The sequence below is a fragment of the Chryseobacterium sp. JV274 genome, from assembly GCF_903969135.1.
Lineage (GTDB): Bacteria > Bacteroidota > Bacteroidia > Flavobacteriales > Weeksellaceae > Chryseobacterium.
Genome location: NZ_LR824569.1, coordinates 3,605,415 through 4,528,160, shown reverse-complemented (window position 1 = coordinate 4,528,160; position 922,746 = coordinate 3,605,415). Strand labels below are relative to the sequence as shown.

Genomic DNA, 922,746 nt, shown 5'->3' with positions numbered 1-922,746 from the left:
TATGCTTCCTAGGATCACAACTTTCTCCGCAGGTTTCAATTGGTTAATCTCCTGCACAATAATTCCTCCAAAAGAATATCCCAACAGGCAGAACGGCTCAGAATCATCTACTTTATCTGCCATTCTCTTAACATAGGCATCAAAAGGTTCATTTTTTTCAGGGATAAGCCAATCTATAAAAATCAATTCATAGTGTTTGGGAAACTCTATTCTCTCAAGGACTTTAAAGTCTGCTCCCAGACCACTGACGATATAAATTTTCATACTACGAATTTATAAAAAATACAGGGAACAGTGAATGATTAAGTCAATCTTTGATGCAACAAGGGCATAAAAAATGAGCAGCTCTGATGAACTGCTCATTTTTATATTGATTGTATATTAATCTTATTTTTTCTTTTTCGGAGCTCTATTCTCGTTATCCAGCATTTCTGTAGTAACTTTGAATTGGATATCCATTTCGTTCTTAATGAAATAATCTTTCAGTGAAGACTGATAGAATACTTTAAAGTCTCTTCTGTTCAGAGAGAACTTCGCAGATTCAATAGAGGTTGTAAACTGAGTAACATATACATTCGCAGGGAAAGAAATTGTTTTTCTTACTCCTTTAAGGGTAAGGTCTCCGTATACTGTAGAATTGTATTCACTGTTTGCTAAAGGAATAATTTTAGTCAAATGGAATTTTGCAATAGGGAATTTTTTTACTTCAAAGAAATTTGTGCTTTTCAGATCATTAGTAAGTTTGATTTGATCTTCATCAGAAACATCTCCCGCCATCATACTTCTCATATCTATTACAAATTCTCCATCTACCAGAACCGTGTGGTCAAAGTTGAATTTTCCGCTCTTTAGCTTTACTGTTCCTGAGTGGGAAGATGCTTCGGTTTTCACCACTTTATACCCCCACCATCTGATCTCTGATGAAGTCACTTTTGCAACCTTATCAAATTTCTTTTGGGCAGAAACAAATGATATACTTGCGCACACCATAGCAAACAATAGTAATCTTTTCATTCTTTTTTATTTACAATTCAACAAAAATAAAAAAAAGTGTAGAACTTCTACACTTTTAATAATCTTTTTTTGATTAATTTATTGAGCAGTTACTTTTACAAGCATTTCAATATCATCTTTCACAAAAACATCCTGCATTGTAGACTTGTAAGCTACATCAAATTTTTGTCTGTCGAAAGCGAATTTATTTGAAACCAGGCTTACTACTCCTTTGCTGTAAGAAATCTTAGCAGGGAAAGTAATTGGGTTTGTTTTTCCTTTTACAGTAAGGTTTCCTGTTACAAGAGAACTGTAAATTTTATCGCTGTTTTTCTTGATTCCAGTGATTTTAAAGCTTGCAGTAGGGAATTTTTCAACTTCAAAGAAATCACCATTCTTAAGATGTCCGTTTAATTTTTGCTGATATTCTCCTGTAAGGTCAGTTGAGCTGATAGAAGTCATATCCAATACGAAGCTTCCACCTACCAATTGGTTTCCTTTCATGATCATATCTCCAGACTTTACTTTCACTGTCCCGTCGTGAGAACTTGCTTCAGATTTTGCTACTTTATATCCCCACCAGTGTACATCAGACGCTACTACTTTTTTTGACTGTCCGAAAGCTAAACCACCAGCTAAAACTGCTAATAAAAATATTTTTTTCATTGAATAGAGTTATTTACTTATTTAATAACACAAAGGTAGGTATCTTATTCAATAGATTTCATTGATGTACATCAATAAAAATTATTATTTTCATGAATAATATCATCTCATAAAAAAAACTCCGAATTTCTTCGGAGCTCTGTTTTATACCTGATAGTAAGCTGTATAAAGTGCTATACCATTTAATGCTGTATGATTTTGCTTGACCAAATAGATCGGAATATTTTTAAGCATTCCTTCCATTTTATCACTGATCTTGAATTTTTCATAGAATTTTGCCTTATCTATATATTCTCTGACCATCTGAGGAATATCTCCCGAAATCAGTAATCCTCCGGTAGCTTTTACTTTTAATGTCAGGTTATTTGCTTCTCTTGCCAGAAACTCAAGGAAAGTGTCTAAAGCTATTTTGCAGATCAATACATTCTCCTCGATTGCCGCTTTATAAAGTTCTTCCACAAAATTCCCTTGTGCAAGGCGCTCTCCCAACCATTCCGGTTCAGGATGCCTTTTTACATCCCTTAAAAATCTATAGATATTGAATAACCCTGACTTTGAAAGTACATTTTCCCAGCTTACAATACCATAGATATTGTTTAGGAACTGGTAAAATTCAACCTCTACATTGGTTCTTGGTGAAAATTCTGAATGTCCTCCTTCTGTAGCGAAAGGTCTCAGGTATTTTCCGTCAAAGAAATATCCGGCTTCACCCAATCCGTTTCCGGGAGCAAGAACCGCTACATTTCCTTTTTCAAGATGTCCGCTTGTATAAATAGCTTCAAGGTCGTTATCTTCAAGAAGAGCCATTCCGTAGGCAGAAGCCTCAAGGTCATTCAGCATGTCTACTTTTTCGAACCCGAAATCACGGGCATATTCTTCAACATCTAAATTCCAGCCCAATCTTGCAGGACTGCTTTTTCCGTCAAGTACAGGACCTGGCACTGCCATTCCCAGACGTTTTACATTTTGCAACTGGTTATCCTGAATAAACTTCTTTAAAATATCTGAAAAAGAAGTGTATTCTTTGGTTGCATATTTATTTTGTACTTTTATCTCAAGACCTCCGTTCCCGGAAACAAAATAGCCTAAGATCGTTATATCTTCACGGAGACTTGCCCCAATGATAGAAACATTATCATTATTACTGTTCTCTACTCCTGGTAAATAAAGTGGAAATTTTGGATTCAGAATCATAACCTCAAATTTTACCAAATATAATAATTGTTTTTGTAAATCCTGCACAGAACAAAAAAACCTTTCCACTTTCGTGAAAAGGTTTTGGTTAATAATTGTTTATATATTAAATCTAACTACTTTCCTAATGGAATATTGTAACCGAATCCTACACCGATATTCCCCACATTATAGTCCTGACCTGGCAAATCTCCTTTTGTTCCTACAAAAACCTTTTGGTATTGTACGAAGAAATTCCAGTCTCTGTTGTGGTAACCGATCTCCGGTTTAAGGTAGAAACCTCCGCTTGCTCTTTCAACATTGGTGTTGGATGCCACTGTTTTATCTCCTACCAGGAAACCATATCCTAAATCTGTTCCGAAATAGAAACCTGTTTGTTTTGGATAAATTCTGATTAAAGCGGCTACAGGAACTACTCCTACATCATTATTTTTATATCCGTTGTTCTCTTTTCCAAAGTAGTGAGTATATCCTGATGCAATACCTAATCCAAATCCTGGTGTAATAAGGTTCTGGTAAGCTACATCCACTCCTACTGCAGCGGAAAGATTATCAGCGGGAACTGCTAAACCAACATTTGCACCTACTTTGATCATATTATTCATCTGTGAACTTTGGGCGCTTGCTATACCTGCTGTTAAAACACCAGCTAGTACTATTGCTTGTTTAAACATTTTCATAACTCTATTTTTTAAATTTTACTAAACAATAGGATGTAAAAATCATGCCAAGCAAGGTTTTTTTTCTTGTTTTAACACCATTGAAAATCATAAAATAATGAATATCAATATCTTATTTTTAACAAAATTTAAATATTTGTTTAACAAAAATTATCAAAAAAGTACTCTTAAAAAGTGAATTAAAGAAAAAAGGTCGGGAGCTATTATATAGCAGCATATTACTTCCAGCCTCCATCTTCTAGCTTCCAGCTCTAACAACAATATTAACAATCCTTAACCCGTTATTATTTTAACCTTTTTCTTCAAAGCGTATCAAAAAAATAAATTCCTCATGACAGCTGATTCATTATTAAAAAACAAGCATCTTCTTTGGCGGGCAGGTTTTGGTGTAGGCATTCATCAAATTGATGATTTGAAAAACAAAAGCATTAAAACCTTAGTGGCTGAATTATTGAAAGAGGACAGTTTCAGTGAGATCACCTATGACACTCCTGATCCGGATTCGGCAGTGGATTACATGAACAGTACAGCTCCCGCAGAAAAGAAAAAAGAAATGCAGCGACTCAACAGGGAGCAAAACAATGAACTGAATCTCAATTTTCTGAATACAATTGTAAACAGCAGAGAACAGATGAGGGAAAAGATGGCGTTCTTCTGGCATGGGCATTTTGCTTCAAGAGTGGTCAACCCAAGGTTCAACAAACAACTTTTAAATACTCTCCGAAAGAATGCATTGGGAAATTTTAAAGATCTGCTTTTTGAAGTAAGCCAGTCGACAGCCATGCTTAATTTTCTTAATAATCAACAGAATAAAAAGGATCATCCTAATGAGAATTTCGCCCGTGAGGTGATGGAACTGTTTACTATGGGAAGGGGCAATTATACTGAAAAAGACGTAAGAGAAGGTGCCAGAGCTTTTACGGGATGGAGTTATGATAAGGAAGGAAATTTCAGAGAAAGGAAAAACCTCCATGATGAAGGCGCAAAGACTTTTTTAGGTAAAACGGGCAACTTTGATGGAAGCGATGTGCTCAATATTATTTTGGAACAGAAGGCAACAGCACAGTTTATAACAACGAAAATCTATAAATTCTTCGTTAATGAAAAACCCGATCAGGATATTGTCAACAAACTGAGTACAAATTTCTATAATTCAGGATATGACATCAAAAAACTGATGACTGAAATATTTTCAAGCACCTGGTTTTATGAGCAAAAGAATATCGGCAACCGTATAAAATCACCCATAGAACTGATGGCCGGTATGATGAGAATACTTCCTATGCATATTCAGAATCCTGAAAACCTCATCGTGTACCAGAAATTATTGGGACAGATGCTGCTTTATCCGCCTAATGTAGCAGGATGGCCGAACGGAAAAGCATGGATAGACAGTTCTACCCTGATGGTAAGACTTCAGATTCCACAGATATGGTCAGGGCTTCGCCCATTGGAATACAGTCCGCGACAGGATGATGATATCGATATGGGAATGAAATCCCGGGAAACAGCTTTAAACAAAAGCTTTAAAAATCCAAATATCACCATAGACTGGGATCGTATTGAAAAGCTCTTCGCTAATAAAAACTGTGAAGATTATCTTCTGCAGAATACTCAAAGTCTCGATATGAACTCTGTAAAGAATTTTTCTGACAAGAGTATAAAAATGAATGTCATCAACCTGATGTCTACCCCGGAATACCAGTTAATGTAGGTTGCAGGTTTTAGGTTCCAGGCAGCAGGTAATAGTGAACTGTCGTTTGACTTTACAACCTTTTATTTACTATATAATTTTTCATAAAAGTTTTATAAAAACAAATAGTAGTAAAAATATAGCACAGTCCTCCAACCTAAAAACTGCCACCTGTCATCTGCTACCTATTATCTCCTTTACCCTAAAAACAAAATTATGTTAATCAAAAGAAGAGAATTCCTCAAAATAAGTTCACTGGCTACCGCTTCTATGCTAATGCCTAATTTCTTAAAAGCCATGACGCTGGATGAGGCTCTGAATCCCAATCAGAACATTCTAGTAGTTCTTCAGTTTACAGGAGGAAATGATGGTCTGAATACGATTATTCCAGCTAAAAATGATATTTATTTCAGAGAAAGAAAAACACTGGCTATTCAGGATTCAATACCGCTGACTGATGAAGCAGGAATCAATCCGTCACTATCCTATTTTAAAGAACTCTTTGACAATGGAGAACTTTCTGTAATGAATAATGTAGGGTATCCCAACCCTGACAAATCCCATTTCCGAAGTATGGATATCTGGCAGTCAGCAAGCAGAAGTGATCAGTTTCTGGAAACAGGCTGGCTGGGACGTTTTCTTGACGAAGAATGCTACCGATGCGACCACCCTACCCAGGCACTGGAAGTAGATGATATGTTGAGTCTTGCCTTAAAAGGAGAAAATAATAAGGCTTTTGCCTTTAAAGATCCTAAAAGACTCTACCAAACCAGTCAGGAAAAGTATTTTAAATCTCTCTACGACCATCATCACGATGATGAAACTGTGTCTTATCTTTATCAGACTCTAGGCTCAACCATCAATAATGCCGATTATATCTTTGAAAAAAGTAAAACAAAAAAAACAGAACAGGTTTATCCAAATTCCCAGTTGGGAAAAGACTTTAAGACCGTTGCTTCTTTAATAAAATCTGATATCAATACACAGGTTTATTATCTTTCGATCGGAAGTTTTGATACCCATGTCAATCAGAATGACCGACAGAAAAAGTTATTCAATGATATCAATGAAGCTGTAAAATCATTTGTTGCCGATATGAAAAGTAACGGACTTTTCAATAATATCCTGCTGATGACATTCTCAGAATTTGGGCGCCGTGTGGCTCAGAATGCCAGCAACGGAACAGACCACGGGACAGCTAATCAAATGTTTTTTATCAGCGGAAACCTTAAAAAGAAAGGCATTCTGAATGCTCTTCCCGATTTACAGAATCTGAATGACGGCGACCTAATCTACAAAGAAGATTTCAGAAAAGTATATGCTACCATCCTGAAAAACTGGCTTAAAGCAGATTCTTCTAAAGTATTGGGATGGAAGGATGGGATTTATGATTTTGTGTAGAAAAACCGAAATTCCTACGGAATGACACAATTGTAATGATAGTTTATCCGTACAGTTTGTCATTCCGTAAGAATCCAGCCGATGTTATCTGTCAGAAAACAGCATTGGAGAAAGCTATTCCATAAGAAATATTTGAGTTGAAGACTTAGGAATTCCCCTCCTTCGGAAGGGTGTCGAAAATTCAAAGAATTTTTGACGGGGTGGTTCTCAGCATTCATCAAAAATATCCATTACAACAAAAAAAGAGACTGTACATAACTCTGACAGTCTCTTTTCAATAATTTTAAATTTTAACTACTTGTACGTTTAAGCCGTAATCTGCTTTGGTTCTTTTTCTTTCTGATCTTCCTTTTTATCAAGTTTCTCAGATATTTTTTTAACAATATATTCTATCGCTATGGGTGCCAGGATCGCAATTAATGCTTTAAATATTCTTGATTTCATAATATAATATGGTATTGTTAAGTTATTAATACAATTTCCAAGCCAAGATAAAATGGACAAAAAATTTAGTTTTCATCAGGAACAATCAGACTTTGATAGTTTTTACGACCAGCATTGAACTTTTCTTCCATTTTCACTCTTAATTTTCGGGGTTTATGAACAATCAAACTGTCCCCAAACCCAAGCAGCAATCTTTCTAATTCAAAATTGATCTGAACACAAATTTTAAAGAGTGTTCCTTCATGATCTTCTCTGATGATTTCCTGACTTTTATGCAGTGGTTTGGTCTTCACGTAAGGAGCATTTCCTGCATCTACCCAGAAAATCACATTTCTCGGATCCATTGACTCTGAAACGGTAACTCCTACAATATCTTTGAAGTATTCATCGCCATCCAGATCTTTATCAATATAGGGAAGACTTTCATCTGTTTCAATACTTTCCATCCTATCCAGAGCCAGATTGTACATTTTCTGCTTATAAAGACAGATCAGAAACCAGCGGTTGTTGAATTCCTTCAACAGCTGCGGGTGTACGGTAAATACATTGGATTCTCTTGCCGTAAAGCTTTTGTAAAGAATCTTCAGTACTTTTTTATTGGCAATACTTTCATATAGGATATCAATATGCTCCAGTCCTTTCAGCTGCTCATTTTTATCCAGGTGAATAATTGATTTCTGATTGGTGGCATGAATTGAGTCTTCCAGTTTCTGAATAACCCCATTCATCTCTTTGAACATGGAAAAGTCCTTGAACTGTTTTAAAATCTGGACCGCATTGTTCATGGCCTTCAGATCACTTTCATTCACAGAGATATTATGAATACTATATTCCGGATCACTGTAGCGGTAGTATTTTCTTTCGTAGACTTCAATAGGAGCTTCATACCCGAATTTCTCACTCCGCATATTCTGAAGATCGAGCTGAACCGTCCGTTTACTTACATAAGATTCTTTTCCTTCAAATTCAAATAATGCTTCTGAACATTCGTCAATGAGATCTTCCAGCGTATATTTCCTGTATTTGTTTTTAAGACATTTATCTAATGTTTTATACCGGATCAGAGCGTTTTTATTGGATGACATACCTTAGTGTTTAATGATTGGTGTTTTTAAATAAGCTATTCGCTTATTCGTTTTTGCTCTTTTCTAAAAGTTATTTTTCCTTTAAGGCATTTTCGTCAAAAGTAACCCCTTCCCAGCCAAACTTCATAAAGTTCCGGATATTCTGATGATCACTTCCCTCAGGATTTTTCAATACATCTTCCCTGTAGAATTCACCAAAAAGCCAAAGTGTCTCTTCTTTGGTCAGATCCTGAATGCTTGCAAAGCTGAAAAGCTTACACGAACCATTGTTCTGTCCTGCCTGATTTGTTGTATCTCCGTTTTGAAAAGCTGTAGGAGTAAACTCATAATTTTCATCAATGTAAGCGATAACATCACCAAACTGAATCGTTTCCGGAAAATGTTTTAATTGTTCTAATAGTACCATAACTGCAGATTTTAATTTTGTTTTATATTATTTCAGGCTTATGTACCAATTCACGGATCAGCTTTCTAGCCTTTTTTATAACTTTTTGTAAAAATAATTAAAATTTCTTTATCTACGCAAAACTATTGCGCAATAATGATATTACTTTGCATCATCAAAATGAAACAACATGGAATTTAATGGAAATCATTTAATCGAATTAGGATACAGACCAGCAAAATGGTTTAAAGATGCCATTAGCTATATCAACGAGAATAATCTGGATGAACATCAGATCACAGAGTATCTGGTACAGTTCAAACAGCCGGATATTATTCCGCTTCACGAAACAGCTAAAGATTTTATGATCAACATACGAGCTGAAGACGAAAGTGAAAACGATAATGTGGAAAAAGTAATCAGAACGATGAAAGTTCTGATGAAAACGCCCACACTAATTGGTGGAGCTATCATGCCTGATGCCTGTCCTACAGGTCCTGAAGGTCAGATTCCGGTAGGAGGTGTGGTAATTGCCAAGAATGCGATTCATCCGGGATTCCATAGCGCTGATATCTGTTGTTCAGTGATGCTGACGGATTTTGGAAAAATAAATCCTAAAGAGGTACTGGATGCTGCACATTCTGTAACACACTTCGGATATGGAGGAAGACCAAGAGGTGAGCAGATGCCGATGTCTCAGGAACTGATGGATGCTTTCAGAGAAAATAAATTCTTAAATGATGAAAAACTGATCAGCATTGCCCGTTCTCATATGGGGACTCAGGGAGACGGAAACCACTTCCTTTTTGTAGGAATTTCTAAAAATACCGGAAATACCATGATGGTAACTCATCACGGTTCAAGAGCACCGGGAGCGGCTTTATATGATAAAGGAATGAAGACAGCCAACCGTTTCAGACAGGAAATTTCTCCTGAAACATTGAGAGAAAACGCCTGGATTCCTTATGATACTGAAGAAGGTAAATCCTATTGGGAAGCCCTTCAGCTGATCAGACAATGGACAAAAGAAAACCATACTTCCCTTCATGATGCAGTTTTGAATAAGCTGGAAATGGAGAAGGAAAACAGATATTGGAATGAGCATAACTTCGTTTTCAAAGATGGAGATCTGTTCTATCATGCAAAAGGGGCAACTCCACTGGATGATAAATTCATGCCTGATATCACGGGACCAAGACTGATTCCGTTGAATATGGCAGAACCGGTACTGATTGTTCAGGGAAAAACAAATGAAAGAAACTTAGGTTTTGCCCCGCATGGAGCCGGAAGAAATTTCAGCAGAAGCCAGCATAAAAGATCTTTGGCTCATAAAACAACTGAAGAAATTTTCAATGAGGAAACAGAAGGATTAGATATCCGTTTCTATTCCAATGAAGTTGATATTTCTGAGCTTCCGAGCGCTTATAAAAGTGCTAAGAACGTAAGAGCACAGATTGAAGAATACGGACTTTGCGAAGTTTTGGATGAAGTAATGCCTTACGGGTGTATTATGGCCGGAGATGTTGAGAAGAATGCACCATGGAAGAGAAAGAAGAAATATAGAAAAGCATAATTCTTAATTTAAATACAAACCATAAAGGTTGAAAAAAACTAATGACCAACCTTACAGGTATAAAAGCCTGTAAGGTTAATGAAAACTTTTTTCATAACGGCAGGGGCAGTAGCTCAGATGGTTAGAGCAACAAAAATTACTTTTCGCTGCAGGCAACTAAAGTTCCTATAAATCGCCAAGATTGTGGGTCACAGGTTCGAGTCCTGTCTGCTCCTCAAAACAATGAAAATGCTTATATTCACTTATCAGTCATTTTCATATGTTAAAAAAATTAAAGGCAAAGAAAGTTCCTATATTTCCAGATTTACTTTCCGCTTTTTTACACATTATAAGGCAAAGGGAGTTCCTATATTTTTTGGATAAATTACTCCCCGCTTTTTATAAACTATAGGTAAAAGGAGTTCCTATACCCTTCACTTTTAATGAATATACTCCTCACTTATTTTTTTAACTTAAAACAATGAAAACACTACAATTATTCAATGCGGTATTGGCCAGAGAATCAAATGCAGAGCCATTTATTTCTAATGACGGTTTTATTATTGAACCAAATGCAGTTTGGGCAAAGAATGAAATCATCTCTTATTATGCCAAGGAAAAACTGAATGGGAATGATTTGAATAAAACATTTCATAAATCCTGGGAGAAAATAAAAAATACTTCCAGAATAGAATTGTTTTTTGAACAAATCAGACATTATATTTCAACCTATGGAAGTAATTTTCAGAGTGAAATTTATATTCCTGAAGAACTATTGAATGTTCCTGATGCAAAGTTGATTTTTAAAGTAATCAAGGCTTATACAGTAGAAGAAATGCAGGAAAAATGCCTTTCTCTCCTAAAGTCCGGAATCGCTTTGAAAGAAGAAACCATTGATGATTTGCTGTATATGCTGCATACGGAACTGGAATATGATTTCACAGGAAAAGAAAATATCAGAAATAAAGAAGCCATTATAAAAATAGCTGATCTGTACGATATTTATCCTGAAAATCCTGTTGAGTTTTTCCGTTATGTCATTTATAAAACGACGAATACAACGCTTTTAATCAAAAACGATGAATTGATTACTTTAATTAAGCAAAGTAATTTTAATCCAACCTATCTGTTTGAAAGTTTTGGGCAGAAAAAACTGGCAGAAATTTTCAACAGATTTAAGCCTTTATTCCTTGCTTATAAAAACAGAGCTCCCAAAGCCATTAATAAAATTTCAAAGCTCTCTAAAGTAAATCATAAGCCATTAGTCTCAAACCCGTTGAATGATGCTACCAATACATTACTGGAAAACAGTGATTGGCATTGGCTTGAAAATGCAACACCATTTGCATTATTTAAAGCACTGTCAGCGTGTTACTCAAGAATGTATGGTCAGGATACTTTTGTCTACAGAGTCAGAAACGGAAAATCATGGGTGAAAAAAGGTAAGGAAACTTACGTGAATCAATTCAACTATGAATTTATTTTAGATTTCCTGAAACTGAAGTATGAAAATATTTCCGGAAAGAAATTCTATTTTCCTGAGAATGTAGAATTTGCATTACCAACTTCTGAAAAAATGTTTGTTGGAAATATTCCTACCGGAACCCGTTTTTATAGTGAAAGACTGGCAGTAGGTATTTATTGGGAAGATCAGTGGGGAGCCAGTGATCTTGACCTTTCGGGATTGAATATCGCAGGAAAAATAGGCTGGAATGCTGCTTATAATCATGGTGACGGACAATTGATGTATTCAGGAGATATGACTTCTGCTCCCAACGGTGCCGTTGAATATCTTTACGCCAATAAAGGACACTGTGCACCAACACTTGTTATGAATAACGTTTTCAGCGGAGAGGCAAATTGTGGATATAAAATCGTGATCGGAAAGGGAGATGATATTTCCTACGACTATATGATGAACCCTAACCATCTTTTTGCTGAAGCCAGATGTAACTCGGTTCAGAAGCAAATGATTCTGGGAATGCTGGTCACAAAAAACGAAAAGCAATGTTTCGTGCTATTGAATTTCGGAGCCGGACATTCTCATGTTTCAGGAAATAGTGAAGTTTCCACTATGGCAACAAGTGCATTATACCAGCAATGGTTTGAAGCGATGTCTTTCAATGATCTTATTAAAGAACTGGGAGCAGAGATTACAACAGAAAAAGCGGAAGCTGACTTTGATTTTTCTCTGGAAAGCCTGGAAAAAGATAGTTTTATCAAAATTTTTAAATAAATTCTTTCACGTCATCTGATGGTATCAGGTGGCGTTTTTTGTGGATAAAAGTGGCTGGATTCCTTCGGAATGACAAACTATATGGGTAAGACCATCATTACAATTGTGTCATTCCGTAGGAATCTAAACATCATATTCTAGTTAGTAAAGAACTTTACAGTGTCTATACATTTATCTTTTTAACAGAAAAGATGCCTGCATCTACATTAATGATCACTTTCTTTCCATAATCAATCTGAATACTGAACATATTTTCCAGCGGAAACTGAAGCACAGTCTGAACAATCAGACGAATGACTCCGGCATGCGTGGCAATGAGAACTTTATGTATATCTTTTTTCTGAATTAATGCATTCCAAAAATTGAGAACACGGGTCTGCATTTCAAGGAGATTTTCTCCGCCAGAAGCTTTGATATTGACAAAATCTTTGTACCAGGGATTGATTTCTTCTTCCGGAATATCAGTCCATTTTTTCAGTTCCCAGTTCCCGAAATTCATTTCCCGAAGTCTTTCATCTGTCCGATAATCGAATTTAAAATAATCAGCTAAAAGACAGCAGCGTTGGGAAGGACTAGAGATTATCATATCATAATCATCATCTATCTCCAACTTTTTAAAATCTTCAGGATACTCTTTTCTTAAAGGCATTTCAGCAAAACCATAACATAGATTTTCCGGATTTTCTACGGCAGTATGACGGATTAAATGAATTTCCATACGATCATTGTTCCTAAGTAAAATAAAACTTCACAAACCTGCTGCACAGATCCCAGACAATCGCCTGTATAGCCGCCGATATGCTTTTTAAAATACCAACCCATATATATTTTCCCCAAATAAGCCAGCGCAAAAGCGAAAATCAACCGCCAGTCCGGAATCAGGGCAAAAGCAATTAAAACACTGACGAATCCTACCAGCAATGCCATTTTATCCAATGGTTTATTGGCCAAAGGTTTCGATTTACTGACATCAATATCAGTAACATATTGGTGGGTATAAATCATAGTTCCTGAAATAAACCGGCTTGTTGTATGAGCTAAAACGATAATGCCTAAAACTCTCAATGGCGCAACGGCCCCCAAAGCCTGAATACCGTAGAATTTCAGAGCAAAAAGCAGGATAATACCAATCGTTCCATACGCTCCTACCCGGCTGTCTTTCATAATAGTCAGTATTTTTTCCTTTCCATAGCCGCCACCGAAACTGTCGCACATATCTGTAAAACCATCTTCATGAAAAGCTCCGGTAAGCAAAACACTGGAAATCATCATTAAAACAATTCCAATTTCCAAATTAAAAAGTACCGTGGAAAGATAAAGGATTACCGCATTGATGAGTCCTATTAACAACCCAACCCAGGCAAAATATTTTTGGGATCTGTTCATAATCTCACTGGAATAAGGAATGGTAAACGGAACCGGGATTCTTGTGAAAAACATCAGCGCTGTTGCAAAGTAGATCAGTTCATTCTTGAGGACTTTCATTGTTTTTTAGATATAAAAACCGGGATTAATCAATTTCAGTAAAATTAGGAAAGCTTTCAGATATGATCAAAAGATAAATGGGAAAAATGAAAAACATGAATGTTATCACATTACTATTTTTCCTTTAAATACAGCATATTTTTTACTTTTGCATCATTAATAACCATGAAAAAAAAACAAATGAAAAAAGCGTATTTCGTTGGATTATGTCTTATATCCATAGTAAGCTGTTCAGCTCCCGGTGATGAACTGGAAAATGTAAATGAATCACAAGCCTTAAATTCATCCGGAAAAAACATGCTGGCAAAAGGAGGCTTCAGAGATAACCCTGATACACCCACTCCTCCTCCTGCAGGAATCTGGTCTAAATCTTTTTATTTAACTAATCCTATTTACGGTTTCTACAGTGATCTTACTAAAAAATATCTATACAATACCTCCCCTCTACCATCCGAACTTCCTAAATCCTATCCCGGATTAAGCTATTATTTTCAGGAGAGATTATTAGGTTCTGCAGATGGCCCCGGTCCGGTAATTACAAGATGGTTTCATACAGGAACTAATGATCTGGTATTAACGACTAACCCTAATGAGCTTACAGGTCAAAGTTACTGGGAAAAAAGAGATCTCGGTACCAGTTATAACGGTGATGAGCCAGGAAGCTTTCCTATTTACAGGTATTTTAATGGTGATAAAAAGACCCACTTCTATACGAGAGATAAGAATGAATTGGGGGATGGAAAAGATGGATTTGTTTATGAAGGTATTTCCTTCTACCTGAAAGAATCAGAGCCTAAAGCTTTCAGAATCCGTGACGGAGAATTTTTCCAGGATACCAGCACAGGAGCAGTTTATCTTGTCTTTGAAAGTACTTTAAGACGTATTGATTCCTGGTCTGTTGTGAATGGATTGTTTGATTTTAAACCAGATCCAAGAACCGGAAAATCTAAAGAGTGGAAACTTTTAAAAGTTAACAATATCAACGACTATACCGGAGAGAGAGGACCTGATATTACCTCAGCCAATCAACTGGTACAAAACACCAATGACGGCAAAATATATTTAGTGGATGACGGTTTATACAGATACATTCCTACTGAACTGATTTTTAAAATCTATAATTTTAATGAGGATGCGATCCAAAAGAAACCTATAAGAATGATGTTTACTGGTAAAGATGTTGCCAAGACTTACTAACAGATTGCATTGATACATAAAAGGGGCTTCATTGCCCCTTTATTATTTTATAAAGCTTAAGACGATTTATTGGAAATGTGAGCATCTTCAAAACTTGACATTTCATTCAGGAAATTAACCGCACTTTGAATAATTGGATAGGCCAATGCACAGCCTGTTCCTTCACCAAGTCGCAGATTCAGATTTAAAATAGCTTTCTCCCTCATCAGTCCCAACAATTGAGGGTGGGCATTTTCATTGCTTACATGACAGAAAATGCAATTGTTCAGGATTTCAGGATTCTTTTTCCATACCGTTGCTACTGCTACCGTTGCAATAAATCCATCTACCATAATCAGCATATTATGATGATAAGCTTCTTCAATGGCTCCGATCATTTGTGCAATTTCTAATCCGCCAAAGATTTGAGCAATTTCATCCTCAGTCATTTCAGACGGATATTTCTCTATCGCTTCTGTTAAGATACTGATCTTATTTTGTAACTGGTGGTCATTCAAACCTGTTCCGCGTCCTATACAATTGGTAATCGGAATGTCAAACAGTTTGCTCATCATCAATGAAGAAGCTGAAGTATTCCCGATTCCCATTTCACCGAAACCAATGATATTACAGTCCTTTCCAGCAATTTCAGCAACTACAGCCTTTCCATTTTTAAGTGCCAGCTGGTATTCTTCAAAAGTCATGGCTGGTTCTTTCAGGATATTACGGCTGGATTTTCTGACTTTTTTATAAATCAGATTCAGCCCTTCAGGAAAATCAAAATTCACTCCGGCATCTACAATTTTAATCTTAATACCATGCTGTCTGCAAAAAACATTGATGGCTGCACCACCACCCAGAAAATTCATGACCATCTGATAGGTTACTTCCTGTGGGTAAGCACTTACGCCTGCAGCAGCAATTCCGTGATCGGCAGCAAAAACCACCATATGAGGATTCAATAACTGTGGTGAAGTGGTCTTCTGAACCATTCCGATTTTGTGAGCAAGGTGTTCCAAATGTCCTAATGCACCTAACGGTTTTGTCTTAAAATCAATTTTATGCTGTAATTCTGATGATAACATGGATATTAAATGTAGTTATGTTAAATTGAGAAAGTGCAATATTAGTGAAATGAGGAAGAATTTGTACCTTTTTCAGTAGTTTTTATAAGCTTAGGGCTGCAAGTTAGATACACACCCTCAAACTCTCTCACACTAAAATTTTCAAACACAAAAATTCTACGCAAGAACATTGCGCACACTATTCTTTCCTTTGCATTATAAATCAAAAACAATGACACCAAAAATACTTGAAAAAATAAAAGAAGTTGAGGCAAGCCGGGGTGTAGAAGTCCTTCTTGCAGTAGAATCAGGAAGCAGAGCCTGGGGTTTTGCCTCTCCTGACAGTGATTATGACATACGTTTCATATACCGTCATGAAAAAGACTGGTATCTTTCTCCATGGGATAAGGATGAAACAATAGAATTTATGACAGAAGATAATCTGGACGGTTCGGGTTGGGATCTGCGAAAGACCTTTCATCTTTTACTGAAGTCGAATGCAGCCTTACTAAGCTGGTTTTATTCTCCAATAGTATATAAAACAGATGAAAAGTTTGTAGAACTGTTCAGACCTTTGGCAGACGCTTGTTTTTCTCCGGTTGCGGTTTCTTATCATTATTTAAGCATGAGCAAGAAATATCTGGAAGCCTGCAGAAGTGATGAAGTAAAATTAAAAAGTTACTTTTATTGCTTACGAACCACATTAACGGGAAAATGGATCATAGAAAAAGGGACGGTTCCTCCTGTACTGTTCAGTGATCTGCTTATTTTAACGGATGATACAACCAGAAGGAAAATAGAAGATCTTGTCGACTTAAAAGCCACCAAAGGAGAATCTTATTACCACCCAAACGATTGGGAACTGTTTGAATTTCTGGAGAAAACAATCGCTGAGAATGAGAAGAAATCAAAAAGTCTTCCGGCTGGAAAGGCGGATAAAGGTGAAATGGAGAGGGTTTTTAGGGAAATATTAGCGCTATAATTTAAACCATTTGAAGTGCTTTGGAAGTAATTGTGAACAGTTGTATTAAAAATTAATATCCATGGAAAAAGAAAACTCTTTTATTAAACATTGTAATATCATACAGTCAAAGTATAGAATTGTAATACCAGAAAATATACAGACTTATTTTGCCAAATTTTCAGAAGATTCCGACAATTTTTATTATCAGGTACTAAAAAAAACTGATGATTATAAAATATTTTACACTAAAGAATTTGTTGAGTTTATTATCGGGAAATATGTAGATTCTGCTATAGATTTTGAATTTCTTCAAAATATGATTGATGAGGGGAATTATGAATATTCATTGCTTGAAAAAAAATTTGTCTCTGAAAATATTGATTTTTCTTTTTTGAATACATGTCTTCAGGAATATGATTCAATTCCTTTTTATATTGGAATTTACACATTTGAAACCTGTGGAGGTGAAGAATTCCTAATCATTAATGATGATAAAACCGGATATATTGCAGGGCGTTCTCACTATGATTTTGAAAAAATTGAAATTAATGCGAGTTCCATTAAATATCAAAAAATTGACTTCATCAAAAAGCTACAATTTAAATAATTAAAATGACCATCCAAGACCTAAAAAATAACAACCTTCTCCTCTTCGAAGCCATTTCCGGAAGCCGGGCTTTCGGGCTGGCAACGGAGAATTCTGATACGGATATCCGTGGTGTGTATTATCTGCCGAAGGAAGATTTCTTTGGCCTGAACTATATTCCGCAGATTTCCAATGAGACAAATGACATTACGTATTATGAAATCGGGAGATTTGTTGAACTGCTGCAGAAAAACAATCCCAATATTCTTGAAATTCTGGCCAGTCCGGAGGATTGTATCCAATATAAACATCCGTTGATGGATCTGCTGAAAACTGAAGATTTTCTATCAAGACTATGTAAAGATACCTTTGCTGGCTATGCTGTTTCACAGATTAAAAAAGCAAAAGGTCTCAACAAAAAGATTTTAAATCCTATCGATAAAGAGAGAAAATCTGTTCTGGATTTCTGTTTTATTCTTGAAGGACAAGGTTCTGTACCCTTGAAAAAATGGCTTCTTGAATTCCCATCCTCTGGAGGGGTGTCCGCAGGACGGGGTGGTTTATCACAAGAGAAATGCGGATTAATAAGCATTGACCATACAAAAGGAATGTATGCTTTATTTTATGATGACACTGGAATGTTGGGATATAAAGGTGTTATCCAAAATGAAGAGGCAAACCAGGTTTCTGTCTCATCCATTCCTAAAGATGAAAAACCTGTTGCTTATATGTTCTGCAACCTCTATGCCTACTCTGTGTACTGCAAAGACTACAGGGAATACTGGAAATGGGTGGCTGAGCGCAATGAAGACCGCTATAATGTCAATCAGAATCACGGACAGAATTACGACAGCAAGAACATGATGCACACGATCCGGCTGCTGCAGTCCTGTGAGCAGATTTTTAAAACCAGTTCACTGACGATCCGCGTAGAAAACCGTGACGAACTGTTAGATATCAAAGCAGGCAATCAATCGTATGAAAACGTAATGCAAAAGGCAGAAAACCTTATAGAATCAATAGAAAATCATTATTCTGCCTCCAGTCTTCCTGACGGGCCGGATCTGGAAAAAACAACAAAAATATTAATTCAGATCAGAGAAAAACTGTACGGAGATAATGATGAATTATGAATGTGGGACTGCTGAATTCCGGCATTCCCACTCTCTTACTCTCAAACATTCTCACTCTCCAAAACTCACTTCTTCGAAGCCTTTGCTATCGGATTATAATCCAGACAGATTTTGATCCAATATTCAAAATCATCTGCTTTTTTAAAACCAATGGGTTCTACATAGCAATACCCATTGAGCTGCTTCCCTTTCATAATCATCGGCAGAAAACCTTTTTTCTCCGAAACCTCATCTTCCATTTCAGGATCATAACGGCACATCAGGTTGTCATGACTGATATTGATGCACATTTTCTCATTCACCAGAAAAGCCAGTCCGCTGAACATTTTCTTCTCTTCAACCTCAATGTTTTCTACCATTGAAAGCCGTTCACGTACCCGGTCGGCAAGTTCAGTACTGTAAGCCATAATTTCTATTTTTTATTATTTAAAATTAATTAAAAACTTTGATTATCACATTATTCTATCGGTTTTCTTGACAGGTCTCAAATTTAAAAAATAAAATTTTATTTAAATTAATTATTGTTTTACGATAATTAATTATACATTTGCAATAGTAATTAATGTTCGTACCATGAACCAGACCAAAATTATTTCAAGGATTTTATTTTATATCTGCTCTGTATTGTCAGCTGGATATTTAATCACTTTTGTGTACTCTATATTCTGTCTTATCACCGGATTTGCGGTTACACCTTACAAAGAGGGAAAGTTTCTCCACATCAATTATCCGTTTACAGAACAGCCATTTCTGAATATCGAAAACAATTACTCCTATATGATTTTTTCATTTCTGTCTGTACTCATCACTTATGGAATCTTTTTCTGGTTATCTGCCAGGGTTTTCAAAGTATTTTTCCAGCAGAAACTGTTTACACAGGAAAATATCAATCAGCTTAAGAAATTTTACCTGTACAATATTTTCATTCCCCTTCCGCTGGTGATTATCGCGAGTTTCTTTGTGGAAGTAGAAAGTATGATATGGGGACTGGTGTTTATTCACTTTATGCTTGGAATTTTCTGTCTGTTTCTTGCGAATATCTTTAAGCAAGGACTACATTTGCAAAACGAACAAGACCTATTTATTTAAAATGCCAATTATAGTCAACTTAGATGTGATGCTTGCCAAACGAAAAATGCAGAGTAAAGAATTGGCAGAAAAACTGGGTATCACGCCCGTCAACCTCTCTATCCTTAAAACCGGAAAAGCCAAAGGGGTCCGCTTCGATACGCTTGAAGCCATCTGTAAAATCCTGGAATGCCAGCCCGGCGATATTCTTGAATTTAAAGAGTAAACGGGATTCGAGGTACGAGTTTCGGGTTGGTGAGTTTGAAGATGAATGTGTAAAAATTCCGCATCTAACTTTTAACTTCCAGCTAACCTCCAAACCCTAAACTTTAAACTTTAAACTTTAAACCTCTAAAATCGCTGCCGAAAGGCCGCCTGTCCTTCTATTCCCCAAACACAACATTATGAATACATTATCCATCAACAACTTAAGTCTTACCTATAAAAATGGTTTTCAAGCCATTAAGGACATTTCTCTCGACATCAAAAACGGAATGTTCGGACTGCTGGGACCCAACGGAGCCGGAAAATCATCTCTGATGAAAACCATTGTGGGGCTTCAGAAACCAACATCGGGAACGATTCTTTTCAATGAAGTAGATATTATCAAGAATCCCGATTATATCAAACAGAATCTTGGATTTCTTCCTCAGGATTTTGGAGTTTATCCGAAAGTATCAGCCTACGACCTATTGGAACATATTGCTGTATTGAAAGGTATCACCGATAAAAACCAACGTAAAAATCAAATTCTGGGTCTGCTTGAAAAGGTCAACCTTTCTGATTTTGCTAAAAAAGAAGTACACACCTTCTCAGGAGGGATGAAACAGCGTTTTGGTGTAGCTCAGGCATTATTGGGAGATCCGAAAATTATCATTGTGGATGAGCCTACTGCCGGATTGGATCCTGAAGAACGCAACCGATTCAATACATTGCTCAATGATATCAGCCAGGAGGTTATCGTTATTTTGTCAACTCATCTCGTTGAAGATGTCAGAAATCTTTGCTCAGAAATGGCAGTGATGAACCACGGACAGATTCTCAGAAAAGGGAATCCCGGAAAATTAATTGCAGCGTTGGACAACAAAATCTGGTCAAAACCTATTGACAAAACCGAACTGGATACTTATAGTTCCAACTATGAGATTATCAGCAGACAGCTTCTAGAAAGAGAACTTCATATTACCGTATTTTCTGAAGAATCTCCCAAAAATTTCAGTTCCGTAACTCCTTTATTGGAACACGTTTATTTCCATACACTCACTCAAAAACCTTAATCATGAACACTATATTTTTATTTGAAGCCGGACGCACTAGCAAGCACTGGCTCACCTATCTTGTGGCCTTACTTTTAGCAGCTCTCGGTATTTTTTGCGGGAGCCAGTTTAATCTTTCAGTAGGAGAAGGAATTTATTTAAACTCACCCTATACCATCGGTTTTATGACCGGAATACTAAGTCTTGCTATTATTTTTTTTGCCAGCGTGTATGCCTTACAGCTGTTGTTTAAAGATCAGGATTCAAAATTTGACCATATTCTGTTTTCATTTCCTTTTTCAAAGTCCAGTTACCTGAAAGGGAAATTCACCACTTATTTCCTCCAGACCTTTGTAAGTTTTTCATTTCTGATGACAGGATTTCTCATAGGACAAATCATGCGTACCGGCAGTGAAATGCAGGAAGGTTTTAATATCATTCATTACATCTATCCACTATTGATCTTCGGCCTCATCAACAGCTTTTTTGTCTGCAGTTTCCTGTTTCTTATTTCATTTATTGTTAAGAAAAAACTACTGGTTGTAGTGGGCGGGCTGCTTCTGTATGTGTTATATATGATTGTTTTACTGTTTTCCAACTCTCCTTTTATGGCGGGAAGTTTGCCACAGTCTTTAGAGACACAACAGCTTTCGGCTTTGATTGACCCTTTTGGACTGTCTGCTTATTTCATGCAGGCCCGTGATCTGAGTTCATATCAGAAAAATATTCAGATGGTTCCTTTTACAGGTTATCTGCTGTTCAACAGACTCTTATTTATCCTGATATCAGTTGGATTTCTTCTTCTTTCATTCAGGTTATTTTCATTCTCCAATGTATCCGGAAAGAAAGTAAAAACATCGGGACCTATTCAGTTATTATCTGAAACGGATAGATCAGAATATTCAACTGTTTCAGCAAACTTTGGCGGATCGGCTTCTTCTCGGGCTGTATTTTCTTTTGTAAAAATCGACCTTACGTATCTGTTCAAAAGCATTGCTGTTCCTGCTGTTTCTATCCTCCTTTTATTTTGTGTCGGCATGGAAATGTATGCCGAGATTGAAAAAGGAATTCGCCTTCCGCAGAAATATGCCGGTTCTGGACTTATGGCTAAAACTATTTCAGAGAATTTCCATCTGCTTGGCCTTCTTATTTCAGTGTATTTTCTGAACGATATCTTCTGGAGAAGCCGGTCTTCCGGATTTTTCCTCATTGAAAACAGTACTTATTTCTCCAAAAACAGAGTAACCGGGCATTTTATTTCAATCAGCCTCCTGCTGTTTTTCTTTACAGGAATTTTAATTGCTGAGGGAATTGTTTTCCAGGCTGCCTATCAGTATTTTTATATCGACTGGAGGGCTTATCTGGGTGTTTTCCTTTTCAACACTTTCCCCTTGATCCTTTTTTCCGGATTGATCCTTCTGATTAATGACAGAATTCCTAATAAGTTCATTGCACTCGCAGTTTCCATTCCCGCAGTTTTTGTATTGTCCGGTCCTGTTTCCGGGAAAATCATCTCCTACCCTCTTTTCAGAATATTTTCAGATTTTAAAGGCACTTACAGTGATTTTAACGGCTATGGGATCTATGAAAAGGCTTTTGCACAAAGACTTCTGTTCGGAACGGGTATCATCTGTACTTTATGGATGTTTAATCATTTTATAAGGATTAAAAAAATCTCTGTCATTCCTTCTGGTCTCAGTATTCTTCTGCTGATTTCAGGAATTTTTGCCGGAGTATTTTTTATGAAAGGATATGTTCCTAAAAATGAAGACCTGGCTATCTTAAGCTCAGTAGAATATGAAAAAAACTTCCGGAAGTATGAAAATCTGCCACAGCCTGATATTACTGATATTACCACAGAAATCAATCTTTATCCTTCAGAAAACGCCTATCAGATTATAGGGAAATATACTCTTACCAATCAAACCGGTCGGCCCATCAATAAAATACTCATCAACTTTAATGAGGATCTGAAACTTGAATCTGCCGTATTGATATCGGGTCGGGAAACCATGAAAATTAACAAAAACACTAAAGAAGTTGTATTAAAACAGGCTATTCAATCGGGCGAGACAGCTTCCCTGAATTTCAACCTGTTTTACCAATGGTTTGCGGTCAATGGCCATCAATCCTTTAATTCCGTTATTGAAAACGGTTCTTTTATGAGGATCAGCAGATATTATCCCACCATCGGTTATCAAAAGGATTATGAAATTCAGGATGAAAAACAACGCAGCCAATTCAGATTGGGAAAACTTACGGAACTGAAGAAGCCGGAAGCTCCTGAAGTAGTAAAAAAGGATTTCATTAATCTCAATATGACTGTTTCTACTGAAGAGAATCAGACAGCCATAGGCACAGGAGACCTAGTAAAGAAATGGACAAAATCCGGCCGTCATTATTTCCGGTATAAAGCAGATCAGATTCCTTTCCGGTTTGCCGTTTCTTCAGCTAACTATGAAATAAAAAGTGAGCGCTATAAAGGAATCACCATCAATATCTTTTATCATCAAAAACATTTTGAAAACGTAGATCATCTTCTGGAAAACGCAAAGCTTACTTTGGATTACTGCCAGCAGAATTTCGGGAAATATCCTTTTGCAACCATTAATTTTGCAGAGATTTCTTCTTTCACCAGAGGCTTTGCTGCAACAGCTTATCCTTCTGCAGTCTTTATGCCTGAAGATATGGTTTTCCATGCCAATATACAGGCGGATAAAAAACAGGATGTCATCAATGAATTGGCTGGTCATGAGCTTTCCCATCTCTGGTGGGGAAACAGCCAGATCAATCCTGACAATAGAGAGGGTTCTGTAATGCTAACCGAAACACTGGCTATGTATACGGAAATGATGCTTTACAAAAAAATGCACGGAAGAGAAAAAATGATGGAAAGAATCCAGGTGCATGAGCAGATCTATGACAATGAAAAAGGATTGTCTGAAAATGTTCCGATCTATAAAGCTACGGGAGGTGTTCCTCATATTTCTTATTCCAAAGGTGCTGCAGCCATGGTAGAATTGAGCAATTTAATTGGTGAAGAGAACGTGAACACGGCTTTAAAAAGCTTTCTGAACAATAATCAATATCCCAAGAAACCCTCTTCACTGGATCTGATTAATGAATTTTACAAAGCTGCTCCGAATGCCTCAGTCAGAAAACAGATCGACAGATTATTCAAAACCACAGAAAATATAACGTTTACTTCAGAGTCGAAAAATGCTTCTACAAAGACAAATCAGAAATAATTTACAAACCGTTTTTAATTTTTTTAAAAATATTTTTCAGGAATTGTAACAAAATAAAAAGGGATTCTACCAATTAGTTGATATATCAATAATTGATAAGTCATTTTAAATTCTGAAATATGGAAAAGTTAAATTCAATTATATTCTACAACATAGACAAAGCAATCAGAGCCTACAGAAACTATGCACAGCGGCAGCTGAAAGCGCATGGCTATACGATCACGATTGATCAGTGGCTTATCATCAAAGCGATTCTGGAAAACCCGGGAATTACCCAGAATGAGATTGGTGATCTTGTTTTCAAAGACAATGCTTCTGTCACGAGGATTATTGATTTAATGGTAAAATCCGAATACATTACAAGACATGTTCATCCTGAAGACCGCCGAAAAACCAATCTGGAAGTAACAGATTCCGGAGTAAAAGTGATCAGAGAGGTTCAGAATATCGTGGAGAAGAACCGTAAAACGGCTTTGAAGGGTATTAAAAATGAGGAACTGGAAGTCATGTATTCAGCTTTACTGAAAATTTCAGAAAACTGTCTTAACCCTAAAAAGTAAAACGCTATGACCAGAATACTCTCATTTATATTTATCTGTATACTGATCTTGTTCAGCAGCAGATATTCTGCCCAACAGGCTGCACAGAGTTTTTCATTGTCCGGAAATATACAATCCGGCAAAGCTGAGCAGATGGAGATCAATCTCTTTAATGCAGATCATCAGTTAATCAAAACAGAAATTGCTGATGGTAATGGTAAGTTTAATTTTAATGATTTAAAACAAGGAACTTATCAGGTAAAGATCAATAGAAACGGTACTGAAGTCTATCATTCAGAAAATATTTCATTGGCCGAAAATACGACTCTACCTTCCATAGACCTGAATATAAAATCTATTGAAGGTGTAACGATCACCAAAACCAAACCTCTTATTGAAAGACAGGACGGAAAGATGATTATGAATGTTGAAAACAGCATTGCCAGCACCGGAAATTCCGCTTTTGAAGTATTGGAAAAAGCTCCGGGAGTGAGTATTGACAATAATGATAATATAAGCCTTCGCGGAAAAGGAAATCTTCTGATTCAGATTGACGGCAAAAATACACCAATGACGGGAAGTGACCTTGCCAATTACCTTAAGGGAATTCCATCCTCTACGATTGAAAAGATAGAATTCATTACCAACCCATCTTCCAAATATGATGCAGCAGGATCTGCAATCATTAATATTAAGCTTAAAAAGGAACAGAGAAAAGGAACCAACGGAAGTGTTTCCACGTCATTGGGAACGGGTAAATATGTGAAGAATAATAACAGTTTCAGTATTAACCACCGAAATAAGAAAATCAATATTTTCGGAAATTACAGCTTTGCCTACAGGGAAGCTTACAACGGTCTGGTCCTGGACAGGAATTTCTATGAAGCCAACAATTTCAAAAAAGCATATGTACAGGATAATTATCTGAAATTCAAATTCAACAGCCATGTTGCCAAAGCGGGAATGGATTATTATCTGAATGATAAAAATGTGCTTGGCTTTTCTGTAGGGCTGGTTTCAAATAAATTCAATGTAAACGGAGATAATTCTAACGTGACACTGGGAAGCAGCCATCTTCCTGAAAGCTCATTCACCACCGTCAACAGATCGAATGACCGCTGGACCAATCTTTCATTCAATCTTAACCATAAATACACGATTGATTCTTTAGGCTCTGAAATCTCTACTGATTTCGATTACATTAATTATGCAAATTCTTCGCTGCAAAGTTTTGATACCCAAACACATGAAATAGCCAGCGGAACAGATAATCTGGATATTATAAAAGGTGATATGGATGGAAAACTGAACATTTATTCTTTAAAGTCTGATCTTACCAAGAATTTTAACCATGAATGGAAGCTGGAAACGGGAATTAAAACCAGCTTTGTAAAAACAGACAATGATCTGAAGTTTTTCAATGCGAGTTCCGGAATTCTGATCCCTGATCTTTCCAAAACCAATCATTTTATTTACGAAGAAAATATTAATGCGGTCTATGGAAATGTCTCTAAAAAATGGGAAAAGTTCAAAGCGACTGCCGGACTAAGAATGGAAAACACCAATGTAAAAGGAACCCAGCTTACCACGAATCAAATTAACAAAAGAAATTACACACAATTGTTTCCAAGTGCCGTCTTTTCTTATGATCTGACAGATAAAAGTAACCTTGAAGTTAATTTCAGCAGAAGAATCACAAGACCGAGCTACAACCAGCTGAATCCGTTTAAGTTTTATCTTGATCCCACCACGCTTAAGGCAGGAAATCCTGATCTGAATGCACAGACCACGATGAATTATGAACTGACTTACAGCTTGAGCAACAAATATTTTGCAACATTAAGCTATAGTAAGACCTCTAATAATATCACAGATATCCTTAAACCTGTGGTAGAAAACGGACAGGTGGTAACGGTACAGACCATTGAAAACCTGAGTTCTGTATCTTATTTCGGATTAAATCTTATTGCTCCTGTAAAGGTGACCAAATGGTGGGATATGAACAACAGTGCTAATTTCTACTATGGATCATATACCGGGAATGTTTCAGGAACACAGATCAATAACAAAGGAAATTTCACGTTTAGCATCAACAGTATTAATTCCTTCAAATTAGGCAATGGTTTCACTGCCGAACTTACCGGAAATTACAAAGCAAGAGAAATTTACGCTTATCTGAATGTGAGTCCTAACTGGTATCTGAATATCGGAGCGCAAAAGAAATTCAAAAACAATAGCACCCTGAAGCTGGCCTTCACCGATATGTTCTTTACAAGCAATATAAAAGGGCAAACTGTTTATAATGATTATCTCGAAAACTTCGCAGTAAAAAGAGATACCCGTGTGGTAACACTTTCTTACGCCTACAATTTCGGATCTTCCAAAAACGGGCAGCCCAGAAAAACAGGAGGTGCTGAGGATCTGAAACAAAGAATTGGAAGTTAATAACTACAGTCATTGCAAGCTAAACAATCTCTGAATTTTCAAAAGCGAGATTGCTTCAATGCTTTGCATTTCGCAATGACATAAAAAGCAAAAATCCCTCAAAATTGAGGGATTTTTTATATGTAAGAATGAATCTTATTAAGCTTCGTTAGAAGGAGTTTCGTTTTCCACTGGTCTTTCACCTTGTGGCTTTTGTCCTTCTGGTCTTCTTTGTCCCTCAGGTCTTCCTTGTCCTTCCGGTCTTCTTTGCCCTTCTGGTCTCCCCTGTCCTTCAGGTCTTGGAGGTCTTGGTAAAAGAACTTTTCTTGAAAGTTTCATTTTCTTACGGTCATCGTAACCCATGAACTTCACTTCTACTTCATCACCTTCAGCATAAGGAACTTTGTCAAGACGAGCCCATTCAATTTCAGAAATGTGAAGAAGTCCTTCTGTTCCTTTAGCAATCGCCACAAATGCACCGAAGTCCATTACTTTCACTACTTTACCATTGTAAACTTCTCCTACAACCGGTACGAAAGTAATTTCATTGATCTTAGCAACAGCAGCATTGATTTTCTCTCTGTCTGTTCCTGCAATTTCGATACGTCCAATCTCCCCTACTTCTTCAATAGCAATAACGGTATCCGTATCTTTCTGCATCTGCTGAATGATCTTTCCTCCAGGCCCGATTACAGCACCAATGAAGTCTTTAGAGATTTCCATTACTACCATTTTCGGAGCGTGAGGCTTCACGTCTGCTCTTGGTTCAGAGATTGTTTCAGTGATTTTATTTAAGATGTGTAATCTTCCGTCTCTTGCCTGCATCAAAGCTTTTTCCATGATATCCATAGAAAGTCCCTGAATTTTGATATCCATCTGACAAGCAGTGATACCGTCTGCAGTACCTGTTACTTTGAAGTCCATATCTCCAAGGTGATCTTCATCTCCTAAGATATCAGAAAGTACAGTGAATTTACCTGATTTTGCATCCGTGATCAATCCCATTGCAATACCTGAAACAGGTTTTGTAATCTTTACCCCGGCATCCATTAGTGCCAGTGTTCCTGCACAAACTGTTGCCATTGAAGATGAACCGTTTGATTCTAAGATATCAGAAACAATTCTGATGGTATATGGATTTTCTTCAGGAATAACTGCCTGTAATGCTCTTTGAGCAAGGTTTCCGTGTCCTACTTCTCTTCTTGAAGTTCCTCTTAAAGGTCTTGCTTCACCTGTAGAAAACGGAGGGAAGTTATAATGTAAGAAGAATTTTTCGTCGTGCTGAGAAATAACACTATCTACCATGTTTGCATCTTTCACAGAACCTAAAGTTACGGCTGTTAAAGACTGAGTTTCACCTCTTGTAAACACTGCAGAACCGTGAGCTCCCGGAAGGTAGTCAATTTCTGACCAGATAGGACGGATCGTTTGAGGATCACGACCATCAAGACGGATATTGTCTTCAAGGATCATCTGACGCATTGCTTCTTTCTCTACATCATGATAATATACTTTTACGAAAGGTGTTACTCTTTCCAATTCTTCTGCATTTTCAGCATATTGAGCTAAAAATTCTTCACGAACTGCTTTGAATTTCTCTCCTCTCTCCTCTTTTCCAGATGGAGTTCTTGCTACTTCATATACTTTATCATAAGTTTCTTTCCATACTTTTTCACGAATTTCTTCGTCGTGATTTTCGTGAGAATATTCTCTCTTAGGGAAAGCTTTTCCTACTTTTTCTGCTAATCTCTCCTGAGCTTCGATTTGTTTTTTAATTTCAGCATGACCAAAATTAATAGCTTCCAACATTTCCTGCTCAGAAATTTCTTTCATTTCACCTTCTACCATTACGATGGAATCTTTAGTAGCTCCCACCATGATATCAAGCTCAGAATTTTTCAGTTCTTCATAACTTGGGTTAACAGAAAGCACTCCATCAAATCTTACAACTCTTACTTCAGACATTGGTCCGTTGAAAGGAATATCTGTAATAGCAATCGCTGCAGAAGCTGCCAAACCTGCTAAATCATCAGGAATTGTTTTTCCGTCATAAGAAATTAATGAAATCATCACCTGAACTTCAGCGTGGAAATCTTCAGGGAAAAGCGGACGTAAAACTCTGTCCACCAAACGCATCGTTAAAATTTCCTGATCAGAAGGTCTTGCTTCTCTACGGAAGAAATTTCCAGGAATTCTTCCACCTGCATAGAATTTTTCTCTATAATCAACTGTTAATGGTAAAAAATCTACACCAGGATTTGCTTCTTTATTGGCTACAACAGTTGCTAAAAGCATTGTTCCACCCATTTTTACTACCACAGATCCATCAGCCTGCTTGGCCAATTTCCCTGTTTCAATAGTGATTTCTCTGCCATCTGCAAGAGTAATCATTTCTGTAAACGCTTGAGGTATACTCATAAATTTGTCTTCTTAATACTCCGTATTGAGTATGAATTAATATTTAAACTCTTTAAATTTCGTGTGCAAAGGTACTATATAATAATGAAATATTAAATTTTTCAATTGCATAAATAGGCTGTCAAAATACAAAAAATTGGCTATCAGTTGATGAAAGATTCAAAATTTATAGCTGTAATCTCAACTTATTCATTATTTCAATGCATTTTTCTGAAGATAATGCATTGAAAAATGCTGTTGTTTTTGTATTATTGTCTCAAAAAATGGAAATAATATTCTAAATTGAAAAGAAGTATACATTTCATTATAAAAACCATTAAAATTATTGCAGAAACATAGGTTGATCCCTATATTTGCCTTACTTCAAAAAATGCAATGCTGTAGGCAAAAAAAAGTTAAGGACTTATCCTTATACAGATAAATAAATGTTTATGATTAATAAAGAAGTACAATCGCAAAGCAGGAATTATACGGTTCCGTTGATTACCATCACCCTGTTGTTTTTTATGTGGGGATTCATCACCTGTATGAATGACATCCTGATCCCTTATCTGAAGCAACTTTTCAATCTTACCTTTTTCGAATCCATGCTGGTACAGTTCTGTTTTTTCGGGGCTTACTTTATCGGATCGCTGATTTATTTCCTGATCTCGATCACAAAAGGAGATCCTATCAATAAATTAGGGTACAAAAAAGGAATTCTGTTCGGAATTTTTCTGGCAGCTTTTGGCTGTGTCCTGTTTTATCCGGCAGCTACTTTCTCGTATTATCCATTGTTTTTGGGAGCTTTGTTTATTTTGGGACTTGGTTTTACGGTACTGCAGATTACTGCCAATGCGTATGTTTCGTTACTGGGGAGTGAAGAATCTGCTTCCAGCCGGCTGAATATGACACAGGCATTCAATGCATTCGGAACTACGATTGCTCCTGTGCTTGGAGGCCATCTTATTTTTGAATTTTTCTCTTCTCCGGATGGGTCATTCAGTGCGGTAGCAACGAGAATCCCTTACCTTATTTTCGCAGGAATTCTTTTATTGGTAGCTCTGTTGATTTCAAGAGTTAAACTTCCTTCATTCCAGATGGGTGAAGAAGAAGTGATAAAAGGCTGGGGAGCTCTTGAATTCAGCCACCTGAAATTCGGAGTATTTGCAATGTTCTGCTATGTAGGCGGAGAAGTTGCTGTAGGAAGTTTTATTATCAGTTTCCTTGAGCAGCCACAGATTATGGGATTTAATGAAATTATCAGCAAAAACTACCTTTCCCTGTATTGGGGCGGAGCCATGATCGGCCGTTTTCTTGGGGCTATTTCTTTGAACCAATCTTTAAGCCAGAGTAAAAAGGCTGTTTATATGCTTGGGGCAGCAGGAGCAGTTTTCCTTGTTATCTTTAGTATTGTGAACCTTACCTTCTCTCAGATCAGCTTTTTCCTTGTATTTATCGTTCTTAATTTCATTGCCTTTTTCGTGGGTAAATCGGCTCCGGCAAGAACATTATCCATCTTTGCAGCGATCAATGTTGTATTACTGATTTCTGCTATGGTCAATCATGGAGAACTGGCAATGTACAGTATTCTAGGAATCGGAATTTTCAACTCTATTATGTTCTCGAATATTTATACACTGGCAATCTCAGGACTGGGGAAATATACCAGCCAGGGATCTTCACTGGTTGTAATGGCTATTTTAGGTGGGGCTATAGTTCCTATTTTCCAGGGATATCTTGCAGATCAGTTTGGCGTACAGCATTCATTCATCATTCCTGTATTCTGTTATCTGGTTATTCTTATCTTCGGGGCTTACTGTACCAAGTATCTTGGTCATGTAGAGAATACCGAAGCTAAATCCGGTCATTAAAATCAATCATATCAAAATGTATAAGCGGAATATCTCAAAGGTGTTCCGCTTTCTTTTTTTGATCTTAAAATGTAACTTTTTGTAATAAACAGGAACTTATCTAATAGATTAACAATATGATATGAAAATACAATTAAAGCTTGAATACGCAGCATTTCTGTTATTAGGAATCTATGCTTTTGCCCTAACGGGATATTCATGGTGGTGGTTTGCAGGGCTATTTCTTGCTCCGGACATTTCAATGCTGGGGTATACGGTGAATACCAAAGTTGGAGCATTTTTCTATAATCTCTTCCATCACTTTGGAGTAGCGATCCTTGTTTATTTTGCCGGAACAGCTCTATCTCTACCCTATCTGCAAATGGCCGGAGCCATTTTATTTTCTCATTCAGCTTTTGACAGAATTCTGGGCTATGGATTGAAGTATCCGGACAGTTTTCAGAATACGCATTTGGGGAAGATTGGAAAAGATAGCAATTAACCACCCCTTCAAAAATTCTTTGAATTTTCGCCACCCCTCCGGAGGATGGGAATTAGTGCATCTTCAGTTGTGCTATTGGCTTAAGTTGTAATCTTTTTTATGAATAATAAAAGCTGGATTCCTACGGAATGACAAATTGCATGAATACAACTCCATTTGAATTGTGTCATTCCGTAGGAATCTAAATACTCTTTATATCACATGAAAATCAAAGACTTTAAAAAAACTTAAGTGCTCTTCTCAAACATTTAATAGTTTCTAAAAAGCTTTGTCCCTTTTGTGGTTAAAGAGTCACAGTAATATAAAATAAAAAAGCAACCTCTTTCGAAGTTGCTTTTGATTTTGAAAATCTTTATAGATTATTTTCTTAAACCTAGTTCAGCAATAATTGCTCTATATCTTGCGATATCTTTGTTTTTAAGGTAATCTAGTAAACTTTTTCTCTTACCTACCAATTTCACTAGAGATCTCTCTGTGTTGAAATCATGACGGTTAGCCTTTAAGTGCTGAGATAAGTGGTTGATTCTGAAAGTGAAAAGAGCGATTTGTCCTTCAGCACTTCCTGTGTCTTGTGCAGATTTTCCGTGTTTTGCGAAAATTTCCTGCTTTTTGTCTGTTGTTAAGTACATTCCAATATTGTTTAATGATTATTATGTAACGGGTGCAAAATTACGACTATTTTTTGATTCTGCAAACATTATTGATTTCATAAATCAAATTTGATAGAAAAAAATGTTAAAAATTTCTTAATAAATTTTATGCAATCCAACGAAAAGGCAGTAATTTTGCATTCGAATTACAAATGAAAAAAATTATATTCTTTACGGCAATTACAACTTTTTTATTCATCGGCATTACTTCGGTAAAAGCTCAGAAAACGGCTGATGACAAAATAAAAAAAGTTCTGTACTTCAATCCTGAAGTAGAGCCTGATGTTGATGAGATAAAAGATCCCACCAACAATGCATTCTTTGACGCTGTTTCCGATAATTTCAGCAGCAGAAGAAATAAAATGCTCCGGGCGGAAGTTCAGGTTCCCTTTGACAGCATAGATAAACAGACCATCGCAGATTACTGCCTCAATAACGATGCTGATTTTGCGATTGTTTCCAAAGTACGGTATTTCAAAGTAGGCTTAGGAAAATATGTTTTCTCCAATCAGGTAGTTGTCAGCATGAAACTTTTTGGTTCTGACGGAAATCTTGTCACGGAAACAGACTATGATACTTACCGAAAAAATATGCGCCTGCTGGGTTCAACAGTAAACTCTGTTAAAATAGGAACCGAAGGAGCTATAAAAGGAATCATAAAAAAGCTGAGAAAGCTGAAGTCAACGGAAGCAGTGCTTTGAGTTTAAAGTTGGAATATAAGACCTTTGATAATCAATGGTCAATTTTGCTTCGCAAGTCAATCGTGAATTTTCACTCTCAACATCAGTTAGGTATACCAGAATAATTCATAATTCATAATTCATAATTCATAATTCATAATTCATAATTCATAATTCATAATTCATAATTCTTTCATAGCCTTTATCCTGCAGAATATCTACATGTATATCAATACTTTGAATGCTTTCATTAGTTTAGTTTGATCTTAAATCTAAATTATTATGAAAAATTTAAATTTAAAAAGACTGAACAGAAACAGTCAGAAAGAAATCTCAGGAAGTATCATACGTCTTCAGAAATGTCAATATTCTTTTGAATGTCCGGGTGGATCATGCTGTCACAGAGTATGTGTAGTGTATCCATGCCCTGAATTATAAATATTTTCATGTTAAATAAAGCACTTGTTCACGCCTATGAAACAGGTGCTTTTTAGTTTAAACATATCATAAATAACTGATTAACAATTAAATATTTTCACCAAATAAGGAATTATTAAATATTTTTTACTATTTTAGTTCAATATTAAAATCTAAACCCTATGAAAAATCTAAAGAAACTCAGTAGAGAAAAAGCAAAGCAAATCAATGGAGGATCCATTGAACGATGCAGTGACAGTAACCCGTGTACTGTAGGATATTGCTGCTATGGCATTTGTTCACCGTTCATCTGCCTTGAATAGAATATAAAAAACTTAACTAACTCACATAAAATAAAATATCATGAAAAATCTAAAAAAACTCAGCAGACAAGTACAAAAGGAAATCAAAGGGAACGGACCTTTCAAAAAATGTACAGAACATTACGAATGTCCGGGCGGTTCGTGCTGTCATAACATCTGTGTTGTGAATCCATGTCCCCTGGAATAATATATGATCATTACAGACACCTGCACTTGTAGGTGTTTTTTATTTAAAAATTAAACAAAACCTTGATTTATAGTAAAATATTTTCACCACCAAATGAATAATATGAAAATATTTACTATTTTAGTTTAACATTAAATCTAAACCATATGAAAAACTTGAAGAAACTCAGCAGACAAGCTGCTAAAGAGATCAACGGCGGCATCGGCCCCTTCAGATGCAGTATAACAAGACCATGTTCTGTGGGATATTGCTGTAACGGAGAATGTTGGGATCATGACTGTCCGATAGAGCCTTAATCTTACTATATTTGATTACCATGAAAAATTCAAATCTTAAGAAGCTCAACAGGCTGCAGCAAAAAAATATTAAAGGAAGCGGAATAAAAAAGTGTGGGGACAACTCAGATTGCGGCCCCTACCAGTGCTGTACAAATGCTGTCTGCACATACATCCCTACCTCAGAATGTGAACCAATTTAAAGAATATTGGAATTTAAATTTAATTTTTTAACATTCGCTTCGGCGGGTGTTTTTTTTTTGGCCTTATACTGAAGTGATAAACTTTAATTAATCCTTAATTTTGCCACTTTATTGCTCAGTCTTAAAAATTTGAATTATTTTTGCATATCCAAAAAATTTCACGTTTTGAATTCTAGAGACGAACTTATCTTCAACCCTGCCGATATTGCCGAAACTCTCAGCGAACTTCCTGCTGATGAGAGACTGCTCGCGTTCCTGAAGGTTCCGAAAGAATACAAAGCAGAAGTTTTTTCACACCTTGACCCTGATTTTCAGGAAGATACCATCAGAAGTATCGGAAGCGATGAAGTTTCTGAGATCCTGAATGCAATGACTCCAGATGACAGGACTGCTCTTTTCGAGGATTTTCCGGATGAGCTTATCAAATATTCTATCAATCATCTTAACCCTCAGGAAAGAAGAATTGCTTTAAAACTTCTTGGATACAATTCAGACTCTATTGCCCGTCTGATGACGCCTTATTATATTCAGATCCGTAAGGAATGGACAGTAAAGAGATGTCTTCAGCAGATCAAAAAGGTAGGAAAAAGAGTGGAAACCATGAACTACCTGTATGTGGTGGATGAAAGAAACCGCCTGATTGATGACCTTGCTATCGGAACTTTGCTGTTGGAAGAGGAAGATACACTGGTTTCTGATATCACAGACAATCATTTCGTGGCGATTACCACTACAACTTCCAAAGAAGATGCAGTAACTTATTTTGAAAAGTATGACCGTGGCGCTCTTCCAATCATTACAGAAGCCGGTGTTCTGGTAGGAATTGTAACAATTGACGATATTCTCGATCAGATTGAACAGCAGAATACGGAAGATATTCAGAAATTCGGGGGATTGGAAGCATTGGATCTTCCTTACATCCAGACCTCCTGGACTGAAATGATCAAAAAAAGAGCAACCTGGCTGATCATTTTATTTGTTTCGGAAATGCTGACAGCTTCTGCAATGGGATATTTTGATAAAGAAATTGAAAAAGCTGTTGTTCTTGCTCTATTTGTTCCGTTGATTATTTCCAGTGGAGGAAACTCCGGATCGCAGGCAGCAACATTAATTATCCGTGCAATGGCGCTTCAGGAGATCAGTCTTAAAGACTGGTGGTATGTCATGAAAAAAGAAATTATCTCCGGATTATGTCTTGGGGCAATTTTGGGAGTTATAGGATTTATAAGAATCATGCTTTGGCAGCAGATTGGTCTTTTTGATTATGGCCAGTACTGGGCTTACGTTGGATTAAGTGTTTCAGTTTCATTAATTGCCATTGTGTTGTGGGGAACGCTATCCGGTTCTATGATCCCGTTTGTCTTAAAGAAATTAAACCTTGACCCAGCTACTTCTTCGGCTCCGTTTGTAGCAACATTGGTAGATGTGACGGGACTTATTATCTATTTTACCGTAGCCGGACTTTTCTTAACCGGAAAACTTTTGTAATTTTAGGCATCATCTAACATGCCAATATGAAAATCGTTTCACTTGTACCTTCAATTACTGAGGCTTTATTTGACCTTGGACTCACCGAAAATGAAGTTATCGGGAGAACAAAATTCTGCATTCATCCTCAGGATAAAATAAAAAATGTACCCATAATCGGTGGAACCAAGAATATCAATATCGAGAAAATAAAAGCATTACAGCCGGATCTTATTCTTGCCAATAAGGAAGAGAATGTAAAAGACCAGGTAGAAGCTTTAATGGATGACTTTAAAGTAACGGTGACGAATGTTGAAACAATTGAGGACAATTATTATCTGCTTAAAAATCTCGGACAACTTTTCGGAAAGGAAGAGAGAGCACAGCTTTTTAATCTTAAAATATATGAAATACTGAATCAGGCCAAGCTGGAAACACCTCTGAAAGCGGCTTATCTTATCTGGAAGAATCCTTATATGACCATTGGTTCAGATACATTTATTCATAGGATTTTATCAGAAATTGGCTTTGAGAATATTTTCAAAGATAAAACCCGCTATCCTCAGATTACTACTGAAGATCTTGCAGATGCAGAGGTCATCATGCTTTCTTCCGAACCATTTCCCTTTAAAGAAAAACATATTGAAGAACTGCAGGCTTTTTACCCTGATAAAAAAATCATGATTGTAGATGGTGAAGCATTTTCCTGGTATGGAACTCATATTGCAAAATGTGAGAATTACTTTAAAGAATTATTGGCTGAAATTCACCTGATGCAGCAAAGCTAATTTTTTTGACCATTAACTTTAAACTCTAAAACATTAAACTTTAAACTCACATGTCTGATACATTTATATTATCTGAAGGAGCAGAATTTGATCACGTTATTCAGGAAGTTTCAAAATACATCAATCTTTATGTAATGGCTTTTGAAAAGAATGAACGAGCCATCACACAAATGGATAAACGTGAGAATATGTACGGTGGAAAAGGAACTGTATATATGCTACAGATGTTTGATCAGAAGGAATTAGCTAATAATCGCCTTGCAGCGTATATGGTTTTACTGAATAAAGGTGATGAATCCGGGTTTCATACGCACAACCAAAGAAATGAGCAGGAACTGTACGTGGTCATTCACGGAACCGGAGAATACCGTGAAAGAACCGGACTTGAGGGATCCATACGAAAGAAAGTTATTAAGAAAGGAGATATTACAGCCATCAGTTCTATAGGTTATCATTCTATTGAAAATACAGGAGACGGACCTTTAATCATGTTTGTCATTACCACTTATAATCCATAATTTCTGAATAATAAACTAGGAATTTCCGGTTATACTCATAAAAAACTCCAACTATAAAAGCCGGAGTCTATATTGTATTCGTATTGAAATTCTACTATAAAACCTTAGAAACTTCGTTACAAAGCCATTCTAATAATTCACGGTCTTCATTAGTGAAAGGGTCTACCTTATGAGAATCAATATCAATCTGGCCGATGTTTTTTCCGTCTTTAAAGATAGGAACTACAATTTCTGCTTTTGTATCAATAGAGCAGCTTAAATAATTGCTTTCTTCATTTACATCAGGAACTACAAATGTTTCATTGGAAACCGCAACCTGTCCGCAAATTCCTTTACCGTAAGGAATAATGGTATGATCTGTTGGTGCTCCTACATAAGGACCTAAAATCAATTCTTCCTTATCTCCGTTTTTGAAATAGAAACCCGTCCAGTTGAAATAAGAAATTTCCTGATCCAACAAGTGGCAAACTTTTTCAAGTTTTTCTTCTGTATTATGTTTAGGACTTTCAAGAATTGAGGAAAGTCTTTTCTTTAATTCTGACATTGTATATATTTTTTTAAGAGAATTGTTTTAGGGAAAGTTCTTCTTTATATCCGAACATTCCACGCTCTTTAATCATTTCTGCTACACCTTCCGGAACCTGGCTTTCCCAGCCTTTCACACAACATGCTATTTTTCTCAAAATTTCTCTTGAGTAGATTTCCAGAAACTCCGGATTATAGTTCGTAATATCTACAATACGATTGTTGTGTTTGAAATATTTATAGAGTTCTTTCAGGTTTTCTTCTACTTTCAGGTTTGAAGAATCCAGCAACTGGTGAGTTTCAGGATCTTTATATGGATAAAGATATACTCTCATTCCGTTTCTGAAAAATTTCCCGAATGCTTCAAGGATTCCTCCTGACATATCTTTATAGTATTTTTCATCAAATACCATCAAAAGGTTGTTTACTCCCATCGCTACACCAATATCTCCACTTGTATAAGATGCGAAATAATCGATCAGTCTGTAATATTCAGAGAAGTTTGAAATAATAACAGTATAGCCCAGTTTCCCAAGAATATCTACTCTATCAAGAAAATCTCTTTCGTCAATATCTCCATCTGCTCTCAGATTGGAAATAGTGATTTCGATTAGAACTTCTGTTTCTTCATGGGTGCAGATAGCGTCTTTGAAAAACATATCCATCCCATTTTTAAGCATATCAATGTTTACTTTCGTTACCGGTCTGAAACTTCCTCTTACCGCGAAAATATTTTTTTTGTACAATACATCTGCCGGAAGCATATTACTGCCCTGAGAATTGAAAATCACCGCATCGGTCATTCCATTTTTCACCAGCTGAAGAGACATCAGTCTGTTATCAACATAGGCAAAAGCAGGTCCGCTGAAATCAATCATATCAATTTCCAGGTTGTCTTTTGCAACATCATCGTATAAAGATTCTACTAAAGTTCTTGGATTGTCAAAGTAATTGAAAGCCCCGAAAATAAGATTTACCCCAAGATTCCCTAAGGTTTCCTGCTGAAGGGTAGCATCATTTTCTTTGAATTTTACGTGAATCACGATTTCATTGTAATCTTCATTTTCTTTGGTCTGAAAACGAATTCCTACCCAGCCATGGCCTTTTACAGTCTTGTCAAAATTGATGGTTGTTACCGTATTGGCATAAGAAAAAAATTTTCTATCAGGATTATTATCTCTTGAAATTCTTTCTTCAATCAAAGCTACTTCATATCGAAGCATTTTGCGAAGCCTGTTTTGGGTAACGTATCTATTTTTTACTTCCTTTCCGTAGATGGCATCACTAAAATCTTTGTCATACGCAGACATCGCTTTAGCAATCGTACCGGAAGCTCCTCCTGCTCTAAAAAAGTGGCGAACAGTCTCCTGCCCTGCTCCAATTTCTGCGAAAGTACCATAAATAGTAGGATCTAGATTAATTGTTAATGCTTTTTGTTTAGGAGTTAGTTTCTGATACATTAGGACATGAAATTTTTTGTAAATTTACCAAAATTAAACCAACCTCAAAACAAAATGAAGTTGAAATTTTTAGGAACCGGTACTTCTCAAGGTGTACCCGTTATAGGCTGTACATGTGAAGTGTGTACTTCTGAAAATCCCAAAGACAAACGTTTACGTTCTTCCGTGATGGTGACTACGGAGGAAAATAAAAAAATACTGATCGACTGCGGTCCGGATTTCAGGCAGCAAATGCTTACCAACCAAGAACATACCGTAGATATTGCGTTGATTACTCATGAGCATAATGACCACGTAATCGGGCTTGATGATATGCGGCCATTGATTTTTAAGAGTGGAAAAGATGTTCCTCTCTACTGCTATTCAAGAGTCGCTCACGAAATTAAAAACAGATTTCCTTACGCTTTTGCAGATGTAAGGTATCCCGGTGCGCCCGCTTTTGAACTTCATGAAATTGAAAACAAACCTTTTCACGTACTGGACACAGAAATCACTCCCGTAGAAGTGATCCACTATAAAATTACCGTATTTGGATACAAATTTAAAAACCTTGCCTACATTACAGATGCCGGATTCATTTCTGAAACAGAAAAGGAAAAGCTGAAGAATCTGGATGTCCTGATATTAAACTGTATCAGAAAATTTGACCCCCATCCTGCCCATTTTATTCTTCCGGACGTCATCAAACTGTTTGAAGAGCTAAAACCGAAAAAATTATTTTTAACACATATCAGCCATCATTTAGGGCTGCATAATATTGAAGACAAGCAGCTTCCGGCCGGAATACACCTTGCCTACGATGGTTTGGAACTCAGCTTTTAAAAATTTTTCTTCAAAAAGCTTTTGAACATTGAAAAAAGTTCCTATATTTGCACACCAATTTGAAACAAACATCACGTTTGAATTCAACATCAAGCCCAGGTGGCGGAATTGGTAGACGCGCTGGTCTCAAACACCAGTTCTTAGGAGTACCGGTTCGATCCCGGTCCTGGGTACAAGACCGGAGAAAGGTGATAATTCACTTTTTTTCCGGTTTTTTTTCACACCTAACTCATTGTTTATCTGGTATATATAAGAGAGCAAAACATTGGGTCGGATGGTTCGATAATGATTTTCTGAAAATTGCAATTTTTCAGGAAATATCGAACCAATTATTTTACGTTTTACCTCGATATCCCCATCAGTATAGACTTTCGCAAGGTCTACTAGGTTCGATAATGCTTGGTCTAGTAGTTTTTGAAAATCTATTTTCTTATTATCCTTTCCTTTAGTTAATTTAGCTTCGAGCTTTTCAATTTGCCTTTTACAATCGGTCTTAATTTCAAGATAATCTTCATCATCAATTACTTCCTCCATCAGTTTATTTCTTGCCTGTTTCAATTTACTGTTTAAACGATCTATTTCTAATAGAATTGCTTTCCTTTCTCTTTGGGGATTATTGATTAATTTTTCAAAATTTTGCTTCAACACTTTTTTCAAATAATTTTTTATACATGCGCGCATTTCCAATGACTGCAATATTTCTAAAAATTTAGAATTAATAATCTCAGATTTGTAACGGTATGAACACGGGGACTGGCAATGATAGTAATAATATTTATTTCCAGAACGTCCCGTAGAGGCACTACCTGTAATCAAATGACCACATTCCGGACACACAAGGAAACCTCTTAATGGCAAATTATCGTCAGACAGTACTTTTACATTAGGTCTGGCTGGATTCACATTTCCATCCATTATACATTGAACTTTTTCGAATAGTTCTTCACTGATCAAAGGTTCATGAATACTTTTAACAAAATGAGCCTCCTCTTCATTGAATTGCTCCACGTAAATTTTTCCGCAATATGCGGTATTGCGTAAACTTGCAAGAAAGGCACTTATCTTAACTGGCTTTCCTTCTTTTCTGTTCATCATATCCATGATCTGGCTCGCTGAATACACGCCTTTGGACATTTCATTGAATGCCCATTTCATATTGGAAGCTTCTGGTTCCTTCGGGATTACATACTTTTTCCCGTTCTCCGTTATTCTGTTAGCGTAGCCATAAGGTGCCCTCCCCATTAATCTGCCTTCTTTTTTAGCACGGCGCATTCCATAATAAGTATTCAGAGCGCGCCTGTCGTTTTCAACTTCCGGTGCAGCAAGATATATAGCCAGCATCATTTTATTTTCAGGAATTGAAAGATCTAAAGGTTGCTCAATGGCCTGCGGTTCAACGTTAATTTTCCTAAGTATGTTAATCATTTGATACGCATCGCCAGCGTTCCTGCTGAAGCGATCCCATTTTGTAAAAAGCAGCAGATCCGTTTTTGAGCTTTTTTTCTTTAGCGTATCCAGTAATTTAATCCACTCTGGCCTGATAAAAGTCTTGGCTGAGTAATCTTCATAAATGATTTGACCTACTTTAATGTTATTGTTTTCACAATAACGTTTTAATCGTTCCTCCTGATCTCTTTGCGAGTATCCCTTATCTGCCTGCTCATCAGTTGACACACGGATATATAAATCGGCTTTTTTCATATATAAATCTTAGAAAATATTATTGTTCTAAAAAACTCTTAATGGTAATTTTTAAGAGCATCGTCAGAAAGCTTAAAATATCTCTCGCCTCCTCAATGCTCAATTCAATTCCCTCCTCTTCTTTAAAAATCTTGATAATCTCCTCTATGGTAATGTTACTAATTTCAACTTTCTTCTCCATACCAATACTTTTTTAATAAAAGTATTGGACAACTGTTCTGAAATTAAACCCAGACACTTATGCGATGTATTTGGCTTTTAAATATAAATGTCTAACGCTTGAAACATGTAAAATCAAACGAAACACTTAACGTCAACCATCAGGCGGAAAAAATTTTTATTTATAAAAGATGTGATTACGTTTAAATTTATTTTTTAGGTGCAACAAGAGAAAATTGATGCAAAGAAATTCATCATTCTTAGATTCAACTAAAATACAAATAAAATCAACATTGTTAATTTAAACATTCATTTCATATACAAAAACAGGTTATTGACTGCTATTACACGAAACATTTTCCATAAAAAACCGGTAAAAAGGCAGCTAAGGTATTGTTGCCAGCCGTCTTGCTAATCCAACCAAAAGACTACAGCATAAACGGTTTCCTCCCTAAAGGTACCCTCCAATTATTCCGTTTCCTTTTGTTTTTTTTCATTGTCAACACTTCATATCTGCTTTCTTTTTTCTGGTTTTTCTTTTGAAAAATATTCAGCGAAGCCTGAAAGGCTTTTAAGAAATAGGACGGAGAAGGTATTGAAAAGGCTTTTGATCTAAAAAAGACACATAACAGTTCAAAGATGTTTTAAATAAGTGCTGTTTTAACTTAAGTACGGGAAACAAAAGGCTCTGCCGTACTCAGAGCAATAACAATGAAATATAATATCGTAAATGAGATCAAATTGATCTACACAAGAAAAGGAAATGCTGAAAAAAAAGTACTGAACTCCCAGGATGCTACAGATATTTTCAGGGAACATTTTGATGCAGATCAGATCGACTACAGAGAGTCATTTTACTCAATGTATATGAATCAGGCTAACAAGGTCTTAGGAATACAAAAAATATCAGAATCTGGAATTACCTCTTCTCTTGTTGACATCAGAATCATCATGCAGGGAGCTCTATTATGTAATGCCGTATCATTTATTATAGCCCATAACCATCCTTCCGGAAACCTTACACCTTCTCGCGAAGACATAGGCATCACACAAAAAATAAAGGAGGCTGCCCAACTATTAAATATTAACCTGCTTGATCATTGTATAATAACTTCAACCGACTCCTTCTCTTTCTCCGATGAAGGTATTTTATAAGAAACTTAAATTTCTAAAAATAAGAATCCAGAACCGGTTCCCGGTCTGGATTCTTGTGGCGTCGCGGCAAGATGCTTGTCCTTTAGGGGCCAACCATCTTTCCGCAAATACTAAACAATGCTTCTCAAATTAGATGGTTTTATTTGAAGTGGAAATATATATTTGTAAGCTAAAGAAATAGTATTTATCCGTTTAGCTTTTTGTTGTTGAATTGAAATTCAATTTTCTCCTCATTTCCAAAACTGTCTGAGAACCATACCGTAAATGATTGTGAAACTTCAGAGGTTGAAGTATAATACAATCTGAACTCTTTCTCATAAAGAGGATAAATATCATTAGGAAAGTAAGGTTGAGTGTTATAATACTGCAGCTTTCCTGCTCCCTCAAACTGAAAATATCGAAGATAATATTTGGTGTCAGCAAAATTACCTTCAGGAATAATTTTGATACGGATCTCCACATACTCATCTTTAGCGATATCCTTAGGAACAGGCATAACCGACACCTTAAAAGGATAATTCTGCTGAATTTCCAAATCATCTTTCTCACATGATTGTAAAAATAGTCCAATCACAAATAGTAGCAAGAAACACTTTAATTGTATTTTAGCTGTATTAATTATATTTTTCATTTTTCATTATTTTTAGAAATTATATCTTATTCCAACCCCCAGCAGAGAGTGAAAATTAACCATTTGACTATTTTTCAAAAAGCGAAGTTGCCCGTTGACCAGGAAAACTAAATGCTCAGTCAGATAGCTTTCAATAGACAGCTTACCGTTCGTCCCATAAATAAAATTACCTGTAGAGTTAAGCTTTGATCCATCATACAACAATTCATCACCTCTATTAATCTGCTCATAACCAACAAGACCTCCAATTCCCAGATTAAAATTGACATTTCGCATGAAGTCTCCCCAAACATAAAAACTGTACCCACTGCTCAGCAGGAAACTATCTATCGGGATATCGCCGCTTGTGTATTTATAATATTTTCTACCATATTCTGCCAGTCCAAAAAAGTAATTACCATTCTTCGAGTAAGAAACAAGCCCAATACTTAACATATAATTTTGTTTTTCTGGAGATTTTCGAAATACTGAATAAGAAAATTCAACACCAATTTGCTTAGGAATCATCTGTTGAGCAAATATTTTGCTACTCATTATCATCATGAAGATGACTGTTAAAAATATTTTGTGCATCTTACTCCGTTTTAATGGTTAAACTATGTATCAATCTTGCATGAACCAGATCTTCGTTTTCAAGCTGTACTTTCAGATGCCTTCCCCCATTCTTTTCCAGAATTTCAATTTCCAAAACCTGATCTTTTAAGAGCGTAAACTGATCAAGCATATAAATCCCTTTACTGTCTGAATGATTAGCTACGGTCGTTTCCGGGAAATAGGTGCGAACCTTCTCTAAAATCTTATCCTGAACGACCGTTCGCTTTAAGTTCTTTTTATTGACAATTTTAAAATTGACTAGCTCAATAGCATACCCCACATTACTTTGATTCTTAACCTGCAATGTGAAATAAAATTTGCTTTCATTAACGTGGAGTGCCCTGACTGAAAACTCAATTCCATAACTTTTCGAAACAATATGCTTAATAGTTCTGTTGCTTTTCCTGTAAAGATTTTCCATAATGAGCCAGGTGAGAGAAGTTGAGCTTCCTTTAAGATCTTCAAATAATACATCAGTAGCATATTGCCTTTCAATACCTCTCTGAAGTTTTACTAAATCGTAGCTTAATATATCGGGATAAGAACTGTAAGATGCATCAAAACTATAAAATTTTCCATCTTCAGTAATGACCGAAAAATTGGTTTCCTCTTCAAAATCTCTTACAGCCGATTTGATCCGGAGAACATTTCCGATAGGCTCTGCCTTATTGGCAACTAACAGTTCACTCCCCAGGTCAACATATCGTATTGATGTAGGAAATATCAGATGACTGGTTTTATTGTAGGTAACCTGTATCCTGAAAGGCTCTAATTTTCCCTCTTCCAAGGAATAATAAGTTGTCACAGAATCCTGCCCAAATGCCTTGCTTACTAATAGAAGTAATAGCATAATGAGAATATAATGACTCTTTTGTGTATTCATTTTTATTTTTTTTGATTAGTTATTTTTGGGTAAGAGTAAAACTTGATGGCCAGCTTTTACAGTTACTTTCAATTGTCTGACTCTCTTCTGAAAATAACCAGACAGTCCCTGTACTACTCCCCTGCTCAGATCAGCTGCAATCTGTTGTCCTGCAGATTGGGTCATCATAATATTAGTACCTGAAGTCTGGCTCATATTAGCTACAATATCGCTTACCGCATTCTGCTCCGCTGAATAAGGAACATACAATCCCATCTGACCGTCAGTGTCATAAACATTGATTTCTACAGGATAGATCTTACCTTGAGATTGAATGGAAGATATTTTTAACTGAAGCCTCCCACCCTGAAATTTGCTTACTGCAATCAGTAAACTCCCAATTGGAATTTCAGCTCGTCCGACTTTTATCGCTTCTGAAAGCCTTATAGATAATGTACTTTCGTTGACCAAAGTCTTAGTTTCATAGACCACACCTCTTATTGCGTTTTTTGTTTGAACCGAGTTTTCTGAATCATTTTGACTGTCGTAAAATCTATTCTGATTTAAACCTGCAATAAAGGCACTGTCTGCTGGTTCTCTGTACAATGAAGAAACAATAGTGGGATGTGCTGGTTTTGCTAAAGTCAATTTAATCTTCTTTTCAGTTGGTATTTCCACCTCTTCTTTTGGGGCCAGCTCTTCCTGTTTTGAAGTCGTTGGAAGGTATTTAGCTGCCATCTGATATGATTTTTCCATGAGTTCTAATTGATCGTTCATTCCAAGACCCGCAGGAGCAGTATTGTTCTGCATGGCTTCATTCTTTAATCTTGAAATTTCTTTCCTCAGATTATTGACTTCCTGATCATCCCGACCATAAAATGAACTCAAGGTCTGTTGAGCATTACGATAGCTGTTCACGGCATTCTGATCTGATTGCTGAAGAATCCTCGTTCTAGCCGTTACACTTGATGGATTGTTATTTGAATTTGAATCACTTTGGTCATTCCAATAATCGGATAAGGTGGTTACAGCATTTCTTTTTTCTTCATTCTTTTGCTCCAATAGCTGCTGCTCATAAGCCTTTTGCTTATCAGACTGCAATTGACCGTCTTTTGCCTGTGGAATAGCTGTATTAAAACCATCCTCTTCAATAATCGTATTGTTGGCTTTTGGTTTAAAAATGAGGTAAAAGCATGATGCACATACAGCAGTCATCAAAAAGTAGATGAAAGGTTTCTTTAATCTTTCCCATTGAGCCTTGGGATGATCATTCACTCCGTTAGAATTTTGGGAGAGATCATTTTCTGTCACTCTAATTTTCTCTGAATCTTTCATATCCTATTTTTTAGTAGATGAGTTTACTATTTCATTATGCGTCGATCTTTTTTCGATAAGTTTCTTAGAAATGCCGTCAATATGATTAATAGAAATGGTATTACTTCTTTGACCTGTAGAAATACAGATATTGACAATGACGATGACGGTTATCAAAACATAACCACTAAAGAAAACCTTGGTCAGGAATTTTTGTCGCTCTACCGGAAGAGATTTCCAGTGTGTATCAATCTTTGCAACATAATTTTCGAGTGTATCTCTTAGTTTTTTCATATCGGTCTTATTAGCGTTCAACAGTTTCGACATCTCTATTTTCAAGCACGTTGAATTTTTCAATGATAAATCCCTGAGGATTGCTGTCAGACCGTACAGAATTAACCAGTGAACAATTAGTGACTAAATTTCTGATGGTAAGATTGCTGGACCTGATTATAAACTGTCGTGCGTATGTTTTAACATCATAAGGGTAAGTGTCAAAGTTGGCAACGACACTATCTACCTCAACTCTCTGCTGGATATTACCGGAAATTATTCTGTTATAGTACCCTTTTTCCTGAAGGTCTTTATAGTAATTGAATGCAGATTGATCAGCCAAATTGAAAGCCCTTTTTACATTACTTTCAATAGCATTCTTATCTGGGGCAATGGTGAAGAACAATTCATGAAATCGTCTCACATGCTCTCTTGCTTCCACAGGTCTGTTGATCGACATATCCTGAGATAGCGCGACCATTAATGATTTGCCGTTGTCCAGCACGTAGATCTTCTGACGCTGCTTCTCGGCAAATTGATAGGATTTAAAGACAACTACCCCTACGACTCCAAAACACAACACCGCAAAAACGAATGTAAATAAACGGATCTGCTTGAAGCTGCTCTCAATATTTCTTAATGTTTTAAATTCCATAGAACTGTATTTTTATTTTAATAATCTTCCCGAAATATTTCCTGTGGCAGAACCTACTGCTGCTCCCGCAACATTACCTGATTTCGTGGCAGTTTGGTTTACATTACGCATGAAATTGCCGGCGCCTCCTGCCTGAATTACCCAGCCAGTCACCGTTGGCACCGTAAAATAACCTATGATCCCAATCACCATATAGATGATGTATACCGTATTGGAGGTATCGGGAATGAAAGTGGGATCTGCGAGCATCTCGATATCCCGTTCTAAGATCAAAGCCTGTATCTTGGCAAGAATGGCACTGAATATATCAGCAACAGGAAGCCATAGATAAACACTAACATATCTCGTCAACCATTGAGTTAAAGTAGTTTGGAAACCATCCCATACAGAAATGGCAAATGCGATAGGTCCTAATATTGAAAGGACAATCAGAAAGAAGGTTCTGATGGTATCAATAACTAAGGCTGCCGACTGAAACAGAATTTCAAGAAATTCACGAAAACCATCTCTGATATCTTTCTTGATGGCAAACATTTCTCGTTCAATATACATTCCGGACATCGTGACCAGATCCGATGGTGACCATCCGAGCTCTTCCAGCTTCTTGTCAAATTCTTCGTTTGAAATAAGGTAAGCCATCTCCGGATTCCTAAGCATCGCTTCTCGTTCTAAAAGATCCTTTTTCTGCTGCAGCTCGTTCATATCTAAGACCTGATTCTCCAGCATTGAATGGCTTCCCTGAACGATGGGACTCATTACCCCATTAAAACTTCCTAAAACCAATGTGGTGAAAAACATAATGCAGATGCCTATGGCAAAAGGTCTCAGCATGGGAAACAAATCAATCGATTCTGCACGGCTCAATGACTGCCAGACTTTTAGTGCTACATAGAATAAAGCGCCTAATCCTGCGACCCCTTTTGCCACAGCAGCCATATCAGCGCACATCGGCATCATTTCCTCATAAACGGAACGTAGGACTTCATGTAAGTTGCTTGGTTCCATCTTACCAGTATTTTTGATTAGAGGTTCCGTAAAGATCTAACACCCTTTGGGTATTGTTCTGCTTTTTAGCTCTCAGATAACTAACCGAAATATTCTTATTGGTATAGTATCGTACAAGATTATGATAAGCTTTAACCTCTTTATAAACCCGGTCAACAACATCCATCCTTTCTTTATCATTCAGAGAAAGACCGTTAGAGGTGATGATCTCTTTCAGTTCTTTCAATAGCTCTGTACTCTCGGTAAGAAGTGCAGAATAACCATTGGCAATCGACGCTAATTCTTGAGCATTGAAGTTGGGATCATTGAGCATCTTTCCGAAATTGTTGACATACATCTCAGAAACATCACCCACTAAAAGGACGGTCTGCTGAACCTTTCTGGCATCTTTGACCAGATTATTAATGGCTTTCAGCTGGTCATAATACTCCTTACCCTGTTCATACACTTTCTTAACTTCATTGAAGTTCTTAACAACGTTAGATACCGTTGATGAAGTCTGTACAATTTCATTGGCTGAGTTCAAAATTCCCGAAGCCAGGTTTGCGGGGTCTGTTACGACAAATTGTGCTTTTGTATAGGTTATGGCAGCAAAAAATGCTACCATTAAGGTTTTAATGATTAAATTTTTCATTGTTGTACATTTTTAAATGATTTAATTGTCTTTTCTATTCGATTTGATTCTACTAAGAGAAATCCTCTTGATGGCATGTTCGACATTCCCATCAAGTTCTGATGCAAGATTCATCACTTCCATCTTTTCCGTTTCTTCTGTAGTATATGCCAGATATTCTTCTGTTGAAACTTCAGTGGCATAGACTGCAGAGTGCGTTCCACCCAGTCCAATCCAGACTTCCTTGTACAGCCTTCTCGGATCGTTGTTCATATTGATCGACAGCACCTGGGACTTTTCTTTATCAGTCAATCCCAGCATCGCCTGAATATCATCGAACTTGTTCATATACTTCCTTTGGTCAAGAAGAATCTTACAATCCGAATTATTAATGATACTTTCTTTCACAATCGGTGACTGAATGATATCATCGACTTCCTGAGTTACTACAATGGCTTCTCCGAAGAATTTCCTGACGGTCTTGAACAGGTACTTGATATACTCAGCCATCCCCTCCTTGGCAATGGCTTTCCAGGCTTCTTCGATGAGGATGAGTTTTCTGACTCCTTTGAGTCTTCGCATCTTATTGATGAAGACTTCCATTATGATAATGGTCACAATAGGGAACAGAATCTTATGATCTTTAATGGCATCGATTTCAAAGACAATAAAACGCTTGGATAATAAGTCCAGCTGTTTCTCTGAATTGAGCAGATAGTCATACTCTCCTCCTCTATAGTAAGGTTCCAGCACATTGAGAAAGTTGGCAATATCAAAGTCTTTTTCCCTGACTTTCTTTTGCTCCAATACTTTCTGATAGTCATCTTTGACGTACTCATAGAATCCATTGAAAGAAGGATGCTGGTCATCGGTTTTAATTCTTTCGATATATCCGCTGACTGCATTGGAGAGTGCCACTTCCTCTGAACGGGTTGGTGGTTCATCGTCTCTTTTCCAAAGAGTCAGAATCAAGGTTTTTATACTCTCCCTTTTTTCAATGTCAAAAACGCCGTCATCAGTATAGAATGGATTGAAAGCGATAGGATTGTCCTCGGTATAAGTGAAATAAACCCCGTCCTCTCCTTTGGTCTTTCCTTTAATGAGTTCACATAATCCCTGATAGGAATTTCCGGTATCTACAAGAAGGACATGCGCTCCCTGCTCATAATACTGTCGCACCATATGGTTGGTGAAGAATGATTTACCACTGCCCGATGGTCCGAGGATAAATTTATTTCTATTGGTGATAATCCCCTGTTTCATCGGCAGATCTGAAATATCCAGATGAATAGGCTTTCCCGTTAGGCGGTCAGCCATTTTGATCCCAAAAGGTGATGGTGAATCCTGGTAGTTGGTCTCTTCTGTGAAAAAACACAAAGCAGGTTCAATAAATGTGTAAAAGCTTTCTTCACTAGGAAAATCTCCTGCATTACCGGGAATTCCAGCCCAATATAATGTTGCTGTATCTGTCGTATTATGACGGGGCCTACATTCCATTAAGGCTAGCGCACTACCCGTATCATTTTTTAATTGTTTGAGCTCAGCAGAATTATCAGACCATGACATCACATTAAAATGAGCGCGGATAGATTGTAACCCGAAAGAATGTGCTTCATTTAAATACTTTTCAATCCATTCCTTATTGATCTGATTGGCTCTACTATATCTGGCTAAAGAGTGCATATTCCTTGCAGATTTTTCAAACTGGCGAAGGTTCTCATCACTGTTGTCGATGAACAGATATTGGTTATAAATGTGATTGCAACTGAGCAGAAGTCCCACCGGAGAAGCAAATGAAAGAAGACAATCACTGCGGTCGGTGCTTAACTTCTCATACCGACTATGTGATGAAACTGTGCCTGGTAAATCCTCAGTATCCGATAAGGTGTGCATACTAATCCGGTTATTACCAATCCGCATTTCTTCCGAGCCTAATTTGATGTCCTGCAATGACGGATGGGTTTCACGGGATAGAGTCAGATACTGTTCCAGTAGTCCAGACCTCTCGGAAGTTCCTGCTATCTCATCTTCTGTCATCCTTTCCAGATGGATATAACCACTATCATTCATTATCCGCTCCAGCTGATCGACCGCTTCAAGAAAACGACCAATGATTTCTTTGTCTTTAATCTCTTTTGGAATCAGCTTGCCTTTACAGAGAGAAGAAAAATTGCTCTGCATCCTCATTCTCTCCTTACTGGTTTTCGTTATAAAGAGATAGCAGTAATGATTTAAAAAGGGTCTCTCATTGAAATGTCTTTCAAATGATTTGGAAAGAAAACTCTGGTCGTCTTTTGACAAATCAGGATTGTAGTTTTCTTTGATAAACCAGTCCTGTTTGTGAACAATGGTGAAATCCGGTAATGTTTTAATCACTTTAAACCAAACGGAATGGATGGCTTCATACTCAGCGGAAGCAACGGTAAACAGTTCGGGGAGTCTGACCTTAAAGCAGATGGTCACATCAGCGTCCTTTGAAATGATACAATCATTTTCAATCGCAAGCAGTGGAAATTTGCTTTCCAAGGTTGCTGCTTTGGAAGAATTTCTCATACGTCTGTTCTTTTACGGTTAGATTTCAAATACCGATAAATACTCTTTCGACTGATGATGTATTTTGGATGCTTTTTTTGAGCACCCATTTTCATCAGACCATGTTCCCCGTATTTTCTATTCAGTGCGAAAGTCTGCCCGGTAAGAAGTCCACTGCTAACTCCTCCAAGAATCAAACACAAATAAGTATTGACACCTGCCATATACATAACCATGACACAGATCAATATTCCTAAGAGCCCTCCACTGAAGATAAAGAGGTATTGCGCTTTAAGTCCCTTGAACTCTACCGTCCGTCCTATTCCTTTATTGATATAATAGATATTCATAACCGTCATTTAAAGGAAGAATGAGCGAAGAATTGTCGCTGCAACTATGAGGAAGATACATGCTCCAAACCAGCTTGCAGCGGTTTTACTGGTGTCAGGATCACCGCTGCTGAACTTGTTGTAAACCTTGACTCCTCCAATGAGTCCTACTACTGCACCTATGGCGTAAATTAATTGGGTAGCCGGCTCAAAATAAGAGGTGACCATCTGTGTAGCTTCGTTAATTCCGGCTGAACCATTGCCTTGACCAAATACCGAATTAATTGTTACCAATGTTAAAACAGCATACAGCAATTTTTTTCTTTGTTTTTTCATAATGAATAGATTTTTTGATTATGAAACCCGCACTTTACGGGCTTGAAGACAAAGATGTCCGAGTCTAGATACTCAGTAACAGGAATGGCATTGGATGGAATCTTTTGGCTGTTAAAGAACCGTGCGCCAGTCAGAATTCCTGTATAATTAATTGTAAATTTGTAAGGAATTTCAAAAAAGAGAAATCATGGATAAAAGGTTCACAGATATTATTGAGCTCATCAAACAGTCTCGTAACAATGCAATAAGAAAAGTCAATGAGGAACTCATCGATCTATACTGGAATATTGGTGAGTATATAAGCAAAAAGGTTGAGCTGAGTGAATGGGGACAGTCTGTGGTTAAAGAACTTTCTCAGTTTATCCAGACTCATGAACCTGAACTAAAAGGTTTTTCGGATAAGAATCTATGGAGAATGAAGCAATTTTATGAGACTTACAAGGAATTTCCAAAAATCTCAACACTGTTGAGAGAAATCAGCTGGTCTCATAATCTGTCCATATTCTCCAGATGTAAATCAATCGAGGAAAGGGAATTTTATATCAAGTTGACCAAACAGGAAAATTATAGCTTCCGGGAGTTAGAGAGACAGATATCCAGCAGCCTTTTTGAAAGAACGATGATTGGAAATTCAAAACTCTCAACAGTGTTGAGAGAAACCAACGCTGATATAGTCAATACATTTAAAGACAGCTATGTATTTGACTTTTTAAATCTGCCTGAAACATTCAATGAAAATGATCTCCAAAAAGGTTTAATTGAGCAGATGAAAAATTTTATCCTGGAGTTAGGACGGGATTTTCTTTTTATCAGCGAAGAGTACAAAGTACAGGTCGGCAATTCTGATTTTTATATCGATCTTTTATTCTTCCACAGGGGGCTGCAATGCCTTGTCGCTTTCGAACTGAAAGCAGATAAATTCAAACCCGAACATCTGGGTCAGCTTAACTTTTATCTAGAAGCTCTGGACAGGGATGTTAAACGTCAGAACGAAAATCCAAGCATCGGCGTACTGCTTTGTAAAGACAAGGACAGCGAAGTAGTAGAATATGCGCTCAGTAGAAGTCTTTCTCCGACAATGGTTTCTGAATACAAAACGCAGCTTCCCGACAAAAAGGTTCTGCAGAAAAAACTGCACGAATTGTTTGATAACAGATCTTAGTTGAAATTTATTAATAACAAAAGGGGAATTTGCCTAAACAAACTCCCCAATATCGAAACCTTCAACACCATCTTTGTAACTGGAAGATATGCCTTCAACATCATTCGAAATGCTCTGACTTAACAAATTTGAAATACGCTTCGAAGCCTCCCCCAACGAATTCTCCAAAAGATCAAAAAGCTCGGTCCCATGAATTTTTTGAATTATAGCAACTGCTTGCTGTTCTAAATCAGGTTCCAGCATATTCCGCTGTAACAGCTGACCCGCAGTACTCAATTCCTGAAAGGTAACCCCTGTAGCAAACCCGCTTTCGATATTAGAGTCCTGATACTTCCAATCTTCTTCCTCCTGCCCCCAATTATCCTTGATTAGGATATCATCAAGATTTTTATTCTCGGCTACATCTTCAGCTTTCCCGTTTCTGGTTTCTGATTCAAAATTATCTTCTACTAATGAAGTAAATTCAAGGTGGCTTTCAGTGGCTTCAACTGGCAAACCTTTTCTTTTTGTTTGCTTAATATCTCCCATTATAGATGGAGAAATTTTCTTAGTATTACCACTATCTTTCGCATGGACATTGACTGGGAATCTTCTGTCTAGAAGAATTAGAATGATAGCAATTAATAAACCTATAATGATTATTTTTTCCATAAAATGATATTAAAAGATGGGACGGTATTTGTTATTGAAATCATCAGTGATTTCCTTTTCAAACATTTCAAAATGATACGCCAGTATATTATCCAGATAAGCATACAGAGGAATCTGGTCATCGGCGATGATTTGAATAATGCGTGAGAGGCGCTCGTGATATTCAGGACGGATATAGATACTTTTATCACCACGCTTTGTCATTGTATGATGAGTAAGAAACTGTTCCATATAGCTTATATCTGAGGATTTCTTAGTATTCAATTTATTTTTTTTTACAGCTTTCTCCTTTTGGAGATCTGCATTTTGTACAGGAACTTCTTTCTGGGGACTTCCTGCCATAATGGACATCAGATATTGTTCATCGATACCGTTCTCTTCATTGTTATTGTCCTGTTCCATAATTTATAGTTTTACAATTCTTAAAAATTCTTCTACAAATTGATCCAACCTGCATTGAGCTAACAATTTAGGATCTGCAGGCAGTAAAGTCGATCGGAAAACAGTCTTTGTAATAGCCTCCCCTTCCTTTCTAAATCTTTTACTGTCTGTAATGCTTGTTTCCATAAGTGGCAGCCCTAAATCTAAAATCACTTTACTGTAGTTTTTGTAGAGCAACGTCCGTTCTCTTCCATCCACCTGATTCCAGAAAAGATGGACTGCCCGGATTCCCGTTTGAGTTTCTTTCATCAATACATTGGTTAGAACATCAGTGAAACTTAACGTACTTTCAAGCACAACACGATCCGCAGTAATGGGTGAAAAAATATAATGGACTTTCGTCAAAGTTTTTAAAATACCAGCCGTATTCACAGTTCCCGGTAGATCTAAAAATATAACATCAGGAATTGTTTCAGATCCAACAACATAAGCATCCATATCCTCTAAAACTTGGTCGGCTTTACTCTGGAAAATGGGATACGCTTTTTTATTAATACTCGTAAATTGTTTGTGAGCGATCTTTTTTAAAATCTCATTCTGCATCACCATTTTTAAATCCCGCTCTCTCATCTGAAGTAAACTGTACTGAGGAAAGTCACAGTCAAAAACGGCAACATGATACCTCATCCGATAATGAAGAATACTTGCTAGAAGTGATGTAAAAGTGCTTTTTCCTACCCCTCCTTTTTGGGTGGAAAATGCAATAATTGTAGGTTGGTTCTTTGTTTTCATTTTGCTTGATTTTGGTTATACATAATTGGGAAGAAAGACTGATTGACAGCCCCTGGCAATACATATATCAGGTTCCCTGTACTGCTTTCAGTGCTACTGGACGGAATTCCCGAAAGCTGTATTGACTTCAATCAGTTCTGGCTGAATGCCATTCATCCTGCAATCCTGAAAAATTGCTTTCCTGAAGACTATCTTTCACAGAGACTATCTTGACGGCTGGAATTCCGGAAGGCTGGCATGCTGGATTTCCACTATTCAGGATTTCTATCAGATCTGCAGTCAGGAAATCCCGCCCTCAATCTGATACAAATGAATACGATTTCTTCTTCGAAATATTCTTAATGGTCGTTTTTGGCTTTAAGTGACTGTCTTTGACTTTCTTTCTAATATTGTCCCTACAAATGATTGTGGTTTACTTTGTTTCAGAAGACTAAGGAGGTCTTGGGAAATTGAACTTTATGAATGCGATCAGTATTACATCTGCTTTATTACTGGAATTTCCTTTCACCCGAAAGGAGCAAGTTATGTTTTGAGTGCCTCATAACTATTTTCGTGCCTCAAAACAACTTGCCCTGGCTGGGGCTTTAAAAATCACTCCGAAGTCATGATTTTGTTAATATTAAATTGGATGCTATGGACGTAAATAATAAAAATAAAGGTGGACGTAAGCCTAAACTTCGCCCCAGTAAAAACAGATATGTATTCCGTCTTACGGATGAAGAAAACATTAATTTTCTAAAATTGTATGAGGCATCAGGAATGAACAGCAGAGCGAAATTTATTACAACAATTTTGTTTCAGAAAGAATTAAAAATTGTAAAAGTGGATATTTCAACAATAGATTATCATACTCAACTCACTAAATTCTTTTATCAGTTTCAATCGATTGGAAACAATTATAATCAGATTGTAAAAATTTTATACCGAAACTTTACTGAGAAAAAAGCTTCTTTCTATCTCTTTAAACTGGAAAATCATACCAGAGAACTAGCTTTAATTTGTAAGCAGATTATAGAACTTACCAAAGAATTTGAACAAAACCATATTCAAAAAAATTATGAAAAATGATCGCTAAAATTGGAAAAGGTGAAAACCTATGGGGTGCGCTTACCTACAATCAACAGAAAGTAGACAACGAAAAAGGAACTGTTTTATTTACTAACAAGATTCCTGATTTGTGGGATCGACCTTATTCGGTTAAATTTTTTCATCAGTATTTTGAACCCTACTTGATAGCCAATAACAAAACTGAAAAACCGGTAAGACATATCTCACTTAATCCTGATCCTGGAGATAAGGTTAATGACAAAGATTATCGGGAAATGGCCCAGCAATATATGCAGGAAATGGGTTATGGCAACCAACCCTACGTTGTCTTTAAACATACGGATATTGACAGGACTCACATTCATATCGTCACCACGTGTGTCCAGATCGATGGGAAGAAAATATCAGATCGCTATGATCACCCCCGATCAATGGAAGTCTGCAGGAAATTGGAAAAACGATACAACATAAAGGTTGCTGGTGAGAATAGAAGTTTAAATCAAAGCCCTATTTTTAAACCTGTAGATTATACTAAGGGGAATATCAAAACACAATTATCATCAGTAATAAGACACATGCCTCAAACATACAGCTTTCAAAGTATAGGTGCATATAACGCTTTACTCTCTCAATTCAATATCTCCGTTGAAGAAATTAGCGGAGAGCTTCATGGTAAAATGAGAAAAGGAATGGTCTATTTTGCTACAGATAAAAATGGAAAAAAAATAAGTTCCCCTTTTAAATCATCCCTTTTTGGCAAACGGGCAGGGTTGGAAAATATTCAGGTCCTCATTGAGAAGTCAAAAATGAAAAATAATCCTTCAAAACTCATTCTTAAAAGAACTATAGAAACTGCAATTAGCACAAGCAAATCGGAAGCTTCTTTTAAGACTCAACTTTTGGAACAGGGAATCGCTACAGTCATACGAAAGAATGATGAGGGAAGGATCTACGGAATCACATTTATAGATCATAACTCCAAATCTGTTTGGAATGGTTCACAGTTGAGTAAAGAGCTTTCAGCCAACTCATTCAATAAACTATGGAATGAGGTAGAAATAAAACGTGAAACAAAATACGATCATAATGATCACTTTAATTTATCTCAGGAAATATGCAAACAACAATTTCTTACGGATAGCATCAGCGGAGTTTTTGACGGATTTTTTAGCGGTTTATTATCTTCAGATACTAATGAGGATCAGGAGGAACAAATTTTCGAATCACAAATGAAAAAGAGACAAAGAAAAAGAAGAAAAAAATAATCTTCTTTTGCAAAAACGGTCTTATAACGATGCTCAAAGAGCCATAGTCAGCCAATAGATGCATGCAACGGCGCATTTATAGTTGAGAATACGTAATCCTGTATTTATGCGTCTAAAATGTTATATGCAGGGTGAAGACGATTTAAGAGGGCTTGCTAAAATCATGGCATTTATGCGAGCGGTCAGTATTATTATGGTATTAATGCATCTGTATTGGTTCTGTTACGGATTTTTTACACAGCAACAATGGACACTGGAACTTATCAATAAGATTCTTTATAATTTTAATAAGACCGCAGGCCTTTTTTCTCAACCTATTTATTCTAAGCTGTTCGCAATAGTTTTACTAGCTTTGAGTTGCCTTGGAACAAAGGGAGTAAAAAATGAAAAGATCACTTGGAAAAAAATTAGTATTGTTTTTTCTATTGGTTTTGTCTTATTCTTTTTAAACGCAATCCTCTTACAATCTGCCCGCAGTTTCACTTCTGTACTTTATATTCTATCTACTGGTTCCGGCTACATCTTCTTGATGCAGGCAGGAGTCTGGATAGGCCGTTTACTCAAAACAAACTTAATGACCGATGTTTTTAACAATGAGAATGAAAGCTTTCAGCAGGAAACCCAATTACTCTATAATGAATATTCTGTTAACCTTCCTACACAGTTCTATTATCAGGGAAACTGGCATCAGGGATGGATTAATGTGGTGAATCCTTTTCGTGCCACCATTGTCTTAGGAACTCCAGGTTCAGGAAAATCCTATGCTGTTGTCAACAACTATATAAGACAGCATATCGAAAAAGGATTTTCCATGTATATCTATGATTTTAAATTCGATGATTTATCAACCATTGCGTACAACCATCTTCTCAATCATTCTGATGCTTATACCGTAAAGCCGAAATTCTATATCATCAACTTTGACGACCCTAGAAAAAGCCATCGATGTAATCCTTTAAACCCCGATTTTATGACGGATATATCGGATGCTTACGAAGCTGCCTACACCATCATGTTAAATCTCAATAGAAGCTGGATACAAAAACAGGGTGACTTCTTTGTTGAAAGTCCCATTATATTGTTAGCTGCAATCATATGGTTTCTTAAGATATATAAGAACGGTAAATACTGTACTTTTCCACATGCTATTGAACTGCTTAACAAAAAATATGAAGAGGTCTTTACGATATTAACCTCTTATTCTGAATTAGAGAACTACCTATCTCCTTTTATGGATGCATGGCAAGGGGGTGCCCAGGATCAATTGCAGGGGCAAATCGCTTCTGCAAAGATTCCTTTGTCAAGAATGATCTCACCACAATTATACTGGGTAATGACCGGAGACGATTTTTCTTTGGATATCAATAATCCCAATGAGCCTAAAATTCTGTGTGTTGGAAATAATCCTGATCGTCAGAATATTTATTCTGCTGCTCTTGGGCTATACAATTCGAGAATTGTGAAGCTGATTAATAAAAAAGGACAGTTGAAGAGTTCAGTGATTATTGATGAGTTGCCTACTATTTATTTCAGAGGACTGGATAATTTAATTGCTACTGCCAGAAGTAATAAAGTTTCCGTATGTCTTGGATTCCAAGATTTTTCTCAGTTGACAAGAGACTATGGAGATAAGGAAAGTAAAGTCATTCAGAATACGGTCGGCAATATTTTCAGCGGTCAGGTGGTTGGGGAAACAGCAAAAACCTTATCTGAACGTTTTGGAAAAATACTGCAAAAAAGACAGAGTATATCCATCAATAGGAACGATACTTCGACCTCTATTTCTACCCAATTGGACAGTTTGATACCTGCTTCGAAGATCTCTACCCTGACCCAGGGATTTTTTGTCGGTGCTGTATCTGATAACTTTGATGAAAGGATTCAGCAGAAGATTTTTCATTCCGAGATTGTCGTAGACAATGTTAAGCTTTCTCAAGAAATGAAAAGTTTTCAGCAGATACCACCGATCCGATCCTTTATTGATGAAGACGGGAATGATTCTATGACCAGGCAGATTCAGGATAATTACAGAGAAATTAAGTCAGATATTCTCAATATCATCACAGATGAAATGGATCGAATAAAAAATGATCCTGATTTGCAGCATTTATTGAAATCGGATTAAAGAATGAAACCTCAAATACCATACGATTTGAGGTTTTCATTTGTATGTATGTTACTCAGCATCAATGTTCATAAAATATTGATTCAAATTGTCACTCACCAATTGAAGGAATTTGGTTGGTCCCTGTTTCCGGTTACGGATTTCAAAGATGGTTTTATGAAAGTTACCTAAATCGCAATCCAATGACTTTTCTGTAAATTTTATGACTTCGCTTAACTCTATATTACCGCCGTTAAAACAACGCATCTGGTAAAGTGCATAGATAAGCTCTATAAGACCGACCTTTGACCCCGACCAGCTCAAAGGAGAAAATACTTTTGTGGTAAAGGTATCATTTGAATTTTCGATTTGCTTCTTTAAATACTGATCGAACTGCTGATTGGAAATAAATCTGGCGATCATATGATCGTGGGATGTTGTAAAACTTGGATCATAATTATAAAATCCGGATGATAGCTTCATTTTTAGGTCGTAGGAATTACGAACAAATATTTTATGATCAAGATAGGTTGCTTCCCGTTTATAGTAACTGTAAAATTCAGAATGCTCCAAATAAAAGTCTTTCAACTTTTCCTGTTCTGCTTCATAATATTTTTTTAAAGTCTTATTTCCGGCAGCCGGCTTATGAGATTCAATATCCAGTACTGCAGAATAATAAATAAATTTTGAGATAAACTGCGGTTTCAGTTTTTTAAAAAAGAATACTTCTTCAGCAATATGATCAAAATGATGGTTGGAAACCAAAAGTTTTAATTTCCTTATCGACTCATCAATAATAAGTAATGCCTTTTCTGAAATTTTGATCAGGTCATTTCCGTCAGCATTGACTTCGTTAATCTTTAGGTCCAGATCCTCCAATAACTTCGAAGTTCTTTTAAAAATAGTTTTTGTTACCATGTCCTTTTTTAAGGAATTTACAAAAATTACCTAAAGCACGACTTAATCAACTAATACCCAGCTCCTTTTTCCGATTCTTTATATAATCAGTAGGTCTGATCCCATTGATGTCAAAGAACAGATTTGAAAAGTTCTGGCGTGCCGCTATACCACATTCATCAGCCAGAGCCTCGATAGTATAATTTAAATATTTACTGTTGGTATTAAGTAGATTAGTGATATAATTAATTCTCAGTTCAGCCATGTATTTATTAAAATTAATCCCTTTTTGTTCATTGATATAAACCGAAAGATAGTGGGAATTGGTTCCCAGCTTTAAAGCAATACTTTTCTGCGTAATCCCTTTCTTTTTGAAATGTTGCTCCTGCTCAAACTTCTCAAGTTTTTCTTTTATTTCTAAAGCCATTTCCGGGGTAAGAGAAGTCTTTCTTACAGGCAGTTCTATCATTTCTTCTCTTAAAATATCATTCATATTATATTTTCCTTCAGCAATTCTCTTTTGAAGAAGCTGATATTGTTTTTTTATCTTTTGATCTCTTCGATACCGGACAACAAAAAAAACAAGAACTACACTTCCTGAAACAATCAGTATCTGAGCCAATACTATTTTTTTAGTACTGGATCTCTCGATTTCTTCTTTTGCATCCATCAGTGTACGTCGGTCAAAATCTTTATGAAGTTTCAAAGATAAATAGGGAAAATCTTTACTGATTAAACTGTCAGCTTTTAAAAGCTGATTGGTATAGTACAGTTGCTTTTCGAGGTCTCTATCTTTATAATGATCGATAAGATAGTGATAACTCTTATAGACCTCAGGAAGTATAAAATCATGTTTATTGAAAATAGAGTCTATTTTGTTATAACATCCTACAGCCTTATTTACATTATCCTGTGCTTCATATGTTTTACCCAGATAATAATATACTACAGAAGCCCAGGCGAAATCATTTCTCTTTAGAATATTGGGTAAAGATTTTTGCAAGTGATCCTGAGCACCAACATAATCTTTATGATGAAATCTGGAAATTCCGATGCATTTTAGGAAATAGCTTTTTTCAAGCACAAAATCATTATTATTGGCAGTTAGCCGATAACCTAAATTGCTTAAACTATCACTCTTGGCAAAATGATGCAGATATCTGTTGAGTACAGTCAGTTGATGTAAGCAGTTGAGATACGCCTTCTCATAGTTAAACTGTTCATTTTCATGATGGTTTTCATTCAGCTTTGACCTGTAAAATGAAGTACATTCAAGAAAATGCTTCATGGCGTCATCATAATAGCCCAAATGACTTTTTACAATTCCTAAATGATAAAGGACTTTATACCTATGGTACTCATCCTTTGAGCCTTTTGAATGCGCATAGGCTTTAATGTATTCATTTAAAGCCAGCTTAAATTTTTTTTGATAAAAATAATAGATAATTCCCTTGCTTAAATATTCTTTACTGATGTCATCTTGGCTTCCATGCTGTAAACTGACAGTAAGCGCACTGTCAGCATACTTCATCTTGTTTTTATAATCAAACTGTCTTGCATCTCTATACCCTTGAATCAGCTTTGAAAAATTATTTTCGTTTTTTGCTTTCTCAATGTACAGTTTTACATAGGGCATTGCATGAATGTCATCTATTGCCATTTTTTCATAAGGCTTTCTAATTTCACTGAAAGTTTTTTCATCTTTCTTTTGTGAAAATAAAAATTGTGAAAAAACAGGAAATAAGATGAGAAAGTAATAAAACTTTTTCATAGACTGATATTTAGAACCTCACCATCTCAAAAATAAACATTTATGTTTTAAATAAATCAAATTTCAATGAATTAAATAACAGAAAGACAAAAATCCTGTAAAATATGCAAATACAGCCACTTGAACTCTGATATTCTCATGTATTAATTTTAAAATTGAGACGTAACAATTTTAAAATAGAGCCATATAACAGTTTTTTTTAGCTCATAAGCCGGATAATTTTGACATCAGAATTCTAATATAATCCGGCCGGGATAACCCAATTAAAATTATCAAAATGAAAAAGTTTATCCCATTTTTTAGCATAATCATCGCAGCAGTTTGTCTACAAAACTGCACCCATCGAGATGAAGATATGATTTCAGATAGTGAATATATTGAAAAATCAGATCCCACAATAAATGGCTTAGTAATGAAACAGGATTCTGCTAAATCCATAGAAGTCATTGAAGATCCTGGAACAAAAGATCCTCCTGTCAGAGACGGTGATAATTGGCGGCTTACTCAGCATTAAAAACAAAAAAATATGATTCCCCATACCTACATATCAGTTGTTACAGGCTTACCATGTCCAAAGAGTGGCATCTGGGAAAGTATGGGGAATTTTAAGACTACCATAACCCTTTTTAAGGGTGAACCAATGCCTGAATACTGCGGATGGAAAATCAAATGGAGACTGGTTCAGGTCTGTTAAACATAATAATGACATACCATGAAAAACGTACAAACTATCTTTATCAAAACTGTTTCCTGCTTTTTTATTCTGTTGTTTGTTTATGCAAGTGTGAGCAAATTGCTTGATTTTGAAAACTTTCAAGTACAGATTGCTCAGTCACCTTTACTAAGTGCTTATGCAGGGGGTATTTCTTATGCTGTTATTATTGTGGAATTAATTATTGTACTGTTATTAACTTTTCCAAGCAGGAGATTAATCGGATTATACTTATCAACTGCATTAATGTCAGCATTTACGATGTATATATTTCTCATTCTAAATTTCAGTGACTTTGTCCCTTGCTCATGTGGAGGGATCCTGGAAAAAATGGGATGGACTGAACATCTGATTTTTAATATTCTTTGTGTAGTTATAGGAGGTCTATCTGTTCTTATCATCGGAAGAGCAAATCATAACACTCACCGTAAAACGGCATTGATCTTAGGAATTTCCAATATTTTGAGTTGTATTCTTGTCATTGTTTTGTTTTTTAAGTCAGAATACATTATAAAACAGGAAAACAATTTTACAAGAAGGTTTCTGATGCATCCTATTTTAAAAGTAAAAAGTATGGATCTTGAGAACCATTCATTTTATTTTGCTGGTGCTAAAAATGAAGAGCTTTACTTAGCTAACCGAAGCCTCCCTCAAAATTTATTAGCAGTTGATTCACTTTTAAAGAAAGCTGTAAATACAAAGATTGATCTGGAACTCAGCAAATATCCATTTAAAAAAATAGAGATTAAAGTTAAAGATCACCATTATTATATCTATGATGGAAATGTACCCATCATATTAAAAGGCAAATTAGGTGATGTAAAAAGCAAAATAATCAGTTTTAACGATGCATTTTTTAGCCAGCTTGAAATTATTGACAGTAATAAAATTGCCATTCGCACCCTCTCATCTCAAACCAGAAATTTAACGTTGGGAACTATTTTAATCAATCACAATGGCAAAAATCAGGTGACACTGCATCCTGATTTACTTGAAAAGCAGTTGGATGGTTTTTTTGATTCTGACGGCTATCTTTCATCTGATCCTATAAGACCAACTGTCAGCTATATCTACAGTTATAGAAACCAGTTTCTTGTCATGAACCATTCAATGCAGCTTATTCACAGATGGAGAACTATTGATACGACTAAAATCGCACAGATTAAAGTAACATCGCTATCCAATGGAAAATCTAAAATGTCTAAACCTGCACTAAAAGTTAACGGGCATGCGATCGTATACAGAGGTCTGTTATTTAACCCTGCTCAATTAAGAGGAAGACATGAATCTTTAAACAGATGGAAGGAAAGCAAAGTTATTGACATCTATAATACCGAATCTCAGGAATATATTGGCAGTATGTACATCGACAATATTAAAAATAATACCATGTCAGATTTTAGAATTACCGATGAGCATTTGTACGCAATTATTGGAAATCAGCTGGTACAATATAAACTTACCCAGCCCCTGAAAAAACATTTTAAAAACGGGGAAGCCGAAAACCGTGTTTCAGAGTAGGCAGCAAATCAAATATTTTTTTATTATGAAAAAAATTCTTTTTCCTGTCATCCTGGTAGCACTGGGAACAGGGTCAGCTTTTGCCACCATGTTGGCAAAGAAGAGTACACGAGCTTTAGAGCCGGCTTACAGAATTGTTAGCTTAGGTGGTGGTCAGTTCAAATGTGAGGATGCTGATCAGGAATGCAGCAATATCGTTTCCGGTGATGTCTGTGAATGGGCATTAGATACCAGCGTTGAACTGCATAGAATCGGTTCAGGCACGATGTGTGGAACGCCACTTTATAAAATTCCTTAGTGCATTGTATAAAGTATTAATTAAATGAGGGACGCTATTCTGCGTCCCTTTTCATTTCTTTATCGATCCATCCTATATCTTTCCGCCTTTTCAGGTGATAGTCCCACCATTCTAAGATTTTAGTATTAAGATCCCTGATGTCTTCGGAACTTTTCTTGAAGGTGTGTTCCTGATCTGCATACATCAGTGCCACCACCTTTTTTCTGTTTCTTAATAATCCCATATAGAAGCTCATGGTTTGCGTTGGCGGAATATTAGTGTCTTTCTTACCTGCCCAAAGCAATACAGGTGCGTTGACTTTCTCAATAAAATTGATGGGATTATTTTTATAATACAGGTCCTTATCCTCTGAAAAAGAAACTCCCATTGAAAACTGCCCTGTTTCAAATCTTGAATAGTCTGCTATTTTAAACAGTTCATTAAATGAAAAGTAAGTATTCATAATATCACTAAGACCTGCCCCCGAGACATAGGCTGAGAACCTTTCTGAATGGGTAGCGATAAAATTGGTCTCATAACCACCAAATGAGTGTCCTGTCAAACCCATGCGTCTAAAATCAATATTTTCATTTTCCCGAATCGCATCTAATCCAGAATGAACACAATCAAGTGCCGAAATTCCCGGCCCCCTTCTATCTGAAACAATGTCCGGTTGAAAAACCATATAACCGTTCTCAAGAAGCAGTCGAATATTGAATCCACTGGGTCCCCAGGCGGGATACAGGTATTTGTTGAATTCATCATGCTGAATACTGTATACCTGTACCACCAAAGGATATTTTTTTGTCTTGTCGAATTTAATGGGATAATATAGAACTCCTTTCAGGTCCTTACCTTCACTGTTGGTGTATGAAATAACATTCTGCTGCAAGTCTATCGCTTCTTTATCATGAAGGTTGGTTGTATAAAGTACCTTCTTTTGACCTGATGACTTGCTTTTGCTGTACAACCGTGGAGACATGTTGTAGTTTTCTTCGATCGAATACATTAAATCATGCTTGTCCTTTTGCGAGAACATTTTAATCCTGTTGCTGCTGTACGGCATTATTTTTTTGAGCTTACCTTTATAAAAAGAATAATATCCGGACTCATTATGATTTTCTCTCCTGATATGCAGCATCAACGGCTGTGACATTTCAATAGTTCGTTGTGTTATCTTAAAAGATTCCATCTGATGAATCATTTTTCCACTGTATTCATAAAAGCTGATTTTGCTGTTCTCTTGTTTAAATGCTGTTTTTAACACACCTGTTTCCAGGTGATAATTGATCAGTCGGTCTCCTGCCGTAAAGAGCAAACTGCCATCAGGCATAAAGATAGGATAGCTTAATGTTCCATTATAATCGATCATTTTTGTCTGCTTTAACAGATGATCGTAGACCATCCATTGATTCTTATACATCAGAAATCCGATGGTGTAACGACTGTCCTTTCCTATGACCATTTCTGAAGCATTCTCAAAAACAAGTTCAGATTTGTTTTCTAAAAGGTCATATCGATATACATTCAGGCTTCTAAATCCACGGTAATCATTGTCCTCCCTGGCATTATACGTCCAAAAATAACGTGGATGGTCTGTCGCTACATAGACCTGCATTGATTTAGGAGGGATAGAATGAACTTGATTATTTTTAACATTCCATACCATATACTGATGCTCAATCAGCCCCTGGTCCTTATTGCGCAGATATTTGTCTCCTCCATACCATATTTCAAGTTTTCCAGTTTTCTCGGGGAGGTTCCTAACGGAAATATCAATCAAAAAAGTTTCAGAAGGACCTGCTTCAGTTAATTTCATGTTTTGGGCATCTCCTAGACTGATCCGGTTGTTATGAAACAGCTGTCCGTCTGATACTCTCAACAATCTTATCCTGATCTTTCCATTAGGACCTATTTTTTCTTTTACAACAATAAATCTCTCTGATTCTAAAAGATCCATCGCAACAATGTTAGTTGCAGTGGAATAAAGCAATTTCATAGTGCTTCCATTCCAATTCAATATTTGATGAAATCCTCCACTTTCAGCAAGAATATAAACCTGTCCCTGCTCCGAAATAGTATAGTTCAATGTTGCCACCTCATGGTGAAGCACTTTTCCTTTGGCATTATAGATTTTCAGGTTTTTATCAGTACCCAATATGAAATATTGCTTCAGGGTTTCATTGACATTGCATCGCTGTACACTATCATAAATTTCTCTTTTTTTGGACTTCAGCTCAATTAATTCAGCCCTGCCCGGTCCTGAAGCAAAGACCGTATAATTGTTCAGAAAACTGATGTTGCTCTTTTTTAAAATGGTATCGGATGGAATGACTGCTGATTGGCGGTCAAACACAAGAACTGAATCAGAATTATTTGCATACATTTTAGTGAGCAAAACGAATCGCTGATCTTCAGATACCTTCATCTGACCTATCATCGTGGAGAAACGCGACATCCACTGGTCCAATTCCTTAATCGACCTCTGTGCATTAAAGCAATGCGGAGAAAACAGCAGAATAATTAAACAATACACTCTCATTAGTAACCTAAATTTTGAGGATTCAGATGGGGATTGAGCAGCAGTTCCTGTTGCGGAAGAGGCCATACTTTATGTTGATCTTTCCAGTTGGGTTTGGTCTGCTGTAGTTCATTAAGCTTTCCTGCTCTTTTCAAATCGAGAAATCGATGTCCCATTTCTGTAAAAAATTCTTTTCTGTTTTCATTAAGGATTTCCTCAAGAAGCTGCTGTTGTGTAACAGAACTGCCAAGCAAAGGCTGTCCTGCCCTTTGTTTGATCGGGTTAATAAACGGTAGGGCCTCTGACATTTTATTTTGTTGAGCCAGAGCCTCTGCCAACAGTAAATAGGCCTCTTCCAGTCTGAAGACAATGGAGTTTTCTGTGGAGTTGGAAGACCTTGCTTTGTATTTTTCCGCTCTGTACCAGGTGTTGCTCCCAACTGTAACAGTTCCCATCCAATATTGCTTTCTAAGATCTCCATTCAGAAACGAGCTGACCAGAGATGTGGAAAGTGCCATAGAGGTTGGAGCAACATTAACAAAATAATAAATAGTTGCTTCCTTTACCGCATCCCCATTGTTTTTAGGCTTAAGCTGCCAGATAATATGGCTGCCATTTTTAAGAAAGACCTTGGTGATATCATTTTGAAACTGATACAGTGGACTCTGAACAACTGTTTTCAAGGTGGCTTCTGCCTCACTCCATTTCAGCTGTTGCATCTGAACTTTGCCCAGAAGAAGCTGGGCTGTTTTTTTATTAATATAGATGCGTTCATTATTTTGGTATGTATCAGAAAGCAGTTCAATAGCTTCCTTCACATCAGATTCAATTCTCATCAGCACTTCTGCAGAAGGTGTTTTTGAAATACTCTGATTGATCATATAATTGGTGGTCACAGGAAAAGGAATATCTCCATAAACCTGCTGAACGTAAAAAAGGAGCAAAGAGCGGATAACCAGGGTCTCCCCTTTTATCCTTGCTTTATCAGCTGCCGGAATATGACCTGCTCCTTCCAGCCCTTCGAGTATGGAATTGCTGACATATATTTTCTGATACGCAGCATTCCAGAACGAACTGACAAACTGATTGGAATCAATCTGAGTATTATTGGATAGTTCAGGCAGCCCATTAGTGGCATTGACTGCATAGTAGGTAAGGTCATCAGTATAGAGACTCAAAAGCCTTCCGCTTTGATCTCCCGTAACAGGTGATGATTCCCACAATCCGGCATACAATCCAGATAATACGGCGTTGGCAGTCTGAGTATCACTGAAAACGGTTTCTGACAACATTTGGTTGTCGGGCAATTCCACTTCCAGCATTTTTTCACACGATATGGCGGTACTCATCAGAGAGATGAGCACTGCCATTATTATACTATTGAATATTGATTTCATTGTTTTTGTATTGGGTTAAATAATATGACGGTCTTTGGTTGCCGTTAAGCATTCATTACAGCGTAAGTTGAATGCCCAATGAATAAGTTTTCAAGGGAGGCAAGAATCCAAAAGAGGTCATCTCGGGATCAATTCCAAAAAACTTCGTCCATGTCCAGAGGTTCTGCCCCTGAAAGTAAAGCTTTACTTCCCTGAAAATACCTGAATCCAAAGAAAGATTATAGGTAAGCTGCACATTTTTAAACCTTATAAATGAAGCATCAGAAACACTGGCATCACTATTTTGAAAAAGGCTATGCGAAGAATTGGACGTAGAGCGGTATGGCATATAAATGCCGGTGGGATTTGAAGGCGACCATACATTCAATGCCTCCACCGGGAGATTCGCCATAATACCTGGTGAAGAAATTGCTGAGTTATAGTTTCGGCTCTGCTGCTTTACAAATTGCAACAAAAATGAAAAGTTCCAGTTTCGGTAGCGTAATTCATTGCTTAGTCCTCCGTAAAACTGCTGTCCAAGATTTCTGATCACCTGTCTGTCCTCCGGTGATGCGATCTTTCCGTCGCCATTGAAATCGGTAAAATCATACACCAAGGTAGTGGGATTTACCCCCTGAAGCTGGTATAGTTTAACAATGTTCACAGGCTGTCCGATCACATAAGTATTAGCATAGGATGAACCTTCAAGTCCAGGAAAGGAAATCAGCTTGTTTCGTGGAATAGTGATATTGAAAGAACTTTTCCATGAAAAATTTCCCTTATTGATAATTTCTCCGCTGGCCTCAAATTCAAATCCTGTATTCTGAATAACAGCATCCAGATTGGCCAGCACACTGCTGAATCCCGTTACTGAGGAAAGCTGATAGCCTACCAATTGATTTCCTGAGCGGTTTCGGTAATACGCAGCACTTAGGTTAAGCCTGTTGTTGAACAAACCTAGTTCAAGAGCAGCTTCTGTTTTGATCGTTCTTTCCCAGCTGAAATCAGGATTGTAGAGTTTTGTTGGAGCCAGTCCGGTGCTGCCATTATAGATGAGATTAGCCGTAGCAAAGGTATCAAGGTATTGGTAATCCCCGATATTATCACTTCCTGATGAACCATAACTCCCTCTCAGCTTTCCAAAACTGAGCCATGAGATGTTCTTCATAAAGTCTTCTTCCGAAAACAGCCATGCTGCCCCAATGGCACCGAATATTGCATATTTATTATTCGGACCGAATCTGCTGCTGCCGTCTCTTCTTCCTGTAAGATTGAGGATATATTTTTTATCGTACTGATAGTTGATTCTGCCGAAAAAAGCACCGTACCGGTATTCAGTACTGATCTGGTCAAGGACGACTTTATTAATTGCAGCACCTATATTATAGATAAAGGCATTACTCTCAAAACCAGATCCCTGAATTTCACCTCGGTCTGAAACATCTCTCTGATAGGTACCTCCCATCAGGATATCAAATTTATGTTTACCTGCTCTGTACATCCAGCTTATCTGGGGTTCTATCACCATAGACAGTCTGTACTGGTTGGATTTTGAAGACATGGAATTGAGAGGTGTTGCCCCAGCAGAAGGGCTATACGCCGTACTCGGACGAAGTGACCATTCGTCAAAAGTCTGATAGGTTAAACCTCCATTGAGTTTGAGCTTAAAGTTGTCAAAAGCTTCATACTCCATACTGATGTTGTTAAGGAATTGCAGATTGTTATTGGAATAGGAGTTCTCAAAAGCCGCTGCGGGATTCGTAAACGTATTGTTTTCCCAGTTAAGGTTACCTTCCGCATCATAAAGAGCGGGTGCATTGGGAGCCAGAATATACGACTGTCTTGTCGCATCAGAGGTAATCAGGTTATTGTCTGTTGCTGTAAAAATATTGGATGAGTTAAAACTGAATTTTCGATCAGCAGACCTGTGGCTGATATTTCCTGAAACGATATTGGTTCTGTATCTGAAATCCCTGCCAAACACCGTGGTTTGTTCATTATGACTAAGACTGAGCAGGAAATTAGTATTTTCACTTCCCCCACTGAGTGAAAGCTGGGTATTTGACAAAGCGGCATAATGACCAATCAGTTCCTTTCTCCAATCGGTATAACGATTGGAATCCCAAGTTCCGTTGATGTCATAGGCGTTAGCAGGATAGACAGAGATATTACTGTTGGCAAATGCCTGCTTTCTCATATCAAGATACTGAGCAGTATTCATCATTTTAAGGTTTGAAATGGCATGGCTCAGACCATAGGAAGAGTTCAGGGTCAGTTTTACCTTTCCCTTTTTCCCTTTTTTGGTGGTCACCAGCACTACTCCATTAGCACCTCTTGAGCCATAGATGGCAGTAGCATCAGCATCTTTCAGAATCTCGAAACTTTCAATATCGTTAGGATTTATACTGTTTAACGGATTGATATCTGCATTGGGAAGGATACTTCCTGCATAGGAGGAACTCATTCCCGTACCTACCGGAACACCATCAATAATATAGAGCGGCTGATTGCCATCAATTACGGAATTGCTTCGGGTCCGAAGGCTGTTTCTACCTCTGATCTGAATATCAAATCCACCTCCGGGAGTTCCTGAATTCTGGGTGATACTGACTCCTGCCATTCTTCCCTGTGCTGCTGACAGGACATTGGAGACAGGCTGATTTTCTATATCTTTTGCTGAAACTTTGGCGATACTACCGGTTCTTTCTTTGTCTTTAACCTTGTAGTAGCCAGCGTTGAGAATAACTTCTTCGATTCCCTTTACTTTTTGTTCTAAGCTGATATTAACGACGGTCTGATTAGTGAGTCTGAATTTTTCTTCTGCATAATCAGGGTGTCTGAACAATAGGATGGGATTTTCTGCTGAAACCTGTAAAGTATAGGTTCCGTTGTTGCCGGTCATGGTTACCTGATCACTGCCCTCTTGAGAGATTACGACTCCTGGAAGAGGTTTGCCTGATGAGGTTATGGTACCGGAAATGGTGCGTGTCTGGGCTTTTATAGTAATGCTTACAGCGGTCAATATGAGCCCAAAGAAAATGCCTCCTATATGGTAATAGGAATTTTTCATAGATTTGTAAAGGTTTTTAATTTTTAAAGATTAATTACTGAACTACGCTCTTTCCCGTTGGTCTGCAAACTCTATGGGAAGGGGCTTTTTTCTTTCTTCTGATTTTTAAGTTGAGTAGTTTTTTTGATTCATTTTTTAGATAAAGACTTTCCTGATGCCCTTTGGTATGAAAAAGGACTGGTGAGGTTCTGTAAGCAGTGACCGTAAGGCACCGGAAAGAATTTAATATGAATGAAATCTGTGTTCCCGTGTAAGCTTTTTAAAGCCGCAATAGGTTGTACATTCCTATTGTATCGTGTAGTCTGATACTATGTTTAGGAAGCGGGCTTAGATTTATGATGTAGAGATAAAGCGAACGGCATGGGAAAAAAACGGCATGGGACTCTACAATATCAGCTTAGGGGTACTGGTATACCTTGGAACAGATAAGAGAGCCCACGCCTAGGTCGTGAGCTTAATACTTATCCTCTCGTTCCGTAAATTACCAGTTTTCTAAGCGAGATTCTAAGCAATAGCTTCTATTATTCTTTGAAGTATCGCAAAATTACATTTTAGCTGTAATTTTTACAAATATATCACTTATCATTATTCGATACAAATTTGTATCGAATAATTTGTTTGTTTTTTGCAAATTTTACTAAATGCAAAATTACAATGACTATGAAATAGATATTCTCGCATTGCAAATAGGATGCTTGATCAAATTTAAAAGATTAGAGAAAAATCTTTCGCAGGAGGATATTGGATTATTCATTGGTTCAAATGCTACGATGATTGGAAGGGTGGAAAGAGCAGAAACTTCACCTAGTTGGCAGAATCTACTAAAAATTTTTCAAGCCGTTGGACTAGATTATGAATCACTGTTTCAATTAAAATCTTTGGAAGAAAACCTTTTGATTGTGGAAAAATGTCTAAAGCTGGAAAAAAAGCTTACAAAAGAAAAGCAAGACTATTATAATTCTCTTAAAAAGCTTTTGAAAGATAAATACAAAGATCTAAATAAAAAAAAGGCTTGACGAAAATTTGAATTTTATTCAAAAAAATCAATTAAAAAACTATACCATGAATTATTTAAAAACAGATTATGAGAAATCATATATTAATTGATGAACTACAGAAACTTAAGGAGTCTTCTAGGTATGCTATCGCACAAGGTAATAGCTATGACATTGATGATTTCAAGAAATTTCTACATATTGAAAGAGAGGTTGAGAATAAATTAAAGCAGATTATTATTTCAAGCAGCAAGCTTAACACTTCACAGCTTGTACTCGTTTGCGGAAATGTGGGAGACGGAAAATCGCATATTTTATCATATTTGCATAATGAAATCCCGAATGAGATAGGGAAATTTCAAATCCATAATGATGCTACAGAATCTCATAATCCAAATGAATCTTCAAACGATACACTACTCCGAACTCTAAATAGTTTTACAGATGAAAACATTAGTCAATCTAATGTAAAACTGATTCTTGCTATTAACCTAGGAACTTTGAGCAAGTTTATGGAAGAATATGGTTTTAAATTTCAGAAATTAGGAACATTTATCCAGAAAGAATCCATTTTGGACAATACATTGGTAAGTTCTCAAGATTTTAATGCTGACAGCCATTTTCATCAAATAAATTTTACGGATTACCATTTATACTCGCTAACAGAAAATGGTCCCGTATCCGATATTATTAAAGAATTACTATGTAGAATTATTACTCCTTCTGAAAGTAATCTTATATACAAAGCATATAAAAAGATCAAAGATGTTGCTGACTTATCCAGATGCCCGGTAAAATATAACTACGAATTCCTATTCCGTTCTGAAAACAGAGAATTGATTGAGCTATTAATAATCCAATCCATTGCTCAAAACAAGGAGATAGTGTCAGTACGATCCTTACTCAATTTTATTTATGACTTGATTGTTCCTATACAATTGTCTTCATTAGCTGATATTGATCAATTAAATGCTGTCCGTAATTTGTCCGATTCTGAGCTTATAGATTGTCTAATTCCGAATTATATTTTTGAGCATGCAGATCTATCGAATTTGTTTGCGAGACTTTCTGAATTAGACCCATGTAATGTACGAAGTGATGAGACAGACGAAAAATTACTGAAATTACAAAGTATTGACAGTCCATCAGAATTATTTGCAATCAATATTCAACCAGAATTATATGGTGAAGTGTTTAAAACTATTAAAATGGATGAAGTCGATAGAAATCTTGTTTCAAAATTTTTTTTAAGGCTTAATTTTTTTCAATATGGAAACCTTTTTGAGAACAGTAACTTTCAAGAATACATTACATGGCTGTATCATTTTAATAAAGGTAACCCAACATATCTAAACAAAATTTACAACTTGGTAGAAAATTCCGTAAAAAAATGGTATGGTGATCCAAAGAAAGGTGATAAAGTTGTTGTAAGACTAGGAAGAAGACAAACTAAATATCGGGTGTTTCAAGATTTTTCCTTAACTCCGAAACCGTACATACCAAATAATTCTGAAGATAAAGTTTTATATCAGTTTGTACAGGAATTCACTGTATGTTATGCGTCTCCAATTCCAAATGAGCAAGATATTAAAATAGCAATAGACTACAGTTTATTTAAAACGCTGAAAATGATTAATAAGGGGTATCGCCCAAACAAGAAAGACAATAATAATTTTATATACTTTGTCTATTTTATAAATGAAGTAATTCAAGGAAATCAATACAACACTTTATATATTGATGAAGTAAATGTAGGAAAACCAATTGATTACAAACTGACTAAAAATCATTTTGGAGGTTATAAATTTGAATTGGTATCATGAGGAAAATAGAATTATTAAAAGCTGGAAAATATGGCTTAGAAGGAAGACTATTAAAAGCAAATACATTTCAGCACCATACTGGTTACCAGATTAACATATTTCCATTTAAAACACAACCTGGAGGACATGTCTTTAAAAATGACTTTTTATCTTTTCAGGGAATTATGGGTGAAGTTATTCGTTTGTCCAATAACACCGAATTGGATAAATTCAAGAACACTGCGAATTATAAAACTGAACTAAAACAAACCATTCTCAAAAATGTGCTCGAAAAAGTTGAGACTAGTGAAAAAAAACAACTGGAAGACATTATCAATAAAATGTTTTTTGAGCATGATAATTCATTGTTTAAGTATGATTTCCATGTTATCTCTTACAAAAACTTCATTAACAACAATAATGCAATAAAGGACGTTCCAGTCTTTATTTCAGATGTTTTTATTCAAAACAATGAACAATTTAAAGCTCTATTTTCTGAAAACAAAAGTAAAAACATTCTGAATCAACTTATTTCAGAATGTTTGCCAAATCATATCGACAAAAAAGATAGTAAACGCGACAAGCAGATTTTTAAAAATATGATTCCTGCTGTTACCGAAATATTTCAAAAAGATTTTGATTTTTTAATGAGTGATAAAGATTATTTTTTGGAGAATTTTGAATTATTCTTCAAATATTACTATTTTTTTTACTTTACACAACTAACTTTCAAACTAGACAATTTTGGACAGCAGGATTACCATATAAAACCAATTTACTTTTCTATGGATTGGGAAAATTTATCCGAATCAAGATTACAACTCCATAAAATCGGATGGAGAGAGGTTTCTAAACATTACGAACGTGTTTTTGCACACGCTAACGCATTAGAATTGATTAATTACATCCTAGTAGATAATACTTTGATTGGCGATTATGATGAGATTACAAAATTATTTAACTCTTTTGAAGAATCGGAAAAAGAAGAATTTAAAACTTGTTTAGAACAGTTACTCGAATTTTATAAAAATGAAGTAAAGACACTAAATCCTCCTGCAAGTTGGGAAGAATGTCACAGTAATCTTAATTTAAAGAGTTTTGATCAAGAGATTACAACACTGATCTATTCATTATGGTATACAATCCGCTACCAATTTGAGAACGGAAAACGTAATAAACCTTACAAGGACTACGCTTTGTGGCTAAGTAGCTTCAGTAAAGAAAACTTTACAAAATCAGGTGGACGTCTGGGAAGCAAATTGGTGTTATCTCAAGAGATTTTACTGTTTCTAACCAAACTATGTGTGGGAAACAGAGAAAAAATTCGTTTAAAATCGTTTTGGGAAAAACTTCAAGAACGAGGGATCACATTTGATGAAACTTCTAAATTGGAAGTTATTAAATTATTTGAACGAATTAATCTAATCGAGAAAAAAAGCGATAGCGGTGATGCACAATACATTAAATCCTCTTTATAAATATATATCAGAATTAATCGTTGAATTTTTTATCAATCAACAGATTAGACCCGGAGACAGATATAATTTATATCTTGAAGAAAAATCTTATGTACAGCAATTGTTCGATGCTCTTCGATCTGCCAATGTTTCGAGTATCGAGACATTCTCTTACCAACATCCATCGGGCAGTGTTCCTTTCGAATCATTTACCATTGAAATTAATGATATAAAGGTTTTGGTTGTTTCAAGTGAAAATGCTACCGAAGACTACTTTACTATGTTAAGAAACAATGTTTCTCAACAAGCATTAGGTTTTGAAAACACTGCAATGTTAATCATTTACAGTCAAAAACTAGAAAGTATATCCGGTGGAAGTGAAAATTTGGAAAAAGACGGCATGCCTCTACACTATCTAAGTTTTCGCAAGCGAGTTGAGAAAGATATTAATGAGAATAGAACTTTAAAATACCATGAAAAAGAAATTCTAAAAGCGGTTCTCAGTTACAAAACAAAAAACATTTTAGAAGATAACAATTCAGTTTTCGACTATGAATCTGTCATAAAAGTTTTGGAGAAAGGAACAATTGATACCGTTGATTTTCAAGCTCTCGGTTTATTTCCTCATGAAGAATTAGCTACAAAAGGGACAAAGGTAGACGTTGATATTCTAGAAAATTATAAACTCTTTGGAAGAATAGAAGCAATTTTTCAAGATGACGAACCGGAAACAGAGCTTAAAGAAATATTGCCTGAAAATGCTTATAAAAAGTTTATTAAAGAAGACTGGAAGACGACAGATTTTGGAGAATTATCTAAGTGGCTGGAAGCTGAAAAAAATAAATCGATTCCAGAAATTACATCTGTATCTTGCGATTCAAGAGATATTACCCTTTGGAAACGCACAGATGGTGTAACGGCTTCGAAGAAACGAAATTACAATCTGCTTGTATTCAATCAAAACCAGCAGGAAGATATAGTAGTAGAAATTAAATTTGATCAACGTACTAAAAAAGACGGCATAAACTACAAAGGAAGAAATTTAATAGTTCAAAGCAGTGGATACAATCTTTTGGTAACATTACCTAAATGTGAGAACACAAATAATTTCCACCTCATTGAATACAGAGACCCTGATTCCGGGAAAAAATTTCTGCTTAAGTTATTGCATGTTCCTTTCGAATCTAATTATTTAACTCAATTCGAATCTAATTTCCTTATCAGAGCAGGATCTCTTGGAAATTATCTTTCCGTAAAAGATGACAATATCATCATTTTTAATGAAGGAGAGCAGCATGTAATAGAAGAAGAACTCGAATACAGTAAGAATTATGTTATTACTGAATTTACATCTTTGAAATTGAACTGCGATTATGCAAATATAGATGCAGAAGAAGTTTATTTTCAAATCACAATTAAAGAGACTCTAATTTCCATCCATATCAAACCAGATTTTGATCCTCCAAGATTAATAAATGGATTAGAAGTATGGAAAGCAAAAAGAATCAATAAATCTGATTTTCGATATAAGCAAGAGAACGAAATTATAAAAATTCAACTCAAAACAGAACAACAAGAAAGAACTGTAAGCGGTGAATTTAGAAAAAACCTTATACTTGAACAAAAATTAACAAATTCTGATGGATATAGTTGGGAGGAAAATGTTAATGAAGAGATTTCAGAGATTCCACTTGATTTGGATCAATCCATCAAAGATACATTTGATCAGTTTCGTGAGGTTTTTAGAATTAAAAAAGTGCAACCCAGTTTAGCTTACTTAGAAGATTCGGAAAAAGAGATTGCATCTAAATATGTAAAAGAAATTTTAAACTATATTACAGCTTTTACAGAAAACCAAATATTGACATCAAAGCAAAAAAATGTCTTCTTATTGGGGGTAATCAAAGAAAATTCAGGAGCAAAAAAAATAAAACTGAGTCCTTATCATCCGCTGAATGTTGCATACCAATTACAGATTAACAGGACTTTAGACAATGATACGCAATCCTATAATGCGATTTTAAAACGATTAAATCCAAACAATCTACTACCGTATATAGAGGGTAAATCAAGGGAAATTTATGTTCCGACTGAATCTGTACATTCTCCTGAATGGATGTATTACTCTATGTACTCAGACACTAAGCAGGGAATTTCCAAAAGTTATGTCGCTAATTTGATTTCTTCAAAATTAAAAGATTTCAAAAGCAATTATAGTATTTTATTTGATCAATCGAAGCAAGCTCCGATTAGAATAAATGTAATCAATCAAGGAGACTGTAAAGAAGTACTCCATGGACTCTTTGAGTTTTACAGGACAGATTTGAACACCCACAAAAATAAAAGGCTGAATGATCTGATTCCGATCGAAGTATTCATTTATGGATCTGAAAATCTTGTCAATAAATTTGAAGAATTAACTTTTTACTCTTCGATCAGTGAAATTGAAGATCAACTTGAAGTTAATTTGAAAACCAATGATTTTGATAAGGATGATTTGCTTAACACCTTTTTTGAAAAAGTGAAATTCTATTCCCGATCATTTCCGAAAGAGGAGGAACTCTATGAGTATGCACACATTACATTTTACCAATTTGACACTGAAACATCTGCATTCTCCTTTAACGAAATGAAAGATGTTAAAACGGGCTTATCATTAGACGGTTTACTTTCTGATGTTTCGTTTATACCCCATCAAGATACATATCGAACAGGATTCGGAACGCGCTTTTTATCAACAGAAAAATCTGATCTTATTGAATTAACTACTCGTTACAATGCACTGGCGAAAGTGGCATCTAATGATGACCCTTTTGACTCAAGCAAAGCACTGTGCACAACCATTAATAATGCTATCCGTACTCAATTAGAAAAATTATATTCGAGTTCACATTGGGTGACATACATTGATCCGAGGGTCGATTTAGATTTTTTCAAAGATCAGTCAGACTTGGTAATTGTGCATTACAGCGATCAATATACCAATTCAAGTGGCTACGATGCAATTACTGTAAGCAGAAAAACAGAGCAATATGCATTTGTAGTTCAGGAATTTCTTTCAAAGCACAAAGTTTTGTTTACCCCACAAACAGATACTATACCTATTATTAACTTTTTCAACGCAATTAATGGAGACTGGTTATTGGGATTGGTACGTCAAAAAAGTCATTTTCCAAAAGAGAAGCTGAGTTTATTGTCAGGTGTTAAAACGGCATTAACCTTTCTGCATAATCCATGTATAATCTGGGTTCCAATTTCATTAGAGGAGATTTTACGAGTTTCAGGAAATGCAGGTCTTACAAAAGAAGAAGGTCTGTTTTCTACAAAAAATTTAGGCGCAGGAGGATCTTATAGTGATGATCTACTGTTAATCGGTCTGGAGAAAAAAAAGGAGAAATTAGAAATGTATTTTTATCCTGTTGAACTGAAGATCGGCGGTGTAAATATTGTTAATAAAGGGAGGATACAAGGAGAGAAAACAGCTGAATTAATTTACAATCATTTATCTAAGGATGGTTTTATTTCTGAATTCTACAAAAATTTCTTTGCTAAATTGATTTTGGCCAGTGCTGAAAAGATGAAATTATTTCAAATATGGGAGAATCAGAAGTGGGATATTATTCTAAATGATTATAGAACCGAATTATTGAATAACCAGTTTACCATTTCAAAATCACTCAAGTCAATTATTGGAGATTTCGGCTTAATTTATTTTGGAAATGATACCATTACACGTAAACTGAGTACTTCTGAAAACTGTATGGAAGTTAATCTTATGGAACAAGATGGTTACAATTTCCTTGTTAAATCAGTTGACGAGCTTATTGAATTATTTCATCACACAACAACTACTATTGATACTTCTAAATTGTTGGCTTCGCGTTATGATTGTAATGCTATCTCAAAAATATCAGTTGAGTCAGATGATATATTGCTTGAGAGTAAAAGTAGTCTGCCGGATGAACCTTTTGTTTCCGAAGAAACAATTTTGGAAAAGCCAAAAGAGAGGCTTTCAGATACCGGAATGAAAATAGTTTTTGGAACTGATTTGAATACACAGAAACCTGTCATTTGGGAACCGAATAATTCTGACAAGGTAATGCATACAAATACGGGAATTATTGGAACAATGGGAACTGGTAAAACTCAATTTACTAAATCGTTAATTTCGCAAATTTATAAAAATGCTGTCCAAAACCCTGGGGATGAGAAACTAGGAATTCTCATTTTCGATTACAAAGGGGATTACATCAAGGATGACTTTGTGAAGGCGACCGATGCAAAAGTTTTTGAACCACATCAGTTACCGTACAATCCTTTAGCTCTAGACCCAACACCCCAGTCTAAACCAATGCTACCATTACATACGGCAAATGATATTAAAGAAACGATCGCTAATGCATTTAATCTCGGAAATGTACAGAGACAGAAGTTGAGGGATATTATAGTTAATGCTTATGAAAACAAAGGTATAGAAAGAGGAAAAAGAGAAACATGGTCAAAAACTCCACCTACTTTAGGTGATGTGTGTAATATTTATCTGGAGAATCCGGAAGTGTCCCAAGATAGTTTATATGCCGCTATCTCAAATTTGTCTGACTTTGAAATTTTCGAATCAGATCCAACTAAAACACAATCACTTTATTCTCTTATTGAAGGTGTTGTTGTTATTAATCTATCTGGATATGATGAATCTATTCAAAACTTAATCGTAGCCATTACGCTAGATGCATTTTATACACAAATGCAACGACACGGACATAGTGCCATTGAAAACAATCTACGACAATTACGTAAAATAATCTTGGTAGATGAAGCAGATAATTTTCTTAGTAAAAATTTCCAGTCACTAAAAAAAATATTGAAAGAAGGGCGTGAATTTGGAGTAGGTACAGTACTTTCAACTCAATTCTTAAATCATTTTGCCACTGGTGAAAACGAATACTCAAATTATATATTGACTTGGGTGATTCATAGAGTAAACGAAATTAAGATTAAAGAAGTAGAATCACTTTTCGCCTTGGACAGTAAATTGAAAAAAGAAAATTTAATCAATATAATAAAGGGGCTTGAAAAACATCAAAGTGTTGTAAACCTTGCCGGCTCTGATCCATTAGTGATAAGAGATAAAGCTTTTTGGGAATTAGATAAATAGCTATATTAATCATGGAAAACAAACGTAGAGATTGGAAATTACTTGGTAATTTTCTTTATGAAAGATTTAACGAAGCTTGGAAAGCACCTTCATATGTCTTATACTTTTTTGTAGTGATCGTTTTGGTCGGAACTTTTGGAGTAATTACAGAATTGTTTTCAATAGATTTTTGTTTAAGTTGCAAATTTGATCATAGTAAAGTTACAAATTCTTGTTTTAATATTTCAAGTACTGGATTGGCATTAGTAACAGCATCAGTTATTGAGTTAATCTTTATATCTAGAAAAAATATTGGAAAAGAAACCAAGAATTTTAATCTAAATTTTGAAGAGCTAGAAAACTTGAAAAAGGGTGTAAGAATGTTCGGATTAAGTGCCTTGATTATATCTTTTATACTTTGGATACTTATTAATTATTTATTTGAAATTGATTTGCTAAAAATATTTTTTTCCACAATTCTGCTATTATTTGCCTATTTTGTATGGTGGGTCTCGAATGTAAGAAACAAAATTCTTTCAAATTATATAAAAAATTATGAAAGTATAATGGGAGGAGATGCTAATACTTCCGAACTTAATACCGCAGAAGCAAAAGATAAACAAGAAAGTAATCTTAATGGTAATTTAGAAAATTTTAAAACTTGAGTATAATGTCAAATAAATATAACATTTTAGAAATTAAACAACCTTTAGGAACTTTTTACGTTTTTAAAATTTCAGCTTTTGAATTATTACAAATAGTTGAATCTGAACCATATTACTTAAGCTTGGAAGGCGGTAAATTTAGAAATGAAGGTATCCAAAGACGATTTGATGAAGGAAGAGGAAGAGAAATTTCAAAATTCTTGAAAAGTTCAGAAAGTGCTTTACCTAACTCAATAATTATTGCCGGAAATACACGAAATTTACCAGAAGATGAACAATGGAAAATTATTAGTGATAGTAATGAAAACTATTTAGAAATACCTAAATTACAAGTAAACGGCACTGTTATCGATGGTCAGCATCGTTTATTTAGCTTTAAGCATCTTGATGTCGATGAGCAAAAAAATTATGAATTAATATGTACTCTTTATTTAGATTTACCTAATCCATATCAGGCATATATTTTTGCAACGATCAATATGAATCAACGTAAAGTTGATAAAAGTTTAGCTTACGAATTGTATGGATATGATTTAAATGATGATGAAGCAGATAAGTGGTCTCCTGAAAAACTAGCAGTATTTTTGACTAGGAAATTGAATCTTGATGATAAATCGATTTTTAAAGGTCATATTTTGCTAGCAGCAAATAGTGACGAAATAATAGAAAAGATCTCTGGTGTAAACTCCAATGAATGGAAGATCTCAACAGCAGCAATAGTAGAAGGAATTTTATCTTTAATAACGAACAATGCCAAAAGAGATCGAGATGAATTACAAATTAAGTTTGAAAACGAAAGATCAAGAATTATTTTAAATGAAGTTAAAAGTAGTGCTCCTTTGAGAAAATATTATATTGAAAATAATGATCTTCTAATTTATACTATACTACTTAATTTCTTTAAAGCTACTTATAATGTTTTATTCCAGTCAAGTCCTATTTTGTTTAAAACCGTTGGAATCCAAGTTCAATTTATTGTTTTAAAAAAGATTTTACAAAAAATAGAAAAAGAAAAAGATATTAGTGTTAGTTATTTTAGCTACGAGGTAAATAATTTATTTTCAAAAACAACAAATATAAATTTTAATAGCCCATTTTTTCAACTTTCGGGAATTGGTAAAACCCGGATTAAAAATATTCTATTAATTTCTATGGGTTTGATGGATTTGGATGAAATTAAGAACAAACAGGATGTAAATGAATACAGAAGACTATTAAATTATTAATAGTCTTCTGTATTCATCTTAAATATTGTCATTGACAAATAATTTACTACCTCAGTTTCATTAATCATTTCTCTTTAAATAGATCAGATGAAGTGCTAAGATTAGAAGAAATCAGCTCCACTAAAAAATCAAAACCATCAATATTATTTGCCTTTTGTAATTCCTCGTTTATTAATTGTAGCCCATCATCAATATGAAGTTTTACATACTTACCTAGATCTTTGTCCGTTTTGTAAATACTATAATGAGTACAAAGTAATCCTATATATAAATCATCATGGTCACCAAACAAAACAGACCTTGAATATTCTTTACCTCCTGAATCAGCTAAACCATTTAAGTCCAACCTTCTATTCTTTGAGAGTGAAAATGAATACGCCATACGGGCAATTATGTTTTCAGCTCCTAAATTGAGTCTGCGAGTAAGTTGAGCAACAATATCCTTATTCTCTCTGCTCGTTTTAATTTGAGTGAACATAATCTTCGTCGTTTTTAATTTCAATAAATAATTGATCTTGTTTCAAAAATTTGAATTTTGAAGCACCATTTTCACTGTCAATAACATAAACTTTATTGACATGTGGCTGCAAGGTTTTATATTCCATCTCAGACAATTCTTTTTCTAGAAGTGGGAATAAAACCACTTGATCTGAAATAGATGGATAAAACTCCCTAATTATGTTTTGAGAATGGAATTTATCAAACTTCTGTAGTGGACTGTCAATAAAAACAGGAAATTTAATACCAGATTCATCTACTAAAGCTTTTAGTAAAGCAGTGGCATAAAGCTGCTGTTCTCCTTTTGATAATGATTCTTTGTCAATTATTTTGTCATTAGAATCTAATAAATCAATATCCATTATATCATCATAAACATTGACCTTTACGTTATGAACAAAATCATTTTTATGCATAATTTTCTTCAGACCTAAAAGAATTGATTTTTGAAGAGAATATTTCTTATCTTCTTTTACTCTTTGAATAATTTTTGATATTTTAAGTAACAATTTTTCAGTAACTTCACTTTTAGCAATGTCAGCCTCAACTAATTTAAAATTCTTTTCATATTCAGAAAGCACTCTACTGTTGATTGCAACCTGCGACTCCAATGAATTTAACTCTTCAATTATTCCTCCTTTCTCTTGTGACAACTGAAGAATTCTTTGATCTACTTTTGATTTTTCTTCCCGGAGTTTTTGAGCAACCGCATTTCCTTTTCTAGCCTCAGCTTGCTTTATTTTATAAAACACTTTTGATGTTGCAAGCTTGTTATTTTTTTCTTCTCTGACAATATTTTGAAATTGGATATTAAAACCATTCTTGACGTTGTCTATAATTGCTTTTACAGCACGTGCCTGTTCAGGAGTATAATCAAGTAGAATAGATGTTTCCTCGTTACTTTTAATTGTATATTGTTCTAAAGAATCCTGAAACAATTTAATAATCTCATTGCCTTTGGAAATATTGATATTTAATGATTGTAATTTATTAAGAATAGATTTTTTAAGTAGTGGGTTTTCATCAATATTAATATTGAAATTGGAATCTGCAAAACTTTCACTTTCTAATTGGTCACTCAATTCAACTAACTTTTGTCCTGCCATTACAATTGGAACAAGATCAATCATCTTTTTTAATCGTCCACGAATCTCATCGGAATCTTTTTTTAATAGCTCCTGTTCTAATTTAAGCTGTGTCAACTCTTCTAAAGTTATACCACTTCCCTCTCTGATAAGCTTCTCCTGTAATGAATCGCTTTGATTAGAATAAGATAAAATCTCCTTTTCAATCTCAGTTTTTTTCTCTAAACAAAGTTCAGTTAAAGATTTTAACTCTTTTTCTTTTTCTATTAATTGTTGAAGTTTGATCTGCTGATCAGGCTTAGCACCGTTTCGACGAAGTTTCACAAGCAAAGTCTCTAGGTTTTTTTTAAGATCTTCGTATTTTTTAATTCCCAACACTTCAGAGTAAGCCCTACTGAGATTTTTCAATTCAGATTTTGATTTGGCTTCCGCCAATGTTACAATCTTTTCTGCATCAAAGAAAAAGAATTTAGCTATTTCTCTGGGTAAAATAAAGTCATTGATAAACAGCTCTAAACCAACTTCTTTAGCTAATTCATTTTCTAATCCATCAATATAGATTTCTAAAATTTCATTTTCAGTTGATAGGTTATAGGACCTTTTTATGAGAACACGCTCGCAGGGCAAGGAAGGAATTGAAATATCAGAAAGTTCGACTTCCATTGACAGACTCGAATCATTTAAATTACTTTGTTCAAAATCATTCTTAATATCACGATTTAGCAAAGTATTTAGAAATTTTTCATACCCCCCAGCATTTTTAATATCTTTTTTATATTTTTCTTCAACTTCAACCATCATTTTTCCGTAAAAACACCATATTAAAGAAGTTAAAAATGTTGTCTTACCAAAACCATTTTTACCTGCAACTATATTTATGTTTTTATTCTGTTGATTGGGGAGAAAAGTTATTTCATTTTCGCCCTTATATATTCTGAAATTGTTAAACTTAATTTTACTAATTTTCATTTCTATGATGTCTTTCCTGTTGCAAATTTCTCGATACGTCTTTCAATATCATTATGCAATCCGTATTTTGAAATTAACAAAGTTTTAGTCTCTTGTAATGAGATCAAGTTATCAATAAGATTATAAAATTTTATATCATCTTCACAGACCTCTCTGATGATTCTCTTTTCTGTGTTATCAAGATTTTTTATATTATTAGTGCTAATTTCTTTATCATAAATTTCTTTATAAACTTCTCCTACTGTGTGGTCAAAATAAAGGTCTCTGTTCCAAATAACTTGAATTGCAATCAATTCTTGATTGTTAATTAATGTGACATCTGGACGATCAATCTGAACATCTCTTTGCACTGTTAGCAAATCTTTCAAAATACGATATCTATATCCTTCGTCATAAGTACCATTATTCTCACCATCATCATTAACAGCCTTCATTCCATTTCTTCTTGTGTCTTTTCGATTCTCAGGTAAATTTCTACCTTCCACTAAACGGTTTCTAAAGTCAAGCAGTGGCTGCATCCAGTTTCGTCCATTACTTACAAGGGCATTCATTGATTTGTCATTTTTCACCACAGTACATGTCCAACAACCGAAGCGGCTTTGTCCACAGGATGTATGTTTTTTATCTGTTATAACAGTAGGACACTCGTAATCATCTGCACTTGCATCTGCATAAATTTGAAATAGAATTGAATTATCAAAGCCCCATGGCGATGGTACAGCGTTTATGATATACCAAACTTCATGTAATAGAAGTTCCTTAATTGGCGCATATGTATAAGTATTTGGAGAAGTTTGATGTTTCGATAATCTACGACCCGCAACCTCATGTTTACGTATAGAACGTTCTCTAGTAGCACTTTCTTCGTATCGGGTTCCCAGTAAAACTATAGCTTCACCCATGTCATCAATTTGCTCTAAAAGAAAACTTGAAGTAGGTCTAATTTTTAACTTATCCGTACACCATCTAAATGAATTATTTGGCACTGGGTAACCTTTTCCTATAACGTTTATCCAAAATGTCTCTTCTAATTTTGGCGTTGTTCTTTTGACAAATATGGGTAGATCCTGATTTCGTGCTTCCTCTTCAATTTTCTTTAGAACATCAGTCACATAATCAGCCAAAATTGGATTTTCAACCATTGTATCATTACAAACTACATATACTTTCCTTCTTAATTGAAATGGATGAGGAAGTTGCTCTCTAATACGCTGCAAAGCAATCCAAACCAAGGTGAGTAGTACAGTAGAGTCTTTTCCTCCACTGAATCCTATGATCCATGGTCTTTCAGTTCTGTCAGCATATAAATATTGATCAGTGATCTGCTCAATAATTCCTTCTATTTTACTGCTCTTTATCTTTTGCATAAAAATTTTCTCATTGCATGATTATGGCACAATATGCCAGTCAAATTTATGAAAATATAACGAGAAAAATAAAATTCAGAATTCGTTTTATTTTATGTCACTCCGTATAAATTACTTATAGTAAATCTTGATTTAAAAGAGTTACTACTAGAATTAGATACTGAATAAACGATAGCCACATCCTAGCCATACTGAGCTAAAACATAATGAATACTAAAAAGGTGATTAGAATTGGAAAAATGAGAATTTTAGAGGCAGCTCATCGGTTGCTTCCTAAAATTAATTCCCGCTTCTAAATTCAAATGATGTACTAAAATCATTTTTTAGAATGATAAAAGCATCAAACTTTCTACCGTTTTTACTCTTCATATTTTTGATTAATGATGTTTTGTTTTGAGTTAACAGTAAAGTAAGATCTTTAATATTGAGTTGTACTCCGCATATAGTTCTGAAGAGAATCCAATTACATTTTTCATCAGGACATTTTATGATTTTGTCTTTGATATTAACATGATGTCGTTGGCATTTGGGGCATTTTAGTTGGGGAATATTTTCTCGGGGAATATGAAGTGATAAGAGTTCGTTAGTGATTTCAGTTGTATAGTGTTGGATGTCGTTGATGAATTGAGTTTTATTGAGTTCTCTTTTTTCAATTTTATCAAGCATTATTTCCCATTCTGCGGTCATCTGGACATTGGCTATTTTTTTGTCTTTGACCAGGTTGTAAACCTGTAAGCCTTTATCGGTAGGAATTAATGCTTTGCTTTTTCTGGTGATATAGTTTCTACTGAGCAGCGTTTCGATAATAGAAGCTCTTGTTGCTGGTGTTCCGATACCGATATTGGATAGTGCTTTCTGTTCTTCTTTGTTCTCCATAGATCTGCCAGCATTTTCCATCGCTGATAAGAGGTCAGCTTCTGTATAAAGCTTGGGTGGTTGCGTTACTTTTTCCAATAATTCTGTTTTTGATATTTTCAGCTCATCTCCGATTTTGAATTCCGGAAGCTCAGTAAGGGCTTCATCTTTATTATTAGAATTTTCATTGTCAGAAAGAATGCCTTTGATGGCTCGCCAGCCTTGATTGAGTATTTTTGAGCCATTGATCTGGAATTCGTAATGATGGACTTTTATCTGGATTTGGGTGACTTGCTTTGTACAGGTGTGGGATAGGGATTCCAATAAACGGTAAGCAATCATCTCGTAAATGGCTTTTTCCGTAGTGCAAAGTGCAGAAGGTGTTTTAGTGGTTATGAGTAATCCGTGATGGTCGGTAACTTTTAGATCATTAACGATCCGCTTGTTGAAGTTTCCAAATTTTAAATAGGTTATGGCTGCTTTGAAGGGTTCGGTCTGATTCAGTATTCTGACCAGCTCAGGAATATCAGTCCATACATCTTCAGGAATATACTTACTGCCGGTTCTGGGGTAAGTGATGAACTGTTTCTCATAAAGGCTTTGGGCTGTTTGTAAAACCTCATCAGCAGAAAGCCCCAGTTTCCTGTTGGCTTCTTTCTGTAATTCTGTGAGGTCGAAAAGTAACGGAGATTGCTCCTGTACTGTTGTAATGGATACATCTTCTACAACAGCTTTTCCCTCCCGCTCTATTGATTTTTGGATTTGTTCTGCCTGCTTTTTTTCTTTCCATTGTAATAGTGAAAGGTTGGTGAAGTCTGTATATTCTTTTCGATGGCTCAGCTGAATCTGAAAGTATTTTTGCTTAGTGAAGTTTTGATGCTGAAGAAACCGTTGACAGATTAAAGCAAGAGTTGGTGTTTGTACTCTGCCTAATGAATAAACATCTTGGTTTCCTGCGATGGTTAATGCCTGAGTAGCATTGATTCCTACCAGCCAGTCTGCTTCGCTTCTGGCTTTAGCAGCTTGATACAAACCGTCAAAGGCATCGCCTGGCTGAAGGTTTTTAAATCCGTCCTGTATTGCCTTTTCGGTAAGGGAGCTGATCCAGAGTCTTTCGAAAGGTTTGTTGCATTCTATGTAGTGATAGATATAGCGGAAGATCAACTCCCCTTCCCTTCCTGCATCTGTTGCGACAATAATACTGCTGCATTGACTGATGACTTGTTGTATGGTGTTGAGTTGTTTTAAAGCCAAAGGATCGGGCTCATAGCCTTTTGCTTTCTTTAGTTTTTTGAGAGCTAGAATAAAAGGGTTCGGAAAGATAGGCAAAGAGGCTTTATTAAAGCCTCTTATACCATAATCCTCTGGCATTCCTAATGCGATCAGATGTCCTAATGCCCAGGTGACACAATAGCCGTTACCGGATAAATAACCATCTTTCTTTTCATGGGCTCCTAATAATTGTGCGATTTCTCTTGCGACACTCGGTTTTTCTGCGATGATTGCTTTCATATGATGGATTTAGATAATTATTATAGTTTTTGCCCTCTTGGTTTTCTAACCTTTTTTTGCTGATCCTTCTGCTGTTTATTGGCAGGGTGCTGCTGTTTTGATTCTAAAGGCTCATTCACATTTTTAGTATCTTCATTGGTTTTACCATGGGTGTTAACCGCAGTTTGGGTTTTATGATCTTCTGTAGGTTTTACCTCTTCTTTGAGCTTATTAGGATGATTGAAGGAGAAATCGGTTTTGGAAGTTTCTTTGTTGAAGGTAATATAACCTTGATAGGCTTTACCTTTAGCATCGGTAAGGCCGTCAACATAAACGGTTTGTCCGGCTTTGAACTTTTCATATTGAGAATCATCCAGTTCTTTTCCTCTGAATATTTTGGGCGCTTCTTGATCCGTATGTTGAGTTTGCTGTTGGTTATGATTGTGCTGTTGACTTTGTTGTTGATTCTGATTATTATTGAACAGAAATTCCACATACCGCTTATCCGCATTGAATTGTACGGTGGCATCGAAAAGTTCACCTTTTTTAGAGGTCATGCCTTCAAGATACAATGGTGCTCCTTCCAGTAGGGTTTGTTTCTGATGTTCATCAAGCTGTATTCCTTTGATTTCATCAGGAATTTTTATGTATTCTGCCCGATAGGCAACCAATTCATTGGTTAAACGGTCACGGCTGATCACTGATGGAATAATTTCATCTGTTTTAGGATTGACCAGATCTACTACCCTGCCCATATTCCCGGTTTCTCTGAGGTTCTTTTTGTCTTCATCACTAAACTGATGACCTAAGAATTTATTATTGAGACTGGGCTCTTTTCGGATTCCATGCAGATGAACGGCAACCTGTCCAGTATCTCCTGTTTGAAGGGATAACCGGACATCCATTTTGCTTACTGCCGTTCCCAGATTAATAGTGATGGGAATTAACGTATTGGTTTTAAAACCTCTGAGTAATGAATCCATCGCATTCATTTTTTCAAGCTTCTCCTGATTAAGTCCGAACTTTTCCATCGTTTTCCAGTCGATTTGCTCAGGCTGAAAACGATATTCCTGATTGTCTGTGTTGTTGTCCATTGTATTTTGATTTTTTGGATTGTTGTTGTGTTGAGGTAAAATTTCGTAGCCTTTCAGCTTTTCTTTTTCTTCAGGCGATGCCTGATCAACATATTTTTGAAGATCCTTAGCGGTATTAACAGCATCATATTCTGAAACTTTAAAAAAGTTGAAATGCGTAGGATTTTTAAGCTGCCGGTAAAAATTGGAAAAGAAGTTGGAGAATAGATCGCCGTGCTTATCCACTCTGATCAGCTGCTCATTATCTTTTTTTTCTTGTGGAGTAACCTTTTGAAGATTGCCTTCTTGATCAATTCCTTTGACCATTTCAACCTGGTTGGTATGAATGTTCAGGACAAGGAGTGTGTCTGCTGATGGTTTGAGTGCATCGGATTCCTGAACATTTATTATTTCTTGTTCCATTTTATTTTATTTAATGGAACGAAGATATAGGCTCAATTAAGAGAATCCTGAAGATTGGAATGGTGGTGAATGATTTGGCTGTGGATGTCTTGTTACTATCAAGAGTTTAAACATTCTCTGATCAATTGATGGACATCCGAAAGCTTATAATACAGCTTTCCGCTGATGGTATAGTAAGGCAGCTTTTTATCCGTCCGATACCGCTGTAATGATCTGGAACTAATTTTTAAAAGCTGTAAAACATCCTGGTTATCCAGAAGCTGCTCTCCATCTATTTCTATAAATCTGGATTGATTCCTAAGCATTTGTTCTTTCAGTAGATCAAATCTTTCCATGATTCTCTCCATCCAGGCGATAAATTCTGTTCTTTCAATATTCATAATGGTGATTTTTATGATTGCTGGTGATGTAAAATTGGAAAAGAGAAATCATATAAAATCACTAGTTTTTCGTAGTAATGAAAATTTTTTGGTATTTTAATGTTAAGATTTATTACCAAAATCGAATTACATGACAATGAAAGTCTCATGAATAGATAAGAAAAAGAAGGTTTTAAAAATAAGATAGCCTGTCAGTCCCCTACATAAAATTTCATGTGAGATTATATTTTTTATTCTTCTGAATTTACATACACATGTGAACCAAATGACACTATTGAAAAATCAGTAATCAATAAGACATGTTCAGCCATTTGCAAGGAGACCTCTGCTTAGATTGCTGTAAATATTAAATTCAAGAAGATTGCTTTCTTCAATTTTTTGAGTTAACTGACAGCCATGCCTCCAAAATAACTTTCTTTATATGTTTTGTCAAAATAATTACCCAAACTGATAATATGGCTTTCGTCTATGGGATTAATATATTTTAAAAACATCTGCTCCGTAGTATGTCCCGTTGCTTGCATTAATAGCGGAGTTGGAATTTTACCATAAAAGTTAGTTGCAAAACTTCTTCTTCCAATATGGCTGCTGAGTACTTCCCATTTTTCAACGATTAATTTCTTCACCCTATGCCCTACACGTTTTACCGCATTTACAGGATCAGTAAGCTGAGCAATTCTGCCAATTTGTTTAATATGACTATTATATTTAGTCGCAGAAAGTTTTTGAGGAAAATTGTTTTTAAGCCGTTTAATAATCTCTAAAACGACAGGATGTATTGGCAGCAGGATCTCCTTCTTTGTTTTTTGCTGAATAAAAGAAATACACACCCTGTCATTCACTTTTCTTAGCAGGTCTGAGTTGAACTTCATAAAGTCAGAGACTCTCTGACCGGTGTAGCAACTAATAAGCAGCCAGTCTTTAGCTGCCTGTAGTTCTTTGGGAACTTTCATTTTCCCTATTTTCATCACTTCTTTCTCTGTAAGATTTATGACTATCCTATTTTGCTTCTCCCGTCTTATATCGAATTCCCTGATAGCAGTTCTGATACCTTTTCTCTCAGCGAAGTTTAAAATTGTTTTAATAAAATGAATAGTTCTATATATGGTATTCTCACTGTAAGCTTCTTCTTTTCCAAATGAAATAAATTTTCTGATAAAATCTCCATCGATGGTATTGACATAAAGTCTTCTGGACGTAAAACCTTCAAACCTTTCAATAAGGTTAAAAAATACTTTATATCTTTTGTAGGTTGACTGGCAAATGTATTCTTGTTTTGAAGAAATATACATATTAATAAAACAGAGTAGTGAATCTTTTGGATAATCTTCTTTCTCTTTACTGCAAATATTTTTTATTTCCTTATAAAGATATCTTTGGGAACAAAGCTTTCCTTTAGACCTGTTTTCTTCAATACATTCTACCAACCGTATTTTCAAAGCATCTAGCTTAGCATTAATTTTTTTATAGCGTTTTAGATAAATATTACTTGGACGTTGTTTTTTACTATCCCAGTCTTCCTGACGGATTCTCAGCGGAGTTTTGAAATTAAAGAGTGGTTGACCCGATTGATTTTCAATTTTTAAATGAATACTTTCTTTTGCCAATCCACAATCAGAAATGAAAAATTTAAAAGTCATTGCTAGAAATATTAGGTTAATTTCCAGCTAATATAAATCAAAAGGTAGTCCTGTTTAGACTACCTTTCACTTACAAATATATAATAAATATTTTACTAAGCAAACAAAATTAACTTTTTGCGTATTAATATTTTAACCAGATTAAAAATATTTCTTATTAAAAATCACACACGATTACAAATAACCAACATAATTCAATTACAATAAAAATCTATTTATGAATAAACTCATATTTAGGCAAATATCACAAAAAAGGGTCTAAACAGGACTACTTTATTTAAACACACTTGAAATTAACACAACAACTAAAAAATGGAAAAATTTTTATTATTAAATCACCCGCTCTACTCAATAGAGCTTTCTCAAACTGAAATGAATGTTCCCATTCCAAAATCCACTTTGGATGTAACAAGTATAAGTTATTTAGAAGCAATAATACCTAAACAGGTATACGCGTACCAAAATGCTTAAGTCACTTAATAAATATTATTTATAAGTTTTTTACTGTGGTGGGCTACTGCTCTAGAGTTTTTGTCCACCGTTTTTTTAAGAAAATAGTGAGCCTGTGATAATTATATAATCACAAAAGCAATTATAATTTTTCTAAAATCTAATTTACTTAAGATATTTAAGCCCCCCTTATGGTTTCCCTCAAATATACCATTATCACACTACACAGGTGATGAGAAAGAAAGGGGCTTAATTTTTACATGCGAATAGTACATTATTTACCAAAGTCAATCATTAATAAAAATATGATTATGAAAAAAAGAATTATTTTAATCTTGGTTATTAACAGCATTTGTATTAGCGCACAGCAAGGAAGTGTTGGTATTGGGACTACAAACCCGGATCCATCCGCTGCTCTGGATGTAACTGCCGCCAATAAAGGTATTCAACTTCCAATCGTTGCGCTTACATCTACCGCAGATGCAACTACAGTCTCAAATCCTAAAACAGGATTTATTGTTTACAATACCGCTGTCAGTGGCACAGGAAATACTTCAGTTACCAAAGGTCTGTATACCTATAATGGAACGATGTGGGAAAAAATGTGGTCGAAACAGGAGGTTAAAACCGAAATTGCAAAAATTCCATTTATAATCCCAGTCTTTGCTGCAAGTAATATGGCTGCCTCAGGTAGTATTGCTGCCGGTACAATCACAAATCTCACCTTTAATACTTTATACAAGGATTCACCGGCAGGAGCTCAGGGTGGCCCGGCTTATACAGGATACAGAGTACAAACTGCGGGTGGCTATGTAATTTCATTTAATGTGGATGTAAGAAATGTATCCGGAGACACCAATGGAGGGGCAATGGTTTACATACAGAGGAACGGAGTCAATATATGCACCTACGGAACAGATAAACGATATCAATTCGGAGGCGTATCAAGTAGCTGTAGTATAAAACTGGCTGTAAATGACCTCATAACATTCAGGGTACAGTCTTCTAATGCCGCATATCAGATCACCAACCCTAATGTTTCCATTTCTAAAATATCAAATAACTAAATCAATCTTATGAAATCAAAAATTCTAATCTTATTTCTAGGATTAATGGCCATTATAAGTAATGCCCAGATGGTGATAGGATCAACCAATGTTTCACAATCAGCCATTTTAAAACTCGATTCAAACAATAAAGCACTAAGAGTTCCAAGTTTATCTGTAACAGATAACATTGATGCCACAAACCCTATTACTTCTCCGGCAACAGGAGTAATGTTTTATAATACCAATTCAAATACGGCAAATGATATCATGAAAGGAATAACCTATTGGGGAAGTGACAGTAAATATCACCACCAAGCCACTGCAGCATCGACTGATGATATTATCGCAACTGCAAACATCCCTTTGTTAATTTTCAGTGCTGCTGTTGGTCAAAAAGCCACCGTACCTACAGGATCTGCTGGCGGCGGAAGCGCTACCACTCTTACCCTCACTCCTACGGAAATTATCTTTGATAAATATGCCGGATGGAACAATTCCACGAGCCAATATAAAGTTCCATCTACAGGAATCTACATGTTTGAATTTATTACCGAAATGTCAAATATCGGAAATAATGGAGGAACTACAGTTCAAGAAATATTCAAAGGCACCACATCTCTTGTAAGTGCTTTTGGACGGGATAATGCAATTAACAATAGGATGTACACCACAGTAATCAGTACTCAAAATATGACCCTAAGTGATCTTATGACCTTTAAATATCTCTATACCGCCAATAACTACAGAATTGAATCCGGAACCATCAATATTTATAAATATCAGTAATCATGAAAAAACAAATTACCCATATAATATGCCTTCTATTTATCTCGTTCAGCATATCTGTCAAGTCTCAGGTAGGTATAGGATTGAATAATCCGGATCCTAATACAATTTTAGATATATACAGTACAAATAAAGGTTTGTTAATTCCCAGAGTACAGCTATTGGGAACTGATGATGTGACGACAATTCCAGTAACATCTTCAACAAATTCACCGGAGCAAGGTACCTTAGTTTATAATCTCCTGAACAATGGTACATCACCCAATAATGTGTTTCAAGATACCTTCTATATCTGGTCAGGAACACAATGGGAAAGCATCGGAGAAACTTCGGATGTCAACACAGAAATAAACAATAATAATCTGACCAAGGTCTTATTTGCAGGTAGTCCGGCGGTGGTAAATGCAGGTTATACAATGCCCGGCTACTCGTCATGGACTACAATGAATTTTACTACAGAGCGTGTGGATATAGGGAACATTCATAATGGAGGAACATTTACTGTGCCTGCAACAGGTCTATACTCATTCTTCGGAGACATTTCACTACGTTTATCAAGTACTAATGGTAATTCAAAGGCATTTGGAGCCCGGATTTTTAACAGTACATCCACTACTGTATTGGCTATTTCATATTATGGAACAGGAGCTGGAGGTGCACAGGGAGATATGCCATTATATTGGATGGGTAACCTAACTGCCGGAGATCAAATTCAGGTCCAATACAGAATGAGAGCGGACAATTCAAGCACATTGTCTACAGCCACAGTTTCTAACATAACTGTCAGAAAACATTTTTAAAAAGACAGTTAGCATAGCAATCTTCCAACAATATCTAAAAACACAAATTTAATTATAAGCATTAATGCCATATAAATACAGCTTGTTATACCCTTTTATTGTTCTATAGCTTTGGAGGTTTCCCTCAAACTGGCATTGATACTAAAAGGCCGAAATGATTTTAGTTGCTGTCATATAAACAACTTGCAACCGACCTCTTTTTCAACAGAATAACTGTCATCTTTAGTAATTAAACTTTATAAAAACAAAATTATGAGAAAAACAAACATTACATTCATGGCTTTTTTATTAATGCCAATTTTATCATTTTCCCAAGTCGGCATCAACACCGTAGCTCCACAGGCAACTTTCCATATTGACGGAGGCAAGGATAATCCTGTGACAGGAATACCATCAATTACACAACAGGTTAATGATGTTGTCATAACTTCCACTGGCAGAGTTGGCATTGGTACAATAACACCAACTGCCCAGCTTCAGACTACGGGTAATATGATATTAGGAACTGCAGCCCTGACCAATGGAGTTACAGGCTACAGCACAATAGTAAGAAATAATACAACAGGAGAAATAAGGACTGCTTCCTCTACCAATGGAAATACATATGTTTTTAATAGTGTCATTTATCAAATTAATAATGTGAGTGGAGACCTTATCAATGACCTGAATACTAATATTAATTCTGATCAGTATACATTAATAATTACAGGAAGTAGTTTTATTACTGCAAATGGGGGTGGACTTTCAAATTCATCCACAGGAACATTTTCTCCTAAAAATATATATGCTTACCAGAGCGGCGGGACCTGGCACTTATATGCCGATTATAGAGGAGGAAGTACTGCTGACGGTATAAATGGTTCATGGACGATAAATTGTCTTGTCATTAACAATACCTTCATGAATTCATTAGGAACAGTTACCTCTAATCTTGGAGGAAGTTCAAACGGGTCTGCAGCAACACCAACAGGACTATAAATGTTTAAAAGATAGGTTAAAATATATAAATTATAACAAAATGAAAAAAAACATTTTATTCCTAATATTTTTTTTGGTTTCATTTGCTGCCAAATCACAATTTGGTGTTAATACTCCAAATCCACAGGCACTGATGCATATTGATGGAGCAAAAGACAATGCAATAATAGGGACTCCGTCTACCACACAGCAATCAAATGATTTCGTTGTGACTTCTTCTGGAAATGTAGGTATCGGAACTGTATCACCCACTGCCAAACTTCACACGACTGGTAATATGGTTTTAGGAACATCACCATTGAGTTCAGGAGTGTTTGGATATGGAACTGTTGTTAGAAATAATACAACGGGGGAAATGAGAATAGCTTCTTCAAATAGTGGCAATACTTCCATGTTTAATAGTGTAACTTACCAGCTTAATAATGTAAATGGAGACTATGTAAGTAATTTTAATACAAATATTGACATTACACAATATGAATTAATTATTGTAGGGAACAGCTTTATCCCAGCTTCGGGGATAGGACTTAGTAATTCAAACTCAGGAACTTTTTCTCCCGAGAACATATTCGCATTTCAGCAAGGAACTACTTGGCGTATATCAGCGGACTATAGGGGGGCGAATACAGCCAATGCAAGTAATGGTTCATGGACGATTCATTGTCTTGTCATTAATAAAACTTTTGCGAATTCACTAGGAACTATCACAACCAATATGGGAGGTAATCAAAATAACTCCATCTCTTCTCCCAGCGGACTCTAGCTTTGCGTAAAAACTCTAAGCACAGTCTCTTTTATATCTTAATAGAAATGAAATGGTAAAATCAAATTCTAAGACAGCTTTTTGAAGATAGGAAGATTTCGGTTATACATTATTAAAATTGACAAATGGACATCATATGTACAATTTCATTCGGGTAATAATAATATTTAATAATGAATTTCAAAAAGATATACATAGGAAAAATGATTAAAGAAAAAGTTACAGAAAATGAGATAAATATATTTCGTATCTGTAACTTTTTCAAATGTACAGTAGGAGAAGTTGAAAAAATGTACGAAGCTCAAAGTTTGGACTGCGAAATCCTTTTGAAATGGAGCAAGCTTTTAGAATATGATTTTTTTAGAATATATACTCATCATTTGATTCTGTATTCTCCTCCATCTAAGGGAAAAGTATCTATTGAATCTTCCCTGCCAAAATTCCGGAAAAACATTTATACCAAAGAAATGATAGATTTCATTCTTGAGCGTATAGATGGAGGCAAAATGACAAGAAATCAGATAATCGAACGGTATAAAATTCCCAAAACCACTTTATTCAAATGGATTGATAAATACAAGATTAAAAAAGATAATAATAATAATAATAATAATAATAATAATAATAATAATATCTGAGCTCTATTTTTAAAATGTTGAATAAAACATAAAACAAATTATGATTTCAAAAAAAACTACTCCTAATTATAGACAGATTTATATTGATCTGATCAACATTAAATTCCCTGAAAAAATGGAAAAATGTCTTCCGCTGCTTAATAAAGCGGATTTGTCAGAAATAGATATCATTGAACTCAATAATATGATCTTCGAGAGGGCAGATAAGGAAATAGAAAAATTTAATCAGAGACACCGTTCTTATAGTCTTCCTTCGATTCAAAAAATTCTTGATTATCAGAAAAAGCACAATTATAATAATACTCAGTTAGCAAACCATTTTCGATTAAGCCGAAATACTGTTACAAAATGGAAAAAAATGATATCTAAACATCATGTTTAAGTGCCATAGAAGACATGGCATTAGAATCCAAGAATTCTAAGCTTAAGTAACTTTACACCACTGTTTAGAAACAGTATGAGTTCATTATTAAAGTACATTTACGAGACTTCAGATATCTTATAAAAAGATGACTTGGGAATATAAAACCATAGGCTATATTGGAATTTTTCAAAAAATACTTTTATCTCTTTCTGATAAAATAGACTCTATTTATCGGAATCTGCTTTATTTTGAATATTGTACTTTAATTCGTTTCTAAATTTCATAAAAGGCCTATAACCCTTAAAATCATAACCTGCTTTTTCTAAATAAAATTCTATCGTTTGATTGTAAGTCTCCCTATTGTTTGGGCATATTTATGGCTGTTTTCAACAGTCCATCTTTTAGGTGGTCAGTTTCATATTTGCTCAGAAAACTTTCTCAGTATTTCAAAAGGTCATTTGGAAAATCATAGAATTCTTCGGCATCAAATAAACTCAGCTGGATCATTTAACTTTAAATTAAAATATTTATCTTAGTAATACCCCGTTACTTCGGGATTTTATTTCATCATTTGTGTTTTTACTTCCCTTCGGGGAAGTTTTTTGATTATGCCATTTACTTTAAATGAATTCAATCCTTATCTCCCATTTTTTCTTTGATCTGTTTGATATCAGTTTTAATTTCTGTGATAAAGTTTTGAATATGATGTTCTGAAAATTCATCAGGTTCATATTCTCTGGTATTAATACTACAGGCAAATTCCCAAATCTCTTTAATTTCAGGCAATGGAATTTTATAAGGCTCATAAAATTGATTGTCAGCCTTCACCCATATACCATCTGCTTCATGAAACTGAAACCTTTTGTAACTGATACCATCATTGGTGGTAATGAAAACATACGTTCTGTCCGTTTTCAGGTCCGAAAGATTTTCAACATATTTCCCCACAATATAGGTTCCGTTCTTATAGGGGGGCATTGAATCTCCGTCAGCTGGAAATGCCCTGAACTTACCCCCTTTTAAAAAAGGTAATGATATAGTCTCCAGATTTTCTATGTATTCCGGATCTCCATAGCCATTCAGGTAGCCCATAGAAGCTTTTTGGGGAATAATCTCAATCTGATTGTTTCCATCCTGATCAACCTTTATAGGCAGAACAATCCTATTCTCAGGAAGCGCCATGAGTTCATCGATAGAGAATTTTCTGACATCTACAGTCAGCAATAGGTCGATGCTAATGTTATAGAATTTTGAAATTCTAAGCAATATTTCAATAGGAGGTTCTGTTCTGCCATATTCATAGGCGACATATCTGGATCGGGTAAGAAGTAATAGATCTGCCAGTTCTTGCTGAGTCATATTTTTCTTTCCTCTCAAAAACACGATGTTATCAGAAAATTTTGACATTGTTACAATTTTAGACAACAAAAATACAAAATTTGTTTCAAAACGTGACTAATTTTGTCACATGGAAAGAGCCATTGTACATATGGATTTGGATACGTTCTTTGTTTCCTGTGAAAGGCTGAAAAACTCCGAACTGGAGAAAAAGCCTGTCATCATAGGAGGTGGAGACCGTGGTGTAGTGGCGTCCTGCTCTTATGAAACCCGTTTTTTCGGAGTAAGAAGTGCAATGCCGATTAAAATGGCTTTACGGCTGTGCCCCGAAGCAAAAGTCATTAAGGGAGATATGGAAATGTATTCCAACATGTCCCATATGGTAACGGAAATTATCCAGGAAAAAGTTCCTGTTGTGGAAAAAGCAAGTATTGATGAATTTTATCTGGATCTTTCCGGAATGGATCAGTTTTTTGGATGTTATAAGTGGACCCATGAAATCGCAGAAAGTGTACAGAAAAATACAGGTTTACCAATAAGTTTTGCTTTATCCACCAATAAAACCGTATCCAAGATCGGAACTGGAGAATCAAAGCCAACCGGTAGATTTGAAGTCAAACAGCATGACATTCAATCATTCTTGAACCCACTTTCGGTTAAGAAGATTCCTATGGTTGGCGATGTTACCTTTCAGCTGCTGTCAAGATTGGGGATCAGAACGATACAAACGCTTTCAGAAATGCCTATTGACGTTCTTCAGCAGCTGATTGGTAAAAATGGAAATGAACTCTGGAAAAAAGCACACGGAATTGACGAAAATCCTGTGGTTCCTTATTCGGAAAGAAAATCTATTTCTACAGAAGATACTTTTGCCCAGGATAGCATCGATATTCAAGGTATTCAAAGTATACTCTCAGGAATGGTTGAAAAGCTATGTTATCAGCTCCGGGCAGAGAAATGGCTGGTATCAGTAGTGGTGGTAAAACTCCGCTATGCCAATTTTGATACGGAAACCAAACAATGCAGGATTCCTTACACCTCAGCTGACCATACCCTGCTCAGGTATGTTTTAGAACTTTTTAAAAAAGTATATACCAGACGTATGAGAATCAGGTTAGTTGGAGTAAAGTTTACCGGACTGGTTCACGGATGCCATCAAATGGATCTCTTTGAAGATACGGAAGAGTTGATATCATTGTATCAGACAATGGATAAAATCAAGAATAGGTTTGGAACTTCAAGTGTAGGAAGAGCCTCAGGTTTATTAAAATAAGTACAAGATGTTTCTGAATTGTCATTCTTATCATAGCCTTCGGTATGGAACCATTTCTATTAAAGAACTGGTTAAGCAGGCTGTACATTTTAATATTAAAACCCTGGCTCTTACGGATATCAATACCATTACCGGGATCTATGATTTCTACAAACTTTGTCAGGATCATAATATCAAACCGATCGTCGGAGTGGAAATACGGGTTCAGGATGAACTGTATTATATCTGCCTGGCCAAAAATCAAAAAAGCATTGCAGAAGTCAACAGACTTTTAACCGCATATAACTGTGAAGACATTAAAATTCCTAAAGCAAATCCTGATTTTACAGATACTTTTGTTATTTATCCACTGGAGAATATTCCTGAAAAATTAGCAGATCATGAATTTATAGGGATCAGACAGAACCAGTTAAATCTTTTGATTAAACCGGAATTAAAACAGTTCATTCATAAAATGGTTATTCTTCATCCGGTTACCTTTACGACCCCTGGAGAATATGAGCTTCATAAAATAGTAAGGGCTATTGATCACAATACATTGATCAGTAAGCTTACAGAAGCTGATTACTGTAAAGACAACGAAATGTTTACTGATAAAAAAGAGCTTCTCGCTCAATTTTACCATGAGCCACAGATTATTGAAAACACAAAGTATATTGTCAATAGCTGTCATTTTGATTTTGATTTTTCAACACCTAAAAACAAAAAGCATTTCACAGACAGCAGGGAAAATGATTTTGAGCTTTTAAAGAAGTTAGCGTATGAGGGACTTTCAAAAAGATATTCCGATGATAACCTACAGGCAAAAGCAAGAGTGGATAAAGAGTTAGGAGTTATTGACCAGCTTAATTTCTGTGCCTATTTCCTGATCACCTGGGATATTATCCAATACAGCAACCGAATGGGGTTTATGCATGTAGGAAGAGGCAGCGGAGCCAATTCCATAGTCAGCTACTGCATCGGAATCACTGATATATGTCCTCTGGAACTGGACCTGTATTTTGAGAGGTTTCTTAACCTCAACCGTAAAACACCACCCGATTTTGACATAGATTGGAGCTGGCAGACCAGGGATATCATCTTGGAATATATTTTTGATAAATACGGAAAAGACCATGTTGCCTTCTGCGGAACCAATGTTGAATTTAAATACCGTTCTATTTTCCGGGAAGTAGGAAAAGTATTCGGTCTTCCAAAAGAGGAACTGGATACGCTCGCAACAAAACCCATCCAGGAGCATGATAACAATTCTGTATCCAGACAGGTTCATTACTACGGAAAGCTTTTAGAAAAGTTTCCTAACCAGAGAAGCATGCACTCCTGTGGGATTCTGATCTCAGAAGAACCTATCACAAATTATTCCGCACTGGAAATGCCTCCCAAAGGTTTTCCGATTGTACAGTTTGATATGTACACTGCTGAAGAAATTGGCCTTGAAAAGTTTGACATTCTCTCACAAAGAGGCTTAGGCACCATTAACGACACGGTAAAACTGGTAAAGGAAAAAAAAGGTATTGATATCGATATCCGGGATACTTCGATATCGAAAGATGAAGCACGGTGCAATGAATTCTTAAGTTCCGGAAAAACCATCGGCTGTTTTTATATTGAATCTCCAGCCATGCGGGGATTACTCCGCAGGCTGAAATGTGACAATTACAAAGTGCTGGTTGCAGCCTCTTCCATTATTAGACCCGGCGTAGCCCAAAGCGGGATGATGCGGGAATATATTTTCAGGCATAATAATCCCACAAAATTTGAATACTTCCATGAGGTTTTCGAAAAAGAGCTCGGGGAAACCTACGGTATAATGGTATACCAGGAAGATGTCATTAAAATTGCCCTTCATTTCGGAGGGTTATCTGCTCCTGATGGGGATGTATTAAGAAGAGCCATGAGTGGTAAAGGCCGGTCTTTATCCGCTTTACAGAAAGTAAAGGATAACTTTTTTGAATCTTGTAAAAAGCTGGGACATCCTGAACAATTATCCATGGAAGTATACCGGCAGATCGAATCTTTTGCAGGATACTCGTTCTGTAAAGCACACTCCGCTTCTTATGCCGTAGAAAGCTATCAGAGCTTATACTTAAAAGTATACTACCCTATTGAATTTATGGTTTCTGCTATCAATAACGGCGGAGGATTCTACAGAACTGAAGTCTACATTCATGAAGCTCGGATGTCAGGTGGTACTATTCAGAATCCTTGCGTTAATTTAAGCGGGTATCAGACAACGGTTTATGACACTGATGTTTATTTAGGATTGATGCATATTGAAAAGCTGGAAACTAGGTTAGCACAGCTGATCCCTGAAGAAAGAACTCAGAATGGAGAATACACCTCTCTTGAAAACTTTGTAAAAAGGATTCCTATCGGCATCGAGACATTGCAGATTCTAATCTTTATCGGAGCATTCCGCTTTACCGGAAAACAGAAGCATGAACTGCTGATCGAATCAAGATTTCTTTTGGGAAATAATAAAGTTCCCTTCACGCAATTAACTTTATTGGAAGAGCCTCATAAGGATTATAAATTACCTTCTATAGAAAGAAACAAGTTTGAAGATGCTTTTGATGAAATAGAGATATTAGGCTTTCCCGTTTCTTTCAGTCCGTTCGACCTATTACAAACCCGGTACAGAGGTTCAATTTTGGTAAAAGATTTATTGAGGTTTCATAAATGTCAGGTCAAAATGCTGGCCTATCTGATTTCAAGAAAGCATGTACCTACCAAGAAGGGAACGATGTATTTCGGTACCTGGATTGATGCTGAAGGAGAATATTTTGATACCGCTCATTTTCCCACCTGCCTTGAAGAATATCCTTTTCAGGGCGGTGGGTGCTATCTTCTATTGGGAACAGTAGAAGTAGATTTCCATTTCCCTACTATCACCATTCATAAAATGGCCAAAATGCCTTTTATTCCTGATCCAAGATATTCAATGGATGAAGAAAAATCATTGGAAGCTCAGCGTAATCTGTATGAAGATATCAGTATGACTTGGCGGAAACCTTATCCCCAGGAACATGAAATTGGATTGCCTAGACAAAAAATGTCATAAAAGAATTTTGGAATTCTATCACAATTCGAAAATAATTATACACCGATCATACCACTTAGAATTATAATTTTCTTACTAGATAGAAGTATTTTAAAAAAAATAGAATATGATGGTAATTTGTGAGAACACCTTACTATTTTACTGAGATCCATAAGAAATTTCAAATCATTATTGGAAAATTCTGTTTTAGAACCTCTTAACATTACAGTCTATTGATATTTATTATTTCTGCAGTAGTTGTCAACTTTAGTCCCTCCAGATCCTCAAGAACCGTCAAATGCGTCTATCAACCACTATACTTATTTTCCATTTCGTATGATTTTTAACACAAATAAATAAAAAAATATTAAATAAGACATAATTATCCGATTTAATTATACCTTTGCAAAGGACATTAATATGTTAACAATGAAGAGAAAATACTTGCTTATTCTATCCCTGTTATCGGTGCTTCTTAATGCGGGGCTGCTGTATGTTTTCTTTTACAAGGGCGATAAAGCCTTTACAAGTTCAGATGGAAGAACGGAAATAAAAATGCCGAAAGAAAACAGGGCTTTTGTCATGAAAGAGATGCGCGGTTTTCTGGAAAGTGTCCAGCAAATAAATGAAGGAATTGCTAAAAACAATCCGGAAATTATTGCCAAAGTCGGTAATCAATCCGGAACGTGTAAAGTGAATCAGGTGCCCCAGGGAATGATAAAATCCTTACCGTTTGAATTCAAACAAATGGGATTCGGAACCCACGAGCTTTTCGATGAAATGGCAAAAATGGCAAAAGAAAACTACAACCGCCAGCAGACACAGGAAAAACTCAATCAGCTACTTAACAACTGTATTGCATGTCATAAAACATACAAAATAACTGCTGAATAATCTTTACGATGTATACTCATACCATCATTGCAGGTCTTTTATTTGCGTCAGGAATAGCTCACGCACAAATCGACAGTCTGAAAATGAATATGGACCTGAGAACCAGAGGAGAGCTTGATAACGGTGTCAAAACCCTTATTATAAAAGGAAAATCTCCCGAAACGACAGTTGTTTCACGGGCCCGATTCGGAATGAAATATTATTATCAAAAACTGGAAGTTTATGTTTCTGCACAGGATGCCAGAACCTGGGGTGAAACCAACTCGGTTGCTGCAAAGAATCAGAATTTCACCTTACATGAAGTCTGGGTAAAATATCCGTTTTCTGAAAAATTTGCGATCAAGCTTGGAAGACAAACCCTGGCTTACGATAATGAAAGACTGATCGGTGCTTTAGACTGGGCCATGCAGGGAAGAAGTTTTGATGCCTTAAAAGGGATATATACACTTAATCCAAACTCAAAGATTGAAGCTGTAGTAACGTATAATAACGATGACAATGATACAAATGACCTTCCTGATAAGGAAATTTACAGCATGGCAGACGGCGGAGAAATAACAAAATCGCTACAGATTATCCATTATCAGTTTTCCGGACGCAATAAATTTCTGTTTTCTGCTATTGTCATGAATACTGTTTTACAGAATCCTGCCGGTACCCATTACGATATGATAACAGTTGGCATTAATTCTAAAAAATATTTTGACAGTATAGGACTTTTCGGATCTGCATACTATCAGGCCGGCAAAAATACAGACGGACAAACCAAGAATGCATACCAGTTTTCTTTAAATGCCGATTTTACTGTTTTACCGACACTAAATCTGATCGCCGGTGCCGAATGGCTTTCAGGGGATAATTATAATATTAAACCCGGAAAGAATCGGTTTTTCAGTCCAGTATATGGAACCAATCACCTGTATAATGGCCTTATGGATTATTTTTACTCCGGTACCAGTCATTTTAATACATATGGTCTGAATGATTATTATCTCAATTCTACTCTGACTTTCAATTCAAATATGGATTTAAAAGCCGCCCTTCATGCCTTTACAACAAACGGAAAAGCAGGATATGACAAATCCGGAAACGACTTATCAACCTATCTGGGAACTGAGCTGGATTTGATTTTCACAAAGAAAATAGGAAAAATCATTACCGCTAATCTCGGCCATTCCTTTATGCTGGCAGGAAGTACCATGGAAGTATTGAAAAACAATCCTGATCCTAAAAAACTACAGACATGGACCTGGCTTGCATTTAAAATCAATCCGAATTTCAAGTTAAAATAATGATCCGGATGTTTGAGCAATCCGTATTCGTTCTTAAATTCATTATCTTTACATTCACAAACCATATGAATGCTGATATTTTCAAATACCTGCCAATATGCCATTAAAGCCTGTATCGTTCTTGCCGAGGAAAGAGGAAAGACAGGCATTCGGGATATTTCTGAGAAAATCGGAACACCTACTGCATTTACGTCTAAAATCCTGCAGCATCTGGTAAAAAAAGATCTGATCTCTTCCGGAAAAGGAAAAGGAGGAGGCTTTTATATGAGCGAGGAACAGTATGAAAAGCTCAGCATCAGGGATATTTATGAGCATTTCGAAGGTAAGGAAGTCCTTGAATCATGTCTGCTGGGATTGAAAAAATGCGATGGAAATCGCCCCTGCCCTATTCATCATCAAGCCGCTGAAATAAAGCAGAAAGTCGTCCTTATGTTTCAATATAAAATAAAAGATCTTAAAGATTTCGGGAATGTTATGATGTAGGAGTGAGCTCTTTCAGAAAAGAGGCGATAGAAAGCATGATCAGCACAGAAGCAAAAAGAAGCACAAAGGATGCATACGGAAAAGGGATATAAAAAGCGGAAAGAGCACCCGCCACTACTAAAATAATTTCGTTTAATACAATACCGGAAATCATCAGTATAATACTTTTTTGAAGCATTTTGCTGATTTTTACAGTGTACAATTCTACAATAATCCAAATCAAAAAGAGACTTACACCCATCAACAGCACCAGGTGAAGATAGGCAATAACTATATTAATATTACTGAATACTATATTGCCCAATGCAGGAACTGTGGACAAAGTCTGGAGGATATATTTCACAAAAAATGCGAGTCCGGAAGCAGACAAAAGAATCTTCGTTATAAAACCATGATTCCTAAATACATTTGTTTTTTTACTCCATATCAGCAACTTCATTATTCCCAATACCTGAAGAATGGATATAAAGCAGAAGAATGCCCGACAGATGTCTTCCATTGGGATCCACAGGACAGAAAGGCCATAGCCGAATAAGCAAGCGGTGAATAAAAGGTAAAAGATGTTTCTGTTGAGTTTTCCCGGGATGCAGATTTTATACTTCTTTAGTACGGTCAGAAACAGTCCGATACACGAAAACATAAAGAAGCCATTGTACTGATAATGCAGATAAAAATAGGTTGATGCCTTAAACAAGACATCATATTCATCTTTTTTTCCTGAAAAATACGCCAATCCAAAAATTCCTACTGAAGAAAAGATCGCGAAAAAAGCACCTGCTTTCAGCCAGATGACTTCAGGCTCTCTGCTTATTTTGGTGTCAATCATCAGAAATATAAAATAGGCAAAACCGGTAAACAAAACCACCGAAGAGAAAACAATGGAAAGCCAGAAATAGCCTCCGTAGAGAAAAGAAAACAACATTCCGTAAGATCCCAGCTGGTTGAAGATCATCAGAATTTCATATTTTCGGATTTTAATTTTATTGGTATGCTCGCTAAGGTACCTGACTACAAAAATATAAATGGCAGCACTCACCCATCCGTAAAAAGCAAAATGGGAATGTGACTCCTGCATAAATGTATGGGAAATTCCCGGAAGAGAAAATGCTATTCCGTACCTCATCATCACACCGATAACCGATACGATAAAGAAATTAAACACGCAAAGCTTTATCCAAAATCCGGAATTTTTCATTGCTCCGGGCTTTTGCTTATTGTGCTGCATTTCATTTTATCACCTGCTTTTACAACCGAAACATCAAGATATTGTACAGCTCCGCAGCTGGCAGCTTCAAACTCTTTTGCTTTTTTGTCAGCGTATTCGTAGGTATATCCTATTCCCATTACAACCTTGTGGCCATTGCATTCTCCCATAGCCAGATAAAGATATTCTCCCAATTCGGGCTTGATTATCGTATTCATTTTTTATTCAATTATTAAGTTTACATATATTTAATTTCAGGTCTTCGATAGCTGATTTCATACACTCACGTCAGTACAACTTTCATCGTATGATTTTTTTAATTTACTTCCAAAATTCATCCGGATAGCTATCTTCCTCTTTTTGGTGAAACAGCAAGAGCTGTTCTCCAATGTCATTCATCTCCTCTCCAGAAAGGTGCTCTTCCAGATAAGGGAAAATCATTCGTTCTTCAAAACGGATATGTTTATGTAAGGCATCGGCAAAATCAGACAGCAATTCCCTGCTGCCGGCCTGACTAATACTTTTAATAAGCTTCCTGATTTGCCTGTGTTCATCCTGCATCTGGATCTGCAAAGACTCATTATTAACTTCAGGAAGTACAATGTCTTCGATGTCAAAATGCCGGCTGAGATTTTTTTCCCAATAATCAGCGACATATTTTTTAATTCTTTCATAAGGAATATCTTTTTTAATTCCTTGTCTGATTTTCCAGCAGCACAGCAATCCAAAGTGATGGTCACGGGATAGAGGCACTAAATTTTCGTTCCTTTTCATACGAATATTTTTTAACATGTTCTATTCTTGAAAGCAGAAAAGAACTGCGGATACGGATGCAGCCGCAGTTCTGATCAGCTAACTTGTTATCGTTTTTCTTTTAAAGACCAGCCTGTTTTCAGCCCGATGATGAATATCACCAGCAGTAATTCTCCGACTGCAAGCAGAATATCACCAGGCACGCGTAACCAGCGTAAGGTTTTCATAAGATCAGTCTGCATAAATTCTGCAGAACGCGCATACCAGTATCCTTCTTTAATGGAAGCGACAGATTGCATAATTCCTATCGGCAGCAGACTGATGGTCACCATAACCAGAAGCCCAATGTTGGTCAGCCAGAATGCCCAGCCAATTAGCCTATCGTTCCATTCCCTGTCAGGATATAACCCCCTCAGCATAAACATCATCAGGCCTATTCCCAAAATTCCGTATACCCCGAACAGTGCGGCATGACCGTGAACCGCCGTGGTATTCAGTCCCTGAATGTAGTAAAGTGCAATAGGAGGATTAATGGCAAATCCGAAGATTCCGGCACCCAAAAAGTTCCAAAAACACATGGCGATAAAGCAGTAGATCGGCCATTTGTATGCTTTAATCCACTTGGTAGATTTGCTGAGCTGATAATTCTGCCAAGCTTCAAAGCCAATCAATACCAGCGGAACAATCTCCAAAGCGCTGAATGTTGCTCCTAATGCTAAAACAGCCGTTGGGGTTGCACTGAAATACAGATGGTGAAATGTTCCCAGAATGCCACCAGCAAGAAATATAATCGTAGAAAATAATACAGCGTGAGTTGCTGATTTCAGCCTTAATAATCCCAGCCTTGTAAAAAGGAAAGCAGCTACGACAGTGGCGAAAACTTCAAAAAAGCCTTCCACCCAAAGATGAACTACCCACCATCTCCAATATTCTGCGATAGCCATATGAGTTTGTCTTCCATACATGAGCCCCGCTCCGTAAAACATTGCAATGGCTACCGAGGAAAGGGTGAACAGCAATAATAAATGCCTGTCTCCGTCTCTCTTTTTAAGTGCCGGAAGCAATGCCCGGATCATTAAAATCAACCAGAGAATAAGGCCGACCAGCAATAAAATCTGCCAGATTCTGCCCAACTCCACGTATTCATAACCGGAGTGGCCCCAAAGGAAATTATCGACATAGCCCAATTTCTGCATTACTCCCATCCATTGTCCTGCCAAAGAGCCGAAAACAACGATCAGCAGTGCCCCGAACAATATATTGACACCCAACACCTGATATTTGGGCTCGTATCCTGAAACAGCGGGGGCAATATACAATCCGGTAGCCAGCCAGGATGTGGCAATCCAGAAAATAGCCAGCTGAACGTGCCAGCTTCTGGAAATGGACTGGGGAAGAATTTCATCAATCGGAATTCCGTAAAAGGCATTTCCTTCCACTCCATAATGAGCCGTGACTACTCCGGCAAGCATCTGAACGAGAATAAGCAGTGCCACAACCCAGATATATTTTAATGTTGCCCTCATCGAAGCTGTAGGTTTCATATTCCTGAGCGGATCTTCCAGAGGCAGCATTTCCCTGTCATTGATTTCTTCTTCTTTATTTCTGGCGTGATATAATACCAGCAGGCCGACGCAGCCAAGAAGCAGCAGTACACTGAATCCGGACCAGAGGTGCAATGATGGCGGCGGAACATTTCCTATGGTTTCATCGTGTGGCCAGTTGTTGGTATAGCTGACATCATCACCCGGACGGTCTGTGATGCAAACCCACGCCGCCCAGGAGAAAAAAGCATTCATTTTAGCCATTCTCTCCGCTGTTTTCACGGTATTTTTCGGAATAGCATACTGTTCGCGCAGCTTGGCCATTTCAGGAGCATTCATGAATAATTTAGCATAATATTCGGCTAATTCTTCCTGTACTTTTGCCCGTTCGGGAGAAATGACAATTGTATTTGTCTTCTCATCCAGTGTATTTTTCCGAAGTTCCTTTTTCAGAAGTACTTTGTATTTTGCCTGCTCATCGTCCGGTAAATCCTTATATACTTTACCGTCTTTTTTAGCAAGTTCTTCCAACAGAAGCAGTGATTCCCTATGAAGGTAATCGGCACTCCAGTCGGGTGCAATGTAGGCTCCGTGGCCCCAAATGCTGCCGACCGTCTGTCCGCCAATCGATTGCCATACATTTTGTCCGTCTTTGATGTCCTGCGCAGTAGCAACTATTTTCCCTCCGGTAGTTATTACTTTATCGGGTATGGGCGGAATTTTCCGATAAATTTCCACGCCGTAGAAAATAAGGACTATAAAGGAACCTATGATTACAGCGGCAAGCCAGGTCCATAATTTTTTAGGTGTCATATATTTTTTTATTTTAATTCTTAGAATTTGTTTAAATAGTAAAGGTGATGATTCTGTGTTAAGAATTCCTCATTTTTACACCTTAATGACCAATGTTAAACAAACCGCGTGTTAATATGTTGCTGAAAATTCTTTTTCCAAGTCAATGGCTTTCGGAAAGAGGATGTTATTCTCAAGATGGATATGTTGGTGAAGATCGTTTTCGAAATCCTGAAGCATGGCAAAGGCTACTCTATAGGTATTACAGGCATCTGCAGGCGGCGTATATTCATCAGTAAGCTCTGCAATTTTTCTCAGGCGTTCCCCTTCTACCGTATGCTCGTGCTTCATCATATTGACAGGATTTTCCACGGTACCAAAATGGGGCTGCGGAACGGCGCTTCCGTCGATCTTTGCTTTAACCATATTTTTGATAAAAGGGAAAAGCATCAGCTCTTCTTTTTTCATATGGGCACCCAGATCCTGAGCGGAAGCGTAAAAAAGTTCTCTGATACGGAACAATTCCGGGTGACGTTCTCCATGTACTTTGCAGAGCTTATCTAAAAACTGTTGCAGGACAGGAGTTTTTTCCTCTACATAGCGATGGTGTGTTTTCTCTATATAATCCGCCAGTAAATCAAGCGGCCAGCTTTTAAAATCAATGGATGATGCAACATTTTGCGGGAGATTTTCAATCTCTTTATAGATGTTTTGTGCATCCAGCTTTTTGGTTTCACAGGCATTTTCAATTGTTCTGTCTCCCTTGCAGCAAAAGTCGATACCATGGTTCTTGAAAATTGCTGCCGTTCTGAAATCTTCAGCAACGATCTCTCCTATAAAATCTGTTTTTATATTCATAATTAAATACTTTTTTATCTTTTATTATTCTAAATTTTTTTATTTTTTTACCTGTAAAAACTACCCAGTTTCAATTGGTTATGGCTAATCCTTTTAACCATTATTTTTTCATTGAAAGGATATATTTCACCATTTTTTGTGCATTCTCTTTACTGAGTCCTGCATGCGGCGTCATCGGAATTTCTCCCCAAACACCTTTACCTCCGTCAATAACTTTCTGTGCAAGGTGATCTATATCAGCATCCGTATACTTTTCAGCAACATCCTGGTAAGCCGGACCTACTAATTTGGAGTCTACTTTATGACAAGACAGGCAGTCTGCCCCTTCCACAAGAGCTTTTCCTTCGGCCTCAGGAGATGCGGGTGCATCTTTTGCGGCAACGGCTGCCGAGTCTACCGGTTTCGGCTCTTCCAGCATGGTATTGGATTCGGCAACGGGTACAGGATCAGTATCTTTTTTATCTGAGCAGGAGATGATCGTGAACGATAACAGCATTGCTGTCATAAATACATTTTTCATTGTTTAAAATTTTTAACGGGTTACAATTCTATTTGTTTTCTAATTTCTTTTACGATGGCATCATCATCCGTGTTCAGCCCTTCCTGCTGAAAAGCAAGTGTTCCTTTTTTGGAATAAACACTGATGATATTGGAGTGTGAAAATTCTATGGGAGAAATTTCTTTGTATTTCACTGCCATTATATTGGCAAGTTCACGGGTGTCGACTTCATTGCTGCGGATGAAGGTCCACTTTTTGTCATTAAATCTGTTGACTGCGAGATAGGCTTTCATCACTTCCGGCGTATCGGTTTCTGGTCAATGGAAATCAGTACGAAACTAATATCTTCCGGATTTGTTTTTCCCACTTTTTCTGAAATTGCCCTCATTTCGGCTGTCAGTCTCGGGCATGCCGTTTTACAGGAAGTAAAAATCATTGCGGTAACAATCACTTTTCCTTTGAAGTCGGAAAAAGTAATGGCATTACCGTCCTGTTTCTGCCATTTTGAACTGACATTATAAATGGAATCCGAGCTTATTTCTTCATTTTTTTTTCTGCAGGATAACACTGTCATCGCAACCAAAATGTATAGTATACTTTTCATTATTTAAAATTTTTATAATCTTTGGCACATCTGAAACCGAGATTGTTGAGACAGTAATTTGCTTTTAGGCTTCCTCTTAATGCGTAGCGTACGAATGCAGCATAATTCCTGAGGTCTGATGAAGTAACTGCTGCTCCTGCACAAAAAAGATTCTCATTGGTAGTGTTATCTTTTCTCGATTCTCCGCTCATCATTACCGAATTAAAATCGTATGTCCATTCCCAAACCATACCGTACATATTGTAAACACCGTAATAATTGGGCTTTTCGTGTTTTATCAGCTATCTGGTTTTATCTTTTTTCTGATAAGATCTCAGCACATAGTCGGTAAACTGCGGTTTTTTTGACGCATTGCGCGAATTTTGGTCGGCCAGTGCCACAAATTCCCATTCATCAATGGTGGGAAGTCGTTTTCCAACACTTTGGGCATAAGCTTCCGCTGCAAACCAGGATACATTGGTTACCGGCGCTTCGGGATCAAGGTTTTCAGGTATTTCGTAATCGTTTTTCCAATGCTTCAGATAAGTACTGTCTGCGTACAACCGCAACACTTTTCTTCTTGCCCACTGCGGATTTTTCTTCAGAAATATGAGATACTCAGAATTGGTTACCGGACTGTCATCCATATAAAAAGATTCTACTTTTATCATTCTCCCTGTATCTTTACCAATGAAAGCTTCATATGTCCCATCTTGAATCTTCACCATTTTCTTAGCATCTGCAACAGGCTTCAGTACAAAAATCTGAGGTTTCACGTGAGGAATAGTTTTGTTTTGGCCACAGGAAATTAATGCGGTAACCGTAAATATTCTCAATATGCTGACTAGAATTTTCATTTTTCCCAGAATTAAAACCTCAGTAAACAATATTAACTATGGATTTTTTTTATAAACGACTGGATTTTCCGGGCCGGTAACTTTTATTTTTCCTAATGCCCCTTTATTAAAGGCTCTGAAGATAGCATGGTCCACAATTACATATTCTCCTGGGACTGTTGCTTTGAACTCTACAATAGATGCCCCTCCCGGAGGAATTATCGTAGTTTGCACATTTTCATTGATTTTGCTGCCCCCTTCCATATATACTCTGTCAAAAATTTCTCCTATGACATGAAAAGATGAAGTAAGATTAGGTCCGCCATTCCCAACAAAGAAACGAACGGTTTCCCCTACTTTTGCCTGTAATTCTCCATCTCCCAGCAGGGCTCCCGTTTTTCCGTTAAAAACGACATATTCCGGATGTTCAGCAATGGCTTTATCCATATCAAACTCCTGCAAACCTTTGTCCCCGAATTTTCCTTTAGTATAGAAATCTCCCTGCATGATATAGAATTCTTTATCCACTTTCGGGAGCCCGCCTTCAGGTTCAATCAGGATGAGACCGTACATTCCGTTAGCGATGTGCATTCCTACAGGTGCTGTTGCACAATGATACACGTAGAGCCCCGGATTTAACGCTTTAAAATTGAATATTTTTTCTGTTCCCGGAGCAACAAAAGTAGCTTCCGCTCCTCCACCGGGACCATTCACTGCATGAAGATCGATATTATGCGGAAAGGTATTGTTTCATTATTCTTTAGGTGAAGCTCAATTTCATCTCCCACTTTGGCTCGGATAAAACTTCCGGGAACAGTTCCGTTGAAGGTCCAGAAGTGATATTGTGTCCCGTCTGCAAGATCTCCTGTCTTTTCAATAGTCTCCAGCTTTACGATTACTTTTTTCGCAGCACGGCTGCCAACCGGTGCGGGAACATTTGGCGGAGCAACAGTCTGCTGGATTTCTGTTGTTCCGTCTGTCTTAATTTTTTCAGTATCAGTATTATTTTCGGAGTTACCGGAAACATTTTGCCTGCAGGAAATAAGGCTGATGAATGATGACAAAATAGCGGCGATGAACAGTGTCTTTTTCATGATGGAATTATTATAGTAATTTTTAACTTACGAGGTTTTTTTATTATATCAATTATATATAATAAGATAAAAACACCTTTTAGTATTTTATTAAATTAATTTTTTTTATTTTTTCAGGAATGTAAGCTTTAAATCCAGGTTTTCTACAAACAGCTGAATCTTTGATCCTTCCAGCATTACTTGTATGGCCTGCCTTATGTGCTTAAATTCATTATGAATAGGACAAGGATGATTTTCGGAGCATTCCTTTAATCCCAAACCGCAGCCGGAGAACAGCTTGTCACCATCAATTTCTCTCACAATATCGGCGACAGATAATCCTAAATTGTTATCGTCCATATAAAAACCGCCGTTAGGTCCCTTGGCAGATTGTACAAAGCCTTTTCTGCTTAAATCCTGAAGAATCTTTGCAATGAAGTATTCCGGTGAGTCAATCCCCGATGCAATATCTTTAATCCCTATCCTGCTTCCGTCTCGAGACTTCTGCGCGACATATATCAGTGCACGGATGGCGTATTCACAGGTTTTTGAAAACATTGTCAGTTATTTTAATATGACAAAAGTAACACAAGTTTTTCAAATAAAAGAGTAAAAGGTATTTTATTTTGATGATCATTGTCATAATTTGCCATTCTCTACATTGTCATTTTGTTATGTTCATTTTGCAGAAAGAATGGTTGCCTCAAAGCAAGTTGGAACTTGTACCACTTGAACTTCATCCGATACACCGTTATAAAATAAAGAATTAAGTTCGTTTTCAGTACTTTTGTAACACAAAAAAAATCATTTATGGAGCTATTTTTAATCTTCTCTATTCTCATTACACTCGCAGCATTCTGTTCTTATCTTAATATAAAATTTTTGAAGCTTCCTTCCAGAATCAGCCTGATGATGCTGGGGGTATTAGCAGCCGCTGGTATGATTGTTACCGGATTTTTTTCATCAGGATTTACAGAAATGATCCGCGAAAAACTGACTTTAATTGATTTTTCAGAATTTCTGTTAGGTATTCTTTTAAGTTTTTTGTTATTTGCGGGTTGCCATCACGTCTCAATTCCGGACTTAAAGAAATGAATAGATTTTGTCATTCAAATTATTGTCCCTTCTTTTTTTATTGTGCCAGATTTCAATATATTCAATGTTGTAGTTAATACAGAGATATAGCCATCATTTTCATTCACTTTTAGTATAGTAAGTATACACATTATAAGGTATAATTCTCCTAGCTAAGTCTTTTGAAATCCAACAAGCGAGCAATATTGGAAAAAATAGAACGTATCCATTAGGTGCTAAATTACACACTAAGAAAAGTGCTGTAAAAGGAGCGTAAATAGATGCGGATAAGGTAGCAGCTGCCCCAACCAACATAAAATTCACATAGATTAAAGAGGTTCCCAAAAAAGTATTACAAAAAAAAGCAAAGGTAAATCCTAAAAATGCACCTGAAACAATACTAGGTGCAAAAACACCTCCGTCTCCTCCAGCTCCGAGAGTTAAAGAAGAAGCGAGCGGTTTTAATATGATTAGAAAAAGCAGAAAAAGAAACGAATAACTTTTGGGATGGTTTAGAATTTCTGATAATGAATGATAACTGTCTCCATATAAAAAGGGAAAGCTAAATATTAGGCCTCCTACAATCAGAGCTCCTAAATTTACCCTCAAAAAATTATTGGAGATTCCTGAAAAAAAATCTTTAATCTTAATAACTAAAATAGTAAAATAAACGGACAAAACCCCTCCCAACAGACTTAAGATTACAAAAAATGGAATTGCCATCCATTTCCACTCAGTAATTTCAATAGGAAGTAAAGGTTCACTTTTTATGAAATAAAGGAAAATCCACGAAACAACAGCTGATGCGGTACAGCTCATAAAAAGCGTTTTATTAAATTTTCTTGCAATTACTTCCATAGCAAAGAGCCAACCTGCAATAGGACTTCCAAATAAAATGGCTACTCCGGCAACAACACCAGCACAAATAAGTTCTAATTTGTAAATATTTGCAGAAAAATGCCTCTCATAAACTGCATTTCCAAGAGTTGCTGTTGCAACCACTGTAGAAACCTCAATCCCAGTCGAGCCACCAAAAATGACGGTAAGAAATCCATTAAAATAATGTGATGGAATTTTGAATAATGGTAAATGATCTTTTCTTTGATCTACAGTTTTATAAATTTCGGTGATTCCTTTATTCTTTCTGTTAAGGAAAAGATATTTTCTTAAAAAATATATTGTTGTAATCCCGATGGTTGGAAGAAAAATAAACCATATAGAATTTTCTCTTTTAGCAAAATAAAATATAAGCTTTTGAAAATGCTCAGTAATTATTTTTAATGAATAGCTAAGAAACGAGGCACAAATGCTTATTAAAACAGAAATTAAAACTAACCTTAAATAGTGATGTCTTTGTACACTTTTTCTTCTCATTGCCGATATGAATTCAAATTTTGCACGAAATTAAGTATTGGATAAATGGATTCAAAAAGAAATTCTATGATATTTTATCATTTAGAATCAAATTTTCTAAATATTTCTTTAAAATCAAGGGATGGCAATGCAGCTCATCTTTCGCTGCATATACCAAAGTGATGAGATTCTGTTTTTTATTTCGATCTAGAAATTCTTTTCCGGAACCTTTTTCTTTGAGTTCGGTTTCGTATTTTTCTGAAAAAACCTTCCAAAGTTTTGGATCGTGATGAAACCACTTCCGGAGTTCATTAGAAGGAGCAAGCTCTTTATTCCATTCTTCGATATGGGCATTTTCTTTAGAAATTCCTCGAGGCCATAACCTATCTACTAAAACACGGTATCCATCTGTAGGAGAAAAAGTTTCATAGATTCTTTTGAGTTTTATTTTCATCAGTGTAATGTTAAATAAATTAAAAACATCTTCAAAATTTATCGTGACAAGGTTAATTTAAAGACTAAAATTCGTGACAATATAAAAAGCTGCCCAAGCTACAAATATCAGAGCAATTACCCATACCCAAACCGGTATCGTACGAGGATTTTCGCTTCCTTTGATAATGAAGCTTTGATTTCTTCCTGTATCATAAGCATTGACCATTAAGGGTATCGTGCCATTAACTACTTCATCATCAGAAAGTCCTTCTAAATGAATAATAGGGCCATTACGAACGATAAAAGGTATTATTTTTAATCCCTCTTTCTGATCAAATTTACTAACAATTCTAAGGATGTGTTTCCCATCGGCCAATTTTGTTGTATCGAGATTAAAAACTATTGGGGTCTGAAGTTCTGCAATGGGATTCGTTTCTTCATCGATGTATAAAAAAACAGTTGCGTTATGTTTTGACATTTTTTTGAAGCTTTAGAAATCCAATATTGTATTTTTGATATGTTTTCTGTTTTTTTCTCCAGGGATGACCAGAAACTTAAAAGAAAAAAATAAAGTCCCAAGTGTAATTATCCCAATACTTGATACAATTACCCAGTCCCAATTTGATTCGGGTCCAGTACCGTGCGTTAGATCCTGCGTGATTTTAGGCTGTTGAAGTTTACAGGCGTCACAAGCCTGAACATACCCGGCCCAAAGTAAAAAAACAAAAAATCCTAATTTTATCTTTTTCATATTATTTTATTTTATCCATAATTACTTTCACTTCATCGGCCGTCACTTTTTTTCCGGTGTTCCCCCAGCTTGTTCTTTCATGATTAATGAGGGCCGCAACTTCTTCCGGTGAAAACCCTGCATTAGTTCCAACAGCAGGCATTGTAGCGTATTCAGGTCGTGGATCATAACCTTTCATTATAATAGTTACATATAATTCCAAATCATCACCTAAAACGACCGGGCTTCCTTTTAATGCTGGGAAAGCTCCAGGTAATCCCTCTCCGTTCGCCTGATGACAGGTCGCACAATTTGTTGTAAACAACGTTGTTCCATCTGGGAGGTTATCACCTCCAGAATTTGCGTCTGCTTTTTTTTCTACTTTATATAAAAATTCTCTGGCCGGAATGCTTTTAGGAAGCTCAGTTTGTTTTAAGCTCAATAAATACGCAACCAAATCCTGAGCATCTTTTGAAGGAACGATTTTTCCTTTAATTCCTATTTTAAATTTATCCGGAACACTTACTTCGACATCACCTGTCTGCAATTCGTCTTTTATTAAAAACATCCATTTGTATGAAGGCATCACTGATTCAGGGACAACTGATCTCGGATTAAATAAATGCGAATATTGCCATTCTTTACTTGGCTGTCTGCTCCCAATGTTGGTGAGATCTGGACCTGTTCTTTCAGTTCCCATTAAAGTGGCGGTGTTCTGGAAAAGATTCAACCTTTTATTTCGGGCGTAATCGATCGCAAGACTTGGCCTGCCTCCAAAAACCTGATCCATATCAATATTTCTAACCTGCTGTGTGTGGCAACCTACACAACCTTCCCGTATATAAATTTCCTTTCCGTGACTTTCCTCTTCTGTAAGTGCCTTACTTCCAGGTAAAGGTTTATATACTTTCTGATTGTTAAATGCCGGCAAAATACAGATAACCAATGTAAGAAAAAGGAAAAAAGCTAATGCCGATGAAAACAGTTTTTTATGATCGCTAAAAAAATCCATTATGATCTTTGTTGTTTTGTGTGAACTATTTCTAAAATCTCTTTTGGGGTATGAGGAAGCCGTATCTCTTTTCTCGGTTTAATCATTCTATAAAAATTATATGCGAAAACGATATGCGAAATCCACATCATAGTTCCTCCAATTGCTCTCCACAACCAAAAAGGCATCATTTTTACCACTCCTTCTATAAAAGGTTTTTTCTCCATCCACATCATTCCCTTTTCTGTAGAACCAATCATCAAAGAAACAGTATACACCAAAACCCCGATCAATGCCAACCAAAAATGTAAACCTACAGTAATACTTGGCGGTTCATACGAAGTAAGTCTCGGAACCAGAGTATAAGTAAAAGACCATAGCATGAAGGTAATGATCCCATACATCGTTAAATGTGAGTGAGCCACCGTAAAGTCAGTAAAATGCCACAGTAGGTTTGTCGCCCTGAAAGCTTCTGCTGTTCCCTGCATCGAGCCCGTAAAATAAAAGAGAATAGAAACCACATAAAAAGGTAGTACATAACTCAGCTTCAGACGATGCCAGGATCCCCGAATGGTCATCATGAAATTAATGCTGCCTGCTGCAACAGGGATCACCATTCCAACACTGGCAACAATAGCAATGGTCTGCATCCACCAAGGGATAGCACTGAAAATAAAATGATGCGTTCCAATAAGGGTATAAAACAAAATCTGCGTCCAAAATGCAAGTATGCTCAAACTATACGAATATACAGGACTATTAAGTTCCTGAGGAAGAAAATAATACATTAATCCCAAATTGAAGAACATGAACCACATTCCCACGCCCTGATGCATAAAATAACCCTGAGTGATTGTTTCTCCCAAACCGTTCTGCCAAAAAGGAAGATAGGCAACGATTAAGATAACCACCACAAACATCATTGCCGAAACGATATACCAATTTGAAACATAGATTTCTTCTGTCTTACGGAATGCGATGGTATTGATATGATTATAAATACTTATAATAATTCCCACTGCAAAAAGCAGCATGACCGGCCAAATGTATTCTCTGTATTCACCACCACTGTTGTTGATCCCCGCCATTAGACAAATACTTCCTAATAGAACAGCGGAATTCATTAATATCAATGTAATGTAACCTATCTTAAGGTTGAAGACTTTTGTATTTCCTACCCTTGGTATAACATAATATGAAAAGCCAACCATCGCCATAGACGCCCAGCCCCAGAAAACTATATTTGTATGGACAGGTCTGAGTCTTCCAAAGCTTAACCAGCTGATATGATCAGCATCAGGCGCAACAAATTTAATCCCTAGATACTCACCGACCGTGGTACCTGCAAAGAGCCAGAATACGCTACAACCCAAAAACCAAAGAATCAGCTTTTTTTCATCATTTGGAATTATGATGTTTCTACCCTCTTCTCTTTTAGATTGCAGGAAACGAATGTCGTGGACTTCATTTGCCTCATCGATCAGCCCCCGAGGATCTCTTACCTCTTTATTTTCCGAAAGCTCATTTCCGGAAAGTTGAAATTCAAGTTCTTTTCTCCGTTCTTCCAAAGCGGAGATTTCCCCCGGTTGCAGCCTGCTAAGATGTTCGTATATTTTTTTTAGCTCACTTCTTTTAATTGTATCAGAAATCATCCGGTTTACCCTTATTAAAATTAGAATAAGCGCAAAAATCACAGGAATCAAGAAAAGAAAAATAGTGATTTGTAAACCAGGCTCATTGAGAAGTTCATCCATCGTATTAATTTTAGAAAAAATTATTTTTTTGTTTCTCCTAAATTACAGTAAGCAAACATCTTCATGATACGATCTCAATCACACTCAATTTCGGTATTTAATAGTATATTAGATGATTTTTTATTGTGAGCAAGTGATTTCTTTCCATTAACTTAATAGTTCGGATAACAGTTTCCACTCGCAAACCTGTTAGATCCGCCATTTGCTGACGCGTTAAAGGAATTAAATATTCTTTATTCGATTTCTGGTGTACATTGTGCATATTTTTGAAATAGTCCATTAAAGCTTTAAGCCTTACGGTCGGATCTTTAGAAAAAACATGCTGAGACATCAGCATTTTGTAGTGGAGCCTTTGGGATAAACCTGTACTGACGTCTATTGCACATTCTGGATTATCCTTTAGCAAATCAAAAAAATCTTTAGCGGAAATCTCTATAATATTACATTCAGTTAAAGCTACTGCATTCGTAGGATATCTTTCATTTATAAAAAGTAAGGCATCGCCAAAACTTTGAGGTGCCTCAAATATATTCTGAATAAATTCTTTACCATCTTCACAATAATTGTTTAATTTAATTTTTCCCGAAATAATCTGGAAATAATTTCGGCAAATTGTGTTTTCCTCATAGATAAAATCTCCGATATCGTAATGTTTTGTACTATAATTATATTTTTTTAAATACTTTTCAGGAATCATTCTGATATATATAATTGTTAATAATGTATAAGTTTAATACTTAATGTAATACTGTTTTCGAAATGCATCAGGTGTAAATGATGTATACTTTTTAAAAAATTTCACGAAATATGAGGGATCGGAATAATTTAGCGTTTCAGCAATACTTGCAATGGATAAATCAAAATTAACCAAGAGCCTTTTAGCTTCTAAGATGATCCTTTTTCTGATAATTTCTCCTGCCGATAAATTGACCTGTTGTTTGCATATGAAGTTCAATTGGTTAGGAGTAACATTTAGAAAAGCCGCATACTCTTTGGGCAATTTATATTGATGAAAATTAACTTCTACAATTTCGATAAACTGCTTTAATATCAAAGAATTATAATTGGTGTCTGTAAAAACGGTTTCAGTGGTAATTTCTTTACATGCCAGTGCACAAATTTGTAGTACCAATGACGCAATCATTACTTGTGACCAGGGTTGAATGTCAGTCATTTCTGAAATAATTTCCTCAAAACAAAGCTTAATTCTTTTCTGGTTCTGTGTGGAAATTTTGACCATTTGGTCGCTTCCGAATAAATTGAAAAAAGGAAACTGATCAATCAATGATGAATTTATCTTCAGTTGGTCAAAAAAAGTCGTTGAAAAATTGATTACATAACCCTCCGTATTTTCGTCTAATCGCCAGCTGTGAACCTGATCCGGACGCATAAAAAATATTTTATTAGGAATAACATCGTACGAATTGAAATCTATTAAATTTTCACCGCATCCTTTTTCAAAATAGGTAACATGGTAGAAAGAATGCCGATGTACCTTCTCTGTGCCGGGATTCCGCTTTAAGAATTCTGAAAACTTATCAACCGTAAACATTTCACTAATAGAATTACATGTCGACAGACCTCCTATCTTAAACGTTGGATAAACCTCCTTCATATCTTAGTTATTATAATAATTCAACGATCATAAATATAGCTATTTTTTCGATGATTAACACCATAAATAATTGATAATGCTATACTACTTTTGGCATAATGAATACACAGAAATTTAATTATGACAATACCATAGTACGTGCCTTTTTGTATGCAACGATAGTTTTTGGACTGATCGGATTCCTGTTTGGTCTCACTGCGGCTCTGCTGTTATTCTATCCAGAGCTACCAGAATTCATTTTTGGAACTGATGACGAGTCAATAAAAATTTTAAGAAACGGAGGGATACAAGCGTTAATAGATACCAACGGAGCATTCGGTTTCGGCAGAATAAGGATGCTACATACCAATACTGTAATTTTCGCTTTTGTCTGCAACAGTGTTTTTGTCGGAGTATATTACTCCGTACCCAGACTCTTAAAAACAGAAATGTTTAGCAAAACATTAAGCTGGATTCATTTCTGGACTTGGCAATTAATGGTTGTAATAACCTTTATAACTTTCTTTATGGGCATCAATACATCTAAGGAATATGCTGAACATGAATGGCCAATCGATATACTTCTTACGTTTTCATGGGTGATTTTTGGAATGAATATGTTCGGAACTATTGCGAGAAGAAGAGTGAGACATCTATATGTTGCGATTTGGTTTTATTTAGGAACATGGATAGCCGTAGCGATGCTTTATATATTCAATAACCTTGAAGTCCCCTTATCCTTTACAGGATGGAAGTCGTATTCTGCTTATTCCGGAGTTAAAGATGCCATCGTTCAATGGTGGTATGGTCACAATGCGGTAGCATTTATTTTAACTACCCCAATTTTGGGTTTAATGTATTATTTTTTACCAAAGGCCGCTGAACGTCCGGTTTTCTCATACAAGCTTTCAATTATTCATTTTTGGTCATTAATATTTGTGTACATATGGGCAGGGCCGCATCATCTTCAATATACCGCAATACCTGCATGGGCACAGGCTGTAGGAACTGGTTTTTCAATTATGCTGATAGCACCATCATGGGGAGGAATGCTGAATGGATTGCTCACACTGAGAGGATCTTGGGATAAAGTTAGAGAAAATCCAGTTTTAAAATTCTTCGTTGTTGCAGTAACTTGTTATGGTATGGCAACGTTTGAAGGACCTCTTTTAGCAACAAAAAACATTAATAAAATTGGCCACTTTACAGACTGGGTGATAGGTCATGTTCATCTCGGAGCATTAGGCTGGAATGGTTTTATGGCTTTTGGTATGATTTATTATCTGATACCCATCTTATGGAGAACAACAATATGGTCGGTTAAGATGGCAAACTGGCATTTTTGGCTAGGCACTTTTGGAATTATTTTCTATGCGGTTCCAATGTACATTTCAGGATTTACGCAAGGATTAATGTGGAAACAGTTTAACCCCGACGGTACATTATTGTGGAAAAACTGGCTGGATACAGTCACTGCAATTATCCCTTATTTTAAAATGAGATTTTTAGGTGGCTTGTTTTATTTTTCAGGTGCTGTCTTAATGGTTATTAACTTGGTTGTTACGGTCAGAAAGGGTTCTTTTCAAAGAGAAGTGCCGGCCGAAGCTCTGGCTTTGACAAATATAAGCAATAAAAGAAAAGAAGGTGAAGGCCTGCACCTTTGGCTAGAAAGACTGCCCGTTTTACTTACCGTATTATCTTTCATTGCAGTATCAATTGGTGGAGCTGTAGAAATAATACCAACTTTAATGCTCAAAGAAAATGTACCTACCATTACCTCCGTAAAACCGTATTCTCCATTAGAATTGGAAGGCAGAGATTTATACATCCGTGAAGGTTGCAATGCCTGCCATTCGCAAGTTGTAAGACCCTTTAGAGACGAGATTGTAAGATTCAACGGCAAAAACGGGCAATACTCGAAGGCAGGAGAATTCGTGTATGACAGGCCGTTCTTATGGGGTTCAAAAAGGACAGGTCCCGATTTACACCGGGAAGGTGGTAAAAACCCAAGTTCATGGCACTATAAACACATGTACAATCCCAGATCTACATCTGCAGGATCTATTATGCCCCGCTATCCATGGTTAATAGCCAATAATCTGGATCGCTCCCAAATGATCGATAAGCTTAAGTTCATGAAAAGTACTTTTGACGTGCCATATACAAAAGTACAGATTGATACTGCAGATAAATGGGCTGATAACCAGGCAGCGAAAATAGTAAAAGATATCTTTGTAGAAGCTTCTGACCTTAAGGAAGCTTATGCAAAAAGACCTCAGGGAGAATTAGAGAAAAAAGAAATTATTGCGCTTATCGCTTATCTTCAGAGATTAGGCATAGATATCAAAACGACCGATATAAAAACAGCTGATAATAATTAAAATACAAGGCGAAATTATAGCTTAAAACTTTAAGATCATTTTTTTTCAAATTCGTGATGCATTATTTTACGAAACGTTACAGATGATTATTTTCCTGTCATTTTATTAGTCGCGCCCTTCTGCTACCCAAGTACAACGAAATTCGAACATGAAAAAATGAACGCTTTCTTTCAAAAATAAAATCATTAAAATTATAATAAAACTGAATGTCAGAGATAGATCAACAAGCCGTACGCGGCGGCCAAGCTCAGGTTGTAGACCCTGAATCTTATAGAGATTCCATAGGAACAATGGACCAAACCGGTAAGAGAAAATGGGTTTTCCCAAAGAAGCCAAAAGGCAAATACACCAACTATAGAGAGCTTGTAAGCTATATTCTATTGATTATATATTTTGCAATACCGTTTATTAAAATTAACGGAAATCCTGTCTTTTTGTTAAATGTCATTGACGGAGAATATTTTATTATGGGACAGCCTTTCTATCCTCAGGACTTCTTTATCCTTACCTTAGGTGCCATTGCTTCTCTAATTTTTATTATTGTTTTTACCATCGCATTCGGTAGGATTTTTTGTGGATGGATTTGCCCGCAGACAATTTTTATGGAATCCATTTTTCGGAAAATAGAGTTTTGGATTGAAGGTGACCGTAATAAACAGATGAGACTGGACCGGCAGGAATGGAATACTGAAAAAATTTGGAAAAGAATTTTAAAATGGTCTGCTTACATCGTTATTTCACTCTTTATCACCCACATTATGTTTATGTATATCGTCGGTTATGAGGATGTGCTCCAAATAATATCAGGAGGGCCATTTGCCAATATTACTAGTTTTATTGTCATGATTCTTTTTACAGCAACTTTTTATTTTGTGTTTGCGTGGTTTAGAGAACAGGTTTGCACTTTGGTATGTCCATACGGAAGATTACAGGGAGTCCTGATTGATAAAGAAACCATCAACGTTTTTTACGATTTTAAGAGAGGAGAAATACGTTCCAAATGGAGAAATGGTGAAGACAGGAAAAGTACAGGAAAAGGTGACTGTATTGATTGCTATCAGTGCGTCGCTGTTTGTCCAACCGGTATTGATATTAGAGATGGCCAGCAGTTGGAATGCATAAATTGTACTGCGTGCATTGATGCGTGTGATGAAGTAATGGAAAAAGTTGGCTTACCTAAAGGCTTAATAAGATACGCTTCAGAAAGAGAGATTGAAACAGGAAGCCCGTATAAATTTACAGGCAGAATGAAAGGCTTCGCAGTAATTCTGGTCTTATTGCTAGGGTTTCAAGGATTTCTTCTTTCCAGCCGTGAAGAGATGGAGGCAAAATTTATCAAGCCGGCAGGTAGCACGTTCTTCGTAAGAGATGGTAAGATTATCAATACATATAATTACACGTTCCTTAATAAAACCAATAGTAAAAAAATTGTCACTATAAAAGTAATCGAACCGAAAAACGCTGAAATTGGTTACAGTGCTTCTGATAAAATAACTGTAGATCGTGACAAAATATCAAAAGGAACCATAAACATAAGTTTTCCAGAATCACAGATGAATCTATCCAAACAAAATATTACCATAGGCGTATATGATCATAAAAATAATTTAATAGATTCTTATGAGACTTATTTTGAGGGACCTTTCAAATTACAGATACAATAAGAGAAGCTAAAGATCAGTATACTAAACTTTATCAGCAGATGACTTATTAAATGGTTATTTTTAATAGATTATACTAACAGTCTTAAGATACTCAAAACTTTAAAGGTATGAATTGTTCTTAGTTAATATTATTGATTACATATGGTATTGAACTAAGCAAGCCTTATTCAGTTTCTTTTTAATGATTAAGCATACATACTGAATTACCATAATGGGCACGATCAATATATACTTTGAATCAGCAACATAAATTTAATAGTTGGTAGTAATTAAATAAAGCTCATATTATACTAATAGCTTCAAAGTTGCGCAAGGATATGTTGTATTACAACATTATGTTAAATCAAAGAATACCAATGACGTGAATATTATCACCACATTGGTACTCTTTGATCCGTAAACAATTTAGTATTCTAGTTTAGATGCAACGAAGCCGGACCGAATTCTTCAAAATAAATTGCAGATTTCTGAACCCCATTCTCTACAAGAAAATTATAATGTTTTTTAATGAATAAAGCTGGACCACAGATATAATATTCTGCTTTATGATCAAGTACTGTTTCTTTTAATACTTCCAGGTCTACCCAGCCCTTATACTTGTTTTTTTGTAGTTCATTCGATTGCTCATAAAAGACGTGCTGGTTGATATTCGAATAGAAATTCGATAATTCAGTAATCTTGTCTTTGAATGCATGCACTGCCTCATTTCTACAACCATGTATCCAAGTAATAGATACTTTGGTTTCATCCGCCTCGTTGGTTAGATTTTCTATCATCGACAAAAGCGGCGTCTGTCCAACACCCCCGCTAATGAATACTTTATGTGCTAAGGTCGATTCATTCAATATAAAGGTACCTGCCGGAGCAGAAAGTTCAACAATACTTCCTTCTGTAATGTGGTTATGGAGACGATTACTAATCATACCGTCCGGATGTTTGCTACCCACTTCTTTTTTGACCGATATTCGATAATATTCGCTATTGGACCTACACGAAATACTATATTGACGCGGTTGTAATAATTGAAGCTCTGGTAGGAATAAACGTAAACTAATATACTGACCAGGTAAATGACTTTCTACTGATCCCCCATCAGCAGGATAAAGATAAAAAGACGTTATTTCAGTTGATTCCACAACTTTTTGTTTAACTACAAAAGGCCTCCAGCCGCTCCAACCACCTTTTTGTTCGGTATGCTTTTTATATAAAGCTTTTTCCCGGCCGCTCATCAAAGACGCCAATTGGTTATATGCTACTGTCCAGGCGTCTAATAATTCCACGCTCGCAGCTACGCCGAGTACTTCCTTAATTGATGCTATTAGATGCCGACCTACAATGTCATAATGTTCCGGACGAATATCAAGGCTGGTATGCTTCTGACCGATACCATCCACCATCGGCAACAGCACAGATGGGTCTTCAATGTGCTCTGCATACGCTAATACTGCCATGGCAAGTGCTGTTTGTTGCTTGCTGTTCTGCTGATTTCCCATGTTGAATATATTTTTCAATTCCGGGTTGTACTGAAACATACGAGCGTAGAAATGTGAAGTTAATAAAACACCATGCTCTTTCAATACAGGTACGGTATCTTTTACTAATTGTTTTTGTTCGCTTGTCATAAATAGAAATTTAGTATTAAAGACAAAAATGTCTTTAATTATGATAAAAAAAATTATTTGTTTAAAGTCAATGTACCGTCCAGTAATTCTTTATTGAAAGCACCAATAGTACTTTTATGTAGCATATAAGTTATCTGATTACGAATTTTTTTAAATTCATTATGCAATGGACAAGGGTTGCTTTCGGAGCAGTAACTGAGTCCCATTCCGCAGCCTGTAAATATTTCATCACCTTCTAGAGTTATTACAATATCTGCTATAGGCCGGTTCAACCCGTTTGCATCAAGGTAGAATCCCCCATTTGGGCCTTTGACAGATAATATGATACCTTCACGACTAAGTCTCTGAAGTATCTTACCAAGAAAATATTCAGGAGAATTAATGTTTTCCGCAATTTCTTTAATTCCTACACGCTTTCCCTCTTGAGATTGGCTGGCAATATAAAGAACAGCTCTTATGGCATATTCGCAAGTTTTAGAAAAGAATCCCATATAAATTATTGTTTTGCTATTGCAAGTATGTCTTCTATCAATGTTTACCCGTGACCGATTTATTCATTGATAACAGTACTATACTATCTTTTGTTGCTTTTAGATCATGTAGCATATTCGCTTCCAAAGCTATTATCATGCCTTTTTCCAAGTTAAGTCGCTCAGAATCTACCCCGAAGTCAATACTACCATCAATAACAGTGACCACAATCGGATATGCTGCTTTATGCGAAGTCATTTCCTGACCCTTCTTAAAAACAATCCTTATCTCTTTGGTATGTAAAGTATTGATAAGTACACTGATTAAAGGATTAGTCTCGCCGTATTGAATGTCTGTTAAAATTGAAGCTATCTTAATCATAGATTTATTATTATTAATGAAATTAAAGTGGTCTTAATTATTGTTTTGTCTGCCATTAGTTCAGCGACAACAATTTTAAGATGATACATACCAGTTCTCAAAACTTCACGTTAAACTTTTCGCAATGTAATGTCTTCATAAATTTAACGAACTTCATTGGTGATTGCTGGATTCAATTTTTATCAGAAAGAGCCTAGCCATTTTTTCGGCTCTCCATTTAGCTTCTTCGGCGATCTCACCTTCAAAATGTTTATCTATTGTCGCAGACCAGATGCTCAGCCAACGCTGAAAATGACTTCCATCAAGCCGCATTTGTGCGTGCGGAGGGAATGGGCTTCCATTATATGTATGTTCGCCAAGTAAAACTGTTTGCCAGAAAGTATACATTTTTTCCAAATGTTTTGTCCAGTCTTTTATCGCACCTACAAAAATACCACCAATCAATAGATCTCGTTGAACTTCACTATAAAAAGAATCCACCAAAAGTTTAATGTCATCAAAGTCTTGAATGCTGCTTTTCATTAAATTAAATTTTTAATCCACATCCTAGATAAGGAATGTTTGGATGATGCAAATATAGAAAAAATAAATAAAAGACAAAAATGTCTTTATATATTTTAAGATGTTGATTAAAATTCAACGATTTAGAGCTCACTTGCTAAGACTCATTTTTTTAAATCGATTGTAACCTTTCTACTTGTCATGTACCCTAATAAAGTATAAAGTAATTAAATATAAAAAAAATGGAAAATACTTTCAAAAGTAAAGCGCTAAGACAAGCATTCAATCTGTTAAGGTACACCTTTGTAGTTGTTCCTATAGTTGCAGGAGCAGACAAATTCACTAACTTGCTTACGGATTGGAAACAGTATATCAATCCGTCAGTTGGAAACGTATTGCCGGTTTCTGCCTCGGCGTTTATGATGGTTGTAGGTGTAATAGAAATTTTGGCCGGCATAATTGTTCTCAAAAAAGCAGAAATAGGTGGCTATATCGTTGCAGGCTGGCTAACAGTGATAGCAATTACATTATTATTAAGTTTTAACTTCATTGATGTAGCAGTACGTGACTTAGTAATGGCAATTGCGGCTCTTTCAATGGCTAAAATAGCAAAAATTCTGAGCTAAAATGGATCAATTCGGTCAATTAACAGAAGTTGAAATTATCAACCGTATTTTAAAAGGAGAAAAACCTCTTTATGAAATTATTGTACAACGTTTTAATTCCTCTTTATACAAAATTGGAAGGTCATATAATTACAATCATGAAGATACACAGGATTTAATGCAGGATACCTATATTGATGCTTACAAAAATCTGGACCAATTCGAAAAACGCGCTGGTTTTAAGACCTGGATAATCAGAATAATGTTAAATAACTGCTATCGTAAAAAACAGAAATTCAGCTACAAAAATGAATTTGCGAATGAGATTATTAATGAAAATGAAACGCCTATGTTCAGCAATTCAATGACCGACATACAAAAAGAAATTCACAGTCGCGAATTGGGGCACATCATTGAGAATTCTCTGTCTCAAATACCTGAAGATTATCGAATTGTATTTTCCTTAAGAGAAATAAACGGATTAAATATCTCTGAAACATCTGCGCTTCTCAACATCAGTCAAACAAATGTCAAAGTCCGTCTAAACAGAGCTAAAACTATGCTGAGAATTGCAGTTGAAAAATCTTACACAGCAGAGGAGCTTTTTGACTTCAATCTGTCTTATTGTAACCCTTTTAGCAAAAAAGTGATGCTTGAGATTAATCGACTATAATTAATTTATATACTGAAAATACTGCAATCCATAATGCTGCTTCTGCAGCATTATATTAGAATGTATAACTAACATAGGAACTCAAAATATTGTCGTCAATCAGTTCCTAAAGAGCAATTAAATAAAACTTATGTTAAGAATGTCACGCGTTAAACCAATTGTCATGTAGTGAAAAAACAATAATTGCACGAGCCACTGAAAGAGTTTTTAATCTTTTCCAGCCTTTAATTGATTGAAAAGATCAAATTTTGACGCATTACAATAATAATGGTTTAAAGATGACATTGGAAACCAGGTCTCATTCGAAAGTGAATGTTCTATAAATATAAAAAAGAATTTCGAAGTAAATTGACAGACAATGCAGCCAAATTTCAATAGTACACTACAAGATTACTAGCCGAGATCTTAAAGATCTTATCGACAGCCGTTATATAACTTTAAATACCGACTCCTTTAAACACCCAACAACTCGTTGTATTTCAATCATTTAAAATAGATCATAATTCTTTTTTATATGAGCTTAAAGTTCCTTCCAAGTGATTATTATTTATGCGTTTTAACATCGACTTTTCTCAAATCGGTGGGCCTAGATCTTGTAAACTCACGAAAAGTATCACTGAACGAACTGATTGAACTGTACCCCACCTCATCTGCAATTTCGTTAATTGATTTGTTTGTATTCAGAAGCAGTTCGATAGCTTTAATAATCCTTAGCGTTTTCAGATATTGAAGAAAAGAAATATCCATATCGGTCTTAAAAAGGCGTGAAAGAGAACGTTCACTCAACCCAAACTTTTTACTTATACTAGTAAGGCTATGCTTTTCTTCTATAGTATTTTCAAGATAATTAACAATTCTCATCATTTGTTTGTTCTGGGTAGCAGGAAGAATGATAGGTAAAGGTTGCTTATGGGTCTCTGGGAGAATTTTCTTCAACGCTATTAAAAACTCGAAATTTTCATCCATAGAAGTTACGTGTCTTTCGTCCCAAATTTCGGTATATTTAATCATTTGTATCAGGAGTTCAGAAGCAGGGTAAATACCAAGTCGATTGAAAAAAGAATTGGAAAAATCATCGTGAGCGTAAAAATATAGCGATCGCAGCACGGTGGCAGAATGACCAATCTGAAGAATATGTTCTAAACCTTGGGGAATCCAAAAAAAATGTCTTGCAGGGACAACATAAGTACGATTATCAATAGTAATATATGCAATCCCTCCCTCCACGTAACTAAGCTGTCCTTTCGTGTGTTTATGAAAAGGGATGAGTTTTTCTGATGCTTCATGCATTACAAATACACTATTATCATATTTATCAATGTCTGGAAGAGCTGCAATAAGTCCCATGTAAGCATTCTAAAGTTTAGGATTATGCAAATATAATAATTTGGCCGGAATCATGTAATACTTGACTATTTTAGATAAAATAAATCTCCGCAGACCTGATAAATTTGCAAGCATAATAATTCGAAAAATTCAGATGAAAATCTATTTAATCGGACTACTAATATTTGGTGGTAGTCATGTCCTGTTAGCCAACGCAATCAGTCCCAAAAGCGATACTCTTAGACTAACTTTAAAAGATGCATGGCAAAAAGCTGAAGAGAATAGCCGCCATATAAGAATAAAAAATATGGAAGAAGAAATTGCTAATGCTGAACTAAAGGATGCAAAAATGGAACGCCTTCCGGAAATTGAAGTAAAAGGATCTGCTGAAAAGGCTTCTAATATCCCCATCTATGAAAATGGCCTTTTTTCTAAGCCATCACAACATGAGATAATCCACACACTTTATAAAGTTGGTGCAGATTTCTACTTGAACATTTATAATGGAAACAAGCTGAACCTTAAAATTAAAGAAAATGCAACACTACAGAAGATAAGAGAAATTCAGAAGAAAAAGGCAGTTTCTGATATTCATTATAAAACAGCGGCATTATACCTTGATCTTCAAAAAATATTTATTTTCAGAGATTTAATTAAGAAGGATATTATTGATCAGAAAGTGCAACTAAAAGAAATAAAATCACTTTATAAAAACGGTGTTGTTTTGAAAAGTGATTTGCTGAGAATTGAACTTGAACTTTCCCGTCGGGAAATGGCTCTTATTACTATAGAAAATGATATTCTCATAGCCACCCAAAAACTCAATATTATTTTGGGAGTTCCCGACGAACAGATTATAATCCCCGAATTTCCATTTAGTGAATGGGATAAAAAAGCTACCTATGATGAGTATCTGACCAGCGCCTTAGAACATTCTTTTGACTATCATGTTTCAGAACAGCACACAGAGCTCAGCATGCTAAAACTTAAGCAAGTAAAAGCAAATGTTACTCCCAAGATCGGTTTATACGGAGAATTTTATTATGCCAATCCGCAGATTTTCCTTTTCCCCTATAATCCATATTGGTATTCTTTGGGAGTTGTTGGTGTAAAAGCATCGTTTTCTTTGTCATCCCTTTATCACAACCCTCAAAAAGTAAAAGCTGCAAAAATTGAATTTGAGAAAGAAGAAGAAACTCATAAAGATACTGAAGATAAAGTAAGACAGCAGGTAAAGGAAGCTTACCTGAGATATCAGGAAGCATTGAAACAGATTAAGGTGGCTGAAGTAAATGTTATACAAGCTAAAGAGAATGCAAGGATTATTAAAAATACGTACTTCAGCCAAACATCGCTGGTTACAGATCTACTGGATGCAGACATTCAGTTATTACAAACAAAATTTGAGCTGGAATCGGCTAAGATCCTTGCACAAAACAATTATTACTTATTACAAAATATCATAGGGATTTTATAAAAATATGAAAAAGAAATATACTCCTACAGACAAATTAATTACCAAAATAACAGGATGGGTTTCAGGTCTCGTTGTTGCTGCACTTGCTATTTGGGGAATCTTTACCCTTTTAAATTTTTACAAATACGAACAGACCAATGATGCTCAGGTTCAGGAATATGTAAATCCCGTTATTTCGAGGGCTGGTGGATTTATCGTTGATGTAAAGTTCGAGGAAAATCAGGAAGTGAAAAAGGGAGACACTCTCTTAATTATTGATAACCGTGAATATGTATTGCAGCAAGAACAAACACAGGCTGCCCTTCAAAGGGCTCGCGCTCAAATAAAAGTATTGGAAAGTACTACTGGGACGATGGAAAAAGAGGCTGCTTCAGCACAAGCTAAAGTAGAAGCTAACAAGGCAAAAGTATGGAAGCAAGAACTTGATTATAAAAGATATCAGAGCCTCTACAATGAAGAGTCAGCTACAAAACAACGTCTCGAAGATGTAAAAGCAGGATTGGACGTAAACAACAGCGAATATCAAGCTTCCCAGAATACTTACGCAGCGTTCAAATCAAAAATAAACGATATTCAAGCAGAGAAAACTGTTGTACATGCGGAAATAACAAAGCTCGAGGCACTTTTAAACCGTCATAAACTGGATGTCTCTTATACCGTTATTGTGTCGCCTTACGACGGACGAATGGGGCGTAGAACTGTTGAAGTAGGACAGATGATTGATGCTGGTGAAACATTAGCTTTTATTGTGAACAACGAAACTGACAAATGGGTAGTTGCTAATTATAAAGAAACCCAGATTAAAGATATGCGCATCGGTGACCATGTTAAAATTGTAGCAGACTCTTATCCTGACAGGGAGTTTAGGGGAACTATTATTTCTCTTTCTCCTGCTACAGGCTCCAGTTTTTCGTTATTACCTCCTGATAACTCTACAGGAAATTATGTGAAGATTGTACAGCGTATTCCAGTAAGAATCAAAATAGATGGGAAAAGAAAAGATATTAATGTGCTAAAAGTAGGCATGAACGTCAATGTATATGCAGGCAAAAAACGTTCTAATGGTTAGAAAGATTCCTTTTTTTAAAAAATGGATTCCGGAATGGCTTGTAAAAATTATTCTTTTTATGATGACACTCCCAGGAATCACTATATTTTTTCTCCCTTTAGCGAATATAAATGCAGCAGCAGGATATTACGGTTGTGAACCTGCAGATATTCAGTTTTCTGTTGCATTGTTTTATGCGGGATATGTTGGATTTTACAGTCTCGAAAGAAGGTTTTTTAGCTTTCTTGCTGCAAAAGAATATTTTCTCTTGTTTATGACACTTCAGATCATGGCATGCCTCATCTGTTATTATACGAATGAGATTCATATTCTTTTTCCAATACGTTTTATTCAAGGAATGCTGTTCGCCTGTAACGTAAATTTATCTCTGAGTTTAATATTTACCAGATTGAGCAGTGAAAGAGGCCGGGAGATTAGCTTCTCAGTATTCTTTGGAATTCTAATATGTGCATTGCCATTTAATAATTTGATTACTGCGGATCTTATTGACTCTTATAATTTTAACAATATCTATAAAGGTGCAGTGTTTTTATATTTTCCAGGATTTATTTTCTTGGCAATAACAATGAGACATTACCGTATCAATTCGAGATTTCCACTTTATAAATTAGATTGGGAAAGCTTTGCCATGTTCAGTACATTGCTCATACTAATCGGATATATTACAGTTTTTGGACAAGAATATTACTGGCTGGAAGATAACCGTATTTTAGGAAGTACAATTGGAATTGGAGCATTACTGGTACTGTTAGTACTCCGTCAAATGTTTAAAAAAAGACCATATATAAACTTAAGTGTTTTCAGATATAGAAACTTTACTATAGGTCTTGTCATTCTTTTTATAATGTATATCTGTCGTTTTGCCTCAGGAATTACGAATAGTTACTTTATTTCCGTTCTTCATTTTGATCCGTTTTATCTTTCTTACATCAATATCTTTAATCTTTTAGGACTTATTACGGGAATTATTATCGCCTGTTGTCTGGTTTTGCAGAAAAAAAATATCAGAAGTATTTGGGTGCCCGGTTTCTTTACCTTGTTGATGTTTCATGCAGTAATGTATTTTTCATTTGATGTACAGGCTGACGAATATAACTATTTTATTCCCTTGTTTATCCAAGGGTTAGGAGTTGGTCTCATTATGGTCCCTACCATCATTTACATTATCTCTTCGGTACCACTACAGATTGGCCCATCTGCAGCAGCCACAGCATTGGCTATTCGTTATTTAGGTTTTTGCGCAAGTATTGCATTGATCAATTACTATGAATTATATGAAAAGAGCAGGCATTACAACGCTTTTCAAGATCGTTTAAGTGCTATAGATCCGTCAATAAAAGACTTCCTGCATCGACAGACCACTAAGCTTAGTGGAAAAGGAATGCTTGGAGATCATGCCGTCAAAGGAGCTGAAAAATTGTTGAGAGAGAGTGTGAATTTACAGAATCAAGTAAGATTTGCAATGGATTATTATGAAATGATGGTCTGGATGCTTTCAATAACATTGCTGCTGATTCTTCTTTTTCCTTATCTCAATCGTACAGTGCTTTACCTGAAATCGAAACGTTTATCACCAGCATAAAAATATCAATCTTTAAATTAATTTTATGAAAACAAATAGTACAAAAAAGATCATTTCATTTTTCCTTGGATCAGCTTTATTTTTTCTTTTTTCATGCCAGAATGACGACCGGACTTTTCAATTGAATACAGTGAAGTTAGTACAATTTGAAAAAGAAAAATCCCTTCCGGAACAAAAACTTTTTATTAAAGTTTTCAAAGATGAAAGTAAAGTAAGTATCGCAGAGACTGAATTTTATCCCAGTGACTTACCGCTTCCTACAACTCTGAAAATGTATCCATCACCTGAAATGAATTTGTACGGTACTTCTTATCATTTGGAATTGTGGGGCAATATAACTGGATACATTGACGGGTGTTCTGTTCATATGGATGATTATAAAATAATTTTTCCCATTGATATGGAGGTTAAAGGTGAACATCTCGAAATTTCAATGCAGGGTAGCTGGAAATAATTCTAAAATTTTAAAATGGAAGAAATTATATTATTGCATGACGTAATTTCAGAATTGCTGAACGAAGGATATGCCCTGGATTTCGACATCATGAAATGTATGCTTTCAGGATCACCCAACATAAAAAACATTACTAATCTCAACACATCTGAATTTGTTATTGATAAGATATACATTTGCTACGAAACCGAATATGACTCTGAAATAATCTATGTATTTGCTGTATCAAACACTAAACACAATATAAAAGGAATAGCCACTTCGATTAGCACCGTTGAGAATAACATTAGCTTCTCAGAAATGATTGAGAAAATTAAAACAGGTTTAAAAGAAATTTCTGTATTTTGTTTTGGAAAAAAAAACAAAAAAAATTCTTGGTAACTGTATACATCAATGTACGATTGTAAAAGTTTTAAATTCACTTTACCTGAAATTATATATTTTCGTAATAAACGACCATGAAAAAACTGATCCTAGCTGCTAGCCTGTTTAATCAATTCTACGTTGCTCAACAATCGGATGTAAAATATATCAACAAGTGTGCGCATGGAAAACATGTACGCGCAATTTCGTAAACAAATTATTTTCCAGCAAATACTTTTTTCTTTCATTTAAATAATGCACAATCTTTTGTAATTTATCAAAGTTATCGGCATCTACAATTAATTTTTCAACCTCTTTTCTTTCTTCCTCTTCTTTTTGCCTAATGACAGCTTGTTTGCGCCAAATTTTTTCAAGTTCTAAATGATATTCTGTAGAATATTTTACAAAAAGTTCCAGATATGCCACTACCCAGATTAGTTTTTCCTCAATAGCAGAATATGGAGTATCTTTCCATTCCTTTCTATTCCAAGTATTTTCATAATTGATCCTGTTTAAATATTCGCTTACGGGAGCTTTGATCGTACAAACTTAAAATTGATCCTTGCAGATTGCGCTGACGCTTCCGTCTGGGTTTAAAATGAACATTATAATATTCAGAGTCATATTGAGACTTTTCACACATTTTTGATATTCAAGTCTAATGATCAATTCAATTCGAAATTAAGTGGTCAATGCTTCCGATTTTTCAGTGTCACTGCTAATGCCTTGTAATATTATCAGCAACCAATATACTTTGTTGTGCTAAAATATATTGGTTAGCCAAAAACTGAATTTAAAGGAATTTTCAGGTAAGTATTCTATTTAATCGATGTCAATATTTTAATATAGTTCTGTTTTGAATATTTAGATATGTCATTACTCTTATTGAATCTTTAAAAATCTGGCTTCAATACCAGTTAACCATTTCACCCTTTTTTCCTGACTGACTGATTTTACCATGTTATAGCTGATCCATTTAAGATTTTTGTAACCCATAGTCTTGAATACACTTTTTATCATTGCTCTCTTTATTAAGTTGCCAATAAGCAGGGAATACATTATTTTGGGTTTATTCATGGTTGTGATGACTGTCACCCCTTTTAAGTTTTTTAAAAGGGGTACTAAACCAAATCCCCTTGGATGGTGATCATACACAACTCCCGGAGTAAGAACCCTATCAACAAATCCTTTTGTCATTGCGGGCATCAAATCCCACCAGATAGGAAAAATAAAAATCAGGTGGTCTGCTTTTTCCAGACGTTCGTTATAGTCTATTACCTGTGGATCCACAGGTTTGTGATCCACAAATGCTTTTAAATCTGCTTTTGACATTACAGGATTAAATCTATCATTATCAAGATGCATCAGGTCAATTTCATGATTTGCGTCTTTAAGCCCCTTGGTAACGGAATTTAAAATTGCGTTTCCAAAACTTCCCTCGTAAGGATGATTAAATACTATTACTACTTTCATTTTTATTTTGTTTTATTACCTGCTCCAAAGTTGAGAAGTAGCTGATGGCTGAACGATAACAATTGTTAAAAAATACGAACCGTAAGTAACAAATACAAAAAAATAATCCGGGAGTTTAAAACCATATTATCAGAAGTGAAAACGCTTTCATCGCGAAATCTTCTATTTAATGGTGCTTCCTGATTGAATTGGGGATTTAGCCACAATTGCACCGGATCGGGATACTTTGATTGCCATCGGTTCTAAAGACCTTTGCAGGGTAATCAAATTAAAAATTATAATGAACAAAAACAAAATTGCCTTAGTAACTGGCGGAAGCCGTGGAATTGGTCGGGATATAGCACTTAATCTAGCAAAAAAGGGCTTAGATGTCATCATCACCTACCTATCTAATGAAAGAGCAGCCAATGAGGTTGTGGAACAAATAAAATCATATGGTAATAAGGCAGCAGCTTTACAATTGGACGTTGCTGCCTATGAAGCTTATGCTCCTTTTTTTTCGGAGAAGTTGTTACCATTGTTAAATGTCAATTTCGAAAACTCCCAATTGGACTACCTGGTCAATAATGCAGGAGCTATTGCTTTTTCAACTTTTGAAGATTTCACCATCGATCAGTTTAAGGAGATGATACATATTCATCTGATGGCACCCTTCTTTATCTCCCAACATGCTTTGCATATGATGAACGACGGAGGTGGAATCGTGAACATTTCAACTGGACTGACGCGTTTTACCACACCGGGGTTTGCGGCATATGCCTCCATGAAAGGCGGACTTGAAGTACTTAGTAGATATCAGGCTAAAGAATTGGGATCACGAAAAATACGTGTAAATTCAGTGGCTCCGGGCGCTATCGAGACTGATATTTTAGGAGGTGCCGTGAGGGACAACAAAGACATGAATGCTGCACTGGCTGCTGAAACAGCCCTTGGACGAGTTGGTTTGCCTGAAGATATCGGTGCTGTAGTTGCTTTTCTCTGTACTGAAGAAGCCTATTGGATCAATGCTCAACGAATCGAAGTATCAGGTGGAAGTAACTTGTAATTATTTGGTAAATTTGTCCCATGCAGGAAATCATTCAAGTCCAAACCATTAGTGAATTTCATCGTCTGTATAATTTACCTAAGCCTTTACATCCATTGATCAGCTTGGTGGATTATGCGGAAATGTATAATGGGGTAACAGTTAAGTGCTGGTCACAATCATTCTACTCCATTGCATTAAAGAACAATGTACTGGGAAAGTTTAATTATGGGCAGTTGCCTTATGACTTCGATGAAGGCCTGATGTCATTTTTTGCACCGGGACAGATCCTGAATATCACATTCAACGACAAATTACCCAAACAGAAACCATCGGGATGGATACTGCTTATTCATCCCGATTTTTTATGGAATACCACGCTGGCTAAAACAATAAAGGGATATGAATATTTCGGATATGCCATTAATGAGGCGCTTTTTCTTTCCGAAAGAGAGGAGCACAGTATGAGCATCCTATTAGACAGCATCCTCGAAGAATACAGCAAGAATATGGATGATTTCAGCAAAAGGATCATCATCTCCCAGATCGAACTCTTATTAAATTATGCAGATCGCTATTACAAAAGGCAGTTCATTACGCGAGAGCGTAGTAATCACGAATTACTCATCAGATTTGAAGAATTACTGGAGCAATATTTTAACGAAACAAACGATAGGGAGCGAGTACTTCCAACAGTGCAGTATTTTAGCGAAAAATTGAACAAAACCCCCGATTATCTGAGTAGCGTGCTAAAAAACACTACAGGCAGCAATGCCAGCCAACATATCCAGCTCAAAATTATAGAGGTGGCCAAACTCAAACTCTCTACTACCACACTTACCGTAAGCGAGATCGCCTATAACTTAGGATTTGAACAACCACAATCATTGAGCAAGCTATTCAAAAAGGTTACACACCAGACGCCGCTTGAATTCAGGAGTTTATATCAGCGGCGTACATAGATGGTTTTTCAAGATTGTTCCATTTATTTAAAAGTTGCACATGTGCTCATTTGAATCGTCTCATAGCAACGAATACTATTCACTTTCATTTTGGTTACAGACCATTTAAGGACCTATTACCTTAGTTTTCAACTATCGGTTTAATCCACCAAATGAAAAACTCCCTTGCTATAGAAAATAGATTGTTACTGAAATTGCGACTCTAATTCTTCAACATACGAGAGAATTTTACATTTATAATCTGTTGCGTATCCTGCTTAGTGAAACAGAAGTTATACCTAAATAGGATGCGATATAATGCTGCGGAATACGTTGAATAATATATGGATGTTGCTTCATAAGTTCTTCATAACGTTTTTGAGGTGAATTTTTTAAATAGGAAAAGAAAAGATTTTGACTTTGTAGAAGCCGTTGAAATAAATGTTCAACTATATTATCTTTAATATCCGGAAAACTCATTAATGCTTCTTGAAATTCTTTCTTAGTAACAGTTTGCAGAACACAGGGCTCAATTGTTTCTATACTATATAGACTAGGTTTGTTTGTCATAAAACTTTCAATAGACGATACGCCACTACCTTCAAAGAAAAACTGGGTTGTGATATCTTTCCCATTATCATTAATCCAGGTTCGTAAACAACCTTTTTCTACAAAAAACATTTTTTTGGAAATTTCACCTTCTTCAAGAAGAATAGTTTTAGCAGGAATCTCTATTTGTTTAAAAAGATGACTAAGCATACTCCACTTTTCGGTATTTTTTTTTGCTTTGTTCACTATATTTAGTTTTAATAACATTTCAACATTTCGAAATTCTTACAAATGTCTTAACTCAGCTTGAATTATAAGTATTCGTCTATTTTTACAGGCTTAATCCAAGTCCACAAATCATGTTCCTATAAGAATAGTTTCAGAATGTATATTTTCTTGTCTCTGGTAAAAATCATTCATAAAATCACTTCCCCAATTTTCCATCATATCAACAAGGGGTAAAAGAGATTCACCTACTTCGGTTAAAAAATATTCAACCTTAGGCGGAACTACCGGATAAATAACTTTTCTAACAACGCCATACGCCTCCAATTCTTTTAGTTGTAAGTTCAAAACTCTTTTGCTCGCAAGTGGATGTTTCTTTGCTAAATCACTCGGTCTTCGTATTCCTAGGTTGATTGAATCAATTAAGCAGGGTTTCCATTTACCTCCTATAATCTCAAAAGTAATACTGATGCCACAACTAAAATCTTTCGGTATTTTTTTTTCGTACATTGCTGTTCTTTTTTAGAGAATAAATTTACGACATATTTCGTTTTCAGTACCATAGTGATAATATTATCCCTATAGCATTATTTTTTCACTTATTTTTTCACATATGTAAGGTCAGTACATTTGCTCATAATTAATCATTAAAATTAAAAAAATGGAATTATCAATTAGAGACAAGGCTGAAACTATACAAAATAGCATTGAAACTGAAACTTTGGCAGAAATAGGCTTGATCAGTCCTACTTCCTATAAACAACATAATCCAAATGTAGCAACGGGCTTACAAGCAATCTTAGGCTTGCATGATCAAATGCCGATAGATAAAGTTTACACCAATGTCGTCCGTAAGTTTCAAGATGCAGATTATGGATTTGTTCACGTAGACTATTTCCTTTTCGAACCAACCGTCGCTTTTGATATACACAGGTTTGAAAACGGAATAAGTGTTGAACATTGGGATAATCTTCAAACGAATCCAAAAAAACTGAATAAAAGCGGCAGGACAATGACCGACGGAAAGACCAAGGCAAAAGATCATCATAAAACGGAGGCTAACAAAGCACTTGCTAAAGACTTTGTTCAAAACATTCTTATTAATGGGCAAATCGAGTTGGTGTCAAATTATTTCGGTGGAGACGAATTAATACAACATAATCCACACATGGGCGACGGTGTGCAAGAGTTTTTAAATACTATGGAACAGTGGAAAAAGGAAGGACAACCTCAAATCTATAACAAAATACATAAAGTGCTTGGAGAGGGAAATTTTGTACTGGTATTAAGTGAAGGTACTTTTAAAGGAGAACACGTTGCTTTCTATGATCTCTATAGAATTGAAGAAGATAAAATTGTAGAACATTGGGACGTTGTTGAAACGATACCTGAACCTGGAAAACGAAAAAATGATAATGGGAAATTCTAATAAAGATAGACGATACAGAATAATTAGCACCTTTTTTGTAGTTCTGCCCACCACTTTTGTAATGTCAGTTTTACCAAGTTTTACTGCAGAGATTTTATCTGAAAATTGGATCGGTGATCTTTTTAAATCTTGGTTTTTTTCATTGCCTATCGTTTACACTTGTGTACTGCTCCTATTGCCATTTGCTAATAAAATTACGAGCAAAATTTTAGATAGAAAAGTACATCTATAAAAATAGAGTGTTCCTAAATTTATATCTTTTTGGGAACACTCTATTCTGTTTTTTAAGTTACCAATAATCCAAAACAGAACATCAATGATTTTTTGGGATGTTAGAAGAGTTTTGCCAGCTCACTTTTCAGTTAAACGATTGCCTAAATTCCAAAGGCGAAGCATTAGTTTTTGCCTTAAAAAGTTTACTGAACGATTGTGAATGTTCAAATCCCAACTTGTAGGCAATTTCGCTTACTGAAAGGTTTGTAGTAGATAATTTCTCCTTGGCTTTTTCTATCAATTTGTCGTGAATGTGCTGCTGTGTGTTTTGACCGGATATCTCTCGCAGTAAACTGCCTAAGTAACTCGGCGAAACATTCAGCGCTTCCGAAACATATTGAACAGATGGTAGACCCCTTATTGCCAAATCGTCACTGTTAAAGTAATCTGTCAATAGTTTTTCCAAACGTTCCAAAATTTGATGATTGGCTTTTTCCCTTGTGATGAACTGGCGGCTGTAAAATCGTTCCGAATAACTGAGCAATGTTTCAATGTGCGAAATAATGATCTGTTTGCTGAACTTATCAATATTGGAATGATACTCTTGCCTGATAGTTTGTATGATACTGTTTAGTGTTATTTCTTCTCTTTCTGACAATAGCAACGCTTCATTTACCGAATAATCAAAAAAATCATATTGCTTAATTGTTTTTGCAAGTGGTGTATTCCAAATAAAATCCGGATGAATAAGCAGCATCCAACCCGATTGTTTTTCGGGATTCTCTTCCTCAACAATTTCTAGTTCGAGCACCTGATTGGGCGACATAAAGAACAATATGCCGTCATCTTCAAAATCGTAATGCAGTTGTCCGTATTTATATTTTACACCTTTCATACGTTTTAACGCTATAAAATAAAAATCAAATACGGCATTCATAGCGATTTCGTCTGGCAATTTGGTGAAATCGTCCGTTGTAACTACGCTAATCAAGGGATGTGTTGGCTTAGGCAAACCCCTTACCCGATGAAACTCACTGATTGATTTTATTCTCTGCGGTTTTGTATGTGCCATATACAAAGATAATTATTGTTGATGGTATGCTTTTGCAAATTCCTTTGCAAATTCCTTCAATTTTGTTTTACCTAGGACAGGTCTGTTTTTGAGATAATTTTCAAATGTTTTTCCACTGTGTGTCTCCATCTGCATTCTTACGAAATCATCTGCGAGCTGTTGTGGAAATCCTGATTGAAGTAAGCCGTTTAGTAATTGCTCTTCCGGTAACGCTACCCATTTCAGATCAGGCTTGCCAATGGCTTCGCCTAAAATTTTAGCTGCTTCATTACAAGTCAACTCCTCGCTTGCCACATAACGGACTGTTTTTCCCTGAAACGGCGTAGTCAGTTCTTCAAAAACCGCATCTGCAATATCATTTGGCGAAACAAAAGCGATCTTATCATTATCGCCATAACCTGCCATTAGCACACCGTATTCTTTGATCGTTTTAATATCATTGTAAAAATTGGTGTAAAAAGAACCGGGACGCAATTCGATAACTATTCTGTCTGTGAGCTGATTAAGTAGAGGAGAATCTTCCTCGTTAGCTGCCCAACCAGTTAAAAATACAACTTTCTTAATTTCGTTATGCTTGATTGCCTGCACATAATTGGTTTCAATTTTTTTAAAATAAGCCGTTTGGTCTTCTTCCATAAAATTGAAAGGTATCATGCAATATACGGCGTTTGCCCCTGCAAATGTTGCTGTTAGAAAATTAATATCCTCTATTGAACCAATTGCCGCTTTTGCTCCAATTGCCTCAATTTCTTTTTGTTTTTCGGGATTGCTACTGATAACGGTTACCGAATGCCCTTTTGTAATCAATGCTGTTACAAGTGGTTTACTGATGTTGCCCAATGAGCCTGTAATAACGATATTCATATTTTCTTTTTTTTGTTGATACAAAGATGCAACGCTTAGAAAAAACAGATGTAGCCAGAACGACTGTTCTTGAAGTCAAAATGAACAGTCTCTGAAAGCAGAATAATTAGCATTAACTTGCTTTTTGAAATATGTAATTCTAAAAGCCTGTTGCGTTTCTTTTACGAACAGCTTCTTCAGTTCTTGGAACAAGAGATTCTAATCCTACTTTTACAGTTCTGTCTGTACATTTTCTAAAAAGGTCATAGCTGACATTAAAAATGGCCAAAACCATTTTGGTTTCTCAATCTTACTTCTTCTTCGGTTCCGGGCAGCAATTTATCTAATGTATCTATTGCATTTGTTTGTACTTCATTTATGAAAGGCCGCAGGTCTTTATTATATGCTTCAAAAGCCGATGCATGATTTCCCTTATGTTTTTCAAAAGAATCTGCAAGCGCCGTTGCACCTATTATCGCTAATGAACCACCCATACCTGCTGCCGGTGAAGCGCAGTAACCGGCATCGCCTACCAATGCAACTCTGCCTTTTGTCCAGGATGGCATTTTTATCTGGCAAAACTTGTCGAGAATGATTTAGAATTTATGAGCTCTTTTAATAATTCTTTGGTTCGCCAACCAACATTTTCGAATTGTTCTAAAATTATTTTTTTATGTTGCTCCTGATTGCGGAAATCATAAGAAATTTCTGCTTCCGGCCTGAAAGTAAAAATGATATCTGTTTTATGATTATAAGCATACAATGCAACACCTTTATTGGGCTCGGCAAACATCTGATAAGTGCCTTTTTCAACTAACAGTTTATTTGCAATCGCAATGGCAAAGTACTGGCCTAAAAAATGAGCATATTTCGTTTCGTCCCCAAACCAGATTTTTCTGACACCCGAGTGTATGCCGTCACATCCAACACTAAATCATAGACCTGCCGTGAACCGTCTTTAAAGCTAACTTCTATGTTGTCTTTTGTTTCATTTAGTGCATCAATGCTGTTATTGAAGACAAATTCCACATCATTTTTGATGAGGTCAAAGAGCATATTGAGCAGCAAGTCTCTTTCTATTTCAAACTCATTTTCAGTTAGTTCACCCAGTAAAACAGAATATCCGTTAACATCGCCAGAATTCTTAAATTCCCATTTTTCGGGACCGATTCTATTGGCTTTTATTTGTTCAAAAAGCCCCATACGCTTTACAATGTCAACCGTGTTACCTTTTATGTCAGCTGGTGTGCCACCTATTTTAAGATGGTTTCCAATTTCAACAACTGTTACTTTATAGCCCATTTTTATTCATCCAATAAGCTGTTGTAAGCCCTGCAAAACTTGCACCCGCTACAAGCATTTTTTTATTCTGTTCCATGTTTTTTACTCCTTTAAAATTTATGGAGTAAAATTCGTGAAGATAATAATAGTGGGAAATAACTAATCGTAGCAAGTATTGGATTAATCGTGCCTTTTGTTTCGAAAAGCCAAAGCTGACATCCCGACAGTCTTGGTAAAAAGCCTTGAAAAATATGGATAATCATCATAACCCAGTTCAAAAGCAATTTCTTTTACTGATTTATCAGAATGATAGAGCAAGCGCTTGGCTTCTAAAATGATTCTCTCGCGAATGCATTGTGAAACGGATAAGCCGGTGATGTTTTTTATACTTTCATTCAAATAATGGGTAGAAATATTTAATTGTTTAGCATACGCTGCTGACCGTTTGAGAACACAGTAATTTTTTTCTAATAATTGATTGAAAGATTTTGCAATTATCTCAAACCTTGAGAGACTGTTTAAACGCATATTTTGATTTAAAAATGCAGAAATAAATAACCCAACCAATGTATTACAACTGTCCTTTAAAAGTAAATGGTACAGTCTATTGCTTTTTTGAGTTGAAAATTTCAAACAAAGAGAAAATGTTTCAAAGATAATTGTAGAAATATCGTTCGTTAATGTTAAAGGCGTTGATGGTGCAATTTCTTCTAAAAATTTAAGATACTCTTGATTTAGATTTTCGTTTTTGATTGACAAAGAGCAGACAGTCATATTGGTAAAATCCAAAATACGATGCACTTGGTTTGGATGCATATAAACAACAGCCGGTGCCATGATTTTATATTTTAGAAAATCTATTTCAATAACAACGTTTCCGTTTTCAAGTATATGAAAAGTATGCCCTTCGTCCCGATGTGATTGCGTTGCTTCCTCCCTTAGCTGAATCGTTTTAAAATCAGACTTTTTAAGATGGAGCCGATCAATAGAAATGCCTTGGCTGAAATTTTCTGCCATTGAATTTACAGGGATGTTCTTATTGTTTTTAAGCACTTCTTAGTTCTATTTTATCAACTGCTGAATATGGATAGATGTTGCTATTGCGGTTTCGTCATTTGTTCTGACGTTTCTCGCTAGTAAAAATACAAAAATTAAACAGGTTGGTGTGGACGTGCTCGTGTAGTAATCTTGCGGTATCTTCCATATTTTAACAAAAAATTTAGCAATGAAAAATTATACCGCCAATAAATAGGAATACTTTATAAACAGGATTGAGCCGATGTAAACCATTATTTTATCTTTTCCACCGTTTATGAGTCCATAGCCAGCCATATGGTTCTTGCCTGATATTTTCTGTTAGCAAGTGAATGTATTTCTTGGCTATTTCCCCTTCGTTCACTGACTCTGCTTTAGAACACATTGGAACACAGACGATCTTGTAACTTCCTTTTGAAAGCTGTGTGATGTGCAGATAGACAACTGCTGTTCGACCTTTTCGAGCTAATTTTTCCATCCCTGAAAATAAGTAAGTTTCTTGGTTCAAAAAAGTAAACCTGTATTTTTCATCCTGTATGCGTGGACATTGATCGGAAAGAAAAAGATAAACTGCTGGATTTAGCTTTTTAGTTAGCACATGGCATAATACTGCATTATCAGGAATCAATTTCATGTTAAAACGTGAACGGAGTTTAATCATGAGCCTATTCATTACGCCAGACCTTAGGGGTTTATATATAGCATATATATCATGCTGCATTTTATAAGGCATAAAATTGAGCATTTCCCAATTACCACAATGTCCAAGGCACGCAATGACATTCCGCCCAGCATTTATATGCGCGTCTATGAGTTCCAAATTCTCAAATTTGATTCTTTTATCAAGTATTTTTTCCGAAACGGAAATATTTTTAATGATTTCGGCAAAATAGTTTACAAAACAGGTATAGAACTTTTTTACAATAGCATGGATTTCTCCATAACGCTTATCAGGAAAGGAACGTGCGATGTTTTGAATAACTACCCCTTTCCTGTACCCAATCATATAATAAACCAAGAAAAAAGCAAAAGAAGCCATTGCATATAGGAATGCCATCGGTAGCAGGCTCAGAGCATAGGCAACAATATAAACGCTTCTATAGGCAACAGTTTGTAAGGTTTGTCTCATTTTCATGGACTAAAACTTCATTTTTAAACCAACTGACGCATAGGAGGAAATAGAAAAATAATAATCATTATTACCCGTAAACATCCCTTTCAAAGTCCGGTCGTTATAGGATGCAGGGCGGTACAGGTTTAGCCCTGCCATACCCGTCACCGATAATCCCTTTTCACCAAGTTTTATTTCAGGCCTGAAACCGGTAACGATATACTGGTGGGAGAATATCACATCCTTGCCATCTTTCTTCAACAAAGCTACCTGCCCGTTCATCTCAAGGGCATAGGAAAGCTTAAACTTGTCATCGAATTCATAACCTGCGGATACATCCAGGCCATCGACCAATTCAACATTTACGTCAAATTTCCCGTTGGTTTTCCATTTGACATAAACAGCGGGAAATATCATCGGATAACCTAAAGAGCTATTTATGGCTACACCTCCACCGATATCCAAATTAAGGTTCAGATGGCGGATAAAAACAACTCCTCCGCTTACCAGTACATTTCTAATACTGATTTTTCCAAGATCAGTATTAGGAGCAAATATCCCAATACCAACATTTGCCCGCATAGACCATCTGTCGTTCAGGGGACGTAAATGGTAGATGCCCAATTGTAAATTCATAATTTCCGAAACCATGTCATCTGCAAAATTTTTGTTTTTCAACGAAACGTATGCTCCGCCAAGACCAATGCCCCAGGCAGTCGGGCGATTGTTTTCATTTAGTTTCGTGGACAAGGGTATGTTGACCCCTGCCTGATAAACCATCGCGGAGCCTTTGCCATCACCAATTTTTTCTCTTGGTTTCTCACCCGGGGGTAGGTAGTAATATCCTGATTTTCCAAGGTATTCCGTCTTAAAAGAAACTTCTTGTGCTTTTCCCTGCAGATATACCAATGTTACCAACGTTGGTAATATGAATGATTTAAATTTCATATGATTTTGAATTGTTTATTGGACAAAATAATAGCGATTTAAACGAAGTAGAAACCCATAAACTTTGAACTTCAGAATCGACCGGATGGAAATTAGATTAAATGGGATGGAATGAATTACCAAATGCGGCAGGTCATGTAATAAGCTAATAAAAAGTGAAGAAGTCATTGCGTACGGAAATTCAGGCATCTGACTTTTAGCATGAGCCTGAATTTCCGTACGCAATCTGTTTTAACGGCTTGGCAATTTTTAGAATTTATATGCTGTCCCGATAGATACACCATGGCTTTTCATCGACCCCCCTTGGAATTATCCAGGTTTACAAGTCAAAATAGACAACTTGAATTTATTTGCCTGTTTTTATCAAAATAGTATCCAATAATACCATAGTCAGAACGGTTCATGACAGGTTTTAGAAATGAAATATAGTGTTCAATAGATAGGATTTTTCCGGACAAACTATTCCACAACTCCGTCCATCCATTTCAGGAAATCAGGAACACGTACACGGCTTACCAAAACTTCATGTGGACATTCGGGGAGAAAAAAAAGTTTCAAACGACTGTTAAAGTACTTGGCAACATTTATAATTGCTTTTACATTTCCAATGCAGTTACGTGACACACGGAAAAACAAACGACTATCAAGTTGTTGTTCCAATTGGTCTAAGGTATAATTAACGATAAACCGCCTATCGCTGAATGTATGGAGGAAAACTACTCCATCTTCGCTATAAAAGTAGGCAATTTCCTTTGTCTCTATATAGTGATAGTTTTCGCCTTTGGATATCAGGAAACGATTTTTGGTCTTGAGCGATAGTATCTGCTCAAAATTCTTTGGAGTACTTCTATAAGTACAGCTATGGAATATGTGCTCAAACTTGGTCAATGCTACCTCTAATTCGCTCTCATTAAATGGTTTTAACAGGTAATCGATGCTGTTCAGCTTAAAGGCTTTGATGGCATGTTCATCGTAAGCAGTTGTAAATATAACGGGCGTGATAACCTCTACATGATTAAATATCTCGAAACAATTACCATCCGCAAGACGAATATCCATGAGAATCAGGTCAACAGCGGATTCTTTCAAGAATTCTATGGTATCGATGACCGTTTTGGTTTGCTTCTCCAGCTGATAGCCCGGGCGCAATTTAGTCATCATGCGTTTCAGTTCTTCATACGCGAAACGCTCGTCTTCTACAATCAAGTGCTTCATGGTTGGATATAAGGGATTTTAACAATAAAAAGATGGTCTGTATGCACTACTATGACCTCTTTAGCATATACTTTATATTGTTTGGCAATATATTTCAAACCGATTCCACCATTATCTACACTTCTTGATGGATGGATGTTGTTTTCGACCGTGATATAAGCATTATCAATAGTGATTTTTATATTCAATAATGATTCTTCGGTAGCGATGTTGTGCTTGAATGCATTCTCTATAAGTAATTGCAGGGTAAGGGGAATGATCTTGTTCTGTTCGCAGTTAGCCATTTTATCCACTAAGAAAGTAAAAGAGTTTTCAAATCTCGTCCGCATCAGGAAAATATATGAATCCAGAGCATCCAGTTCATCTGCAACAGAAACCATTGGCTGCTGGGTAAGGGAAAGCACATAGCGATAGGTCTTCGATAGGGCTTTTGTAAATTTATTGGCATTTTCCTGATTAATGTAGATTAGTGAGGAAAGTACATTCAGTGAATTAAACAGGAAATGTGGGTTAATCTGTGACCGCAATGTCTCGTGCTGAAATAATAGAACCTCACGTTTGGCTTTTTCGGAATCAGCTATCGCTTTTTGTTCGGACTGGAAATAATGGATCAGCTCAAACACAAGTAGAATAGGAACATTAGTCGTCATTGCAAATGCGAATTTGACAATAAAAGGTGGTAACCCCTGCTCAGGAACAAGGAACACATGATATATCAAAAAATTAAATATCAATAATAAGATCAGGCATATAGCTGTGATACCTACAATATCGGCCATAATACGAAAAAAGATATTTTTGGAGTACGGCAGATGCTTATTCAATAACAACAGCAGTCCGTAATCTGCCATACACATGGCAATGATAACGACATAATGTGCTGAAAGCTGTATGTGAAAGTTTCTCCATAAATCTTCTTTCATCACAATAATGCTAAAAAACATTTGGCACAAAGCATAGACCAGAGACGAAAAGAAAAAGATAAGCAGTATTTTTATATTCATTTTTTTCTGAACCATTATTCAAAAGTAAAGTTTCCATGTAAGATTTACCGAAAAGTTCTCCTTTTTTCTGATGAACTTCATTATTTGGAAGATGAATTTAACAGATCATGTTTTTTTTCTTAAAGTTCTTTTCCAACGGAGGTTTTATAGCGAGCAAATAAAAATCAATGGTAACAGAATCAGATTTTAGTCTTAGGTTATTCTCATGTTTATAATTGATAATAAGGAGATCCTCATTCTCAGATCTTGTAACATTAAAATAGGATGCAAACTCTTTGATATTAAATATTTTGTTTGTCATTGTAAGTTAAAATTGTGCCTACTCAAAAATAGATTCTTTATTAGCTAATTTAAGAATACATTTCAATACAAATCGGATACATTTACTGATTCAGTGATTTCCAGATAATTCAAAAAAATTATAAAAAAAGGCGAAAATATATTCTAATGTACCCAATTATATTTTTACATAAATTAGTCTTATTATCTATTTACAAATTAAATATTTTATCATATTCGTCGTAAAATATTCTTGCGAAAGTAAAATAAACTAAAGCCAAATTATGACAGCTTCAATTGTTTTAAATGCTTAAAATTATATTGAAAAAAGTTTAGCCTACAAAAAAAATAGCTTTGTAATTCTTGTTTAATTTGGCTCAATCGAACCAAATCATCTATAAAAGTGTTTGAAGATAATCCCATCAAGGTCACTTGACAGGATTATTAATTTCTAAAATTCTTTCTAAATCTTCCACCAAATGTTTCGATATTTCTTCAGTTATGGGTACAAGACCGGAGAAAGGTGATAATTCACTTTTTCTCCGGTTTTTTCATGCTTCTAAATTACTGTTTATCTGCAAGATATATGATAATAAAATATTAACCTCTAATTATTTGACTAATATCTCCGCCAAATTCAAATTTTTCAGGAAAAGTCGAATCCATTATTTTCCTTTTTGTTATACTATTTTCTTCTGTATAGAGTTTGGCAATATTTCCAATGCTCTCCATCGGCTGATCAATCAATTTAGACATATCAACTTTTTTCTCACATCTACTACACACAATCCCGAAATTACGCTTCTGCTATAGATACTGTTTCATTCATTGTAATGAGTGATGTAATCAAGTAAACTTTGCTGAAAATTCATGGCATCTAATGTTTAATGTTAATCTAAAAAGCTTTTTACACTACTGAAGCTAATGTTCAGATAACGTCATAATCATTCATTGTTGTTACAAAATAATGCTCAATCATTTCCTTTGCATTTCCGCACATTGACAAAAGATCTCCTTTGGTCATATCTTCAAAAATAAAATCATCATGAACCTCAATAATGAACTCGGTCACTTTTTCGGTGTTCATTAGGTCATAGACCATTAAATCATTTAAATTATCTAATCTACATTCTTCCTTAAAAAAAGGAAGCTTTCGGGAAATGGAATTCTTAAACTGAAAAAGATGTATTGTTTTCATTATTTCTGGCATTAGGGTAATAATAAGAAAAGTCTGTTTATATATAAAAACGCTGTTTACTCATTAATGTTCAAACAGATTTCTTTTTGTGGATTCAGTTGATGAAATTTATTGTACATCAATATGGTTAAAAAGGACAGAAACCATAGGTTCCTATCCTTAATTAATTAAAACCTTCTGAAAACAGATCTACTGTTTTATCGGGATTTTAATATGCTCATTATTAAAATTGAGAATCCTTAAGCCTATTAATTTTATCATGGTGTATAATTCGCTTTTCCTAGTCTTTATTTACTACTGCGATGTTATCAAATATCGGAGAACAGCATTTTGCATAATGAATATTTCCAACTGCGCACTATATTTTCCTGTCAAAAATTGTACTATTTATGATGATATAAACTTTAATGGATCTGATAAATTCCTGATTATTATGATACAAAGATGACTGTTTAAGAATATATTATACTGTATATATCCGGGATAATCTTACATATATCACACCTTTTATAAGTCTTCCAGGTTTCCAAGACGTCTTTGTTTCAACTGTTTATAAAATGAAGGGGAAAGACCTGTAATCTTTTTAAACTGGTTAGAAAGATGGGCCACACTACTGTAATTGAGTTTATAGGAGATTTCTGTAAGATTGAGTTCATCATACAACAATAATTCTTTCACCTTTTCTACTTTATTAATAATGATAAAATGTTGCAGGGTCATTCCTTTCACTTCAGAAAAGGTGTTCGCAAGGTAGGTATAATCATATCCTAATTTTTCACTTATATAATCTGAGAAGTTTTCTTTTGGGAGTGCATCTGAATAATGAATCATTTCTATGACTACATTTTTTATTTTCTCTATCAGGATGCTTTTTTTGTCATCTAATATCTCAAGCCCTGTTTTAAGTAAGTTTTCTTTTAGAATTTGTCTTAGTTCAACGCTGATATCATCCAATAATTCTACAGTTCCCAAATCTACAATAGCATTTTTAATGCCCAGCCTTTCCAATTCCTGATGAACAACCATTTTGCAGCGCAAACTTACCATATATTTTATATACAACTTCATCCCCCTTACTATTTATACTGCCAATCATTTCATTAACAGACATTTACTCAAAGTTACTCTATTAAATCGGAAATATCTATGATTTATACAACAAATTGAAAGACAATTGCAAAGCTTTCCTTTTTTAATGATTGAAATTTACAGGTAACAAAAAATATTTCACAATGTCAAAAGAAAAAGACGGAAAAAAGAAGTCAGATAAAACTCCACCCGCAAAATCCGCAAAAGAGAAACGGGAGGAAAAAATGAATAAACGAAGAGACAGGGAAAACGAAGCCCAAAATACCGGCAACTAAATGGTATCCCTGAAAAAAGACGGAATTATACTCAGAAAAACGACTTTAGACTTTGAGAGTGAAGGTGTTTTAAACCCCGCGGTTGTTAAGGATAACGGAAAAATACATTTATTTTACAGGGCTCTTGCAAAGAATAATTTCTCCAGTATCGGATACTGTATACTATCAGATTATAAGACAATAGAAACCCGGTTGAGCAAGCCGGTTATCATCCCCGAGTTTGAATACGAAAAACATGGTGTTGAAGATCCAAGAATCGTAAAAATCGATCATTTGTTTTATCTTACCTATACCAGTTATGACGGGATTAATGCACTGGGAACACTTGCTGTATCGGAGGATCTTACGTCATGGCAAAAAAAGGGCATAATTGTTCCCAAAATTCCATACAACAAGTTTAGATTTTTATCAGAATCCCAAGGTGAAATAGCAGAAAAGTACAGACGTTTCAACAAACTCCCCCCTACTCTTACAAAGGATAAAGATGTCTTCCTGTGGGATAAAAATGTGATATTTTTCCCAAGAAGGATTAACGGTAAGCTTTATTTTCTTCATCGCATAAGACCCGATATTCAAATTGTAGGTATAAAAAACATTGAAGATCTGAATCCTGATTTCTGGAAAGATTATTTCCTTCACTTTAAAGATCATATTATATTATCTCCCCTGTATGAGCATGAAGTAAGCTACATTGGCGGAGGATGTCCCCCTATAGAAACCGAGCATGGGTGGCTTTTGATATACCATGGCGTACATGATACTATTGAAGGATATGTTTACAGTGCATGTGCTGCTTTACTGGATCTTAATACTCCCGAAAAAGAAATTTCAAGGCTTCCTTACCCTCTTTTCAAACCCGAAGAAGAATGGGAACAGAAGGGAGAAGTGAACAATGTCTGTTTCCCTACCGGAGCCATTGCAGAAGGAGATACACTCCATATTTACTACGGAGCTGCAGATAAAAGAATTGCTGTTGCTTCTTTAAATATCCCGGAATTACTGAAGGAATTACTACAGTATACATCATAACTGACTATTCTATAGAGAATATCATACTTTAAAATAGATATCAACATGAATAAAAATATAAAATCAGACGTGGAGGAAAAGACAAAAAGACGATCTGTCCAAAATAGAAAAAACACAATTAATCATAAACCAGAAATTATCTTTATAAGTACTTTTCCTCCAAAGGTGTGTGGTATTGCAACTTATTGTCAGGATTTAGTAAAATCTCTTCAGATCAAGTTCAATGAATCATTTAACATAATCATCTGTCCAATGGAAACTGAAGAGGAGCATCATCTATATGAAGAAAATCCTGAATATCGCTTAAATACATCCGATGCTATTTCTTATTTGGAGCTGGCTGATAAAATCAACAAAAATGAAAGGATTCAACTGGTTATGCTTCAGCATGAGTTTGGATTTTTCACTGAGGCCAAAAACGGATTGCTGCTTTTTCTTCAAAACTTAGAGAAAGACGTCATCATTACTTTTCACACCGTTTTGCCAAAACCGGACTGGGAGTTAAAAGAAAAAGTAAAAGAAATCAGCAGTTTCTGCAAATCTATTATTGTGATGACAGGTATTTCTGCGGACATCCTTTCTACTGATTATGATATTCCATCTAATAAAATTAAAGTAATCCCCCATGGTACTCACCTGTTACCATTTATCGATAAAATTTCACTGAAAACGAAATACGGATTTAAAGATAAAAAGGTACTTTCAACATTTGGCTTATTAGGTTCTGGTAAAAATATTGAAACCACTTTAGAAGCTCTACCTGAAATCATTGCTCAAAATCCGGATGTAATATTTTTGATTATTGGAAAAACGCACCCTGGTGTCATTAAGTATGAAGGTGAAAAATACCGTGATTTTTTGCAGGACACAATTAAAAGACTCCATTTGGAAAAGCATACTTACTTTATCAATCAATATCTGCCTTTAGATGAGTTGTTAGAATATCTTCAGCTTACCAATATCTATCTTTTCACTTCAAAAGACAGACACCAGGCGGTGAGTGGCACCTTTTCCTATGCTATTAGTTGTGGATGTCCTATTGTTTCTACTCCTATTCCACATGCCCTAGAAGTATTAAATGAAGATCTGGGAATTATTATTGATTTTGAAACTCCGAAACAACTCGCTACTGCTGTGAATACATTACTGAAAAATGAAAACACACAGGAAAAATTACGTTCAAATAGTTTGGAAAAAATGGCTCCCACAGCCTGGGAGAATTCATCTATTTCACACGCCCTATTATTTCAACAATACAGCAAAGACAACATGATATTACATTATACATTCCCCATCATCAATCTTAGCCATATCAAAAATATGACAACAGATTTTGGAATGATCCAGTTTTCTAAAATCAACAAACCTGATATCAATTCCGGGTATACTTTGGACGATAATGCCCGTGCTATGATTGTAGCCTGCAGACATTATGAACTGAGCAGAGATGAATCTGACCTTGATTTAATCTTAACTTATCTAAGGCTTATTAAGTTTTGCCAGCAGCCGGATGGAAGCTTCCTCAATTATATAAACCAACATAAGGAATTTATACAGCAGAATTATGAGACCAATCTTGAAGATTCCAATGGAAGAGCTATCTGGGCACTAGGGTATCTTCTTTCAATAAAAACAATCTTACCGCAACAGTTTTCAGATGAAGCAGAGTCTATCATTGAAAAAAGTCTTTCACCTATTGAGAACATCCATTCTACCCGAGCAATGGCTTTTATCATAAAAGGATTGCATTATCAAAACTCTGAAAACAATATTCCATTATTGAAAAAACTGGCCAATCGACTGGTAAAAATGTATCAGCATGAAAAACACAGAGACTGGCATTGGTTTGAAAGCTATCTTACCTATGGAAACAGTGTTCTCCCTGAGGCTTTATTGTATGCATGGATTACGACCAAAGACGAAATGTATAAGCAAGTTGCTAATGAATCATTCAAATTTTTGCTTTCGAAAATATTTATTAAAGGAGGCATCAAAGTAATATCCAACAAAGGATGGCTTCAGAAAGAAACGGTTAAAAGCCATGAATCAATTGGTGGTGAACAGCCTATTGATGTTGCTTATACCATACTGGCCTTATCTACATTCTATAAGGTTTTTAAGGATGAAAAATACCTGCAGATGATGAGGAATGCTTTTAGTTGGTTTTTAGGAAAAAATCACTTACATCAGATTATTTATAACCCTGCAACAGGTGGATGTTATGACGGCCTTGAAGAGAAAAACGTTAATCTCAATCAGGGAGCGGAATCAACAGTAAGCTATCTAATGGCAAGACTCTGTTTTCCAAAATAACAACCCTTAATTACTCGGTGCTTTATGGAACTATAGTAATAAAAAGGTAAATCAAAAAGATAGCAATCAGTACAATTCCCTGCATAATATTGGTTCTGCCCGTTGCCAGTGAAACAGTAATAATAAAAAGCGACAGCCCTAAAAGTATTGTTGATTTGATATCTATTCCCAATGTCATTCGTATACCAGTCATTACAGATATAATGGCAATGGCAGGAATACTCAGCCCTATACTTGCTAAAGCAGAACCAAAAGCCAGATTTAATGAAGTTTGAATTTCATCACTTTTTGCAGCCCTAAACGCAGCCAGACCTTCAGGAAGGAGAACAATACCAGCAATAATGATACCTACAAGAGATCTTGGAGCACCCACTGAAACAACTATATGCTCAACATCCTTTGAAAGAAGCTTTGCCAGAAAAACGACTATTCCCAGGGATAAGATCAATAATATACAACTGATATACAATTGTTTTCGGGAAATCATTTCATGACTACTTTGTACAGGCTCATTTTTGGATAGTTTATTTTGCGGAGAAATAAAAAAGCTTCGGTGTCTAAACGTCTGGATCATAGTAAATCCGAGATAAAGCCCTAAAGAAATCAAGGCAATAAAAAGCAATTGAAAGGATGTATATTCGCCTCCGAGATGACTTATCGTATAATTAGGCAGAATAAGCACAAAAATAATCACGGAGGTAAGCGTAATGAGTGCCGTACTTACCCCCTGCAATGTAAAGCTCTGTTCTCTGTATCTTAATGAACCTATGACAATACAGCTCCCAATAATTCCGGTAAGGATTATCATCACTGCTGCAAAAACCGTATCTCTGGCAAGGGTAATGGTTTCTAAACCTTTTGCTCCCATCATGATAGAAATAATAAGTCCTACTTCTATGACCGTGATGGCAAATGCCAGAAGTAAAGTTCCGAATGGCTCCCCCAAACGATGGGCAATAACTTCGGAATGATACACTGCAGCCAAAACGCTTCCTATCAGAAATAAAGTAAGAATCACAGAATAATACCCTGAAGAAAAAACAGAATTTCCAACATACGAAAGCCACGCCAAGATAGGAACTAAAAAAGTCCACATCCATAAATATTTTTTAATATTCATAAAAACACTAATATTTTTTACAGTTGAATGGTCTTTTGGAAAAATTCAATAGATTTATATTTTCCTTTTCAAAACAGTTTTATTAATGATTTGAAGCAGACTAGAGATGACGATATACCGGAAATATTAAATGATGAAAAGAAGAGAATATGCCGGAACTAAGAGTCTAGATCATCAGTTCAATGTAGTTATTCAGCAAGGTACGAATAATCAATCACTTATTTGAAATTATATAGTAATATTTTAAGTTTGTAATCATTTCCTAAGGCTCAATAATGTTCGTCACTTCATCAGAGTCACCAACTTTTTACAGCTTATAAACGACCGGATTTCAGATGCTCAAAACAATCCGAAATTTCGTAAAAGTGTGATATCTGCAACATAAAAGAAACAATCTGTAATACAATAGATTATTAAATACCCAACTTTGTACTGTAGCAATGAAGTTACACTAAAATCCACCTTATGGACACAAACCACAACAAAGGCGACAAATTTTTCAAAACTCCTGGAGACTGGATTGAACAGTCAAAACAATTGAAAGAAAAATTCTCAACATTAACGGATCACGATCTGAAATTTGAAGAAGGTAAAGAAAAGGAAATGCTGGAAAGAATCGGAAACAGATTAAGAAAAAACCGTGAAGAAGTTCTCAATATTATCAAAGAAATCAATCTTTCATAAATTGTTTTCAAGGACAGCTAAAGCCAATGAAAAGATATATTTATCAAAAGTTTTACTGGAAAAGGGATGGAATATTAGACAGTTCTGTCCCTTTTATTTACAATACCATCTACTCTTTTTATGTTTAAACCCAATGTGATGAATCATAGAGAACTTGAAAAATCGAAAGTATATATTACCAGCCAGATTGTAGATTACATTCCAAATTCTGTAGTCAGCAAAAAAATAATGGAAAAACTGACCGGCAATATCAGTGTTTTATCTTTTGATGACAAAGAAGGGTTATCTGAAAAGATTTCTCCTTTTGACACTGTTGCACAAATTATTGAAGGTAAAGCAGAAATTATTATAGACGGAGCTACTTATTTTATGGAAGAAGGTGAATGCATAATTATTCCTGGCCATATATCTCATTCGATAAAAGGAAATAAACGCTTTAAGATGATCGTAACAATAATAAAAAGCGGCTATGAATAATGTAGATACTATATCAGTTTTAACAAAAAAGATATTAAAAAAAACAGTTGAGATTCAAAAAGAATTTCCTGAACTGTATGACCTTTTAGACGAAACTCCATTATTTTTTTCTTTTGCAGAGAAAAATATTACGATCAGAGATTTAAGACAATATCTTATTTCCCTTATAAGACAGCAAAAATCCTTTGAAAAAGGGACATCAAAAAAAATAATATACAATAACTCCCAATGAAAAAGCTGACTAATCATCCAAAGAACAAATTGGGACTCAGAAATAAAAAAAATATTTCAAGAAGGGCCTATTACTCACAATTTGTTTCTTTATTTTACATCAGAAATACCAACATCACCTTAGAAAGAGACACGAAGGAAGTTCTTCGCATGTTAAAGGAATTACAGATTCTCAATAACAAATCAAGATTGGTATTTAGTACTCATTGCAGTTTAAGCCAGCATAATCTGTGGCAGTCTGTTTTAGAAGATCTAAGCGACAGTATAAAATACATTAGAATACAGTTTGAATATTTATTGGAGAATATTATTAAAAGAAATAAAATCAATTCACTCATATTCTGGAAGCAAAACAAAACCTATACAGATGAGCTGGAAGCAAGCCATAAAAAACTCATCCATTTGGCTATCCAAATTTTACCGGAAGAAGAAAGGTTATCATGGAAAACAGGTATTTGTAACTTTTATGATGAAATTTTTTCTTTATTCATTCCACTTATTGGTATGTGCAGGCTTGAATCTGACTTTATAGAAAAATATTCGCCTAAAATCTTTAACCAAACCACTATGGATATTATTAAAGATATTCCGAAAAATTACACATTACAGGAAGCAAAGAAATATGAACACGAATACTTAAAAGTATTAACTAACTACAGTCATGAATTCTATAGAAAAAATAATTTTTGGAACAGCTTACTATATATACTTTCAGGTGGCATGTACGCATTGCCATCAGAGCATACTCTATCCAAAAAATGGATCAATAGAAAAATGAAAGATAAACTTTCTTAATGAACCTCACCCTACATTTTTCATCTTATTAAATATTTTTGCAATGAAAACAATACATTTCTTTCGATTTAACGATTATATTTTCCGTAAAATTCCTTTTTTTAAGGAAGAACACAGACTGAAAACCGATGTAACAGAACTTGATTTAATGGATATTGAAATAGTAACCGAATATATCGTAAAAACAGATGATGATTTTAGCTTCGACAACACATCAAGAAATGATCTTCTATCAATGTGCAAAAAAGCTCAAAAAACAATTGAACATTACTTTGTGATAAAATTAGATCAATATGATTTTATATGAAATTATTATTTATTGTCCTCAAGAGCTTCATACTCAATAAAACTGTTGATGATAATTATACCTTACAGTTTCTCTGATAAATAAAAAAAACGCTCTCGTTTTCATGTTACTGTAGTGTCAATAAAAATTGTTAAGTTGCTATAAAATTGAAGTCTTTACTAAATATCTTATTAGAATAATTTGTAGAACAAATCAGACAAATAAAGCCAATTAAAGTTCATACAATAAATAATTTCACTTTTACTCTTGTTGTTATAACTCTTATTTTTCAAATATTAGAAATATAATAATCTAAGCCTAAACAGATTCATTAATAAAGTATTAGTAATATTATTTTTTAACACATTCAGATTTTAATTTTCTTTACTTTTGCGGAAAATTTTTTTATGAAGATAAGATTTGAGTTTCTTGATGGAATAAGAGGAATTTCTGCGTTATGGGTAGTTTTGTATCATTCTTTATTATTTAATGGCTATTCTGCAGCTCATGATATTAAATGGTCTAATGACCTTGTTCTCTATTTTATACAAAAAGCTACGTCAATTGGTCATTTGGCAGTATCTATATTTATAGTTCTTTCCGGTTTTTGCCTTGCGATTCCAGTGGTTAACAATAATATGGAAATAAAAGGAGGGTTTAAAAGATATATTAGCAGAAGAGCCAAAAGATTAATTCCGCCCTATTATATTGCATTATTGTTATCAGGATTAATGATTTTATGTTTTCCCTTATTACAAACAGCACAAAATACAGCTTGGGATAGCAAAATACCTGTCACTTTTTGGTCTGTTATCAGTCATATTGGATTATTTCATAATTTAAATTCTTCATGGGTTTATAAGATCAATGGAGCACATTGGTCCATAGCTACAGAATGGCAGATTTATTGGCTTTTTCCTCTCATGCTTATACTTTGGAAAAAAACTAATAAATATGTCTCATTTATTATATTCGCTTTATTGGCATTATTATTAAAAAAGCTGATTCCAATGGCAAAACCTGAATTTATAATTCTATTTTTCATGGGAGTTATCTGTTGTTATTTATCATTTAAAAAGACAACAATCAATAAATTTTTAATTCCTTTAGCTGTAATTCTTTTCATAGGAAGTTTATCACTATTCGCATTATTAGATATTAACAGTTTTTTAATGATATTAATTACAGGGGTAACTTTCTCTTTTTTATTGTATTCATTAGTCACATACAAAAAAGCAACAGGAAAATCAATCATTATTCTTGAAAGCAAACCATTAGAATTTTTAGGAAAAATATCATACAGTTTATATCTTATACACGGTCCGTTCCTTGCATTAATAAATCTTTATTTATTAAAAAACTTTGAACTCACAGATGATATCCGGCAATGGGTGATCTTTGCATTTATTTTTATTTTTATTATCCCTATAACCACTATTTTTTATCACCTGGTTGAAAAGAGATTTCTAAATAAGTAATAATTACCTCTCATGAAATAAAATATGAGAATAGTTTATTAATACAAAAGACCACCTGCGTTTTGCAGGTGGTCTTTTTCTTTTATCTAACTCATCTTTTTTTAACTAATTCAATCCTTTTAAAACTGCTTCAAGCTCCAGATCCCGTTTCTGAATAATATCATCATCAGAATACTCAATGAATTCATTGATCCTCACACCTACTTTTTGAGTCTGGGAATTGTCATAATAAAAAATACCATTTCCGGTAAATTCCAAGTTATATCCGGCAGGCAGTTTCAATGTTCTGATGTCACCATCTGCACCTGCTGTTCTTTGGCCGATGGTTTTGGACTGAGGAAAAATATTCTGAAGATTCATTGTATTCCATTCACTCATACTTAAGGTCTCCGGATTGACAATCATAAATACCTTTCCCGTGTATGGATGGATGGTTTTATTTTTAATATCAGAATAATAAGTCCCAAAATCTTTATAACTGATTGGAATATAGGTCCCGATATTTTTCACGTTGGGTTTATAGTATTTTCCAAAATGGTTCTCTACGGGCGAGAAGTATTTGTAGACATAATAGAATACAAATCCACCCCAATCCGGATATCCTCTCATATCAAAGACAATAGCCTTTTTTGATGATGCTTCTTGGAAAATAGAATCCATATGATCATCCAGCTTATCATCAGCTATATTGTTTGTAAAAGCAAAAGCATCATTGATTTTAAAATAGGCAATATCTTTATGATCAATTTTGTACTGCTGCTTAAGGCGGGTTTTATTTTGGATGTACTCTGTTACTATTGCTCGTTGTTGTTTGTCTGTGAAATTAATAAACTCTGTATCTGCGTGATAGGCTTTATTATCCTTTGACACTACTTTTAAGTCTTTACGAGGCTGATCATCAGGCCAGATCAGATTTCTCTGGTAATCTGACATCAGATACAACAACGTTTCAGGATTAGAGGTGGAAAGTAATTCTTTCTTTTCTTTAATAATCTGACGGATACTTTTACCTCCAACCTCCGTTATTCTATCTCCAATATGAATATTAGCTTTGGAACAGATTTCAGGTACAAGAAGCTGGGTCACCAATATATGATCTTTCAATATCACATAATTAAAGGGAGGAAAATATGATCTGTAGAAAATTTCATTTTTATAATTAAGCTGATCATAAAACCTGAAAGAATGGGTATCTTCCATTGAGGAAACTACTTTTGCCAGAATAATCTCAAACTCTTTTCTTGAAGTACAGTGAACAGTTTGGTCTGTTAAATCCGAGAAATAGGCTTCAGTATTTTTATCCATCAGATATTTATGTGGATAAAGATAATCAATCGCACCCTGCAATTTGGCCAATGTCAGCAAACGGTAGGCAAGCGGCAGATTCTCATCTTTTTTAAATTCGTTTGTCTCAGAAGCAAGTATTTTTTCTTTCTGATCAGCATCAGCAATGAATCTATGGCTGTAGATATCATTCAGTACTATTTTGTTTTCTAAACTGACTTTTTTATTGTTCTGATACCATCTGAAGTCTTGATTGACAGAGAGTACATCTTTCGGAGTATCAATAACCGGAGCACCGGAAAATTTATGATTCAGATTTGCTGATAAAAAGGTAATAACTGCATTTTCATCTGATTTTTCATTCACTCTCCCAATAGTCTCCAAAAACAGGCTGTCGGCATCTTTTTTTCCGCTGGCAACATCAGGATGATAATATTTTATGAAATTCCAGGTCTTCATAAAATAGGTGTAGCTATTTTTTTGAGCGCAAACAGTTGCATTAATAACAACCACAAAAAACAAAATAAAAATATTCTTCATTTATCTGAATTTGTGATGTAAAATACACTTTTTAAGGCATATAAAATGTAAATAATTTTTACAGACTTTACGCTACATTAACTCCAAAAATGTGCCCTACAAATGCTGTAATTCCCATTGCAACAGTTCCCCAGAAACAGATCCTCAATACGGCTACTTTAATACTGGAACCTCCCGCTTTGGCAGAGATTGCTCCCAAAAGCATTAAAAATATAATTGAAAATCCATATTGGAAATACACCATTTGTTTAAGTGGTGCTAAAAGAGAAACGCTAAACGGCAATAAAGCTCCCACAGCAAATGAACTGAATGAAGCCATCGCTGCCTGCAATGGTTTCGCCTGCGTTATTTCATTAATACCTAATTCATCACGGGCATGTGCTCCCAATGCATCGTGTTCCGTAAGTTCAACTGCTACCTGCATTGCTGTCTCTTTGGTACATCCTCGTTTCTCATACACTTTGGCAAGCTCTCTAAGTTCTATTTCAGGCATTTCTTCAAGCTCACGTTTTTCACGAAGTAAATCTGCTTTCTCGGTATCTTCCTGCGAACTCACGGAAACATATTCCCCCGCTGCCATAGACATCGCTCCGGCAATCATACCTGCCAGTGCCGCAAGAATAATAATATGCCGGTCTGGTTCTGCGGCTGCAACCCCAATGACAATACTTGTGGTGGACAACAAACCGTCATTCGCTCCCAATACAGCTGCACGAAGCCAGCCTACCCTGTTTACATAATGTTTCTCCAACTGATGATGCATAGCTTTTTATTTTGGTGGTCCCCTAAAGTTACCAAATGTTTCATCAAGAATCATTTTAAATTATGTTCATTCTTACCCCGGATAAAGATCTCGTATGCTCAGAAACAGAATTCTATCTGATGTACAAACGAACCCTTAGCATTCTGAAAATCAAATTGAAAAACAGTAAAATACTTCCATTCAGTTCAGAAATTCCTATTTTCTTATCTTTGCAGGAATGAATTTATTATATATCAACTGGGATGTGAATCCCGAAATCGTCAATATCTTAGGATTTCCTTTAAAATATTACGGGCTGCTATTTCTTGCAGGACTGGTTTTATGTTTAAATATTTTAAAACGTATTTATAAAAAAGAAGGCCTTAGTTCGCAGGCTCATGAAGCTTTATTCTCTTACGCACTTATAGGAATTTTGGTGGGTGCCAGACTGGGGCACTGTCTTTTTTATGATTTTGATTATTATTCCCAGCATCCGCTTGAAATATTGCTGCCAATTCAGAAAGGAGTAGACGGAACCTATCACTTTACAGGATTTGCAGGACTTGCCAGCCATGGTGGTGGTATCGGATTGGTGATCATGCTTCTCATCTATGCGAGAAAATTTTCTATCCCGTTCATGACGGTTTTAGATGCTATAGCGATTGTACTTCCGTTGGGTGGTACTTTTATAAGGCTTGCCAATCTTATGAATTCTGAGATCATAGGAGTTCCTACGGACGTTCCATGGGCTTTTATTTTCCATCAGGTAGATAATCTTCCGAGACACCCTGCCCAACTTTATGAAGCGATCTCTTATTTTATTATTTTCCTTTCTGTGTATTTTATTTATAAGAAAAACATATTTAAAATCGGAAAAGGGTTTTATTTCGGAATCAGTATTCTGCTGATCTTCATTATGAGAATTCTGATTGAGTTCATCAAGGTAGACCAGGTAGAATTTGAGCACGGAATGATTCTGAATATGGGACAGCTGCTAAGTATTCCTTTTATTCTTCTCGGTTTATTCTTTATCATCAAAAGTATATTGGAAAAAGGAAAGGTAAAAACCACTTAATTTTCTGATTTTCTTCTAAAATAAAAACTCACTGAAAACAGTTTTCAGTGAGTTTCTTTTTTATGATTATCTGATAGATTATCTTGTGGTATATCCTCCGTTAGCAAAAATGGTCTGCCCGGTAATCCACCAGCCTTCTGTTACCAGAAATTCTACCAGCGGAGCGATATCTTTTATATTTGTAAGTCCTCCCAATGCTGATGCTGATTTATGATAAGCAACGGCATCATCTGTTTCCTGTCCATAGAAGAAAGGAGTATCCATTGGTCCAGGGGCTACAGCAGTTACAGAAATTCCTCTTGCTCCGAATTCTTTAGAAGCAGCTCTTGTAAAATGCTCTACAGGTGCCTTTGCTCCGGCATAAGTAGAATACAGTCCTGTGTAAGCAGCCAGCAGTGAAGTAACAATGGTACAGATCTTCCCGTGATCGTTCAGTTTTTTACCTGCTTCCTGCAAAAAGAAGTAAGCTGATTTTGAATTGACATTGAACATGGTATCATATTCCGCTTCTGTAGTCTCTGAAAATGGTTTTTTCAGTACCATTCCTACGGTATTGATTGCAATATCAATCCCTCCGAAACGGGAAATTGTTTCATCAAAGAATTTTGTAATATTGTCTACTTTGGTAAGATCTCCCTGGAACAAAAATGCTTCTGCTCCTAATGCCTGTACCTCAGCAAGTGTTTTTTCGCTATCTGCTTTTGAACTTTCACTGTTATAATGTATTGCCAGTTTTGCTCCTTTCGCAGCAAAATCTCTACTTAAAAGTCCTCCAAGGTTTTTACCTCCTCCGGCAATTAAAACAACTTTTCCTTTTACATTTTGTGTTGACATCGATTTTATTTTTAAATGTTAATGAGACAAAGATGAATAATAAAAATGGTCTCAACATGGTGAAGTTTTCGGGAATTTTAGAAAACTGCAAAGTGATTATCAGCTGATATTATGATTCTCAATGTAAACTAAGACAGAAACATTTATTTTTTTTATAAACAACATTTTTTAATAGAATGCTATTTACCAGCCAGATATGACCCAAAACACCCCTTTCATATTAAACAAAGTTATATAATTCACTATTACGCATCAATTTTAGGCATAACATTTGATGCTTTTCCAGCCGTATTATACACCACTTCATTTTTATAATATATTTTTTTATAATCCTCAGTCTTCTGAGGATTTTTTTATGCCCTTGTTCTGGCTCTCATTATCGTCTTACATTCAGACTATAAAGGTATCCCGGCAGATCTGCCGTAAAACCATTTCTGATAATCAATCATTTAAAACCTGATAATTCATTTTATTGTTGTATATTTGTACATTAAATAACCAAGTCTATACTTTGTTTTCTGTAACGACCCGAATATTTTTTATTCAGTCTTTGCTTTTTGAGCAGCCATATTTTAAACTTTTATTCTTCTACTAAGAACAATACTTGTCGGAATTTTAAAGCTCTGTATGATTGGGATTATCCAAAACAGAAAACATAGCCAGGCTTTATAAGGTCTAAAACGGACCAGATTGAACCAATTAATTTATAGAAACTAAATACTAAAAATAATTTATGGCAGATTCTTTTTCTAAAAAGGAAAATTTCAAGAAAAAAATTCAAAAGCAAAAAGAAAAGGCGCTAAGACGCGAAGATCGTAAGACGAACAACAACAAAGGAGCGGAGGACGTCTACATGTATGTAGATGAATTCGGAAGATTAACATCTACTCCACCTGAACAAAGACAGGAAGTAAACCTTGATGATATTCAATTGGGAGCAGCTCCTATTATTGAGGAAGATCCAAGAAAAACTGGAATTGTTACTTTCCTTAGTGAAAAAGGGTATGGCTTCATCACCGAAGATAATAACAAAGAAAATATCTTCTTCCACAACAACAACTGTGTGGAGCCGGTAAAAAAAGGAAACAAAGTATCTTTCGAAAAAGAGAAGTCTCCTAAAGGATTTTCAGCTGTTGAAATCCAGATTGTTAAATAATACTTACACATAAAATGATTCTGCCTGTAAAGCAGGTTTGTTTTAAGAAATATAGAAAGGGACTGTCTCAATGAGACAGTCTCTTTTTTTGGACATATAAAAAAAAGTTAACTCAACTTATAAAAAAGTTAGATTCTAACGCAATATCCTTGAATTATTTTAATTACCATTACGGGAACCCGCAGAACATAGTTAAAGTTTAAAAATATAAAATAAGCTGTCTTTTTGGACAGCTTATTTCATCATAAAAAAAAGTAAAAATTAATCCAGTTTCCCACCCAGCGCTTTAAACAGCAGGACGTTATTTCTGGTATTCTGGTGCTGGAACTGTAATAAATCCAGTTCAGCAGTCAGTTTGCTCTTCTGAGAGTTGATCAGTTCAAAATAATTGGCATATCCTGTCAGATAGAGATCGTTGGAAACCTCCACCCCACGATCAAGAAAACCTACTTCCTCTGATTTCAGTTTCAGAACACGTTCATAGATCTTAGTCTGTTTCAGGATCGACTGAAGCTCATTAAAAGCAGTCGTAATACTTTTCTGATAGTTTAAAAAAGCAATTTCCTGCTCCTTATTCGCTACCTTGAATTCATATTTCAGTTGTCCTTTATTAAAAACAGGCACCATCAATCCACCCAACAATTGCCCTGCCAGTGAACTTGGTTTAAAAAATGTCTCTATAGAGAAAGAATTCAGTCCGAAGCCGGCTCCAAGATCAATTTTAGGATAAAATGCAGCCCTTGCAGCTTTTGCATCAGCCTGAGAAGCCTCTAAAACATAATAGTTTGCGGCTACATCCGGTCGGGAATGAATAACTCCTTCTACATTAATTGTTTTATTTAAGACTTCCATATTGGTAGGCATCAATATTTTTCCGCGTTTTACATCTCCGCCATAACTTCCCGTGAGTGTAGTAATAGCCTGTTCTACAGTAACAATTTCTACCCTTATGTGTTCAATCTCTGCCAGCCAGTTGTTATTCTGCGCTTTGAACTGCTGTACAGCTAATTCTGTAGCTTTTCCCACTTCACGCTGCGCCAGAACAATTTCAAATGCTCTCTGCTGGAGGTTGTAATTCTTCTGGTAAATAGCAAGACGATTGTCTAAAGCCACCAGCTGATAATATAAATTGGCAATATCTGTAAAAAGTTCTACCTGCAGCAGTCTCAGCCCTTCTGTGGAAGCCAGATATTTCTTCTGGGCAGCAATCTTTTTGTTTTTCAGTTTGCCCCACGCATCAATTTCCCAGCTGCTCCTTGCTCCAAGCCCGTAATTAGGCGTAAAATTTCTATTGATCTTCTGATCTTCCGTAATATTGGGAGAAAGATTGGTATCATAGTTCCCGACTCCTTCCATGGTATATTTTCCATACCGGTTGCCGGAAGCCTCTACTCCTACTTCAAGGGAAGGCAGTAAATCCATTTTTGATCTTTGAAGGAAACTGTTGGCAATCTCCACTCTTTGCTGCGCAATCTGGAAATCCGGATTGGCCTGAACCACTTTATCAAAAAGTTCGAGCAGCTGCGGATCTGTAAAATAAGCCTTTAAGTTGATCTGCTGGAATTCATCCGGAGATTTATTGTTATCAGCTTTGATAATTTCCTCTGGCAATTCCTGAGCTTTTTTCAATTCGGTTACTTTTGGAACAGCACATGAAACCAGGCTTAGTGAAGCAATTCCGTATATTATATTTCTATGATTTAATCTTTTCATCTTTCTTCTTATTTTCAAGTTTTGCAAAGAATATATACAGTCCCGGAATCACTACCAATCCGAAGATGGTTCCTATCAGCATTCCTCCTGCTGCTGCTGTACCAATGGAACGGTTACCTATTGCTCCTGCTCCTGATGCAATACATAATGGAATAAGCCCTGCTACGAATGCAAAAGAGGTCATCAGAATAGGTCTCAGACGCTGTCTGGCTCCTTCAATTGCTGCAGGAATGATATCGTATCCCTGTTTATTTCTTGCCACCGCAAATTCTACGATCAGGATAGCATTTTTAGCCAAAAGTCCAATCAGCATCACCAATGCTACCTGTGCATAAATATTATTATCCAATCCCATAAGTACCAATGCGATATAGGAACCAAAGATTCCCGTTGGAAGGCTTAATAATACCGGCATAGGAAGAAGGAAGCTTTCATATTGTGCCGCCAGTAAAAGATAGACGAATAAAAGGCAGATCGCGAAAATATAAACAGTCTGGTTTCCTGATAAGATTTCTTCTCTTGTCATTCCGGACCACTCAACATCAAATCCTCTTGGCAGTGTCTCTTTGGCAACACGTTCTACAGCAGCAATAGCATCCCCGGAGCTGTATCCGTCCGCAGGTTCTCCATTGATCATCGCAGACATATACATATTGTATCTCGTCAGTACTTCAGGTCCGTATACTTTTTCAATGGTGATGAAGGTAGAGAAGGGAATCATTTCACCTTTATCATTCTTTAAATATAAATTCAGAATACTTTCAGGGGTATCCCGATGCTCCGGACTTGCCTGTACCATCACTTTATACATCTGACTGAAACGGATAAAATTCGTGGCATAATAGGATCCCAGCATGGTCTGTAATGTGGACATCGCATTGTCTACTGAAACTCCTTTCTTCGCTGCCATATCATAATCCACATTGATCATATATTGCGGGAAAGTGGCATCAAAACTGGTAAAACTGTTCTGCAGCTCCGGAGCTTCATTTAGTTTTTTAACAAAGTCCTTGGTGATTTTATCTGTGTTCTCAATGGTTCCTCCGGTTCTGTCCAGCAAACGCAGTTCAAAACCACTGGTATTACCGAATCCCGGAACTGTGGGCGGGGCAAAGATCTCAATCTGGGCATCTGCAATGCTTTTAGTTTTATCAGAAAGCTCCGTGATCAGATTGTTCACTGAAATATTTCTTTCTTTCCAGTCTTTAAGATTGATCATCGCCATTCCGTAGGATGAACCTGCGATTTCCGTTACAATACTGTACCCTGCAAGAGTGGTCACGTTTTCTACTCCATTAATTTTCTTGGCAATAACAGTCACTTCATCCAGCACTTTTTCAGTTCTTTCTACCGTTGCTCCCTGCGGAGTAGTGACACTTACATACACCATTCCCTGATCTTCCATTGGAATAAATCCGGTTGGCAGGAATTTGCTGGTCACAAAAGTCAATCCAACGAATAAAAATAACAGTCCAAAAGTAACCGTAGTTCTCGTCGCAAATTTTGATAGAATACTTACATATCCATTGGTCAGCCTTTCAAAACCTGTATTGAAACTCTGGAAAGCTCTGTCAATGATTGTTTTCTTCTTATCGTGATTGTGAGGTTTTAAAATAATCGCACAAAGCGCTGGCGTAAGAGTCAATGCATTCACTCCGGAAATCACAATACTGATTGCCAATGTCAGTGAGAACTGACGATAGAATACTCCTACCGGACCATCAAGAAATGCTACAGGAATAAATACTGCTGACATTACGATGGTAATAGCCACTACCGCTCCTGCAATTTCTTTGGTTGCACTGATGGTTGCATCCATTGCATTCATTCCTTCTTCCATTTTCACATGGACGGCTTCAACGACGACAATGGCATTATCAACCACAATTCCGATGGCAAGAACCAATGCAAACAATGTTAAAAGGTTAACAGAGAAATCAAGCATATTCATGAAGGCAAAAGTTCCTACCAATGCTACCGGAACAGCCAACACAGGAATCAAGGTGGAACGCCAGTCCTGAAGGAAGATAAATACCACAATTCCTACCAGAATAAAGGCTTCAATAAGAGTTGTCAGTACCGCACTGATGGAAGCATCCAGGAATCTGGAAACATCATACGCCATATTGTACTCCATTCCGGGTGGGAAAGATGTGACTTTTAATTCTTCCATTTTTGCTTTTACACTTTCAATAACCTCGGAAGCATTGGAACCGGGACGTTGTTTCATCATGATGGATGCGGATGGTCTTCCGTCTGTTTTGGAAACCATTCCGTAGTTCATCGCTCCGAATTCAACTTTAGCAATGTCTTTAAGCTTTAAAATTGTTCCGTCAACATCAGATCTGATGGGAACTTCTTCATATTGTTTAGGCTCAAAAAACTTCCCTTTATATTTGATCACATATTGAAGCTGACTGGAAGTCTTCCCTGACGTTTCTCCAACTTTTCCGGGCGCTGCAGAAATATTCTGTTTTTGTAATGAAGTGATCACTTCATCCGCAGAAATATTGTAAGCCGCCATTTTCTGTGGATCCAGCCATACTCTCATCGAATATTCTTTCTGCCCCATAATCTCGGCACGGCCAACTCCATCAATACGTTTCAATTCCTGAAGGACATTAATATCCGTAAAATTATAGATGAACTGTTCATCCTGGCTCGGATCTGTACTTGTGATATTGAGGTACATCAGCATACTGTTTACCTCTTTTTCAGTGGTAACTCCGGCTCTGATTACCTCTTCAGGAAGTTCGTCAAGAATGGTTGTCACCCTGTTCTGGACGTTTACCGCTGCTACATCAGGATCTATTCCCACTTCAAAGAACACCTGAATAAGGGTAAGTCCGTCATTGGAAGTAACCGTAGACATATATGTCATTCCCGGCACTCCATTGATAGCACGTTCCAGTGGAAGAGCTACAGCATTGGCAGATACTTCCGCATTAGCTCCTGTATATTTTGCCGTAACGGTTACTGAGGGCGGTACGATGTCCGGAAACTGGGTGATCGGCATCTTCAGCAATGCCATAATTCCCAGCAGTACAAATAATATGGAAATAACCAACGAAAGAACCTTTCGTCTTATAAACATTTCTACCATAGTCAATAGATTTAAAGATTATGAAAGGTTAATACTTCTTTTTGATTTTGATGATATCACCATCTTTCAAAGACTGAGTCCCTTCATAAATGATTAAATCTCCTTTTTTAAGACCGCTTTCTACCATATAAGAGTCTCTTAAGGTAGTTCCGATCTTAATACTGGTCATTTTCACTTTATTCTGTTTATCCACAACAAAAACATACGTCTTATCCTGGATGGAGAAGGTAGATTTTTGTGGAATAAGAATAGCATTATTCTGTTGTTCAGAAATAATAAGTTTCCCGGAAGTCCCGTGTTTGATCAGACGGTCCGGATTCGGGAAAAGTACTTTATAACGAATGGAACCCGTGGCTCTGTCGATTTCCCCTTCAGCGGTTTTTAAAGCGCCGTTGAACTGATAATTGACTCCATTGGGCAGCGTCAGCTCTATCTTTTGATGACTTCCGATCTTATCGTTGGCCAAAAGCTCAAAATACAGATTTTCAGGAATGGAAAAATACGCATATACTTCATTCAATTGAGACAGCGTAGTCAATAACGTCCCATTTTCTACCAGACTTCCGTCTTTATGAGGAATCACGTCAATTACCCCATCAAAAGGTGCCGTTATCCTTGTAAAGCTTATTTTCTGAAGAACCGTTCTCTTTTCTGCATCGGCAAAAGCATGTTTTGCTTTGGCAGAGGACAGTTTTGCTTTCACCATTTCCAACTCATTGTTGGCTACAAATTTTTTAGCATGAAGACTCTGAATCTGCTTCAGTTCTACTTCTGCTATACGAACATCAGCTTCAGTCTGCTTTAATGTCGCATTAGCTTTCAGAAGTTCCATCTGCAGCTCGGCATCATTGATTTTAAATAAAGCCTGCCCCTGATGTACAAACTGTCCCTCGTTTACATAAATATGCTGTATAATACCTCCGATTCTGGACCGCATTTCAACATTTTTTTTAGCCTGGATATCGGTGACAAACTGGTTGCTTACCAGTGTATCTTTTTCTTTGATTTCCAGTACGGGAACTTCTTTGTCTTTTTTATTATTTTTCTCCTTGTCTTTACTGCATGACACAGCGAATAATGTTGCCATAAAGCAAATTATCACAGTTTTAAAATACATTTTTAAATGTTTAAGTTATAAAATTTTCGTTAAAGTAATTTGATATTCAATAACTTAAACCTAGTACAACTGGAGGAGATGGAGAAAGGATTTAACTCCACAAATAGTAGATACAGCAATCTCCGGAAGGATGATTTTCGGAATAACTTTTAAAATTCCTGAAAAATCCGCAATTGCGGGATCACTTTTTTTGACGGAATGTTTTACAATTTTGGCAGCTGCAGGCAATGCATGCGTATTCATATCTGCCTCTTCGTACACATCCAGAAGATAAATATTGGTTACATGGGGAACATGAGGAATATTCTGCAATGATTTTTCTGCCCAATTCGAATTGAAAAGGGTAAAAACCAGCATGATATAAAATAAGATAAATGACCTCAGACCTGCCATGTCAACCAGAACACATTAGTTTTTTAGTAAAAACGATATGGTGCAAAAATAGTGATTTCTACTGGGAAATCCGATCATTGAACTGTTAAAAAAACTTAAACAATGGATGAATAGATTCCAATTATTGGAATTTAGATTCTTGCGGAATGACAAACAGAACGTTATATTTATTCATAGCCTCTGTTACTCCGTAGGAATTTACATAAAATCATTAAAGATCTTGGCTAAAGCCAATTGATTTTGCTTTTATTTTTAACAGGCTAAGCCCATTTCTATTGATAGCTAGAACAATTTACTGAGCACTCTGAAACGGTAATCAAAAATATGTTCCAGTTTCTTTTTAACGAAAAGACGGTGAGCAATTTCGCCTAGAAATCCCATAGGAAGTTCATAATCTATGGCATCTCTCATCAGTACGCCTTCTTCATTGGGAATAAATTCATGATGGTGGTTCCATAGTTTGTATGGGCCTTTTTTCTGGAAATCAATAAAGCTTTTTTGAAAATCGACGTGGGTGATTTCTGTCTGCCATTTCATTTTAATACCAAACAATGGAGAAACATAATAGTCGATGAGCATTCCTTCATAGATTTCATCGTCATCCATTTCCGTCAATACAATAAAGCCCATATCTTTCGGGGTAATTTCTGAAAGGTTATTGGCTGAAGAAAAGAATTTCCAGGCGGTTTCTATATCACAATTGAGCTGTTGTTCGCGGAAAAGCGTATGTTTCATAAGACGGAATCAATTTACATGATTGTTATGAAACAAATGTATAACAAAGATTTAATTATATATCCACATCAGAACGGGTTTCTTCGAGTACTGAATCATCGGATCAATTTCCTTCATAGCATTGTTGGAAACAGTAGGACAACCCCATCCTTCGGGAGATCCTTTGGGAAAGACTTCATCATCACTCATCATGTCCCAGGAATGAAAGACAATAAATCTTTTTAAAGCATTGCCGTTTGTTTCCTCAAGTCCGTGCATCAGGTATTTGATATTAATTCCCCAGTCGCTGTACCCTCTTCCTTCAAGCTTATATTTTCCTAAAGAGGAAAGGTGGCTTCCATCTTCATTACTGAATCCCGGATTTGCTTTAGAATCGTCTTTACTCCATGAATTGGAACCACAACCATGGCCTACCAGGTATTTTTTGGAGATCTTATTATTTTTAAAATCCCAGACAAAAAACCGGTTCACTCCGGAATGGAGACTCATATCAATAAGAATACAGAAATCATTATTAAGGTTCTTTGAATTACAGAACTTCAACGCTTCTTCGGCTTTCATTTTTATCCCGGATAAGTCTGCTGCAGGCTTCTTTTCAATAGTAGCAGGTATTTCAGCAGTATGTATGGTACTGCTTTTTTTCTCCTGAGAACATGAACACAACCAAAATGCGATGAAAAACAGATAAATTCCCTTCATGAATTATTTATAGTGCTGAAAAATTCCGAAATCTGATGGAGTCCAAAGTGCTGCTTTCTGTCCTGCAGCCTTTAAAGCATTATTTGACCATGTATTGCAGGTGTAAAGAAAGCTGTAGGTTCCTTTGGCATCATAAAAGGCATCATTATCACTATACACTGCATTTGTAGGAATTAACATGAAATTACCGTTCTGATCTCTGTCAAATTTATCTTCTACAAATTTTACCAGATTCTCATACTGGTTTCTGCTGATCATAATCATTTTACAGTCGTCTCCTTCTTTCATTGTATTATAATAAGTACAGTGCATAGCGGAATCACTAAGCCAGAATGCTGCTTTTACAGCTGTTGAAAACTTCAGGTCTGCCCATGTAGGCGTATCAAGATAGAATCCTTTGTCTCCCCAGCCTATTCCGATATACTGATAATCTGTTTTTTTTGATTTTGTATTGGCGAAAGGAATTTTCATGCTCCAGTCCTGCAGATCATTTTTTACAGGCATTACTATATCAGTATGTACTCCGTTGGTATAAATATAAATCGGAATTTCTTTTTTCTGTCCATCATTTTTAGCCGAAACCGGAATATAGGGAATCAGTAACCCCAGGATTACATAAATCACCACAATTCCTAAAATAATTCCTACCACTTTCAGGAGATACATTAATATAGTTTTCACAGTCATGTTTTAATAAAATTTAATCTTTAATTTTTAGTAAAAGTATTTGTTTTAATCGAAAAATTAGCTATATTTAGTTACGAAATATTCACAAATATGCGTAAAACTATCAAATCCCAAAAAAGGTTTAAAGTAAGAGTAAAAACTGCTCCTAAAAGAATACAAAAAAAACGTTGATTTTCGGTGAGATTCTGATCTCCTGAAAGTCATTTTTTCTTTATAGGAAACGGTTTTCAATTAACTTATTGATACAAATCTTTACCTCCTTAAAGCCAAAAATTTAAGGAATGGTCGATTATCAGCTCTGGTTTGGAACTATAAAAAATTCCGAAGGAGGGATTGTCACCGAAAGTTCAGGGAAAAATCAATCAGAAGACTTCTGTAAAAACTCAATATTTCGCTTCAAGCCTGCAAATTTAGTTCTTTTCACGGGGGATTTCCTGAAGATTTCAGAGAAAATTTCCTGGGTAATTTCTTTCCATTCTCCTTTTTTAAAGTTTTTCAGGGCTTCATTGGGTTTGAAACGGCTTTGTTTGTTGGGGGCTGAAAAACGGTTCCATGGGCAAACATCCTGGCAGATGTCACAGCCAAACATCCAGTCTTCCATTTTATCTTTAAAATAATCCGGAATTTCATTTTTGAGTTCTATGGTTGCATAAGAAATACAACGGCTTCCGTCAATAATTTTCTCCGAAACAATAGCATCCGTGGGACAGGCATCAATACATTTTCTGCAGCTTCCGCAATGGTCTGTAGTGGCATGATCGGCAATCAGTTCCAAATCGCAGATAATTTCAGCCAGAAAGTAAAAAGATCCGTTCTGTTTGGTAATGAGGTTTGCATTTTTTCCTACCCAGCCGATTCCAGATTTTCGGGCCCAGCTTCTTTCCATAATGGGTGCAGAATCTACAAAAACCCGAAATCCGAACTCTCCTATTTCCTCCTGCAGCTCTGCAACCATCTCACGAAGGATTTCTTTGATTACTTCATGATAATCTTCTGCATAAGCATATTTTGAGATCTTGTAATTTTCTAATATTGAAATTTTTTCCTCGGGAAAGTAATTGTATGAAAGTGAAATAACAGATTTGGAACCCTCTACCAAAAGCCGGGGATCAAGTCTTTTGTCGAAATGATTTTCCATGTACTTCATTTCGCCGTTATAATTGTTCTTCAGCCATTTTTCAAGATGGGGAGCATCTTCTTCCAAAAAATCAGCTTTAGAAATGCCACAACTCTGGAATCCAAAACTTTTTGCCTTGGACTTTATCAGTTGGGAATATTTTTCAGCGCCTGCATTCATAATTTCACACTGCAAAATTAAGATTATTTTATCAATCTTCTGATTTCTGTGGAGGTTCATCTGAACTCCTGTTCCTATCCTGCTTCTTTTCTGAAAAATTATGTTTTAATTAGGATTTTTTTCAAAAAAAAATTACGTAATTTCGTTTCTAATTTAATGTTTAAACCCAACAACTATGTCTTTAATAGAAGTAATACAATCCGGAAACTATGAATTAATTGACGTTCGTGAGCCAATGGAGCTTGAAATGGACGGCAATATAGATGGTGCTAAGAATATTCCTTTAGGTGAAGTAGAAGATAGACAGGATGAGATTCTATCTATTGAAAAGCCGGTGATCTTATTCTGCAGAAGCGGAAACAGAAGCGGAAAGGCATTGGATTATCTTAACAATCAAGGATTAAAGGACGGTTATAACGGCGGAGGCTGGGCCGAGCTGAAGGCTGTTCTGGAATCAAATCAGGGAACTTTTTAAAAGTTCCTTTTTTTATATCTTATTTCTATGGATCTGAAAAATTATTTTGAAACGCTTTGTTCTCCTTTCACCGAAAACAAACAGCTGATCAACAGCCTGTGGAACGAACTTGAGACCAGATATTCTGAAAAAGGCAGATATTACCACAATCTTTTTCATCTGGAAAATATGTTTCATGAACTTGAAGCGGTGAAAGTTAATATTTCAGATTTTAAAGCTATTGCTTTCTCAGTATTCTACCATGATATTATTTATGATGCCACTTCCAAGTCTAATGAGGAAAAAAGTGCTGCTAGAGCTGAGAAAAGACTTGGTGAGCTTCATATAAATAACGACAAAATCACTATCATTTCGCAGCAGATTCTTGCCACAAAATCGCATCAGAAGTCTGATCATAAGGATACCAATTATCTTTTAGATGCTGATCTTTCTGTGTTGGGAAAAGATTTTAAAACTTATTTGGAATATACTCAAAATATCAGAAAAGAATATTCCATTTACCCTGATTTTCTTTATAAGCCAGGACGAAAAAAAGTACTCAGACATTTTCTGGAACTTGAAAGTATCTTTAAAACAGAGTATTTTAAGGAAAAATATGAGGTGCAGGCAAAGGAAAACATTGCCGCTGAACTGGAGTTACTGTAAACGGAATTCATTTAGTATAAAAAGACACCCGTTAAAAAGGTGTCTTAATTCATATTGTTTATCGTAATTCCAGATTAAGAATACTTACTTATAAATTCTGTTGCTCTTTCCAATACTAGTTCAGGAACTTCTTTGTGTGGTGTATGCCCTGTAGCTGGGATAATATATTTCTCAGCAATTCCACTTACCTGGGTAACAGTTTTCTCTACCTGATCCAATGTGCCATATTCATCAGCTTCTCCCTGGATAAATAACAATGGACAAATGATATGCTTCAAGAGATGTTCAATATTCCAGGTTCTGTAATCGTCCCGTGTCCATGTTTCTGTCCATGCTCTGAAAAGCATTTCGACTTTATCACCGTGATATTTCTGCAAACGTTCTGCAAGATTGATTGTTTTGTAGGCTTCCCAGGCATCATAAACTCCTTTCAACGTTACATCTTCCACAAATATATGTCCTGCTTCACAAACAACGGCATTTACTCTTTCCGGATATTTTGCAGCGGTGATCAAAGCAATGGTTCCTCCATCACTGTGCCCGAAAAGAATAGCGTTATCAATATTCATTTCAACCAATAAATCATTCAAGAGATCTGCTTCCAGCTCCATATAATTTACCGGTCTTTCATGAGTAGGCATCGGATGTGATTTTCCATACCCTAAACGGTCGTAAGCAAGAGTATTGCACTGTGCAGCTTCAGATAATTTAGCTGGAAAGTCTCTCCAAAGCTGTACTGAACCGAGTGAATCATGCAGAAAAACAATGGTAGGTCTGCCTTCAAACGGATTATAGTGTTCTATATATAATTTTTTACCCTTTACATCAATTATTCTTCCTTCCATTAAATCAATTATATTTTAAAATACAGGCATTTTCGTTTCTTCAAATTCTTTTAATAAGTGACTGAAAACAGTTTCCACCGGGAGAACTTCATCAATCAGGGCAGAAACCTGACCTATTTCCAACTCTCCATCTTCCATATCTCCTTCAAACATTCCGCGTTTTGCTCTGGCTCTTCCTAATGAAGCAATTAATGCATCTTTATCTCTTCCGATCTGATAGATGCCTTCCAGTTCACTGAAAAATTTATTTTTAACCATTCTTACAGGTGCCAGTTCCTTCAAAGTAAGATGGGTATCTCCTTCCTGCAGTTCTGTGATTTTCTTTTTCCAGTTTTCATGAGCACTGGCTTCTGTAGTAGCGGCAAAACGGGATCCGATCTGTACACCATCTGCCCCCAGAATCATTGCCGCTTTGATCTGTGACCCTAAAGCAATTCCTCCTGCAGCAATTAACGGCTTAGAAATATGTTTTTTAACGTTTGGAATAAGGCAGAACGTTGTTGTTTCATCTCTTCCATTGTGGCCTCCTGCTTCGAAACCTTCTGCAACGATAGCATCTACTCCTGCATCTTCACACTTTACAGCAAATTTGGTGGAGGAAACTACGTGAGCTACTTTTATTCCTTCTTTCTGCAGGGTTTCTGTATAAGTCTTCGGGTTACCTGCTGATGTGAATACAATTTTGACTCCTTCTTCAAGAATGATCTGAATGATCTCTTCAATATTAGGATATAACATTGGTACATTTACCCCGAAAGGTTTATCTGTAGCCTGTTTGCATTTCTGGATATTTTCTCTCAGGATGTCAGGATACATACTTCCTGCTCCAATTAAGCCCAATCCTCCACAATTGGAAACCGCAGAAGCGAGTCTCCATCCGGAATGCCAGATCATACCTGCCTGGATAATGGGATATTTAATATTAAAAAGGTGTGAAATTCTATTTTGGGAAGCCTCCATATCATGAAGTTTTTTTGCAGCGTTAAAATCTATAAAATTGCTCATGCGTAAAAATACTAAAAACAACGATTCCAAGGGTCTTCTGTTCGCTAAAAATATACAGAAAACTCATATTATCATCTTTTATAAAGTTCCAAAATGCGGTCAATAACTGGAGTTATTTTCAAAAAAAGCTGAGCAAGCTCACATATATCTTTCTCTATACTATCTTCTTGTAGCTCTACCCAACCTTGCATTAATGTCAGAGGGCCATAATTTACACTCACATTAGGCCATTCTTTCTGGTATTCTAAAAACTCTTTCCTGAAATTCTGAGCAAAATCTCTGCTGGATATTTTGTAGGCTTTCAATGTTCTTAGTTTTAGGGCATGGATGTTATAATAGATCTTTTTTTCACGAATCGTTTCATCATTTAACCAAACAGAAAAGAAAATCCGCCCCTCGGCATCCAAAGGTGACTGAGGGTCCCCATTCCATTCCGGATTGTAGACTTTAAGTGCAACAGATTCCAAAACTATATCAACAGACAATTTCAACCCATTATTACAGAGTATTTCTTCAGGAATTCCGGATGTTGCCAATTGAAATTTTCTAAGATAAAAAGTATAATCCATACTCTTATTTTTATAAATATATTAATAAAAAAAACCTTCAGAAGTTCTGAAGGTTTTGATTTTATTTTGTCATGGATTGTTTCTTCCAGTTTGACTTAAAGCTACAACTGTCGTAACGTCCGTCAATAGAGATAAAAGTTGTCGGTAACTTAGAGTTGACAAACTTTTCAACCATTTCACTTTTCTTTTTATTCAGCGCCATCTGCTTGATTCTGCTGAAATCTGTTTCCAGTGTAATCTGGTGAGAAGGAATCACATCTTCCACTTTGATGATTTTGATTTCCTTTCTCTTGTTTTCTTCATCTTCAAAAGCTGTAGTGATATCTCCTTTGTTCAATCCTGCTAATTCGTAGCTGATTGTTCCCGGAATACTTTCTCTCTCAATTTTATCAGAACCATCTGCTCCAGGAATTATCCCTGCGTTGAATTTTGTTCTTTTATCATCTGAGAATTTAAAAGCAGCATCTTTAAATGTCATTTTACCACTCACGATAAGACCTCTGATACTGTCTAGTTTTGCTTTTGCAGTTTTAAGTTCATCATCAGTAGGTACTCCTTTTAGCAAGATATGTCTTGCATCATACACTTTACCTGATCTTTTCAGCAACTGGATAATGTGGAATCCGAATTCTGATTCAATAGGATCTGAGATATCATTTTCCTGAAGGTTCAGTGCAGCAGCCTCGAATGGCTTCACCATCTGCCCTTTATTGATATTTTTATATAATCCTCCGTTAGCAGCTGATCCTTCATCTTCAGAATAAATTCTGGCCTGGCTCTCAAAAGTTTCTCCTCCAAGAATATCCTGCTTGATTTTTTTCAATCTGTTGATAAGGTCTTGTTTGTGTGCTTCCGTTAATGTAGGATAGATCATAATCTGAGCTAAAGTAACTTCATCTTTTATCTGTGGCAGCTGTGTTTTATACATATTATAAAAGTCAGTTACCTCATTTGGAGTTACGTCAGCCTTCTCAGTAACTCTCTGGTATTTTGCCTGTCCGTAATACTGGTCAGTATCTATCTTTTCGATAGCATTTTTCATTTCATAAGCATTTCTGAACTTATAAGCGGTAAGCAAAGTTTTTTCATCCGGAAATTGAGAAAGCAACTGACGGTATTTTGCATTAGCCTGTTCTTTGATTGCTGCAGAACGGTTTTCAATTAAGGTATCTTTTTTTGCTTCATATACAAGAAGCTTGTTGCTGATAAGGTTTTCCAGGAACTCACATTTGTCTGTGTTGGCAGCTCCCTGCTGTTTCCCATAATTCATTTGCTCAAGAACATCAGATTCCAAAACAATCTCATCTCCGATAACAGCTGCAATACCATCCACCAAATCTCCTTGTTTTAGCTGGGCATTCATCATATTTGAAGAGAATATCATGATGAAAATCCCAAGAAGAAAAGTGATTTTTAGTTTATTTGTCATTTTACTATTTTAACAAGTTGCAAATTTAGAATTCTTAACGAATTTCACTCAATTTTTTATTATAAATATTTCTTAAAAAGACTTATTTACTGCAGTTCAACATCAAAAGTCGTTAATTCTTTGAATTGTCTCAATCTGCTGAACATATCTGCCTCGCTTACTTCCTCTATTCTTTCTGTTCCGAACTTCTCTACAGTGAATGAAGCCATAGCAGATCCTACGATAAGAGCCGATTTCATTGTTTCGAAATCTATTTTCTCTTTTTTAGCAAGATAAGCTGCAAAACCTCCTGCGAAAGTATCTCCAGCTCCTGTTGGATCGAAAACATCTTCTAACGGAAGTGCCGGGATAGCAAATACTTTATTGTCATGGAAAAGTAAAGCTCCGTGCTCTCCTTTTTTGATGATCACATACTCAGGTCCCATTGTATGAATCTTTTTAGCTGCTTTTACTAAAGAATATTCTCCAGAAAGCTGTCTTGCTTCTTCATCATTAATAGTAATTACGTCTGTTTTCGCAATCATATCCATTAAGATATCCCATGCAGAATCCATCCAGAAGTTCATGGTATCAAGGATAACCAATTTCGGACGGTTGTTCATTTTTTCAAGTACTGATAACTGAACTCCAGGGTGTAGGTTTCCAAGTAACAAAATTTCGGCATCCTGCATTGAATCCGGGATTTTCGGATCAAAATTCTCCAGCACATTTACTTCTGTAGCCAAAGTATCTCTTGTGTTCAGATCATTGTGGTATTTTCCAGACCAGAAGAATGTTTTTCCTTCTTTTACGATTTCAATTCCTTCGATATTTATATCTCTGTCTGTGAACATATCAAGATGTTCTTGTGGAAAGTCTCCTCCTACTACAGAAACAATTCCGGATTTAACGCCTAAAATTGATGAAGTGATTCCGATATAAGTGGCTGCACCTCCTAAAATTTTATCCGTTTTACCAAATGGTGTTTCAATTGCATCAAATGCAACACTTCCTACAACTAAAAGTTTCATATATTTTTCAATGTATATTAAAAGTAATTATTTTTTCCATTCAAAAGAGTCCAGCATGTGTTTCATATCGTTTTTGATATAGTTCACTGCAGGTGCAAGAGAATCCGGTTTCGGTCTCGTATTAAAGTATAAGTAAGCAGTAACGAAGTGTTTCGTACTGTCTGTAATGTAAAACTGAAGGTTGGAAGCACTCTGCCCTTTCAGCTCATAGAAGTTCCCGTATACTTTTTTTTCAGGGTATTCAAAGGATTTCGTATCTATAGAACTGGCTTTGATGGTATGCTCATATACCATTTTTTCAGCTTCTTTGATATGGTCTGCAAAGTCATTTTGTATCGGGTAATAGGTAACGAAAAGCTTTGCCTTCATTTTAGGATAGTTCACATAGAACCAGCAAGGTTTTTTAGCAGGAGCAATAGTAGCAAAGTCCGAGTACTCAAAGGTATAGGCACAATCGTTTTCAAACTTTTGGTATTTCGGTGTTGGATATTCAAGACGCAGTTCTCCATAAGGTTTGGGTGAAGGGTCTTTTCCACATGAAATTAAAAGCAGTGATACAAAAATAAAAATGACTTTTTTAATCATTTTGCAAAAGTACAAATTAGATTTCAGATTTCGGAAGACAAATTTCAGTCTTTCAGAGAGTTTTGAATGTAATTTTCCAAAGGCTTGGGAAATGATTTTCCGTGAGAGCCTTCAACATCTGTAATCAGGTATTGATTTTCAGCTATAAAATCATTCCATATCTTTTGTGAAGTGACCTCAACATTCAATATTTCAATACTTAAATTCTTATGAGTAAGTTTATGAGCAACCGTTTTTGAACCTGTAATAAATGATTCCATATCCGATGAAATAGCTGCAGGAAACTCAAATAACTTTTTCCATATGAAATCGTCTGTTCTCTGACGGATCAAAAATTGGCTGTTTCTGTGGACAAAATAATAAGTCAAAGCAAGATCTTCGGCTTTTATTTTTTTTGTTTTTACAGGATAATCTGAAGTCTTTTGCATAGAAAATGCCAGACAGTCTTCATTGATGGGACATTCTCCACAAAGTGGATTTTTGGGTTTACAGATCTCTGAACCTATATCCATCATCGCCTGATTAAAGTCCCCAACATTTTCCGGCATCACCAAAGCAGCCAGCTCAGAGAAATAGGTAAAAGCTCTGGAATTCGAAATATCAAAATCATCAGCAAAAAGGCGGCTCAGAACACGGTAGAAATTCCCGTCAACAGCAGGCATTTTTCCACAGAAACAGATACTTGACACAGCTGCAGCGGTATATTTCCCTACTCCTTTTAATTTTAGAATTTCTTCATATTGATGAGGAAAGACACCCTGGTAATCATCCATGATCTGTTGGGCAGCTTTATGAATATTGATGGCCCTTGAATAATAGCCCAATCCTTTCCAATATAATAAAACTTCATTTTCCTCAGCTTGCGCCAACGTTTTTACATCGGGAAATCTTTTAATGAAATTATTATAATGATTCAATCCCTGATTGATCCTTGTCTGCTGAAATACGATTTCACAGATCCAGATTTTATACGGATCCTTTGTCTGTCTGAAAGGTAAATCTCTTGCATTATTTCTATACCATTCCAGGATTTTGTTGCCAACGTATAGAAATTCTGAGGCTGTTTTATTTTTTTCCAAAAACCAATCTTGTTTTAAATCATTGAAGAGATGATTTTCTCTTTCTCTTTAACATTATTTTCAATGCTGCAAAGATAGGTTTATTTTATTTTTTAGACCTGTTTAAAATTTTTAGAAAGAGTTTAAACAGATGCTCCAGAATTTTTTGAAATATGAAAGCAATAATAATATTTATTGTTTTCTTTATTAATGAGATGCCATTTACCTTTAAATAAATTACTGGCAATATTTTCCGAATGAATTTCATCATTCGTTTGTTTTTCTTCTTTAGACTGTTTACAAGAGTATGGGAGAAGTGCGAATAACTAAAATCAATTTTTTTTTCATCATTTGGTTTATAAATAGGGTAAAAATTGACTTATTGCATCAATATCCATTCATTATTAGTAGATTCTCCTCCAACTCCTTTTATATAAAATTGAGTTTTATCTTTTTTAATTATAAATTTCGGATCAATACCTACACAATTTAATTGATCACCATTATAATATATTTCTAATTGATTGCCTTTTTCGATACCTATTTGCCTTCACAAAGATTTGACTCTTTATATGTATTTAATGATAAGATTACATTATTTTTTTTATATCAAATTTATATGAAATAGAAGCCATACCTGTTGTTGTAGGCTCTGTTTTTACTGAAGTAGAATGAGTACCATCATAAGTTGATGAGTTGCTTTTAAGATTTTTAAAAAGCTCTTTCTGAATAAGGTTTGTTTCAAATGCTAAAATATCTTCTGGAATCTTTGAAGGCTCTATTTCTCCTATTTTTTTCCATTTATTGTTTTCATATAAATAGAAAGTTGTTTTTGCATTTTGCTTTGGTTCAAATTCTCCATCTTTCCCTCCTGTATAAGAGATGAATTTATTTGGTAGATAAGAAGCAACTATATAATAATCGTTTTCTTTAATATAGTTTTTTATCAATTTTGAATCTTGAGAATCATTTTCTTTATTGATGGACTTTGAAAAAAAACCTTTTGAATTGTTGGGGTTCCAGAAATATTGTTCTATGTCTTTTTTTCCAATAAAGTCAACACTGAAAACACCCATTTTTTTATCCGAATAAGTGTATGTTGGATAAGGATTGGAGATATCTGGAATAAAAAAACCAGTTGTTTGGTATTTTGTATCTAGAAAATTTATGTTATCATTTTTCTCTTTTTGACCTTTACAGTCGTAAAAGAAAAAAATAAGAAGTAATAAAATTAAAAAGGGTTTCATCATTGTCCTTTTTTTTATAAAATTTTATTCAATTTCATTTCCATATAGTAAAAGTTTACCGATAAAATCACTATTCCAATTTTCTATATATATGTTTTGAAGTTCTGAAGCCCAACCAGATGTCTCTTCTTTTTTACCATCAAAGTATGATGAAGAATAAAACTTACCTGTAATAAAATTAAATGATTTTGAATAATTCTTTTGAGCTTTTGTATAACTTAGATCATACCCAATAACTTGTATTTTTTTGTTTTTAGGATCAAACCTAAATTTTATTTTTTCAATCAGATTCTTTCTCCGGAAATATTTGGTTTTGTAATTTGATCGGCATAATCTACTCGAATGATAATGATTTTATTTTTAATAATAGGATCACTTAAATAATAATCTGATTCAGCATTGTTATATAGAATACTATTATTTATAATGGGGATTTCAACCGTTTTGTTCAAAGAAGATAAATAGATGGATAAAATAAAACTTGAGAGTTCTGCATTTTGTTTCGCCCTAACTTCCGCTTTGTCCCCAACATTATCATCATCAAAGTATAATGTTTCATATTGTTATTCTATACTATCAATAGCTTTTGCATTATCCTCTTTGCAGTTAATAAAGAAAAGTAAGGATAATAGAATTATTTTTTTCATTTATTCTAATAGGATTTTATCCAAATCAAGTTGTTTAAGGGATGTTTTTTCAGAAATCTCTTTTTGCATCCATTCTTCCTTACCTGTTTTCGCACTCGTTCCCAAAGTTGCAATAAATAATTTTTCAATAAGTAAATCATTATTTTTGAAAAATACTGGTATAACAATTTTCCGAGATGTGTTTTGATATTGATCAGTGTAACCTAAAATTAAATTGAAAGCTTGTTTGTTTTTTGTATTAGTATCTATTTCTATAAAATCACAGCTAATATTTTTGGTAAAAAATACTTTATTATCAGTTTGTGCTTTTAAAGTATAGTCATTTATATTTTTTTCTATAAAAACGATATCATTTTTATCACTTTTATTAAAGTTAACTCTATAATTTTTAGTTTGTGTAGATTCTGAATTAGAAGAAGAGGATAGATCTTCTTCTTCCATATTTTCTTTAGATTTGAGAAAATACTTTTTACATTCCGGTAGTTCACATCCTAAGATTTGTGTTTTTTTTCCATCAAAAAAAGAAATGTATGAACCTCCATTAATCTGTAAGTCATATTTTTTTCCTTTATATGAATAACCTTTTATATTAATATTACATGGTGTAATTGGATATGAAAAATGCCATTCTTCTTCGGTAAGAGGAACTGATAAATTCATGATTTTTTCAATATCACTATTATTGAGAGACCATCCTTTATCTTTTTTAGTTAATTTTTCTTTTGTAGAATATTCACCTTTACAGTTGGCAATGTAAACTTTTGTATCTATTTTCTTTTTTTCATCCTTATCCTGGCCTTTGCAATTGTAGAATAAGAATATAAGAAGTAGTAAAGTAGTAAAGTTTTTCATTATTTGGTTAAGTTATTTATTCTGCTTTTATTCTGCTTTTGTGAACATATCCCTTTTTACCTTCTTTAGAAACTACTAACCACCAATCACCATTTTGATCTAAAACTTCAATTTTTTCACCTGTATTTATCTTTTGGAGAATTTGAGAAGACGAATTTTTATCCTTTCTTAAATTAGTATAGCCGTCAGAATCTTGAATGATAAAATTGGTATTGTTTTCTTTTTGGTAGATATATTTTACATAACTTTTTAAAGTAGCTAAATCATAAAAATTGTTTTTTTCCAGATTTGATTTATATTTTGGATTTTTATTTAAATAGCTTTCAATATCACCTTGTATTCCAACTCTTAATTCTCTCTCAAATAAATAAGATATTGTTTTTTCAGGTTCAAAATATTCTTTTGGAGATGATGATATTTTACTTATAATATCACCTATTCTTAAATAACTATTACCCTCTTTAGCATAAGAAAAGTCTTCAACTTTACCTTTGTAAATAATGGTTTCTATGTCGTCAAATATTTGTTTTTTCAATTTTTTATAGCCACCAGAATCTATAAAAATTAACTGTTCCATATCGGAAAGGCTATTAAAATCGAATTTTTTAAATACTGATTCTACAAGCTTTTTATCCTTATTGTATCCATAGTAAACAACTAAATCGTATAAAAGATTTGAATTGTTTGTTTGCAGCCAAACATAAGATACGGGAGTATTATAAAATACGTAAGAATTAAAATGATATAATAAGTCAGGATTTATAAACTCTGGTTCTTCAGCATCGGCATCCTGAATGAAAATAAATTTATTTTCTTTAATAACTACCTCTGGAAACATTGCTGGACGTAAAGCAATTATGGAATTTTTATAATCTTTTAAATTGAAAGAAAATATATCCAAAATTTTTTGACTAAATGTATTTTCGTCAGGAAATTGAAATTTTCTTTGCTCTAATACTTTTTTCGCTTTATTGATAAATTCAGGAGACAGGTCACCACAGTTTGATTTTGTGCCGTCTCCTTCATCTGTAATATTATAAGGTGCGTCTTTTAATGAAATTATTTCTTTGATATTCTGCAAGTGAAGTTGTCCGGTGCAAGATAGTAGCAGTGAATATATAAGAGCTAAAGAAATGTTTTTCATTATTTGTGGTTATTTTACACCCCTATTATAGGGTCCCAATCTTATCAAAATCGTCTCTGTGCCAAATCATATATTCTAAATAAGGTAAATTATAATTAAAATAGCTTGAGAGTTTATTTCACATTTGATCGTACTGTGCAGTGTACAAAAAACTATGATTTTATATTTGTTTTATCAAAGTTTCTTTTTATGTTTTATACTATTAAAAATATTTAATAATATAAATTAAGCTCATCTAATTTCAGATCCAAAGATTCATCTAAATATTGTATCGAATCCGATTTAATAGAACCATCAGAAGATATATTTCTCTCTGTATAGGAAATTATATTAAGACCTTTATTATTGTCTGAGTGAAAATATTTGATTTGCCATATTTTCCCTGTTTTAGAGTTAAAATATGATAAACAATTATACATACCTAATTCCGACTGAGGAATATTTCTGTAAAATTGTATTGAGTCAGTTTTTTTATTGTTGATAAAAGTAAAGAGGTTTACTTTTATTGTATTTTTACCTTCTAGCTTTTCTTTTATAAGTTTAATTGAAATATTATTCTCTAGCGGCAAATAAAGCTCATTGTTTTCAGTTAAAGAGTATTTTTTCAAATATTCTTCATTTTGTTTTTTTAATACTAAATACCCTTTTCCGTTCTTTAGAGAATTGAAATAGTTTGCACTTGCAAGAATAGAATCTCCAATAAAATAATTTTCATTGTGTGCGATGTTTTTTGATGAAGTATCCACTGCTTGTTTACAACAAATACTTATCAATATTGTCAATAACAAAGCGAAGTAACTATATACTTTTTTTATGGTTGTCATTTGATATTAAATATTTTTTTTAAATTTTTTTTATGGGATCCTTCAAAATAAACTTTGTCTTCTTCAATACTAAATTTTTTACACTCTAAATTTCCATTTTTATCTAAATAACATATATTTTGTTTTGTTGCGTATGGATAATCAATTTCAGAAAAGATATTTTCACTCTTAAGGACATTCTTACCTTTAAAAATAGCAACATCTACTTTAAAAATCTTTACAGGGAATTCGTATTCATCACTATCTAAAGTTGCTACAGTTTTAAATGCTAATAATTTTCTACCATCATGTAAATTTGTAGAATCAGTAATAAATAAAGAATCTATTTTTGAGATCTTTAATATGCTGTCTTGCTTAATGAAATTGAAATAATTTGGATTCGTGTATTCATTTTTTGTTCCCTTGATTGTATTAAAATAATCAATTTTTTCAAGTTTAGTCTGAGGAGTGATATCATCTTTGTTAAGTGATACATTTTCTTCCATATATGTATTAACTTTCCATTCTTTTGGAAAGGAATAAACTTTTATAGACTCTAAACCTATCGGTTTAAATTGAAAAGTTGTATCAGTTTTACCTAATGTTAGTTGAGAATTATTATCCTGAATAGTGTTGCTTTTTTTGCAGCTTATAATAATTAGAGATAATAAGAAAATTATATTATTTTTCATTCTTTTATAATTTTTATTTTACCAGGAGCGATAATTCCTGAATGTAAGTGACTGTTATGTAATTTTTTACCGTCAGTAGTATGAGTGAAAGCTTTCTTTTTGCTACCTCTTAATTGCTTAGTGATACCAAATTTATGAAAAGCATTAATTAATTTCTGTTCCCTAATGTCATCTAAATATAATGTGTCAATGCTTTTCCCATTTACATGTTCAACACTTGGAAAACAAGATGCTTCACTAAAACAGCTTCCTGTTGTTTGAACATCAGAATATCCACATTCTGCTAAGACACCTATAAATACAGCAAGGTGCCCAGGCTCTGTGTATCTCCTTTTAGTATTGGTAAAAGAGTATTTAATTGAAATTCCTGAATTATTATAATTTAAAGAATCAGGCATTTTAACTAGTTCTATTTTTCTTCCAGTTACTTTATAAAGAACCCAAAATGATTTTCCTTCATTTGTCCCATATTCGGCAATATCACCATTTTGATATTTTACTCTTCTTTTAGTTTGTCCATCCGATACTGGAATATCTGAAAGTATTTTGCTGTGTGTTGGTTTTATTCCTGGTTTTTGTCCATTTAATTTTTCCTGCGTTATATGCCATTCTGCTTTACATATAACATGCTCCTTATTATTCTTGTCATGATAAATATATTGGTATAGGTATTGGTTTTCTAATTTTATATTTTTAGGAATATGTTTTTCGATATCTCCATTAGCAAATATATGATATGTGACAATATCTTTAGCATTAACAGGTGCAGAAGGAGAAGTATTTCCATGAAATTTGTTATATATGAAAAAACCTGTCTTTAATAGATCGTAATTATTTTTTCTTATTTGCCATCCATTTGGCATTTCTGTTTCTGAATTACGTCCATTTAATAAAACAGAAATTAATTCTAAATATTTATCACCATATAATGCTAACTCATTCAGAGATTTTCCTAAAGTTTCTTTACCCCATTTGGTTATTGCATCAGATTTAGGATTACTGGTCATTTTTTTATTAACGCTCCAAATCCAAGCCCCACTATCAATACAATAATCTGCATTGTTAGCAAGAATACTCGGATTTTTTACAATATTTTGATCATTTTTATAATCAGCATAATCCTTATAAGGCCCAGGTTTATTAAATAAAGTTGTTAAATCTTTCTCATCTGTTCTAACACCAGTTAGTTGTAGTAATCCGCGACCTTTATAAATACTTTGACTTGATAAGTAATCACTTTTAGTTTCTTCTGATAGGGCAAAGGTACCAGTCTCTTCACAAGCTTGGGCGAGGAAATGGATCTTTTGAATACAGGTATTAATATTATACTTTTTGAATGCAGAGTTTAATCCTTTTGTAAGGGTGGCAAAAGACTTGTCACTGATATTGCAAGGAGTTCTTTTACCTCCTTTTAATGCTTGTCCTTCCCAAATTGTTTCAGTTCCTTTTAGTAACTTAACAAGTTGCTTTACATCTTTTTCTTCAAAATCTCTATTACAAAAACATTTTTCTCCAGTCTGGTTTTTGTTTTGTTTCTGCACCCCCGCCGCACTCTTCACCTTCTCCACTTCCATCAAGCCCTCCGAATTTACCCCAAATTTCTGAGATTCTGCGGAAAGATCTTTGGAGATAATTTCTATAAAATAATTTTGTTTATCTGCATCTGGATCGCCGATAGGAGAGCCGATTCCTTTTTCAAAAATATCTTTGCTAATGATAAATCCTGAAGTATCACATACATCGGCAGGAATTTTAATATTTCCGCTTCTGTAGACTTCATCGTTGGAAGTAGTGTCATATTCCCAGACCACATACTGGATGTGTTTTCCAACCATATTTTTGGAGTGAATTCTTACCCTCACTTTATCTCCTACAGCTACTTTGGAAAGCTCTTTTCCAGTATCATCAATGAAAACAGCTTCTATGATATTCCCTTTAGGATCGGGCTGTTTGGGACCACCTCCTTGTCCAGGCGTGAATTTTGGCGTGTGTTGCTGAGGTTGATTTTGATTTTGAGGCTTAGGTTGTGGCTTGGGCTGATTTTGAGGCTGTCCTTTATAATCCGGATTGGCTACATCTACATTCACCTGGCTGGCTCCCTGAATTTTCCCGGAGTAAGTTGCCGTAACATAGTATTCATGATTAGCTCCTTCATTCTTGTCACCTTTCATCATAAACTGATTGGCTACCTGACGAAGAATTTTTTCATCAGACATCAGGGGGATTGGTACTTCCGCAATCCCTTTTTCATTGACAAGAGCCTTGTAACTTCTTGTATGACGGTTGTTTTTATTAATATTGGGATCATGGCCTTTGCCCGGAGCATCATCTTCTCAAAGGTGAAATTCTATTTCCTTATTGAACATTGCAATGCAGTGAGCCTGGGCAATAAGAGTATCACGATAGCTGGCTTTATTAACATCTTTTCCTCCTCTGTTGAAAAGAATTACTTTATCTATTTTTGGAACCTTGTTACTGGTAGGAATCAGTATGAAAGTGGCAGCCAATTCTTTGGTAGCAGGAAGCCCCGGGAAAATACCTTTTTTAGTTTCGTAGACTTTCATTTGAAATTCTATTCCCAAGCCTATTTCTCCAAATCTGTACGTTACCTTTTCACCTTTTTTAGGTTGGGAGGTAATATCTTTCCAGATTCCGTTTTTCTGTTTCTTATAAAGATGCCATTCATATTCGCCTTTCAACCCGAACGAGAGGCCGGAAGGTTGTATTTCGTAAGGATAGGCTTTTCCCACCATTGGATTTTGATTCCCGATAATAGTTCCTGTCATGGGTAATATAATGTATTACTAACTTTTAGCTGACAGTTATTTAGACAAGTATTGATTTTCGGATCAAATTGTAAGAAACGATGATGGATAATATCATCAATTAGGATAACATTTTTTTTCATTTTGTTTTTGTGTTTGTTCAAAAACAAAAATACAAAAAATCATTATATCGTGATATAAAAAATTATCGGATTCAAAGTTATTTCTTATCTACATTGTAAACAGGAGCCGCTTTTAACCACTGATAATTAAGGTTTCTGTCTTTCTTTAAAAAACGGTATCCTTCCAGTTTTTTCAGATAAACATACATAGAATCAGTATTTTTTATCTTTAGTTTGTATTGAGATAAAAAAAGCATCGGCATTTCTACAGTAGAATCTCTTACTGTTTTTAATACTTTCCCAGATCTTACTTTGTAAAGGAAGAATGATTTTCCACGGCCTTTTGAACTGTCTGCCAGTTTTACTTCTGAACTTGCAATTACCAGCTCACTGCCATCAAAACATTCATCCTTACTCATGATATATGCCTTCCCTTCCTGATGTTCATCTGCAAAAAGATCATTCTCGTATTGTCCGGGACTTTGGTATTTTTTCTCACAGCTTATCAAAAGCACCATCAATATAGCGGGTAAGCTAATAATAAGTTTCTTATTCATATTAAATTTCATAGGTGTTGGTTGAAAAAAAACCGATGTAAAATTGCATCGGTTTTTGTTATATAAAGTACGTTGATGTTACTCCTGAGTATATTCTGCATCCCATTCGTTGCCATCATCTCCTTTGTGTCCGTCAAGTTTAATAACGAAACTCTTCGTAGGGAAATAAGGGGTCATACGGATATCCAGCCACACTCTGTCTTTGTTTACTCTATCCTGCTCGAAACGAACAATTTTGAATTTTTCGATCAATTTGTCCGGCCCTTTAATGTTATCAAGGAAGGTTACGATCTGTCTTCTCAAATCGTCCTCGTTTTTAGCATTCCAGTTTTCAAAAGCTCTTCTGTTCAGGAAGTCCAGAAGTACTTTGGTTACGTAGTCGAATACACGAACTACGGAATACGTCTGAAGACCGATATTGTCTCCTGTAAATAATGTCTTCGCAGAGAAGGCCATAATTTTTCCGTATTCGTTTACCATTGGTACAAGACCCATTTTTTCCAACTGAGAAATTTCACTTTTCTTCAATTCAAATTTTACAGCGTCTACTTCGTTGATATTACCATGTTTTTTACCTGCTGCAACCTGAGACATCAGGGTTTTATGGATTTTTCCTGCTAATGAAGTGGAAGGTGGAAGTTCTACATTTTCTTCTTCCCCTACTTCTTCAGCTTTACCACGTCCTACCAGCCAGTTACACGTCATAATAACGTTACTTCTGTGAAGTTCTCCTCCTGTAAGATTGGCTGAGTGGAATAAGTCTACCACGTCATCCGGCTTATCAAGGTTAGCAAAGTCTGTAACCATCATTACTTTGTTTTCGTTACAGATTTTTGCCCATTTCTCGATTACCTTGTTGGATCCTAAATATCCTGGTATTGCAAGGATTGAGTAGTTATCTCTAAGGTCAAGACGGTCATAGTAATTTTTAAATTCTTCTGAGATTGCATCAATGAACAAAGGATTATCCAAATCTGAAACCTGTTCGATGCTTGCGTTTACAATACTTACGTTGTCCACTTTATCCAATTCTGTGTTTTTGTAGAATTGAGCTACTGTTCTGTAATTGGTTTCCAACAGACGAACAGTATCCAGTGTATTTTTTAAGTTTGTCTTTAAGTTTTGGTCGGCCTGTTGTGCTTTAGTTTTGCACGTATCAGCCATTTTATCTGCAGATTCGCTACCTTCTAAAAGGTTTACCCAAAGATTGATCTTCTGAAGAAGTTCTTTTCTTTCATCTGCTTTATTGCTGTCATTCAGGAAGATTTCTTTTCTTGCCTTTCTTGTTGGGTTCATATTGGCAATACCGTCTACAACGGATTCAACAAAGCCAAATCCTCCCATTTTATTGAGCTCTGCAAGCGGGTTGCCTTTCGGTTGTCCCGAGTGCTGCTGCTGACCCTGCTGCTGGCTTTCTTGTGCCTGTAATTTGCTATCCATGATTTAATGTAAGTCTTTAATTATTTTTCAAGTTCTTGTGCCACTTCTTTCAATACTTCTATGAACGCTGCTCTTGTCTGATCGTTCTCCAGCATATTGCGTAGAATTTTGTTTGTTTTCAGCTGACGTACGATTTTATTGTACTGCTCCTGCTCCATGCTCAGCTGCTGCAGATAATCTGACTTCTGAGTAAGGCTTTTAGGGGTAAAGTCTCCAAGGTTTTGAAAACGGAATTCTTCTTCTACCACTCCTCCGTCTTCTGTTTCGTGTTGTACCGATATTGAAGGCTGAAAATGTTTGAAAACGTCTTCCACTGTTTTTAATCCTGTTACGATTTCAGGTGTATAAGACTCTTCTGTTGTAAGTTGGCTTACTATCAGTGATTTATTTTCCTGTATTTCCTGAATAGCTTCATTAGCGTCTACTTTTACTTCGTTTCCGCCAACACCATAATTAAACATTGCCATATTATTGTTATTTTGAGATTTCTTATTTTGGTTTGGATCTGTCTTTGAGTAATTTACAGATGAATCAAATAAATTACCAATCCAGTGTTTAAATTTAAAAAAAAACTGTAACATAAAAAACTTTACTAAGATTTTTCTTGAATCATCTAATTTTATCTACATTTATTCAACATAAAATCACCATATTACGATATCACTAAGCTATGAAAAAATAAATAAAAAAATTCAAGAAAAAATAAATAAAATTTTTGTTCACTTTATTCTTATACAAAAGCATCCAATGAATGTTAAAATAAGGATTCCCAGTTATTACACAAAAAATATTCTTTATATTTAATCAAAGTGAACAGTGTATGAAAGATGTAAAAATAGCGTTTAGAAAACCGATATTTCCAGCTTCAGAAGCATTACAGCAATACCTGGAAAAATATAACAGAACTACTAAGATTAAGTTTTTGTATGAAGATCTTCTAAGGTTCAGTGACAGCGTGAGTATTCTGGATAAAGACGGAAAAGATACTTTGTGGCTTGGGGTATTATATCCTGAATTTGAGTTTAAAGAAATAGAGGCTAATTTAAATAAGATTTATACCCTTCTTCATTCTGATGGAGACATCGCTACTTTACCTTATCTGAAAGTGGATACCATTGACTTTTGTACTTTCGGAAATTCTAAACCTTTCCGGGTTCGGGTGAGAAATATCCTTAACGATAATTATACTTATTTTTATATTAAACAGGCGGATGCTTCCCGAATATTCGGACTGGAACTTGAAGACCTGCTTTCTCCCAACCGAATTAATTTTCTGGTGTATAAAAACACTTTGATTGAAGAGCATATTTTGGGAATTCCAGGGGATGTTTTTATTCAGAAGCATATGTTCAACTGTACGGAATTGGAAAAGGCACAGATTTCCAAGGAATTTGTGAAATTCAATGAGCGCTGTCTTATTGGGCTTCTTGGTGATATGAGGTCTTATAATTATGTTGTGATTCCCATACATGATTTTGACCAGGTCATTTACAGAATCCGCCCCATTGATTTTGACCAGCAGTCTTATGAGGGAAATCTGAAAGTTTATCTTCCACAGTATTTCAAAGAAAACAGTCAAATGGTGAATATGGTACTGGAAAAACTGAAGCCCAGTTCTATAGAGCAATACCGTAAGGAGGTCCGTTCACAAATCGTAAAAAGAGTGACGAGCAGCCAAAACAGATTCGATGAGCTCATTTCTATTATGAAAAAAGATAATATTGCACCGGAAGCCAATGTTACAGAACTAAAGACTGCTTTACAAAAACTCACTTATGATATCAATTTCAAGTATTGTAAAACAATGGGAGATATTATAGAAACAGGAATAAAATTTGTTCTCCGGAATTATAAGAAAGAATATTAAAAAGAGAATCCGCCCCAACCAATGTGAGACGGATTCTTTCTTTTCTAACAATTTAAGGTAAAATTACCAGATTTTTATTCTGTCCTGAGGAGCTTTATATAATTTGTCTCCCGGTTTGATATCAAATGCTTTGATGAATGAATCCTGGTTTACCAGTGGCCCGAAAGCTCTGAACATTCCCGGAGAGTGCGGGTCTGTTTTCACCTGATTGATCATATACTGATCGGTAGCTTTTGTTCTCCAGACGGTTGCCCAGCTCATAAAGAATCTCTGATCCTGAGTGAACCCGCTGATCTTACCTGGATTTCCTTTATCTTTTAAATACATCTGCAGCGCGTCATAAGCCACCGCTACTCCACCTAAGTCACCGATGTTTTCACCGCTTGTAAATTTACCGTTTACGAAACTTCCTTTTACAGGCTCATAAGCGCTGTACTGAGCTGCCAGCTGACCTACTTTTGCATCAAAGTTTTTACGGTCTGCATCACTCCACCAGTTATTAAGGTTACCATCTCCATCGAAACGGGAACCGCTGTCGTCAAATCCGTGAGAAATTTCGTGACCGATAACGGCACCAATACCTCCGAAATTCACTGCTGCATCAGCTTTAGGATTGTAGAAAGGCGGTTGAAGAATAGCTGCAGGGAAAACAATTTCGTTGTTTGATCCACTGTAGTATGCATTTACCGTTTGTGGAGACATTCCCCATTCTGTTTTGTCCACAGGTTTTCCTACTTTATCTAAACTTCTCTGATACTGCCATGCTGCTACATTCTGAAGGTTAGAATATAATGTTGCTCCCTCTTTTGGAGATTCTACTTTTAACTGTGTATAATCTTTCCATTTATCAGGGTAAGCAATTTTCACGGTAAACTTGGATAGTTTTTCCTGAGCTTTCACTTTGGTTTCAGGAGACATCCAGTCTATATTGGCGATATGTGTTTTGAATGATTTTAAAAGGTAATCAATATACGTTTCCATCTGCTTTTTAGCTTCAGGAGTGAAATATTTGTCAACATATAATTTTCCGAAAGCTTCTCCAAGAACACCATTTACAAGAGTAAGTCCTCTTTTGTTCATTGGGCGCTGTTCTTTCTGACCCTGCAAATATTTAGCATAGAAGTCAAATCTGATCTGCTCCAGGCTGTCATTCAGGTTGCTTGCATTTCCATTGATGATATGATATTTCAGATAGTCTTTCAGTAAAGGAAGGTTTTTCTGCGTTACAAACTGATCCATATTCTGGTAGTACTTCAGTTCACCAATGATTACTCTGTCTGTATTTACTCCGGCATCCTTAAGATATTTTGCAAGGTCAACATTTTTAACCAGACCAGACAATTCTGATACATTTTTAGGGTTGTATCTTAAATTGGCATCTCTGTTTTGCTCAAGAGTCAATAGATAATTAGCAAGCTGTTTTTCAAAATCTACCACATTCTGTGCAGCCTGTGGAGAATTTTTATATCCTAAAACTCCGAATAGCTTTCCAACGTATGCCTGATATTCTGCCAGTGTTTTGGTATTGGCCTCGTTTACTTTCTGATAATAATCTCTTCCCAAACCTAAATCCGGACCGCCAAGATATACTGCATTCATATTGGAGTTCTTCATATCAGCACCTACTCTCCATCCATAGAAAGAGTTGTCTCCCAATTTTGTAGCATCCAACAGGTATTTCTGAAGATCATTAAGGCTTTTAATGGCATCTACTTTGGCAAGATCAGCTTTGATAGGAGCGAGTCCTTCTGCATTTCTCTTATTGGTATCCATAAAAGAGGCATACAAATTCTGGATTTTCTGTCCTTCTGATCCGGCCGGATATGATTCTGTAAGGATTTTGTTTAATATATCTAATGAAGCATCATCTACGTTTTCTCTCAAAGCATTGAAAGAACCCCAGTTTGCTTTATCAGAAGGAATCTGAGTAGTTTTCACCCAATTTCCGTTTACATAGCTAAAAAAGTCATCCTGTGGACGGACACTGGTATCCATATACGATAAATTGATTCCCTCTTCTTTTGCTTCTTCTTTTACCGGTTCAGCCACTTTTGCTGCAGCTTCTGTTTTATTCTCTGTCCCTGCAGTCTTTGCTGCACCACACGAATTAAGAAATACAATACCTGAAAGGGCAAGTATTCCAATATTTAGCTTTTTCATTAAAGATTATTTTTGATTTTACACAAACTTATCAAATATACAAACTTTAATGATATGTGATGAGTGATATTTATATCTGAATAGAGATTTAAGGTTAAAAATTTAAAGTTTTGAGTTTAAGGTTTGAAGTTTTTGGGTGTTCTTTTGAAATGTGGGTGGAAAATGACATTGTTGTAGACCACCCCGTCAAAAATTCAAGGAATTTTTGACACCCCTCCAAAGGATGGGAATGATGGAAGATACTACGACAAATATAACTCATCCGATTCCCTAATCCCTAAACCCTATTCACCTGCTACCTAAAAAACAAAACCGCCCATTGCTGAGCGGTTGTTATTTTTACCAGATTTTGATTCTTTCTTCCGGAGTTTTGTATAATTTGTCTCCTTTTTTCACGTCGAATGCTTTATAGAAGGCATCAACGTTGATAAGCGGACCAAAACTTCTGAAGTATCCCGGAGAGTGCGGATCAGTTTTCACCTGATTTACCATATATTTCTCACTAGATAATGTTCTCCAAACCGTTGCCCAGCTTAGGAAGAATCTCTGATCCTGAGAGAATCCACTAATTTTTCCTGGGTTTCCTTTGTCTTTTAAATACATTTGAAGAGCATCATAAGCGATATTCACTCCTCCTAAGTCAGCGATATTTTCACCGTTTGTGAAAGTACCATTTACAAAAGTTCCTTTTACAGGCTCGTATTTGTCATACTGAGAAGCAAGAGCTTTTGTTGCCTTTTCAAAGTTCGCTTTATCTTCCGGAGTCCACCAGTCTACTAAGTTACCATCAGCATCGAACTGTGCTCCTGAATCATCAAATCCGTGGCTCATTTCGTGACCAATAACGGCACCAATACCTCCGAAGTTTACAGCAGCATCAGCTTTAGGGTTAAAGAATGGCGGCTGAAGGATAGCAGCAGGGAATACAATCTCGTTGTTTACCGGGTTGTAATATGCATTTACAGTCTGTGGAGTCATTCCCCATTCTGTTTTATCCACTGGCTTACCGATTTTAGCTAAATCTTTATTGTACTGCCATTCTCCAATGTTCTGAAGGTTTTTATACAGGTTTCCACCATTTGCTTCAGAAAGGATATTTAATTTTGAATAGTCTTTCCATTTGTCCGGATAAGCAACTTTTACCGTAAACTTATTCAGTTTCTGCATTGCTTTTTCCTTAGTTGTAGAAGACATCCAAGCTAAGTTGTTGATATGAACTGCGAAACTTTTCTTTAAATAATCGATCAATTCTACCATCTGAGCTTTAGCTTCAGCAGGGAAATATTTCTCAACATATAATTTTCCGAAAGCTTCTCCTAAAGAACCGTTGATCAATTCAAAACCTCTTTTGTTAAGAGCTCTTTGTTCCTGCTGTCCTCTAAGATATTTACCATAGAAAGCAAATTTCATGTTCCCTAAGTTTTCACTTAAGTAAGAAGCACTTCCGTGGATCATGTGGAATTTCAGATAATCTTTGATTACAGAAAGATTCTGAGCATTCACTAATTTATCGAAGTTTTTATAGAATCCTAATTCACTGATAATTACTTTGTCAGAATTTACTCCAACTTTTTTAAGATATCCTGGAAGATCTACATTTTTTACCAGAGCAGAAAGTTCAGCCATCGTCTTAGGATTGTACTGAAGTGTGTTATCACGGCTCTGCTCGTTTGTCAGATAAGTCTGTGCGATGCTTTTTTCATAATTTACGATACCTTTTGCTGCTTCATCAGCATTTTTGTACCCTAATTCTTTTAGCATTGAAGCTACATATTTCTGATATTCAGCAATTGCTTCTGTATTTTTTTCGTTTACTTTCTGATAGTAATCTCTTCCTAAACCTAAAGAAGCATTTCCTAAATAAACCGCGTTCATTTTAGAATCTTTAAGGTCTGCATCTACTCCCCATCCGTAAAAAACATTTTCTCCTTCTTTCGTTACAGAAGTAAGGTAGTTCTGAAGATCAGCCATGTTTTTAATAGCATCAATCTTATTCAGATTTTCCTGGATAGGTTTGATTCCGTCTGCATTTCTCTTCTCCATGTTCATGTAAGTAGCATAGAGATCCTGGATTTTTTTACCTTCACTTCCGTCAGCAAATTTATCTTTCAGAAGAGAGTTCAGGATTGTCATGGAATTGTTATCCGTGTCCTCAGCCAGTTTGTTGAAGCTTCCCCAAGTTGGTTTATCAGATGGAATTTTGGCAGTTTTCATCCAGGTTCCACTCACATAGTTGTAAAAATCATCCTGAGGACGCACCGAAGTGTCCATCAAGCTAAGGTCTAAACCTTTGTCTGTATTGTTCACTGCTACTTTAGCAGTTTTAGCTTGTGCGCTCATGGTAGTCTGAGTACAAATCCCTGCTATTAAAAACAAAGAAAGCGTTATTTTTTTCATTATGATAACAATTTTTAGAATAGGTATGATTTATTTCGTATTTGTTACTTTTTATGAAAACAAATTTAAACAAATAACATTACAGCATTATAAAAATTTATAAAAGATGGAAGCTGGGAGAAGGAAGCTGGAAGTTATGAAAATCATACAATAACTTCCAGCCTCATTCTTCCGGCTTCCCGGCTTCTTAAGAAGTTGCTATCTCTTTTACATTTCCGGTTCTTTTCAGGAATCCCCAGGACTGCATTTCGCCTTTCAATGCCTTTCTTAAACTTTTAAACAAAACAATATACATCAGCCATCTATATCCGAATCTCTGCGGAATAATATACAGCAGATTGATCAGTTTTTCACGCTGCATAATGAATGCCACTAAAGCTAAGGAAGCATCCACCAAAAGGAAGATCAGATAATAGGTAAATATTTTATCTCCGTTACCGGACAAAATTCCAAAGAACATAATCACATCTGCCAGCGGTGAGAAAAATGGAATAATATATTGGAATAATAAAATATTCGGCATTGCCCAAAGTCCCAATCCTTTATATTTGGGGTTAAGGAAAGTCTGTCTCTGTTTCCAGAACATCTGCATGATTCCGTAAGTCCAGCGGAAACGCTGTTTCAAAAACTGGCTCGCAGTCTCCGGAGCTTCCGTAACAGCAACCGCTCTGTTTTCATTGGCGACGGTATACCCTGCTTTTAAAATTTTCACGGTAATATCACAATCTTCTGCTAAAGTGTCGGATGAATAACCTCCGGCCTCAAGGATCACAGCTCTTCTGAATGCCCCGATAGCACCCGGAATTACGGTAATCGCATTGATATTCGCATATGCAAGCCTGTCAAAATTCTGACTTGTTGTATATTCTATAGCCTGCCATCTGGTAAGCCAATTGACTCTGTTTCCAACTTTCACATTTCCTGCTACGGCTGCAATTTTCTCTTCCGGATTTGAGTTCAAAAATCTTGCAACCAGATATTTTACGGCATCCTGCTGCAGTTTGGTGTCTGCATCAATGCAGACTACGTATTCTGCATCTGTCTGTGATATTCCGAAGTTCAGGGCCGTTGCTTTTCCGCCATTTGTTTTGGTTAAAATTTTCATTTTCGGATGCCCAGGGAATGCTTCTAATACCTTTTCATAAGTAGAATCCTTACTTCCGTCATCTACCATAATAATGTTAAAATTTGGATAGGTCTGCTTCAGCAGATTCTGCAGGGAAGAAACAATATTCACTTCTTCATTATAAGCAGGCACAATAATAGAAACTTTCGGATAAGATTCCAAAACCGGAAACCCACCCAGTTTTTTTTCTTTTTTTCGTTCTTTAAAAGCCCAGTATACCATCAGCAATAGTCTGATCAAACCCAATACAATGAAAATGGTAAATAATGCAACCAGAAAATGACTTATTCCATAAATTACAGTGGCCAAGACAAGGTTGAGCTGCATGATATAATATGACTTCGTTTTCGGAACTTCAGGCATCAGTTCACTTCTGGTTTTATGCAGAATACTGGTAAGGTTGGTAAAATGATAGCCCTGTTTCTGAAGTGTAGGGATCAGGATTTTTAAAGCTTTCACTGTTTCTTCTCTGGTGTCTCCGCCCGCATCATGAAGAAGGATGATATTTCCTCTCTGTAGTTTGAGCCCTGCCATCACACGTTTTACAATCTCATCTGCTTTTATTCCCGGCTGCCAGTCTTCAGGATCTATATTTTCCCCGATATCCAGATAGTTTTGCTGTCTTGCCAGTGCTACCGGAATAATTTCTTCCGAAGTAGTAGGCTCAGAGTCTGCATTATACGGAGCTCTGAACAGAATTGTACTATGTCCTGTCACGCATTCTATCAGCAATCTTGTTAGTTTCAGTTCCAGCAAAGCTCTTTCCGGACTTACTTTCGCTACATTCTCGTGGGTAAATGTGTGATTTCCTATCTCGTGTCCTTCTCTGTAAATTCTCTTAACGAGTGGAAGGTTCTTTTCTGCATTTAATCCTACTAAAAAGAATGCTGCCGGAACATGATATTTGGACAGTACATCTAATATCTGCGGAGTATATGTTTCGTCCGGACCGTCATCAAAAGTAAGCACCAATTCTTTTTGTGGGGCACTTCCATATTTTTTTACCTCATAAGAGCTTGGATAGGTAATATAATTTTCATCCGTGATTATTTTTTCTTTCGGGTCAATTTCAAGAGCAATTTTTCCGTCATGAGGCGTATTCAGAACATCCAATACTTCTCCATCACCAATATAATCCACCATGGTCTGCCCTTTTACATTTTCAAGGTTTTTTAAATTCAGCTTGGAAAGGCCGGCAAACGTAAGATCTTTATCATAGAAATTCCAGACTCTGCTGTCCTCACTTCCCAGTCTCCAGAGTGCTGTTCCTGCCAATGGATATTCTGAGGAGAAACGCATCGTATTGAAAATAGAAGCCGCATCATTGAAAAACACCGTGTGGGTGAGGTTTTTAGAATCAGTATAGGAATAATTTAAATTAAAAGTATTGTCATTAAAATCAATTACTGCTTTACTGGCGCTGGCTTTGGTAATTGCCTGCATATAGGTTACAGAGGTATTATCATCTTTATTGGAACTCCAATCATAGCCATAAGCTCCCAAGCCCAGAATGATTTTTTGTGGAGAGGTTTGTTTTACGATTTTTCCTGTCTGTTCTTCGATCCATTTTTGAGAGGAAACCGGCCCTGCATCACTTCCTGCAGAATATTCATCGTAAGCCATCAATACAAAGTAATCTACATAGGGATTCAATCTCGGGATGTTGTAATCATCATTGTCTGTCATGATATCCATAGTCACCAGCAGCTGGTTCTTTTTGAAAGTTTCTGAAAGCTCTTTCATAAAAGCAATCAGATTTTCATCAGAATCCAGATTCATATCCTCAAAGTCAATATTAATGCCTTTGAAATGGTATTTTTTACATTGCTGGGTAAGTTTTTGAATCAAATGTGATCTTTTCTGAGGATCATTAAGAACTTTTACAATTCCTTCTGAATGAAATTCCTGATCAGAGTTGTTGCTCAACATTGGCATTGCAGCAACTCCCGTTCTTTTAATCACTTTGTACCCTTCCGGATCCACATTGGTTTTCAGATCACCTGTTTTAGGATCAAGGAAAAACCATTCCGGAAAAACCAGATTAACGTGTCTGATATTTCGTTTCAGAGACATCAGAGACTGAGGATCCCATGCTACATAGAATGCAGACCGGATTCCGCCTGGAAACTGAGCCCAGTTTCTGTTCTGATTTTTATATCTTTCTGCTCTCGCTTTCTGAATTTTATCGAGGTTGGTATGGATTGTTTTTTCCGAGATAAAGCTTCTGAAACCTTTATATTCTTTGGAAATTTTATTCTCCTGAAGATAGGGTTTATTGGCCGTAATTACAGCTTTATAATCTTCTTTAAAAGGAATTTTAGGACTTCTGTCCAGGGTCATCATCAGCCCCAAAGCAAGCAAAAGCAGTATTCCTACAAAGATAAAAATACGGCTTCCCCACTGTACACTTTTCCAGCGTTTCCTGCTGTTGGTCTGAAAAATCTGTTTGGAATCTTCCACAATTTTGAAATTTATTGAATGGGTCTCAAAAAGTGTGAAAAACTCTACTAAAATTAATTAAAAAAAAATTAAAAAGCAGAAATGTATCTAACTGTTTATAAGTAAGCTTACAAGATCCTGAATCACCTTTTGGGAAACGAAATTCATGAAGTCTACTCTTTCCAGATGAGGCATGTATAATGTAAATGTTTCTGCTTTGTCATTAATCCTTATCGTATAATAAACCGTTCCGATATCTTTACCGTCTTCTCCTTTTCCCGGGCCTGCCACACCTGTCGTAGAAAGAGAAATATGGGTTTCAAATAATTCCTGACAGCCTTTTGCCATTTCCTGAGCTACCTCTTCACTTACCACAGTAAACTGGTCTACGGTTGCTTTAGAAACATTTAAAATTTTAATCTTTTTCTCTGTGGCATAAGCCACCATTCCGCCAAGGAAATATTTTGAACTGCCGGAAACTGAAGTGATCATTTTTGCCAGTTCACCTCCGGTACAGCTTTCTGCTGTGGAAATCGTCAGATTTCTTTCGGTAAGCATTTCTGCCAGAATATTTTCGATTTTATCCTCCGATACAGCGATTACGTGACCTTCTACCAAAGGAAGTAGTTTCTGAATTTCTTCTTCCGTTATCTGTTTCAGCTGTTCCTCATTATCACCGGAAGCTGTCAGACGAAGCTTTACACGCGTTCCCACCGGAAGGTAAGACAGTGCAATATTTTCCGGAAGTGCCAGTTCCCAGTCTTCAATGGTGTCTGCAAGGATACTCTCGGGAATTCCCACTACGGAAACAATCCTGGTATGGATATAATGAAGGCTGAATCTTTCCTGTAAATAGGGAATAATCTGATCTTTGATAAGCGGTTTTACCTCGTAAGGAACACCAGGAAGGCTGTAGCACAGTTTACCTTCCAGCTCCATCATCATGCAGGGCGCTGTTCCGTAATGATTCTGAAACACAATAGATTTGGTTGGGACAAAAGCCTGTTCCTTATTTCTTTCGAGAATATCTGCCCTTCCCCTTCTCTCCATATACCCTTTAAGATGATTGAATGTCACCTCATCCAGGGCAATTTCATCATTGAAATACTCCGCAAGTGCCTTTTTGGTTTTGTCGTCTCTGGTAGGCCCGAGTCCTCCTGTTGTAATCACTAAGTCGCCTGCTCCAAAAGCAACATTCAAAGCCTCTTTAATGGTTTCAATTTCGTCTGAGATTGTAAGAATCTGAGTAACTTTTATTCCTATGTTTTTAAGTTCAGCAGCAATAAAATTAGAATTGGTATCTACCGTGTTTCCAGAAAGGATTTCATCACCAATGGTAATCAGAACAGCTTTTTCCATATGTTTTTTTGTTGAAAAAAATTCTATGCAAATGACGGAAAATTCTGTGGCTGCAGCAATATAAATTGATTTTTTCTATTTTTGACAAAATTTATTTAAAACTACAATAAGAATTATGTCGAAATATGATGATGCTTCATGGCATTATGGTGGTGATTTTCCTGAGGAGCTTCCTCAGAAAAACGGAGCAACACATACAGGAATGTTCCTGAACTGGTGCATTCAGAATGATCTGATTTCTGATGAACTGAAAGAAGATGGTGAAGAGGAAATTGAAAAATTAAAACGCAGAGAAATCACAGGTGCAGAATTTATTATGGAGTCCTGCGACGGGAAATTTTCTGAATATGACCTGAATGAACTGGGAAATCTTTTTGCAAAGGATTACTATGCCGATGAAACAGATTTCGGAAACAGATACAGCTCATTTGCTGATGATTACGTTAATATTTTTGATGCTAAAGCTGAGGAAAACGATTACGAATACGAAACCTTCTACCACATTGAGGATACCTACGAAAACTATGATCTGATGAAACAGGTTATTGATCACCGCTTTGAGGAATGGAAAGAATATATTAAAAACTAAAAAATGAAAGGGCAAATTTGCACATCATTTTGCCCTTTTATTTTTACTGATTATGTTTTACCCAGATCAGCTCATCGGTATTATAGCCAATTTTTCTTGCTTTCTGAAGGAAACGCTGGCGGATACTTTCAGGAATGTTAGGAGTACGGGAAAGCATCCATAAATATTTTAAGCTGCTTCCTGCCACCAGAGCATATTGATAGCCTTCATCAATATCTATAACGTTATAACCGGCCCAGATTGGTTTAAAAAATGAAACTTTCAGACGGGCTTCTTTCGGATCTTTTACAAATTTTGCTTCCCCTATAGATTCATTCCATACTTTTTTAACGTAATCGTACCCTTTATTTCTAACCTGAACTGTTCCATCCGGATTCTCTGTATATTCTGCAGTGACATTATCCATATTTTTTTCGAACCTGTAATCAAAACGGGCAATCTCATACCATCTGCCAAGGTATTTATTAAAATCAAAATTCTTTACCGCAGAGGCACCTCTGGGAATCCTTACAGAATATGAGTTGAAAATAACAAGCCCCAATGCTCCCAACGAAACGGGAAGTATAATTTTATGAATGGTTTTCATGATCGGAATATTTTGTGTGGTTCTTATAAAAACGTCAAAAATAATGCCTTAAAGCTGTTAAGGAACAATAAATTCTATGAAAATACTTTCAGAAAATTATCTTTAAAGCTTCCTGAAACCTCAATTTCAGTATCATCAGACAGCATTACGGTTCCGCTTTTATGGTAGGATTTCACAAACCCTGTATTGATAATATGGGAACGATGAACTCTCACAAACGGGCTTTCCAGCAAGTCATCGAAATGTTTTAAAAAGCGACACACCATTTTTTTGGAGCCGTCAGTGAGATAGACCTGCGTAAAGTTTCCATCAGCCTGAAGTCTCATAATATCTTCAGTCTTTACAACATCGAATCCTTGCAGGGTTGGAAGAATTAACTGCTGTTTTTCAGGTTTTAATTTCAGGTTTTCAAGCAGAATCTTATTACGGTTGAGCTCTTCTTTTTTCTCAAGGCTTTCTACTACTTTATTCACCGCAAGAATCAGCTCCTGAATATCAATAGGTTTTAAAATATAATAACTTGCTGATTTGTTTAAAGCCTGTAATGAATATTGTGAAAATGCAGTAATGAAAATGGTTTCATAGGAAAATTCCTTGGTAGCTTCCAATACATCAAAGGCATTTCCGAAAGGCATTTCTACATCCAGAAATACCAACTGAGGCTGCTTTTCAGCAATCAATGGCACGGCTTCTTTAATATTTTCAGCTTCACCAAGAATTTCCACCTGCGGACAGTATTTGGTAAGATAACTTCGTAAAACTTCTCTTGCTATAAGTTCATCGTCTACAATTACGGCTTTTATTTTCATTACGTAAGATATTAGGTGGCAGGTAATAGATTCCAGATGCAAATTAGGAATATTTAATTAACCTTACAATCTTACCCAAACCATGTGTGGATAAAGGTTATACTTTCTTCCAGCACCATGCGTGCTTTACGATCAATATCGTAATAATGCATTCTACCATGGCAAGAAAAACATAAAACAAATACCAATCCGAGAAAGAAATAATACCAATAAACAGCATTACCAAAGTAAAAAATGTACCAAAGATGATGTTGAGCATTCTGTTCACTACCGGTTTTAATATCAGAGAAAGAAACACCATTACCGCGGGAATAGCCAAAATGACTGAAGCAAGAAGTAATTTAGATGGGGAATCTAATAAATTGGTTCCCTCCACCAGACCACGGGTTTTCCCCGGAGTATAAAGCTCGAAATAATCACCGTACAGATAGCACAGAGTAACCGAAGTCCAAAGACCGGCCAATATGATTTTCACATTGATCTGCACATCTTCAAATTTTGTAGAATTGTTCATGGTTATGATTTTTTAATCTATTTTTTTATTTCGTATCCCAACCAACAGCAACCACAGACAGATTCCTATCTCTCCTACTGTTGCCGGTAATGTGACATAACCAGATATTGAATTGTCTGAAAAATGAGGAATTGCAGTTCTTCCAAAAACGTTGATCACATATCCAAAGCAGCCCAACATTAAGAAGATTCCTAAAACTTTTGGTAAAAAACCGGACTTATATACCAAATATCCAAAAGGAAAAAGCCACAATCCCCAAAAGATCTGCGCAATTAAAAGTCCCTTGTTATAACTGCTCAGCAAGAGCATCATCTGGGCCTGCAGCTGCTGTAGATCAAATATTTTCAGATAGTCAGCGCCTTCAATAATAGTAAGAACAGAAAATTTGCTTTGGAGATTGATAAAGGAAATAGGAATACTGATAAGAGCAAGAATAACCATCAGTTTTGCATAACGATCATCTACAGCTTTCAATAGTTTATACAAGACCAAAGGAAGTAAAGTAAAAGCGATATAACAGGTAATGCTGCTTGCTATACTTAATCTGAATAACTGTGCTGAAGAAGAAATATTTTGAAAAGTCAATGCAGGATTCTCCCAGACGATCAGCTTAGACGGAACGTACATTAGGCTGAAAAGTCCGGTTACGATAACAATAAGATAAAAAAATCCTGCGAGTCTGGCTGTTTGACGGTTAGTTTCCATTTTGGGTTAAGTTTTTATCTATTAAGACAATAACTTTCTCAAAATGGTTACAGGTTTTTTGGGTGACGGGTGGCAGATAGAAGGTAAAAGGTATTAGAAAAGTGCAATTTTCGAGTGTTTCTGGCACTTTGATAAAAAGTAACATCCTATTAAATTAAAAAAATATAGTAAGTAAATGACTGATTCACAAACAAAATACACTAACCTGAATTCAGATTAGTGCATATTAATTTTTATAGTGACTAAAACTCCGGTATCATTTTCCTTGTCCTTTACAGAGCAGGTAATATCTTTTTTGTACAAATCATTCAGAAGCTGAATTCTTTCCAGTGTATTTTTCATTCCTCTGCCCTCTCTTGTTTTTTGATGCTGGGTTTTCTGCTTTTTGCTTTCTTCAATGCCTATTCCGTTGTCTTCGATAAGAATCTTCAGATGCGATTCACTCTTTTCAAAGTTTAATTTTAAAAATCCTTTTTCTGTTCTGTAACGGAGTCCGTGCCATATTGCATTTTCCAGAAACGGCTGTATCAGCATTCCCGGAATCTGGAGGTTTTGCATATTCAAACTTTCATCTACTTCAATTTCATAATCAAACTTATCTGCAAAACGTGTTTTTTCTAAAGCAAGATAATTCTGGAGAAGGTCAAGCTCCTGTTGGAAAGGAATAAAATCTTCGGTAGAATTTTCCATCACGCCACGCATCAGCTTGGAGAATTTTGTCAGATACTGGTTGGCTTCCAGTTCATTATTGGTTGCAATAAAGTGGTTAACACTATTCAAACTGTTAAAGATAAAATGCGGGTTCATCTCTCTGCGCAACGACTGAAGAGCAATCTTTTTATTTTTTGTCTGAACTTTTTTCAGTGTTCTGAAAATAAAAATAATCAATCCCGTCAACAGAATTAAAGCTCCGATCAGACTATAATTGAATACATTTTTCTTGCGGATAAGCTCATCTTTCAATTCTCTTTCTTTTTCCAGCTGAGAAATCCGCTGCTCGGTATCTTCCAGAATTTTATTGTCTACCAGGCTTCTGTCCTTGGAAACCAGGTTTGGAAGTTTTCCTAAAAAGTCTCTGTACAATTGAACGGAGGCATCAATATTTCCTGAAATAGCGTACAGACTGTCCAGCTTTTTTACGCTCTTCTGCGCTTCTAATGTATGGCCTTTATCCAAAGCAATTCCATAGGCATTTTTCAAAAGATCTACCGCTTCTTTAGGATCATTTTTCTTAATATAAATATCCGCAAGTTCCTGAATCTGATTGACTTTTTCCTGCGAGTTTTCTTTTACAAAATCTTCTTTCAACACCTTCTTTTTGGCTTCAATAGCTTTTTCAAAGTTCTTGTTTTCAACATAAAGATCTGCAAGTTTCTGATTGATGGCCAATGCTTGCTGCGGAGCTTCTTTTTTAGAGATTTTATACGCTGTATTAAGATTTTCTTCCGCACTGGAAACATCTTTCTGTTTAAGATTGACATCAGCTAACTGACTGTAGCTTTCCGCAAGATCACCCTGTTCGTTTTCTTTTTTACTCAGGTTGATATTATTCTGAATAGCTTCTGCCCTAAGCTCCGGCGTAGGAGAAGAAAGTCTTGTAACGTCATTAGAATTGACGGCCTTACTTTTTTCACTATAATTCATTTGTGCCGCTCTGCCATAGTTACTGATAGCAGGCGTTATTTTATTCTGTTTTTCCTGTGACTGGGCCAATCTGCGGGTTGCTTTTTCAATATTTGGCTTGTCATTGAGTTTTTCATACAGATTTTTCGCTTTGGTGTAATACTCTTCACTTTTCGGAAAATTTCCACTATTAAAAAATGTTTCGCCAATATTATAATATGAATCTGCCTGGGCAGGTTCATTTTTAGTATCCATTGCTTTTTTCAGCTTCTTCGTCTCTACCTGCACTTCTTCCACAGCAGCACTGCTATTATTAGTGTTCTGGGAAGACATAGTATTTCCCCAAAGCATCAGTAAAAAGATTGTAAGAAGTGTAAACATTTTCATAAAACAAAGATATACATATATATAGTGTACTCAAAAACTATTCACCAAGCGAAAATACCCTTTCACCAAGTTTAGTCATTGACACCGTGACCGTAAGACTAAGTTTGGGGCAAAATAATTCAAATTTAAAAATCATGAAAAAACAAACAGTAGCATTTTTTCTCATCATGACTTCTTTTTTAAGCTTTTCAAAAGCGCAGGTGGGAGGAAACCAAATTTACAGAGACAAAAATAACAACGATTATTCCGCCCTAAAAAACCTCCCTGACTTCAACAATACTAATAGTTATTTCGCCAATGATTCCACCTTGGTTGTTAGTGTAAAAGTATTGATGAATAAGACTGCAGACCAATATAAACTTACTCTGGGTTTGAATGAAGAAGCTGCCACACCTAAAATTGCCATCGAAAATATCAACAGGAGAATCAATGGTTTTATAAAAAGGATATCATCAATGGGCATCAAAAACGATGATATTTTTGTGGATTTTATCTCGCAGACAAAAATCTATGATTATGACATTAATAAAGACACTCAGGTAACCATTCAGAAAATGGATGGGTTCGAAACCAAGAAAAATATCATTATTACGGTAAACAAACATTCAATGATTGAAAAACTGATCTCTGAAGCTTCGGATTTTCAGATCTATGATATTATTAAAGTGGATTACATCAACAATGATATTGATAAAATCCAGGAAAATCTTCTCAAAGAAGCATATGCTGTTTTCGATAAAAAGAAGGAAAACTACTTTAGTTTATTTAAAAAGGAAATTATCGGCAAACCTACAGCCAGTTCAGGTTTTACTTATATTTTTCCCAAAAATCAATATCAAAATTATACCGCTCTTGAAAGCGCCAGCGTCACCTATGGATATGACAGCAGATATGTAAAAAAAGAAGAAAGGAAATCAAAGACCTTTTACTATGACGGAACAGATTATACCGGCTTTGATAAGGTTATTAACAACTCTGATCCTGAAGTGGGTATACAGTATATTATGAACCTCAACGTAAAATATGATCTGAAGAAAAATAAAGAGAAGTAATTCATTTCTGAAGTCTCACCAAGTGAAAGCTCCATTTCACCAAGTCTCCCGAATTCCGGTTTCTGATCGGCGTAATTTTACATCAGTAATTAAAAATTTAAAAACAGGAAATTATGAAATTGAAACATTTTTTATTAATCGGAATTTTAACTCTTGGAAGCTTTGTAAACGCTCAGACACAAGAAGTAAAGAAAAACGCAATTGAAGTTACAGGTGTTGCCGAAATGGAAGTAGAACCGGATGAAATCATCTTCAGCATCGGAATAAAAGCAGATAACAAAAATGATCTGGCAGATAATGAGAAGAAGTTATTTGAAACTTTAAAAAATGCAGGAGTAAAGAACGAGGACATCAAGTTCAAATCAATGTACCAGAATATTTATTCTAAAACAGCCAAGTTTACTAAAAGTTATCAGTTTAAAGCCGGCACAAAATCAAGTCTGAATAAAATTTTTGAAGACCTGAATCAAAAATGGGTAAGCAGCCTGAACATCGCAGAGGTAAAGAGTACTAAAATTGCAGATTTCAGAAAAGCAGTAAAGATCAATGCTTTGAAAGCCGCTAAAGAAAAAGCAGATTATTTACTGGAAAGTATGGGCAAAAAAACCGGAAATGCTCTTGAAATCGTAGAAATAGAAGACTATACCAGCGATATGATCATGCCGGCAGCTTATAAAGGCAGAGTAAACAGTGTACAGATGGAAATGTCTGATGCTCCGGTAGACTATTCTTTTGATAATATTGAAAACATCAAGCTGAAATACAGTATCAAGACAAGATACGAGATTCTTTAAAATAATAAATTAAATAAGGCTGCCCCAAAGGGTAGCTTTTTTTGTTTTCTGTCGTTTCGAACGGAATCGAATTTATTGTAAAAGAGATTCTTCCTTCGTCAGAATGACAATTTTGAAACAACCTCTTTTTTCTCTATGGCATACTCACCAAGTCAAATTACCCCTTCACCAAGTTTCCCAATTTTCAGCCTTAAATAGAGATAATTTTACTTCTAGAAATTCAAAATAATAAACGATGAAACGCTATTTTTTACTATTAATCATATTTTTGGCTGCCTTTAGTAAAGCACAGGAAATAAAAAAAGAAATTGAAGTAAAGCAGGCCACTGTATTTCTTCAGGGAGCAAAAGTTTTCGGAAGTACCAATGTGAGTCTTCAGAAAGGTAGAAATACCATAAGAATTGTCAATCTTCCCAATAATCTGGATGAAAATACGTATAAAATCAATCTTGAAAAAAATACTACACTCCTTTCCATAACGCCTCAAAATAATTTTTTGAAGAATGATGAATTATCAGACAATGAAAAGAAACTTGAAACAGAGACAAAAAAGCTTCAAAGACAGGTGAGCCTGCTGAATATTCAAATCAAAAACCTGATGGGAGAGCAACGGATCATTAATGACAATTTAAAAGTCTCCACCAATGATAAATCTACTCCGCAGGAACAGCTTATTAAGCTTACGGAATTTTATAGAAAACGAATGCTGGAAATCGATAGCCAGGTATTTCTTCTGGACGAACAGAAAACGGTTCTGGATGAAAGTATCGCAAAACTCAACAAGCAGTCTGCCGAGGAGCAAACGCATAAAAATACCAACCGCAGAGAGCTATTGCTTGAAATTCTTGCAGATAACGAAACCAATCTGAATCTTGGGATAAGCTATATTGTTTCTGATGCCGGATGGATTCCTTCTTATGATTTGCGTGCTGAGTCTGTCAAGAAACCTCTTGAAATGGTTTATAAAGGTAAAATTTATCAGAAGACCGGACAGGACTGGAAAAATGTAAAGTTGTTTGTCTCTACTTACAGACCTTCATACAACCAGGACAGACCTATTTTATCTCCGCTGTACGTAGCTGAATATACACCATACAATTCTCAGATGGAAGTGGCAGCTTATAAATCTAAAAAGGAAACTTCAGCAGCTAATGTCTATCAAATGAGAGAAGATATTGCTGCAAAGCCAAGTCAGATTCCTGTAGCTTCAGTTTCTGACAGCCAGATGAATGTGATCTATGAGCTTAATTACAATCAGACCATAGTAAGCCAGGAAAAAGAACAGTATGTCATTCTGGATAAAAAACAAATTGATGCCACTTATAAATACCACACCGTTCCTAAACTTAATAATCAGGTATTCCTGATGGCTTTTATAAAGAACTGGCAGAATCTTAACCTCATCAATGGAGAAGCCAATATTTACTTTGATGATAATTATATCGGGAAAACCAATATTACCAGCAATTATGTGAAAGACGAATTCCCGATTTCTCTGGGAACAGATGAAAGAATTACAGTAAAAAGAATTAAGCTTGAAGATAAAACTTCTCAAAAGGCAATGAATTCTAACAAATGGGAAACAGAGTCTTACCAGATAAGTATCAGAAATAATACGAAAGAAAATATTGAACTGGAAGTTCTTGACCAGCTCCCAATCAGTGAAAATTCTAAGATTCTGGTCAAAACATTGGATTTGGGTGGAGGAAACCTTGATGATAAAACGGGAAGTATCCTGTGGAACAAAAACATAGGTTCAGGCAATTCTGAGAAGATTACATTCTCTTATGAAGTAAAATATCCTAAAGAGATGCAGATCCAATATTACAGCAGATAACCAATAATAAATAATAATATGACAACTTTAAAAATCTTAGCACTTGCAGCGGGTACAGCTTTTTTAAGCTCTGGCAATATTCCGGAGAACCGCTCTATACAAAGTAATGTACCAGTAACATTGATTCCGTCCAGCTCAATTGTAAAGGACAATAAAATTCAGGTCGCTCTTTTACTGGACACTTCCAATAGTATGGACGGATTGATTGATCAGGCAAAATCCAGACTGTGGAATATTGTGAATACTTTGACCACTTTAAAGTACAACGGAAAAGCGCCCCAGATTGAAATTGCCCTGTATGAATATGGCAACGACGGAATCCGCGATGAAAATTATATCCGCCAGATTGCTCCTCTTACTCAGGATCTTGATCTTATTTCCGAAAAACTATTTGCCTTAAAAACCAATGGCGGCAGTGAATATTGCGGTGCTGTTATCCGTGATGCTTCTGCCAACCTGAACTGGGACAGCAATGATAAAAGTATGAAACTGATTTATATTGCAGGGAATGAAGCATTCAATCAGGGAAAAATAAATTATAAGGATGTTGTTTCAAAAGCAAAGGATAAAAACATTTACACCAACACTATTTTCTGCGGAAGCCGGGAAGAAGGAATCCAGACATTCTGGCAAAACGGCGCGTCTTTGGGAGGTGGAAAATATTTCAATATCGACAGTGACAGAAAAGTAATCTATATTGAAACGCCTTACGATATCAAAATTTCCGAATGCAATGCAAAGCTGAACGATACTTACATCTATTATGGAAACCACGGTTCGGAATACAGACTAAAGCAGATCACGCAGGATAAAAACGCTGAATCACAGTCAGCATCCAACTTAGTGGAAAGGGCCGTTGCCAAATCTAAAAAGAATGCTTACAAAAATGATCACTGGGATTTGGTGGATAAGGCCGAAAAGGATGCCGGATTTATTGCCAATGTAAAAGAAAGTGAACTTCCTGCCGAGCTGAAAGGAAAAAGCAAGGAAGAAATTCAAAAAACGATCACGGCAAAGTCTGCCGCTCGTGATAAAATTCAGAAAGAAATTGAAGAGCTTTCCAAAAAGCGCCAGACCTTTATTGACGGAGAAATGAAAAAACGAGGCACTGATGATTCTGATGACCTGGGAAAAGCAATTGAGAGTTCTATTGTTGAACTGGCAAAAAAGAACGGGTATAGTTTGTAGTTTAAAAGCGGGTTTTACCCGCTTTTTTATGTTATTAATACATGTAAACCACCCCGTCAAAAATTCTTTGAATTTTCGCCACCCTCCAGAGGATGGGAATTAAGCGTCTGCAATTGGAGTATTTGTTGGAGTATCTATTTATTACATTTTTTCAAGTAATTTAACCAGGATTCCTACGGAATGACAACCTGCATAAATAAACAGCTGTTCCAATTGTGTCATTCCGTAGGAATCTAAACAGTTTTTATGGATAGATTAAAAATCGAAGGTTTTCAGAAACTTAAGTGCACTCCTTAAACATTTAGCAGTAGCTTAAAATAACTTAAGTGCTTAAAGACTTTTGTGACTTTTGTGGTTCAAAAACTCCAGTATCACCTCCCAAACTTAAAATATCTTGACAGCGGATGTTTTTTATTTTTCATAAATAGAGAAGCCATCTCCATTCCCGTTACTGAAAAAGTGATTCCGTTTCCTCCAAAACCTAATACAAAATAGGAGTTTCTCAGTTTTTTATGTTCTCCGATATAAGGCAGACCATCTTTAGTTTCTCCAAAAGTTCCTGCCCATACAAAATCAGGGTAAAAATGGTAATCAGGCTTTATTTTCTTCAGATTTTTAAGAATCTCTTTTTCTTTTTTATTAAGGAGAGTGTCCCGTTTTTCAGCGTCATAAAAGTCTTCGTCTCCCCCACCGATAAGAATTCTTCCGTCATCGGTAGTCCGCATGTAGAGGTAAGGATCATCAGTATTCCAGACCAATGTACTGCTTATATTTTTAAACTTGTCTTTGTCTATTTCAGAAACCACAGCATAAGTACTTTTCAGATTCACAAAGTTTTCTTTCAGTAAATTTTTACTTTCATAACCAATGCAGTAAATGATTTTTTTTGCTTTGATCTGATATCCACTGTTTACCGTAACCAGGTTAAAACCTTTATGCTCCTCCACTTTTATCATTTCAGTTTTATCAAATATCTTCAATCCTTTCTTTACATTATGCATGAAAAGTTCATGAGCAAACTGAAAAGCGTCAATACTTGCTCCCTGCCTGGATAAAATACCGCCGTAAGTATTTTTAAATTCAAATTTTTCAAGAATCTGTTCTGCATCAAGCCACTGCACTTCAAATCCGTTTTCTTTTCTCACTTCATATTCTTTCTTCAGCCATTCTGCATCTTTCTTTTTTGAAGCAAAATACAGAGATTTCTTTCTTTTAAAACCTGCATTGGATTTAATCATTTTTGAAAGTTTTTCCAATGTATCAATAGCATCACTACAGGCTTTATAACTTAAAACAGCTCCTTTTATGCCTATTTTTTCTATCAGTTCATAAAGAGGAACATCTATTTCGTACTGCAGCATTGAAGTCGTAGCAGAAGTGCTTCCATTGCAAAGCTCTCTTTTATCAATAAGGATTGTATTATATCCGTTTTCTATCATCTGATGGGCAATCAGACTTCCTGTAATACCACCTCCCAAAACAAGAACATCACATTCTTCATTTGATTTTAAAGAAGGATAAGAAGCTAACAGTCCGTTTTTTAAAAGCCAGAAAGGTTCATTTGATTTGAGATCCATATTAATATTTTACACTGAAAGTAACAATATTTATACCTTTTTTAACAATTTTTCATCAAATTATGGTGTAATTATTGTTGTTCTTTAAAACTCAAACCACCATAAAATATTTATTATGATAACAATTATTCCAGAAGCCCCGGAAAATGTTGCAGCATTTAATGCAACGGGAGAAGTAACGAAAGAGGATTTTGAAAGACTGGTAATTCCGCGCGTAAAAGAGAAGGTAGAGCAATTCGGTGAGTTGAATTACTTATTGTATTTGGATACCGATCTGGATAATTTTACCATGGGAGCATGGCTTGAAGATCTGTTGTTAGGATTGAAAAATCTTACCAACTGGAACCGGTCGGCCATTGTGACTGACAAAGAAGGTATACGTGATTTTACCAGTATTTTCAGTGTTCTGATGCCGGGAGAGTTTAAATCTTTTCCCAAAGAAAATTTATACAATGCCCTCTACTGGTGCAAAAATGGAGATGAGGTAGAGGCATAAAACTCATTTTATACAAAAGAGCCTGTTTCAATCAGAAACAGGCTCTTTTTTTATTTCATAAGAAAGAATAATCTTATTTATCACAAGATACACATTCTGCGGCAACTTCCTCTTCATTTTGAGCCTTTGAACCGTACAGATACATATACCTTACACTTATAATCACCCCAATAAAAGTCATTCCTACTCCTACCAGTGATGGATAGTTGAATGAATAACCGTATTCCAGAGGAATTCCCCCAAAAAAAGCTCCCATTGCATTGGCAATATTAAAACCTGCCTGCATAAAAGCAGCGGCCATCATTTCGCTTTTTGGAGCAGCTTTCATCATCATAATATTGATAGGCGATGCAATAGACATCGATAAAGCGCCACACATAAAGGTCAGTATAAGAGCGATATTCTGATGCTCAGCAAGGAAAAATACTCCTCCCAGAGAAATCATCATCAGGAAGATCAGAAGGGCACATGTTTTTTCAGGTCCCAATTTATCTGAAACGATCCCTCCTACCAGGTTTCCAACTACCATTCCGGCTCCGGCAAGAACCATGACATAGGCCATTTGGCTGCTTTTGATTCCTGCAACAACAGTCATTAAAGGTGTAATATAACTTAACCATGTGAAAAGACCTCCAAATCCAATCGCTGTAATGGCAAGGACCAGCCAGGATTGTTTATTTTTAAGGAATTTCAGCTCTTCCATGAAATGGGTATTTTGATTGGATTCCATTGCAGGAAGCCACAGTTTCAAAAATAATATGGCAAAAAGACCAATAACTGCTACAATAGCAAAGTACAGTCTCCAATGGAATGTATGTCCGATGTAGGTGACCAGAGGAACCATGGCCAGGTTGGCGACCGTGAGCCCCGTAAACATCATCGATATATAAAATGCTTCTTTCCCTTTTCCTGCCATTCTTGAAGCGACTACCGTTCCTACTCCGAAGAATGCTCCATGAGGAAGTCCAGACAGAAAACGGATAACCAGCATACTGTTATATCCTGGAGCAATTGCAGAAAGTCCATTAAATAGGGTAAAAAGGATCATAAAAGCGATCAAAACTTTCTTAGGGGGAAATTTCACCGAGTACCCGATCAGAATCGGAGCTCCGATGACCACTCCCATAGCATAAGCAGAAATTAAATGTCCGGCCTGCGGGATCGTAATCTGTAATGTTTTTGCAATATCCGGCAACAGCCCCATTACGGTAAATTCTGTAGTTCCTATCCCCAAACCACCGATGGCCAGGGGGATTATTCTTTTATCAATCTTCATTGTATCTAAATCTTTTTTCTGAATTATTTTCTTTCAAATTAAAAATACCTGAGCGTCTTCATTTTGAAAGTGCAAAAATCGAAAGAAAGTTTGAATTTCACACCTCTTCGAATGATAAAAATTTGCTCCATATTAACCTTTTTATTTAATTTTATATTCAGAAACAATCAAATGAGAACAAGATGAAAATCCAGAAAGAAATTATTGAATTTGAAAAAGGGAAATCTTTCAAACTATTTGCCCCTTCCCTGAAAAACTGTTTTTTCTGGCATTATCATCCTGAAATCGAATTGGTCTATGTAGAAGCCGTGAACGGAATCCGGCATGTAGGAAGAGATATTTCGGCCTTTACAGACAGTGATCTTTTATTGATTGGATCTAATGTTCCCCATCTTAATTTTGACTATGGTATTCAGACTGAATGCCAACAACTTGTGCTGCAGATGCGGGAAAACTTCCTTCAGGATATTATTCTTCCTGTTCCTGAATTTGAGAATATCAAAATTCTTTTAGAACGGTCATATCTTGGATTATCATTTTCCGGGGAAACAAAAAATACAGTAGTTGAAAAACTACAGATCATTAAAGATAAAAACTCTTTTGAATCTCTGGTAGGATTAATTGAAATTCTACAGATCCTCGCTGATTCAACAGAAGTAAAGGAACTCAACAAGGAAGATACCAGAATCAAGTGGTTTCTGAATGATAAAATCCGGATGGGAACCATTTACGACTATATCCACGAAAATTACGACAAGAAACCTAATGTCAATGAAATTGCAAAAATTGTAAGTCTAAGCACGCCTGCGTTCTGCCGTTATTTTAAAAAGCAGACCAACATGACCTTTACCGATTTTGTTAATAACTATAGAATCAATCAGGCTAAAATATTCCTGTTGAAAGATTATTCTGTGACTGAAGTTTGCTTTCAGGTAGGTTTTGAAAGTCTTTCTTACTTTAATAAACTATTCAAACAACATACAGGCGAAACACCTTCCGAATTTAAAAAGAAACATTTTAAACCGATTGAAATCAATGGCCGGATTGGAGTGATTACAAAGGAAACGTCTTGTAATAAGTAGGACGTAAATGATGCAATGTAAGCCATTGAAGGTAACAACTAAACCACCCCGTCAAAAATTCTTTGAATTTTCGCCACCCCTCAGGAGGAAGGGAATTATGAAAATCGTTATTACAAATGGAAGCCCTTTCACTCCCTAATCCCTAATCCCTAATCCCTACAATCTAATCTCTGCTACCTAAAAAAACAAAAACCGTTCATTGCTGAACGGTTTATATTTTAATGAATATGTTTTTCTGCGTGGTAAGAACTTCTTACAAGAGGAGAGCTTTCAACGTGTCTGAAACCTAAACTTCTTGCAAAATCTCCGAACTCATCAAATTCTTCAGGAGTGATGAATTTTTTTACAGGAAGATGCTTTTTAGTCGGTTGCAAATACTGTCCAAGAGTAATAACATCTACATTCGCATTTCTGATATCCTCTATCGTTTGGAAAACCTCATCTTTAGTTTCACCTAATCCAAGCATTACCCCTGTTTTGGTTCTTCTTTGTCCGGCTTCTTTCAGATATCTTAATACTTCAAGGCTTCTTTCATATTTTGCCTGGATTCTCACCTCTCTGGTCAGACGTTTTACCGTTTCCATGTTGTGAGAGATTACTTCCGGAGCTACTTCTACCAGTCTGTCCAGATGTTTTGTAATACCCTGGAAATCCGGAATCAGAGTTTCCATCGTTGTTCCCGGAGAGATTCTTCTTACAGCATTCACTGTTTCTCCCCAAAGAATAGATCCCATATCTTTCAGATCATCGCGGTCTACAGAAGTAAGAACGGCATGTTTGATCTTCATTAATTTGATAGATCTTGCTACTTTTTCAGGTTCATCCCAATTTACATCAAGCGGTTTTCCTGTTTTTACGCCACAGAATCCACAGCTTCTCGTACAGATATTTCCTAAAATCATGAAAGTTGCTGTACCTTCACCCCAACATTCTCCCATGTTCGGGCAGCTTCCGCTTTGGCAAATGGTATTTAATTTATATTTATCAACCAAAGTTCTCAGCTCTCTGTAATTCTTTCCGGTAGGAAGTTTTACGCGGATCCATTTTGGTTTTTGAACGGTAGTGTCTTGAACTGAATTTTCCATTTCTAAAATTGAAGTTCAAAGTTAAGGATTTTTTAATGGAAACCATCAACCAGAGATATTGATGAAACTGATAATTCAAAATTTCATTGTACATTTAAGTTTTCAAAATTCCTTATGAGAAAAATAGTCTTTATTTTATGTATGGCAGCCGGAACATTCTGTCTTGCTCAAAAACAATTTCAGCCAGCAGGTTCTACTCTTCTTGAAACGGTAGACGGAGATCTTGATGGTGATAAAATTCCTGAAAAAGTAATTATTTACAATACAAAGGATACAACTGACATGGGAAACATCCGCGAAATTCAGATCCTAAAGAAAGTTGGAGGAGCATGGACTGTCCTGGAAAAATCGAGAAACGCTGTTATGGAAAGCAATGGTGGAGGTATGATGGGTGATCCTTATAGAGAAACTAAAATAGAAAAAGGAATTCTGGTTATTTCTCAAAATGGCGGAAGCAGCTGGAAGTGGGATGTCACAGATAAATATAGATTTCAAAACGGGCATTTTGAATTAATAGGAACATCCTCCACTTCAGGAAGGCCGGGAGATTACTGGAAAGATATAGATTTCAACCTTTCAACGGGGCAGCTGAACTATTCAAAAGAAGTTGAAAATACAGCTGAATATGGTAAATCCTTAAAGGAAACTTATATTAAAAAAGGACTCAAGATCAATCTTCAAAACAGAAATCAGGAAAAACAACAAAAAATAATTCTTCCTAAAACAAAAGAAGAAGTTTATTTTTAAACTAAATTATAAGATTTATATTTTGGCTAAAGCCGATTTTGAATTTTTTTTTTTCAGTAAACGGGCTAAAGCCCGCTTCTATTGAATAGTATTATTGAACTTAATTATCATCAAACTCATTATTCTTCAAGAGCTCAGCTAAGACTTTTTTAGCACGCATTACCCGTACTTTGGTATTGGCAACGGAAATCCCCAGCTCTTCAGCAATTTCTTTGATGCTTTTTTCTTCAAAAAACCTCAACTTGATAATATCCTGATAGTTGGCATCCAGGGATTCTATGGTTTTGATGATTTTCTTCTGTTCTTCTTCAGAAATCAGAAGTTCTTCCGGAGATTTTGCATATTGGTTTTTAACCTCATCAAGATTTTCAACAGCATCTTCATTCTCACGGTTCTTTTTTCTCCAGAAATCGATAACGGTATTCTGGGCAATGGTCAATATCCAGGTTTTAAACTGAAAATGAGGATCAAACATATCCAGTTTCGACAATACTTTTGAAAAAACATTTACGGTAATTTCATCGGCATCGTTTTCATCCCTTACCTTTTTCATTACAAAAGAGAAAACATCCACCCAAAAAACATTGATGAGTTTAGTCTGGGCCTTCTGGTCTTTATCCTTGGCCTTTTGTATGAGCAGGAATAGCTGTTCGTCGTTCATTAATAACAAATATAGCGTATTTGGGGCATAATTGCAAAAGGGAAAACAGTGAATCTACCTTTGCTTCCAAAGTTACCACCAAAGCATTTTCAGGTTTTTATCAATTTGCTTATTTGCTGTTTCTCCTTTTTTCTCTTCCTTCTGAATTTACTATCTTTGCTTCTTAAAATTTTAAAGTTAACAATCAATGAATTCCTTTATAGAAGAACTGAAATGGCGTGGTCTGTTTGCCGATATGATGCCAGGAACCGATGAACAACTGAATAAAGAGGTAACTACTGCATATATTGGTTTTGATCCTACTGCCGATTCTTTACATATCGGAAGTCTTATCCAGATAAAAATTTTAGCTCACTTCCAGCAGCATGGCCACAAACCGATTGCTTTGGTAGGAGGCGCTACAGGTATGATTGGTGACCCTTCCGGGAAATCGGCCGAAAGAAATCTTCTGGATGAAGAAACTCTTTTACACTACGTTGATTGTTTAAAAAACCAGCTTTCAAAATTCTTAAATTTTGATGGAAATGGACCCAATAAAGCTGAATTGGTGAACAACTATGACTGGATGAAGAATATTTCTTTCCTTGATTTTGCTAAAAATGTAGGAAAAAACATCACAGTCAACTATATGATGGCTAAAGATTCTGTAAAGAAAAGACTTTCAGGAGATGCAGGTGTTGACGGAATGAGTTTTACAGAATTTACGTACCAGCTAATTCAGGGATATGATTTCCTTCACCTATACCAAAACAACAATGTAAAGCTACAGATGGGAGGTTCTGACCAGTGGGGAAATATCACTACAGGAACAGAATTGATCCGTAGAAAAGCTCAGGGTGAAGCGTTTGCATTAACAGTTCCTTTGATTACTAAAGCGGATGGTTCTAAATTCGGGAAGTCTGAAAGTGGAGAAAACTATTGGCTGGATAAAAAGAAAACGTCTCCTTACAAATTCTACCAGTTCTGGCTGAATGCTACTGATGATGATGCTGAAAGATTCATCAAGTTCTATACTTTCTTAGGAAAAGAAGAAATTGAAGCTTTAATTGAAGAACATAAAACAGCGGCACACGAAAGAAAACTACAAAAGAGACTGGCTGAAGAGGTTACTGTTTGGGTACATGGAAGAGAAGAATATGAAAAAGCACTGAAAGCTTCTGAAATTCTTTTCGGGCGTTCCACAGCTGAAGATCTGGTAAGCCTTGATGAGGAAATATTCCTTGAAGTTTTTGATGGAGTTCCTCAGAAAGAAATTGCAAAAACTGATGTTTTAGGAGTGAATATTATCGATCTTCTTTCTGAAAAATCAGGATTCTTAAAGTCTAAGAGTGAAGCTCAAAGAGAAATTAAAGGAAATGCGATCTCTGTCAACAAGCAAAAAGTGAATGACACTTTTACAGCCAATGAAGCTGATCTTATTGACGGTAAATTCCTATTGCTCCAAAAAGGTAAGAAAAGCTACTTTATTGTTAAGGTAGGCTAATCTTAAATACCATATAAAAATAAAAACAGGCGCTGAGATGAATCTCAGCGCCTGTTTTATGTCCTAAAAATTTGATATTAAAATGTATAGCTTGCAGAAGCTGATAAATACTGTCCGCTGGAAGTTCCTTCTTTCTTCAGTTCTCCGTCTACCCAGATCTGAACCTTCAAGGTAGCAGAACCGTCTAGTCCGATAGCGTTTACTGCAACATTGGCACTGTATGCTCCTGATTCTGATGTTACTTCAGGGCTGCTCCATGTTGATCCGCTCAGACTTGATGCTGTAGTAGGGTTACCGTCAATTCCGTACACCGCTACATCAATATTACTTCCAGATGAAGCGATTGCTTTAAAAACCACTTTATGACTTTTCCCTGCTCCATTCACATTGTTGTCATCATCATCATTACTGCATGAAGCTGTAAATCCAATAAGCATTACTGCTATTACTGCAACAAATGCGCCTCTTAACAGCTGATTCATTCTCATTTTTTTCATAATCTTTTTGTTTAAATTTTAGTTACTATATTAAATATTCTATGATTCATGATTTGATTGCAAAGCTATGAGCATCACTTATGTCTATCAATCCTGAAAAATCAGTAATTTTTTCTACCTAAATTCAGGTATTTTTTATGCTAAAATTTTTAATTAAATTGAGCGTTTAAAAAAATATTTTTCAGAATTGATCCATAATGAAGAGATTACTTGCCCTATTAAGCCTATTCTTATTTTTTACATTGCAATCCCAGCAAATCATTCCACTTAATGAGAAATCTTATATAGACAGCTTACAAAGCATTGCAAGGGGAAATTTTCCCGATACTTCAAAAGCAACGGCTTCTTTCCTTTTATCAAATTATTATAGAAACAGTGATTCTGTTTTGAGTAAAAAATATCTTGCAAATGGAAAAATACTGGCTCGAAGCACCCCTTACTTTTCAGCAAAATATTATTATTACGAGGGGCAGTATAACATGGAAAGGAACAAAAGGAAAGCGGGTATTTCTTATCAGCAGGCTATCAAATCTTTATCTAAATTTAAAAGTGAAGAATCCGATTTTTTTCAGGCACTGGCCTGGTACAGCTATGGGGTAACCCAAAAAGATAAAGAAGGATACATTCCGCTGGTCAAGATTATTCTTGAAAAAAGTATTCCGCTGGTAAAAAAATATGAAAACAGCAGGAATTTAGGTTTTTTATACACTCAGCTTGCGGTGATCCTTACTTATAATGCACAGTTTAAAAAGGCGGAAGATTACAATAATAAAGCATTGAAAATTCTTGAGAAACAATATCCGCAGTCTGCTGAATTATTTTTCACGTACCTCAACTCTGCCAACAATTTCTGCTATCAGGCCAATGGAGATGAAGCTGAAAAGTTCTTACATAAAGCAGAACAACTCATCCGTCCTTATCCGGAGTCTTCATCCAATGCATTCTATTATTACAGTAAAACACTTTTCTATATTACGCGGCAAAAAAATGAAGAAGCACTCCCGGTGATAGAAAAAGGGATTTTTTATGCAAAAAAATTCAATCAGAATCTTCTGGCTCAGATGTTTTATTTCAACAAGTATGATATTTTAAAGAAACTTAAAAGATATAAGGAAGCTAAGATTACTTTAGAGGATGTTTTAACGGAAAAGTCCTTAGCTATTGATCTTAACAACAGAAAAACTTTTTATAAGCAACTTTCTTTACTCAATGAGGAAACAGGAAATACCAAAGAAGCACTTCTATGGGAACAAAAATATTCTAAACTTAATGACAGCCTGAATACCGAGAATGTAAAGCTTGAAATCAACAAACTCGAATCCAAGTTCAATACCGCTGAAAAGGAAAGAAAAATAGCGAATTTAAATGCTGAAAAAAATCAAAAGGATCTTGAGGTAAGTAAGAAGAACTCTTATTTATGGGGAATGGGTCTTGTTTTATTGCTGGCACTAAGCCTTCTGGGCTTTCTTTTTATCATTTTCAGAAAAAATAAAAAAATAAACAAGCAGAAAATAGAAGACATTAAACAAAAGGAAGAATTATCCCTTACCAAAGCTATTCTTGATGGGGAAGAAAGAGAAAGAGAGCGTATTGCAAGAGATCTTCATGATGGTTTGGGCGGAATGCTTGCGGGGGTTAAAATCAATTTTTCTACATGGTCTTCCACTCATCTTCACCCTGAAAAGGATCAGGAATTTTATAAAATCTTAGGCCAGCTGGACAACTCCGTGAGTGAGCTCCGGCATGTAGCCAGAAATTTAATGCCTGAATCATTGCTTAATTTTGGTTTGGAAACAGCCATACATGATTTGTGTGAATTTTACAGCAGAAAAAACCTCGAAATTGATTTTCAGGCTATAGATATTAGTAAAAAACTGCCTTTAAATATTCAGCTTAATATTTACAGGATTGTACAGGAATTATTGGCCAATGCCATAAAACATGCAGAAGCCAGCAGCATCTTACTTCAATGCTCACAATCCGGCGAAAATTTTATGATCACGATTGAAGACAACGGAAAAGGTTTTGATAAAAATATAGAAAACACCACCAAAAGTATGGGACTTCGTAACCTGAAAAACAGGGTCAATTACCTGAAAGGAACAATGGAAATACATTCTGATGATCAGGGAACTACCATTAATATAGAACTCAACATCCATGGAGAATGAGAAAATAAATATCATCATCGCAGACGACCATCCTATTGTCATTGAAGGTCTTAGAATGATGCTAAACAGCCAGCCCGTTTTTAACGTAGCAGGAAGTTTTACGACTGGTGCAGAAACCATCAATTTTATCCAATCAGAAATGGTAGATATTATTCTCCTTGATATTACGCTACCTGATAGCAACGGCACGGAACTCTGCAGAGAAATAAAGAAAATATCCCCGAATACCTCAGTGATTATGTTCAGTAACCGTTCTGAGCGGAGTATCATCATGCAGTCTATACAAAACGGAGCAAGTGGTTATCTTCTCAAGAATACTTCTATTGATGAACTTGTAATATGCATCAAAGGGGCTCTTTCCGGAGACATTGTTTTCTGCAATGAGACAAAACAGATCATCAGCCGTCCATCTCAGCATGATCTTCCAATGCCGCGGCTTACCAAAAGAGAAAAACAAATCCTTCAGATGGTAGCGCAGGGGAAAACAAGTAATATGATTGCCGAAGAGCTTTTCTTAAGTCCGCTTACTGTAGACACCCACCGTAAGAATCTGCTTCAGAAATTCCATGCAAAGAACTCAACAGAATTGATCAATCTTGCAGTACAGCAACAATTGATTGAAAAATAAAAGACCGCTCTAAGAGCGGTCTTTTGTATATAAATATTGTACTATTTTATGGTTCCAGGAAACTGTAATCGATAGAAGCAACTAATACTCCTTTTCCTTTTTTCTTAACAGTTCTTGCAACTTCTCCATCTATATAAAGATTGATCGTTAACTCAGAATTATCATCCGGCATTGACGCGTTAGCATCAAGATTCAACTGCGCCTGGCTGGAGTTCACAAAGAATTCCCCACTTGTCCATGGTGAAATTACCGGTGACTGCGGAGTATTGTATATAGTGTTCTGAGCCGTGCCCACCTGTGTTACAACACTTATAATGTTTCCTCCTGTAGTGGTCTTCACTTCAAACTGAACCACATGATCCTTAAATTCTTCATCGTCATCTTTTTTACAAGAATTAACAATGGTAATTACAGAAAATAATAAAACGAATAAAAAAGAAAGTCTAAGTAAACTTTTTGAATTGTAAAATTGCTTCATTTCTCCAAATAGATTTTTTAATGTTTCAAATATAAGTTTTTTATTAATATAAAAATAACTTTTATGAAAATTTTCCAACAAAAATTTCTAAATAATATCAAATCAACAAAAATAAAAATCTGTCCCTAAAGCCCAAAAATACACTTCAAAGAAACAATCCTTACACATAAAGCATCATCCTGTCAAAGTTCATTGTATGAATAACAAAAGTTAAGATTCTGAATGTAATTTAATTATCTTTGCTCTATGAATTTAGATTATCTAGTAAGAGAGCCGGAAAATATTACCTCCAATACCCCTATTCTTTTTATGCTTCATGGCTACGGCAGTAATGAGCAAGATCTTTTCAGCTTCAGGGAAACACTTCCCAATGACTGGATCATTGTAAGTTTCAGAGCTCCACATGATACTCAATTTGAAGGATATTCCTGGTATGATATTAATTTCAACGATCCCGAAAATTTTATTGATGTTCCTCAGGCAAAGGAATCTTTAAATGCCGTATTGGAAAGCATGCTTAAGATCATCAACCATTATGGACTTACAGAAAGCAAAACTCATCTGTGCGGTTTCAGCCAGGGAGGAATTTTGTGCTATGCTTTGGCTTTAAAACACCCTGAATTATTCAATTATGTTGCCTGTCTAAGCAGTTATCCTGAAGATAAAATTCTGGATGGTATTGTAAAAGATAAAAAGAAACTGGAAAAGCTTCGTTTTTTCATTTCACATGGCTCCGATGATGCTGTGATTCCACTTGAATGGGGACGAAAAGCGGCTGACCTTCTGTATGATCTCAGCTGTTATTTCACTTTCAGAGAATATATGAGCGGACATGGTGTTAATCAGAAGAATTATATGGATCTGATGGAATTCTTCTCCAAATAATCAAGACTCAATTTGAAATAAATTCAACAAAAAATACTACTTCATTGTAGTTTACACAAACATTCCTGCTTTTGGAATGTTTTTTTATTATCATATAGATAATTTCAGTAAATTCAGTAAATGAAATTTAAATTGCTTTTACTGGGATTATTTCTAAGCATTTTTATAAATGCCCAGAACTCTTTTGAGTTGATTAATACAAAAAAAGCGGTCATCCCTTTTCAGTTTATCAACAATCTTATCTTTATTCCTATCAATGTCAATGGTGCGGAACTTACCTTTTTGCTGGATACGGGAGTTTCGGAGACTATTCTTTTCAGTCTGGAAAATAAAGAACTGAAACTAAGTAATGTTGAAAAAGTTAAATTTTCAGGTCTAGGAGGAAACTTAAGTATTGATGGCTTAAAATCTGAACGTAATTTGGGTAAAATAGGAAATGAAATTGTCAATACTTCCATGTCTCTCTACATCATTATTGATGAGGAATTTAATATTTCACCTCACGTAGGAATTCCTGTGAATGGAGTTATTGGATATCATTTTTTTAAAGATCATCCTATTTACATTGATTATGCCTCAAAGAAAATAACGGTTTATGAAAATGCTGATCTTTTAAACAAGAAAACCAAAAGATTTGAAGAGTTTCCAATCACGATTGAAAAAGACAAACCTTATCTGTATGCTGGTGTGGAAATGACAAATGAAAAGAAAGATTCTAAACTTTTGATTGACCTTGGAAACAGTGATGCGATCTGGCTCTTCCCCACTCTTATTAAAAATTTCGTCTACAACAGGCCTAATATTGATGATTTTCTGGGCCGTGGCTTCAATGGAGATATTTATGGTAAAAGAAGCCGTATTCATAATTTTTATCTTGGAAAGTTTAAATTTGAAAAACCTCTTACCGCTATGCCAGATGAGTTTTCTATCCAGCACGTTAATTTAGTTGAAAATAGAAAAGGTTCCATAGGTGGAGAAATTATGCGGCGGTTCACAGTTGTTTTTGATTATCCCAACCAAAAGCTATATTTGAGAAAAAACAGATATTTTGATGATCCTTTTCATTTTAATATGAGTGGATTAGATTTTAAGCAAGAAGGGCTTGAATGGGAACAAGACAGGGTAAAAATTGAAACAGAAAAGGCAGTATCCGTAGTAAATGTTATCTACAATGATTCCTTTCAATATAAGTTCAGTTTAAAACCTATCTTTTCTATTGCTGGGGTGAGAAAAGACTCTCCAGCTTATAAGGCAGGTCTACAAAAAGAAGATAAGATTATTAGTATAAACGGATCCAGAACTTCAAATATGACCTTGGAAACAATTGTAGAGCTTATGAAATCTAATGAAGGAAGAAATATTACCATGGTTATCCAAAGAAAAAATAAAGAACTGATATTGCGCTTCATGCTTGAAGATCCCATTCCATATCAAGAATAAAAATATGAATACTGAAGAAAGCACCTTAGACAGAATAAGAACCCGGCCAAGATTTAAAATGTTTACTCATCTCACCAAGGAAGAGTACGCTGAAAATCTGAAAAAGTATATGGAAGAGCATAAAGATGAGTTTTCAGGTAATATCAATAGAGAAGTTGCTACCATCTGGATAAAAACAAAATATGACAACTACTGGAAACCCTGCCTTGCACTAAGGGTAGAAATGGAAGATGAGCATACGGCAATACGCGGAGTATTTGGTCCCAGCTCTGCGGTGTGGACATTCTTCATGTTCCTGTATTTTACTTTTTCTATTCTCTGGATGACTTTCTTCACTATGTATTACGTAGAGAAGCAAATAAAAAGCGCTGAATACCCTTGGGCACTGAGCGCTTCTTTTATCATGTTATTTTTTATTCTTCTTACTTATATCGCTGCAAGATTCGGGCAGCATAAAGGTAAAGATGAAATGCTTAAGCTGAGAAGGTTTGCTGAAGAATCTACTCTGCAGTTTGAAAAGAAAATTAATTAGACGGGGATTCTTCAGGCTTTTCGTTCTGAATAGGTGTGGCCATTGCTTTTGCCGTTTTGATAGAATCCGCTACTTTTTCTCTGTTGCTTTGTTCTTTCAGCATTTTCGGAACCTCCGGTTCAAGGAGCTTGGTAAGTTCTTCAACGGATATATTGTTGGCATTAGGATCTTCTAAAAGCTTTCTCCATGGTTTTCTTCCACCCCATTTATAATCTCCGAATACCATTACTGCTGTACCTTTGGCCTTAGTTGTAGCACCTCCAGGATTCAGTATCCAGGTATCTGCATAGGAATACAGCCATTGGGCATCTTTCCTCAGCAATCGAAGACATGAGTGTGAGGCAGGATATCCAGGAAGCGTATATTCATGCCATCCGATTCCTCCTATATTGTGAATATTGAAATTATAGGGAAGCTTCCATTCTGTGCTCACTGTGGAAATTGCCAGCTTCTTTTTCCAGTTCGCAAAAGTAAGCCCTCTTGTTGTCTGTGCAGCTTTTTTCCCCATACTTGTAGGTCCCCATTTCACAAGACTTCCATTGGAATATACCGCAAAAGCCTGTATAGGATAAGAGAAAATAACGAACTTTTTCACTCCGCTTAATACATCTAACTGCATTGGAAATGGTGAATACGCCATTAATGTTGTATCTATTTTCGCTGGAACTACCAGTGTATCGGCATTCCATTTACTTTTAGAGTCCAGTCTGTTTAAAGCTAAAATAGCTGTACGTTCTTCTACACTGTATTTCTTACTGTATTCAGCATAGATAGAGTCACGCATTTTTTTATCCTTTGGAAGAACAAAAGCATTATAAAAACCATTTTCCTGCATTACAGGTGGAACAGATTCTTTCTTTACTACAGGAACAGAATCTTTCTTTATAGAATCCTTTTCTACCTCCGGGGTCTCCGAAGCAGACACGGTATCTTTAAAAGTATCGCTTATTTTGTCTATTTCTTTTTTACAGGAAACAAGAAAAACTGCGCACAAACATGCATAAAGAAAGGATTTTTTCACAGATATGTTTTTCATAAATAAATCGGCCATTTAGTTTGGCTACCCAGTACAAATATCAGACCTAAAATTGAAACACAAAAGACATTATTAAAAATACCGTAAAAAAACGGAGGCTTTATCACTGTAAATGAGGAGTTATAGCGTAAAGGTTTTATAAAAATATAGATTTTAAAGGTGTTTTCAAACGTTGAACAAAAACATTATTCTTCCGTCTGTTCTTTTGTGGCAATCCATTCTAAGATCCCGTTTTTAACGAAGCGGTAGACATCCTGATGCCATCTTGCTCCGCCTCTGCATCCTGTTTTTAAAAGCTTCTTATCTTTTTCTATAGTCACATCACAAAGGCAGGAGCAGCTTGAACGGGAATAATCCGGCTCTTTAAGTTTTTCAAAACGTTTGCTTCCAGGATTGTACAGATAAATATCAAACATCCTGTAAACACCCATTCCTTCATCAGGAACAGAGAATGCGATATCATCATAGCCATCAAAGTTATAATCCTCTATAATGCTCCGTCTGACAAAAGAAGGTTTATCAGGAGCCGGAAGTTCTATAGCCGTCTTTTTCCTGTCAGAATAAGTAATGGTGAGGTTATTATTATAAAAATGATTAAACGAAAGTAAAGCCCCATGCAGAAGATATTTGCCACTTCCGTCGTACTTTTTTTCATCTTCAACCATTTCCAGCGTAAACTTTCTGTTATCCTTTCCTCTTGTATAGCTAATGTTTGAAGCCTGATGTTGCATGATTTCAAACTTGTATACTCCATTTATTTTCCCTCCAACCATCTCATTCCAGACGTAATACTCGATATCCGGCTGTCCGTCACTTCTCCCGTCAGTATCAACTTTAAAGCTTTTTACTTGTAAAGGAATGATTTCTTTCTTCCCTGAATACTGCACAAAAGCTCCTTTGCCTTGCGCTCCGTAATAAAGTGTGAGGCTGAACTCTTTCGCTTCTCCTGTAGATTTCAGGGTAAAAGGCTGCGCAGAGTACACAGCAGAGATCGTGATAATACAGAATAGCAACAATTTTTTCATAGGAGTAATTTATATAATCAGATTCACCACAAACCTTACAAGCCATAAGAGTATGATCAACAGCAGTATTGAAAACTGAACTTTATTGACGTTTTTATTTCCGAATTTCCATACGAGAAGCCGGTCTATAATAATCACAAGCAATATGGGAAGCAGGCTGAACAGAATATACATTCCGAATAATCCATCAGCAGCAGATACTCCTGTCATTAAAATAATAGAACCAATCAACCCGCCAATAATTGCAATGATTCCTGCAATAAAAAAGAGAGTCCAGTTTTGAAATTGTTTTTTCATGAATAATATGGTATCAGTGATGGGTTATATTAAAACGGACATTGAATCTGTAAGAATAAATTTTCTTTTTTGACATCCGAATTATGCTTACTAGCTAAAATAACAATATCCGCTCAATATACAAAACCGGAAAAAATACCTGTCAGGATCTATATCTTAATTATTGTCTGTTTTTATAAGTTGATATTTAATAATTTGTTAAAGATGCCATGCCCATATTATCTATAATTTTGGCAAAATATCAGTTATCATGTTATATATCATTATGGTAGTTGTACTACAGGCACTTATCACCCTTACTCTGCTTATATCTCTTATCAAAAACAGAGAATCTGTACTGAATATGCTGCTATTGTATATCGGAGTGGTCACATTGGATATGGGATATGAATATTTCATCATTCAAAAATTCGGTTATGAATCTGTTTTGTATGAAATTCCGGGAAGCCTTCGTGTTTTTAAAGGGCTCATTTTTCTTTATATTACTACCCATTTAATTCATGCAAAATGGAGAGACAAGCTTAAATACCTGATTGTTCCGCTAACATTGGTTGTTATTCATCATGCTATTGCACTTTCTGCAAAGATGCTTGACCTTTCCTGGGCAGATCTGGCCATCACATCTTATAAATCCTACTTTGTATACTACAGTTATTATTGGATCGCCTGCCTTGTTTTATGTATTTATTTACTGACAAGATACCGCAAAAATATTACCCATCCTGTAGCCGGCAATTTCCGTTATCTGGTTGGTTACGTATTGTTGGGAGTATTGATGTTCTGGACGGTCTACCAACTGGGATGGGATACTTTGATCTATCAGAAGATCTACAGCCTTCTGTTTCTCTTTCAATTCGGGTGGATTTTGTACGTTTATATTTTAACGTACCAGCACAAACTGCAGGAACAGCAAAATATATCACATTCTTCTGCTCCCAAAGAAACCTATCAGTATAAAGATCTGTCAAAAATAGATTTTGACTCTGTGCAAAGTGCTATTATTTCTTTCTATCAGGAGAGTCATGTATATTTGGATGAGGAATTTACCTTAGACCAACTCTCGGGTCAACTGAAAATAAACAAGGCAGATTTAAGCATCACTTTTAATAAACATCTGCATTCCAATTTTCACGAATATACCAACAGAAGCCGTATACAGCATTTTAAACAGATTCTATCAGAAGATCCTTCAGCCAGTGTTACGGATCTCGCATTTCAATGTGGTTTTAAATCCAAATCTACTTTTTATAAATATTTTAAAAAGGAATTCGATTGTCTTCCTTCTCAGCTTGTTCATTAGTTACAATTATTTAATATTAGCAACTTATTGATTTACAATACAGTTCACCTCGAACTCAACAGAAGGAGTTGCATGAAATTTAAATGAACCAAAACTTTTGAGGGAGCTGACATCTTTGCACCAAACTTTATAAGGATGTCACGAGAAAGACTTTTTTTAACAAAAGCAGCATTTTTTCTTCTTGGGCCTTTGGCCTTTGCACAAACCACTGTTCACGGAACCGTAGTAGACGGTCAGGGAAACCTTCCCAATGCTTTGGTTTATATTGAAAACAGCGGACAGAAGATAACTTCTGATACCGACGGTTCTTTTGTTCTTAATAATGTTTATGACGGCAGTTATAAGCTTGTTGTGGAATATAAAGGATATGATAATGTTTATATTCCTTTCACCATTACAGATAAAAAGGAAGTAGACCTTGGCTTGATTAAATTCGGAGCTAGGTTTAAAGAAAACAACCTTCAGGAAGTTGTGGTTACCAGTGTGTATAAAGCATCACAGGCCAGAGCAATTACCATGAAGAAAAACTCCAACACAATTACGGAAGTACTGTCTGCCGATGCCATCGGGAAACTACCGGATCGTAATGCTGCAGATGCCGTACAGCGTATGCAGGGAGTATCTATTGAAAGGGATATGGGTGAAGGACGTTTTGTAGCGGTACGAGGAACGCCTATACAATGGACTGCTTCCACTCTGAATGGCAACAGAATGCCGAGTGCCAGTGGTGACAATGCCAACCGTGGAATTCAGATGGATATCTTCCCATCGGAACTTATTCAGAATGTCCGTTTGTCCAAAGCCCTGACTCCGGATCTTGACGGGGATGCCATTGGAGGAAATGTGGATTTTATCACGAAAACCTCACCCAATAAGGAAACTTTGGCTGTAAGTATGGCTTCCGGATATGTCAACATGTCAAAATCCCCCAGTTACAACACGTCTATTGTCTATGGAAATAAAATTACTGATAAGCTGAAATTCATTACCTCAGCAGTGATCTGGGAGCGCTCTACAGCTATTGATCAGATGAGGAATATTTACAACTATGGACTGAAAGATAAAACAGCCTCTTATTCCATCAATCAGCTTCAGCTTCGTGATTATCTGACGAACCGGAGAACGCTGGGATTCAATTTAGGCTTGGATTATGAGATAGACAGCAGGAATAAATTATATGCAAAAGCATTATACAGCCAGTACAAAGATGGTCAGTCCGTAAGGGAAACCTATTTTAATTTTGACAGTAAAAATGTCCTTCTTCAGGCTCGTTATGCAGATTATCTTACGGATCTTTATTCTATTCAGCTTGGAGGTAATCATCAAGTGGGACAGCGTATGCAGGTGGATTGGTCTTTATCCAAAGCGCGTTCTGAGTTTAAGTTCGATTCGCCGGATAATCTTGAAAAAGATCAAAGAGGCTACCCTATCATCAATTTCACACAAGCTATGACCTATGGAAATCTGTCTGCTGACGGAAGAAAATATATGGCGATGGATGCTCCGGACGGTATTGGTGATACAGGAAGATATACCCTTCCTTATAATCAGCAGGCAATAGCTGCAGATAAACTTAAATTGAATCAGATTATCCTAAGCCAGAATCATAACAGTGAAACGGATCTTAGAGGACAGGTTGATATCAAATATAAAGCAGCAGATAATTTTGAGATTAAATTCGGAACAAAATACAACAACAAGAATAAAATAGTTGACAGCTCCGTATTGGTTTGGATGCCCAAATCATCATTGGGAATTCCGGGATCTCCGGTAACCTATTTAAGCCAGCTTGAGCGTGAAGGTTTCCCATACAAAGGAGGTTTTATGAATCCATTGGGTAATCCTTACAATGCAGTAATCATTGATCAGATTACCAATGCGCAGATCGACCAGATGTACAATCCTGCCACACAAAACAGCCTGGGACTGATGCAGGTGAGCGGTAAAGACAGCAATTCGAATATTACAAGTTCCTACAGAGGTACCGAAAATGTATGGGCAGCATATCTGATGGGAACCTGGAAGATTTCAGACCAGCTTCAGGTATTGGGAGGTTTCAGGAATGAATATAATGACGTTACCTTCTGGGGCAAAAAAGTAATCTCTGATAAAGACAATAAAACGGAAGACATTAAAGACAATAAAACCTATAATGTAGTACTTCCTATGGTGAATATGAAGTGGAATATCAGCAGCGACAGGATTCTGAGACTGGCCTACACCCGTTCTTTTGCAAGACCGGATTTTAATGACCTGAACCCAGGAACCATTGTCAATGATATTACCAACACCATCACTCAGGGAAATACCAAACTGGATCCTACATTTTCAAATAACTTTGATCTTATGTTTGAGAACTACTTCGGAAAACTGGATCTAATAACAGCCGGAGTATTCTATAAAGATATTACCAATCTTATTTACAAAGACCAGTCTGTGGTAGATCTCGCAGGAAGAACTTATACTTTTACAGCTCCCAAAAACCTGGAAGGAGCCAAACTGTTTGGTTTTGAATTCGGAATATCCAAACGTTTTGAAAACCTACCCGGATTTTTGAAAAATATTGGTTTTGAAGGGAATTACACCTACATCTCTTCCAAAATGAATATGCCAGTGTACGAAAACGGCAAACAGACCGGAACAATGTCTACCACAATCCCAAATCAGGCCAAGCATATTTTCAATACCATCCTGTTCTATGAAACCAGTAAGCTGATGATCCGTCTGGCTGGAAATTATAAAGGAAATTATGTAAGTGAAATCAGAGCAGCTGCAGGTGCAGATCATTATCAGTATTTTGATAAAAACTTTACGGTAGACCTTTCCACTTCTTACAGTCTTACAAAGAAGGTCCGCCTGTTTATTGAACTGAACAATATTTTCAATGAACCCAACCGCTATTATATGGGTACAAAAGACCGTGTAGAAAATATTTCTTACTCAGGAATACGAGGGCAGCTGGGATTCAATTTTAATTTTTAATCAAAAGTTTTTTTAATTCATATGAAAAAGTATATGTATGGAGCTGCATTTTGTATGACAGCACTGCTGCAGGCACAGGATAAATGCCAGAATATAAGAATCAATCAACTGCAGATTGTAGGAACTCATAATTCATACGCCCAGCCGGCAGATCCTAAAGTGCTGGATCTGGTAACTCCTATCATCAACGGAATGATGCAGAAATACAGCAGTATGATGTCTGAAGAGCAAAAAGCTAAATTTAAAGAGTATCACCCCTATGGAATGGACTTGAAAGAAGGACTGAATTATAATCATCCTGACTTCACGGAACAGCTCAACGCCAATCTTAGAGGCCTGGAAATAGATGTCTATTATGATCCGGAAGGTGGCAGATTCAGCCATCCTGCCACGTATGAAACATTAAAGGCAAAAGGAGTAACAGATCTGGCTTCTTTTAATACAGCAGGGATGGATCAGCCTGGTTTTAAAGTATTGCATATGGCAGATATTGATTTCAGAACTCATTATCCGACTTTGAAAGATGCGCTTACCGCTCTTAAAACATGGTCTGATCAACATCCTGATCACACTCCGGTTTTTATGATGATCGAAGCCAAAGATTCAGGTTTCCCGATTCTTGAAAACAGTACAAAAGTCCTTCCTTTTGATAAAAAAGCCTACGATGATCTGGATGGAGAAATTGTAAAATACCTTGGAAAGGACAAGATCATCACTCCAAAAGAAGTTCAGGGTAAATACTCTACACTCAGGGAAGCTGTAACCCACAATAACTGGCCTAAGCTGAATGACAGTAAGGGAAAATTCATTTTTATGCTGCTTCCCGGAAGTGCGGGAACTTTATCTTCAAAAAATAACCCTTACCTCATAGACGGTTCATTAAAAGAAAGAGTCATGTTCCTAAACAGTGAGCCTGATGATTCTTTCGCAGGATTTATCCTACGGGATAATGCTATTGTAAGACAGAAAGAGATACAGAATCTGGTAAAGCAGGGTTTTATGGTCAGAACCAGATCAGATATTGAAACCTACGAAGCAAAAACTAATGATTTTACACGATCTAAGGCAGCATCCAGCAGCGGTGCCCAGGTAATTTCCACCGACTTTTTCCGCCCGGGAAATACGTATGGAACACCTTATTTTGTACAGCCGCCACAAGGGAAAGATTATCTTAACAACCCTTTGAATTCTTCATGTAAATAAATAGTAAGCCGGTTCACTCAGAGTCGGCTTTTTGATTTACGATCTGCTCTACCTGAAGGTAAAATAATTTTTCACTTTTATACCAGACCTTCCAACTGTTGAAAAATGGGGATTAATGCTTTTCCCTTTTTAGTAAGATTATATTCTACGTGTAAAGGTTTCTGCCTGATGACCACTCTCTCCAATAAATTCATTTCTTCCAGTTCTCTCAATGCGACAGATAATGATTGTTTATTAGATCCTTCTATTTCACGAAGCAAACTGCTAAAACGTAACGTTGACTTGATTGCCAGACTCAGTATTTCCGGTTTCAATTTCCCTGAAATGGATTTTAAAAACCTTTGAACGGGGCATATTTCTCTACCCTCAGCTGAGGTCTTATTAGTCAGATTTTTTTGACTCATTGTGTGTTTTTTTTAATATCGTATATTTGCAAAAATAATGGTTATTAACAAATTAATGCAGTTTTACGCTCATATTTATTTAAAACATTATAAAAAGCGCAAAAAAATCAATAGAAAATTCTCATTAATATAATATCTATTTTATGATATTTTCTTCTGATTGCCCTGATTGTAAACTTGCCTAATTGTATAATTGATTATTCATTATTTTTATAAAAAACTAAAAACACAAACATGAAAAAAAAATCTTTATCCCCAATCCCGGCTGCAATATATCCTATTACACCAGCCTATACTCCACTACAAGACCACACACTGAAGACCGGTAATAATCATTTATATCAGAAAACTGGATTGTTTAAGGACTTACCAATATAATCCGGTTTCTCTTATTCTGATTTTGTAATGAAAAGAAGCGGTTCTAATGAATTATCGGTTCTAAAAGACTGTAATAAACAGTACTATTTGATTTTCAGTAACTATTGTTTTAAAGTAGATCTGCTTTATTATTCTTCTTCTATCTCTACAATTAGGAATCTGCAATTACCATAGAATTTGAATACAAGTTATTCATAGGATCAAATATTAATCTAAAAAAACATGTGTATGAGAAAAAAAACTTTCTTATCAATCTGGGCTGTATTATGCTCAGCAGCATCCGTTTACGCCTCTCCACGAGGTGATACGGACTGGCATTTTCGTAATGCCCCCATTATTTTGGGAAGCTATATTCCTGTAACTACCTACAATTTTGATCTGGATCCGCTGATCGTAATTTCACAAAACGTGAATGAAAAAGGAGCCGTTGTCATGAGCGGTCAGCTTCATAAACCTGTCACCACGAGTGATATTCTAATTTCCGTCAAATATCAGAATGCTCAGGGAGAATGGATCAGCGTGTGGTGTAAAACATTGTATGCAAGCAACCAGTATGATGAAAATCTTAATGCAACATTTGAATTGCCCGCTTCTGTAAACAGTACATACAATTTAAAAGTTGAGCTAGGCTCAGAGACTAACAACTTCTCTGACATCACATGGAATAAGGCTGTGAGCCATTACAAATTCGGAGATTATACTGCGACAGCTTGTGAACTGGATGAAAATGAATACACCATACTTTTCACCCCGAAAAAAAGCGGTACAGTATTATTTAATCCTAACGGAACTGTTTCCGGTGTAAAAGACCGGGTAAAATCACAGCATCTAACAAAGAAACTGGATGATATTGTTTTATCAGTCAATGCAAACGGTACATTAGATAACACGAATACCAATGCACCTGTCATCAACATTGAAAATCCTAATAATCTCGGTACGATTGTCAGCTCACAGAAATATATCTACCAGGGCAGTGATACAAGCCCTTTTGAGTTTTCATATCATGACCCTGTTTATGTATTTGCCGGTAAATTTTCAAGTTCGGGTTTCTTTATTAACTTCAGTAACTGGTTTTTACCTCCTGAAGAGGGCGGAGAACCCTGGGGCAGAGGGTATTTGGATTTTACAAACCCTAATGCTCTAGTTAACAGGTATTACAACCTTTACAATTACATCAACGAGAAACTGACTGACATTATTGCAGATCAAGAGCCTGTAGTTATTGTTGTAAGTAAAATAACAGGTTTCAGGGTATACAAATCTACCGGACAGTATATTACTGTGAATGCATTAAGCAATTATAATACAGTGAATGATTTCGGTTACCCTCCTTTATATGACAAACAGAGAGGACCCGGATCTGAAAACTTTTTCTTAAGCAATACTCCTCAAGCGTCATTATATGGTATCGGAGCCATCAGAAACAGAAAAGTACGTGCTGACTGGAACGGACCGATGAGACCACTTTCGGAAGTAGAAGCTGAAATCAAAAAATTCATAAAGTACGTAGGTATTTTTGGAAATTCCACGGCATATGATTCACCAGACTGCTCGAACAACTGCTTTGCAATCAACGCCGGAGCACAGGCTGACTATACAGTAGCAGACTGGACCAAAGCCCCCAACAGCTATATTTTCACAGGTAAAGATCAGGATGGCAATACGGTAGACGGATTGTATATTCCTGTAAAAAAAGCCTATGAAATGTGGCGAAGCGGGAATTATATGAAAGGTATTGATGTGCCTTCCGGACCGGTAACAGCGGATGTTTTATGGGAAGACAATATGGGATTGATAAAATCTAAAGAAAATTATACTTTGGATATTATAGATTCAGGTGAAAATGCAAAAATTAAAGTACCTGTCAATAAAGTAAAAAAAGGAAATGCATTGATTTCTTTTAAGGTAAATGGAGAAGTTTTCTGGTCATGGCACGTTTGGGTAACAGATGACCCAACAAATGGCTCTACCTATAAAAGCTATGATGATGTAAAAAGACAATTAAGCGACGGAACCGTAGAGACTATTCCAAATTCTGAATGGGGCTGGATGGACAGGAACCTTGGTGCAATGGGGAATTCTCTTACTGGAGCAGGATGGAACAGAAGCGGCGGATTATTATACCAATGGGGAAGAAAAGATCCTTTTCCATCATTGACAAATAATGATGCCAGTTTCTATCAAATAACCGGAAGCTTAGGAAAAATTGTATATGACGATGCTATATCAAGAGTAAGATTTACCGACAGTCCTTTTAATGATTATAAAAATTTTAATGAATTAATAAAGTTTGTCAATAAATCTACAGCCAACATAACAGATAATATCAGAGTATCAGTAAAAAATCCTCTGAGCCTGATCTATGTAAATGATAATGGTACTAATAACTCTCCTCTTTCCACCTATGGTACTGTAAATACGGTGCCTTACTATTACAACTGGTTTGGGCAGGTACCAGGGTTACAAACTGATGAACTCAGTAAAGTGAACTTATGGTCTGATAATTCACTGGGAGTACAGGCAGTAGATTATACTGTTTCACAACCTTACAGAAATAAGTCTTCTTTTGACCCATGTCCTAACGGATGGAGGTTACCTTCAGTGTTGGTTGCATCATCAACAAAAAATGTAAGAATGGATTTTACGCCTTTCGGGCCTAAAGTAAACAGCCCGCTTTCCGCTTTAAATCTTGGCAGATCAAATATTTTCCCGGGATTGTCTAATCTGAAAACATATCTTGCCGGTATCAAAATATATCCTCAGTATGGTTTTGATATGACGAATGTAGAAGGTAACAATATTGGTATATTCCCAGGAACCGGCTGGATAGGAAGAGGAATAGGCGGAGATACCAGATATCATACTAAAGCAGCCTTCACAGACCAGCTTGAAACCTATTTGTGGACTTCAACAATGACTACAGTTTCCGGGTATTCCTCAGTAGCCAGTGCATTAAGGTTAATTCCATCTTCGGATCAGATAGTGAATGGTTTCAGACCAGATGAAACTAATTATCCGGATGTTTATGGTGTTTACAGCTATAAACCATCTGATGATTATCCAACTAACAATGCACATGCATGCCGATGTATTAAGGATCCGCTATTTGTAAAAAATAACTACGACTTCAAAACCACTTTCTTTAGTGAATCTGAAACATACAAAGTAGGATTAGATAACCCTAATAGTTATATGATTACAAAATCTACAGCAGATCAGGTAATTTCAATCCCGGTGAGTAAAGCTTTTTCTGTACAAAGTAATTATTTAGGCAATACTCAGATTCTGGATGCTGCAAGTTTTAATAATTTAAAAGCGAATATCCTTTGGACAGATAATCCTGCTATGGTAACCCAATTGACTCTGGACAATCCATCTTCCAAAGATTCCAATATCAATGTGAAGGTAAACGCCAATCAGTCTGGAAATGCAGTAGTTACTTTACACAATGGTTCAGTGAGTAATCCTGTTTACTGGAGCTGGCACATCTGGGTAACCAATACATCCGTAAATTCTTTTACCCATGTAAATGATACTCCAATCACGACTGATAATTACATCAACTATACTCAGAAAGGAATGATCATGAAAACATCCATCATGGATAGGAATTTAGGAGCTATTGACATTATGCCGAGCCCTTATAATCCAGGGGTAGCAAATGATGTTAATCAACTTAATCGTTCGCAAGGATTACACTATCAATGGGGTAGAAAAGATCCTCTTCCTATATTTACTAATATAAGCGGTTCTAAGTATAATATATCACTGGGTACTACTAATAATGGAGTTGTAACCTATTCAAATTTTACTGAGGCGAACTATAATTCAAGTAATATAGTAAATTATGACACTTATAAAAGCAGTATTAGTACCAATGATAAAATAGATGTAAGAATAGAAAAAATTCTGGGGTATTCTACAGCAAACCCTTTAAAGTTTATGGTACCAACAGTTAAGTATCCGTCACGTGGAGCTAATTATGCTAATTATAATCTTGCTTCAGATTGGTTGTTTGACACTAACTATCATGGGTTATATGCTGAACGATGGGGATTAGGTGATAAAAAATCTGTTTTTGATCCTTGCCCGAATGGATGGAGAATACCGGAGACTGGTACAGGTCCTACATATAAACATCCGATCAGTGGGTCTTCTACCATAAAAACTACCCCGTGGAGCTTTAAAGAAAACTTTGAAACGCCATCGTATAAAGATACTAATGGTGCAATAAAATCTGGTCAGATTGTAGGTAATACAGAGACTGGTTATTATGGATCACCTATTTATAGCAATCTCGCCAGTCCTTATGGTAAAACAGTAGGATTTGTATTTAATAACAGTTTATATAATGTAGGAAATTATCCGAAAAGTCTTACAAAAGGCGGCAGAAGTGTAATGTATCCTGATGCGGCAATTACATTCCCTTATTATAGTATTGGTACTTTATCAGGTGGAATCTGGTATGCTAATTTAAATGGAGAACTGACAGGCAGAGCTACTTATATGTCTTTCGATAATTTTTCCAGAATTATGGTGAAAAATGCTGATATTGATCCTTATGCAGCTATGAGCTGCAGATGTGTGAAGCAGGAAGATATCAATATTCCAAGAGGACCGCTGCCAGGTATTCCTGTAACACCAAACACCGGTTTTCAGGCCAGAACTGCTTTCAGTAAAACGGTTATCGAGGAAAAAGTAAAAGACGATAAGCTTGTTCTATATCCTAATCCTGTAAAAGATATCCTGTATGTTGAAGCTAAAGACAATAAGGACTATTATTATCAGATTTATAATATGTCCGGACAGTTGATGAAAGAAGGTAAATTTATCAATAAACAAACAGATGTTACTTCACTATTAACCGGAGCTTATCTGGTAAGAATCAACAATTCTGAAACTATTGTAAAAATTATTAAAAAGTAAATTATAAACAATACTTTAAAGCTATGATGGCTGGAATTTCTTCCGGCCATTTTTATTTATGTTTAAATATATAAGAGTAGATAAAGCTTTATCATTTTCGATGATAGCAATTTTTATCAAAGTAATAAACAAAAAAAAGTCTTCTATTTCTAGAAGACTTTTTGCGATCCGGACGGGACTCGAACCCGCGACCTCCGCCGTGACAGGGCGGCATTCTAACCAGCTGAACTACCGGATCAATTTTTTTAAGGTAAATTGACAAAACTTTTACAATCCGGACCGAACTTCTGATTATCAGAAAGTCCTATCCATCTGCTTTAAGATACTCTCCTATTTAGTAAATGATCATATAAATCACTTTTGTAAACAATCTAAGAGCATTTGTTTTTAACTGGTGCAAATATATAGCTTTTTTTAGTTTTTCCCAAGAAACCTGTTCCTTTTCTTTTAAAGCTAATTGTAAAATACACATTTTCAAATATAAAAAATTCAGATATTAACTACTGTAAACACCTTTTTAACAGGTTATACTTAGAGCATTTAAGAAAGTCGACTATAAAAACACACACAAAATCAACATTCTTATTATTTCAATATCTAATCTTAAGATGATAGATTCACCGTACTATCAGGCATTTTTAAATATAGCTCTAAAATATTACATATTTTATTAAATCTTAAGCACGAAATTCTCTTTCTTTAATCAATTTTTTATATTCACTTAATATAGCATTCCAGATCACAGACTGCTCGAATCGATCTTCAATCATCGGCCGTGCATTCTTTTTTAATGTCTGATAATAATCTTTGTCTGAGATCATTTTCTCCATTTCTTCCCTAAGACTTTCACTATCTTTTACAGGCACAATTACTCCATTCTCATTTTCCACAATGATTTCATTGCATCCATTGATATCAGAAACTATACTTGGCAGTTCCATTGCTCCGGCCTGCATCACCACATTAGGGAAACCCTCCCGATAGCTAGGAAAAACCAGTACATCAGAAATCGCAAAATAAGGACGAACATCTTTCTGAAAACCTACAGAGACAATATCCGGGTTATTTTCTATTTCATTTAATGTATCGGGATATAACGGATCCAGCTCTTGTTCCAGAGGACCTACCAATAATAATTTTGAACGCTGTTGATTTTCTTGTTTATTTAAAGCAGAAAATGCTTTTATCAGTTCATTAATTCCTTTGTCTCCAACCAAACGTCCTACAAACACGAAAACAAAATCTGTGTTTTCTATTTTTAATTCATTTTTTAGAAAAGTTTTCTGATCTTCTGAAACGTGTTCGGGTGAAAAGAATGAAGTATCAATTCCGTTTGATGAACCGTTTCCAATTACCTTAAGCTTGTATTTGTCTGCATATTTGTGCTCGATAATATAATCAGACAGCCCTTTTGAATTTGGGTACACCTGTGTTGCAGAAGCATAAGTTAATTTCTCAACAAGATCTAAAACCTGACGTTTCATACCCGTTACCTCCATCAATGGTAAGCCTGCCACTGTATGCAGTCTATGAGGAACCCCTGCCATTCTTGCAGCCAACATCCCTACAATACCAGCTTTAGGGGTATGAGTATGAACAATTTGTGGTTTCTCTTTTCTTAAAAATCGATAAGTACTCCATAAAGATTTAATGTCTTTAATGGGAGTAATCTTACGAGACATATCAATCGCTATTACGTCTATTTCTTCATCTTTTTTCACTTCATCCAGCTCCTTACCTGGGGATGAAACACCTATTACATCAAAATGTTCTGACATAAACCGATGCTGCCCTTTCAGTAGAATTTTTAAAGAAAGCGGCACTGTTGTAATCCGTACTAATTTAGTTTTCAACTTCTTTCATTTTTTTATTATTATTTCTATAAATCCTAGAACTAATTAATAAATTTTTCATAAATCTTTTGTGTGTTGTTATTTTTACTCATTTATTTAAATTTCACTTGTTTGTGATTTTTTTAAAAAACAATATAAATTATTATGAACCCCTGTTAATCCAAAATTTGTTACAAACCGAACTTAGTTTTGGGTTGACATAGCATCATTTCAATCTAGGAAAATCATTAATCCTCCTATTTGCATACGTGTTTTTTGAGATTTGATAGCGTTGTGGCAGAGATAAATGTGCATCATCTTCACATCTTCGCCAGCTATATATTGGTAGTTGAATACCTTGATGTCATTTATATTCTATATGACATAAATTTGATTAGATGATTGATTTCATTAACATTTTAATTTACTATTCTCCTTAAGATCATTAAAGAAAATAAAATTCTTAATTATTTTCAGTTTTCAAGTTTCGTAAACAATTTCATTATATTTTTAACATTTCTAACAACATTAAAAACTTTAATTTTTATTTTAAGTCTTTTTTAAGCATAATATCATAAGCAAAAATCTTTCCATTATCACTTTTTTTGGAAAAATTAATATTTATAGAATATGTATATTTTACACATTACCTTTCTTTATTTCAAAGTAAAAGTAATTATTGATTGTATTTTATCTTTTGTTGTGAAAATTTCTGTAAATCAGTTACTATTCCTTTATTATCTTTATGATCTGATTTAAAGTCATTTACCTTCAAATTAATATTATCCAAGGATGAATTCTTATACAAGAAATTAAAAGGTACTTTGTTGTATTTTAAGTCAATACCTGAAAAAACAATATTCCCCATCAATTTCTTTTTAGCATCATTTTTCTGATTAGAATAGGAAATTCCACTTTTGGAATAAAAATCTTTATAATTTTCAATAACTACATTAACGTTATTTGCGTCACTATCTCCTCTTAGCCTAGCTAAATAAAAGGCAAGCCCGCTCACCTCATTATTATATGTTACGATTGATTTTAATGAAATATTTACTTTTTTGTTATCAGGAGTATTAGGTTCTATATCTATTCCCGTCTTAGGATTAGCTCCATTGGTATTTGAAACTACTAAATTCTGCAGTAAAATATTGTCACCGCTTATAACAGAAATTCCGTTTCTTCGGTTATTATCAATAAGACCTCCTATCACAGAAATATTATTGGAGAAACCATTTCCCCCTATATAGATACCATCTCCCCAACAGTCTTTGATCACAGGATTATAGATTTTTATATTTACGGCATCTTTAATATTTATTCCCATGCCCCATTCTCCTGTTTTCCCCAGATGAACAGATCTGTCTCCTATAATATCAGGGTTATATACACTTACATTTTTCTTTCCTGTAATATCAATCATGGCATATCCCTGATTATTGGATGCCTTCAATTTCAATTGGGATTTATCATCAAATAATAAGGTAGAATTATCCTTTAGCTGAAGCCCTTTATCATTGATTAAAATGGGAAAATTGGGTAGTAAAACCGTTGCATTTTCATTAATTGCTTTCTGAACATATGCCGTATAATCTTCTGATCCGTCCTTTTTGTAATTATTGGGAAGAAGTTTTACAACTTCAAAAGATTTTGCTTTTAAATTATTGAAGGCTGAAGTGACCTCAGCTTTTTTAATATAAGTATCAGGAACATCTTTATAACTAAATTTCCCCTGCGCACATGATAGATTAACTATAAGTAAAAAAATTAATAAGCTTCTCATAATGTATAATATATTTCACGATAATATTTTGCAATTTCTTCAATAGAGAAATTTTTTGATCTAGAAAAACATTTTTCGGCAGTTGTGTTATAAAAAGATGAATTTGAGTGTAAATTTTTAATTATTTCAGCTAAATCCTCAGCTTTACCTCTATCAAATAATATTCCATACTCTGAAACGACTTCTGAAAGACCCGGCACATTTGAGGCAACCACAGGTTTATTACAAGCCATCCCTTCTACTGCTACAATACCAAACCCTTCATAATGGGATGATACAACTACTACATCGCTCATTTTGATGAGTTCAGCAATATTGGCCTGATTACCTAAGAAAAAAGCTCTGTTTTCCAACCCATTATTTTTAACAAGTTCTTTGCAGTTTTCTAATTCCGGCCCCTCTCCTACGAATATCGCTTTTACATGAGGAGGTAACAATGTAAGTGCTCTGATCAGGGTAGGCTGGTCTTTTGCAGCTCTGAAACTTGCTACCTGAATTAATAAAAAATCTTTGTCTGACACATTATACGCAGTACGGGAATAAGCTTTTGAATTATAAAACTTATTGAGGTTGACTCCATTATTTATGACCTTCATCTTTGCTTTAAATTCAGATCCTAAATGTTGAATAAGATTTTTTTCTGTGGATTCTGAAATACAGATAATAGAGTTTAGTTGGGCGTAAATAAATTTTTCTATTCTTTTTAAATACCACTTAGATCTTCTGTTATTTTCGGTACTATGTTCAGTAAATACTACTTTTTGTTTTCGGGAAAATAAAAGTTTGTACAATACCCCCCAATATAGTGTAGGAAATAAATGCAAATGAATAACATCCGCATCTGTGACTCTTCTATTTATAAAAAAGGGAATCCGAATATCATATAGACTTTTTGAAGGAATTACGTCAATTTTTATTTTTCCATTACTTTCTACTTCTTTTTTTAAAGAGGTATCAATATCGTCTAATAATAACAAATATATTTCGTCTGAACTTCCCTCAGACAATTCAGTACAAAGGTCAACTACTAACCTTTCTGCACCGCCAAACCTTAAACTATTTATGATATGATATACTTTCATTATTATTGAGTGTTCCGATAATTAGAATAAGTGGGATAACTATATAATGTGTATTTATAAATGATGCATGAAAGTTTCCTCCAACAAGCATTAATAAAAAAAGAAAAAACAAAATTGGCTGCTTTTTTAAACCTTTAAACCACACAACAATTAGAAATAATAATAGCAGTAAAGTAAAAACAACACCATACTGCACAAGAAAATCTAAAATAAAATTATGGGGTAACATGGATTTTGATGTCTCACTAAAGCCCAAAAACCTGGAACCAAACCAGAAGTTTTTATAAAAATAGTTCAGGGCGTTCAAATAGTTATCTAGACGTCCGGAGTCATTGGATAAATTAGTTGTTCTATTTAAAGAATATATATATAATATGGTCTTAACCAGGGGAAAGCCTACAATTAATGAGATCACAATTATTTTTATATTCCTCAAATATATAAGCAGAAAGAAAAGGGCTATAAAAAGAGCCGCTATACCGGATCTTCCGGAAGTTAATACACTGGTTCCTATAGTAAAAAGCAAGAAAATGATACTCCATTTATAATTAATGATATATTTCTTAGTCAGTAATCCATAACATAAAATCAAAGAGGCACTTGATAAATAGATAGATGAAATACTATAATCATAAAAAAGACCAGCAAATCCAGTTCTGGATTTACCAAATTGATTCTGAACACCCAGATAATTTATTCCCAAGATTTTCAAAGACAGGTATTGGATTAATACCATTAAACCTGCCACGGATGCTGCGAAAACATAGAACTTCATCATCGAAGAAACAGTTAAGTCGGACATTTTCAACTTAATTAACGCTATTATAATTATTAATAAAAATAACAGTGTTTTTATCAATGTTTCGACCAATATTTTCGGATAATTAGACTGATTAAAAAAATAAACACCCAAACAAAATAACAATAACCCCAGCCCCAGAATTTGAATGAGCAGGTTCTTTTTTGAAGAAAAGTTACTGGCAAATAATACACAGATAAATAAAAACTGAATAATAATAAAAAGGCTGAAAAAACTACTTCCCACCAAAGGGCTGAAGCTGAAAGGTAAAGTTAATATTAAACAAATAGTAAATGCTTCATTAAGGGTAGCCCTTTTACGTATACGATTAAAGTAAAACAAAAATAATAGAATAGATAAACCGCCTACTACTATCTGGTTTAAATTAAACATATATAATATTGAAATCACAAAACATATTGATGTACCTATAAGGTAATCAGATTTCGTGAATTTATCTATCGTATTATTTATTTCCAATCTTTTCATTTATCAATTCATATATTCCAAAAAAAGTTAATTTACTAAACCCTAACTTCATTAACTGAGTAAATGGCAACCTTTTTAAGTTAAATAATAAAATTTTAAGATATCTTTTACCTAAAACACAATTAACATTGAATTTATTATTCGGATAATTTGATTTTAGTTCTAAAGAAAGTTTCTTAAAAAAGGAAAGAATAAAATCCACTGAAAAGTCTTCAAAACTGATATTTCTAATTTTATCCGATAAAGACAGAATATAAATAAAATCTAATTCTTTTTGATCTAAAACAATATTCTGCTGCTGTAAAGCCAGCTGCTGAATATTAGATATTGTTCTCTTTCTCTGTTCTATCTGGCCAGCTCCAACATTGGTTTGGCTATTGGGTGTATCTCTATAATACAACAAAGGCATTCTAAAATTGTACCCTTTACCATATTGCAGAATTTTGATCCACAACTGATAATCCTCGGCATACTTATAATCCTTTTCAAAAAAAAGATTATTCTCTTTAATAATACCAGCCCTGAACATCACTGCCGGATGGGTAAAAGGTGTACTGAAAATTGAATGTATCCTAATTGATGTATCATCAACCGGAAGTACACTAAGGTGAAAATGAGAAATAGAATGGGCAAATTCCTTTCTGGATGAACTGCAGATAATATATTCAGGATTCTTCTCCATGAAATCTATCTGCATTTGAAAACGGGATGAATGGCATATATCATCAGCATCCATTCTGGCAATATATTCACCTTTTGCTAGTAAGATCCCTTTATTCAAAGTTTCTATTAATCCTAAATTCTTTTCATTTTCAATGTACCTTATCCTTTCATCCTTATAGCCTAATATGATTTCTTTTGTGAAATCTATGGAACCGTCATTAATAATCAACAATTCAAAGTCTTTAAAACTTTGTGCAAGTATACTGTCTACCGCTGTTCTAAGATACTGTTCAGCATTATATGCAGGTAAAATTACCGAAATTTTAGGACTCATTCTTTACATAAAGTTTAACATTATTAAAATTCTTCAGCCATGCATCGTAAAAATTTTTACTTTTCCCATAAACGTTATCTAAGATAACAACCTCTTTATCCAATAAGATACTCAGGATTAAACCATGCAAACGGGTTGTATATACTTTATGATATTGATTGATAAACTCCTTTCCGCGGTTGATATGCAGATCCATTCCATTTCTCTTTTTGAATCCATAGGCGTTATCAATTATTAAAGAAGAGGCAGGCAAAAACTTAATGATTTTTGAAAGCTTACCGTCCAGAGCTTCTACATAATTGGTGATGGTATTCATTCTCTTTGAGGAAGAATTGTAAGTTGGCCAATCTTTTATATCATATTCCCCTTCAATGACATTCTGAAAAGAATCTTTACTTGCTTCTGCATCAGTTCTGTTCAGATATAAATTCTTTCTCGTTTCAGGAGAATTGGTCTTAATATCAGCATCAAAATCTAAAAAGAAAGCCATATCCGGTGCTAATTTTAATTTTTCTTCATTAAAAGCAGCTTTTAAAGTATCATATGAAGGCAAATCTCTTACTAATACGTGAAGATCACGATGATTGTTGAAAATAGCAAAATCTCTTTTTAGATTTGCTTCGCTATTGTAATGTACCGTTTGAGGCAGAACAATAATCTTGTTATTGGGAAAGTTTTCAATGATATATCTTTTAAAACTTTGACTTGATTCATATATATCACCAAAGTTTCCTCCTCCGTGCAGCAGAATAACTGTTTTCTCAGATTTTATATCACTTTTTTTGAAAGTATATCTGTTGTACTGCCCAATACACTTATGGGCTAATGTTTTAAAAAATTCTAATTCTCCTTTCCAAATTAAAGAATCTCCAATATTTCTATGATTAGGTATATCTAACAGAATAAAATCATTATCAATGAGTGGAGTAAGCTGAGTAGATATTATATTTTTTAATTGTCTTATATTTTCTTTATTGGAATTCATATTTATTTTTTTAGAGAATTTAATTTATTAAAGACTTTTTTTAAAATATCTTTATTAAAATAACCGAAAAGGAATAACGACAATACCGTTAAAGATATTGAAATTAAATGACTACTATTTATGTATAACAGTATAATTATACTAAAAACCACCAGCAGCTGTATGATGAAAGATTTAATATCTATATCTAATTTTAAAATCTCAGCTGTCTGCCTGTATCTTATAATAAACATAACAAAGAAGCTGACAAATGTACCTAAAGCAGGTGCATAAAGACCAATATACTTAATAAAAGCCACTGAAATAAATACATTCACCAATGCCCCTATCATACTTGTAATAAAAATCCCCTTTGTTGATTTGGTTTTTAAATAAATAGCACCTAAAAAGCCGGAAATCGACGAAAAACAAGATCCTATGTACAGGAGGGTGGCATATTTCCAGGATTCATAAAATTTTGAATCAAACAGAACTTCCGTAATCAACGGAGTAGCTGCTATTAAAATGGTTGATAAGCCAATATTTACAGCGATATATTTATTAAAAAGCTTTGAGAAAAAGGGGTTATTGGGATCGTTTCCGGAGATTGCCATATCCTGCCAGGCCAGCATAAAGACGGTATTAAAGATCGTCAGAATAGCGGGAAGCCTTGCAGAAACAGCATAGATACCATTGTCTTCTATTGTTAAAAACTTTAAAATAATATATCTGTCTGATGCATTAATAACCCACCAGCTTATAGAATTTAATATTAATGGAAGGGAGTAAAATAGAATCTGCTTTTGTAATGAGTAGTTAATTTTTATACTAACATATTTCTTAAACAGAAAACTTACTTTGAACAGCATCAGTAAAATTGCAATAAAATTACTGATAAAAAGTGCATAAAAGATCCCCTGTACCTTATCCTGAAATATATCTGTCAGCAGGAAAAGTAAACTAAAAGAAAATATAAAAAAACTATTTATAATTCCTATAAATGAATAGTATCTCGTTAACCCCAACCCTCTTAATATTTGCTGAAAGAAAGGCAATAAACAAGAGCTTATAATCAGCAGTGACAATTCTTTCTGGTAAGGAATATGATAAAAAAGCCCAGCCAGGTAAAGCAACAGTTCAAAGCTGATAAAGGAAACCAGTAACAGAATACTACATTGCTTAAAAATATTATCAATATAATTTTCTTTTTCGTTTTCTTTGTCCAGAAACCAGCGATAAATGGCCTCATTCATCTGCAAGGAGACAAAAGGAACCAATAAATTGACACTAGTCAGCACTAAGTCATATTCTCCTAATTCTTTTCTGGAAAGGTAGTAGGAATAAATAGGAATTAATAGAAAAGATAAAATCTTAGATCCAAAATTACCAATTGTATATATTAATGTACTTTTTAGTAAAGTATTGCTATTCATTATTATAGTAATAAATATTATTTAGTTCATATTTATTTATAATCTTGAATGACTTTCTTCTAAGATTCCTTTTACGTCATAAATTATTCCATTTTCTTTTAAATGATTTTTTAAATCCAGATCATTGAATTGTTTATGTGCAACGGTAAGGATAATAGCATCATATTTTTCCTGTGGAATTTCATTCACGACCTCTAGTCCATATTCGTGTCTTACTTCATCAGGATTAGCCCATGGATCAAAAGTTGTAACCTGTAAAGCATAGTCTTCAAGCCCATGAATCACATCTACCGCCTTTGTATTACGTACATCCGGACAGTTTTCTTTAAACGTTATTCCTAAATTCAAAACTGTGGCACCATTGATGGTTACCTTGTTTTTAATCATGGTTTTCAATAGCTGAGAAGCTACATACTGTCCCATGGAATCATTAAGACGGCGTCCTGCTAATATAATTTCAGGATGATATCCTTTTTCCTGAGCTTTCTGAGCCAGATAATATGGATCTACACCAATACAGTGTCCTCCTACTAACCCTGGTTTGAAGGGTAAAAAGTTCCATTTGGTTCCTGCTGCTTCCAAAACTGCATGAGTATCAATATCTAAAAGATTGAATATTTTTGCCAATTCGTTTACAAAAGCAATATTAATATCCCTTTGTGAATTTTCAATTACCTTGGCAGCTTCTGCAACCTTGATTGTTGGAGCCAAATGAGTTCCTGCAATGATTACGGACTGATATAAATTATTTACTATTTCCCCGATTTCAGGTGTTGAGCCCGAGGTAACTTTTAAGATCTTTTCAACAGTATGCTCTTTGTCACCGGGATTAATACGTTCAGGAGAATATCCTGCAAAGAAGTCCTGGTTAAATACCATTCCTGAAACTTTTTCAAGAACAGGGATACATTCTTCTTCAGTAGCTCCGGGATATACTGTAGATTCGTAAATCACAATATCACCTTTGGACAATACTTTTCCTACAGTTTCTGAGGCTTTATACAGCGGAGTAAGGTCAGGACGGTTATGCTGATCCACCGGAGTAGGAACAGTAATAACGTAAATGTCAGCATCCTGAATATCCTTGATATCAGCTGAACAATATAATCCTTTTGCAGCTCCCTGGTTAAAAGGGTTATTCTGAATTAATACAGATTCCAATACTTCATTTTCCACTTCCAGAGTACTGTCTACCCCAGTGTTCAATTCTGCAATCCTTTTCTTATTAATATCAAAACCTACAACCGAATATTGTGTGGCAAACAACCTGGCTAAAGGCAAACCGACATATCCTAGTCCTATAATGGCAATTTTATGTTCTTTCTTCATAAAGATTCAATTAAAAAATGTTACTTTAAATTTGTCCAATACCAGTTAATAGCTTCTTTTAAACCTTTATCTATATTGTGGCTAGGTTTATATCCTAATAATTTTTCTGCTTTTTCAACTGATGCCAGTGAGTGTGGAATATCTCCTACACGGTTCGGACCATGAACAGCATCAATATTGGCAATCTCTCCATCAAATTCGCTAAGATATTTTTTAAGATATCCAATCAGATCATTCAATGTTGTACGATCACCCACTGCTGTATTATAAACTGTATTCACTGCATCCGGGCTTTCAGTAAGCATGGCCAGCTCATTCATCTGAATTACGTTGTCAATGTATGTAAAATCACGGGAATAATCACCTGTACCATTAATTTTCGGTGACTCATGATTGATCAACTGTTTTATAAATAATGGAATCACAGCAGCATAAGCTCCGTTGGGATCCTGTCTCCTTCCAAACACATTAAAATATCTCAAACCAATGCATTCCAATCCGTAAGTTTTTCCGAATACATCTGCATACAATTCATTTACATATTTGGTAATGGCGTATGGTGATAATGGTCTTCCGATAACATCTTCTACTTTAGGTAATGATGCAGAATCACCATATGTGGATGAGGAAGCTGCATAAACAAAACGCTTTACTTTGGCATCTCGTGCAGCAATCAGCATATTTAAAAATCCTGAAACATTCACATCGTTACTTGTAATAGGATCCTTAATTGATCTGGGAACTGAACCGAGAGCAGCCTGATGCAGAATATAATCTACATTTTCCACCGCTTTCTGACAAACTTCCAAATCACGGATATCTCCTTCGATAAGCTGATAGTTTGGATTTCCAAGGAAAGGTTCAACATTATGACGGTGTCCTGTTGCAAAATTGTCTAAGCACACTACATAATAGCCTTTATTTAAAAAATACTCTGTTAAGTTAGAACCGATAAAACCCGCTCCACCTGTAATTAAAATTTTATTCATTTTTATGATTTGAAAATTTTACTCCACCAACTTTTTTTATCATTTGTTTGACTGTAGCCATATCCATAGCTATAGTTATATCCGTAACCTCCTGCACGTTTTGAAACATCATTAATGACAAAAGACACATTCTTCAACTTAGAGTCTTTCACCAGATCATTAGCAAAATCTATCAAAATATTTCTTGATACTCCTGATCTTACAACATATAATGTTGCATCTGCTGTATCAACGATGCTAAGAGTATCTGAAACCAGCATAAGTGGTGCAGAGTCTATAATGATATATGCATATTGAGAAGACATCTCCGCAATAAGTTTTTGATACCTTCCGTTAGAAAGCAGTTCCTGAGGGTTAGGAGGAATTGCTCCGGCATAAATGACATCACATGAAGGATTGGTAGTGGATGTATGGATAAGTTCTTCCACGTTTACAGAATTATCATATAAATATTCTGTAAGACCTTTTCTTTTGGTTGGCTCACTGTCATATCGCTGAATCTGAGGGTTACGAATATCCGAACCTATCAGAAGCGCTCTTGAATTCTTATTGGCAATGGTAAGTGCAAGATTCACGGATACCAGGGTTTTCCCTTCTCCTTTTACTGAAGAAGTTACCATAACTACTTTAGCAGTCTCCTTTACAGGCAAAACGAATTTAAGGTTTGAAACAAGAACTCTGAAAGCTTCAGCCAACTCGGAAAAGTCGTTTTTCTGTATCAAATGATTTTCATTATCCTTAAGTGAAGGTATGTCTACCAATACACCCAATTCTGAGCGTTCTTTAATATCATCTCTGGTATAAATCTTATCATCCAGCATGAAAAGGAAGTATAAAACAGCAAAAGGAAATAATATACCAAGTAACATTGCTCCTAAAAGGATAATATCTTTTTTAGGGGATACAGGTATATCTTCTGTAAATGCAGGGTTTACAATTTTAGCTTTCGGTACATTTACCGATAGATTGATTGCATTTTCTTCTCTTTTTTGAAGGAGAAATAAAAACAACTGTTCTTTAAGATTTTGCTGACGCTCAATTCCCCTATAGACTTTAGACTGTCCGGGAACTTTTTGAATCATACTGTTGTTAGTATTGATCTGGTTCTGCAGCTGAGAAATACCTGTCTGTACCGTTTGCTTCTGCTCACGGATATTATCACGGATTACTTCCTTTAAAGAAGCAATTTCCCTGTTCATTTCTATAACAGCAGGGTTTTCATTGGTCGCTTGTTTAAGGGTTTTATTTCTACTGATAATCAATGAGTTATACTGAGTTATAGATTGTTCCAATGAAGGATTCAACCCAAGGTTGGATGGCATAAGCTGGTTATTGCCTTTTGAAGCCTCTCCTGAAAGTGAATTCAGAAGGTCTAGCTGAGCCTGCTGCTGAAGGAGAACTTTGGTGTTATCACTTGTATTCTGTAATGCAAGTTCCGCCTGTGCCTGAATATCTACAATACGATTACGGTTCTCGAAATCTTCTTTTTGGTTTTCTACCCCTGAAAGGTCTTTGGTAATCACTTCCAGTCTTTTATCGATGAATTCCTGAGTATTCTGAGCTTGTAAATTTTTATCTTTCTGACCATCCAGATTATATTGCTTAGTCACCTCATTAAGAATAGCCTCCGATTTTTCAGGAAGAGATCCTATCAGGTTTATTTCCATTAGCATGGCTTTTTCATCTGGTAAATTGATCTCAACCGTTTTTTCTAATTTTTTTACTTTCTCAATGGGATTCCAAAAAATTACTTTATATTTTGATTTAAAAGGAACAGCAGAATTTCTCTGAAACATTACGATTCCAAAATCTAAATTCAGAGGAATATTAAACTTACCTTTAAAGGTTGCTTTTTTTTCATTCTGAAGCGTAAACTCATCCCCCTTTAAGTCCATCATTGTATATTCAGAAAATTTAAAATTTTCATTATTATTATATGATAATACTTTTGCAACAACGGGAATTTTGTTAAATAGCTGTGAATCTTTAATTTCTCCTGTATTGAAATATTCAACATTAAGATTAAGATTTTTCACAACCTCCATGAGGATAGGTCGTGAGGTTACAACAGCTCCCTCACTTTTCAGCTCATCAGCATTCCCTAAGCCCATACCAAGATTCTCCAGATCTGATAATGCTGAGGAAAGATTATTTTGTTTTTTATCAAATTTAAGAACCGTTGTTGATTGATATTGAGGTACACTATATCTAAGATAAATGTAAGCTCCTATTACAAAAAGTAAAATGGAAGCAATAAACCACGGCCATTTATATAGGTATTGAGAGATAACTTTTCTTAGATTCAAACTATCTTCCTTTTCCTGAAATTCTATCTTCTGCATATTTTATCTTCGTGTTAAGGCAATAATAAGCGTGCCCGCTGTTAATAATGCACCAATAATCTGGAATGTAAGCGCTCTGTTCGGGTTCGAGTTGGCCTGAACCTGTTTGTTTTTGTCCGGCTGTACATATAATATGTCATTTTGTTTCATATAATAGTATGGAGAACTTACAATATCAGATCTGGTAAGATCAACATTAGCAATCTGATCAGTCCCATCTTCTCCAGTACGGATAAGCTTTACATTGGTACGGTCTCCAAAATCTGTCATATCACCGGCAAGGCCTAATGCCTGAAAAATGTTAATCTTTTGAGAAACACTTTCTTTCTGTCCCGGATTTTTTACTTCACCTAAGATACTCACATTGAAATTTTTGAGAGTAATACTCACCATAGGATCTGTAAGATATCTCTTAAGACGAGCCTCAAGGTCATTCTTCAGTTGTATCTGCGACATTCCTTTAGCATATACATTCCCTATTACAGGAAAATAGATGTTTCCTTCCTCATTTACCAAATACTCACTTGGTTGTGCATATTGATTTATTCCGGCATTTGAAGTGCTTCCTACCTTATTTGTAGTGTTAAGATTAAATGGTTTTACTGCAACTTCATCCAGTGCAGAAACAAGAATTAAAAGTACATCTCCTTCCTGAATATGTAAGCCCTGGAACTTTGCTTTTGCAACTTCCTCTTCCATATTATGTTTTGATATATATACCATATTTTGCTTCGGTCTACATGATAATAAAGTAACCGATAACAGTATTATATACGCAATAATAGTTTTATTCATATGTTTTTTTGTTCTAGTCTACTTGAGTTAACTTCAATTTTATTTAAGATACTATGTTATAAGAAGTTTTTACTTATGTGAGGCGTATTTTAATCCCTATATTTAGATTATTTCTTTTTCTAGCAATTTTCATTCCGTTTGAAAACAAAATAACGAAAATTATTATTTTCCACTATTTTTTTTATTAATTTCATTCATATAATTCACTCATATACTTAATGTTCAGATATTTTATCTAAAACTTCAAATTCCGAATTATTGCTTATAAATTCTGGTACAATAACTTTTAATGTTTTCACAATTTGTAAACTATCCTTATTCACTGCTAACATAATAATCCGTTGACACAAAGCTTCTATATCTTCAAACTCCATCACCGGATCTCTGGATATCATAATTTTCTCATGATGCGTAGGAATAGTCGTAGAATGATCTGTTAAAAGTTCTTCATATAATTTTTCACCTGGTCGTAAGCCTATAAAATCAATTTTAATATCAATACCTGGCGTATATCCTGATAATTTAATCATTCTTTCTGCTAAATCCAAGATTTTGACAGGTTTACCCATATCAAAAACATAAATCTCACCCCCTTCTCCCATTGTTCCTGCCTGAAGTACCAATTCGCAGGCTTCCGGGATAGTCATAAAATAACGAATAATATCAGGATGAGTAATTGTAACCGGACCTCCTTTTTCAATTTGTTTTTTGAAATGCGGTATTACAGAACCGTTGGAACCTAGTACATTTCCAAAACGTGTTGTAATAAATTTTGTTGTATTCTCAGAAGAATTTTGTAAAGATTGTACAAAAAGTTCAGCGGCTCTTTTAGAAGCTCCCATTACGTTAGTTGGGTTTACAGCTTTATCTGTAGATACCATCACAAAACGATTTACACTATATTTTTTCGATAAAAGAGCTAAATTTTTAGTTCCTCCGATATTGACAAAAATAGCTTCATGCGGATTATCTTCTATTAAGGGAACATGTTTGTACGCAGCCGCATGATAGACAATTGAAAACTGATAATCTTCAAACAGTTTTTCCATCCTTGGATAGTTTGAAATATCTGCCAATACAAATTTGAATCTTTGGTTCGGGAATCTCTCTAATAATTCAAGCTGCAGTTCGTATAAAGGAGATTCCGCCTGATCAACCACCACAATAAGTGATGAATTCAATTGAGCAACCTGCCTTACAATTTCGCTTCCTATAGACCCGGCGCCTCCGGTTACTAAAATAGTTTTATTAACATGAAAACTCTTTACCTCGTCCCCTTCTATTTTAATGGCCGGACGATTAAGCAAATCTTCAATCTTAAGCGGACGGATGCCTTTTACAACATCATCTTCTTTTATTATACTGGCTACGGGTGCTTTTAATACTTTCAATCCATTATCCAATGCAAGAGCAGTCCATTCTTCCATTTCCCGCTTTGTCATCATATCTTTGATTAAAACAGCATCAAACTGTTCTCTCAGATTATTGCTTTTAAGAAACTGTTTTTTATTATAAATCTTATGACCTAGCAGCATTGCTTTCTTAGAATCTGATCTGGCACTAAGAAATCCTGCCAGCTGATAGGGATGATCAGGATGGTGAATAATAGCATTCGCTAATGAAACAGAAGCATCACTTATTCCTACAACAGCAACCCTTTCCTTAGATGAAATATCCTTAACATCCATAAATATAGAAAAAAACTGTTTGGTTATCATTCTGAAAAAGAACATCAGAAAAATAGAAATAAAGAAAAATAAAAACAGAACCGGATATAAAAAAAGAGGTTTACCCAATGCCAGTCCCGATATAAAATTCAGTCCCAGTAATGCAATAAGAGCACTACCCGAAGACCACAAAATTTTACAAAAATCTAAAAAAGTAGAATGTCTTATGATTCCTGCATATGTTTTGAACAGGAGTATAAACAGAATATTAACAATAATTACTGAAAATATTTTTTCATTTTGGTACTCAATAAAGTTCAGTTTTACCTCCAGACTTTTTAAGAACAAATATGAAACTAAAACAGAAAAGAAAATAACTGAAATGTCGATAAAAAAAACCGACCATCTGGGTATATACCTTAACTCCCTGATTTTAAAAATATCCCCCATATACAAATAAACCTAAAATATCATTTTCATTAATTCAACACTCAGTGGCTTTTATTATTGGGCGAAGGTAACAATTATTATTAATATTTTTAGTACTACATGCTAATTTTTATTTAAATTATAAATTAACATTTTGAAACAAAATTCCAAAAACAGATTATTAAAAAGACCCATAAACCCACCGAGATATACGGATATTATTTCCATCCAGCTTTTGTACCTGATCCGTTCTCATTTTTTTAAAATACACATAAAACAAAAAAAATACTGTAAAACATATATTTTACAGTATTCTATACAAATTTTATATTGTATTTGCGATCCGGACGGGACTCGAACCCGCGACCTCCGCCGTGACAGGGCGGCATTCTAACCAGCTGAACTACCGGATCAATTTTTTAAAAGAAATTGAGAAAACTTCCGCGATCCGGACGGGACTCGAACCCGCGACCTCCGCCGTGACAGGGCGGCATTCTAACCAGCTGAACTACCGGATCAATTTTTTTTAAAAGAAATTGAGAAAACTTCCGCGATCCGGACGGGACTCGAACCCGCGACCTCCGCCGTGACAGGGCGGCATTCTAACCAGCTGAACTACCGGATCAATTTTTTAAAAGAAATTGAGAAAACTTCTGCGATCCGGACGGGACTCGAACCCGCGACCTCCGCCGTGACAGGGCGGCATTCTAACCAGCTGAACTACCGGATCATTTTTTAAAGAACGTCGTTTCTTTTTCGTGGTTGCAAAATTACACCTTTTTTTGTTATCTGCAAATTATTTTAAAAAAAATGCCTCCCAATACTGGAAGGCATTCATTATCAAACTTATTTTTTTATAAGTGAGCGCTTAATTTTTCAGCGATTACCTCTTTTGGAGCCACACCTACTAATTTATCTACCACTTCCCCATTCTTAAAAATAAGAACTGTAGGGATATTTCTGATACCATACTGCATAGAAATCTCTTGGTTGTTGTCTACATCTACTTTCCCAACGATTGCTTTACCTTCAAAATCTGATGCTACTTCTTCGATGATTGGTCCTAAAGTTCTGCATGGTCCACACCATACTGCCCAAAAGTCCACTAATACCGGTTTATCAGATTTTAAAACCGTATCCTGAAATGAGCTGTCTGTAATTTCTAAAGCCATTTTTGTTTCTTTTATTTTAATTAATATTATTTTCTTTTAATCCTCTATTGGATGTTCAAAATTACGATTTTTAAAGCATAAGACTATCTATGCTCAACATTAGTTTTTTCTATAGTATAGTCGCTTGAAATTTCTTTCAGAGCCTTCACTAATGTATCGATATCCGCTTTGGTTGTCATATGGCTGAAAGAGATACGCAATGGTGTACAATGATCCATTTCGTCTTCAGAAAGCACCATCATCATAACCATTGAAGGTTTTGAAGCTCCTGATGAGCATGCACTTCCCTGAGAGATTGCAATTCCTTTCATATCCAACTGAAGTCCTATCAATGGATTTTTATAAGGTAGTAAAGCACTTAAAACCGTATAAAGGCTGTTTTCTTTTTCAGCACTTCTTCCGTTGAACTTAATTCCTTCAATTTCAGCAGAAAGTTTTTCAATTGCGTAATTTTTAATATCCTGCATATGGTTGGTATATTCATCCATATGATTCAGAGAAAGCTCTAACGCTTTACCCAGTCCTACGATGCCGCTAACATTTTCAGTTCCGGCTCTAAGGCTTCTTTCCTGAGGTCCTCCGGTAATAATTCCTTTTAAGCCCGTTGCTTTTCTGATAAATGCAAATCCAGCTCCTTTTGGTCCGTGAAACTTATGGGCACTACAGGAAGCGAAGTCTACAGGAATATCAGAGAAATCAAGATTCATATGAGCCATCGTCTGTACCGTATCCGAGTGGAAAAGGGCATGATGCTCTTTGCACAGCTGGGCAACTTGTTTAAGATTAATGATATTTCCGATTTCGTTGTTGGCATGCATTAAGCTTACCAATGTTTTTTTATCTGAGGCTTTTAAAAGCTCTTCTAATTTTGTAAGGTCAATATCTCCTTTTTCATTCGGACGGATGTAGTTTACTTCTACTCCTTTTCTGTTTTTCATGTCCAAAATACTTTCAGAAACACATTTATGTTCCAGAGGAGAGCTGATGATTCTTTCTACTCCAAGGTGTTCTACCGAGGATTTGATGATCATATTGTTGGATTCGGTTCCACAGGAAGTAAAAATGATCTCAGCAGGAGTTACATGAAGATAGTCTGCAACCTGTCTTCTTACATTTTCAATAAGGATTTTTGCTTCCTGGCCAAAGCTGTGCGTTGAAGACGGGTTTCCGAAATTCATCTTCATAGTGCCCACCATTGCATCTATAACTTCTTCTGCAAGCGGAGTGGTTGCGGCATTATCTAAATATACTTTATCCATTATTATTTTGAATATTTTAATTCTACGGAGGTAAACTTGTAATCTGTGGGAACAGTAAAAATAAACCATGGACTGGAGATCACCTGAATTTCCATTCCACCGGAGGGTTCTCCTGCCGGAACTTCTACATAGAGAATCTGATTTTTTACAGAGATACTTTTGATTTCTTCAATTTTGTGACTTCCTGATCTGAAGGTTCCCAAATTGTATATAACAACTTTTTTATTTTTCGGAAATTTCGGATAGCTGACATAAGAATCTTTTCCCAGATCTGCGGTACCAAAACTTCCACTGATAATGTTACGAAACTCTTTTTCGTCTTCAATTATCTTAAAGCCTGGTTTATCAGTTCCTCCCTGAGATTCAGAAACAAGGAGTTCAGTATTTCCCTGCATAGCAGAAGACTTCTGAGATGAAGTGCTTGCACAGCTCATCAATATTACTGTACATGCAATTATCAGGCTTTTCATTTTTTACAATTTTATCTCCCAAAATTAGTGAAAAAATTGATAATGTCCTTCATTTGCCCATTTCAACATTGCCCGATCCCCTGAAGTATCCCCAAATGCAATAATTTTATCGTATTTAGAATTGTTTATTTCTTCTTTAATTCTTACCAGTTTTTCTTTCCCATTACAGTTTTTCCCTACAAAGTTTCCTGTGAAAATTCCGTTCTTAAACTCTGCCCGCGTAGAAACAAGCTCCATTTTAAGTTCCTCAGCGAAAGGCTTTACCCAAATATCTAAGGATGCGGTCACCAATAAACTTTGTGTATTATTCCTATCGATATTTTTTATAAAGTCTAATGCATTTTCCCTTACAATTTTAGGATAGTGAAGTTCAAAAAATTGTTTAGATTTCATTTCGATCTTTTCTTGAGACTGTCCTTTTAAAATAGACCCGATAAAACTTTTTTTCACTTTTTCTGTTTCGGCAAGCTTTAACTTCAATAGAATGAAAAGCGGTACATGTCTTAAAAATTGTATCCGGTATTTTGTAGAATCGTAGAATTTAAGATACATAAACATAGTATCCTTGTAGGTCAAAGTTCCGTCAAAATCAAAACAATACAATTTTTTCATTTCTCTTTAAAGCTTTAATTTTTTGAATATAAATTCAGGGATATTCCTGATAATCATCATAATAATACTCCAAACCGGCAAAACATATGCCACGTTTTTCTCCTTTTTAAAGGCTTTATAAATACAGGCAGCCGCTTGTTTCGGCGTTGCGGTCAGTTTTGGATTTAAAGGCAGACCTTCAGTCATTTTGGTTGCCATAAACCCAGGTTTTATCGTAAGAACGTGTACTTTTTTATCAAAGAGATAGTTTCTCAAACCACTCAGATAGGCTGTAAACGCAGCTTTTGCACTTCCATAGATAAAATTACTCTGTCTTCCCCTGTCTCCTGCTACTGATGAAAGCCCAATGATCGTTCCGGATCTTCTGTTTTCAAATTTATGAGCAAAATAGTTCATTACGGGAACCAGTTTTGAATAATTAATATCTATAATGCGTTCCGTATTCCTGTTATCATACAGTCCTTCTTCTGTTCCTTCTCCTAAATACCCTACGGCACAAAATAATACATTTGAATTGATATTATCAAATCTGTTGTAATCAATTTCTTTCGTCAGATCCAGTTCAATAACTTCTGCCTGCTGCAGAAATTTCACATCAATATGTCTTGCAAACCGTTCTGTAGTTTCTTTATTTGAGGTAAAAAGATAGATTTTTTCAAACTTTTCTCCTTCCTGAAGTGCTTTTTCCACAAAAGCCTGTGCCACTTCAGATGTGCTTCCCAGAACTATCATTATGAGTTGTTGTTTATGATTCTTTTGTGCTGTAAAGACACAAATTTAGGATTTTGAATATTTTTCAGATAATTGGTAAGTGATGATCTGCTCATACTGTCTTTGGTAAGGTAAATTCTTCCTCCGAACTCCTGAACAATTGCATCAAGCTGGTCTACCAGTTTTTTCAGTTTTGAATTCACTTTAAAATCCAAGGCCAGTGTATACCCTTCCACCGGAAATGAGTTATAAGCCTCCGGATTATGTTTTCCAAAAAGTTTTAAAACTGCTAAGAATGATCCATTCCCACTACTGGCAATCGTTTCAAGGATTTTTTTCATTCCTTCTTTTCCCGCTTCTTTAGGAATCACCATCTGATATTGTATAAAACCGGATTTCCCATAGATTTTGTTCCAATCATTAATAGCATCCAAAGGATAGAAAAATGTTTCGTAATCAATAAAGTTCTTGACTTCCTTCTTAGACTGTTTTTTATAATATAGCCAGTTGAATATTTTTACCGTAAGTGCATTCAGTACAAATCCCGGAAAATAAAAAGGAACTGTAGGTTGTAATTTTTTCTTTAATCTTAAAGGAGTTTTCGAAAGACTCTGGGGAAGCTCATGTTGGAAGGCATGCTCACCTCTCATCAGGATACTTCTTCCAATATTTTTTCCTTTCTGAAGACAATCGATCCATGCAACGGTATAAGTCCAGTTTTCACTTTCATCAAACAGTTTAAAGATTTCATCCAGGTTTTCTGCTTTGATACTTTCCTGGCGAATGTATGCGGATTCTATATTTTTAAGCTTAAATTTTGCTGTAAGAATAATCCCTGTAAGTCCCATTCCACCAATAGTAGCCCAGAATTTCTCTGAATTTTCTTCTCTGGAACAGGTAATAATTTGTCCGCTCTCAGTCATGAGCTTAAATTCAATCACGTATTCTGAAAAACATCCTTCTGCATGGTGGTTTTTCCCATGAACATCGGAAGCAATAGCTCCTCCCACTGATATAAACTTTGTCCCGGGAGTAACGTATAGAAAATATCCCTGCGGAACAGCAATTTCCAGAACATCTGAAAGCAGTACTCCGGATTCGCATTCTATCACCCCGTTTAAACGGTCAAAATTGATAAACTTATTTAATTTTTTTGTTGAAAATATAGATTCTCCCAACGAAGCATCTCCATAGCATCTTCCGTTTCCTCTGGCAATAATCTCGTTGTGATTGAGTACAAATTCTTTTATTTTTTTGAAACTGTCCTCTGATCTCATTTCTTTCTCCACTACCGGGTAATTACCCCAGTTTGTAACTTTCTGTGTGAAATTCGGCTTCATTTCTTAAAATAAATTTGAATTAAAAATGCAGCAACCCAAAGTAATAGGGTAACCTGTATATAGCGGTCCCGGTACACAATTTTTGTAGGAGATTCCGTTCTGTTGTAGACCAATGTCTGCTGAAGATATCTTAATAAGGCAAAAACCACGAAGATTACCGTATAAAAAACCCTTTCATGGAATCTTTCCTGAACTTCCGGTGACAGGGTAAACATCAGGTAACATACAATAGCCAGCGTAATAGAAATAGATAATGCAATATCTGCAAACTGAACATTATACCCGTCTAATGCCCGTCTTGTTTTTCCTGAAACCTGTGCATTGATCAATTCTCCTCTTCTTTTTCCAATAGCAAGCACGAGTGCCAATACAAACGTTAAAAGAATAGCCCATTGTGAAATACTGATTCCAGTAATATAACCTCCAGCCAATACACGAAGTACAAATCCTATGGCAATAATAAAAATATCGATGATCGGAACATGCTTAAGTCTAAATGTATATGCCAGATTCATCACTACATAGAATCCTATTATAATCGCAAACTTCCATAGCAACTCATGGAAATAGAATCGTGTAAAAAATACAAGAACAATATCTGTAATAATCAGACCGATAAGAATTCCTATAGCTGTTGCTTTTGAAATAGCACCACTCGCCAGAGGTCTTCTCCTTTTTTCAGGATGTTTTCTGTCTGCTTCAATATCATTATAATCATTCAGAATATATACAACACTAGCCGCAAGCGAAAATATTACAAATGCGAAAATGCTTTTAGTAAGCAGATCTATGTTGGTAATGTTACCTGAAAAGAAGAGCGGGACAAATACAAAAAGGTTTTTCACCCATTGCTCTACGCGGAGCAGCTTTAAATATTTCTTCATTTATGTTGTTTCAAGTGCAAAAGTAATCAATTCAAAATTTCTAGCATAAAAATACAAAAAAAACCGCCGGGGCGGTCTTTTACGAAAATATTTATATGTAAAATTAATTACTGCCCTTGCTTGGCATCATTAATCATTTTTTCATTTGCAGTGATCGCAAATTCAACTCTTCTGTTTTTAGCTCTTCCTTCATCAGTATCATTGCTGGCTACCGGCATATTTTTACCTTCCCCTTTTGTGAACATTCTGCTTGATACAATTCCTTTTCCTACTAAATAAGATTTCACGGCATCTGCTCTTCTTTGAGAAAGCGCCACGTTGTAAGCATCTTTACCTACGCTGTCTGTATGTCCGTAGATATTGATATTGGTATCAGGGTTATTCACTAATACCTGAGCCAGTTTATCCAGGTTAGTCTGTGCAACAGAAGTAAGGTTTGAAGAGTCGAATGCAAAATTAACGATACTTTCGTTCATTGTTACTTTAATACCATCTCCTACTCTTTCTACCTGAGCTCCTGGTAAAGTTTCTTTAATATCTTTAGCCTGCTTGTCCATTTTGTTACCGATAACATTACCAGCTACACCACCGATAATACCACCTAATACAGCACCAATAGCTCCATTTCCTCCTTTTCCTACATTGTTACCCAAGATACCTCCAAGTACTGCTCCTGAAGCAACACCTACTGCTGTACCTCTTTGTTGGTGATTTGAATTCTGAACCGCCTCACAGCTTGTCAATAATAATGCTGATGACAAGAAAAGGGCTCCTACGTATGTTTTATTAAAATTCATTTTTTTGATCTTTTATGTTGATAAATTATTTCATTCCTGCTCTCTGGAAGTTGTAAACTACTTTTACATTGCCTCCTTCAAAAGGAACATCTTGCTGAAGAGAAAACTGATCTGTAGTCTGGCTGATTAACGTCATTGTATAACCGGCTGTATTTTGTTTTGCTTTAGTACCTTGAGCAATTTTTTTAAACATAAACGTGTTACCGTCTTTTACTTCAAACTTGATAGGTTGTGTAATTGCCGGGCAATCTCCACCTCCGTTCAAAGTATACGCTCCTGTCCAGTTGTTAGGAATCAGTCTCCAGTGGCTTCCTACGAAACACTGCGCATCTGCACCTTCATCAAAAGGTTTGATTTTATAGCCTTTTTCATAATCTACGCTCACGATCTGCCAATCTCCTTTTAATTTAAGGAAGTCTGCTCTTTGATTTTGAGATGTAGCTGCTTTGTTAACAGAGGAACACGACACTGCAAAAAGTGATGTTCCCAACATCCCTGCAAGTAGTAACTTTTTCATTTTGTTGTTTATTATTTTGTTATTATAAAGTTACAAAAAACCGTGCCAAAATTTAAAATAAAAAATAAAAAGTCCGAAAAAAATCCGGACTTTCTATGGTTTCTCCTTAAACACAGGGAGATAAATTATTTTTTAACAGCCATTTTTACGGATTTCGAAGGCTTAGCAGTACTTGACGGCTTTCCTTTGTAGAAATTGGTATAGGCATATTCCGCAGCTTTTTTCAGGTCGATAACACCACCTGCCTGCGATTGATCTGTGAATCCGTTTGCAGTACTTGGATTGCTGCTTTTCACAAGCGCTTCAATAATCTGGTAAGGTTTCAGATCCGGCATATATGCTAATAAAACAGCAGCTCCTCCAGCTACCACAGGGGAAGCCATAGAAGTTCCCTGAAGGTATTTGTATTCGTTTTTAGGAACGGTAGAATAAATTTCCTCTCCCGGAGCGAAAACATTCACCATTTTTTTATTGTAGTTAGAAAAATCGGCTCTCAAAGCACTGTTTTTATTGGTACTTGCTCCTACCACAAGAACATTGCTTACAAATGGTTTTTCATCAGTAACATTTTTAAAGTTGGTAGGATATGCCAGATGTTCTGCTACATCTTCATTTTCATTACCTGCAGCTTTTACCAAAAGTACCCCTTTATCTTCGGCATATTTAAAAGCATCCCAGACTACATTTTTACCCGGGGAAACAGGTTTCCCGAAGCTCATATTTAAAACTTTCGCTCCGTTATCTACTGCATATCTGATGGCGTTGGCAACATCCTTATCTCTTTCATCGCCATTTGGAACTGTTCTTACAGACATGATCTTAGCAACTTTTGAAGCTACCCCGTGCTGAATCTCTTTTCCCTGGGGAAGTCCTGCAATGATTCCTGCTACGTGAGTTCCATGTTCTGCATCCGGTCCTTCGTAATGATTGTTACCATAGCCTTTTTCAGAATAATCATCATAGTTATCACCTACAATCTCTTTTCTAGGATCATAGGAAAGATCATATTGTTTTGCTGCCGGAGCAAAATGGTCTATTGCCTCCTTCATCTCTTCCTTCATCTTTTTTTCAAATTCAGTGGAAGATTTTCCTTTGAATTCAGGACTTTGAGAAATCTGGCCCAGGAATTCCAGTGCGATTGCATCTTTTTGATCTGTAGGGGCTTTAATTGCTGAAAGTGTTTCAGCTGTTACAGGCTTACCTCCTAATAATTTAACCATATTAGGAATCAGCTCATTCAGCATAGAATAGGTCATAAAATCCTGTTGAGCCTCGATACTTTTTGTATTGAACATATCTTTGGCCTTCATATACATTTCAAACTCTTCTTTCATTTGAGCCTGATTTGCTTTATTCTTAGTAGAATCACTTCCTTCAAAAACAGGTTTGTATTTGGCAACGACTCTTGTCACTTCCATATTGTCGATATCAATATCACCGTTTTTACCTCCAATGAAGTTCCAACCGTGTACATCATCAATATATCCGTTTCCGTCATCATCTTTACCATTTCCGGGAATTTCATTAGGGTTTGACCAAAGGTTATTTACCAATCCGGGGTGGTCTACCTGTACTCCACTATCCAAAACTCCTACCACAACGGTTTTAGGCTTCAGTCCTTTAGATTCTAAGTATTTATAAGCATTTGCCGTATTTACCCCATATACTTTTGAAGTTGTAAAATCCTTATGATACCATGTCATCAGATCTTTGTCTTCGTTTGGATCAATACTTTTAGCTTTAGATTCCTGTGCGAAAGAAAAACTAAAACCTGCTAAAAAAACTGCAGCTAATAATACCTTTTTCATATGTTGAAATTTATTTTTTAAAAAGATATACCAATCGCCTGCTGTATGCTGAAAATTCCATTAATAGCGATGGTATGCTAATATGCTTGTTTTATATTTTTTATATACATAAGCGATTCCGGACCTTTATTGCATAGAAGATCAAGAACCGACAAATCCTCCAAAAATCCGAATTTATCAGAAAACGTCTGGTAATATTCTTCCATCTGAAACTCTGAAGGAAGTTTTGCCGAAAACTTTTCTCTGAAATTAATACTCTCAGGATTTTTGATATATTCTTCATTCAAAGAGTGTGCCTTTTCTGTTTTAAGTATCTGTTGGATGACTTCTATCCCTTTAAGGTTAAAATCAAGAAGATACTTTTCCTGAAGCTCAAATATTTTTCTGAACTTATCTTCATAGTATTCAAAATAAGGGGAACTCTGATATGCTGTTTTGATTGATTTCCAATGCAGGGCTCTCCAATCTTCACGGTAAGAAATTTCAACATCTTTAAATTCTCTTTTTCCGTTATGATGGATAGGGATTATTAAAGACAGTTTTCCGTTGGCTCCATAGATGTTCGCTCTGTTTCTATAAGTCTGCTTGGGAAAGCTCTCAAACTGTTCCAGTGTAATTTCATTCTCAGGATTTAACAACACTGAAAACCATGAAATTGGGGGCAAATAAAATGCCGGCAATAATACATTCTTCATATTCATAATACAAAAATGAAGTATTTTTTCAAATACTTCATTCTATTTTAAGTTTAATTTTTCTATTAGTCGTCTTCAGTTTTTTTCTTTCTGAATAATTTTACGAAATATTCCCATCCGAAGAACAAGATCAGGATCATCGCTGCAATCCACCAGTAAGAGGTTTTATTGGCTTCTCCTGTATTGGTTGCTTTGAACATTCTTTCCCAACGGATTTTGAATGGCGCCTGATAAGTAGAACTGCTGTCTGCAAATGCACCCTGAAGACTCATCCATGTAAACATTGGCTTTCCTACAATATTTTCTTCAGGAACAAAACCAAAGAATCTTGCATCTAAAGAAGCATCTCTATTGTCCCCTACCATCATATAATAATCCTGCTGAATAGTATACTGGGTTGCTTCTCTTCCGTTGATAAAGATTTTCCCGTTCTTTTTCTCTAAACTGTTGTGCTCATATTCAGAAATGATCCACTGATAGGTTGGAAGTGTTTCCTGGTTGATAGCTACCACATCTCCTTTTTTAGGAATTCTAAGCGGGCCGTACCAATCCTGATTCCAAGGTTTGTTGATCGGGAAAATAGACTGAGTAGTATCAATCTTTGTTTTGGCTTCATCTCTGTAATATACTGCAGCTTCACCTTTTGCTGAAACTTCTTCCTTCATATCAAGAACATGAGGAAGTTCTTTAATTTCTTTAGCCGTCTTATCCGTTAACCCCTGAAAACCATAAATAAATCCTCCGTTATCCTGTTGAAACTCCTGAACCGGTAAAAATCCATAAGCTTTATATAAGGTTGGGATATCTAATTGAGCATCGGTTGTTACAATATATCTGTGCTGTACTTCCTGATCTCCTAAAACAACTTCCGGCTTTCCGTTAACGAAAAGTCTTCCGGCTCTCATTTCAAAAGTATCACCTGCTGTAGCAACACAACGTTTTACGTAAGGATCTTTTCTGTCGATCGCTGTATGTACAGAATCCTGAGGATAGTTGAAAACCACCACATCATTTTTCTGCGGCTTGTTGAATTGTAAAATTCTTGTGTAAGGAAGCTTTATTCCGTCTACGTAAGATTTTGGATCATCCTTCGGGTTACCTTTCTGTCCTGTATCCATAATGGTCCCCTGAAGGAAAGGTATTGCTACCGGACGCATCGGAAGTCTGTAACCATAGCTCCATTTGTTTACAAAAAGGAAGTCACCCACCAATAATGTTCTTTCCATAGATCCTGTAGGAATCCCGAAAGGCTGTGTTACAAAAACGTGGATAATGGTTGCAAAAACTACCGCGAAGGTAATAGAACCTACGAATGTATCTTTCTTTTTATCATTCTTTTCTTCGTCTGTAAGAAACAGATCGTTTGCATTTTCATCTTCTAACTCTACATCTTTAGAATAGTTGATCACCGCCATATAAATAAACGGCAGGATCACGGTAAGAATCTGATCTTTGAAAAGGGTTTTCCCGAACTTTTTCACCAGATAAAGGTGGAAAACAGACATCATGATTGGCCCTACAATCGGAAGATAAGACAGAATCGCCCACCATTTCGGATGTTTTGTTTCTTTCAGAATGATGAAATAGTTGTAGAAAGGGATAAAAGCAAATAAAGGGCTATAGCCCATTTTCTTGAACAGTTTCCAAGATGAAACGCCCATCAATACGGATAGTATGAGGACATATACTGTATAAGTTAAAAAATAATTCATAAATTTTTTGTGCCTATTCTTATAATAAAAATGATGAGTAATAAATGATAAAAGCAGTCCGCTGTTTACAATTCACTATTCATCATTTTCTGTTTATTTGTCTGCAATTTACAGAATTTGTTACAAATTAAAGTCCCAAAACGTCTTTCATTGCGAAGTTTCCTTTTTTATCTTTGATCCATTCGGCAGCTACTACAGCTCCCAGCGCAAAACCGTTTCTGTTGAAAGCAGTGTGCTTGATCTCGATTTCGTCTACTTCACTTCTGTAATACACGCTGTGAGTTCCCGGAACTTCATCTTCACGTACTGCAAAAATCCCTAATTGTTTACCTTCTGTTTCTTCCAGCTTCCAGGCATCAAATTTAGGATTGTTTTGGATGATTCCTTCTGCAATAGAAATAGCAGTTCCACTTGGAGCATCTTTTTTATGGATATGGTGAATCTCTTCCAACTGGCAAGAGTATTCATCTACATTTTTCATCAGATCTGCAAGCTTTTCGTTTAAAGCAAAAAATAAATTGACTCCTAAACTAAAGTTGGAACCATATAGGAATGCAGAGTCGTTTTCTACAGCCAGTTTTTCTATTTCTTCTTTTTGATCCAGCCAGCCTGTAGTTCCACAGATCACCGGAATTTTATTTTCAAGACAAGCTTTGATGTTTTCAAATGCCACTTCCGGCAATGAGAATTCAATCACAACATCCGGATTATTAAGATTCTCAGCAGTGGGGGTTTCCTTAAGACGGGCAACTACTTCATGACCTCGTTTCTGTGCGATCTCATCAATGATCTTACCCATTTTACCATAACCAACTAATGCTATTTTCATATAATCTTTTTTATTTTTAAATACTGCTTTCAACCGAAGTCTTTAGCAGATATGTTGTCTTCTAAAATCTATAACTTAAACTGAACCCTGTTTTGGGAGCACTGTACCCATACTGATCCTGAATAACAGATGGTTTAAAAACCAAATCCGGGTCATGACGGCTTTCGTAAAGGTGAGCATCTACTACGGCATCTACAATATTCAGAATATAAATAAGTCCTGTAATTGCAATAGCATAATCTCTTTGTCTCTTCGCTCTGTCCTGGGCGTTCCCCAATGCTCTTTTATCTAAAAACGGGTGGCTGTCCACAAACTCATTGGGTGTTCCATTAAGTTTCGCGATGTAGTATTCACGATATTTTTTATACTGGTTGTCATTCCATACAGCAATCCCCACTCCGGCTCCTACTGCTCCCCAAACAATGGGAATTTTCCAGTATTTTTTGTTATAAAACTGTCCCAATCCCGGTAAAACAGCAGAATATAATCCTGCTCTGGTGGGATTCAATTTTATAGTTTTTACTGTGGGACCATTGGCTTTTTCCAGATCTTCAATGATCTTTGCTTCTGTTTTACCTGGTTTTACCACACGGGGTTCCTCTTTCGGAGGAGTCTGCATCCGAACGGTATCAATAGGTTTTACTTGTGAATAGGCCAATGCAGCGATACACAAGAAAAATGTGAAAAATATTTTCTTCATTATTTAATATGGGATAAAATATATTCCAGCTCTTCTTCATTTTTGAAGTCCAGGACAATTTTACCTTTTTTACCATTTCCAGAAGATTTGATTTCCACTTTTACATCCAAGATATCAGCGATTGTCTTCTGGGCTTTTTTATAGTTATTGGAAAGCTCCACTTTTGCTTTTTTTGCAGCGGGAGATTTTGGATTTTTCAATGCAGCAGCAGCCTGCTCTGCCTGACGAACGTTTAATTTTTCTTTGATAATAAGCTCGAACAAAACCTGCTGATCTTCTTCACTTTCAAGACTGATGATTGCTCTGCCGTGTCCTGCAGAAATTTCACCGCTTCTGATAGCATTCTGAATATCCGGATTTAGTCTTAACAGCCTGATAGAATTGGTAATGGTACTTCTGTCCTTTCCTATTCTCTGGCTCAGATTTTCCTGTGTAAGTCCTATTTCCTCTAAAAGCCTATGATAAGTCAATGCAATTTCGATGGCATCAAGATCTTCTCTCTGGATATTTTCAACAAGAGCCATCTCAAGAAGTTCCTGATCATTTACTAAACGGATATAGGCAGGAATAGTCGTTAACCCTGCAATTTTAGTTGCTCTGTAACGTCTTTCCCCGGAAATGATTTCAAACTTTTCACCATCTTTTCTCAGGGTAATCGGCTGGATTACACCTAGGTTTTCAATTGACTGTGCAAGCTCGTTTAATGCTTTTTCATCAAAATAAGTTCTCGGCTGCGTCGGGTTCGGATAGATATCTTCAAGCGAAACTTCTACAATATTTCCCACAAACTTATCTGCTCCTTCATCAGTAGCTGAATTGACAGTTGCTTTAGATTCTGCACTTAAAATAGCGCCCAAACCGCGTCCCATAGCTCTTTTTTTGTCCTTCATAGATATAATTGATAAATGATGTTTAACAAGTGATGACCAGCATACACTTATTGGCCATTTATTATTAATTTAATTCTTTATTAAGTTTTCGTTCCTTAAAAGAACTTCTTCAGCTAATTGAATATACTGAACAGCTCCTTTACTTTCTGCATCATAATTCAGGATACTTTCTCCAAAACTTGGTGCTTCACTCAATCTTACGTTTCTGCTGATAATGGTTTCAAAAACCATTTCCGGGAAGTGCAGATTTACTTCTTCCACTACCTGATTGGATAATCTCAATCGGCTGTCATACATCGTAAGAAGAAGACCTTCTATCCCAAGATCTTTATTATGGATCTTCTGAACGTTTTTAACGGTATTCAAAAGTTTCCCCAGTCCTTCTAATGCAAAATACTCACACTGGATCGGAATAATTACAGAATCTGCTGCAGTAAGAGCGTTTACTGTAATAAGACCTAAACTCGGTGCACAGTCGATGATGATATAGTCATAATCGTCTCTTACACTGGCCAGTGCTTTTCTCAGCATATACTCACGATCCTCCTTGTCTACCAATTCAATTTCCGCAGCTACCAAATCGATATGCGACGGAATAATATCCAGGTTCGGAGTCGCAGTTCTTTTGATGCAAACTCTTGTTTCTGCACTATGCTCCAAAAGATTATAAGTAGAATACTGAACATCTTCAACACCCAGACCGGATGTAGCATTCGCCTGAGGATCAGCATCAATGATTAATATTCTTTTTTCCAATACTCCTAATGCTGCCGCCAAGTTGACAGCGGTGGTAGTTTTACCAACGCCTCCTTTTTGATTAGCAATACCTATGATTTTTGCCATTATTAGAACTTTAAGTTTCAAAAATACACTTTTTTCTTTGCTCTCAGTGAGTGGGGAAAATCAAAATTGAGTTAAAATATTGTTAATAAGCAATTTAGCAATAAAAAAAATTATCCACAAAAAAAAATCTTTGTGGATAACTATTTGAAATGTGTTTTTCCTTATTAATTATCAAACTTCATTGAGATAGGAAATTTGAAATAACTTCTTACGAATTCTCCTTTTTTGTTTTTGGCTGGAATCCATTTTCCTTTGCTTGAGATATTTTTGATTGTTCTCATAGCTTCACTGTTAAAGTCGGCGTTGGTTCCATTAGCTTTTACCCCTGAGATGGTTCCGTCCATTTCTACAATAAAGGTAACTGTCGTTTTTACTACATCTTCTGATTCAAATCCTGAACCATCGAAGTTGTTCATTACTTTATTTCTGAAGGAGTCTATTCCTCCTGTGAAATTCGCTTCTACACCAAGTTCTCCAGATTCTGCAATTTTATTTTTATCCACCGGATCAGAAATTACCGGTGGCAGAGTATTAATTACAGGGCCTGTTCCTACTGATACTGGAACATTCGGTGTATTAGGTGCTACAGGATCTCCTTTAAAGTTGTTTACAAAGCCCGCAACAGCGTCATCCGGTACAGGATCTTTTTTTACATCATCTTTAGCTTCACTTGATGGTGTAGGCACTGTACTGTCAAACGTTTTCGTGTTTGGAGGTGCAACAGTTTTTACAATCTGGACAGGAGGATCTTTTTCAGGTGGTTCAACAATTTTAATTATTCTTCTTTCACCATTATCCTTAATTCTATCTATCATTACATCTGATTTCATTGCAGAAATCACAAACGGAGTAATAGATACTGCGGCCATTAAACTTGCTCCGATAAAAAGCGCTTTGGTTAATATTCGATCTGATTCGTTTCTTAATGCATAGGCACCATATTCTTTATTGCGGTGCTCAAAGAGAACTTCGTTAAAACGAAATTCCTGGTTTTGATTATGTTGTTTCATCACTACTACTTTTTAAACTGTTAAAAATTTTGATTATTAGTTTGGTTAGCTCTTATCGATAAGCAATGTTGTAATATCAAAACATCTGCCAAAATTTTAGCAAAACAACATAATATTAGAAAATTTTATGATAATGTTTGAATTTTAACATTTTTAAATAGAAAGTTGCACAGAAAAACAGCTCTATTTCTCATAAAAGTAAATAAGAACAACAAGCCACAAATACCATAGCCTTAGCGTAGTAGAAAAGATTATATAAGCAGGATAAGAAGAGTTAGCGGTATTAATAATCCCAAAGCATTAATAATAATGAGAATAACAGAACTGATCTTTGTTTTTGAATAACTTTTAGCAGCAAAATAGATTGCTCCTATGCTAAAAATCAAACTGCAGACAATAAACAGAATCAGTAAGAAATCTGAACTTATACTGAATGGTAAGCCTAAGTAAACAATAATCAAAACAGCATATGTAATGGTAAGATATAAACTGATCACAATATTATCCAGAAAACGCTGGGGTATTTTATTTTCTTCCATTAGATTAAAATTAATATTAAATATAAGAGGATTTCAATAAATGAAGATCTTAAAATCAAATATTCTCTTTTAAGCTGCACCCATGTCAAGGTTTAGAACCTTGACATGGGGTGACTAATTCAGGTAAAAAACGAAATTCATTAATTTTTAAACAAAAAAAAGAGACCATCCAATGATAGTCTCTCTGTTATTTTATAGTCTAAGAAATTAGAATAATTCTTTTCTGATGATGTTCTGACTTCTTTCAGGACCTACAGAAACTAAGTATACATTGATTCCTAAGTATTTCTCAATAAACTCGATGTATTTCTGAGCAGTGTCAGGAAGTTCATCATAGCTTCTTGCTTTTGTAATATCTTCGCTCCAACCTGGTAAATCCTGATAGATTGGCTCGTAATTGTATAGCTTTTCTGTTGAAGAAGTGAAATAATCAATAATTTTCCCGTCTTCAGTTTTATAATGTGTTACTACTTTCAGGTTTTCAATTCCTGTAAGAACGTCAAGCTTAGTGATCACAAGATTGTTGATTCCGTTGATCATACAAGCGTGCTTTAAAGAAACAAGGTCTAACCAACCTGTTCTTCTCGGTCTACCTGTAGTAGCTCCGAATTCACCACCGATCTGTCTGATTTTCTCACCCAGTTCGTTATCTAATTCAGAAGGGAAAGGACCGTTTCCAACTCTTGTACAGTATGCTTTTGCCACACCGATTAAGTTCTGAAGCGAAGTTGGCGGAACACCAGCTCCTGTACAAACTCCTCCTGTAGACGGAGAAGATGAAGTTACATATGGATAAGTACCGAAGTCGATATCCAACATCAACGCCTGTGCTCCTTCGAATAATACGTTTTTACCGTCTCTGATCGCTTCGTTCAGCTCTAATTCAGTATCAACGATTCTGTCCTGAAGCTGTTTTCCGATTGCTAAATATTCGTTGTAGATTTCTTCAACGTCTAATGTTGGTTTTCCGTAATATTTTTCAAAAAGAGAATTCTTAACTTTTAAGTTTTTCTCAATTTTATCTCTTAAAATTTCTGGATTTAAAAGATCTACCATTCTGATCCCGATTCTTGCAATTTTATCTTCATAACAAGGTCCGATTCCTTTTTTGGTAGTTCCAATCTGAGTTCCTCCGTGTTCCTCTTCACGGTAAGTATCCAAAAGGATGTGGTAAGGCATGATCACATGCGCTCTTCTGCTGATAAAGATGTGATCTGTTCTCAAGCCTTTGCTCTCGATCTGACCAACTTCTCTAATAAAAGACTTAGGGTTTACCACTACTCCGTTCGCAATGATACATTTCCCTTTGCATTGAAGAACTCCTGAAGGAAGAAGGTGCAAAACGAATTTTTCTTCACCCACATAAACCGTGTGACCTGCGTTATCTCCACCCTGGAAACGTACTACATAGTCCGATTTTGCTGATAAAACATCCGTGATTTTTCCTTTGCCTTCATCTCCGTACTGAAGACCTACAACTACATAAGTTGACATATTTTACTTTTGTTTTTAGATTCGTGCAAAATTACTTTTAAAAAAAATGACGACCAAATTATAGAGGATATTTATTTTGAGTTGGGATGAAAATCATGAGGTTGAATATTACTTTATATATATAATTTTACTTTCACAAGTATATAAAATGGGTTATATTTACTTTAGAAATTATACAAAATGAAATTAAGAATTCTGATTTTACTTTTAATAGTACCTCTGCTTTATGTAAATGCTCAAAATAAAGTAAATGATTATCTAAATATATCGGGTCCTATCAAATTGAATCAAAAAGAATATAATCTTGTTTGGAGCTCGCATCCCAATGAAAATTACTACAAGCAAGAATATTTAAGCTCAAATGAAAATATCAATAAATATGGTAGCATGATTTTAATCGACTTTATAAAAGGGGATTTCAATCTTAAAGATATTGTTGATCAAAAAGTAGGTGAACTTCAGGAGATGAAAAAAAACAACCCTGTTGTCAATTATCAGATTTTTGAAAATAATGGAGAGTATATTTTAGATTTTCTTATCAGTGAAAATTCAAAGGATGGCAAGGAGATATTAATTGCAGAAAGAAATATTTACCGCTATAAACTTGTTAATAGGGGTAAAAATAAAGGTATTCTTCTTTTTGCAATGAGTGAAAGAGGATACCCGGAAAATATGGATTCTTTCTTTAATAATTTAAAAGCCAATACTTCAAAATTAATTGAAATTGTTGGAAATTATAAACTTCCAGAAATTGAAATAAAATAATATTCCAATTGCTATGACCTCATCCCAACACTCAACCTATTTATCATCGATTACAGACAGTAAGTCTCAGCTTTTCCACACTCTATTCTCTCCACAAACAGCAAAAGCCACCCTTCTCATTGTTCACGGCATGCAGGAACACGGCGGAAGATATGCTGAGATTGCAGAATATTTTGCAGCTCAGGGCATTGCTGTACTGACCTATGATCATTTGGGACACGGAAAATCTGTCAAAGAGAAAAAAGACATTGGTTTCTTTCAGCTTGAAAAACCGGATGAAAGACTTGTTGCAGATGCAGAAATGATGGCAGATTATCTCGCAGAGCAATATCCGGATGTTCCGCATTTTATTTTGGGGCATTCTATGGGATCTTTTATTACACGATGTCTTCTTCAAAAGGCAAGCACTAAATTTGCAGGAGCTATTATTACAGGAACCGGCGGGCCTTTACCGGGAATAGATGTATTGAGAGTTTATTTATCATTAACCAATGCCATCGCCCCTCGTCATCGTACTTTTTTGAATTCTGTTTTTACGAGCGTTAATAACAAACATTTTAAAAAGGATAAAGATTTCAGTGATACCAGCTGGCTGAGCGTAAATCCTAACAACAGAAAAGCTTTTGAGCAGGATGAACTTTGTGGAATTCCGTTTACTCATAACGCTTTTTATACTTTATTTACTGTTTATAAAAAAGCTACGGCGAGAAACTGGGCTGCCACTATTTCTCAGTCATTTCCTTTTCTGTTTGTAAGCGGACAGAATGATCCGATAGGTGATTTTGGAAAAGGCGTAATGTATACAGTCAACAATTTAAAAACAGACGGTTTTCAGAATGTGGAAGTAAAGATCTATCCGGAAATGCGTCATGAGATTTTAAATGAATCCATAAGAGAAGAAGTCCTGAATGAGATCTATAACTGGATTTTAAAATCATAAAGACTCTCGCAGATCATTCAATTTCAACAGCTTTAATAAACTTAAAAAGTCATGAGAATACATATTTTCGGAGCTTCAGGTTCCGGGGTTACCACTTTAGGAAAAGCATTATCTGAGGAACTCAATCTTAAATACTTTGACAGTGATGATTTTTTCTGGCTTCCAACACCAATCCCTTTTACAGAAAGACAAAACCCTGAAATAAGAAATTCAATTGTTTCGGACCAACTTCATATTGCTGAAAACTGGATTTTTGGAGGCTCAATCATTCATTGGGGTGAAAATGTATTTCCTGCATTTGACCTGATTATTTTCCTCTATCTTCCTCCTGAAGTACGACTGGACAGACTGCGAAAAAGAGAGTATGAAAGATATGGCGAAGAAATTATTACCCATCCGGAAAGAGCAGAAAAATTCCAGGAGTTTATGGATTGGGCTAAAGATTATGATCACAATACAGGTGTTGCCAACAGAACACTAAAAGCCCATCTGGAATGGCTGTCTGAGATGAATACTCCTTTGATTGAGCTTTCAGGTGATTATGACCTGCCTCAAAAGATGGATATTATTCTGAATAAAATAAAACAGGGAAATTTACAGGCTGGATAGAGATTGCTTCGCTTTGCCCGCAATAACAAAGGTTATGTTACTTAAAATTTATAAAAAAACCTGGAAATAAATTTCCAGATTTTCTTACATGTTTTGGACAAAGCCAATGAAACTGTTTTGATAATGAAGACGAGCTAAAGCCCTCCCCTATTGAATATATTCCACATTATACAAATAATCACTTAGCCAAGCATCAATTCCCGATCAATCCCAATCTCTTCCAGAAAAACTTCATCATGCGAGATAACTAACAGCGTTCCATGATAATCTTTAATGGAATGGGTGAGAATTTCCACATTCTGAAGATCCAGGTTATTCGTGGGTTCATCAAGAATGATCATATCCGGAGCTTTATTGCTGATGGAAAGTCCGCATAGAAGCAAGCGCAAACGCTCCCCTCCACTCAGCATTCCACATTTTTTGTCCCAGGTATCTTTACCGAATAAAAATCTGGACAGTAATGTTTTCACCTCAAATTCCTGCAGTGCATGATCATTAAAGGTCTGGACAAAATCATAAAGAGTAGAATCATTATCAATCAGCGAATATTCCTGATCAATATAGATGCTGTTAAACTCCGCTCTGTCTATTATTCCTTCGGAAGGTTCAGTATTTCCCAACAGAAGTTTTATCAAACTTGTTTTTCCTGAGCCATTCGAACCTTTGATAGAAATTCTTTCCCCGCTTCGGATCTCAAGGTTGACATTTTCTTTCCATAGATTTCCATTTCCATAATTGAAATTAATATCTTCAGCCGTAATTAAAATCTTCCCTGAATGCAGATTGGAATCATTAAAGTTCACTTTCATCTGTTCAGAATTCTTTAAGGAGGAACGCAGGTCTCTCAAACCATCTGAAATCCCGCTGATTTTCTCTGCGTGCACACTTTTCAGCTTTGAACTATTTTTTTCAGCATTATTCCGAAGCGTGTTCATCATAATTCGTGCAACACCGGATTTTTCCTGCTTTTGCTTTCCTTTTGCATCCAGTTTCTGTTTCCGTTCCAGTGTTTCCCTTTCTTTTTCTTTCGCCTTTTTCAAGGCCCGTTCTTTTGCATGGATATCATTATGTAAAGCTTCTTCCTCTACTTCTTTTTGCTCTGCAAAGAAATTATAGTTTCCTCCATACGTGGCAATTCCCTGATTGCTTAATTCAAAGATGGTATCAACAAGATTAAGCAAAGTCCGGTCGTGGCTTACAATAACTACTGTTGCATCTGCTTTATCAATAAGATCATACAGGATCTTCCTTCCATCAAGATCCAAATGGTTGGTAGGTTCATCCAATATGATGATATCAGGCTGACTGATCTGAATTCCGGCAAGAAAGACCTTGGTTTTCTGACCGCCGCTCAGGTCTTCCAGTTTTTGAGACAGTTCAAAATTGTCAAGTCCCCAATGTTCCAATGCCTGCTGACAACGCTCTTCAATATCCCAATCGTCATTGAGAATTTCAAAATAAATTTCATCAGCCTCTCCATTGGTAATTTTTTGGAGCGCATTCAGTTTCTGATCTATTTTAAGACATTCAGCAATAGTAAGATGATTAAAGTTCCCAAACATCTGAGGAATATAAAAAACAGAACCTGAAGTAGTAATATTTCCGCTTAAAGGCTGTATTTCACCCGCGATCATTTTCAGCAGGGTTGATTTTCCCATGCCATTACTTCCCACCAATGCAGATTTGGTGTGAGAAGGTATCGTTAAATGGGTATAATTAAATAGAAGATCTCCTCCCGGAAACCCAAAGGATATATTTTGTAGTAAAATCATGATTTCTTTCTTAAAAAATGGTTGAACACCAGTAACATCTTCGTTACTGTTTTATTGAATCTGAAAGAAATGATATCCTACATGTCCGTATTTTGGGTTTGGAAGGAACAAAGATACTCATTTTCCGCAATATTCATTTTTTCATAAATTATCAGGATATTTATCATCTCTTTTTTCTTCCACACTTAAACACCGGTTATTTATTCTCTTCCAAAGAATTCATTTTTCTAAGGCTATAGCTTCCTATGTTGTTCAATGACTTATACTTATTCTGATTTAAACAGGCTTCATCATAATACCTCACTTTGTCATCCCGAAACCATCAAACTGTCAAACTAATAAAAACAGGAAAGTATTTTAATCAAAAATCCGTAACTTTGCCTCCTACTAAAAATTTTATGGAAAGCATTAAAGTTCACGACAAAACTTTCGTTCCTTATTTAAAGGATGCCGAAATTCAGGAAATTGTAAAAGAGACAGCGTTAAGAATTTATGAAGATTACAAAGATGAAGTGCCTGTTTTCATTGGCGTTTTAAATGGGGTGGTGATGTTCTTCTCAGATCTTTTAAAATATTACCCGGGGGAATGTGAAATTGCCTTCATTCAAATGAGTTCTTATGTAGGAACTGAATCTACAGGGATTGTTTATCAGAAAATGGAACTTACCAAAGATGTAAGAGACCGTCACATTATTATCGTAGAAGATATCGTAGATACAGGAAACACTGTTGAGAGTCTTTTCAAATATTTTAAGGAAACACAACGTCCTAAATCTGTAAAGCTGGCTAGTTTCTTACTGAAACCTGAGATTTACAAGAAAGATTTCAAGCTGGATTATATCGGAATGGAAATTCCAAACAAATTTGTACTTGGATACGGACTTGATTATGATGAATTGGGAAGAAACCTACCTAATTTATATCAATTGGAAGACGGACAAATCAACCATTAATTATTGTCATTAGCTACTGGCTATTGGCTGTTAGCTTTAAAACTTAATCGAAATAAAAGTAAAATATTAACTTAAAAAAGCTAAAAGCCAACAGTGTATTACTAGTGGCCGGAAGCGTATCAACATTATGATAAACATTGTTCTGTTCGGCCCTCCAGGAAGTGGAAAAGGAACACAAGCTCAGAATCTAATCGAGAAATTCAATTTAAAACAGGTTTCAACAGGTGATCTTTTCAGATACAATATGAAAAATGACACTGAACTTGGAAAACTGGCTAAGTCATACATCGATAAGGGAGAATTGGTTCCGGATCAGGTAACAACAGATATGCTGATCGATGAGATCAAAAAACCTACTGATACCAATGGTTTTATTTTTGATGGATATCCAAGAACAACTGCACAGACAGAAGCTTTGGAAACCATCGTTAAGGAAGTACTGAATGACAATATTGACATCTGTCTTTCATTGGTAGTAGAGGATAAAATTTTGGTTGAAAGACTTCTGAAAAGAGGTGAAACCAGTGGAAGATCAGACGACAGCAATGTAGAGATCATCGAAAACAGAATTAAAGAATATTATACTAAAACAGCAGAAGTTGCCGAGCTTTATAAGCAGCAGGGTAAATATGTAGAGGTAAACGGTGTTGGAGAAATTGATGAAATTTCCCAAAAACTTTTCGCTGAAGTAGAGAAAATTAAATAATCGGGATACGGGTGCGGGATAGAAAATTTCGTCCCGTAGCCTGCAACTCGCAACACAAACTATATGTCTAACTTTGTAGATTACGTAAAGATCCATTGTAAAAGCGGACACGGAGGTGCTGGCTCTGCCCACCTTCGCCGTGAAAAGTATATCCCTAAAGGTGGTCCTGACGGTGGCGACGGAGGTCGTGGCGGACACGTCATCATGAGAGGAAATGCTAATGAATGGACTTTGCTTCCACTCCGATACACCCGTCACATAAAAGCAGAACGAGGTGAAAACGGAGCGAAAAACCAGCTTACAGGAGCTGACGGTTCTGATATTTATATTGATGTTCCCATTGGGACTATCGCTAAAAATGAAGAAGGTGAAATTATCGGAGAAATCCTTGATGACAAGCAGGAAATAATTTTGATGCTGGGTGGAAAAGGAGGAAGAGGAAATGAATTTTTCAAATCTTCTACTAATCAGACTCCAAGATTTGCTCAGCCCGGAATGGATGGCGAAGAAGGCTATGTTGTCTTCGAGCTTAAAATTTTGGCCGATGTAGGACTTGTTGGATTTCCAAACGCTGGAAAATCTACACTTTTAGCATCTGTTTCTGCAGCAAAACCAAAAATTGCCAATTACGCCTTCACTACTCTGACTCCTAACCTTGGAATTGTAGATTACAGAAATTACAAATCTTTTGTAATGGCTGATATTCCGGGAATTATTGAAGGAGCAGCAGAAGGAAAAGGCTTAGGACACAGATTCCTGAGACATATTGAAAGAAACTCTATCTTGTTATTTTTAATTCCTTCTGATTCTGAAGATCACTACCAGGAATTTAAAATTCTGGAGAATGAATTAAAAGAATACAATCCTGAACTTTTAGATAAAGACTTTATTATTTCTGTATCAAAATCTGACCTTTTGGATGATGAACTGAAAAAAGAAATTGCAGCAGAGTTTCCTGAAAACAAGCAGCCTTTGTTCTTCTCAGGAGTTACCGGAGAAGGCCTTATGGAACTTAAAGACGCCATCTGGAAACAATTGCACGGATAGAAAAAACATTGATTCACCAGTTTTATTTTAGAATGGAACTGCAACATACAAAACAGCCTTAGAAAAATCTGAGGCTGTTTTTTAATAAAATTAATTCTATTTCTTTTAGACAATATTTTAAACCATTAAGAAGGATTTAAAAAATAAAGTATAGTTAAGTAAATCATTCTGATTTTTAAGCGTAAAGCGAAGCTTATCTTCATATTCTTAACATCTTAATACAATCTTAATGGTTAAAATAAAAGGTTAAGCAGGTTTTCCATATATATTTAACATAAAAACAAAGGAAAATTTTGTCTTTTGGAACAATTATTGGGAGAATCTCCGAAATTGAAAAAACTATGAAATATTTACTGGGCCTTTGCGCATTTGTATTTTTATTTTCGTGTACTTCTCAGAAAGTAAATTCCAAATATTCTGCTATTGAATATGAGGCAACTCCCTGTTTTGGATTCTGTCCTGTTTTTAAAATGACTATCAGTCCGGACAGAACAGCAGTTTTTGAAGCAGAACATTTTAATTTTAATGATAAACCTTCAAAAGATGAATTTTCCAAGCCTCGCGAAGGAACTTTTAAAGGAACAATCAAGGAAGAGGATTACAATAAACTAATCAGTTTGCTGGATGGGCTCAATGCAAAAAACTTAAACGACAAATATGGTGAGCGAAACATTACCGATCTTCCAACCTCTTATTTAAGAATCAAATTCGCTGACGGTACTTCAAAAAATATTGAAGACTATGGAAAACACGGAAGTGAAAAGCTTTCAGAAGTCTATCAATTTTTTGAAAACTTAAGAAAAAACCAGGAATGGACTAAAGTGAAATAGTTTCACTAAAAAAATATTTAAATTATCTTTGTAACAGTAATTCCTTCATTTGGAGGAATTATTTTTTTGTAAAATTAATAACCATTTAAAATAAACATGAAGAAAAACATTTTTTTCCTTGCAGTATTTGCTTTCTCAGCACTATTTAATGCACAAGAAAATACAAAAGACCAGACATCTATGAGCTTTGGTGTAAAAGGAGGATATTCCTTATCCAATATGAAATTTTTTGGAACTGGGCTGGATTCAAAATCCTATTTCTATGCAGGTATCGTAGCAGAACAACCTTTATCTTCTAAATTTGGTTTGCAGGCTGAATTACTGTATACTCAATTGGGTGGTAAAGATGCTTATCCCTGGTATCAGTTGGTTGGCAGTGAAGTGGTAAGCATGGGTAATATGAACTTTGATTACAAATTCAATCAGATACAGGTTCCTATTTCATTAAAATACTATATTGTTCCACAACTTTCTGCATCTGCAGGAATCAACTTAGGGTTTAACATATCATCCAAAGTAAAAATGGATAATCTTTTTGATGAGGCAGAAACCCACAATTATGAATCTTTAAAAACCTTGAATTTATTTCCTTTCCTGGGTGCAGAATATAAGATTAATGAGAAGTTTTTTGTTGATGCCAGATATAATTTCAATTTTATAGAAATGAATAAAAGCAATGCAGTTCCTATTAAAATTGGATTTCTGCAGGCTGGTGTAGGATATAGATTTAAATAAATTTCAGACATTTAATAGAAAAAAAAGGCGGCTCATATTTGGGTGGCCATTTCTTTTTTCCAATAGTCAATAAGTCTAAAAAAGTGGAATAAGATACTTAAAAATATTTAGACTACCTTTGTAGAATGTAATTCTTTCAGACTGAAGGAATTTTTATTTAAATTTTAAAATAATTCATTTGAATTTTACAGACTTAAACTTAATAGAACCTATTGCAAAAGCAATTCAGGAACAGGGATACACGACTCCTACTCCTATCCAGGAAAGATCGATCCCTGATATATTAGACGGTAGAGACTTTTTAGGCTGCGCGCAGACAGGAACTGGTAAAACAGCTGCTTTTTCTATTCCTATTCTACAGAATTTATCCAAAAATAAAATTCCCAATAAACATATAAAAGCATTAATCCTTACACCAACCAGAGAACTGGCCATTCAGATTGAGGAAAACATTAACGCTTATGGTAAATATCTTCCATTAAAACAACTTGTTATTTTTGGAGGGGTAAAACAAGGAAACCAGGAAGCTGCTTTGAGAAAAGGAATTGATATTCTGGTAGCAACACCAGGAAGACTTCTTGACTTTATTGCTCAAGGCATCATCAGCTTAAAAAACCTTGAAATCTTTGTTCTTGATGAAGCAGACAGAATGCTGGATATGGGATTTGTACATGATGTAAAAAGAATCATCAAACTTTTACCTCAGAGAAGACAGACTTTGTTCTTTTCTGCAACAATGCCGGCTGAAATCCAGAAACTGGCTAATTCTATCCTGAATAATCCGGTAAAAGTAGAAGTAACTCCGGTTTCTTCTACAGCAGATACCATTAAACAATCTGTATATTTTGTAGAAAAAGATAACAAACTGAATTTGCTTTCTCACATTCTTCAAAATGATATTTCAGATTCTGTATTGGTATTTGCAAGAACAAAACACGGTGCAGATAAGATTTCGAGAAAACTTCAGAAAGACGATATTTCTGCTGAAGCCATTCATGGTAATAAATCTCAGAATGCGAGACAAAATGCTTTGAATAACTTCAAATCCGGAAAAACAAGAGTTCTTGTTGCCACGGATATTGCAGCAAGAGGAATTGATATTGATGAATTGAAATTCGTGATCAATTTTGAACTTTCCGATGTTTCTGAAACCTATGTACACAGAATCGGAAGAACAGGTAGAGCCGGAGCTGAAGGTAATTCTATATCTTTTGTAGACGGACTTGATCTTTTGAATTTAAAGAATACTGAAAAATTGATTGGGAAGAAAATTCCTGTGATCAAAGACCATCCGTTCCATACTGATGATTTGATTGCCCAGAAAAGGGATTCTAACAACAAACCTTTTCATGCAGGTGGTGAGAAACCTAAAACAACAGGAAACAGTAATAATTCAAGGCCAAATAATAACCGTAAGAAGCCTTCTACAGGAGCTTCAGTAGGTTTCAAAAAGCCTAAAAACAAGAATTTTACCAGAAAGAAATAAAAATAAAACCCTTTTCAAAATTGAAGAGGGTTTTGTTTATCTTAAAGTTGAGAACCTTTATGACTGAAAAAGATTCTTTGCATTTTCTGTAGTGATGCGATCTATCTCAGAGAAATCTTTCCCATAGATATCCACCAGTTTACCGGCTACCAGATCAAGGTAGGAGCTTTCATTTCTTTTTCCTCTGTGGGGAACCGGCGCCAGATAAGGAGAGTCTGTTTCCAGAACAATCTTATCCAGTGGAATTTCATTCAGAAACTGGTCTATTTTCCCGTTTTTGAACGTTACTACTCCACCAATTCCTAAAATGAAATTAAGGTCAACAGCGTGCTGTGCCTGTTCCAGATTTCCTGAAAAGCAATGGAAAATTCCTCTCAGCTTCGGGTGTTTTTTTCTTTCCAGCACTTCAAATGTCTCATCAAAGCTTTCTCTTGTATGAATCACAATCGGAAGATCCTTTTCTATGGCCCAGTCAATCTGCTGTTCAAAAGCTTTCACCTGAATATCCAAAGTTGTTTTATCCCAATACAGATCAATCCCGATTTCCCCAATTGCAGGAAAATGTCTCTGATCGAGATAATTTTTTACAATTTCAAGTTCTTTTTCCCACGATTCCGGTTTTACATAACAAGGGTGTAACCCCATCATTGAGAAAATTTGTCCCGGATATTCTGTTTCCAGCTGCAACATCTTCCCATGAGATTCAGAATCGATAGCAGGAAGATAGAATTTTGTAATTCCTTTATCTAAAGCCCTTTGAATAGCTTCTTTTCTGTCTTCATCAAATTCTTCTGCGTATAGATGTGTATGTGTATCAATCATTTTATTTAAAATTTCAATAGATCTTCATAAGGATTTTCAAGCCCCAGCAACATTCCGAAAGCCGGCTCTGTTTTTATTCCCTGCTTTTTAAGTTCTATTATTTTTTGTTTAAATTCTTCTCCTTTTTCCTTTAATATTTTATATTCAGCCACCATATGGAGATAAGCATTTTGCTTTTTTGTTGGCTTATTCTGTCCAAAAATTTCGATGGGAAACCCTTCCAGTACAAAATTCAATGTAATGCATTTTTCGCCGTTTACAATGGGATGCTCCACGTCCACATCGTAAGGAATAAACCTGCTAGTCATTAAATCATTCAGAAAGTCTTCTTCAAATCTTAAATCAATCTCAAAAATAAGATCCAGATCACTTCCTTCTATATCAATTTCAATAGGAACAGTTCCTGCTAAAATGGGTGAATAATTCTTTAATTTTTCAAAAATCTGATATTTTTCAAGAACTTCATAAGCCCTTTTCTGTCTCTCATTCCCACTTTTCAGATAGTCAATTCCAGTAAAATCAAGCATTTAAAAAATTTTATGTTTTACCTTTTTACGCTGAATTTCAATTTTTTGATCTAATTTCTCTCTGAATTCTATAAACTTAGGGTCTTTCTTATCACTGGTTTTATGCTCCAGTGCCTTAATAATCTTAAAGTTTTCTTTAATAAAATTCTGGGTATCAACTGAAAAATAGGCATTTCCAAATTTTTCAAAAATATAATTAACCGCCTGTGTGCTTGGATGAATCATATCTTCTTTATAAAAACGGTAATCCCGGAGGTCATCCATTAAAATCTCATAGACCGGCAGATAATGACAGTCTTCAAAGAGAGAAATAGACTCGTGGATGGCTGTAATTAATTTGGATTTACTTAGCTGGTTTTCTACCATTCCATCTTTAGTATGTCTTACTGGGGAAACAGTAAACAGGATCTGTATTCCCTCTTTGCAAATATCTTTAAGGTCAAGAATCGTCTGGTAAATAGAACTTGTCAGTTCCTGATGGGAAAGCAGTCTTTTCTCAAAAAACTTTTGTGGAATTTTGTGACAGTTGGCCACCAGTTTGTTCTTAGGAAGAAACTCATAGATAAATGAGGATCCGTAGGTAATGATAATCCAGTCAGCTTCCTGAAGAAAGGAATTTCCTGCTTCAATAGCTCCATTAATTTTATCTAAGGTCTGATGAATATACCGGGTATCAAAACTGGTGTGATGATCCAGAGAAATATATTCTTCATTATAGGTAATCAGTTCCTCTTCTTCATAAAACGCAGAATCATGTAATCTGTTGATAGCATTATTGATTGAAAAAGGATTAAATATCGTCCCAAAAGGATTGTTAAGGGTCTGAAGTTGCCCATCATGAAGTAAATCAGTCATTTCAGAGGCAAAGCATGAGCCTATTGAAAATATTTTATCTTCAATCTCAATCTTCTTATCTGAGGCAGGAATATCAACTTCTGTTCTGAATTTCATTGTATAGGGATTAGGTTGCAGGAAATAGATCGCAGGTAAATGCTGCTACCTACTATCCACTACCTCTATTAACTTTCTCTTCTCAACAAATAATTTGCCAGTTCGATAAAAGGTTTTTTCTTTTCTTCAGGAACATCTATTTTCTGAAGATAGCTTTGTCCGATTTCATTATGTTTTTCGATCAGACGTAACGCTTTTTCATCTACTTTTGTTCTTCTGAATATCTTTTCTACGCCATAGACTTTATCAACATTTTCCGTCTTTTTAGAGTACCAGTAATCCAGCTCTTTTCTTTCTTCATCGGTAGCATGTTCTCTTGCCAACAAATACAGAACGGTTTTCTTGTTTTCGTAAATATCTCCGGCATGTTTTTTCCCAAACTGTGCCTGATCACCGAATACATCAAGATAATCATCCATAATCTGGAATGCAATTCCGATATGTTTTCCGAAATTGAAAATAGCTTTGGCATCTTTAAAATCTGCTCTTGCAATCAAAGCGCCAATCTCAAATGAAGAAGCACTCAAAACTCCTGTTTTATAAGTAATCATTCTGATGTAGTCATCAAAAGTAACGTCTTTCTGAGTTTCAAAGTTGATATCATACTGCTGCCCTTCACAAAGCAGAAGCCCGGTATGGGTAAATATTCTGATACATGCTTTAAAGATTTCAGGCTCCAGATCCTCAAAAAACTTATAGGCTTTAAGCATCAATCCGTCTCCGGAAAGGATTCCCACATTAAGACCGTGTAAAGTATGAATGGTAGGCTTATTTCTTCTTAAAGGAGCTTCATCCATAATATCATCATGGATCAGCGTGAAATTATGGAAAAACTCGATAGCCAAAGCGGGCTTAATTGCCTGCGTAAGATCTCCGCCGAACATCTCACAAGCCATCAGCACCATAATAGGACGAAGACGCTTTCCACCATGGGAAATAATATAATTCATCGGGTCATACAGCTCCGAAGGTTTATCTTTAAAAGTATATTTAGTGATGGCGTCCGCAACAATCTGCTGGTATCTGTCTAAAAATTCCATAAAATCTTTTAATTTGAACAAAAATACGATTTTTCGGGGCTTTATAAAACAAAAAACTTTGCCCAAACGGACAAAGTTTATATAATTATATGATTTGTTTTTTAGAAAAGGAAGGTTACCACAAGATAGGTAATTGCTGCCACTATTGCAGAGATTGGAATGGTAAGTACCCAAGCCCAAAGAAGACTTACTGTAATTCCCCATCTTACTGCTGAAATTCTTTTCGTTAATCCTACCCCGATGATAGAACCTGTGATCGTATGTGTAGTAGATACAGGAATACCAAAGTGATCTGTAATGAACAGGGTAATAGCCCCTGCAGTTTCTGCACTTACACCTTCTAATGAAGTTACTTTCGTAATCTTGGTACCCATTGTTTTGATGATCTTCCAACCACCACTCATTGTCCCTAAGGCAATTGCAATAAATGATACTAAAGGAACCCAAATATAATGTTGAGCAAAATAATCAAAACGTTCGGCAGAAGGAATATTCAAATATTGAGCATCCTGAAGCATGTTAACATGATAATAAATTACCGCTGCCCCAATGATTCCCATTACTTTCTGAGCATCATTCAAGCCGTGTCCTAAACTGAACAATGCTGACGATGCCAACTGTAATCTTTTGAAAGATTTGTCTGCTTTGTGCGGGTTTGATTTTTTATAAAGGTGTACAATAATCAATGTAATAATGATGGAGATAATCATCCCTATGATCGGTGCCATGAAAATGAACAGGAAGATAGGAATCACTTTGTCAAACTTCACCACACCCTGATGGGTTACCTGAACGAAAGCTTCCTTAGTGGTCTCCCATATCCCAAGCTCCGGCTGTGCTGCAGCCACGGCATGATAATCCATCATGAAAGCATGCATAAGAGCTGCCCCCAAGAAACCTCCGATCAGCGTATGTGATGATGATGAAGGGATTCCGAACCACCATGTAAGAAGGTTCCAGGCAATAGCCGCTATAAGACCGGAAAATATAACCTCAAGAGTAATAAAATTCTCATTAACTGTTTTGGCAATTGTATTACCAATTTTGAATTCTCCAATAATATAAGCAGCAATAAAGAACGCTGCAAAGTTCCAAAGTGCTGCCCAAAGTACAGCCTGGAATGGAGTTAAAACTTTTGTAGAAACAATAGTTGCAATTGAGTTGGCTGCATCATGAAAACCATTGATATAATCGAAGATCAGGGCCAACACAACAATAACTACAAGTAAAATCGGAAATTCCATTTTTTGCTATGTATTAGGCGTATTTAATCATGATGTTCTCAATTGTATTGGCAACATCTTCTGCTTTATCCGTTACAATTTCAAGGTAGTTCAATACAGATGAAACTTTAATAATGTTGATCGCATCATTGGTTTCAAATAAGTCTACCATTGAATTGGAAAGCAAATCGTCAGCAATATTCTCAATAGAGTTCACCTTAATACAAGCTTCTTTCACCTGTTCCATATTTTTGAACCCTTTAAGGTTTTTCATTGCATTCTGAATTTCAAGACATGCTTTATGGATCAATAAAGAGAAGTCTGAATAAGCCTTCATCTCAGGTGATTTGTAAAGGAAAATATATTTTGTGGAAGCGTAGATATAATCAGCGATATCATCCAGTCCTGTTGCCAATGTGTGGATATCCTCACGGTCAAAAGGTGTAATGAAGTTTTTCCCTAATTCTACGAAAATTTCGTGAGTAAGTTCATCATTCTTGTGTTCGAAGTCACTCATTTTCTTCAGCATAGAATCATCATTAAGATCGAAATCCTTGATTCCTGTGTTGAAATCTTCTGACATTGCAACTAGATTTTCAGTTACTTTTTCGAAAAGTACAAAGAAGATTTTATCTTTTGGTTGAAAAGCGTGGAAAATATTACCAATTCCCATTTTTTAGTATTTATAATTCGAGTGCAAATTTCCTAAAAAAGGATTGTACGTGAAACTATATGACATTAAGTTTTGTTAACATTCGCTTAACTCCTGATTATCAAATAAAAAAACCGGCATTAACGCCGGTTTTATATAGTAATTGATGAGATTTAGTTTGCAACTTCAGCTCTCATATCTTTTCCTTTGAACTTCATTGATTGAATATTGCTCAAGACATTGTCCTTAAACGATTTTTCAACCTCAAAGAAAGAGAATTTTTCTAAGATTTCGATATCTCCAATCTCAGCTCTTTTCTTGGATTTTCCATCACCTGTAGCCTTATTGATAATATCCAAAACATCAAGCTTCTTCAACTGGTCTTTTTTTCCAAGATTAAAGAAGAATCTTACCATATTCTCATCTCTTCTTCTTGGCTTTCCACCACGATCTCTGTCTCTTCCACCGCGATCTCTGTCTCGGCTGTTTTCTCTGTCACGGCCTCTATCTCTGTCTCTATCACGTCCACGGTCTCTTCTTGAGTAATCGTCATCTCTGCTGCTAAACTTCTGCTCAGCAAGATCGTGTTTATCTTTGTAATATAAAGCAAGATCCTTCAATTGAAACTGTAGCAGCTGGTGCACCAATTCTTCTTTTGTAAATTTGCTTAGATCAGGAATTAAGCTATCATCAAATTCGAAAAGATCCTCGTGCTCCGTCAATAATTTTTCGAATACACCTCCTACCTGAGCTTTGATAATATCTTCACCTGTAGGAATGAATTTTTCGTTGATTTCAATTTTTGTTGCAGATTTGATCTGTTTCAGTTTTCTGCTTTCTTCAGGCTTTATCAAAGCCATAGAAATACCGTCTTTTCCAGCTCTACCTGTTCTTCCGCTTCTGTGAACGAATACTTCAGGATCATCTGGTAAAGAGAAGTGAATAACGTGTGTAAGAGAGTTTACATCCAATCCTCTTGCTGCAACGTCTGTCGCTACAAGAATATCAATGTTTTTCAATCTGAATTTCTTCATTACCGTATCTCTCTGCGCCTGAGAAAGATCACCATGAAGAGCATCAGCTGCATAACCGTTCTGCATTAAGAAATCTGCTACCTCCTGAGTTTCCATTCTCGTTCTACAGAAGATAATGGAGTACTGATTAGGATTAGCATCGATCAATCTCTTCAACGCTTCTTTTTTCTGACGGTACCCTACTACATAGTATTCGTGAGTAATATTCTTCTTCACTTCGTTGATAGAACCTACTGAAATACGGTGTGGTTTTGTAAGGTAATTTTTGGAAATTCTTTCCACCTCTTTATTCATCGTTGCAGAGAATAAGAAAGTTTGTTTAGTTTCCGGAGTTTCGCTTAGAATGGTTTCCAATTCGTCTTTGAATCCCATAGAAAGCATTTCATCAGCTTCGTCTAATACTAACCAATGAATCGCAGAAAAGTCTAATGCCTTTCTGTTGATAAGATCAATTACTCTTCCCGGAGTTCCCACAATAATCTGTGGTTTATCCTTCAAAGATCTCATCTGATCTACAATACTACTTCCACCATAAACTGCAGTAGTTTTGATGTCTTTCATGTACTTAGAGTAATTCTTTATGTCCTTCGAAATCTGAAGACATAATTCCCGTGTCGGACAAAGCACCAATAATTGGATTTTGCGACTCGTATCGTCAATCATATCCAAAATCGGAAGCGAAAACGCTGCTGTCTTGCCTGTCCCTGTTTGCGCAAGTGCGATCAAGTCGCGAATATCTGAAAGAATAAAAGGGATAGTCTGTTTTTGGATTTCTGTTGGGCTTTCGTAGCCCAGTTCGCCAATTGCCTTAAGGATATCAGGACTTAAATTGGTTTCCGTAAATAAATTCATTAACTATTTTAAAATTTTTGCAAAGATACAATAAATATTTGACTTGTTTTTGAATAAAGTTTTAAATATACAATCTTAAATTCAGAATCTTTTAATATATTTTTAATTTTTTGAAAATTAAATGTAAAAAAACCAGCTTTAGGTTAAAAACTTGTTAAACATTATTTTTTTTTATTAAATTGGATTGATTTTTTCTGTGTTATTTATGAATTTTCAAAAATAAAACCATGGAACGCAAATTTTTCTTTTTGATATTCTTATGCATGGCCTTGGAAATATTTTCCCAAACACCCAATTATCCGGCCGTCTGGACTCTGGAAAATTGCATTGAATATGCAAAAGCGAATAATATTTCCATTAATTCTCTAAGACTTTCAAAAAATGCTGCCCAACAGGATCTCCTTCAGGCAAAAGATGCAAAATATCCCAATTTAAGCGGAACCGTTTCACAAGGACTTTTTGCTGTCAACGGAAGTGACGGTCTTCATATGACAGGTGCACAATCTCAAAGTATCGGGGCCAATTCTTCCATGACCCTTTATCATGCCAATTATATTAAAAACAATGAAGCCTCAAAAAATCTGCTGGTTCAGATGGCAGACTTATCCGTCCAGGAAGCACAAAACAATATTACCCTCACGATCACCCAGGCTTATCTGAATATTCTGATGAATCAGGAAAATATTATCTCTCTTGAAAATGTTCTGAAAACAACACAAACTCAATTGAAACAAGGTGACCAACTGTATAAAGCCGGAAGCCTTTCCAAATTAAATTATCTGCAAATCCAGTCACAAGTTGCTCAGGATCAATACAACCTGACAGCTACCCAAAACAATCTACGCACGAATACTGTTAATTTAAAACAAATCCTTCAGCTTCCCTCAGGTTATGATTTTCAGGTTGTAAAACCCGACAGTATTATTGTAGACAATCAGCTGAAAACCTTACAGGATGTTCAAAATCTGGCACAAAATCAACGTCCGGAAATAAAATACGGGGAACTTAACGTAGAAAATTCCAATACAAATCTAAAAATGACCAAAGCTTCCATTCAGCCTACCCTGAGTCTGACAGGAAATATTTCCACCAACTATTCCAATGGGAATGGAAATTACTTTAATCAGTTGGGAAATAACTTTTATATGCCCATTGGATTAAGCCTTGGAATTCCGATTTACAACAACAGAATTTACAAAACACAGATTGAGAAGTCAAAAATAGCTATTGAACAGGCCAATCTTGATTTACTGAATACAAAAACGGTCCTTAATCAGCAGGTAGAACAATCTTACATTAATCTCCAGAATGCGCTATCCCAGTACGACTCTGCCTACAAGCAAATGGACATCAGCAAACAGAGTTATGATATTGTGAATGCTCAGATGAAAATCGGAAGCATTGATTATGTACAGCTTCAGCAGCAAAGATTGCTTTATATACAGTCTGTCCAGAATTATCTTCAGGCAAAATACACTGCAATTCTCAATAAACAGATCTACGAATTTTACGCAGGTAACCCTATAAATCTAAAGTAAGCTATGAAAACAAAGAATAAAAAATGGTTATACTGGGTTATGGGCGGCATCATTGCAATAGGTGCAGCCTGGTTTTTTTTCATCAGAGAAAAAGAAATAAAAATCCAGCTGGAAACAGTAAAGCCTGAAATGGGACAAATTTCAAATTCCATTACTGCTACAGGAACCATTCAGCCTGTAGATACCGTTGCAGTAGGTACTCAGGTATCAGGAATCATTAAAAATATTTATGTTGACTTTAATTCTACAGTGAAAAAAGGCCAACTACTGGCTACTTTAGATCCGGATCTGCTTCAGTTCCAGTCACAGCAGATCAAAGCCAACCTGCAAAATGCAAAAAGCAATCTTGCTTACAACGAAATTAACATCAACAGACAGTCACAACTGTACAAAGTGGGAGCTATCAGTAAAGCAGATTATGATAATGCAACCAATCAGTACAATGCTGCGAAAGCACAGGTAGGATCTGTAAATGCTCAGCTTTCTACTGCCAACAAAAACCTGTCTCTTACTAATATCTATTCCCCTATTGACGGAACTGTTCTCAACAGAAATGTAAGTGAGGGGCAGACCGTAGCTTCAAGCTTCAGTACTCCTACCCTTTTCAGTATTGCTAAAGATCTTACCAAAATGAGGGTACGTGCTTCTGTAGATGAAGCTGATATAGGAAATGTAAAAGTAGGTCAGAAAGCAACATTTACGGTAGATGCTTTTCCGGATGAAACCTTTGATGGTGAGGTTTCAGAAGTCCGTCTTCACCCTACCGTTTCATCGAATGTGGTGAATTATACCACCATCATCAACGCAGATAATTCGGGTTTAAAACTAAAGCCGGGAATGACGGCAAATATTACAATTTATACGCAGGTTTTAGACAGTATCATGAAAATTCCGGTAGCAGCAACCAGCTTCAGACCAGACAGTTTGATTATCAAAAAATATAAAATAAATTCTCCCTTTGCCAATGGTAAAAAACATGAAAAAGGACAATGGAAGAAACAGGGTAAAGAAACAGAGAATAAAAGTGAGACAGCTGTCTGGATCATTGCTAAAGACAGTACTATTTCCCACAAAAAAATAAAAACCGGAATGGATAATGACACCGAAATACAGGTTGTTTCAGGGTTAAATAAAAACGACAATATCATCACCGGCTATAAAGTTCTTTCAAAAAAATCATCCGGCGGGCAGGCTAAAAGTCCATTTATGCCTCAAAGAAGAGGGGGCGGAAACAATAGAAACAGTGGCGGTGGCGGCGGACCAAGATAATTCAAACCAAGCCTAAGCAACTAGCAAACCTAAAAACAAAAGTCATGGCAGAAAAAATTCTGGAGATCACAGATCTGAAAAGAGAATTCAAGATGGGTGAAGAAGTTGTTCATGCACTGAAAGGCGTCACATTCACAGTAGAGAAAGGTGAATTCGTTACCATTATGGGAAGCAGCGGTTCCGGAAAATCTACCCTGCTTAATATTATTGGTTGCCTGGATAAACCCTCTGGAGGTGATTATAGCCTGGATGGGGTTAATATTAAGAATCTTGACCGCGATGAGCTTGCTGTTCTCAGAAATCAAAAAATAGGTTTTGTATTTCAGTCTTACAACCTTCTTCCAAGGACCACAGCAAAAGAAAATGTTGAGCTTCCGCTTCTTTATAACTCAAAAATATCTACTGAAGAACGTCACAAAAGAGCTATACAGGCTCTGACTGCGGTAAAACTTGAAAGCAGGATTGATCATCTTCCCAATCAGATGTCCGGAGGGCAGCAGCAAAGAGTTGCCATTGCCAGAGCTTTGGTAAACGAACCTGTAATGATCCTTGCAGATGAAGCCACCGGAAACCTGGATACCAGAACTTCCTATGAAATCATGGCACTCATGCAGGATCTGCATAAACAGGGACGAACCATCGTTTTTGTAACTCATGAACCTGATATTGCCACTTTCAGCAGCAGAACAGTAACTCTTCGGGATGGAAAAGTCATTAAAGATGTCAATAATGATCACATCAAATCTGCCAGAGAAGCCCTCGAAAACCTTCCGGTAAATGATGATTACAAATAGTTTTAAACTGAAAATTTATTACAATGAACCTCTCAAACCTCTTTAGAATTGCCTGGAAAGCCCTCCTACGGAATAAACTTCGTGCATTTTTAACCATGCTCGGTATTATTATCGGTGTGGCTTCGGTAATTGCAATGACAGCCATTGGAGAAGGTTCAAAAAAAAGTATCAGTGATCAGCTTTCTTCTATGGGCTCCAATATGATTACCATACGTCCATCCAGTAATGTGAATGTTTCCGGAGGGGCCAGAATCGGGGCTTCTGGATTACAGACACTGAGACCGCAGGATGCAGACGCTATTTCAAAAGGAGCTCCTGATGTTTCTTATGTCTCCCCTGCTGTACAAACTAATGGACAGTCTATCAACGGGCCTAATAACTGGCCTACTCAATTACAAGGTGTGAATGAAGAATATTTCAGCATCAGAGACTGGAGCATTGCGAATGGCAACTCTTTCACCAGAAAAGATGTGTCATCTTCCAATAAGGTCTGTCTTTTAGGGCAAACGGTTTACAATAATTTATTTCCCAATGGTGAAGATCCCGTAGGAGCCGTTATCAGGTTCAATAAAGTTCCCATGAAAGTTATCGGAATCCTGGCTCCAAAAGGCTCCAATGCATTTGGGCAGGATCAGGATGATGTCATTATTGCACCATTCAACACTGTTCAGAGAAGATTTTTAGGAATCACCTATGTTCAGACCATTTATGCAGCTTCTTCCAGTGAAAATACTTCACAGCAGGCTACCGATCAGGTTTCAGAAATTTTGAGAAAGCAACATAAGCTTCCTGTCGACGGAAGCAATGACGATTTCAGTGTGAGAACTCAGGCTGAGCTTATCTCTACCATGAGTTCCACCAGCCAGCTTCTGACCGTTCTGTTATCTGCTATTGCCGGTATTTCGCTTATTGTAGGCGGAATCGGAATTATGAATATTATGTATGTATCCGTTACGGAACGAACCAAAGAAATCGGGCTGAGAATGTCTATTGGTGCCAGAGGAAAAGATATCTTGTACCAGTTTCTTATTGAAGCTGTGCTTATCAGTATTACCGGTGGAATTCTTGGAGTACTTTTAGGTATTCTGTCTTCAGAACTGGTTACTTTTTTCCTTTCGTGGCCTACTTTCATTACGGAATCTTCCATTATTGTTTCCTTTATCGTATGTGCCGTGACGGGAGTATTTTTCGGGTATTATCCCGCGCTGAAAGCTTCAAAACTTGATCCTATTGAGGCATTGAGATATGAATAGTTTTTGTAAATTTGAGTTGTGAGATTCGGGATTCGGGGTTGAGAAGCCTTTATAAATCTCACTTAACAACGATAAAAAACACCTAATACAATATGTCTGCAAGTATTTCTTCCAAAACATTTGATTTTTTAAACAAATTAAATAAAAACAATAACCGAGAATGGTTTAATGAAAATAAAAACCTGTATACTGAATCTCAGCAAAACGTTGTTTCATTTCTGGATGAACTGATTAAAGAGATGTCAGGTTTTGATGAAGAACTTGCTAAAATTGACAGTAAAAAAGCCTTGTTCAGAATTTACAGAGACACAAGATTTTCAAAAGACAAATCTCCTTATAAAACCAATTTCGGAGCATCTCTGGGAATGGGAAAAGGAAATCAGAAAGGAGGTTACTATCTTCATATGGAACCTGGAAAATCCTTTTTAGCCGGAGGTATCTATATGCCAGAATCTTCAGTTCTGAAAGAAGTACGTAAAGAAATATCGTTGTATGGTGATGATTTCCTTAAAATTCTCAATAATAAGGATTTTAAAAAGCACTTCCCGGAACTTGACCAGGACGACAAACTGAAAAAAATCCCGCAAGGTTTCGAGAAAGAGGATCCTATGGGAGAATATCTGAAACTTAAAAATTTCATTGTAGTATACTCTTTAAAAGATGAGGAAGTACTGGATAAAAATGCTGTGAAAAACATGAATAAAGTTTTCAAACTGATGAAACCATTCAATGATTTCCTGAACACTCCTTTTCTTTAATTTATCCTGAAACACAGATGTTTTTTACCAGCAGGTAACACAAGTTTTCACAGATAACTGGTAATAAACTTTCTATTTCTGAATCTTTTACAAACATTCAGGGTATAGAGATGTTTCTGTGACAAATTTAAAATCCATTAAAAAACAACTGATTACAAAACAGAAACAAAAGATAATTATTGAGAATCAATCTATTATATTTAACATTTTTTAAGAAAAGTTTTACATTTTTGCTTATCTTTGCTGTTCGTCAAAACGCTTACGAATGTCTTTATACCAAAAAATCGCAGAAAAACTACAATATATAAGTCCGAATTTCTATAAAAAAAGATATTTTAAAACGTTAAATAATCTTAATAAAAATAATTTTTCGGAACGTAATGTAGAGCCGGAACTGGTATGGATCAAAGAATACCTTTCTAAGAATGCTGTTATATTGGACATTGGTGCTAATGTGGGAACTTTCCTATATCAATTGGAAAACACTTTGAACCACGATAACATTTATGGTTTTGAACCCAATAAAAAGCTTTACCGTAGATTAAAGAGACTGTTTCCTGCAATGCATATTTTTCCTCTGGCTCTTTCTGACGAAAACATAATGGCCGAGTTCAAAGTACCTATTATTAACGGAAAAACAATTGCTTCCCGCGGTACTTTAAACACTTCATACAAGGAAAAAGGAGAAGAAAAAAGCTATATGGAAAAAGTAAAAGTGATCAAACTGGATGAATGGGCTGCACTGGAACATTTCAAAAGGCTTGATTTTATCAAAATAGACGTTGAAGGAAACGAAATAAAAACACTTTTAGGAGCAAGAGAAACCATCCGACAGTTCACACCGACATTAATGGTTGAGATGGAACAAAGACACCACCAGACTCCTATATGGAATGAAATATCTGAAGTAATAAGCTGGGGATATGAAGCGAAATATCTGAACAGAAACAGCTTTACCCTGGAAAGTCTTACAGAAGATATCATAACACAAAATACAAACGACGAAAAAAATAAAACTCAGTACATCAACAATATTATTTTTATACCTAAAAACATTTAAAACAACTTTATGAGTGTAGTAGCAAGACAAGGCTTCAAATATTCCATTATCGGTTATATTGGGTTTTTGCTGGGCACAGTTTCCGCAATATTCATATTTCCGAATGATTTTGAATTTTATGGAAAGCTGCGCTACATTCTCCCTACTGCAGAAATGCTGGTTCCTTTTGTTGTCTTGGGAATTTCCTATTCAAACGTAAAATTTTTTCACACGGTAGAAAAAGACGGTAAAAAACAAAACATGCTGTCATTGTCGCTGCTCACTGTTTTTATCAACTTTCTTATTTTCACAGTTGTATTTTTTATACTTCCCTATTTTTATCCAAAATTCAGGCACTCGGAAGCATGGAAAATCAAAGAAATGATTCTTCCTCTGATTTTAATCCTTTCATTTTGTGCTATTTTTAATAAATATACTTCCAATTATAAAAGAATTGTGGTTTCCAATATTTTCGACAATCTGTTTCCGAAAATCGCAAATCTGGGAGCTTTCTGCCTCTTTTTCTTTGCTTTATCACAGAATCTTACTGCTGTAACATCGCAGAAAATTGCTTTTGCATTCTTTTTTGGAATATTCTTTTTAATGCTTTTGGGGTATATCTATTATACCAATAAACTGGAGAAAATCAAACTTGATTTTAATACAGATTATTTTAAGAAAAATAATTTCTGGAAAGATTTTTTCAATTACAGTTTCTTCGGATTCCTGGGAACTTTTGGAAATTATCTGGCAATCAACAGCTTTATGATCGGGGAATTCATGGGAATGGAAGAGGTAGGAATCTATTCTGTTTTATATGCCCTGATCTCATTAATCTCTATTCCACAGCTTGGATTATTTAATATTTCTGCTCCTATCATCAACAAGACGCTGGCAGACGGAGATATGGAAGAGCTGGACAGGTTTCACAAGAAAACATCTTTAACATTATATTTCCTTGGTGCTGTTTTATTCTCGTGCATCATGGTTGGATTCCCGTATCTGACCCAATTTATGCCCAAGAACGGAACTATGCTCAGAGAATATGAACCTGTAGTCTGGATCTGGGGTTCTGCCGTGTTGATAGATCTTGCAACAGGTTTCAACGGAAACATTATTTCTCTTTCAAAATATTACAGATTTAATATTCTGGTGATGCTTTTACTGGCGGGGCTGACAATTGGGCTTAATTATTATTTCATTAAAAATACAGATCTGAAACTGATTGGAATTGCTTTATCTACAGCCATCTCTCTTACGATTTACAATGTTGTAAAAATCGTTTTCAATTATATTGTATTCAAGGTTTCACCTTTAAGCATTGAAATGATTTTTGTCTCTATTATCTGTACTTTAGCGATTACAGTAGCTATTGTTCTTCCCAACTTCAACAGCAATCTGCTTAATCTTGTTTATAAACCGACAGTTGTTCTGATACTGATTTATATTGGAAATTATTTCACCAAAATATTCCCGGTTGAAGACTATCTGAATATGAGGTTCATCAAGAGTGTATTTAAGATTAAATAGACTTTTTAAGGCGAAAACACGGAGAAGGTAAGGTATTATTTATTGAAGTATGTTGATTTTACTTACATCAGACTATGTAAAAATTTAAACAATTTTTTCTGCACCACTTCTTTACTGTAAGTATTAAAAAAGTCAAATGGAGTCTCTGATAAAGTCTTTAACTGATCAAGAATATTTTCTTTTTCAGGAATGATAAATTCAAGTTTTGAAGGATAATCCTCAGGGAAAACGGCCAATTTCCCGTAAGCTACTGCATCCCCAAGATTTCCTGTCATTTTAGTCACGCCATACGTCTCTTTCATGCTGAAGAACTCTGTTTCCTGCTGAATAGGGCACCATAGGACATCCGCTTTCTGCATCCATTTTTCGAAATTTTCAGAAGAAACTCTTTCGGAGAAATAAGTAATACTGATATTTTCAGGCAGTCTTTGCGACAGCTGTTCAAGCTCTTTTAATTCATGATCCTTTGCTTTTCCAAGGAATACAAACTCACAATGCTTATCTGTCTTTACATTCTGAATTGTTTTAAAAATATAAGCATAATCTCTTCTCTTCTGAGAAACTCCTCCCGGAATAACTACAATAAGATTATCATTTTTAATGGTATCAAAATCTCTGGTATAAAACAGTGGCAAAAACTGATGTCTTCCTGAAACCAAAGCCTCATCAAGCACTAAAAGCGATCGGGATGTCTTATAAACTTTAGTATTATAAAATAATCCTTCTTTGAGCCACAATTTCACTCTGAAAATAATATCTCCTTTGAAAATACTTTTCATCAGATTCAGTTTTGAAGCTTTTGCAAAATTAAGATTATGGGTAATGATTGCTGTATTGTACTTTTTTGTTATCGCCAAAAATGTATTAAAATAACGATGTACAGTTCCAATGACAACCAAATCATATCCTTTCCCTTTTAACTGATCCAGAATCATAGAACTGTCTGATAAAAAAACAGTTTCATTACGATGATTAATATGATCTTTGATTCTTTTTGAAAAATAATAATCTACCGTAAAATCCTGAGAGCCTTCCATAACATCTATAAAAGCCTGAGCAATTTCTGCGTGCGTGTCTATTTCTATGTAAGCTATTTTTTTCACAGGGTTAGCGGGAATTAAGTCTTATAAATTTTGGCTAAAGCCAGTGGATTTTTTATTTTTTTAATTAAACGGGCTAAAGCCCATTCCTATTGATCTATATCAAAGTTTACAAATTATTCCCTTACATCTTCAGCCATTTCTTCTTCAGCATTCTCCAACGCTGATCATTAATTGCTTTTTGCTCTTCTTTTGTAATTTTAAGCTCCATTTTTTTTGATCTGCAATTTTCATAGGAATTTATAATATCAAAGAAAAATGATGGAGACTTGCTTTTCATCGCTTCTTTTGAGGAGGCAATATATGCCAGAAACCTGTTCAGGCCCAAGAAATAAAAGTACCTGCCATAATAATCCGCAGGCCGTATGGTATAATCAGCTCCTTTTACTTTAATCAGCTTCACATGAAGTTCCGGAAGAACAATTTCCTTCCATCCCAGATTTTCCAACAGTATGGAATCAATATTATCCCAGCCTAAAGTTTCCCTTAAGCCTCCGATCTGAGTAAAACTCTCTTTACGGTAAGCTTTCATAGGACCTCTTACGTGATGTTTATTGGAATTTCCTTCATAGATCCACTTTCCGTCTTTTTCTATGTACAAAAGACCTCCTACGAGCCCATATTCCGGATTGTTTGTAAAAGCTGTTTCTACTGCTGTCAGGTAGTTTTCCGGAAGGATGATATCGGCATCAAATTTACAGATGATATCAAATTCATCCATCGATTGAGTCCGGAGGCCATTTTTAAAAGCATGAACAACTTTAGAACCGGGCTGATGTGCAGATTTCTGAAGATTGACTGTTTCAAAACGGGAATCAGTCTTTGTATATTTCCTGATGATTTCAGGGGTTCTATCTACAGAACCGTCATTCACTACCACTACTTTAAAATCTTTGCTGCTTTGCTTTTGTAAAGAATCCAGCGTAAAGGAGAGGTTGTCTTCTTCGTTATGAGCAGGAATTATAATTAAAAACCTCACGAATTATCAATGATTAATGATCAATGATCAATGATAAGAAGATTTTAGGATATCAATTATCATTGATCATTCATCGTTTATAGAATTTATTTATTATGCGGTTTCAGCATATTTTTCGGATCAAGGATTTCGTCCAGTTTCTCCTGGGAAAGAATTCCCTTTTCAAGAACAAGGTTGTAAACGCTTTTCCCGGTTTCCAATGCTTCTTTGGCAATCTGTGTAGACTGTTTGTACCCGATATAAGGGTTAAGCGCTGTTACAATACCGATGCTGTGCTTCACCATATTCAGACAGATCTCTTTATTAGCCGTAATTCCAACCACACATTTCTCGCGAAGGGTATCTAAAGCATTGCAAAGAAAGTTAATATTTTCCATGATTGCATGGGAAAGTACCGGCTCCATTACATTAAGCTGCAGTTGTCCTGCTTCTGCTGCAAAAGTCACGGTAAGATCATTCCCGAACACTTTGAAACAAACCTGGTTTACCACTTCCGGAATTACCGGATTTACTTTACCTGGCATGATAGAAGATCCCGGCTGCATTGGCGGAAGGTTGATTTCAAAAAGCCCAGCTCTCGGACCTGATGACAATAATCTTAAATCGTTACAGATCTTTGATAATTTCACAGCAAGACGCTTCGTTGCTGAAGAGTAGATTACATAAGATCCTGTATCTGGTGTTGCTTCCACTAAATCCGGTGCTGAAACAATTGGGTATCCTGTAATCTGAGCCAAGTTTTTAGCACAAAGTGTAGCATAACCTACCGGAGCATTTAATCCTGTTCCGATAGCTGTTGCCCCCATGTTTACTTCAACAAAAAGATTTGCATTGTTATTCAGCTTGGAGATATCTTCTTCTAATGTAGCTGCATACGCTTCAAACTCCTGCCCCAAAGTCATTGGAACGGCATCCTGAAGCTGTGTACGGCCCATTTTGATGACATCATGAAACTCCTTTCCTTTTGCACGGAATGCAGCAATAATTTTTTCAAGCTTTTCTACCAGTCCGATGTTCATCTGCAGCAATCCCATTTTGATGGCTGTAGGATAAGCATCATTGGTTGACTGGGAAAGGTTGATATGATCATTAGGTGAACAGAATTCGTATTCTCCTTTATTTTTCCCTAATTTCTCCAATACGATATTGGCAATTACTTCATTGGCATTCATGTTGATGGAGGTTCCTGCCCCACCCTGAATCATATCTACCGGAAACTGGTCATGATATTTCCCGTCTACAATTTCATCACACGCTTCTGCTATTTTAAAATAGAGGCTTTCATCTAAAAGTCCTAGTTCATAATTGGTTTTTGCTGCCGCTTTTTTTACAAAAGCCAACCCTTTTATGAAATCCGGATATGAAGACAAAAGCTGTCCTGAAATTTTAAAATTATCAATAGCTCTTTGTGTCTGAACCCCATAATAAGCATCTAAAGGCACATTCAGTTCGCCTAATAGATCACTTTCTTTCCTGAAATTTTCCATTACAGATATTTTACTGTTTTTGATCGTTTAAAGATAGCAAAAACGCATCTAACCGATGCGCTTTAATTTGAATTATTTTACTGGATATTTTTGATTTAAAGCTTGCAGTATTGCCCATGTTTCGGCATCCATGATTCCGTCATAATTCTGCGGACGGAAATGGTACTGGAATGCTTCAATTGTCTTCTTGGTGGCATCATCCCAGGTTCCGCTAGGCTCCAATCCGTATCCAAATTTCTGCAATGAAGTCTGAATAAGGAAAATAAAGCTGGATTCATTATATCTTGCCGTAATGTCTGCCTGCGCTGCCTCAAGATAAGTTTGCTTGGCTGCTTCATCATACCACATCCCAATCTGGTATTCATCATACAGTTTTTTCCATGGGAACATTGGTCCCGGATCCTGTTTTCTTGTAGGAGCAATATCTGAATGAGCAAGTACATAATTAGGCTGAATCTGATATCTTGTTACAATATCTTTAACCAATGCTGCCACTTTTTTCACCTGATCATCACTAAAAGGAGCAAATGTTCTTTTACCTGTAGCATCTGTAGTATAGCCGGCATTTACAATTTCAATCCCAATAGAAGTATCATTAAGATTTTTATCATTTCTCCATGAACTGATTCCTGCATGGTATGCTCTTTTGTTTTCGTCTACCAACTGATAGATCTCGTTGTCTCCTGTATTGTTTACCAGATAGTGGGCACTCACCGCCTGCTGGGTAAGAACGGTAATAGATTTGTCATCTGCAAGAGCTGTATAATGTAATATTAAGTAACGTTGTCTGAAGTTTTGGGCTACTGCAGGGAAATAAGTCTTTACAACTTTATACCCTCCCGGTTTTGCAGATACAATGGAACCATAACTTATCGTATTATCATTTTTTGTTGGGTCTGCTATATTAGTAGTAAAAAAGTCAACTCCACGATCGGATACTACTTTTGATTTCGGAGCAACCGGAGGTGTTGTCTGAACCTTCGGTTTCGCCTGTGTTATTGGGGTTTTCGGTTTGTAAGTATTTTTTTTCACATTTTGCTGAGAAGTACATGAAAAAACAAAAGTGCTTAATCCGATGATATATAATGTCTTACGCATCAGTTTGGTTTTTGGATGATTTATTACTTCAAAAATACACAAAATTTTCTTGAATTTTATTTGGTAAATAAGGAAATCTGTTCTATATTTGCACTCGCAATAACGGAACAACGATCATTAAAAAATAAACAAAAAGGAGGGTTGCCAGAGTGGTTAATGGAGCAGTTTGCTAAACTGTCGACGCGAAAGTGTCGCAAGGGTTCGAATCCCTTACCCTCCGCTCTTTTATATATTCGGGGCGTAGCGTAGTCCGGTCATCGCGCCTGGTTTGGGACCAGGAGGTCGCAGGTTCGAATCCTGCCGCCCCGACTGTTTTTAGTAGTTTTCTCAAAACTACTTAATGGGTGCGTAGCTCAGCTGGATAGAGCATCTGCCTTCTAAGCAGACGGTCAAAGGTTCGAATCCTTTCGCGCTCACATAAAGACTTACTGGAAACAGTAAGTCTTTTTTGTTTCTATATTGCCCTGTTTATAACGCTTTGAGATACTTTGAAATAGGATTTAGGGTATTATCAAGCCTGGCTTGAATGTCATATACTGGTTTCTGAAACCAAATACCTCAGTTCTTCTTCCAGCTTATCAGCCTCTAATTTTCCACTGCTCTTTATTTCCTTTCCCTATAATCTTCTTTAAAGGTCATATTCTTCAAAATAAACGAGCCATAGAAATACTATAAAAACTTCTAGCCTCTAAACTGAATTAGCTACGATTTAGTCTGGAAATTAGGATCAATTAACGATACTTTTAATGAGACTATTAAAACTAACAGAAACGAATATAGTAGCTATAACAAGCAAAGTAGGTCAACTCAGACTTGGCTGAAAACTTGTAAATGTACACATATAGTTAATTAATAGGATTGGATATTTTAAAACTAAAAAATCGAGGCATTCACTCCTCGATTTTTTTATATAGATTGTTGTGAGATAGTATTAATATAATAAAAACATGATTTAGAATCTATTATAGCAATTAAAAATACATTTTTACCAAACTATTCTCTTCCATTTGGTTAATGTATTTCTACTTAACTTAAAATGCCTTGCTGTTTGGGTATTGTTTAAATTATTATCTTTTTGATAATTAAGAACCATTAATATGGTTGTCTTATCATAAGATTTAAATTTTGCATTTTCATTATTGCTATCTTCCACCAGTAATTGGTTAATTTTTATGACATCTAATACCGTAAAATTCGTCTTTACGAGAGTTCCTATTGCACTTTCCATTTTATGAGGATATTTTCTAACAATCATATCGTAAAATATTTTCTTATAATTAGGTGAAGACGCTTTCATATCTTGTTATTAACAATTAAAATTATATAAACTACTGATTTACACTATATTTAACAACCCATTTATAAAGGGTAGTCTTTGGAATATTATATTCTTCAATAATCTCATTTTTACTTTTTTCTCCAGAATTTATTAACTCTAAGAAAAAATCAATTATCTCTTTGGTATAAATATTTTTTTTAAATCTTGGAAGGGTCGTTGATGAAGCTTTAACATTATTCTCAGTAGCTGGAGAATATAAAATTAAATGTTGCGTGTATATTCTAAAAAAATCATACTCGGTTAATTTACTCCAACGAAGAATAATTTCTGAATCCATACTTTTCAGGTGATACATTCTATAGACCTCCTCAGTACTACACATAAAGAAACTACAGATTCTTTCCAAATCTAATTCACATTCCAAAACTCTTTTTTCAATTAAACGACCAATATGAATATCTTTAAATTCCATATTTCCTTAACTATTTTTACGATTTAGTTAATTAACTTAATTAATATGTAGCATATGTTAAGTTTTGAACATCTCCAGTTGCCGGAGTAGTACCTAAACTTTTAAAACCATTATATCCTGCAACCAATAATCGGCTTCCACCTTCTGTAACACCACTTCCAGTCGCAATCATCACCCCATAATACCCCATATCCACAGCTGTTAATGTTACGTCACCATCAAGCAATGAAGTAGAATGCAATGTCCAGTTTACGCTTTGGCCAACACCACCATTTCCAAATCTATAACCATAAGAGAACCCTGTATACCATATAAAATGATTGGTAATCACTACGGCTCCGTCCATATCCATATCAAAATCAACAATTGTCTCACCAGAAGCTAAGGAAATACTGTCAGAAAGCAACATTAAATTACTGTTGGTGGCATTTGCATTTCCTTTACCTATCCTATATAGTGGAAATCCTTGTGCTACAGACCCCCATAATGTATTATTATCCATCAGCGCAATCAAAGAGTAATACCCAATCATTACTTTAACCACTTTAGCACCTGATGCTGTTGCCGGAGCAAAAAAACTGGTTATATCCTGAGGGGTAGAAATAAATGTTGCAGTGGCTCCCCAAGGTCCTGCATAGAAATTATATCCCCAGGCAAATACTTTACCCGTTGCATCGATAGCAGTAAACATATTATAAGGAGTTCTTTCTTGTTCACTCCAAATAGATTTAATATTGCTCAATGTTGGTATTTTAGTATAAGTTAAAGTATTTCCTACTGTAGTTCCTAGTCCGGTTTGCCCTCTTGCATTTTCACCCGCAGCATATACGTTACCAAGATTTGTTAATATGATTGTATTATAAGCACTCTGCTGAACCTGAATTGGATTTTCCCCAGCTGCCAAACCTGCTATAGTAACTTTCGTCCAGCTGCTTATCACATCTCCATTACCTCCGGTGCCAAGCTTTCCACCATAATTAGATCCGGTAACAAAGATATCCCCGGAAGTGGTAATGACAGTTCTAGACTCTAAACCACTATTTGTTGTAAGTGCCGATTTTGCCATCAATCTGGTAGCCGGACTTTGGGTTCCGGCAGGGGAAAGACCTAAACCATATGATGTATAACCAGCCCCCGTAAGAAAGTTCTTATCTGTAATACTATTGAAAGCACTAGTATAATACGAATAATCAAATCTTTTTTGCATAAGCGGACTAGTAGTACTAGAATATTTGCTAACCATCCAAAACCTATCTCCTAGAACAGATGTTGATATCAATCCCTCTACTGTTGACTTATCCAGAAGGCAATCTGACCATCCTGCAGATGTATTCAGTCGTAAACATTGCTTTATAGAATCATATACAACCGTAGCTTCCACTGGAACAGCACCTGCTGGAGTAACTGTTGAGGGAGCAGAATCCACAATAGGCATCACTACACCTAATTTCTTTGTTACGTTTTTCATGTGAAGTATACCCTGAGGGTTTGTTGTGTTTATACCTACTTGACAAAAAACATTCGATACTGTTAAAATGGTAATTAGTAAGGGTAATAAATTTTTTTTCATGATTGTAAATGTATTTGATTTGTTTTTTAGGGAAATTGCCTCACTTGGCACAAGACAAATGTATTTATAAACAAACAGGATATTTACAATACCATTAATTCATTTATGCAATATGATTTAAAACAACCTCTTTATTATTCCAATAGATTAAAACATATTTAATATATGAATTGTTATTTACAAAGAGTAATCAAAACACTTAACGTCTTGATATAAAGATCATTAAAGAAGACAATATTAAAATTTACTTTAGTTTAAACACTCGCGAATGTTTTGATATAGAAATCAAATAGTAATTGATTTATTTTTTCGTTTATTTTGCCAACAGAATTTTCTTTAGAAGATTGAAAAACATATTTGATAATTGTTATAAAAATTATCATTTAAAAAAGCAATTGTTTTTTTTAAATGGTAAAATCATAATCCTTATAATGAAAAATGTCAGTTAAATGAAATTAGTTAGGAACACCCAAAATATGACGAGTGATCAATTAAAAAGAGATCTTATAGCCAAATATGTCTTGATTATAACAATCGTTTTAAGCTTTTATTCTATTTATTTATACTTTTTTGCTTCAACAACTTTTTTCTCATATTATATTTTGGGATTTCTATTTCTTGTTTTATATACCTGGGTAATTATTCTTCCAAAATATGATATCAATAAAATTGTCCATATCTATATAATTTCTGTTTCGATATTTCTTACTTATATAATGCTTAATGTCTGGAAAAACAATACACTTGTTTCAATGTGGTTTTTACCAATAATTGTGGCCGCTGACACATTTTTTTCAAAAAAATATGTATACATATATACTATATATGTAACTCTATTAATTATTACCATATTTTTATTAAATCAAATATATGACTTCAATGAATTGACACTTGTATCCGAATCATCAAGAAAAGCATCTGAAGTGATTATATTTTTTTCAAATTTATTTATACTAATACTGTTAATGCATTATAATCGTTTGATAAAAAAAAAGGAAAGTGAAGAAAAATATAGCAGTGGTAACTTAGAAAACAAAGATAGTTTTCCCAATATCAATTCATTAGATCTCGAGAAAAAGGAAGATAAAGATATTGAAAAGTATATGATTTTATACGCTAGTATTAAAAAAATCATTGAGGATGAACGTTACTTTGCAAATTCGAATTTTAGTTTATCAGACTTATCTTCACTTATTAATTCAAATGTAATATATATATATCAACAGCAATAAAATTAAATGGTTATGACAATTACACTCACTATTTAAACTTCTGCAGAATACAAAATGTAAAAAAAATGCTTAAAGAAGAAGATTTGAATAAAGTTAATTTTATGTATATTTATACCGCTTCAGGATTTTCCAACCAAGTTACGTTCAATAGAGCTTTCAAAAGAATTGAAGGAATTACACCTTCAGAATATATTAAAAATCTTAATGTTGACACTATAGATTAATCATTTATTACTAGATGGTTTTTACAGGAAATGAGGTAAAACGGCCATCTCTTTAAAACTTCTTAATCATAAATTTTTCTTTATTTAAAATTAATTATTTTTCAAAAAACATCTACTTTTAACGGATGCTATTTTCTCATCTTCGGTCACGGAAAGACTGTTGAATCAGAAGCGAAGCTTGATACTTTTGATAAGAATAGTGAACCAACTATGACCTTTTTAAATAATTCAGAAGATGCCACTAGATATCCATTTTATTCCTCTATAAATGATACTCAGAATGTAATAAAAATACATTTATCATATTCTGATAAACTCAAAAATATTGATTCTCTATATATTTCTGGCCCAATAACATCCCCCACTAGAATTCTCAAATGAACCAATAAAAACACCTGTAGTCGCTGGATTATTTTGATAATCAGCTTCATTTACCGTCCGGTGATAAAATAAAGCCTCCATGAGTAATATTATAACTACCTCCCATTATGTTTAATTCATCAAATAACAGACTATATCATATACCCGTTGTGCATTTTAAATTATATTTGATTTTACATTGTTGATGTTTCTGTTGAAGTAATTTTCATTGATGAACTGAACAGTGAGTCTTTTTTGTTTATATTAGTTCCATGTATATAATAAATGCGTCTTCTTTTAAACCGCAATCACAGTACGATCTACCTTTAGATAGCCGTACTGCATTTAGCCACAAATTGTTCAAACTTCCGATCGGTATTTTGCATAATCGGTCCATGACCGAAACAGATAATGGCAGGGTTCAGTTCTGCTAACTTCTGGAGCGATTTAATGTTTCGCTTCTGATCCGAAGTGAATATGCCTGGTGGAAGCCGCAGACCAGTCGCTGTTGTGAGCAGATTCATATTTGTCGCCGCATCTCCGATGATCAGTATACCATCTCGCTCACGGAATAAAGAAATATGACCCGCTGAATGCCCGGGCGTCTCAATTACCCGAAAGTTTCCGATCTTATCGTTTTCAATGATTGTCTGTTCAACTTTATGTCCCTGACCTGCCCAGTACTTTTGCTGCAACTTTGCTACCCAATGTTGTGGAGTTGGGTAATCGTTGGTCACCATACCCGTTTCAGTCCTAAAAACTTCGTCGGGATGACAGAGTAAAGGGATTTCAAACTCAGCACAAATCTGATCACTACAGCCCTGATGGTCTGCATGCGCATGTGTCAGTACATGTTGATAAACAGGAATTTTCTGGAGAGTTTTTTTTACATTGGTATATGAACTACGTATTCCGGAGTCTACCAATACGCCTTCGATAATATAACAGTTGATACTATTTCGGGGCATCAGTGAAATCTGGAACACTTCAGGAGCAATTTGACGTAACATTGTTTTTTTGTGCAAATCTACTTCGCTGACAAGGACTTCATAAGGACATTTGTCCTATAATACACTGGGTCTGTGTATTTGTCCTTTCGCGCGTGTAAGTGATCGCTGCGTGATACCCAGATATGATGCAAGATCCTGTGTCGTTACGCGCTGAACGAGCTTCGGTTCGTTAGACAATACATGACGGTACTTATCCAGAGCGGACCTATTATTATAGTTCAGCAGATAACGTTCCTTTTGGTTGTACTCCTGCTCCATCACCGATTTTATAACACTATTCCAAGCAGCCATCTGACAAAGCAGATGCTGATAGTCCGGATAATTTATCCTATAGATTATGCTATCTTCTATAGCTCTGATACTCCTTCTGGATTTTTCCCGGGTTATAAACTCTGAAAACGAGGTGACAAATTCATTTTCAAATTTAAAGCAGGTTATATTTTCTTTTCCTTCTTTGTCGATAGCGTATGCTTTTACAGCACCACTAACTATAAATCCAACATAACGGCAGGATTCATCTTCGCGAATAAAAAAATCACCTTTTTTTAAGCGGACAGATTTGAAGAACTGAGCAGAAAAGTTGATTTCCCCAGCTGATAGTTCTCCTGTAGAGGATAGATAATTTTCAAATATGTCAGTCATTTCTCAATCTTTTTCAGCCTTTTATTTCTTTTTAACCATCTATGGATTACATATCAAATCCAGCATCCAAATCTAAGAATTATTGTATATTCAAAACGAACGGTTATTGTATATTCAAAAAAAGTTGCAGCTTTTTTGTTCTGCTTAAGTCTGAGTAAAGATATGGTATATGAGCAATAAAGGATCTGGAATTCTCTTAATAAAAATTGAAATTTCAGGTTTATAAGCATTTATTCTTATCTAAAAAACAGTGAAACTACCAGCTAAACGTGCAGCTATTTTTGAGACAGTTTTTATCCTTACCACTAAGGTATTTCCCAACATCAGGAAAAACATGACGAATTGACATTATTTTTCCCTTGGCATCATTTTCGACTAAATGATAAATAGTTTTCATAAAAAGCTTTTATTTTTTATTAAATTTAAAATTAAATAAGGCATTTAGTAACTGTATAATTTTGAATGGATGAAAAAAATACTTTACACTTTTATAGTTTCTGTAATTGCAGTTTTAATCCTGAATAAAATTGTTTTTAAAGATATCCCTGAAAAAGAAAAACAGGAACTCCTGAACGATGTCCAGCGGTATAAACACCCTATAAAAAGTATTTCTATGGAATATCCGGATAACAGCGACCTGAAGATTCTGGATTATGTGCTCAAAGACAACAGGATTGTAATGCTGGGAGAAAACATTCATTATGACGGCGCTACCATGAAAGCCAAAAGCAGACTCATCAAATATCTCCATGAGAATCTGGGGTATCATGTTGTATTGTATGAAGCCGGCCAGTATGATACCTGGATGATGAATGAGGAAATGAAAAACCACAGCCTGAAAATTCCTTCGGCTTCTATAGGAGGAATGGGACTTTTCGATTTCTGGTGGAACAACAGGGAGACCCAGCCTCTGATCAGCTATTATCAGAAAACGAAAGCTTCAAATCACCCCATAAAACTGGGTGGGTTTGATATACAGTTTTCCGGAGAGGAACTTTATGACAGACGCAGTAAGCTTTTGAAGGATTTTTTAAGCAAAAATTCGATTGACCTTAAGCCATTTCCTCTTTTAAACAAAAACCTTAATCAGATTTCCAATTTTATGTACAAGGGGTTTGCCGGAAAAATTTTATCCGGAAATCAGAAAAAGGACTTTCTCAATGAAATAAGCCGACTTGAACAGATAGTTTCAAAACTGAAAAAAACACCTGAAAACAGAATATATACCCGGTATTTACATGATATGAGAAACAATTTTGATAAAATATGGAAATATGAAGCAGGATCTACGCAGAGTATGCAGTTCAGGGATTCTCTGATGGCTAAAAACCTTATTTATCAGATTGATTCTGTGTATCAGGGACAAAAAATCATTGTGTGGTGTTCAAACCTTCATACTTTTGCAAGCCGGTACAGCAAAAATTATTTACCTCTGGGCGCTCATATCAAAAGTAAATACGGAAAGGCTTCTTATATGATTGATTTTTCATCCTATACCAAATACAATAAAACCGGAACTCCCATTGATAAGCCTGGAAAGCTCGCCATCGAAAATACATTTCATGCAACAAAGACTCCTTATTTCTTTATCAATCTCAGAAGTACCCCGGAAAGTTCTGTACTGAAGAAAGAGTTTATATCCACCATCAATCAGGGAACAGATCAGAAAAAGATCTGGAGCCAGTTTTTTGACGGAATATTTTATATAGACACCAATACTTTTTTAACCTCTCACGAATAATGGAAAGCATTACTACTAAAAACCTCAGTTATACCATAGGTTCTAAAACCATTCTGAACAATATCAATCTCAATATTCCTGAAGGCAGTGTTTATGGCTATCTTGGAAGGAACGGAGCGGGAAAATCGACTACGATTAAACTTCTTTTAGGGCTTCTGGAATCATCGGCCGACAATATTTTCATTCAAAATAAAAGTTTACAACAGAACCGGACAGAGATTCTTGCCAGTACAGGAAACCTGATTGAATCCCCTTGTTTTTATACAAAACTTACTGTTTTTGAAAACCTAAAATACCTGGATATTATCTATGGCAAAGGAAACAAAAGAATTGATGAAGTTCTGGAACTGGTAGATCTGCATAACGAGAAGAAAAAAAAGGTGACAGCTCTATCCATGGGAATGAAGCAGCGCCTGGGAATTGCAATGGCCATTTTTCACGATCCCAAACTTCTGATTCTGGATGAACCTCTCAACGGGCTTGATCCTCAGGGAATTTTTGAAATGAGAAAACTCTTCCAGCATCTGAATGAACAAGGGAAAACCATTTTCCTTTCGAGCCATATTTTGAGTGAGCTTGAAAAAACAGCTACCCATATCGGAATTATTGAAGGCGGGCAAATAATTTTCCAGGGAACAAAGAACGAACTTTTAAGCAAAGTCGAAAAAGAAGTTGTTTTAAAAGTCAATCCTGTTGAAAAAGCATTATCTCTACTCCAAGACACTTATTCCGCAACACTGAATAATATGAACAAAATTTCAGTGAAAATCAATGATGACAAAAAATTCAATGGTCTTCTTACCATGTTAATCCAAAATGGAATTGAGATTTATGACATAGAGTCTCAAAGCACCAATCTTGAGCAGATCTTCATTAATTTAATTTCTAAAAACCATGACTAATACTAATACTTTTTTAAAGGCATTTTCATCCGAACAGTATAAACTTTCCAAAAACAAAGAAATTTTCGGAATTCTGCTCGTTCCTGTCCTGATTATCTTCGCGGTTGATCTGTATATGGTTTATGATGTACTCCGCTCCGGAATAGAAGAATCTGAGGGAACAATAAATCCATGGAAAGCTTCATTGGGAAAAATCGTATTTATGTTTTTTTATCTGTTGTTTCCTATACTCGTTTCTCTTTTTGTGCATGCCTGCTGCGATGTGGAATACAGAAATAATAATTATAAAATTCTCTTCACGCTTCCGGTTTCCAAGACTAAAATATTTTTCTCGAAAGCTATATTCATCCAGATAACAGTTTTTTTCTCAGTGCTTTTCTCTTATCTGGCTTTATTGTTAAGCGGATATTTGCTAAGTATTGCTTTTCCACAGCTGGGCTTCCAGAATTATGACTTCAGAGAAGTGATATTTTATGTCTTTGCGAAATTCTTCATTACTCTTTCTGCTATTGCCATGGTGCAGCTAACTTTGAGTCTTCTTTTTAAAAACTTCATTTACCCTATCGGTTTTGGTGTATTCATGCTGCTTTTCACGACGATTATCTATCAAAAAAAATTCTCTGATTTTTTGATTTATACCGGAGGCTACAAATCAATGGATAACTTCATGAGTGAAAATATCGCTTTTGAAAGAATAGATTACTGTAATATCGCCTCCGTTTTTATCTTCATGGCTGCGAGTTTTTATCTTTTTGTAAGGAAGAAAGGGGGATAGATAAAATGTTGGAAGCAGGGAGCTTGAAGATGGGAGTTACTGTCAGCCTACATATTAATTAATTTCCAGCTTCAGGCGTTCCAACAAAGGCTTATGCTACTCCTTTTATTTTTACACTAGTTTTAGCGGCCTCGATTTTCTTATTATTTCTAAGCTCACGCTTCATTTTACGGTAATCCCAGGGTGCAACAGCATTTACATCCTGCCAGAGACCAACTTTTCTATATTGTGCATTTTCCTGAATTTTACCTAAAGAAGCATCTTTGGAGTAAGCAAAATACCACCATCCCATTCCTGCTTTGATAAGTTCTTTGGAAAGGTATTTGCCGTCATCATAATAAACCTTTGCAATAGATCTCCCATAACGGTCCGTGTTCGTCTCAACAAAGCTTACTGTTTTCCCAAATACCTGGGCAGAAGTAAACTGTTTTGCATTTTTCCCAAATGCCTGTCCACTTTCAGGACAATCGACTTCAGCCAGTCTGAGTTTTTTTTGCTGGTTCCCTTTTAACAGTAAAGTAATGGTATCTCCGTCTGAAATTTTGATCACTTTTCCGGTAGTCTGTGAGAATAGGAATACAGGGAAAAGCAGGTACGCCAACATTAATCGTTTCATTCGGCAAATATAGGGATTAGTCGTCATTACAAATTAAAAAACCTCGCGTTTTGCGAGGTTTTTTTAATATTGAATTAAGTTATTTGATTTTTTTTCACCTCAAAGTTGGGAGACTTTGCGGAACAGAAGCAAATATTAAGTAATCTTAATTATTAAATGCTATTATTTATTTTAAAGACTAAATCATCTATATAAATATTAATACCAGTTCTTTTTAAAATTTCTAAAGACCTAAAAAAATAACTATTTCCCAATGCTTTTTCTAAAGCGTCTGCTGAATTTATATACAAATGAAATTCCTGCATATTATTATTCTTACTTACATCTATAGTATGGTCATGAAGTGAATCTAATCCCAGTCCCATAAAACCTCTTTTTCCAAAGAACAATTCACCTAAATAACAGAAAAAATCTTCTTCATCTCTAACAATATTTCCATCCATTTTCATGATGTTATTCTCAGCACTTATTTTATAAAAACCTTTATTCCAAATAAAACAAGCCAGAAGATAAGAGCTTTTGACTTCTTTATTTTCATACTTTTCCCAGCTAAAATCTGAATGATTAAACCAATCGTAAAAAATTTTAATGAGATATTGAGCATATCCTCTTCCCGTAATACTCATTTTATTAATCATAGTTCCATAAAGAATAATTCCGTCTGGCTCATTATAATCATACTCTGTTAAAACATAGTCTACAAGAAATCGGGTTTCATACAAAGCTTTTTTTATACCAGCTCTATTATCAATATTTATGACCAGTCTAATTTCAGATTTTTCTAATTCTTCTAAAATAATGAATTTAGCCTCAGGTTTAACCTTTAGCAATAATTTATCATTGATAATTTTCCTATCTCTAGTAAGATCTAAATAATCTATTTTAATATTATTTAAAAATATCTCCATTTTATTTACTCACTTGTTTTATTTCATGAATTACGTTATAATCAGATTCCATACTATATCCATATTTTACTGTACCATCTCTTTCAACCCTTCTTAAAATTCTATCATGTGCATTAGTTGATTTGGGTACCTCGAATTCTTCAGCACCAATCCAGTTTTTTTGAGACCCATAGCCTATTTTCCCTTGTTTATACTGATCTCCTCTAAAAATCTTAACACTTCCATCTGCTTCCAATCGTGGTTTTCCTCGGCCAGCTGCAACTTCAATTACTTCTTTATTAACAAATCCATTCTTGGTTGCCATAAACCCACAGCCATCATTGTGTACAAGAATTTTATGTTCAGAAACAAAATAATTATGATTTCCATCAATCTCTAAATTATAAACATTTTCTATCTTGTCTATAATTTTAATATCATCTACTTTTATTAAGTGCCCCTTATCATTGACAACAAGGTCTCCTCTTTTTAAATCTTTAGCATGAACCCAATTTCCTTTAATATAAAAAGGATGCTCTGGTGTGCATATAATTTTAGAGTTATTTATAGATAGTTCTAATAATTGCTTAGTAATATTACGTGAAAGTGAAAGAACTTTTTTTAACTCATTTTGCTTCTTAATTTCATCGTAAGACCACACCTTGTCTCCAATCTCAATATCTTCTATAGGTTTCAGACCATCTGAAGTATAGACCAAGGTTCCTTTCACGAAACAAAGTAACATTCTTGTATACATGCTCTTAGCGATACTACCTACAGCCGATACACCCCCAAAAATAAATAATTCTTTAGTAGCTTCTGCTCCTTCCTGTTCATATTTTTTTGCCTGAGCCTCATTACCTCTATCTCGCCAATGAGTCTGCATCTGCATACTATGAGCGGCTTCTCCACTAGCGTAAGCAATCATAATCTTAGTTCCCAAACCTCTGGTTAAGAATGTGTCTACCAACGCAAAGGAAGCCATATTAATATTTTTAGACAATTCTAGATACTCACCAGCAACCTGAGATCTTGTCTGAGGATTATCTCCATAAATATTCCAGCTTAGTGTCTGTTTACCATTAGGATCAACATATTTAATCGGATTCTGATATGTATAAATATAAGGATTTAGGTTACCCCAATAAAATACTCCTCCATTATGCTGTCCTTCACCGTAAAACTCAGTCTCCATCGCCGGATTGTAAACAGCCAAAGGATCCACCCCATACCAAATACTTGCTCTCGGGTTATAATATCTTGCTCCATAGTAATACAGCCCGGTTTCTCTATCCAGTTCTTTTGCATTGAACTTATATGGGTTATCATATACTCCTGTTCTCTGCTCCAGCATCGTTTCTCCGAATGGTAAATTTAAGAAAAACTGCGTACTCTGAGCACTGGAATTGGTAACAAATGTTGCTGTTCCTAAATGGTCATTATGCAAATAGTATAATCCTAACTGGCTGGTTGGTCCATTTAAAGTATTCAGCTCTGCTGAAATATCGCCTACTCCTGCTTTTTCAAGATATATTTTAAAATCAACAGAAGGATCAGGTTCTCTCATTGTTGTTCCCTGATCAGATGTTCTGAGGTTTAAGGGAACAAAAATATTGCTTCCATCCATCACCCTGCTGGCAAAACGGGTTGATCCTTCAAAATAATGTTTGGTATACTGCCCGTTTAAGGATACCGTTACATAAGGATTAGGATACAATGTATAGTCAGTTAGACTTAAGCTTCCCGGATCTACCAATTCTCCGTTCTGATATAGCTGAGAACTTCCATGAAGATTGTACTTTATCGTTCTTTCTCCTTTGTCGTCGTATGCATAATATTGGTATACACCAGAATCATCACTGTAAAAAGCTTTTAAACGATCCTGTTCATCCCAGAACATATGCTTAGAACCAAATTCATCAACATGCTCAATGGTATTCCCATTTTCATCATAGGCGAAAAGCTGTTGTGTCCCGCTGGCATTACCGTCAGTAATTGACTTTACTTTATGAGTTTCCGGAATATACTTATAGTTATTCGAGTACGTATTCAACGGGTTCGGCTGCTGGTCGATCTGATGCACCTGTTCCTTCAATACAATCCCTCCACTCTCGTTATACATTACCTTCTTAAGATCAAAATGTGAGTTACTTTGCGCATATGGAGAAGTATTGGGTGTTGTAGGAGTTCCTCCTTTATCATTTAGCCCCATATCACTTTCCGTACCAATCAATCTGTTTAAGGTATCATATCCATATTTGAAAGCATAGGTTCCTCCCATTTGATTCGGAGTTACCCCTACATCATTGGCAAGACGGATAATATTTCCTCTCTTATCATACTCGTAGCTGTTGGATAAAAACGCATTGGAATTGCTCCATAACCCAAAGTGATCTAACCTTCTGTTGGTAGCAATATATGAATAATCTGTTCTTGTTCCATTTCCATAGTTGGCTGCTGTTCTCTGCTCATAAAGGTCATATTTGATATTCTGAATATAATTATAACTTCCGTTGGTTACCGTTTTAAGATTCCCTCCTAGGTCATAACTGTAAGTAAGCTGCTCTCCATCAGGATATGTCAGTTTTTTAAGACGGTTCCAGCTGTCATAGATATAATCCGTTTTGAACTCCATCGTTGGAATACTGTATCCGAATATCCTGCGGGTTTCCGATATTACTTCACCCAGCTTACCATAATTGTAAGTAGTATACCCTGTTCCATCTGTTTTTGTTGTAATCCTTCCTGAATTATTTCCTGAATTGGCAGGCATATAATCATAATGAACATTATTAGGGTTGACTGCTCCACTTGGAAGATTAGGAAGCGTAATATCAATAAGTCTGTTCTTATCATATCGATAATGGATAAAATGACTCTGTATATTAGGATCATTAACAAGATTTGGAGTTACAAATCTGATCAGATGTCCAGCGGCATCATATTCATAAGTAGTCTGCCCTTTATCAGGGTGCAACATTTCTGTTCTTCTTCCGGCAAGGTTATACTTATAGGTCGTCTTAATACCTTGAGGATCAGTTACCATAAGCAGTTCACCTGCTGTATTATATTCAAATTTTGTAGACAGTGGGTTACTATTCAGATAATTTATTTTCTCAACAATCTGTCCCTCTGCATTGGTGAAAGTCTCTGTCCTGGTAACATCCAATTCTTCAATACTTTTAAACAGATTCCCTTCTATCTCATAGCTAATTGATTTTTCAACGCCGTCTTCATATTTAACATTCGTAATCCTGTCAGAGTGGTCGTACGTATTGGACAACATAAACTGGCTGAGATTCAGATTCAGATTATTATCCTGAAGGTCTCCTTCCTGAGGCTGATATTGATATAGCTGTCTTCCGAATACATCAAATATTGGTCTTCCTGAAACAGATCTGCGTTCTGTTCCATTAATATCAATATCTTTCTTCACCTGTATTACTCTTCCCATAAAATCTGAGTAAGAATCTGTATTAATCAGGTTATTCGGATGGTCTGCATCATAATGAGAGGTTCTGGCACGGAATATTTTAATATTCTGATCTGAACTCGGCATACCATAATGGTCATAATAATAAGAGTGAGTTATTGTAGAAATATTTGCAGGACTATAAGGTTCAATGATGGATATAGCCCTTCCATAGTCATCATATCCATATTGTATTACATTTCCTGTTATATCTGTACTTTTTGTTAAAACATCCAAATAAAGATTATACTGTCCAAAGGAAATATATCCAAAGGCATCAGTTGTCCTTATTACATATTTACCTGTTTCATCATCATATTCATAGGATATGGAATATCTGTTCTGTGATTCATCAGGTGGATAAGTTACTGTTTTAACATTACCTGATGGCTCATAAGTATAATCTGTTATGATATCCTGAGAACCATCAAATACGATATATTTTCCGACATCTCCTGTATTAACGTTTATATCCTGGGTTTTTCTCTTCCTTAAAAGAGTAGAACCTGTTCCGTCATATACATTGATCTCTTTTGGTACTGCGATCATATTTTTATTCAGTCCGGTCCAATAAGTGATCACAGATTTATAGGAATTGGTAGGGCTGGTATAGGTATAATTTGAAACCAATCCGGTATTGTAATCATACTCCATTTTTTCCGTAGTCTCTATTTCACCACCATTTTCAAATCTCGTATTGATCTTCGTATTCAACAGAACGGTAGCCATTCTTCTACCTTCTGTTCCTCCGGTATCAAAACTTTCCGCTAAGTAATTAGGGTCTATTTTGGTTGTATTATCTTTAAATTTATATAAACGATAGTTATAGATCACTTTGGAAATTAACTCATCATTTCCCGAAAGGATTTTACTTTCTTTAATTAATCCATTTAAGAAATAACTTGTGTTATAATACATATCCTCAGCTTTACGATAAGGATTTCCATCGATATTTATTTCTTCACGTGTTATTTTTCCAAAACCAAAATTATCTCTTTCTCTTCTGTCATATCTGGAATTTTCAAATTTATATCGGGTTACAATATCTTTCTCTGTACTGGAAAGCGTATAGTCTGTACTAAAGACATCCGGGTTTAATATTTTAACCTCTTTAACCACCAGTTTTGCATGTGGATCCTCATAATTCGGCTGTGTAAACTGATAGTCTATAGTGTACTTCCCTTTGGTTATGTTTTGAGTAACAGATTTCAGTTTATTGGTTTTCCCAATCAGCGAGTAATTGACTATAAATCCATTACTGTTATCTACAACAAGATCTACAAATCCATCTCCGTTCATATCTCTGAAAGCCTTTTGGGTATCAGAAACATTGATTCCCAGATTGGCAGTTGCCCCTGCTCCTACTTTTATGAAAAGATTCAGAATCGGAACAGGAGGAATAATCGGGATAGGTCCTATATTTACCATAAAGCTTCCTCCGAAAGAGAAATAGCCATTATATGAGCCACTTTCTTCAGTGAAATCTACATTTCCTACTGTTTTAAGCAATGGGACAGCTGTATCAAATTTATGTCCTAAATTATAGCGAACATTAGTCCATTTAGTACAACCTGGCAATAGATCGCAATTTTTCACCTCAAGAATATCAATTAAACCATCTCCGTTGATATCTTCATATACAACATCTGCAGTTCCCTTTGAAGCTGAACCGCCTAAGCTTGCACTGATACCAAATCCAAAGCTGCTCAAAGCACCCATATTTGCTGAAGAACCTAACCCTCCACCTATAGAAATATTTTCACTTCCTATCGGGTGAGATCTGTAAGTAAGCATATTTTCAACAGGCTTCATCCCCGATAATTTTTTTCCTAAGTTGAGCATTACTCCCATGTTTATTGCTCCTCCGTTTACCACTCTGTCAGGAAGTCCATCACCATTAATATCCATCCAAAAGTTATTTCCTGAATCAAATGAGTTAAAATATTTGGTAACTCCTGCACTAGCAGATCCGGACCCAGACCATGGCATAGAAGAATCCCCTTTTGAAGTAGTACCCAACAGACCATTTACACTAATTCTTCCGCTAGCGGAAAAAAGGTTATAAGAGAATCCCAGAGAATTCATCTTCTGATAGGTATTGGAATCCGTAGGAAAACCTCCCGATAATACCAGGTTTATATCATCTAAACTTCCAACAGAATTAGTCAGCTGAATAGACTCAGGATATACCATATCAGGATACCCGTCTCCATTTATATCAGAGAATGTCTGAGTTTCAATACTTCCTTTCCCCCAAGGTACAGTTTCTGATTCAGCTTCAGATATTCCTACCCCTCCTACTGATACATTTAATGTATTTGTTGTATTACGAGTGTAGCTGCTCTGTTTTCTACTAATAGCCTTCATTGTGGTATCCAATGAAAGTACTGCTGTTACCAGAGTAGTAGGTGTTACTGATGGTGTATTAGGTATAGGATTATTGAAATAATTGACAGCTTCATCATCCTTGAAAGAACTTGCAGAAGCGAACTGATTCTCTCCGGCTCCCACCCAAATGCTTTTAACAGTATAGTTCCCTCCTGTATTTACCAGCGAACTATAGGGTTTCATAGGAGAAACAAATTGGGAAACTGTATTGTTTCCTGTGTTAGGATTCGCATTAGGTAGGTTATCAATACACTTAGCCAATTCCTCTGCAGATAAAGGAGGCTGCTGAATACATTGTGGATAAGTATTTTGAGCTACATTACCCGGAGTCATAGTTTCTGCTTCAATTGGTTTCCCATAGGTGTAACCTTCTATAATTCCCGGATTGTATAAAAATTGTCCCCAGTTATTATAGACAGCAGTTTTCGGGTTATACATTGCTGTATTTACCGAAGTTGGCGGCACAGAGGTAATCAGCTCACCACTTCCGTAAATTTTGAATGGTTTCCCCTGGAAGTATTGAGAATATTTATTGAATAAAGCGTAATCACCATCTGTTTTACAGTATACCTGAATATTTACAAGATGAGGTTGACCAAATTCCGGTATTGTTAAATCTCCTTTATAAAAACTGATAGGACTTATTCCCGGAACATCAAATGCACCAATCATATCCTCTTCTTTAATCACGGAGTTGGCTCCGTTAGCTGCTACAGTTACTTTTCTTTTTCCCATCACTGTAGATCCGGTTTTGATTACGTAATAAAACGATCCGGTTGAAAGAGTAGAAAAGTTTGTCACACCTTTGTCTATCTGAACACCATAAGCTCTTTTCCCACTAACGATATTAGGATTATCCTGTGTACTTCTAATGTCTATCCTTGCTCTTAGTTGTGTTACTGCATATGAAGGATATTGAGCAACGGGATACAAATCTAAGTTAACTGATGCATTATTATTTGAAACAGCATTATAATGTACTTTAATTTTATCTTTCCAGTTGCTGTTGAAGAATGATGTATGAGAATCAGATTCTATAATAAATTTCAAATAAACAGGCTCACTTGAATTCACATTCAAAGTACCTGTATAAGCTTCAGTATTAAAAGGATCATATGACTGAATGTATTCAGAAGAATGAAGCACTGTAGCTGTGCCAGTATTTGCATTTTCTGCAATTACTTTAAAGGTAAAGCCATCTGTACTATTAGGAAAATTAACACTTTCCACTGTAATATTTGCTGTCCCCGTACCATCCAGATATGCTGATGATAATAAATTATTGGTAAGGAAGTTACTTCCATAATTTCCATTATTCAACTTAAACTGATCCTGAAATATAAACTTGCTTGACAAAGGGGATCCTGTTGTGGGATCAACATAAATAACTTCCGGATTAGAGTTTACCTCTAAATTCTTCGTCATACTTTTATGTAATCTTACATATACCTTTTCCCCACTTTTTACAAAAATCCTATTAGAACTATCAACTGCTCCCACAAAATTAGACACCATATTGTATCCCGGGGAAATAGTATTCATTTCTGTATAATAATCATTATACTTCGAGATCGAAATATTTTTTGCAAGGCCACCAGGGGTAAGTTCCGTAAGATAAACTCTTGTGTTAACAGAAGCACCCGAAGACGCGTAAGGAGCTTCCACCGAATAATACATTTTTATTGGTAAATCATCCTGATCTCCAGTATAAGAAGGTACGGATATATTATCTTTAATCGTGATATAACCATCCTGTGACGCTATCCATACTTTTACAACATCAGTAATTGGTACTGCCGGAATATCTGGAGTAACAATAGGATCTACAGGTGGTAAAAGCGGAGGTGCTATTGGCTTATCCTTCACAACCATATTTTCTGTAAATTCTGAATGTTTGGTCATTTCAGGCTGTTGCAAACCTTTATTATATTTGTTAAACCACACCTGTCCATTATTGACAATATCAACTAATCCGTCAGAATTAGCATCAATTAGATAGGTAGATGTTGTTCCTTTGGAAGTAGATTTAATCTGGGATCTACTGTATACTGTAGCTCCCATATCCCATCCTGAATTGTTGGTCTTGGTTTCGGTATAGGTAAAGTTATTATTATAATTTAATAAGGGTTTGGCTGGTAAAAAAGATAAATGACCGTCCTGATCCAATTTTCCCTGACTGAATTTCAGTTCAGAAGAAGTTCTGTAGATCATATCCTGAATACCGTCTCCATTAAAATCAATAAGCTGTTGGGCATTCTTTGCTTCGGCCGTGGAATATCCAAAAGGAAATCCAAACATCAGGTGCCCATATGCATCATTGGAAGAATAAAAGAAATTCAATCCGGCAGCAGGTCTAAAGTTCAAACCGTTTTCCGAAGAAATATTTCCATTGATTTTCGATGGTTTCAGAATATTTTCAATAAGCCCGTTATAAACATTTTCGGAATTTTGTACCTGCACCTGAGTATCAGGTCCAAATATCTGATTATTTTCTACCTGGTTATAGTATTCAAAAGAATAGTCATCAACAATAGGAAGCGGATTCACAATCTTAATGTTGTATACCTGACTGTATAATCTTTTTAACCTTGTTTTATTAAATTGTCCATCTTCGTATTCTACACCATATGTTCGTATTTTTTCTGTCTTATGTTTTATATCAATAGCTTTTAAAAGATATGATTCTACTCTTTTCAATCCTTGCTTTGCATTGATACTGATATCTTTTCTGCTAATCCCGGTTTCAGCAATAAAGTTGACACTATAATCCTGATTTTTTCCGTAAGTTATTTTTTGAATATGAAAATAAATTCCTCCGGTTAGGGCATTAGTTGATCCAAGATCCAATATATTTTTCTGATAGGTAAACATCATTTTATTACCATGACTGTCTTCTACCATTCTTAATCCCCAATGAACAATCTGGCCTTCGTCATTTTTTATAACAGAATTATCACTTCCGCCATAATAGCTTTTAGTACCATTTGTAGAAGTTACTATCCATGCATAATTAGCAGGAGTAGCTCCTTCCCTTTCTATAAGAGTAAAATCATGATTTTTTCTGAGATAAAATTGCTTTTTTCCTGTCGAATTACGAGTCTGTCTTGCTGTCGTAATATCTGTAGAGGTCTCACTTGTATTATTATGTCTGTGTGGTAGATAACCATTAGGATAAACAAGCATTTCACCATCTAAAGTATACAATTCCGTTTCCTGGCTACCGAACTTAGGCGTTCCCCATCTGGTATCCACTGTAATTGCAGATAATCCCTGAAGATCCCATCCTTCACCCATCCATCCGTTACCGACACCACTGTTGTATCCTATTGCTAAAGAAGGCTGTAATCCTCCCAATCCTGCAGGAACTTTAATAGGATAATTCATATTGGCATCTCCTTTTTGGTTTGCTGTAGGAGCATTCATCAGCTGCATTCCTGCCATAGGATCTGCAGCTTTCAATCCACTGATACTTGTTGGTGAAAAAGCTGTTGTCTGAGGAGATTCAGGAGCGGAAATAATTCCGTTGATATAATCATGGTCACCATCTCCTTCTACCATTACCGTTTTATTTTTCTCATCAACAACTGATTTGTCTGCTACCCATTGTTTCTTGACATAATCAAAATGGAAAATTTTGATATCCTTAGGAGAGAACAATCCCAGTCTTTTGGTATCGTAAGGAATAGTAATCTTTGCCTTTTTCTCCAGCTTTCCGGCCGTTACTGAAAATCTGTAAGCGGCATTATTCAACGTTACATTTTTAAGTCCCTGAGATACTGCCGGTATATCTTTTTCTCTTAATTTCAGTACTTCAATGTAAGCCGATTCTGATGTTCCTTTTTCTATAGAAACATTCATATTTTCATAGCTTATACTGAATTCTTTATCTTTTGAAATTTCAACACCTTTTGGTTTTGCATAGTAATGGTCAACTACTTTAAAGGCTTTTGTTGAAGCCGGAATTTTGTAAGCATTAGTTATACCTCCTGCAATAACAGAGAATGAACCCTCTGCCTTATTTTTTTCTGAAAGTTTGACAACTTTTTCAAACTCACCATTTTCTACAGCAACAACTTCATTATTAACTACCACATCTGTTAACGATGCTGTCTTTCCTTTTACATACAACTGATCTCCTGACAGTACAGAACTTATGATTAGATCATTATCATACTTTTTATCTTTTTCAAAAACAATACGTAAGTTTTTTACTTTGTATTTTACCCCGGCTGAAGGTGAAGTAAATAATATGGAATTAGAACCTGTTTTTATAAGTTCAGAATTGATTTCCTCTTTTTGATGACTCCATTTTGCGCTTGGAACAATAATTCCTCCTCCTATCGCAATATTATGATTAATAGATCTGGATACTGACTCATGAGAAGCCAATCCAAACAGATCGTATTCAAGATATGCTACAGTGTTTTTTTCCGCAGATGGAATGTCAATGGTAAAGAAGTTATCAGAAACTTCATCTTCTTCCTGATCCGTGAAAGCACCAATAGTTCCTTCTTTTTCCTTTGATGGATAAAAATTCTTATTGTCGACAGCAACATCATTTTTAAACTCAGAGAATTCTAAATTTTCCTTTGCTGAATTTAAAAATACAGAATGATTTTCATCTAAAATATTCTTTTCAAGTAATTTTTCAGATTGTGTTAATTGATTAGAAGGATTTTCTTTTACATCCTGATCAATTAAATCAACTTTTTTATCAGTCCATTTACTTATCAGCTCTTTTTTGAATACCTGTAACTTCTGCCTGTCTTCTTTGGTAAAGCTCGCAAAGACAAACATCAACGCAAAAAAGCCTATCAGTAAACAAGACTTCTTGGTAACAGGAAATTGATCCGTATTTATTTTCATGGTATAGTTTAATCAACGATTAATTTGAACGTTTTTATGATTTTTTTATCTTGAATAAGATTAATAATGTAAGCACTTTGAACTTTCAACTGACCAGTGTAATGATTTGATTTTCGGTCAATATTATCAAATTTGACCAATCTTCCTGATCCATCATAAATGGAAATTCCAAGTCCTTCCATAGGAGGGAAAGTAACTGTAAAAGTTTGTCCTTTTTTAACTGGATTCGGATAAAGATTAATTTTAGTCAGATTCAGTGATAAGTCCCCGTTAATTAATAATCCGGAATCTGGATTTTGATTCGCTCGTTCATTCTTAGCACTTTTCAATGGACTTACTGCAAAAGTGAAATGAGCTGTATCACCACTATCAAAATCATTAAGGAAATCAACTTTATTAAAAATGATATAATTTGCAGCTTCAGATCCTTGAACTTTCAGAATACTTCCGTCAGGTTTTTTCAGGAACATCCAATAAGCAATAGGTAAAGACCTTGGATTCACCGTTTCTTTCAATATTCTTACACTATAATCGGTTTTAGGAACTTTATTACCTATAAAGTTGATTTCCCAGTTTTTTTGCAAAACATCAAAGGTACCATCGTTTTTTAAAGTCAGTTCATTATTATCATCAGACCAAATAACAAACTGATTATTCTCAAAAACAGATTGATTCTCAACATTTGTTCTTTCAATAGAATTTTTCCCAATTGTTAAAAATAGATCAGCCTGGTTGGACGACTGTTTTTGGTAGAGTTCATTACCATTGTCTCTTCCTAATCCAGTAGGTTTGTATCTAAATTCTTTATGTTTTTCCGGATCCCAGATTATCTTTCCATCACTGCTATAATATTTCCCCTTTTCCAGTGAAATTCCGTATTTAATAGAGAGATAGGAGTGTATTTTACCAAGATCTGAAGATTTTGCTTTTCTTGGAAAAAATATCATCTCATAAAGATTCTGATCTTCAAATTTAATTTTCAAGCTATCAGATTTATCACGGTTCGGATCTGCAACTGCTACAAACGAAAAAATACTTGGCCTTTTTCTAATTTCAACAGTTTTTTCTCCACCAGTTTTAAAGTTGTTATTTCCTAAGGAAATCTTTTTTTCAGTATTTTCCCATATCAATTCATCTTCCTTCGATCGGTGGACCGCTGTAAGAGTATGGCTCTTATTTTTACTGTATTTAATATATTTTTTGAAAAGCTTATCCTTGATACCACAATGAAAATTGAGTAAATTTTCATCTTTGCACTTTGTTACTTCGTGAAGTATTGGATTGGCTTTTTCCCATAATTGGACATCAGATCCCACCAGTTGAGAATAAACAGACACAGAACACGATAAACAAATTATCGCGAATGCCCTAGAATAAAGAGGGTTATACATATTAGATATTTTTTGCCAAATAAATAGTCAGCAATAGCCAACTGAAGTTTAGTTTGAAAATTAACCGAAAAAAGAAAACTATCTTAAAAATTCAGAATATAATAGTAGATAGAGATGGAAATGGCTGATTTCTTTATAGTATTATTATGGTATTAATTTTTTTTTGCAAATTTATAAAAGAAACAGATACCACAAGTTTTTTTTTAACAATTTTTAACAATGACAGAAACCTATAATTCTTTCATTTGACTGAATGATCAATGAAATCATTTATTAAAGCAGAAACCATGAACAAACGGGTTCAAATAAAAAAGTAAAAAAAAATGAAATTTTTTCATCTTTTTTCAAATACGATAAGTCAATGGTTATTAATCATGTAAAGTTTATAAAACCCCATTCATAAAAAATTAATTAAAAATTATTCTTCATTTTATTTTTTTATTTGAAAAAATATTATACCTTTGCAACCGCAAAAACGAAGTAAATATCGTTACTGATGACACCCTCGGGGCGTAGCGTAGTCCGGTCATCGCGCCTGGTTTGGGACCAGGAGGTCGCAGGTTCGAATCCTGCCGCCCCGACTGTTTTAGTAGTTTTCTCAAAATTACTTAATGGGTGCGTAGCTCAGCTGGATAGAGCATCTGCCTTCTAAGCAGACGGTCAAAGGTTCGAATCCTTTCGCGCTCACTTAAAGACTTACTGGAAACAGTGAGTCTTTTTTTGTGTGTACTCTTTTTTATAGCTCAGGAAATAATGCATCCCGATTTCAGTCGGGATGGCAAAGGTTCGAATCCTTTCGCGCTCACTAATTATTAATCAAAGATATTATTCCAAAGCCTAAAAGTTCAGATTTCCGAAGATAATGAAAAAAATAACCAGATAAAAGATTTTATGCGGACTCAACAGCCTTATCTGAATCCTTATTTAACGGTTCAAGAATTGGCAGAAAAGGTCCAAATACCAGCTAAAGATTTATCGGTTTTGATTAATTCTTATATGGATAAACATTTTTTTGATTTCGTCAACGAATACAGAATTGAGAAAGCAATGGAAATATTAAAAGATCCTCTGCAAAAAGATTTAACAGTTTTAGAAATTTTATATCAAGTTGGTTTTAATTCTAAATCATCATTCAATACGTCTTTCAAAAAATATACAGGAAAAACACCAACAGATTTTAGAAAAAATTCATTCTAACACGAATTTTATCCGGAAAATGCGTTCGACTTTTTTTAATCGGTCGTATATGAAGACAATTCGGAGCATCTTTGCGGAAATTTTAAAAAATCAATCATATATGAAACTTATCTTGTTTGTCTGTTCTCTGCTTTTATCAATTAGTGGCTTTTGCCAACAAAACATCCGAAAATCAGAACAAGGAAAAGTTGGAAAAATAAATTTGATCCTTGAAAAATATCATCAGTTTGATCTTTTTAACGGAAGTGCGCTGGTTGCTCAAAATAGCAAGATCATTCTAAAGAAAAATTATGGAAAAGCCGATATGAGCTGGAATATTGCTGCTGCTTCTGATACTAAATTCAGAATAGGCTCCATTACAAAACAGTTCACGGGAATGCTGATTATGCAGCTCAAACAAGAAGGAAAGATTAACCTTGATGATAAAATAAGCCAGTATTTACCTTGGTATAACAAATCTGTCGGGGATAGAATTACCATTCAGCATCTTCTGACCCATACTTCAGGATTGCCCAATTACACTGATTTCCCTGATTTTAAAACAAAAATGGTTTTCGAAAACTTATCCAACAAAGACTTTGCGGTCAAATATTTCAAAGATAATCTGGGATTCGAGCCAGGAACTAAACAGAACTATTGTAACACAGGCTATTATTTACTCGGTTTGATTATCGAAGAAATTACAGGAAAGCCTTATGAAGAAGTTCTCAAGGAAAGAATATTTGATGTGATTGGAATGAAAAACACAGGCATTGAAAACCCGAAAGAAATCATTTCAAATTACGCTCAAGGTTATGATTTTGATTACGATGGCTACCAAAAAACAGATTACATCAATATGAAAACTGCTGTGTTTTCTGCCGGCGGAATGTACAGTACAGCGAATGATATGAAGAAATGGGATGATGCTTTGTACACCAATATTTTATTAAATGAAGAGAACAAAAAAATTTATTTCACACCCCACACTGGTAATTATGCTTATGGCTTGAATATTGAGAAACATCAGAATTTTTTAGGTTCAGGGAAAGATATTACAGTAATGGCTCATAGTGGCGGAATCAATGGGTTTTCCTGTAATATAGCCAGAATCCCGGAGGATAGAATATATGTTGTGTTGCTGGATAATACCAGAGCAGGGAAAAGGGGTGGACAATTGGAAGCGGTTATTGATGATATTTTCGGGGTTCTTTATAATGACAAAGTGAATTTACCTAAGCCTTTGGTCATCTATGAAGTGCATAAAAAAATAAAAGCATCCTCGGTAGAGGAAGGAATTCTTTATTTAAAAGATATTAAAAAGAATAAGTTTGACTCCTACAATTTCAACGGTTTTGAAAATGAGCTGAACAAATTAGTCTATAAATTTTTAGGTGAAAACAAGACAGATTCTGCATTGAAGGTCATTGATTATGCAGTCTCAGAATTCCCGAATTCCTTTAATGTATATGATACACGTGGAGAAATTTATTATATAAGAAAAGATTACACTGAATCGAAAAAGAATTATCACAAAACATTGGAACTAAATCCCAATAATGATAATGCGAAAGAAATGCTTTTAAAAATTGAAAAGGAAATTGGGAAATAATGCGTTCCCGAAATGTAAAAAACACTTTTCTGAGTTGTCATATTAATTAGAAATCAATATCCCAAATGAAAAAACTACTTTGCATTGTCCTGCTCATCTCTGGATTTTATGCTTTTGCACAAAAAATACTAACCGAAAAGCAAATTTTTACTTCGATGGATGCTCAGGCAGAAATATTTTTAAAAGCGACAAAAGCGAATTCTTTCTCCATCGGAATCGTGAAAGATGGAAAAACCTACACCAAACATTACGGCGAAATCGACAAAGGAAAAGGGAATAAAGCCAATAATTCTACCTTATTTGAAATCGCTTCCATCACTAAATTATTTACCGGAACATTGATGGCTAAAGCTGTTTTGGATGGAAAAGTAAGTTTGGATGATGACATTAGAAAATATATCACAGGTTCTTATCCCAATCTTCAATTTAATGGAACGCCTGTAAAGATTAAAGGTTTGGTTTCATTAAAATCCGGTTTCAACAAAGATTTGCCGGACAAAAGTGAATTGTTGAAAGAAAGGAATTACAGCACTGCTTTCAAGATTGAAAAATTGGAAAAAGCATATACAAAAGAACAGTTTTTTAAGGATCTAAAATCAATAAAAGTGGAGACTTTGCCAGGGACAGTTTATAATTATAATAATGGAACTTTACAACTGACAGCACATATTCTTGAAAATGTTTATGGTAAAAGTTACGAAACTTTGCTGAAGGAAAATATCTTAATTCCATTAAAATTAAATAACACAACGCTTCATATCAATAAAAATGAAACCATCGCAAATGGTTATGATGGAAATGGCAATTTGATGCCATTTTTGCCATACTCGCTTTGGGGCTCTCAAAGTTATTTGAAATCAACCCTAACAGATTTGACCACATTCTTGAAATTTGAACTTGATAAAAAAAATTCGCTTGTTCAGGAATCACAAAGGGATTTGCTCAACAATAAAAATTACTGGAACGCTTATTTTTGGGATGAAGTGACCGTAAATCACAATGGACGAAATGCCAGAAAACACGGCGGAGCTTTTGGAACACAGAATCTGTTTTGGGTTTTCCCAGATTATAACATTGGGATTTCTGTGATTACAAATCAGGGAGGAGAAAATACTTACGGGAATTTATACAATGCTGTCCAATATCTGGTAGATGATTTGAAACCGTTTGGGAAGAAATTAATAGGAAGAGAAATCGAGAAAAAATGTTTTGAAAACATCGATTCGGGAATCGCTTATTACAAAGAATTAAAGAAAAGCAAACCAGATTCTTACAACTTTTCTGATGAATCTGAATTGAATACGCTAGGTTATAAATTGATGAGAAATGGCAACGTAATTTCTTCCATCAAACTTTTTAAACTCTATGTTTCTGAATTCCCCAACTCCGGAAATCCTTACGACAGTTTGGCAGAAGCCTATTTTAATAATGGACAATTTGAATTATCAAAACAAAATTATCAGAAATCTTTGGATTTAAATTCTAAAAATACAAACGCCAAAGAAATGCTTTTGAAATTGGATAAACATTGAAAATAAAAAGGCAACGTATACAGAAAAAGAAATCGAAGCAATGGGATTTGTCTCTACGCAGCAGGAATATTTTACAGGAAAAGCGTGGTTAAAAAACTATGTATTTTCCAGATAAATAATATAACGAAGGCAAAACATAAAAAATGAAAACAATAAAAGCATTGGTATTAGGTGCAAACGGAGCAATTGCACAACACGTTATCACATTTCTTTCCGCCAAAGAGAATATAGAATTAACCTTGTTTGCAAGAAATGCCGACCCCTATAAAACATTTTGAAACATCAGCAACCATCATTGAAGGCGATGTGCTAAGCACAGATGATTTGAACGAAGCAATCAAAGGGCAGGATATTGTTTATGCCAACCTTGCGGGAGCAGTAGATAAAATGGCAGGAGAAATTGTGTCGGCAATGAAATGCCAATAATGTGAAGCGTTTAATATTCGTAACCTCATTGGGCATTTATAAAGAAGTGGCTGTAAGTTCGGTCAGTGGAATGAAAGAATGATTGGTTCTGATTTAGCTCCTTACCGAAAAGCAGCTGATATTATCGAAAAATAGGATTTAGACTATACGATTGTTCGTCCGTCTTGGCTGACCAACAATGATGAAACAGATTATGAAACCACCCAAAAATGCGAACCATTCATAGGTACAGAAGTGGCAAGAAAGGCAGTAGCAGCTTATATTACTGACATTATTGAGCATCCTGAAAAAGATATAAAATCAAGCGTGGGTGTCAATAAACCTGGTGTTTATGGTGATAAGCCGGCTTTTTATTAACTTCAATATGAAGCTTGTTCAATGCCATACCACTCTAAAATACCCGTAATTTCCAATTAAGATCAGCAGCCAAAGAGTTTGAAGATCATCACAAAAAGACTTACTGGAAACAGTGAGTCTTTTTGTGTATTTATTCTTATCAAAAATTATAAGTATTCAAGAGTTATTGTGAATACAATTTACCTCAATTGATTTATCGTATTGTACAATTTGACAAAATTTGTTTTTTTGTCAAAAATATTTTATTTTTGTATTCCTATTTCAGATAATTTTCAGACAATGTCATCTCACACAGAACAAGATCAGCTTTCACAACAAATCCTGGAGACCGCTTCAGGGCTGTATTTGAAGTATGGTTTAAAGAAGGTGACAATGGATGATATTTCAAAAGCAGTTGGTAAAAGCAGAACTTCAATTTATTATTATTATAAAAATCGGGAGGAAGTATTTCAGGCGGTTTTGGAAAATTTGATCAAGGAAGTTATTTCTGAGATTGATTCCAAGATGAAGAAGAAAAGAACTTTCGAAGGAAAAATACAGGAGTTTTGTCTTGCTAAAGTAAAAACATCGGAAGAAAGATCTTCTTTTTTCAGAGCTATAGAAGCAGGAATGGACAATGAAGAGAAATCAAAACACATCACCGATGCTCACAACAGAATGATGGAAGCGGAAAAAAATCTCCTGTTGAATTTATTTTCAACAAACATTATCAAAGGTTCAATTCCAGAAGTTGCCATTGAAGAACAGGAAACCATCATCTTTATTCTACAGAGCAGTATCAGGGGAATAAGGCGTGAGATGAGTTTAAAAAACAATTTCGAAAACTTAAACAGTACAGTAAGCACTCTAACCTCTATGGTTATTAAACATATTGGGTAAAAATTTTTTATTCAAATTTTGACACTTTTACATTATTTGTCAAATAGTCTATTTAAAAAAATGAACAAACTAAGTAATATCAGTACATTCCGGGCTTTCAGAAGCACCAATTATACATTGTATTTTTTCGGGCGTTCTGTCTCTCAATTTGGGACGTGGATGCAGCGTACAGCGGTAGTATGGGTTGTATACAGCATGACAGAGTCTGCTTTTATGCTGGGGCTCACCATTTTTGCAGAACAATTCCCTTCATTTTTATTTTCAGCATTCGGCGGAGTTGCTGCAGATCGGTATAACCGGTATAAAATTATACAGATCACTCAAATTTTATCATTAATACAGGCATCTATTCTAGCTTTCCTGGTAATGACGGGACATCAGAATATATGGAGTTTCATTATACTCTGCGTTTTTCTCGGCATTATCAATGCTTATGACATTCCGGCCCGTCAGGCTATGATTAATGAAGTGGTAAAGGATGATGAAGACCTTCCAAGTGCTCTTTCTCTGAGTGCTGCCATGGCAAGTATCGCTAAATTGGCGGGCCCTGCCCTTTCCGGAATTATCCTCCAAAAATTCGGAGCGGGAACATGTTTTCTTATCAACGCAGCCAGTTTTGCAGCGGTAATGCTTTCGATTTCTTTGATGAAAATAAAGATCATTCCGAAAAAAACAACTAAAAAAGGAACTTTCACAGAATTGGCCGAGGGTTTCAGGTATCTGAAAAAAGAACCATCCATCAGTCTGGTTATTATTATGCTGAGTATTACAGGTTTGCTGATTTTACCTTACGATACGTTAATTCCTGTTTATGCAAAGGAAATCTTCAAAGGTGATGCTAAGACATTCGGTTATATTTCCAGTTTCATTGGGATTGGGGCGGTTCTCGGAACAGTATTTCTGGCTTCTCTGAAGAAAGGAGCATCTATGAGGAATATTCTCATCCTGAGTACAGTTATTCTGAGTATTGGATTGATGTGCTTTTCATATACCACCAATTTCTATTGGTCTATGTTCTTTGCAGCGCTCACAGGATTGGGTGGTGTCGCGCAATTTACCACCTGTAATATTATTGTCCAGTCTGAGGTGATCCCTGAGATGCGCTCAAGAGCGATCAGTATTTTGCTAACCGCCATATTCGGGATGCTGCCTTTGGGAAGTGTACTTATTGGGTTTATCTCGGAAAAAATAGGAGCACCCAAAACCTTATTACTGGAAGGAATTGCGGGAGTTTTAGTTGCTGTTGTCTTCAGACGCTTACTATTTAAAAAGAATAAGACAAAAGCAGTGAACAACCAACTTTTAGAAGAATCTGAGGAACAATTTATTAATAAAGTGTAATTAAAATGGAAAACATAAAAACAGCATTATTGGCGATGGACATGCAGTCATCAATATTAAGCAACTTACCTGACACACAAGAATTGATATCTAATGTCAACAAGGTCATTAAAGCCGCCAGAAATCGCCAAATTCCGGTTATTTATATCACAGTAGGGTTCAGACAGGGAATGCCGGAAATAAACTCTAATAACAAAGTATTTTCAGGAATTAAACAACATATGGCAGTTGTCAATATGAAAGAATGGGTCGCTATTCATCCTGAGCTTAGCCCTGAAGAGGAGGACATTGTTATTACCAAAAGAAGGTTCAGTGCTTTTACAGAAAGTGATCTTGAAGTAGTTCTGCGTGGTCTGAATATTCAACATTTGGTACTGACAGGAGTATCTACAAGCGGTGTTGTTTTATCTACAGTGAGAGAAGCCTCAGATAAAGATTACAAACTCACAGTGATTGAAGATTGCTGTAAAGACGGAGATGAAGAAGTACATCATGTGCTGATGAGAAAAGTTTTCCCAAGACAGGCTGATGTCATTAAAGTAAACGACTGGACATAGTAAGGAATGAATTAGTACAACGGGAACATTATAAATCTTCAAAATACGTTTCATTTGCTGAAAATACCGTTTCACCGGCTTATTTCGCTGAATCAGTTTAACTTTTGCTCCGAGCGTTGGTGATACACCTTACTTTTACATGGTAAACGTAGCCGAAAGGTCACTTAGTTAGTTTTAATTAGTATCAAGGAAACATTGATTAAGAATCAATAAAAATCTTTTTGTGCTTTAATTCCTTGTAGCCTTTATGGCTCAACTATACACTTAATCATGTTTGGGTAGGATTGGATTGTTCCAGTCCTATTTTTTATACCCTTTTTATACAATAAAAAAACCGCTGCTGCTGCAACGGTTTAATTTATTTTAAGGAAATAGTATTATTTTAACTTATAAGAACTTCCGTTCCAAAGATAAGTTTTAAAAGAGCTTTTCTTCTTCTCTCTGTCTTTCTCATCCACTTCCATGTCTTCCACTTTTAGGATAAATGCGTTAGAAATTCCTCCTTTATCATTAGGAAAAACATATTCTTCACTGTGATAAAAAGCTCCGGCATCACCTACATTCATTAATTGTGGAAGGGTAATCAGTTTTTTATCCTTAAAAAGAACATACTGATCATAGCTTGCGATTCCGCAGGCTTCTCCGGAAACCATTGCTTTCAGGGTAAATTCAACATTCTGCAGTTTGTGGCTGCTTTCTATATTGAATGCCGCTGAACTCAACTCCTCTCCTCTTCCTGTATCAAAATATACCTCATCAATGAGTGTATTTCCTTCCATTACTTTTATTCCGGCAATGTTCTGTTTTTCGGTCTCATTGGATTCTTTATTCTTCCTGTCAATCGTTTTGGAAAGTCCAAAGAGAAAATCATATCCGTTTTTATTACGGTACCCTACACAAAGATTACCACCCCAGATATATCCTTCCAATATATTCTCTCCTTTCTGATAAGAGATTTTATACCAATTGGCCGCTCTTTCTCCCAATTTCAGGACAGTTTCTTCTTTTTTAAGAATCACCACCTGCTGATTGGTCTGCAATGAATCTACAATCTGAGTATTGACTCCTGGATACAGCCTCACGCGGGTCCAGTCTGTAAAGATTTTCTGCGTCTTATTTTCTTCAAAACCAAAGATTCCATCAGCATATACTTCATTTTCCTGCGCTGTAAAAAACTGCAGCATCAGTAAAAATAAAGCTGTCCATAAAGTTTTCATATTCGTATTTTGTTTTTTGTGTGTTATTTTTCAAGCAGAAGACTTACCCATTCTTCACGCTGTAGCTGCTTTTTCAGTTCCAGTCCGCTTTCTTTACATACTTCAAGAATATCATCTACGTCAAAGAAACACAGTCCTGAAAGTAATAGTTTTCCACCATCATTCAATACTGAAACATAAGTCGGGATATCTGAAATAAGGATATTTCTGTTGATATTGGCTAAAATAACATCAAAATTTTCTTTTCCTAAATTTTCAGCAGTTCCCTGTTCAATATCTAATTCAACACTGTTTCTTACTGCATTTTCTTTTGAGTTTTCTACCGACCATTCATCAATATCGATTGCTTTTGTATCTCCTGCTCCCTGCTGTTTCGCATAGATTGCCAGTACAGAAGTTCCACATCCCATATCCAATACCTTTTTACCATGGAAGTCAATATCCATCATTTGCTGGATCATCAGGTGGGTGGTAGGGTGATGTCCTGTTCCGAAAGACATTTTAGGCTGAATGATAATTTCATGCATTCCAGGTACCGATTCATGGAATTCGGCTCTGATCAATACTTTATCATCAATATTGATTGGAGAGAAATTCTTTTCCCATTCTTCATTCCAGTTGATATTAGGCATTTCTTCGAAAGAATATTCGATTTTTACGTTTTCATTTTCAAAAATCGGAAGTGCTTTCAACTGCTCTTCCTGAAACAATTCTGTCTGGATATATCCTAAAATTCCGTCAATTTCTTCTGTAAAGCTGTCAAAACCTATTTCTATAAGTTCCGCCATTAAAATCTCATTCCAAGGCTGCAATGGAGAAATTTTGAAATTGAATTCTAAATAATTTTGCATGTGACTAATTTGCTGCAAAAATACTAATGTTATTACGGTTAAAAAAATGATAGCGTAATTTTTGGCTGAAACCGGGGATTTTTATGCTTTTTATCCCGCAGATAATACAGATTTTTTGAATTGCAGGGAAATTCTAAGTTTTGGCTAATGCCTAAAATGGAAACGTAAAAAAAGAAAGCGGGCTCCCTTCGTCTACGCTCAGGATAATAGCCCGCTCCTATTGATTTTTATTATTCAAGGTAGACTAACAATGCTCTGCTGATAACATTAAACTCTAAACCTTGAACTTTAAATTTTTAACCTCTTATGGATTCGTAGAGAAAATTGATCCGTTTGCAATCAGTGCTCTTCTGTTCATTTTAAGAATATCTCTTACCCATTCTGCGAAGTCTTCCGGCTGTAATACTTTATCAGGATTTCCATCTGTAAGACCTCCCTGGATGCTCATATCTGAAGCGATGGTACTTGGAGTCAAAGTAATTACACGGATGTTTTGTTTTCTCCATTCTGCCATCATAGATTGTGATAAAGATACTACTGCAGCCTTTGAAGCGGCGTATGCAGACATATTCGGACCACCTTTCAGACCTGCTGTAGAAGCTACATTTACGATATCACCTTCTCCTTTAGCTTTCATAAACGGATGAGCTGCTTTCGCTGCGTAATATACTCCAAACAGATTGGTTTTAATCACCTGCTCCCATGTTTCAGAAGGCATTTCTTCAATACTTCCGAAGTCTCCGATCCCTGCATTGTTGATTAGGATATCAATACCACCCAATTGTTCTGCTAAAGATTCAATTCCAGCTTTTACCTGAATTTCATTGTCTACAGAAAAAACTGCGTATGCTGAGTTTACACCCAGTTTTTTGATTTCTTCAACCGTCATTTTTAGGTTTTCCTCATTTCTTCCTGTAATGGCAACGTTTACTCCTTCATTGGCCAAAGCAAGTGCTACAGCTTTCCCCAATCCTCTTCCACCACCTGTTACGATGGCATTTTTTCCGTTTATATTCATAGTAATAATACTTTTCTTTATACAAAGTTACGAAAGAACATTTTTATGAAATGGTTAAAACACGGATTTAATAGTTTTTTAATGGTTGGGAAGGGCAATTGAAACTTATATCTTCTTAAACCACAAAAATAGAAGCCGATCTGTTGGATCGGCTTCAAAATCTAAAAAAAAGGTATAGTAAAAAAAATAAAAACTTAAGGAATCTGAATTGAATTCTGAACTTCAAATTCTTCTGAAGCGGTAAATTCGTTTCCATACATATCAACAGCCTTCACCTCAACTTTATGTTTTCCTAATGATAATTTTTTAGGAAAGTCTGCTTCCCAGATGTGCTTTGACATTTCAGGATTGGAAGGTCTTCTTCCCGGAAGAATTTTCTCTGTAGAATCCCATTTGAAAACAGAAAGCGCAAAATTCGGGTCTATGGTTTCATCATATTCCATTGCTTCCCATTTTCCATTATCTATTCTGTATTCTACTTTGTCTTTTTTGCTTCCCATGAAGAAATTGGCCAACACTTTTGCAGAAGTTCTTGAGGAAGGAATTACTTTTGGGATATATAGCTTAATTTGATAGTCTTCCGGTTTGCCGGCTGTTCTGTATTTAACTTTATATTGATTGTCTGTAAAACTGATGAATGAATATCCTTTTGCTGTTCCGTCTCTCATGGTAGAAGTAGGAAGGCCGGCATCATCCGGTGTTCCAGAATACCAATCGCCGCAAGTAGTTCCTACGTTATATTCATGCAATTCCTTGATTCCATTCCAGCCTGCTTTTTTCCCATAGAAAATCTGCTGTTGGATGTGTGTATGTGCTGATAGAAGCAATACATTCTGGAAAGGATTTAAGAAATCAAATAGTTTCTGACGGTCCGCATTTCTGAAGCTGTCTTCATTGCTATGTTCCAACGGAATATGGAAAGAAATGACAATCAGTTTACTTTTATCAACCAGTTTCAGATCGTTTTCAATGAACTGAAGCTGATCTTCACGGAATCCTCCCCAATATCCTTTTCCATCTCTCGGATCCGGATAAAGAATATCATCCAGAATGATGAAATGTACATTACCATAGTTGAAAGAGTAATTGGCCGGACCAAAATTCGACTCAAATGTTTCATCGGAAAGACGGTCTTCTTTCGCATCATAATTCATGTCATGATTTCCCATTACATTATACCAAGGAAGTCCGACTTCTTTCATAACGTCTGCATAAGGTTTCTGAAGACTTAAATTATCTCCTACCAAATCTCCCAGACTGATTCCCAACACTGCATTTTTCTTAGTGTTCTTCACTTCATTTACAATTCCTCTTTTGAAGTAATCCAGTTCTTTTTCTGTGTAAGGCTGTGGATCTCCAAAAACAAGGATATCAAAGTTTTTATTTTCATTTTGCTTATAAAGTGGGAAGTTGAGTTCTTTGGGAAGATCTCCTGTAGCAGCTACTCCTTTGTATTTGAAATCTGCAGGAGAACCTTTTGGTTTATGATGGTAATAAAACTGAGGTAAGTTGTTCGCATTTAAAGCAGTCTGATATCCTGAAGGTTTGATCACAAAAATAGTCTGATCTTCCTGAACCAGCAGGCTGTATCGTCCGTTTTTATCCGTAAGAACTACCTGAGTTCCGTTAGAAACGGCTACACCTTCAATTCCTTTTTCGCGGTTTTCTTTCTTTTGATTTTTGTTACTGTCTTCGTATACAAATCCGGAAACAGAAGTTTGTGAGAATGCCATTGCTGAAACCAACAGGCAAGGCATGATACATTTTATATTGATACTCATAATTTTTAAATCTTAAAATTATTTTAATCTTTAAATCTCAAATTATTTATTCCACCACATTTTTACGTTAATATTGTCACCTCCCATAGATTGTACGGCTGCGTTATAATTATCCGTATTCATCACTTTTGTGGTGGTAGGGTACATAAATCTTACAGGCATCTGCCCTCCGTTCTGAAGTCCTCCGTTGTTAGGAAGTACCGGCAGTTTTGTACGTCTGTATTCGTACCATTGCTGATGGTCTACAAAAAACAGGGAAATATATTTCTGAAGCATTAGCTTTTGTAAAGAACCGTCGTAAGCTACGTTTGCATTGCTGAAGTAATTGGCTGGAACTGTTGCTCCCCACTGTTCAATAATAGATTTTACTCCGGTTTCATAATAGGTCTGCTGATTTCCTGCAATAATTCCTTTGTTAACCAATTCTGCCAGAATAAACTGAACCTCAGAATAGGTCATGATTAATATTTTTAAAGGTGTTTTCGCCAGATTCTGATTAAGGTTAGAAGGCTGGTAGTTGAAAGCTGTTCCTAAAGCATATCCTGACGGAGCTCCTTTATATCCAAGATCTTCCCCGGTAGTTGCTTTCGCTTTCGTAAAAAACATACTCAGCCTTGGATCATTATTATCTTTCATAGCATTTACAAAAAACTCACCTGCTGATCTGTAAGCTGTAAAATCCTGAGGGCGGGCAATTGGCGGCAAATATGGAGATACTCCTGAAAGTGGCAGCACTGCACTGTCTGTATTATTTTGAAAAACAGGATATTGTGCAGGATTATTGATAATCTCCTGAATTCTTTCATGCACATTTACTTCACCGTTTCTGCTTAAAATTCTCGTTAATAATCTCAATGAAAGAGAATTACAGAATTTCTTCCATCCTAAGATACCGGTCTGGCTGTTGGTATTGGCATTGTAAAACAAATCTGTTTCTGCTAATGCCTGGTTTGTGTTGAATAGTGAATTGGCTGTTTTCAGATCATTTAAGAGCTGAATGTAGATGTCCTTCTGCTTATCATATTTCGGTCTTAAAATATTTTCTTCAATCTTCACTGCTTCAGATAAAGGTACATCACCGAAAGCATCAGTGAGGTTGGAAGCAATCCATGCATTCAGGACCATTGATATGGCCAGATAATTATTATTCTGTTCTTTCTCAGCATATTTCCTAAGATCACTTACCTGCTTAAGCCATTTATAAGAGGTATTCCAGTATCCGTTACCACTTTTTTCGTCCATATAATATCTGCTGTAGGTATTTCCTTCATTCGGAAAGTCTAAAGCAATCTGCATGATATCAAAAGTGAAATCATCTGCTCTGTTATAGCCATAGCTTCCCATTTCATACTGGATGGGAGCAAGAAGACTTCCCACAGAAGGATCTTTTATTTTGCTGGTATCTGTATTGATTTCTTCAAATGTTCTGTCGCAGGACTGAAGCATAAAAACAGAAACAGCCAATGTCAGATTTATGATTATTTTTTTCATTTTTAACGATTTTAGAATTTAAGATTTAACTGAAACCCAACTGTTCTTGCAGTTGGAAGCTGCCCCATCTCTACTCCCGGAGTAATGGTTGCATTATCCAGCGTAGCGACTTCAGGGTCAAACAATGGGAACTTCGTCCACATCCAAAGATTTTTTCCGAAAATAGCAAGAGTAAGATCATCCAGACCCAGAGATTTTATGGTCTCTTTCGGGAAAGAGTAAGCGATTCTTGCATCTCTCAGCTTAATAAAATCTGTGCTGAAGCTGTTGGTTTCCACATTGGCTCTTCTATAGTAATCTCCATAATAAGAAGATACCAGTACTCCTTTTATATTCGGGCTGAAAGATCCGTCAGGATTCTGAACAACACCGTCTCCTACAATCATTCCACCAGGATTATCTCTTCCCGGAAGAGTAGATTTCAGTTTACCCTGTTCGGACATTTTATGATGCGACTGAGAATAAGCAATTCCACCATACTGACCGTCAAACGAGAAGCTGATCGTAAAGTTTTTGATCTTGAAATCATTCTGAAGACCGGCTCTCCATTTCGGGAATGCATTTCCTACTTTTTCAATATCTGCAGGTCTTCCCGGAAGTCCGTTGTCTCCGTAAATTACTTTTCCGTCCGGAGTTCTTAATAATTTAAATCCATACATGTCTCCAAGAGAACCACCCACTTCCATTTTATAGAAGACAACATCTCCTACGTTGGAAACAATTCCGTCAAATCCTTCAGGTAAAGTCATCACCCTGTTTTCGTTGGTAGACCAGTTCCCGCCTACTTTCCATGAGAAGCTTTCACCTTTCACAGCTAAGATATCAGCTGAAAGTTCAAGTCCTCTGTTTCTGATTTTCCCTGCATTGATCACTCTTTTGGAATATCCGCTTTCAGAAGGCAGTGAAACAGGAATAATCTGGTTTTCACTCATGTTCTGATAAGCGGTAAGATTAATATTCAACCTATTCTTGAAAAGGCTGAAATCCATACCTGCTTCAATATTGGTATTTTTTTCAGGTTTAAGGGAAGGGTTATTGAAAGTAGTAGGCGCCACCACACTTCCGGTAATATTACTTGCTGTATAGTAGTTATCCAAAAGATAAGGATCACTGTCTATCCCTACTTTCGCCCATGAAGCTCTCAGTTTCCATAAATTCAGATTATTACTTTTCAGGTTAAAAATATCTGATAGAATGAAACTGGTACTCACTGAAGGATAAAAGAAGGATCTGTTTTGCTTCGGAAGTGTAGAACTCCAGTCATTTCTTCCGGTAACGTCCACAAATATTTTATTGTCATATCCCAGCGTTAGTAATCCATAAACACTGTCTACATGTTTGTCTCTTGGTGCCGGATATTTAACCGGAATTGAAAGCGCATTGGTAAGGCTGTATTCGCCGGCTGTTTTCAATCCTATTGCCTGATAATCTGTCATCAGGTATTCATTATAACGGATACTTCCTCCTGCAGAGGCAGAAATACTGAATTTATTCCAATCTGCTTTGTAAGAGAATAAAAGGTCGTTGTTATATTCCTGATTTTTGATAAACTGTTCTCTGTAGAAACCTTTCAGATAGTTTGCAGAACTCCATGGTCTTTTGGTTGTTCTTTTTTCATTCAGAATTTCAATACCTGACCTCAGCATTACACTGAAATTCTTATTAAACTGATAATCTGCCGTAATGTTTCCTGTAATGGTCTTTTTTCTGACCCCATTCAACATTTCGTAAGCGATCATATATGGATTGTCAATAAATGAGCTGAAAGGATGGATTTGGTCAACCTGTTCCTGACCCGGTTTCCAGATGGGCTTATACCATTCCAGATCCACATTGGGATTTTGGAAGATCATGAAATAAGAGATCGACTGGTTGTTATATCCCGTCGCAGGAAGGTTATCACTGGAAGTAGTATTATAAGCAAATTTTGTAGAGATTTTTAATTTTTGGGTAAGCTGATGGGCAAAAGACAGGGCAAAATTGAATCTGTCAAAGCCTGTATTCGGCATCATCCACTCATTATTAAGATAGGTAAGTGAAGATCTGAAACTTGTTTTGTCATTTGAGCTTTCTACTGAAATGCTGTTTGAGTAGGTAGAACCTGTTTGCCAGAAGCCTTTAATGTTATTTTCATAAGGTCTCCACAATTGTCTTTCCTTACTTTGTCCCAATACATTGGGGTCATATTGAAAATAATACTGTCCGGCGAATTTAGGTCCGAAAGCACTACTTGTACCTCCTGTACTTGGTCCGTCTGCGGAAAGGCCATAAGAATAGTAAAAGTTTCCTGCCGTATTGGTTGCCAGAGTTCCCTGTCCGTATTCATACTGGTAGTCCGGCCATTTCAATACGGAATCAAAGCTTGAGGAAGAATTGAAGGTTACTCTCAGTTTTCCGTTTTTCGTTTTTCCGGATTTTGTAGTGATCATTAAGGCTCCGTTGGCGGCACGGGATCCGTATAATGCGGCTGCAGAAGCTCCTTTTAATACCGTTACAGATTCAATATCATCCGGATTGATGCTGTTTAATCCGTTTCCGAGATCAATAGGAACATCTCCTCCGGAACCTGCTCCGTATGCTGCAGTACCAGAACCTGTGGTAGAATTCCCCAATGGAACGCCATCCACTACAATAAGAGCATAGTTATGATCCATCATAATGGATTTTTCTCCTCTCAAAGTAATTCTGGAAGTTCCAAGCGGCCCTGCTCCTGCAGTCTGAATTTTAAGACCTGCCACTTTCCCCTCCATAGATTGTGCCCAGTTGTTATTTTGGGTTTCTTCAAATGTTTTGGCATCTACTTTCTCGGCAACATACCCCAAAGCTCTGTCATGTCTCTTGATTCCCAAAGCAGTTACTACTACTTCATCAAGTCCTTTAACTGTGTCTTTTTTAGCTTTCTGCTGAGCTGCCAGATTAACACTGACGAATCCCAACAGTGACAAAACTAACAGTTTTTGTGTCTCTTTACGCATTTCCTTTTTGTTTGCGCAAAATTAAAACGACATTATAAGGATGACCTTAACACAGTTTTAACGTTTCTTAAAAAAACATTAAACCATATATTAATTCAGCCTTAATAACATTACATAAGAATCTAATTAATAAACACTTAAGTAATTAAGTTTTTTTAATACCAGTTTACAAGCCTATTTACGTATCTTTATTGTCTTTCCTTGAGATAATACCACACAAAATACATATTTATTTGATTTACAATACAATAAATCAAATTTAATCATACTGTTTTTTATTTACCCCTTAAAAAAGAACAGTCTGTCTCTTTATAAGGGACAGACTGTTTAAATTGTTGATTACTGGCGAATGGTTGAGAAGGTTTTGTAAACCACCCCTTCAAAAATTCTTTGAATTTTCACCACCCCTCCGGAAGAGGGGAATATTTTGCCCTTCATTTGTACTATTTGTGAAGGATTTTCAATTACTATTTATTCTTTAACTGATCAGGAATATTGGTTGTTACAAACCCGATTCCTTGTTTTTTCAACTCATCGTATACAGCAACATCATTTACTGTCCATGAATTGGTAATTAATCCTAATGCCTTTGCTTCAACAATCCAGGTAGGGTTTTTCTGGAAAACACTATAGTGATAATCCATACCATCCAATCCTTCTTTTTTGATCTGTTCAGGAGACAGCTCACCGTTCAGGTATTGTACTTTAAAGGAAGGTGCCAGCTTTTTGATCTCTTTACAGATATTAAGGCTGAAAGAAATAAACTCACTCTGAGATTCCAGCTTCATATCCCTGATCATCTTGATTGTTTTCTGTGTGATCTCATTTTCAATTTCCGGAGTCTTGGCTGGTTTGATCTCAACGATCAGCTTCAGAGCTTTATCTTTTTTTCCCTGTTTCAAATAATCTTTTAACGTAGGAAACTTTTCTCCATTGGATAATTTCAATGCTTCCAATTCTTTGAACGTAGCTTCTGAAATTTCCATCTTACCATGATGTTCATCGTGATTGATCACCAATACACCATCTTTTGTCATTCTTACATCAAATTCAGACCCATAAATTTTTAATTTCTGAGCATTTTCCAATGATTGAAGCGAGTTCTCCGTTGTAGAAGGCTGTGTCTGGAAATATCCTCTATGGGCAATGATCTGGGTTTGTGCTTTCATCATAACTGTACTTAAAACTGCTAACCCTAAGATAAAATTTTTCATAATATAATTTAGATAATTTAAAAAAGTCCTGAAACTTTCTGATAAAGGTAGGTATTAAAATATGGAAACCACAAAGACATAAAAGATTTTAAACTAATAGTAAGAAGAGTCATTTATATTTCTTTTATGTCTTCAGTGGTTAAAAAAGATAATTGTTTAGAAGGAATACTTCGCACCAATCTGGATCTGATATGGATTTCCGGACATAGGAACCAAACCACCTCCACTTACGTTTTTGGCATACTCATACTGCATGGTATCCTTATTAAACCTGGTTACTTTATACAAAGATGTGTTTGTGTATGAATTGTTGACTCCCCATTCTTTGTTAAGTAGGTTCGCCACATTGAAGATATCTACAGAAAGTTCAAAAGCTCCTACTTTATCAAGTTTTATTTTCTTCGCTACACGAACATCCCAAACTCCATAGAAACCATTCTTACCTCCGTTACGTTCTGCAATTTTACCATTATACTCGTTGATATAATCTTTCAGAGCCTGTCCTACCTGCGGATCATCCAAAATAGATTTGGTAAGATTCGGGAAAATAAAAGCAAGGTCATTGGAATCTACGAAGTCACCATTGATATTTCCTCCTGTTGTAGCAGAAAAACGGGTACCTCCAATTCCTGAATATCTGATTCCTAATGTAAATCCGGCAATGGTAGGAGAGTTACCATAGATCACCACTTTATTACGAAACTGGTTGTCAGAATAAGTCATTCTTAAGTCTCTCGGATCACTCTGAATCATCGTAGATAATGTTGCAGAGTTCGCTACATTTCCGTTGTAAGAAGTATTGTCTTTGATATCAGACCATGTATAACTTGCCGTGATTTCTCCATCTTTCCAGTAACGGTAACTCGTATCTATTACGAAGGAGAACTGGTTTACTTTACCATCACTTGCCAATTCCAATACTCTTCCAAAGTTGTTATTGATTCTTCCTTGTTTCCAGTCGAAACTTACACTGTTATTGGCATTATTGGTAATAGCACCTGTAGGAATGAATACACCTCTTCCTCCCTCATTAGCTAATGTAAAGAACGGATTCGCCACCATGTTTCTGTCATAGTAATAGTAATTATTTCTACCTAATGCCATATATCCTGCAATTCCGGCTCTGAATCTTTCATTGAAGAAATGGGTATAAGAGATATTCGCTTTATAAACGATTGGAATTTTTGCATCTTTACCGGTATAGTTGATGGTTGGAATCTGCTTCTGAGAAAGTGAAGGCACCGAATTGTAATCGTTTCTATAACTGTTGAAATCCGGGAACGGAACATCTTTACCCGTTACATCCACTGTAGCCAAATGTTTCCCATCAAATACAAGATTGTTGATGATCATGTAATTGTTGATATCCGAAGAGAAAATTCCGGCACCGAATTTAAGGAAGTCTTTATTTCCTTCATTGATATTCCAGTCAAACTGAAACCTCGGCTGGATCACAAATGATTTGATCTGATTATCAGTTCTGATTCCCATTTCATCAAACAGTTTCTGATTGAATTCCGCTTTCGGGTAACCTCCGTAATCTAATCTTAAACCGGCCATTAAATCAAGACCTTTTGCCACTTTCGTCTGAAACTGCCCATAGACACCAAGATTCCAGATATTTGATCTTACAGACGGATCCTCCATCAAAGGAACTTCTCTGTAGAATCTGTAAGGAGTCATTGCATCAAAGTTACCCATTCCCTGGAAATGGAATCTTCCGTTCACTTCACTTCCGTACACAGATTTTGCGGTTGTATACATCAAATCGGCTCCGAAAGTATATTTTACTTTATCTGTATTGTAGTATAAGTTGTCAACAATCTGGAATACATTATTTCTAAAGCTTTCCTGTGCAAAACGGTGCCCTCCAATCTGAATATTGGTAGATCCGGCACTTGAAGCTACACCCTCAACAATCGCTCTAGGAACAGGTTTCCCTAGCTGATTGTTTTGATAACTGTCCTGAAAAGTATAAAGATACTGCGCCTTTAATTCATTGGTTAAATTAGGCCGCAGGTTTGATCTTAAGGTTAACAATAAACTGTTATCAAGGTTTTTGTCGTTTCCGTAAGATTCAAAGAAATTGATATTGGTATTATCACCCAAACCATTTTTATTAAGGTCGTAGGTGAAGTTATTTCTCAGGGTCAATAAGTGCTTCTCATTAATCTGCCAGTCTAAACGTACAAATCCTGCATCCGAGTTTCTTACTTTGTCAAAACTTCCAAACTGAGGACCGCTTCCCACTCCATATTTTGCTCTTGCAATATCTACAAACTGATTAAGAGTCTGCGTTGTTGTATTGAATCTCTTCTCATCATCCGGAGATTTGATATCGGCAATTATCAAAGGTCTTGAATCCAGCTGATGATCCCAGGCTACGAAGAAATGTAATTTATTTTTAATGATCGGTCCACCCAATGAAAAACCGAACTGAGAAGTAGAGAAATCGTTATCTCTTTTATTTCCCCTGATGTCATATGGGCTGGAAAGCCAGTTGGTTCTTAAATATTCCCAGGCACTTCCTGAAAATTTATTGGTTCCTGATTTTGTAACGGCACTTACCGTTCCTCCTCCACTTCTTCCCAATGTCACATCATATTGATTGGTTGTAATTTTGAATTCACGCACCGCTTCAATGGAGATGGAGAATGGCGCACCGCTTCGGCTGGTAGTAGCTCCTGCAGAAGTAGGGTTTTTCGCCGTCATCCCATCAATGGTAAAATTGGTGGAAGATCCTAGCTGTCCGGAAAGGTTTCCGCCTTTTCCGCTCAATGGTGACAGTTCAGCAAGGTTGGTAAAGTTTCTTCCGTTCACCGGAAGCATACTGATATTTTTAGCAGAAATTGCTGTAGCAGCTCCAAGATTTCCGATCTTGTTTTTAAGGTTTCCGGTAATTTTTACTTCTTCAATTTGTTTCTCGTTACCAAGATCCATATTTACGGTAACCTGATCTCCGAAGTTCACATTGTAACCTTCTTTTTTATCATCATTTACAATAACTGTATAAGGGCCCCCAAGAGGAATTTCCTTAAAAATATACTCCCCTTTTGAGTTTGTTTCCGTTTCCGTTTTGAATCCTGTAGACTCATTCACGATCGTTACTTTCACTTTTTCCTGAGCCGTACTTCCCGGTCCGGTAACTTTCCCTACAATAGAAGCCTGCGTGGTCTGTGCATACGCCATTGTCCCAAGCCCTAAAAACAATAATCCCAGTACAATCTTTACTTTTTTCATTTCTTCCGAAGATCTTTATGATTAATTTTTTGATGTTCGCCAGGAAACCTCTTTGATTTTCATGTTAATAGATCACGTTGAGGTTTCTTTCAATCAGATGTGCAAAGGTATTTTGACTTTAATGGCAGGGTGTTTAAGAAAGCTTTAACATTTTTTTAATTAAATCAGAACGTTATGTTAAATTACTTTAAACAAATGTTTTATTTCCTACAAAACCAATCTGTTAAGGCATATTACGTATTTTTAATTTTCCTGTACTATTTAATTCTGTTATTTTTTAAATGCAATTACTTTAGTTATTTTTGCTCAAAAGATAGAAACCAATGTCTGAAAACATTCAACAAAAGATAGAACAGCTCCGCAAAGAGCTTCACCAGCATAACGACAACTATTATCAACTGGATACTCCTACCATTACGGATTTTGAATTCGACATGCTTCTGCAGGAACTTCAGGATCTGGAGGCCAAGTACCCAGAATTTTATGATGAGAACTCGCCTACGGTACGTGTAGGGGGTGGTGTTACCAAAGTCTTCCCTACCATTCAGCATAAATTCAGAATGTATTCTCTGGACAATTCTTATGATTTTGACGACCTGGAAGACTGGGAAAAAAGAATCATCAAAACCATTGAAGATCCGGTAGAGTTTGTTGCTGAACTAAAGTATGACGGTGCATCTATTTCTATTCTTTATGAAAACGGAAAACTGTCACAGGCTGTTACCCGTGGAGATGGTTTCCAAGGGGATGAAATCACTCCGAATGTACGTACCATTTCAGACATTCCTCTGACTTTAAAAGGTGATTTTCCGGGTCAGTTTTTTATGCGCGGAGAAATTTATCTGACCAGAAAAAACTTTGATAAAATTAATAAGCTTCGTGAGGAAGAAGGTCTTGATCCTTTCATGAATCCCAGAAATACAGCCAGCGGAAGTTTGAAAATGCAGGATAGCGCTGAGGTAAGAAAGCGCGGACTTTCTTCTGTACTGTACCAGTTCATTTCTGATGAAGTTCCTGCAGAAACACATTGGGAACTCCTTCAGAAAGCACAGAGCTGGGGCTTCAAAACTTCTCAGCAGGCAAAATTATGTAAAACCATGGCTGAGGTACAGGAGTTTATCACATTCTGGGATACAGAGCGTCATAATCTGCCTTTTGAAATTGATGGTATTGTTTTAAAGGTTAATTCATTACAGCAGCAGAGACAGCTTGGTTATACTGCCAAATCTCCCCGCTGGGCAATGGCTTATAAATTTAAAGCTGAAAAGGTAGAAACAGAGCTTCAAAGTGTATCTTATCAGGTGGGAAGAACGGGTGCCATTACGCCTGTTGCTAATCTTAAACCTGTTTTACTGGCCGGAACTATCGTTAAGAGAGCTTCTCTGCATAATGAGGATATCATCAAGAAACTGGATCTTCATGAACATGATTTCGTCTATGTAGAAAAAGGAGGGGAAATTATTCCAAAGATTGTAGGGATAAACACTGATAAAAGAACTGAAGATAGCAAAGAAGTTGACTACATCAAACATTGCCCGGAATGTGGAACAGAATTAGTAAAAATTGAAGATCAGGCCATCCATTTCTGTCCGAACGAACTTCACTGCCCGCCACAGGTGGTTGGAAGAATGATTCACTATGTTTCCAGAAAAGCTTTGAATATTGACAACCTTGGAAGTGAAACCATAGAACAGCTATACAGAGAAAAACTGATTGAAAATCCTGCCGATTTCTATGTTTTAACGAAAGAGCAGCTTCTTCCATTGGAAAGAATGGCTGAGAAATCTGCCCAAAATATTATTTCAGGAATTGAGAAATCTAAAGAAATTCCTTTTGAGAAAGTATTATATGGAATTGGGATCAAGCATGTGGGAGAAACAGTTGCCAAGAAACTGGTCAAAAACTTCCCAACTATTGAGGAATTAAAGAATGCAACTGTTGAAGAGCTTTGCCAGGTAGAAGATATCGGGGGCAAGATTGCAGTAAGCATTGTTGAGTTCTTCCAGAATTCTGAAAATGTACTGATGATCGAGCGTTTAAAATCTTATGGTGTGCAGCTTGTAAAAGGAGAAAGCACGAATGAAGTACTATCCAATGTTCTGGAAGGAAAAACTTTCCTTTTCACCGGAAAATTATCATTATTCACCAGAGAATCTGCTGAGGAAATGGTAGAAAAGCACGGTGGAAAAAATATTTCTGCTGTATCCAAGAACCTCAACTATCTTGTAGTAGGTGAAAAAGCCGGAAGTAAGCTAAAAAAAGCGCAGGATATCGGAACAATTACTATTCTGGATGAGCAGCAATTTCTGGATCTGATTGAGAAATAACAATTATTTTTAATAATTATTTACTAAACCATTAAGATATTCCTCTTAATGGTTTATTTTTGTTTTCAAATCACAACAAATAACCATTAACTAATAATACATGAAAAAAATCTACCTCATCATTTCTATGATCATTTTTGCGATGTTTCAGGCACAAAATGTGAATATCCCTGATCCGGCTTTCAAAAACTTTTTATTAACGGCTGATTACAGCAATGGCTATGCAAAAGATCAGTATGGAAGCAGTATTCCCGTTGATACCAATAATGACGGTATTATACAGCAAAGTGAAGCTAATAATATTGTAAAGCTGTCTGATCTTTATTATGGAAACAGAGTATATATTCAGTCTATCGAAGGGATTAAAAGCTTTACTAATTTAACAGATCTGTATCTATTCGGGACTTCTGTATCTGCGGTTGACGTAAGTACGATGACTAAACTCATTGCTTTAGCAATTAACTATAATTCACAATTAACTTCTCTGAATATTGCAGGTTGTACATCTTTAGCAACGATGTCTTCCGAGCATAATAATATTACGAGTTACAACCTGCAAAGCAATTCATTGAAAAGTCTTCTTATTAACAATCTAAATTCTACTCAGCCTATCAATGCTATTAATCTTAGTCTTTGTCCTAATTTGAAATCTTTGGAGATCAATAAGACTAATATTCAATCTTTAGATTTTAGTAATATGAGTGCTTTGGAATGGCTTCAAATAAGAAACAGCTCTTCAACCAATAATATTAATCTGACAGGTTGTACAAATCTGAATAATCTGGGAATTTATAATTGTAATTCTTTAACATCACTTCAATTACATAATTTACAAAATTTAGACACTGTTTATTTTTCACAAAGTCCGATATCAACATTATCTTTCAATAATACAACAAATATAGAATCTCTTGGTTTACAATCTACAGGTTTAACAGCTATAGATCTTTCAATTTTTCCAGCTTTAAGACAGTTTAGTTCTCTAAACAATAATCTTACAACATTGGATTTAAGTATGAATCCTTTACTGGAAAATATCACGATCTACGACAATCCACTTCTAAAAAACATGAATCTGAAAAGCGGAGGAACTGTATTGAATGTTGCATCCTGGTTTCATATTAATAATAACAATCCTAATCTTAAATATATTTGCTGTGATGATGATGATTTCACAGCGATTAGTAATTATCTAACTTCTTATTCACTCAACAATATCAATTTGAATTCCTACTGTTCATTCACACCGGGCGGTACTTACTATAAAGTTATCGGTAATACAAAGTATGATATTAACAACAATGGCTGTGACTCCAATGATGTTAATAAACCGTTCCAAAAATTTTCAATTACAAGTGGCTCTGTTTCCGGAAATATGATCGCTGATTCGTCAGGGAATTATTCTATTCCTTTACAGGCGGGTACACATACGATTACCCCTATTTCAGAAAATCCGGCCTATTGGACATCGTCTCCGAGTACTTTGACAGTCAACTTTCCGGCACAAACAAGTCCACTAACTCAAAATTTCTGTTTAACGGCCAACGGAAATCACAATGATCTTGAAGTCCTGATTATTCCTGTTACGGCTGCTATTCCAGGATTTGACACCAAATATAAAATCGTTTATAAAAACAAAGGAACGGTTGCCCAATCAGGAAATATTGCTTTCAATTTCAATGATAACCTGATGAATTTCCTGAATGCAACAGTTTCTCCCGATATACAGTCTACAGGAATGTTAACCTGGAATTTCACCAATCTTCTTCCTCTGGAAACCAGAGAAATCACTGTAAAATTGAAATTAAATACACCAACACAGTCTCCATCATTAAACAGCGGGGACATTCTGCATTACATGGCACAAATCAACGGAGCTGCTGATGAAACACCTGCTGACAATAAGTTTATGTTGAACCAATCGGCTGTCAATTCTTTTGATCCGAATGATAAGACCTGTCTTGAAGGAACTACTATTACGCAAACCCAGGTGGGAGATTATGTACATTACCTGATCAGGTTTGAAAATACAGGAACTGCAAACGCTCAGAATATTGTTGTAAAAGATGCTATTGATACTTCCAAATTTGATATATCAAGTTTAATTGCATTAAACGGAAGCCACAATTTTGTTGCAAGAATTACCAATCCGAATACGGTGGAATTTATCTTTGAAAATATCCAGCTTCCTTTTGATGACGCGAATAATGACGGATACATTTCGTTCAAAATCAAAACAAAATCTACCTTAAATCTTGGAGACAGCTTCAGCAATACAGCGAGAATCTATTTTGATTATAACCACCCTATTGTAACCAATACGTACACAACAAGCGTTCAAAATGTGTTGGCTACAGCAGAAACCAATAAGGAAAACACTATTATTTCTATTTATCCGAATCCGGTAAAAGATGTCTTAAACATTAGATTTAAGCAGGAGATCATCAAAGCTGAAATCTATGATACAGCCGGAAGAATTATCAGTTCATTAAGCGTAACAGGAAACTCAATCCCTGTTTCTGAACTTACTAAAGGAAACTATATTCTAAAAGCTTTCACAAAAGATAAAGCAATTATTCAGAAGTTTATTAAAGATTAAACTTACACAATCTTATAAAAAAGGCTGCGAAAATTATTCGCAGCCTTTTTATGTTTTTCGAATCTGTCTCAAAATTCATATTTCACTTAAAAACAATAATAGTATATGGAGAACTTTCTCCTGTCTTTGGAAGAATCAGCCCTATATGTTCTTTATTCTTGTAGTAATCTATATAAGGCTCTTTTGTAATGATTTTACCTTTCTCTGTTTCCTAAGAACATCTGTTTATGCTTCTCTCAGCAAAGCTTTCCGGAACAGTAAAATTTCCTTCTGATTCAGTCCATTCAAGGAAATTGTGCGTTTTGTATTCAACATATTGTCAGGATAAAGAATCAGTTCAACATAGTTTTCATAGATATGAAACTCCCTTAAAACTTCTGACTTTCTGGTATTTCTGCGATCTGATCCAAATCTGAGATTAACACAGTTTCTTGGAACGATATAAAAATCTTTTGGAAACAAAAACATAGAATTCTGATTCATGAAAATTTCAAAACTACACCATTGAAACCTTTTATTATAACTAAGTCCTCCTTTACTCACCGTAACAATAGTACCACGGATATTTTTAAACTCCACCGCATCCGGCTGTTTATACTTTTCGATAATTTTTTTGTTCCGTATAAAAAAGAAAACGCCTGAAATAGTAAAAAATGCCAGAATGCCTAAAGGCCAATAGAAAAAAGGATCCATTAATTTAAAAGTAGAACTACAAGTTTTTAATTAAGAAAATCAGATATTTTCTTATTCAAATATATAACAATAACTCTTATGAAACCGGCAGTCTGAAATAAAACGTGCTTCCATTATTCAGAGAACTCTTCACTCCTATTTCTCCGTGTTGCTTTTCAATAAAATTCTTCGAGATTGCTAATCCCAGTCCTGTTCCATTCTGATGTTCTCCGGGAACCTGAAAATAACGGTCAAAGATCTGACGGTGATATTTTTCATCAATTCCGCTTCCGGTATCAACAATACTGAACTGAATGAACGAGTTCTGTTTTTCTACTACAATCTGAATATTTTCATCCTGAAAAGAGTGTTTCACAGCATTGGTAAGAAAGTTATTCATCACCCAGACTGTTTTATCAAAATCGGCAGTTACCGCATCACTTTCTTCTAAAAGATATTCTGTACTAATGGTGATATTTTTCTGTTCGGCAAGCTTTTCAACATTCTTTACAGCAGTCTGTACAATTTCTTTAGGAGAACATTTTTCCACGGTCAGTCTGATATTTCCCGATTCTACCTGAGAAAGATTAAGCAATTCTCCTGTGATATCCAGTAAACGCTGCCCATCTTCATTGATGCTTTTCAATAATTCCTGCTGCTGCTCATTCAGTTCCCCAAACTTTTGATTTCCAAGGAGCTGAACGCCCATTTTAATAGCAGAAATCGGAGTTTTCAATTCATGGGAAATCGTTGCAATGAAATTGGTTTTAGCAAAATCCAGTTCTTTAAAAGGGGTAATATTTCTCAGCAAAATTACCTTTCCGATATATTTTTTCTCCTTTTCACCTGTTTTTACAATATTGATGGGAACAATATCCTGTTCAAAATAGTTTTCTTTATTATCACGGACAATCTTAATCGGGTCTTTTACCGGATGGTCAATATTTTTCAGCAGTTCGCGCATCAGATCGTTGTTGATGGCTACTTCATGAGCCGTTTTACCAATGATTTCTTCTTTATGGAGATTGGTGATCTTCAATGCTTCATCATTGATCATGTAGATAAAATGATTCTCATCCAGGCCAATCACCGCATCATGCATATTGTTCACCAATGTTTCGATCCGTTTTTTATCCATCAATTGCTTGGAAAGTGTACTGCTTTCGTACTCCTGAAGTTTCTCCGCCATCGTATTGAATGAATCTGCCAGACTGCTGAACTCTTCACTTCCTTTGAAATGCACCCTCTCATTATAGTTTTTATCAGCAATCTGTTTGATACTGAAGGTTAACTGATTGATTGGCTCTGCAATAGTTTGTGGTAAATTGAAAAGCAGAATAAAAGCAATCAGGAAGCACACTGTTCCTAAACTTACGATCCAGAACGTGGCATTTTCTGCTGTAATGATGGCGATATCACTCTTCCGTTCTATGCCTTTCATATTTAAAGACATGATCTTCGCCAGATCCTCGCGGATTAGTTTTTCTTTATGGATGTCCGGTGCTTTCAGATAGCTGCTGAAATGCATATTGAGGTTCTGGGTAGCTTCTTTTTCTCCAAATTCTGTAAGATTTTTTTCCTGTAATTTATTATTTTTCCTAAAATCTGCTATTGCAACGGTACTGTCTGTACTGATATTATCCAGTGCCAGAAGCATATTCTTGGAAAATTCCAGACTGTTGTAATTGGCGGTAAGAATCTTTTCAGTATCAGATTTTAATTTATTGATGTATACAGAACCTATCACTGAAAGCAGAACGATCAGCAGAAATAAAAGGCCAACGCCTAAGGTAAGTTTCGTTTTAAGTTTCATTATTTTTATGATAAAATAATAATATCTATCTGTCTTTCATTCAGCCTGTTCATAAGGGTATAGATCCAGCTGTAGCCCAGCATTCGCTGCCAGAAACTGGCATGAGGTTTCCCAATGCAGACCGTTGTGATATTATGGGCAATCACATATTCCAGGATTCCGTTATGAACACTGCTTTCTTTGATCCGGACTACTTTGGCGCCTAATTCCTGTGCTAAATTAAAATTATTAATTAAATACCGCTGCTTATCCAGGGCAATTTTTTCCGGATTTTCAGAAGGTTTCTGAACGTACAAAACAGTCCATGGACTGTTATAGTAACTGGCTAATCTCGCTGTTTTCCGGATAATTGTTTTGGCAATTTTCTCATTACTGCTGATGCAGGCTAGAAATTTTATAGGTTTAAAATTTTCAGTTTTGATTTCTGTTTCTACCTTCCTTTCCACGTGGGTAGCCACTTCTTTTAAAGCCAGCTCACGAAGCTGGAGAATATGCCCACTTTGGAAGAAATTGCTGAGTGCGGTCTGAATTTTTTCTTTTTTATAGATTTTTCCCTCTTTTAAACGCGTCAGCAGCTCATCAGCCGTAAGGTCTATATTCACCACTTCATCCGCAAGTGCCAGTATCTTATCCGGAACCCGCTCTGCCACTTCTACTCCTGTGATTTTCTTTACTTCTTCATTCAGGCTTTCGATATGCTGGATATTCATGGCACTAATGACATTGATCCCATTATCAAGGATTTCCAGGACATCCTGCCATCTTTTTTTATTTTTAGATCCTTCTACATTGGTATGGGCCAGCTCGTCTACCAAAACGACTTCAGGATGTTCATTAATGATAGCTTGAAGATCCATTTCTTCAAGGTTTTTTCCTTTATAAAAAACCGATTTTCTTTCAATTTCAGGAAGTCCTTCTACCAGTGCCACGGTTTCTTCCCGACCATGGGTTTCTATATAACCAACCTTTACATCAATGCCATTTCGCAAAAGAGAATGCGCTTCCTGAAGCATACGGAAAGTCTTTCCTACACCTGCACTCATCCCGATATAAATTTTGAATTTTCCTTTACGGGATTTCTGGATAAGTTCTAAAAAATCTTTTGCTGATGACATTGATTTTATTCTTTTTAATTTTATTTTAAACACGTTCAACTGTGGTTAAACTGATCACTAAAACCAGGCTGCAAGACTTGTTGTGATGAAGAAATTTCCTTTTCTAAATTCATCATTTTTTGCAAAAATGGCATCTTTAGCAGTAAAACCTCTTGCCTCTGTACGGAAAACCACATTTTTAAAGATTGCATAATCTACATTGAGAGAATATCCGAAAGTCTGAAATCCATTGGGAGTTTCTGTACTGATAATCACACCGTTTTTATCATTGTAATATTCTAATCTTCCTGCCAGTGCCCATTTGTTGTCTAATTGATATTTCATTAATACATTGGGGCTGTACCAGATATTATACTGCTCGCTTCCTTTTGACTTCTGCTCTGCTCCGATATCAAATCCTAATACCGCTGAAAACTGATCTGTCAGCTGAAAACTTCCATACAAATCATGGAAATAGCGCATTCTTTTATCATCCTTTGCTTTATCATTCCCGATGAACGAGCTGCTGTTCAGGGTAATTTTATCATTGGGTTTATAGGTCACCTGATGTCCGAAAGAAATACTCTGATTTCCTTCATGCTTGGCAATTCTCTGCCAGCCATTCAAGACCAATCCGCTTAAAAACCATTTCCCATTATCTGAGATATAAGAAATTTTGGCACCCGTTTCAAAATAAGGAGAATTTTCTGCTGCAAAACTTCTGGTCAGATTAATATTATCCTTTCCTATGGCACTTTCCCAGCCGATATGAGACGGCATGATCCCTGCATCAATCCACAGGTTTTTATTTTTAGAAATTTTGATTCCGATATTCGCTTCATTTACATAGCGCAGAGCATCTTGTTCAGCTGCCATATTATCCTGGGCATAAGTTCCGGCCATTAAAGCTACATTGGCACGGAGATTTTCACTCTGATAGTTGGCTTTAACCAATCCCAGATTAAGATTTACTTCATTATGTCTGTTATATGAGTATAAAAAGTTTTGACGCATATGATTGCCCGGCTCATTAAAATCATAGGTATAAAAGAGTTCTGCATAAGCGGAAAATGTCACTTTATTCCCTGTTTTCAATGAATCTGATGATTGGGCTTTTGAGAAAAACATTCCCAATATGGCACCTATAGCTAAATATTTTTTCACTTTTATTAAGGTATGTTAATTATGTCAGGGTTTAAAACCTTGACATGATTATCGGTTATTAAATTTATTATTTTAATTGATCCAAAGCGATATTAAGCTTCAGAACATTTACTTTGGATGGTCCGAAAAGCCCTAAAAACGGCTTTTCAGTTTGATTATTGATTAAATTTTTGATCTGTTCTTCAGAAAGGCTTCTCACTTTTGCGATTCTCTTTGCCTGGTACAAAGCTCCTTCTTCAGAAATATCAGGATCCAGACCGCTACCACTTGCCGTAACAAGTTCTACAGGAACTTTAGTATTTCCCATTTCAGGGTTCTTCATTTTTAAAGTATCTATTCTTTTTTGTACAGTTTCCAGATATTCTTCATTGCTTGGCCCTTTGTTGCTGCCACCACTTCCTGCTGCATTATAATTGACAGAAGAAGGACGCCCATGAAAGTATTTTTCAGATTTAAATTCCTGTCCGATATTGGCATAAAATTTCTGCCCTTTATTATAAACAATTTCTCCGTTTCCTTTGTTGGGAAGTATTTTAGAACCTCCGTATACAATTGCCAGATAAATACCTGTAACCACCAGCATTACAAGAGTTAATCTGAATGCTGAAACAATATGATTTTTCATTTTTTAAATTTTAATAAAATAAACTGATTACCAGATCAATGATTTTGATTCCAATGAACGGAACGATTACTCCGCCCAGGCCGTAGATCAAAAGATTTCTTCTCAATAAGGCACTTGCACCAATTGGCTTATAAGCCACCCCTTTCAACGCCAGCGGAATCAGAAACGGAATGATTACCGCATTGAAAATAACCGCTGATAATATGGCTGTTTCAGGGCTGTGAAGATTCATAATATTCAGCTTCTGAAGCGAAGGAATAAAAGTGATGAAGAGCGCCGGAATAATGGCAAAATACTTTGCTACGTCGTTGGCAATACTGAAAGTTGTCAATGTTCCTCTTGTCATCAGCAGCTGCTTCCCGATTTCCACAATTTCGATCAGCTTTGTTGGGTCATTATCGAGATCTACCATGTTTCCGGCTTCTTTCGCTGCTTGTGTTCCGCTGTTCATTGCTACTCCTACATCTGCCTGAGCCAGCGCCGGAGCATCGTTTGTACCGTCACCCATCATGGCTACCAGCTTCCCTTCCTGCTGTTCCTTTTTGATGTAATTCATCTTATCTTCAGGCTTGGCTTCAGCAATAAAGTCGTCTACTCCAGCTTTTTCTGCGATAAATTTTGCTGTTAAAGGATTATCTCCGGTTACCATTACCGTTTTTACTCCCATTTTTCTCAGTCTCTGGAAACGCTCCTGAATTCCTGTTTTGATGATATCCTGAAGTTCAATTACACCCCATACTTTTTCATTAACGGCTACCACCAGAGGAGTTCCTCCATTTTCAGAAATTTTGGTCACCGCATCCTGGGTTTCTTTTGGGAAGATATTCCCGGCTTTTTCAGTCAGTTTTTTTATGGTATCATAAGCTCCTTTACGGATTCTTGTTTCGTCAAAATCAATCCCTGAAGTTCTGGTTTCTGCTGTAAAATCAATATAAGTAGGATTAGGAACCAATAAATCTTCAGATTTTAAAGCACTTAATTCAATGATTGATTTTCCTTCCGGTGTTTCATCAGCTACAGAACTTAGTGCAGAAGCTTTAATAAATTCTTCAAGCTGAATTCCATTAGCTGGATGGAATTGTGTTGCCTTACGGTTTCCAATAGTGATTGTTCCAGTTTTATCCAGCAACAGAACGTCAATATCTCCTGCTGTTTCTACAGCTTTACCACTTTTGGTAATCACATTCGCTCTCAATGCTCTGTCCATCCCTGCAATCCCGATTGCAGAAAGCAGGCCTCCGATTGTTGTCGGAATAAGACAAACGAAAAGAGATATAAATGCCGCAATAGTAATCGGAGTCTGCGCGTAATCTGCAAAAGGCTTTAAAGTGAGGGTAACAATAATAAATGTAAGGGTAAATCCTGCCAAAAGTATAGTTAATGCGATTTCGTTAGGTGTTTTCTGTCTTGATGCTCCTTCTACAAGAGCAATCATTTTATCAAGGAAAGATTCTCCCGGTTTTGTTGTTACTTTTACTTTAATTCTGTCTGAAAGAACTTTTGTACCTCCTGTTACAGAGCTTTTATCTCCTCCTGATTCACGGATTACAGGGGCACTTTCCCCGGTAATGGCAGACTCATCAATGGTTGCAAGACCTTCAATAATCTCACCATCCATCGGAATCTGATCTCCGGCTTCGCAAAGGAAAATATCACCTAAAGTCATTTCAGCAGACATTTTCAACACTGTTTCTACCTGAAACCCGGGTTTATTATCAACCACTAATTTGGCTGGAGTTTCTTCTCTTGTTTTTCGGAGGGTATCAGCCTGCGCTTTTCCTCTTGCTTCTGCTATAGCTTCTGCAAAATTCGCAAACAGAACGGTGAAAAATAAAATAATAAATACTAAAAAATTGTAGGAAAAACTTCCCTGGCTTTTATCACCAGTAAGACTGAACATGCTCACAATGAACATGACAACTGTTCCGACTTCCACCAGGAACATTACTGGATTTTTAAACATAATTTTCGGATTTAGCTTTACGAAGGACTGCTTGATCGCTTCATTTACCAAATCTCTCTGAAACAATGTTTGTGACTGATTTTTCATTTTTTGAAAGAGTTTATATCATTGTAAATCAATAATCACCATTAAGGTCTGCCAAATAATAAGGATAGATATGGATAATATTAAGTGAACGTTTCAGTAAGTGTCAGACTAGCTTCCTCAAACTTCTCAGCATCCTTAATGGTTAATATTGATTGTAATTTTTAATGTTCACATTTATTTTGAGAAATACTGAATCTGCTCTGCAATAGGACCCAAGGTCAATGCAGGGAAGAAAGACAGTGCTGCAATCAGTAGAATCACTGCCAGTGTCATAAATCCGAAAGTAGCCGTATCTGTTTTCAGCGTTCCTGAGCTTTCAGGGATATATTTCTTCTGTGCCAATAGTCCTGCAATCGCTACCGGTCCTATAATCGGGATGAATCTTGATAGTAACAGCACAATTCCTGTTGAGATATTCCACCAAGGGGTATTATCTCCAAGTCCTTCGAATCCGGATCCGTTATTTGCTGCAGAAGAGGTAAATTCATAAAGCATTTCACTGAAACCATGGAAACCGGGATTATTCAATGTTTTTGTTCCAAATTCCGGTAAATAAGCCGTTAAAGCTGTTCCTGCAAGAATTAAGAAAGGATGGAATAAAGCTACAATCATCGCGATCTTCATTTCTTTGGCTTCAATCTTTTTGCCCATAAATTCCGGGGTTCGCCCTACCATCAAACCGCTTATGAATACCGCCAGAATGATAAAGATGAAATAGTTCAGAATTCCGACTCCACAGCCTCCGTAGAAACAGTTGATCATCATCGCAAGCAGCTCATTCATCCCTGAAAGCGGCATTGTACTGTCATGCATAGAATTCACAGACCCTGTGGAAATAACTGTAGTTGCGATACTCCAATAACCAGATGAAGCACTTCCGAAGCGTATTTCTTTGCCTTCCATTGCTCCCAGACTGTTGTCTGTTCCCATTTGTGTAATCAGAGGATTTCCTCCTGTTTCATTCACAACATTCGGAATGGTAAGAGCAAGAAAACCGACTGTCATTACGGTAAAGATCACCCATGAAAGCTTTCTTTTCTTCAGATAAAAACCCAGTGCAAATACCAATGCAAAAGGAATGATCATTTGAGTGACCATCTCTGTCATATTGGTTATATAATTAGGATTTTCAAGCGGATGTGCTGAGTTGGCTCCAAAAAACCCACCTCCATTAGTGCCTAAATGTTTAATGGCAACAAATGCAGATACAGGACCTCTGGAAACATCAGCCTTCTGACCTTCCAAAGTAATCATATGATCCTTTCCTTCAAAAGTCATCGGACTTCCATTGATAGAAAGAATGAAAGCTACAATTATACTTATTGGAACCAGAATTCTGATCATTGATTTTGTGAAAAAATCGTAGAAATTCCCTAATTCTGTGCTTGTTTTTTCTTTAAAAGCTTTGAAAAGAACCGCCATTGCCGCCATCCCTGTTGCTGCTGTTACAAACTGTAAAAACATCAGATAAAGCTGGCTCAGATAGCTTACTCCCGTTTCTCCCGAATAATGCTGTAAATTACAATTGACTAAAAACGAAATAGTTGTATTAAAAGCCAGATCGGGTGACATATTCGGATTTCCATCAGGATTTAAAGGAAGCCAGGCCTGGTTCATTAAAAGAAGAAAACCAATGATAAACCAGATCAGATTGATCGCCAGCATGGCATACATATTCTGTTTCCAATTCATCTGACGGGAAGGATTGATTCCCGATATTTTATAAATTAACTTTTCAATGGGTTCAAAAACCGGATCAAGGAAAGTTTTTTTGTATCCATAAACATTAGCTATGTATTTACCTAAAAATATTCCGATAACTAACGTGACAGCAAACATTGCTATAATGCCTAAAATTTCTGTATTCATGACCAATTAAAATTTTTCAGGTTTAATTAAAACATAACAGATATACACAAAGGCAAGTATTGAGAGGAAAAATAAACTCCACATAATTTATATTCTATCAAAAAATTCAACTGATTTATATAAAAGCCAAAACAACACTGCAAAAAGCAGAATTAAACTTATAAGCATCATATCTTAATCATTATGGTTAAAAGAGTCAGTAATACATACGATACAATCAGCAGACTAAAAGTTGAATGCTCCCGTTTTTTAAACGTTTTTCTTGAAATTGTCATTTTAAAATATTTTATTCAGAGACTATATGCCAAAAGAAAGTCCATTCTGAAAAACAATCGAGTAAAAATCTATATATCAATACATTAACCTAAATAACCAAACTATATAAAAACAGAAAAGCCTATCAAAATGATAGGCTCTTTATTAAAATGATAAAAGATTTATTTCAATCCATATTCTTCAAGCTTTCTGTACAGCGTAGCAATACCGATCTCTAGTAAACGGGCAGCTTCTGCTTTATTTCCTTTTGTGTACTGTAATACTTTTTGGATATGTATTTTTTCCAGTGAACGAATGCTTAGTGAATCACTTTCCGGAACTGCTTTCTCGGAATAATGAGGAAGGCTTTCAGCATCAAGAATATTGTTATCCATTAAAATCAAACTCCGCTCTACAGCGTTTCTCAACTCACGAATATTTCCTTTCCATTCATTTACTTCTAGCGCTTTATAATAGTCCGGACTCACCTGAACAGAGGACAAGTGAAGTTTATGAGAAAAAAGATCAATAAAGTTCTTCGCAAGTACTTTCAGATCTTCTTTTCTATTGCGCAGAGACGGAAGACTGATTTCAAATACATTCAATCTGAAATAGAGATCTTCTCTGAAGTTTCCCTGCTTTATTTCAACCTCCAGATCTCTGTTGGTAGCCGCAATCAATCTAAAATCAGACTTTGAAACTTTCGTCTCACCCATTTTGATAAATTCCCTGGTTTCCAGAACTCTGAGCAGCTTAGCCTGAAGTTCTATCGGCATCTCACCAATTTCGTCCAGAAATAATGTCCCTCCATTTGCTTCTTCAATCAACCCTTTTTTATCCTTTATCGCCCCTGTAAAAGCCCCCTGTTTATGGCCAAAAAGCTCACTTTCCAAAATCTCTTTACTAAATGCTGAACAGTTGATTGCCACAAAGCTGTTTTTATTTCTGTCACTTCCTTCATGAATAGCACTGGCAAAGACTTCCTTACCCGTTCCTGTTTCTCCTGTAAGAAGCACAGCAGCATTCGTTAAAGCCACTTTTTCTGCTAATTTCTTAGCCTGCAGAATTAAAGGTGATTTACCCAGGATCTGATCAAAACCTTTCGTAACAACCTGCTGGACCATTCTAGATTTATTATCCTTTACCTTTTCAAGGGCTTTATACACCAATGGTATAATTTTCTCATTATCATCTCCTTTCACCAGATAATCGTAAGCGCCATTCTTCATGGCTTGTACTGCATCCGTGATATTTCCAAATGCAGTCATTAGAATAATTTCCAGCTGAGGATATTTGCTTTTAATAGACTTTATCAGTTCTACTCCAAAAGCATCAGGCAGACGGACATCGCTTAAAACAACATCAAAATCATATTGCTCCAGCATTGTCATCGCTGAACGTGCTGTAGAAGCTTCTTTTACATTAAAATTTTCTTGGGAGAGGATCATTCCCAGTAACTTAAGGAGTTTGATCTCATCATCGATGATCAGAATGTTTCCTGACATTATAATTATTTTTGGAAAACTAATACAAACTTATTGAATTTATTCGAGTAAAACTGGTTTCTACAAGGAAATAGTTTAGTGAACAACTGGTGATATTTTTGGAGCCTTCTCCCGCTATCCATTCATACTCCTCACGCCAGGCTGCCCTACGCTGCATCCCACTGGCTCTCCCAGGCATGCTGCGGGGTAACCATTACTATCGGGGCTAGGAAGAAGTCTAATTATGAATTATAAGTTATGAATGATGAGTTGTGTAGCTCTGGGTTCTGGTATGAACTGTGGATGAGAAATGATAAGTTCTAAATCGAACTAATATCTCTTTTTCCGATTATGTCATTCCGTAGGAATCAAGGCTTATTTATTAGAATCTTAAGAGTTCAAAGGAATACTATAGATGTTTTAATATTTAAGTGATTGATAAATTGATAATCTTAGATCTACTTAATTATAAAATTTAAAAGGTATTGTATAGACTCCTACGGAGTGGAATATGTATCAATGATGTATATCTATTGCTCATTACTTATCTTTTAGGGTTGTGCTTGTTTGGGTGTTTGGGTATAACGCAAAAAAAATCCTTTATCATAAGATAAAGGATTTTTTAAAAATAAAATAAAAACTGGCGGCGGCCTACTCTCCCGCTTTCGCAGTACCATCGGCGCTGGTGGGCTTAACTTCTGTGTTCGGAATGGGAACAGGTGAGCCCCACCGCTAAAACCACCCTAAAGAAGGTATATAAGGCTGCACGGTATAGATAAAAGGATACAGGTTTTACCTGCTTCCCAATAGCTACCATCTGCTACCTGGTTATTTTCGATAAAAACTTTCACAAAGAGGTAACCTTGCTGCACTTTCGTGCGCCATATTAGGCTATAAATCTACGGGTAATTAGTACTACTCGGCTATGACATTACTGTCTTTACACCTGTAGCCTATCAACGTCGTCATCTCCAACGACCCTTAAAAGATGTCTCATCTTGAGGCGAGTTTCGCACTTATATGCTTTCAGTGCTTATCTCTTCCAAACGTAGCTACTCAGCAGTGCACCTGGCGGTACAACTGATACACCAGAGGTTTGTTCAATTCGGTCCTCTCGTACTAGAATCAAGCCCTCTCAAACATCTAACGCCCGCAATAGATAGAGACCGAACTGTCTCACGACGTTCTGAACCCAGCTCGCGTGCCACTTTAATGGGCGAACAGCCCAACCCTTGGGACCTTCTCCAGCCCCAGGATGTGACGAGCCGACATCGAGGTGCCGAACCTCCCCGTCGATGTGAGCTCTTGGGGGAGACTAGCCTGTTATCCCCGGAGTACCTTTTATCCTATGAGCGATGGCCCTTCCATACGGAACCACCGGATCACTATGTCCTGCTTTCGCACCTGATCGACTTGTAGGTCTCACAGTCAAGCACCCTTATGCCATTACACTCTACGCACGGTTACCAAGCGTGCTGAGGGTACCTTTGAAAGCCTCCGTTACTCTTTTGGAGGCGACCACCCCAGTCAAACTACCCACCACGCAATGTCCTTCCCTTAAGAAGTTAGGCTCCAAGTAAGTAAAGGGTGGTATTTCAACGTTGGCTCCACCTACACTAGCGTGCAAGCTTCAAAGCCTCCCACCTATCCTACACATTACTTACTCAAAGTCAATACGAAGTTATAGTAAAGGTTCACAGGGTCTTTTCGTCCCATTGCGGGTAATCGGCATCTTCACCGATACTACAATTTCACAGAGCTCATGGTTGAGACAGTGCCCAGATCGTTACACCATTCGTGCAGGTCGGAACTTACCCGACAAGGAATTTCGCTACCTTAGGACCGTTATAGTTACGGCCGCCGTTTACTGGGGCTTCAGTCAATGCCTTCGGTTTAACCCTAAGCACCTTCCTTAACCTTCCAGCACCGGGCAGGTGTCAGACCCTATACTGCATCTTTCGATTTTGCAGAGTCCTGTGTTTTTGATAAACAGTCGCCTGGGCCTCTTTACTGCGGCCACCATTGCTGATGGCGTCTCTTCTCCCGAAGTTACGAGACTATTTTGCCTAGTTCCTTAACCATGATTCACTCTAGCACCTTAGGATTCTCTCCTCGACTACCTGTGTCGGTTTTGGTACGGGTTGCTTCACTTCGGCTTTTCTTGGAAGCACTTTCCCTACAGCAGCTTCGCCCGAAGGCTAGGCCTTGACTATTCCGTCAGTCTCCAGTAAGTACGGCACTCCGTCCCCTTTTTAGTGTGAGCAAGTATGGGAATATTAACCCATTGTCCATCCACTACCCCTTTCGGGTTCGCGTTAGGTCCCGACTAACCCTCAGCTGATTAGCATGGCTGAGGAAACCTTAGTCTTTCGGTGAGCGGGTTTCTCGCCCGCTTTATCGTTACTTATGCCTACATTTTCTTTTCTATCCGCTCCACAATACCTCACAGTACTGCTTCAGCGCAAATAGAATGCTCTCCTACCAGATGTACATAAAGTACAAATCCATAGCTTCGGTAATATGTTTATGCCCGATTATTATCCATGCCGGACCGCTCGACTAGTGAGCTGTTACGCACTCTTTAAATGAATGGCTGCTTCCAAGCCAACATCCTAGCTGTCAATGCAGTCCAACCGCGTTGTTTCAACTTAACATATATTTTGGGACCTTAGCTGTTGGTCTGGGTTCTTTCCCTCTCGGACATGGACCTTAGCACCCATGCCCTCACTGCCGTAGAACATTTATTAGCATTCGGAGTTTGTCAGGAATTGGTAGGCGATGAAACCCCCGCATCCAATCAGTAGCTCTACCTCTAATAAACTTATATACGACGCTGCACCTAAATGCATTTCGGAGAGTACGAGCTATCTCCCAGTTTGATTGGCCTTTCACCCCTACCCACAGGTCATCCGAAGACTTTTCAACGTCAACCGGTTCGGTCCTCCACTCTGTGTTACCAGAGCTTCAACCTGCCCATGGGTAGATCACAAGGTTTCGCGTCTAATCCTACTAACTATACGCCCTATTCAGACTCGCTTTCGCTCCGGCTCCGGTACTTAATACCTTAACCTCGCTAGTAAAATTAACTCGTAGGCTCATTATGCAAAAGGCACGCCGTCACAGCTTAATGCTGCTCCGACCGCTTGTAGGCGTACGGTTTCAGGTTCTATTTCACCCTTCTATTCGAAGTGCTTTTCACCTTTCCTTCACAGTACTTGTTCACTATCGGTCTTTCAGGAGTATTTAGCCTTGGAGGATGGTCCCCCCATATTCAGACAGGATTTCACGTGTCCCGCCCTACTCATTTATCACTCAAATATGCCTTTCATATACGGGGCTATCACCCTCTACGGCTGTTCTTTCCAGAACATTCTATTAAACATATATCAGCTTTTGGGCTAATCCGCTTTCGCTCGCCACTACTTACGGAATCTCTTCGATTTCTTTTCCTCCGGGTACTTAGATGTTTCAGTTCTCCGGGTTTGCTCCTCTTACGAGGTGACTGGTCTTCAACCAGCCGGGTTGCCCCATTCGGACATCTGCGGATCAATTCGTGTGTGCCAATCCCCGCAGCTTTTCGCAGCTTACCACGTCCTTCGTCGCCTCTGAAAGCCTAGGCATCCGCCATACGCCCTTAACGATTTCTTTCCTAATAATTATATTAGTTCAGTATTTTTTGATAAATTTAATTTATCGATATTTTTATAAACTCGGCACTCGAAAGTGCTCGGTTATCTCTTTGTGATGTCTTTACCGTTAATGTCAATGATCTTAAATTCTTTTTGTACAACTGATGAACAGATATTGTTTTTGGCTCTATCCGTAACTTTTAAATCAGTCTTCCAAAACTGTGGAGAATAAGGGAGTCGAACCCTTGACCTCCTGCGTGCAAGGCAGGCGCTCTAGCCAGCTGAGCTAATTCCCCCTCTAGTTGCTGTTGGCTATTTGCTTCTGGCTTCTGGCATTTTTGCCATCAGCTATAAGCTATTTGCCAGCCGCTTTAATTAGTAGTCTCGGGCAGGCTCGAACTGCCGACCTCTACATTATCAGTGTAGCGCTCTAACCAGCTGAGCTACGAGACTTTATATGAGTTATGGGGATGAGTAAGTAAGTTATACTTTTCCTCTTCTTCATTTCTCAATCTCTTTCCCTATACTAATTTCTAGTGGGTGTTGTATTTTTTATATAACCAACCAAACAAAAAACTAAAGCTTTACTTTGAAGTAAGTGCATGGTACATTTAAGTACCTTTGTTTTTTTATCGTCTTACGACGCTCTAAAATGAGATGTTCCAGCCGCACCTTCCGGTACGGCTACCTTGTTACGACTTAGCCCTAGTTACCTGTTTTACCCTAGGCAGCTCCTTTTACGGTCACCGACTTCAGGTACCCCAGACTTCCATGGCTTGACGGGCGGTGTGTACAAGGCCCGGGAACGTATTCACCGCGCCATGGCTGATGCGCGATTACTAGCGATTCCAGCTTCATAGAGTCGAGTTGCAGACTCCAATCCGAACTGAGACCAGCTTTCGAGATTTGCATCACGTCACCGTGTAGCTGCCCTCTGTACTGGCCATTGTATTACGTGTGTGGCCCAAGGCGTAAGGGCCGTGATGATTTGACGTCATCCCCACCTTCCTCTCTACTTGCGTAGGCAGTCTCACTAGAGTCCCCAACTTAATGATGGCAACTAGTGACAGGGGTTGCGCTCGTTGCAGGACTTAACCTAACACCTCACGGCACGAGCTGACGACAACCATGCAGCACCTTGAAAAATGTCCGAAGAAAAGTCTATTTCTAAACCTGTCATTTCCCATTTAAGCCTTGGTAAGGTTCCTCGCGTATCATCGAATTAAACCACATAATCCACCGCTTGTGCGGGCCCCCGTCAATTCCTTTGAGTTTCATTCTTGCGAACGTACTCCCCAGGTGGCTAACTTATCACTTTCGCTTAGTCTCTGATTCCGAAAAACCAAAAACGAGTTAGCATCGTTTACGGCGTGGACTACCAGGGTATCTAATCCTGTTCGCTCCCCACGCTTTCGTCCATCAGCGTCAGTTGTTGCTTAGTAACCTGCCTTCGCAATTGGTGTTCTAAGTAATATCTATGCATTTCACCGCTACACTACTTATTCCAGCTACTTCAACAACACTCAAGACCTGCAGTATCAATGGCAGTTTCACAGTTAAGCTGTGAGATTTCACCACTGACTTACAGATCCGCCTACGGACCCTTTAAACCCAATAAATCCGGATAACGCTTGCACCCTCCGTATTACCGCGGCTGCTGGCACGGAGTTAGCCGGTGCTTATTCGTATAGTACCTTCAGCTACCCTCACGAGGGTAGGTTTATCCCTATACAAAAGAAGTTTACAACCCATAGGGCCGTCGTCCTTCACGCGGGATGGCTGGATCAGGCTCTCACCCATTGTCCAATATTCCTCACTGCTGCCTCCCGTAGGAGTCTGGTCCGTGTCTCAGTACCAGTGTGGGGGATCACCCTCTCAGGCCCCCTAAAGATCGTTGACTTGGTGAGCCGTTACCTCACCAACTATCTAATCTTGCGCGTGCCCATCTCTATCCACCGGAGTTTTCAATTTAAAATGATGCCATTCTAAATATTATGGGGTATTAATCTCCCTTTCGAAAGGCTATCCCCCAGATAAAGGCAGGTTGCACACGTGTTCCGCACCCGTACGCCGCTCTCTCATTTCCGAAGAAACAATACCGCTCGGCTTGCATGTGTTAGGCCTCCCGCTAGCGTTCATCCTGAGCCAGGATCAAACTCTCCATTGTATGTTTGTCTGACTCACTCAAAGTTTTTTTACGCTTTAGTTTTTCCTTACTTGGTTGTTATATTGTATGTCAATGATCTTTATATCTTTCGCTTTGTAACGAAGCACTCTCTTCTGTCAGTGGCGCTCCGTATTTGCGAGTGCAAAAGTAAAACTTTATTTCTTAATGACCAAATGTTTTGAAAGAAAATTTTAAAGTTTTTTAAGTAACCTTAATCCCTCTCCTAAACCTCAATCACTCTACTCCTGCGCTCCCTTTATTTGGGACTGCAAAGATACAAACTCTTTTTAAACTCGCAACTTTTTTTGATAAAAAAATTAAAGTTTTTTGTCTGCCTCTTAATCCCTCTCCTAAACCTCAATCACTCTACTCCTGCGCTCCCTTTATTTGGGACTGCAAAGATACAAACTCTTTTTAAACTCGCAACTTTTTTTGATAAAAAAATTAAAGTTTTTTGTCTGCCTCTTGTTGAAGTATCATAATGTCTATGCTTATCTAAAAGCTCTCCTGCGCTACTGTATTACTCTCGTTTTTCAGTGGGGCAAAGATAACAACTTATTGCAACGCAAAACAACTTTATTTAACATAAATTTTACACACCCGTAATATTTAACCCTAATACACTGGAACGCAGAGAGAAAAATTTTAAACATTTGTTTGGGAGATTCAAGGGAGCGCTTTGAGGGAGAAGAAATCATGAGTAATGGGGTAATGAAAGATACATTCTATTATATATATATAAGATAAAGGGAAGGTTGGGGGAAAGGTGCAAGGGGAAGCTTTTATAAAACAGGCTCCCTTCGTCTACGCTCAGGATAATAGTGCGTTCTTATGGAATGAGTACTGGTTAACCACAGATCACGCAGATTTGCACAGATGATGATGTATATTTAGTATAGGGTATTTCGGGGGAATTCATAATTCATCATTAACCTCCCCCTAGCCCTGATAGAAATGGGTACCCCGCAGCATGCGTTGGAGAGCAGGCGGATTTGAGAATCGCACAGCCCGGGCGTGAGGAGTATGAATGGATAGCAGGAAATAGCTCCTGAAAAAGATCATCTGTATAATAATGGATATTAAAGCGTATACTATTATATATTATATAGTATGAAAGATATTCTATAAAAATAAATTACCAGTAGCAGCCTTTATTTCCTTTCTACAATGGGTATTTCATTCTTATGATTTACCTTTTCAACTACAACAATAGATGTAATAGTGATAAAAAGCAGCTAACATTTTTTTTGATTTCATACATTTGTAGTGCATTCCGGATTCTAAGGAGTGAAATGAGTTTTATATGACAGACAGAAAATATAAGGAAACGGTTCATACTGATAAAAACCACTACGAATATATTACGATAACACATGACGAAAATAACGTCAGAATTTATACTTTGAAAAATGGGTTGAAAGTTTTTCTTGCTCAAAATTTTGATGCTCCTAGGATACAGACTTTTATTCCTGTAAGAACCGGAAGCAATAATGATCCGTCTGATAATACAGGACTGGCCCATTATCTTGAGCATATGATGTTTAAAGGGACTTCACAAATCGGGACTCAAAACTGGGAAAAGGAAGAAGTACTTCTGGACCAGATCTCAGCGCTGTATGAAGAGCATAAAGCAGAACAGGATCCTGAAAAGAAAAAGGAGATCTATAAAAAAATTGATGAAGTTTCTCAGGAAGCCAGTCAATATGCTATTGCCAATGAATATGACAAAGCCATTTCTTCTTTGGGAGCTACCGGAACGAATGCACATACCTGGTTTGATGAAACAGTATATAAGAACAATATCCCGAACAACGAACTTGAAAAGTGGCTGAAAATAGAAAAAGAAAGATTTTCTGAGATTGTACTTCGTCTTTTTCATACGGAACTGGAATCTGTATATGAAGAGTTCAACAGAGCTCAGGATAATGATACAAGACTTGTAAGCTATGAATTGATGGATGCTCTTTTCCCTACGCATCCTAACGGCCAACAGACAACACTTGGAAGAGCCGAGCATTTGAAAAACCCTTCTATGAAGGCTATTCACAAGTACTTTGATGAGTATTATGTTCCTAATAACTACGCTATGGTGCTGGTTGGTGATCTTGATTTTGAAGAGACCATTCAATTAGTTGATCAATATTTTGGCACCTTGCCTTATAAAGAGCTTCCGCAAAAGACACCGATTATTGAACAACCCATTACAGAAATTGTAACAAGAACAGTGAAAAGCCCTACTACTCCACGCACTCAGTTGGCATGGAGAACAGAAAGCTATGGAACAAGGGACGCTATGCTTGCAGATGTTGTTGCCAATATCCTCAGCAACAGGGGTGAAGCAGGATTACTGGATCTGCATATCAATCAGACTCAAAAAATGCTTTGGGCTCAGGCATTTTCTGTGGGGTTAAGACAATATGGATATTTTTCTATTGTAGCTGTACCTAAGGAAAACCAAACTCTTGAGGAAGCAAAGAACATGGTGCTGGAGGAAATTGAACTGATAAAGAAAGGCGATTTCCCAGACTGGATGCTGCCAGCAATCATTAATGATTTCAAAATTCAGAGAATGAAAGGCCTTGAAACAGCAGAAGGGCTTGCTACCACCCTGTACGATTCTTATATAAAAGGGATAACGTGGGAGCAGGAACTGAATGAGATGGATGAATATACTGCTTTTACGAAGGAAGATATAGTGAATTTTGCCAAGGATTTTTTCAAAGAAAATTATGTTGTTGTCAATAAAGAAAAAGGTGTCAATGACATGTTGATCAGAGTTGAAAATCCAGGTATTACTCCTGTTAAAATCAACAGAGATACTCAGTCTGAGTTTTTAAAAGAGATTTTAATGGATAAGACAGAGGATATTAAGCCGGAATTTATCGACTATCAGAAAGAAATTGCCACTGATCAGCTTAACGGAAAGAAATTAAGTTTTGTAAAGAACAACTATAATGATATTGCACAGCTTCATTTCATTTTTCCTTTTGGAAGTGACAATGACAGAGATTTGGGAATTTCCACTCAGTTGCTGCAATACCTGGGTACGGATACTCTTTCGCCTGAAGATTTAAAAAAGGAATTTTTCAAAATCGGAATCAGCAATGATTTCAAAACCACAAGTAATCAGTTGATCATTTCTCTAAGCGGATTGGAAGAAAATATAGAAAGGGGAATTGCTCTTCTGCAGCACTGGATGCATGATGTAAAACCAGACCAGGAAATCTATAATCAGTTTGTGGGAACTGTACTGGAAAACAGAGAGGCCATTAAGAAAGATAAAAACCGTATTATGACAGCGCTGACCAATTATACAAAATTGGGTGCTCACTCACGTTTTACGGATATTATTTCCCAAGAGGAACTTGAAGGCAGCGATTCTGAAGTTTTCACTGACAGAATAAAAAAGCTTTTCAAATATCCATATCAGGTATTCTTCTATGGTAAAAGCTTTGAAAATTTCAAGGGATATATTGGTCAGTATATAGAAACTGAGAGTCTTCAGATTCCGGAAGCTAAACAATATCCAGAGCCTGCCACCGGAGGAAATGTAAATTTCATCAATTATGATATGGTTCAGATGGAAATGAGCAAAATCGGAAAAGGAAATCTGGTGAATCCACTTCATTTTGGAAAGATCAATGTATTTAACGAATATTTTGGACGGGGATTATCATCAATTGTTTTCCAGGAAATCCGGGAAAGTAAGAGTCTTGCTTACTCTGCTTACGTTTCTTATGCAGCGAACTCGGAACTCAACCATCCGGATTATGTAACGACTTATATCGGAACTCAGCCTGACAAGCTTATGATTGCTGTGGATACGATGAATGAACTGATGAATGAACTTCCTGAAGTGCCTATTCAGTTTGAGAACGCCAGAAATGCTGCTCTGAAACAGATTGCCTCAACAAGGATTACCCGAAATAATATATTTTTCAATACATTAAGATTGAAGAAACTGAATATTTATCATGATTTCAGAAAAGATATTTACAACCAGATTCAGGATCTGAAATTTGAAGATATCAGACATTTTTATCAGACAGAAGTTAAATCCATAGATTTTAACACCGCCATTATCGGTAAAAAAGAAAATCTGAATATGGAAGCAGTCAATAAAATGGGAACATTTAAAGAAGTAAGTCTGAAAGATATTTTCGGACATTAAAAAACAAACCGCCCGATAATTCTATCGGGCGGTTTGTTTTTTATAAATGATCAATGATAATTGATCAGTGATCATTTATAATTCATAATTCTATTACGTCATCATGCAATCCCCGTCCCCGTCCTGATAATTGGGATTAAAATTATTGGGAAGTAATTCTAACAGCTGTTGATGAAACAGATATTCTCTTTTAAAATCACGGTCATAAATAGGGGAAAATACTTTCGATTGTTGTATTGTCTTGTTGAGGCTGGTCTGATAACTTGTAAATCCTTTTACTTTATTGGTAATTATGAAATAATTTAAAAACCTGACAACCTCAGCCAGATCAGAAGTTGAAAAAAGGTAGGGAATTTTAAGGTATCCGTCGCGGAGCTGCAACAGGAAACAAGCCTTGAGTTGATTATTCTGATCGAAAATCTTAATCCAAAAGTATGTAAATGTATCCGCAAAACTTGAAAAGAAATATTTCACGTCTCTTTTTCCTTCCAAAATCCATGGATAATCTATAAAAGTATTGATTTCATCTGCATTCCGTACCCCGGAAAATCCAGTCATAAAATCAGCACTTTCTTTGTCAATACGAGGAAGAACCTCATATTTGAAGTCCGGTTTCTGTACCGGTAAGTTCTTTATTGAGATTAATAAATTGGCGGCAGCATCCAGAGACTGAAAAAGCGGCTTCAAGGGTTGTGTTCCCGGTTTTTTTTCAGGAATCATTTTAGCAGCATCAGTTCTGAAGTAATATCTCTTCCCTTCTTTAGGAAAGACATATTCAAAAACACCCATAATATTATAGAGGGCTTCTGCTTCTTTGGTAAATTCTGTAATGGCAATTCTGCCTTCGTATTCTTCAAAAACCTTTTTCAGTAATGCTTTTGCAGGTCTTCTTTTTCTGTAATCAGGGTTTGCATATAAAGTGCTTAGCCAGGCATAGCGGATTTCCTTTCCATCAATCTCAAAGCAATCCGGGAAACACCCAACATATCCAATAAGTTTTTCTTCAAAGAATGCCAGAATAAGAAGGGTATCTTCCTCTGATGCTTTAGGATTGTGAATATGCGACAATGCACGATGTTTTGTAATAGGAAGAAAATCATACTGCAGAAATGCTCCGGATGATATAAAATCTTCCAGTTCTTTTCTGTTGAATGTTTTCAGCGCTATCATTTTCTCAGAATGGTATTTTTGTTAATCAGTCTTTTCAGTTTGAAGTAAGCCGTTTCTTTTTTCAGTATTTGTTCCCCGCTCTCACCCATTTCCATTGGAATTCTTTGAAAATTTTTCTTTACACTATCCAGTTTTACCCCTGCACATCCAAAACTACAATAGATTTCCTCATTTTTAAAGAGCTCATCAAAAAAGTTTTTCTGAACTTCAAAATCAGTAAACGGAAATGCAAAACTTTCGTAGAGGAAATCATTTTCTTTCAAATAAGCAAAAGTTTTATTCGTAGTTTCCATCTGTTCTTTCAAAGATAAATCTCCATATTTAGGGTGATCCCAGCTGTGAGAAGAGATTCCGAAACCTTTCCTTGTAAGTTCTTTTAGCTCTTCTGTACTTAAATAGGGTTTACATTCTTTTGAATAAGCATTAAAATCCACTTCAAGCTTTTCAGCAAGCCTTTCCAAAATATTTTTCCCCTGATAATTAACCTGTAAAATATTCTTTTGTAAAACACCTTTGTCTGCATGGCTGTCAAGAGAAAATATACGATAAACCTCGGGATTTATAGTTTTATTCTTCTCAACTGCATCTGCAAGAAGGCTGGCTTTGCATCTGAACATCATATCTTTATTATCAATAAAAGCAGGGTTTACGAAATTGCAGGCATAAATTCCCTTTCGTTCCAAAACCGGTGCTACTATATCATAAAATTCTCTGAAACCGTCATCAAAAGTAAGCAGGGCAATTTTTTTCTTAGATTTAAAATCCCCGGACATACACTCTTTAAACTCCTGCCAGTTGACAAACCGGAAATTCTTCGCAAGATGATCAAGATCTTCTTCAAACTGTTTTGTATTCTTATAACGGATCACATGTTTTATATGGGGAAGTTCTCTGTCGGAGACACTGTGATAAAGCGGCAAACAGTAATCCAGCGGAAAAGATTTCCCGATATTACCAGATTCGAAAGCTGCCAAAACATTGATGATCCTGTCTTTCATCTTATTTAAAATAAAAAAGAATCTATTCAAAACTCAGTTTAAATAGATTCTTAAAGGTATAACTTTTAAAAATTATTTTATAATCTTCATTTCATCAACAAGCCACTTTGAGTCAGCAAACTTCTCGATGATGAAAAGGATATATTTTGTATCTACCATGATGTTTCTGCTGAAACGTGGATCATAGTTGATATCACTCATTGTTCCTTCCCACTGTCTGTCAAAATTCAATCCTACAAGATTTCCGTTGGCATCAAGAGCAGGGCTTCCAGAGTTTCCTCCTGTTGTATGGTTTGTTGCAGTGAATCCTACAGGAACATCACCTGTTTTATCTTTATAGTTTCCGAAATCTTTTTTGTTGTAAAGATCAATCAGTTTCTTTGGAACATCAAATTCGTAATCTCCGGGAACATATTTTTCCATTACTCCTGCTAGGTGAGTCTGATATCCGTAAGAAACTGCATCTCTAGGTGTAGATCCTTTTACTTTACCGTACGTTACACGAAGCGTTGAATTCGCATCCGGGAAGAACTTTCTGTCTTTATCCGTCTGCATTTGCTGTGCCATGAACTTTTTCTGTAAAGCATCAATTTTTGCCTGCATTGAGGTATATTGCGGATCTGCAGTTTTCATATATGTTTCTTTCATAGAAACATACAGCTGATAAATAGGATCTTTCTTTAACGTTTTGATCAATTTATCCTGATTAGAAAACGCTTTATCAATATCTGCAGTTAATGTTCCTCCATTCACAGCAGTTCTTCCTGTGATGATAGAGTTTTTAGACATATCTTCTATTACAGGGATATTCGGGCTTTCATCTTTGTATTTGCTGAACCCTGTCGGTAAAAACTGTGGCGCTGTTTTATTAACGTATAAAGCCAATAATTTTGCGGTTACTTTAGCATCAAGCTCTGCACTGTAATCTTTGTAGAAAGAGGTTAATTTTGTTTTTAACTTTGTAAGTTCCTTTTCATCCATTCTACCCGCTTCTACAGAAGCTACGAAGTCATAATAATCACCAGCAAGCTTCAAAGTCTCAGCATTTCTTACCACTTCTGTAAAATAAGCATTGTTTAATGCATAAGGAGCCTGATCATTGTATAGTTTATTCAACTGATCCAATGTATTTTTGATCTCCGGATTTTTAGCCACCAAAGAACCTTCATACATTACTTTCTTTTCTACAGCATTAGATTTTTTCAATCCTTCTACTTCACCGATCCATTTTTTCCAGTAGTTCGCTACAGAAGCATATTTTGAAGCATATTTGATACGTGTTTCATTGTCAGCACGCATTTTTTCGTCTAGTGTTTTTAAAGCAACATCACGTACCGCAATTCTTGCAGGATCAATATCCTTCATGATTTTTTCTACTCCTACCGCAGGAAGATATTCTGTAGTTTTTCCAGGGAAACCGAATACAAAGGTAAAATCGTTTTCGTTTTTATCTTTTATAGAAACAGGTAAATAGTGTTTCGGAACGTAAGGAACATTATCTTTTGAATATTCCGCAGGTCTGTTGTTCTTATCTGCATAGATTCTGAACATAGAGAAATCTCCGGTATGTCTAGGCCAAACCCAGTTGTCTGTATCACTTCCGAATTTTCCGATGCTTTGAGGAGGAGCTCCCACAAGACGGATATCTTTATAAGTTTCGATGGTGTAAGCATAGTATTTGTTTCCATAATACATAGGCTTTACCATGATCGATTGGTAAGATTCAATTTTCTGAGAGTTTTTGTAAACCTCAATATTGTTGTTGATCCTTTTAGTAAGTTCCGGCTCCGTTAGGTTGTCTGTACCTTCTAAAATCTGATCAGTAACTTCTTTTATATCTACAATAAAATCTACTTTTACTCCCGGATTAGGAAGTTCTCCCTGTGTATTTTTTGCCCAGAATCCGTTTGAAAGAAGGTCATTCTGAACGGTAGAATGCGCCTGAATCTGACCGAAACCACAGTGATGATTGGTTAAAAGCAGTCCTTTAGGCGAAATAATTTCCGCAGTACATCCACCGTTAAACTGTACTACCGCATCCTTTATGCTTGGTTTCTGAGGGTTGAAAATATCTTTTGCAGAAATCTTCATTCCCAAATCCTTCATTTCCTTTTCATTCAGCTCAGTAGGAATCCACATTCCGCCATATTGTTGTGCAAATGCCATTGCAGCTGGCAAAAGAAATACAGATAAAAGTATCTTTTTTGTCATAATCAAAATTTTGCCCGAATTTACAAAGAAAAATAAGAATAGGCCTTATAAAACGCGCGGAAAAGTTGTTAAGAAGTAGTTTTTGTAAAATGTAAAAAATAAAATGTATTGATAACAGGGAAAGCAGAAAACTTATTTAGAAATCTATCAATTTAAACCCGGAACCATATACTGACAATTATCGGCCAACAACATTAAACATTAAACATTAAACATTAAACATTAAACATTAAACATTAAACATTAAACATTAAACTCTCCTCCCTCTGGCTTAGTTTTTGTTGATTGGAAGTAACTTTATTATTAAGAAACATACTTAAATCAATTATTATGATGAAAAGCAAAATGCTCATGTTGGGAATGGGAGCCGCTCTGTTCCTTGCCTCATGTTCTAAAAAAGAAGCAACTGAAACAACCGGTACAACCACAGATTCTGCAACAGCTGTTCAACAAGTTACTACAGACAGCATCACTAAAGCTACCCCTACAGCAGCTGGTGACACTTCTGAAAATGCATTGGATTGGGCTGGTACTTATGAAGCAACAATTCCTTGCGCTGACTGTCCGGGTATCAAGACTTCCTTAACATTGAATAATGATAAAACATTCAGTATTTCTGAAGAATATCTTGATAGAAATTCAAAAAATCAGGATAAAGGATCTTTCACATGGGATGCAACAGGAAGTATGATTACTTTAAAAGGAAAAACAGCAAACTATAAATATAAAGTTGGTGAAAATATGCTGTTCCAACTGGATATGGAAGGAAAAGAAATTGACGGCCCCAACAAGGATTTGTATATATTCAAGAAAAAATAAAAATAAAGGCTCAGGCCTTTATTTTTTTACTTTCATATCTTCTAAAACTGATAGGCTCTGATTTTTGGATCGTCTACCAGACGTGTGATTAATTCTTCATGACGGGTATTCTTTCCGGTAAGCCGCCAGATAACGGTTAAACTTTCCGGTGAATACTGCTGCTTAATCATCAGATATTTCAGGTGATGTTCTTTAAATATGTTTTCACAATATTTGATATCCGCAGAACCTGTCACAGCAATTTTATACTCCCTTACTTTATTATAATTATCAATGAAATTCTGAAGGTAAGTTAAAGCACTCAAAATAATCAATACCAAAGCGGTTCCCAGCAGGGAAATATAGACATATCCGGAACCTACCGCCATTCCAATTGAAGCTGTTGCCCAAATGGTGGTTGCAGTAGTAATACCTTCAATTTTATTGTCTCCTTTAAAAATCACTCCTGCTCCCAAAAATCCTATACCGGTAATGATATTGGCTGCAAGACGGTCCGGATTGGCCACACCTATTTTGATGGAAAGAATCGTAAACAGACAGGCTCCGAAACAGACCAGAATAAAGGTTCTGAGTCCGGCAGATTTATTACGGTATTCGCGTTCGGCACCAATGAACAGTCCTAAAATGACAGAAATAAGGATAAGCAGCAATTCATTTTTGACAGCGTAATGGTCCTGAAGAAAATCCATTTTTTATAATTTATAACCTAGAATAAAATTACAATAAAAAAATTATCTCCGGGGTTATCATTGAACTTTGTTTAGGGCAAGAAGATTTTATTTGACTGAAAACTTTCGTAATATTACAGATTAAATGTAAAAGGCAGGTAAAGGAGTTATGAAACCTACATTTTTTTCGACAAAGGAAGAATTCAGAAAGTGGCTTGAGAAGCACCACGAAGGGGAAAAAGAACTGTTGACAGGATTCTACAAAACCGGAAGTGGAAAACCTTCTATGAGCTGGTCTGAATCTGTAGATCAGGCTTTGTGCTTTGGCTGGATAGACGGCGTGAGAAAATCAATAGATCACGAAAGCTATTCTATCCGTTTTACGCCAAGAAAGTCTTCCAGTATCTGGAGCAATATCAATATAAAGAAAGTTGAAGCGCTCACCAAAGCAGGGCTGATGACTCCTGCAGGACAAAAAGCATTTGAACTCAGAAAAGAGAACAAATCCGGAATTTATTCCCATGAAAAAGCAGAAGTTGCTCTTGATCCTGTTTATCAAAAACAGTTTACGGATCATCAGGCTGCCTGGGAATTTTTTGAAAGCCAGGCTCCTTCTTATAAAAAGGTAATTATACACTGGATTATGAGTGCCAAGCAGGAAAAGACAAGGCTTTCACGGCTTGAAAAAGCTATTGATACAAGTAAACAATTAAAAAGATTAGAATAAAAAGATTATTATGGATAAAGAAATTTCACACTTCTGGTTGGGGTATTTCAAGAATGAAGAAGATTTTTATAGTTTCGTAGAAGAAGATGAAAATTATTATATAGAGGAAGAAACCGACGATCAGTATGTTTCAAAATTCGCAGAATCACAGAACATCAAATGGTTTGATGATGACTTCATAGAATATGGCTTTGAGGATGAAAGTCTTGGACTTTACGACAAGTTTGCAGAATATTCTTACGCTGACCAATGGATTCCAATCCTGGAAAGAAAACTGAATGAACTAAGTCTGGATACGCCTGTGAATGCCATCATTTTTGCAACAAGATTTGTGATTCCTAATCCGGTTTCTGTAGAGAATGACGATTATTCGCTGCATTATGTGGGTGAAATAGAATATGATATTTAAAACTGGGATTTTTCCCATTTATAACAAGTGACTTCATTTAGGTATGGAGTCACTTGTTGTTAATAAAAGAAATAGAAGTAATTTAGCATCTGATGAAATTATATTCTACCTTACAAATCGGAGATTATCATATCAACCACTGTGAAGACTATTTGCTTATTAAAAAGATCAATTCTGATAAAATAGTATGTGCTGTAATGGACGGCTGCTCTACAGCGATGGACAGTCATTTTGCTTCGGCACTTTTTGGAAAGCTTTTACGTAAAGTGATCATTGAAACAGGTTATAAATCTTTATATGAAAAAGATATTCAACGCAGTCTAGACGAAGATCTCAAAGAAATAGTTGAAGGCCTATTCAAAGAACTTGTATTTAGTAAAAATCATATGATGCTGGATGAAAAAGAGCTGTTAGCCACTCTTATCATCTTGGTTTATGACAAAGTAAAGGACGAAGGAATAATCTTAGCCATTGGTGACGGCGTTATTTGCGTCAATGGAAAGATAATGGAATTTGATCGTAATAATAAACCTGATTACCTTGCCTATCATCTTCATGAAAACTTTGAAGACTGGTATTCTAATCAATCTCAGAAAATAATTTTTAATGATCCGAATGATATTTCCATTGCGACTGATGGTATTTTGAGCTTTTCAAAAATTAAAAAAACAGATTCTGATGAAATGATCAATTTTGCAGAATATTTGATGATTGACCGCCAAAATAGTGATACTGAAGAAATGCTTAACAGAAAGCTTAAACAGCTGGAGCATCAGTATGGAGTAAAACCTACAGATGATTTGGCTATGATAAGAATGATAAAATAAATCATTTTTTGATTTCAATAATCTGATTACGGAAAGCCGTAAGTAACTTATAGTCATTCAAAATATTTTTGTATATCAAAAATTACAATCATGTCATTAATTAAATGTCCCAAATGTCAAAGTGAATTAAATAGTACTGATATCTTTTGTTCTCAATGCGGTTACTTTATCAAAAATGAGATTAAAGACACTTCAGAAAAAAAAATTTATAAAGCGCCACAAAAAAATAATAATGGATGTGGTATTGCTTTATTCATATTTATAGCATTTCTATTTATTGTATTTCTAATTAAAACCTGCTCTAAACCTGAAAACACATCTCGTTCTACAACCAACTCAGTATCAACTCATCCTTCCAAAGAAGATAGTATTAAGAATAAAGCACGAATCGATAGTATTGATAAACAACAAAAAATTGAGGAAGAGAAGTTTTTAAAAACAAAAGCAGGAAAAATCTATAAAAAACATTCCGAATGGTCTAAGGAAGATTGCATTAAAATCGCTGACCATCGAATTTGGATTGGTATGCATTACGATATGCTCGTATATATGAGGGGAAAACCTAATAATGTAAATACCTCAAATTATGGTGATGGGCAACATTATCAGGCATGCTGGCATGATTATGATCCATCATGTTTTTATTTTGATGAAAGTCAAATTATAACTTCTTATAATTAACATATTTACTAAAAAGGTGAGCTATTTCACTCACCTTTTGTTTCTTTTTAAAACTATAATTTAATTAAAAATTAATGAGCTTCCAGCCAATTGTCTCCTACTCCAATCTCTACTAACAATGGAACCTGTGTTTTTAAGGCATTTTCCATTTCAGTTTTGATGAGTTTTGAAGCGGCTTCAATTTCATCTGCCGGTGATTCAAATATCAATTCGTCATGTACCTGAAGCAGCATTTTTGTTTTTAACTGCTGTTCCATGATTTCTCTGTCTATTTTGATCATCGCAAGCTTTACAACGTCTGCGGCACTTCCCTGAACCGGTGCATTCACAGCATTCCTTTCTGCATGACCTCTTACTACAAAATTGTTGGAATTGATATCTTTCAAGTGACGCTTTCTTCCTAAAATAGTTTCCACATAGCCCATCTGACGTGCCTTATTCACCTGTTCCGCCATGTATTCTTTCAGTTTTGGATAGGTTTCAAAATACGCTTCGATCATCTGTTTGGCTTCTGTACGGGATAATCCAGTCTGCTCTGCCAATGCAAAAGCTCCCTGTCCGTAGATGATACCAAAGTTTACAGTCTTTGCCTGGCTTCTCTGGGTTTTGGAGACTTCTTCCAGAGGAATTTTAAAGAGTTTTGCTGCTGTGGAAGCATGAATATCTTCTCCGTCCTGGAATGCTTTGATCATATTATCTTCTCCTGAAATTTCAGCGATTAAACGAAGTTCAATCTGTGAATAATCGGCAGAAATAATCTTCTTCCCTTCTCCGGAAACAAAGGCTCCACGAATCTGCTGTCCTCTCAAAGTTCGGATCGGGATATTCTGCAGGTTTGGATTTACACTCGCCAGACGGCCTGTAGCAGCTGTCGTCTGTGAGAAATTGGTATGTACTCTGTTATCTTCTTTATCAATCTGCGAAGGCAGCGCATCTACATAGGTTGATTTTAATTTCTGATAGGTTCTGTATTCCAGAATATGCTTAATGATCTCATGTTTTGAACTTAATTTCTGAAGAACATCTTCTGAAGTTGCATATTGTCCTGTCTTTGTTTTTTTGGCTTTCGGATCCAGCTGCATTTTTTCAAACAGAATTTCTCCAAGCTGTTTGGGTGAGTTCATGTTGAATTCTTCCCCTGAAAGTTCAAAAATTGTAGTTTCTAACTGCTTCAGGTCATTTTCAAGATCTATACTTTCCTGTGCCAGCCATTTTTCATCTAGAGAAATACCTGCCAGTTCCATTTTTGCCAAGACTTCCATCAGAGGCATTTCAATATTATAGAAAAGCTCTTCCAGATTTTCTTTTTTCAATTGTGGTGCAAAAAGCTCATACAATTGGAAAGTGATGTCTGCATCTTCTGCTGCATAATCTGTCTGCGTTCTCAGATCTGCATCTCTGAAGCTGCCCTGTTTCTTACCTTTTTTCCCGATGATGGTTTCTATGGATACCGGTTTATAGTTCAGGTATACTTCTGAAAGATAATCCATACCATGTCTTCCGTCCGGATTCAACAGGTAATGGGCGATCATGGTATCAAACATTGCCCCTTTAACAGTAATGTCGTATTGTTTTAAAACTTTATAATCGTATTTCAGATTGTGAGCAATTTTCAGCAGGTCTTCCTTTTCAAAAAACGGCCTGAAAATCTCTAACGTCTGTAACACTTCGGCTCTGTCTTCAGAAAGCGGAATATAATAGGCAAGCCCTTTTTTATAAGAGAAACTCATTCCCACCAATTCTGCTTCCAGTTCGTTTAATGAAGTAGTTTCCGTATCAAAGCAAACAACCTTTTGCTTCAACAGATTATCAACTAATTTTTTCTGGGCTTTCGGATTGTCGATAAACTGATAAAGATGATCGTTCTGCTCAATAGTAGATTTTGTAGAAGTAGCCTGTTCCAGCTCTTCAAAATTGGCAAAAAGATCAAGCTGCATCACCTGTCCTTTCATTTCTGTACCAGCTGGAGTCTGCTTCACTTCCACTTCACTCACAACCACTGTTTCTGTTGGAGCAGATGCAAAAGCTCTGTAAAGGTTTTCGTAAAGTCTTCTGAATTCTATTTCATCAAAAACTTCTTTTACTTTTTCAAAATCCGGCGTTTCCAGATCGTATTGTTCCTGATGGAATTCTACAGGAGCATCACAGATAATGGTTGCTAATTTTTTAGATAAAATGCCACGTTCTGCAGAAGCTTCTACTTTCTCTTTCAGTTTTCCTTTCAGTTGATCAGTATTAGCTAATAAAGTTTCTATATTTCCGAATTCTTTAAGGAACTTCATCGCAGTTTTCTCTCCTACACCTTCCAGTCCGGGGATATTATCTACCGCATCTCCCATCATGGCAAGAAAATCGATAACCTGCTTAGGATCTTCAATCTCATATTTTGCCTTTACCTCATCAACGCCCAGAATTTCAATATCACCACCTTTTAAACCTGGCTTATAAATCTTAATTTTATCTGTAACCAGCTGTGCAAAATCCTTATCCGGCGTTACCATGAAAGTGGTGTACCCTTCTTTTTCTGCTTTGCACGCAATGGTACCTATTACATCATCCGCTTCATATCCTTCTACTCCCAGGCGTGGAATATGCATGGCTTCAAGAATTCTGTGGATGTATGGAACAGCAATTTTAATCGCCTCAGGAGTTTCGCTTCTGTTGGCTTTGTAATCTGAATAGTCATCAGTTCTTACACTAGCCTGTCCTACATCAAAAACTACTGCCAGGTGGGTAGGTTTTTCTCTTCTGATCAATTCGATCAAAGAATTGGTAAAACCAAAGATAGCAGAAGTATCCAGTCCTTTGCTGGTGAGTCTCGGATTCCTGATTAATGCGTAATATCCTCTGAAAATCATCGCATAGGCATCGATGAGAAACAGCCTTTTATCTTGTGTTGCGTCCATATTTTGAATAATGAACAAATATAAGAAAATAGGCGTAAAAGTTGGTAGTCCGGGGAAGGGATTCGGGGCTCAAATGATGAATAGTGAATCGTCAATTTGCTTCGCTCGTGATTTTTTTTTAGCGGTATTTACTTTTGAAGCAATATTCAGCATTTAGCAGGTAGAATTTGTCTGAACATTTTGCTTATTTTTTATATATGGTTATTAATTAGGTCATGGATAAAAAAGAGAAACAGTATACCAATGGTATACTGTTCCTTTTTTTTTACATTGTATTGGATTATTTACCTGGCCATAATCCAGCATATTGAGAAGTACCGTAGTCAATAGTTTCGGCACTTACTACAAAACTGATCAGCATACTGTTGCTGTCTACTGCATCGAAGTCTACTTCGTGCTGGATTACGTATCCATTCTCCCAATTCAAAGTAATTAATGTTCCTTCTTCGTGAGATTTGTTGAATGTAATTTCTCCTTTTGTAGGCTTGTATTTACCGTTTAACAAGCTTTCAAGGATGTCAGATTTTTCAGTAGCTTCTACTGTAACCTTGATTAATGCATTAGAAGGATCTGATGCTACACGTCCTGATACGTCTGTAGATCTTGATACACTGTAATTCATTTTTAACAGTTTCTGTCCTTCTCCTCCGTTGAATTTTAAAATTCCTCTTGAATTTCTTTCTGCCATGATTGTAAATTTTAATCGTTAGTAATAAATTGTTATTCAATAATTATATAACAAAGATAGCTCCCTGGGTTTTGAAAAAAAAGCATTTAAACAGAAATATGAAAAAGTGTAGTAGTTATACGATTTGGTGTAGTAGTTCTACGATTTCATGTCGTAATTCTACGACAAAAGATTTAAAATAAAACATAATATATTATAAATAAATACATTAAATATCATTGGGAAATAAGAAAATTTCACCAATTATTACACCAATAAGAGAAATAAAACGTTAAAAGGGTAACTTACAAGAATCAAAACTGTTTTATTTATTCACTATAAATTTGAATGGGTTGAGACTGGAAAGTATTTATTATTTTATTCCGTTTTTCATTAGCTTGAACTTATATAAAAAAACAGAACAGTAAACTCGATGAGTATACTGTTCTGTACCAATTTTATTTTTACTAAGATGATGAATAGGCTTAATTACTACCTGCTGAAGGCCATAGTCCAGCGTACTGAGAAGTACCGTAGTCAATGGTTTCAGCGCTGATTACGAAGCTGATCAGCATACTGTTGCTGTCTACTGCATCGAAGTCTACTTCGTGCTGGATTACGTATCCGTTTTCCCAGTTCAAAGTGATTAATGTTCCTTCTTCGTGAGACTTGTTGAATGTAATTTCTCCTTTTGTAGGCTTGTATTTACCGTTTAACAAGCTTTCAAGGATGTCAGATTTTTCAGTAGCTTCTACTGTTACTTTGATCAATGCGTTAGAAGGATCTGATGCTACACGTCCTGATACGTCTGTAGATCTGGATACACTGTAATTCATTTTTAACAGCTTTTGTCCTTCTCCTCCGTTGAATTTTAAGATTCCTCTTGAATTTCTTTCTGCCATGATTGTAAATTTTGATCGTTAATATTTTGTGATTCGGTGATTGTTTAGCAAAGATAGAGGCTCTTTATTGCTAAAAAAAACTTTTCAATATAAATCTGAGAAATTGTAGTAGTTCTACGATTTCTTGTCGTAATTCTACGACAATAGATTTAAAAAACACGCTCAAAACATCATCAGTAAAGGATTTCAACATATTGAAAAAGAACAATAAAAACAATAATTTTCCACCTAAGTGAGAAATATTAAGAATCCTTTAATATAAAATTAGCCTTTTTTAACAGATCAGTTATTGCATAAAAAAAACAACCAACTGAACGTTGATTGTTTTTTTATTTGTACTTGAGATTATTTACTGTTGAATACTTGCTCCTTCTTTGATGGAACGAACCAGTATTTTATTTTTTCTGAGCAGGAAATCCGGCATAAGGTCAACAGGAAGATAGAAAGGGCTTTCTCCTTTTCTCTGCAGTTCTTCTACAATACCAGGATTCCACGTAAGGATTTTATCCATGTCTACGTTAAGCTCATCAGCGACAACTTTCAGATTGAATCCGGCGTTGATTTCCGTTTCTGAAAGCGCAGCGGTCATCTCTCTTCTGTTTCCGTCCTCAAAGAAAATTTTGTTGATTCTTGAAGAATTATAGTTACTTAAAACACTCTGAAGTTCTCCTGTAGCATAGCATGCATTGAGGTATTTCTTCACATGGTTAATAGTTTCTCCGGGAAGGTATTTAGAGAATTCGTGATATTGAGAGGAGCCTGCAGCTTCCATCGCTTTGGCAATATTGCCTTCACCGCAGTTATAAGCTGCCACAACGGTTACCCAATTGTTATATTTTTTATAAAGGTTTCCTAATGAGATAACAGCTGTTTTCGTACTTTTATAGACATCGGTACGATTTTGTTCCGTAAGCCCATATTGGTTGGCATGTGCAGTCATCAACTGCCATATACCTACTGCTCCGGCTCCGGAAGTGATATTTCTGTCGAAATGGGACTCTATCAGGGCCAGGTTTCTCAAATGCTTGGGAAGCCCTTTCTGAAGAAGTAACTGTTCAATAAATTCTACAAGATCTTTATTGGCATTAATGATGCCTTTATATTTTCTCACACTGCTTTCTGAAGTATCTGAAGCAGCAAGAAACTGCCCATTTACACTTATAACAGTTCCTAATAATAGTAAGCCTGTAAAAATATTTCTGACAATGGTTTTCATTTTATTTGTATTTATAAGCGAAAAGGTAAATATACTTTTTTTGCCTTTTCGCTTCCTAATTAATCTACTTTCCAGCTTGGTTTTTCTTCGTCATTATTCCAATCAACATGAATGGTCTGGCCGGATTTTACTTCTTCTCTAACAATCATTTTAGAGATCGGTCTTGCAAGCTGTGCACGGATTACTCCTGAGATCTGTCTTGCTCCATACTTGCTGCTGAATCCGCCTAATGCCAGATTTCTTACTGCATCATCACTAATCTTTAAGGTTATTCCCAATCTCGTAAGTGAGGTATGAAGTGATTTCAGCTGAATATTGAAGATTCTTTCTGCAATAGATTCTGTGATCGGTGCAAAAGGAATGATCTCGGTGATTCTTGCTAAAAACTCAGGTCTGAATCGTCCTGAATTGGACATAATCTGCATCAATGAAGATGATTCCGGAATTTTTCCTTCTTCAAACTGTTTTACAATTTCTTCGCTTCCGATATTGGAGGTAAAAAGGATCAATGCATTGCTGAAATCTCCTTCTTTACCCAGTTTATCGTGTACTTTTCCTTCGTCCATAATCTGAAGGAATACGTCAAAAACTGAATGATGGGCTTTTTCAATTTCGTCAAATAAAACAACGGTATAGGGCTGTTGTCTGATTTTATTGACAAGCATACCTCCTTCTTCATATCCTACATATCCCGGAGGCGCTCCGTACAATAAGGCTGCGGAATGTTCTTCTTTAAATTCTGACATATCAAAACGCACCATTGCCTTTTCATCATTGAAAAGTAATTCTGCCATAGATTTTGCCAGCTCTGTTTTACCGGTTCCGGTAGGTCCCAGAAGGAAGAATGATCCAATGGGCTGCCCGGGTTTATTCAACCCGCTTCGGTTTTCAACAATAGCATCGGAAAGGATTTTTAATGCATGATCCTGCCCTACGACTCTGTTCAGAAGAAGTGATTCCATATTCAGGAGTTTTTCTTTTTCCTGAGCCTGGATCTTTCCAATTGGAATATTGGTTTTAGCAGCCATTACAGCGGCAAGTTCAAGTCTGTCTACTTTTTCTCTTTTCTTCGCAGCATGCTGTAGAAGTTCGGCATAGGTATCTTCAATAATCTGCTGAATCTGATCTACCGGCATAGAGTTGTCAATGGCAGGCTGCTCACTCAGCGATCCCCAAAGGATCGGGCTTATTTTATCTCTTAATAAGTTGTAAGTCCAGATCAACTCGTCTGCTTTATCTTTGCTGTCTGCATATTCTTCATTTAAAATAACATCATAGCTTTCTTTCCAGCTGCTGAGTTCTTTTTCTGACAATTCATCAAGCATTTTGATGGCTGCCATTGTTCTGTCTAATAAGTCAATAGCAGCATCGGGTAATTTTTTACCTTTTGCATATCTTTTAGCCAAACGTACACATTCCGGAATTGCGGTTTTTTCGACTTCAATACCATGATGCTTTTTGTAACCTTCAAGCAGTACATCAATCATTTTTACGCAGGTTTTTTCATCCGGCTCATGTACTGTTAATACCTCAAAACGACGATTGAAAGCTTGTTCCGGCTCTATAATTTTTCTGTATTCTTCCTGTGTTGTAGCTCCAATTACGGTGATTTCCCCTCTGGCAAGCTCAGGTTTCAAAAGGTTGGCAACGTTTCCGATGCTTCCTTTGGGGTCTAAAAGGGTATGAATCTCATCAATGAAAAGAATGGCTTTTTCAATTTTCTTACATTCATTGATTACTTTTTTCAGACGGTCTTCAATTTCTCCTTTATAAGAAGTTCCGGCTAGTAATGCTCCCGTGTCCAGTTCTAAAAGAGTTCCGTTTTTAAGCATTTCAGGAACGTTTCCTTTGATAATCTCAGTAGCAAATCCTTCTACCAATGCTGTTTTCCCTACTCCCGGTTCCCCTATAATGATTACATTGGGTTTGCTTCTTCGGCAAAGGATTTCCACCAGCATTCTTAGTTCTTTATCTCTACCAATGATATTTTCAATTTCTCCTTTTCTCGCCTGTGCCGTTCTGTCTACGCAGTAACTTTTAATGGAAGGAAAAGAAGAGTCTGAATAGTCTGAACCATTTGAAAACAATGAAGAGAAATCACCATCTTCTGAAACGGTAAACGGTGTATCTTTTCTATAAAGATTGAATATCTCATGTTCTCTCAACGGAAGTGATTTGAGCTGTTGAAGTGAGAAAACAACCTGTGGTTTTACAATTGCTGTCAAAATACAGATGGGAGTAATCTCATCTAATCCTAATTTTAAACGGATATCATCTGCCTCTTCGATAAGGGTATCTATCGCATCATCCTGACCTACTTCATCGGGAAGATGATTTGTTTTAGGGTATTCTTCAATGCGGACATCTGCCCATTCATAGAAATAGCCGGGATCTTTATCTATACTTTTCAGAAATTCATTAAGTCCGATATCCTTATGCATTAAAGCCTGCAGAATATGCGGGCCTCCATAGGTTCCATTATAATTTTCCTTCGCTATCGACTGAGCAATGTGAAATAGTTGCTTTACGGTTTCGTTGGTTACTAGTACTCCCATTTATAATTTTCTTATATTAATATATTTGCGTTCTGTTTTACTATGCAGATTTGATGGTATTGATCTGTATTTTTCATCCCTGTCTGTCAGAGAATGAAAAGTTCTTCTTTTGTGTAGCTAAAATTAATTATTTTATTCTAAACGAGATAAAGATAGTTAATTCTTCAATTAGAGAAGTAACAACGGTGTTTTTTTGTTTTTAAACCAGATTCTGATGGTTGAATTTTATAACAAATTAGCCTTCTAAGCCTTCTTTTTTCTTTTATATATTCAAAAAATATAATAAAATCAAACTGATCCATTGAAGTCCGATGTAGATATAGAATAACATCGCCGATGGTTCTGCCAGTTCATGTAGTTTTTCAATCAATGTAGTTTTGATAATTTCTGAAAAGTCTGCATTATCATCACCCAGGTTCAGTTCATCGAACTTTATTTTATTTAAAGCATAGCCTAAAATTCGTTTGAGTATTTTGTTTTCGGAACTATTTTTAAACTCATTTAAGAGTTTAACTTTAGCAATTGCAAAATCAGCACTTGTACGGATTACCGTTGGCTGTTTTGCTTTAAAAATCCCAATTACTTTATCTATAAACGGAATTACAATTGTTTTGGAATGATCCTGAAGGAGTTTGCTGATCACTACAGACATCGCGTATTTTGTAGCAAAAACAACAGTAAAAAATGGAGCAATAATAGTCAATACATAAAAAACACTTGCTGAAACCGGTTTAGCTTTTATGGTTGTTATTAAAAATGCAACAGCTCCGGTATGTCCCAATGATGGACCTAAACGATCAGATAAAATATAAATTCCCAATATCAGGGTAACAATGGTAGAAATAAGGCCTATTGCATAAATTTTAAATATACTTAGGATGAATGCTGCGGATAGTTTGGAAAAATATTTCAGGTGATCCGTGATTTTATTCATTAGGGTTTGAGGTTATTTAGTTTAAGGTGCTTTTACAAAAAGCAGGTTTTGTATTGATCATTTTTAATAATCAGACATGATTTAAAACCGCTGTAAGATATTCATTTTTAGAGAAACTTAATAATAAAATACTTGCACTTCTGAGCTGTTTTTTTTGGTATTGCTAATTTCTTTCTGAGTTATCCTTCCGTTATTATCCAGTATAAACTTAATTTTTTCCGAATCGGCAAGTTCTTTATTTACTTCTGTTTTTCCATTTTTAAACTTGTTGGAAAAATTGTAGGTATTGATTTCAGTATGAATTGCACCTGTCTCATATTGATACTTTTTATCAATTTCTGACAGTGGTGTTTCAGATCCTTCTTTAAATTTCTTCCAGGCTAATGCTTTTTGTTGTTCTACAGATATTGGGGTCCATTTTTTATCTGCAAGAACTGAAGCATTTACAATATTATATTCATACTTGTTCTCTCCCGTAATCTGATCTTTAGTATAGGTGTAAGTTGTCTTCGTAAAATGATTTACCCATTTTTTTGCATCTCCTTTATCTGAAATCCCGTAATATTCAACAATATTCATAAGGGTATCACTTGCAGGATCGTACTGAAATTCAACAACATGATTTTCATTTTCACTGTATTTTCTTACGATTTTTCCTTTACTGTCATATTGATAGCGCAAAGTATAAGTTTCATCTTTTACCACTTTACCGTTAGGTGCTATTACTTTTTCTTTTATATTTTCTACTAGAATATTATCATTTTTATCATAAGAAAATTCTCTTACTGACTGTATATCTCTGGTATTCTTCTTTTGAGAAATTAGCCTCCCGTTTTCATCATATATATTCTCCAACAAGATTTTATCAATCATTTTATCTTCAGCTATCCGCAATAACTGACCATACTTATTGTAGTGATACAGATATTTGTTTTTGGCATCCGGAAGATTTTTTTCGATACTTTTAACGAGCCCAAGCTCATTAAATTCTATAAGTGTAAAGAAATCACCTCCTGCCGTTCCGCTTCTTCCAATAGGGTATTTATAAAAAGTAGAATACTTTTTGGGTAAAAAATATTTGAAATGATTAATCTCCAGCAGATCATCCGTATTCAGAAACATTGAATGCTTTATATCAAAAACATGCGATTTCAGGTCAACTTTCGCATACCTTTCATGCAGTCTGCCGGGTAGGTAAAACAATACCATATCTCCATTTTTCTCATAAGCACTCTTCTGGCTGGGGTACAATTCTTTGGTGCTGAACTTTTCAACCTCTTTATTATATTCCTGCATATTTTGACTATTTGAATGACAACTTATTACTATGCCAATAAAAACTAACATCTTAAAGATGATGGATTTCTTATTTTTCAGTTTCATTTTTTTTCAATTTATCTATTGCTTTCATATCATCCGAGTCTTTATGATCCTATCCCATTGCCACTTCCAAAAAGTGATCAATACATCTCTATAAATATAATCCATTACATTTTCTGTTTTTATATTTAAAAAGAATTATTGCGGATATACTCTCTTGTATCTCAAATGAATAATTTAATGCAATAGTATGCATGTCTTATGAGTTGTTTCTACTATCAAATAGTGATTTTGAATAGATATAATCTCCTATTAAACTTTTATTAATCAATAATTACGGATTATAAAAAGGTACTGTTTTTTTCTGAAGTTCTTTCCCTGTTTCCCCATCTAATATGATTTCCACAATTGTATCACCTGCAGTCTGATGAGAAATCCGCCATACTTTTTTGCCTTCAAAATCCTGTTTTAATACTCTTGTCTGATAACCTGAATCATGATAACCTTTCGGCAGATTAATTTTATTCTTTTCGCAGTATGCAATAATATCTGCAGGTTTGAAACCGTAACCTTCATCTGTATTTTCTTCTTTAATAAGCTTACCAGATTTATCAAAATAATATAATATTCCTATGGGAGAGCCCATGTTAAATGACAATGATTTATTTTTTATGTACCCATTTTTATAATAGAATTTATCTGATTTATAAAAAGAATTCTCATAGTAAATACTTAATCCATATCCATCTTTAGAAGCAGAAAAGATTTCTTTTCTTCCTTCTGGAGTTTCAATACATCTGTCATCATCTTTTTTCTTAGAGTTCTGTATAGTAATCTTTTCAAATTCATTACTAATTTTTGGAATCATTGTTTTTTGTAATCCCTGAGATTGAAATTGAGTAAAAAGGCCCAACCCAGCTAATATTATTATTTTATTCATAATATTCTTTTTGTAGATTGATTGTTTTTCCATTGCCAATAATACAGTGTGATATGCTAATGACATTCAAAATGTAATTCCCACTGTTGGTTCATAACTAAAAAATCAATTGTTTATAAATTCTGACTCTCTTCTTGAAATTACTTTACCGGAAATACCATCCAAAATTATATTTTCAACACGATTCGACTTCTTTAACCATTCTATTTCCCAAATAGGTTTTTCATTTTCTATTCTTCTTGAAATTATAGTATGAAAACCTGTACTTTGTAATACCGGACCTTTTGTAACGGGAATAGCTTCTTTTTCAGAGAATTTTAAAATATCTTCAAATGTATATTTGTAAGGCTTATCATAATCAAACTCTTTAATCAACTTTCCATTTTCATCAAACTCATACCAGATTCCTTTCTGGAAAGGAGCTCCCCAAGGTACATTAAACATAATACCCTTATGTTTTATATTTCCATTTGGATAATATGATTTAGACAGCATAAAATAAGAACCTTTATATGATTCAGTATAATATTTACCAGAGTTTGCCATACTCATTTCAATATAATTTCCATTGGGCAGAAACTCTGTTACCACATCAGTTTCTTTTTTTGTTGATTTACTAAATTTGTCTATATCAAACTTTTCAAATTTGTTATCTATTATAGGAATTATCATATTTCTTTTTTGAGATTTACATGAAAAAAGTATCAATAAGCTGAATAATAAAAATATTTTTTTCATAATTATTTGGTATTTGTATTAGCTATCACCCATTGCCATTTCCAAAGATTATAACGTGTTTCGGGAATGTGATGAGAATAATCCATAATATTTTCTGTTTTAGCATATTCATAAGTAAACTGTGCTTTTGCATCGGCTTCTGAATTAGTAAAACTGTGAGGTAATGCAAAACTATGAAGAAATTCGTGAGCTGCTGTTTGATTATTTTTTGTTGGAAATAGTACCACAAACCTGCCATTACTATATCCATTGAGCGCAATTACATGATTAGAAGCATCTACAAATCCCCCGCTTTCTCCGAGATAGATAGCAATGTAATGATTATCATATTTTGTTTCAGAAATTTTATTATTTTTCAACTGTGTTTTCAATTTATCGTATATATAATTTTGAAGAGTAACAAACCCCGATGGAGCATTACTTGATGGTTGATAATAAGCAGCAATTTTACCTCCAATGACATATTTACCACCTGCTTTAAAATGGGAATCTGTAGATACGTCAATAGTTTCAGTTTCTACATCTGCCTCTATCAACGCCTGACGTAAATAATTTTCAAATAATTCTTTCTGTCCAGCAGAATTTCCCGTTTTTGAAGGAGCTCCAGCTGTGAGCTCAGGGGTCTTTAATTCAATAATTAAAAACTTAGTTTTTTTCCTTTTGGCAGCATGATTAGCCCAAACCTTTAATCTCCCGGCGACTTCGGAGGTTTCAATGCCTGTATTGTCTTTTTTTACTGCGATAACTTCTATAACCTGATCATTTGAAAATTCCTCCAAGCATTCTATGGTTACAAAATCTTTAAGATTGTGTTTCCCTTTGGTTTTAGGAGAAATTTCCATAGGAGAAATTTTAAAAAACTTATTTTCTTTAAATTTCAAAGCGTCCGGTTCTTCATCTACTTCAATATTAAGACTTAAAACAGCTTTGGTATTTTTAAAGTTAGAGGCAACAAGCTGATTTGTTTTACTATCTTTGATTTGGGACGGGTAAAGTGATAACCAGGAACAATAATAATTTTCAAGAGTTCCATCTGCTTTTTTCTTCCATGGAATACTGTAAACCCCATATATTTGCTTAAGTTTAGAATATAAGACAGGTTCCTTTTTAAAGTTCCCATCATATTCATTGATATTTCTTTCCAATGTAGTATAAGTAGCATCCGTATATTGCTTTGCTATTATATCTTCATAATTAACATCACCAAAATTGGAGGTCTCCCCCAATCTCATCCAGTCAAAACCATAATCTTCTCCCTGCCAACCATTTTTACTGCGAAAGTGAACAATACATTTTGCTTTTATTTCAGAAGGAGGAGGATCGCTTGGCGTATTATGGCTCACCCCTTTAGCATTACCCTTTTCAGAAATCCATTTCATGGCACGTGAAATAATACTCTCTTGAGAATACATGTTATGATCTTCTTGAGAGATTTTGGTATAAGTGCCTTTTACGATTCTCGTTCTGCTCATAATTAATATGCTTTGGATCTCTCTCCGCTATTATTCTGTACTTCCTGCTGAGCGTGTTTATTGATAGAGGCATTGGAAGTAATGTTAATTTCCTTTTCTGAAATTTCATTTCTTTCCTTCTTTGTTTCGCTGTGTACATCTCCTTCAATAATCTCAGTAAGTTTACCCGTAATGAATGTACTTACATTTCCTATGACCGAAGTAAGTTTCATAGCGCCTACAGTCTCAGTATTATTCAATCCGATACTATCAGACTTATTCATTCCCACTGTCGTAGTCATATTCTCCCCTACATTGATGTTCATATTCTTACAGTTCAGGGTCATTGTTTCCGGTGCCGTAATGTTAATATTGCTTCCGGTAGTATCCAGATGAATCTCATTACCGCTTTTATCTGTAATAATGATGCTTTCATCTTCTGTGAAAACGATTCTGTGTCCGCTTCTCGTCTGAATAGACTTTACACGGTTGTCTGCACCACCTCCAAGGCCTATTCCACCGTGAAACATTCCTCCCATGACAAAAGGTCTGTCGGGGTGACTGTGAACGAAATTAACCATCACCTGATCTCCTATTTCAGGAATCGCTACATACCCTCGGTTTTGAGTAATCTGATCTGTTCCCCCGGCATCAGGACTCATTACTCTTACAAAATGAGTGGTATCATTCATCTGCCAGTCAAATCTCACCTGAACTCTTCCCTGCCCTTCCGGATCAGTATTTGAGATTACGGTTGCGATCTGTGGCTGTGCAGCGGGCACATTAAATTCCGGTTTGGGTAAAAAACCTGTATCTGCAGCAATAGATTCAAAAGTTCCTGAATAATGTCCGATGGTATCAATTTCATGAACAACCTCTGTTACCATCACTTTGGTAAAATAGGATGTTTCATTACTGTCCGGTTTTCTCATGTGAATATCCACAATACATCCAGGATGTAAAAACGGAACTGTTGTAGATCCGGAAACGGAAAATACATTTACCGCTTCGCTTCCTGAAGTGCTTCTTTGGGAATGTTCTACATCCAGATGGGTTGTAGCTTTAATAGGTGCAATCTGAAGCGCCGGAGTTTTGTATATTTTATCATTATGACCGTATGCTGTACGGGCAAGATCGCCCATATGACTTACAGGAGTTTCCCCGGAAGTCAGTTTTTCGTTTTTGCTGCTGTTGTAGCCGTAGTATTGAGGTTTTGTATGAACAGCTTTTAACTCTACTTTTACATGATCTGCATTGCTGCCATAGAGCAGTTTGATAGGTTTATTCTGTGGAGGAAGTTTTCCAAAATGCAGTACCTCTCCATCATAATAGAATTGTTCCCCATAAGCTTCAGCCATTCTTGCCAGATAATTGTAATGGGTTTCATTGTACTGGCTGCTGTAAATGATCTGAGAATAATCATTTGTATCAATTCTTATATCAAACCGTTCTTTATCAATTCCCTGTTTGATTACTTCTTCAGCAATAATTCCCATGTTAACGGGTTGTCCGCCGCCAAAACTCTGGATATGCGGAGCTCCATCCAGTAAAATTGTCGGGCTGTATCCGGAAATTACAATATTTCCAAGACTCATTTTTTCCTGGCTGAATCCCACTTTGGTAATGATGCCTACAAAATTTCTTTCGGGACTTTTCTCAATATCTTTGTAAGAAATAACAGCAGTAAGACGTTTTCCCAAAAATTTATTAGCTTCTTCAAGGGTGTGGCTCTGCCTGTCTCCCAATGCGTCATGGGCAAGGGTAAGACTGAATTCGTGGTGGTGGCTAGCTTTTTGTTTAAGAGTGAAATGTTTGTAGTACTTAATAATTTTACCTTCCACAACCAGTGATAATTTAACCAGCCGATTGATTCCTGCATGATGATTCTCGGATATTCCGTCTGCATTTTGTGACGGACGGAAGGAAGATCCTTTTGTCTTTGATTCGGTTTTCATATGCTTGTGTTTGTGTTTTGTATTAAAGATAACACTATTTTATATAACAGACACTATATAAATAGGTTATGAAGTAATATTTCCTGGTATAAGTTTTTCATTCAGGCAAAAAAAGACCGCCTTAAATAGGGACAGTCTTTTTTCTTATGAATGTTGATAATGTGTGTAAATTTTAGCTTGACGGCCATAGTCCAGCGTACTGAGAAGTACCATAGTCAATGGTTTCTGCACTGATTACAAAGCTGATAAGCATGCTATTGCTGTCTATTGCATCAAAATCAACCTGGTGTTGAATTACATATCCGTTCTGCCAGTTCAAAGTAATCAATGTTCCTTCTTCGTGAGATTTATTGAATGTAATCTCTCCCACTGTAGGTTTGTATTTACCATTTAATAAACTTTCAAGAATATCAGATTTTTCAGTAGCCTCTACTGTGACTTTGATCAGTGCATTAGAAGGATCTGATGCTACACGTCCTGATACGTCTGTAGATCTGGATACGCTGTAATTCATTTTTAACAACTTCTGTCCTTCACCGTTGTTGAATTTTAAGATTCCTCTTGAATTTCTTTCGGCCATGATTAGTAAATTTTAATCGTTAGTAATATTTTGTGATTCAGTGATTGTTTAGCAAATATAGAGGCTCTTTTTCGCTAAAAAAAACTTTTCAATATAAATCTGAGAAATTGTAGTAGTTCTACGATTTCTTGTCGTAATTCTACGACAATAGATTTAAACACTACATCGCAACACCCACCCATACAGCATTTTAAATTAAATCCCATTTTTAAGATAAAAAACAGTTTTGCACTATAAAGAGAAATAATTGAGAAATTACTGGTAAATAATGGATGACCAATTCGCTTTGCTGTGAGTTTTGGATTCAAAATTCAAGGTTTAAGGTTTAAGGTTAATACACTTCAACTTTTCGCTTCCGGTTTTTGAACACAAAAAAAGCAGAAGTATGTACTCCTGCTTTTTGATATTATAAAAATGAATTTCTTAATGCTTTGTATATTCCGGTTGTTCCGTCGGAATTCTTGAAGGGGTAAAGTATTCATTAAGCCAGTAGAAAGTCTGCCCGTTCTGCTGAATCTTTACAGCTGGGTTATTTCTGTTGGCAAGCATTCTGTCTGCTAAATTTTTGTAGTGATAGAAATAATTTTTCACGGTCTCACCAGGTACGACCTTTGATTTTTTCCAACCTTTAAGTTTGTACTTAGCCATCAGTTCTTCTTCAGAAAGATCAAATCCTGTACTCATTCCAATAGCATAAGACATTGGCTGCTCATAAAGAGCTCCTTTATCCAGGAATTTTATAGTCGGGTTATATTTCTTCAGCAGCTTCACATATTCTTTCACTGCTCTTGCCTGATTAAAGTCTGGACGGTCTGCCTTAGTATTCCTGTATACTTCCGTATAGAAAGCTTTTAAGTTGTCATATTCCGATTCAGAAATAAGAATTCCTTTTTCTATTCCAGGAGTATAATCTTTCAGATCTTTTGGAATGTATCCTTTTACAAGGAATGGACTTCCGTAGTTGATCAGCTGTGCCGCAATTCCTGCAGATACCGGATTGGTAAGACCCGGATACAGATATTTATATTTTACGTCAACATCTGTTTTTCCTGCTCCCACTGATGAATGGAAATATTCATTAAGTGATTTATCAATATTCTGGTTATCTAAAGTAACCTGTGAAATAAGACTGTCAACAGATTTTTTCAGGAATCCGGGAGTTGTAATATCACCTTTTTTAGGGAAGATAACAAATCCCTGAGACATACTCTGTTTAGGGTAAGCCAGTGAGAAGAATCCCGCATCACCTTCTACCAGGCTGAAGTTATTCTTAGTAAGAACATCATACTGATTGATGATCTTTTGTTTTTTAAGTTCAGCAATATTTTTGGCTGTATTGGTAACAACATTTTCAGCCATCAATACAAAATCGTTATAGGTATCAGATGATCTTGCACTTGTCTGGAACATGATCAGTCTTGCCTGAGCCTGAGTAAGTGAACTGATCACACTGTACATATTTCCGCTTTGGTTGGCAGAAGTTCCTACAGTAACTACAATATTGGTTTCATCAGATACGTTTGAAAGAAGGTTTCCTGCTGCAGTAAGAGCTTCTCCTACCGGCTGATACCCGTTATTGCTTGCGCAGTTCATCTCATTCGTTTTCTGATCAATAAACGCTGTCATTTTGCTGTAGTCTGCACTTAAGTTTGATACAGAAATATTTTCCCCACAAGGATTATTTTTATATAAAACCACTCCATATTTAACATTGCTAAAATAAGATGGTTTTTCAAATCTAAGCTGAAGATCCTGCAATAATGATTTTACAATAGGTGCATAAGGTGCATTTCCTGCGCTTACGTCCAATGCAAAAACAATATTAATATTTTTATCTCTTTCTGTGATCTCTCTGTAACGGTCAAAATAAATAGGTTCACCCAATACGTTTGATACAAAGTTCTTGCTGTAATCTAAGATATTGGTAAAATATTTTGTTTTTGAATCCGGAGTTGGAGCCTGTTCCAATGGAAGGTTTACAGGAAAGATATTCTCAAGCTGCGTTCTTTTGTTAACATCTGTAAGAAGAACTGCTTTTTTATTTTCAGCATCTGATCCTGATCCTCCAGGATATCCTTCATAGATTCCTAATGTAGAATCGTTGATCCCTGTTGTGTTTTTCAGTTTAATTGCAGAACGCTCTCCCCAGCTGGAAATCACGTTAGAACTTACCCATCCGTAAAGTCCTTTGCCGATACTGTCTATATCAATTGAAGGTTTTTTACCTACTAAAAATCGTTTGTTGTTTTCAGCCTGTTTGTAGACATATACAATTTGTCCGTTTGGAATCTTTACATTGGCTGTTTCAATAAGGCTTGGTGAATTGAACACCATAATAGAGTCATTCTTATAGTACCTTTCGGCATTTTTGATAACTTCGCTGTTACTTGGCACTACGGCTACTCTTACAGGATACCCTGTTTTTTCACTTTTTAAAGCGTTATTCCAAAGAAGAAGGTCAGATTCCGGAATCCATCCATATGTTTTGATGGATTTTGACGAAACTTTTTTCATTAAAGCATCCGGAACATATTCCGCTACTTTTACCATTCCGTCTCTATGTTTTAAAACCATTAAAGGTTCAAGGAATTTTACTTCTTTGTAAGATTTCTCATCATCTTTATCCAGATAAGCTGTATTTCTCGATCTGTCTGAAATAACGATCCATGGCGCTGATTTTTTAGGATACCCGTTAACGACAGGGGAAGCATCCACCTGTCCATACTGTGACGGCTCCGGGGTTTTCTTTGACGGCAGTTTTACCTGGCAACTCGTCAATAATACTGATAACCCTATATAATATGCTGCTAGAGGAAATTTATTTTTCATCCTATTTTATCTTTAATGATTGGCGCATCCGTAAAACCGGATGATATTATTTGCTTTGGTTGATTTCTACTTTAGTTACACACTCCTGCTTATCATCCAGGTTCACTTTCACAGTCTGAATCACTGTGTTTTTGTCAAACTGAAGACCGGCACAATACATGTAGAAGTTGTTCACTTTACTGTCATTTACCTTTACTACTGTGTTTTCATTGTTACACAGATAGGTTCTCAACAGGTAATTGTAATGCATATTGAAACTGTTTCCATTCGCAATCTGCTGCAGGTGATATTTAAAATCACTATCTACCTTTGCGTAAGAATCTTCTACTGAAACTTCTTCTTCTGCAAGAGCATCATAAGCCGGAAGGATCTTAATATGGTGATAGATAGGCTCCTGAGATTCTTCAGTGTACAGCGTTACCACATAATCTCCGGGTTTTTTGTAAGAATAGATTGTAAACTTATCTTTAGAATCTGTATTTCCTGTTTCTCCGAATTTCCAGGCAAACACTTTTGCATCAGAAATGGCACGGAAAGATACGCTTTCATTTTGCATAGCCTGAGCTACAGCCTCAATGGTCGTTGCATTTTTTGCTGTATCTTTTGCTTTCTGAACGCCTCTTGCGCTTACCATTACAGGGAAAGATTTCGTATACTTATTGTCAACGATCAAACTCACCTGATAGTACCCCGGTTTATTATAGAAGTGAATCCCACTGTTTTTATCTGAAGTTGTACCGTCTCCGAAATTCCATCTTTTGGTTTTCGCAAACTGGGTCTTATCTTCGAATAAAAGTGTGTCTCCTACCGCCAGTGAAGACGGATAAACTACCCCAACAATATCATCGGCTGAATGGATGACTTTTTTCTGCAGCCATAGGGCAACCAATGCTGCGATGAGCAAAGTTGCAACAACACCGATAATAATGTTTTTCTTGTTCTTTTGAAAATAATTCATAGTTAGTAATTGTGATGTGTTTTATGTAAAGTTCCTGGTATTTATTACTTATTGTACTCTTGCTTTCAGATCCTGCTCACGCTGATAAAGCTTATTTTGCTTATCCTTAAATCCGATTCTGCATTCATCCACCTGCTTTTGAAAGATTTTAATGTCTTCTGAAGTAGTTGAAATAACTTTTTTGTCATCATAGTACATTTTATAGAATTTTGCAATCTGAGGATAAGCATCTTTTCTGATATCAATAACATCGGTACTGTTAAAATAGCTGTTAATGTCATTAACCCCTAATTGAATATTATTTTCTATAAATGGTTGAGGACCGTCATCGGTAAGCTTCGTGATCATCGTATAGGTACTGTCCATGATAGGAATAACAATTTTTTGATGACGCTCAAATTCGGCTTTCTGTTCAAGATTCTGAATTCCTCTTACATCTTCATCAGAAAATGGAGATACAAAACCTTTTAAAAAGATGACTCCCAAAAATAACATGGCAGTCACAAGCATCAGTATTAAATAAAAAAACTGATAATGCCTTTCTTTCTTTGATAATGTGATTTGTCCTTGCATATCTTTATTTTTTATCTTCTTCTTTTACTTCCTGTGAAATTTCTTGTAGGGTCTTTTCTAAGCTCGTTATTGGTTACTTTTATTTTACCCATACATTCATCCAGATCCCTTAGAACTGTTTTTTTCTTATACTCTACCTCAATGATCTTGGCCTTTAAGGTCATCATAGGCACAATCTGCTTCATCAGTATAGCATAATGCTTAAAGCTCTGCGCACTGTCTTTGCCCATAATATTTTTGGCATCTCTCACGTTATCCATAATACTGGTTCTAAGGAATACCTCATTCTCCACCTTATTAATACTAAGCTGGTTCATTTTGTCATAAATATCATCAATGTGATCTTTCAGAACGTCACTTCGAAGCATCAGTTCTTTATAGGCTTCAGCATCCCGGCTGATCCCCTCACGTTGTATATCATAACTCTTAAAGAAGAGAAATAAACACGTAAAAGTTACAACTGACAAAACAACAAAAGACAGAATAAACTTCCAAATGCCTATTCTTACGTCAGATTTGTTTAATTTTTTTTCCCTGTTAGAAGACATAATTTGCGATTTGTTTGGCCTGTGAAAATATAAAAAAAAAAATTCATGCACAATACGTAGTTTCCCCAGACCTGTTTCGTGAAAACCCTGATTAAATTAATATTAATTTTCACTTTGATAAGTTTTTCATAAATTAGACCTCTAAATTTTAAATATCATTCGCCAAATCGATATTAAGAATGAGTAAAATATTATCTAATACCGTACGTTTTTCTATTGCTGACAGTGATTTTTATTTTAAAAAAATAATGATCAAAACACTCATGGAGAATCCTTTCTATATGCTTCTGAATGACTGTAACAATGGGCACGAGCTGGTAAACAGAATCTACAGAAGACAGGAGGATGTGTTCATCATTGAGCTATTTATGCCCGTATTAAGCGGAATTGAAGCCATTAAATACATCCGAAAAAACAACACAGAAACTCCTATTATCACCTATTCCGGTACTTACCAGGAAGATATGGCTGAAATTCTTTCAAAAATCCCTAATATCTATTATTGTCAGAAAAAAAGCACCATTATAAAGGATATTATTAAAGGAAGTATTGCTACTGAAGACTTTGATTATCAAACCTATTCCAAGGAATGGGAGCAGCAGCCCCTTGCCGTACAGGAATACATGGACAGGCAGAAAAAGGGCCAGGAAGAGCTTTCTCCGGCTGAAATACAGTTGATGAGATTCTGCTATGAGGGATTCAGCAATAAAGAAATTGCAGAAAAACTTAACCTAAGCACAAGAACTATTGACACTTATATCAACCGGCTTACAGAAAAACTGGGACTGAAAACCAAGCTTCATCTTATACGTTTCTGCGTAGAAAACGGATATTACAATTCCAGTTTATAAAAAATTCTGATTTCAAATTTAAAATTTAAAATTCCGGATATCTGGTGGAGACTGAGGAGGGTTCACAAATACTTAATATAAAGTAAGAAAACCCTGCAGAACCTTTTGCTGCCGGCATTTATTAAATTTTGTTCATTATTTTTTTTGTACCTTTATCCCGCTAGATTATTTTATTGTTAAATTGTTACAATCCTGCCTTAATATAGCATATACATTAAAAGCTCAACGATTTGAATAAAAATATTTTGCCACTAATTTGCTAGTATTCAATTTTTTTAACTAAATTTGCACACCTAAAATTTAAAATTAAAATAAGGAAATGACAAAGGCAGAATTGGTAAACACCATCTCAAATAAGTTGGGAACAGAAAAGAATGAAACACAGAAAGTTGTAGAAGCTTTTATGCAGGAGATCAGAACTTCTATGTATAATGGGGATAATGTTTATCTAAGAGGTTTTGGATCTTTTATCATTAAAACAAGAGCTGCTAAAACAGGAAGAAATATTTCTAAAAACACTGCAATTGAGATTCCTGCTCATAACATTCCTGCTTTCAAACCTTCAAAATCTTTTGTTGAGAAAGTAAAAACTAAAGTTGCAGTAAAATAAGAACATTAACTGAATATTAACTAGTTACTAAAAAATTAAAATTATGCCAAGCGGAAAGAAAAGAAAAAGACACAAGGTTGCGACTCACAAAAGAAAGAAAAGAAGAAGAGCAAACAGACATAAGAAAAAATAATCTCCTCTTCTCGAGATTTACAATATAATAATATAGTTGGTGGATTTAAATTCTTAAAGTTCACTAACTATATTTTTGTTTGCAACTATAAGATTCCGCGGAAAGCAGATGGTTTCAAATATTATTTTAATAAACATATAATGGTTTTCATTCAAAATCCTTATATTTAATAGATGAATTAATCTAGAAAACATCCACTTCCTATAATCTTAACAATTTTATCTTATTAAAAAATGAAGAAAGAACTAATAGTTTCGCATGAAGATGATCTTACAAAGATTGCATTACTGGAAGACGGAAGACTATGTGAACTTCATGAGCAAGAGGACAAAAGCGATTTTATAGTTGGAGATCTGTTTATAGGAAAAGTAAAAAAACTGGCACCCAATCTGAATGCAGCATTCGTCAATATCGGATATGACAAGGATGCATTTCTGCACTATCAGGATCTGGGGCCTCAGTATCTTACATACAAAAAGTTTTTAAAAGATACTATTTCTAAAAAACAAAGCACTTCAAGCTTAAAGAATTTCGAGATACAACCCGAAATAGACAAAAATGGAACGGTAGATAAAGTGATCGTCAAAGACGATATAGTTCTTCTGCAAATCACTAAGGAGCCAATTTCTACAAAAGGCCCAAGAATCTCTACCCAAATCTCTCTGACAGGACGCTTTCTGGTTCTGATCCCTTTCGACAATAAAGTTTCTATTTCTAAAAAGATCAGAAGTTTTGAAGAAAAGGAAAGACTGAGAACCCTTATCGACAGTATCAAACCTGAAGGTTTCGGAGTTATCATCAGAACAGTAGCCGAAGGAAAAAAAGTAGCGGATCTTCATAATGATATGAACCAGCTGGTTCAGAAATGGGAAAGCACTTTTAAAAACATCCAGAAAAATAAAGTTCCATCCAAAGTTTTAAGCGAAGAAGACAAAGCTTCAGCTATTTTAAGAGACAATTTTAATCAGGATTTCGTAAATATCATCTGCGATGATGAGCAAATGGTAAGCGAAATGACAAATTATGTAGAAGTAATTGCCCCTGAAAAGAAAAATATTGTCCAGTTTTATGATTCCCATATTCCTCTTCTGGAATATTACAATGTTGAAAAACAGCTTAAACAGAGCTTCGGAAAACACGTTAACATTCCAAGTTCCAAAGGAGCCTATCTTGTTATTGAACACACAGAAGCACTTCACGTCGTTGACGTCAACTCCGGCAACAATATTACTACCGGAGCCGCTGTCAATAAAGAACATGCACTGAAAGTGAACAAAATGGCCGCTACTGAAATCGCAAGACAACTTCGCCTCCGCGATATGGGAGGTATCATCGTTATTGATTTCATAGACATGCCAAATTCTGATCACAGAAGAGATCTTTACGAGCATCTGAAAGAGGAAATGAAGCGCGACAAAGCACGCCACAAAATCCTTCCTCCTAGTAAATTTGGTCTGATCCAGATCACCAGACAAAGAAACCGTCCGGAAAAGCAGATCGACACCAAAGAAGAAAACCCGAACAAAGACGGAGAAATTGTAGCTCCTATTGTTATCGTTGAAAGAATGGGTGAAACCTTAAGAAACATCCTGCAGAAAGAAAAAGGAAAAATCTATCTGCATGTACACCCGTTTGTGGAAGCCTACCTTACAAAAGGCATTAAAAGTATCCAGATGAAATGGTTTATCAAATACAAAAAATGGGTAACCATCGTTCCAAGAGATTCTTTTAAATATTTAGAATACAAAATCTACAATGCTAAAAAAGAAGAATTAATAGAATTCTCTAATTAAGACAAAATTCAACCTCTGGTTTTTACCGGAGGTTTTTTTTATTACTTTTGTCAGACATAAAAACTCAAACAAATAATGAAAAAAATTTTATTACTGGCTATTCTGGTGATTCAGAATATCTCTGCCCAGATTGTGTCTAAAGACAATCTTTTTGCTTCAAATGGTATCTATTCTACCCCCAACTATGATGCCTGGTCTAAAATGGTTCAAAATTCAGACGGAAACATTTATTTTACTTATACCAAGAATAATGGAATGACTCCCTCACCCTCTTTTTTATCAAAGCTAACCGCCACTGGTACAATTGATACCACTTTCGGAAACAGCGGTGAAATTCAACTACCTTACACTTCCTATGACAGTCAGCTGAAAATGCAGCAGGATGGCAAACTTTTAATTCAAGCATTTACGTCTGATGCAAATATCAACTACTCAGTGGTTATCAGAATACTTCCAAACGGACAATTAGACAATACCTTTGGCGTTAACGGAATCGCAAAAATTGCTGATATCAATCCTGATCTGAATGTTCGGGGATACGGACTTGTCCTTCAGAATAACAAAATAATCGTTTACGGACAGAAAACAATTATTCCCTTACAAGATCCTACAGGGATTATATGCAGACTGAATGAAAACGGAAGCCTGGATACCACATTTGGAATGAATGGCTTTATCAATAATTTTTCAAACTTTAACTTAGTCGCTTTAGACAACCAATCCAATATTATCGGTTTTGGATACAACAAGGCAGATCCTACAGGTTCGGCATATGTGGGTGCTGTGGCAAAATACAACGCAGATGGACAGCTTATTACAGGTTTTGGAAACACAGGTATTGTCAATCTAACTTTCAATCCAGGATATATACAATCTGCAATCCTTGACAGCAATAACAATATTATTTTTTCAAGCTTTGATCCGAACGCAGCCGGAAGTCTTAACAAAATTAATGCAAACGGAACTTTTGACCCATCATTTACAGCTAATTTCAATTCTTCCTTTTCCTCTTTGAATGATATTTTGAGTATCGTTGAAAAAAATGGCTACTACTACATCGGAGGAATGAATTATGCCCAGAACGGAGGTGAATTTTTCATTTCAAAAATTGCTCAAAACGGACAAATAGATCCTGTTTTCAATTATTTTGTGGAAACAGACCCAAACCTGACAACAGTTGGAGATATGATCATTAACGACAACAATATCATTGCTAACGGAAGCGGCTATATCGTAAAATACCTTCTTAATAGTATGACATTGGCAACCACTAATCCGGGCAAATCTTCTTCTGCAGTTGCCATTGAAAACCCCGTAAGCCAAAACCTCATCTTCACATCAAAGGATAGAGTGACTAAAATAGAAATTTTCTCCGTTGGCGGGCAGGTAATAAAAACAATAAAAGACTCTCACTCTTCTGTTTCAGACTTATCCAAAGGGATCTATACCGCAAAGGTAACTTTCGAGAATGGTAATACGACCAGTAGAAAGCTCATCAAAAATTAATAAAAATTCATATTTTATTTTTAAAAAAAGTATTTGCTTAATTTTAGCAGATACTTTTTTTATTTCAATTCAAAATGGAAAAACATCATCGTTACAAAATCACCGTCCAATGGACAGGCAATCAGGGAACCGGAACCAGTGGATATAGAGATTACGAAAGAAGCCATACTATTTCTGCAGAAAACAAAATTATTATCGAGGGTTCATCAGATCCTGCTTTCCGTGGTGACAGAACAAAACATAATCCGGAAGAGATGCTTCTATCCTCACTTTCTTCCTGCCATATGTTGTGGTATCTTCATTTCTGTTCCGAGGCTGGCATTATTGTGACAGATTACACCGATGAAGCAACAGGTATAATGGCAGAAACAGCCAACGGAAGCGGATATTTTACAGAAGTAACCTTACATCCTGCAGTAACCGTTGCAGAAGAATCTATGAAGGAAAAAGCAGAACAGCTTCATCATAAAGCCAATGAATATTGTTTCATTGCCAACTCGGTTAATTTTCCGGTAAAGCATATCCCTACCACGTTAGTTATATGATACCACATTTGAAAACAAACTTTAAAAACAACGATAAACAATACGTTTTAACAGTAATAACTCTAAAAAACTCCACAAAAAGAGAATTATTTATTAAATAATTAATAAAAACAACATTTAACCACTAATAAAAACAACATAAATTAAAATTATTTATCAATTTTGTTTAAAATATAAAGTTTTTTTCATATTTTTATATAAACAAAACAAACCATGATGAAACCAAAATTGACCATTTTTGATGAGCCCATGCTTTATACCGAGGGATTATCAAGACTGCTTACACAAAGCAAAATTTTTAGCACAATTGACATTTGTAATTCTTTAGAAACCCTCTCCAAACACTTAAAAAAAGAGCCATCGGAAATGCTTGTCATGAGTTCCAACATGCTCATGCTTACAGAAATCTGCAAGTTGGTAGAAAACATTATTTCTGAACATAAAAACACCAAAATCATTGTCATAGGAAGCTCTTATGACGTGATAGATATGCGGAAGCTTTTCAACAAAGGCATCAAAGGTTATCTGGACAAGAACTGCACTTATGATGAGTTCCTGAAATCCATTAATGTTTTACTCCTCAATGAGATCTATATCTGTGATCATGCAAAGGAAAAAATGATGAATTTCATCAGCAGTGAGCAGGGAAAACAAAATCCCCACATCAAAGAACCCCTCACCCGCCGTGAAATGGAAATCCTGAAACTGATCTGCGACGGATGCAGCAGTAAAGATATCTCTGAAAAACTTTTTATCAGTATCAATACGGTAGAAACACACCGAAAAAGAATTCTTTTGAAACTGAATGCGAAAAACTCAGTCGGAATTGTAAAATATGCTATTGAGAATCATATTATCGACTGAAATTCTCCCATGAAAAACTCAAAAAAATTCCAAACTTTACAGTCTGGAATTTTTTTATGCCTAATCCATTTTTATTCTAGAATCAGGGCGTAACTTATTATTAATCCTTATTCATTGTAAAACCAGAAGTGAGACATAGAGATCAGAAATTGAGCTATGAAAAAGCTTATATAACTTTAACTTATTATTTATGTGCAAACAACCCAAATCTCTAATCTCTGGCTCACAACTTGGAACTTTAAACTTTAAAACCCTGGACTTTTAATATCATGAGTTAATTTGTTTTGCAAAACCAATCATTGAATCATAAAAAGTAGCGAAACAAGATTAAACTTTGAATTTAAAAACCTTGAAGCTTATTCATAATCCGGCATCTCCCCGTTGCTGAAAAGCGCTGTTCGGGTAAGATCCGTCATACTGCTGTTAAGATCAATGGCCATTACATTTCTTTGCGAAATATTATCATTGGAAGTATTCATAAAAATGATCTGTGCATTATTCGGTGAGAATCTTGGGTCAAGATCATTGGTTCCCATCACTTTTTCGCTTTCAGCAGAAATATCACTTATAACATCTGTGACAAGATTATAGATGAAAATATGTGAATCCAGCTGTCGGTAATTTCCACTTCCGTCCAGATATCCTGAGACATCACGGGTAAAGAGAAGAAGCTGTCCGTCTACGGAGAAATTCAGTCCACCACTGGCTCCCGGGGAACCGGACAATACAGTTTTAAGAACAGTTCCCGTCATATCTATAACATAAACTTTGGTATTATAGCCGTTATAATCGTTGGTTTTCAAAGCTATTTTACTACCATCATAACTCCAGTCGCATTCGGATATCATACTTCCGTCAGGAGTGGTATACACCAGACTCAGACCGCTGCCGTCTTTATTGATCCTGTACAGTTTGTTGAAATTAGAATAAATAAGCTCCTTACCGTTTGTACTCCATGCAAAATCCATTTCATAATTATTAAAACCTGCTACAGCTACTGTTGTTACTTTAAAAGGATTGGAACCGTCAGGATTGGCTGTATAAATATGAGTACTTCCGCCTTCTGTACGAAGGAAAGCAATGAGACCTGCATTGTTGTTCTTACGTGGCCGCCAGCTGTTGTAGGAAGAATTGGTAAACTGGAAATTACTTCCCTGATCATCACTGGAGATGATCACAAAATTCCCATTCTGTTTTTGGGTATAATGATACCTGTTGGCCGGTACCGTATTGGTAGTAAATTTACTGATAGAGCTTAAAACTGGCTGGTGAATGCCGTCCGAAACAGACACCTGCCAGAAGTAACTTACACCAAACTTCAGATTTGAAAGCGTATAATGATTCGCTGTCAAATCATTAACCTGAATCACATTAGTGTCAAGATTATTTTTAATTGCCAAACTGTATTTTAAAACATCCGCTGTATCCGGATCTGTTGCGCTCCAGGTTAATTCGACGCTCAAAGGTTGATTTACTGCGTTATCTATCGGACTTAGCAACTGTGGTGTAGCGGGAGGAGAATTCAATGATGTATCATCATCCATCTCAAAAACTGCTGTTACCACTTGATTTTGATTCTGTATATTGACAGACTGAAAGCTGGTAATATATCCCGAAAGCTCTGCTTTTACAGAATAATTGCCTACCGGCATGCCTGCGATTTCAAAAGAGCCGTCTGTACCAGTGAAAACCGTCTGTGTTGTAGGATTGGTAAAAATCTTCACATTGGAAAGCGGCACATTACTGCCTCTTTTTACAACTTTTCCTTTTAGTGTTCCTGTTTGAGCCTGTTCTACAAGGTCTTCATTGCATGAAAACAGACAAAAAGCAAAGATGAATATGCTGAGTATTTTAATTAAAGTTTTCATAATTCGTGTTTTTATTTGTTTCCGAAGTAAAAATTGATTCCTATACCAAAGCGTAAAGCCTGATCTTTCCTTTTCCCATTCACAAGGCCTTCCCAGTCATCTTTGAATCCCAGGTCATATTGAGCCGAAGCTCTCAGTGAAACATTCCGGCTGATCATATATTCCAGCCCTCCTCCGAACTGTGTTTTATATTGAGGTTTATATTTTGAATACATAGCTCCGGCTCCACCGTAAATGTATGGGCTGAATCTGTATTTAGGAAAAAGCACATATTCCAGATTCACTTCGGGACCGAAATAGTTTCTTTTCACAATATTTGAATTTTCCAGCGTAAAATAACTGCCATTCAATTCTATATTCAGGTAGGGAGTAAGGAAATATTTGAATCCTATTTTACCTCCAACATTCATTTTAGGGCCTACATAATCATCTTTCACTTTCTGCCCTTCAACATTGGCAAATACAGAAACTTTCTGTCTGTAGTTCTCCGGATATTTGCCGCCTACTGCTCTTCCGTCATTTTGCTCCTGCTCTCTGTTATATTCATTGATTAAAGTCTGGTATCCTCCATTGGGATCCACTGCTTTCCCCCAGATTTTATCTCTTATTCCTTCTACAATAAGAGATTTTACAGCTTTTTCAATAGCCTCTGTCACAGCAAGCTGAACGGGCTCATTCTGGGTGAGTCCTACCTCAGCTTCAAGGAGTCTTTCCGTATCAATATATCTGAAAAAACTTCCGTTGACGTTGGTTGAAAGAATGGTTTTAGAGGTATAAACTGTTTTAAGAATTTCTCCATTAAGAGTAGAGACAGCACGAAGGTAAATAGTAATTCTGTCCTGGCGGTATTGTGTGGAAGCACCGATTCCGAAATACCTCGCTCCAAGCCCTCCGGTGAGAATATTGCTGTCATAGGAGATTACGCCCCCTTCAAGAAGAATTCCGGCATATAAAAGAGGAGGAAGTGCCTGACTGTTTTTATCTGCATCCTTTATATATTCCTGTCGTGTGGAACGGATGATTTGTCTTTCATTGAGAAGATTGGCAATATTTTCCCTTTCAATAGGGATAAACCAATGGCTGTCTTCCAGTGCTTTGATAAGAATGGTGGTGGTTCCCTGAGGGACTGCCGTGCTCCAGTTGTTTCCGTTTTCGGAAGGTTTATACTGGCCGGTCTGGTCCCGGAATTTGTAGACCCCAATTACAATTTTTTCTTTGGGAAGGGGAAGGTTTTTCAGTTCTGCGGTAGAGGAAGTAACCTCACCCATTGTTGGTTTTTCGGGATCCGAAGGTAAACCAAATATTGAGCTACAAGCCTGCAGAATGCATAGCAGGAAACTACAGAAAAAGATTCTGGTGTAAGTGTAGGTTGTCATGGTAAGTTTATTTTTAGTTATTCCTATTTCGGAATTACGATCTCGGACTGATCGCCATTACTGGTATCCAAAATATTGATTAAAAGTCCCTGATTAGTATTGGTAATCTGTAAGTAAAGCGATCCGAAAAGATAATTTCCGGGCTTTATATTTCCATCACCAAACTGTTCATCAAACAGTTTTCTTGAAAGCTCACTGAGAATCTGTCTGTTGAGACTCTGGGTAAAGCTGTCAAGAGAATTTACACGATCCAGCAGATCGCTGAAATCATTTTTTTCGTCAAATTGGTTTTGTGCATTGGCAGAGCTTAAAAGCCACTGATAATTAAACGTGTCTCCTCCAAAAGCCGGATTGACCGGTTTGTAGACGAGCTGCTGAGATTTTCCGTAGAAAATACCTGCAATAAAGGTCAAAATAATGATAAAGGTTTTCATGGCGGACATTTTTAGTAGATAAATTCATTTTTAATAAGGTTTTTCTTAGCGTTAAATTCTTTGATATATTTTAAGCTGTAGACCAGCTGCTCTTTTAAATAATCTTCTGCAGGATTGGTCATAAAACTGTAAATAATCTTATCCTCAATCCGAATATTAATCTGGCCGCTTGTTCCGCGAAGGGGAAGTTCTGTAATCGTAATAGCACTGCTACTTTTATCCGGAAGCTGACTGTATTGCATATAAAAAAGATCATAAAAATCTTTTCCAACCTTGGTTTTGGTTTCATCAATGGTCAATCCTCTCAGCTCATAAGCAGCATCTTCTTCTACCTTTGCTGTTTTCTTTTTAAAAAGATCACCGTTAAGCTCCAGACTGTCTTTGGCGACCAGCTTTTGTGTTTCTTCATCCCTGATATAAAGGAAGGCTTTCAAGGCATCTTTTGATTCAAGATTGACACTGATTTCCGATAATATTTTAACTTCATTGGGATTCACAGAAAATTTACCACTCTGCTGATTGTTTGAAAAGTTCCCGCCATTTCCTTTTTTAATAGAAACTAAAAGGTAATTCAATTCCTTATAAACGGTGGTATTGTTCATTACAATTGCTTTCAGTATAATCTGATTTTCAAGGAGGCTGCTCTCTATTCTTGCATTTATTTTTTTATCTTCCTGCCCATAAGTCCATACAGACAGGAAGCTAAAAAATGTGCTCAGGCTAAGGGAATATAAAAGTTTCATCATTTGTATTTTAATAGTTTCTCATGAAAACTGTTTTATTGTCTCCCTTTACATTGATCTGAACTCCATCCGAAATACTGTTGCTTCCCGTGACATCAATAATATTATTGTTTCCTTGTGCAGTAATGGCAGCTTTAGATTCTTTATCTGTAAATGAATTGATAAAATAAAGTGTATTAAAGTCTCCCAGTTGTTTTACAACAATATTAGTTCTGGCATTAAGAGAAAGCTCGGCATTGTTATAATCACCCATCTGAATGATATTAGTACCGTATGAAATCTGATCAATCTGCTGCCTGGCTATAAGATTAAAGATTGTATTGCTGTTGATCTTATCCCAGTCTATTTCCTGTGCCTGTAATGGCAATAATATGAAAAGAGCAAAAACACTCCATCTTAAAGTAAACATGGCCTCTATGTATTAAAGATACTGACGAAAACCGAAGAAAACCGGAGGTAAAAAAGGAGAAACCCTGTAGTTTCTCCTTTACAATTTCTAAGATTTACAGTATATGTTATAGGGCTTAATTGGATTGATTCACAATCATTGAGTTTCCGTTACCCATCTGAGTTCCTACATGAATATGGCCATCACCACTCTGAGCTACCCAGGTGAAGTTACCATTACCCATCTGAAGGTCAATAGCTGTGTTGGAATCTCCTACCTGGAACTGATAAAGCTGGTTGGCATTACCGATCTGTAATCCAGCAGAGGTATTATCATCTCCTACCTGAACTGAAGCGGCAATATTACCTGTTCCTGCTTGTACGTGAGTAGCACTGTTATCATTACCATCCTGATATTGAACAAGGATATTGTTGGCTCCTACCTGAAGTCCGCTGGCATCATTTCTTCTTCCCAGCTGAACCTGATAAGCTTCATTACCGCTACCTAACTGAATAGCTGAAGCATCATTTCTTCTTCCGTCCTGATATTGAACGACAGAGTTCCCTAATCCTACCTGTACCGAAGAAGCATCATTTCTTCTTCCTATCTGAGTTTGTTCTGTAGAGTTAAGAACTCCAAGCTGCCATGTTGAAGCAGAGTTTCTGTTTCCCATCTGCATTACTTCATTTGAGTTTCCAATACCCACCTGATCTACATCTATTGAGTTTCTGTTTCCTATACTTTGTGCAGTATTAACGTTCAAAATACCTACCTGATCAATGTCTGCAGTATTACGATTCCCTGTCTGTGTCAAAGAGTTGATGTTCAAAAGACCAGTCTGATCCACAGTAGCAACATTTAAGTTTCCTGTTTGGGTAGTTACATCAATATTGAATTGTGCAAATCCGAAACTCATGGCGAATAGTGTAAATACACCTGTAAGTAAATTTTTCATCTTAGTAAAAATTAATTGGTTAATAGTAAGGCAAAGGTAGCCTCTGAGCCAAGATGAAAAACCACCATCAAAGTGTAAATTTCAAAAGTCACTGTTTATAGTTGTAAGGGTCACTATTTGCCGTTGTACGGGTGTCATTGTTTTCAGTTACGGAAAAATACGGGAGTTATTTCAACAACTGTAAGCAGCTCATTCAGTGGTGAATATTAAATTTTCTACGGCCACGATTTTCACTCATTTTTCAAAATTCATCATGAGTAGTAAAACTTCACAGTGCCGGGTGTTAAAATCTTTACCACCCCACAATAATTCACCTTTCATTGGTGAAGCAAAATTCACAATTACTCATCTTTTCATTCTAATACAACATAGGTTAATTAATGTTAAGGCCCTTATTTCTTCAAGATATATTGTTAAATTTGAGGTATGGAAAATTTTGGAAAAGATTTATTACGAAAAATAAAAAGTGTAGAGCTTCCTGGTGAACACGCCCATGGAGTTTTCTCACCTCCCTCCCGCCCCGTTTTTACTTATGATGAAGTATTGGCAAAGAATCCCAAATTTGCCGCGGTCAACATCCTTCTGTATCTGAAAGACAATGAATGGTATTTTCCATTGATTCAAAGAACGATTAACGAACACGACAGACACAGCGGGCAGATTTCACTGCCTGGAGGAAAGCGTGAGGAGATGGACAGAGATTTTGCGGAAACTGCAGTTCGGGAAACTTCCGAAGAAATTGGAATAGACAAACATTATGTAAGGATCATCAGAGAAATGTCTCCTATTTATATTCCACCGAGCAATTTTTATGTATATCCCTATATTTCTTATACTAAAAAGAATCCCGCCTTCGTTCTTCAGCAGACGGAAGCTGTGGAAACCATAGAATTTCCCATCACTTCCTTTCTAAACCTGTCTGGTACCCCCGAAATCATGGCACTGCCTAATGCAAACGGATATGAGGTTCCTGTTATCAATTTCAACGGATACATTATCTGGGGTGCTACAGCGATGATATTAAGTGAATTCAGCCAGTTGCTGAAAAAAATGTAACTTTGCACTACCGTGTTTAATTGAGAGATGGCGAAGAAAAATATTTTCACCGATGCATTCGGAACACCTTATTTTTTGAAAAGGTTTATTATTTTTATTTTAGGAGTTGTATCATACAGAAGATTCAACGGCTTTAATAAGTTAAAGATAACCGGAACAGAACACCTTGTGGATCTTCCGGATTCTAACGTACTTTTTGTATCCAACCATCAGACCTATTTTGCAGATGTGGCAGCAATGTACCATGCTTTCTGTGCTGTAAATAACGGATATTTAAACACGATAAAAAACCCGATCTACCTATTGAACCCTAAGATCGATTTTTACTATGTAGCAGCAGAGGAAACCATGAATAAAGGTATTCTTCCCAAAATTTTCAAAATTGCGGGTGCTGTAACAGTAAAAAGAACATGGAGAGCTGAAGGGAAAAATGTCAACAGAATGGTAGATATGAGTGAGGTAGACAACATTATGAAAGCATTGGACAATGGCTGGGTAGCGACTTTCCCTCAAGGAACTACTTCCGCTTTTGCACAGGGACGAAGAGGAACTGCCAAATTGGTGAAAAATCAGCGTCCTATTGTAATTCCAATCAAAATAAACGGATTCAGAAGAGCTTTTGATAAAAAAGGACTCCGCGTAAAGGTAACCGGTGTAAAACCTACGATGGAATTCAAAGCTCCTTTGGATATTGATTATGATAATGAAAAAGCACCGGAAATTTTATTGAAAATCATGACTGCCATTGAGCAGACAGAAGATTTCAACTTATTACACAGTTATGATGAAGAACTTAAAGCTAAAAAATTAGAACAAAAGGACTCAAATAATTAAAGTAATGACAAAAATTATGAACAAAATACTTGGAATCTTATTTGCAATCATAGTATTAGTTTCATGCAACAGCCAGAAGGTATATTCGGATTTTGATATCAGCTATTCGAAAAGTGGAGGCTATGCTCCTGTATATGAAAACATGCTTATAAAAGGGAATAATGTACACTACTCTTTTGAAGGGCAGGGTAAAAAATATAAACAGGATTTTAAAATTTCTGATGAAGATTTAAAAAAACTGGATCAGGTTCTTTCTCAGAACAATTTCAGAAGAATACAGGAAGACCGCAAAAAACTGTACGATAATATTTCAACTTCCATCAACATCAAGAAAGGTCCAAATGAAGGGAGTAAATCGGATGCCAGCATGATTATTCCGAATTACCAGACCAACTGGAACAACATTCTTGAAGTTTTCCAGCAGATCATTAATACTAATGTTAAAAAACAGTAAATACAATTGAAAACCCACTTCATTGCCATTGGCGGAAGCGCCATGCATAATCTTGCGATTGCATTAAAAGACAAAGGATATCAGGTGACAGGTTCTGATGATGCTATTTTTGAGCCTTCAAAATCCCGCCTGGAAAAGAAAGGAATTCTGCCTCAGGAAATGGGATGGTTCCCGGAAAAGATCACTCCGGATATTGATGCTGTTATTCTTGGGATGCATGCCCACCAGGATAATCCTGAGCTGGCAAGAGCAAAAGAACTGGGTCTGAAAATATATTCTTATCCTGAATTCCTTTACGAACAGTCAAAAAATAAAACAAGAGTTGTCATTGCCGGATCACATGGTAAAACAACCATTACTTCAATGATCCTTCATGTTTTGAATTTCCACCAGAAAGATGTGGATTTCATGGTAGGCGCTCAGCTTGAAGGTTTCGACTGTATGGTAAAACTGACTCAGGATAATGATTTCATGGTTCTGGAAGGTGATGAATACCTTTCTTCTCCTATCGACCTTCGTTCTAAATTTTTACTGTATCAGCCGAATATCGCTTTGATGAGTGGCATTGCATGGGATCATATCAATGTTTTCAAAACATTTGATGATTATATTGATCAGTTCAGAAAGTTTGTAGCAAGCATTACACCAGGTGGAGTTCTGGTATACAATGAAGAGGATCCGGAAGTAGTGAAAGTAGTGGAAAATGCAGAAAACTATTTCAGAAAAATCCCTTACAACACTCCTGAATATGAAATCAATAATGGTAAAGTGTATTTAAAAACTGAAATGGGAGATGTTCCGCTTTCTGTTTTTGGAGCCCACAACCTGTTGAATATGGAAGGAGCAAGACATATCTGCCGACAGCTTGGTATTATGGATGAAGACTTCTATGAGGCTATTATGAGCTTCAAAGGAGCATCCAAACGTCTTGAAAAAGTAGAAAGAGAAGATAAAGGAATACTTTATAAAGATTTCGCTCATGCACCAAGCAAGGTGAAGGCAGCTGTAAAAGCATTTACGGAGCAATTCAAAAATGATAAGAAATATGGATTTCTGGAGCTTCACACTTATTCCAGCTTAAATCCGGCCTTCCTTGAGCAGTATGATCATGCAATGGACGGCTTGAATGAAGCCATCGTTTTCTACTCTGAAGATGCTTTGAAGATCAAGAGAATGGAGCCTATATCTCCAGAATTTATCAAAGAAAAATTCAAGAATGAAAATTTAAAGGTTTTCACGAATGCTGAAGATCTTCATGCCTATTGGAATACATTGGATAAAACGGATGGTGTTTATTTAATGATGAGTTCCGGAAATTTTGGCGGTCTTGATTTAACAAAATAAATAAAAAAGCTTCAGCATATGATCTGAAGCTTTTTTATTAAGCATTATTTCTAGTTATTCAATCTTTTGTTGTTGACCAGCTCAATACTTTTGATAGATCCTACCGGTGAAATTTTTATCGTTTTGTTTCCTTTTGCCAGATAGATATAATACATACTGTTTGATCCTATCAGATGAACCAGATCAGAACTATCATCACTATAGTTTAATTTATAATCATATTTAAGTCTGTTCTCCTTTATTCTTTTCGTTAATGTCATCCCTTCTCCCATGCCTATTCCTACAAAGAAAGACAATAACATCATGGCCAGAAATCTTACAAACATATTGGTAAAATGATTCTCAATAGCCTCTTTACTCATATTTTCATGTTCTTTAAGAGAAGCCATTTTCAGTGCCCATTTTTTATTCTTATTACTTTGCTTTGATAAATAGGACGGAAAGGCAAATGAAGATACAACGATAACAAGCAGGGCAATCAGTATTACTGGATGAGCAGTTAAGGTAGCAATCGGACTTATTAAAATATCCATTATTGTTGAATATTTCAGAATATTAATGCCTATCTGATAGTAGAAGACACTCTCTTTAAGTATTCCCATTACAACAAGAAATAAGTATCCGAACGGGAGTGATTTTTGAATTCCTTCTGAAAATTTCATTTTTATTTTCGCTGATTTTAGTTTTTATATTTCACGAAAATAGAAAATTAACAGCAAATTGAAAACATATTGATCTATCTTTCACATTCTGTGATCAGATTTCTCAAAATTTCTTCTGTGGAAAGTTCACTATACTGATGAATAGACTGTCCAACCCAGATTCCAACAAATTCCGGATTTTGCAAAGATTTTGCAGCTTTACGCAGTGCATTGGTCAGCTTGTTCTGATAAGGATATGGTAAAATATATTCTGAATTTTCAACCGTTTCTATAAACTGATTTTTCACTCCTCTGGCATATCTTCCGGAAAAGCTTTTTGTTAAAACAATCTCTTCTTCCCGTACTTTTTTCAGTCTTTCTTTTTCAAAAGGCTGCAAAGCACTTTCCTGAGAAGCCAGCAGAAGATTTCCAACCTGGAATCCCTGAGCTCCTAAATCTTTAACAGCCTGTAGTGTTCTTGCTCCATAGATTCCCCCTGCATAGATCAAAGGAACATTTACATGATCATACACCTGTGACAGCAAAGATAAACCTCCGATCTGCGGAATGTGCTCCGCCTCAAAACTTCCCCTGTGGCCTCCCGCCTCTATTCCCTGAACACAGATGATATCAATACCTGATTTTTCAAGCTGCAAAGCTTCATTCACAGAAGTACAGGTTCCGATAAGGGTAATTTCGTTTTCTTTTAATTTCTGAATACTCTGATCATCCAGATTTCCGAATGTAAAACTCAAGATCTTACAATTTTCTTCGATGATGATATCCACCTGCTCATGATAAGGATGTATACTGATCGTCTCAAGTTCCGGAAGTTCTACCTCAATATTATTTTGTTTCGCCAGCTGCTCAAGGAACTGCTTCGTTTTGATAAACTTTTCTTTTAAAGCGTCGGTCACTTCAGGAATGTGATGTACAAATATATTGGCTGCAAAAAGTTTATCAGTCAGTTTTTTCGTTTCCCTGATCAATTCAACAGACTGATCCGCAGAAAGATCTGCCAGCGCCAGTGATCCCAGACAACCTGCTTTTGCAGCAGCTGCCACCATCTGTACCGTACTTACTCCAAACATCGGAGCCTGAATTACAGGGTATTGTATCCCTAGTTTTCTACTGATTGTATCCGGCCAAAACATAAGAATTATTTTTATTAAAATTTACGAAGAAAGTGACAATGAAAGTCATTCAATACCATGATATTCCTCAGTGAATTTAAAGTTCAACGTTTAAAGTTTAAGGGTTAGGGTTATTGAAAAACGTCTATTGCACATTGTGCAAGGCAAAATTTATTTTGCTTTCCTCAGTCCTTTATAGTGTAATTTTGATACTGGATCAAGCTTTTCTGTAGCGTAAGAAAATGTAACAGCAGACATTGTTTTAGCATAAGTAGTGAGAAAATCATGTAGTTTCTCCTGGTCTTTTTTTCCAGCCTCTCTGATCCAGCTTCCTACTGCTTTATTCACCAGTTCATTAGGATCATGAATAAGGATTTCTGCAAGGGCAAAAGTATCTTTTACATCATTTTTCCTGATAAACGCATGAGTGCTTACAATGGCTGTTCTCCTTTCCCACGGACTGTCGGAACAAGCAAGCTTATACAAGATATCTCTAGGCTTGTCAAAAAGATATTCTCCAATAATATTTCTGGCCGCCCTGTCTACAAAATCCCAGTTATTCAAACGGTCATGGCGATTCAGGTACAGATCAAAAAGGTCTTTTTTCTGATCTTCAGTCGTTTTTTTATTTCTGGCCTGGAAATCCATGATACTCACTGCCCCCATTCTTACTTCATAAAAATCGCTGTCAAGGAGTTTATTGACCTCATCCAAAGGCATAGCAGAAAACTCTTTAGCCATAGTAAAGACATCTCCGAATTTCACTCCGAAACTCTTTGTAATCCCATCATTTCCTTTGAAAAACTTCTCTACTTTATCGAGTTCTTTTTCATTCCTGAATAACGAGAGTGTTTGTATGAATTCCTGTGCAGTCATGGGTTATTATTCATTTAAAATCCCGCAGGTTTCACAATAACTCAGATTCCTGATCTGTGTTCATGAAACCTGCGGGAATTATTCATTTGTCAATCTGAAGATTAAATATCCGCTACGGAATTCAGCATTTTTTGCTCCCATTCAGGATCTTTAGGATCAAAGAATAATCTTTTCCCTGTATCCAGAGAACGGACAACATTCATTTCATCTTCTGTAAGTTCAAAATCAAATACATTAAAGTTTTCTTCAATTCTTGATGGTGTCACAGATTTTGGAATCACTACAAATCCTTCCTGAAGATGCCATCTCAGAATTACCTGAGCTACGGTTTTACCATATTTTTCAGCAATTGCTTTCAGATCAGGATTACTTAAAAGCTGGGCATTCCCATTTCCAAGCGGACTCCATGGCTGTGTTATGATATTATTTTCTCTGTCATATACCTGCAATTCTTTTTGCTGGAATACCGGGTGCAGTTCAATTTGGTTGATTACCGGCAACACGGTTGAATTGGCTTTTAATTCTTCCAGTTTCTCAATCGTAAAATTACATACTCCTATAGCTTTGATCTTTCCTTCCTTGTATAATTCTTCCAAAGCTTTCCAGGTTCCTAAAAAGTCTCCATAAGGCCAGTGGATAAGGTACATATCAAGATAATCCATCTGCAGTCTGTCTAATGTTCTCTGAAAAGCACTTTTAGCTTTTTCATACCCATGATCCTGAACCCATACTTTTGATGTGATAAATAATGCTTCTCTGCCTACTCCGCTATTTTTTACCCCGGCACCTACAGCCGTTTCATTCTGATAAATAGCAGCCGTATCAATCATTCTATATCCGCTCTGAATAGCTTTTATTACTGCATTCTCACATTCTTTCAGGTCTTCCATCTGCCATACTCCAAAGCCTAAAGCAGGAATATCCACTCCGTTATTTAAGGTTACCACAGGCTGTCCTGTATAGGTTTTCTTTTGCATAAGTCTTTATTTAATTATTAATATAAAGTGATAAACAAATTTGCAACAAAATTTTGAAAATCCCACCTACCAATTTTACTGTTTCTATTAAAAAATGGCTATGTAATGAGGTAATTCCAGCTTTCAGTTACTGATTTTTTTTTCTGATTTCTGGTTTCTAATTTACGGTCCAGCTGGCATTCCAACACTATTTTCTTTATTTTTGTTTAAATTTAAAAAATCATGTCACAAAATATCAGACTGGCTGCTGCAGAAGATTATCCAAGAATTATGGAAATCTGGGAATCGGCTGTAAAAGCAACTCACGATTTTCTTGCTGAAAAAGATTTCAATTATTTTAAAGAAGCCATTCCAAGAGATTATCTTCCTAACCTGGAAGTTTATTTAATCACTGAAGATAATGAAGCTAAAGGATTTGCCTCTGTAGCAGAAGGCAACCTCGAAATGCTTTTTATTCATAATGACACGCGTGGAAAAGGCTACGGAAAAACGCTTTATCAATTCATGAAAGAGAAAACCGGATTGACCAAAGTGGATGTGAATGAACAAAATCTTCAAGCCATCGGGTTTTATGAAAAAATGGGTTTCAAAAAAATCGGAAGATCTGAGAAAGACGGTTCAGGAAAAGACTATCCACTTATTCATATGAGTCTGTAAATGGAAGATTTTACTTTTAATCTATTAAATTCTGATTCGGAAATTCCTTATCATCTCTTGCTGCTGGCAGATGAAACCAAGGAGGCGATCAATCAATATATTTTCAATTCTGACATCTATCTTCTGAATAATGGTACTGAAAATATTGCTGTGATGGCACTGTACAAGAAGAGCAATAGTGAACTGGAAATTAAAAACGTCGCAGTGACTGAAAGTTGCCGAAGTAAGGGCATCGGAGGAATCCTGATGGATAAAGCAAAAGAAATTGCAAAAGAAAATCATTATAAAACACTGACTGTCGGAACATCGGATACCGGTTTCCAACAGATCAGATTTTATGAGAAAAACGGATTCATCAAAAATGGAGTTCTGAAAGATTTCTTTATTAAAAATTATCCAGATCCTATTTATGAAAACGGTTTACAGATGAAAGATATGATTTTACTAGTTCATCACCTTACGGAATAAACCTTTAATATGTTCAATTTCAGTTTGATAATTGGTTTTCTTACGGCATCCGAAGTACAATGTATTTTCAAATTTCTTCTTTCCTTCCCAGATTAACTGAACTTCACCGCTTTCGATATCGCTTCTGCATAGAAAATCGGGAACAACAGCTAATCCTGTTCCTCCTTTCAGACAACGGATGATGGAATTCATATTGGGAACAATATAATTGGGACGGAAATTGGGTTTATGACCAAAATTCAATATCCAGAACTGGAAAAGGTGTTCCATATCTCCGGTGGTTCCGTACCATTTTTCATTCTTCAGCCATCCTTCAATCTGCTCTGCATCTTTTGTTTTTAACATTTTATTGAAAGCAGCTTTATCCACATCTTTCCCTCCTACAAGAACGATCTGCTCGGAAGAAAATGCTTCATGCTCGATATTGGGTGAAGATCCTTTTTTCGGCGTAATGATAAGATCAAGAATTCCTTTGTCCAGCTGATCCAGCATTTCCGGATATTCTCCAAAACTGATAATCAGATTAAAAGGCAATGAAGAAACATACTGTTCCAAAGTAGTCTGAAACGTTTCAAAACACATTCCCACACTAATGGTAGGGGTATGTTTTTCTGTAGATTTCTGGAAGTTTTTTTCTACATCTTCCAGTTTGGTAATAGGTTCAGCAACGGCATTAAACAATACTTTCCCGCGTTCTGTAGGAATCATTTTTCTACCGGTCCTGTCGAATAGTTTGTATCCTACATAAGCTTCCAATGAGCTTAAATGCAGACTCACTCCCGGCTGTGATATGAATAAAGCATCAGCAGCACCCGTCAATGTCCCGGTTTTATATATCGCCTTAAAAGTACGATACCATTCTAAATTGACCATGATTTATTTATTAATATTCTGATGCAAATTTACAAAATAATTATAATATTAATACATTTTCATTCTTCAGAAATGAGGCATAATAATCAGGAATCCCGCTTTCCCATATCTGACGGACTGTTTCATCAATCGGATATGGTAATTGTACAATTTCAGGGGTGATTTTTTCTTCGTCTAAAGTCAGCACCAAATAGGAAGCCAGTCTGTTTTCTTCTTTAGAACGTCCTACAGAGCCACAATTAACAGCCCAGGTATTATTTTCAAACTGTTTTTTAAATGATAAATGGGTATGTCCCATCACCACAATATCAGCTCGGGAATCTTTTAGCATATTCTCAAAAACCTCATCATTTTCTGATTCATAAAGATAAGTATCATTACTTTCAAGACTGGAATGAACCAATTGAATATTCCAATGCTTTTCCCCTACTTTATAATTTAATTTTAAATGAAAAGGCAGCTCTGATAAAAACGTTTTATTCTCTTCTGTAATATGTTTTTTAGAATGATCGATTGCTATGAATCTGGCATTCGTCTCTTCTTCCGAATGCTTGGACAAAGGAACAACAGGAATATCAAAAGCAATTCTTTCATCATGATTTCCCATCAGGCAGGGAATGTTCAGGTTTCTTATTTTTTCTATCACTTCATTTCCCCAGGGTGCAAAATCCACCAGATCTCCTAAGCATAACTTCTGCCTGATTCCTCTCTGCTCAATATCTTTCAACACTACTTCCAGGGCAGGAAGATTTCCATGCACATCACTAAAAACCGCTATCTGTATCATTGTCCTTCAATTTGTTAAACAAATTTACATGACAGAAAGGAATTTCAGTTCAGATATGATATGACATTTTACCATTAGTGCCGTCAATGGTCAATTTTTGCTGCGCAAAGTCAATGGTGAATTGGCATACTCATAAAAATTCACAAGTGAAGCGGGTTGACTATTCACCATTCACTCTCGACCTTCAACTTAAACCAAAAATCCTGAACCAATTCAACTATAATTTTAATAATACTTTACTATAATTTATATTATTTTTATTATACAAACATCCATCCTAACTTTGCAGAGTAAAATTTAAACAATCATAAAAAAATGAAAAAAGTACTAATCATCAACGGAGGACAGAATTTCGGACATTCCGGAGGAAAATATAATCAGACTATTGCAGAAAATACATTAGCAGCCCTTAAAGAATTTGATAATGTAGAAGTGAAGATCACCAATGTAAGTGAAAATTATGATAAACATGAAGAAGTGCAAAAGTTTGTCTGGGCAGATTACATTATTTACCATACTCCAATCTGGTGGTTTCAGCTTCCGAACGGATTAAAAAGATATATTGATGAAGTTTTCACAGCAGGTCATGCAAAAGGAATTTATATGAGTGATGGAAGAAAGGCTGAGAATCCTGAAATCAACTATGGTACGGGAGGAATGCTTGGTGGCAGAAAATATATGCTGACTACCAGCTGGAACGCTCCTGCAACAGCTTTTACACTTCCCGGAGAATTTTTCAGTGAAACAAGTGTAGATGATGGACCATTATTTGGTTTCCATAGAATGAATGCCTTTGTTTCGCTGGAGAAAATGGAAAGTTTTCACTTCCATGATGTGGAGAAAAATGCTAATATAGAGCGTGATATGAAGCTTTACAGAGAACATGTAAGAAATGTATTTGAAAAAGAATTAAAACCAGAATTAGTATCATGAAAAAAATATTGATAACAGGTATTACCGGCTATATAGGAGGTACTATCGCTAAAAAACTGCTTGACAGAAATTATGAAGTAACCGGATTAGTTCGTAACGAAGCTCATGTACAGGAACTGGAATCGTTGGGCATCAAAACCATTATTGGGAATATCCACAATGAAGATTTAATAAAAACAGCCGTTGCCGGCGTTGATGCAGTAATCCATAATGCTGATTCTGCGGATGATGCTTATGCTGTGGATAATTTTATCAAAGCAATGGAAGGAAGCCATAAAACATTCATATTTACTTCCGGATCTGCTATTTTCGGAGGTAAAGAAAATGGTAAAAGAAGTGATTTTGTGTATACTGAAGATTTCCCTCTGACTCCAAGACTGGAAATGGCATCAAGGGTTCTCATTAACAATTATGTTCTTCAGTCCGTTCAAAAAGGGATAAGAAGTATCGTTATTGTTCCTACTATGGTTTATGGAGAAGGTCTTGGTATAAAAAAAGACAGTATCCAGATTCCGGCTTTGGTTAATTTTTCTCAGAAAAAAGGCCACGGTGTTTATTTTGGAGAAGGTGAAAATATCTGGTCCAACTTACATATTGAAGATTTGGCAGATCTTTATGTACTGGCCTTGGAGAAAGCGAAAGAAGGCTCTATCTATTATGCAGAAAATGGTGCTTCATCTTTAAAAAACATTGCCGGAGTTATCAGTAAAAAATACAACCTGGAACCAGCCCAATCTTTAAGTATACAGGACGCTGTTGACAATTTCGGTCCTGCAGGCGGCTACTTCGGCTTTGCATCCAACAGCAGATGTAATGCAGACAAAGCCAGAACAGAACTGGAATGGAAACCTATCTATAACTCAATTGAAAATTTTATTTAATATGAAAATTCATCTTACAGCAATTATAAAAGCCAAAGAAGAACATCAGCCAGAGGTATTGGAAGTTCTTCAGAATATGGTAAAAGAGACAAGAAAAGAAGAACCATGTGAGCTTTACAGCCTCCATCAGGGAATTGAAGACAAAAACGAATTTGTTTTCTATGAAATCTGGAAAAGTAAAGAGGGACTGGATCAGCACAATCAACAGCCTTATATTCAGGCTTTCGGGGCATTGGTAGATGAAAAGCTTCAGGAAAAACCACAGATTTATATTACCAATATCATTTAATAATGAAAAAATTAGCGTTTTTAATGCTGGCGATCTTCACGATAGGATTCGCTCAGGCACAAACTAAAAAATCAAAAAATATGAAAAAGAAAATCTTATTCGTCGTAACCAGCCACGATAAAAAAGGCAGTACTGGTGAAGATACAGGATATTATCTGGGTGAAGTTTCTCATCCATGGGAAGTTCTTCACAATGCAGGATATGAAATTGACTTTGTAAGTCCGAAAGGCGGAACTCCTCCGGTAGACGGATTCGATTTGAAAGATCCTGTAAACAAAGAATTCTGGGAAAACAAGGAGTACAAGAACAAAATTGACCATTCTATGACACCCTCTCAGGTAAACCCGAAAGAGTATTCAACCATCTTTTATGCAGGAGGACATGGAGCCATGTGGGATTTTGCAGACAATAAAGACCTGGCAGATATCGCTTCAAAAATCTACGAAAACGGAGGTATTGTGGCAGGAGTATGTCATGGTCCGGCAGGATTGGTAAATATCAAACTGAATAACGGGAAATATCTTGTAGACGGAAAAAAAATCAATGCTTTCACTAACGAAGAGGAAGCTGAAGTAAAATTAACAGATGTAGTTCCTTTCCTATTAGAAAACAAGCTGAAAGAAAGAGGAGCACAATTTGAAAAATCAGGGCTTTGGCAGAACCATGTAGTTGCAGATCAAAGAGTGATCACAGGACAGAATCCTCAATCTGCAAAGAGAGTTGGAGAAGCTATTTTAAAAGAATTAAATAAATAAATAAATAAATAGCAAATAATTTTACCACAAAAGTCACAAAAGTTTTAAATACTTAAGTAAATAAAGTTATGATACAGGCTGTTGATAAGAACACTTAAGTTTTTGAAAATCTCCGATTTTCACGAATACTACAATTGAAACATCGAGAATTCCCCTCCACTGGAGGGGTGGCGAAAATTCAAAGAATTTTTGACGGGGTGGTTTACATATAACAATTTTAAAACAAAATGGAATACAGAAAATTAGGAAATACAGATCTAGAATTATCAGCAATCACACACGGAGCTTTTGCTATCGGAGGAAATATGTGGGGAGGAAATGAAAAGCAGGACTCTATCAACTCTATACATGCATCATTGGATCATGGAGTAACTTCTATCGACACGGCACCTTTCTACGGTTTCGGATTGAGTGAAGAAATGATTGGTGAAGCAATCAAAGGAAAAGACCGTTCAAAAATTCAGCTTTTAACAAAATTCGGATTGGTCTGGGACGGAAGCAATAACGGAAAAGGAGAATTTTTCTTTGATGCTGAAGACGAAGGAAAAGTAATTCCCGTATATAAATTAGCTTCCAAAGAAAACATCATCAAAGAAGTTGAGGAAAGCTTACAAAGATTAGGGACAGATTATATTGACCTTTTACAGCTTCACTGGCCGGACAGCACCACTCCTATCGGTGAGACAATGGAAGCTATGGAATTATTAATCCAGCAGGGAAAAATCCGTACTGCAGGGGTAAGCAACTATAGTGTAGCTCAAATGAAAGAAGCTAACAGAACTTTAAAGCTTGCCAGCAACCAGGTTTCTTACAGTATGCTGAACCGTGCCATTGAAAACGACCTTGTTCCCTATTCTTTGGAAAACAATTCAGGAATTATCGTATACAGCCCAATGGAAAGAGGTCTTTTAACCGGTAAATATTTTAAAGAAACCCAATTAAAAGATAACGACCACAGAAACGGATATTTCTCGCAGTTTGATTTGAATAAAGTGAAAACTTTCTTAGAAAAAATTGAACCTATTGCGCAGGAAAAAGGTGCCAGCCTTTCTCAACTGGTATTAAGATGGACTACACTGCAGCCGGCAATTACAGTAGTACTGGCAGGAGCAAGAAACGCACAACAAGCCATCGAAAATGCAAAAGCTATGTCTATTGACCTTTCTCAGGAAGAATTGAACATCATCAATTCAGCTTTGAGCGAAATTTAATACAAAAGCTGGAAGATAGAAGTTATTGATGCCGGATAACCAATAGATTGGTTTACAATTTAACTTCAATTGTCATTCCGACGAAGGAGAAATCTCTTTGTCACATGCAGAAAAACGCAATAAAAGCCTACTGATTATCAATACACTAATAAAACTTCCCTCTTCCAGCTTCCAACTTCTTCCCTTTAACTCTCATACCTCATAAAAATGAAAAATAATCTGATTAAAATATTCGGGTTAGCAACCCTATTGACTCTTAACAGCATTACATTCAATGCTCAGACACTTGTCAATCCGGAAGATAAATCATGGTTTCCTTCTTCTTACGGAGCGCAGGACGAAATAGGAGCTGCTAATTTATTGACTCCTGAAGTTGTAAAACAGGCTCTGGGACTGGTAAAACAGGGTAAAACCTTAGCTCTTGCAGTTCCTATTGACAAAAAACTTCCGGCTTTCAGACACAGAAGCTTCAATTTATATAATATCCAGCCCGGAGAACAGGGTGGAAAAAGCATAGGTCCCAATAAATTTACATTCAATGATGAGCTTGTAAACGGATGGACCGGAGTGGGAACCCAGCTGAACGGTATCGGACACATCGGTATTGACAATATTTACTACAACGGAAATAAAGCAACAGACTTTGTGACTGTGGAAGGCGTAAAAAAACTGGGAGTTGAAAAAGTCCCTCCTTTCGTAACCCGTGGTGTAGTCCTTGATATGACCGCTCATTATGGAAAATCAATAGTACCCGGAGGAACAGAATTTACGGTAGAAGATATCAAATCTGTTTTAAAGAAACAGGGCCTTACCCTGAGAAAAGGTGATATCATTCTTTTCAATACCGGATGGCTTGAATTGATCGGTAAAAACAATCAACAATTCTTAGAAACTGAACCGGGAATCGGAATGGATGCTGCAAAATGGCTTGCCGATCAGGGAATCGTAGCTTTTGGTGGTGACACCTGGGCTTCTGAAGTCTATCCTAATCCGAAAAGTAAAGAAGAATTTCCCATCAACCAGTTTATGCTGGCTAAAAAGGGAATTTATAATCTGGAACTGATCGACAGCCGACCTTTAGTGAAGCAAAAAGTCTGGGAATTTTTATTCGTATTGGGACAGCCTTTATACGTAGGCTCTACTCAGGTGAATGTGAATCCTGTGGCTATTTATTAATTTCTTTAAAAAACAGAGTAACAAAGTAATTCCGGTTAAAAAAATAAAGCTAACCTTAGAATTTATTTTTAGAATTAATACCACAGCCCTATTACATTGTTGCTTTGAATCTTACAGAAAACGGCCTTTCAAAATTGAAAGGCCGTTTTTATAAAAAGTAAACATCCGTAAATTATGCAGGCTTCATGAGCATCCATCTTCCTGCTTCATTACTTCATTATTTTGCAACCGGAAGATGCGTGCTTATTGCAATTCTGTTCCATGCATTGATGGTTACAATCGCCATAATAATCTGAGAAATCTGGCTGTCATCAAAGAATGATTTCGCCTTTTGGAACGTTTCTTCTGTTAATCCATTTTGGCTAATCAGTGTAATTTCCTCTGTCATCTTCAAAAGCACCTGCTCTTCTTCTGTGAAAAATTCTTTTGCCTCCGTCCATCCGTTTAGAATGAAGATTCTCTGAGGTGTTTCACCATATTTAATGGCATCTTTTGTGTGCATATCAAGGCAAAAAGCACATTTATTAATCTGTGAAGCCCTGATTTTAATTAATTCTTTCTGAATGTGAGTTAAAGAAGTTGTCTGTAAATATCCTTCTAATCCCATCATCGCTTTGTAAGCTGCTGAATCTACTGTTGCAATATTTAATCTTGCGCTCATTATATTATTTTTTTTTGGTTAATTGATCTATACTTAAAGAATATTGCTGCTGAACCGCCAATAAAAGAGCTGCGGCACTTCCTACCCATACAGAATAGTTGAGTGGAGCTTTAGGTCCTGAAGCAATGGTCATGGATATGGCAAAAACCAACAGCAGAATACTGCTTCCATACGCTGCAATTCTGGTTTTAAACCCTGCAATCAGCATCAATGGAAATAGGATCTCAAAGAAAGTAGCGGCATACGCTGAGAACGTACTCATTGTTTCCGGAAGAAAAAATGTCAGCTGTCTTGTATATTCTTTAAAACTCTCCATATTTCCCCATGATGAATTTTCTTTACTCCACCATCCAAATCGGTCTGCCACTGCAGAAAGCATGGTTACAGCAAGAGCAAGTCTTAAAAATAACTGCGGAAATCGATTTTTGGTATCTGTCATTGTATTGGCTTTTAATAACATGACAAATTTCCGGCTTTTGATCCGTAAAAATCTTAAACTGGTTTAAGATCGTAACTTTGCCCTGATTTCACTTAAATATTCTGGGGTAAATCCTAAAAAGGAAGCAATTAAATATTGCGGAATTCTCTGTATAAACCAAGGATACAACGTGCTGAAATGTACATAATATTCTTCTTTCGTCATCTCATAAATATAACGGATTCTTTTTTCAGCGGCAGCATAAGCCGTTTGGTAGACCATTCTGAAATAACGTTCCATAACGGGATGCTTTTCCAGTAAAAGTTCCTGAGACTGAAAATCAATAACTAAAATTTTAGAATTCTCTACAGACTGAATATTAAAGTCTGACTTCATCTGTTTTTCAAAAGCAAAAGTATCAGACATCCACCAGTTTTCTATAGCAAATTCTGTGGTTTGTTCTACCCCTTTTTCGTTCACAAAAAACTTTCTCAGGCATCCTTCCACAACGAAATATTTAAATTTACAGATATCACCTTCCAGCATCAGATTTTCTTTCTTTTTCACTTTTAAAACCTGAAAAAAAGAAATGATAGAAGTAAACTCCTCGTCGGTGATCGTAATGAATTTATCTAAATGTGCCTTGAAAGTTTCCATTGTAATATTTAGTAATCAAACTTAACTTTATTTTTTTAGTTTTACAATTCCAAAAAACAATAAATCATGGACATCGTTGCAAAAATTTTGATCGCCTTAGTCGCAATAGAACATATCTACATTCTGTGGATGGAAATGTTTGCCTGGGAAACAAAAGGAAAAGAAGTCTTTAAAGCAGCTTTGCCTGCAGAAATGTTTAAACCTACCAAGGGACTAGCCGCCAATCAGGGGCTCTACAATGGTTTTCTGGCTGCCGGACTGATTTGGTCGTTTTTGATCAAAGATCCGCAATGGCAGACCAATGTGGCACTATTCTTTTTAGGATGTGTAGCGGTAGCTGGAATTTACGGAGCGATTTCTGCCACAAAAAAAATATTCTTTGTACAGGCACTACCCGCAATATTGGCAATTACTGCTGTTTTACTAAAGTAATTTTCATAGCTCATATTTGGAAAGATCACCTTCGAGATCTTTACCATATCAATACGCTCTTATCTTTAATGGTAAGAGAAAAATCACTCTACATATCACCTTCCATAACCAGACTTAAAACCAGCTTCTTACGTCCAAAAAAATCCATTTAATATAAAATTCGTAAATTTGCATCGTCATAAAAAATTGATATACAGGTTTTTTATGCTGATCTGCATTTTGATGAGATGTAGAAATTCAAGTTGTTCAGTACACATATCTGTAATTACCTCATCCGTAATTTAATTGTAGAATCTATGTAAGAGATTAACCTCTTTTTACATGCTACACTCTTTTTCTAGAGTATAATCTAATTGAAATATTTAAAAATAAACATAAGGCCCAATGGTCTGTATGCTCTTATTTTTTTGTTAAAAGCTTTTATCACTATAAGCTCTGCAAATTATTTTGCACTATCGTCATCAGCAGAACAACAAAGATTAAACTTATATAATGAATTGGTGTACAATTTTTTATATCATTTATTAATTCAAAAATTCTGAATATGGAAAAAAATGAAAACAGTAGAAAAGTAAAACTTAAAGTTGAAGATCTGACTATTATTTTTGGCAAAAACAAAGAAAAAGCACAGGAACTTTTAGACAAAGGCTTTTCCAAAAAAGAAATTCTTGAAAAAACAGGCTGCACCATAGGAATCAACAAAGCAAGTTTTGAAATCTATGAGGGAGAATTTTTTGTCATCATGGGATTGTCAGGAAGCGGAAAATCTACGCTGCTGCGCTGTCTTAACAGGCTGAATGAGCCTACCTCAGGAAAAGTATACATCAATGATGATGATATTACCGGCAAAAACAATAAAGAACTTCTGGAAGTAAGAAGAACGGAAATGAGTATGGTATTTCAGAAATTCGGATTACTTCCCCATCATACTATTTTAGACAATGCAGGTTTCGGCCTGGAAATCAGAGGAGAAGACAAAGCTTCCCGTGATGAAAAAGCACAGAAAGCCCTGGATATTGTAGGATTGAATGGTTTTGAAAACCAGTATCCTTCCCAACTTTCAGGAGGAATGCAGCAGAGAGTAGGTTTAGCAAGAGCATTGGCAAACGATCCTGAAGTTCTGCTTATGGATGAGGCTTTTTCTGCACTGGATCCTCTGATAAAATCTGAAATGCAGGATCAGATGCTTGAACTGCAGAATACATTGCAAAAAACCATTGTTTTCATTACCCACGATCTGGACGAGGCTATTAAAATCGGAGACCGTATCGTCATTATGAAAGATGGAGTCATAGAACAGATAGGAACTGCAGAAGATATTTTAACCAATCCTGCCAGCGACTATGTAAAAGCTTTCGTAGAGAAAGTAGACCGTAAAACAATTATCACTGCCAGATCTCTGATGTTTGATAAAGCTACCGTAGTACGTTTCAGAAAAGACGGTCCGGAAGGGGCATTAAGAAAAATGAGAGCCACCGGATTAGAAAACTTACCTGTAGTAGATTTTCAAAATAAATTTCTGGGCTTTGTAACCCTTAACGATGTTGTCCGAATTGCCAAAAGAAAAGAACCTACAGTGGAATCAATTATCAACAGCAATGTTCCTTCAGTCTATCCTGAAGTCACTGTAGAAGAAATGCTGCCGTTAATTTCCGGAAGTAAATCAGCCATCGCAGTAATTGATGAAGACAATAAATTTTTAGGTCTTGTCACTCAGTTATCTCTTGTCATAGAAGCGACCAAGTTTAACGAAGAAGAAATCATTGAATTAAAAGAAATCGCAAACAATCAATAAGATGAATAAAACTATAGATATAGGTCAATATGTAGAAACTGCTATCAATTGGCTCACAGAAAATGGAAAACCTGTATTTGATGTCATAAAACACGTTGGAAATGCCTCTATTATGGGGATTGAATGGGTTTTAACAAACACACCCTTTTATGTAATCATTCTCTTCTTTACACTGCTGGCACTATGGAAAGCAGGAAAAGGTATTGCTGTAGTAACCGCAGCCGGACTAAGTTTAATATTTTTAATGGGATTATGGAAAGAAACCATGGAAACACTAGCACTTATATTTGTTTCCACCATTACAGCTCTTATCCTTTCTATCCCTCTGGGAATTTTGGCAGCTAAAAATGCAATAGCAGCAAAGGTTATCCGTCCATTACTGGATTTAATGCAGACAATGCCGGCATTTGTGTATCTGATTCCTGCTGTACTGTTTTTCAGCATTGGTAAGGTTCCAGGAGCTTTTGCAACCATTATTTTTGCGATGCCGCCTGCCGTAAGATTAACAACACTGGGAATTGAAGCTGTTCCGAAAGACATTGTGGAAGCCGCCAGAGCTTTTGGAGCCACCAACCGACAGATACTGTTTAAAGTAGAGCTTCCTTTAGCCATGAAAACAATTTTAACCGGGATCAATCAAACCATACTTTTATCCTTATCCATGGTGGTTATCGCAGGAATGATTGCCGCAGGAGGCTTAGGAGAAAAAGTATTGGAAGGAATTAATAATCTGGATATCGGATTAGGATTTGAAAGTGGATTATCCGTTGTGATTTTAGCCATTATCCTCGACCGTATTACCCAGGGATTTGTAAAGAAAAAACAATAAGATGAAACAATTAAAATATCTGTTTTTTCCCGTTTTAATGTTGGTATTTGCTGCATTATATTCGTGTGAAAATATAAAAAACTCCAAATACATTACCATAGGAATGGTAGATGGCTGGGCAGAAGATGTTGCCATGACGCACGTTACTAAAGCTATTTTAGATCAGCAGGGCTATCATGTCATTATTCAAAAAGCTTCAACAGATATGATTCTGGCTTCTATGAATAATGAAGATACAGACCTTTTCATGGGGGTCTGGCTTCCTTACACTCACGCTAAAAAACTTGCTAAATTCCCGGGATTAACTCATCTTGGCACCAATTACAACAACGGCCGTATAGGATTGGTCGTTCCGGAATATGTTCCTGTTAACTCTATTGAAGAACTCAATCAGCATAAGGAGGAATTCAGTCACAGAATCATTGGAATTGAAAAAGGAGCTGGACTAACAACCGGAACAGATAAAGCAATTATCGATTATAAACTGGATTATCAGCAGATCAACTCCTCTACCATTGCCATGATCACCGAATTACAAAATGCCATACAACGTAAACAATGGATTGTGGTAACAGGATGGCAGCCCCACTGGATGTTTGGTAAAATGAAGCTTAAGTTTCTTGATGATCCCAAAAAGATATTCGGTGAAGCAGAACAGATTAAGACTTACTCCAGGAAAAGCTTTGGAAAAGACCATCCTGAACTCGTCAAATTCTTTTCCAGACTCCATTTTGATGATGAAAATATGTCTGATCTTCTAATGAAAATGGAACAGAGTAAAAATAAAGAAGCCACCGCCAAAGAATGGGTGAAAGACCACTCTGAGCTGGTACAGTCATGGCTAGATAAAAATTAATAAACAATTTGGTATTATTTAAAATCCTCAATCCTATACGGGTCTGAGGATTTTTTATTGAGATTTATAGTTCAGAAGAATTCATAGATTCTTTGATATTTTCCCGATGAAGCAATATGTGTTAGTAATCGCAAAGGCGCAAAGAAATTTAATAATATTCTGCTTTAAGGTGCAAGAAAAATCAAAGATTTTCAGCAAGGAATAACCTATAAAGTATTAGGAATATACAATTTTATCGCAGATAAAATCCTTGCGCCTTAAGGCATGTTTAAAGGAAAATCTTTGCGTCTTTGCGTTTTCCAATAACTCATAACTACCCCATTGATTCCTTGATCTTTTCTCTATGAAGTATTCCCCAGTTTACCAATGTTTCCGTCACCGGAAAAACAGACTTTCCATATTCGGTCACAGCATACGTTACAGTGATAGGTTTCGTATCCTGAATCGTTCTTGTGACCAGAAGGTTCGTTTCCAGTTCTTTTAATTCCTTGCTCAGCATTTTCGCAGAGATTCCTTCAATACTGCGTTCCAGCTTTTTAAAATGAATCATCTGATCCGGTCTGTTGGTAAGATACCGTAAGATCATAAGTTTCCATTTTCCTCCCAATACATCCAGACTGTCCCGCATCGCGAACAATTCTTCGGTACAGCTTGCTTCTCTTTCGATGCCGTTTTTAGTAATTTTTGCCATAATAGTTTCGTCAAGGTAACTAGTTACCATTAGTTAACTAGTAGCAAATATAAACTATTCCCTCTTTACATTTGTGTATCAAATCAGTAATATGAAATCGCATGATTTCTCAAATACAAATACTTACCTATGAAAGCAGTTATTTTGAATAAAAACGGAAATCTGGAAGATGGTTTTACCGAACAGCCTCAACCCAAGGACCATGAAGTTTTAATCCAGATTAAAGCCAGTGGTTTCAATCCTATTGATTACCAGATGCTGGAAAATGAGCTTGAACGAAAACTGATCAGTTCTCCTATATTAGGAAGAGAATTATCCGGAATCATTGTCAGCAAAGGTCCCGAGGTTACGCAATTCAATATCGGTGATGAAGTCTATTGTGGCAGCGGCTCTATGGGAAGCAACGGCACTTATGCAGAATATATTGCCGTTCCTGAAGCTATTGTTTCTTTTAAACCAAAAAATATCTCGTTTGAGCAGGCGGCTTCCATTCCTTCTGCAGGACTTACCTCTCTGCAAATCTTTAACCGCCTGAAATTAAACCCGGAGAATACACTCCTTATCACTGGCGCAGCCGGAGGCGTTGGTTCATTTTTAATCAAACTTTTATTAGCCCATAATATCCCACAGGTCATCGCAACTGTTGGTAGTGAAGAAAACAGGCAGATGCTTCTCAATTTAGGATTAAAAAGCCATCAGATCGTTAATTACAGAGATAAAAATCTTATTGAGAACATTTTAAAAGCCAATAACGATCAGCCCTTTGAGTTTGGAATTGATCTCGTTGGAAACTACATGTCTGAAGTGACGGCAGAAGTTTTAAAAATTAACGGAACTTATGTGGATGTGACCGCCTTAGTCACTAAAGATGCTCATGAAACATTGTTCAACAAAGGAACTTTGATTATGAATATCTCCAATTATACTTATGGAATGATTAAAAAATATGAATATTATAAAAACAGTTTACTTGAAATAAAAAAGCTCATTGAGAACGAAACAATTCTTCCGCCACAACATAAAGTAATTGGTAATCTTTCTCTGGATACTGTTCTGCAGGCACACTCTATTTTAAAAAATAATCAGACCCAAGGTCATAAACTCATCATGAAACATTAATCTATGAACACAATACCAAGACGAATCGTAACAGGAATTAAAAACGGGAAATCTATTATTATAGAAGACCAGCAGGTAGAAAACGCAGTAGAACATTTTCCGGGATTGATCATTTCTGATGTATGGAATACCCGGAAAACACCGGCAAGCCTGGACTTTGAAAACAGAATTCCGAATACCGGATTTCCACAAACTCCCAAAAACGGTACTTACTTTCGATATGTAGTGATTCCTCCTGATAAAGATTTAGGGGTTGAATGGAAAAAGAATGAACCTCATCCGATGATGCACCAAACTCCCACATTGGATTATATCATTATCCTTTCCGGTGAACTCTACCTCATCATGGAAGAAGGTGAAACGCTTTTGAAACCGGGAGACATCGTCATTCAAAGAAGCACCAATCACGCGTGGAGCAACCGTTCTGATGAACCGTGTATTCAGCTCGCTGTGTTGATAGATGCGGAAGGGGAGAATTAAAAGATTTAATTATTTAAAAATTTAAAGATTGGGATAGCTCTCACGAATTTTAAAAGTTCAACAAGCTTAAAAATCTGTATAATCTGTGAGAAATAAACAGAAAATCTTTAAAGTTGGACAAACGCAAAGGCACAAAGAAAATAAATAATAACTGTTTTTAAGCGCAAGAAAATCAAAGATTTTCAACAAGGAATGATCTATAAAGTATTAGGAATATACAATTTATCGCAGATAAAATCCTTGCGCCTTAAAACATAAGAGAAGAAAAAACTTTGCGCCTTTGCGTTTTCCAACAAAAATCCCCCAATTTACAAAGAAGAAATCTCCAACAGCTTCTGCTTCATTTTTTCAGGTGTCATCTGTCCTTCCTGATAATATACCAGATTCTGATGCTTATCCAGAAACACCCATAAAGGATAAACAGGCTGATTTTTATTCTTAGACAAAGCCAGCGCCAACTCATGAATTCCGGAGTTTCCATTCTGCAGATACTCAAACTCCTGATTCTGAAAATGAATTTTCTCCTTCGTCTTTTCTGCCTCGAAATTGACAAAATAAAAATGATCATTGATCATATTAACCAGCTCTTTATCTTTACTCAAACGATAAGATTCAATTTTACAGACGGCACACCAATCCGTATAAAGGTGAATGACAACCGGCTTTGGATTTTCCTTCTGCTGGGCCTCAAGATCAGAAAAAGTGCCTGTCTTCATCTGAGACAGATAAAAACAGGGCACTAACATTAAAAATAAAGTTATTTTTTTCATTTTAAAGTATATTTTACTCCCAGAAAACCTCTGATACGCTGCATGGGAGCATAGCCGTATGCCGTGTCAAAAGTATAATGATTAGGATTGTTGATAGGATCATCAACATGTTTATCAAATGGATCAAAAGGTCTCATCAAAGGATCTTTAGGAGTAAAGTTGAATAAATTTTTAATTCCGCAGTATACTTCAAATCCTGATTTGAAACTCTTTGATACCTGAATATTGGCCAAAGAATAGAATGGTGAATATTCAGGGCGATAATCATTCTGCAGAACAGGAAGCCTCATCGGTCCGTAAAACTGTCCTGTAAAATCTATGGTCAGGTTACTTGGGAACTTATATGTCAGATTATATGTTCCACTCCACTTTGGAGCATGCAGCTGTTGTGTTTTTTGATTTTCATTATCAAATTTCTGGTACACATCAAGATAAGTTACTCCAAGATTGACACTTAGCGGAAACTGAAATGCAAAATCCACATTCAAAGAAGCTCCTCTTGAAATTCCGTATCCGTGAAGATTATCATAAATAATTTTATTAGGATCAGAATCAAAATCACCCACGATTTTATTGCTGAAATAAGTATAGAATGCAGAAGCATCAAGATTTACCATTCGGTTTCCTACAGGAATTTTCCATATATAATTCAGGTTTCCGTTCACCGATCTTTCCGGTTTAAGATCAGATTTTACCACCACTTCGCGGGAACCCGTCAATGCTGCATGATCTTCAGTAAATAAATTCACCACTCTGAAGCCCGTTCCAAAATTGAAACGCAGGGTATGATACGGATTGGGTGAAAACTTCCATGCTAATCTCGGTGAATGTACGGAATGATGCACTTTATCATAATCATATCGGTATCCCAGCAACAAGGTATTTTTATCATTAATTTCCCATTGATCCTGGACAAAAGCTCCCCAGATCGGAGATTTCATCGGCGCATTGGTGATTCCGTCTGAGGCTAATGTTCCCGGGGTATTGTCATCATAAAAAGTTCTTTTAAAAGTAAGTCCGGCCGTGATATCATGCTTTCCGAAGCTTCTGTCCCAATACGTCTGCACAAAAGCTACTTTTTGTGTGGCATTGAAAGGATTTGATCCGTAAAATGAGTTCTGGTCATGATAGTTGTAGGAAAACTGAGTTACAATATGCTCTTTCATAGGCCATTCATACAAACCGAAAATTTCCGCTCTATTGGTATAAATACTTTCTCCATATACCTGATCACTGCCACGGTAAGATTTATTCCATTGCATTTCTCCCCCGAAACGGTCTTCATACAGATATCTCATCGCAAAACTTGCCTGTCTGTTTTCCTTTCTTTTAAAATTCCATTTGTTGAAAACCGAAATCCTGCTCTGTAGAGTAGCGTCTGTGAAATTATCTTTATTCTGGTCTATTCTTTCCTGAAAACTGAAATAATTCAAACTTAATAATGAAGCGGCATTCTTTCCTACATTGAACTTAGTTGAAATATCCAGATTATTCTCACTCCAGGTACTCGTCATCATATCTACACTTAACTTAGGAGCGGTCAAAGCATTTTTAGTAATAATATTAATTACTCCTCCCATCGCTTCTGAACCGTAAATGGATGATGCAGGACCTTTTACCACCTCTATTCTATCCACCAGACTATTCGGGATTCCACTCAAGCCATATACCGTAGAAAGTGAGCTTACAATAGGCATCCCGTCAATCAGAATCATCGTGTAAGGTCCTTCCAGTCCGTTGATATGGATATCTCCTGTATTACACACAGAACAATTCAGCTGAGGTTTTACTCCATTTACCATAGCAATGGCTTCAAAAATACTGGGAGTCGGATTTTTCTGAAAGAACTTCTGGCTGTAGATTTCTACTGCCACAGGACTTTTTGATCTGCTCATCGGTTTTATGGTTCCGGTAACCACTACATCTTCGATGTTACTTGTTTTGATTTCCCTCTTCATAACTTTTGCAGAATCCAGATTTTTATTGGGCTGCAAACTTAAGCTGTCTGTCTCCTGCGCAAAACAATAGGTTGATAAAAAAGTGATAGAAAATAATATTCGCTTCATGAAATTAAAATTGTTAGACAAATCTAACAATTATTTTTTAAATACAAAACTCTTGAAGAAAAATAATAGGTTGAGACAATTCATGAAAAATGATTAAATTTGAGAAACTACATAAGAAAGTAAAATGAGATATCATCTAGCGGGAAATATCCCACCAAAAAGACATACGATCTTTAAGTCACCGGAAGATAAATTTTACTATGAACAGCTCTTTGGTACAGAAGGCTTTCATGGTATTTCTTCTCTGTTATATCATATCCACCGTCCTACACAGATCAAATCTATCGGTGAGCCGAAAGATGTCACTCCAAAAATTGCCGTGGAAAAAAACATCGCTCCGAGAATGTTTAAGGGAATGAATGTCACTCCTGAAGACGATTTTATGGACAGCCGAAAAATCCTTTTAATGAACAATGATCTGAAGATGGGATTGGCTAAGCCAAGAAAATCGATGGATTATTTCTACAAAAATGCGGAATGTGATGAACTTTTATATGTTCATCAGGGAACCGGAATTTTAAAAACTTTTGTGGGAGATCTTGAATTCGTTACCGGAGATTATCTTATTATTCCGAGAGGAACGATCTATCAGGTAGAGCTGAAGTCTGATGATACTGTATTTTTTGTATTGGAGAGCCACTCTCCTATTTATACTCCGAAAAGATACAGAAATGAATTCGGACAGCTTTTGGAACATTCTCCATTCTGCGAAAGAGATATGATTGCTCCTGCTTTCAAAGAACCTATTGACGAGAAAGGAGAATTCCTGATTAAAGTAAAAAAAGAAAACCAGATTACAGATTTCATCTACGCAACACACCCGTTTGATGTAGTAGGCTGGGACGGATATTTTTATCCTTATAAATTCAATATTAAAAACTTCGAGCCTATTACCGGAAGAATTCACCAACCGCCACCGGTTCACCAGAATTTTGAGGGACACAATTTCGTAGTGTGTTCATTCTGTGCAAGAATGTATGATTACCATCCACAGGCTATTCCGGCACCTTACAATCATTCCAATATTGATTCTGATGAGGTATTGTTCTATACAGAAGGTGACTTTATGAGCCGTAATCACATTGATCTGATGGACTTTACCCTTCACCCGGGAGGAATTGTACACGGACCTCACCCAGGTGCGATGGAAAGAAGTATCGGTAAAAAATTCACAGAGGAATATGCGGTAATGGTAGATCCGTTCCGTCCTTTAAAAATTACCGAAGAAGCTTTAAAAGTAGAAGATCCTTCTTATAAAACTTCATGGTTAGAATAAAACAATAAAAATTATAACAGCTTTAAATTTTACTATCAACCACAAAATCTAAACACTAAAGGTTATAAGTGAATCTTTAGTGTTTATAAAGAACACTAAAGTTTTGAAAATCGAAGATTTTCTTCTGATGTATACTTTATGTAACATTCTTATTACCTTTATCAGTGATCTAAAATACTCAAAAATAAACTTTTGTGACTTTTGTGGTTAAAAATTCTAATAGATTTATTCAACAGTAAAAAAGTCTATCAGGTTCATATCAAAAAGTATTACTGAATACATACAAAAGACGCTTTAAATCCTTTATTTAAAGCGTCTTTTTTCGTAAATTTGTGAGGTATGGTTAACATATTAGCCATCATTATTTTTCATGACGCATCCTAAGTAATGGTGGTTTAAAACAAAATCAATATTACATGTTAGAAAGAATCAGATTAGAAAGTCTACACCAAAAAGTAACCACGGCAGAAAATGCTGTAAAAATTATTAAAGACGGCATGACCATTGGGTCCAGCGGCTTTACAAAAGCAGGTGACAGCAAAGCAATTTTGCCTGCACTGGCAGAACGAGGAAAAACAGAAGACTTTAAAGTCACTTTGATGACCGGAGCTTCACTAGGCCACGGTACTGACGGAAAACTGGCAGAAGCCAATGTGCTAAAGAAAAGAATGCCTTTCCAGGTAGATCCTGTCTTAAGAAACAAAATAAACAACGGTGAAATTCTCTTCATCGATCAGCATTTGAGTGAAAGTGCTGAACTTCTTCACACCAAAAATCTTCAGAGCATAGATGTAGCCATTATTGAAGCGGCTTATATAGAAAGAGACGGAAGTATTGTTCCTACAACTTCTGTAGGTAATTCCGTGACTTTTGCTGCTTTGGCTAAAAAAGTCATCATTGAAATCAATACGGAAGTTCCGGAAGAAGTTTATGGAATTCATGACATCTACCAGGCAGAAGATTATCCTTACAGAAATGTTATTCCTATTGTCGCTCCATGGAACAAAATCGGGAGAAAAAGTATTCCTGTTGATCCTGAAAAAATTGAAGCCATTGTGTTTACCAATCGTAAAGACAGTCCGGCAGATATTGCGGAGCCGGATGAAAAGACAACAGCTATCGCCAAACATCTTCTTGCTTTTTTTGAAAATGAAGTTCTTTTGGGACGCCTTACAGACAGATTACTTCCTCTTCAGGCAGGTATCGGTAAAGTAGCGAATGCCGTTCTTACAGGATTCAAAGACAGTAATTTTTATGACCTGACCATGTTTTCCGAAGTGCTTCAGGACAGTACATTTGATCTGATAGATTCCGGGAAATTGAGTTTTGCTTCAGCATCATCCATTACTGTTTCTCAGGAATGCTATGAAAGAGTGTTAGGAAACCTGTCAAAATATAAAGACAAATTCGTTTTAAGACCTCAGAATATTTCCAATACTCCCGGACTGATCAGAAGATTGGGAGTAATTGCTATCAACACTGCTATTGAGTTTGATATCTATGGAAACGTAAACTCTACCCATATCGGAGGAACAAAAATCATGAATGGAATCGGAGGTTCCGGAGACTTTGCAAGAAATGCCTATTTAAGTATTTTCGTGACTCAGGCTGCTTCAAAAGGCAATAATATTTCTCACGTTCTTCCGATGGTCTCTCATACGGATCATACAGAACATGATGTAGATATTCTGGTAACAGATGTGGGATTAGCTGACTTAAGAGGATTAGCACCGAGAGAAAGAGCACAGAAAATCATAGACAATTGTGTTCATCCGGAATATAAAGAAGAACTGCAATCCTATTTCGACAGAGCATGTGAAAGAGGCGGACACACCCCTCATTTGTTGGAAGAATCATTCAGTTGGCATCTGCGATTCTCTGAAACCGGAAGTATGAAACAGAAAACAGCTGTTGAAACTGCCAATTAAGATTTTAAACAAAATAATAAATGATATAAAAGGACTGAATGCCAATGCATTTGGTCCTTTATCTTTTAAATTGCATCTGGTTTATTTATATGACAAAAGTCTGTGCAATATCCTTAAACTATTTATATGAATATAAAATTATAAAGGTTATCTTTGAAAGAATAGAAGTGTTTTATGTAATAAATAATGCTCTCATAATGCTCTCAACCTCCTTTGAAAAAAGATTAAATATGAATAATTACATCAGTGCAGAAGAAGCAATATATACGATAAAAAGTGGAAACCGGGTATTTTTTCACGGCAGTGCATGTACTCCCAATTACCTGATTGATGAGCTGGCAAGACAGGCTGGCCGGCTACAAAATGTAGAAATGGTCTCCATTACCCAGCAAGGAAATGTGGAAATTGCAAAACCGGAATACAAAGACAGTTTTTTCATCAATTCGTTATTTGTTTCCACTCCTGTGCGTGATGCCGTAAATTCTGACAGAGGAGACTTTGTGCCTGTCTTTCTAAGTGAAATTCCTATTTTATTCAGAAAAAATATTCTGCCTCTTGATGTAGCCATTGTTACGGTTTCTCCTCCGGACAGACATGGTTTCTGTACGCTGGGAACTTCTGTAGATATTGCAAGAGCGGCTGTAGATACCGCAAAAATCATTGTTGCTATTGTCAATCCCAGGATGCCAAGAACCCACGGAGACGGGATGATCCACATCAGCAGAATTCATAAACTGGTTTGGCATGAAGAGGAACTTCCAACCGTAGATTATGGTTCAAAAGTAGGTCCTGAAGAAATGCTTGTCGGAAAAAATGTGGCTGAACTCATTGAAGACAGATCTACCCTTCAGATGGGTATAGGAACCATTCCTGATGCTGTTTTGAAATGCCTTACCAACCATAAAGATCTGGGAATTCATACCGAAATGCTGAGTGATGGTGTTATTGACTTGATTCAGGATGATGTGATCAACAATAAATATAAAGGATACAACGATAATAAAACCATTACAAGCTTTTGCTTCGGAACCAGAAAACTGTATGATTATGTAGATGACAATACTGTATTTGCTTTCAGAGATGTAAGCGAAGTAAACTTTCCGATCAATATCATGAGAAACAAAAAAATGGTTGCCATCAATTCCGCCATTGAAATAGATCTGACGGGACAGGTATGCGCCGATTCTATCGGAACAATGCAATACAGTGGAATTGGAGGACAAATGGACTTTATGCGCGGTGCCGCATTAAGTGATGACGGAAAACCTATCATAGCCATTACCGCTAGAACGAAAAAAGGAATTTCCAGAATCGTTCCTTTTCTTAAACAAGGAGCTGGTGTAGTAACCACAAGAGGACATATCCATTACGTTGTTACTGAATACGGAACGGCTTACCTGTATGGGAAAAACCTTCGCCAGAGAGCACAGGAACTCATCAGCATTGCCCATCCGGACGATAGAGAAATGCTGGAGAGAGCAGCCTTTGATAGATTTAAACACTGATAATCAAATAAAAAGGATTTCCAAATTGTTTTTTTTATTTAAAATCTCAAAACATATTTTGAAACCACATCTGCAGAATCATAAAAAAGCGCTAATCTTTTGGCAGTATTTTTGATAAAACTCACTCAAAAACAAGGAAATTGAAAACTATATATAATTCGATACGAGAAGAAGTTGTAAAGCATTCTAAAGTAAGGAATTCTGTTTTGGGGAATGTGAATGAATGGAAGAGAAGCCATTATATTATTCTTTCCGAAATTATTAAAGATGAACTCTCTGAGGCTGAAGAACTGAAGGGGGGAAAAAAATTTGAAATTGGAAATACCATTTCACATGTTACCCTTCAGCGTTTTTTTGAAAATGATTACCAGGATAAAACCCATAATGATCTCAGGTTTCTTAAAACATTAGATAAAATCTGTATTTTCTTAGGCTACAAAGACCTTAATGATTATATACTATCTGTAAGACATAAGAAACAGGATCATGAGGAATCTGATAACCGGTCAAATCTTACGCAGATGGTTTATGATTACTGTGCTGCTGCTTTTGAATTTTACAAGCTGTTTCCCATTCACAATACTGAACTGTTAAAAGATCTAGTATTTGATGATTCCCCGTTTCTGGAAAGAGCGTCACAATTCAGTAAAGAACTGTGTGATAAGGATTTTCATCTGGTTACTAAAAACAACCGGTCCAATTATGAAGTTTTTGATATTCACATCGTTACAGATGAGCCGGACAAAAAAATACTGGAGTCTCAGGAATTCTGGAACCTTCTTTTCAAAGTGGGAGAAACGGGAGAAGAGCATTTTGTCAACCAGCTGAGTACCCAGATCTACTTCATCCGGAAGATAAATAATACCTGGAAGATATGGGATAATTATAATCCTGATGCCGGAATGCTAAACAGAAAGATTGAAACAATATAAAAAGAAAGCCGTAGAGAATCTCTACGGCTTTCATGTTTCGAAATATTTTTTTCACTTGTCTTTTGTATTACAAATGTAAGTAGCCGATTTCAAACGTAAGAAACTTAAATATACTTAAGTAAACTCTTCTTTAACTTTATGTTAAATATATTCAATGAATCCAAGGGAATATTTTCGCAATGTCTAAGTTTTTTGTAATTTGCATACCAATAAAATAAAAGTAAAAGAGAAAATATGTCAACACTTACATTTGCCGAGAAAATAGCTCAAGCAGAAAATTTCTTACCGATCAACGGTACAGATTACATTGAGTTTTATGTAGGAAATGCAAAACAGGCTGCCCATTATTACAAAACCGCTTTCGGTTTTCAGTCTGTAGCTTATGCGGGTCCTGAAACAGGAGTAAGAGACCGTGCATCTTATGTGCTTCAACAAGGAAAAATCAGATTGGTACTAACAACAGGACTTAAGTCTGACTCTCTTATCAGCGAACACGTAAAAAAACATGGTGACGGAGTAAAAATTTTGGCACTTTGGGTAGACGACGCTTATGCAGCTTTCGAAGAAACAACTAAAAGAGGTGGTAAACCTTATTTAGAGCCTGTAACTTTAACTGATGAGCATGGTGAGGTAAGAATGTCCGGTATCTACACGTATGGAGAAACCGTTCACATGTTTGTAGAAAGAAAAAATTACAACGGAGCTTTCATGCCTGGATATGAAAAGTGGGAAAGTAACTATAAGCCTGAAGAAGCAGGTTTATTGTATGTAGACCACTGCGTAGGAAATGTTGACTGGAACAGAATGATCCCAACAGTAGAATGGTATGAAAAGGTAATGGGATTTGTAAACATTCTTTCTTTTGACGACAAGCAGATCAATACAGAATATTCTGCATTGATGTCTAAAGTAATGTCCAACGGAAATGGATTTGCAAAATTCCCTATCAACGAACCTGCAGAGGGTAAAAAGAAATCTCAGGTAGAAGAATATCTTGATTTCTACGAAGGAGAAGGCGTACAGCACATCGCGGTTGCTACGAAAGATATCATCCATACCGTAACTGAATTGAAAAAACGTGGTGTAGAGTTTCTTTCTGCTCCACCGGAAGCTTATTACGATATGGTTCCTGAAAGAGTAGGTCATATTGATGAAGATCTTAAAAAACTTCAGGATTTAGGTATACTTATTGATCATGATGAAGAAGGGTACTTATTGCAGATCTTTACCAAGCCTGTAGAAGACCGTCCTACTCTATTCTTCGAAATTATTGAAAGACACGGTGCACAGAGTTTTGGTGCCGGAAATTTCAAAGCTTTATTCGAAGCATTAGAAAGAGAGCAGGAAAGAAGAGGTAATCTTTAACTTTACATTAAAAATATAGGTTTTGTCAGGATTCAGTATTCTGGCAAAACTTTTTTATAAAACACAGTATATGAGAAAACTTTTAATCGGGATTTCCCTTTTAGGAACTTTAGGGCTTAAAGCACAATACGGTTCTTTGAATGAAATCCTTAACCGACTTGAACAAAGAAAAGGCATCAATCAGCATCTTGAAAATGTAAATATTGATAACAAAAAATTCGTTTTTATTAAAGATGAGGCTGATCATACGGAACGGGACTTTATTATTATCAAAGGGAACAATGCCACTTATGTAGAAGTTTTCGATGATAAAGCTACAGGAGAAAGCAGTTCTAATGTTTTCACCGGCGATATCATCAGGAAAAAAAATATTATTTCTTTAAGAGCAGATATGCTTGAAAATAAAAAAATCCCAATGCCTGTTACGAAAACGTTATTGTTGACTCAGCAGGATAATATTCTATATCTCATCGATGTCAATACCAGAGACAGGTGGATAGATGAAGCATCTTACTCAAAAAAGGCAAAATAAATATTCTTTGGAAACACTCAGCAATATTTTAATCTAACTAAAATCTAAACTTATGAAATCATTTGTAGACTATTCCTCAAACTCGGATTTTTCTATACACAATATTCCTTTCGGAGTCGCAGTTTTTAACAAAGAATATATCGGATGCTGTACAAGAATCGGAGATCAGGTAATTGATCTTGCTACCTTGTATGATCTTGGTTATTTTGAAGATATTGAAGGATTAGACGACAATGTTTTTGAAGCTTACACCATCAACGAATTTATCGAACTGGGTAAACCAATTACCAATGCTGTTCGTACCAAAATTCAAACATTATTACAGGAAGGATCAACATTATCAAAAGATCAGAAAACAATAGAAGAAGCCTTCTACGACCTTGATAAAGTAAAAATGATGATGCCTGTTCACATCCCGAACTACACTGATTTTTACAGCAGTATCGAACATGCTACCAACGTAGGAAAAATGTTCCGTGATCCGGCAAACGCTTTATTACCTAACTGGAAACATTTACCAGTAGGTTATCATGGAAGAGCATCTTCAATTGTAGTATCCGGAACAGAAATCAACCGTCCAAAAGGACAAATGAAACCTGCTGATGCAGATACCCCTGTTTTCGGACCATGTAAACAATTGGATTTTGAATTGGAAATGGCTTTCATCATCAATAAAAATACAGAGATGGGAGAAAGTATTTCAACGAAAGAAGCAGAAGATGCCATCTTCGGAATGGTTGTTTTCAACGACTGGTCTGCAAGAGATATTCAATCTTGGGAATATGTTCCTCTAGGGCCATTCCTTGCGAAAAACTTTGGTTCTTCTATTTCTCCATGGGTAGTTACTCTTGAAGCTTTGGAGCCATTCAGAACAGCTTCTCCAGTACAGGATCCTGAAGTTTTAGAATATTTAAAATTTGAAGGAGATCAAAACTATGACATCAACCTTGAAGTCTATATTCAACCAGAAAACGGAGAACAAAACCTGATCTCCGAAAGCAACTATAAACACATGTACTGGAATATGAACCAGCAGCTGGCCCATCACACAGTAAACGGATGTAATGTAGAAGTGGGAGATCTATATGCCAGCGGTACCATTTCAGGAAGCGATCCAAAATCATTCGGTTCTATGCTTGAATTGACCTGGAGAGGACAAAATCCTTTATCATTAAGCAATGGTGAAGAAAGAAAATTCATTGAAGATAATGATACCGTTACAATGAAGGCTTGGGCTGAAAAAGATGGCGTGAGAGTAGGTTTCGGGGAAGTTTCCGGTAAAATTATTCCAACACGTTAATATAAAAATTAATCATTAATTGCTTCGACTTCGCTCAGCATGACATCGCTAGAAATATGCTGTAAAACAGTTAGTATTAGAAATATCATGCTGAGCAGAGTCGAAGCATCTTTTTAATATCATTTGAATACTTAATTTAACTTAAGTGTTACAACAAAAATATGAAAACAGTAATCCCTTCCGAGATAACTTCCGTACAATTACAGACCATCATGCAGACGGCTGTTTCACCGCGCCCGATTGCTTTGGCATCTACTGTGGATAAAGATGGTACCATCAATTTATCTCCGTTCAGTTTTTTTAATATGTTCAGCACAGTTCCTCCGATTTTGATTTTTTCACCATCGAGAAGAGTTCGTGATAATACAACCAAACATACGCTGGAAAATGTTCTTGAAGTACCGGAAGTAGTCATTGGAACAGTGAATTTTCCTATTGTACAGCAGATCTCATTAGCTTCTACAGAGTATGAAACCGGAGTCAATGAGTTTATAAAATCCGGACTTACCATGAAAGAGGCTGATCTTGTACAGCCTAAACTGATTGAAGAATGCCCTGTCAACTTTGAATGTAAAGTTTTAGAGGTAAAGCCATTGGGAGATCAGGGCGGTGCCGGAAATCTTGTGATCTGTGAAGTTCAGAAAATTCACATCAGAGAAGAATACCTGAATGAAACCGGAAATCTGGATCAGAAAAAACTGGATATGGTAGCCCGTTTAGGCAGTAACTGGTATTCCAGAAGTAATGAGAACAGCCTTTTTGAAGTTCCAAAACCTTTGGTAACAAAAGGAATCGGTTTTGATCTGTTGCCTGATTCTATTAAGTACAGTAAAGTATTTACTGGGAATGACCTTGGAATGCTTGCCAATACAGAAGTATTACCTGCAGGTGACTTCCATGCGGATGAAAATATTCACCTTAATGCCCAGAAACTGCTTCTGGAAAGTAAAATTGAAGAAGCATGGACCATTTTGACCATTAAATAAAAGAAAAAAGCCTGAAATTTCAGGCTTTTTTTATTTAAAGAGGAAGTTAGAATCCGGAGGTTCATAAGGTTATGAATAACTTTTATCTCAGTTAATAACCTTTTGGAAAATAGTTCTATTTTGATTTCAATAGATATCGAATGCCATTAGCAACTCCCAGCTTCTATCTTCCCACTTCCCTTCTTATATTTTATTTTGTTTTCAATGTTTCGGAAATCGTTATTTTCCCTTTTTCAGCAAAGTCTGTTACCTTTCCGTTTTTATCAATAGAAATATTCAGATTATCATTCTTGGCATCATAGTAAATATGTGTTGCATATGCCGGACAGTCGTGCTGCTTACATCCTGACAGTTTATAAATTCCGTTTTCTGATGTAATAGGACTTTCTACATTAAAATTCTTCACCATCTCATCATATTGAGTTCCTGCAAGTTTTTTCAGTCTTTCAGTGATGCTTTTATCTTCAAACAACTTGATATCATGAGGATATTTACCCACATTTTTAGTGATACTATTGTCCGGAGCCGGAGCAGAAGGAGGTGGTGATGCTACAGAATCATTTTTTGTAATGACAGAATCTTTAGACATTACTGTAGCCAAAGTATCTGTGCTTGCTGAAGATTCTGTCTTTGCTTCTTTTTTACACGAAATAACACATAATGAGAGCGCGAATGCGCCTGCAATAACTTTTTTCATAATTATACTGATATGGTGGTTAATTTATAATAACGTAGTTTTAACCGTTTTATTTCAATTTTTCTTTGATAAAATCAATACATTTTTCGGTTACAGTATTCAGATCTTTGGGTAAATCTGTTTCTGTCCAGGGCTCTTTTGCTCCGAAAGTATGATTAGCATTTTCAATCAGGAAAAGTTCAGAATTCGGATGAAGAATATGAAGATGCTCTGCTTGTTTTACCTCTACAGCTTCATCATCCGTTCCATGAATAATCAGCATATGAGCTTTTGCCATCTCCGTTGCCCGTTCTACATCAAAACGGTGAACATTCTGCTCATAGTTCTCATAAAACTGATAATAGTGGGGCATTTCCTGCTTGGTACGCCCGTTCAGAGCATAATAAACTCCGTCCTTCTTCCAGTTTTCAAAAGCTTCTCCTGTGGGAAAGCGGTCTAAAGTATCCACACTGGCCAGAGTAATCAGACCATTGATTCTTTCATCTTCAAAAGTTTTAATGATAGAAATTCCTCCTCCCCTGCTGTGACCTATCAGAATGATCTTTTCTTCATCCACACGAGGATCTTTACTAAAGTGATCAATCACCACTCCAAGGTCAGAAAGCTCTTTAGAATAATTATTATGGCCAAAAGCTTCAAGGTCTCCAAAGTTATACGGATCATCCGGTGTAGTTCCATTATGGGAAAAATTAAACTTCACGAAGAAAAAACCTGCTTCAGCAAACTTTTCCGCCATAAGATTCCACGATCCCCAATCTTTATAACCTTTATATCCATGAACAAACAGTACCAACGGAAGCTTTTTTCCAATGTCTTTATAAAAAATATCAGCAAGAAAACCTTTTGTTTCTTTATTTTCTAAATATATATTCTTTTCACTAATCAAATTCATAAAATAAATGGGGTTTATTTAATATTATTTATATTTATGGGATTAATTTAAATTGAAATTTATGAAAAAAACTCTACTTCTTTTACTTTTAATTACTTTTTCTTTTATCCTCAGCCAGACAACCAAAAGGGTGTTCTTTATCGGAAACAGTTATACTTACGTTAATGATTTGCCTAACCTCATCCAAAGTATTGCTGCTTCTAACGGCGATGTACTGGAGCATCACAGCCATACACCTGGCGGGTCAACGCTGCAGGATCATTCCAACAATCCGGATGTGATTTCAACCATCAACCAGGGAAACTGGGATTATGTCGCATTACAGGAACAGAGCCAGCTTCCGTCATTTCCGGATTCTCAGGTTCAAAATCAGGTATATCCTTATGCTCTTCAGCTTTCCAATTTGATTAAAACATCAAATCCCTGTGGAAATGTAATCTTCTATATGACCTGGGGCCGTAAAAACGGTGATGCTGCGAATTGTCCGGGACTTCCCGCTGTCTGTACCTATCAGGGAATGGATACTCAGATTTATAACCGCTATATGGAAATGGCAACAACCAACGAAGGTATTGTTTCCCCTGTAGGTAAAGTCTGGAGAACGATCAGGGAGCAAAACCCGGCTATTGAATTGTATGATCAGGATGAATCACATCCGAGTTATATTGGGTCTATGGCTGCTGCGTATACATTTTACACTATTTTATTCAAGAAAGATCCTGCACAGATCCCTTTTAATGGAAATCTTAGTCCGGCACAGGCACAGCTAATCAAGGATATCGTTAAAACAGAGGTTTACAATCAGCCTGTAAAATGGTTTGTAACGAATAATGATGTTCACAGCAGATTCACCTATCAGCTTACCGGAGCAGGAACGGTTCAGTTTACCAATACAACACAGAATGCAGCTGCCTATTCATGGGATTTTGGTGACGGTACAACCTCAACTCTGGAAAATCCGGTACATACCTACCCTGCAGGAGGAACTTATACCGTAAAGCTGACAACAGCTGCCTGCGGAGCCACTACCACCAAAACAAAACTGATTGTGGTAAGTACCTTAAATACAGCAGAAACAGCTATTCAGGATCCTGTTCAGATTTATCCTAACCCTACTCAACATCATATTACCATTACTTCTAAAAAGAGAATTGAAATACTTTCACTTACCGATGCTTCCGGAAGAATTGTTCATTGTCATTTGAGTAAAACAGATTCAGGATATATTCTGCCACTTCAGCATTTGAGCAGTGGAGTTTATTTTTTACAGTATAAAGCTGATGAAAAGGAATTCACTAAAAAGATTATAAAAAAATAAGCTTATTTTTGCTTCATGCAGAATTTAAGAACTGTAACCGTGACGCGTTACATTCTGCCATTGAGAGAAGGAGGATCTCTTCCTGCTCTGGCAGAAGCTGATGATGATTTCAAATATGTATTAAAATTCCGTGGTGCAGGCCATGGGGTAAAAATGCTTATCTCTGAACTTTTGGGTGGAAAGATTACCGAAGCATTGGGACTAAAAATTCCTGAACTGGTTTTTATCAATGTTGATGCCGATTTCGGAAGAACGGAAGCCGATGAGGAAATACAGGATCTCCTAAAATTTTCTGAAGGTCTGAACCTTGGTCTGCACTATCTTTCCGGTTCTATCACTTATGATCCGGGAGTAAGTGTTGATCCCCTTCTGGCTTCAAAAATAGTATGGCTTGATGCCTTTATTACTAACATTGACCGTACTTTTAGGAATACAAATATGCTGATGTGGAATAAAGAGCTTTGGATCATCGATAATGGTGCTTCATTCTACTTCCACCATTCATGGCAGAATTTTGATACAGCAGCAAAAACGCCTTTCAAATATGTGAAAGACCATGTACTTCTTCCTAAGGCAAAAATGCTTGATGAAGCAGATCAATTTGCCCATGAAGTACTGAATGATATACTTTTCAGGGAGATTGTCAATACAATTCCTGAGGACTGGCTGCACTGGAATGATGCTGATGAAACGCCTGAAGAAATTCGTGAGATCTATTTTCAGTTTCTGAAAACCAGATTAGAAAATTCTCAAATCTTTATAAACGAAGCTAAAAATGCAAGAGGATAAAATATATGAATATGCGGTAATACGCTTGGTACCTAAAGTTGAAAGAGAAGAATTTTTCAATATCGGACTGGTTATGTTTTCCAAAAGGGAAAAATTCATCAGGGTAGAATTCTATTTATGTCCTGATAAATTTAAACTCATGCACAGTAAACTGGACTATGAAGATATTATCCAGAATCTTGAAAGTTTTCAGAAAATTGCCAATGGTGATAAAGACGGCGGTCCTATTGCACTGCTTGATATTCCTGAGCGTTTCCGCTGGCTGACAGCTGTAAGAAGTGCTGTGGTGCAGACTTCCCGACCTCATCCGGGAAAATCCAAAGATCTAAACAGTACTTTTGGTAAACTTTTTGAGGAGTTAGTAAAATAACACATCCTTAAAAATTTATTATGAATTTATCGATAAACAACATATCAATCTGCAGGTTTTTCACAAACCTGTTTTTTGTTTTATTCTTAGGTTTTTCTAATTTATTTTTTTCCCAGAACTTGTCACAAGTACAGGTTAAAACACCTCCTGTAAAAAGTACAGTACTTCCTAAGATAGCCCATCTGTCTGAGGATATTGTGTATAAAACCAATAAAAAAGGGAATCCTCTTGCTCTGGATTTATATATTCCTAAAAATGTTGCCACTGAAAAAATACCTGTACTGATCTATGTTCATGGAGGCGGATGGATTGAAGGCGATAAAGTAGTTCATGCAGACAATTATCTGGAAAACACTGTTGAAAAGTTAATGGCAAAGCAATATGCCGTGATCAGCATTAATTATACGCTGCTGAATGATAGTACTCATTTTCCACTGCCTCTGGAAGATACCAAAGATGCTATCAGGTGGGTAAGAAAAAATGCAGATAAATATCATTTCGATACCAATAATATAGGTCTGTTTGGGGCTTCAGCCGGAGCTCACCTTTCCCTGATGGCGGCTTATACTCCCGACAATACTTATCTGGGAAGTCCGGAACTTTCGTCTTATTCTGCCAAAGTAAATTATGTAATTGATCATTATGGTCCTGCTGATCTTAATAAGCTTTTCCATACAAGACTAGGAACAATTCCGGTAGGAATGATCGGGTTGATGTCAAAAAAGATTGTCGGTTTACAGGAAAATCTGGTAAAAGGAATTTCCGGGTATGATATCAGAAAAGATCAGGATAGAGCCATCGATTATCTGAATACCTTATCTCCAGTTAATTTTGTTTCGGAAGGAGTTCCAACTTTAATTGTTCAGGGCAATAATGACAAAATTGTTCCTTTAAACCAATCTAAAAAACTTCACAGAAAATTAAACAGAGCCAAAATACAAAACGCTCTTATCATTGTTGATGGCGGAGTACATGGTTTTGGAACAACTGATAAAGCTTATCTGGACAAAATTACTGATGAAATGGTGGATTTTGTTCTTTCACAAAAGAAGTAATATACATTCATCTATTCAATTACAATTCAAATAACTATAAATCAATATAATAAAATACATTACAACAACAAATTTGCTAGATTGATATACATATTGATATTTTTTCATTGAGAATTAATTACCTTGGCTATTGTTTAAATTATTAACAACAAAAACACCAATCAATTAATTATTTATCAATAAAAATAAGCAATATGGAATCTTTAAACAATATCAATGCGCTTACTCTCATATTTGTATCTGTTCTTATTTTTGCGATAGCTTACCGTTTCTATGGTATTTTTATTGCCAATAAAGTTCTCAGGCTTAACGACCAAAATATGACTCCTGCTGTAGAATTTGCAGATGGTAAAGATTATGTCGCTACGAATAAAAATGTACTTTTCGGACATCATTTTGCTGCAATCGCTGCTGCAGGGCCATTAGTAGGACCTGTTCTTGCCGCTCAGTTCGGATATCTTCCGGGCGCATTATGGATTCTGATTGGATGTGTATTGGGAGGCGGAGTTCATGATATGGTTGTACTCTTTGCTTCTGTGAGACACAAAGGTCAAAGTCTTGCGACTATCGCTTCTAAAGAAATCGGAAAAGCAACCGGAACCGTAGCTGGTTTTGCAATTCTATTTATCCTGATTCTTACGCTGGCGGGTTTATCGCTGGCTTGTATAAATGCAATGCATGAAGCTTCATGGTCTCTTTTTACAGTAATCATCACAATGCCTATCGCCATCATCATGGGACTGATTATGCGTTATAAAAAGAACAGTGTTTTGTTTGCAAGTATTTTAGGCGGTATCCTTTTGATTGCCGGAATCATCGGAGGACATAGTCTGATGCAGAACCCTACCATGAACAATTTATTTTCCTGGGATATTAAAACAATTTCTATCGCGATTCCTTTGTATGGCTTTATTGCTTCTGTATTGCCGGTATGGCTGCTTTTGGTTCCAAGAGATTATCTTTCCACTTATTTAAAGATAGGAACTATTATCATGCTGGCTATCGGGGTCATTGTGATTCATCCTACCATACAGATGCCAGCAATCACTGCTTTTGTAAATGGTGGAGGGCCTATTATTGGCGGACCTGTACTTCCTTTTATTTTTATCGTGATTGCCTGTGGAGCAATTTCTGGTTTCCATGCTGTGATTGCTACGGGAACAACTCCTAAAATGCTTAATAAGGAAAGAGAAATTCTTTTTGTAGGATATGGAGCAATGCTTGTGGAAGGTTTTGTAGCATTGATGGCACTTATTGCGGCATGTACACTGATGCCGGGTGATTATTTTGCGATCAACACCCCTAAGGAAGCTTATGATTCTTTTCTTGCAACACATCCTTCACTACATGGTGTAGACATAGATTATTATTCACAAAAAATAGGGATTGACCTGTATGGAAGAACCGGAGGTGCTGTATCTCTGGCTGTAGGAATGGCCCATATCTTCAACAAAATCCCTTATATGGATCAGCTGACGGCCTACTGGTATAATTTTGCGATTATGTTTGAAGCTGTATTTATTCTTACTGCTATTGATGCAGGGACAAGAGTGGGACGTTTCTTCTTACAGGAAATGCTGGGTTCTGTAGTTCCAAAATTCAATGATAAAAACTGGATTCCGGGAATTATTATCAGCAGTCTTCTTTTCACTTTTGCCTGGGGATATCTTGTGTATACCGGAAACGTAAACAGCATCTGGCCATTATTCGGAATCAGTAATCAGCTGTTGGCTGCCTGCGGACTTATCGTCTGTACAACAATGCTGATCAGGATGAACAGGGGAAAATATGCTTTATGCTCAGCTATTCCCGGAGTTTTCATGGCCGGAATTACATTCTGGGCCGGGTATATCCAGGTGACCGCCATTTATATTCCCAAAGGACAGTACTTACTGGCTGCACTAGCAGCAACAGCCATGATTCTTATGCTTATTGTATTTATAGGGGCTTTCCGAAAATGGTATCAATTGCTTCAGATCAACAAAACAGTAATGGATCATTATGGAGAACCTGTGAAGGAACTTGTGGAAAGATAAATTCATATGATCATAAATAAAAAAACAGTTCAGAAATTCTGAACTGTTTTTTTTTATAGAAGTTCCTTAATCTGATAAAAATGCAGAATATATACATTAAAACCATTAAGAAGGATTTAAGTTAAGATGAATCATTCTGATTTTTAAGCTTAAAGCGAAGCTTATCTTAATACTCTCAATATCTTAATACAATCTTAATGTTTCAAAATATAAAACTTTAAACAATTTCATAAGTCATAAGTAAGATCTGCTATTGAACTTAAAAATTGAAATTAAGTCTCGCGAAAACATATCTACCATTTTGTCCAAACTGTGAAGTAGAACGTGAATAGATAAACTGGTCATTATTGGTAGAAGCAGTAAGGTTTTTTGTTGGATAAATATCAAACAAATTGTTCACCCCCAAAGTCAACCCTACGTTTTTAGTAAACTGGTAAGCAGCAGATATATCGGTAATGATCTTATCTCCGATCGGTTGGTGTTCATTAAAATCTATGATTCCGTCTCCGTTCACATCAATAATATCAGCACCTGTTACTTTTCCAAAATAAGTATTTCTCAGATAGAACGTAGCATCCTTCCATGAAAGGGTGTGCGAAAGACTGGCTTTCACTCTAGGCACAGCTTCTTCCAGATACACTCTTGATTTTTCAGAAAAATATACTTTCTCAAGCTGTGGTGACTGTAAAAGTCCTGCAGAATGGATATCTCCTACCTGTTTGGTCTTATTAAGGTTAATAGCAAAGTTATTATCGAGTTTTATACCTGAAAATCTTACATTATGTGAAATCACTACATCCAACCCTTTTGTTTCCGTATCAATTGCATTGGTAAAGAACTGAGCACCGTTCACATTTAATTTATCATACTCTTTTTGTGCATCTGAAGGCACATCTTTTCTTAAGAACTGGTCCGTAAGGATGATACGGTTGTCGATTCTTGTGAAATATCCGTCTGCTGTAAAGCTAAGCCCTGCTGAAGGAATTTTGTAGGTAAATCCTACACTTGCTGATTTGGAAGTTTCCTGCTTCAGTTTTGGCATACTTAGCAATCCTGCCAGCTGGGAATCATTACTGAAAGTTCCTACTTCCAAAAGTTGATTATTCGTAAACAATGTAGAAGTTACATTATAATAAATCTGGTGGATAGACGGAGCTCTGAATCCTGTAGATCCTGCAAATCTCACATTGAAATTAGGCGCTATTTTGATTCTTGAAGCTAATTTATAATTGAATGTCGATCCGAAATCAGAATAATTTTCATATCTCGCAGCAGCGTCTACCAATAACCAGTTGGTGAAGTTAAATTCTACATCTGCATAAGCTGCCACCGACTGTCTGTTTTTATCCACAGCATTCTCAGGTTTAAATCCATTGAATACCTGTGATCCTCCCGGCAGAGGCAGTCCAAAAAAGTCCGTAGCTCTCTGGCTTGGATCTCCGTTCCAGATATTTCCAAATTGATCATATGTCTGATACGAAGCTTCTTCACCTTGGGTAATTTTAAAATTCTCATAGCGGTGCTCAGCTCCGAAAGCGACATTGATCCCTTCCCATACATCGTATTTTTTAGAGAAATCTAAATTGATTGTGTTTTGGGAAAATCTCAGCCCTCCTGCATTAAATTCTCTTGGCGAAGCAAAACGTAAGGAGGTATTTCCGGTGTTTTGAATATTATAGGTAAATGAATTCTGCCCGTATGTATTACTGAAATCAATATTCCAGCCGTCCCATTTCCCTTTGATTCCTGCAGCCAGGGAAATATCCTGGATATCCGTTCCAATCTGTGGAAGATAACCATTAGGATACAATCCTGTAAAAGTTCTGTTTTCAGTTGGTCTTCTGTAGAATCCTCCGGAAGTTCCGTGTCTTATGCTGTAACCACCAAAAGTATACACTTTCCAATTGTCACTTACTGGGATTTCGGCATTCACAAAAAGCTGATGATTATTAAGCTTCGACTGCCCTACCTGCATATTAAAATCCTTCCTTTCCTGCCCTCTGTACGCCAATTCCTGATCCGTAAAGTAATTAAGCTGATCTCTGGTAAAATTTCCTGATTTCAAAATACTTTGTAATGCAGAAATGGTATTGGCTCCCTGGATTGAATTTTGCAGCTCCTGAGAAAAGTAGTTTACATTTTGTGCATACTGATGTACATAATTTACAATCTGCTGTGAATTGGGTGTATTCCCAATATTCGTAAAAAGAGAAGAAAGATTAACTCCGTCATTTAGTGCACGTTGTTCAATGGCATTATAAGCATTGTAAATAGGGCCACTTTCTGTTCCGGCTCTATAGGTTGGATTTCTGAACTGTGAAGACCAAGTGATATTGAAGAAACCTCCTTTGGTTCCTATTTTATTACCATAGTTCAGATCCAGCTGAATATTCTGTCCGTCAAAATCGCCGGTATGATCATTAGTTGTTGGTGTTAAATTTCCTCCATAGCTTATTTGTCCTGCCAGTTTTCCTGTATCTCTTTTCAAGTCAAGATTAATTACTCCGGCAATGGCATCAGATCCATATTGTGCTGCAGCTCCGTCTCTTAATACTTCTATTCTGTTTAATGCAAAAGACGGAATGGCATTTAAATCCGTTCCTACGGTACCTCTTCCGGGTGTTCCGTTTACATTCACCAATGCTGAAGTGTGTCTTCTTTTTCCGTTAACCAAAACCAATACCTGGTCCGGTCCCAAACCTCTCAGCTGAGCAGGATCCAAATGATCTGTTCCGTCTGAGTTAGTCTGAATCGTAGAAGTAAATGATGGTGCTACTGCATTCAGGATTTGTCCAATATTTGTTTGTGGGAGAATGATTGAAGATTCTTTCACATTGAATACATCTACAGGAACCGGGCTGTCTGTTTTAGATCTGGCTCCAGCTCTTGATCCCAGCACCACTACTTCTTCTACATTATTGGTTTTTATACTGTCTTTATTTGTTTTGATGCTGTCTTTTTCCTGTCCGTAAGTATATACTCCAAGAAAAAATAAAACAGAGGCCGAAAGAATAGTTTTTTTATTTCTCATATAGTTTAATTTGATTGAACATTTATGTTTTTACAAGCTGCAAATGTAAAATATATTTATTAGTCTACAAAATCAATAGACTTTGTTTTTATAAAAAATGGTTATCGTTTCTTTCTATCCCTATTTAAAGTTAAGATAAATTAAGGAAACATTCATAAAAACATTGCTTTATAGATGGTTAAATTCAAAATAGATAGAGAAATATATTACCGTTTAAACGCTATAACCGCAAAGGAAAATTTACAGCTTATTATTCTTATGTTCGCAAAGGCACTTCGTTCAGCAGAGAAATTGTCTTCAATAAGTGGAACGTCATTGCGAACGAAAAATAAATACATCTGAATGAACACATTGCGAACTTTGTGTTTAAAATAGGTAATCTAAACGCTATGACCGCAAAGGAAAATTTACAGCTTATTATTCTTATGTTCACAAAAGCACTTCGTTCAGCAGAGAAATTTCTCTTTGCTAAGTGGAACGCCTTTGCGAACGAAAAAAATAGACAAAGTGCAATAGTTACATTGCGGGCTTTGCATTTAAAAATAAAATAAAACGGATCCAAAAATTGAACCCGTTTTATTTATATTGTATTGTTCTGAAATTAAATCTTAGTCAGTTTTGCATATTTCAGAATCAGGTTTTTCTCTCCTTCATGGATGAAAATAACTTTTGCTTTGATATTCTGAGGATCCGTTCCATCCAAGAAGCTAACTTCTCCAATTCCAAAACGGTCGTGTCTCACCTTATCTCCTACTTCAATATCCTGAGAAGAAGCTCCACTTGGGTTGATAATTTTAGCTGTACTTACAGGTTTCAGTTTTCTTACTTCCTGAGCAGGTTTTGAGGCATCACCTCTATCGAGAGTCTTCTTTTCAACCTTTTTGAAAGATTTCATGTCAGAAGGATGTTCATCAAAAATATTGGATCTTACCCCTGAATTATTGATAAATCTTTTTTCCAAAGCAGGATTAAGGAATTCAATATATTCATCATCAATTTCACTTAAGAATCTTGAAGGTTCTGCATCTGTGATTTTCCCCCATTGAAAACGGGAAACAGCATATGAGAAAAAGACCTGTTTTTCAGCCCTTGTCAGTGCTACATAAAATAGTCTTCTCTCTTCCTCAAGGTCTTCTCTGGTGGCAGAGCTCATAAAGCTTGGGAACAGATTTTCTTCAAGTCCTACTAAGTGAACTACTGGAAACTCAAGTCCTTTTGAAAGGTGAATAGTCATCAATGAAACCATATCATCTTCCAGGTTCTTATCCTGAGTATCTGCTGAAAGGGCGATATTTTCAAGGAAATTGGAAAGACTCGGATCTCCGTCTTCCAGCTGCATCTGCTCTTCAATGAATCCCTGCATGGAGTTCATCAATTCCTGTACGTTTTCTACTCTGGAAATTCCTTCCGGAGTCTGATCATCTTTCAAAAACTTGATTAAGCCGCTTCGTTTTGCCACTTCCATAGCAACACTGTAAGCTGTTTCTGTTTTCAGCAATACCTGAAAAGCTTTTATCATAGACCAGAAGTCGTTCAACTTGTTCAAAACTCCGTTGTTCAGGCCCAATTGAGGTGCATACATCGGAAGATTTTCCAATACTTTTGAAACCGCAATATTATGAGCATCTGCAAAAACGATCAGTTTATTCTGTGTTGTTTCTCCAATTCCTCTTGCAGGATAGTTGATGATCCTCATCAATGCTTCAGAATCATTTTCATTGATCAGAAGTCGAAGATAACCAATAAGGTCTTTTACTTCTTTTCTTTGGTAGAAGGAAAGTCCTCCATACACTTTATATGGAATATTTTTACGTCTCAGTGCATCTTCAAAAGCACGTGTCTGAGAGTTGGTTCTGTATAAAATGGCAAAATCACTGTATTTTCTCTGGTCACGGTTACGGAGTTCCCAAATATTTCCGGCAACAAAATTCGCTTCATCAGCATCGGAAAGAGATCGGTATATTTTGATCTTATCCCCTTCTTCATTGTCACTGAATACATTTTTCTTAAACTGCTGTAAATTTTTTGCAATAACTACATTAGCCGCATTTACAATATTCTGTGTAGAACGGTAATTCTGTTCCAGAGATACTGTTTTAGCATCTGTATAATCTTTTTTAAAGTTTAAGATATTGTAAATGTTAGCTCCACGGAAAGAGTAAATGGATTGTGCATCATCCCCTACCACACAGATATTCTCAAATTTTGAAGCTAATGCTTTTACAATAAGATACTGAGAGTGGTTGGTATCCTGGTACTCATCCACCATGATATATCTGAACCTATCCTGATATTTTGCAAGCACTTCAGGAAAACGGGTCAGCAGCTCATTGGTTTTCAACAACAGGTCATCAAAATCCATGGATCCGTTTCTGAAACACTGATCTACATATTTCTGATAAATCTGTCCGATGAATTTCATATTAGCCTTTTCATCCGCCTCCATCAGTTCCGGGTTGTTGAAATAAGCTTTTACCGTAATCAGATTATTTTTATAGGTTGAGATTCTTGCCTGAACTTTTTTAGGTTTATAAAGATCTGCATCAATATTCATATCCTTCAGTACTTTTTTGATCACATTCAAGGCATCCTGCTGATCATAAATGGTAAAATTGGAAGGATATCCAAGATAATGAGCCTCAATTCTTAAAATTCTTGCAAAAACAGAGTGAAAAGTTCCCATCCAAAGACTTCTTGCATTACTGTCTCCTACTACTTTTGCAATACGGTCTTTCATTTCACGAGCCGCCTTATTGGTAAAGGTAAGCGCCAGGATATTGAAAGGGTCTATTCCATTATGTATTAAATGAGCAATACGCATGGTAAGTACACGCGTTTTCCCGGAACCTGCTCCGGCAAGCACCATCAAAGGTCCTTGTAAAGAGGTAACGGCTTCATATTGTGATTCATTGAGTCCTTTCAAATAGTCCATACAGCAAAAAAATTTTGGGAACACAAAATTAATGTATTCAGAGGAGAATTCAAACTTTCATGAGAAGTTAGAAATTGCAACACTCAAATTTTAATACTTAAAATATATATCAATAGTCAATTTTGCTTTAAAATGTGAGTGGCTCCTATTAAATATTCAAAATTAAACGCTAATGTCCGCAAGATTTATTAATCTTATATATTTTGTTCGCAAAGGCATTACATTTAGCAAAGATCTCGGGCAAGCATTGCTGAGTAAAACGCCATTGCCACCGATCTGAAGGTTATTTAAATATCTTAGTGGACTCTGCGTTAAAAATACTATTTGCAGGCAAAGTAAATCGATAATTAACATTATAAATTCCTACTTTTTAAACTTTTAATTTCTAAAAATTTTCTTATTACAACATATATTTCTATACATTTTGTAACATTTAATTCACTTTTCGTACTAATTGATAAACAATTTCTAAATTTTATGAAAAAGCGACTTCTTTCTGCTGCTGCCGTAGCTTTCTTCGGGCTAATGCTGAATGCACAGCAAATCAAATTCGAAGAGTATGACCTTCCCAATGGTCTTCACGTAATTCTTCATCAGGATAACTCGGCGCCGGTTGTAACAACAGGTGTAATGTACCATGTAGGTGCAAAGGATGAAGTAAAAGGCAGAACAGGTTTTGCTCACTTCTTTGAACACCTTTTATTTGAGGGAACTCCTAATATCAAAAGAGGAGACTGGTTCAAGATTGTTTCTTCCAACGGAGGACAGAACAATGCCAACACCACCAATGACAGAACGTATTACTATGAAACATTCCCTTCTAACAACGAACAGCTTGGACTTTGGATGGAAGCTGAAAGAATGCGTCACGCGGTAATCAATCAGGTAGGTGTAGATACACAGAGAGAGGTTGTAAAAGAAGAGAAAAGATTAAGAATGGACAACCAGCCTTATGGAAATCTTTTTACAACTATTCAGAAAAATTTATTTACCAATCACCCGTACAACTGGCCTACAATCGGCTCTATGGAAGATCTGAATTCTGCTAAACTAGAAGAATTCCAGGCGTTCTACAAGAAGTTTTACGTACCGAATAACGCCACTTTGGTTGTTGCAGGAGATATCAAACCTGAACAGACTAAAAAATGGATCGAAACCTATTATGGAGGAATTCCAAAAGGAACTTTATATCCAAAAGATTTCCCTAAAGATGCTCCTATCACTCAGGAAAAAGAAGTAACGGCAACAGACCCGAATATCCAGCTTCCTGCTTATGTTTTCGCGTACAGAACTCCGGCTAACAAAGAGAAAGATGCTTATGTTTTAGATATGCTTTCTTCTTATTTAAGTAATGGAAAATCTTCGGTTTTATATAAAAAATTAGTTGATCAGGACAAAAAAGCACTTCAGGTAGCTGCTTTTAACCAAGGGCTGGAAGATTACAGTATTTTCGCCTTCTTCGCGATCCCGATGGGACAGACTACAAAGCAGGCTTTACAAGCTGACATTGATGCTGAAATCAAAAATCTTCAGACTACATTAATCTCTGAAGATGATTATCAAAAACTTCAAAACCAGTACGAAAATCAGTTTGTAAATGCTAACTCAAGCATTCAGGGAATTGCTGCTTCATTGGCAACCAACCACGTATTGATGGGTGACACGAATTTGATCAATAAAGAAATCGACATTTACAGATCTATCACAAGACAGGATCTTCAAAATGCTGCTAAAAAGTATCTTAATTCCAACCAAAGAATAATCATTAACTACGTACCTGAGAAAAAGTAATCATTTCAACTTTTAAGGTTACAATATGATTATTAAAAATTAAATTTTTACAAATGAAAAAGCAATTAACATATATAGCTGCAGCGTTTTTCTTTACAGGAATGGTTTCAGCACAAAAAATAGATCTTAATGCAATGCCAAAGCCGGGACCTACTCCTGCGATTAACATTGCTAAGCCAAAAACTTTCCAGCTAAGCAACGGTCTTACAGTAATGGTAGTTGAGAACAACAAGCTGCCAAGAGTAAATGCAAGCCTTTCTATGGACAGACCTCCTTACAATGAAGGAGCTGTAACTGGGGTAAGCGGAATCATGGCTGAACAGTTTGAAAACGGAACTACGAATATCTCCAAAGATGATTTCAACAAAAAAGTGGACTACCTTGGGGCAAATCTTAATTTCTCTTCAGGAGGTGCTTCTGCCAACTCGCTTTCAAAATATTTCCCTGAAGTATTAGGCCTGATGGCTGATGCAATTATTAATCCTAAATTCTCTGCTGAGGAAATTCAAAACTCTAAAGAAAGAGCTATTGAAGGATTAAAATCTGAGGAAAAAAATGCTTCTTCTATCGCGGAAAGAGTTTCAAACGCTTTGATGTATGGAAAAAATACTTCAAGAGGTGAATTTGAAACTGTTGAATCGATTAACAAAATCCAGCTTGCTGATGTACAGAACATCTATAAAAAATACTACGCTCCGGACAATGCTTATTTAGTAATCGTTGGAGACGTAAAGTTTGACCAGGTAAAACCTTTGATCGAAAAGGCCTTCAATAGCTGGAAAAAAGCAAATACCCCTGTTGCACAATTAGAGCCAGCTTCTAATGTTGCGAAAACAGAAATTAATGTAGTGGATGTTCCTTCTGCGGTACAGTCTGTTGTTTCTCTAAACAACCTGAACACGTTGAAAATGAAAGATGCCAATTATTTCCCTGCAACAATTGCCAATTACATCCTTGGAGGTGGTGGTGAAGCAAGACTTTTCATGAACCTTAGAGAGAAGAACGGATTTACTTACGGTGCTTATTCAAGTATGGTAGCAAGCAAGTATTCTCCTGAATTTTCTGCAAGTGCGAGTGTAAGAAATGAGGTTACAGACAAAGCGGTTAAGGAATTCATGAATGAACTTAATGCTATTTCTACGGTAAAACCAGAAGAATTGGCAAATGCAAAAGCAAAGCTGAAAGGTTCTTTCATCATGTCCTTAGAGCAGCCTGCAACTATTGCAAGGTTTGCATTGAACCAAAAAGTTCAGGATTTACCAGCTGATTTCTACACCAATTACCTGAAATCTATCGATAAAGTAACAGCTGCAGATGTTTCAAATGCTGTCAAGACTACCATTTTACCAAACCAAAGCAGAATTTTCATTGCAGGTAAAGCATCTGATATTTCTGAAGGATTGGAAAAATTAGGTTACCCTGTAAAATATTTTGATAAGGATGCAAACCCTGTTTCAAAACCAACTGTACAAAAAGTAGATGCAAGTGTAACGGTTGCCTCTATTGCAGATAAATACATCAATGCTATCGGAGGAAAAGCTAATTTGGCTAAAATTACTTCATATACTACGAATGCTTCAATGTCTATGCAAGGACAAAACATCGATTTTAAAATCGTTAAAGCACAAGGCGGAAAGGAGCTGACAACTGTAACAGCAATGGGACAGGTTGTTCAGAAGCAGGTATTTGATGGGAAAACCGGTTATTCTATGCAGATGGGACAAAAAATTGACATCACACCGGAAGAAATTGCTGAAAAACAAAAGAACCCGGAGCTTTTTGAAGAATTAGGTTTTGCAAAATCTGCTGATTATAAATTAGGAGGAATTGAGAAAATCGGAGGTGAAGATTCTTATGCAATTAAAAGTGGGGATACAACGTATTACTACAGCGTTGCAACAGGATTAAAAACCGGAGAAACAAAAAAAGTAAAAGCTAAGGGCCAGGAAGTGACAATCCCTACAACATTCTCTAATTACAAAGATGTAGAAGGGGTAAAAATGCCATATACAATCTCTGTAAGCCAGATGGGAATGGATATGACCATGAATGTAAAGTCTTATGAAATAAATAAGGCTACTGATACTGATTTTAAATAATAACATCCAATTTTTATAGAAAAAACGGCAACAATTGTTGCCGTTTTTATTTTTATCAACATTTGGCGATATCTTTCTTTGTCATTCAGTAAAAAAAGATTAAATTTGCCCATTCAAAAAGATATCAGAATTAATGGATACTATATTTACACTATTGATGGTTCTTGTTATGGTTGCCAGCGTTTTATTGGTAATTATCGTTATGGCACAAAATCCAAAAGGAGGAGGCCTTTCCAGTACATTCGGAGGTGCATCATCTGCACAGTTTGGAGTACAGAGAACCAATGATTTCATGGAAAAAGCAACATGGACTCTAGGCGGAACTATCATCGTTCTTATCCTTTTAAGCGTTGTTATTACAGGAAAGCCGTCTCAGGTAGCTCCTACACAAAAACAACCAGTGAAGAAAGAAGCTCCTGCAAAACAGTCAGCTCCTGCTTCTTCTACAACAACTCCGGCACAAACTCCTGTAGCACCGGCAAAATAAGAAGAATACCATCTTATATAAAACAAAAGCAACTCCAATTGAGTTGCTTTTTTATTTTAACTTGATCTTTTCAATCTGATAGCGAAGTTTCAGCCCTGCCTTTAAAAATGAATATTGTACAGGCTTCGATTCTTTATAATATTTATCAATAAAGATCTGCATGGCTCCATAAAATCTCTTGAGATATACTTCATTCTTAATAGTGCTTTCTCCTTTGTGATGAAGAATAGAAACTTTACCATAATAGAAGTTTTTGTAACCGTTTCTTAAGAAAGTATAGCAAAGATCAATATCTTCTCCATACATAAAATAAGCTTCATCCAGCCCTCCTATTTTTTCGTAAACGTCTTTTTTAGCCAGTAAAAAAGCGCCTGTCATAACTTCTATTTCAGCAACCGCATTTTCCTCAATGTCGTTTCTGTAATAAGACTTGGAATTATTCTTTTTAAAATTTGTAAACAGCTTTTCAAAAGAGTTAAACATATCCGGAACAGAACGTTTACTTTCAGGAAGAAAATTACCTTCCGCATCATGCATCCTCACTCCCAGACATCCGAATGCAGGCTGAGAATCGGCAAAATCCAGAAGTTCCTTCATATAAAACCCTTCAAATTCTGTATCAGGATTCAAAAGTAAAATATATTCTCCTTTTGCTGTCTGAATCGCCCGGTTGTTCGCTTTTGAAAAACCTCCGTTTATTTCAGAAGATATAAAATGTACGCCAGGAAACTCGGGAATAAGATCTGTCCAGGAATTGTCTGTAGAAGCATTATCAATAACAATCACTTCATAGTTTATCTCCTGTATATATTTCTGAAGTGACAAGAGGCAGCTTCTGAGCAATTGTACAACATTATAATTAACGATAATAACAGACAGCTTCATATTAATCCTTTTCGTTATATGGCAGCCTGTTGATAATGGATCTTCCTAAAGAAATTTCATCAGCATATTCCAGTTCATCTCCTACTGAAATTCCTCTTGCAATGCTGGAGAAATTCACATTGAAACTTTTAAATTTCTTATAGATATAATACGCTGTTGTATCTCCTTCCATCGTGGCACTCAATGCGAAAATAAATTCCTTCACCTTTCCATCATTCAATTTCTTTTCAATACTTGGAATATTTAACTGCCCGGGTCCTACTCCTTCCATTGGAGAAATTTTTCCGCCCAGGATCAGATACTTGCCTGTATATTTTCCGGTATTCTCAATAGCAATTACATCCCGTACATCTTCAACGATACAGATCAGTTCACCATTTCTCTTTTCATTGCTGCATATTTCACAGATGTCAAAATCTGAAAAATTATGACATTCTTTACAATATTTTATTTCATTGACAAGGTTAATCAGGGAATTTCCAAGACTTACAGCTCTGGAATTGGGCTGCTTCAACAAATGCAGTGCTAATCTCAATGCGGTTTTTCTTCCAATCCCAGGCAGTCCCGAAATCTCGTCTACCGCCTTTGCCAATACTTTACTTGGATAATCCATAGGTACAAAAATAAGGATTAAAGTTGATAATTAATAGTGAATAGTCAATCGTCAGTTCGCTTCGCTTGTGAATTTTTATACAGTATAATAAATTTTTAACGCTGAGCGCGCTAAGATGTCTAAAGGTTAAAAAATGATCGCAAAGGCGCTTTACTCAGCAATAAGAAAACTTGTATCTCAGCTGAACGAAGTGCCTTTGTGAACAAAACATATAAAAAGAGTAAACAACCCTTGCGAACTCAGCGTTTAATTTTATTTTTCACAAAAATCACCTTATAAATTTCCGTCAACACAATGTCTCAATATGATATTTTAAATTTCACCCATACCTGAGAACTCTAAAAAAACCTTTATATTTGCGGCTTAAATTAAATATGAAAAAAATTAACTAACATGGTACTTAACAATCTTAACTATCCTCTGGATTTCAAATTCAAAATCACTACTTTAGCAAGTGACTTCAATATTACTGACAAAAACGGAAATTATGTAGCGTATGTGCGTCAGAAAATGTTCAAGTTGAAAGAAGATGTTATCGTTTTCAATGATGAGAGCAAGTCTAAGGAACTTTTCAGAATCAAAGCTAATAAATGGATAGATTTCAACGCTTCGTATTCTTTGAATGATCTTATTGACAATAAAAACTTCGGTAGACTGGCAAGAAAAGGAATGCGTTCTATCTGGAAAGCAAGTTACGATATTCTGGATGCCCAAGATCAGCCTAAGTTTAAAGTTCAGGAAGACAGTGCATGGGTGAGATTCTGGGACAGCTTTGTAGGAGAACTTCCTATCATCGGAATGTTCACAGGATATTTCCTTAATCCATCTTATACGGTGACTGGTATTGATGGGAAAGCTTATTTTAAACTTAAAAAAATGCCTTCATTCTTCGGAAGAAGATTCCAGCTGGACAGACTGATCGATATTGATGATGAAGAAGAAAGTTTAGTAATCCTTTCTTTATTAATGATGACACTTCTTGAAAGAGCAAGAGGGTAAGAAAAATAATAAAACCACAAACACATGAAATATTTAATCATTTTATTTTCCGCATTTCTATTGGTAGCTTGCAAAAAGGAAAAAGAAACGGTTTCAGGTTCTCCTTCTGCCGATTCTTTACCTATTGCAAAAGATTCTGCTTCAACAGGTACATCTTCTGGAAATATTCTGGTGGGAACCATTCCGTTTCCTAAAGAAATTAAAGAATGCTCCTGCTATTTTGCGATAAGCAAAACTGATTTTGAAAATGAAAGATACATCTACGCAGATGATGCCGGAAAAACTGCTTACATGATGCTGGATGGCAAAAGACTGGCTCTGAATCTCATCTCTTCAAGTGATATGGAGGTAGATGAACTGCTTACCAAAGAAATAGAAAATGATGATTACAAAATTTCCGTAAAAGGTAAAAAAATAAAAGGCGAAGAAGCTTTACTGTTTGAAGGGACTCTGACTATAGAGAAACCAGACGGAACTACATTTACGACTCCGATCTATGGAGAGTGTGGATGTTAATAAAAGCGAAATCATACAACAAAAATGCTTCTGTATCTCACGGAAGCATTTTTTATTTTGTAAATTTGAGAAAAATAAAATTCAATGGAATTATCTAATATAGAACCGCAGATTATCTGGAAAAATTTCTCCAAATTAAATGCTGTTCCAAGACCTTCAAAAAAGGAGGAAAAAGTAATAGCTTTTATCAAGGGATTTGGTGAAAATTTAGGACTGGAAACTACGGTAGATGAAGTAGGAAACGTTATTATTAAGAAACCTGCCACTGCTGGCATGGAAAACCGTAAATCTATCGTGCTTCAATCGCACCTTGATATGGTTTGCCAGAAAAATAACGATGTTAATTTCGATTTTGAAACAGAAGGAATCAAAATGGAGATTGACGGTGACTGGGTAAAGGCAAAAGGAACTACTTTAGGAGCTGATAATGGTTTAGGAGTAGCAACCATTATGTCTATTCTTGAAAGTTCAGATATTCCACATCCTGCATTGGAGGCTCTTTTCACTATTGATGAAGAGACTGGAATGACGGGTGCTTTAGGACTAAAGCCAGGGCAACTGACAGGACAAATTCTATTGAATCTTGATACTGAAGAGGATGATGAGATTGATATTGGCTGTGCAGGAGGTGTTGACGTAACTATCACTCAAAACTATGCTGCAGAAGCTCCAAAAGGACAAATTGTAAGACTTGAAGTAAAAGGTCTTCAGGGTGGACACTCCGGAATGGATATTCATAAAGGTTTCGGAAATGCCAATATTATTTTGGGTAGACTTCTTTACAGCGGTTTAGAAAATCAGAATATTGAATTGGTTTCTATCGACAGCGGAGGTCTGAGAAATGCAATTCCTAGAGAAGGTGTAGCTCTAATTTCTGTGAGAAATGCTCAGGAATTTATAGAAAACGTAACGATTCTTAAGAAAGATATTTTAGAAGAATTTGCGACTGTAGAGCCGGGAATTCAGATCAATATTGAGAACTCCACGTCTTCTGACAAAGCAATTTCAGAAGGAGATTCTAAAAAAGTAATCCTTACTCTAAAAGCTCTTCATAATGGAGTATACAGAATGAGTCCGGATGTGGCTGATCTTGTAGAAGCTTCCAATAACGTAGCAAGAGTAGAATTGAAAGTTGGAGAACTTAAGATTTTAAACCTTACAAGATCTTCTGTAGATTCTTCAAAATATTCAGTGGCAGAACAATTGAAATCTGTAGCAGAATTGGCTGGAATGAATGTTGAATTCAGCGGTTCGTACCCGGGATGGAAACCAAAACCAGGTTCAGAGATCGTACAGCTGATGGAGAAACTTTATACTGAGAAGTTCACTGAAAAACCTCATGTAGTAGCTTGCCATGCAGGTCTTGAATGTGGTATCATTGGAGCCAACTATCCTGAAATGGAAATGGTAAGCTTTGGACCAACGATCAGAGGGGCTCACTCTCCTGATGAAAAAGCGAACATTCCTTCAACTCAGAAATTCTGGAGTTTCCTGAAAGATATTTTAGCCAATATTCCTCAGAAATAGAACATTAAAATTACTATATTGAATATCCAAAGTCTTATGATTTTGGATATTTTTAGTTTTAATTGAAATAAAAATGCTTCGACAAGCTCAGCATGACACAGCTAAAAATTTATACCTAAAAAAAAGTTAGTATTAGAGATGTCATGCTGAGCTTGTCGAAGCATCCAAACCATAAAAAACCTTATACAATGAAAAGTATCACCGTATTCTGCGGCTCAAGTTTCGGCTCGCATGACATTTACAAAGAACAGGCATTTCTCCTTGGACAAACCTTGGCTAAACATGATATACAGCTTATTTATGGAGGTGCTGATGTTGGCTTGATGGGAACGATTGCCGACGGAGCATTGAGTGAAAATGGTAGCGTCATTGGAGTCCTTCCCCACTTTCTACAATCTAAAGAAATTGCTCACAAAAATCTGACCGAACTCATCATCGTGGAAACCATGCACGAAAGAAAAACCAAAATGAATGAACTTTGTGATGGTGTTATCGTTCTTCCCGGTGGTTACGGCACATTAGAAGAATTCTTTGAGATGATCACATGGGCACAGCTCGGGCTTCACAAAAAACCGATCGGAATTTTGAATATTGATGGTTTTTATGATGATCTGATTAAACTGGTTCAAACCATGGTGGATAAAGGGTTCTTGAAGCAGATAAACAGTGATATGCTGCTGATCAGCGACACTATAGATGACTTACTGGAAAAGATGAGAAATTATCAGGCTCCTACGGTTGGAAAGTGGATTTCTAAGGAAGAAGTTTAAATAATAAACTCTTTTAAAAACAAAAACCCGTCCGAAAAATTCGGACGGGTTTCTTATTAAGATTAAAAAATATTTTCTAAGGATAAGGAGCAATTTCCACTTCGAGCCCTTCCATTGCATCGGCAATATGTAGCTGGCATCCCAATCTGCTGTTTTCTTTCACATGGAAAGCTTCACCCAACATAGCATCTTCTTCATCTCCCATTGGTTCCAGACCAGGATCATTGATTACATATACCTGGCATGAAGCACACATCGCCATTCCTCCACATACACCAATAGTACCTTCTTCTGCCAATTCATAGGAACGGATAATTTCCATTAAGTTCATGGACATATCCGTAGGAGCTACGACATCATGGGTTACCCCTTCTCTGTCGGTAATTTTAATATTAACGTCTGACATAATTCTGCAAAATTAGTCAATTTTTTTCACAACTGCCTTCTCTGCTTCTTTACGGCTTCCGTCGAATCCGTCAACACCACTTACCGTTGTATATTTTAATACGAATTTTTTACCAGGATTCAGTCTGTTGTAAACACTCTGACACATCAAAGTAGCTTCGTGGAAACCACAAAGGATCAACTTCAGTTTTCCAGGATAGGTGTTGATATCTCCAATTGCATAGATTCCGTCAATGTTCGTCTGGTAATCTAAAGCGTTATTTACTACGATTGCATTCTTCTCGATATTTAATCCCCAGTTTCCGATCTCTCCTAGTTTTGGAGTCAATCCGAATAATGGAATAAAATAATCTGTTTCAATATCATAAGCTTCTTGACCGTCAACCTGTACCGTGATCGCTTCTACTTTTCCGTCACCTTTAATAGCTGTAACTTCTGCTGGAGTGATTAATTTAATCTTCCCTTGATTCTTCAGGTCCTGAACTTTTTCTACAGAATCCAAAGCGCCCCTGAATTCATTTCTTCTGTGAATCAATGTAACTTCGCTTGCAACATTTGACAAGAAAACACTCCAGTCAAGAGCAGAATCACCACCTCCGGCAATAACTACTTTTTTATTTCTGAAATGCTCAGGTTCTTTCACAAAGTACTCAAGGCCTTTTTCTTCGTAATCTGCAATATTATCCATCGTAGGTTTTCTAGGTTCAAAAGTACCTAAACCACCGGCAATGGCAATAGCTTTACATCTGTGAACAGTTCCTTTGTTGGTAATCACTTCAAACCATTCATCATCTACTTTAGTATAAGAAACAGCGGTTTCTCCCAAAGTGAATCCAGGCTGAAACTGCTTGATCTGTTCCATCAAATTATCAACCAATTCTCCAGCATTCACTGAAGGATAACCTGGAATATCGAAGATAGGTTTTTTAGGATACAGTTCTGCCAACTGCCCTCCCGGCTGTGGAAGCGCATCAATAATATGGCACTTCATTTTTAATAAACCAGCTTCAAAAACTGCAAAAAGTCCTGTAGGTCCCGCACCTATGATCAATATATCAGTGGTTATCATAATATTTAAGATAATTTAATTATACATGTAACTGCAAATTTACTAATTTTAATGCGAAGCATATTTAATTGATTCTAAATAAAAACCTGAGATTTGTCAAATATCTATCATTTAAGATTTTAAATTTGGCAATGTTTTTGTAAATGTCTTGTTATGAAGAAAATTTTAAACCTTTTTGCAGTATTTATATTCTTTTTAGGCTCAGCCCAGATTGATAACATCGCGGACGGAGAATCTATCACTCTCAGAATACATTACGGCTTCCTTAACGCAGGAACAGCGAACCTTACTACAAAACAGACCAATTACAAAGGGATTCCCCATCTGTATGTAAAAGGAACAGGACAGACTACCGGCGCCGTAAAAGCATTCTTCAAGGTGGAAGATTTATATGAAAGTTTCATCAATACCCAAACAGGATTACCAAGTTTCTACGTCAGAAATGTACGTGAAGGAAGCTATCGCCAGCATTTTGAAACGGTTTTTAATCACGATAATAATACATTAATTTTAACAGATAAAAAAACTCCTGCCAATGGCTCTAAGGTTCTAAAATCAGTAAAAGGGGTTCAGGATATGCTTTCATGTTTTTACTATTTAAGGAGTAAAGGCCCGGATGAATTGAAGGTGGGAACCATCATCAATATGAATGTATGGATTGATGACGAGATGTTTCCATTTCAGTTAAAAGTAACAGGAACAGAAAATTTAAAGACAAAATTCGGTACCATCAATTGTTTAAAGATTATTCCATCTGTAAAAAGCGGAAGAGTATTTAAAGAAAAAGAAGGCGTAACTATGTGGGTTTCCAATGATGCCAATCATATTCCGATGCTGTTGAAAGCCGAACTGGCAGTAGGTTCACTGAAAGCCAGTATTGATGATTACAAAAACGTAAAATATCCTTTAAAGTTCAGCAAATAACAATTGTAAGTTTTTAAAGATACAGCCTGTAAATTTTACAGGCTTTTTTTATTGCTGATGTAATATATCCTTAACACGGATTGTCTTAATAATAGAGGCAGATAAAAGAGCTGCAGCATGTCAATACTTCCATTGAGGTACCAAGCGGATCCGAACCGAAGTATAGATATAAGAGACAGACACGTGTAAATTTTTCAATAAGATCAGTTTTTAATTACGTTTTGTTTCTTAGGTCAGTAATTAAAAACAAAAAACCTCCGGAGCTCCGGAGGTTTGATTTTTTATAGTGTTTTGAACTGTTCGAGTGTTCTGATATCATTTTCAAAGAACATTCTGATGTCACTCATCTGGTAAAGAAGCATTGTAATTCTTTCAATTCCCATTCCGAATGCATATCCTGAATATTTCTCAGAATCGATATTCACATTTTTCAGTACGGCAGGGTCTACCATTCCACATCCCATGATCTCCAGCCATCCTGTTCCTTTTGTAATTCTGTAATCTGTTTCAGAGTTTAATCCCCAATACACATCAATTTCAGCACTCGGCTCAGTGAACGGGAAGAAAGAAGGTCTCATTCTGATCTTAGATTTTCCGAAAAGTTCAGTAGTAAAGAACTGGATTGTTTGCTTTAAATCTGCAAAACTTACATTCTCATCAATATATAATCCCTCAATCTGGTGGAAGATACAGTGAGAACGTGAAGAGATGGCTTCATTTCTGAAAACTCTTCCCGGAGATAAAATCCTGATTGGAGGCTGATTTTCTTCCATAAAACGAGTTTGTACAGAAGATGTATGTGTTCTCAAAAGAATATCAGGATTCTGCTCAATAAAGAATGTATCCTGCATATCTCTTGCCGGGTGATATTCCGGAAGATTAAGTGCCGTAAAGTTATGCCAGTCATCTTCAATCTCTGGTCCGTCTGCTACTGCAAAACCAATAGATTTAAAGATTTCAATAATTCTGTTTTTTACCAGATTAATTGGGTGTCTTGAACCCAATTCCAATGGAAATTCAGGTCTTGTAAGATCTTCTTTTTCTACGACAACAGAAGATTCAGAAGAATTTTTCAAATCTTCCAATTTTACAGCAACTGCCTGTTTCAAAGTATTGATCTTCTGTCCGAAATCTTTCTTCTGGTCGTTAGGAACTTCTTTTAATGTTTCGTAAAAATCATTAAGAACCCCTTTTTTACCGTTGTACTTGATTCGGAAGTTTTCGATATCTTCCCTAGAGGTAGCATTGAAGCCGTTTACTTCGATCAGTAGTTCTTCTATCTTTTCTATCATTATTTTACCCTTTCAAAATGTTTTGCAAAAATACGATTTTAAGTTGAATAATAAGTCCGTCAAAAAAAAATCTGCCTCTTTTTCGGGAGGCAGACTTCAATCACTTATTTCACTTAAATAAAAAAATTATTTCTTTTCTAAAGCTTTAACGTTGATCTGAAGAGTCACCTCGTCTTTAATCACACCGTTTTCAGCAGGAGCCTGGAACTTCACCCCAAACTCTTCTCTTTTGATATCCTTTGGTTCAGTAGCTACACTTACCACTCCGTCTTTTACAGAAACATTAGCCTTAAACTGAACGGATTTTGTAATTCCTTTAATTGTTAAATTACCATCCAAAAGAGTATTATAATCACCTTCTGTAGCCGGAGTAACTTTTGTAATTTCATAAGAAGCCGTTGGAAATTTTTCAACTTCAAAGAAATCGCCGCTCTTCAGGTGGCCATTTAATTTTCCCATATCTTCCGGACTGTCTTTCAAATCCACAGAAGTTAATGAGTTCATATCAGCAACGAATTTTCCGCTTTCCAGTTTTCCGTCTTTCACTGTCACATCTCCGCTTTCAAACCTGATTGTTCCAAAATGACTTGTATTCTCAGATTTAAAAACTTTATATCCCTTCCATTCAACTTTACTGTTTAGCGTATCCAAAGTGAACTGGCTACCTTCTTTGGTAGTCGTCACCTCATTACTCTCACTGGTAAGCGGTTTATCTTTTTTACAAGAAACCATTACAGCAGCAACGAATAAAGCAGGAATCGCTATCGAAAACAGTTTTTTTCTCATTTTTGATTTATTTTTATTAGTTCCGCTAATATAATAAAAAAAATTATGTTTTCATAAAAACCTTACATTTGTAATATGCTATTAGAAATAAACAATTTATTTTTCTCTCATAACAAAGAAAATCCCCTGTTTCAGAACCTTAATCTAAGGTTTGAAGAAAACAGAATTATAGCTCTTGCAGGAGAAAGCGGATGCGGAAAATCCACTCTTCTCAATCTTATTTATGGTCTTCTTGATTGGGAAAGTGGAGAAATTATTTTTAACGGAACAAAGCTTTTGGGACCGAAAGGAAATCTTGTTCCCGGGGAACCGGAAATGAAATTCGTAGCACAGAATTTTGATCTTATGCCTTATGCTACAGTTGCCGAAAACGTAGGAAAGTTTATTTCTAATATCAATTTAAAACAAAAAAAAGAAACCGTAACGGAACTTCTGGAAGTGGTGGGTCTTCAGGAATTTGCGAACGTACTTCCCAAATATTTAAGTGGTGGACAACAGCAGAGAGTGGCCATTGCCAGAGCATTGTCTGTACTTCCAAAGCTCCTGATTTTAGACGAACCATTCAGTAATCTGGATTTTCCGAGAAAAATTGAGCTTCGAGAAAGACTTTTCAGATATGTAAAGCAGCATGGAGTTTCTTTAATTATCTCTACTCACGAACTTCAGGAGATTATGCCGTGGCTGGATCAGATTGTTATTCTTCAGGACGGAAGACTAATTCAGAATGACAGTCCGGAAGAGACCTACAGACACCCTTACAACTCTTATGTTGCAAAATTATTCGGAGAAGTGAATATTTTCAGTGAAAACGAGGCTGAAGACTTCCAGCTTCCCAAATTCTCTTATTATCCCAAAGAAATCAAAATTACAGAATCCGGCCTCGAAGCCGAAGTTCTGGAAAGCAGATTTGCAGGAAACTATTATTGGAATAAGCTAAGAACAAAGGAAAAAGAACTTGTAGTTTATACAGATGAGAGCATATCAGGATCTATAAATATTTCATTTATTTAAAGACAAAAAGGCAGGGCTATTATTATATACGGGACATTTTCCCTTTTCTCTGTGTTTTACATAACTTATACATTTACTTACACTTATCTATAAAAAAAATACAAACATAAGAATTGGTTATTCAAACTTTTTCTTACATTTGTACTTCCAAAGCTTAAGGAAATTTTTGGTTATTTCTCTTTCTGCCTTCCAGACGGACATTAGCAATCTTGCAATTAAGTCTTAGAAAGATTACACTGTCCAATTTTTTCCTTTTCTTATTTTTAAGACATAAGAAAACAGTAATTTCTTATGCTTTCTTTACAAACTCTGATTTAAGAGCCATTGCCCCGAAACCATCAATTTTGCAGTCAATATTATGATCACTTCCTGGTCTTAAACGGATATTTTTCACTTTGGTTCCTGCTTTTACCGGTTTTGGAGCTCCTTTTACAGGAAGATCTTTTACTACAACTACAGAATCTCCATCCTGAAGTTCGTTTCCATTTGAATCTAATATTTTTCCTTCGTTAGCTGCTTCAGTAGCCGCTTCTGCAGGATCCCATTCGTGGAAACACTGGGAACAGACCATCATATTATCGCTCGGATAGGTAAACTCAGAGCTGCATTTCGGACAAAGTACTGTATCACTCATATTTTTAATTTTTTGCAAAGGTAGAGCTTTTTGGAGGTTGAAGTCAAGTGCAGTATAATTACTGTTGAAAAGTCAAACTAAACGCTATCGTTCGCAAAGCTTGATTAAAAATATTATACTTCGTTCGCAAAGTCACTTCGTTCAGCCAGAATATCAGTTTAATCATTGCTAAGTGAAACGCCTTTGCGATCCTTCTTAAAAAACTATAAGATTTCTTAGCGGTCTTTGCGTTAAAATTTATTTATACTTATAAAAATCTACAAGCTAAGCGGATTGACCATTCACTATCACCATCAGCCTGCCATTCTTAAACTCTCACATCCCAAATTCCAAACTCTCAATTAAAAGTCGTATTTTTGCAGATTCAAACAGCGAAGCAAACTTATGGAACTTATTCACAGAAACTTGGCAATCGGAATTCACGATGCCTTACAGGAGACATTTTTTGAGAAAAACAAATATGCAGATAAAGTTATTGAAAGACTTTTGAAAGCAAACAGAAAATGGGGAAGCCAGGACAGAGCTGTTGTTTCTGAAATTTTTTACAATATTATCCGTTGGAAAAAACGTCTTGAATATTATATGGGGGAAGGTGTAAAGCCCAACAACATTTACAAGCTTATCATCGCCTATTTACTTTGGAGTAAAACCAATTATAAAAAGTTTGAAGAATTTGACGGAATCAAAATTGCCGACATTCTTACCAAACTTAAAAAGAATACAGTTCCTACAAAAGCAATAGAGCATTCTATTCCTGAATGGCTTGCTGAAACTCTTGAAAAAGAACTTGGAGCTAAATGGGAAAGAGAAATGATTGCTTTGAATGAGCAGGCACCCACTGTTTTAAGAGCAAATTCTTTAAGAACAACAACAAAAGAACTTATTTCTGACCTTACTGATGAAGGTGTTGTTTCTTTTCCTATTAAAAATTATCCTGATGCTGTTCAGTTAGAAGAGAAGAAGAATGTTTTTCTTACCACAGCGTTTAAAGAAGGATTATTTGAAGTTCAGGATGCTTCTTCTCAAAAGATTGGTTATTTCCTTGATGTGCAGGAAGGACAAAGAGTGGTAGATGCATGTGCAGGTGCGGGAGGAAAAACACTTCACTTAGCAGCATTAATGAAAAACAAAGGCCAGATTATTGCCCTGGATATTTTCGAGTGGAAACTTGCCGAATTGAAGCGTCGTGCTAAAAGAGCTGGCGCCCACAATATTGAAACCCGTATGATTGCCGATAATAAAGTAATCAAACGTCTTCATGAAAAGGCTGACAGACTTCTGATTGATGCCCCATGTTCTGGTCTTGGAGTTTTAAAAAGAAATCCGGACAGTAAGTGGAAAATTGATCAGGACTTTATTGACAGAATTAAAAAAGAACAGCAGCAAATCCTTCAGGACTATTCTAAAATGCTTAAAAAAGGAGGAAAAATGGTATATGCAACATGTTCTATCCTTCCATCTGAAAACAATCTGCAGGTAGACGAATTCATCAAAAACAACCCCGGATTCAAAATGATTAAGGATGAAAAAGTAATGCCTAGCGAGGGTTATGACGGATTCTATATGGCTTTGATTGAGAGAATTTCTTAATCCAAACCCAATAACAATATATAAAACTACTCTATTTTTTGGAGTAGTTTTTTTTTATTTAAAAATCTTTCTAAAAAAATGTAACATTTTTTGTAACATTTAAAGCACATTGTCTACTAACTGTATAGATTAAACCGGTTTGATGCTCTGGAAACTTTAGAATAACTTTGCAGCAAACTCATTTTATTTATGCATACAAGAATTGTTTTCAATTTTCTAACCATCTTCTTATACTGTCTGTTTTCTGCACAGACCTATGAAATTCAGTATACCAGTTCATATAACGGAAAAACAAATACAGACCAGCCCTCTACTATCGTTTGGGTTAATGAGAAAGAAAATTTCATTCTCAACAGTACAATCAAAGAACAAAAAAGCAGCTTCCCTTATGAAATCACTAAGGTAGAAAAGCCAACAAACATTATTGTTTCATATGCTTTTTTAAAACCGGGATCTACTATTTCAACATCAGATACTGAGTCTGTGGGAAAGCAGGATTTTGAACTCACCAATGAAACTAAAAAGATTCTAGGCTACACTTGTAAAAAAGCAGTCACAAAGGTGAACTCAAACACCATTGAGATCTGGTACACGAATGATTTGAAGCTAAAGGGTGGGCCTTCTGTTTTAGGACAGAATTTAGGACTGGTTCTGGAAGTCGAAAGAAATAAAAACTCTTTAATTACAGCCAGTTCGATCAAAAAAATCAAGGATACAGGAATTGAAAATATAGTAAAGGGAAATATACAGACGACGGATCAGTTGGGGTATAAAGATTTGCTTTGGAAAAGCAGATTTACTACGCTGAATGTTTTTGAAAATGAAACCATCAATTTCTCTGATGCCTCAAAATCTGATGAACAGATAAAAAGATATGCCAACGGAACCATCATTCTTAAAAAAGTAAAATTCCCTGCGATTACAGAAGGAGAAAATATTTTTGTAGAACTGAAACAACAGTCGAACGGGGATGCCTATGACAGAACCGGAACAGTATTTTTCATCCCTCAGGATAAGGAAAAATCTTTTTTTGATGGATTGGAAAAAGGAGCAAAAACACTTCCTGTCTATGAAAATGGAAACGGAAAGCAATATTACGGGATAACAACTACCGATAACTATAGCCCTGCTACGGAAATGATGAGATTTTTTACCGCTTTTGGAATCCAGAAGTTCAATCATATTCAGCTTAAAGGAAAAAACTGGCAGACTATCAGTCCTTACCGGCAGGATATTACAGAGCTTAAGCCTGCATTATCAGGAAAAGAAATTTGGGTAGGTACATTTATTGGCAACTATGACAAAGGCGGACATAAAGTAAGCCTTGATATCACCATTCACAAGAGTGATCAGACAGTTAATAAAAACAATACAGCGATACCATTATTCAATACTTTAAATATTATGGAAATGGCCGGGCAGGACTACTCTACGATGTTCAATCAGGATAAAGGACTCCTTGTTAATTTCACTTTAAATAAAGATTTGAAAAATGCTCAGTTAAGATATACTACAACCGGACATGGAGGCTGGGAAAACGGAGATGAGTTTGTTCCTAAAGCCAATTCTATTTTCGTTGATGGAAATCCGGTATTTTCATTCGTCCCATGGAGAACAGACTGTGGTTCGTACCGTTTGTACAATCCGGCATCAGGAAATTTTCAGGACGGTCTTTCTTCATCAGACCTCAGCAGATCAAACTGGTGTCCGGGAACAGTTACCAATCCTAACTTCATTCCTCTTGGAGATTTGAAAGCCGGAAAACATACGATTCAGGTGAAAATTTCTCAGGGAGCTTCCGAAGGCACAAGTTTCAGCTCATGGAATGTTTCGGGAACGTTACTTGGGGTACAATAAAACAAAACCTTCTTGCATGAGAATTGCAAGAAGGTAAAAACACAAATGATGAAAAAAAATTATTTCGAGCCACAAAGTAAGGGTTAAAATTCATATAATTAATTACCATAGATTAATAAATATGTCATTTTTATTTTGTATGGAAAAACCATCAATTTCGGCTCAACGAAAAAAATTAATCAAAAACATGTTAATTTCAAAGAATAGTTAATACTTTTAACTTTAAATAATTAATTAATTAAAAATTTTCGCTTTTAAATATTTTTCATTTTTATTTATAAACATCCCTTCTACTTTTGTCACATAAATAATAGAAATTATGTGTGGAATTGTATGTTTATTTGATGCCAAACAGAAAACTGAAGTATTAAGACCTCAGGTGCTGGAAATGTCAAAAAAAATCCGTCACAGAGGACCGGATTGGAGCGGCGTTTTTCAGGACGAAAAAGTAATTTTCTCTCACGAAAGACTTGCCATTGTAGATCCTACCTCTGGAAAACAACCTTTATTTACAAAAGACGGAAAAGTAGTATTAGCCGTGAATGGTGAAATCTACAACCATAGAGAATTAAAAGAAGAATTTTCTGATTATGAGTTTCAGACTCAATCTGACTGCGAGGTAATCCTTGCTCTTTACAGAAAGTACGGAAAAGATTTCGTTGAAAAACTGAACGGGATTTTTGCCTTCGCATTATATGACACTGAAAACGACATCTACCTTATTGCCCGTGATCATATGGGAATATGCCCTCTTTATCAAGGTTGGGACAAAAACGGAAACTATTATGTAGCTTCTGAACTGAAAGCACTTGAAGGAGTATGTAAAAAAATTGAAACATTCTTACCGGGACATTTCGTTTACAGTCCGGACGGCGCTGAACTTCAGCAATGGTATACAAGAGACTGGGACAGTTTTGATCATGTGAAAGAAAACGAAACAGATATCACAAAATTAAGAAAGGGTCTTGAGGATGCTGTTCACAGACAACTGATGAGTGATGTTCCTTATGGTGTACTTCTTTCCGGAGGTTTGGATTCCTCAGTGATTTCAGCGATTACCGCAAAATTTGCCCGCCAGAGAGTTGAAAGTGGAGACACACAGGAAGCCTGGTATCCAAGACTTCACAGTTTTGCTGTAGGACTTGTAGGTTCTCCCGATCTGGCTGCTGCACAAACAGCTGCAAAACACATCGGATCTGTTCACCATGAAGTTAACTTTACCGTTCAGGAAGGGCTGGATGCTGTACGCGATGTAATTTATCACCTGGAAACTTATGATGTAACAACAATCAGGGCATCCACCCCGATGTATCTTCTGGCAAGAGTAATTAAGTCTATGGGAATAAAAATGGTGCTTTCAGGAGAAGGTTCTGATGAATTATTCGGTGGTTATTTATATTTCCACAAAGCTCCAAACGCAAAAGAATTCCACGATGAAACGGTAAGAAAATTAGGCAAACTTCACCTGTATGACTGCTTAAGAGCCAACAAAGCACTAATGAGCTGGGGAATTGAAGGCAGAGTTCCTTTTCTGGACAAAGAATTTATGGATATTGCCATGACTCTTAACCCAAAAGATAAAATGATCAATACGGCTGAAGGAAAAATCGAAAAATGGGTATTGAGAAAAGCCTTTGAAGATATGCTTCCTGATTCTATTGTCTGGAGACAGAAAGAACAGTTCTCAGATGGTGTAGGCTACTCATGGATCGATACCTTAAAAGAAGTTGCAGAAAAAGAAGTGACGGATGAAATGATGGCTAACGCAAGATTCAGATTCCCGCTAAACACTCCTCAAAACAAAGAAGAATACAGATACAGAACTATTTTTGAAGAACATTTTCCAAGTGAAACAGCAGCTGCTACCGTACCTTCTGTTCCATCTGTAGCCTGCTCCACTCCTATCGCTTTAGAATGGGATGAAGCATTCAAAAAAATGAATGATCCAAGCGGAAGAGCGGTGAAAGTACATGAAACTTCGTACTAGAGGGGTTGATTAGTGAATAGTCAATCGTCAATCCGCTGTGCTTGTCAATTTTGTTATGTGGTTCGGGTTGCGAGATTCGAGATTAAGAACCATCAATACAGAGGTATTTTCTGATCTACTGTTAATCATTCACCATTCATTTTGCGAAGCAAAAATTGACTATTGATATTTAATTTCATCGCTTCAAACACCTAACTTCCTCAGTTATAATTTATCAATCCTGTAGTAATACAGGATTTTCTTTTGAATTAACAATAACAATATGGCATAATTTAACTGACAATCCAAAATAATATCTAATAAATAATTATATTTGGAAAACGAAAATATCAATTATAAAAAAATGAGAAGAAACCTTACTGTTTTATTTGCCTTATTAGCCATAAGTTTTGCTTTTGGACAAGGAAAATATGGCAAATATCTGAATTCGAAGAAGCTTGCTTTGGCTTATAAGAGCGTGAAAGATCAAGATAAAGATGATTACTACCAGCAATTCTACTGGCTTGTAAAAGCAGAGCAGCTAAAAACGTATCCTCACCTTAAAGATATAAAACCTGTCGTTTTATATGAATTCGTAAAATATGTAAACCCTCAGAATCCAACAAAAAAATTGGATGCCAGAGGTAAAGAACTTAGAGCAACTGCAGAATTATCTTTAAATCAATATTTTAAAAATAAGAAATTTGAAAACAATTCTGTTTTGATGTACAATCTTGAAACCTATGTAGATCCTTCAAAAGGACAATACTACACAAAGGTTGATCCTGAGAAAATAAAGGAACTTGTACCGAAAGAATTATTTGCCTTCAACTCTTTCAACAGAAATATGGGAGAGGAAAAGACATATTATCTTTGGATTGACAAGAAAAAAGATGATTTGAATATTGTAGATATCATTCCTAGCGAAAAAGAAGACAAAGCTTTCTATGCAAGACTGAAACAATATCTTCCAAGCTATAAGTTTTCAAAATATGTTCCTAGTGTAAAAAAAGGAAACAAATCTGATAAGACAGATATCGAATATTATTACATCATGCCATTTGAGCAGAATACCGATAACATCGAATACAAAACAAAGGATTTCAAAACTTTCACTTTAAGCCAGTATAGAAAAGCCGGTGATGAATGGAAAGGAGTAGAAAAGCCTAGAAAATAAATCAAAAAGTCCTGTGAAATCTCACAGGACTTTTTTAATTTTATATGGATTTCTTTATCTAAAGATCAACCTGCTTAAAGCAAGCAGATTCTTCAAATAAAATAAGTCTGGACGTTTTTAACGGTTCAGCCTATACGAAATGACAGAAACAAGCACACCACAGACATCCATAAAGAAAATATTACCTTTGATTCTGGCTACCGCTATTTTTATGCAGATGCTGGATTCAACCATCCTGAATACTTCCCTGCCTTCTATTGCAAAAGATCTGCACGAATCTCCGCTTAATATGCAGAACGCCATTATCAGTTATGTTCTTACATTAGCTGTTTTCATGCCTGCCAGCGGATTTCTGGCAGACCGGTTCGGGACCAAAAAAGTATTTATTTTCTCGTTGGTACTGTTCAGCTTAGGTTCCTTGTTTTGTTCCTTGTCTCAGAATCTTACCCATTTGGTAATTTCAAGGGTCATCCAGGGAGTCGGAGGAAGTTTAATGACTCCTGTCGGAAAGCTGGCATTAATCAAAACATTTGATAAAAGTGAGCTCCTTAAAGCAATGAACTTTGCCATTATTCCGGCTCTTATTGGTCCTGTACTTGGTCCGTTAGTCGGAGGTTATATGGTAGATTACCTTTCATGGCACTGGATATTTCTGATCAATATCCCGATTGGTGTTTTAGGAATTCTTTTAGGATTAAAATTCATGCCCAATTACAAGTCGGATGATGTTGATTTTGATTTAAAAGGCTTTTTAATTTTTGCAGCGGCCTCCCTCCTGCTTTCCGTTTCACTGGAACTTTTTGGGGACATGCAGAATATCACTCCTGTTTTACTTGTATTCATTATGGGCTTCCTGTTTCTGTATTATTATTACAAACATGCTAAAAGAGGAGGAAATCCTATCTTCCCGTTAAACCTTTTTCAGGTGAGAACTTTTCGGGTAGGTATCGTGGGAAACCTGGCCACCAGATTAGGAATCAGTTCTGTTCCGTTATTGCTTCCCCTGATGATTCAGATTGCATATAAACAGTCAGCAGTAACTTCAGGCTGGATTATTGCTCCCATGGCTTTAACGGCAATCTTCGGGAAATCCTCAGTAATTAAAATTCTTGATAAATATGGCTATCGTCAGACTTTAATGATCAATACATTCATCATCGGAACGCTGATCTGCCTGCTCGCTATACCTGATATACATACTTCCTTATATTGGTTTATTCCCATTATCGCAGTATTAGGTTTTTTCAACTCTATACAGTTCACCTCTATGAATACCATTTCTATTGCTGACCTTCGGAATTTTCAGACCAGCAGCGGAAACTCTTTAATTTCAGTGAATCAACAGCTAGCTATCGGTTTCGGAATTGCATTCGGACTGATTGTTTTAAAGCTGTTTGAAAATACAGATCTTATTAATGGTGAAATTCACAATGCCTTTCGACTCACATTTCTCACGGTAGGAATATTGACAATTTTATCAGGATTTGTTTTCAGAAGGCTACACATTTCAGATGGAAAGAATATGAAGTCGAAGGAAGATTAAAGAATGAAACTTAAAATGGTAAATTTGAAACTTCACGCTGTACATTTTGCCTTTCTACGTTTCCTACGAACTTAACACAGATCAATGCTTTTCGCATATAACTATGGTAATTTTGTTAACATAATCAACAATGTGATGGCAACTAAAAAAATAGAAATCGTAGTATCTCCGAGACCTGCACACTTTGTAGGCGATGGATTCAGGGTTCATAATTTTATTCCGGGAGTATCCGGATTAGATATGAAAAGAATGGACCCGTTTATTATGCTTGATTACAATTCAAAATTTCATTTCAATGGTTCCGACAGACCAAGAGGAGTGGGAGTTCATCCGCACAGAGGTTTTGAAACAGTAACAATAGCGTATAGCGGAAAAGTAGAACACCATGACAGTGCTGGCGGCGGCGGTGTTATAGGAGAAGGTGACGTTCAGTGGATGACCGCAGCAAAAGGAGTTCTTCATAAAGAGTACCATGAAACAACATGGGCAAAAGAAGGAGGAATTTTTCAGATGGTTCAGCTTTGGGTAAATCTTCCGGCAAAAGATAAAATGAGCTGCCCGAAATATCAGGCTATCGAAAATTCTAAAATGGAAAGAGTAGATTTAGGTGAAAATGGTTTTGTAGAAATAATTGCCGGCGAATATGACGGTCATAAAGGTCCTGCAAGTACTTTCACACCGGTTCATATGATGAATGCCAAACTTAAAGCAGGTGGAAAAGCTGATTTTAATTTTCCGGCTCATTTCAATACTGCAGCTTTGGTTATTGAAGGAAACATTACCGTCAACGGTGAAGAAACCGTGAAGTCTGATCATTTTGCATTATTTAAAAATGAAGGTGAAACTTTCACTATTGAAGCAAAAGAAGATGCTGTTGTTTTAATTATCAGTGGTGAGCCTATTAATGAACCGATCTACCCTCATGGCCCTTTTGTAATGAATTCCAGAGAGGAAATCATGCAGGCTTTTGAGGATTTCAACACCGGGAAATTCGGATATCTTGAAGATTAAAAGAATTAAATTTATCTTAATCTTAGGTAATTCCTTTTTTATTAACTTTATATAATTGCAAACCTTATGGGTTTTGAAAACCTGTAAGGTTTAGCTATGATAACAAATAAGCTTTGCTCTATTACAGAAGCAGGCAATCCTTAATTCAAAAATTATGAAACCAGAATTTGAAAATATACCTCTTGTAAAAGCGGAAAAAAGATTTGAAATAGAATTCAACGGGCATTATGCATTTATAGATTACCGTGAGACAACACACCAGATTGCTTTGGTACACACTGAAGCAGATCCTGAACTGGCAGGAACAGGTGCAGCAGCAGCTGTGGTAGAGAAAACGCTCAATTATATCGAAGAAAGCGGGAAAAAGCTTCTTCCCTTCTGTCCTTACGTTTTCGCTTTTATCAAGAAACATTCTGAATGGAAACGTATCGTGGATGAGAAATTTGAAGGATATGACAAACTTTAAATTTCCTGTAAAACCTCTCAATCTATTTATTTAACATTAAAAAAAGTATCACATCATCATGTCAAATATTGGACTTATCATTGAAGAAAAAGCAGCAGATATCGGAAATTTTCTGGTAGGAAGGCTTCTGCCTTTCCGTGAGAAAAGAGCGGTTGGCCCTTTTGTTTTTATAGATCACATGGGACCTTCAGAATTGAAGGATTATCAGAACCTTGATGTTCCCCCTCATCCCCATATCGGATTATCTACATTAACGTATCTGCTGGAAGGTTCTATTTTCCACAGAGACAGTATTGGAAGTGCTCTTGAAATAAAACCGGGTGCTGTCAACTGGATGACTGCCGGAAAAGGAGTTGTACATTCGGAAAGAACCCCTGAATATTTAAGACACACCGATAAAAGACTTCATGGATTCCAGATCTGGGTGGGACTTCCGAAACATCTTGAACAGTCTGAGCCTACATTTCATCATATTGAAGCTGATGAGATTCCGGTGTGGGAAGAAGATGGTATTCAGTATAAACTAATTGCTGGTGAAGCATTTGGCAGAACATCTCCGGTTCCTGTACACAGCAAGTTATTTTTCATCGAAATAAAAACAAAAGAGGCTAAAAAAATAAGCATCGGAAAAGATCTTTACGGAGAAGCTGCAATGTATGTTCTGGATGGAACGGTTACCACAGAAGGAAATTCTTATGGTTCAAAACAGCTGATGATCGCTAAAGATACCAAGCTTTGCGAGTTTGATATGAGCGAAAACGGAACAGTTTATCTTTTCGGAGGTGAGCCATTCGATGAAGAACGTTTTATATTCTGGAATTTTGTTAACTCTGATAAGGAATTACTTGATCAGGCAAAAGTAAACTGGAATGACCAGAATCACGAAGCTTTTCCTTTGGTTCCGGGAGATGAAAATGAATACGTTCCGCTTCCAAAGGCTATTTTAAACAGAAAATAATTTCAGTTCAAACCATGAAAATATTAGCATTTGCCGGAAGTACGTCTTCCACTTCTATCAACAGGGAACTGGTAAAGTTTGTTCTGAAAGATTTTCAGGAAGATGAAATCAATTTGATCGACCTCAACAATTTCACTATGCCTGTATTCTCTGTAGACCTTGAAAAGAAAGGTTTTCCGGATGAAGCCCATCATTTTTTAAAAGTTATTGATGAATGTGATGTGATCATCTGCTCTCTTGCGGAACACAACCGTTCTTACAGCTCAGCTTTTAAAAATGTTTTTGACTGGTCTTCCAGAATTAATGTAAAAGTATTTCAGAATAAACCAATGTTTTTGATGAGCACTTCTCCGGGAGGCTATGGCGGAGGAAATGTAATGAATACGGCAAAAACATTTTTCCCACAGTTTGCAGCAGATATCAAGGAAACTTTTTCATTGCCTAAGTTTTATGAAAATTTTGATATGGAAAGCGGAGTCATCAATCCGGATATGCTGAATGATCTGAAAGGTAAAATACAAAACTTTAAAAATCAGGTTAAAACCAATGACTAAAGGAAGATTAGAGGCCTTCAGTGACGGTGTCCTTGCTATTATTATCACCATTATGGTACTTGAACTGAAAGTACCGGAAGGAAATAGCTGGGCCAGTCTCAAACCTCTCCTTCCTAAGTTCCTGGCTTATATTTTCAGTTTTATTTATGTAGGAATCTACTGGAACAATCATCATCACTTGTTTCAGACGGTAAAAAAAGTAAATGGCAGCATTCTTTGGGCCAATCTCCACCTGCTGTTCTGGCTTTCTCTGATGCCTGTTGCTACAGAATGGATCGGAACCACCGGTTTTGCTAAAAATCCTGTTGCAGTATACGGGATCGGACTCATTATGGCGGCAATTGCCTATACCATTATGGAGCATGTCATTATCCGGTGCGAAGGGGAAGATTCAAAGCTGAAAGAGGCCATCCATTCGAAATATAAAGAATATATCTCTATTATTTTTTATGTTCTTGGCATCGCTACTTCGTTTTTTTATCCTTATATTGCCATAGGTTTTTATTATCTAGTGGCTCTTATATGGCTGATTCCGGACAGAAGAATCGAAAAATCATTAAAAGAAAATTGATATGGAAACACACGAATATCCCAACGGTAACATCACCGTCATCTGGCAGCCTCAAAAGTGTATCCACTCGGCTGTATGCGTAAAATTGCTTCCCAAAGTCTACAATCCTAAAGAAAGACCCTGGATAAAAGCAGAGAATGCAAGCCCGGAAGAACTTAAAACACAGATAGACCAATGCCCTTCAGGCGCATTAAGTTATAAATTCAATACAGAAAAATAATGGCGGTAACGGTAAAAGCAAGTTTAGGAAAAACAAAATATTATACAGAAGTAACAGCCGGCGAAAATAAGATCATTACGGATGAACCGATTGATAAAGGCGGACAGAACAAAGGTTTTAACCCAATGGAAATTCTGGCTACGTCACTGGCAAGCTGTACAGCAGCTACCTTGAGAATGTATATTGAAAGAAAGGAATGGGACGTAGAAAACATCAATGTAGAAGTAGAGCTTGAAAATTTCCCATTAACAAAAAGAGCGGTTTTCAAAAGAGATATCAGCTTTGAAGGTATTCTGGATGATGAGCAGCTGAAAAGACTGCACACCATTGCTGATGCATGCCCAGTTCATAAAATATTAACCAACGACATAGAAATACTAACTAAATTCTCATAACATGATCGAAGTAAAACAAAACAACGACGAGAAACACGGAAGTTTTGAAGCTTTCATAGATGGAAGTAGCGCAGGAGTGATGACATATACCTGGGCGGGAGAAGAAAGATTTATTATAGACCACACCGAGGTGGAAGAAGCCTACAACGGAAAAGGTGTAGGTAAGGAAATGCTACTGGCTGCAGTGGATTTTGCCAGAAAAAATGGGAAAAAGATTATTCCCCTCTGCCCTTTTGCTAAGGCAAGTTTCCAGAAAAGTGAGGAACTTCAGGATGTTTTAGTGAATTAGCCACTGTTTTCCACCCTTACAATACAAACCTTTCAGAGTATTTCTGGAAGGTTTTTTATTTTATGCAAATTACAGACTGTAAAGCAAATTAATAATCACAATTTGTTCTAAAACTAACAGTATTTTAAATTCATGATTCACGACTGATCTTTTTTATATATTTGCTAAAATTTAAAAATCAAGCATGAATTCAGGAACTATCCTTTTGCTATTTGTTTTCATCTATTTTATCGGCCTTTTGGTGATTTCTTATTTCACCAGCCGGAATTCTGATAACCAGTCATTTTTTATCGGTAATAAAAAGAGTAAATGGTGGCTCGTTGCATTCGGAATGATAGGAACCAGCTTAAGCGGAGTTACTTTTATTTCCGTTCCGGGAACTGTAGGAAAAATGACCGGCTCCGAATATATTTACGGAGGTTTTGAGTACTATATGATGGTCATCGGATTTTTCATCGGATATTTTATCGTTGCAGCCATATTGCTTCCGCTTTATTATAAGATGAACCTCACCTCTATTTATACCTATCTGGGGAAAAGATTCAATGTAGAAGCTCATAAAATAGGTTCTATCTTCTTTATTATTTCAAGAGCAATTGGTGCTACGGCAAGATTATATCTGGTCGTCAATGTTTTACAGATATTCTTACTGGAAGGACTGGGAGTTCCATTTTGGGTAACTTCTCTTATTCTTTTGCTGATGGTCCTTCTGTACACTTTTGAAGGAGGTGTAAAGACAATTGTCATTACGGATACCCTGCAGACTTCTTTTATGATCATCAGCCTTGTAGCATGTATCGTTTATATTTTATCAAATCTGAATTTATCATTTGGGGAAGCATATACTATTCTGGAACAGAAAAACTACACCCATTTCATCAATTTTGATCCTAATTCCAAAACCTTTTTCCTGAAAACAATTTTAGGCGGAATTTTTATTACGATTGCAATGACTGGGCTGGATCAGGAAATGATGCAGAAAAATATCTCTGTAGACAATCTTAAGAATTCAAAGAAAAACATGCTGACCTTTGCAGGAACACTTCTTATCGTGAACCTTGCATTTTTATTCCTGGGAGGACTGCTTTATCTTTTTGCATTACAGCACGGAGCAGAATATGGAACTCTGAACTCTGAAACAGTGACGAATATTTTCGGATTTAAAGATAGTGCCGGAAATATTAAAAATATAATGGGAGACGACCTTTTCCCGGCTTTATCACTTCAGGGGCATTTCCCAATGATGATTTCCGTTATTTTCATTATCGGATTGATCTCAGCGTTGTTCCCTTCTGCAGATGGTGCTTTAACGGCTGTAACCAGTTCGTATTGTGTAGATTTATTAAACCTTAATGAAGATAAAACCAAAACTGAAAAAGAAAAGAAACGTCTTCGTATGAAAGTGCATTTGATTTTCACCGTAGTTTTCTTTATTCTGATCATGGTTTTCAAATCATTGAATGACAAATCTATTGTTTACCTGATCATGGAAATTGCAGGATATACCTACGGACCGCTTTTAGGCCTTTTTGCTTTTGGAATTTTCACAAAGTTTCAGATCTCCAGAAAATATTCCATCCTTGCAGTAACTATTTTAGCACCTGTACTTACCTATTTGATCAATCTTGCTGTTACCACTTATACCGATTACAAAATTGGTGTGGAACTGATTGTTCTTAACGGACTGCTGACCTTTATCGGTCTTTGGCTGGTAAAAAACAAAAACTATTTAAAAGTCGTTTAATCTTTATAAAAATCTAAAAAGGCTGTCCTCAATTGAAGACAGCCTTTTTTATTTCAGTAAATGGATTCTTTATTCTTTAATCCACTTGATTGTTTTCTCTATATTCTTAGATTTAACTTTAATCAGATAGTCACCTTTCACCAACTGAGACAAATCAAAAGTACCTACTTTATCATGGTTCAATTTATTATTAGCCTGAGTGAATACTAATTTTCCGCTTACATCGTATACAGTCATATCATACACTTCATTTGAATTGGTAAATTTAATATTCAGAAGCCCTTTACTTGGATTAGGATATACCACGAATACATCTTTATTTGTAGCAATTTCATTCACACCCAGTGTTTGAGTGATGGTAAAATTAATAGGGTTAATATTATAAAATACATTCGTTTCTGCTGCCACCATAATTCTGGCCTGCGTGGTCGTTACATTAGGAATGGTAACGGTCTCGGAGCCATCATTTGCAGTGGAACCTAAAATAAGTGTTGGATACGTAAGACCTCCGTCTGTGGAAAGGAAAATATTTACAGTAGCACAATTTACAGGGAAAGCAGTTGTATTCGCTACATCCCATGTTATGGTCTGAGTAGAATTACCTGCCCAGTTTACCGCTGTAGTAGGTGCAGTTACATTGAACGGTCCTGAATTTCCATCAACAGTAATAATAGCATCATCATTCGTAACTCCTGCACAACCTGCATTATTATCTCTTACAGTCAGTCTGAACTCCATGGTTCTGGCATAGGCTGGTCTAACTTCTCCTTTGGATACCGTTCCATTGATCACGTCTGTAAGTTTCGGGAAATATCTGTAAGGAACGGTTACAGGCACATATGATCTGAATATAGCAGCATTCCCTGTTGGGGCATTCCAATCACTTGCTGGTCCTACATCATTCTGTTCCCAGCTGTAAGTAAGCGGATTATTGTCTATATCTGTAGCAGATCCCTCTAATCTGAACGGTGTACTCTTAGGGATGGTATAATCACCTCCGGCATTTACAGAAGGCGGAAAATTGTTAGAAGGAATGGTCACCTGACATGTTGTTGACTGAACTTTCGCTGTAATAGACTGGAATGATTTGGTATGGAAAGTAGGAATACTGTTAGAAGCCAAGTTATTTGTACTTCCGCAAATTCCGGCATATGCCATAATCGTAATTCCGCTTCCGGGCTCTACGGCATTGGCAGCACTTCGGTTTCCTCCTCCACAGCTTCCAGTGGTTGCATTAAAAGTATGCGGACCTCCAAACTGATGTCCTACTTCATGCGCTACATAATCAATATCGTAAGGGTCACCAACAGGGTTAGGGGAACCGGTAATTCCTCTTCCTTTATTGGTTGCATTGCAGATTACTCCTAATCCGGCTAATCCACCACCACCTGTACTGAAAGTATGTCCGATGTCATAATTAGTATTTCCTATCAGTAAATCAATCTGAGTCTGGCTTTCATTAATTAATGTTCCTGCAGCATTATTCCCGTTAAAAGGATCAGTAGCAGCATTTGTAAAAACAACATTTGTTTCATTATCCACCAATACCAGTCTTGAAGCAACTTCCTGCTCATAGACTCCATTTACTCTGTTTACTGATGTTACAATTGCTGAAAGTGTCTGTGCAATAGTAGGAGCAGCTGAACCAGTGGCTGCTACAGCATATTCTCCAGTACAAGCCACAGCCAATCTAAAAACTCTAATTTGAGTTCCTACGCTTGGGCTTACGGTTTTTTGAGCGTTTTTTTTTCCCAATGGAGAATCGTCCTCATCTTTTACTCCGCAGGATCTTGGATTTTTATCAATTAAGTCACTCTTTTTATAAATAATATAATTGTTAATATCCTGTTTTGCATAAGGATCAATGTAAGTATCCCCTGCTACCACAGATTTTATCTGCGCATGGAAACCAAGCTCAGTAAAATCAAGCTTTATAGTAGCATATTTATCATCAACTCCCTGTCCTGTAAAAGTAATGATCTGTGGAAACTGGCTGGCTAATCCAGGAGCCATTACCGAAGATTTCCAGATTTTGAATTTCGCTTTCGTACCGTCAGGCATTGGCAACACAATAATGGGTGCATTATCTTTACGGTCGCTGTCTTTCAATTCCGGAACGGAATTAAAATAACTTTTCATTCCAGCCACATCCAATGTATAGGTTAATGACTTTTCCGGTTGTACAGTCCTGTTTTTAGGATCTGCTTTGATGGACCTCTCACTGATCACGGTAAAAAAGTCCTGTGCTTTCCCTGAGGAAATAGATATAATAAATATCCCCAGATAAAATAATTGTTTAATTTTCATATATAATGGTTTGTAATTTTTATTAATTCAACTAATAATACCAAAAACTAAGAAATAATCAGTTAAAGGTTCATAAATCAAATAATATTGAATTATAAAAATAGTTAAATTTATCCAAATTTATATATGAAAATTTAAAAAAAGCATGTTTTTTTTGTACAAACAGCAACAATCTAGCTACCACAAAGCCTTCAACTTAAGAAGTAAATTTTCTTTGTTTAAATAACTAATTTTATAGACTTTTTCATTTTAATTATCTTTGATCCGAATGATATAAAGTCATTCAAAAATTCAACAAAATAAAAAGAAACAAAAATCAAAAAACTATGAAAAAAATTATCTCAATTTTAATGTTTGCATTCACATTCGGATGTATGAGTGCTCAGGAAAATTTTGAAGTGTCAACATTAAGAATCGGACCGTTTAAAGTCTTCATGCCCAAGGCTGAAGCTGAAAAACTTGCAGGAACAAAACTTACAAACTCTAATGGGGAGAAAAAAAATACAGTAAAGTATAATGGGGAGGCCATCCAGATTGATCTTTTTGACAATTATATTAACGAAGCCAATCCTAGTGTGCCTTCTATTACTTACATGACAACAACGAGTAAAAAATTTAAGACCAAAAGCGGAATTGGGGTTGGAAGCACCAGAGATGACCTTATCAATGCTTACAGAAATTATCCCAACTTCAGTGTACGCCCGGATTGGGATGACAATAGCAAACCTATTAAAGATTCCGGTTATTTTAATATTGAAGACAGCCAGGCAGGAACTCTATTAAGCTTTAAATTTATTAATAATATAGTAACCGAAATCTCTGTTTACCTCAATGAAGGCTGTTAAAAGCAGGAAAATATTCAAATTAATCAAAATCCGGGTTTTCATATCCGGATTTTTGCATTTCCATAAGCCGGTAAAAAATTGTAAATTCGCGTGCAAATAAATCAGACATAATGAGTAAAAGTATTGAAGAGCTAAAATCTCTTACTACACAGATCAGAAGAGACATTTTAAGAATGGTTCATGCTGTAAATTCAGGACACCCGGGCGGAAGTTTAGGTTGTACAGAATACTTCACAGCCCTTTATGGAAAGGTAATGAACTATAAACTTCCTTTCACAATGGAAGGCAAAAATGAAGATCATTTTTATCTATCAAACGGGCATATTTCTCCGGTATTCTACTCTACTTTAGCAAGATTTGGTTTCTTCCCTGTTGAAGAACTGAGTACTTTCAGAAAATTAGATTCAAGATTACAGGGACACCCTACTACTCATGAGGGACTTCCGGGAATTAGAATCGCTTCAGGTTCTCTTGGACAAGGACTTTCTGTAGCTCTTGGTGTAGCTCAAGGTAAAAAGTTAGATGGTGATCAGTCTCTTGTTTACACTCTTCACGGAGATGGTGAGCTTCAGGAAGGTCAAATCTGGGAAGCATTGATGTATGCTGCTGCTAAAAAAGTAGATAATATCATCTCTACTATAGACTACAATGGTCGTCAGATTGATGGGGATACAGATGATGTATTAAGCTTAGGAAATCTTCATGCTAAACTTGAAGCATTCGGATGGATTGTTTTGGAAGAAAAGAACGGTAATGATCTTGAAGCTGTGATTGCAATCCTTGAGAAAGCAAAAACAGAAACCGGAAAAGGCAAGCCGGTAGCCATTCTTCTTCATACAGAAATGGGTTACGGGGTTGATTATATGATGGGATCTCATGCTTGGCATGGTAAAGCTCCTAATGATGAGCAGCTAGAAACAGCATTCAAGCAATTGTACCTAGAAGCTCCAGCTGATTACTAATATCTTAACATCTCGATTAATACAATAAAAATGAAATATACATATACAGAAAAAAAGGACACTCGTTCAGGATTCGGAGCAGGATTGGCAGAACTGGCGGACAAAAATCCTAATGTAGTAGCACTTTGTGCAGACCTTATCGGTTCTTTGAAAATGGAGAAATTCATTGAAAAAGCTCCGGAAAGATTCTTCCAGATAGGGATTGCAGAAGCGAACATGATGGGGATTGCTGCAGGTCTTAGCATTACAGGAAAAATTCCATTTACAGGAACTTTTGCTAACTTCTCTACTTCAAGAGTATATGATCAGATCCGTCAGTCTATCGCTTATTCTAACAAAAATGTAAAAATCTGTGCATCTCACGCAGGTCTTACTTTAGGAGAAGATGGAGCTACCCACCAGGTTCTTGAAGATATTGGTATGATGAAAATGCTTCCTGGAATGACGGTTATCAATACTTGTGACTACAACCAGACTAAAGCGGCTACCCTGGCGATTGCAGATTTTGAAGGTCCTGTATATTTAAGATTCGGAAGACCGGTAGTTCCTGTTTTCATTCCGGAAGATATGCCTTTCGAAATTGGAAAAGGAATTATGCTTCAGGAAGGTACTGATGTAACGATTGTTGCAACAGGACACCTTGTTTGGGAATCTCTTGTAGCGGCTGACGAGCTTGAAAAAGAAGGTATTTCTTGTGAGGTCATCAACATCCACACAATTAAGCCTCTTGATGAAGAGATCATTCTAAAATCTGTTGAAAAAACAGGTAAAATTGTAACGGCTGAGGAGCACAACTACCTTGGTGGTTTAGGAGAATCTGTTGCAGGTATGCTTGCAAGAAAAAGGCCTACAAGACAGGAGTTTGTAGCGGTAAATGACACTTTCGGAGAGTCTGCAACACCTGCAGAATTGATGAAGAAGTACAAAATTGATGCTGCTGCAGTGAAAGAAGCTGTAAAGAGAATTTTAGCTTAAGATAAGCTATTTTTATATAGACAAACCCCGGCTGTTTCCTTGAAACAGCCGGGGTTTTTATTAGATATTTGTAAAAAGTTGATTGTTGTAGTGCATATAACCACCCGTCAAAAATCCTTTGAATTTTGTCACCCCTGCAAAGGAGAAGAATGGTTATATTCCTTTTTCATAGTATTAGTTTTTATCCTTCATTATTGTTCTGATTGATGATTTAGGGGAACTCCAGCAACGATCAAAACAGGAAATAAGATTTTTTCTACATACTCATCTTCTCTTTTGTCTGAAGCTTTTGAACCAGAAAAGTAATTGCTGATTCTGTAGTTTTTCACAAACTGATTTCTCTTTTTCCCTATTGAATAATAATAGCCTCCTCTTTCATCATTGACAAAATAGGTCATTTCATCAAAATTCATGAGCTTTTTGGAAAGTAAAAGTTTTCTGTAAATACACTTCTCTGATTTATCAAAAATATATTTCACCGGAACCCTGAAAAATAAGTCAAACAGGAAGTAAACCATGTAAATTATCCACAAACCCAATGCAATTTTGAACTGGTCACCGGACATTTTATCCATAAAAAAGTATATGATCAAAGGAAGAGCAATAACACCCAAAGCCAACCACCATACCAAAACACGCAGGAAATTGTAGTTGGGCATAAAGCTTATTTCACTTCCGTTTTCCTGAAACTTATAGCGGTCTCGGATATCCATTCTCTGGATTATTAATGTTCATAATATCCTCCGTTTCATTTACCATCTTCTGTATTCCTCTTTGTGTAAGAGCCTGGCCTATGGTAAGCTGCTTTTCTTTACCATTAACTTCAAAATAAACAGACAGCATCACATTGGTAGTGATAAAACCCATGTATTTTGTTGCCAGCACATGAAAGTTTCTGAAATTCTCTATCGGATAGGTTCTGGCCGGAACAAAAATGGTATGTTTTCCTGTAATCGTCATGCGATCCATATCAATGATGAATTTCTTGGTGAAAAAATTAATCAGAATAAGTGCTACCACAGCAATGATAACGTAGCTAAGAGTCCTTACGCTGTTAAAGAGCAATCCTGCCACAATCAGAAAGATAATGCAAAGTACTGTTATAAATACCGGCTGGTTCTTAAAGATATACTGATTACCCTCCTGTTTATAAAATTTGTAGTTGTTCATAATTAATATAATTATTGTTTATAATTTGATTTGTTTTTAATGTTCTGAAAAGGTTTTATTGTAGGACAGTTATTCATAACGCAGTGCTATTTCATCCTCATTAATGGTTTTCAGGGTATTCAGATCTGTTCTGAAATAGGTATCATGAATTGAGAAATAGGCATTTGTTTTTACGCCGGTCTGTTCTGATGCTCCTTTCCAGACATCAAAAAACCACTGTTCAAATAACCTGTATTTTTCATCATTATATTCATCCAGAATCTCATCAAAATCATCACCTTCATAATTGTCCTCAAAATCTGAAGCTTTCTGCCATATCTTCTGTGGAATCAAGCCGCTCCATTTTTCATTTCCATTATCCTTGTTATTCTTTTTGGTTGGCAAAAACATGATTTCTGTTGCAATTTCTCCCTTATGGTCTACGCCCCAGAATACAATATTCAGATAGTCAAATTCATATTCAAAATAAAAAGCTTTGATATGAGCCTGCGTATTTCCGTTCAGATAATTGATACTTTCACCTTTCAGCAAATGAATAAGGTCTTCGGTAAACTTTCCACTGATTCCTGCCAGATAGTTCTTAAATTCAATATTGAGGTTTTCAAGATCTTCCATAGATTGAGGTTTCATTTAAATTTTAACGGTCGATTTTCCTTCCTACCCATTTCTCCAGCTGCGAGAACATTTCATCAATAGACAAAACTTTCAGATCTGGATGGTTCTTCAGCCATTGCGAATGAAGCTCTGTTAAGTTTTCATCCAGACTGTAAAAAGAATCATTTTTCAAAATATCTCTCGTTTTGTTAGGTCCGAAATATTCACTTTCCAGGAACTCTTTCTTTTCTCCTTCTTCCATATTTTCTACTTTTGAAGACTGTTCCAGAAATAGTTCCCAATGTTTTTGGGCACCTATTTTCTTTAAACCTTCTTCAATAATCCTGTTTAGTTCTGGTGACCATCCGGAATTCCAGACAAACTGAGAAAAATTTCCATTTTTATACTGACTGACATAATAGTCGACATAGTAACTGGTTATTGAATCTTCATGCATATTTTCTTCTCCAACTCCTTCTTCGTGTAAAAGATTGACAACAGAAATATTGGAATTGATGACATCATAAGGATCACTGCTGTTAAAAGAGGCTTCTGAGACAATTATTTTATCGGGCTTCATATGTATATATTTAAAGTGTTTTTTTAATTTGTCATACTTTTAATTGCCCCAGGTAGCCATCCAGTTAAGATATTCACTTTTATATTCATTATCATTAAGTCTGACGATAATATTTTTCAGTTCCTCCTCTTCAAACTCATAATCTGAGACCGTGAAAATCAGGAAAATATCTTTGCCTGTTATCTTTGTGAAAAAATTCTCATTTCTAAGCTTCTCCAGCACTTCAATGCAGATGGAATATAACTTAGTCTGAAAACCTTCAAACCATTGATCATCGTCGTCATGATTATCCAGTTCTTCTCTCAGTTGAGTACAGATATCACCAAATTCTTTTTCCGCTCCCTCCATTTCATAAGTCCATTCTGCCGGTTCATATTTATAATAAAGAGCATCATCTTCATCTGCCATTTCCATAACTTTCATTGTATTGACAGCAGGACATACCGTCATTGCGCCTTCATCACTGTACAGTGCAAAACTGTAAACTCCCTCTGCCCCATGCTTTTCATACACTTCTAAAAAAGCCTTCCTGGCAGCATTTTCTATCTGCTGTTTTAAAATTTCAAAATCCATACGTCTTTTCTTTTTTAAAATGGGCGGTAAAATTACCTTTATCTTATCAAATCAGCACATTATATTCTTTAGAAGGCTGTTCAATTTCATGATTATAGCTATCTGTTTTTATTATACAGGAACAATCCGGGAATCAAAATAGCTGCCCCAATCAGCAAAGGAACCAATTCTCCATATTTAAACAACCAGAAAGCTTCTCTGATGATCCTATTTTCCGAGTATCATATGTATATACCTTACTTTTATATTTAAACCACATAAACTTTTCACCACGGTGTTAAAAAATTTCATTTTTATGACTCAATATTGTCTATCTGAATTAATTTATCTGAAACCAATGCTTTTTCTGTGAAAATTCACAAAAAAAGCACATCATTTTTGAGCAGAAAATCAGTACTTTTTTATAAAAACATGCTTTGTAACATACAAATTTCTTTCAAAATAAAAGAATTATCGTGTGATTTCTAATGTTAAATTCATTCATTCCGCCGTATTGTACAATAGAATATATTACTGCATAATATCCTATACTATTCCTAAGCTTTCTTTACATTATCGGACTTCACTTTATACTTTTCAATATTTGGAATATTTCACTAAATCCTCTGACATATACAGAATTTGCACATGAATATGTGTACACAAAATAAACAACTCATTTACATGTTTTATCCCATTGAAGTGAACTGAATATTGATAGATTTGAAAACATCAACGTTGACGGAAGACATTCTACATTTTTGCATTGTATGTGTACAGTACATGAAAACATGTGAATTATTCACCCCAAATGTCAGGGTTTACATGACATAAATAATTTACACAACACAACAAAAAATTATCAACATGAAAAAGTTAATCGGTATGAAGAGTAATTTCTCTTCTTTGGAAAACAAAAAAATGAAAAGTCTACAATCTATCAAAGGTAGTGGAGACACTGCAATCAACTATGTTTCTACAAACAAAGGAGAAGTGTATGATAAAGAAACCTGGGTAGACCACAAGCTTTCGTCAACTTTAGACGTCGGATAAAATTTATCTGCAATATATCATACATTGTAAGGGAGGAGTTATTTCCTCCCTTTACAAAGAAAAAAAATCTTAATTGACTTTATAAAACGGATTATAATGAAACGAAATTTGATTTTGAGATATATAGGACCCTTACTCATCATTAGTTTTATATTCTTTTCCTGTAAAAGCAAAAACAACAATTATATTGTGTATTACAACAGGGTAAATGAAATTGACAGCATCTATAGAATCGCCAATCAGCCAGAAGAGGCAATAAAACAATACCGGAAATTATTCAAAAAATATAGTCCGAGAAATCAGGACCGTATTGAAGAGTATGAGACGTACATTAAACTGGCTGATCAATATCAAAAAGATTTCGGAGGAAAGAAAGGTCTTTACAAGCTTATCCCTTTGATTGCTCCTTATGAAGGGTCTGAGAAAAGTTACTTCGGTCTGTTCCAAAAATACGGTATAGACAGCACTGAAGTGAGACAAAGAATTGCAGACTGGAAAAAAGGTTTAAATAAAAGGTTAGTAGATTCTTTCAGTATTGCTTTCATCCGTGATCAAGCAGAAGGACGAAGAAATCCACAGCTTATGAAAAAAAATGACAGAATAAATGCACAACTGTTGAAATGGACCTTTGAAAATTATGGTTATCCTTCTATACAGAAAATAGGACTTATTGGAAATGATGGGGTTTTTATGCCCATGCATCCCTTGTTCAGCCATATGATAGAATCAAAAGAGTATCCGTTTTTTAAAATGAAAATGTTTGAATATGTAAAATCCGGAGAATGTATACCAAGGGATTACGCTAATATGGTAGACAGACATGATCTCCAGATCAAAAAAGAAGAGATGCCTTACGGCTCCTATCCAAGTTATAGATCTGTCATTGATACTGTAAAAGTAAACCGTATCAGAAAAAACATTGGATTGCCAGCTCTAAGACGTTCTTCCAAAGCCAAAAATAAATTGTGAGATGATTCTTATTATTTCCAACAACAATGAAAGAACCACCATTGTGATCATAAAATGGCTCCTTGCTATGAAAAAGAAATTTATCCGCATCCATGAGGATGAAATTTTTGAAATTAAAACGGAAAATAAAAAGATCTTTTTAGAAAGCAACAGAAGTTCCTTTTTTTTGGATGAGATTACCAGCGTATGGTATAGAAGAGGCCGATTGAATATCAAACGTCTGCGGTATGACAATACCTCTGTGAATGCCCATATGAATGAAGTACAGCATTGGCTTGAAGATTATGTAAGAACAAAACTGGAATCCAGGAAACATATCAGTAAAGAGAGTAACAGTGATATTAATAAGTTATTAGTATTGGAAGAGGCTATAAAAGTAGGATTAGAAGTTCCGAAATATTTTTTGGCCGATAATACAGATCAGGTTTCTTTGAACACAACCATTGTAAAAACGATTGGAGGAAACCCTATATTGGATGATATTGATACGGATTTAAACGGCATTATGTATACTTCAACTGTACATAAGCGGGAAAAAATGAAGTTTTTCACTACATTCTTCCAACATAAAATTGATAAAGAATTTGAAATCAGAACATTTTATCTTAATGGAAAGTGCTACTCAATGGCTATTTTTTCTCAAAATGACGAGCAGACTAAAACAGATTTCAGAAAATATAATTTAGAAAAACCAAACAGAAATATCCCTTACCTACTTAGTGTTGACATTGAGGAAAAAATTCATCTACTGATGCAGACATTAGACCTTAATTGTGGATCATTGGATTTCATCAAAGGAAAAGATGGTAAATTTTATTTTTTAGAAGTCAATACAATTGGGCAGTTTCTGGGATTATCTCATACCTGTAACTATTCGTTGGACAAAGAAATTGCTGATTACCTATGAAAATTAAAGTTAAAGAAAAAAACAAGCTTCCACTTACTTTCAAACATGTTGAATCCTTCAATGATCAGAAGCTTAAAAAACCAAACGATATTATTTATGTTTTAGATTGTGAAAAGTACCAAACCAATTTCTATATCAGAGAAAGACCTATAAAATCACTTGTAAGGCTATTATGAAGCTATTATATTTTTTCTTTATTGTTATGGTATCTGTATTTCTAAAAGCACAAAGTTCAAGCTTCATGTATCAATTAAATTACAGAGCTGATTCAGATATTTTAAAAGTGAAAAAAATATTTTTTACCTAGATATTAAAAATAAAGAATCTTTGTTTCGATCAGATAAATTTCGTGAATCTGATTCATTAAGAGCAAAAAGAGGTTGGGGAAACGGATTTGATATGGAATATAACCACAAACAACTTTATGTTTATAAGAAAAATGGAAATAATGAAATTCTAAAGTATGTATTTGTTCCTTTAATTTATAGCACATATGCTATTCCTATTAATGAAGAATTTCATTGGGAAATTATTGACGAAAAAAAGAAAATTGGGAATTATAATTGTCAAAAAGCAAAAGTAGAATATGGGGGAAGAAACTGGACTCCATGGTTTACAAACGAAATTCCTTTACAGCAAGGTCCATATGTCTTTTATGGTCTTCCAGGATTGATTATAAAAATTTCTGATGAAAAATTGGATTATGATTTTGAGCTCATTCAGATAAGAGACTTCAAATGGAAAGAGCTTTATACAGATAAATTTCAAAAGAAAATTACCTGGGAAGACTTCAAAAAACTTCAAAAAATTTTTTACAATGAGCCGCTATCCATGTTCAATAAATCTGAAATAACATCTTACGACGAAAGTGGAAATAAGATAAGAACCAATTTTAAAGAAATGACAGGAAATATTCAAAAACGAATTTGGGAGAAAAATAATCCTATTGAGATAAATCATAAAGTAGAATATAAATAGGTTTAAATGATACTAATTATCTCAGAGAATTGTGTACAAGTAGTGAAATAGCCATTGTAACAGGAAAAAAACAGATTCAATACATAAAGACTATTTTTTTAAATCAAGGTAATAAAAACAGGTAATTTATTTTATAAAATTTAAGAAATGAAATATTCTAATTTAAAAACACAAAGCCCCAATATTAATTTTAAGCCTACCATTTACCTGATTCTCTGTCTATTTCTTTGTGCCTGCAAAAATCGAAATTATATTTTATATTATAATAAAGTAAACGAAATTGACAGTATATACAGAATGGCTAAACAACCTGAAAAAGCCATAAAAAATTATACAAACCATTATTTAGAAAATACCGCCCTCTCAATCAAGAACGTCATGAAGAATATGAAACTTATATAAGGCTCTCTGATCAGCATCATACAAAATTTGGAGGAAAAAAAAGTCTGTACAAACTTATTCCTTTGATAGCTCCTTATTGGGAGTATAAAAAACAAGATCCAAAATTGATTAAGCTGTATAAAAAATATGGAATAGACAGTTTGGAAATGGAGCTGAAAGTTGCACAGTGGAAAAAAAGACTTAATCAAAAGCTTGTAGACTCTTTTACTGTTGCATCTATGCGTGATCAGAACAGCCGAAGAGATCTAAATTATCAGGAAATTACTAAAAATGATAAAAAGAATGCTGAGCTTCTAAAATGGATGTTTAAAAATTATGGATTTCCAAGTATGCAAAAAATAGGTTTATTAAGTGGTGACTTTTTTATGCCGTCAGGACCTATACTGCTTCATATGGCAGATTATGATGAATACTACCCTTATTTTAAAACTAAAATATTAGAATATGTAAAATCTGGTGAATGCCCACCTCGTGATTATGCTGCGATGATTGACAGAAATAATCTGCATCATAAAGTTCCTTACACTTATGGAGTTTATCAGGGATATGAAAATATAAAAGATTCATCAATAGTAAATGATAACCGAAAAGGCATTGGTCTTCCAAGTTTAACGTACCGAAACAAATTAGCAAAAGATTTAGCCGATAGTTTAAAAACCAAATGATAATGATTTTCTCAAATAATAATGACAGAACAACGATTGAAGTTATGTGTTATCTCACTTCAATGAATAAAGACTTTACTCATATTCATGAAAATGAAGTTTTTGAAATTAAAATAAACTAATTTTTTTCCCATATAATTTATTAATTCATGAACTATTTCAACCTATTCAGCAACATTCTGATCACCAAAGGAGCAACCCGGATACTGATCTCAGATCTACAGAGAAATGTTTCAGAATTGTATCCGTTAGAATTCTATGGAATCATAGAAGAACTTAAAAACCAATCTATTGATGGGATATTGAAAGATTATGAAGAAGATTCCAGAGCAATTGTCCATGAATATATCAATCTCCTGCTGGAAAAAGAATATGGATTTGTTACTGAAAACGATTGGGACAGAAATTTCCCTCCTCTTTCTTATGAATATCATGAACCCAGTGATATAACAAATCTCTTTATTGAAATGGAAGATATTGAGATCGTAAAAAAAATAAAACCTTCTATAGAAAACCTTGGAATTAAACATTTGGTTATTTACAGTTTAAAACCATTAACAATAAATGAATTTATAGAAATTGATGATGTATTTAAAACCTCTGTGCTTTCGGGAATAGAAATATTCTCTCCGTTTCATAAGGAAACCAATCTATCTTTTATACAGGCTCTTCAAAAAAATACAGTCAGAATATATAGTCTCATTTTCTACAATTGTTCGAAACCTCCTTTCAAAGCTAAAGATGAATATAGATTCTCGCTGAATTTCCTGAAAGATGACCTGAAAATATCTGTCTGTGGAAAAGTGGAACTGAAGTATTTCAATACCAACCTTCCAAAAGTACTGGAAGCGATAAACCACAATTCCTGCCTGTATAAAAAGATAGGCATTGACCGAAACGGCACCATTAAAAACTGCCCGCTGATGGTTGAAAGCTTTGGAAACATTCGTAATAACAGTATTGAAGTGGCTATAACCCAGCCCGATTTCAAAAAATACTGGGATCTGACCAAAGACAATATAGAAATCTGTAAGGACTGTGAGTTCCGTTATGTCTGCACAGACTGCAGGGCGTATACCGAAAATGCAGAAAAAAGCAAAGAAGGTCTGAATGTATCAAAACCTTTAAAATGTGGCTATAATCCCTATACGGGAGATTGGGAAGATTGGACAAAAAATCCTTTGAAGCAAAAAATTTTTCATTCGTTAGAACTCAGATAGCATTTCTCATCCCCTTATATTATATATATTCAAAAACGGCTTTTAAATTCCATTTAAAAGCCGTTTGTTATTTTTATTATAAAGTGATTATATTCCTATTTGAAAAACTTCCATTTCGGGATAATGGCAAGCATTCCGAATCCTGTAAACAGAAAAAGGTTGGTAACATCTGTATACAGGAATGTAGACAGGTAATAATTGTGCATAAAGAAGTGCATTACCAGTAAAGCCGGGAACATGAAGATTCCTATTTTTCTGTAGAAGAACATCAGTACCAGCCCAATCATCATCAACACATCAATTGAAAAAATAACATAGAAATACCACCTTGGGATCTCCAGGTATTCATGCTGCAGATATTCATCCACATCTATTCCAAGCCCCATTATGGTAAACAACATTAAGGCTGCAAATGCCAGTACAAATCCCCATCCTTTCTTCGGGTCTTCGTCAAAATAACTGTATTCTTCCATACCTACAAAAATAAAGAACTTATGAGAGATTTCATAAGTTCTTTTATAATTATTCGTTTAAAATTTGACTTATATAGAGATCGCGTTGATCAATCTATTTTTGTCACTTAAGAATTCTTCCATAGAAATCATACTTTCAGTTCTCATTACGTCCTGAATGTCATCTATCTGATAAATAATTCTTTTAGCATCATCTGTATTCTTAGCTCTTACTTTACAGAAAATATTATATTTTCCTGAAATAACGCTAGCTTCAATGACGTTAGGTAAAGTTGACAATTCTTTCAATACTTCCTGAGTACGGTTTGATTTTGTCAAAAGGATCCCTATGAAAGCTGTAAAGTGATAATCCAGCTTACCATAATCGATATTAAGAGATGATCCCAAAATAATACCTGCATCTTCCATCTTTTTCACTCTTACGTGAATTGTTCCAGCAGAAACATCCATCTGCTTTGCAATTTCAGTAAAAGGCATTCTTGTGTTTTCTACTAAGAAATCAAGAATTTTCTTGTCTATTTCGTCCAGTTGATAGTTCATATTAGTTAAATTACAATTTCTTTAAAAAATCTATGTATTTTTTGCAAATTTACGAAAAATAATTTAACTAAAAAATATATATCAAATATTAACAATAATTAACACAGATGATAAAAATCATTAAAATATTCTAATTATTTACCATTTGATTTTATAGAATCTGTTTTTATTTCACCTTTTGCATCTGAAGTTTTTTTGTCTTTTTTCTTCTTTTTAAACAAAGAATTGAAGCTTTTACTCCACACGACCCCTCCTCCATAGGCTTGATTTGCAGAACCGTTTGTACTCACCATTCCGATGTTCGTAGGCTTGGAATAAGCGCGTATAACCAACGTTCCGTCGTTCTTTTTAGATAAATCATACTCTACAGAGCCTTCTGTAGACAAATAGTTATTTTGGGCACCATCTGTTTTCGATAGTGGAATACCCAGACCTGTTTTTATATTCACTCTTGGGGAAAGGGCTACACTCAATCCCGCATTTGCTCTGTCTCCAAAGTTTGAGTTCTGGTCACCTTTTACATAATTAAGGTCAATCTGGAATTCATTACTCATCGTATTAAGTACAGATCCCAATTGTTTCAGAAGCATATTATATCCGGAAGACTCTGCAACATTTCCCACATTCACATCTACCCCGCCAGAGTTTGAAACGTTGAAAGTACTCAACAGCAGGACAGATCCGAACTGAAGAACCTTCTCCCCTTCCTGACTCATTTTAGCAGCCAGCGTTTCCCTCACCTGGCTGGAAACATCCATAGCAGTTACGTTAAGGTCAATATTAGGGTCTACCAACGACTGGGTAATGTGAGCCTGCAGCAAAATACTTATAGGCTGTAGTTTTCCCATACTAAGATACTCCCCGGCATTAGAAACCATTCTTATATAGTTGGCATTAATGTCTAATGCAGGCTTCATGGCATCACCATCCCATCTGATACTACTGTTCCTTTCTATCTGGAAAGTTTTATTAAGAATTGCCTTAGAGACAAATGTTCCGTTATCTACTTTATAAGTACCGCTCATGGCGATATTCCCTTGTCTGTTCATGTGGAACCTCAACGGATCTGCAGAACCTTTTACTGTAATATTTCCTACATCATCTCCTACCAGCACATTTACAGTAGTTCCTTTATCTACGGCCAGATTGAAATCAATATTCATATTGGCTCCTGTTTTTTTCTTTTCTTCCAGTGTAATCAGACCGTCTTTTCCTTCTTTCAGGAATCTCAGCATCTTGAATTCTTCAACATTGGATGTAGAACTGGAATTAAAGGTAAAGGTACTTCCGTTAAGCGCCTTCATATTAGGAGTTGTAATACTTAATCCTGAAACAGGTCCGTCTACATAAAGATCTCCCTGTCCGTAAACTCTTCCCCAGAAAAGGTCAAAATCTTTTTGTGTTGTATTTAGCATGAGAAGGTTATCAGCTCTCATTACGAGAGATACCCCCATTGAAGAAAGGGTCTCAAACTGAATCGCCCCGGAAATATTCCCTTTGGAATTGGTTCTTCCATCGTGTACCTCAATATTGTTGAGAATGGCCAGCCCTTTGGTCAGCTGAATGACAGTATCATCAAATGCATAATCTACCCCGGTAAACAAAAGCTTTAGTCCAAAATCTTTTAAAGCAATATCACCGTTATAATCCAGATTATTAAGCTTTCCGTTAATTTTAAGATCCCCGGTAGCTTTACCACGAAGGTTTCCAAAAACAGTCTGCACAAACTGTTGTGTAAATGACAGGTCAAAATCACGCATTTCAGCCGTAAGGTCAATAATCGGAGAAGAGGTGTTATTATTAACAGTTCCTGTAAGATTAAGGCTGTTATTTCCAAGGACTCCTGCAGAATGAACTTTCACATCAATATCATAAACATTCAGTGAGAAACCATTGGTAGCAGAAATAGAGATATCTCCCATATCGTTGCCATTCATCTTAATATTATCAATGTTAAGATCTACCAGTGGCTGCAGGGTACTTTTATCCATTTTGATCTTGACACTTCCGTTGGCAAGACCTTTTATATCCATGGTATTTCCTCCGGACTGCATTTCCAGAAGCTTTTCTACAGCAAATTCATTGATATCGGCATCTACATAAAAATCTTTTGCTGATTTAAATTGCGCTTCTTTAATAAACAAAGCACTTTTATCGGAATACACCCTTAGGTTCCTGATATCAAAATCTCCGGTATTCCTTCTATAGGTAATGGAGTGATTCAGTTCCGGACTTGTATCTATAGCCCAGGTCACTTCATTGAATTTCACTTCGGTAGGCTCAAATCTGAATACATAATCTCCCGCCGCATCCGTAGACTGATCTACATTAATAGCATATTCTTTAAGCTTTTCATTAATTTCATCATCAGGACTTCCATGCTTAAATACGGTAGCTAAATGAAGGGTATTTCCATTCTCATTATTCCCTTTAAGCTCAAAATCTTTGATTACATTTTTATTATAAACTACTCTATTGATCTTTGCATACAATTGCTGGTTAAGGTCGGCTGTATTAATTCTGACTTTAACACTGTCTACCATTGCACTGTCTCTGTTGAGATTCTTTCTGTCGTGAACCTTATAATCAGGGCTGGAAGATGCCAGTGCCTTATCAGCATCGGTAATTTCTTCCTCTTTTGTCATAACATATTTCAAAGAAGCGGCATCCAGATTCAGAATCAGGTTGTTTGAATTTCCATCATATTCTCCTTCCACTATAGCTCCCTGCGGTAGTTTAAGTTCCGGTAAAAAATAATTGACCAATCCTTGCTGAACATCAAATTTCAGTGCAAAATTCTGCCCACGGTATAATTTTCTCGGTGGTGGCCCTACCAATATCTTTCCAACTCCGTTTTCTACCATTCCTGCAAGATCAGCCAGGCTGTATCTTCCCGATATCTTCCCTGTAGCAGCTCCCGGAGCATCTACATCAATCACACGGCCTCCTGCTTCTACAAAAGTTTTTAATTTAGCATTCGGAATATTATATTTTTGAGTTGCCGTAGCAAAGTTCAGATTATTGGCATTAACATCCAGCGTAAGATCATTAATGGAAGACATTGCCATCTTTCCTTCAACCTGACCGCTTACCACCTGGCTGCCAGGCTTATTGGTAAAATAGTTCATATTCAGGTAAGTGACATCCGCGTTGACATCCATAGCCACTCTTGAAGTACTGAAATCTATTAATCCTTTGATCGTAGCTTTTGCCTGTTCATCATTAACGGTAATAAGTCCGTTGTATTTTTTATGATCCAATAATCCATCCAGATACAGATTATTGATCGTTTTATCCATAATTTCAACGCTTGCAATCTGAGATTTAGTCGTCAGACGCATGGTATTGACATCAAAGCTTTGTCCGTTAAGATCGAATTTACCGGAGATTAAACCTACCGTTTTATTCTTTGTAATGACAGAAGTATTAAGGTCTTTCACATCAAGATAACCGGAATATTTAGGCATTGCAGTACTGTAACCGGATAAGGTAAGTTTGGAAATTTTAGCCTGCCCTATTCCTGTCATTAAATTCCCGCTATCCACATAGATCTGATCCGGATTTACTCTTGCTGTCCCGTTGTATTTCAATTTTCCAAAATCATCAGCAAAATTCTTCATCTTTTTGGAGATAAAAGAAGGCATCATTGCTTTTAGATCCTTGTAAGTAAAATCTGCAGAAAGATCTTTTGTTTCAATGGCAAAATGTCCTTTCAGCAGGTTATCAACCTTCATTGTTTTGGTTGCAATGTTGACATCAGGATTTCTGATCAGGAAATTCTCCAGATGAAATTTATTTAAGGGTCCCGTCATTGTCCCTGAAAGGTTGAACGGTTTGATATTATCCCAGTTCGTCACAAAATAGCTGATATCATAACCACTGATCTGACTTCCCTGTTGAATGTTCATATCCCATCGTACCCTGTCAGCAAAATCTGACCACGATCCATCATGAAGATTAAATTTAATATCTCCCTGAAGTAATGTATGGTCGGTATTCAGCGTAAGATCTTTTAATGACAAAAATTGTTTCGTTAAAGACAGTTCTGTTGAAAAAGTATCCACAATATGAGATTTCCCCCATCTTGAGGTCACAAAGGACATATTATTGATCAATGCCGAAACATTTGGTCCGTTCACTTTTACGTTCGGTGCTTTTAAGTTGAATTTTTTTGCTGTTAGCCATTTCCCCTGTTCTCCGGGAGAGTTTTCATTGATGATGGAAACTTCAGAATCAATAATCTGTACTCTGGAATTCAGCTGAAAAGGGGGTTTGTTCGGATTTCTTTTCTTACCATCATCAAAGAGTTCTGTAAATCTGACAAAATTGGATATACTATCTCCTTTATAGGTAATTACTCTTACTTCGGCATTAACGAGAGTCAGAGAATTGAAGCTTAAAGAATTGCTTTTTCCTGAAATAGCATTCACAGCCAAAGATATCCAGTCCGAATCTGCACGGAATTCACGGGCTTTAATAAAATCAAACCCTTTATAGTCTTTTACTTTTAAACCTTTGATTGTTACATCTCCAAAGTAGTTAACATCCACACTTTCTGTAGAAAACCCTGATTTGAAATCTTTATTTACGATTTGAAGAGCCTGATCTGCCGCCCATTGCTTCGTTACCGGAAGGTTGATGATAACCAATATACCTCCTATTACAAATAAGCCAAGCCAAAAGAGAATCAAGAGAAGCTTTCCCCACCAGGTATAGCTGGTAACATCTTTCATGGCCTGTTTCCCAAACTCTTCAGCCGTTTCCACAGGATGATGTATGGCATCTGAAGCCAGCTCAGATGCTTCTTTTACTGTCTCCCGAACTTTTTCTTCTACATTTTCGACAGTTTTCTGTACCTGATCCCCTAGGTTTTCAGCTACCGATTTTTTATTCTCATTCTCGTTATTATTCTCTAACTTTGCCATTATTATGAGCGACTCTATAATTTTAGGTATTGAATCGTCCTGCGACGACACCTCAGCAGCTATCATCAAGGGAAATTCTATTCTTTCAAACATTGCCGCAAACCAGGCCATCCATAAAGAATATGGTGGTGTTGTCCCTGAACTGGCTTCACGGGCCCATCAGCAAAATATTATCCCCGTTGTTGAAAAATCTTTTTCTAAAGCAAATATACAACAAAATGCTATCTCTGCTATAGGATTTACTCGCGGACCGGGACTTTTAGGATCTCTTCTTGTAGGAACATCATTTGCTAAGTCTTTGGCTATGAGCCTGAATGTACCTTTAATTGAAGTAAATCATCTTCAAGCCCACATTCTGGCCCATTTCATCGAAGATGCAAATCCTGTGCCGCCTACTTTTCCATTCTTATGTCTTACGGTAAGTGGCGGACACACCATGATTGTACTGGTAAAAGACTATTTCGATATGGAAATTATCGGAAAAACCATTGATGATGCCGCAGGAGAAGCTTTTGATAAAATCGGAAAGATTTTTGATCTTGACTACCCTGCCGGACCTATCATTGACAGACTTGCCAAAGAAGGGAATCCTGATGCGTTTAAATTCAACAAACCGAAGCTGGAAAACTACGATTATTCTTTCAGCGGTATTAAAACTTCGGTACTGTATTTTATTCAGAAAGAAGTCAGAAAAAATCCGGATTTCATTAAGGAAAACCTAAATGATCTGTGTGCATCTGTACAGAAATCTATCATTGAGATTCTGATGAATAAACTTGAAAAAGCAGCCCAGGATCTCAACGTCAATAAAGTTGCTATTGCAGGTGGTGTATCTGCCAACTCTGCGCTGAGAAAAGCAATGGAAGACAACAAAGAAAAACTGGACTGGAGTATCTACATCCCCAAGTTTGAATATACCACAGATAATGCTGCGATGATTGCCATGGTAGCGAAACTGAAGTTTGAGAGAGGTGAATTTACAGATTTGAGAACTTCGGCAACAGCAAAATACGATTTATGAAAATACTCTTAGAAGAAAAAATACTGGGAACGCATTCTAAAAAGAATTCAAAATATTATTGGGTATTAGAAACAGTTACAGGAAAAAATGAAGATGCAGAACATGCCTTAGATTACTTTCCATCAAGTTCTGAGACAGGATATATTCAGGATATAAAAGAGGAAATTATAAAAAAAATAAACTCTGAGCATCTTTTCAGTTTTCCTTATACTCCAAAAGAAGGAGATTATTTATCAATCAAAAATAATTTAAGAAAACAGGAATATTTAAATCTGATTTTTATTAACAATATCTGGATTGAAGAAATATACATGTGTTCTTACCGTGAATGTGATACAGATATCTACACAACTATAAAAACAGGAGTTGCCTTCTTAACTCAGGATATATGAAACTATTTTACGGTGAAATAACGGATCACGGGGTCATCATCAATGATGAAGAACAGCAGCATATTGTGAAAGTACTTCGTATGAGAGATGGTGAAGACATTCATGTGACGGATGGAAAAGGAAAGCTGGCTTCAGGAAAACTGGTTATAGAAGGTAAAAAAGCAGGTATTGAGGTATCTGAAATCAAAGAAAGCCTGCCGGAATTCACTCCTAAACTTCATATTGCTATTGCTCCTACCAAGAATATCGACAGAATTGAATTCTTTGTGGAAAAGGCTGTAGAAATGGGTATTTCTGAGATCAGTATTATTGTAACGGAGAAAACCGAACGTAAAAATATTAATATTGATAAAATCAGAAAACAGGCTGTTGCTGCATCAAAACAGAGTCTGAGATTTCATTTTCCGGTCATCAATGACACTGTAAAACTGACGGACTTCTTGAAAAATACTGATCCTGACCATACGTTTGTAGCACACTGTCATGAAAATTTAGAAAGAATTGATCTTAAAAATATTCCTCAACTGAAACAGCTTACATTTTTAATAGGTCCTGAAGGTGATTTTTCTGAAAAGGAAATTGCATTTCTGGCAGACAATAAAGTAAAAGCTGTATCACTCGGAAATCAAAGGCTTAGAACAGAAACAGCAGGTGTTTTTGTCGCCGCATGGAATTATTATAATATGATATAGATAACAAAAAGAGAAGGTTCATGAGCCTTCTCTTTTTTATTTTTGAATGACTTATTTCCAGTCAATATTATTTTCTCTCAGATATTTTTCAAAGATCTGTTGTCCGCTTCTTATTGAATTTACTGTCCAAAGGATTTTCATCCTTAAAAGTTTTTCTTCGTTTAATTTATAATCAATATCAGATTTGATCAGCTTCTGTTTCAATTCATACATACAGATTGAAGCTGCTACGGAAACATTGAAGCTCCTTGTAAAACCATACATCGGGATAGCCAGCGTTTCATCCGCAAAGTCTAAAATCTCCTGGGAAACTCCTTCCATTTCAGTTCCGAAAACTAAAGCAATCGGTTCTGTAATTTCATATTCAGGCAGCATTTTAGCATTATTTTCTAATGAAACCACCACAATTTTATATCCTCTGTCTTTAATACTCTGAAAAGATTCCATATTTCGGGGAAGCTTTTCTACCTCAACCCAGGTATCTGCGCCCTTTGTGACCCGAAGATTGGGTTCAAAACTATACTCTTCCTGTAAAGCGACTACCTTATGAAAGCCGCAAGCCTCCACAGAACGTACAATTGCAGCTGCATTTCTAAACTGATAGACATCTTCTACAACCGGAAGCACAAAGTCTGAACTTTCCTGCGAAAAATGTTCAATTTTTGCCAGTCTTTCTTCGGTTAAAAACTGTTTTAAATATTCATAAGTCTGCGATAAATCACTCATCTGCATTTAGTTATTTTTTCCAATAGCCCAATGTAACGCCTACGATTGCCATCTTATTTTTATAAAATTTTGATATAAGCGTTTCATTCATTTTCAAATCTTTGCAAATTAACGTAATTTTGACCTATGAACCCTAATCGGGCTCCAATTCTTAATTAAAAATAGTACATGAAGCGAAAAGTCCTGCTTATCTATACCGGTGGAACCATCGGAATGGAAAAAGATTATGAAACCGGAAGTCTCCGTGCCTTTGATTTTGGTAATATATTTGAAAAGATGCCCGAAATGAGGCTCATGGAATGCGAAGTCTTCGTTCATCCTTTCGCCAAACCACTGGACTCATCGGATATGGGACCCGAAGAATGGAGAGTGATTGCTAATTATATTCACAAAAATTATAACGACTACGATGGTTTCCTCATTCTTCATGGAACAGATACTATGTCTTATACAGCATCTGCATTAAGTTTCATGCTAAAAGGGTTAAGAAAACCTGTAATCATGACCGGTTCACAGCTTCCTATTGGTGATCTGAGGACAGATGCCAAGGAAAATCTTCTGACCAGTCTTTATTATGCCAGTCTTTACGAGAACGATGAAGCGGTTATTCAGGAGGTTGCCATTTATTTTGAGTACAAATTATTAAGAGGAAACAGAACGTTGAAATATTCTGCTGAATATTTTGATGCCTATGCAAGTCCGAATTACCCTATTCTGGGACAATCCGGAGTTCACCTGAATATTATTAAAGATAATTTATTCCGTTGTGACCCGAAAGTAGAATTTCATGTGGATGAACATATTTCCGAAGATATTTTATTCTGGAGAATTTTTCCGGGAATGCACCTGAGTCATTTCAGAGAAATCCCTAAAATGAAGGTTCTTATTCTTCAGGTTTTCGGTTCAGGAACCATTTTCAGCAGTGCAAAAACTCAGGAAACGCTTCAGGAAATCAGAAATAACGGAACGGAAATCGTAGTGGTAAGCCAGTGTATTTCAGGAGGTATCTCATTCGGAAAGTATGAGAACAGCAATATTTTCTCCAGAATCGGAGCAATCAGCGGCAGGGATATGACTGCAGAAACGGCCATTACCAAAGCAATGCACCTTATTGATAACCCAAGCTACTCCGGAAGCTTTGCTGATAATTTCACCAGAAGCCTTTGTGGAGAAATTACGGATTAATTGCAGGAATAATTTGGATATTAAAGAAATTACACTATTTTTGCAATCTCAAAAAGAGAGGTGTCCGAGTGGTTGAAGGAGCTACCCTGGAAAGGTAGTATACGGGTAACTGTATCGAGGGTTCGAATCCCTTCCTCTCTGCAAGAAAATTAAAGCCTGTGCTAATGAAGCACAGGCTTATTTTTTGGTCAGAATTCTTGGTTCATATTCAATTCTCTACTTCATAAGTATTTATACTCAAGTTCATAATTAGTTATTTATACTATACAATATCATTTCTGTTCTTCATTACTTTGAGGTACAATCTAATCAACTAAAAACCAAATCAATATGACATCAACAAGTGTAAATGCAAATTCTTCCGGCCAGGTAGTACTTGGAAACGGAGCACAGTTTTGGGTATATCTTTCACCTCAAAATGACACTGCCAGAATGATATCCACATGGCGGGTAACATTTTCACAGGGAAATTGGAGCGATACCATTTCCAGTGAAAATCCGACCAAGCAAATTCAGACTCCTAATCTTTCAGGGATCTTTGAGATTAAGGTAGAATTACTAAGCGGATCTACCGGCACATGGCGTCAGATTCCGCCTCAGAATGGAAGCCACAATGAGATAGGCTGTAATTCTAACTGTGCATCCATGGTAGGTATTGTAGCTGACAGCACCAATCCTCCTACCGGATCGATCAATGCTCATTTCTGGACAACCTGGGATGCAATGTGTAAAGCAGGATAGGATCATAAAAATAAGTTCCATAATTTTTAAATCGCCGCAATATTGAATGTTGCGGCGATTTTGATATTGCGCGCACATATAGCTTTTCCACAAGTTATCAACATTTTATCCACAATTGATCTTGTATAAAAAAGCATTGAATGTTTTATTCCCAATTCTATCCTAAATCAGGTGTTTATTTTGTCATGTTTTTAAACAGTATTAAAAGATTTTGAATAAACATTCTATGAACAAAGCTTATAATTTTGCGATCACGAAGTATTTTCTCTGCGTTTCAACGGTATTTTTTTTCATCTTATGGTTTCGCAGTCATCTAAAATTAACAGTAAAACAGCTATCCATCATGTTGAACACAAAGAAAATTTTTGCAGGATTATTTTTATTAGGATGTATAGGAACACCTATAAAAGCACAGATCAGCCCACCGGGATTAGGTGATGCCAATAATGCATTCTGGGGCGCCTTTGGAGTGAAACGACAGCTGGATTCTCTGGGAAAGAAACAGGCGTTGAGTTATATTGCCATCGGAAGAAAAAGCAGTCCAGATAATCATAATTTATTTTCAAAACAGGCTATTATTGTCTTAAATCACGAAGTGTATCATTCTTTTGCACCTCATCAGCAGTACAGCTATGCAATCAGCTACCGCCGACAGCCTCAATATGAAAGCACAGCTCCTTATGATAAAGAAAATACGGAACAGGAATTCAGAATTTACGGAAGATATGCATACACTTTTGACCTTGGAAAGAAATGGAAACTAAAAAATACAGTGCGGCAGGAATTCAGGAAATTTTTTGATGCAGGTTTTCATAAAGTAGAGGAAGACTTTCAGTTCAGAACCCGTATCAAGAGTCAATTAACCTATAATTTATCTCCTAAAAACAATCAAAAGCTGGCATTGAGTGCAGAAGCCTTATTTTCAATCAGCCATCTCAATGAACCTGATTCTCAATGGGGTTCTTTCGGGTATCGTGAAATGCGTATTGCAGCTTACTATATGTTCACAATCCCTAATTCGCCTTTTACCGTAGATATAGGATATATGGATGACCTGATCAGAGACAGCAGAAGCATTCATCATGGAGGGGTTCATTATCTGGCTGCAGACCTGATCTGGAATATTCCTTACAGAAAGAGATAGCAAAAAATAATTTTACACATTATATACAACAAAATCCCAGTCATCACTGACCGGGATTTTTGTTTGAAACATAAGTTTCCCTGCAATATAATTAAGTATGAATGTTTGGTGTAAAATCTTAGTTGCACAAAGTCAGGAATTGGCGGCTCAATTGTACATTGAATTTGGCTTCAGCTCTTGACCGGGCATAAATAGTTTGTTTAAAAGCATGTACTGTCTTCAGTTTCTGATCTATGAATTCTGCAATCTGCACAACAGAAAAAAGGAAGTCTCTGTATACCGCCATATTAACCGTCTGGCCATAATACGGAAGATAAGCTTTTAAAAAAGGAATTGCTTTCTGATGACGGTTGTAGCTGATACAATACCCTACTCCTTCCATGGATGTAATAATAGCGTAGTTATTGATATAATCCTGAATATTTTTGGTACCGTCCAGAGTTTGGGCATTTTTTGAACAAAACTTATTGATCTTATCCAGAATATGCTGAGCATATTCCATCATGGAAATATTTTTAAATTCAAAAACCTGATTCATCCCATTGGCTGGTAAAGCTCCGTTTTCACAATCAGTGCAGAAAGAAATCCCGATTTTTTCATGATAAGGAAAAAAGCAGTCTTTGACTTCAATGGAAGCATCCGGCTTTAACATGTCATCTCCAAAATTGTAATAGACATACGGACTATAAAGTTCCGCAAGAGCGTTCAGATAATCTGTTTCGCTGGTATTATGATATTCTTCAAACCATTTTTCAAGGTTATCATAATAATTATGTTCAAAGTCGTTAAAGTTTAAGTAAAATGGCAATTCCATAGCTCTGTAATTTTGATATGACAAAGCTATATCCGTAATGCGACAAAACTTGACGCAATATATTTTTTGTAAAAAAGATTTGAAAGATTATTAAGTCTATAGTCAATTTTTGCTTCGCAAAGTCAATGGTGAATCATTATTAACACTAAGGTTCGCAAGGTTTGTTGAGTAACGTTTTATATTTTGTTAGCAAAGACACTTCGTTCAGCTAGGATAGCTGCTTTATCATTGCTGAGTGAAGCGCCTTTGCGATCGTTTTTAAACATTAAAATATCTTAGCGAACTTTGTGTTAAAATTGATTTACACGAATTAAAATTCACAAGCGCAGAGAATTGACCATTCACCATTCATCATTGATATCTACTTATCATAATTCTTCATCACATACTCAAAGTAATGAATCATTTTCAGGTAGTTTTCGATACTGAGGTATTCATTGGTGCTATGGATACTCTGCTGTTCCGCACTGTTGATCTTGATCGGCATGAATCTGTATACATTTTTGCTCACAATCTCATATTTTCCGGCATCTGTTCCTGCCATGGTAAGATATGGAGTGACAATCGCTCCGGGATGAATTTCCTTGACTCCGGCTTCTATCATTTTAAAAGCTTTCGTATTGGTTGGAGAAATCGCGGAAGCTTCTCTTGTATTGTCAATTTCTTCTACCTCAACATCGAAACCTTCGGTTGCTTTAGCAATATGATCCCTTACATCCTTCACTGAATTTCCGGGAAGTAATCTGAAATTCACCACAAATTCCACTTCAGGAGAAAGTACGTTGGTACCGTCACTACCTTTCATCATTGTCAGGGCTGTGGTTGTTCTTACCAATGCGTTGGTTGTATTATTTTTGGTGAGCTGTGAAATCAAAACAGGTTTTAAAAGCCATTGATTGGCCAGTGCCATTCTTGTTGTAAAAGGCATTTCACCTCCTATATTATTAAAAAACTCTTTGATTAATGGTGTGATAACAGGCTTCATCTGATCATCTTCCAAACGCTGCATAATAACAGCTGCTTTCCCGATAGCACTTTCCATTGGAGGCATAGAAGAATGTCCGCCCAATCCTTTTACTTTGATTTTTGCAGAAAGAAAGCCTTTTTCCGCACATCCCACGACAGCAACATCAGTATCAATTCCTGCAACATTTCCTTTTCTCATGATCAATCCGCCCTCGTCGTAAACAGCATCGAACTTCAATCCTTTTTTCTTAAAATAATCAGCAATCTGAATCGCTCCTTTTTGTCCGCCTACTTCTTCATCAAAACCAAAAGCAAGATAAATATCGCGTTGTGGAATCTGTTTATTTTTAATCATAGAATTCATAGATTCCATTAAAGAAAACAACATTCCTTTCATATCTATTGCACCTCTTCCATAGATCCTTCCGTTGGCTACAGCTCCAGAAAAAGGGGCAAAATCCCAGTCTTCCGCTACTTTTGCAACAGGTTCTGCCGGTTTATCATCCGGACGGAATATATTTTCTTCATTATTCTTTATATTGGCATCTCCCGGCGGAACAACATCCATGTGGGAAAGAAATAAAATGGGTTCCAAGGCAGGATTGCTTCCTTTAAGTCTGAACACCAACCCATATTGGTTTACTTCAACATTTTCTGTGTTCTGATAGACTAATGGATAGGATATTTTTAAATAGGTTTTGAACTGATCAAACGGGGCATAATTGAATTCACCTAAACTTCCTGTAGAAACGGTTGGAACCTTTATTCCTCCTGAAAGTCTCATCACTGCAGAGTCATTTTTTACAGGCTTCCATCCCTCACCTGCTCCGATATCATTTTTCTTAAACGGATAGGTATAAGTTTTAATCAATACTACAGCGGCCAGAATGACAACGATTCCCAGAAGGATTAAAAGAACTTTTTTCATAGCAGATCAGTTTTGTGGTGTGGTTTGATCCCATAAATATAGCAAAGTATTTATTGTTTAACAATTTAAAACCGGGCTTTTTCAATCGCTGACTCTCTTGAATACTCCTTTTTAAAATTTTAAACTGATAAAAAGTACATGCATCTGTCCCCATTGTGAACATCAGATCGTCATAAGAACAAAAAATAAAGTATGAAGAATATTCTGCACATTATCTCCAGCGCGAGAGGAGATTTATCTTATAGCAACAGATTGAGTTCCCTCATTCTGGAAAAGCTTTTACAACAGCATACTATCAATAAAGTCATTGTACGGAATTTGATTAAAGATGTACCACCATATGCAGATGAAGTGTCAATTCATGAGTTTTATAAACATCCTGCATTATATGATGAACAAAGCAAAAAGCTTCTCTCCTATGCCAATATCATTGTGGAGGAAGTGCGTGAGGCTGATATTATTGTCATTGGAACTCCTGTTTTTAATCTTGGAATCTCCACTCCTTTGAAGGCATGGCTGGATCAGCTGATCCGGGCGGGAGTGACTTATGTTTTTGATGAACAATGGAATCGTGTGGGACAGTTTAAAGGTAAAAAAGTGTATCTGGCTATTGCTTCCGGCGGAAGAAATACTGAGGGAACTCCGGATTATATTTCTGATTATCTCAAAGATGTTTTCAGAAGTTATACGGGAATTACAGATGTCGAAACGTACCGCATAGAAGGAACTATGGAGCATGGGTTTACAGCAGATTATGAAAGTATTCTGAAAGATTTTTAATGCTTCTTAAGGCTATATTTTATGGTAAAACGCAAAGTTTTTAATTATTAATCCTGAATTTAAGAGAGCTAAGAAGGAATCAAACATGTTGATTGGATGAAGCTTTGTGATTAAATAATACTTATTGTTTTGTTTTTAACGCAAGGGCGCAAAGGTTTTGCATTATGATGCATATTTAAGGCGCAAGAAAATCAAAGATTTTCAGCAAAGAAATTATAATAAAATCTTGCGCCTAAAAAATACTTTTTTATCGAAATTGGTGTCTTTGTAATTTACAAATCACACAAGAATAATCTGTGCTTAATTCAGGATTCCGTTCATTTCGGTTAGAATGATAGGTTTTCCATCAGTGATTACAATGGTGTGTTCGTGCTGAGCCATATAACCGCCTTTGTTGCCTACCATGGTCCATCCGTCTTTTAATTCTACAGCAAGATTGGAAGAGGTGGAAATAAAAGTTTCAATAGCCACCACAGAGTTTTTCTTAAAACGTCTGGTGTCATAACGGTTTTTGTAGTTCAGTAATTCATCAGGCTGTTCATGTAAGCTTCTTCCTACTCCATGGCCACCAAGGTTCTTAATGACCTTAAGACCTCTTTTCTTTGCTTCTGTTTCCATTAAATGACCTATGTCTGCTATTTTCACACCACCTTTTATGTTATCAATAGCCTTTCTCAAAATATCTTTGGATGCTTCCACCAATTTCTGATGTCCATGAATATCTTTTCCAATGACAAAAGAGCCACCGTTATCAGCCCAATATCCGCCCAGTTCAGCAGAAACGTCAATATTGATCAGATCACCTTCTTCCAAAATCCTCTGATCAGTCGGAATACCATGGCAGAATTCATTGTCCACGCTGATGCAAGTCCAGCCTGGGAATCCATACGTCAGGTAAGGAGCTGATTTTGCTCCGAAGCTTACCAGTATTTTGGCTCCGTATTCATCAAGATCTTTTGTAGTCATGCCGGGTTTAGCATAATCCATCATCTTTTTCAGCGTATAAGCAACGGCTTCACTTACTTTTTGCATTCCGGTCATCTGATCTTCGTTGGTGATTGACATAGTTTTGTTTGTTATTGAGAACTACAAAGTTAGGAAATTAAAATATTCTGATACCATTTGTTTTAATTCCTAAAACTCGTGTATTGAAAAATGATATTATCAGGTACTTTCCCCCCTTCACTACCCCTCTACCCCCTTAGGTAAGGGGGTATACCCAGTTATACAAGGGGCTAGAGGGTGTTCATTAACGGTCTCCAGCCACTTTGATAAGTGGGTAAAGTGACTTATAGGACGGTCTGGAGACCGTTAAAGAAGTAGTTCGAGGCTGTTCCGAAGGGGCTCGAGATAGTTTACAGAATGGTTATAGCAAATTAATGATGTATATGAAGAGGCTTACTATAGTAGTTGAAGGCATTTCTGAAGTGGCTGGAGACAGTTTATAAACTAGTTCCCGGCATTTTAAAAGGTATCACAGGAATATTTTACCGGATATTAAATGGATGAAAAATTGCCTGATAGATAAGAAGCTTGAGGTATAAAGCTCATGGGAAAAGAATAAAACCACTGCTTGTACAGTGGTTTTATTCTTTTATTTGAGGACGAACGCTGACATTCACGCCAGCGGAGAATCATATATTGATTCTGAATTCATGATTTTATTATCATTCGTCATCTTCTAAATTTTCATACTTATAATCTGTTAAGATTAATATTCCAAAATATTTCCATTCAAATTCGTCTTGATAGTCTATTTTTAGAATGAGAGTTTTTTTTGTTTTTTGAAGGACCTCAATGGATTTAATCACTTGAATATGTGATGGATATATACCGTATGGTGAGGAAGCAATGAAATTTTTATCGTCTTCTTTGGTTAAATTAAATTCATGGAAAATTCCTAATTTTATTTTTTCTTGTGCCCTAAAATTTCCCGATTTAAAACAGATTATATTTTGAAAAGACTTACTTTCTTTATCATATTTAGATAAACTTTCTTCATCAGAATTATATTTTAAATATTCATATTTCATCATCGAGGTGTCTTGTTTAAAATAATCAAAAATTCCCAAGTCTACTTTTTTATTATTCAATAATCCAGATTTATAACTTATTATAATTGGTTTATAAAATTCCAAGATTTGAGCTTTCATTTTATTTGTAAAACAAACTGTAAAGATTACGTATAAGAATATTTTTAATTTGTTTCTTTTTTTCATTTTTTTTCTTTTTTCTTTTCCTGTTCTCTAACTTTTAAAAGTTGATTTGTAATTATATCCGATGGGGAACCTATAGCTCGTGGGGCTATGAGTTTGAATGAATCAGCACCATATTTTACGTGATCGGCATCGGCATCACCAGTTGAGTCTTCTATATGGGATTTTATTTCATGATAAATACTTTCTGCTAAATCATAATTACTATAACTTACGCTTTTTTGATTTCCATCATCATCAGTGTTTGTCACAGTATATCTTTCAGCACTACTATCTTTAAAATAATTTTCATTTAAAGCTACCAAATGAATTTTTTTATCTCCTGATTGAGATACATCTAGATTATCAAAAACTGATGCATTTTTATATACTTCAGGAATTTTTATTTTGCCATCTTTTACAAATCCCATAGAGCCAACATCATCTAATGTTGTTGCAACAGTTTTAGAATTAGAACCAAAATTTTTAGAGTTTATATAAATATCTTCCGTTTTACTTGTACCATACTTATCCCATAACCTTCTTCCTTCAGGAGTTTTATATAAAACTTCTTTTGAAGCCTTAAAAGAACCGTTTGCTGTCATAATAATAATGTCTTTTCCCTGTTTTCCATCTGGATCAATAAACCTCAATGGGTTGTTAAAAGCATAAGCATAGGTAGACCAACGTCTGGAAGTTTCCGCTAATGGGTCAATAACACCCCACCTTCCTAAGTCACTCATATACATCCTTGCCCCATAATCATACATGCCGGTCTCCTGCAACTCCTTCCCGTTGTACTTATAATTCTTATAACTTCCCGGTCCATAGAATGCGTTTCCAGTCTTCAGGTGATTCATCCCAAATGGGTAATAATCATTAGCATCTGTGATTTCAAGAGCACCTGTGCTGTTTCTGCCGAAACTTATTCTCACATTCCCAAAGTGATCCTTGTACTGGTAAATATAACGGTTTTCTTAAAATAAAATAACAAAACCATTGCTAGCAATGGTTTTGTTATTATCAAATCAAAGAGTTTGATTTAGTCAGACGATGTAGATTCAGATGAATTTATATTGTTTATAAAATCATCATTAAAAGGATTTGAAGATACATCCCTATAAATAATATCTAAATAATATATTATTTCAGGATACTCATAATTAAAATTGATCCGAATTAATTGTAAAGCTACATTTCTATGAACATTGTGTTCCATGAAAGTACTAACAATTTCTTCCAAAGTAATATTCTGTTTTTTTTTAATTTCTTCTATAAATTGAAAATTTTTCATTATTCTATATTAAATTTTTTTGATGTTTGAACTCTACCTGTCGCTTTACCCGTTGCTCTTTCGCCATAATAACTTACTGTTTTATATCCCTGGCCCTTATTTTTCACCCAACCTTCTATTGCTGATTTATAATCTTTTATACCTACTTTCCCAGCATACTTTGCATGAGATGCTTCTAATTCTTGTCCACCATAAAAGACCTCAGTAGGCATTATATCAACTTTTATATTCACATGAGTTCCTTCTGGCTCTAAGTTTGCAACTATTGTCATTTCTGGTGTATCAGCTTTCCCTTCAAATGAAAATAACCCAAAAAGATCGCCACTTTCCTCAACAGTATAAGACAATTGTGAAATATTTTTAGTTTCCCCTGTACTTGCTTCAACTGCACTTGCGACTTTGGTGGCTCTTCCATAACCACCAAACATATTATAACCACCACCACCAAAATCCAGCATTTCTTCCCGCTTGCTATTCCCAATTAAGCGGAAGATCCTATCTGTTTTGGTTTCCCCTTCATTATAAAAAGGACTCCCTTGCCATTGACGATATGAATTTAGACCTCCATACTTATCATTATTAGTTTTAGAACTATATTCATTTCTAAGACCATTCTTAATACCATTCCATAGTCTACTGAAAAAATCTCCGACTTTCCTCCTTCCTACAAGAACAATTTCTTCTATATCCTGTGTTCGGACAGTTTTTCCATCGCTTCCATCACCGGGTCCTCCCGGAGCTCTCCCGTCAGGATCAATAAACATAATAGGATTATTAAAAACATAATTATAAGGAGACCATCTTCTCATCTTTTCAGCTAAAGGGTCAACAACGCCCCATCTTCCTAGGTCAGGCATATAGAATCTCGCTCCGTAATCATACATACCACTTTCTTGAAGCTCCTTCCCGTTGTACTTGTAGTTCTTATAACTTCCAGATCCATAGAACGCGTTTCCGGTCTTCAGGTGATTCATCCCAAATGGGTAATAATCATTAGCATCTGTAATTTCAAGGGCACCTGCGCTGTTTCTTGCAAAACTTATCCTTGCATTTCCCAAATGATCTTTATATTGGTAAATATACTGATCTTTTACGTAATCATAAAACCCTTCTGCTGTAGGAAAGAACATGAGCTGGGGAGTCTTAACTGTGGTTATTCCTAAAGGAGTATTTAATTGCTGGTTCTCTGCAGTGACAATTCCACTTTCTACACTGTAAGCCTGCTGTTCATAAGCATATTTCAACTTTTCGGAGATCATACGAAGTTCTTCAATACCACCGCCTCCATTGTTATCGGATTCACTGTGATAATATTGAAATCCATCAAGGTAATCTGTGATATCGGTCACGGTATAACAGTTGATAATTCCGCATTCCCCTTTGGGAATCTTTTTTTGGACCTTAACTCCATCTGCTCTGTACAGGTAATTATGCAATCCCGAAAGCCCCAAAGTCCCATACTCTATTCTATTGGGTAAGTTCAGATGATTGTAAGTGATTTTGGTGATGTTTTTATCCGGCATCTGCCACATGTTTCCATTAAGGTCATACTGGATAGTACCACCTCCGCCTTCATATCCTGAAGGATTATTCTTGTAGTCTTTAATCACAGATACCTGATTGGTCAGATTATTGGATCCGTAAATATATTCCAATTCATCAATGACAGTAGCGGTTGTATTACTTCCTTCCAAAGCAGCAGTACGGTAAAGGCTTTTTATATTCCCATTCAGGTCATACGCTAAGGATTCTGTATGTTCTTTACTGTAAGGGTTCACAGGATTTTGATAATATCCTGCTGACAGTCTGTTCAATGCATCATAGGCATACCCATATCTTTTAGGTGCTATAGGAGGGTTCGCTCCTATAGATTCCACAGCTCTCCAATCTACTTCTGCAATATTGCCATTATACTTTGGCTTTACATTTTTCCCTAAAAATAATGCAGGGTCAGGATTCTCTATTCCATTCACCTGATTGTATTTGATTTTGTAAGAAAATAGTTTTCCTCCTAAATCAGGAACTGACATCTGTGCTTTATTAATATCGGTCAGCCAACCTCTTATGTTATAAGCATAATCAATACTCTGCAGATTATTCCCAACTTTTTTGTTGGTAAGCTGAGCCAGTTCATTATAACTGTTTTCTGTAAGAATCTGTACCGGCTTATCATCTACCTGATGTTTATGCACCAGTAATCTGTTCTGATGATCATATTCAAAACCCTCTGTGATCGTAACTCCAGGTTCATTCACTAATCTCTTATGAAGAGTAACCGTTTTCTTTGGAATTCCGGTAAAATCCAACTCAGATTCTGTTCTGGTATAGCCTCCTAAATGATTGACGGAATGAGTTCCAATAACCCTCCCCTTTTGATCGTAATAATTATAGTTCTTTGTCCAGTTATCATCTTCAATATTTTTCACAAAACTCATCACTGGAAGTCCTTTTGTACTTCTTCCATCCGCTGTAGGCGTCCCGGAAAGTACAGGTTCTCCCTGAATAGCTGAAGGGAAAGCAGGATTAAAGCTGTATGCAGGATAGTTATCATAATAATTAACACTTAAGACCTGAGTAACACCGGTAGGAGTTGAAAGCTTAGTATAATTTACAGACATGCCGTTTAAGGTAAATCCAGCTGTAGCAGTCCTGGTTTCATATAAATTAGCATTGATATTAACACTATTTTGCATTGATGCCCTGCTGGCAGGATTATTTGTGATTCCCGTGTAAACGATTCTTCCAAACTGATCATATTTAGTAAAGAGCCATTGCCCTTTTCCTTTAAGGACTGTATCCTGAGTCAGGATAAGCTGGTCAGCTTTATTATACACCATATACTCCCAGCCTTTACCAGGAAGTTTCTTTTCTACCAAACGGTTTCTCCCGTCATATCTATACTGGTAACATAAATCATTAAGCACAGTATTGGGATCTGCTTCTACAGAAGCTTTGGGAGGGATCACATAAGCCAGTTGATTATAATCATTGTAAACATAATAGGTATCTGCATTTTCTGAAACACTGATGACCTTTCTTACCAATACAACCTGGCCCTGACCGTTTTTAAACTCAATAGTTTGGTTTGAGTCTTCATCCGTTACTGTATTTTTATACAACTGGGCATCTGCATACATTCCACTATTAACGATATCTGACTCTGTAGCATTATTTACCCACTTTGTAGGAGCATTAAACTTTTTCACCTTATCTGCTGTAGAATTGGCTTCATACCCGAACTTTACGGTTTTCCCGTTCCAGTCATTACCTATTTGTTTTTGTTCGAGAACTCTGTTTAAAGGTGAATTTTCAATAATTTTTTCTGAATATATTTTTTCTGAACCATAGGGCGTACTACTTAAATTACTTAAAGGATCAGGAATAATGGCTCCATTCAAAGTGCTTCCCTGAGGAATGGGAAGGTATTCCTGGACCTGTCTTCCGAACTGGTCATATTTAATGGGAGTAACTACATCTTTCCCTAAGGGTGAAGCCTTAACATTGACAACCTGTTTTGGCCTTCCCAACCCGTCAAAATACTGAACTGTTTCTGAAGATTTTGTAGGCGAGGTGCCATTATAATCAAGATACATTTTGGATTGAATATAGTTTTCTGTCGGGCTCAATTGTGCCAGCACTTTACCTGTAATAAACAAAATGTTTATCAGAATTATTATTTTTTTCATCAGTTTTTAGTTTTTATCATATTCAAAAACAAAAGAAGCTCCTTTACCAGCAATTGCCATTCCGCCATGATTAGGACCAGGATCAGTTACACTTGGAGTTAAAACAATACTTCCGTTTGTATTTATTGTGACTTTCCATAAAGTATGTGTACCATATTCCATAACATTATTGATGACTTTTGTGGAATTGGGCCTACAAGAAGCTGGAATACTTGCCATTGTACTATTATACCAGGAGGTATTGTTTGGAGCAATTATACTCAAATTTGCTTTAAAATGCCCCGAACTTGGTTGGGTTACAAAAGAACTAGCTCCAAGCGTAATCCCGTTCTGTGACATTATATCACATCCAATATAAGTACATGGACTGTTGTTGGCTTCATTTTGACCATTAGTATTGATATCATCCATTGCTTTTTGATCAGCATCTTCCTGGCTAATATCAGAAGAGTATTTTTTTGCAGGCACTACATAGAAATAGGTATTTGATACTGCATCTGCAGAACAATTTTTTGTGAATACTTTACTTTTTTCTACATTATAAAAGCATGGCACAGCATTAGCCTGATTTTGTCCATTAGTATTGATTTCATCTAACGCTTTTTGATCTGCGTCTGCCTGGCTTATATCAGAAGAATATTTTTTTGCAGGTACAATATAAGTATAGCTTGCAATACCTCCTGGTGGACAGTTCTTAGTGAAAGTTTGGCTTTTTTCTGTATTAAAATATAAACAGACAGAATTTGTGTTGGCTACATTCTGCCCATTAGCGTTGATATCATCCAGAGCCTTCTGATCTGCATCCCATGGAGCTATTTCAGACGTATATGTTTTAGCAGGAACTACATAAGTGTAAGGATTAGCAAAAGTTCCAACTGTACAGTTATTCTTGGTGAAGTTTTGTTTCTGTTCTGCATTATAATAATATAAATCGTATGTAAATGTAAAATTAACAAGTGAAGAAGGGGTATATGCAGCTGTTTCGTATAAAAACTTCAACATGACATCCCCATTAGGTTCAACAGAAATAGACCACACTCTGTTTCTACTTGTGATTTCTCCATATCGTTTTACAGCAGGTACGCAGCTTCCAGTAATTTTTCCAACTTTTACACCTTGTAATAAAAGATTTTTTATCACAATATCATCGTCTATAAATATGCCATCAAAAGTCAACTGAACGGTAACAGAAGAAATTTTAGACACACCTACAGACCAATAAGGGACGGCATCTGAAGAGCTAAAAGTACAAGTAGCGGCTACGCAATTACCATATAAATTTGCTTGCGATTGTCCATTATTCTTTAAATCAGCTAAAGCTTGTAGATTGGCATCATCTTTACTGATCGTAGAACTGTATTTTTTCTCTGGAACGATATATAAATAGCGTTCACCAACTAAGCCACTAGTACAATTTTTTTTAATAAAGTAGTTTGATACTTCATCATTATAGAACAGCCCACTGACAGGTTGTTTAAATTTATATTTATATTCTTTTAGTACCTGATTATCTGCTGAAATAATTTTATCAAGTCTATTAGTATTAGCATTGTACTTATATATTTCTCTGATTCCATTAGCAGGAGTAATACTACTAACTCCTATTAACGGATTATGAGTGTAAGTGGTTATTTGATAGTTGGTCAAATATTGATTTTTTCTAAAATCATTCAAAGCATTATTGAAAGTTTGTTCCGTTAAATCATCCACATCTGCAACAGATTTAGTTTGCAAATCGGTTATGATATTAGACATCCCAGATATTGCTAATAACGAATTATAGTCAAGACCTTCTATTTTCGCTAGAGGCAGGGTTTGATCATATCCCCATATAATACTTGTAATGGTTCCTGATTTTGTATGATATTGCAAAAGATTTCCTTTTGTATCATATTGGTCATATATAATCTCACTTTCTGATGTTTCAGAAGAACTATCAATGGTATTTAGTAGTATAGATTGCGTCTGTTTAGGTAAAAGTTTAGTATGTCCATTCCAGTTTGTACTATAACTTAGTTTTGTTTTAGCGAGTGGAATATTGTTTTTATAAATTGTTGTTTCCAAAGGAATACCTAACATGTTTTTCTGAATAAGATCTGCAGAGCCCGAAATATCATTAGCATATTTATAAGCCGTTTTTGATTTTGTCTGATCTGCAAAAATAGATTCTTCTGATTTTAAGTTATTGGTTATGTTAGTATCATAGTTATAATCAGTTTTTGTACTTATTATATTTCCATTTAGAAAATCTGTGGTCGTTGTAGAAGTCAGACGTTGTTGATTAAGATTGATCTTATAATATCGATTGTATACAAGATGCTCAAAAGCTCCCCAGGTTACAAATTGATCCTTATTTTGCAATTTGATAATACTGTATTGATTTTCAACTTTTTTAACTGGGATTCCTTGCTCCCCCATATAGTTCGTCTTTAGCAGTTTTCCTCTGTAATAACCATAATCTACATACTCAAGTGTTAAATTTTTATAACTATCCTCAACATCTGGAGTAACATAAGCTTTTTTAATATCTTTATCTGGCATTCCATCAGGAATACTCTCTAAATCTGAAAAATAATTTTTTTTATAGAGTTTATTATTGACCCATTCATTTACCTGTGAATAATTAACAGGATTATTAGTATATGTATTAGGATTTATGCTATTTATGGATTCATGTGGCCTTGTAATATCAAGAACAGGATTAAGAAACATATATATCTGAGGGTGATCCAAATAAACATAGGTAAAGAAAGAGTTATTAATACCACTGCTTTTAGCTGAAAGCGAACCGTTATCAGCATCCCTGTCATAAGTAAAATCGCGGATATTTTGTTCTTTTCCATCAAAATCGATTATTTTTTTTATCCTTGCGCCTCCAACAATACCTGTTTGGTTTCTCATATACTGTAAGTAATGAGAATTTATATCCCTCCAGATTGTTTTTGAATAGGTATGAGGTTCATAATAGAAAGAAGAATATCCCCCTGTAGGATATTCAACTTTTCTCAACAACCCTACGTCACATAATTCAGGATTTGGATTCCTTTGATCCCCAACAATATCAGAGCTCAATAAAGAATTATTAAATACATAGTCAGGAGTAAGTTGGTTATTTTCTGATTTACCATTCCAATATCCCCAAAAATCAATACCAAAAGTAGCATGGTCGGGCAGATTGGAAGTTTTATAATAGTCAAATGAATATTTTTTATCACCATCCACTAGAGATGAAAGGAAAAAATAATCTTTTATCCTATTATAGCTAAAGTTAATAGCTTTTATTTCTTTATTTTGATTATTAAATACAGATACTTTATTTAATTTGAAAGATTTATATCCATAAGCATATGGAGCACCATAATTATTAATATAGGAAGTATAAGCGGGAAACTCCGTATAATCAAATGTAATAGTTGCCACATTATCAATGGTTATTTTCGCAGGGAATACCTTCTTAACCAAATTCATACTGGCCCCACCTTTAAAATTACCTTCGGGTCCCATATAATAGTTGGTCTGGGTCTTACCAGGTCTTATATCACGTCCACCAGATACATAAAAGTTCAGGTCAAAAAAACTCTGGTTTAATCCGTTAAGAGAATTTTCACTATAATCTTTAGGAGGAAAATAATTGCCGTGACAAAACCTAGTCCAATTAGAACCATATTTCTTGTTTTCAATAACAACATTAAGACCATTGACATATTCAATTTTGGATAAATACCACGACATTATTTTCATATTATAGGGTATGTATACTGGAGTTTGATTTAGAATTCCTAAATCATAGGAAACTTCTAGATTATCAGTATCACCTCCAAAATAATATTTATTTCCTTTTCCATCAGTAATAATAATTTGAGAGGGATCAGGCTTACAAAAATTATTGGGGTCATTTTGAATAGTAATTCCAGATATGTCTATTTTTAGATTAGTATCATTGGATACTGCTACAGGCTTTAGATCAATACCAATATAAAAATAACCAGAAATTCCCATGAAATTAAAATTAAATTTATCGGGTTCTAGCTCATAGAATTTTCCTATTTTCTGTTCTGGACTTAAATACGGGAAATAAGTATATGGTGGACTTGTTTGCAACATGCAACGAGGATATTGGTCATCGAAAATATTCTGATTTGTTAGTCCTAGAGACTCGACTGTTCTTGCACCTGAAAGATATCCACCGCCTGTGTGATCCCCTTCTGTAAATGGACTGTGTTTAACATCATCAGGAACATTGTTAATGGTTCTGGTAATTGCTCCCCCATAACTTAGAAACCAGTCATGCCCAACATAGTTTGATTGCTTAGCAGGAATAAACCCTGAGGAATTATATGCTAAATTAAGGGCAAAACTTTCTCCAGTTCCTGGTATTTCTGTGCTGTATAGTGGAACACCAACATCAACACTGCCTGAATAGAGATTCACGGGTATGTTTCCAAACCTCTCCATTTCGTAGGTTTGTGGTGATTTTATATCAATAGGCTTTGGAACATATTGTGATGTCTGTTCTTGAGCATTAAATAATGACACAAAGAATATACTTATTAGTACTAATTTTCTCATAATTTGATTAACTTCGCGTTAGCAGTTCTATTTTCATTTGTTTTTATAGTCACCAGATAAGCCCCCTGAATCAAAGCCTGGGTGTTAATCTTAGTCACTCTGTTCTTGGTTTTAATACTCTGAAGCTGTCTTCCAGACATATCATACAAGAGAATATCAGCATCTTTAAAATCAAAGCCGATTTCTACGTAAGCATAATCTGAAACAGGGTTTGGATAGATTTTGATGTCGTATTTTTCAATTAACTGATCAACCTGCTTGTCTCCCAGTTTCACGATCTTCCAGTTTTCTTTACCCAATTCTTCTGCACTTGTTCCAGCCAGAACAATTGAACCGTCTCTGTTGAGCTTCAGATCAGACAGTCTTTCTTCCTTCTTTCTGGATTCTCCTTTTACATGTTTTCTCCACTGTTCATTGCCATTATGATCAAGATAGAGCATCCAGAAAGTTTCATCATCAGTCTGAATTCTTCCTTCAGCCTGAGTATAGCCCCCTAGTAAAATTCCTTTGGAAGACTTGTCATCTGCTGCATGAAGAACACTCATACTCATCAAAATATCACGGTTTTTGAAATTAAAGGATTTCTGCCACTGTTCATCACCTCTTTCATTTAAAGAAATCAGCCAAAGGTCTGTCCCTTCTTCTATTCCTACCATTTTGTTTCCTGACCTTTCTGATCTGGATTCTCCACCAATGATGAAGCCAGTTGATGTTAATGCCAATGTTCTGATATGATCATCTCCTTTCCCTCCAAAATTCTTTTCCCATTCTACTTTTCCATTTTTGTCCAGCTTAACGATCCAGTAGTCGCCCTCGCCAAAGTTTTCAGTTTGTTTCGAGTTTCGGGATACGGAATTCGAGTTTTGAATGTTTGACACAGAACCCGCATCTCGCATTCCGGAACCCTTTTCAGATCCCGAAACACGAACCTCAGAACTCCTGGAATAAATTCCCAATAAAGCTCCTCCATCCTTCGTTGGAATCATCTTTTCCACTTCGTCTAAGCCTTTCCCACCTAAGATTAATTGGGAAAGTTCTTTTCCATCTTTATCAAGTCTTGTGATCCAAACGTCTTTGGAACCGTAACCTTTTGCAGCGTTCTGTACATTGCCTGCAACAAAAAATCCTAAATCTGTAGTTTGAATCACAGATCTTGCTTCTTCATCGGAAGAGCTTCCTAAGGTTTTTTGCCACAATTCATCGCCAAATTCATTGATTCTGATCAGCCAGATATCTGATCCTCCTTTGGAATTGTCTTTTTTATCCAATCCTTTTCCTGAATAAGACGTTCCGGCTAATAGAAATCCACCATCCTGTGTGGTAACAGTTGCTGATAAATAATCATGGTTGGAGCCTGAGAAGTATTTCTCCCAGACATCATTTCCTTGCTGGTTCAACTTTACAAGGTGAAAATCGTAACCATTATTTTGCTTACTGCCTGAAGCTTGCTGCTTATCGCTTTGGATAGAGCTTCCCGTAATAAGATACTGCTGATCGATAGTTGTAGTAACCTGGCTAAGAAAATCCTGGGTAGAGGATTTGATATCTTTCTGCCACACTACTTCCTGAGCAGAGATACCCAAGACCGTGCATAAGGTGAATGCACCGATATAGAATTTTTTCATTCCAATGTTGTTTTCTGAGTTAGTAATTAGTTCTTAAAACTTCGCGAATTTAACACTTTTTAAGACATGAAAATTATTTTAATGTGGTATGCTGTAAATCATACTATTTATTATTAAATCCTCTTTATTTATATTGAAATTCATTTTATTCTGGTGTAAAATTATCTCCGGATAACGACAAAACTTGTCGTATTAAAAACAAAAAAGGGCCAACTCAAAAGAATTGACCCCTTCCAAAAAACATTAACTGTTTATTGATAGAATTATGATGTTTTATTTCCAGCCTCCACCTAAACTTTTATAGATGTCAACGACTGTGCTGAGCTGTTTCTGTTTTGCCTCAATAAGTTCCATTTTAGCATCCAGCGCATCTCTTTGGTTCAAAAGAACTTCAAGATAATCTGCTCTGGAATTACGGAATAGCTGATTGGCAATATCAATAGACTGATCCAGGGCTTTGGTCTCCTGAGATTTCAATTGATAATACTGATCTATATTTTTAACTTTCGACATCAGATTGGCAACATCCAGATAAGCGTTCAAAATGGTTTTGTCATATTCGTACAATGCCTGAACCTGTTTTGCATCTGCTGTCTGAAAATTAGCTTTTATCGCACTTTTATTAATCAATGGTCCTGCTAATTCACCTGCCAGATTGTAAGCAATGGATTCAGGTAATTTAACAAGATAGGATGGTTTGAAAGCCTCGAGTCCTAATGTCGCAGAAATTTCCAGAGAGGGATAAAACTCTTTTCTTGCTGCTTCTACATCCAGCTTTGAAGCCTTTAATTCCAATTCTGCCTGCTTGATATCAGGACGGTTTGCCAGCAATTGTGACGGAATTCCCGTATAAACCGTTGGAGGAATCGTAGACATAAAATTCTCCTTTGTTCTAACAATCGGTTGTGGATATCTTCCTAACAAAGCATTAATTCCGTTTTCCTTCTCCGTGATCTGCTGACGGATTGTATATTCTGCAGCTTTGGATTTCGCCAATTCTGCTTCAAATTTCTTCACCGCCAGTTCCGTTGCTGCAGCAGCTTCCTTCTGAATTTTGGAAATTTCCAATGCTCTTTGCTGAAGCTTGATGTACTGCTGTATAATATCTAACTGATTATCAAGAGCCAGCAATTCATAGTAATTATCAGCAACTTCTTCAATAAGATTAGACAAAACAAAGTTTTTACCCTCCACAGTAGAAAGATAATGGGCCACTGCAGATTCTTTTTCGGTTCTGAGTTTTTTCCAGATATCAATCTCCCAGCTTGCATTTAATCCCGCTTCAAAATTTCCCAGCGGATCCGGCATTTCCTTTCCAGGTTCAATTTCTGTAGTAGCATCACCAGCTCCTTCACTGGTATATCGGCCAGCTTTTTTCAATCCTGCTCCTATTCCTGCTGAAACAGTTGGGGTAAGCCTACCTTTTTTAGCTAAAACACCACTTTTAGCAATTTCAATCTCCTGAAGAGTGATTAATAGTTCCTGATTATTTTTTAAAGCTGTTTCAATCAGGGTTACCAGGTTTGGATCTGTAAAGAACTGTCTCCATGGAGTTGTTCCGCTATTGTTATTTGCATCCTGCTGTTCTTCCTGATTAAAATTCTGAGGAATATTGTCTTTTACCTCGTCTTTTATGACAGTCGCCATTGGCGCCTTACAACTTGCAAGAACAAGTGATAAGGCAATGGCTGTGATTATATTTTTAGTCTTCAAATTTTCCATCATGTTCATAAGGTTCGGTTTGTTCTGTTAAAGGATTTTCTTCTTCATATTTTGCCAATCTGGACTTATCTGCAATAGTTCCGAAGATGTAATATAATCCTGGGATAATCATCAATCCGAAAATAGTTCCGATCAACATTCCTCCTGCCGCTGCAGTACCAATTGTCCTGTTACCGATTGCTCCCGGACCTGTTGCAATAACCAATGGAATCAATCCGGCAACGAATGCAAATGATGTCATCAGAATCGGACGGAAACGAATTGCGGCTCCTTCAATAGCTGCCTTTGCCACAGAAATTCCTTCTTCTGCTTTTTTCTGTACAGCAAATTCTACAATCAACACTGCATTTTTCCCTAAGAGTCCGATAAGCATAACCATTGCTACCTGTGCGTAAATATTGTTTTCCAGCCCTAAAAGTTTTAAACATAAAAATGCTCCGAAAATACCTGTAGGAAGTGATAAGATCACCGGTAACGGAAGAATAAAGCTTTCATACTGAGCAGCAAGGATAAGATAAACAAATCCTAAACACACAAGGAAGATAAATACCGCTTCATTTCCACGGCTTACTTCATCTTTGGAAATACCCGCCCAGTCGATACCGAAACCTCTTGGAAGTGTTTTATCTGCCACTTCCTGAATAGCCTTAATCGCCTGTCCGCTACTGTATCCAGGTGCCGGAGTTCCACTCACCTCTGCAGAGTTATACATATTATGTCTTGTGATCTCAGACAGTCCGTATACTTTTTCCAATCTCATGAAGTCTGAGTAGGGAACCATCTGATCTTTATCATTTTTAACATACAGTTTCAACAGATCCGTTGGTAAAGCACGGTATTGAGGTCCTGCCTGAACAATTACCTTATAAGGTCTGTCGAAACGGATGAAACTCGTCTCATAGTTGGACCCAATCAATGTAGATAGGTTATCCATCGCTTTTTCAATGGTTACTCCTTTTTGTTCTGCAAGATCATTATCAATCTTAAGCATATATTGTGGAAAACTCGCGGAATAGAATGTAAATGCCGATCCAAGTTCCGGACGTTTCTTCAGTTCTTTCACAAAGTCATTACTCACCTGTTCCATTTTATGATAGTCTCCGCTTCCTGCTTTATCGAGTAAACGAAGTTCAAACCCTCCGGCAGCTCCATATCCCGGAACGGAAGGCGGTTGGAAGAATTCAATATTGGCTCCCGGAATATTCTTGGCTTTTTCTTCCAGCTTTTCAATGATTTCTGCAGCAGATTCTTTACGGTCCTCCCAGCTTTTAAGGTTGATCAGACAGGTTCCGGAGTTGGATCCGGTACCTTCGGTCAAAATTTCATATCCTGCAAGAGAAGAAACAGACTGTACACCGTCAATATCTTCAGATTCTCTAAGAAGTTCTTTGGCAATCTGATTGGTTCTTTCCAACGTAGATCCCGGTGGAGTCTGAATAATTGCATAGATCATTCCCTGGTCTTCAGCCGGAATAAATCCAGATGGCAAAGAGTTGCTGAGGAAATATGTACAGGCACAAAATGCTAACAGTAACGGTAATGTAATTGTTTTCTTTGTCACTGTTTTATTCAGCATCTTCTCATATCTTCCAGCTCCTTTTGTAAATACATTATTGAATTTATCAAGGAATATGGTAACCGGAGTTTTCTTTTTAGGTTTTCCGTGGTTATTTCTTAAGATCAACGCACACAAAGCCGGTGTTAAAGTAAGTGCTACAACTCCTGATAAAATAATGGATGAGGCCATTGTAATAGAGAACTGACGGTAGAATACTCCAACCGGTCCTGACATAAATGCAATCGGAATAAATACAGATGCCATTACCAACGTAATTGCGATAATTGCTCCACTGATCTCGTGCATTGCTTCTTCTGTTGCCTTCAATGGAGAAAGATGTTTTTCTTCCATCTTGGCGTGAACGGCTTCAATTACCACAATCGCATCATCTACTACAACCCCGATCGCCATTACCAGGGCAAAGAGCGAAATCATATTCAGGGTAATTCCAAAAGCGGACATCACCGCAAATGTTCCTACCAATGAAACAGGAACAGCCAGTGCCGGAATCAAAGTTGAACGCCAGTCTCCAAGGAATAGGAATACCACAATAGCAACCAAAATAAAGGCTTCAAACAAAGTATGAATTACTTTTTCCATAGAGGCATCCAGGAATCTGGAAACATCATAACTGATGTCATAATGCATGCCTTTAGGGAAATTATTTTTTTCAAGATCCTTCATCAATGCTTTTACGTTTTTGATAACGTCGCTTGCATTAGATCCGTAGGATTGTTTTACTGTAATTGCCGCAGATGGTTTTCCGTTCAATGTGGAATAAATATCATACATGGAACTTCCGAATTCTATATCTGCAACATCTTTCAGTCTTACAGACTCACCGTCCGGCTTTGCTTTTAGAATAATGTTTCCATAATCTTTTTCGTTGTTGAAACGACCCGAATATTTTAATATATATTCGAATGACTGAGAGCGTTTTCCGGAACTTTCTCCCGTTTTACCCGGAGAAGCTTCCAAACTCTGCTCATTCAGAGATTCCATTACTTCATCAGCTGAAATATTATAAGCCGTTAATCGATCAGGTTTAAGCCAGATACGCATTGCATATTCACGGGTTCCCAGGATATCGGCAAAACCAACACCGCTTACCCTTCTCAATTCAGACATTACATTGATATCTGCATAGTTGAAAAGGAATTTCTGGTCAGCTTTAGGATCATCACTGTACAGGTTAATATACATCAACATGTTAGGTTCCTCACGAGTGATCTTTACCCCTTCACGTACTACGAGAGGCGGCAGTTTGTTCACTACTGAAGATACACGGTTCTGAACATTTACCGCAGCTACGTTGGGATCTGTCCCCAGATCAAATACAAGCTGAATGGAAGCTTCCCCGTCATTTCCGGCATCCGAGGTCATATATTTCATACCTGGAACTCCGTTTAACCCTCTTTCTAAAGGGATAACTACGGATTTAATCAACAATTCGTTGTTAGCTCCGGGATATTCTGCGGTAATATTTACTTTAGGCGGAGAAATGGATGGGAACTGCGTCACAGGAAGTTTTACCAATGACAATATCCCCATAAATACAATAATCAATGAGATTACTATAGACAGAACTGGTCTGCGAATGAATTTCTTAAACATACTACTTCATTTTAGAGACCACTACTCTGCTTTTAATTTCAATGATTGAAGAACTTTCTTAGGATCCTGGAATTTTGTTTTCACCTTTTGATCATCCTTCACTTTCTGAACTCCTTCCAAAAGGATCTGATCTCCTTTTGATATTCCTGAACCTACTACATAAAGATCCGGAAGTTCATAAGCAATTTTGATATTTCGGGATTTAGCGACTCCGTTTTTATCAATAACAAATACGTATTTCTGATCCTGAATCTCATAAGTAGCTTTCTGTGGAATAATTAATGCATTGTGAACAGGCATTGTCATCCGGATCTTTCCTGTTTCTCCATTTCTCAAAAGCTTATCAGGATTGGGGAACTTGGCTCGGAAAGCAATATTACCTGTTTCATTATCAAATTCTCCTTCAATAGTCTGGATCTCTCCTTTCTGCGAATAGGTTTCTCCGTTCGCTGTGATCAGGGATACCTGATTGCTTCCTCTGTCTGCAGCGTGAGTCTGATAGCTTAAATATTCCGGCTCAGAAACGTTAAAATAAGTATAGATACTTGTGTTATCTGACAATGAAGTCAACAAATCACCTTCATCTACCAGGCTTCCCAGTTTCAAAGGAATTCTGTTGATAACACCAGAGAACGGCGCTTTGATATCAGTAAATGAAAGATGGATCTGAGCCAGTTTCATTTCTGCATTGGCAGCATCCAGCTTGGCTTTTGCCATTGCTTTTTCATTTTTAGAAACAATATTGTTTCCTGCTAATGTACTTGCATTTTTCAGTTCGATAGAAGCTTGTTCTACCTCTGCTTTTGCTTTTAATAATTCTGCCTGATACAGTTTAGGCATGATTCGGAATAATGTCTGTCCCGCCTGCACGTATTGTCCTTCATCTACAAAGATTTTTTCCAGGAAACCTTTTTCCTGAGCTCTTACTTCAATGTTTTTTACGGATTGAATCTGAGCAACATATTCTTTGTTGATTACAGTATCCATTACTACAGGGGACGTCACCGGAAATACGGTAACTTCTTCTTTTTCTTCTTTTTTCTTATTGCAGCCAACCGCCAACAGAAGGACACTCAGCGCAATTCCCGAAGCAACTCTCTTTATCATAATTCTAGAGTTTATATAAATCGTTAATGTTTTGATAGAAATAAAACGGTAATAAAAGAGGTACGATGTGATGATTACCAGCATACACAACGCAAAGTATTTCTACCTGAAATCAGGCAGAAAAAGAATAGATTGAGAAAATTTTAAATTCTAATAGAACGGATCAGAATGAATCTTTTGGCTGTAAGACCGAAGACAAAGCCATGAATATCCGGTCTAAACCGTTTATCGCTTTTTAATCCAAAAATATAAACCAGGCTGAAAACTCCTGCAAAAACAACAATAGCCTGCCATACGTCAGATAACTGGAAATCATTTTCAGCAAGTTCTAATGTGGAGTTGTCTACAGTATCAGCCATCTGCTGAACAGAGAGTTTTTCAAAAGTCTGGTTAAGACGGTTGGCTCTTTTCGGTATATGATGAGAAACATGACCGGAATAGTCATTTCGAAGCGTTTTAACGTCGAGCCTACTTTCTACTACAAAGAGCAGAAAAAGACCAGTTAAAAAGTATACTATAAAGTTTCTCATTTTGAAGTGGCAAATGTACACCCAGATTATGATATTATCATCATGGATTAACAAAATTTAACTATCCTTTAAATTACCTGAATCTAAAAATATAATAAACATTAAACATTTCTTTATTCAAGGGTAATTCGAGCAATTCTGACATCTCATCTGTGCAAGTTTCAATTTTCAAAAATCAAGCCATTTTTTTTGAATTAAGGAAATTTTAATTTTTAAGTTGTTACTTTTTTGAACATTTTAATGGCCTGGAACTCTATTTTAAAAATTTCCATAATCAAACCTAAACTTTATCATGATTACTAATTATTAACATTTACTTATTGTTACTCTCTTCTTTTTGAATTATTTTTGCCGAAAATTTACACAACAAATGAAAAAAAATACATTATACTATTGAAAATAAGTCCTTTAAAATTCCCGAATTAACAACGATGATCCTCAATTTCCTACAATAACTATTACTTTCTGTTTCGTGAATAATGTTTCAAAAAACAGTGAGTTAAATTAGAAAAAATCTTAACTCTCTGTTAGTTTATGAAAATTTAACACATATTTATTAAAAATATTTGTAAATTTATAAGGCATTAACATCATAATTCATGAAACACTTTAAAATCACTTATCACTATGAAAAAATTATTACCACCAATCCTTCTGGGATTGACCATTCTTTCCCTAACAGCGTGTAAACATCCCGGAAAAGAAGCTGAAACCATTACCGCTGCTGCACCCGAAAACACAGACGAAATTTTCAAAGATGTGTATGTTGACAGCTATGGAGAAAAGATAGAAGTAACGATCAACAACACTAAAAATACCGCAACTATACATTTAAACGGTAAAACTTTTGACCTTAAAAAAAGTGATGCTTTACCTGAGTATACAGCCTCCAATGAAGAGTATCAATATTCTGATATTAAGGGAAATATAACTTTTCTTAAAAAGAATGTAGACATGGTTCTGTTCCATCTTAAACAGGCAAAAAAAGAGTCTGGCCCCGCAAAAATGGCATCGTATTAGCATAAGGAATAGCATTCATCTTAAAAAAATAAGCATTATGAAAAGTTTATATTACTATTTATCGGCACTTGTTATTGCAACATTTCTTGTTGTTTCATGTAAAACACAAAACGCACAAAAAACGACTCCTGATATTACTGGAAAAACATGGAAACTGACAGAGCTTAACGGGAAACCGATTGATCTTAAAAATCCTAAAAACAATCCTTATTTCAAACTTGATATGAATGGAATGAGATATGAAGGCCACGCCGGATGTAACGGATTAGGAGGAACTTTCGAGATCAAACCTGAAATCATGAGAATAAAATTCAATCAGGGAATGTCTACTATGATGGCTTGTGAAGATCTGGATATTGAAAACCAGTTTACAAAAGCTATCCTTGCTGCGGATAATTACTCTGTAAATGGAAATACGCTTACTTTAAACAAGGCAAGAATGGCTCCTTTAGCTAAATTTGTTCTTCAATAATCGTATTTCACTTAAATAAAAAAAATAAAGACGCTTCATTTCTGAGGCGTCTTTTTTATGTATTAGACTCTATTTCTTTTTGTTGTAAATAAAATAGCAGATCAGAAGGCTGATATTGACCAGAACAGCAAATCCATTGGATAAAATAATAGGCATTTCATCTTTTTTTATCCCATACCAGACCCACAGCGAAAGTCCTGAAATAAGAACAAGAAGCATGACCAGAGAAATATCTTCTACATTCTTTTCTCTGATCACCTTTACAAGCTGCGGAATCATTGAAACAGAAGTAAGAAAACCGGCAATGATACCTAATATATTTTCGTCCATATATTTTATAGTTTTGAATCTTTACACTAAGATATGCTATTGAAACCTCTTTGAAGAAACTTCTTCGTGCAATGGGGTACCCTGTTCAATAAAATGGAACAGATCCCGTGAAAAATAGCATCCATTCAGAATACCACGTGCACCCATTCCATTAAAAACATACAAGTTATGCAATGTTTCATGTCTTCCAATGATTGGCCTTCTGTCTTTTACAGTAGGACGGAAGCCAAAATGTACTTCTTCCACTTCAAAATCATAGGGATAAAATTCAGAAAGCCCATTGACTAATTGAGTGACCGCTGAGTCATCGATATGGTGATGAAGCTGATCTCTGTCGTAGGTTCCACCATAAAAATACAGCCCGTTTCCGGTTGGAAATAAGAAATGTTTCTTTTTAATGGTGACATTTTCCTGAATCGGTTGGGAAAGTTTTACTTTTATATGATGTCCTTTGTTGGGAATCACTGCTATTTCAGAAAAGTATGGATTATCTTTCACTCCCATTCCTTCACAGAAAATGATATTTTTGAAAGAAAAATCTTTATAAACCGATTCAGAAGGGTTCAATTGAGTATAATCGAATCTTTCTTTTACTAAATGATCATTTTTTTCCAAATAACTGAATAGACCACTAAAAAAACCATTAACATTAAGCCTGGCAGACTGATTCACCTTTCCCGTCTGAAAATCGTTTTTTACCCCATTTAAGCGATCAAAATTTCTATCAAGAAAAGCTGATAATTCTTCATTTCCTGATTTCTTTAACCAAAGATTCTGTTCATTCTCATCATGAAAAATTCTATGTATGGGAGCATTGATCAGGTAGTTTTCTCCGGTATAAGATTCTATTTCTTTAAGACTGCCTTTAAGAAAGTCTATTTGCTCCTGTGCTTTCCAGAATGTGGTAAATTTTTTAAGAACAACAGGATTGATAATTCCGGCTGAAACCTGTGAAGCACTTTTTCTTCCTTCAGAAAAGATCACAAAGGACTTATTGTTCTTAATTAGCTGATGAGCCAGAAAAAGTCCTGCATATCCGTCTCCTACAATAATATAATCTACATTTTTCATATGAGAAATTTCATTTATTTAAAGGTCATATATAACCGCCTATATCATTGATTATTGATTAGCAATAAGCAAAGGGCGATTTCATAATAAAAAAAACCTGAGTAAAAATACTCAGGTTTTCTATAAATATCAAGTGAAATCTAGTAATTCCACATATCATTTTCCATGTCAAGAATCTGCGATTTGATTCTATCGCTTTCTTCCAGCTGTTCATCAGCATTTTTAGGAATATAGTCTTTGATAGTACCATCTCCTAAGCCGCTTGAAGACTTATAGATAATAGAAGAGAATCTTCTTGCATTGATGATATCATCAAAAGATAGATCGGCAGAAGAATTTTTTCTATTGAAAACATAATTGTTTGCTAAAATATCACGAGCGCTTGGATAATAGATCCAGAATAAGTCGATCAATTCATCGGCACCAGCTAAAGGCTGACCGTCAGGACCAATTCTTCCAACAGATGTAGGATCTGGCCCCATAGCTGCGATACCTAGAGGTCTGTATTTCATTTGACCGTCTCTCTTATCGATAAACCACATACCCATCACTTTAAGAACTTTTACTTTATCAGTTGTAGTTCTGATGATATCTGTTAATCTTTTTTTCTCGTCTTCTGTAAGTGTTCTTCCAGAGTTAAGAATATCGATCGCTTCTTCGTCAAGTCTTATACTTTCCAGTCTTTTCTGAATGGCTTCAGGTGTAAGTCTAGTCACAAAGTTTTCGTCATCATACACTTCCTTAATGTCACCTTTAAGAGCTCCATCAAGTAATAATTGATATAAAGATCTTGTAGAGCTAGAAAGAAGACCATCCGGATTGTCATAATAGAATGGCTGGTTGATCTTATCATTCATATCAATGATTTCCCAAACAAACATACTCTTGTAAATATCTTTGTCATCAACGAAACCATATTCAAGAGGCTTTACTTTATTGCTGATAACAGTATCCCCTGCTTTTCTCATAGATTCAGATCTCATTTGTCTAAATTCTTCGGGAGAAGCAGCATTCAGAATAGTCTGGGAAAATGCAAATCCCGAAACTAAAACTAAAAGGGTGCTAATATATTTTTTCATAATATGATTTTACAAATTAACCTTATTGTACATTAATAATTACAGGTGAAATTTCCTTAAGTCTCTGGTTACCCAATCCTGTAGCCGTAGCCTGAATATCATAGATCTGAACTACATCACCAGGTCTAAGATTTCTAAGCATACCTTCTGCTCCTGTTAGTGAACTACCTTGAATCAGAGTACCTGCTTTTCCTGGAAGCTTGATAATGAAGCTATTTACAGTGAATGAAACAGGGAAGTCAAAATCAGGTAAAGTAGCGGATACAATCTGGTTAGGGATAGAACCTGCCGGCATAAAGTTTACAGCCTTACCTCTGATCTGACCCTGAGGTCTAGGAATATTCTTAATTCTGTACTCAAATACTTGAGAAACTGTCTTACCATATGGATCTGTTCCTGATAATGTTAACTTAACTACATTTCCTGTAGTAGGCGTTACATCCCATTTACCTGGACCTTTACCTTTTACAGTAGCTCCCGCAGCAGATAATGAAAGTTTGGAATTGTCAGCACCTAAGATTGATCCTGAAACAGGGTTCTCAAGTCCTCTATACATTACATTCATTTTATCAGCAGAAAGCAATAGTCCTTTTTCAAGTTTTACTTCTCTAGGTCCTGCGATTACATTATAAGTATGCGTCCAAGGGAAAGATTGTGGCTTACCTGTAGCATCTGTCAATGTAATTGTACCTCCTAATTTATGTTCACCAATTCCAGAACCTGAAATTTGTGTAATACCTTTACCATTTTCTACTTTGCTTACACCAGAGATGCTGATTTTATTGCTGTTAGAATAAGTTCCTAACATTACTTTTACTTCAGCTTGTTTTCCTGCCTGGATATCAACCGGACCTGAAACGATAGGTTCGTAGCTTGAGAATTTGATATTCGCATCTACTTTTTCCTGAAGTAATAGTGCCAATGCATCAGACTGAACGTTTCTGGCATCATTTTGGATAATCTCCAAATTAGATATTGCAGCAATTAGCGGCTGATGATAAAATTTATTCTGGAACCAAGTCTTTTCATTTGGAGAAGTCCCTTTAGGATACTCCGCAATAAGAGACTTGTTAGCTCTTGCCACTAAATCCTGTAACTGGCCATTGCTTCCAAAAGTAGCATTGATATAGTTTCTTACATCATCAATTTTAGCTTTCAGATCTAATGCATTCTTTGATGGAGTATTTTCATCTCCTTCTTTGAAGAAATATTCAGTAGTTGCTTCATTGTTGTTAAGTGCAGCAAAGTTTTCACTTACGTCAATATCTTTTCCGTCCTTATCTTTATCGTGAAACTCAGATTGTTTTTTTAACAAATCTTTGATATCCTGAGAAGATTTTACCAACGCATCAATTTTGATTTTCAGCACTTTGTACTGAGCCCAAGGCTGAGCGTAAGTATCCGGAACCTGCTGAGCTTTAGCTTCCAGCGTTCTTTCAAAGATCTTCTCGTTCTTTTTTTCTGTTAAAGTTCTGGTTTCATTCAATGCTCTGGTAGAGTCATAGTATGATCTGATGATTTCTGCATCAATATTTAGGGCCATCATCGCGATGAACACCAAATACATCAGGTTGATCATCTTCTGACGAGGGGTCTGTTTTCCTTGTGCCATTCTCTTTTCTTTGTTTTTTTGATTAAATAGTTAAATTTAGAAATGGTTAGGAATTAAGACTTCATAGCAGTTAACATACCACCATAAACTCTATTTAAGTTATTAAGATTAGAAGTTAAACCTTGTAGCTCTTGATTGAATTTCTCAGAGTGTTCTGCAGATTTCTGCATATCTGCTACATATTTGTTAGCAAATTCTGATTGTTTTTTACCGCTTTCAAGTTGCATTGCATAAAGAGCGTTCATGCTTTCCATATGCTGAGCAGCTTTATTTAATTGGTCATTATATTTATGAGTAGAAGCAGATACGTCAACAGTTTGATTGATCTGATCAACAGAGTTTGAAAATTTATCAATTCCTGTTCTTAATCTTTCAAATAATTGAACATCTAATCTAGCATCCTCAAGCATTTTGTCCAATTTGGTAGAAAGAGAATTTTCTAATTCTGCAAATTGAGCTGCAGCATTGTTATTTCTAGAAGATACATTAGAGTGTAATGGATTTGGGTTAGCATGCTTATCTAATAATTCAGGATAAACATTTTCCCAAGCATAAGACTCTTCAGATTTTGGAGGGTCAAATGCAAAAATGATAAAGATAATCGCCTCAGTAATAAGTCCCACGGTAAGAGCGATGTTACCGTTAATTGGTCCCAAGGTAATGTGAGTAATTTTAAGCCAAGCTCCAAGAATTACAATTGCAGCACCGAATGAATAAAAGAAATTCATCCAAGCATCTTTAGTCTTAAACATATTGAGTTAGTTTTTTTAATGTTAAATAAAATTGTTATTGAAAAATTGTCTGATTAATTTCTGTTAACTCTTCTTGGCTTAACAGCTGCTTCAGGAATATCCTGTACAGTTCTAAATCCGATATAGCTTCTTGCGGAATCTTTTCTTTCCCAATCTCTAGCACCTGTCATTAGTGCATATCCTATATCTTTCCAAGATCCACCTCTTACAGATTTCTTCGTATCTTTTTTATCCTTAGTAGAAGGATTTAATGTAGAAGTGAACCCAGCTGATGAATTGTTAAACGAAGATAATGTCCACTCAGAAACGTTTCCAGCCATATCAAATAACCCAAACCCATTTTTCTTAAATTTCTTAACTGGAGCTGTATATGTATAAGTACCTTTTTTCTCATCTTCCATGTAGTTACCTCTCTTCGGTTTGAAGTTAGCAAGGTAACAACCTCTGTCATCCATTAAATATGGACCACCCCAAGGGTAAGTAGCATTTTGCATTCCCCCTCTTGCAGCATATTCCCATTCAGTCTCTGTTGGAAGACGGAACACTAATGGTTTTTGTTTTTTTCTTTTTAAACTTTCGTTGTAATCAGATTTCAATTTAGATCTAAAGTTACAATAAGCCCTTGCCTGATCCCAGGTTACCCCAACAACAGGATAGTCTTTGTAAGCCTTGTGCCAGAAATACTGTTCAAACAATGGCTCATTGTAAGCAAAGTGGAAATCTTTTACCCAAACTGTAGTATCAGGATAGATCGCGATACTTTCGCTTTTCAGGTAATTAGCTCCTCTTTCGTTATCTGCAACAGCGGCATCCATATCTCCCCAACGGTAAGTATATTTAAGCTTGCTTACATCTAAAATTCTTTCGTTTCCAATTCTGGAAGAAGAAGGCAGATACAGAGATTCTAAAACTTCTGCGTATTCTACATCCGGATATTTTGTTGTGCTCCAGTGCAAAGGGATTTTCCAATCTAACCTTTTGCTGGCATCATAACTTCCGTCTTCCCGGCCACCCTGGCCCTCCATATATTCTTGATAAGGTGTTAAATTTTCTTCTTTTTTAGCAAGATATGCGTAATCTCCTATTGCAGCTCCTTTACGTCCGCCTTCATCACCACCTTCTCCGGCAGCTTCGGCAAGTAAAGTTCTCGCAATAGAGTCTCTTACATAGTTGATAAATACTCTGTACTCCGAGTTGGTAGTTTCTGCTTCATCCATGAAGAAAGAAGAAACAGTAACAGTCTTCAATGCTGCTTTTTCAGGAGTATTTGTTGGATCCTGGTCTGCTAAACCAGCAACAAATGAACCTGCAGGAATTGCGACCATTCCGTATGGTCTTTCCGCAACAAATGATTTAGTTTTTTCTCTTGGTATCAATTCTCCTTTTGTTCCTGGCTTCCCCACAGAAGAGCTGCCACCACCTGAACAAGATACCGATGCTACCGACGCAGACAATAATAAAAGAAATATCCTTTTCATGTTAATTTTTATAATTAAGCCGTAAATATATAATTTTTTTAAGAAACTTTTAAGATTTTTTTTGAAATAACGGAAGAAATCTAAATTTATTTTATTTACAACAACTTTTTATTCCACGGTAACAGATTTTGCAAGGTTTCTCGGTTGATCTACGTTTGCCCCTCTATATACTGCAATATAATAAGCAAGCAGTTGCAGAGGTACGGAAGCAACGATTGGTGAGAAACATTCTGAAGTTTCAGGGATTTCAATAACATAATCTGCCATTTCACTCACCTGACGGTCTCCTTTATTCACTACAGCGATAATTTTACCTTTTCTCGCTTTAATTTCCTGAACATTACTTACAATCTTATCATAGTGACCTTTTTTAGGTGCTATAATTACAATTGGCATATTTTCATCGATCAGGGCAATTGGACCGTGCTTCATTTCTGCAGCCGGGTATCCTTCTGCATGGATGTAAGAAATTTCTTTTAATTTTAATGCTCCCTCAAGGGCAGCCGGATAATTGTATCCTCTTCCTAAATAAAGGAAGTTTGTAGCTTTCACAAAGTCTTTTGCAATATTTTGAGTCAGCTCGTGGGTCGTATTCAGCACATCTTCAATTTTCTTAGGGATGGCATCAAGCTCAGCAATTAAGCTCATAAATTCAGCGTTTCCTAAGTTTCCGTTGTGTTTTCCTAATTTAAATGCAATTAAAGTAAGAATAGTAAGCTGTGCAGTAAATGCTTTTGTAGAAGCAACCCCAATTTCAGGACCGGCATGTGTATATGAACCAGCATCTGTAATTCTTGCAATTGAAGAATCTACAACATTACATATACCATATATAAATGCACCTTTTTCTTTTGCCAGTTTTAAAGCAGCCATCGTATCAGCTGTTTCTCCAGACTGAGAAATTGCGATCACCACATCTTTATCAGTAATGATTGGATTTCTATATCTGAATTCTGATGCATATTCTACTTCAACAGGAATTCTTGCATATTCTTCTATCAGATATTCTCCGATAAGACCTGCATGCCATGAAGTTCCACAAGCAATAATGATGATTCTGTTGGCATTTTTGAATCTCTCCACATGATCCCAGATACCAGCCATTTTGATAACTCCTTCATCTAAAAGAAGTCTTCCCCTCATTGTATCGTGTACAGATTTAGGCTGTTCAAAGATTTCTTTAAGCATGAAATGCTCGTATCCACCTTTTTCGATCTGCTCCAGGCTCATCTTAAGCTCCTGAATTTCCGGCTCAATTTTAGAGTTTTCATTGATGGTTCTGATATCTACTCCATTTTCAAGAGAGATTGTTGCCATATGTCCTTCTTCAAGATAAATAGCTTCTTTCGTAAATTCTACGAAAGGAGAAGCATCAGATGCAATAAAGTATTCTTTATCTCCGATTCCAATTGCCAGAGGAGAACCTAATCTTCCCACTACCAATACTCCTGGATAATCTTCGTGAAGTACAGTAATTGCATACGCTCCATATACTTCATTCAATGCATATCTTACTGCAGTCGGGAAATCAGTTTCAGGATTAATATCCATAAAATACTGAAAAAGGTTTACCAATACTTCTGTATCAGTTTCTGATTTGAAAGTAAACCCTTTTTCCGTAAGCATTGTTTTAATGGTATCATAGTTTTCGATAATACCATTATGTACAACTGCAATTTTTCCATTGTTTGACAAGTGCGGATGGGAGTTTCTGTCGCTTGGAACTCCGTGGGTTGCCCAACGGGTATGTCCCATTCCAATTTTAAACTTCCCTTTTAATTCTTTCGAAATATTCACCAAATCCTCAACTTTACCTTTTGTTTTTTCTACTTCCAGCTTGTTACCTGGACTTTCTAAAACAATTCCGGCACTGTCATACCCTCTATATTCTAATCTTCTAAGACCATTAATTACAATTTCGTAAGCGTCTTGAAAACCTGTATATCCTACTATTCCGCACATATTATATTTTGTCTAGTGTATTTTGTATTTATTGTATTTATTTTTTTGTAGCGTAAGTCACCATCAGCTGGATTCTTTTTGGATTGGTATTCGTTTTATCTATACCTGTCAAAATAACTCTGTTCATATCAAATGCTCTAGTTGTATTACGAACTCCTAAAAGGGTTCCTGTAGCATTTGTTGCAAATGTTCCAGCACTGATTACTAATGGTTTATTCTCAATTAACTTCCCATCACTATCTTTTACTCCTTCAACAAGATCCTTGATTGTTTTTGTTACTACAATATCATAGTAATCTTTATCCTTGTTGTAATTATATAACCCAAGTCCTGTTGATAAGTCTGATGTATATGCTAGCTTTGAGAAATCAATAGTACCATTACTATTTAATGTATTGGTTAGAATTGAAAATCTACGATCTTCTGTTGAGTTCGTATTCTTCCAGCTTAAAGGATCTACATATACTCTTATCTTAGCACTTAAAATACCTGCTTTCTTTTCAACATAGATCTTCTTAAGGTCTGCAATTGTCTCATCCTTAATTTTCATAACTACAGAAGGACCACCCATTCCCTGAATATAAAGCTTTTCATCACCTTCGTTAGAGTTGCTTGCCGCTAAAGCATTAGCGACAGGAGTTCCGGCGTTGTTGTATTCATACAGTCCGATATGAGCATTAGAACCTCCTAGGTTGAAAACAAGATTTGTTTGTGGTCTTGTTGTTGTTCCGTTTTCTGTTTTATCATATTTATAATACATAATAAGCTGCAGGTCATTCGGAGAGAACTGGTAAAGGTATTTATCTGTTTCATCTACAGAAATTTTTATTCCTTTAAAATATCTGATAAAGTTAGCAGCATCCTGAAGTTCAGGTTTTCCTTTTTTATCAAGGATATGAGTCTGGAAAAAGTTTGTATTGCTAAGCTTCATTCTGAATCCCAGGTTTCCTGTAAATACAACTGAGTTGTCAGATTTTTTAGTAATAGACAGGGAGTTAATGTTACCATCAAACACTCCTGATCCTAATAACTCACCAGTGCTTATACTCGTACCCGCATTGGAACGTTTGAACTTATCATCATTTGAATCTAAGAACGTAGTCACTTCGTGTACATTGATTTTCATTGATTTTGAACCACCGCCTATTTTACCGTATTTACGAACAGGGTAAGTTTTCTTCTCAATTGAAACAGCTGTAGCCACTCCATCTACTGGAAAATCACTTTTCTCAAATGTATTTGTTTTTAATGAATCGCTTTCAAAGAAATAGGTATTCGCTGCAGTATTCGCTGGTGGTCTCACTACAAGAACAACAGAGTCTACTTTTGGATTGGCACCATTAAAATCATAATTATCTACCGGCATTCTCAGCTGAGTAACGTAAGATGCTCTCTGCATTCCAAACTGGCTTTCAGTAAAAGCTCCAAGAACACCAACATATGAAGCCGCACCTGATTCATTCACTCCGCTGATTAATCTGGCAGCATCACTTCTAATTGAATCATTGTTGCTATAATTGTATGCGATAACTGGATATGCAATTTCATTACCCTGTGCTGCATCATCATTGAACAACTGTTCACCAAGAGAATCTGGATCCGGTTCACAGTTATAAAGGATTGTACTTCCGAAAATCGCCAATAAAAGCATGGCGAAGGTCCTTTTAAGATTATGAGTCATTAAAAATGTGTTTTTAATAAAGTTGATTTATAGAATCTATGTCAAGATATTCCGACTTCTCAGTAGAGGTTTCATTGAAAGCCTTATCCAGGTCTTCATCCAGAAACTCGTCACCTTTCACAACAGCATTTACATAGTTCATACTTTCGATAACAAAACTTTTAATTGTTGGGTTATCTAACGCTTTTAATCCTGAAATATTATCAAACTGTAGTTTTTCGTCGATCTTTTTATCCAGGTCTGCATCTTTCTCATTGTAAAGAGAAAGTACAATTTTTGCGTCTTTGAAATAAGTATCTGATTCGTAATAAGTTTTAAGATAAATTGGAACAAAAGAAGCCATCCATCCATTCAAATGAATTACATCAGGTACCCAATTTAATTTCTTAATGGTTTCAATAACTCCTCTGGCAAAGAAAATAGCTCTTTCGTCATTGTCTTCGAAAGGAGTTCCTTCATCGTCAAAATAGTATTGTTTTCTTTTGAAGTATTCTTCGTTATCAATAAAGTAAACCTGAAGTCTTTCCCCCGGAAGAGACGCTACTTTAATGATAAGAGGCTGGTCCAGGTCATTGATAATAATATTCATTCCTGAAAGACGGATCACCTCATGAAGTTGGAATTTTCTCTCACTTATTTGTCCAAATCTTGGCATAAAAACTCTTACATCATTGCCTTCTTGGTGCATCTTAAGTGCCATTTTGTTTACCACTGCAGCCATATTGGTATCTTCCTGATATGGATACATCTCTGTAGTAATGTACAGTATTTTTTGATTCGGCATAAACTTTCTATCTAATTTTTGTAAAAATGCTTTAATGTGCAAAATTACAAAAAAACATCCAACATTATTTTAATTAACATTTTTTTACGAAAATTCCCTTTTCCAAATTATTAAAAGTGCATATTATTATACGATATTTTTAGTATTTTTGAAATAGCATTAAAATAAACTATGGAAGTTATAAAAAACAGGAAAGTCCTTCAGGATTTTATTGAAAGACAGAAAGAAATGGGGAAAAGAATTGGCTTTGCACCTACTATGGGCGCTTTACATAAAGGCCATCTTTCTCTGTATGAAGAGGCAAGAAAAGAAAATGACCTTGTTATTTCTTCAATTTTTGTAAATCCAACCCAGTTCAACAATTCTGAAGATCTTGAAAAATACCCAAGGGATGTTAACAGAGATATTCTTATTCTTCAAACTTCAGGTCTTGTAGATGCCGTTTACATCCCTGAGGTAGCAGATATCTACCCTGAAAAAACTGAAAGCCAGCGTTATGATTTCGATGGATTAGAAAATGAGATGGAAGGAAAATCCAGACCAGGACATTTTGATGGTGTAGGAACTGTTGTAGAAGAGCTTTTCAGACAGATACAGCCTGACAATGCTTATTTTGGAGAAAAGGACTTTCAGCAGCTTGCTATTATTAAAAAGATGGTAGATAAAAAGCATCTTTCCGTTAAAATATCAGGAGTTCCCATCTACAGAGCAGAAAACGGATTGGCATTAAGCTCAAGAAACCAGAGACTTCATGAAGACCGAAAAGAAGCTTCTAAAGTCATTTATGAGACTTTACAAAAAGTAAACGATTGGTTCAGAACCGTTACAATACCGGAAATAAAGGAAAGGGTAACAGATATTTTCGACAACCAACAGGGAATGAAGCTGGAATACTTCCTGATTGCCGATGAAAACACTCTGCAGGAAACTGACTTCTTCTATAAAGACAGAAAATTCAGAGCCTTTATTGTAGTAGTTGTGGATGGTGTAAGATTAATTGACAATATGCATTTAGATTAATATTATACAAGAACGCATACTTTTTATAAGATATAAACTCTGATGGCAACGTCAGAGTTTTTTTGATCTATTGTAATAAAAACCAATCAACCCAATCATTACAGGAGAGAGGAATAACACCACTGTGAACAGCAGAGTTACAATCTCTTGAACACTATTATTTTTGACTAAAAGCAATAGTAAACAAAAGAATTCAAAGCCCATCACAGCTCCTCCTCCTATGATATAACCATATGATCTGGTATCTTTAAATTTTATTTTCTCTTTATTGGATTTGATGTGAGCAACAATAACATGATATAAAAAGATTAAAAAGAATACTGCTGCGGACAATAATCCGGCAACTATCATCCATGCTAATTCCTCATCAATTATATTAATATCACTCATATTTTATGATCATTAGATTGAATACAAAAAAATCAAAGGCCTCCTGAAGGAAGCCTTTGAAACACCAAATCACAAAATATTAATATGAAAAAAATTTACTTTTCAGTAAACTTGTGACCCGGCTGGGATTCGAACCCAGGACCCATACATTAAAAGTGTATTGCTCTACCAGCTGAGCTACCGAGTCGGCCACAATTAAAATGAAATAAATTTCAATATTAATTATAAATTTTTCTTTGCAGTGCCTGCGACTGGACTCGAACCAGCACATCCTTAGGAAACCACCCCCTCAAGATGGCGTGTCTACCAATTTCACCACGCAGGCAATAAAATTACAAGTTCAGTAATTTTTATTGCTTGTGACCCGGCTGGGATTCGAACCCAGGACCCATACATTAAAAGTGTATTGCTCTACCAGCTGAGCTACCGAGTCGGTCACTTACTCATCAAGTTTTCATTTAAGTAATGTCCCTTGTTTTAAGTGGTGCAAAGATATGACTTTTTTCTTTATCTCAAAACTTTTTCGCAAATTTGTTTAAAAAAAATTCATGGTAATTTCATTGATTGGATACATGGGAAGTGGCAAATCTCACATTTCCAAAATATTAAGCGAAAAAATCGATTTTAAACTGATTGATCTCGATAAAGAGATTTCCAGAAGAAATAAATTAACCATCCCGGAAATTTTTGAAAAGAAGGGTGAGATTTACTTTAGAAAGCTGGAAAGAGAGGCCCTGGAAGAGATATTGGCTTCGGAAGAAAATGTAGTTTTAAGTCTTGGCGGAGGGACTCCTGTGTATTACAATAATATGGAGATCATCAATCATAACTCTAAAAGTGTTTTCTTAAGAAGTTCTGTGGGAACATTGGTTGAAAGGCTTTCAAAACAGAAAGAAAAAAGACCGTTGATTGCCAATATATCTGATGAAGACCTCCCTGAATTCATCGCTAAACATTTATTTGAAAGAAATCAGTTTTACAGTAAAGCACAATTCACTGTAGGTACAGATTCCAGAGAACCGGAAGATATTGTCAACGAAATAATAGAAAAGCTCTATCTCTAGAGCTTTTTTATTTTTTATGTTAATCTTCGTTTTCCTCTCCATTATCTGTCTCTCCAAAGAAATCATCCCAGTCTGTAAAGTCTGAAGCGATGTCGTTACCTACATAATCATCCATTTCCCTTCTGTCTTTCTTCGTAGGTCTTCCTTCTCCTTTATTTCTGTAATAGTCTTGTGACATCTTACGAAGTTTCAACAGTTCATATTGTTCTTTGTCGGTCACATCCTGGATATGGAGAGGCACCAATTTAGCCCCTATTCTGCTTTTAGGAAGCTGAATTACCTTTATTTTATAATCAATTTGATTTTTACGGATTTTAATAGTATCTCCTTCTTTTACCTCTTTAGATGACTTTACGGAAGACGTTCCTATAGAAACTCTATTCTTTTTAATCTCCTCTGCTGCAATATTTCTCGTCTTATAAAAACGAATGCTCCATAAAAATTTATCTATTCTCATAATTTTTTATACTTTTGCCGTTATATTATTTGTAAAGTAATTAAAGTTTTTTGAAATGAAAAAAATATTTTTATATATCCTTGCAGGATCTTTGTGTTTTTCTGCTTGTAAAAAAGATGATACGACAGAACCTTATGTAGAGCCGGAAGACGTTGCAACACAAAACACGTATGATGATCAAGCCATTAAGAAATTCATGGATGAGAATTATCTGGATGCGCAGGGTAATATAAAAACTTTCAGTTCAACAGATACTGCGGATGACAATGAAAAGAAACTATCTGAGTTGTCTCCTATAACACTTCCTTCCGGAACTATTTATATCATGAGAAGTGGAGCCCAGCCTTCACCAGCTGATGGAAAAACCATTGAAAGTACAGATATTATCAAAATCATGGGAAGAGTATACTCCTATCTGGCAGTTAATTCTGATGGAAATACTTCATTTCAAGCAAAAGCTGCTTTTTTAAATACCATTGACGGAACTGGTATCCCTGTTATTGACCCTATGTTTTATTACACAAAGAAATCAATATTAGACCCTGTTACTACCCCTGATGCTGCAAAAAAAGCAAGTTATTATCAAATCCCTGGTTTCAGAGAAGCTTTACAAAAGTTCAAAGCATTCAATAATCCTTCTAGTGAGGCTCCTTATAACTTACAGGGAGTGATTATCGTTCCTTCAAGAGCTGCTTTTGCCAGAAACCCCCATTATCCGTACTTGAATACTTCTTACAGAAACAAATCTTTTGTATTCAACTTTCAGATTTATGGAAGGGAGGACAGACCAAGTGGTGAGAAACAAACATCAGAACAACAACAATAAAAGTAATCACATAATAAAAAAACACCGTCTCAATAGCGGTGTTTTTTTATGTAATATTTTACGATCATCTTGCCTTCTGCTTCACATTTCCTAAGATATCCGGGAAATAAAGATCTGCAAGGTGGTCAAATTCATCTCCTCTCATAAACATGGTAGCATCTACTTCTTCGTAAGAACTTCTTCCTGCTGCGGCAATCAGTTCATTGCAAGTATGAAGGGTGTTTTTATGGAAATGATATACTCTTTCTGCCTTATCTGTCACATCAAGTCCTTTGATAAGCATTTTATCTTGTGTAGCGACTCCCGTAGGACAGTTGTTTGTATTACATCTCAATGCCTGAATACATCCCAGAGAGAACATAAATCCTCTTGCATTGTTACACATATCAGCCCCCATCGAAATTGCTCTCAGAATATCCAGACTGGTAAGAACTTTTCCGCTGGCAATTACTCTTAGTTTGTGTCTTACATTATAGTTATTAAGTGTTCTGTTGACAAATATCAAAGCTGGTTCCAATGGCATACCTACTCCATCCGAGAATTCTGGCGGAGCAGCTCCAGTTCCTCCTTCCGCTCCGTCAATGGTAATAAAGTCCGGATAAATTTTCAGAACATTCATTTGAACGCAGATATCTTCAAATTCTTTGGTATCACCGATACAAAGCTTAAATCCTACAGGTTTTCCTCCTGAAAGTTCTCTCAACTGCTGTACAAACCTTAGCAATCCGGCTGCATCAGAGAATGAGGTATGCGATGGTGGCGAAATAACGGTCATTCCTGGTGTTACGTGACGAATCGCTGCAATTTCCGGAGTATTTTTTACACCTGGAAGAACTCCTCCATGTCCTGGTTTTGCCCCTTGTGATAATTTAATTTCCACCATTTTAACATTAGGAAGTGTCGCATATTTTTCAAAAAGCTCCGGATTGAACTTTCCTTCTTCATCACGACATCCAAAATATCCTGTTCCGATCTGCCAGCATAAGTCACCTCCTTCCATATGGTGGGGTGAAATTCCTCCTTCTCCTGTATTGTGATAAAAATTTCCTTTTTTGGCCCCTCTGTTCAGGGAGATCTGAGCTCTGTCACTCAATGCTCCGAAACTCATGGCTGAGATATTAAATAATGAGGCGTGGTAAGGCTGTGTACATTGTTCTCCTCCTACCCATACTCTCGGAAGCTCTTCTGACGGTGATTTTGCATAAATAGAATGCTTGATCCCTTCATATTTTCTGTGATTAACCTCCAGCTGTGTACCAAAAGCCACGGTATCACTTAAATTTTTTGCACGTCTGTATACTGCAGAACGCTGATTTCTTGGAAACGGTTTCCCGTCTGTCTCCCTCTCAATAAAATATTGCTGCATTTCAGGTGAAATACTCTCGAAAAAATACCTGAAGTATCCCAATACAGGAAAGTTCCTCAAAATAGCATGTTTTGACTGGTAAGCATTGTATACACCTAATGCATAAATTGCGGATAACAGTGTTGGTATCCAATAATGCGCTCTGATCAGCAGTGCTATAATCCATATAGCAGCTACTAATACAATTCCCCAAGATAAAAACTTATCTCTCATGAATGTAGTATTTAAAGTTTAAAAATAAATTTAGTGGAAATTTTGCAAAGAGCCTATGCTTTTGCTAAAAAATTTTGGTAGGAAGATTGCACTGAAACCGTGCCATCTGACAGGATTTTTTCTAAATTTAGAAATTCGATTTTGTTTACTGAGGCAGGGTCAAAGTCTTTTTGAACTCTCACATAGTTTTCTGTGAAGCCAAACATTTTCCCGTCTTTATTTTCGTGCTCCCAAAGAACAGGAAGCGATTTTCCAAGTTGTGTCTGATAGAATGCCATTTTCTTCTTTTCAGATAGAATTCTAAGCATTTTATTTCTTTTTTTTCTTTCAGCTATTGGAACAACACCTTCCATTGCAGCGGCTTCCGTATTTTCTCTTTCTGAATAGGTAAATACGTGAAGGTAAGTGATAGGAAGCTCATTAAGGAAATTATAGGTTTCCATAAATATCTCCTCTGTTTCTCCCGGAAATCCTACAATAACATCTACACCAATAGCCGCATCAGGCATTACCTCGCGGATCTTGTTTACTCTGTCATTATACAGTTTTGTCAGGTAACGGCGTTTCATCTTTTTCAAGAGATCATCGCTTCCGGACTGTAATGGGATATGAAAATGAGGAACAAAGCTTTTACTTTTAGAAACCAGCTCAATACTTTCATCTTTCAGAAGGTTGGGTTCAATAGAAGATATACGGATTCTTTCAATCCCTTCTACCTTATCCAGTTCTGAAATAAGATCAAGGAAAGTATGCTCGTGTCTTTTATTTCCGAATTCACCTTTACCATAATCACCGATATTCACCCCTGTAAGAACAATTTCTTTGATGTCTTTTGCAGCAATTTCTGTGGCATTTCTGAGAACATTTTCGATAGTATCAGAACGTGAAATTCCTCTTGCTAACGGGATCGTACAATAGGTACATTTATAGTCACAGCCATCCTGAACTTTCAGAAAAGCCCTGGTTCTGTCACCAATAGAATAACTTCCGATAAAGAAGTCTGTTTCTTCAATTTCACATGAGTGAACTATTCCTTCACTTTCGGATTTCTCTAAATCATCAAGATAGCTAAGAATATTGAATTTTTCTTTTGCTCCTAAAACGAGATCAACCCCTTCAATTTGTGAAATTTCTTCAGGTTTCAATTGTGCATAGCATCCAACAATAACTACCAGTCCTTCCGGATTGGCTTTCATTGCTCTTTTTACGTGCATTTTACACTCACGGTCAGCATTTTCTGTCACGGAACATGTATTGATAACATATACATTCGCTTTATCATCAAAACTTACCTTATCATAACCAGCATCTGTTAATTGACGGGCAATAGTAGATGTTTCTGCAAAGTTTAATTTGCAGCCAAGTGTATGAAACGCGGCAGTTCTATGAAAAGTAGACATTTGTTACTCCTGAATTTTATGGGTGCAAAGATAGTAATTTTAATAAGAATCCAAGATTGATTCAATCTATTGTTTATATTCATCCCTTACTTCAGGGCTGTTTTGAAAGCAGACGGGTGACGAATTGGCATCCGGTTCATTATTTAAAAACTTGCCTTTCATTTCTGTATTAAATTCCTGAGAACGGTTTCTGGCAATAGTCAGTGTATTCCAATCTTCATTTTTTATCATCTTAGCGATATAAACAATCTGGCCGATATGATAAGGATAGTGAGCCAGCTGGCGGAGAACAGCATCAATAACAGGGTGAGCTTCCCCTCTGATATAAGTTGTTGAATACATATTATCATCATTTATCTTTTCTAGAGCATCAAAAAAACATTCCCAGCCTTTTTCCCAAAAATCCAGTACCTGCTCTTTAGTCGTAAATGTATTGACAAATTCTCCATCACGATTACGCCAGGATTTTTCTCCATCTTCAGTCAGAAAATTAGTCCATCTTGAAAGCATATTTCCTGCAATATGCTTCACAATGACGGCAATAGAATTACTTTCATCATTATGCTGCCAGAACATCTGTTCATCAGTAAGCTGACCAAATGTTTTATCTCCCAGGGATTTATAATATTCAAAACGTTTTACAAACAGGTCTTTCATTTTTTCTATTTTGATAACTAATTTAAAAACTTTTAAAAATAAAAACCACTTCAAACGAAGTGGTTTTATCTATGCTTTATATTTATTGTTATTCCCTGTTTTTCACCAATACCCAACCTGTAAATTTGATTGCTGTATTATTTTTATCATTTTCATTCCATGTGATAGAATACCAGTAAGTTCCGGTAGGCACTCTTCTTCCGCCCTGTGTACCATCCCATTTATAGCCATTTGATTTATCTGCCTGGAAGATTTTGTTTCCATAGCGGTCAAAAATATTCATGATCAGGTTTTGCTTGCTGCCTAATGCTGAATAATCAATCACATCATTCACGCCATCTGCATTCGGGGTTATCACGTTAACCAAATTTGGTACAACCACTCCTATTTCTATGGGATCACAATCGTAAGCGTCTTTTACGTATACTTTATGATCTCCTCTTGAAAGATTATTAAAAACATTGGAGTCCTGCCAAATGATATTGTCTATTGAATATTTATATGCCGGATTTCCTCCTGTTACGGACACCGTAATTGTATTATTAGAAATATCAATTCCGGAAACAACCGGCTGCTCGGAAGGAAGTACTTTTACTGTTTGTGTAGCAATACATTCTCCGGTTTTAAGTTTTACCCAATATACTCCAATTCCTGCTTTGATCGTTTGAGTAGTGGCTCCTGTGCTCCATTCGTAGCTTTTGAATCCTGCACCCGCATCCAGCGTGGTCTGATCTTCTGCACAAATAGTTACATCTTTAAGAGTAGCAGAATATACCGGCGCAATAACGACTAAGGTAATTCTGGCTACTGCATAACATCCCTGAGCATTGGAAACTCTTACATATACAAATCCATTTGGAGCAATATAATTATTAGCATTCAAAATCTCATTAGTCTGATTGACAGCATCCGTCATTGAAGGATAGTATTTTTTTGTAGGATTCGTCTGACCCGTTACCGAAGCATTTACAAGATTGAAAGATGCTGTGGAAGGATTGCCTTCGATGAAACATGATCTTAATGTCACTTCATTCACAACAACTACCGGATAAAACTTCAATGTGATCTGCGCGACTGCTGTACAGCCAAATTCAGAGATGACTTTTACATAAACAACCCCTTCTGCAGATACAAATGCCATGGGAGTTGTAATTTCATTGATACCGGCATTGAGATCCGCCATCGTGTGATAATATTTCTTAGTGACATTTGGGTTTCCAATAACATCTGCTGTGGTTAAATCAAATAAAGCTGTACCCGCATTATTATTGTTACATTCGGTTAATGTTACATTCTTAACTGTAATAGAACCGTCTTTGAATTTAAATGTCCCAACCTGTTTACATTTATTAAGCGGATTGGTGGCATTGGTTGGATCGGTATAATTGATACTGTAATAGTAAACAGTAGTTGTATTTACTGTGATTGGAGCTGTAATAGGATTATTCCCTGTTAAAGCATCATTCTGACTCAGATGGTAACTTACATTAAAGTTTTGATTTCCATTAAGAATTCCTGCAGACAATGTAGAAAAATCAAACAGAGCTGTACTTGAGCATATTACCACTTCTCTCGGATCGGCAGGGTTGGCCGCCGGAATTCCAGGAGGGTTAAACGGCTGCGTCTGGATATTAGGATCTGTAAACGGTGAAGCCAGTGTGGCAGTTCCGCCCCATGTCAAAGAAAACGGAGCAGTTGTAGAACTGGTGCTGCTTACCCAGTTGTCAATAAACAAATAATACGTTTGCCCTGGTAAAACATCCATATATCTGCAATAAGGAGTCAGAGAACCTCCGGCAGCACTTAAAAGAGTACTTGTCATATTTAATCCTGTAGCAGGACCGGGCCCGATAACTGTTGCAGCATTACAACGTATTGGTGAGCCTAAGCTTCCACAGGTTACATTAGGGCCAAAAATAGCCCAGTCATAATCGGCATCCGGATTATTCGGAACAAGATCAAAAGTAAGGGTACCTCCAGTAGCAATCGTAATTTTATACCAAATGGAATTATGCTCTCCGGTAAAGTCTATACAACTTCCCGAGTTGACCAATTCTTTTATATTACCATATCCTGTAGGACTGTAAGTGATATTTGAGTTTCCGCAGACGGACAATGCAGTGGCACAATCTGCCTGAGAATAATAAGTATGAGAGATGCACAGAAGTATGAAAAGTAAAAGTTTTCTCATAGATTACATGTTTTTATGGTTCATTAGTTATACATCGTATTGATATTCAACGTACACCAAATATACCCATATTTTAATTACAAACAATAAAATCTAAATAATTTTAAACTATTTCAAATCAAAACAGCAAATAATTTAAAATAGTTCATACAATTTCAAATTAAAGCACGAAATAACCAATGTGTAAATAAACAAAATTTTATTTTATACTTGTAATATTCCCGCACAGATTTTCGAGATGGAATATCTTATGGAAAGGACTCTTTACTTCCGTCAAATGTTCTTTATCCTGGATAAAGGTATATCTTGAAGCAATAGAATTCATATCTGAAACAATTACCAGCCAGCATTCATCCACTGAGGTATCGTAGTAAGGAAATTTTTCATTTTTCTTTTCAATGAGTTCCAGGATTTTTTCCGAGCAGAGTTCATCAAAAAGGTTCATGTTATATTCATGAGTGATAAAGACATTTCTCCGGTGAAAAGATTTTCTTATGCTTTTTACACAACCCATGGCTTTATTTTTCTTGATGCTTTTATAGATATTAATAATATTTTCCTGCTGTGCTTCAAGATGATCAAATTTAGTTTCCTGGTGGAATTCTAAAAAATAAACACCACGATATTTCGTAGTGTCTTCCTGTTCTAATAATATTTCTGCCTGACGGAACATTTTATTCAAAGTACTTTCCACTTTTTTCATTTCCAGATGATTGATTACTTCAGTCAGTTCTATTCCAATTTTTTTGTCGTTTAGCTTTGCGATAAAGTCTGGGCTCTCGCAGGTAAGGTTTTCAAATTTCACTTCGGGGAAGTGATGCATAAAAGAATTGAGAAGTAGAATCTCGGATTTCTTTCTGTATTTTTCACGGTCATGAAGCGGAGATTCGTCTATGGTACGGTGATACTTCTCTATGGGCTTTTTTTTCAAATGCCTGTTCAGATAATATAAACTTAGATTCTTTATCAGATCTTCCTCAGAAAACGTCTTTTTCATGTGTGATTTTTTTATTTAATTAAGAACACATGCTGCCATGGGCTTTCATCGTTAAAAGTTTTTGATAATCAAAATTTTACACACTTAAAGGTAAGTAAAAAAACAATTCAACACTTCGTTTTAAAATTAATTTATCTGTTAATTAATGTAAAGTTTATTTTCATAATTAATACCTTTGTCTTTTTCTAACACAAACGCACATTTATGGATTTTAGGAATTTCAGAATACCCTACAATATCAATCCTCAATATTCAAAAAAAACCGCCTATTTTTCGATGGAATTTGCTCTTGAGCAAGTACTTAAAATATATTCGGGAGGACTTGGCTTTCTGGCAGGATCTCATATGAGAAGTGCCTACAATCTTAAGCAGGACCTTATAGGAATCGGTATTCTTTGGAAGTTTGGTTATTATGACCAGGCGAGAAATCATGATCAGACTTTACAGCCTGTATGGACGAGAAAAATGTACAGCTTTCTGGAAGATACCGGAATAAAATTTCAAATCGAAATCCACAGTGCTCCGGTTTGGGTAAAAGTATGGTACCTTGATCCTGAAACGTTCAATACGGCACCAATGTTTTTTCTTTCCACAGATGTTCCGGAAAATGACCACGTTTCCAAAACGATCTGTCACAAATTATATGATGCCAATGAATCTACCAAGCTTGCCCAATATATTTTATTAGGAAAAGGAGGAGCCAAGCTATTGGATGAATTGAATATTGAAAGAGATGTTTACCATCTTAATGAAGCTCACGGACTTCCGGCAGCCTTTTACCTGTTGAAAAAATATAACGGAGACCTCAGTAAAGTTAAGGAAAAACTGGTTTTCACGACCCATACACCTGAAGAGGCAGGAAATGAAAAACATAGTTTCAGATTATGTTATGATATGTCCTATTTCTCCGGTTACAGCATGGAAGAAGTAAAAAAGATTGAAGGCTCCAATGATGACCGTTTCAATCATTCCCTTTGTGCATTGAGGATGGCCAGAATTGCCAACGGAGTTTCCCAGCTTCATGGTGTGGTTTCCAGAGCCATGTGGAATAAATATTCTGACATCTGTGAAATTACGTCTATCACTAACGCACAGGAATTTAAATATTGGTCTGATAAACCTTTATACAACGCCAAAGACGAAAATGATGCAACTGTTTTTGACTACCGTAAAAAGTATTTAAAGAAAAAGCTGTTCAGTATTGTTGCAGATCAAACAGGAAATTTATTCAACCCTAATATCTTTACCATTGTCTGGGCAAGAAGATTTGCAGGCTATAAAAGAGCAGAACTTCTTTTACATGATAAAGAAAGATTCTATAGGCTTCTGAACAACCCGAAATATCCGGTACAAATCATCTGGGCAGGAAAACCTTATCCAATGGACTATTCCGCCATTTCCACATTCAATACTTTGGTGGAGGAAAGTAAAAATCATAAAAGTATAGCTGTTCTTACGGGATATGAACTTTCCTTAAGTAAATCTTTAAAACAAGGTTCGGATCTATGGCTTAATAATCCCAGAGTTCCAAGGGAAGCTTCAGGAACTTCCGGTATGACAGCAGCCATGAACGGCTCAGTGAATTTATCCACTGATGACGGCTGGATCCCGGAATTTGCCAGACACAGAGAAAACTCTTTCGTTGTTCCGAAAGCAGATTATCTGAATATGAGCATCTATGAACAGGACAACTATGATTTAAACAAATTATATGAAATTCTTGAAAACGAGATTCTTCCAACCTATTATGATCATCCTGATGAATGGAGAAAAATCCAGCACAATGCAATGAATGATGTGAAAGATCATTTCAACAGCGACAGGATGGCAGATGAATATTATAGAGTGCTTTATAATGAAACGAAATAGAGAAAATACGAATTCTCAGTTTTATATCTCATAAAAATGCCTGGAAAAATTTCCGGGCATTTCTTTATAGGTTTATTTACTATTTTTCTTTGCAGGCACTTTAAGACCCTTTTCTTTCGCTTCAGAAATGCCGATGGCTACGGCTTGCTTTCTGCTTGTCACTTTCTTTCCGGAAGAAGATTTCAGTTTTCCTTCTTTGAATTCGTGCATCACTTTTCCTACTTTGTCCTGAGCTTTTTCTGAATATTTAGTCTTGCTCATGATCATATTTTTTTAAGATTTTGGCAGGGATACCCCTAATTCATAAACGCAGGCATGTTTCAAATACTTTGAACGCTCTCTCGATGTTACCGATTCAAAATGATCATTTTTGATTACAATGATCGGATCTTCCGCATTTTCAATTTCAAAATTGGCAAAATATCTTTCATCGGGTGGTGATTGCTGTTGTCTTGCTTTAATTTTTTGCAATTCATCCGCATATTTTCTGAATCCCGGATCGGAGGAATGAATAAATTTGTATTCATCGCCTGCATACACATGGTAATGCATTTTTTTCTCTATCAACCCTGCTTCATCAGTAATTTCGGGATTATCATTTCCGTCTCTAAACACTACTTCTACCAATTTTCCTCCTTTTTTATGTGCGCATTCTTCGGCGTCATTAAAACTGGAAAAACCTGTATAAACAATCTGGTCGTTTAATACATAACGGTTCAGTTTCTGGTTATATGCATTCGTTTCCATAATTATCATTTGATTTGATTTATAGTTATTATATATTCAATTTTTTTGCCAAATTGCCTTTTTTAAAAATTTCATTTCTGAATATTTATTATTATTTTAAAGCTGAAAACTAAAAATATTTAACCCTGAAAAATTTCAAGACTACAATTAAAGGAAGCAAATGGAAGTTCTTTCTGCGCTCCTGAAGGACATTATCCTCCAGAAACAGAATATCCGGGACGATGCATGAAGCTTATAAAATCGGGACTTGATATCTTGATTTTGTATTTTATATGGTTATATAAGTAAGAATTATTAAATTTGGAATCATTAAAATTAGAAATGAAAAAGCTCCTATTAACTCTTACTGTTGCTGCTGTATTCCAAAATGTGTCAGCACAGGAAATTACTTTAGATAAAATATATTCAGGATATTACCGTGGAAAAGGGATCGCAGGAATCACATCCATGAAAAACGGTGAAAATTATCTTGTGATTGAACCATCAGGAATTGCAAAATATTCTTATAAAACGTCACAGAAAGAAGGAAATCTTGTGGACGGAAAGTTTGAAAGCTATATTTTTTCTGATGATGAGTCTAAAATCCTTTTACAGGTAGGCAGCCAGCCTATTTACAGACATTCTTTCCTTGGAAAATTTGATGTAAAAGATTTAAAATCCGGAAAAGTAACCAGCCTGAATGAGGGAAAAACAGTTCAGGAGCCTACATTTTCACCTGATGCGACAAAAGTGGCCTTCATTTCTGATAATAATTTATTCTATCAGGACCTTGCTTCAGGAAAAATCACACAGATTACTACTGATGGTAAAAAGAATTCCATACTGAATGGTTTGGCAGATTGGGTTTATGAAGAGGAATTCGGACATGCAAGACAGTATGAATGGACCAGGAATTCTGATGCCATTGTATTTGTAAAATCTGACGAAGGGCAAGTACCTGAAATCTATATTCCTATCTACGGAAAAAGCCTGTATCCAGCTGAAATGCGTTATAAATATCCAAAAGCAGGTGAGAAAAACTCTGTGGTTTCCGCACAGCTGTACCGTCTTGACAATGGAAAAACAATGCAGCTGAACTTAGGTTCTTTCAAGAATTATTACATCCCGAATGTATTTCAGACTGCAAAACCGGATGAAATTGTTTTAATTACTTCTGAGAGAATTCAGAATGCTTCAGATATTTTAAAAGTAAATACCAAAACAGGGGCAGTTCAGAAATTATTTACTGAAACTGATGATAAATGGATTGATACAGACAGCCCTACTCTGGAGTTCCTTGAGGATGATTCTTTCCTTTGGGCTTCTGAAAGAGATGGAAACCGCCACCTTTACTGGTATGACAAAGATGGTAAGCTTAAAAAACAAATCACAAAAGGAAACTGGGAGGTAACTGATTATTATGGATTCAATCCAAAATCGAAAGAAATTTACGTTCAGACTACCGAGAAAGGAAGTATCAATAAGATTGTTTCCAAAGTAAATATTGAAAACGGAAAATCTCAGCTGATCTCCAATGCTGAAGGAAACAACTCTGCCAATTTCAGCAAAAACTATAATTACTTCATTGAAACCTCTTCTACAGCAGCAAAACCTTACACTTATGTTTTAAAAGACGGGAACGGAAAAGCGGTAAAAGAACTTCAGAACAACAATGATCAGTTACAGAAATTAAAAACGGATAATTTTGTTGAAAAAGAGTTCATCACCATTCCAAATGCTGTAGGCGATCAGATGAATGCATGGATCATGAAGCCTAAAAACTTTGATCCGAATAAAAAGTATCCTTTATTTATGTTCCAGTATTCCGGACCGGGATCTCAGCAGGTTGCCAATTCATGGGATAATGGAAATGCAATGTGGTTCAACCACCTTGTACAAAAAGGCTATATTGTAGCTTGTGTAGACGGTCGTGGAACTGGTTACAAGGGAGCAAAATATAAGAAAGTAACCTATATGAATTTAGGGAAATATGAAATTGAAGATCAGATCACGGCGGCAAAGTGGTTTGGAAGCCAATCTTATGTTGATAAAAGCAGAATCGGAATGTTCGGATGGAGCTTCGGTGGTTATATGACCAGCTTAGCAATGACCAAAGGTGCAGATGTTTTCAAAATGGGAATTGCCGTAGCACCGGTAACCAACTGGAGATATTACGACTCTGTATACACGGAAAGATTTATGAGAACTCCTCAGGAAAACCCTGATGGATATGATAAAAACTCTCCTACAGAATATGCAAATCTGTTAAAAGGTAAATTCCTTCTGATTCACGGAACTGCTGATGACAATGTTCACTTCCAGAACTCTATGGAATTCTCTGAAGCATTGATTCAAAACAAAAAACAGTTTGATTTCATGGCTTACCCGGATAAAAACCACGGGATCTATGGTGGACAGACAAGACCTCAGCTGTATCAGAAAATGACAGATTTCATTTTGAATAATTTATAAACAATACATTATAACTAATAAAAACCCCCTTCAAACTTTTGAAGGGGGTTTTTATTAAGGATATTTTACAGCTTTATCTAACTCTATTGGATTATTGAAAGATTTTATTTTTTTTCTTTCGTTAGCTTCAGCTGGTTTCAACTGTTCTTTGGTGAGAATGGTTCCGTCTTCAAGTTGCAACTTCTTTCCTTCAGGTAAGACAAGTCTTCCATTCATTATATATTTAAAAGGACTATCATACAATTCTAACTTCAATTTATCCAGTTTAACCTGATTAACAGGAATTGCTCTGGAAATAGAGTTTTCTAATGAAACCTGTTTATAATCCTCTGTAATTTTTTCGCTTTTTATGATCTTGAAATGATAATCTTCCTTTGTGTCATACAAGTCTACAATGAGCCCTGGTAATCCATTAAATTTATAGGGGCCATAAGGAATAGGAATATCTTTAGAAAACCATGCTACCCAACTTCTTCCTCCAAATTGTGTTGTTGCCTTTTGAAGGTGAAGTTCATCAGCTATCTTGATACTATCTGTAATTTTCCAGTTCTGTTCCGCCTTTTCATCTATTTTATAAAAATTCACATCTCCTATATATTCATAGTTTTGGTATTCATTATTATCATTTTTTTTAATCAGAAATGAAGTCTGTTTATACCCTTTAAATCCATATTGATTTTTAGTCGCAAATATTGAATCATTGATATAGTATATTCTATTATAATATTTCATTTCATCTTTAGAAATATCCAGATTAAAATTTTCTTTAATAAGATTTTTTGAGGTGGAATCTTTCTTAGATACAACATCATATACAAATCTGTTGCTTTGAGCAAAACAGGTGAATGTTCCCAATAATAAAAATAATAGCTTTTTCATAGTTTAATTTACTCAATCATTTCAGATAAGAAATATTCTAAATCTGCTCTGTCATATTCGATAGGGTATTGATAACCATTGATAAAAATATCCGGTGTGAAATTAATATCATTTATCTTTCTCCATTTTTTCTGATTATTTAAGGTCGCAATGACATTTTCTTGATTTTTAAATAAATGAGAATACTTATTATTCCATTTATCTATTCCATTTTTATCTGTTCTTATCTTATACCACTCTTCCAAAGCTACAAAAAATGTGGTTTTATCTTCCGAATTTTCATAAATGCTGGCCATATTTATGTAGGTGGAACGTAATTCTTCAGAAAAATTATCCAGATCTGCATCCAATACAAGGCGAACATGAATTTTATTACCGTAATTATTTATTATTCTCATAAATGTCGGGTAGAATTCTTTACAATATTTACAAGAAGGATTCGTCACTAAAGTTAATGTTAAATTAGAATCCGAAGTTCCAAAATTAAAAGAACTTAAAAAATCGTCATTAAGAGCTTTCTTTTGAATTGAAAGATTATTTCTGAAAAATGTATAGTTCTTTTTAAACCTTGAACTTTTTACAATCTCTTCTTTCAATTTATTGTTCCAATTAATTTTTTCCTTTAAATAAAGAAGAAACAAAGCAGAAGCCAAGACAAACAAACCATATAAAACGATAGAAAATGGATTGATCTTTACAAATTGATTTGGTAAAAAGTATAAAAGAGCCAGCTGGGCATAAACACAAAGTATGATACCAATACAAACCGGACACAGCTTTTTAATAATAATGATCTGATAGTACAATGAAACAAATGAAACGGGTATAAACAAATAGAATATATACTTATATACAAAATAGTAAAAACTCAGATCTTTGTATATCGCTAAAACTATAAAACTAATAATTTGAGAGAAAAAGAACAATAAAGAGATTTCAGATATATCCAAAAACTTCCATTTCTTATAATTAAATACATAATCACAGTCAGTTTTTAACATCTTATTCTGACATACCCCTAAAGGTATAATTGTTCCTTTACCATGCGTTTTTTTATAGGCTTCATAAGAAAGGAAAATTCCTAAAAATGAAAGTGATAAAAATGCGATTCCCGCATAAAAGAAAGAAAAGTCTAATAATAAAACAGACAATACTAGAGTTCCCAATAAAAGGCTACTCCATAAGAAAAGATTATTTTTCTTCTTTTCATTGTAAAAACTCTCTGACTTGTCAACTAATAAAACAACATTAGAAGTTGAAATATCATATTTTTTTTTCTCTTCTAATGTAAAATTTCCTTCATTGATTGAAAGAAAGTTTTTAGGCAGCAGCTCAACATCTTCTTCATCTATTTCAAAAATTGAACAATCAATATTAAAAAAATGAAGTGTATCGGAAAAAGACAGAATATTAGGAAATTCCGGATGTCCATTTAACTGGTATTCAAACTCAGTCTTATCAATATGGATATCGACAAGATTTAAATAGCTTGTTAATATATTAATATTTTTCTTCATAAATACTTAAAAATAATCAGCAATGAAATTTCATTGCTGATTACGATTTTAATTTTAGTTACAACATCCTCCTCCGCATCTTGCACTACCATCTCCAGCACAACCAGCTTGTACACATCCGCACTCTACTTCTCCACCACCGATTCCGATAATAGTTCCTCCTCCGTTTCCTATTTTCCCTCCTTTAAGTGATCTTAATTCATTTCTGGATAGACTTGCTTTCTTCATTTTCAAAGAATTGTTTTTCATAATGTTTTAATTAAATATTCTGTGTCATTATTGACTTTTCAAAACTATAAATTAAAATCTCTAGTAAGAGAAATAGATCAGGTATTTTTTTGGCAAATTTCTTGCAAAACATGTACATGTTTTGCATATTTGCAATAGACATTAAGAATCATGAAGCAAGAAAAACTAAAAAACCTACGAAAACTCAAAGGCATCTCTCAAGAGAAGATGGCAAAAATTTTATCTACTGATCCTTCAAATTATTCCCGGAAAGAACGGGGCGAGGTCAGAATACATGAAGATGAATGGAAGAAAATAGCTGAATCTCTCAGTGTTTCTATTTCTGATATTAAAGAAGAGGAAGAAATGGTGTTCAGTAATAAAAATTCCACATTCAAAGACTCTGCTCAATATCAGTACATCCAAAATTTCAATTATTCAATCATTGAAAATTTACAGGACTACATTGATTTTCTAAAACAAAAGATTTGTGAATTAAATGAAGAAAATCAAATACTAAAATCTCAAAATGATTTTAGCTCATAGAATCTTCTATATATAATATAATCATTCATGAATAATCACCCTCCCTTTCAATTTTCTTGAAAGGGATTTTATATTTATTTCATTAATCATTTAGGCAAGTATTATTTATTTTATCAATTAAAATTAAAAACTTATTTTTGGGAAATTTGAAAATTGAATATATGAAGACTAAACATCCTAAAGGCCTGCCCTTCCTCTTTTTTACGGAGATGTGGGAACGTTTCGGGTATTACCTGATTCTTGGAATCTTTGTGCTGTATGTTATTGAGCCTACCGGTATGAAAGGGGGCCTTGGACTGCCTGACAAAACTGCTGATGATATTTTCGGAACTTATATTGCCTTAACTTATCTGACTCCTTTCATTGGTGGATTCCTGGCAGACAGAGTTTTAGGATATATTAAATCTATTTATCTGGGAGGCTTTTTAATGGCTGCCGGATATATAGGAATGGGAGTGTTTAAAGATTTGCCTCTGTTTTATGCTTCACTGGCATTAATTATTATTGGAAATGGTTTCTTTAAACCTACTATCTCAACGCTATTAGGAAACCTTTATTCTGAGGAACCTTATAAAGCTAATAAAGACTCCGGATATAATATTTTCTATATGGGAATCAATATTGGAGCATTTATCTGTAACATTATTGCGGCATTTATGCGTAATAAATTTGGCTGGGGTGAGGCTTTTATTACTGCCGGAGTGGGAATGCTTATTGGTATGGTGATTTTTACCATCGGAAGAAAGCATTATATCCATGCTGCACAGATGAAACCCGTACAGGAAGGAGATACCAAGCTTTCGGAAATTATGCTTAAAGTATTTGTTCCTGCTATTATTGCCGGAGCAATAGGTTGGTTTATTCCTAACAATATTTTTGGAAGTGACAGTACAGATGCCTTTATTTTTGCATGTGTACCTGTAATCTACTTCTATGCATCTCTTTACTTTAAAGCTAAACCAGATGAAAAAGCTTCTATCGGAGCATTACTTTCTGTATTCCTGATCAGTATGTTCTTCTGGGCTGTTTTCAAACAGAATGGTACAGCTTTAACGAGATGGGCGAATTATTATACGGACAGAAGTGTTCCTGCTTCTCTTGAAAAACCATTGGAAGGTATTTATATGGTGGAAGGCAAGAGCTATGAAAACAAAGAAACTCCGGTTTATGACAATCAGTTCAGATCTCAAAAGGATGACAAAGGAGAAACTAAGAAAGAAACAGGCAAAGATGTTTATTTTAAAAACATTTCTTCTGAACAGCGTGTTGCCCTTGAGAAAAACCCTGAAAACAAAGTATATTTATACAATACAGAATTATTCCAGTCTATCAATCCATTCTGGGTTATTGCTCTGACTCCAGTGATCGTTGGATTCTGGGCATTATTGAGAAGAAAAGGAAAAGAACCCCTGACTCCTACCAAGATTGTTTTAGGATTATTTATTTCAGGACTTTCCTGTCTGGTAATGGTTTTAGCAGTAATGGCCGGAGATAACGGAGCTGTAAAAGTATCTCCTCTATGGCTTGTTGCCAGCTATGGAGTAATTACCATCGGGGAATTATGTTTGTCTCCAATGGGACTTTCATTTGTTTCAAAACTTTCCCCTGCAAGGATCACCGCATTGATGATGGGAGGATTCTTCCTTGCCAACTCTGTGGGAAATAAGCTTTCCGGAATCCTGGCAAGTACGTGGTATAATTACGAAAACAAGACGAATTACTTCCTTGTCAACTTCGGTTTGTTAATATTTGCTACACTTTTAGGTCTTTCTATGTTAAAAAGACTGAACAAAATTATGAAAGAAAAAGGACATTAATCCTTGATATTATAACGATTAGCAAGCTGCGGAATAGTTCCGCAGCTTTTTTATTTAAAAATAAAATTAAAACCTTGCCAAAAACCCAAAATAAACTATATTTGTCAGTCTTAACAAAAATTAACAATAGAAATGGATAATATTGAAGCATTGAGTCCGAAACCGGATGAATTTGTAGAGAATAAGAATTCCAGGCATCCTAAAGGATTATGGGTTCTTTTCGGAACAGAAATGTGGGAGCGTTTCAACTTTTATGGGATGAGAGCACTTTTGACGCTCTTCATGGTAAATTCCTTATTAATAAAAGAAGCTGATGCGGCGATCATCTATGGTGGATTTCTAGCTTTATGTTATTTAACACCTCTTTTAGGAGGGTTTATTGCTGATAAGTATATCGGAAACAGATTTGCAATCATTATTGGTGGATCATTAATGGCTATTGGCCAGTTTCTATTATTCATCAGTGCCTCTACCTTCTCCGCAGATCTGGGTAGTTCCAAAATGATCATGTGGTTAGCTTTATTCGTTATTATTTTTGGTAACGGATTCTTCAAACCGAACATTTCCTCAATGGTAGGAAGTCTTTATCCAAAACAGGAAAAGTCTAAACTGGATTCAGCTTTCACTATTTTCTATATGGGGATCAACATTGGAGCATTCTTAGGTCAGTTTATCTGTCCATACGTAGGAGACGTAAAAGATGCTGCGACTGGAGTAAGAGATATCTTTGCTTTCAAATGGGGATTCTTAGCTGCTTCTATTGCAATGATAATCGGAACAATAACATTCTTTATCCTTAAAAATAAATATGTAGTAACCCCTGAAGGAAGACCTATCGGAGGATTGCCTAAAAACAATACAAGTGCAGACTTTGAAGAAGGAGAAACGCAGACTGCTAAATTCTCAGGAATGTCTTTAGGTATTACTGGAATTATATTTGTGATTTTATTCTTTGCTTTCCGATATCTTCTTGTAGGAGAATTTGGCTTTAAAGCAGTAGAAATGGGTCAATTGATCAAAGGAATTATTTATCCATTCATCTATGCAGCCGGTATTTCCTTAGCATTCCTGATCATGAGTTCTGCTGAAAACAAAATTGAAAGACAGAGAATCTGGGTAATCTATATCGTATCATTCTTTATTATTTTCTTCTGGGCTGCATTCGAACAGGCAGGTTCTTCTTTAACATTTATCGCAGATAACCAAACAGACAGAAACATTTTCGGTTGGAATATGCCACCTTCAATGGTTCAGATCTTTAACGGAATTTTCGTAGTTCTATTGGCAGTTCCTTTCAGTTTGTGTTGGGATAAGCTAAGAGCAAAAGGAAAAGAACCGGTATCTCCATTCAAGCAAGCAATGGGATTAGCGTTAATAGCTCTTTCTTATTTTATCATTGCACACAATGTAAAAGATCTTGGAAACTCAGGATTATTAGCAATCAAATGGTTAATGCTACTCTATTTCATCCAGACTTGTGGTGAGCTTTGTCTTTCTCCGATTGGTTTATCATTGGTTGGTAAACTGGCTCCAAAAAGATTTGCCTCATTATTATATGGTGTTTTCTTTATCTCTAATGCTGCAGGATACGCTTTGGCAGGTTCATTAGGAGCTCTTATCCCTGCAACAGGTGATAAATTTACAAAAGCACAGGAAATAGGAGTTAACCTACAGGATGTTTTGGATAAAAAAGTAACCTTAACAGCTGACCAGGTAGCTGCCTTTGATAAAGCTCAGTTACCATTACACAACCCTACTTTTGTAGGATTTGAGATTCACAACTTATTCGAATTCTTCATGGTATTCGTAGTACTTTGTGGTATTGCTTCTGTAATCTTAGGTTTAATTTCACCTATCTTAAAGAAAATGATGCACGGTGTAAACTAAGTGTATTAACAAAATATGAATAAAACCTCTGCTAAGTCAGAGGTTTTTTTTATTTTCGTACGATGGAAATTTCCGAAGATTTTTTATTCCAATCCGTAAAGGAGATCATTAAGCAGTCGCGCGAAAAAGTTTTTCGGATAGCGAATTCTACTTTACTGCTCACCTACTGGAAAATCGGAAAACTTATTGTGGAAGATGAGCAACAGGGAAAAGAACGTGCAGAATACGGAAAATATACGCTCAAAAAGCTTTCTCAAAAGTTTACTTTAGAATTTGGAAAAGGCTTTGACTACACCAACCTATCTAATATGCGGAAGTTTTACACAGCATTTCCAATTGTTGACACATTGTCTCAACAATTGAGCTGGTCTCATTACAGATTACTCTCAAGCCAAGATAATAAAGATAAAAGATACTATTATCTGAATGAGTCAGTACAAAATAACTGGAATGTAAGGGATTTGATAACCCAACTATCGGAATTCTACTATGCTCAGAAAAGGATGAGACCATTGTAAAGTATTCCGTTCTAAATGATAAAAACAATTCATTCGCCAGCAAATACCTGCTGTACCTCCCAAAAGAAGAAGAATTAAAACAAATTATTGACCAGGACAGAATCCGTTTTGAACTGGATCAGAAAGATAAAAACCCTTAATTAGAACTTAATCATATATCATTATGAGCTTAACTTTAGATGAAATACAAGATTTCAAAGGAAAATATCCCAGACAGATCTGGAGCCTTTTTTTCTCTGAAATGTGGGAACGTTTCTGTTTCTACGGAATGCGTGGAATGCTGGTCTTCTTTATGATCTCACAGCTTAATTTCCATGAAAAGGAAGCCAACCTTCAATATGGCGCCACTCAGGCTTTCGTATATGCCTTTACTTTTATAGGAGGTCTTTTTGCCGATAAAATTTTAGGATTCAGAAAATCCCTCTTCTGGGGAGGTCTCCTGATGATTGTAGGAAGTTTAATTCTTGCTACAGATCCTCATAAATTCTTTTTCCTCGGAATAGCATTCACCGTAGTGGGTACAGGTTTCTTTAAACCTAATATTTCATCCATGGTGGGACAACTTTATAAACCTAATGATTCAAGGGCTGATGCAGGCTTTTCGCTTTTCTATGCAGGAATTAATCTTGGGGCATTATTAGGTGGTTATTTGTGTATTGCCATTGGTAAAGGAGAATTCCTAAGTAATATTATTGCAGAAGAAATGAGATGGCATATTGCTTTCGGACTGGCTTCGATCGTAATGGTGATAAGTTTAATTAATTTTGTATTTACACAAAGAACATTGGGCACTATTGGTCTACAGCCGGGACATCCTTTAGCAGAAGAAAAAACAGCTCCTATACCAAAATGGAAAGAATACGGAGTATATGTATTGTCACTGGTTTTTGTACCCATTATTATGATCATGGTTGCTCAGACAGAATATACAGATTATTTCATGTGGACCATTGGGCCATTAACCTTAATTTATCTATTCTATGAAATGTCCAAAGTAACAGCTTCAGAACGTAAAAAATTATGGGCAGCTCTGGTTTTCATTATTTTCTCCATCATATTCTGGGGAATTTACGAACAAAGTGGAGGCTCTTTAAGTATTTTTGCAGCTAAGAACCTGAACAAGGATCTTTTCGGATTAGACCCTAATGGTGTGAATAACTCTGGAGGAGCTTTCTTTATTATTTTCCTTGCTCCAATTATCGGACTTCTTTGGATTTGGCTGAATAAGAGAAAAATTGAACCTAATACCATTATTAAATTCGGATTAGGATTTATTTTCCTGGGATTAGGATATTATGCCCTATTTGCTACCCGATTGTTCGCAGACCTTCAGGGAATTACTTCATTGAATTTCTTTACCCTGGCATTATTAATCATTACTCTTGGTGAACTATGCCTCTCTCCTATCGGATTATCTATTATGACCAAACTGTCTACCAAGAATCTGCAGGGGATGATGATGGGAATGTGGTTTCTTGCTTCTGCGTATGGACAGTATGTTGCAGGGATTATCGGAGCCAGTCTTGCTACGGCAAAAGAAGGTTCCACCAACTATGATGAATTGATCACTTATACTGATGGATATAAACAATTAGGATTATATGCAATAATTGCCGGAGTGGTATTAATTTTGATATCTCCGTACGTGAAAAAATTAATGCAGGATGTAAAATAAAAAGAATAAGTAATTATGCTTATTTTTAACTAAATATCACAATATGAAGAAATTTTTAAGCATAATTCTCTTAGTTTTATTAAATTTCAGTTTTGCCCAGGTAAAGTGGATGACCATTGAGGAAGCTTTAAAAGCCCAAAAGGAAAATCCTAAAAAAATACTGATTGATTTTTATGCAGACTGGTGCGGCCCATGTAAAATAATGGACAAAAAAACTTACGGACATCCTGTAATTGCTCAGAATCTGAACGAGAATTATTATCCTGTAAAGTTTAATGCAGAAGAAAAAAAGAGTATTGATATCTTCGGAAGAACATTTTCAAACCCTAATACCGAGCACAGAAAAGGAAAAAATTCACTGCATGAGTTTACACAGTATATGAATGTAGGTGCTGTTCCAAGCACCGTATTTCTGGATGAGCATGGAGATCCTATCACCATTCTTCAGGGAGAATTATCAGCCAAAGAACTGGAACCCTACCTGGAACTGATCTCAAAAGATTTGTTCAAAAAGATTAAAACCAGAGAACAATGGGAAGATTACCAGAAAAAGTTTAAATCTAAAATCAAAGATTAATATAGAGATCCGGATTTTCGGATTTAATTTTAAAAATTCACCATACAGACTTCCAATTTTTTGGAAGTCTTTTTAATTTTACCGAAATTCGAACCTTTATTTCTTTTGTCAAAAAATAAGGATCAAAAAATTCAAAAACCCGCATCCTGAAATCTGAAAAATGAATCTCGAAACCTCCATAGAATACGTAAAAGGCATAGGCCCGGAAAGAGCCAAACTTATTAAAAGTGTATTGGGCCTGACTACTGTTGAAGATATGCTGAACTTCTACCCTATCCGCTATCTGGATAAAAGTAAAATTTATACCGTTTCTCAGCTTCGGGAAGAAAGCAGCCAGGAAATACAATTGAGGGGAAGAATCACTCATGTTCAGGAAATCCAGACTGGGAAGACTAAAAGATTATCTGCGAAATTCAATGATGAAACAGGCAGCATGGATCTGGTATGGTTCCAGTATTCAAAATGGCTGAAAGAACAGCTTCCTATTAACAAGGAGGTTTATATTTTTGGGAAAATCAATGTTTTCAACCGCCAGTTTTCTATGCCGCATCCGGAAATAGAAGCTGAAGAAAGTAAAGAAGGAGATACAAGACTTAAACCTATTTATCCGAGTTCAGAAAAACTAACTAAAAGAGGATTAAGTCAAAGATTTTTTCAGAATGCATTGAAAAATATCTGCAAAGAAATTCCGGGTCTTATTGAAGAGAATTTTCCGGAATACCTCATGAAAACCTTTAAATTCATGTCCAGACAGCATGCTTTTCTGAATGTTCATTTTCCGAAAGATAAAGAGCATTTTGATAAGGCTGATTACAGGTTGAAATTTGAAGAATCATTCTTTTTTCAATTAGGATATGGCTTAAAAAAGCTTCACCATAAAACACAGGCTCATGGCAACCCTTTCCCAATTATTGGGGATCATTTTAACGATTTCTACGAAAACCACCTTCCTTTTGAGCTTACCAATGCACAGAAAAGGGTATTAAAGGAAATCCGTATTGATATGAAAAGGCCGATTCAGATGAACAGGCTTTTACAGGGTGATGTAGGATCAGGGAAAACGATGGTGGCATTGTTAACCATGCTTATTGCTATGGACAATGGTTTTCAGAGTTGCTTGATGGCTCCAACAGAAATTCTTGCCCAGCAGCATTATAATGGTATCAAGGAACTGTTAGAAAAAACCGGAATCAACATCCGTATTCTGACCGGTTCTACCAAAGCAGCGGAAAGGAGAATTATCCATGAAGAATTGGAAAATGGTACACTTTCAATCCTGGTAGGAACCCATGCAGTTTTAGAAGATAAGGTTAAATTCAAAAATCTGGGATTAGCAATTATTGATGAACAGCATAGGTTTGGAGTTGCTCAGCGTGCTAAACTTTGGGCCAAAAACAAAATTCCGCCTCATATTCTGGTGATGACCGCTACTCCTATTCCGAGAACACTTGCGATGAGTTTTTACTCAGATCTGGATGTTTCTGTGATTGATGAAATGCCTGTAGGAAGAAAACCTATCATTACGGCTCACAGACGTGAAAAAGACAGACTATATGTTTATAATTTCTGTAAAGATGAGATTAAAAAAGGCCGGCAGGTCTATTTTGTATATCCGCTTATTGAAGAATCTGAAACCTTAGATTACAAAAATCTGGTGGAAGGTTTGGAACATGTCATGGATTATTTCTCAGAATACAACGTGACCATGCTTCATGGGAAAATGAAACCGGACGAAAAAGACGCGGCAATGGCTTATTTTGCTTCGGGAAAAGCTGAAATTATGGTGGCAACTACAGTAATTGAAGTTGGAGTAAATGTCCCTAATGCTTCCGTAATGGTTATTGAAAGTTCAGAAAGATTCGGACTTTCACAGCTTCATCAATTAAGAGGTCGTGTAGGAAGAGGTGCTGAACAGAGTTACTGTATCCTGATGACATCAGACAAATTGTCGAAGGAAAGCAGAACGCGTATTAAGACAATGACTGAAACCAATGACGGCTTTAAAATTTCTGAAGTGGATATGCAGCTTCGTGGTCCGGGAGATATTCTGGGTACCCAGCAAAGTGGTGTGGTTGATTTTAAGAGATTGGACCTGATTAATGATTCGGCGATCATTAAAACAACAAAAAATACGGTAGAAAAAATTCTGGAAGCGGATCCGATGCTGTCCAGACCTGATAATCTGATCATTAAAAACTATTATATCAGATACTACAAAGGAAAAAACAAGTGGAGTAAAATTTCATAAAAAAACCGCAGAAAATACTTCCTGCGGCCCCCTTATAAAACTGTTATTTAGAAGAAATTACTTTTGATATATTCAAAAATTTATTTAATAGTTAAGGCTTAATATTTTGTGATGTGGTGTGGTGTGAAAATATCTATATAACAATATATATTTAGATAAGCTAAAACCTTAACTATTAAAATAAATTATGAAAAACAAAATGAATTATTTTTTTCCAACTTGCTTATTATAAAAACTAACTGAGTTTCGCTGGAGATGAGGGAATGAAACGAATAAAAATACCTCCAACTACTTTTGAGTTTTCATGATTGTACCGTTTTGTTTAAAGATCTTCTATGCTTTAAAATTGGAAAATTAGTATAATCCATTTTGTTAACTAACATCGTGATTTATATAATTTTTGTTTTTAGAAACAATTACTTCTCATTCATCTGTATCTTCTACTATATAATGAAATTTGTGTCTCAGATTACTTTTACAAATGTCAGTATATTAATTCAGATCCTTTTTATATTATTTTAAGTATTAGTTATAAAATTTTCACTTATTTGTGAATAGTATGCATCAAATACGATTAATACTTTCTTAATACAAAATTAAAAATCCCTTTATTCATCATACTTTTAGAATAAAATGATCTTTATTCAATCCTGAAGTGTGATACTGCCAATTGATTGTAATAATTTCTGTAAGTACTTTTTTAAGACTCTCAAAAGACTCAGGTTTTTTCATGAAAATATTGGCCCCTTTTACAAAAATATCTTCAATTTCATTTTCCGAAATAGGTTCAGAAAAAATGGTCGTTACCATATTATTGAATTTTGAATTCGCTCCAATTTCTTCCAGGCATTCCAAGCTGTCTTTTCCAGGGATCGTGTATTTTATGAAAACAATTTCCGGAACTACGGCATCATCATTATTCAGATATAACATCATATCTTTTCCGTTACAGAAGCATTGAACTTTTATAGAGATTTTCAACTCTTTCAAAATATTTTTAAAAAAAATCAAGGTGTTTTCATCGTTATCTGCTACTATTACGTTCAGAAATTCTTTATTCATACTGCATTTTAGGGTTTATTACCGTGCTTTGAGCTCTTCTTCGTTTTCCAATAATCTTTTGAAACTGGGAGGGAGTGATTCCCGTTGTATTTTTAAACTGGGTGCTCAAATGCGCCACACTGGAGTAATTCAGCTTATGGGCTATTTCTGTAAGGCTTTGTTTATTTCTTATGATCAGGGCTTTCGCGTGCTCTATCTTTTGCAGAATAATAAAATTCTCAATAGATGTATAAGCAACTTCGGAAAATAGGTTGGAAAGATAACCATAGCTGTGATTCAGTTTTTCAGCAATATATATGGATGCTTTTACCGGTATAATCTCATCAGAAAAGACCAGTTCTACGATAGCATCTTTTATTTTCTGTACCAACGCAGTCTTTTGACTTTCTATGATTTCTATACCATAATCTTCAAGATTTTTCTTAAAAAGACTGTGTTGTTCTTGTGTAAGGGGCTCATAAAATTCCACTTCACCGAAGTTCAGCAACCTGTACTTCAGCCCGTGTTCTTTAAGTTTTTCGTCCAATACCTTCTTGCAAAGGGCATTGAAATCAAATTTAACATACATTTTCATCCTAGTATATATAAGCCAGTTTTATTTAGTAAATATAATAATTTATTTCATTTAAAAGTGAAATAGCTGCAAATTTTTTATTTTTACCAAATAGACGCAAAAACTCCTGTATTTAAGAATACAGGAATTTAAACACTAAGGATGAAAAAAATATACTGATAAAAAGCTGTGTCAGCTCAAAACCAAGCATATGAATGTATTGTTATAAGTGATTTGGTTCTGAAGCAAAGATCATTCAAAATAAGAAGTCACTTGTTATAGAATTACAGGATAAAGTTACAAAATTTTAAGTCAATGATAAGTGAATTAGAAATTCCATCATGTAATCATCCATTACAAATCCGTTCCCTATATCGAAAATACCTTCCCCATAAACCCTGTATCCTTGAGACTCATAGAAGCTTCGGGCAGCATTATTTTTATTCACATTCAAAATAATTCTTTCATTTCCGTTTTCAGAAACTTTTTCATGCAGAAACTGAAGTGCTTTTTTGCCGAATCCTTTACCCTTACTCTCCGGAACAAGATAAATACGGTGCAGCTTGGTTGTTTTATCTTCATAATGATGTTCATATCCGATAAAACCTTCGTAAGAGTCATTATTTTCATCCTGAATGAGATAATAATGGTAATTAGGATTCTGAAGGTGGTTCAGAATTTCTGTTTCAGAATACATTTCGGAAAGCATAAATTCCATTTGTTCTTTTGAAAGAATGTCTGCATAGGCATTTTCCCACGATCTTCGTGCCAGATCTTGAATTAAAGGGACATCCACGGCTGTTGCCTGTCTTAATTTCATGATTTATTGTATTATTATGATTAAAAAAAGTGAAAAGCCTAAACTTTTCACCCTTATATTTTTCAATAATGAAATGCTGAATTTTAAAGTGATATTAAAATTCAATTCCTTATTAAATGTTTGCCATTTCAGCTTTAATTTTTGCATGAAGACCTTCTGAAGCAGCAACCAGAGGAAGTCTTAAGAAGTTTTTAATGATTCCCTTTTCAGCCAGTATTACTTTAATACCGCAAGGGTTACCTTCTGCAAAAATCAAACGGGTAATATCTACCAGCTTATTGTGAATTGCATAAGCTTCTTTCACTTTTCCTTCAAAAGCTAGCTGTACCATGGTAGAGAATTCTTTAGGGTATGCCTGCCCGATTACGGAAATCACACCATCTCCTCCTGCCAGTGTTACGGGTAAAGTATATTCATCATCTCCGGAAACCAATGAAAATCCTTCTGGTTTCTTTCTCAGAATATCAAAATACTGTAAAATATTAGGTGAAGCCTCCTTAATCAGGAATAAATTAGGAAATTCCTTTGCAAGACGAAGGGTAGTATCTGCTTCTACGTTCTGACCGGTTCTTGAAGGAACATTATAAATAATAATATTCTTCCCTGTGGAAGCTAAAGCTTTATAATGCTGATAAAGACCTTCCTGGTTCGGTTTATTGTAATAAGGAGATACTGAAAGTACTGCTTCAAATGCAGAAAGATCTGCTTCTTCAATCTGTTTCTTAACGTCAAGAGTATCGTTGCCGCCAATTCCCAAAACTAAAGGAAGACGTTTATTATTCACCTTAATGATATGCTCAATTACCTGTTTCTTCTCCTCTGCAGAAAGCGTTGCGGCTTCTGCCGTAGTACCCAATACTACCAAATAATTGGTTCCGTTTTCGATATTGTATTCAACCAGTTTTGTTAAACTATCAAAGTCAACGGATAAATCTTCATTAAAGGGCGTTACCAATGCAACACCTACTCCTTTTAAAATGCTCATCTGTTAGAATTATTTTTGTCAAATTTAATAATTTACAGTAAGAATTTACAATAAATAATAATGTTTTATTATACATATAGTTATATTTGCATATACTAAAAGATATTATGAAAAATAAATTCTTGTTAATAGGAATTGCCCTGGTAACCCTTACAGCATGCAAAACAGCTTCTACGCTGCAACTTGCGGATGTAAAGACCCAGAAAAATATTTCTATTAATAATGAGCTAAAAAATGATGAGGAGTTTGCAAAATTTATTGAGCCTTATAAGCAAAAACTGGATAAAGAAATGAACCAGAAGATCTCACACACGAATGCGGATCTTACAAAGCAGGGCGACAACAGCAATCTGGGCAATCTTTTAGCTGACTATACGTTTGAAGGAGGTAATGAATGGATAAAAACTCATCTTAAGCAGAATGTAGATGCTGCATTGATCAATATCGGAGGAATCCGTACCACTATCGGAAAGGGTGATATTTTACTTAAAAATGTATTTGAAGTAATGCCTTTCGAAAATGAGGTGGTTATTGTGAAAATGAAAGGAGCCGATTTACAGGGACTTTTTGAGTATTATGCAAAAACGCAGGTCAACAATCCTGTTTCTCATTTATATATTGAGACCAATAACGGACAGGTAATCAAATCCCTGATCAACGGAAAAGCAGTAGATCCGGCTAAAGACTATTATATTGCTACTTCAGACTATCTTGCACTGGGAGGAGACAACATGAAATTCTTTGCAAAAGGAGAATCAATCTCAACAGGAATTAAAATGAGAGATCTGTTTATTGATTATTTTAAGAAGGCTCCTGAAGTGGTAGTAAATTCAGATGTTCGTTTAAATTTTATCGGGAAGAAGTAATGGATAGAAAAAGTTTTTTAAAAGCAATAGGAGGCGGATCTTTGGCAATGGCTTTAGCTCCCAATATGATGATGGCGGAAGAGTTGAAAATTCTTGATTTAAAATCCGCAAATAAACTGACTATTCTTCATACCAATGACCAGCATAGCAGAATAGAACCTTTCGATGCAAGCTATACAAAAAATCCTAATCAGGGAGGTTTTGCAAGAAGGGCAAACTTAATTCAGCAGATCAGAAATCAGGAAAGCAATGTACTGCTTCTTGATTCAGGAGATATTTTCCAGGGAACTCCTTACTTCAATTTCTTCGGAGGAGAACTGGAGTTTAAATTAATGTCCATGATGAAATATGATGCCTCTACCATGGGAAATCATGATTTTGATAATGGCCTTGATGGATTTTTAAAAGTACTTCCCAATGCGAAGTTTCCTTTTATCTGTTCCAATTATGATTTTAAAAATACGATTCTTGACGGGAAAACTTCTCCGTATAAGATCTTCAACAAGAATGGAATTAAAGTAGGAATTTTCGGAGTGGGAATTCAACTGGACGGCCTTGTAGGTAAAAAACAGTATGGAGAAACCGTTTATTCCAATCCCATTGACGTAGCACAGCATTATTCAAATTATCTGAAAAAAGAGCAGAAATGTGACCTGGTAATTTGTCTTTCACACATCGGTTATGATTATAAAGATGAACCGAATAAAATAAGTGATAAAATTTTAGCGGCCAATACAGAGAATATTGATATTATCCTGGGCGGCCATACTCATACATTTTTACCGGAACCTCAATCTTATACCAACAGACAGGGCAAAAACGTACTTGTCAATCAGGTAGGATGGGCAGGTCTTCTTTTGGGTAGAATAGATTTTTATTTTGATACAAACAAAAACGTACAGCATATTTCCTGGAACAATCAGGCAATAGACAGCAGCATAACCGCATAATATGAAAAAACTCTCTATAATTTCTCTTGGTATTTTAGCATCCCTGCAGTTTACAAAAGCGCAGGTCATTTCATCGAAAAAATGGGCTGATGTATTTTCCTATAACAAAGTCTTAGCTATGAAAGAAGACAATGGGAAAATCATTGCAGCTACAGAAAACGGAATATTCTATTATACAATATCAACAGGAGAAATTACGAAGTTATCCAAGGCCAATGGCCTTCATAATATTGGAATAACAGCCTTCGATTACAACCCACAGACTAAAACAGGACTTATTGGGTATGAAAACGGCTCCATGGATGTTATCACTCCACAGGAAATCAAATATATTGTTGATATTCCTATTGCTACCGGCTATAACGGAAATAAAAAAATCAATCATATTTCCATTACCGGAAATCAGGCTGTCATTTCTGTAGGCTATGGACTTTCCATATTTAATCTGAACAATAAAGAATTCGGAGATTCTGCGTTTTTCCTGACTGGCGGGGTGTATGAAGCAAGTAATGAAGCAACCATATTCGGGAATAAGGTATACTCTGTAACCAATACAGGATTGAAGAGCCATCAGTTGAATACTACCTTCCCGGTATATTCTACATGGACAACGGAAGCTCCCGGAGCATTCAAGCATATAGATTCAGAATCTGAGCTTGTATATTCATCAGCTACAGCGGCCTATTTTTACAACAACGGCACTCCGACTCAGCTTCCTACGAACTTTGATAATATCCGTGATATCGTTGTTACATCTAATAATATTATAGTTACTGACAACAGAGTGTATACCTACGGAATAAACGGGGTATCACAAAATGCGGTAAGCCTTGGAGAAGAATGCAACACTGCAATAACAGCTGGTGGAAAAATTTTTGGAGGAACCGTATTATCAGGGATCAAGGATGAAAGTAATAATACTTTCAAACCATCAGGCCCTTACTACAATTTTGCCTATAATATTAATCTTTTCGATAATAATCAGCTTCTGGTTTCCTCTGGTGCCAGAGCAAATAATTACAACCACCCGTCCATTATTCCACAAGAACCGGGATTTTATTATTTCAACGGTACGGATTGGATTTATCCTTCTTTTTTCAATAAAAGTAATCCAAATCGTCCAGTCTTTGTCAACGTATTGGATGCTATTATAAGTCCTTATAACAGTAATGAAGTTCTCTTTACTAACTATACAATGCTGGATAATGGGGTTTACAGAATGAAATATAATGCCACAAGCAAAGATTTTGATCTGGTAAAGTATTATAATCTCGGTGCACAGCCTTACTACAGACGTCCGGTAGGATTGACTACAGATACTCAGAACAATCTTTTTGTTTCCTTCGGATTTAATGACGGAAACCCTTCCATGGGAATCTATGATAAAGCCGCTGATGATTTTATCATCAAGAAAATAGTTCTTGCCAGTGATGGTATACAAAAGGCCGTTTTCCATGAAAATATGCTGTGGACTCCGCTACCGAGATCTAATAACTTTTGGGTATATGACTATAAAAATGCAACCAACCTTTCCGATGATACAGATTATATTCTGGGTTCTTCTAATGGATTTAATAGTTCAGGAGGAATCTTATCTGTAGCATTTGATAAGTCCGGAGATGCATGGATCGGTACAGACGGAGGTTTAAGGATTATGCCTAATGCTGCATCTGAGATAAAAAATCCACAGCCGGAAGTAGAACCTATAGTCATAGAACAAAACGGGCTGGGTGAAGAGCTTTTCAGGGAATCAGCTATTCTTCAGATCGCAGTAGACGAAGGAAATTACAAATGGGTTTCCATTGATGGTGGTGGTGTATATTACCTTTCTGCTGACGGCCAGAAAACAATAAAACATTTTACTAAAGAAAATTCACCTCTTCCTACAAACAGTGTTACAGATATAAAAGTTGATAAGAAAACCGGGAAAGTATATTTTGTAACATATAATGGTATTGTAACATATCAGGGTGATGTTGCTGATGTAACTTCCAATTTCGGTGATGTTGTAGTATATCCTAACCCTGTTGTATATTCTAATTTTAAAGGAAAAGTTACCCTTAAGGGTCTTGCAGAAAAAACGAATATAAGAATTGTAGATGCAGCAGGAAATGTTGTACACTCTGCAGTAGCAAGAGGAGGTTATTATGAATGGGATCTTAATAATCAGAAAGGGGTAAGAGTAGCATCAGGAATGTACTTTGTCCTGATGACCAATGAAGATGGGTCAGATAAAGCTACAGCCAAAATAGGAGTAGTCAATTAATTAATGAATTCACAAAACGGTTTTTTACTTTCGTTTATAAAATATGGAGAAAATGATGCTGTATTGCATTGTTTTACTGAAGAAGAGGGTTTTCAAAGCTATTTTCTGAAAGGAATTTATGCTAAAAAGAACAAAAAGAAAGCCCTGCTGCTGCCCCTGAGCCATCTGAATTTTTCAATACAACCTCTCCGTGGCAATGGTATACCAACTGTTTCAAAGTTTGAACTGGTAAAAAATAATGACATTTATACAGATATAAAAGTCAATACCGTTATTTTCTTTATTTCAGATTTCCTGAGTCATATCCTTAAATATGAGGATAAAAATATTCCTATCTATACCGGCATAAATCATTTTATCAATGAACTAACGAACAGGAATTATCAGGCACATCTGCTCTTTTTACTGGCTGTTTTAAAAATTCAGGGAGTTGCTCCACTGTTGGGTGACGGTAAGTTTTTAGATCCGGAAACCGGAACTTTTTCCTTAGGAATCTGTCATCAGCAATTCAATGAAGAAATTTCTACATTATGGAAAGAAGCACTTTGTGCTGAAAATCTATATGCTACAAAAATCCACTCTTCATTAAGAAAAGATTTTCTGGACAGCCTTCTGATATATTATCATTATCATATCACAGACTTCAAAACACCTGCCTCATTGGAAATTATCCAGCAGATATTTGAATAGGCCGATGGGTAGTATTGTTTTATGATTCTTTTGTTTTTTCAATATCTGCAGGCATTTCAGTTTCAGATTCGGCAATTTCTTTTTTGGAGAATCTTGGCTGTAAGATCTTGGCAATAAGTCCCGTCCAGCCTGTCTGGTGGGAAGCTCCTACTCCACGTCCGTTGTCCCCATGAAAATATTCGTAGAACAGGATATAATCTTTAAAGTCCGGATCCGTCTGAAATCTTTCATACTGCCCGTGGACAGGTCTTTTCCCTTTTTCATCCTTTAAAAAAATCTTTGCAAGCCGTTTGTTTAAAGCATCCGCTATCTGATCAAGGTTTAAATAGTTTCCACTCCCTGTAGGATATTCCACTAAAAAATCGGGACTATAGTAGAAGAAAAAGCGCTGAAGACTATCGATAATCAAAAAATTAATAGGAAACCACACCGGACCGCGCCAATTGCTGTTCCCTCCGAAAAGCCCGCTGTCACTTTCTGCGGGAGTATATTTCACACTATAATCCGTTTCATTCAGTGTTAAAGTATAAGGATTATTTTCATACTCTTTTGATAACGCTCTTACTCCATAATCACTTAAAAATTCATCCGGATTCAGCATTCTGTTTAATAATCTTTTCAAACGGTGTCCGCGAAGCAAAGACAAAAGGTGTTTGGAATCCTGGCCTTTGACTTCCCACCTTGAAACCAGAGAAGCCAGTTCCGGTTTATTTTCCAGTACCCATTTCATTCTTTTCTTAAAATTAGGCAGGTTTTCAATCATTTCATCATCTATAACCTCAACGGCAAACATCGGGATCAATCCTACAATGGTTCTTAATCTTAAATACATATGCGTTCCGTCATTAGAAGCTATGGCATCATAGAAAAACTCATCTTGTTCATCCCACAAACTGAATTCTTCCTCACCCATATTATCCAGTGAATTGGCAATCGCCAGGAAATGTTCAAAAAACTTCATCGCCATTTCTTCATACACATTATTGTAAAGAGCCAGTTCCAAAGCAATCCGCATCATATTCAGGGCAAACATGGCCATCCAGCTCGTCCCGTCCGACTGTTCCAGCTGCTCTCCGTTTGGCAAAACAGCATTCCGATCGAAAACGCCAATATTATCAAGTCCTAAGAAACCTCCTTCAAATATGTTATTGCCATTGGTATCCTTTTTATTGACCCACCATGTAAAGTTCATTAACAGTTTCTGAAAAGCACTTTCCAGAAATTCCAGGTCAGGTTTGTTATTTAAATATTCATCAATTTTAAATACTCTGAAAACGGCCCAGGCATGTACCGGAGGATTCACGTCACTCAAGTTCCATTCGTAGGCCGGAAGCTGTCCGTTTGGATGCATATACCATTCAAACAGGAAAAGTTTCAGCTGATGCTTTGCAAAATCAGGATCTATCAAGGAAAAGCTGATGGTATGAAATGCAAGATCCCAGGTGGCATACCACGGATATTCCCATTTATCCGGCATGGAAATAATATGTTCGTTATTAAGATGCTTCCAGTCGTAATTTCTTATTTTTTTCCGCGACTGTGGAGGAGGCATTTCAGCAGGATCACCTTTCAGCCATTTTTCAACATTGTAGTGGTAAAACATTTTATTCCACAGCATCCCTGCAAAAGCCTGTCTTTGTACCAGCCTCTCATCTTCCGAAGCAATTCCTTTCTGGATTTCAGCATAAAATTCATCTGCTTCTTTCTGTCTTTGATTAAAAACAGTATCAAAATCACCGAACGGCTCTCGTAAGTCCTTATCCGATATTCTGAATTCAAATATTCTGGATTCCCCAGCTTTGAAATCTTCATCAATAAAAAAAGAAGCTTTGGTTCCTACATTCTTCGGGTTCACAGATTGAGAGTTACCTGTCATTACAAAATTATTGATCCCGTCTTTGCAGAACTTAAATTCATTTTGCGACTGGTAAAGTCTTTCATTATTGGTTTCATTATTACAAAACAGTGTTTTTAAGGATTGTTTTGCATATACATTTTTGATGTCAATATCCTGATGATTTACTTCAATCCGGTCTGCATCTTCAGCATACAATTTTGGTTGATAGTCATCATAGCCCCACTTCCAGGTGTTTCTGAACCAAACCGTAGGCAATATTACAAGGGATGCTTCTTTTTCAGATTTGTTGACAACCGTTAGTCTGACTAGAATATCATTCTGACTTTCTTTTGCATATTCAATAAAAATGTCAAAGTATTCATTGTTATCAAAAATTCCGGTATCAATCAATTCATATTCCGTTTCATCCTTACTTCTTGAAGCATTTGTTTTTATGAGATCTTCATAGGGAAAAATAGTATGGGGATATTTATACAGCATTTTCATATAAGAATGGGTAGGTGTAGAATCCAGGTAATAAAAATATTCCTTTACATCTTCACCGTGATTTCCCTGTCCGTTGGTCAATCCAAAGAACCTTTCTTTCACCATTTTATCTTTTTTATTCCAGAATCCGACAGAGAATACAAGCTTCTGAAGGTCATCACAGATTCCGCATATGCCTTCCTCACCCCAACGGTATGTTTTGGCTTCCGCAGTATCATGACTGGTATAATTCCAGGCATCTCCGTTTTCACTGTAATCTTCACGAACAAGCCCCCATTCCCGGTTACTTACATAAGGACCCCATTTTTTCCATGAAATATCTGAAATTCTCTGTTTTTCTGACATAAGCGATAATTATGAGTAATGAATAATAAGCAATGAGTCATATCTGATCTCGTTTGAAGCTATGAGAACAACCTCAAAACTATAAACTTTAAACCTTGAACTTCTTAACCTCCTGTAGAAAAACTCTCAAACGTAGTCATTCCACCATCAACGAAGATGCTGGTTCCGGTAATATAATCAGCAAGATCACTGGCCAGAAAAGCGGCTAAATTTCCAATATCCTGAGGCTGTCCGATTCTGTTATAAGGAATAAGGGTAAGAAGAGAATTCAGTGCTTCAGGAGTATTCCAGGCATTTTGATTAATAGGAGTCTGAATAGCTCCCGGGCAAATAGAATTGACCCTGATTTTATCTGCACCATATTCCTGAGCAAGAGTTTGCATCAACATTCTGATGGCTCCTTTGCTTGATGCGTAGTTGGCATGTCCGGCCCACGGAATAATTTCGTGTACAGAACTGATATGAATAATCTTCCCACATGCAATGGAACGTGAAGGGTCTATTCCCCGCCTTAGAAACTCTTTAATGGCTTCTCTGGCACATAGAAACTGTCCCGTAAGATTGACCCCTATGACAGCATTCCACTGATCGATGTTCATTTCGGTGAATTTCGCATCTTTTTGAATACCCGCATTATTCACCAGAATATCTACAGTTTGAAATTCAGAAACAACATCCTGAAACATTTTGACCACCTGATCTTCTTTGGATACATCACATGCATAGGTTACTCCTTTTCCTCCGGCATCAGTGATTTCTTTCAAAACAGCTTTGGCTTCTTCTGCAGACCTTTCCGAAGAATGGTTGACAATGATTGTCGCTCCTGCTGCAGCTAATGATTTTGCAATTCCTGAACCTATTCCGCTGGAGGCACCTGTAACCACAGCTACCTGATTTTGAAGTGATATTTCCATGTTTTGTAATTTGATGTTACTCAAAGTTATGGAAAGATATCAGCAGATAAAAAATTATGATTTTAAAATTTTATTAAAGTTTTTTGTACATCAGATATTGAGGACCGCTTCTTCCTATTCTGGTTTTACCGTCAAAAATATATCCTGACTGAAGATAAATATGGTATGCGGAATCATTTTTCTGATTTACTGCCAGTACAATTTCGTTACAATCTCCAAAGTGGGTTTTTACAAAATTTCCTACTTCCAGCATAGCCATTTTTCCTATTCCTTTCCCCTGCATCTGAGGATTTACAGATAAAGAACGCAGTAAAACTGATGTTTTATCATCGGTAAGTTCAAATTTATCTTTCCCGAAATCAAGTACAAAAAACCCGACAGGCAGCTCATTTTCAAATATCGTTATCGGAAATGCGTCGTCATCATCCCGTTCGTTGATACTTTGCAAAGCCTGTTGAGCTGTCGCAGTAAATTGCATCTGGTTTTCATCCAAAGCATAACTGACTCCGGAAAGATCTTCTGGTTTAAAGAATTCTAAATGTATCATAGTCTTAATGATGGTAAATATCTTCATACATTACTCCCGCACGGATTTCCACAGGAAGTTTATTCTCCTCAGGAACAACAGGGCAATTGTAATCGTAAGCATTATAGGCACAAAAAGGATGATAGGACTGATTGAAATCAAGCACAATCGTATTTCGTTTCGGTATCTTTAAATCCATATATTTTCCTCCTCCATAGGTTTCTTTTTCATTGGTAGCATCACGAAACGGAAGAAAAAGATAGTCTTTATATTTATCTTGCTTGATTAAAGCCAGGCTTTGATATAAGGTAACCGTATAGGGTTTATCATCCAGCATAAATGTAGCTTTTCCATATTCCTGATACGTCTTTGTTTTTCCTGAAGAAGTAGGAAGTTCAAAGGGTTTAGTATCTTTTGATTTAACAAATTTTGCGGTTACTCTGTATTTAGCATCAAAAGGAAAGAAAGGGTGACCTTTAAAGTTTTTAAAGTTATCTCCCCTTAATGGAGTCTCTTTCGGATTCAGATATTCAGCATTGAGTTCTTTCTGAAATTTCTGAACATCTTTCTCTTCCTTTGAAACTGTTTTCTGAGAAAAAGCCCATAATGGAAGGAGTAAAAAGAGTACTATATATTTTTTCATGTATGTAAAATTATAACCAAAACTATGAATTTTCGGAACAACAAAAGTTAAAATTCTGATAAAAAAACATAATCTGTTTTAAATAAAATAAGCACCAGCTGATCTAGCATACTTTTTGGAAAGCAAAGCTCATGGACAGAAAAAATTTCATCAGGACCAGTGCATTGGCTATATCAGGTTTCTATTTTCTTCAATCTGAATTGTTCCGGGCTGCGGAAAGAAAAAACAGCCAGATAAAAGAAAATACTGATGTTCCTATTGTGATCATTGGCAGCGGGTACGGAGGAGCTGTATCTGCATTACGTCTTTGTGAAGCCGGGAAAAAAGTAGTGATGCTTGAAATGGGTCTTAACTGGGAGAAAGCAGGAATTCCGTTTTCCAATCTGCTGAAACCCGGGAAAAGTTCAGCCTGGCTGAAAAAGAAAAGCATTGCCCCTTTCATGAATATTTTTTCTCTGACTCCTTTTACCGGGATATTGGACCGTCTGGATTTTGAACATATCAATATCTGGGTAGGAAGAGGCGTTGGCGGAGGTTCTCTGGTGAATGGCGGAATGGCTGTTACTCCCAAAGAAAGTTATTTCAAAGAAGTTTTTCCTGATCTTGATCCTGAAAGGTTTTACAATCATTATTTTCCTCTGGTACGGGAAGAACTCAAAGTAAATGTGATTGATGAACAGTTTCTGAAAGACTGCCCATATTATAAATTCACACGGGTAGGTGAAGAAGAGGCTCATAAAGCGGGTTTTAAAACCATGAGAGTTCCGAATGTGTATGATTTTAAGTATATGGAAAAAGAGTTCCGGAATGAAGTCCCCCGTTCTGCTCTTAATACCGAAGTGATCTATGGCAACAATTATGGGAAAAACAGTTTGGATAAAACCTATCTCAGAAAAGCACTGGAAACCGGCAATTTGGAAATCCTCGACCTTCATCATGTCCAAACGATACAACTTAATGATGATAAAAGCTATACATTAAATGTCCGCCAGATTGATACATCAGGTATCCTGGCTGCTGACAAAGTTTTCCACTGTAAAAAGCTGATTCTTTCTGCAGGAACAATGGGAACTTTACAGCTTCTGTTACAATCTCATGCAGAAAATAATTTCCCCCTCCATGAAAAGGTCGGAAAAAAATGGGGAAACAATGGGAATTTTATGACCGGAAGAAACTGGGTACAACCTTTGTCTGGCGGTACAGGAGCCAAGCAATCTACTATTCCGGTAGGTGGAATTGACAACTGGGAAGATCCGGAACATCCGTTTTTCACAGAAATTGCCCCCTTACCGATGGGAATGGATGTTGCTACCGCTTTATATCTGCTGATCAACAGAGTCGATAAAAAAGGAGAAGTTGCATACAATAAAGCCAGCCAATCCCTGACTTTGAACTGGGACGAAAGCAATACCGTCAAAATGAAAGAAAATGCCCAATATTTTATCCGGAAAATGAATAAAGCCAATGGCGGAACGAGAAGCCACCTGCTTTTCAATAATGGTTTTGGAGCTGATATCTGTTATCATCCGCTTGGAGGATGTGTTTTGGGTGAAGCTACCAACGAATTTGGAAAATTAAAAAATCATGAAAACCTGTATGTTCTGGATGGATCACTAATTCCCGGAACCATTGGTGTCAATCCGTTTGTAACCATTACTGCCATTGCAGAATACTGTATTGAAAACCTCATCAAACAAAATGAATTTGCCTGAAATCAGGGCATTGATTGTATTTCTGTAAGATAATTGCGGATATCATCTTCCAGTTTTACCGGATAGATAAAATGAAGTTTTCCTGCCAGAGAAGTTCCCAGTTCATGTACCAGATCGGCACAGGCAAGCAAAGCTTTCCAGTTTTCTTCAATATCATTTCCTGAGAATGTAGCTTCCACTTTATTCCATAATTCCGGGGATAAATATTGTTTGAAAAGTCTTCCATGCTTATTGGTCGTAATATTATTCCAGTTATGATTCGCGGCAATATACCATTCAATCAAAGGAACAAGATAATCAGTACGCAGGACATTTTCAGACATAAATTTGGCATAAAAAATATCACCGCGTTTAAGGCATTTTGCCACATACGTTGTATCCCACCAAAAATCATTGAACAGCTGTTGAAATTCTTTTTCCGTAGGCTTATGGATCATGACAGACTGATAGGTTGGAGGTTTCAGGTTTTTAGTCAGATTATCTTTATCCAGTAAAACTTTATACCCTACATCCCAATCTTCGGGAAGATTTTCTTCATTGATTTCTTTACTAAATTCTGACACCTGATACAGCTTAAAATCAACCTTCACATGGTCTTTATACAAAACCATTTTCATGGCATGTTTTCCCTCAAAAACACTGTCAGCTTCTTCAATCATAGAAATAGGTTCACCAAAAAGCCTGATCCATTCATTTCCTGATTCATAAGATGCCCTGTTTTCAAAAACAAGTTCTACATCCAGATCACTTAAATCATCTACGGGAGCATAAGGGTTTACCAATGAACTGGTCAGAAGAACAGCACGGATATCGGGATTGTTTTCAGCCCAATGAATAATCTGTTTCAGTTTTTCTTCCCTTATTTTCATCTTTATTAGGATTCTGAGATTTTTACCCGATACACATCGGAAGAATTTCTTTTGATTGATTCTACAAAAAAGCCGCCTTCTTCAGGAATTACTTCTTTTAAATCAAAACTTTTACAATCTTTCGGAAGCCCGGAAAAGATCAACGTAAACCAAAAATCTTTCATAAAAGGAACCGCTGTCCAATAGGGAGAAATTGAAATATTTTCCGCATGAATCAATTTGCTTCTATGCTCAGACTGGTTGTCAAAAAGATAGGTCGAGTGCCAGATTCTGATCAGGTTTCCTAAAAACGGTGACGCCGGAAAACAACAATGTACGATCACCTGTTTTTCCTCTTCCGTTTTTGCCTTAAGAGATTCCAGGATTTCCTTTGCAATAACAGGTTTTACAATTACTTCTTCCACCTTTTATAAATAATGAGTGATGAACAATGGGTAGCAGTGTCTACTCCCATTGTTCATTACTGATGTTAATATTCTAATTCTAATTTTTCTTTTGTATAATTTCTCACCTCATTGGTCAGGTCAGGATTTTCAGCCAGTTTTTGTCCATAAGAAGGAACCATTTCAAGCAGTTTTCCTTTCCATTCGCCATGTAATTTTTCCGGGAAACATTTTTCCAGTACATTCAACATGGCATATACTGCTGTAGACGCACCTGGTGAAGCTCCCAGCAGAGAAGCAATGGTCCCGCTCTTATTCACAACTACTTCAGTTCCGAATTCCAGTTTCCCCCCTTCTTTTTCATCTTTTTTGATGACCTGAACTCTCTGACCTGCTACTTTCAATTCCCAGTCATCTTCTTTGGCATCCTTAACGAATTCTCTTAAATGCTGCATTCTTTGAGATTTCGTCATTGCAACTTGCTGGATCAGGTATTTCGTCAGAGGAATATTATGCCACCATGCTCCAAAAAGGGATTTCAGATTTTTGGTGTTTACACTTTCAGGAAGGTCAAGATAGCTTCCTTCTCTCAGGAATTTGGTGGAGAACCCTGCAAAAGGTCCGAAAAGAAGAGCTTTCTTACCATCAATAATTCTAAGATCAAGGTGTGGAACAGACATTGGAGGAGCATCTACTGTAGCCTGAGTATATACTTTAGCCTGGTGCTTTTCCACCAATTCCTGGTTATGGCTTACCAACCACTGTCCGGAAACCGGGAAACCTCCGTAACCTTCACTTTCTTTAATATCTGAACTGTCTAATAACGGAAGTGCATACCCTCCGGCACCAATGAAAACAAAGTCTGCCACCACTTCCTGTTTGTGGCTGTTGATTCTGTCTTTCACCTTCATTTCCCACTTTCCGTCTTCTCTTGCATCAATATCTTTCACTTCGTGGTATAAGAAAACCTCAACATTGGAATCTTCCAGAAGATGTCTTCCCATTTTTCTTGTCAGTGTTCCGAAGTTCACATCCGTCCCCATATCCATCTTCGTTGCAGCCATTACTTCAGACTGATTTCTTTTGCTCATTACCAAAGGAATCCACTCTCTCAGTTTCTCATGATCTTTAGAAAATTCCATTCCTGAGAAAAGAACAGATTCGGCCATTTTATCGTGGCGTTTTTTAAGATATTCAGCATCTTTTTCTCCGAATACCAGACTCATATGCGGGCAGGAATTGATAAATTCTTTGGGCTCATGAATATAGCCTTTGGTGAGCAGATAGGCCCAGAATTGTTTTGAAATTTCAAACTGTTCTGCAATGCTCTCTGCTTTGGAGATATCAATAGACCCGTCTGGTTTTTCCGGGGTATAATTTAGCTCACAAAATGCGGAGTGCCCTGTTCCGGCGTTGTTCCATGCTGCTGTACTTTCTTTGGCAAATCTTCCAAGTCTTTCAAAGATTGCAATTTCAAGATTTGGATCAAATTCATGAAGCAGCGTTGCTAAAGTGGCGCTCATGATTCCGCCGCCTATCAGTACAACGTCATATTTAGGTTTCGGTGTTCTGCTTGTAAGCGATTGTGACATAATTTAAAATTTTACTTCAAATTTCGTGAAAAGTTTTAAAAACTGGACCGCGTTTAACGATTTTAACACGTTATTTTTTACAGCAAAAACACTTCTTGAGTACGCAACAAAAAGCTATGGAAAATTTCAATAAAACATCATTGAAATGATTGATAATATCAGATCATTATAATCTCTTGGATCATCAAAATGAACAAAAAAACTTAAGCATTGAAATACTTAAGTTTTTTTGTTCATTTTATGTTACAAACAAGGTTTTAGCAATAAAGCCTTGTTATTTTAATTCAATTTTGCAGTCAGTTTTTTAAACTGTTTTTCAGCATTTTTACCTTCATAAAGAATAGCGTAAACAGTATCTATAATTGGAAGTTTAAGATTTTTCTGTTTTGCTGTTTTATAAATAGAATCTGCTGCATAGTATCCTTCCGCCACCATATTCATAGACTGAATGGCAGATCTCACGGTATATCCTTTTCCGATAAGATTCCCCAGGTTTCTGTTTCTTGAGAAAAGTGAATAAGCAGTCACCAGAAGGTCACCCAGATAAGCACTTTCATTCACATCTCTTGGTGCTTCATAGATGGCTTCCAGGAATGTTTCCATTTCACGGATTGCATTTGAAACAAAAACAGCCGTGAAGTTATCTCCATATCCTAAACCACTTGCGATTCCTGCTCCGATTGCAAAAATATTTTTAAGAATCGCACTGTATTCATTTCCTAAAATATCTTTACTTGTTTGTACTTTGATAAAATCTGAACTGAAAATACCTTCAAGTTTTTCAGCCGTTTCATCTTCTACTGTCGCAATGGTAAGATAAGAAAGTCTTTCCATCGCTACCTCTTCTGCATGACAAGGCCCTGCAATAACCGCCTGATTTCTGAACCCGATTTTAAATTCATCACGCAGATAATGCGCTACCACATCATTTACTTTAGGAATAATCCCTTTAATTGCAGAGATAAAGATCTTATCTGAATAATCACAGGTCATCTTGTCCAGTGTATCAGACAGGTAGATGGACGGAGTTGCCAGCACAATAACGTCACAGGCAGAAACCAGTTCATTGATATCTGTTGTTAATTTTAAGCTTTTCAGATTAAAGTGGGCAGCTGTAAGATAAGTCGGGTTATGTCCGCGGAGCTCAATGGCTCCTTTTACAAATTCACTTCTTACACACCAGTGTACAACCTTACAGTTTTCAACAAGCATTTTTACGATAGCGGTTGCAAAACTTCCGCTCCCTACAACTCCTACAGAAATATCCTTTTTATTCTTTTTTGGATTCGAAGATTCTGAAATAATTTTCTTTTTAGCCATAATTGGAATGTGAACTGCAAAGATATTAAAACAAAGACGTAACAAAGGCTTTGAAACTATGATAAACGCCATTTTCTGAAAAAATTAACACTTCAACACAATTAAACAGCTAATTAACCGTTAAATACAGAAAAAACTGAATTTTAATTAAAAATAACCCACAAAGCTTATTTTTAATTAAATTTGCAGCTTCAAAACCGTTTTAAATTTATTAAGAGAAGAAATATGAAAAAATTTCTAAGCAGCAAGAAGAACGTAAACATTCTCCTGGGAGGACTTTTACTAGTAGTTTTTGCACAAGGTGTCTTCATTGCGAAGCTCTTTTCTGAAAGAGACGACAAAACCTACGAAGTCAATCTTGTAAAAATAAACACTGAAAAAGACAGTGTAGATTATCTAAAAATGAAAACTGATCTTACGCTCGTAGATCAGACAGTGGCTCAACTCAACTCTTTCCTGAAGTCCAAAGACATTACCAACGAAAAACTGATGATGCTCAACCAGGACAGTATTTCAAATTCTATTTATCTTTCCAAACAGGCAAACCGATACAGCCAATATCTGATGGATCTTCAGAAAAAGCTGATGCAGGTTCCGTTGGGTATGCCTACAGACGGGTATATTTCCTCTAATTTTGGAGTGAGAAAAAATCCGATTCCATTCAAAACTGTTTTTGCGTCGGTAAAAACAAGTGTTGCAACGGAAGCAAAACCGGCAGTAGCTGCAGCTCCAAAGCCTGAAGTAAAAGCTGAACCTGTTGAGAAAATTATAGAACTTACAGACAGCTATGGAAATAAAAGGGAAGTAAAAGTAATGGTTACTCCAAAAGCAGCTCCTGTAGCGTCAGCATCAGCTCCTTCTACAACAAAAGCTGTGGCAGGAACTACAACAACTAAAACTGCTGCTGAAAAAAACAACCCGCCTGCAGAAGCTGACCAGATGCAGTTCCACAAAGGACTGGACATTGCCGTTGCCTATGGTTCTGATGTAAGAGCTGCCGCTGCTGGAACAATTATTTTTTCCGGACAGAGAGGGGGCTATGGAAACTGTGTGATTGTTTCTCACGGAAATGGATTGGCTACACTCTACGGACACTTATCACAGCTTGTATCTAAAGTAAATGATAAAGTAAAGGTAGGTCAGGTAATTGCTAAATCCGGAAATTCAGGACGTTCTACAGGTCCTCATCTTCATTATGAAGTCCACAAAAACAATACTCCGATTAATCCGAAATTGTTTATGAATCTATAAAAAGAAAGGCTGCTCAGTATGAACAGCCTTTTTTATTTTGATATTACCCAGGTTCCGGATACGTTATGCGTATTTTATTCTTTATGGAAATTCAATGTTCAGCATTTTTTTAGTCTTTCTGTCAAATGCTACATTGATAAACGGGAAAACCTTATCTCTTTTGCTTACTTCTCTTATTAAGATCATCTGTCCCAGATTGGGATTATCCAGAAATTCAAATCCCTGAAACTGTATTTCTGTAATTGGGCCTAATTCAGAATCCATTCTTGAAATTGTTTCTTTGACTACTTCTTTTTTAGGCTTAAATTTTGGCTCAAACATTTCAAGAATTCCTTTATCATCTTTATTAATCAAAAATGAATTGATCTTATCAATTTCCGGGTATATATCTTTTACTTCCTGCAGTTCTTTTCGAGTGAATGATTTTGTAAAACTGGCTCCGTCTGATAAAAGTAATTTTGTTTTGATGACATCATATTCTCCAGGCTTTTGATTCTGAAAAACTATAAATGCAATATTGGCAGCATTGGATACAGCTCTTTGAGGCTGGCTATTGATCAGTTTACTGTCTTTAATCTCCACTTCAAAAAAATCACCGGATTTTCCATTCAGTGTTTGTACTCCTTTCATCGTTTCAACATAGCCTCCGTAAAACTTAAGAACTTCATTAACAGATTTTTTATCTTCGGAGGTTGTCGCCAGTTTACCACAGTTGAATAAAAACAGCAATAACAGAAAAGGCAGAATTTTAATTAATTTCATTGGTTATTATTTGATTTTAAAAATAAATTACAGATTCTCTTCTCTTTTTAAAGAAGGTTTTCTGCTAATCAAATATAACAAAAAGTACATGTAAAATTTACATGTACTTTTGATTCTTATCATTACTTCAAAATCTTAAGCGTTCCTTTCGGATGGGTAAATGTACCATCAGGACCTGCAATATTTGAATACACTATATTTTGATTATAATCCTGAATATGGGTTACGTTGAAGCCAAGATGTGGCTCATACCAATACACCATAAAAACATTCTTCGCTACTTCTACAGCCGTATATTCTACAGTATCTGTACTGTTTTTTGAACTTCCGGCTGTTCCTGTAAACGTCATTGTTTTGTTATCTTTAAAATCAAGAAGGAATTTCACCGCTCCAAAATCAACTTCCACTTTATTCCTGATTGCCGGATAAGGTAATTTCAGATCCCAAGCCATTTCGCCAAAAAAAACTTTTGCTCCCATTCCCAGCTCATCTTTTCCATGAAGATCAGGATATTTTTTAACCATAAAATCTACAACAGCAGAAGATGTTTTGTTTTCAGTGACTGCTTGTTTATAGTTTTCCAAATAGCTTTTCACAAAATCAAGAGATTTTGGAGTGGTAGAAAGTTCTGCAAAATGAGAAGGAACAACCTGCTCCGGCTTCAATGCTTTCATTGCATCAATCTGTCCTATCCATTGATCAATTGCTTTCACATTTTGTGTATCTGCCATCCAAAGGTGTGAGCCTATGGAAACCGAAATACCACCCGCAATGGTTTTGATGGAAGGAATCCAAAGAAAACTATGTGCCGGATCTTCCGGGTTTTGTCTGATTTCAATTTTGTTTCCTTCAAGATCAGGAATTGAAACAGCTGCTTCAGGAACAATAATTTCTGATGGAGCATCTGCTTTCAACTGTGGTTTCCATACTCCCATTTTATCATCTTTTGAAGCTGATATCAAATAGGCTGTCTGAGCTGTTGAGATAATCTTTGCATTAGGAAAAGCTTTTTTGATGACATCCAACCCGAAATAAAAATCAGGGTCGCTGTGAGAGATAAAAACTGTTTTCAGGTTCTTTCCTGTTGCTTTTATTTCTTTCACAAGCTGCTCTGCATATTGCTTCTGAAATTGAGCATCAACAAGTATGGCATCTTTATCTCCATAAATAATGGTGGAAGTAATCGGGAAAATAGCTTTGGTTCCCGGATTATACACTTTTACTTTAAGGTTTCCGGCAAATATGCTGATAAATCCCAATAGCGTTAATATCGACAATAATTTCTTTTGTATCATTTCTGTTCTTTTATGTATTAATATGCAGCTGTAAAACGTTCTCTGATATGGTTGTTCTGTTCCAGTTCATCTACCAAAACTACGGCTACATCTTCTACAGACAGACGGCTTCTTCCGTTTTCATCAAATACCGGAGTTTCTAATGATGTTCTGTATTTTCCTGTTCTTTCTCCTACATTTGCCGGGTTCATTTCTACTGCAGGGCTGAAGAATGTCCAATCCAGCGTGTTGTTTTCTTTGATTTTGTTCAGATAATCTCTTGCTGCTGTAGCACCTGGCTTGTAAGCATCCGGAAAATCAGGTGTGTCTACGATTTGTATATTATCCGGAGTATAAAGGCTACCTGCTCCCCCTACTACGATAAGTCTTTTTACCCCGGACTGTTCTACTGCTTTTTGAATATTCTCAGAACCATTCAAAAAATCGTTATAAAGATTAGGATTCGTCCATCCTGCGTTGAAAGTACTGATGACAGCGTCGCTTCCTTTTAGTGCTTCAGCCAAGTCATCTACATTGTTTACATCAACGCTTTTTGCTGTTACATTTGCCTGTGATTTTACCTTAGATGCATCTCTTACCAATGCTTCTACAGCATATCCTCTGTCTGCTAATTCTGCTACTACGTGTGCACCTACAAATCCTGTTGCACCGATTACTGCTACTTTTTTCATAATGTTTATTTTTAAATTAAATTGTAATAAATTTTGTTACATTTAAGGTTAAAAAATTTTTACTCGAACTGGTCAGCGAATTCCTGTAATGACTTGTCTCCTAAAAACTTTACTACCAAATGATCTGTTTCTTCAAATAATGTATTTAAATGAACGTTAATTTCCTTTCCAACACTGCAGGCCGGATTAGGATTCTGATTTTTTTTACCCAATACTTCTGTATTTTTTACTGCTTTATAGATCTCCGAAATGGTGATCAGTTCTGCATTTTTGCCAAGCTGACTTCCTCCTTCTTTCCCTTGTCTGCTAATCATCAGACCTGCTTCTCTTAATACGCTGATCTCCTTTCGGATAATCACCGGATTCACATTGATACTACCGGCGATCCACTCGGAAGTAAGCCACTCCTGAGGGCTCTTCGCCAATAATGTCATGATATGTATTGCCGTAGCAAATCTTGTATTGTTCATTGTAATTACATTGCAAAGGTAAACATTTTTTCAAATGTAACAAATTTCATTACAGTTAATTTTTTCTTAAAGGATTAATTTATCCAGATCAAGCAGTAGATAATTGATATTCTGATTGATGGTACGGGTGGCTGACTGCATCTGATTGAGCATGGCAGCACGGTTATTGAGATCATCTGCTCTGTAAAATCCTCCATCGCTGAAGATCACAGACCTATCCGCAGCTTCTTTTACATCATCAAACTGATAATGAAGCCATCTCAACTTCATATTTCCTATGATAGAGTATTCTTCTTTGTTGGAAAATTTTTTCTCAGTATACATATACCAAATGAAAGGTGGGAAGTTTGGGGATTCCAGTTTTTCTTTCCAGATATCCCTCAAAAGATTTCTCTGGTGGATAAATTCTACTTTTTTTCCCTTGGGATTAAGGGTTGCCAAACCAAACCCTGCTCCTAAAATACCTCCTCCGATACCAATTGCATTATCCCAGCCGTCACTTTTTACAATTCCACCCGCAATGGATGAAGCTGCTCCGGCAATGATAGAATATAAAATCAGTTTGTTATTTCTGGAGGCATTCAGATTATCTACATAGCTTCCAATCTGAGCCACTCTTTCTCCTTCACAGTCAAATTCTGCAGCTACAGCATCCAGCTCTGTTAAAGCAATGGTAATTCTGCTGTTGATTTTGGTTTTAAGCTGCAATATTTTCACCTGTGAGGTGAGGGAAGAATCTTTTTTAAGTTCGATGATTTTGTGTACATCATCAAGGTTTCCCAATGCATTTAAAATTAACACACTCTGATCGGTAAACATTCCGCTGAGTTCTTTATTGGCAGTTAGAATAGAATCCGAATTATAAGACGGAAGCTTATTATTGTAATTGTATTTAAAAGGTGCCTTACAGTAGCTGTCCTTAAGGGTAAGAATATTCTGCTGGATTGCCTGGTTCTTTTTGGAAACACACGACACCAGTAAGCTAACCATAGCAATAAGGTAGAAGAGTTTTTTCATTCAGTCATATTTTTGTGTTGCCTGACGTATTGTAAAATAAATTTCTTCATTTTCACAATTCATCTATACGAATATAACACAAATAAAAAAATTTACCTGAAATCAGGTAAATTTTTTTATTTTTAAGAAGGATTATTTAATATCCAGTAATTCAACTTCAAAAACAAGCGTACTGTTTGGTCCGATTTCTTTGCTGATCTCCTGATCTCCATAAGCTAAATGCGGTGGAATGATCAATCTCCATTTGCTTCCAACCGGCATCAGCTGAAGTGCCTCTGTCCACCCTGAGATCACTCTGTTTAAAGGGAAAGATGCAGGTGTACCTCTTTTTACTGAGCTATCGAATACTTTACCGGAAATAGTGGTTCCGTGATAGTGACATTTTACAGTAGATTTAGGACCTGGTTTTGGACCGTCTCCTTCTGTAATGATCTCATACTGTAAACCGCTTGGTAATTGCACAACGCTTTCTCTCTTACCATACTCTTCCATATATTCTTTACCCTCTTTCAGGTTCTTTTCTGCCAATTCTTTTTTACGTTTAAATAACATATCTGCTACTCCCATATTATAATTTTTTACAAAGATAAGGCTTTTTTAGGCTTGGAAGAGGGAAGCATGAGGAAGGAAGATTAAAAATCCTGAGTATTTCCACATCAAACAATACGTTTTAATTTATTCTTATTTAAAACAATTTTACACTAATAATCAATAAGTTAAATAGCGTATTGATCGAAATTCAGCAATCATATTATCTTACATCTCTTTATTTAAAAGCATCTTTTCAACAAAGTTCAAATAATTGTAATACTTACTTAACACAGATTTCGAAACTTGGCGTTATAATTGGATTTTAAAAACTAAATGCCAAATCCATTAAAATATAATAAGAAGTTTGATGAACTGAATGAGGAGGAAAAAAAGCTTCTTGAAATCAATAAAAAAACAATTGCTGATTTTGTTGAGCAGTCCTCTTCCATCAGTGACGTCAATTATGCAACCCGAAACGCCCATGCTAAAACATATGCCGTAGCAAAGGGAACGTTCTGGATTGAACCTGATATCCCGGAATCACTGCATCCTTTTTTTGATAAGGAAAAATTCGATCTGACTATACGATTTTCCAATGCTCAGTTGAAAATTAAGAATTCAAAAAAAGATATTCCGGCGTATGGCTTTGCTGTACAAATCAAGGATGAGAACAGTGGATTACTTGCCAACTATCCATTGGTGAATTTTCCTTTGTTCCCTGTCAGTTCTGTTTCTACTTTTCTGAAATTGTTTACAGCAATTAATCGGGTTTATATGAAGCAATGGAGCAGTTTATTTTCTATGTTTGTTCAGCTGATCAAAACACTGCCCTCTTTATTGACAGGCGATATGCTTCGTAATATGCTTATGCTTATTGGGAAAAGAAATGATTTTATCCTGTCCTTTGATTATTATTCTGTAGGAGCTTACCGACTGGGAGATCAGATCATTAAAATAAAGTTAAGTCCTCAATCTGTTGATAAAAATACAGGCAGGAAGCAGAAGATCAAAGATTCTTTGACAAACTATCTTCAAACTCATGATTTCACTGCAGATGTTATGATACAGATTTGTTATGATTTAAAAGATCAACCGGTCAACAAACTGAATGTTGAATGGAAAAATTCTCCATTTATTAAAATTGGTGAAGTCAGAATCAACAAAGATTCCTTATTGGATTCACGCAATTGCACGAATGAGCTTCTTTCATTCAATCCTTTTGAAAGTAAAATGTTCTTCCAGCCCGTAGGGAAAATACAGAAACTGCGTGATGAGGCTTATAAAATTTCTTTGCAAACGCGAAGAAAGATTAACAAACTGCTGCATGGGAAAAACAGTTAAAATAATGATGAGTTATAAATTTTTGAATGCAAAACAAAGATTTTATCTAAAAAAGAGCATTTCTTGGAAGTGTCATTCTGAACGAAATGAAAGGTAGTGAAGAATCTCACATCATTGTCTATCATTAAGATTCTTCCTTCGTCAGAATGACAAAAACCAAATAATTTGAGTTTTGAGATAATTTCTTATTATTTTATCTGAACTTTCGATCTTCTTCGTTGATAGCCAAATCATTGATACTTGCATATCTTTTCGCCATCAGCCCATTTTCATCAAACTCCCAGTTCTCGTTTCCATACGCCCTGAACCAGTTTCCATCTTTGGCCTGATATTCATATTCAAAGCGAACCGCAATGCGATTATCCGTGTGTGCCCAATATTCTTTTTTAAGCTTATAATGAAGTTCTTTATCCCATTTCTTTTGAAGAAATGCTACAATCTCTTCTCTACCATTCACAAAGGTATCTCTGTTTCTCCATTCGCTGTTGCTGGTGTATGCTTTAGAAACTTTTTCAGGATTCTGACTGTTCCAGGCATCTTCAGCCAATTGAATTTTTTCCAATGCCGTTTCAAGAGTGAAAGGTGGAAGCGGGTGTTTTTGTTCCATGATTTATTGTATTAAATTGGTGACTATTTTTTTTGATTTTTCAATTAATTCATTGGATTTGAAAAGCTGGCTTTCTATGATACTGCTCTCAAAAAGCATATAAACATGGTCGGATAGTTCATCATCATCTATCAATTCTGAAAAATAGTTTCTGAGATCAGCTTTATGGGACTGAATGACACTCAGAATTTTAATATTATCCATTGGGATTTCTGATAAAATATTCAGGAAACTGCATCCCCGAAAGTTTTCCTTTTCATTCATATAGACCAGAAAATCGAAAGCTTTGGTAGTTTTAGATTTTGAATCTTGTTCTTTTGCTAAGAAGTTATGGAGTTCATTGAACCAATATTCATGTCTTACCTTCAGAAATTCTACACAAAGGTCTTCTTTGGATTTAAAATACTGATAAAAGCTTGCCTTGGCAACTTCTGCTTCTGAAATAATCTGATTGATTCCGGTAGAATTATAGCCTTGTCTTGCGAACAATTGAAATGTGGTTTCTATAATTCTTTCTCTTGGGGATTTCATATGCTTTTCTTTTCTGGAACAAATGTATGAAAAAAAACAACATACAGACCAGTCTGTCTATTTTTATTTTTTAAATATTTCTTTTATTTTGTTGGAAACGCAAAGGCGCTAAAGTTTTTATAAGAATGTGTCAAGGCGCAAAGATTTTATCTTCGATAAAATTGAATACCGCTAATAATATGGCTTTGAATAATGTGAATAATTAATATAAGTAATTATCCTTGCTGAAAATCTTTGATTTTCTTGCGTCTTAAAAAGCATCATAATTTTTATCTTCTTTGCGCCTTTGCGTTCTTCCAACAAAAAAGCCTCCAGAATTGAATTCCGGAGGCTTTTTATATATTTTTAAATAAAATTATTTTTCTTCTAATTCTTCTTTCTTCTCTTCTTCTTTTTCAGGGAAGATGATGGATAAAAGAACAGAGATCACTAATACTCCTCCTACAATTCCTAAAGAAACCGGAGACGTAATATGAATCCATGGTGCAATAAGCATTTTAACTCCAATAAAGGAAAGGATAATCGCCAATCCATAAGGAAGTTTGCTGAACATGTGGATAAAGTTCGCTAACAGGAAATATAATGATCTTAATCCTAAAATCGCAAAGATATTCGATGTATAAAGGATGAAAGGGTCATTAGAAATCGCAAAAATAGCCGGAATAGAGTCTACCGCGAAAAGAACGTCAGTAAATTCGATAACCCCTACTACCACTAAAAGAGGAGTTGCCATTTTGATTCCGTTCTGAATGGTGAAGAATTTATCTCCGTCATAGTTGTCAGAAACTTTCCAGAAACTCTTGATCAGTCTTGCTCCTGCTGTATTGCTGTAATCTTCGTCGTCATCGTCGCCACCGTCGCCCCATGATTTGATACCCGCATACACAAGAAATAATCCGAACAGTGCCATAACGATATTGATTTGTACAGCTTTACCAAAAATATTCATTTCAGGAAGATAAGTCAGATTGATCAATCCTACTCCTGCAAAGATGAATATAGCCCTGAAGATCAATGCACCGATGATTCCCCAGAAAAGAACCTTGTGATGAAGGTATTTCGGAACTTTGAAGAAACCGAAAACAAGGATAAATACAAATAAATTATCTACAGACAAGGCTTTTTCAATCCAATAGGCGGCCTGATACTGTGTAAATTTTTCTATTGCCAAAGCATGGCTTTCAGGGCTTCCATCGGTATTGAATACCCAATACACCACTCCTGAAAAAACCATTGAAAGCGAAATCCACACGATAGACCATATGGTAGCTTCTTTGGAAGAGACTTCATGACTTTTTTTATTAAATACCCCTAAGTCCAGGAGCAGCATGATAACGACTGTTATTGCAAATCCCCACACCAGACCTGGGTGCAGTTCTAAAATACTTTGATGTTCCACGTGAGTTATGTTATTATATGATAAAAGCAATAGATGTACAGAGTACAAATATTGCTATTTTATTTATCTTTTGATTTACAATTGATTATAGATAATTCATCTGTACCGTCTGGATCGTCTGCTCCAGCTTTTTGTCTGCTGTAGGATCTCCGATAGCGTTGAATTTCCATTCTCCGTTTCTCTTATAGAAAACACCCATTACCATGGCAACATGTCCGTTGAAAGAAGCATCATTTGCAATATCATATTTTGCAAACACTTCTCTCACATTGGTAGGTGTTCCTTCATAAATACGGATAGAAGCAAAAGGAATTGTTCCGAAGTCCTGGCCTCTATAGCTGTTCAGTACCAGTGCTACGTGCTCTACATTCGGCTCCAGTTGGCTGAAATCTACTGTGATCACCTCGTTATCCAATCCGTCATCTCCGTTTACGTCACCGGTAAGATCATCTCCGCTGTGTTTTACAGATCCGTTTCTGGATTTAAGATTTCCAAAATAGATTACTTCAGTAACGTTTTTGTTTGAATCATATAAAATACAGCTTCCGTCTAAGTCTACTGCTTCTTTTTTAGTTCCAAAAAATCCTTTCTTTTCAATTGCTCCCCAGTTGATTCCTACACAAGCTTGGGAAAGCTCAGCTCCATTTTCTTTTTTAAGGTTAATTCTCTGACCTTTTTGTAAGTTGATAGCCATCTTTTTATGTTTAGTTGTTATTTACATTTTGCAAAAAAGCGAATCTTCTTTGCTTTTCAAATTTCGTCTTAGTTATTATTTAAATTCAAATTAAGCATTGCCCGCAGAATATTTGTTTCTTCGTCAAAATCAAATATTTTGCTCATAATATCTATATTTTCCAGGTTTTTGATATAATCTTTCAAAACACCTTCCACTTCTGCCGGTAAAGTACGTTTTCTTTCGCTCATACTATGTTCCAGCTGTTCATTTTTGCTTCTCAACTGATCAATAATGGAACTCTGATTAGATTGATTTTCAGAAATATCCAGCTTGTCCAGTTCTTTGTCAAAAAGATACAATTTCTTTTCGTCAACACTGAAAATAAAATGATCATCAGACTGAAAGATTTTGAAAAGTTCATAATCATGGGTTCCTATGAGGTAACCACATACAAAACGGACTTTAAACCCTTGTATATTAAGCCTTCCCAACAGTTTTCTTTCAATGGAGTAATCTTTATACTGATATGCGGGAAATGAATCGGATTTCAGCAGTATTTCATCTGCTTCCGCTCTATAAAATTCCTGAGCATATTTTTTATGAAAGTATAATACATTATCCCAATTGGCCGTAAAACTATCTTCCGTAAGATCTTTATACAAAGTTTTCAGATGCTGGGAAAATACACCGCTGTACATTTTCCTGTCGGTCTGAAAGCTATCTACCCGTCTTTCTTCAAAACCTGAAATATATTTACTGTTGATGTTAATTTCATTGATGACCGCCAGCATATCATTTTCCTTCTGCTTTTTAATTTTAGTCAGAAGCTCTATGAGACTATCTGTATACTGCAGGTGAAAAAGTTCCAGTTTATTGTAATCTAAAGCTGTATTTTCCTGAAACAGATTGTGGATAATATCTGTTTTGATATAGATTGATATGATATCAATATGTTCAAAAAAATTAGCAAGAAGCTTAAGCTTTGTTAATCTTCTTTTGCTTTGCGACAATATGGTTGCTGCATCATCCCCCACCTTAGTATTCTATAAATTAACCTCTGACATTCGCTTTAAGTTCATGCTCCAATGTCTGAAGATCCTGATCCAGTTTTCTTCTGTTATCTGCTCCCTGTTTCTGGATTTGTTTCACTTCATTCAATGTATTGATAAGCATTGATGTTGTTTCTTTTAATGTTTCCACAGATACGATAGTCTGCTCGTTCGCTCTGGCAACATTCACAGAATTCTGTCCAAGACGTTCCGCATTCTTTCTTAAGATCTCTTCTGTAGTAGAAGACACTTTCTGCTGGATCTCAATATTCTGCTGCTGTCTGTACATCGCCACAGCAAGTGAAAGCTGGTTTTTCCATACAGGAAGTGTAGTGGTAAGAATAGTCTGTGCTTTTTCAGCAATAGAAACGTTGTTATTCTGTACGAGCCTGATCTGTGGAAGCGACTGCATCATGATCACACGCACCACCTTAAGATCAGCCATTCTTCTGTCTAATCGTGCGATAAAATCTCTTTTATCTGCAATCTGATAATCCTGAAAATTCTGAGGGGCAGTTTCCATCTGAGCAAGTTCTACTGCAGCTCTTTCCATTCTTAGATTTCCTGCAATCACAAGATCTTCAATCTGCTTGATAGAATTCACATTGCTTTCAAAGATAGTCTGAAGTACAGCATTATCTTTTGTGGAAGTAATGATTCCTGCGTTTACTTTATAAGAGATCTGCTCAATATTATTGATGATCTTATCATATTTTGTAAACAAGTTCTCTACCTGAGTTATTACCTTTTTCATGAATGGTAATTTACTTAGGAAACTTTTCACTTTATTTCCATTAAGCTCTTCAACATCCACATAATTAAGCTCTACCAAAAGATCATTGATAAGCCCTCCTACTTCACCTGAGTTGGATCTTCTTACGTTTCCTAAGAAGCTGTCACTCTGGTTGGTTAATGTTTTCTGAAGTTCCGCCCCAAAATTCACGATGGAACCAGGATTAGCTTCATCAATAGAGTTCGCCAGAACTTCATATTTCTGACGTTCTTCTGACTGCAGCTGCGTCAGATTTACATTTCCTTCTCTGTCTACAAGAACCGCCGGCGCTGCGTTTTGGACAGGCTGAGCCGGTGTTGGCGGAACCATTGGAGTAGGTTCAAAGGTTTTAAGAGGTTCTATTGATCCTAGTGGATCTATGGGTTGATTTTCCTTATTGTCCATGATTACTTCTGATAAATTGATACAAATTTGTCAAGGCCATCTCTTTGTCCTGCACCTACAGCCTCAAATTTCCATTCTCCGTTTCTGTTGTAGATTCTTCCGAATTCTACAGCGGTTTCGATTGAGAAATCTTCGTCTAATTCATATTTTAAGATCTCTTCATTCGTATCTGTATTGAAAATTCTGATGAAAGAATTTCTTACCTGTCCAAAATTTTGTTTCCTTGAATCTGCTTCGTGAATGGTTACCACTACTGTAATTTCTTTGATCGCATCATCAATTTTTGTAAGATCAATTTTGATCTGCTCATCATCACCTGACCCTTCTCCTGTAAGATTATCTCCTGTGTGAATTACAGATTTGTCCGGAGACTCAAGGTTGTTATAGAAAATAAAGTGGTTATCTGAAACTAATTTTTTGTCGTCCCCCAGCAAAAATAAAGATGCATCAAGGTCGAATCCTGTTCCTGTAGAAGTATTATTGATATCCCATCCTAAACCTACAGTAAATTTAGGTGCGTTAATATTTTCTCTTTGTCCTTTTTGTAAGTTAATAGCCATAATATAATTCCGTTTGTGTTAAAGTATTGATGTTATTTTCGTATTCTTTTATTAAATGATAATTGTTGCTGATAGCCAGCTCCAAAAGCAGATCCATCTGTTCTTTTTTTACTTTAGACGTAAGATAATCAAAATTACTTGAATCCAGGCCTAAAATATATTTTACAATCCTTGTATTGAACTGAAAACTTTCTTTGTTCATCACTTCTGCAACATGTTTTACATTTTTCACGGCATAGTAATTGAAAAAGTTTTCAATTTTAGGATCAAGGTCAAAATTCATCAGTTCAGCGTAATACATGAATATAAAGTCTGCTTCTACACTATATTCATTCAGAATTCTGTTGACTGTATATTCATGGCTTCCCGTGATTTTTATATCGTCTATAAAAATACAAAGTTTTCCTCTCAAAAAATCCTTATCAATATAATAAGTATCATTTGCGATCAGATTTTTCCGATCTTCAAAATTCAGATTCCCATAATCTGTAATATAAGTGTGATTACGATTGATCTTAGATAAAATACTCGACTTCTTTCCTTTCTGAAACAGATAAAAATCCAGATGTTTCTTAAAGTAAAAGCATAAAAAGTTGGAAGCTGTAGGAATCGCCATATATGGGCTTGGCAGCACTACAATCTCTTTATCAGTATTAAAAAGCTCCTCATTTTCAGAAATAAATCCGTCGAATAATTCTCTTGCAAATTTTTCAGCATACGACTTATCGCCATACTTGAAATAGCTGTATTCCGCAGGTGAGAAAGTAAACTCATCCGCCGAATGAATGTGGTGTAAGCTGTATCTTTTATTCATGTTTATTTTTAGTGTTTAAGTAAGTGTGCACTGAAACCAAAGTCTTTTGCTCCCTGATAATCTGCTACCAGATTGTCTCCGATATGCAGGATCTGATGCAGCGGCAAATCCTGATCCTTGATGTTATTTTTCACTTCCTGGAAAATGAGCGGATTCGGTTTGGAACAGTTAATTTCATCAGAATAGATATGAAAATCTATGTACTGATCCAGCTTTTCATGGATCAGAAATTTCCTCATGGTTTTTCCCTTGATGAACCCTGTGTTGCTCAGAATATTAATAGTCTTCCCCTGATTTTTGATATCCTCAAAAAAATTGTGAATATTTTCAAAAATCACAACTGGCCTGTATTCCAGAAACAATTCTTCACTTTTGCTATAAAACTCATTAAGCTTTTCTTTAGTCAAAAGTTTTACATCTACATCCAGAGAACCAAGAATCATCAGATAAATCTCAAAAGTGTCTATATTCCCTCCTGTCACTTCATTAATGGTATTGCAAAGATCATCATAATATTTTACGGTTTTCGCAACTTCATTCATCGGTTTTTCTACATTGAAAAATGAGGAGAACAGCTCAACTCTTTTTGTTTTAAATTCAGGATGAGATTTTATTAAAGTGAGCCACAGGTCAAAGGAAAAATGACAGTGTTTATGGATGTCGATATCTGTTTTCAATAGGTTTTAAGTTAAAAGTTTTTATTAGCTTCTTGAAAAAGATTTAAATTTTTTTAATCATCAACAAGTGTTTATAATACTATTCTTCCCAAAGATAAAATATTTATCATAAAAGCATTACGTTCGATATATGTTTTAAGATATTTTTATGAAATTTCACAATTTTGACAGATTCACAGAAGATGATTGACGAAGTGTTTAATATCAATCCACAAAAAAATATTTTCAAAAATTCTTTGGAAATCAAAAAAAAATTATAATTTCGCAACCGATTAACAATCAACAATGTCAACAAAAATGATAAATATTATAACGTTAAGCAATCCTGTCAGAGCTGTGTTCTTTGGCAGCACTGAATATTTATCTGAATAGTCTATAGATCTTTTATACCCAAAAATATATTGAAGACCTATCTATTCGGATAGGTCTTTTTTGCTGCCCTATTTTCAGACTTTAACAATTCAAAAAACTTCTGTTATTTGTTAAGATCTCTGAAAATTTCTCTTTGATACAAAATACAAAAAATGTTTTACCGGCTTTATGAGACCGGAGTGTATTTTGTGCTCATTTTTTTCAGACCCTTTTCAAAATACAGATCTAAAAATCAACAACTTAAATCAAACAAAATGAAATACAATACACGAAATATAGGGATCATAGCACATGTAGATGCGGGAAAAACAACTTTATCGGAACGAATTCTTTATTACACAGGACTCATTCATAAAATCGGTAATGTAGATGATGGAAATACCACCATGGATAAAGATATTCAGGAAAGAAACAGAGGGATTACGATTTCTTCTGCTGCAATTTCTACCCAATGGAAAAAAGATAATAATGTGTACAATATCAACCTTATTGACACTCCGGGACACATTGATTTTGCGGTGGAAGTGGAACGTTCTCTAAGGGTTCTGGATAGCGTTGTTGCCGTTTTCTGTGCCTCTTCCGGTGTTCAGCCACAAACTGAGAATGTTTGGTTTCAGGCAGAAAAACACGGAATCTCCAAAGTTTGTTTCATCAATAAAATGGACAGAGTTGGGGCAGACTTTTTTGCGGTTCTCAATGATATAAGAAACAAACTGAATGCTGTTCCTATGGCTCTTCAGATTCCGATTGGAGCTGAAGTACATTTTGAAGGCGTTATTGATCTTATCAAAATGAAAGCTTTATACTGGGCCGATGAAAACGGAGAAACCATTGTGGAAAAAGAAATCCCTGACAATTCTATTGCTGAGGCAGATGAGTACAGAACAACCTTACTGGAAACGCTTGCAGAATACGATGAGACTTTCTTTGAAATCTTTATGGATAATGAACAAAACATCACCGTTGAAATGATTTCGGAAGCTATACAAAGAGTCTGCAGATCCGGATCGGCTGTTCTCGTTTTATGTGGTTCTGCTTTTAAAAATAAAGGAATCCAGCCTCTACTTGATGCTGTCGTAACTTATCTTCCGGCTCCTGATCAGCTTGCTGACCTGCAGGGAAAAGACCCTCACACACAGGAAATGATAACATTGGAAAGAAATGAAGCTGCTGCTTTTTCAGGGCTTGTTTTCAAAGTATTGATTGATAAACATATGGGAAGGCTGGCTATGCTTCGTGTATATTCCGGAACAATAAAATCAGGGGATACTTTATTGAATGTAAGAACGGGTGAAACCTTCAGGATTTCAAGAATCTTACAAATGCAGTCGGATAAAACGTTATCGTTGGAAGAAGCTAAAGCAGGAGATATTGTTGCTTTAACCGGAATAAAGGATGCCAAAACCGGAGATTCTTTATCTTCTTCGGATAAACCGATATTATTGGAAGCGATTACAATTCCAACTCCTGTTATCAGGATAGCTATTGAACCGAAAACCAATGGCGACGAGAAATCTTTTGGCTTGGTACTGGCAAAAATCCAGGAGGAAGATCCTTCTTTGGTGGTTGAAAGAGACGCTCAAACCGGAGAAACTTTATTAAGTGGATTAGGAGAGCTTCACCTTGAGGTCACTTTGGAAAAGATCCGTCTGAATCATGGTATTGAAATTAATCGGGGAAAACCTAAAGTTTCTTACCGTGAGATCTTAACGGAAACCAAAGTTCACAGAGAAAAGCTTTCCAAACAAAACGGAGGAAGTGGTCAGTTTGCTGACATCAGCTTTGAAATTGGACCAGGAAATGATCATGAACATAGATTGGAATTTATCAATATGATCAAAGGAGGAGTTATTCCCACTGAATTTATTCCTTCTGTTGAAAAAGGATTCAGAGAAGCTATGGAAAACGGACCTTTAAAGGGATATCCTCTGGAAAACATGAAGGTCACTCTTCTGGATGGTTCTTTCCACGCTCAGGATTCTGCTGCATTTGATTTTGAAATTGCCGCAAGAGAAGGATTCAAAGCGGCAGCAAAAGGATGTAATCCCAAACTGATGGAACCTATCATGCAGGTAGAGATTCAAAGTATTGAGGAATACACGGGTGCTGTCACTGCGGATATCAACAGAAGAAGAGGAATTATCACTTCTATTGATGAAAAATCAGGAAGAAAGATTTTTGCAGCAGAAGTTCCGTTAGCTTCAACTTTCGGATATATTTCTGATCTGAGAACATTGACGAGCGGAAGAGCTTCCATCAGCATGAGATTATCACACTATGCTTTAGTGCCTGATTTTATCGCGAATACATTAATCACCTAAACAAGCAAGGACTGTAGATTTTTCTTACAGTCCTTGTCTTGTTTGTGAATGATCAATTGTCAATCCGCTGCGCTTGTCAATTTTTTATACTACAACAATTCACTATTCATTTGTGAAGCAAAATTCTCTATTGATTCCTGCCCTATTTTTCCGGCATCACTTTATAAGTTGGATCTTCCTGAATATTCACTTCCACTACTGCTTCGGCATTTTTCAATATTTTCCGGCAGTCTTCACTGAGATGCCTTAAGTGTAATGTTTTATTTTGTTCTTTATAACGGTTAGATAGCTTACCTAACGCTTCTATCGCACTCATATCCACAATACGGCTTTCTTTAAAATCAACAATCACTTGCTCTGGATCATTCATTGGATCAAATTTATCTGTAAATGCTGTCACTGAACCAAAAAACAAAGGTCCATATATTTCGTAGTATTTAACTCCGTTTTCATCTACATGCTTTCTTGCCCTGATTCTTTTGGCATTATCCCAGGCAAAAACCAATGCTGAGATGATAACACCAATTAAAACAGCTAAAGCCAGGTTATGTAAAATCACAGTAATTAAAGCTACAGTAACCCCAACAAAAATATCTGATTTCGGCATTTTATTAACAATCCTGATCGATACCCATTGAAAAGTACTGATTGCTACCATCATCATGACTCCTACCAAAGCAGCCATGGGAATTTTTTCAATGACAGGTGCTCCACACAAAATGATTATTAAAATAAGAAGCGATGCTATTATTCCTGACAATCTCGCTCTTGAACCTGCATTAAGATTGACCAAAGTCTGCGCTACCATTGCACAACCACCCATTCCACCAAAGAAACCGTTGGTAATATTGGCTAATCCCTGTGCTACGGATTCTTTATTTGCACTTCCTTTCGTATTTGTGATTTCATCCACCATGGATAATGTCAGAAGAGATTCGATAAGACCTACTCCGGCCATAATTAAAGCATATGGAAAAATAATTTGTAAAGTTTCCAGAGAAAAAGGAATCTGCGGAATGTGAAAACCAGGAAGGTTTCCACTGATATGAGCAATATCTGCTACTGTTTTGGTTGGAATATCAAATCCAAGAACTACAGCAAAGACAATAATAATGGCTACAAGAGAGGCAGGAACTGCTTTCGTTATCTTTGGAAAAAAGTAGACTACGGCGATCGTCAAGACAGTTAAACCAGCCATTATATACAAAGACATTCCCTGCAGCCAGTTTACAGCTCCACTGCTGTCTGTAGTTTTGAACTGTTCCACCTGCGCCATAAAGATAATAATGGCCAATCCGTTCAGGAATCCATACATAACCGGTTGTGGAATCAGTCTCACAAATTTCCCCAATTTAAATACACCTACGAGCATTTGAAGTATTCCGGCCAGTGCTACAGTAGCAAAAAGATATTCTATGCCATGAGACTTTATGAGAGCAATCAATACAACAATGGTTGCACCAGCTCCTCCGGAAACCATTCCCGGTCTTCCTCCCAAAACAGCTGTTACCAGTCCCATCATAAAAGCGGCGTAAAGCCCTGTAAGCGGGGACAAACCGGCAAGGATAGCAAATGAAAGAGATTCGGGAATCATCGTCATCGCTACCGTAAAACCGGCCAGCAGTTCATTTTTATAATTTATTTTCTTCGAAAAGTCGAATAAGCCTATAGTATTTTTCATTGATTTGCAAAGGTATGGACTGTCCCTATGGTATACAATTTTTCTTTTTATCATTTTTCTATGGTGAAACCTATGACATGTAAGCAATTCACACATTAGTTCTTATAATATGTTAATTTTAATTAAAATAAGCATATAAAGTATGATTTTTACATTTCTATCTCTTTTTACATCTTATTTTTGTTTACATTTGAAACCGAATAAGCAATTATTTGGTACTAATTAAAGAATTCAACGCGTAAAAAGCTGTATATCAATTTATCTACAGCTTCAACTCATAGAATTGTATAAAAACCTTAATAGGTCATATATTATTTACACAAATGGCAGGAAGAGAAGTTTGAAGGAGAAGAAGAGAAAACCCATTGAAAATAAAGAATATATCCCAAGTACATTAAGGTGACTCCTACCCACCTGTTTTTAAGTTATTTGGTAAGTTACATATCCGTTTTTTAAGACTCATCATCTTATTAAACGCAATTTAACATTCTTACATCATAATTTCTATTTCTTAACAATTTCAAACTGAAGTGAATCATTTCCCAACACATAAGATAATATATAAAACCTATTTTCGTTTTTTTGATACATAAGTTTAAACAAAAGAATAATATTCAATAAAATGTTATATAAAGAAATCCATATTGGAAAGTTTATTAAGGAAAGGGTAGATGAAAATGAAATAACAATAGAAAGGATATGTAAATTTTTAGGTAAAGATGAAGGAGCAATCGAGGTAATGTATGACAGCAAATCGATGGATACGGATCTTCTTCTAAGATGGAGCAAATTATTGGAATATGATTTTTTCAGACTTTACAGCTCACATTTAATTTTATATGCACCTCCTTCTGCCATCAACAAAAACCAGCAGAAGTCCGAAAAAACGCCTTATTTCAGGAAAAACATTTACACTCAGGAAATCAAAGATTTTATTATGAAAAGAATTCTTTCCGGTGAAATGACCCAAAATGAAGTCATTAAAGAATATTCTATTCCGAAAAGCACTCTTCACAGATGGCTTCAGAAGAGCGATAATGTAAACGGATAAACAGATAAGACATGCGCCCCAATTACAAAAAAATTTATCAGGATATGCTCAGGATGGAATATCCTGAAAAGCTGAAAGACCCAAAAATCAAAGAACTTCTTGAAAAACTGAATACCAGTGAGGATGTTCTGAAGTTCAATGAAAAACTGTTCAAACAGTCCAGAGAAAATCAAAAACTTAAAACCTATGACAGGCAGACTATGTTAAAACTGCTTCAGTATCAGAAAAAGCATGGTCATTCAACAAGCTATATGTCGAGAAAATATAAGATAAGCAGAACTACTCTTTCAAAATGGAAACTCATGTTTGAAGAAGAGCTTGATACAATGAAAAGTGCCGGTAAATAATTTACCGGCATTTTTTAAAGGTAATGATAAGGAAAAAACCGGACTTTCGTTTGCCGGAGTCGAACCGGATAACCTTGCCGGAGTGACCGGCTTCGCTATTCCTCCCTTAATTGCGTTACGATGAATTTTTTCCTAACGACACTTCATAATAGTAATATAAAGAAGCAGGAAGTGGGGAGAAGAAAGAGGGTAAAGTCTGAAAATCGATCTGACTTTATAGAAAATTATATACAAAGAGATCTTTCAACGTCCCACTTCCGGCTTCTGATTTATGAAAACAAGGCAACAACCGAATAATGCAGTCGTGCTCTAACCAACTGAGCTACTCTTCCTATGTACATCGTGTTTTTTTGTTGTGGAAGAGGCGGGACTCGAACCCGCGACCCCGTCGTGATGAGCGAAGTAGCATTTTTCTACGGCACTTGTTTGTTTTAAAATAAAAGAGGCAAGACTCGAAAAGACTTATACAAGATCACTTTCATGACCTTCTGGAGTCGAACCAAATTAAACCGAAGTAGGCCTTTTCTACGGCACTCTTTTATGTAAATCAAGGTAATGTTTTTCAGAATCTTCCGTGCATTTGCTCTACCTGCTGAGCTACCTCTCCTTTTCGAGGGAAAAGGCAGGATTCGAACCTGCGACCCAATGTTTATTCAATCTCGAAGTATGATTCTAAGACGACACTTGATTTTTATTTTAGTAAGGTAATTAAATCAAACAGAGCCTTATACGGGGTGTTACCATTTCTACTATCTGCGATTGCAGAACAGGATTCGAACCTGTATTACCACCCCTAAAGAAGTAACTCTGTTTTACGACACTTGCTTTCTATGTTTATTCATAGTTATTCGTTTTCTTTTTACAAAATTATATTGTCACTGCGCATTCCATTTACGCACTTATTTTTTATTTAAATTTTGTTCGTTTTGCCTTGAAGTTCAAGACCTGGAAACTCCGGCTAAAAATAATCTCTACTCTCTAAAAATTCTAAACTTGCGCGAATTTACCATTAGTTCTTCGTTTCCTTTACTGTGTCGCGCTTCAAACAATAGAATTTTCTTAACGTTCGCAAAGTTTATTTTTTTAACGCCTCCGTTTCCTATGTCACATTTCCATAACTGTCATCGCTGGAAATTTCGCCCTTTTTATTATTATTTTTTCATGAGTGTGATTTAAATAAAAGAAGCCAGGTTCAAAAAAGACTGATATAAGATCATTTACATTCTGGAGTCGAACCAACTTATACCGAAGTAAGTATTCTCTACGGCACTCTTTTATATAATCAGGGCAAAACGGCGGAATCTTTTCTTTTTCTTCTACTCTATCTTTTGAGCTACATTCCGTTTACAACAGGTATGGCAGGAATTGAACCTACATCTGAAGACTTAACTCGAAGTATGATTCCAAAACGGCACCTGATTTTAATTTTTCCATTGAGTTTTTCTATATTTCTTCCAGTTTCGCTGGAATTTTGTATACTTTGCATTCACCACCTCATAACCGTGTGGGAAACAGTATGAACAACCCATATCATCTCCGTGCATAATTCTTGAAATCTGTACACCGGAAATTTTCTTCGGAAAGTCAATCAATCCATATTCATTGAATCCGAATTTTTGTCTTACCACTTTAATTTTTTTCATAAGTATTGAGTATTAACCTCAATACAGTGCTTCTTTCAGATTTGGTTTATGATGAATCATGGTTATTATTTTTTTCTTTTGCAAATTTAGATAGCTACTGCGTATTCTTTTTACGTAGTTATGTTTTTATTAAAAACCAAGCAAGTTAATAATAAGAGTAATTGATGTTCAATTGAAAGTTGACGATGAAACTCTTATCAACGGCATTGGTCAGCTACCGGGCAATCTCGTGAAAGACTCTATCAGTTTTGGAATCGAAGGATGTCTTTCTAACGGCACCGATAGTATTAACACTGCAAAATTATATTGCATGTACGCAATCTTTTTACGTAGTATATTTTTTATTTAAATTCTGTTCGTTTTGCCTTGATGCAAAAGAACCAAAAATTCAAGACTTGGAAACTTCTGCTAAAAATAACCTCAACTCTATAAAAATTCTAAACTCGTACGGATTTACAACTGATTTATTATGTTATTTTTTAAAAGCAGTGCCAACTACAGCACTACTTTTTGAATCATTTTCACTGCAGATTTCTTGTCTTCCAAAGCATTCAGCACATCGAAAATTTTGTCTGACCAACCTGCAATAAGGTATACATCATTCTTTCTGACATCAAGTGGCTGTTGACCATAACCTGCCAGGTCAAAAATATACAGTTTTGCATGAGGAGCGATGGCTTTATATCTATTCCAAAGGTCTTCAAAAGAGTTTCTACTTCCAATGCTGTTCCACATCTGAGTATCGGTAAAAAGCATTACTTTATCTACCTGTTCTTTTCTTTCGATCAGATCTTCGATGACCAGATAACCATTGGTAGAATAGCCTACTTCACCTTCTCGTTTATAAAATGCGTCTACATTTCTTAAAATACCGTTTTTAGGCATTGGAATTCTTAACCAACGGTCACCAAAGATACCTGTTACCACATTTTTACATTGTGACTGCAAGATCATAGACATCAGCAAACCGATATCATACAGCAAAATTTTACTTTTATTGGAAACTGCTTTCTGCATAGAACCGGATACATCCGCAGCGATAACTACCGAAGTATCAAAACCAAAGCCTTTGATATTTTTAGCACTTACTACCACAGCATCTTCCAATGCCTCCAATACTGAAGCCAAATAAGGAGAATCTATAGTCTTTAATTCTCTGTAGGCCGCCAGAAATCGGAATGGGAGCTGCTTTGAATTGGATACTGCTCTTTCATCAGAAAGATATCTGCAGACTTTATTCATGGCATCAGATGATACTCCGGCTTCCAGGATATTCCTCAGGTTTCTCATGGTTGCCATATAGCCCAATTTGTTGCTGAAGATCAGTTCTTCCCATTTGTTTTTGAAAGCCAGTTTTCTTTCTGTATCATCTGCAAATTTCGTCTGCCCCAAAACAGAAAGTTCAACTTCCCATGTATAAGGGGTTTCCAATGTATTATTGGCAATTTTATTGAAAACAGATTGTTGATTTTCATCTTTAGCTTTCGGATGAACCAGAAAGAGTGCGTCTTTCAGAGTTACTTCTGCTTTCCTATTGTATTTTGCAAACTGATATTCATCGAATTTATTAAATGATTTTACCAAACCTTTCTGAATCTGCTTTGACAGTCTGTTCAGTTTTTTGGTATCTGTTCTTTTATTTGCAAGCTGGTAGTACGCCAGTAATTCTGTAATTTCATCTGCTCTCTGTACTACTTTATCTACCGTTTTACTTACCAGATCCGTACCGGAAGCCTGCTTCGCCAGTTCGGTAGTCAATACCAATGGAATGGAACGGAGATACATATCTTTTCTTGCATACACCGCCAGTTTAGCTACAAATTCGGGATCATTTTTTTTGATCAGAGACTGGATTCTTTTCAATCTGTCATTTCCTTTTTCATAGTTGGTATCTGAAAGTCCTGTTGTAACAACAGCACTATACAATTCTTCGGCAGGTGTCATCGCATATGCTTTTTCACCTTCGTAGTTCAATACTACTTTAGTTTCTTTTTTAAAAAAATTAAATTTCATGGTTACTGTTTTTGGTTAAACATTGGAAAGATTGGTACTTCCTCTCTGATTTCTGATGCAAAGTAAAAACAGTATTGCGCAACCTTTTTGCGTAGAAAATTTTTCTTTGTTTTTTTTCTTTAATTGGGGATTAGATCTAATACATTGAATATTTTTAAAAAATTCATGCAGATTTTTAAATTTTGGCTGAAGCCGGATGAATGAGTTGCTTGTAAGGCGGGTTAAAGCCCACCTCTATTGAATTGATTTTGAAAACAGATAGTGATATTTACCAACAACCTAATCTCTAATCCCTAATTATAAAATCCTTCTATCATTCATTTTCATTAAAAAAATCATCTCTGATCTGTTTTTCAGAAAGGGTTTTCTAGCTTTGCCATTAAAATTAAGCTATGATTAAGGGAATATATGAAACTCATGTCCAGGTGAGCAATCTGGAAAATGCGATACAGTTTTATACAGAAGTGCTAGGATTGAAACTGGGTCACAGGGATGAAACCAGACCTATTGCTTTTTTATGGGTTGGAGAAGAGAAAGAATTTATGTTGGGATTGTGGGAGCAGAAGGAGAATCTTCAGACCAGACATTTTGCCTTTTCCAGCAGTAAGGAAGATATTTTAAACTATTCAGTGGAGTTTTTAGAAAATAAAGATTTAAAGCCCTACAATTTCTTAAAAAATGGAAGTGTTGAACCAATGGTATTTGCATGGATGCCGGCACTGGCTATTTATTTCAATGATCCGGATGGAAACCAGCTTGAGTTTATCTCTATTCTTGAAGGAGAAAGTAAACCGGAATTGGGGGTACTTAGCTATGAGGAATGGATGAGACAGGTAAAAGATTGAGATGAAAATACCTGTCAGCTACTGAAATAACGCACAGGCACAAGAAATCAAAGTTATGAGGGGATACAAAATTTTTGTGTCCTTGCTACTGTCAACAAGATAATAAAATCAGATAGGAGAACTTTTTAACTGTTTACCAGTTTCTTCACTGCCAACACGTGTTTACAGGGACCTCTTTCTCCCTGATACTTACTAAACCATTCGCAGGTACAGCGTTCTTTTTCTTCTTCAATGATTACTGTATGGTGCACACCGGTTCCTTCTACTCTGGCTTCTGTTCTTTCTTTGTTGTTATTTAAAATTTCTACTTTTCCGCATTCTATCAACTTTTCGGCATTTTTTATACGGGGGTTGAGGCCAATAATACGGCTCAATTTAAAAGGAAGTCTGCGGTAGAAAAATTCATGATCATCAAGGTCATAGCCCAGTAATCCCATTGCAGCAAGTCTTCCTGTAACATTATCAGCTTTACTGAAACTCAGATTTTCCTTCAGAGCAAACATGGAGGGATTAAAAGATTGATTGGCATAGGCATACTTATCCAAAGCATCAATCCACTCATCAGAGACTTCAGAAATCAGGCTTTCCAATACAGCACCTTCTCCTGAGAAACCTCTCCAGCACTCTCTTGACAAAGAAAAGCAGAATCTGATATGTCCCATATAAAGCTGCCATGTTGTAGACTGCATATTAGAATGTGGAAAAACCTGCATAGAATCAATATAAGGAAGCAGAGGCTCTAAAAGACGAAGCCTGTGAAGCCCGCCTATACAAACAGCATCTGCAGATTTTACCGGAGAAAAAAAGGGTTTATTTCCTCTCACAATCAGATAATAATCGGACTTTATAGTTCCTTTCGGCATTCCCCGGAACAGCTGCTGTGTCTGGATTTTATTAAAAGCATATCGTTTTTCAGATTCTGATAAATAAACCTGAACCGTTCCCAGTCCTTTAATCCATTTTGATGGCAAAGGGACTTTTCTTTCTATTACTTTTTCTTCTTCTTTATACAGAGCCACTTCTTTTTCACCTACGGAAAGCATAATTTTTTCATTCGGGCGGATACTTCCCAGGGCTGTTATCATAGGCTGGTTAAAATCTACATTTGTAGTTCCGTTTTCCAGAAATTCTCCTTCCAAACCATCAGGCAGTATATCAACTCTTGCGTAGACTCCGGCACAGTGAGAAAAACCTTCAAAGCGTAATTTTTGATTTCCGGCTGTTACTATTGGATCTTTGAGAAGTCCCATCTGAAACGGAGACAGATTAAAACTGGATTTCACAATATTGGAAAGTGCAATCAGGCAGCGTGCTAAAATAAAAGGCTGCCTGACATTCCCCCAGAAAAAACATGGGACATCGGTATTTTTATGGACCTCACTGTATTTAGCGAGAAAAAGTTCTTCAAGCACATCTTTCCTTACTAAAGAGGATGTTCCTGAGTAGTTGTAAATAAGCGTACCCTCCATAATCTATTTTTTCAGAAGAAGACTGCAGATTTTTTTCAGACTTGAATTTTCTTTCCAGCTATCCAGTTTCCCGATTATCTCCCTATTGGCTTCTGAGTGATTCAAGGCCAATACTTCATGGTAGATCTCCAGAATCTTTTTCAGATTGGTAACCGGCGTTTCCATTTGAAGCAATATATTGGAAATCAATTCTTCCAGAGCAATATTATGGTTCTTACTTACATTCAGCATATGATGCTGTATAAGATCTGTCAATCTTTTAACAGGAGCCCATTCCAGCTTTTCATGGAGACCGATTACTCTTCCTAACCATGCATTATCCATCGTTTGGGAAGAAACGTGTTCCAGCCAAATTTCAGCTGCTGTACCACGGATCGTTTTATCGCTGTCCAGGAAAATAGTTCCTAAGAACAAATACCCGATTTCATCCAAAGGTTTTTTGATCTGATAAAGCGCATTCGCAGTATTCAAAACCAGGCTTCTTTCATAAACTTCGGCAATTCCTGAAAAGAAAAGGCAGTGCTTGATTACTTTTGCCAAAGCATTTGCCGGAGTATTCGGAAAGCACAGCATCAAAGCAGGGATTTCGGTAAGTTCTTTCTGTTCGGCAATGAAATATTCCACGAATAAAGGGTCTTTCCTTTTTACAAGATGATATTTGGGAAGAACAATTTTCAGCTCTACAGGATAATATGAGTTTTTCTTATTATCGATGGTTTTCCATTTGTAGACCCCTGAAAAGAATTCTACAGGAATATCATCATATCCAAAACTGCTGAATTCTTCAAACACAGTTTCCGGTGAACGGGTAATTCCCGCAGTCATCCACCATGAAGGGTGTTCAAATTTTCCTTCCGGTCTAGCATTTTTGCCAAAGAAGAAAAGTAACAGTTCTTTATATTCTCCCTTTAATCTTTTTTCAGCTTCTATCACAGCTTCTGAAGTATTGTCTAAAGCACAACGCTGCAATGCCAGCTGAATATCAAGATGATGAGGTACGATATTATTATTCTGATAGCTCTCTAATCTTTCCACCAGTGTAACAGGGGAAATCCAGCATGGAGCATGGGTAACCGGGAACAATAGCGGGATTTTATCTCCTGACTTTATTTTTTCATACGCATAAATAGCAAGCTCTTTAAACGCGATTCTGGCGGGGCAATCTGCTCCTACATTTTCAATCGGTCCCAATTTTTTCTGATAATTGGAGTAAGATTCTCTTTCGGCTTCCTCATCTTTGGTTTTATGGTAAATTTTTTCCAGGTTTTTAAGCTGAATCGGATATTTTTCCAGTAAATCCAAACCATAGTTAATAATAGCATTGCATAGTAAAACATTCAGATAGGGAACTTCCCATTTCGCAATTGTTTTACAGGCTTTCAAAAATACGGGTTCTATTAATTTCACAGACTCAGCATTTACATCACCGGCAAAACGGATAAATCCAGCCAAAGCAATATCACAATGATGACTGTACGGATCATCCATGGCCACAGGAAGATAAAACATCAGGTCTTCAAAGTTCTCAAGTACTTTCACCGCATTTTCTTCTGGAGTCAGAGATAGTTTTTCTGAAGCTATTGCCTCAAGCTCTGGTTGTGTTTCTTCAATATATTTTATAAGAAGAGGACGCACATTAGTCAGTATATTATCCGAATAGTGTGAAAGAGCTTCTATCATATTTTCTGAAGCCGGAATATATTTAAGGATAATTTTCGCAGCTTTTGACTGTACTCCATCATCTTTGCTGACAAATGCTGTACTTAGAGCCATTCCCAGCATTTCAGGATCTATTTTCTTTCTCTGAAATATTTTTTCGGTCAGTACCAGACTGGAAACAACCACTGTTTTTACTTCCGAGCTCAGCAGATTCGGAAGGTAATGGGAAAACTCATCATTCTTAAAATCAGGAACTCCCACAATTTTTTTCAAATGTGATAATATGGTATTCACAGCTTTTGACTGTGAGGAGGCCAACCCTGCAAGCAATTCATCCTGCAGCTCAGAAAGTTCTTCTTCAGTTGGTTTTAATGATGTAAATGCATCCATAAACCAGCCCGTGACATTTTTATTAAAATTTCTGTTGGAAGCCAGAAGGCATTCTTTTAAAAATCTTTTTCTTTCAATCTTTTTTTCTGTGATCAGTTTCTGAACGATAGGAAACCATTCTTTACGGAAAGGTAAAGATTTGGAAGGATATTCACATAAGTACCAAAAGTGGGTATTAAGGGTTTCGGGATGACGGTCCAGTTCAGCCGGATAATTACTCAGATGATGTCCCAGCAATTCCGGTTTGGGCTGTACATAGCCTTTTTCTGTCCATCCTAAAATATCTTTATAGTTAAACGCTGTAAATTCAGCTTCTACGGATTCATTGATAAAGTCTGAAAACCATTCTGGGCAGCCCCACTCCAGAATCTGTTCGGTCTGTTCTGCATTACGGAAAAGACTCCAGTAGTTTTTACCGAAATTCTTTTTATCCATACAGACAAATGAAGCAATATCAATAATGGAATGTTGGCTTACAGATCCTGCCGTGTGGTAGGAGTTTTTAGTCATTACAATTTTACTGATTTCCCTGTCCATTTTCTTTATAGAGGGCACCAGGGTTTTCCTTTCTTCAATACTAAGTTCTTTTAGAAAAGGGATAATCTCATGTATCTTTTCCTCATTAAGGATCTCATAAAGTCTTTCTTTCATGCGCTTCTAATTTGATGTATAAATTTGTTTCAGGTTATTCATTTTTTCCATTCTTCCAGCAGTCCGATAATTGTCTTGGTCTGGTTCTGCTTTACCAGTTCATAACAAAAATTGGAGAGCTTTTAACATTAAAAATTGATTTCTCAACAGCTGAAAGAATGGGGATCAGCAGTTTTCTGAAAGCTATATTTCGATTGGTAATCAGGTTGATAAGTTTTAAAAACTTTTCTGTAAGTATCTTTACTATTGTCCATTCAAAACTGACCTTTTTACCGATTGATATTTCTAATCTCTGTTTCTTAAAATCATCCGAAACTGTATTGTTTAATAAGGCTTCAAAAGCCGTACCAGAGAGTGTTTCGTATTTATTAAACAGTCCCAAAGAGAGGAATAAATAATGCATCTGCAGAGAAGATGAATTCAGCTTCATCCAAACATCCGGAAACGCCATTCCTTCCTTGGTATTATATTGATATACAGCACTTGATAAAATTTCATTGCTTTTCATTGAAAAAAAAGAATCTGAAAAACAAAGTCTCTTATATAAAATTTTAAACAGGCCATTATGATAAACACAACGATAAGAATTGAATAAATTGTTCAAAAAAGAGGTATTTTCAAGAAGGTGATTTTCAAAGAATTCGTCGACAAAATAAGCCGGTATTACAACATATCCGGATTTGTCATTGTACTCATTTCCCGCTTTGCAGCAAATCAAAGAAGCCAATACACAAATTGTATTGCGGCTCAGTTTTTTATTATTATATTTTTTTAAAAGAACAGCAACTTCTTTTTTACCTTTTGGTGTAAGCTTTTTAAGAAAAGGAGTAATTTCCTTTATTTTATAGTTTAATTTTTTTATCTCAAAAACACCATCAATAAGCATAAATTCATTCTTATCAGCTAAAATATAAAAAAATGACTGGCAGACAGTAAATTATCCCATTAAAGTGAATTTTTTAACAAAATATTAAGTTAATAAAACAACTGATACCATCACTTTGACAACATAAAAACAATTCCCTGTTTAAAGATATATTAATAAAAAAGTGTCTAAAGACTCTCTACTTTGATATTTACACATTGTTTAGTGTCTTAATTTTAGAATTTATAATACCTTGTGATGAAACCATTATATTGCACAGATACGTTAATTTTATTTAAAATATCAAAATCAGGATGATAATTCATTAAATTTTATACACTTACAAAATAAAAAAAGACTATCTCATGCTTTGAGACAGTCTTCATTTTTAAATTGATCTGTTGTAACTTCAGATTATTTAATAATTCTTCAGACACCAATGCAGAATCTTTGCAATGTTTTTGGCATCATCCACTCCTCTGTGGTGTGTACCTTCTAAAGTCATACCCAATTCACCCAAAGCCCTGTTCATCCCAACACTTTTCCTGATGGTAGGATGAGTTTGTCCGAATAATGTTTTCACATTGATATGGTCATCACTCATAGGATAATCTGTATAGAACCTTCTTGCCTGGTTCTGAAGCATATTCAGATCGTAGTTTCCGTAGCTCGCCCATGTAAGTTCTTCTGAATCATATTCTGCTCTCAGAATATCGAATGCATCATCCAGCATGATTCCTTCATCATCCAGCATATTTTGGGTAAGAGTAGTAAGTTCCGTACAGAACGGACTTACTTTTGAGTATTGGGGCTTTATTAAAATCCCTTCATTTTTGGAGATCTTACCGGTCTTTGCATTCATGATGCATACCCCAATTTCGATGATCTCGCTTTCCTGACCTCTTGGCGGGTAGTTTTCCCAACATGTTGCTTCAAGGTCTACTATTAATATGTTTTCTGTTGTTTTCACTTGTTTAAAATTTAATTGTTAAAGGATGGAAGAGGGAAGTTTTACAGCATGTGATTTACTTCCAGCTCCCAGCTTCAGTCATCCATCCTAATTATTTACAGAATCTTACTTAAAATTCTGGCTGTATTGTAAGCATCATCTGCTCCACTGTGATGGGTGCCTTCAAAGTCCATATTCAGATAGCTCAAGGCTCTTTTAAGCCCTATTTGTTTGTGCAGTCTGAAATGTCTTCTGAATTCATGCATCACATTCATATAGTTTTCTGAAAAAGGGTTTGTTATTCCAAGCCAGTCACACTGTTCTATGATCTGTTCTCCATCAAAGTTTCCGTATCCTGCCCATGTAAGTGGCGCAGAACGGTATTGATCTCTGATCATTTCGCAGGCTTCTTCAAAATAAATTCCTTTTTCTTCTATCAATTGAGGAGTAATTCCGGTCAGTTTTGTACAGAATCTGTTGATTTCTGATCTTTCAGGAATTACATAAATGCTTTGTTTTTGGGAAATTGCTTTTGATGTTAAGTTTAATTTGCAAATCCCTATTTCTATAATATCGACTTTCTGCCCGATGGGAATTCTGTCGTTTTCCCAGCACGTAGCTTCCAGATCAATAATTATGATCTCATTGGTTGTTTTCATGTTATTGTAAAATGTACAATGCAAAAAGTAAAATGTATGATGAAGGCTGTTCAATACGCAATGAAATATTATTTTCATTTTTCCTTCCATCAAATCATTACTTATTACTTGTAATTAATTTCTTGGAGCAAATGGTGGTGTCCACTTTTTCCTTTTCATCAATTCTTTGACTTCTTCGTAGGAAACCGGGTAAAAATCGTGGCAGTCTACTCCTACGTCAAAGCTGAGTGCCATCTCATCATCCGGCAATGTCCCGTGTGAATGGCCGTATAACTGCCAGACACCGCGGTGTGAGCCATTCCAGGTACGCATAGCATAGTGGAAAAGAATAATTTTCTGTTTTCCGTTGCTGTTATCTGCTTCATCAATTTTCAGTTCGTGATAATCTCTGATGGAAGCAAACCGCTTGGGATATGTGAGAGCAGCACCTTCGTGATTACCTTTGATGAGATGGATATTACCATTCAATCTATCTAAAATCTCTTTTGTAAAATCTGGTTTCCCAAGGCTCATATCTCCTAAATGGTAGACTGTATCACCGGGTTGAATTTTTTTGTTCCATCTTTTAATGAGTTCTTCATTCATATGATCCAGAGATTCAAAAGGTCTTTCTGAAAATTTTATAATATTTTCATGACCAAAATGATGGTCAGCTGTAAAAAATATATTGGGTTTCATTTTTTTTTTAATTGTTTTTAACTACAACATTCCCACTGTCATTCCAAATACAGTCTGAGAGTCTGTGGAAAAGTGAATAATCTATCTTCATTTTGAAAGAGATTCTTCCTTCGTCAGAATGCCAACTACACGTATATGCAATCTGTGGATTTTATAGTTTTTGTTTAATAAATATTTTTAATTAATTCTTACGAAATGCTTTATAAAAAGCAGTTTCAATTTCTTCCTGATCACGCTCCGTATATCTTCTTGAAAAGTGAATCGGGGCTGCATCTTTCACCTGGCATTCATTCATTATTTTTCCTGATGCAGAAGCAAAACTATGGTAATTGATCTTTGCAAATTCCTGATCTGTATCTTTATAAAAGCTTTCAATATACACGAGATCTGCTCCTCCAAATACAGTTCTTATTTTTTCGTAATTGTTTTCTTCTGCCGCATGATCCATGATGACACCAAGCTTGTATCCGGTATTTCGGGTTAACAAATGAAAGAGATCTGCTGCGTTATAAACAGTTCCTTCAATTTCAATTTCTTTGTCTCCATCATTATTTCCAAAAGCGGTCTTCAACTCGCTGATCCACTTTCCCTTTCTAAAGCCGGAAATATTTTCATTAAATCTTACCGAATCTTTTTCTTTAAACAGATAAGCGATGGAATCTGTTTTGTGATCCAGAATAGCAAAATCAACGTTTACATATTCGTCTTCAAAAAGGAAATCTTGGGTATTAATTAGTTCCACATTCCAATGTGGCGGATGAAGGGCGTAGATATTAATTTCATCTTTTGAAACAATCTCACGAATTTCATATGCAATTGCCTTTTCATCGATCAAATTCCAGGTGTAAGATTTTAACCTTGCTTCAACCTGCTGATGAATATTTTTTGGTCCACAGATCACCACTTTTTCTCCACTTCCGATCTGATACCTGAAAATTCCATCGAAATTTGAAAAATGATCAATATGGGTATGACTGATGAAGATGGCTGATGTAGACTGTACCTCTTTCACAGTCAATAAACTCGCTTCTCCACAATCACACAAATAGTACTTTCCTGAGTTAGGGACTTTGATCAATATACTCATGTCTTCTTTTAAAAGACTTTTTATTTCTGCCTGTAACATAGTTTTTTCTTTTTTTGAACCATAAAAAATATCCATAACGCCTGTCATTCTGAAAGAATCTAACCTCTATTTTTATCTATCGAGATTCCTATCGGAATGACAAACTAGCTGCTTAGTAAAAATCAAAGATTTTTGATACTTATCTTATTTTGATGGTTAAGTTTACACATAAAAAAGTTTCGGTAAAAAATTACCGAAACTACACTTTAAGAGTCATCAACTCTTCTTTTATAAAATCAATTGCTAAAGAATTCAATTTTTTATTGATCCTTTTCTGCTCGTCTTTTTCAATAGCTGTGAAAGCTGCCGGAAAGTCTTTTTGGAAATCCTCTAAAATATCCTGTGAAAAAAGACCAATTACCTTTCCTATCATTTTAGGTTGGAATTCGCCGATTTTGCTTACCACATTATTTAATCTGTTGGCTGTAGCATATTTTTGGATTTCTTCCCAGATCTCCTGAGCTTTATCACTGAAATGAACCTGTTTCTGAACAGTTTTACCTTCTTTTTTAACCATTTTGGACTTTTCGACCCACTTTTCATTCTTATTTTTCAGAATAATTCTTGCACCGTTTCCAAAGTATTTGGTTTTCAAAGTTTTTACAATGGTACCTTCACACATATTGTTCTCCAATTCAGGAAGTCCCAGCCAAGCTGGAATTTTTGAATTGAAAACATTGGGGAATTTCAAAGCGTCCTCAAGAGTTCCCTGGAACAAGATTTTAGCATAGAAAAATCCTGTCTCCTCAAAAATCTGATTGACAACGTCTGTATCCAAATAGGTAATTCCATTCAACTTGATATCGAAAGCGTAAAATTCGTTGTGAGGGGCATATTCAATACCTTTCTGTACCTTCACAGTATCTTTTACGGGTTCCACTTCATTATGTTTGTAGCCGCCACCGAACAATTCACCGTAGATCACTACAGTTTCTACATCCGGGTAAATCGTTTTCACTTTTTGAAACACTTCTATTACATTTTTTTTATAGCGTTCCAACATCTGATGTGCATTGAAAAATTTCTCATCTTTTTCGATGAAAGCAGTTCTCTTCGCAATTTTAATTTCCTTTCCATCGGTAAAGAAAGAGAAATTAGCTCCGTGAACTTTTTCCTGTACTATGAAAACCTCATCCCCAAAACCCTGCATTCTGATCTGTTCGATCACGCGGGCCTGGTAAGCATTTTCTATAGAGTTATATGTTTTGAAAATCATTTTGTTTTAGTTTTTAATCGTTTCTGATTCGTTTTTTTTCATCTGGGTAATATGCCTTTGGGCATGAAGTGACAGAAAATAAATATATTCATATACATTAATTTTCCCCAGTTCATTCACCGTCATTGTTGTTTTATACAAGAAACCTTCACCATTTTCCATTACTTCCAGATATTGTAAACACTGAAGATATTGCTGAGTAATCAGACTTCTGATTTCATCCAGATTCATTTCTCCTTTCGGTTCCATATGTTCCGGTCTTATCCATTCAAAAGCGCCATGTTCACCTACCGTGTCAAAGTTTTCCTTATTGAAACTGTAGTTTTTAATTTCAGATTCAAGGTCAAGATTCAAAGAATTTTTCATTGCTTTCTTGAAACCTTTTTCAATAAGGATTAGCAAGTAAAAATTCGTAAGATAAATATGTTCTAAAATCTGTTGAATCGTCCAACCTCCGTTTGAAGGTTGATAATTCAACGTTTTTTTATCTTTTTTAAACCATCTGTCCACGTCATCAAATGTGAGTTTCAGATGAGTTTTTATATCTTGAATATATCTAAAAATGTCCATTACAGTTTTTTAAAGTTTTTTAAAAGGCTAAGAATATTTTCCTTTCCTACAGGATTCATAGAATGACAATAGAATTTTGGAAGATCAAGATAATTATCCATACAATATTCTATCAGCCATTTGGCGCAGTCATATCCTGTTTTTTCGACAAATTCCTGAGAATCCGGCTCCAAATAGTGTTCATCTGCCAAGTCATGGTCAAAAGAAATCATTTCCGGAAGTCCTTTTTCCAAAATCCTGTTGACAAACTGTTCGTAATTCCGAACGATATTCCAGTCACTTCTGAGGAAAATCTCCTGTTTGGTATAATGATATGCCTCAACCGGATATCTTATATCATCCAGAAATAATAATCTTTTTGTCATTTCCATTGTTTCGTTAATTTATTAGAAGCTTGATACTTAAATATTATAATGCTAAAAACTTCCAGCTTCTGACTTCTTATCTGTTTAAACCATCATATCCGCACAATTGGAACTTGCGAAGGCAAAAGGTTTCGCTTTAAACACATATCCCATTCCCAGAATGTATCCCATTGCATCTTTTAATGCGACATTGGATTTAAAATCGGGGTCGGTATTAATGTCTGCGTGTACCTCCATTTCCACACCATAAGTATCCAACACAGAACAGATCGCGGATGCAATTTCAACGGATTTGTTGACCTCATTCAGCATTCGCTCCTTGATACTGATATTCTGTATTTCTCTTTCTTTTCTGATAAAGGTAAACGCTCCTTTTCCCTCACGAATAAATACTACTGCCGTAGCATAACTGATGGCATCTCCGTACACATGAGAGTCTGATCCTACACATACTTTCAGACGGTGTCCGTTTGCCTGTTCGCGGATGATGGCTTCTTCTACCAGCCGTGTGATAGAGTTGTGGAAAAATTTTCCGTTCATATTCTGCCATGTTTGTTGTTGCGTTTCCATTTTTTCTACATGTTTTAATTCATAAATGATTGTTGATAATTGATAAATGATCACTAGCTGTTATAATTTCTAACTTCTAGTTTCTAATTTCTATTTTTTGCACTCCGAACCGGACTCGAACCGATACCATCAGTTTTGGAGACTGAGATGCTGCCATTACACTATCAGAGTAAACGTTGTTAATTCATCAGGACTCGAACCTAAACTCCAAGAATCAAAATCTTGTGTGCTGTCTATTACACTATGAATCAGTATTTAAATTAATGAGTAATAAGTAATTGGTAATGAGTAATGCCAGAAATCAGTCAGGTATCAATGATTACTCATTGCTCATTACTTATCATTCATGTTTTTGTGGAACAGACAGGAATTGAACCTGTACCTCTAGTTTTTCAGACTAACGTGCAGGCCTTCTACACCACTCTTCCGGATTTAATAAATAATGAGTAATTTTCAGATTATAGCATTATTTAGTATTTATGTTTGGTACGGGAAGAGGGATTCGAACCCCCAAAAGCTTGATCCTAAGTCAAGAGTGTCTGCCATTCCACCATTCCCGTGGCATTTATATATAATGAGTAATTTTTGTACAGCTTATTACTTATTGCTCACTATTCATTGCTTATCATATTGTGTTTAGGTTTGAGAAAGCTCTGTCTGTTTATAAATTATGCCTGCTAGTATTTGTAAAGATCTTCTGCGCCTGACAAACCTTTCTCATTTCCTAATGTATTTTGTTTTTTTAAAAAGTAAAAGGCTGTCTATTTTTATTGACTAAAGATCTTCTGCTCTTGACAGACCTTTTCTCTTTTCTTCATTTTTTTTGTGAATGGTAACTGGCCAATTTTTAAAAAAATCTGAACTTTCATGGTATTATATCGATTCAATATTGACCAGCTATTCACATCCAGTACTCTATAAGGGAATCGAACCCTTATTTTCTGCTCGAAAGGCAGGCGTCCTCACCGTTAGACGAATAGAGCTTAACCCCACTGACCAGGAATCGAACCTAAACAACAAGAGTACATTTCCTGCATGCTGCCATTACATTATCAGTGGCTGGTGGAAGTAGTAGGATTCGAACCTACTCAGCAATGAAGCAACAGATTTACAGTCTGCCCCGACTCTCCAACTTCGGCGTACTTCCGGATTTCATGAGTAATTAATTCTTTGTGGAGTAAATAAAGTTTGTCATTATTTTTTTGTTTGATATAAGATCGTCTATGCTCGACAAACTTTTATTTTTTCTCCTGAACTAATCTCATTTTAGTTTATTGAGATGGTTATGGGATTCAAACCCACTCAGTTTACACAACGGTTTTGCAGACCGCCCCGACTCTTCCACTTCGGCGAACCATCAGATTAAAAAATAAAGTCTGTCTTAATTTGTTTGATATAAGAACTTCTGCGCTCGACAAACTTTATTTTTACCTAAAAATTTATAAATGATATCTTCAATTCTAACTGTCTTTGGAGAGATCAGAAAAAGTTTGTCAGTATTTTCTGTGTTTGGCGTAAAGATCTTCTGCTCTCGACAAACTTTTACTTTTTCTCCTGAAACAATTAACAATTAGTTACCTGCGATTTTGGAAAGATTCGAACTTTCAACTTCCGGTTTAACAGGCCGGTGCTCTACCATTGAGCTACAAAATCATTGTAATTCCGGAAGGACTCGAACCTTCAACCTTCGGTGTATCAGACCGATACTCTAACCACTTGAGCTACGAAATCATTTGTATTCCATAAGGGGATCGAACCCTTGTCGTTCGGTAGAAAGCCGAATGCACTTACCACTATGCTAATGGAACAAATTGTCTGGAAAGCAAGATTCGAACTTGCGACCTCCCGCGTCCAAGACGGGTAAACAACCACCGTTATCTTTCCAGTTTTGCAGATTCACTTTAAAATTCTTTTCCGAGAGACAGTCGGAACCGAAATCTTTTATGAATCTTTGCGGTCTATGCGAGAATCGAACTCGCAGTGCCCAAGAGACAGTCGGGCAGGTTAGCCATTACCTCAATAGACCTTTTTGTGATTCCGAGAGGATTGTTCATGAATTTCATACTTTACTTTATAGCATTCACGAATACTTTGTATTTCGAACCTCTAACCCTGGGTTTAGAAAACCCATGCTCTATCCGGTTGAGCTACGGAACCTTTATAGTAATCCCAGAAAGATTTGAACTTTCAACCCCCGGTTTAAAAGACCGGTGCTCTAACCATTTGAGCTATGAGATTGTTTTAATTTTGTGAATAGTCAATTTTCAATTCGCTTCGCTTGTCAATTTTTAATTTCACAAATCACATTTTTGTAATCCCAGAAGGAATCGAACCTTCAACCTTCGACGTATCAGGTCGATGCTATAACCATTTGAGCCATGGGATTTTATATTTTGGGTATCTCCGGGGATCGAACCCTGTTCTCCGGTTCCACAGACCGGCGCTTTACCAAATAAGCTAAAGAAACCATAAAAAAAAGCGCCTCTTTTCGGGAGGCGCTTCATATATTTTAACGTAAGAGATCATTAGCTGACCCACGTATATAAGCACCTTTTATCCACAATTCCACTTTCAAGAATACATGCAACACCTGCCGGATCCTGTCCGAATAGTCTTGAATATTGATTGAATATGTTGTGTAACTGTTTCATTTTATTTTGTTTGTTTTAAATTATTTTTAATTGAATCCTGAAAACCTGTTGCTTTCAATTTTCGGTTGCAAAGTAAATATGATTTTTTGGAATCTGCAAATAAATTTTTGATTTAAATTATTGATAATCAATTGATTATACTTAATTTTCAGAATAGAGAATTTCTGTCCGCAATATTTTGCAGATATCTTAATTACCTAAATGACTGTCTCTCACCGGGTTGCTTATCACTCTATTTTATCGTATTAAAGTTTCATTGTTTATTAAAAATTTTTCATGTTTATAGTTATTTTTTTTCATTCCAAATAATTTCTGACCTAAAAAACAAAAAACGCCTCGGTTTTCCGAGGCGTTTCTGTTGTATTTTGATTAATTTTTTACAAGTTTACAGTAAATAATTTCCAAAGTCAGCACATTTCGCCTCATTCCATATCATCTCATCATACCCGAATAATCCTTTTATAGAAGGACTTTCGCATAGTTCTGCATTGATATGTGCTCTTTGTATTGTCATAATTTTCTGGGGCAAAGATAAATCTTTTTTGGTATTATTTTTATAGTATTCACAATTTCTGGAAGGTTTTATATACGCAAAGGCGCAAAATAATATCAAAAAATTGTGCTTTAAGGCGCGAGGATTTTATCTCCGATAAAATTTAATACTGCTAATAATATTGTTCTATATAATACAACTAATTAATAAGCCACCCTTGCTGAAAATTTTCAATTTTCTCGCGCCTTAAAAATCATATATTAAATTTATAAAATATTTGCGTCTTTGCGATTTTCCAACAAAAACAGAATTGCTATGTCATCTTTTATTTCAAGAGTTTCTTATTTTTAGGGATCAATTACAATTGATTTGATGAAGCGGAGAATGTTTCTTTTTTTCAAAGAGAAACTTTTCTTTAATTTTTAAATTCTTCAATCTTTAAATATTTAATTCCTGAACATTTTATTTCTTCCTGTTTTAAACCTTGAAATATCTTTCAAAATGATGTCATCATCGGGATTAAAGAATTTCAGTTCATTGACAATTTCTGAACGCGTGGCTACTTTCTCTGCAATTATTTCATAGGCTATGTTTCTGGTTGCTGTATGCAATTTGGGATCTTTTTTGAATTCATATTTCAGAGCCTCCAGATAAGTGATCTTTTTGTGGGCCGGAGTTTTTTGATATAAATGCTGAATTTCAGATTCCAGTTTTTTAACATCAAAAATATTGGCAAAGTAGTTATTCAAACAATTGAATGCATCTTTATCTTCTTCCCAACCTTTCAGCAGTACTTTTTGTGCTTCTTCCGTTTTCTCCATTTTTTTGCGGTATACCAAAGAAGCTTTCACCATTTGATTATTGACGGTATAGTCATCTGCAACCATCTGATAATAGTTGTGGGCATTTTTAAGATCGTTGATCTCTTTATAGAGATCGCCTACTTTTTCTTTCTGCTCCATTTCTTTATAGAGGTCAATGGCTTTTTTGTATTGCTTTGCTTTTTCATAGCAGGTTGCAGCATCGGATTTGTTGTTCAGCTTTTTAAGATAGACTACGGCTGCTTCATTGTAGAATCCACCATTTTCCAGTGTTTTTGCACCTCTGTAATTATCCTGCAGCAAATTCATATAGACTCTGGCTGCTTTTTTATAATCGTTTTCAGCAATATATTTTTCAGCGAGTTCTTCGTATTTGCTTCGTATTCTGTCAAAAAGTGAATTTTCCAGATAGAAACTGCTGCTTCCTCCACCTTTTCTTCCTGCTGAATTTCTGTTGTTTTGTTCTTTATCTTTTAAAGAAGTGATCACGAGAAGGATAATAACGGCTACAATTAAGAAAATAGCCAATGTTCCTACTACACTCCAAAAGCTTTCATGAAATAACTGGGCAACGATTCCGATGACCTTAAATATAGCCAGCAATAGGAATGCTGCCATAAATTTGTCTATAAATTTCTGTTTATTCATCATCATCGGATTTTAAAATGGTTTTATCATCTCTGAACAATCGATAAAGGAGCAGCATCACACAGATTACGAGAACCCATACAAACCAATTGTAGCCAAACATTTTTACTAATGGATAAAATAAGTACACCAGCATCACCACAAGGATTGCTATTAAAATAAATTTTACCCATACAGGTACGTTATCACCACCAAGATTTAATGATTTATTTTTAAATAAAAACAAATACAATCCTACTCCTGCAATCATCAGGATCACCATATACATAATATCTGAAACCGGGGCTTTATTCTCCAATGGAGTTCCTTCCGTTCCCACTGCTTTCACTTTTGATTTGTCAATGGAGGCAGAAGAAGGGTCTACAATATCAAATGTACCGTAAAGTTTTCCCAAGGAATCAGCCATTAAAGCTTTTCTCTTTTTCAGAAGGAATTTTACGACTTCTCCGTTTACAGGTTTTCCTTTGGTATACTGCTTTAGAGAATCTGAAATTTTACGTTTCAGTTTTTCTGTATTTTGTTCAAGATGTTTTGTAATCTTTTGGGTATAAATGGTTTTAAGAGAATCTCTGCTTTGTTTTTCTTTATTCACAAGCTTTCCAATGTCTCTTCCTATTTCACTGACCTCTCTTCCGCCAGCTTTTTTATAATTCTCCTTGTCTTCTTTTGTTTTGGATTCTATGATCCCGGCATGAATAAGTTCTTTGGACAATTCTTTTCTCTCCTGATGATATATAGAATCTATCTTCAGATCAATTTCAGAAATTCCGGACTGGAAAGCAATCATATCAGAAGGTGCTTTTACAGCGTTGTTTGCAATTTTCCCGGAAGAGGCTGTATTTTCTTCCTGATCGGGATTATTTTTATCTGAAGGCAACGCAATCTTTAAGACGATAGCCACGATAATTACTGCCCAGAAAATTCTGCGTAAATTTCTTGTTCTTGCACTGTCGGTTTTACCTCCGGAACCTCCGCCAAATAATCCTTCCAGCCAGGTAAATTTGCCAAAGCCATCTCCTCTGGAAGTTCCCATAACATCCAGAGAAACGCCTAGATCTACTGCTCTTTCAGGATATTTTTCAATGTATTGTAAGTACTTTTCTATTTCTTTTTTATTCCCGGCCATTACTTTTTTAAGGTCAAACGGAAGGTTATTCATCCATTCTTCTTCGGTTTGCTTTGGCTGTAATGCTTCCATCACTTTTTCGTCATCAATTTCAACGGTATAGCTTTCTATTTTTTGAGGAATTGAAACTCCGTTCAGTGGTTTTCTGATGCTTTCGTCTATAATACCGGGCTGTTGAATTAATGAAATCCATTCGATTTCCTCAGATAGTTTTACCAGGCCGAATTCGGGATGCATAATCAGAAAACGGGAATCAAGCTGCGCCCAGTCTTCCGGATTTATTTTGGGATAAAAAGTAGTATTTTCAGGAATGAAAAGCCTGTTATCTACACACTGAAAGTAAGCATTTCTGCCTATTTCCTGCGGAGCATTGTCAGTAAAAACAAGGAAACAACCATACAGTACATTGGGATTGTCTGCAGGAATTGCATAAGATCTTATCTGGTTTACATTAATTCCAAGCATTTCCATTTCCTGAAGCCATACCACAGGTGAAGAGCCTCTGATCAAAAGCCCCGTTTTGGGATAATTATTTTTCGGGAAAGGTTTTATTCTAAGCTCCATAATCCAAAATCTGTTCTATAAACGGTTTCAAAAACCTGTCGCACATATCGTCCATTGTTCTTACTTTCAACAGGGCATGTTCCGGAAGATAATATTCTGATCCGCCAAATTCAGTATAGGTTGCCAAAGAGAGGAATCCATGAGATGTGGAAGGAAGGAAAAATTCTTCAATACTCTTATTGCTGCTCCGGAAAGTCAGCATTCCCCGTGAATCTGTAATAATTTCGCTTCCGTCGGGGAATGTAAATTTATTTTTATTCTGCTCAGCAAAAATTTTAATCTCGTACTTATTTTTGGAAAAATCCAGTGTGTTTTCTGAAGCACTGTACAATTCATGTCCGGAAATAACCAGATTTTCATATTGATTGATTCCTATTTTGTTGAAATTATTGATAATCTTCAATCCGCTTCCCTTCAGTTTGGCAACTTCCGCTTCGGCCTTTATATTATTTTTTTCAAATTCTTTATCTTTTCCGGTAATAGGTTCCACAGAAATATTTCCATCTCTGTTTATTTTATAGTGGGTAGAATTGTCCGGGTGATGCAGATAAAAACTCCGCCCAAAATAAATCAGTTTGTAGGACTCCGGAATATTCATTCCTGTAAGATTCTGCTCAGAATATTCTCTTGTATTCAGATTAAGCTTTGATATTAATTTTTGATCAGACTGATACTGGCACAGAATAAAGTGCTGCTGTTTGTCTTTTGCAAGGGCAAACTGTCCTTTTGGTTTTATGGAAATATTATCAAACAACACTTCACAGCCATGATGTGTTTTATAGTAATCATAGGAATGTTTGTCGTAATAATTATCAGAAAGATAAGTCTTCAATAATTGCTTTTTTGAACTCAAAATAAAAAATTCTCCTTCATATAAAAACTTAGCGATCTTATTAACAGGGGTTGGGAATAAAATCGGATAATTTTGTGGAAGATCGGTTTTCTTTCCATTGAAGTTCTGAACAGACCGTTTTTGCTGTGGCGGATTGGCCCATAGTTCCTGCAATGGAAGTTTTATTTTCTGAATATGTTTTCTGGCTCCTTTATGATGTTTATAAAAATTAATTTCCCCATCTGATGTTGTAGTCACCAGAAACTTTAGTCTGTCTCTATTCTGAAGAACTACTCGCTGAACTTTTTCATCCTCCATATTCTCCTGATGGGTAATGAAGAAAACTTCAATATCTTTTTCAGTATGTTCCTGGTTAAAAAAACTTTCCAATGCTTCTGACACTTCCAAAACCGGACTTACCTGATTGAGGTTTTCCACCACTTCTTCCACTTTGTTAAGCGCAATCGGAACTCCTGCCTGTCCTAAAGCAAAAACTTTACATTCAGAATGGGCTTTCGGATGTTTGATAACAGCAATTGCAGAGGCAAAAGCCAAAACTTTTGGAGTTCCCCAGTTTCTGAGGGAAGTATCTATCAGGATAATTCTTTCAAAAATATTTTCTTCAGGCGGAATCTCTCTTTGAATATAAAGAGCTTCATTATTGGCTACCCGATTCATGAATATATCATCTTCATTGGCAAACTCAGAAAGAAGCATCCTGTGAAAATCACCTTTGTTGGTCATATCAGAAATTCCTCCGATAGGCTGTTCTCCGGGAGAAAGGTGGCGCATCGGAATTTTCAGACCACTCCATATTCTTTTGATGAGACTTCCTACCTGAAATGTCTTTGGTTCTTCAATTAATTCTTTGATAAAATCTTTATCAGTATCCGTCGTTGTTTCTTCTTTTATGACCTCATCATCCAGTTCAGGTTCTTCAACCAGTCCCTTCATCGCATCAATGATGGATTGTACTGTAGGAAACTTTTCGTTCAGATTCAATGCGCTTAAATCTTTGTTTAAAACAGATGGACCAGCATGTTGTTTTTCTGCACTGGAAACAAGCTCATGCGGCCGCTTATAATAGATTCTTATATTTGCTTCAGCATTTACTGAAGATATTCTGTTGTGGCCATTGCTGAATAAAGTCTGCAGCAATACAATTCTGTTTTGCTTCTGCTTATAAACATTAGGAAGTGATTGTATTTTTTCAAGAAATTGAATTTCTTTTTCTGCATTGAAATCAAAATTTCCAATGCTGTAAAACTCAGCGGTGCGTCTCAAAGGGCCGGCAAAATCAATATAACCATCCTGCATCGCATATAAAACCATAAGCAGGGCTCCAAACGGAGGCCATCCCTGTGGTTGAAGTTCTTTGAGAATCTCCATCACATAGGGCCTGTACGCTATCGCTCCCACTCCCGGTACCGAGAGGAGATTGTTGTCATGATACCCGGAATCACCAGGAACATCTTCATCAGTTTTCCATTCCCAAAAGTAATTTTCGTAGGACTGGAAATAGGCCTTTAATTCCATTCTTTTGATTTTTCTGTAAGACGGAATGAGCTTACGGACAATGGGCGGAAATCTATTTCTTTTATTAAAAGGTAATTTCCATTTTCATCCCAAAGTAACCATCCTTCCAGATCTTTATTATATTTCTGCTGTAAAATTGTGCTTAGGTTTTTAAATTCAAAATCCAACCCGGCCGGCAATAAATGCCTGTCTTTTATCCAATATGTTTTTCCGGGAAAGCTTAATAATGGAATCCCTATAAACAGGGCTTTATCTCCTAAAATAGTCCATTTTATTTTTTCTAGTTTAAACCTAGGTAATGCAGCGATACTTTCTTTAATATCAGTAATATTACTCAGTAAAGCAATCACCGGCTGCTCTTCATTGCTTTCTTTTACTCTTACCTGAACCTGTTCATGAATTCCAAAATAGTTTTGATTGGAAGGCGGAAAAGTAAGCTGCAATGCCTTGTCTATAGGTATCCAAAGCAATGCTGTCCTCATTTTTTTACTTGGAACCAAAGCCTCTTTCCTGAATAAAAGACCCTCCCGAAGTTCATACAGGATAAAGTCCGGTAACTGTTGTATTTCCGGAGCTTCTACCTGTTCGTCAGTAAAGCCTTTCAGCCAGATTGTTTCTTCATCCACTGCGATCTGAACATTTTTCCAGTCTCTGATAGAGCCCAGAAAGTCTTCATCAGCACGGGGAAGTTCTGCCCAGAATTCTTTTAAACGCTTTGAAGGATTTTCTGCCATAAGCTTTCAATTTCTTGCTGGATATACTGTTTCTGTTCCGGATTTCTGATCCAGTCGCAACGGGTCTGCAGATATCTCAGTTTATCTTTTATTACATTCTGTTCTTCAAAGCTCAGCATTCCGCCATTCCATTTTTCTACAAGAATTGTCACATCTTTCATGACTTCCTCAGGATTGGGTGTTTTGTTGTGCATAGCCTGTGGATGGGAATCTGGGTGCTCGTCTTTTTCTATGGTTCTGTTGATAATTCCTTCCAGAATTTCAATCTGTTCTTCTGTATCCCAGATATGCTTCAACACCCAAAGGTCAGAAAGCACCGCTTCTTTTCTTCCGCAGATCAGGGCACTTGCGGCAATCAGGTTCTGAAGCTTTACGGCTCTACGGTCTGAAATAGCAATTCCTGTATTTCTAAGACTCATAATGGTATTCAGATATACTTCATAAATGGGTTTAAGGTCTATTGTCCGGCATAGGCTCTGGAGCTGCCTGATCTCATCGGCATAAATCTCGGGAACTTCAGTTTCTTCTTGGTTTTCCAGTTTTCTTCCGGCTAAAAGTACCTGTTGTAATAGTTCAGGATTTACATAATCTACATTAATTCTTACCAGAAAACGGTCAAATAATGCATTCAATGCTTCATCTTCCGGAAGAACGTTACTTGCTCCTACAAACATCAGTGCAGGTAAGTGTTTTGTTTCTTTTCCTCTTTTAAAAATCTTCTCGTTAAGTGCCATCAAAAGGGAATTCAGAATAGCAGAGTTCGCATTAAAAATCTCATCCAGGAAGACCATGGAAGCTTCTGGCATCATTCCTTCTGTATTGGTTAGAAGTTCTCCTTCTTTCAGTTTTCTGATATCAAAAGGGCCGAAGATTTCGTTTGGTTCTGTAAAGCGGGTTAATAAATATTCAAAGTTTTTCCCGTCTTTCACTGTTTTTGCCAATGTTCTGACAATAGCTGATTTTGCTGTTCCCGGAGGACCGTACAAAAAGGCATTTTCTCTTGCCAAAAGGCATATTCCCAACAGATCTACGACATCATTTTTGCCTACAAAAGTTTCTTTTACGTAGTTAAGAACTGTATTGAGCTGATTTATATTCTGATTCATTGATTTAAAAAATTAAAATTTCCACCATTTTTTCTTTTGAGGTTTCTCTTCATCTTTACTTTCCGCCTGTTCATTTCTTTTACTGAATGAAAAAGCAAGTCTCTGATAAGGATCTTTGATGTCAAAGTATAATAGAGTTCCATCATCGAGTGTTAGCGCATCCATGATCTTATCTCCATCCTTGACCAGATTTTGTGATACATCCTGTTTATTGAGATGATGTCTGATCAAATCTCTTTCATCCGAAATTCTTGTAATAATATAGGGAGAATATTTAGTTCCGTCTCCTGTTTTTTCAAGACATTCAAAAATAATCTGAGCGATTGTCATTTCAATATTCTTTCCTTTTTCATCGCCCAGTTCCTTGTACGCAAAACATTTATAAATATGTGCTCTCGGACTTAATAGAATATTGACATTTACATATGGTATAACCTCTTCAAATTTTCCTTCATTGAGTAAATTCTGGATGTTTTCAATATCTTCGGAATAAGGATCATATTCAGGATCATTGATCACCAGTTCACGGCACTTCAGGAAGGTTTCTTTTGTGGGGTCAGTTAAAAATTCAAATACTTTCTCATACGTTTTCATTGTGGTCTTCGGTTATCGTTTTTAGTTCCCGCCAGAATGCATCTTTGTATATTCCGAATTCGGCAGTTATTAGTTTATTAATGAACGGAATTTCCGCCAGTTTATAATCTTTTTTCTCAACAATTCTTTCCAGATATAATTTTCTGTAAGTTTTGTCCTTCAATTCTTCCTTCCAATTTACATTTTTAAGATCGAGATCGTACCCTATTCCTGAATAGTGAAACTGTGTCAGAATATCTTCCAGCATGGCAATCAAAGGATCTTCCGGATCTACAGAGTTTAAAGCAACAATGACCTGTGGTAGAAACCTCAGTGATAAGTCTGCGGATAAGGTAGAAGAAACGTCCCGGCTTCCTTTAAATGCGGGAATAAGATTTACAATATTTTTCTCTGTATTTTCTCTGATCAGATAAAGCTGTGCGCTGTGATAGAGAATTTTTGCGGCCCAGACGGCAGTTTCCTTGTTACAAGTAAGTTGGTCGGATAGAAACTCCTGTCTTTCTTTTTCAAATTCTGTTTCAAAATAATCTCCTGCTTCCACCTCTTCCTGAGGGGAAATTTGCTGTAAGCTTGAGAAAAGCGTAATACATTCTTCCTTACGAAGCAAAAAGATCGTGTCTAAAAACGGTGACTTGGTTTCCATGATCTAACAAAAATAAAATTATTTCGTTGAGAATAAAATTTTTGAGGAGAAGATTCGTGTTAAATATGGAATTAAAGGGTGGGAAAACGCAAAGGCGCAAAAGATGATAAATGTTATACTGTTTTAATGCGCAAGAAAATCTGAGATTTTCAGCATAGATACTTCGCAGTGATTTGCTTTATTAGAATTACAATTCTTCGTATTGAATTTTATCGGAAATAAAATCTTTTGCCTTTGCGTTTTCCAACCTATATGAGATTGCTTCGTCGCTGAAGCTCCTCGCAATGACGGATTAGGCTACGATTTCAATGATATTTTTTTCCGGGTCAAGGATTACGCTTTCATAATATCCATCTCCGGTGGTACGAGGTTCTCCGGCTACTTCATATCCATCTTTTCTCAATGTTTCTGTAAGTTCATCTACTTTTTGTTTACTATCCACAGAGAATGCAAGATGAATGATTCCATACTGTTGAGCTTCATAAGATTTTTCGCTTTCTTTAATATCCGGTCTGGTCATGATTTCAAGACGGCAGCCATTCTCAAAGCTTAAAAAGTAAGACTGAAAATTTTTGACAGGATTATGGTATTTTTCATTGGAAACGGCTCCGAAATATTTCTGGTAAAATGCTCTGGATTTTTCAAGATCTTTAGCCCAAATGGCAATATGCTCTATTTTCATTTCTAAAAATTTTATTGTTTTATCACTGCAAAACTAGCCTGACTGATTTCACCACACCTGCTCCGTATTATTCTTTTATTGCTTTGTATTTACCAGATTACGTTTTGAATTATATAAAAGACTCCATATATAATATTATTTAAGGTATTTATTGATAACATCTTATATATTCTGTTGATATAAGATGGCTTCATTGTTTCCATTATCGTAATCATGGAGACAATCTAAAAGTTATTATCTTTGCTCATTCAAAATAACATTATGAGTATTCACATCAGTGCAAAAAAAGGAGAAATTGCTAAAGTAGTATTGCAGCCGGGGGATCCGCTTCGTGCACAGTATATTGCTGAAAATTATTTAGAAAATGCTAAACTGGTAAGCAAAACCAGAGGAATTTTTTATTATACAGGTCTTTATAAAGGCAAAGAGATCACTGTAGGAGCCAGTGGAATGGGTTTCCCAAGTATCGGAATCTATTCTTTTGAGCTGTATACAGAATATGAAGTAGATACGATCATCAGAATCGGGACTTGTGGTGCTTACAATACAGATCTTAAACTTTTTGATATTTTAAATATTGATAAAGCAGCCAGCGAAAGTACTTATGCCAAATATGCATGGGGAATTGAAGATGAAATCCTTTCTCACCAGGGGAATATCTTTACTACCATCAATGAAACAGCTAAAGATTTATCTTTAAATGCTAAAGCAATCAATATCCACAGTAGTGATATTTTCTACAGAAAAGATCCTGCGACTCCGGAAATTGCTACAAAATATAACTGTCCTGCAGTAGAAATGGAAGCCTTCGGTTTATTTGCCAATGCTCAACACTTAGGAAAAAATGCAGCGACTATTCTTACAGTAACGGATATCATTCCGACACACGAAAAAATCTCTGCTGACGAAAGAGAAAAAGCTTTGAATCCAATGATGGAACTGGCTTTGGAATCAGCAATAAAGAATTTGTAAGAAAAGACAATTTTGCTTATAAAAAAAGAGCTTTACTTTATCAGTAGAGCTCTTTTTTATAGTCTGAAAAAATTTCTGGCCGTTTCTGTGGTCTCGTCTGCGACTTCGGAAATGCTTATCTTCTTCAGATGGGCAATCGTTTGTGCTACATAAGGTAAAAAAGAGGGTTCATTGCGCCTGTTCTGCATTCTGGGCATATTTTTCGGAAGCATAAAAGGAGCATCTGTCTCAATCATCATCCTGTCGAGAGGAACATATTTTATAACATCTTCCAGGTGTTTAAATCTTTTTTCATCACTGACTGCGCCTGTGAATCCTAAATAAAATCCTTTTTCCAGATAGAGCTTCGCTTCATCCAATGTCCCCGTAAAGCAATGTACAACAGCTTCAGGTAATTGGGAAAGATATTCATCTGTGATCTCATTAAACCTTTTAAACGCTGATCTTTCATGAAGAAAAAGGGGTTTATTCACATCTATAGCAAGTTCCAGCTGGGCTTTGTAACATTTTTCCTGAATGGGTCTCGGAGAAAAATCACGGTCAAAATCCAATCCGCACTCTCCTACTGAAATCACATGATCTTGTTTTAATAATTTCCTGAGTTCCCCGATACTTTCGCCGTTAAAAGATTGGGCATCGTGAGGATGAATTCCCGCTGTCGAAAATAGAATTTCCGGATATTCTTCTACAATCTCAGCAGATTCTTTGCTTCCTCTTACGCTGGTTCCTGTAAGAATCATATGTTCTACACCATCGTCCAACGCGCGGTTGATAATTTCTTCGTGTTCATTATAGAACTGTTTATTGGTCAGATTAATGCCAATATCAATGTATGTGTTCATTGTTTTTAATTTTTATTATACACTATTTTCTTAGGGAGATAAGCGTGATTCGAACACGCAACCATTCTGTACAGGAATTATTTTTCCATTTAAACTATTATCTCCAATTTACTTTGGGAGTACAGCTTCTCATTGTAAACTGTGTACTTTTGTGAAACGGACGGGAATCGAACACGCAACCTCCGTTGAGCTACCGTTTCAATAGTTGGGAGATAAGCAGGAATCGAACCTGCAACTCATTTTAGCAAAATGTATTTTTCCATTATTACTATTATCTCCGTATGGATTTTACCAGGGATTAACTTTATAATTTTTCAATAAAACTCCACTCAGGTAATTCCCTTTTATTCCTTCTATGACAGGATGCAGAATTCTCGCTGCACCATCCACTGAATCCAGCGGCGGAATGTATCCCATCTCAAACTGTTTCTTTCTAAGACTTTCCTTAGCTCCTGTAGAAATCCATCCTACGTCTACGGCACTCATATAGATCTGATCATTTTCAAATTCTTTTGCAGACGTCAGAGTCATCATATTCAAAGCTGCTTTTGTCATATTGGTATGCGGGTGAAAAACCGTTTTATTCTCGTAGCTGAAAATTCCTTCTGATGAAGTAACATTAATGATAAATTTCTCTTTAAACGCAGAGTTTTTCATCATTGGCTTCAGTTCTTTGATCAGAAAATAAGGAGCTATATGATTGATGAGGTTTACCTCTACCAGTTCATACATAGAAACTTCCTCCAAAGTAGAATTCCAGCTAGTTTTTTCTCTGTTATCCACCGGTTGTCCAAAACGGGTAAGCGCAATCTGAGTTTCTTCATTATGGGCATATTCCAGTTTTGCTGTTTCACTTGAAATTTCCGTCTGATTAGGAATCAGGGTTTGAATATCTTTAAATTCTATCAGTTTTTCTTTCTCACGTTTTATAATCGGAAGATAGTATTCATCAGGATATTTTATGGTTTGAGCTGCATTATTGATCAGAATATCCAGTGTATCAAAATTAAATTTATAGAAGTCTATAAAATCCTGAATCGCCTTCAGATTTCTTAAATCCAGACCATAGATCCATAGTCTGTCTTTCCAGTTATCATAATCTGCCTCCTGCTGCATCAATTCCATTGCCAGTGCCGGAAAACGGGTTGTCAAAAACAAATTGGCCCCATTTCTCAACATCTTCAATGCGGTGGCAAAACCTACCTTCACTCTTCCTCCTGTCAGAATTACGTTTCTTCCTGTAAGATCTGCCGTTTCAAAACGTTTTTCATAGTTTTCTGTGGCACAAACAGGGCATAATCTGGAATAAAAAGAGTGCGCATATTGATAGCTCTCGTTACAACAGTAACAGTTTTTCGGAATCTGAAGTTTTGTGAGCTGTACTTCTTCTTTTTCATTATCATAATAAGCAGAAATTCCCGCCAAAGCCTTCTGCATCAATACAGAGTTGGAATTTACAGCCAGATCATGAAACTTCATCTCAGAGTAGTTTTCATAACGGCTTTGTTTTTTGGCGTTCTTATGAATCTTAGTAATCAGTCCTGAAAATATTTTGTTATCAGGGTTCATGAAAGGATCTTCCTTCAGAGCATTCAAAACCTTGAGACATGTTTCCCATTCTTCGGCTGAAAATTGTTGATCTGATTTGTTCATAGCTTCCGTTTTATATCTGCAAAACTAGAAGTATAATGCGCAATGTTTTTACGCAGTTAAAAGAGGATGAAAAATAGTTTTTATTTTTCCACAGATTTCGCAGATGACACAGATGTTTATGTTGTATTTATTCGTTGATAAATTTTTCGAGAAACCCAATTAATTTTGTTCCTCCATGACTCCAACGGATGCCGTGGCCTTCTTTTTCCCTGATTTCAAAAACCAGTTTATGTTTGTAATGAAAAAAAACATTCCACCAGGTTCTGTTGTCAAGGATATCATGAATTTTCGTCATTACTTTCTCCTGTTTCTGCTGATTGCTTCCTTTGATTTCGCCCCAGAAATCATCATCCATTCTTCCGATATGTTTTTCCCAGGCTCTCTGTGCAATGGTAATTTCACTATTGAAAGGTTCCTGACAAGCATTGATCAGTATTGTATTTAAAGATGGGATCGCACTTTCATCGCGGATGCTTGCGGAGGTTAATCTTTGGCCTAAAATATTCAGCCAATGTTCAAACGAAATTGCTTCCAGAAGTTTTGTTTTCACCTCATCTGCATCATTACTTTCAAGAATATCAATGAATTTTTCAAAGCTTTCTTTTCTGTTAATGATTATTTCTTCATTAAAATAAGGCAGGTGAAGTTCTAAAATATTTTCCTTAAACTTATGAATATTTTTCTCCAGAGTTTCCAGATGTTCTTCTGCTAAAATAGCTTTATACTTGCTTTTCCATGTTTCTGAAAACAGAGAAATATAAGGTTGAAACAGATTCATATTTACTTCGTTTTGATGAGATTAACAGAAAGGCTTTCTTCTGTGATCAAATATCCAATCAAATTAAACCATTCTTTACAGTGATCCAGAATCCAGGCATCTGAAGAAATAACGATTTCTGAACTTTCCGCCAGGAATTTATCGGGATTGTACTGCAGATCACCCTCCCAATTGAGCTGATGCTGTTCTGCAAATTCAAGAATAATCTGTTTTATTCTTCCGCTGTTAGAAACCGGTTTGTCAAAAATCCATACCAGTTTCTGAATCTTATTTTTTTGGTGAAAAGCAGCCACCAATTCCACTGCTCTCTGGGTTTGATTAACTCTTTTATAGGTTCCATGAACACCGGAAAGATCACGGATGCAGCCATCCAGTCCTTCGAAAATATAAGCTTCGGAAAGCAGACTTTCCAGCAGGATCAGGACATTAAAACCGTCAAGGTAAACCGTTTTTCCTTTTAAATCTAAAGCTTCCACGTGTTTCAACCTTCTGTTGTAAAGTTGTAAATCTGATGCTGAAGCTCCCCGCAAAGCTTGTATCTGACGGGTTTTCAATCTATATCTGTTTCCAACCAGTTCAGAAGCTGCTTTTTCCGGGTACTCTCTGGTGAGAAGATACCGCATATCCTCAACAGCCAATTTTAGTTTACTGATCTGCTTCTCTGAACCGAACAGGGGATCATCACCCGTATTTTTTCCGCGGTTTCTGTTACTCATACTCAAAAATAGAATTTTTGATGAATTTTTATGGTAAGAAATATATTTTTATTCGGGATATTAAAACCACCCCGTCAAAATTCTTTGAATTTTCGCCACCCCTCCAAAAGAGGGGAATTATGCCGATTCAAAAGTCCTATTTTGACATCAATATGGAGATTATTAAATAGAAATACATGTGAATACCACTTTCTTTCATTCTATTTCCTGATCTGTTATGTTTTCTACAACAAAAGAGATATTTTGTACAAAGTTTTGATATTCATTAGGAATAAGTTTGCAAAGACTTAAAAAATACCCTTATGAATACACTGAAAAAATTATGTTATCTGTCTGCAGCTGTGCTGTTATCAGCATCTTTCACTGCATGTTCAAGTGATGATAATGAGATTATTATTGAACAGCAGACTCCCTCACAGGTACTATCATCTACTCCATGGGAAACTACCGGAGCTAAGGATAAAAGTGGAAATAGTGTAGCACTTACAGACGCCAGTGTTGCCGGATATGTAGGTTTTGCTTATTTCAAAACAGACGGAAAGTTTGCTATTTACAATCTTACGGATGTGCTGAGATCAATGGGAACATGGTCTGTAGATGCACAGGGAAAAACAAGAACTATTGCCGCATTGAACCCGGATGGGACGACTATTTTCACCCGTGATGTTGAAATTCTTGTTTTAAACAGAAATGAATTTACGTACAGAATCCGTCCTAACTCCAGCGATCCGTCTGTATATTATGACATCATCCATACGAGAACTTCTCATGCAGAACCAACTAATGGACAGCTTACATTAGCTTCCACGCCATGGGAAACGACTGGTGCTAAGGATAAAAGCGGAAATAATGTTGCATTAAATGATGCCAGTGTTGCCGGATATGTAGGATATTCTTACTTCAAAGCTAACGGAACTTTTAAAATTTTCGGATTAAATGATGTATTGAGATCTGAAGGTACATGGTCTATTTCTCCGGATGGGAAGAAGAGAACGCTTACCACGCCTACTTTTACACGTGTTGTGGATATTCTGCTTCTGAATGAAACTACATTTACGTACAGAATTACCCCAGATGTAGCTAATCCATCTGTATTTTACGATATTATTCATACTAAGGTCAACCATAAGGAGCCTTTGTAGTGATTATTTTTTTGATAAGAAGGAAGAAACCTGCTCAGTAATGGGCAGGTTTCTTATTTTAAAATGAGAAAGAATATTACATATAATCTTCCCACCATTTTTTCCAGGAGATTGTTCCCAACTGATCTAAATTTACTTTTTCTCCGATCATAGGAAGTGTAATCGGTATATTGTTTTCTTCTGCATGTTTTGAGGCCAGTTCCAAAGGTTCATACCAAATGTGCTGTGCCAGCTTAAATTTGGAATTATGGACAGGAATGAAGTTTTTAGCTTTCAATTCTTTAATTTCTGTGATAAGCTGATCCGGCAACGTGTGAATATATGGCCATTTTTCGTTGTACTGTCCGTTTTCCATGATGGCCAGATCAAACGGTCCGTATTTGTCTCCAATTTCTGTAAAATGATTTCCATAACCGCTGTCACCACCCAAAAACAATTTTTTCGTAGGTGTTTTTAAAACAAAAGAAGTCCAGAGTGAAATATTACGGTTCAGCAATCTTCCGGAAAAGTGTCTTGCCGGAGTGAGCGTGATTCTAAAACCTTCTGCAATGTCTATGCTTTCCCACCAGTTTTTTTCGATGATTTTGTCAAAACTCCAGCCCCAGTATTCAAAATGCTGACCCGTACCCAAACCACAAATGACTTTTCCTACTTTATTCTTTAAATCCTGAACGGTTGTATAATCGAGATGATCCCAATGGTCATGGGAAATAAGCAGAAAGTCAATATCCGGCATATGTTCCGGCTTGTAATAATCAGCTCCCTGAAAAGCTTTTATGGAACCCGGCATTGGGGAAGCATTTCCACTGAAAACGGGATCTATCAGAAATTTTTTACCATCTACCTGTATGAAATAGGAACTGTGCCCGAACCATATCAAAACATTTTCTTCGGGTTGAAGGTTCTCTAGATCCGTTACTACAAATGGAAGTGCAGTTTTGGGTGAAGTATTTTCCACTTTACATAGGGTGTGGAAAAGTACTTTGGTCATGCTTTCTCCTTCTAATAAGGAAGGTGTTGTCAATATATTCTGAAACCTCCCATTAAGATAATTGGGAAGTGTATTGAAATATTCTTTTCTTTTTTCATCGGGAAACTGCCCGAGCTGCTTTTTTAAATTCATTCCCTTATTTTTTACATTCTGAGCCTTTCTTCTTCAAGGTCCAGTCTTGTTAGATAATGTCTTATATATTCTTCGTCAATATTCGGGTTGCGTCTGTTTTCTTCCCGAAGCCAGATTCTTTGCTGTTCAAGGGTTTCAAAATAAATGGCTTTCGCTTCTTCAGATAGCTTATGAATAGAGTCTTCTTTATCTTCCTGTTCCCAGCGGTCCATCAGTTTGCTAAAATATTCATTTTCGCTTCTTCTTTCTTTATAATTTTCATCCAGATACCTGAAGGCTACCTTGCGCATTTCTCTTCTTAAGAAATGTTCAGATTCTTCCTCAGACAAATATCCTCCTCCGGCATCAGATAAATTGAGTTTTTTGATTAAAGCAGGTAAGGTAAGTCCCTGGATAATCAAAGTGGCAAGAATTACAATGAAAGTAATGAAGAGAATAAGATCACGATGTGGGAAAGGCTGTCCGTTTTCCATCACTACAGGAATAGATAACGCTGCTGCAAGAGAAACTACCCCGCGCATTCCCGTCCAGCCCATCAATAATGGAGCTTTCATTCCGGGGTTTCTATCGGCTACATTAATAAAATTCTTCATAATCAATGTTACGAAAACGGCACCAAAAGAAGAAAGCAAACGCACAATAATCAGTACCGCTGTAATCAACAATCCGTAACCGACAGCATCAGACAGACTTATTCCTTCTTTGCTTAAACCTACCATAATTTCCGGCAGATCCAGTCCTATGAGTAAGAATACAATTCCGTTGATCAGAAATACAAAACTTTCCCAGACATTGGAACCTCTTAATCTGGATTGTGAAGTTCTGAAAATCTCATGTCTTCTTACGGAAAGAAATAATCCACCACTTACTACTGCAAGTACTCCTGAAGAGTGAACTTCTTCTGCAGCAATGTACATCACATAGGGAGCAACCAGACTTAGTATAGCATCCATATTGACATCAGTAGGGAATATCTTTTCAATTTCAAGAAATACAAAAGCCAATACAACTCCTATTCCCAACCCTCCGAAAACCATCCATCCAAAGCTAATGGCTGCATCCTGCCATATAAACTGCCCTGTAGCCACCGCCAACATTGCAAACCTGAAGATGATTAGTGAGGAGGCATCATTGAACAAACTTTCACCCTCGAGAACAGTAGATAGATTTTTAGGAACTTTTACAAATTTTAAAATGGCTCCGGCACTTACCGCATCCGGTGGTGATACTATTCCACCCAACACAAAACCTAATGCCAGTGAAAAGCCGGGAATATATGAGTTCGCTACAAAAGCAACAGTGATTGCTGTAAGGAAAACTACAATGAATGCAAAACTGGTAATGATCCGCCTCATTTTCCATATTTCCTTCCAGGATACGGCAAAGGCTGCTTCGTATAAAAGCGGAGGCAGGAAAATAATAAAAATCAGTTCAGGATCTATTTTTAACACCGGCAATCCAGGGATAAAACTAATAAGAAGTCCGGCAATAACCAGTATGATAGGATAGGCTACTTTCAATCGATTGGCCAGCATAATGGCCCCGATAATGACAAGGACCAATCCTAAATAATAAATAAAATTTTCCACCATTGCTTTTTCAATTAATTTTAAATCAAGTCTCTGTTATCGAATAACAAAATTTAAAAGAAAAATAAATATAAGCATAAGATTTTGAGAAGTGAAAATAAATTTAATCGGCTGTAAAATTCTTACCGGATGATTCTTAGTGTAAATAAATCTGATCTTTAGAAAGCCATTTAACCAGTCCCAGCATAATACATCCCAATATTGAACCTAACAGGATCAATACAGCTAAAGTCTTCGCAAACGCTGTCCCATACTTTTTTTTATCGAATGTAAAATCTACTGGATTGATATTATATGCAGTATAAACAGAAGGATTGATGCGCAGGTCTGGTCTGAAATAAATGATTCCCTGAATATATCTTCTCCGCAAAGCTCTGAGATTTACAATATAGCAGCTGTAACCTGCATCCACTCCATCAAAATCTACCTCTGTTACAGAGCCATTGTGTTTTACTTTTAATACATAGATTTTATTTCGGGGGCTAAGATCTACATCATATTCATCGGCAAGGTGATATTTTTCCAGATTATGGTAAAGAATATGATCTGTCGTTCCATTTTTTCTTTCATAATGAACTCCTTTATCATCAACCACAATCCTTTTAACTACTCTTTTTGTGACCGTCTTCTGATAAAGAATAAAACGATATAAACCAAAACCTAAGGCCGGATAGTACAATATTGATACTATAACAAGCATTACAATATTTTTACAAATAATAACCGGTAATACTAATAACACTAAAAACATCACCAATAATAAAAGTACAGCCAATGTTCTGGTTAACCAGGTCATGAACCACCATGGCTTAGAGACTAACGGCAAAAAATCTTTTCTTACATCCTCTTGCATCTGTTCAAGATACGAAAAAAGTTAATAATATAAAAGAGCCACGGTGGCACACCGTGACTCTTTCTACCAAATTGAAAATAAGATATAATTAAATTGAAACTATGAGATTGTATATGTTTTTTCTGTCGTTGTATTGTACGTATCGGAAATGACGTTATCTACAAATCTCCATTCTGCCACGGAACTTCCGGTAGTAAATTTCACATGCAGATACCCTCTTTTATAGAGATTGGCATAATCAAGATCATCAATCAGTAATGAAAATGCCTGAGCCAGTTCTATTGCTTTTGCAGGATCAGATGTGATTCCCAGATATCCTTCTAATCCCGGAGAAGAAACAGAGCTGCAAGCCAGTTCGGTTCCGATAAATTTTCCCTGAGCATCGGTTAATTTTCCTAACCATGCATTATGGGTATCTCCTGCCAATACCACTACATTTTTTCCTGCAAGAACGGAATACAGCTGTTCTCTTTCCATGAAATATCCATCCCAGGCATCTAAATTATAGGGTAAAGTAGTTGTGATTCTGGCAATATCCTGAGGAGTCAATGTCGGATCCTGCTGTTGGTATCTTGTCTTAAGAATAATTAATTGAGTGATCGTATTCTGAAGTGCCTGCATGGTAGCCGGCTGTGCGCTTCCGTGTTGTGCTATTTCTGCCAAAATCTGATTCAGTAACATCAGAAGTTCTGCCGGAACCATCATTTTAGTCATTAAAATCTGCTGTCCAAGTACTTTCCATTTTGCAGTATCTCCATTGATCTGGGAACTCAGCCATGACATCTGTTCGCTTCCGATCAGTTTTCTACTGGTACTCAGGAAATCTGTTTTAAACTGTACCTGATTAAAATTCCCCGTACTATCAAGATAATCGGAATATTCCATCTGCTTATCCCTTGCGATTACCCTTGTATCCATCATATAAAGGGAAACGATATTTCCGAAATTGAAGCTTCTGTAAATTCTCATATCTTTCCCGGTTTTAAGAGGAATATATTCGCTGTACGCCTGAAAAGCAGCCATTTTTCTTGCTTGAAAATCTCCTTCATTAGGCTGATGATTTTCTGCCCCTGTTTTATAGGTATCATTGGCAAACTCGTGATCGTCCCAAACACAGATGAATGGTTTCTTCTGGTGAAGAAGCTGAAGATTTTTATCACCTCTGTACTGCCTGTATCGTTCTCTGTAATCACTGAGGTTAAGAATTTCCTTAGCCGGCTGATGAACCCTTCCTAGCTGATTGGTATAAGGATTTGTTCCATATTGCCCCGGGGCATATTCGTAGATGTAATCTCCAAGGTGTACCACTACGTCAGCTTCAGACTTTGCAATCGCTCCATATACATTGAAAAGTCCTGCAGGAAAGTTTGAACAGGATACCACTGCCATTTTCACTTCGTTTACAGCATCTGATTTCGAAGGTAGAGTAAGGGTTTCCCCTGTTACACTCACTTCTTTCGTTTTGATATTATAGAATCTGTAGTAATATTTGGTATTGGAAGAGATATTCTGTACATCCACCGCTACCGTAAAGTCATTGACTACTGTTGCATTGGCCTGACCTCTTCTTACCACTTCTGAAAAGTTGCTGTTTTTACTGATCTCCCATGTAATTTCCGCATCAGTTCCCTTAGAATACCTTGTCCAAATGATAATACCTGTTGCACTTGGATCAAAGCTTGCTACTCCGGATTCAAAGCCTCCGTTTTTAAGATCGTCAGGAGCATTTCCATTTTCAGTAAAATCGTCGCTGCAGCTTTCAATCAAAGGAGCAATAAAAATTCCTCCGGCTGCTAATAGTGAATTTTTAAGAAATCTTCTTCTGTTGAATTGGTTGTTGTTTTCCATCATTACTTTTTTTGCAAAGCAACGGTATCTGTAGAAGAAGGCTGTTAACTGAGTTTTAACTATCCTTTATCGTTTTTTAAACAAATGTTTAATGTTATGCATAGGAAATTTAAAGCTGTAAAATATCTCTTTTCAGAAAAGAAAAATAGAATTTGTTCAAATATTTTCTAAAGCTGTTCTGCTGTTTATTACATTCACGATACTAATAACTATGATAAAATTGCATGACAAAAAAAATTGTTCTTTCACTATTTCTTCTAGTCATAGGATATTTTTTCTATACCCCAATGATAATATCCTTAGCAGCTATAAAAGATCCAGAATCTATTAATTTTAAACCCGATCAAATATTTAAATTAAAGGATATTCCTGAATTAAAAAATTCTCAAAATGTAGTTGTATATATTGTCTTAGCCCATGAAGACAGAAAAAATATAGATTCCACAATCCCGAAATGGAGAGTTTTACAATCTAGTAATTCATCATTAATAGAAAATCTGCTTAATTGTGAATTCAAATATAACAGTGCGGATGTTTCAACAATACAAAGTAAGATGTATGTCTACTCAAACAATACATTAGTTTTTGAAAGTGAGATTTCCCTCGATAAAAACCCAGGACTTCAAAATAAAGTCACAGGCTGGGCAACTCCTGTTGATCATAATAAATTTCTAAATATTATAAGTCAATTTGACAGGTATAATCTCCCGGTTTTGATTATTAAATAAACATTTTAAGAATAAAAAAACCGCTCACATGACGTAAGCGGTTGATTTTCTGTGGTCCCACCTGGGCTCGAACCAGGGACCACCTGATTATGAGTCAGGTGCTCTAACCAACTGAGCTATAGGACCTCAAAACTTGGTTAAATTTTGTGTTTGCAAAAATAGTAAAATTTCTTTCACTACAAAATTTTTTATTGCTTTTCTTGGCAAAGTTCTACCAGTACGCCGTTTGTAGACTTTGGATGCAGGAAGACAACTAATTTATTATCAGCACCTTCTTTGGGTTCTTCGGAGATAAACTGAAATCCTTCTTTTTTCAGTCTTTTCACTTCTTCCAGAATATTTTCAACCCCAAATGCCAGATGATGGATGCCTTCGCCCTTTTTATCGATAAATTTTGAGATCGGACTTTCAGGATTACTGGCTTCCAACAGCTCAATTTTACTTTCTCCTGTTTCATAGAAAGAAGTTACAACCCCTTCCCTTTCTACGGATTCTTTTTTATAGGATTCTTTTCCCAATAATTTGGCAAAAAGCTCATCAGAAACTCCTAAAGACTTTACGGCAATACCAATATGTTCTAGCTTCATAAATACTAATAAATATAATTAAATCGTAAATTTGATACTCCAGTTGAATTTCAAAGTATCAATTCAAACAAAAGTACTAAATTTGCAGAAATTATGGAAAGTAACAGACAAAGAAAAGTAGCACAGATTATTCAGGAAGACTTCGCAGAGCTTTTCCGCAAACAGGCTTCAGAAAGCAAACAGAGTATTTTAGTATCTGTTTCAGATGTAAAAGTAACTGCTGACTTAGGAATTGCTAAGATTTATTTAAGCATTTTCCCACAGGAATTCCGTACCGCTGTGATGAAGGAGATTGAAGAAAACAAAGCTCAATACAGAAACTTCATCGGACAGAAAATGTCAAAACAGGTACGTATCATTCCCCAGCTTAACTTCTATCTTGACACCGCTCTGGATGATGTTGAAAAACTGGAAAGAGAATTAAGAGGTGAAGGCGACAATCCTGTTTTATAAATCTTGAAGAATATTGCATTTTACATAGCATCCAGATACCTTTTAGCTAAAAAAGGCAGTACCGCGGTTACGTTTATTACGTGGCTGTCTGTGGGTGCCATGACGGTTGCTGTGACTGCAATGTTCGTCATTATTTCTGTTTTTTCAGGTCTTGAGGATCTGAATAAAGACCTTATTTCCAATCTTCATGCTGACCTTACTTTAAAAAGCGTTTCCGGAAAAACTATTAAGAATCTGGATACCGTCAATAAAGTATTAGGCACCCATAAAGAAGTGAGCAGCTTCTCCCGTGTTATTGAAGAAAAAGTATACATCAGCTTCAACGGAAAAGGAGATATTGCTTATTTAAGAGGCGTTGATTCTGCTTACGTCAAAGTAAACCCGATCAATAAAGATGTTTTCTACGGAACTTATCCGAGCTTCAAATATTCCAATGAAGTATTGATGGAAAACAGTCTGGATAACAGACTTTCAATTCCTGTGGATTCTTCCAACCATTATGCGACAGTCTTTATGCCCAAACCGGGAACAGGGATTATCAATAAAGAAGAAGACATCTATAACAAAAGAGATATTTCAGTAACCGGTGTTTTCCCTGGAAAAGATCAGCTGGACAATTATATTATCTCTCCTATTGAGCTTGCGGAAGAGTTACTTAACCTTCCCAAAAAGTCAGCATACCAGATTGTCATTAAACTAAAAAATCCAGAAAATGCAGATGCTGTAAAACAAAGCCTGCTTTCTTCTCTCGGCAAAAATATTGAGATCAAAACCAAGGAAGAAGAAAATGCTGCTTTCTGGAAAATGATCAACACCGAAAAACTTTTTATCTACCTGATTTTTGCCCTGGTTATCTTCATTACCACCTTTAATCTTGCCGGAGCAATCATTATCCTTCAGCTTGATAAAAAAGAACAGGCAAAATCACTTATTTCACTAGGCTTTCCTTTAAGCCATTTGAGATTAACCTATTTCTACACCGGTCTCCTGATTGTTGTTTCGGGGGTGATTACCGGATTGATTCTTGGAACAGCACTTTGCTACTTCCAGCTTTACACAGGATTCTTCAGAGCTAATGAAGTTCTGCCGTTCCCGGTAAAAATTGTAGGAAAAAATTATCTTATTGTAGCCCTTACAGCTTCCTTGTTCGGAATCACTATTTCATGGTTTTTCTCAAAAATCAGCAAAGAATATATTACTAAAAACTAATCTACTAAGTTTATATATTACATTAAGTTAATATACTTCGGTTTCATTTTTTTGTACCTTTACGCCCCAATTTTAAATAAATGAAACGAATTTTATCTTTTTTACTGTTAAGTATAACATTTATCGGCGGTTTTGCACAAGCTCCCGCAGGATATTATAATCAACCAGCAGGATTAACAGGTGCAGCTCTTAAAACAGCTCTTAAAAATATTATCACCAATGGACATGTTGATCATGGATATGGCGGTTTATGGACAGGCTATGCCACTACAGACCGTGATTATTTTTATGAAAATGACGGAACTATTCTTGATATTTATTCTGAAAATCCAAATGGACCGGATCAGTATAATTTCATCCTGGGAACCAATCAATGCGGATCTAACGGCTATGCTAATGAAGGTGACTGCTACAACAGAGAGCACGTAATACCTCAGAGTTTATTCAACAGTGCTTCTCCTATGGTCGCTGATATTCATTTTATCCGTGCTACCGATGGAAAAGTAAACGGAATGAGATCCAACTACCCTTTCGGAGTTGTTGGTGCTACTTCTTTCATCTCTAAAAACGGATCAAAACTAGGTACATCCGTATCACCAGGATACTCAGGTACTGTATTTGAGCCTATTGATGCTTTCAAAGGAGATATTGCCAGAATGTTCCTTTATTTTGTGACAAGATACGAAGACAAACTTTCTAATTTCACTACCGGTGATATGCTTGGAAACACGGCATTCCCGGGACTACAGCCTTGGGCATTGAATCAATATTTAGCATGGAATGCAATGGATCCTGTATCTGCGGAAGAAATTGCAAGAAACAATGCTTCTTATACTTATCAGGGAAACAGAAACCCTTTCATTGATCACCCTGAATATGTTACTCAAATCTGGGGATCTCCGGTAATTGATAACCAAGCACCTACAGCAGCAACTAACGTTGTTGCCAACAATCCAACTTCAAACTCTATTGCTGTAAGCTGGACAGCCGCTACAGATAATGTAGGAGTAACTTCTTATCAGGTTTACGCTAACGGTGCATTAAAAGCTAATGTTTCCGGTACAACAACATCTACTGTCGTATCAGGATTAGCTCCACTTACTCAATATACTTTCTATGTAATTGCTAAAGATGCTTTCGGAAACTCATCTCCACAAAGTACAACAGCTATAGAAACTACTCTTGACACGCCTGCAGGAGGTGGAAGCTGTGGAACAGAAGATTTTGAAATGATCACCGGTGCAGCGAATACTTATCTGACAGCCAACTGGACGAACAACGGAATTTCATGGACTGCTACAGACGCAAGAGTTGACCAGACCATTAATAATAAAGCCATTACCATCAGAAACGGTACTTTAACAAGTTCAACACTTTCAAGCGGAATCCAGAATTTAACTTTAACAACACAGTTAAAATTCTCAGGAAGTGCAGGATATTTCAATGTTTTTGTAAACGATGTTAATGTAGGAACTATTCCTTACAGTACTGTTGTCACTACAACTACCATTAACAATATCAACGTAAGCGGAAACGTTGTCATTAAGCTGACCAATTCTTCTACTTCCAACAGAGTTGCTCTGGATGACCTTAGCTGGGCATGTTTCGGTACATTAGGAACTGCTGAAACTCAAAAAAGCAAATCAGAATTCACTATCTACCCTAACCCGGTAAAAAACAATGAATTATTTGTAAAAGGAGAAAATCTTAGCAAAATTTCAAAAGCCGATATCTATGACCTTTCCGGAAAATTAATTGAAACAATCGTTAATCCTTTCAAACATTCAAATAAAATTAACCTTAAAGGTGTTGTAAAAGGAACTTACATCCTGAAAACAGATAATTTCTCTACTAAATTTATCGTAGATTAATTCTTAAAAAATATTTCAAACCAAGGCCGGATTTATCCGGTCTTTTTTTTATTTTTGATATATGGATTCCAATAAAAAATTAGGATTGATAGGAAAAAATATTTCCTATTCTTTTTCTAAAAAATTCTTCGAAAATAAGTTCCAAAAGCTCATGCTAAAGAACTTCTCCTATGATATTTTTGATCTGAACGAAATCAATGAAGTGGAAAACCTTTTTGCTTCTCCGGACCTTTTAGGATTCAATGTTACCATTCCCTACAAAGAAAAAATCATTGATTATCTTGATGAATTAAGCGATGAAGCGGAGAAAATAGGTGCCGTAAACTGCGTTCTTATCCAGGATGGCAAAAAAACAGGTTATAATACGGATGCTTACGGATTTGAAAAAACTCTTCTTTTACACAAAACCCCTTCACAGGACAAAGCACTGATCTTAGGAAACGGCGGTGCTGCAAAAGCTGTAAAATATGCTTTAGATAAACAAAATATTCCTTCTGTAACTATTTCCAGAAGGACGGAAATCAATTTTGAAAACCTTGATAAAGAAACCGTTGCGGAACACAAAATAATCATTCAGTGTACCCCGGTAGGCACTTTCCCGAACGTTACAGACTGCCTGAATTTTCCTTTTGACGGGCTTTCTTCTGAACACCTGATCATCGATCTGATTTACAATCCCAACTACACTCAATTCATCATCAATGCCTCTGAAAAAGGAGCAAAGACAGTGAATGGATATTATATGCTTGAACAGCAAGCAGAAAAAGCTTGGGAAATTTGGAATTTTCAAAAAAAATAACATAAATTAGTGCTTTAATTGGCCTTAAAGCTATATTTAAAGGATATAAACGCCACTCACATAAAAGATTTGCTATGACTACAGAAAACAATCTTTCTGAAAACGAAGAAAAGAACAATCCTAACGAAGTATCTCAGGAAACATCAGAAAACACAGTTTCTCATGATGCAAACCGACATGAAGAGGATGCAGAGCACCTGGAAGAACATGAAGAGGTAGAAATTTCCCTTACTGATGCTTTAAAGGAAATGGAAAAAATCATCAACACTCCCAACGCCGGTGAGAATTTCAAAAGATTCAACCTGTTGAGAGAAAAAGCAAGTCACTATATCCATGATGAAGTGGAAGATAAAAAGCACGAATATGTAGAAGCCGGAAATCCTGCTGAAAATTTCAGCTATGAACATCCTTCTCAGAATAAATATTCTGCATTGGTTAATATTTTCAGGGAAAAACATGACAGCTTCCAGAAAGGACAGGAAGAAGAGCAGAAGAAAAACCTTGAACACCGTCAAAGCATTATCGAAAGACTTAAAAATCTATATACCAGTTCTGAACCGGGAATCAATCTTTTTAAATCCATCCGTGAAATTAAAGAAGAATGGTCAAAAGCCGGACAGGTTGCAAAATCTGAATTCAAAATTCTTAACAACAACTACTTCCACCACCTGAACCAATTTTATCAGATGCTGGATCTGAATAAAGAATTTCTGGAGCAGGAATACAGCCACAATCTGGAAAAGAGAGAACATATTATTGCCCGTGCCAAAGAGCTGGAAAATGAACCGGTGATCCAAAAGGCTTTAAATGAACTTCAGTATCTTCATAAGCTTTGGAAGGAAGAAGCTGAGCCTGTTGCAGAGGAATTCCGTGAAAAAACATGGGAAGAATTCAAAGAAATTTCTAACAAAATTCACGAGAGAAAATCTGAGCTTTCTGCTTCTATTGAAAAGGAACAGACCGTAAATCTTGAAAAGAAAAACGAAATCATCGCTGAAATCAAGAAACTGTCTGAGCCATCAGAAACTCCTAATCACAACTACTGGCAAAATGCCATCAAAAGAGTTGAAGATCTGCGTTCTGAATTCTTAAAAACCGGAAGCGTTCCAAGAAAATTATCCAATCAAAACTGGAATGATTTCAAAACAACGCTGAGAGGTTTTAATACAACGAAAAATAACTATTACAAATCGTTGAAAGGTTCACAGCAAGCGAATCTTGAAGAGAAATTAAAACTGATCCAGACGGCACAGGACAATATGAACAATGAAGAATGGGATATTTCAGTTCCATTATTCAAAAAACTACAGGAAGACTGGAAAAAAGTAGGCCACGTTCCAAAGAGCATGACCAACAAAATCTGGGATGAATTCCGTGATGCATGTAATGCGTTCTTCAATAACTACAGAGAGAAAAGCAATACTTCCACCGACAACTGGAAAGAAAATTATAAAAACAAAAAAGTGCTTCTTGATGAATTGAAATTGGTTTCCAATGAAGAAGGTAGTATCGAAAAAATTGAGCAGATCAAAACATCATGGAACAACATCGGTAAAGTTCCGAGAGATAAAATTTCAATCAACTCTGAATTCAACAAGACATTAAGAGAGAAATTGAAAATAAACAAAATCAACGAACTTGAACTGAAAGAAGAAGGTCTATCTGAAAACCAGCTTACTGACAAAGCAAGAAAGATCAAAAACCAGATTTCTGATCTTGAAGGTGAAATTGTAAAACTGGAAAACAACCTTTCTTTCTTCAACAAACCATCAAGGGAAAATCCTCTTTTAAGAGATACTTACAACACCATTGATGAGAAAAAAGCTCATCTGGAAACATTAAAGCAGAATCTCCACAGCATCATCAGCGGAGATTAACAGATAACAAAATAAATAAAGGCGGAGCAAAGCAATTTGTCTTCGCTTTTTCTTTTTATAAATATGAACAACGACGAACTGTATATCAAAAGATGTATTGAGCTGGCTCAGAAAGCTCTTGGCAGCACCTATCCCAACCCTCTTGTAGGAAGTGTAATCGTACACAACGGAGAGATCATTGGTGAAGGCTACCATCATAAAGCTGGAGAAAACCATGCTGAGATCAACGCCATCAACTCTGTTAAAAATAAAGATCTTATTCCGGAATCTACCATCTATGTATCCCTGGAGCCCTGTGCACACTACGGAAAAACTCCACCTTGTGCTTTAAAGATTAAAGAATTAGGATTTAAAAAAGTGGTTATTGGTGCGATGGATTCTCATGATAAAGTCAATGGTAAAGGAAAGAAAATTATCCTGGATGCTGGAATTGAAGCCGTTTCAGGAATTCTTGAACAAGAATGTATTGAACTTAATAAAAGGTTTTTCACTTACCATGAAAAGAAAAGACCTTACATTATCCTAAAATGGGCAGAATCCGGTGATGGCTTTTTGGATAAAGACTTTAAACCAACAGCTGTTTCCAACACCTTGGTGAATCAGTTTGTTCATCAGTTAAGAGCTGACGAACATGCTATTCTGGTAGGCACCCAAACTGCCTTAAACGACAACCCAAGTCTTACTGTAAGGAATGTGGAAGGAACAAACCCGGTAAGAATTCTGATCGATTTTGATTTAAAAGTTCCGTCCAATTTCAACATTTATAATAATGAAGCAAGGACATTGGTTTTAAATTCAGTAAAAGAAGACACCGAAGGATCTATTCAATTTATTAAAATCAACAGGAATAATTTCCTGCCTGAACTTATGGAAGCATTGTATAAAGAACAGATACAGTCTGTGATTATAGAAGGGGGCCGTTTTACGCTACAGCAGTTCATCAATGCTGGTCTTTGGGACGAAGCCATTGTCATCAAAAATGAAAATCTGAACCTTGAAAACGGGACAAAAGCACCTGAATTCAATCATACACCCACTGCAATTGAAAATTTCAGAGACAATACAGTTTCTTTCTTCAGACTAAAATAAAAGCACTTTATCACCATCGAATGAAATAATTTCTTTACATTAGTTACACAAAAAAATTACTATGAAAAATTTAAAGAAAGTTTCAAGACAGAGTTTAAAGAAAGTAAACGGAGGAAACGCTCCTGAATGCTGCTCATTCTATCCGTCTTCATTACAGCATTGCTGTGCAACGCCTTCAAGTATGAGCTGCCCACCGCCTTGGGCAGATGGAACATTCCAATGCTAATATTGTTAAATTATATCAATTAATCCAACAAAAATATTATCATGAATAACCTGAAAAAAGTATCCAGAGCCAGTATGAAAACCATTAAAGGAGGGGTTTTTGTAACATGTATACTCCCTAATGGACAACCTACAAGATGCAGAGACAAATGCCCTCAGGATTTTTGCGGTCCAACAAGTTATATGTGTCTGATTCCAATGGACCTTTGTGGAGATGTGATGTAACAGTATAATTTTACATTCAAAAATATATAAGCCGTCAAATTCTGACGGCTTAATTTATGATCATGATGCAGAATACTAAAGCATTTAATATTTTTGCATAATTAAAGCCGGAATACACAATGACGTTTGAATACAAAACCATAGAAAAACCCATAGAAAATACTCTTTTAAAGGAAAAAGGAAGCAAGTTTATAGGATTTGCGTTCCCGGTAACCAATGAAAAGGAATTGAAGAATGCGCTGGAAAAAATAAGGGAAGAACATCCGAAAGCTACTCACCACTGTTATGCTTTCAGAATGGGATTAAATGGTGATAACTACCGTGCCAATGATGATGGCGAGCCTTCCGGAAGTGCCGGATTACCTATTTACAATCAGCTGCTGGCAAATGAGGTCACCAATATTCTCGTAATTGTAGTCCGTTATTATGGAGGAACCAAACTAGGGGTTTCGGGATTGGTAAAAGCTTATAAGGAATCTGCAAAGATTACATTGGAAGAAGCTAAAATCATTACCCGTGAACTGGAAACGGAAATAGAGATTCTGTTTAATTTTAATCAGCAGAATACAATATTCACTCTGCTTTCAAAATTTGATGCCAAGGTTTTGAATTTTGACGCCAACGAAAACTGTATTCTTACTGCCTCACTGAAGCTTGCACAAAAAGAAAACATCTCGAAAAAACTCTCCGAGATGCAATATGTTTCATTTGAATTTAATGATTAATCCCTTCTTCCACCAAGAAGTAATGATCCCCAGTAAAGAAGTTGTGCCAGAGATCCTAAGGCTGCTACCACATAAGTTCTTGCTGCCCATTTCAGGCTGTCCTGCACTCCTACAAATTCCTCTGCAGTTACAGTTCCTGTATCTTTAAGCCATTTCATAGCTCTGTTACTTGCATCATACTCCACAGGAAGTGTTACAAAAGCAAAAAGTGTTGTCACAGCAAACATAGCAACTCCAATGGCAAGAACTGTTGTATTTCCATTGGGATTTTCCATCGTTCTTGATGCTGCCATTACCGCGATACCCGCTATAAGGACAAATTGCATCAGATTGGAACTTATATTAACAATAGGAACCAGTTTTGAACGTAAATTCAACATAGAATATCCTACGGCATGCTGTACTGCGTGTCCGCATTCATGAGCTGCTACTGCGGCTGCGGCTGCGTTTCTCTGCATGTAAACCCCTTCAGAAAGGTTCACTGTTTTATCTGCCGGATTATAGTGGTCCGTCAACTGCCCGGGAACAGATATTACCTGAACATCATTGATCCCGTTATCCCTCAACATTTTTTCCGCTACTTCTTTCCCCGAAAGGCCGTTTCGAAGGTGCACATTGGAATAATATTCAAATTTTGATTTCAACCTGGAAGAAACCCACCAGCTCACCAACATTGAAATACCAATAATGATATAATAACCCGCCATTTTATATAGATTTTGTGTTTAATTTTTATCCATAATGATGTAAAAACTGTGCCAAAGTATAAGATATTATTATTTATATTTGTCCTTAAATTACCATCAAAAGTTATGTCTAAGGTTTCAATTATTGAAGTAAAAACAGCCGGTCAACTAAAGCAATTCGTAAAATTTCCGATGGATCTGTACAAAAATAATCCGTACTATGTTCCATCCTTTATCAAAGACGAAATAAAAATATGGGATGCAAATGAAAATCCGGCATTCCTCTATTCCGAATCCAAGCAATTTCTGGCTGTAAAAAACAGTAAAGTAGTGGGAAGAATCGCAGTAATTATAAACCACAAGGAGGAAAAAGAATTAGACATCAAAAAAGTACGCTTTGGCTGGATAGATTTCATTGATGACACTGAGGTTTCTAAAGCATTGATTCAGACTGCCATTGATTATGCCAAAGAACATAACATCAATAAGATTGAAGGGCCTATGGGATTCACCAATCTTGACAAAGCCGGTATGCTGACAATGGGATTTGATAAACTGGCAACAATGATTGGAATTTACAATCATGCCTATTACCCTAAACATCTTGAAAATCTTGGATTAACCAAAGAAAAAGAATGGGTAGAATATGAGATGAATTTCCCGAAAATACTTCCTGAAAAAGTAGAAAAATTCAGTGGACTGATTGCTCAGAAATACAAACTCAGCGTTCTTAAATTCAAATCAAAGGAAGAAATCCTCCCGTATGTAGAACCTATGTTTAAGCTGCTGGATGAAACTTATAAGCATCTTTCTACTTATACTCCAATTTCTGAGGAACAGATCAAAACATACAAAGAGAAATATTTCCCGTTCATTGATAAAAATTATGTGATCTGCGTAGTGGATGAAAATCAGCAGCTGGTTTCTTTCGCGATTACGATGCCTTCTTATTCTAAAGCTTTACAAAAGTCAAAAGGAAAATTATTTCCTTTCGGATGGTGGCATTTCCTACAAGCAGGCAAAAAGAATGACAGAGCCAATTTTTACCTTATCGGGATTCACCCTGAATATCAAAGACGTGGCGTAACGGCAATTATCTTCAAAGAAATTTTTGTACGATTTACCAGTATGGGAATCAATTTCGCAGAAACTAATCCTGAACTTGAAGAAAATAAAAGTGTGCAGCTCCTATGGCAGGATTATAATCCGGTAAACCATAAGAGAAGAAGAACCTATTCAATGGAAGTGAATAAATGATACTGTATTTATAGAATGTAAAAAGTACTTTAAACTCTAAACTTTGAACTTTATGAAACCACAACTTATCATTTTCGCTATTTTAATTGCCGGATTTATCAGTTATAACTTCTTTTTTCAATCGCAGGATGATAGGACGAATACCGTCATCAATATCCTTTTTGCCAGTATTCTTTTTGGATACATCTCTTTTATGGCATATTCTGTTCTAAGAAAAATGAAGAAATAAAATATAAAGCCAATTTTTATTAAATCTGCATTTCATTCAGTTAAAATATATCCAATACGTAGGATGAGCTATATTTTTGGGGAGCTGCTACAAAAAAAGGGGAAAAACACATTAAGAAAAACAATCACCAAAAGCTAATTTTTATTGATTCTAAATTACCGATTTAACTCATTTTCATACGACATTTAAGCTGATAAATTTCATGCTTTCTTGTTTATTCGCTAAATTTGCAAATTGAGATAATAATGCAAAAATGAATTTACCTGAAAGTTATATTCCAATCCTTATCCAGGCTGGTGTAGCAGTAGGATTTGTAGCTGTTTCTTTGCTTGGGGCACATTTCTTGGGACCACAGCAGAAAAAAGGAAACTCTGTAAAAAACCAAAGCTGGGAATGTGGAGTTCCTGCAGAAGGAAATGCTAGAACACCGTTTTCTATCAAGTACTTCCTGACCGCGGTATTGTTCGTACTATTCGATATTGAAATCGTATTCTTTTATCCTTACGCAGTAAACTTTAGAGAATTCGGCATGGAGGGATTCCTTGCTGTACTTACGTTCGTTGCGATATTCTTCGTAGCGTTTTTCTATGTTTGGAAACGCGGTGCGCTGGATTGGGATAAATAAATTTTAACATTAAAAGATTGAATTTATTTAAGTAATTTAAAGATTGTGAAGGTCTTATTTTTTAATCTTTAAATATTTTAATCTTTAAATATTTTAATCTTTAAATATTTACTAAAAATGTCAGATAAAAAACCAGTAATAAGAACAGATGCACCTGCTCCCGAAGGATATGAAGGAGAAGGGTTTTTCGCAACAAAACTGAGCAGTGTAATCGGGATGGCAAGAAAGTTTTCACTTTGGCCGTTACCTTTTGCTACCTCTTGTTGCGGTATTGAGTTTATGGCTACCCTAAACCCAACGTATGATGCGTCAAGATTTGGTATGGAAAGAAACTCTTTCTCTCCAAGACAAGCAGATATGCTGATGGTTTGTGGAACTATATCAAAGAAATTAGGACCAGTCCTGAAAGAAGTTTATACCCAGATGGCAGAGCCGAAATGGGTAGTAGCAGTTGGAGCTTGTGCTTCCAGCGGTGGTATTTTTGATACATATTCTGTACTTCAGGGGATCGATAAGATTATTCCGGTGGATGTTTATGTTCCTGGATGCCCTCCAAGACCTGAACAGATCATTGAAGGAGTAATGCAGGTACAGGCTCTTGCAGAAAGTGAAAGCATCAGAAGAAGAGATATGCCTGAATATCAGAAATTATTAGATTCTTACAACATAAGCAACTAAACGGAAATGACGAACGAATTTGTATTAGAAGCAATCACAAGAGAATTTCCGGAATCTGTCATTTCAAGCTCAGAACCTTACGGAATGCTGACGATTGAGGTGAAGAAAGAAGATAGTAAGAAAATCATTCACTACCTTAAAGATTCGTCTTTGGAATTTAATTTCCTTACGGATATCTGTGGTATTCATTACCCTGAATTCCCTGAAAAGGAAATAGGCGTTGTATACCATTTGCATAATATGATGGCCAATTTCAGATTACGTCTGAAAATATTCATGTCCAGAGAAAATATCGAAGTAGATTCTCTTACTGAGCTCTATGCCGGAGCTAACTGGATGGAAAGAGAAACATATGATTTCTATGGGATTAAATTTAAAGGACACCCGGATCTTAGACCTATTTTGAATATGGAAGATCTTGGATACCACCCAATGTTGAAAGAATATCGCCTTGAAGACGGTACGAGAACCGATAAGGACGATAATATGTTCGGAAGATAAAAAATATAAATGATTACTGATGGTTGATTCATTATCAATTATCCTTTATCAATTATCAATTATATATTATGAAAGATAACTCATTATCTAATATACTAAACCAGTACGAAAGTAAGGAACAGATTGACGGACAATTGTATACCCTCAATTTAGGACCTACCCACCCTGCTACTCACGGGATTTTCCAGAATATCTTAACGATGGACGGGGAGAGAATTCTTCACGCTGAGCAAACGGTAGGATACATCCACAGAGCATTTGAGAAAATTTCTGAAAGAAGAAACTACTCTCAGATCACTACCCTTACTGACCGTATGAATTACTGTTCTGCACCCATCAACAACTTAGGTTGGCACATGACAGTAGAGAAACTGATTGGCGTTGAAGTTCCAAAACGTGTAGACTATATGCGTGTTATCTTAATGGAATTAGCAAGAATCGGTGACCACCTGATCTGTAACGGAGTAACCGGAATGGACTCAGGAGCGATTACAGGGCTTACTTACATGTTCATCGAAAGAGAGCGTATTTATGATATGTACGAGCAGATCTGTGGAGCAAGGATGACAACCAATATGGGAAGAATCGGAGGTTTTGAAAGAGATTTCACGCCTAAGTTTCATGAGTTATTACAGGATTTCTTAAAGACTTTCCCGGCAAGATTCAAAGAATTCGGTACTTTATTAGAAAGAAACAGAATTTTTATGGACAGAACCATCGGTACAGGAGCTATTTCTGCCGAAAGAGCATTAAGCTATGGTTTCACAGGTCCAAATTTACGTGCAGCAGGAGTAGATTATGATGTAAGAGTTGCACAGCCTTATTCTTCCTATGAAGATTTCGACTTCATTATTCCTGTAGGAACTTCAGGAGATACTTACGACCGTTTCATGGTTCGTCAACAGGAAATCTGGGAATCATTAAAAATCATCAAACAAGCATACGAAAATCTTCCGGAAGGACCATTCCACGCGGATGTTCCTGACTTCTATCTTCCTGAAAAGGCAGATGTATATCAGAAAATGGAAGCATTGATCTACCATTTTAAAATTGTAATGGGAGAAACTGATGTACCGAAAGGAGAAGTTTACCACGCTGTAGAAGGTGGAAACGGAGAATTAGGATTTTATCTTGTAAGTGATGGAGGAAGAAGCCCTTACAGACTTCACTTCAGAAGACCATGTTTCATCTACTATCAGGCATATCCTGAAATGATTACAGGTTCTGTAATTTCAGATGCCATTGTAACGATGTGTAGTATGAATATTATTGCGGGAGAATTAGACGCATAACTGGAATTATAAATTTTGAATTATAAATTATAAATTGATTTTAGACCGTTATTCATTTAGAATTTAAAATCTAAAATCTAAAATTTCAAAAATGAGCGAAACAATAGCTTTTAAACCGGAAAGTTTAGCACAGGTACATAAAATTATCGCAAGATATCCTGAAGGAAGACAAAAATCAGCTCTTCTTCCTGTACTTCACTTAGCACAGAAAGAATTCGGAGGATGGTTAGATGTTCCTGTGATGGATTATGTTGCCGAACTATTAAGTATCCAGCCGATTGAAGTATATGAGGTGGCTACTTTCTATACCATGTTTAATATGAAGCCGGTAGGTAAATATGTTTTGGAAGTTTGCAGAACAGGGCCTTGTATGGTTTGTGGAAGTGAAAAAATCCTTGACCATATCAGAACAAAACTGAATATTAAGGATGGAGAAACTACTGAAGACGGTATGTTTACATTAAAGCCTGCTGAATGTCTTGGAGCATGCGGATATGCACCAATGCTGCAGTTAGGAAAATTCTTTCATGAAAATTTAACAATAGAGAAAGTAGACGAAATCCTTGAACTTTGCAGACAGGGACAACTTGCTTTAGACTAATAAAGATTTTGAATCCCGGATTTAAAATCAGTTAATTTTTAAAATAATTATAAAAAGCTAACGGCCACAAACCAATAGCTAAAAGCATAATAAACAATGAGTAAAAAACTTTTACTTAAAGACGCACATATAGAAGGTATTCGCTACTTTGAAACGTACCGTAAACAGGGAGGTTATACAGCAGCTGAAAAAGCCTTGAAGATGACTCCTGACGAAATTCTTGAAGAAGTAAAAGCTTCAGGATTAAGAGGACGTGGTGGAGCTGGATTCCCAACAGGAATGAAATGGAGCTTTTTGGCAAAGCCTGAAGGCGTTCCAAGACACCTTGTTGTCAATGCGGATGAATCTGAGCCTGGAACATTCAAGGACAGATATCTGATGGAGTTCCTTCCTCATTTATTGATCGAGGGAATGCTAATTTCTTCTTACTGTTTAGGTTCTAATGTTTCTTATATCTACATCCGTGGAGAATATTCATGGATTCCTGATATCCTTGAAGAAGCTATTGAAGAAGCCAAAGCAGCAGGATTTTTAGGTAAAAACATCCTGGGAACAGGTTTCGATTGTGAAATTTATGTTCAGAGAGGTGGTGGAGCATACATCTGTGGTGAAGAAACTGCATTGCTTGAATCCCTTGAAGGAAAAAGAGGTAACCCAAGATTAAAACCGCCATTCCCGGCTGTAAAAGGACTTTGGGAAAGACCAACAGTAGTAAATAACGTTGAATCTATTGCAGCAATTGTTCCAATCATTGATATAACAGGTGCTGAGTATGCTAAAATCGGAGTGGGAAGATCTACAGGTACGAAATTAATTTCTGCTTGTGGAAACATCAACAAACCGGGGGTATACGAAATCGATATGACTATTACCGTAGAAGAATTCATCTATTCTGATGAATATTGCGGCGGTATTAAAGACGGAAAAAAATTAAAGGCTTGTATTCCCGGCGGAAGTTCTGTTCCTATCGTTCCTGCTAATTTGTTGCTGAGAACAGTGAATGGAGAGCCAAGATATATGAACTATGAATCATTGGCAGATGGTGGTTTCGCTACCGGAACAATGATGGGTTCAGGAGGTTTCATCGTATTGGATGAAGACCAGTGTATTGTAGACCACACGATGACTTTAGCAAGATTCTACAATCACGAAAGCTGCGGACAATGTACTCCTTGCCGTGAAGGAACGGGATGGATGTACAAGATTTTAAAGAAAATCGAGAAAGGAGAAGGAAAGATGGAGGATATCGATCTACTTTGGGATATCCAGAGAAAAATCGAAGGAAACACGATTTGCCCATTGGGTGATGCAGCAGCTTGGCCGGTTGCAGCAGCAATCCGTCATTTCAGAGATGAATTTGAGTGGCATGTGAAAAACCCAGAATTGTCTCAGACACAAAATTATGGATTAGCACATTATGCAGATCCTATTCCGGCTGTTGAAAAGAATGCATAGGTAAAATGAAAAAATTATTGGTTGTCGGCTTAATGATGTCGAATTTTGTATTTGCACAGAATAAGAAAACAGATACTGCAAGTTATAACAGATCCGTTGAAGAGGATTTGTCATATGTAGCGAGTGAGAAACAGCAAATTAAAGCTGAAAAAAAAGAAAAGCCATTACCATTAAGCAAAAAAGGTCAGGTTTTCGTATTTTATGGATGGAACAGAGCGGCTTATAGCAATTCTGATATTCATTTTACCGGAAACGGATACGATTTTCAACTGAATAATGTAAGGGCACAAGACAGACCTACAAAATTTGGAATTGTCTATTTTGATCCAAGCTGGTTTACTGTAACACAGTATAATTTCAGAATAGGATATTTTATTAAAGACAATTTAGCGCTGGTACTTGGGATAGACCATATGAAATATGTAATGGACCAGAACCAGACTGTGGGCTTCAAAGGACATATTTCAGATCCTGAATATGCAGCAATGGTTCAAAACGGACAGGTAAATCTTGCAGATGAGAAGTTCCTTACTTTCGAACATACAGATGGACTTAATTATGAAAACTTAGGTCTTGAGAAATACAAAAACCTTGTTCATAAGAAGAATATAGATTTAGTATGGTCTTATGGAGCTGGAATCGGATTTATGTTTCCGAAAAGTAATGTAAAACTTTTTGGAAATGAAAGAAGTGACCGTTTTCACGTTGCAGGTATGGGAACCGATATCAGATCCAGTCTTAACTTAGTTTTCTGGAAAAACTGGATGCTGAGACTAGAAGGAAAAGCAGGTTATATTAATATGTGGGATATTAAAACTACATTGAATAACAAACCTGATAAAGCACGCCAGGACTTTGTTTTCGGACAGGTTCTAGGAGGAATTGGATATACATTTAATACTAAGAAATATAAATAACAAAGCCTATTGCTTAACGCATAAAGCTTAAAGCATATCATATGAGCGAAGAAGTTAAAAAATTCAAAATAACTATAGACGGACAGACTACTGAAGTGATGCCTGGTACTTCCATTCTGGAAGCAGCAAGACAAATCGGTGGAAAATCTGTACCTCCCGCTATGTGCTACTACAGCAAGCTAGAGACCAGTGGAGGGAGATGTAGAACATGTCTTGTAGAAGTTTCTAAAGGGTCTGAAGCAGATCCTCGTCCTATGCCGAAATTGGTAGCAAGCTGCAGAACGAATGTAATGGATGGGATGGAAGTAAAAAACCTTACTTCTGAGAAAGCTCAGGAGGGAAGAAAAGCGGTTACCGAGTTCTTATTGGTAAACCACCCGCTGGACTGCCCTATCTGTGACCAGGCAGGAGAATGTCATCTTCAGGACTTAGGATATGAGCATGGTGTAGACAGTACAAGAACAGAATTTGAAAGAAATACTTACGAAGCTGATGATCTTGGACCGAACATCAAATTGAATATGAACCGTTGTATTCTTTGTGCAAGATGTGTATTGACAGCAAACCAGCTTACAGAAACAAGAGAACACGGTATTCTTTTCAGAGGAGATCACGCTGAAATTTCAACCTATTTAAATAAAGCTTTAGACAATGACTTCATCGGAAATGTTATCGACGTTTGTCCGGTAGGAGCATTAACAGACAGAACAGCTCGTTTTGCAAGCAGAGTATGGTTTACAAAACCAATGAACGCTTCTTGTAAATGTGATAAGTGTTCAGGAAAAGCTGTAGTATGGATGAAAGGTGACGAAATCGTAAGAGTAACTGCAAGAAAAGACCAATGGGGTGAAGTGGAAGAATTCATCTGTGATACATGCCGTTTCGAAAGAAAAGCATTATCAGACTGGAACATCGAAGGTCCTAGACATATCGACAGACACTCTGTAATTTCATTGAACCACTACGAAAAACCTAAGGATGAGCTAAGAGTTTTAGACAATCCTATGGCTAAAGAAATCAGTGAAAAAGACGAAAAATAAAATAGTTGGATCTAGAAGCCGGAAGCTGGAAGTTTTAATAATAAACCTACAATCCACTTTTAACTTCAATCGTTTTAAAAAATATAAAAAATTTGGTAATGTGATGAAGAGTTGATGCCGCGAGGTGATAAACTTCCAGCTTCCAGCTCCCATCTTCAAACATTTAAAATAAAAAATGGATTTACTTACATTTAAACTTATACTTGTACTAGCACTTTTCCTGCTATCACTGACGATTGCAGCCTACTCTACCTGGGCAGAAAGAAAAGTAGCCTCTATCATGCAGGATAGAATTGGTCCCAACAGAGCCGGACCTTTCGGATTACTGCAGCCTCTTGCTGATGGTGGAAAGTTTTTCTTCAAAGAAGACTTTACGCCGGCCAATGCAGAAAGATTCCTTTTCGTATTAGGACCTGCTTTGGTAATGTTTATTTCATTGATTACAGGAGCTGTTATTCCTTGGGGTAAAAGTTTAAATATTGCAGGTACTTCTTTTGATCTTCAGGTAGCTAACATTGATGTTGGTGTACTTTTCATCATCGGAATGGCTTCAATTGGGGTTTACGGAATTATGATCGGAGGTTGGGCTTCAAACAACAAATATTCATTACTAGGTGCTATCCGTGCTTCTTCTCAGATGATTTCTTACGAATTGGCAATGGGATTAGCACTTCTTTCTATCATTATGATGACAGGAAGTTTAGACTTAAAAGAAATCACAGAAAGCCAGACTGCTGGGAAATTATGGGGTGTAATTCCTTGGGTTTCCGGGTTGAACTGGAATATTTTCTACCAGCCGATCGCTTTCCTTGTTTTCTTCGTAGCAGCATTGGCTGAAACCAACAGACACCCATTCGATTTACCTGAGTGTGAATCTGAATTGGTAACAGGATACTCTACAGAATACTCTTCCATGAAATTAGGTTTATATATGTTCGGGGAATATGTGAACATGTTTATCTCTAACGCTTTCATGGTAGTTCTTTTCTTCGGAGGTTACAACTATCCTGGTATTGAATGGGTAACTCAGAACTGGGGTGAGAACACTGCAGGAATCTTAAGTATCGTAGCATTCTTAACGAAGACTGTAATCGGAATTCTGATCTTCATGTGGATCAGATGGACACTTCCAAGATTCAGATACGACCAGTTAATGCACTTGGGATGGAAAACATTAATCCCGATGGCATTGGTAAACCTATTAATTACAGGAGCTGTAATTTTAGCATTTGCAAACTAAGAAAATTTGAAAATGAGCTGATTTGAAAATTTGATTATGAAATCAAAGCTTTATCTTTAGCCTATCATATTCAATAATCAATATTAAATAATTAAGATAACAGACAAGATTAGTCTAAAATCTGGTGTCTAACATCTAATATCTATAATTAAATGAAACTTACAAACAGATCAAAAGTTGTTTCCAATAAAGAAATGACCCTTGCTGAAAAAATCTACCTTCCTGCTATCTTTACAGGGATGGGGATTACATTTAAGCATGCTGTAAGAACCGTGATAAAGGGTGCTCCCGCAGTATATTCGTATCCGGAAGTACAGAAGCCAAGAACAACCATCTGGAGAGGCCAGCACGTTCTGAAAAGAGACGAAGAAGGCAGAGAAAGATGTACAGCTTGCGGACTTTGTGCGGTAGCTTGTCCTGCAGAAGCCATTACGATGACTGCTGCTGAAAGAACAAAAGAGGAAAAAGGTCTTTACAGAGAAGAAAAGTACGCTTCAGTATATGAAATTAATATGCTAAGATGTATTTTCTGCGGAATGTGTGAAGAAGCCTGTCCTAAATCTGCCATCTATCTTACTGATAGACTAGTAGATGTGGAAACGAACAGAGGTTCTTTCATTTACGGAAAAGATAAACTAGTTGAAAAAATAAATGAAAGGATTGATATCACGACAAGACAATCCGAGAAACAAAAAAATGCGGTAAAATAATGGATCAGTTTTTATTTTTCTTGGTGGCGTTTTTAGCAGTGGCAAGTGCAGTTTATTTTGTATTTGCAAGAAATCCTCTCTATGCTATTTTGTCATTGATTGTTACAATGTTTTCAATTGCAGGAATGTACATTCTTTTAAATGCACAGTTCCTGGCAATTATCCAGATTATAGTGTACGCAGGTGCCATCATGGTACTTTTCCTTTACATCCTGATGATGCTTAATCTTAATAAAGGAGACGAAAGTAAGAAGAACAATACTTTAAAGTTTGTTGGAGTTTTTACAGCAGGTCTTCTTTTAGTAGGTGTACTAGGAGTTTTCAGAGGTGTACAGGACAAACACATTGTTGTTGAAAATGTAGACAGAGGTATTGGTCTTACAAAAAATCTGGGTAGACTTTTGTTTAATGAATATGTTTTACCGTTTGAGCTTGCTTCCATCCTAATTTTGGCAGGTATTGTAGGCGCGGTATTAATCGGTAAAAAAGATTTATAAAATTATGGGAGAAGTAAATACATTTATACAAAGCATCCCTTTGGACTACTTCATCATTCTTTCATCAGTATTGTTCTGTTTGGGAGTAATGGGAGTATTGCTTAGAAAAAATGCTATTGTGATTCTGGGCTGTGTAGAGCTTATGCTGAATTCTGTAAACCTTTTATTGGCAGCTTTTTCAGCGTATAAAGGCAACGGCGACGGACAGCTTTTAGTTTTCTTCATTATGGTTGTGGCTGCTGCTGAAGTAGCAGTAGGTCTGGCAATTATTGCTATGCTGTATAGAAATACCCGTTCTGTAGATGTGAGTATATTTAATAAATTAAGAGGATAAGAATGGAGAATCTAGTATATGCAATAGTACTTTTACCACTTTTAGGGTTTCTTATTAACGGTTTATTCGGGAAAAATCTTCCAAAAATATTGGTTGGATCTTTGGCTACGGCAATGGTTTTCGGATCATTCTGTATCGCTGTAAGTCTTTTTATGAATTTCAATTCTGAAAGCCAGCCTGTAATCGTAAAAGCTTTTGAATGGTTTAGAGTCAATGGAGTTCAAATCAATTTTGGATTCCAGATTGATCAGCTTTCTTTAATGATGGTGATGATCATTACGGGTATCGGTTCACTGATCCACTTATACTCTATCGGATATATGAGTCATGACAAAGGATTCTATAAGTTCTTTACTTATCTGAACCTTTTCATCTTTTCCATGTTACTTTTGGTAATGGGAAGCAACTACCTTATCTTATTCATCGGATGGGAAGGTGTAGGTCTTTGTTCTTACCTGTTGATCGGATTCTGGTACACTAACGAAGAATACGGTAAAGCAGCAAGAAAAGCTTTCATTATGAACAGAATTGGTGACCTTGCGTTATTGATTGGTATTTTCATGATTGCTTCTCAGACCAATGCTGTAGATTATCTTTCTGTAGCAGAAAACGCTTCAAAATTTGAATTGGACGGAACAGTGATTATCTTTATCACAGCGAGTTTATTCATCGGTGCTACCGGTAAATCTGCTCAGGTTCCATTATATACATGGTTACCGGATGCGATGGCCGGGCCTACTCCTGTATCAGCGTTGATCCACGCGGCAACGATGGTAACGGCAGGGATCTATTTGGTAGTAAGATCAAACTTCTTATTTACTTTGGCACCTACAGTACAGGGAGGAATTTTATTCATCGGATTCTTAACGGCTGCTTTGGCAGGATTCTATGCACTTCGTCAGAACGACATCAAAAAAGTATTAGCTTACTCTACCGTTTCACAGCTTGGATTTATGTTCATTGCTTTAGGTCTAGGAGCGTATACAACAGCGATGTTCCACGTAATGACACACGCATTCTTTAAGGCTTTATTATTCCTGGGTGCAGGTTCTGTAATCCATGCAATGAGCAACGAACAGGATATGCGTTTCATGGGAGGTCTTAAAAAATATATTCCTCTTACCCACGCTACATTCCTTATCGGAACATTAGCCATCTCAGGTTTCCCTTTACTATCAGGGATGATCTCTAAAGACGAAATTTTAGTCGCAGCTTTCGCTAAAAACCCTCTTTACTGGGTAATATTATTTGCATTAGCGGCAATGACTGCAACCTATATGTTCAGACTGTATTATTTGACATTCCACGGAGAGTTCAGAGGTACTGAAGAGCAGAAACACCACTTACATGAAAGCCCGTCAAATATGACATTACCATTGATCGTATTGGCTATTCTTTCTGTAATCGGAGGTTTCATCAATCTGCCACACTTCATCGGTCACGGACATTATGCCAAACTGATGGAATGGTTAAAGCCAGTTCTTACGGAACAAAGCTACAGCCAGATGGAAGCTACTCTTTCAGGAGTAGATTTCAATACTGAAATGATCTTATTAGCAGCAACAATCCTTATGTTCTTCTCTGTATGGTTTATCGTTAGAAACACCTACGTGAAGAAGAAAAAAATGGCTGTTGCAGAAGAAAGCTATACCGGATGGGAAAAGCTTTCTGCTAAAAAATTATACGTTGACGAACTTTACAACGCATTGATTGTAAAAACTGTTGAAGGATTAGGACGCGGAGGAAAGATGTTTGATAAGGGTATCTTAGACCGTTTTGTAAACTTTGTAGGTGATGGTGCTGAAGACAGCGGAAAAGCTATGAAGCGTGTTCAAAACGGAAATGTAGAGACGTATATTCTTATCATGTCTTTAGCTGTGGGAATTATATTAATTGTTAACTTTTTATTACAATAATAATGTCTTGTTTATTATTAACATTATTACTATTACCTCTAGTAGGTTCGGGATTAGTTTTTGCGTGGAAGAGTAATTCCAGCAAATATTTGGCACTGGGAATTGCATTGGTACAAATGCTTCTTACATTTTATATACTTTCGGATTTCGATTTTACTCCGACGGTAGATAGTGTATTGCAGCATGAGATCAATTATCCTTGGTCACAATTTATGAAGAGTTCTCTTCACTTCGGTATCGATGGGATGAGTATGCTTCTTTTATTATTGACCAATATTCTGGCTCCAATTATTATTTTATCATCTTTCAACGAAAATGTAAACTACAGAAATACATTCTACGGATTGATTCTGCTGATGCAGTTCGGGCTTGTAGGAGTGTTCACTTCTTTAGACGGATTGCTGTTCTACATTTTCTGGGAAGTAACTTTGATTCCAATTTGGTTCATTGCCGGACTTTGGGGACAAGAGAATAAGAGGTTCGAATTCACTACGAAATTCTTCGTATATACATTCGTTGGATCATTATTTATGTTAGCCGGATTGATCTATGTGTACAACCACTCAGCATCATTCGCTTTAACAGATCTATACAATGCACAACTGAACGAAGTACAACAGACTGTGGTATTCTGGTTTATTTTCTTTGCATTTGCAGTGAAATTACCGGTATTCCCTTTCCATACATGGCAGCCTGATACCTATACCTACTCTCCTACTCAAGGATCAATGTTGTTATCAGGGATCATGCTTAAAATGGCAGTATATGGTGTATTGCGTTATTTACTTCCAATCACTCCGCTTCCGATAGCAGGAATTTCAGGGCAGATTGTGATCATTCTTGCAATTGTAGGTATTGTTCACGGAGCATTGATTGCCATTATCCAGACGGACATGAAGAGAATCATTGCGTATTCATCTTTCTCTCACGTAGGATTGATGGTGGCAGGGATCTTCGCTTCTGCAGTAGTTACGCTAAGAGGAACTTTCAATGTAGAAGGAACTGAAGGAGCATTGGTACAGACTTTCGCTCACGGTATCAACGTGGTAGGATTATTCTACTGTTGTGATATTTTATACAAGAGATTTAAATCAAGAGACATCAGACAAATGGGTGGTTTAGCTAAAGTAGCGCCTAAGTTTGCTGTATTGTTCTTGATCATTATATTAGGTTCAATGGGAGTTCCATTAACTAATGGATTCATTGGAGAATTTATTTTGTTGAAATCTGTTTATGATTTTAATGGGACAGCAGCAGTAATTGCTGGTCTTACGGTAATTCTTTGTGCGGTGTATTTATTGAGATTCTACGGAAAAGCAATGTTTGGAGAAGGAGATGAAGCCGTTTTAAGTACAGCAAAAGATTTGTCAGGAGTAGAATTTTCTGTATTGGCAAGTTTAGCGGTTTTTGTGATCTTACTAGGTATTTTCCCACAACCGGTAATCGACATGGTGAGTAGTTCAGTGAAGTTTATCTACATGGCGATGGCTAACTAAAAAATTAAAAGATTTAAAAATTAAAAAATTAAGAGATTAGAGAGCATAAAGATAAAAGACGAAGAGATTAGGGATGGGAACTTTTGAACCCGGAACTTTAAACTCAAAACCTTAAACTTTAAACTTCAGATCTCGCACCTCAAATCTATATTATGAGTGTTTTAATTATTGTTTTCCTAACGGCAGTTATTGCGTTATTTTCAGGAGTTTTTGAACAAGGAAAATTCGCAAGATACATTGGGATTTTGGGATTAATCATCGCATTGTACGTAAGTTTTATGCCGGAATGTTCGTTCTTCGACCATTACAAGCATATGTATGAGTACAGTGGCAATACCGCATTATTCACTAAAATATCAATCGTAACAACATTATTATTATTCTTTCTGGGAGGTTTTGCGTTCAGCAACCATAGAAGCCACCAGTCAGAATTATATGCATTGATGCTATTTGCATTATGTGGAGGGATCATCCTTTTCGGATACCAGAACCTGGTAACGATGTTCTTAGGAATTGAGATCCTTTCTATTCCATTATATGTAATGGCTGGAGCTAACAAAACTGATCTTAGATCCAATGAAGCTTCTATTAAATATTTCCTTATGGGTGCATTTGCAACAGGTTTCTTACTGTTCGGGATTGCGTTCATCTATGGAAGTGCAGGAAGTTTTGATCTGTACAAGATTCATGATTTTGGAGTAGCTAATTCAGGGAATGTAATGTTTATCCTAGGAGTATTACTTATTCTTTGTGCATTGGCATTCAAGGTAGCTTTAGCACCTTTCCACATGTGGAGTCCTGATGTATATGCAGGCTCTCCTTCACTGATCACAGCTTTCATGGCGAGTGTGGTAAAAATCTCAGGATTCTTTGCCCTATTCAGATTGATGACGCTTGGTTTCACTGGAGTGACTCATGAGTGGATCAACGTTTTAGGAGTATTCTTAATCATTACATTACTTTTAGCAAACGTTATGGGTCTTGCTCAGACAAATGCAAAAAGAATGCTGGCATACTCTTCAGTATCTCATGCAGGATATATCGGATTGGTATTCTTCGGAATGACAAGCCTTTCTACTTATAACTTAGCATTCTATTTATTTGCTTATTCTTTATCTACAGTAGGAGTTTTCATGTGTCTGATCTGGGTAGAGAAATTAAAAAGAGAAACTTCTTTCGGAGCATTTAAAGGATTGGCGAAAACAGAACCTTTATTAGCAACAGCAGCAGCAATCTCTATGCTTTCAATGGCAGGGGTTCCGTTAACAGCTGGGTTTATGGGTAAATTTGCTTTATTCTCCCAGGCTATGAACGGTGCAGCTTTCTTAGTATTGGTAGCGGTATTGGGTTCTGCCTTGTCTATTGCTTACTATTTAAGGCTGATCATCGCAATGTTCTTCTTTAAAGAATCTACATTCAAATCATCAGAAAAAGTAACACTTACTTACAATATCATTGCAGTAATAATAATTGTTTTAATTATTATCCTTGGGGTTTTCCCGGATCTATTTGCAAGAATGTTCGGATTATAAAATCTGAATTATACAATATAAAAAAGCACAGCTATTCAGTTGTGCTTTTTTATTATAAAACAGTGGTCATATCCGGATAAAAACAAAAGCTTATATTTGAAAAAACAAAACCAGGAAACTCCGCATACTTTTAACTTTTACCTCTGTCAAATTTATCCTCCCTCTTTTAATTGAATATGAAAAACATTTTTTGCATCATATTTTTTGCGCTATTATCAATCAGCGGTTACTCTCAAAATAGTAAAGATTATAATTTCGGATTTGAATCAAGAACAGGAAATAATCCGTTACCCGACGGCTGGTTCAGCAGGGGAAACAACAAGGTAAAAATAGAATCAATCCTATCTCATTCAGGGAAAAATCTGTAAGCGTTCAATCTGACACGACAGAACGTACAGGAGGAATCGCATACATTCTTGTCAACAGCTACCGAGGAAAAGAAGTAACGCTGGCAGGCTATATCAAAACAGAAAATGTGGAAAACTCTGCAGGCTTGTTTATAACTTTTGAAGATCAACAGGAAATTCAACTTGAATCTAAAAACGTAAAAACAGAAAACATTCAAGGGGCAGCAGATTGGAAAAAATATACAATCAACGTTGTAATTCCTAAAGACACAGATAAAATTATAATTGGAGGATTCCTTAAAGGGAAAGGAAAAGTCTGGTTTGACAGTTTTAAACTTTATATAGATGGAAAAAATGTTGGAGACTTATCCTCCCAGAATCTCTCCCAATCACCTGATGAATTCTTTCTGGATTCTCAGTTCAGAATAGACAGTCTCAATAACCAACAAATCAATAATCTGTATCAGCTTGGAAAAAACTGGGGATATCTGAAGTATCACAGTTCAGAAGTATCAATTACTTTTTCCCCTACAAAGACATCATAGGAAAGAATTGGGACAGTGTTTTAAAAAACTATATTCCAAAGCTAGTCCATACCAAGGATGAACTTCCTATTTATAAAGAATTTGATCAGAATATCGGTTATATTTATCCTGCTGTTATCACGAAAGATGAGATCCAGACGGTCATGAAAAAATTTATGAATAAAAAAGGAATTATCATTGATCTCCGATGCTATCCTAAAGAATTTTCAACCTCCATAATTTCTGATTATTTTTTTCCTACCTCCAAAGAATTTGCAAAATTTACAGCAACATCATTGCAGCATCTGGGAAAATTTGAGATGAGCGGAAACGCAAAAATTGGAAAAGCAAACAGCAATTATTACAAAGGTAAAATAGCTATTTTAGTGGATGAAACCATACAAAGTGCATCAGAATTTCTTACGTTGGTTTTACGAACAGCTCTCAAATCTGCTGTAATTGGTTCACAAACAGCCGGCACAGACGGAGATCTTTGTGAGATACCTCTTCCAGGCGGAATAATGACCGCCATAAGTGGATTGGGAATATATTACCCGAATGGAAAAGGTACCCAGAGAACAGGTATTTCTATTGATATTCAGGTCAAACCAACCTTACAGTCGATCCGTAAAGGAGATGATCCTCTTATTCAAAAAGCTATAACGTTTATTAATAGGTAATATAAATTATGAGAAGAGGTAACCCTTACTTACGACGTCATTACAGTAGTTGTCATTACTTTGATTATCATTCTGGAAATCTTCCCTGATTTCTTTGCGAATATGTTCGGATTGTAAACAATTTATAAGGAATCAATATAAAACCTTCCAGCTGACTCTGGAAGGTTTTATTTATTTGGTACCTATATCTTTATTGTATGCAAAACATGCATTTTAACTATCCAATACATTAACTATTTCAATATATTTCAAAAAAATTACTATGCTACGCATTGTAAAAAAAATTAAGCAATGAACACTAAAAATATAAAAATTATCAATTATATATTTTTATTTCATTTACATTTAAAATAAAATAACAATTATTAAATTTCAATAAAAATATTGTATTAAAAAAAGTTAAAACAAAACATAAAAAACAATACTACAATCAATACATTTGTTTTGAATTTACAACAAAATACAATTAAAAAACTTGAAATGATGAAGATCAACAACAATGCCGCTGCCGCATTTCTATTATGCTCAATAGGCTTGGCACAAGCACAGGAAAAAGATTCAGTAACCGCGAAAAAGCTGGACGAAGTAGTGATGGTCGGCACCAGAACTGCTCCAAGATCGAGTATCTCCACTCCTCTACCTATTGATAATATAGATGCAGCTATCATTCAATCGTCCGGCCATAGTTCTGTAGGACAAGCACTACAGTACAGGATTCCATCCTTTAATTCTACCAGCGCCGCAGTGCAGGATGCTACTTCATTGCTGGATCCTTTTGAAATCAGGAATATGGGATCATCAAGAACATTAGTTTTGATTAATGGAAAAAGAAAGAATCAGTCTTCTCTCATCTTCACTCAGAATACAATTGGAAAAGGAGAAACGGGAGCTGATTTATCATCTATTCCGTCTATTGCCATCAAAAAAATAGAAATCCTGAGAGACGGAGCTTCTGCCCAATATGGTTCTGACGCAATTGCCGGAGTTATCAATATCATATTAAAAGATAAAATAAACTTTACAGAAGCCAGTGCAAATCTGGGGCTGTACTCAAAAGGAGACGGCTTTTCTCAAAATTTTAATTTGATCACTGGCTCTACATTTAAGAACGGAGGCTTTCTTACATTTTCCACCAATCTCCAGAATAATGATTATGCCTACAGAAACGGAAAGGTAAATGCTTACTGGGATGCACAAACATTTGGAGCCAGTCAAAGTGATGTGGATGCTTATTTAGCCAAATATCCTGATGCTCAAAATAAAAATGCATACCCCAAAAAGAACAGCATAAGTTTTTTGATAAATACTTCCATACCGGTATCTGACCGCTCCAGCCTGTATGCAAATGCTTCATTTGCCACCAAAAAGGTAAGCAGTTTTGCCAATCACAGAACACCTTATTGGGTAAATCCCGCCAATGTTCTGAATTCACCCGACGGCTTTACGCCTACATTTATTGGAGACCTTACCGATTACGGAGCCACACTGGGATACAAAACCAAAACAGAAAGCGAATGGAATATAGACCTGAGCGCAACTTTTGGGGGAAATAAAATTTTATATACAGTAGGAAATACCTTTAATGCAGCATTAGGAGCATCCAGTCCTATTAATTTTAGGCCCGGTGGTTTCAGATTTAATAATATTATCGGGAATATTGATGTTTCCAAAAGATTATCAGAACATATTGCATTGGCATTCGGTTCTGAAGCAAGAAAAGAGGAATATGAAATCTACACTGGAGATCCTGCTTCTTATTATCAAACAGGATCCATTTCTTTTCCGGGATCATCACCAGAAAATTCCGGAATTTTTTCAAGGTATAATATTGGCGTCTATGCAGATGCAGCCTTTGATATTTCCGAGGCCACAACATTTAATGCCACTGCACGTTTTGAAAATTACAGCGATTTTGGAAACTCATTGGTTTGGAAACTCAGTGCAAGACAAAACATCATGGGAAAAAAACTGATCGCCAGAGGATCTGTTTCTACAGGGTTCCGCGCTCCTACTCTTCAACAGGTATATCTTTCTACTATTCAGAATGTTTTTGCTAACGGTAATATCGTTACAGAGGGTCTGTTTAATAATGTAGGTAAAGAAGCTAAAGCAGTAGGAATCCCCAATTTAGATGCTGAAAAATCCCTTAATTTTACCTTAGGACTGGGAATCCAGCCCAATAAAAATTTTTCTATTACCATCGACGGATATCTGATCAATGTGTATGACAGAATCTTACTAAGCTCCAGAATGAGTGATAAAACTACAATTTTAGATCCTTTAAACAATATAGGAATTACCAATGTGAACGCCGCAAGTTTTTTCATCAATGGTGTAGACACAAGAACTATAGGTCTGGACCTTGTCGCCAATTATAGAAATATAGATCTGGCCAAAGGCAAACTTGCCTTTAATCTTGCCCTGAATATGAATCATTCTAAAATAACGGAGAATTCAGACAAGCTGAACGGGCTTAACCTTTCTGCTCCTTTTAACAGAACCGAGGAAGCATTAGCCACCACTTCCAGACCAGCTTTAAAAGCTGTTCTCGGTATAGATTATACCATTCAAAAATGGAATATATCACTCAACAATACTTTGTTTGGAAAAGCTACTTATGCGAACAGCGGTATGCCGGGAGCTAATCTGGCCTGGAATGATCCTAATGCCGAATCACAATCCTATCTGGGATTCAGACCAAGAATTACTACGGATATTACCATCAACTACAATATCAACAGCAAAAATACCATTAACTTCGGTATTCTGAATGTCTTTAATGTTCTGCCTAAATGGGAACTGCGGAATCTACCGGCAAATACAGCGTATGATGAAGTTTATAATACCGTTACCTTCAACGGAAGATATCAGCAGTCCAGCTATGATGCCCAGCATTTCAGCATTTTTGGAACACAGTTTATAATGGGATATAATATTAAATTCTAACATTCATATATTTTTAAATACTAAAGTTGTCCTGAATAATTAGGACAACTTTTTTCAAATTCTAAAAAAACATCTATCTGCGCTTTCTAAATGACTCAAAATAAAAACATTTACAGAAACCTAAACAAAAAAGAAGGGAATCATCATTTATACCCATTCAAAACACATTTGTAAATAGTGTTTTTTTCATAACTTTACTTTAAATTTCAGCTCTTGGCTAATCTCTATAAAAAAGACTCTCCTTTTCAGGTTTATATATCATTCAAAAAATATTTGGATGTTCTGGAACATATCCGGTATAATGACAGATTAGAGTATAGAGTCAACTATGCAGAATCATTGATCGAGAGCACCAGAAATTATAAAGAGCTTAGAGAAGGTTTTCAGGACACCGCTTTTCTCGAACAGCATGAAGACCTCATCAGACTGCTTCTTGCAGATCTTTTCCCAACAGGTCTTACCAGAAATGAAATAAAAGCAGCGAGTATTCCTCTTTCCAATATCACATTCAATTATACCGAAAGGTTTAAAGATATTCTTAAAGATGCCGGACAAGACTTTGAAATAGAGCTCAGAAACATTACAGACAATGAGTTCTATGTATTCTGCTGCTGCCTGATTCTTCAGAGCTACTTCAAAAAAGATATTAAAAGCACTATTCCGTTCTATTATGATATTCCCAATAAACAGGGAATCATGAAACATTATAAGATTACGGTCAATTCAGATTTTACCGAAATTATCCCCACAGAAGATGCTAAAATCCCATCTGATGATGTGCTGGATATGCTTTTGGAAAACCTGGATGATTTTAAGTTGTGGAAAAAGTATTTCCCTTCAGAATCATGGATATTAAAAGGTTTCACTATCATTTCATTAGTAGACTGTACCTCGGAAGTGGCACTTTCTGATCTGAAATCAAGCATGATAGAGATTGATCCTGAAAATTTGAATCCTAATGAAAATCTGACTGAAATTTTCAAATCCTATTTTGATGTTTCGGAATTGAGTTTCGGGCTGATGACTTTTAATAAAAAAGAACAGAAACTGGATAAACTCCCAATTTATGAGAGTCTTCTTACAAATCATATTCTGGATTTCTGGATTAATGCTTTTGATGAAGATACCCGTAAGAGTACATTTAATAATTTAAATCATAATTCAAAGCCTGTAGTTGTTTCCAATGTAAACAACCTGGAGGAAAGTGTAAAACAACTCCCTTCCTTCAGTATTTTAAAGGACAATAATGTCAACAGTTTCATGGTAATTCCTATCATGAAAGACGGTGAACTCCTTGCGATTATGGAGTTTACCTCTCCTATTGCCGGAAGTTTTAATGGTTTAAAACTTAAAAAACTGGAGTTTTTCACTGATATGGTTCTTTTCTCTCTGAACAGATTCTACTTTGAGAAAAACTATCAGATAGAAGCTATTATCCAGCGTGAATATACAACCATCCACGACAGTGTGGTGTGGAAATTCAGAAATGAAGCCGAAAAATATTTCACCGCATCGCTCGGTAAGAAAATATACACCTTAAAGCAGATTGCTTTCAAAAACCTTACTCCGCTGTTTGGTGTTTCGGATATCCGTTCTTCTTCGGAAAAGCGTTATAACCTGATGCTTCAGGATCTTAATCAGCAGATTGAATGGTTGAATGAGATTTTTATACTCACCAATTCCGATTCAGAAAAATTTTTGCTGGCACTGGATGTATTTGAAAATGAACTCAACAATGAGATCAAAGCTGATACAGAACAACGCTTTCAACGATTATTAAGGGAAGAAATTCATCCTTTTTTACAAGGGAAGCTGGAAATAAGAACCTCAAGGGAAATAAAGGCGAAGATCAAAGACTATTTTTCACACATCTTTACGCCAACTGACCTTTTTTATCACCACAGAAAAAATCTGGATGATTCTATCACTCTGGTGAACCGAAAACTGGCAGATATGCTGGACGAAACTCAGATAAAAGCACAGGAAATTTTCCCACACTACTATGAAAGATTTAAGTCTGATGGTGTAGAGCATAACCTTTACATTGGCACCACCATCGCACCTGAGCTTCATTATACTTCAAAAGTTGTTCACAAACTGAGATACTGGCAGCTGAAAACTATCTGTAAAATGGAACTTGAATTTCACTCATTCAAAAAATATCTTCCCGTACAGCTGGATATCGCCTCACTGATCTTTGTCTATAATGAAAAAATAGACATCCGTTTCAGAATGGATGAAAAACGTTTTGATGTAGACGGAGCTTACAATTCCTATTACGAAATTATCAAAAAACGCTTGGATAAAGCCCATGTGAAAGATTCTTCAGAACGCATCACCGCTCCTGGAAAGATCACCATCGTCTATTTCGGAATGGAAAATCAGAAAGAATACCTCGACTACATTTCCAAACTCCAGAAGAAAGGAGTACTACAAAATGATATAGAATTCTTAAGGGTTGAAGATCTTCAGGGAATTACAGGATTGCTGGCACTGAGAGTTTCTTTTACACTTCCACAGGAATAGAAGTTATTTAATCTATAAAGTAAGTATCCGGCTTCTTCAATTCACCTTGAGGAATTCCCGCCTGTTCAAAAATAGAAAATTCAATCGTACGGCAGATACTGTTCAGCGCAAGGTCATTTTCTTCCTCACCAAAAGGCTCACCAATCTCCTGAATAATGGCATCAAGAGCAATAAAGGTATAACTGATTAACAGAACAATCATAGGCATCATCCACCCCAGGGAATCTACCAGTCCGAAAGGAAGCCAGAAGCAGTACAGATATACAGTACGATGCAGAAGAACACTGTAAGCAAAGGGTAACGGAGTATTGTAAATTCTCTCACAACCACCGGAAATATTAGAAAACTGATTCAACTGATGATCCATGGCAGTCATTACAATGGTATCAATATTTCCTTTTTTATTCTGTTCGTTCAGCCAGTCTGCAATAAATCCCAGAATAATACTTGGAATAAATTTTTTATCCTTCACCTCTTCCAGTTGTTCAGGAGAAAGAAGCCCTTCAAGATGTTCTGTTCCGGATTTATCTCTCAGTTGAAAATTCAGCGACCAGGAAAATGCGGAGATAAGCTTAATGATTTTCTCTTTTTCATCTTTAGCTTCGGGAGAAGAATCGTTCACTAACGATAAAATCTGTCTCGTCAAAGATCTGGTTTCAATAACAAGAAGTCCCCAAAGCTTCCGCCCTTCCCAGAAACGATCATAGCTCGCAGAATTACAGAACCCCATAAATATAGCAAGAGCCAGCCCTATCAATGTAAAAATCGTAGGATTCAGATGTACTTTATAATCAAAGATTCTTCCTTTGAAAATATAGATAGCCAGGGAAAACAGCGTGATAATGCTTAGCTGAACAACAATTTTCTTTAATACAGAGCCTCTCCATATAAATAACATTTTCAGCCAATTTGTACGCTGTCTTACTATCATTTGTGTATTTGTTGTTTAATTAAAGACTAAGAAATGCTACTCCAAAAGACAGAACAGAAATAATAATCCCCGCCATAAAGACCTTATAAGTGATAGATAAAAGCTTATATTTCCGATCAAGAACCTTTCCAAGATAATACAGGTCTTTTACCATAGAATCATAAATATAATCTCTGTCTTTGATCAGATCTTTCATGGCATTGTGGTAATCATCAAATTGCATTTGGTGAAAATTTCCAAAGAAAAGCAGATTTACTTTTCTATTGATAATATCGTTAGCAGTGAAGGTTGTTTTGGTAACATTAGGTTTGGTAGATAATATCGCAAAAACAATCGTTAGCACACTAGATAGCAACAAAATGAAACTCGGAAGGATCAGATGGGCATTCTTTGGGGTATCCAGCTTGGGAACCAGTACAGAAAGACAAACCGAAATAATCACGGCATTTACAGATAAAAGGATATTGGCTTTGCTGTCTGCAATATCACTCAGTCTTGTGTGGTTATTAAGCGTTACTCTGAACAACGTATCTACACTTCTGTCAGATTTTTCTTTATCCTTTTTACCTTCTGAATTTTCCTTCTCCTTTTTTTCCTCTTTCTTCTCTTCTTCTTTTTCCAGCTTCTTTTCGATCTTTTTAATGTTCTTCTTTTTTAGAGGTTCCCAGTTTTCTTTTGCATAATCTGTATAAAAAGTATGCTTATTTTTCAGCATATCCAGATTTCCGGCATTCCATTCTTCATTAGAGAAACATCTTACATTCGTCAGCTCCCATTCTTTTCTCAAAGCATCAGAAATATCGTTATAATCATGACCTGCAAAATGACTGAAATCCGCATCTTTTACAATTTTTTCCAGTAAATTCTGAGGTTCATAATGTATTTTCGTAGCCAGAATCAGTTTTTCAACATCCGCGATATAATTTTCTGGATAATTTTCCTCCTGTAAAAAGGCTTTCATTACTTCCACACTCCTCTCTTCATGGTTCAGTGCACATTCTATATACCCGGTATCATGAAACCATAATGCTACGAGTACTTTCTCCTGATCCTCTTGAGAGACAGGAGTATTTTTCATGATTTCCTCAGCCTTATTGACCGTATAGGCAGTATGGATAAAATTATGATAAAAATATACTGAAGATAACTTATCTTTGAATAAGATTTCAACATAATTTTTAGCTTTTTGTAGAATGCTCATTCCTGAAATTTTGTTAATGTAAATTTATGAATTTATCCTTTAAAACTCATCTAAAAAATACTTCTATTGTTCTTCGAACTGTAATGTCCGCAGGAGCCCTTTATTCCTGTGCTACATATAACGTACAAAAGGGCAAAAACTTATTTGAAGTAAAAGATTCTGAGATAAAATCCGAGAATGATTTTAAACTTTTTCTGATTGGAGATGCAGGAAACGCAGATGAACCTCATGCACAAAAAACACTGAGTTTACTGAAAAGCAAACTGGATTCTGCCGACAGCAACTCTATGCTGATCTTTTTGGGAGATAATATCTATCCTAACGGGATGCCTAAAGAAACAGATAAAGAATATGCTTCAGCTAAAGATAAACTGGAAAATCAGCTTGCCATAACGAAGAATTTCAAAGGTAAAACATTTGTAATTCCCGGAAATCACGATTGGTATAACGGACTGGAAGGATTGAACGCTCAGGAAGGACTGGTAAAAAAATACCTCGACGACAAAAAAGCTTTTCTGCCTAAAAACGGATGTCCTATTGATGATATCAACGTTTCTAAAGACATTAAGCTCATAGCTGTTGATACAGAATGGGTTATTGCCAACTGGGACAATTACCCGGGAATCAATAAAAACTGTAATATCAAAACCCGCGAGGATTTTTTCACAGAATTTAAAGATCTGATCATTAAAAATCAGGGTAAAAAAATCATTGTTGCTTTACACCACCCTATTATCAGCAGTGGGACCCATGCAGGTTTTAATTCTGCAAAATCCCATCTTTTTCCTTTAAAAAGTAAGATTCCTGTTCCCGGTGTTGCAAGTATAATCAATATTTTAAGAAGTTCTTCAGGAGCCAGTCCTGAAGATATCAATAACCAGCATTATGCTGATCTGGCCAACAGATTGAAAAGCATCGTTCAGGATAAGGAAAATATTATTTTCGTTTCCGGGCATGATCATAATCTACAGTACCACGAAGACGGAAACCTTAGACAAATCATCAGTGGAGCAGGTTCCAAAACAGACCCGTCTACCATTATAGAAAAAACTGATTTTTCTTACGGAGGAAGTGGTTTTGCTGTTTTAAATTTCAGAAAAGATGAAAGTACAGATGTTGAATATTTTTCTACAAAAGATGCACAGCTTCAAAAACTGACTCATATTTCAGTAATTTCCAAGCCGGATGTATTTATCAATAATTTTCCCAATTCTTTTCCGCAGACATTTTCCTCAACCATCTACCCGGTACAGCTTACTCAAAAAAGAAAATTTTACCGCTGGCTTTGGGGAGATCATTACAGATATTATTATGGAATTCCGATTGAAGCTCCAACTGCCAATCTTTCAGAATTAAACGGCGGATATATCCCTTTCAGAGAAGGTGGAGGAAACCAGTCCAACAGCTTGCGACTGAAATCAGCGGACGGACAGGAATTTGTGATGCGTGGAGTGAAAAAAAGCGCCATCCGTTTTCTCAACAATATGGCTTTCACAAAAAGTACATTGGGTGAAGAGCTCACCGATACTTTCCCTGAAAAATTCTTGTTGGATTTTTATACGACCAATCACCCATTTACTCCGTTTACGATTGGAAATATGTCAGAGAAACTGAATATTTTGCACAGTAATCCAAAACTCTATTATATTCCTAAACAACAAGCTTTAGGGAGATATAACGAGAATTATGGAGATGAAATGTACATGATTGAAGAACGTTTTTCTTCTGACCCTAAAACATTGGCTTATCTCGGTAATGCAAAAGATATCGTTTCCACGGATGATGTATTGAAGAACCTCAGCAAAAGCAATAAATATTCTGTCGACCGAGAATCTTACATCAGAGCCAGATTATTTGACATGCTTATTGGTGACTGGGACAGACACTCGGATCAGTGGAAATGGGCAGAATATGAAGCGGGTGACAAAGTAGTGTATAAGCCTATCCCTAAAGACAGAGATCAGGCATTCAGCAAATATGACGGAGCTGCATTTAAGCTTATTATGAATGTTCCGGCAATTCGCCATATGAAAACCTTTACTGAAGATATCAGCAGTGTCAAGTGGCTTGCTATGGAACCCTACCCGATGGATCTGGTCTTTTTAAAAGGAGCTGATCAGACAGAATGGGAGACTCAGGCAAAATATATTCAGGAACATCTTACTGATGCGGATATTGATGATGCTTTCCATAATCTTCCGAAAGAGGTACAGGACAATACCATTGCTGAAATTCAGAGAAAGCTGAAAGTAAGAAAAACAAAACTTCAGAGCTACGCTGCTCAGTATTATGATGTATTACAGAAAAAAGTATCTCTGGCAGGAACTGTAAATCCTGATAAGTTTGTCATCACCAAAAACGGACATTCAGTACTTGTACAGCAATATAAACTGGGCAAGAACAAAGATCAGAATGAGCTGGTTTTTGAAAAGACCTATCATGATTCAAAAACAAAAGAATTGTGGATCTACGGACTTGAAGATGATGATATCTATGAAGTGGCAGGAACCGGAAACCCTAAAATGAACATCCGGCTGATTGGTGGATATAATCATGATACTTATAATGTTGCTGATGGAAGAAAAGTGAAGATTTATGATTTTAAATCTCAGAAGAATACTTATAACGCTGGCAATGCAACCAAAAACATCACTGATGATTATGACATCAACAGCTATAATTATAAACACCCGAAATACAATTCCTTTGCAGGATATCCAAACCTGGACTATAACCCGGATGACGGTGTCATTGTAGGCGTTCTGGCCAATTATACAGTCAATAACTTCATCCGTGATCCTTATACCCAAAGACATAGCTTAAAAGCTAATTTTTATACTGCTACTGCAGGATTCAGCCTTACCTATAAAGGAGTATTTAAAAAGGCTATCTCAGGTTGGGATTTCAATCTGGATGCATTTTATACGACTCCAAGGTTTTCTCAAAACTTCTTTGGCCTTTCCAATGAAAGTGAATATGATAAGGAAGATACAGAAAGAGAATACAACAGAGCCAGAATTTCAAAATTCAACTTTGCACCTTCTATCTCTCAGAAAAGCTGGATGAATCTGAGTCATCAGTTTCAATTAACCTTTGAAGATAATAAAGTCCAGAGAAAGGCTGACCGCTTCATCAACCAGTCACCGGACGTAAGACCAGGTGTATTTAACAGCCAACAGTTTGTAGGAGCCAATTATACATTTGGCTATAAAAATGCAGATAATACAGCATTCCCTACTCTTGGACTGGAATTTATGCTTAATGCCGATTGGAAAGCAACTCTTTCCGACTTTAATAAAAACTTCCTGACTGTAAAAGGAAAGCTTGCCATTGATCATAGAATTGATAAGAAAGGAAAATTTGTTTTTGCCAATTCCAGTAACGTAATGTGGATCAATAATAACAATTTTGAATTCTATCAGGCGGCTGCAATTGGAGGTAACAATGGGATGAGGGCTTTCAGAAACGAAAGATTCTCAGGAAGATCATATTTTACCAATAATTCAGAGATACGATGGGATTTCGGGAGAGTAAGAAACAATATTATTCCTGCGAATATGGGAATTCTTATCGGATATGATATCGGCCGTGTATGGAATGACAGTGAAAATTCCAGAAAATGGCACCAATCTGCCGGTGCCGGTGTATGGCTGAGCATTGTAGAAATGATGTCTGCAAGACTGAATTATTTCTATGGTTCAGATGGTGGAAGACTTTCCGCAGGGATAGGAATGAAATTTTAAATAATCAAATTTTCATCATCAGTATTACAATTTTAAGACAGATACAAAACATTCTTTAAAACCTATTAAAACTAATTACAGTTGAATATTCAAAAAAAATCCAATTTTAATTAAATTTAATAATCCTAATTTTCAGCTTACATTTTTCATTAATAAAACAAATATGGCTTTTAAATAAAAGCCATATTTTCAGCTATATAGGTCAACACCACACATAGCTTTATATGTTTATCAATTCTTTAAAAAACAGACATTTTAAAAACATTTTATATTTGTAGCAATAAAAAAATCAACAAATGATGAAAAAGAAGCTATTGTATATGGCATTATTTACCCTGTTTATACATTTAAATGCACAGATAGGGATTAAAACATCAACACCTCAACATACTTTACATGTCAACGGTTCACTACAGGTTGTTAAAGACCTGAATGTAGGCGGCGATGACAGAACTAAAGGTAATTCAGGAAACAAAGGTGAGGTCCTAATGTCAAACGGAGCCGGAAATACTCCGGTATGGAAAACAATTGAATCTGAAAATTTCTTAAAAGTTGTGTATGTAGGGAACAAAACAGATATCAGCCCATCCAGCGGCAGTTATACAGGAACACACTCTACTCCAATCACCATTCATGAAAGTTATTCACAAACCTACGTCTTCAATGTGAGTAATAAGATTGATACAGCTTATTTAACTTATAACTCAGCAACAGGACTTTTCACAGTGGTAAAACCCGGGTTTTATAATATTGTTCCTTATGCAACCTATGATCTTAATCTAAATCCGTCAGGACAAACTGCAGGAACAGCAAATTCTTATATCCAAAAGGTTACGCCGGCACTTACAACGCTTGCAGGCATATCTACAGGCCATGGAGAACGCACTACAGGATTGAACCATAATCTTTCATCCATTAACTTTTTCAATACAGGAGAAACCTTCAGAATACGCTGCCGATATACTCAGGATTTTAGGCTATCAAGTGGAAATATCCATATCTCTTACCTTACTCCATAAGACGTAAAAATGTCAATCACTTCAATACATTCATATATTCAAAAACCCCACAGATTTCTCTGTGGGGTTTTATTTGATTTTTTATAGTATTGGAAAGAATAATAATACCTGTCCGTTAGCATCGTATTTATAGTTCCATATTTTTGTTGTTGTCTTTGGAGGAATATTGCCATTAGCCGGATTTAAATTTTCCGTGACAGATACTTTTTTTCTGAAATTATTAGCAGATAAGCTTTTCTCATACAACTCATTATTCAGCAGATAAAGTTTTTTAAATGGATTTGCAGCGTTATCAAAATCAGAATATGTAATCGTAGTTAACTTATTATCTATTCCACTTATTTTTTCTATGACCTCACTTTTAGTAAGGTTATTATTGCTATAATAATAGGTTGTGAAATATTCATAACCACCAGGACCTTCAAATTTCCAATAAATCTTTTTTAATTTATCCTGTTCATAAGTATAAGTTTTGGTGTCAGCTACAGAACCAGGGCCGGTTACATTATTTACATAATAATGTTCCTGTTTTACAGGCTTGTTATTATCCATGGTAAAACGATATTCCTGATAGCCTTGAAAATTTGCTCCTTCCAATTCACTTAAGATTACTTTATTATTACTGTAAGACAGTGTAGTAATCTTATCGGCAAAAAACATATCCTCCATTTGCATAAATATTTTATAAAACCTTCCTTTAACATTCGTTAAATTTCCATTTTCATAAGTAAATTCATAAAATTCTTTAGGATTAGGTGTTCCGATACCATCTACCCCATTAACATAAGCTTTTTCAGTCTGTATAACCGGAGGCGGCGGTGGAGTATCCGCTGGGGTATCATCACTGCTGCTGCATGAGAACAGGCTTAATGCAAGTGAAATGTAAAACAATTTTTTCATGGTTAATTAGTTAGTATATTTATTATAAAAATATAAAATTTAGTTTAAAGAAAACGTATATACATTCCCCCCTTCATTTTTCCCTTTCTCGTCTGCAATCATAACTGTTTTATCATCAAGAAAAACAATGGCTTCTTTCTGGGAATTATGATTCAATGAAATTTTCTGAATTTTTGCACCACTGAAATCGTTGGCCGTAAAGCCTGTAAGAACGTGTACATTTTTATGCGTCAGCAATACAATTTTATCTTTTGTACTGTTGATCGTAGCTGAAGTAATGGCTGCATCATTATAACCACCCTGAAGTTTTAGTTTTCCGATTAATTTTGCTTCAAAATCACCTTCTTTATTGGGCACCTGGAATACAAGGAAAGTTCCGTCAAAACCCTTACTTCTGTTTTTTGTGAATAAGTAGAAGCTACCATCCATTTCTACAAAAGCTTCACAATCGTACAACAGGTTTGATTTTTTGGGTGGAAATTCCGTTTGACCCTGATAATGAAATTTTGTGGTTTGAACAACTTTTGTTGTTGTCTGTGTACTGATGGTAAGATCAGTTTTTAAAATAGCAAGATCGGTACGGTTATTATCATTGTTACCAAAATCTCCGATATAAATATTTCCCTGAGCATCTGATATAATGTCTTCCCAATCTGTATTTTCTGTATTTTCTACAGGTACTTTTGCCAACATTTCACCTTTATCATTGATGCCGTATACTGCATTTTTATTCCCTCTGTCTTCTATCACCCAAATGGTCTTCTTATCTTTTGATAAAGCAATTCCGGAGACTTCCTTCAACTTCTTAGGTAGGGAAAACTGGACTTTCAATTCATCCTCGTTAGTGGGAGAATTCTGAGCTTTTGGATTACAGCTCAATAGAAGCAAAGCAGGTAAAATAAGAAAACGTAACATATTTATTTTTATTTTTTTAATTGAATGTAAGAAGCATTAATTGTTCCAATAAAGAGCTATGAAAGTTTTTTTGCCTTTTCCCACAGAACATCCATTTCTTCAAGAGACATATCTGCCAATTTTAAATCCTGTTCCTCAGCAAGTCCTTCCATTTTTTGAAATCTTGAAATAAACTTAAGATTGGTTCTTTCCAAAGCAGAATCGGGATTAATTCCTGAAATTCTTGCATAATTGATCAGTGAGAAAAATACATCCCCAAGTTCCTGTTCCTTTTTATTGAGATCAGTCTCAGCATGAAACTCCTGAATCTCTTCATCTACTTTTTTCCAGGCATCTTCAGCATCATGGAATTCAAAACCGATTCCTTTTACCTTATCCTGGATTCTGTAAGCTTTTACCAAACTCGGCAAACTTTTCGGTACTCCACCCAAAATAGATTTATTTCCTTCTTTTAGTTTTAATTTTTCCCAGTTCTGTTTCACCTCTTCCTCATCTTTCACTTCAACATCTCCATAGATATGAGGATGGCGGAAAATCAGCTTTTCATTAAGGGAATTGATCACATCTGCTATATCAAAACTTTCTTTTTCTGAACCAATTTTAGCATAAAAAACCAGGTGAAGCAGAACATCTCCCAGCTCTTTTTTTATTTCCTGCAGATCATTCTGTAAGATAGCATCTGAAAGTTCATAGGTTTCTTCAAGGGTAAGATGACGAAGTGACTCTAAAGTCTGTTTCTGGTCCCACGGACATTTTTCACGCAGATCATCCATGATATCCAGTAATCTTCCGAAGGCCTCTAGTTTCTCCTGTTTCGCATTCATAAGTAATGAAAAATTCAATCTTGTACAAATGTAAGGGATATTTTGGGTCTGTGGTAGTGGTTTGGAGTGAAAGTTAAGAGTTTGTGGATATGGAATGCAAGAGGTTACAGGTTTAGGGTTTAATGTTTAATGTTTAATGTTTAAAGATACAGACGAAATTTGAACTTAGCAGAAAATTCACTAATCCCTATTATCTGTCATCTGCTACATCATAAAAAAACAAAAAGTCTTGTCAGAAATTTCCTGACAAGACTTTGTATTTTTAATTCAAATTGAATGAATTATCCTTGTTTTCTGTGCGTACTTTTTGGAGCTGATTTTGCAGCTGAAGTAGCTTTTACTTTTGGTGCAGCAGGTTTTTCTGCTTTTGGAGCTTTTTTAGCTTCTTTTTCAATGTTTAATTCTTCTGCAGGCTCTCCATCCAAAGTTTCAGGCTCTGCCTTTACAAAACTTTCAGGAGTAATATATCCCGCTTTATGAAGAACATTGTACCACTGAGCCAATTTCTTGATATCAGAAGCATATACTCTTTCTGTATCATAGTTAGGTAAAGAAGACACCATAAATTCTTTTAAATCTGCATCAGAAGATTTGTGAGAAATTGTTTCTTTATAATCATTGTTTTTAGCAATATTTTCAAAAACTTCGAACAAAGGAACTTCTTTTTCAAATGTAAACATGGCAATATTATCCAACAAACTTACCTGGCTTGAGTTTCCAATACTTACTTTTTTCTTAGTGGTAACATCTTCAATGATGAATCCGTTTCTTAATTGAGAAACTAATTTGTAAAGTCCTGGCTTTCCAGAAATTGAAATTATTTTTTCTAACAGCATAATTTTATTTTTTGTAAATTCTGCAATCAGCTCTAAGCTTTTTGCTTTATATTATTTCTTTTATCCTTGTTTAAATTATTTTGGAAATCTCATTTTGTAACCAATGCTTACGTCACCCTGAGAGATTTTTGTCAGTTTACCTTTTACCAGTTTCTTTTTCAGAGCACTCAGGTGATCAGTAAACAGTACCCCTTCAATGTGGTCATATTCATGCTGAATTACGCGGGCTCTAATATCGGAAAAAGTTTCTGTATGTTTCACAAAATTTTCGTCATAATATTCAATAACGATTGTCCCTTTTCTTTTTACATCTTCTCTTATATCCGGAATAGAAAGACAGCCTTCATTAAACTTCCATTCTTCACCTGATTCTTCAAGAATTCTGGCATTAATGAATACTTTTTTGAACTCTGCCAACTCATCTTTAATATCTTCATAATCCTCATCTTCAGCAAGAGGAGTCACATCTATTATAAATACACGGATATCCAAACCGATCTGAGGCGCTGCAAGACCTATGCCATTTGCGCTGTACATCGTTTCAAACATGTTATCTATCAATTCTTGTAATTCGGGATAATCTTTGTCTATATCTTTTCCCACTTTTCTCAAAACAGGATCCCCAAAAGCTCTTATCGGTAAAATCATCTTAATTTTTGTTCTAAAAAATTCTGCAATATGATGGTTGCACTTACTTTATCTATTAATCCTTTTTCCTGCCTCTTTTTTTTGTTTTTTCCACTTTGAGAAATAAAAAACGAAGCCATTTTGGAAGTAAACCTTTCATCAAAACGATGGACCGCAATATCCGAAAATTCTTTTTTAAATTCTTCAATGAATTTTAAAATATCAGTTTCGATTTCCGAAACGTTTCCTTTCAAATCTATGGGAAGCCCAATTACCACTTCATCTACCTTATTTTCATTGAAATATTTTTTCAAAAATTCCATTAAAAAACGGTTCTCTACAGTCTCCAGCCCACTGGCTATAATCTGCATATCATCTGTTGCAGCGATACCACAACGAGCCTTTCCGTAGTCAATTGCAAGGATTTGTCCCATAAGTCTGCAAATTTAGTAAAATTTACTGATTTTATTCATAACGCAGTTTTTTTATATAAATCATGTTTTATTCCATTATTTTTTTTATAATTTTAATCTTCCAAAAAACAATTATATGAAGAAACTCATCCTCGTAAGACATGCAAAAAGCGACTGGCCGGAGGAAACGGAGGACTTTGACAGACCATTGGCAGACAAAGGTTTGACAGACGCTATGCACATGTCCAGATTCCTTAAAAACAATAATATTTCCATCGATCACTTTGTGTCAAGCCCCGCGGTGCGTGCACTGAATACGTGTAAAATTTTTAATCAGGCTTATCAACTTAACTGTTCTACTGATGAAAAATTGTACAATCCTTCGGAAAGAAGTTTTGAATCTGTAATTTATGACCTGGATGACACCCTGAATTCAGTTGCTTTTTTCTCTCACAATAATGGAATTTCAAATTTTGCCAATTCCATTTCTGAAGATATTTTTCATTTTCCCACATGCGGAGTCGCTGGTTTTGAAGTAGACTGTGAATCGTGGTCAGAATTTGACGGTGCCAAAAAGAAACTTCTGTTCTTTTATGAACCAGGGAAAATATAACGTTACATCTCTCTTTTTTTATGCAGCTCTATTCATCTTTCTTTTTTCATGTCAGAAACAGAAGAAATCTTATTTTGAATCGACTGCACTGAATGATATAAAACTCCCGGCTTCTCCAAAACCCGGAAGCTGGCGGTATAACCATGATGAGCATTTCCAGACATTTGAAGATTTTCAGAAATTAAAAAAAATAAAACCTGAACCTGGAAAAAATACTATTTATCTTCAACCCATTGGAACTTTTGATGAACTTCAGAAAAGAGAAATAGCACTCACCAAAGAATATTTAAAAATATATTTCCAGCTGGAAATAAAAATCCTTCCCGTTTTACCCAATACGATCTTTCCTGAAAAAGTCAAAAGAATTTCAAAGGAAGGACACGAACAAGTTCTGGCAGGTTATGTACTGGACAGCATTCTGATCAAAAGAAAACCTAAAGATGCTGTAGTACTGATGGGAATTACAGAGAAAGATCTTTTCCCGAAACCAGAATGGAATTACGTTTTTGGGCTGGCTTCTTATGAAGAAGGTGTAGGGGTAACCTCTATGTACAGATTTGCAAATGGTCATTTAACCGATTCCAATTTCAATGAAACTTTTTTAAGATTAATAAAGATCAGTTCCCACGAGATCGGGCATATGTTCGGAATCAGCCATTGTCTGAATGCCAACTGTGTGATGAATGGAACCAATTCACTTACAGAAACAGATTATCACCTTGCAAGAGCTTGCTCATTGTGTCAAAGGAAACTGAATTCAAGCATTCATTATGACAATAAGAAAAGACTTCTTGAACTAAAAAATTTCTTTGAAAAACAACACCTTAATACAGAGCTTACTTTAGCAAATCAGGATCTGAATCTTGTACAGTAAACTACCATTCCTTTTACAGACTTCATATTCCCCTCCTCTGGAGGGGTGGCAAAAAAATTATTTTTTGACGGGGTGGTTAAGTTTTGGCTACATTGTATATAAGAAAAACGGGCTTTAGCCTGTTCCTATTGAATTATATAAGTTCTAATTTTCAATTATTATTAAAATTAGTGTCATCCGTGAATATATTAGTGGTATTCGTGGTTAACAAACAAAAAAGAACGAACCAAAGCCCGATCTTTTGAATATTTTTCTATGTTTTTATCTTTTATTTTTTCTTCAAATCCAGATCATCAAAATCAAAACTGAAATCTGTCACATCAGAAATCGCTTTTAATTTTGCAGATTCTGCCTTTCCGTTTTCATCATAACTGAAAATAATATAAGCATCTGCATCATAGCTTCTGTCATCCCATTTGATAATAAAAGAATTGTTAGAATAAGGAAGCAATTCTCCTTTTAATCTTGGAGAGTTTTTGCATGAAATTCTGTAAGTATTTCCCTGTTGCGCAATTTCCACATCACCAAACCATACGTCATTATAAGTTCCTGTAAACTGCTCTGCTTTTGGCTGAAAAGATTTCTCTTTTTTAAATGTTTCTGATTTTACAAAAGCATCTTTCTTTTGTTTATTAAAATCTGCTTCCATCTTAGACATTCTGTCCCCATATGTTTTCAGCCAGTTTCTGTCTGCTACGCCAAGATAAGAATCTTTCACAGTATTAGTAATGGTATTGAAAGCAGCTCCGGACTGCTGGTTCGTCAATACTACAATGCCCAGCTTCATATCCGGAATTAAAGTAAACTGGGTAACAGTTCCGATTAATCCACCGGTATGCTGTACCTGCTTATGTCCTTTAACATCGCTCAGGAACCAGCCTAAACCATATCCGTAGAAGCTTGTATCATATGGATTTTTTGCCGCTACTCTATCAGGGATCTGAAGATTCCACAGCTGCTGAGCATTTTTATCTGAAACTAATTTTTTCCCATCCTTGGTGGTGAAATTATTCAACAGACATTCTGCCCAAACTGTCATATCCTTAATATTACTCATAATTCCCCCTGCGGCATTTGCTGTTTCGTTCCAGTCGTGGGGAACGGCAATTGCTTTTCCGTCTACAGGAGCATGTGCATCAATTTTATTCGTTACAGACTTTGCTCTGTTATAGCTCCCAAAGCTTGAAGTCATCCCTACAGGTTTCATGATTCTCTGTTCGATAAATTCTGCCCAGCTTAATCCTGAAACTCTGTGAATTACTTCTCCGGCAACAATAAACATGATGTTATTGTAATCTAATTTTGTTCTGAAAGGATTCTCAGGTTTCAGGTATCTCACATTATGAACAATATCATTCACCGTTAAGTTCCCTCCTTCCGGAAAAAACATAAGATCTCCCTGTCCAAGGCCCAATCCGGCTCTGTGCGTAATAAGATCTTTTATCGTTACATTTTGAGAAACGTAAGGATCATACATTTGAAACTCAGGAATATATTTTGAAACTTTATCATCCCAGTTCAGTTTTCCTTCATCTGCTAAGATTGCTAATGCTGTACATGTAAAACCTTTAGAATTGGAAGCAATTCCCACCAATGTATTATCATCCATAGGCTGTTTGCTCGTAAGAGAACGTACTCCAAAACCTTTGGAATAAATCATTTTTCCATCTTTTACAATTCCCACGGACATTCCAGGCACATCAAAGGTTTTCAGGGTATTTTGGATCAGCTCGTCCAGTTTTTTTTCTTCAACCTGCGCATTGGCCAGTCCTACGGTCAAAAGAAAAATGAAAAAAGAAAGTTTCTGTTTCATTGTTTATTTTAATTTTCCCAAATTTACTAAATATTAAGTGATGCTAATTTTAGCATGGTTAAAAGTTTACATATTTTACTGATAAACCCGTTGTATTCATGAAAAAGACTATTTGTATCTGTATTTTCTCTCTTTTCGCAGTCAGTGGTATCAAAGCCCAGAACAGAACTTCCAATCCTTTACTTTTACAAACCTGGAATCTCAGTAAAATGGATACTTATATTTATACCTACGAAAAGCAGGATGGTTTTGAGGCAAGAAGAGAAGGAATCAGATTTCAGAAAAATGGAAAAGTCACAGGAAACCTGATTAAATCTTCATTAAGATATGATACTCTGGAAGAACCGGTTACTAAAAATGAAAAACCAGACCGTTACATCGGGAGCTGGAAAAAAGCCTCAGATTCTACAGTAACTTTAGTATTTCCTTCCAATACGAATATGACCGGTACTTTTGTTATTTCAAAGCTTACGGAAAATCAACTGAAACTAAAAAAGGTTTTCAGTGCGGATATAGAAAAGAAACTGGATTCTATCCGAAGAACAAAAAATATTACTGACTGATATCCTTACATTATTCTCTGAAAGGAATCAGATCTTATAAGTTTATTAAAGCTTCTTATATTTGCAGTCTTAAAAAAAAATCAAAAAATGGCAGTAAACAGATTATTGACTTTCTTCTTCCTGATGATAAGCTGTAATTTATATTTTTCTCAGGACGTCACCATCAAAGATGATAAAGTTTTATTAGATGGAAAGCAGATTCTGAAAGCTGAAAAAATTAATGTGGCCCAGTATTCATTTTTTTCTATGAAGAATGATGAAGAGATTCTTCTTTACCAATATATGGACAATGAAACACCAAGCTATGTAAGTGATGATTATTTTATCCTGAATTTTCTGCCTGAAAAAACAAAAGTAGAATCAACAGATATAGCCAAAATTGCCAATTTTATGAATTCTAAAAAAGGAATGGAAAAACTGGTAAAATGGTTATTAAAAGAACGAGTAATCAATCATGACGGAGAACTGAATCCTGAACGTGTAGCGATATTCAAAGATAAATACCACGAAAATATTACAGAAAGAACCCTTAGATAATGACAAAGATCCTTCTCCTTTCCGACTCGCATTCTTATATTGATGACCGGATCCTGGAATACGCTTCTCAGGCTGACGAAGTATGGCATTGTGGAGATTTTGGAAATCTTGACGTCATTGAGCAGCTGGAAAAGATAAAACCTCTGAAAGGAGTGTACGGCAACATTGATGATGCTAAAATCCAGGCTGAATTTCCGGAGGTCAACCGTTTCTTTTGTGAAAAGCTGGAGGTTTTGATGATTCATATCGGAGGTTATCCCGGAAAATATACTCCACTTACTAAAAAAGAAATAGCAGAAAAAGCGCCTAAATTATTTATCTCGGGACATTCGCATATTTTGAAAGCGATGTATGATGAGAAAAACAACCTGCTGCATCTTAATCCCGGTGCCTGTGGAAAACAGGGCTGGCATAAAGTAAGGACGATGATGCGCTTTGTGGTAGACGGTGAGGAAATCAAAGATCTGGAAATTATTGAACTTGGACCGAGAGTTTGAGTGTTTAAGTGTAGAGGAGTTTGATTTCATACATTTTACTTTCTACCTTTGTACAATAATTGGTTCAGACAAGTCTTAAAAATATGAAAATCGGCGACAAGGTTTCGGTAGTAGATGAAGATTTAAACGGAGTGGTAACTTCCGTGAAGGGAAATATTGTCGTTTTTAAAGATGAATATGGCTTTACCCACCAATATCCTAAAGAAAAACTGGTTCCTAAGGATTCTGATCTTTATGAAAATATCAGAGTAATAAGAAAAGCAGAACCTAAAAAAATCATTTCTAAGAAACATCAGAAAAATCATTTGGTTTTAGACCTTCATTTTCATAATTTGGTAAAGAATCCCAATGACTATGACAGCTTTGAAAGATTGTTTATACAAAAGGAAAAACTGATTGAAGTGATCGGGTTTTGCAGAAAGAACAACCTGAAGAGACTGGAAATTGTTCATGGCATTGGTGACGGGACTTTGCAGAGGATGGTTTGGGATGTATTGGAAAGCCAGGTCAATATTGATTTTTATAATAAGGAAATACTTCACCATCAATCGGGTGCGGTAATGGTAGAATTTCACTAAATTTGCAGCAATTGAAATATGAACGTACTTAATTTACTTTTTACCAAAGACGGATTGATCTGCCAGATTGTTAAAAACAAAAACATTCTGGAGGAAAAATCTTATTTCGTTACTGAAGAGACCCCAGCCAATCTTATTGAGCAAAAGCTGGACGAAGTTCTTATTAAGCAGCGCTATGATGAGATCCAGGTGATTTCAGCATTTAATCATTTTACTCTGATGCCTGAAGGTTTTTCTGAGCATGAGGCCGGATTTGATCTTATAGCCTTCAATGCTCCTGCAGATAAAGAACGGGAAGAACTGATGCTTTCTATCAACAAAAAATTCAATATCCAGTTTTATTATACTTTCCCGAAAAATTATTATAAAAAAATAAAAGAGCTTGCGATACCGGTTCATTTTAATTTCTCCGGAGAAAAGTTTCTAAGTTCAATTAATAATAAAACCAACAAGGAAATTCATATCAATCTTTATCATAACCAATGTGAGTTTTTTGCGATTGACAATAAAAAAATAATCCTTTATAATAACCTTGATGTCAACTCAGAAGTAGATTTCCTTTACTTCATTATGTTCACATTGAGTAAGATAGGTTTTGGAATCAATGAAACCAGCTTTTATGCTTATGGAGAAACTACGGAAAATGAAACATTCATTTCCGAACTTCAGAAATTTGTTAAAAATCTGAAAATTGTTTTTGACAATATTCCAAACAAGAATTTTATACTTAACTAGGTTGCAGGCCGCAGGGAATAGGGTTAAAGCCCAAACACAACCACCTGCCACCTATAATCTATTACCTAAACCCTAACAACAATATGTTCAGAATAATATCAGGCAAATGGAAAGCCAAAAAAATTGCCGCCCCTAAAAACTTTGATGTAAGGCCTACCACCGATTTTGCGAAAGAGGCTTTATTCAGCATTCTGGAAAACAAATACGATATGCAGTCGATCTCCGTGCTTGATCTTTTTGCAGGAATTGGCTCTATTACCTTTGAATTTGCTTCCAGAGGATGCCAAAGTGTTACCTCTGTAGAAATGAATCCAAAGCATACGGCATTTATCAACACTACCGCTTCTGAGCTTGACATGGCACTTCAGATCAATGTACAGAGAGGTGATGTATTTGACTGGCTTAAAAAATTCAGAAATAAAAAATCTTTTGAGATTGTTTTCTCTGATGCTCCTTTTGAAATGGAAGAAAAGAAGTATTATGAATTGATTTCTCTGGTTTTAAACAATAAATACCTGAAAGAAAACGGAGTTCTCATCGTGGAGCACCAAAGCCGTATGAAGCTTGAACATCCCAACCTAATAGATACCCGAAAATACGGAAACGTGAGTTTCAGTTTTTTTGAACCGAATAAAGAAGATAATCAGGAACTTTAATTCCTGATTATTTTTTTTGATCTTTCCGGAGCTGTTTTTCCCCAGTCTGTAATTGCTTCCAATACGGGAAGAAGAGTCCTTCCAAAATCTGTCAAGGTATATTCAACCATTAACGGAGGTTTTTCTGTAAACACTTTTCTGTCAATAATATCATCTTCCTCCAGCTGCTTAAGCTGAAGGCTGAGTGTCCTTTCCGTAATGGTAGGGATTATTTTTCTTAGTTCATTATATCTTTTAGCACCATCAATCAGGTGAAATAAAATCACAGCCTTCCATTTTCCGCCTATAAACCTCATGGTTACACTGGTGCAGCATGGGTATGCTTTATCATCTATTGTATACATTTTTATACTATCCTTTTTTACCGTTATTGCAAAGTTAATAAACTTAAATTAATTTTGTAACTATAAAAATGATAGTATAAAATTATGAACTTTTTAGACAAAATGAAAAACAGGTATACTGTAAAAAAGTATAACCCACAGGGAAAAATCAGTGAAGAACAGATCGCAATTTTACAAGAGATTTTACATCTCAGTCCCTCATCTATTAACAGCCAGCCATGGAATTTTATCTTTATAAAAGATCCTGAAATCAAGAAACAACTGGCAGACAAATCCTATTTTAATAAGGAAAAAATTCTGGACAGCAGCCATATAATCGTTTTCCAGGCTCTTAAAAATCCGGAAGATTTTGAAAAGCAGATCGAAGGTGTCCTTCCGGAAGGATCTGTTGCTTATTACAATAACTTTGTAAAGTCTAAAGGAGAAGATGGAATTAAATCCTGGCTAAAACACCAGGTTTACTTATCACTAGGTGTCTTGCTTTCTGCCTGTGCCGATATGGAAATCGACTCAACTCCAATGGAAGGAATTGAACCCGAAGGATATGATGCTATCCTGAATAATGAAAAATACGAAACATTGTTCGCAGTCGCTATCGGGGAAAGAGATGAAACAGACACCAATCAGCCTAAATTTAATCCAAAAACCAGACTGAAAGCTGAAAAGGTAATTGTAGAAGCTTAATTTTCTTTACCAATATATACTAAAAAAGCCTGCTTCAATATGAGGCAGGCTTTAATTTATAATACTTTCAATTCTAAATCTATTGTTTTCCCAAAGAACTTCTTAGAGATCTTTTCAAAATTCTTGGTAAGATCGGAAAGGTAGAAGTGATAATTCGGTTTGGGGTTATTATCATTTAAAAGGTTGTACTTATCCAAAATAATCTTCAGATGGTTCGCTACAATATTCGGAGAGTCAATAACACGGACTCTGTTTCCATAATACTGTTTGATTTCATCAATTAGAAGAGGATAATGGGTACAGCCCAAAATAAGTGTTTCAATATTCTTTAATTTACTATTACTTAAATAATTATAAATAATAGCATGAGTGATCGGATGGTTTTTAAATCCTTCTTCAATAGCAGGAACCAGCAATGGCGTTGCCAATTCATCCACTTTGATCCATTTATTATGCTTTCGAATACTCTTTTTGTAAAGTCCGGAATTCACAGTAGCTTTGGTCGCAATAACTCCTACATTATTGTGGATTTCATAAGATACTTTTTCTGCTACGGGATTGATAACGTCTATAACAGGAACTTTTCCTGCAACAGACTGCATCACTTCATTTAAAGCATTAGCTGTTGCCGTATTACAGGCAATTACAATCGCTTTACAGTTCTGCTGCAGCAAAAAATTGGTGATCTTTGTAGAATATTCAATGATTGCTTCCTTGGATTTTTCTCCGTAAGGAAGATGCTTTGTATCTCCAAAGTAAATCAGATCTTCATTAGGCAGAAGTCTTTTGATTTCTTTGGCAACGGTAAGGCCTCCCACCCCGCTGTCGAAAATTCCGATAGGCTGGCTTGGTGAAAGATGTGAATAATCTTGTTTTTTAGTTTTCAAATGAACTGAAATTTTATACAAAAATAGTGAATTTTATGGCATATCTGTATACATACAAACATTATACAATAAACAAATCTGAAGCAATTCCGTCTGCCATAAACCAATGTTTCTCAGGAATTTTTAAATGGTCATTCTCAATAATTAAAATACCTTCTTCTATTTTCGTTTTAATTTCAGTCTGAAAATGTTCCAGTAATCTATCTGAAAATTTATTTTTTAAACTCGCAAGATCTACCCCCCAGATCGTACGCAGGCCAATCATGATCATTTCATTGAACTGATCTTCCTTAGAAAGAATTTCTTCCTCTTTGGCCAACAGTTTATCATTAAGCTTTTTAATGTATTGCTGATTATTAGCTACATTCCAGCTTCTGACATCAAATCCGTTATAAGAATGTGCCGAAGGTCCTATTCCCAGATATTCCTGATATTTCCAATAGGAAGAATTGTGACGGGAGTAGAATCCAGGCTTGGCAAAATTGGAAACTTCATAATGTTCAAAGCCATTATCTTTTAAAAAGTCAGACAGATAATAGAATTCTCTGTTCTGTTCTTCTTCTTTTGGACTTTTCACCTTTCCTTTTGAAATCCAGTTTTCCAAAGCTGTTTTGGGCTCTACTGTCAAAGCATAGGACGAAATATGAGGAACTTCCAATGCAATTGTTTTATTCAGATTTTCTTTCCAGATCTCAAGATTGGAGGTTGGTGAACCGTAGATCAAATCAATACTCAGGTTTTCAAAGCCAAAATCCTGTGCCCGTTTGATAGAACCTTCTGCCTCGGAAGCAGTATGGGCCCTGTTCATTAATTTTAAATCTTCTTCAAAAAAACTTTGAGTACCAATAGACAGTCTGTTCACTGGTGTTTCGGCTAATTGTTTTAAAAAACTTTTATCCAGATCATCCGGATTGGCTTCCAGAGTAATTTCAATATCTTTTTCAAAACTGAAATACCGTAACGCTTCATCAATTAAGGAATTGATTTCATCTACGGATAGAATAGAGGGTGTTCCTCCGCCAAAATAAAGGGATTTCAGCGTTCTGTTCTGTAATTCATCTTTTCTGAGCAGCATTTCGGTTTTCATTGCACGAAGCATTTCATCTTTGAAATTCAGGGATGTTGAAAAATGAAAGTTACAATAACTACATTTTTGTTTACAGAACGGAATGTGAATATATATCATAAAAAAAGCTCTGAAATTTTTCAGAGCTCAAATTTATTTAAATTAAATTAATTAGTATCTAAATCCTCTAGCATTAATAAAGTTGTCAAAGTTATAACCCAGACCAATCATGAAGCTGTTTCCACCATAGCTTTGGATATCAGATATTCCAAGGTTATAAGTTGCTCCGATCATGAATTTGTTGAATCTCACTTTTACAATTGGAGAGATACTCAGGTTCTGATTGTCAAATCTGTTCTGAACCGTTCTGTAGCTTACCCCGAAAGAGAATGCGTTGATATCATTAGAGAATGTAGCCATAAGGTTCCAGTCTATCATTCTCGTTGAGTTTGTATTAAGGTTGATTAATGCTGATGGTGCTATTGTAATATTATCAGCAATGTTCCAGTTATATCCTAAGTTTAAGAAGAATTTAATTGGAGAAGGCTCGTAGTTGTTTACGATAGAAGCATCATTACTTAATGCAATATCATTTACGGAAACACCCCCGAATAGCCCTCTATAGGTAGCAGCCAAACCGAAGTTTGCATACACCATGAAGATATTACTTTCTTCACCTCTCAATAACGGGTCGCCTCCTTCTTCAGTATTAATTTTAGAATAATCAAAGTTCATGTTATAGAAGTTAACACTTGTACCGAAAGAGAACTGGTCTTTTCTGTCTCCTTCACTACTTAGAGGAATAAAATATGAAGCACCAGCTGTAATCCCTCCTGCAGAAATAGGTCCGTTGCTATCTCTGAACACAGAAATACCAGCACCTACTCTATCAAAGATATTCGCATTAATCCCGATTGACTGAACATTCGGAGAATTGTTGAACTTTGAAAATTGTTGTTGATAATTGGCGTTGAGCTGTACGTAATCTGTTTTTCCGTATTGAGCTGGGTTGAACAGGAACTCACCATCCAAAAGATATTGCTGATAGTATGGTAGTGATTCTTGTGCTTTGTATGCATTTGACAAAAGAGCTAAACATACGATAGCATATAGTTTTCTCATAACAAATCTTGATTTCAATTCAACAAATATAAAAAAATTCTCAATATATTTTTAGTTTTCTAAATAATTTCTCCATTTTTTTACGGCATCCGCCATATCTTTGGGCATTGGGCTCTCAAAATATAATTCCTTTTTAGTCGTTGGGTGTATAAATCCGAGGGTATGGGCATGAAGGGCATGTCTTGGCAAAATTTCAAAAACATTTTTAATGAATTGCTTATATTTTGGGAGATTTATCCCTCTTAGAGGCGTATGTCCTTCATATCTTTCGTCATTAAACAAAGTATGCCCGATATGTTTGAAATGCGCCCTGATCTGATGGGTTCTTCCCGTTTCAAGTTTACATTCTACCCATGTCATGTATTTGAATCTTTCAAGGACTTTATAATGGGTTACTGCGTGTTTTCCATGGCTGCCATCTTCATAGACAGACATCTGCATTCTGTTTTTAGGATGTCTTCCGATATGGCCTCTGATTGTACCTTCTTCATCCTGAGGATTCCCCCACACAAAAGCCCAGTACAGTCTTTTGGTAGTTCTGTTGAAGAATTGTTTTGCCAGAAAGCTCAATGCATACTCATTCTTGGCAATCACCAGCAGTCCAGAGGTATCTTTATCAATCCTGTGAACAAGCCCTACTCTGTCAAGATCAGACTTTACTCCATTCTTTTCAAAATGGAAAGCCAGCGCATTCACCAATGTTCCGTCCCAGTTTCCGAATCCCGGGTGTACAACCATTCCTGCTTCCTTATCTACTACCACAAGGTCATCATCTTCATAAATGATATTTACAGGGATATCCTGCGGAACAATGACATTCTCTCTTGGAGGATGGGTAAGCAGCACCGAAATCTGATCTCCCGGTTTCACACGGTAATTCTGTTTTACAGGAGTTCCGTTCACCACTACATTTCCGGCTCTGCAGGTCTGTGAAATTTTATTCCTTGAAGAATTCTGCCTATGGATCAAAAGGAACTTATCAATTCTTAATGGTTCCTGTTTACTGTCAACAGTGATATTAAGATGTTCATACAATCCTTTATTTTCCTCGTCAATATCGATGTTTTCAATACTGTTGGAATCTAATAATTCTTCATCTAAAAAATCGTCGTTATCTTCTGACATTGTTTTACTTTTTTTACACAAAAGGCCTCAACATTTTGCAGTTGAAGCCTGTATTTTTGATATTAATCTGATTTTATTCTACGACTACCTTCTTAGCTTTCGGCTTTTGAGCAGGCTGTTGTGTCGTTGTTGAAGCAGCCGGTTTAGCTGTATGTCCTGTAGCAGGAGCAGCAGTAGAAGTTTTAGGCTTCTCAGTTGCTGAAGTGACAGGTTTAGAAGTCGTTGTCTGTGTCTTAGGTGTCTCATTTTTTGGCACTTCAGGCTTTGGAGTTTCTCTTCTAGGTACCGGAGCAGGCACTACAGGAGCATCATAACTTGGTTCATTATGTACTTCTTCATATCGTACCGGAGGAAGTGAAGTATCTACCTTCATACGGTAAATAGAATTCAGCTGCTCTATTTTCGCTCTTAACTCTGCCGGAGTTTTCTTACTGGCCCAAAGGTCAATCTGCATTCCCTGATCACGAACATCTCCTGAAGCAGGATCCTGATAATAAATAATATCCGATTCGTCTTTGCTTCCATCTTCATGCTCTACCAGTCCAACTTCAAACATACTTTTGGTAATGACAGCTCTCGCTTCTTTTACCGTAAGTCCTACTACATTTGGAATGGAAATGTTTCTCATAGGTCCTGAACCTACTACTACATCAATAATGGAGAATCTAGGTAAACGAGCACCCGGATTTACCGCATTTCCTTTATATAAAATTCTTAAAAGGGCATCCTTCTGAATACTCGGTTCATAAATGGTATCTCCAATCTTAAGACCCACCTGATCCAGTCTCTGGAATGCAAGCCCTGAATATTTATTGATAACATCCGGAACGGCAATCGGAGCCCATGTTCTCGGGTTTACTGTAAGGTGTACTGTTCTTCCGTCCTTTACACGGGAACCCGGTGCAGGATAAACCTGAAGAACCTGGAATGGTCTGAATTTAGGATTATAGTTGGCACTATCTACTTCATATTCCAATCCTGTATCATCTAAAATTTTAACAGCGTCATGTATAGATTTATTTACAATATTAGGAACAGGTATTTCCTGACCATGATTTGTATGGTGTTCCAACCAGCGAAATGTGAGCCATACCAACCCTGCAAAAACACCGATGGCTATTACTAAATTCAGTAAAACTTTCCAATTGAAAAGTGATTTAAGCATACTTAAAAATACTTTAATTATAACCGCAAATATAGCTAATAATTTTAGAATGGACTTTTTATTTAACACAATTCATTTTTGATCTTAAAATTTGCGGATTTCCCATATTGCATTGCATAAAATGTTTAAATTTGCCTTAATTGATACTATATGGTTATGAACAAAAAAAGTGTTGCCGTAGTAATGGGAGGCTATTCTGATGAATATGTCGTTTCTTTAAAAAGCGGACAATTGATTTATGATTCTTTAGACAGAAATCTCTATGATGTATATAAGGTAGTAGTCCTTAAAGATGAATGGTATTTTTTAGGAGAAAATGATAAAAAATACGAGATCAACAGAGGTGATTTTTCTGTAACTTTAGATAATGGGGAAACCTTAAAATTTGATGCCTGCTTCAATATCATCCACGGGACTCCGGGAGAAAACGGAATTCTTCAGGCATACTGGGATGCAATAGGTCAAAAATATACCGGATGTGATTTTTACCAGAGTGCTCTTACATTCAATAAGAAAGATACTCTTGCCGTATTATCAAAGTATGGAGTTCCTTCCGCGAAAAGCATCTATTTAAGAAAAGGTGAAGAAATCAATGTAGATAAGATTGTATCAGAATTGAATCTTCCGCTATTTGTAAAACCTAACCAGTCCGGATCTTCTCTGGGAATCACTAAAGTAAAAGAAAAATCTGAACTGATTGCCGCTACTGAAATCGCATTCAAAGAAGATAATGAAATCCTGATTGAAAGTTTCTTGGATGGAATGGAAGTTTCTGTAGGAGTTATTGATTTTAAAGGAGAAACCATTGTTCTGGGAATTACAGAAATTGTTCCTACCAACGAGTTTTTCGATTATGAAGCAAAATATGAAGGTGCTTCTGAAGAAATTACACCAGCAAGAATTGATGATGAAACCACAAAAAGAGTGGAAGAAATCGCTAAAAGAGCATACAATTCATTAGGAATGAGTGGTTTTTCAAGAAGCGAATATATTTTAATGAATGGAATTCCTTATATGCTTGAAATGAATACCAATCCGGGATTCTCTCCTGCAAGTATTCTCCCACAACAGGCAAAACACTATGGAATTTCCATTATGGATCTTTGCGGAAATGAAGTTGAAAAAGCTTTAAATAAATAAAAAAAGTTAGAAATTAAATGCTAGAAGCTAATTCAAAGTCTATAGCAGATAATTCACTAATCAAAATCATAACTCGTACAACATGAAAATTGCTGTTTTCCCAGGGTCATTTGACCCGATTACACTAGGACATTACGATATTATAGAAAGAGCGGCCCCATTATTTGATAAATTAATCATTGCCATAGGGCAGAATTCTCAGAAGAAATACATGTTCCCTCTTGAAAAAAGAATGGAATTTATCCAGAACTCCGTAGCAGAATTTCCCAATGTGGAAGTAGATTCGTTTGAAGGGTTAACGGTAGACTACTGTTTTGAAAAAAATGCTCAATACATTATCAGAGGGTTAAGAAATCCTGCCGATTTTGAGTTTGAAAAAGCAATTGCTCATACCAACAGAACATTAGCCCACAAAAAACTGGAAACTGTATTCTTACTGACCTCCTCAGGAAAATCTTTCATCAGCAGCAGCATCGTAAGGGAAATTATCACCCACGGCGGCGAATATGAGCTGATGGTTCCGGATTCGGTAAGAGTGGAGAAATAAACACAACAATATTTGATAAGCGATAAATGATAATTGATACAATGGCCAAGAATTTGCTTAAGCAAAAAATCATTCATCAATTATCATTTACCATTTATAATAGATATGCACGAACAGTTCAATTTTGCTATAGAAGTCCTGGGGACCATTGCTTTTTCCATGTCTGGAAGTTTTGCAGCCATGCAGAAACGGCTTGATCCGTTCGGAGTGCTTATTATTGCATTTGTAACTTCTGTGGGAGGCGGAACTGTAAGAGATCTTTTACTTGATATTCCTGTATTCTGGATGCATGATATCCTGATGTGTACCCTTATCCTGGTGACCAGTATTTTCTCCATGATATTCAAATCTCTTGAGAAAAACTTTAAAGTAACTTTATTTATTTTCGACAGCTTTGGTCTTGGGTTATTTACCATTATCGGAGTTCAGAAAGGTTTAAATGCAGGTATACATCCTATGATCTGTATTGCATTAGGAACCATAACAGGTTGTTTCGGAGGGATTATCCGGGATATATTGCTCAACAGGATACCATTGATTTTCAGAAAGGAGATTTATGCTACCGCATGTATCGTGGGAGGAGCAGCATTTCTGCTGATGACCAAGTATACTCCACTCTCCTATACTTTTATACAGGTTTTCACCATTATCCTGATTGTTGCGATCCGAACTTTTGCTGTAAAATATCATTGGCAAATGCCTAAATTTTATGGTTATGATCAGAATTCGGAAATGTAAAACATATTTTTACCCATAAAAAAAGCACCTGAAACAGGTGCTTTTTATTTTTATATTTTCTAGCTAGAAGAATTTCCCTCTATTTCTCATATTAGGGTTGTGCATATGCTTCTGCATGGTTGGCATTTTCAGCTGATCTTTCATCATTTTGATCTGATCAGTCATCATTCCAGCACTGTCTAATCTTTTAGCTTCTTCCAATAGCTTCTGCCCTTCCTGCTTTCTTCCTTTAGAAATAGCGGCTGCTGCAAGATTTAAAGTAGCCATTGCTCTGTCATGTTTCATATTCAAACCATATTCCAAAGCTTTCTTCATGAAAGGCTCTACTTTTGCAGGGTGATCCTGAGCTTGTGTTAATCCTAATAAATAGTGAAAATATCCATATTGAGTTTTATGAAGCTGTCCTTTATAATCAGTTATTTTTGACAGCCACTCGCCGGCTTTTTCCATATTCTGTTTTCTCAGTTGCCAGAATGCCAACAGGATATATTCATTTTTAAAGAATAATAAGATCGGGGATGCCGCTAAAAGAAAAACAACAATACCCCATCCAAGATTTCTTGTGAAAATCATCAGATAAAGTCCTGCCAGGATAAGAACTGCTGCTATTGCAATTTTTATGTATTTATTCATTATTAAATTTTAGAAGTGCAAAGATAATAAATTTAAGGCTTAAAGTTCAAAAAGTCAATTGTGAATGGTCAATTCGCTGCGCTTGTTAATTTTTGTAAATGTGAAAATTCACGATTCACTGTGCGAAGCAAAAATTCACGATTCATTTATGCTTCTTTTTTTATTTTTTCAAACGTCTGGAAACAGAAATCATAGCTATTCTTTTCATCTTTCTCATGACAGATTTCGTTTGTTTTTTTCCAGATCTTCGGATCTATCTTCGGAAAGAATGTATCAGCTTCAAGATCTGCCTTCACCAAAGTAACTTCAAGCCTGTCTACAACCTCCATAGTCTGTTCATAGATATTTCCTCCACCAATAACGAAAACTTCTTCATCAATCTTTTTAGCAAACTTCAATGCTTCCTTTATACTTCCTACAATAAGGATTCCTTCCTCAAACCAGTCTTTCTTTCTTGACACAACAATATTGGTACGGTTCGGAAGAGGTTTCCCAATACTTTCATATGTTTTTCTTCCCATTATAATCGGATGCCCTGAAGTAATATCTTTAAAATGTTTTAAATCTTTAGGAAGATGCCAAAGCAACTGATTATCAAAACCAATTTCATTTTTCTCTCCCATTGCCACCACTATTGTTGTCATTCAAATAATTTTTTACAAAATTAGCACATAATTTGTATATTTGGTTAGCACAAAAAATTTAAAAAAATAAACTATGAAAAATAAAGGATGTCTGGGCGCTGGAACAATTGGTATCGCCCTCCTTATCATTGTTGCTGTTCTATTCTTTTGGGGAAAAAGCGGATATAATAATTTCGTAACCAAAGAACAGACGGTCAACACAAAATGGTCAAACGTAGAAACTGTGTATCAGAAAAGAGCGAACCTTATTCCTAACCTGGAAAGAACGGTAAAATCGTATTCAAAATTTGAGCAGGAAACTTTAACGCAGGTTGTAGAAGCACGTTCTAAAGCTACTTCTATCAACATTGACCCTACAAACATGACTGAGGCTGATATTGCTAAATTTCAGGCAGCACAGGGTGAGCTATCAGGAGCATTGAGCCGATTGATGGCTGTAGTAGAGTCGTATCCTAACTTAAAAGCAGACCAGCAGTATATCAACTTCCAAAGAGAATATACCGCTATTGAAAACAGCATCAGAACAGAAACTGTTTATTACAACGAAGCTGCACAGGATTACAACACTTCTATCAAGACTTTCCCAAATAATATTTTGGCGAATTTCACCAACTTTAAAGAAAAACCTTATTTCAAAGCTGAAGCAGGAGCTCAGAAAGCCCCTGAAGTATTCAAATAAATAATGGGTAATTTCCTAACAAATCAACAGATCGCTTCCCTAGTGGAAGCGATTCAGTCTGCGGAAGATCATTCTACAGGAGAGATCCGGGTACATATTGATTCCAATACAGATAATCGGGATGCTAAAACAGCATTTGAGGTTTTCAAAAAACTCGATATGGACAAAACCGCTGAAAGGAATGCTGTTCTTTTCCATGTCAATTTCGAACAAAAATATCTGACCATCATTGGAGATATCGGAATCCACGAAAAGGTAAAACAATCTTACTGGGATCATCTTCACGACTATATTACTGCTGAATTTGCCAAAGGACATTATTACCAGGCTCTGAAAAGTGCCATCCTGGAAACAGGACTTGAACTCAAAAAATATTTTCCTGTTGAAGGAGAAAATCCAAACCAACTCTCAAATGAAATTACGTTCTCTTAAAATAGTATTTTCATTTTTATTGCTTTGCTTTTACACTTTTGTATCAGCACAATACATTATTCCTGAAAAACCGGCCGTTCTTTATCCTGTTTTTGATGAAGCCAATCTGCTTTCTCAACAGGAAAAAGATGCCCTGAATAATAAGCTGATCAAGTTTGCAGATACTACCTCAACGGAAATTGAAGTAGTGATCATACGCTCTACCAAAGGAGAAGATGTCAACTTTCTGGCAACCATGTTTGGGCAGAAATGGAAAATCGGAAAAAAAGGAGTAGATAACGGCGTCGTTTTCCTTATTGCAACAGAAGACAGAACAATGTCTATCCAACAGGGACGTGCCGTAGAACAATACCTTACCGCATCAGTAGCAGGACAGATCTTAGATTATATTGTAACACCCAACTTCAAAAAGGGTCTTTGGTATGAAGGGATCAATGGAGGAACCTCAGCCATTATGGAGGCTGTTCAGGGCAAATTCAAACCTGTAGCAATAACGGCTCCTTCCGGTAATGGAAGCGCTTTTAAAGTTCTTATTATCGCTTTTATTATTTTCATCATTATTGCTATACTTTTCGGTAACAGAGGAGGCGGACGTGGTGGAAATAATGACGATGACGATGATGTGATCATTACAAGAAAAGGACGCAGAAATTATCCAGGTGGTTTCTTCCCATTCCCTGGCAGTTTTGGAGGTGGCAGCTTTGGTGGAGGAAGTTCCGGCGGCGGTGGCGGCGGATTTGGAGGCTTCGGCGGTGGCGGAAGTTTCGGAGGCGGTGGTGCATCCGGCGGATGGTAAATCAGTCAATCATTTTCAAAATATATAAACAGATCAGGTCATCACGACCTGATTTTTTATTTAAAAACCGAAAATATCATCAATTCTTTACCTTTTCTTAATGTTAAATTGATTTTTTCATATTAAAAAATTAACAAAACCACATAAAAACTATCTTTTATTTAATATTTTTTCGCTATATTTACTGAAAACAGGATTATGAAGAAGACGCTGGTAGTATTTGCACACCCTTATCTGGAGCACTCCAATTCGAATGTAGAGCTCATCAATTTCTACGTTCGCCACCAGCATTATACCCTAAGAGATCTTTATGAAGAATATCCTGATTTTCATATTGCAGCCTTCAGAGAAAGAAAACGCCTTAAAAATTATGAACGCTTTGTCTTCCAGTTTCCTTTAATATGGTTTGGAATGCCTCCTCTTCTCAGATTATGGATTGATGAAGTTTTCGACAGAGACTGGCTTAAAGAAGGCGAACACAATCCTCTGGAAGGAAAAGAAGTCTATATTCTGATAACCACCGGGGGAAAAGAAAGATCTTTCAGCAAAACCGGCACTTATCAATATACAATCGATGAGTTGATCAGCGGACTCATTGTTTCCTTAAAAGTTTTCAAAGCAGATATCAAACATATCAAGATCGTATACGAAGCCAATAAGCTGTCTAAAAAAGAAATTATCCTGCATAAAAAAGAATTTACAGAACTCCTCAATCAATAATTTATGGAATCCAGCTTAGCGATGAACACATTAATTTTCCTGGGTGTAGCCATTATCATGGTTCCATTGGCCAGGAAATTAGGGTTGAGTTCTGTAATCGGTTATATTTTAGGAGGAATCATTATCGGTCCATATGTACTCAGGCTTACAGGAAAAAATGTGGATGACATCATGCATGCCAGCGAATTTGGAGTCATTATGCTTTTATTCCTGGTAGGTTTGGAACTGGAGCCGCGGAAATTCTGGGAAATGCGAAAAAAAATAATGGGACTGGGACTTTCTCAGATGGCACTTACTATTTTATTGCTTTTTTTAGTGTTCATCAGTGTAGGCTGGAGAGTAGATAAAGCAATTACCATTGCCATGTGTTTTGCATTATCTTCTACGGCAATTGTTCTGCAGACTTTACAGGAAAAAAACAATCTCAAGACCACAGCTGGAGAAGCCTCATTCTCTACCTTACTTTTTCAGGATATTTCTGTGATTCCTATTCTGGCAATACTCCCTCTTGTAGCTAATTATAAAGCCAAGCATCATGATAATGAAATTCAGATTCTGATCCAAAAGCTGCCGGAATGGCTGCAGGCCAGTACTGTAATTTTTGGAGTAGCTCTGCTTATTTTATTGGGCAGATATGTCTTTGTTCCTTTTTTACGCTATGTTTCAAAATCGGGAATGACAGAACTGCTGACTGCCTCCTCCCTGTTCCTGGTTATTGGTGTTTCCGAATTGATGGTTGTCATCGGACTTTCTCCCGCATTGGGTGCTTTCCTTGCCGGGGTAATGCTTGCCAACAGTGAGTTTCGTCATGAGCTGGAAGCGCAGATCAATCCTTTCAAAGGACTGCTGTTAGCCGTTTTCTTCGTTAGCGTTGGATCAACCATTAACTTTAATATTATCCAGAAAGACCCTTTATTTATCTTCAGTACTGTATTTGCTGTGCTGGCTGTAAAATTTGTTGTTTTATACACTATTGGAAAGTTTTTCAGGATAGATACTCCTCAAAGTTTTTTTTATGCATTTGCACTATCCCAGGTGGGAGAATTTGCATTTGTACTCCTCAATTATGCCTCAGATCTTTATCTGTTAGGTCCTGAAATGAACGCTCAAATGATGGCTGTTACTGCAATTACCATGTGTATTACTCCCATTCTTTTGATCATTAATGACAAGTTTATTACTCCGAAATTCATTAAAGAAATTCCCGAAGAAGAAAATGATTACAACATTCTCGACAATGATATAATTCAAAAGAAAATTATCATTGTAGGTTTTGGACATTTCGGAAGTACTGTGGGACGTCTTTTAAAGGCTAATAAAATATCAGCTACTGTTTTGGACCGTGATTCTGATCGTGTAAAACTGCTCAGAAGTTATGGTTTTAAAGTATATTATGGTGACGCTACCAGAATACCCATTTTACGGGCTGCCGGAATTGAAGATGCTGAAATTTTGGTTTTATGTCTGGATGATCCGGATGATAATAAATTCATTGCAGAACTTGTCCGTGAGCATTATCCTAGTGTTAAAATTTTTGTGCGGGCAAAAAACAGAATTGACGCCTATGAATATCTTAACAGTGGAGTCAATCATATTTACCGTGAAACATTAGGAACAGCCGTTGATATGGCCGTTGATGTACTTCATGAAACAGGAATGAGAAAATATGCAGCGAGACGTATGGGGCAAAGGTTTATGGCTATTGATAAGGCATCCATCAGAAAACTTGCCAAAATGAAGGAAAATGATGATGACATTACGCTGTTTACTACAAAAGAAATCCTCCAGCGAGAGGAGGAATTATTAGCTTACGACAATCTTAATTTTGATAATAAAAATTGGGAAGGATCCTCATCCACCGATGAAGAAGATGAGGATGAATCCCAGAATTAGTTTATTGGATGCTTACGCTGCCACCGCTGCTTTCATCCTTAATCACATTCTTAAGCTCGCCTTTTTTAGAAATATCCACACTTCCACCGGATGAAGCACCTGCCTTCACACTGGAAACAGCACTGATATGAATACTTGCCCCACTGGATGCATCTGCTTCTACATCATCAACGATAACTCCTTTAGCAGAAACACTACTGCCTGAAGATGCACTGATATCCGCTTTTTTTGCTTTTCCTGAAATATCAAGAGTAGATCCTGATGAAGATTCAATATCAAGGTTAACAGCCCATATTTTACCATCATAGCTGCTGCTGCTGCTTATGTTAATATCCATATCGTTAGCTTCCAGATCTCCGGAAATACTGCCTGCACTTGATGCTTCAACATCTGTTTTCTCCTGGGTAAATTTATCTTTTATGATAATTCTTGCAGCTGAATCAGCAAGAAGTTTATTAAAGTCTTTTGTATAAATTTTAGCAGTCACTTTGCTGATATTCATCACTCTGATACCAGGTTTATAATGAATGTGCAGCTTTCCGCCATCATTATCTACAAGAATTTCATTGATGATACTTTGAGGTGCTGAGATTTCTACTTTTTCTGTTTCAGATTTTATGATTTCAGCTTCTATCGCCTGGGAAACCTGAATTTCATCAAAATCTCCGTTAAATTCTTTATGCTGTATCGGACCACTTTCTTTGTTCACGACTTTCTCTACCCAGTTACTTCTGTCATCATCTCTATCTCTGTTTCTGTTCTCATGTTTATCATTACATGAGGCTAATGCCGCTAAGGCTGAAAAAATAAATAAAGTCTTTGTTTTCATGCTTATTTCTTTTGTCGATTATTTTTGTTGATTTCTTTAATTAAATAACAACTAATTTATAAAAAATATTACATTACATTTAAAAATACTGCAATTACCTGCAATCCAGATTTTTTCAGAAAGAACTTGATGTGCCCTGAAATGCCTAACGTATTCATTTTAAAATCACTCACAAAACGGCTTCAGTAAATACCTCTGCCAAAATTGATCCTATGATACAAGTTTTTAATATCTTTATGCTTTAATAACAACTATATTTATGAAGAATATTTCATCGGTATTATTAATTTCTGCCTTGGCGTTCAATCAATCTTGTACTACAATGAAACAGACCGATATTCAACAGGAGCTACCCGCACCTGATCCCTCTTTATCTTCTAATCCTTTTATGAAGAAAAGCAAGCTTCAATACGAAGCTCCGGAGTTTGACAAAATCAAAAATGAGCACTTCAAACCTGCTTTTGAATATGGTTTGAAGCAGCATGAAGCTGAAATTGTAAAAATTGCCAACAATCCGGCTGCTCCTACTTTTGAAAATACAATCGTTGCATTGGAAAAAAGTGGTGAAGTATTGAGAAGAGCACAAATTGTATTCTCAAATCTTACAGGTGCAAATACTAACCCTACTTTGCAGGCTTTAGACGAAGAATATGCACCTATTTTTGCAGCCCATTCTGATAAACTGTACCTGAATGAAAATCTTTATAAAAGAATACAGTCCATCAAAGAAGATGGTCTAGATTCTGAAAGCAAAAGACTGGTACAATATTATAAGCAGAATTTTGAAATTGCAGGGGCAAATCTTTCTGCAGCTGATAAAGAAAAGCTAAAACAGCTCAATCAGGAACTGGCTTCTCTTTCTACACAATATTCTAATAAATTATTGGAAGCAAGAAAGCAGGGAGGTGTATTTTTCTCTGATGCAAAAGAACTGGACGGACTTTCTGCTGATGAAATTGCAGCGGCAGCAGCTGATGCAAAAACGGCAGGACAGCCTGGAAAATATCTTCTGGCTTTACAAAATACAACACAGCAGCCCCTTTTACAAAATTTAAAAAACAGAACTACCAGAGAAAAGCTGTTCAAAGCTTCATGGACTAGAGCTGAAAAAGGAGATGCTAACGATACAAGATCAACAATTGAAAAACTTGCTAAACTGAGATTGAAAAAAGCTCAGATTTTAGGCAAGAAAAACTTTGCTGAATGGAAACTTCAGGACCAGATGGCAAAAACACCTGAAGCTGCTACTAATTTGATGAACCAGATTGCTACTCCCGCAGTGGAAACAGCAAGACGTGAAGCAAAAGATATTCAGGATCTTATTGATCAGCAAAAAGGAGGCTTCAAAGTAGAGCCTTGGGATTGGAATTTCTATGCTGAACAGGTAAGAAAAGCTAAGTTTGATCTTGATGAAAGTGAAATAAAACCTTACTTTGAAATCACAACGGTTCTTGAAAAAGGAGTTTTCTTCGCTGCTGAAAAATTCTACGGACTGACTTTCAAAAAGAGAACAGATCTTCCGGTTTATCACCCTGATGTAGTAACCTACGAAGTTTTTGATCATGATGGAAAATCTATCGCCATCTACTATCTGGATTTCTACACAAGAGATTCTAAAAACGGTGGAGCTTGGATGAGTAATTTTGTTGAACAGTCTTATTTATTAGGAACAAAACCTGTAATCGTTAACTGTTATAACTATCAGAAACCGGCTCCGGGAAAACCTTCATTAATCAGTTATGATGATGTTTCAACGATCTTCCATGAATTTGGTCACTCTATTCACGGAATGTTTGCAAGCCAGAAATACCCTTCTCTTTCAGGAACAAATGTACCAAGAGACTTTGTAGAATTCCCTTCTCAGATCAATGAGCACTGGGCTTTAGATCCTGTGGTTCTGAAGAATTATGCTGTACATTATGAGACTAAGCAACCTATTCCACAGGCTTTGGTAGACAAAATCAAAAAGGCATCTACTTTTAATCAGGGATACATGACTACTGAATTGGTTTCTGCTGCTGAACTTGATATGGATTGGCATACAGTAAGCAACGACAGCCAGTTTATTCCTGTTTTAGATTTTGAAAAGCAGTCTTTGGCCAGCCATGGATTCAATTTGGCAACGGTTCCGCCAAGATACCATACTCCTTATTTTGCACACATCTGGGGAGGTGGATATTCTGCAGGATACTATGCTTATTTATGGTCTGAAACGTTGGATAATGATGCATGGGAATGGATCAGTAAAAACGGTGGGTTAACCAGAGAAAATGGTGACCGATTCAGAAAATATATTCTTTCCGTAGGAAATTCTGTAGATCTGAATCAGGCATTCAGAGACTTTACAGGACACGATCCGGATATCAAACCATTATTAAGAAACAGAGGATTTATAAAATAATCTATGATACTCAATACAGGTATAAAAGTATTGTCCTCATTAATCATTCTGACTTGCTTTTCATTAAAAAACAAAGGATTTGAAAGCAGGTCAGAATCTTTATTTCAAAAACAATCTGATACAACAATCTCTAAGGAATTAGAGGAATACATTAAAGAAGAGAGAAAGTATCTGGATTCACAATGTATTGCTGAAACCGCAAGAGCACAAGCAGACATTAAAAAAGGCAAGCTTGTTTATTTTCATTACTTCGGAATGGTAGAAAGCTACAGAAGCAATGCTGAAATGGATGTTCTTTTGAAACAAAAGAATATCGATGTTGGAAGTGCCCTGTACTACTGCACGGTTCCTCTGGAGCTTCAAAATTGTTATGAAGATGCAATGTCAAAGGAAATTGACAGAAAGTTTGGCCCAAAGTTCATCGATTCTTTGAGACATATCGCAGACGTGCAATATGTTAAAAAAAACATTGACAAAGTCTATGATTTTGAAGAATGTGATACCATTTCAAGGTATCCGGGCAGCAAATCTTACGGAGACTTTTTTAAAGATTATGAAAAAGACTTTTGGAAAAATGTGCACTATCCCGATGAATTTGAATACCGGCAAGACAAAGACTTTTATTCTTCTATTTCTGCGAAATTTACCCTACACAAAAACGGAACGGTCTCAGATATAGATATTGATCTTACCTTCCAAAATAAAAAAAATTATAAGTACTCATCCTACTTTATCAACGAAATAAAAAAGTTTATAAAAAAAACAAAATGGGTTCCTGCCAAAACTATGGGAATAACAGTAAACAGCAGGGTTCCTCTCACATTATTTTTTAAATAACCATGAAAAAAATCATTACGGCAACATTATTAGTTGTCTTTGGGGCAATGTATGCTCAAAAAGGCCATGCAAAACCACAAGCCAATAAAATAGATCCCCAACTTGTGGGTCTGTGGAAAGGAAGCGAGAAAGACCAGCAGGTAGAAGGTATGGAAAAGCGCTGGGTAATGGAAAGAAAAGCAGACGGCACTTTTATGCTTATTTTCACCGCTATCCAGAATTGCGACGTCAGACAAGTTATCGAAAGAGGGCAATGGTGGATTGAAAAAGGAGAATTTCATGAACTTCATTTTAACTCAGGGAAAACGGATATTTATACATACAAGGTTTTAGATCCATCCCATGTAAAATTTAATTCAAAAGAGCAGGCTCTGGATATGGCCACTGAAAATTACAGCTTTGTAGATACTAAAATTGACGAAGACAATCAGTAAAAGATAACGGGAAGCATTCTTTAAGAGTGCTTCTTTTTATTTATAATTCATTTCTATTGATATTCATTATTTTTGCAGTTCAACATTTAAAATACACTATATGGACTGTCCCTGCTGTTCAGGAAAATCATACGAAGAATGCTGCAAGCCTTATCATACCGGAAAAAAACATGCTCCTACTGCCGAAGCTCTGATGCGTTCAAGGTTCTCTGCTTTTGCCATCCCGAATGGTGAATATCTGATGGAGACTACCCTTCCGGGAAAAAGAAAATACCACAATAAGAAAGATCTTCAGGAATGGGGAGAAATCAACCAATGGACAAAACTGGAAATCATCCGTACTCCTGCTTTAAACCAGGTAGAGTTTAAGGCTTATTATACAGACCAGAACGGACATCCACAGCTTCATCATGAGTTTTCGCTTTTTCAGAAAATGCACGAACACTGGTATTATGTTTCAGGAGAATTTTTGGATGAGTGATAGAGCCTGATTTGTTGGTAACAATTTAATGTAGAATAATTCTTTGCGTATAGAATCCCCAATATTACGCACCAATAATAAAAATCCCCACAGATAGTTTTGTGGGGATTTTTTTATCTTTTATCCAAAAAATATTGGATAAATATTCATAAAATGTCCGAAAAAACCGGACATTTATATTATTTTTTAGTGAGCTTCGTTTCCGTCAATTCCGTGAGCATGACCATGAGTCAATTCTTCTTCTGTTGCTGGACGTGTGTTCAAAATTTCTACGTCGAAATCTAACACTTTTCCTGCCATTGGGTGGTTAAGGTCTGCTACTACAGCTTCTGGTGTTACTTCTACCACAAAAGCCTGGAAATTATTCCCTTGGTTATCAGACAAAGGTAAAATAGCTCCGATAGGTGGAGTTCCTGATTCTTTAAACATCTCAATCGGCAATTGAGCGATAGCGTCTGGCTGTCTTTCACCATAAGCTTCTTCAGGCTGAATAACAAAAGCAGCTTTATCACCAGCTTTTAAACCTAAGATATTTTCTTCAAACTTTGGAATCATCATTCCTACACCGTACAAAAATGTAAGTGGATTTTCTGCTGTTGTTTCTTCTACAAGAACTTTAGTTCCGTCCGCTTCGATAGTGTGAAGGATGTAACGTACAGCTACAACGTGATTGTTTTCAATTGTCATATTTTTTCTTTTTTTCGTGATTTCGTTTCACGATTAATGTTACAAATATACTATTTTTTGAAATGATTCAATGAGCCTGGAAGCCAGGAGATGGAAGAAGGAAACTATGAAAAGCATAAAGAAAATATATCTTCCTTTTACTTTATATTAATTCCATAATAGCTTCAATAACTTCCAGCCTTTATTTTTTTCTGGTCTCATCTCTTTTTTTCTGTCTCAGCATAAAAAGATACAGACTTTCCACTTTTGTTCTTGCCCAAGGTGTTTTCCTTAGAAACTTCAGAGACGAATTGATGCTTGGGTTATCTGTAAAACATTTAATATTGATCTGCTCACCCAATTTCTCAAATCCTTTGTAGTACTCTACCAGTTCTTCAAGAATAGCATCAAGCCTTTTTCCATGTAAAGGATCTTTTGATTTTTCTTCCATAACGCAGTAAAATTAAAACATTTTATCAGACCTGGCCACTAAAATTGTTTAAACTCTTAATCTTTAGTATTTTTGATGAAGCTATTTCTTACCCATAAAAATTATTCGTTACCAACCAATATGAGCAAAAACAACGAAGCAAACAGGAAAAAAAATAAAAAGCAAATTGATCAAAAAAAACGGAAAATACAAAATGCAGAAGCAGAAAGGAAAACACGTTTAAAGCAAATCCGGGAAGACTTCAAAGCAAAAGAATCTGATAATCAACTATAAAAATGGTTTATTACTCAACTTACTTTAAACAATAATAAATTTATGAAAATTCTGCATACCGCCGACTGGCATTTGGGAAAAAGACTGGACCGCTTTTCACGGATGGAAGAGCAAATCCTGGTAATGGAAGAGATTATAGGCATTGCCGATGAGGAACACGCAGATCTTATTCTTGTTGCCGGTGACCTTTTTGATAATTTTAATCCAGGTGTAGAAGCCATTGAGCTTTTTTATAAAACCCTGAAACGTTTATCTTTAAATGGAAAACGTCCTGTGATTGCTATTTCCGGAAATCATGATTCTCCCAGCCTAATCAATGCTCCAGATCCTCTGGCTCGTGAATGCGGAATTATTTTAATAGGACATCCTAAAGCCGAGATTACACTTTTTAGTACGGAATATTTCAAAGTTTCAAATTCTAAGGCAGGTTTTATAGAATTGAAAATCGGAGGAATAGATTTTCCTGTAAGAATTCTTCATACTCCTTTCGCAAATGAAATCCGGTTAAAGGAATATTTTGGTGAAAATAAAGAGGAAGAAATTAATAAAGTGCTTTCAGAAACATGGAAAAACCTTGCAGATCAGTTTTGTGATGATTCTGGAGTCAATATTCTGACCGCTCATTTATATATAAATAAAAGAGGTGCAGAAATTCTGGAAGAACCGGAAGGAGAAAAACCTATTAAAATCGGAAATGCAGATCTGATTTTTTCGGACAGTATTCCTGAGCAGATTCAGTATACGGCACTGGGCCATCTCCATGGGTTTCAGAATATCGGAACGAAAGAGAAACCTGTGATTTATTCATCTTCTCCCCTTTGTTACAGCTTCAGTGAAGCCGGGCAGAAAAAGTATGTTTCCATTATTGATGCTGAGCCGGGAAAAACAGTGTCTTACGAGAAAAAAATACTGAAAAGCGGAAGAATTTTAGTCAGAAAAACATTTACTTCCATTGAAGATACTGTTCAATGGCTGGAAGAAAATCCCAATACATTTATAGAACTTACCCTTGAGAGTGAGACATTTTTAACAGCTGATGAAAGAAGATTAATTTATCAGTCTCATAACGGGATTGTTCACCTTATTCCAAAAGTCAAAAACCGGGAGCTTGATGAAGAGCAGAGCCACGAAATCAATTTAAATCAGAATATTGATATATTATTTAAAGATTATTTTAAATCCAAAAACGGCGGGCAGGAAGCCAATGAAGAACTGATGAATTTGTTTAACGAAATTTTAAATGCATAAGCCATGATCCCTGTTCAACTAACTATCGAAGGACTTTACTCGTACCAGGAGCGCCAGACCATTGATTTCAGAAACCTTACTGAAGCGGGACTTTTTGGTATTTTCGGGGCGGTGGGTTCTGGAAAATCATCGGTTCTTGAAGCCATTTCATTTGTCTTGTACGGAGAAACGGAACGTCTGAACATGCGTGATAAAAGAGCTTATAACATGATGAATTTAAAATCAAGCAGCTCTTATATAGAATTTGATTTTATAAATTATGAGAATAAGCTTTTCCGTGCTACCCGTGACTTTAAGAGAAATTCCAAAAAATTTGAAGAAGTAAAGCCTAATGCAGTTACTTTCTATGAAAATAGTAATGGCAAATGGATTCCTCTGGATCACTCTAATGCAGAAATAATCATTGGGTTAAGCTATTCCAATTTTAAGCGAACCATCATTATTCCGCAGGGACAGTTCAAAGAATTCCTTGAACTGGGTGCTGCAGAAAGAACAAATATGATGAAGGAGATCTTCAATCTTCAAAAATTTGACCTTCAGAACAATGTTTCTGCACTTCATGTAAAAAACAGATCTGAACTGGATCAGCTTGAAGGTCAGTTAAAAGGTTTTGAAGAAATCAATGAAGAGAAGATCAAAGTTCAGAAAGAACAGCTGACTGAAGAACAGAAACTACTTTCGGAATCCAATGAAAAACTGGAAAAGATTTCCAACACTTATCAACAGCTGAAAAACTTAAAAAGCGATTTTGACAGTTTACAGCAGAATAAGGAAAAATTCAGCAGACTCTCTGAAGAGAAACCTCAGATGGATGCGCTGGAAGCGCAAGCGGAATTATATGACCATATTTTCAGACTCTTCAATCCATTGATTATTGAGAAAAATAAGCTTTCAAAAGAGATTTCGGAGAAGCGGAACGAGAGAGAAGAACAAATTAAAGCATGGCAGGAAACTGAAAAGGCTTTTATCGTTATAAAAGAACAACTTTCCATTCTTGAGCCGCAGTTCAAAGCTTTGGAACAATCCAAAATTCAAGAAAATGATATGAACCTTATCCTTCAGGTTCTGAAGTTTACTGAGGAAATCAAAATTCTGAATGAAAGAACCCAGAAAGGTTCCGAAAAAGTAAAAGAAGTAGATCTCAATAAGGAGAAGATTCAAAAGAAGATTGATGAACTTTCTTCACAGGTGAAACTATTGAAGGAACAAAAAGTGGATTCCGCATTGTTATCTGAAGTGGGAAATTGGTTTATTCAACAAAAAAATTTTAAAAAATCACTTCAGGAACAAACCGAAAAGATTGAGAAACATCAAAAACAGATCGGAGAAATTGCAGAAGAATTAAAACCTTTTGCTTACAACGAAAATTATAAAGAAGACTTCAGAATCAGAAAAGAAGCCTTAGAAACTAAGAAAAAGGAACTTTCTCAGAAACTGGATCATCTCAAAATACAAAAAGAGCTTTCCCGTTTTGCCAGTGAGCTTCATGATGGGGAAAACTGTCCTCTTTGTGGTTCTAAGGAACATCCGCATATTGTGGAATTTCATGATGTGAATGCTGAACTGCAGGAAATTCAGGAGAAAATAACATCCGTAGAACAGGAAACAGCTGGTCTTCAAAAGCAGGAAGCAGAAATTGATAAAATTCTGGACCGAAAAAAAATCTTTGAGGAACAACTTTTTTCAGAACAGAAAATTATCCTGCAGATTCAGAAAGATATTGAAAATCATATTCTGAATTTCTCATGGAAGCCTTTTTCCCCGGATCAGGAAGAAGAGTTTGATAAAAAACGTTCAGACTCATTTACTTTAGAAAAAAAGATTGAGGAAACGGAGCGAAGCATTGCTTTGGAAAGAGAAAATCTGGAAAAAGAAACCAAAACGCTGGAAAAGTATAAGAGTGCCCTCGAGGCTTTCCGTTTGGAAGAAGTTTCAAAACAGGAGCAGATCAATATCAGCCGTTCCGGGCTTAAAATTCTTGACTGGAATAGGTATGCTCAAAAGGAAAAAGCTGAGATTGAAGACGCTTATCAAAAGTTGGTACAATCTAACAGGGAAACCGAAGAAAATTACCAAAAGGCATTACAGCAGGAAAAGATTCTCTCTCCGAAACTGGCAGAGCAAAAAGCCATTGTCAACCAATCTGAAAAACAGATCACAGAACTCGAGAAGGAAATTTTCGGTAATGAAGAAGCTATCGTTAAAGCTTTGGCAGCTCAAAATTTTACAGAGTTCAAAGAAGTTGAAAATATTTTACTTCAGGAAATCAATATTCAACTGGTGAGAACAAAAGTTCAGAACTTTAAAGTTGATTTTGAAGCTTTAAAGAAATTCATCGGAGAACTGGAATTAAAACTGAAGGGACTGTCATTCGATAATGAACAGTTTTCTCTGGCCGAGCAACAGTTCGGTGAAGCGCAAAGTGAACAGAAAAAAATAAGTGATTCTGTAGTAACAAAAACTGCAGAAATAGACCGACTGGAAAAAGAATTCGTAAAAAAAGAAGACCTTTTGAAAGAACTGGCAAAACTTCAGAAACGTTCAGAGAATTTAAAAATAATGATGAACCTGTTTAAAGGAGCAGGTTTTGTACAATATGTTTCATCTATTTATCTGAGACAACTTTGTGATCATGCGAATGTGCGTTTCCACAGAATGACCAGAAACCAGCTGAGTCTGCAGCTTAATGAAAATAACGATTTCGAGATCATCGATTACCTCAACGAAGGGAAAAGCAGAAGCGTAAAAACGCTGTCGGGAGGGCAGGCATTTCAGGTCTCTTTAAGTCTGGCTCTGGCACTGGCAGAAAGCGTTCAGGCCAATGCACAGGCAGATAAAAATTTCTTCTTTATTGATGAAGGCTTTGGAACTCAGGATACAGAATCTGTGAATATTGTATTTGAAACCCTCACCAATCTGATGAAAGAAAACAGGATTGTAGGAATTATTTCGCACGTTGAAGAGCTGAAAGAGAAAATTCCTACAGCTCTCAATATCATTAAAGACGAGGAAAGAGGAAGTCTGATTGAGATTGTATAATTAATCTTTAAATCTCAAAAGAAATTATACGAAGGATGTCTTGAACATTTATGCATGAAGAATCAATACAGCCTTCACAGATTTGTTTAGGATCTCGTCTACAGTACTACCGGAAAACAATCGGTAAATAATATTGTGATTGTGTTTTACAAGACATAAAATATCTGTTTTATTGGTTTCTATGAAATCAATAATTCCGCTTGATGGTTTATCATCCTCAACGTAATGAAAAGTGATTTCCACAGAAGAAAGCTGGTCTTTTAATTTCTTCTCCCCATTTTCTATGGCTTTTGCAGATGTATCTTTGTCCGAAATATGAAGTACTTCCAATTTTTTAGGATCGGAAACTTTAAGGATCTGGTTCAATGCCTTTACATCCCTTACAGATAGTTTTGTGGTTTTATAATCTGCAGCCAGCGTGATAACAGGTGTTGGATGAAGCATACTTTCCGCAGGAACGATTAATGTAGGAATCCGCATTTTGCTAATGGCTAAACTGGCATTGCTTCCTATAATTCCCTTAATGCCCGTAGCTCCTGTCATTCCCATGACTAAAAACGATACATCATTATATTCTATGTATTTGGTAATAACATTTCTTAAAAAGCCAACATCACAAACGGTTTTTACCGGAATGTCTTTATATACATCATTATTACAGAAAGTTTCTGTCCATTCTTTCAAAGCGGATCTTTTTCTTGCATAGTAATCTTCAATAAAAATGGCGTTGTATGTACTATTATTGATACCTTCCGTAGGATGAATGGCATTCAGTACCGTTACTTTCATCTTTAAAGTTTTGGCGAGGGAGAGCGCATACAACAGCGCATTACCTGCGTTATTGGAAAAGTCTGAGGCAACTAATATTTGTTTCATTTTTTTTCGGTTTTAATAATAATCACTGAACTAAAAATCTGCCACTAAATAAACAGATGGAAACATATAAATAACAGTAAAGATAATACAATAGAAACCGGTAAAGTAAGTACCCAGGCAAGACCGATACTTTTTAATGTAGCCGGATTAAGGTTACTTTTACCACCGGAAGCTACCATAGACCCTGCTATACCACTTGACAAAACATGCGTTGTACTTACCGGTAATCCCAGCAATGTACTTATACCGATAGTAGATGCGGCAACAATTTCGCTGGATGCACCCTGAGCATAGTTCAAATGTTCATTTCCTATTTTCTCACCAATAGTTACAGCAATTCTCTTCCAGCCTATGGTAGTTCCCAGCCCGAGAGATACTGAGATAATAATAATTACCCATAGGGGAGCAAATTCGGTTAATTTTTTAAGTTCAGAAATCTGGCTGGTAAGTATTGCTCTGCTGGATTCGTCAATAGCTATGGTTTTATTTTCATTCAGCTTTTTTAGAGAATCAACAAGGTTGTCTATCTGTTTCCGGAATTTATAAGTAGCGGCTTTGTCTTTTTCATTTTTATGGATCAGATTTTCTTTTACATTTTCAACAGCCAGATTCAATGTCTTAAATTCTGCTGTATTTCGAGTATTCCGGGCAGCTGTTGCCTGTAATGTACGTTCCGTTGTGTTCAGGATAGAAATAATCTTATCATTAGGAATATCATGATTAACTGCAAATTGGGCAGGCATGAAAGCAATCAGGATCAGCATAAAAAGTCCTACACCCTTTTGTCCGTCATTACTGCCGTGAAAAAAGCTTACTAAAGTACAGGTTGTTATTAAAATGGCTCTGATCACCAAAGGAGGTTTGTCATTAGCTCCGGTTGGAATATGAAAAAGCGTTTTATAACGGATTACATATTTAAAAAACCACATCAGCAAAACAGCTAAACAAAATCCTACTATAGGGGATAAAATAAGTGACATCCCAATTTCTTCTGCTTTATGCCAGTTCACTCCTCCGCCATAACACCAGGTAAATCCTAAGCCGGCACCAATTAAAGCACCAATCAGGGTATGAGAACTGGAGCATGGTATTCCAAAATACCAGGTTCCCAGATTCCAGATGATTGAAGCCAGTAGAACAGCAAGAACCAAAGAGGCTCCCACAGCAATTGGCAGCGTTATGAGCGTATCCATAGGTACCAATTTTAAGATTCCCATCGCAACAGCAATTCCCCCTGTAAAAACTCCCAGAAAGTTCCAAAAGCCTGACCAAGGGATTGCGATAACGGGCTTAAGAGCTTTGGTATAAATTACAGTAGCCACAGCATTGGCGGTATCATGAAAACCGTTTACAAACTCAAAAGCCACTACAGCTACAAGACACAGGATGAAAATAATGACAAGACCTGTACTGAGATCCGGATCCACTGAAAAAAATAGAATATTGTTTAAAAGCATGGTTTTTTGTTTAGATTTTGGAATAACTGGATCAACAGAGCATCCAGAATATTGAGAAATGAAACCATCAGAAAGGGATAATAAGAACGATATCCTGAATAGCAATGGATTTTAGAATATCCAAAAAACCTTTTGAACAAACTGGCTGTGGAAATAAACAGTTTGCCACCAATACAATACAAAGTTTGTATCATACGGATTATAGACAGGTCAATCATTAATAGCTACCGCTTTGTTTCATCACTGTAAAGAAATGAAGTTTAAAAGATTACGATGTTAATAAATGATTAACAGTTTATTATATTTAAAAAATAAGATTCTTTGCAATATAAAACAAAGTAAAAAGGAGACCTTTTCTGGTCTCCTTTTTTTATATCTCTAAACTTCCTTGTTATAATCCTTGTATAACAGGCTTCACTTCATTCCCAAACAATTCAATAGACTTCATCATCACCTCATGAGCAGGATCTCCCACATCCATATGTCCGATAAATCTTGTAATTCCGAAAATCTCTTTCATATAAGCGATTTTGTCTGCTACTTCTGCCGGGCTTCCGATAAATAAAGCGCCGTCTTTGCTTCTTCCGCCATCATACTGTGCTTTTGTGTAAGGGGCCCAACCTCTGGAAGCCCCTATTCTATCCATCTGAGATTTATAATTATGGAAATACCCGTCCACTGCTTTTTGATCATCACTCACAAAAGTATGTGAATGAACGGCAATCTGCATTTTTGAAACATCATGTCCCGCTTTCTGGTATTCCTGTTTATAGAATTCGATCAGATTTCTAAACTGAATCGGCATTCCTCCAATAATGGCTACCACTAAAGGCATTCCCAATTGTGCTGCACTTAAAACAGACTGCGGAGTTCCTCCTACAGCTCTCCAGATTGAAAGTTTTCCATCATTCTTTGCTCTTGGATACACGGTTTGATTATTCATAGGAGCACGAAGTTTCCCAGACCAGCTTACATTTTCCTCAGAATTGATTTTCAGTAATAATTCTAACTTTTCATCAAATAGCTGTTCATAGTCATCCAAAGAATAGCCATACAACGGAAATGACTCAATGAAACTTCCCCGGCCCACAAATATTTCGGCTCTTCCGTCTGAAATCAGATCCAGTGTTGAAAAGTCTTCATATACTTTTACCGGCTCCGAAGAACTCAAAACAGTAACTCCACTGGCTAGTTTTATATTTTTTGTAATGCTTGCTGCAGCTGCCAATACTATTTCCGGTGAGGAAACAGCATAATCCGGACGGTGATGTTCTCCCATTGCAAAAACATCAATTTCCACCTCATCCATCAATTTTACCTGATCCAATATTTCACGGATCTTAATTCCTGCATCTCTATATTTTCCGGTTGACTGGTCAAATGCCAGATCACCGAACATTCCTATTCCTAATTCCATATTGTTGATTTTAGTGATACAAAAATACCACTATGAAAAATCAAAAACATTGATGTTTGGTAAGATCGAAAAGTTGTTGTTTTTTCAAACACAAATAACACTAATTTTCCACCAATAACACAACATTGTCATTGCGAGCAAAGCGAAGCAATCTCAATTAAGCATAATACAACAATGTTAAGGTAATGTTCAAAAAAATCCAGCCTAAAACTAGACTGGATTTTTTTATTATTTCTTCAGATATAAATCAAAATAATCTGTAATCTTCTGCATCAGATGAACTCTGTCTTTCCCGATCACATTATGCGGATGCCCCGGATATGTAAAGTAATCTAACTGAACTCCGTTATCAACAGCAGATTTGATGAATTTTATAGAATGCTGCCATACTACTACATCATCCTGTGCCCCGTGAATCATCAGTAGTTTTCCTTTCAGATTCTGAACTTTATCCAAAAGATTAGCAGCTGCATATCCCTGTGGATTTTCCTGTGGAGTATCCATATATCTTTCTCCGTACATGATCTCATACATGCTCCAGTCGATTACCGGTCCTCCAGCTACTCCTACTTTGAATACATCCGGCTTACGAAGCATGAAGCTTGTTGTCATAAATCCTCCAAAACTCCATCCATGGATTCCCATTTTATCTCCGTTTACATAAGGAAGAGACTTTAAGTACTCTACTCCCTTCATCTGGTCGTTCATTTCTGTAGTTCCCAGGTTTCTGAATACAGCCTGCTCAAACTTCATTCCACGGTTGGAAGAACCTCTTCCGTCCATGGTGAAAATAATATATCCGTTCTGAGCCATATATTCATACCAAAGGTTTCCGGAAGCCGGGAAGCTGTTTGTGATCAACTGTAAGTGCGGTCCGTTATACAGATAAACAATGGCAGGATATTTTTTATTCGGATCAAAATTTGTTGGAAGGATGATTTTCCCATACAAAGGAGTTCCGTCATCTGCTTTTAGCTCTACATTTTTAATTTCCGGTCTCTGATAATTCTTTAACGGATTTTCAGAAGTAAGGATATTGGTAGCTTTTAAATTAGAAGTATTGATAATATTGGCAACTCTTGGTGAATTGGCATTGCTGTAAGCATCATACAGATAATTTCCATCATTGCTCAAAGTTCCGGCATGCATTCCTTCCGCACTGTCTAGTTTCTGCATTTTGAAATTAGTCCAGTTGATTCTATATAAATGTCTTTCTAAAGGAGTTTCTTTTGTGGAAGTGAAATAGATTTCCTTTTTCTTTTCATTGAATCCTAAGATATCCGTTACCAGCCAGTCACCTTTTGTGATTTGTGCTACCAGTCCTTTTTCTAAACTATAGTGGAACAAATGATTGTATCCTGTTCTCTGACTCTGCCAGATAAAGTCTGTATTGGAATTCGGGAAGAAAGTAAGTGGATGCTGCGGCTCGACATATTTGCTGTCTGTTTCTTCAAATAATGTTTTTACCAATTCTCCGGTTGCAGCATCATACTGATTCATTTTCATATGATTCTGACCTCTGTTCAGAACTCCTACGAAAATATACTTTGAATCCGGACTCCATGTAACGGCTGTTAAATATTGATCTTTTTCTTCCTCAACTTTTAAGAAAGTCGTAGCTTGAGTTTTAATATTGAAAACACCTAATGTTACCTGATGAGAAGTCTGACCAGCCATTGGGTATTTGATATTGTGATTCACAGCTGGCGTTACAGACCAATCAATGATTGGGTAATCAGCAACCATACTTTGATCCATTTTATAAAATGCTACACTCTCAGAATTGGGAGCAGGAAAAATTCCTGTATCAATTCCGAATTCATTTCTATGAACAGCTTGCCCGCTGATAATATTTTCATTGGTTTCATTGGTTACAGCAATGGTTTTTCCATTTCTGTTTACAAATAAATTATTCTTTGCTGTGAAGGCAAAAGTCTGGCCGTCACCAAACATTTTCACATTCGCGGCATCCTGATCTACAGCAGCTGTACTTTTTACTTTCCAGTCATTTCCTGATTTTTCAATCCATGACATTTTACCGCCTGTTGTAAAATATCCATTGAAATTTCCTGTAAATTTGATTGCTGGAACTGCCTTCAGTTTATCATTGGATAAGTTTCTATTCAGTTGGCTCAACGAGATCAGAGTATCCTGCTTGTTGGTTTTCAAATCTGTAATCAAATAACCACCTTTCACTGCCTGGATGTATGATTTTCCGTCTGCAGCCCATGAAAACTGGGAAATATTTTTCACTGCAAGGTTTGTTCTCATCCCATTTACAGCCTCTGCCATAGTAAATTTCTGGGTCTGGGCAAATGCTGAACTGCCTAAAACCAGCATCAATAAAGAAAAATTATGTAATTTCATTGTATAAAATTGAATCCATCAAAAATAAGAAATAAAAATCATCCGTTAAGAAATGTTAAATTAAAACATTCATAAATTAGAATTCATGCTTTCAAAGAAATTATTTCTTAACTTAATAGTAGAATTTTTATAGGTATTAAAATAGGTCAATCGTGAATTGTCAATACGCTCCGCTTGTCAATTTTTAAATTTTGGAACAGCTATAGTCATTCACCATTCACTTGCGAAGCAAAATTGACTACTGATGTAGAAAAATGCATTTCTTATCCTATATCAATGACTTGTATAGGTATCCTATCCTAAATTTGCATCATTATAACAAACAAAAAATACAAAATACAATGGCAACAAAATGGATCTTAGACCCTACGCATAGTGAAATTACTTTCAAAGTAAAACACATGATGATCTCTAATGTAAAAGGAAGCTTCAGAACCTTCACCGCTGAAATTGAATCTGAAGATGAGTTCTTTGCAAATGCAAAAACTACAGCTACAATTCAAACAGATTCTGTATTCACAAACAATACAGACAGAGACAATCACTTAAAGTCTGCAGAGTTCTTCAACGCTGAAGTACATCCTACAATCACTTTTGAATCTCAGGCGTTAAACAATTCTATCGTTGGAAATCTTACCATCAACGGAATTACAAAACCTGTAGATCTTGACGTAGATTTCGGAGGAATCAATGTAGACCCATGGGGAAATACAAAAGCAGGTTTCTCTTTTGAAGGAAAAATCAGCAGAAAAGACTTCGGATTAAACTGGAATGCAGCTCTTGAAGCAGGAGGTGTAATGGTAAGTGATGATGTAAAAATAGCTGGTGAATTACAGTTTGTAAAACAGGTTTAATAAATAACATATATTATAAAAGGTTCAGGGATTTTTCTAAAAGCCTTGAACCTTTTATTTTTTTATAATCTTCAATATTTATGAACCTCAATGATCTTCAAAACATAAGCGACGGTTTTAAAAGCACACAGACAATGCCTGTTTTATTTCTTGGGCACGGCTCACCAATGAATGCCATTGAAGAGAATCAATTTGTGCAGGGTTTCAGAAAAGCTGCCTCAGAAATTCCAACACCTAATGCAATTCTTTGTATTTCTGCTCATTGGTATACAGCCGGAACTTTTGTAACCGCTATGGATATGCCGAAAACCATCCATGACTTTTATGGGTTTCCAAAAGCTCTTTTTGATGTGCAGTATCCTGCCCCGGGAAGTCCGGAATTAGCAAAGGAAACAGCAGAGCTCCTTCTCCCTGTTGATGTGGAAGAGGATCATAGCTGGGGACTGGATCATGGTGCATGGTCCGTCATTAAGCATATGTATCCTGATGCAGATATTCCTGTGATTCAGCTGAGTATTGATCATACAAAACCTCCGCAGTATCATTATGATCTTGCGAAAAGACTCAATAAGCTTCGTAAAAAAGGTATTCTGATCATCGGAAGTGGAAATATCGTTCATAACCTCCGCCTCATCGACTGGAAAAATATTAATACAGTAGGTGCCGGCTGGGACTGGGCAATAGAAGCCAGAGAAAAAACCAACAACTGGCTTCTTGACGGTAATTTTCAAAATATTATTGATTATCAGAAACAAGGAACTTTCTTACAGTATGCTGTTCCTACCCCTGATCATTATCTTCCTTTATTATATACTTTGGGGCTTAAAGATCAGTCTGAAGAGCTTACTTTATTCAACGATGAGCTTATCGGAGGCTCTCTGAGTATGACGAGTGTAAGGATTGGATAATCATAATCGGATATTAAAAATAAAAAAGGAAATACCTCAGCTGAGATATTTCCTTTTCTTTTATAAAGGTAGTATTATTTACTGTACTGCTTTTAATACATTGATGTTTCCGTAGCCATAGCTTGAATTAACATTTGGATAGTAGGTTGCAGACTGTCTCATCTTGTTAAGCACCTGATCTCTTGTCCATGATGGATTTTTAGCCCAGACTAAAGCTGCAATTCCCGCTGTAGCTGCTGTAGCTACTGAAGAACCACCTACATAATCTGCCTGCCCGTTGTAATAACTCAAAACAGGAACAGTATTTCCTGAAGGTCTTTCCATCTGGAAAGTAAAGTCGATCTGACTTCCAGAGTGGCAAACATCACATTTCTGATTGGAAGTATTCTCTTTTACTCCTGTTATCGCCTGGGTTTCTGACATTGATGCAGGGAAAATCACCCCCACAAAACTGGTAAAGCTGGTAGAAGTTCCTCCGGCACAGAAGATTAGTTTTCCTTTAGAATAAGCATATTTAACACCATCTTCAATTTTCCCGACAGAGAAAATATGTCCCATAGACATTGAAATGATTTTTACACTGGTGTTATTACCCAATTCTGTAAAAGCCGTTTTTACAGCAGTCTGCTCGCTGGATGTTTCCAAAACAACATTTTCTGCGGCTCTGTAAGCGATCAGATTGGCATTGTAAGCTACTCCTACCGGCAGTCCTGCATTATTTCTTGGAGCTGTCATTACGGAAGCCATTTTTGTTCCGTGTCCGCACTGATCTCCGGATCCATCTGAGTTATATACTCCCAATTTACTGATTGTTCTTCCTGAAGAAGCACCATTATTAAAGCTTGCTCCCAATAAAGTTTGCTCCGGAGAAACTCCTGTATCAATAAGTCCGATGGTAACACCTGCTCCTGTACTGTAGCTCCATGCTTCAGGAATGTTGTGTTTTGTGAAAGCCCAAGGAATTTTTGCGCTTGGTGTTGTAGATGTGTAGTCTGCTGTACTTAATGTTGATGATGAAAAACCACATCCTGATGAACCGCTTCCAGAGGATTTTGCAGCTGCATTATATTGAGCCTCAAATTCAAAATAATGATAATCTGCCGGCTCTACGTATCGGATGTTTTTCATTTGTCGAAGAGCAGTAATGGTTTCTTCTTTTTCAATCACAACATCCATCTGATTAAGATATTGATCTGAAAGAAGAAGGAAATTTCTTTCCTCTTTTCCTTCATATTTTTTGATGACAGAAAGGACCTCATTTTCCATTTCACTGTTGTTTGGGGATTTACTTCTGTCAAAGTCATCCTTAGAAGCTCCAAAACCTATGGATACCATTTTGTTCCCACGGAAAATAGCACTCCATACGAAATGATGGGATTCATTCTTCCAATTGAAAGCACCATCCGTTTTAATAGCCTGATTGATCCGTTCATTGATCTGTTTTGCCGTCAGTGGATCTTTCTGAGTCATTTCTGTTTTTACATTTTCGTTCTGAAGTTCTTCTCTGGAACACGAGTTTAAGGCAAAAAATATTGCCAGTAGGAATACAGTTTTTTTCATATGTTATAATTTTGGTTGGTTCCACAATATAACACTTTGACGGGAATTAAAAACTTAAAAAAAATGAATTTACCATTACATGAATATTAAATTACAATTCTTTCTCGTAACAGACACTTTGCTCTATTCCAATGTATTGTCCGTAGTTGGGTATTCTGTAAAAACCGTTTTTTTCGTACACTGAGATAGCACTTTTAAGATCCTGGGACGTTTCTAAAACGGCTTTTTCAAAATTCAATTCTGCTGCCCAGTTTTCCAGCTCTTTTACAATGGCTGAGCCTAGTCCTTTTTTTCTGAATTCCGGATCGGTAAACATTCTTTTTATTTCTACTGTATCTTCGGAAAATGGTTTGAATGCCCCGCAAGCTGCCGGAATATCATCTATGTAAACTACTACACAGTTTTTGATAGTATCGATTTTATTATACTGACTGAAGAAATCATCATTTTCTCCATTATGTTCTGCTAAAGTAGCGTCAAGAGATTTTACTAATTTTTGAAAGTCTGGATTTGTAGAATCTGTTCTGAGTATGTGCATTTTATTTGATTAAAAGATTCAAAAAATTTAATAATTAAGACATTTATGAAAACAAAAAAGCTCCCTTTCGGAAGCTTTTATTATATTTTAGATTAGTTAACAACAAATTTTCTTTCGTTAATTAATTCCGCTATTGCCAGCATATCTTTACCGATCAGCCTGTCATCTTCAAGTTTAGCAACTTTGGAACGAAGAACTGTATAGTTTTCTTCAATCACTTTAGCGCATTTTGCGGGTCTTCTGAATTCAAGCCCCTGAGCAGCAAACATCAGCTCTACTGACAGAATATTCACAAGATTTCCAAGAACCTGATTGAATTTTCTTCCTGAGATACTTCCCATAGAAACATGATCTTCCTGACCTAAGCTTGTAGGAATAGAGTCTGCCGATGCCGGGAAACATAATGTTTTATTTTCTGTAACCAAAGCAGCTGAAGTATACTGAGGAATCATAAATCCTGAGTTTAATCCTGAGCTTTCCGTCAATAATCTTGGCAGTCCGTACTTTCCTTCTAATAATAAATAACTTCTTCTGTCAGAAATATTTCCTAATTCTGCAGCCGCCAGGGTAGCATAGTCTAAAGGCAGAGCCATCAGCTGTCCGTGGAAGTTCCCTCCAGAAATAGATTCTTCAGCACTTAATACAATCGGATTGTCTGTTACGGAATTCAATTCTGTCTCCGTCATACTTCTAAGGTGCTCAAAAGCATTTCTGCTGGCTCCGTGAACCTGTGGTACACATCTCATGGAATAAGGATCCTGAACTCTCTCACAATCTTCGTGAGCTTTCATATTTTCTGATCCTTTTAAGAATTTAAGCATTCTTGCCGCTACTTTTTTACTGCCTTCAAAAGGTCTGATCTCGTGAAGCTCTTTTTTGAATGGGCTCGCAGAACCTCTGTATGCTTCAATACTCATTGCAGCAGTCATATCTGCAAGATCTAATAAGTATTCGAATTTTTCAAGTCCTTTGATCGCATGGGCAAGGATAAACTGTGTCCCGTTGATCAGTCCTAATCCTTCTTTTGGTCCTAAAGCCAATGCTTCAAGATCATGTTTATTCAGCACTTCCATGGTCTCAGAAACCTGATCTCCTTCCCAAACCTGTCCTAAACCAAGCAATGGCAGCACCAGATGGGCCAAAGGAGCAAGATCTCCCGAAGCTCCTACAGATCCCTGTTCAGGAACCACCGGGATGATATCTTTTTCCAGCATCAGAATCATTCTTTCAATAACTTCAAGAGAAACTCCTGAAAATCCTTTTGAAAGGGCATGAACTTTAGCAATCATCATGATCTTGGAAAGTTCTTTGTCAATCGGTTTTCCTACTCCTACTGCATGGGAGATGATCAGATTATATTGTAACTGAGCTGTTTCGTCTGCTGATATTTTAGTATCACATAAGGGTCCGAACCCGGTATTGATTCCATACACACATCTGTCAGACTCTACTATTTTCTGTACGTTTTTCTGTGATTTTAAGATTTGTTCTTTTGCGGCTTTATTAAGCTTGGCTTTATTTGGCTTTTTACAGATTTCCAGAACATCATGGAAAGTAAAAACATCTACTCCGTATATCATTTCTAAAAAATTTTCTTAAAATTACGCATTTAACAATAATTGGAAAAGCTAAATTTCAATCTTCTATATTTTTATATAAACAAGGGAATTATTTTACTATTTTTAGCCCAAAATTAAAAACAATAATACATGAGACTGAAAACTCTGCTCCTTGCTTTATGTGTAGCAAGCACAACAGCTTTCGCCCAGAAAGTAAAATATTCTAAAGAGGACATCAAAAAAATGGAAACTTACCTTTTCAATGAAGGTTTTAATGCTCCATCGCCTAAGAAAACTTCTACAATTATCTTAAAAGACGGAACTACATACAAAGGTTTCTGTAATAAGATTGAAACCAAAAAAGGGCAGATCTACGAAGTAGCTATCAAAGACAGTGTAACAAAAAAGAATACTACATTTAATGCTGATCAGATCAACGAGATGTATGTATATCCGAGCAATGCAGAAAAGATTGCTAAAGTGGCCAAATATATGGGAAACATCAGAAATTTTGGCACTAAGAAGCTGACTAAAAACACCAACAACGACAGAATTTATTTTGTAAACCAGACTGTTTCCTTAAAGAACAAAAAAGATGATAAGGAATTCCTGATGCAGGTAATCAATCCTGGTTTTGATGATATTATTTCAGTATATCACGATCCCAGGGCTAAAGAAACAACAGGTTTTTCTGTAATGGGCTCTCCACAACTTGGAGGCGGGGTTATCAAATCTTATTATGTAAAGAAAGGAGATAAAGTGATGTGGCTTCACAAAGATGATTTCGAAGACAATTATGATTTCCTTTTTGGAGACAATCAGGACTTTATGAAAAAGTATCCTAAAAACTCAGTGGAATGGGATTACTTCAGTTTTCTTATAAGTGAATATACTGCAATAACAAACGGATAAAATAATTTGACCTTATAAAAAACCTGTAGATCCATCTGCAGGTTTTTCTTTTTTAAATAGGGAAAGTTTCCTTAATTTTGTTACATGAATCCTTCTTTAGAACTACAGCTCAAAACCTTACCATCCGAACCCGGCGTTTATCGTTATTATGATAAAAATGAACAGCTTTTGTATGTGGGGAAAGCTAAAAATCTTAAAAAGAGGGTTCTCTCCTATTTCAACAAAAACCTTTCCGGATACAGGATCAAAATAATGGTCGGTAAAATCCAACGATTGGAAACGACAATTGTAAACAGTGAGTATGATGCACTTTTATTGGAGAATAATCTGATCAAGGAACATCAGCCGTTTTATAATGTCATGCTGAAAGATGACAAAACCTATCCGTGGATATGCATCAAGAATGAAGATTTCCCAAGAATTTTTCTAACCAGAAATGTAATTAAAGATGGATCCGAATATTATGGTCCTTATGCAAAAGTGCGTCCTGCAAAGATCTTACTGGATACCATCAAGCATATTTACAAGCTCAGAACCTGCAATCTGAATCTTTCTCCGGCCAAGATTTCGGAAGGAAAATATAAAGTCTGCCTGGAATATCATATCAAAAACTGTGAAGGCCCGTGTGAAGATCTTGAAAGCAAGGAAGAATATGATGAAAAGATAGATGCCATCCGTGGAATAATCAAAGGGGATTTCCGCAAAGCTAAAGATTATCTGGTCAATCAAATGATGAAACTGGCTTCCAACCTTCAATTTGAACAGGCTCAGATCATTAAGGAAAGACTGGATATCCTGGAAGATTACCAGGCTAAGAATACGATAGTTAATCCTAATATTGATGATGTAGATGTCTTCGGAATGACCAGTGATGAAACGGCAGCATATGTCAATTTCTTTAAAATCAGAAATGGAAATATCATTCAGAGTTTTACTACTGAGATCAAAAAGATTCTTGAAGAAACAGATGAAGATATTATGGAAGAAGCATTGATCGAGATCCGTCAGAAGTTTTCTTCTGATTCCAAAGAAGTGCTGCTACCATTTCATTTGTCTGTAGAAATTCCTAATGTAAAACTGATTGTTCCTAAGGTTGGAGATAAAAAAAGAATTGTAGAGCTTTCTGAAAAGAATGCTAAAGAATATCGTCTGGAAAAACTGAAACAGGTTCAGATTGTAGATCCTGAAAGGCATACCAACAGAATCATGGCTGAAATGCAGAAACTTCTCAGAATGCCGGTTGAGCCGAGACATATTGAAGGTTTTGATAACTCAAATATTCAGGGAACAAATCCTGTCTCAGCATGTGTTGTTTTCAAAGACGGCAGACCGAGTAAAGCAGATTACAGAATTTTCCATCCTAAAACAGTGGAAGGGCCTAACGATTTTGCGACTATGGAAGAAGTGATCTACCGCCGTTACAAAAGGATGCTTGATGAAGGTGAAGATCTTCCCCAGCTGATTCTGATAGACGGAGGAAAAGGGCAGCTGTCTTCTGCAGTAAAGAGCCTTAGATTGTTGGGACTTTACGGAAAGATTACCATTGTAGGTATTGCCAAAAGACTGGAAGAGATTTTCTTTCCTGAAGACCCTATTCCTTTATATCTGGATAAAAAATCCGAGACTTTAAAAATTCTACAGCGTGTACGTGATGAAGCTCACCGATTTGGGGTAAAGCATCACAGAACCAGAAGGAAAAATTCTACTATTAAATCTGAACTGGAAGAAATTTCCGGTGTTGGAGAAAAAACTATTGAACTACTTCTGTCTAAACTGAAGTCTGTAAAACGTATCAAAGAAGCTAATCTGGAAACTCTGGAAGAGATTTTAGGGAAAAGTAAAGCTAAAGTAATTTGGGAGTTTTTTAATGCCAATTGATAAACTCTGGTACAGACAGTTAAATTTTCACAACTAAAAGGCCGTTTTCATAGCATTTCACCATCATTTCCTATTTCATCAAAAAGGGACAAAAGCCCAATATTTTGTTGAATACAACAGAAATACTACAATGAAAAACAGAAATAAATAAATATTTTATTTAAAAATGGTATTATATGTATTTTTTTCATAAATTAGTATTATCAACTAACAACGATAATATTATGAAATTTTTTCTCTTTTTATAAATTTTTCTACATTTTCATTACCATTATAGATGATGACTTATCTCTCGTATTTGTATAGTATATGTTTTTTGTAGAAAGCCCAAACACAAACCTTTTCAAACTTTCGAAAAAATGAAAAACACATCAGCATATATATTATAAAAGGCTCTTTTTTTAAGAGCCTTTTATGTTTATTATTTTCAGATTATTTTGCCACAAAAACTTCTTTGGAATATCTTCCGTCAGCCTGTGGAATATCTATCACAATACTTCCATTTTCAAAATATCCAAGTGTCGTATTTCCATCAGCCAGCTTTACAATGAAAACTGAGTTCTTAGAAGTGGTTTTAAAAGCTGCAAATGGAACAGAGCTGCCAGACTTTGCTAGGATAAACTGATTAGGATCAATCTGTATTTTTTGAAGATCAAGTTTCCCATTGGAGTAGCTATTCGCTTCAGGAGTAGTCGTAGATGCAACAGATACGGCAGGTTCAGGAGATGTATTCTGACCTTTAGTAGATGCGGGTAAGAATGCAACAGGATTTGAAAGCGGGATTTTTATTAAAGCTTCTTTTATTGCATCCTGTAATCCTTCTTCATATTCTTTGATTTTTGACCCTCCTTTTGATTCCAGTATTAAATTATTATTACAATCCTTAAACTGTACTATTACTTTATTTTTAAATAAATTTTTATCATTAATAACATCAGCATTCACCACATTACAGAAATTACTTTTAGCTTCTGCAGGCCAGTTATCTTTAATTACCGGAAGTACTATATACTTTTTCCCTGCCAAAGCTTTGATGAAAAAGTTTTTTAAACCATAATCTTCCTTAAACGTTTCAAATTTTTCAGGAACTGAAACATATTTGTAGTCTGAAACTTTTTGTGCAAAAACCATTGTTGAACTCACAGCCAACATCAATATTGATAACTTTTTCATTTTCTATAATTTTAATCGTTTCTGAATGCTCCCATATCCAGTTTCAATGAGAAGAAATTGGAATAGAAGTTAGATCCACCTATCCCCGAATTTGTAATCGCATAATCCAGTGTAAGCCCTCTGTATCTTATTCCAAGACCTGCACTTGGCTGGAAAGAAACTTTTCTCTTAAGATCTTCTATATCTGTAATGGACTGGAATCTGTTGATCCCCAATCTCACAAAAATCATTTTCTGATACCCTAGTTCAGCTCCGGCATAAGGGCTGATACTTGCAAAATCTGTGGAAATTAATGAAGCGGTTTTAGCAAAATCCACATTTATCCCTGCTTCTGGCAATACATATACACTGCTATTGATTTCAAATAATTTACTGGCACCTACATTCAGCTTAGGCATTGTAAGTTCCAGTTTATCTTTCGGTGCCGGGTTGAATTCTTCTCCGTTAACAACGGTTGAAAGTTCTTTCTGATTGATACTCCAGAAGTTTACGGTAGTAGTAATATCTCTTACCATACCTCCAAACTTCCATCCGTTATCTGCTTTATAAATAGCACCCACATCAAAACCAAAACCATAACCACTTGCAAATTTACCTACGTTACGGTAGACAATTTTAGCATTTACCCCAACATCCAATTTTGGATTTCCTCCGGGTCTGAAGGCATAAGAAAGGATAGCAGCGTAATCGGATTGAGAGAATTTAGTAATTTTATCATAATCAATATTCCCTTCTGAGTCAATCATTTGGGTAGTATTCAGAATATTGTCTACCCCAAGTCTTACCACTGAAACACCAAAAACACCTTCTTCAAGTACTTTCGCATATGCCAGATAGTCGTATTTTGCGATAGACTCAAAGTATTCTGCGTGCATGGCTGCACCCTGCCAGTCTCTTTCAACTGACATCAAACCTGCAGGGTTCCACATAGGAGAATATACATCATCCTGATTGGTAATTACTGCCCCACCCATTGCAAGACCTCTTGCTCCGGCTCCGATATTTAAGAATTCATTGGAATATTTCCTGATAATCTGAGATTGAGACAGCCCAAACAGCAGTGAAAATGCAAGTAAAAGATATTTTTTCATCATATAAATTTGATGCTTAGTTTAAGTTTTTAGTTTTTCTGGCTTTAATTAATCCATTGACAATAATAGCCAGTATCATAACTCCTGAAGCAATATAAAATATAGGGCTCATATGTTCTGATTCCCCAAAGATAAAAAAAGCTAGTATAATTCCGTAGACAGGTTCTAAATTAACTGTTAAAATTAAAGTGAAAGGTGATATATACTTCATTAAATTCACCGATTCTAACATAGGAAAAGCAGTGAAAACACTAGCTAACAAGCATATTAACGCCAAATCCCGGTAGTTTATTTCATTCATCTGAAAAATTTGCCCGGAAAGCAAATAAAATATCATTAAAATGAACCAACCACAGAAAATTTCATAAAAAATAATGTTTCCTGAGCTCGTTTTACCAAACATTTTACCATTAAAAACAGAAAAAATAGTCCCGAATACAGCACAAAAGATTCCATAAATAATACCTTCTTTAAAATGAAATTCCGTTTTAAAGATCAATAGTATACAGGCAACAATGACTGTTCCCATAATGACTTCAGAGATATCAATTTTTCTTTTAAAAATAATAGGCTCCAGGATAGAGGCAAAAAGTGTAGATAAGGAAAGACAGCTTAATGCAATAGAAACATTGGAGACTTTAATAGAATAAAAAAAGCAATACCAATGAAGCGCCATAGCAAAACCTATTGCTGCCAGCTGAAAAAATATTTTCCTGGAAACTTTTATACTGTCCTTTTTAAAAACTCTGATGAATACAAAAAGAAAAATGGAAGCAAAGAGCATTCTGTAAAATACCAGAATCTGTGCATTGGCATGAATCAATTTTCCCAAAATTGCGGTGAATCCCCACAAAAATACAATTAAGTGCAACCTGAAAAGCGCCAATTTATGCATAACCTATCTCCTTTGAATTTTTAACGTGCAAATTTACAAATACGCTTTTATAAATCTTACAAAAAATATAAATTTACATTAATAAAAAGACGATAAATAAAGTTTTTAATAGTTTTTTACCTAATACAGCACCTTTTCTATTCATTTAGTAAAAAGATCAAAATTACAATATGATATTAAGTCCAAATATTGAAATCAAAACAAAACGTCTAACCTTGAAGCCTGTTAAAGACTTATATATAGATGATATTTTAGAACATTTTACAAATGATGTTACCAGATACATGCCTTTTAATCCACAAGGTAACAGACAGGATATAATTACCTTCGTTAATGAATCCAAAAGAACTATGTCGCAAAACACAGATCTGGTAATGGCTGCCCTGGACTCTGATGGTGATTTTACAGGATGTTGCGGTATCCATAATATAACAGAAGAATCTGTTGAGCTTGGCCTATGGTTAAAAAAAAGTTCTCAGGGAAAAGGATTGGGAACTGAAATCATAACAGCCCTCATAGAATTCCTGGAAAAGAATTTCACTTTCAAGTATATTTTATATCCTGTAGATGAAGAAAATATAGCCAGCAGAAAAATTCCGGAAAAATTAGGCTTTATTCCTGCTAAAAAATATAAAAAAACCAAGAATCATCTTATCGACCTGAATATTGTAGAATATAGAAAGTATTACTAGCTATCGCACAAACAGCAATAAAAAAAACCCTGAAAATTTGTTAAACTTTCAGGGCCTTCAAATAATAAACTATTAAAAAAATAAACTAGGAACTTAGAGTATTTTGCAGAGAATATCACCTCTGTTACTCTACTGTAAAGTTAGAAAAAATATAAATTATTTAAAAATATTTTTTAGTTAAAAATTTCACAATTTACTAGAAACCAAAGTATTAAACAACTGTTTTACTTCCTATTTGTATTCCTCATAAAAATAGTATCTTTAAGCGTAAAAAATTAAAAATTTTATGGACATTGAATTCAATAAACGAGAAGATCAAAACAGATTAAAATTATCTGAAATAAATCGCTTACTCACTGAGATCAAAAAAGGTGGTGGTGAGAAGAGGCTTCAAAAGCTTCGTGATGAAGGAAAAATGACAGCAAGAGAAAGAGTAGATTATCTTCTCGATAAAGATTCAGATTCCATAGAAATAGGAGCATTTGCAGGATACGAAATGTATAAGGAGCATGGAGGATGTCCTAGCGGCGGGGTTGTAGTGGTGATTGGCTACGTTTCCGGAAGACAATGTATCATCGTTGCCAATGACGCTTCTGTAAAAGCCGGTGCATGGTTTCCTATCACAGGAAAGAAAAACCTGAGAGCACAGGAAATTGCTATGGAAAACAAACTTCCAATCATCTATCTGGTAGATTCTGCAGGTGTTTATCTGCCTATGCAGGATGAGATCTTCCCGGATAAAGAACATTTTGGGAGAATTTTCAGAAATAATGCTAAAATGAGTTCTATGGGAATCATCCAGATCTCTGCCGTAATGGGAAGTTGTGTAGCCGGAGGAGCTTATCTTCCTATTATGAGTGATGAAGCCATGATTGTAGATAAAACAGGCTCTATTTTCCTTGCCGGAAGCTACCTGGTAAAGGCCGCTATCGGAGAAAGTATTGACAATGAAACATTGGGCGGTGCTACTACTCACTGCTCTATTTCAGGAGTGACAGATTATAAAGCTAAAGATGATAAAGATGCTTTGAACAGAATCAAAAACATCATGAAGTCTATCGGAACTACTGAAAAAGCAGGTTTTGACAGAATAGAAAGCTTCCCACCTAAAGAAAATCCTGAAAATATCTTCGGAATTATGCCGGTTTCAAGAGCTGAGCAATACGATACTTACGAAATTATTAAATGTATTGTAGACAACTCCGAATACGAAGAATATAAACCCGATTACGGTAAAAGTATTATCTGCGCAACAGCCAGAGTTGATGGCTGGTCTGTAGGTATTGTAGCCAATCAGAGAAAGCTTGTTAAGAGTGGTAAAGGAGAAATGCAGTTTGGTGGAGTGATCTACTCAGATTCTGCAGATAAGGCTACACGATTCATTGCTAACTGTAATCAAAGAAAAATACCTTTAATCTTCTTACAGGATGTTACCGGATTTATGGTAGGCTCGAAGTCTGAACATGGAGGTATCATTAAAGACGGAGCCAAAATGGTAAATGCTGTTTCCAATTCTGTAGTTCCTAAATTTACCATCATTACAGGGAATTCTTATGGAGCAGGAAACTATGCTATGTGTGGTAAAGCTTACGATCCTAGACTTATTGTTGCATGGCCTTGGGCTGATCTGGCTGTAATGGGAGGTACACAGGCTGCAAAAGTACTTGCTCAGATCCAAGAATCTACATTAAAGAAACAAGGAAAAGAAATTACCGAAGAAGAGCACAACGAAATTCTGGATACAATTTCAAAAAGATATCAGAAGCAAACCGAATCTACCTATGCAGCAGCAAGATTATGGACAGATGCCATCATCAACCCTGCAGATACAAGAAAATGGATTTCTATGGGAATTGAAGCGGCTAATCACGCTCCCATTACTGAGAAATTCAACTTAGGAGTAATTCAAGTCTGATCATAATATATTTATAAAATAAACACGGCTATTTCAGTTTGAGATAGCCGTGTTTTTACTTATATCTTTAAATTATAGGAAATTATTAGTTTCCATATTCTTCTTTACAAAATTCTATAGGGCCGCCCAGCCTCATACAGCATTGATATTTGCTCAAACAGATTCCATTAGGCCATCCCGGAGGATAACACATTCCAAATGCCGGATCATCCGGGCAACCAGGGCCTCCGCTTCCTTTAAGTGATTTTAAACTCTCTCTAGAAATCTTTACCAGATTTTTCATAGTTATTTAGTTTTGATAATTCCTACTCTATTATAGCTTTTCGGATTACGCTTTTCTAATATACTATTTTTTCAACATATGGTGAAATTTAATAAGAATTTTTTCATCTTCAATTTAAAGTATTCTTAAGTAAGATTTATATATACTATAAAATAGGATTGATGAGGAAATACTTTAACAAATTTCAGAAGCCTTCTCCCACTATCCATTCATACTCCTCGCGCCAGGCTGCCCTGCGCTGCATCCCATTGGCTCTCCCAGGCATGCTGCGGGGTAACCATTACTATCGGGGCTAGGGAGGAAGCTAATTATGAATTATAAGTTATGAATGATGAGTTGTGTGGCTCTGGGTTCTGCGTATGAACTGTGGGATGAGAAATGAGGAGTTCTAAATCGTACTAATACCCCTGTTCCAATAATGTCATTCCGTAGGAATCCAAGTATTAAAGTCTAAAGGATTCAAAGGATAAATTACAGAATTTAAAATGTCTTGTATAGACTCCTGGGGAGTGGAGTATAGGTTATCAATGATAAACGGTAAATGATCCATGGTCTTGGATAACAGTAGGGACAGTCAATCATTATTGATTGTTTATTACTCATTATTTATGAGTTGGGTATAGTGCTGGGTATAACGCAAAAAAAAATCCTTTATCATATGATAAAGGATTTTTTAAAAATAAAATAAAAACTGGCGGCGGCCTACTCTCCCGCTTTCGCAGTACCATCGGCGCTGGTGGGCTTAACTTCTGTGTTCGGAATGGGAACAGGTGAGCCCCACCGCTAAAACCACCCTAAAGAAGGTATATAAGGCTGCACGGTATAGATAAAAGGATACAGGTTTTACCTGCTTCCCAATAGCTACCATCTGCTACCTGGTTATTTTCGATAAAAACTTTCACAAAGAGGTAACCTTGCTGCACTTTCGTGCGCCATATTAGGCTATAAATCTACGGGTAATTAGTACTACTCGGCTATGACATTACTGTCTTTACACCTGTAGCCTATCAACGTCGTCATCTCCAACGACCCTTAAAAGATGTCTCATCTTGAGGCGAGTTTCGCACTTATATGCTTTCAGTGCTTATCTCTTCCAAACGTAGCTACTCAGCAGTGCACCTGGCGGTACAACTGATACACCAGAGGTTTGTTCAATTCGGTCCTCTCGTACTAGAATCAAGCCCTCTCAAACATCTAACGCCCGCAATAGATAGAGACCGAACTGTCTCACGACGTTCTGAACCCAGCTCGCGTGCCACTTTAATGGGCGAACAGCCCAACCCTTGGGACCTTCTCCAGCCCCAGGATGTGACGAGCCGACATCGAGGTGCCGAACCTCCCCGTCGATGTGAGCTCTTGGGGGAGACTAGCCTGTTATCCCCGGAGTACCTTTTATCCTATGAGCGATGGCCCTTCCATACGGAACCACCGGATCACTATGTCCTGCTTTCGCACCTGATCGACTTGTAGGTCTCACAGTCAAGCACCCTTATGCCATTACACTCTACGCACGGTTACCAAGCGTGCTGAGGGTACCTTTGAAAGCCTCCGTTACTCTTTTGGAGGCGACCACCCCAGTCAAACTACCCACCACGCAATGTCCTTCCCTTAAGAAGTTAGGCTCCAAGTAAGTAAAGGGTGGTATTTCAACGTTGGCTCCACCTACACTAGCGTGCAAGCTTCAAAGCCTCCCACCTATCCTACACATTACTTACTCAAAGTCAATACGAAGTTATAGTAAAGGTTCACAGGGTCTTTTCGTCCCATTGCGGGTAATCGGCATCTTCACCGATACTACAATTTCACAGAGCTCATGGTTGAGACAGTGCCCAGATCGTTACACCATTCGTGCAGGTCGGAACTTACCCGACAAGGAATTTCGCTACCTTAGGACCGTTATAGTTACGGCCGCCGTTTACTGGGGCTTCAGTCAATGCCTTCGGTTTAACCCTAAGCACCTTCCTTAACCTTCCAGCACCGGGCAGGTGTCAGACCCTATACTGCATCTTTCGATTTTGCAGAGTCCTGTGTTTTTGATAAACAGTCGCCTGGGCCTCTTTACTGCGGCCACCATTGCTGATGGCGTCTCTTCTCCCGAAGTTACGAGACTATTTTGCCTAGTTCCTTAACCATGATTCACTCTAGCACCTTAGGATTCTCTCCTCGACTACCTGTGTCGGTTTTGGTACGGGTTGCTTCACTTCGGCTTTTCTTGGAAGCACTTTCCCTACAGCAGCTTCGCCCGAAGGCTAGGCCTTGACTATTCCGTCAGTCTCCAGTAAGTACGGCACTCCGTCCCCTTTTTAGTGTGAGCAAGTATGGGAATATTAACCCATTGTCCATCCACTACCCCTTTCGGGTTCGCGTTAGGTCCCGACTAACCCTCAGCTGATTAGCATGGCTGAGGAAACCTTAGTCTTTCGGTGAGCGGGTTTCTCGCCCGCTTTATCGTTACTTATGCCTACATTTTCTTTTCTATCCGCTCCACAATACCTCACAGTACTGCTTCAGCGCAAATAGAATGCTCTCCTACCAGATGTACATAAAGTACAAATCCATAGCTTCGGTAATATGTTTATGCCCGATTATTATCCATGCCGGACCGCTCGACTAGTGAGCTGTTACGCACTCTTTAAATGAATGGCTGCTTCCAAGCCAACATCCTAGCTGTCAATGCAGTCCAACCGCGTTGTTTCAACTTAACATATATTTTGGGACCTTAGCTGTTGGTCTGGGTTCTTTCCCTCTCGGACATGGACCTTAGCACCCATGCCCTCACTGCCGTAGAACATTTATTAGCATTCGGAGTTTGTCAGGAATTGGTAGGCGATGAAACCCCCGCATCCAATCAGTAGCTCTACCTCTAATAAACTTATATACGACGCTGCACCTAAATGCATTTCGGAGAGTACGAGCTATCTCCCAGTTTGATTGGCCTTTCACCCCTACCCACAGGTCATCCGAAGACTTTTCAACGTCAACCGGTTCGGTCCTCCACTCTGTGTTACCAGAGCTTCAACCTGCCCATGGGTAGATCACAAGGTTTCGCGTCTAATCCTACTAACTATACGCCCTATTCAGACTCGCTTTCGCTCCGGCTCCGGTACTTAATACCTTAACCTCGCTAGTAAAATTAACTCGTAGGCTCATTATGCAAAAGGCACGCCGTCACAGCTTAATGCTGCTCCGACCGCTTGTAGGCGTACGGTTTCAGGTTCTATTTCACCCTTCTATTCGAAGTGCTTTTCACCTTTCCTTCACAGTACTTGTTCACTATCGGTCTTTCAGGAGTATTTAGCCTTGGAGGATGGTCCCCCCATATTCAGACAGGATTTCACGTGTCCCGCCCTACTCATTTATCACTCAAATATGCCTTTCATATACGGGGCTATCACCCTCTACGGCTGTTCTTTCCAGAACATTCTATTAAACATATATCAGCTTTTGGGCTAATCCGCTTTCGCTCGCCACTACTTACGGAATCTCTTCGATTTCTTTTCCTCCGGGTACTTAGATGTTTCAGTTCTCCGGGTTTGCTCCTCTTACGAGGTGACTGGTCTTCAACCAGCCGGGTTGCCCCATTCGGACATCTGCGGATCAATTCGTGTGTGCCAATCCCCGCAGCTTTTCGCAGCTTACCACGTCCTTCGTCGCCTCTGAAAGCCTAGGCATCCGCCATACGCCCTTAACGATTTCTTTCCTAATAATTATATTAGTTCAGTATTTTTTGATAAATTTAATTTATCGATATTTTTATAAACTCGGCACTCGAAAGTGCTCGGTTATCTCTTTGTGATGTCTTTACCGTTAATGTCAATGATCTTAAATTCTTTTTGTACAACTGATGAACAGATATTGTTTTTGGCTCTATCCGTAACTTTTAAATCAGTCTTCCAAAACTGTGGAGAATAAGGGAGTCGAACCCTTGACCTCCTGCGTGCAAGGCAGGCGCTCTAGCCAGCTGAGCTAATTCCCCCTCTAGTTGCTGTTGGCTATTTGCTTCTGGCTTCTGGCATTTTTGCCATCAGCTATAAGCTATTTGCCAGCCGCTTTAATTAGTAGTCTCGGGCAGGCTCGAACTGCCGACCTCTACATTATCAGTGTAGCGCTCTAACCAGCTGAGCTACGAGACTTTATATGAGTTATGGGGATGAGTAAGTAAGTTATACTTTTCCTCTTCTTCATTTCTCAATCTCTTTCCCTATACTAATTTCTAGTGGGTGTTGTATTTTTTATATAACCAACCAAACAAAAAACTAAAGCTTTACTTTGAAGTAAGTGCATGGTACATTTAAGTACCTTTGTTTTTTTATCGTCTTACGACGCTCTAAAATGAGATGTTCCAGCCGCACCTTCCGGTACGGCTACCTTGTTACGACTTAGCCCTAGTTACCTGTTTTACCCTAGGCAGCTCCTTTTACGGTCACCGACTTCAGGTACCCCAGACTTCCATGGCTTGACGGGCGGTGTGTACAAGGCCCGGGAACGTATTCACCGCGCCATGGCTGATGCGCGATTACTAGCGATTCCAGCTTCATAGAGTCGAGTTGCAGACTCCAATCCGAACTGAGACCAGCTTTCGAGATTTGCATCACGTCACCGTGTAGCTGCCCTCTGTACTGGCCATTGTATTACGTGTGTGGCCCAAGGCGTAAGGGCCGTGATGATTTGACGTCATCCCCACCTTCCTCTCTACTTGCGTAGGCAGTCTCACTAGAGTCCCCAACTTAATGATGGCAACTAGTGACAGGGGTTGCGCTCGTTGCAGGACTTAACCTAACACCTCACGGCACGAGCTGACGACAACCATGCAGCACCTTGAAAAATGTCCGAAGAAAAGTCTATTTCTAAACCTGTCATTTCCCATTTAAGCCTTGGTAAGGTTCCTCGCGTATCATCGAATTAAACCACATAATCCACCGCTTGTGCGGGCCCCCGTCAATTCCTTTGAGTTTCATTCTTGCGAACGTACTCCCCAGGTGGCTAACTTATCACTTTCGCTTAGTCTCTGATTCCGAAAAACCAAAAACGAGTTAGCATCGTTTACGGCGTGGACTACCAGGGTATCTAATCCTGTTCGCTCCCCACGCTTTCGTCCATCAGCGTCAGTTGTTGCTTAGTAACCTGCCTTCGCAATTGGTGTTCTAAGTAATATCTATGCATTTCACCGCTACACTACTTATTCCAGCTACTTCAACAACACTCAAGACCTGCAGTATCAATGGCAGTTTCACAGTTAAGCTGTGAGATTTCACCACTGACTTACAGATCCGCCTACGGACCCTTTAAACCCAATAAATCCGGATAACGCTTGCACCCTCCGTATTACCGCGGCTGCTGGCACGGAGTTAGCCGGTGCTTATTCGTATAGTACCTTCAGCTACCCTCACGAGGGTAGGTTTATCCCTATACAAAAGAAGTTTACAACCCATAGGGCCGTCGTCCTTCACGCGGGATGGCTGGATCAGGCTCTCACCCATTGTCCAATATTCCTCACTGCTGCCTCCCGTAGGAGTCTGGTCCGTGTCTCAGTACCAGTGTGGGGGATCACCCTCTCAGGCCCCCTAAAGATCGTTGACTTGGTGAGCCGTTACCTCACCAACTATCTAATCTTGCGCGTGCCCATCTCTATCCACCGGAGTTTTCAATTTAAAATGATGCCATTCTAAATATTATGGGGTATTAATCTCCCTTTCGAAAGGCTATCCCCCAGATAAAGGCAGGTTGCACACGTGTTCCGCACCCGTACGCCGCTCTCTCATTTCCGAAGAAACAATACCGCTCGGCTTGCATGTGTTAGGCCTCCCGCTAGCGTTCATCCTGAGCCAGGATCAAACTCTCCATTGTATGTTTGTCTGACTCACTCAAAGTTTTTTTACGCTTTAGTTTTTCCTTACTTGGTTGTTATATTGTATGTCAATGATCTTTATATCTTTCGCTTTGTAACGAAGCACTCTCTTCTGTCAGTGGCGCTCCGTATTTGCGAGTGCAAAAGTAAAACTTTATTTCTTAATGACCAAATGTTTTGAAAGAAAATTTTAAAGTTTTTTAAGTAACCTTAATCCCTCTCCTAAACCTCAATCACTCTACTCCTGCGCTCCCTTTATTTGGGACTGCAAAGATACAAACTCTTTTTAAACTCGCAACTTTTTTTGATAAAAAAATTAAAGTTTTTTGTCTGCCTCTTGTTGAAGTATCATAATGTCTATGCTTATCTAAAAGCTCTCCTGCGCTACTGTATTACTCTCGTTTTTCAGTGGGGCAAAGATAACAACTTATTGCAACGCAAAACAACTTTATTTAACATAAATTTTACACACCCGTAATATTTAACCCTAATACACTGGAACGCAGAGAGAAAAATTTTAAACATTTGTTTGGGAGATTCAAGGGAGCGCTTTGAGGGAGAAGAAATCATGAGTAATGGGGTAATGAAAGATACATTCTATTATATATATATAAGATAAAGGGAAGGTTGGGGGAAAGGTGCAAGGGGAAGCTTTTATAAAACAGGCTCCCTTCGTCTACGCTCAGGATAATAGTGCGTTCTTATGGAATGAGTACTGGTTAACCACAGATCACGCATTTGCACAGATGATGATGTATATTTAGTATAGGGTATTTCGGGGGAATTCATAATTCATAATTTATAATTCATCATTAACCTCACCCCTAGCCCTGATAGAAATGGGTACCCCGCAGCTTGCCTTTGAGAGGGATAGGATTGGATGTGGGAAAGCACGGGCGCGAGGAGTATGAATGGATAGCAGGAAATAGCTCCTGATTAAGTTTGATAGTTGGAAGGGGTAAGAGTTTGAGAAAACCTTACTGTTCCTGTATAGGGGAAAAAGTTTGGAAAGGAATGCTGCTCTTTTCTAAGAGTAAAGTTAAAAGAAGCGTTTGATTAATATCTTATATATATAGTATCCCAATAGACATCCTATGGTATCTGCTACGATATCCAATGTTTCCATAGATCTACCTAGTCCCATTTCTTCCTGCAGAATTTCGGTAAGGAATGCATAGATAAGAATGATCTGAAAAAAGTATGAGAATTTTATTTTGGGAAATGCAGCAATGAAAGAAAAACCTAAGGCTGCGAATATACTTAGATGTAAAATTTTGTCAATCCCACTGAACATAAACCAATATTCATGGTTCTCTTCTCCGGGTTTGAGAAGCATATAAGTAAGAAATGCCCAATAAATGGGCAATATCTTACTAAATATTTTTGAAATCTTATCCAATGATAGCTTTGTAATCATCTGCAGAAAGTAACTCAGACTGATCTGCCCCATCAGCAATTTCCAATTTGATAATCCATCCGTCTCCATAAGGATCTGTATTCAACAGTTCAGGCTGAGATTCCAATTCTGAATTGAACTCAATAACCTTTCCAGCGATAGGTAAGAATAGATCTGAAACAGTTTTTACCGCTTCTACACTTCCGAAAACATCTCCTCCATTAAGGTCATCATCTACAGTATCTATGTCTACATATACGATGTCTCCAAGTTCTCCCTGAGCGAAGTCTGTAATACCGATTGTAGCAACGTTACCTTCAATCTTGATCCATTCGTGATCTTTGGTGTACTTTAATTCTGATGGTGTGTTCATTTTTTAATTTTTATTTTGTACAAATGTATTCAAAAATATAGTAGCTTCAAATATTGGATATAAAAAAAGTCCTTCAAAACTGAAGGACTTTTAAGTTTATATCATTTTTAGAATCCGCCTCCGGAATCTCCGAATGTAAATGTGGCAGAAATACCTGCTCTCACTGTAGACAGCGGGAAAGCTGTGGAGATCTTATACTTTGAGGTCATCTGTTCATAGAATACTCTCAGGTTCAGGTTTTCGGAAACGTTATAGTCTGCGGAAAGTTTGATGTTCATCAGTCTTTGTCCTCCTGTTACCTGAGCATCATTCAACAGAATATTCATAATAGAAGTCTTGCTGTCTCTTAATGAAATATCTCCTCTGATGTTAAGGTCACTTCCTTTCCCTCTTGTTCCTCTTCCTCTGATATTGGCTGTTCCCAATCTGAAGTTTCTAACAATATATCCAAGTCTTACTACATATTCTGTATTGGCATCTTCAGTAAGCGTTTGGTTTACCAGTCCCAATACCATCATTCTTGTTTTGTTGTACTGTATCCCGAACTGCATATTGTTTCTCATGGTAACATCTATCCCAATAAGCGGTGAGAAAGATTCTACATATCCTACCTGTGCAAATGTATACGGATTGATCTTGTCACCATCGTTTTTGATTACATTTCCTGCATTATCTACTGTCTGGTAGTATCCATCCGGGTTACCATGATAATCTACATTGCTTTGGATACCTGTTGCTGTATATGTCGCTGTATAACCATGTAAAATATCAAACTTGGTGAACTGTCCACTGATTATAGGAATATTTTTTAATCCTGAATACGTAATTCTCCAGTTTGGTAACGGGAATCCTGCTTTTTTAGGATTGGTCATTGGTGTTGCAGATTTTCCTTCCATAGCTGCTCTAAAGGCTGGGATCAATACATAGGCATTTCCAATACTATAATGCTTCGCAAATCCATTGTTGTCCAATACCGCTCCCGGGCCGCCCAACTGTTGTGAAAGGGCTCTTGCATTTTCTCTGATAGCCTGATAAACTGCCTGTCCATCTTTAAATGATGTGCTAAGAAGTACTGCAGAGTTGGAATAGGTTATCATTTCGCTGGCAAATGTAAAGTCAGGATCTGAAACTCCATTATTAATATAGTTAAATCCTGTATGTGAGAAGTTACTGTTAAAAGTATGCAGCACATTAAGATCAACTCTTAAATCGTTCATCGGCATCATCTGCAAGTCTGCCCTCAATTCTTTGGTGGACATTCTTACATATGGATCTGTCATATAATTGGAACCACTCACCCATCCGTTTTCCATCACTGTTCTTCTGATATCCGCCTGTGATCCTAAAAGGAATCCTAGAGTTGGACCTCCCAGTGTCTGTCCAGATCCATACCAGTTTGGAGCTGATATTAATCCCGGAAGCACTGTTCCATTTGTTTCATTATAACTTACGTTCAACTGTTTGAAAGAAGTAAGGAAGAATGCTGCACTTTGAAGTGGAGTAAGCTTATTTTTAAATTTATATTTCTTATATCTATATCTGTTCTTTTCCCACTGTTTCGTATACACATTGTTCAGAGAGTCCATTTCTTGTCTGCGCTTCTGAAGTTTGGCATTTATATTTTTGAAATAATTAAACTGGCCAAAGAACTTCGGAAGATCTGCTGAAGCTGTTGCCTGAATAACATTGGTATTCTGACCAACAGATCCTAAACTTGCAGTCTGGTTCGTATTAGGATCTACAAATCCAGTTAATGAAGTAGATCTCGCCGCCCAGTTATAGGTAAATCCATATCCTACTTCTGCATCAATGAAATCAAGATAAGGCAGATACTGGAATGGTAGTTTATAGTTCAGCTGTGCTCTGTGGTTATACAATACCGGTCTTCCGGCTCTGAACACATTCCCGAAGATCGATTTGTTATCCATTGAATTTACATCCAGATTGTCATTAAGCGTTCTGGTTGCTGAATTGATTTCCAGTTTTAATGATTTCGTGAAATTGAATCCTAATCCATACTGCCATCCGAAGAAGAAGTTTCTGTTTCTGATCGCATCAAAATTACTATTCATATCCCCATTAAGAATTGCTTCTACATTTCTGAACTCAAGTTCATTGTAGTTTCTGTCGATTTCAGTTCTGAAAGATATTCTCGTAGGAATCGGATTAAAATTGAATTCTTTCACCCATCTTAAATACTTCGTAGACTTTGCCGTATCACTGATCATTTTATTGAAAGGTTTGATTACCCACGGTTTAAATGTGTAGTTATAATCAACATATCCTCTCAGGTATTGTCTGTAATTTCTCTTGGTATAAATATCTCTGAAGTAGTCATCATTATAAACAGCCGTTACCGAAACGTTTTCGATGTCATAAAACTTAGGCTTTTTATTTGGATTTACTCTTTCCTTGTGCATATTCACGACTCCTATACTTCTCTGCTGAGTATAGGTTCTCGCTACTTTTTTCAATTGATCCTTGTTTGGTGCCTTATTGAACTCTACGTCGGTATCCAGAGGATTATATTTTGGATCTTCAATCGTCTGTGAGTAAGAATAGTTTAAAGGAATTTTCACCCCTGTTTTTTCAGGAAGGAATTTATCTACATTGATAGCGGTATTAATACTGAATGCCGATTGAGTAGACTGAGTTCTTTCCGCAGGTTTTGAATCTATATTTCCGAAACCAACAGATGTATAGGATGCATTGGCATTAACTGTTGCCAAATCTCCCATATTAAAATTTAAGCTGGCGTTTCCTGCATATCCTCCGTCATTCTCAATTTCAGAAAGACGGATTTCGTTTACCCATAAAACTCTTGTTATTCCAGCTCCTCCTCTTGCATCAGCATTCCTTACTCCAATCATAATGGTAGTAATGTTTCCTAAGCTTGGTCTTCCTTTGATGTAAATATTCTTGAATGGTTCCTGATAGGTTGGATCCATTGTTCTATTTGTAATAGGAACTCCTGATTTGTCTCTTCTTATTTTAGCATCTACAAAATTCTGAACATCAAGATTGACTTCATTTTCCAACGGCCAGATTTCCATAGGAGCAGTTGCCGTAGTAGGAGTCATGTTTAAAGACGATTCATACTCGTAATAGTTATCAGTAGCATCACTTCCAAAACGGATAAAGAATTTGGTTTTCTCATCCATTCCTATTACTCTGTTCAGAGGATCATGAGCATGTACAAATAGCTTCAACTTTTTGTATCTTCTCATATCCAGTGTAGTATTTTTGAATACTCCCCTTGCTTCTGTTTTAAGATCAGTTACTTTCATGTAAAGTGAAGCTTCATTTTGTCTTTGCGCTCCGGCATTACCACTTAATACCTGTCTGTCAATTCCCGGAGGCAATACATATGGAGGCTGGTTCAGTGCATTTTCTTCAATATTTACACTACCTACTTCAAAATTTGGATCTGTCACAGTACCTACTCCTTCGTCTGAACCTGGGATATTTGTGCTGGCAATGTTACTAGTATACTTTCTCCAGTCTGATCTTACAAGATCCATTGTTCCGAATCTTAAAGTAGAGGTTTGGTCAAATCCAGCAAGCATTAATCTTGCAAATCTTACATTATTTAATACAGATGGATCTGCAGTTCCTTCAGCTTTATCATAATTAGCAACAGGAATTCTGAACAAGTACCATTTCACATCTGCAGACTGCCCGTTCTGGAAGCTTGCTTTTACTGTTTTTACATCTACAATATTGTTTCCTCCCAATGCTAAGCTTGGCTGATCCAGCTTGATCACATACTGATTATAGTTTTCAGTCTGGTCAAGGTTATAATCTTTATTAATATCTTCTGCATCCGGAGTTTGTGAAGCTACATTCAGAGAGTTTGCTTCTGAGTTTCCTTCCGGGTTTCTGAAATATTTGTATCTCTCCACAACTGAAGCGGCCTGGCTTCCGGTAAATTTATCAGAAAGATAGAATACGAAGTCATCCACTGCTGGGTCAGCAATATTGGTTACCGGGTTTACAAAAGTATTTCCGAATCTCATTGCTTCCTGATCAGAAGTAAGACCATCATATCCGGCATCCTGCACTCGTCTGTCATCTCCTTCCGTAGAGAATGCATATAAGATTGGTGGTTGTTTTGGCTGTGTTCCCCAGTTTGAATTCGTAGTAGAAGATGGTGTTCCAGGAGTTGGAAGCCCATTTTCATACTGCATTTTTCCATCCTTCAGAACATCTTCGGAAACGTTTCCTAAGTGAAGTAAAAGTTTTGGATCAGTACCCAATGTTTTACCATCTGCATAGGGATCCATCATCCAGAATTCCACGTATTCAATGTTTGAAGTAACAAAGTTCGGAACACTGATTGATCTCATAATCCCCGCCCATCTGCTTTGTGCCTGTTCTGTAACTGGGTTTACGTTATAAGGTCCTTTTTCTTTAGGGAAATAAGAGATATCAAATGTATTGGTGAAAGTTTGTTCTCCCGCTACGAAATCTCTGTTGTTATAAATCTCGGAATATTGTACTCTTCTGGAAGCGTGGTTGGATACAGACTGCGGTGTAATTCCTGAAGGTGCTTTCCCTCCAACACCCCAGAATCTAGGGTCAATATTATACCATGTTAATAATCCTCTTCCATATCCGCTTGTTAAGTCATCATTGCCAGGTATTGTGTTAAATGGCGGCAATTTATTTTTTTCGGGTTTTGAAGCTAAGCTCCATGCTGCCGGTTCTTTTAATGATATCTTGGAAGTTGTCTGTTCAAAATCGTCAATATAAGATTGGTTATTGGTTCCCTTATTTAATCCAGGAATCAAATATGCTGCTTCCATCTTAAAGTTTAAGTTAGATGGAGCTTCGGTTTTTACCATTGGAAGTTTATTGGTAAGTCTTGTCAGATAAGGAGCCTGATTATTGTACATCAAGTTGATCCCTGCCATGGTATTATTTACCGCTTCCTGTCCGAAGTTTACTTTTTGGGTAAGTGGAGACTCTGAATAATTGATCACGGTCCCTCCCAAGATAAAATTCTCACTGAATCTTCTTTCTAAATTTAATCCTAAGAATCTTTTTCTTTGGGTATTAAATGTTAATTGATTTTCTAACGAGATATTGATCGCCTGTCCGGACTGTTTTACATTTTCATTAATGATAGTAACGGTCCCAAGCATATAGTCTACGGTATAGTCTACTCCTTCTGTAAGCTGTACTCCGTTTGCGGCAACTTTTACTGATCCCTGAGGAACGTTTACTGCGCCTAACGAAATACCCTGTCCCTGAACTCCTTTATAACGACCTTCCAATGTATATCTCTGTGCAAGGTTACTGGAGAGCGCTTCTTGTTTTTGCTTGGTATAAAGATCCTGGAAAACGTATTGAGGATTAAAAGTTCCTCCTAAAACCTTTTGCATATAGTTACCAAAAGGCTGTACTTTCGTGAAGATTACTCTTCCGGTTTCCGGTCTGATGGTAATCCCGTTGACAAAATCAAAAATACCATCTCCTTTGCTTCCGTCTTTATTATTCTGAATGTCTCCATTCATATTAAGACGATCCCAGTTAAATAATTTCAGTAAGTTCTGATCTTTTACAGGAGTATCCGGAAGATAGTTTACCTTACCTCCCGTTTTTGGGTCTCTGTAATATGCATTAAGAATAAATCCATCTTGTGCTACCTGTCCTGCATCTATTGAATAGATATTCTTCATCATCAGGTCCCACATCGGAGACTGAGTATTCACTTTATTGTTTACTCTCAATACTTTAGTAACCAATACAGGACTTTCTTCAGAAAATTCCCCTACTTTGTATACTTTATTACTTCCGTTAACGGTAAAAGAGTATGAAACTGCTAAAAGCTGCTGATCATTAAGCTTTTGATTTAGTGATATATATCCTAGTTGCGGCTGAAAGGTAAACTCATTACTATTCAGCTTTCTTGCTTTTGTATTGTATATGAACTGTTCTCCATTATCATAGGGAATAGGATCTGCCCCAAGCACTTGTCCCTGAAAAAGAGTACCATAGTTTTTTCCTGCTTCTCTGCTTCCGGCTACTGTGGATACAGCATCATATAAACCATTCAGAGAGTTATCCGGTAAAGTAACTCCGCCAGGACCTTCTCCAAGGTCTCTGATCCCGATTATACTTTTCTGATAAGCCAGGTTACTGTTTCCCTGATCCAATACCCAAACTTCCAATCTGGTAATATTGATCGTTGAGTTGATCTGTGGATAATTAAGTAAGGCATCATCATACTTGTTCAGGAAATAATGTCCTAAAAAGTAGTGCTGGTTTTCCTCATAGTCAATAGCGTTGACTTTAAAGTTATTCATAACACCACCACCCTGTACTACAATATTACGGGCTTCACCCTGTTGTTGGGAAAGGACAACGGTTCCAAATGTTTTTCCTAACTGAAATTCTGTTTTCACCCCGAACAGTGATTGTGAACCACGAATCAAACTGGTTGAAAGCGGCATATTTACGTTACCAAATTCAACTCTTTTGATAATCTTATCTTCTCCTCCTTCGTTGGGTTTATCAACATTTCCAAGACCTTTGCTCTGAAGATCTTTCCAGCTTCCTTTTGCCTGCCAAACAAGGTTCATTCTGTTTTCAAAAGCAAAACCACTCTGGGTATCATAATTAGCCTTTAGCTGAAGGTTTTCTCCTACTTTACCCAATAATCCCAGCTGAATTCTCTGATCAATATCAAAGGTGAAACTTGTCCTGTTTTGTGGCAGGATCATCGGGTTATCTATTTTTTGGTAAAGTCCGGCAAAATCCAGAGATGCATACCCTGAAGGGATGATTTCAATTTTATTACCTCCGAAAATAGTTTCAAAAAGCCTGTTATTAATCAACAATGAAGGGATAAGCCCCTTCTTCCTTGCATCTGATCTGTCTCTTCTGAAAAGAAGGTTATATTTATCAGATTTTTCCTTGTAATAGGCCTTAGTCTGAGTTGCAAGCATATATTCTTTATACTCTTGCGGAGACATTGCTGTAGGAGGACCCGTTATGGTATTTCCAATTTTAGGATACACATAGTACATCCCGGTTTTTATATCGTAATAGGCTTCGTACCTCGTAGGGTCGGCCACTTCATATTGTTTTCGTATAATCGCCGTGTCTTTTTGTACCTGCGCAAAAGTGCTGACAGACATAAACAGGAACGACAGGAACAAAAATATGTTAAGATGCTTACTATTCGCCACCAAATGTTAAATGTTTTTTAAGATTTGTTTAACCAATTCTTCTACCGAGATACTTGGATTTTGTTTTATAATTCTATCCGCAATCTTCTCGCTTGCACGTTTAGGAATCCCTAAAACTTCTAATGCAGATAACGATTCTTCCTTAATTTTATTATCTACCATCACAGAAATGTTCGCGTTTGGATCACTGTATTTCTGTACTTTATCTTTAAGATCTACGATAATTCTTTCAGCAGTTTTTGCACCGATTCCTTTTGCTTTTTGAATCAGCGCGCTGTTTCCGGAAAGTATTGCAGAAGCGATCTCATCAAGGCTTAATGTTGACAGCAGAATCAATGCTGAAACAGCACCCACTCCATTAACGCTTATTAACAGATTGAACATTTCTTTTTCTGAACGTGTGTTAAATCCAAAGAGAAGATGAGCATCTTCGCGGATGATCTGCTGGATAAATAAGAAAGTCTGCTGATTCAAAACCAGCATCTGTGAGGTCATCAAACTGATTCCCACGTAGTAACCAACTCCTTGTACATTGATGACCGCGTAGGTAGGCGTAAGTTCTTGAACGTTACCTTGTAAAGAAAATATCATTATTAATTTTTAAAACTCCCAAATATAGCAATTTAAACTAATTAATGTTTTCATTTAACGTGCGAATGATTTTTAACTTAATTTTCAAATAAGAATTCAATGAATTAACATAAAAGCAAAAGACTCCAAAATATGGAGTCTTTTATTATCTCAACACGGTTTAAAGTGTCATTTTTTAATAAGAAAATCTAATTAGAGGTTAGTGATTACTAATTACGATTTAATTTTTAGATTGATTTCTTTTCTCTCCTTTGAGCATCAAGAACAGCAATCGTAGCAAGGTTTACAATTTCGTCTACGCTTGAACGCATTTGAAGAACGTGTACCGGCTGCTTTAATCCCATTAAGATAGGTCCTATAACCTGCGCTACTTTCATCCCTCTTATAATTTTGTAAGAAAGATTAGCACTTTCCAGGTTAGGGAAGATGAAGGTATTCGCTGGTGTTGTTCCTAATTTTGAGAATGGATAATCGCTCAGGTGATCTGCATTCATTGCAAAATCCGGCTGAATCTCACCATCTACAATCATTTTAGGGTATTTCTCATGAAGGATGCTCACTGCTTTAGCCACTTTCTTGGAAGTTTCAGAAATAGCAGCAAAGTTTTCAAACCCAAGCATCGCAATTCTTGGTTCAATCGCAAAAGATTTTACTGTAAACTCTGCCATTTTAGCAATATTCACAAGATCTTCTGAGGTAGGATTCTGATTGATGGAAGTATCTGCGAAGAAAATAGGTTTCTTTTCAGACAGGATCATCATCATTGCCGCTACTTTATCTACTCCTTTATCTTTTTCAATAACTTCTAAAACAGGACGTAAAACTGAAGTATAGTTTTTAGAGAATCCTACGATAAGACCATCGGTATCACCATGTTTCAGCATAAGAGGTCCGAAATAATCTCTCTGACGCACATATCTCTTCGCTTTGTACTCGTTCATTCCTTTTCTCTGACGAAGTTTCCAAAGGGTTTCTCTGTATTTTTTTCTGTTTTCTTTCTGATCGTCATCACTTGGATCAATGATTGGAACATCCAGCGTAATTCCGTAACGCTCCATCTGCTCCTTGATGTATTTTTTATCTCCCAGAAGACTTGGAAAAGCAATTCCTTCTTCATAAAGGATTTGAGCTGCCTTCAATACGTTATATTCTTCAGCATTTCCAAGGGTGATTCTTTTCGGATTGGATTTAGCACGGCTCTGCATCATTCTTACCAATCTCTCATCTCTTCCCATTCTGTCTAAAAGCTGGTGCTCATATTCTTCAAAATCCGTAATGGTTTTTCTGGCAACACCACTTTCGATCGCTGCTTTCGCTACGGCACTTGATACTTTTGTGATCAGTCTGTTATCGAACGGCTTTGGAATGAAGTAGTCTCTTCCGAACTGCAGGTTCTGAACATTGTATGCTAAAATTACAGCTTCCGGTACCGGTTCTTTTGCTAAATCAGCAATCGCATGTACGGCAGCCAGTTTCATTTCTTCATTAATTCCTGTAGACTGTACATCCAATGCTCCACGGAAGATATAAGGGAATCCTAATACATTGTTTACCTGGTTAGGATAATCACTTCTTCCTGTTGCCAGGATTACATCTTTACGAGTTTCAATAGCAAGATCATAAGCAATTTCAGGATCAGGGTTAGCTAAAGCGAATACGATAGGATTTTCGTTCATGCTCAACAGCATTTCCGGAGTCATTACGTTTCCTTTTGATAATCCGACAAAAACATCAGAGCCTTTTACAGCATCTTCTAATGTTTCAATATCTGTCTGAGCGATGAAATCTAGTTTTTCAGGGGTAAGGTTTTCTCTTTTATGGTTGATAACCCCCTTACTGTCACACATCAGGACATTTTCTTTTTTCAATCCTAATGAGATATAAAGCTTGGTACATGCAATAGCTGCCGCACCTGCTCCATTGACTACCATTTTCACTTTATCAATATCTTTATTCGCAATCTGCAAAGAATTGATCAATGCTGCTGCAGAGATAATTGCAGTTCCGTGCTGGTCATCGTGCATCAAAGGAATATTCAATTCCTCTTTCAGTTTTTGTTCTATATAAAAAGCTTCAGGAGCTTTAATATCTTCCAGGTTAATCCCTCCGAAAGTAGGAGCGATACCTTTTACGATTTCAATAAATTTATCCGGATCTTTTTCATCGATCTCAATATCAAAAACGTTGATATCTGCAAAGATCTTGAACAAAAGTCCTTTCCCTTCCATTACCGGCTTTGAAGCTTCAGCACCGATATCTCCCAGTCCAAGTACGGCAGTACCGTTAGAAATTACTGCTACCAGGTTTCCTTTTCCTGTATAATCATACACAGTTTCAGGCTTATCATGAATTTCCATACAAGGAACAGCTACTCCCGGAGAATAAGCCAATGACAAATCTCTTTGAGAAGAGTGTGGCTTTGATGGAATAACTTCAATTTTTCCTTTGGGTTCTGCTTTATGATAATCCAGCGCGGCCTGGCTGAAGTTCTTTTCGTCACGATTGTTGTTACTTGACATAAAATTTTGTTTTTTGTTAAAGTATATATTTAATGTGGTAATCTACTAAGCTTTCTATTGGTTTCTGCACAACATGTCCCACATTTAAATTAAGTTCTGTAGCTACAGAACGTAGTATATTTTCATAATAATAAGCGATAGATCCGATAAAATTGATTTCAACGTCTTTAGCTTCTTCATAGGGGATTACCTGGTATTCAAAAAAGTTTTTCATTTCTTCAAAAACCATATCCCTGAAATAAGGATGCTCTTTTCTTTCGATCACAAATTTGGTAAAGTCTGCCAAATAAGCATTTGGTCTTGTCGTATGATACATATTTTGCAATGCATCCTCTACGGTAAGCAGATAGTTGGCTTCAAATTCGGCACGAAGGTCTGAAGGTAGTTTTTTCATGAAATATCTGCGCAGCAATTGTTTTCCTATAGCACTGCCACTTCCTTCATCTCCAATAATAAATCCTAATGAAGGTAATTCTATCTTTACATTTTCACCGTCGAAATAACAAGAATTTGATCCTGTGCCAAGAATGCACACGATAGCAGGTTTTCCGCTGTATGCTGCATAGGCTGCAGCCATCAGATCTTCCTTCACAATAAATTCTGCTTTTACAAAAACCTTCTTCAGCTCTTCCTCTATGGTTTCGCAGTTTTTTTTGACACCACATCCGGAACCATAAAAAAAGACTTTGGTAATTGAATTTTTAACCGATACCAGATTGCTATTTTTCTGTATCTCAGGAGCGATAAGTTCTCTGTTGATAAAATTCGGATTGAAACCGATTGTTTCTGTTTTCAGAAAAACTTTCTTAAAGTCATCAAGTATTACCCAATCCGATTTAGTAGAACCACTATCTACAATAGCAACCATATTTTAGATTTTAATTTAAGGGTGCTAAATTATGAATTTATCTTCAATTAGCGTTTATAAACAACCTGGAAGCTGTCTAAAATCATTAATGTTTAATCTGTGTCTTTTTTTCGTTGAACTGCAATAGCCAATCTTCTATTTCATCTTCCAGATAGGAAGTCTGTAATACCATTGCATTGATAAAATCATCAGGCACTGGTTCTCCTTTGGAGTTTTCAAGATTCCACAATTCATCTGACATATTTTCATATTCTGAATACACTCTTTTGAAGCGGGAATTTTCTTTCTCAAGAGCTTCAATATTTTTCTGTTGAAGCTGGAATTTTCTGTATTTGTTTTGACTTTTCATACAAATATTATTAATAATTGGGTCATAAAATGTAGGGGTATATGCTCTTAATCGTGCACTACAAGATAGAAAAAACCATCAACACAAGAAGTTGAAAATGAATTTATTATCAGGTCATTATTACATCATTCTGAATATTAAAATTAGAAATAATTTTAATTAAAAAAAATATTTTAACAACTTTTTTCAGTGTTTAACATATAGTTATAAATTTGCATACTCATATTGTGAAGCTTTGACATTATTGGCATTCTAAAACGGTTATTAACAGCCGGGATACAGTAAAGCCTTTATATTCTGAGATATAAATCATTTCAGTCTTATACAATATGTATTTATATATTTAGTTTTTATATTCATTACATGAAAGAAATACTCTTACGCCAGAAACAGGTTCTGTTCTTCATCATTGCAGGAGGACTGAGTGCGATTGTAGAAATAGGCAGCTTTAAGATTTTCAGTACCTATCTTCCGCATTTCTTTGCAAAAGAAATCAACTTCCATGGTATACATTATCCTTTAAGCAACATTTTTTCTACGAGCTGCGGGATTATTACCAATTATTTCCTGAGTATCTGGTTTGTATTTGAAAGAGGAAAACACTCAAAGAAAAAAGAGTTTGTTTATTTTATGGTGGTTTCTTTCTTTTCAACGTTACTCAGCCTAGGTTTTTTCCAGGTCTTTTACAGTTTCATATTTAAAGATAATATCAATTTATTTTTTTATACCTTGAGCCCGGAAATGATCAGCAAAATTGCAGCAATATTGCTGGTTTCCATTCTGAATTATTCGATAAAAAAGAAAGTAATTTTTAACGGTTAGGCTGTGACAAAAATTTTAAATTATCTCTGGAGATTCTGGCTGTTGCTGTTAGCATTTTTCCTGACAGTTATTATTGGAATTCCTGTCTATATTTTATCCTTTAACAAAAAGCATTATAAATACGGCTATAAACTTGTCAGGATCTGGTGTTTCGGAATGTTTTACGGAATGGGTTTCCGGTATGATCTCATTAAACTTTCGGAACAGGAAAAAGACAAAAGTATTCCTTATGTTTTTATCTCCAATCATACATCCATCATGGATATTATGCTTACCTGCATTATGTTTCCAAACCATCCGATATGTTTTGTAGGGAAGAAAGAACTGGTAAAGATTCCTATTTTCGGAACCATTTATAGAAGGATATGTGTAATGGTAGACAGAACGAGCGCAAAAAGCCGTGCGGATGTATACCGAAGATGTGCTGAAAAGATGGAAGAAGGCAACAGTATTGCCATTTTTCCTGAAGGCGGCGTACCGGACGATACTTCTATAATCCTGGATGACTTTAAGGACGGAGCATTTATACTGTCCTCAAAACATAACTCTCCTATCGCTGTTTATACCTTTATCGGACTCAAGGAAATGTTCCCTTTTGAAAACTCAAAAGGCTATCCTGGAAGAGTAAAGGTGTATTTCAATGGTATCATTGAGCCTACCAATTCGCCAAAAGACTTAAAGGCAGAGGCTTACGAAGAAATAAAAAAAACTTTAATCAGGTATTCCGTTGAAAGGAAATAGTTATATTTGTTTGTGAAATCTATAATAAATATGTCAAATTATTCTAAACAAACCAATTGGGCCCAATTCATTCCATTGGTTACTGTATTCTTCTTTTGGGGATTTGTAGCAGCCAGTAATGATATTCTGATCCCCGTTTTTCAAAAAGCCTTCAATCTATCTCAAACTGAAAGTATGCTGGTACAGATATGCTTTTATGTAGCGTATACTGTAGGTTCTTTAATTTATATGATCATATCAAAGAGTCTGAAACAGGATTTGATCAATAAAATCGGGTATAAAAACGGCCTTATTGTGGGGCTTCTTATTTCAGCAATGGGAACCCTGTTGTTTTACCCGGCTGCCAATATGCATTCTTTCCCTTTAATGATCTCCGGATTATTTATTGTAGGTTTAGGCTTCTCTCTTCAACAGATTGTTGCCAATCCACTTGCTATTGAAGTAGGTCCTACAGAAACAGGATCACAGAGATTGACAATGGCTGGGGGAATCAATAACTTAGGAACTACAATAGGACCGCTTATTGTTGCATTTGCTATTTTTGGTTCTGCAAGCGCAGGCAATACGGAAGCAAGTATAGAAAGTGTAAAAACTCCCTATCTGATATTAGGAGCAGCTTTTGCTCTTGTGGCTTTAATGCTTAAATTCTCTTCTCTTCCTGCTGTAACTCCAACGAATACTGAAAACACAGATGATTCAACTCCGGGTGAGCACAGAAAGTCAGCATTTCAATATCCTCAATTGGTAATGGGAATGATCGCGATCTTCGTGTATGTAGGGGTAGAAGTTTCCACAGCCAGTAATCTTCCGGCTTATATGGAAAAAAACTTAGGCTTTGAAACAAAAGATGTGGCCCCTTACATCTCTTTATACTGGGCATCATTGATGATCGGCCGTTGGACAGGTGCTGTAGAAGCATTTGATGTGAATGCCGGATTCAAAAAAATCTTAAGGTTCTTAGCTCCTTATCTTGCATTTGGTGTATTTTTACTTGTAAATGCTATTGCAAAACATGACCTGTCTCCATTCTATGTATATGGATTCATTATTATTGCCATGATTATTTGTGATATCTTAAGTAAAGGAAACCCGGCAAGAATGCTTTTAATCTTCTCTTTGGCTGGGATTACCGCTTTACTGATAGGAATGTTCACTAAAGGAATGGTATCTGTCTATGCATTTACCAGTGTAGGTCTTTTCTGCTCTACTTTATGGCCATGTATATTCGCATTGGCGATTAACGGGCTTGGAAAACATACCAATCAAGGATCAGGATTACTTATTATGATGATTATGGGTGGAGGTATTGTAAGCATTATACAGGGATATATTGCAGATATTACGAATATTCATTTCAGTTATATCGTAGGGGTTATTTGTTTTGCTTATCTTGCATTCTATGCGATCCGTGTGAGTGGGATTCTAAAAGCCCAGGGCATTGATCTTGATAAAGTATCTAAAGGCAATGGTCATTAATATAACGAAAACAATATATAAAAAGAAAAGGTTTTGGGCAGGTGTATTACTTGCCCAATTTCTTTTGTTTTATGTTTGCTCAAAATCCAGAGTGATGATCTCGTTTTTTGAAAGCTTTTTTGAACTTCAAAAAGGAACCCATCAGGCATTGTTCAGCTGGATTCCATTTTCTACAGGAGACCTTATTTATATCATATTAGGTGCTTTCCTTTTGTATTATTGCATCATGCTATTCAGAAAGCAGCGAAGACATGATTCTATGCTCAGAACTCTGATCATCATCAATATTTTTTATTTTATCTATCAGATCTTTTGGGGAATGCTGTATTTCCAGACTCCTATCATCAAGAAGCTTTCAAGCCAGAAAGAACCTGATGTGGAAAAGGCTAAAAAACTGGCTCTCTCTTACCTTGAAAAATGTAAACTGACCAGGCAATCTGTCCGGGAAGACAGCAAAGGAGTATTTATCATTACAAACCTTAATTCTATACAACAGGAAATTCTGCATCAACAGGCAAAATTACCTTCTTATATTTCAAATAAAAGGGCGACTCAGATTTTGGATATTAAACCCAGTTTATTCAAAAATATAATGAGTTTTACAGGTATTTTGGGATATTACAATCCCTTTACTGCTGAAGCTCAATATAACGCTGAATTACCTTCCACATTTATTCCCTTCACAACGGCGCATGAAAGTTCCCATCAGCTGGGTTTTGCCAGAGAACAGGAGGCTAATTTTGTGGGGTATTTAATAGGTATTCATTCCAGTAATCCTGAGTTGAGATACAGCACTGAGTTTTTCACTTTAAAAAGCCTTTTAAGGTTCATTGTGGAGGAAGATCCGGAGTTCGTCAAGAATGTTCTACATCAATATTCTTCTGCAATGAAAAGAGACCGTATGTATGAGAAGAATTTTGTACTCAGTCATCAGGGCTGGCTGGATGATTTTTTTGGATACGCCAATAATCTCTTCCTGAAAAGCAATCAGCAGGAAGGTTCTGTCACCTATTCTTACTTTATAGATCTTCTCTTAAACTATGAAAAATAAATAAAAAAAAGAATCGTATCAGGCGATACGATTCTAAAAACACAAATGATGAAAAAAAATTTATTACCTTGACTTGTTCCCTCATTCAAGGCGATGTAAAAGTACGACATATTTTATAAATACAAAAACATTTACATCCTTTTTTAAAACTTTATGAAAACTTTATGATTTTTTAAGTTTTTTTGAGTTTACACCACATTCTGACAAATCGCAATCAACACCAGTATTCGATATGAAAAACATCGTTTAAACCCGTACAGCCTATTAAATTACCATAGAATCAAACATTTGTTTAAATAAAAAACATTCGGTTTTTACCCTGTTTTCGTCATTTTAAAAAAAGGAGTTATCCACCGTATTTTATATATATTTCTACTATTTATATCGTAAAAATGTCAAGATTTTGATCAAAAATAATAGCCTTTATTATTCCAATTTATTCCATTGCTTTCCGCATGAAATTGAATGTAAACTATAACCCTGAAAACTTTTAAACAACCGCCTGCGAAACCGCATCTTACGTCTTAAAACCAATTCATTTGAAAAATTTCGTATTCTAAGCCAAAACTCCTGCTTTATCTAATAATACTATGAATAAATTCTACACTAAGCAGCAATAAAATCATATAATTTTATTAGAATATCCTAAATTTGAAACCCATATTTTGTGAAATAAAATATTGAAAGTCAAATCTAATCTACCAATAGCCGTTTATATCTCACTAATAAAAGAAAAAAATTTTTGTATATTTAAAACATCTGTGTATTTTAGATAAAAATATTAACATGATTTTTGACAAACTAATTAACCACCTAAAACTCGATAAACAGGAATTCATTTTCCAGTTCAATTCACATCCCAATTATCCATCTGCATTGGCTTTCAGTGACACGCTTAACTTTATGGGGGTGAAAAATGATGCTTATGAACTAGACAAAGAATATTGGGACGAACTTCCGGAAGAATTTATTGCTATTGTTGAAAATTCATTTTCTCTTGTAAAAAAGTCAGGAAGCAATTATTCAGTATACTCAGAAAAAGCAAAAACCTTCGGTAAAGAAGAACTTTATACCAAATCAACTGATTTTGTACTGTTATTTGAAAAGACCGAAAATGCAGAAAATAAACTGGCCTTCAATTTCAAGCCGGTACTTTATTTAATTTTTGCAGCTGTTCTCGCTTATTCATTTATAAGCCAAACCATTTATGAAGCCTTATTCAATCTTCTCTCTCTGGCTGGAGTATATATTTCACTTGAAATCTTCAATCAGAAATTCGGGAATACATCTACCGTAATCGGAAGTATATGTGGTGGAGGTGCTGCTGCCAGCCAGACAGTCAACTCATGTGATAAAATTATTAAGCAGGATAAGACCAGTATTTTAGGGTTAAAATTTGCAGACTTTTCCCTGATCTATTTTGCAGGACTTACCGTGCTGGGATTATTTTTACCGGCTACAGCTTATATTGTAAAAGGATTCACCTTTGTTTCTATCCTTGCAATAGGGTATTCTCTATACATTCAGGCTTTTGTAGAAAAAACGTTTTGTAGAGTATGTCTTTTGATTATTTCAATACTTGCAGCACAAATAGTAGTAAGCAGTTTATTTTTCGAGAATATGTCTTTCAGTGTGGGAACACTTTTATTGACGGTCATTTTATGGGCTCTGGTATTCTCTGCCGTTATTTATTTCAATACTCTTCTTGAACAAAAAGAAGCGCTACAAAAATCTAATGCGAAAAACCTTAGATTCAAAAGAAATTATGAGCTGTTCAAAAACCAGATGGAGCAGAATCCAAAAATCGAATTCCAGAATACCGAAACTTTTGCTGTCGGAAAAAGAGATGCGAAACTTCGTATTTCTATTGTATCCAATCCATATTGCGGTTTCTGTAAGGATGCTCATAAATTGGCAGAAGGCCTTTTGGAAAAATACCCTGATACGATCTCTTTACAGATGAGATTCAATTACAGTCCCGAAAGAGCTCCTGAAAAATACACACAGCTTATTTCAGACTTAACTCATATCTACCATAACAAGCCTGAAAAAGAGTTCCTACATGCTGTAGAAGAATGGTTTGAAACTAAGGACGAAAGTAAAATCAATGCTCTTTCCGGAGGAAATGTAACATCGGAAAACCTGAATCCACTAGTAGAGATGTCTACCGAAAACAGTAACGCAGGATTAAACTTCACCCCGATTTTTATCATCAACGGATATCAATTCCCTGACAAGTATGATCGTGAAGATATTTTATTCTTTATTGATGAATTAATAGAAGATGATGAGATTTAGTAAATAAATATCATTCATCTGAAAATTTCACTATCTTAGGAAAAACAAAAATAACATCTGATAAGATGTAAAAGAGCAGAAAAACAGTGACAAATGGGACTATTTCCGGTTTACCATTTCATTGAATTATAATTGAATTAAAGTAAATGTCGTCACCCGCTGACGGCATTTTATAATGAGTAGTAGTTTTGAAAAAAAAGTTTCCTTTTTATAAGCAACCAGATACCAAAGACTGCGGTCCTACATGTCTCAGGATCGTAAGTAAGTATTATGGTAAAAGTATATCTCTGCAGCAGATTCGCAGCCTTTCCGAAACAACACGTGAAGGAAGCAGCCTTCTTGGGCTAAGCGATGCGGCAGAAAACCTCGGATTCCGGTCTATGGGAGTCCAGATAGATTTCAATACCCTTACAGAAGAGGTTTCTTTTCCTTGTATAGCACACTGGAATAAAAACCATTTTGTGGTTGTATACAAGATTGACAAAAATAATAAAGTATATATTTCAGATCCCAGTTATGGACTTATTACGTATACAAGAGAAGAGTTTATCAAATCCTGGATCGGAGAAAATGCAAACGAAAATACAGAAGAAGGAATTGTTCTGATTCTTGAAACAACACCAGCATTTTTTCAGACAGAATTTGATGCTGAAGAAAGTAAAGCTAGCTTTACGTTTCTTTCCAAGTATCTCCTTAAATATAAAAGACTTGTAATCCAGCTGGCCATAGGGCTTCTGGGAGGAAGTTTATTATCCCTGATATTCCCGTTTCTTACCCAAAGTATTGTAGACGTTGGAATCCAGAACCAGGATATTAATTTTATCTATGTCGTTTTACTTGCACAGATTATGCTATTTCTTGGAAGAATGGGAATTGAAACCATACGAAGCTGGATTCTTCTCCATCTTTCGGCGAGAATTAATATTTCCATCATCTCCGATTTCTTTATCAAGCTTATGAGACTTCCAATAAGTTTCTTTGATACGAGAATGACCGGAGATATCATGCAGCGAATAAATGACCACCACAGAATCGAGCAGCTGCTTACAAGTTCATCGTTAAACACTCTCTTCTCACTGGTAAACCTTATCATCTTCAGTATTGTTTTACTGTTTTATGATTACAGATTATTCATTGTTTACCTTGTTGGAGCGATATTGTATATTGGCTGGATCAGTTTCTTCCTGAAAAAGAGAAAGGAACTTGATTACAAAAGGTTCTCTCAGGTCTCTCAGGAACAAAGTAAAGTGATTGAGCTTATCAACGGTATGCAGGAGATTAAAATGCATAATGCAGAAAAACAGAAACGATGGGACTGGGAATTTCTTCAGGTAAAACTGTTTAAAATCAGAATAAAATCACTTTCATTAGAACAATGGCAGTCTGTTGGAGGAAATTTTATCAACCAGATGAAAGATATACTGGTAAGTTTCCTTTCTGCAAAGCTGGTTTTGAGCGGAAATCTTACTTTAGGGATGATGCTTTCTGTACAATATATTATCGGACAGTTGAACAGCCCTCTTCTTCAGCTTATCGACTTTATCAAGCAGACTCAGGATGCTAAGATTTCCCTTGAAAGATTAGGGGAAATTCATGATAAAGATGATGAGGAGGATAAAAATGAGCAGTATGTTACAGATGTTCCAAAGAAAGACATCGAGATCAAAGATATGTCATTCCGTTATATTGGTTCTGATGTTCCGGTTTTTGAAAATTTAAGTCTTACGATCCCTTATCAGCAGACTACAGCTATTGTGGGAGCCAGTGGAAGTGGAAAAACAACCCTGTTGAAGCTGTTAATGAAGTTTTATGATCCTGACCAGGGTGAAATCAGAATCGGAAGCACCAATATGAAGAATATCTCCCCAAGATACTGGAGAGATCATTGCGGAGTGGTAATGCAGGAAGGCTATGTATTCAACGATACTATTGCCAATAACATTGCTGTAGGTGAAGATCATATTGACAAACAAAAACTGAGACGTGCTGTAGAAATAGCCAATATCAAGGAATTCATTGAAAGCCTTCCGTTAAGTTACAATACGAAAATAGGAAATGAAGGTGTTGGGGTCAGCGGCGGTCAGAAACAGAGACTCTTCATTGCAAGAGCTGTTTACAAATCTCCTGAATATATCTTGTTTGATGAAGCAACATCAGCATTGGATGCCAATAATGAGAAAGTAATTATGGAAAACCTTGAGCAGTTTTTCAAAGGGAAAACAGCAGTGGTTATTGCCCACAGACTTTCCACGGTAAGACATGCGGATAAAATCATTGTACTGGATCAGGGGAAAGTTGTGGAAGAAGGCAGCCATGCAGATCTTGTAGATTTGAGGGGAGAATATTACAGACTTGTAAGAAACCAGCTTGAATTAGGAAGCTAGCCAAAATATAGCGGAACCGAAAAGCTTATAGAGTAGGAAAAACAAAAACTAATTTTAATCATGAAAAATCTAAAAAAACTTTCGAGAAAAGAACTGACATTTGTCAGCGGAGGTGTAGTTATTCCGGACAACAATTGCTGTGGTTCCTGGTGTCTTGGCAGCTGGATGCCATGCCATCTCCATCACATTGCATGTCCACCGGATGCTGATACTTCACCACCATCGTGGTATGACGGGAATTGCCCATTTGGTTAAATTATATTCCCCCTGAAATATTGGGGGAAATTTTATCTTAGAAAAATGAAAGAAGACGTTTTAGACAATATTGAACTCCGCTCAGAAAGCGTACAGGATATTCTTACCCAGCCCCCGCATTGGATGATACGCTGGGGAAATACTGTTATATTTATTATTCTCCTGCTGATTCTCTTGATGAGTTACATCATAAAATATCCGGAATTTGTACCGGCTCCTATTATTGTAACTTCGCAGAATCCTCCAGAGAAGATTGAAGCAAGGACAAGTTCCAAAATTGAAAAAATATTCATAAAAGACCATCAGCAAGTTAAAAAGAATGATGTTCTGATGGTAATGCAGTCAGCAGCCAACTATAAGGATATTTTAGAGTTGAAAAAACTGGTAGATTCCATTACTCCTGATAATTTATATAGCTTCCCTCTTGCTCAGGCTTCAAGGTTCAAGTTGGGAGAATTACAGGGTGAATACAATAGTTTTGCAAAAGCATTTCAGGATGAAGCCCTTTTTACAAGATTACAGCCTTATGCTCCGGAAAACCTGGCAGCCAATCAGAGTATTTCTGAATACCGCATACGAATTGCTACCTTAAAACAACAGAAAAACCTGGAATCAATAAAATATGATCTGACTAAGAAAAACTTCAACAGGTCTCAGGAACTTTTCAATCAAGGAGTTATTTCTGCTATGGAACTTGAAAATGAAAAGATCAAATATCTTCAGGCCCAGCAAAATCTTGAAAATCTTAAAATCTCCATATCACAAATGGATGAAGGGGTTTCCAATCTTAATAAAACTAAAAGCGGAACGGCCATTAACACAGAAAAAGACAGAATTACATACTCTTCACAAACTTTACAGCTTCTTGAGCAACTGAGAAAATCATTGAAACAATGGGAACTGAATTATCTTGTTATATCATCTACAGATGGTGTTGCCAGTTTCCAGCAGTTTTTTGGTGAAAATCAGTTTGTAAAATCGGGTGAACCTATTCTTTCTATTCTTCCTAAAAATAAAGAGCAGTTGGTAGGCAGAATGTCTGTTCCTACCGTAAACTCAGGAAAGATCATTCCGGGCGAAAAAGTATTGATTAAACTAGATAACTATCGATTCCAGGAATATGGTATCATCGAAGGAAAAGTACAGAATATCTCTCTTATTCCTGATGATAAAGGAAATTATTATGTAGATGTTATTTTGCCAAAAGGATTAAAAACAAGTTACAACAAAACGCTTACATTCGATAAAGAACTTAGGGGCAGTGCAGAGATCGTAACACAAGATCTTCGATTGATTGAAAGATTCTTCTATCAAATCAGAAAGCTGCTTGGATATCAGGTCTGATAAAGAACTTAGATAAAAAAATAAAAGCCGTTTTGCAGATTGTAAAACGGCTTTTTTTATTATAGTACTTCAGATTAGCTCCATTTAAAGTAATGTACATAAAATCCAAAGTAGTATAGTTCATTCATTACGGGCTTTATTCTGCGAAGGGAGGTTTCGATCGTACATCAATAGATCAATCAAAAAAAGCCGGTAAGAAAGCGAATACAGGGAAAACAATGATCTCCTGTTTTAAAACATTCCAATAAAAGAATATGATAAGATCGAAAACTGGATAGTTCCCTTAATTTTCTATTGAAAGACGATAATTTTAAAAAATGAAAAAATTGGGGAGAAATAAAAAGATAAATTTGCAGTTATTCTAAAAAATAAAACCGCAATCATTGATTTAATGATTGCGGTTTTTTGTAGCGAAGACGGGAATTGAACCCGTGACCTCAGGGTTATGAATCCTGCGCTCTAACCAACTGAGCTACCTCGCCTTTTTGGTGGTGCAAATATAGAAAATATTTCTTTACCTCCAAAATTATTTTAACTTAAAATATTCCAAAACATCACCAACATGATCTGGTTTGTTGATAATCTTATTGTTAGCATCTAAAATAAAATACGTCGGAGTTGCATGAATATTGTACATATCCGTGTAACTGCTGTTCCACCCTCTCAATTCGGAGTCATTCACCCAAGGAAATGCAGCAATCTTTTTAGTATAAGAATTTTTGTCAACATCTAAAGAAAACCCTACAACCTGAATATTTTTTGATTTCAGATCATTATATTTTTCCAGAAGTTTCGGAAGTTCACTTTCGCAGTGTGAGCATGTGGATGACCAAAACACAATAACCTTTTTATCAGCCTTTATATCATATAATGACTTCGCAGTAGTATTTACTGGTGCCTGGAACTTATAGTTAGGGAAAGCAGCTCCCATTTCAATGTTGGCATTCGATTTCAGTGTAGATGCAAGTCTGTCAGTGATGGTACACTTAAGATTTTTGGCAAGTGACAAATATTTGCTCTTGTACTCATCCATCTCATACACATCAAAAATATCGATCAGTTCTGATAAAACAGTCTGCCCTCTTGGAGTTTCCACTTTTAATCGGTCTAAGAGTTTATCAACAGAAGCAGCAACATTGGTATTTCCTCCGGAGTTCAGATAAGATACTAACACTGGTCTTAGTAATGAGGAAGTCTCCAGCATATCATTTGACTTGTCCAGAAAGTTGATTATTTCCTCCTGATCTACTTTTTTGGTGGCATCTTGTGAAGGGGAAATAAATTTACTGTAATTCGTGTTATAATAGGTAATAAATGGATGTTGAGCGGCATCAATAGAGCTGGAAGTACCGGAAAGTCTGTCGATCTCTGTTTTCAGTGCTTTTCCAAAGTCTGTATTATCTTTATAATATTCTTTAATCTGTGCTAAAGCCGGCAAAATAAGCTCTTTCTTTTGTGAGCCTTCCTGCTGCTTACTCATCAGGTTGTTCGCTTCATCTAGATAGGTAACATCTTTAACTTTATTATTCTGGATATCCAGTTTAACATTGACATTTTTATTTTCTGAAATAAAGCTTACTGTATTATTAGAGCCCGGGAAATAGACTTTCATCATTCCCATATAACTGCTTGGGTATTTAAAAGTCCATGTACTATTCTTACTTTGTTCTTTGGTAACAATAATATCTTTCGAACCGTTTAATGTATATAGAATAGCGTCCTGATCTTTAAAGTCTGCCGGAGTTTGAATGGTAACTGTAAATTGAGCCTGCAGAGCAAATGCAGCCAAAACCGCAGATAGCGTATAAATCTTTTTCATAGAGTAAAAATAAAAAAACTCTCTGATTAATCAGAGAGTTTAATATTATTTTAATAAAATTTTATGCTTTTACGCTTTTGTACTTTTTTGTAAAGTAAACAATAAATACAATTGCTACAATACCAAGTATATATACGTACATATCAATAGGCGCTGGTGCTCCGGTACCATTTCCTCCATTTCCACTTCCTGTTGGAGCTGGTTGTGGTTGTGGTGGGGCTGCATTTGCTAAAGTTATAGCAAAAAGAAAAAGAGCTAATACTAGTTTATTAATAGTTTTCATGTGGTTTATTTTAAGATTTTAGTGTTAACAGTTTCTCCCTTATCAGAAACGATTTTTACAACATATGAATTTTTAACTGAGCCATCAAGCTCGATTACAAAATCTCTGGATGCATCAACCGCTTTTTTAGAGATTACTAGTTTACCGCTCATATCATAAACTTGAATATCTGCTTTTTTCCATTTTGGATCAAATCTTACAATGTAATTTGTAATAGATGGATCATACACTACAAGTGTTCTTGATGCAGTAGTATTGTTTTTATCTACTGCTAAAGTAATATTACTTGGTTCTCCATAATACAAATTAGCTTCTTCATTTGTCACCGCTATAACATCTCCTTGTTTAGCTTCTATTAAGTTTCCGTTTTCGGCTTTATAATAGAACCCAAGTCCTGAAGATAACTGGTGTGCACCAGCTGGGATTAGCACTGCATTTTCTCTGATCTCGAATTTATAAGATTTCACCTGATCCAGATAGTAGTTAACTAACTTAACATTTTTCCCCTGGAAGTTACTCTCATTAGCTTCGTTAATATATAACCAATAGTTAGTATAATTATTATCATACCCACCATTCAATGATTCTTCAAAAGTACCGATGATATTTTTACCCGCTGAAGACTGAACTGAAGTTGCGGCAGAAATCTGGTGCCCTGTTGTTAATGATGGAGAAACAACATAGTATGTTCTGGAAAGTTCTTTTCCATTAGCATCAAGACCGATTACACCAAGCTGTTTTACAGTATTGGTTATATTCTTGCCAGTGCCAGCCATTCTAGCTGCTGTTACATCATAATTGATACCTGCTGTTCTTGCAGTAGATTTGAATCTTCTCAGTGTATTAAAATTTAAAGTCTGAGCCGTATTGTCTCTTAACTTTATTTTAAATGACTGCATAGGTTTGATTACAAGTAAATCTACGTCACCAATAGCTGGAGCTACTCCGTCACCTGTAGGTAAGAAAGTAACTACCTTAGCAGATGTAGCATAAGTAGAACCACTTGGAAGAGTCACAATTGTACCTGGGTCATATTCAATACCCCAGATATTTTTCACAGCATTTCCATCAGATCCTGTAACACTTTCAGTATATCCAATGTTAGCTAAATCTAAATTGGTAAGGAAAGGGTTTCCGAATTGGTAAAAATTTTGGCCGAATGTTCCAGACCATGCATTCGTAGTAAACTCAAAACTATCATCAAGATAAGTATTGTACTTCTCATTGTATTGGTTTAGAGCGTTACCGTTAGTTCCGAACACAACATTAGAGGCTCCCACATTAGACTTCCCTGCGTTCTGTAATGTTACAGCACCCGCATATGGCGCATATGGTTTCCCGTTAATATTGAATACGGTTCCTGATGCAGGAGCGCTTGGATTCCAGTCATTATTTTTAACCTTTAGCATATAATAACCTGAAGCATCCCAAGTAGTTGAGGTAGGAGCTAGATTCAACGTGGTAATAGAAACAGCATTCGCATTATCCCACTTAAGAATTGGATTGTCATATCTTCCGGTATTGAAAGTTTTACCAACTTCAGTAGATAATGAATTGTAAGCTTTACCAGAGAAAGGCAAAGCAACTTGCTGGAAATAATTACCTGTACCGTTACTTGTAGTTCTGTATTCTTTGGTAACAATACCTGAAATGTTGGATTGGGATAATCCGTCAATGTACAGCTGACCATACGTGGAAGTAGCAAAAGAAGCAGGAGTATTAAGTCTTAAGATGATATTTCCACCGTCAGTCTTATCAGCACCGCCAGCATCAATTGTCTTAAAACTATCCGTAGCAGATCCTACAACCATGATATTTCCATGTACGTCCAAAAGACCATTACCTTTTGTCTGTACACCTCCACCGCTATAAACTAGGGTGCCTTCGCTCACATACATATTAGCATTAGTGTCAACATGACATAGTATCTGCGCCTGAACAGAGTAACTAATTGCTAAAAGACCTATAGCAAATAAACTTTTTCTCATTGTATAAATTATTTGTGTGTTAATACAATCTTCACCCGCAAAGGTATTATTATTTTTCTTAAAAAAAAAATATTTTATCTATTAATCAAAACATTATCTTCCGTCAAGGTGATCTCTTTGTCCTCTCCTATTGAAAACATATAGTCTTCTAGAACTTTTTCGGTAGTACCTCTCAACCCTCTTGCGCCTAATCCTTTTTCAATAGTTTCCTCTACGATTCTTTCAATTGCACCATCTGTTATTACCAAATCTGTACCATCCATCTTAAAAAGTTCCACAAATTGATTCACAATTGAATTTTTTGGCTCTTTCATAATTCTTACCAAGGTCTCTTTCGTGAGTTTATCGAGGTAAGTGATGATTGGAAATCTTCCTAAAAGTTCCGGAATTAATCCGAAAGTACGAAGATCAATTGCATTAATATTTGTTAATATATATTCGTCTTCACCGGTTTTATTGATTTTCTCAGAACTGAACCCTATTGCCTGCTTGTTCATTCTTCTTTCAATAATCTCTTTAATTCCGTCAAAAGCACCACCGGCAATAAACAGGATATTCTGAGTATTGACCTGGATATATTTCTGATCTGGATGTTTTCTACCTCCCTGCGGCGGAACATTGACGATACTTCCTTCCAGCAGTTTCAATAATCCCTGCTGTACTCCTTCTCCGGAAACGTCTCTTGTAATACTCGGGTTGTCTGATTTTCTTGCGATCTTATCAATCTCATCGATAAAGACAATTCCTTTTTCTGCTTTTTCCACATCATAATCTGCGACCATCAGAAGTCTGGACAGAATACTTTCAACATCCTCTCCTACATATCCTGCTTCCGTTAAAATAGTGGCATCTACAATACAGAAAGGAACATTCAGTTCTCTGGCGATAGTTTTTGCCAAAAGAGTTTTACCTGTTCCCGTTTCACCTATCATGATGATATTTGACTTTTCAAGTTCCACTTCTCTGTTTTCGTCCTGAGCGTGGAGTAATCTCTTATAATGATTATATACAGCAATAGAAAGCTGTTTTTTTGCCTGATCCTGCCCGATCACATACTGATCAAGAAATTCTTTGATCTCTTTTGGCTTTTTAAGTTCAGCCATACTGTCGGCAGGTGAATATCCTGTTTTGGATGCACCATCTTTTACAATAGCGTGCGCCTGCTCTATACAATTTTCACAAATAAAACCATTCTGGCCAGAAATCAGCATCTGTACTTCATTTCTTTTTCTGCCACAGAAAGAACATTGGTTTGAGTTCATATGATATAATAATATGTATATGTTAAAGAAAATCGTAAAAAATTACTTTTTTACGATTTTCTGATTGTTAAGAATTAATAATTGAGTGTTGAATCTCTGTATATTCTTCGTTCGTTAATTTTAATCTTTCATTTCTAAAATTCATGTCTTCCACCTTGTTTAAAGGAATCAGATGGATGTGTGCATGAGGAACTTCAAGTCCTACCACCGCTACTCCTACTCTTACACATGGAATTGCAGTTTTGATCTTCTTGGCTACCTCTTGAGCAAATCCCCAAAGGTTTTTGTATTCTTCACTTTCAAGATCAAAAATCAAATCCACTTCTTTTTTCGGAACTACTAAAGTATGTCCTTTCACCAAAGGCATTGCATCTAAGAACGCAATAAAGTTTTCATTTTCTGCAATCTTATAGGAGGGAATCTCGCCATTGATGATCTTTGTGAATATAGTGCTCATTTTATCAGAAGTTAGGGGTAGATATTAGAAGTTTAGAAATAGAAACTGTATCAGACTATAAAGAAATGTCTAATACTTCAAAAGACAGTTTGTTTCCGTTTGGTAAAGTAATTTCGGCAGTTTCGCCCACAGCTTTTCCCAACAGACCTTTTGCAATAGGAGTGTTTACAGAAATTCTTCCTGTCTTCAGGTCACTTTCGTTATCCGGTACCAATGTAAATACCTGCTCTTGCTTGGTAGCATTATTTTTAAGTTTCACTGTTGTTAAGATGGAAACTTTTGAAGTATCTAATTGGCTTTCGTCTATAATTTTAGAAGTAGAGATAACGTCTTTCAGCTTAGAAATTCTCATTTCAAGCATCCCCTGAGCCTCTTTAGCTGCATCGTACTCTGCATTTTCTGACAAATCACCTTTGTCCCTTGCTTCCGCGATCTGCTGAGTGATTTTTGGTCTCTCTACAGTTTCCAACTGTTCCAGCTCAGCTTTCATTTTCTCTAGGCCCTCCTTAGTTACATAGCTTGCCATAATTTTCAAAATTTAGTTTTAGTATAAAAAAATAATCCGACATTTGCCGGACAATGTTTTCGTGTTGTAATCGTTTTATTTTTACAAATATATAAAAATTTAAATTGAAATGAAAAAAACTTTTTCAATCTTATCCATTTTCAGTATATTGATTTTCAGTAACTTAACTATAATCTCTTGTGGAAGCAGAGAAGATACTGTGAACTGTTTCCCCAATACTCCCATTAATGTATCCCTTAATCTAAACCTGCCTGCCTACTATGCTTTGAACAATATTAACGGCTGGATTTATGTGAATGAACAGCAGTCCGGAACAAGAGGACTGATTATTGTCCGAACTGCAAATGGATTTAAGGTATACGACAGAAATGCTCCTCACATATGTCCTGATAATAATACAACCCTTGAGGTAAAGGATAATATCGCTATTATCTGCCCGCAGGACAACACAAGATGGATCTTAAGTACGGGGCAGCCAGAAGCTGGAGCTAAAACATCTCTGCCGCCTAAAACCTACCCTTCCAACTATGATGCTCCAAGCAAAACTTTAAATGTTTATTATTAGAATACAAAATGAAGATCGTTATACAGAGAGTCTCTGAAGCCAGTGTAAAAGTAGACGGAAAAATTGTTGGTGAAATCGGAAAAGGATTAATGCTGCTGGTAGGTGTGGATGAAAATGATGAAAAAACAGATGCAGACTGGCTTGTACAGAAGGTTTTAAACCTAAGAATCTTTGGAGATGAAGAGGGTAAACTTAATCTTTCTGTCAAAGATATTTCAGGAGAAATCCTTTGCATCAGCCAATTTACATTGATTGCAGATTACAAAAAAGGCAATCGCCCGTCTTTCATAAAAGCAGCAAAACCTGATAAAGCTATACCTCTTTTTGATTATTTTAAAGAAGAAATAGCGCAATCCGGATTAAAGATGGAAAGTGGAATCTTCGGAGCGGACATGAAGGTTTCTCTGGTCAACGATGGACCTGTCACGATCGTAATGGATTCGGTTACCAAAGGCTAAATGACAGAAATGAGTAACAAAAATATAGTCATTGCTTATCTTGCAGTGACTTTAATTTTCCTGTTTGGAATAGTATTAAGCCTGAACAACTATAGCTTCGCCGGATATTACGTTGATAAAATCATTAACTGGCTCTGGCTGTTGATGACCATTTTTATCATTATCAGGTTTTGGAATAAAAAAGTGATTAAAGTATATTTTGGTCTTTTAATCTCAGGAATCGTTCTCAGCATTTTACCTATGATGATTCCCTTTTTTGGCATCCTCCATTATTTTTCAACTATAGGCTGTGACCAGCGAATTCACCTGAATGATACTTACAGAATGGAAAGAGGACGTCCGGGAGCACTTTACAAACCGCTTATTACGATTTACAAGAAAGAAGGAATCTTTGAAAAACAAATCTCAAGAATTCCTTATTCAAGCATTATAGAAAAAATAGTATGGTCTTCTAATGAGACTTATTTAGATGATAAAAGCCTGCCGATCCAGAAAGCAAAACTCATCAATGTCAATCAGGACAGTATGGGTATTCAGTACCGGATCATGAATAAGCAGAAAGTAATTTACCATAAGAACACATTAAACTGGTTTGATGATTTTTAAAAATTAAACCTACATACCTCAACACAACCATTCAGTGATCCTGGATGGTTTTTTGTAATCATAGAAGGTCTATTTTCCCAACCCCACAGGTTTCAAAAGCGGTGAAGTTTATCATAAAAAATTGATAAGAGTCTTTATACAAAGGAGAAATAAAAAAACAAAAAATAAATTCACAAAAATGTGATTTGTTTTTATTTTATTATTATTTTTGGGATAAATCAAAACTGATTTACAACCATTTAACAAAATCGTATGAAAACAAAAATCAACCTTTTCGCATTGTTTGCGTTCTGCTCTTCCCTATCTTTTGGTCAGGAAAGCCAGCCCAAACTTAATCAGGATCAAAATTCAATCATCTATGTATGCTTTTCAAAAGGCATCAATTCAGAAAAAACTGCATTCAGCAGAAATGCTGATCTGGAGAGATTTTCAAGAGAAAATAACATTTCATTTAAGTACGATCTGGATTTTACAGACCGCAAACTTTATGAAATGGCCAGAAGCAGCAAAGCAATTGGAAACTCCTCAGAATCTGTAGAAAAGCTGAAAAGAATTTATAAGGCTGATCTGCCTCTTCAAAACGAAGAAACTACTCAAAAAATCATTCACAGTCTTGAAAGATTCCCTGAAATAGAATATGTATCTGTGATGAGTGCGGCTCCTATTGAACCTCCTTTGGTAAATGCTTTTGTAGCCACACCTGATCTGGAAAGTATTCAGACTTATCTGAATGACAATCCGGGAATCAATGCAAAATATGCTTGGTCAAGAGGAATCACCGGACAGAATATTCGTGTAAGGGATGTTGAATATGGTTTTTACAAAACTCATGAGATGCTTACCAACCAAAATTCTATACAGCTTGAACCGGGATATTCTCCGAATGCAGGATTAGCTAATAATAACTACCGTGACCACGGAACTGCAGTGGTGAGTATTTTAGGTTCAATAAAAGATAACATTGGGCTTACGGGTGCTGCCTACAGTACTTCTGAAATAAAAGGATATATGGAATGGACCACTGTGGGATACAACAGAGCTTCCGCTGTGAGCAGATCTATTAATGCTTCCCAGTCAGGCGACATTATTTTATATGAAATGCAGACAGGAGGAAAAGACGGCCAGTATTGTCCTGCAGAGTATGACAAAGTAATCTGGGATCTTACGAAAGCAGCTACCGATTCAGGAATTATTATCATTGCCGCTGCAGGTAACGGAAATCAGAATCTGGATGATCCGTTTTATGCAACTTATCTTGCCAGAGGAAATAGCGGTGCTATCATTGTAGGAGCAGGGTCTCCCAATACCACCCATTCAAAATTAAGCTTCAGTACTTATGGAAACAGAGTGGATGTTCAGGGCTGGGGAAGCAGTGTTCTTGCTGCAGGCTATGGTTCTTATGCCAAATATGATAATGATAACAACAGGACTTATAATTATTTTAGTGGGACAAGTTCTGCAACCCCTGTAGTATCTTCTGCAGCTATTTTAATTCAGTCTTTCTATCGTCAGACTACAGGTCAGAACCTGACACCCTCTGCGATGAAAAACCTCTTGATTTCTACAGGAATTCCTCAGGGAGGAACTGTAACCGGTCAGAAAATCGGACCTCTTCCTAATGTAAAAAATGCGATACTGCAATTGGAAAGTAAATTTGCTACCCCTGTAAAAACATTGTCTCCGCTGGAGGTTAAAATCTACCCTAATCCATCCAGCAGTACTCTTGCTATTCAAAGTACAGAAAACAAAAAGCTGGATTTTGAAATCATCAATCTTCAGGGGCGTACAGTGATCAAAAGTGCTGTTTTGCCTAATGAAAAAATTGATATTTCACAACTGCCAATGGGTCAATATATCATCAATATTAATGAAGGCCAAAGAAGGGTTGTTGAGAAATTCACAAAACTATAATAAGATTTTTTATACATTTTACTTCACATTAAACCCTCTTTCAGAATACTGAAAGAGGGTTTTTATTATCAATTTTTATCCGGTTATTTCGCAGGAACGCTGCTGAAATTCAGGGCTACTTTAATGTTCATGTCTGAAGAGGTTTGATTCTTCAGTTCATAGACTGTTCTTACTGTCAATCCTGAGCTTTTTACAATTTCATCCAGAAATCCTGTATCATTCAGATCCAAATTTAAGCTGGAAGAGTTGGTCGATATATTGGAACGTGAAGCAATCAATCTTTCTCCTGTTCCGTTGGATGAAACATATATTTTAACCGTTTTGAATGCACTCAGATTTCCTCCTGAAGGGGAAGCCACAGAAATTTTGGCGTCTGAAATTCTTACGTCTTTAATCTTTGCATTGTTATTTCCTCCAAACCATGTCTGTACATTGGTAGCTGTTGCAGTGGAAGAAACTTCTTTATCTGCAGGAACACCTGTAGAAATTAAAACATTCGTTGTGTAGGGAAATGTATTCTGAACCAGCGACTGTACGGTTCCGCAACTTACGAGTACAGCTGAAGCGGCCATTGCTGTTAGAACTATATTTTTCATAATTTTAAATTTTTAAACTTCATAGTTTAGTTTGCAGAAATTGTACCAAATTGATTTGGTCTTACTCCACACTTATGGTAAAACTTCCCTTGGTATTTCCGGAAGCCATATTACTTTTCCCGATAATCAGCCATACTTCGCCTTTTCCCGGAGTATCATAAGTGATTTCTCTTCCGAAAGGTCCATCGTAGTCTCCATTAGGAAGTTTGATCTGATTGAAACGGATATTGAAATCTTTCTCTTTGGTTGAAATTTTTGCTTTGATATTCGGGCGGTCGTAATGGGTCAGTTTTAAAACCAATTCCTGATCATCTTTTTTAAATTCTTCTCCCAATGTAAAAGGAAGCTGGGTAGCATCCGCAGTTCTTATGATCTGCCTTTCTTTTTCAGTTCTCATTACACCTTTACGCAAAACTTCTTTGGTAGCGGGAGCATTGTTAATAATTGAATCTCTTTTTCTCAATGCTGCAGAATCTGCTTTTACAACGGAATCCGGCATTTCTGTTACGATTGTAGAATCCTTGTCCTTAACTGCTGTCACGGCAGGTTCTTTTTTACATGAAATAATAATCAATGGAATCAACAATAAGCTTTTTTTCATAATAATTAAGTTTAAGAATGTACCAACATATCATTCTGGTGAGCTCTATTAAATGCTAAAACTGTTCCAATCCTACTCTACTAAATTATTTTCCGGCTTCAATTCTCTTTCGTTATTTGTTTCAACCCATTTAAATGTAAAATACATAAAATTGAGCATAATTCCCATCAAAACAGTAACACCCCATGTCTTGGTATATTCCAGCGGATAAATAAACCGTACTATAATATCAGAGAACAGACCAAAAGGATTATTGAGCACATCCCAGCTGTTCCATCTCAGAAATCTTCCCAAATAAACTCCAAAACTGCTCATGAAAAGAAAGAATATAATCACCCCATTGATACTGCTTCTCTTACCATAAGCAGAAAGGATTTTTTCAATATCATTAAGACTTATAAAACCACAGATCAGACCCGTCCACGCATAGGAAAGAATGACAATCAGATCATACCATATCGGTATTGAATTTCTCGCCCTCAGATGAAAGAGGTCTGTGAGAATATAGGGTGAATTGGGGAAGAACAAAATCCAGACGACAATAATAAAGATCAGTGATATTTTACTTTTGATATTAAAAGCAAGGATAAAAGAGCTTAGTAATAAAGGAATCCATGCCAGAAAAAGATTCCAGTTGAGAAACAAAAACACCTTTGTATCACTTATATAATATCTGAAGGCAGAGAGACTGAAACAGAATACAGTCATCAATATCAGCAGCATATTGATTTTAAACCTTGAAGAGGCAACGAGCTTTTTCATGATCGGCTATTGAATGGTTTGATAGTAAATAATCTTTGAAAGGAATGTTTTGGAGGTTTCTTTTTTCACTTTCGCCTGCAAGGTCTTTTTAAGTTTCTGATCATTTTTTTCTTCTGCATACCTCAACAGGGCTTTTTCGCTGAAATTGATAGAAGTTAAATGGTAGTTGACTGCAAAATCTTTTCTTTTCATATTCTGTGAAGTAATGAAGCCTCCCCAATTGAAGTAACTGCATACTAAAATGGTTCCATAGAAATACCAAACCATTGTATTGACAAGGAATATGTTTCTTTTCTTCTTTTGAATTTTAATAAAGGTCAAAGCAAGACCCACTATTGATAAAAGCAGGAAAGCAAAAACGCCCAGTCTTTTATAAGTGAATGCATAATTCACGATGTACTCATAATTTTTAACAGCGGCTGACACGACAAGGATAACATTGAGGAAAATCCAGATTTTGGCTAAGATTTTTAATAATCCTGCTTTCGGATCAAAATTAAATCCTGATTTAAAATAAAACATGATAACCAGAATAGCCATTATGATAGACATAATTACCGCATTCACTCTTTCATGGGTTTCTTCTGAAAGCTGAACGGGTGTTTTTACGGCTTCATAAAACTGTTCATAATTGTAAGTAATAATAAAAAAGACCAGTAAAATATTCAGCATAACAAAAGAGATAACTCCGCTCATTCTTTCGGCACTGAGATCGAGAAAGGAATAGGTAGCCTTCGGTATCCGGGAATCTTTTTGAAACTCATTATCCAAAAAGTGGTTGTTTTTGTAGATGAGTTTTTCCACAGCGTAGTTCCAGTAATTGAAGGCAATAAAAAAACCCAATACAAAGAGACAGAATACCTGCCACAGATTAATATCCAGTTCATAATCTGTGAAAAGGGCAGCAAAATGATCACTTCCAGCGGAATAAATTCCAAAGAAAACGGAAACCAGCACCAGCGGAATGACAATGAAAGCGAATGTCTTTTGCCACAATCCGGGAACATTCTTTTTGGGAAGCCATTCATCAAAACTGAAAAAACGGCAGAATGAAGTGCAGCAATTCACAATAAAAACCGGAATCAAAAAGAGAATTTTCAGCCTTCTGTTCTTTGATTTATATCCCAGCAAAAGCAGCGAACTGACCACCGCAATAAAGGAAGGGAAATCTCCATACCACGCAAATGCAATACTGGATAAAATGCTTGTTGCAAAAAGAATATACAGGGTTCTTGTTTTATTTTTCTCCGGAATCTTAAACAGGGTTAATACGGCATAAATGATTCCCAGAATTCCAAGGTTCAGTCCCATATCCTGATCGTAGAAGACAATGACAAACAGGATGGCGGTAAGAAATATATAGTGATGTGTTTTCATGATATTTAAAGATTGAAAAATTAAAAGATTAAAAGAGTTAGATTTTGAGAACCTCATCGAGCCAGCTAAACTGCGTCAATATATAGAGATACAAGACTGTTATCGGAATATTGACAAGTAAAAGTAAAACTGAATTGCCGGATGCTTTCTGATCTGAAACATCAGTAAGATAGATAATAAGCTCATGCAGAAGAATAAACATATTAATCACAGCGGTTACCAGTACATAATAAAAGCCAAGCTCAATAAAAAATTCTGCTCTTAGCAACCAAAATGCAGCCAGTAGAAGCGTTCCCAACAGAAAAGAAATGATGAATGATCTTTTCCCAAGCGGGCTGAATTTTATTTTCCTCATGGTAATTCGTTTTAATGAAGAACAACAGTTTCTTTCTGTTGAATAAAATCCATTACGTGTTCATACTTCTGGTTCAACAATCCTTCAAAATCCCAGTGATAAAAGGCGCGCATATTCTGTCCCTTTCTATAGGCCCTGATATAAATTTTCACATATTCAGGCAGAATAATTGTTCCTAATACGATTGCGGCCAAAAGATGTGCATTGAGCTTACCATTTCCTAACAACAGGTACTGCATGGCTATTTCATCTTCAAAGTTGGTCCCACAACCGGTGATCAGGTGGTGTACATCATGGTTTTCCATTTTGGGGATCATTGAAAAGCCGTGTTTTCTGTAAAATTCACCAAGTTTTCTTCCCAGGGAATCTTCCTGAAATTCCAACAGCTGTTTTTCATTGAACTGCCATTGTCTTTTTTTCTTTTTAAAGTATTTTCTGTATAATTTTTGAGTTTTGTCGTACACAAAAAGCAAAAACTGAATGCGTATTTTTTTCATAGTGTATTTATTTTAATGCAGACTATTAAGCCCTATGGCTGTATAAAGAATTGCAATGGGTATATTGATCAAAAGAATTCCAATAGCTTTCAGACATTCATTCAATCTTGATCTGTATACTAAGCCATAGATCAACAGACCTAGTATTGCCAGTAAGTTCAAATATGTTCCAAAAATTAGCAGCATATATCCTCCTATTGCAAATTCTTCCATCTTTGTTGTCAGGTATCCAATAAGACACATGCTCCCCAACACCACAAACACTGCAAACAGAGACTTACCGAGGTATAGAATTTCCTGGCCTTTTACCATTTTTTGATTTATTATTTCTGAATCTTTCATCATTTTTTTTAATAAGTAATCCAACCAATTAATTTCCGGCAAACGGACTTCCAAAAATGCCTACAGCAAGCTCCACCCAGATCAACGCAAGAGCCAGCAGAATGAAAATGCAGATCAAAACTTTCTGACTTTGTTTTTTAATTTTATTTCTGACCATGTTGATCAAAAAAGCTGTTGTAAAGAGTAATGCTCCTGCTATGAGAAAATCTGAAGCTGACCAGTTTACTTCTTTAGAAAGTAAATTTCCCAACAATGGAATACACAGTAAAACCAATGGAAGGGCATAAATTGTGACTGTTTTTTGTTTTTGTGTTATCATTTTATTAAAATTTAAATTATAAAGTACTTTGTAATTCAAAGTTAATTTTCAAAAAAATATAGGACTATCGTCCCAATAATTTTTCAAGAGCATCCAAATGTTCGGTAAATGCTTGTCTTCCACTCTGTGTAACACGATAAGAGGTTTTGGGCTTCTTCCCGACAAATTCTTTTTTTACTTCAATATATCCTGCTTTCTCCAACGCATTGCTGTGACTGGCAAGATTTCCATCTGTAATTTCCAATAAAGCCTTCATTTCTGAAAAATCAACCCAGTCGTTGACCATAAGAACGGACATGATGCCCAGTCTTACACGGCTTTCGAATTCTTTATTGAGTTGATTTATTTTGATCATAATTTTTAATTTTTATTGGGGAAAGCATTGATTTCCGATCGCTCCTCCTCCGTATTGAAAAGCTAAATTTCTGTTTACCAATACATATTCACAACCATCATTATATTTACTTCGGTCAGTCTTTATTTTTTGAAAAATATTAAAAGAAAACATTCCCAAGCCACTTCTTTTAAAACCTATTTTTAAAGGTTCTCCATCTTCTACAGAAATACAGTTTGCTTTATCTAATTTATTTTTCAATACTGCAACCTGGCTTTCGTTCCATCCTACTAAGCCTTTAAGCTTTTCTGTAAATAAAACATTAGAATTTAGATTCCAGTCTTGATAAATCACATTGGACGAATCTTTAGATGTTATCCTTAATCTTTCAAATATTTTATCATTTTTAAATTCTATATCTACAGAATAATTTTTAGGTTTGATTTTGTTATAATAATTTATCAGATCTTTAATTTCAGTTTCTTTTGAATAATATTCATCCTTTAATTCAGTTACCGAATAACTTTTATCAAAACTTCCAAAGGCACAACCAATCATTAAAACCGTTACAATAGAACCCATCAAAAATACTCCTCCAATTACAGAAAAAATTATCAGTAGATATTTGAAAAAACTATTCACTTGATTACTTATACTTCTTATGCATAATCAATCCATAAACAATATGCAAAACTCCGAAACCAATAGCCCAGAATACTAATCCCCAGCCTAGGATAAATAAAGAAATAAGTCCTAAGACAATCTCAAAATACCCCAGATATTTCACATCCGTTAATGTATATCGTTCTGCGGCCACCAGAGCCAATCCATAAAAAATCAGAGTAGCCGGAGCTATGAAAACAAAAAGATGATGATAAAGAAGCGCAAGACAAAAAACGCCTCCTGCCACTAAAGGAACTGCAAAGGTAATCAAAAGCCGTTTTGTAGTAACATCCCAGATCTTCACCCCTTTCTTTTTGCTTTTATTGGCGGTAAAAATATAACCACTAAGGATCGCAACAACCAGAATTATGATGCCAATCAGCACAAGCTCTTTCACCAAAGCCGGACCGAGAATATTTCTGTCTCCATCAAAATAGCTGATTCCTTCCCTCTGAAAAACAAAATACACATATATAGCCCCAATAATTGCCGTTAATCCGGCAACAACTCCGGATAACCCACTTAAAGAAATGAATCTGGAAGACCGCTCCATCATGGAACGGATATGGGATAAGTCTTCGTGATAGTTTTTTGTTTCCATAAAAAGAACTTTGAATTACAAAGTTATAATTTATTTTGAATCTGCCAATTAATTATTTTAAATTTTATTAATCTTTTTTTCATATCCCATTTCGGCAATTCTTAACTTTAAGAAAATATAATTTAATTGACTTACTATGTCAGAAATACCAATAGACTGTCCGCAGGTACAATTGGAGGAAAATATCCCTCTGAGTGATGAGGAAGTAAAAAAAATTGAAGAAGAGCAAAGAAAACTAGCCCGCATAATGCCTGCCATCCTGGGTGGCTGTTCACTTTTTGGAATCCTGGTGAACCCTGAAGATTATTCTCAATATAAGACCTGAACAAAAGCCGTTGTTATTTATTTAAAGTACAGCAAAACAGCCCTTTCTATCAGGAAATTGTGATGACTCTGCAGCAACTGACATTCGTTTTAACAAAAAGAAAACCCCGCCAAAAGCGAGGTTCTCAGAATATATTAAAATTTGTTGTTTTTATAGTGGGTTTTGAACAATCAATGGATTTGCATTGATCTCAGTTCTTGGAATCAGGAATTCCCAACGTAAATCTGTATTGGCAACTGTCATAACGTTATTAGTAACCACAGAAGAATGGTTCGCTCCTGTTCTATCTAAACCTTGATTAAGTCTTTTCAGATCCAGGAATCTGAAACCTTCACCCCATAGTTCAATCCTTCTAGTGTTAAGTACTTCTGTAAGATACGCAGCTCCTGTAGCTGAAGTCCCTACATAATTATTAACATCAGGATCAGTAAATCTTCTTTTACCTAATGTATTCAATGCTACTTTTGATCCTGCCTCGTCACCTAATTTTGCTAAAGCCTCTGCTTCTATGAGATACATTTCAGCAGCCCTCATATAAGGTACATCAACTCTGCTGTCGGCCTGACTTGCAGCTATAAATTTCTGACTTGTATACGGAAATTTAGAATATGTTGAAGGCAAAGCAAGAGCTGTGTGTGCTCCTGTCGGATCAAAATTATCAATTCTAACATCTTTTTTATTGAGAAACATCTGGTATAACTTACTATTAATCGCTTTTGGAGCCTGGCGAATATTGGTTGAGTTAAAGTTTCTTGACATATATGCCCCAAAATTCGAAAATGTATCTCCCTGATCTGCTATGATTGTAGCTCCCCACATCCACTCACTGTTTCCTGCCAGATTGTTGAATCCAGCAGTATAAGCCGTCTTATCCATCAAATCGAATCCTGCACGAGCAGACTGAGCAGCCGTTACAGCAGCAGCGTAATTCCCCTGTGTCAATGCAATTCTGGCTCTTAATCCTAAAACCACTTTGTCATTGAAATGCGATTTTGTAGCTCTGGTAACTCCTGCAAGTCTCGTCGCTGCTTCATTAAGATCTTTGTTGATCTGGGTATACACCTCTTCAACTGTATTCCTTGCTAAAGGTATTTCATTCGCCACTAGCCTTATTGGAACCCCAAGTTGAGTATTGTTAGCACCCGGCACATATCTTTTACCATAAATCTGAACCAGCATATAATAACAGAAAGCTCTGAAAGCATATGCTTCACCAATTGCTGTTTTAATAGTAGCAGCATCAGCAGCAGTTGGCGTAGGAACTGAAGGACCATTAGCAATAACTAAATTTGCATTTCTGATCAACGCATAGTAAAACTGGTAAGGGTAAAAATCATTGGACCCACTTTCATTCACCTGATCCTGCCATCTTACTGTTGATACATACCAGCCGTTTCCTGTAGATGGAAATACAAGATCATCAGCCAAGGCATCCATCATAATCATGATACCTCCCTGACCATTCTGGCCCTGACTATCATTTTGTCTTGAGTACATATCTCTATGCATCCCGTTTACAATCGCCATAAGGTTCGCTGCACTTGAGTAAGCCGCTTCTTCAGAGGCTGCAGTCGTAGGATCTGTTTCAAGATAATCACTTTCACATGAAACCATTCCTGTAAAGACTGAAAGAACAACAGCCCATTTTATATATTGTTTTTTGATATTTTTCATTACTTAATTATTTAAAATGACACATTAAACCCTATCGTTACCACTCTCGCCGGAGTATATCTGTTTGATGCAGTACCGTTGGCTGCCTGAGCTGGCTCCAATCCTTTTCTGGCTGTTTTACTCCATAAATTTTCACCAGAAACAAGAATTCTTAATCCTGATACTCCAAGTTGAGATAAAGTTTCCGGAGCAAAGCTATAACTTAATGTAGCCTGTCTCAATGTTATAAAATCTGAGCTCACCAGCCATCTTGAAGAATTACCGGCATTTGAACTTGTATATGTTGACGAGTTCAATGCAGGCACATCTGTAATCTGCCCCGGAGTAGTCCATCTATCCAGAATATCTGTACTTAAAGCTCCTCCTTGTGAGTAAGCAGACATTAATGCCGCATAATTAGAGTCATAGGTTTTTCCGCCTAACTGATAAGTAAACATTGCCGACAATGACCACTGCTTATAAGTAATCGCTGTTCCAAAACTTCCAAACAAATCAGGAATTGCAGTTCCGGAATAATCATACTTTGCTTTATTAAAATTGGTGGTAACTTTTTGGCCATTCACCGTTCTGATATCAGCCGCTGTTGTATTAGCAAATGCATCAGCAACCAGGAATAAAGGTGAACCATCCGCCGGATCTACTCCATACCACTGTCTTAACCAATAATCATATATTGAGTGTCCTACAGAAACTTTCTTCGTTCCATTGATGATTTCCGTGATCCCATCAGTAAGTTCTGTAACCTGGTTTTTAAGTGTTGATGCATTCGCATTGATATTCCATGTGAAATTTTGAGTTTTAATAACGTCCGCATTAATACTGAATTCAAATCCACGGTTATACATTGTTCCCACATTTCTACTGATCGTATTATCCGGAACACCTGCAGAAACTGGAAGAGGAACGGGGAAGATCAAATCTTCAGTAACTCTGTTATAGTATTCTACAGATCCTGTAATTCTGTTATTTAAAAATCCAAAATCAATCCCTACATCAGTTTGCTTATTAGCTTCCCAGGTTATGGTAGGATCTGCTAAGAAACCAAATAAGATTCCAGGTTCCTGAGCATTATTATACCCTAAGGTATAAGTACTTTTGTACATATAATAACTGTCTGTTCTGTCGTTTCCAACTTCACCATATGAACCTCTCAATTTCAGTTCACTGACAAGGTTAGAATTACTTAAGAACTCTTCTCCTTTTATTCTCCATCCTGCACCAACAGACCAGAATGAATCCCATCTTACATCTTTGGCAAATCTGGATGAGCCATCCCAACGGATAGATCCTGAAAGTAAATATTTTGATTTGTAATCATAATTCAATCTTGAAAACACCCCTTCTTTTCTATAATTGTCTGTACGGGAAGTAAGTGTTGCAGGCGTTACAAAGTTGATCAACTCATCATTATCGTCAACAATCTGGCCTTTTTTATATCCGTACAGATATTCATACATGAATTTATAGCTTTCATGTCCTAAAAGGAATTCAAAATTATGATCGTTGAATTTTCTTTTATAGTTTAAGAGCTGATTCCAGGTAAAAGTCTGCTCCGTAAAGCTATACTTCTCTGCTGAACCTCCCGGAGCTGCATCTCCGATAATTTTATTTCCATAGGTACTTCTTCTGTTATTTCTGATGTCGTACCCTACATTGGTAGATAAAGTAAGATACGGATCTACTTTGATTTCAGCATAGGCTCTGGAAATGATGTAGTAATTTTTAGAAAGATCTTTATTTAAAAGCGTTTCCTGAATTACGTTTCTTCCCGCCGCTGCATCAGCACCTCTGGCACTTCCCGGATCATATACGATGTTCCCTGCACTGTCATAAAGGGTTGCAAATGTATTAGGATCATGAGCATAAGGACTGTAAATAGGCCCCATCGTTCTTGTCCATCTGTATGGGTTGATATAAGCGGAATTATTATCCACACCTTCCACGGAATTGTTTCCATTAGAAGATACTCCACTGATACTTGTTCCTAATTTCAACCAGCTTTTAACTTGTGAATCTACTTTCAATCTTGCTGTAAATCTTTCAAAATCTGATTTGATAAGATATCCTGTTTCATTGGTATATCCTACTGAAGAAAAGTATGTCGTTGTATTACTCCCTCCACTGTAATTCAACTCATAATTCTGTCTGAAACCCGTATTCATCAAAGGTTTCTGCCAGTCTAAATCTGTATATTTAAGTTTAGCATCAGGATTTAAAACACCATTGACTACTAACTGATTATCAGGGACATTAAAAACATTGGTTTTCAAAACTCCGGAAATCAACTGTGCTGTAGCATAAGCATTCGCATCAGTTATAGTCGTACCAGGTATTGAGGTCATTCTGCCATTTCTTATTGACTCCCAGATAAGCGGATAATATTGATAAACATTTATTCTGTCATATTCCGGGATTGATCTTCCTACCGCTCCGGTACTCATACTAAAGTTGAAAGCATCTTTTCCTTTTCTACCTGATTTTGTGGTAATCAAAACAACTCCATTAGCGGCTGCAGAACCATACAACGAGGTAGAGGCAGCATCTTTCAGGATATTGAATGAAGCAATATCATTGGGATTGATAGCAGCAAGAGAACCGGTATATATAGTCCCATCTACTACATATAAAGGATTTGTTGTAATACCATAAGAACCTATTCCACGGATTTGAATACTTGGCGAACTTCCCGGCTGTCCTGTACCGGTACTTACTTTAACCCCGGCACTCGCTCCGTCTAAAGCTTGTCCGATACTCGTTATGGGCCGGTCTGCAAATTGTTTAGCTTTTACTTCGGTATTGGAACCTACCATAGTTTCCCTTTTCTGGCTTCCATAAGCTACCACAACGATCTCATCAATCTTAGTATCCTGCGGTATTGTGTCACGTTTTGTTTTTTGAGCCTCCACCAGATGTCCCCCTACAAAGAACAGCACAGCAGTACTCAATATTAATTTCATTTTCATATTTAACATATTTTAACAGTATGAAAGCAAATATATACAATAAAAACTATTGAAAACGCAAAGAAAATGATATTTTAATTAATTAAATTTAATCAATTTAAAATTTTAATCAAAATTTGACTATTTATTAAAAAAATATGTTAAAATTGAGTTAAATAAGTTTATTAAAAAGAAGAAAATGTCGTAAAATAAGTTAAAAACACATCAAATAGAAACCAAAATAACGATTTAATTAACAAAAGAATATTAAAACACCCAAATAATTAAACCAAATCAATTCTACAAATACTAAAGAATAACTTTTGAATAATGCAATATTGAAATACAAAAGACATAAAAAAATCCGGCGAAACAAATGTTTCGCCGGATCATGTATAGATTAGAATCTTATTATTTTTTTTAATAAAGAAGAAATTTATTTCGCTCTCAACTTTTCTTTAATAGACTGAATATTTTTCTTGGCTGAATCTTCCAGGATAAGACTTGCGCTCATATGAATTCTCGCCGGCATCAATTCGTTGAAGTGGTCTGTTCCCTCCCATGACACTTTTTTAATTAATGCTAAAGCTTCACTGTTTCTTGACGCTAAAGTCTGTAAAAAATTCTCCAGTTTCTCATCCATCTCCTGAATAGAATCTGATACGGAATGATAGACATTATGCTGCTCAGCCCATTCAGCAGATCTGAAGTCTGCATCAATAGCCATCGCAGAGAATTGTGACTTTCCGATCTTTCTCTCTACATAAGGTCCTATTACAAAAGGTCCTATTCCAAGATTGATCTCAGTAAGTGCTAAAGCCGAATCTTTCGTTGCAAAACAATAATCTGCTCCACAAGCAATTCCAACTCCTCCGCCAGTTGTTTTTCCCTGAACTCTTACTACTACGATTTTTCCGCAGTTTCTCATAGCATTCAACACTTTTGCAAAACCACCAAAGAATTGTGTGGAAGCTTCCAGTTCTTCAATAGCTAAAAGCTCATCAAAACTTGCTCCTGCGCAGAAAGCTTTTTCACCTGCACTTTTTACTAAAATAGCTTTCACCTCATCTTTCGCTCCCTCTTCAAGAATGGTTTCTGCCAGTTTTTCTAAAATAGCTCCCGGAAGAGAATTGCTTTTGGGTGTTCCGAAACTGATCTCAGCAATATTATTTTTAATTTCTGATGCTACAAATTCGCTCATTTTTATTTTTATTGGATTCTTACAAAAATACGAAATACAGCTCTTTCAGAGAAACTTAAAGATAATAATTTCTATTATAGATATACCATTTATAAGATTCCCCTTACGTAGAAATACGGAATCTATAATTTGGTATTTTCTACTCTAGCACTCCCTTCTTATTAATCGTTCCTTTGGCTTAGAATAATAACCAAAGGCGGAATCTGAAAAGCCCATAACAGAGTAAGAAATTTAAAACTAAATATCATTATTATGGAAGAGTACATTGGAATTGTAAAATTATTTGCAGGAAATTTCGCACCTAGAGGCTGGATGTTTTGCGACGGAAGCTTAATAAGCATTTCAAGAAATTCAGCCCTATTCTCTATTTTAGGAACAACTTACGGAGGAGATGGTATCAGTACTTTTGCGTTACCTAACTTAAAAGGGCGTATGGCCTTAGGAGCAGGAAATGTAAACGCCAACCAGTTCTATCCTTTGGGAGTGGTATCCGGTACTACACAGAATACTCTTTTAACCTCAAATCTTCCTAGCATCGCAGGTGGATTCCAATTGAAAGTAGCTAATAAGAATGCCAACTCATCAACACCTACTGCTACATCATCTATTGCGATCTCAGGAACACAGGTGGGAAGAGATTTCAACGTGGTATCCAGCTTTGTAAATGATTCTAATCCTGATACCGTGATTAACGGACAAAGCATTGCCTTTATAGGACAAAATTTACCGGTGAATAATATGCCTCCTTATCTGGGTTTAAATTATATCATCTGCGTTGAAGGCATTTACCCTCCAAGAGATTAATATTCACAATAACCTAATATTTAAAACAAAAAAAATCATGAAAAGCACTACTTTTTTAACAATTTGTAGTCTGCTCATTTCAATTATCACATTCGGGCAGACCAGTACAGAACAATTTGAAACGGAATCGCACGGAAGTACAAGCTTCACCGACAATGGAGTCATTTTCAATATCATTTCACATGTAAGTGTTTTCGATATTCAAGGAAATTACCCAGGTACAGGCTGGAATGGAACAGCTAATGACAACAGATACATTGACAATTCCAACGATACCCAGTCTCCTCCCTCTTTCAGTATTAAAACAACTTCTAATTTATTTAAAGTAAACCGATTCTGGATGTATCTTTCTGCGTTGAACCTCGATCTCAATGTAGCAGGAACACTAACTGTAACCGGAAAACTCAGCGGAGTCACAAAATTTACCCAAACAAAAACCAGCGGATTTGCGACAAGTTTAGGGAGTACGAACGGATACACCCTGATTGACCTAACTAATTTAAATGGACAAAATTACTCAAACATTGTGATTGATGAGCTGCAGATCACTGCGAACGGATTATACCGATATGTAGCCATTGATGCTTTCACCTGGGTAAAAGACAGCAATCTGGTATTGGGTACTTCGGAAGCTAAAAGCATTAAAAAAGACTTGACTGTTTATCCTAACCCAACCAACGGACCTATTTCTATCACAACAGAAAAAGCCAGTGAAGCTAAAATCTACAGTCTGGATGGTAAAACGCTGAAAACAGTACAAACTCAGAAGGGAAATAATGAAATCAATATTTCAGAGCTTCCAAAAGGAGTTTATATTATCAAAACAGCAACAGAATCAACCAAAGTTATTAAAAACTAAATTCAGAAAATTTTATATAGTTCCATATCCCATAAAGATTCTAATTCATGAATGACAAAACCCTTAATGTTTTATTAAGGGTTTTGTTTTTTCAATGCCAGAATATATTTGTCTATATACAGCTGTTTTTCTTTCGATTTATACTGCTGAATATATCTGGGATGTTCAAGAACAGTCAAGGTATCAAACAGTTTTGCTTCTTTGTTTAGTGTTAAAATAAAGTCAGCATTTTTTTTACCCAGAACAAATACCTCTGACGTATCGAGACTAAGACTGATATGTTTCTTCAAAGATTCGATCATAAAGTCTTTTACAGCTTCAAACAGCTTTTTATCATCATAGTAATTGGCATTAAGCCATCCGTTTTTTGTTTTTCTCACGATGGCCAGCGGAAATGGAGAATTGATATAAATGTCTTTGTAAAAAAGATCTACACCTCCATACTCTTCAATCATATCATACATGAAAACAGAAGAAACTTCATGGGTATGGGCTGATTTCATTTTTATTCCACAAATACTTTCAAGTCTTTTGGTATCTGTAAACGGAACTCCGGTTACCCCTGCTCCATGACGGCTGGGATTGATTCCGATCATAAATTTTCGCTGAGTGGAATCATTATAATACTTGTGATAAAACTTTTGCATCACCGTTAATGTTTCAGGATTATCCAGATAGGGATTCAAAACTTCAAAACCTTCAGGAAGGCTTCCTTTATAACTAAGGTTTTCATTGAATTCAATGATGTGGTCTGCAAAAGTTTTGTTCATATTTAGTTTTTAAGAAAAACAAAATTGTCAGGTTCACTCTCATCTTCATCCTCATCCTCATCACTTAAAGCCAACTCAATATCAATAAACTGAATGTATAAACCACAGATTTCTTCATTGTCATCATAAGCAAAGTAAACGGGATAGCTACCATCGCCAAAACCACTTGCAAACATCGGAATCTGATAACTGGTACCCGGGACCGTCCAATTGATCCAGTCACCTGCTTCCCTCTGATTATTGGGATGTTCTTTATAGCTTTGTGAGAAAAGCTCAGCGAAATAATCATCATAAACATTGTCGACAGCTATTCCATCTACAAATTTATCTACAAAAGGAAGTACTTCTTTATCAGTAATACACCCCAAACCTGCATCTACTCCGAAACCAAAAAAAATCATCTTCGGTTACCCCCTCCAATTCTTCAATCCCGACTAATGCTTCTCTGTAAATAACAGGCTTTTCTTTGGTAAATTCAACCTTTACAACAGCATACCTGTCCCCCCAATCTTCAGATTTTACCACGGCAATAGTCACAGGAAAATTCCCCTTCGGAGTCTGAATAAAATAAGGTGACTGATTTGCATTTAAAGAAACCAAAGGATCTCTTACTACCACTTTTCCGGAAGGAAGAGAAACATTTCCAATTTCCATCGTCTCTAATTTCTTTCCCAGAATTTTATCAGAAGTAAAATACGCTTCCAGATCTGTAGGACAAACCAGAATATTTTTCACTTCTTCCCATTTTTGTATCCAGTTTTCGTTCATTATTTTTTATTTTATGAATTGATTTCAGGTTTGAAAGTAATGAATAAATCTAAGTGCATCAAACAGGAAAGATGTTTTAACAAAAGATTATAAAATAAAGCCGCAAATCACGAGGAATTGCAGCTTTATGTATTGTTTTAAGTTAAAAAAAATCTAAGAATCGGCACATATATAACATGCTCTGGCAATATCAGGCCATCTTCCAGGAAGGCAGCAGCTTCCGGGAGGACAAGGATTAAGGACACAAGACCAGTTTGGCCCGGATCCTTTAAGAGATCTCAACTCATGTCTTGAAAGTTTTTTTAAGTTTTTCATAGTGGTCAGTTTTGATGTTTTCTCCTACTCTATATGCTTTTCGGATTTCGCCTATTAAAGTTAGGTATTTTTAAGCAAAAAAAATATAACTAACTGAAATAATGAACATCCTCCTCTATATAAAATAAGCCTATCAATATTCTAAAGGTTTGTAGTTTCTAAAAATTTTATAAAAATCATCATCCTTTCCTTTGAATAGTTTTTCTTCAATAATTTTAAACTTGCCTGTAGAATCTTTTTCTTCCACCACTATTTTATCAGAAACATCTACTCGTGCAAATTCATCCAGAGAATCTTTTTTAATTTTTAGAAATGCGGTTGTGGTAGAGCCTGTTAAAATTACAGAATTGATACAATTTAGTTTTGAATTAAAACTTAGGTTTGGATAATTATCTGAATTTTTGATGTGGATAAAATCTTTATTTTTCGGTTCATATAAAAATAAGGTCATTACAATATTTCCTCCTCTTCCAGCTATTCCGCTTTGGTAAGTCATATCATTGAAGCCATCATTATTAAAGTCACTTATCTGAACGTCTAAACCGGTTACTCCATCTTTGATAAATTTAAAACTGTTCTTTAATTCCCAGGTATGAAATATTGAACCTTTAGTTTCCACCCAGATATCTTTTAGATCATAAAAATTCAAGGTAACAAACACATCACCATTCTTGACATGCCGGAATTTTTCAATCTCGACTTTGGTTTTACCCTTCCGTCCAACATTCAGGCTATCAACAAATTTTTCTTCAGAAAAATAACCTTTTTTATCAGGTTTCGGATTTCCAGAACAGGAAAAAAAGAGTAAAAGTAAAAAAGAACAAAAGACAATAGAAATGTTTAAAGGTTTCATGATTAAAAAAATATTCCTGAATTTATATATTTCCGGTCATATTTGAAATAAAAATCCCTTTCAATTACTGAAAGGGATTTTAAATTTATATTTTCCTGAGTTAAATCAATCCAAACTGCTGGAAGTGGTGCGTAAAATGCTTTTTGTGCATCAGTTCCCACATTTCTTTATTCAGTTTTCCGAATACATAATTCATGTGTTCTGCCTGTGGATTTTCTTTGTAATAGATCACAAATTTCTTCAGGTTATCCATGAATGATTGTTTTGCGGCTTCCAGATTTCTGTGTGTTGGTTCCGGAAGTGAGCCATCCTTCGGAAGGAAAGGAGCTGTAAATTCTTTTGGCATTGCTCTATGATTGTAAAGAGAATCCTGCCATTTTTCAAGATTTTCCTCCGGGGTGAAACATTTCTCTGCTTCAGGTTCACCAAAACTTACCAGAAGAGCCTGTTCAAGATGTTCTATCATTTGCTGTGGAGACATTTTTCCCCAAAGCGCAGGAGTGCTTTCTGTTAATCCATTCAACATTTTCTGAACATTTTTCACATTCAGATCAATGAAAGGAGATTGTTTTGCAACCAATGTCAAAATTGTTGCTACACAAACCACCTCATCTCTTTGGTTCACCACTTCAACCAGCCATTTTACAACACCGGAAGGAATGTTTCTTCCTTTTACTCCTCTGTTGATTTTTTCTTTTGCTGTTAAATAAACAGTGATCGTATCTCCAGCATATACAGGTTTGAAGAAACTACATTCTTCTAATCCGTAATTGGCAATAACAGGTCCTTTTTTACCTGAAACGAATAATCCTGCCGCTGCTGAAAGGATGAAATATCCGTGAGCTACCGTCTTATCAAAGATGGTTCCTGATAAACTCGTTGCATCAGTATGGGCATAGAAATGATCCCACGAAACATTGGAAAAGTTAACAATATCTGCATCGGTAACAGTTCTTCCTGCAGTTTCCAAAGAATCTCCTACTTCCACTTCTTCAAAATACTTTTGGAAAGGATGTTTGTCTGAGAATTTTTTCTCTGCTCCCTGCTGGTAGATCTTGGTAATTGCTTTCAGTACATCCGGTGATCCCTGAATAGCTGTTTTCTGTAAGAAGAAATGAAGACCGCTTAGTCCGCCCATTTCCTCACCACCTCCAGCTCTACCAGGACCTCCGTGCATTAATGTAGGAAGTGGAGAACCGTGGCCTGTACTTTCTTTGGCGTTATCCCTGTTCAGCACAAAGATTCTTCCGTGTTGGGAGGCCATTTTCCAAGAGGTTTCTGCGATAAAATTCTCGTCATGAGAAATGATTGAACCTACCAAACTTCCTTTTCCTCTTTTTGCCAACGCAGCTGCTTCTTCAGCATCTTTATACGGCATCAATGTAGATACCGGCCCGAAAGCTTCTACATCGTGAGAGATATTTTTTTCAAAAGGCTTGTCGTTCAGGAATAGTTTCGGGCTCATAAATGCACCGTTTTCATAATTGGCATCTACCAGCTCGTGTTTTCCGTCATAGACAAGTTCTGTTTCTGATTTTAAAATATTTACTTTTCTCAGAACTTCTTCGTACTGCTGTCTTCCCACCAAAGATCCCATTTTGGTTTCTCTGCTTAATGGGTTTCCGATTTTAGTCTGATCCAAAGCTTTAGACAAAGCATTCTGAACGTCACCGATTAAATGTTCCGGAACGATAATTCTTCTGATCGCTGTACATTTCTGTCCTGCTTTTGTGGTCATTTCGTTACGAACCTCTTTGATGAATAAGTCAAATTCCGGAGTTCCCGGTTTTGCTTCCAATCCAAGGATAGAACAGTTCAGGGAATCTGCTTCCATATTGAAACGGACTGCATTTCCTGCAATAGAAGGAAGAGATTTTAATTTTCTACCTGTATGGGCAGAACCTGTAAATAATACAGAGTCTCCATCCTGTACATAATCCAAAATATTTCCTGGTTCTCCACAAACTAACTGAACAGCTCCTTCAGGTAATACTCCACTTTCAATCATATCTTGAAATACCGCATTGGTAAGATAAGATCCGAAAGGAGATGGCTTCACAATAGAAGGAACACCTGCCAATAAGGAAGTAGAAAGCTTTTCCAGCATTCCCCATACCGGAAAGTTATAGGCATTGATTTGTACAGAAACACCTTCACTAGGTGTTAAAATATGAGTTCCCAAGAAAGTTCCGTTAGCTGAAATTTTCTGAGTATCTCCATCTACCCAAAATGATGTATTGGGAAGCATTCTTTTTGCCAATCCGGAATAGGTAAAGAAAGTTCCGAAACCTCCTTCAATATCCACCCATGAATCTACATGTGTAGCTCCTGTTTTATATGATAAGTCGTAATATTTTTTCTTTCTTTCCAGCAGGTAAAGTGCTACTTTTTTCAACATTTCACCACGGTCGTAGAAAGTCATTGAAGAAAGGTTTTTGTATCCTACTGTTCTTCCATAGTCAAGAGCCTGTTCAAAATTAAGCCCTTCTGTGTCGGAAACAGCTACCTGTTCTCCTGTAACGGCATTGTACAAAGGCATTCCGTTTCCGGTACCTTCTACCCATTCTCCGTAGATATAGTTTTTTAACTTTTCCATAAAATATTTAATTTATCAATGTAATGGTGTAATAATTTACCAGTGAGATGCTTCGACTACGCTCAGCATGACAAGTGTGACTATTACAGCTTACATTGTCATATTATTAGATTTATTATTTATTTCGGTTCCTGATACGGAAACATTTTCACTAATCCTTCATATAAACTTCTGTGAAGAATAGTTGCATGATTGTCTGTTTCCATCATTTTATATTCTACCGTCCAGTTTTTCTTTCCTGCCTTTTTTAAAACGTCATAGAAAGCTTCGGCATCTTTTACCATCACCGGATGCTCTCCTTTTCCTACAGAAACATAAATGAATTTCTTCGTATCCGGAGATTTTGAAAGTAATTGTGGAGCTTGTTTTAAAAGGCTTTCGTCATCCCACCACAAACTTGGGCTAATGATAAAGTAGTTGTTGAACATTTCCGGTTTTTTCAAAAGGATTTCTGTGGCCAAAAGCCCTCCTAAAGATTGACCGAAAAGGTATTTGTCTGTAGTTTTGAACTGACTTTCCACATAAGGTTTTAATTCTTTTTCAAGGAATGCTATAAACTTATCAGAATGTCCTGTTGTAGGATAGTCTTTCTGCAAGTCTTTTAAATCCGTATGAAAAGTAAAATCCCTTTTTCTGTCTACATTAGCAACTCCTACCACGATGGTTTCCGGCATGGAATACATCTGATTAAAGAATTGTACTAATCCTGTCACGTGAATAAAATCTTCATTCATACTTCCATCCAACAGATAGATCACCGGGTATGATTTTGTTTTATCATAGCCTTGTGGAAGATAAATATTCAACGTTCTGTCTTCATTTAACGTTTTGGACTTGATCGTCCTCACTTCTCCGATTGTAAGCGGTTTTGTTGTAACAGTCTGTGCTGATACCACACCATTCATCGCCAACACCATGCTGCATATAAGTGCAATTTTTTTAATCATATTTAATTTTAAATGGTCATTATTTTATATCATCCCAAATGCTGTAATCAACAATTTTCGTTGGAATCTGCTGAACATATTCAGTAAAAGGCTCACAAGGCAGAATAGCTTCTTTTCCTTCTCTTGCCAACTCCTGATAAAGTTTTGTTCCTTCTGTTTTCCAGTGTATCATTTCGTCGGAAACGTCACGGATAATTTTTGCAGGGCTTCCAACGATCAGTTTCCTTGGTTCACATCTGAAATTAGCCGGTACAAAAGCCAATGCTCCCACGATACTCTCATCACCGATATAGGCTTTGTCCATCACAACGGAATTCATTCCAATCAGACAATTTTTTCCAATGTGACCAGAATGAATAATTGCTCCATGTCCGATATGGGCAGACTCTTCTAAAATGGTTTCTATATTCGGGAAAACATGAAGGGTACAATTTTCCTGTACGTTGGCTCCATCTTTAATGATAATTTTTCCCCAGTCGCCACGGATCACCGCATTGGGACCAATATATACTTCTTCTCCTATTTCTACGTTCCCGATAATGACTGCCTGCGGATGAATGTAAGCAGATGGTTTTATAATGGGACGAATCCCATGGTATGAGTAGATGTTCATATTTGTTAGAGATCAGATAGTAGATTTCAGATGTCAGACATTTTTCCTGACTCTATATCTTTTATCTTTTTTAATTGATTACACTTTTTCGATTACCATTGCATATCCCTGTCCGACACCGATACAAAGGGTACACAAAGCATATTTTTTATCCTGCTTCTGAAGCTCTATTGCGGCAGAACCTACAATTCTGGCTCCGGAAACTCCCAGTGGGTGGCCAATCGCAATAGCACCTCCGTTCGGGTTTATTCTTGAATCATCATCTTTCAACCCTAAGCTTCTGGTTACAGCCAGCGCCTGTGCAGCAAATGCTTCGTTGAGCTCGATGATATCCATATCTTCAAGAGAAAGATTTAATCTTTTCAATACTTTTTGAGCTGCTTCTACAGGACCAATTCCCATAATTCTTGGTTCAACACCTGCTACGGAAGATCCCAGAATTTTTGCTTTTGGTTTTAAACCATATTTTTTAACGGCTTCTTCGCTTGCTAGAATCAAAGCAGCGGCTCCGTCATTCATTCCTGAAGCGTTACCAGCAGTTACCGTTCCTTCTTTTCTGAAAGCCGGACGAAGTTTTGTCAGCCCTTCCATAGAAGACGTCGGCTTGATAAATTCATCTTTTTCGAAAACAACAGGATCCCCTTTTCTCTGAGGAATTTCAACTTTTACAATTTCTTCTGCAAGCCTTCCGCTTTCCTGAGCTTTCGTTGCTTTCTGCTGAGACCAAAGGGCAAATTTATCCTGATCTTCTCTGCTGATCTGGTGGATATCTGCTAAGTTTTCAGCAGTTTCTCCCATTCCGTCAACTCCGTACAATTCTTTCATTTTAGGGTTGATGAAACGCCATCCGAAAGTGGTATCAAACATCTGGCTGTCTCTTCCGAAAGCAGCACTTGGTTTTGACATCACATAAGGAGAACGCGTCATATGCTCGACTCCTCCTGCAATATAAATTTCCCCTTCTCCTGCAGCAATGGAGCGGAATGCATTTGCTACAGCAGACATTCCGGAAGCACATAGTCTGTTAACAGTCTCTCCTCCGATTTTATAAGGAAGACCAGCCAGTAAAAGTCCCATTCTTGCAACGTTTCTGTTATCTTCTCCCGCCTGATTGGCACATCCGAAAATAACGTCTTCAATTTCCCCTACAGGAACTTCAGGATTTCTAGCAACCACTTCTTTGATCACAATAGCTGCCAGATCATCTGCTCTTACTTCTGATAATCCTCCCTGCAGTTTTGAGATGGGAGTTCTGACATAGTCTATGATGTATACGTTGTTCATAATTTTACTTTGAAAATAGGATAATGGATAATTTGAAAATTATACGCTATCTTTTTTATTTATTTGTTTTTATTTCTTAGTTCTAAAACCTGTTTTAAAGTATAGGGTTCATATTTGAAGTCCTTCCCATACATTCTTTGGACGCTTTCTTCAAAGGTGGAATCAAACCCTGCTTCTTTTCTTCTTTTATTTACATTTTTAAGATCTTTGACTGGCCATACAAAATTGACAAAGATTTGTTTTCCGTCTTTATCTTTTGTCATTTCACCTTTTCCCTGCGTTCCATAGATCTGTTCTTTGTCCTCCTGCATCAGATATCTATCTTCCATCATGGCAACCCATGTGAACGGAATTTCTTTCTTTTTCCCAGCTTCCTTAATGAGAGGCAGATATTTTCCAATTTTGGTTGAATGCTGAATTACATACCAAGCTGCCTGATTCGTAGGTTCTCCAACCAGTGTTTTTCCGGGATAACCATATTGAGCAATAATACTTTCAATTTTCTTTATATTCAGGCTATCATGTTCTGCCACCAGCTGCCAGCTTTTCTTTTTGAACTCTTCCTTGTCAATATTCAGATCTTTCAGCAGCTGTTCTTTTTTCTCCGGAGTTATCTCGGTATCAAAAAGCATTCTGTATCCCTGATCCACTTTCATGATGCCATCAAGTTCTTTTTTTAAAGTTTCATTTACTTTCTGCTGAGCATTGATCAAAAGGGTTGAAATCCCGAAAAACAATGTAATTATTTTTCTCATTTTGTTTAATTTGGTGTCTGGTTTTAGTTTTTATAAATCAGTTACTTTCTTCCCGATTTTGTAGACCGTTCCTACAAATTTTGCAACCAGCTCCTGATTTTGATTGGTAATCTGAATGTCATAAACGGCTGTTTTTCTCGTGTCATTCACCAACACACTTTCTGCTCTGAAAACATCACCTTCTTTTCCTGCTTTGGTAAAATTGATGATACAGTTCAGTGCTACAGCAGCATCTCCGGTATTGTTGGATGAAAATGCCAGTGCAGAGTCTGCAAAAGCAAAGGTAACGCCGCCATGAACAGTTTTAAGCCCGTTAATCATGTCTTTTTTGATGGGCATTTCTATTAAACAGTAATTTTCTTTTACTTCAATCATCTTGATATTCATCCATTGGGAAAAATAATCCTGATTGAACATATAATCTGCTACTTGTCTTGGATTCATTTCTGTTAATTATATGTTTGTTATTTCTTCATACAGCTCATCGGATAATCTGTCATAAACACCCATCGTTTTACCCAGAATGATTTGCTCATATGTAAGATTTTCTGAGTCTGATGTATTTTCAGAGGGATATGATTCGTTTAAATCAATTCCATTTTCAATAGCTAATCTTTTAATCAGCTCCTTATATTTTTCATTAAACTTTCCTAACAGCTCAAGCCTTTCCTCAGCATTTACAGAGGAGGCTTCCTGAGTTAAGTATTGTTTCTCAATTAAAAGCCTGGTTTCTAGCTCAGCTCTGAATTCTTCTATATTCATGAAAATAATTATATTTTCTTTTTATTTCATTAAACATCTTTTGCTGGCATCTTTTAAATAACGTTTACCATCTTTATCGAATCCCCAGACATTGGATATCTCTCTTAATAGAAACAAATCATAATCTCTTTTGTGAATTTTGATTTTGTTTAATCTTCTCAGTTTCCGATTAGCATTTCTTTTATTTTCCTTTTCTGTCACAGCAGTTGTAATTCCTGTTATGGGCGTTTTTCTCCTTGACCTACTCATAATAAAAGTTATTAATCTTTACAATTTTCTCAGTAAAGGACTTTGTCTGTATCTCTCTTCCTGATATTCTTCGTAAAGGCTCTGTAAGGTTTCAGAGATTTTTGTATATCCGATTTCTTTGCCCCAGCCTAATAATCCTTTTGGATAGTTTACTCCCTTCTGCATTGCCAGTTCTATATCTTCGTCATTAGCAACGCCTAATCTTTTGGCTTCAACCGCTTCGTTGATCAGCATGGAAATGATTCTTAAAAAGATCTGCTGATATAAAGAATCATCTTTCTGAGCAAGAGGTTTTTCTGCTCCTTCGCTATAATCGTAGAAACCTTTTCCTGTTTTTCTGCCATGAAGTTTTGCTTCAGACATTCTTTGCTGAAGTAATGATGGTTTATATTTCGGATCGTAGAAATAATCTTTATAGACCGTTGTTGTTACGGCAAAGTTTACATCTACTCCGATAAGATCCATTAATTCAAAAGGTCCCATTTTGAAGTTCCCCAGTGTTTTCATTGCGTCATCCACCTGTTCCGGTGTAGCGATATTTTCTTCAACAATTCTCAGCCCTTCCCCATAGTAAGGTCTGGCAATTCTGTTGACTATGAACCCTGGAATATCTTTCGCAATAACAGGAGTCTTCCCCCATTCTTTCATGAGGTTGTATATTTTTTCTGCTAATGTATTTTCTGTTAATAAGGATGGAATAACTTCCACTAAAGGCATCAACGGAGCCGGATTGAAAAAGTGAATTCCGATGAAACGCTCCGGTTTCTTTAGTTCTGCACCAAGAGAGGTGATAGAAATAGATGAGGTATTGGAACTGAGTATACAACTTTCTGAAACATAGTTTTCAAGTTCTGTAAACACTTTGGTTTTAATGTCTTTGTTTTCAATAATCGCTTCAATCACCAAATCAGAATCTTTTAAATCCTGCAGTGCCTCACCTTTTACGATATTGTTTCTGATTTCTGCTGCTTTTTCCTGAGAGATTTTACCTTTCTCAGCCAGCTTTTGAAGGGTCTTTTCTAAACCAGAAAGCGCTTTATCAATTTGCGGAGCATTAGCGTCGAATAAAACTACTTTGCAGCCTGCTGTTGCAGCCACCTGAGCAATTCCTACACCCATGGTTCCTGCCCCAATAATTCCAATATTCATTTTTATTTGTACAATGTATTAATGTAAAATGTATTCATGTAAATCGTTTTAAAAATCATTAATACACTTTACATGAATACATTAATACGAAATTTATCTTCCTTTATAATTAGGTTTTCTTTTCTGTAAAAAGGCATTTACTCCTTCAATGAAGTCTTCTGTGCCTGCAGCTTCCTGCTGAAGATCTCCTTCCAGCTCAAGCTGTTCTTTCAAAGTATTGGTATAAGAATTGGCAAAAGCTTTTTTGGTAAGCTTAAGAGCAGCTGTAGGCATATTCGCCATTCTTTCAAGGATTTCCATAGATTTTGGAACGAATTCTTCTTCAGTGAAAACTTCAGCGACAAGACCATGAGTTTTAGATTCTTCTGCAGATAATTTTTTACCTGTAAATGCTAAATAATTGGCTAATTGTCTACCTAAAAGTTTCGGTAAGAAGTACGTTCCTCCTGTATCAGGAATTAAACCGATATTTGAAAATGCCTGAGCAAAATATGCTTTCTCATTCGCTAAAACGAAGTCAGAGATTAAAGCCAACATTGCTCCAGCTCCCACTGCAGGACCGTTTACTAAAGCGATAACCGGTTTTTTGCAACGGGTAACTTCTAACACTAAAGGGTTATAATAGTCTACCACAATTTTTCTAATGATGTCATGATCATGGTGTTCTTTACCTACCACAAAGGCTTCATCCAGATTCTGACCTGAGCAAAACGCTCTTCCCCTTCCGGAAATAGCAACACATCTTACCGTTTCGTCTTCACTGCATTCTTTAACAAAATCTCTAAGATCTGATAAAGCCGGCTTGGTAAGGGCGTTCATTGTTTCCGGTTGATTAAGATATGCGATTTTAAGCTTCCCGTCAAAATGCGTTTCAATATCAAGTTGTGTATACATAGTTTTTATTAATTTATTATTTAACGACGCACTAATTTAACAATATAAATTAATGTAACAGTCTAATAATTTGACAATCTAACAAATCCTTCGTTATGCTTTGCATAGGCGTAAATTTTATGCAGATTGGTTGATTACTCATCAATGACATTTAAAATAATCAAATGGCTCCAGACAGTCTAAGCATTGATAAGATGCCTTACACAAGGTAGATCCAAATCTGCTGATCTGTTTGGTATGCTCAGAACCACAGCGCGGACATTTTTTCGGTTTTCCGATGTGATGTTCGTCTGCTCCTTTTTCGGGAGGTGTGATTCCGTAGACACGGAGTTTTTCCCTCGCTTCATCCGTTAACCAATCTGTTGTCCAGATCGGAAACATCTTGGTCACTACTTTTGCATCCCAACCGTTTTCTTTCATCATTTTGATAATATCCTCCTCAATGGTAAACATAGCAGGACAGGCAGAATAAGTAGGCGTAATGATTACTTCACATGTATTTTCACCTGTGACCTGTGCATCTCTTACAATTCCTAATTCTACAATATCAATAACCGGAATTTCCGGATCGGGAATTGTTTTTAATAAATCTAAAAGCTGATTCATATTTTATTTTTTATCAGAATCAAGAATTACTTTCATTCTGTTCTGATAATCCAAATTATCTGTTATTCCGTTGTGAGACTGATTCTTTAATATAATCAAGCTGTCATCTTTTTTGAAATTATCTTTAAGTTTTAAAGATGCTTTATAATTAATAACCTCATCTTTATCACCATGAAAAATAACTACCGGCGACTTAACGTTTTTTAAATATTCACCAGTTTCAAAATTATATTTCAGTAGAAATTTCGGAAGAAATGAGAATTTCTGACTCATTTCATCTTCTATACTATAATAAGGTGCCTGTAAAATCAATAATCTTGCGTTATGCATTGATGCTAATTTTGCAGCCAGCCCTGTTCCTACAGAATATCCTAAAATAATAATTTTGTTCTCCGGATATTTTTTCAAAAGCTCTTTGTAAGCACTTTCAACATCCGAGAAAAGCTGATCTTTACTATTAATTTTATCTTCACTTTTTCCGTAGCCCCGATAATCAAGCATAAACGTATCATAATTCATACTGCGATATAACTGAGCTACTTCTCCCCAGCCATTTATTGATCCTCCATTTCCATGAAGATAAAAGATGACTCCTTTTGGGTTTTGAGCTTTAAACAGAACAGAGTTCAAATGCTTATTATCCTGTGTTTTGATTGTTATTTCTTCAAAATCACCCTCAAATTTAAATTTATAGTTTTCCGGTAATTTTTCAGGATAAAAAATAATTTTCTCCTGATAGAAATAGATTCCAACACATACTATCACATATGCTGCAAGAAAAAAAGCCAATATCCCCAGAAGCATCTTCTTCATGACTTATTACCAGGTACATCCAGGATACGCTCTCTGCATATACTGAAGCTCACAAAGAATAAATCCGAAATATTCTGTATGATATCCTGTTCTTGATTTAGGCTGCATGAAGGGGTTTTCAGGATATTCTAAACCGAAATCAGCAAAATCTTTCTTCGTAATGACAAGAAATTCTTCGTAAAGAGCATCTGCATTCGGAACGATGTTTAAAGCAATAAGATCATCTTCACCTTCTGTTTTGGCAAAAAGACCTTTTGTATATTCCCAGATATCTTCAATTGCTTTTACGACACGGAATTTACTTTTTTCTGTTCCCTGTGCGAAGATTTTCATCCAGGATGCAGCATGAGTATAATGATATCTTACTTCTTTTAATGATTTTTGTGCTATAGCCGAAAGTTCTTCATCTGCAGAGTTTGACAATGCCTCGTACATCAGTTTCTGATACACTGAAAAAACGTACACTTTCAGAATGGTCTGAGCATAATCTTCGTTTGGAAGTTCCGTCCAGTGTGCATTTACATATTCGTGTTCGTATCTTAAAAAGGCTAAATCGTCTTCACTTTTACCGTTATCTATTACTCTTGAAGCATAAACATAAAAGTTATTAGCCTGTCCTAGTTCATCCAGCGCAATGTTTGTCAATGCAATATCTTCCTCCAAATAAGGACCTTCACCACACCATGCAGACAAACGCTGTCCCATAATGAAACTGTCGTCTGCGAGTTTTAATAAATAATTATATAATGGGTTCATTGTTTAATCAATTTAAAGACGGATAGATGATAGATGGATAGAAAATAGACGAGTAAACCTTAAGGTCTTTTATCTATCTGTCTATTATCTCGAAAGTCTTATTACATATTTTTTACATCGTTTGGAATATCATAGAACGTCGGGTGACGGTATAGCTTGTCATCAGCCGGATCGAAGAATGCTTCTTTATCCACACCTTCCGAAGTCACAATATATTTGCTTGGAACTACCCAAACAGAAGTTCCTTCTTTTCTTCTTGTATAAACGTCTCTTGCATTCTGCAAAGCCATTTCTGCTGTTGGTGCCTGTACAATTCCAACGTGTTTGTGAGATAATCCCGGTTTAGTTTGAATAAACACTTCCCACATATCTAAATTTGCCATAGTCAAATTAATTTAACAATGTATCAATGTACCAGTTTAACAATGAGATGCTTCGACAAGCTCAGCATGACAATGATTGTTACATTTCTACATTGGTATATTGTTACATTATTATATTACTTCTTTTTGTTGTTTTTCCGCAAAAGCTACCGCTGCTTCTTTCACCCAAGAGTTTTCTCTTTGAGCTTTTCTCTTGGTTTCGATACGCTTTTTATTGCAAGGTCCGTTTCCTTTTAAGATTTCCATAAATTCATCCCAAGGAAGTTCTCCGAAATCATAATGTTGTCTTTCTTCATTCCATTTCAGGTCTTTATCCGGAACAGTCAATCCTAAGAATTCAGCCTGAGAAACAGTAACGTCGATAAATCTCTGACGAAGGTTATCATTACTTTCTCTTTTTACTCTGTAATTCATAGAGATCTTAGAGTTTGGCGAGCTGTCATCATTAGGTCCGAACATCATTAGAGCCGGCCACCAGAAACGGTTTAATGAAGCCTGAGCCATTTCTTTCTGCTGTTTGGTACCACGGCAAAGTGCCATTAGAATCTCATATCCCTGTCTTTGGTGGAAAGATTCTTCTTTACAGATTTTCACCATCGCTCTGGAATAAGGACCGTAAGAATTCCCCATCAGCATTACCTGATTCATAATGGCTGCACCATCTACCAGCCAGCCGATTGCACCGATATCCGCCCAGCTTAGCGTTGGATAATTAAAGATACTTGAGTACTTTGCTTTTCCTTCCAGCATATCATCATAAGTAGCGTCTCTATCAGCTCTGATAGTTCCGTTTCCTAACGTTTCTGTTGCAGAATAAAGGTATAAACCGTGGCCTGCCTCATCCTGAACTTTTGCTAAAAGAGCCATTTTTCTTCTCAATGAAGGAGCTCTGGAGATCCAGTTGGCTTCCGGCAGCATTCCTACAATTTCAGAATGGGCGTGCTGTGAAATCTGACGAACCAATAATTTTCTGTAATCATCGGGCATTACATCTTTTGGTTCTACTTTATTTTCGTCATGTACATATTGTACAAATTTTTCTAAGTCCATTTTTTTGTTTTTTGTACTAAAGTAAAATGTTGGTTGTACAATGTATTTTCGATATACGTTTTACATTATACGTTTTACATTTTACAAAAAATTAAACATCATAATTAAGCATCACCACATTCGTTGTCGGGTGACATTGACAGGTAAGAACGAAGCCTCTGGCTACTTCATCTTCGGTAAGCGCGTAGTTTTTCTCCATGAAAACTTCTCCTTCCAAAACTTCCGCTTTACACGTACAGCACACTCCTCCTTTACATGCAAAAGGTACAGGAAGATTGTCTTTCAATGCTTTATCTAAGATACTCTCTTTTTTAGAATTAAGGTGGAACGAATATTCATCATCATCAATAATTACCGTTACCATACTTTCAATATTGGCAATTGCCTTGAATTCATCACTCATTTCCTCCGTATTTTCTTCATCAGGAGCAGTGAAATATTCAAATAATACCTGGATAGCAGGTACTTTTTTATCTTTTTTCAGGTAGTCTGCAATCCCTTTAATCATTTCTGCAGGTCCGCAAATGAAATAGGTAGCTTCTCTTACATCAATATCTGTATATCTTTCAAATAACTGTTCCAATTTCTCGGAAGAAATTCTTCCTTCAAAAACAGGATCTTCATGTTTTTCACGGCTTACCAGGTAAATCACCTTCAGTCTGCCATTGAAATGTTCTACCAATCTGTCAATTTCCGCTTTCCTTAAAATATGATTCATACTTCTGTTGCTGTAAAACAGGTAAGCAGTACTGTTGGGTTCCTGATAAAGGCTTTCTTTAATATTGGATAAAACAGGAGTAATTCCGCTTCCTGCAGCCAAACCAACGTAAGTTTTTACGTTTGTAGGATGATAAGAGGTATTAAAACCACCCATCGGAGGCATTACTTCCAGGATTTCATCCATGTGAAGATGCTCATTGAAATAGCCTGATACTTTTCCGCCTTCAAGCAGCTTTACCAATACTTCCAGCGTATTGCTTTTCTCGCTCGGAGCATTACAGATAGAGTAAGAACGTCTTTCTTCATTTCCGTTGATCATCATTCGGAAATTCAGATACTGCCCTTGTTTGAACCTGAATTTATCTTTCAGTTCTTCAGGGATTTCTACCGCCACACTGACTGCTTCGGAAGTATCTTTCTGAACTTTAACTGTTTTAAGTTTATAAAATGAATTCATTATTTTTTAAGTATTCTATTAATTTTTCCACCTTCGCACTTTGGCAGGCTGTCCTGGGCATGAACTTTCACTTTCGTTGTGATTCCTACCCGTTTTTTTATTTCGTTTTCTATGTTTTTTCCAAAGTTCCCGACAAAATTAAAATAATCATCGGTATTTGCTTCTATTTTCTGCGTCTTTACCAGCTCATCGTCTATTTCAACATCAATATCCAAAGCGATACACATATGTTCCTTTTCGATAGGCGTTAGATAATAATTAGGCACTACTCCTTCCACATAAGAGAAAGCCTCTTCAATCTGGCTTGGATAGACATTTACACCTCTTACAATCAGCATATCATCTGCTCTTCCGACAATGGGTTTCATTTTCACCATCGTTCTTTTAGCATTTTCATCATAATAAAGGCTTGTGATATCATTGGTCCAGTAACGAAGAAGCGGCATTGCTTTTTTCGTTAACGTTGTAATCACCAACACCCCTTCTTCTCCAAAAGAAACCGGCTGTTTGGTAACCGGATCTAAAATTTCAGGGTAAAAATGATCTTCCCAGATATAAGAACCTCCTTTTTCCTCGAAATCCTCCATTGAAACTCCCGGGCCGATAATTTCGCTCAACCCATAGATATTGGTTGCATGAACCCCTAATTTTTCTTCAATATGACCTCTGATAATTTCCGTCCATGGTTCTGAGCCTAACACAGCATATTGAAGACTGATTTCATCTGCAGAAATTCCTCTTCTGGCAAATTCATCTGCAATAGTCAAAGCATATGATGGAGAGCAGCAAATCACTTCCGGCTTAAAATCTACAATCAGATCTACCTGTCTCGCCGTCATTCCTCCCGAAATAGGAAGAACACTCATCCCCAGTTTCTCTGCTCCGTAATGAAGCCCTAATCCTCCTGTGAAAATTCCATACCCATAAGCGTTGTGCAGCTGCATTCCCGGTTTCGCTCCTGCAGCATGTAAAGATCTGGCCACCACTTCACTGAAAAGGTCCACATCTTCTTTTGTATATCCTACCACCGTTGGCTTTCCTGTTGTTCCGCTTGAGCAATGAATACGCTGAAGCTCATTTTTAGGAACGGTAAATAAACCAAATGGGTAGTTATCTCTTAAATCCTGTTTGTAAGTAATAGGAAGTTTCCTGATATCTTCAATCGACCTTATATCCTGTGGAGATATTTGTAATTCATCAAATTTCTTTTTATAAAATTCCGACTTCTCCCCCAAATAGCTGATCAAACTCATCAACCGGTCGGATTGAAGCTGTCTCAACTGACCCAGCTCCAGATATTCAACTGAAAAATCCATAAAACTAACTAACATTTGTTAGGTGTAAATTTAAAAAGATTTTATAAGCTGGCAAAATTTTTATGACTTTTGTCATATTTTGAATGATTCTAAATAAGAAAAGTAACGCGGGATTTCTTTTCTTGTAAAAAGTATAATGTAAAATGTACTAATGATTTCTACTTGCGAAAGACTATATCTTCTGGTTTCCAAGTAATCCAAAAAGGATTTTCTCCCTGATTTCTTCAGTGATTTCATCAGTAGAATCACTGCTTCTTTTGAACCAGAAATAAGAATTGTTTAAAGTATGAAGAATAAATCTTGTTGTAAATGATGGTGATTTCAGTTCCCAGTTTTCTGCACTGTAGATCTCAGAAATGAGTTTTTCAACTTCCTGCTGATAATTTTTTCTTAACTCTACAAACTCGGGAAGCTTTTCTTCCAGATGTCTCCATTCATTAGAATAAATATGAGTGACATCACGGTTTTTAAGAACAACAGACAGATGCTTATCCAGTAACAGATTTAGTTTTTCTCTTGGAGTAATATCTGTATTTTTTACTTTCTGAAGCTCATCAAAAAACTCCTGAGCAATGCCAAAACAAATCCATTCCAGAATTTCTTCCTTTGAACGGATATGTGCGTACAGCGATGCTGCTTTGATATTGAGTTTCGTAGCCAGGTCTCTTACTGAGCTTCCCATATACCCTTTCTCTTTGAAAAGTTCTACTGCTACGTCTAATATTTTTCTCTGTTTTTCTTTTAGTTCCATCTGGTAAAATGCAAAAGTAATTATTCTGATTTAAACTGCTCCTTTTTTGATCATAAAAAGCACAAGGCTCTTCAACTTCAGTTTCATTGATTGGCTATTTTACCTGATTCTGACTATTTGTTCATGAATTTCAAAGAAATAATTACGAAATCGGAAATTTTGTCAAGTTAATTTTCCGTTAAAAATACAATATCCGGAAAATTTGTCCTATTTTTTTGTAAATTTAATAATTGAACAGTTTTTGCGATATAGTCATCGAATAAATGATTAAATAATTGATGACATTAAGAAACTGAGCCTTAAAATTTAGTTTCTTGATGTTTTTTAAAAACTAAACTTTGAACAAATCATTACCAAAAATATATAAAATATGAACTTGAACCAATATACAGTAAAATCACAGGAAGCCATCCAGGCAGCACAACAGATTGCTATGGAATTGGGCAACCAAAGTATCGAACCTCAACACCTCCTTGAAGGAATCTTCCAGGTAGATGAAAATATATCGCCTTTCTTACTTAAAAAATCTGAAGCAGATGCCAATTTAGTAAGAGAGCGTAACCGTGAAAATTTAGAAAAACTTCCAAAAGTACAGGGAGGAAACATTTACCTTTCACAATCTGCCAACAAAGTATTGCTGGATGCACCCAATATCGCTAAGAAAATGGGTGACGAATATGTAACGATTGAACATTTATGGCTATCTCTTTTGGAGACCAGCTCTGAAGTATCCAAGATGCTGAAAGATATGGGTGTAACCAAAAATCTGCTGGAAGGTGCTATCAAAGAATTAAGAAAAGGAAGTAAAGCAACTTCTGCTAGCTCAGAAGAAACATACCAGTCCTTAAATAAATATGCTAAAAACTTCAACGAGTTAGCGGCAGAAGGCAAACTGGACCCTGTAATCGGGCGTGATGAAGAAATCAGAAGGGTTTTACAGATCCTTTCCAGAAGAACAAAAAACAACCCAATCCTTATCGGGGAGCCGGGTGTAGGTAAAACAGCCATTGCCGAAGGAATTGCCCACAGAATTATCAACGGTGACGTTCCTGAAAATCTGATGGATAAAACATTATTCTCATTGGATATGGGAGCTTTGATCGCCGGAGCCAAATACAAAGGTGAGTTTGAGGAACGTCTGAAATCCGTTGTGAATGAAGTCACCAAAGCTGATGGACAGATTATACTTTTCATCGACGAAATCCACACATTGGTGGGTGCCGGCGGTGGTGAAGGAGCGATGGATGCTGCCAACATATTAAAACCTGCTTTGGCAAGAGGTGAATTGAGAGCAATTGGAGCAACTACTTTGAATGAGTACCAAAAGTATTTTGAAAAAGATAAAGCGCTGGAAAGACGTTTTCAGAAAGTAATGGTGGAAGAACCGGATACTGAATCTGCTATTTCCATCCTTCGTGGTATTAAAGATAAATATGAAGCTCACCATAAGGTAAGAATCAAAGATGAGGCAATTATTGCTGCTGTGGAAATGTCTCAAAGATATATTTCAGACCGTTTCTTACCGGATAAAGCGATCGACCTTATTGATGAAGCTTCTGCCAAACTGAGAATGGAAATCAATTCCAAGCCGGAAGAGCTGGACGTTCTTGACAGGAAACTGATGCAGCTGGAAATTGAATTGGCAGCCATTTCAAGGGAAGGCAACCAGACCAAAATTGATCATCTGAAAGAGGATATTGCTAAAATTTCCGAACAGAGAAATGAGATCAATGCGAAATGGCTGAAAGAAAAACAGAAAAGTGAAGATCTTACCCAGATCAAAAAAGATATTGAATCTCTGAAACATGAAGCAGAAAGAGCTTCCAGATCTGGAGATTATGCAAAAGTAGCGGAAATCCAATACGGAAAACTTCGTGAAAAGGAGGAAGAATTTACCAAGATGGAGCTTGAAATGCAAAACCATCAGAATGAACTGATCAAAGAAGAAGTTACTGCAGAAAATATCTCTGAAGTGATTGGCAAATGGACAGGTATTCCTGTAACTAAATTATTACAATCCGAAAGAGATAAATTATTAAACCTGGAATCTGAACTCCACCACAGAGTGGTTGGGCAGGATGAAGCGATTCAGGCAGTTGCTGATGCTATCAGAAGGAACAGAGCCGGATTGAGCGATGATAAAAAGCCTATCGGATCTTTCTTATTCCTGGGGACAACCGGAGTTGGTAAGACCGAGCTTGCAAAAGCATTGGCAGAATTCTTATTCGATGATGAAAACAATATGACGAGAATTGATATGAGTGAATATCAGGAACGTCACAGTGTTTCAAGATTGGTAGGAGCACCTCCGGGATATGTAGGATATGACGAAGGCGGACAATTGACTGAAGCGGTAAGAAGAAGACCCTATTCTGTAGTGCTTTTGGACGAGATCGAAAAAGCCCATCCGGATGTTTTCAATACCCTGCTTCAGGTTTTGGACGACGGACGTCTGACAGACAATAAGGGACGTGTGGTAAATTTCAAAAATTCAATCATCATTATGACCTCGAATTTAGGCTCACACCTTATTCAGGAGAATTTTGAGAATCTTACAGAGGAAAATCAGGATGAAATTGTGGACAAAACAAAAGATGAAGTTTTTGATCTTTTAAAACAAACCCTGCGTCCGGAATTCCTGAACAGAATTGATGAAATTGTACTGTTCCAGCCTTTAAGAAAAAAAGAAATCGGAAAAATCGTTCAGTATCAGTTGAGAGGATTTAATGAAATGTTATCGAAACGAAACATCATTATGACTTTCACTCAGGATGCTGTAGATTATCTGATGAATAAAGGTTATGATCCTGCTTTCGGGGCAAGACCATTGAAAAGAGTGATTCAGCAGGAGGTTCTGAACAAATTGTCTAAAGAGATTCTTGCCGGTAAAGTAAATGACGGAGACAGAATCACACTGGATTATTTTGTAGAAACCGGTTTGGTTTTCAGACCTACTGAACAATAAAATAGTTTTTTTCATATACATTATTTTTGTGGATAAGTGCTGTAGAGAAATCTGCAGCACTTATTTTTTTTCTCTACTTTTAAAAACTATTTTTTTTGCTGATGTATATAAAATTAATCACCTTATCATTTTTCTTGATCTCGCTTCCGGTCAACGCTCAGAATAAACTGACATCTCCATTTTCACTCACCGATTACCAGAATATGCGTACAGAATATCTTGATGCAATAAAACATAACCCTGATATTGTTCATGAAGGCAGATTCTATTATTCAAAAAGAAAACTGGATAGTGTAAATATCATAAAGCACGAGATCATAAGACAGGAATGGATCAGAAAAGGAGTTGATCCATCTGCAATTACCAAAGAAGTGCTTCAGAATGCAGAAAGTAACAGACAATATTATCTGCAATATGCCTACTTCACCAAGAACAGGAAAGGATATGATTTTTACTATTCTGATGATTCAAAACTGATTCTTTTCAATAATAAAGATTTAACAATAGAATATTCATTTGCAAAAGATACAGACAGTGAATATCTTCATAATAAAAAAATTGCTACAGCTAATCAATACTTCAACAGCAATGGACAACTGAAAAGAACCGATTCCTTCATTCTTCCGTCACAGGAAGGAGCTGAAAAAGAGATAACGGGACTTTCAAAAGAATATAATGTTATTGGAAAACTTTTGTTTGAAGCTGACTGGGAAAAAGACTTCAAACACAGCAAAGCCAAGGTGATTGCAGCCAGTGACCAATTAATACAACAATATATACTTAATAATATCAAAAGGAATAATGACGGGATAAGCGATATTCAGGCCAAAGAAATGACAGCAAATTATTTAAAATATGCCCAGAAAACCATTCAAAAATTTAAAAATGATGACAAGGTTTCTATATGGTTTGTAACCTATTGGACGGTAACCTCCCGAATAGAACTGAAAATCAATGACAAAACACTACAATTAATTGACATCCGCGACTTTAAAATGCAGGAATAGTCCACACCTTTGAAATAAAAAGTCTTTGGGATTCTTCTTAATAATTTTTTTCTGCCTAATAATTCAACATCTTTTTTTATCCTTGTTAAGTGAAATAATACTATATTTAGCTTACAAATCAATAACTAATACCAAAATCAGTATGAAAAAGCTAAAAAGAAACGAATTAAAGAAAATTGAAGGCGGAGTACTTCCATCAATGATATCATGTGATGAGTACTGGAACTGCCCTATCGGCCTATGTTGCACAGCAGGGTTAATCTGCAGGGATCCAAAACATTACGGATGTATTTAATATAAACGGAGATCTTCTCCGTTTTTTTATGGGATCAATCTGGCCTTTCTTTCTCCCAAAACTATTATACTTCACATACAATCCGTAAAAACACGGTAAAAATAACAGTATAATTCCCTGTTCGCGAATACATTTTCTAGCATATTTTTTCCGAGATTTGCATATTAATTGAATTTCATCCGTAAAATACTGCTAAGCTATGAATACAGAATCAAATAATCCGCTACAACCTGGAACAATGTCAAATAGTCTTATCCAGGCTCTGATTGACAATTACCGTCAAAATCATCTCAATGCTATTAATACCGCATTAGGAATAGATGACGCTCATTCCATTTGGTTTGACCTTCCGAAATTAAAAAGTTTTATTGCCAATATTGAAGCTGAAGCCGCCAAAGCAAACCCAGCTACATCTACGGAAGATTTAGGGATCAGATTTTATTATGCTACTTATCCGAAACAGGAAAACTGGTCTATTATGGAATCACACCCTGTTCCGATAGAATACGCAGGAAGGCACACTCTAGTAATGGTCCCAACATTAAAAAAAGCCGATGAAACAGGAGAACTTATTGATTATGATTTCAATCCTTTTCAAAGTGCAGAAGGAAAATCTTTTGCATTAGCCAACAAATCCAACAAAGTCACGGGAGAAGATGATGATACCAGTCTTGGAGAAAATAACGGAATACTTGTCCCGCCAAAAGCTCCTATCGGTCAGTCTTATTAATTGTAAATATATCATATTTAGAACTGTATGACAGAATTCCAGGAATTTGCACAAAAAAGTCTGCTTTGGGCTGAAGGACTTGCTGCAGTCATAGCAATTTTCCATTATAACCGTTTAAAAGAACAACATTGGAAACTTTTTGTGTTTTATCTGGTATTTATTTTTCTTGGGGAAGCTTATGGCAAGTGGGGAAGTTTTGTTCATTTTACCAAAGCTCAGTACTATAACTATCTTTTAATGCCAATCCAGTTTATATTTTTTTACTGGCTATATGCTGCGAAATCTTTAGGAAAGCCCAAGCTATTTTGGATAATATCCATTTTATATCTGCTTTCATTTATTCCCAATGAATTATATTTTTCCAAAAGTAAAATTGTATTTGCTTTCAACTATACTTTTGGCTGTCTTATTTTGATGCTTTTGGTAATCATGGAGTATTACAAACAAATTACTTCACAAGAGATTCTCAATTTCAATAAAAACAAAATGTTTTATATTAATCTTGGAATTACGCTATCATATATAGGAACATTACCCTTCATGGCATTTTTATCACTTCTGGTAAAATACAAGGAAATTTGGGATATCTATTTCAGTTATTTCCTGATCTCAGTTTCAGTGATGTATATCTTATTTGCAAGTTCATTTATATGGGGAAAACAGAACTCTTAATAGTTATAATTCTATTCAACATACTCTTTGTGATGTTTGTAACAGCTGTATTAATCTATATCCGAAGTTACAGACAGCGAAAAAGAGAATATCTGAATGAAATCGAGATGAAAAATGAACTTCATCAGAGAGAGCTTTTGTCTACCCAACTGGAGATCCAACAAGCCACCATGCAGCAGATCGGTCGGGAACTGCATGACAACATCGGTCAAAAACTGACACTGGTAAGTCTCTATGTACAGCAGATGCTTTATGAAAATAAGGTTCCTGAAGCAAACGAAAGAATTGATCAGGTATCTCAGATCATCAACCAGTCATTGCAAGATCTTAGAAGTTTGTCAAAAACACTGACTGATGACAACATCAACCAGAAGGAAATTGTAACTTTGATACAGGAGGAGGTAGACAATACCAATTCTTTCAAAAAGTGTCATGTAAGCTTTGAACATAATTTTAAGCAACTCGACTTAGGCTTTGTTCATAAAAATGTATTGCTCAGAATCACCCAGGAGTTTATTCAGAATAGTATAAAACATTCCGGTTGTAAAAATATTTTTATCACCCTCAATACCTCTGAAGATATCCTTTGGGAACTTAATATTCGTGATGACGGAACCGGATTTGATACTTCGCAGATTAAGTCCAACGGAATAGGTCTTACCAATATGAAAAACAGAGCAGAAATCATAGGAGCCAGTTTTCACATGGAAAGCCATGAAAATACGGGAACCCAACTCAATATTATCTTAAAAAAACAGTCATGAAGAAATCTATTGTAATTGTTGACGATCATATACTTATAGCTAAGGCTCTGGAAGGGATTATTGGAAATTTCAATGAATTTGAAGTAATCTATGTATGCGAAAACGGAAAAGACCTCATCCAAAAACTTGAAGAAGGCAATTCAATTCCTGATATTATTCTTTTAGACATCAGTATGCCGATTATGGATGGTTTTGAAACCGCTGCCTGGCTTACAAAAAATCACCCCGGTATTAAAATCATGGCGCTTAGTATGCAGGGAGATGACAACAGCGTGATTAAAATGATCAAAAGCGGTGCAAAAGGCTATCTACTAAAAAACACACACCCAAGAGATCTGGAAACAGCTCTTACCCGATTGAACAGTGATGGCTTCTTTTATCCGGACTGGGCATCAAAAATTATTTTCTCTAATCTTAATAAAGAATCAGAAACTGAAATTGCCGTAAGAATTTCTGACAGAGAAAAAGAATTTCTAAAGTACACCGTAACAGAACTCAGCTATAAGGAAATTGCAGACAGAATGTGCTGCAGCCCAAGAACAGTAGAAAGCTACCGCGATCAGCTTTGTGAAAAGCTGGATTTGAAAACCCGTGTTGGGCTCGCTGTTTTCGCTATTAAAAATGGCTTTGCAAACTAAACTTTAATCACGAGAAAATTCTTAAAAAAATAAATTTAAGCGAAATTTATTCTTTAAAAAAACACAAAACCATAAAATGCGCTAATAAACCATACGAAATTGATTAAAATTTAAAACATTCAATATAATTATAAATTAAAATCAATAAAACACAGTAATACATATTGATTTAATAAATAAATTTAAAAAACATTTGCATATCAATTTTAAATAATATATTTTCACATCCTCAACCTAAATGATTTTTGATATGAAAAAACTATTATTTGGAGCTCTTATGCTCAGTGTAATGTCTGCATGTAACAATGACAACATCACCAATCAAAATGAAAACACAACTGACGAAGCAGTAACTACAGCAGGCTTTGCTCAAAGAGGCTGTGCTTCTGAGGAAATCAGACAGGAAGCCTTGAAAAAAAGTCCTGAACTTCAGCAAAGATTTGCAGCATTAGAAACCAATACAGAAAAATTCGCCAATGATATAAAGTTTGGAAAAGTTCTAGCTGATGGTACTGTAGAAATTCCAGTTGTAATGAATGTCATCTACAAAACTACAGCTGAAAACGTTTCTGACGCAAGAATTGCTGAGCAAATTGCGGTATTAAATGCTGATTATTCCGGCACCAACAGTGATGCCAGCAAAATTCCAACCGAATTCCAAACTGTAAGTTCTGGTGACACGAAAGTAAAATTCAGACTGGTGAATACTGTTAGAAAATCTACTTCAAAAACCAGCTGGGCTACCAATGATGATATGAAAAAAGCCTCTAAAGGAGGAATTGACGCAACTAATCCTACTAATTATTTAAATTTATGGGTGGTAGGCAAAATGACCAGTCAGGGACGTACAATTCTCGGATATGCAACTTTCCCTGAATCTGCAGGTCTCTGGAATGACGGTGTTGTAATTGCTGCTCCATATTTTGGAAAAACCGGTGCATCTTCGCCTTTCAATCTGGGAAGAACAGCAACCCATGAAGTAGGACATTATTTAAACTTAAGACACATCTGGGGAGATGCTAATTGCGGAAATGACCTGGTAAGTGATACTCCTACACAAACTACAGCAAATTACGGAAAGCCTTCTTATCCTCTATACAATACTTGCAGCGGTGTACAAAGATCTGTAATGTTTATGAACTATATGGATTATGTAGATGACGCAGCTATGTTCATGTTCTCATCAGGGCAAAAAACAAGAATGCAGTCTGTAGTGGCCTCTTCAGGAGCAAGATCCGGGTTGAGAGTATATTAATTAAAACATCTTTTTTACTTATATTTTAAAATCTATCCCACAAAACGGGATAGATTTTTTTGTACCCATCTTCTAGATTAAAATTCAGAAATACGATTCTATGTAGTAGCTCAGGCAATTTATTCACATAAAAAGCCTGAAATAAGCTTAAGTTATTTCTTTAAAAACAAATAATTCAGTAAAAAAAACAAAATAATGGAAGAAACATATGGCTTTAATTATGTTTTTTAAGATATTTCCATGGACAAATTTTTAAAGAATAATATCCTACAAATTATGTAGAATATAAAATTATTTACACTTAAAAAACACACTTAAGCGTGAAATATAAAACAAATTAATTAAATTAATTAAAATTCAATAAAAGTTAAATTAAGTTACAATAAACGCAACTAAAATAACCATTGAATAAACATTTATCAAATATTTTACAAAATAATTTGCATATCAATTTCAAATAATATAATTTCACAACCTCAACCAAATTATATTATAACGATATGAAAAAATTCTTATTCGGAGCTCTGGTTCTGGGCTTTATGTCGGCATGTAACACTGACAACTTAAGTAATCAAAATGAAGCGCCCCTGGATCAGGAAACCTCCGCTCCAAGTGCTCTTAAAAGAAGCTGTCCTTCAGAAGGAATAAGACAGGCAATGCTTCTGAAAAATCCTGCGCTAAAGCAAAAAATGGCTGACATTGAGTTCAGTACTGAAAGATTTACTGAAAACCTTAAATTGGGAAAAGTTCTTGCAGATGGAACTGTTGAGATTCCGGTGGTTTTTAATGTAATTTACAACACTTCCGCTCAAAATGTTTCCGATGCAAGAATCGCTGAACAAATTGCTGTACTGAATGCTGATTATGGTGCTACCAATTCTGACATCAATAAAATTCCTTCGGCATTTCAGCCTTCAGCGGCAGGAGATGTAAAAATCCGATTCAAATTAGTTGCTACCAATCGTAAACAAAGTACAAAAACAGGCTGGAGATCTGATCTTGAACAAATGAAAAAGGCAAGCACAGGTGGTATTGATGCTACTGATGTGACTAAAAACATGAATATATGGGTTGTGAATTCAATACTTGACGAAAATAACCAACCAGGAACTTTAGGATATGCTTATTACCCGGAAAATGCAGGACAATGGTATGACGGTCTTGTAATAGGTTATCAGTATATAGGAAAAACCGGTGCTTCCGCTCCGTTCAACTTAGGAAGAACAGTAACTCATGAAGTAGGACACTACCTAAATCTACCACACCTTTGGGGATCATCCGATACAGGCTGCCAAACAGATTACTCTAATGACACTCCCATATCTCCTGGCCCTAACTACGGAAACCCTACTTATCCTTTAAACAGAATTTGTGGAGGAGTAAGCCGCTCTCAGATGTTTATGAACTATATGGATTATGTAGACGACAAATCTATGGTAATGTTCTCTGCTAATCAAAAAACAAGAATGCAGGCTGTAGTAGCAGCATCCGGACCAAGATCTGGTTTAAGATAATCAACTCCATAGTTTAAATATTATAAAAACATTAAAATAGTCTATCTCAATTTTTGAGATAGATTTTTTTAATATTTTTACGTGACTTAAATTTCAGCACCACTACGATGAAAAAACTAGCATTAGCATTAGGAATACTATTGCACTTATCCTGTATTAAGGCACAGGATACTCTCCAATCCCGAAATCTCAGGGAAGATCTTACATTAATTAATTCCGGCTATGCCATTCAGGAGAAGACACCTTTTTTCAAAAAGGAATGGGTGAAAAAATCAGTGGCTCCTGCCCTTCTTTTTACAGCTGCGGCTGCTACATGGGGAGAAAAGGAGAATATCCGCGAGGTAAGAAACCGATATCTTCCTAACTTCAAAGTGAAATTTGATGATTATCTTCAGTACGCTCCGGCTGCAACTGTTTACGGATTAAAACTGGCAGGCGTAAAGGGCCGGAATAATATTGGAAGAGCAACTTTATCTTATGGTACAAGTTTAGTCATCATGGCTATTTTAGTCAATTCTATTAAATATACCGCAAAAGTTGAACGCCCGGACGGATCCAAAAATAATTCTTTTCCATCAGGGCATGCTGCAATGGCTTTTACCAATGCAAGTTTTCTGCACAAAGAATATGGTATGGTAAACCCAGCCTACAGTATTGCAGGGTATGGTTCTGCCGCTATTACAGGACTTGGTCGAAATTTAAATAACAGACATTGGGTTCCGGATATTCTTGCGGGAGCTGGTATCGGAATTATATCAACAGAACTCGGGTATTTTTTTATTGATAAAATTTACAAGAATAAAGGGGATAATATAAGCATCTTATCAAGAATACAGGGAAATGATTATCCTTCTTTTCTTGCTTTGAAAATGGGTACAGCACTCGGGACAACCAACTTCCTGAAGGAATCTGAACTGGATGACAAAAAACAAATCGGGTTTGAAGGCGGATTGGAAGGCGCTTATTTCTTTTCAAAAAAATGGGGTGTAGGTGCAGATGTAACCTTCAGCAGCTTTCCTATTAAATCTCAAAGAATAACCTTTGATGATGGGCAGGATTTTGGAGACCATGAAATCAAAACCCAATCCATGGGCTTTCTGTCTGCGGGTATCGGACCTTATTATTCCCATGAGTTTTCGGATAAATGGCAGCTTATGCTGAAAGCAACCGGAGGATATGCTGCAACTGCCAGTGGACAAGTATTTGTAAAAGGAGATAATATAGATGCTCCTAATCATGAACTTCAGATAGCCAGATACAAACCTAAACCTGCTTTCCGCTGGAATACGGGAGCCTCTATGACCTATAAATTCAATCCTGGACTCGGTCTTACTTTTTATACGGATTATAATATGATCAATTCCACCATCCGTTATCATTTCAGCGATGAAATTAAGGAAGGTGATGAGTTGGATCAGGAACTTAACAACCTGATTGCTAAAGAAAAAATCAGTTATATTACATTAGGATTAAGATTAACTGCTTACTTTTAGAATACAAAAGCCTCCAGAATCTGAAGGCTTTCATTTTTATAAGTTTTTACGGTTGTCGTCCGGTGTATAGTCCATAAACAGATCTCCATCAAGCTGTACAGATCTCACTTTTTTCTTAATGGGGATTACAAGATCGGTCATCTTTTGATTTTTCTCCCAAATAGAGGGTGAGAAATGAAGCTTCTCTGTGGTTCCGTCCTCATAAGACAATATTGCATCAAATGGAATAGCAAATCCACCTACGTTGGTAACGTTTATGGTGAGCATATCATTCATTTGAGAGGCTTCTGCTACTTTTAAATCAATATAATTATTGGTATAAAACCAATTATGGAAGAACCAGTTCAGATTTTTCCCTGAACCTGTATTCATAGAGTTGAAATAATCCCATGGAACCGGATGCTTTCCATTCCAGTTGTCCATATAATGATGTAATGCCTTCTTGAACAGTTCATCTCCTAAATAATCTTTCAGAGCCAGATAAGATAATGATGCTTTCACATAGGAATTGTTTCCATATCCCGCTCCACTTACCTGCGTACTCATCGTAATCACCGGCTGATCCTGTTCTGAAGATGGATCATTGATCCATTTTTTAACACGGAAATTTTTATAAAATTCCTTAGCTGCAGCTTCTCCGTTTTCATCAATTCCTATAAGGTATTCCAATGTGGTCGCCCATCCTTCGTCCATAAAGGCATATCTTGTTTCGTTGATTCCCATATAAAAAGGGAAATAGGTATGAGCAATTTCGTGATCTGCTGTCAGCCTTGCATCCTTAAGATCATCAGGAATACTGGTATCGTTGATCATCATAGGATATTCCATATCTGCATAACCTTGAATAGCAGTCATTACGTTATAAGGATATTCTACTCCCGGCCAGTTTTTAGAGAACCAATCAAGATTATAACGCATCCAGTCTACATAGTGCTCAAAATCCTTTGCCCCATTTTTATATCCTGCCTGAACACTTGCTCTTTTTGATTTCAACTGAACACTTGCTGCATCCCACACATAATGGTTGCTCATTGCAAAACAGAAATCTGTGATGTGACTGGCTTTAAACTTCCAGACATTCCATTTATTCGGTTTGGTTACTTTACCAGACTTCATTTCCTGCTCTGTCGCAATGTGCATTACTTTATCGCTTTTTAATGAAGCTTTGTATCTTTTTAAATATTCCGGCTGAAGTACGGCTTCCGGATTCAGGAAATCTCCTGTTGCCCAGACTACAAAATTCTTGGGTGCGGTGATGGCAAAACTATAGTCGTTGAAGTCGTTATAAAACTCCTGTCTGTCTGAATGTGGAAGCATATCCCATCCGTTATAATCATCATACACGGAAATTCTTGGAAAAGAATAGGCTACATAGAATGTTTCAGGATCTATCTGTCCTTCTCTTCCACTCTGTACTGAAAGCGGATATTCCCATTCAATTTTTACTTCAGCTTTTGATTTAGATTTTAAAGCTGTTTTTAATTTTACTTTTTCAACGGTACTCCAGTCGTCACTGTTGACATCATATTTTTCACCGTTTACAATGAAAGATTTGATCTTAAGCCCTGAAGATAGAAAATCTTTAGACACAAATCCTGATCTTGGCGACTGCGGTTTATGAAGGTTATTCACAAAACGTATGGCCAGTTCAGTCAGGCTATCCGGGCTATTGTTTGTATAGAGAATTGTTTCTTTTCCGGAAACTATTTTTGTATTGGCGTCCACCCTCACATCCACATTGTAGGCTCCTTTATTCTGCCAATAGTTTTTACCTGGTGCTCCGGAGATATCACGGGTCCCTTTTTCATATGCTTTTTTGATATTCCTCGGCATATAGAGTTCCTGTGCAGACAATTGCAGTAAGGAAACGACCATCAGCATTCCGGAAAAAATTTTCTTCATAATGACCTTTTTAAAGATAGGTGTCAAAAATAGCAAAAATGTAACATCAGTAGGTTATTTCTTTTATAATAATATCTTATTGTAATGATGTTTATATCATATTATTCTACAGCCTATCTTGTTCGGCAGTTTTCTTTATTGTTTTTGCATTTTTCACAGACTGATTTCCAAAGTTGAATTTCAGTGAAAAGGAGATGCCTTGAGCATCCGTATAATCGAGGAAATAATTATCCTGATTTGCGTATTTTGTACTGACTTTCTGACCTGTTGTTCTGAAAATATCAGTGAATATAAGACTTGCTTCCAGTTTTTTATTCAGGAACTTTCTGTTCATTACAAAATATGCCGACCACGCCGCAGAAATTCTAAAAGTCCCTTGTATTCCTGGAGAATAGTAGCGGTGTCCCATTTCCATCTTCCAATCGTTGTTTTTATCAAGGGTAAAACTTGTTGAAATATTGGAGACCCAGTTCCAGACTTTATTTTTATACAGCAATCCGTCTGTACCTTTGAAATAATTTTCATTGTGTTCAAGATTTTCAGACATAATGATATTCCACCATGGTTTGACCTGAAAGTTTTTGTACAGACTCAATCCGAAAGCTTCTCCTTTTTCAATATTCGTGAAGTAATAAATGAGGCTGTTGGTACCGGGTTCCTGATATGAAATTTCCATAGACGGATACATTTCTTTTCGGTAATACAGATCCAGATTCCAGTCTTTCCAGGAATAGGTAAGATTGAGATTATGGGTGATTGTTGCTTTTAACTTCGGATCTCCCTGATAGTATGAAAACAGATTGTAATAAGATTTCGCAGGATTCAACCATGAATAGGAAGGTCTGCTGATCCTTTTCCCATAAGAGAAACCGAATTCCTGTTTATTTTCTGTGGTATATTGTGCGTAAAAAGTGGGGAAGAATTTCCAGTAATTGCTTTTATTCAATTCATAAGGTTCAGAGACCACGCCTTCAAGATCTGTCATTTCTGCACGAAGCCCTCCTTTGAAATTCCATTTTCCAATGTTATAGGCTAGTGAAGAATACAGGGCAAAATTATGTTCTTTATAATCAAAGATACTGCTCTTTTCCGGGCGGTATTGCAGTACTCCATTTTCATTATCAGAGAAATCAAGTTGACTGTTGGTCTTTACAAAACTATATTTTGCTCCGGATTCCAGCTCCAGTTTATCATTTTTCCACTGATAATCGAATTGTGTGGAATACAGCTGAACATCCGCTTTATTCTTTGTAAGGAAATTATCTTCTTTTGGAGGCTGGCCTGCAAAGTTCAGACTGGTGATTACATTCTGGTATTTATCGGCGTTGTTTCCGGTAAAATAATTGATCCACGAAAGACTGCTTTTCTTATTCAGCTTCCGGTCTATCTGAAAACTTACAGAGTTATTAATGGAACGTGAGCGGTGATCGTTGATCGTGGTATAATTAGATTCTACGATATCCTGATTATTATAGATCAGTGTAGGAACATTGTAGGTTCCGAAGGATTTTGGAGAAAAATACCCTGAATAGTTGAGGCTTGCATTGGTCAAGCTGTCCAATTCATACTCCACATTAAAATTCAGGGTATTCTGGTTATAGTTTTTATCCTTCCTGTTCATCGTACTGACCCATCGGGTTTGGCTTTCCGGATAGTTCACATAGTCTGTTCCTTCCCGGTAGTATGTTCCCAGCCCTCTATAATAGCTTCCCATAATGGAAAGTTTATCTTTTTTATAATATTGGGAAAGACCAAAAACGCCTTTCGCATATTGTGTCTGCACATATTTGGATGAGAGAATTCCCCGGTAGCCCTCAATTTTATTCTTTTTCAGAACGATATTGAGAACTGCACTTCCTGAAGCTTCATATTTCGCAGGCGGATTAGTAATCACTTCTACAGATTTCACTTCATCTCCCTGTGTATTTTCCAGAAGGTTTTTCAGTTCATCTCCCGTCAGCATTACCTTTTTATCATTAATGGTCACCAAAATTCCGGTGCTTCCCTTTACTCCGAGCACCTCATTATTTACGGTGACACTCGGTGTATTTTTTAGAATTTCCCAGGCATTGAGTGATGAAATATTACTGTTTTCAACATTAAATTCCAGACGGTCTACTTTTCTTTTCACCAAAGGCTTACGCTTCGTCATTACAACGCCTTCTATTTCCTGAGATTCTTTTTTAAGGATAATATTCAGAGGTTCAAGTTTTGTCAGATCAAGTTTTTTCTCAAATAAAGAGTATCCCTGGTTTTTAACTACCAGTTTTACCTCCTGTTCTGCTATTCCCTCCAGTATAAATTTTCCGTTTTCATCAGTTTTTAATTCTTTAATTAATGTGTTTTGAGAATTATACAGCTCAACTTTTACCGACGAAAGCTTTTCATTTTCAGTATTCGTAACTATTCCTCCAGCTTTTTGTTTCTGGGCGAGAATCAAAACCGGAAAACACAGAAAAAAAAGAATTTTATACATGGCAATTTTTTATCCTAACAAAAACATTGTTCTGTTTTATGGCTACAAAAATCTGTATTGAAAGGGAGAATTTCGGTTAACGATGGGTTAATGATAGGTTAATGTCTTTTCTTTAAAATAACAAAACCTGAATTCGCAAATTCAGGTTTTAAAATCAATAGAGTATATTTTTTTATGGATAAGGAATGGCTTTATCCAGTTCAATCGGATTATAATATTTTTTGATGTCTATCTGCGTTTGTTTAGTCAAACCTGCAAACTCTTCTTTGCTTTTGATTTGCTGCCCATTAATGCGGACATTCCAGTCCGGCTGAAATTCGGTTCTCATTCTGGCATATGGATCATTGTAAAACTCCAGATTCAGTTTTACCCATTTTTTTAAGTCAATGGCAATAGGATCCAGTGAATAATGTTTTTCAAGAAAGCTTTTTGTATCGTATGTTTTTGGCAGATTTTTATTTCGGGAGAAAGAATATATAAAATCTTTCTTATCATCTTCCACATAGAGAACCAGTCCCGGCAATCCTCTGAATTTATAGGGGCCTTCAGGAATGTTGATATCCGGCGTAAACCACGCGGTCCAGTTTCTTCCTCCAAACACAGCAGTTGCTCTTTGTAAATTATAGTTATTGATCTTTTTAGTATCAGCCTCTATTTTCCACTGGATATTATCCTCTGTTTCAAAAACATAATAATAAGGCATCATCATGATCTGAACAAAGTTTTTATTTTTATTGGAATTTCTTTTTCGGATAATGGTTTGTCCGGACTGGCTGGTATGTTGAGAAGAAATTCCCCCGTGAAGAATATTCAGGGAATCGCTTACTAAAAATTCTAATTCATAAAATTTCACTTCCTCCGTATTGATATCCAGCACCATTTCTTCTTTATCATAACTTGTACCATTGGGTTCAAATCTGTATTGAAGTTCATATATAAAGCGGTAGGTTTGCGCATTAATCTGCATCCCAAGCATCAGAATAAGAAGAATAAGTGTCTTTTTCATTAAATGGTCATTAATTTTCTAAAATTACCAAAAACACATTAACCATCAGGTTAATAAAAGGTTAATGATAAAAATACTATTTCAGTAAAATGTTAAAGTTTTATCTTTGTTTCAATGATAGCCAAGAGTAAAATTCTGATTTCGGTTTTTGCCGCCCTGTTCCTCCTTTTACTGGGAATACAGGTTTACTTTATGTATAAAACCTATCAGGTAAAAGAGAGGGACATCTACAGATCCGTGAATGACGGGCTTACCAATTATACAGACGGTCTGGAAGACATTCAGGAAGCTAAAGAGAAAAATGACGACTCCCTTCAGGAAATCATTATACAATATCATAATAAGGAGATCAATAAAAAGGATTTTCTGAATTATTTTATAGAAAACAGAAAGTCTGCCAGAGAAAGACTGATCCATTATATTGACAGCCGCTACCAGAAAGACGGATATGAGATTTCTGCAAGAATCCGGTATCTTTCAATTGTTCATCTGCCAGACAGCACAAAAATAATTACAGAACCTATTGTTATTTTTGAGACACAGGATAAGCTTAAAAAGCCGCGTATTGCAAGTAACGGAAGTTGGGAAACTTCAACCACCAAAAGAGATGATTCGGATAAAGGTCAGGTTGAAAAAAGAAATACTTTTCTTGTCAAAACCCAGACAGATTTTGAGATTAAGAATATAAAGAGTATTGTTTTCAAAGAGCTTACTTTACTGATTATTTGCTGTGCTATACTTCTTTCCGGAGTCCTTCTGCTCTATATCTTCACGATCAGAAATCTGATCCAGCAGCAAAAGCAGGTAGAAGTTCTCCACACCATTGTGGATAACATTTCACATGAGTTTAAAACTCCGATCGCTACTTTAAAAATAGCTTCAAAAGCATTAAAAAAAGAATGGAATCCTGAAACACTTCCTCTTATCGACAGGCAGATTTCCCGGCTTGAAAGCCTGATGTTCCAGCTTCATAAGAATGAAATACCGGATGAGATGACAGCCATACAGCCTGAAGACTGGGATTTTTTCATTCAGGATCTTGCGGTTACTTATTCTGATATTGATTTTAAACTTGAAAATTCAGTTTCACAAAAGCTTCCCTATGATAAAAACCTGATGGAAACAGTCATTAAAAATCTTTGTGAAAACAGTGTCAAATATGGAGCATCTGTTGTGAAAATAAATATCCGTAACAGTTCTCAACAATTAGAAATCGAAGTTTCTGACAACGGTCACGGCATGGAAACAAAAGAGCTGAAGAACATTTTTGAAAAATTCTACAGAATACAGAATAACAATATTCATAATAGTAAAGGGCTTGGACTAGGACTTTATTTCGTGAAGAAAATTATTGCCAATTATGGCGGCAAAACAGAGGTATCCAGCCAGCTTAATTTGGGCAGTACTTTTAAAATATCAATTCCTTATGAAAACTAAAATTCTTCTGGCAGAAGACGATCCGGATTTCGGAATGATTCTTAAGCAATATCTTGAATTGGAAGATTTTGAAGTCAGCTGGTTTCAGAATCCTGAAGATGTAGTCCCCTTACTTCAGACTGATTTTCCTTTTCAGATAGGAATTCTGGATGTGATGATGCCCAATATAGACGGTTTCTCGCTGGCTAAAATGATCATCAAGGAAAAAAGTAATTTTCCATTGTTATTTTTAACGGCTAAAAATCAAAAAATAGACCGCCTTACCGGATTAAAAATAGGTGCTGACGATTATATCCCCAAACCCTGCGATCCTGAAGAACTTGTTCTGCGAATTAAAAATATTTTAAAGAGAACACTTCCGGCCGTTACGGAAAGTCAGATAAAAATCGGAGCATTTTCACTGGATACTACCAAACTTCTATTGTCACATCCTAACGGAAACAACCGGCTGACCATACGGGAACAAGAATTGCTGCTGTATCTTCTGAAGCATAATCGTACTATTATTACAAGAGATAATATTCTGGATAATCTCTGGGAAACGAATGATTACTTTACCGGGAGAAGTCTTGATGTATTCATCAGCAGACTCCGTAAATATTTCAACAGTGATCCTCAAATAAAAATCCAATCCCTGAGAGGAATTGGATTTGAAGTCGATTTTCCAACCAACTGATTTTTTATAGGGAAAGGTTCACAATCACCGGAAAATGGTCTGATGGATACAAAAGATTTTCTCTTCTGTCATTAATGTGTCGGTGAGATCTTATTTTGAAACCTTGTGTAAAAATATAATCAATTCTGTCTTTTGGAACTTCATTGACGTTGAAGCCAGTAAAAGTTCCTACCGGACCGTAATGTTTGGTTTCAGAATGGTAGAAAGTGTCTTTCATATTCTGTGAAAGAATTTTAATGGGTTCTGAATCATCTGTCAGGTTAAAGTCTCCGCTTAGGGCCACCGGAAGATTTTTTGGATTCAGTTCTTTTATTTTTTTCAGGATAAGTTCGGAAGATTTTACCCTTGCTACATTTCCTACATGATCGAAATGAAGATTCATCGCCAGGAATTCTTTCTTTGATTGTTTATCTTTAAATACAGCATAGGTACAGATTCTGTTCAATGCAGCATCCCAGCCTTTTGAGGGTTTTTCCGGAGTTTCAGATAACCAGAACGTTCCTGATTTTACAACTTCAAGTTTGTTCGTATCATAAAAAATAGCAGAAAATTCTCCTTTTTCTTTGCCATCATCTCTTCCTACTCCTATATAATTATAGTTTTTTAATCCTGTTTTAATATCTTTCATCTGTTCCGGAAGCGCTTCCTGTACTCCGAAATAATCAGGATGATAATAGGTCAGCAAATCTGCAACATCCTGCTTTCTTTTTGGCCAGGCATTGTCTTTATCAGACTCTACATTCAGTCTGATATTAAAACTCATTACGGTAAGGTCCTGTGAAAATCCTAATGCAAAAAACATCAGAAACACCATTGAAAATCTGAAATTCATATATTATTTTATCAGTAAGAGACAAAAATAAAACTTCTCCGCGACAGAAAAGCTTTATTGATGTGATTATATTGTTAAATTATCTTTTTCTTCTTCTATAGATATAAAATATTCCTGAAATCCGGACTCCGAAACCGGTAACGGGCTTTCAAGCTTTACAACGCCTATGGTTTTATAATGAGAGGCCAGTTTTATGCTTTTACTTTTGAGAAGAACTTCAAGCTTTTTAAAATTTATATCTTTCTTTAAAACTGCGAGATAAGTGATCATAAGTATACCTGTATTAAACCGTTTCCAATATCTCTGTATTTTATGCCTTCAATAGGCCTTGCTTTTTTTTCAATCAGTTCCCAGATCTCTTTTGCTGATTTATCCGGAAACTGTTCCATGTACAAAGCAGCAAGTCCAGAAACATGCGGCGCTGCCATGCTTGTACCACTCATGCTGTAATACAAATTATTTTTGTTCTTTGCGTTTTTAGGATAGGCACTTACAATATCTACTCCGGGAGCACAGACATTGATATTTCCTCCTGTGGAAGGATTGATTCCTGCGTTTGAAAATCTGGCGATCTTCATTTGACTGTCAATAGCTCCAACAGCCATAATTGATTTTGAATTAGCCGGCATTGAAACGGGTTGCGGAATCTGTGGCCTGCTGCTGTCATTTCCTGCGGCCGCTATAATAAGACAGCCATTCTCCAGCGCCCGTTCTCCGATGGTTTCAAATAAAACAGAAGGCTGGTCATCCAATTTCACCGGGGATGCCAGCGAAAGAGATAATATTCTGATTTTTTTCGTAATCGCCCAGTCTATAGCGTCTATTACACTGCTGGTAGTACCTCTTCCATTATCCGCGAGTACTTTTGCAATTTTCAGATTGCAGCCTCTGGCAATTCCATAACGGTTTCCATTATCACTTCTGATATTTCCTGTTGCTACTCCTGCGCAATGAGTACCATGTCCGTTGGGATCCCGGTTCCAGTCTTCACCGTCTATGAAAGATTTACCTTCAATTTCTTCAGAGGAGAAATCAGGATGGGAAGTTTCAAGTCCGGTATCCAGAATGCAGACATCAATACCTTTTCCTGTATAGTTGGCATTTCCCAGCCCAATAGCTTTTAATCCCCACTCCATTTCAACAAATGATTGTTGAGGTAAAGGTTTGCCAGTAATATATTTTTCAAGTTCTGAAATTTTTTCTGCGAGTCCGGCAGATTGTTTTTTAAGTTCATTAATCAACTGTAATTCATCTGCAGGAAAAAATTCTCTTTCCTTTTCGTAATAAATAATAGGATTTGATTCATTTTTTACAGCACTTTTCAACTGATCTTCATCCATATTTTCCACCACAAGAACTCCCAGGTTTTTGTAAAGCACTCCGTTATCCTGATCAATGATTTCATAGGAACGGTTTTCTTTGGAGAGAAACTCTGAAGAAGTAATATTCACTTCAAGCTCTTTCTCTATTTTCTTGAGTGCAGTTTTCTGTTGATCCTGCAGCAAAACGATATATCTTCCGGTTTTCATAATGATGTTTTTTAAATTAATTTCAGAAATACCTTTTCCAGAATAAGAAAAATATCCTCGGGAATAATGGTCAGTCTGAGCTTTTTATTAATTCCCGATATTGCTGTATTCTGCTCAACCAATGAAGTCCAGAAGCGTTCAATTTTGGGAATAGAATTCATTTCTTTCAGCTTTTCATCATCCAGAATACCGTTCTGATATAATGAGACAATGATTCCTGAGATAAGTTCTTCTGCATCGTCAAGCTTTTTATTTTCCTTAGTATATATTTCCATCAGAATATCATACATACTTTCCATTCCGTTGAATGAAAATCCTCCGAGAAGCTCTCGTCTTCCAGTCGCTATTTTTTCCATTTTAATAGGATTAAAACCTCTTTTAACGGTAGAAATCATATTCATAATCTTCAACACTTCAGATTCGTGGCTGGTGTTTCCTTTAGTACGGAAATATTCAAGAACCTCATTAAGGAATACGTCAAACCGGGCATCAAAGTCAAATGATTTTGACAGATACAAAGCCTGAACATCATTGAAATGTTCCAGAAGCTCCTTAATTTTCTGTACCGTAAAGTGAATAAGTTCCTGCATTACTCAAAAGTTATCTGTTCTATTTCATTACCGTCTTTATCTTTGTAGGACACAATCCTGATTCCTTCTTCCTCCATTTCCACATGAAGGTTGATGAATAGTTTATCTTTATCTTCCGCAGCGCTGGTATTGGGATCTATGTAGATGTTGTTCAGTTTTGCATTCACCAGCGTATATTTATTCAGCAGAATCTTTGAAAAAATCTCTTTCAATTCATCAGTTTCGTCTTCTGTTGTGCCATCTTGAGGCCGAAAGATTCCGGAATTAAGAAGCTGTACTTTGTGTCTGAGATCCAGCTTAAGAACTTCATTGGCAGGAAGCTTTCCAAATTTCTGATCATTTTTTTCCAGTTTACTGAACAGTGTTTTGAACTCTTCAGTCTGAATCTGTTTTAGGGTAATTTGAGGAATATTCATCCTTTTCTCCTTGTTCACCAGGCGAATTCTCTCATTCAGTTCTGTAACGAACTGATCCTGATTCAGTTTAAAATTATATTTGGGAGCTGAATCTATATCTGTAATTTTGATCGGAATATCCATCTTTACACTGGGCAGGGCATATCGTGGAACCTTAAAATATTTAAGATATTCATGACGGGCATATTCTTTTGCAATAAGAACAGCATTTTCGTCTGCCTTTTTACGAGCCTGAATTATCTCGTTGTTGAGATAATCCAGGTAATCTGATAGTTTTATCATCTTTCGTAAAATAAATTATTGTGAAAGAAGCCCAAGCACTTTTTCAAGTCCGGCAGGCATTTCGTCATTGGTTGCACGTACTTTTACCCCAAGAGAATATTCTTTTTCAACCTTGATACCTGTACTGGAAGTTCTTTTGTAAGATACATCCACTTTGAATTTTACAGGTCCCCATCCTCCGGATACTCCTGCGTTAATACCGAATTCGTCGCTTACGTCCTTCGTGTAAGTAGAATTAAGTTTAACATTAAAGTCTACTTCACAGGTTTCAATTCTAAAACTTGGAACATTCAGCAATGCAATAAACGGAACTGAAATCTCTACATCATTCGGAATCGTTTTAGGGTTGGTGGCACTTACTGGCTCATCTTCTTTAAAATCCGGATTCGGAATATTTTTTTTGTATTTGAATTCTGCCATTCTCAGTTTTTTAGCACTGGCAGCATTAGCAGGATCTGTAAGTTCAAACCCAACTTCATTGATGAAATTAACGGTAGCAATAGAGGCATTAGACTGTGCTTTTACGCACGCATCCAAAGGTCCGCCAATGATCGTAGCAAAGTCGATACTTCCCAATTCTGCTGCAAAATCTGCACTGGCAGCGTCTGAAGTTCTGAAAATCTCTTCATCAGCAGCCATTTTACCCGCAATAAGCTTCATGATTTCTGAAGAAACTCCGGAAAAGGATTTTTCCCACTTTTCATCATAATTCTTTTTGAAATCTTCTACGATACCTAACAGTTCTTTATTGGTCAATGCGCTTAATTCTGAAGTCTCGATTCCTGATACTTTTTCATAGACTGCCGGAGTAAGAACTTTTTCAACTCCTGACAAAAGGTCAATTAACTCACTTTTTGTTTTTTTGGCGTGGCTTGCTTCAAGCACCGATTTTAATGTTTCCATGTTGTTTTTGTTTTTGATTAATATTGTAGGACAAAATTATATTGCAGACCACTCAAACATTGCAGGAGAACACCTCTACTTACCCCGGAAAAACACCCTAAAAAAATAAAAGCCTGAACTTACGATGGTAAGCTCAGGCTTTTGTGACATATAGATTCATCGATATTTATCAGCAAAACATTCTATGCAGGTTTTTTGCTGTTGTTTTCCAGGTTGACATCAGGAACTACTGAATTCGGATCCAGCTTCACCTCATCTATTTCTTTTGTAGAATCTACTTTGAATGTCCATTCTTTATTTCTTTTCCAAACCTCAACAGGAATTTTCACTGTTTGTGCAGTTCCATCTTTGAATTTTAACTGTACCGTGGTAGGCATTGGCATTTGCCCAAGATTTTCAACAGTGATCTGAACTCCGTTCTTAAAGTCACCATTGATATATTTTACATTTTTAACGGCCTGATCAATTTTCCATTTATTAAAGAACCACCCTCTCCAGAACCAGTTCAGTTCTTCTCCGGAAACATTTTCCATGGTGTGGAAGAAGTCCCATGGTGTAGGATGTTTAAAAGCCCAACGGTCTATATATGTTCTGAATGCTTTATCAAATTTTTCAGGTCCGAGAATAGTTTCTCTTAAAACATCCAATCCTGTTCCCGGCTTATAGTAAGCCAAAGCACCGATACTTCTTTCTTTCATATTGTCCGGTCCTACCATTACAGGCTCCAGGCTGTCCGTCAGCAGATACATTCCTGATCTTGCCAGATTCGGTTTATTATAATACTCTCCTTTATTGAAAGCTTCAGTTGAAAGTCCATTAATGAATGTATTGAATCCTTCATCCATCCATGCAAACAGCCTTTCATTAGAGCCTACGATCATAGGAAACCAGTTGTGCCCGAACTCGTGATCTGTAACACCCCAAAGATCTTCTCCTTTGGAATCCATATGACAGAATACAATTCCCGGGTATTCCATTCCGCCTTCATTTCCTGCTACATTGGTAGCTGCCGGATATGTGTATTCATACCATTTTTTTGAATAATGTTCTATGGCAGCCTTTGTATATTCTGTAGATCTTCCCCAAGCTTTTTCACCAGCACTTTCTGCCGGATAAGCAGAAATAGCCAATGATTTTTTTCCACTAGGCAGATTGATTTTTGCAGCATCTAAAATAAATCCGGCAGAAGAAGCCCAGGCAAAATCTCTGGTCTGTGTTATTTTAAATTTCCATGTTTTTGTACCGGAAGATTTATTTTTACCGATTTCAGATTCAGGATGAATCATCACCGTTTTATCACTGTTTCTTGCCTCGTTCCATCTGTTGATCTCTTCTTTGCTGTAGACTTCTTTCTCATTCAGAAGTTCTCCGGATGCTACTACGTAATGATTGGCAGGAACCGTAATATTGGCTGTAATGTTCCCATATTCCAAATAAAACTCCGAAGCTCCAAGATATGGAAGCGTATTCCAGCCCATGACATCATCATACACACACATTCTCGGGTACCATTGTGCCATAGTAAAAATTTTACCGTTTTTGGTATCCTGTATTCCCATTCTGTCTGAACCATATTCGGGAGAGACAAAAGAATATTCAATTTCTATTTTGGCAACTCCTCCATTGGCTTTCAGTTCCTTTGGAAGATCAATCTGCATTCTGGTATCGGTAATGGTATATTTCACCTCTCTTTTTCCGTCAAGCTTTACTGATTTAATTTTATATCCGCCATTAAATTCTTCACCATGAGCTCCGTTTCTGCTTCCCGAAAGCGGAACTACACCGTTTCCTCTGGAATCTTTTGCAAACAGATTCTGATCCAGCTGCAGCCAAAGAAAACCTAATTTATCCGGGCTGTTGTTGGTATAGGTAATCTGCGCTGTACCGGTAATCTCTTTTTTATCTTCATTCAGGCTGACATTCAAATGATAATCTGCTGAATTCTGCCAATAAGCATGTCCCGGCTGTCCGCTTGCAGAACGTGTTGCTGTACCTGTCTGCGGATAGAAAAACGGCTTAAATGCCTCTACATAATCATATTTTGGGGTTTCCTGCGCATGTACAGAGCCTGAAAACAGGATAACTGCAACGGTGGAAACGAGGGTTGGAAGTTTAAAATTCATATGAAAAATATTATTTTACTGTATAGGTAAAAAAAACTCCCGGAATTGTTACACATCCGGGAGTTTTTTTAATATAAGTTTAATTTAATTTGATTTTTTTGCTTTAATCATGGCTTCTAAAGCATCCCACATTTCACGAGGAATTTCTTCAAGCATATTAAATTCTCCGGCTCCCTGAAGCCATTCTCCTCCATCAATGGTTACTACCTCACCATTCATATACGCTGAATAATCAGAAACCAGATAAGCAGCAAGATTGGCAAGCTCCTGGTGTTCTCCTACCCTTCTCAACGGAACTTTTTTCTTCATATCGAATTTCTCCTGAAGATCTCCCGGAAGAAGCCTGTCCCAAGCTCCTTTTGTAGGGAAGGGTCCCGGCGCAATAGCGTTGAAACGGATTCCGTATTTTGCCCATTCTACAGCCAGTGATCGGGTCATCGCCAAGACTCCTGCTTTTGCACAGGCAGATGGTACTACATAGGCAGAACCTGTCCATGCGTAAGTTGTTACGATATTTAATACAGTTCCCGGAGTTTTAGAATCTATCCAATGTTTTCCTACAGAAAGAGTACAGTTTTTTGTTCCTTTTAAAACAATATCCAGAATAGAATCAAAAGCGGAATGAGTCAGTTTTTCTGTTGGAGAGATAAAATTTCCGGCAGCGTTATTCAACAAAATATCAATCTTTCCGAATTCTTTCAGGGTAGCTTCTTTCATCGCTTCCACTTCATCCCAGTTTCTTACATCACACGCTACACAAAGTACTTTACCTCCTGTTTCATCTTCCAGTTCCTTAGCTGTTGTCTGTAGCTTCTCCAGATTTCTGGAAGTAATCACTACTTTGGCGCCCAGTTCAAGAAAGTATTTAGTCATCGCTTTTCCAAGACCGCTTCCGCCTCCTGTTACAATTGCTACTTTATCTTTTAGTGCACCTTCGCGCAGCATAGGTTGTGTATATAGACTCATAAATTATTTTTTCTTAAAAATAATAAATATTGAAATGCAATCCTTTAAAATAGATTGAGAAATAATGCTACAAATAATTATTCTTTAGATTATTTTAAAAACTAATCAAATATTTAAAAAGAAAATAGCCTGATAATTGTTATCAGGCTATTTTTTATTTGTTAAAACGATATATTAAGAAGCTACCACTCCTTTGAAAGAAAGTGTCTTAGGAGTTTTGCTGTCACTTGTAGTAACATTTACAGTCTTCATAAACGGACCTGCTGCCGCTGCGTTATAGCTAGCTTCTACAAATCCTTTTTTTCCTGGCTGGATAGGAGTTTTTGTATAATCAGCTGTAGTACATCCGCATGAAGGCGCTACATTCTGAATAATGATTGGTTTTGAACTTGTATTGGTAAATTCAAATCTGATCAATTTTGGTTTCCCCTGAGGAATATTTCCTACGTCTATAGATTCTGATTTCCATTTAATAGCATCAGCTACCATTTTTACAATGGATGGAGCGTCTGCAGTAAGTACATTAGCATAAAAAGGAGAGAATGCCAATACTGCCAAAAGAGCTGTAATTTTTAGTTTTTTCATGAGTATAAATTTTAATATTATTTTATTTCGATATAGCAAATGTAAAGCAGACCGTGATTACAACTTGTTAACCGCTGTCAAACATTTGTTAACGAGTTGTTAATAATAAAAGATAAATAGATAATTTTGGATAATATTGTTTCAGGAAATGAAAATAAAAAGACTCAATATTATAATAACGCTGGGATTTATTGCTATTATCGGAATTTTAATAGCACAGCTGATGTGGACCCGTCAGGCTTATAATCTTGAAGATAAAAAATTTAATCAGAAGGTCAATATTGCCTTAATGGAAGTTGCGGAAAAACTCTCCGGAGGAAAGACGTCCTATACTGAAAACCCTGTACAGAATATTGCGAATGACTATTATGTGGTAAATATTAACAATGAATTTCATCCTGTAGTGCTGGAGTATTATCTGAAGACAGAATTTACCCGTTTCCAGATCAATACAGATTATGTTTATGCCTTATACAACTGTCACAGTGACAAAATGGTGTACGGAAAGTACATGACGTCACACCAGGAAAGTCCCAGTAATAAAGTGATCAACTTTCCAAAGCACAAAAATCTGATTTATTATTTTTCGATACGTTTTCCTGATAAAACAACTTATCTGATCAGTTCATTAAGGTTCTGGTATCTTCTTACATTTGCCCTTATTATCATTCTTCTGGTGTATGTATATTCTATTTATACCATTATTCAGCAGAAGAAATTTTCGGAGTTGCAGCGTGACTTTATCAATAATATGACTCACGAGTTTAAAACGCCTCTATCTTCGATACTTTTAGCTTCAGAGGCACTCAATAAGCAGAATCTGGTGCAGGACAATTCCAAATTGCAGACCTATACATCCATCATTATCAACCAAAGTCATAAGCTTAACAATCATATTGAGAAAATACTGAATATTGCTAAAAATGATGCCGCAGGACTGTCATTAAAGCCCCAAAAAATTCTGTTGCTTCCCTTTATTCAGGAGATTGCAGATAGTATAGAGTACAAAAATAAAGATCTCAGCATCGAGATTGATATTGAAAACAGCACTTCAGTAATGGCCGATGAATTCCACTTTACCAACATTATTTATAACCTATTGGATAATTCCATCAAGTATTGTGAAACAAAGCCAGTGATTAAAATTTCAGCTTATAAAGATTCAAAAGGTTTATATTTAAAGTTTAAAGACAACGGAATGGGAATTCCCGCTAAAAATATTCCTCATATTTTTGAAAAATTTTATAGGGTACACACCAAAAGAAGTGAGGAAGTGAATGGTTTTGGATTGGGATTATTTTATGTAAAGAAAGTCGTTCAACAGCATCACTGGAAAATTTCTGTTGAGAATAATGAAGATAAAGGAATTACTACTACCCTGTTTTTTCCGTTTTCAAATAATCATGTGTAAGTATGGAGAAATCTAAAATTTTATATGCCGAAGATGACAAAACAATAGCTTTCCTGGTGGAAGACAGTCTTGAGAGTTATTATGACATCAGCTGTTACTCGGATGGTGAATCAGCATTGGAAGCATTTAACAGTCAGAATTTTGATATTTGCCTGCTGGATATTATGATGCCCGGCATGAACGGATTTGAAGTAGCCGAACATATCCGCAGTAAAAATTCTGAGATCCCTATTATTTTCATTTCTGCAAAAGCGTTAAAAGAAGACAGAATAAAAGGTCTTAAAATAGGTGCCGATGATTATCTGGTAAAGCCATTCAGTATTGAAGAACTGATGCTGAAAATTGAAGTTTTCCTGAAACGCACCAAGAAAACAGATACTTCCCCTCTAAAGTATAAAGTAGGAAGGTATGATTTTGATCCCAAAAACTATACGCTGCAAGGCATAGAAAACAGCATTACTCTTACCCAAAGAGAATCTGACCTTCTTTTGTATTTTATCTGTCACAAGAATCTGGTTGTCAAAAGGCAGGATATTCTGAAGGCAATCTGGGGTGATGATGACTATTTTATGGGGCGCAGCCTCGATGTATTTATTTCCCGGTTGCGAAAGGTGCTTGCCGAAGAACGGAATGTTTTAATAGAAAACCTGCATGGAATAGGTTTTCGTTTTTCTGAAAAAGAATAAATAGTACCTGAATTTATCTAAAACACAATAGAAAATGATGATTTTAATTAATTTTAAACTTTGAAAAATTGTCATTAATGAAAAATCACAGACCCATTGTTTTTCTTTCTCTATTATTTTTAAGTGCAAACTTTCATGCCCAAAAATTTGAAAAATTAATACAATACGTCAATCCGCTGATCGGCACTGAAAAAATGGGCCATACTTATCCCGGAGCTACAGTTCCCTTTGGTGCGGTACAGCTAAGCCCTGAAACAGATACTATATCTTATGAACTTAACGGAAAATATAATGGCGAGGTTTATAAATACTGCGCCGGCTACCGCTATGAAGATAAAACCATTGTAGGTTTCAGTTCCACCCACTTCAGTGGAACGGGACATTCCGATCTTGGAGATTTTCTGATCATGCCAATGGTAGGAAAGCTTCAACTGAATCCCGGAACAGCTTCCAATCCTGAAAGCGGCTATAGAAGCAGATTTTCTCACCAAAACGAAACAGCTGAAGCTGGATATTACAAAGTAAAACTGGATGATCACAATATTCTGGCAGAGCTGACAGCAACACCAAGAGTGGGAATCCACCGCTATACTTTCCCAAAGTCTGATCAGTCCCATATTATTCTGGATCTCATGGCAGGTATTTACAATTATGATGGAAAAAATGTATGGACATACGTGCGTGTAGAAAGCGGAAATACCATCACCGGATATCGCCAGACCAATGGCTGGGCAAGAACAAGAACGGTTTATTTTGCGATGAAGTTTTCAAAACCTTTTAAATCTTATGGTCAGAAAAACTACGATGAGAAGCAGGTTTATAAAGGGTTTTGGAGAAAATTTGACCAAAATCAGAATTTCCCTGAGATTGCGGGAAAGAACCTGAAGATGTTTTTCGATTTTGACACTAATGATAATGAAGCTATTGAAGTAAAGCTTGCCATTTCTCCTGTAAGTCAAACCAACGCTTTGGAAAACCTGGAAAAAGAAGCCGGAGGTATGAATTTCGATCAGGTTAAGGCTCAGACTCAAAGCAGCTGGAATAAGGAATTAAATAAAATTGTCATTAAAGGTTCTGATACGGAAAAAACGAATTTTTATACCGCGATGTATCACACCTTTATCAATCCAACGACTTACATGGATGTTAATGGAGAATATAAAGGTCTGGATCAGAACCTTCATAAAGCAGACGGCTTTACCAATTATACGACCTTCTCTTTATGGGATACTTACCGTACTCTTCATCCATTCTTTAATATTATTCAGCCCAAACGGAATAGTGATATGGTAAAATCTATGATGGCTCATTATAACCAGTTTTCTATGAAAATGCTGCCCATCTGGTCACATTATGCCAATGACAACTGGTGTATGAGTGGTTATCACAGTGTAAGTGTAGTGGCAGATGCTATTATTAAAGGAAATTATGAAGGAGATCCTGAAGAAGCATTAAAAGCATGTATAGAAACGGCTAACAAAAGAAATTATGAAGGAATCGGCCAATATATCGATCTTGGATATATTCCGGCTGAGAAAAGCGGAACTTCAGTTTCCAATACACTGGAATATGCTTATGATGACTGGGCTATTGCTCAATTGGCAAAACATTTAAACAAAACAGAAATTTACAATCAGTTTATCAAGCGATCTGAAAACTGGAAAAATAATTTTGACAAAACAATAGGATTTATGCGTCCGCGTCTGGCAGATGGAAGCTTTAAAAAAGATTTCGATGTGTTAAGCACTCATGGACAGGGCTTTATTGAAGGAAATTCATGGAACTACAGTTTCTTTGTTCCCCAAAATCCGGATGAGCTGATCACGATGATAGGTGGAAAGAAGAAATTTGCCTCAAAGCTGGATGAACTGTTCACGATGCATTTACCTGACGAATTCTTTGCAGACACTGAAGATATTACCCGGGAAGGAATCATTGGGGGATATGTTCACGGAAACGAACCCGCTCACCATGTCGCTTATTTTTATAACTGGGCAGGACAGCCATGGAAAGCACAGGCACAGATCCGCCGTATTTTGGAAATGCAGTATAAAGCTACACCAGATGGATTGGGCGGAAATGATGATGCGGGACAAATGAGTGCCTGGTATATTTTAAGTTCATTAGGCTTCTATCCTGTAGCACCCGGTTCAGAAGATTATTCAATAGGAAGTCCTGCGATTGCTGCTGCTGTACTGAATCTGGAAAACGGAAAAACTTTTGAAATTGAAGCTATTAATCAAAGTCCGAAAAATGTATATGTTCAAAAGGTTCTTTTGAATGGAAAAGAGATTAAAACCTTTACGCTGAAGCATTCTGAGATTATGAATGGTGGGAAGCTGACATTTTATATGGGCAGTAAGGCGAAAAAGTAAAAAATATATTCTCGCAGATCTGCGAGAGCTAAGAACAAGTTTTGGCTAAAGCCAATGGAAGATTTAAAATAAAAGAGCGGGCTAAAGCCCGCTCCTATTGAATTATCTTGACAATCTCAGGTTAATCTGAGACTATATTCCTCGGTTATATCTTATTAATCCCTAGCTTCAAAAAGCAATCTCTCTCCGAATTTTTCTTCTGCAATTTTACCATTATCATACACAAGATGTCCATTGACAAAAGTATGGGTAACCTTCGAGTGGAAGTTCATTCCTTCCAAAGGACTCCAACCGCATTTGTACAGTAAATTATCTTTAGAAACCGTCCAGTTTTCATTTAAATCAACTAAAACCAAATCTGCTTTATATCCTTCCTTCACAAAACCTCTTTTTTCAACTTTAAAAAGGATGGCAGGATTGTGAGACATCTTTTCAACGATTTTCTCAAGGGATATTTTACCGTTTTTATAGTTTTCCAGCATCACAACTAATGAATGTTGTACCAAAGGTGCTCCTGAAGGACATTTTGTATATACATTATTTTTTTCTTCTGCAGTATGTGGAGCGTGATCTGTAGCGATAACATCAATTCTGTCATCTAACAATGCTTCCCAAAGGGCATCTTTATCCTTTTGAGTTTTTACAGCCGGATTCCATTTGATAAGTCCGCCTTTTGTTTCATAATCCTCATTGGTAAAAGTCAGATGGTGAACACACACCTCAGCAGTGATCTTTTTATCTTTTAAAGAAATATCATTTCTGAAAAGTTCCATTTCCTTTGCTGTCGAAAGATGAAAAACATGAAGTCTCGCTCCTGTTTTTTCGGCAAGTTCAATAGCTTTGGAAGAAGATATATAACATGCTTCTTCGCTTCTGATCAAATGATGGAATTTTACAGGAATATCTTCACCATACTCATCCATGTATTTTTGAGTATTGGCTCTGATCGTAGCTTCATCTTCACAGTGAACAGCAATCAGCATTTGGGTATTGCTGAAAATATTTTCCAGTGTTTCCGGATTATCCACCAGCATATTTCCTGTAGATGAGCCTAAGAATAATTTGATTCCGGGAACATTTCTTGGATTTGTTTTCAAAACCTCCTCCAGATTATCATTGGTTCCTCCCATCATAAAACCATAGTTGGCATAAGCTTTTTGGGAAGCAATCTCATATTTATCTGCTAACAGTTCCTGGGTAACAGCATTCGGTACTGTATTGGGCTGATCGATAAAGCTGGTAACTCCACCGGCAATCGCCGCCCTTGATTCACTTTCAATATCTCCTTTATGAGTAAGTCCCGGATCACGGAAATGTACTTGATCATCGATTACTCCCGGAAGAAGATACTTTCCTGAACCATCAATGATCTGATCTGCTTCTTCAGAAATATCAGCAGCTATCCTGGAAATTAAGTCATTTTCTATTAGGATATCGCTTTCAAAGACTTTTCCTTCGTTGACGATATTTACGTTTTTTATAAGAACTTTCATTTCAATTTATTTCCCCGTAAAATTAAGATTTTATGTTTTAATTCACCCCAAAATCACCAAACGAATACTTAAAGTTTTACATTTGTAAAAAATTTCGACTTTGTATAAGAAACTATTAGGGCAGACAATCATCTATGGAGCGGGGGCTATAGCACCCAGAATTATTTTATTCATCCTGAATCCACTTTTGATTTATAAAATTCCCAATGAAGGTTTTGCGATTTTCACCCAGCTTTATGCGTGGATTTCTTTTGTTAATATCATTCTTTCTTTCGGTTTTGAAACGGCATATTTCCGTTTTTCAGCTGAAGAGGGTAATGAAAAAAGAACGTTCAATACTTCATTCTGGTTTTTGTTTTCAACGTCCACGGTTTTTCTTGCATTGTGCTATTTACTCAATCAGCCTATTGCAGATTATTTAGGGTATCATGATAATCCTGAATACATCAGATGGTTTGCTTTGATTGCATTTTTTGATAATTTATTGGTGATTCCGTTTGCATGGCTGCGTTTTCATAATAAACCCATCAAATACTCTGCTGTAAGAGTTGTTCAGGCTATATTTCAGGCTGTTTTTACAGCAGCATTATTCTTCTGGATTCCGGAAAACATATCCAAAAGTTTTGGGTTGGACCAAAATGTAGATTATCCGTTCTTCAGTAATTTGGCAGGAAGCGCTTTAGGAGTTTTATTACTCCTTCCTATTATATTAAAAGTAAGATTTCAGTTTGTGACCTCTTTGTTCGGGCGTATGATCAAATATTCCTTTCCGCTCATGCTGGCAGGTCTGGCTTTTATGGTCAATGAAAATTTTGATAAATCTATCCAGAGAAATCATATTTCAGACGAAGAAGCCGGTGCTTATGGTGGCTGCTATAAACTGGCTGTACTGATGACCTTGTTTGTCACAGCATACCGAATGGGTATTGAACCTTTCTTTTTTAAACAAATGGATAAAGGTGATGCCAAAAAGACTTATGCCAAAGTAGCAGAATACTTTTCCTTTTTTGCCTGTGCCGTAGCGTTAGGAATTATCGCCAATATATCCTGGCTGAAAGAAGTTTTCATTCCCAACAAATCTTATTGGATCGCTATAGACATCATCCCGATTATTGTTATTGCCAATCTCTGCTTCGGAATATATTATAACTTTTCCACCTGGTATAAAGTAACGGACAGAACCAGTGTAGGAACTGTTATTTCATGGCTTGGAGCAGGAATAAACATTGCCCTTAATCTTTTAGCCTTAACCTATTATCACAGCATGATCGGTTCTGCGTGGGCTACGTTTGGAGCCTATGTTATTATGATGATTGTATCTTATCTTCTGGGGCAGAAATATTATCCTATTCCTTACAGAATGAAGAAAATGTCCTTCTTCCTTATATTACTTGCGATCTTTAGTTTTATCATTGTAAAATATCTTAATTATAATATTCTAACAAGTAATGCCCTGTTTCTGATCTTCACCGGAATTTTGATTTATTCCGAAAAAGACTTGATTTTATCGAGAATCAGAAAAAATTAAACTTTGGTCTTTATTTTGATAGTAAACAAACCTATTCAAATATTAAAAAGATATAAATCATATACCAACAAAGGTTTTAATTATTATCTTTAACCAAATTATTAAAATAACTATAAAAAATTTTTTATATAATTTATGAAAATTATTGTTCCTATGGCTGGACGTGGTTCCAGATTACGTCCCCATACACTGACAGTTCCAAAACCGCTTATTCCTATTGCAGGAAAACCTATCGTACAGAGATTGGTGGAAGATATTGCTAAAGTTGCAGGAGAAAATATTGAAGAGGTAGCTTTTATCATCGGAGATTTTGGCCCTGAGATCGAAAGATCCCTTATTCAGATTGCTGAAAAGCTAGGAGCAAAAGGAAGCATATATTATCAGAACGATCCTCTTGGTACCGCTCATGCAATCAAATGTGCTGAGCAATCTATGCAGGGAGATATCGTTATTGCTTTTGCAGATACCCTTTTCCGTGCAGACTTCCAATTAGACAAAAATTCTGATGGAGTGATCTGGGTAAAAAGTGTAGAAGATCCATCTGCTTTCGGAGTTGTAAAATTAGACAATTACGGTTTCATCACAGATTTTGTTGAAAAACCGACTGTTTATGTTTCAGATCTTGCCATCATTGGTATTTATTATTTCAACAGTGCTGAAAAGCTGATGGAAGAGATCAACTATATCATGGACAATGATATTAAAAACGGAGGTGAATATCAATTGACAACAGCACTTGAAAACCTTAGATCTAAAGGAGCCAAATTTACCCTTGGAAAAGTAAACGACTGGATGGACTGTGGTAACAAAAATGCCACTGTAGAAACTAACAGCAAAATCCTTGAGTATGAAAGAGAGGAAATGATGAATCACCCTGCTTCTGCTGTGATTGAAAATTCTTTGATTATTCAGCCGTGCTTTATTGGTGAAAATGTAAAAATCTCCAATTCAAAAGTAGGACCTGGAGTTTCATTAGGAAACAATACAACGGTTGTTAATTCTAATATTGAAAACTCCCTGATTCAGGAAAACACCAGAATCAATCACGGAAATCTTTCTAATTCTATGATCGGTAACTCTGCACAATATTTCGGAGTGGCCAGAGAAATTTCTTTGGGAGACTATTCCGTGTTAGATTTTCTATCTAAATAAAAGAATAGAAATTATTTACTTAAACAAGATATCATCAAGCCACACAACATGTTTTGTGTGGTTTGGCGTTAATATTGCACCGTATTTTTTAATTAAAGATAAATACATGAAAAACTGGATTCCCCTTCTTTTATTGCTTCTTGTCTTATCATCCTGTAAGACCCGTACCAAAGTTCAAAATGATACAGATCAGACACGGGACAGTATTACTACAACAGTGGATAAAGACAATGGAAATCCAAAAGATGTAAACCAACCGGTGAGAGACAAACTCACTTTTTTCGAACATGTATTGATTCCACCCAAATTTGAGCAGATCAAGATTGACAGCAAAGTTCGGGTAGAAACGGGAAGCTATGTCCCTACCCTGGATGCTACTGTCTATATTGAAAATGACAAAAAGGTATGGATGAATCTCAGAGCTTTATTCATCAATGCGGCCAGAGGTATTGCGACTCCTGAAGGAATAAAAGGCCAGGATAAGATCAACAAAACCTATATAGATTCAGACTTTGATTATCTTAATAATTTACTGAACGTTAATTTCATTGATTATAAATCTTTGGAGAAAATCCTGTTAGGAAGAACTTTTGTCAAAATAAATGACAGACAATTTGATCTGACACAAAATGCACAAGGCTTCAAAATGGTTTCTAACATCAATCAGAAAATTACGACAGATGAAAAAAACAGGGAATATAAAATTGCACTTCAATACGACACTAATTACGATTTATTATCCGTCAATTTAAAAGATATTCTGTCTTCAGACGAACTTGATGTTTCCTATAGTGACTGGAATGAATATGAAGGAATCCGTCTTCCAAAAAATGTTAAAATAATTATAAAAGGCTCAAAATCTAGTCAGATCTTAATGGAAAATACGAAATTTGACTTTTCGAGGATGGAAACACCTTATTCTGTACCATCCAGTTATAAGAAAATTGAGATTAAATGATTAAAAAATTTAGCTTTTTAATAGGTGTTTTGATGTTTGGACTGCACCAGGGACAGCAGAACAAAGAACAGCTGCAGAAGCAGAATGCCGAACTTAAAAAACAAATTGCACAAATAAATTCCGATTTAGCCAAAACCAGAAGTGAATCTAAGCTTTCTGTAGCTTATCTTTCCAATGTGAACCAAAAATTGGTTTTAAGAGAGAAGGTATATAATAATACTCAGAAAGAAAAAAGATTCATTGAGGATGATATCTATTTACGTCAGCTGGAAATCAATCGTCAGAACAAAGAACTGGCTGTATTGAGAAAAAACTATGCTGAGGTTTTGGTGAATGCTTATAAAAATAAAGGTGTACAGAACAAAGTAACTTTTATTCTTTCTGCCAAAAATCTAGGAGAAGGTATACGTAGAGTACAGTACCTGAAACAATACTCAGATTATCAGGATAAAAAAGCAGCTGAAATTACCAATGCTGCCAACCTGATCAAGAAAACAATTGCACAAAGACAAAACTCTGTAAAAGAGAAAGCAAACCTTCTGGTAAACCAACAGAAGGATTTGGCGACGATCAATGCTGAAAGAGCTCAGAAAGAGCAGCTGGTAACTGATTTTAAGAAAAACGAATCCAAACTGACCGCTGAACTTAAGCAGAAGCAAGTTCAGTCCAAAGCATTGGAAGGACAGATCAGAGCTATTATTGCTGAAGAAATCAGAATTGCTAAAGCAGAGGAAGAAGCAAGAAGAAAAGCAGAAGCAGAAAAAATACGTTTGGCAAAAATAGCTGCCGAAAGAGAAAAAGCAAGAATTGAAGCGGAAGCCAAAGCAAGAGCCGAAGCCCTTGAAAGAGAAAGAAGACTTGCTGAAGCTGAAGCTAAAAGAGCTGCAGATCTGGCGGCAAAAAGAGCTGAAGAAGAAAGAAAGCGTAGTGAAGATGCTGCCAAGGCAGAAGCCAATGCAAGAGATGAGTCCAGAAGAATAGCCGCTAAAAAAGCTTCAGACGAAGCCAATGCAAGAGCTAAAGAAGCTGCTGATAAATTAACAGCTGCAAGAGCCGCAGAAGCTGCCCTTACGAAGAGAAAAGAAGAAGATAAAAAGGCTGCTGAAACAAAAGCAATGACAAGCTACGGAGTTTCCTCCGCTACCGGAAACAGCTTTGCAGACAATAGAGGAAGACTTGGATATCCTGCAGACAGAGCCGGACAAATCACCCACCGTTTCGGAAGACAGCAGCACCCGGTTTTCAAAAATATCTCTGAAGACAATACCGGTATTAAAATTTCTGTGCCTTCAGGTACACGTGCTAAATCTGTATTCCCGGGAACTGTATCTTCGGTTGTAGCAAGCAGTGATGGTACCAAGACCGTTATTATCAAACACGGAGGGTATTTTACTATTTATTCCAACTTATCCAATGCAAATGTTTCCAAAGGACAGCAGGTTTCATCAGGAACTGCAATAGGTACTATAGCCCAGGATTTTGATGGCGCTTATACTCTTGATTTCCAAGTATGGAATGGAAGTACACCAGTTGACCCATTAGGTTGGATTTCATATTAAAAAAAGTGTAACTTTGCAAAAATTTTAAGAGATGAATACACTAACAATACTTGCCTTATCTTGGCAACACATCCTTATCGTAGCAATACTTTTAGTATTACTTTTTGGAGGAAAGAAAATTCCGGAATTAATGAGAGGAGTAGGTTCAGGAATCAAAGAATTTAAAGATGCGGTAAAAGAAGAAGACAAGCCAGGTTCTGAAAAAAAACCAACTTCGAACGATAATAATTCTCCAAGCAACTAAAATTCCTTAGAATTAATGAAATTTACTGAGACTGCATGGAAAGTCTTCAATCAAGCTATTGAAGACTATCACGTGTCTGATGACGTTAACACTCTAATTAATAACCCGTTCGAAAAAGATACTTTGGAACGGATTTTGTATGCAAAGAACTGGATTGATACCGTTCAATGGCATCTGGAAGATATAATTAGAGATGAAAATATTGATCCGGCTGAAGCTCTTCAACTCAAGAGAACAATAGACGCTTCCAATCAGAAAAGAACTGATCTGGTAGAATATATTGACGGCTGGTTCCTTACTAAGTTTGAAAATATAACTCCTAAATCTGAAGCAAAAATAAATACAGAAACTCCCGCTTGGGCAGTAGACAGATTATCAATTCTTGCATTAAAGGTTTATCATATGTCGTTAGAAGCGAATAGAGAATCGGCTTCTGAAGAACACAGAAACAACTGCCAGGCTAAACTGGATGTTCTGCTTACTCAGAAAGAGGACCTGTCAACTTCTATTAATCAGTTGCTTGCTGATATTGAGAACGGTAACGTTAAGATGAAAGTATACAAACAAATGAAAATGTATAACGATGAAAGTCTTAACCCAATCCTTTATCAAAAAGGGCAACAGAAATGAAACGACTAATTTTTCTTGGAGTACTTATCATATTAACATCTTCCTGCGCAACGGAAAAGCTAAACCTTTCACCGTTGTCGAATAATTTTTATAGTGATACTAAAGGTTCTGATTCCGACAGAGGCTCAAAGAAGAATTTTAATATCAATATTAAAGAAAATGTAAATGCTTCTGAAATTTCAAATATGATCTCCACTTTTCCCAAGTTTAAAAACAATGGGTTGAACGATGAGGTTACCAGTTTGAAATACAGCCTTCAGAATTATTTATATGCTATTGATGCCAGTAATTCTGCCGGTAAAAGCAGAGCCCTTAAAAGCTTTGAAAAATCATACAAAAAAATTCAAAAGCTAAGACAAAATCTTGACAGAGATGACGATGAAGTTCTCAACAGATATCTGGTTCGTTTAAAAACCAATATCTCTGTTATTGAAGATGCTTTGCCAGGAAGTTAAAAACTAATTGAACAACTATCAATGATTAAAATTCAGGCGGAAGCCAATGTTCCCACAGAACACGGTACTTTCCGAATGATAGCTTTCTCCGAAAACGAAAACGACTGGATGCCTCATATGGCCATCGTGGCTGAAAATACAGATTTTTCAAAGCCTGTCAATGTTCGTTTCCATTCAGAATGTATTACCGGAGAAGTTTTCCATTCAAAAAAATGTGAATGCGGCCAACAATTGGATGCTGCAATGAAATATATCCATGAAAACGGTGGAATTATCATCTACCTTCGCCAGGAAGGAAGGAACATCGGGATCATCAACAAGCTGAAGGCATATTCCTTACAGGAAAAAGGTTTGGACACCGTACAGGCCAATCTTGAACTGGGACTTCCTGCAGATGACAGAAATTTTGGAGTAGCCATTGAAATCCTGAATCTGTTGGAAGTAAAAGACATCAACCTTCTGACCAACAATCCTGAAAAGGTAAGATATGTTGTAGACAGCAACATTCACCTTAATTCAAGAGTACCGCTACAGATTCCTGCGAACGAAATGAGCAAAGGATATCTGCAAACAAAAAAAGATTTCTTTGGACATCTTCTGGATGACAATGATAACTAAATAAAACAAAAGCTTCAGAATTTCTGAAGCTTTTTTATTTTACCTTACTACCTTGGGAAACTGTCATTATTCAGACCACAAATTTCACACGGAAAACACTCAAATAGGGCTTTAATTTAGCAACACCTGGCTTTCTTTCTATACTATCAATAATGCTCAAATTACAGCATCTTATAAAATCATTTCTAATCAGTCATTAACAAATCAAAAGCCCCGAGATTTCTCCCGGAGCTTTTTTAATTATAAAAAACTGAAAAGATATTCTAAATTATTTAGTCTTGATTTTAGACTCGTCAATATTGTAATATTTAATTACACTCTTGTAATCGTTGTAATCTACTACATTACCTTTAGCTGCTTTTGCTCCACCAGTACCCGTTCCATTAGCAGGAAGAATAAGTACTCTGAAATTTTTATTCTGATAATATGACGGATTAGCCGTTAAACTAAACGCAGCAGTAGAATTAATATTAATGGTAGCAGCAAATTTACTGAATTCATAAATATAATCTACAGCATCATTATTCGCATTACCTACATAACGGGTATATGGAAGAAGTTTCCAGATAGGAGAACCTCCGTCAGTTCCAACCTGCATATAAATAAGGACCATATCGGATTGTACTAATGGGCTGTTGAAATCATCAGTCCATCTGTACAGATTATCATCCACCTTAGTAAAACTAGGACTTATATCAAATGACTGGTTTATCGTATCATAATCTGTTCCCTGTACTACAGTATCATCACTATTATCACAACTGTAAGCTGTAAATCCAACAGCACCCAGGAATAAAAAGAGAAGTATTTTTTTCATTTCTTATTAAAGTTTAGTTATTATTTATATTGCGTATTCAAATCATATACCAAAAATCTCAAAAACTTTGTTTTCCTCATTTTTTTAATTGTATTTTTGTTCTTATTCAAAAAGTCATGAAGAAATTATTATATACTTCACTCTTTATTGTCGCATTGATAAGTCCTAAGGTGAACGCCCAATATCAGCCTAAAAATGCTTCTAAGGAAGATTTGAAAAAGGCTCAGCAATGGGTTGACAAAACTTATAAAAATCTTTCTCAGGATGAAAAACTAGGACAGCTTTTTATTGTGGCACTTTACACCAATAAAGGAGAAGACTATATCAGCCAGGTAAGAAACATTGTTGCCAATGATAAAATAGGCGGTCTGATCTTAATGCAGGACGATGCTGCAAGAGAAATCAATCTGGTCAATGAATTTCAGCAAAAATCTAAAGTTCCTTTGATGATCGGTATGGATGCAGAATGGGGATTGTATCAGAGAATAGCAACCGCTCACAAATTTCCTTGGGCAATGACATTGGGTGCAATCCAGGATAAAAACCTTGTGTATCAGATGGCCGCAAAAATTGCTGAGGATTGTCACAGAATGGGAATCAACTGGGATTTTGCTCCTGTAGTGGATGTTAACACCAACCCTAATAATCCAATCATCGGCAACAGAAGTTTTGGTTCTGAAGTAGATAATGTAATCAGCTCTGCCCTATCCTATTCTAATGGCCTTCAGGACAACAATATCTTAGCAGCTATTAAACATTTCCCTGGCCACGGAGATACCAGCACAGACTCACACCTTGACCTTCCAGTGGTTTCCCACTCAATGGAAAGGCTTAACACCATAGAACTGGCGCCGTTCAAAGCGTTGATGAATAAAGGAATCGGAGGAGTAATGGTTGCCCATTTATATGTTCCAAGCTTAGAATCAGGAAAAGGAATCCCTGCTTCCGTTTCTAAAAACATCATTACCGGATTGCTTAAAGATAAGCTGGGTTATAAAGGTTTAATCATTACCGATGCATTAAATATGGGTGCTGTAGCGAATAAATACAAGCCGGGAGAACTGGATGCTATGGCTTTTAAAGCTGGAAATGATATTATGCTTTTCTCACAAGGTGTTTCTGAAGGTAAAAAACTGATTCAAAAAGCTATTGATAAAGGAGAAATTCCTCAATCCAGAGTAGAAGAAAGTGTAAAAAAAATCTTATTGACTAAGTATTTCCTTGGCCTTACTCAATACACTCCAAAAAATCCGGAAAACATCAATGCTGATTTAAATAACAATTCTCATATCCAGCTGGTACAGAATCTTTATTCCAATGCACTGACTTTATTAAAGGATGAAAAGAAATTACTTCCTCTTACAGGAAAGCAGATTTACTATGTCCCTTTGGAAGAAGCCCCTTACCAGACTTTTTCCAACAGATTAGGTAATAACGTAATCATCAAAAAAGCAGGAGAAATAAATACGATTCCAGCAGGATCAACGGTCATTGTCGGATTCCATAAAGATAATTCAACAGCTTACAAACCTTATAAAGTTTCAGCAGAATCCAAGCAGGTTCTTTCTGAGCTTGCCAAAAATCAAAATGTAATTCTGAATGTATTCGGAAGTGCATACGCATTAAAGGATATTGACCTTTCAAAAGTTTCAACAGTTCTGGTTTCTTATGAAAACAATGATGATTCAATGAATGCCGCAGCTGATGCTTTAAACGGAAAAACAAAAATATGGGGGAAACTTCCTGTACTGGTTAATGATCAGCTGAAACCAGGAATGGGTATTGATCTTAATGTGGTTACCTCAGTAAATAATACAACATCAAAACAACAATAATCTAATGAAAATAGGCATACTTTGCTATCCAACATATGGAGGAAGCGGAATTGTAGCAACAGAATTAGGAATGTCTCTTGCCAATAAAGGATATGAAGTGCATTTCATCAGTTCTGCACTTCCTGCAAGATTAGACATTACCAACCCGAATATTTTCTTCCACAGGGTAAATGTTCAAACCTATCCGCTGTTCCAGTATCAGCCTTATGATATTGCGCTAAGCTCGATGATCTACAGGGTTGTTAATCTATATAAACTGGATCTTCTTCATGCACATTATGCCATTCCGTATGCGTATGCGGCTTTTACAGCAAAGCAAATGCTTCAGGAAGACAATAATGATATTCCACTGGTAACTACCCTGCACGGTACAGATATTACGCTTGTAGGCCAGCACCCGAGTTATAAGCATGCTGTAGAATTTTCAATCAACCAATCAGATGCTATTACCTCGGTTTCTGAAAGTCTGAAAAAAGATACCCTTCAGTTTTTCAACATCAAAAAGGAAATTCAGGTGATTACCAATTTTATTGACAATTCTGAATTTGATGACTGCTCTGAGTGTCAGAGAACACAATTTGCCAATCCTGATGAAAAGATCCTGATCCATGTATCCAACCTTCGTCCCGTAAAACGTGTGGACGAGGTACTTCAGATCTTTAAGAATGTGGAGAAAAAGGTAAAATCCAAACTGATCATCATTGGTGAAGGTCCCGATATGGAAAAAGTCAATCAGTTTTTAGAAGAAAACCCAGATCTTATTTCCAAAATCCGTCTTTTAGGAAAGGTAAATGATTTGTATAAAATCTTACAGCTTTCAGACGTATTTCTTCTTCCTTCCGAACAGGAAAGTTTCGGTCTGGCTGCTTTGGAAGCAATGGCCGCCTATACTCCGGTAATCAGTTCCAATGCAGGAGGAATTCCTGAGGTGAATATTCAGGGAGAAACAGGATATCTTGCTGAAATCGGAAATGTGGAGGCCATGAGCAACTACACCATCAAGCTGTTGAGCAATGATGAACTTTTAACCAAAATGAAGCAAAACGCGAAAGATCAGGCTATAAAATTCGATTTGAAAAACATTCTTCCTATCTATGAGAAAATGTATAGAACGACTATAGAAAACTTTAATAAGGAGCTGACGAAAGTATAATATTTCTATTATATTTATCGTCACACTTATGACGGAAAAACTACTTCAATATCTTTGGAACTATAAGGTTTTCAAAAATTTTGACTTCAAGGATATTGAAGGAAATTCCGTTGAAATCATCCATTTCGGAAAATGGAATAAAAATGCTGGCCCTGATTTTCTGAATGCTAAAATAAAAATCAACGGCTTACTTCTCGCAGGAAATATAGAACTGCATGTTCGTTCTTCAGACTGGATTTTCCACAATCATTCTCAAGATCCCAATTATCAGAACATCATTCTGCATGTTGTACTTCAGCATGACATAGAAATTAAAGAACTTACCGGAAAACATGTTCCAGCTCTGGAGCTGAAAAATCATATCGATGAAAATATCATCCAGAAATATGAAAAACTCATTAATGGAAATGAATTTATTCCCTGTGAAAATATCTTTAATCCAAAAAAAATACCGCTGAACTTCCACGAAGAGAATATTCTGAAAAAGCTGGATGAGAAATCCCTGGAACTTGAGCGGAATTTAATTCAGTATAAAAATAATTTTGAAGCCGTATTGTTTCACAGTTTCGCCTATTCATTTGGATTAAAAGTAAATGCTCATATTTTCCGGCAGATTGCCGAAAGTGTGGATTACAGTGTTATTAATAAAATCCGCCAGAATCCTCTTCAGCTTGAAGCTTTATTTTTCGGAATATCGGGATGGCTAGAGAATCCGCAGGATGGACAGATGAAAATATGGAAAAGGGAATTTGATTTCATTAAAGCCAAATTTTCGATTTCGGATCTGAAGTTTCATCCTAAGTTTTTACGGTTAAGACCACCCAATTTCCCTACAATCCGATGGTCTCAGATGGCAGACCTTTACAAACATCAGAATCTATTTTCAAAGATTATGGAAGCCAGAAATGCAGATCAGCTGTATACTATCTTTAAAGCTATAAAAGCCTCTGAATACTGGGATTTTCATTTTAATTTCGGAAATATTTCAAAGGTACAGCCTAAAACACTGAGCAAGGATTTCATTGATCTTCTGATTTTAAATACTGTTCTTCCTTTAAAGTACACTTATCACAAATACCATCGGGAAGAGATTGCAGATGAAATTATTGAACTGTACAAAACTGTTTCTGCTGAAAAAAACACGATCATTAATGGGTGGCAAAAGCTTGGACTAAACATTACCAATGCACTCGAAAGCCAAAGCCTGATCTATCATCATAAAAACTATTGTGAAGCAAAAAATTGTTTAGCCTGTGGCATTGGATTTAAACTTTTAAAAGAATAATTCTCTTTATAGATAACATCATACAAAAACCTTATCAAAAAAATTCCTTAACTTGCAGTATTGGATTTAAACTTTTAAATAACAATCTGGAAATGCTGAGTAATATCCGTCATAAAATGGAAAGAGAATGGTTTGGTGTACTGACAAGAACGGGGGCCAAACTGGGAATTCCTGTATCTAAATTGAGAATCTTCTTCATTTACTCGACTTTTGCCACAGCCGGTTTTTTCTTTCTGATCTATCTGGGATTGGCATTCACACTTTGGATTAAAGATATTTTCATCACCAGAAGACCTAGTGTCTTTGATTTATAAATTATGGAATTTTTACCGATCACTTCTGCTGAAGATCATAGAATTCAGGAAATCTATGCTTCTTACACCACTACTTTTCCTGTAGACGAACAAAGGGATAAAGAACAGTTTGAGGGTTTATTTTCAAACCCTTATGTAAAGTTCATGTCTGTTGTCCATGAGTCTGAAGCTATTGGCTACCTCATCTTGTGGGAGCTTAGCACTTTTGTTTTTGTAGAGCATTTTGAAGTATTTGAAGCATTCAGAAGTAAGAAACTGGGTTCTCATATCATCAATCATATCTCAGAAAACTATCCGGGGGTTATTTTAGAAATTGAACCTGCAGATTTGAGTGAAGATGCTGCAAGACGTTATTCTTTTTATCAGAGAAATAATTTCAGTCTGATTGACGATACTCATATTCAGCCAAGTTATGGTGAGGGGAAAAAGTCTTTGAATTTATGGCTGCTTGCTAATTACACTCCTGAAAATGTGGAGGAAACAAAAAAAGAAATTTACAATATTATTTATCACTAAAAATATAAAACGCCGGAATTGTTTTCCGGCGTTTATTGTTTTTTTAACCACAAAAGTTTTAAACAAGTTTTAGTTTACTTCGTACTCAAGTTTTATGGTAATACTGGCTTCTTTTTCTTTGGAAGAAGTATTGAAAGTTCCTCCATAGGAATAGTCTTCATTAGAATTGGGGGCTGTAATCTGGATTACTCCCATTGTTGCTTTCTTCAGATTTCCCAGGCTGCTTCCAGAATTCTCAGCAATTTTTTCAGCACGTTCTTTGGCATCTTTTGTCGCACTGGCAATCATTTCCTGTTTCACGGTAGCCAGTTTAGTGTAAAAATAGGCTGGTGAAGAAGAGGTGAATTCAATTCCGCGATTGATAATTTCCGTAATATTTCTGGATAGGTTTTCTATTTTTCCTACTTCTTTACTTTCAATAGAAACTTTTTGGGTAAGATTATAACCTGAGAATTCTCCCTGTACGTAATTTCCATTGGTATCATTATAACTTTTGAACTGTTTTTGGATATCTACGGAAGAAAATACAATCTCCTTCTGCTGTATACCTTTTGAAAGCAGATAGTCATTGATTACTTTTCTGTCTGTCGCCAACTCATCATAAGCCGATTTCAGATCAGCATTATTTTTGGAAAAACTTCCGGACCAGGTGATCAGGTCTGATGTAAACTGTTTGGTACCGAGGCCTGTTACGGAAATTGTATTTTCAGATTTGTTTCTGTTTTTAATGGCGTTTCCTAAAAATCCGAGCCCGATTATGAAACCCAGCGCGGCTATAGCTACTGCAAAAATATTTTTATTCATAAAACTTGTGAATTTGGGTTGTTGTTACACTGAAGATTGTATCAATTACCATTCCAATATTTTAAGATTTTTTTAACATTTCAAAGATAAAGATTGAAAATACAACTTATTCAGCATAGCTAGATATTTCTCTCTTCAACTACTTTTGGTTTTCTTTCAGTCTTACGATAAAAAGAGGTACTGTTTCTTCTAACCTCAGCATTACTCCTGAAAGATTTTTTGCTTTCACATAGGTTCGTACCTGAGGTTTTGCTAAAAATGAAAACTGAATAAATTCTGAAATTCTGTCAGCGGGGATTCCGGCTTTTACAAAATAATCATCATCTATCCTGTCCCGAATCCAGGCAACATGTTCCTGAAGATCATCATATCTATATTGTCTTTTCTGTCTTCTCGCTTTACCACTTATCAGATCATAAACTCCCTGAACATTCAGATTTCCTAAAAGTATCGGCAAAAGAACACTCTTCACTTCGGCTGGTTTTTCTCTCATTTTTCCAACCGGCTGTGGAAGCCCTACTGCATCTCTCACCTGTTCTCCTTTATCTACTTTTGCAACAATCCGTGAATCTGTTTCCAGATCTCCCGTTAGTTTTTTTACAATCTTCACTTCTCCTACATCTCTCGGAATCTGATAAAGAGTAATAAACAGCGGAGAATTAACACCATTGGTAAGAACTCTTCTGGATGTTCTGTTGAAGTCTTCTTTTACAAATCTCAGTTCATCATTCGGATTGGCTTCTATAGAGAACACCCCTTCTGAATCAGAATATACCTTTTTGTCGGAAGACATGTTGATAACAATCACTTTACTTAAGTTTTCTCCATTATCATCCACTACCCGTCCTGTTACGGTCTGCTGAGAAAAAATAAAAGTACTGCACAGAAGCATAAGGAAAAGAAGAAATTTTCTCAGCCCAAATGTTTCAATATTTTCAGTCATATACCCCAACTTTTATTATTCTTTAGTTCCCTCTAATTTATTCGTTTTGCTGTATTCCGCGAATGCTGTTTTAAGCTCATACTCTACAACACTTATCTGAAAATCCTTCCTGTATCTCTTTGCCAGTGAACGTGTTTTTTCTGCATACAGGAGGAAGGTATCTATCTGTTCCTCATCCATTCCGTATTTTTTCAGAAAATTCAGGTTGACCTGATTTTTTACTCTTTTAAGGAAATCCTGAGTTTCATTGTAATTCGCTTTGGTAATTTTAGGTTTTGTTGCTTTCTTTACCAATCCTGATACAGCATTAAATACGCCAAACAGGTTTACCTGCCCTACATTAAAATCATGTCCTGTAAAAGTTTTTGAAATGGTATTATTCGGTAAAGGCTGATTAAGCGGACTTTTCATATAATCCTCCATATCAGATTTTAACGACTGAAGCTTTCTAGATTCATTCAAATGCTGATTATCTTTCGCTAAATTTCCTGTAGGCTTATAGGTAATTTTCACTTCAGGAATCTGGATTTCCATTCTTTTGAGAATAATATTCAATGGAGAATTCATTTCTTCGCTGGTAATCTTTTTATCAACACGGTAGTATCCTTCTTTAACAAATCTGATCTCATCATTTTCTTTTGCTTCAATCTCAAATGTCCCGGACATATCACTTAACATACTTTTACCTTGTGAAATATTGACAATGAGTACAGGTGTTAAATCCAGTTCGTTCCCCGTGATCACTTTTCCTGATATCTTTTGCTGCGCCCATAATCCCGAAGTAATACAAAAAAGCGCAATAAACAGAATCTTTCCGATACATTTTATTTTCATCTATCTTTGAGTTTGTGGAGCACGGTAGGATGAAATTCTTGTCAGAACAAAACGTTGGAACCTGTTCAGATCTGCATCACTGCAAAATCCGTATTTCAGTATTTTTTTTCTCTCAAAACCACCTGCAAAAACATAATAAATAAAATGGTCTATCAGAGGTTTTTCGATCTTAAGATTGGTAAAATAATCATCTCCGAGACTCGCTCTGATGTATTTCATCAAATCTACGTCATCCCATTTGTTTTTCACTTTTCCTATAGAGAATCCCTGCCCTTTTGGCTGTACAAATTCCCCCGGCTTGGCTGCCAATATTCTCGGGTCAGATTTCTTAGCCATATATTGGTCCATATCTTTGAGTAGCTTTTCAACCTTTTTAGGCTTGTTGTAGAGCTTTGAATCTATTTTAAGATTGCCGGTAAGCCCCTGTTTCACTTCCACTTCAGGAATCTGAATGGTTTGGCGAACAAGGCTTATATTCATAGGAGATTGTATATTTTCCTGAGAAACATTCCTCGTGAGTCTTTCATATCCTGCTTTGATAAAACGTAATTCATCCCCTTGTCTTCCGGAAATCATAAAATGACCGTCTCTGTTGGAAACTACGATTTCATCAGTACGGATATTGATTACATTCACATCTTCCATTTCAGCACCATTTTCAGATGTAATTCTTCCGAATATATAACTTTGGGCATGGGTATGTATAAAAAAAATAAAGGATAGAAAAAAGAATAGTTTGAGTTTCACTGGCTGTTTTTTATAGAGCAAAGCTAAAATTATTTTTAATGTATACCATAAGTTTAACCACAGTTAACGCGTTTTAATATTTCTTTTTGATTTTTGCCTTCTAAACTGTTAAATAGCCTGATTAAATTGTTAAAGTTTCTTTTAAATTTTAGCTAACTTGCAGTCTCAATTCTCTCTTTACAATGCAAAATTCTTACACAGTCATCAATGCTTCTGCCGGATCCGGGAAAACATATGCTCTGGTACAAAGGCTATTGATGATCTGTCTCCGCTATCCTAATCAACAGCAGTCGATAAGGAATATTCTCGCTCTGACTTTTACGAATAAGGCCGCGAACGAGATGAAGGAAAGAATTTTATCATGGTTAGGAAATTTTTCCGCTAAAGACTATGCAGAGAATACAGATCTGAAAAATATCCAGAAAGCATTTGAAGAACAGGGATTGAAAATTACGATTGATGAGCTGCATCATCGTTCTGAGAAACTGCTGGATTACGTTCTCCACAATTATTCCACATTGAATATCGGAACTATTGACCGTTTTAATTCAAGGCTGGTAAGAAGCTTTTCTTATGAATTAGGACTGGCTAAAAATTTTAATCTTGAAATTGAAGCTGAACCCTTTTTGATAGAAGCCGTTGATAAGATGCTGGACCAGATTGGGGAGAATGAAACGATCTCCAATTCTTTCATGGACTATGTAGATTATAGTCTTGAAAACAATGAAAGAATTAATCTTAACAAAAACCTTTATGATTCGGCAAAAGAATTTGTAAAGGATATTCACTATGAGCATCTGAAAAGCAATAAGAGTTTTGACGATGCCAATTACGAGAATATAAAGAATACACTTCGTAAAGAAATTGTTCTCAACAAAAAACAGTCTGCAGAACTTGCAGCCAGTTCTATTGAATTATTCAAATCCAGAAATATTGATATTGAAGATTTTGCTCAGGGTAAAAACGGAATTGGAGGTTTCTTTACTAAAGTCATAGATTTTTACCAACAGAAAAGAACCGGATTTCCTTTTCCTACTACTCAGGAAGAGTCTGTCATCAATAATTACAGAAAGGGAGCATCTTCCAAGTCAAAGCATAAAGAGTCTGAGATTTTTGAGATTCTTGACTCACTTCTTGATAACAGAATGAAACTTATCCTTCTGTACATTGAAACCCAGAAGAAAGAAAAAGTTTTGTCGGCTCTTCTTCCCTTAAAGGTAAATAAGGACATTCAGGATGAGCTTCAAAAAATTGAAGAGGAAAATGATCTTGTTCTTCTTTCTAAATTTAATATTCTGATCAATGAAAATCTTAAAAATGAACCTTCTGCTTTTATTTATGAAAAGGTAGGATCACAGTTTCAGCATTATTTCTTTGATGAGTTTCAGGATACATCAGAATTGCAGTGGCAGAATTTTGTTCCGCTGAGAGATCACAGTGTTTCTACGGAATATACTTCATTTACTTTAGTGGGTGATCCCAAGCAGAGTATTTACAGATTCCGTGGTGGAGAGAGTAAACTGATGCTGGATATTATCAACAAAAAAGAATTCTCACCTAAGGAAGCTGATCTTCTTGTGTTAAAGGACAACTGGAGAAGTGCCAGAAATATTGTACAGTTCAACAATGAGCTGTACCGTTTCCATTCTGAAGGACTTTTGGAAGAACATAAGAATATTTTCGGAGAAGATGCCGAGCAAAGTCCAAAATCAAAGTTTGACGGGCGTGTAAAGGTGAACCTGATCGACAATCTTACGAATGAAGAGTTCTACAATGATACTTCAGAAAGAATGCGGAAAGATATTCAGGAATGTCTGGACAATGGCTTTAAGTTTTCTGACATCACTATTCTTTGTCGTGGAAATTTTGATATTTTCAGCTACTCTCAAAAACTGGGAAGTTTAAAAGTTAAATATCGCGGTGAGGAAACGAATATTAAAACGATTTCCGATAAAGGTCTTACACTGGAACTTTCCAATACATTAAAGGCTGTGATTGAATTTCTGCGATGGGAACTTAATCCTAAGAATAAACATTGCCTGATTATGATGATGTATCATCTGAATACATTGGGAAAAATTCATATGCCGGATTTCACTTTAGAAATGAAAGAAATTCTGGACATTGAAGGTCATGAAGAAATACTTCAGTTTATTAAGGAGAAATATTCACTGCAGCTTAAGCAGGATAATTTTCCAAGGTTTAATCTATATAACTTTATAGAATATTACATCAACGAATTTTCTGTTGAAAACAAAGAAACCGACTTTTTACTGAATTTCCTGGAAATGCTTTTCAACTTCACGCAGAATGCGGGTGCCAGTACGAAGGAATTTTTGAAATATTGGGATGAAGAAGCTTCTTCTTACACCATTCAGGCTTCGGAAAACATTGATGCCATTCAGATCATGACCATCCACAAGTCTAAGGGACTGGAGTTCCCAATTGTTTTTATTCCTATGATGAACAAAAACCGGGATAATGAATTTACCAACTGGTTTGATACAAATGAAAATGAAGCTTTAAAATCCGTGAACATCAATCAGTTTAATAAGAATCTGGAAGTTTATGATGAGGAAATTCTGTTTTTTAACAGTAAAAATGCTTATAAAAACATGATTGACAGGCTATGTCTGCAGTATGTTGCCACTACCAGACCCGTTGAGCAGCTGTTTTTCTATCTTCAGAAAGCCAATAAGACCTCTAATAATCTTGAGCTTCTTGAATTCCTTCAAACAAAAAATACTGAACAGTCTGATGAGTTTGATGTGTATGAAGTGAATCCTGAACTGCTGAAAAAATACTCGAAAGATAAAAGTTCATCTTTTAAAACGCAGAATATTCAGGATCTTAAGAATGTTAATGAAAAAAGTACATCTATCAAGATTGCGACACCGTCTAAAAACTATCAGGTACGAAATGAAAAGGTAAGGATCGGGCTATTTGTTCATGAGCTTTTATCAAAAATCAATACTGAAAAAGATATATCAAAGGTGCTGGAAGGCTATGCGCTGGAAGGCCAGATTACACTGGAGGAAAAAAATGAAATACAGCTTACATTAGAGGAGATCGTGAAGACTTATGCAGAATTCTTTGATGAAAAATGGGAAGTGATCAATGAGAAAGACATTATGATCTCTGAAAACGGGGAAAGTCATATCTTCAGGCCTGACCGTATTTTAAAAGGTGAGGAAGGTTATATCATTGTTGATTTTAAAACAGGTGAACAGAAAACCAAAGATGAGGCACAGGTAGAAGGCTATAAAAACATTCTTGAACGTCTGGGGAAAAAGGTTCTTAAAACTCAGATTATTTATCTTTAAATTTTCCTATTCAGATAAAAAAAATATAAAACCGCTATTCTATCGGATAGCGGTTTTATATTTTTAAGAAGTTTCGGTCTTAAGCTGTTGTAGCAGGAACAAATACTCTCTGAGACAATTCCTGGTCAAAAAGGTATAGTGCTGATGGATTATCACATACCATTTTGATTTTCGTTACGTACTGAGAAGCGCTGGCTTCTTCTTCTACCTGTTCGTTGATAAACCACTGCAGGAATGATGTTGTTGCAAAATCTCCTTCATCGTTTGCATTTTTTACAATATTGAAAATACTTTTAGTTACTATTTTCTCATGTGCCAATGCTTTCTCAAAAATATCCGTAGCATTTTCGAACTCATGTGGAGGTTTTGGAATTTCTCCGATGATAATTTCCCCGCCTACATCATTCAAATAATCAAACATTTTATCTGCGTGCATTAATTCTTCTTTACTCTGTACTCTGAAATAGTTGGCAATTCCATCCAGATCTTTTCCAGAAAACCATGCAGACATTGAAAGATAATATTGAGCGGCGTATTGTTCGTGGGCTATTTGTTCGTTAATTAATTTTGCAATTTTTTCGCTAACCATAAGTATTAAATTTATAGTCAAAAATAAGGAATAAAAGCCCGAAATCAAAGGTTTTAAAGAAAATTAATACAAAAAGGATGGAAAAACATCCATCCTTATCACATTAAAAAACTAAAATTACAGGCTGCTATTTTACATCAGCTGCTCCTGTATTCATCGGCTTTTTCATCATTTTTCTTTCTTTCATTGCCATCTTCATTTTTTCTGCTTTTGCTTTTCTGTCAGCCTGCCATTTATCATATTGCTCAGGGTTTAGAATTTTTTTCATGTCAGCATCCATCTGTGCTTTCTTGGCCATCATTTCCTGCATTTTAGCTTGTCTGTCTCCTTTATTTTTCTCGAACTCAGCTTTTCTTTCAGCATTTCTTTTGTCCTGAAGGGCTTTTACCTGCGCTACCTGAGATTGGTTCAGATTAAGGTCTTTTTGCATTTCTGCAAGACGTTCCTGTTGTTTCTGCTCCATTTTCTGCTTCATTTCAGCGCCTCTTGCCTGTCTGTCTTGTGGAGTTGTAGTCTGTTGTGCCATTGCAAAACTTCCCATTCCGATAAATGCTATTGCTAAAACTAATTTTTTCATCTTTTTAAAATTTAATTAATTGTTATGTTGTTATTATACCTTTTTGATTATTAATTAAAACAGAAGTTAAATTAACAAATTCATAAATAATGTTAAATTTTAATAAAAATAAATCAATAAATAAACAAAAAAAAGGACAGATTATAAAAACCTGCCCTTCACACCACTTAAATATAATATATGAAAATTAATTCTTTACTAAGCTGCCTCTAAAGCCTCCATTACCACGGTTAGAACTTTCAGATTTTTGTCTGGAGCCTCCTCCATTATTTCCTCTGAATCCGCCGTTATCTTCTCTTTTAGGAGCTTCTCTTCTCACTTCACTGTTTCCTCTGAAACCGCCTCCGTTATTACTTCTGAATCCTCCATTATTCTCAGCATTTCCTCGGGTTCCTCCACTGTTATTAGTTCTGAAACCTCCATTGTTGTCAGTATTTCCTCGGGTTCCTCCATTATCAGAATTTCCTCTGAATCCTCCGCTGTTATTAGTTCTGAAACCTGCGTTATTGTCAGCGTTTCCTCTATTCCCGTCATTGCTATTTCTAAAGCCGCCATTATTATCACGGAAGCCACCGGAGTTTTCGCTTCTCGTATTTCTGAAACCATTACCACCTCTGTTGTCTCTTCTGACAATATCAAAAGTAGGGTTATCCATTCTACGGAATCTTGATCTGTCTACTCTGTAAATATTGATATTGATATTTCTATATCTTGGCATTACAGTATATCTTGGTCCATAATATGATCTTCTGTAATTCTGGAAATATACAACCGGGCTGGAACCTCTGTAATAGTTATTTTGGAAAACAACAAATACTCTTGGTCCTAATATCCTTTCCATAGCATAAAATCTATCATAATACCATCTGTCCGGGTTATATCGGTAAAAATTATTCCATGCTGTAAAACTTGCATACAGATTATTAAGTCTCATGATCTGATCTACCTGCCAGCGGCTTAATCTGTTCTGTACGAAAAATCCGTTCCAGTCGATATTAATAATGCTTCCTCTGTAGTCGTTATAATAGCTTTGATAATAATCACTTGGATAATAGTCCTGAGGATAATTGTAATAATAATCGTCAGGGAAATAATTTCTGTCATCTTCATCGCTGTAATAGCCATCTCCATTCTGATAATAACCATCATCACCCCAACCATTGTTCGGATACTGCTGAGCTGACGTCAAAACGCCCAACCCAAAAGCTAATCCTAAAAATATTTTTTTCATCTCTATAGTCGTTAATTGGTTAATATATAGCAGAATATCTTAATTCTATCTTTTTGATACAAATAAAAAAAAGAAGTTAAATCATAAGATCAAACTTCTTTTAAAATATTTTTAACTAATTGATAATCAGGTGTTAAATTTACATTCTACCACTGTCTTTTATCCAAAAAGCAATCTTATCATTGAAAGATTCTTTCTTTTTAAGATCTTCCAGTTTTATATGCATTCTGTAACGCCAATAATGTGGGAAAACCGCAGGATTGTTGATTCTTTCATTATCAATATTTTTATTAGCGAGTTCTGCATCTGTTGCCAGAAATTCCTGAATCGGGAAAATAGCCAGCATAGCATCATTATATAAATGCTGCTTCATAATGATCTCAGCAAGATGAGGGTTCAAATCTGCAGGGGCTTTACCATACTGTATCAGCTGCTGGTTGAAATATTTTTGTGTAAGAGCAGGATCTTCTTTCCACCACTGTCTCAAGGTTGAGCTGTCGTGTGAAGATGCTGTCACTACATTCATATAGCTTGCATTCTTAGGATTATAGAAAGGAATATTTTCAGAAGGCATTCTCTGTACCTTCAAAGCAATGATAGCTAATTCGTCCATTACAACCGGTACACATGCAGGAACCATTCCCAGATCTTCACCGCAAATCAGCATTTTAGTGGCATTCAGGATAACGGGAAGTTTTTCCATTGCTTTTTCAGACCAAAGATGATCCTGTCTTCTGAAGAAATAATCGTGATACAGATCATAAATACTTTTTTGCTCCAGTTCAGGAAGATGTTTGTAAGATTCTGTATTGTACACATTGAACCTTGGGTGATAAACTGTTTTCCCGTTTCTCTCTTCTGTTAAAAACAAAACATTGGCACACAGAGAAATCAATTGTTCCTCAAGCGAGCCATATGATTTCTTCTTAAAGAAATTAACCAGTTTTCTCTGGGAATCAAATTCTTCTTTGAATACATAGGTTCCGTCTGCATTGCGGTCCATAAATTCAAGAGCTTTCCCACTATCTTTTCCAAAATAGTCCCATAAAATCTGATTGTTGATAAAAGGCTTACAATACCTATCAAAATTAAACGGAATCTGCCAGGCTTTAAATTCTTCCGCAACTATAGGAACAGCCGGATAAAAGTACCCTAAAATTCCTTGTACGGCAGAAACAGGCATTCTCCATATTCTGAAGAAACCAAGAATGTGGTCAATTCTCATCGCATCAAAATACTGTTCCAGCGCTTTGAACCTGTTTTTCCACCATCGGTAATCATCTGCTTTCATAGCTTCCCAATTGTAAGTCGGGAATTCCCAGTTCTGTCCAAGTTCTGTGAATTGGTCAGGAGGTGCTCCTGCCTGAAAATCCATCCCGAATAATTCCGGCTCTGTCCAGGCTTCTACGGAATATCTGTAAATTCCAATCGGAAGATCTCCCTTCAACGAAATTCCCAGGTTATGGGCATAGTCAACAGCATCCTTCAGCTGTACATGCAATTGATACTGTACCCAGGCATGAAGCATTGAGATATCATAATCTTTATTTTTCGTTGTGAAAAACTGTAAAATTTTTCCTGCAATATATTTTTTATGGGTTTTCCACTCGTTGAAATTGGGTGTCTTATATTTGTCCCTCAACACGCAGAATGTAGAATAGGGAACCAACCAATGTTCATTATCCTTGATGAATTTTTTGAAGTTTCTGTCTTTGTAGATTTTATCTTTCTCTGCATAGAAAACAGCAGTAAGATATTTCCATTTACCTTCGATCATTTTTTCATAATCAATCAGGTCCAAAGCATTTAACTTCTCTTTTTCAGTTAAATACAAATCAACTAATTCTTTCGGTAAAGAATAATCAAGCTTTTCTATAGAGATATATTGTGGATGTAGAGCATAGACAGATACTGCTGCATAAGGATAAGAATCCGTCCAGGAATAATTTGCTGTTGTATCATTGATCGGAAGAATCTGAATAATACCAAGATTCGTTTCTTTTGCCCAATCTGCTAATTTTTTAATATCCGCAAATTCTCCTACACCGAAACCGTCTTCACTTCTCAAAGAAAATACGGGAACTGCAACTCCGGCATCATGATACATCTGATATCCTTTGAATCTAAAATAATGATTGGAAACAATCTGCAGAACATCACTTAATAGATTAGCTAACGTAAATCTGTTCTCTCCTGTTTCTACATCAATGACTCTGTTCTCTTTGGTATCATAAATGCAATATTTGAATTGGATAAATTCATCTTCCGGAATTTCTACAGAAGCTTCCCACATTCCGAAATCTGTCTGATGCAGGGGAATAACTTTTTCATAACTCCAGTTTCCTAAGGATGCAGTGCTTCCAAAGAGTACAATTCTCCAATCCGGATTATAAATAGGCGCTTCTATTCTGAATAAATGAGTATGTTTTTTTAAAACCGTTATTTTTTCGGGAACAAAATCATGCAGCTTGTTGTAAAGGATTTTGTTGTTTAAATAGTTTTCAGGAAAATTTTTGTTATTCCATTCGTCAAAAACTATAAACTCCTTATAATTATGGGGAAAATTAAGATGATGCGAAACAAATTCCTCTCTTAATACATTGCCTTTTTCATTGACTACCCGGTATTGGTAAGAAATAGATTTTGAGAAATTGTCAACTTCACACTTCCACAAACCATTCTCAGCATAAAACATAGTATGGATATGTACTGCAGCTCCTTCTTCACCAATTACCAACTGCAAATTTTCTCCAGCTTTTACAATATATCCTACATTAAAGTATAGTTTCATCTATATTTTTTTATAAAAATACATTTTAATATCGAAAAATAAAACTTATTGAATATCAAATAATCATTAAAAAACCTTCTCAAATTGATTTGAGAAGGTCCTTATATTCTTAATTATATTTTGTAATTATCTTGTTACGAGAATCTTCTTATTGAATATTGCTTTTCCGGATTCATCAGTAATATTTACAATATAAGCTCCACTCACCAATCCTTTAAGATATACTTTCTCATCCAACGAAGCATCTTTTACAGAAAGATCCTGAGTCATCACATTTTTACCTGACATATCAAAGATATTCAGTTTAATATTACCTTTTATATTCTTATTAGCATGAACGTTGATATAATGCTCATCTACCTTTGTCGGATAAATATCCAGATTAGCTGCCACAGCATTGATACTGGAAGTTTTATCATTCACAAAATATTTACTTGCCAAATCATAAATATGCAGCCCTTGTTCTCCAGGAAGCTGCTTTGCCTGTAAAGTTGCAAGATCTACTTCATACAAGGAAGCTCCTTTAGCACTTGCAATTACCACTTTACCCTGAGCATTTACAGCGGATCCATTTACAGAATAATTATCCGGAATTCCGGTGATTTTACCAACAAACCTAGCTTTTAAATCTTTTGTCAGCACCTTGAAAACATTTCCTGAAGCTGCAAAAACATAGAAGTTATTATCTGCATCAGCAATCATATCTCCACCAAAACCAGTTTCCATAGCTGTAAATGAATTTCTACCGTTAGACGAATCATCCTTGATAATCCCAAGATCATTTACTACATATTGTCCACTTTTTTTACTAATTTCCAGAAACTGTGTTCCGGCATTATTCACAGCATAAATACTCCCATTATACCCTGTTGCCATTCTTGTAATATGAGAATTGATATCACATGATGATACTCTTGCAACAGTATTTTCTACCAACGTAATCTCTTTAGTCTGTGGATTTAAAACATAGATATTAGACGAAAACATAGGCATATACACCAGATTATTATTCGAAGAATCATAAGCCAGGGCAGCCAGAGTTATGGCTTGAGAATTACTGTAAGAGTTTTTATCTTCAGCTACAATACCTCTTCTAGTCTGCGAAAAAACTTTTGTTGAAGAATCGGCAGTAAAAACTTTCTCTCCGGAAGTTCCATTAGCTGCATCAATTGTGCGAAAATCATTGAAAGTAATACTCTGGGTCTCTTTTCCTGCAATCGCAAAGAAATCTTGCTGTGCTTGTGCATTCACACCAAATAACAGTAAAAATAGAGGGAATAAATGTTTTTTCATATTATATATTTTTAGATTCGTAATCATTTTGATATTACTAAGTTACACAATTTTCAAGTTAAAAAACAAAAATCCCGGATATTTGAATAAAGTTGATGATAAATTAATGAATACACAGCTATTATCAGTCATTTCTTCTTCCTGTTTAATCAGTTTGATAGGTGACTGTAATAGTTTAAATGCACTATAACAGATAAGTGAGGAGTAAGATCAGTGAGGTGAGAGGTGATAAGTGATAAGTTATAAGTTATAAATCATACTAATAGCCCTTTTTCCGATTATGTCATTCCGTAGGAATCCAAGTATTAAAGTCTAAAGGATTCAAAGGATAAATTACAGAATTTAAAATGTCTTGTATAGACTCCTGGGGAGTGGAGTATAGGTTATCAATGATAAACGGTAAATGATCCATGGTCTTGGATAACAGTAGGGACAGTCAATCATTATTGATTGTTTATTACTCATTCTTAATGAGTTGGGTATAGTGCTGGGTATAACGCAAAAAAAAATCCTTTATCATATGATAAAGGATTTTTTAAAAATAAAATAAAAACTGGCGGCGGCCTACTCTCCCGCTTTCGCAGTACCATCGGCGCTGGTGGGCTTAACTTCTGTGTTCGGAATGGGAACAGGTGAGCCCCACCGCTAAAACCACCCTAAAGAAGGTATATAAGGCTGCACGGTATAGATAAAAGGATACAGGTTTTACCTGCTTCCCAATAGCTACCATCTGCTACCTGGTTATTTTCGATAAAAACTTTCACAAAGAGGTAACCTTGCTGCACTTTCGTGCGCCATATTAGGCTATAAATCTACGGGTAATTAGTACTACTCGGCTATGACATTACTGTCTTTACACCTGTAGCCTATCAACGTCGTCATCTCCAACGACCCTTAAAAGATGTCTCATCTTGAGGCGAGTTTCGCACTTATATGCTTTCAGTGCTTATCTCTTCCAAACGTAGCTACTCAGCAGTGCACCTGGCGGTACAACTGATACACCAGAGGTTTGTTCAATTCGGTCCTCTCGTACTAGAATCAAGCCCTCTCAAACATCTAACGCCCGCAATAGATAGAGACCGAACTGTCTCACGACGTTCTGAACCCAGCTCGCGTGCCACTTTAATGGGCGAACAGCCCAACCCTTGGGACCTTCTCCAGCCCCAGGATGTGACGAGCCGACATCGAGGTGCCGAACCTCCCCGTCGATGTGAGCTCTTGGGGGAGACTAGCCTGTTATCCCCGGAGTACCTTTTATCCTATGAGCGATGGCCCTTCCATACGGAACCACCGGATCACTATGTCCTGCTTTCGCACCTGATCGACTTGTAGGTCTCACAGTCAAGCACCCTTATGCCATTACACTCTACGCACGGTTACCAAGCGTGCTGAGGGTACCTTTGAAAGCCTCCGTTACTCTTTTGGAGGCGACCACCCCAGTCAAACTACCCACCACGCAATGTCCTTCCCTTAAGAAGTTAGGCTCCAAGTAAGTAAAGGGTGGTATTTCAACGTTGGCTCCACCTACACTAGCGTGCAAGCTTCAAAGCCTCCCACCTATCCTACACATTACTTACTCAAAGTCAATACGAAGTTATAGTAAAGGTTCACAGGGTCTTTTCGTCCCATTGCGGGTAATCGGCATCTTCACCGATACTACAATTTCACAGAGCTCATGGTTGAGACAGTGCCCAGATCGTTACACCATTCGTGCAGGTCGGAACTTACCCGACAAGGAATTTCGCTACCTTAGGACCGTTATAGTTACGGCCGCCGTTTACTGGGGCTTCAGTCAATGCCTTCGGTTTAACCCTAAGCACCTTCCTTAACCTTCCAGCACCGGGCAGGTGTCAGACCCTATACTGCATCTTTCGATTTTGCAGAGTCCTGTGTTTTTGATAAACAGTCGCCTGGGCCTCTTTACTGCGGCCACCATTGCTGATGGCGTCTCTTCTCCCGAAGTTACGAGACTATTTTGCCTAGTTCCTTAACCATGATTCACTCTAGCACCTTAGGATTCTCTCCTCGACTACCTGTGTCGGTTTTGGTACGGGTTGCTTCACTTCGGCTTTTCTTGGAAGCACTTTCCCTACAGCAGCTTCGCCCGAAGGCTAGGCCTTGACTATTCCGTCAGTCTCCAGTAAGTACGGCACTCCGTCCCCTTTTTAGTGTGAGCAAGTATGGGAATATTAACCCATTGTCCATCCACTACCCCTTTCGGGTTCGCGTTAGGTCCCGACTAACCCTCAGCTGATTAGCATGGCTGAGGAAACCTTAGTCTTTCGGTGAGCGGGTTTCTCGCCCGCTTTATCGTTACTTATGCCTACATTTTCTTTTCTATCCGCTCCACAATACCTCACAGTACTGCTTCAGCGCAAATAGAATGCTCTCCTACCAGATGTACATAAAGTACAAATCCATAGCTTCGGTAATATGTTTATGCCCGATTATTATCCATGCCGGACCGCTCGACTAGTGAGCTGTTACGCACTCTTTAAATGAATGGCTGCTTCCAAGCCAACATCCTAGCTGTCAATGCAGTCCAACCGCGTTGTTTCAACTTAACATATATTTTGGGACCTTAGCTGTTGGTCTGGGTTCTTTCCCTCTCGGACATGGACCTTAGCACCCATGCCCTCACTGCCGTAGAACATTTATTAGCATTCGGAGTTTGTCAGGAATTGGTAGGCGATGAAACCCCCGCATCCAATCAGTAGCTCTACCTCTAATAAACTTATATACGACGCTGCACCTAAATGCATTTCGGAGAGTACGAGCTATCTCCCAGTTTGATTGGCCTTTCACCCCTACCCACAGGTCATCCGAAGACTTTTCAACGTCAACCGGTTCGGTCCTCCACTCTGTGTTACCAGAGCTTCAACCTGCCCATGGGTAGATCACAAGGTTTCGCGTCTAATCCTACTAACTATACGCCCTATTCAGACTCGCTTTCGCTCCGGCTCCGGTACTTAATACCTTAACCTCGCTAGTAAAATTAACTCGTAGGCTCATTATGCAAAAGGCACGCCGTCACAGCTTAATGCTGCTCCGACCGCTTGTAGGCGTACGGTTTCAGGTTCTATTTCACCCTTCTATTCGAAGTGCTTTTCACCTTTCCTTCACAGTACTTGTTCACTATCGGTCTTTCAGGAGTATTTAGCCTTGGAGGATGGTCCCCCCATATTCAGACAGGATTTCACGTGTCCCGCCCTACTCATTTATCACTCAAATATGCCTTTCATATACGGGGCTATCACCCTCTACGGCTGTTCTTTCCAGAACATTCTATTAAACATATATCAGCTTTTGGGCTAATCCGCTTTCGCTCGCCACTACTTACGGAATCTCTTCGATTTCTTTTCCTCCGGGTACTTAGATGTTTCAGTTCTCCGGGTTTGCTCCTCTTACGAGGTGACTGGTCTTCAACCAGCCGGGTTGCCCCATTCGGACATCTGCGGATCAATTCGTGTGTGCCAATCCCCGCAGCTTTTCGCAGCTTACCACGTCCTTCGTCGCCTCTGAAAGCCTAGGCATCCGCCATACGCCCTTAACGATTTCTTTCCTAATAATTATATTAGTTCAGTATTTTTTGATAAATTTAATTTATCGATATTTTTATAAACTCGGCACTCGAAAGTGCTCGGTTATCTCTTTGTGATGTCTTTACCGTTAATGTCAATGATCTTAAATTCTTTTTGTACAACTGATGAACAGATATTGTTTTTGGCTCTATCCGTAACTTTTAAATCAGTCTTCCAAAACTGTGGAGAATAAGGGAGTCGAACCCTTGACCTCCTGCGTGCAAGGCAGGCGCTCTAGCCAGCTGAGCTAATTCCCCCTCTAGTTGCTGTTGGCTATTTGCTTCTGGCTTCTGGCATTTTTGCCATCAGCTATAAGCTATTTGCCAGCCGCTTTAATTAGTAGTCTCGGGCAGGCTCGAACTGCCGACCTCTACATTATCAGTGTAGCGCTCTAACCAGCTGAGCTACGAGACTTTATATGAGTTATGGGGATGAGTAAGTAAGTTATACTTTTCCTCTTCTTCATTTCTCAATCTCTTTCCCTATACTAATTTCTAGTGGGTGTTGTATTTTTTATATAACCAACCAAACAAAAAACTAAAGCTTTACTTTGAAGTAAGTGCATGGTACATTTAAGTACCTTTGTTTTTTTATCGTCTTACGACGCTCTAAAATGAGATGTTCCAGCCGCACCTTCCGGTACGGCTACCTTGTTACGACTTAGCCCTAGTTACCTGTTTTACCCTAGGCAGCTCCTTTTACGGTCACCGACTTCAGGTACCCCAGACTTCCATGGCTTGACGGGCGGTGTGTACAAGGCCCGGGAACGTATTCACCGCGCCATGGCTGATGCGCGATTACTAGCGATTCCAGCTTCATAGAGTCGAGTTGCAGACTCCAATCCGAACTGAGACCAGCTTTCGAGATTTGCATCACGTCACCGTGTAGCTGCCCTCTGTACTGGCCATTGTATTACGTGTGTGGCCCAAGGCGTAAGGGCCGTGATGATTTGACGTCATCCCCACCTTCCTCTCTACTTGCGTAGGCAGTCTCACTAGAGTCCCCAACTTAATGATGGCAACTAGTGACAGGGGTTGCGCTCGTTGCAGGACTTAACCTAACACCTCACGGCACGAGCTGACGACAACCATGCAGCACCTTGAAAAATGTCCGAAGAAAAGTCTATTTCTAAACCTGTCATTTCCCATTTAAGCCTTGGTAAGGTTCCTCGCGTATCATCGAATTAAACCACATAATCCACCGCTTGTGCGGGCCCCCGTCAATTCCTTTGAGTTTCATTCTTGCGAACGTACTCCCCAGGTGGCTAACTTATCACTTTCGCTTAGTCTCTGATTCCGAAAAACCAAAAACGAGTTAGCATCGTTTACGGCGTGGACTACCAGGGTATCTAATCCTGTTCGCTCCCCACGCTTTCGTCCATCAGCGTCAGTTGTTGCTTAGTAACCTGCCTTCGCAATTGGTGTTCTAAGTAATATCTATGCATTTCACCGCTACACTACTTATTCCAGCTACTTCAACAACACTCAAGACCTGCAGTATCAATGGCAGTTTCACAGTTAAGCTGTGAGATTTCACCACTGACTTACAGATCCGCCTACGGACCCTTTAAACCCAATAAATCCGGATAACGCTTGCACCCTCCGTATTACCGCGGCTGCTGGCACGGAGTTAGCCGGTGCTTATTCGTATAGTACCTTCAGCTACCCTCACGAGGGTAGGTTTATCCCTATACAAAAGAAGTTTACAACCCATAGGGCCGTCGTCCTTCACGCGGGATGGCTGGATCAGGCTCTCACCCATTGTCCAATATTCCTCACTGCTGCCTCCCGTAGGAGTCTGGTCCGTGTCTCAGTACCAGTGTGGGGGATCACCCTCTCAGGCCCCCTAAAGATCGTTGACTTGGTGAGCCGTTACCTCACCAACTATCTAATCTTGCGCGTGCCCATCTCTATCCACCGGAGTTTTCAATTTAAAATGATGCCATTCTAAATATTATGGGGTATTAATCTCCCTTTCGAAAGGCTATCCCCCAGATAAAGGCAGGTTGCACACGTGTTCCGCACCCGTACGCCGCTCTCTCATTTCCGAAGAAACAATACCGCTCGGCTTGCATGTGTTAGGCCTCCCGCTAGCGTTCATCCTGAGCCAGGATCAAACTCTCCATTGTATGTTTGTCTGACTCACTCAAAGTTTTTTTACGCTTTAGTTTTTCCTTACTTGGTTGTTATATTGTATGTCAATGATCTTTATATCTTTCGCTTTGTAACGAAGCACTCTCTTCTGTCAGTGGCGCTCCGTATTTGCGAGTGCAAAAGTAAAACTTTATTTCTTAATGACCAAATGTTTTGAAAGAAAATTTTAAAGTTTTTTAAGTAACCTTAATCCCTCTCCTAAACCTCAATCACTCTACTCCTGCGCTCCCTTTATTTGGGACTGCAAAGATACAAACTCTTTTTAAACTCGCAACTTTTTTTGATAAAAAAATTAAAGTTTTTTGTCTGCCTCTTGTTGAAGTATCATAATGTCTATGCTTATCTAAAAGCTCTCCTGCGCTACTGTATTACTCTCGTTTTTCAGTGGGGCAAAGATAACAACTTATTGCAACGCAAAACAACTTTATTTAACATAAAAATACGAAAAGTGGATAACTATTTCCGTATACATATGTTATTCAGACGATTAATTACAATTTATACTTATCCACAATGAGTATTCAGAAATGAATATCATTAAAATACATATATAAGATTTAATTCTAATGCGTAAATCTCCAAAAGCAATTGCATTTATATGGGACATTTATCATAGCAATATACTTAATCCAGTGCCTCAAAGCGGACAAAAATTTTATAGAATATAATTTACATACTGGAAATGTATCAAACTATAAATTTATTTGGTTCTAAGATTCAAACATGAAATTAAATTGAAGGTAGATTATATAGATTCTAGAGTGTACAAGCAATACGGCACTTTATACTATGTACAAAATAAAGGCAAAGATTTATATAGTTTTGTAAGTTATGAATTATGAGTTGTGAGATTCTGGTATGAACTGTGGATGAGAAATGATAAGTTCTAAATCGAACTAATATCCCTTTTTCCGATTATGTCATTCCGTAGGAATCAAAGCTTATTTATTAGAATCTTCAGGTTTCTTATAATTCAGACGATTTGGATTGTTGAGACTCCTGCGGAGTGACAATTGGAGTGGGTGCTGTCCATCATAAGTGATAAGTAATCAATGATAATTGATGCATTATCTGTTACTGATTACTCATCAGTATATATATATTGATTTTCGGGATGGGGATGGGATAGCTATAACGCAAAAAAAAATCCTTCATCATAAGATAAAGGATTTTTTAAAAATAAAATAAAAACTGGCGGCGGCCTACTCTCCCGCTTTCGCAGTACCATCGGCGCTGGTGGGCTTAACTTCTGTGTTCGGAATGGGAACAGGTGAGCCCCACCGCTAAAACCACCCTAAAGAAGGTATATAAGGCTGCACGGTATAGGTAAAAGGATACAGGTTTTCCCTGCTTCCCAATAGCTACCATCTGCTACCTGGTTATTTTCGATAAAAACTTTCACAAAGAGGTAACCTTGCTGCACTTTCGTGCGCCATATTAGGCTATAAATCTACGGGTAATTAGTACTACTCGGCTATGACATTACTGTCTTTACACCTGTAGCCTATCAACGTCGTCATCTCCAACGACCCTTAAAAGATGTCTCATCTTGAGGCGAGTTTCGCACTTATATGCTTTCAGTGCTTATCTCTTCCAAACGTAGCTACTCAGCAGTGCACCTGGCGGTACAACTGATACACCAGAGGTTTGTTCAATTCGGTCCTCTCGTACTAGAATCAAGCCCTCTCAAACATCTAACGCCCGCAATAGATAGAGACCGAACTGTCTCACGACGTTCTGAACCCAGCTCGCGTGCCACTTTAATGGGCGAACAGCCCAACCCTTGGGACCTTCTCCAGCCCCAGGATGTGACGAGCCGACATCGAGGTGCCGAACCTCCCCGTCGATGTGAGCTCTTGGGGGAGACTAGCCTGTTATCCCCGGAGTACCTTTTATCCTATGAGCGATGGCCCTTCCATACGGAACCACCGGATCACTATGTCCTGCTTTCGCACCTGATCGACTTGTAGGTCTCACAGTCAAGCACCCTTATGCCATTACACTCTACGCACGGTTACCAAGCGTGCTGAGGGTACCTTTGAAAGCCTCCGTTACTCTTTTGGAGGCGACCACCCCAGTCAAACTACCCACCACGCAATGTCCTTCCCTTAAGAAGTTAGGCTCCAAGTAAGTAAAGGGTGGTATTTCAACGTTGGCTCCACCTACACTAGCGTGCAAGCTTCAAAGCCTCCCACCTATCCTACACATTACTTACTCAAAGTCAATACGAAGTTATAGTAAAGGTTCACAGGGTCTTTTCGTCCCATTGCGGGTAATCGGCATCTTCACCGATACTACAATTTCACAGAGCTCATGGTTGAGACAGTGCCCAGATCGTTACACCATTCGTGCAGGTCGGAACTTACCCGACAAGGAATTTCGCTACCTTAGGACCGTTATAGTTACGGCCGCCGTTTACTGGGGCTTCAGTCAATGCCTTCGGTTTAACCCTAAGCACCTTCCTTAACCTTCCAGCACCGGGCAGGTGTCAGACCCTATACTGCATCTTTCGATTTTGCAGAGTCCTGTGTTTTTGATAAACAGTCGCCTGGGCCTCTTTACTGCGGCCACCATTGCTGATGGCGTCTCTTCTCCCGAAGTTACGAGACTATTTTGCCTAGTTCCTTAACCATGATTCACTCTAGCACCTTAGGATTCTCTCCTCGACTACCTGTGTCGGTTTTGGTACGGGTTGCTTCACTTCGGCTTTTCTTGGAAGCACTTTCCCTACAGCAGCTTCGCCCGAAGGCTAGGCCTTGACTATTCCGTCAGTCTCCAGTAAGTACGGCACTCCGTCCCCTTTTTAGTGTGAGCAAGTATGGGAATATTAACCCATTGTCCATCCACTACCCCTTTCGGGTTCGCGTTAGGTCCCGACTAACCCTCAGCTGATTAGCATGGCTGAGGAAACCTTAGTCTTTCGGTGAGCGGGTTTCTCGCCCGCTTTATCGTTACTTATGCCTACATTTTCTTTTCTATCCGCTCCACAATACCTCACAGTACTGCTTCAGCGCAAATAGAATGCTCTCCTACCAGATGTACATAAAGTACAAATCCATAGCTTCGGTAATATGTTTATGCCCGATTATTATCCATGCCGGACCGCTCGACTAGTGAGCTGTTACGCACTCTTTAAATGAATGGCTGCTTCCAAGCCAACATCCTAGCTGTCAATGCAGTCCAACCGCGTTGTTTCAACTTAACATATATTTTGGGACCTTAGCTGTTGGTCTGGGTTCTTTCCCTCTCGGACATGGACCTTAGCACCCATGCCCTCACTGCCGTAGAACATTTATTAGCATTCGGAGTTTGTCAGGAATTGGTAGGCGATGAAACCCCCGCATCCAATCAGTAGCTCTACCTCTAATAAACTTATATACGACGCTGCACCTAAATGCATTTCGGAGAGTACGAGCTATCTCCCAGTTTGATTGGCCTTTCACCCCTACCCACAGGTCATCCGAAGACTTTTCAACGTCAACCGGTTCGGTCCTCCACTCTGTGTTACCAGAGCTTCAACCTGCCCATGGGTAGATCACAAGGTTTCGCGTCTAATCCTACTAACTATACGCCCTATTCAGACTCGCTTTCGCTCCGGCTCCGGTACTTAATACCTTAACCTCGCTAGTAAAATTAACTCGTAGGCTCATTATGCAAAAGGCACGCCGTCACAGCTTAATGCTGCTCCGACCGCTTGTAGGCGTACGGTTTCAGGTTCTATTTCACCCTTCTATTCGAAGTGCTTTTCACCTTTCCTTCACAGTACTTGTTCACTATCGGTCTTTCAGGAGTATTTAGCCTTGGAGGATGGTCCCCCCATATTCAGACAGGATTTCACGTGTCCCGCCCTACTCATTTATCACTCAAATATGCCTTTCATATACGGGGCTATCACCCTCTACGGCTGTTCTTTCCAGAACATTCTATTAAACATATATCAGCTTTTGGGCTAATCCGCTTTCGCTCGCCACTACTTACGGAATCTCTTCGATTTCTTTTCCTCCGGGTACTTAGATGTTTCAGTTCTCCGGGTTTGCTCCTCTTACGAGGTGACTGGTCTTCAACCAGCCGGGTTGCCCCATTCGGACATCTGCGGATCAATTCGTGTGTGCCAATCCCCGCAGCTTTTCGCAGCTTACCACGTCCTTCGTCGCCTCTGAAAGCCTAGGCATCCGCCATACGCCCTTAACGATTTCTTTCCTAATAATTATATTAGTTCAGTATTTTTTGATAAATTTAATTTATCGATATTTTTATAAACTCGGCACTCGAAAGTGCTCGGTTATCTCTTTGTGATGTCTTTACCGTTAATGTCAATGATCTTAAATTCTTTTTGTACAACTGATGAACAGATATTGTTTTTGGCTCTATCCGTAACTTTTAAATCAGTCTTCCAAAACTGTGGAGAATAAGGGAGTCGAACCCTTGACCTCCTGCGTGCAAGGCAGGCGCTCTAGCCAGCTGAGCTAATTCCCCCTCTAGTTGCTGTTGGCTATTTGCTTCTGGCTTCTGGCATTTTTGCCATCAGCTATAAGCTATTTGCCAGCCGCTTTAATTAGTAGTCTCGGGCAGGCTCGAACTGCCGACCTCTACATTATCAGTGTAGCGCTCTAACCAGCTGAGCTACGAGACTTTATATGAGTTATGGGGATGAGTAAGTAAGTTATACTTTTCCTCTTCTTCATTTCTCAATCTCTTTCCCTATACTAATTTCTAGTGGGTGTTGTATTTTTTATATAACCAACCAAACAAAAAACTAAAGCTTTACTTTGAAGTAAGTGCATGGTACATTTAAGTACCTTTGTTTTTTTATCGTCTTACGACGCTCTAAAATGAGATGTTCCAGCCGCACCTTCCGGTACGGCTACCTTGTTACGACTTAGCCCTAGTTACCTGTTTTACCCTAGGCAGCTCCTTTTACGGTCACCGACTTCAGGTACCCCAGACTTCCATGGCTTGACGGGCGGTGTGTACAAGGCCCGGGAACGTATTCACCGCGCCATGGCTGATGCGCGATTACTAGCGATTCCAGCTTCATAGAGTCGAGTTGCAGACTCCAATCCGAACTGAGACCAGCTTTCGAGATTTGCATCACGTCACCGTGTAGCTGCCCTCTGTACTGGCCATTGTATTACGTGTGTGGCCCAAGGCGTAAGGGCCGTGATGATTTGACGTCATCCCCACCTTCCTCTCTACTTGCGTAGGCAGTCTCACTAGAGTCCCCAACTTAATGATGGCAACTAGTGACAGGGGTTGCGCTCGTTGCAGGACTTAACCTAACACCTCACGGCACGAGCTGACGACAACCATGCAGCACCTTGAAAAATGTCCGAAGAAAAGTCTATTTCTAAACCTGTCATTTCCCATTTAAGCCTTGGTAAGGTTCCTCGCGTATCATCGAATTAAACCACATAATCCACCGCTTGTGCGGGCCCCCGTCAATTCCTTTGAGTTTCATTCTTGCGAACGTACTCCCCAGGTGGCTAACTTATCACTTTCGCTTAGTCTCTGATTCCGAAAAACCAAAAACGAGTTAGCATCGTTTACGGCGTGGACTACCAGGGTATCTAATCCTGTTCGCTCCCCACGCTTTCGTCCATCAGCGTCAGTTGTTGCTTAGTAACCTGCCTTCGCAATTGGTGTTCTAAGTAATATCTATGCATTTCACCGCTACACTACTTATTCCAGCTACTTCAACAACACTCAAGACCTGCAGTATCAATGGCAGTTTCACAGTTAAGCTGTGAGATTTCACCACTGACTTACAGATCCGCCTACGGACCCTTTAAACCCAATAAATCCGGATAACGCTTGCACCCTCCGTATTACCGCGGCTGCTGGCACGGAGTTAGCCGGTGCTTATTCGTATAGTACCTTCAGCTACCCTCACGAGGGTAGGTTTATCCCTATACAAAAGAAGTTTACAACCCATAGGGCCGTCGTCCTTCACGCGGGATGGCTGGATCAGGCTCTCACCCATTGTCCAATATTCCTCACTGCTGCCTCCCGTAGGAGTCTGGTCCGTGTCTCAGTACCAGTGTGGGGGATCACCCTCTCAGGCCCCCTAAAGATCGTTGACTTGGTGAGCCGTTACCTCACCAACTATCTAATCTTGCGCGTGCCCATCTCTATCCACCGGAGTTTTCAATTTAAAATGATGCCATTCTAAATATTATGGGGTATTAATCTCCCTTTCGAAAGGCTATCCCCCAGATAAAGGCAGGTTGCACACGTGTTCCGCACCCGTACGCCGCTCTCTCATTTCCGAAGAAACAATACCGCTCGGCTTGCATGTGTTAGGCCTCCCGCTAGCGTTCATCCTGAGCCAGGATCAAACTCTCCATTGTATGTTTGTCTGACTCACTCAAAGTTTTTTTACGCTTTAGTTTTTCCTTACTTGGTTGTTATATTGTATGTCAATGATCTTTATATCTTTCGCTTTGTAACGAAGCACTCTCTTCTGTCAGTGGCGCTCCGTATTTGCGAGTGCAAAAGTAAAACTTTATTTCTTAATGACCAAATGTTTTGAAAGAAAATTTTAAAGTTTTTTAAGTAACCTTAATCCCTCTCCTAAACCTCAATCACTCTACTCCTGCGCTCCCTTTATTTGGGACTGCAAAGATACAAACTCTTTTTAAACTCGCAACTTTTTTTGATAAAAAAATTAAAGTTTTTTGTCTGCCTCTTGTTGAAGTATCATAATGTCTATGCTTATCTAAAAGCTCTCCTGCGCTACTGTATTACTCTCGTTTTTCAGTGGGGCAAAGATAACAACTTATTGCAACGCAAAACAACTTTATTTAACATAAATTTTACACACCCGTAATATTTAACCCTAATACACTGGAACGCAGAGAGAAAAATTTTAAACATTTGTTTGGGAGATTCAAGGGAGCGCTTTGAGGGAGAAGAAATCATGAGTAATGGGGTAATGAAAGATACAGTCTATTATATATATATAAGATAAAGGGAAGGTTGGGGGAAAGGTGCAAGGGGAAGCTTTTATAAAACAGGCTCCCTTCGTCTACGCTCAGGATAATAGTGCGTTCTTATGGAATGAGTACTGGTTAACCACAGATCACGCATTTGCACAGATGATGATGTATATTTAGTATAGGGTATTTCGGGGGAATTCATAATTCATAATTTATAATTCATCATTAACCTCCCCCTAGCCCTGATAGAAATGGGTACCCCGCAGCATGCGTTGGAGAGCAGGCGGATTTGAGAATCGCACAGCCCGGGCGTGAGGAGTATGAATGCATAGCAGGAAATAGCTCCTGAAAAAGATCATCTGTATAATAATGGATAAGATATATTTTCCGAAATGGTTCCAAAAAAAACATTCCGTAAGAATCCTACGCGTGGGACTCCTACGGAATGTTTTATAAAATAAAGTTATATTTTTAGTTCAGAACGTATGATGTTCCATCTCTTCCGTCTTTTAATTCGATTCCTTCTGCAAGCAGTTTGTCTCTGATCTGATCTGAAAGGTCAAAATTCTTGGATTTTCTTGCCTGATTTCTCAGTTCAATTAAAACTTTTAAAGTTTGATCAAGTTTTTCATTGTTATTTTCTTCCACGGTCTGTAATCCCAGAACGTCAAAGATAAAGGCATTCAATGTTGACTTTAAATCTTCTAGATCTGCAGTTGAAATTGTTTCTTTACCATCGTTCAAGGCAAAGATGTATTTCACAGCTTCAAACAGGTGAGCAATCAGGATTGGTGAATTGAAATCATCAGTCAAAGCTTCATATGCTTTATCTTTCCATTCTTTCAGGCTGAAACCGGATTGTCTGGTATCATCAGGGGTAATTGAGTTCAATACTTTCACCGCTTCCATCAATCTGATGAATCCTTTTTCGCTGGCTATCATTGCGTCGTTTGAAATATCCAAAACACTTCTGTAGTGTGCCTGCAGGAAGCAGAAACGTACAATTGAAGGGTGGAAAGGTTTTTCAAAGAAGTCATTATCTCCTGTAACCAACTGCATCGGAAGGATATAGTTCCCTGTAGATTTGCTCATACGCTGAGAATTCATTGTCAACATATTGGCATGCATCCAATAGTTTACCGGTGCTGCATCATTACAAGCTTTTCCTTGTGCAATTTCACATTCGTGGTGAGGGAATTTAAGGTCCATTCCTCCTCCATGGATATCAAATGTTTCACCTAAATACTTCGTACTCATTGCAGTACATTCAAGGTGCCATCCTGGAAAACCTTCTCCCCAAGGGGAATTCCATCTCATAATGTGAGCCGGAGATGCTTTTTTCCACAATGCAAAATCCTGCGGGTTTTTCTTTTCTCCCTGTCCGTCAAGATCTCTGGTATTGGCGAAAAGTTCTTCTATATTACGTTTTGAAAGTTCGCCATAGTTCAATCCTCTTTTGTTGTATTCTAATACATCGAAGTATACTGAACCGTTGCTTTCGTAGGCAAATCCTTTTTCAATAAGTTTTTGAGTCAATTCGATCTGCTCCACAATATGTCCTGTAGCAGTAGGTTCGATATTGGGTGGCAAAAGATTGAACATATCCAATACTTTATGGAAATCAACTGTATATTTCTGTACAATTTCCATAGGCTCCAGCTTTTCAAGTCTGGTTTGCTTTACGAATCTGTCGTTATCTACATTCCCATCGTCAGTAAGGTGACCAGCATCTGTAATATTTCTTACATATCTTACTTTATACCCCAAATGCGTCAAGGTACGGTAGATAAAATCGAAGGAAAGGAAAGTTCTTACATTTCCTAAATGCACATTGCTGTATACTGTAGGTCCGCAGACATACATTCCGACATTTCCTTCTAAAATAGGTTTGAATATTTCTTTTTCCGCTGTAAGGGAGTTATATATTTTTAATTGCATTTATTTTTAAGTTAAAAGATTTAATGATTTTAAAGATTCAAAAATTAGTTAAAAATTACTTTTGTCACAACAAATAATTGTTGTGATAAAAATCTTATGTGAAACTTTTTTAAATTTTATCATAATTAAATCGCTTTTAAATGATGCTGCAGATGGTCTACATAATCATTAATAATAAACTCCAATGTAAAAACCTGAGGTTCTATTTTGGTTGTATCACAAGTTCTCTGTAATGCGTCATCGGGAATATTTTCAACTACATGAACAATCTGGTAGTTCAAAGACTTCCACAGATCAATAAGATCCGAAGTAGGAACATTCTGATAGTTCTGAGCTTTTACCCAGATATTCTGATCATATACGATATTCTCGTTCTCTTTATATTGGGTTACGACAAATCTACGGATATTTGTTAAAGCACTGTCACAAAGATGGCCTATAATTTCTTTTTTAGACCATTTTTCTTGAGAGCTTCTGTATGACCATTCTTCTTCAGGGATATTCTGAAATCTCTGAAGTTCGGCATCAATAATATTTTTAAGAATTTGGTAGTTCATTGATTAATAATCCAATTTTGCATGGCTTCCTACGTAATGCAGAAATTCCTGTCTTGTAATAGGGTTTGTTCTGAAAATACCACTCAATTCTGCAGTAATGGTAGAACTTGCCGTGTCTTTTATTCCTCTGCAGTTGACACAAAGGTGCTTTGCATCAATGATACACGCAACATCTTTTGTCCCCAAAGCTTCTTTTAAAGCATCTACAATCTGCATGGTAAGTCTTTCCTGAACCTGTGGTCTTTTCGCATAGTAATCAACAATTCTGTTTATTTTTGAAAGGCCGATTACTTCCCCATTGGAAATATAAGCAACATGGGCTCTTCCTATGATGGGTAAAAAGTGATGTTCGCAGAAAGAATATACGGTGATATCTTTTTCCACCAGCATCTGGCGGTATTTGTATTTATTGGAGAAAGTGGAAATCCCTGGTTTATTTTCAGGAAGAAGTCCTCCGAAAATCTCATTCACATACATTTTGGCAACACGTCTTGGAGAATCTTTCAGAGAATCATCTGTCATGTCCATTCCTAATGTTTCCATAATCTCGCCAAAAAGCTCAGTAATTTTTTCTATTTTTTCCTGTGGCGATTTATCAAAAGCATCTTTCCTTATAGGCGTATGTTCTTTTCCAGTGAAAATATCATCGTCGTTATCAGTAAAATCAACCATTTTTATTTAATTTGCAGCAAAAATACGGATAATATCTATTTCTCTATTTCAAATAAGGTGAAAAACATTATCTTTTATAGCCATTTCTGATTAAAAAGCCTATGATTATTGTCGAAGAAGTACAAAACCGACTCCATAAAAGGGAATTTCTGGAATTCCCGGCACAACTTTATCAACGTGACAAAAATTATATCCGCCCTTTAGATAAGTATATTGAGGAAATTTTTGAGCCTGAAAAGAATAAATTCTTTCAAAACGGCGAGTGTAAGAGATTTTTGTTTAAAAAGAATCACAAAACGGTTGGTAAAGTAGCTGTTTTCATTAACCATTGTTATGAGCAAAAGCAACCTACGGGAGGAATTGGTTTTTTTGACTGTATCAATGATCAGAATACCGCCAATTTTATTTTTGACCATTGTAAAAACTGGCTTCAGAAAAAAGGAATGGAAGCTATGGATGGTCCGATCAATTTTGGGGAGCGGGATAAATTCTGGGGGCTTTTGATTGATGGTTTTGCTGAGCCTTTGTTTGGAATGAATTATAACTTCCCTTACTACAAAGATCTTTTTGAAAATTATGGATTTCAGATCTATTTTAAGCAGCTTTGTTTTACCAGACCTGTTTTTGCTGAAGTTTCGCGAATCTTCACGATTGCCCATGAAAAAAACAGAAGAAATCCTGCCATTTCAGCTCAGCCTATGAAAAAGAATAATCTGGCGAAATTTGCAAAAGATTTTACTGAAGTTTATAATAAAGCATGGGCATCTCATGGAGAAGGAAAACATTTGGAAGAAGCAAAGGTTCTGAAAATGTTCAATGCGATGAAACCCATTATCAATGAGCATATCTCCTGGTTTGTATATGAAAATGAGAAACCGATTGCGATGTGGATCAATATTCCTGACCTTAACCAGTGGGCTAAATATTTGAATGGAAAGTTCGGAATTTTTGAAAAACTCAAGTTCTTATTTTTAAAACGATTTAAGAAAAATGAGAAAATGGTGGGGCTTGTTTTTGGTGTAGTTCCGGAATGGCAAAAGAAAGGTATTGACGGATATATGATTTGGGAAGGAACTCAACATTTGAGAAAACATACAGATTTTAAGATTACAGAACTACAGTGGATTGGTGATTTTAATCCTAAAATGATTAAGATTGCTGAAACTCTGGATACCACAGTAACGCGAAAGCTGGCTACTTACCGGTATCTGTTTGACAGGAATAAGGAGTTTGAGAGGCATGAAATTCTTTAGGGCAAGGAAGATGGAGGCTGGAAGAGAGAAGTTTATTAATTGTCATAACTTTTCCTGGATACTTGAGTTTAATTAACACAAAGTTTTTATTTGCGGCTGTTATATTTTTGAGGGAGCGAAAGTGGAATCAACTTCATTGATTCCTTCTAAGCCAGTGTATAATCCATTTTATTTTTAAGAGAAATTCTGTACAGGTTCTGATTAAAATAAAAACCCTGCCTTTTAAAGCAGGGTTCCTTCATTTTGGTACTTTTATTAGAATAGCTCACCGGCTACTTTTTTGATATTATCACTCTTCCCCATTGAGTAAAAGTGCAGAACAGGAACTCCAAAATCCAGCAATTCTTTGCATTGGGCAATCGCCCATTCTACTCCGATCTGCTTCACGGCTTCATTGTTTTTTGCATTTTCAACTTCATTGATCAGCTCTTCAGGAAGATCTATTTTGAATACCTGCGGCAGGATTTTCAAATGTTTTTTTGTGGCAATGGGTTTTATTCCCGGAATAATCGGAACTGTAATTCCAATTTCCCTTGCTTTCTGAACGAATTCTATATACTTTTTATTGTCAAAGAACATTTGGGTAACAATATAATCTGCTCCGGCATCTACTTTTTGTTTCAGCCACTTCAGATCATAATTCATGGAAGGTGCCTCCATATGTTTTTCCGGATATCCGGCAACACCGATGCAGAATTTATTCAATTCATCACATGCCTGTTCTTCGTTATGAAGGTATTTTCCTCTTCCCAGGTTATTGATCTGATCCACAAGATCCATGGCACTTGGATGTCCTCCCTGAGTAGGCTCAAAATACTGATGTCCTTTCATAGCATCTCCTCTTAGGGCCATTACATTATCTATCCCGAGGTACATACAGTCTACCAGAAGATATTCTGTCTCTTCTTTTGTAAAACCTCCGCAAAGAAGATGAGGAACCGTATCTACATTATATTTATGTTGAATAGCAGCACAAATCCCTAAGGTTCCCGGACGCATTCTCGTAATACGGCGTTCCATAAGTCCATTGCCTTTATCCAGATAGATATATTCTTCTCTGGATGTTGTAACATCAATGAAAGGCGGTTTGAATTCCATCAATGGATCTATATTCGTATAGAGGTCTTCAATCCCGATTCCTTTCTGTGGCGGAACAACTTCTAAGGAGAATAAAGTTTTTCCATTTGCATTTTTAATGTGTTCTGTTATCTTCATGTCAATGTTAATCTGCTAAATTTGGTGACAACCATTTTCTCGCTTCCTGGATACTGCAACCTCTTCTTGCTGCATAATCTTTAAGCTGGTCCTCTGTAATTTTTCCTAATCCGAAGTATTTGGCATGCGGGCTTCCGAAATAATATCCGGAAACAGATGCTGTCGGGAACATCGCCAGGCTTTCTGTAAGGAAAACACCTGTATTTTCTTCTACTTTTAAAAGATCCCAGATTGTTTTCTTTTCCAGGTGGTCTGGGCAAGCCGGATATCCCGGTGCCGGACGGATTCCTTTGTATTTTTCGGCAATCAATTCTTCGTTGCTTAAGCTTTCCTGATTGGCATATCCCCAATATTCTGTTCTTACTTTTTTGTGTAAGAATTCAGCATAGGCTTCTGCAAAACGATCTGCCAGGGCTTTTACCATAATGGAATTGTAATCATCATTGGCTTTTTCGTATTCACTGGACAATTCATCGGTTCCGAATCCGGTAGTTACACAGAATGCCCCCACATAATCGGTTTTTCCTGAGCTTTGAGGAGCGATGAAATCACTTAGTGCCAGATAATCTTTTCCTTTTGATCTTTGAGCCTGCTGTCTTAAGGTTAAAAACTTCGCCTGCTCATTGTTATTTTCATCAAAAATCAAGATATCATCAGATTCATTGGAATTGGCTTTAAAGATCCCGAAAATGGCTTTTGCTGTTAGAAGCTTTTCATCCAGAATTCTCTTTAGAATCACCTGAGCATCTTTGAATAATTCTTTCGCCTGAGCTCCTACCACCTCATCTTCCAGGATATTCGGGTATTTTCCGTGAAGATCCCAGCTTCTGAAAAACGGTGACCAGTCGATGAAAGGAAGAAGTTCCCTCAAATCCTGATTTTCGATAACTTTTATTCCTATCGTATTCGGAGTGAAAATCTCTTCATTCTCCCAATCAATTTTAAAATAATTCTCTCTTGCTTCCTGGATGGATACATAATCTTTATCCACCTGTCTGTTCAGGAACTTTTCTCTGAAGTCGGAATAGTCATTCTTTAAATCCGAAACATATTCTTTATTTCTGTCACCCAATAATGAACTTACTACGTTTACAGCTCTTGATGCATCATTCACGTGAACGACTGCATTTTTATATTTTAAATCAATTTTCACTGCGGTATGCGCCTTTGAAGTTGTAGCACCACCGATTAATAAAGGAAAATCTAAATTTTGTCTTTCTAATTCTGAGGCGATATACACCATTTCATCCAAACTTGGTGTAATCAATCCGCTTAATCCTATAACGTCTACTTTTTCTGCAATAGCCGTCTGAATAATTTTTTCAGCCGGAACCATTACTCCAAGGTCGACGATTTCATAGTTGTTACAACCCAAAACGACACTCACAATATTTTTACCAATATCATGAACGTCCCCTTTTACTGTTGCCATTAAGATCTTTCCGTTGGCAGGTTTTGCTCCATCTTTTTCAGCTTCAATGAAAGGTTGCAGATAAGCCACAGCTTTTTTCATTACCCTTGCAGACTTTACGACCTGAGGTAAGAACATTTTCCCGCTTCCGAATAAATCTCCTACTACTCCCATTCCGGTCATCAGATTAATTTCGATTACATGAAGTGGTCTTGCAGCTGACTGTCTTGCTTCTTCTACATCTTCTTCAATAAAACGGTCGATCCCTTTTACCAATGCATAGGTAATTCTTTCCTGTAATGGATTGTTTCTCCATTCTAAGTCTTCGGTTTTTTCTTTTTTGACTGATTTGTGTTTTTCTGAATAGTCAAGAAGTCTTTCTGTAGCATCTTCTCTTTTATCCAGGATTACATCTTCTACAAGCTCCAGTAATTCTTTATTGATTTCATCATAAACTTCCAGCATCGCCGGGTTTACAATACCAATGTTCATTCCTGCCTGGATGGCGTGATAAAGAAAAACAGAGTGCATTGCTTCTCTCACAGTATCATTTCCACGGAAAGAGAAGGAAACATTACTCACTCCCCCACTCACGGATGCATAAGGAAGATTTTGTCTTACCCAACGTGTAGCTTCAATAAAGTCGATGGCATTTCTTCTGTGCTCATCCATTCCCGTTGCCACAGGAAAGATATTTAAGTCAAAAATGATGTCTTCTGCCGGAAAACCAAGTTGATTGACAAGAATATCATAAGAACGTTTTGAAATTTCAATTCTTCGTTCAAAACTGTCAGCCTGCCCTACCTCATCAAATGCCATTACAATAACTGCTGCTCCATATCTTTTAATAGCTTTGGCATGTTTGATAAATTCTTCCTCGCCTTCTTTCAAACTGATAGAATTTACCACACATTTTCCCTGAGCTACCTGAAGACCTGCTTCAAGGATTTCCCACTTGGAAGAATCTACCATGATCGGGATTCTTGCGATATCCGGTTCGGAGGCAATTAAGTTCAGGAATTTGATCATGGATGCTTTTCCATCAATCAATCCATCATCAAAGTTGACATCCAGAATCTGGGCACCTCCTTCTACCTGATGGCGGGCAATATCTAATGCTTCGGAGAATTTCTCCTCTTTGATCAGTCTTAAAAACTTTTTGGAACCGGCAACGTTAGTCCTTTCACCAACATTGATGAAATTGCTCTCCGGTGTTATGATAAGAGGCTCGAGGCCTGATAATCTTAAATATTTCATTTTATTCTTCTAAAATATAGTAGGCATTATTGGCATTCTGTCTCAATAAATCCCTATG

At 36.2% G+C, this 922,746-nt stretch carries 809 protein-coding genes, 41 tRNA genes, 12 rRNA genes and 3 pseudogenes (2 of these 865 running past the window's edge); 355 read left to right on the top strand and 510 right to left on the bottom strand.

The genetic code is table 11. The annotated features are described in order from the left end of the window. From CHRYMOREF3P_RS20945 to CHRYMOREF3P_RS20925, 5 genes are all read right to left on the bottom strand, one after another. Window positions 1-264: the start of an alpha/beta hydrolase gene (locus CHRYMOREF3P_RS20945; protein WP_180565428.1), read on the bottom strand. The gene continues 384 nt to the left of window position 1, outside the view; 264 of the gene's 648 nt are visible here — the first part of the coding sequence; the start codon lies at window positions 262-264; its stop codon lies beyond the left edge, outside the window. Between the two features lie 123 nt (window positions 265-387). Further along, window positions 388-1,014 carry a YceI family protein gene (locus tag CHRYMOREF3P_RS20940; protein WP_047381173.1) on the bottom strand — a complete coding sequence of 209 codons (627 nt, stop codon included), beginning with the start codon at window positions 1,012-1,014 and terminating at the stop codon, window positions 388-390. A gap of 78 nt (window positions 1,015-1,092) precedes the next feature. Then, window positions 1,093-1,659 (bottom strand): YceI family protein, encoded by a 567-nt coding sequence (locus CHRYMOREF3P_RS20935; protein ID WP_077415469.1) that lies wholly within the window; start codon window positions 1,657-1,659, stop codon window positions 1,093-1,095. A 144-nt stretch (window positions 1,660-1,803) separates the two neighbouring features. Further along, window positions 1,804-2,853 carry a glucokinase gene (locus CHRYMOREF3P_RS20930; protein WP_077415471.1) on the bottom strand — a complete coding sequence of 350 codons (1,050 nt, stop codon included), beginning with the start codon at window positions 2,851-2,853 and terminating at the stop codon, window positions 1,804-1,806. A 116-nt stretch (window positions 2,854-2,969) separates the two neighbouring features. Continuing rightward, window positions 2,970-3,533, bottom strand: coding sequence for a hypothetical protein (locus CHRYMOREF3P_RS20925; RefSeq protein ID WP_077415473.1), 564 nt, complete (start codon window positions 3,531-3,533; stop codon window positions 2,970-2,972). Between the two features lie 331 nt (window positions 3,534-3,864). Here CHRYMOREF3P_RS20925 and CHRYMOREF3P_RS20920 point away from each other — a divergent pair, with 331 nt between their 5' ends. Further along, on the top strand, window positions 3,865-5,247 hold the full coding sequence (locus CHRYMOREF3P_RS20920; RefSeq protein WP_180565427.1) for a DUF1800 family protein: 1,383 nt from the start codon (window positions 3,865-3,867) through the stop codon (window positions 5,245-5,247). A gap of 195 nt (window positions 5,248-5,442) precedes the next feature. Beyond that, a complete protein-coding gene (locus tag CHRYMOREF3P_RS20915; protein WP_180565426.1) occupies window positions 5,443-6,627 on the top strand; it encodes a DUF1501 domain-containing protein in 1,185 nt (394 codons plus the stop codon). Window positions 6,628-6,933: 306 nt separating this feature from the next. On the opposite strand, the gene CHRYMOREF3P_RS20910 is transcribed toward CHRYMOREF3P_RS20915, so the two are convergent. The 3 genes from CHRYMOREF3P_RS20910 to CHRYMOREF3P_RS20900 form a co-directional block, all read right to left on the bottom strand. Further along, complete coding sequence (locus tag CHRYMOREF3P_RS20910; RefSeq protein ID WP_164723343.1) at window positions 6,934-7,071, bottom strand: hypothetical protein; 138 nt, start codon at window positions 7,069-7,071, stop codon at window positions 6,934-6,936. Between the two features lie 65 nt (window positions 7,072-7,136). Continuing rightward, a complete protein-coding gene (locus tag CHRYMOREF3P_RS20905) occupies window positions 7,137-8,156 on the bottom strand; it encodes a helix-turn-helix transcriptional regulator (RefSeq protein ID WP_180565425.1) in 1,020 nt (339 codons plus the stop codon). A 70-nt stretch (window positions 8,157-8,226) separates the two neighbouring features. Then, complete coding sequence (locus CHRYMOREF3P_RS20900; RefSeq protein WP_077415481.1) at window positions 8,227-8,562, bottom strand: HopJ type III effector protein; 336 nt, start codon at window positions 8,560-8,562, stop codon at window positions 8,227-8,229. Window positions 8,563-9,313: 751 nt separating this feature from the next. On the opposite strand from CHRYMOREF3P_RS20900, the gene CHRYMOREF3P_RS24430 reads away from it, so the two are divergent. The 3 genes from CHRYMOREF3P_RS24430 (at window position 9,314) to CHRYMOREF3P_RS20885 (ending at window position 12,329) form a co-directional block, all read left to right on the top strand. Beyond that, entirely contained in the window at window positions 9,314-10,114 is an 801-nt protein-coding gene (locus tag CHRYMOREF3P_RS24430; protein WP_410493600.1) for an RtcB family protein, read from the top strand. A gap of 102 nt (window positions 10,115-10,216) precedes the next feature. Beyond that, window positions 10,217-10,329 (top strand) — tRNA-OTHER (locus CHRYMOREF3P_RS20890). A 245-nt stretch (window positions 10,330-10,574) separates the two neighbouring features. After that, window positions 10,575-12,329: a hypothetical protein gene (locus CHRYMOREF3P_RS20885; protein ID WP_180565424.1), complete on the top strand. Its 1,755-nt coding sequence runs from the start codon at window positions 10,575-10,577 to the stop codon at window positions 12,327-12,329. Window positions 12,330-12,492: 163 nt separating this feature from the next. Here CHRYMOREF3P_RS20885 and CHRYMOREF3P_RS20880 read toward each other — a convergent pair whose 3' ends face one another. Together CHRYMOREF3P_RS20880 and CHRYMOREF3P_RS20875 are read right to left on the bottom strand one after the other, a co-directional pair. Then, window positions 12,493-13,047 carry a histidine phosphatase family protein gene (locus tag CHRYMOREF3P_RS20880; protein ID WP_180565423.1) on the bottom strand — a complete coding sequence of 185 codons (555 nt, stop codon included), beginning with the start codon at window positions 13,045-13,047 and terminating at the stop codon, window positions 12,493-12,495. Then, the gene (locus tag CHRYMOREF3P_RS20875; protein ID WP_180565422.1) at window positions 13,032-13,814 is read right to left on the bottom strand and encodes an adenosylcobinamide-GDP ribazoletransferase; all 783 of its coding nucleotides are present in this window, start codon (window positions 13,812-13,814) and stop codon (window positions 13,032-13,034) included. Before CHRYMOREF3P_RS20875 ends, CHRYMOREF3P_RS20880 begins: the two co-directional genes overlap by 16 nt. 165 nt (window positions 13,815-13,979) lie before the next feature. On the opposite strand from CHRYMOREF3P_RS20875, the gene CHRYMOREF3P_RS20870 reads away from it, so the two are divergent. After that, window positions 13,980-15,011: a hypothetical protein gene (locus CHRYMOREF3P_RS20870; protein ID WP_180565421.1), complete on the top strand. Its 1,032-nt coding sequence runs from the start codon at window positions 13,980-13,982 to the stop codon at window positions 15,009-15,011. 56 nt (window positions 15,012-15,067) lie between these two features. On the opposite strand, the gene cobT is transcribed toward CHRYMOREF3P_RS20870, so the two are convergent. Beyond that, window positions 15,068-16,075, bottom strand: coding sequence for a nicotinate-nucleotide--dimethylbenzimidazole phosphoribosyltransferase (cobT, locus tag CHRYMOREF3P_RS20865; RefSeq protein ID WP_180565420.1), 1,008 nt, complete (start codon window positions 16,073-16,075; stop codon window positions 15,068-15,070). Between the two features lie 211 nt (window positions 16,076-16,286). Between cobT and CHRYMOREF3P_RS20860 the strand changes: the two genes are divergently transcribed. From CHRYMOREF3P_RS20860 to CHRYMOREF3P_RS20850, 3 genes are all read left to right on the top strand, one after another. Continuing rightward, entirely contained in the window at window positions 16,287-17,036 is a 750-nt protein-coding gene (locus CHRYMOREF3P_RS20860) for a DNA polymerase beta superfamily protein (protein WP_180565419.1), read from the top strand. A gap of 61 nt (window positions 17,037-17,097) precedes the next feature. Beyond that, entirely contained in the window at window positions 17,098-17,625 is a 528-nt protein-coding gene (locus CHRYMOREF3P_RS20855; RefSeq protein ID WP_180565418.1) for a hypothetical protein, read from the top strand. 5 nt (window positions 17,626-17,630) lie between these two features. Next, window positions 17,631-18,737 carry a DNA polymerase beta superfamily protein gene (locus CHRYMOREF3P_RS20850; protein ID WP_077415499.1) on the top strand — a complete coding sequence of 369 codons (1,107 nt, stop codon included), beginning with the start codon at window positions 17,631-17,633 and terminating at the stop codon, window positions 18,735-18,737. 65 nt (window positions 18,738-18,802) lie between these two features. Here the strand turns inward: CHRYMOREF3P_RS20850 and CHRYMOREF3P_RS20845 are convergent, their stop codons facing one another. Further along, window positions 18,803-19,144 (bottom strand): TfoX/Sxy family protein, encoded by a 342-nt coding sequence (locus tag CHRYMOREF3P_RS20845; RefSeq protein ID WP_180565417.1) that lies wholly within the window; start codon window positions 19,142-19,144, stop codon window positions 18,803-18,805. A gap of 166 nt (window positions 19,145-19,310) precedes the next feature. Between CHRYMOREF3P_RS20845 and CHRYMOREF3P_RS20840 the strand changes: the two genes are divergently transcribed. The 6 genes from CHRYMOREF3P_RS20840 to CHRYMOREF3P_RS20815 all read left to right on the top strand — a co-directional run bounded on the left by CHRYMOREF3P_RS20840 (window position 19,311) and on the right by CHRYMOREF3P_RS20815 (window position 27,293). After that, complete coding sequence (locus tag CHRYMOREF3P_RS20840; protein ID WP_077415503.1) at window positions 19,311-19,826, top strand: DUF2975 domain-containing protein; 516 nt, start codon at window positions 19,311-19,313, stop codon at window positions 19,824-19,826. Window position 19,827: 1 nt separating this feature from the next. Next, entirely contained in the window at window positions 19,828-20,031 is a 204-nt protein-coding gene (locus CHRYMOREF3P_RS20835; protein ID WP_002980904.1) for a helix-turn-helix domain-containing protein, read from the top strand. A gap of 178 nt (window positions 20,032-20,209) precedes the next feature. Beyond that, window positions 20,210-21,082 (top strand): ABC transporter ATP-binding protein, encoded by an 873-nt coding sequence (locus tag CHRYMOREF3P_RS20830; protein ID WP_077415505.1) that lies wholly within the window; start codon window positions 20,210-20,212, stop codon window positions 21,080-21,082. Window positions 21,083-21,084: 2 nt separating this feature from the next. Beyond that, window positions 21,085-24,309 (top strand): M1 family aminopeptidase, encoded by a 3,225-nt coding sequence (locus tag CHRYMOREF3P_RS20825; protein ID WP_180565416.1) that lies wholly within the window; start codon window positions 21,085-21,087, stop codon window positions 24,307-24,309. 119 nt (window positions 24,310-24,428) lie between these two features. Then, window positions 24,429-24,869 carry a MarR family winged helix-turn-helix transcriptional regulator gene (locus tag CHRYMOREF3P_RS20820; protein ID WP_047381143.1) on the top strand — a complete coding sequence of 147 codons (441 nt, stop codon included), beginning with the start codon at window positions 24,429-24,431 and terminating at the stop codon, window positions 24,867-24,869. Window positions 24,870-24,875: 6 nt separating this feature from the next. Next, window positions 24,876-27,293 (top strand): TonB-dependent receptor, encoded by a 2,418-nt coding sequence (locus CHRYMOREF3P_RS20815; protein ID WP_180565415.1) that lies wholly within the window; start codon window positions 24,876-24,878, stop codon window positions 27,291-27,293. Window positions 27,294-27,431: 138 nt separating this feature from the next. Here CHRYMOREF3P_RS20815 and CHRYMOREF3P_RS20810 read toward each other — a convergent pair whose 3' ends face one another. Beyond that, entirely contained in the window at window positions 27,432-29,690 is a 2,259-nt protein-coding gene (locus CHRYMOREF3P_RS20810; RefSeq protein WP_077415511.1) for a polyribonucleotide nucleotidyltransferase, read from the bottom strand. A 431-nt stretch (window positions 29,691-30,121) separates the two neighbouring features. On the opposite strand from CHRYMOREF3P_RS20810, the gene CHRYMOREF3P_RS20805 reads away from it, so the two are divergent. Next, window positions 30,122-31,543, top strand: coding sequence for a sugar MFS transporter (locus tag CHRYMOREF3P_RS20805; RefSeq protein ID WP_077415513.1), 1,422 nt, complete (start codon window positions 30,122-30,124; stop codon window positions 31,541-31,543). A 121-nt stretch (window positions 31,544-31,664) separates the two neighbouring features. Beyond that, on the top strand, window positions 31,665-32,024 hold the full coding sequence (locus CHRYMOREF3P_RS20800; protein WP_180565414.1) for a DUF4260 domain-containing protein: 360 nt from the start codon (window positions 31,665-31,667) through the stop codon (window positions 32,022-32,024). Between the two features lie 359 nt (window positions 32,025-32,383). Here CHRYMOREF3P_RS20800 and rpsO read toward each other — a convergent pair whose 3' ends face one another. Continuing rightward, window positions 32,384-32,653, bottom strand: coding sequence for a 30S ribosomal protein S15 (gene rpsO / locus CHRYMOREF3P_RS20795; protein ID WP_034692246.1), 270 nt, complete (start codon window positions 32,651-32,653; stop codon window positions 32,384-32,386). A 173-nt stretch (window positions 32,654-32,826) separates the two neighbouring features. On the opposite strand from rpsO, the gene CHRYMOREF3P_RS20790 reads away from it, so the two are divergent. The 8 genes from CHRYMOREF3P_RS20790 (at window position 32,827) to CHRYMOREF3P_RS20755 (ending at window position 37,532) form a co-directional block, all read left to right on the top strand. Further along, window positions 32,827-33,375, top strand: a complete 549-nt coding sequence (locus CHRYMOREF3P_RS20790) for a pyruvate decarboxylase (RefSeq protein WP_077415517.1) — start codon at window positions 32,827-32,829, stop codon at window positions 33,373-33,375. 261 nt (window positions 33,376-33,636) lie between these two features. After that, the gene (locus CHRYMOREF3P_RS20785) at window positions 33,637-33,792 is read left to right on the top strand and encodes a hypothetical protein (RefSeq protein ID WP_180565413.1); all 156 of its coding nucleotides are present in this window, start codon (window positions 33,637-33,639) and stop codon (window positions 33,790-33,792) included. A 161-nt stretch (window positions 33,793-33,953) separates the two neighbouring features. Next, window positions 33,954-34,094, top strand: a complete 141-nt coding sequence (locus tag CHRYMOREF3P_RS20780) for a bacteriocin-like protein (protein ID WP_175627217.1) — start codon at window positions 33,954-33,956, stop codon at window positions 34,092-34,094. 40 nt (window positions 34,095-34,134) lie between these two features. Then, complete coding sequence (locus tag CHRYMOREF3P_RS20775) at window positions 34,135-34,281, top strand: bacteriocin-like protein (protein WP_180565412.1); 147 nt, start codon at window positions 34,135-34,137, stop codon at window positions 34,279-34,281. Between the two features lie 146 nt (window positions 34,282-34,427). Beyond that, window positions 34,428-34,577 carry a bacteriocin-like protein gene (locus CHRYMOREF3P_RS20770; RefSeq protein ID WP_156121080.1) on the top strand — a complete coding sequence of 50 codons (150 nt, stop codon included), beginning with the start codon at window positions 34,428-34,430 and terminating at the stop codon, window positions 34,575-34,577. Between the two features lie 347 nt (window positions 34,578-34,924). Beyond that, window positions 34,925-36,247: a magnesium transporter gene (mgtE, locus tag CHRYMOREF3P_RS20765; RefSeq protein ID WP_077415519.1), complete on the top strand. Its 1,323-nt coding sequence runs from the start codon at window positions 34,925-34,927 to the stop codon at window positions 36,245-36,247. A gap of 26 nt (window positions 36,248-36,273) precedes the next feature. After that, a complete protein-coding gene (locus CHRYMOREF3P_RS20760) occupies window positions 36,274-37,014 on the top strand; it encodes an ABC transporter substrate-binding protein (RefSeq protein ID WP_077415521.1) in 741 nt (246 codons plus the stop codon). A 50-nt stretch (window positions 37,015-37,064) separates the two neighbouring features. Further along, window positions 37,065-37,532: a cupin domain-containing protein gene (locus tag CHRYMOREF3P_RS20755; protein ID WP_077415522.1), complete on the top strand. Its 468-nt coding sequence runs from the start codon at window positions 37,065-37,067 to the stop codon at window positions 37,530-37,532. 94 nt (window positions 37,533-37,626) lie between these two features. On the opposite strand, the gene CHRYMOREF3P_RS20750 is transcribed toward CHRYMOREF3P_RS20755, so the two are convergent. Then, window positions 37,627-38,076 (bottom strand): GAF domain-containing protein, encoded by a 450-nt coding sequence (locus tag CHRYMOREF3P_RS20750; RefSeq protein ID WP_047381126.1) that lies wholly within the window; start codon window positions 38,074-38,076, stop codon window positions 37,627-37,629. A 13-nt stretch (window positions 38,077-38,089) separates the two neighbouring features. Next, entirely contained in the window at window positions 38,090-39,517 is a 1,428-nt protein-coding gene (locus tag CHRYMOREF3P_RS20745; protein WP_077415524.1) for a nicotinate-nucleotide adenylyltransferase, read from the bottom strand. 54 nt (window positions 39,518-39,571) lie between these two features. Between CHRYMOREF3P_RS20745 and CHRYMOREF3P_RS20740 the strand changes: the two genes are divergently transcribed. After that, window positions 39,572-40,339: an MBL fold metallo-hydrolase gene (locus CHRYMOREF3P_RS20740; RefSeq protein WP_077415896.1), complete on the top strand. Its 768-nt coding sequence runs from the start codon at window positions 39,572-39,574 to the stop codon at window positions 40,337-40,339. A 93-nt stretch (window positions 40,340-40,432) separates the two neighbouring features. Further along, window positions 40,433-40,512 (top strand) — tRNA-Leu (locus CHRYMOREF3P_RS20735). Here the strand turns inward: CHRYMOREF3P_RS20735 and CHRYMOREF3P_RS20730 are convergent. Together CHRYMOREF3P_RS20730 and CHRYMOREF3P_RS20725 are read right to left on the bottom strand one after the other, a co-directional pair. Continuing rightward, window positions 40,466-42,040 carry a recombinase family protein gene (locus CHRYMOREF3P_RS20730; RefSeq protein WP_162071569.1) on the bottom strand — a complete coding sequence of 525 codons (1,575 nt, stop codon included), beginning with the start codon at window positions 42,038-42,040 and terminating at the stop codon, window positions 40,466-40,468. The genes CHRYMOREF3P_RS20735 and CHRYMOREF3P_RS20730 overlap by 47 nt on opposite strands. Window positions 42,041-42,059: 19 nt before the next feature. After that, window positions 42,060-42,221, bottom strand: coding sequence for a hypothetical protein (locus tag CHRYMOREF3P_RS20725; RefSeq protein WP_180565411.1), 162 nt, complete (start codon window positions 42,219-42,221; stop codon window positions 42,060-42,062). A gap of 689 nt (window positions 42,222-42,910) precedes the next feature. On the opposite strand from CHRYMOREF3P_RS20725, the gene CHRYMOREF3P_RS20720 reads away from it, so the two are divergent. Then, a complete protein-coding gene (locus CHRYMOREF3P_RS20720) occupies window positions 42,911-43,354 on the top strand; it encodes a JAB domain-containing protein (protein WP_162071546.1) in 444 nt (147 codons plus the stop codon). Window positions 43,355-43,538: 184 nt separating this feature from the next. Here the strand turns inward: CHRYMOREF3P_RS20720 and CHRYMOREF3P_RS20715 are convergent, their stop codons facing one another. Genes CHRYMOREF3P_RS20715 through CHRYMOREF3P_RS20665 form a run of 11 tightly spaced genes read right to left on the bottom strand, consistent with a single transcriptional unit; the run spans window position 43,539 to window position 52,498 of the window. Further along, complete coding sequence (locus CHRYMOREF3P_RS20715) at window positions 43,539-43,985, bottom strand: DUF3872 domain-containing protein (RefSeq protein WP_162071547.1); 447 nt, start codon at window positions 43,983-43,985, stop codon at window positions 43,539-43,541. A gap of 12 nt (window positions 43,986-43,997) precedes the next feature. Then, entirely contained in the window at window positions 43,998-44,558 is a 561-nt protein-coding gene (locus CHRYMOREF3P_RS20710; protein WP_162071548.1) for a conjugal transfer protein TraO, read from the bottom strand. 1 nt (window position 44,559) lies between these two features. Beyond that, window positions 44,560-45,462 carry a conjugative transposon protein TraN gene (gene traN, locus CHRYMOREF3P_RS20705; RefSeq protein WP_162071549.1) on the bottom strand — a complete coding sequence of 301 codons (903 nt, stop codon included), beginning with the start codon at window positions 45,460-45,462 and terminating at the stop codon, window positions 44,560-44,562. Window positions 45,463-45,477: 15 nt separating this feature from the next. Continuing rightward, window positions 45,478-46,776 carry a conjugative transposon protein TraM gene (traM, locus tag CHRYMOREF3P_RS20700; RefSeq protein ID WP_162071550.1) on the bottom strand — a complete coding sequence of 433 codons (1,299 nt, stop codon included), beginning with the start codon at window positions 46,774-46,776 and terminating at the stop codon, window positions 45,478-45,480. A 3-nt stretch (window positions 46,777-46,779) separates the two neighbouring features. Continuing rightward, a complete protein-coding gene (locus CHRYMOREF3P_RS20695; RefSeq protein WP_162071551.1) occupies window positions 46,780-47,082 on the bottom strand; it encodes a hypothetical protein in 303 nt (100 codons plus the stop codon). After that, the gene (gene traK, locus CHRYMOREF3P_RS20690; protein ID WP_180565410.1) at window positions 47,060-47,683 is read right to left on the bottom strand and encodes a conjugative transposon protein TraK; all 624 of its coding nucleotides are present in this window, start codon (window positions 47,681-47,683) and stop codon (window positions 47,060-47,062) included. The genes CHRYMOREF3P_RS20695 and traK overlap by 23 nt, the downstream gene beginning before the upstream one ends. Before the next feature lie 12 nt (window positions 47,684-47,695). Then, complete coding sequence (gene traJ / locus CHRYMOREF3P_RS20685) at window positions 47,696-48,688, bottom strand: conjugative transposon protein TraJ (RefSeq protein ID WP_162071553.1); 993 nt, start codon at window positions 48,686-48,688, stop codon at window positions 47,696-47,698. A gap of 1 nt (window position 48,689) precedes the next feature. Continuing rightward, window positions 48,690-49,295 carry a DUF4141 domain-containing protein gene (locus tag CHRYMOREF3P_RS20680; protein WP_228453877.1) on the bottom strand — a complete coding sequence of 202 codons (606 nt, stop codon included), beginning with the start codon at window positions 49,293-49,295 and terminating at the stop codon, window positions 48,690-48,692. A gap of 48 nt (window positions 49,296-49,343) precedes the next feature. Next, window positions 49,344-51,854: a TraG family conjugative transposon ATPase gene (locus CHRYMOREF3P_RS20675; RefSeq protein ID WP_162071555.1), complete on the bottom strand. Its 2,511-nt coding sequence runs from the start codon at window positions 51,852-51,854 to the stop codon at window positions 49,344-49,346. Beyond that, window positions 51,851-52,183 carry a DUF4133 domain-containing protein gene (locus CHRYMOREF3P_RS20670; RefSeq protein WP_162071556.1) on the bottom strand — a complete coding sequence of 111 codons (333 nt, stop codon included), beginning with the start codon at window positions 52,181-52,183 and terminating at the stop codon, window positions 51,851-51,853. The genes CHRYMOREF3P_RS20675 and CHRYMOREF3P_RS20670 overlap by 4 nt, the downstream gene beginning before the upstream one ends. Before the next feature lie 9 nt (window positions 52,184-52,192). Then, entirely contained in the window at window positions 52,193-52,498 is a 306-nt protein-coding gene (locus tag CHRYMOREF3P_RS20665; RefSeq protein ID WP_045495720.1) for a DUF4134 domain-containing protein, read from the bottom strand. A gap of 187 nt (window positions 52,499-52,685) precedes the next feature. Here CHRYMOREF3P_RS20665 and CHRYMOREF3P_RS20660 point away from each other — a divergent pair, with 187 nt between their 5' ends. Further along, window positions 52,686-53,660: a YhcG family protein gene (locus tag CHRYMOREF3P_RS20660; protein ID WP_002980937.1), complete on the top strand. Its 975-nt coding sequence runs from the start codon at window positions 52,686-52,688 to the stop codon at window positions 53,658-53,660. Between the two features lie 33 nt (window positions 53,661-53,693). Here the strand turns inward: CHRYMOREF3P_RS20660 and CHRYMOREF3P_RS20655 are convergent, their stop codons facing one another. The 3 genes from CHRYMOREF3P_RS20655 to CHRYMOREF3P_RS20645 are packed head-to-tail and all read right to left on the bottom strand — an operon-like array spanning window position 53,694 to window position 55,484. After that, window positions 53,694-54,311 (bottom strand): hypothetical protein, encoded by a 618-nt coding sequence (locus CHRYMOREF3P_RS20655; protein WP_162071557.1) that lies wholly within the window; start codon window positions 54,309-54,311, stop codon window positions 53,694-53,696. Window positions 54,312-54,320: 9 nt separating this feature from the next. Further along, the gene (locus CHRYMOREF3P_RS20650; protein ID WP_123319963.1) at window positions 54,321-54,713 is read right to left on the bottom strand and encodes a DUF3408 domain-containing protein; all 393 of its coding nucleotides are present in this window, start codon (window positions 54,711-54,713) and stop codon (window positions 54,321-54,323) included. 3 nt (window positions 54,714-54,716) lie between these two features. Next, window positions 54,717-55,484, bottom strand: a complete 768-nt coding sequence (locus CHRYMOREF3P_RS20645) for a ParA family protein (protein WP_123319964.1) — start codon at window positions 55,482-55,484, stop codon at window positions 54,717-54,719. Between the two features lie 633 nt (window positions 55,485-56,117). Here CHRYMOREF3P_RS20645 and mobA point away from each other — a divergent pair. The 3 genes from mobA (at window position 56,118) to mobC (ending at window position 59,921) form a co-directional block, all read left to right on the top strand. Further along, window positions 56,118-56,552 carry a conjugal transfer protein MobA gene (mobA, locus tag CHRYMOREF3P_RS20640; protein ID WP_162071558.1) on the top strand — a complete coding sequence of 145 codons (435 nt, stop codon included), beginning with the start codon at window positions 56,118-56,120 and terminating at the stop codon, window positions 56,550-56,552. Further along, window positions 56,549-57,796: a conjugal transfer protein MobB gene (gene mobB, locus CHRYMOREF3P_RS20635; RefSeq protein WP_123319966.1), complete on the top strand. Its 1,248-nt coding sequence runs from the start codon at window positions 56,549-56,551 to the stop codon at window positions 57,794-57,796. Before mobA ends, mobB begins: the two co-directional genes overlap by 4 nt. A gap of 124 nt (window positions 57,797-57,920) precedes the next feature. Then, entirely contained in the window at window positions 57,921-59,921 is a 2,001-nt protein-coding gene (gene mobC / locus CHRYMOREF3P_RS20630) for a conjugal transfer protein MobC (protein ID WP_123319967.1), read from the top strand. Between the two features lie 51 nt (window positions 59,922-59,972). On the opposite strand, the gene CHRYMOREF3P_RS20625 is transcribed toward mobC, so the two are convergent. Together CHRYMOREF3P_RS20625 and CHRYMOREF3P_RS20620 are read right to left on the bottom strand one after the other, a co-directional pair. Further along, window positions 59,973-60,818: an RteC domain-containing protein gene (locus CHRYMOREF3P_RS20625; RefSeq protein WP_180565409.1), complete on the bottom strand. Its 846-nt coding sequence runs from the start codon at window positions 60,816-60,818 to the stop codon at window positions 59,973-59,975. Window positions 60,819-60,864: 46 nt separating this feature from the next. Beyond that, entirely contained in the window at window positions 60,865-62,568 is a 1,704-nt protein-coding gene (locus tag CHRYMOREF3P_RS20620; protein ID WP_180565408.1) for a helix-turn-helix domain-containing protein, read from the bottom strand. Between the two features lie 277 nt (window positions 62,569-62,845). On the opposite strand from CHRYMOREF3P_RS20620, the gene CHRYMOREF3P_RS20615 reads away from it, so the two are divergent. Genes CHRYMOREF3P_RS20615 through CHRYMOREF3P_RS20600 form a run of 4 tightly spaced genes read left to right on the top strand, consistent with a single transcriptional unit; the run spans window position 62,846 to window position 65,099 of the window. Beyond that, window positions 62,846-63,082 (top strand): hypothetical protein, encoded by a 237-nt coding sequence (locus tag CHRYMOREF3P_RS20615; RefSeq protein ID WP_180565407.1) that lies wholly within the window; start codon window positions 62,846-62,848, stop codon window positions 63,080-63,082. A 12-nt stretch (window positions 63,083-63,094) separates the two neighbouring features. After that, window positions 63,095-63,262: a hypothetical protein gene (locus CHRYMOREF3P_RS20610; RefSeq protein ID WP_180565406.1), complete on the top strand. Its 168-nt coding sequence runs from the start codon at window positions 63,095-63,097 to the stop codon at window positions 63,260-63,262. Window positions 63,263-63,280: 18 nt separating this feature from the next. Next, window positions 63,281-64,801, top strand: coding sequence for a MauE/DoxX family redox-associated membrane protein (locus tag CHRYMOREF3P_RS20605; protein WP_180565405.1), 1,521 nt, complete (start codon window positions 63,281-63,283; stop codon window positions 64,799-64,801). Window positions 64,802-64,826: 25 nt separating this feature from the next. After that, a complete protein-coding gene (locus tag CHRYMOREF3P_RS20600) occupies window positions 64,827-65,099 on the top strand; it encodes a hypothetical protein (RefSeq protein WP_062652783.1) in 273 nt (90 codons plus the stop codon). Between the two features lie 34 nt (window positions 65,100-65,133). Here CHRYMOREF3P_RS20600 and CHRYMOREF3P_RS20595 read toward each other — a convergent pair whose 3' ends face one another. From CHRYMOREF3P_RS20595 to CHRYMOREF3P_RS20585, 3 genes are read right to left on the bottom strand one after another with little or no spacing between them, the layout of a single operon-like run. Further along, window positions 65,134-67,686: an alpha/beta hydrolase family protein gene (locus CHRYMOREF3P_RS20595; protein WP_232539077.1), complete on the bottom strand. Its 2,553-nt coding sequence runs from the start codon at window positions 67,684-67,686 to the stop codon at window positions 65,134-65,136. Further along, window positions 67,620-68,996: a RagB/SusD family nutrient uptake outer membrane protein gene (locus tag CHRYMOREF3P_RS20590; RefSeq protein WP_180565404.1), complete on the bottom strand. Its 1,377-nt coding sequence runs from the start codon at window positions 68,994-68,996 to the stop codon at window positions 67,620-67,622. The genes CHRYMOREF3P_RS20595 and CHRYMOREF3P_RS20590 overlap by 67 nt, the downstream gene beginning before the upstream one ends. Before the next feature lie 55 nt (window positions 68,997-69,051). Beyond that, window positions 69,052-72,045 carry a SusC/RagA family TonB-linked outer membrane protein gene (locus CHRYMOREF3P_RS20585; protein WP_180565403.1) on the bottom strand — a complete coding sequence of 998 codons (2,994 nt, stop codon included), beginning with the start codon at window positions 72,043-72,045 and terminating at the stop codon, window positions 69,052-69,054. A gap of 641 nt (window positions 72,046-72,686) precedes the next feature. Here CHRYMOREF3P_RS20585 and CHRYMOREF3P_RS20580 point away from each other — a divergent pair. From CHRYMOREF3P_RS20580 to CHRYMOREF3P_RS20550, 6 genes are all read left to right on the top strand, one after another. After that, on the top strand, window positions 72,687-73,061 hold the full coding sequence (locus tag CHRYMOREF3P_RS20580) for a helix-turn-helix domain-containing protein (RefSeq protein WP_180565402.1): 375 nt from the start codon (window positions 72,687-72,689) through the stop codon (window positions 73,059-73,061). 68 nt (window positions 73,062-73,129) lie between these two features. Further along, entirely contained in the window at window positions 73,130-74,863 is a 1,734-nt protein-coding gene (dptF, locus tag CHRYMOREF3P_RS20575; RefSeq protein WP_180565401.1) for a DNA phosphorothioation-dependent restriction protein DptF, read from the top strand. Then, on the top strand, window positions 74,860-76,320 hold the full coding sequence (gene dptG, locus CHRYMOREF3P_RS20570; RefSeq protein WP_180565400.1) for a DNA phosphorothioation-dependent restriction protein DptG: 1,461 nt from the start codon (window positions 74,860-74,862) through the stop codon (window positions 76,318-76,320). The genes dptF and dptG overlap by 4 nt, the downstream gene beginning before the upstream one ends. Then, window positions 76,292-81,454, top strand: a complete 5,163-nt coding sequence (gene dptH / locus CHRYMOREF3P_RS24100) for a DNA phosphorothioation-dependent restriction protein DptH (RefSeq protein WP_198424144.1) — start codon at window positions 76,292-76,294, stop codon at window positions 81,452-81,454. The genes dptG and dptH overlap by 29 nt, the downstream gene beginning before the upstream one ends. 11 nt (window positions 81,455-81,465) lie before the next feature. Then, window positions 81,466-82,098, top strand: a complete 633-nt coding sequence (locus CHRYMOREF3P_RS20555; protein ID WP_180565399.1) for a hypothetical protein — start codon at window positions 81,466-81,468, stop codon at window positions 82,096-82,098. A 5-nt stretch (window positions 82,099-82,103) separates the two neighbouring features. Then, window positions 82,104-83,324 carry a DGQHR domain-containing protein gene (locus CHRYMOREF3P_RS20550; protein ID WP_180565398.1) on the top strand — a complete coding sequence of 407 codons (1,221 nt, stop codon included), beginning with the start codon at window positions 82,104-82,106 and terminating at the stop codon, window positions 83,322-83,324. A gap of 64 nt (window positions 83,325-83,388) precedes the next feature. Here the strand turns inward: CHRYMOREF3P_RS20550 and CHRYMOREF3P_RS20545 are convergent, their stop codons facing one another. From CHRYMOREF3P_RS20545 to CHRYMOREF3P_RS20515, 7 genes are all read right to left on the bottom strand, one after another. Next, window positions 83,389-83,802, bottom strand: coding sequence for a DndE family protein (locus CHRYMOREF3P_RS20545; RefSeq protein WP_180565397.1), 414 nt, complete (start codon window positions 83,800-83,802; stop codon window positions 83,389-83,391). Further along, the gene (locus CHRYMOREF3P_RS20540) at window positions 83,786-85,876 is read right to left on the bottom strand and encodes an AAA family ATPase (protein ID WP_180565396.1); all 2,091 of its coding nucleotides are present in this window, start codon (window positions 85,874-85,876) and stop codon (window positions 83,786-83,788) included. Before CHRYMOREF3P_RS20540 ends, CHRYMOREF3P_RS20545 begins: the two co-directional genes overlap by 17 nt. A 2-nt stretch (window positions 85,877-85,878) precedes the next feature. Then, complete coding sequence (dndC, locus tag CHRYMOREF3P_RS20535; protein ID WP_180565395.1) at window positions 85,879-87,243, bottom strand: DNA phosphorothioation system sulfurtransferase DndC; 1,365 nt, start codon at window positions 87,241-87,243, stop codon at window positions 85,879-85,881. 279 nt (window positions 87,244-87,522) lie between these two features. Further along, window positions 87,523-89,610, bottom strand: coding sequence for a type IA DNA topoisomerase (locus tag CHRYMOREF3P_RS20530; RefSeq protein ID WP_180565394.1), 2,088 nt, complete (start codon window positions 89,608-89,610; stop codon window positions 87,523-87,525). 20 nt (window positions 89,611-89,630) lie between these two features. After that, window positions 89,631-91,085: a DUF3945 domain-containing protein gene (locus tag CHRYMOREF3P_RS20525; protein ID WP_180565393.1), complete on the bottom strand. Its 1,455-nt coding sequence runs from the start codon at window positions 91,083-91,085 to the stop codon at window positions 89,631-89,633. 98 nt (window positions 91,086-91,183) lie between these two features. Then, a complete protein-coding gene (locus CHRYMOREF3P_RS20520; RefSeq protein WP_180565392.1) occupies window positions 91,184-91,465 on the bottom strand; it encodes a helix-turn-helix domain-containing protein in 282 nt (93 codons plus the stop codon). A 383-nt stretch (window positions 91,466-91,848) separates the two neighbouring features. Further along, window positions 91,849-93,105, bottom strand: a complete 1,257-nt coding sequence (locus CHRYMOREF3P_RS20515) for a phage integrase SAM-like domain-containing protein (RefSeq protein WP_180565391.1) — start codon at window positions 93,103-93,105, stop codon at window positions 91,849-91,851. Window positions 93,106-93,866: 761 nt separating this feature from the next. Between CHRYMOREF3P_RS20515 and CHRYMOREF3P_RS20510 the strand changes: the two genes are divergently transcribed. From CHRYMOREF3P_RS20510 to CHRYMOREF3P_RS20480, 7 genes are all read left to right on the top strand, one after another. Next, a complete protein-coding gene (locus CHRYMOREF3P_RS20510) occupies window positions 93,867-94,622 on the top strand; it encodes a hypothetical protein (protein ID WP_180565390.1) in 756 nt (251 codons plus the stop codon). A 9-nt stretch (window positions 94,623-94,631) separates the two neighbouring features. Continuing rightward, entirely contained in the window at window positions 94,632-95,390 is a 759-nt protein-coding gene (locus CHRYMOREF3P_RS20505; RefSeq protein ID WP_180565389.1) for a hypothetical protein, read from the top strand. A 2-nt stretch (window positions 95,391-95,392) separates the two neighbouring features. Continuing rightward, window positions 95,393-96,190 (top strand): hypothetical protein, encoded by a 798-nt coding sequence (locus tag CHRYMOREF3P_RS20500; RefSeq protein WP_180565388.1) that lies wholly within the window; start codon window positions 95,393-95,395, stop codon window positions 96,188-96,190. A 252-nt stretch (window positions 96,191-96,442) separates the two neighbouring features. After that, window positions 96,443-97,168 (top strand): hypothetical protein, encoded by a 726-nt coding sequence (locus CHRYMOREF3P_RS20495; RefSeq protein WP_180565387.1) that lies wholly within the window; start codon window positions 96,443-96,445, stop codon window positions 97,166-97,168. A 40-nt stretch (window positions 97,169-97,208) separates the two neighbouring features. Beyond that, window positions 97,209-97,931, top strand: a complete 723-nt coding sequence (locus CHRYMOREF3P_RS20490; RefSeq protein ID WP_180565386.1) for a hypothetical protein — start codon at window positions 97,209-97,211, stop codon at window positions 97,929-97,931. 173 nt (window positions 97,932-98,104) lie between these two features. Then, window positions 98,105-98,569 carry a helix-turn-helix domain-containing protein gene (locus CHRYMOREF3P_RS20485; RefSeq protein ID WP_180565385.1) on the top strand — a complete coding sequence of 155 codons (465 nt, stop codon included), beginning with the start codon at window positions 98,105-98,107 and terminating at the stop codon, window positions 98,567-98,569. Window positions 98,570-98,609: 40 nt separating this feature from the next. Further along, entirely contained in the window at window positions 98,610-98,951 is a 342-nt protein-coding gene (locus tag CHRYMOREF3P_RS20480; protein WP_180565384.1) for a helix-turn-helix domain-containing protein, read from the top strand. Between the two features lie 612 nt (window positions 98,952-99,563). On the opposite strand, the gene CHRYMOREF3P_RS20475 is transcribed toward CHRYMOREF3P_RS20480, so the two are convergent. Further along, on the bottom strand, window positions 99,564-100,340 hold the full coding sequence (locus CHRYMOREF3P_RS20475; RefSeq protein ID WP_180565383.1) for an XRE family transcriptional regulator: 777 nt from the start codon (window positions 100,338-100,340) through the stop codon (window positions 99,564-99,566). A gap of 61 nt (window positions 100,341-100,401) precedes the next feature. Here CHRYMOREF3P_RS20475 and dinB point away from each other — a divergent pair, with 61 nt between their 5' ends. The 5 genes from dinB (at window position 100,402) to CHRYMOREF3P_RS20450 (ending at window position 107,253) form a co-directional block, all read left to right on the top strand. Next, window positions 100,402-101,544 carry a DNA polymerase IV gene (gene dinB, locus CHRYMOREF3P_RS20470; RefSeq protein WP_180565382.1) on the top strand — a complete coding sequence of 381 codons (1,143 nt, stop codon included), beginning with the start codon at window positions 100,402-100,404 and terminating at the stop codon, window positions 101,542-101,544. Between the two features lie 7 nt (window positions 101,545-101,551). Further along, a complete protein-coding gene (locus CHRYMOREF3P_RS20465; RefSeq protein WP_180565381.1) occupies window positions 101,552-104,605 on the top strand; it encodes a DNA polymerase III subunit alpha in 3,054 nt (1,017 codons plus the stop codon). 408 nt (window positions 104,606-105,013) lie between these two features. Then, the gene (locus CHRYMOREF3P_RS20460) at window positions 105,014-105,478 is read left to right on the top strand and encodes a hypothetical protein (protein ID WP_180565380.1); all 465 of its coding nucleotides are present in this window, start codon (window positions 105,014-105,016) and stop codon (window positions 105,476-105,478) included. Between the two features lie 8 nt (window positions 105,479-105,486). Continuing rightward, window positions 105,487-106,770 carry an alginate export family protein gene (locus tag CHRYMOREF3P_RS20455; RefSeq protein WP_180565379.1) on the top strand — a complete coding sequence of 428 codons (1,284 nt, stop codon included), beginning with the start codon at window positions 105,487-105,489 and terminating at the stop codon, window positions 106,768-106,770. 69 nt (window positions 106,771-106,839) lie between these two features. Beyond that, the gene (locus CHRYMOREF3P_RS20450) at window positions 106,840-107,253 is read left to right on the top strand and encodes an RrF2 family transcriptional regulator (RefSeq protein ID WP_180565378.1); all 414 of its coding nucleotides are present in this window, start codon (window positions 106,840-106,842) and stop codon (window positions 107,251-107,253) included. Here CHRYMOREF3P_RS20450 and CHRYMOREF3P_RS20445 read toward each other — a convergent pair. From CHRYMOREF3P_RS20445 to CHRYMOREF3P_RS20400, 11 genes and pseudogenes are all read right to left on the bottom strand, one after another. Further along, window positions 107,243-108,478, bottom strand: a complete 1,236-nt coding sequence (locus CHRYMOREF3P_RS20445; protein WP_180565377.1) for a hypothetical protein — start codon at window positions 108,476-108,478, stop codon at window positions 107,243-107,245. The two genes, CHRYMOREF3P_RS20450 and CHRYMOREF3P_RS20445, sit on opposite strands and share 11 nt — an antisense overlap. Continuing rightward, complete coding sequence (locus CHRYMOREF3P_RS20440; protein ID WP_180565376.1) at window positions 108,445-108,675, bottom strand: hypothetical protein; 231 nt, start codon at window positions 108,673-108,675, stop codon at window positions 108,445-108,447. The genes CHRYMOREF3P_RS20445 and CHRYMOREF3P_RS20440 overlap by 34 nt, the downstream gene beginning before the upstream one ends. A gap of 103 nt (window positions 108,676-108,778) precedes the next feature. Then, the gene (locus CHRYMOREF3P_RS20435) at window positions 108,779-109,231 is read right to left on the bottom strand and encodes a hemerythrin domain-containing protein (RefSeq protein WP_180565375.1); all 453 of its coding nucleotides are present in this window, start codon (window positions 109,229-109,231) and stop codon (window positions 108,779-108,781) included. 86 nt (window positions 109,232-109,317) lie between these two features. Continuing rightward, complete coding sequence (locus CHRYMOREF3P_RS20430) at window positions 109,318-111,567, bottom strand: nitric-oxide reductase large subunit (RefSeq protein ID WP_180565374.1); 2,250 nt, start codon at window positions 111,565-111,567, stop codon at window positions 109,318-109,320. A 111-nt stretch (window positions 111,568-111,678) separates the two neighbouring features. Further along, window positions 111,679-112,404, bottom strand: a complete 726-nt coding sequence (ric, locus tag CHRYMOREF3P_RS20425; RefSeq protein ID WP_180565373.1) for an iron-sulfur cluster repair di-iron protein — start codon at window positions 112,402-112,404, stop codon at window positions 111,679-111,681. A gap of 100 nt (window positions 112,405-112,504) precedes the next feature. Next, window positions 112,505-112,924 carry a c-type cytochrome gene (locus tag CHRYMOREF3P_RS20420; protein WP_180565372.1) on the bottom strand — a complete coding sequence of 140 codons (420 nt, stop codon included), beginning with the start codon at window positions 112,922-112,924 and terminating at the stop codon, window positions 112,505-112,507. A 20-nt stretch (window positions 112,925-112,944) separates the two neighbouring features. After that, entirely contained in the window at window positions 112,945-113,196 is a 252-nt protein-coding gene (locus CHRYMOREF3P_RS24205; RefSeq protein WP_232539075.1) for a hypothetical protein, read from the bottom strand. Then, entirely contained in the window at window positions 113,196-113,507 is a 312-nt protein-coding gene (locus CHRYMOREF3P_RS24200; protein ID WP_232539074.1) for an SCO family protein, read from the bottom strand. The genes CHRYMOREF3P_RS24205 and CHRYMOREF3P_RS24200 overlap by 1 nt, the downstream gene beginning before the upstream one ends. Next, window positions 113,507-114,214 (bottom strand): annotated as a pseudogene (locus CHRYMOREF3P_RS20410) (formylglycine-generating enzyme family protein). The gene CHRYMOREF3P_RS24200 and the pseudogene CHRYMOREF3P_RS20410 overlap by 1 nt, the downstream one beginning before the upstream one ends. Before the next feature lie 180 nt (window positions 114,215-114,394). Continuing rightward, window positions 114,395-115,416: pseudogene (nirK, locus tag CHRYMOREF3P_RS20405) on the bottom strand (copper-containing nitrite reductase); the annotation flags it as partial. A 105-nt stretch (window positions 115,417-115,521) separates the two neighbouring features. After that, entirely contained in the window at window positions 115,522-115,953 is a 432-nt protein-coding gene (locus tag CHRYMOREF3P_RS20400) for an RrF2 family transcriptional regulator (protein ID WP_180565371.1), read from the bottom strand. A gap of 252 nt (window positions 115,954-116,205) precedes the next feature. Between CHRYMOREF3P_RS20400 and CHRYMOREF3P_RS20395 the strand changes: the two genes are divergently transcribed. Beyond that, window positions 116,206-116,490 (top strand): hypothetical protein, encoded by a 285-nt coding sequence (locus CHRYMOREF3P_RS20395; protein ID WP_180565370.1) that lies wholly within the window; start codon window positions 116,206-116,208, stop codon window positions 116,488-116,490. A 99-nt stretch (window positions 116,491-116,589) separates the two neighbouring features. On the opposite strand, the gene CHRYMOREF3P_RS20390 is transcribed toward CHRYMOREF3P_RS20395, so the two are convergent. The 8 genes from CHRYMOREF3P_RS20390 to CHRYMOREF3P_RS20355 form a co-directional block, all read right to left on the bottom strand. Next, window positions 116,590-117,843 (bottom strand): chloride channel protein, encoded by a 1,254-nt coding sequence (locus tag CHRYMOREF3P_RS20390; RefSeq protein WP_162073015.1) that lies wholly within the window; start codon window positions 117,841-117,843, stop codon window positions 116,590-116,592. 64 nt (window positions 117,844-117,907) lie between these two features. Further along, window positions 117,908-118,276, bottom strand: a complete 369-nt coding sequence (locus tag CHRYMOREF3P_RS20385) for a DUF488 domain-containing protein (protein WP_394351096.1) — start codon at window positions 118,274-118,276, stop codon at window positions 117,908-117,910. 57 nt (window positions 118,277-118,333) lie between these two features. Then, entirely contained in the window at window positions 118,334-118,735 is a 402-nt protein-coding gene (locus CHRYMOREF3P_RS20380; protein WP_162073016.1) for a cytochrome C, read from the bottom strand. 12 nt (window positions 118,736-118,747) lie between these two features. After that, window positions 118,748-119,008, bottom strand: a complete 261-nt coding sequence (locus CHRYMOREF3P_RS20375; protein WP_162073017.1) for a hypothetical protein — start codon at window positions 119,006-119,008, stop codon at window positions 118,748-118,750. Window position 119,009: 1 nt separating this feature from the next. Further along, the gene (locus CHRYMOREF3P_RS20370) at window positions 119,010-119,999 is read right to left on the bottom strand and encodes a cbb3-type cytochrome c oxidase subunit II (RefSeq protein ID WP_162073018.1); all 990 of its coding nucleotides are present in this window, start codon (window positions 119,997-119,999) and stop codon (window positions 119,010-119,012) included. Then, entirely contained in the window at window positions 119,999-121,732 is a 1,734-nt protein-coding gene (locus CHRYMOREF3P_RS20365) for a cbb3-type cytochrome c oxidase subunit I (protein WP_162073019.1), read from the bottom strand. The genes CHRYMOREF3P_RS20370 and CHRYMOREF3P_RS20365 overlap by 1 nt, the downstream gene beginning before the upstream one ends. Before the next feature lie 97 nt (window positions 121,733-121,829). Beyond that, window positions 121,830-122,429: a Crp/Fnr family transcriptional regulator gene (locus CHRYMOREF3P_RS20360; protein ID WP_162073020.1), complete on the bottom strand. Its 600-nt coding sequence runs from the start codon at window positions 122,427-122,429 to the stop codon at window positions 121,830-121,832. Window positions 122,430-122,462: 33 nt separating this feature from the next. After that, window positions 122,463-123,347, bottom strand: a complete 885-nt coding sequence (locus CHRYMOREF3P_RS20355) for an AraC family transcriptional regulator (RefSeq protein WP_162073021.1) — start codon at window positions 123,345-123,347, stop codon at window positions 122,463-122,465. A 98-nt stretch (window positions 123,348-123,445) separates the two neighbouring features. Here CHRYMOREF3P_RS20355 and ccoN point away from each other — a divergent pair, with 98 nt between their 5' ends. Together ccoN and ccoG are read left to right on the top strand one after the other, a co-directional pair. Continuing rightward, the gene (gene ccoN, locus CHRYMOREF3P_RS20350; RefSeq protein WP_180565369.1) at window positions 123,446-125,707 is read left to right on the top strand and encodes a cytochrome-c oxidase, cbb3-type subunit I; all 2,262 of its coding nucleotides are present in this window, start codon (window positions 123,446-123,448) and stop codon (window positions 125,705-125,707) included. Between the two features lie 206 nt (window positions 125,708-125,913). Continuing rightward, window positions 125,914-127,371, top strand: a complete 1,458-nt coding sequence (ccoG, locus tag CHRYMOREF3P_RS20345) for a cytochrome c oxidase accessory protein CcoG (RefSeq protein ID WP_162073023.1) — start codon at window positions 125,914-125,916, stop codon at window positions 127,369-127,371. 413 nt (window positions 127,372-127,784) lie between these two features. Here the strand turns inward: ccoG and hmpA are convergent, their stop codons facing one another. The 4 genes from hmpA to CHRYMOREF3P_RS20325 all read right to left on the bottom strand — a co-directional run bounded on the left by hmpA (window position 127,785) and on the right by CHRYMOREF3P_RS20325 (window position 130,367). Continuing rightward, a complete protein-coding gene (hmpA, locus tag CHRYMOREF3P_RS20340) occupies window positions 127,785-128,993 on the bottom strand; it encodes an NO-inducible flavohemoprotein (RefSeq protein ID WP_162073024.1) in 1,209 nt (402 codons plus the stop codon). 53 nt (window positions 128,994-129,046) lie between these two features. Continuing rightward, the gene (locus CHRYMOREF3P_RS20335) at window positions 129,047-129,484 is read right to left on the bottom strand and encodes an RrF2 family transcriptional regulator (RefSeq protein ID WP_162073025.1); all 438 of its coding nucleotides are present in this window, start codon (window positions 129,482-129,484) and stop codon (window positions 129,047-129,049) included. A gap of 37 nt (window positions 129,485-129,521) precedes the next feature. Beyond that, window positions 129,522-129,845: a cupin domain-containing protein gene (locus CHRYMOREF3P_RS20330; RefSeq protein ID WP_317169706.1), complete on the bottom strand. Its 324-nt coding sequence runs from the start codon at window positions 129,843-129,845 to the stop codon at window positions 129,522-129,524. Between the two features lie 153 nt (window positions 129,846-129,998). Next, window positions 129,999-130,367: a group III truncated hemoglobin gene (locus CHRYMOREF3P_RS20325; RefSeq protein WP_162073026.1), complete on the bottom strand. Its 369-nt coding sequence runs from the start codon at window positions 130,365-130,367 to the stop codon at window positions 129,999-130,001. 221 nt (window positions 130,368-130,588) lie between these two features. Between CHRYMOREF3P_RS20325 and CHRYMOREF3P_RS20320 the strand changes: the two genes are divergently transcribed. Both CHRYMOREF3P_RS20320 and CHRYMOREF3P_RS20315 read left to right on the top strand, forming a co-directional pair. After that, complete coding sequence (locus CHRYMOREF3P_RS20320) at window positions 130,589-130,972, top strand: hypothetical protein (RefSeq protein WP_180565368.1); 384 nt, start codon at window positions 130,589-130,591, stop codon at window positions 130,970-130,972. Window position 130,973: 1 nt separating this feature from the next. Continuing rightward, window positions 130,974-131,624: a sigma-70 family RNA polymerase sigma factor gene (locus tag CHRYMOREF3P_RS20315; protein ID WP_162073028.1), complete on the top strand. Its 651-nt coding sequence runs from the start codon at window positions 130,974-130,976 to the stop codon at window positions 131,622-131,624. A gap of 543 nt (window positions 131,625-132,167) precedes the next feature. Here CHRYMOREF3P_RS20315 and CHRYMOREF3P_RS20310 read toward each other — a convergent pair. Then, the gene (locus tag CHRYMOREF3P_RS20310) at window positions 132,168-132,971 is read right to left on the bottom strand and encodes a helix-turn-helix domain-containing protein (protein ID WP_162073029.1); all 804 of its coding nucleotides are present in this window, start codon (window positions 132,969-132,971) and stop codon (window positions 132,168-132,170) included. 133 nt (window positions 132,972-133,104) lie between these two features. Here CHRYMOREF3P_RS20310 and CHRYMOREF3P_RS20305 point away from each other — a divergent pair, with 133 nt between their 5' ends. The 5 genes from CHRYMOREF3P_RS20305 to CHRYMOREF3P_RS20285 are packed head-to-tail and all read left to right on the top strand — an operon-like array spanning window position 133,105 to window position 137,913. After that, entirely contained in the window at window positions 133,105-134,427 is a 1,323-nt protein-coding gene (locus CHRYMOREF3P_RS20305; protein ID WP_162073030.1) for a TolC family protein, read from the top strand. 4 nt (window positions 134,428-134,431) lie between these two features. Then, on the top strand, window positions 134,432-135,496 hold the full coding sequence (locus CHRYMOREF3P_RS20300) for an HlyD family secretion protein (protein ID WP_162073031.1): 1,065 nt from the start codon (window positions 134,432-134,434) through the stop codon (window positions 135,494-135,496). Further along, window positions 135,462-137,078 (top strand): beta-carotene 15,15'-monooxygenase, encoded by a 1,617-nt coding sequence (locus CHRYMOREF3P_RS20295; RefSeq protein ID WP_180565367.1) that lies wholly within the window; start codon window positions 135,462-135,464, stop codon window positions 137,076-137,078. Before CHRYMOREF3P_RS20300 ends, CHRYMOREF3P_RS20295 begins: the two co-directional genes overlap by 35 nt. A gap of 25 nt (window positions 137,079-137,103) precedes the next feature. Further along, a complete protein-coding gene (locus CHRYMOREF3P_RS20290) occupies window positions 137,104-137,532 on the top strand; it encodes a hypothetical protein (protein WP_180565366.1) in 429 nt (142 codons plus the stop codon). Between the two features lie 15 nt (window positions 137,533-137,547). Beyond that, window positions 137,548-137,913, top strand: a complete 366-nt coding sequence (locus tag CHRYMOREF3P_RS20285) for a hypothetical protein (RefSeq protein ID WP_180565365.1) — start codon at window positions 137,548-137,550, stop codon at window positions 137,911-137,913. 150 nt (window positions 137,914-138,063) lie between these two features. Here CHRYMOREF3P_RS20285 and CHRYMOREF3P_RS20280 read toward each other — a convergent pair whose 3' ends face one another. Beyond that, window positions 138,064-138,321: a hypothetical protein gene (locus tag CHRYMOREF3P_RS20280; RefSeq protein WP_180565364.1), complete on the bottom strand. Its 258-nt coding sequence runs from the start codon at window positions 138,319-138,321 to the stop codon at window positions 138,064-138,066. A 456-nt stretch (window positions 138,322-138,777) separates the two neighbouring features. Further along, entirely contained in the window at window positions 138,778-139,368 is a 591-nt protein-coding gene (locus CHRYMOREF3P_RS20275) for an NAD(P)H-dependent oxidoreductase (protein ID WP_180565363.1), read from the bottom strand. Window positions 139,369-139,648: 280 nt separating this feature from the next. Here CHRYMOREF3P_RS20275 and CHRYMOREF3P_RS20270 point away from each other — a divergent pair, with 280 nt between their 5' ends. Beyond that, the gene (locus tag CHRYMOREF3P_RS20270) at window positions 139,649-140,413 is read left to right on the top strand and encodes an SDR family NAD(P)-dependent oxidoreductase (RefSeq protein WP_180565362.1); all 765 of its coding nucleotides are present in this window, start codon (window positions 139,649-139,651) and stop codon (window positions 140,411-140,413) included. Between the two features lie 20 nt (window positions 140,414-140,433). Further along, a complete protein-coding gene (locus tag CHRYMOREF3P_RS20265) occupies window positions 140,434-141,354 on the top strand; it encodes a helix-turn-helix domain-containing protein (RefSeq protein ID WP_180565361.1) in 921 nt (306 codons plus the stop codon). Between the two features lie 234 nt (window positions 141,355-141,588). On the opposite strand, the gene CHRYMOREF3P_RS20260 is transcribed toward CHRYMOREF3P_RS20265, so the two are convergent. Continuing rightward, a complete protein-coding gene (locus CHRYMOREF3P_RS20260) occupies window positions 141,589-142,128 on the bottom strand; it encodes a Crp/Fnr family transcriptional regulator (protein ID WP_232539072.1) in 540 nt (179 codons plus the stop codon). Between the two features lie 111 nt (window positions 142,129-142,239). Continuing rightward, window positions 142,240-142,617: a winged helix-turn-helix transcriptional regulator gene (locus CHRYMOREF3P_RS20255; RefSeq protein ID WP_180565359.1), complete on the bottom strand. Its 378-nt coding sequence runs from the start codon at window positions 142,615-142,617 to the stop codon at window positions 142,240-142,242. 151 nt (window positions 142,618-142,768) lie between these two features. On the opposite strand from CHRYMOREF3P_RS20255, the gene CHRYMOREF3P_RS20250 reads away from it, so the two are divergent. Both CHRYMOREF3P_RS20250 and CHRYMOREF3P_RS24425 read left to right on the top strand, forming a co-directional pair. Continuing rightward, entirely contained in the window at window positions 142,769-143,536 is a 768-nt protein-coding gene (locus tag CHRYMOREF3P_RS20250; RefSeq protein WP_180565358.1) for a nuclear transport factor 2 family protein, read from the top strand. Then, a complete protein-coding gene (locus tag CHRYMOREF3P_RS24425; RefSeq protein ID WP_410500281.1) occupies window positions 143,517-143,768 on the top strand; it encodes a DUF2798 domain-containing protein in 252 nt (83 codons plus the stop codon). Before CHRYMOREF3P_RS20250 ends, CHRYMOREF3P_RS24425 begins: the two co-directional genes overlap by 20 nt. A gap of 126 nt (window positions 143,769-143,894) precedes the next feature. Here CHRYMOREF3P_RS24425 and CHRYMOREF3P_RS20240 read toward each other — a convergent pair whose 3' ends face one another. From CHRYMOREF3P_RS20240 to CHRYMOREF3P_RS20190, 12 genes are all read right to left on the bottom strand, one after another. Then, window positions 143,895-144,821, bottom strand: a complete 927-nt coding sequence (locus CHRYMOREF3P_RS20240; protein ID WP_180565356.1) for a helix-turn-helix domain-containing protein — start codon at window positions 144,819-144,821, stop codon at window positions 143,895-143,897. 12 nt (window positions 144,822-144,833) lie between these two features. After that, the gene (locus tag CHRYMOREF3P_RS20235; RefSeq protein ID WP_180565355.1) at window positions 144,834-145,685 is read right to left on the bottom strand and encodes an SDR family oxidoreductase; all 852 of its coding nucleotides are present in this window, start codon (window positions 145,683-145,685) and stop codon (window positions 144,834-144,836) included. Window positions 145,686-145,939: 254 nt separating this feature from the next. After that, window positions 145,940-146,230 carry an FAD-dependent monooxygenase gene (locus CHRYMOREF3P_RS24095; protein WP_198424143.1) on the bottom strand — a complete coding sequence of 97 codons (291 nt, stop codon included), beginning with the start codon at window positions 146,228-146,230 and terminating at the stop codon, window positions 145,940-145,942. A gap of 286 nt (window positions 146,231-146,516) precedes the next feature. Continuing rightward, window positions 146,517-146,966: a hypothetical protein gene (locus CHRYMOREF3P_RS24090; protein ID WP_198424142.1), complete on the bottom strand. Its 450-nt coding sequence runs from the start codon at window positions 146,964-146,966 to the stop codon at window positions 146,517-146,519. A 159-nt stretch (window positions 146,967-147,125) separates the two neighbouring features. After that, window positions 147,126-147,962 (bottom strand): helix-turn-helix domain-containing protein, encoded by an 837-nt coding sequence (locus CHRYMOREF3P_RS20225; RefSeq protein WP_180565354.1) that lies wholly within the window; start codon window positions 147,960-147,962, stop codon window positions 147,126-147,128. A gap of 277 nt (window positions 147,963-148,239) precedes the next feature. Continuing rightward, on the bottom strand, window positions 148,240-149,115 hold the full coding sequence (locus tag CHRYMOREF3P_RS20220; RefSeq protein ID WP_180565353.1) for a lysophospholipid acyltransferase family protein: 876 nt from the start codon (window positions 149,113-149,115) through the stop codon (window positions 148,240-148,242). Window positions 149,116-149,118: 3 nt separating this feature from the next. Next, window positions 149,119-150,039 (bottom strand): DUF6268 family outer membrane beta-barrel protein, encoded by a 921-nt coding sequence (locus tag CHRYMOREF3P_RS20215; protein ID WP_180565352.1) that lies wholly within the window; start codon window positions 150,037-150,039, stop codon window positions 149,119-149,121. Window positions 150,040-150,498: 459 nt separating this feature from the next. Further along, window positions 150,499-151,254 carry a LytR/AlgR family response regulator transcription factor gene (locus CHRYMOREF3P_RS20210; protein WP_180565351.1) on the bottom strand — a complete coding sequence of 252 codons (756 nt, stop codon included), beginning with the start codon at window positions 151,252-151,254 and terminating at the stop codon, window positions 150,499-150,501. After that, window positions 151,251-152,258 carry a sensor histidine kinase gene (locus tag CHRYMOREF3P_RS20205; RefSeq protein WP_232539070.1) on the bottom strand — a complete coding sequence of 336 codons (1,008 nt, stop codon included), beginning with the start codon at window positions 152,256-152,258 and terminating at the stop codon, window positions 151,251-151,253. The genes CHRYMOREF3P_RS20210 and CHRYMOREF3P_RS20205 overlap by 4 nt, the downstream gene beginning before the upstream one ends. Before the next feature lie 879 nt (window positions 152,259-153,137). After that, window positions 153,138-153,293 (bottom strand): hypothetical protein, encoded by a 156-nt coding sequence (locus tag CHRYMOREF3P_RS20200; protein WP_175627218.1) that lies wholly within the window; start codon window positions 153,291-153,293, stop codon window positions 153,138-153,140. Between the two features lie 172 nt (window positions 153,294-153,465). Further along, window positions 153,466-153,735, bottom strand: a complete 270-nt coding sequence (locus tag CHRYMOREF3P_RS20195) for a heme oxygenase (protein WP_180565349.1) — start codon at window positions 153,733-153,735, stop codon at window positions 153,466-153,468. 507 nt (window positions 153,736-154,242) lie between these two features. Then, window positions 154,243-154,803, bottom strand: a complete 561-nt coding sequence (locus CHRYMOREF3P_RS20190; protein WP_198424141.1) for a helix-turn-helix domain-containing protein — start codon at window positions 154,801-154,803, stop codon at window positions 154,243-154,245. Window positions 154,804-154,967: 164 nt separating this feature from the next. Between CHRYMOREF3P_RS20190 and CHRYMOREF3P_RS24295 the strand changes: the two genes are divergently transcribed. Genes CHRYMOREF3P_RS24295 through CHRYMOREF3P_RS20180 form a run of 3 tightly spaced genes read left to right on the top strand, consistent with a single transcriptional unit; the run spans window position 154,968 to window position 158,441 of the window. After that, a complete protein-coding gene (locus tag CHRYMOREF3P_RS24295; RefSeq protein ID WP_257468955.1) occupies window positions 154,968-155,099 on the top strand; it encodes a hypothetical protein in 132 nt (43 codons plus the stop codon). Continuing rightward, window positions 155,100-156,128: a pesticidal protein Cry7Aa gene (locus tag CHRYMOREF3P_RS20185; protein WP_077415526.1), complete on the top strand. Its 1,029-nt coding sequence runs from the start codon at window positions 155,100-155,102 to the stop codon at window positions 156,126-156,128. A gap of 45 nt (window positions 156,129-156,173) precedes the next feature. After that, window positions 156,174-158,441 carry a glycosyltransferase gene (locus CHRYMOREF3P_RS20180; RefSeq protein ID WP_410500280.1) on the top strand — a complete coding sequence of 756 codons (2,268 nt, stop codon included), beginning with the start codon at window positions 156,174-156,176 and terminating at the stop codon, window positions 158,439-158,441. Window positions 158,442-158,463: 22 nt separating this feature from the next. Here CHRYMOREF3P_RS20180 and CHRYMOREF3P_RS20175 read toward each other — a convergent pair whose 3' ends face one another. After that, entirely contained in the window at window positions 158,464-159,561 is a 1,098-nt protein-coding gene (locus CHRYMOREF3P_RS20175) for a calcium:proton antiporter (RefSeq protein WP_077415529.1), read from the bottom strand. Window positions 159,562-160,026: 465 nt separating this feature from the next. Between CHRYMOREF3P_RS20175 and CHRYMOREF3P_RS20170 the strand changes: the two genes are divergently transcribed. From CHRYMOREF3P_RS20170 to CHRYMOREF3P_RS20145, 6 genes are all read left to right on the top strand, one after another. Continuing rightward, window positions 160,027-160,245, top strand: a complete 219-nt coding sequence (locus CHRYMOREF3P_RS20170; protein WP_077415531.1) for a hypothetical protein — start codon at window positions 160,027-160,029, stop codon at window positions 160,243-160,245. Window positions 160,246-160,383: 138 nt separating this feature from the next. Beyond that, window positions 160,384-160,722: a cupin domain-containing protein gene (locus tag CHRYMOREF3P_RS20165; RefSeq protein ID WP_180565348.1), complete on the top strand. Its 339-nt coding sequence runs from the start codon at window positions 160,384-160,386 to the stop codon at window positions 160,720-160,722. Beyond that, entirely contained in the window at window positions 160,715-160,954 is a 240-nt protein-coding gene (locus CHRYMOREF3P_RS20160; RefSeq protein WP_180565347.1) for a hypothetical protein, read from the top strand. The genes CHRYMOREF3P_RS20165 and CHRYMOREF3P_RS20160 overlap by 8 nt, the downstream gene beginning before the upstream one ends. Further along, entirely contained in the window at window positions 160,951-161,748 is a 798-nt protein-coding gene (locus CHRYMOREF3P_RS20155; RefSeq protein WP_077415537.1) for a hypothetical protein, read from the top strand. Before CHRYMOREF3P_RS20160 ends, CHRYMOREF3P_RS20155 begins: the two co-directional genes overlap by 4 nt. A 43-nt stretch (window positions 161,749-161,791) precedes the next feature. Then, window positions 161,792-162,055, top strand: a complete 264-nt coding sequence (locus tag CHRYMOREF3P_RS20150; RefSeq protein ID WP_077415539.1) for a heme oxygenase — start codon at window positions 161,792-161,794, stop codon at window positions 162,053-162,055. A gap of 386 nt (window positions 162,056-162,441) precedes the next feature. Then, window positions 162,442-163,512 carry an acyltransferase family protein gene (locus CHRYMOREF3P_RS20145; protein WP_180565346.1) on the top strand — a complete coding sequence of 357 codons (1,071 nt, stop codon included), beginning with the start codon at window positions 162,442-162,444 and terminating at the stop codon, window positions 163,510-163,512. A 105-nt stretch (window positions 163,513-163,617) separates the two neighbouring features. Here the strand turns inward: CHRYMOREF3P_RS20145 and CHRYMOREF3P_RS20140 are convergent, their stop codons facing one another. Both CHRYMOREF3P_RS20140 and CHRYMOREF3P_RS20135 read right to left on the bottom strand, forming a co-directional pair. Then, the gene (locus tag CHRYMOREF3P_RS20140; RefSeq protein WP_180565345.1) at window positions 163,618-165,336 is read right to left on the bottom strand and encodes a S41 family peptidase; all 1,719 of its coding nucleotides are present in this window, start codon (window positions 165,334-165,336) and stop codon (window positions 163,618-163,620) included. Window positions 165,337-165,403: 67 nt separating this feature from the next. Continuing rightward, window positions 165,404-166,099, bottom strand: a complete 696-nt coding sequence (locus CHRYMOREF3P_RS20135) for a VIT family protein (protein ID WP_077415545.1) — start codon at window positions 166,097-166,099, stop codon at window positions 165,404-165,406. A gap of 62 nt (window positions 166,100-166,161) precedes the next feature. Here CHRYMOREF3P_RS20135 and CHRYMOREF3P_RS20130 point away from each other — a divergent pair, with 62 nt between their 5' ends. Beyond that, window positions 166,162-166,320, top strand: a complete 159-nt coding sequence (locus CHRYMOREF3P_RS20130) for a hypothetical protein (RefSeq protein ID WP_180565344.1) — start codon at window positions 166,162-166,164, stop codon at window positions 166,318-166,320. Beyond that, window positions 166,317-167,153 carry a prolipoprotein diacylglyceryl transferase gene (gene lgt / locus CHRYMOREF3P_RS20125; protein WP_077415547.1) on the top strand — a complete coding sequence of 279 codons (837 nt, stop codon included), beginning with the start codon at window positions 166,317-166,319 and terminating at the stop codon, window positions 167,151-167,153. The genes CHRYMOREF3P_RS20130 and lgt overlap by 4 nt, the downstream gene beginning before the upstream one ends. 78 nt (window positions 167,154-167,231) lie before the next feature. Here lgt and CHRYMOREF3P_RS20120 read toward each other — a convergent pair whose 3' ends face one another. Continuing rightward, window positions 167,232-167,987 carry an SDR family oxidoreductase gene (locus CHRYMOREF3P_RS20120; protein WP_077415549.1) on the bottom strand — a complete coding sequence of 252 codons (756 nt, stop codon included), beginning with the start codon at window positions 167,985-167,987 and terminating at the stop codon, window positions 167,232-167,234. Between the two features lie 733 nt (window positions 167,988-168,720). Here CHRYMOREF3P_RS20120 and CHRYMOREF3P_RS20115 point away from each other — a divergent pair. Further along, on the top strand, window positions 168,721-169,143 hold the full coding sequence (locus tag CHRYMOREF3P_RS20115) for a cold shock domain-containing protein (protein ID WP_077415551.1): 423 nt from the start codon (window positions 168,721-168,723) through the stop codon (window positions 169,141-169,143). Between the two features lie 261 nt (window positions 169,144-169,404). Here the strand turns inward: CHRYMOREF3P_RS20115 and CHRYMOREF3P_RS20110 are convergent, their stop codons facing one another. From CHRYMOREF3P_RS20110 to queG, 8 genes are all read right to left on the bottom strand, one after another. Next, the gene (locus CHRYMOREF3P_RS20110; RefSeq protein WP_180565343.1) at window positions 169,405-170,856 is read right to left on the bottom strand and encodes a TolC family protein; all 1,452 of its coding nucleotides are present in this window, start codon (window positions 170,854-170,856) and stop codon (window positions 169,405-169,407) included. Next, window positions 170,837-173,959: an efflux RND transporter permease subunit gene (locus CHRYMOREF3P_RS20105; protein ID WP_180565342.1), complete on the bottom strand. Its 3,123-nt coding sequence runs from the start codon at window positions 173,957-173,959 to the stop codon at window positions 170,837-170,839. The genes CHRYMOREF3P_RS20110 and CHRYMOREF3P_RS20105 overlap by 20 nt, the downstream gene beginning before the upstream one ends. A 28-nt stretch (window positions 173,960-173,987) precedes the next feature. Next, window positions 173,988-175,076, bottom strand: a complete 1,089-nt coding sequence (locus CHRYMOREF3P_RS20100) for an efflux RND transporter periplasmic adaptor subunit (protein WP_077415557.1) — start codon at window positions 175,074-175,076, stop codon at window positions 173,988-173,990. Window positions 175,077-175,136: 60 nt separating this feature from the next. Next, window positions 175,137-175,469: a hypothetical protein gene (locus CHRYMOREF3P_RS20095; RefSeq protein ID WP_077415559.1), complete on the bottom strand. Its 333-nt coding sequence runs from the start codon at window positions 175,467-175,469 to the stop codon at window positions 175,137-175,139. Window positions 175,470-175,751: 282 nt separating this feature from the next. After that, entirely contained in the window at window positions 175,752-176,204 is a 453-nt protein-coding gene (locus tag CHRYMOREF3P_RS20090) for an SRPBCC family protein (RefSeq protein ID WP_077415561.1), read from the bottom strand. Window positions 176,205-176,255: 51 nt separating this feature from the next. Further along, complete coding sequence (locus CHRYMOREF3P_RS20085; RefSeq protein WP_077415563.1) at window positions 176,256-176,903, bottom strand: murein L,D-transpeptidase catalytic domain-containing protein; 648 nt, start codon at window positions 176,901-176,903, stop codon at window positions 176,256-176,258. Between the two features lie 3 nt (window positions 176,904-176,906). Further along, entirely contained in the window at window positions 176,907-177,590 is a 684-nt protein-coding gene (locus CHRYMOREF3P_RS20080; RefSeq protein WP_077415565.1) for a TIGR02117 family protein, read from the bottom strand. 358 nt (window positions 177,591-177,948) lie between these two features. Next, the gene (gene queG, locus CHRYMOREF3P_RS20075) at window positions 177,949-178,887 is read right to left on the bottom strand and encodes a tRNA epoxyqueuosine(34) reductase QueG (RefSeq protein WP_180565808.1); all 939 of its coding nucleotides are present in this window, start codon (window positions 178,885-178,887) and stop codon (window positions 177,949-177,951) included. A gap of 175 nt (window positions 178,888-179,062) precedes the next feature. On the opposite strand from queG, the gene CHRYMOREF3P_RS20070 reads away from it, so the two are divergent. Together CHRYMOREF3P_RS20070 and CHRYMOREF3P_RS20065 are read left to right on the top strand one after the other, a co-directional pair. Further along, a complete protein-coding gene (locus tag CHRYMOREF3P_RS20070; RefSeq protein ID WP_077415567.1) occupies window positions 179,063-179,362 on the top strand; it encodes a rhodanese-like domain-containing protein in 300 nt (99 codons plus the stop codon). A 27-nt stretch (window positions 179,363-179,389) separates the two neighbouring features. Then, a complete protein-coding gene (locus CHRYMOREF3P_RS20065) occupies window positions 179,390-180,007 on the top strand; it encodes a hypothetical protein (RefSeq protein WP_180565341.1) in 618 nt (205 codons plus the stop codon). Window positions 180,008-180,081: 74 nt separating this feature from the next. On the opposite strand, the gene CHRYMOREF3P_RS20060 is transcribed toward CHRYMOREF3P_RS20065, so the two are convergent. From CHRYMOREF3P_RS20060 to CHRYMOREF3P_RS19980, 17 genes are all read right to left on the bottom strand, one after another. Continuing rightward, the gene (locus CHRYMOREF3P_RS20060; protein WP_180565340.1) at window positions 180,082-180,852 is read right to left on the bottom strand and encodes an alpha/beta fold hydrolase; all 771 of its coding nucleotides are present in this window, start codon (window positions 180,850-180,852) and stop codon (window positions 180,082-180,084) included. Between the two features lie 15 nt (window positions 180,853-180,867). Next, window positions 180,868-181,857: an NAD(P)H-dependent flavin oxidoreductase gene (locus CHRYMOREF3P_RS20055; protein ID WP_228408733.1), complete on the bottom strand. Its 990-nt coding sequence runs from the start codon at window positions 181,855-181,857 to the stop codon at window positions 180,868-180,870. Between the two features lie 71 nt (window positions 181,858-181,928). Next, complete coding sequence (locus tag CHRYMOREF3P_RS20050) at window positions 181,929-182,426, bottom strand: hypothetical protein (RefSeq protein WP_180565339.1); 498 nt, start codon at window positions 182,424-182,426, stop codon at window positions 181,929-181,931. A 61-nt stretch (window positions 182,427-182,487) separates the two neighbouring features. Then, window positions 182,488-183,855 (bottom strand): peptidylprolyl isomerase, encoded by a 1,368-nt coding sequence (locus CHRYMOREF3P_RS20045; protein ID WP_077415575.1) that lies wholly within the window; start codon window positions 183,853-183,855, stop codon window positions 182,488-182,490. An 86-nt stretch (window positions 183,856-183,941) separates the two neighbouring features. Beyond that, a complete protein-coding gene (locus CHRYMOREF3P_RS20040; protein ID WP_077415577.1) occupies window positions 183,942-184,865 on the bottom strand; it encodes a PfkB family carbohydrate kinase in 924 nt (307 codons plus the stop codon). Between the two features lie 27 nt (window positions 184,866-184,892). Further along, window positions 184,893-185,450 (bottom strand): gliding motility lipoprotein GldD, encoded by a 558-nt coding sequence (gene gldD / locus CHRYMOREF3P_RS20035; protein ID WP_047381079.1) that lies wholly within the window; start codon window positions 185,448-185,450, stop codon window positions 184,893-184,895. A gap of 44 nt (window positions 185,451-185,494) precedes the next feature. Next, a complete protein-coding gene (gene mutY / locus CHRYMOREF3P_RS20030) occupies window positions 185,495-186,529 on the bottom strand; it encodes an A/G-specific adenine glycosylase (protein WP_180565338.1) in 1,035 nt (344 codons plus the stop codon). A 569-nt stretch (window positions 186,530-187,098) separates the two neighbouring features. After that, entirely contained in the window at window positions 187,099-187,758 is a 660-nt protein-coding gene (locus CHRYMOREF3P_RS20025; RefSeq protein ID WP_180565337.1) for a hypothetical protein, read from the bottom strand. Between the two features lie 644 nt (window positions 187,759-188,402). Beyond that, a complete protein-coding gene (locus CHRYMOREF3P_RS20020) occupies window positions 188,403-189,254 on the bottom strand; it encodes a hypothetical protein (RefSeq protein ID WP_077415583.1) in 852 nt (283 codons plus the stop codon). A 16-nt stretch (window positions 189,255-189,270) separates the two neighbouring features. Next, the gene (locus CHRYMOREF3P_RS20015; protein WP_077415585.1) at window positions 189,271-190,398 is read right to left on the bottom strand and encodes an SH3 domain-containing protein; all 1,128 of its coding nucleotides are present in this window, start codon (window positions 190,396-190,398) and stop codon (window positions 189,271-189,273) included. Between the two features lie 212 nt (window positions 190,399-190,610). Continuing rightward, window positions 190,611-191,222 carry a hypothetical protein gene (locus CHRYMOREF3P_RS20010; RefSeq protein WP_139348496.1) on the bottom strand — a complete coding sequence of 204 codons (612 nt, stop codon included), beginning with the start codon at window positions 191,220-191,222 and terminating at the stop codon, window positions 190,611-190,613. Next, window positions 191,219-191,893 (bottom strand): hypothetical protein, encoded by a 675-nt coding sequence (locus tag CHRYMOREF3P_RS20005; protein ID WP_077415589.1) that lies wholly within the window; start codon window positions 191,891-191,893, stop codon window positions 191,219-191,221. Before CHRYMOREF3P_RS20005 ends, CHRYMOREF3P_RS20010 begins: the two co-directional genes overlap by 4 nt. Beyond that, window positions 191,890-194,109: a hypothetical protein gene (locus CHRYMOREF3P_RS20000; protein ID WP_180565336.1), complete on the bottom strand. Its 2,220-nt coding sequence runs from the start codon at window positions 194,107-194,109 to the stop codon at window positions 191,890-191,892. Before CHRYMOREF3P_RS20000 ends, CHRYMOREF3P_RS20005 begins: the two co-directional genes overlap by 4 nt. A gap of 117 nt (window positions 194,110-194,226) precedes the next feature. Next, window positions 194,227-194,679, bottom strand: a complete 453-nt coding sequence (locus tag CHRYMOREF3P_RS19995; protein WP_180565335.1) for a hypothetical protein — start codon at window positions 194,677-194,679, stop codon at window positions 194,227-194,229. A 199-nt stretch (window positions 194,680-194,878) separates the two neighbouring features. Then, on the bottom strand, window positions 194,879-195,337 hold the full coding sequence (locus tag CHRYMOREF3P_RS19990) for a hypothetical protein (RefSeq protein ID WP_228408734.1): 459 nt from the start codon (window positions 195,335-195,337) through the stop codon (window positions 194,879-194,881). A 78-nt stretch (window positions 195,338-195,415) separates the two neighbouring features. Then, on the bottom strand, window positions 195,416-196,777 hold the full coding sequence (locus CHRYMOREF3P_RS19985) for a DUF5458 family protein (protein WP_077415595.1): 1,362 nt from the start codon (window positions 196,775-196,777) through the stop codon (window positions 195,416-195,418). Between the two features lie 20 nt (window positions 196,778-196,797). Further along, a complete protein-coding gene (locus tag CHRYMOREF3P_RS19980) occupies window positions 196,798-197,244 on the bottom strand; it encodes a type VI secretion system contractile sheath small subunit (protein ID WP_047381441.1) in 447 nt (148 codons plus the stop codon). Window positions 197,245-197,597: 353 nt separating this feature from the next. Between CHRYMOREF3P_RS19980 and CHRYMOREF3P_RS19975 the strand changes: the two genes are divergently transcribed. Beyond that, complete coding sequence (locus CHRYMOREF3P_RS19975; RefSeq protein WP_077415599.1) at window positions 197,598-198,644, top strand: hypothetical protein; 1,047 nt, start codon at window positions 197,598-197,600, stop codon at window positions 198,642-198,644. Between the two features lie 63 nt (window positions 198,645-198,707). Here CHRYMOREF3P_RS19975 and CHRYMOREF3P_RS19970 read toward each other — a convergent pair whose 3' ends face one another. The 4 genes from CHRYMOREF3P_RS19970 to CHRYMOREF3P_RS19955 all read right to left on the bottom strand — a co-directional run bounded on the left by CHRYMOREF3P_RS19970 (window position 198,708) and on the right by CHRYMOREF3P_RS19955 (window position 208,125). Continuing rightward, the gene (locus tag CHRYMOREF3P_RS19970; RefSeq protein WP_077415601.1) at window positions 198,708-200,804 is read right to left on the bottom strand and encodes a M13 family metallopeptidase; all 2,097 of its coding nucleotides are present in this window, start codon (window positions 200,802-200,804) and stop codon (window positions 198,708-198,710) included. Between the two features lie 339 nt (window positions 200,805-201,143). Continuing rightward, the gene (locus CHRYMOREF3P_RS19965) at window positions 201,144-203,201 is read right to left on the bottom strand and encodes a M13 family metallopeptidase (protein ID WP_180565334.1); all 2,058 of its coding nucleotides are present in this window, start codon (window positions 203,199-203,201) and stop codon (window positions 201,144-201,146) included. Between the two features lie 187 nt (window positions 203,202-203,388). Next, window positions 203,389-206,787, bottom strand: a complete 3,399-nt coding sequence (locus CHRYMOREF3P_RS19960) for a polysaccharide deacetylase family protein (RefSeq protein ID WP_180565333.1) — start codon at window positions 206,785-206,787, stop codon at window positions 203,389-203,391. 87 nt (window positions 206,788-206,874) lie between these two features. After that, a complete protein-coding gene (locus CHRYMOREF3P_RS19955) occupies window positions 206,875-208,125 on the bottom strand; it encodes a CinA family nicotinamide mononucleotide deamidase-related protein (RefSeq protein ID WP_180565332.1) in 1,251 nt (416 codons plus the stop codon). 115 nt (window positions 208,126-208,240) lie between these two features. Between CHRYMOREF3P_RS19955 and CHRYMOREF3P_RS19950 the strand changes: the two genes are divergently transcribed. After that, entirely contained in the window at window positions 208,241-208,714 is a 474-nt protein-coding gene (locus CHRYMOREF3P_RS19950; protein WP_180565331.1) for a hypothetical protein, read from the top strand. Between the two features lie 43 nt (window positions 208,715-208,757). On the opposite strand, the gene CHRYMOREF3P_RS19945 is transcribed toward CHRYMOREF3P_RS19950, so the two are convergent. The 5 genes from CHRYMOREF3P_RS19945 to CHRYMOREF3P_RS19925 form a co-directional block, all read right to left on the bottom strand. Next, window positions 208,758-209,300: a lipocalin family protein gene (locus CHRYMOREF3P_RS19945; protein ID WP_180565330.1), complete on the bottom strand. Its 543-nt coding sequence runs from the start codon at window positions 209,298-209,300 to the stop codon at window positions 208,758-208,760. Window positions 209,301-209,374: 74 nt separating this feature from the next. After that, window positions 209,375-210,109 carry a LytR/AlgR family response regulator transcription factor gene (locus tag CHRYMOREF3P_RS19940; protein WP_047381057.1) on the bottom strand — a complete coding sequence of 245 codons (735 nt, stop codon included), beginning with the start codon at window positions 210,107-210,109 and terminating at the stop codon, window positions 209,375-209,377. A 97-nt stretch (window positions 210,110-210,206) separates the two neighbouring features. Next, window positions 210,207-210,623, bottom strand: coding sequence for a DUF6326 family protein (locus tag CHRYMOREF3P_RS19935; protein ID WP_180565329.1), 417 nt, complete (start codon window positions 210,621-210,623; stop codon window positions 210,207-210,209). 12 nt (window positions 210,624-210,635) lie between these two features. Next, window positions 210,636-211,328 carry a DUF4386 domain-containing protein gene (locus CHRYMOREF3P_RS19930; RefSeq protein WP_077415614.1) on the bottom strand — a complete coding sequence of 231 codons (693 nt, stop codon included), beginning with the start codon at window positions 211,326-211,328 and terminating at the stop codon, window positions 210,636-210,638. A 216-nt stretch (window positions 211,329-211,544) separates the two neighbouring features. Then, window positions 211,545-213,338 carry a histidine kinase gene (locus CHRYMOREF3P_RS19925; RefSeq protein WP_180565328.1) on the bottom strand — a complete coding sequence of 598 codons (1,794 nt, stop codon included), beginning with the start codon at window positions 213,336-213,338 and terminating at the stop codon, window positions 211,545-211,547. Window positions 213,339-213,472: 134 nt separating this feature from the next. On the opposite strand from CHRYMOREF3P_RS19925, the gene CHRYMOREF3P_RS19920 reads away from it, so the two are divergent. The 4 genes from CHRYMOREF3P_RS19920 to CHRYMOREF3P_RS19905 all read left to right on the top strand — a co-directional run bounded on the left by CHRYMOREF3P_RS19920 (window position 213,473) and on the right by CHRYMOREF3P_RS19905 (window position 218,209). Then, window positions 213,473-214,390 (top strand): SIMPL domain-containing protein, encoded by a 918-nt coding sequence (locus CHRYMOREF3P_RS19920; protein ID WP_180565327.1) that lies wholly within the window; start codon window positions 213,473-213,475, stop codon window positions 214,388-214,390. Window positions 214,391-214,503: 113 nt separating this feature from the next. Continuing rightward, window positions 214,504-215,184: an SIMPL domain-containing protein gene (locus CHRYMOREF3P_RS19915; protein WP_180565326.1), complete on the top strand. Its 681-nt coding sequence runs from the start codon at window positions 214,504-214,506 to the stop codon at window positions 215,182-215,184. A 235-nt stretch (window positions 215,185-215,419) separates the two neighbouring features. Then, window positions 215,420-217,021 (top strand): DUF4139 domain-containing protein, encoded by a 1,602-nt coding sequence (locus CHRYMOREF3P_RS19910; RefSeq protein ID WP_077415622.1) that lies wholly within the window; start codon window positions 215,420-215,422, stop codon window positions 217,019-217,021. 18 nt (window positions 217,022-217,039) lie between these two features. Then, window positions 217,040-218,209 carry a VWA domain-containing protein gene (locus tag CHRYMOREF3P_RS19905; RefSeq protein WP_180565325.1) on the top strand — a complete coding sequence of 390 codons (1,170 nt, stop codon included), beginning with the start codon at window positions 217,040-217,042 and terminating at the stop codon, window positions 218,207-218,209. 371 nt (window positions 218,210-218,580) lie between these two features. Here CHRYMOREF3P_RS19905 and CHRYMOREF3P_RS19900 read toward each other — a convergent pair whose 3' ends face one another. Continuing rightward, entirely contained in the window at window positions 218,581-219,786 is a 1,206-nt protein-coding gene (locus tag CHRYMOREF3P_RS19900; protein ID WP_077415626.1) for an NAD(P)/FAD-dependent oxidoreductase, read from the bottom strand. 115 nt (window positions 219,787-219,901) lie between these two features. Here CHRYMOREF3P_RS19900 and CHRYMOREF3P_RS19895 point away from each other — a divergent pair, with 115 nt between their 5' ends. Beyond that, on the top strand, window positions 219,902-220,282 hold the full coding sequence (locus CHRYMOREF3P_RS19895; RefSeq protein WP_047377160.1) for an STAS/SEC14 domain-containing protein: 381 nt from the start codon (window positions 219,902-219,904) through the stop codon (window positions 220,280-220,282). Between the two features lie 73 nt (window positions 220,283-220,355). Here CHRYMOREF3P_RS19895 and CHRYMOREF3P_RS19890 read toward each other — a convergent pair whose 3' ends face one another. After that, window positions 220,356-221,558, bottom strand: a complete 1,203-nt coding sequence (locus CHRYMOREF3P_RS19890) for an MFS transporter (protein ID WP_139348497.1) — start codon at window positions 221,556-221,558, stop codon at window positions 220,356-220,358. A 182-nt stretch (window positions 221,559-221,740) separates the two neighbouring features. On the opposite strand from CHRYMOREF3P_RS19890, the gene CHRYMOREF3P_RS19885 reads away from it, so the two are divergent. Beyond that, window positions 221,741-222,640 (top strand): AraC family transcriptional regulator, encoded by a 900-nt coding sequence (locus CHRYMOREF3P_RS19885; RefSeq protein WP_180565324.1) that lies wholly within the window; start codon window positions 221,741-221,743, stop codon window positions 222,638-222,640. A gap of 218 nt (window positions 222,641-222,858) precedes the next feature. Here CHRYMOREF3P_RS19885 and lipA read toward each other — a convergent pair whose 3' ends face one another. Beyond that, window positions 222,859-223,725: a lipoyl synthase gene (lipA, locus tag CHRYMOREF3P_RS19880; protein ID WP_002981042.1), complete on the bottom strand. Its 867-nt coding sequence runs from the start codon at window positions 223,723-223,725 to the stop codon at window positions 222,859-222,861. 114 nt (window positions 223,726-223,839) lie between these two features. Here lipA and CHRYMOREF3P_RS19875 point away from each other — a divergent pair, with 114 nt between their 5' ends. Next, window positions 223,840-224,472, top strand: a complete 633-nt coding sequence (locus tag CHRYMOREF3P_RS19875; RefSeq protein ID WP_077415629.1) for a hypothetical protein — start codon at window positions 223,840-223,842, stop codon at window positions 224,470-224,472. 100 nt (window positions 224,473-224,572) lie between these two features. Here the strand turns inward: CHRYMOREF3P_RS19875 and CHRYMOREF3P_RS19870 are convergent, their stop codons facing one another. After that, a complete protein-coding gene (locus CHRYMOREF3P_RS19870) occupies window positions 224,573-225,133 on the bottom strand; it encodes an RNA polymerase sigma factor (RefSeq protein WP_047420407.1) in 561 nt (186 codons plus the stop codon). A 187-nt stretch (window positions 225,134-225,320) separates the two neighbouring features. On the opposite strand from CHRYMOREF3P_RS19870, the gene tyrS reads away from it, so the two are divergent. Beyond that, window positions 225,321-226,616 carry a tyrosine--tRNA ligase gene (gene tyrS / locus CHRYMOREF3P_RS19865; protein WP_077415631.1) on the top strand — a complete coding sequence of 432 codons (1,296 nt, stop codon included), beginning with the start codon at window positions 225,321-225,323 and terminating at the stop codon, window positions 226,614-226,616. A 77-nt stretch (window positions 226,617-226,693) separates the two neighbouring features. On the opposite strand, the gene CHRYMOREF3P_RS19860 is transcribed toward tyrS, so the two are convergent. Next, the gene (locus CHRYMOREF3P_RS19860; protein WP_180565323.1) at window positions 226,694-227,113 is read right to left on the bottom strand and encodes a hypothetical protein; all 420 of its coding nucleotides are present in this window, start codon (window positions 227,111-227,113) and stop codon (window positions 226,694-226,696) included. A gap of 197 nt (window positions 227,114-227,310) precedes the next feature. Between CHRYMOREF3P_RS19860 and CHRYMOREF3P_RS19855 the strand changes: the two genes are divergently transcribed. Both CHRYMOREF3P_RS19855 and CHRYMOREF3P_RS19850 read left to right on the top strand, forming a co-directional pair. Beyond that, the gene (locus tag CHRYMOREF3P_RS19855; protein ID WP_180565322.1) at window positions 227,311-229,284 is read left to right on the top strand and encodes a sensor histidine kinase; all 1,974 of its coding nucleotides are present in this window, start codon (window positions 227,311-227,313) and stop codon (window positions 229,282-229,284) included. Further along, the gene (locus tag CHRYMOREF3P_RS19850; protein ID WP_077415637.1) at window positions 229,274-229,912 is read left to right on the top strand and encodes a response regulator transcription factor; all 639 of its coding nucleotides are present in this window, start codon (window positions 229,274-229,276) and stop codon (window positions 229,910-229,912) included. The genes CHRYMOREF3P_RS19855 and CHRYMOREF3P_RS19850 overlap by 11 nt, the downstream gene beginning before the upstream one ends. Before the next feature lie 46 nt (window positions 229,913-229,958). Here the strand turns inward: CHRYMOREF3P_RS19850 and CHRYMOREF3P_RS19845 are convergent, their stop codons facing one another. Continuing rightward, the gene (locus tag CHRYMOREF3P_RS19845) at window positions 229,959-230,390 is read right to left on the bottom strand and encodes a hypothetical protein (RefSeq protein ID WP_228408737.1); all 432 of its coding nucleotides are present in this window, start codon (window positions 230,388-230,390) and stop codon (window positions 229,959-229,961) included. A 246-nt stretch (window positions 230,391-230,636) separates the two neighbouring features. Here CHRYMOREF3P_RS19845 and CHRYMOREF3P_RS19840 point away from each other — a divergent pair, with 246 nt between their 5' ends. The 3 genes from CHRYMOREF3P_RS19840 (at window position 230,637) to CHRYMOREF3P_RS19830 (ending at window position 233,247) form a co-directional block, all read left to right on the top strand. Continuing rightward, complete coding sequence (locus tag CHRYMOREF3P_RS19840; protein WP_077415641.1) at window positions 230,637-231,275, top strand: alpha/beta hydrolase; 639 nt, start codon at window positions 230,637-230,639, stop codon at window positions 231,273-231,275. Window positions 231,276-231,395: 120 nt separating this feature from the next. After that, window positions 231,396-232,715, top strand: coding sequence for a PDZ domain-containing protein (locus CHRYMOREF3P_RS19835; RefSeq protein WP_180565321.1), 1,320 nt, complete (start codon window positions 231,396-231,398; stop codon window positions 232,713-232,715). Window positions 232,716-232,719: 4 nt separating this feature from the next. Then, complete coding sequence (locus CHRYMOREF3P_RS19830) at window positions 232,720-233,247, top strand: hypothetical protein (RefSeq protein WP_180565320.1); 528 nt, start codon at window positions 232,720-232,722, stop codon at window positions 233,245-233,247. Here CHRYMOREF3P_RS19830 and CHRYMOREF3P_RS19825 read toward each other — a convergent pair. From CHRYMOREF3P_RS19825 to CHRYMOREF3P_RS19815, 3 genes are all read right to left on the bottom strand, one after another. Further along, entirely contained in the window at window positions 233,240-234,283 is a 1,044-nt protein-coding gene (locus CHRYMOREF3P_RS19825) for a L,D-transpeptidase (RefSeq protein WP_175627221.1), read from the bottom strand. The genes CHRYMOREF3P_RS19830 and CHRYMOREF3P_RS19825 overlap by 8 nt on opposite strands. A 185-nt stretch (window positions 234,284-234,468) precedes the next feature. Then, complete coding sequence (locus CHRYMOREF3P_RS19820; RefSeq protein WP_180565319.1) at window positions 234,469-235,308, bottom strand: XAC2610-related protein; 840 nt, start codon at window positions 235,306-235,308, stop codon at window positions 234,469-234,471. 9 nt (window positions 235,309-235,317) lie between these two features. Continuing rightward, on the bottom strand, window positions 235,318-235,605 hold the full coding sequence (locus tag CHRYMOREF3P_RS19815; RefSeq protein WP_077415649.1) for a hypothetical protein: 288 nt from the start codon (window positions 235,603-235,605) through the stop codon (window positions 235,318-235,320). 250 nt (window positions 235,606-235,855) lie between these two features. Between CHRYMOREF3P_RS19815 and CHRYMOREF3P_RS19810 the strand changes: the two genes are divergently transcribed. The 3 genes from CHRYMOREF3P_RS19810 to CHRYMOREF3P_RS19800 all read left to right on the top strand — a co-directional run bounded on the left by CHRYMOREF3P_RS19810 (window position 235,856) and on the right by CHRYMOREF3P_RS19800 (window position 241,090). Continuing rightward, window positions 235,856-236,905 (top strand): AraC family transcriptional regulator, encoded by a 1,050-nt coding sequence (locus tag CHRYMOREF3P_RS19810; protein WP_077415651.1) that lies wholly within the window; start codon window positions 235,856-235,858, stop codon window positions 236,903-236,905. Window positions 236,906-237,040: 135 nt separating this feature from the next. Continuing rightward, window positions 237,041-239,887, top strand: coding sequence for a TonB-dependent receptor (locus tag CHRYMOREF3P_RS19805; protein WP_180565318.1), 2,847 nt, complete (start codon window positions 237,041-237,043; stop codon window positions 239,885-239,887). A 21-nt stretch (window positions 239,888-239,908) separates the two neighbouring features. Next, window positions 239,909-241,090, top strand: coding sequence for a phosphatidylinositol-specific phospholipase C domain-containing protein (locus tag CHRYMOREF3P_RS19800; RefSeq protein WP_077415655.1), 1,182 nt, complete (start codon window positions 239,909-239,911; stop codon window positions 241,088-241,090). Window positions 241,091-241,167: 77 nt separating this feature from the next. Here the strand turns inward: CHRYMOREF3P_RS19800 and CHRYMOREF3P_RS19795 are convergent, their stop codons facing one another. Then, window positions 241,168-241,494 carry a winged helix-turn-helix transcriptional regulator gene (locus tag CHRYMOREF3P_RS19795; RefSeq protein WP_139348498.1) on the bottom strand — a complete coding sequence of 109 codons (327 nt, stop codon included), beginning with the start codon at window positions 241,492-241,494 and terminating at the stop codon, window positions 241,168-241,170. Window positions 241,495-242,100: 606 nt separating this feature from the next. Between CHRYMOREF3P_RS19795 and CHRYMOREF3P_RS19790 the strand changes: the two genes are divergently transcribed. Then, the gene (locus tag CHRYMOREF3P_RS19790) at window positions 242,101-246,801 is read left to right on the top strand and encodes a T9SS type A sorting domain-containing protein (protein ID WP_180565317.1); all 4,701 of its coding nucleotides are present in this window, start codon (window positions 242,101-242,103) and stop codon (window positions 246,799-246,801) included. Between the two features lie 164 nt (window positions 246,802-246,965). Here the strand turns inward: CHRYMOREF3P_RS19790 and CHRYMOREF3P_RS19785 are convergent. The 36 genes from CHRYMOREF3P_RS19785 to CHRYMOREF3P_RS19610 form a co-directional block, all read right to left on the bottom strand. After that, a tRNA-Asp gene (locus CHRYMOREF3P_RS19785) sits at window positions 246,966-247,039 on the bottom strand. 439 nt (window positions 247,040-247,478) lie between these two features. After that, window positions 247,479-248,579 carry a glycosyltransferase family 4 protein gene (locus CHRYMOREF3P_RS19780; RefSeq protein WP_077415659.1) on the bottom strand — a complete coding sequence of 367 codons (1,101 nt, stop codon included), beginning with the start codon at window positions 248,577-248,579 and terminating at the stop codon, window positions 247,479-247,481. A 730-nt stretch (window positions 248,580-249,309) separates the two neighbouring features. After that, complete coding sequence (locus CHRYMOREF3P_RS19775) at window positions 249,310-250,416, bottom strand: right-handed parallel beta-helix repeat-containing protein (protein ID WP_077415661.1); 1,107 nt, start codon at window positions 250,414-250,416, stop codon at window positions 249,310-249,312. Continuing rightward, a complete protein-coding gene (locus CHRYMOREF3P_RS19770) occupies window positions 250,413-251,498 on the bottom strand; it encodes a glycosyltransferase (protein WP_077415663.1) in 1,086 nt (361 codons plus the stop codon). The genes CHRYMOREF3P_RS19775 and CHRYMOREF3P_RS19770 overlap by 4 nt, the downstream gene beginning before the upstream one ends. Further along, window positions 251,473-252,786 (bottom strand): O-antigen ligase family protein, encoded by a 1,314-nt coding sequence (locus CHRYMOREF3P_RS19765; protein ID WP_077415665.1) that lies wholly within the window; start codon window positions 252,784-252,786, stop codon window positions 251,473-251,475. Before CHRYMOREF3P_RS19765 ends, CHRYMOREF3P_RS19770 begins: the two co-directional genes overlap by 26 nt. Then, window positions 252,764-253,783 (bottom strand): glycosyltransferase family 2 protein, encoded by a 1,020-nt coding sequence (locus CHRYMOREF3P_RS19760; RefSeq protein ID WP_180565316.1) that lies wholly within the window; start codon window positions 253,781-253,783, stop codon window positions 252,764-252,766. The genes CHRYMOREF3P_RS19765 and CHRYMOREF3P_RS19760 overlap by 23 nt, the downstream gene beginning before the upstream one ends. Beyond that, window positions 253,773-254,768, bottom strand: coding sequence for a polysaccharide pyruvyl transferase family protein (locus CHRYMOREF3P_RS19755; RefSeq protein ID WP_077415669.1), 996 nt, complete (start codon window positions 254,766-254,768; stop codon window positions 253,773-253,775). Before CHRYMOREF3P_RS19755 ends, CHRYMOREF3P_RS19760 begins: the two co-directional genes overlap by 11 nt. A gap of 2 nt (window positions 254,769-254,770) precedes the next feature. After that, window positions 254,771-256,180 carry a lipopolysaccharide biosynthesis protein gene (locus CHRYMOREF3P_RS19750; RefSeq protein ID WP_180565315.1) on the bottom strand — a complete coding sequence of 470 codons (1,410 nt, stop codon included), beginning with the start codon at window positions 256,178-256,180 and terminating at the stop codon, window positions 254,771-254,773. A 36-nt stretch (window positions 256,181-256,216) separates the two neighbouring features. Beyond that, a complete protein-coding gene (locus tag CHRYMOREF3P_RS19745; RefSeq protein WP_077415673.1) occupies window positions 256,217-257,509 on the bottom strand; it encodes a nucleotide sugar dehydrogenase in 1,293 nt (430 codons plus the stop codon). A 20-nt stretch (window positions 257,510-257,529) separates the two neighbouring features. Beyond that, window positions 257,530-258,498 carry an SDR family oxidoreductase gene (locus CHRYMOREF3P_RS19740; RefSeq protein WP_077415675.1) on the bottom strand — a complete coding sequence of 323 codons (969 nt, stop codon included), beginning with the start codon at window positions 258,496-258,498 and terminating at the stop codon, window positions 257,530-257,532. 2 nt (window positions 258,499-258,500) lie between these two features. After that, entirely contained in the window at window positions 258,501-260,840 is a 2,340-nt protein-coding gene (locus CHRYMOREF3P_RS19735; RefSeq protein WP_077415677.1) for a GumC family protein, read from the bottom strand. 3 nt (window positions 260,841-260,843) lie between these two features. Beyond that, window positions 260,844-261,539: a polysaccharide biosynthesis/export family protein gene (locus CHRYMOREF3P_RS19730; RefSeq protein WP_232539068.1), complete on the bottom strand. Its 696-nt coding sequence runs from the start codon at window positions 261,537-261,539 to the stop codon at window positions 260,844-260,846. 311 nt (window positions 261,540-261,850) lie between these two features. Then, complete coding sequence (locus CHRYMOREF3P_RS19725; RefSeq protein WP_077415681.1) at window positions 261,851-263,752, bottom strand: polysaccharide biosynthesis protein; 1,902 nt, start codon at window positions 263,750-263,752, stop codon at window positions 261,851-261,853. Window positions 263,753-264,070: 318 nt separating this feature from the next. Further along, window positions 264,071-264,144, bottom strand: a tRNA-Asp gene (locus CHRYMOREF3P_RS19720). A gap of 31 nt (window positions 264,145-264,175) precedes the next feature. Beyond that, a tRNA-Asp gene (locus CHRYMOREF3P_RS19715) sits at window positions 264,176-264,249 on the bottom strand. 33 nt (window positions 264,250-264,282) lie between these two features. Continuing rightward, window positions 264,283-264,356 (bottom strand) — tRNA-Asp (locus CHRYMOREF3P_RS19710). Window positions 264,357-264,387: 31 nt separating this feature from the next. Further along, window positions 264,388-264,461, bottom strand: a tRNA-Asp gene (locus CHRYMOREF3P_RS19705). A 124-nt stretch (window positions 264,462-264,585) separates the two neighbouring features. Continuing rightward, a complete protein-coding gene (gene trxA / locus CHRYMOREF3P_RS19700) occupies window positions 264,586-264,903 on the bottom strand; it encodes a thioredoxin (RefSeq protein ID WP_047380983.1) in 318 nt (105 codons plus the stop codon). 83 nt (window positions 264,904-264,986) lie between these two features. Beyond that, on the bottom strand, window positions 264,987-266,162 hold the full coding sequence (locus CHRYMOREF3P_RS19695; protein WP_077415683.1) for a cysteine desulfurase family protein: 1,176 nt from the start codon (window positions 266,160-266,162) through the stop codon (window positions 264,987-264,989). 2 nt (window positions 266,163-266,164) lie between these two features. Next, window positions 266,165-266,632 (bottom strand): hypothetical protein, encoded by a 468-nt coding sequence (locus CHRYMOREF3P_RS19690; protein WP_077415685.1) that lies wholly within the window; start codon window positions 266,630-266,632, stop codon window positions 266,165-266,167. A 24-nt stretch (window positions 266,633-266,656) separates the two neighbouring features. Beyond that, window positions 266,657-267,244 carry an HAD family hydrolase gene (locus CHRYMOREF3P_RS19685; RefSeq protein WP_077415687.1) on the bottom strand — a complete coding sequence of 196 codons (588 nt, stop codon included), beginning with the start codon at window positions 267,242-267,244 and terminating at the stop codon, window positions 266,657-266,659. Window positions 267,245-267,250: 6 nt separating this feature from the next. Next, window positions 267,251-267,976 carry an SDR family NAD(P)-dependent oxidoreductase gene (locus tag CHRYMOREF3P_RS19680; protein ID WP_077415689.1) on the bottom strand — a complete coding sequence of 242 codons (726 nt, stop codon included), beginning with the start codon at window positions 267,974-267,976 and terminating at the stop codon, window positions 267,251-267,253. Beyond that, entirely contained in the window at window positions 267,976-269,295 is a 1,320-nt protein-coding gene (locus tag CHRYMOREF3P_RS19675; RefSeq protein WP_180565314.1) for an FAD-binding oxidoreductase, read from the bottom strand. The genes CHRYMOREF3P_RS19680 and CHRYMOREF3P_RS19675 overlap by 1 nt, the downstream gene beginning before the upstream one ends. Continuing rightward, window positions 269,292-270,179: a decaprenyl-phosphate phosphoribosyltransferase gene (locus CHRYMOREF3P_RS19670; RefSeq protein WP_077415693.1), complete on the bottom strand. Its 888-nt coding sequence runs from the start codon at window positions 270,177-270,179 to the stop codon at window positions 269,292-269,294. Before CHRYMOREF3P_RS19670 ends, CHRYMOREF3P_RS19675 begins: the two co-directional genes overlap by 4 nt. Before the next feature lie 107 nt (window positions 270,180-270,286). Then, a complete protein-coding gene (locus CHRYMOREF3P_RS19665) occupies window positions 270,287-270,976 on the bottom strand; it encodes an OmpA family protein (RefSeq protein ID WP_180565313.1) in 690 nt (229 codons plus the stop codon). A 25-nt stretch (window positions 270,977-271,001) separates the two neighbouring features. Further along, window positions 271,002-271,493, bottom strand: coding sequence for a lipocalin family protein (locus CHRYMOREF3P_RS19660; RefSeq protein WP_077415696.1), 492 nt, complete (start codon window positions 271,491-271,493; stop codon window positions 271,002-271,004). A gap of 125 nt (window positions 271,494-271,618) precedes the next feature. Further along, entirely contained in the window at window positions 271,619-273,301 is a 1,683-nt protein-coding gene (locus tag CHRYMOREF3P_RS19655; protein ID WP_180565312.1) for a S8 family serine peptidase, read from the bottom strand. Window positions 273,302-273,378: 77 nt separating this feature from the next. Continuing rightward, on the bottom strand, window positions 273,379-274,002 hold the full coding sequence (locus tag CHRYMOREF3P_RS19650) for a WbqC family protein (RefSeq protein WP_410493597.1): 624 nt from the start codon (window positions 274,000-274,002) through the stop codon (window positions 273,379-273,381). A 59-nt stretch (window positions 274,003-274,061) separates the two neighbouring features. After that, window positions 274,062-275,708: a signal peptidase I gene (gene lepB, locus CHRYMOREF3P_RS19645; RefSeq protein ID WP_077415700.1), complete on the bottom strand. Its 1,647-nt coding sequence runs from the start codon at window positions 275,706-275,708 to the stop codon at window positions 274,062-274,064. Window positions 275,709-275,835: 127 nt separating this feature from the next. Continuing rightward, window positions 275,836-276,537 (bottom strand): 4-hydroxy-tetrahydrodipicolinate reductase, encoded by a 702-nt coding sequence (gene dapB, locus CHRYMOREF3P_RS19640; RefSeq protein WP_180565311.1) that lies wholly within the window; start codon window positions 276,535-276,537, stop codon window positions 275,836-275,838. A 61-nt stretch (window positions 276,538-276,598) separates the two neighbouring features. Then, window positions 276,599-277,237 carry a DUF5683 domain-containing protein gene (locus CHRYMOREF3P_RS19635; RefSeq protein ID WP_047380957.1) on the bottom strand — a complete coding sequence of 213 codons (639 nt, stop codon included), beginning with the start codon at window positions 277,235-277,237 and terminating at the stop codon, window positions 276,599-276,601. Continuing rightward, a complete protein-coding gene (locus tag CHRYMOREF3P_RS19630; protein ID WP_142719035.1) occupies window positions 277,237-278,127 on the bottom strand; it encodes a ParB/RepB/Spo0J family partition protein in 891 nt (296 codons plus the stop codon). Before CHRYMOREF3P_RS19630 ends, CHRYMOREF3P_RS19635 begins: the two co-directional genes overlap by 1 nt. 69 nt (window positions 278,128-278,196) lie before the next feature. After that, the gene (locus CHRYMOREF3P_RS19625; RefSeq protein ID WP_047374161.1) at window positions 278,197-278,970 is read right to left on the bottom strand and encodes a ParA family protein; all 774 of its coding nucleotides are present in this window, start codon (window positions 278,968-278,970) and stop codon (window positions 278,197-278,199) included. 164 nt (window positions 278,971-279,134) lie between these two features. Continuing rightward, window positions 279,135-279,980, bottom strand: coding sequence for an energy transducer TonB (locus CHRYMOREF3P_RS19620; RefSeq protein WP_180565310.1), 846 nt, complete (start codon window positions 279,978-279,980; stop codon window positions 279,135-279,137). A 251-nt stretch (window positions 279,981-280,231) separates the two neighbouring features. Further along, a complete protein-coding gene (locus tag CHRYMOREF3P_RS19615; protein ID WP_180565309.1) occupies window positions 280,232-280,519 on the bottom strand; it encodes a hypothetical protein in 288 nt (95 codons plus the stop codon). 207 nt (window positions 280,520-280,726) lie between these two features. Continuing rightward, the gene (locus tag CHRYMOREF3P_RS19610) at window positions 280,727-282,013 is read right to left on the bottom strand and encodes an adenylosuccinate synthase (protein WP_077415708.1); all 1,287 of its coding nucleotides are present in this window, start codon (window positions 282,011-282,013) and stop codon (window positions 280,727-280,729) included. Between the two features lie 180 nt (window positions 282,014-282,193). Between CHRYMOREF3P_RS19610 and CHRYMOREF3P_RS19605 the strand changes: the two genes are divergently transcribed. The 3 genes from CHRYMOREF3P_RS19605 to CHRYMOREF3P_RS19595 are packed head-to-tail and all read left to right on the top strand — an operon-like array spanning window position 282,194 to window position 284,327. Continuing rightward, window positions 282,194-282,778 (top strand): hypothetical protein, encoded by a 585-nt coding sequence (locus CHRYMOREF3P_RS19605; protein ID WP_180565308.1) that lies wholly within the window; start codon window positions 282,194-282,196, stop codon window positions 282,776-282,778. A 13-nt stretch (window positions 282,779-282,791) separates the two neighbouring features. Next, window positions 282,792-283,718, top strand: coding sequence for an alpha/beta fold hydrolase (locus tag CHRYMOREF3P_RS19600; RefSeq protein WP_180565307.1), 927 nt, complete (start codon window positions 282,792-282,794; stop codon window positions 283,716-283,718). A 51-nt stretch (window positions 283,719-283,769) separates the two neighbouring features. Then, window positions 283,770-284,327 (top strand): AAA family ATPase, encoded by a 558-nt coding sequence (locus CHRYMOREF3P_RS19595; protein WP_180565306.1) that lies wholly within the window; start codon window positions 283,770-283,772, stop codon window positions 284,325-284,327. 182 nt (window positions 284,328-284,509) lie between these two features. Here CHRYMOREF3P_RS19595 and CHRYMOREF3P_RS19590 read toward each other — a convergent pair whose 3' ends face one another. Next, window positions 284,510-286,099, bottom strand: coding sequence for an ABC-F family ATP-binding cassette domain-containing protein (locus CHRYMOREF3P_RS19590; RefSeq protein WP_180565305.1), 1,590 nt, complete (start codon window positions 286,097-286,099; stop codon window positions 284,510-284,512). Between the two features lie 398 nt (window positions 286,100-286,497). On the opposite strand from CHRYMOREF3P_RS19590, the gene hpt reads away from it, so the two are divergent. The 6 genes from hpt to CHRYMOREF3P_RS19560 all read left to right on the top strand — a co-directional run bounded on the left by hpt (window position 286,498) and on the right by CHRYMOREF3P_RS19560 (window position 291,856). After that, window positions 286,498-287,052, top strand: a complete 555-nt coding sequence (hpt, locus tag CHRYMOREF3P_RS19585; RefSeq protein ID WP_077415717.1) for a hypoxanthine phosphoribosyltransferase — start codon at window positions 286,498-286,500, stop codon at window positions 287,050-287,052. 127 nt (window positions 287,053-287,179) lie between these two features. Further along, a complete protein-coding gene (locus CHRYMOREF3P_RS19580; protein ID WP_077415719.1) occupies window positions 287,180-287,758 on the top strand; it encodes an adenylate kinase in 579 nt (192 codons plus the stop codon). Window positions 287,759-287,821: 63 nt separating this feature from the next. Next, window positions 287,822-288,805, top strand: coding sequence for a GTPase ObgE (gene obgE, locus CHRYMOREF3P_RS19575; RefSeq protein ID WP_077415721.1), 984 nt, complete (start codon window positions 287,822-287,824; stop codon window positions 288,803-288,805). A 341-nt stretch (window positions 288,806-289,146) separates the two neighbouring features. Continuing rightward, window positions 289,147-289,635, top strand: a complete 489-nt coding sequence (locus tag CHRYMOREF3P_RS19570; protein ID WP_180565304.1) for a DUF6438 domain-containing protein — start codon at window positions 289,147-289,149, stop codon at window positions 289,633-289,635. Window positions 289,636-289,731: 96 nt separating this feature from the next. Continuing rightward, complete coding sequence (locus tag CHRYMOREF3P_RS19565) at window positions 289,732-290,370, top strand: porin family protein (protein ID WP_077415723.1); 639 nt, start codon at window positions 289,732-289,734, stop codon at window positions 290,368-290,370. A 178-nt stretch (window positions 290,371-290,548) separates the two neighbouring features. Next, on the top strand, window positions 290,549-291,856 hold the full coding sequence (locus CHRYMOREF3P_RS19560) for a DEAD/DEAH box helicase (protein ID WP_077415725.1): 1,308 nt from the start codon (window positions 290,549-290,551) through the stop codon (window positions 291,854-291,856). A 57-nt stretch (window positions 291,857-291,913) separates the two neighbouring features. Here CHRYMOREF3P_RS19560 and CHRYMOREF3P_RS19555 read toward each other — a convergent pair whose 3' ends face one another. The 7 genes from CHRYMOREF3P_RS19555 to CHRYMOREF3P_RS19525 all read right to left on the bottom strand — a co-directional run bounded on the left by CHRYMOREF3P_RS19555 (window position 291,914) and on the right by CHRYMOREF3P_RS19525 (window position 298,957). After that, window positions 291,914-292,678, bottom strand: coding sequence for a TatD family hydrolase (locus CHRYMOREF3P_RS19555; RefSeq protein ID WP_180565303.1), 765 nt, complete (start codon window positions 292,676-292,678; stop codon window positions 291,914-291,916). Between the two features lie 5 nt (window positions 292,679-292,683). After that, entirely contained in the window at window positions 292,684-293,205 is a 522-nt protein-coding gene (locus tag CHRYMOREF3P_RS19550) for a DUF4269 domain-containing protein (protein ID WP_077415729.1), read from the bottom strand. Next, window positions 293,206-294,156: a GSCFA domain-containing protein gene (locus CHRYMOREF3P_RS19545; protein ID WP_180565302.1), complete on the bottom strand. Its 951-nt coding sequence runs from the start codon at window positions 294,154-294,156 to the stop codon at window positions 293,206-293,208. It abuts the gene before it with no gap. Between the two features lie 68 nt (window positions 294,157-294,224). Continuing rightward, window positions 294,225-295,196, bottom strand: coding sequence for a polyprenyl synthetase family protein (locus CHRYMOREF3P_RS19540; RefSeq protein ID WP_077415733.1), 972 nt, complete (start codon window positions 295,194-295,196; stop codon window positions 294,225-294,227). A 101-nt stretch (window positions 295,197-295,297) separates the two neighbouring features. Further along, the gene (locus CHRYMOREF3P_RS19535; RefSeq protein ID WP_077415735.1) at window positions 295,298-296,440 is read right to left on the bottom strand and encodes an inorganic phosphate transporter; all 1,143 of its coding nucleotides are present in this window, start codon (window positions 296,438-296,440) and stop codon (window positions 295,298-295,300) included. A 13-nt stretch (window positions 296,441-296,453) separates the two neighbouring features. Beyond that, the gene (locus tag CHRYMOREF3P_RS19530; RefSeq protein ID WP_047374124.1) at window positions 296,454-297,092 is read right to left on the bottom strand and encodes a DUF47 domain-containing protein; all 639 of its coding nucleotides are present in this window, start codon (window positions 297,090-297,092) and stop codon (window positions 296,454-296,456) included. A 152-nt stretch (window positions 297,093-297,244) separates the two neighbouring features. After that, a complete protein-coding gene (locus tag CHRYMOREF3P_RS19525; protein WP_077415737.1) occupies window positions 297,245-298,957 on the bottom strand; it encodes a DEAD/DEAH box helicase in 1,713 nt (570 codons plus the stop codon). Between the two features lie 227 nt (window positions 298,958-299,184). Between CHRYMOREF3P_RS19525 and CHRYMOREF3P_RS19520 the strand changes: the two genes are divergently transcribed. The 7 genes from CHRYMOREF3P_RS19520 (at window position 299,185) to CHRYMOREF3P_RS19490 (ending at window position 307,138) form a co-directional block, all read left to right on the top strand. Continuing rightward, window positions 299,185-300,495 (top strand): TolC family protein, encoded by a 1,311-nt coding sequence (locus CHRYMOREF3P_RS19520; protein WP_180565301.1) that lies wholly within the window; start codon window positions 299,185-299,187, stop codon window positions 300,493-300,495. 3 nt (window positions 300,496-300,498) lie between these two features. Continuing rightward, on the top strand, window positions 300,499-301,764 hold the full coding sequence (locus tag CHRYMOREF3P_RS19515; protein WP_180565300.1) for an efflux RND transporter periplasmic adaptor subunit: 1,266 nt from the start codon (window positions 300,499-300,501) through the stop codon (window positions 301,762-301,764). Between the two features lie 44 nt (window positions 301,765-301,808). Continuing rightward, a complete protein-coding gene (locus tag CHRYMOREF3P_RS19510; RefSeq protein ID WP_149389340.1) occupies window positions 301,809-302,558 on the top strand; it encodes an ABC transporter ATP-binding protein in 750 nt (249 codons plus the stop codon). A 23-nt stretch (window positions 302,559-302,581) separates the two neighbouring features. Beyond that, window positions 302,582-303,811, top strand: coding sequence for an ABC transporter permease (locus tag CHRYMOREF3P_RS19505; protein ID WP_047380899.1), 1,230 nt, complete (start codon window positions 302,582-302,584; stop codon window positions 303,809-303,811). A gap of 92 nt (window positions 303,812-303,903) precedes the next feature. Beyond that, window positions 303,904-304,569, top strand: coding sequence for a DUF2461 domain-containing protein (locus CHRYMOREF3P_RS19500; protein WP_077415745.1), 666 nt, complete (start codon window positions 303,904-303,906; stop codon window positions 304,567-304,569). Window positions 304,570-304,834: 265 nt separating this feature from the next. After that, the gene (locus CHRYMOREF3P_RS19495) at window positions 304,835-305,629 is read left to right on the top strand and encodes an FkbM family methyltransferase (protein WP_180565299.1); all 795 of its coding nucleotides are present in this window, start codon (window positions 304,835-304,837) and stop codon (window positions 305,627-305,629) included. Window positions 305,630-305,638: 9 nt separating this feature from the next. Next, window positions 305,639-307,138, top strand: coding sequence for a lipopolysaccharide biosynthesis protein (locus CHRYMOREF3P_RS19490; protein WP_180565298.1), 1,500 nt, complete (start codon window positions 305,639-305,641; stop codon window positions 307,136-307,138). A gap of 62 nt (window positions 307,139-307,200) precedes the next feature. On the opposite strand, the gene CHRYMOREF3P_RS19485 is transcribed toward CHRYMOREF3P_RS19490, so the two are convergent. The 4 genes from CHRYMOREF3P_RS19485 to CHRYMOREF3P_RS19470 all read right to left on the bottom strand — a co-directional run bounded on the left by CHRYMOREF3P_RS19485 (window position 307,201) and on the right by CHRYMOREF3P_RS19470 (window position 311,802). Next, on the bottom strand, window positions 307,201-308,241 hold the full coding sequence (locus tag CHRYMOREF3P_RS19485) for a hypothetical protein (protein WP_180565297.1): 1,041 nt from the start codon (window positions 308,239-308,241) through the stop codon (window positions 307,201-307,203). A 121-nt stretch (window positions 308,242-308,362) separates the two neighbouring features. Then, on the bottom strand, window positions 308,363-309,217 hold the full coding sequence (locus CHRYMOREF3P_RS19480; RefSeq protein WP_180565296.1) for a glycosyltransferase: 855 nt from the start codon (window positions 309,215-309,217) through the stop codon (window positions 308,363-308,365). A gap of 86 nt (window positions 309,218-309,303) precedes the next feature. Continuing rightward, a complete protein-coding gene (aspA, locus tag CHRYMOREF3P_RS19475) occupies window positions 309,304-310,704 on the bottom strand; it encodes an aspartate ammonia-lyase (RefSeq protein ID WP_077415755.1) in 1,401 nt (466 codons plus the stop codon). 72 nt (window positions 310,705-310,776) lie between these two features. Next, window positions 310,777-311,802 carry an N-acetylmuramoyl-L-alanine amidase gene (locus CHRYMOREF3P_RS19470; protein ID WP_180565295.1) on the bottom strand — a complete coding sequence of 342 codons (1,026 nt, stop codon included), beginning with the start codon at window positions 311,800-311,802 and terminating at the stop codon, window positions 310,777-310,779. 135 nt (window positions 311,803-311,937) lie between these two features. On the opposite strand from CHRYMOREF3P_RS19470, the gene CHRYMOREF3P_RS19465 reads away from it, so the two are divergent. The 3 genes from CHRYMOREF3P_RS19465 (at window position 311,938) to CHRYMOREF3P_RS19455 (ending at window position 312,218) form a co-directional block, all read left to right on the top strand. Then, a tRNA-Ser gene (locus CHRYMOREF3P_RS19465) sits at window positions 311,938-312,022 on the top strand. Window positions 312,023-312,036: 14 nt separating this feature from the next. Further along, window positions 312,037-312,111 (top strand) — tRNA-Pro (locus CHRYMOREF3P_RS19460). Between the two features lie 33 nt (window positions 312,112-312,144). Further along, window positions 312,145-312,218, top strand: a tRNA-Arg gene (locus CHRYMOREF3P_RS19455). A gap of 569 nt (window positions 312,219-312,787) precedes the next feature. On the opposite strand, the gene CHRYMOREF3P_RS19450 is transcribed toward CHRYMOREF3P_RS19455, so the two are convergent. The 3 genes from CHRYMOREF3P_RS19450 to CHRYMOREF3P_RS19440 are packed head-to-tail and all read right to left on the bottom strand — an operon-like array spanning window position 312,788 to window position 315,021. Beyond that, window positions 312,788-313,099 carry a hypothetical protein gene (locus tag CHRYMOREF3P_RS19450; RefSeq protein WP_077415759.1) on the bottom strand — a complete coding sequence of 104 codons (312 nt, stop codon included), beginning with the start codon at window positions 313,097-313,099 and terminating at the stop codon, window positions 312,788-312,790. Between the two features lie 31 nt (window positions 313,100-313,130). After that, on the bottom strand, window positions 313,131-313,553 hold the full coding sequence (locus tag CHRYMOREF3P_RS19445; protein WP_077415761.1) for a transposase: 423 nt from the start codon (window positions 313,551-313,553) through the stop codon (window positions 313,131-313,133). 40 nt (window positions 313,554-313,593) lie between these two features. Continuing rightward, window positions 313,594-315,021 (bottom strand): hypothetical protein, encoded by a 1,428-nt coding sequence (locus CHRYMOREF3P_RS19440; protein WP_077415763.1) that lies wholly within the window; start codon window positions 315,019-315,021, stop codon window positions 313,594-313,596. A gap of 551 nt (window positions 315,022-315,572) precedes the next feature. Here CHRYMOREF3P_RS19440 and CHRYMOREF3P_RS19435 point away from each other — a divergent pair. After that, a complete protein-coding gene (locus CHRYMOREF3P_RS19435) occupies window positions 315,573-316,355 on the top strand; it encodes a hypothetical protein (protein ID WP_077415765.1) in 783 nt (260 codons plus the stop codon). After that, window positions 316,334-316,579 carry a helix-turn-helix domain-containing protein gene (locus CHRYMOREF3P_RS24195; protein WP_175627231.1) on the top strand — a complete coding sequence of 82 codons (246 nt, stop codon included), beginning with the start codon at window positions 316,334-316,336 and terminating at the stop codon, window positions 316,577-316,579. The genes CHRYMOREF3P_RS19435 and CHRYMOREF3P_RS24195 overlap by 22 nt, the downstream gene beginning before the upstream one ends. Before the next feature lie 686 nt (window positions 316,580-317,265). On the opposite strand, the gene CHRYMOREF3P_RS19425 is transcribed toward CHRYMOREF3P_RS24195, so the two are convergent. Both CHRYMOREF3P_RS19425 and CHRYMOREF3P_RS19420 read right to left on the bottom strand, forming a co-directional pair. After that, window positions 317,266-317,949 (bottom strand): MBL fold metallo-hydrolase, encoded by a 684-nt coding sequence (locus tag CHRYMOREF3P_RS19425; protein ID WP_180565294.1) that lies wholly within the window; start codon window positions 317,947-317,949, stop codon window positions 317,266-317,268. A gap of 54 nt (window positions 317,950-318,003) precedes the next feature. Further along, window positions 318,004-318,591, bottom strand: coding sequence for a Crp/Fnr family transcriptional regulator (locus tag CHRYMOREF3P_RS19420; protein ID WP_180565293.1), 588 nt, complete (start codon window positions 318,589-318,591; stop codon window positions 318,004-318,006). Window positions 318,592-319,057: 466 nt separating this feature from the next. On the opposite strand from CHRYMOREF3P_RS19420, the gene CHRYMOREF3P_RS19415 reads away from it, so the two are divergent. The 3 genes from CHRYMOREF3P_RS19415 to CHRYMOREF3P_RS19405 are packed head-to-tail and all read left to right on the top strand — an operon-like array spanning window position 319,058 to window position 322,009. After that, window positions 319,058-320,332, top strand: coding sequence for an erythromycin esterase family protein (locus CHRYMOREF3P_RS19415; RefSeq protein ID WP_077415773.1), 1,275 nt, complete (start codon window positions 319,058-319,060; stop codon window positions 320,330-320,332). Further along, window positions 320,332-321,234, top strand: coding sequence for an ABC transporter ATP-binding protein (locus CHRYMOREF3P_RS19410; RefSeq protein ID WP_180565292.1), 903 nt, complete (start codon window positions 320,332-320,334; stop codon window positions 321,232-321,234). The genes CHRYMOREF3P_RS19415 and CHRYMOREF3P_RS19410 overlap by 1 nt, the downstream gene beginning before the upstream one ends. After that, complete coding sequence (locus CHRYMOREF3P_RS19405; RefSeq protein WP_077415777.1) at window positions 321,227-322,009, top strand: ABC transporter permease; 783 nt, start codon at window positions 321,227-321,229, stop codon at window positions 322,007-322,009. The genes CHRYMOREF3P_RS19410 and CHRYMOREF3P_RS19405 overlap by 8 nt, the downstream gene beginning before the upstream one ends. A 91-nt stretch (window positions 322,010-322,100) precedes the next feature. Here the strand turns inward: CHRYMOREF3P_RS19405 and CHRYMOREF3P_RS19400 are convergent, their stop codons facing one another. From CHRYMOREF3P_RS19400 to CHRYMOREF3P_RS19385, 4 genes are all read right to left on the bottom strand, one after another. Beyond that, the gene (locus CHRYMOREF3P_RS19400; protein WP_077415779.1) at window positions 322,101-322,625 is read right to left on the bottom strand and encodes a thermonuclease family protein; all 525 of its coding nucleotides are present in this window, start codon (window positions 322,623-322,625) and stop codon (window positions 322,101-322,103) included. 152 nt (window positions 322,626-322,777) lie between these two features. Continuing rightward, window positions 322,778-323,533: a hypothetical protein gene (locus CHRYMOREF3P_RS19395; protein ID WP_180565291.1), complete on the bottom strand. Its 756-nt coding sequence runs from the start codon at window positions 323,531-323,533 to the stop codon at window positions 322,778-322,780. Window position 323,534: 1 nt separating this feature from the next. After that, window positions 323,535-334,238, bottom strand: a complete 10,704-nt coding sequence (locus CHRYMOREF3P_RS19390) for a polymorphic toxin-type HINT domain-containing protein (RefSeq protein ID WP_180565290.1) — start codon at window positions 334,236-334,238, stop codon at window positions 323,535-323,537. 8 nt (window positions 334,239-334,246) lie between these two features. Next, window positions 334,247-335,575, bottom strand: a complete 1,329-nt coding sequence (locus CHRYMOREF3P_RS19385; protein WP_180565289.1) for a T9SS type A sorting domain-containing protein — start codon at window positions 335,573-335,575, stop codon at window positions 334,247-334,249. A gap of 560 nt (window positions 335,576-336,135) precedes the next feature. Here CHRYMOREF3P_RS19385 and CHRYMOREF3P_RS19380 point away from each other — a divergent pair. The 11 genes and pseudogenes from CHRYMOREF3P_RS19380 to CHRYMOREF3P_RS19340 all read left to right on the top strand — a co-directional run bounded on the left by CHRYMOREF3P_RS19380 (window position 336,136) and on the right by CHRYMOREF3P_RS19340 (window position 343,509). Continuing rightward, window positions 336,136-336,210 (top strand) — tRNA-Pro (locus CHRYMOREF3P_RS19380). 32 nt (window positions 336,211-336,242) lie between these two features. Continuing rightward, window positions 336,243-336,316: transfer RNA gene (locus CHRYMOREF3P_RS19375), tRNA-Arg, on the top strand. A gap of 204 nt (window positions 336,317-336,520) precedes the next feature. Then, complete coding sequence (locus CHRYMOREF3P_RS19370) at window positions 336,521-336,826, top strand: helix-turn-helix domain-containing protein (RefSeq protein WP_180565288.1); 306 nt, start codon at window positions 336,521-336,523, stop codon at window positions 336,824-336,826. 100 nt (window positions 336,827-336,926) lie between these two features. Beyond that, window positions 336,927-338,417 (top strand): serine hydrolase domain-containing protein, encoded by a 1,491-nt coding sequence (locus CHRYMOREF3P_RS19365; protein WP_180565287.1) that lies wholly within the window; start codon window positions 336,927-336,929, stop codon window positions 338,415-338,417. 65 nt (window positions 338,418-338,482) lie between these two features. Further along, window positions 338,483-339,949, top strand: a complete 1,467-nt coding sequence (locus CHRYMOREF3P_RS19360) for a serine hydrolase (protein WP_180565286.1) — start codon at window positions 338,483-338,485, stop codon at window positions 339,947-339,949. A gap of 143 nt (window positions 339,950-340,092) precedes the next feature. Further along, window positions 340,093-340,227 carry a hypothetical protein gene (locus CHRYMOREF3P_RS24290; protein ID WP_257468848.1) on the top strand — a complete coding sequence of 45 codons (135 nt, stop codon included), beginning with the start codon at window positions 340,093-340,095 and terminating at the stop codon, window positions 340,225-340,227. Then, window positions 340,202-340,600 (top strand): annotated as a pseudogene (locus tag CHRYMOREF3P_RS24190) (NAD(P)H-binding protein); the annotation flags it as partial. The gene CHRYMOREF3P_RS24290 and the pseudogene CHRYMOREF3P_RS24190, both read left to right, overlap by 26 nt. 9 nt (window positions 340,601-340,609) lie before the next feature. Next, window positions 340,610-340,732 (top strand): hypothetical protein, encoded by a 123-nt coding sequence (locus CHRYMOREF3P_RS24285; protein WP_262889629.1) that lies wholly within the window; start codon window positions 340,610-340,612, stop codon window positions 340,730-340,732. 279 nt (window positions 340,733-341,011) lie between these two features. Then, entirely contained in the window at window positions 341,012-341,611 is a 600-nt protein-coding gene (locus CHRYMOREF3P_RS19350) for a TetR/AcrR family transcriptional regulator (protein ID WP_180565285.1), read from the top strand. A gap of 60 nt (window positions 341,612-341,671) precedes the next feature. After that, window positions 341,672-342,952 carry an MFS transporter gene (locus CHRYMOREF3P_RS19345; protein WP_180565284.1) on the top strand — a complete coding sequence of 427 codons (1,281 nt, stop codon included), beginning with the start codon at window positions 341,672-341,674 and terminating at the stop codon, window positions 342,950-342,952. A 5-nt stretch (window positions 342,953-342,957) separates the two neighbouring features. Then, on the top strand, window positions 342,958-343,509 hold the full coding sequence (locus CHRYMOREF3P_RS19340; RefSeq protein WP_180565283.1) for a cysteine hydrolase family protein: 552 nt from the start codon (window positions 342,958-342,960) through the stop codon (window positions 343,507-343,509). A gap of 377 nt (window positions 343,510-343,886) precedes the next feature. Here CHRYMOREF3P_RS19340 and CHRYMOREF3P_RS19335 read toward each other — a convergent pair whose 3' ends face one another. The 8 genes from CHRYMOREF3P_RS19335 to CHRYMOREF3P_RS19300 form a co-directional block, all read right to left on the bottom strand. Then, on the bottom strand, window positions 343,887-344,726 hold the full coding sequence (locus CHRYMOREF3P_RS19335) for an SH3 domain-containing protein (protein WP_077415800.1): 840 nt from the start codon (window positions 344,724-344,726) through the stop codon (window positions 343,887-343,889). Between the two features lie 23 nt (window positions 344,727-344,749). Further along, window positions 344,750-345,577: a 50S ribosomal protein L11 methyltransferase gene (gene prmA / locus CHRYMOREF3P_RS19330; protein WP_077415802.1), complete on the bottom strand. Its 828-nt coding sequence runs from the start codon at window positions 345,575-345,577 to the stop codon at window positions 344,750-344,752. A 304-nt stretch (window positions 345,578-345,881) separates the two neighbouring features. Next, window positions 345,882-346,595: a 3-ketoacyl-ACP reductase gene (locus tag CHRYMOREF3P_RS19325; RefSeq protein ID WP_077415804.1), complete on the bottom strand. Its 714-nt coding sequence runs from the start codon at window positions 346,593-346,595 to the stop codon at window positions 345,882-345,884. Window positions 346,596-346,789: 194 nt separating this feature from the next. Continuing rightward, complete coding sequence (locus CHRYMOREF3P_RS19320) at window positions 346,790-348,352, bottom strand: calcineurin-like phosphoesterase C-terminal domain-containing protein (protein ID WP_180565807.1); 1,563 nt, start codon at window positions 348,350-348,352, stop codon at window positions 346,790-346,792. Window positions 348,353-348,418: 66 nt separating this feature from the next. Continuing rightward, complete coding sequence (locus CHRYMOREF3P_RS19315; protein WP_180565282.1) at window positions 348,419-349,867, bottom strand: SusD/RagB family nutrient-binding outer membrane lipoprotein; 1,449 nt, start codon at window positions 349,865-349,867, stop codon at window positions 348,419-348,421. A gap of 11 nt (window positions 349,868-349,878) precedes the next feature. After that, window positions 349,879-352,842, bottom strand: a complete 2,964-nt coding sequence (locus CHRYMOREF3P_RS19310) for a SusC/RagA family TonB-linked outer membrane protein (protein ID WP_180565281.1) — start codon at window positions 352,840-352,842, stop codon at window positions 349,879-349,881. Window positions 352,843-353,309: 467 nt separating this feature from the next. Continuing rightward, window positions 353,310-354,056, bottom strand: coding sequence for a glycerophosphodiester phosphodiesterase family protein (locus tag CHRYMOREF3P_RS19305; protein WP_077415810.1), 747 nt, complete (start codon window positions 354,054-354,056; stop codon window positions 353,310-353,312). A gap of 156 nt (window positions 354,057-354,212) precedes the next feature. Then, complete coding sequence (locus CHRYMOREF3P_RS19300; protein ID WP_180565280.1) at window positions 354,213-357,296, bottom strand: TonB-dependent receptor; 3,084 nt, start codon at window positions 357,294-357,296, stop codon at window positions 354,213-354,215. A 323-nt stretch (window positions 357,297-357,619) separates the two neighbouring features. On the opposite strand from CHRYMOREF3P_RS19300, the gene ligA reads away from it, so the two are divergent. Next, complete coding sequence (gene ligA / locus CHRYMOREF3P_RS19295) at window positions 357,620-359,623, top strand: NAD-dependent DNA ligase LigA (protein WP_077415814.1); 2,004 nt, start codon at window positions 357,620-357,622, stop codon at window positions 359,621-359,623. Between the two features lie 100 nt (window positions 359,624-359,723). Continuing rightward, window positions 359,724-362,222: a T9SS type A sorting domain-containing protein gene (locus tag CHRYMOREF3P_RS19290; protein WP_180565279.1), complete on the top strand. Its 2,499-nt coding sequence runs from the start codon at window positions 359,724-359,726 to the stop codon at window positions 362,220-362,222. Between the two features lie 225 nt (window positions 362,223-362,447). Here CHRYMOREF3P_RS19290 and CHRYMOREF3P_RS19285 read toward each other — a convergent pair whose 3' ends face one another. The 14 genes from CHRYMOREF3P_RS19285 to CHRYMOREF3P_RS19220 form a co-directional block, all read right to left on the bottom strand. Then, a complete protein-coding gene (locus CHRYMOREF3P_RS19285) occupies window positions 362,448-362,915 on the bottom strand; it encodes a hypothetical protein (protein WP_180565278.1) in 468 nt (155 codons plus the stop codon). 76 nt (window positions 362,916-362,991) lie between these two features. Then, window positions 362,992-364,707: an ATP-binding protein gene (locus tag CHRYMOREF3P_RS19280; protein WP_077415824.1), complete on the bottom strand. Its 1,716-nt coding sequence runs from the start codon at window positions 364,705-364,707 to the stop codon at window positions 362,992-362,994. A 5-nt stretch (window positions 364,708-364,712) separates the two neighbouring features. Continuing rightward, window positions 364,713-365,822, bottom strand: a complete 1,110-nt coding sequence (locus CHRYMOREF3P_RS19275; RefSeq protein WP_047383121.1) for a histidine kinase — start codon at window positions 365,820-365,822, stop codon at window positions 364,713-364,715. 57 nt (window positions 365,823-365,879) lie between these two features. Continuing rightward, window positions 365,880-366,965 (bottom strand): porin, encoded by a 1,086-nt coding sequence (locus CHRYMOREF3P_RS19270; RefSeq protein WP_232539067.1) that lies wholly within the window; start codon window positions 366,963-366,965, stop codon window positions 365,880-365,882. Between the two features lie 67 nt (window positions 366,966-367,032). Then, the gene (gene kdpC / locus CHRYMOREF3P_RS19265) at window positions 367,033-367,590 is read right to left on the bottom strand and encodes a potassium-transporting ATPase subunit KdpC (RefSeq protein ID WP_077415826.1); all 558 of its coding nucleotides are present in this window, start codon (window positions 367,588-367,590) and stop codon (window positions 367,033-367,035) included. A 10-nt stretch (window positions 367,591-367,600) separates the two neighbouring features. Further along, window positions 367,601-369,640: a potassium-transporting ATPase subunit KdpB gene (gene kdpB / locus CHRYMOREF3P_RS19260; RefSeq protein ID WP_180565277.1), complete on the bottom strand. Its 2,040-nt coding sequence runs from the start codon at window positions 369,638-369,640 to the stop codon at window positions 367,601-367,603. 174 nt (window positions 369,641-369,814) lie between these two features. Further along, the gene (gene kdpA / locus CHRYMOREF3P_RS19255; RefSeq protein ID WP_180565276.1) at window positions 369,815-371,509 is read right to left on the bottom strand and encodes a potassium-transporting ATPase subunit KdpA; all 1,695 of its coding nucleotides are present in this window, start codon (window positions 371,507-371,509) and stop codon (window positions 369,815-369,817) included. Window positions 371,510-371,515: 6 nt separating this feature from the next. Further along, the gene (locus CHRYMOREF3P_RS24420; RefSeq protein ID WP_077415921.1) at window positions 371,516-371,593 is read right to left on the bottom strand and encodes a potassium-transporting ATPase subunit F; all 78 of its coding nucleotides are present in this window, start codon (window positions 371,591-371,593) and stop codon (window positions 371,516-371,518) included. A gap of 353 nt (window positions 371,594-371,946) precedes the next feature. Next, entirely contained in the window at window positions 371,947-373,269 is a 1,323-nt protein-coding gene (locus CHRYMOREF3P_RS19245; protein ID WP_180565275.1) for a sigma-54-dependent transcriptional regulator, read from the bottom strand. Between the two features lie 617 nt (window positions 373,270-373,886). Beyond that, window positions 373,887-373,994, bottom strand: a 5S ribosomal RNA gene (gene rrf / locus CHRYMOREF3P_RS19240). Between the two features lie 143 nt (window positions 373,995-374,137). Further along, window positions 374,138-376,896 (bottom strand): 23S ribosomal RNA (locus tag CHRYMOREF3P_RS19235). Between the two features lie 203 nt (window positions 376,897-377,099). Beyond that, window positions 377,100-377,173, bottom strand: a tRNA-Ala gene (locus CHRYMOREF3P_RS19230). Between the two features lie 83 nt (window positions 377,174-377,256). Next, window positions 377,257-377,330: transfer RNA gene (locus CHRYMOREF3P_RS19225), tRNA-Ile, on the bottom strand. Window positions 377,331-377,527: 197 nt separating this feature from the next. After that, a 16S ribosomal RNA gene (locus CHRYMOREF3P_RS19220) occupies window positions 377,528-379,044 on the bottom strand. Together the 16S, 23S and 5S rRNA genes with 2 tRNA genes alongside form the textbook arrangement of a ribosomal RNA operon. 1,303 nt (window positions 379,045-380,347) lie before the next feature. Between CHRYMOREF3P_RS19220 and CHRYMOREF3P_RS19215 the strand changes: the two genes are divergently transcribed. Continuing rightward, on the top strand, window positions 380,348-383,215 hold the full coding sequence (locus tag CHRYMOREF3P_RS19215) for a M16 family metallopeptidase (protein ID WP_180565274.1): 2,868 nt from the start codon (window positions 380,348-380,350) through the stop codon (window positions 383,213-383,215). 93 nt (window positions 383,216-383,308) lie between these two features. Here the strand turns inward: CHRYMOREF3P_RS19215 and CHRYMOREF3P_RS19210 are convergent, their stop codons facing one another. The 3 genes from CHRYMOREF3P_RS19210 to CHRYMOREF3P_RS19200 all read right to left on the bottom strand — a co-directional run bounded on the left by CHRYMOREF3P_RS19210 (window position 383,309) and on the right by CHRYMOREF3P_RS19200 (window position 387,594). After that, a complete protein-coding gene (locus CHRYMOREF3P_RS19210) occupies window positions 383,309-384,385 on the bottom strand; it encodes a GNAT family N-acetyltransferase (RefSeq protein WP_077414207.1) in 1,077 nt (358 codons plus the stop codon). Then, entirely contained in the window at window positions 384,382-385,383 is a 1,002-nt protein-coding gene (locus CHRYMOREF3P_RS19205; RefSeq protein WP_180565273.1) for a polysaccharide deacetylase family protein, read from the bottom strand. The genes CHRYMOREF3P_RS19210 and CHRYMOREF3P_RS19205 overlap by 4 nt, the downstream gene beginning before the upstream one ends. Before the next feature lie 72 nt (window positions 385,384-385,455). Then, complete coding sequence (locus CHRYMOREF3P_RS19200; protein WP_077414201.1) at window positions 385,456-387,594, bottom strand: S46 family peptidase; 2,139 nt, start codon at window positions 387,592-387,594, stop codon at window positions 385,456-385,458. A gap of 330 nt (window positions 387,595-387,924) precedes the next feature. On the opposite strand from CHRYMOREF3P_RS19200, the gene CHRYMOREF3P_RS19195 reads away from it, so the two are divergent. Then, on the top strand, window positions 387,925-388,413 hold the full coding sequence (locus CHRYMOREF3P_RS19195) for a copper resistance protein NlpE (protein ID WP_232539066.1): 489 nt from the start codon (window positions 387,925-387,927) through the stop codon (window positions 388,411-388,413). A 41-nt stretch (window positions 388,414-388,454) separates the two neighbouring features. On the opposite strand, the gene CHRYMOREF3P_RS19190 is transcribed toward CHRYMOREF3P_RS19195, so the two are convergent. Next, entirely contained in the window at window positions 388,455-389,102 is a 648-nt protein-coding gene (locus CHRYMOREF3P_RS19190) for an MgtC/SapB family protein (RefSeq protein WP_077414199.1), read from the bottom strand. A gap of 148 nt (window positions 389,103-389,250) precedes the next feature. On the opposite strand from CHRYMOREF3P_RS19190, the gene CHRYMOREF3P_RS19185 reads away from it, so the two are divergent. The 4 genes from CHRYMOREF3P_RS19185 to CHRYMOREF3P_RS19170 all read left to right on the top strand — a co-directional run bounded on the left by CHRYMOREF3P_RS19185 (window position 389,251) and on the right by CHRYMOREF3P_RS19170 (window position 391,725). Then, on the top strand, window positions 389,251-389,808 hold the full coding sequence (locus tag CHRYMOREF3P_RS19185; RefSeq protein ID WP_077414196.1) for a YdeI/OmpD-associated family protein: 558 nt from the start codon (window positions 389,251-389,253) through the stop codon (window positions 389,806-389,808). 10 nt (window positions 389,809-389,818) lie between these two features. Next, window positions 389,819-390,217, top strand: coding sequence for an immunity 22 family protein (locus CHRYMOREF3P_RS19180; RefSeq protein WP_180565272.1), 399 nt, complete (start codon window positions 389,819-389,821; stop codon window positions 390,215-390,217). A 92-nt stretch (window positions 390,218-390,309) separates the two neighbouring features. Continuing rightward, window positions 390,310-391,044, top strand: a complete 735-nt coding sequence (locus CHRYMOREF3P_RS19175; RefSeq protein WP_180565271.1) for a protein phosphatase 2C domain-containing protein — start codon at window positions 390,310-390,312, stop codon at window positions 391,042-391,044. A 90-nt stretch (window positions 391,045-391,134) separates the two neighbouring features. Continuing rightward, on the top strand, window positions 391,135-391,725 hold the full coding sequence (locus CHRYMOREF3P_RS19170; RefSeq protein ID WP_180565270.1) for a zinc-ribbon domain-containing protein: 591 nt from the start codon (window positions 391,135-391,137) through the stop codon (window positions 391,723-391,725). A gap of 71 nt (window positions 391,726-391,796) precedes the next feature. Here the strand turns inward: CHRYMOREF3P_RS19170 and polA are convergent, their stop codons facing one another. The 16 genes from polA to tssO form a co-directional block, all read right to left on the bottom strand. Continuing rightward, a complete protein-coding gene (gene polA / locus CHRYMOREF3P_RS19165) occupies window positions 391,797-394,631 on the bottom strand; it encodes a DNA polymerase I (RefSeq protein WP_180565269.1) in 2,835 nt (944 codons plus the stop codon). Between the two features lie 280 nt (window positions 394,632-394,911). Continuing rightward, on the bottom strand, window positions 394,912-395,319 hold the full coding sequence (gene tssD / locus CHRYMOREF3P_RS19160) for a type VI secretion system tube protein TssD (protein ID WP_047382792.1): 408 nt from the start codon (window positions 395,317-395,319) through the stop codon (window positions 394,912-394,914). 464 nt (window positions 395,320-395,783) lie between these two features. After that, window positions 395,784-396,200, bottom strand: coding sequence for a type VI secretion system tube protein TssD (gene tssD, locus CHRYMOREF3P_RS19155; RefSeq protein WP_077414280.1), 417 nt, complete (start codon window positions 396,198-396,200; stop codon window positions 395,784-395,786). Window positions 396,201-396,549: 349 nt separating this feature from the next. Continuing rightward, window positions 396,550-397,416, bottom strand: coding sequence for a lytic transglycosylase domain-containing protein (locus tag CHRYMOREF3P_RS19150; RefSeq protein WP_077414187.1), 867 nt, complete (start codon window positions 397,414-397,416; stop codon window positions 396,550-396,552). A 59-nt stretch (window positions 397,417-397,475) separates the two neighbouring features. Next, a complete protein-coding gene (locus CHRYMOREF3P_RS19145; RefSeq protein ID WP_077414185.1) occupies window positions 397,476-399,971 on the bottom strand; it encodes an ATP-dependent Clp protease ATP-binding subunit in 2,496 nt (831 codons plus the stop codon). Between the two features lie 262 nt (window positions 399,972-400,233). Then, window positions 400,234-400,905 (bottom strand): hypothetical protein, encoded by a 672-nt coding sequence (locus CHRYMOREF3P_RS19140; RefSeq protein WP_077414183.1) that lies wholly within the window; start codon window positions 400,903-400,905, stop codon window positions 400,234-400,236. Between the two features lie 117 nt (window positions 400,906-401,022). Next, window positions 401,023-402,201, bottom strand: a complete 1,179-nt coding sequence (locus CHRYMOREF3P_RS19135) for an RHS repeat domain-containing protein (RefSeq protein ID WP_180565268.1) — start codon at window positions 402,199-402,201, stop codon at window positions 401,023-401,025. A 358-nt stretch (window positions 402,202-402,559) separates the two neighbouring features. Beyond that, window positions 402,560-403,093, bottom strand: a complete 534-nt coding sequence (locus CHRYMOREF3P_RS19130; protein WP_180565267.1) for a hypothetical protein — start codon at window positions 403,091-403,093, stop codon at window positions 402,560-402,562. Between the two features lie 177 nt (window positions 403,094-403,270). Next, the gene (locus tag CHRYMOREF3P_RS19125; protein ID WP_180565266.1) at window positions 403,271-403,903 is read right to left on the bottom strand and encodes a PepSY domain-containing protein; all 633 of its coding nucleotides are present in this window, start codon (window positions 403,901-403,903) and stop codon (window positions 403,271-403,273) included. A 2-nt stretch (window positions 403,904-403,905) separates the two neighbouring features. Next, on the bottom strand, window positions 403,906-405,375 hold the full coding sequence (locus CHRYMOREF3P_RS19120; RefSeq protein WP_180565265.1) for a hypothetical protein: 1,470 nt from the start codon (window positions 405,373-405,375) through the stop codon (window positions 403,906-403,908). A 2-nt stretch (window positions 405,376-405,377) separates the two neighbouring features. Further along, entirely contained in the window at window positions 405,378-407,309 is a 1,932-nt protein-coding gene (locus CHRYMOREF3P_RS19115) for a type VI secretion system Vgr family protein (RefSeq protein ID WP_180565264.1), read from the bottom strand. A 172-nt stretch (window positions 407,310-407,481) separates the two neighbouring features. Next, window positions 407,482-407,889 (bottom strand): type VI secretion system tube protein TssD, encoded by a 408-nt coding sequence (tssD, locus tag CHRYMOREF3P_RS19110; RefSeq protein ID WP_034697144.1) that lies wholly within the window; start codon window positions 407,887-407,889, stop codon window positions 407,482-407,484. 423 nt (window positions 407,890-408,312) lie between these two features. Further along, window positions 408,313-410,718, bottom strand: a complete 2,406-nt coding sequence (tssR, locus tag CHRYMOREF3P_RS19105) for a type VI secretion system protein TssR domain-containing protein (RefSeq protein WP_077414175.1) — start codon at window positions 410,716-410,718, stop codon at window positions 408,313-408,315. A 46-nt stretch (window positions 410,719-410,764) separates the two neighbouring features. Further along, a complete protein-coding gene (locus CHRYMOREF3P_RS19100) occupies window positions 410,765-411,676 on the bottom strand; it encodes a PKD domain-containing protein (protein ID WP_077414173.1) in 912 nt (303 codons plus the stop codon). Window positions 411,677-411,724: 48 nt separating this feature from the next. Beyond that, window positions 411,725-412,249 carry a type VI secretion system transmembrane protein TssO gene (locus CHRYMOREF3P_RS19095; protein ID WP_077414171.1) on the bottom strand — a complete coding sequence of 175 codons (525 nt, stop codon included), beginning with the start codon at window positions 412,247-412,249 and terminating at the stop codon, window positions 411,725-411,727. Window positions 412,250-412,260: 11 nt separating this feature from the next. Then, window positions 412,261-412,797 carry a type VI secretion system TssO gene (gene tssO / locus CHRYMOREF3P_RS19090; RefSeq protein ID WP_077414169.1) on the bottom strand — a complete coding sequence of 179 codons (537 nt, stop codon included), beginning with the start codon at window positions 412,795-412,797 and terminating at the stop codon, window positions 412,261-412,263. A gap of 179 nt (window positions 412,798-412,976) precedes the next feature. Here tssO and CHRYMOREF3P_RS19085 point away from each other — a divergent pair, with 179 nt between their 5' ends. The 6 genes from CHRYMOREF3P_RS19085 (at window position 412,977) to CHRYMOREF3P_RS19060 (ending at window position 419,099) form a co-directional block, all read left to right on the top strand. Beyond that, window positions 412,977-413,648 carry a response regulator transcription factor gene (locus tag CHRYMOREF3P_RS19085; protein WP_077414167.1) on the top strand — a complete coding sequence of 224 codons (672 nt, stop codon included), beginning with the start codon at window positions 412,977-412,979 and terminating at the stop codon, window positions 413,646-413,648. Between the two features lie 319 nt (window positions 413,649-413,967). After that, complete coding sequence (locus CHRYMOREF3P_RS19080) at window positions 413,968-414,258, top strand: HU family DNA-binding protein (protein WP_002984212.1); 291 nt, start codon at window positions 413,968-413,970, stop codon at window positions 414,256-414,258. A gap of 366 nt (window positions 414,259-414,624) precedes the next feature. Next, complete coding sequence (locus tag CHRYMOREF3P_RS19075) at window positions 414,625-416,184, top strand: ribonuclease E/G (RefSeq protein WP_077414165.1); 1,560 nt, start codon at window positions 414,625-414,627, stop codon at window positions 416,182-416,184. A gap of 75 nt (window positions 416,185-416,259) precedes the next feature. Continuing rightward, complete coding sequence (locus tag CHRYMOREF3P_RS19070; RefSeq protein WP_180565263.1) at window positions 416,260-417,690, top strand: T9SS type A sorting domain-containing protein; 1,431 nt, start codon at window positions 416,260-416,262, stop codon at window positions 417,688-417,690. A 74-nt stretch (window positions 417,691-417,764) separates the two neighbouring features. After that, complete coding sequence (locus CHRYMOREF3P_RS19065) at window positions 417,765-418,235, top strand: OsmC family protein (protein WP_180565262.1); 471 nt, start codon at window positions 417,765-417,767, stop codon at window positions 418,233-418,235. Between the two features lie 213 nt (window positions 418,236-418,448). Beyond that, entirely contained in the window at window positions 418,449-419,099 is a 651-nt protein-coding gene (locus CHRYMOREF3P_RS19060; RefSeq protein WP_228408650.1) for a response regulator transcription factor, read from the top strand. 356 nt (window positions 419,100-419,455) lie between these two features. Here CHRYMOREF3P_RS19060 and CHRYMOREF3P_RS19055 read toward each other — a convergent pair whose 3' ends face one another. The 6 genes from CHRYMOREF3P_RS19055 to CHRYMOREF3P_RS19030 all read right to left on the bottom strand — a co-directional run bounded on the left by CHRYMOREF3P_RS19055 (window position 419,456) and on the right by CHRYMOREF3P_RS19030 (window position 424,863). Beyond that, entirely contained in the window at window positions 419,456-420,967 is a 1,512-nt protein-coding gene (locus tag CHRYMOREF3P_RS19055) for a carboxypeptidase-like regulatory domain-containing protein (protein WP_180565261.1), read from the bottom strand. Window positions 420,968-420,978: 11 nt separating this feature from the next. Continuing rightward, the gene (locus CHRYMOREF3P_RS19050; RefSeq protein WP_180565260.1) at window positions 420,979-422,343 is read right to left on the bottom strand and encodes a CsgG/HfaB family protein; all 1,365 of its coding nucleotides are present in this window, start codon (window positions 422,341-422,343) and stop codon (window positions 420,979-420,981) included. A gap of 23 nt (window positions 422,344-422,366) precedes the next feature. Next, entirely contained in the window at window positions 422,367-422,777 is a 411-nt protein-coding gene (locus CHRYMOREF3P_RS19045) for a curli production assembly/transport component CsgF (protein ID WP_077414270.1), read from the bottom strand. 11 nt (window positions 422,778-422,788) lie between these two features. Further along, window positions 422,789-423,523: a curli production assembly/transport protein CsgE gene (locus CHRYMOREF3P_RS19040; protein ID WP_232539065.1), complete on the bottom strand. Its 735-nt coding sequence runs from the start codon at window positions 423,521-423,523 to the stop codon at window positions 422,789-422,791. A gap of 7 nt (window positions 423,524-423,530) precedes the next feature. Next, complete coding sequence (locus CHRYMOREF3P_RS19035) at window positions 423,531-423,929, bottom strand: hypothetical protein (RefSeq protein WP_180565259.1); 399 nt, start codon at window positions 423,927-423,929, stop codon at window positions 423,531-423,533. A 115-nt stretch (window positions 423,930-424,044) separates the two neighbouring features. Next, entirely contained in the window at window positions 424,045-424,863 is an 819-nt protein-coding gene (locus CHRYMOREF3P_RS19030) for an RIP homotypic interaction motif-containing protein (RefSeq protein ID WP_077414151.1), read from the bottom strand. A gap of 426 nt (window positions 424,864-425,289) precedes the next feature. On the opposite strand from CHRYMOREF3P_RS19030, the gene CHRYMOREF3P_RS19025 reads away from it, so the two are divergent. From CHRYMOREF3P_RS19025 to CHRYMOREF3P_RS19010, 4 genes are read left to right on the top strand one after another with little or no spacing between them, the layout of a single operon-like run. Continuing rightward, the gene (locus CHRYMOREF3P_RS19025; RefSeq protein WP_077414149.1) at window positions 425,290-425,919 is read left to right on the top strand and encodes an NUDIX hydrolase; all 630 of its coding nucleotides are present in this window, start codon (window positions 425,290-425,292) and stop codon (window positions 425,917-425,919) included. A gap of 27 nt (window positions 425,920-425,946) precedes the next feature. After that, window positions 425,947-426,753: a lysophospholipid acyltransferase family protein gene (locus CHRYMOREF3P_RS19020; RefSeq protein WP_047373745.1), complete on the top strand. Its 807-nt coding sequence runs from the start codon at window positions 425,947-425,949 to the stop codon at window positions 426,751-426,753. Window positions 426,754-426,769: 16 nt separating this feature from the next. Beyond that, complete coding sequence (locus tag CHRYMOREF3P_RS19015; RefSeq protein ID WP_077414268.1) at window positions 426,770-427,207, top strand: hypothetical protein; 438 nt, start codon at window positions 426,770-426,772, stop codon at window positions 427,205-427,207. Window positions 427,208-427,213: 6 nt separating this feature from the next. Beyond that, entirely contained in the window at window positions 427,214-428,551 is a 1,338-nt protein-coding gene (locus CHRYMOREF3P_RS19010; protein WP_180565258.1) for a UDP-N-acetylmuramate--L-alanine ligase, read from the top strand. A gap of 50 nt (window positions 428,552-428,601) precedes the next feature. On the opposite strand, the gene CHRYMOREF3P_RS19005 is transcribed toward CHRYMOREF3P_RS19010, so the two are convergent. The 4 genes from CHRYMOREF3P_RS19005 to CHRYMOREF3P_RS18990 all read right to left on the bottom strand — a co-directional run bounded on the left by CHRYMOREF3P_RS19005 (window position 428,602) and on the right by CHRYMOREF3P_RS18990 (window position 432,178). After that, window positions 428,602-429,213, bottom strand: coding sequence for a hypothetical protein (locus CHRYMOREF3P_RS19005; RefSeq protein ID WP_077414145.1), 612 nt, complete (start codon window positions 429,211-429,213; stop codon window positions 428,602-428,604). 74 nt (window positions 429,214-429,287) lie between these two features. Then, the gene (locus tag CHRYMOREF3P_RS19000; RefSeq protein WP_180565257.1) at window positions 429,288-430,346 is read right to left on the bottom strand and encodes an NAD(P)H-dependent flavin oxidoreductase; all 1,059 of its coding nucleotides are present in this window, start codon (window positions 430,344-430,346) and stop codon (window positions 429,288-429,290) included. A gap of 150 nt (window positions 430,347-430,496) precedes the next feature. Then, a complete protein-coding gene (locus tag CHRYMOREF3P_RS18995; protein WP_180565256.1) occupies window positions 430,497-431,201 on the bottom strand; it encodes a DNA alkylation repair protein in 705 nt (234 codons plus the stop codon). A gap of 101 nt (window positions 431,202-431,302) precedes the next feature. Beyond that, on the bottom strand, window positions 431,303-432,178 hold the full coding sequence (locus CHRYMOREF3P_RS18990; RefSeq protein WP_180565255.1) for an aldo/keto reductase: 876 nt from the start codon (window positions 432,176-432,178) through the stop codon (window positions 431,303-431,305). Between the two features lie 222 nt (window positions 432,179-432,400). On the opposite strand from CHRYMOREF3P_RS18990, the gene CHRYMOREF3P_RS18985 reads away from it, so the two are divergent. Together CHRYMOREF3P_RS18985 and CHRYMOREF3P_RS18980 are read left to right on the top strand one after the other, a co-directional pair. Then, the gene (locus tag CHRYMOREF3P_RS18985) at window positions 432,401-432,835 is read left to right on the top strand and encodes a GNAT family N-acetyltransferase (protein ID WP_180565254.1); all 435 of its coding nucleotides are present in this window, start codon (window positions 432,401-432,403) and stop codon (window positions 432,833-432,835) included. Further along, on the top strand, window positions 432,836-433,303 hold the full coding sequence (locus CHRYMOREF3P_RS18980; RefSeq protein ID WP_077414135.1) for a GNAT family N-acetyltransferase: 468 nt from the start codon (window positions 432,836-432,838) through the stop codon (window positions 433,301-433,303). It begins immediately after the preceding gene. Here CHRYMOREF3P_RS18980 and CHRYMOREF3P_RS18975 read toward each other — a convergent pair. Continuing rightward, complete coding sequence (locus tag CHRYMOREF3P_RS18975; RefSeq protein ID WP_077414133.1) at window positions 433,280-434,176, bottom strand: LysR family transcriptional regulator; 897 nt, start codon at window positions 434,174-434,176, stop codon at window positions 433,280-433,282. The genes CHRYMOREF3P_RS18980 and CHRYMOREF3P_RS18975 overlap by 24 nt on opposite strands. A 40-nt stretch (window positions 434,177-434,216) precedes the next feature. Continuing rightward, on the bottom strand, window positions 434,217-434,963 hold the full coding sequence (locus CHRYMOREF3P_RS18970) for a metallophosphoesterase family protein (protein ID WP_180565253.1): 747 nt from the start codon (window positions 434,961-434,963) through the stop codon (window positions 434,217-434,219). Window positions 434,964-435,278: 315 nt separating this feature from the next. Here CHRYMOREF3P_RS18970 and CHRYMOREF3P_RS18965 point away from each other — a divergent pair, with 315 nt between their 5' ends. From CHRYMOREF3P_RS18965 to CHRYMOREF3P_RS18940, 6 genes are all read left to right on the top strand, one after another. After that, window positions 435,279-435,896 (top strand): NAD(P)H-dependent oxidoreductase, encoded by a 618-nt coding sequence (locus tag CHRYMOREF3P_RS18965; protein ID WP_180565252.1) that lies wholly within the window; start codon window positions 435,279-435,281, stop codon window positions 435,894-435,896. Next, a complete protein-coding gene (locus CHRYMOREF3P_RS18960) occupies window positions 435,893-436,777 on the top strand; it encodes an NAD-dependent epimerase/dehydratase family protein (protein WP_077414127.1) in 885 nt (294 codons plus the stop codon). Before CHRYMOREF3P_RS18965 ends, CHRYMOREF3P_RS18960 begins: the two co-directional genes overlap by 4 nt. Before the next feature lies 1 nt (window position 436,778). Then, a complete protein-coding gene (locus CHRYMOREF3P_RS18955; RefSeq protein WP_077414125.1) occupies window positions 436,779-437,066 on the top strand; it encodes a putative quinol monooxygenase in 288 nt (95 codons plus the stop codon). 2 nt (window positions 437,067-437,068) lie between these two features. Next, window positions 437,069-437,821 (top strand): type 1 glutamine amidotransferase domain-containing protein, encoded by a 753-nt coding sequence (locus CHRYMOREF3P_RS18950; protein ID WP_198424139.1) that lies wholly within the window; start codon window positions 437,069-437,071, stop codon window positions 437,819-437,821. A gap of 227 nt (window positions 437,822-438,048) precedes the next feature. After that, a complete protein-coding gene (locus tag CHRYMOREF3P_RS18945; protein WP_180565251.1) occupies window positions 438,049-439,032 on the top strand; it encodes an aldo/keto reductase in 984 nt (327 codons plus the stop codon). A gap of 207 nt (window positions 439,033-439,239) precedes the next feature. After that, entirely contained in the window at window positions 439,240-440,208 is a 969-nt protein-coding gene (locus CHRYMOREF3P_RS18940) for a cyclase family protein (protein WP_077414121.1), read from the top strand. Between the two features lie 217 nt (window positions 440,209-440,425). Here CHRYMOREF3P_RS18940 and CHRYMOREF3P_RS18935 read toward each other — a convergent pair whose 3' ends face one another. The 3 genes from CHRYMOREF3P_RS18935 to CHRYMOREF3P_RS18925 all read right to left on the bottom strand — a co-directional run bounded on the left by CHRYMOREF3P_RS18935 (window position 440,426) and on the right by CHRYMOREF3P_RS18925 (window position 441,944). After that, a complete protein-coding gene (locus tag CHRYMOREF3P_RS18935; RefSeq protein ID WP_077414119.1) occupies window positions 440,426-440,869 on the bottom strand; it encodes a carboxymuconolactone decarboxylase family protein in 444 nt (147 codons plus the stop codon). 4 nt (window positions 440,870-440,873) lie between these two features. Continuing rightward, window positions 440,874-441,308, bottom strand: coding sequence for a DoxX family protein (locus CHRYMOREF3P_RS18930; RefSeq protein WP_232539064.1), 435 nt, complete (start codon window positions 441,306-441,308; stop codon window positions 440,874-440,876). A 63-nt stretch (window positions 441,309-441,371) separates the two neighbouring features. After that, window positions 441,372-441,944 carry a Crp/Fnr family transcriptional regulator gene (locus CHRYMOREF3P_RS18925; protein ID WP_180565249.1) on the bottom strand — a complete coding sequence of 191 codons (573 nt, stop codon included), beginning with the start codon at window positions 441,942-441,944 and terminating at the stop codon, window positions 441,372-441,374. Window positions 441,945-442,010: 66 nt separating this feature from the next. Between CHRYMOREF3P_RS18925 and CHRYMOREF3P_RS18920 the strand changes: the two genes are divergently transcribed. The 4 genes from CHRYMOREF3P_RS18920 to CHRYMOREF3P_RS18905 all read left to right on the top strand — a co-directional run bounded on the left by CHRYMOREF3P_RS18920 (window position 442,011) and on the right by CHRYMOREF3P_RS18905 (window position 445,856). Continuing rightward, window positions 442,011-442,376: a DUF1304 domain-containing protein gene (locus tag CHRYMOREF3P_RS18920; protein WP_077414113.1), complete on the top strand. Its 366-nt coding sequence runs from the start codon at window positions 442,011-442,013 to the stop codon at window positions 442,374-442,376. Between the two features lie 544 nt (window positions 442,377-442,920). Further along, window positions 442,921-444,171 (top strand): glycine betaine/L-proline ABC transporter ATP-binding protein, encoded by a 1,251-nt coding sequence (locus CHRYMOREF3P_RS18915; protein WP_077414111.1) that lies wholly within the window; start codon window positions 442,921-442,923, stop codon window positions 444,169-444,171. A gap of 1 nt (window position 444,172) precedes the next feature. After that, on the top strand, window positions 444,173-445,000 hold the full coding sequence (locus tag CHRYMOREF3P_RS18910; protein WP_077414110.1) for an ABC transporter permease: 828 nt from the start codon (window positions 444,173-444,175) through the stop codon (window positions 444,998-445,000). 1 nt (window position 445,001) lies between these two features. Continuing rightward, window positions 445,002-445,856 (top strand): glycine betaine ABC transporter substrate-binding protein, encoded by an 855-nt coding sequence (locus CHRYMOREF3P_RS18905; RefSeq protein WP_180565248.1) that lies wholly within the window; start codon window positions 445,002-445,004, stop codon window positions 445,854-445,856. Window positions 445,857-446,169: 313 nt separating this feature from the next. Here the strand turns inward: CHRYMOREF3P_RS18905 and CHRYMOREF3P_RS18900 are convergent, their stop codons facing one another. Further along, window positions 446,170-446,547: a winged helix-turn-helix transcriptional regulator gene (locus CHRYMOREF3P_RS18900; protein ID WP_077414262.1), complete on the bottom strand. Its 378-nt coding sequence runs from the start codon at window positions 446,545-446,547 to the stop codon at window positions 446,170-446,172. Window positions 446,548-446,676: 129 nt separating this feature from the next. Here CHRYMOREF3P_RS18900 and CHRYMOREF3P_RS18895 point away from each other — a divergent pair, with 129 nt between their 5' ends. Both CHRYMOREF3P_RS18895 and CHRYMOREF3P_RS18890 read left to right on the top strand, forming a co-directional pair. Further along, window positions 446,677-447,666, top strand: a complete 990-nt coding sequence (locus CHRYMOREF3P_RS18895) for an NADP-dependent oxidoreductase (protein ID WP_077414106.1) — start codon at window positions 446,677-446,679, stop codon at window positions 447,664-447,666. Between the two features lie 3 nt (window positions 447,667-447,669). Continuing rightward, window positions 447,670-448,146, top strand: coding sequence for a cupin domain-containing protein (locus CHRYMOREF3P_RS18890; RefSeq protein WP_077414104.1), 477 nt, complete (start codon window positions 447,670-447,672; stop codon window positions 448,144-448,146). A gap of 308 nt (window positions 448,147-448,454) precedes the next feature. Here the strand turns inward: CHRYMOREF3P_RS18890 and CHRYMOREF3P_RS18885 are convergent, their stop codons facing one another. Both CHRYMOREF3P_RS18885 and CHRYMOREF3P_RS18880 read right to left on the bottom strand, forming a co-directional pair. Further along, window positions 448,455-448,916: a thioredoxin family protein gene (locus CHRYMOREF3P_RS18885; RefSeq protein ID WP_077414101.1), complete on the bottom strand. Its 462-nt coding sequence runs from the start codon at window positions 448,914-448,916 to the stop codon at window positions 448,455-448,457. Beyond that, window positions 448,913-450,982 (bottom strand): TonB-dependent receptor plug domain-containing protein, encoded by a 2,070-nt coding sequence (locus CHRYMOREF3P_RS18880; RefSeq protein WP_077414099.1) that lies wholly within the window; start codon window positions 450,980-450,982, stop codon window positions 448,913-448,915. The genes CHRYMOREF3P_RS18885 and CHRYMOREF3P_RS18880 overlap by 4 nt, the downstream gene beginning before the upstream one ends. Before the next feature lie 124 nt (window positions 450,983-451,106). On the opposite strand from CHRYMOREF3P_RS18880, the gene CHRYMOREF3P_RS18875 reads away from it, so the two are divergent. The 8 genes from CHRYMOREF3P_RS18875 to CHRYMOREF3P_RS18840 all read left to right on the top strand — a co-directional run bounded on the left by CHRYMOREF3P_RS18875 (window position 451,107) and on the right by CHRYMOREF3P_RS18840 (window position 460,806). Further along, the gene (locus CHRYMOREF3P_RS18875; RefSeq protein ID WP_077414097.1) at window positions 451,107-452,258 is read left to right on the top strand and encodes a homogentisate 1,2-dioxygenase; all 1,152 of its coding nucleotides are present in this window, start codon (window positions 451,107-451,109) and stop codon (window positions 452,256-452,258) included. Window positions 452,259-452,674: 416 nt separating this feature from the next. Then, window positions 452,675-454,186: a succinate CoA transferase gene (locus CHRYMOREF3P_RS18870; protein WP_077414095.1), complete on the top strand. Its 1,512-nt coding sequence runs from the start codon at window positions 452,675-452,677 to the stop codon at window positions 454,184-454,186. 230 nt (window positions 454,187-454,416) lie between these two features. After that, window positions 454,417-455,691 carry an acetyl-CoA hydrolase/transferase family protein gene (locus tag CHRYMOREF3P_RS18865; protein ID WP_047382678.1) on the top strand — a complete coding sequence of 425 codons (1,275 nt, stop codon included), beginning with the start codon at window positions 454,417-454,419 and terminating at the stop codon, window positions 455,689-455,691. A 140-nt stretch (window positions 455,692-455,831) separates the two neighbouring features. Further along, entirely contained in the window at window positions 455,832-456,623 is a 792-nt protein-coding gene (locus CHRYMOREF3P_RS18860) for a hypothetical protein (protein ID WP_077414093.1), read from the top strand. A gap of 234 nt (window positions 456,624-456,857) precedes the next feature. Beyond that, window positions 456,858-457,988 carry a 4-hydroxyphenylpyruvate dioxygenase gene (gene hppD / locus CHRYMOREF3P_RS18855; RefSeq protein ID WP_077414091.1) on the top strand — a complete coding sequence of 377 codons (1,131 nt, stop codon included), beginning with the start codon at window positions 456,858-456,860 and terminating at the stop codon, window positions 457,986-457,988. 70 nt (window positions 457,989-458,058) lie between these two features. After that, window positions 458,059-458,520 (top strand): hypothetical protein, encoded by a 462-nt coding sequence (locus CHRYMOREF3P_RS18850; RefSeq protein ID WP_077414259.1) that lies wholly within the window; start codon window positions 458,059-458,061, stop codon window positions 458,518-458,520. A 52-nt stretch (window positions 458,521-458,572) separates the two neighbouring features. Next, window positions 458,573-459,820, top strand: a complete 1,248-nt coding sequence (gene fahA, locus CHRYMOREF3P_RS18845) for a fumarylacetoacetase (protein ID WP_077414089.1) — start codon at window positions 458,573-458,575, stop codon at window positions 459,818-459,820. Between the two features lie 161 nt (window positions 459,821-459,981). Further along, window positions 459,982-460,806, top strand: coding sequence for a flavin reductase family protein (locus tag CHRYMOREF3P_RS18840; RefSeq protein ID WP_180565247.1), 825 nt, complete (start codon window positions 459,982-459,984; stop codon window positions 460,804-460,806). Window positions 460,807-460,996: 190 nt separating this feature from the next. On the opposite strand, the gene CHRYMOREF3P_RS18835 is transcribed toward CHRYMOREF3P_RS18840, so the two are convergent. Beyond that, a complete protein-coding gene (locus CHRYMOREF3P_RS18835) occupies window positions 460,997-461,503 on the bottom strand; it encodes a hypothetical protein (protein ID WP_077414085.1) in 507 nt (168 codons plus the stop codon). A 49-nt stretch (window positions 461,504-461,552) separates the two neighbouring features. Further along, entirely contained in the window at window positions 461,553-462,395 is an 843-nt protein-coding gene (locus CHRYMOREF3P_RS18830) for an alpha/beta hydrolase family protein (protein ID WP_180565246.1), read from the bottom strand. A 61-nt stretch (window positions 462,396-462,456) separates the two neighbouring features. Between CHRYMOREF3P_RS18830 and CHRYMOREF3P_RS18825 the strand changes: the two genes are divergently transcribed. The 5 genes from CHRYMOREF3P_RS18825 to CHRYMOREF3P_RS18805 all read left to right on the top strand — a co-directional run bounded on the left by CHRYMOREF3P_RS18825 (window position 462,457) and on the right by CHRYMOREF3P_RS18805 (window position 467,963). After that, window positions 462,457-463,713: a T9SS type A sorting domain-containing protein gene (locus CHRYMOREF3P_RS18825; protein ID WP_180565245.1), complete on the top strand. Its 1,257-nt coding sequence runs from the start codon at window positions 462,457-462,459 to the stop codon at window positions 463,711-463,713. 15 nt (window positions 463,714-463,728) lie between these two features. Beyond that, window positions 463,729-464,502 carry a HipA family kinase gene (locus tag CHRYMOREF3P_RS18820; RefSeq protein ID WP_077414079.1) on the top strand — a complete coding sequence of 258 codons (774 nt, stop codon included), beginning with the start codon at window positions 463,729-463,731 and terminating at the stop codon, window positions 464,500-464,502. Then, on the top strand, window positions 464,489-464,872 hold the full coding sequence (locus tag CHRYMOREF3P_RS18815) for a DUF3037 domain-containing protein (protein WP_077414077.1): 384 nt from the start codon (window positions 464,489-464,491) through the stop codon (window positions 464,870-464,872). The genes CHRYMOREF3P_RS18820 and CHRYMOREF3P_RS18815 overlap by 14 nt, the downstream gene beginning before the upstream one ends. Before the next feature lie 119 nt (window positions 464,873-464,991). After that, complete coding sequence (locus CHRYMOREF3P_RS18810; protein ID WP_232539063.1) at window positions 464,992-465,927, top strand: alpha/beta hydrolase; 936 nt, start codon at window positions 464,992-464,994, stop codon at window positions 465,925-465,927. Between the two features lie 194 nt (window positions 465,928-466,121). Next, the gene (locus tag CHRYMOREF3P_RS18805; protein WP_180565243.1) at window positions 466,122-467,963 is read left to right on the top strand and encodes a carbon starvation protein A; all 1,842 of its coding nucleotides are present in this window, start codon (window positions 466,122-466,124) and stop codon (window positions 467,961-467,963) included. A gap of 259 nt (window positions 467,964-468,222) precedes the next feature. Here the strand turns inward: CHRYMOREF3P_RS18805 and CHRYMOREF3P_RS18800 are convergent, their stop codons facing one another. Next, complete coding sequence (locus CHRYMOREF3P_RS18800; protein WP_180565242.1) at window positions 468,223-470,994, bottom strand: TonB-dependent receptor plug domain-containing protein; 2,772 nt, start codon at window positions 470,992-470,994, stop codon at window positions 468,223-468,225. Window positions 470,995-471,595: 601 nt separating this feature from the next. Further along, the gene (locus CHRYMOREF3P_RS18795) at window positions 471,596-473,926 is read right to left on the bottom strand and encodes an ATP-dependent helicase (protein ID WP_180565241.1); all 2,331 of its coding nucleotides are present in this window, start codon (window positions 473,924-473,926) and stop codon (window positions 471,596-471,598) included. Window positions 473,927-474,403: 477 nt separating this feature from the next. Between CHRYMOREF3P_RS18795 and CHRYMOREF3P_RS18790 the strand changes: the two genes are divergently transcribed. The 3 genes from CHRYMOREF3P_RS18790 (at window position 474,404) to secG (ending at window position 478,303) form a co-directional block, all read left to right on the top strand. Beyond that, window positions 474,404-475,717 carry a M16 family metallopeptidase gene (locus CHRYMOREF3P_RS18790; RefSeq protein ID WP_180565240.1) on the top strand — a complete coding sequence of 438 codons (1,314 nt, stop codon included), beginning with the start codon at window positions 474,404-474,406 and terminating at the stop codon, window positions 475,715-475,717. A 53-nt stretch (window positions 475,718-475,770) separates the two neighbouring features. After that, window positions 475,771-477,816, top strand: a complete 2,046-nt coding sequence (locus tag CHRYMOREF3P_RS18785) for a M16 family metallopeptidase (RefSeq protein ID WP_077414067.1) — start codon at window positions 475,771-475,773, stop codon at window positions 477,814-477,816. 133 nt (window positions 477,817-477,949) lie between these two features. Next, entirely contained in the window at window positions 477,950-478,303 is a 354-nt protein-coding gene (gene secG / locus CHRYMOREF3P_RS18780; protein WP_077414065.1) for a preprotein translocase subunit SecG, read from the top strand. Between the two features lie 51 nt (window positions 478,304-478,354). Here secG and CHRYMOREF3P_RS18775 read toward each other — a convergent pair whose 3' ends face one another. Next, window positions 478,355-479,194, bottom strand: coding sequence for a glycosyltransferase family 2 protein (locus tag CHRYMOREF3P_RS18775; RefSeq protein ID WP_180565802.1), 840 nt, complete (start codon window positions 479,192-479,194; stop codon window positions 478,355-478,357). Next, window positions 479,190-479,801, bottom strand: a complete 612-nt coding sequence (gene recR, locus CHRYMOREF3P_RS18770; protein ID WP_034697032.1) for a recombination mediator RecR — start codon at window positions 479,799-479,801, stop codon at window positions 479,190-479,192. The genes CHRYMOREF3P_RS18775 and recR overlap by 5 nt, the downstream gene beginning before the upstream one ends. Before the next feature lie 393 nt (window positions 479,802-480,194). Here recR and CHRYMOREF3P_RS18765 point away from each other — a divergent pair, with 393 nt between their 5' ends. From CHRYMOREF3P_RS18765 to CHRYMOREF3P_RS18750, 4 genes are all read left to right on the top strand, one after another. After that, window positions 480,195-480,800, top strand: coding sequence for a hypothetical protein (locus CHRYMOREF3P_RS18765; protein ID WP_077414063.1), 606 nt, complete (start codon window positions 480,195-480,197; stop codon window positions 480,798-480,800). Between the two features lie 24 nt (window positions 480,801-480,824). Next, window positions 480,825-481,316 (top strand): hypothetical protein, encoded by a 492-nt coding sequence (locus CHRYMOREF3P_RS18760; RefSeq protein ID WP_077414062.1) that lies wholly within the window; start codon window positions 480,825-480,827, stop codon window positions 481,314-481,316. A gap of 84 nt (window positions 481,317-481,400) precedes the next feature. Continuing rightward, window positions 481,401-482,843: an aminoacyl-histidine dipeptidase gene (locus CHRYMOREF3P_RS18755; RefSeq protein WP_077414061.1), complete on the top strand. Its 1,443-nt coding sequence runs from the start codon at window positions 481,401-481,403 to the stop codon at window positions 482,841-482,843. A gap of 188 nt (window positions 482,844-483,031) precedes the next feature. Next, window positions 483,032-483,613, top strand: a complete 582-nt coding sequence (locus CHRYMOREF3P_RS18750) for a TIGR00730 family Rossman fold protein (RefSeq protein WP_077414060.1) — start codon at window positions 483,032-483,034, stop codon at window positions 483,611-483,613. A 76-nt stretch (window positions 483,614-483,689) separates the two neighbouring features. Here the strand turns inward: CHRYMOREF3P_RS18750 and CHRYMOREF3P_RS18745 are convergent, their stop codons facing one another. Beyond that, window positions 483,690-484,019 (bottom strand): 2Fe-2S iron-sulfur cluster binding domain-containing protein, encoded by a 330-nt coding sequence (locus CHRYMOREF3P_RS18745; RefSeq protein WP_047382628.1) that lies wholly within the window; start codon window positions 484,017-484,019, stop codon window positions 483,690-483,692. A 12-nt stretch (window positions 484,020-484,031) separates the two neighbouring features. Then, entirely contained in the window at window positions 484,032-485,087 is a 1,056-nt protein-coding gene (locus CHRYMOREF3P_RS18740) for an NAD(P)/FAD-dependent oxidoreductase (protein WP_077414059.1), read from the bottom strand. A gap of 153 nt (window positions 485,088-485,240) precedes the next feature. Here CHRYMOREF3P_RS18740 and CHRYMOREF3P_RS18735 point away from each other — a divergent pair, with 153 nt between their 5' ends. After that, window positions 485,241-486,011, top strand: a complete 771-nt coding sequence (locus CHRYMOREF3P_RS18735; protein WP_180565239.1) for a DUF3108 domain-containing protein — start codon at window positions 485,241-485,243, stop codon at window positions 486,009-486,011. Between the two features lie 281 nt (window positions 486,012-486,292). On the opposite strand, the gene pheS is transcribed toward CHRYMOREF3P_RS18735, so the two are convergent. Both pheS and CHRYMOREF3P_RS18725 read right to left on the bottom strand, forming a co-directional pair. Continuing rightward, on the bottom strand, window positions 486,293-487,303 hold the full coding sequence (gene pheS / locus CHRYMOREF3P_RS18730; protein WP_077414055.1) for a phenylalanine--tRNA ligase subunit alpha: 1,011 nt from the start codon (window positions 487,301-487,303) through the stop codon (window positions 486,293-486,295). Window positions 487,304-487,429: 126 nt separating this feature from the next. Continuing rightward, window positions 487,430-488,089 carry a YceI family protein gene (locus CHRYMOREF3P_RS18725; RefSeq protein WP_077414054.1) on the bottom strand — a complete coding sequence of 220 codons (660 nt, stop codon included), beginning with the start codon at window positions 488,087-488,089 and terminating at the stop codon, window positions 487,430-487,432. Window positions 488,090-488,164: 75 nt separating this feature from the next. On the opposite strand from CHRYMOREF3P_RS18725, the gene CHRYMOREF3P_RS18720 reads away from it, so the two are divergent. Then, complete coding sequence (locus CHRYMOREF3P_RS18720) at window positions 488,165-489,100, top strand: sulfate/molybdate ABC transporter ATP-binding protein (RefSeq protein ID WP_077414052.1); 936 nt, start codon at window positions 488,165-488,167, stop codon at window positions 489,098-489,100. Between the two features lie 289 nt (window positions 489,101-489,389). Here CHRYMOREF3P_RS18720 and CHRYMOREF3P_RS18715 read toward each other — a convergent pair whose 3' ends face one another. Then, window positions 489,390-489,734: a zinc ribbon domain-containing protein YjdM gene (locus CHRYMOREF3P_RS18715; protein ID WP_077414050.1), complete on the bottom strand. Its 345-nt coding sequence runs from the start codon at window positions 489,732-489,734 to the stop codon at window positions 489,390-489,392. A gap of 384 nt (window positions 489,735-490,118) precedes the next feature. Between CHRYMOREF3P_RS18715 and CHRYMOREF3P_RS18710 the strand changes: the two genes are divergently transcribed. From CHRYMOREF3P_RS18710 to CHRYMOREF3P_RS18645, 14 genes are all read left to right on the top strand, one after another. Beyond that, window positions 490,119-491,324 carry an RsmB/NOP family class I SAM-dependent RNA methyltransferase gene (locus tag CHRYMOREF3P_RS18710; RefSeq protein WP_077414049.1) on the top strand — a complete coding sequence of 402 codons (1,206 nt, stop codon included), beginning with the start codon at window positions 490,119-490,121 and terminating at the stop codon, window positions 491,322-491,324. A 189-nt stretch (window positions 491,325-491,513) separates the two neighbouring features. Then, the gene (locus tag CHRYMOREF3P_RS18705; RefSeq protein ID WP_180565238.1) at window positions 491,514-493,181 is read left to right on the top strand and encodes a GLPGLI family protein; all 1,668 of its coding nucleotides are present in this window, start codon (window positions 491,514-491,516) and stop codon (window positions 493,179-493,181) included. A 319-nt stretch (window positions 493,182-493,500) separates the two neighbouring features. Continuing rightward, a complete protein-coding gene (gene asnB, locus CHRYMOREF3P_RS18700; protein WP_180565237.1) occupies window positions 493,501-495,168 on the top strand; it encodes an asparagine synthase B in 1,668 nt (555 codons plus the stop codon). Between the two features lie 313 nt (window positions 495,169-495,481). After that, on the top strand, window positions 495,482-496,324 hold the full coding sequence (locus tag CHRYMOREF3P_RS18695) for a hypothetical protein (protein ID WP_228460191.1): 843 nt from the start codon (window positions 495,482-495,484) through the stop codon (window positions 496,322-496,324). Window positions 496,325-496,463: 139 nt separating this feature from the next. After that, a complete protein-coding gene (locus tag CHRYMOREF3P_RS18690) occupies window positions 496,464-497,867 on the top strand; it encodes an MFS transporter (RefSeq protein WP_077414043.1) in 1,404 nt (467 codons plus the stop codon). A gap of 135 nt (window positions 497,868-498,002) precedes the next feature. After that, window positions 498,003-498,878, top strand: coding sequence for a pirin family protein (locus CHRYMOREF3P_RS18685; RefSeq protein WP_180565236.1), 876 nt, complete (start codon window positions 498,003-498,005; stop codon window positions 498,876-498,878). A gap of 154 nt (window positions 498,879-499,032) precedes the next feature. Beyond that, a complete protein-coding gene (locus CHRYMOREF3P_RS18680; protein ID WP_077414041.1) occupies window positions 499,033-499,344 on the top strand; it encodes a GNAT family N-acetyltransferase in 312 nt (103 codons plus the stop codon). 58 nt (window positions 499,345-499,402) lie between these two features. Then, window positions 499,403-500,302 carry a pirin family protein gene (locus CHRYMOREF3P_RS18675; RefSeq protein ID WP_077414039.1) on the top strand — a complete coding sequence of 300 codons (900 nt, stop codon included), beginning with the start codon at window positions 499,403-499,405 and terminating at the stop codon, window positions 500,300-500,302. 14 nt (window positions 500,303-500,316) lie between these two features. Further along, window positions 500,317-500,856: an NADPH-dependent FMN reductase gene (locus tag CHRYMOREF3P_RS18670; protein ID WP_077414038.1), complete on the top strand. Its 540-nt coding sequence runs from the start codon at window positions 500,317-500,319 to the stop codon at window positions 500,854-500,856. Next, a complete protein-coding gene (locus tag CHRYMOREF3P_RS18665) occupies window positions 500,849-501,427 on the top strand; it encodes a TMEM175 family protein (protein ID WP_047382590.1) in 579 nt (192 codons plus the stop codon). Before CHRYMOREF3P_RS18670 ends, CHRYMOREF3P_RS18665 begins: the two co-directional genes overlap by 8 nt. 1 nt (window position 501,428) lies before the next feature. After that, window positions 501,429-501,647, top strand: a complete 219-nt coding sequence (locus CHRYMOREF3P_RS18660; protein ID WP_047424288.1) for a (4Fe-4S)-binding protein — start codon at window positions 501,429-501,431, stop codon at window positions 501,645-501,647. Continuing rightward, window positions 501,647-502,042, top strand: a complete 396-nt coding sequence (locus CHRYMOREF3P_RS18655) for an OsmC family protein (RefSeq protein ID WP_077414035.1) — start codon at window positions 501,647-501,649, stop codon at window positions 502,040-502,042. Before CHRYMOREF3P_RS18660 ends, CHRYMOREF3P_RS18655 begins: the two co-directional genes overlap by 1 nt. Before the next feature lies 1 nt (window position 502,043). Continuing rightward, window positions 502,044-502,331 (top strand): GNAT family N-acetyltransferase, encoded by a 288-nt coding sequence (locus tag CHRYMOREF3P_RS18650; protein WP_175627200.1) that lies wholly within the window; start codon window positions 502,044-502,046, stop codon window positions 502,329-502,331. Between the two features lie 184 nt (window positions 502,332-502,515). Further along, window positions 502,516-504,075, top strand: a complete 1,560-nt coding sequence (locus CHRYMOREF3P_RS18645) for a sodium:solute symporter (protein WP_077414033.1) — start codon at window positions 502,516-502,518, stop codon at window positions 504,073-504,075. Between the two features lie 69 nt (window positions 504,076-504,144). On the opposite strand, the gene CHRYMOREF3P_RS18640 is transcribed toward CHRYMOREF3P_RS18645, so the two are convergent. Next, window positions 504,145-506,382: a reprolysin-like metallopeptidase gene (locus CHRYMOREF3P_RS18640; RefSeq protein ID WP_077414032.1), complete on the bottom strand. Its 2,238-nt coding sequence runs from the start codon at window positions 506,380-506,382 to the stop codon at window positions 504,145-504,147. Window positions 506,383-506,708: 326 nt separating this feature from the next. Here CHRYMOREF3P_RS18640 and CHRYMOREF3P_RS18635 point away from each other — a divergent pair, with 326 nt between their 5' ends. From CHRYMOREF3P_RS18635 to CHRYMOREF3P_RS18625, 3 genes are all read left to right on the top strand, one after another. Continuing rightward, entirely contained in the window at window positions 506,709-507,227 is a 519-nt protein-coding gene (locus CHRYMOREF3P_RS18635; protein WP_077414030.1) for a hypothetical protein, read from the top strand. Between the two features lie 107 nt (window positions 507,228-507,334). After that, window positions 507,335-508,189 (top strand): transketolase, encoded by an 855-nt coding sequence (locus CHRYMOREF3P_RS18630; RefSeq protein ID WP_262484610.1) that lies wholly within the window; start codon window positions 507,335-507,337, stop codon window positions 508,187-508,189. A gap of 30 nt (window positions 508,190-508,219) precedes the next feature. Further along, on the top strand, window positions 508,220-509,164 hold the full coding sequence (locus CHRYMOREF3P_RS18625) for a transketolase family protein (protein WP_034697001.1): 945 nt from the start codon (window positions 508,220-508,222) through the stop codon (window positions 509,162-509,164). A 191-nt stretch (window positions 509,165-509,355) separates the two neighbouring features. On the opposite strand, the gene CHRYMOREF3P_RS18620 is transcribed toward CHRYMOREF3P_RS18625, so the two are convergent. The 5 genes from CHRYMOREF3P_RS18620 to CHRYMOREF3P_RS18600 form a co-directional block, all read right to left on the bottom strand. Further along, on the bottom strand, window positions 509,356-509,877 hold the full coding sequence (locus CHRYMOREF3P_RS18620; protein WP_232539062.1) for a hypothetical protein: 522 nt from the start codon (window positions 509,875-509,877) through the stop codon (window positions 509,356-509,358). Beyond that, window positions 509,855-510,334, bottom strand: coding sequence for a hypothetical protein (locus CHRYMOREF3P_RS18615; RefSeq protein ID WP_077414026.1), 480 nt, complete (start codon window positions 510,332-510,334; stop codon window positions 509,855-509,857). The genes CHRYMOREF3P_RS18620 and CHRYMOREF3P_RS18615 overlap by 23 nt, the downstream gene beginning before the upstream one ends. A gap of 69 nt (window positions 510,335-510,403) precedes the next feature. Next, window positions 510,404-510,964, bottom strand: coding sequence for a hypothetical protein (locus CHRYMOREF3P_RS18610; RefSeq protein WP_180565235.1), 561 nt, complete (start codon window positions 510,962-510,964; stop codon window positions 510,404-510,406). Window positions 510,965-510,971: 7 nt separating this feature from the next. Further along, on the bottom strand, window positions 510,972-511,508 hold the full coding sequence (locus tag CHRYMOREF3P_RS18605) for a DUF4375 domain-containing protein (protein ID WP_077414023.1): 537 nt from the start codon (window positions 511,506-511,508) through the stop codon (window positions 510,972-510,974). Between the two features lie 39 nt (window positions 511,509-511,547). After that, complete coding sequence (locus CHRYMOREF3P_RS18600; protein WP_180565234.1) at window positions 511,548-512,081, bottom strand: DUF4303 domain-containing protein; 534 nt, start codon at window positions 512,079-512,081, stop codon at window positions 511,548-511,550. Between the two features lie 846 nt (window positions 512,082-512,927). Between CHRYMOREF3P_RS18600 and CHRYMOREF3P_RS18595 the strand changes: the two genes are divergently transcribed. The 6 genes from CHRYMOREF3P_RS18595 to gwsS all read left to right on the top strand — a co-directional run bounded on the left by CHRYMOREF3P_RS18595 (window position 512,928) and on the right by gwsS (window position 518,254). Next, on the top strand, window positions 512,928-513,113 hold the full coding sequence (locus tag CHRYMOREF3P_RS18595) for a grasp-with-spasm system A modified peptide (RefSeq protein WP_077414021.1): 186 nt from the start codon (window positions 512,928-512,930) through the stop codon (window positions 513,111-513,113). 96 nt (window positions 513,114-513,209) lie between these two features. Further along, window positions 513,210-514,082, top strand: a complete 873-nt coding sequence (locus CHRYMOREF3P_RS18590; RefSeq protein ID WP_077414020.1) for a hypothetical protein — start codon at window positions 513,210-513,212, stop codon at window positions 514,080-514,082. 1 nt (window position 514,083) lies between these two features. Next, window positions 514,084-514,989, top strand: coding sequence for a grasp-with-spasm system ATP-grasp peptide maturase (gwsG, locus tag CHRYMOREF3P_RS18585; RefSeq protein WP_180565233.1), 906 nt, complete (start codon window positions 514,084-514,086; stop codon window positions 514,987-514,989). 294 nt (window positions 514,990-515,283) lie between these two features. Further along, the gene (locus CHRYMOREF3P_RS18580) at window positions 515,284-515,967 is read left to right on the top strand and encodes a GLPGLI family protein (protein ID WP_180565800.1); all 684 of its coding nucleotides are present in this window, start codon (window positions 515,284-515,286) and stop codon (window positions 515,965-515,967) included. A 464-nt stretch (window positions 515,968-516,431) separates the two neighbouring features. After that, entirely contained in the window at window positions 516,432-517,034 is a 603-nt protein-coding gene (locus CHRYMOREF3P_RS18575; protein ID WP_180565232.1) for a hypothetical protein, read from the top strand. 149 nt (window positions 517,035-517,183) lie between these two features. Beyond that, window positions 517,184-518,254 carry a grasp-with-spasm system SPASM domain peptide maturase gene (gene gwsS / locus CHRYMOREF3P_RS18570; protein WP_180565231.1) on the top strand — a complete coding sequence of 357 codons (1,071 nt, stop codon included), beginning with the start codon at window positions 517,184-517,186 and terminating at the stop codon, window positions 518,252-518,254. Window positions 518,255-518,349: 95 nt separating this feature from the next. Here gwsS and CHRYMOREF3P_RS18565 read toward each other — a convergent pair whose 3' ends face one another. The 3 genes from CHRYMOREF3P_RS18565 to CHRYMOREF3P_RS18555 form a co-directional block, all read right to left on the bottom strand. Beyond that, window positions 518,350-518,727, bottom strand: coding sequence for a hypothetical protein (locus tag CHRYMOREF3P_RS18565; RefSeq protein WP_047373649.1), 378 nt, complete (start codon window positions 518,725-518,727; stop codon window positions 518,350-518,352). Between the two features lie 69 nt (window positions 518,728-518,796). Further along, entirely contained in the window at window positions 518,797-519,267 is a 471-nt protein-coding gene (locus CHRYMOREF3P_RS18560; protein ID WP_039371059.1) for an Lrp/AsnC family transcriptional regulator, read from the bottom strand. Between the two features lie 134 nt (window positions 519,268-519,401). Beyond that, window positions 519,402-524,192: a translocation/assembly module TamB gene (locus CHRYMOREF3P_RS18555; protein ID WP_180565230.1), complete on the bottom strand. Its 4,791-nt coding sequence runs from the start codon at window positions 524,190-524,192 to the stop codon at window positions 519,402-519,404. Window positions 524,193-524,196: 4 nt separating this feature from the next. Here CHRYMOREF3P_RS18555 and tsaD point away from each other — a divergent pair, with 4 nt between their 5' ends. From tsaD to CHRYMOREF3P_RS18540, 3 genes are read left to right on the top strand one after another with little or no spacing between them, the layout of a single operon-like run. Next, complete coding sequence (gene tsaD, locus CHRYMOREF3P_RS18550; protein WP_077414013.1) at window positions 524,197-525,213, top strand: tRNA (adenosine(37)-N6)-threonylcarbamoyltransferase complex transferase subunit TsaD; 1,017 nt, start codon at window positions 524,197-524,199, stop codon at window positions 525,211-525,213. After that, window positions 525,210-525,605, top strand: a complete 396-nt coding sequence (locus CHRYMOREF3P_RS18545) for a hypothetical protein (protein ID WP_180565229.1) — start codon at window positions 525,210-525,212, stop codon at window positions 525,603-525,605. The genes tsaD and CHRYMOREF3P_RS18545 overlap by 4 nt, the downstream gene beginning before the upstream one ends. Further along, window positions 525,602-526,297 carry an RsmE family RNA methyltransferase gene (locus CHRYMOREF3P_RS18540; protein WP_077414011.1) on the top strand — a complete coding sequence of 232 codons (696 nt, stop codon included), beginning with the start codon at window positions 525,602-525,604 and terminating at the stop codon, window positions 526,295-526,297. Before CHRYMOREF3P_RS18545 ends, CHRYMOREF3P_RS18540 begins: the two co-directional genes overlap by 4 nt. Window positions 526,298-526,348: 51 nt before the next feature. Here CHRYMOREF3P_RS18540 and CHRYMOREF3P_RS18535 read toward each other — a convergent pair whose 3' ends face one another. Then, on the bottom strand, window positions 526,349-527,029 hold the full coding sequence (locus CHRYMOREF3P_RS18535) for a TrmH family RNA methyltransferase (protein WP_180565228.1): 681 nt from the start codon (window positions 527,027-527,029) through the stop codon (window positions 526,349-526,351). Between the two features lie 162 nt (window positions 527,030-527,191). Here CHRYMOREF3P_RS18535 and CHRYMOREF3P_RS18530 point away from each other — a divergent pair, with 162 nt between their 5' ends. The 4 genes from CHRYMOREF3P_RS18530 to CHRYMOREF3P_RS18515 all read left to right on the top strand — a co-directional run bounded on the left by CHRYMOREF3P_RS18530 (window position 527,192) and on the right by CHRYMOREF3P_RS18515 (window position 530,093). After that, on the top strand, window positions 527,192-528,208 hold the full coding sequence (locus CHRYMOREF3P_RS18530; RefSeq protein ID WP_180565227.1) for an asparaginase: 1,017 nt from the start codon (window positions 527,192-527,194) through the stop codon (window positions 528,206-528,208). A 54-nt stretch (window positions 528,209-528,262) separates the two neighbouring features. Then, window positions 528,263-528,349: transfer RNA gene (locus CHRYMOREF3P_RS18525), tRNA-Ser, on the top strand. Between the two features lie 189 nt (window positions 528,350-528,538). Further along, window positions 528,539-528,949 carry a hypothetical protein gene (locus CHRYMOREF3P_RS18520; protein ID WP_180565226.1) on the top strand — a complete coding sequence of 137 codons (411 nt, stop codon included), beginning with the start codon at window positions 528,539-528,541 and terminating at the stop codon, window positions 528,947-528,949. A 343-nt stretch (window positions 528,950-529,292) separates the two neighbouring features. Next, entirely contained in the window at window positions 529,293-530,093 is an 801-nt protein-coding gene (locus tag CHRYMOREF3P_RS18515; RefSeq protein WP_180565225.1) for a DUF2490 domain-containing protein, read from the top strand. Window positions 530,094-530,211: 118 nt separating this feature from the next. Here CHRYMOREF3P_RS18515 and CHRYMOREF3P_RS18510 read toward each other — a convergent pair whose 3' ends face one another. Together CHRYMOREF3P_RS18510 and CHRYMOREF3P_RS18505 are read right to left on the bottom strand one after the other, a co-directional pair. Continuing rightward, window positions 530,212-530,907, bottom strand: coding sequence for a hypothetical protein (locus tag CHRYMOREF3P_RS18510; RefSeq protein ID WP_180565224.1), 696 nt, complete (start codon window positions 530,905-530,907; stop codon window positions 530,212-530,214). Between the two features lie 361 nt (window positions 530,908-531,268). After that, the gene (locus tag CHRYMOREF3P_RS18505) at window positions 531,269-532,801 is read right to left on the bottom strand and encodes a M20/M25/M40 family metallo-hydrolase (RefSeq protein ID WP_180565223.1); all 1,533 of its coding nucleotides are present in this window, start codon (window positions 532,799-532,801) and stop codon (window positions 531,269-531,271) included. A gap of 192 nt (window positions 532,802-532,993) precedes the next feature. Between CHRYMOREF3P_RS18505 and CHRYMOREF3P_RS18500 the strand changes: the two genes are divergently transcribed. Beyond that, on the top strand, window positions 532,994-533,581 hold the full coding sequence (locus CHRYMOREF3P_RS18500) for an FMN-dependent NADH-azoreductase (protein WP_180565222.1): 588 nt from the start codon (window positions 532,994-532,996) through the stop codon (window positions 533,579-533,581). Window positions 533,582-533,881: 300 nt separating this feature from the next. On the opposite strand, the gene map is transcribed toward CHRYMOREF3P_RS18500, so the two are convergent. The 10 genes from map to CHRYMOREF3P_RS18450 form a co-directional block, all read right to left on the bottom strand. Further along, entirely contained in the window at window positions 533,882-534,646 is a 765-nt protein-coding gene (gene map / locus CHRYMOREF3P_RS18495; protein ID WP_180565221.1) for a type I methionyl aminopeptidase, read from the bottom strand. Window positions 534,647-535,248: 602 nt separating this feature from the next. Next, window positions 535,249-535,800: a hypothetical protein gene (locus CHRYMOREF3P_RS18490; protein ID WP_180565220.1), complete on the bottom strand. Its 552-nt coding sequence runs from the start codon at window positions 535,798-535,800 to the stop codon at window positions 535,249-535,251. Then, window positions 535,797-536,711 (bottom strand): RHS repeat-associated core domain-containing protein, encoded by a 915-nt coding sequence (locus tag CHRYMOREF3P_RS24335; protein ID WP_317169705.1) that lies wholly within the window; start codon window positions 536,709-536,711, stop codon window positions 535,797-535,799. The genes CHRYMOREF3P_RS18490 and CHRYMOREF3P_RS24335 overlap by 4 nt, the downstream gene beginning before the upstream one ends. Before the next feature lie 358 nt (window positions 536,712-537,069). Then, complete coding sequence (locus CHRYMOREF3P_RS18480) at window positions 537,070-540,756, bottom strand: DUF6443 domain-containing protein (protein ID WP_180565219.1); 3,687 nt, start codon at window positions 540,754-540,756, stop codon at window positions 537,070-537,072. Window positions 540,757-540,762: 6 nt separating this feature from the next. Beyond that, entirely contained in the window at window positions 540,763-545,325 is a 4,563-nt protein-coding gene (locus CHRYMOREF3P_RS18475) for a DUF5977 domain-containing protein (protein WP_180565218.1), read from the bottom strand. Beyond that, window positions 545,322-546,950 (bottom strand): T9SS type A sorting domain-containing protein, encoded by a 1,629-nt coding sequence (locus CHRYMOREF3P_RS18470; RefSeq protein ID WP_180565217.1) that lies wholly within the window; start codon window positions 546,948-546,950, stop codon window positions 545,322-545,324. The genes CHRYMOREF3P_RS18475 and CHRYMOREF3P_RS18470 overlap by 4 nt, the downstream gene beginning before the upstream one ends. A 273-nt stretch (window positions 546,951-547,223) precedes the next feature. After that, on the bottom strand, window positions 547,224-548,681 hold the full coding sequence (locus tag CHRYMOREF3P_RS18465) for a TolC family protein (protein ID WP_180565216.1): 1,458 nt from the start codon (window positions 548,679-548,681) through the stop codon (window positions 547,224-547,226). Further along, entirely contained in the window at window positions 548,653-551,844 is a 3,192-nt protein-coding gene (locus tag CHRYMOREF3P_RS18460) for an efflux RND transporter permease subunit (protein ID WP_180565215.1), read from the bottom strand. The genes CHRYMOREF3P_RS18465 and CHRYMOREF3P_RS18460 overlap by 29 nt, the downstream gene beginning before the upstream one ends. Before the next feature lie 21 nt (window positions 551,845-551,865). Then, entirely contained in the window at window positions 551,866-552,948 is a 1,083-nt protein-coding gene (locus CHRYMOREF3P_RS18455) for an efflux RND transporter periplasmic adaptor subunit (RefSeq protein WP_077414248.1), read from the bottom strand. 146 nt (window positions 552,949-553,094) lie between these two features. Continuing rightward, window positions 553,095-553,481: a hypothetical protein gene (locus tag CHRYMOREF3P_RS18450; protein WP_047382424.1), complete on the bottom strand. Its 387-nt coding sequence runs from the start codon at window positions 553,479-553,481 to the stop codon at window positions 553,095-553,097. Between the two features lie 627 nt (window positions 553,482-554,108). Here CHRYMOREF3P_RS18450 and CHRYMOREF3P_RS18445 point away from each other — a divergent pair. Beyond that, window positions 554,109-554,501: a multicopper oxidase domain-containing protein gene (locus tag CHRYMOREF3P_RS18445; RefSeq protein ID WP_077413994.1), complete on the top strand. Its 393-nt coding sequence runs from the start codon at window positions 554,109-554,111 to the stop codon at window positions 554,499-554,501. A gap of 37 nt (window positions 554,502-554,538) precedes the next feature. Beyond that, window positions 554,539-554,973, top strand: coding sequence for an META domain-containing protein (locus CHRYMOREF3P_RS18440; protein ID WP_180565214.1), 435 nt, complete (start codon window positions 554,539-554,541; stop codon window positions 554,971-554,973). Window positions 554,974-555,042: 69 nt separating this feature from the next. Here the strand turns inward: CHRYMOREF3P_RS18440 and CHRYMOREF3P_RS18435 are convergent, their stop codons facing one another. The 9 genes from CHRYMOREF3P_RS18435 to CHRYMOREF3P_RS18395 all read right to left on the bottom strand — a co-directional run bounded on the left by CHRYMOREF3P_RS18435 (window position 555,043) and on the right by CHRYMOREF3P_RS18395 (window position 565,722). After that, window positions 555,043-555,303 carry a SemiSWEET transporter gene (locus tag CHRYMOREF3P_RS18435; RefSeq protein ID WP_077413992.1) on the bottom strand — a complete coding sequence of 87 codons (261 nt, stop codon included), beginning with the start codon at window positions 555,301-555,303 and terminating at the stop codon, window positions 555,043-555,045. A 36-nt stretch (window positions 555,304-555,339) separates the two neighbouring features. Further along, window positions 555,340-556,374, bottom strand: coding sequence for an NAD(P)/FAD-dependent oxidoreductase (locus CHRYMOREF3P_RS18430; protein ID WP_180565213.1), 1,035 nt, complete (start codon window positions 556,372-556,374; stop codon window positions 555,340-555,342). A gap of 140 nt (window positions 556,375-556,514) precedes the next feature. After that, window positions 556,515-557,453, bottom strand: coding sequence for a gliding motility protein GldN (gene gldN / locus CHRYMOREF3P_RS18425; protein WP_077413990.1), 939 nt, complete (start codon window positions 557,451-557,453; stop codon window positions 556,515-556,517). A 22-nt stretch (window positions 557,454-557,475) separates the two neighbouring features. Next, window positions 557,476-559,065 (bottom strand): GldM family protein, encoded by a 1,590-nt coding sequence (locus CHRYMOREF3P_RS18420; protein ID WP_077413989.1) that lies wholly within the window; start codon window positions 559,063-559,065, stop codon window positions 557,476-557,478. A gap of 53 nt (window positions 559,066-559,118) precedes the next feature. Continuing rightward, window positions 559,119-559,817, bottom strand: coding sequence for a gliding motility protein GldL (gene gldL, locus CHRYMOREF3P_RS18415; protein WP_047382408.1), 699 nt, complete (start codon window positions 559,815-559,817; stop codon window positions 559,119-559,121). A gap of 53 nt (window positions 559,818-559,870) precedes the next feature. Then, the gene (gldK, locus tag CHRYMOREF3P_RS18410; protein ID WP_047382406.1) at window positions 559,871-561,295 is read right to left on the bottom strand and encodes a gliding motility lipoprotein GldK; all 1,425 of its coding nucleotides are present in this window, start codon (window positions 561,293-561,295) and stop codon (window positions 559,871-559,873) included. Window positions 561,296-561,403: 108 nt separating this feature from the next. Continuing rightward, complete coding sequence (gene glmS, locus CHRYMOREF3P_RS18405; RefSeq protein ID WP_077413988.1) at window positions 561,404-563,257, bottom strand: glutamine--fructose-6-phosphate transaminase (isomerizing); 1,854 nt, start codon at window positions 563,255-563,257, stop codon at window positions 561,404-561,406. A 37-nt stretch (window positions 563,258-563,294) separates the two neighbouring features. Further along, a complete protein-coding gene (locus CHRYMOREF3P_RS18400) occupies window positions 563,295-564,938 on the bottom strand; it encodes a DUF4270 family protein (protein WP_180565212.1) in 1,644 nt (547 codons plus the stop codon). A gap of 13 nt (window positions 564,939-564,951) precedes the next feature. After that, on the bottom strand, window positions 564,952-565,722 hold the full coding sequence (locus CHRYMOREF3P_RS18395; protein ID WP_180565211.1) for a glycogen/starch synthase: 771 nt from the start codon (window positions 565,720-565,722) through the stop codon (window positions 564,952-564,954). Between the two features lie 171 nt (window positions 565,723-565,893). Between CHRYMOREF3P_RS18395 and panC the strand changes: the two genes are divergently transcribed. Continuing rightward, window positions 565,894-566,742 carry a pantoate--beta-alanine ligase gene (panC, locus tag CHRYMOREF3P_RS18390; RefSeq protein WP_180565210.1) on the top strand — a complete coding sequence of 283 codons (849 nt, stop codon included), beginning with the start codon at window positions 565,894-565,896 and terminating at the stop codon, window positions 566,740-566,742. Window positions 566,743-566,793: 51 nt separating this feature from the next. On the opposite strand, the gene CHRYMOREF3P_RS18385 is transcribed toward panC, so the two are convergent. The 4 genes from CHRYMOREF3P_RS18385 to CHRYMOREF3P_RS18370 all read right to left on the bottom strand — a co-directional run bounded on the left by CHRYMOREF3P_RS18385 (window position 566,794) and on the right by CHRYMOREF3P_RS18370 (window position 567,565). Continuing rightward, entirely contained in the window at window positions 566,794-567,132 is a 339-nt protein-coding gene (locus CHRYMOREF3P_RS18385) for a hypothetical protein (RefSeq protein WP_077413984.1), read from the bottom strand. A 114-nt stretch (window positions 567,133-567,246) separates the two neighbouring features. Beyond that, window positions 567,247-567,319, bottom strand: a tRNA-Lys gene (locus CHRYMOREF3P_RS18380). Window positions 567,320-567,374: 55 nt separating this feature from the next. Beyond that, window positions 567,375-567,457 (bottom strand) — tRNA-Leu (locus CHRYMOREF3P_RS18375). A gap of 35 nt (window positions 567,458-567,492) precedes the next feature. Beyond that, window positions 567,493-567,565 (bottom strand) — tRNA-Lys (locus tag CHRYMOREF3P_RS18370). Window positions 567,566-567,680: 115 nt separating this feature from the next. Between CHRYMOREF3P_RS18370 and CHRYMOREF3P_RS18365 the strand changes: the two genes are divergently transcribed. After that, complete coding sequence (locus CHRYMOREF3P_RS18365; RefSeq protein ID WP_047377852.1) at window positions 567,681-568,196, top strand: shikimate kinase; 516 nt, start codon at window positions 567,681-567,683, stop codon at window positions 568,194-568,196. A gap of 19 nt (window positions 568,197-568,215) precedes the next feature. On the opposite strand, the gene CHRYMOREF3P_RS18360 is transcribed toward CHRYMOREF3P_RS18365, so the two are convergent. Continuing rightward, window positions 568,216-568,653 carry an RNA-binding S4 domain-containing protein gene (locus CHRYMOREF3P_RS18360; RefSeq protein ID WP_180565209.1) on the bottom strand — a complete coding sequence of 146 codons (438 nt, stop codon included), beginning with the start codon at window positions 568,651-568,653 and terminating at the stop codon, window positions 568,216-568,218. Between the two features lie 55 nt (window positions 568,654-568,708). Here CHRYMOREF3P_RS18360 and CHRYMOREF3P_RS18355 point away from each other — a divergent pair, with 55 nt between their 5' ends. Continuing rightward, window positions 568,709-569,479: a hypothetical protein gene (locus tag CHRYMOREF3P_RS18355; protein ID WP_180565208.1), complete on the top strand. Its 771-nt coding sequence runs from the start codon at window positions 568,709-568,711 to the stop codon at window positions 569,477-569,479. A 64-nt stretch (window positions 569,480-569,543) separates the two neighbouring features. Here CHRYMOREF3P_RS18355 and CHRYMOREF3P_RS18350 read toward each other — a convergent pair whose 3' ends face one another. From CHRYMOREF3P_RS18350 to CHRYMOREF3P_RS18330, 5 genes are all read right to left on the bottom strand, one after another. After that, window positions 569,544-571,058 (bottom strand): FMN-binding glutamate synthase family protein, encoded by a 1,515-nt coding sequence (locus tag CHRYMOREF3P_RS18350; protein WP_180565207.1) that lies wholly within the window; start codon window positions 571,056-571,058, stop codon window positions 569,544-569,546. 53 nt (window positions 571,059-571,111) lie between these two features. Next, on the bottom strand, window positions 571,112-572,458 hold the full coding sequence (gene mtaB, locus CHRYMOREF3P_RS18345; RefSeq protein ID WP_077413979.1) for a tRNA (N(6)-L-threonylcarbamoyladenosine(37)-C(2))-methylthiotransferase MtaB: 1,347 nt from the start codon (window positions 572,456-572,458) through the stop codon (window positions 571,112-571,114). Window positions 572,459-572,524: 66 nt separating this feature from the next. Beyond that, window positions 572,525-573,115: a DUF1572 family protein gene (locus CHRYMOREF3P_RS18340; protein WP_180565206.1), complete on the bottom strand. Its 591-nt coding sequence runs from the start codon at window positions 573,113-573,115 to the stop codon at window positions 572,525-572,527. An 88-nt stretch (window positions 573,116-573,203) separates the two neighbouring features. Beyond that, window positions 573,204-575,306, bottom strand: a complete 2,103-nt coding sequence (locus CHRYMOREF3P_RS18335; protein WP_077413977.1) for a T9SS type B sorting domain-containing protein — start codon at window positions 575,304-575,306, stop codon at window positions 573,204-573,206. A gap of 199 nt (window positions 575,307-575,505) precedes the next feature. Next, window positions 575,506-576,303: a hypothetical protein gene (locus CHRYMOREF3P_RS18330; protein WP_077413976.1), complete on the bottom strand. Its 798-nt coding sequence runs from the start codon at window positions 576,301-576,303 to the stop codon at window positions 575,506-575,508. Between the two features lie 204 nt (window positions 576,304-576,507). On the opposite strand from CHRYMOREF3P_RS18330, the gene glgP reads away from it, so the two are divergent. Beyond that, the gene (gene glgP, locus CHRYMOREF3P_RS18325) at window positions 576,508-578,172 is read left to right on the top strand and encodes an alpha-glucan family phosphorylase (protein WP_180565205.1); all 1,665 of its coding nucleotides are present in this window, start codon (window positions 576,508-576,510) and stop codon (window positions 578,170-578,172) included. A gap of 72 nt (window positions 578,173-578,244) precedes the next feature. Here glgP and CHRYMOREF3P_RS18320 read toward each other — a convergent pair whose 3' ends face one another. Continuing rightward, on the bottom strand, window positions 578,245-578,433 hold the full coding sequence (locus CHRYMOREF3P_RS18320) for a DUF6496 domain-containing protein (RefSeq protein ID WP_077413974.1): 189 nt from the start codon (window positions 578,431-578,433) through the stop codon (window positions 578,245-578,247). 12 nt (window positions 578,434-578,445) lie between these two features. Further along, window positions 578,446-578,919 carry a hypothetical protein gene (locus CHRYMOREF3P_RS18315; protein ID WP_077414246.1) on the bottom strand — a complete coding sequence of 158 codons (474 nt, stop codon included), beginning with the start codon at window positions 578,917-578,919 and terminating at the stop codon, window positions 578,446-578,448. Window positions 578,920-579,240: 321 nt separating this feature from the next. Between CHRYMOREF3P_RS18315 and CHRYMOREF3P_RS18310 the strand changes: the two genes are divergently transcribed. Then, entirely contained in the window at window positions 579,241-581,370 is a 2,130-nt protein-coding gene (locus CHRYMOREF3P_RS18310) for a S9 family peptidase (RefSeq protein WP_077413973.1), read from the top strand. Window positions 581,371-581,424: 54 nt separating this feature from the next. Here CHRYMOREF3P_RS18310 and CHRYMOREF3P_RS18305 read toward each other — a convergent pair whose 3' ends face one another. From CHRYMOREF3P_RS18305 to CHRYMOREF3P_RS18295, 3 genes are read right to left on the bottom strand one after another with little or no spacing between them, the layout of a single operon-like run. Next, a complete protein-coding gene (locus CHRYMOREF3P_RS18305; protein WP_180565204.1) occupies window positions 581,425-582,249 on the bottom strand; it encodes a GLPGLI family protein in 825 nt (274 codons plus the stop codon). An 8-nt stretch (window positions 582,250-582,257) separates the two neighbouring features. Then, complete coding sequence (locus CHRYMOREF3P_RS18300) at window positions 582,258-583,766, bottom strand: thioredoxin domain-containing protein (RefSeq protein ID WP_180565203.1); 1,509 nt, start codon at window positions 583,764-583,766, stop codon at window positions 582,258-582,260. Between the two features lie 54 nt (window positions 583,767-583,820). Next, window positions 583,821-584,015 carry a hypothetical protein gene (locus CHRYMOREF3P_RS18295; protein ID WP_047382371.1) on the bottom strand — a complete coding sequence of 65 codons (195 nt, stop codon included), beginning with the start codon at window positions 584,013-584,015 and terminating at the stop codon, window positions 583,821-583,823. Window positions 584,016-584,165: 150 nt separating this feature from the next. Here CHRYMOREF3P_RS18295 and CHRYMOREF3P_RS18290 point away from each other — a divergent pair, with 150 nt between their 5' ends. The 8 genes from CHRYMOREF3P_RS18290 (at window position 584,166) to recG (ending at window position 593,262) form a co-directional block, all read left to right on the top strand. Then, the gene (locus CHRYMOREF3P_RS18290) at window positions 584,166-584,540 is read left to right on the top strand and encodes a helix-turn-helix domain-containing protein (protein WP_077413970.1); all 375 of its coding nucleotides are present in this window, start codon (window positions 584,166-584,168) and stop codon (window positions 584,538-584,540) included. A 161-nt stretch (window positions 584,541-584,701) separates the two neighbouring features. Next, entirely contained in the window at window positions 584,702-586,357 is a 1,656-nt protein-coding gene (locus CHRYMOREF3P_RS18285; protein WP_077413969.1) for a peptide MFS transporter, read from the top strand. Between the two features lie 132 nt (window positions 586,358-586,489). Beyond that, a complete protein-coding gene (locus CHRYMOREF3P_RS18280) occupies window positions 586,490-588,244 on the top strand; it encodes a peptide MFS transporter (RefSeq protein WP_180565202.1) in 1,755 nt (584 codons plus the stop codon). A 62-nt stretch (window positions 588,245-588,306) separates the two neighbouring features. Then, window positions 588,307-588,762 carry a DUF1016 N-terminal domain-containing protein gene (locus tag CHRYMOREF3P_RS18275; protein ID WP_180565201.1) on the top strand — a complete coding sequence of 152 codons (456 nt, stop codon included), beginning with the start codon at window positions 588,307-588,309 and terminating at the stop codon, window positions 588,760-588,762. Beyond that, entirely contained in the window at window positions 588,690-588,902 is a 213-nt protein-coding gene (locus CHRYMOREF3P_RS24415) for a PDDEXK nuclease domain-containing protein (protein WP_180565798.1), read from the top strand. The genes CHRYMOREF3P_RS18275 and CHRYMOREF3P_RS24415 overlap by 73 nt, the downstream gene beginning before the upstream one ends. 23 nt (window positions 588,903-588,925) lie before the next feature. Continuing rightward, on the top strand, window positions 588,926-590,437 hold the full coding sequence (locus tag CHRYMOREF3P_RS18265; protein ID WP_077413966.1) for a peptide MFS transporter: 1,512 nt from the start codon (window positions 588,926-588,928) through the stop codon (window positions 590,435-590,437). Window positions 590,438-590,480: 43 nt separating this feature from the next. After that, window positions 590,481-591,014: a thioredoxin family protein gene (locus CHRYMOREF3P_RS18260; protein WP_077413965.1), complete on the top strand. Its 534-nt coding sequence runs from the start codon at window positions 590,481-590,483 to the stop codon at window positions 591,012-591,014. 160 nt (window positions 591,015-591,174) lie between these two features. Then, window positions 591,175-593,262 carry an ATP-dependent DNA helicase RecG gene (gene recG, locus CHRYMOREF3P_RS18255; protein ID WP_180565200.1) on the top strand — a complete coding sequence of 696 codons (2,088 nt, stop codon included), beginning with the start codon at window positions 591,175-591,177 and terminating at the stop codon, window positions 593,260-593,262. Between the two features lie 615 nt (window positions 593,263-593,877). Here recG and CHRYMOREF3P_RS18250 read toward each other — a convergent pair. The 4 genes from CHRYMOREF3P_RS18250 to dapA form a co-directional block, all read right to left on the bottom strand. Beyond that, window positions 593,878-594,324, bottom strand: a complete 447-nt coding sequence (locus tag CHRYMOREF3P_RS18250) for a response regulator (RefSeq protein WP_077413963.1) — start codon at window positions 594,322-594,324, stop codon at window positions 593,878-593,880. Continuing rightward, window positions 594,317-594,898, bottom strand: a complete 582-nt coding sequence (locus CHRYMOREF3P_RS18245; protein WP_077413962.1) for a helix-turn-helix domain-containing protein — start codon at window positions 594,896-594,898, stop codon at window positions 594,317-594,319. The genes CHRYMOREF3P_RS18250 and CHRYMOREF3P_RS18245 overlap by 8 nt, the downstream gene beginning before the upstream one ends. A 286-nt stretch (window positions 594,899-595,184) precedes the next feature. Continuing rightward, the gene (locus tag CHRYMOREF3P_RS18240; RefSeq protein ID WP_077413961.1) at window positions 595,185-595,697 is read right to left on the bottom strand and encodes a GNAT family N-acetyltransferase; all 513 of its coding nucleotides are present in this window, start codon (window positions 595,695-595,697) and stop codon (window positions 595,185-595,187) included. A 112-nt stretch (window positions 595,698-595,809) separates the two neighbouring features. Further along, window positions 595,810-596,682 carry a 4-hydroxy-tetrahydrodipicolinate synthase gene (dapA, locus tag CHRYMOREF3P_RS18235; protein WP_077413960.1) on the bottom strand — a complete coding sequence of 291 codons (873 nt, stop codon included), beginning with the start codon at window positions 596,680-596,682 and terminating at the stop codon, window positions 595,810-595,812. A 107-nt stretch (window positions 596,683-596,789) separates the two neighbouring features. Here dapA and CHRYMOREF3P_RS18230 point away from each other — a divergent pair, with 107 nt between their 5' ends. From CHRYMOREF3P_RS18230 to recO, 4 genes are read left to right on the top strand one after another with little or no spacing between them, the layout of a single operon-like run. Beyond that, window positions 596,790-597,548, top strand: coding sequence for a 5'-nucleotidase C-terminal domain-containing protein (locus tag CHRYMOREF3P_RS18230; protein ID WP_175627197.1), 759 nt, complete (start codon window positions 596,790-596,792; stop codon window positions 597,546-597,548). Then, complete coding sequence (locus tag CHRYMOREF3P_RS18225; protein ID WP_077413958.1) at window positions 597,548-598,498, top strand: bifunctional metallophosphatase/5'-nucleotidase; 951 nt, start codon at window positions 597,548-597,550, stop codon at window positions 598,496-598,498. Before CHRYMOREF3P_RS18230 ends, CHRYMOREF3P_RS18225 begins: the two co-directional genes overlap by 1 nt. Before the next feature lies 1 nt (window position 598,499). Beyond that, window positions 598,500-600,764 (top strand): hypothetical protein, encoded by a 2,265-nt coding sequence (locus CHRYMOREF3P_RS18220; RefSeq protein ID WP_180565199.1) that lies wholly within the window; start codon window positions 598,500-598,502, stop codon window positions 600,762-600,764. A gap of 3 nt (window positions 600,765-600,767) precedes the next feature. Beyond that, window positions 600,768-601,454, top strand: a complete 687-nt coding sequence (gene recO, locus CHRYMOREF3P_RS18215) for a DNA repair protein RecO (protein ID WP_077413956.1) — start codon at window positions 600,768-600,770, stop codon at window positions 601,452-601,454. Between the two features lie 19 nt (window positions 601,455-601,473). Here recO and CHRYMOREF3P_RS18210 read toward each other — a convergent pair whose 3' ends face one another. The 4 genes from CHRYMOREF3P_RS18210 to CHRYMOREF3P_RS18195 all read right to left on the bottom strand — a co-directional run bounded on the left by CHRYMOREF3P_RS18210 (window position 601,474) and on the right by CHRYMOREF3P_RS18195 (window position 606,226). Next, window positions 601,474-604,143, bottom strand: coding sequence for an MGH1-like glycoside hydrolase domain-containing protein (locus tag CHRYMOREF3P_RS18210; protein ID WP_180565198.1), 2,670 nt, complete (start codon window positions 604,141-604,143; stop codon window positions 601,474-601,476). A 104-nt stretch (window positions 604,144-604,247) separates the two neighbouring features. Beyond that, window positions 604,248-605,057, bottom strand: a complete 810-nt coding sequence (locus CHRYMOREF3P_RS18205) for a glucose 1-dehydrogenase (RefSeq protein ID WP_077413954.1) — start codon at window positions 605,055-605,057, stop codon at window positions 604,248-604,250. A gap of 73 nt (window positions 605,058-605,130) precedes the next feature. Beyond that, window positions 605,131-605,604 (bottom strand): GNAT family N-acetyltransferase, encoded by a 474-nt coding sequence (locus CHRYMOREF3P_RS18200; protein WP_232539058.1) that lies wholly within the window; start codon window positions 605,602-605,604, stop codon window positions 605,131-605,133. A 4-nt stretch (window positions 605,605-605,608) separates the two neighbouring features. Next, entirely contained in the window at window positions 605,609-606,226 is a 618-nt protein-coding gene (locus CHRYMOREF3P_RS18195) for a DUF1684 domain-containing protein (RefSeq protein ID WP_077413952.1), read from the bottom strand. A gap of 131 nt (window positions 606,227-606,357) precedes the next feature. Here CHRYMOREF3P_RS18195 and CHRYMOREF3P_RS18190 point away from each other — a divergent pair, with 131 nt between their 5' ends. Continuing rightward, window positions 606,358-607,938: a GMC family oxidoreductase N-terminal domain-containing protein gene (locus CHRYMOREF3P_RS18190; protein ID WP_180565196.1), complete on the top strand. Its 1,581-nt coding sequence runs from the start codon at window positions 606,358-606,360 to the stop codon at window positions 607,936-607,938. Between the two features lie 2 nt (window positions 607,939-607,940). Here the strand turns inward: CHRYMOREF3P_RS18190 and CHRYMOREF3P_RS18185 are convergent, their stop codons facing one another. The 4 genes from CHRYMOREF3P_RS18185 to CHRYMOREF3P_RS18170 form a co-directional block, all read right to left on the bottom strand. Continuing rightward, window positions 607,941-608,807 carry an AadS family aminoglycoside 6-adenylyltransferase gene (locus CHRYMOREF3P_RS18185; RefSeq protein ID WP_077413950.1) on the bottom strand — a complete coding sequence of 289 codons (867 nt, stop codon included), beginning with the start codon at window positions 608,805-608,807 and terminating at the stop codon, window positions 607,941-607,943. 5 nt (window positions 608,808-608,812) lie between these two features. Beyond that, window positions 608,813-609,211, bottom strand: a complete 399-nt coding sequence (locus CHRYMOREF3P_RS18180; RefSeq protein ID WP_047382319.1) for a hypothetical protein — start codon at window positions 609,209-609,211, stop codon at window positions 608,813-608,815. 65 nt (window positions 609,212-609,276) lie between these two features. Beyond that, entirely contained in the window at window positions 609,277-610,782 is a 1,506-nt protein-coding gene (gene mqo / locus CHRYMOREF3P_RS18175; protein ID WP_077413949.1) for a malate dehydrogenase (quinone), read from the bottom strand. A 279-nt stretch (window positions 610,783-611,061) separates the two neighbouring features. Beyond that, on the bottom strand, window positions 611,062-612,102 hold the full coding sequence (locus CHRYMOREF3P_RS18170; protein WP_180565195.1) for an NAD(P)H-dependent glycerol-3-phosphate dehydrogenase: 1,041 nt from the start codon (window positions 612,100-612,102) through the stop codon (window positions 611,062-611,064). 225 nt (window positions 612,103-612,327) lie between these two features. On the opposite strand from CHRYMOREF3P_RS18170, the gene CHRYMOREF3P_RS18165 reads away from it, so the two are divergent. After that, a complete protein-coding gene (locus tag CHRYMOREF3P_RS18165; RefSeq protein WP_180565194.1) occupies window positions 612,328-613,353 on the top strand; it encodes a M23 family metallopeptidase in 1,026 nt (341 codons plus the stop codon). 81 nt (window positions 613,354-613,434) lie between these two features. Here CHRYMOREF3P_RS18165 and CHRYMOREF3P_RS18160 read toward each other — a convergent pair whose 3' ends face one another. The 6 genes from CHRYMOREF3P_RS18160 to CHRYMOREF3P_RS18135 all read right to left on the bottom strand — a co-directional run bounded on the left by CHRYMOREF3P_RS18160 (window position 613,435) and on the right by CHRYMOREF3P_RS18135 (window position 618,135). Next, complete coding sequence (locus CHRYMOREF3P_RS18160) at window positions 613,435-614,115, bottom strand: hypothetical protein (protein ID WP_180565193.1); 681 nt, start codon at window positions 614,113-614,115, stop codon at window positions 613,435-613,437. A 122-nt stretch (window positions 614,116-614,237) separates the two neighbouring features. Beyond that, entirely contained in the window at window positions 614,238-615,410 is a 1,173-nt protein-coding gene (locus CHRYMOREF3P_RS18155) for an MBL fold metallo-hydrolase (protein WP_180565192.1), read from the bottom strand. A 17-nt stretch (window positions 615,411-615,427) separates the two neighbouring features. Next, on the bottom strand, window positions 615,428-616,081 hold the full coding sequence (locus CHRYMOREF3P_RS18150; protein ID WP_180565191.1) for an NAD(P)-dependent oxidoreductase: 654 nt from the start codon (window positions 616,079-616,081) through the stop codon (window positions 615,428-615,430). A gap of 59 nt (window positions 616,082-616,140) precedes the next feature. Beyond that, the gene (locus CHRYMOREF3P_RS18145) at window positions 616,141-616,551 is read right to left on the bottom strand and encodes an Rrf2 family transcriptional regulator (RefSeq protein WP_077413945.1); all 411 of its coding nucleotides are present in this window, start codon (window positions 616,549-616,551) and stop codon (window positions 616,141-616,143) included. Between the two features lie 66 nt (window positions 616,552-616,617). Continuing rightward, window positions 616,618-617,568, bottom strand: coding sequence for a hypothetical protein (locus CHRYMOREF3P_RS18140; RefSeq protein ID WP_180565190.1), 951 nt, complete (start codon window positions 617,566-617,568; stop codon window positions 616,618-616,620). Between the two features lie 132 nt (window positions 617,569-617,700). After that, window positions 617,701-618,135 (bottom strand): FKBP-type peptidyl-prolyl cis-trans isomerase, encoded by a 435-nt coding sequence (locus tag CHRYMOREF3P_RS18135; RefSeq protein ID WP_077413943.1) that lies wholly within the window; start codon window positions 618,133-618,135, stop codon window positions 617,701-617,703. Window positions 618,136-618,432: 297 nt separating this feature from the next. Here CHRYMOREF3P_RS18135 and CHRYMOREF3P_RS18130 point away from each other — a divergent pair, with 297 nt between their 5' ends. Further along, a complete protein-coding gene (locus CHRYMOREF3P_RS18130; protein ID WP_180565189.1) occupies window positions 618,433-619,440 on the top strand; it encodes a catalase in 1,008 nt (335 codons plus the stop codon). Between the two features lie 193 nt (window positions 619,441-619,633). Here CHRYMOREF3P_RS18130 and CHRYMOREF3P_RS18125 read toward each other — a convergent pair whose 3' ends face one another. The 9 genes from CHRYMOREF3P_RS18125 to CHRYMOREF3P_RS18085 all read right to left on the bottom strand — a co-directional run bounded on the left by CHRYMOREF3P_RS18125 (window position 619,634) and on the right by CHRYMOREF3P_RS18085 (window position 626,930). After that, the gene (locus tag CHRYMOREF3P_RS18125) at window positions 619,634-620,047 is read right to left on the bottom strand and encodes a nuclear transport factor 2 family protein (RefSeq protein ID WP_180565188.1); all 414 of its coding nucleotides are present in this window, start codon (window positions 620,045-620,047) and stop codon (window positions 619,634-619,636) included. Window positions 620,048-620,050: 3 nt separating this feature from the next. Further along, the gene (locus tag CHRYMOREF3P_RS18120; protein ID WP_180565187.1) at window positions 620,051-620,578 is read right to left on the bottom strand and encodes a TetR/AcrR family transcriptional regulator; all 528 of its coding nucleotides are present in this window, start codon (window positions 620,576-620,578) and stop codon (window positions 620,051-620,053) included. A gap of 355 nt (window positions 620,579-620,933) precedes the next feature. Beyond that, the gene (locus CHRYMOREF3P_RS18115; RefSeq protein ID WP_047382297.1) at window positions 620,934-621,977 is read right to left on the bottom strand and encodes a TerC/Alx family metal homeostasis membrane protein; all 1,044 of its coding nucleotides are present in this window, start codon (window positions 621,975-621,977) and stop codon (window positions 620,934-620,936) included. Between the two features lie 85 nt (window positions 621,978-622,062). Then, window positions 622,063-622,671 carry a TerD family protein gene (locus CHRYMOREF3P_RS18110; RefSeq protein ID WP_077413939.1) on the bottom strand — a complete coding sequence of 203 codons (609 nt, stop codon included), beginning with the start codon at window positions 622,669-622,671 and terminating at the stop codon, window positions 622,063-622,065. Window positions 622,672-622,739: 68 nt separating this feature from the next. Beyond that, the gene (locus CHRYMOREF3P_RS18105) at window positions 622,740-623,687 is read right to left on the bottom strand and encodes a hypothetical protein (RefSeq protein ID WP_180565186.1); all 948 of its coding nucleotides are present in this window, start codon (window positions 623,685-623,687) and stop codon (window positions 622,740-622,742) included. Between the two features lie 16 nt (window positions 623,688-623,703). Next, window positions 623,704-624,879 (bottom strand): toxic anion resistance protein, encoded by a 1,176-nt coding sequence (locus CHRYMOREF3P_RS18100; RefSeq protein ID WP_180565185.1) that lies wholly within the window; start codon window positions 624,877-624,879, stop codon window positions 623,704-623,706. Window positions 624,880-624,881: 2 nt separating this feature from the next. Next, on the bottom strand, window positions 624,882-625,439 hold the full coding sequence (locus CHRYMOREF3P_RS18095) for a TerD family protein (protein WP_077413937.1): 558 nt from the start codon (window positions 625,437-625,439) through the stop codon (window positions 624,882-624,884). After that, complete coding sequence (locus CHRYMOREF3P_RS18090; RefSeq protein ID WP_077413936.1) at window positions 625,429-626,253, bottom strand: phosphoribosyltransferase family protein; 825 nt, start codon at window positions 626,251-626,253, stop codon at window positions 625,429-625,431. The genes CHRYMOREF3P_RS18095 and CHRYMOREF3P_RS18090 overlap by 11 nt, the downstream gene beginning before the upstream one ends. A gap of 8 nt (window positions 626,254-626,261) precedes the next feature. After that, window positions 626,262-626,930 (bottom strand): HAD family hydrolase, encoded by a 669-nt coding sequence (locus CHRYMOREF3P_RS18085; protein ID WP_077413935.1) that lies wholly within the window; start codon window positions 626,928-626,930, stop codon window positions 626,262-626,264. A gap of 626 nt (window positions 626,931-627,556) precedes the next feature. On the opposite strand from CHRYMOREF3P_RS18085, the gene fusA reads away from it, so the two are divergent. Then, window positions 627,557-629,623, top strand: coding sequence for an elongation factor G (gene fusA, locus CHRYMOREF3P_RS18080; RefSeq protein ID WP_180565184.1), 2,067 nt, complete (start codon window positions 627,557-627,559; stop codon window positions 629,621-629,623). A gap of 142 nt (window positions 629,624-629,765) precedes the next feature. On the opposite strand, the gene CHRYMOREF3P_RS18075 is transcribed toward fusA, so the two are convergent. Then, the gene (locus CHRYMOREF3P_RS18075; protein ID WP_180565183.1) at window positions 629,766-631,304 is read right to left on the bottom strand and encodes a SulP family inorganic anion transporter; all 1,539 of its coding nucleotides are present in this window, start codon (window positions 631,302-631,304) and stop codon (window positions 629,766-629,768) included. A gap of 622 nt (window positions 631,305-631,926) precedes the next feature. Here CHRYMOREF3P_RS18075 and CHRYMOREF3P_RS18070 point away from each other — a divergent pair. Together CHRYMOREF3P_RS18070 and CHRYMOREF3P_RS18065 are read left to right on the top strand one after the other, a co-directional pair. Beyond that, a complete protein-coding gene (locus CHRYMOREF3P_RS18070) occupies window positions 631,927-632,355 on the top strand; it encodes a helix-turn-helix domain-containing protein (RefSeq protein WP_077413933.1) in 429 nt (142 codons plus the stop codon). 11 nt (window positions 632,356-632,366) lie between these two features. Further along, window positions 632,367-632,702, top strand: a complete 336-nt coding sequence (locus tag CHRYMOREF3P_RS18065; protein WP_180565182.1) for a helix-turn-helix domain-containing protein — start codon at window positions 632,367-632,369, stop codon at window positions 632,700-632,702. Window positions 632,703-634,123: 1,421 nt separating this feature from the next. Here the strand turns inward: CHRYMOREF3P_RS18065 and CHRYMOREF3P_RS18060 are convergent. Both CHRYMOREF3P_RS18060 and CHRYMOREF3P_RS18055 read right to left on the bottom strand, forming a co-directional pair. After that, window positions 634,124-634,345 carry a phosphate ABC transporter substrate-binding protein gene (locus tag CHRYMOREF3P_RS18060; protein WP_077413930.1) on the bottom strand — a complete coding sequence of 74 codons (222 nt, stop codon included), beginning with the start codon at window positions 634,343-634,345 and terminating at the stop codon, window positions 634,124-634,126. 495 nt (window positions 634,346-634,840) lie between these two features. Then, a complete protein-coding gene (locus CHRYMOREF3P_RS18055; RefSeq protein ID WP_180565181.1) occupies window positions 634,841-636,358 on the bottom strand; it encodes a TROVE domain-containing protein in 1,518 nt (505 codons plus the stop codon). 392 nt (window positions 636,359-636,750) lie between these two features. Between CHRYMOREF3P_RS18055 and CHRYMOREF3P_RS18050 the strand changes: the two genes are divergently transcribed. Continuing rightward, a complete protein-coding gene (locus CHRYMOREF3P_RS18050) occupies window positions 636,751-637,203 on the top strand; it encodes a VOC family protein (RefSeq protein WP_180565180.1) in 453 nt (150 codons plus the stop codon). A 125-nt stretch (window positions 637,204-637,328) separates the two neighbouring features. On the opposite strand, the gene CHRYMOREF3P_RS18045 is transcribed toward CHRYMOREF3P_RS18050, so the two are convergent. From CHRYMOREF3P_RS18045 to CHRYMOREF3P_RS17875, 36 genes are all read right to left on the bottom strand, one after another. Further along, complete coding sequence (locus CHRYMOREF3P_RS18045; protein WP_077413927.1) at window positions 637,329-638,672, bottom strand: SWIM zinc finger family protein; 1,344 nt, start codon at window positions 638,670-638,672, stop codon at window positions 637,329-637,331. Window positions 638,673-638,675: 3 nt separating this feature from the next. Further along, a complete protein-coding gene (locus tag CHRYMOREF3P_RS18040) occupies window positions 638,676-641,372 on the bottom strand; it encodes a DUF6493 family protein (protein ID WP_180565179.1) in 2,697 nt (898 codons plus the stop codon). Window positions 641,373-641,463: 91 nt separating this feature from the next. Continuing rightward, window positions 641,464-642,258: a hypothetical protein gene (locus CHRYMOREF3P_RS18035; protein WP_180565178.1), complete on the bottom strand. Its 795-nt coding sequence runs from the start codon at window positions 642,256-642,258 to the stop codon at window positions 641,464-641,466. Window positions 642,259-642,655: 397 nt separating this feature from the next. Continuing rightward, the gene (locus CHRYMOREF3P_RS18030) at window positions 642,656-643,207 is read right to left on the bottom strand and encodes a 3'-5' exonuclease (protein ID WP_180565177.1); all 552 of its coding nucleotides are present in this window, start codon (window positions 643,205-643,207) and stop codon (window positions 642,656-642,658) included. Between the two features lie 95 nt (window positions 643,208-643,302). Continuing rightward, window positions 643,303-643,845, bottom strand: a complete 543-nt coding sequence (locus CHRYMOREF3P_RS18025; RefSeq protein ID WP_175627195.1) for a 3'-5' exonuclease — start codon at window positions 643,843-643,845, stop codon at window positions 643,303-643,305. Window positions 643,846-643,959: 114 nt separating this feature from the next. Next, window positions 643,960-644,523, bottom strand: coding sequence for a metallophosphoesterase family protein (locus CHRYMOREF3P_RS18020; RefSeq protein WP_077413922.1), 564 nt, complete (start codon window positions 644,521-644,523; stop codon window positions 643,960-643,962). A gap of 181 nt (window positions 644,524-644,704) precedes the next feature. Next, window positions 644,705-645,649, bottom strand: coding sequence for a peptidase (locus CHRYMOREF3P_RS18015; RefSeq protein ID WP_180565176.1), 945 nt, complete (start codon window positions 645,647-645,649; stop codon window positions 644,705-644,707). A gap of 199 nt (window positions 645,650-645,848) precedes the next feature. After that, on the bottom strand, window positions 645,849-646,865 hold the full coding sequence (locus CHRYMOREF3P_RS18010) for an RNA ligase, Rnl2 family (RefSeq protein ID WP_180565175.1): 1,017 nt from the start codon (window positions 646,863-646,865) through the stop codon (window positions 645,849-645,851). 6 nt (window positions 646,866-646,871) lie between these two features. Continuing rightward, window positions 646,872-647,435: a DinB family protein gene (locus CHRYMOREF3P_RS18005; RefSeq protein WP_077413919.1), complete on the bottom strand. Its 564-nt coding sequence runs from the start codon at window positions 647,433-647,435 to the stop codon at window positions 646,872-646,874. Further along, a complete protein-coding gene (locus CHRYMOREF3P_RS18000; protein ID WP_180565174.1) occupies window positions 647,435-647,806 on the bottom strand; it encodes a cyclic-phosphate processing receiver domain-containing protein in 372 nt (123 codons plus the stop codon). Before CHRYMOREF3P_RS18000 ends, CHRYMOREF3P_RS18005 begins: the two co-directional genes overlap by 1 nt. A 78-nt stretch (window positions 647,807-647,884) precedes the next feature. Then, window positions 647,885-648,370, bottom strand: a complete 486-nt coding sequence (locus CHRYMOREF3P_RS17995; RefSeq protein WP_180565173.1) for a ribonuclease H-like YkuK family protein — start codon at window positions 648,368-648,370, stop codon at window positions 647,885-647,887. 100 nt (window positions 648,371-648,470) lie between these two features. Next, a tRNA-Trp gene (locus CHRYMOREF3P_RS17990) sits at window positions 648,471-648,541 on the bottom strand. A 184-nt stretch (window positions 648,542-648,725) separates the two neighbouring features. After that, window positions 648,726-648,798 (bottom strand) — tRNA-Phe (locus tag CHRYMOREF3P_RS17985). A 56-nt stretch (window positions 648,799-648,854) separates the two neighbouring features. Further along, window positions 648,855-648,930: transfer RNA gene (locus tag CHRYMOREF3P_RS17980), tRNA-Leu, on the bottom strand. A gap of 351 nt (window positions 648,931-649,281) precedes the next feature. After that, window positions 649,282-649,353 (bottom strand) — tRNA-Glu (locus CHRYMOREF3P_RS17975). A gap of 77 nt (window positions 649,354-649,430) precedes the next feature. Then, a tRNA-Tyr gene (locus tag CHRYMOREF3P_RS17970) sits at window positions 649,431-649,517 on the bottom strand. A 130-nt stretch (window positions 649,518-649,647) separates the two neighbouring features. After that, a tRNA-Cys gene (locus CHRYMOREF3P_RS17965) sits at window positions 649,648-649,729 on the bottom strand. A gap of 222 nt (window positions 649,730-649,951) precedes the next feature. Next, a tRNA-Asn gene (locus CHRYMOREF3P_RS17960) sits at window positions 649,952-650,023 on the bottom strand. Between the two features lie 4 nt (window positions 650,024-650,027). After that, a tRNA-Ile gene (locus tag CHRYMOREF3P_RS17955) sits at window positions 650,028-650,101 on the bottom strand. 5 nt (window positions 650,102-650,106) lie between these two features. Continuing rightward, window positions 650,107-650,178 (bottom strand) — tRNA-Glu (locus CHRYMOREF3P_RS17950). Between the two features lie 6 nt (window positions 650,179-650,184). Then, window positions 650,185-650,256: transfer RNA gene (locus CHRYMOREF3P_RS17945), tRNA-Pro, on the bottom strand. Between the two features lie 68 nt (window positions 650,257-650,324). Further along, window positions 650,325-650,396 (bottom strand) — tRNA-Asp (locus CHRYMOREF3P_RS17940). Window positions 650,397-650,402: 6 nt separating this feature from the next. After that, window positions 650,403-650,527: transfer RNA gene (locus CHRYMOREF3P_RS17935), tRNA-Arg, on the bottom strand. Window positions 650,528-650,534: 7 nt separating this feature from the next. Continuing rightward, window positions 650,535-650,608: transfer RNA gene (locus CHRYMOREF3P_RS17930), tRNA-Lys, on the bottom strand. A gap of 74 nt (window positions 650,609-650,682) precedes the next feature. Then, a tRNA-Ile gene (locus CHRYMOREF3P_RS17925) sits at window positions 650,683-650,756 on the bottom strand. A gap of 8 nt (window positions 650,757-650,764) precedes the next feature. Continuing rightward, window positions 650,765-650,832, bottom strand: a tRNA-His gene (locus CHRYMOREF3P_RS17920). Between the two features lie 63 nt (window positions 650,833-650,895). Continuing rightward, the gene (locus tag CHRYMOREF3P_RS24280; RefSeq protein ID WP_257468843.1) at window positions 650,896-651,021 is read right to left on the bottom strand and encodes a hypothetical protein; all 126 of its coding nucleotides are present in this window, start codon (window positions 651,019-651,021) and stop codon (window positions 650,896-650,898) included. Window positions 651,022-651,406: 385 nt separating this feature from the next. Next, the gene (locus tag CHRYMOREF3P_RS17915; RefSeq protein ID WP_077413916.1) at window positions 651,407-651,535 is read right to left on the bottom strand and encodes a penicillin-binding protein; all 129 of its coding nucleotides are present in this window, start codon (window positions 651,533-651,535) and stop codon (window positions 651,407-651,409) included. A gap of 425 nt (window positions 651,536-651,960) precedes the next feature. After that, the gene (locus CHRYMOREF3P_RS17910) at window positions 651,961-652,983 is read right to left on the bottom strand and encodes a hypothetical protein (protein ID WP_077414231.1); all 1,023 of its coding nucleotides are present in this window, start codon (window positions 652,981-652,983) and stop codon (window positions 651,961-651,963) included. Then, window positions 652,976-654,673, bottom strand: coding sequence for a hypothetical protein (locus CHRYMOREF3P_RS17905; protein WP_077413915.1), 1,698 nt, complete (start codon window positions 654,671-654,673; stop codon window positions 652,976-652,978). Before CHRYMOREF3P_RS17905 ends, CHRYMOREF3P_RS17910 begins: the two co-directional genes overlap by 8 nt. Then, a complete protein-coding gene (locus CHRYMOREF3P_RS17900; RefSeq protein WP_180565172.1) occupies window positions 654,663-657,041 on the bottom strand; it encodes a hypothetical protein in 2,379 nt (792 codons plus the stop codon). Before CHRYMOREF3P_RS17900 ends, CHRYMOREF3P_RS17905 begins: the two co-directional genes overlap by 11 nt. Beyond that, entirely contained in the window at window positions 657,032-657,775 is a 744-nt protein-coding gene (locus tag CHRYMOREF3P_RS17895; protein ID WP_180565171.1) for a hypothetical protein, read from the bottom strand. The genes CHRYMOREF3P_RS17900 and CHRYMOREF3P_RS17895 overlap by 10 nt, the downstream gene beginning before the upstream one ends. After that, window positions 657,748-658,881, bottom strand: a complete 1,134-nt coding sequence (locus CHRYMOREF3P_RS17890; protein WP_180565170.1) for an AAA family ATPase — start codon at window positions 658,879-658,881, stop codon at window positions 657,748-657,750. Before CHRYMOREF3P_RS17890 ends, CHRYMOREF3P_RS17895 begins: the two co-directional genes overlap by 28 nt. A gap of 12 nt (window positions 658,882-658,893) precedes the next feature. Beyond that, a complete protein-coding gene (locus CHRYMOREF3P_RS17885; RefSeq protein WP_180565169.1) occupies window positions 658,894-659,475 on the bottom strand; it encodes a DUF4919 domain-containing protein in 582 nt (193 codons plus the stop codon). Next, window positions 659,462-660,118 (bottom strand): hypothetical protein, encoded by a 657-nt coding sequence (locus CHRYMOREF3P_RS17880; RefSeq protein ID WP_180565168.1) that lies wholly within the window; start codon window positions 660,116-660,118, stop codon window positions 659,462-659,464. The genes CHRYMOREF3P_RS17885 and CHRYMOREF3P_RS17880 overlap by 14 nt, the downstream gene beginning before the upstream one ends. A gap of 292 nt (window positions 660,119-660,410) precedes the next feature. Further along, on the bottom strand, window positions 660,411-660,800 hold the full coding sequence (locus tag CHRYMOREF3P_RS17875; RefSeq protein ID WP_180565167.1) for a VOC family protein: 390 nt from the start codon (window positions 660,798-660,800) through the stop codon (window positions 660,411-660,413). A gap of 261 nt (window positions 660,801-661,061) precedes the next feature. Between CHRYMOREF3P_RS17875 and deoD the strand changes: the two genes are divergently transcribed. Continuing rightward, window positions 661,062-661,772, top strand: a complete 711-nt coding sequence (gene deoD, locus CHRYMOREF3P_RS17870) for a purine-nucleoside phosphorylase (protein WP_077413909.1) — start codon at window positions 661,062-661,064, stop codon at window positions 661,770-661,772. A 56-nt stretch (window positions 661,773-661,828) separates the two neighbouring features. Here deoD and CHRYMOREF3P_RS17865 read toward each other — a convergent pair whose 3' ends face one another. The 4 genes from CHRYMOREF3P_RS17865 to CHRYMOREF3P_RS17850 form a co-directional block, all read right to left on the bottom strand. Then, window positions 661,829-662,614 (bottom strand): TatD family hydrolase, encoded by a 786-nt coding sequence (locus tag CHRYMOREF3P_RS17865; protein ID WP_180565166.1) that lies wholly within the window; start codon window positions 662,612-662,614, stop codon window positions 661,829-661,831. Window positions 662,615-662,902: 288 nt separating this feature from the next. Beyond that, the gene (locus CHRYMOREF3P_RS17860; protein ID WP_180565165.1) at window positions 662,903-664,267 is read right to left on the bottom strand and encodes an SDR family oxidoreductase; all 1,365 of its coding nucleotides are present in this window, start codon (window positions 664,265-664,267) and stop codon (window positions 662,903-662,905) included. A 127-nt stretch (window positions 664,268-664,394) separates the two neighbouring features. Continuing rightward, window positions 664,395-665,045, bottom strand: a complete 651-nt coding sequence (locus CHRYMOREF3P_RS17855; protein ID WP_077413906.1) for a hypothetical protein — start codon at window positions 665,043-665,045, stop codon at window positions 664,395-664,397. 2 nt (window positions 665,046-665,047) lie between these two features. Continuing rightward, window positions 665,048-665,761, bottom strand: a complete 714-nt coding sequence (locus CHRYMOREF3P_RS17850) for a DUF434 domain-containing protein (protein WP_175627193.1) — start codon at window positions 665,759-665,761, stop codon at window positions 665,048-665,050. 302 nt (window positions 665,762-666,063) lie between these two features. Here CHRYMOREF3P_RS17850 and CHRYMOREF3P_RS24085 point away from each other — a divergent pair, with 302 nt between their 5' ends. Continuing rightward, window positions 666,064-666,903 (top strand): DUF4822 domain-containing protein, encoded by an 840-nt coding sequence (locus CHRYMOREF3P_RS24085; RefSeq protein ID WP_198424138.1) that lies wholly within the window; start codon window positions 666,064-666,066, stop codon window positions 666,901-666,903. Window positions 666,904-666,979: 76 nt separating this feature from the next. Here CHRYMOREF3P_RS24085 and CHRYMOREF3P_RS17840 read toward each other — a convergent pair whose 3' ends face one another. The 4 genes from CHRYMOREF3P_RS17840 to CHRYMOREF3P_RS17825 form a co-directional block, all read right to left on the bottom strand. Next, window positions 666,980-668,026 (bottom strand): MBL fold metallo-hydrolase, encoded by a 1,047-nt coding sequence (locus tag CHRYMOREF3P_RS17840; RefSeq protein ID WP_180565164.1) that lies wholly within the window; start codon window positions 668,024-668,026, stop codon window positions 666,980-666,982. An 11-nt stretch (window positions 668,027-668,037) separates the two neighbouring features. Beyond that, window positions 668,038-669,618 carry a Na+/H+ antiporter gene (locus CHRYMOREF3P_RS17835; protein ID WP_077413902.1) on the bottom strand — a complete coding sequence of 527 codons (1,581 nt, stop codon included), beginning with the start codon at window positions 669,616-669,618 and terminating at the stop codon, window positions 668,038-668,040. Window positions 669,619-669,751: 133 nt separating this feature from the next. Then, the gene (locus CHRYMOREF3P_RS17830; protein ID WP_180565163.1) at window positions 669,752-670,315 is read right to left on the bottom strand and encodes a hypothetical protein; all 564 of its coding nucleotides are present in this window, start codon (window positions 670,313-670,315) and stop codon (window positions 669,752-669,754) included. Window positions 670,316-670,567: 252 nt separating this feature from the next. Continuing rightward, the gene (locus CHRYMOREF3P_RS17825) at window positions 670,568-672,319 is read right to left on the bottom strand and encodes an alkaline phosphatase D family protein (RefSeq protein ID WP_180565162.1); all 1,752 of its coding nucleotides are present in this window, start codon (window positions 672,317-672,319) and stop codon (window positions 670,568-670,570) included. A gap of 221 nt (window positions 672,320-672,540) precedes the next feature. On the opposite strand from CHRYMOREF3P_RS17825, the gene CHRYMOREF3P_RS17820 reads away from it, so the two are divergent. After that, window positions 672,541-673,044, top strand: a complete 504-nt coding sequence (locus CHRYMOREF3P_RS17820; protein ID WP_180565161.1) for a hypothetical protein — start codon at window positions 672,541-672,543, stop codon at window positions 673,042-673,044. A gap of 52 nt (window positions 673,045-673,096) precedes the next feature. On the opposite strand, the gene CHRYMOREF3P_RS17815 is transcribed toward CHRYMOREF3P_RS17820, so the two are convergent. Together CHRYMOREF3P_RS17815 and mce are read right to left on the bottom strand one after the other, a co-directional pair. After that, window positions 673,097-673,170, bottom strand: a tRNA-Ile gene (locus tag CHRYMOREF3P_RS17815). Window positions 673,171-673,232: 62 nt separating this feature from the next. Next, window positions 673,233-673,631 carry a methylmalonyl-CoA epimerase gene (gene mce / locus CHRYMOREF3P_RS17810; protein WP_126653567.1) on the bottom strand — a complete coding sequence of 133 codons (399 nt, stop codon included), beginning with the start codon at window positions 673,629-673,631 and terminating at the stop codon, window positions 673,233-673,235. A gap of 93 nt (window positions 673,632-673,724) precedes the next feature. On the opposite strand from mce, the gene rbfA reads away from it, so the two are divergent. From rbfA to CHRYMOREF3P_RS17765, 9 genes are all read left to right on the top strand, one after another. Next, on the top strand, window positions 673,725-674,084 hold the full coding sequence (gene rbfA, locus CHRYMOREF3P_RS17805) for a 30S ribosome-binding factor RbfA (protein ID WP_077413872.1): 360 nt from the start codon (window positions 673,725-673,727) through the stop codon (window positions 674,082-674,084). A gap of 3 nt (window positions 674,085-674,087) precedes the next feature. Beyond that, window positions 674,088-675,293 carry an ABC transporter permease gene (locus CHRYMOREF3P_RS17800; RefSeq protein ID WP_077413871.1) on the top strand — a complete coding sequence of 402 codons (1,206 nt, stop codon included), beginning with the start codon at window positions 674,088-674,090 and terminating at the stop codon, window positions 675,291-675,293. A gap of 80 nt (window positions 675,294-675,373) precedes the next feature. Further along, on the top strand, window positions 675,374-677,164 hold the full coding sequence (locus CHRYMOREF3P_RS17795) for an endonuclease (protein WP_077413870.1): 1,791 nt from the start codon (window positions 675,374-675,376) through the stop codon (window positions 677,162-677,164). 61 nt (window positions 677,165-677,225) lie between these two features. Further along, window positions 677,226-677,963, top strand: a complete 738-nt coding sequence (locus CHRYMOREF3P_RS17790) for a shikimate dehydrogenase family protein (RefSeq protein ID WP_180565160.1) — start codon at window positions 677,226-677,228, stop codon at window positions 677,961-677,963. 74 nt (window positions 677,964-678,037) lie between these two features. Further along, window positions 678,038-679,840, top strand: coding sequence for a DUF349 domain-containing protein (locus CHRYMOREF3P_RS17785; RefSeq protein WP_077413868.1), 1,803 nt, complete (start codon window positions 678,038-678,040; stop codon window positions 679,838-679,840). Between the two features lie 63 nt (window positions 679,841-679,903). Next, a complete protein-coding gene (ribD, locus tag CHRYMOREF3P_RS17780; protein ID WP_180565159.1) occupies window positions 679,904-680,929 on the top strand; it encodes a bifunctional diaminohydroxyphosphoribosylaminopyrimidine deaminase/5-amino-6-(5-phosphoribosylamino)uracil reductase RibD in 1,026 nt (341 codons plus the stop codon). A 61-nt stretch (window positions 680,930-680,990) separates the two neighbouring features. Beyond that, a complete protein-coding gene (locus tag CHRYMOREF3P_RS17775; protein ID WP_180565158.1) occupies window positions 680,991-681,155 on the top strand; it encodes a bacteriocin-like protein in 165 nt (54 codons plus the stop codon). 41 nt (window positions 681,156-681,196) lie between these two features. Next, the gene (locus tag CHRYMOREF3P_RS17770; RefSeq protein ID WP_180565157.1) at window positions 681,197-681,379 is read left to right on the top strand and encodes a bacteriocin-like protein; all 183 of its coding nucleotides are present in this window, start codon (window positions 681,197-681,199) and stop codon (window positions 681,377-681,379) included. Between the two features lie 119 nt (window positions 681,380-681,498). Continuing rightward, window positions 681,499-682,104 (top strand): IMPACT family protein, encoded by a 606-nt coding sequence (locus tag CHRYMOREF3P_RS17765; protein ID WP_180565156.1) that lies wholly within the window; start codon window positions 681,499-681,501, stop codon window positions 682,102-682,104. On the opposite strand, the gene CHRYMOREF3P_RS17760 is transcribed toward CHRYMOREF3P_RS17765, so the two are convergent. After that, window positions 682,101-682,811, bottom strand: a complete 711-nt coding sequence (locus CHRYMOREF3P_RS17760) for a zinc metallopeptidase (RefSeq protein WP_142719845.1) — start codon at window positions 682,809-682,811, stop codon at window positions 682,101-682,103. The two genes, CHRYMOREF3P_RS17765 and CHRYMOREF3P_RS17760, sit on opposite strands and share 4 nt — an antisense overlap. Window positions 682,812-682,916: 105 nt before the next feature. Here CHRYMOREF3P_RS17760 and CHRYMOREF3P_RS17755 point away from each other — a divergent pair, with 105 nt between their 5' ends. From CHRYMOREF3P_RS17755 to CHRYMOREF3P_RS17655, 21 genes are all read left to right on the top strand, one after another. Continuing rightward, the gene (locus CHRYMOREF3P_RS17755; protein WP_180565155.1) at window positions 682,917-684,047 is read left to right on the top strand and encodes a GTP cyclohydrolase; all 1,131 of its coding nucleotides are present in this window, start codon (window positions 682,917-682,919) and stop codon (window positions 684,045-684,047) included. Between the two features lie 52 nt (window positions 684,048-684,099). Then, on the top strand, window positions 684,100-684,276 hold the full coding sequence (locus CHRYMOREF3P_RS17750; RefSeq protein ID WP_167510753.1) for a hypothetical protein: 177 nt from the start codon (window positions 684,100-684,102) through the stop codon (window positions 684,274-684,276). A 253-nt stretch (window positions 684,277-684,529) separates the two neighbouring features. Next, entirely contained in the window at window positions 684,530-684,901 is a 372-nt protein-coding gene (locus tag CHRYMOREF3P_RS17745; RefSeq protein ID WP_047382179.1) for an NADH-quinone oxidoreductase subunit A, read from the top strand. A 117-nt stretch (window positions 684,902-685,018) separates the two neighbouring features. Continuing rightward, entirely contained in the window at window positions 685,019-685,579 is a 561-nt protein-coding gene (locus CHRYMOREF3P_RS17740; protein WP_002983540.1) for an NADH-quinone oxidoreductase subunit B, read from the top strand. A 6-nt stretch (window positions 685,580-685,585) separates the two neighbouring features. Then, entirely contained in the window at window positions 685,586-686,080 is a 495-nt protein-coding gene (locus CHRYMOREF3P_RS17735) for an NADH-quinone oxidoreductase subunit C (RefSeq protein ID WP_077413862.1), read from the top strand. A 68-nt stretch (window positions 686,081-686,148) separates the two neighbouring features. Beyond that, window positions 686,149-687,372 carry an NADH dehydrogenase (quinone) subunit D gene (gene nuoD, locus CHRYMOREF3P_RS17730; protein ID WP_047494369.1) on the top strand — a complete coding sequence of 408 codons (1,224 nt, stop codon included), beginning with the start codon at window positions 686,149-686,151 and terminating at the stop codon, window positions 687,370-687,372. A 91-nt stretch (window positions 687,373-687,463) separates the two neighbouring features. Continuing rightward, window positions 687,464-687,973, top strand: coding sequence for a complex I 24 kDa subunit family protein (gene nuoE / locus CHRYMOREF3P_RS17725; RefSeq protein ID WP_047377758.1), 510 nt, complete (start codon window positions 687,464-687,466; stop codon window positions 687,971-687,973). A 96-nt stretch (window positions 687,974-688,069) separates the two neighbouring features. Then, window positions 688,070-689,428, top strand: coding sequence for an NADH-quinone oxidoreductase subunit NuoF (nuoF, locus tag CHRYMOREF3P_RS17720; RefSeq protein ID WP_047382176.1), 1,359 nt, complete (start codon window positions 688,070-688,072; stop codon window positions 689,426-689,428). 5 nt (window positions 689,429-689,433) lie between these two features. Continuing rightward, complete coding sequence (locus CHRYMOREF3P_RS17715; protein WP_180565154.1) at window positions 689,434-690,345, top strand: hypothetical protein; 912 nt, start codon at window positions 689,434-689,436, stop codon at window positions 690,343-690,345. 41 nt (window positions 690,346-690,386) lie between these two features. After that, entirely contained in the window at window positions 690,387-691,385 is a 999-nt protein-coding gene (locus CHRYMOREF3P_RS17710; RefSeq protein WP_047382170.1) for a 2Fe-2S iron-sulfur cluster-binding protein, read from the top strand. 175 nt (window positions 691,386-691,560) lie between these two features. After that, window positions 691,561-692,625 carry an NADH-quinone oxidoreductase subunit NuoH gene (nuoH, locus tag CHRYMOREF3P_RS17705; protein WP_180565153.1) on the top strand — a complete coding sequence of 355 codons (1,065 nt, stop codon included), beginning with the start codon at window positions 691,561-691,563 and terminating at the stop codon, window positions 692,623-692,625. Window positions 692,626-692,777: 152 nt separating this feature from the next. Beyond that, window positions 692,778-693,335 (top strand): NuoI/complex I 23 kDa subunit family protein, encoded by a 558-nt coding sequence (locus tag CHRYMOREF3P_RS17700; protein WP_040996950.1) that lies wholly within the window; start codon window positions 692,778-692,780, stop codon window positions 693,333-693,335. Then, window positions 693,335-693,832, top strand: coding sequence for an NADH-quinone oxidoreductase subunit J (locus tag CHRYMOREF3P_RS17695; protein ID WP_047377753.1), 498 nt, complete (start codon window positions 693,335-693,337; stop codon window positions 693,830-693,832). Before CHRYMOREF3P_RS17700 ends, CHRYMOREF3P_RS17695 begins: the two co-directional genes overlap by 1 nt. Window positions 693,833-693,836: 4 nt before the next feature. Beyond that, window positions 693,837-694,166 (top strand): NADH-quinone oxidoreductase subunit NuoK, encoded by a 330-nt coding sequence (gene nuoK / locus CHRYMOREF3P_RS17690; RefSeq protein WP_002983557.1) that lies wholly within the window; start codon window positions 693,837-693,839, stop codon window positions 694,164-694,166. Between the two features lie 2 nt (window positions 694,167-694,168). After that, on the top strand, window positions 694,169-696,082 hold the full coding sequence (nuoL, locus tag CHRYMOREF3P_RS17685) for an NADH-quinone oxidoreductase subunit L (protein WP_180565152.1): 1,914 nt from the start codon (window positions 694,169-694,171) through the stop codon (window positions 696,080-696,082). A 2-nt stretch (window positions 696,083-696,084) separates the two neighbouring features. Continuing rightward, window positions 696,085-697,578 (top strand): NuoM family protein, encoded by a 1,494-nt coding sequence (locus CHRYMOREF3P_RS17680; protein ID WP_180565151.1) that lies wholly within the window; start codon window positions 696,085-696,087, stop codon window positions 697,576-697,578. A gap of 143 nt (window positions 697,579-697,721) precedes the next feature. Then, on the top strand, window positions 697,722-699,110 hold the full coding sequence (locus tag CHRYMOREF3P_RS17675; protein WP_262484609.1) for an NADH-quinone oxidoreductase subunit N: 1,389 nt from the start codon (window positions 697,722-697,724) through the stop codon (window positions 699,108-699,110). Window positions 699,111-699,585: 475 nt separating this feature from the next. Then, on the top strand, window positions 699,586-700,002 hold the full coding sequence (locus CHRYMOREF3P_RS17670; RefSeq protein ID WP_139348466.1) for a hypothetical protein: 417 nt from the start codon (window positions 699,586-699,588) through the stop codon (window positions 700,000-700,002). Continuing rightward, window positions 699,936-700,661 (top strand): S41 family peptidase, encoded by a 726-nt coding sequence (locus CHRYMOREF3P_RS17665; protein WP_180565797.1) that lies wholly within the window; start codon window positions 699,936-699,938, stop codon window positions 700,659-700,661. Before CHRYMOREF3P_RS17670 ends, CHRYMOREF3P_RS17665 begins: the two co-directional genes overlap by 67 nt. A gap of 480 nt (window positions 700,662-701,141) precedes the next feature. Next, window positions 701,142-703,607 carry a TonB-dependent receptor plug domain-containing protein gene (locus CHRYMOREF3P_RS17660; RefSeq protein ID WP_180565150.1) on the top strand — a complete coding sequence of 822 codons (2,466 nt, stop codon included), beginning with the start codon at window positions 701,142-701,144 and terminating at the stop codon, window positions 703,605-703,607. A gap of 213 nt (window positions 703,608-703,820) precedes the next feature. Next, window positions 703,821-706,133: a GAF domain-containing protein gene (locus CHRYMOREF3P_RS17655; protein ID WP_077413853.1), complete on the top strand. Its 2,313-nt coding sequence runs from the start codon at window positions 703,821-703,823 to the stop codon at window positions 706,131-706,133. Window positions 706,134-706,140: 7 nt separating this feature from the next. On the opposite strand, the gene CHRYMOREF3P_RS17650 is transcribed toward CHRYMOREF3P_RS17655, so the two are convergent. Together CHRYMOREF3P_RS17650 and CHRYMOREF3P_RS17645 are read right to left on the bottom strand one after the other, a co-directional pair. Then, complete coding sequence (locus tag CHRYMOREF3P_RS17650) at window positions 706,141-707,064, bottom strand: bestrophin family protein (protein WP_077413852.1); 924 nt, start codon at window positions 707,062-707,064, stop codon at window positions 706,141-706,143. A gap of 19 nt (window positions 707,065-707,083) precedes the next feature. Then, a complete protein-coding gene (locus tag CHRYMOREF3P_RS17645) occupies window positions 707,084-708,265 on the bottom strand; it encodes a Pycsar system effector family protein (protein WP_047382145.1) in 1,182 nt (393 codons plus the stop codon). A 26-nt stretch (window positions 708,266-708,291) separates the two neighbouring features. On the opposite strand from CHRYMOREF3P_RS17645, the gene CHRYMOREF3P_RS17640 reads away from it, so the two are divergent. Next, a complete protein-coding gene (locus tag CHRYMOREF3P_RS17640; RefSeq protein ID WP_180565149.1) occupies window positions 708,292-712,008 on the top strand; it encodes a metallophosphoesterase in 3,717 nt (1,238 codons plus the stop codon). Window positions 712,009-712,304: 296 nt separating this feature from the next. Next, window positions 712,305-713,027 (top strand): hypothetical protein, encoded by a 723-nt coding sequence (locus tag CHRYMOREF3P_RS17635; protein ID WP_180565148.1) that lies wholly within the window; start codon window positions 712,305-712,307, stop codon window positions 713,025-713,027. Window positions 713,028-713,108: 81 nt separating this feature from the next. Here CHRYMOREF3P_RS17635 and CHRYMOREF3P_RS17630 read toward each other — a convergent pair whose 3' ends face one another. The 6 genes from CHRYMOREF3P_RS17630 to ruvX form a co-directional block, all read right to left on the bottom strand. Then, window positions 713,109-713,927, bottom strand: a complete 819-nt coding sequence (locus CHRYMOREF3P_RS17630; RefSeq protein WP_180565147.1) for a hypothetical protein — start codon at window positions 713,925-713,927, stop codon at window positions 713,109-713,111. 39 nt (window positions 713,928-713,966) lie between these two features. Next, window positions 713,967-714,842: a hypothetical protein gene (locus CHRYMOREF3P_RS17625; protein WP_180565146.1), complete on the bottom strand. Its 876-nt coding sequence runs from the start codon at window positions 714,840-714,842 to the stop codon at window positions 713,967-713,969. 56 nt (window positions 714,843-714,898) lie between these two features. Beyond that, window positions 714,899-715,666: a nucleoside triphosphate pyrophosphohydrolase gene (gene mazG / locus CHRYMOREF3P_RS17620; RefSeq protein ID WP_180565145.1), complete on the bottom strand. Its 768-nt coding sequence runs from the start codon at window positions 715,664-715,666 to the stop codon at window positions 714,899-714,901. A gap of 281 nt (window positions 715,667-715,947) precedes the next feature. Continuing rightward, entirely contained in the window at window positions 715,948-716,502 is a 555-nt protein-coding gene (locus CHRYMOREF3P_RS17615) for a DUF5606 domain-containing protein (protein ID WP_077413846.1), read from the bottom strand. A gap of 75 nt (window positions 716,503-716,577) precedes the next feature. Beyond that, complete coding sequence (gene def / locus CHRYMOREF3P_RS17610; protein WP_180565144.1) at window positions 716,578-717,150, bottom strand: peptide deformylase; 573 nt, start codon at window positions 717,148-717,150, stop codon at window positions 716,578-716,580. Beyond that, on the bottom strand, window positions 717,147-717,563 hold the full coding sequence (gene ruvX, locus CHRYMOREF3P_RS17605) for a Holliday junction resolvase RuvX (protein ID WP_047382122.1): 417 nt from the start codon (window positions 717,561-717,563) through the stop codon (window positions 717,147-717,149). Before ruvX ends, def begins: the two co-directional genes overlap by 4 nt. Before the next feature lie 115 nt (window positions 717,564-717,678). Between ruvX and CHRYMOREF3P_RS17600 the strand changes: the two genes are divergently transcribed. Both CHRYMOREF3P_RS17600 and CHRYMOREF3P_RS17595 read left to right on the top strand, forming a co-directional pair. After that, window positions 717,679-718,155 carry a SixA phosphatase family protein gene (locus CHRYMOREF3P_RS17600; RefSeq protein WP_047377738.1) on the top strand — a complete coding sequence of 159 codons (477 nt, stop codon included), beginning with the start codon at window positions 717,679-717,681 and terminating at the stop codon, window positions 718,153-718,155. After that, complete coding sequence (locus CHRYMOREF3P_RS17595) at window positions 718,136-719,029, top strand: archaemetzincin (RefSeq protein ID WP_180565143.1); 894 nt, start codon at window positions 718,136-718,138, stop codon at window positions 719,027-719,029. The genes CHRYMOREF3P_RS17600 and CHRYMOREF3P_RS17595 overlap by 20 nt, the downstream gene beginning before the upstream one ends. 268 nt (window positions 719,030-719,297) lie before the next feature. Here the strand turns inward: CHRYMOREF3P_RS17595 and CHRYMOREF3P_RS17590 are convergent, their stop codons facing one another. Continuing rightward, window positions 719,298-720,842, bottom strand: a complete 1,545-nt coding sequence (locus CHRYMOREF3P_RS17590) for a serine hydrolase (RefSeq protein WP_180565142.1) — start codon at window positions 720,840-720,842, stop codon at window positions 719,298-719,300. A gap of 98 nt (window positions 720,843-720,940) precedes the next feature. On the opposite strand from CHRYMOREF3P_RS17590, the gene CHRYMOREF3P_RS17585 reads away from it, so the two are divergent. The 6 genes from CHRYMOREF3P_RS17585 to rsmD all read left to right on the top strand — a co-directional run bounded on the left by CHRYMOREF3P_RS17585 (window position 720,941) and on the right by rsmD (window position 724,408). Beyond that, entirely contained in the window at window positions 720,941-721,405 is a 465-nt protein-coding gene (locus CHRYMOREF3P_RS17585) for a hypothetical protein (protein WP_180565141.1), read from the top strand. Window positions 721,406-721,492: 87 nt separating this feature from the next. Beyond that, window positions 721,493-721,942, top strand: a complete 450-nt coding sequence (locus tag CHRYMOREF3P_RS17580; RefSeq protein WP_180565140.1) for a hypothetical protein — start codon at window positions 721,493-721,495, stop codon at window positions 721,940-721,942. Beyond that, entirely contained in the window at window positions 721,942-722,439 is a 498-nt protein-coding gene (locus tag CHRYMOREF3P_RS17575; RefSeq protein WP_047382113.1) for a metallophosphoesterase family protein, read from the top strand. The genes CHRYMOREF3P_RS17580 and CHRYMOREF3P_RS17575 overlap by 1 nt, the downstream gene beginning before the upstream one ends. Window positions 722,440-722,522: 83 nt before the next feature. After that, on the top strand, window positions 722,523-723,017 hold the full coding sequence (locus CHRYMOREF3P_RS17570) for a Smr/MutS family protein (RefSeq protein WP_180565139.1): 495 nt from the start codon (window positions 722,523-722,525) through the stop codon (window positions 723,015-723,017). Window positions 723,018-723,035: 18 nt separating this feature from the next. Continuing rightward, window positions 723,036-723,752 carry a DUF3822 family protein gene (locus CHRYMOREF3P_RS17565; RefSeq protein WP_077413838.1) on the top strand — a complete coding sequence of 239 codons (717 nt, stop codon included), beginning with the start codon at window positions 723,036-723,038 and terminating at the stop codon, window positions 723,750-723,752. Window positions 723,753-723,835: 83 nt separating this feature from the next. Continuing rightward, window positions 723,836-724,408 carry a 16S rRNA (guanine(966)-N(2))-methyltransferase RsmD gene (rsmD, locus tag CHRYMOREF3P_RS17560; protein WP_077413837.1) on the top strand — a complete coding sequence of 191 codons (573 nt, stop codon included), beginning with the start codon at window positions 723,836-723,838 and terminating at the stop codon, window positions 724,406-724,408. On the opposite strand, the gene CHRYMOREF3P_RS17555 is transcribed toward rsmD, so the two are convergent. Continuing rightward, entirely contained in the window at window positions 724,405-724,752 is a 348-nt protein-coding gene (locus CHRYMOREF3P_RS17555; protein WP_077413836.1) for a winged helix-turn-helix transcriptional regulator, read from the bottom strand. The genes rsmD and CHRYMOREF3P_RS17555 overlap by 4 nt on opposite strands. An 84-nt stretch (window positions 724,753-724,836) precedes the next feature. On the opposite strand from CHRYMOREF3P_RS17555, the gene CHRYMOREF3P_RS17550 reads away from it, so the two are divergent. Then, window positions 724,837-725,436 (top strand): nitroreductase family protein, encoded by a 600-nt coding sequence (locus CHRYMOREF3P_RS17550; RefSeq protein ID WP_180565138.1) that lies wholly within the window; start codon window positions 724,837-724,839, stop codon window positions 725,434-725,436. Window positions 725,437-725,492: 56 nt separating this feature from the next. Here CHRYMOREF3P_RS17550 and murI read toward each other — a convergent pair whose 3' ends face one another. The 5 genes from murI to CHRYMOREF3P_RS17525 all read right to left on the bottom strand — a co-directional run bounded on the left by murI (window position 725,493) and on the right by CHRYMOREF3P_RS17525 (window position 730,801). Beyond that, the gene (murI, locus tag CHRYMOREF3P_RS17545) at window positions 725,493-726,323 is read right to left on the bottom strand and encodes a glutamate racemase (protein WP_047382099.1); all 831 of its coding nucleotides are present in this window, start codon (window positions 726,321-726,323) and stop codon (window positions 725,493-725,495) included. 61 nt (window positions 726,324-726,384) lie between these two features. Then, window positions 726,385-727,509 carry a radical SAM family heme chaperone HemW gene (hemW, locus tag CHRYMOREF3P_RS17540; protein WP_180565137.1) on the bottom strand — a complete coding sequence of 375 codons (1,125 nt, stop codon included), beginning with the start codon at window positions 727,507-727,509 and terminating at the stop codon, window positions 726,385-726,387. 51 nt (window positions 727,510-727,560) lie between these two features. Next, the gene (locus CHRYMOREF3P_RS17535) at window positions 727,561-728,511 is read right to left on the bottom strand and encodes a PorP/SprF family type IX secretion system membrane protein (RefSeq protein ID WP_047377725.1); all 951 of its coding nucleotides are present in this window, start codon (window positions 728,509-728,511) and stop codon (window positions 727,561-727,563) included. Between the two features lie 51 nt (window positions 728,512-728,562). Continuing rightward, complete coding sequence (locus tag CHRYMOREF3P_RS17530; protein WP_180565136.1) at window positions 728,563-729,636, bottom strand: RluA family pseudouridine synthase; 1,074 nt, start codon at window positions 729,634-729,636, stop codon at window positions 728,563-728,565. 73 nt (window positions 729,637-729,709) lie between these two features. Next, a complete protein-coding gene (locus tag CHRYMOREF3P_RS17525; protein ID WP_077413833.1) occupies window positions 729,710-730,801 on the bottom strand; it encodes a PASTA domain-containing protein in 1,092 nt (363 codons plus the stop codon). A 156-nt stretch (window positions 730,802-730,957) separates the two neighbouring features. On the opposite strand from CHRYMOREF3P_RS17525, the gene CHRYMOREF3P_RS17520 reads away from it, so the two are divergent. From CHRYMOREF3P_RS17520 to CHRYMOREF3P_RS17510, 3 genes are all read left to right on the top strand, one after another. Beyond that, window positions 730,958-731,941 (top strand): D-alanine--D-alanine ligase, encoded by a 984-nt coding sequence (locus tag CHRYMOREF3P_RS17520; protein WP_077414217.1) that lies wholly within the window; start codon window positions 730,958-730,960, stop codon window positions 731,939-731,941. A gap of 82 nt (window positions 731,942-732,023) precedes the next feature. Beyond that, entirely contained in the window at window positions 732,024-732,488 is a 465-nt protein-coding gene (gene coaD, locus CHRYMOREF3P_RS17515) for a pantetheine-phosphate adenylyltransferase (RefSeq protein ID WP_076356137.1), read from the top strand. A 105-nt stretch (window positions 732,489-732,593) separates the two neighbouring features. Then, complete coding sequence (locus CHRYMOREF3P_RS17510) at window positions 732,594-733,226, top strand: trimeric intracellular cation channel family protein (protein ID WP_077413832.1); 633 nt, start codon at window positions 732,594-732,596, stop codon at window positions 733,224-733,226. A 63-nt stretch (window positions 733,227-733,289) separates the two neighbouring features. On the opposite strand, the gene CHRYMOREF3P_RS17505 is transcribed toward CHRYMOREF3P_RS17510, so the two are convergent. Beyond that, on the bottom strand, window positions 733,290-733,859 hold the full coding sequence (locus CHRYMOREF3P_RS17505; protein WP_047382084.1) for a hypothetical protein: 570 nt from the start codon (window positions 733,857-733,859) through the stop codon (window positions 733,290-733,292). 146 nt (window positions 733,860-734,005) lie between these two features. Further along, complete coding sequence (locus tag CHRYMOREF3P_RS17500; protein ID WP_180565135.1) at window positions 734,006-734,503, bottom strand: dihydrofolate reductase; 498 nt, start codon at window positions 734,501-734,503, stop codon at window positions 734,006-734,008. 73 nt (window positions 734,504-734,576) lie between these two features. On the opposite strand from CHRYMOREF3P_RS17500, the gene CHRYMOREF3P_RS17495 reads away from it, so the two are divergent. The 5 genes from CHRYMOREF3P_RS17495 (at window position 734,577) to CHRYMOREF3P_RS17475 (ending at window position 739,023) form a co-directional block, all read left to right on the top strand. Then, complete coding sequence (locus CHRYMOREF3P_RS17495) at window positions 734,577-735,182, top strand: LemA family protein (RefSeq protein WP_077413830.1); 606 nt, start codon at window positions 734,577-734,579, stop codon at window positions 735,180-735,182. 3 nt (window positions 735,183-735,185) lie between these two features. Beyond that, complete coding sequence (locus CHRYMOREF3P_RS17490; protein WP_175627188.1) at window positions 735,186-735,614, top strand: TPM domain-containing protein; 429 nt, start codon at window positions 735,186-735,188, stop codon at window positions 735,612-735,614. Then, window positions 735,595-736,410 carry a TPM domain-containing protein gene (locus CHRYMOREF3P_RS17485; RefSeq protein ID WP_180565134.1) on the top strand — a complete coding sequence of 272 codons (816 nt, stop codon included), beginning with the start codon at window positions 735,595-735,597 and terminating at the stop codon, window positions 736,408-736,410. The genes CHRYMOREF3P_RS17490 and CHRYMOREF3P_RS17485 overlap by 20 nt, the downstream gene beginning before the upstream one ends. Before the next feature lie 198 nt (window positions 736,411-736,608). Continuing rightward, window positions 736,609-737,130, top strand: coding sequence for an NAD(P)H-dependent oxidoreductase (locus CHRYMOREF3P_RS17480; protein WP_077413827.1), 522 nt, complete (start codon window positions 736,609-736,611; stop codon window positions 737,128-737,130). 3 nt (window positions 737,131-737,133) lie between these two features. Continuing rightward, the gene (locus CHRYMOREF3P_RS17475) at window positions 737,134-739,023 is read left to right on the top strand and encodes a monovalent cation:proton antiporter-2 (CPA2) family protein (protein ID WP_180565133.1); all 1,890 of its coding nucleotides are present in this window, start codon (window positions 737,134-737,136) and stop codon (window positions 739,021-739,023) included. Window position 739,024: 1 nt separating this feature from the next. Here CHRYMOREF3P_RS17475 and CHRYMOREF3P_RS17470 read toward each other — a convergent pair whose 3' ends face one another. Next, window positions 739,025-739,852 carry a GIN domain-containing protein gene (locus CHRYMOREF3P_RS17470; RefSeq protein WP_180565132.1) on the bottom strand — a complete coding sequence of 276 codons (828 nt, stop codon included), beginning with the start codon at window positions 739,850-739,852 and terminating at the stop codon, window positions 739,025-739,027. A gap of 259 nt (window positions 739,853-740,111) precedes the next feature. Between CHRYMOREF3P_RS17470 and CHRYMOREF3P_RS17465 the strand changes: the two genes are divergently transcribed. The 4 genes from CHRYMOREF3P_RS17465 to CHRYMOREF3P_RS17450 all read left to right on the top strand — a co-directional run bounded on the left by CHRYMOREF3P_RS17465 (window position 740,112) and on the right by CHRYMOREF3P_RS17450 (window position 744,005). Further along, a complete protein-coding gene (locus CHRYMOREF3P_RS17465; RefSeq protein ID WP_077413824.1) occupies window positions 740,112-742,253 on the top strand; it encodes a M3 family metallopeptidase in 2,142 nt (713 codons plus the stop codon). 3 nt (window positions 742,254-742,256) lie between these two features. Beyond that, complete coding sequence (locus tag CHRYMOREF3P_RS17460) at window positions 742,257-743,090, top strand: hypothetical protein (protein ID WP_180565131.1); 834 nt, start codon at window positions 742,257-742,259, stop codon at window positions 743,088-743,090. Between the two features lie 2 nt (window positions 743,091-743,092). Then, window positions 743,093-743,524: a hypothetical protein gene (locus CHRYMOREF3P_RS17455; RefSeq protein ID WP_077413823.1), complete on the top strand. Its 432-nt coding sequence runs from the start codon at window positions 743,093-743,095 to the stop codon at window positions 743,522-743,524. 100 nt (window positions 743,525-743,624) lie between these two features. Then, the gene (locus CHRYMOREF3P_RS17450; RefSeq protein WP_180565130.1) at window positions 743,625-744,005 is read left to right on the top strand and encodes a YchJ family protein; all 381 of its coding nucleotides are present in this window, start codon (window positions 743,625-743,627) and stop codon (window positions 744,003-744,005) included. 186 nt (window positions 744,006-744,191) lie between these two features. On the opposite strand, the gene CHRYMOREF3P_RS17445 is transcribed toward CHRYMOREF3P_RS17450, so the two are convergent. Next, window positions 744,192-744,692 carry a peptidylprolyl isomerase gene (locus CHRYMOREF3P_RS17445; RefSeq protein WP_077413821.1) on the bottom strand — a complete coding sequence of 167 codons (501 nt, stop codon included), beginning with the start codon at window positions 744,690-744,692 and terminating at the stop codon, window positions 744,192-744,194. Window positions 744,693-744,873: 181 nt separating this feature from the next. Then, a complete protein-coding gene (locus CHRYMOREF3P_RS17440; protein WP_077413820.1) occupies window positions 744,874-745,122 on the bottom strand; it encodes a VF530 family DNA-binding protein in 249 nt (82 codons plus the stop codon). Between the two features lie 315 nt (window positions 745,123-745,437). Between CHRYMOREF3P_RS17440 and CHRYMOREF3P_RS17435 the strand changes: the two genes are divergently transcribed. Further along, complete coding sequence (locus CHRYMOREF3P_RS17435; RefSeq protein ID WP_180565129.1) at window positions 745,438-746,643, top strand: exonuclease SbcCD subunit D; 1,206 nt, start codon at window positions 745,438-745,440, stop codon at window positions 746,641-746,643. Between the two features lie 3 nt (window positions 746,644-746,646). Then, window positions 746,647-749,682, top strand: a complete 3,036-nt coding sequence (locus CHRYMOREF3P_RS17430) for an AAA family ATPase (RefSeq protein WP_180565128.1) — start codon at window positions 746,647-746,649, stop codon at window positions 749,680-749,682. A gap of 48 nt (window positions 749,683-749,730) precedes the next feature. On the opposite strand, the gene CHRYMOREF3P_RS17425 is transcribed toward CHRYMOREF3P_RS17430, so the two are convergent. From CHRYMOREF3P_RS17425 to CHRYMOREF3P_RS17410, 4 genes are all read right to left on the bottom strand, one after another. After that, on the bottom strand, window positions 749,731-750,558 hold the full coding sequence (locus tag CHRYMOREF3P_RS17425; protein WP_077413816.1) for a universal stress protein: 828 nt from the start codon (window positions 750,556-750,558) through the stop codon (window positions 749,731-749,733). Between the two features lie 44 nt (window positions 750,559-750,602). Beyond that, complete coding sequence (locus tag CHRYMOREF3P_RS17420) at window positions 750,603-752,015, bottom strand: inorganic phosphate transporter (protein WP_180565127.1); 1,413 nt, start codon at window positions 752,013-752,015, stop codon at window positions 750,603-750,605. 391 nt (window positions 752,016-752,406) lie between these two features. Continuing rightward, window positions 752,407-753,432 carry an LLM class flavin-dependent oxidoreductase gene (locus CHRYMOREF3P_RS17415; RefSeq protein WP_180565126.1) on the bottom strand — a complete coding sequence of 342 codons (1,026 nt, stop codon included), beginning with the start codon at window positions 753,430-753,432 and terminating at the stop codon, window positions 752,407-752,409. A gap of 228 nt (window positions 753,433-753,660) precedes the next feature. After that, the gene (locus tag CHRYMOREF3P_RS17410) at window positions 753,661-755,799 is read right to left on the bottom strand and encodes a S9 family peptidase (RefSeq protein WP_180565125.1); all 2,139 of its coding nucleotides are present in this window, start codon (window positions 755,797-755,799) and stop codon (window positions 753,661-753,663) included. A 341-nt stretch (window positions 755,800-756,140) separates the two neighbouring features. Here CHRYMOREF3P_RS17410 and CHRYMOREF3P_RS17405 point away from each other — a divergent pair, with 341 nt between their 5' ends. Beyond that, on the top strand, window positions 756,141-756,653 hold the full coding sequence (locus CHRYMOREF3P_RS17405; protein WP_180565124.1) for a YceI family protein: 513 nt from the start codon (window positions 756,141-756,143) through the stop codon (window positions 756,651-756,653). Between the two features lie 80 nt (window positions 756,654-756,733). Further along, window positions 756,734-757,561, top strand: coding sequence for a 4,5-DOPA dioxygenase extradiol (gene ygiD / locus CHRYMOREF3P_RS17400; RefSeq protein WP_180565123.1), 828 nt, complete (start codon window positions 756,734-756,736; stop codon window positions 757,559-757,561). A gap of 78 nt (window positions 757,562-757,639) precedes the next feature. Here ygiD and CHRYMOREF3P_RS17395 read toward each other — a convergent pair whose 3' ends face one another. The 3 genes from CHRYMOREF3P_RS17395 to hutH all read right to left on the bottom strand — a co-directional run bounded on the left by CHRYMOREF3P_RS17395 (window position 757,640) and on the right by hutH (window position 761,239). Continuing rightward, a complete protein-coding gene (locus CHRYMOREF3P_RS17395) occupies window positions 757,640-759,121 on the bottom strand; it encodes a S8 family peptidase (protein WP_180565122.1) in 1,482 nt (493 codons plus the stop codon). A 91-nt stretch (window positions 759,122-759,212) separates the two neighbouring features. Next, window positions 759,213-759,659, bottom strand: a complete 447-nt coding sequence (locus CHRYMOREF3P_RS17390) for a GNAT family N-acetyltransferase (protein ID WP_077413809.1) — start codon at window positions 759,657-759,659, stop codon at window positions 759,213-759,215. A gap of 92 nt (window positions 759,660-759,751) precedes the next feature. Next, a complete protein-coding gene (hutH, locus tag CHRYMOREF3P_RS17385) occupies window positions 759,752-761,239 on the bottom strand; it encodes a histidine ammonia-lyase (protein ID WP_180565121.1) in 1,488 nt (495 codons plus the stop codon). Window positions 761,240-761,368: 129 nt separating this feature from the next. Between hutH and CHRYMOREF3P_RS17380 the strand changes: the two genes are divergently transcribed. Further along, on the top strand, window positions 761,369-762,130 hold the full coding sequence (locus CHRYMOREF3P_RS17380) for a hypothetical protein (RefSeq protein WP_180565120.1): 762 nt from the start codon (window positions 761,369-761,371) through the stop codon (window positions 762,128-762,130). An 84-nt stretch (window positions 762,131-762,214) separates the two neighbouring features. After that, window positions 762,215-764,008 (top strand): excinuclease ABC subunit UvrC, encoded by a 1,794-nt coding sequence (uvrC, locus tag CHRYMOREF3P_RS17375; protein ID WP_077413807.1) that lies wholly within the window; start codon window positions 762,215-762,217, stop codon window positions 764,006-764,008. Window positions 764,009-764,440: 432 nt separating this feature from the next. On the opposite strand, the gene CHRYMOREF3P_RS17370 is transcribed toward uvrC, so the two are convergent. Genes CHRYMOREF3P_RS17370 through CHRYMOREF3P_RS17360 form a run of 3 tightly spaced genes read right to left on the bottom strand, consistent with a single transcriptional unit; the run spans window position 764,441 to window position 767,167 of the window. Continuing rightward, the gene (locus tag CHRYMOREF3P_RS17370; protein ID WP_077413806.1) at window positions 764,441-765,181 is read right to left on the bottom strand and encodes a hypothetical protein; all 741 of its coding nucleotides are present in this window, start codon (window positions 765,179-765,181) and stop codon (window positions 764,441-764,443) included. Between the two features lie 11 nt (window positions 765,182-765,192). After that, a complete protein-coding gene (locus tag CHRYMOREF3P_RS17365; protein WP_077413805.1) occupies window positions 765,193-766,275 on the bottom strand; it encodes a PorV/PorQ family protein in 1,083 nt (360 codons plus the stop codon). Between the two features lie 13 nt (window positions 766,276-766,288). After that, window positions 766,289-767,167 carry a DMT family transporter gene (locus CHRYMOREF3P_RS17360; RefSeq protein WP_180565119.1) on the bottom strand — a complete coding sequence of 293 codons (879 nt, stop codon included), beginning with the start codon at window positions 767,165-767,167 and terminating at the stop codon, window positions 766,289-766,291. 170 nt (window positions 767,168-767,337) lie between these two features. Here CHRYMOREF3P_RS17360 and CHRYMOREF3P_RS17355 point away from each other — a divergent pair, with 170 nt between their 5' ends. Together CHRYMOREF3P_RS17355 and CHRYMOREF3P_RS17350 are read left to right on the top strand one after the other, a co-directional pair. Then, the gene (locus tag CHRYMOREF3P_RS17355; protein WP_180565118.1) at window positions 767,338-767,859 is read left to right on the top strand and encodes a GNAT family N-acetyltransferase; all 522 of its coding nucleotides are present in this window, start codon (window positions 767,338-767,340) and stop codon (window positions 767,857-767,859) included. Window positions 767,860-768,145: 286 nt separating this feature from the next. Beyond that, entirely contained in the window at window positions 768,146-769,774 is a 1,629-nt protein-coding gene (locus tag CHRYMOREF3P_RS17350) for an acyl-CoA carboxylase subunit beta (protein WP_077413802.1), read from the top strand. Between the two features lie 85 nt (window positions 769,775-769,859). Here the strand turns inward: CHRYMOREF3P_RS17350 and CHRYMOREF3P_RS17345 are convergent, their stop codons facing one another. The 13 genes from CHRYMOREF3P_RS17345 to CHRYMOREF3P_RS17285 form a co-directional block, all read right to left on the bottom strand. Then, window positions 769,860-770,057 (bottom strand): hypothetical protein, encoded by a 198-nt coding sequence (locus CHRYMOREF3P_RS17345; RefSeq protein ID WP_149835059.1) that lies wholly within the window; start codon window positions 770,055-770,057, stop codon window positions 769,860-769,862. A gap of 689 nt (window positions 770,058-770,746) precedes the next feature. Further along, window positions 770,747-770,854 (bottom strand): 5S ribosomal RNA (gene rrf, locus CHRYMOREF3P_RS17340). Window positions 770,855-770,997: 143 nt separating this feature from the next. After that, window positions 770,998-773,756: ribosomal RNA gene (locus CHRYMOREF3P_RS17335) — 23S ribosomal RNA — on the bottom strand. 203 nt (window positions 773,757-773,959) lie between these two features. Beyond that, window positions 773,960-774,033 (bottom strand) — tRNA-Ala (locus CHRYMOREF3P_RS17330). A gap of 83 nt (window positions 774,034-774,116) precedes the next feature. Continuing rightward, window positions 774,117-774,190: transfer RNA gene (locus CHRYMOREF3P_RS17325), tRNA-Ile, on the bottom strand. Window positions 774,191-774,387: 197 nt separating this feature from the next. Then, window positions 774,388-775,904: ribosomal RNA gene (locus CHRYMOREF3P_RS17320) — 16S ribosomal RNA — on the bottom strand. A 1,040-nt stretch (window positions 775,905-776,944) separates the two neighbouring features. After that, entirely contained in the window at window positions 776,945-777,271 is a 327-nt protein-coding gene (locus CHRYMOREF3P_RS17315; RefSeq protein ID WP_317043595.1) for a VanZ family protein, read from the bottom strand. A 25-nt stretch (window positions 777,272-777,296) separates the two neighbouring features. After that, window positions 777,297-777,674: a glycine cleavage system protein GcvH gene (gene gcvH / locus CHRYMOREF3P_RS17310; RefSeq protein ID WP_047383072.1), complete on the bottom strand. Its 378-nt coding sequence runs from the start codon at window positions 777,672-777,674 to the stop codon at window positions 777,297-777,299. A 107-nt stretch (window positions 777,675-777,781) separates the two neighbouring features. Continuing rightward, window positions 777,782-784,816, bottom strand: a complete 7,035-nt coding sequence (sprA, locus tag CHRYMOREF3P_RS17305; RefSeq protein WP_077413702.1) for a cell surface protein SprA — start codon at window positions 784,814-784,816, stop codon at window positions 777,782-777,784. Window positions 784,817-784,873: 57 nt separating this feature from the next. Next, the gene (ruvA, locus tag CHRYMOREF3P_RS17300) at window positions 784,874-785,458 is read right to left on the bottom strand and encodes a Holliday junction branch migration protein RuvA (protein WP_180565117.1); all 585 of its coding nucleotides are present in this window, start codon (window positions 785,456-785,458) and stop codon (window positions 784,874-784,876) included. 227 nt (window positions 785,459-785,685) lie between these two features. Then, window positions 785,686-787,977: an NADP-dependent malic enzyme gene (locus CHRYMOREF3P_RS17295; RefSeq protein ID WP_077413704.1), complete on the bottom strand. Its 2,292-nt coding sequence runs from the start codon at window positions 787,975-787,977 to the stop codon at window positions 785,686-785,688. 16 nt (window positions 787,978-787,993) lie between these two features. Then, window positions 787,994-788,845: a BadF/BadG/BcrA/BcrD ATPase family protein gene (locus CHRYMOREF3P_RS17290; RefSeq protein ID WP_180565116.1), complete on the bottom strand. Its 852-nt coding sequence runs from the start codon at window positions 788,843-788,845 to the stop codon at window positions 787,994-787,996. Between the two features lie 85 nt (window positions 788,846-788,930). After that, a complete protein-coding gene (locus CHRYMOREF3P_RS17285; protein ID WP_047373857.1) occupies window positions 788,931-789,194 on the bottom strand; it encodes a hypothetical protein in 264 nt (87 codons plus the stop codon). 363 nt (window positions 789,195-789,557) lie between these two features. On the opposite strand from CHRYMOREF3P_RS17285, the gene CHRYMOREF3P_RS17280 reads away from it, so the two are divergent. The 8 genes from CHRYMOREF3P_RS17280 to CHRYMOREF3P_RS17245 all read left to right on the top strand — a co-directional run bounded on the left by CHRYMOREF3P_RS17280 (window position 789,558) and on the right by CHRYMOREF3P_RS17245 (window position 799,565). Next, window positions 789,558-790,016, top strand: a complete 459-nt coding sequence (locus CHRYMOREF3P_RS17280; protein WP_077413706.1) for a GtrA family protein — start codon at window positions 789,558-789,560, stop codon at window positions 790,014-790,016. Window positions 790,017-790,019: 3 nt separating this feature from the next. Continuing rightward, on the top strand, window positions 790,020-790,757 hold the full coding sequence (locus CHRYMOREF3P_RS17275) for a lysophospholipid acyltransferase family protein (protein WP_077413707.1): 738 nt from the start codon (window positions 790,020-790,022) through the stop codon (window positions 790,755-790,757). Window positions 790,758-790,787: 30 nt separating this feature from the next. Next, window positions 790,788-792,233 carry an MFS transporter gene (locus tag CHRYMOREF3P_RS17270; protein WP_077413708.1) on the top strand — a complete coding sequence of 482 codons (1,446 nt, stop codon included), beginning with the start codon at window positions 790,788-790,790 and terminating at the stop codon, window positions 792,231-792,233. 94 nt (window positions 792,234-792,327) lie between these two features. Continuing rightward, on the top strand, window positions 792,328-793,284 hold the full coding sequence (locus tag CHRYMOREF3P_RS17265; protein WP_317043592.1) for a DUF3810 domain-containing protein: 957 nt from the start codon (window positions 792,328-792,330) through the stop codon (window positions 793,282-793,284). 786 nt (window positions 793,285-794,070) lie between these two features. After that, window positions 794,071-795,582, top strand: a complete 1,512-nt coding sequence (locus tag CHRYMOREF3P_RS17260) for a thioredoxin domain-containing protein (RefSeq protein WP_077413710.1) — start codon at window positions 794,071-794,073, stop codon at window positions 795,580-795,582. Between the two features lie 188 nt (window positions 795,583-795,770). Continuing rightward, window positions 795,771-797,966: a peptidase domain-containing ABC transporter gene (locus CHRYMOREF3P_RS17255; protein ID WP_077413711.1), complete on the top strand. Its 2,196-nt coding sequence runs from the start codon at window positions 795,771-795,773 to the stop codon at window positions 797,964-797,966. A 60-nt stretch (window positions 797,967-798,026) separates the two neighbouring features. After that, window positions 798,027-798,221, top strand: coding sequence for a hypothetical protein (locus tag CHRYMOREF3P_RS17250; protein ID WP_180565115.1), 195 nt, complete (start codon window positions 798,027-798,029; stop codon window positions 798,219-798,221). Window positions 798,222-798,266: 45 nt separating this feature from the next. Beyond that, window positions 798,267-799,565, top strand: a complete 1,299-nt coding sequence (locus CHRYMOREF3P_RS17245; RefSeq protein WP_077413712.1) for an HlyD family secretion protein — start codon at window positions 798,267-798,269, stop codon at window positions 799,563-799,565. Between the two features lie 408 nt (window positions 799,566-799,973). On the opposite strand, the gene CHRYMOREF3P_RS17240 is transcribed toward CHRYMOREF3P_RS17245, so the two are convergent. From CHRYMOREF3P_RS17240 to greA, 7 genes are all read right to left on the bottom strand, one after another. Continuing rightward, window positions 799,974-800,047: transfer RNA gene (locus CHRYMOREF3P_RS17240), tRNA-Met, on the bottom strand. 44 nt (window positions 800,048-800,091) lie between these two features. Further along, window positions 800,092-801,384 (bottom strand): TlpA family protein disulfide reductase, encoded by a 1,293-nt coding sequence (locus CHRYMOREF3P_RS17235; protein ID WP_077413713.1) that lies wholly within the window; start codon window positions 801,382-801,384, stop codon window positions 800,092-800,094. Between the two features lie 61 nt (window positions 801,385-801,445). Next, on the bottom strand, window positions 801,446-801,667 hold the full coding sequence (locus tag CHRYMOREF3P_RS17230) for a hypothetical protein (RefSeq protein WP_047383050.1): 222 nt from the start codon (window positions 801,665-801,667) through the stop codon (window positions 801,446-801,448). A 5-nt stretch (window positions 801,668-801,672) separates the two neighbouring features. After that, a complete protein-coding gene (locus CHRYMOREF3P_RS17225) occupies window positions 801,673-803,655 on the bottom strand; it encodes a T9SS type A sorting domain-containing protein (protein WP_077413715.1) in 1,983 nt (660 codons plus the stop codon). A 74-nt stretch (window positions 803,656-803,729) separates the two neighbouring features. Further along, window positions 803,730-804,917 carry an ATP-dependent Clp protease ATP-binding subunit ClpX gene (clpX, locus tag CHRYMOREF3P_RS17220; RefSeq protein WP_077413716.1) on the bottom strand — a complete coding sequence of 396 codons (1,188 nt, stop codon included), beginning with the start codon at window positions 804,915-804,917 and terminating at the stop codon, window positions 803,730-803,732. Between the two features lie 67 nt (window positions 804,918-804,984). Next, entirely contained in the window at window positions 804,985-805,374 is a 390-nt protein-coding gene (locus CHRYMOREF3P_RS17215; protein WP_077413717.1) for an HIT family protein, read from the bottom strand. A gap of 55 nt (window positions 805,375-805,429) precedes the next feature. Beyond that, window positions 805,430-805,900: a transcription elongation factor GreA gene (greA, locus tag CHRYMOREF3P_RS17210; RefSeq protein WP_047420150.1), complete on the bottom strand. Its 471-nt coding sequence runs from the start codon at window positions 805,898-805,900 to the stop codon at window positions 805,430-805,432. 109 nt (window positions 805,901-806,009) lie between these two features. On the opposite strand from greA, the gene CHRYMOREF3P_RS17205 reads away from it, so the two are divergent. From CHRYMOREF3P_RS17205 to CHRYMOREF3P_RS17190, 4 genes are all read left to right on the top strand, one after another. Next, window positions 806,010-806,465, top strand: a complete 456-nt coding sequence (locus tag CHRYMOREF3P_RS17205) for a hypothetical protein (protein WP_077413718.1) — start codon at window positions 806,010-806,012, stop codon at window positions 806,463-806,465. 8 nt (window positions 806,466-806,473) lie between these two features. Next, on the top strand, window positions 806,474-806,923 hold the full coding sequence (dtd, locus tag CHRYMOREF3P_RS17200) for a D-aminoacyl-tRNA deacylase (RefSeq protein ID WP_077413719.1): 450 nt from the start codon (window positions 806,474-806,476) through the stop codon (window positions 806,921-806,923). A gap of 9 nt (window positions 806,924-806,932) precedes the next feature. Next, a complete protein-coding gene (locus tag CHRYMOREF3P_RS17195; RefSeq protein ID WP_139348461.1) occupies window positions 806,933-807,529 on the top strand; it encodes a hypothetical protein in 597 nt (198 codons plus the stop codon). Window positions 807,530-807,781: 252 nt separating this feature from the next. Further along, entirely contained in the window at window positions 807,782-809,440 is a 1,659-nt protein-coding gene (locus CHRYMOREF3P_RS17190; protein ID WP_180565114.1) for a S8/S53 family peptidase, read from the top strand. A gap of 83 nt (window positions 809,441-809,523) precedes the next feature. Here the strand turns inward: CHRYMOREF3P_RS17190 and CHRYMOREF3P_RS17185 are convergent, their stop codons facing one another. From CHRYMOREF3P_RS17185 to CHRYMOREF3P_RS17135, 11 genes are all read right to left on the bottom strand, one after another. Continuing rightward, complete coding sequence (locus tag CHRYMOREF3P_RS17185; RefSeq protein WP_077413722.1) at window positions 809,524-810,036, bottom strand: hypothetical protein; 513 nt, start codon at window positions 810,034-810,036, stop codon at window positions 809,524-809,526. A 61-nt stretch (window positions 810,037-810,097) separates the two neighbouring features. After that, window positions 810,098-810,637, bottom strand: coding sequence for a hypothetical protein (locus CHRYMOREF3P_RS17180; RefSeq protein ID WP_180565113.1), 540 nt, complete (start codon window positions 810,635-810,637; stop codon window positions 810,098-810,100). Between the two features lie 72 nt (window positions 810,638-810,709). Continuing rightward, window positions 810,710-811,399 (bottom strand): DUF1361 domain-containing protein, encoded by a 690-nt coding sequence (locus CHRYMOREF3P_RS17175; protein WP_180565112.1) that lies wholly within the window; start codon window positions 811,397-811,399, stop codon window positions 810,710-810,712. 6 nt (window positions 811,400-811,405) lie between these two features. Continuing rightward, a complete protein-coding gene (locus tag CHRYMOREF3P_RS17170) occupies window positions 811,406-812,776 on the bottom strand; it encodes a DUF4173 domain-containing protein (protein ID WP_180565111.1) in 1,371 nt (456 codons plus the stop codon). Between the two features lie 37 nt (window positions 812,777-812,813). After that, window positions 812,814-813,131: a hypothetical protein gene (locus CHRYMOREF3P_RS17165; protein WP_180565110.1), complete on the bottom strand. Its 318-nt coding sequence runs from the start codon at window positions 813,129-813,131 to the stop codon at window positions 812,814-812,816. Window positions 813,132-813,142: 11 nt separating this feature from the next. After that, complete coding sequence (locus CHRYMOREF3P_RS17160; protein ID WP_180565109.1) at window positions 813,143-813,628, bottom strand: Coq4 family protein; 486 nt, start codon at window positions 813,626-813,628, stop codon at window positions 813,143-813,145. 12 nt (window positions 813,629-813,640) lie between these two features. Next, window positions 813,641-813,973, bottom strand: coding sequence for a hypothetical protein (locus tag CHRYMOREF3P_RS17155; protein WP_077413727.1), 333 nt, complete (start codon window positions 813,971-813,973; stop codon window positions 813,641-813,643). Window positions 813,974-813,998: 25 nt separating this feature from the next. Further along, the gene (locus CHRYMOREF3P_RS17150; protein ID WP_180565108.1) at window positions 813,999-814,289 is read right to left on the bottom strand and encodes a hypothetical protein; all 291 of its coding nucleotides are present in this window, start codon (window positions 814,287-814,289) and stop codon (window positions 813,999-814,001) included. A 64-nt stretch (window positions 814,290-814,353) separates the two neighbouring features. Continuing rightward, window positions 814,354-814,644 carry a winged helix-turn-helix domain-containing protein gene (locus tag CHRYMOREF3P_RS17145; RefSeq protein WP_077413729.1) on the bottom strand — a complete coding sequence of 97 codons (291 nt, stop codon included), beginning with the start codon at window positions 814,642-814,644 and terminating at the stop codon, window positions 814,354-814,356. 12 nt (window positions 814,645-814,656) lie between these two features. Next, a complete protein-coding gene (locus CHRYMOREF3P_RS17140; RefSeq protein ID WP_180565107.1) occupies window positions 814,657-815,208 on the bottom strand; it encodes a hypothetical protein in 552 nt (183 codons plus the stop codon). Between the two features lie 61 nt (window positions 815,209-815,269). Beyond that, window positions 815,270-815,887 (bottom strand): hypothetical protein, encoded by a 618-nt coding sequence (locus CHRYMOREF3P_RS17135; protein WP_180565106.1) that lies wholly within the window; start codon window positions 815,885-815,887, stop codon window positions 815,270-815,272. A 136-nt stretch (window positions 815,888-816,023) separates the two neighbouring features. Between CHRYMOREF3P_RS17135 and CHRYMOREF3P_RS17130 the strand changes: the two genes are divergently transcribed. After that, window positions 816,024-816,212: a hypothetical protein gene (locus tag CHRYMOREF3P_RS17130; RefSeq protein WP_180565105.1), complete on the top strand. Its 189-nt coding sequence runs from the start codon at window positions 816,024-816,026 to the stop codon at window positions 816,210-816,212. A gap of 150 nt (window positions 816,213-816,362) precedes the next feature. On the opposite strand, the gene CHRYMOREF3P_RS17125 is transcribed toward CHRYMOREF3P_RS17130, so the two are convergent. The 3 genes from CHRYMOREF3P_RS17125 to CHRYMOREF3P_RS17115 all read right to left on the bottom strand — a co-directional run bounded on the left by CHRYMOREF3P_RS17125 (window position 816,363) and on the right by CHRYMOREF3P_RS17115 (window position 822,029). Next, complete coding sequence (locus tag CHRYMOREF3P_RS17125; RefSeq protein WP_180565104.1) at window positions 816,363-817,886, bottom strand: RagB/SusD family nutrient uptake outer membrane protein; 1,524 nt, start codon at window positions 817,884-817,886, stop codon at window positions 816,363-816,365. Between the two features lie 11 nt (window positions 817,887-817,897). After that, entirely contained in the window at window positions 817,898-820,849 is a 2,952-nt protein-coding gene (locus tag CHRYMOREF3P_RS17120; RefSeq protein ID WP_232539051.1) for a SusC/RagA family TonB-linked outer membrane protein, read from the bottom strand. A 415-nt stretch (window positions 820,850-821,264) separates the two neighbouring features. Beyond that, a complete protein-coding gene (locus CHRYMOREF3P_RS17115; RefSeq protein WP_180565102.1) occupies window positions 821,265-822,029 on the bottom strand; it encodes an enoyl-CoA hydratase/isomerase family protein in 765 nt (254 codons plus the stop codon). A 252-nt stretch (window positions 822,030-822,281) separates the two neighbouring features. On the opposite strand from CHRYMOREF3P_RS17115, the gene CHRYMOREF3P_RS17110 reads away from it, so the two are divergent. Next, window positions 822,282-822,833, top strand: a complete 552-nt coding sequence (locus tag CHRYMOREF3P_RS17110) for a phage tail protein (protein WP_077413735.1) — start codon at window positions 822,282-822,284, stop codon at window positions 822,831-822,833. A gap of 37 nt (window positions 822,834-822,870) precedes the next feature. Beyond that, window positions 822,871-823,692, top strand: a complete 822-nt coding sequence (locus CHRYMOREF3P_RS17105; protein WP_077413736.1) for a T9SS type A sorting domain-containing protein — start codon at window positions 822,871-822,873, stop codon at window positions 823,690-823,692. Between the two features lie 74 nt (window positions 823,693-823,766). On the opposite strand, the gene CHRYMOREF3P_RS17100 is transcribed toward CHRYMOREF3P_RS17105, so the two are convergent. The 23 genes from CHRYMOREF3P_RS17100 to CHRYMOREF3P_RS16995 all read right to left on the bottom strand — a co-directional run bounded on the left by CHRYMOREF3P_RS17100 (window position 823,767) and on the right by CHRYMOREF3P_RS16995 (window position 842,499). Beyond that, on the bottom strand, window positions 823,767-824,462 hold the full coding sequence (locus CHRYMOREF3P_RS17100; RefSeq protein WP_077413737.1) for an SMUG2 DNA glycosylase family protein: 696 nt from the start codon (window positions 824,460-824,462) through the stop codon (window positions 823,767-823,769). Window positions 824,463-824,464: 2 nt separating this feature from the next. Beyond that, the gene (locus CHRYMOREF3P_RS24275) at window positions 824,465-824,863 is read right to left on the bottom strand and encodes a DUF4241 domain-containing protein (RefSeq protein ID WP_262889613.1); all 399 of its coding nucleotides are present in this window, start codon (window positions 824,861-824,863) and stop codon (window positions 824,465-824,467) included. Next, window positions 824,814-825,230 (bottom strand): DUF4241 domain-containing protein, encoded by a 417-nt coding sequence (locus CHRYMOREF3P_RS24270; protein ID WP_262889612.1) that lies wholly within the window; start codon window positions 825,228-825,230, stop codon window positions 824,814-824,816. The genes CHRYMOREF3P_RS24275 and CHRYMOREF3P_RS24270 overlap by 50 nt, the downstream gene beginning before the upstream one ends. Before the next feature lie 153 nt (window positions 825,231-825,383). After that, window positions 825,384-825,545: a bacteriocin-like protein gene (locus tag CHRYMOREF3P_RS17090; RefSeq protein WP_156118866.1), complete on the bottom strand. Its 162-nt coding sequence runs from the start codon at window positions 825,543-825,545 to the stop codon at window positions 825,384-825,386. Window positions 825,546-825,678: 133 nt separating this feature from the next. Continuing rightward, the gene (locus CHRYMOREF3P_RS17085; protein WP_077413739.1) at window positions 825,679-826,398 is read right to left on the bottom strand and encodes an XAC2610-related protein; all 720 of its coding nucleotides are present in this window, start codon (window positions 826,396-826,398) and stop codon (window positions 825,679-825,681) included. Between the two features lie 100 nt (window positions 826,399-826,498). Beyond that, on the bottom strand, window positions 826,499-828,994 hold the full coding sequence (paaZ, locus tag CHRYMOREF3P_RS17080; protein ID WP_180565101.1) for a phenylacetic acid degradation bifunctional protein PaaZ: 2,496 nt from the start codon (window positions 828,992-828,994) through the stop codon (window positions 826,499-826,501). Between the two features lie 119 nt (window positions 828,995-829,113). Further along, entirely contained in the window at window positions 829,114-829,941 is an 828-nt protein-coding gene (locus CHRYMOREF3P_RS17075) for an alpha/beta hydrolase (RefSeq protein WP_180565100.1), read from the bottom strand. A gap of 19 nt (window positions 829,942-829,960) precedes the next feature. After that, window positions 829,961-830,554 carry a transferase hexapeptide repeat family protein gene (locus CHRYMOREF3P_RS17070; protein ID WP_077413742.1) on the bottom strand — a complete coding sequence of 198 codons (594 nt, stop codon included), beginning with the start codon at window positions 830,552-830,554 and terminating at the stop codon, window positions 829,961-829,963. A gap of 78 nt (window positions 830,555-830,632) precedes the next feature. Next, window positions 830,633-831,838 (bottom strand): 3-oxoadipyl-CoA thiolase, encoded by a 1,206-nt coding sequence (pcaF, locus tag CHRYMOREF3P_RS17065; protein WP_077413743.1) that lies wholly within the window; start codon window positions 831,836-831,838, stop codon window positions 830,633-830,635. 59 nt (window positions 831,839-831,897) lie between these two features. Next, the gene (locus CHRYMOREF3P_RS17060) at window positions 831,898-832,593 is read right to left on the bottom strand and encodes a DUF6624 domain-containing protein (protein WP_077413744.1); all 696 of its coding nucleotides are present in this window, start codon (window positions 832,591-832,593) and stop codon (window positions 831,898-831,900) included. A gap of 30 nt (window positions 832,594-832,623) precedes the next feature. Next, window positions 832,624-833,037 (bottom strand): PaaI family thioesterase, encoded by a 414-nt coding sequence (locus tag CHRYMOREF3P_RS17055; RefSeq protein ID WP_077413745.1) that lies wholly within the window; start codon window positions 833,035-833,037, stop codon window positions 832,624-832,626. Between the two features lie 9 nt (window positions 833,038-833,046). Continuing rightward, window positions 833,047-833,355, bottom strand: a complete 309-nt coding sequence (locus CHRYMOREF3P_RS17050; RefSeq protein WP_077413746.1) for a hypothetical protein — start codon at window positions 833,353-833,355, stop codon at window positions 833,047-833,049. A gap of 21 nt (window positions 833,356-833,376) precedes the next feature. Next, the gene (locus tag CHRYMOREF3P_RS17045; RefSeq protein ID WP_077413747.1) at window positions 833,377-833,604 is read right to left on the bottom strand and encodes a hypothetical protein; all 228 of its coding nucleotides are present in this window, start codon (window positions 833,602-833,604) and stop codon (window positions 833,377-833,379) included. Between the two features lie 18 nt (window positions 833,605-833,622). Continuing rightward, complete coding sequence (locus CHRYMOREF3P_RS17040; protein ID WP_077413748.1) at window positions 833,623-834,753, bottom strand: 3-hydroxyacyl-CoA dehydrogenase NAD-binding domain-containing protein; 1,131 nt, start codon at window positions 834,751-834,753, stop codon at window positions 833,623-833,625. 93 nt (window positions 834,754-834,846) lie between these two features. After that, entirely contained in the window at window positions 834,847-835,647 is an 801-nt protein-coding gene (locus CHRYMOREF3P_RS17035; RefSeq protein ID WP_047382975.1) for an enoyl-CoA hydratase/isomerase family protein, read from the bottom strand. Window positions 835,648-835,788: 141 nt separating this feature from the next. Next, window positions 835,789-836,253: a 1,2-phenylacetyl-CoA epoxidase subunit PaaD gene (gene paaD, locus CHRYMOREF3P_RS17030; protein WP_047373936.1), complete on the bottom strand. Its 465-nt coding sequence runs from the start codon at window positions 836,251-836,253 to the stop codon at window positions 835,789-835,791. Between the two features lie 3 nt (window positions 836,254-836,256). Beyond that, window positions 836,257-837,066 (bottom strand): alpha/beta hydrolase, encoded by an 810-nt coding sequence (locus CHRYMOREF3P_RS17025; protein ID WP_077413749.1) that lies wholly within the window; start codon window positions 837,064-837,066, stop codon window positions 836,257-836,259. 6 nt (window positions 837,067-837,072) lie between these two features. Continuing rightward, on the bottom strand, window positions 837,073-837,822 hold the full coding sequence (paaC, locus tag CHRYMOREF3P_RS17020) for a 1,2-phenylacetyl-CoA epoxidase subunit PaaC (protein ID WP_180565099.1): 750 nt from the start codon (window positions 837,820-837,822) through the stop codon (window positions 837,073-837,075). A gap of 101 nt (window positions 837,823-837,923) precedes the next feature. Beyond that, window positions 837,924-838,205, bottom strand: coding sequence for a 1,2-phenylacetyl-CoA epoxidase subunit PaaB (gene paaB / locus CHRYMOREF3P_RS17015; protein ID WP_039364405.1), 282 nt, complete (start codon window positions 838,203-838,205; stop codon window positions 837,924-837,926). 111 nt (window positions 838,206-838,316) lie between these two features. Next, complete coding sequence (gene paaA, locus CHRYMOREF3P_RS17010; protein WP_077413751.1) at window positions 838,317-839,255, bottom strand: 1,2-phenylacetyl-CoA epoxidase subunit PaaA; 939 nt, start codon at window positions 839,253-839,255, stop codon at window positions 838,317-838,319. Window positions 839,256-839,346: 91 nt separating this feature from the next. Continuing rightward, window positions 839,347-840,432, bottom strand: a complete 1,086-nt coding sequence (locus CHRYMOREF3P_RS17005; RefSeq protein WP_180565098.1) for a 2Fe-2S iron-sulfur cluster-binding protein — start codon at window positions 840,430-840,432, stop codon at window positions 839,347-839,349. Further along, a complete protein-coding gene (locus CHRYMOREF3P_RS17000) occupies window positions 840,432-841,748 on the bottom strand; it encodes a phenylacetate--CoA ligase family protein (protein WP_180565097.1) in 1,317 nt (438 codons plus the stop codon). The genes CHRYMOREF3P_RS17005 and CHRYMOREF3P_RS17000 overlap by 1 nt, the downstream gene beginning before the upstream one ends. A 172-nt stretch (window positions 841,749-841,920) precedes the next feature. Beyond that, window positions 841,921-842,499 (bottom strand): TetR/AcrR family transcriptional regulator, encoded by a 579-nt coding sequence (locus CHRYMOREF3P_RS16995; RefSeq protein ID WP_180565096.1) that lies wholly within the window; start codon window positions 842,497-842,499, stop codon window positions 841,921-841,923. Between the two features lie 370 nt (window positions 842,500-842,869). Between CHRYMOREF3P_RS16995 and clpB the strand changes: the two genes are divergently transcribed. From clpB to CHRYMOREF3P_RS16950, 9 genes are all read left to right on the top strand, one after another. Continuing rightward, window positions 842,870-845,464 carry an ATP-dependent chaperone ClpB gene (gene clpB / locus CHRYMOREF3P_RS16990; RefSeq protein ID WP_180565095.1) on the top strand — a complete coding sequence of 865 codons (2,595 nt, stop codon included), beginning with the start codon at window positions 842,870-842,872 and terminating at the stop codon, window positions 845,462-845,464. 101 nt (window positions 845,465-845,565) lie between these two features. Next, window positions 845,566-846,471 (top strand): hypothetical protein, encoded by a 906-nt coding sequence (locus CHRYMOREF3P_RS16985; protein WP_077413756.1) that lies wholly within the window; start codon window positions 845,566-845,568, stop codon window positions 846,469-846,471. 494 nt (window positions 846,472-846,965) lie between these two features. Then, the gene (locus tag CHRYMOREF3P_RS16980; RefSeq protein ID WP_077413757.1) at window positions 846,966-847,496 is read left to right on the top strand and encodes a hypothetical protein; all 531 of its coding nucleotides are present in this window, start codon (window positions 846,966-846,968) and stop codon (window positions 847,494-847,496) included. 27 nt (window positions 847,497-847,523) lie between these two features. Then, complete coding sequence (locus tag CHRYMOREF3P_RS16975; RefSeq protein WP_077413758.1) at window positions 847,524-848,168, top strand: hypothetical protein; 645 nt, start codon at window positions 847,524-847,526, stop codon at window positions 848,166-848,168. Between the two features lie 32 nt (window positions 848,169-848,200). Next, window positions 848,201-848,932, top strand: coding sequence for a sensor histidine kinase (locus CHRYMOREF3P_RS16970; protein WP_228408628.1), 732 nt, complete (start codon window positions 848,201-848,203; stop codon window positions 848,930-848,932). After that, window positions 848,929-849,570, top strand: coding sequence for a response regulator transcription factor (locus CHRYMOREF3P_RS16965; protein ID WP_077413760.1), 642 nt, complete (start codon window positions 848,929-848,931; stop codon window positions 849,568-849,570). The genes CHRYMOREF3P_RS16970 and CHRYMOREF3P_RS16965 overlap by 4 nt, the downstream gene beginning before the upstream one ends. Before the next feature lie 250 nt (window positions 849,571-849,820). Further along, complete coding sequence (locus tag CHRYMOREF3P_RS16960) at window positions 849,821-850,825, top strand: zinc metalloprotease (RefSeq protein WP_077413798.1); 1,005 nt, start codon at window positions 849,821-849,823, stop codon at window positions 850,823-850,825. A gap of 500 nt (window positions 850,826-851,325) precedes the next feature. Then, the gene (locus tag CHRYMOREF3P_RS16955) at window positions 851,326-852,339 is read left to right on the top strand and encodes a zinc metalloprotease (RefSeq protein WP_180565094.1); all 1,014 of its coding nucleotides are present in this window, start codon (window positions 851,326-851,328) and stop codon (window positions 852,337-852,339) included. A 107-nt stretch (window positions 852,340-852,446) separates the two neighbouring features. Beyond that, window positions 852,447-853,832: a phosphatase PAP2 family protein gene (locus CHRYMOREF3P_RS16950; RefSeq protein WP_180565093.1), complete on the top strand. Its 1,386-nt coding sequence runs from the start codon at window positions 852,447-852,449 to the stop codon at window positions 853,830-853,832. A 36-nt stretch (window positions 853,833-853,868) separates the two neighbouring features. Here CHRYMOREF3P_RS16950 and CHRYMOREF3P_RS16945 read toward each other — a convergent pair whose 3' ends face one another. From CHRYMOREF3P_RS16945 to CHRYMOREF3P_RS16935, 3 genes are all read right to left on the bottom strand, one after another. Further along, window positions 853,869-855,734, bottom strand: coding sequence for a M1 family metallopeptidase (locus CHRYMOREF3P_RS16945; protein WP_077413763.1), 1,866 nt, complete (start codon window positions 855,732-855,734; stop codon window positions 853,869-853,871). 106 nt (window positions 855,735-855,840) lie between these two features. Next, complete coding sequence (locus CHRYMOREF3P_RS16940) at window positions 855,841-858,210, bottom strand: outer membrane beta-barrel family protein (RefSeq protein WP_180565092.1); 2,370 nt, start codon at window positions 858,208-858,210, stop codon at window positions 855,841-855,843. A 172-nt stretch (window positions 858,211-858,382) separates the two neighbouring features. Then, on the bottom strand, window positions 858,383-859,216 hold the full coding sequence (locus tag CHRYMOREF3P_RS16935; protein ID WP_180565091.1) for a GLPGLI family protein: 834 nt from the start codon (window positions 859,214-859,216) through the stop codon (window positions 858,383-858,385). A 114-nt stretch (window positions 859,217-859,330) separates the two neighbouring features. Here CHRYMOREF3P_RS16935 and CHRYMOREF3P_RS16930 point away from each other — a divergent pair, with 114 nt between their 5' ends. Both CHRYMOREF3P_RS16930 and CHRYMOREF3P_RS16925 read left to right on the top strand, forming a co-directional pair. Further along, window positions 859,331-860,653 carry a sensor histidine kinase gene (locus CHRYMOREF3P_RS16930; protein ID WP_077413766.1) on the top strand — a complete coding sequence of 441 codons (1,323 nt, stop codon included), beginning with the start codon at window positions 859,331-859,333 and terminating at the stop codon, window positions 860,651-860,653. Next, entirely contained in the window at window positions 860,643-861,329 is a 687-nt protein-coding gene (locus CHRYMOREF3P_RS16925) for a response regulator transcription factor (protein WP_077413767.1), read from the top strand. The genes CHRYMOREF3P_RS16930 and CHRYMOREF3P_RS16925 overlap by 11 nt, the downstream gene beginning before the upstream one ends. Before the next feature lie 4 nt (window positions 861,330-861,333). Here CHRYMOREF3P_RS16925 and CHRYMOREF3P_RS16920 read toward each other — a convergent pair whose 3' ends face one another. From CHRYMOREF3P_RS16920 to CHRYMOREF3P_RS16880, 9 genes are all read right to left on the bottom strand, one after another. After that, window positions 861,334-862,161 carry an endonuclease/exonuclease/phosphatase family protein gene (locus CHRYMOREF3P_RS16920; RefSeq protein ID WP_077413768.1) on the bottom strand — a complete coding sequence of 276 codons (828 nt, stop codon included), beginning with the start codon at window positions 862,159-862,161 and terminating at the stop codon, window positions 861,334-861,336. A gap of 66 nt (window positions 862,162-862,227) precedes the next feature. Beyond that, on the bottom strand, window positions 862,228-862,431 hold the full coding sequence (locus tag CHRYMOREF3P_RS16915; protein WP_077413769.1) for a hypothetical protein: 204 nt from the start codon (window positions 862,429-862,431) through the stop codon (window positions 862,228-862,230). Continuing rightward, the gene (locus CHRYMOREF3P_RS16910) at window positions 862,428-863,690 is read right to left on the bottom strand and encodes a S8 family peptidase (protein WP_180565090.1); all 1,263 of its coding nucleotides are present in this window, start codon (window positions 863,688-863,690) and stop codon (window positions 862,428-862,430) included. Before CHRYMOREF3P_RS16910 ends, CHRYMOREF3P_RS16915 begins: the two co-directional genes overlap by 4 nt. An 11-nt stretch (window positions 863,691-863,701) precedes the next feature. Beyond that, window positions 863,702-864,280 carry a hypothetical protein gene (locus tag CHRYMOREF3P_RS16905; RefSeq protein WP_077413771.1) on the bottom strand — a complete coding sequence of 193 codons (579 nt, stop codon included), beginning with the start codon at window positions 864,278-864,280 and terminating at the stop codon, window positions 863,702-863,704. Continuing rightward, window positions 864,280-864,978: a hypothetical protein gene (locus CHRYMOREF3P_RS16900; RefSeq protein WP_077413772.1), complete on the bottom strand. Its 699-nt coding sequence runs from the start codon at window positions 864,976-864,978 to the stop codon at window positions 864,280-864,282. Before CHRYMOREF3P_RS16900 ends, CHRYMOREF3P_RS16905 begins: the two co-directional genes overlap by 1 nt. 15 nt (window positions 864,979-864,993) lie before the next feature. Next, window positions 864,994-865,881 (bottom strand): DUF2589 domain-containing protein, encoded by an 888-nt coding sequence (locus CHRYMOREF3P_RS16895; protein ID WP_198424137.1) that lies wholly within the window; start codon window positions 865,879-865,881, stop codon window positions 864,994-864,996. A 182-nt stretch (window positions 865,882-866,063) separates the two neighbouring features. Beyond that, the gene (locus CHRYMOREF3P_RS16890; RefSeq protein WP_180565089.1) at window positions 866,064-868,004 is read right to left on the bottom strand and encodes a M1 family metallopeptidase; all 1,941 of its coding nucleotides are present in this window, start codon (window positions 868,002-868,004) and stop codon (window positions 866,064-866,066) included. A gap of 84 nt (window positions 868,005-868,088) precedes the next feature. Then, on the bottom strand, window positions 868,089-868,970 hold the full coding sequence (locus CHRYMOREF3P_RS16885) for an SDR family oxidoreductase (RefSeq protein WP_047382900.1): 882 nt from the start codon (window positions 868,968-868,970) through the stop codon (window positions 868,089-868,091). A gap of 174 nt (window positions 868,971-869,144) precedes the next feature. Further along, entirely contained in the window at window positions 869,145-869,555 is a 411-nt protein-coding gene (locus CHRYMOREF3P_RS16880) for a DUF1573 domain-containing protein (protein ID WP_034695742.1), read from the bottom strand. Between the two features lie 148 nt (window positions 869,556-869,703). Here CHRYMOREF3P_RS16880 and CHRYMOREF3P_RS16875 point away from each other — a divergent pair, with 148 nt between their 5' ends. The 3 genes from CHRYMOREF3P_RS16875 to CHRYMOREF3P_RS16865 all read left to right on the top strand — a co-directional run bounded on the left by CHRYMOREF3P_RS16875 (window position 869,704) and on the right by CHRYMOREF3P_RS16865 (window position 874,027). Then, entirely contained in the window at window positions 869,704-870,966 is a 1,263-nt protein-coding gene (locus CHRYMOREF3P_RS16875) for a sensor histidine kinase (protein WP_180565088.1), read from the top strand. A gap of 2 nt (window positions 870,967-870,968) precedes the next feature. Further along, entirely contained in the window at window positions 870,969-871,652 is a 684-nt protein-coding gene (locus tag CHRYMOREF3P_RS16870) for a response regulator transcription factor (RefSeq protein WP_077413776.1), read from the top strand. Window positions 871,653-871,729: 77 nt separating this feature from the next. After that, window positions 871,730-874,027: a GH92 family glycosyl hydrolase gene (locus CHRYMOREF3P_RS16865; protein ID WP_180565087.1), complete on the top strand. Its 2,298-nt coding sequence runs from the start codon at window positions 871,730-871,732 to the stop codon at window positions 874,025-874,027. A 155-nt stretch (window positions 874,028-874,182) separates the two neighbouring features. Here CHRYMOREF3P_RS16865 and CHRYMOREF3P_RS16860 read toward each other — a convergent pair whose 3' ends face one another. Continuing rightward, window positions 874,183-875,520, bottom strand: coding sequence for a dihydroorotase (locus CHRYMOREF3P_RS16860; RefSeq protein ID WP_180565086.1), 1,338 nt, complete (start codon window positions 875,518-875,520; stop codon window positions 874,183-874,185). A 100-nt stretch (window positions 875,521-875,620) separates the two neighbouring features. On the opposite strand from CHRYMOREF3P_RS16860, the gene CHRYMOREF3P_RS16855 reads away from it, so the two are divergent. The 8 genes from CHRYMOREF3P_RS16855 (at window position 875,621) to ribA (ending at window position 882,664) form a co-directional block, all read left to right on the top strand. After that, window positions 875,621-877,048, top strand: a complete 1,428-nt coding sequence (locus tag CHRYMOREF3P_RS16855) for an oligosaccharide flippase family protein (protein WP_077413779.1) — start codon at window positions 875,621-875,623, stop codon at window positions 877,046-877,048. A 135-nt stretch (window positions 877,049-877,183) separates the two neighbouring features. Beyond that, window positions 877,184-878,200: a sugar phosphate nucleotidyltransferase gene (locus CHRYMOREF3P_RS16850; RefSeq protein WP_077413780.1), complete on the top strand. Its 1,017-nt coding sequence runs from the start codon at window positions 877,184-877,186 to the stop codon at window positions 878,198-878,200. A 106-nt stretch (window positions 878,201-878,306) separates the two neighbouring features. Then, window positions 878,307-879,158, top strand: a complete 852-nt coding sequence (locus CHRYMOREF3P_RS16845) for a DUF4292 domain-containing protein (protein ID WP_077413781.1) — start codon at window positions 878,307-878,309, stop codon at window positions 879,156-879,158. After that, window positions 879,155-880,717 carry a murein hydrolase activator EnvC family protein gene (locus CHRYMOREF3P_RS16840; protein WP_180565085.1) on the top strand — a complete coding sequence of 521 codons (1,563 nt, stop codon included), beginning with the start codon at window positions 879,155-879,157 and terminating at the stop codon, window positions 880,715-880,717. The genes CHRYMOREF3P_RS16845 and CHRYMOREF3P_RS16840 overlap by 4 nt, the downstream gene beginning before the upstream one ends. A 31-nt stretch (window positions 880,718-880,748) precedes the next feature. Beyond that, complete coding sequence (locus CHRYMOREF3P_RS16835) at window positions 880,749-880,961, top strand: twin-arginine translocase TatA/TatE family subunit (RefSeq protein WP_047373994.1); 213 nt, start codon at window positions 880,749-880,751, stop codon at window positions 880,959-880,961. 15 nt (window positions 880,962-880,976) lie between these two features. Continuing rightward, a complete protein-coding gene (locus CHRYMOREF3P_RS16830; RefSeq protein WP_047382879.1) occupies window positions 880,977-881,591 on the top strand; it encodes a DUF4254 domain-containing protein in 615 nt (204 codons plus the stop codon). Continuing rightward, window positions 881,588-882,046, top strand: coding sequence for a hypothetical protein (locus tag CHRYMOREF3P_RS16825; protein ID WP_047373996.1), 459 nt, complete (start codon window positions 881,588-881,590; stop codon window positions 882,044-882,046). Before CHRYMOREF3P_RS16830 ends, CHRYMOREF3P_RS16825 begins: the two co-directional genes overlap by 4 nt. Window positions 882,047-882,067: 21 nt before the next feature. Further along, window positions 882,068-882,664, top strand: a complete 597-nt coding sequence (ribA, locus tag CHRYMOREF3P_RS16820; RefSeq protein WP_077413784.1) for a GTP cyclohydrolase II — start codon at window positions 882,068-882,070, stop codon at window positions 882,662-882,664. Window positions 882,665-882,932: 268 nt separating this feature from the next. On the opposite strand, the gene CHRYMOREF3P_RS16815 is transcribed toward ribA, so the two are convergent. After that, window positions 882,933-883,481, bottom strand: coding sequence for a hypothetical protein (locus CHRYMOREF3P_RS16815; RefSeq protein ID WP_077413785.1), 549 nt, complete (start codon window positions 883,479-883,481; stop codon window positions 882,933-882,935). A 116-nt stretch (window positions 883,482-883,597) separates the two neighbouring features. On the opposite strand from CHRYMOREF3P_RS16815, the gene CHRYMOREF3P_RS16810 reads away from it, so the two are divergent. The 5 genes from CHRYMOREF3P_RS16810 to CHRYMOREF3P_RS16790 all read left to right on the top strand — a co-directional run bounded on the left by CHRYMOREF3P_RS16810 (window position 883,598) and on the right by CHRYMOREF3P_RS16790 (window position 888,584). Beyond that, complete coding sequence (locus CHRYMOREF3P_RS16810) at window positions 883,598-885,316, top strand: glycoside hydrolase family 3 protein (RefSeq protein WP_180565084.1); 1,719 nt, start codon at window positions 883,598-883,600, stop codon at window positions 885,314-885,316. A 4-nt stretch (window positions 885,317-885,320) separates the two neighbouring features. Then, the gene (gene bshA, locus CHRYMOREF3P_RS16805; RefSeq protein ID WP_047420302.1) at window positions 885,321-886,469 is read left to right on the top strand and encodes an N-acetyl-alpha-D-glucosaminyl L-malate synthase BshA; all 1,149 of its coding nucleotides are present in this window, start codon (window positions 885,321-885,323) and stop codon (window positions 886,467-886,469) included. A gap of 28 nt (window positions 886,470-886,497) precedes the next feature. Next, window positions 886,498-887,754 carry a DUF2851 family protein gene (locus CHRYMOREF3P_RS16800; protein WP_180565083.1) on the top strand — a complete coding sequence of 419 codons (1,257 nt, stop codon included), beginning with the start codon at window positions 886,498-886,500 and terminating at the stop codon, window positions 887,752-887,754. Window positions 887,755-887,846: 92 nt separating this feature from the next. Continuing rightward, a complete protein-coding gene (locus tag CHRYMOREF3P_RS16795; protein ID WP_034695702.1) occupies window positions 887,847-888,068 on the top strand; it encodes a PspC family transcriptional regulator in 222 nt (73 codons plus the stop codon). A gap of 3 nt (window positions 888,069-888,071) precedes the next feature. Beyond that, window positions 888,072-888,584, top strand: a complete 513-nt coding sequence (locus CHRYMOREF3P_RS16790; RefSeq protein WP_180565082.1) for a GNAT family N-acetyltransferase — start codon at window positions 888,072-888,074, stop codon at window positions 888,582-888,584. A gap of 69 nt (window positions 888,585-888,653) precedes the next feature. On the opposite strand, the gene CHRYMOREF3P_RS16785 is transcribed toward CHRYMOREF3P_RS16790, so the two are convergent. The 4 genes from CHRYMOREF3P_RS16785 to CHRYMOREF3P_RS16770 all read right to left on the bottom strand — a co-directional run bounded on the left by CHRYMOREF3P_RS16785 (window position 888,654) and on the right by CHRYMOREF3P_RS16770 (window position 891,912). Then, a complete protein-coding gene (locus CHRYMOREF3P_RS16785) occupies window positions 888,654-889,388 on the bottom strand; it encodes an SIMPL domain-containing protein (RefSeq protein ID WP_180565081.1) in 735 nt (244 codons plus the stop codon). Between the two features lie 139 nt (window positions 889,389-889,527). Beyond that, the gene (locus CHRYMOREF3P_RS16780) at window positions 889,528-890,331 is read right to left on the bottom strand and encodes a carboxypeptidase-like regulatory domain-containing protein (protein WP_228408627.1); all 804 of its coding nucleotides are present in this window, start codon (window positions 890,329-890,331) and stop codon (window positions 889,528-889,530) included. Window positions 890,332-890,346: 15 nt separating this feature from the next. After that, the gene (locus tag CHRYMOREF3P_RS16775; protein WP_077413790.1) at window positions 890,347-891,165 is read right to left on the bottom strand and encodes a hypothetical protein; all 819 of its coding nucleotides are present in this window, start codon (window positions 891,163-891,165) and stop codon (window positions 890,347-890,349) included. Continuing rightward, window positions 891,166-891,912, bottom strand: coding sequence for a carboxypeptidase-like regulatory domain-containing protein (locus CHRYMOREF3P_RS16770; protein WP_077413791.1), 747 nt, complete (start codon window positions 891,910-891,912; stop codon window positions 891,166-891,168). It abuts the gene before it with no gap. A gap of 182 nt (window positions 891,913-892,094) precedes the next feature. On the opposite strand from CHRYMOREF3P_RS16770, the gene CHRYMOREF3P_RS16765 reads away from it, so the two are divergent. Further along, entirely contained in the window at window positions 892,095-895,235 is a 3,141-nt protein-coding gene (locus CHRYMOREF3P_RS16765; RefSeq protein WP_180565080.1) for a UvrD-helicase domain-containing protein, read from the top strand. Between the two features lie 79 nt (window positions 895,236-895,314). Here CHRYMOREF3P_RS16765 and CHRYMOREF3P_RS16760 read toward each other — a convergent pair whose 3' ends face one another. The 18 genes from CHRYMOREF3P_RS16760 to folE all read right to left on the bottom strand — a co-directional run bounded on the left by CHRYMOREF3P_RS16760 (window position 895,315) and on the right by folE (window position 917,552). Beyond that, the gene (locus tag CHRYMOREF3P_RS16760) at window positions 895,315-895,824 is read right to left on the bottom strand and encodes a ferritin (RefSeq protein ID WP_047374012.1); all 510 of its coding nucleotides are present in this window, start codon (window positions 895,822-895,824) and stop codon (window positions 895,315-895,317) included. Window positions 895,825-895,951: 127 nt separating this feature from the next. Next, the gene (locus CHRYMOREF3P_RS16755; protein ID WP_077413793.1) at window positions 895,952-896,401 is read right to left on the bottom strand and encodes a hypothetical protein; all 450 of its coding nucleotides are present in this window, start codon (window positions 896,399-896,401) and stop codon (window positions 895,952-895,954) included. A 187-nt stretch (window positions 896,402-896,588) separates the two neighbouring features. Next, window positions 896,589-897,632 (bottom strand): hypothetical protein, encoded by a 1,044-nt coding sequence (locus CHRYMOREF3P_RS16750; protein ID WP_077413794.1) that lies wholly within the window; start codon window positions 897,630-897,632, stop codon window positions 896,589-896,591. 139 nt (window positions 897,633-897,771) lie between these two features. Then, window positions 897,772-900,423, bottom strand: coding sequence for a 4-alpha-glucanotransferase (locus CHRYMOREF3P_RS16745; protein WP_180565079.1), 2,652 nt, complete (start codon window positions 900,421-900,423; stop codon window positions 897,772-897,774). 126 nt (window positions 900,424-900,549) lie between these two features. Further along, window positions 900,550-901,716: a T9SS type A sorting domain-containing protein gene (locus CHRYMOREF3P_RS16740; RefSeq protein ID WP_180565078.1), complete on the bottom strand. Its 1,167-nt coding sequence runs from the start codon at window positions 901,714-901,716 to the stop codon at window positions 900,550-900,552. Between the two features lie 551 nt (window positions 901,717-902,267). Next, window positions 902,268-902,375: ribosomal RNA gene (gene rrf, locus CHRYMOREF3P_RS16735) — 5S ribosomal RNA — on the bottom strand. Between the two features lie 143 nt (window positions 902,376-902,518). Continuing rightward, window positions 902,519-905,277 (bottom strand): 23S ribosomal RNA (locus tag CHRYMOREF3P_RS16730). Between the two features lie 203 nt (window positions 905,278-905,480). Continuing rightward, a tRNA-Ala gene (locus CHRYMOREF3P_RS16725) sits at window positions 905,481-905,554 on the bottom strand. Window positions 905,555-905,637: 83 nt separating this feature from the next. Then, window positions 905,638-905,711 (bottom strand) — tRNA-Ile (locus CHRYMOREF3P_RS16720). A 197-nt stretch (window positions 905,712-905,908) separates the two neighbouring features. Then, a 16S ribosomal RNA gene (locus tag CHRYMOREF3P_RS16715) occupies window positions 905,909-907,425 on the bottom strand. A 1,214-nt stretch (window positions 907,426-908,639) separates the two neighbouring features. After that, window positions 908,640-908,747 (bottom strand): 5S ribosomal RNA (gene rrf / locus CHRYMOREF3P_RS16710). A 143-nt stretch (window positions 908,748-908,890) separates the two neighbouring features. Further along, window positions 908,891-911,649: ribosomal RNA gene (locus CHRYMOREF3P_RS16705) — 23S ribosomal RNA — on the bottom strand. Between the two features lie 203 nt (window positions 911,650-911,852). Beyond that, window positions 911,853-911,926, bottom strand: a tRNA-Ala gene (locus tag CHRYMOREF3P_RS16700). Window positions 911,927-912,009: 83 nt separating this feature from the next. Further along, window positions 912,010-912,083: transfer RNA gene (locus tag CHRYMOREF3P_RS16695), tRNA-Ile, on the bottom strand. 197 nt (window positions 912,084-912,280) lie between these two features. Continuing rightward, window positions 912,281-913,797: ribosomal RNA gene (locus tag CHRYMOREF3P_RS16690) — 16S ribosomal RNA — on the bottom strand. A gap of 1,059 nt (window positions 913,798-914,856) precedes the next feature. Then, the gene (gene cysS / locus CHRYMOREF3P_RS16685; RefSeq protein WP_180565077.1) at window positions 914,857-916,323 is read right to left on the bottom strand and encodes a cysteine--tRNA ligase; all 1,467 of its coding nucleotides are present in this window, start codon (window positions 916,321-916,323) and stop codon (window positions 914,857-914,859) included. Between the two features lie 125 nt (window positions 916,324-916,448). Beyond that, window positions 916,449-916,880, bottom strand: coding sequence for a DinB family protein (locus tag CHRYMOREF3P_RS16680; RefSeq protein ID WP_077413653.1), 432 nt, complete (start codon window positions 916,878-916,880; stop codon window positions 916,449-916,451). Between the two features lie 3 nt (window positions 916,881-916,883). Beyond that, window positions 916,884-917,552: a GTP cyclohydrolase I FolE gene (gene folE / locus CHRYMOREF3P_RS16675; RefSeq protein WP_047376638.1), complete on the bottom strand. Its 669-nt coding sequence runs from the start codon at window positions 917,550-917,552 to the stop codon at window positions 916,884-916,886. Window positions 917,553-917,653: 101 nt separating this feature from the next. On the opposite strand from folE, the gene CHRYMOREF3P_RS16670 reads away from it, so the two are divergent. Further along, window positions 917,654-918,805: a hypothetical protein gene (locus CHRYMOREF3P_RS16670; RefSeq protein ID WP_180565076.1), complete on the top strand. Its 1,152-nt coding sequence runs from the start codon at window positions 917,654-917,656 to the stop codon at window positions 918,803-918,805. Between the two features lie 255 nt (window positions 918,806-919,060). Here CHRYMOREF3P_RS16670 and metF read toward each other — a convergent pair whose 3' ends face one another. The 3 genes in view from metF to CHRYMOREF3P_RS16655 are tightly spaced (at most 7 nt apart) and all read right to left on the bottom strand, a layout consistent with a single transcriptional unit that may run on beyond the window. Further along, window positions 919,061-920,020, bottom strand: coding sequence for a methylenetetrahydrofolate reductase [NAD(P)H] (gene metF, locus CHRYMOREF3P_RS16665; RefSeq protein WP_077413650.1), 960 nt, complete (start codon window positions 920,018-920,020; stop codon window positions 919,061-919,063). Between the two features lie 7 nt (window positions 920,021-920,027). Further along, complete coding sequence (gene metH, locus CHRYMOREF3P_RS16660) at window positions 920,028-922,688, bottom strand: methionine synthase (protein WP_077413649.1); 2,661 nt, start codon at window positions 922,686-922,688, stop codon at window positions 920,028-920,030. A 1-nt stretch (window position 922,689) separates the two neighbouring features. Then, window positions 922,690-922,746, bottom strand: partial view of a fatty acid desaturase family protein gene (locus CHRYMOREF3P_RS16655; protein ID WP_077413648.1) — the 3' portion only. The gene runs 1,035 nt beyond the window's last position; 57 of the gene's 1,092 nt are visible here — the last part of the coding sequence; the start codon falls outside the window, past its right edge; the stop codon is at window positions 922,690-922,692.

Excerpts from the sequence above, each read along its gene's own strand:
- CHRYMOREF3P_RS20940 (WP_047381173.1), bottom strand. The coding sequence starts at position 1,014 with ATGAAAAGATTACTATTGTTTGCTATGGTGTGCGCAAGTATATCATTT.
- CHRYMOREF3P_RS20935 (WP_077415469.1), bottom strand. The coding sequence starts at position 1,659 with ATGAAAAAAATATTTTTATTAGCAGTTTTAGCTGGTGGTTTAGCTTTC.
- CHRYMOREF3P_RS20930 (WP_077415471.1), bottom strand. The coding sequence starts at position 2,853 with ATGATTCTGAATCCAAAATTTCCACTTTATTTACCAGGAGTAGAGAAC.
- CHRYMOREF3P_RS20925 (WP_077415473.1), bottom strand. The coding sequence starts at position 3,533 with ATGAAAATGTTTAAACAAGCAATAGTACTAGCTGGTGTTTTAACAGCA.
- CHRYMOREF3P_RS20920 (WP_180565427.1), top strand. The coding sequence starts at position 3,865 with ATGACAGCTGATTCATTATTAAAAAACAAGCATCTTCTTTGGCGGGCA.
- CHRYMOREF3P_RS20915 (WP_180565426.1), top strand. The coding sequence starts at position 5,443 with ATGTTAATCAAAAGAAGAGAATTCCTCAAAATAAGTTCACTGGCTACC.
- CHRYMOREF3P_RS20910 (WP_164723343.1), bottom strand. The coding sequence starts at position 7,071 with ATGAAATCAAGAATATTTAAAGCATTAATTGCGATCCTGGCACCCATA.
- CHRYMOREF3P_RS20905 (WP_180565425.1), bottom strand. The coding sequence starts at position 8,156 with ATGTCATCCAATAAAAACGCTCTGATCCGGTATAAAACATTAGATAAA.
- CHRYMOREF3P_RS20900 (WP_077415481.1), bottom strand. The coding sequence starts at position 8,562 with ATGGTACTATTAGAACAATTAAAACATTTTCCGGAAACGATTCAGTTT.
- CHRYMOREF3P_RS24430 (WP_410493600.1), top strand. The coding sequence starts at position 9,314 with ATGGGGACTCAGGGAGACGGAAACCACTTCCTTTTTGTAGGAATTTCT.
- CHRYMOREF3P_RS20885 (WP_180565424.1), top strand. The coding sequence starts at position 10,575 with ATGAAAACACTACAATTATTCAATGCGGTATTGGCCAGAGAATCAAAT.
- CHRYMOREF3P_RS20880 (WP_180565423.1), bottom strand. The coding sequence starts at position 13,047 with ATGGAAATTCATTTAATCCGTCATACTGCCGTAGAAAATCCGGAAAAT.
- CHRYMOREF3P_RS20875 (WP_180565422.1), bottom strand. The coding sequence starts at position 13,814 with ATGAAAGTCCTCAAGAATGAACTGATCTACTTTGCAACAGCGCTGATG.
- CHRYMOREF3P_RS20870 (WP_180565421.1), top strand. The coding sequence starts at position 13,980 with ATGAAAAAAAAACAAATGAAAAAAGCGTATTTCGTTGGATTATGTCTT.
- cobT (WP_180565420.1), bottom strand. The coding sequence starts at position 16,075 with ATGTTATCATCAGAATTACAGCATAAAATTGATTTTAAGACAAAACCG.
- CHRYMOREF3P_RS20860 (WP_180565419.1), top strand. The coding sequence starts at position 16,287 with ATGACACCAAAAATACTTGAAAAAATAAAAGAAGTTGAGGCAAGCCGG.
- CHRYMOREF3P_RS20855 (WP_180565418.1), top strand. The coding sequence starts at position 17,098 with ATGGAAAAAGAAAACTCTTTTATTAAACATTGTAATATCATACAGTCA.
- CHRYMOREF3P_RS20850 (WP_077415499.1), top strand. The coding sequence starts at position 17,631 with ATGACCATCCAAGACCTAAAAAATAACAACCTTCTCCTCTTCGAAGCC.
- CHRYMOREF3P_RS20845 (WP_180565417.1), bottom strand. The coding sequence starts at position 19,144 with ATGGCTTACAGTACTGAACTTGCCGACCGGGTACGTGAACGGCTTTCA.
- CHRYMOREF3P_RS20840 (WP_077415503.1), top strand. The coding sequence starts at position 19,311 with ATGAACCAGACCAAAATTATTTCAAGGATTTTATTTTATATCTGCTCT.
- CHRYMOREF3P_RS20835 (WP_002980904.1), top strand. The coding sequence starts at position 19,828 with ATGCCAATTATAGTCAACTTAGATGTGATGCTTGCCAAACGAAAAATG.
- CHRYMOREF3P_RS20830 (WP_077415505.1), top strand. The coding sequence starts at position 20,210 with ATGAATACATTATCCATCAACAACTTAAGTCTTACCTATAAAAATGGT.
- CHRYMOREF3P_RS20825 (WP_180565416.1), top strand. The coding sequence starts at position 21,085 with ATGAACACTATATTTTTATTTGAAGCCGGACGCACTAGCAAGCACTGG.
- CHRYMOREF3P_RS20820 (WP_047381143.1), top strand. The coding sequence starts at position 24,429 with ATGGAAAAGTTAAATTCAATTATATTCTACAACATAGACAAAGCAATC.
- CHRYMOREF3P_RS20815 (WP_180565415.1), top strand. The coding sequence starts at position 24,876 with ATGACCAGAATACTCTCATTTATATTTATCTGTATACTGATCTTGTTC.
- CHRYMOREF3P_RS20810 (WP_077415511.1), bottom strand. The coding sequence starts at position 29,690 with ATGAGTATACCTCAAGCGTTTACAGAAATGATTACTCTTGCAGATGGC.
- CHRYMOREF3P_RS20805 (WP_077415513.1), top strand. The coding sequence starts at position 30,122 with ATGATTAATAAAGAAGTACAATCGCAAAGCAGGAATTATACGGTTCCG.
- CHRYMOREF3P_RS20800 (WP_180565414.1), top strand. The coding sequence starts at position 31,665 with ATGAAAATACAATTAAAGCTTGAATACGCAGCATTTCTGTTATTAGGA.
- rpsO (WP_034692246.1), bottom strand. The coding sequence starts at position 32,653 with ATGTACTTAACAACAGACAAAAAGCAGGAAATTTTCGCAAAACACGGA.
- CHRYMOREF3P_RS20790 (WP_077415517.1), top strand. The coding sequence starts at position 32,827 with ATGAAAAAAATTATATTCTTTACGGCAATTACAACTTTTTTATTCATC.
- CHRYMOREF3P_RS20785 (WP_180565413.1), top strand. The coding sequence starts at position 33,637 with ATGAAAAATTTAAATTTAAAAAGACTGAACAGAAACAGTCAGAAAGAA.
- CHRYMOREF3P_RS20780 (WP_175627217.1), top strand. The coding sequence starts at position 33,954 with ATGAAAAATCTAAAGAAACTCAGTAGAGAAAAAGCAAAGCAAATCAAT.
- CHRYMOREF3P_RS20775 (WP_180565412.1), top strand. The coding sequence starts at position 34,135 with ATGAAAAATCTAAAAAAACTCAGCAGACAAGTACAAAAGGAAATCAAA.
- CHRYMOREF3P_RS20770 (WP_156121080.1), top strand. The coding sequence starts at position 34,428 with ATGAAAAACTTGAAGAAACTCAGCAGACAAGCTGCTAAAGAGATCAAC.
- CHRYMOREF3P_RS20760 (WP_077415521.1), top strand. The coding sequence starts at position 36,274 with ATGAAAATCGTTTCACTTGTACCTTCAATTACTGAGGCTTTATTTGAC.
- CHRYMOREF3P_RS20755 (WP_077415522.1), top strand. The coding sequence starts at position 37,065 with ATGTCTGATACATTTATATTATCTGAAGGAGCAGAATTTGATCACGTT.
- CHRYMOREF3P_RS20750 (WP_047381126.1), bottom strand. The coding sequence starts at position 38,076 with ATGTCAGAATTAAAGAAAAGACTTTCCTCAATTCTTGAAAGTCCTAAA.
- CHRYMOREF3P_RS20745 (WP_077415524.1), bottom strand. The coding sequence starts at position 39,517 with ATGTATCAGAAACTAACTCCTAAACAAAAAGCATTAACAATTAATCTA.
- CHRYMOREF3P_RS20740 (WP_077415896.1), top strand. The coding sequence starts at position 39,572 with ATGAAGTTGAAATTTTTAGGAACCGGTACTTCTCAAGGTGTACCCGTT.
- CHRYMOREF3P_RS20730 (WP_162071569.1), bottom strand. The coding sequence starts at position 42,040 with ATGAAAAAAGCCGATTTATATATCCGTGTGTCAACTGATGAGCAGGCA.
- CHRYMOREF3P_RS20725 (WP_180565411.1), bottom strand. The coding sequence starts at position 42,221 with ATGGAGAAGAAAGTTGAAATTAGTAACATTACCATAGAGGAGATTATC.
- CHRYMOREF3P_RS20720 (WP_162071546.1), top strand. The coding sequence starts at position 42,911 with ATGAAATATAATATCGTAAATGAGATCAAATTGATCTACACAAGAAAA.
- CHRYMOREF3P_RS20715 (WP_162071547.1), bottom strand. The coding sequence starts at position 43,985 with ATGAAAAATATAATTAATACAGCTAAAATACAATTAAAGTGTTTCTTG.
- CHRYMOREF3P_RS20710 (WP_162071548.1), bottom strand. The coding sequence starts at position 44,558 with ATGCACAAAATATTTTTAACAGTCATCTTCATGATGATAATGAGTAGC.
- traN (WP_162071549.1), bottom strand. The coding sequence starts at position 45,462 with ATGAATACACAAAAGAGTCATTATATTCTCATTATGCTATTACTTCTA.
- traM (WP_162071550.1), bottom strand. The coding sequence starts at position 46,776 with ATGAAAGATTCAGAGAAAATTAGAGTGACAGAAAATGATCTCTCCCAA.
- CHRYMOREF3P_RS20695 (WP_162071551.1), bottom strand. The coding sequence starts at position 47,082 with ATGTCGAAACTGTTGAACGCTAATAAGACCGATATGAAAAAACTAAGA.
- traK (WP_180565410.1), bottom strand. The coding sequence starts at position 47,683 with ATGGAATTTAAAACATTAAGAAATATTGAGAGCAGCTTCAAGCAGATC.
- traJ (WP_162071553.1), bottom strand. The coding sequence starts at position 48,688 with ATGGAACCAAGCAACTTACATGAAGTCCTACGTTCCGTTTATGAGGAA.
- CHRYMOREF3P_RS20680 (WP_228453877.1), bottom strand. The coding sequence starts at position 49,295 with ATGGTAGCATTTTTTGCTGCCATAACCTATACAAAAGCACAATTTGTC.
- CHRYMOREF3P_RS20675 (WP_162071555.1), bottom strand. The coding sequence starts at position 51,854 with ATGAGAAATTCTTCCAAAGCAGCAACCTTGGAAAGCAAATTTCCACTG.
- CHRYMOREF3P_RS20670 (WP_162071556.1), bottom strand. The coding sequence starts at position 52,183 with ATGAATATCTATTATATCAATAAAGGAATAGGACGGACGGTAGAGTTC.
- CHRYMOREF3P_RS20665 (WP_045495720.1), bottom strand. The coding sequence starts at position 52,498 with ATGAAAAAACAAAGAAAAAAATTGCTGTATGCTGTTTTAACATTGGTA.
- CHRYMOREF3P_RS20660 (WP_002980937.1), top strand. The coding sequence starts at position 52,686 with ATGGATAAAAGGTTCACAGATATTATTGAGCTCATCAAACAGTCTCGT.
- CHRYMOREF3P_RS20655 (WP_162071557.1), bottom strand. The coding sequence starts at position 54,311 with ATGGAAAAAATAATCATTATAGGTTTATTAATTGCTATCATTCTAATT.
- CHRYMOREF3P_RS20650 (WP_123319963.1), bottom strand. The coding sequence starts at position 54,713 with ATGGAACAGGACAATAACAATGAAGAGAACGGTATCGATGAACAATAT.
- CHRYMOREF3P_RS20645 (WP_123319964.1), bottom strand. The coding sequence starts at position 55,484 with ATGAAAACAAAGAACCAACCTACAATTATTGCATTTTCCACCCAAAAA.
- mobA (WP_162071558.1), top strand. The coding sequence starts at position 56,118 with ATGGACGTAAATAATAAAAATAAAGGTGGACGTAAGCCTAAACTTCGC.
- mobB (WP_123319966.1), top strand. The coding sequence starts at position 56,549 with ATGATCGCTAAAATTGGAAAAGGTGAAAACCTATGGGGTGCGCTTACC.
- mobC (WP_123319967.1), top strand. The coding sequence starts at position 57,921 with ATGCAGGGTGAAGACGATTTAAGAGGGCTTGCTAAAATCATGGCATTT.
- CHRYMOREF3P_RS20625 (WP_180565409.1), bottom strand. The coding sequence starts at position 60,818 with ATGGTAACAAAAACTATTTTTAAAAGAACTTCGAAGTTATTGGAGGAT.
- CHRYMOREF3P_RS20620 (WP_180565408.1), bottom strand. The coding sequence starts at position 62,568 with ATGAAAAAGTTTTATTACTTTCTCATCTTATTTCCTGTTTTTTCACAA.
- CHRYMOREF3P_RS20615 (WP_180565407.1), top strand. The coding sequence starts at position 62,846 with ATGAAAAAGTTTATCCCATTTTTTAGCATAATCATCGCAGCAGTTTGT.
- CHRYMOREF3P_RS20610 (WP_180565406.1), top strand. The coding sequence starts at position 63,095 with ATGATTCCCCATACCTACATATCAGTTGTTACAGGCTTACCATGTCCA.
- CHRYMOREF3P_RS20605 (WP_180565405.1), top strand. The coding sequence starts at position 63,281 with ATGAAAAACGTACAAACTATCTTTATCAAAACTGTTTCCTGCTTTTTT.
- CHRYMOREF3P_RS20600 (WP_062652783.1), top strand. The coding sequence starts at position 64,827 with ATGAAAAAAATTCTTTTTCCTGTCATCCTGGTAGCACTGGGAACAGGG.
- CHRYMOREF3P_RS20595 (WP_232539077.1), bottom strand. The coding sequence starts at position 67,686 with ATGGCCTCTTCCGCAACAGGAACTGCTGCTCAATCCCCATCTGAATCC.
- CHRYMOREF3P_RS20590 (WP_180565404.1), bottom strand. The coding sequence starts at position 68,996 with ATGAAATCAATATTCAATAGTATAATAATGGCAGTGCTCATCTCTCTG.
- CHRYMOREF3P_RS20585 (WP_180565403.1), bottom strand. The coding sequence starts at position 72,045 with ATGAAAAATTCCTATTACCATATAGGAGGCATTTTCTTTGGGCTCATA.
- CHRYMOREF3P_RS20580 (WP_180565402.1), top strand. The coding sequence starts at position 72,687 with ATGCAAAATTACAATGACTATGAAATAGATATTCTCGCATTGCAAATA.
- dptF (WP_180565401.1), top strand. The coding sequence starts at position 73,130 with ATGAGAAATCATATATTAATTGATGAACTACAGAAACTTAAGGAGTCT.
- dptG (WP_180565400.1), top strand. The coding sequence starts at position 74,860 with ATGAGGAAAATAGAATTATTAAAAGCTGGAAAATATGGCTTAGAAGGA.
- dptH (WP_198424144.1), top strand. The coding sequence starts at position 76,292 with ATGCACAATACATTAAATCCTCTTTATAAATATATATCAGAATTAATC.
- CHRYMOREF3P_RS20555 (WP_180565399.1), top strand. The coding sequence starts at position 81,466 with ATGGAAAACAAACGTAGAGATTGGAAATTACTTGGTAATTTTCTTTAT.
- CHRYMOREF3P_RS20550 (WP_180565398.1), top strand. The coding sequence starts at position 82,104 with ATGTCAAATAAATATAACATTTTAGAAATTAAACAACCTTTAGGAACT.
- CHRYMOREF3P_RS20545 (WP_180565397.1), bottom strand. The coding sequence starts at position 83,802 with ATGTTCACTCAAATTAAAACGAGCAGAGAGAATAAGGATATTGTTGCT.
- CHRYMOREF3P_RS20540 (WP_180565396.1), bottom strand. The coding sequence starts at position 85,876 with ATGAAAATTAGTAAAATTAAGTTTAACAATTTCAGAATATATAAGGGC.
- dndC (WP_180565395.1), bottom strand. The coding sequence starts at position 87,243 with ATGCAAAAGATAAAGAGCAGTAAAATAGAAGGAATTATTGAGCAGATC.
- CHRYMOREF3P_RS20530 (WP_180565394.1), bottom strand. The coding sequence starts at position 89,610 with ATGAAAGCAATCATCGCAGAAAAACCGAGTGTCGCAAGAGAAATCGCA.
- CHRYMOREF3P_RS20525 (WP_180565393.1), bottom strand. The coding sequence starts at position 91,085 with ATGGAACAAGAAATAATAAATGTTCAGGAATCCGATGCACTCAAACCA.
- CHRYMOREF3P_RS20520 (WP_180565392.1), bottom strand. The coding sequence starts at position 91,465 with ATGAATATTGAAAGAACAGAATTTATCGCCTGGATGGAGAGAATCATG.
- CHRYMOREF3P_RS20515 (WP_180565391.1), bottom strand. The coding sequence starts at position 93,105 with ATGACTTTTAAATTTTTCATTTCTGATTGTGGATTGGCAAAAGAAAGT.
- CHRYMOREF3P_RS20510 (WP_180565390.1), top strand. The coding sequence starts at position 93,867 with ATGAAAAAAAGAATTATTTTAATCTTGGTTATTAACAGCATTTGTATT.
- CHRYMOREF3P_RS20505 (WP_180565389.1), top strand. The coding sequence starts at position 94,632 with ATGAAATCAAAAATTCTAATCTTATTTCTAGGATTAATGGCCATTATA.
- CHRYMOREF3P_RS20500 (WP_180565388.1), top strand. The coding sequence starts at position 95,393 with ATGAAAAAACAAATTACCCATATAATATGCCTTCTATTTATCTCGTTC.
- CHRYMOREF3P_RS20495 (WP_180565387.1), top strand. The coding sequence starts at position 96,443 with ATGAGAAAAACAAACATTACATTCATGGCTTTTTTATTAATGCCAATT.
- CHRYMOREF3P_RS20490 (WP_180565386.1), top strand. The coding sequence starts at position 97,209 with ATGAAAAAAAACATTTTATTCCTAATATTTTTTTTGGTTTCATTTGCT.
- CHRYMOREF3P_RS20485 (WP_180565385.1), top strand. The coding sequence starts at position 98,105 with ATGAATTTCAAAAAGATATACATAGGAAAAATGATTAAAGAAAAAGTT.
- CHRYMOREF3P_RS20480 (WP_180565384.1), top strand. The coding sequence starts at position 98,610 with ATGATTTCAAAAAAAACTACTCCTAATTATAGACAGATTTATATTGAT.
- CHRYMOREF3P_RS20475 (WP_180565383.1), bottom strand. The coding sequence starts at position 100,340 with ATGTCAAAATTTTCTGATAACATCGTGTTTTTGAGAGGAAAGAAAAAT.
- dinB (WP_180565382.1), top strand. The coding sequence starts at position 100,402 with ATGGAAAGAGCCATTGTACATATGGATTTGGATACGTTCTTTGTTTCC.
- CHRYMOREF3P_RS20465 (WP_180565381.1), top strand. The coding sequence starts at position 101,552 with ATGTTTCTGAATTGTCATTCTTATCATAGCCTTCGGTATGGAACCATT.
- CHRYMOREF3P_RS20460 (WP_180565380.1), top strand. The coding sequence starts at position 105,014 with ATGAAGAGAAAATACTTGCTTATTCTATCCCTGTTATCGGTGCTTCTT.
- CHRYMOREF3P_RS20455 (WP_180565379.1), top strand. The coding sequence starts at position 105,487 with ATGTATACTCATACCATCATTGCAGGTCTTTTATTTGCGTCAGGAATA.
- CHRYMOREF3P_RS20450 (WP_180565378.1), top strand. The coding sequence starts at position 106,840 with ATGCTGATATTTTCAAATACCTGCCAATATGCCATTAAAGCCTGTATC.
- CHRYMOREF3P_RS20445 (WP_180565377.1), bottom strand. The coding sequence starts at position 108,478 with ATGCAGCACAATAAGCAAAAGCCCGGAGCAATGAAAAATTCCGGATTT.
- CHRYMOREF3P_RS20440 (WP_180565376.1), bottom strand. The coding sequence starts at position 108,675 with ATGAATACGATAATCAAGCCCGAATTGGGAGAATATCTTTATCTGGCT.
- CHRYMOREF3P_RS20435 (WP_180565375.1), bottom strand. The coding sequence starts at position 109,231 with ATGAAAAGGAACGAAAATTTAGTGCCTCTATCCCGTGACCATCACTTT.
- CHRYMOREF3P_RS20430 (WP_180565374.1), bottom strand. The coding sequence starts at position 111,567 with ATGACACCTAAAAAATTATGGACCTGGCTTGCCGCTGTAATCATAGGT.
- ric (WP_180565373.1), bottom strand. The coding sequence starts at position 112,404 with ATGAATATAAAAACAGATTTTATAGGAGAGATCGTTGCTGAAGATTTC.
- CHRYMOREF3P_RS20420 (WP_180565372.1), bottom strand. The coding sequence starts at position 112,924 with ATGAAAAATGTATTTATGACAGCAATGCTGTTATCGTTCACGATCATC.
- CHRYMOREF3P_RS24205 (WP_232539075.1), bottom strand. The coding sequence starts at position 113,196 with ATGAAAGCCTATCTCGCAGTCAACAGATTTAATGACAAAAAGTGGACC.
- CHRYMOREF3P_RS24200 (WP_232539074.1), bottom strand. The coding sequence starts at position 113,507 with ATGAAAAGTATACTATACATTTTGGTTGCGATGACAGTGTTATCCTGC.
- CHRYMOREF3P_RS20400 (WP_180565371.1), bottom strand. The coding sequence starts at position 115,953 with ATGTTTTCAAAAACCTGTGAATACGCCATCCGTGCACTGATATATGTC.
- CHRYMOREF3P_RS20395 (WP_180565370.1), top strand. The coding sequence starts at position 116,206 with ATGGAGCTATTTTTAATCTTCTCTATTCTCATTACACTCGCAGCATTC.
- CHRYMOREF3P_RS20390 (WP_162073015.1), bottom strand. The coding sequence starts at position 117,843 with ATGAGAAGAAAAAGTGTACAAAGACATCACTATTTAAGGTTAGTTTTA.
- CHRYMOREF3P_RS20385 (WP_394351096.1), bottom strand. The coding sequence starts at position 118,276 with ATGAAAATAAAACTCAAAAGAATCTATGAAACTTTTTCTCCTACAGAT.
- CHRYMOREF3P_RS20380 (WP_162073016.1), bottom strand. The coding sequence starts at position 118,735 with ATGTCAAAACATAACGCAACTGTTTTTTTATACATCGATGAAGAAACG.
- CHRYMOREF3P_RS20375 (WP_162073017.1), bottom strand. The coding sequence starts at position 119,008 with ATGAAAAAGATAAAATTAGGATTTTTTGTTTTTTTACTTTGGGCCGGG.
- CHRYMOREF3P_RS20370 (WP_162073018.1), bottom strand. The coding sequence starts at position 119,999 with ATGGATTTTTTTAGCGATCATAAAAAACTGTTTTCATCGGCATTAGCT.
- CHRYMOREF3P_RS20365 (WP_162073019.1), bottom strand. The coding sequence starts at position 121,732 with ATGGATGAACTTCTCAATGAGCCTGGTTTACAAATCACTATTTTTCTT.
- CHRYMOREF3P_RS20360 (WP_162073020.1), bottom strand. The coding sequence starts at position 122,429 with ATGATTCCTGAAAAGTATTTAAAAAAATATAATTATAGTACAAAACAT.
- CHRYMOREF3P_RS20355 (WP_162073021.1), bottom strand. The coding sequence starts at position 123,347 with ATGAAGGAGGTTTATCCAACGTTTAAGATAGGAGGTCTGTCGACATGT.
- ccoN (WP_180565369.1), top strand. The coding sequence starts at position 123,446 with ATGAATACACAGAAATTTAATTATGACAATACCATAGTACGTGCCTTT.
- ccoG (WP_162073023.1), top strand. The coding sequence starts at position 125,914 with ATGTCAGAGATAGATCAACAAGCCGTACGCGGCGGCCAAGCTCAGGTT.
- hmpA (WP_162073024.1), bottom strand. The coding sequence starts at position 128,993 with ATGACAAGCGAACAAAAACAATTAGTAAAAGATACCGTACCTGTATTG.
- CHRYMOREF3P_RS20335 (WP_162073025.1), bottom strand. The coding sequence starts at position 129,484 with ATGGGATTCTTTTCTAAAACTTGCGAATATGCCATAAGAGCTGTTCTT.
- CHRYMOREF3P_RS20330 (WP_317169706.1), bottom strand. The coding sequence starts at position 129,845 with ATGATTAAGATAGCTTCAATTTTAACAGACATTCAATACGGCGAGACT.
- CHRYMOREF3P_RS20325 (WP_162073026.1), bottom strand. The coding sequence starts at position 130,367 with ATGAAAAGCAGCATTCAAGACTTTGATGACATTAAACTTTTGGTGGAT.
- CHRYMOREF3P_RS20320 (WP_180565368.1), top strand. The coding sequence starts at position 130,589 with ATGGAAAATACTTTCAAAAGTAAAGCGCTAAGACAAGCATTCAATCTG.
- CHRYMOREF3P_RS20315 (WP_162073028.1), top strand. The coding sequence starts at position 130,974 with ATGGATCAATTCGGTCAATTAACAGAAGTTGAAATTATCAACCGTATT.
- CHRYMOREF3P_RS20310 (WP_162073029.1), bottom strand. The coding sequence starts at position 132,971 with ATGGGACTTATTGCAGCTCTTCCAGACATTGATAAATATGATAATAGT.
- CHRYMOREF3P_RS20305 (WP_162073030.1), top strand. The coding sequence starts at position 133,105 with ATGAAAATCTATTTAATCGGACTACTAATATTTGGTGGTAGTCATGTC.
- CHRYMOREF3P_RS20300 (WP_162073031.1), top strand. The coding sequence starts at position 134,432 with ATGAAAAAGAAATATACTCCTACAGACAAATTAATTACCAAAATAACA.
- CHRYMOREF3P_RS20295 (WP_180565367.1), top strand. The coding sequence starts at position 135,462 with ATGTATATGCAGGCAAAAAACGTTCTAATGGTTAGAAAGATTCCTTTT.
- CHRYMOREF3P_RS20290 (WP_180565366.1), top strand. The coding sequence starts at position 137,104 with ATGAAAACAAATAGTACAAAAAAGATCATTTCATTTTTCCTTGGATCA.
- CHRYMOREF3P_RS20285 (WP_180565365.1), top strand. The coding sequence starts at position 137,548 with ATGGAAGAAATTATATTATTGCATGACGTAATTTCAGAATTGCTGAAC.
- CHRYMOREF3P_RS20275 (WP_180565363.1), bottom strand. The coding sequence starts at position 139,368 with ATGAAAGTAGTAATAGTATTTAATCATCCTTACGAGGGAAGTTTTGGA.
- CHRYMOREF3P_RS20270 (WP_180565362.1), top strand. The coding sequence starts at position 139,649 with ATGAACAAAAACAAAATTGCCTTAGTAACTGGCGGAAGCCGTGGAATT.
- CHRYMOREF3P_RS20265 (WP_180565361.1), top strand. The coding sequence starts at position 140,434 with ATGCAGGAAATCATTCAAGTCCAAACCATTAGTGAATTTCATCGTCTG.
- CHRYMOREF3P_RS20255 (WP_180565359.1), bottom strand. The coding sequence starts at position 142,617 with ATGTACGAAAAAAAAATACCGAAAGATTTTAGTTGTGGCATCAGTATT.
- CHRYMOREF3P_RS20250 (WP_180565358.1), top strand. The coding sequence starts at position 142,769 with ATGGAATTATCAATTAGAGACAAGGCTGAAACTATACAAAATAGCATT.
- CHRYMOREF3P_RS24425 (WP_410500281.1), top strand. The coding sequence starts at position 143,517 with ATGATAATGGGAAATTCTAATAAAGATAGACGATACAGAATAATTAGC.
- CHRYMOREF3P_RS20240 (WP_180565356.1), bottom strand. The coding sequence starts at position 144,821 with ATGGCACATACAAAACCGCAGAGAATAAAATCAATCAGTGAGTTTCAT.
- CHRYMOREF3P_RS20235 (WP_180565355.1), bottom strand. The coding sequence starts at position 145,685 with ATGAATATCGTTATTACAGGCTCATTGGGCAACATCAGTAAACCACTT.
- CHRYMOREF3P_RS24095 (WP_198424143.1), bottom strand. The coding sequence starts at position 146,230 with ATGCCATCCTGGACAAAAGGCAGAGTTGCATTGGTAGGCGATGCCGGT.
- CHRYMOREF3P_RS24090 (WP_198424142.1), bottom strand. The coding sequence starts at position 146,966 with ATGGGCTATAAAGTAACAGTTGTTGAAATTGGAAACCATCTTAAAATA.
- CHRYMOREF3P_RS20225 (WP_180565354.1), bottom strand. The coding sequence starts at position 147,962 with ATGGCAGAAAATTTCAGCCAAGGCATTTCTATTGATCGGCTCCATCTT.
- CHRYMOREF3P_RS20220 (WP_180565353.1), bottom strand. The coding sequence starts at position 149,115 with ATGAAAATGAGACAAACCTTACAAACTGTTGCCTATAGAAGCGTTTAT.
- CHRYMOREF3P_RS20215 (WP_180565352.1), bottom strand. The coding sequence starts at position 150,039 with ATGAAATTTAAATCATTCATATTACCAACGTTGGTAACATTGGTATAT.
- CHRYMOREF3P_RS20210 (WP_180565351.1), bottom strand. The coding sequence starts at position 151,254 with ATGAAGCACTTGATTGTAGAAGACGAGCGTTTCGCGTATGAAGAACTG.
- CHRYMOREF3P_RS20205 (WP_232539070.1), bottom strand. The coding sequence starts at position 152,258 with ATGAATATAAAAATACTGCTTATCTTTTTCTTTTCGTCTCTGGTCTAT.
- CHRYMOREF3P_RS20200 (WP_175627218.1), bottom strand. The coding sequence starts at position 153,293 with ATGTCTAAATTGATTGATCAGCCGATGGAGAGCATTGGAAATATTGCC.
- CHRYMOREF3P_RS20195 (WP_180565349.1), bottom strand. The coding sequence starts at position 153,735 with ATGAAAACAATACATCTTTTTCAGTTTAAGAATTCCATTTCCCGAAAG.
- CHRYMOREF3P_RS20190 (WP_198424141.1), bottom strand. The coding sequence starts at position 154,803 with ATGAAGTTGTATATAAAATATATGGTAAGTTTGCGCTGCAAAATGGTT.
- CHRYMOREF3P_RS24295 (WP_257468955.1), top strand. The coding sequence starts at position 154,968 with ATGTCAAAAGAAAAAGACGGAAAAAAGAAGTCAGATAAAACTCCACCC.
- CHRYMOREF3P_RS20185 (WP_077415526.1), top strand. The coding sequence starts at position 155,100 with ATGGTATCCCTGAAAAAAGACGGAATTATACTCAGAAAAACGACTTTA.
- CHRYMOREF3P_RS20180 (WP_410500280.1), top strand. The coding sequence starts at position 156,174 with ATGAATAAAAATATAAAATCAGACGTGGAGGAAAAGACAAAAAGACGA.
- CHRYMOREF3P_RS20175 (WP_077415529.1), bottom strand. The coding sequence starts at position 159,561 with ATGAATATTAAAAAATATTTATGGATGTGGACTTTTTTAGTTCCTATC.
- CHRYMOREF3P_RS20170 (WP_077415531.1), top strand. The coding sequence starts at position 160,027 with ATGGACACAAACCACAACAAAGGCGACAAATTTTTCAAAACTCCTGGA.
- CHRYMOREF3P_RS20165 (WP_180565348.1), top strand. The coding sequence starts at position 160,384 with ATGAATCATAGAGAACTTGAAAAATCGAAAGTATATATTACCAGCCAG.
- CHRYMOREF3P_RS20160 (WP_180565347.1), top strand. The coding sequence starts at position 160,715 with ATGAATAATGTAGATACTATATCAGTTTTAACAAAAAAGATATTAAAA.
- CHRYMOREF3P_RS20155 (WP_077415537.1), top strand. The coding sequence starts at position 160,951 with ATGAAAAAGCTGACTAATCATCCAAAGAACAAATTGGGACTCAGAAAT.
- CHRYMOREF3P_RS20150 (WP_077415539.1), top strand. The coding sequence starts at position 161,792 with ATGAAAACAATACATTTCTTTCGATTTAACGATTATATTTTCCGTAAA.
- CHRYMOREF3P_RS20145 (WP_180565346.1), top strand. The coding sequence starts at position 162,442 with ATGAAGATAAGATTTGAGTTTCTTGATGGAATAAGAGGAATTTCTGCG.
- CHRYMOREF3P_RS20140 (WP_180565345.1), bottom strand. The coding sequence starts at position 165,336 with ATGAAGAATATTTTTATTTTGTTTTTTGTGGTTGTTATTAATGCAACT.
- CHRYMOREF3P_RS20135 (WP_077415545.1), bottom strand. The coding sequence starts at position 166,099 with ATGCATCATCAGTTGGAGAAACATTATGTAAACAGGGTAGGCTGGCTT.
- CHRYMOREF3P_RS20130 (WP_180565344.1), top strand. The coding sequence starts at position 166,162 with ATGTTCATTCTTACCCCGGATAAAGATCTCGTATGCTCAGAAACAGAA.
- lgt (WP_077415547.1), top strand. The coding sequence starts at position 166,317 with ATGAATTTATTATATATCAACTGGGATGTGAATCCCGAAATCGTCAAT.
- CHRYMOREF3P_RS20120 (WP_077415549.1), bottom strand. The coding sequence starts at position 167,987 with ATGTCAACACAAAATGTAAAAGGAAAAGTTGTTTTAATTGCCGGAGGA.
- CHRYMOREF3P_RS20115 (WP_077415551.1), top strand. The coding sequence starts at position 168,721 with ATGGCAGATTCTTTTTCTAAAAAGGAAAATTTCAAGAAAAAAATTCAA.
- CHRYMOREF3P_RS20110 (WP_180565343.1), bottom strand. The coding sequence starts at position 170,856 with ATGAAAAGATTAAATCATAGAAATATAATATACGGAATTGCTTCACTA.
- CHRYMOREF3P_RS20105 (WP_180565342.1), bottom strand. The coding sequence starts at position 173,959 with ATGGTAGAAATGTTTATAAGACGAAAGGTTCTTTCGTTGGTTATTTCC.
- CHRYMOREF3P_RS20100 (WP_077415557.1), bottom strand. The coding sequence starts at position 175,076 with ATGTATTTTAAAACTGTGATAATTTGCTTTATGGCAACATTATTCGCT.
- CHRYMOREF3P_RS20095 (WP_077415559.1), bottom strand. The coding sequence starts at position 175,469 with ATGGCAGGTCTGAGGTCATTTATCTTATTTTATATCATGCTGGTTTTT.
- CHRYMOREF3P_RS20090 (WP_077415561.1), bottom strand. The coding sequence starts at position 176,204 with ATGAAACATACGCTTTTCCGCGAACAACAGCTCAATTGTGATATAGAA.
- CHRYMOREF3P_RS20085 (WP_077415563.1), bottom strand. The coding sequence starts at position 176,903 with ATGAAGGGAATTTATCTGTTTTTCATCGCATTTTGGTTGTGTTCATGT.
- CHRYMOREF3P_RS20080 (WP_077415565.1), bottom strand. The coding sequence starts at position 177,590 with ATGACTGTGAAAACTATATTAATGTATCTCCTGAAAGTGGTAGGAATT.
- queG (WP_180565808.1), bottom strand. The coding sequence starts at position 178,887 with ATGAATGCAGGCGCTGAAAAATATTCCCAACTGATAAAGTCCAAGGCA.
- CHRYMOREF3P_RS20070 (WP_077415567.1), top strand. The coding sequence starts at position 179,063 with ATGTCTTTAATAGAAGTAATACAATCCGGAAACTATGAATTAATTGAC.
- CHRYMOREF3P_RS20065 (WP_180565341.1), top strand. The coding sequence starts at position 179,390 with ATGGATCTGAAAAATTATTTTGAAACGCTTTGTTCTCCTTTCACCGAA.
- CHRYMOREF3P_RS20060 (WP_180565340.1), bottom strand. The coding sequence starts at position 180,852 with ATGGAAGGAAGAATAATTGATGTAAAGGGTAAAAAATTATATATAGAA.
- CHRYMOREF3P_RS20055 (WP_228408733.1), bottom strand. The coding sequence starts at position 181,857 with ATGAGCAATTTTATAGATTTTAACGCTGCAAAAAAACTTCATGATATG.
- CHRYMOREF3P_RS20050 (WP_180565339.1), bottom strand. The coding sequence starts at position 182,426 with ATGGATTATACTTTTTATCTTAGAAAATTTCAATTGGCAACATCCGGA.
- CHRYMOREF3P_RS20045 (WP_077415575.1), bottom strand. The coding sequence starts at position 183,855 with ATGACAAATAAACTAAAAATCACTTTTCTTCTTGGGATTTTCATCATG.
- CHRYMOREF3P_RS20040 (WP_077415577.1), bottom strand. The coding sequence starts at position 184,865 with ATGAAACTTTTAGTTGTAGGAAGTGTTGCATTTGATGCAATTGAAACA.
- gldD (WP_047381079.1), bottom strand. The coding sequence starts at position 185,450 with ATGATTAAAAAAGTCATTTTTATTTTTGTATCACTGCTTTTAATTTCA.
- CHRYMOREF3P_RS20025 (WP_180565337.1), bottom strand. The coding sequence starts at position 187,758 with ATGATGAAACCCTTTTTAATTTTATTACTTCTTATTTTTTTCTTTTAC.
- CHRYMOREF3P_RS20020 (WP_077415583.1), bottom strand. The coding sequence starts at position 189,254 with ATGAAAAACTTTACTACTTTACTACTTCTTATATTCTTATTCTACAAT.
- CHRYMOREF3P_RS20015 (WP_077415585.1), bottom strand. The coding sequence starts at position 190,398 with ATGAAAAACATTTCTTTAGCTCTTATATATTCACTGCTACTATCTTGC.
- CHRYMOREF3P_RS20010 (WP_139348496.1), bottom strand. The coding sequence starts at position 191,222 with ATGACAACCATAAAAAAAGTATATAGTTACTTCGCTTTGTTATTGACA.
- CHRYMOREF3P_RS20005 (WP_077415589.1), bottom strand. The coding sequence starts at position 191,893 with ATGAAAAATAATATAATTTTCTTATTATCTCTAATTATTATAAGCTGC.
- CHRYMOREF3P_RS20000 (WP_180565336.1), bottom strand. The coding sequence starts at position 194,109 with ATGTCTGATGAAAAAATTCTTCGTCAGGTAGCCAATCAGTTTATGATG.
- CHRYMOREF3P_RS19995 (WP_180565335.1), bottom strand. The coding sequence starts at position 194,679 with ATGACAGGAACTATTATCGGGAATCAAAATCCAATGGTGGGAAAAGCC.
- CHRYMOREF3P_RS19990 (WP_228408734.1), bottom strand. The coding sequence starts at position 195,337 with ATGAATAAGAAACTTATTATTAGCTTACCCGCTATATTGATGGTGCTT.
- CHRYMOREF3P_RS19985 (WP_077415595.1), bottom strand. The coding sequence starts at position 196,777 with ATGGATAGCAAATTACAGGCACAAGAAAGCCAGCAGCAGGGTCAGCAG.
- CHRYMOREF3P_RS19980 (WP_047381441.1), bottom strand. The coding sequence starts at position 197,244 with ATGGCAATGTTTAATTATGGTGTTGGCGGAAACGAAGTAAAAGTAGAC.
- CHRYMOREF3P_RS19975 (WP_077415599.1), top strand. The coding sequence starts at position 197,598 with ATGAAAGATGTAAAAATAGCGTTTAGAAAACCGATATTTCCAGCTTCA.
- CHRYMOREF3P_RS19970 (WP_077415601.1), bottom strand. The coding sequence starts at position 200,804 with ATGAAAAAGCTAAATATTGGAATACTTGCCCTTTCAGGTATTGTATTT.
- CHRYMOREF3P_RS19965 (WP_180565334.1), bottom strand. The coding sequence starts at position 203,201 with ATGAAAAAAATAACGCTTTCTTTGTTTTTAATAGCAGGGATTTGTACT.
- CHRYMOREF3P_RS19955 (WP_180565332.1), bottom strand. The coding sequence starts at position 208,125 with ATGGAAAAAGCTGTTCTGATTACCATTGGTGATGAAATCCTTTCTGGA.
- CHRYMOREF3P_RS19950 (WP_180565331.1), top strand. The coding sequence starts at position 208,241 with ATGTCGAAATATGATGATGCTTCATGGCATTATGGTGGTGATTTTCCT.
- CHRYMOREF3P_RS19945 (WP_180565330.1), bottom strand. The coding sequence starts at position 209,300 with ATGAAAACCATTCATAAAATTATACTTCCCGTTTCGTTGGGAGCATTG.
- CHRYMOREF3P_RS19940 (WP_047381057.1), bottom strand. The coding sequence starts at position 210,109 with ATGAAAATAAAAGCCGTAATTGTAGACGATGAACTTATAGCAAGAGAA.
- CHRYMOREF3P_RS19935 (WP_180565329.1), bottom strand. The coding sequence starts at position 210,623 with ATGAACAATTCTACAAAATTTGAAGATGTGCAGATCAATGTGAAAATC.
- CHRYMOREF3P_RS19930 (WP_077415614.1), bottom strand. The coding sequence starts at position 211,328 with ATGGAAACTAACCGTCAAACAGCCAGACTCGCAGGATTTTTTTATCTT.
- CHRYMOREF3P_RS19925 (WP_180565328.1), bottom strand. The coding sequence starts at position 213,338 with ATGAAAATGTTTACACTTCTTACAATCTTTTTACTGATGCTTTGGGGA.
- CHRYMOREF3P_RS19920 (WP_180565327.1), top strand. The coding sequence starts at position 213,473 with ATGAAAAAACAAACAGTAGCATTTTTTCTCATCATGACTTCTTTTTTA.
- CHRYMOREF3P_RS19915 (WP_180565326.1), top strand. The coding sequence starts at position 214,504 with ATGAAATTGAAACATTTTTTATTAATCGGAATTTTAACTCTTGGAAGC.
- CHRYMOREF3P_RS19910 (WP_077415622.1), top strand. The coding sequence starts at position 215,420 with ATGAAACGCTATTTTTTACTATTAATCATATTTTTGGCTGCCTTTAGT.
- CHRYMOREF3P_RS19905 (WP_180565325.1), top strand. The coding sequence starts at position 217,040 with ATGACAACTTTAAAAATCTTAGCACTTGCAGCGGGTACAGCTTTTTTA.
- CHRYMOREF3P_RS19900 (WP_077415626.1), bottom strand. The coding sequence starts at position 219,786 with ATGGATCTCAAATCAAATGAACCTTTCTGGCTTTTAAAAAACGGACTG.
- CHRYMOREF3P_RS19895 (WP_047377160.1), top strand. The coding sequence starts at position 219,902 with ATGATAACAATTATTCCAGAAGCCCCGGAAAATGTTGCAGCATTTAAT.
- CHRYMOREF3P_RS19890 (WP_139348497.1), bottom strand. The coding sequence starts at position 221,558 with ATGAAGATTGATAAAAGAATAATCCCCCTGGCCATCGGTGGTTTGGGG.
- CHRYMOREF3P_RS19885 (WP_180565324.1), top strand. The coding sequence starts at position 221,741 with ATGAAAATCCAGAAAGAAATTATTGAATTTGAAAAAGGGAAATCTTTC.
- lipA (WP_002981042.1), bottom strand. The coding sequence starts at position 223,725 with ATGGAAAATTCAGTTCAAGACACTACCGTTCAAAAACCAAAATGGATC.
- CHRYMOREF3P_RS19875 (WP_077415629.1), top strand. The coding sequence starts at position 223,840 with ATGAGAAAAATAGTCTTTATTTTATGTATGGCAGCCGGAACATTCTGT.
- CHRYMOREF3P_RS19870 (WP_047420407.1), bottom strand. The coding sequence starts at position 225,133 with ATGAACGACGAACAGCTATTCCTGCTCATACAAAAGGCCAAGGATAAA.
- tyrS (WP_077415631.1), top strand. The coding sequence starts at position 225,321 with ATGAATTCCTTTATAGAAGAACTGAAATGGCGTGGTCTGTTTGCCGAT.
- CHRYMOREF3P_RS19860 (WP_180565323.1), bottom strand. The coding sequence starts at position 227,113 with ATGAAAAAAATGAGAATGAATCAGCTGTTAAGAGGCGCATTTGTTGCA.
- CHRYMOREF3P_RS19855 (WP_180565322.1), top strand. The coding sequence starts at position 227,311 with ATGAAGAGATTACTTGCCCTATTAAGCCTATTCTTATTTTTTACATTG.
- CHRYMOREF3P_RS19850 (WP_077415637.1), top strand. The coding sequence starts at position 229,274 with ATGGAGAATGAGAAAATAAATATCATCATCGCAGACGACCATCCTATT.
- CHRYMOREF3P_RS19845 (WP_228408737.1), bottom strand. The coding sequence starts at position 230,390 with ATGAAGCAATTTTACAATTCAAAAAGTTTACTTAGACTTTCTTTTTTA.
- CHRYMOREF3P_RS19840 (WP_077415641.1), top strand. The coding sequence starts at position 230,637 with ATGAATTTAGATTATCTAGTAAGAGAGCCGGAAAATATTACCTCCAAT.
- CHRYMOREF3P_RS19835 (WP_180565321.1), top strand. The coding sequence starts at position 231,396 with ATGAAATTTAAATTGCTTTTACTGGGATTATTTCTAAGCATTTTTATA.
- CHRYMOREF3P_RS19830 (WP_180565320.1), top strand. The coding sequence starts at position 232,720 with ATGAATACTGAAGAAAGCACCTTAGACAGAATAAGAACCCGGCCAAGA.
- CHRYMOREF3P_RS19825 (WP_175627221.1), bottom strand. The coding sequence starts at position 234,283 with ATGAAAAACATATCTGTGAAAAAATCCTTTCTTTATGCATGTTTGTGC.
- CHRYMOREF3P_RS19820 (WP_180565319.1), bottom strand. The coding sequence starts at position 235,308 with ATGAAAAAATTGTTGCTATTCTGTATTATCACGATCTCTGCTGTGTAC.
- CHRYMOREF3P_RS19815 (WP_077415649.1), bottom strand. The coding sequence starts at position 235,605 with ATGAAAAAACAATTTCAAAACTGGACTCTCTTTTTTATTGCAGGAATC.
- CHRYMOREF3P_RS19810 (WP_077415651.1), top strand. The coding sequence starts at position 235,856 with ATGTTATATATCATTATGGTAGTTGTACTACAGGCACTTATCACCCTT.
- CHRYMOREF3P_RS19805 (WP_180565318.1), top strand. The coding sequence starts at position 237,041 with ATGTCACGAGAAAGACTTTTTTTAACAAAAGCAGCATTTTTTCTTCTT.
- CHRYMOREF3P_RS19800 (WP_077415655.1), top strand. The coding sequence starts at position 239,909 with ATGAAAAAGTATATGTATGGAGCTGCATTTTGTATGACAGCACTGCTG.
- CHRYMOREF3P_RS19795 (WP_139348498.1), bottom strand. The coding sequence starts at position 241,494 with ATGAGTCAAAAAAATCTGACTAATAAGACCTCAGCTGAGGGTAGAGAA.
- CHRYMOREF3P_RS19790 (WP_180565317.1), top strand. The coding sequence starts at position 242,101 with ATGAGAAAAAAAACTTTCTTATCAATCTGGGCTGTATTATGCTCAGCA.
- CHRYMOREF3P_RS19780 (WP_077415659.1), bottom strand. The coding sequence starts at position 248,579 with ATGTCAGAACATTTTGATGTAATAGGTGTTTCATCCCCAGGTAAGGAG.
- CHRYMOREF3P_RS19775 (WP_077415661.1), bottom strand. The coding sequence starts at position 250,416 with ATGAGAAGCTTATTAATTTTTTTACTTATAGTTAATCTATCATGTGCG.
- CHRYMOREF3P_RS19770 (WP_077415663.1), bottom strand. The coding sequence starts at position 251,498 with ATGAAAGTATATCATATCATAAATAGTTTAAGGTTTGGCGGTGCAGAA.
- CHRYMOREF3P_RS19765 (WP_077415665.1), bottom strand. The coding sequence starts at position 252,786 with ATGAAAAGATTGGAAATAAATAATACGATAGATAAATTCACGAAATCT.
- CHRYMOREF3P_RS19760 (WP_180565316.1), bottom strand. The coding sequence starts at position 253,783 with ATGAGTCCTAAAATTTCGGTAATTTTACCTGCATATAATGCTGAACAG.
- CHRYMOREF3P_RS19755 (WP_077415669.1), bottom strand. The coding sequence starts at position 254,768 with ATGAATTCCAATAAAGAAAATATAAGACAATTAAAAAATATAATATCT.
- CHRYMOREF3P_RS19750 (WP_180565315.1), bottom strand. The coding sequence starts at position 256,180 with ATGAATAGCAATACTTTACTAAAAAGTACATTAATATATACAATTGGT.
- CHRYMOREF3P_RS19745 (WP_077415673.1), bottom strand. The coding sequence starts at position 257,509 with ATGAAGAAAGAACATAAAATTGCCATTATAGGACTAGGATATGTCGGT.
- CHRYMOREF3P_RS19740 (WP_077415675.1), bottom strand. The coding sequence starts at position 258,498 with ATGAATAAAATTTTAATTACAGGTGGAGCGGGTTTTATCGGTTCTAAC.
- CHRYMOREF3P_RS19735 (WP_077415677.1), bottom strand. The coding sequence starts at position 260,840 with ATGCAGAAGATAGAATTTCAGGAAAAGGAAGATAGTTTGAATCTAAGA.
- CHRYMOREF3P_RS19730 (WP_232539068.1), bottom strand. The coding sequence starts at position 261,539 with ATGGAAGAGGAAGTTGCAAAAGCAAAGTTCCAGGGCTTACATATTCAG.
- CHRYMOREF3P_RS19725 (WP_077415681.1), bottom strand. The coding sequence starts at position 263,752 with ATGGGGGATATTTTTAAAATCAGGGAGTTAAGGTATATACCCAGATGG.
- trxA (WP_047380983.1), bottom strand. The coding sequence starts at position 264,903 with ATGGCTTTAGAAATTACAGACAGCTCATTTCAGGATACGGTTTTAAAA.
- CHRYMOREF3P_RS19695 (WP_077415683.1), bottom strand. The coding sequence starts at position 266,162 with ATGGATAAAGTATATTTAGATAATGCCGCAACCACTCCGCTTGCAGAA.
- CHRYMOREF3P_RS19690 (WP_077415685.1), bottom strand. The coding sequence starts at position 266,632 with ATGAAAAGCCTGATAATTGCATGTACAGTAATATTGATGAGCTGTGCA.
- CHRYMOREF3P_RS19685 (WP_077415687.1), bottom strand. The coding sequence starts at position 267,244 with ATGAAAAAATTGTATTGTTTTGATTTTGACGGAACTTTGACCTACAAG.
- CHRYMOREF3P_RS19680 (WP_077415689.1), bottom strand. The coding sequence starts at position 267,976 with ATGATAGTTCTGGGAAGCACATCTGAAGTGGCACAGGCTTTTGTGGAA.
- CHRYMOREF3P_RS19675 (WP_180565314.1), bottom strand. The coding sequence starts at position 269,295 with ATGAAGCCGAATTTCACACAGAAAGTTACAAACTGGGGTAATTACCCG.
- CHRYMOREF3P_RS19670 (WP_077415693.1), bottom strand. The coding sequence starts at position 270,179 with ATGAAGAAATATTTAAAGCTGCTCCGCGTAGAGCAATGGGTGAAAAAC.
- CHRYMOREF3P_RS19665 (WP_180565313.1), bottom strand. The coding sequence starts at position 270,976 with ATGAATTTTAATAAAACATACGTAGGAGCCCTTTTCTTGTCATCAGCA.
- CHRYMOREF3P_RS19660 (WP_077415696.1), bottom strand. The coding sequence starts at position 271,493 with ATGAAAAAGTTACTACTTGCAGGGATGTTGGGAACATCACTTTTTGCA.
- CHRYMOREF3P_RS19655 (WP_180565312.1), bottom strand. The coding sequence starts at position 273,301 with ATGAAAAAGGTATTATTAGCTGCAGTTTTTTTAGCAGGTTTTAGTTTT.
- CHRYMOREF3P_RS19650 (WP_410493597.1), bottom strand. The coding sequence starts at position 274,002 with ATGAATATGAAGAATGTATTATTGCCGGCATTTTATTTGCCCCCAATT.
- lepB (WP_077415700.1), bottom strand. The coding sequence starts at position 275,708 with ATGAATTATTTTTTAACTTATACAGTATATGTCCTCATACTATCCGTA.
- dapB (WP_180565311.1), bottom strand. The coding sequence starts at position 276,537 with ATGAAAATAGCATTAGTTGGTTATGGTAAAATGGGTAAGATCATTGAT.
- CHRYMOREF3P_RS19635 (WP_047380957.1), bottom strand. The coding sequence starts at position 277,237 with ATGAAGAAAATATTTTTCACATTTTTCTTGTGTATCGCTGCATTGGCC.
- CHRYMOREF3P_RS19630 (WP_142719035.1), bottom strand. The coding sequence starts at position 278,127 with ATGAAGGACAAAAAAAGAGCTATGGGACGCGGTTTGGGCGCTATTTTA.
- CHRYMOREF3P_RS19625 (WP_047374161.1), bottom strand. The coding sequence starts at position 278,970 with ATGGCAAAAATCATAGGTATTGCTAATCAAAAAGGAGGCGTTGGTAAA.
- CHRYMOREF3P_RS19620 (WP_180565310.1), bottom strand. The coding sequence starts at position 279,980 with ATGAAACAACATAATCAAAACCAGGAATTTCGTTTTAACGAAGTTCTC.
- CHRYMOREF3P_RS19615 (WP_180565309.1), bottom strand. The coding sequence starts at position 280,519 with ATGGAAGAAAATAAAATACCCCAGCGTTTTCTGGATAATATTGTGATC.
- CHRYMOREF3P_RS19610 (WP_077415708.1), bottom strand. The coding sequence starts at position 282,013 with ATGTCAACTTATGTAGTTGTAGGTCTTCAGTACGGAGATGAAGGCAAA.
- CHRYMOREF3P_RS19605 (WP_180565308.1), top strand. The coding sequence starts at position 282,194 with ATGAAATTAAGAATTCTGATTTTACTTTTAATAGTACCTCTGCTTTAT.
- CHRYMOREF3P_RS19600 (WP_180565307.1), top strand. The coding sequence starts at position 282,792 with ATGACCTCATCCCAACACTCAACCTATTTATCATCGATTACAGACAGT.
- CHRYMOREF3P_RS19595 (WP_180565306.1), top strand. The coding sequence starts at position 283,770 with ATGAGAATACATATTTTCGGAGCTTCAGGTTCCGGGGTTACCACTTTA.
- CHRYMOREF3P_RS19590 (WP_180565305.1), bottom strand. The coding sequence starts at position 286,099 with ATGATTTTACTACAAAATATATCCTTTGGGTTTCCGGGAGGAGATCTT.
- hpt (WP_077415717.1), top strand. The coding sequence starts at position 286,498 with ATGGAAAGCATTAAAGTTCACGACAAAACTTTCGTTCCTTATTTAAAG.
- CHRYMOREF3P_RS19580 (WP_077415719.1), top strand. The coding sequence starts at position 287,180 with ATGATAAACATTGTTCTGTTCGGCCCTCCAGGAAGTGGAAAAGGAACA.
- obgE (WP_077415721.1), top strand. The coding sequence starts at position 287,822 with ATGTCTAACTTTGTAGATTACGTAAAGATCCATTGTAAAAGCGGACAC.
- CHRYMOREF3P_RS19570 (WP_180565304.1), top strand. The coding sequence starts at position 289,147 with ATGAAATATTTACTGGGCCTTTGCGCATTTGTATTTTTATTTTCGTGT.
- CHRYMOREF3P_RS19565 (WP_077415723.1), top strand. The coding sequence starts at position 289,732 with ATGAAGAAAAACATTTTTTTCCTTGCAGTATTTGCTTTCTCAGCACTA.
- CHRYMOREF3P_RS19555 (WP_180565303.1), bottom strand. The coding sequence starts at position 292,678 with ATGATTGATACACATACACATCTATACGCAGAAGAATTTGATGAAGAC.
- CHRYMOREF3P_RS19550 (WP_077415729.1), bottom strand. The coding sequence starts at position 293,205 with ATGCTTGATTTTACTGGAATTGACTATCTGAAAAGTGGGAATGAGAGA.
- CHRYMOREF3P_RS19545 (WP_180565302.1), bottom strand. The coding sequence starts at position 294,156 with ATGAAATTCAGAACAGAAGTTGATATTCCTGCCTCAGATAAGAAGATT.
- CHRYMOREF3P_RS19540 (WP_077415733.1), bottom strand. The coding sequence starts at position 295,196 with ATGGAATTTTTAGACAGATACCAGCAGATTGTTGCGGACGCCATCACT.
- CHRYMOREF3P_RS19535 (WP_077415735.1), bottom strand. The coding sequence starts at position 296,440 with ATGGAATTTCCGATTTTACTTGTAGTTATTGTTGTGTTGGCCCTGATC.
- CHRYMOREF3P_RS19530 (WP_047374124.1), bottom strand. The coding sequence starts at position 297,092 with ATGGGAATTGGTAATATTTTCCACGCTTTTCAACCAAAAGATAAAATC.
- CHRYMOREF3P_RS19525 (WP_077415737.1), bottom strand. The coding sequence starts at position 298,957 with ATGAATTTATTTACGGAAACCAATTTAAGTCCTGATATCCTTAAGGCA.
- CHRYMOREF3P_RS19520 (WP_180565301.1), top strand. The coding sequence starts at position 299,185 with ATGGAACGCAAATTTTTCTTTTTGATATTCTTATGCATGGCCTTGGAA.
- CHRYMOREF3P_RS19515 (WP_180565300.1), top strand. The coding sequence starts at position 300,499 with ATGAAAACAAAGAATAAAAAATGGTTATACTGGGTTATGGGCGGCATC.
- CHRYMOREF3P_RS19510 (WP_149389340.1), top strand. The coding sequence starts at position 301,809 with ATGGCAGAAAAAATTCTGGAGATCACAGATCTGAAAAGAGAATTCAAG.
- CHRYMOREF3P_RS19505 (WP_047380899.1), top strand. The coding sequence starts at position 302,582 with ATGAACCTCTCAAACCTCTTTAGAATTGCCTGGAAAGCCCTCCTACGG.
- CHRYMOREF3P_RS19500 (WP_077415745.1), top strand. The coding sequence starts at position 303,904 with ATGTCTGCAAGTATTTCTTCCAAAACATTTGATTTTTTAAACAAATTA.
- CHRYMOREF3P_RS19495 (WP_180565299.1), top strand. The coding sequence starts at position 304,835 with ATGTCTTTATACCAAAAAATCGCAGAAAAACTACAATATATAAGTCCG.
- CHRYMOREF3P_RS19490 (WP_180565298.1), top strand. The coding sequence starts at position 305,639 with ATGAGTGTAGTAGCAAGACAAGGCTTCAAATATTCCATTATCGGTTAT.
- aspA (WP_077415755.1), bottom strand. The coding sequence starts at position 310,704 with ATGGAAAATTTCAGGAAAGAAAGTGATCTATTAGGCGAACTGAATGTG.
- CHRYMOREF3P_RS19470 (WP_180565295.1), bottom strand. The coding sequence starts at position 311,802 with ATGCGTAAGACATTATATATCATCGGATTAAGCACTTTTGTTTTTTCA.
- CHRYMOREF3P_RS19450 (WP_077415759.1), bottom strand. The coding sequence starts at position 313,099 with ATGAAAGCGTCTTCACCTAATTATAAGAAAATATTTTACGATATGATT.
- CHRYMOREF3P_RS19445 (WP_077415761.1), bottom strand. The coding sequence starts at position 313,553 with ATGGAATTTAAAGATATTCATATTGGTCGTTTAATTGAAAAAAGAGTT.
- CHRYMOREF3P_RS19440 (WP_077415763.1), bottom strand. The coding sequence starts at position 315,021 with ATGAAAAACGTAACAAAGAAATTAGGTGTAGTGATGCCTATTGTGGAT.
- CHRYMOREF3P_RS19435 (WP_077415765.1), top strand. The coding sequence starts at position 315,573 with ATGAAATTAGTTAGGAACACCCAAAATATGACGAGTGATCAATTAAAA.
- CHRYMOREF3P_RS19425 (WP_180565294.1), bottom strand. The coding sequence starts at position 317,949 with ATGTTACGTCAAATTGCTCCTGAAGTGTTCCAGATTTCACTGATGCCC.
- CHRYMOREF3P_RS19420 (WP_180565293.1), bottom strand. The coding sequence starts at position 318,591 with ATGACTGACATATTTGAAAATTATCTATCCTCTACAGGAGAACTATCA.
- CHRYMOREF3P_RS19415 (WP_077415773.1), top strand. The coding sequence starts at position 319,058 with ATGAAAAAAATACTTTACACTTTTATAGTTTCTGTAATTGCAGTTTTA.
- CHRYMOREF3P_RS19410 (WP_180565292.1), top strand. The coding sequence starts at position 320,332 with ATGGAAAGCATTACTACTAAAAACCTCAGTTATACCATAGGTTCTAAA.
- CHRYMOREF3P_RS19405 (WP_077415777.1), top strand. The coding sequence starts at position 321,227 with ATGACTAATACTAATACTTTTTTAAAGGCATTTTCATCCGAACAGTAT.
- CHRYMOREF3P_RS19400 (WP_077415779.1), bottom strand. The coding sequence starts at position 322,625 with ATGAAACGATTAATGTTGGCGTACCTGCTTTTCCCTGTATTCCTATTC.
- CHRYMOREF3P_RS19395 (WP_180565291.1), bottom strand. The coding sequence starts at position 323,533 with ATGGAGATATTTTTAAATAATATTAAAATAGATTATTTAGATCTTACT.
- CHRYMOREF3P_RS19390 (WP_180565290.1), bottom strand. The coding sequence starts at position 334,238 with ATGAAAATAAATACGGATCAATTTCCTGTTACCAAGAAGTCTTGTTTA.
- CHRYMOREF3P_RS19370 (WP_180565288.1), top strand. The coding sequence starts at position 336,521 with ATGCGGACTCAACAGCCTTATCTGAATCCTTATTTAACGGTTCAAGAA.
- CHRYMOREF3P_RS19365 (WP_180565287.1), top strand. The coding sequence starts at position 336,927 with ATGAAACTTATCTTGTTTGTCTGTTCTCTGCTTTTATCAATTAGTGGC.
- CHRYMOREF3P_RS19360 (WP_180565286.1), top strand. The coding sequence starts at position 338,483 with ATGAAAAAACTACTTTGCATTGTCCTGCTCATCTCTGGATTTTATGCT.
- CHRYMOREF3P_RS24290 (WP_257468848.1), top strand. The coding sequence starts at position 340,093 with ATGAAAACAATAAAAGCATTGGTATTAGGTGCAAACGGAGCAATTGCA.
- CHRYMOREF3P_RS19350 (WP_180565285.1), top strand. The coding sequence starts at position 341,012 with ATGTCATCTCACACAGAACAAGATCAGCTTTCACAACAAATCCTGGAG.
- CHRYMOREF3P_RS19345 (WP_180565284.1), top strand. The coding sequence starts at position 341,672 with ATGAACAAACTAAGTAATATCAGTACATTCCGGGCTTTCAGAAGCACC.
- CHRYMOREF3P_RS19340 (WP_180565283.1), top strand. The coding sequence starts at position 342,958 with ATGGAAAACATAAAAACAGCATTATTGGCGATGGACATGCAGTCATCA.
- CHRYMOREF3P_RS19335 (WP_077415800.1), bottom strand. The coding sequence starts at position 344,726 with ATGAAAACTTTATGGACAGCTTTATTTTTACTGATGCTGCAGTTTTTT.
- prmA (WP_077415802.1), bottom strand. The coding sequence starts at position 345,577 with ATGCAAAATTATTTAGAATTCAATTTCAAAATTTCTCCATTGCAGCCT.
- CHRYMOREF3P_RS19325 (WP_077415804.1), bottom strand. The coding sequence starts at position 346,595 with ATGAATATAAACGGAAAAAATGCCATCGTAACAGGTGGTGGAAGAGGA.
- CHRYMOREF3P_RS19320 (WP_180565807.1), bottom strand. The coding sequence starts at position 348,352 with ATGCCTTGCCTGTTGGTTTCAGCAATGGCATTCTCACAAACTTCTGTT.
- CHRYMOREF3P_RS19315 (WP_180565282.1), bottom strand. The coding sequence starts at position 349,867 with ATGAAAAAAATAATCATAAATCTGACATTGGCTGTTTCTGTTTTTATG.
- CHRYMOREF3P_RS19310 (WP_180565281.1), bottom strand. The coding sequence starts at position 352,842 with ATGCGTAAAGAGACACAAAAACTGTTAGTTTTGTCACTGTTGGGATTC.
- CHRYMOREF3P_RS19305 (WP_077415810.1), bottom strand. The coding sequence starts at position 354,056 with ATGAAAAATTTTATCTTAGGGTTAGCAGTTTTAAGTACAGTTATGATG.
- CHRYMOREF3P_RS19300 (WP_180565280.1), bottom strand. The coding sequence starts at position 357,296 with ATGAAAAAAGTAAAGATTGTACTGGGATTATTGTTTTTAGGGCTTGGG.
- ligA (WP_077415814.1), top strand. The coding sequence starts at position 357,620 with ATGTCTGAAAACATTCAACAAAAGATAGAACAGCTCCGCAAAGAGCTT.
- CHRYMOREF3P_RS19290 (WP_180565279.1), top strand. The coding sequence starts at position 359,724 with ATGAAAAAAATCTACCTCATCATTTCTATGATCATTTTTGCGATGTTT.
- CHRYMOREF3P_RS19285 (WP_180565278.1), bottom strand. The coding sequence starts at position 362,915 with ATGGATCCTTTTTTCTATTGGCCTTTAGGCATTCTGGCATTTTTTACT.
- CHRYMOREF3P_RS19280 (WP_077415824.1), bottom strand. The coding sequence starts at position 364,707 with ATGAAACTTAAAACGAAACTTACCTTAGGCGTTGGCCTTTTATTTCTG.
- CHRYMOREF3P_RS19275 (WP_047383121.1), bottom strand. The coding sequence starts at position 365,822 with ATGTCATCAGCAAAAGATTTTTTAGAACTTATCCAGAAATCCCGTAAA.
- kdpC (WP_077415826.1), bottom strand. The coding sequence starts at position 367,590 with ATGAAAAATCATATTGTTTCAGCATTCAGATTAACTCTTGTAATGCTG.
- kdpB (WP_180565277.1), bottom strand. The coding sequence starts at position 369,640 with ATGAAAAATCAGTCACAAACATTGTTTCAGAGAGATTTGGTAAATGAA.
- kdpA (WP_180565276.1), bottom strand. The coding sequence starts at position 371,509 with ATGAATACAGAAATTTTAGGCATTATAGCAATGTTTGCTGTCACGTTA.
- CHRYMOREF3P_RS24420 (WP_077415921.1), bottom strand. The coding sequence starts at position 371,593 with ATGTGGAGTTTATTTTTCCTCTCAATACTTGCCTTTGTGTATATCTGT.
- CHRYMOREF3P_RS19245 (WP_180565275.1), bottom strand. The coding sequence starts at position 373,269 with ATGTCAGGAAACATTCTGATCATCGATGATGAGATCAAACTCCTTAAG.
- CHRYMOREF3P_RS19215 (WP_180565274.1), top strand. The coding sequence starts at position 380,348 with ATGACAGACAGAAAATATAAGGAAACGGTTCATACTGATAAAAACCAC.
- CHRYMOREF3P_RS19210 (WP_077414207.1), bottom strand. The coding sequence starts at position 384,385 with ATGATAGCGCTGAAAACATTCAACAGAAAAGAACTGGAAGATTTTATA.
- CHRYMOREF3P_RS19205 (WP_180565273.1), bottom strand. The coding sequence starts at position 385,383 with ATGAAAGACAGGATCATCAATGTTTTGGCAGCTTTCGAATCTGGTAAT.
- CHRYMOREF3P_RS19200 (WP_077414201.1), bottom strand. The coding sequence starts at position 387,594 with ATGACAAAAAAGATACTTTTATCTGTATTTCTTTTGCCAGCTGCAATG.
- CHRYMOREF3P_RS19195 (WP_232539066.1), top strand. The coding sequence starts at position 387,925 with ATGATGAAAAGCAAAATGCTCATGTTGGGAATGGGAGCCGCTCTGTTC.
- CHRYMOREF3P_RS19190 (WP_077414199.1), bottom strand. The coding sequence starts at position 389,102 with ATGGATTTTCTTCAGGACCATTACGCTGTCAAAAATGAATTGCTGCTT.
- CHRYMOREF3P_RS19185 (WP_077414196.1), top strand. The coding sequence starts at position 389,251 with ATGAAACCTACATTTTTTTCGACAAAGGAAGAATTCAGAAAGTGGCTT.
- CHRYMOREF3P_RS19180 (WP_180565272.1), top strand. The coding sequence starts at position 389,819 with ATGGATAAAGAAATTTCACACTTCTGGTTGGGGTATTTCAAGAATGAA.
- CHRYMOREF3P_RS19175 (WP_180565271.1), top strand. The coding sequence starts at position 390,310 with ATGAAATTATATTCTACCTTACAAATCGGAGATTATCATATCAACCAC.
- CHRYMOREF3P_RS19170 (WP_180565270.1), top strand. The coding sequence starts at position 391,135 with ATGTCATTAATTAAATGTCCCAAATGTCAAAGTGAATTAAATAGTACT.
- polA (WP_180565269.1), bottom strand. The coding sequence starts at position 394,631 with ATGGACGCAACACAAGATAAAAGGCTGTTTCTCATCGATGCCTATGCG.
- tssD (WP_047382792.1), bottom strand. The coding sequence starts at position 395,319 with ATGGCAGAAAGAAATTCAAGAGGAATTTTAAAATTCAACGGAGGAGAA.
- tssD (WP_077414280.1), bottom strand. The coding sequence starts at position 396,200 with ATGGCAGAAAGAAATTCAAGAGGAATCTTAAAATTCAACGGAGGAGAA.
- CHRYMOREF3P_RS19150 (WP_077414187.1), bottom strand. The coding sequence starts at position 397,416 with ATGAAAACCATTGTCAGAAATATTTTTACAGGCTTACTATTATTAGGA.
- CHRYMOREF3P_RS19145 (WP_077414185.1), bottom strand. The coding sequence starts at position 399,971 with ATGGGAGTACTAGTAACCAACGAAACCGTAAAGCAACTATTTCACATT.
- CHRYMOREF3P_RS19140 (WP_077414183.1), bottom strand. The coding sequence starts at position 400,905 with ATGAATAAAATCACGGATCACCTGAAATATTTTTCCAAACTATCCGCA.
- CHRYMOREF3P_RS19135 (WP_180565268.1), bottom strand. The coding sequence starts at position 402,201 with ATGCAGGAATATAATAAAGAGGTTGAAAAGTTCAGCACCAAAGAATTG.
- CHRYMOREF3P_RS19130 (WP_180565267.1), bottom strand. The coding sequence starts at position 403,093 with ATGATTCCAAAAATTAGTAATGAATTTGAAAAGATTACTATACAGAAC.
- CHRYMOREF3P_RS19125 (WP_180565266.1), bottom strand. The coding sequence starts at position 403,903 with ATGAAAAAAATATTTTTATTATTCAGCTTATTGATACTTTTTTCATGT.
- CHRYMOREF3P_RS19120 (WP_180565265.1), bottom strand. The coding sequence starts at position 405,375 with ATGAGCAGAACGAGAATCGTAAAAGGCACTTATACCAAAATCTCTCAA.
- CHRYMOREF3P_RS19115 (WP_180565264.1), bottom strand. The coding sequence starts at position 407,309 with ATGAAAACCGAATCAAAGACAAAAGGATCTTCCTTCCGTCCGTCACAA.
- tssD (WP_034697144.1), bottom strand. The coding sequence starts at position 407,889 with ATGGCCGAAAGAAATTCAAGAGGAATCTTAAAATTCAACAACGGTGAA.
- tssR (WP_077414175.1), bottom strand. The coding sequence starts at position 410,718 with ATGAAAAATAAATTTCCTCTAGCAGCATATTATATAGGGTTATCAGTA.
- CHRYMOREF3P_RS19100 (WP_077414173.1), bottom strand. The coding sequence starts at position 411,676 with ATGAATTATTTTCAAAAGAACAAGAAAAACATTATTATCGGTGTTGTT.
- CHRYMOREF3P_RS19095 (WP_077414171.1), bottom strand. The coding sequence starts at position 412,249 with ATGCAAGGACAAATCACATTATCAAAGAAAGAAAGGCATTATCAGTTT.
- tssO (WP_077414169.1), bottom strand. The coding sequence starts at position 412,797 with ATGTCTTCTAACAGGGAAAAAAAATTAAACAAATCTGACGTAAGAATA.
- CHRYMOREF3P_RS19085 (WP_077414167.1), top strand. The coding sequence starts at position 412,977 with ATGAGTAAAATATTATCTAATACCGTACGTTTTTCTATTGCTGACAGT.
- CHRYMOREF3P_RS19080 (WP_002984212.1), top strand. The coding sequence starts at position 413,968 with ATGACAAAGGCAGAATTGGTAAACACCATCTCAAATAAGTTGGGAACA.
- CHRYMOREF3P_RS19075 (WP_077414165.1), top strand. The coding sequence starts at position 414,625 with ATGAAGAAAGAACTAATAGTTTCGCATGAAGATGATCTTACAAAGATT.
- CHRYMOREF3P_RS19070 (WP_180565263.1), top strand. The coding sequence starts at position 416,260 with ATGAAAAAAATTTTATTACTGGCTATTCTGGTGATTCAGAATATCTCT.
- CHRYMOREF3P_RS19065 (WP_180565262.1), top strand. The coding sequence starts at position 417,765 with ATGGAAAAACATCATCGTTACAAAATCACCGTCCAATGGACAGGCAAT.
- CHRYMOREF3P_RS19060 (WP_228408650.1), top strand. The coding sequence starts at position 418,449 with ATGATGAAACCAAAATTGACCATTTTTGATGAGCCCATGCTTTATACC.
- CHRYMOREF3P_RS19055 (WP_180565261.1), bottom strand. The coding sequence starts at position 420,967 with ATGAAAACTTTAATTAAAATACTCAGCATATTCATCTTTGCTTTTTGT.
- CHRYMOREF3P_RS19050 (WP_180565260.1), bottom strand. The coding sequence starts at position 422,343 with ATGACAACCTACACTTACACCAGAATCTTTTTCTGTAGTTTCCTGCTA.
- CHRYMOREF3P_RS19045 (WP_077414270.1), bottom strand. The coding sequence starts at position 422,777 with ATGAAAACCTTTATCATTATTTTGACCTTTATTGCAGGTATTTTCTAC.
- CHRYMOREF3P_RS19040 (WP_232539065.1), bottom strand. The coding sequence starts at position 423,523 with ATGATGAAACTTTTATATTCCCTTAGCCTGAGCACATTTTTTAGCTTC.
- CHRYMOREF3P_RS19035 (WP_180565259.1), bottom strand. The coding sequence starts at position 423,929 with ATGTTTACTTTAAGATGGAGTGTTTTTGCTCTTTTCATATTATTGCCA.
- CHRYMOREF3P_RS19030 (WP_077414151.1), bottom strand. The coding sequence starts at position 424,863 with ATGAAAAATTTACTTACAGGTGTATTTACACTATTCGCCATGAGTTTC.
- CHRYMOREF3P_RS19025 (WP_077414149.1), top strand. The coding sequence starts at position 425,290 with ATGGAAAATTTTGGAAAAGATTTATTACGAAAAATAAAAAGTGTAGAG.
- CHRYMOREF3P_RS19020 (WP_047373745.1), top strand. The coding sequence starts at position 425,947 with ATGGCGAAGAAAAATATTTTCACCGATGCATTCGGAACACCTTATTTT.
- CHRYMOREF3P_RS19015 (WP_077414268.1), top strand. The coding sequence starts at position 426,770 with ATGAACAAAATACTTGGAATCTTATTTGCAATCATAGTATTAGTTTCA.
- CHRYMOREF3P_RS19005 (WP_077414145.1), bottom strand. The coding sequence starts at position 429,213 with ATGAAATTTTCAGAAGGAATTCAAAAATCACTCCCGTTCGGATACTTA.
- CHRYMOREF3P_RS19000 (WP_180565257.1), bottom strand. The coding sequence starts at position 430,346 with ATGTTTTGGCCGGATACAATCAGTAGAAAACTAGGGATACAATACCCT.
- CHRYMOREF3P_RS18995 (WP_180565256.1), bottom strand. The coding sequence starts at position 431,201 with ATGACTGCACAGGAATTCATACAAACACTCTCGTTATTCAGGAATGAA.
- CHRYMOREF3P_RS18990 (WP_180565255.1), bottom strand. The coding sequence starts at position 432,178 with ATGCAAAAGAAAACCTATACAGGACAGCCTGTGGTAACCTTAAATAAC.
- CHRYMOREF3P_RS18985 (WP_180565254.1), top strand. The coding sequence starts at position 432,401 with ATGTCACAAAATATCAGACTGGCTGCTGCAGAAGATTATCCAAGAATT.
- CHRYMOREF3P_RS18980 (WP_077414135.1), top strand. The coding sequence starts at position 432,836 with ATGGAAGATTTTACTTTTAATCTATTAAATTCTGATTCGGAAATTCCT.
- CHRYMOREF3P_RS18975 (WP_077414133.1), bottom strand. The coding sequence starts at position 434,176 with ATGGTCAATTTAGAATGGTATCGTACTTTTAAGGCGATATATAAAACC.
- CHRYMOREF3P_RS18970 (WP_180565253.1), bottom strand. The coding sequence starts at position 434,963 with ATGATACAGATAGCGGTTTTTAGTGATGTGCATGGAAATCTTCCTGCC.
- CHRYMOREF3P_RS18965 (WP_180565252.1), top strand. The coding sequence starts at position 435,279 with ATGAAAAAAGTACTAATCATCAACGGAGGACAGAATTTCGGACATTCC.
- CHRYMOREF3P_RS18960 (WP_077414127.1), top strand. The coding sequence starts at position 435,893 with ATGAAAAAAATATTGATAACAGGTATTACCGGCTATATAGGAGGTACT.
- CHRYMOREF3P_RS18955 (WP_077414125.1), top strand. The coding sequence starts at position 436,779 with ATGAAAATTCATCTTACAGCAATTATAAAAGCCAAAGAAGAACATCAG.
- CHRYMOREF3P_RS18950 (WP_198424139.1), top strand. The coding sequence starts at position 437,069 with ATGAAAAAATTAGCGTTTTTAATGCTGGCGATCTTCACGATAGGATTC.
- CHRYMOREF3P_RS18945 (WP_180565251.1), top strand. The coding sequence starts at position 438,049 with ATGGAATACAGAAAATTAGGAAATACAGATCTAGAATTATCAGCAATC.
- CHRYMOREF3P_RS18940 (WP_077414121.1), top strand. The coding sequence starts at position 439,240 with ATGAAAAATAATCTGATTAAAATATTCGGGTTAGCAACCCTATTGACT.
- CHRYMOREF3P_RS18935 (WP_077414119.1), bottom strand. The coding sequence starts at position 440,869 with ATGAGCGCAAGATTAAATATTGCAACAGTAGATTCAGCAGCTTACAAA.
- CHRYMOREF3P_RS18930 (WP_232539064.1), bottom strand. The coding sequence starts at position 441,308 with ATGACAGATACCAAAAATCGATTTCCGCAGTTATTTTTAAGACTTGCT.
- CHRYMOREF3P_RS18925 (WP_180565249.1), bottom strand. The coding sequence starts at position 441,944 with ATGGAAACTTTCAAGGCACATTTAGATAAATTCATTACGATCACCGAC.
- CHRYMOREF3P_RS18920 (WP_077414113.1), top strand. The coding sequence starts at position 442,011 with ATGGACATCGTTGCAAAAATTTTGATCGCCTTAGTCGCAATAGAACAT.
- CHRYMOREF3P_RS18915 (WP_077414111.1), top strand. The coding sequence starts at position 442,921 with ATGGAAAAAAATGAAAACAGTAGAAAAGTAAAACTTAAAGTTGAAGAT.
- CHRYMOREF3P_RS18910 (WP_077414110.1), top strand. The coding sequence starts at position 444,173 with ATGAATAAAACTATAGATATAGGTCAATATGTAGAAACTGCTATCAAT.
- CHRYMOREF3P_RS18905 (WP_180565248.1), top strand. The coding sequence starts at position 445,002 with ATGAAACAATTAAAATATCTGTTTTTTCCCGTTTTAATGTTGGTATTT.
- CHRYMOREF3P_RS18900 (WP_077414262.1), bottom strand. The coding sequence starts at position 446,547 with ATGGCAAAAATTACTAAAAACGGCATCGAAAGAGAAGCAAGCTGTACC.
- CHRYMOREF3P_RS18895 (WP_077414106.1), top strand. The coding sequence starts at position 446,677 with ATGAAAGCAGTTATTTTGAATAAAAACGGAAATCTGGAAGATGGTTTT.
- CHRYMOREF3P_RS18890 (WP_077414104.1), top strand. The coding sequence starts at position 447,670 with ATGAACACAATACCAAGACGAATCGTAACAGGAATTAAAAACGGGAAA.
- CHRYMOREF3P_RS18885 (WP_077414101.1), bottom strand. The coding sequence starts at position 448,916 with ATGAAAAAAATAACTTTATTTTTAATGTTAGTGCCCTGTTTTTATCTG.
- CHRYMOREF3P_RS18880 (WP_077414099.1), bottom strand. The coding sequence starts at position 450,982 with ATGAAGCGAATATTATTTTCTATCACTTTTTTATCAACCTATTGTTTT.
- CHRYMOREF3P_RS18875 (WP_077414097.1), top strand. The coding sequence starts at position 451,107 with ATGAGATATCATCTAGCGGGAAATATCCCACCAAAAAGACATACGATC.
- CHRYMOREF3P_RS18870 (WP_077414095.1), top strand. The coding sequence starts at position 452,675 with ATGTTAGAAAGAATCAGATTAGAAAGTCTACACCAAAAAGTAACCACG.
- CHRYMOREF3P_RS18865 (WP_047382678.1), top strand. The coding sequence starts at position 454,417 with ATGAATAATTACATCAGTGCAGAAGAAGCAATATATACGATAAAAAGT.
- hppD (WP_077414091.1), top strand. The coding sequence starts at position 456,858 with ATGTCAACACTTACATTTGCCGAGAAAATAGCTCAAGCAGAAAATTTC.
- CHRYMOREF3P_RS18850 (WP_077414259.1), top strand. The coding sequence starts at position 458,059 with ATGAGAAAACTTTTAATCGGGATTTCCCTTTTAGGAACTTTAGGGCTT.
- fahA (WP_077414089.1), top strand. The coding sequence starts at position 458,573 with ATGAAATCATTTGTAGACTATTCCTCAAACTCGGATTTTTCTATACAC.
- CHRYMOREF3P_RS18840 (WP_180565247.1), top strand. The coding sequence starts at position 459,982 with ATGAAAACAGTAATCCCTTCCGAGATAACTTCCGTACAATTACAGACC.
- CHRYMOREF3P_RS18835 (WP_077414085.1), bottom strand. The coding sequence starts at position 461,503 with ATGAAAAAAGTTATTGCAGGCGCATTCGCGCTCTCATTATGTGTTATT.
- CHRYMOREF3P_RS18830 (WP_180565246.1), bottom strand. The coding sequence starts at position 462,395 with ATGAATTTGATTAGTGAAAAGAATATATATTTAGAAAATAAAGAAACA.
- CHRYMOREF3P_RS18825 (WP_180565245.1), top strand. The coding sequence starts at position 462,457 with ATGAAAAAAACTCTACTTCTTTTACTTTTAATTACTTTTTCTTTTATC.
- CHRYMOREF3P_RS18820 (WP_077414079.1), top strand. The coding sequence starts at position 463,729 with ATGCAGAATTTAAGAACTGTAACCGTGACGCGTTACATTCTGCCATTG.
- CHRYMOREF3P_RS18815 (WP_077414077.1), top strand. The coding sequence starts at position 464,489 with ATGCAAGAGGATAAAATATATGAATATGCGGTAATACGCTTGGTACCT.
- CHRYMOREF3P_RS18805 (WP_180565243.1), top strand. The coding sequence starts at position 466,122 with ATGGAATCTTTAAACAATATCAATGCGCTTACTCTCATATTTGTATCT.
- CHRYMOREF3P_RS18800 (WP_180565242.1), bottom strand. The coding sequence starts at position 470,994 with ATGAGAAATAAAAAAACTATTCTTTCGGCCTCTGTTTTATTTTTTCTT.
- CHRYMOREF3P_RS18795 (WP_180565241.1), bottom strand. The coding sequence starts at position 473,926 with ATGGACTATTTGAAAGGACTCAATGAATCACAATATGAAGCCGTTACC.
- CHRYMOREF3P_RS18790 (WP_180565240.1), top strand. The coding sequence starts at position 474,404 with ATGAAAAAGCGACTTCTTTCTGCTGCTGCCGTAGCTTTCTTCGGGCTA.
- CHRYMOREF3P_RS18785 (WP_077414067.1), top strand. The coding sequence starts at position 475,771 with ATGAAAAAGCAATTAACATATATAGCTGCAGCGTTTTTCTTTACAGGA.
- secG (WP_077414065.1), top strand. The coding sequence starts at position 477,950 with ATGGATACTATATTTACACTATTGATGGTTCTTGTTATGGTTGCCAGC.
- recR (WP_034697032.1), bottom strand. The coding sequence starts at position 479,801 with ATGGATTATCCAAGTAAAGTATTGGCAAAGGCGGTAGACGAGATTTCG.
- CHRYMOREF3P_RS18765 (WP_077414063.1), top strand. The coding sequence starts at position 480,195 with ATGGTACTTAACAATCTTAACTATCCTCTGGATTTCAAATTCAAAATC.
- CHRYMOREF3P_RS18760 (WP_077414062.1), top strand. The coding sequence starts at position 480,825 with ATGAAATATTTAATCATTTTATTTTCCGCATTTCTATTGGTAGCTTGC.
- CHRYMOREF3P_RS18755 (WP_077414061.1), top strand. The coding sequence starts at position 481,401 with ATGGAATTATCTAATATAGAACCGCAGATTATCTGGAAAAATTTCTCC.
- CHRYMOREF3P_RS18750 (WP_077414060.1), top strand. The coding sequence starts at position 483,032 with ATGAAAAGTATCACCGTATTCTGCGGCTCAAGTTTCGGCTCGCATGAC.
- CHRYMOREF3P_RS18745 (WP_047382628.1), bottom strand. The coding sequence starts at position 484,019 with ATGTCAGACGTTAATATTAAAATTACCGACAGAGAAGGGGTAACCCAT.
- CHRYMOREF3P_RS18740 (WP_077414059.1), bottom strand. The coding sequence starts at position 485,087 with ATGATAACCACTGATATATTGATCATAGGTGCGGGACCTACAGGACTT.
- CHRYMOREF3P_RS18735 (WP_180565239.1), top strand. The coding sequence starts at position 485,241 with ATGAAGAAAATTTTAAACCTTTTTGCAGTATTTATATTCTTTTTAGGC.
- pheS (WP_077414055.1), bottom strand. The coding sequence starts at position 487,303 with ATGATAGAAAAGATAGAAGAACTACTGATCGAAGTAAACGGCTTCAAT.
- CHRYMOREF3P_RS18725 (WP_077414054.1), bottom strand. The coding sequence starts at position 488,089 with ATGAGAAAAAAACTGTTTTCGATAGCGATTCCTGCTTTATTCGTTGCT.
- CHRYMOREF3P_RS18720 (WP_077414052.1), top strand. The coding sequence starts at position 488,165 with ATGCTATTAGAAATAAACAATTTATTTTTCTCTCATAACAAAGAAAAT.
- CHRYMOREF3P_RS18715 (WP_077414050.1), bottom strand. The coding sequence starts at position 489,734 with ATGAGTGATACAGTACTTTGTCCGAAATGCAGCTCTGAGTTTACCTAT.
- CHRYMOREF3P_RS18710 (WP_077414049.1), top strand. The coding sequence starts at position 490,119 with ATGGAACTTATTCACAGAAACTTGGCAATCGGAATTCACGATGCCTTA.
- CHRYMOREF3P_RS18705 (WP_180565238.1), top strand. The coding sequence starts at position 491,514 with ATGCATACAAGAATTGTTTTCAATTTTCTAACCATCTTCTTATACTGT.
- asnB (WP_180565237.1), top strand. The coding sequence starts at position 493,501 with ATGTGTGGAATTGTATGTTTATTTGATGCCAAACAGAAAACTGAAGTA.
- CHRYMOREF3P_RS18690 (WP_077414043.1), top strand. The coding sequence starts at position 496,464 with ATGACAGAAACAAGCACACCACAGACATCCATAAAGAAAATATTACCT.
- CHRYMOREF3P_RS18685 (WP_180565236.1), top strand. The coding sequence starts at position 498,003 with ATGGCAACTAAAAAAATAGAAATCGTAGTATCTCCGAGACCTGCACAC.
- CHRYMOREF3P_RS18680 (WP_077414041.1), top strand. The coding sequence starts at position 499,033 with ATGAAACCAGAATTTGAAAATATACCTCTTGTAAAAGCGGAAAAAAGA.
- CHRYMOREF3P_RS18675 (WP_077414039.1), top strand. The coding sequence starts at position 499,403 with ATGTCAAATATTGGACTTATCATTGAAGAAAAAGCAGCAGATATCGGA.
- CHRYMOREF3P_RS18670 (WP_077414038.1), top strand. The coding sequence starts at position 500,317 with ATGAAAATATTAGCATTTGCCGGAAGTACGTCTTCCACTTCTATCAAC.
- CHRYMOREF3P_RS18665 (WP_047382590.1), top strand. The coding sequence starts at position 500,849 with ATGACTAAAGGAAGATTAGAGGCCTTCAGTGACGGTGTCCTTGCTATT.
- CHRYMOREF3P_RS18660 (WP_047424288.1), top strand. The coding sequence starts at position 501,429 with ATGGAAACACACGAATATCCCAACGGTAACATCACCGTCATCTGGCAG.
- CHRYMOREF3P_RS18655 (WP_077414035.1), top strand. The coding sequence starts at position 501,647 with ATGGCGGTAACGGTAAAAGCAAGTTTAGGAAAAACAAAATATTATACA.
- CHRYMOREF3P_RS18650 (WP_175627200.1), top strand. The coding sequence starts at position 502,044 with ATGATCGAAGTAAAACAAAACAACGACGAGAAACACGGAAGTTTTGAA.
- CHRYMOREF3P_RS18645 (WP_077414033.1), top strand. The coding sequence starts at position 502,516 with ATGAATTCAGGAACTATCCTTTTGCTATTTGTTTTCATCTATTTTATC.
- CHRYMOREF3P_RS18640 (WP_077414032.1), bottom strand. The coding sequence starts at position 506,382 with ATGAAAATTAAACAATTATTTTATCTGGGGATATTTATTATATCTATT.
- CHRYMOREF3P_RS18635 (WP_077414030.1), top strand. The coding sequence starts at position 506,709 with ATGAAAAAAATTATCTCAATTTTAATGTTTGCATTCACATTCGGATGT.
- CHRYMOREF3P_RS18625 (WP_034697001.1), top strand. The coding sequence starts at position 508,220 with ATGAAATATACATATACAGAAAAAAAGGACACTCGTTCAGGATTCGGA.
- CHRYMOREF3P_RS18620 (WP_232539062.1), bottom strand. The coding sequence starts at position 509,877 with ATGGATATCCGAGACCGCTATAAGTTTCAGGAAAACGGAAGTGAAATA.
- CHRYMOREF3P_RS18615 (WP_077414026.1), bottom strand. The coding sequence starts at position 510,334 with ATGAACAACTACAAATTTTATAAACAGGAGGGTAATCAGTATATCTTT.
- CHRYMOREF3P_RS18610 (WP_180565235.1), bottom strand. The coding sequence starts at position 510,964 with ATGAAACCTCAATCTATGGAAGATCTTGAAAACCTCAATATTGAATTT.
- CHRYMOREF3P_RS18605 (WP_077414023.1), bottom strand. The coding sequence starts at position 511,508 with ATGAAGCCCGATAAAATAATTGTCTCAGAAGCCTCTTTTAACAGCAGT.
- CHRYMOREF3P_RS18600 (WP_180565234.1), bottom strand. The coding sequence starts at position 512,081 with ATGGATTTTGAAATTTTAAAACAGCAGATAGAAAATGCTGCCAGGAAG.
- CHRYMOREF3P_RS18595 (WP_077414021.1), top strand. The coding sequence starts at position 512,928 with ATGAAAAAGTTAATCGGTATGAAGAGTAATTTCTCTTCTTTGGAAAAC.
- CHRYMOREF3P_RS18590 (WP_077414020.1), top strand. The coding sequence starts at position 513,210 with ATGAAACGAAATTTGATTTTGAGATATATAGGACCCTTACTCATCATT.
- gwsG (WP_180565233.1), top strand. The coding sequence starts at position 514,084 with ATGATTCTTATTATTTCCAACAACAATGAAAGAACCACCATTGTGATC.
- gwsS (WP_180565231.1), top strand. The coding sequence starts at position 517,184 with ATGAACTATTTCAACCTATTCAGCAACATTCTGATCACCAAAGGAGCA.
- CHRYMOREF3P_RS18565 (WP_047373649.1), bottom strand. The coding sequence starts at position 518,727 with ATGGAAGAATACAGTTATTTTGACGAAGACCCGAAGAAAGGATGGGGA.
- CHRYMOREF3P_RS18560 (WP_039371059.1), bottom strand. The coding sequence starts at position 519,267 with ATGAACTATCAACTGGACGAAATAGACAAGAAAATTCTTGATTTCTTA.
- CHRYMOREF3P_RS18555 (WP_180565230.1), bottom strand. The coding sequence starts at position 524,192 with ATGGCAAAGTTAGAGAATAATAACGAGAATGAGAATAAAAAATCGGTA.
- tsaD (WP_077414013.1), top strand. The coding sequence starts at position 524,197 with ATGAGCGACTCTATAATTTTAGGTATTGAATCGTCCTGCGACGACACC.
- CHRYMOREF3P_RS18545 (WP_180565229.1), top strand. The coding sequence starts at position 525,210 with ATGAAAATACTCTTAGAAGAAAAAATACTGGGAACGCATTCTAAAAAG.
- CHRYMOREF3P_RS18540 (WP_077414011.1), top strand. The coding sequence starts at position 525,602 with ATGAAACTATTTTACGGTGAAATAACGGATCACGGGGTCATCATCAAT.
- CHRYMOREF3P_RS18535 (WP_180565228.1), bottom strand. The coding sequence starts at position 527,029 with ATGCAGATGAGTGATTTATCGCAGACTTATGAATATTTAAAACAGTTT.
- CHRYMOREF3P_RS18530 (WP_180565227.1), top strand. The coding sequence starts at position 527,192 with ATGAAGCGAAAAGTCCTGCTTATCTATACCGGTGGAACCATCGGAATG.
- CHRYMOREF3P_RS18520 (WP_180565226.1), top strand. The coding sequence starts at position 528,539 with ATGACATCAACAAGTGTAAATGCAAATTCTTCCGGCCAGGTAGTACTT.
- CHRYMOREF3P_RS18515 (WP_180565225.1), top strand. The coding sequence starts at position 529,293 with ATGTTGAACACAAAGAAAATTTTTGCAGGATTATTTTTATTAGGATGT.
- CHRYMOREF3P_RS18510 (WP_180565224.1), bottom strand. The coding sequence starts at position 530,907 with ATGGAATTGCCATTTTACTTAAACTTTAACGACTTTGAACATAATTAT.
- CHRYMOREF3P_RS18505 (WP_180565223.1), bottom strand. The coding sequence starts at position 532,801 with ATGAAAAAAGTTCTTTTAATCCTTCTGGGAATCGTTGTCATTCTGGCC.
- CHRYMOREF3P_RS18500 (WP_180565222.1), top strand. The coding sequence starts at position 532,994 with ATGAAGAATATTCTGCACATTATCTCCAGCGCGAGAGGAGATTTATCT.
- map (WP_180565221.1), bottom strand. The coding sequence starts at position 534,646 with ATGTCAATCACCAACGAAGATCAGATGACCGGAATGCAAAAAGTAAGT.
- CHRYMOREF3P_RS18490 (WP_180565220.1), bottom strand. The coding sequence starts at position 535,800 with ATGAAAAAAAGAAACAAATTAAAAATATTCTTATACGTAATCTTTACA.
- CHRYMOREF3P_RS18480 (WP_180565219.1), bottom strand. The coding sequence starts at position 540,756 with ATGAAAAAAATAATAATTCTGATAAACATTTTGTTTATTACAGGTAAA.
- CHRYMOREF3P_RS18475 (WP_180565218.1), bottom strand. The coding sequence starts at position 545,325 with ATGAGAAAATTAGTACTAATAAGTATATTCTTTGTGTCATTATTTAAT.
- CHRYMOREF3P_RS18470 (WP_180565217.1), bottom strand. The coding sequence starts at position 546,950 with ATGAAAAAATTCTATATCGGTGCATTCACCTTATGCACGGTCTTGGGT.
- CHRYMOREF3P_RS18465 (WP_180565216.1), bottom strand. The coding sequence starts at position 548,681 with ATGAACATGATGGAAAATTTGAAGACTAAAAATATAATCACAGCCATT.
- CHRYMOREF3P_RS18460 (WP_180565215.1), bottom strand. The coding sequence starts at position 551,844 with ATGTTTAAGAAATTCATTCGCAGACCAGTTCTGTCTATAGTAATCTCA.
- CHRYMOREF3P_RS18450 (WP_047382424.1), bottom strand. The coding sequence starts at position 553,481 with ATGAGAAACTTTATAGTATACTTTTTAACTGGTCTTTTTCTGCTCTTT.
- CHRYMOREF3P_RS18445 (WP_077413994.1), top strand. The coding sequence starts at position 554,109 with ATGAAAAAATTATTACCACCAATCCTTCTGGGATTGACCATTCTTTCC.
- CHRYMOREF3P_RS18440 (WP_180565214.1), top strand. The coding sequence starts at position 554,539 with ATGAAAAGTTTATATTACTATTTATCGGCACTTGTTATTGCAACATTT.
- CHRYMOREF3P_RS18435 (WP_077413992.1), bottom strand. The coding sequence starts at position 555,303 with ATGGACGAAAATATATTAGGTATCATTGCCGGTTTTCTTACTTCTGTT.
- CHRYMOREF3P_RS18430 (WP_180565213.1), bottom strand. The coding sequence starts at position 556,374 with ATGAAAAATGTAGATTATATTATTGTAGGAGACGGATATGCAGGACTT.
- gldN (WP_077413990.1), bottom strand. The coding sequence starts at position 557,453 with ATGAAAAAATATATTAGCACCCTTTTAGTTTTAGTTTCGGGATTTGCA.
- CHRYMOREF3P_RS18420 (WP_077413989.1), bottom strand. The coding sequence starts at position 559,065 with ATGGCACAAGGAAAACAGACCCCTCGTCAGAAGATGATCAACCTGATG.
- gldL (WP_047382408.1), bottom strand. The coding sequence starts at position 559,817 with ATGTTTAAGACTAAAGATGCTTGGATGAATTTCTTTTATTCATTCGGT.
- gldK (WP_047382406.1), bottom strand. The coding sequence starts at position 561,295 with ATGAAAAGGATATTTCTTTTATTATTGTCTGCGTCGGTAGCATCGGTA.
- glmS (WP_077413988.1), bottom strand. The coding sequence starts at position 563,257 with ATGTGCGGAATAGTAGGATATACAGGTTTTCAAGACGCTTACGAAATT.
- CHRYMOREF3P_RS18400 (WP_180565212.1), bottom strand. The coding sequence starts at position 564,938 with ATGACTCATAATCTTAAAAGGACCTTCGCCATGCTTTTATTGGCGATT.
- CHRYMOREF3P_RS18395 (WP_180565211.1), bottom strand. The coding sequence starts at position 565,722 with ATGCCGAATCAAAAAATACTGTACATTACTACAGAGATGTATCCATAT.
- panC (WP_180565210.1), top strand. The coding sequence starts at position 565,894 with ATGGAAGTTATAAAAAACAGGAAAGTCCTTCAGGATTTTATTGAAAGA.
- CHRYMOREF3P_RS18385 (WP_077413984.1), bottom strand. The coding sequence starts at position 567,132 with ATGAGTGATATTAATATAATTGATGAGGAATTAGCATGGATGATAGTT.
- CHRYMOREF3P_RS18365 (WP_047377852.1), top strand. The coding sequence starts at position 567,681 with ATGGTAATTTCATTGATTGGATACATGGGAAGTGGCAAATCTCACATT.
- CHRYMOREF3P_RS18360 (WP_180565209.1), bottom strand. The coding sequence starts at position 568,653 with ATGAGAATAGATAAATTTTTATGGAGCATTCGTTTTTATAAGACGAGA.
- CHRYMOREF3P_RS18355 (WP_180565208.1), top strand. The coding sequence starts at position 568,709 with ATGAAAAAAATATTTTTATATATCCTTGCAGGATCTTTGTGTTTTTCT.
- CHRYMOREF3P_RS18350 (WP_180565207.1), bottom strand. The coding sequence starts at position 571,058 with ATGAGAGATAAGTTTTTATCTTGGGGAATTGTATTAGTAGCTGCTATA.
- mtaB (WP_077413979.1), bottom strand. The coding sequence starts at position 572,458 with ATGTCTACTTTTCATAGAACTGCCGCGTTTCATACACTTGGCTGCAAA.
- CHRYMOREF3P_RS18340 (WP_180565206.1), bottom strand. The coding sequence starts at position 573,115 with ATGAAAGACCTGTTTGTAAAACGTTTTGAATATTATAAATCCCTGGGA.
- CHRYMOREF3P_RS18335 (WP_077413977.1), bottom strand. The coding sequence starts at position 575,306 with ATGAGAAAACTTTTACTTTTCATACTTCTGTGCATCTCTCATACTTAT.
- CHRYMOREF3P_RS18330 (WP_077413976.1), bottom strand. The coding sequence starts at position 576,303 with ATGAAAAAGACGTTTTCTGAGGAAGATCTGATAAAGAATCTAAGTTTA.
- glgP (WP_180565205.1), top strand. The coding sequence starts at position 576,508 with ATGGATTTTAGGAATTTCAGAATACCCTACAATATCAATCCTCAATAT.
- CHRYMOREF3P_RS18320 (WP_077413974.1), bottom strand. The coding sequence starts at position 578,433 with ATGAGCAAGACTAAATATTCAGAAAAAGCTCAGGACAAAGTAGGAAAA.
- CHRYMOREF3P_RS18315 (WP_077414246.1), bottom strand. The coding sequence starts at position 578,919 with ATGGAAACGAATGCATATAACCAGAAACTGAACCGTTATGTATTAAAC.
- CHRYMOREF3P_RS18310 (WP_077413973.1), top strand. The coding sequence starts at position 579,241 with ATGAAAAAGCTCCTATTAACTCTTACTGTTGCTGCTGTATTCCAAAAT.
- CHRYMOREF3P_RS18305 (WP_180565204.1), bottom strand. The coding sequence starts at position 582,249 with ATGAAAAAGCTATTATTTTTATTATTGGGAACATTCACCTGTTTTGCT.
- CHRYMOREF3P_RS18300 (WP_180565203.1), bottom strand. The coding sequence starts at position 583,766 with ATGAAGAAAAATATTAATATATTAACAAGCTATTTAAATCTTGTCGAT.
- CHRYMOREF3P_RS18295 (WP_047382371.1), bottom strand. The coding sequence starts at position 584,015 with ATGAAAAACAATTCTTTGAAAATGAAGAAAGCAAGTCTATCCAGAAAT.
- CHRYMOREF3P_RS18290 (WP_077413970.1), top strand. The coding sequence starts at position 584,166 with ATGAAGCAAGAAAAACTAAAAAACCTACGAAAACTCAAAGGCATCTCT.
- CHRYMOREF3P_RS18285 (WP_077413969.1), top strand. The coding sequence starts at position 584,702 with ATGAAGACTAAACATCCTAAAGGCCTGCCCTTCCTCTTTTTTACGGAG.
- CHRYMOREF3P_RS18280 (WP_180565202.1), top strand. The coding sequence starts at position 586,490 with ATGGATAATATTGAAGCATTGAGTCCGAAACCGGATGAATTTGTAGAG.
- CHRYMOREF3P_RS18275 (WP_180565201.1), top strand. The coding sequence starts at position 588,307 with ATGGAAATTTCCGAAGATTTTTTATTCCAATCCGTAAAGGAGATCATT.
- CHRYMOREF3P_RS18265 (WP_077413966.1), top strand. The coding sequence starts at position 588,926 with ATGAGCTTAACTTTAGATGAAATACAAGATTTCAAAGGAAAATATCCC.
- CHRYMOREF3P_RS18260 (WP_077413965.1), top strand. The coding sequence starts at position 590,481 with ATGAAGAAATTTTTAAGCATAATTCTCTTAGTTTTATTAAATTTCAGT.
- recG (WP_180565200.1), top strand. The coding sequence starts at position 591,175 with ATGAATCTCGAAACCTCCATAGAATACGTAAAAGGCATAGGCCCGGAA.
- CHRYMOREF3P_RS18250 (WP_077413963.1), bottom strand. The coding sequence starts at position 594,324 with ATGAATAAAGAATTTCTGAACGTAATAGTAGCAGATAACGATGAAAAC.
- CHRYMOREF3P_RS18245 (WP_077413962.1), bottom strand. The coding sequence starts at position 594,898 with ATGAAAATGTATGTTAAATTTGATTTCAATGCCCTTTGCAAGAAGGTA.
- CHRYMOREF3P_RS18240 (WP_077413961.1), bottom strand. The coding sequence starts at position 595,697 with ATGAAATTAAGACAGGCAACAGCCGTGGATGTCCCTTTAATTCAAGAT.
- dapA (WP_077413960.1), bottom strand. The coding sequence starts at position 596,682 with ATGAGCATTTTAAAAGGAGTAGGTGTTGCATTGGTAACGCCCTTTAAT.
- CHRYMOREF3P_RS18230 (WP_175627197.1), top strand. The coding sequence starts at position 596,790 with ATGAAAAATAAATTCTTGTTAATAGGAATTGCCCTGGTAACCCTTACA.
- CHRYMOREF3P_RS18225 (WP_077413958.1), top strand. The coding sequence starts at position 597,548 with ATGGATAGAAAAAGTTTTTTAAAAGCAATAGGAGGCGGATCTTTGGCA.
- CHRYMOREF3P_RS18220 (WP_180565199.1), top strand. The coding sequence starts at position 598,500 with ATGAAAAAACTCTCTATAATTTCTCTTGGTATTTTAGCATCCCTGCAG.
- recO (WP_077413956.1), top strand. The coding sequence starts at position 600,768 with ATGAATTCACAAAACGGTTTTTTACTTTCGTTTATAAAATATGGAGAA.
- CHRYMOREF3P_RS18210 (WP_180565198.1), bottom strand. The coding sequence starts at position 604,143 with ATGTCAGAAAAACAGAGAATTTCAGATATTTCATGGAAAAAATGGGGT.
- CHRYMOREF3P_RS18205 (WP_077413954.1), bottom strand. The coding sequence starts at position 605,057 with ATGGAAATATCACTTCAAAATCAGGTAGCTGTGGTTACAGGTGCCTCC.
- CHRYMOREF3P_RS18200 (WP_232539058.1), bottom strand. The coding sequence starts at position 605,604 with ATGATACATTTAGAATTCTTTAAACCAGAAGATCTTTCCGGAGTCAGT.
- CHRYMOREF3P_RS18195 (WP_077413952.1), bottom strand. The coding sequence starts at position 606,226 with ATGAAAAAATATATAGTACTCTTTTTACTCCTTCCATTATGGGCTTTT.
- CHRYMOREF3P_RS18190 (WP_180565196.1), top strand. The coding sequence starts at position 606,358 with ATGGACAGAAAAAATTTCATCAGGACCAGTGCATTGGCTATATCAGGT.
- CHRYMOREF3P_RS18185 (WP_077413950.1), bottom strand. The coding sequence starts at position 608,807 with ATGAAAATAAGGGAAGAAAAACTGAAACAGATTATTCATTGGGCTGAA.
- mqo (WP_077413949.1), bottom strand. The coding sequence starts at position 610,782 with ATGTCACAATCGCTTACAAGCAGAACACCGAAACCTAAATATGACGTT.
- CHRYMOREF3P_RS18170 (WP_180565195.1), bottom strand. The coding sequence starts at position 612,102 with ATGGCTAAAAAGAAAATTATTTCAGAATCTTCGAATCCAAAAAAGAAT.
- CHRYMOREF3P_RS18165 (WP_180565194.1), top strand. The coding sequence starts at position 612,328 with ATGAAAAAATTTCTAAGCAGCAAGAAGAACGTAAACATTCTCCTGGGA.
- CHRYMOREF3P_RS18160 (WP_180565193.1), bottom strand. The coding sequence starts at position 614,115 with ATGAAATTAATTAAAATTCTGCCTTTTCTGTTATTGCTGTTTTTATTC.
- CHRYMOREF3P_RS18155 (WP_180565192.1), bottom strand. The coding sequence starts at position 615,410 with ATGATACAAAAGAAATTATTGTCGATATTAACGCTATTGGGATTTATC.
- CHRYMOREF3P_RS18150 (WP_180565191.1), bottom strand. The coding sequence starts at position 616,081 with ATGAAAAAAGTAGCAGTAATCGGTGCAACAGGATTTGTAGGTGCACAC.
- CHRYMOREF3P_RS18145 (WP_077413945.1), bottom strand. The coding sequence starts at position 616,551 with ATGAACAATACAAGATTTGCTACGGCAATACATATCATGACATTATTG.
- CHRYMOREF3P_RS18140 (WP_180565190.1), bottom strand. The coding sequence starts at position 617,568 with ATGAAAAAACTCTTCTACCTTATTGCTATGGTTAGCTTACTGGTGTCG.
- CHRYMOREF3P_RS18135 (WP_077413943.1), bottom strand. The coding sequence starts at position 618,135 with ATGGGAGTAGCAGATATGTTATTTAAACGTAAAAAAGAATTGGCAGAA.
- CHRYMOREF3P_RS18130 (WP_180565189.1), top strand. The coding sequence starts at position 618,433 with ATGCCAAATCCATTAAAATATAATAAGAAGTTTGATGAACTGAATGAG.
- CHRYMOREF3P_RS18125 (WP_180565188.1), bottom strand. The coding sequence starts at position 620,047 with ATGGAACAAAAACACCCGCTTCCACCTTTCACTCTTGAAACGGCATTG.
- CHRYMOREF3P_RS18120 (WP_180565187.1), bottom strand. The coding sequence starts at position 620,578 with ATGAAATCCCCAAGAGAAAGAATTATAGAAACCACATTTCAATTGTTC.
- CHRYMOREF3P_RS18110 (WP_077413939.1), bottom strand. The coding sequence starts at position 622,671 with ATGGCTATCAACTTACAAAAAGGTCAGAGAATTAACCTTAAAAAAGAA.
- CHRYMOREF3P_RS18100 (WP_180565185.1), bottom strand. The coding sequence starts at position 624,879 with ATGGACAATAAGGAAAATCAACCCATAGATCCACTAGGATCAATAGAA.
- CHRYMOREF3P_RS18095 (WP_077413937.1), bottom strand. The coding sequence starts at position 625,439 with ATGGCTATTAACTTACAAAAAGGACAAAGAGAAAATATTAACGCACCT.
- CHRYMOREF3P_RS18090 (WP_077413936.1), bottom strand. The coding sequence starts at position 626,253 with ATGAATAAAAGATACAGCTTACACCACATTCATTCGGCGGATGAGTTT.
- fusA (WP_180565184.1), top strand. The coding sequence starts at position 627,557 with ATGAAATACAATACACGAAATATAGGGATCATAGCACATGTAGATGCG.
- CHRYMOREF3P_RS18075 (WP_180565183.1), bottom strand. The coding sequence starts at position 631,304 with ATGAAAAATACTATAGGCTTATTCGACTTTTCGAAGAAAATAAATTAT.
- CHRYMOREF3P_RS18070 (WP_077413933.1), top strand. The coding sequence starts at position 631,927 with ATGTTATATAAAGAAATCCATATTGGAAAGTTTATTAAGGAAAGGGTA.
- CHRYMOREF3P_RS18065 (WP_180565182.1), top strand. The coding sequence starts at position 632,367 with ATGCGCCCCAATTACAAAAAAATTTATCAGGATATGCTCAGGATGGAA.
- CHRYMOREF3P_RS18060 (WP_077413930.1), bottom strand. The coding sequence starts at position 634,345 with ATGAAAAAAATTAAAGTGGTAAGACAAAAATTCGGATTCAATGAATAT.
- CHRYMOREF3P_RS18055 (WP_180565181.1), bottom strand. The coding sequence starts at position 636,358 with ATGAAATTTAATTTTTTTAAAAAAGAAACTAAAGTAGTATTGAACTAC.
- CHRYMOREF3P_RS18050 (WP_180565180.1), top strand. The coding sequence starts at position 636,751 with ATGATTAAGGGAATATATGAAACTCATGTCCAGGTGAGCAATCTGGAA.
- CHRYMOREF3P_RS18045 (WP_077413927.1), bottom strand. The coding sequence starts at position 638,672 with ATGGAGGGTACGCTTATTTACAACTACTCAGGAACATCCTCTTTAGTA.
- CHRYMOREF3P_RS18040 (WP_180565179.1), bottom strand. The coding sequence starts at position 641,372 with ATGAAAGAAAGACTTTATGAGATCCTTAATGAGGAAAAGATACATGAG.
- CHRYMOREF3P_RS18035 (WP_180565178.1), bottom strand. The coding sequence starts at position 642,258 with ATGCTTATTGATGGTGTTTTTGAGATAAAAAAATTAAACTATAAAATA.
- CHRYMOREF3P_RS18025 (WP_175627195.1), bottom strand. The coding sequence starts at position 643,845 with ATGAAAACAACCAATGAGATCATAATTATTGATCTGGAAGCTACGTGC.
- CHRYMOREF3P_RS18020 (WP_077413922.1), bottom strand. The coding sequence starts at position 644,523 with ATGAAACCCAATATATTTTTTACAGCTGACCATCATTTTGGTCATGAA.
- CHRYMOREF3P_RS18015 (WP_180565176.1), bottom strand. The coding sequence starts at position 645,649 with ATGTTACAGGCAGAAATAAAAAGTCTTTTAAAAGAAGACATGAGTATA.
- CHRYMOREF3P_RS18010 (WP_180565175.1), bottom strand. The coding sequence starts at position 646,865 with ATGATTTTCAAAACATATAACTCTATAGAAAATGCTTACCAGGCCCGC.
- CHRYMOREF3P_RS18005 (WP_077413919.1), bottom strand. The coding sequence starts at position 647,435 with ATGGACATTTTTAGATATATTCAAGATATAAAAACTCATCTGAAACTC.
- CHRYMOREF3P_RS18000 (WP_180565174.1), bottom strand. The coding sequence starts at position 647,806 with ATGGAAATGACAAAAAGATTATTATTTCTGGATGATATAAGATATCCG.
- CHRYMOREF3P_RS17995 (WP_180565173.1), bottom strand. The coding sequence starts at position 648,370 with ATGGAAACGCAACAACAAACATGGCAGAATATGAACGGAAAATTTTTC.
- CHRYMOREF3P_RS24280 (WP_257468843.1), bottom strand. The coding sequence starts at position 651,021 with ATGAAACAGTTACACAACATATTCAATCAATATTCAAGACTATTCGGA.
- CHRYMOREF3P_RS17915 (WP_077413916.1), bottom strand. The coding sequence starts at position 651,535 with ATGACAATACAAAGAGCACATATCAATGCAGAACTATGCGAAAGTCCT.
- CHRYMOREF3P_RS17910 (WP_077414231.1), bottom strand. The coding sequence starts at position 652,983 with ATGAATAAACAGAAATTTATAGACAAATTTATGGCAGCATTCCTATTG.
- CHRYMOREF3P_RS17905 (WP_077413915.1), bottom strand. The coding sequence starts at position 654,673 with ATGGAGCTTAGAATAAAACCTTTCCCGAAAAATAATTATCCCAAAACG.
- CHRYMOREF3P_RS17900 (WP_180565172.1), bottom strand. The coding sequence starts at position 657,041 with ATGGAATTAAAGGCCTATTTCCAGTCCTACGAAAATTACTTTTGGGAA.
- CHRYMOREF3P_RS17895 (WP_180565171.1), bottom strand. The coding sequence starts at position 657,775 with ATGGCAGAAAATCCTTCAAAGCGTTTAAAAGAATTCTGGGCAGAACTT.
- CHRYMOREF3P_RS17890 (WP_180565170.1), bottom strand. The coding sequence starts at position 658,881 with ATGAATCAGAATATAAATCAGCTCAATACAGTTCTTAACTACGTAAAA.
- CHRYMOREF3P_RS17885 (WP_180565169.1), bottom strand. The coding sequence starts at position 659,475 with ATGAAAACGTATGAGAAAGTATTTGAATTTTTAACTGACCCCACAAAA.
- CHRYMOREF3P_RS17880 (WP_180565168.1), bottom strand. The coding sequence starts at position 660,118 with ATGGAAACCAAGTCACCGTTTTTAGACACGATCTTTTTGCTTCGTAAG.
- CHRYMOREF3P_RS17875 (WP_180565167.1), bottom strand. The coding sequence starts at position 660,800 with ATGAAAATAGAGCATATTGCCATTTGGGCTAAAGATCTTGAAAAATCC.
- deoD (WP_077413909.1), top strand. The coding sequence starts at position 661,062 with ATGAGTATTCACATCAGTGCAAAAAAAGGAGAAATTGCTAAAGTAGTA.
- CHRYMOREF3P_RS17865 (WP_180565166.1), bottom strand. The coding sequence starts at position 662,614 with ATGAACACATACATTGATATTGGCATTAATCTGACCAATAAACAGTTC.
- CHRYMOREF3P_RS17860 (WP_180565165.1), bottom strand. The coding sequence starts at position 664,267 with ATGAACAAATCAGATCAACAATTTTCAGCCGAAGAATGGGAAACATGT.
- CHRYMOREF3P_RS17855 (WP_077413906.1), bottom strand. The coding sequence starts at position 665,045 with ATGAATCTGTTTCAACCTTATATTTCTCTGTTTTCAGAAACATGGAAA.
- CHRYMOREF3P_RS17850 (WP_175627193.1), bottom strand. The coding sequence starts at position 665,761 with ATGAGTAACAGAAACCGCGGAAAAAATACGGGTGATGATCCCCTGTTC.
- CHRYMOREF3P_RS24085 (WP_198424138.1), top strand. The coding sequence starts at position 666,064 with ATGAATACACTGAAAAAATTATGTTATCTGTCTGCAGCTGTGCTGTTA.
- CHRYMOREF3P_RS17840 (WP_180565164.1), bottom strand. The coding sequence starts at position 668,026 with ATGAATTTAAAAAAGCAGCTCGGGCAGTTTCCCGATGAAAAAAGAAAA.
- CHRYMOREF3P_RS17835 (WP_077413902.1), bottom strand. The coding sequence starts at position 669,618 with ATGGTGGAAAATTTTATTTATTATTTAGGATTGGTCCTTGTCATTATC.
- CHRYMOREF3P_RS17830 (WP_180565163.1), bottom strand. The coding sequence starts at position 670,315 with ATGCTTGTTATAGTATCAATATTGTACTATCCGGCCTTAGGTTTTGGT.
- CHRYMOREF3P_RS17825 (WP_180565162.1), bottom strand. The coding sequence starts at position 672,319 with ATGATGGAAAACAACAACCAATTCAACAGAAGAAGATTTCTTAAAAAT.
- CHRYMOREF3P_RS17820 (WP_180565161.1), top strand. The coding sequence starts at position 672,541 with ATGACAAAAAAAATTGTTCTTTCACTATTTCTTCTAGTCATAGGATAT.
- mce (WP_126653567.1), bottom strand. The coding sequence starts at position 673,631 with ATGAAGCTAGAACATATTGGTATTGCCGTAAAGTCTTTAGGAGTTTCT.
- rbfA (WP_077413872.1), top strand. The coding sequence starts at position 673,725 with ATGGAAAGTAACAGACAAAGAAAAGTAGCACAGATTATTCAGGAAGAC.
- CHRYMOREF3P_RS17795 (WP_077413870.1), top strand. The coding sequence starts at position 675,374 with ATGAAACGAATTTTATCTTTTTTACTGTTAAGTATAACATTTATCGGC.
- CHRYMOREF3P_RS17790 (WP_180565160.1), top strand. The coding sequence starts at position 677,226 with ATGGATTCCAATAAAAAATTAGGATTGATAGGAAAAAATATTTCCTAT.
- CHRYMOREF3P_RS17785 (WP_077413868.1), top strand. The coding sequence starts at position 678,038 with ATGACTACAGAAAACAATCTTTCTGAAAACGAAGAAAAGAACAATCCT.
- ribD (WP_180565159.1), top strand. The coding sequence starts at position 679,904 with ATGAACAACGACGAACTGTATATCAAAAGATGTATTGAGCTGGCTCAG.
- CHRYMOREF3P_RS17775 (WP_180565158.1), top strand. The coding sequence starts at position 680,991 with ATGAAAAATTTAAAGAAAGTTTCAAGACAGAGTTTAAAGAAAGTAAAC.
- CHRYMOREF3P_RS17770 (WP_180565157.1), top strand. The coding sequence starts at position 681,197 with ATGAATAACCTGAAAAAAGTATCCAGAGCCAGTATGAAAACCATTAAA.
- CHRYMOREF3P_RS17765 (WP_180565156.1), top strand. The coding sequence starts at position 681,499 with ATGACGTTTGAATACAAAACCATAGAAAAACCCATAGAAAATACTCTT.
- CHRYMOREF3P_RS17760 (WP_142719845.1), bottom strand. The coding sequence starts at position 682,811 with ATGGCGGGTTATTATATCATTATTGGTATTTCAATGTTGGTGAGCTGG.
- CHRYMOREF3P_RS17755 (WP_180565155.1), top strand. The coding sequence starts at position 682,917 with ATGTCTAAGGTTTCAATTATTGAAGTAAAAACAGCCGGTCAACTAAAG.
- CHRYMOREF3P_RS17750 (WP_167510753.1), top strand. The coding sequence starts at position 684,100 with ATGAAACCACAACTTATCATTTTCGCTATTTTAATTGCCGGATTTATC.
- CHRYMOREF3P_RS17745 (WP_047382179.1), top strand. The coding sequence starts at position 684,530 with ATGAATTTACCTGAAAGTTATATTCCAATCCTTATCCAGGCTGGTGTA.
- CHRYMOREF3P_RS17740 (WP_002983540.1), top strand. The coding sequence starts at position 685,019 with ATGTCAGATAAAAAACCAGTAATAAGAACAGATGCACCTGCTCCCGAA.
- CHRYMOREF3P_RS17735 (WP_077413862.1), top strand. The coding sequence starts at position 685,586 with ATGACGAACGAATTTGTATTAGAAGCAATCACAAGAGAATTTCCGGAA.
- nuoD (WP_047494369.1), top strand. The coding sequence starts at position 686,149 with ATGAAAGATAACTCATTATCTAATATACTAAACCAGTACGAAAGTAAG.
- nuoE (WP_047377758.1), top strand. The coding sequence starts at position 687,464 with ATGAGCGAAACAATAGCTTTTAAACCGGAAAGTTTAGCACAGGTACAT.
- nuoF (WP_047382176.1), top strand. The coding sequence starts at position 688,070 with ATGAGTAAAAAACTTTTACTTAAAGACGCACATATAGAAGGTATTCGC.
- CHRYMOREF3P_RS17715 (WP_180565154.1), top strand. The coding sequence starts at position 689,434 with ATGAAAAAATTATTGGTTGTCGGCTTAATGATGTCGAATTTTGTATTT.
- CHRYMOREF3P_RS17710 (WP_047382170.1), top strand. The coding sequence starts at position 690,387 with ATGAGCGAAGAAGTTAAAAAATTCAAAATAACTATAGACGGACAGACT.
- nuoH (WP_180565153.1), top strand. The coding sequence starts at position 691,561 with ATGGATTTACTTACATTTAAACTTATACTTGTACTAGCACTTTTCCTG.
- CHRYMOREF3P_RS17700 (WP_040996950.1), top strand. The coding sequence starts at position 692,778 with ATGAAACTTACAAACAGATCAAAAGTTGTTTCCAATAAAGAAATGACC.
- CHRYMOREF3P_RS17695 (WP_047377753.1), top strand. The coding sequence starts at position 693,335 with ATGGATCAGTTTTTATTTTTCTTGGTGGCGTTTTTAGCAGTGGCAAGT.
- nuoK (WP_002983557.1), top strand. The coding sequence starts at position 693,837 with ATGGGAGAAGTAAATACATTTATACAAAGCATCCCTTTGGACTACTTC.
- nuoL (WP_180565152.1), top strand. The coding sequence starts at position 694,169 with ATGGAGAATCTAGTATATGCAATAGTACTTTTACCACTTTTAGGGTTT.
- CHRYMOREF3P_RS17680 (WP_180565151.1), top strand. The coding sequence starts at position 696,085 with ATGTCTTGTTTATTATTAACATTATTACTATTACCTCTAGTAGGTTCG.
- CHRYMOREF3P_RS17660 (WP_180565150.1), top strand. The coding sequence starts at position 701,142 with ATGATGAAGATCAACAACAATGCCGCTGCCGCATTTCTATTATGCTCA.
- CHRYMOREF3P_RS17650 (WP_077413852.1), bottom strand. The coding sequence starts at position 707,064 with ATGATAGTAAGACAGCGTACAAATTGGCTGAAAATGTTATTTATATGG.
- CHRYMOREF3P_RS17645 (WP_047382145.1), bottom strand. The coding sequence starts at position 708,265 with ATGAGCATTCTACAAAAAGCTAAAAATTATGTTGAAATCTTATTCAAA.
- CHRYMOREF3P_RS17640 (WP_180565149.1), top strand. The coding sequence starts at position 708,292 with ATGAATTTATCCTTTAAAACTCATCTAAAAAATACTTCTATTGTTCTT.
- CHRYMOREF3P_RS17635 (WP_180565148.1), top strand. The coding sequence starts at position 712,305 with ATGATGAAAAAGAAGCTATTGTATATGGCATTATTTACCCTGTTTATA.
- CHRYMOREF3P_RS17630 (WP_180565147.1), bottom strand. The coding sequence starts at position 713,927 with ATGAAAAAATTGTTTTACATTTCACTTGCATTAAGCCTGTTCTCATGC.
- CHRYMOREF3P_RS17625 (WP_180565146.1), bottom strand. The coding sequence starts at position 714,842 with ATGTTACGTTTTCTTATTTTACCTGCTTTGCTTCTATTGAGCTGTAAT.
- mazG (WP_180565145.1), bottom strand. The coding sequence starts at position 715,666 with ATGAATGCGAAACAGGAGAAACTAGAGGCCTTCGGAAGATTACTGGAT.
- CHRYMOREF3P_RS17615 (WP_077413846.1), bottom strand. The coding sequence starts at position 716,502 with ATGCTGTTAGAAAAAATAATTTCAATTTCTGGAAAGCCAGGACTTTAC.
- def (WP_180565144.1), bottom strand. The coding sequence starts at position 717,150 with ATGATTTTACCGATAAGAGCTTTTGGGGATCCTGTTTTGAGAAAAGTG.
- ruvX (WP_047382122.1), bottom strand. The coding sequence starts at position 717,563 with ATGGGACAAATCCTTGCAATTGACTACGGAAAGGCTCGTTGTGGTATC.
- CHRYMOREF3P_RS17600 (WP_047377738.1), top strand. The coding sequence starts at position 717,679 with ATGAAGAAACTCATCCTCGTAAGACATGCAAAAAGCGACTGGCCGGAG.
- CHRYMOREF3P_RS17595 (WP_180565143.1), top strand. The coding sequence starts at position 718,136 with ATGAACCAGGGAAAATATAACGTTACATCTCTCTTTTTTTATGCAGCT.
- CHRYMOREF3P_RS17590 (WP_180565142.1), bottom strand. The coding sequence starts at position 720,842 with ATGAAACAGAAACTTTCTTTTTTCATTTTTCTTTTGACCGTAGGACTG.
- CHRYMOREF3P_RS17585 (WP_180565141.1), top strand. The coding sequence starts at position 720,941 with ATGAAAAAGACTATTTGTATCTGTATTTTCTCTCTTTTCGCAGTCAGT.
- CHRYMOREF3P_RS17580 (WP_180565140.1), top strand. The coding sequence starts at position 721,493 with ATGGCAGTAAACAGATTATTGACTTTCTTCTTCCTGATGATAAGCTGT.
- CHRYMOREF3P_RS17575 (WP_047382113.1), top strand. The coding sequence starts at position 721,942 with ATGACAAAGATCCTTCTCCTTTCCGACTCGCATTCTTATATTGATGAC.
- CHRYMOREF3P_RS17570 (WP_180565139.1), top strand. The coding sequence starts at position 722,523 with ATGAAAATCGGCGACAAGGTTTCGGTAGTAGATGAAGATTTAAACGGA.
- CHRYMOREF3P_RS17565 (WP_077413838.1), top strand. The coding sequence starts at position 723,036 with ATGAACGTACTTAATTTACTTTTTACCAAAGACGGATTGATCTGCCAG.
- rsmD (WP_077413837.1), top strand. The coding sequence starts at position 723,836 with ATGTTCAGAATAATATCAGGCAAATGGAAAGCCAAAAAAATTGCCGCC.
- CHRYMOREF3P_RS17555 (WP_077413836.1), bottom strand. The coding sequence starts at position 724,752 with ATGTATACAATAGATGATAAAGCATACCCATGCTGCACCAGTGTAACC.
- CHRYMOREF3P_RS17550 (WP_180565138.1), top strand. The coding sequence starts at position 724,837 with ATGAACTTTTTAGACAAAATGAAAAACAGGTATACTGTAAAAAAGTAT.
- hemW (WP_180565137.1), bottom strand. The coding sequence starts at position 727,509 with ATGATATATATTCACATTCCGTTCTGTAAACAAAAATGTAGTTATTGT.
- CHRYMOREF3P_RS17535 (WP_047377725.1), bottom strand. The coding sequence starts at position 728,511 with ATGAGAAAACTATATGCTATCGTATGTTTAGCTCTTTTGTCAAATGCA.
- CHRYMOREF3P_RS17530 (WP_180565136.1), bottom strand. The coding sequence starts at position 729,636 with ATGTCAGAAGATAACGACGATTTTTTAGATGAAGAATTATTAGATTCC.
- CHRYMOREF3P_RS17525 (WP_077413833.1), bottom strand. The coding sequence starts at position 730,801 with ATGCTTAAATCACTTTTCAATTGGAAAGTTTTACTGAATTTAGTAATA.
- CHRYMOREF3P_RS17520 (WP_077414217.1), top strand. The coding sequence starts at position 730,958 with ATGAACAAAAAAAGTGTTGCCGTAGTAATGGGAGGCTATTCTGATGAA.
- coaD (WP_076356137.1), top strand. The coding sequence starts at position 732,024 with ATGAAAATTGCTGTTTTCCCAGGGTCATTTGACCCGATTACACTAGGA.
- CHRYMOREF3P_RS17510 (WP_077413832.1), top strand. The coding sequence starts at position 732,594 with ATGCACGAACAGTTCAATTTTGCTATAGAAGTCCTGGGGACCATTGCT.
- CHRYMOREF3P_RS17505 (WP_047382084.1), bottom strand. The coding sequence starts at position 733,859 with ATGAATAAATACATAAAAATTGCAATAGCAGCAGTTCTTATCCTGGCA.
- CHRYMOREF3P_RS17500 (WP_180565135.1), bottom strand. The coding sequence starts at position 734,503 with ATGACAACAATAGTGGTGGCAATGGGAGAGAAAAATGAAATTGGTTTT.
- CHRYMOREF3P_RS17495 (WP_077413830.1), top strand. The coding sequence starts at position 734,577 with ATGAAAAATAAAGGATGTCTGGGCGCTGGAACAATTGGTATCGCCCTC.
- CHRYMOREF3P_RS17490 (WP_175627188.1), top strand. The coding sequence starts at position 735,186 with ATGGGTAATTTCCTAACAAATCAACAGATCGCTTCCCTAGTGGAAGCG.
- CHRYMOREF3P_RS17485 (WP_180565134.1), top strand. The coding sequence starts at position 735,595 with ATGAAATTACGTTCTCTTAAAATAGTATTTTCATTTTTATTGCTTTGC.
- CHRYMOREF3P_RS17480 (WP_077413827.1), top strand. The coding sequence starts at position 736,609 with ATGAAGAAGACGCTGGTAGTATTTGCACACCCTTATCTGGAGCACTCC.
- CHRYMOREF3P_RS17475 (WP_180565133.1), top strand. The coding sequence starts at position 737,134 with ATGGAATCCAGCTTAGCGATGAACACATTAATTTTCCTGGGTGTAGCC.
- CHRYMOREF3P_RS17470 (WP_180565132.1), bottom strand. The coding sequence starts at position 739,852 with ATGAAAACAAAGACTTTATTTATTTTTTCAGCCTTAGCGGCATTAGCC.
- CHRYMOREF3P_RS17465 (WP_077413824.1), top strand. The coding sequence starts at position 740,112 with ATGAAGAATATTTCATCGGTATTATTAATTTCTGCCTTGGCGTTCAAT.
- CHRYMOREF3P_RS17460 (WP_180565131.1), top strand. The coding sequence starts at position 742,257 with ATGATACTCAATACAGGTATAAAAGTATTGTCCTCATTAATCATTCTG.
- CHRYMOREF3P_RS17455 (WP_077413823.1), top strand. The coding sequence starts at position 743,093 with ATGAAAAAAATCATTACGGCAACATTATTAGTTGTCTTTGGGGCAATG.
- CHRYMOREF3P_RS17450 (WP_180565130.1), top strand. The coding sequence starts at position 743,625 with ATGGACTGTCCCTGCTGTTCAGGAAAATCATACGAAGAATGCTGCAAG.
- CHRYMOREF3P_RS17445 (WP_077413821.1), bottom strand. The coding sequence starts at position 744,692 with ATGACAATTGAAAACAATCACGTTGTAGCTGTACGTTACATCCTTCAC.
- CHRYMOREF3P_RS17440 (WP_077413820.1), bottom strand. The coding sequence starts at position 745,122 with ATGGAAGAAAAATCAAAAGATCCTTTACATGGAAAAAGGCTTGATGCT.
- CHRYMOREF3P_RS17435 (WP_180565129.1), top strand. The coding sequence starts at position 745,438 with ATGAAAATTCTGCATACCGCCGACTGGCATTTGGGAAAAAGACTGGAC.
- CHRYMOREF3P_RS17430 (WP_180565128.1), top strand. The coding sequence starts at position 746,647 with ATGATCCCTGTTCAACTAACTATCGAAGGACTTTACTCGTACCAGGAG.
- CHRYMOREF3P_RS17425 (WP_077413816.1), bottom strand. The coding sequence starts at position 750,558 with ATGAAACAAATATTAGTTGCCTCAGACTTTTCCAATAACGCAGGTAAT.
- CHRYMOREF3P_RS17420 (WP_180565127.1), bottom strand. The coding sequence starts at position 752,015 with ATGCTTTTAAACAATATTCTATTTTTTTCAGTGGATCCGGATCTCAGT.
- CHRYMOREF3P_RS17415 (WP_180565126.1), bottom strand. The coding sequence starts at position 753,432 with ATGGAATTAGGAATAGGAATGTTCGGTGATCTGGCATTTGACCAGTCA.
- CHRYMOREF3P_RS17410 (WP_180565125.1), bottom strand. The coding sequence starts at position 755,799 with ATGAAATTACATAATTTTTCTTTATTGATGCTGGTTTTAGGCAGTTCA.
- CHRYMOREF3P_RS17405 (WP_180565124.1), top strand. The coding sequence starts at position 756,141 with ATGGCAACAAAATGGATCTTAGACCCTACGCATAGTGAAATTACTTTC.
- ygiD (WP_180565123.1), top strand. The coding sequence starts at position 756,734 with ATGAACCTCAATGATCTTCAAAACATAAGCGACGGTTTTAAAAGCACA.
- CHRYMOREF3P_RS17395 (WP_180565122.1), bottom strand. The coding sequence starts at position 759,121 with ATGAAAAAAACTGTATTCCTACTGGCAATATTTTTTGCCTTAAACTCG.
- CHRYMOREF3P_RS17390 (WP_077413809.1), bottom strand. The coding sequence starts at position 759,659 with ATGCACATACTCAGAACAGATTCTACAAATCCAGACTTTCAAAAATTA.
- hutH (WP_180565121.1), bottom strand. The coding sequence starts at position 761,239 with ATGATATACGGAGTAGATGTTTTTACTTTCCATGATGTTCTGGAAATC.
- CHRYMOREF3P_RS17380 (WP_180565120.1), top strand. The coding sequence starts at position 761,369 with ATGAGACTGAAAACTCTGCTCCTTGCTTTATGTGTAGCAAGCACAACA.
- uvrC (WP_077413807.1), top strand. The coding sequence starts at position 762,215 with ATGAATCCTTCTTTAGAACTACAGCTCAAAACCTTACCATCCGAACCC.
- CHRYMOREF3P_RS17370 (WP_077413806.1), bottom strand. The coding sequence starts at position 765,181 with ATGAAAAAGTTATCAATATTGATGTTGGCTGTGAGTTCAACAATGGTT.
- CHRYMOREF3P_RS17365 (WP_077413805.1), bottom strand. The coding sequence starts at position 766,275 with ATGATGAAAAAATATCTTTTACTTGCATTTTCACTGCTGTTTGGGCTG.
- CHRYMOREF3P_RS17360 (WP_180565119.1), bottom strand. The coding sequence starts at position 767,167 with ATGCATAAATTGGCGCTTTTCAGGTTGCACTTAATTGTATTTTTGTGG.
- CHRYMOREF3P_RS17355 (WP_180565118.1), top strand. The coding sequence starts at position 767,338 with ATGATATTAAGTCCAAATATTGAAATCAAAACAAAACGTCTAACCTTG.
- CHRYMOREF3P_RS17350 (WP_077413802.1), top strand. The coding sequence starts at position 768,146 with ATGGACATTGAATTCAATAAACGAGAAGATCAAAACAGATTAAAATTA.
- CHRYMOREF3P_RS17345 (WP_149835059.1), bottom strand. The coding sequence starts at position 770,057 with ATGAAAAATCTGGTAAAGATTTCTAGAGAGAGTTTAAAATCACTTAAA.
- gcvH (WP_047383072.1), bottom strand. The coding sequence starts at position 777,674 with ATGAACACACCATCAGAATTAAAGTACACCAAAGATCACGAATGGATC.
- sprA (WP_077413702.1), bottom strand. The coding sequence starts at position 784,816 with ATGTCTGTCAGCACTTTTGCGCAGGTACAAAAAGACACGGCGATTATA.
- ruvA (WP_180565117.1), bottom strand. The coding sequence starts at position 785,458 with ATGATATTTTCTTTACAAGGTAACGTTCAAGAACTTACGCCTACCTAC.
- CHRYMOREF3P_RS17295 (WP_077413704.1), bottom strand. The coding sequence starts at position 787,977 with ATGTCAAGTAACAACAATCGTGACGAAAAGAACTTCAGCCAGGCCGCG.
- CHRYMOREF3P_RS17290 (WP_180565116.1), bottom strand. The coding sequence starts at position 788,845 with ATGGTTGCTATTGTAGATAGTGGTTCTACTAAATCGGATTGGGTAATA.
- CHRYMOREF3P_RS17285 (WP_047373857.1), bottom strand. The coding sequence starts at position 789,194 with ATGAAAAGTCAAAACAAATACAGAAAATTCCAGCTTCAACAGAAAAAT.
- CHRYMOREF3P_RS17280 (WP_077413706.1), top strand. The coding sequence starts at position 789,558 with ATGAAAGAAATACTCTTACGCCAGAAACAGGTTCTGTTCTTCATCATT.
- CHRYMOREF3P_RS17270 (WP_077413708.1), top strand. The coding sequence starts at position 790,788 with ATGTCAAATTATTCTAAACAAACCAATTGGGCCCAATTCATTCCATTG.
- CHRYMOREF3P_RS17265 (WP_317043592.1), top strand. The coding sequence starts at position 792,328 with ATGATCTCGTTTTTTGAAAGCTTTTTTGAACTTCAAAAAGGAACCCAT.
- CHRYMOREF3P_RS17260 (WP_077413710.1), top strand. The coding sequence starts at position 794,071 with ATGATTTTTGACAAACTAATTAACCACCTAAAACTCGATAAACAGGAA.
- CHRYMOREF3P_RS17250 (WP_180565115.1), top strand. The coding sequence starts at position 798,027 with ATGAAAAATCTAAAAAAACTTTCGAGAAAAGAACTGACATTTGTCAGC.
- CHRYMOREF3P_RS17245 (WP_077413712.1), top strand. The coding sequence starts at position 798,267 with ATGAAAGAAGACGTTTTAGACAATATTGAACTCCGCTCAGAAAGCGTA.
- CHRYMOREF3P_RS17235 (WP_077413713.1), bottom strand. The coding sequence starts at position 801,384 with ATGAAAAAGATTTATACGCTATCTGCGGTTTTGGCTGCATTTGCTCTG.
- CHRYMOREF3P_RS17230 (WP_047383050.1), bottom strand. The coding sequence starts at position 801,667 with ATGAAAACTATTAATAAACTAGTATTAGCTCTTTTTCTTTTTGCTATA.
- CHRYMOREF3P_RS17225 (WP_077413715.1), bottom strand. The coding sequence starts at position 803,655 with ATGAGAAAAAGTTTATTTGCTATAGGTCTTTTAGCAATTAGTTACTCT.
- clpX (WP_077413716.1), bottom strand. The coding sequence starts at position 804,917 with ATGAACTCAAACCAATGTTCTTTCTGTGGCAGAAAAAGAAATGAAGTA.
- CHRYMOREF3P_RS17215 (WP_077413717.1), bottom strand. The coding sequence starts at position 805,374 with ATGAGCACTATATTCACAAAGATCATCAATGGCGAGATTCCCTCCTAT.
- greA (WP_047420150.1), bottom strand. The coding sequence starts at position 805,900 with ATGGCAAGCTATGTAACTAAGGAGGGCCTAGAGAAAATGAAAGCTGAG.
- CHRYMOREF3P_RS17205 (WP_077413718.1), top strand. The coding sequence starts at position 806,010 with ATGAAAAAAACTTTTTCAATCTTATCCATTTTCAGTATATTGATTTTC.
- dtd (WP_077413719.1), top strand. The coding sequence starts at position 806,474 with ATGAAGATCGTTATACAGAGAGTCTCTGAAGCCAGTGTAAAAGTAGAC.
- CHRYMOREF3P_RS17195 (WP_139348461.1), top strand. The coding sequence starts at position 806,933 with ATGAGTAACAAAAATATAGTCATTGCTTATCTTGCAGTGACTTTAATT.
- CHRYMOREF3P_RS17190 (WP_180565114.1), top strand. The coding sequence starts at position 807,782 with ATGAAAACAAAAATCAACCTTTTCGCATTGTTTGCGTTCTGCTCTTCC.
- CHRYMOREF3P_RS17185 (WP_077413722.1), bottom strand. The coding sequence starts at position 810,036 with ATGAAAAATATAGTTCTAACAGCAATGGCCGCTTCAGCTGTACTCGTA.
- CHRYMOREF3P_RS17180 (WP_180565113.1), bottom strand. The coding sequence starts at position 810,637 with ATGAAAAAAAGCTTATTGTTGATTCCATTGATTATTATTTCATGTAAA.
- CHRYMOREF3P_RS17175 (WP_180565112.1), bottom strand. The coding sequence starts at position 811,399 with ATGAAAAAGCTCGTTGCCTCTTCAAGGTTTAAAATCAATATGCTGCTG.
- CHRYMOREF3P_RS17170 (WP_180565111.1), bottom strand. The coding sequence starts at position 812,776 with ATGAAAACACATCACTATATATTTCTTACCGCCATCCTGTTTGTCATT.
- CHRYMOREF3P_RS17165 (WP_180565110.1), bottom strand. The coding sequence starts at position 813,131 with ATGAGGAAAATAAAATTCAGCCCGCTTGGGAAAAGATCATTCATCATT.
- CHRYMOREF3P_RS17160 (WP_180565109.1), bottom strand. The coding sequence starts at position 813,628 with ATGAAAAAAATACGCATTCAGTTTTTGCTTTTTGTGTACGACAAAACT.
- CHRYMOREF3P_RS17155 (WP_077413727.1), bottom strand. The coding sequence starts at position 813,973 with ATGATGAAAGATTCAGAAATAATAAATCAAAAAATGGTAAAAGGCCAG.
- CHRYMOREF3P_RS17150 (WP_180565108.1), bottom strand. The coding sequence starts at position 814,289 with ATGATAACACAAAAACAAAAAACAGTCACAATTTATGCCCTTCCATTG.
- CHRYMOREF3P_RS17145 (WP_077413729.1), bottom strand. The coding sequence starts at position 814,644 with ATGATCAAAATAAATCAACTCAATAAAGAATTCGAAAGCCGTGTAAGA.
- CHRYMOREF3P_RS17135 (WP_180565106.1), bottom strand. The coding sequence starts at position 815,887 with ATGGAAACAAAAAACTATCACGAAGACTTATCCCATATCCGTTCCATG.
- CHRYMOREF3P_RS17130 (WP_180565105.1), top strand. The coding sequence starts at position 816,024 with ATGTCAGAAATACCAATAGACTGTCCGCAGGTACAATTGGAGGAAAAT.
- CHRYMOREF3P_RS17125 (WP_180565104.1), bottom strand. The coding sequence starts at position 817,886 with ATGAAAAATATCAAAAAACAATATATAAAATGGGCTGTTGTTCTTTCA.
- CHRYMOREF3P_RS17120 (WP_232539051.1), bottom strand. The coding sequence starts at position 820,849 with ATGAAAATGAAATTAATATTGAGTACTGCTGTGCTGTTCTTTGTAGGG.
- CHRYMOREF3P_RS17115 (WP_180565102.1), bottom strand. The coding sequence starts at position 822,029 with ATGAGCGAATTTGTAGCATCAGAAATTAAAAATAATATTGCTGAGATC.
- CHRYMOREF3P_RS17110 (WP_077413735.1), top strand. The coding sequence starts at position 822,282 with ATGGAAGAGTACATTGGAATTGTAAAATTATTTGCAGGAAATTTCGCA.
- CHRYMOREF3P_RS17105 (WP_077413736.1), top strand. The coding sequence starts at position 822,871 with ATGAAAAGCACTACTTTTTTAACAATTTGTAGTCTGCTCATTTCAATT.
- CHRYMOREF3P_RS17100 (WP_077413737.1), bottom strand. The coding sequence starts at position 824,462 with ATGAACAAAACTTTTGCAGACCACATCATTGAATTCAATGAAAACCTT.
- CHRYMOREF3P_RS24275 (WP_262889613.1), bottom strand. The coding sequence starts at position 824,863 with ATGATTTTTTTTGGTTTCGGAGTAGATGCAGGTTTGGGGTGTATTACT.
- CHRYMOREF3P_RS24270 (WP_262889612.1), bottom strand. The coding sequence starts at position 825,230 with ATGAACGAAAACTGGATACAAAAATGGGAAGAAGTGAAAAATATTCTG.
- CHRYMOREF3P_RS17090 (WP_156118866.1), bottom strand. The coding sequence starts at position 825,545 with ATGAAAAACTTAAAAAAACTTTCAAGACATGAGTTGAGATCTCTTAAA.
- CHRYMOREF3P_RS17085 (WP_077413739.1), bottom strand. The coding sequence starts at position 826,398 with ATGAAACCTTTAAACATTTCTATTGTCTTTTGTTCTTTTTTACTTTTA.
- paaZ (WP_180565101.1), bottom strand. The coding sequence starts at position 828,994 with ATGGAAAAGTTAAAAAACTATATCTACGGAGAATGGGTAGAAGGTACC.
- CHRYMOREF3P_RS17075 (WP_180565100.1), bottom strand. The coding sequence starts at position 829,941 with ATGATTAAAAAAATTGCACTTATATGCAGCATGGTGTTGGCGATGAAT.
- CHRYMOREF3P_RS17070 (WP_077413742.1), bottom strand. The coding sequence starts at position 830,554 with ATGAACATCTACTCATACCATGGGATTCGTCCCATTATAAAACCATCT.
- pcaF (WP_077413743.1), bottom strand. The coding sequence starts at position 831,838 with ATGAACAACGTATACATCATAGACTATGTCAGAACTCCCATCTCAAAA.
- CHRYMOREF3P_RS17060 (WP_077413744.1), bottom strand. The coding sequence starts at position 832,593 with ATGAGAAAAATAATTACATTGTTTTTCGGGATTTCAACCCTTTTGATC.
- CHRYMOREF3P_RS17055 (WP_077413745.1), bottom strand. The coding sequence starts at position 833,037 with ATGAATCCAAGACAAGTAGCAGATTATATGTTCAATCAGGATTATTTT.
- CHRYMOREF3P_RS17050 (WP_077413746.1), bottom strand. The coding sequence starts at position 833,355 with ATGAATATAGAAGAATTCAGAGCTGAGCTAGAAACCAGGCTTTTAATT.
- CHRYMOREF3P_RS17045 (WP_077413747.1), bottom strand. The coding sequence starts at position 833,604 with ATGAGTAGGTCAAGGAGAAAAACGCCCATAACAGGAATTACAACTGCT.
- CHRYMOREF3P_RS17040 (WP_077413748.1), bottom strand. The coding sequence starts at position 834,753 with ATGAATATTGGAATTATTGGGGCAGGAACCATGGGTGTAGGAATTGCT.
- CHRYMOREF3P_RS17035 (WP_047382975.1), bottom strand. The coding sequence starts at position 835,647 with ATGTATACACAACTTGATATTGAAACGCATTTTGACGGGAAGCTTAAA.
- paaD (WP_047373936.1), bottom strand. The coding sequence starts at position 836,253 with ATGAATCAGCTTTTAGATTTATTAAAAACAATTCCCGATCCGGAAATT.
- CHRYMOREF3P_RS17025 (WP_077413749.1), bottom strand. The coding sequence starts at position 837,066 with ATGAAGAAGATGCTTCTGGGGATATTGGCTTTTTTTCTTGCAGCATAT.
- paaC (WP_180565099.1), bottom strand. The coding sequence starts at position 837,822 with ATGAACCCATTATATAATTATTTATTAAAACTCGCAGACGACAGTTTC.
- paaB (WP_039364405.1), bottom strand. The coding sequence starts at position 838,205 with ATGGCAAATTTAGATATGTGGGAAGTGTTTATTCAAACTAAACCGGGA.
- paaA (WP_077413751.1), bottom strand. The coding sequence starts at position 839,255 with ATGGACTTAGAAAAATTTGTACAATATGTACATGACGAAAATAAAGTA.
- CHRYMOREF3P_RS17005 (WP_180565098.1), bottom strand. The coding sequence starts at position 840,432 with ATGAATTCATTTTATAAACTTAAAACAGTTAAAGTTCAGAAAGATACT.
- CHRYMOREF3P_RS17000 (WP_180565097.1), bottom strand. The coding sequence starts at position 841,748 with ATGGATTTTTCAGTTGAATATCTGGAGCTGGGTCAGTTGAGACAGCTT.
- CHRYMOREF3P_RS16995 (WP_180565096.1), bottom strand. The coding sequence starts at position 842,499 with ATGGAACTAAAAGAAAAACAGAGAAAAATATTAGACGTAGCAGTAGAA.
- clpB (WP_180565095.1), top strand. The coding sequence starts at position 842,870 with ATGAACTTGAACCAATATACAGTAAAATCACAGGAAGCCATCCAGGCA.
- CHRYMOREF3P_RS16985 (WP_077413756.1), top strand. The coding sequence starts at position 845,566 with ATGTATATAAAATTAATCACCTTATCATTTTTCTTGATCTCGCTTCCG.
- CHRYMOREF3P_RS16980 (WP_077413757.1), top strand. The coding sequence starts at position 846,966 with ATGAATACAGAATCAAATAATCCGCTACAACCTGGAACAATGTCAAAT.
- CHRYMOREF3P_RS16975 (WP_077413758.1), top strand. The coding sequence starts at position 847,524 with ATGACAGAATTCCAGGAATTTGCACAAAAAAGTCTGCTTTGGGCTGAA.
- CHRYMOREF3P_RS16970 (WP_228408628.1), top strand. The coding sequence starts at position 848,201 with ATGTTTGTAACAGCTGTATTAATCTATATCCGAAGTTACAGACAGCGA.
- CHRYMOREF3P_RS16965 (WP_077413760.1), top strand. The coding sequence starts at position 848,929 with ATGAAGAAATCTATTGTAATTGTTGACGATCATATACTTATAGCTAAG.
- CHRYMOREF3P_RS16960 (WP_077413798.1), top strand. The coding sequence starts at position 849,821 with ATGAAAAAACTATTATTTGGAGCTCTTATGCTCAGTGTAATGTCTGCA.
- CHRYMOREF3P_RS16955 (WP_180565094.1), top strand. The coding sequence starts at position 851,326 with ATGAAAAAATTCTTATTCGGAGCTCTGGTTCTGGGCTTTATGTCGGCA.
- CHRYMOREF3P_RS16950 (WP_180565093.1), top strand. The coding sequence starts at position 852,447 with ATGAAAAAACTAGCATTAGCATTAGGAATACTATTGCACTTATCCTGT.
- CHRYMOREF3P_RS16945 (WP_077413763.1), bottom strand. The coding sequence starts at position 855,734 with ATGAAGAAAATTTTTTCCGGAATGCTGATGGTCGTTTCCTTACTGCAA.
- CHRYMOREF3P_RS16940 (WP_180565092.1), bottom strand. The coding sequence starts at position 858,210 with ATGTATAAAATTCTTTTTTTTCTGTGTTTTCCGGTTTTGATTCTCGCC.
- CHRYMOREF3P_RS16935 (WP_180565091.1), bottom strand. The coding sequence starts at position 859,216 with ATGAAAAAGACACTTATTCTTCTTATTCTGATGCTTGGGATGCAGATT.
- CHRYMOREF3P_RS16930 (WP_077413766.1), top strand. The coding sequence starts at position 859,331 with ATGATAGCCAAGAGTAAAATTCTGATTTCGGTTTTTGCCGCCCTGTTC.
- CHRYMOREF3P_RS16925 (WP_077413767.1), top strand. The coding sequence starts at position 860,643 with ATGAAAACTAAAATTCTTCTGGCAGAAGACGATCCGGATTTCGGAATG.
- CHRYMOREF3P_RS16920 (WP_077413768.1), bottom strand. The coding sequence starts at position 862,161 with ATGAATTTCAGATTTTCAATGGTGTTTCTGATGTTTTTTGCATTAGGA.
- CHRYMOREF3P_RS16915 (WP_077413769.1), bottom strand. The coding sequence starts at position 862,431 with ATGATCACTTATCTCGCAGTTTTAAAGAAAGATATAAATTTTAAAAAG.
- CHRYMOREF3P_RS16910 (WP_180565090.1), bottom strand. The coding sequence starts at position 863,690 with ATGAAAACCGGAAGATATATCGTTTTGCTGCAGGATCAACAGAAAACT.
- CHRYMOREF3P_RS16905 (WP_077413771.1), bottom strand. The coding sequence starts at position 864,280 with ATGCAGGAACTTATTCACTTTACGGTACAGAAAATTAAGGAGCTTCTG.
- CHRYMOREF3P_RS16900 (WP_077413772.1), bottom strand. The coding sequence starts at position 864,978 with ATGATAAAACTATCAGATTACCTGGATTATCTCAACAACGAGATAATT.
- CHRYMOREF3P_RS16895 (WP_198424137.1), bottom strand. The coding sequence starts at position 865,881 with ATGGAAACATTAAAATCGGTGCTTGAAGCAAGCCACGCCAAAAAAACA.
- CHRYMOREF3P_RS16890 (WP_180565089.1), bottom strand. The coding sequence starts at position 868,004 with ATGAATTTTAAACTTCCAACCCTCGTTTCCACCGTTGCAGTTATCCTG.
- CHRYMOREF3P_RS16885 (WP_047382900.1), bottom strand. The coding sequence starts at position 868,970 with ATGAGTCTATATACACAACCTATGCTGCGCGAAGGTGCACTAAAAGAT.
- CHRYMOREF3P_RS16880 (WP_034695742.1), bottom strand. The coding sequence starts at position 869,555 with ATGAAAAAACTAAAAATTACAGCTCTTTTGGCAGTATTGGCATTCTCT.
- CHRYMOREF3P_RS16875 (WP_180565088.1), top strand. The coding sequence starts at position 869,704 with ATGAAAATAAAAAGACTCAATATTATAATAACGCTGGGATTTATTGCT.
- CHRYMOREF3P_RS16870 (WP_077413776.1), top strand. The coding sequence starts at position 870,969 with ATGGAGAAATCTAAAATTTTATATGCCGAAGATGACAAAACAATAGCT.
- CHRYMOREF3P_RS16865 (WP_180565087.1), top strand. The coding sequence starts at position 871,730 with ATGAAAAATCACAGACCCATTGTTTTTCTTTCTCTATTATTTTTAAGT.
- CHRYMOREF3P_RS16860 (WP_180565086.1), bottom strand. The coding sequence starts at position 875,520 with ATGAAAGTTCTTATAAAAAACGTAAATATCGTCAACGAAGGAAAAGTC.
- CHRYMOREF3P_RS16850 (WP_077413780.1), top strand. The coding sequence starts at position 877,184 with ATGAAAATTATTGTTCCTATGGCTGGACGTGGTTCCAGATTACGTCCC.
- CHRYMOREF3P_RS16845 (WP_077413781.1), top strand. The coding sequence starts at position 878,307 with ATGAAAAACTGGATTCCCCTTCTTTTATTGCTTCTTGTCTTATCATCC.
- CHRYMOREF3P_RS16840 (WP_180565085.1), top strand. The coding sequence starts at position 879,155 with ATGATTAAAAAATTTAGCTTTTTAATAGGTGTTTTGATGTTTGGACTG.
- CHRYMOREF3P_RS16835 (WP_047373994.1), top strand. The coding sequence starts at position 880,749 with ATGAATACACTAACAATACTTGCCTTATCTTGGCAACACATCCTTATC.
- CHRYMOREF3P_RS16830 (WP_047382879.1), top strand. The coding sequence starts at position 880,977 with ATGAAATTTACTGAGACTGCATGGAAAGTCTTCAATCAAGCTATTGAA.
- CHRYMOREF3P_RS16825 (WP_047373996.1), top strand. The coding sequence starts at position 881,588 with ATGAAACGACTAATTTTTCTTGGAGTACTTATCATATTAACATCTTCC.
- ribA (WP_077413784.1), top strand. The coding sequence starts at position 882,068 with ATGATTAAAATTCAGGCGGAAGCCAATGTTCCCACAGAACACGGTACT.
- CHRYMOREF3P_RS16815 (WP_077413785.1), bottom strand. The coding sequence starts at position 883,481 with ATGAAAAAAATACTTCTCTTTTTATTCCTGGGTGCTGTTGGATTTACA.
- CHRYMOREF3P_RS16810 (WP_180565084.1), top strand. The coding sequence starts at position 883,598 with ATGAAGAAATTATTATATACTTCACTCTTTATTGTCGCATTGATAAGT.
- bshA (WP_047420302.1), top strand. The coding sequence starts at position 885,321 with ATGAAAATAGGCATACTTTGCTATCCAACATATGGAGGAAGCGGAATT.
- CHRYMOREF3P_RS16800 (WP_180565083.1), top strand. The coding sequence starts at position 886,498 with ATGACGGAAAAACTACTTCAATATCTTTGGAACTATAAGGTTTTCAAA.
- CHRYMOREF3P_RS16795 (WP_034695702.1), top strand. The coding sequence starts at position 887,847 with ATGCTGAGTAATATCCGTCATAAAATGGAAAGAGAATGGTTTGGTGTA.
- CHRYMOREF3P_RS16790 (WP_180565082.1), top strand. The coding sequence starts at position 888,072 with ATGGAATTTTTACCGATCACTTCTGCTGAAGATCATAGAATTCAGGAA.
- CHRYMOREF3P_RS16785 (WP_180565081.1), bottom strand. The coding sequence starts at position 889,388 with ATGAATAAAAATATTTTTGCAGTAGCTATAGCCGCGCTGGGTTTCATA.
- CHRYMOREF3P_RS16780 (WP_228408627.1), bottom strand. The coding sequence starts at position 890,331 with ATGACTGAAAATATTGAAACATTTGGGCTGAGAAAATTTCTTCTTTTC.
- CHRYMOREF3P_RS16775 (WP_077413790.1), bottom strand. The coding sequence starts at position 891,165 with ATGAAAATAAAATGTATCGGAAAGATTCTGTTTATTGCGCTTTTTTGT.
- CHRYMOREF3P_RS16765 (WP_180565080.1), top strand. The coding sequence starts at position 892,095 with ATGCAAAATTCTTACACAGTCATCAATGCTTCTGCCGGATCCGGGAAA.
- CHRYMOREF3P_RS16760 (WP_047374012.1), bottom strand. The coding sequence starts at position 895,824 with ATGGTTAGCGAAAAAATTGCAAAATTAATTAACGAACAAATAGCCCAC.
- CHRYMOREF3P_RS16755 (WP_077413793.1), bottom strand. The coding sequence starts at position 896,401 with ATGAAAAAATTAGTTTTAGCAATAGCATTTATCGGAATGGGAAGTTTT.
- CHRYMOREF3P_RS16750 (WP_077413794.1), bottom strand. The coding sequence starts at position 897,632 with ATGAAAAAAATATTTTTAGGATTAGCTTTTGGGTTGGGCGTTTTGACG.
- CHRYMOREF3P_RS16745 (WP_180565079.1), bottom strand. The coding sequence starts at position 900,423 with ATGAAACTATACTTTAATGTAGGATATATTGTAAAAGCTGGAGAAAAT.
- CHRYMOREF3P_RS16740 (WP_180565078.1), bottom strand. The coding sequence starts at position 901,716 with ATGAAAAAACATTTATTCCCTCTATTTTTACTGTTATTTGGTGTGAAT.
- cysS (WP_180565077.1), bottom strand. The coding sequence starts at position 916,323 with ATGCAATTAAAAATATATAACTCCCTTACAGCGGAAAAAGAAATATTC.
- CHRYMOREF3P_RS16680 (WP_077413653.1), bottom strand. The coding sequence starts at position 916,880 with ATGAACTACCAAATTCTTAAAAATATTATTGATGCCGAACTTCAGAGA.
- folE (WP_047376638.1), bottom strand. The coding sequence starts at position 917,552 with ATGGTTGATTTTACTGATAACGACGATGATATTTTCACTGGAAAAGAA.
- CHRYMOREF3P_RS16670 (WP_180565076.1), top strand. The coding sequence starts at position 917,654 with ATGATTATTGTCGAAGAAGTACAAAACCGACTCCATAAAAGGGAATTT.
- metF (WP_077413650.1), bottom strand. The coding sequence starts at position 920,020 with ATGAAGATAACAGAACACATTAAAAATGCAAATGGAAAAACTTTATTC.
- metH (WP_077413649.1), bottom strand. The coding sequence starts at position 922,688 with ATGAAATATTTAAGATTATCAGGCCTCGAGCCTCTTATCATAACACCG.